Annotated in this window: 800 protein-coding genes, 6 tRNA genes, 1 other RNA gene, 29 pseudogenes and 2 CRISPR repeat arrays (1 of these 838 running past the window's edge); of the genes and pseudogenes, 349 read left to right on the top strand and 487 right to left on the bottom strand. The window is 41.4% G+C overall.

What is annotated here, in order from left to right:
• The 13 genes from HEQ19_06500 to HEQ19_06440 form a co-directional block, all read left to right on the top strand.
• On the top strand, positions 1–2,630 hold the 3' portion of the coding sequence (locus HEQ19_06500) for an amino acid adenylation domain-containing protein (protein WYL99224.1). 5,068 nt of this gene lie to the left of the window's left edge; 2,630 of the gene's 7,698 nt are visible here — the last part of the coding sequence; its start codon lies off the left edge, out of view; the stop codon is at positions 2,628–2,630.
• 97 nt (positions 2,631–2,727) lie between these two features.
• A complete protein-coding gene (locus HEQ19_06495) occupies positions 2,728–3,906 on the top strand; it encodes a 2-isopropylmalate synthase (GenBank protein ID WYL99223.1) in 1,179 nt (392 codons plus the stop codon).
• A gap of 54 nt (positions 3,907–3,960) precedes the next feature.
• Positions 3,961–8,130 carry an amino acid adenylation domain-containing protein gene (locus HEQ19_06490; protein WYL99222.1) on the top strand — a complete coding sequence of 1,390 codons (4,170 nt, stop codon included), beginning with the start codon at positions 3,961–3,963 and terminating at the stop codon, positions 8,128–8,130.
• 130 nt (positions 8,131–8,260) lie between these two features.
• Positions 8,261–10,282 (top strand): ATP-binding cassette domain-containing protein, encoded by a 2,022-nt coding sequence (locus HEQ19_06485; GenBank protein WYL99221.1) that lies wholly within the window; start codon positions 8,261–8,263, stop codon positions 10,280–10,282.
• Positions 10,283–10,713: 431 nt separating this feature from the next.
• Positions 10,714–10,857 (top strand): microviridin/marinostatin family tricyclic proteinase inhibitor, encoded by a 144-nt coding sequence (locus tag HEQ19_06480; protein ID WYL99220.1) that lies wholly within the window; start codon positions 10,714–10,716, stop codon positions 10,855–10,857.
• Between the two features lie 533 nt (positions 10,858–11,390).
• On the top strand, positions 11,391–11,531 hold the full coding sequence (locus tag HEQ19_06475) for a microviridin/marinostatin family tricyclic proteinase inhibitor (protein WYL99219.1): 141 nt from the start codon (positions 11,391–11,393) through the stop codon (positions 11,529–11,531).
• Positions 11,532–11,645: 114 nt separating this feature from the next.
• A complete protein-coding gene (locus HEQ19_06470; GenBank protein ID WYL99218.1) occupies positions 11,646–11,795 on the top strand; it encodes a microviridin/marinostatin family tricyclic proteinase inhibitor in 150 nt (49 codons plus the stop codon).
• 162 nt (positions 11,796–11,957) lie between these two features.
• Entirely contained in the window at positions 11,958–12,941 is a 984-nt protein-coding gene (locus HEQ19_06465; protein ID WYM03285.1) for an MvdC family ATP-grasp ribosomal peptide maturase, read from the top strand.
• 195 nt (positions 12,942–13,136) lie between these two features.
• On the top strand, positions 13,137–14,165 hold the full coding sequence (locus HEQ19_06460; protein WYL99217.1) for an MvdD family ATP-grasp ribosomal peptide maturase: 1,029 nt from the start codon (positions 13,137–13,139) through the stop codon (positions 14,163–14,165).
• 214 nt (positions 14,166–14,379) lie between these two features.
• On the top strand, positions 14,380–16,404 hold the full coding sequence (locus tag HEQ19_06455; GenBank protein ID WYL99216.1) for an ATP-binding cassette domain-containing protein: 2,025 nt from the start codon (positions 14,380–14,382) through the stop codon (positions 16,402–16,404).
• A 47-nt stretch (positions 16,405–16,451) separates the two neighbouring features.
• Positions 16,452–16,985 (top strand): GNAT family N-acetyltransferase, encoded by a 534-nt coding sequence (locus HEQ19_06450; protein WYL99215.1) that lies wholly within the window; start codon positions 16,452–16,454, stop codon positions 16,983–16,985.
• A gap of 33 nt (positions 16,986–17,018) precedes the next feature.
• A complete protein-coding gene (locus tag HEQ19_06445; protein ID WYL99214.1) occupies positions 17,019–18,740 on the top strand; it encodes a GUN4 domain-containing protein in 1,722 nt (573 codons plus the stop codon).
• A 26-nt stretch (positions 18,741–18,766) separates the two neighbouring features.
• Positions 18,767–19,177 carry a hypothetical protein gene (locus HEQ19_06440; GenBank protein WYL99213.1) on the top strand — a complete coding sequence of 137 codons (411 nt, stop codon included), beginning with the start codon at positions 18,767–18,769 and terminating at the stop codon, positions 19,175–19,177.
• A gap of 983 nt (positions 19,178–20,160) precedes the next feature.
• Here HEQ19_06440 and HEQ19_06435 read toward each other — a convergent pair.
• From HEQ19_06435 to HEQ19_06425, 3 genes are all read right to left on the bottom strand, one after another.
• Complete coding sequence (locus tag HEQ19_06435) at positions 20,161–21,969, bottom strand: WD40 repeat domain-containing protein (protein ID WYL99212.1); 1,809 nt, start codon at positions 21,967–21,969, stop codon at positions 20,161–20,163.
• 374 nt (positions 21,970–22,343) lie between these two features.
• A complete protein-coding gene (locus HEQ19_06430; protein ID WYL99211.1) occupies positions 22,344–22,568 on the bottom strand; it encodes a hypothetical protein in 225 nt (74 codons plus the stop codon).
• A gap of 209 nt (positions 22,569–22,777) precedes the next feature.
• Positions 22,778–23,506: a phytochelatin synthase family protein gene (locus HEQ19_06425; protein ID WYM03284.2), complete on the bottom strand. Its 729-nt coding sequence runs from the start codon at positions 23,504–23,506 to the stop codon at positions 22,778–22,780.
• A 173-nt stretch (positions 23,507–23,679) separates the two neighbouring features.
• Between HEQ19_06425 and HEQ19_06420 the strand changes: the two genes are divergently transcribed.
• Genes HEQ19_06420 through HEQ19_06400 form a run of 5 tightly spaced genes read left to right on the top strand, consistent with a single transcriptional unit; the run spans position 23,680 to position 31,836 of the window.
• The gene (locus HEQ19_06420; GenBank protein ID WYL99210.1) at positions 23,680–25,242 is read left to right on the top strand and encodes a class I SAM-dependent DNA methyltransferase; all 1,563 of its coding nucleotides are present in this window, start codon (positions 23,680–23,682) and stop codon (positions 25,240–25,242) included.
• Entirely contained in the window at positions 25,232–26,278 is a 1,047-nt protein-coding gene (locus HEQ19_06415) for a PDDEXK nuclease domain-containing protein (GenBank protein ID WYL99209.1), read from the top strand. Before HEQ19_06420 ends, HEQ19_06415 begins: the two co-directional genes overlap by 11 nt.
• 58 nt (positions 26,279–26,336) lie before the next feature.
• Entirely contained in the window at positions 26,337–27,596 is a 1,260-nt protein-coding gene (locus tag HEQ19_06410; GenBank protein ID WYL99208.1) for a restriction endonuclease subunit S, read from the top strand.
• Entirely contained in the window at positions 27,593–28,732 is a 1,140-nt protein-coding gene (locus HEQ19_06405; protein WYL99207.1) for a hypothetical protein, read from the top strand. Before HEQ19_06410 ends, HEQ19_06405 begins: the two co-directional genes overlap by 4 nt.
• The gene (locus HEQ19_06400) at positions 28,729–31,836 is read left to right on the top strand and encodes a type I restriction endonuclease subunit R (GenBank protein ID WYL99206.1); all 3,108 of its coding nucleotides are present in this window, start codon (positions 28,729–28,731) and stop codon (positions 31,834–31,836) included. The genes HEQ19_06405 and HEQ19_06400 overlap by 4 nt, the downstream gene beginning before the upstream one ends.
• A gap of 296 nt (positions 31,837–32,132) precedes the next feature.
• Here the strand turns inward: HEQ19_06400 and HEQ19_06395 are convergent.
• From HEQ19_06395 to HEQ19_06380, 4 genes are all read right to left on the bottom strand, one after another.
• Positions 32,133–32,206: transfer RNA gene (locus HEQ19_06395), tRNA-Pro, on the bottom strand.
• A 145-nt stretch (positions 32,207–32,351) separates the two neighbouring features.
• A complete protein-coding gene (locus tag HEQ19_06390) occupies positions 32,352–33,995 on the bottom strand; it encodes a hypothetical protein (GenBank protein WYL99205.1) in 1,644 nt (547 codons plus the stop codon).
• The gene (locus tag HEQ19_06385) at positions 33,995–34,720 is read right to left on the bottom strand and encodes a hypothetical protein (GenBank protein WYL99204.1); all 726 of its coding nucleotides are present in this window, start codon (positions 34,718–34,720) and stop codon (positions 33,995–33,997) included. The genes HEQ19_06390 and HEQ19_06385 overlap by 1 nt, the downstream gene beginning before the upstream one ends.
• Before the next feature lie 77 nt (positions 34,721–34,797).
• Complete coding sequence (locus HEQ19_06380) at positions 34,798–35,154, bottom strand: hypothetical protein (GenBank protein ID WYL99203.1); 357 nt, start codon at positions 35,152–35,154, stop codon at positions 34,798–34,800.
• A 162-nt stretch (positions 35,155–35,316) separates the two neighbouring features.
• Here HEQ19_06380 and HEQ19_06375 point away from each other — a divergent pair, with 162 nt between their 5' ends.
• Entirely contained in the window at positions 35,317–35,697 is a 381-nt protein-coding gene (locus HEQ19_06375) for a transposase (protein ID WYL99202.1), read from the top strand.
• Positions 35,698–35,704: 7 nt separating this feature from the next.
• A complete protein-coding gene (locus HEQ19_06370) occupies positions 35,705–36,265 on the top strand; it encodes an IS630 family transposase (GenBank protein WYL99201.1) in 561 nt (186 codons plus the stop codon).
• An 80-nt stretch (positions 36,266–36,345) separates the two neighbouring features.
• Here HEQ19_06370 and HEQ19_06365 read toward each other — a convergent pair whose 3' ends face one another.
• Both HEQ19_06365 and HEQ19_06360 read right to left on the bottom strand, forming a co-directional pair.
• Positions 36,346–37,995, bottom strand: a complete 1,650-nt coding sequence (locus tag HEQ19_06365; GenBank protein ID WYL99200.1) for a hypothetical protein — start codon at positions 37,993–37,995, stop codon at positions 36,346–36,348.
• A 447-nt stretch (positions 37,996–38,442) separates the two neighbouring features.
• A complete protein-coding gene (locus HEQ19_06360; protein WYL99199.1) occupies positions 38,443–39,774 on the bottom strand; it encodes a transposase in 1,332 nt (443 codons plus the stop codon).
• Between the two features lie 281 nt (positions 39,775–40,055).
• Between HEQ19_06360 and tnpA (HEQ19_06355) the strand changes: the two genes are divergently transcribed.
• Entirely contained in the window at positions 40,056–40,487 is a 432-nt protein-coding gene (gene tnpA, locus HEQ19_06355) for an IS200/IS605 family transposase (protein ID WYM03283.1), read from the top strand.
• Positions 40,488–40,564: 77 nt separating this feature from the next.
• Here the strand turns inward: tnpA (HEQ19_06355) and HEQ19_06350 are convergent, their stop codons facing one another.
• The 7 genes from HEQ19_06350 to HEQ19_06320 all read right to left on the bottom strand — a co-directional run bounded on the left by HEQ19_06350 (position 40,565) and on the right by HEQ19_06320 (position 47,787).
• Complete coding sequence (locus tag HEQ19_06350; protein ID WYL99198.1) at positions 40,565–40,939, bottom strand: hypothetical protein; 375 nt, start codon at positions 40,937–40,939, stop codon at positions 40,565–40,567.
• A gap of 1 nt (position 40,940) precedes the next feature.
• On the bottom strand, positions 40,941–42,323 hold the full coding sequence (locus HEQ19_06345) for a hypothetical protein (GenBank protein WYL99197.1): 1,383 nt from the start codon (positions 42,321–42,323) through the stop codon (positions 40,941–40,943).
• Positions 42,324–42,801: 478 nt separating this feature from the next.
• Positions 42,802–44,538, bottom strand: a complete 1,737-nt coding sequence (locus HEQ19_06340; protein WYL99196.1) for a hypothetical protein — start codon at positions 44,536–44,538, stop codon at positions 42,802–42,804.
• 32 nt (positions 44,539–44,570) lie between these two features.
• Positions 44,571–45,644, bottom strand: coding sequence for a hypothetical protein (locus HEQ19_06335; GenBank protein WYL99195.1), 1,074 nt, complete (start codon positions 45,642–45,644; stop codon positions 44,571–44,573).
• Positions 45,645–45,671: 27 nt separating this feature from the next.
• On the bottom strand, positions 45,672–46,037 hold the full coding sequence (locus HEQ19_06330) for a capsid cement protein (protein ID WYL99194.1): 366 nt from the start codon (positions 46,035–46,037) through the stop codon (positions 45,672–45,674).
• 32 nt (positions 46,038–46,069) lie between these two features.
• Positions 46,070–46,432, bottom strand: coding sequence for a hypothetical protein (locus HEQ19_06325; protein WYL99193.1), 363 nt, complete (start codon positions 46,430–46,432; stop codon positions 46,070–46,072).
• Between the two features lie 2 nt (positions 46,433–46,434).
• Complete coding sequence (locus HEQ19_06320; GenBank protein WYL99192.1) at positions 46,435–47,787, bottom strand: hypothetical protein; 1,353 nt, start codon at positions 47,785–47,787, stop codon at positions 46,435–46,437.
• Between the two features lie 1,675 nt (positions 47,788–49,462).
• On the opposite strand from HEQ19_06320, the gene HEQ19_06315 reads away from it, so the two are divergent.
• From HEQ19_06315 to HEQ19_30710, 3 genes are all read left to right on the top strand, one after another.
• Positions 49,463–50,209 (top strand): phage antirepressor KilAC domain-containing protein, encoded by a 747-nt coding sequence (locus HEQ19_06315; GenBank protein ID WYL99191.1) that lies wholly within the window; start codon positions 49,463–49,465, stop codon positions 50,207–50,209.
• A 103-nt stretch (positions 50,210–50,312) separates the two neighbouring features.
• Positions 50,313–51,761, top strand: a complete 1,449-nt coding sequence (locus HEQ19_06310; GenBank protein ID WYL99190.1) for a hypothetical protein — start codon at positions 50,313–50,315, stop codon at positions 51,759–51,761.
• Between the two features lie 395 nt (positions 51,762–52,156).
• Entirely contained in the window at positions 52,157–52,285 is a 129-nt protein-coding gene (locus tag HEQ19_30710; protein ID WZI67123.1) for a hypothetical protein, read from the top strand.
• Positions 52,286–52,288: 3 nt separating this feature from the next.
• Here the strand turns inward: HEQ19_30710 and HEQ19_06305 are convergent, their stop codons facing one another.
• A complete protein-coding gene (locus tag HEQ19_06305) occupies positions 52,289–53,362 on the bottom strand; it encodes a site-specific integrase (GenBank protein ID WYL99189.1) in 1,074 nt (357 codons plus the stop codon).
• A gap of 250 nt (positions 53,363–53,612) precedes the next feature.
• On the opposite strand from HEQ19_06305, the gene lipA reads away from it, so the two are divergent.
• The 4 genes from lipA to HEQ19_06285 all read left to right on the top strand — a co-directional run bounded on the left by lipA (position 53,613) and on the right by HEQ19_06285 (position 59,567).
• Positions 53,613–54,491, top strand: coding sequence for a lipoyl synthase (gene lipA / locus HEQ19_06300; protein ID WYL99188.1), 879 nt, complete (start codon positions 53,613–53,615; stop codon positions 54,489–54,491).
• A gap of 107 nt (positions 54,492–54,598) precedes the next feature.
• A complete protein-coding gene (locus tag HEQ19_06295; protein WYL99187.1) occupies positions 54,599–55,528 on the top strand; it encodes an NAD(P)H-dependent glycerol-3-phosphate dehydrogenase in 930 nt (309 codons plus the stop codon).
• Positions 55,529–57,244: 1,716 nt separating this feature from the next.
• Positions 57,245–58,495, top strand: coding sequence for an RNA polymerase sigma factor SigC (sigC, locus tag HEQ19_06290; GenBank protein ID WYL99186.1), 1,251 nt, complete (start codon positions 57,245–57,247; stop codon positions 58,493–58,495).
• Between the two features lie 616 nt (positions 58,496–59,111).
• Positions 59,112–59,567: a transcriptional repressor gene (locus HEQ19_06285; protein ID WYL99185.1), complete on the top strand. Its 456-nt coding sequence runs from the start codon at positions 59,112–59,114 to the stop codon at positions 59,565–59,567.
• Positions 59,568–59,608: 41 nt separating this feature from the next.
• Here HEQ19_06285 and HEQ19_06280 read toward each other — a convergent pair whose 3' ends face one another.
• Together HEQ19_06280 and cobN are read right to left on the bottom strand one after the other, a co-directional pair.
• A complete protein-coding gene (locus HEQ19_06280; protein WYL99184.1) occupies positions 59,609–60,769 on the bottom strand; it encodes a peptidoglycan-binding protein in 1,161 nt (386 codons plus the stop codon).
• An 18-nt stretch (positions 60,770–60,787) separates the two neighbouring features.
• Entirely contained in the window at positions 60,788–64,657 is a 3,870-nt protein-coding gene (cobN, locus tag HEQ19_06275) for a cobaltochelatase subunit CobN (GenBank protein WYL99183.1), read from the bottom strand.
• Between the two features lie 245 nt (positions 64,658–64,902).
• Between cobN and HEQ19_06270 the strand changes: the two genes are divergently transcribed.
• On the top strand, positions 64,903–66,024 hold the full coding sequence (locus tag HEQ19_06270) for an RRXRR domain-containing protein (protein ID WYL99182.1): 1,122 nt from the start codon (positions 64,903–64,905) through the stop codon (positions 66,022–66,024).
• 261 nt (positions 66,025–66,285) lie between these two features.
• Here the strand turns inward: HEQ19_06270 and HEQ19_06265 are convergent, their stop codons facing one another.
• Positions 66,286–66,513, bottom strand: coding sequence for a hypothetical protein (locus HEQ19_06265; protein ID WYL99181.1), 228 nt, complete (start codon positions 66,511–66,513; stop codon positions 66,286–66,288).
• A 45-nt stretch (positions 66,514–66,558) separates the two neighbouring features.
• Between HEQ19_06265 and HEQ19_06260 the strand changes: the two genes are divergently transcribed.
• A complete protein-coding gene (locus HEQ19_06260) occupies positions 66,559–68,523 on the top strand; it encodes an ATP-binding protein (GenBank protein ID WYL99180.1) in 1,965 nt (654 codons plus the stop codon).
• 935 nt (positions 68,524–69,458) lie between these two features.
• Here the strand turns inward: HEQ19_06260 and HEQ19_06255 are convergent.
• Both HEQ19_06255 and HEQ19_06250 read right to left on the bottom strand, forming a co-directional pair.
• Positions 69,459–69,899: a PIN domain-containing protein gene (locus HEQ19_06255; protein ID WYL99179.1), complete on the bottom strand. Its 441-nt coding sequence runs from the start codon at positions 69,897–69,899 to the stop codon at positions 69,459–69,461.
• 15 nt (positions 69,900–69,914) lie between these two features.
• Positions 69,915–70,121, bottom strand: a complete 207-nt coding sequence (locus tag HEQ19_06250; GenBank protein WYL99178.1) for a hypothetical protein — start codon at positions 70,119–70,121, stop codon at positions 69,915–69,917.
• A 281-nt stretch (positions 70,122–70,402) separates the two neighbouring features.
• Here HEQ19_06250 and HEQ19_06245 point away from each other — a divergent pair, with 281 nt between their 5' ends.
• The 4 genes from HEQ19_06245 to HEQ19_06230 all read left to right on the top strand — a co-directional run bounded on the left by HEQ19_06245 (position 70,403) and on the right by HEQ19_06230 (position 74,137).
• Positions 70,403–71,374, top strand: a complete 972-nt coding sequence (locus tag HEQ19_06245) for a sodium-dependent bicarbonate transport family permease (protein ID WYL99177.1) — start codon at positions 70,403–70,405, stop codon at positions 71,372–71,374.
• A gap of 4 nt (positions 71,375–71,378) precedes the next feature.
• Entirely contained in the window at positions 71,379–71,672 is a 294-nt protein-coding gene (locus HEQ19_06240; GenBank protein ID WYL99176.1) for a P-II family nitrogen regulator, read from the top strand.
• 395 nt (positions 71,673–72,067) lie between these two features.
• On the top strand, positions 72,068–72,742 hold the full coding sequence (locus HEQ19_06235) for a carbonic anhydrase (protein ID WYL99175.1): 675 nt from the start codon (positions 72,068–72,070) through the stop codon (positions 72,740–72,742).
• A gap of 177 nt (positions 72,743–72,919) precedes the next feature.
• Positions 72,920–74,137, top strand: coding sequence for a proton extrusion protein PcxA (locus tag HEQ19_06230; GenBank protein WYL99174.2), 1,218 nt, complete (start codon positions 72,920–72,922; stop codon positions 74,135–74,137).
• Between the two features lie 136 nt (positions 74,138–74,273).
• On the opposite strand, the gene HEQ19_06225 is transcribed toward HEQ19_06230, so the two are convergent.
• Together HEQ19_06225 and HEQ19_06220 are read right to left on the bottom strand one after the other, a co-directional pair.
• Entirely contained in the window at positions 74,274–74,720 is a 447-nt protein-coding gene (locus tag HEQ19_06225; GenBank protein WYL99173.1) for a low molecular weight phosphatase family protein, read from the bottom strand.
• An 804-nt stretch (positions 74,721–75,524) separates the two neighbouring features.
• Entirely contained in the window at positions 75,525–75,746 is a 222-nt protein-coding gene (locus tag HEQ19_06220; GenBank protein ID WYL99172.1) for a hypothetical protein, read from the bottom strand.
• Positions 75,747–76,083: 337 nt separating this feature from the next.
• Between HEQ19_06220 and nifJ the strand changes: the two genes are divergently transcribed.
• Complete coding sequence (gene nifJ / locus HEQ19_06215; protein ID WYL99171.1) at positions 76,084–79,686, top strand: pyruvate:ferredoxin (flavodoxin) oxidoreductase; 3,603 nt, start codon at positions 76,084–76,086, stop codon at positions 79,684–79,686.
• Between the two features lie 82 nt (positions 79,687–79,768).
• Here the strand turns inward: nifJ and HEQ19_06210 are convergent, their stop codons facing one another.
• The 3 genes from HEQ19_06210 to HEQ19_06200 are packed head-to-tail and all read right to left on the bottom strand — an operon-like array spanning position 79,769 to position 81,521.
• Entirely contained in the window at positions 79,769–79,999 is a 231-nt protein-coding gene (locus HEQ19_06210) for a hypothetical protein (GenBank protein ID WYL99170.1), read from the bottom strand.
• A 6-nt stretch (positions 80,000–80,005) separates the two neighbouring features.
• Positions 80,006–81,331 carry a DUF58 domain-containing protein gene (locus HEQ19_06205; GenBank protein WYL99169.1) on the bottom strand — a complete coding sequence of 442 codons (1,326 nt, stop codon included), beginning with the start codon at positions 81,329–81,331 and terminating at the stop codon, positions 80,006–80,008.
• Between the two features lie 7 nt (positions 81,332–81,338).
• Positions 81,339–81,521, bottom strand: coding sequence for a hypothetical protein (locus HEQ19_06200; protein WYL99168.1), 183 nt, complete (start codon positions 81,519–81,521; stop codon positions 81,339–81,341).
• 392 nt (positions 81,522–81,913) lie between these two features.
• Between HEQ19_06200 and HEQ19_06195 the strand changes: the two genes are divergently transcribed.
• From HEQ19_06195 to HEQ19_06170, 6 genes are all read left to right on the top strand, one after another.
• On the top strand, positions 81,914–82,072 hold the full coding sequence (locus HEQ19_06195; protein WZI67229.1) for a 4-Cys prefix domain-containing protein: 159 nt from the start codon (positions 81,914–81,916) through the stop codon (positions 82,070–82,072).
• The gene (locus HEQ19_06190) at positions 82,072–82,302 is read left to right on the top strand and encodes an RDD family protein (GenBank protein WYL99167.1); all 231 of its coding nucleotides are present in this window, start codon (positions 82,072–82,074) and stop codon (positions 82,300–82,302) included. The genes HEQ19_06195 and HEQ19_06190 overlap by 1 nt, the downstream gene beginning before the upstream one ends.
• Before the next feature lie 2 nt (positions 82,303–82,304).
• Positions 82,305–82,721, top strand: a complete 417-nt coding sequence (locus HEQ19_06185; GenBank protein WYL99166.1) for an RDD family protein — start codon at positions 82,305–82,307, stop codon at positions 82,719–82,721.
• Positions 82,722–82,966: 245 nt separating this feature from the next.
• Positions 82,967–83,449 carry a thioredoxin-dependent thiol peroxidase gene (gene bcp / locus HEQ19_06180; GenBank protein ID WYL99165.1) on the top strand — a complete coding sequence of 161 codons (483 nt, stop codon included), beginning with the start codon at positions 82,967–82,969 and terminating at the stop codon, positions 83,447–83,449.
• Between the two features lie 151 nt (positions 83,450–83,600).
• Positions 83,601–84,227 carry a type I restriction endonuclease gene (locus tag HEQ19_06175; protein ID WYL99164.1) on the top strand — a complete coding sequence of 209 codons (627 nt, stop codon included), beginning with the start codon at positions 83,601–83,603 and terminating at the stop codon, positions 84,225–84,227.
• A gap of 2 nt (positions 84,228–84,229) precedes the next feature.
• Positions 84,230–85,396 (top strand): IscS subfamily cysteine desulfurase, encoded by a 1,167-nt coding sequence (locus HEQ19_06170; protein WYL99163.1) that lies wholly within the window; start codon positions 84,230–84,232, stop codon positions 85,394–85,396.
• Positions 85,397–85,522: 126 nt separating this feature from the next.
• On the opposite strand, the gene HEQ19_06165 is transcribed toward HEQ19_06170, so the two are convergent.
• The 6 genes from HEQ19_06165 to lepA form a co-directional block, all read right to left on the bottom strand.
• On the bottom strand, positions 85,523–86,554 hold the full coding sequence (locus HEQ19_06165) for a Type 1 glutamine amidotransferase-like domain-containing protein (GenBank protein ID WYL99162.1): 1,032 nt from the start codon (positions 86,552–86,554) through the stop codon (positions 85,523–85,525).
• A gap of 115 nt (positions 86,555–86,669) precedes the next feature.
• Positions 86,670–86,948: a hypothetical protein gene (locus tag HEQ19_06160; protein ID WYL99161.1), complete on the bottom strand. Its 279-nt coding sequence runs from the start codon at positions 86,946–86,948 to the stop codon at positions 86,670–86,672.
• Between the two features lie 464 nt (positions 86,949–87,412).
• Complete coding sequence (locus HEQ19_06155; GenBank protein WYL99160.1) at positions 87,413–89,404, bottom strand: zinc metalloprotease HtpX; 1,992 nt, start codon at positions 89,402–89,404, stop codon at positions 87,413–87,415.
• A 271-nt stretch (positions 89,405–89,675) separates the two neighbouring features.
• A complete protein-coding gene (locus tag HEQ19_06150; protein WYL99159.1) occupies positions 89,676–91,523 on the bottom strand; it encodes an alpha-amylase family glycosyl hydrolase in 1,848 nt (615 codons plus the stop codon).
• Positions 91,524–92,033: 510 nt separating this feature from the next.
• Entirely contained in the window at positions 92,034–93,221 is a 1,188-nt protein-coding gene (locus HEQ19_06145) for a glycosyltransferase family 4 protein (GenBank protein WYL99158.1), read from the bottom strand.
• Positions 93,222–93,700: 479 nt separating this feature from the next.
• The gene (gene lepA / locus HEQ19_06140; GenBank protein ID WYL99157.1) at positions 93,701–95,512 is read right to left on the bottom strand and encodes a translation elongation factor 4; all 1,812 of its coding nucleotides are present in this window, start codon (positions 95,510–95,512) and stop codon (positions 93,701–93,703) included.
• 111 nt (positions 95,513–95,623) lie between these two features.
• Here lepA and HEQ19_06135 point away from each other — a divergent pair, with 111 nt between their 5' ends.
• From HEQ19_06135 to HEQ19_06085, 11 genes are all read left to right on the top strand, one after another.
• Entirely contained in the window at positions 95,624–95,959 is a 336-nt protein-coding gene (locus HEQ19_06135) for a hypothetical protein (protein ID WYL98096.1), read from the top strand.
• Positions 95,960–96,369: 410 nt separating this feature from the next.
• Positions 96,370–96,606, top strand: coding sequence for a hypothetical protein (locus HEQ19_06130; GenBank protein ID WYL99156.1), 237 nt, complete (start codon positions 96,370–96,372; stop codon positions 96,604–96,606).
• A gap of 175 nt (positions 96,607–96,781) precedes the next feature.
• Positions 96,782–98,509, top strand: coding sequence for an ATP-binding protein (locus HEQ19_06125; GenBank protein ID WYL99155.1), 1,728 nt, complete (start codon positions 96,782–96,784; stop codon positions 98,507–98,509).
• Positions 98,510–98,735: 226 nt separating this feature from the next.
• On the top strand, positions 98,736–99,386 hold the full coding sequence (locus HEQ19_06120; GenBank protein ID WYL99154.1) for a DUF3386 domain-containing protein: 651 nt from the start codon (positions 98,736–98,738) through the stop codon (positions 99,384–99,386).
• 266 nt (positions 99,387–99,652) lie between these two features.
• Positions 99,653–99,883 carry a NifU family protein gene (locus tag HEQ19_06115; protein WYL99153.1) on the top strand — a complete coding sequence of 77 codons (231 nt, stop codon included), beginning with the start codon at positions 99,653–99,655 and terminating at the stop codon, positions 99,881–99,883.
• Positions 99,884–100,241: 358 nt separating this feature from the next.
• On the top strand, positions 100,242–102,476 hold the full coding sequence (locus HEQ19_06110; GenBank protein WYL99152.1) for a glycoside hydrolase: 2,235 nt from the start codon (positions 100,242–100,244) through the stop codon (positions 102,474–102,476).
• Positions 102,477–102,709: 233 nt separating this feature from the next.
• Positions 102,710–103,708, top strand: coding sequence for an ABC transporter substrate-binding protein (locus HEQ19_06105; GenBank protein ID WYM03282.2), 999 nt, complete (start codon positions 102,710–102,712; stop codon positions 103,706–103,708).
• An 18-nt stretch (positions 103,709–103,726) separates the two neighbouring features.
• A complete protein-coding gene (locus HEQ19_06100; protein WYL99151.1) occupies positions 103,727–103,984 on the top strand; it encodes a hypothetical protein in 258 nt (85 codons plus the stop codon).
• A gap of 200 nt (positions 103,985–104,184) precedes the next feature.
• Positions 104,185–107,421 carry an ATP-binding protein gene (locus tag HEQ19_06095; protein WYL99150.2) on the top strand — a complete coding sequence of 1,079 codons (3,237 nt, stop codon included), beginning with the start codon at positions 104,185–104,187 and terminating at the stop codon, positions 107,419–107,421.
• Between the two features lie 323 nt (positions 107,422–107,744).
• Entirely contained in the window at positions 107,745–108,869 is a 1,125-nt protein-coding gene (locus HEQ19_06090) for a serine/threonine-protein kinase (protein ID WYL99149.1), read from the top strand.
• Positions 108,870–109,356: 487 nt separating this feature from the next.
• Positions 109,357–111,390: a serine/threonine-protein kinase gene (locus HEQ19_06085; GenBank protein WYL99148.1), complete on the top strand. Its 2,034-nt coding sequence runs from the start codon at positions 109,357–109,359 to the stop codon at positions 111,388–111,390.
• 405 nt (positions 111,391–111,795) lie between these two features.
• Here the strand turns inward: HEQ19_06085 and HEQ19_06080 are convergent, their stop codons facing one another.
• Positions 111,796–113,013, bottom strand: coding sequence for an HhoA/HhoB/HtrA family serine endopeptidase (locus HEQ19_06080; protein WYL99147.1), 1,218 nt, complete (start codon positions 113,011–113,013; stop codon positions 111,796–111,798).
• Positions 113,014–113,248: 235 nt separating this feature from the next.
• On the opposite strand from HEQ19_06080, the gene HEQ19_06075 reads away from it, so the two are divergent.
• Both HEQ19_06075 and menH read left to right on the top strand, forming a co-directional pair.
• Positions 113,249–113,662, top strand: coding sequence for a metal-sensitive transcriptional regulator (locus tag HEQ19_06075; GenBank protein ID WYL99146.1), 414 nt, complete (start codon positions 113,249–113,251; stop codon positions 113,660–113,662).
• Positions 113,663–113,764: 102 nt separating this feature from the next.
• Positions 113,765–114,571 carry a 2-succinyl-6-hydroxy-2,4-cyclohexadiene-1-carboxylate synthase gene (menH, locus tag HEQ19_06070; protein WYL99145.1) on the top strand — a complete coding sequence of 269 codons (807 nt, stop codon included), beginning with the start codon at positions 113,765–113,767 and terminating at the stop codon, positions 114,569–114,571.
• A gap of 223 nt (positions 114,572–114,794) precedes the next feature.
• On the opposite strand, the gene HEQ19_06065 is transcribed toward menH, so the two are convergent.
• Together HEQ19_06065 and HEQ19_06060 are read right to left on the bottom strand one after the other, a co-directional pair.
• On the bottom strand, positions 114,795–115,451 hold the full coding sequence (locus HEQ19_06065) for a glycoside hydrolase family protein (GenBank protein WYM03281.2): 657 nt from the start codon (positions 115,449–115,451) through the stop codon (positions 114,795–114,797).
• Positions 115,452–115,704: 253 nt separating this feature from the next.
• Positions 115,705–116,361, bottom strand: coding sequence for an SDR family oxidoreductase (locus HEQ19_06060; GenBank protein ID WYL99144.1), 657 nt, complete (start codon positions 116,359–116,361; stop codon positions 115,705–115,707).
• A gap of 182 nt (positions 116,362–116,543) precedes the next feature.
• Between HEQ19_06060 and HEQ19_06055 the strand changes: the two genes are divergently transcribed.
• Entirely contained in the window at positions 116,544–117,227 is a 684-nt protein-coding gene (locus HEQ19_06055; protein WYL99143.1) for a DUF1997 domain-containing protein, read from the top strand.
• Between the two features lie 88 nt (positions 117,228–117,315).
• Here HEQ19_06055 and HEQ19_06050 read toward each other — a convergent pair whose 3' ends face one another.
• Positions 117,316–117,786: a DUF4079 domain-containing protein gene (locus tag HEQ19_06050; GenBank protein WYL99142.1), complete on the bottom strand. Its 471-nt coding sequence runs from the start codon at positions 117,784–117,786 to the stop codon at positions 117,316–117,318.
• A gap of 183 nt (positions 117,787–117,969) precedes the next feature.
• Here HEQ19_06050 and HEQ19_06045 point away from each other — a divergent pair, with 183 nt between their 5' ends.
• Positions 117,970–119,253, top strand: coding sequence for an ankyrin repeat domain-containing protein (locus HEQ19_06045; protein ID WYL99141.1), 1,284 nt, complete (start codon positions 117,970–117,972; stop codon positions 119,251–119,253).
• Between the two features lie 580 nt (positions 119,254–119,833).
• The gene (locus HEQ19_06040) at positions 119,834–120,355 is read left to right on the top strand and encodes a cobalamin biosynthesis protein (protein WYL99140.1); all 522 of its coding nucleotides are present in this window, start codon (positions 119,834–119,836) and stop codon (positions 120,353–120,355) included.
• Positions 120,356–120,392: 37 nt separating this feature from the next.
• On the opposite strand, the gene HEQ19_06035 is transcribed toward HEQ19_06040, so the two are convergent.
• From HEQ19_06035 to HEQ19_05935, 21 genes are all read right to left on the bottom strand, one after another.
• Positions 120,393–120,755 (bottom strand): phage holin family protein, encoded by a 363-nt coding sequence (locus tag HEQ19_06035; GenBank protein WYL99139.1) that lies wholly within the window; start codon positions 120,753–120,755, stop codon positions 120,393–120,395.
• Positions 120,756–121,042: 287 nt separating this feature from the next.
• Complete coding sequence (locus tag HEQ19_06030) at positions 121,043–121,954, bottom strand: peptidoglycan-binding protein (protein WYL99138.1); 912 nt, start codon at positions 121,952–121,954, stop codon at positions 121,043–121,045.
• Between the two features lie 220 nt (positions 121,955–122,174).
• Positions 122,175–123,458, bottom strand: a complete 1,284-nt coding sequence (locus HEQ19_06025; protein WYL99137.1) for a pitrilysin family protein — start codon at positions 123,456–123,458, stop codon at positions 122,175–122,177.
• A 50-nt stretch (positions 123,459–123,508) separates the two neighbouring features.
• Positions 123,509–124,750: a pitrilysin family protein gene (locus tag HEQ19_06020; GenBank protein ID WYM03280.1), complete on the bottom strand. Its 1,242-nt coding sequence runs from the start codon at positions 124,748–124,750 to the stop codon at positions 123,509–123,511.
• A 481-nt stretch (positions 124,751–125,231) separates the two neighbouring features.
• Positions 125,232–125,645 (bottom strand): tyrosine-type recombinase/integrase, encoded by a 414-nt coding sequence (locus HEQ19_06015; protein WZI67122.1) that lies wholly within the window; start codon positions 125,643–125,645, stop codon positions 125,232–125,234.
• 524 nt (positions 125,646–126,169) lie between these two features.
• Positions 126,170–126,353: non-coding RNA, 6S RNA (gene ssrS, locus HEQ19_06010), on the bottom strand.
• 98 nt (positions 126,354–126,451) lie between these two features.
• Positions 126,452–127,624 carry a 5-(carboxyamino)imidazole ribonucleotide synthase gene (locus HEQ19_06005; protein WYL99136.1) on the bottom strand — a complete coding sequence of 391 codons (1,173 nt, stop codon included), beginning with the start codon at positions 127,622–127,624 and terminating at the stop codon, positions 126,452–126,454.
• On the bottom strand, positions 127,621–128,109 hold the full coding sequence (locus HEQ19_06000) for a pentapeptide repeat-containing protein (GenBank protein ID WYM03279.1): 489 nt from the start codon (positions 128,107–128,109) through the stop codon (positions 127,621–127,623). The genes HEQ19_06005 and HEQ19_06000 overlap by 4 nt, the downstream gene beginning before the upstream one ends.
• A gap of 17 nt (positions 128,110–128,126) precedes the next feature.
• Positions 128,127–129,035: a bile acid:sodium symporter family protein gene (locus HEQ19_05995; protein ID WYL99135.1), complete on the bottom strand. Its 909-nt coding sequence runs from the start codon at positions 129,033–129,035 to the stop codon at positions 128,127–128,129.
• 376 nt (positions 129,036–129,411) lie between these two features.
• Complete coding sequence (locus tag HEQ19_05990; GenBank protein WYL99134.1) at positions 129,412–130,347, bottom strand: DUF1702 family protein; 936 nt, start codon at positions 130,345–130,347, stop codon at positions 129,412–129,414.
• Between the two features lie 34 nt (positions 130,348–130,381).
• Complete coding sequence (locus HEQ19_05985) at positions 130,382–131,314, bottom strand: DUF1702 family protein (GenBank protein ID WYL99133.1); 933 nt, start codon at positions 131,312–131,314, stop codon at positions 130,382–130,384.
• A 299-nt stretch (positions 131,315–131,613) separates the two neighbouring features.
• Positions 131,614–133,023, bottom strand: coding sequence for a carotenoid oxygenase family protein (locus HEQ19_05980; protein ID WYL99132.1), 1,410 nt, complete (start codon positions 133,021–133,023; stop codon positions 131,614–131,616).
• Positions 133,024–133,082: 59 nt separating this feature from the next.
• Complete coding sequence (locus HEQ19_05975; protein ID WYL99131.1) at positions 133,083–134,438, bottom strand: aldehyde dehydrogenase; 1,356 nt, start codon at positions 134,436–134,438, stop codon at positions 133,083–133,085.
• Between the two features lie 82 nt (positions 134,439–134,520).
• On the bottom strand, positions 134,521–136,392 hold the full coding sequence (locus HEQ19_05970; GenBank protein WYL99130.1) for a tryptophan halogenase: 1,872 nt from the start codon (positions 136,390–136,392) through the stop codon (positions 134,521–134,523).
• A 93-nt stretch (positions 136,393–136,485) separates the two neighbouring features.
• The gene (locus HEQ19_05965) at positions 136,486–138,306 is read right to left on the bottom strand and encodes a tryptophan halogenase (GenBank protein ID WYL99129.1); all 1,821 of its coding nucleotides are present in this window, start codon (positions 138,304–138,306) and stop codon (positions 136,486–136,488) included.
• Between the two features lie 127 nt (positions 138,307–138,433).
• Positions 138,434–145,273 carry an SDR family NAD(P)-dependent oxidoreductase gene (locus tag HEQ19_05960; GenBank protein WYL99128.1) on the bottom strand — a complete coding sequence of 2,280 codons (6,840 nt, stop codon included), beginning with the start codon at positions 145,271–145,273 and terminating at the stop codon, positions 138,434–138,436.
• 173 nt (positions 145,274–145,446) lie between these two features.
• The gene (locus HEQ19_05955; GenBank protein ID WYL99127.1) at positions 145,447–145,947 is read right to left on the bottom strand and encodes a DUF302 domain-containing protein; all 501 of its coding nucleotides are present in this window, start codon (positions 145,945–145,947) and stop codon (positions 145,447–145,449) included.
• A 1,243-nt stretch (positions 145,948–147,190) separates the two neighbouring features.
• Positions 147,191–147,847, bottom strand: coding sequence for a PEP-CTERM sorting domain-containing protein (locus tag HEQ19_05950; GenBank protein ID WYM03278.2), 657 nt, complete (start codon positions 147,845–147,847; stop codon positions 147,191–147,193).
• A gap of 1,113 nt (positions 147,848–148,960) precedes the next feature.
• Positions 148,961–149,707: a DevA family ABC transporter ATP-binding protein gene (locus HEQ19_05945; GenBank protein ID WYL99126.1), complete on the bottom strand. Its 747-nt coding sequence runs from the start codon at positions 149,705–149,707 to the stop codon at positions 148,961–148,963.
• Between the two features lie 9 nt (positions 149,708–149,716).
• Entirely contained in the window at positions 149,717–150,919 is a 1,203-nt protein-coding gene (gene devC, locus HEQ19_05940) for an ABC transporter permease DevC (protein WYL99125.1), read from the bottom strand.
• A gap of 10 nt (positions 150,920–150,929) precedes the next feature.
• On the bottom strand, positions 150,930–152,114 hold the full coding sequence (locus tag HEQ19_05935; protein ID WYM03277.2) for an ABC exporter membrane fusion protein: 1,185 nt from the start codon (positions 152,112–152,114) through the stop codon (positions 150,930–150,932).
• A gap of 101 nt (positions 152,115–152,215) precedes the next feature.
• On the opposite strand from HEQ19_05935, the gene HEQ19_05930 reads away from it, so the two are divergent.
• Positions 152,216–152,767, top strand: a complete 552-nt coding sequence (locus HEQ19_05930; GenBank protein WYL99124.1) for a PadR family transcriptional regulator — start codon at positions 152,216–152,218, stop codon at positions 152,765–152,767.
• An 892-nt stretch (positions 152,768–153,659) separates the two neighbouring features.
• Complete coding sequence (locus HEQ19_05925; protein WYM03276.2) at positions 153,660–153,983, top strand: hypothetical protein; 324 nt, start codon at positions 153,660–153,662, stop codon at positions 153,981–153,983.
• Between the two features lie 172 nt (positions 153,984–154,155).
• Here the strand turns inward: HEQ19_05925 and HEQ19_05920 are convergent, their stop codons facing one another.
• A complete protein-coding gene (locus tag HEQ19_05920; protein WYL99123.1) occupies positions 154,156–155,580 on the bottom strand; it encodes an IctB family putative bicarbonate transporter in 1,425 nt (474 codons plus the stop codon).
• 176 nt (positions 155,581–155,756) lie between these two features.
• A complete protein-coding gene (locus tag HEQ19_05915) occupies positions 155,757–156,386 on the bottom strand; it encodes a hypothetical protein (protein WYL99122.1) in 630 nt (209 codons plus the stop codon).
• A gap of 185 nt (positions 156,387–156,571) precedes the next feature.
• Between HEQ19_05915 and HEQ19_05910 the strand changes: the two genes are divergently transcribed.
• Both HEQ19_05910 and HEQ19_05905 read left to right on the top strand, forming a co-directional pair.
• On the top strand, positions 156,572–157,285 hold the full coding sequence (locus HEQ19_05910; GenBank protein ID WYL99121.1) for a rhomboid family intramembrane serine protease: 714 nt from the start codon (positions 156,572–156,574) through the stop codon (positions 157,283–157,285).
• 124 nt (positions 157,286–157,409) lie between these two features.
• Positions 157,410–158,084, top strand: a complete 675-nt coding sequence (locus HEQ19_05905; GenBank protein WYL99120.1) for a rhomboid family intramembrane serine protease — start codon at positions 157,410–157,412, stop codon at positions 158,082–158,084.
• Between the two features lie 429 nt (positions 158,085–158,513).
• Here the strand turns inward: HEQ19_05905 and HEQ19_05900 are convergent, their stop codons facing one another.
• On the bottom strand, positions 158,514–160,691 hold the full coding sequence (locus HEQ19_05900) for a polysaccharide biosynthesis tyrosine autokinase (protein ID WYL99119.1): 2,178 nt from the start codon (positions 160,689–160,691) through the stop codon (positions 158,514–158,516).
• Between the two features lie 14 nt (positions 160,692–160,705).
• Between HEQ19_05900 and HEQ19_05895 the strand changes: the two genes are divergently transcribed.
• Positions 160,706–160,966 (top strand): hypothetical protein, encoded by a 261-nt coding sequence (locus HEQ19_05895; protein WYM03275.2) that lies wholly within the window; start codon positions 160,706–160,708, stop codon positions 160,964–160,966.
• Between the two features lie 14 nt (positions 160,967–160,980).
• Here HEQ19_05895 and HEQ19_05890 read toward each other — a convergent pair whose 3' ends face one another.
• The 4 genes from HEQ19_05890 to HEQ19_05875 all read right to left on the bottom strand — a co-directional run bounded on the left by HEQ19_05890 (position 160,981) and on the right by HEQ19_05875 (position 165,885).
• Entirely contained in the window at positions 160,981–162,339 is a 1,359-nt protein-coding gene (locus HEQ19_05890; GenBank protein WYL99118.1) for a polysaccharide biosynthesis/export family protein, read from the bottom strand.
• 382 nt (positions 162,340–162,721) lie between these two features.
• Positions 162,722–163,438 (bottom strand): cyanoexosortase B system-associated protein, encoded by a 717-nt coding sequence (locus HEQ19_05885; GenBank protein ID WYL99117.1) that lies wholly within the window; start codon positions 163,436–163,438, stop codon positions 162,722–162,724.
• Between the two features lie 272 nt (positions 163,439–163,710).
• Positions 163,711–164,583 (bottom strand): cyanoexosortase B, encoded by an 873-nt coding sequence (gene crtB, locus HEQ19_05880; GenBank protein WYL99116.1) that lies wholly within the window; start codon positions 164,581–164,583, stop codon positions 163,711–163,713.
• A 144-nt stretch (positions 164,584–164,727) separates the two neighbouring features.
• Positions 164,728–165,885, bottom strand: a complete 1,158-nt coding sequence (locus HEQ19_05875) for a DegT/DnrJ/EryC1/StrS aminotransferase family protein (protein ID WYM03274.1) — start codon at positions 165,883–165,885, stop codon at positions 164,728–164,730.
• Between the two features lie 789 nt (positions 165,886–166,674).
• On the opposite strand from HEQ19_05875, the gene HEQ19_05870 reads away from it, so the two are divergent.
• The 4 genes from HEQ19_05870 (at position 166,675) to HEQ19_05855 (ending at position 170,441) form a co-directional block, all read left to right on the top strand.
• A complete protein-coding gene (locus HEQ19_05870) occupies positions 166,675–168,231 on the top strand; it encodes a GAF domain-containing sensor histidine kinase (GenBank protein ID WYL99115.1) in 1,557 nt (518 codons plus the stop codon).
• Positions 168,232–169,127: 896 nt separating this feature from the next.
• Positions 169,128–169,553, top strand: coding sequence for a transposase (locus HEQ19_05865; GenBank protein ID WYL99114.1), 426 nt, complete (start codon positions 169,128–169,130; stop codon positions 169,551–169,553).
• Positions 169,514–170,074, top strand: coding sequence for an IS630 family transposase (locus tag HEQ19_05860; GenBank protein WYL99113.1), 561 nt, complete (start codon positions 169,514–169,516; stop codon positions 170,072–170,074). The genes HEQ19_05865 and HEQ19_05860 overlap by 40 nt, the downstream gene beginning before the upstream one ends.
• Positions 170,046–170,441 (top strand): four helix bundle protein, encoded by a 396-nt coding sequence (locus HEQ19_05855; protein ID WYM03273.2) that lies wholly within the window; start codon positions 170,046–170,048, stop codon positions 170,439–170,441. Before HEQ19_05860 ends, HEQ19_05855 begins: the two co-directional genes overlap by 29 nt.
• A 709-nt stretch (positions 170,442–171,150) precedes the next feature.
• Here HEQ19_05855 and HEQ19_05850 read toward each other — a convergent pair.
• Both HEQ19_05850 and uvrB read right to left on the bottom strand, forming a co-directional pair.
• The gene (locus HEQ19_05850; GenBank protein ID WYM03272.1) at positions 171,151–171,732 is read right to left on the bottom strand and encodes a Uma2 family endonuclease; all 582 of its coding nucleotides are present in this window, start codon (positions 171,730–171,732) and stop codon (positions 171,151–171,153) included.
• Positions 171,733–171,989: 257 nt separating this feature from the next.
• Positions 171,990–173,987, bottom strand: a complete 1,998-nt coding sequence (gene uvrB / locus HEQ19_05845) for an excinuclease ABC subunit UvrB (protein ID WYL99112.1) — start codon at positions 173,985–173,987, stop codon at positions 171,990–171,992.
• A gap of 248 nt (positions 173,988–174,235) precedes the next feature.
• On the opposite strand from uvrB, the gene HEQ19_05840 reads away from it, so the two are divergent.
• The 4 genes from HEQ19_05840 (at position 174,236) to HEQ19_05825 (ending at position 177,803) form a co-directional block, all read left to right on the top strand.
• Positions 174,236–174,724 carry a hypothetical protein gene (locus tag HEQ19_05840; protein WYL99111.1) on the top strand — a complete coding sequence of 163 codons (489 nt, stop codon included), beginning with the start codon at positions 174,236–174,238 and terminating at the stop codon, positions 174,722–174,724.
• Between the two features lie 370 nt (positions 174,725–175,094).
• The gene (locus HEQ19_05835) at positions 175,095–175,277 is read left to right on the top strand and encodes a CsbD family protein (protein ID WYL99110.1); all 183 of its coding nucleotides are present in this window, start codon (positions 175,095–175,097) and stop codon (positions 175,275–175,277) included.
• A 584-nt stretch (positions 175,278–175,861) separates the two neighbouring features.
• Positions 175,862–176,509, top strand: a complete 648-nt coding sequence (locus HEQ19_05830) for a PEP-CTERM sorting domain-containing protein (GenBank protein ID WYL99109.1) — start codon at positions 175,862–175,864, stop codon at positions 176,507–176,509.
• A 571-nt stretch (positions 176,510–177,080) separates the two neighbouring features.
• Positions 177,081–177,803, top strand: a complete 723-nt coding sequence (locus HEQ19_05825; protein WYM03271.2) for an HpsJ family protein — start codon at positions 177,081–177,083, stop codon at positions 177,801–177,803.
• Between the two features lie 489 nt (positions 177,804–178,292).
• Here HEQ19_05825 and rpe read toward each other — a convergent pair whose 3' ends face one another.
• Complete coding sequence (gene rpe, locus HEQ19_05820; protein ID WYL99108.1) at positions 178,293–179,000, bottom strand: ribulose-phosphate 3-epimerase; 708 nt, start codon at positions 178,998–179,000, stop codon at positions 178,293–178,295.
• A 5-nt stretch (positions 179,001–179,005) separates the two neighbouring features.
• Between rpe and HEQ19_05815 the strand changes: the two genes are divergently transcribed.
• On the top strand, positions 179,006–179,260 hold the full coding sequence (locus HEQ19_05815; protein WYL98095.1) for a hypothetical protein: 255 nt from the start codon (positions 179,006–179,008) through the stop codon (positions 179,258–179,260).
• Here the strand turns inward: HEQ19_05815 and HEQ19_05810 are convergent.
• Positions 179,240–179,410 (bottom strand): hypothetical protein, encoded by a 171-nt coding sequence (locus HEQ19_05810; GenBank protein ID WYL99107.1) that lies wholly within the window; start codon positions 179,408–179,410, stop codon positions 179,240–179,242. The genes HEQ19_05815 and HEQ19_05810 overlap by 21 nt on opposite strands.
• Between HEQ19_05810 and HEQ19_05805 the strand changes: the two genes are divergently transcribed.
• The gene (locus HEQ19_05805; protein ID WYL99106.1) at positions 179,410–180,993 is read left to right on the top strand and encodes a S8 family serine peptidase; all 1,584 of its coding nucleotides are present in this window, start codon (positions 179,410–179,412) and stop codon (positions 180,991–180,993) included. The two genes, HEQ19_05810 and HEQ19_05805, sit on opposite strands and share 1 nt — an antisense overlap.
• A gap of 681 nt (positions 180,994–181,674) precedes the next feature.
• On the top strand, positions 181,675–183,006 hold the full coding sequence (locus HEQ19_05800; protein ID WYM03270.1) for a serpin family protein: 1,332 nt from the start codon (positions 181,675–181,677) through the stop codon (positions 183,004–183,006).
• Positions 183,007–183,110: 104 nt separating this feature from the next.
• On the opposite strand, the gene HEQ19_05795 is transcribed toward HEQ19_05800, so the two are convergent.
• The 3 genes and pseudogenes from HEQ19_05795 to HEQ19_05785 form a co-directional block, all read right to left on the bottom strand.
• Complete coding sequence (locus HEQ19_05795; GenBank protein WYL99105.1) at positions 183,111–184,289, bottom strand: AI-2E family transporter; 1,179 nt, start codon at positions 184,287–184,289, stop codon at positions 183,111–183,113.
• Between the two features lie 83 nt (positions 184,290–184,372).
• On the bottom strand, positions 184,373–185,656 hold the full coding sequence (locus tag HEQ19_05790; GenBank protein WYL99104.1) for a transposase: 1,284 nt from the start codon (positions 185,654–185,656) through the stop codon (positions 184,373–184,375).
• 97 nt (positions 185,657–185,753) lie between these two features.
• Positions 185,754–186,339: pseudogene (locus HEQ19_05785) on the bottom strand (IS607 family transposase).
• Positions 186,340–186,427: 88 nt separating this feature from the next.
• Between HEQ19_05785 and HEQ19_05780 the strand changes: the two are divergent.
• Positions 186,428–186,859, top strand: coding sequence for a hypothetical protein (locus tag HEQ19_05780; GenBank protein ID WYL99103.1), 432 nt, complete (start codon positions 186,428–186,430; stop codon positions 186,857–186,859).
• 299 nt (positions 186,860–187,158) lie between these two features.
• A complete protein-coding gene (locus tag HEQ19_05775; GenBank protein ID WYL99102.1) occupies positions 187,159–188,577 on the top strand; it encodes an LCP family protein in 1,419 nt (472 codons plus the stop codon).
• Positions 188,578–188,849: 272 nt separating this feature from the next.
• On the opposite strand, the gene HEQ19_05770 is transcribed toward HEQ19_05775, so the two are convergent.
• The 3 genes from HEQ19_05770 to HEQ19_05760 all read right to left on the bottom strand — a co-directional run bounded on the left by HEQ19_05770 (position 188,850) and on the right by HEQ19_05760 (position 191,392).
• Entirely contained in the window at positions 188,850–188,999 is a 150-nt protein-coding gene (locus HEQ19_05770; protein ID WYL99101.1) for a nicotinate phosphoribosyltransferase, read from the bottom strand.
• Positions 189,000–189,356: 357 nt separating this feature from the next.
• The gene (locus HEQ19_05765; protein WYL99100.1) at positions 189,357–189,794 is read right to left on the bottom strand and encodes a hypothetical protein; all 438 of its coding nucleotides are present in this window, start codon (positions 189,792–189,794) and stop codon (positions 189,357–189,359) included.
• A 239-nt stretch (positions 189,795–190,033) separates the two neighbouring features.
• Positions 190,034–191,392 (bottom strand): M6 family metalloprotease domain-containing protein, encoded by a 1,359-nt coding sequence (locus HEQ19_05760; protein WYL99099.1) that lies wholly within the window; start codon positions 191,390–191,392, stop codon positions 190,034–190,036.
• A 430-nt stretch (positions 191,393–191,822) separates the two neighbouring features.
• Here HEQ19_05760 and HEQ19_30705 point away from each other — a divergent pair, with 430 nt between their 5' ends.
• The 5 genes from HEQ19_30705 to HEQ19_05735 all read left to right on the top strand — a co-directional run bounded on the left by HEQ19_30705 (position 191,823) and on the right by HEQ19_05735 (position 196,921).
• Positions 191,823–191,975, top strand: a complete 153-nt coding sequence (locus HEQ19_30705; GenBank protein WZI67121.1) for a DUF4277 domain-containing protein — start codon at positions 191,823–191,825, stop codon at positions 191,973–191,975.
• 79 nt (positions 191,976–192,054) lie between these two features.
• The gene (locus HEQ19_05750) at positions 192,055–193,449 is read left to right on the top strand and encodes a nicotinate phosphoribosyltransferase (GenBank protein WYL99098.1); all 1,395 of its coding nucleotides are present in this window, start codon (positions 192,055–192,057) and stop codon (positions 193,447–193,449) included.
• 125 nt (positions 193,450–193,574) lie between these two features.
• Positions 193,575–194,177 (top strand): nicotinate-nucleotide adenylyltransferase, encoded by a 603-nt coding sequence (locus tag HEQ19_05745; GenBank protein ID WYL99097.1) that lies wholly within the window; start codon positions 193,575–193,577, stop codon positions 194,175–194,177.
• A complete protein-coding gene (locus HEQ19_05740; protein WYL99096.1) occupies positions 194,138–194,884 on the top strand; it encodes an NUDIX domain-containing protein in 747 nt (248 codons plus the stop codon). Before HEQ19_05745 ends, HEQ19_05740 begins: the two co-directional genes overlap by 40 nt.
• Before the next feature lie 255 nt (positions 194,885–195,139).
• On the top strand, positions 195,140–196,921 hold the full coding sequence (locus HEQ19_05735; GenBank protein WYL99095.1) for an NAD+ synthase: 1,782 nt from the start codon (positions 195,140–195,142) through the stop codon (positions 196,919–196,921).
• Positions 196,922–197,188: 267 nt separating this feature from the next.
• Here HEQ19_05735 and HEQ19_05730 read toward each other — a convergent pair whose 3' ends face one another.
• Complete coding sequence (locus HEQ19_05730; protein ID WYL99094.1) at positions 197,189–197,803, bottom strand: hypothetical protein; 615 nt, start codon at positions 197,801–197,803, stop codon at positions 197,189–197,191.
• A 535-nt stretch (positions 197,804–198,338) separates the two neighbouring features.
• Between HEQ19_05730 and HEQ19_05725 the strand changes: the two genes are divergently transcribed.
• Complete coding sequence (locus HEQ19_05725) at positions 198,339–199,244, top strand: peptidoglycan-binding domain-containing protein (GenBank protein ID WYL99093.1); 906 nt, start codon at positions 198,339–198,341, stop codon at positions 199,242–199,244.
• A 150-nt stretch (positions 199,245–199,394) separates the two neighbouring features.
• Here the strand turns inward: HEQ19_05725 and HEQ19_05720 are convergent, their stop codons facing one another.
• Positions 199,395–200,075, bottom strand: coding sequence for a tetratricopeptide repeat protein (locus tag HEQ19_05720; protein WYL99092.1), 681 nt, complete (start codon positions 200,073–200,075; stop codon positions 199,395–199,397).
• A gap of 765 nt (positions 200,076–200,840) precedes the next feature.
• Between HEQ19_05720 and HEQ19_05715 the strand changes: the two genes are divergently transcribed.
• Positions 200,841–205,055, top strand: coding sequence for a HEAT repeat domain-containing protein (locus HEQ19_05715; protein ID WYL99091.1), 4,215 nt, complete (start codon positions 200,841–200,843; stop codon positions 205,053–205,055).
• 559 nt (positions 205,056–205,614) lie between these two features.
• On the opposite strand, the gene HEQ19_05710 is transcribed toward HEQ19_05715, so the two are convergent.
• Positions 205,615–206,454 (bottom strand): hypothetical protein, encoded by an 840-nt coding sequence (locus tag HEQ19_05710; GenBank protein WYL99090.1) that lies wholly within the window; start codon positions 206,452–206,454, stop codon positions 205,615–205,617.
• Positions 206,451–208,799: a hypothetical protein gene (locus tag HEQ19_05705; GenBank protein ID WYL99089.1), complete on the bottom strand. Its 2,349-nt coding sequence runs from the start codon at positions 208,797–208,799 to the stop codon at positions 206,451–206,453. Before HEQ19_05705 ends, HEQ19_05710 begins: the two co-directional genes overlap by 4 nt.
• A gap of 233 nt (positions 208,800–209,032) precedes the next feature.
• Here HEQ19_05705 and HEQ19_05700 point away from each other — a divergent pair, with 233 nt between their 5' ends.
• Positions 209,033–210,043 carry a HEAT repeat domain-containing protein gene (locus HEQ19_05700; GenBank protein ID WYL99088.2) on the top strand — a complete coding sequence of 337 codons (1,011 nt, stop codon included), beginning with the start codon at positions 209,033–209,035 and terminating at the stop codon, positions 210,041–210,043.
• A gap of 50 nt (positions 210,044–210,093) precedes the next feature.
• Positions 210,094–210,462, top strand: coding sequence for a zinc ribbon domain-containing protein (locus tag HEQ19_05695; protein ID WYL99087.1), 369 nt, complete (start codon positions 210,094–210,096; stop codon positions 210,460–210,462).
• Positions 210,463–210,766: 304 nt separating this feature from the next.
• On the opposite strand, the gene HEQ19_05690 is transcribed toward HEQ19_05695, so the two are convergent.
• Both HEQ19_05690 and purD read right to left on the bottom strand, forming a co-directional pair.
• Complete coding sequence (locus tag HEQ19_05690; protein WYL99086.1) at positions 210,767–212,734, bottom strand: ATP-binding protein; 1,968 nt, start codon at positions 212,732–212,734, stop codon at positions 210,767–210,769.
• Positions 212,735–212,861: 127 nt separating this feature from the next.
• Positions 212,862–214,145 carry a phosphoribosylamine--glycine ligase gene (gene purD, locus HEQ19_05685; protein WYL99085.1) on the bottom strand — a complete coding sequence of 428 codons (1,284 nt, stop codon included), beginning with the start codon at positions 214,143–214,145 and terminating at the stop codon, positions 212,862–212,864.
• A gap of 341 nt (positions 214,146–214,486) precedes the next feature.
• On the opposite strand from purD, the gene HEQ19_05680 reads away from it, so the two are divergent.
• Together HEQ19_05680 and HEQ19_05675 are read left to right on the top strand one after the other, a co-directional pair.
• A complete protein-coding gene (locus tag HEQ19_05680; protein ID WYL99084.1) occupies positions 214,487–214,831 on the top strand; it encodes a HEAT repeat domain-containing protein in 345 nt (114 codons plus the stop codon).
• A gap of 80 nt (positions 214,832–214,911) precedes the next feature.
• Positions 214,912–216,144, top strand: a complete 1,233-nt coding sequence (locus HEQ19_05675; protein WYL99083.1) for a tetratricopeptide repeat protein — start codon at positions 214,912–214,914, stop codon at positions 216,142–216,144.
• A 30-nt stretch (positions 216,145–216,174) separates the two neighbouring features.
• Here the strand turns inward: HEQ19_05675 and HEQ19_05670 are convergent, their stop codons facing one another.
• Positions 216,175–216,324: a hypothetical protein gene (locus HEQ19_05670; protein WYL99082.1), complete on the bottom strand. Its 150-nt coding sequence runs from the start codon at positions 216,322–216,324 to the stop codon at positions 216,175–216,177.
• Between the two features lie 74 nt (positions 216,325–216,398).
• On the opposite strand from HEQ19_05670, the gene HEQ19_05665 reads away from it, so the two are divergent.
• Entirely contained in the window at positions 216,399–217,703 is a 1,305-nt protein-coding gene (locus tag HEQ19_05665) for a transposase (GenBank protein ID WYL99081.1), read from the top strand.
• A gap of 424 nt (positions 217,704–218,127) precedes the next feature.
• Here the strand turns inward: HEQ19_05665 and HEQ19_05660 are convergent, their stop codons facing one another.
• The 8 genes and pseudogenes from HEQ19_05660 to HEQ19_05625 form a co-directional block, all read right to left on the bottom strand.
• On the bottom strand, positions 218,128–218,973 hold the full coding sequence (locus HEQ19_05660; protein ID WYL99080.1) for a PhnD/SsuA/transferrin family substrate-binding protein: 846 nt from the start codon (positions 218,971–218,973) through the stop codon (positions 218,128–218,130).
• A complete protein-coding gene (locus HEQ19_05655) occupies positions 218,970–219,221 on the bottom strand; it encodes a hypothetical protein (GenBank protein ID WYL99079.1) in 252 nt (83 codons plus the stop codon). Before HEQ19_05655 ends, HEQ19_05660 begins: the two co-directional genes overlap by 4 nt.
• A gap of 392 nt (positions 219,222–219,613) precedes the next feature.
• Positions 219,614–220,078: a MarR family transcriptional regulator gene (locus tag HEQ19_05650; GenBank protein ID WYL99078.1), complete on the bottom strand. Its 465-nt coding sequence runs from the start codon at positions 220,076–220,078 to the stop codon at positions 219,614–219,616.
• A 19-nt stretch (positions 220,079–220,097) separates the two neighbouring features.
• Positions 220,098–220,949 carry an ABC transporter permease gene (locus HEQ19_05645; GenBank protein ID WYL99077.1) on the bottom strand — a complete coding sequence of 284 codons (852 nt, stop codon included), beginning with the start codon at positions 220,947–220,949 and terminating at the stop codon, positions 220,098–220,100.
• Positions 220,906–221,067: pseudogene (locus HEQ19_05640) on the bottom strand (ABC transporter ATP-binding protein). Before HEQ19_05640 ends, HEQ19_05645 begins: the two are co-directional and overlap by 44 nt.
• Before the next feature lie 61 nt (positions 221,068–221,128).
• The gene (locus HEQ19_05635; GenBank protein ID WYM03269.2) at positions 221,129–222,235 is read right to left on the bottom strand and encodes an RNA-guided endonuclease TnpB family protein; all 1,107 of its coding nucleotides are present in this window, start codon (positions 222,233–222,235) and stop codon (positions 221,129–221,131) included.
• 204 nt (positions 222,236–222,439) lie between these two features.
• Positions 222,440–223,135 (bottom strand): annotated as a pseudogene (locus tag HEQ19_05630) (ATP-binding cassette domain-containing protein).
• Between the two features lie 386 nt (positions 223,136–223,521).
• Entirely contained in the window at positions 223,522–224,343 is an 822-nt protein-coding gene (locus HEQ19_05625; protein ID WYL99075.1) for an NADPH-dependent oxidoreductase, read from the bottom strand.
• 563 nt (positions 224,344–224,906) lie between these two features.
• Between HEQ19_05625 and HEQ19_05620 the strand changes: the two are divergent.
• A pseudogene (locus HEQ19_05620) lies at positions 224,907–225,326 on the top strand (aldo/keto reductase).
• 112 nt (positions 225,327–225,438) lie between these two features.
• Here the strand turns inward: HEQ19_05620 and HEQ19_05615 are convergent.
• From HEQ19_05615 to HEQ19_05605, 3 genes are all read right to left on the bottom strand, one after another.
• Positions 225,439–227,775 carry an arylsulfatase gene (locus HEQ19_05615; protein WYL99074.1) on the bottom strand — a complete coding sequence of 779 codons (2,337 nt, stop codon included), beginning with the start codon at positions 227,773–227,775 and terminating at the stop codon, positions 225,439–225,441.
• A gap of 17 nt (positions 227,776–227,792) precedes the next feature.
• On the bottom strand, positions 227,793–228,461 hold the full coding sequence (locus tag HEQ19_05610; GenBank protein WYL99073.1) for a glutathione S-transferase family protein: 669 nt from the start codon (positions 228,459–228,461) through the stop codon (positions 227,793–227,795).
• 103 nt (positions 228,462–228,564) lie between these two features.
• The gene (locus tag HEQ19_05605) at positions 228,565–229,944 is read right to left on the bottom strand and encodes an LLM class flavin-dependent oxidoreductase (GenBank protein WYL99072.1); all 1,380 of its coding nucleotides are present in this window, start codon (positions 229,942–229,944) and stop codon (positions 228,565–228,567) included.
• An 85-nt stretch (positions 229,945–230,029) separates the two neighbouring features.
• Between HEQ19_05605 and HEQ19_30700 the strand changes: the two genes are divergently transcribed.
• Positions 230,030–230,164, top strand: a complete 135-nt coding sequence (locus tag HEQ19_30700) for a hypothetical protein (protein WZI67120.1) — start codon at positions 230,030–230,032, stop codon at positions 230,162–230,164.
• A 171-nt stretch (positions 230,165–230,335) separates the two neighbouring features.
• Here HEQ19_30700 and HEQ19_05600 read toward each other — a convergent pair whose 3' ends face one another.
• Complete coding sequence (locus HEQ19_05600) at positions 230,336–231,889, bottom strand: amidohydrolase family protein (protein ID WYL99071.1); 1,554 nt, start codon at positions 231,887–231,889, stop codon at positions 230,336–230,338.
• Between the two features lie 635 nt (positions 231,890–232,524).
• Between HEQ19_05600 and HEQ19_05595 the strand changes: the two genes are divergently transcribed.
• Entirely contained in the window at positions 232,525–233,280 is a 756-nt protein-coding gene (locus tag HEQ19_05595) for a dienelactone hydrolase family protein (GenBank protein ID WZI67119.1), read from the top strand.
• Between the two features lie 27 nt (positions 233,281–233,307).
• Here HEQ19_05595 and HEQ19_05590 read toward each other — a convergent pair whose 3' ends face one another.
• Positions 233,308–234,507, bottom strand: coding sequence for a transposase (locus HEQ19_05590; GenBank protein WYL99070.1), 1,200 nt, complete (start codon positions 234,505–234,507; stop codon positions 233,308–233,310).
• A gap of 134 nt (positions 234,508–234,641) precedes the next feature.
• On the opposite strand from HEQ19_05590, the pseudogene HEQ19_05585 reads away from it, so the two are divergent.
• The 3 genes and pseudogenes from HEQ19_05585 to HEQ19_05575 all read left to right on the top strand — a co-directional run bounded on the left by HEQ19_05585 (position 234,642) and on the right by HEQ19_05575 (position 236,907).
• A pseudogene (locus HEQ19_05585) lies at positions 234,642–234,752 on the top strand (dienelactone hydrolase family protein).
• A gap of 271 nt (positions 234,753–235,023) precedes the next feature.
• Positions 235,024–235,680 carry a class I SAM-dependent methyltransferase family protein gene (locus HEQ19_05580; protein WYL99069.1) on the top strand — a complete coding sequence of 219 codons (657 nt, stop codon included), beginning with the start codon at positions 235,024–235,026 and terminating at the stop codon, positions 235,678–235,680.
• 3 nt (positions 235,681–235,683) lie between these two features.
• Complete coding sequence (locus HEQ19_05575) at positions 235,684–236,907, top strand: glutathione S-transferase family protein (GenBank protein ID WYL99068.1); 1,224 nt, start codon at positions 235,684–235,686, stop codon at positions 236,905–236,907.
• Positions 236,908–237,123: 216 nt separating this feature from the next.
• Here the strand turns inward: HEQ19_05575 and HEQ19_05570 are convergent, their stop codons facing one another.
• The 5 genes from HEQ19_05570 to HEQ19_05545 all read right to left on the bottom strand — a co-directional run bounded on the left by HEQ19_05570 (position 237,124) and on the right by HEQ19_05545 (position 242,599).
• Entirely contained in the window at positions 237,124–238,104 is a 981-nt protein-coding gene (locus tag HEQ19_05570) for a D-2-hydroxyacid dehydrogenase (GenBank protein ID WYL99067.1), read from the bottom strand.
• A gap of 355 nt (positions 238,105–238,459) precedes the next feature.
• Positions 238,460–239,230, bottom strand: a complete 771-nt coding sequence (locus tag HEQ19_05560; GenBank protein WYL99065.1) for an ATP-binding cassette domain-containing protein — start codon at positions 239,228–239,230, stop codon at positions 238,460–238,462.
• 210 nt (positions 239,231–239,440) lie between these two features.
• The gene (gene ssuC / locus HEQ19_05555) at positions 239,441–240,259 is read right to left on the bottom strand and encodes an aliphatic sulfonate ABC transporter permease SsuC (protein WYL99064.1); all 819 of its coding nucleotides are present in this window, start codon (positions 240,257–240,259) and stop codon (positions 239,441–239,443) included.
• Complete coding sequence (locus HEQ19_05550; GenBank protein ID WYL99063.1) at positions 240,256–240,603, bottom strand: hypothetical protein; 348 nt, start codon at positions 240,601–240,603, stop codon at positions 240,256–240,258. The genes ssuC and HEQ19_05550 overlap by 4 nt, the downstream gene beginning before the upstream one ends.
• Positions 240,604–240,901: 298 nt before the next feature.
• Positions 240,902–242,599: an iron uptake porin gene (locus HEQ19_05545; GenBank protein WYL99062.1), complete on the bottom strand. Its 1,698-nt coding sequence runs from the start codon at positions 242,597–242,599 to the stop codon at positions 240,902–240,904.
• 1,886 nt (positions 242,600–244,485) lie between these two features.
• Here HEQ19_05545 and HEQ19_05540 point away from each other — a divergent pair.
• From HEQ19_05540 to HEQ19_05510, 7 genes are all read left to right on the top strand, one after another.
• Positions 244,486–246,114, top strand: a complete 1,629-nt coding sequence (locus HEQ19_05540; protein WYL99061.1) for an FAD-binding protein — start codon at positions 244,486–244,488, stop codon at positions 246,112–246,114.
• The gene (locus HEQ19_05535) at positions 246,111–246,431 is read left to right on the top strand and encodes a 4Fe-4S binding protein (GenBank protein WYL99060.1); all 321 of its coding nucleotides are present in this window, start codon (positions 246,111–246,113) and stop codon (positions 246,429–246,431) included. Before HEQ19_05540 ends, HEQ19_05535 begins: the two co-directional genes overlap by 4 nt.
• Positions 246,432–246,915: 484 nt before the next feature.
• Positions 246,916–247,731 carry a methyltransferase domain-containing protein gene (locus tag HEQ19_05530; protein ID WYL99059.1) on the top strand — a complete coding sequence of 272 codons (816 nt, stop codon included), beginning with the start codon at positions 246,916–246,918 and terminating at the stop codon, positions 247,729–247,731.
• A gap of 655 nt (positions 247,732–248,386) precedes the next feature.
• The gene (locus HEQ19_05525) at positions 248,387–249,490 is read left to right on the top strand and encodes an aliphatic sulfonate ABC transporter substrate-binding protein (protein ID WYM03268.1); all 1,104 of its coding nucleotides are present in this window, start codon (positions 248,387–248,389) and stop codon (positions 249,488–249,490) included.
• An 85-nt stretch (positions 249,491–249,575) separates the two neighbouring features.
• The gene (locus tag HEQ19_05520; protein ID WYL99058.1) at positions 249,576–250,439 is read left to right on the top strand and encodes a TauD/TfdA family dioxygenase; all 864 of its coding nucleotides are present in this window, start codon (positions 249,576–249,578) and stop codon (positions 250,437–250,439) included.
• 624 nt (positions 250,440–251,063) lie between these two features.
• Complete coding sequence (locus HEQ19_05515; protein WYL99057.1) at positions 251,064–252,104, top strand: aliphatic sulfonate ABC transporter substrate-binding protein; 1,041 nt, start codon at positions 251,064–251,066, stop codon at positions 252,102–252,104.
• A 194-nt stretch (positions 252,105–252,298) separates the two neighbouring features.
• Positions 252,299–253,348 (top strand): aliphatic sulfonate ABC transporter substrate-binding protein, encoded by a 1,050-nt coding sequence (locus HEQ19_05510; protein ID WYL99056.1) that lies wholly within the window; start codon positions 252,299–252,301, stop codon positions 253,346–253,348.
• Between the two features lie 238 nt (positions 253,349–253,586).
• Here HEQ19_05510 and HEQ19_05505 read toward each other — a convergent pair whose 3' ends face one another.
• The 4 genes from HEQ19_05505 to HEQ19_05490 all read right to left on the bottom strand — a co-directional run bounded on the left by HEQ19_05505 (position 253,587) and on the right by HEQ19_05490 (position 255,898).
• Positions 253,587–253,910, bottom strand: a complete 324-nt coding sequence (locus tag HEQ19_05505; protein WYL99055.1) for a hypothetical protein — start codon at positions 253,908–253,910, stop codon at positions 253,587–253,589.
• Between the two features lie 102 nt (positions 253,911–254,012).
• Positions 254,013–254,390, bottom strand: coding sequence for a condensation domain-containing protein (locus HEQ19_05500; GenBank protein WZI67118.1), 378 nt, complete (start codon positions 254,388–254,390; stop codon positions 254,013–254,015).
• Positions 254,391–254,636: 246 nt separating this feature from the next.
• Complete coding sequence (locus HEQ19_05495; protein WYL99054.1) at positions 254,637–255,593, bottom strand: hypothetical protein; 957 nt, start codon at positions 255,591–255,593, stop codon at positions 254,637–254,639.
• A 113-nt stretch (positions 255,594–255,706) separates the two neighbouring features.
• Positions 255,707–255,898, bottom strand: a complete 192-nt coding sequence (locus HEQ19_05490) for a hypothetical protein (GenBank protein ID WYL98094.1) — start codon at positions 255,896–255,898, stop codon at positions 255,707–255,709.
• A 5-nt stretch (positions 255,899–255,903) separates the two neighbouring features.
• On the opposite strand from HEQ19_05490, the gene HEQ19_05485 reads away from it, so the two are divergent.
• From HEQ19_05485 to HEQ19_05475, 3 genes are all read left to right on the top strand, one after another.
• Positions 255,904–256,923, top strand: a complete 1,020-nt coding sequence (locus tag HEQ19_05485) for an ABC transporter ATP-binding protein (GenBank protein ID WYL99053.1) — start codon at positions 255,904–255,906, stop codon at positions 256,921–256,923.
• 115 nt (positions 256,924–257,038) lie between these two features.
• Positions 257,039–257,926 (top strand): ABC transporter permease, encoded by an 888-nt coding sequence (locus HEQ19_05480; GenBank protein WYL99052.1) that lies wholly within the window; start codon positions 257,039–257,041, stop codon positions 257,924–257,926.
• Positions 257,927–258,309: 383 nt separating this feature from the next.
• Positions 258,310–258,711, top strand: a complete 402-nt coding sequence (locus tag HEQ19_05475; protein ID WYL99051.1) for a hypothetical protein — start codon at positions 258,310–258,312, stop codon at positions 258,709–258,711.
• Between the two features lie 195 nt (positions 258,712–258,906).
• Here HEQ19_05475 and HEQ19_05470 read toward each other — a convergent pair whose 3' ends face one another.
• Both HEQ19_05470 and HEQ19_05465 read right to left on the bottom strand, forming a co-directional pair.
• Positions 258,907–259,344 (bottom strand): peroxiredoxin, encoded by a 438-nt coding sequence (locus HEQ19_05470; protein WYL99050.1) that lies wholly within the window; start codon positions 259,342–259,344, stop codon positions 258,907–258,909.
• A gap of 43 nt (positions 259,345–259,387) precedes the next feature.
• The gene (locus HEQ19_05465; GenBank protein ID WYL99049.1) at positions 259,388–259,588 is read right to left on the bottom strand and encodes a hypothetical protein; all 201 of its coding nucleotides are present in this window, start codon (positions 259,586–259,588) and stop codon (positions 259,388–259,390) included.
• Positions 259,589–259,595: 7 nt separating this feature from the next.
• Here HEQ19_05465 and HEQ19_05460 point away from each other — a divergent pair, with 7 nt between their 5' ends.
• The 6 genes from HEQ19_05460 to rpsN all read left to right on the top strand — a co-directional run bounded on the left by HEQ19_05460 (position 259,596) and on the right by rpsN (position 264,654).
• A complete protein-coding gene (locus tag HEQ19_05460) occupies positions 259,596–260,000 on the top strand; it encodes an Npun_F0494 family protein (protein ID WYL99048.1) in 405 nt (134 codons plus the stop codon).
• A 364-nt stretch (positions 260,001–260,364) separates the two neighbouring features.
• Positions 260,365–261,840: a cobyric acid synthase CobQ gene (gene cobQ / locus HEQ19_05455; GenBank protein WYL99047.1), complete on the top strand. Its 1,476-nt coding sequence runs from the start codon at positions 260,365–260,367 to the stop codon at positions 261,838–261,840.
• A 15-nt stretch (positions 261,841–261,855) separates the two neighbouring features.
• Positions 261,856–262,095 carry a 2Fe-2S iron-sulfur cluster-binding protein gene (locus HEQ19_05450; GenBank protein ID WYL99046.1) on the top strand — a complete coding sequence of 80 codons (240 nt, stop codon included), beginning with the start codon at positions 261,856–261,858 and terminating at the stop codon, positions 262,093–262,095.
• Positions 262,096–262,198: 103 nt separating this feature from the next.
• The gene (gene rseP / locus HEQ19_05445; protein WYL99045.1) at positions 262,199–263,296 is read left to right on the top strand and encodes an RIP metalloprotease RseP; all 1,098 of its coding nucleotides are present in this window, start codon (positions 262,199–262,201) and stop codon (positions 263,294–263,296) included.
• Positions 263,272–263,961, top strand: a complete 690-nt coding sequence (gene nth, locus HEQ19_05440; protein WYL99044.1) for an endonuclease III — start codon at positions 263,272–263,274, stop codon at positions 263,959–263,961. The genes rseP and nth overlap by 25 nt, the downstream gene beginning before the upstream one ends.
• A gap of 390 nt (positions 263,962–264,351) precedes the next feature.
• A complete protein-coding gene (rpsN, locus tag HEQ19_05435) occupies positions 264,352–264,654 on the top strand; it encodes a 30S ribosomal protein S14 (protein WYL99043.1) in 303 nt (100 codons plus the stop codon).
• A gap of 81 nt (positions 264,655–264,735) precedes the next feature.
• Here rpsN and HEQ19_05430 read toward each other — a convergent pair whose 3' ends face one another.
• Positions 264,736–265,065 carry a hypothetical protein gene (locus HEQ19_05430; protein ID WYL99042.1) on the bottom strand — a complete coding sequence of 110 codons (330 nt, stop codon included), beginning with the start codon at positions 265,063–265,065 and terminating at the stop codon, positions 264,736–264,738.
• A gap of 81 nt (positions 265,066–265,146) precedes the next feature.
• Here HEQ19_05430 and aat point away from each other — a divergent pair, with 81 nt between their 5' ends.
• The 5 genes from aat to HEQ19_05400 all read left to right on the top strand — a co-directional run bounded on the left by aat (position 265,147) and on the right by HEQ19_05400 (position 267,733).
• Positions 265,147–265,722, top strand: a complete 576-nt coding sequence (gene aat, locus HEQ19_05425; protein WYL99041.1) for a leucyl/phenylalanyl-tRNA--protein transferase — start codon at positions 265,147–265,149, stop codon at positions 265,720–265,722.
• A gap of 51 nt (positions 265,723–265,773) precedes the next feature.
• The gene (locus HEQ19_05420) at positions 265,774–266,151 is read left to right on the top strand and encodes a DUF433 domain-containing protein (protein ID WYL99040.1); all 378 of its coding nucleotides are present in this window, start codon (positions 265,774–265,776) and stop codon (positions 266,149–266,151) included.
• Positions 266,152–266,432: 281 nt separating this feature from the next.
• Complete coding sequence (locus HEQ19_05410; GenBank protein WZI67117.1) at positions 266,433–266,618, top strand: helix-turn-helix domain-containing protein; 186 nt, start codon at positions 266,433–266,435, stop codon at positions 266,616–266,618.
• A 335-nt stretch (positions 266,619–266,953) separates the two neighbouring features.
• Positions 266,954–267,517 carry a peptide deformylase gene (gene def, locus HEQ19_05405; GenBank protein WYL99039.1) on the top strand — a complete coding sequence of 188 codons (564 nt, stop codon included), beginning with the start codon at positions 266,954–266,956 and terminating at the stop codon, positions 267,515–267,517.
• 12 nt (positions 267,518–267,529) lie between these two features.
• A complete protein-coding gene (locus HEQ19_05400; protein WYL99038.1) occupies positions 267,530–267,733 on the top strand; it encodes a hypothetical protein in 204 nt (67 codons plus the stop codon).
• A gap of 640 nt (positions 267,734–268,373) precedes the next feature.
• Here HEQ19_05400 and HEQ19_05390 read toward each other — a convergent pair.
• The 5 genes and pseudogenes from HEQ19_05390 to HEQ19_05370 form a co-directional block, all read right to left on the bottom strand.
• A pseudogene (locus HEQ19_05390) lies at positions 268,374–268,890 on the bottom strand (DUF29 family protein).
• A 5-nt stretch (positions 268,891–268,895) separates the two neighbouring features.
• On the bottom strand, positions 268,896–269,414 hold the full coding sequence (locus HEQ19_05385) for a DUF29 family protein (GenBank protein ID WYL99037.1): 519 nt from the start codon (positions 269,412–269,414) through the stop codon (positions 268,896–268,898).
• A 5-nt stretch (positions 269,415–269,419) separates the two neighbouring features.
• Complete coding sequence (locus HEQ19_05380) at positions 269,420–269,938, bottom strand: DUF29 family protein (GenBank protein ID WYL99036.1); 519 nt, start codon at positions 269,936–269,938, stop codon at positions 269,420–269,422.
• Between the two features lie 5 nt (positions 269,939–269,943).
• Positions 269,944–270,462 carry a DUF29 family protein gene (locus HEQ19_05375; GenBank protein WYL99035.1) on the bottom strand — a complete coding sequence of 173 codons (519 nt, stop codon included), beginning with the start codon at positions 270,460–270,462 and terminating at the stop codon, positions 269,944–269,946.
• Between the two features lie 127 nt (positions 270,463–270,589).
• Complete coding sequence (locus HEQ19_05370; protein ID WYL99034.1) at positions 270,590–271,213, bottom strand: class I SAM-dependent methyltransferase; 624 nt, start codon at positions 271,211–271,213, stop codon at positions 270,590–270,592.
• Between the two features lie 93 nt (positions 271,214–271,306).
• Between HEQ19_05370 and hemH the strand changes: the two genes are divergently transcribed.
• The gene (gene hemH, locus HEQ19_05365; GenBank protein WYL99033.1) at positions 271,307–272,470 is read left to right on the top strand and encodes a ferrochelatase; all 1,164 of its coding nucleotides are present in this window, start codon (positions 271,307–271,309) and stop codon (positions 272,468–272,470) included.
• 232 nt (positions 272,471–272,702) lie between these two features.
• On the opposite strand, the gene HEQ19_05360 is transcribed toward hemH, so the two are convergent.
• The 7 genes from HEQ19_05360 to HEQ19_05330 all read right to left on the bottom strand — a co-directional run bounded on the left by HEQ19_05360 (position 272,703) and on the right by HEQ19_05330 (position 277,840).
• Complete coding sequence (locus tag HEQ19_05360; GenBank protein WYL99032.1) at positions 272,703–273,248, bottom strand: DUF4126 domain-containing protein; 546 nt, start codon at positions 273,246–273,248, stop codon at positions 272,703–272,705.
• 316 nt (positions 273,249–273,564) lie between these two features.
• Positions 273,565–274,860, bottom strand: a complete 1,296-nt coding sequence (gene purB, locus HEQ19_05355) for an adenylosuccinate lyase (protein WYL99031.1) — start codon at positions 274,858–274,860, stop codon at positions 273,565–273,567.
• A gap of 185 nt (positions 274,861–275,045) precedes the next feature.
• A complete protein-coding gene (locus HEQ19_05350) occupies positions 275,046–275,267 on the bottom strand; it encodes a DUF4327 family protein (protein ID WYL99030.1) in 222 nt (73 codons plus the stop codon).
• 147 nt (positions 275,268–275,414) lie between these two features.
• Positions 275,415–275,738 (bottom strand): hypothetical protein, encoded by a 324-nt coding sequence (locus HEQ19_05345; GenBank protein ID WYL99029.1) that lies wholly within the window; start codon positions 275,736–275,738, stop codon positions 275,415–275,417.
• 504 nt (positions 275,739–276,242) lie between these two features.
• A complete protein-coding gene (locus HEQ19_05340) occupies positions 276,243–276,800 on the bottom strand; it encodes a peroxiredoxin (protein ID WYL99028.1) in 558 nt (185 codons plus the stop codon).
• 168 nt (positions 276,801–276,968) lie between these two features.
• The gene (locus HEQ19_05335; GenBank protein ID WYM03267.1) at positions 276,969–277,208 is read right to left on the bottom strand and encodes a DUF3148 domain-containing protein; all 240 of its coding nucleotides are present in this window, start codon (positions 277,206–277,208) and stop codon (positions 276,969–276,971) included.
• Positions 277,209–277,321: 113 nt separating this feature from the next.
• Entirely contained in the window at positions 277,322–277,840 is a 519-nt protein-coding gene (locus HEQ19_05330) for a P pilus assembly/Cpx signaling pathway, periplasmic inhibitor/zinc-resistance associated protein (GenBank protein WYL99027.1), read from the bottom strand.
• A 412-nt stretch (positions 277,841–278,252) separates the two neighbouring features.
• Between HEQ19_05330 and HEQ19_05325 the strand changes: the two genes are divergently transcribed.
• The 6 genes from HEQ19_05325 to HEQ19_05300 all read left to right on the top strand — a co-directional run bounded on the left by HEQ19_05325 (position 278,253) and on the right by HEQ19_05300 (position 284,054).
• A complete protein-coding gene (locus tag HEQ19_05325; GenBank protein ID WYL99026.1) occupies positions 278,253–279,461 on the top strand; it encodes a sensor histidine kinase in 1,209 nt (402 codons plus the stop codon).
• Positions 279,458–280,117: a response regulator transcription factor gene (locus HEQ19_05320; GenBank protein ID WYL99025.1), complete on the top strand. Its 660-nt coding sequence runs from the start codon at positions 279,458–279,460 to the stop codon at positions 280,115–280,117. The genes HEQ19_05325 and HEQ19_05320 overlap by 4 nt, the downstream gene beginning before the upstream one ends.
• An 804-nt stretch (positions 280,118–280,921) precedes the next feature.
• Positions 280,922–281,392, top strand: coding sequence for a hydrocarbon-binding protein (locus tag HEQ19_05315; GenBank protein WYL99024.1), 471 nt, complete (start codon positions 280,922–280,924; stop codon positions 281,390–281,392).
• 221 nt (positions 281,393–281,613) lie between these two features.
• Entirely contained in the window at positions 281,614–281,985 is a 372-nt protein-coding gene (locus HEQ19_05310) for a roadblock/LC7 domain-containing protein (GenBank protein WYL99023.1), read from the top strand.
• Positions 281,986–282,295: 310 nt separating this feature from the next.
• Positions 282,296–282,835 (top strand): ATP/GTP-binding protein, encoded by a 540-nt coding sequence (locus HEQ19_05305; protein ID WYL99022.1) that lies wholly within the window; start codon positions 282,296–282,298, stop codon positions 282,833–282,835.
• A 331-nt stretch (positions 282,836–283,166) separates the two neighbouring features.
• The gene (locus tag HEQ19_05300) at positions 283,167–284,054 is read left to right on the top strand and encodes a DUF4388 domain-containing protein (GenBank protein ID WYL99021.1); all 888 of its coding nucleotides are present in this window, start codon (positions 283,167–283,169) and stop codon (positions 284,052–284,054) included.
• 81 nt (positions 284,055–284,135) lie between these two features.
• Here HEQ19_05300 and HEQ19_05295 read toward each other — a convergent pair whose 3' ends face one another.
• Complete coding sequence (locus tag HEQ19_05295) at positions 284,136–284,564, bottom strand: nucleoside deaminase (protein WYL99020.1); 429 nt, start codon at positions 284,562–284,564, stop codon at positions 284,136–284,138.
• Between the two features lie 91 nt (positions 284,565–284,655).
• Here HEQ19_05295 and HEQ19_05290 point away from each other — a divergent pair, with 91 nt between their 5' ends.
• The 5 genes from HEQ19_05290 (at position 284,656) to HEQ19_05270 (ending at position 290,286) form a co-directional block, all read left to right on the top strand.
• Entirely contained in the window at positions 284,656–285,447 is a 792-nt protein-coding gene (locus HEQ19_05290) for an ion transporter (protein WYL99019.1), read from the top strand.
• 98 nt (positions 285,448–285,545) lie between these two features.
• Positions 285,546–286,106, top strand: a complete 561-nt coding sequence (locus tag HEQ19_05285) for a hypothetical protein (GenBank protein ID WYM03266.2) — start codon at positions 285,546–285,548, stop codon at positions 286,104–286,106.
• Positions 286,107–286,488: 382 nt separating this feature from the next.
• On the top strand, positions 286,489–288,165 hold the full coding sequence (locus HEQ19_05280) for a DUF1565 domain-containing protein (protein WYL99018.1): 1,677 nt from the start codon (positions 286,489–286,491) through the stop codon (positions 288,163–288,165).
• A gap of 370 nt (positions 288,166–288,535) precedes the next feature.
• Positions 288,536–289,684 carry an AAA family ATPase gene (locus HEQ19_05275; protein ID WYL99017.1) on the top strand — a complete coding sequence of 383 codons (1,149 nt, stop codon included), beginning with the start codon at positions 288,536–288,538 and terminating at the stop codon, positions 289,682–289,684.
• The gene (locus HEQ19_05270; GenBank protein WYL99016.1) at positions 289,684–290,286 is read left to right on the top strand and encodes a DUF4276 family protein; all 603 of its coding nucleotides are present in this window, start codon (positions 289,684–289,686) and stop codon (positions 290,284–290,286) included. Before HEQ19_05275 ends, HEQ19_05270 begins: the two co-directional genes overlap by 1 nt.
• A gap of 213 nt (positions 290,287–290,499) precedes the next feature.
• On the opposite strand, the gene HEQ19_05265 is transcribed toward HEQ19_05270, so the two are convergent.
• From HEQ19_05265 to acpP, 8 genes are all read right to left on the bottom strand, one after another.
• On the bottom strand, positions 290,500–290,850 hold the full coding sequence (locus HEQ19_05265; GenBank protein ID WYL99015.1) for a hypothetical protein: 351 nt from the start codon (positions 290,848–290,850) through the stop codon (positions 290,500–290,502).
• 13 nt (positions 290,851–290,863) lie between these two features.
• Positions 290,864–291,271: a type II toxin-antitoxin system VapC family toxin gene (locus HEQ19_05260; protein WYL99014.1), complete on the bottom strand. Its 408-nt coding sequence runs from the start codon at positions 291,269–291,271 to the stop codon at positions 290,864–290,866.
• A gap of 3 nt (positions 291,272–291,274) precedes the next feature.
• Positions 291,275–291,568 carry a hypothetical protein gene (locus HEQ19_05255; protein WYL99013.1) on the bottom strand — a complete coding sequence of 98 codons (294 nt, stop codon included), beginning with the start codon at positions 291,566–291,568 and terminating at the stop codon, positions 291,275–291,277.
• Between the two features lie 18 nt (positions 291,569–291,586).
• Entirely contained in the window at positions 291,587–291,880 is a 294-nt protein-coding gene (locus HEQ19_05250; protein WYL99012.1) for a hypothetical protein, read from the bottom strand.
• Positions 291,881–292,134: 254 nt separating this feature from the next.
• A complete protein-coding gene (gene tkt, locus HEQ19_05245) occupies positions 292,135–294,147 on the bottom strand; it encodes a transketolase (protein ID WYL99011.1) in 2,013 nt (670 codons plus the stop codon).
• Between the two features lie 64 nt (positions 294,148–294,211).
• Positions 294,212–294,337: a hypothetical protein gene (locus tag HEQ19_30695; protein WZI67116.1), complete on the bottom strand. Its 126-nt coding sequence runs from the start codon at positions 294,335–294,337 to the stop codon at positions 294,212–294,214.
• 142 nt (positions 294,338–294,479) lie between these two features.
• A complete protein-coding gene (fabF, locus tag HEQ19_05240; GenBank protein WYL99010.1) occupies positions 294,480–295,727 on the bottom strand; it encodes a beta-ketoacyl-ACP synthase II in 1,248 nt (415 codons plus the stop codon).
• A gap of 193 nt (positions 295,728–295,920) precedes the next feature.
• Positions 295,921–296,172 carry an acyl carrier protein gene (gene acpP, locus HEQ19_05235; GenBank protein ID WYL99009.1) on the bottom strand — a complete coding sequence of 84 codons (252 nt, stop codon included), beginning with the start codon at positions 296,170–296,172 and terminating at the stop codon, positions 295,921–295,923.
• Positions 296,173–296,809: 637 nt separating this feature from the next.
• On the opposite strand from acpP, the gene HEQ19_05230 reads away from it, so the two are divergent.
• The 3 genes from HEQ19_05230 to HEQ19_05220 all read left to right on the top strand — a co-directional run bounded on the left by HEQ19_05230 (position 296,810) and on the right by HEQ19_05220 (position 299,089).
• Positions 296,810–297,715 (top strand): CoB--CoM heterodisulfide reductase iron-sulfur subunit B family protein, encoded by a 906-nt coding sequence (locus tag HEQ19_05230; GenBank protein WYL99008.1) that lies wholly within the window; start codon positions 296,810–296,812, stop codon positions 297,713–297,715.
• Between the two features lie 359 nt (positions 297,716–298,074).
• On the top strand, positions 298,075–298,815 hold the full coding sequence (locus HEQ19_05225) for a DUF4058 family protein (protein ID WYL99007.1): 741 nt from the start codon (positions 298,075–298,077) through the stop codon (positions 298,813–298,815).
• Positions 298,816–298,861: 46 nt separating this feature from the next.
• Positions 298,862–299,089 (top strand): hypothetical protein, encoded by a 228-nt coding sequence (locus HEQ19_05220; protein ID WYL98093.1) that lies wholly within the window; start codon positions 298,862–298,864, stop codon positions 299,087–299,089.
• Between the two features lie 480 nt (positions 299,090–299,569).
• Here the strand turns inward: HEQ19_05220 and lpxD are convergent, their stop codons facing one another.
• From lpxD to HEQ19_05025, 40 genes and pseudogenes are all read right to left on the bottom strand, one after another.
• Entirely contained in the window at positions 299,570–300,616 is a 1,047-nt protein-coding gene (gene lpxD, locus HEQ19_05215) for a UDP-3-O-(3-hydroxymyristoyl)glucosamine N-acyltransferase (GenBank protein WYL99006.1), read from the bottom strand.
• Between the two features lie 719 nt (positions 300,617–301,335).
• Positions 301,336–301,569: a hypothetical protein gene (locus HEQ19_05210; GenBank protein WZI67115.1), complete on the bottom strand. Its 234-nt coding sequence runs from the start codon at positions 301,567–301,569 to the stop codon at positions 301,336–301,338.
• A 123-nt stretch (positions 301,570–301,692) separates the two neighbouring features.
• Positions 301,693–302,136, bottom strand: coding sequence for a PIN domain-containing protein (locus tag HEQ19_05205; protein ID WYL99005.1), 444 nt, complete (start codon positions 302,134–302,136; stop codon positions 301,693–301,695).
• Positions 302,136–302,426: a DUF2281 domain-containing protein gene (locus HEQ19_05200; GenBank protein WYL99004.1), complete on the bottom strand. Its 291-nt coding sequence runs from the start codon at positions 302,424–302,426 to the stop codon at positions 302,136–302,138. The genes HEQ19_05205 and HEQ19_05200 overlap by 1 nt, the downstream gene beginning before the upstream one ends.
• Positions 302,427–302,446: 20 nt before the next feature.
• On the bottom strand, positions 302,447–302,779 hold the full coding sequence (locus HEQ19_05195) for a type II toxin-antitoxin system PemK/MazF family toxin (GenBank protein ID WYL99003.1): 333 nt from the start codon (positions 302,777–302,779) through the stop codon (positions 302,447–302,449).
• On the bottom strand, positions 302,764–302,958 hold the full coding sequence (locus tag HEQ19_05190) for a DUF2281 domain-containing protein (protein WYL99002.1): 195 nt from the start codon (positions 302,956–302,958) through the stop codon (positions 302,764–302,766). Before HEQ19_05190 ends, HEQ19_05195 begins: the two co-directional genes overlap by 16 nt.
• Positions 302,959–303,026: 68 nt before the next feature.
• Entirely contained in the window at positions 303,027–304,742 is a 1,716-nt protein-coding gene (locus HEQ19_05185; GenBank protein ID WYM03265.2) for a type ISP restriction/modification enzyme, read from the bottom strand.
• Between the two features lie 383 nt (positions 304,743–305,125).
• Positions 305,126–305,194: pseudogene (locus HEQ19_30690) on the bottom strand (helix-turn-helix transcriptional regulator).
• Positions 305,195–305,641: 447 nt separating this feature from the next.
• On the bottom strand, positions 305,642–306,874 hold the full coding sequence (locus HEQ19_05175) for an NAD(P)/FAD-dependent oxidoreductase (GenBank protein ID WYL99001.1): 1,233 nt from the start codon (positions 306,872–306,874) through the stop codon (positions 305,642–305,644).
• Positions 306,875–306,954: 80 nt separating this feature from the next.
• On the bottom strand, positions 306,955–308,193 hold the full coding sequence (locus HEQ19_05170) for a glycosyltransferase (protein WYL99000.1): 1,239 nt from the start codon (positions 308,191–308,193) through the stop codon (positions 306,955–306,957).
• 644 nt (positions 308,194–308,837) lie between these two features.
• Positions 308,838–309,353: a hypothetical protein gene (locus HEQ19_05165; GenBank protein WZI67114.1), complete on the bottom strand. Its 516-nt coding sequence runs from the start codon at positions 309,351–309,353 to the stop codon at positions 308,838–308,840.
• Entirely contained in the window at positions 309,325–309,885 is a 561-nt protein-coding gene (locus HEQ19_05160; protein WYL98999.1) for an IS630 family transposase, read from the bottom strand. Before HEQ19_05160 ends, HEQ19_05165 begins: the two co-directional genes overlap by 29 nt.
• Positions 309,846–310,271 (bottom strand): transposase, encoded by a 426-nt coding sequence (locus HEQ19_05155; GenBank protein ID WYL98998.1) that lies wholly within the window; start codon positions 310,269–310,271, stop codon positions 309,846–309,848. Before HEQ19_05155 ends, HEQ19_05160 begins: the two co-directional genes overlap by 40 nt.
• Before the next feature lie 18 nt (positions 310,272–310,289).
• On the bottom strand, positions 310,290–311,309 hold the full coding sequence (locus HEQ19_05150) for a hypothetical protein (GenBank protein WYL98997.1): 1,020 nt from the start codon (positions 311,307–311,309) through the stop codon (positions 310,290–310,292).
• A gap of 152 nt (positions 311,310–311,461) precedes the next feature.
• Positions 311,462–312,625, bottom strand: a complete 1,164-nt coding sequence (locus tag HEQ19_05145; protein ID WYL98996.1) for a glycosyltransferase family 4 protein — start codon at positions 312,623–312,625, stop codon at positions 311,462–311,464.
• Positions 312,626–312,774: 149 nt separating this feature from the next.
• A complete protein-coding gene (locus HEQ19_05140; protein WYL98995.1) occupies positions 312,775–313,845 on the bottom strand; it encodes a glycosyltransferase family 4 protein in 1,071 nt (356 codons plus the stop codon).
• 273 nt (positions 313,846–314,118) lie between these two features.
• Positions 314,119–314,259 carry a hypothetical protein gene (locus tag HEQ19_30685; protein WZI67113.1) on the bottom strand — a complete coding sequence of 47 codons (141 nt, stop codon included), beginning with the start codon at positions 314,257–314,259 and terminating at the stop codon, positions 314,119–314,121.
• A gap of 19 nt (positions 314,260–314,278) precedes the next feature.
• Complete coding sequence (locus HEQ19_05135; GenBank protein WYL98994.1) at positions 314,279–315,493, bottom strand: glycosyltransferase family 4 protein; 1,215 nt, start codon at positions 315,491–315,493, stop codon at positions 314,279–314,281.
• Between the two features lie 2 nt (positions 315,494–315,495).
• Positions 315,496–316,371 carry a glycosyltransferase gene (locus HEQ19_05130; GenBank protein WYL98993.1) on the bottom strand — a complete coding sequence of 292 codons (876 nt, stop codon included), beginning with the start codon at positions 316,369–316,371 and terminating at the stop codon, positions 315,496–315,498.
• A complete protein-coding gene (locus tag HEQ19_05125; protein WYL98992.1) occupies positions 316,368–316,937 on the bottom strand; it encodes an acyltransferase in 570 nt (189 codons plus the stop codon). Before HEQ19_05125 ends, HEQ19_05130 begins: the two co-directional genes overlap by 4 nt.
• 15 nt (positions 316,938–316,952) lie before the next feature.
• Positions 316,953–317,882, bottom strand: coding sequence for a glycosyltransferase family 2 protein (locus HEQ19_05120; protein ID WYL98991.1), 930 nt, complete (start codon positions 317,880–317,882; stop codon positions 316,953–316,955).
• Positions 317,883–318,186: 304 nt separating this feature from the next.
• Positions 318,187–319,191: a glycosyltransferase gene (locus HEQ19_05115; protein WYL98990.1), complete on the bottom strand. Its 1,005-nt coding sequence runs from the start codon at positions 319,189–319,191 to the stop codon at positions 318,187–318,189.
• Between the two features lie 111 nt (positions 319,192–319,302).
• Positions 319,303–321,228, bottom strand: coding sequence for an asparagine synthase (glutamine-hydrolyzing) (gene asnB / locus HEQ19_05110; protein ID WYL98989.1), 1,926 nt, complete (start codon positions 321,226–321,228; stop codon positions 319,303–319,305).
• A 173-nt stretch (positions 321,229–321,401) separates the two neighbouring features.
• Positions 321,402–321,536 (bottom strand): hypothetical protein, encoded by a 135-nt coding sequence (locus HEQ19_30680; protein WZI67112.1) that lies wholly within the window; start codon positions 321,534–321,536, stop codon positions 321,402–321,404.
• Between the two features lie 39 nt (positions 321,537–321,575).
• Positions 321,576–322,649, bottom strand: a complete 1,074-nt coding sequence (locus tag HEQ19_05105; protein ID WYL98988.1) for a hypothetical protein — start codon at positions 322,647–322,649, stop codon at positions 321,576–321,578.
• Positions 322,650–322,851: 202 nt separating this feature from the next.
• Complete coding sequence (locus HEQ19_05100; protein ID WYL98987.1) at positions 322,852–323,463, bottom strand: class I SAM-dependent methyltransferase; 612 nt, start codon at positions 323,461–323,463, stop codon at positions 322,852–322,854.
• A complete protein-coding gene (locus tag HEQ19_05095) occupies positions 323,460–323,951 on the bottom strand; it encodes a hypothetical protein (protein ID WYL98986.1) in 492 nt (163 codons plus the stop codon). Before HEQ19_05095 ends, HEQ19_05100 begins: the two co-directional genes overlap by 4 nt.
• Positions 323,952–323,981: 30 nt before the next feature.
• Positions 323,982–324,971 carry a glycosyltransferase family 2 protein gene (locus HEQ19_05090; GenBank protein WYL98985.1) on the bottom strand — a complete coding sequence of 330 codons (990 nt, stop codon included), beginning with the start codon at positions 324,969–324,971 and terminating at the stop codon, positions 323,982–323,984.
• A gap of 772 nt (positions 324,972–325,743) precedes the next feature.
• Positions 325,744–326,130 carry a type II toxin-antitoxin system VapC family toxin gene (locus HEQ19_05085; GenBank protein WYL98984.1) on the bottom strand — a complete coding sequence of 129 codons (387 nt, stop codon included), beginning with the start codon at positions 326,128–326,130 and terminating at the stop codon, positions 325,744–325,746.
• Complete coding sequence (locus HEQ19_05080) at positions 326,127–326,354, bottom strand: DUF2281 domain-containing protein (GenBank protein ID WYL98983.1); 228 nt, start codon at positions 326,352–326,354, stop codon at positions 326,127–326,129. Before HEQ19_05080 ends, HEQ19_05085 begins: the two co-directional genes overlap by 4 nt.
• Positions 326,355–326,658: 304 nt before the next feature.
• Positions 326,659–326,916 carry a type II toxin-antitoxin system RelE/ParE family toxin gene (locus HEQ19_05075; GenBank protein ID WYL98982.1) on the bottom strand — a complete coding sequence of 86 codons (258 nt, stop codon included), beginning with the start codon at positions 326,914–326,916 and terminating at the stop codon, positions 326,659–326,661.
• A gap of 2 nt (positions 326,917–326,918) precedes the next feature.
• On the bottom strand, positions 326,919–327,134 hold the full coding sequence (locus HEQ19_05070; protein WYL98981.1) for a hypothetical protein: 216 nt from the start codon (positions 327,132–327,134) through the stop codon (positions 326,919–326,921).
• Between the two features lie 236 nt (positions 327,135–327,370).
• Positions 327,371–327,679: a type II toxin-antitoxin system HicB family antitoxin gene (locus tag HEQ19_05060; protein ID WYL98980.1), complete on the bottom strand. Its 309-nt coding sequence runs from the start codon at positions 327,677–327,679 to the stop codon at positions 327,371–327,373.
• Positions 327,680–327,714: 35 nt separating this feature from the next.
• Positions 327,715–328,176, bottom strand: a complete 462-nt coding sequence (locus HEQ19_05055) for a DUF29 domain-containing protein (GenBank protein ID WYL98979.1) — start codon at positions 328,174–328,176, stop codon at positions 327,715–327,717.
• A gap of 796 nt (positions 328,177–328,972) precedes the next feature.
• On the bottom strand, positions 328,973–329,815 hold the full coding sequence (locus HEQ19_05050) for a Uma2 family endonuclease (GenBank protein WYL98978.1): 843 nt from the start codon (positions 329,813–329,815) through the stop codon (positions 328,973–328,975).
• A gap of 52 nt (positions 329,816–329,867) precedes the next feature.
• Complete coding sequence (locus HEQ19_05045; protein ID WYL98977.1) at positions 329,868–330,743, bottom strand: Uma2 family endonuclease; 876 nt, start codon at positions 330,741–330,743, stop codon at positions 329,868–329,870.
• A gap of 391 nt (positions 330,744–331,134) precedes the next feature.
• Positions 331,135–331,521, bottom strand: coding sequence for a type II toxin-antitoxin system VapC family toxin (locus HEQ19_05040; protein ID WYL98976.1), 387 nt, complete (start codon positions 331,519–331,521; stop codon positions 331,135–331,137).
• Entirely contained in the window at positions 331,521–331,757 is a 237-nt protein-coding gene (locus HEQ19_05035) for a DUF2281 domain-containing protein (protein ID WYL98975.1), read from the bottom strand. Before HEQ19_05035 ends, HEQ19_05040 begins: the two co-directional genes overlap by 1 nt.
• 404 nt (positions 331,758–332,161) lie before the next feature.
• A complete protein-coding gene (locus HEQ19_05030) occupies positions 332,162–332,497 on the bottom strand; it encodes a XisI protein (protein ID WYL98974.1) in 336 nt (111 codons plus the stop codon).
• Positions 332,485–332,901 carry an element excision factor XisH family protein gene (locus HEQ19_05025; GenBank protein ID WYL98973.1) on the bottom strand — a complete coding sequence of 139 codons (417 nt, stop codon included), beginning with the start codon at positions 332,899–332,901 and terminating at the stop codon, positions 332,485–332,487. Before HEQ19_05025 ends, HEQ19_05030 begins: the two co-directional genes overlap by 13 nt.
• Positions 332,902–333,145: 244 nt before the next feature.
• Here HEQ19_05025 and HEQ19_05020 point away from each other — a divergent pair, with 244 nt between their 5' ends.
• Both HEQ19_05020 and HEQ19_05010 read left to right on the top strand, forming a co-directional pair.
• Entirely contained in the window at positions 333,146–333,607 is a 462-nt protein-coding gene (locus tag HEQ19_05020; GenBank protein ID WYL98972.1) for a DUF29 domain-containing protein, read from the top strand.
• Between the two features lie 407 nt (positions 333,608–334,014).
• A complete protein-coding gene (locus tag HEQ19_05010; GenBank protein WYL98970.1) occupies positions 334,015–334,188 on the top strand; it encodes an alpha/beta hydrolase in 174 nt (57 codons plus the stop codon).
• 34 nt (positions 334,189–334,222) lie between these two features.
• Here the strand turns inward: HEQ19_05010 and HEQ19_05005 are convergent, their stop codons facing one another.
• The 3 genes from HEQ19_05005 to HEQ19_04995 all read right to left on the bottom strand — a co-directional run bounded on the left by HEQ19_05005 (position 334,223) and on the right by HEQ19_04995 (position 335,570).
• On the bottom strand, positions 334,223–334,660 hold the full coding sequence (locus HEQ19_05005) for a DUF29 domain-containing protein (GenBank protein ID WYL98969.1): 438 nt from the start codon (positions 334,658–334,660) through the stop codon (positions 334,223–334,225).
• A gap of 58 nt (positions 334,661–334,718) precedes the next feature.
• Positions 334,719–335,144 (bottom strand): DUF29 family protein, encoded by a 426-nt coding sequence (locus HEQ19_05000; GenBank protein ID WYL98968.1) that lies wholly within the window; start codon positions 335,142–335,144, stop codon positions 334,719–334,721.
• Between the two features lie 228 nt (positions 335,145–335,372).
• Positions 335,373–335,570, bottom strand: coding sequence for a DUF2281 domain-containing protein (locus HEQ19_04995; GenBank protein WYL98967.1), 198 nt, complete (start codon positions 335,568–335,570; stop codon positions 335,373–335,375).
• A gap of 417 nt (positions 335,571–335,987) precedes the next feature.
• Between HEQ19_04995 and HEQ19_04990 the strand changes: the two genes are divergently transcribed.
• Positions 335,988–336,254: a hypothetical protein gene (locus HEQ19_04990; GenBank protein ID WYL98966.1), complete on the top strand. Its 267-nt coding sequence runs from the start codon at positions 335,988–335,990 to the stop codon at positions 336,252–336,254.
• Between the two features lie 313 nt (positions 336,255–336,567).
• Here HEQ19_04990 and HEQ19_04985 read toward each other — a convergent pair whose 3' ends face one another.
• The 6 genes from HEQ19_04985 to HEQ19_04960 form a co-directional block, all read right to left on the bottom strand.
• Positions 336,568–337,785 (bottom strand): glycosyltransferase family 4 protein, encoded by a 1,218-nt coding sequence (locus HEQ19_04985; GenBank protein ID WYL98965.1) that lies wholly within the window; start codon positions 337,783–337,785, stop codon positions 336,568–336,570.
• On the bottom strand, positions 337,782–338,636 hold the full coding sequence (locus tag HEQ19_04980) for a methyltransferase domain-containing protein (protein ID WYL98964.1): 855 nt from the start codon (positions 338,634–338,636) through the stop codon (positions 337,782–337,784). The genes HEQ19_04985 and HEQ19_04980 overlap by 4 nt, the downstream gene beginning before the upstream one ends.
• 55 nt (positions 338,637–338,691) lie before the next feature.
• Positions 338,692–340,683, bottom strand: a complete 1,992-nt coding sequence (locus HEQ19_04975; protein WYL98963.1) for a hypothetical protein — start codon at positions 340,681–340,683, stop codon at positions 338,692–338,694.
• Positions 340,684–340,685: 2 nt separating this feature from the next.
• Positions 340,686–341,456, bottom strand: coding sequence for a class I SAM-dependent methyltransferase (locus tag HEQ19_04970; protein WYL98962.1), 771 nt, complete (start codon positions 341,454–341,456; stop codon positions 340,686–340,688).
• A 2-nt stretch (positions 341,457–341,458) separates the two neighbouring features.
• On the bottom strand, positions 341,459–342,739 hold the full coding sequence (locus HEQ19_04965; GenBank protein ID WYL98961.1) for an ABC transporter ATP-binding protein: 1,281 nt from the start codon (positions 342,737–342,739) through the stop codon (positions 341,459–341,461).
• Between the two features lie 77 nt (positions 342,740–342,816).
• Positions 342,817–343,008 carry a hypothetical protein gene (locus HEQ19_04960; GenBank protein ID WYL98960.1) on the bottom strand — a complete coding sequence of 64 codons (192 nt, stop codon included), beginning with the start codon at positions 343,006–343,008 and terminating at the stop codon, positions 342,817–342,819.
• Between the two features lie 71 nt (positions 343,009–343,079).
• Between HEQ19_04960 and HEQ19_04955 the strand changes: the two genes are divergently transcribed.
• On the top strand, positions 343,080–343,268 hold the full coding sequence (locus HEQ19_04955; protein WYL98959.1) for a hypothetical protein: 189 nt from the start codon (positions 343,080–343,082) through the stop codon (positions 343,266–343,268).
• A 207-nt stretch (positions 343,269–343,475) separates the two neighbouring features.
• On the opposite strand, the gene HEQ19_04950 is transcribed toward HEQ19_04955, so the two are convergent.
• The 3 genes from HEQ19_04950 to HEQ19_04940 form a co-directional block, all read right to left on the bottom strand.
• Positions 343,476–344,312 carry an ABC transporter permease gene (locus HEQ19_04950; GenBank protein ID WYL98958.1) on the bottom strand — a complete coding sequence of 279 codons (837 nt, stop codon included), beginning with the start codon at positions 344,310–344,312 and terminating at the stop codon, positions 343,476–343,478.
• 432 nt (positions 344,313–344,744) lie between these two features.
• Positions 344,745–345,170, bottom strand: coding sequence for a hypothetical protein (locus HEQ19_04945; protein WYL98957.1), 426 nt, complete (start codon positions 345,168–345,170; stop codon positions 344,745–344,747).
• A gap of 446 nt (positions 345,171–345,616) precedes the next feature.
• Positions 345,617–347,068 (bottom strand): glycosyltransferase family 4 protein, encoded by a 1,452-nt coding sequence (locus HEQ19_04940; protein ID WYL98956.1) that lies wholly within the window; start codon positions 347,066–347,068, stop codon positions 345,617–345,619.
• 1,287 nt (positions 347,069–348,355) lie between these two features.
• Here HEQ19_04940 and HEQ19_04935 point away from each other — a divergent pair.
• The gene (locus HEQ19_04935; GenBank protein ID WYL98955.1) at positions 348,356–350,599 is read left to right on the top strand and encodes a polysaccharide biosynthesis tyrosine autokinase; all 2,244 of its coding nucleotides are present in this window, start codon (positions 348,356–348,358) and stop codon (positions 350,597–350,599) included.
• Between the two features lie 435 nt (positions 350,600–351,034).
• Here HEQ19_04935 and HEQ19_04930 read toward each other — a convergent pair whose 3' ends face one another.
• Positions 351,035–353,620, bottom strand: a complete 2,586-nt coding sequence (locus HEQ19_04930) for an adenylate/guanylate cyclase domain-containing protein (GenBank protein WYL98954.1) — start codon at positions 353,618–353,620, stop codon at positions 351,035–351,037.
• Between the two features lie 945 nt (positions 353,621–354,565).
• Complete coding sequence (locus HEQ19_04925; GenBank protein WYL98953.1) at positions 354,566–356,104, bottom strand: YifB family Mg chelatase-like AAA ATPase; 1,539 nt, start codon at positions 356,102–356,104, stop codon at positions 354,566–354,568.
• A gap of 55 nt (positions 356,105–356,159) precedes the next feature.
• On the opposite strand from HEQ19_04925, the gene HEQ19_04920 reads away from it, so the two are divergent.
• The 6 genes from HEQ19_04920 to recR all read left to right on the top strand — a co-directional run bounded on the left by HEQ19_04920 (position 356,160) and on the right by recR (position 362,030).
• Complete coding sequence (locus HEQ19_04920) at positions 356,160–356,510, top strand: histidine triad nucleotide-binding protein (protein WYL98952.1); 351 nt, start codon at positions 356,160–356,162, stop codon at positions 356,508–356,510.
• A 333-nt stretch (positions 356,511–356,843) separates the two neighbouring features.
• The gene (psbA, locus tag HEQ19_04915; GenBank protein WYL98951.1) at positions 356,844–357,926 is read left to right on the top strand and encodes a photosystem II q(b) protein; all 1,083 of its coding nucleotides are present in this window, start codon (positions 356,844–356,846) and stop codon (positions 357,924–357,926) included.
• Positions 357,927–358,177: 251 nt separating this feature from the next.
• Positions 358,178–359,449, top strand: coding sequence for a tetratricopeptide repeat protein (locus tag HEQ19_04910; protein WYL98950.1), 1,272 nt, complete (start codon positions 358,178–358,180; stop codon positions 359,447–359,449).
• Positions 359,450–359,800: a hypothetical protein gene (locus HEQ19_04905; protein WYL98949.1), complete on the top strand. Its 351-nt coding sequence runs from the start codon at positions 359,450–359,452 to the stop codon at positions 359,798–359,800.
• A gap of 87 nt (positions 359,801–359,887) precedes the next feature.
• A complete protein-coding gene (locus tag HEQ19_04900; protein ID WYL98948.1) occupies positions 359,888–361,078 on the top strand; it encodes a DNA cytosine methyltransferase in 1,191 nt (396 codons plus the stop codon).
• 394 nt (positions 361,079–361,472) lie between these two features.
• On the top strand, positions 361,473–362,030 hold the full coding sequence (gene recR / locus HEQ19_04895) for a recombination mediator RecR (GenBank protein ID WYM03264.2): 558 nt from the start codon (positions 361,473–361,475) through the stop codon (positions 362,028–362,030).
• Positions 362,031–362,279: 249 nt separating this feature from the next.
• On the opposite strand, the gene HEQ19_04890 is transcribed toward recR, so the two are convergent.
• Positions 362,280–362,393, bottom strand: coding sequence for a hypothetical protein (locus HEQ19_04890; GenBank protein WYL98947.2), 114 nt, complete (start codon positions 362,391–362,393; stop codon positions 362,280–362,282).
• A gap of 390 nt (positions 362,394–362,783) precedes the next feature.
• Here HEQ19_04890 and HEQ19_04885 point away from each other — a divergent pair, with 390 nt between their 5' ends.
• Positions 362,784–363,032 (top strand): hypothetical protein, encoded by a 249-nt coding sequence (locus HEQ19_04885; GenBank protein WYL98946.1) that lies wholly within the window; start codon positions 362,784–362,786, stop codon positions 363,030–363,032.
• A 346-nt stretch (positions 363,033–363,378) separates the two neighbouring features.
• Here the strand turns inward: HEQ19_04885 and metK are convergent, their stop codons facing one another.
• From metK to HEQ19_04860, 5 genes are all read right to left on the bottom strand, one after another.
• Positions 363,379–364,569 (bottom strand): methionine adenosyltransferase, encoded by a 1,191-nt coding sequence (metK, locus tag HEQ19_04880; GenBank protein WYL98945.1) that lies wholly within the window; start codon positions 364,567–364,569, stop codon positions 363,379–363,381.
• Between the two features lie 18 nt (positions 364,570–364,587).
• Positions 364,588–367,599, bottom strand: coding sequence for an HAD-IC family P-type ATPase (locus HEQ19_04875; GenBank protein ID WYL98944.1), 3,012 nt, complete (start codon positions 367,597–367,599; stop codon positions 364,588–364,590).
• 446 nt (positions 367,600–368,045) lie between these two features.
• Positions 368,046–369,578 (bottom strand): ferric reductase-like transmembrane domain-containing protein, encoded by a 1,533-nt coding sequence (locus tag HEQ19_04870; protein WYM03263.2) that lies wholly within the window; start codon positions 369,576–369,578, stop codon positions 368,046–368,048.
• A 366-nt stretch (positions 369,579–369,944) separates the two neighbouring features.
• On the bottom strand, positions 369,945–370,331 hold the full coding sequence (locus HEQ19_04865) for a hypothetical protein (protein WYL98943.1): 387 nt from the start codon (positions 370,329–370,331) through the stop codon (positions 369,945–369,947).
• Positions 370,332–370,390: 59 nt separating this feature from the next.
• Complete coding sequence (locus HEQ19_04860) at positions 370,391–370,585, bottom strand: hypothetical protein (GenBank protein WYL98942.1); 195 nt, start codon at positions 370,583–370,585, stop codon at positions 370,391–370,393.
• Between the two features lie 354 nt (positions 370,586–370,939).
• Here HEQ19_04860 and HEQ19_04855 point away from each other — a divergent pair, with 354 nt between their 5' ends.
• From HEQ19_04855 to trpE, 3 genes are all read left to right on the top strand, one after another.
• A complete protein-coding gene (locus HEQ19_04855) occupies positions 370,940–372,949 on the top strand; it encodes a DICT sensory domain-containing protein (GenBank protein WYL98941.1) in 2,010 nt (669 codons plus the stop codon).
• Between the two features lie 650 nt (positions 372,950–373,599).
• The gene (locus tag HEQ19_04850; protein ID WYL98940.1) at positions 373,600–374,019 is read left to right on the top strand and encodes a photosystem I reaction center subunit II PsaD; all 420 of its coding nucleotides are present in this window, start codon (positions 373,600–373,602) and stop codon (positions 374,017–374,019) included.
• Positions 374,020–374,157: 138 nt separating this feature from the next.
• Entirely contained in the window at positions 374,158–375,672 is a 1,515-nt protein-coding gene (trpE, locus tag HEQ19_04845) for an anthranilate synthase component I (protein ID WYL98939.1), read from the top strand.
• A 49-nt stretch (positions 375,673–375,721) separates the two neighbouring features.
• Here trpE and HEQ19_04840 read toward each other — a convergent pair whose 3' ends face one another.
• The gene (locus tag HEQ19_04840; protein ID WYL98938.1) at positions 375,722–376,291 is read right to left on the bottom strand and encodes a Uma2 family endonuclease; all 570 of its coding nucleotides are present in this window, start codon (positions 376,289–376,291) and stop codon (positions 375,722–375,724) included.
• A gap of 115 nt (positions 376,292–376,406) precedes the next feature.
• Here HEQ19_04840 and HEQ19_04835 point away from each other — a divergent pair, with 115 nt between their 5' ends.
• From HEQ19_04835 to HEQ19_04825, 3 genes are all read left to right on the top strand, one after another.
• The gene (locus tag HEQ19_04835) at positions 376,407–376,865 is read left to right on the top strand and encodes an element excision factor XisH family protein (protein WYM03262.2); all 459 of its coding nucleotides are present in this window, start codon (positions 376,407–376,409) and stop codon (positions 376,863–376,865) included.
• A complete protein-coding gene (locus tag HEQ19_04830) occupies positions 376,850–377,188 on the top strand; it encodes a XisI protein (protein ID WYL98937.1) in 339 nt (112 codons plus the stop codon). The genes HEQ19_04835 and HEQ19_04830 overlap by 16 nt, the downstream gene beginning before the upstream one ends.
• Positions 377,189–377,266: 78 nt before the next feature.
• Positions 377,267–377,485, top strand: coding sequence for a type II toxin-antitoxin system HicB family antitoxin (locus HEQ19_04825; protein ID WYL98936.1), 219 nt, complete (start codon positions 377,267–377,269; stop codon positions 377,483–377,485).
• A 493-nt stretch (positions 377,486–377,978) separates the two neighbouring features.
• Here HEQ19_04825 and HEQ19_04815 read toward each other — a convergent pair whose 3' ends face one another.
• The 4 genes and pseudogenes from HEQ19_04815 to HEQ19_04795 form a co-directional block, all read right to left on the bottom strand.
• A complete protein-coding gene (locus tag HEQ19_04815) occupies positions 377,979–379,361 on the bottom strand; it encodes a tetratricopeptide repeat protein (GenBank protein ID WYL98934.1) in 1,383 nt (460 codons plus the stop codon).
• Between the two features lie 722 nt (positions 379,362–380,083).
• Positions 380,084–380,248: pseudogene (locus HEQ19_04805) on the bottom strand (ATP-binding protein).
• A 201-nt stretch (positions 380,249–380,449) separates the two neighbouring features.
• Positions 380,450–381,013, bottom strand: a complete 564-nt coding sequence (locus tag HEQ19_04800; protein ID WYL98933.1) for a Uma2 family endonuclease — start codon at positions 381,011–381,013, stop codon at positions 380,450–380,452.
• A 184-nt stretch (positions 381,014–381,197) separates the two neighbouring features.
• Positions 381,198–383,105 (bottom strand): cytochrome c peroxidase, encoded by a 1,908-nt coding sequence (locus HEQ19_04795; GenBank protein ID WYL98932.2) that lies wholly within the window; start codon positions 383,103–383,105, stop codon positions 381,198–381,200.
• 523 nt (positions 383,106–383,628) lie between these two features.
• On the opposite strand from HEQ19_04795, the gene HEQ19_04790 reads away from it, so the two are divergent.
• On the top strand, positions 383,629–383,886 hold the full coding sequence (locus HEQ19_04790; GenBank protein ID WYM03260.2) for a PAS domain-containing protein: 258 nt from the start codon (positions 383,629–383,631) through the stop codon (positions 383,884–383,886).
• Positions 383,887–384,068: 182 nt separating this feature from the next.
• A pseudogene (locus HEQ19_04785) lies at positions 384,069–386,009 on the top strand (response regulator).
• Here HEQ19_04785 and HEQ19_04780 read toward each other — a convergent pair.
• Entirely contained in the window at positions 386,006–387,925 is a 1,920-nt protein-coding gene (locus HEQ19_04780) for a hypothetical protein (protein ID WYL98930.1), read from the bottom strand. The pseudogene HEQ19_04785 and the gene HEQ19_04780 sit on opposite strands and share 4 nt — an antisense overlap.
• Positions 387,926–388,633: 708 nt before the next feature.
• On the opposite strand from HEQ19_04780, the gene clpB reads away from it, so the two are divergent.
• The 6 genes from clpB to HEQ19_04750 all read left to right on the top strand — a co-directional run bounded on the left by clpB (position 388,634) and on the right by HEQ19_04750 (position 400,298).
• A complete protein-coding gene (clpB, locus tag HEQ19_04775; GenBank protein ID WYL98929.1) occupies positions 388,634–391,252 on the top strand; it encodes an ATP-dependent chaperone ClpB in 2,619 nt (872 codons plus the stop codon).
• 101 nt (positions 391,253–391,353) lie between these two features.
• Complete coding sequence (locus HEQ19_04770) at positions 391,354–394,776, top strand: helicase-related protein (GenBank protein ID WYL98928.1); 3,423 nt, start codon at positions 391,354–391,356, stop codon at positions 394,774–394,776.
• 19 nt (positions 394,777–394,795) lie between these two features.
• A complete protein-coding gene (locus HEQ19_04765) occupies positions 394,796–395,623 on the top strand; it encodes a hypothetical protein (GenBank protein ID WYL98927.1) in 828 nt (275 codons plus the stop codon).
• A gap of 7 nt (positions 395,624–395,630) precedes the next feature.
• On the top strand, positions 395,631–399,686 hold the full coding sequence (locus tag HEQ19_04760) for a DNA-processing protein DprA (protein ID WYL98926.1): 4,056 nt from the start codon (positions 395,631–395,633) through the stop codon (positions 399,684–399,686).
• A 74-nt stretch (positions 399,687–399,760) separates the two neighbouring features.
• Positions 399,761–399,985 (top strand): CopG family transcriptional regulator, encoded by a 225-nt coding sequence (locus tag HEQ19_04755; GenBank protein WYL98925.1) that lies wholly within the window; start codon positions 399,761–399,763, stop codon positions 399,983–399,985.
• Positions 399,972–400,298 carry a type II toxin-antitoxin system PemK/MazF family toxin gene (locus tag HEQ19_04750; GenBank protein WYL98924.1) on the top strand — a complete coding sequence of 109 codons (327 nt, stop codon included), beginning with the start codon at positions 399,972–399,974 and terminating at the stop codon, positions 400,296–400,298. Before HEQ19_04755 ends, HEQ19_04750 begins: the two co-directional genes overlap by 14 nt.
• A gap of 154 nt (positions 400,299–400,452) precedes the next feature.
• On the opposite strand, the gene HEQ19_04745 is transcribed toward HEQ19_04750, so the two are convergent.
• On the bottom strand, positions 400,453–401,094 hold the full coding sequence (locus tag HEQ19_04745) for a transposase (protein WYL98923.1): 642 nt from the start codon (positions 401,092–401,094) through the stop codon (positions 400,453–400,455).
• Positions 401,095–401,182: 88 nt separating this feature from the next.
• Between HEQ19_04745 and HEQ19_04740 the strand changes: the two genes are divergently transcribed.
• The 4 genes from HEQ19_04740 to HEQ19_04725 all read left to right on the top strand — a co-directional run bounded on the left by HEQ19_04740 (position 401,183) and on the right by HEQ19_04725 (position 405,053).
• On the top strand, positions 401,183–401,344 hold the full coding sequence (locus tag HEQ19_04740; GenBank protein WYL98922.1) for a hypothetical protein: 162 nt from the start codon (positions 401,183–401,185) through the stop codon (positions 401,342–401,344).
• A gap of 87 nt (positions 401,345–401,431) precedes the next feature.
• A complete protein-coding gene (locus HEQ19_04735; protein WYM03259.1) occupies positions 401,432–401,683 on the top strand; it encodes a UPF0175 family protein in 252 nt (83 codons plus the stop codon).
• Positions 401,676–402,182: a DUF3368 domain-containing protein gene (locus tag HEQ19_04730; GenBank protein WYM03258.2), complete on the top strand. Its 507-nt coding sequence runs from the start codon at positions 401,676–401,678 to the stop codon at positions 402,180–402,182. Before HEQ19_04735 ends, HEQ19_04730 begins: the two co-directional genes overlap by 8 nt.
• Positions 402,183–402,185: 3 nt before the next feature.
• Positions 402,186–405,053, top strand: a complete 2,868-nt coding sequence (locus HEQ19_04725; GenBank protein ID WYL98921.1) for a DUF499 domain-containing protein — start codon at positions 402,186–402,188, stop codon at positions 405,051–405,053.
• 15 nt (positions 405,054–405,068) lie between these two features.
• Here HEQ19_04725 and HEQ19_04720 read toward each other — a convergent pair.
• Positions 405,069–405,290, bottom strand: a pseudogene (locus tag HEQ19_04720) (zinc ribbon domain-containing protein).
• Between the two features lie 970 nt (positions 405,291–406,260).
• Here HEQ19_04720 and HEQ19_04715 point away from each other — a divergent pair.
• The gene (locus tag HEQ19_04715; protein WYL98920.1) at positions 406,261–406,509 is read left to right on the top strand and encodes a Nif11-like leader peptide family natural product precursor; all 249 of its coding nucleotides are present in this window, start codon (positions 406,261–406,263) and stop codon (positions 406,507–406,509) included.
• Between the two features lie 159 nt (positions 406,510–406,668).
• Here HEQ19_04715 and HEQ19_30675 read toward each other — a convergent pair whose 3' ends face one another.
• The 3 genes from HEQ19_30675 to HEQ19_04705 all read right to left on the bottom strand — a co-directional run bounded on the left by HEQ19_30675 (position 406,669) and on the right by HEQ19_04705 (position 408,140).
• The gene (locus HEQ19_30675) at positions 406,669–406,803 is read right to left on the bottom strand and encodes a hypothetical protein (GenBank protein WZI67111.1); all 135 of its coding nucleotides are present in this window, start codon (positions 406,801–406,803) and stop codon (positions 406,669–406,671) included.
• Positions 406,804–407,379, bottom strand: a complete 576-nt coding sequence (locus HEQ19_04710; GenBank protein WYL98919.1) for a DUF924 family protein — start codon at positions 407,377–407,379, stop codon at positions 406,804–406,806. It lies immediately after the preceding gene.
• Between the two features lie 170 nt (positions 407,380–407,549).
• Positions 407,550–408,140, bottom strand: a complete 591-nt coding sequence (locus HEQ19_04705) for an SRPBCC family protein (GenBank protein ID WYL98918.1) — start codon at positions 408,138–408,140, stop codon at positions 407,550–407,552.
• A gap of 431 nt (positions 408,141–408,571) precedes the next feature.
• Here HEQ19_04705 and HEQ19_04700 point away from each other — a divergent pair, with 431 nt between their 5' ends.
• The 3 genes from HEQ19_04700 (at position 408,572) to HEQ19_04690 (ending at position 410,042) form a co-directional block, all read left to right on the top strand.
• Complete coding sequence (locus HEQ19_04700; GenBank protein ID WYL98917.1) at positions 408,572–408,766, top strand: hypothetical protein; 195 nt, start codon at positions 408,572–408,574, stop codon at positions 408,764–408,766.
• 114 nt (positions 408,767–408,880) lie between these two features.
• Positions 408,881–409,477 carry a YdcF family protein gene (locus HEQ19_04695; GenBank protein WYL98916.1) on the top strand — a complete coding sequence of 199 codons (597 nt, stop codon included), beginning with the start codon at positions 408,881–408,883 and terminating at the stop codon, positions 409,475–409,477.
• Positions 409,464–410,042, top strand: coding sequence for a WcaF family extracellular polysaccharide biosynthesis acetyltransferase (locus HEQ19_04690; protein WYL98915.1), 579 nt, complete (start codon positions 409,464–409,466; stop codon positions 410,040–410,042). Before HEQ19_04695 ends, HEQ19_04690 begins: the two co-directional genes overlap by 14 nt.
• Here HEQ19_04690 and HEQ19_30670 read toward each other — a convergent pair whose 3' ends face one another.
• Positions 410,043–417,191: a PAS domain S-box protein gene (locus HEQ19_30670; protein WZI67110.1), complete on the bottom strand. Its 7,149-nt coding sequence runs from the start codon at positions 417,189–417,191 to the stop codon at positions 410,043–410,045.
• 35 nt (positions 417,192–417,226) lie between these two features.
• Here HEQ19_30670 and HEQ19_04655 point away from each other — a divergent pair, with 35 nt between their 5' ends.
• Positions 417,227–417,493, top strand: a complete 267-nt coding sequence (locus HEQ19_04655; protein ID WYM03257.2) for a hypothetical protein — start codon at positions 417,227–417,229, stop codon at positions 417,491–417,493.
• 71 nt (positions 417,494–417,564) lie between these two features.
• Here the strand turns inward: HEQ19_04655 and HEQ19_04650 are convergent, their stop codons facing one another.
• Entirely contained in the window at positions 417,565–418,248 is a 684-nt protein-coding gene (locus HEQ19_04650; GenBank protein ID WYL98914.1) for a response regulator, read from the bottom strand.
• 421 nt (positions 418,249–418,669) lie between these two features.
• Here HEQ19_04650 and HEQ19_04645 point away from each other — a divergent pair, with 421 nt between their 5' ends.
• The 3 genes from HEQ19_04645 to HEQ19_04630 all read left to right on the top strand — a co-directional run bounded on the left by HEQ19_04645 (position 418,670) and on the right by HEQ19_04630 (position 421,453).
• Positions 418,670–419,287: a 4Fe-4S single cluster domain-containing protein gene (locus tag HEQ19_04645; GenBank protein WYL98913.1), complete on the top strand. Its 618-nt coding sequence runs from the start codon at positions 418,670–418,672 to the stop codon at positions 419,285–419,287.
• A 212-nt stretch (positions 419,288–419,499) separates the two neighbouring features.
• Positions 419,500–420,390 (top strand): DUF4058 family protein, encoded by an 891-nt coding sequence (locus HEQ19_04640; GenBank protein ID WZI67109.1) that lies wholly within the window; start codon positions 419,500–419,502, stop codon positions 420,388–420,390.
• A 121-nt stretch (positions 420,391–420,511) separates the two neighbouring features.
• Positions 420,512–421,453, top strand: coding sequence for a sugar ABC transporter permease (locus tag HEQ19_04630; GenBank protein ID WYL98912.1), 942 nt, complete (start codon positions 420,512–420,514; stop codon positions 421,451–421,453).
• Positions 421,454–421,709: 256 nt separating this feature from the next.
• Here the strand turns inward: HEQ19_04630 and HEQ19_04625 are convergent, their stop codons facing one another.
• Complete coding sequence (locus HEQ19_04625; protein WYL98911.1) at positions 421,710–422,300, bottom strand: thioredoxin family protein; 591 nt, start codon at positions 422,298–422,300, stop codon at positions 421,710–421,712.
• A gap of 149 nt (positions 422,301–422,449) precedes the next feature.
• Between HEQ19_04625 and HEQ19_04620 the strand changes: the two genes are divergently transcribed.
• Entirely contained in the window at positions 422,450–422,854 is a 405-nt protein-coding gene (locus HEQ19_04620) for an NIL domain-containing protein (protein ID WYL98910.1), read from the top strand.
• Positions 422,855–423,260: 406 nt separating this feature from the next.
• Here HEQ19_04620 and HEQ19_04615 read toward each other — a convergent pair whose 3' ends face one another.
• Both HEQ19_04615 and HEQ19_04610 read right to left on the bottom strand, forming a co-directional pair.
• Complete coding sequence (locus HEQ19_04615; GenBank protein ID WZI67108.1) at positions 423,261–424,136, bottom strand: MAE_28990/MAE_18760 family HEPN-like nuclease; 876 nt, start codon at positions 424,134–424,136, stop codon at positions 423,261–423,263.
• 15 nt (positions 424,137–424,151) lie between these two features.
• Complete coding sequence (locus tag HEQ19_04610; protein ID WYM03256.2) at positions 424,152–425,399, bottom strand: DUF262 domain-containing protein; 1,248 nt, start codon at positions 425,397–425,399, stop codon at positions 424,152–424,154.
• Positions 425,400–425,693: 294 nt separating this feature from the next.
• Between HEQ19_04610 and HEQ19_04605 the strand changes: the two genes are divergently transcribed.
• Positions 425,694–426,698, top strand: a complete 1,005-nt coding sequence (locus tag HEQ19_04605) for a CHAD domain-containing protein (GenBank protein WYL98909.1) — start codon at positions 425,694–425,696, stop codon at positions 426,696–426,698.
• Here the strand turns inward: HEQ19_04605 and HEQ19_04600 are convergent.
• The 4 genes from HEQ19_04600 to HEQ19_04585 all read right to left on the bottom strand — a co-directional run bounded on the left by HEQ19_04600 (position 426,688) and on the right by HEQ19_04585 (position 430,437).
• Positions 426,688–427,320: a hypothetical protein gene (locus HEQ19_04600; protein WYL98908.1), complete on the bottom strand. Its 633-nt coding sequence runs from the start codon at positions 427,318–427,320 to the stop codon at positions 426,688–426,690. The genes HEQ19_04605 and HEQ19_04600 overlap by 11 nt on opposite strands.
• 575 nt (positions 427,321–427,895) lie before the next feature.
• Positions 427,896–428,321, bottom strand: a complete 426-nt coding sequence (locus HEQ19_04595; protein ID WYL98907.1) for a hypothetical protein — start codon at positions 428,319–428,321, stop codon at positions 427,896–427,898.
• Positions 428,322–428,418: 97 nt separating this feature from the next.
• On the bottom strand, positions 428,419–429,075 hold the full coding sequence (locus tag HEQ19_04590; protein WYL98906.1) for a hypothetical protein: 657 nt from the start codon (positions 429,073–429,075) through the stop codon (positions 428,419–428,421).
• A gap of 138 nt (positions 429,076–429,213) precedes the next feature.
• Positions 429,214–430,437, bottom strand: a complete 1,224-nt coding sequence (locus tag HEQ19_04585) for a transposase (protein ID WYL98905.1) — start codon at positions 430,435–430,437, stop codon at positions 429,214–429,216.
• 63 nt (positions 430,438–430,500) lie between these two features.
• On the opposite strand from HEQ19_04585, the gene HEQ19_04580 reads away from it, so the two are divergent.
• Complete coding sequence (locus tag HEQ19_04580) at positions 430,501–430,668, top strand: hypothetical protein (protein WYL98904.1); 168 nt, start codon at positions 430,501–430,503, stop codon at positions 430,666–430,668.
• 143 nt (positions 430,669–430,811) lie between these two features.
• Here HEQ19_04580 and HEQ19_04575 read toward each other — a convergent pair whose 3' ends face one another.
• Together HEQ19_04575 and HEQ19_04570 are read right to left on the bottom strand one after the other, a co-directional pair.
• Positions 430,812–431,141 carry a DUF2973 domain-containing protein gene (locus tag HEQ19_04575; GenBank protein WYL98903.1) on the bottom strand — a complete coding sequence of 110 codons (330 nt, stop codon included), beginning with the start codon at positions 431,139–431,141 and terminating at the stop codon, positions 430,812–430,814.
• A 308-nt stretch (positions 431,142–431,449) separates the two neighbouring features.
• Positions 431,450–431,758: a DUF2605 domain-containing protein gene (locus tag HEQ19_04570; protein ID WYL98902.1), complete on the bottom strand. Its 309-nt coding sequence runs from the start codon at positions 431,756–431,758 to the stop codon at positions 431,450–431,452.
• Positions 431,759–432,636: 878 nt separating this feature from the next.
• On the opposite strand from HEQ19_04570, the gene thrS reads away from it, so the two are divergent.
• Positions 432,637–434,466 carry a threonine--tRNA ligase gene (gene thrS, locus HEQ19_04565; GenBank protein ID WYL98901.1) on the top strand — a complete coding sequence of 610 codons (1,830 nt, stop codon included), beginning with the start codon at positions 432,637–432,639 and terminating at the stop codon, positions 434,464–434,466.
• 71 nt (positions 434,467–434,537) lie between these two features.
• Here the strand turns inward: thrS and HEQ19_04560 are convergent, their stop codons facing one another.
• Together HEQ19_04560 and HEQ19_04555 are read right to left on the bottom strand one after the other, a co-directional pair.
• Entirely contained in the window at positions 434,538–434,777 is a 240-nt protein-coding gene (locus HEQ19_04560) for a hypothetical protein (GenBank protein WYL98900.1), read from the bottom strand.
• A gap of 59 nt (positions 434,778–434,836) precedes the next feature.
• Entirely contained in the window at positions 434,837–435,205 is a 369-nt protein-coding gene (locus HEQ19_04555; protein WYL98899.1) for a hypothetical protein, read from the bottom strand.
• A 364-nt stretch (positions 435,206–435,569) separates the two neighbouring features.
• Here HEQ19_04555 and HEQ19_04550 point away from each other — a divergent pair, with 364 nt between their 5' ends.
• Together HEQ19_04550 and HEQ19_04545 are read left to right on the top strand one after the other, a co-directional pair.
• The gene (locus HEQ19_04550) at positions 435,570–437,258 is read left to right on the top strand and encodes an NAD(P)H-quinone oxidoreductase subunit 4 (GenBank protein ID WYL98898.1); all 1,689 of its coding nucleotides are present in this window, start codon (positions 435,570–435,572) and stop codon (positions 437,256–437,258) included.
• A 284-nt stretch (positions 437,259–437,542) separates the two neighbouring features.
• A pseudogene (locus HEQ19_04545) lies at positions 437,543–437,986 on the top strand (DMT family transporter).
• A 46-nt stretch (positions 437,987–438,032) separates the two neighbouring features.
• Here the strand turns inward: HEQ19_04545 and HEQ19_04540 are convergent.
• A complete protein-coding gene (locus tag HEQ19_04540; protein ID WYL98897.1) occupies positions 438,033–439,349 on the bottom strand; it encodes a HAMP domain-containing protein in 1,317 nt (438 codons plus the stop codon).
• Positions 439,350–439,797: 448 nt separating this feature from the next.
• Here HEQ19_04540 and HEQ19_04535 point away from each other — a divergent pair, with 448 nt between their 5' ends.
• Positions 439,798–440,913 carry a three-Cys-motif partner protein TcmP gene (locus HEQ19_04535; GenBank protein ID WYL98896.1) on the top strand — a complete coding sequence of 372 codons (1,116 nt, stop codon included), beginning with the start codon at positions 439,798–439,800 and terminating at the stop codon, positions 440,911–440,913.
• On the opposite strand, the gene HEQ19_04530 is transcribed toward HEQ19_04535, so the two are convergent.
• A complete protein-coding gene (locus HEQ19_04530; protein WYL98895.1) occupies positions 440,903–441,679 on the bottom strand; it encodes a phage Gp37/Gp68 family protein in 777 nt (258 codons plus the stop codon). The genes HEQ19_04535 and HEQ19_04530 overlap by 11 nt on opposite strands.
• A 312-nt stretch (positions 441,680–441,991) precedes the next feature.
• Here HEQ19_04530 and thrB point away from each other — a divergent pair, with 312 nt between their 5' ends.
• From thrB to HEQ19_04515, 3 genes are all read left to right on the top strand, one after another.
• On the top strand, positions 441,992–442,915 hold the full coding sequence (gene thrB / locus HEQ19_04525) for a homoserine kinase (protein WYL98894.1): 924 nt from the start codon (positions 441,992–441,994) through the stop codon (positions 442,913–442,915).
• Between the two features lie 113 nt (positions 442,916–443,028).
• Positions 443,029–443,541, top strand: coding sequence for a hypothetical protein (locus tag HEQ19_04520; protein WYM03254.2), 513 nt, complete (start codon positions 443,029–443,031; stop codon positions 443,539–443,541).
• A gap of 303 nt (positions 443,542–443,844) precedes the next feature.
• Positions 443,845–445,458, top strand: coding sequence for an NAD(P)H-quinone oxidoreductase subunit 4 (locus HEQ19_04515; GenBank protein WYM03253.1), 1,614 nt, complete (start codon positions 443,845–443,847; stop codon positions 445,456–445,458).
• A 178-nt stretch (positions 445,459–445,636) separates the two neighbouring features.
• Here HEQ19_04515 and HEQ19_04510 read toward each other — a convergent pair whose 3' ends face one another.
• From HEQ19_04510 to HEQ19_04500, 3 genes are all read right to left on the bottom strand, one after another.
• Entirely contained in the window at positions 445,637–446,053 is a 417-nt protein-coding gene (locus HEQ19_04510) for a 2TM domain-containing protein (protein WYL98893.1), read from the bottom strand.
• Between the two features lie 607 nt (positions 446,054–446,660).
• A complete protein-coding gene (locus tag HEQ19_04505) occupies positions 446,661–447,842 on the bottom strand; it encodes a catalase (protein WYL98892.1) in 1,182 nt (393 codons plus the stop codon).
• A 128-nt stretch (positions 447,843–447,970) separates the two neighbouring features.
• Entirely contained in the window at positions 447,971–449,104 is a 1,134-nt protein-coding gene (locus HEQ19_04500) for a peroxidase family protein (protein WZI67107.1), read from the bottom strand.
• 79 nt (positions 449,105–449,183) lie between these two features.
• On the opposite strand from HEQ19_04500, the gene HEQ19_04495 reads away from it, so the two are divergent.
• Complete coding sequence (locus tag HEQ19_04495; protein ID WYL98891.1) at positions 449,184–450,389, top strand: ISL3 family transposase; 1,206 nt, start codon at positions 449,184–449,186, stop codon at positions 450,387–450,389.
• Here HEQ19_04495 and HEQ19_04490 read toward each other — a convergent pair.
• From HEQ19_04490 to HEQ19_04465, 6 genes and pseudogenes are all read right to left on the bottom strand, one after another.
• Complete coding sequence (locus HEQ19_04490) at positions 450,373–450,588, bottom strand: SDR family NAD(P)-dependent oxidoreductase (protein WYL98890.1); 216 nt, start codon at positions 450,586–450,588, stop codon at positions 450,373–450,375. The two genes, HEQ19_04495 and HEQ19_04490, sit on opposite strands and share 17 nt — an antisense overlap.
• A gap of 84 nt (positions 450,589–450,672) precedes the next feature.
• Positions 450,673–451,071 (bottom strand): annotated as a pseudogene (locus tag HEQ19_04485) (antibiotic biosynthesis monooxygenase).
• Between the two features lie 288 nt (positions 451,072–451,359).
• Positions 451,360–451,710, bottom strand: a complete 351-nt coding sequence (locus HEQ19_04480) for a DUF1257 domain-containing protein (GenBank protein ID WYL98889.1) — start codon at positions 451,708–451,710, stop codon at positions 451,360–451,362.
• A gap of 149 nt (positions 451,711–451,859) precedes the next feature.
• Complete coding sequence (locus HEQ19_04475; protein WYL98888.1) at positions 451,860–453,371, bottom strand: AAA family ATPase; 1,512 nt, start codon at positions 453,369–453,371, stop codon at positions 451,860–451,862.
• Between the two features lie 85 nt (positions 453,372–453,456).
• The gene (locus HEQ19_04470; GenBank protein ID WYL98887.1) at positions 453,457–453,810 is read right to left on the bottom strand and encodes a hypothetical protein; all 354 of its coding nucleotides are present in this window, start codon (positions 453,808–453,810) and stop codon (positions 453,457–453,459) included.
• A 108-nt stretch (positions 453,811–453,918) separates the two neighbouring features.
• Complete coding sequence (locus tag HEQ19_04465) at positions 453,919–454,086, bottom strand: hypothetical protein (protein ID WYL98886.1); 168 nt, start codon at positions 454,084–454,086, stop codon at positions 453,919–453,921.
• Positions 454,087–454,224: 138 nt separating this feature from the next.
• Between HEQ19_04465 and HEQ19_04460 the strand changes: the two genes are divergently transcribed.
• The 3 genes from HEQ19_04460 (at position 454,225) to HEQ19_04450 (ending at position 457,656) form a co-directional block, all read left to right on the top strand.
• Complete coding sequence (locus HEQ19_04460) at positions 454,225–454,755, top strand: hypothetical protein (GenBank protein ID WYL98885.1); 531 nt, start codon at positions 454,225–454,227, stop codon at positions 454,753–454,755.
• Between the two features lie 312 nt (positions 454,756–455,067).
• Positions 455,068–456,222, top strand: a complete 1,155-nt coding sequence (locus HEQ19_04455) for an NAD-dependent epimerase/dehydratase family protein (GenBank protein WYL98884.1) — start codon at positions 455,068–455,070, stop codon at positions 456,220–456,222.
• Positions 456,223–456,546: 324 nt separating this feature from the next.
• A complete protein-coding gene (locus HEQ19_04450; GenBank protein ID WYL98883.1) occupies positions 456,547–457,656 on the top strand; it encodes a glycosyltransferase family 1 protein in 1,110 nt (369 codons plus the stop codon).
• Between the two features lie 543 nt (positions 457,657–458,199).
• Here the strand turns inward: HEQ19_04450 and tnpA (HEQ19_04445) are convergent.
• Complete coding sequence (gene tnpA, locus HEQ19_04445; protein ID WYM03252.1) at positions 458,200–458,631, bottom strand: IS200/IS605 family transposase; 432 nt, start codon at positions 458,629–458,631, stop codon at positions 458,200–458,202.
• Between the two features lie 281 nt (positions 458,632–458,912).
• Here tnpA (HEQ19_04445) and HEQ19_04440 point away from each other — a divergent pair, with 281 nt between their 5' ends.
• Positions 458,913–460,244 carry a transposase gene (locus tag HEQ19_04440; protein ID WYL98882.1) on the top strand — a complete coding sequence of 444 codons (1,332 nt, stop codon included), beginning with the start codon at positions 458,913–458,915 and terminating at the stop codon, positions 460,242–460,244.
• A gap of 104 nt (positions 460,245–460,348) precedes the next feature.
• Positions 460,349–462,976 (top strand): GAF domain-containing protein, encoded by a 2,628-nt coding sequence (locus HEQ19_04435; GenBank protein WYL98881.1) that lies wholly within the window; start codon positions 460,349–460,351, stop codon positions 462,974–462,976.
• 173 nt (positions 462,977–463,149) lie between these two features.
• On the opposite strand, the gene HEQ19_04430 is transcribed toward HEQ19_04435, so the two are convergent.
• Positions 463,150–463,410: a hypothetical protein gene (locus HEQ19_04430; GenBank protein WYL98880.1), complete on the bottom strand. Its 261-nt coding sequence runs from the start codon at positions 463,408–463,410 to the stop codon at positions 463,150–463,152.
• A gap of 1,095 nt (positions 463,411–464,505) precedes the next feature.
• Here HEQ19_04430 and purC point away from each other — a divergent pair.
• The 8 genes from purC to mnmH all read left to right on the top strand — a co-directional run bounded on the left by purC (position 464,506) and on the right by mnmH (position 475,368).
• Entirely contained in the window at positions 464,506–465,243 is a 738-nt protein-coding gene (purC, locus tag HEQ19_04425; protein WYL98879.1) for a phosphoribosylaminoimidazolesuccinocarboxamide synthase, read from the top strand.
• Between the two features lie 121 nt (positions 465,244–465,364).
• A complete protein-coding gene (locus HEQ19_04420) occupies positions 465,365–467,791 on the top strand; it encodes a BamA/TamA family outer membrane protein (protein ID WYL98878.1) in 2,427 nt (808 codons plus the stop codon).
• A gap of 241 nt (positions 467,792–468,032) precedes the next feature.
• The gene (gene lpxC / locus HEQ19_04415) at positions 468,033–468,881 is read left to right on the top strand and encodes a UDP-3-O-acyl-N-acetylglucosamine deacetylase (protein ID WYL98877.1); all 849 of its coding nucleotides are present in this window, start codon (positions 468,033–468,035) and stop codon (positions 468,879–468,881) included.
• A gap of 71 nt (positions 468,882–468,952) precedes the next feature.
• Positions 468,953–469,480, top strand: a complete 528-nt coding sequence (fabZ, locus tag HEQ19_04410) for a 3-hydroxyacyl-ACP dehydratase FabZ (GenBank protein WYM03251.1) — start codon at positions 468,953–468,955, stop codon at positions 469,478–469,480.
• Between the two features lie 332 nt (positions 469,481–469,812).
• Positions 469,813–470,628 carry an acyl-ACP--UDP-N-acetylglucosamine O-acyltransferase gene (lpxA, locus tag HEQ19_04405; protein ID WYL98876.1) on the top strand — a complete coding sequence of 272 codons (816 nt, stop codon included), beginning with the start codon at positions 469,813–469,815 and terminating at the stop codon, positions 470,626–470,628.
• 285 nt (positions 470,629–470,913) lie between these two features.
• The gene (gene lpxB / locus HEQ19_04400; protein WYL98875.1) at positions 470,914–472,089 is read left to right on the top strand and encodes a lipid-A-disaccharide synthase; all 1,176 of its coding nucleotides are present in this window, start codon (positions 470,914–470,916) and stop codon (positions 472,087–472,089) included.
• A 48-nt stretch (positions 472,090–472,137) separates the two neighbouring features.
• Positions 472,138–473,493, top strand: a complete 1,356-nt coding sequence (locus HEQ19_04395; GenBank protein WYL98874.1) for a DNA cytosine methyltransferase — start codon at positions 472,138–472,140, stop codon at positions 473,491–473,493.
• Positions 473,494–474,300: 807 nt separating this feature from the next.
• Positions 474,301–475,368: a tRNA 2-selenouridine(34) synthase MnmH gene (mnmH, locus tag HEQ19_04390; protein WYL98873.1), complete on the top strand. Its 1,068-nt coding sequence runs from the start codon at positions 474,301–474,303 to the stop codon at positions 475,366–475,368.
• A gap of 302 nt (positions 475,369–475,670) precedes the next feature.
• On the opposite strand, the gene HEQ19_04385 is transcribed toward mnmH, so the two are convergent.
• Entirely contained in the window at positions 475,671–476,720 is a 1,050-nt protein-coding gene (locus HEQ19_04385) for a sugar transferase (protein WYL98872.1), read from the bottom strand.
• A gap of 196 nt (positions 476,721–476,916) precedes the next feature.
• On the opposite strand from HEQ19_04385, the gene HEQ19_04380 reads away from it, so the two are divergent.
• A complete protein-coding gene (locus HEQ19_04380) occupies positions 476,917–477,714 on the top strand; it encodes a 7-carboxy-7-deazaguanine synthase QueE (protein ID WYL98871.1) in 798 nt (265 codons plus the stop codon).
• Between the two features lie 65 nt (positions 477,715–477,779).
• On the opposite strand, the gene HEQ19_04375 is transcribed toward HEQ19_04380, so the two are convergent.
• Complete coding sequence (locus HEQ19_04375; GenBank protein WYL98870.1) at positions 477,780–478,424, bottom strand: DUF3318 domain-containing protein; 645 nt, start codon at positions 478,422–478,424, stop codon at positions 477,780–477,782.
• Between the two features lie 77 nt (positions 478,425–478,501).
• Positions 478,502–479,059 carry a hypothetical protein gene (locus tag HEQ19_04370; protein WYL98869.1) on the bottom strand — a complete coding sequence of 186 codons (558 nt, stop codon included), beginning with the start codon at positions 479,057–479,059 and terminating at the stop codon, positions 478,502–478,504.
• 520 nt (positions 479,060–479,579) lie between these two features.
• On the opposite strand from HEQ19_04370, the gene HEQ19_04365 reads away from it, so the two are divergent.
• Both HEQ19_04365 and HEQ19_04360 read left to right on the top strand, forming a co-directional pair.
• Positions 479,580–480,659 (top strand): amino acid ABC transporter substrate-binding protein, encoded by a 1,080-nt coding sequence (locus HEQ19_04365; GenBank protein ID WYL98868.1) that lies wholly within the window; start codon positions 479,580–479,582, stop codon positions 480,657–480,659.
• 221 nt (positions 480,660–480,880) lie between these two features.
• Positions 480,881–481,780: an ABC transporter permease subunit gene (locus HEQ19_04360; GenBank protein ID WYL98867.1), complete on the top strand. Its 900-nt coding sequence runs from the start codon at positions 480,881–480,883 to the stop codon at positions 481,778–481,780.
• On the opposite strand, the gene HEQ19_04355 is transcribed toward HEQ19_04360, so the two are convergent.
• The gene (locus HEQ19_04355; GenBank protein WYL98866.1) at positions 481,749–482,132 is read right to left on the bottom strand and encodes a hypothetical protein; all 384 of its coding nucleotides are present in this window, start codon (positions 482,130–482,132) and stop codon (positions 481,749–481,751) included. The two genes, HEQ19_04360 and HEQ19_04355, sit on opposite strands and share 32 nt — an antisense overlap.
• Between HEQ19_04355 and HEQ19_04350 the strand changes: the two genes are divergently transcribed.
• The 7 genes from HEQ19_04350 (at position 482,126) to HEQ19_04320 (ending at position 489,553) form a co-directional block, all read left to right on the top strand.
• On the top strand, positions 482,126–483,271 hold the full coding sequence (locus HEQ19_04350) for an amino acid ABC transporter permease (protein ID WYL98865.1): 1,146 nt from the start codon (positions 482,126–482,128) through the stop codon (positions 483,269–483,271). The genes HEQ19_04355 and HEQ19_04350 overlap by 7 nt on opposite strands.
• 4 nt (positions 483,272–483,275) lie before the next feature.
• Entirely contained in the window at positions 483,276–483,494 is a 219-nt protein-coding gene (locus tag HEQ19_04345) for a hypothetical protein (protein WYL98864.1), read from the top strand.
• On the top strand, positions 483,439–484,179 hold the full coding sequence (locus HEQ19_04340) for an amino acid ABC transporter ATP-binding protein (protein ID WYL98863.1): 741 nt from the start codon (positions 483,439–483,441) through the stop codon (positions 484,177–484,179). Before HEQ19_04345 ends, HEQ19_04340 begins: the two co-directional genes overlap by 56 nt.
• Before the next feature lie 1,267 nt (positions 484,180–485,446).
• Positions 485,447–486,718, top strand: coding sequence for a glycosyltransferase family 4 protein (locus HEQ19_04335; protein WYL98862.1), 1,272 nt, complete (start codon positions 485,447–485,449; stop codon positions 486,716–486,718).
• Positions 486,719–487,201: 483 nt separating this feature from the next.
• Entirely contained in the window at positions 487,202–487,663 is a 462-nt protein-coding gene (gene rsfS / locus HEQ19_04330; GenBank protein ID WYL98861.1) for a ribosome silencing factor, read from the top strand.
• Positions 487,660–488,160, top strand: coding sequence for a CGLD27 family protein (locus HEQ19_04325; protein WYL98860.1), 501 nt, complete (start codon positions 487,660–487,662; stop codon positions 488,158–488,160). The genes rsfS and HEQ19_04325 overlap by 4 nt, the downstream gene beginning before the upstream one ends.
• 439 nt (positions 488,161–488,599) lie before the next feature.
• Positions 488,600–489,553 (top strand): asparaginase, encoded by a 954-nt coding sequence (locus HEQ19_04320; GenBank protein ID WYL98859.1) that lies wholly within the window; start codon positions 488,600–488,602, stop codon positions 489,551–489,553.
• Positions 489,554–490,253: 700 nt separating this feature from the next.
• Here the strand turns inward: HEQ19_04320 and HEQ19_04315 are convergent.
• Positions 490,254–491,558, bottom strand: a complete 1,305-nt coding sequence (locus tag HEQ19_04315; protein ID WYL98858.1) for an RNA-guided endonuclease TnpB family protein — start codon at positions 491,556–491,558, stop codon at positions 490,254–490,256.
• A gap of 403 nt (positions 491,559–491,961) precedes the next feature.
• Here HEQ19_04315 and HEQ19_04305 point away from each other — a divergent pair, with 403 nt between their 5' ends.
• The 4 genes from HEQ19_04305 (at position 491,962) to HEQ19_04290 (ending at position 495,062) form a co-directional block, all read left to right on the top strand.
• Complete coding sequence (locus HEQ19_04305) at positions 491,962–492,441, top strand: group I intron-associated PD-(D/E)XK endonuclease (GenBank protein ID WYL98856.1); 480 nt, start codon at positions 491,962–491,964, stop codon at positions 492,439–492,441.
• A gap of 41 nt (positions 492,442–492,482) precedes the next feature.
• Complete coding sequence (locus HEQ19_04300) at positions 492,483–493,925, top strand: DUF697 domain-containing protein (protein WYM03250.1); 1,443 nt, start codon at positions 492,483–492,485, stop codon at positions 493,923–493,925.
• Positions 493,926–494,232: 307 nt separating this feature from the next.
• A complete protein-coding gene (locus tag HEQ19_04295) occupies positions 494,233–494,541 on the top strand; it encodes a type II toxin-antitoxin system HigB family toxin (GenBank protein ID WYL98855.1) in 309 nt (102 codons plus the stop codon).
• An 89-nt stretch (positions 494,542–494,630) separates the two neighbouring features.
• Positions 494,631–495,062 carry a transcriptional regulator gene (locus tag HEQ19_04290; protein ID WYL98854.1) on the top strand — a complete coding sequence of 144 codons (432 nt, stop codon included), beginning with the start codon at positions 494,631–494,633 and terminating at the stop codon, positions 495,060–495,062.
• A 189-nt stretch (positions 495,063–495,251) separates the two neighbouring features.
• Here HEQ19_04290 and HEQ19_04285 read toward each other — a convergent pair whose 3' ends face one another.
• From HEQ19_04285 to HEQ19_04275, 3 genes are all read right to left on the bottom strand, one after another.
• A complete protein-coding gene (locus tag HEQ19_04285) occupies positions 495,252–495,734 on the bottom strand; it encodes a hypothetical protein (protein ID WYL98853.1) in 483 nt (160 codons plus the stop codon).
• Between the two features lie 17 nt (positions 495,735–495,751).
• Entirely contained in the window at positions 495,752–496,003 is a 252-nt protein-coding gene (locus HEQ19_04280) for a hypothetical protein (protein WYM03249.2), read from the bottom strand.
• A gap of 82 nt (positions 496,004–496,085) precedes the next feature.
• Entirely contained in the window at positions 496,086–496,607 is a 522-nt protein-coding gene (locus HEQ19_04275) for a hypothetical protein (protein ID WYL98852.1), read from the bottom strand.
• A gap of 109 nt (positions 496,608–496,716) precedes the next feature.
• Here HEQ19_04275 and HEQ19_04270 point away from each other — a divergent pair, with 109 nt between their 5' ends.
• The 7 genes from HEQ19_04270 (at position 496,717) to HEQ19_04240 (ending at position 503,682) form a co-directional block, all read left to right on the top strand.
• On the top strand, positions 496,717–497,886 hold the full coding sequence (locus tag HEQ19_04270) for a DNA cytosine methyltransferase (protein ID WYL98851.1): 1,170 nt from the start codon (positions 496,717–496,719) through the stop codon (positions 497,884–497,886).
• Between the two features lie 168 nt (positions 497,887–498,054).
• On the top strand, positions 498,055–498,735 hold the full coding sequence (gene deoC / locus HEQ19_04265) for a deoxyribose-phosphate aldolase (protein ID WYL98850.1): 681 nt from the start codon (positions 498,055–498,057) through the stop codon (positions 498,733–498,735).
• A gap of 92 nt (positions 498,736–498,827) precedes the next feature.
• The gene (gene recO / locus HEQ19_04260) at positions 498,828–499,706 is read left to right on the top strand and encodes a DNA repair protein RecO (protein ID WYL98849.1); all 879 of its coding nucleotides are present in this window, start codon (positions 498,828–498,830) and stop codon (positions 499,704–499,706) included.
• A complete protein-coding gene (locus HEQ19_04255; GenBank protein ID WYM03248.1) occupies positions 499,693–501,345 on the top strand; it encodes an MFS transporter in 1,653 nt (550 codons plus the stop codon). The genes recO and HEQ19_04255 overlap by 14 nt, the downstream gene beginning before the upstream one ends.
• A gap of 407 nt (positions 501,346–501,752) precedes the next feature.
• Complete coding sequence (locus tag HEQ19_04250) at positions 501,753–502,895, top strand: glycosyltransferase family 4 protein (protein ID WYL98848.1); 1,143 nt, start codon at positions 501,753–501,755, stop codon at positions 502,893–502,895.
• A 91-nt stretch (positions 502,896–502,986) separates the two neighbouring features.
• Positions 502,987–503,388 (top strand): transcriptional regulator, encoded by a 402-nt coding sequence (locus HEQ19_04245; GenBank protein ID WYL98847.1) that lies wholly within the window; start codon positions 502,987–502,989, stop codon positions 503,386–503,388.
• A gap of 75 nt (positions 503,389–503,463) precedes the next feature.
• Entirely contained in the window at positions 503,464–503,682 is a 219-nt protein-coding gene (locus HEQ19_04240) for a hypothetical protein (protein WYL98846.1), read from the top strand.
• Positions 503,683–503,685: 3 nt separating this feature from the next.
• On the opposite strand, the gene HEQ19_04235 is transcribed toward HEQ19_04240, so the two are convergent.
• Together HEQ19_04235 and HEQ19_04230 are read right to left on the bottom strand one after the other, a co-directional pair.
• The gene (locus HEQ19_04235) at positions 503,686–504,282 is read right to left on the bottom strand and encodes a hypothetical protein (protein WYL98845.1); all 597 of its coding nucleotides are present in this window, start codon (positions 504,280–504,282) and stop codon (positions 503,686–503,688) included.
• 37 nt (positions 504,283–504,319) lie between these two features.
• Positions 504,320–505,468, bottom strand: a complete 1,149-nt coding sequence (locus HEQ19_04230; GenBank protein WYL98844.1) for an L-histidine N(alpha)-methyltransferase — start codon at positions 505,466–505,468, stop codon at positions 504,320–504,322.
• Positions 505,469–505,947: 479 nt separating this feature from the next.
• On the opposite strand from HEQ19_04230, the gene HEQ19_04225 reads away from it, so the two are divergent.
• Positions 505,948–506,391, top strand: a complete 444-nt coding sequence (locus tag HEQ19_04225) for a DUF29 domain-containing protein (GenBank protein ID WYL98843.1) — start codon at positions 505,948–505,950, stop codon at positions 506,389–506,391.
• Positions 506,392–506,482: 91 nt separating this feature from the next.
• Here HEQ19_04225 and HEQ19_04220 read toward each other — a convergent pair whose 3' ends face one another.
• Genes HEQ19_04220 through secG form a run of 4 tightly spaced genes read right to left on the bottom strand, consistent with a single transcriptional unit; the run spans position 506,483 to position 508,142 of the window.
• Positions 506,483–506,779, bottom strand: coding sequence for a type II toxin-antitoxin system RelE/ParE family toxin (locus HEQ19_04220; GenBank protein WYL98842.1), 297 nt, complete (start codon positions 506,777–506,779; stop codon positions 506,483–506,485).
• Positions 506,776–507,033, bottom strand: a complete 258-nt coding sequence (locus tag HEQ19_04215; protein ID WYL98841.1) for a type II toxin-antitoxin system ParD family antitoxin — start codon at positions 507,031–507,033, stop codon at positions 506,776–506,778. Before HEQ19_04215 ends, HEQ19_04220 begins: the two co-directional genes overlap by 4 nt.
• Before the next feature lie 50 nt (positions 507,034–507,083).
• A complete protein-coding gene (locus tag HEQ19_04210; GenBank protein WYL98840.1) occupies positions 507,084–507,866 on the bottom strand; it encodes a peptidase in 783 nt (260 codons plus the stop codon).
• 42 nt (positions 507,867–507,908) lie between these two features.
• Positions 507,909–508,142, bottom strand: coding sequence for a preprotein translocase subunit SecG (secG, locus tag HEQ19_04205; protein WYL98839.1), 234 nt, complete (start codon positions 508,140–508,142; stop codon positions 507,909–507,911).
• Positions 508,143–508,847: 705 nt separating this feature from the next.
• Between secG and HEQ19_04200 the strand changes: the two genes are divergently transcribed.
• Positions 508,848–509,042, top strand: coding sequence for a hypothetical protein (locus HEQ19_04200; protein WYL98838.1), 195 nt, complete (start codon positions 508,848–508,850; stop codon positions 509,040–509,042).
• Positions 509,043–509,231: 189 nt separating this feature from the next.
• Here the strand turns inward: HEQ19_04200 and HEQ19_04195 are convergent, their stop codons facing one another.
• The 8 genes and pseudogenes from HEQ19_04195 to HEQ19_04160 form a co-directional block, all read right to left on the bottom strand.
• Entirely contained in the window at positions 509,232–510,236 is a 1,005-nt protein-coding gene (locus HEQ19_04195; GenBank protein ID WYL98837.1) for a hypothetical protein, read from the bottom strand.
• A 1,097-nt stretch (positions 510,237–511,333) separates the two neighbouring features.
• On the bottom strand, positions 511,334–512,932 hold the full coding sequence (gpmI, locus tag HEQ19_04190; protein WYL98836.1) for a 2,3-bisphosphoglycerate-independent phosphoglycerate mutase: 1,599 nt from the start codon (positions 512,930–512,932) through the stop codon (positions 511,334–511,336).
• A gap of 365 nt (positions 512,933–513,297) precedes the next feature.
• Complete coding sequence (locus HEQ19_04185) at positions 513,298–514,992, bottom strand: ABC-F family ATP-binding cassette domain-containing protein (GenBank protein WYL98835.1); 1,695 nt, start codon at positions 514,990–514,992, stop codon at positions 513,298–513,300.
• Between the two features lie 154 nt (positions 514,993–515,146).
• Positions 515,147–515,392, bottom strand: coding sequence for a hypothetical protein (locus HEQ19_04180; GenBank protein WYM03247.2), 246 nt, complete (start codon positions 515,390–515,392; stop codon positions 515,147–515,149).
• A 24-nt stretch (positions 515,393–515,416) separates the two neighbouring features.
• A complete protein-coding gene (locus tag HEQ19_04175) occupies positions 515,417–516,931 on the bottom strand; it encodes a hypothetical protein (protein WYL98834.1) in 1,515 nt (504 codons plus the stop codon).
• A gap of 23 nt (positions 516,932–516,954) precedes the next feature.
• A pseudogene (locus tag HEQ19_04170) lies at positions 516,955–517,518 on the bottom strand (Rpn family recombination-promoting nuclease/putative transposase).
• A 78-nt stretch (positions 517,519–517,596) separates the two neighbouring features.
• The gene (locus HEQ19_04165) at positions 517,597–517,755 is read right to left on the bottom strand and encodes a hypothetical protein (protein ID WZI67106.1); all 159 of its coding nucleotides are present in this window, start codon (positions 517,753–517,755) and stop codon (positions 517,597–517,599) included.
• Between the two features lie 79 nt (positions 517,756–517,834).
• Positions 517,835–518,197: a helix-turn-helix transcriptional regulator gene (locus HEQ19_04160; GenBank protein WYL98833.1), complete on the bottom strand. Its 363-nt coding sequence runs from the start codon at positions 518,195–518,197 to the stop codon at positions 517,835–517,837.
• A 231-nt stretch (positions 518,198–518,428) separates the two neighbouring features.
• Here HEQ19_04160 and HEQ19_04155 point away from each other — a divergent pair, with 231 nt between their 5' ends.
• Positions 518,429–518,875 carry a hypothetical protein gene (locus HEQ19_04155; GenBank protein ID WYL98832.1) on the top strand — a complete coding sequence of 149 codons (447 nt, stop codon included), beginning with the start codon at positions 518,429–518,431 and terminating at the stop codon, positions 518,873–518,875.
• 8 nt (positions 518,876–518,883) lie between these two features.
• On the opposite strand, the gene prfA is transcribed toward HEQ19_04155, so the two are convergent.
• From prfA to rplO, 15 genes are all read right to left on the bottom strand, one after another.
• A complete protein-coding gene (prfA, locus tag HEQ19_04150) occupies positions 518,884–519,984 on the bottom strand; it encodes a peptide chain release factor 1 (protein ID WYL98831.1) in 1,101 nt (366 codons plus the stop codon).
• Positions 519,985–520,083: 99 nt separating this feature from the next.
• Complete coding sequence (gene rpmE / locus HEQ19_04145; protein ID WYL98830.1) at positions 520,084–520,323, bottom strand: 50S ribosomal protein L31; 240 nt, start codon at positions 520,321–520,323, stop codon at positions 520,084–520,086.
• Positions 520,324–520,466: 143 nt separating this feature from the next.
• On the bottom strand, positions 520,467–520,736 hold the full coding sequence (locus HEQ19_04140; GenBank protein ID WYL98829.1) for a hypothetical protein: 270 nt from the start codon (positions 520,734–520,736) through the stop codon (positions 520,467–520,469).
• A gap of 11 nt (positions 520,737–520,747) precedes the next feature.
• A complete protein-coding gene (gene rpsI / locus HEQ19_04135; GenBank protein ID WYL98828.1) occupies positions 520,748–521,167 on the bottom strand; it encodes a 30S ribosomal protein S9 in 420 nt (139 codons plus the stop codon).
• Positions 521,167–521,622: a 50S ribosomal protein L13 gene (rplM, locus tag HEQ19_04130; protein ID WYL98827.1), complete on the bottom strand. Its 456-nt coding sequence runs from the start codon at positions 521,620–521,622 to the stop codon at positions 521,167–521,169. The genes rpsI and rplM overlap by 1 nt, the downstream gene beginning before the upstream one ends.
• Before the next feature lie 80 nt (positions 521,623–521,702).
• The gene (gene truA, locus HEQ19_04125) at positions 521,703–522,530 is read right to left on the bottom strand and encodes a tRNA pseudouridine(38-40) synthase TruA (protein ID WYM03246.1); all 828 of its coding nucleotides are present in this window, start codon (positions 522,528–522,530) and stop codon (positions 521,703–521,705) included.
• 129 nt (positions 522,531–522,659) lie between these two features.
• Positions 522,660–523,010 carry a 50S ribosomal protein L17 gene (gene rplQ, locus HEQ19_04120; protein ID WYL98826.1) on the bottom strand — a complete coding sequence of 117 codons (351 nt, stop codon included), beginning with the start codon at positions 523,008–523,010 and terminating at the stop codon, positions 522,660–522,662.
• Positions 523,011–523,043: 33 nt separating this feature from the next.
• Complete coding sequence (locus HEQ19_04115) at positions 523,044–523,991, bottom strand: DNA-directed RNA polymerase subunit alpha (GenBank protein WYL98825.1); 948 nt, start codon at positions 523,989–523,991, stop codon at positions 523,044–523,046.
• A gap of 289 nt (positions 523,992–524,280) precedes the next feature.
• Positions 524,281–524,676 carry a 30S ribosomal protein S11 gene (gene rpsK, locus HEQ19_04110; GenBank protein WYL98824.1) on the bottom strand — a complete coding sequence of 132 codons (396 nt, stop codon included), beginning with the start codon at positions 524,674–524,676 and terminating at the stop codon, positions 524,281–524,283.
• Between the two features lie 51 nt (positions 524,677–524,727).
• A complete protein-coding gene (gene rpsM / locus HEQ19_04105; GenBank protein WYL98823.1) occupies positions 524,728–525,108 on the bottom strand; it encodes a 30S ribosomal protein S13 in 381 nt (126 codons plus the stop codon).
• 117 nt (positions 525,109–525,225) lie between these two features.
• On the bottom strand, positions 525,226–525,339 hold the full coding sequence (rpmJ, locus tag HEQ19_04100) for a 50S ribosomal protein L36 (GenBank protein ID WYL98822.1): 114 nt from the start codon (positions 525,337–525,339) through the stop codon (positions 525,226–525,228).
• Between the two features lie 116 nt (positions 525,340–525,455).
• Positions 525,456–525,680: a translation initiation factor IF-1 gene (infA, locus tag HEQ19_04095; protein WYL98821.1), complete on the bottom strand. Its 225-nt coding sequence runs from the start codon at positions 525,678–525,680 to the stop codon at positions 525,456–525,458.
• Positions 525,681–525,942: 262 nt separating this feature from the next.
• The gene (locus HEQ19_04090; GenBank protein ID WYL98820.1) at positions 525,943–526,497 is read right to left on the bottom strand and encodes an adenylate kinase; all 555 of its coding nucleotides are present in this window, start codon (positions 526,495–526,497) and stop codon (positions 525,943–525,945) included.
• Positions 526,497–527,810, bottom strand: coding sequence for a preprotein translocase subunit SecY (gene secY / locus HEQ19_04085; GenBank protein WYL98819.1), 1,314 nt, complete (start codon positions 527,808–527,810; stop codon positions 526,497–526,499). Before secY ends, HEQ19_04090 begins: the two co-directional genes overlap by 1 nt.
• A 74-nt stretch (positions 527,811–527,884) precedes the next feature.
• Positions 527,885–528,328, bottom strand: coding sequence for a 50S ribosomal protein L15 (gene rplO / locus HEQ19_04080; GenBank protein WYL98818.1), 444 nt, complete (start codon positions 528,326–528,328; stop codon positions 527,885–527,887).
• Positions 528,329–528,343: 15 nt separating this feature from the next.
• Between rplO and HEQ19_30665 the strand changes: the two genes are divergently transcribed.
• The gene (locus tag HEQ19_30665; GenBank protein ID WZI67105.1) at positions 528,344–528,475 is read left to right on the top strand and encodes a hypothetical protein; all 132 of its coding nucleotides are present in this window, start codon (positions 528,344–528,346) and stop codon (positions 528,473–528,475) included.
• 152 nt (positions 528,476–528,627) lie between these two features.
• Here the strand turns inward: HEQ19_30665 and rpsE are convergent, their stop codons facing one another.
• From rpsE to HEQ19_03990, 18 genes are all read right to left on the bottom strand, one after another.
• Positions 528,628–529,152, bottom strand: a complete 525-nt coding sequence (rpsE, locus tag HEQ19_04075; protein WYL98817.1) for a 30S ribosomal protein S5 — start codon at positions 529,150–529,152, stop codon at positions 528,628–528,630.
• Positions 529,153–529,353: 201 nt separating this feature from the next.
• The gene (gene rplR / locus HEQ19_04070) at positions 529,354–529,716 is read right to left on the bottom strand and encodes a 50S ribosomal protein L18 (GenBank protein ID WYL98816.1); all 363 of its coding nucleotides are present in this window, start codon (positions 529,714–529,716) and stop codon (positions 529,354–529,356) included.
• A 2-nt stretch (positions 529,717–529,718) separates the two neighbouring features.
• Positions 529,719–530,267, bottom strand: a complete 549-nt coding sequence (gene rplF / locus HEQ19_04065) for a 50S ribosomal protein L6 (GenBank protein ID WYL98815.1) — start codon at positions 530,265–530,267, stop codon at positions 529,719–529,721.
• Between the two features lie 93 nt (positions 530,268–530,360).
• Entirely contained in the window at positions 530,361–530,762 is a 402-nt protein-coding gene (rpsH, locus tag HEQ19_04060; protein WYL98814.1) for a 30S ribosomal protein S8, read from the bottom strand.
• Positions 530,763–530,782: 20 nt separating this feature from the next.
• On the bottom strand, positions 530,783–531,331 hold the full coding sequence (gene rplE, locus HEQ19_04055) for a 50S ribosomal protein L5 (GenBank protein WYL98813.1): 549 nt from the start codon (positions 531,329–531,331) through the stop codon (positions 530,783–530,785).
• Between the two features lie 112 nt (positions 531,332–531,443).
• Positions 531,444–531,794, bottom strand: coding sequence for a 50S ribosomal protein L24 (gene rplX / locus HEQ19_04050; protein WYL98812.1), 351 nt, complete (start codon positions 531,792–531,794; stop codon positions 531,444–531,446).
• Positions 531,794–532,162, bottom strand: a complete 369-nt coding sequence (gene rplN, locus HEQ19_04045; GenBank protein WYL98811.1) for a 50S ribosomal protein L14 — start codon at positions 532,160–532,162, stop codon at positions 531,794–531,796. The genes rplX and rplN overlap by 1 nt, the downstream gene beginning before the upstream one ends.
• 41 nt (positions 532,163–532,203) lie before the next feature.
• Complete coding sequence (rpsQ, locus tag HEQ19_04040) at positions 532,204–532,455, bottom strand: 30S ribosomal protein S17 (protein WYL98810.1); 252 nt, start codon at positions 532,453–532,455, stop codon at positions 532,204–532,206.
• Between the two features lie 6 nt (positions 532,456–532,461).
• A complete protein-coding gene (gene rpmC, locus HEQ19_04035) occupies positions 532,462–532,689 on the bottom strand; it encodes a 50S ribosomal protein L29 (GenBank protein ID WYL98809.1) in 228 nt (75 codons plus the stop codon).
• Positions 532,690–532,692: 3 nt separating this feature from the next.
• The gene (rplP, locus tag HEQ19_04030; protein ID WYL98808.1) at positions 532,693–533,142 is read right to left on the bottom strand and encodes a 50S ribosomal protein L16; all 450 of its coding nucleotides are present in this window, start codon (positions 533,140–533,142) and stop codon (positions 532,693–532,695) included.
• A 115-nt stretch (positions 533,143–533,257) separates the two neighbouring features.
• Positions 533,258–534,049, bottom strand: coding sequence for a 30S ribosomal protein S3 (rpsC, locus tag HEQ19_04025; GenBank protein WYL98807.1), 792 nt, complete (start codon positions 534,047–534,049; stop codon positions 533,258–533,260).
• Positions 534,050–534,100: 51 nt separating this feature from the next.
• Positions 534,101–534,454, bottom strand: coding sequence for a 50S ribosomal protein L22 (gene rplV / locus HEQ19_04020; protein ID WYM03245.1), 354 nt, complete (start codon positions 534,452–534,454; stop codon positions 534,101–534,103).
• A gap of 101 nt (positions 534,455–534,555) precedes the next feature.
• Positions 534,556–534,834: a 30S ribosomal protein S19 gene (rpsS, locus tag HEQ19_04015; protein WYL98806.1), complete on the bottom strand. Its 279-nt coding sequence runs from the start codon at positions 534,832–534,834 to the stop codon at positions 534,556–534,558.
• Positions 534,835–534,926: 92 nt separating this feature from the next.
• Complete coding sequence (gene rplB, locus HEQ19_04010) at positions 534,927–535,790, bottom strand: 50S ribosomal protein L2 (GenBank protein ID WYL98805.1); 864 nt, start codon at positions 535,788–535,790, stop codon at positions 534,927–534,929.
• Between the two features lie 42 nt (positions 535,791–535,832).
• On the bottom strand, positions 535,833–536,147 hold the full coding sequence (locus HEQ19_04005; protein WYL98804.1) for a 50S ribosomal protein L23: 315 nt from the start codon (positions 536,145–536,147) through the stop codon (positions 535,833–535,835).
• Positions 536,140–536,778, bottom strand: coding sequence for a 50S ribosomal protein L4 (rplD, locus tag HEQ19_04000; GenBank protein ID WYL98803.1), 639 nt, complete (start codon positions 536,776–536,778; stop codon positions 536,140–536,142). The genes HEQ19_04005 and rplD overlap by 8 nt, the downstream gene beginning before the upstream one ends.
• Positions 536,779–536,874: 96 nt before the next feature.
• On the bottom strand, positions 536,875–537,510 hold the full coding sequence (gene rplC, locus HEQ19_03995) for a 50S ribosomal protein L3 (protein WYL98802.1): 636 nt from the start codon (positions 537,508–537,510) through the stop codon (positions 536,875–536,877).
• Positions 537,511–537,599: 89 nt separating this feature from the next.
• Positions 537,600–537,794: a hypothetical protein gene (locus HEQ19_03990; protein WYL98801.1), complete on the bottom strand. Its 195-nt coding sequence runs from the start codon at positions 537,792–537,794 to the stop codon at positions 537,600–537,602.
• Positions 537,795–538,974: 1,180 nt separating this feature from the next.
• Here HEQ19_03990 and HEQ19_03985 point away from each other — a divergent pair.
• Positions 538,975–539,448 carry an NAD(P)H-quinone oxidoreductase subunit N gene (locus HEQ19_03985; protein ID WYL98800.1) on the top strand — a complete coding sequence of 158 codons (474 nt, stop codon included), beginning with the start codon at positions 538,975–538,977 and terminating at the stop codon, positions 539,446–539,448.
• 184 nt (positions 539,449–539,632) lie between these two features.
• Here the strand turns inward: HEQ19_03985 and HEQ19_03980 are convergent, their stop codons facing one another.
• A complete protein-coding gene (locus HEQ19_03980; GenBank protein ID WYL98799.1) occupies positions 539,633–540,109 on the bottom strand; it encodes a GNAT family N-acetyltransferase in 477 nt (158 codons plus the stop codon).
• Positions 540,110–540,358: 249 nt separating this feature from the next.
• On the opposite strand from HEQ19_03980, the gene HEQ19_03975 reads away from it, so the two are divergent.
• The 7 genes from HEQ19_03975 to HEQ19_03945 all read left to right on the top strand — a co-directional run bounded on the left by HEQ19_03975 (position 540,359) and on the right by HEQ19_03945 (position 545,650).
• Complete coding sequence (locus HEQ19_03975; protein WYL98798.1) at positions 540,359–540,898, top strand: DUF3172 domain-containing protein; 540 nt, start codon at positions 540,359–540,361, stop codon at positions 540,896–540,898.
• Positions 540,898–541,080, top strand: coding sequence for a hypothetical protein (locus HEQ19_03970; GenBank protein ID WYL98797.1), 183 nt, complete (start codon positions 540,898–540,900; stop codon positions 541,078–541,080). The genes HEQ19_03975 and HEQ19_03970 overlap by 1 nt, the downstream gene beginning before the upstream one ends.
• A gap of 303 nt (positions 541,081–541,383) precedes the next feature.
• Complete coding sequence (locus HEQ19_03965) at positions 541,384–541,728, top strand: CU044_2847 family protein (GenBank protein ID WYM03244.2); 345 nt, start codon at positions 541,384–541,386, stop codon at positions 541,726–541,728.
• 3 nt (positions 541,729–541,731) lie between these two features.
• The gene (locus HEQ19_03960) at positions 541,732–542,598 is read left to right on the top strand and encodes a trypsin-like peptidase domain-containing protein (protein ID WYL98796.1); all 867 of its coding nucleotides are present in this window, start codon (positions 541,732–541,734) and stop codon (positions 542,596–542,598) included.
• Positions 542,599–542,617: 19 nt separating this feature from the next.
• Complete coding sequence (locus HEQ19_03955) at positions 542,618–543,622, top strand: hypothetical protein (GenBank protein ID WYL98795.1); 1,005 nt, start codon at positions 542,618–542,620, stop codon at positions 543,620–543,622.
• A 10-nt stretch (positions 543,623–543,632) separates the two neighbouring features.
• Entirely contained in the window at positions 543,633–544,598 is a 966-nt protein-coding gene (locus HEQ19_03950; GenBank protein WYL98794.1) for a MoxR family ATPase, read from the top strand.
• A complete protein-coding gene (locus HEQ19_03945; GenBank protein WYL98793.1) occupies positions 544,595–545,650 on the top strand; it encodes a VWA containing CoxE family protein in 1,056 nt (351 codons plus the stop codon). The genes HEQ19_03950 and HEQ19_03945 overlap by 4 nt, the downstream gene beginning before the upstream one ends.
• 131 nt (positions 545,651–545,781) lie before the next feature.
• Here HEQ19_03945 and HEQ19_30660 read toward each other — a convergent pair whose 3' ends face one another.
• Positions 545,782–546,231: a hypothetical protein gene (locus tag HEQ19_30660; protein WZI67104.1), complete on the bottom strand. Its 450-nt coding sequence runs from the start codon at positions 546,229–546,231 to the stop codon at positions 545,782–545,784.
• Between HEQ19_30660 and HEQ19_03930 the strand changes: the two genes are divergently transcribed.
• Complete coding sequence (locus HEQ19_03930; protein WYL98792.1) at positions 546,232–547,791, top strand: formylglycine-generating enzyme family protein; 1,560 nt, start codon at positions 546,232–546,234, stop codon at positions 547,789–547,791.
• A 108-nt stretch (positions 547,792–547,899) separates the two neighbouring features.
• Here HEQ19_03930 and tnpB read toward each other — a convergent pair whose 3' ends face one another.
• From tnpB to HEQ19_03915, 3 genes are all read right to left on the bottom strand, one after another.
• A complete protein-coding gene (tnpB, locus tag HEQ19_03925) occupies positions 547,900–549,087 on the bottom strand; it encodes an IS200/IS605 family element RNA-guided endonuclease TnpB (GenBank protein WYL98791.1) in 1,188 nt (395 codons plus the stop codon).
• Between the two features lie 375 nt (positions 549,088–549,462).
• A complete protein-coding gene (locus HEQ19_03920) occupies positions 549,463–550,506 on the bottom strand; it encodes an AMIN domain-containing protein (GenBank protein WYL98790.1) in 1,044 nt (347 codons plus the stop codon).
• Positions 550,507–550,531: 25 nt separating this feature from the next.
• Positions 550,532–551,869, bottom strand: coding sequence for a transposase (locus HEQ19_03915; protein WYL98789.1), 1,338 nt, complete (start codon positions 551,867–551,869; stop codon positions 550,532–550,534).
• Positions 551,870–551,948: 79 nt separating this feature from the next.
• Between HEQ19_03915 and tnpA (HEQ19_03910) the strand changes: the two genes are divergently transcribed.
• On the top strand, positions 551,949–552,356 hold the full coding sequence (tnpA, locus tag HEQ19_03910) for an IS200/IS605 family transposase (GenBank protein WYL98788.1): 408 nt from the start codon (positions 551,949–551,951) through the stop codon (positions 552,354–552,356).
• Positions 552,357–553,199: 843 nt separating this feature from the next.
• On the opposite strand, the gene HEQ19_03905 is transcribed toward tnpA (HEQ19_03910), so the two are convergent.
• From HEQ19_03905 to HEQ19_03880, 6 genes are all read right to left on the bottom strand, one after another.
• A complete protein-coding gene (locus HEQ19_03905) occupies positions 553,200–553,709 on the bottom strand; it encodes a hypothetical protein (protein WYL98787.1) in 510 nt (169 codons plus the stop codon).
• Positions 553,710–553,713: 4 nt separating this feature from the next.
• Positions 553,714–555,903, bottom strand: a complete 2,190-nt coding sequence (locus tag HEQ19_03900) for a cation:proton antiporter (GenBank protein ID WYL98786.1) — start codon at positions 555,901–555,903, stop codon at positions 553,714–553,716.
• 255 nt (positions 555,904–556,158) lie between these two features.
• The gene (locus tag HEQ19_03895; protein ID WYL98785.1) at positions 556,159–557,448 is read right to left on the bottom strand and encodes a cation:proton antiporter; all 1,290 of its coding nucleotides are present in this window, start codon (positions 557,446–557,448) and stop codon (positions 556,159–556,161) included.
• A gap of 355 nt (positions 557,449–557,803) precedes the next feature.
• Positions 557,804–558,238, bottom strand: coding sequence for a hypothetical protein (locus HEQ19_03890; protein ID WYL98784.1), 435 nt, complete (start codon positions 558,236–558,238; stop codon positions 557,804–557,806).
• Positions 558,239–558,371: 133 nt separating this feature from the next.
• A complete protein-coding gene (locus HEQ19_03885) occupies positions 558,372–559,100 on the bottom strand; it encodes a GDSL-type esterase/lipase family protein (protein WYM03242.2) in 729 nt (242 codons plus the stop codon).
• Positions 559,101–559,514: 414 nt separating this feature from the next.
• The gene (locus HEQ19_03880) at positions 559,515–561,473 is read right to left on the bottom strand and encodes an FHA domain-containing protein (GenBank protein WYL98783.1); all 1,959 of its coding nucleotides are present in this window, start codon (positions 561,471–561,473) and stop codon (positions 559,515–559,517) included.
• Between the two features lie 13 nt (positions 561,474–561,486).
• On the opposite strand from HEQ19_03880, the gene HEQ19_03875 reads away from it, so the two are divergent.
• Positions 561,487–561,735, top strand: a complete 249-nt coding sequence (locus HEQ19_03875; GenBank protein ID WYM03241.2) for a hypothetical protein — start codon at positions 561,487–561,489, stop codon at positions 561,733–561,735.
• A 40-nt stretch (positions 561,736–561,775) separates the two neighbouring features.
• Here HEQ19_03875 and HEQ19_03870 read toward each other — a convergent pair whose 3' ends face one another.
• Positions 561,776–562,339 carry an FHA domain-containing protein gene (locus tag HEQ19_03870; GenBank protein ID WYL98782.1) on the bottom strand — a complete coding sequence of 188 codons (564 nt, stop codon included), beginning with the start codon at positions 562,337–562,339 and terminating at the stop codon, positions 561,776–561,778.
• 232 nt (positions 562,340–562,571) lie between these two features.
• A pseudogene (locus tag HEQ19_03865) lies at positions 562,572–562,853 on the bottom strand (endonuclease V).
• 751 nt (positions 562,854–563,604) lie between these two features.
• Here HEQ19_03865 and HEQ19_03860 point away from each other — a divergent pair.
• From HEQ19_03860 to HEQ19_03850, 3 genes are all read left to right on the top strand, one after another.
• Positions 563,605–567,120, top strand: coding sequence for an SDR family NAD(P)-dependent oxidoreductase (locus HEQ19_03860; GenBank protein ID WYL98781.1), 3,516 nt, complete (start codon positions 563,605–563,607; stop codon positions 567,118–567,120).
• 70 nt (positions 567,121–567,190) lie between these two features.
• On the top strand, positions 567,191–567,874 hold the full coding sequence (locus tag HEQ19_03855) for a phosphopantetheine-binding protein (GenBank protein WYL98780.1): 684 nt from the start codon (positions 567,191–567,193) through the stop codon (positions 567,872–567,874).
• The gene (locus tag HEQ19_03850; GenBank protein ID WYL98779.1) at positions 567,871–572,685 is read left to right on the top strand and encodes an amino acid adenylation domain-containing protein; all 4,815 of its coding nucleotides are present in this window, start codon (positions 567,871–567,873) and stop codon (positions 572,683–572,685) included. The genes HEQ19_03855 and HEQ19_03850 overlap by 4 nt, the downstream gene beginning before the upstream one ends.
• Positions 572,686–573,851: 1,166 nt before the next feature.
• On the opposite strand, the gene HEQ19_03845 is transcribed toward HEQ19_03850, so the two are convergent.
• Complete coding sequence (locus tag HEQ19_03845; GenBank protein WYL98778.1) at positions 573,852–574,001, bottom strand: hypothetical protein; 150 nt, start codon at positions 573,999–574,001, stop codon at positions 573,852–573,854.
• Here HEQ19_03845 and HEQ19_03840 point away from each other — a divergent pair.
• From HEQ19_03840 to HEQ19_03830, 3 genes are all read left to right on the top strand, one after another.
• Positions 574,001–577,294, top strand: a complete 3,294-nt coding sequence (locus HEQ19_03840) for an amino acid adenylation domain-containing protein (protein ID WYL98777.1) — start codon at positions 574,001–574,003, stop codon at positions 577,292–577,294. The two genes, HEQ19_03845 and HEQ19_03840, sit on opposite strands and share 1 nt — an antisense overlap.
• Positions 577,295–577,419: 125 nt before the next feature.
• Positions 577,420–581,874 carry an amino acid adenylation domain-containing protein gene (locus HEQ19_03835; GenBank protein WYL98776.1) on the top strand — a complete coding sequence of 1,485 codons (4,455 nt, stop codon included), beginning with the start codon at positions 577,420–577,422 and terminating at the stop codon, positions 581,872–581,874.
• A gap of 109 nt (positions 581,875–581,983) precedes the next feature.
• Complete coding sequence (locus HEQ19_03830; GenBank protein WYL98775.1) at positions 581,984–583,471, top strand: MFS transporter; 1,488 nt, start codon at positions 581,984–581,986, stop codon at positions 583,469–583,471.
• Positions 583,472–583,758: 287 nt separating this feature from the next.
• On the opposite strand, the gene HEQ19_03825 is transcribed toward HEQ19_03830, so the two are convergent.
• Together HEQ19_03825 and HEQ19_03820 are read right to left on the bottom strand one after the other, a co-directional pair.
• Entirely contained in the window at positions 583,759–584,982 is a 1,224-nt protein-coding gene (locus HEQ19_03825) for a DNA double-strand break repair nuclease NurA (GenBank protein ID WYL98774.1), read from the bottom strand.
• 314 nt (positions 584,983–585,296) lie between these two features.
• Complete coding sequence (locus HEQ19_03820) at positions 585,297–586,082, bottom strand: HAD family hydrolase (protein WYM03240.1); 786 nt, start codon at positions 586,080–586,082, stop codon at positions 585,297–585,299.
• 1,966 nt (positions 586,083–588,048) lie between these two features.
• Here HEQ19_03820 and HEQ19_03815 point away from each other — a divergent pair.
• Positions 588,049–588,420 carry a hypothetical protein gene (locus HEQ19_03815; protein WYL98773.1) on the top strand — a complete coding sequence of 124 codons (372 nt, stop codon included), beginning with the start codon at positions 588,049–588,051 and terminating at the stop codon, positions 588,418–588,420.
• 1,093 nt (positions 588,421–589,513) lie between these two features.
• Here the strand turns inward: HEQ19_03815 and HEQ19_03810 are convergent.
• Positions 589,514–590,785, bottom strand: a complete 1,272-nt coding sequence (locus HEQ19_03810) for a hypothetical protein (GenBank protein WYL98772.1) — start codon at positions 590,783–590,785, stop codon at positions 589,514–589,516.
• A gap of 261 nt (positions 590,786–591,046) precedes the next feature.
• On the opposite strand from HEQ19_03810, the gene HEQ19_03805 reads away from it, so the two are divergent.
• A complete protein-coding gene (locus tag HEQ19_03805) occupies positions 591,047–591,526 on the top strand; it encodes a hypothetical protein (protein ID WYM03239.1) in 480 nt (159 codons plus the stop codon).
• A gap of 117 nt (positions 591,527–591,643) precedes the next feature.
• Here the strand turns inward: HEQ19_03805 and HEQ19_03800 are convergent.
• From HEQ19_03800 to murA, 9 genes are all read right to left on the bottom strand, one after another.
• Positions 591,644–591,715 (bottom strand) — tRNA-Gln (locus tag HEQ19_03800).
• A 49-nt stretch (positions 591,716–591,764) separates the two neighbouring features.
• Positions 591,765–592,973: a glycosyltransferase family 4 protein gene (locus tag HEQ19_03795; protein WYL98771.1), complete on the bottom strand. Its 1,209-nt coding sequence runs from the start codon at positions 592,971–592,973 to the stop codon at positions 591,765–591,767.
• A 33-nt stretch (positions 592,974–593,006) separates the two neighbouring features.
• Positions 593,007–594,269, bottom strand: coding sequence for a glycosyltransferase (locus HEQ19_03790; GenBank protein WYL98770.1), 1,263 nt, complete (start codon positions 594,267–594,269; stop codon positions 593,007–593,009).
• 49 nt (positions 594,270–594,318) lie between these two features.
• Entirely contained in the window at positions 594,319–595,206 is an 888-nt protein-coding gene (locus HEQ19_03785; GenBank protein WYL98769.1) for a glycosyltransferase family 2 protein, read from the bottom strand.
• Between the two features lie 363 nt (positions 595,207–595,569).
• Positions 595,570–595,872 (bottom strand): hypothetical protein, encoded by a 303-nt coding sequence (locus HEQ19_30655; protein ID WZI67103.1) that lies wholly within the window; start codon positions 595,870–595,872, stop codon positions 595,570–595,572.
• A 26-nt stretch (positions 595,873–595,898) separates the two neighbouring features.
• Positions 595,899–595,982: transfer RNA gene (locus HEQ19_03775), tRNA-Leu, on the bottom strand.
• A 304-nt stretch (positions 595,983–596,286) separates the two neighbouring features.
• Positions 596,287–597,399 (bottom strand): alpha-hydroxy acid oxidase, encoded by a 1,113-nt coding sequence (locus HEQ19_03770; GenBank protein ID WYL98768.1) that lies wholly within the window; start codon positions 597,397–597,399, stop codon positions 596,287–596,289.
• Between the two features lie 102 nt (positions 597,400–597,501).
• The gene (locus tag HEQ19_03765) at positions 597,502–598,377 is read right to left on the bottom strand and encodes a M48 family metallopeptidase (protein WYL98767.1); all 876 of its coding nucleotides are present in this window, start codon (positions 598,375–598,377) and stop codon (positions 597,502–597,504) included.
• A 95-nt stretch (positions 598,378–598,472) separates the two neighbouring features.
• On the bottom strand, positions 598,473–599,852 hold the full coding sequence (gene murA / locus HEQ19_03760; protein ID WYM03238.1) for a UDP-N-acetylglucosamine 1-carboxyvinyltransferase: 1,380 nt from the start codon (positions 599,850–599,852) through the stop codon (positions 598,473–598,475).
• A gap of 357 nt (positions 599,853–600,209) precedes the next feature.
• On the opposite strand from murA, the gene HEQ19_03755 reads away from it, so the two are divergent.
• Positions 600,210–600,291: transfer RNA gene (locus tag HEQ19_03755), tRNA-Leu, on the top strand.
• An 82-nt stretch (positions 600,292–600,373) separates the two neighbouring features.
• Positions 600,374–601,153: an RNA methyltransferase gene (locus tag HEQ19_03750; GenBank protein ID WYL98766.1), complete on the top strand. Its 780-nt coding sequence runs from the start codon at positions 600,374–600,376 to the stop codon at positions 601,151–601,153.
• Between the two features lie 4 nt (positions 601,154–601,157).
• On the opposite strand, the gene HEQ19_03745 is transcribed toward HEQ19_03750, so the two are convergent.
• On the bottom strand, positions 601,158–601,406 hold the full coding sequence (locus HEQ19_03745) for a hypothetical protein (protein ID WYL98765.1): 249 nt from the start codon (positions 601,404–601,406) through the stop codon (positions 601,158–601,160).
• 689 nt (positions 601,407–602,095) lie between these two features.
• Here HEQ19_03745 and HEQ19_03740 point away from each other — a divergent pair.
• From HEQ19_03740 to HEQ19_03725, 4 genes are all read left to right on the top strand, one after another.
• Positions 602,096–603,298 (top strand): AAA family ATPase, encoded by a 1,203-nt coding sequence (locus HEQ19_03740; GenBank protein ID WYL98764.1) that lies wholly within the window; start codon positions 602,096–602,098, stop codon positions 603,296–603,298.
• Positions 603,299–603,609: 311 nt separating this feature from the next.
• On the top strand, positions 603,610–605,115 hold the full coding sequence (locus HEQ19_03735) for a carotenoid oxygenase family protein (GenBank protein WYM03237.2): 1,506 nt from the start codon (positions 603,610–603,612) through the stop codon (positions 605,113–605,115).
• Between the two features lie 347 nt (positions 605,116–605,462).
• On the top strand, positions 605,463–605,639 hold the full coding sequence (locus HEQ19_03730) for a hypothetical protein (GenBank protein WYL98092.1): 177 nt from the start codon (positions 605,463–605,465) through the stop codon (positions 605,637–605,639).
• 88 nt (positions 605,640–605,727) lie between these two features.
• On the top strand, positions 605,728–607,044 hold the full coding sequence (locus tag HEQ19_03725; GenBank protein ID WYL98763.1) for an aromatic amino acid transport family protein: 1,317 nt from the start codon (positions 605,728–605,730) through the stop codon (positions 607,042–607,044).
• Positions 607,045–607,147: 103 nt separating this feature from the next.
• On the opposite strand, the gene HEQ19_03720 is transcribed toward HEQ19_03725, so the two are convergent.
• Both HEQ19_03720 and HEQ19_03715 read right to left on the bottom strand, forming a co-directional pair.
• Positions 607,148–607,915: a ChaB family protein gene (locus tag HEQ19_03720; protein ID WYL98762.1), complete on the bottom strand. Its 768-nt coding sequence runs from the start codon at positions 607,913–607,915 to the stop codon at positions 607,148–607,150.
• Between the two features lie 41 nt (positions 607,916–607,956).
• The gene (locus HEQ19_03715; GenBank protein ID WYL98761.1) at positions 607,957–608,325 is read right to left on the bottom strand and encodes a hypothetical protein; all 369 of its coding nucleotides are present in this window, start codon (positions 608,323–608,325) and stop codon (positions 607,957–607,959) included.
• An 846-nt stretch (positions 608,326–609,171) separates the two neighbouring features.
• Here HEQ19_03715 and HEQ19_03710 point away from each other — a divergent pair.
• Positions 609,172–609,330 (top strand): hypothetical protein, encoded by a 159-nt coding sequence (locus HEQ19_03710; GenBank protein WYL98760.1) that lies wholly within the window; start codon positions 609,172–609,174, stop codon positions 609,328–609,330.
• 61 nt (positions 609,331–609,391) lie between these two features.
• Here the strand turns inward: HEQ19_03710 and HEQ19_03705 are convergent, their stop codons facing one another.
• Positions 609,392–610,093, bottom strand: a complete 702-nt coding sequence (locus HEQ19_03705) for a DUF6391 domain-containing protein (protein ID WYM03236.2) — start codon at positions 610,091–610,093, stop codon at positions 609,392–609,394.
• A 314-nt stretch (positions 610,094–610,407) separates the two neighbouring features.
• A complete protein-coding gene (locus HEQ19_03700) occupies positions 610,408–610,692 on the bottom strand; it encodes a helix-turn-helix transcriptional regulator (protein WYL98759.1) in 285 nt (94 codons plus the stop codon).
• A 353-nt stretch (positions 610,693–611,045) separates the two neighbouring features.
• On the opposite strand from HEQ19_03700, the gene HEQ19_03695 reads away from it, so the two are divergent.
• Positions 611,046–612,023: a carbohydrate kinase gene (locus HEQ19_03695; protein ID WYL98758.1), complete on the top strand. Its 978-nt coding sequence runs from the start codon at positions 611,046–611,048 to the stop codon at positions 612,021–612,023.
• Positions 612,024–612,414: 391 nt separating this feature from the next.
• Positions 612,415–612,813: direct repeats of the CRISPR family, unit length 36 nt; unit sequence CCCTACCGATTGGGTTAAATCGGATTAATTGGAAAC.
• Between the two features lie 71 nt (positions 612,814–612,884).
• On the opposite strand, the gene HEQ19_03690 is transcribed toward HEQ19_03695, so the two are convergent.
• Entirely contained in the window at positions 612,885–613,028 is a 144-nt protein-coding gene (locus HEQ19_03690; GenBank protein ID WYL98757.1) for a hypothetical protein, read from the bottom strand.
• A 733-nt stretch (positions 613,029–613,761) separates the two neighbouring features.
• On the opposite strand from HEQ19_03690, the gene HEQ19_03685 reads away from it, so the two are divergent.
• The 4 genes from HEQ19_03685 (at position 613,762) to HEQ19_03670 (ending at position 616,104) form a co-directional block, all read left to right on the top strand.
• Positions 613,762–614,367, top strand: coding sequence for a VWA domain-containing protein (locus HEQ19_03685; GenBank protein WYL98756.1), 606 nt, complete (start codon positions 613,762–613,764; stop codon positions 614,365–614,367).
• Between the two features lie 166 nt (positions 614,368–614,533).
• Positions 614,534–615,139, top strand: a complete 606-nt coding sequence (locus HEQ19_03680; GenBank protein ID WYL98755.1) for a VWA domain-containing protein — start codon at positions 614,534–614,536, stop codon at positions 615,137–615,139.
• Positions 615,140–615,321: 182 nt separating this feature from the next.
• Positions 615,322–615,714: a hypothetical protein gene (locus HEQ19_03675; protein WYL98754.1), complete on the top strand. Its 393-nt coding sequence runs from the start codon at positions 615,322–615,324 to the stop codon at positions 615,712–615,714.
• Between the two features lie 42 nt (positions 615,715–615,756).
• A complete protein-coding gene (locus tag HEQ19_03670) occupies positions 615,757–616,104 on the top strand; it encodes a transcriptional regulator (GenBank protein WYL98753.1) in 348 nt (115 codons plus the stop codon).
• A gap of 89 nt (positions 616,105–616,193) precedes the next feature.
• On the opposite strand, the gene HEQ19_03665 is transcribed toward HEQ19_03670, so the two are convergent.
• Complete coding sequence (locus HEQ19_03665) at positions 616,194–616,529, bottom strand: helix-turn-helix domain-containing protein (protein WYL98752.1); 336 nt, start codon at positions 616,527–616,529, stop codon at positions 616,194–616,196.
• 23 nt (positions 616,530–616,552) lie between these two features.
• On the opposite strand from HEQ19_03665, the pseudogene HEQ19_03660 reads away from it, so the two are divergent.
• Positions 616,553–616,657: pseudogene (locus HEQ19_03660) on the top strand (FMN-dependent NADH-azoreductase).
• A 218-nt stretch (positions 616,658–616,875) separates the two neighbouring features.
• Here the strand turns inward: HEQ19_03660 and HEQ19_03655 are convergent.
• On the bottom strand, positions 616,876–618,285 hold the full coding sequence (locus tag HEQ19_03655; protein WYL98751.1) for a pyridoxal-dependent decarboxylase: 1,410 nt from the start codon (positions 618,283–618,285) through the stop codon (positions 616,876–616,878).
• Positions 618,286–618,480: 195 nt separating this feature from the next.
• Between HEQ19_03655 and HEQ19_03650 the strand changes: the two genes are divergently transcribed.
• Positions 618,481–619,047, top strand: a complete 567-nt coding sequence (locus HEQ19_03650; GenBank protein WYL98750.1) for a Uma2 family endonuclease — start codon at positions 618,481–618,483, stop codon at positions 619,045–619,047.
• 389 nt (positions 619,048–619,436) lie between these two features.
• Here the strand turns inward: HEQ19_03650 and HEQ19_03645 are convergent, their stop codons facing one another.
• The 15 genes from HEQ19_03645 to HEQ19_03575 all read right to left on the bottom strand — a co-directional run bounded on the left by HEQ19_03645 (position 619,437) and on the right by HEQ19_03575 (position 635,490).
• Positions 619,437–620,819, bottom strand: a complete 1,383-nt coding sequence (locus HEQ19_03645; protein ID WYL98749.1) for a VWA domain-containing protein — start codon at positions 620,817–620,819, stop codon at positions 619,437–619,439.
• Between the two features lie 591 nt (positions 620,820–621,410).
• Positions 621,411–622,529, bottom strand: coding sequence for an extracellular solute-binding protein (locus tag HEQ19_03640; GenBank protein ID WYL98748.1), 1,119 nt, complete (start codon positions 622,527–622,529; stop codon positions 621,411–621,413).
• Between the two features lie 72 nt (positions 622,530–622,601).
• Positions 622,602–623,483, bottom strand: coding sequence for a hypothetical protein (locus HEQ19_03635; protein WYL98747.1), 882 nt, complete (start codon positions 623,481–623,483; stop codon positions 622,602–622,604).
• 191 nt (positions 623,484–623,674) lie between these two features.
• A complete protein-coding gene (locus HEQ19_03630; protein ID WYL98746.1) occupies positions 623,675–624,400 on the bottom strand; it encodes a hypothetical protein in 726 nt (241 codons plus the stop codon).
• 196 nt (positions 624,401–624,596) lie between these two features.
• Complete coding sequence (locus HEQ19_03625; protein ID WZI67102.1) at positions 624,597–624,965, bottom strand: type I restriction-modification system subunit M N-terminal domain-containing protein; 369 nt, start codon at positions 624,963–624,965, stop codon at positions 624,597–624,599.
• Between the two features lie 407 nt (positions 624,966–625,372).
• Positions 625,373–625,446, bottom strand: a tRNA-Val gene (locus tag HEQ19_03620).
• A gap of 116 nt (positions 625,447–625,562) precedes the next feature.
• Positions 625,563–627,059, bottom strand: a complete 1,497-nt coding sequence (locus tag HEQ19_03615) for a hypothetical protein (protein WYL98745.1) — start codon at positions 627,057–627,059, stop codon at positions 625,563–625,565.
• Positions 627,060–627,160: 101 nt separating this feature from the next.
• Entirely contained in the window at positions 627,161–627,940 is a 780-nt protein-coding gene (locus HEQ19_03610; protein ID WYL98744.1) for a photosystem II S4 domain protein, read from the bottom strand.
• 112 nt (positions 627,941–628,052) lie between these two features.
• Positions 628,053–628,607, bottom strand: coding sequence for a GNAT family N-acetyltransferase (locus HEQ19_03605; protein ID WYL98743.1), 555 nt, complete (start codon positions 628,605–628,607; stop codon positions 628,053–628,055).
• 270 nt (positions 628,608–628,877) lie between these two features.
• Positions 628,878–629,381, bottom strand: a complete 504-nt coding sequence (locus tag HEQ19_03600) for a hypothetical protein (protein ID WYL98742.1) — start codon at positions 629,379–629,381, stop codon at positions 628,878–628,880.
• A gap of 191 nt (positions 629,382–629,572) precedes the next feature.
• Positions 629,573–629,950 (bottom strand): hypothetical protein, encoded by a 378-nt coding sequence (locus tag HEQ19_03595; protein ID WYL98741.1) that lies wholly within the window; start codon positions 629,948–629,950, stop codon positions 629,573–629,575.
• A gap of 331 nt (positions 629,951–630,281) precedes the next feature.
• Positions 630,282–632,540 (bottom strand): TolC family protein, encoded by a 2,259-nt coding sequence (locus tag HEQ19_03590; protein WYL98740.1) that lies wholly within the window; start codon positions 632,538–632,540, stop codon positions 630,282–630,284.
• Positions 632,541–632,645: 105 nt separating this feature from the next.
• Positions 632,646–634,205 carry a circadian clock protein KaiC gene (gene kaiC / locus HEQ19_03585; protein WYL98739.1) on the bottom strand — a complete coding sequence of 520 codons (1,560 nt, stop codon included), beginning with the start codon at positions 634,203–634,205 and terminating at the stop codon, positions 632,646–632,648.
• 247 nt (positions 634,206–634,452) lie between these two features.
• Positions 634,453–634,767: a circadian clock protein KaiB gene (gene kaiB / locus HEQ19_03580; GenBank protein WYL98738.1), complete on the bottom strand. Its 315-nt coding sequence runs from the start codon at positions 634,765–634,767 to the stop codon at positions 634,453–634,455.
• Between the two features lie 141 nt (positions 634,768–634,908).
• A complete protein-coding gene (locus tag HEQ19_03575) occupies positions 634,909–635,490 on the bottom strand; it encodes a KaiA family protein (GenBank protein ID WYM03235.2) in 582 nt (193 codons plus the stop codon).
• 1,037 nt (positions 635,491–636,527) lie between these two features.
• Between HEQ19_03575 and HEQ19_03570 the strand changes: the two genes are divergently transcribed.
• Complete coding sequence (locus HEQ19_03570) at positions 636,528–639,824, top strand: hybrid sensor histidine kinase/response regulator (protein WYL98737.1); 3,297 nt, start codon at positions 636,528–636,530, stop codon at positions 639,822–639,824.
• Here HEQ19_03570 and HEQ19_03565 read toward each other — a convergent pair.
• The 3 genes from HEQ19_03565 to HEQ19_03555 form a co-directional block, all read right to left on the bottom strand.
• Complete coding sequence (locus HEQ19_03565; GenBank protein WYL98736.1) at positions 639,811–640,140, bottom strand: hypothetical protein; 330 nt, start codon at positions 640,138–640,140, stop codon at positions 639,811–639,813. The two genes, HEQ19_03570 and HEQ19_03565, sit on opposite strands and share 14 nt — an antisense overlap.
• 5 nt (positions 640,141–640,145) lie before the next feature.
• Entirely contained in the window at positions 640,146–642,002 is a 1,857-nt protein-coding gene (locus tag HEQ19_03560) for a glycosyltransferase family 39 protein (protein ID WYM03234.1), read from the bottom strand.
• Between the two features lie 120 nt (positions 642,003–642,122).
• The gene (locus tag HEQ19_03555; protein ID WYL98735.1) at positions 642,123–642,755 is read right to left on the bottom strand and encodes a hypothetical protein; all 633 of its coding nucleotides are present in this window, start codon (positions 642,753–642,755) and stop codon (positions 642,123–642,125) included.
• Positions 642,756–643,445: 690 nt separating this feature from the next.
• Here HEQ19_03555 and HEQ19_03550 point away from each other — a divergent pair.
• On the top strand, positions 643,446–643,778 hold the full coding sequence (locus HEQ19_03550) for a DUF565 domain-containing protein (GenBank protein WYL98734.1): 333 nt from the start codon (positions 643,446–643,448) through the stop codon (positions 643,776–643,778).
• On the opposite strand, the gene HEQ19_03545 is transcribed toward HEQ19_03550, so the two are convergent.
• Positions 643,713–644,633, bottom strand: a complete 921-nt coding sequence (locus HEQ19_03545) for a hypothetical protein (GenBank protein ID WYL98091.1) — start codon at positions 644,631–644,633, stop codon at positions 643,713–643,715. The genes HEQ19_03550 and HEQ19_03545 overlap by 66 nt on opposite strands.
• Here HEQ19_03545 and HEQ19_03540 point away from each other — a divergent pair.
• Positions 644,627–645,712, top strand: a complete 1,086-nt coding sequence (locus HEQ19_03540) for a glycerate kinase (protein ID WZI67101.1) — start codon at positions 644,627–644,629, stop codon at positions 645,710–645,712. The genes HEQ19_03545 and HEQ19_03540 overlap by 7 nt on opposite strands.
• A 15-nt stretch (positions 645,713–645,727) precedes the next feature.
• Here HEQ19_03540 and HEQ19_03535 read toward each other — a convergent pair whose 3' ends face one another.
• Positions 645,728–646,513, bottom strand: coding sequence for an FHA domain-containing protein (locus HEQ19_03535; GenBank protein WYL98733.1), 786 nt, complete (start codon positions 646,511–646,513; stop codon positions 645,728–645,730).
• A gap of 683 nt (positions 646,514–647,196) precedes the next feature.
• On the opposite strand from HEQ19_03535, the gene HEQ19_03530 reads away from it, so the two are divergent.
• The 8 genes from HEQ19_03530 to tmk all read left to right on the top strand — a co-directional run bounded on the left by HEQ19_03530 (position 647,197) and on the right by tmk (position 662,431).
• Entirely contained in the window at positions 647,197–649,503 is a 2,307-nt protein-coding gene (locus HEQ19_03530; GenBank protein ID WYL98732.1) for a TOMM precursor leader peptide-binding protein, read from the top strand.
• Between the two features lie 240 nt (positions 649,504–649,743).
• Positions 649,744–650,829 carry an amidohydrolase family protein gene (locus HEQ19_03525; protein WYL98731.1) on the top strand — a complete coding sequence of 362 codons (1,086 nt, stop codon included), beginning with the start codon at positions 649,744–649,746 and terminating at the stop codon, positions 650,827–650,829.
• A gap of 44 nt (positions 650,830–650,873) precedes the next feature.
• On the top strand, positions 650,874–651,992 hold the full coding sequence (locus tag HEQ19_03520; GenBank protein ID WYL98730.1) for a hypothetical protein: 1,119 nt from the start codon (positions 650,874–650,876) through the stop codon (positions 651,990–651,992).
• 279 nt (positions 651,993–652,271) lie between these two features.
• The gene (locus tag HEQ19_03515; GenBank protein WYL98729.1) at positions 652,272–658,076 is read left to right on the top strand and encodes an AAA family ATPase; all 5,805 of its coding nucleotides are present in this window, start codon (positions 652,272–652,274) and stop codon (positions 658,074–658,076) included.
• Positions 658,077–658,356: 280 nt separating this feature from the next.
• Positions 658,357–659,775 (top strand): AAA-like domain-containing protein, encoded by a 1,419-nt coding sequence (locus HEQ19_03510; GenBank protein ID WYL98728.1) that lies wholly within the window; start codon positions 658,357–658,359, stop codon positions 659,773–659,775.
• A gap of 714 nt (positions 659,776–660,489) precedes the next feature.
• On the top strand, positions 660,490–660,744 hold the full coding sequence (locus HEQ19_03505; GenBank protein ID WYL98727.1) for a hypothetical protein: 255 nt from the start codon (positions 660,490–660,492) through the stop codon (positions 660,742–660,744).
• A gap of 79 nt (positions 660,745–660,823) precedes the next feature.
• The gene (locus HEQ19_03500) at positions 660,824–661,633 is read left to right on the top strand and encodes an alpha/beta hydrolase (GenBank protein WYL98726.1); all 810 of its coding nucleotides are present in this window, start codon (positions 660,824–660,826) and stop codon (positions 661,631–661,633) included.
• A gap of 165 nt (positions 661,634–661,798) precedes the next feature.
• A complete protein-coding gene (tmk, locus tag HEQ19_03495; GenBank protein ID WYL98725.1) occupies positions 661,799–662,431 on the top strand; it encodes a dTMP kinase in 633 nt (210 codons plus the stop codon).
• Positions 662,432–662,442: 11 nt separating this feature from the next.
• Here the strand turns inward: tmk and HEQ19_03490 are convergent, their stop codons facing one another.
• Together HEQ19_03490 and HEQ19_03485 are read right to left on the bottom strand one after the other, a co-directional pair.
• Positions 662,443–662,778 carry a XisI protein gene (locus HEQ19_03490; GenBank protein ID WYL98724.1) on the bottom strand — a complete coding sequence of 112 codons (336 nt, stop codon included), beginning with the start codon at positions 662,776–662,778 and terminating at the stop codon, positions 662,443–662,445.
• A complete protein-coding gene (locus HEQ19_03485) occupies positions 662,766–663,182 on the bottom strand; it encodes a XisH family protein (GenBank protein ID WYL98723.1) in 417 nt (138 codons plus the stop codon). Before HEQ19_03485 ends, HEQ19_03490 begins: the two co-directional genes overlap by 13 nt.
• A 204-nt stretch (positions 663,183–663,386) precedes the next feature.
• On the opposite strand from HEQ19_03485, the gene HEQ19_03480 reads away from it, so the two are divergent.
• Positions 663,387–664,574: a tetratricopeptide repeat protein gene (locus tag HEQ19_03480; protein WYM03233.2), complete on the top strand. Its 1,188-nt coding sequence runs from the start codon at positions 663,387–663,389 to the stop codon at positions 664,572–664,574.
• Between the two features lie 182 nt (positions 664,575–664,756).
• A CRISPR array of direct repeats spans positions 664,757–665,883; the repeat unit is 37 nt; unit sequence GTTTCAATCCCTAATAGGGATTAAGTGTAATTGCAAT.
• Between the two features lie 595 nt (positions 665,884–666,478).
• Here HEQ19_03480 and cas2 (HEQ19_03475) read toward each other — a convergent pair.
• From cas2 (HEQ19_03475) to HEQ19_03415, 13 genes and pseudogenes are all read right to left on the bottom strand, one after another.
• The gene (cas2, locus tag HEQ19_03475) at positions 666,479–666,751 is read right to left on the bottom strand and encodes a CRISPR-associated endonuclease Cas2 (GenBank protein ID WYL98722.1); all 273 of its coding nucleotides are present in this window, start codon (positions 666,749–666,751) and stop codon (positions 666,479–666,481) included.
• A 150-nt stretch (positions 666,752–666,901) separates the two neighbouring features.
• Positions 666,902–667,000 (bottom strand): annotated as a pseudogene (gene cas2 / locus HEQ19_03470) (CRISPR-associated endonuclease Cas2).
• A gap of 150 nt (positions 667,001–667,150) precedes the next feature.
• A pseudogene (locus tag HEQ19_30650) lies at positions 667,151–667,237 on the bottom strand (CRISPR-associated endonuclease Cas2).
• Positions 667,238–667,555: 318 nt separating this feature from the next.
• Positions 667,556–668,563: a type I-D CRISPR-associated endonuclease Cas1d gene (gene cas1d, locus HEQ19_03460; protein ID WYL98720.1), complete on the bottom strand. Its 1,008-nt coding sequence runs from the start codon at positions 668,561–668,563 to the stop codon at positions 667,556–667,558.
• Positions 668,564–668,594: 31 nt separating this feature from the next.
• Entirely contained in the window at positions 668,595–669,185 is a 591-nt protein-coding gene (gene cas4, locus HEQ19_03455; GenBank protein ID WYL98719.1) for a CRISPR-associated protein Cas4, read from the bottom strand.
• A gap of 233 nt (positions 669,186–669,418) precedes the next feature.
• Complete coding sequence (gene cas6, locus HEQ19_03450) at positions 669,419–670,237, bottom strand: CRISPR-associated endoribonuclease Cas6 (protein WYL98718.1); 819 nt, start codon at positions 670,235–670,237, stop codon at positions 669,419–669,421.
• Between the two features lie 134 nt (positions 670,238–670,371).
• Positions 670,372–670,701 (bottom strand): annotated as a pseudogene (gene cas5d, locus HEQ19_03445) (type I-D CRISPR-associated protein Cas5/Csc1).
• A gap of 202 nt (positions 670,702–670,903) precedes the next feature.
• Positions 670,904–671,332: pseudogene (locus tag HEQ19_03440) on the bottom strand (type I-D CRISPR-associated protein Cas10d/Csc3).
• On the bottom strand, positions 671,325–671,768 hold the full coding sequence (locus HEQ19_03435) for a DUF86 domain-containing protein (GenBank protein ID WYL98717.1): 444 nt from the start codon (positions 671,766–671,768) through the stop codon (positions 671,325–671,327). The pseudogene HEQ19_03440 and the gene HEQ19_03435 overlap by 8 nt, the downstream one beginning before the upstream one ends.
• The gene (locus tag HEQ19_03430; GenBank protein ID WYL98716.1) at positions 671,765–672,217 is read right to left on the bottom strand and encodes a nucleotidyltransferase domain-containing protein; all 453 of its coding nucleotides are present in this window, start codon (positions 672,215–672,217) and stop codon (positions 671,765–671,767) included. Before HEQ19_03430 ends, HEQ19_03435 begins: the two co-directional genes overlap by 4 nt.
• Positions 672,218–672,275: 58 nt before the next feature.
• Positions 672,276–673,295, bottom strand: coding sequence for a PDDEXK nuclease domain-containing protein (locus tag HEQ19_03425; GenBank protein ID WYL98715.1), 1,020 nt, complete (start codon positions 673,293–673,295; stop codon positions 672,276–672,278).
• A 202-nt stretch (positions 673,296–673,497) separates the two neighbouring features.
• Entirely contained in the window at positions 673,498–675,681 is a 2,184-nt protein-coding gene (gene cas3 / locus HEQ19_03420; protein WYL98714.1) for a type I-D CRISPR-associated helicase Cas3', read from the bottom strand.
• On the bottom strand, positions 675,614–675,925 hold the full coding sequence (locus tag HEQ19_03415) for a DUF433 domain-containing protein (GenBank protein WYL98713.1): 312 nt from the start codon (positions 675,923–675,925) through the stop codon (positions 675,614–675,616). The genes cas3 and HEQ19_03415 overlap by 68 nt, the downstream gene beginning before the upstream one ends.
• Positions 675,926–676,092: 167 nt before the next feature.
• Between HEQ19_03415 and HEQ19_03410 the strand changes: the two genes are divergently transcribed.
• Positions 676,093–676,959, top strand: a complete 867-nt coding sequence (locus HEQ19_03410; protein WYL98712.1) for a WYL domain-containing protein — start codon at positions 676,093–676,095, stop codon at positions 676,957–676,959.
• 324 nt (positions 676,960–677,283) lie between these two features.
• On the opposite strand, the gene HEQ19_03405 is transcribed toward HEQ19_03410, so the two are convergent.
• From HEQ19_03405 to pdhA, 5 genes are all read right to left on the bottom strand, one after another.
• Positions 677,284–678,450, bottom strand: a complete 1,167-nt coding sequence (locus HEQ19_03405; protein ID WYL98711.1) for a pyridoxal phosphate-dependent aminotransferase — start codon at positions 678,448–678,450, stop codon at positions 677,284–677,286.
• 127 nt (positions 678,451–678,577) lie between these two features.
• On the bottom strand, positions 678,578–679,261 hold the full coding sequence (locus HEQ19_03400) for a Uma2 family endonuclease (protein ID WYL98710.1): 684 nt from the start codon (positions 679,259–679,261) through the stop codon (positions 678,578–678,580).
• An 84-nt stretch (positions 679,262–679,345) separates the two neighbouring features.
• Positions 679,346–679,417 (bottom strand) — tRNA-Lys (locus HEQ19_03395).
• 61 nt (positions 679,418–679,478) lie between these two features.
• On the bottom strand, positions 679,479–680,348 hold the full coding sequence (locus HEQ19_03390) for an aldose epimerase (GenBank protein WYL98709.1): 870 nt from the start codon (positions 680,346–680,348) through the stop codon (positions 679,479–679,481).
• Between the two features lie 80 nt (positions 680,349–680,428).
• Positions 680,429–681,463, bottom strand: a complete 1,035-nt coding sequence (pdhA, locus tag HEQ19_03385) for a pyruvate dehydrogenase (acetyl-transferring) E1 component subunit alpha (protein WYL98708.1) — start codon at positions 681,461–681,463, stop codon at positions 680,429–680,431.
• A gap of 718 nt (positions 681,464–682,181) precedes the next feature.
• On the opposite strand from pdhA, the gene HEQ19_03380 reads away from it, so the two are divergent.
• From HEQ19_03380 to HEQ19_03365, 4 genes are all read left to right on the top strand, one after another.
• The gene (locus tag HEQ19_03380) at positions 682,182–684,527 is read left to right on the top strand and encodes an IMS domain-containing protein (protein ID WYL98707.1); all 2,346 of its coding nucleotides are present in this window, start codon (positions 682,182–682,184) and stop codon (positions 684,525–684,527) included.
• Positions 684,528–684,550: 23 nt separating this feature from the next.
• Complete coding sequence (locus HEQ19_03375) at positions 684,551–684,832, top strand: hypothetical protein (GenBank protein WYL98090.1); 282 nt, start codon at positions 684,551–684,553, stop codon at positions 684,830–684,832.
• 404 nt (positions 684,833–685,236) lie between these two features.
• Entirely contained in the window at positions 685,237–686,481 is a 1,245-nt protein-coding gene (locus HEQ19_03370) for a DUF4912 domain-containing protein (GenBank protein ID WYL98706.1), read from the top strand.
• A 226-nt stretch (positions 686,482–686,707) separates the two neighbouring features.
• Positions 686,708–687,592 (top strand): phosphodiester glycosidase family protein, encoded by an 885-nt coding sequence (locus HEQ19_03365; protein WYL98705.1) that lies wholly within the window; start codon positions 686,708–686,710, stop codon positions 687,590–687,592.
• Between the two features lie 542 nt (positions 687,593–688,134).
• Here HEQ19_03365 and HEQ19_03360 read toward each other — a convergent pair.
• The gene (locus HEQ19_03360) at positions 688,135–689,622 is read right to left on the bottom strand and encodes a site-2 protease family protein (GenBank protein ID WYL98704.1); all 1,488 of its coding nucleotides are present in this window, start codon (positions 689,620–689,622) and stop codon (positions 688,135–688,137) included.
• Positions 689,623–689,722: 100 nt separating this feature from the next.
• On the bottom strand, positions 689,723–691,027 hold the full coding sequence (locus HEQ19_03355) for an RNA-guided endonuclease TnpB family protein (GenBank protein WYL98703.1): 1,305 nt from the start codon (positions 691,025–691,027) through the stop codon (positions 689,723–689,725).
• Positions 691,028–691,101: 74 nt separating this feature from the next.
• On the opposite strand from HEQ19_03355, the gene HEQ19_03350 reads away from it, so the two are divergent.
• The gene (locus tag HEQ19_03350) at positions 691,102–691,254 is read left to right on the top strand and encodes a hypothetical protein (protein ID WYL98702.1); all 153 of its coding nucleotides are present in this window, start codon (positions 691,102–691,104) and stop codon (positions 691,252–691,254) included.
• A gap of 50 nt (positions 691,255–691,304) precedes the next feature.
• Here HEQ19_03350 and coaBC read toward each other — a convergent pair whose 3' ends face one another.
• The 3 genes from coaBC to HEQ19_03335 form a co-directional block, all read right to left on the bottom strand.
• Positions 691,305–692,540, bottom strand: coding sequence for a bifunctional phosphopantothenoylcysteine decarboxylase/phosphopantothenate--cysteine ligase CoaBC (gene coaBC / locus HEQ19_03345; GenBank protein WYL98701.1), 1,236 nt, complete (start codon positions 692,538–692,540; stop codon positions 691,305–691,307).
• Positions 692,541–692,689: 149 nt separating this feature from the next.
• Entirely contained in the window at positions 692,690–692,902 is a 213-nt protein-coding gene (locus HEQ19_03340) for a DUF2555 domain-containing protein (GenBank protein ID WYL98700.1), read from the bottom strand.
• Positions 692,903–693,057: 155 nt separating this feature from the next.
• Positions 693,058–693,684, bottom strand: a complete 627-nt coding sequence (locus tag HEQ19_03335) for an alpha/beta hydrolase (GenBank protein ID WYL98699.1) — start codon at positions 693,682–693,684, stop codon at positions 693,058–693,060.
• Here HEQ19_03335 and HEQ19_03330 point away from each other — a divergent pair, their 5' ends adjacent.
• Positions 693,685–693,885: a hypothetical protein gene (locus HEQ19_03330; GenBank protein ID WYL98698.2), complete on the top strand. Its 201-nt coding sequence runs from the start codon at positions 693,685–693,687 to the stop codon at positions 693,883–693,885.
• Positions 693,886–694,003: 118 nt separating this feature from the next.
• Here HEQ19_03330 and HEQ19_03325 read toward each other — a convergent pair whose 3' ends face one another.
• Positions 694,004–694,153, bottom strand: a complete 150-nt coding sequence (locus tag HEQ19_03325; protein WYL98697.1) for a hypothetical protein — start codon at positions 694,151–694,153, stop codon at positions 694,004–694,006.
• Positions 694,154–694,218: 65 nt separating this feature from the next.
• Here HEQ19_03325 and purH point away from each other — a divergent pair, with 65 nt between their 5' ends.
• Positions 694,219–695,766, top strand: coding sequence for a bifunctional phosphoribosylaminoimidazolecarboxamide formyltransferase/IMP cyclohydrolase (gene purH, locus HEQ19_03320; GenBank protein WYL98696.1), 1,548 nt, complete (start codon positions 694,219–694,221; stop codon positions 695,764–695,766).
• Positions 695,767–695,770: 4 nt separating this feature from the next.
• Positions 695,771–695,995 carry a hypothetical protein gene (locus tag HEQ19_03315; GenBank protein WYL98695.1) on the top strand — a complete coding sequence of 75 codons (225 nt, stop codon included), beginning with the start codon at positions 695,771–695,773 and terminating at the stop codon, positions 695,993–695,995.
• 512 nt (positions 695,996–696,507) lie between these two features.
• Here the strand turns inward: HEQ19_03315 and HEQ19_03310 are convergent.
• The 3 genes from HEQ19_03310 to HEQ19_03300 all read right to left on the bottom strand — a co-directional run bounded on the left by HEQ19_03310 (position 696,508) and on the right by HEQ19_03300 (position 698,583).
• A complete protein-coding gene (locus HEQ19_03310) occupies positions 696,508–696,645 on the bottom strand; it encodes a photosystem II reaction center protein K (GenBank protein WYL98694.1) in 138 nt (45 codons plus the stop codon).
• 200 nt (positions 696,646–696,845) lie between these two features.
• Positions 696,846–697,976, bottom strand: coding sequence for a tRNA guanosine(34) transglycosylase Tgt (tgt, locus tag HEQ19_03305; protein ID WYL98693.1), 1,131 nt, complete (start codon positions 697,974–697,976; stop codon positions 696,846–696,848).
• Between the two features lie 154 nt (positions 697,977–698,130).
• On the bottom strand, positions 698,131–698,583 hold the full coding sequence (locus HEQ19_03300; GenBank protein ID WYL98692.1) for a hypothetical protein: 453 nt from the start codon (positions 698,581–698,583) through the stop codon (positions 698,131–698,133).
• Positions 698,584–698,942: 359 nt separating this feature from the next.
• Here HEQ19_03300 and cobS point away from each other — a divergent pair, with 359 nt between their 5' ends.
• Both cobS and HEQ19_03290 read left to right on the top strand, forming a co-directional pair.
• On the top strand, positions 698,943–699,716 hold the full coding sequence (cobS, locus tag HEQ19_03295) for an adenosylcobinamide-GDP ribazoletransferase (GenBank protein WYL98691.1): 774 nt from the start codon (positions 698,943–698,945) through the stop codon (positions 699,714–699,716).
• 103 nt (positions 699,717–699,819) lie between these two features.
• Complete coding sequence (locus HEQ19_03290) at positions 699,820–700,389, top strand: hypothetical protein (protein WYL98690.1); 570 nt, start codon at positions 699,820–699,822, stop codon at positions 700,387–700,389.
• A 286-nt stretch (positions 700,390–700,675) separates the two neighbouring features.
• Here HEQ19_03290 and HEQ19_03285 read toward each other — a convergent pair whose 3' ends face one another.
• The 13 genes from HEQ19_03285 to tnpA (HEQ19_03225) all read right to left on the bottom strand — a co-directional run bounded on the left by HEQ19_03285 (position 700,676) and on the right by tnpA (HEQ19_03225) (position 710,657).
• Complete coding sequence (locus HEQ19_03285) at positions 700,676–701,137, bottom strand: PPC domain-containing protein (protein WYL98689.1); 462 nt, start codon at positions 701,135–701,137, stop codon at positions 700,676–700,678.
• A gap of 80 nt (positions 701,138–701,217) precedes the next feature.
• Positions 701,218–701,889: a ComF family protein gene (locus tag HEQ19_03280; GenBank protein WYL98688.1), complete on the bottom strand. Its 672-nt coding sequence runs from the start codon at positions 701,887–701,889 to the stop codon at positions 701,218–701,220.
• On the bottom strand, positions 701,890–702,378 hold the full coding sequence (locus HEQ19_03275) for a GNAT family N-acetyltransferase (GenBank protein WYL98687.1): 489 nt from the start codon (positions 702,376–702,378) through the stop codon (positions 701,890–701,892).
• Positions 702,375–702,779, bottom strand: coding sequence for a VOC family protein (locus HEQ19_03270; GenBank protein ID WYL98686.1), 405 nt, complete (start codon positions 702,777–702,779; stop codon positions 702,375–702,377). The genes HEQ19_03275 and HEQ19_03270 overlap by 4 nt, the downstream gene beginning before the upstream one ends.
• A 19-nt stretch (positions 702,780–702,798) precedes the next feature.
• A complete protein-coding gene (gene miaE, locus HEQ19_03265) occupies positions 702,799–703,398 on the bottom strand; it encodes a tRNA isopentenyl-2-thiomethyl-A-37 hydroxylase MiaE (GenBank protein WYL98685.1) in 600 nt (199 codons plus the stop codon).
• Between the two features lie 894 nt (positions 703,399–704,292).
• The gene (locus HEQ19_03260; protein WZI67100.1) at positions 704,293–705,369 is read right to left on the bottom strand and encodes a transposase; all 1,077 of its coding nucleotides are present in this window, start codon (positions 705,367–705,369) and stop codon (positions 704,293–704,295) included.
• A gap of 557 nt (positions 705,370–705,926) precedes the next feature.
• Positions 705,927–706,199 (bottom strand): phage tail protein, encoded by a 273-nt coding sequence (locus HEQ19_03255; protein ID WYL98684.1) that lies wholly within the window; start codon positions 706,197–706,199, stop codon positions 705,927–705,929.
• A gap of 42 nt (positions 706,200–706,241) precedes the next feature.
• On the bottom strand, positions 706,242–706,868 hold the full coding sequence (locus HEQ19_03250; GenBank protein ID WYL98683.1) for a phage baseplate assembly protein V: 627 nt from the start codon (positions 706,866–706,868) through the stop codon (positions 706,242–706,244).
• 225 nt (positions 706,869–707,093) lie between these two features.
• Positions 707,094–707,456, bottom strand: a complete 363-nt coding sequence (locus tag HEQ19_03245; GenBank protein ID WYL98682.1) for a hypothetical protein — start codon at positions 707,454–707,456, stop codon at positions 707,094–707,096.
• Between the two features lie 139 nt (positions 707,457–707,595).
• Complete coding sequence (locus HEQ19_03240; protein ID WYL98681.1) at positions 707,596–707,799, bottom strand: hypothetical protein; 204 nt, start codon at positions 707,797–707,799, stop codon at positions 707,596–707,598.
• A 58-nt stretch (positions 707,800–707,857) separates the two neighbouring features.
• Entirely contained in the window at positions 707,858–708,814 is a 957-nt protein-coding gene (locus HEQ19_03235) for a phage tail sheath subtilisin-like domain-containing protein (GenBank protein ID WYL98680.2), read from the bottom strand.
• A gap of 118 nt (positions 708,815–708,932) precedes the next feature.
• The gene (locus HEQ19_03230) at positions 708,933–710,009 is read right to left on the bottom strand and encodes a phage tail sheath subtilisin-like domain-containing protein (GenBank protein WYM03232.2); all 1,077 of its coding nucleotides are present in this window, start codon (positions 710,007–710,009) and stop codon (positions 708,933–708,935) included.
• Between the two features lie 237 nt (positions 710,010–710,246).
• Positions 710,247–710,657 (bottom strand): IS200/IS605 family transposase, encoded by a 411-nt coding sequence (tnpA, locus tag HEQ19_03225; GenBank protein WYL98679.1) that lies wholly within the window; start codon positions 710,655–710,657, stop codon positions 710,247–710,249.
• A gap of 67 nt (positions 710,658–710,724) precedes the next feature.
• On the opposite strand from tnpA (HEQ19_03225), the gene HEQ19_03220 reads away from it, so the two are divergent.
• Positions 710,725–711,102: a helix-turn-helix domain-containing protein gene (locus tag HEQ19_03220; protein WYL98678.1), complete on the top strand. Its 378-nt coding sequence runs from the start codon at positions 710,725–710,727 to the stop codon at positions 711,100–711,102.
• Positions 711,103–711,615: 513 nt separating this feature from the next.
• On the opposite strand, the gene HEQ19_03215 is transcribed toward HEQ19_03220, so the two are convergent.
• Entirely contained in the window at positions 711,616–712,218 is a 603-nt protein-coding gene (locus HEQ19_03215; GenBank protein WYL98677.1) for a DUF4255 domain-containing protein, read from the bottom strand.
• Between the two features lie 141 nt (positions 712,219–712,359).
• Here HEQ19_03215 and HEQ19_03210 point away from each other — a divergent pair, with 141 nt between their 5' ends.
• Positions 712,360–712,623 carry a hypothetical protein gene (locus HEQ19_03210; protein ID WYL98676.1) on the top strand — a complete coding sequence of 88 codons (264 nt, stop codon included), beginning with the start codon at positions 712,360–712,362 and terminating at the stop codon, positions 712,621–712,623.
• A gap of 11 nt (positions 712,624–712,634) precedes the next feature.
• A complete protein-coding gene (locus HEQ19_03205; GenBank protein ID WYL98675.1) occupies positions 712,635–713,015 on the top strand; it encodes a type II toxin-antitoxin system VapC family toxin in 381 nt (126 codons plus the stop codon).
• Between the two features lie 229 nt (positions 713,016–713,244).
• Here HEQ19_03205 and HEQ19_03195 read toward each other — a convergent pair whose 3' ends face one another.
• The 4 genes from HEQ19_03195 to yidD all read right to left on the bottom strand — a co-directional run bounded on the left by HEQ19_03195 (position 713,245) and on the right by yidD (position 715,723).
• Positions 713,245–713,490 carry a hypothetical protein gene (locus tag HEQ19_03195; protein WYL98674.2) on the bottom strand — a complete coding sequence of 82 codons (246 nt, stop codon included), beginning with the start codon at positions 713,488–713,490 and terminating at the stop codon, positions 713,245–713,247.
• Between the two features lie 774 nt (positions 713,491–714,264).
• Positions 714,265–714,723: a hypothetical protein gene (locus HEQ19_03190; protein WYL98673.1), complete on the bottom strand. Its 459-nt coding sequence runs from the start codon at positions 714,721–714,723 to the stop codon at positions 714,265–714,267.
• 3 nt (positions 714,724–714,726) lie between these two features.
• The gene (locus HEQ19_30645; protein WZI67099.1) at positions 714,727–715,002 is read right to left on the bottom strand and encodes a hypothetical protein; all 276 of its coding nucleotides are present in this window, start codon (positions 715,000–715,002) and stop codon (positions 714,727–714,729) included.
• Positions 715,003–715,084: 82 nt separating this feature from the next.
• On the bottom strand, positions 715,085–715,723 hold the full coding sequence (gene yidD, locus HEQ19_30640; GenBank protein ID WZI67098.1) for a membrane protein insertion efficiency factor YidD: 639 nt from the start codon (positions 715,721–715,723) through the stop codon (positions 715,085–715,087).
• Positions 715,724–715,889: 166 nt separating this feature from the next.
• Here yidD and chlP point away from each other — a divergent pair, with 166 nt between their 5' ends.
• A complete protein-coding gene (gene chlP / locus HEQ19_03175; GenBank protein ID WYL98672.1) occupies positions 715,890–717,110 on the top strand; it encodes a geranylgeranyl reductase in 1,221 nt (406 codons plus the stop codon).
• 307 nt (positions 717,111–717,417) lie between these two features.
• Here the strand turns inward: chlP and HEQ19_03170 are convergent.
• Positions 717,418–718,160, bottom strand: a pseudogene (locus HEQ19_03170) (IS4 family transposase).
• Between the two features lie 366 nt (positions 718,161–718,526).
• Here HEQ19_03170 and HEQ19_03165 point away from each other — a divergent pair.
• Together HEQ19_03165 and HEQ19_03160 are read left to right on the top strand one after the other, a co-directional pair.
• Positions 718,527–718,718, top strand: a pseudogene (locus HEQ19_03165) (DUF29 family protein).
• Positions 718,719–719,066: 348 nt separating this feature from the next.
• Positions 719,067–721,535 carry a glycosyltransferase family 39 protein gene (locus tag HEQ19_03160; GenBank protein ID WYL98671.1) on the top strand — a complete coding sequence of 823 codons (2,469 nt, stop codon included), beginning with the start codon at positions 719,067–719,069 and terminating at the stop codon, positions 721,533–721,535.
• A gap of 38 nt (positions 721,536–721,573) precedes the next feature.
• Here HEQ19_03160 and HEQ19_03155 read toward each other — a convergent pair whose 3' ends face one another.
• From HEQ19_03155 to HEQ19_03125, 7 genes are all read right to left on the bottom strand, one after another.
• Positions 721,574–721,909: a XisI protein gene (locus tag HEQ19_03155; protein ID WYL98670.1), complete on the bottom strand. Its 336-nt coding sequence runs from the start codon at positions 721,907–721,909 to the stop codon at positions 721,574–721,576.
• A 30-nt stretch (positions 721,910–721,939) separates the two neighbouring features.
• Positions 721,940–722,365 (bottom strand): type II toxin-antitoxin system VapC family toxin, encoded by a 426-nt coding sequence (locus HEQ19_03150; GenBank protein ID WYL98669.1) that lies wholly within the window; start codon positions 722,363–722,365, stop codon positions 721,940–721,942.
• Positions 722,362–722,739 carry a type II toxin-antitoxin system HicB family antitoxin gene (locus tag HEQ19_03145; protein WYL98668.1) on the bottom strand — a complete coding sequence of 126 codons (378 nt, stop codon included), beginning with the start codon at positions 722,737–722,739 and terminating at the stop codon, positions 722,362–722,364. Before HEQ19_03145 ends, HEQ19_03150 begins: the two co-directional genes overlap by 4 nt.
• A gap of 238 nt (positions 722,740–722,977) precedes the next feature.
• A complete protein-coding gene (locus HEQ19_03140; GenBank protein WYL98667.1) occupies positions 722,978–723,973 on the bottom strand; it encodes a WD40 repeat domain-containing protein in 996 nt (331 codons plus the stop codon).
• A 194-nt stretch (positions 723,974–724,167) separates the two neighbouring features.
• Positions 724,168–725,547, bottom strand: coding sequence for a transposase (locus HEQ19_03135; protein ID WYL98666.2), 1,380 nt, complete (start codon positions 725,545–725,547; stop codon positions 724,168–724,170).
• Between the two features lie 439 nt (positions 725,548–725,986).
• Positions 725,987–726,283, bottom strand: a complete 297-nt coding sequence (locus HEQ19_03130) for a hypothetical protein (protein ID WYL98665.1) — start codon at positions 726,281–726,283, stop codon at positions 725,987–725,989.
• Between the two features lie 329 nt (positions 726,284–726,612).
• Entirely contained in the window at positions 726,613–726,786 is a 174-nt protein-coding gene (locus HEQ19_03125; GenBank protein WYM03231.2) for a chlorophyll a/b-binding protein, read from the bottom strand.
• A 244-nt stretch (positions 726,787–727,030) separates the two neighbouring features.
• On the opposite strand from HEQ19_03125, the gene ald reads away from it, so the two are divergent.
• Complete coding sequence (ald, locus tag HEQ19_03120; GenBank protein WYL98664.1) at positions 727,031–728,122, top strand: alanine dehydrogenase; 1,092 nt, start codon at positions 727,031–727,033, stop codon at positions 728,120–728,122.
• Between the two features lie 121 nt (positions 728,123–728,243).
• On the opposite strand, the gene HEQ19_03115 is transcribed toward ald, so the two are convergent.
• Both HEQ19_03115 and HEQ19_03110 read right to left on the bottom strand, forming a co-directional pair.
• The gene (locus HEQ19_03115; GenBank protein ID WZI67097.1) at positions 728,244–728,486 is read right to left on the bottom strand and encodes a transposase family protein; all 243 of its coding nucleotides are present in this window, start codon (positions 728,484–728,486) and stop codon (positions 728,244–728,246) included.
• A gap of 135 nt (positions 728,487–728,621) precedes the next feature.
• A pseudogene (locus HEQ19_03110) lies at positions 728,622–729,200 on the bottom strand (ATP-binding protein).
• Positions 729,201–729,478: 278 nt separating this feature from the next.
• Here HEQ19_03110 and HEQ19_03105 point away from each other — a divergent pair.
• Positions 729,479–729,850, top strand: coding sequence for a transposase family protein (locus HEQ19_03105; protein ID WZI67096.1), 372 nt, complete (start codon positions 729,479–729,481; stop codon positions 729,848–729,850).
• Here HEQ19_03105 and HEQ19_30635 read toward each other — a convergent pair.
• From HEQ19_30635 to HEQ19_03095, 3 genes are all read right to left on the bottom strand, one after another.
• Positions 729,778–730,305, bottom strand: a complete 528-nt coding sequence (locus HEQ19_30635) for a hypothetical protein (protein ID WZI67095.1) — start codon at positions 730,303–730,305, stop codon at positions 729,778–729,780. The two genes, HEQ19_03105 and HEQ19_30635, sit on opposite strands and share 73 nt — an antisense overlap.
• A 246-nt stretch (positions 730,306–730,551) precedes the next feature.
• The gene (locus HEQ19_03100) at positions 730,552–731,325 is read right to left on the bottom strand and encodes an SDR family oxidoreductase (GenBank protein ID WYL98663.1); all 774 of its coding nucleotides are present in this window, start codon (positions 731,323–731,325) and stop codon (positions 730,552–730,554) included.
• A gap of 120 nt (positions 731,326–731,445) precedes the next feature.
• Complete coding sequence (locus HEQ19_03095) at positions 731,446–732,258, bottom strand: nuclear transport factor 2 family protein (GenBank protein ID WYL98662.1); 813 nt, start codon at positions 732,256–732,258, stop codon at positions 731,446–731,448.
• Between the two features lie 571 nt (positions 732,259–732,829).
• Between HEQ19_03095 and murG the strand changes: the two genes are divergently transcribed.
• The 5 genes from murG (at position 732,830) to HEQ19_03070 (ending at position 739,166) form a co-directional block, all read left to right on the top strand.
• Positions 732,830–733,903, top strand: coding sequence for an undecaprenyldiphospho-muramoylpentapeptide beta-N-acetylglucosaminyltransferase (gene murG / locus HEQ19_03090; protein WYL98661.1), 1,074 nt, complete (start codon positions 732,830–732,832; stop codon positions 733,901–733,903).
• 318 nt (positions 733,904–734,221) lie between these two features.
• Positions 734,222–735,208: a DNA cytosine methyltransferase gene (locus tag HEQ19_03085; protein WYL98660.1), complete on the top strand. Its 987-nt coding sequence runs from the start codon at positions 734,222–734,224 to the stop codon at positions 735,206–735,208.
• A 46-nt stretch (positions 735,209–735,254) separates the two neighbouring features.
• A complete protein-coding gene (locus HEQ19_03080; GenBank protein ID WYL98659.1) occupies positions 735,255–737,243 on the top strand; it encodes a DNA cytosine methyltransferase in 1,989 nt (662 codons plus the stop codon).
• The gene (locus HEQ19_03075) at positions 737,236–738,555 is read left to right on the top strand and encodes a hypothetical protein (GenBank protein WYL98658.1); all 1,320 of its coding nucleotides are present in this window, start codon (positions 737,236–737,238) and stop codon (positions 738,553–738,555) included. The genes HEQ19_03080 and HEQ19_03075 overlap by 8 nt, the downstream gene beginning before the upstream one ends.
• A 215-nt stretch (positions 738,556–738,770) precedes the next feature.
• The gene (locus HEQ19_03070; protein WYM03230.2) at positions 738,771–739,166 is read left to right on the top strand and encodes a hypothetical protein; all 396 of its coding nucleotides are present in this window, start codon (positions 738,771–738,773) and stop codon (positions 739,164–739,166) included.
• A 138-nt stretch (positions 739,167–739,304) separates the two neighbouring features.
• Here the strand turns inward: HEQ19_03070 and bioF are convergent, their stop codons facing one another.
• The 3 genes from bioF to HEQ19_03055 form a co-directional block, all read right to left on the bottom strand.
• Positions 739,305–740,471, bottom strand: a complete 1,167-nt coding sequence (bioF, locus tag HEQ19_03065) for an 8-amino-7-oxononanoate synthase (GenBank protein WYM03229.1) — start codon at positions 740,469–740,471, stop codon at positions 739,305–739,307.
• Between the two features lie 66 nt (positions 740,472–740,537).
• Entirely contained in the window at positions 740,538–741,176 is a 639-nt protein-coding gene (gene ruvA / locus HEQ19_03060; GenBank protein WYL98657.1) for a Holliday junction branch migration protein RuvA, read from the bottom strand.
• Positions 741,173–741,922, bottom strand: coding sequence for a sucrose-phosphate phosphatase (locus tag HEQ19_03055; GenBank protein WYL98656.1), 750 nt, complete (start codon positions 741,920–741,922; stop codon positions 741,173–741,175). Before HEQ19_03055 ends, ruvA begins: the two co-directional genes overlap by 4 nt.
• A 671-nt stretch (positions 741,923–742,593) precedes the next feature.
• Here HEQ19_03055 and HEQ19_03050 point away from each other — a divergent pair.
• From HEQ19_03050 to HEQ19_03040, 3 genes are read left to right on the top strand one after another with little or no spacing between them, the layout of a single operon-like run.
• Positions 742,594–744,597, top strand: a complete 2,004-nt coding sequence (locus tag HEQ19_03050) for a PhnD/SsuA/transferrin family substrate-binding protein (protein WYL98655.1) — start codon at positions 742,594–742,596, stop codon at positions 744,595–744,597.
• 29 nt (positions 744,598–744,626) lie between these two features.
• A complete protein-coding gene (locus HEQ19_03045) occupies positions 744,627–746,174 on the top strand; it encodes a HAMP domain-containing sensor histidine kinase (protein ID WYL98654.1) in 1,548 nt (515 codons plus the stop codon).
• 2 nt (positions 746,175–746,176) lie between these two features.
• Positions 746,177–747,145 (top strand): response regulator, encoded by a 969-nt coding sequence (locus tag HEQ19_03040; GenBank protein ID WYL98653.1) that lies wholly within the window; start codon positions 746,177–746,179, stop codon positions 747,143–747,145.
• 248 nt (positions 747,146–747,393) lie between these two features.
• Here HEQ19_03040 and HEQ19_03035 read toward each other — a convergent pair whose 3' ends face one another.
• The 7 genes and pseudogenes from HEQ19_03035 to HEQ19_03005 form a co-directional block, all read right to left on the bottom strand.
• On the bottom strand, positions 747,394–748,746 hold the full coding sequence (locus HEQ19_03035; GenBank protein WYL98652.1) for a family 16 glycosylhydrolase: 1,353 nt from the start codon (positions 748,744–748,746) through the stop codon (positions 747,394–747,396).
• 105 nt (positions 748,747–748,851) lie between these two features.
• Positions 748,852–749,085 (bottom strand): exodeoxyribonuclease VII small subunit, encoded by a 234-nt coding sequence (xseB, locus tag HEQ19_03030; protein ID WYL98651.1) that lies wholly within the window; start codon positions 749,083–749,085, stop codon positions 748,852–748,854.
• 484 nt (positions 749,086–749,569) lie between these two features.
• A complete protein-coding gene (gene xseA, locus HEQ19_03025) occupies positions 749,570–750,799 on the bottom strand; it encodes an exodeoxyribonuclease VII large subunit (GenBank protein WYL98650.1) in 1,230 nt (409 codons plus the stop codon).
• A gap of 155 nt (positions 750,800–750,954) precedes the next feature.
• On the bottom strand, positions 750,955–751,176 hold the full coding sequence (locus HEQ19_03020; protein WYL98649.1) for a hypothetical protein: 222 nt from the start codon (positions 751,174–751,176) through the stop codon (positions 750,955–750,957).
• Positions 751,177–751,458: 282 nt separating this feature from the next.
• Positions 751,459–752,052, bottom strand: a complete 594-nt coding sequence (locus tag HEQ19_03015) for a Uma2 family endonuclease (GenBank protein WYL98648.1) — start codon at positions 752,050–752,052, stop codon at positions 751,459–751,461.
• A gap of 299 nt (positions 752,053–752,351) precedes the next feature.
• A pseudogene (locus HEQ19_03010) lies at positions 752,352–752,654 on the bottom strand (hypothetical protein).
• A gap of 194 nt (positions 752,655–752,848) precedes the next feature.
• Positions 752,849–753,739: pseudogene (locus HEQ19_03005) on the bottom strand (serine/threonine-protein kinase).
• A gap of 566 nt (positions 753,740–754,305) precedes the next feature.
• Here HEQ19_03005 and recA point away from each other — a divergent pair.
• Positions 754,306–755,385 carry a recombinase RecA gene (gene recA, locus HEQ19_03000; GenBank protein WYL98646.1) on the top strand — a complete coding sequence of 360 codons (1,080 nt, stop codon included), beginning with the start codon at positions 754,306–754,308 and terminating at the stop codon, positions 755,383–755,385.
• A gap of 106 nt (positions 755,386–755,491) precedes the next feature.
• On the opposite strand, the gene HEQ19_02995 is transcribed toward recA, so the two are convergent.
• The 3 genes from HEQ19_02995 to hemL form a co-directional block, all read right to left on the bottom strand.
• A complete protein-coding gene (locus HEQ19_02995; GenBank protein ID WYM03228.2) occupies positions 755,492–756,262 on the bottom strand; it encodes an FHA domain-containing protein in 771 nt (256 codons plus the stop codon).
• A 553-nt stretch (positions 756,263–756,815) separates the two neighbouring features.
• Positions 756,816–758,441: a serine/threonine-protein kinase gene (locus HEQ19_02990; protein WYL98645.1), complete on the bottom strand. Its 1,626-nt coding sequence runs from the start codon at positions 758,439–758,441 to the stop codon at positions 756,816–756,818.
• 258 nt (positions 758,442–758,699) lie between these two features.
• The gene (gene hemL / locus HEQ19_02985) at positions 758,700–759,998 is read right to left on the bottom strand and encodes a glutamate-1-semialdehyde 2,1-aminomutase (GenBank protein WYL98644.1); all 1,299 of its coding nucleotides are present in this window, start codon (positions 759,996–759,998) and stop codon (positions 758,700–758,702) included.
• A gap of 110 nt (positions 759,999–760,108) precedes the next feature.
• On the opposite strand from hemL, the gene HEQ19_02980 reads away from it, so the two are divergent.
• Both HEQ19_02980 and hisIE read left to right on the top strand, forming a co-directional pair.
• A complete protein-coding gene (locus HEQ19_02980; GenBank protein WYL98643.1) occupies positions 760,109–760,294 on the top strand; it encodes a ChaB family protein in 186 nt (61 codons plus the stop codon).
• Positions 760,295–760,691: 397 nt separating this feature from the next.
• Positions 760,692–761,342: a bifunctional phosphoribosyl-AMP cyclohydrolase/phosphoribosyl-ATP diphosphatase HisIE gene (gene hisIE / locus HEQ19_02975; protein ID WYL98642.1), complete on the top strand. Its 651-nt coding sequence runs from the start codon at positions 760,692–760,694 to the stop codon at positions 761,340–761,342.
• Positions 761,343–761,429: 87 nt separating this feature from the next.
• Here hisIE and HEQ19_02970 read toward each other — a convergent pair whose 3' ends face one another.
• Both HEQ19_02970 and HEQ19_02965 read right to left on the bottom strand, forming a co-directional pair.
• The gene (locus HEQ19_02970; GenBank protein ID WYL98641.1) at positions 761,430–763,802 is read right to left on the bottom strand and encodes an RNA-directed DNA polymerase; all 2,373 of its coding nucleotides are present in this window, start codon (positions 763,800–763,802) and stop codon (positions 761,430–761,432) included.
• 429 nt (positions 763,803–764,231) lie between these two features.
• Positions 764,232–764,447: a hypothetical protein gene (locus HEQ19_02965; GenBank protein WYL98640.1), complete on the bottom strand. Its 216-nt coding sequence runs from the start codon at positions 764,445–764,447 to the stop codon at positions 764,232–764,234.
• Positions 764,448–764,488: 41 nt separating this feature from the next.
• On the opposite strand from HEQ19_02965, the gene HEQ19_02960 reads away from it, so the two are divergent.
• A complete protein-coding gene (locus tag HEQ19_02960) occupies positions 764,489–764,866 on the top strand; it encodes a DUF2358 domain-containing protein (GenBank protein ID WYL98639.1) in 378 nt (125 codons plus the stop codon).
• A 6-nt stretch (positions 764,867–764,872) separates the two neighbouring features.
• Here HEQ19_02960 and HEQ19_02955 read toward each other — a convergent pair whose 3' ends face one another.
• On the bottom strand, positions 764,873–766,099 hold the full coding sequence (locus HEQ19_02955) for a transposase (GenBank protein ID WYL98638.1): 1,227 nt from the start codon (positions 766,097–766,099) through the stop codon (positions 764,873–764,875).
• A gap of 391 nt (positions 766,100–766,490) precedes the next feature.
• Here HEQ19_02955 and HEQ19_02950 point away from each other — a divergent pair, with 391 nt between their 5' ends.
• The 3 genes from HEQ19_02950 (at position 766,491) to HEQ19_02940 (ending at position 772,450) form a co-directional block, all read left to right on the top strand.
• The gene (locus HEQ19_02950) at positions 766,491–767,678 is read left to right on the top strand and encodes a TRC40/GET3/ArsA family transport-energizing ATPase (protein ID WYL98637.1); all 1,188 of its coding nucleotides are present in this window, start codon (positions 766,491–766,493) and stop codon (positions 767,676–767,678) included.
• Positions 767,679–768,033: 355 nt separating this feature from the next.
• Positions 768,034–770,808, top strand: a complete 2,775-nt coding sequence (locus tag HEQ19_02945) for a GAF domain-containing protein (protein WYM03227.2) — start codon at positions 768,034–768,036, stop codon at positions 770,806–770,808.
• Between the two features lie 610 nt (positions 770,809–771,418).
• A complete protein-coding gene (locus HEQ19_02940) occupies positions 771,419–772,450 on the top strand; it encodes a hypothetical protein (protein ID WYL98636.1) in 1,032 nt (343 codons plus the stop codon).
• A 369-nt stretch (positions 772,451–772,819) separates the two neighbouring features.
• Here HEQ19_02940 and HEQ19_02935 read toward each other — a convergent pair whose 3' ends face one another.
• Both HEQ19_02935 and HEQ19_02930 read right to left on the bottom strand, forming a co-directional pair.
• Positions 772,820–774,460: an alpha/beta fold hydrolase gene (locus HEQ19_02935; protein WYL98635.1), complete on the bottom strand. Its 1,641-nt coding sequence runs from the start codon at positions 774,458–774,460 to the stop codon at positions 772,820–772,822.
• A 166-nt stretch (positions 774,461–774,626) separates the two neighbouring features.
• A complete protein-coding gene (locus HEQ19_02930; GenBank protein WYL98634.1) occupies positions 774,627–776,126 on the bottom strand; it encodes an SLBB domain-containing protein in 1,500 nt (499 codons plus the stop codon).
• A gap of 564 nt (positions 776,127–776,690) precedes the next feature.
• Here HEQ19_02930 and HEQ19_02925 point away from each other — a divergent pair.
• The 4 genes from HEQ19_02925 (at position 776,691) to HEQ19_02910 (ending at position 780,425) form a co-directional block, all read left to right on the top strand.
• Positions 776,691–777,842 (top strand): CapA family protein, encoded by a 1,152-nt coding sequence (locus HEQ19_02925; protein WYL98633.1) that lies wholly within the window; start codon positions 776,691–776,693, stop codon positions 777,840–777,842.
• 281 nt (positions 777,843–778,123) lie between these two features.
• Entirely contained in the window at positions 778,124–778,483 is a 360-nt protein-coding gene (locus tag HEQ19_02920) for a hypothetical protein (GenBank protein WYL98632.1), read from the top strand.
• A 12-nt stretch (positions 778,484–778,495) separates the two neighbouring features.
• Entirely contained in the window at positions 778,496–778,918 is a 423-nt protein-coding gene (locus HEQ19_02915) for a type II toxin-antitoxin system VapC family toxin (GenBank protein WYL98631.1), read from the top strand.
• Between the two features lie 244 nt (positions 778,919–779,162).
• Positions 779,163–780,425 carry a transposase gene (locus tag HEQ19_02910; protein ID WYL98630.1) on the top strand — a complete coding sequence of 421 codons (1,263 nt, stop codon included), beginning with the start codon at positions 779,163–779,165 and terminating at the stop codon, positions 780,423–780,425.
• Positions 780,426–780,475: 50 nt separating this feature from the next.
• On the opposite strand, the gene HEQ19_02905 is transcribed toward HEQ19_02910, so the two are convergent.
• Positions 780,476–782,110 carry a protein kinase gene (locus tag HEQ19_02905; protein ID WYL98629.1) on the bottom strand — a complete coding sequence of 545 codons (1,635 nt, stop codon included), beginning with the start codon at positions 782,108–782,110 and terminating at the stop codon, positions 780,476–780,478.
• Positions 782,111–782,254: 144 nt separating this feature from the next.
• Here HEQ19_02905 and HEQ19_02900 point away from each other — a divergent pair, with 144 nt between their 5' ends.
• Positions 782,255–782,464, top strand: coding sequence for a hypothetical protein (locus HEQ19_02900; protein WYL98089.1), 210 nt, complete (start codon positions 782,255–782,257; stop codon positions 782,462–782,464).
• A gap of 122 nt (positions 782,465–782,586) precedes the next feature.
• Positions 782,587–783,954 (top strand): lipid-A-disaccharide synthase-related protein, encoded by a 1,368-nt coding sequence (locus HEQ19_02895; GenBank protein ID WYL98628.1) that lies wholly within the window; start codon positions 782,587–782,589, stop codon positions 783,952–783,954.
• On the opposite strand, the gene HEQ19_02890 is transcribed toward HEQ19_02895, so the two are convergent.
• The gene (locus HEQ19_02890; protein ID WYL98627.1) at positions 783,943–784,665 is read right to left on the bottom strand and encodes a response regulator transcription factor; all 723 of its coding nucleotides are present in this window, start codon (positions 784,663–784,665) and stop codon (positions 783,943–783,945) included. The two genes, HEQ19_02895 and HEQ19_02890, sit on opposite strands and share 12 nt — an antisense overlap.
• 555 nt (positions 784,666–785,220) lie before the next feature.
• Between HEQ19_02890 and HEQ19_02885 the strand changes: the two genes are divergently transcribed.
• The 4 genes from HEQ19_02885 (at position 785,221) to HEQ19_02870 (ending at position 788,890) form a co-directional block, all read left to right on the top strand.
• Positions 785,221–785,472 (top strand): hypothetical protein, encoded by a 252-nt coding sequence (locus HEQ19_02885; protein WYL98626.1) that lies wholly within the window; start codon positions 785,221–785,223, stop codon positions 785,470–785,472.
• A gap of 586 nt (positions 785,473–786,058) precedes the next feature.
• The gene (locus HEQ19_02880) at positions 786,059–786,328 is read left to right on the top strand and encodes a hypothetical protein (protein ID WYL98625.1); all 270 of its coding nucleotides are present in this window, start codon (positions 786,059–786,061) and stop codon (positions 786,326–786,328) included.
• 73 nt (positions 786,329–786,401) lie between these two features.
• Positions 786,402–787,736 (top strand): ATP-binding protein, encoded by a 1,335-nt coding sequence (locus HEQ19_02875; GenBank protein WYL98624.1) that lies wholly within the window; start codon positions 786,402–786,404, stop codon positions 787,734–787,736.
• Between the two features lie 26 nt (positions 787,737–787,762).
• Positions 787,763–788,890, top strand: coding sequence for a hybrid sensor histidine kinase/response regulator (locus HEQ19_02870; protein ID WYL98623.1), 1,128 nt, complete (start codon positions 787,763–787,765; stop codon positions 788,888–788,890).
• A gap of 85 nt (positions 788,891–788,975) precedes the next feature.
• On the opposite strand, the gene HEQ19_02865 is transcribed toward HEQ19_02870, so the two are convergent.
• The 7 genes from HEQ19_02865 to HEQ19_02835 all read right to left on the bottom strand — a co-directional run bounded on the left by HEQ19_02865 (position 788,976) and on the right by HEQ19_02835 (position 794,270).
• Complete coding sequence (locus HEQ19_02865; protein ID WYL98622.1) at positions 788,976–789,431, bottom strand: response regulator; 456 nt, start codon at positions 789,429–789,431, stop codon at positions 788,976–788,978.
• An 877-nt stretch (positions 789,432–790,308) separates the two neighbouring features.
• Entirely contained in the window at positions 790,309–790,623 is a 315-nt protein-coding gene (locus HEQ19_02860; protein ID WYL98621.1) for a hypothetical protein, read from the bottom strand.
• 52 nt (positions 790,624–790,675) lie between these two features.
• Entirely contained in the window at positions 790,676–790,954 is a 279-nt protein-coding gene (locus HEQ19_02855) for a hypothetical protein (GenBank protein ID WYL98620.1), read from the bottom strand.
• On the bottom strand, positions 790,936–791,637 hold the full coding sequence (locus HEQ19_02850) for a glutathione S-transferase family protein (GenBank protein WYL98619.1): 702 nt from the start codon (positions 791,635–791,637) through the stop codon (positions 790,936–790,938). Before HEQ19_02850 ends, HEQ19_02855 begins: the two co-directional genes overlap by 19 nt.
• A gap of 94 nt (positions 791,638–791,731) precedes the next feature.
• Positions 791,732–792,958 carry a transposase gene (locus tag HEQ19_02845; GenBank protein WYL98618.1) on the bottom strand — a complete coding sequence of 409 codons (1,227 nt, stop codon included), beginning with the start codon at positions 792,956–792,958 and terminating at the stop codon, positions 791,732–791,734.
• A complete protein-coding gene (locus HEQ19_02840) occupies positions 792,936–793,577 on the bottom strand; it encodes an IS607 family transposase (GenBank protein ID WYL98617.1) in 642 nt (213 codons plus the stop codon). Before HEQ19_02840 ends, HEQ19_02845 begins: the two co-directional genes overlap by 23 nt.
• A 462-nt stretch (positions 793,578–794,039) precedes the next feature.
• Positions 794,040–794,270 carry a hypothetical protein gene (locus tag HEQ19_02835; protein WYL98616.1) on the bottom strand — a complete coding sequence of 77 codons (231 nt, stop codon included), beginning with the start codon at positions 794,268–794,270 and terminating at the stop codon, positions 794,040–794,042.
• A 530-nt stretch (positions 794,271–794,800) separates the two neighbouring features.
• Between HEQ19_02835 and HEQ19_02830 the strand changes: the two genes are divergently transcribed.
• On the top strand, positions 794,801–795,487 hold the full coding sequence (locus HEQ19_02830; GenBank protein ID WYL98615.1) for a hypothetical protein: 687 nt from the start codon (positions 794,801–794,803) through the stop codon (positions 795,485–795,487).
• A 2-nt stretch (positions 795,488–795,489) separates the two neighbouring features.
• On the opposite strand, the gene HEQ19_02825 is transcribed toward HEQ19_02830, so the two are convergent.
• The gene (locus tag HEQ19_02825) at positions 795,490–795,711 is read right to left on the bottom strand and encodes a hypothetical protein (protein ID WYL98088.1); all 222 of its coding nucleotides are present in this window, start codon (positions 795,709–795,711) and stop codon (positions 795,490–795,492) included.
• On the opposite strand from HEQ19_02825, the gene HEQ19_02820 reads away from it, so the two are divergent.
• Positions 795,699–797,543: a penicillin-binding protein 2 gene (locus tag HEQ19_02820; protein WYL98614.1), complete on the top strand. Its 1,845-nt coding sequence runs from the start codon at positions 795,699–795,701 to the stop codon at positions 797,541–797,543. The two genes, HEQ19_02825 and HEQ19_02820, sit on opposite strands and share 13 nt — an antisense overlap.
• A 168-nt stretch (positions 797,544–797,711) precedes the next feature.
• On the opposite strand, the gene HEQ19_02815 is transcribed toward HEQ19_02820, so the two are convergent.
• Complete coding sequence (locus HEQ19_02815) at positions 797,712–798,815, bottom strand: glutamate--cysteine ligase (GenBank protein WYM03226.2); 1,104 nt, start codon at positions 798,813–798,815, stop codon at positions 797,712–797,714.
• A gap of 570 nt (positions 798,816–799,385) precedes the next feature.
• Between HEQ19_02815 and HEQ19_02810 the strand changes: the two genes are divergently transcribed.
• Together HEQ19_02810 and obgE are read left to right on the top strand one after the other, a co-directional pair.
• Positions 799,386–800,099, top strand: a complete 714-nt coding sequence (locus HEQ19_02810; GenBank protein WYL98613.1) for a Mo-dependent nitrogenase C-terminal domain-containing protein — start codon at positions 799,386–799,388, stop codon at positions 800,097–800,099.
• A 134-nt stretch (positions 800,100–800,233) separates the two neighbouring features.
• Complete coding sequence (gene obgE / locus HEQ19_02805) at positions 800,234–801,262, top strand: GTPase ObgE (GenBank protein WYL98612.1); 1,029 nt, start codon at positions 800,234–800,236, stop codon at positions 801,260–801,262.
• Between the two features lie 405 nt (positions 801,263–801,667).
• Here obgE and HEQ19_02800 read toward each other — a convergent pair whose 3' ends face one another.
• Complete coding sequence (locus HEQ19_02800; protein WYL98611.1) at positions 801,668–802,216, bottom strand: Uma2 family endonuclease; 549 nt, start codon at positions 802,214–802,216, stop codon at positions 801,668–801,670.
• A gap of 581 nt (positions 802,217–802,797) precedes the next feature.
• Between HEQ19_02800 and HEQ19_02795 the strand changes: the two genes are divergently transcribed.
• Entirely contained in the window at positions 802,798–803,541 is a 744-nt protein-coding gene (locus HEQ19_02795) for a hypothetical protein (protein WYL98610.1), read from the top strand.
• 211 nt (positions 803,542–803,752) lie between these two features.
• Here HEQ19_02795 and HEQ19_02790 read toward each other — a convergent pair whose 3' ends face one another.
• Positions 803,753–804,736, bottom strand: coding sequence for a PRC-barrel domain-containing protein (locus HEQ19_02790; protein ID WYL98609.1), 984 nt, complete (start codon positions 804,734–804,736; stop codon positions 803,753–803,755).
• Between the two features lie 58 nt (positions 804,737–804,794).
• Complete coding sequence (smc, locus tag HEQ19_02785; GenBank protein ID WYL98608.1) at positions 804,795–808,448, bottom strand: chromosome segregation protein SMC; 3,654 nt, start codon at positions 808,446–808,448, stop codon at positions 804,795–804,797.
• Positions 808,449–809,110: 662 nt separating this feature from the next.
• Here smc and HEQ19_02780 point away from each other — a divergent pair.
• Together HEQ19_02780 and HEQ19_02775 are read left to right on the top strand one after the other, a co-directional pair.
• On the top strand, positions 809,111–809,884 hold the full coding sequence (locus tag HEQ19_02780) for an ABC transporter permease (GenBank protein WYL98607.1): 774 nt from the start codon (positions 809,111–809,113) through the stop codon (positions 809,882–809,884).
• Positions 809,885–809,979: 95 nt separating this feature from the next.
• Entirely contained in the window at positions 809,980–810,888 is a 909-nt protein-coding gene (locus HEQ19_02775) for an ABC transporter ATP-binding protein (protein WYL98606.1), read from the top strand.
• A gap of 253 nt (positions 810,889–811,141) precedes the next feature.
• Here HEQ19_02775 and HEQ19_02770 read toward each other — a convergent pair whose 3' ends face one another.
• The 4 genes from HEQ19_02770 to phnC all read right to left on the bottom strand — a co-directional run bounded on the left by HEQ19_02770 (position 811,142) and on the right by phnC (position 815,684).
• Positions 811,142–812,200: an L-histidine N(alpha)-methyltransferase gene (locus HEQ19_02770; GenBank protein WYL98605.1), complete on the bottom strand. Its 1,059-nt coding sequence runs from the start codon at positions 812,198–812,200 to the stop codon at positions 811,142–811,144.
• Positions 812,201–812,403: 203 nt separating this feature from the next.
• Positions 812,404–813,234 (bottom strand): phosphonate ABC transporter, permease protein PhnE, encoded by an 831-nt coding sequence (gene phnE, locus HEQ19_02765; GenBank protein WYM03225.2) that lies wholly within the window; start codon positions 813,232–813,234, stop codon positions 812,404–812,406.
• A 596-nt stretch (positions 813,235–813,830) separates the two neighbouring features.
• Positions 813,831–814,844, bottom strand: coding sequence for a phosphonate ABC transporter substrate-binding protein (gene phnD / locus HEQ19_02760; GenBank protein ID WYL98604.1), 1,014 nt, complete (start codon positions 814,842–814,844; stop codon positions 813,831–813,833).
• A 42-nt stretch (positions 814,845–814,886) separates the two neighbouring features.
• The gene (gene phnC, locus HEQ19_02755) at positions 814,887–815,684 is read right to left on the bottom strand and encodes a phosphonate ABC transporter ATP-binding protein (protein ID WYL98603.1); all 798 of its coding nucleotides are present in this window, start codon (positions 815,682–815,684) and stop codon (positions 814,887–814,889) included.
• 984 nt (positions 815,685–816,668) lie between these two features.
• Between phnC and HEQ19_02750 the strand changes: the two genes are divergently transcribed.
• Complete coding sequence (locus HEQ19_02750) at positions 816,669–818,438, top strand: iron uptake porin (protein WYL98602.1); 1,770 nt, start codon at positions 816,669–816,671, stop codon at positions 818,436–818,438.
• Between the two features lie 533 nt (positions 818,439–818,971).
• Here HEQ19_02750 and HEQ19_02745 read toward each other — a convergent pair.
• Both HEQ19_02745 and HEQ19_02740 read right to left on the bottom strand, forming a co-directional pair.
• The gene (locus tag HEQ19_02745) at positions 818,972–819,715 is read right to left on the bottom strand and encodes a choice-of-anchor K domain-containing protein (GenBank protein WYL98601.1); all 744 of its coding nucleotides are present in this window, start codon (positions 819,713–819,715) and stop codon (positions 818,972–818,974) included.
• Positions 819,716–819,951: 236 nt separating this feature from the next.
• Complete coding sequence (locus tag HEQ19_02740; GenBank protein WYL98600.1) at positions 819,952–820,620, bottom strand: DUF1614 domain-containing protein; 669 nt, start codon at positions 820,618–820,620, stop codon at positions 819,952–819,954.
• 444 nt (positions 820,621–821,064) lie between these two features.
• Between HEQ19_02740 and HEQ19_02735 the strand changes: the two genes are divergently transcribed.
• The 3 genes from HEQ19_02735 (at position 821,065) to HEQ19_02725 (ending at position 822,802) form a co-directional block, all read left to right on the top strand.
• Positions 821,065–821,259: a hypothetical protein gene (locus HEQ19_02735; GenBank protein WYL98599.1), complete on the top strand. Its 195-nt coding sequence runs from the start codon at positions 821,065–821,067 to the stop codon at positions 821,257–821,259.
• Between the two features lie 177 nt (positions 821,260–821,436).
• A complete protein-coding gene (locus tag HEQ19_02730; protein WYL98598.1) occupies positions 821,437–822,576 on the top strand; it encodes an AI-2E family transporter in 1,140 nt (379 codons plus the stop codon).
• A gap of 46 nt (positions 822,577–822,622) precedes the next feature.
• Positions 822,623–822,802, top strand: a complete 180-nt coding sequence (locus HEQ19_02725) for a hypothetical protein (protein ID WYL98597.1) — start codon at positions 822,623–822,625, stop codon at positions 822,800–822,802.
• 35 nt (positions 822,803–822,837) lie between these two features.
• Here HEQ19_02725 and HEQ19_02720 read toward each other — a convergent pair whose 3' ends face one another.
• A complete protein-coding gene (locus tag HEQ19_02720) occupies positions 822,838–822,981 on the bottom strand; it encodes a hypothetical protein (GenBank protein WYL98596.1) in 144 nt (47 codons plus the stop codon).
• A 15-nt stretch (positions 822,982–822,996) separates the two neighbouring features.
• Between HEQ19_02720 and HEQ19_02715 the strand changes: the two genes are divergently transcribed.
• A complete protein-coding gene (locus HEQ19_02715; GenBank protein WYL98595.1) occupies positions 822,997–824,166 on the top strand; it encodes a homocysteine biosynthesis protein in 1,170 nt (389 codons plus the stop codon).
• Between the two features lie 402 nt (positions 824,167–824,568).
• On the opposite strand, the gene HEQ19_02710 is transcribed toward HEQ19_02715, so the two are convergent.
• Positions 824,569–825,591 carry a hypothetical protein gene (locus tag HEQ19_02710; GenBank protein WYL98594.1) on the bottom strand — a complete coding sequence of 341 codons (1,023 nt, stop codon included), beginning with the start codon at positions 825,589–825,591 and terminating at the stop codon, positions 824,569–824,571.
• Between the two features lie 380 nt (positions 825,592–825,971).
• Between HEQ19_02710 and HEQ19_02705 the strand changes: the two genes are divergently transcribed.
• Complete coding sequence (locus tag HEQ19_02705; protein ID WYL98593.1) at positions 825,972–826,862, top strand: tetratricopeptide repeat protein; 891 nt, start codon at positions 825,972–825,974, stop codon at positions 826,860–826,862.
• Positions 826,863–826,940: 78 nt separating this feature from the next.
• Here the strand turns inward: HEQ19_02705 and HEQ19_02700 are convergent, their stop codons facing one another.
• The 7 genes and pseudogenes from HEQ19_02700 to HEQ19_02670 form a co-directional block, all read right to left on the bottom strand.
• Positions 826,941–827,558 carry a TMEM165/GDT1 family protein gene (locus HEQ19_02700; GenBank protein WYL98592.1) on the bottom strand — a complete coding sequence of 206 codons (618 nt, stop codon included), beginning with the start codon at positions 827,556–827,558 and terminating at the stop codon, positions 826,941–826,943.
• 287 nt (positions 827,559–827,845) lie between these two features.
• Positions 827,846–828,052: pseudogene (locus HEQ19_30630) on the bottom strand (hypothetical protein).
• Positions 828,053–828,344: 292 nt separating this feature from the next.
• Positions 828,345–828,797: a DUF29 domain-containing protein gene (locus tag HEQ19_02690; protein WYL98590.1), complete on the bottom strand. Its 453-nt coding sequence runs from the start codon at positions 828,795–828,797 to the stop codon at positions 828,345–828,347.
• Positions 828,798–828,942: 145 nt separating this feature from the next.
• Positions 828,943–829,500: a Uma2 family endonuclease gene (locus HEQ19_02685; protein WYL98589.1), complete on the bottom strand. Its 558-nt coding sequence runs from the start codon at positions 829,498–829,500 to the stop codon at positions 828,943–828,945.
• Positions 829,501–829,622: 122 nt separating this feature from the next.
• Positions 829,623–831,350: a succinate dehydrogenase/fumarate reductase flavoprotein subunit gene (locus HEQ19_02680; protein ID WYL98588.1), complete on the bottom strand. Its 1,728-nt coding sequence runs from the start codon at positions 831,348–831,350 to the stop codon at positions 829,623–829,625.
• Positions 831,351–831,473: 123 nt separating this feature from the next.
• On the bottom strand, positions 831,474–831,791 hold the full coding sequence (locus HEQ19_02675) for a hypothetical protein (protein WYL98587.1): 318 nt from the start codon (positions 831,789–831,791) through the stop codon (positions 831,474–831,476).
• Between the two features lie 383 nt (positions 831,792–832,174).
• Complete coding sequence (locus tag HEQ19_02670) at positions 832,175–833,818, bottom strand: metallophosphoesterase family protein (protein ID WYL98586.2); 1,644 nt, start codon at positions 833,816–833,818, stop codon at positions 832,175–832,177.
• A 177-nt stretch (positions 833,819–833,995) separates the two neighbouring features.
• On the opposite strand from HEQ19_02670, the gene HEQ19_02665 reads away from it, so the two are divergent.
• From HEQ19_02665 to HEQ19_02645, 5 genes are all read left to right on the top strand, one after another.
• Entirely contained in the window at positions 833,996–834,385 is a 390-nt protein-coding gene (locus HEQ19_02665; GenBank protein ID WYM03224.2) for an HPF/RaiA family ribosome-associated protein, read from the top strand.
• Between the two features lie 242 nt (positions 834,386–834,627).
• The gene (locus HEQ19_02660) at positions 834,628–834,885 is read left to right on the top strand and encodes a hypothetical protein (GenBank protein ID WYL98585.1); all 258 of its coding nucleotides are present in this window, start codon (positions 834,628–834,630) and stop codon (positions 834,883–834,885) included.
• A 224-nt stretch (positions 834,886–835,109) separates the two neighbouring features.
• Positions 835,110–835,430, top strand: coding sequence for a hypothetical protein (locus HEQ19_02655; protein WYL98584.1), 321 nt, complete (start codon positions 835,110–835,112; stop codon positions 835,428–835,430).
• A 447-nt stretch (positions 835,431–835,877) separates the two neighbouring features.
• Complete coding sequence (locus HEQ19_02650; protein WYL98583.1) at positions 835,878–836,642, top strand: ATP-binding cassette domain-containing protein; 765 nt, start codon at positions 835,878–835,880, stop codon at positions 836,640–836,642.
• Positions 836,643–836,657: 15 nt separating this feature from the next.
• Positions 836,658–838,178 (top strand): glycine betaine ABC transporter substrate-binding protein, encoded by a 1,521-nt coding sequence (locus tag HEQ19_02645; GenBank protein WYL98582.1) that lies wholly within the window; start codon positions 836,658–836,660, stop codon positions 838,176–838,178.
• A gap of 216 nt (positions 838,179–838,394) precedes the next feature.
• Here HEQ19_02645 and HEQ19_02640 read toward each other — a convergent pair whose 3' ends face one another.
• The 4 genes from HEQ19_02640 to egtD form a co-directional block, all read right to left on the bottom strand.
• Positions 838,395–838,889 carry a DUF427 domain-containing protein gene (locus HEQ19_02640; protein WYL98581.1) on the bottom strand — a complete coding sequence of 165 codons (495 nt, stop codon included), beginning with the start codon at positions 838,887–838,889 and terminating at the stop codon, positions 838,395–838,397.
• A gap of 295 nt (positions 838,890–839,184) precedes the next feature.
• Positions 839,185–840,510: a 5-histidylcysteine sulfoxide synthase gene (gene ovoA, locus HEQ19_02635; protein WYL98580.1), complete on the bottom strand. Its 1,326-nt coding sequence runs from the start codon at positions 840,508–840,510 to the stop codon at positions 839,185–839,187.
• A gap of 134 nt (positions 840,511–840,644) precedes the next feature.
• Positions 840,645–841,769 (bottom strand): mechanosensitive ion channel domain-containing protein, encoded by a 1,125-nt coding sequence (locus HEQ19_02630; GenBank protein WYL98579.1) that lies wholly within the window; start codon positions 841,767–841,769, stop codon positions 840,645–840,647.
• A 242-nt stretch (positions 841,770–842,011) separates the two neighbouring features.
• Positions 842,012–842,986, bottom strand: coding sequence for an L-histidine N(alpha)-methyltransferase (gene egtD / locus HEQ19_02625; protein ID WYL98578.1), 975 nt, complete (start codon positions 842,984–842,986; stop codon positions 842,012–842,014).
• A 748-nt stretch (positions 842,987–843,734) separates the two neighbouring features.
• Between egtD and fabG the strand changes: the two genes are divergently transcribed.
• The 7 genes from fabG (at position 843,735) to HEQ19_02590 (ending at position 850,087) form a co-directional block, all read left to right on the top strand.
• On the top strand, positions 843,735–844,430 hold the full coding sequence (fabG, locus tag HEQ19_02620) for a 3-oxoacyl-ACP reductase FabG (protein WYL98577.1): 696 nt from the start codon (positions 843,735–843,737) through the stop codon (positions 844,428–844,430).
• Positions 844,431–845,084: 654 nt separating this feature from the next.
• On the top strand, positions 845,085–847,436 hold the full coding sequence (locus tag HEQ19_02615; GenBank protein WYM03223.1) for an adenylate/guanylate cyclase domain-containing protein: 2,352 nt from the start codon (positions 845,085–845,087) through the stop codon (positions 847,434–847,436).
• A gap of 309 nt (positions 847,437–847,745) precedes the next feature.
• Positions 847,746–847,901, top strand: a complete 156-nt coding sequence (locus HEQ19_02610) for an alpha/beta hydrolase (protein WYL98576.1) — start codon at positions 847,746–847,748, stop codon at positions 847,899–847,901.
• A gap of 145 nt (positions 847,902–848,046) precedes the next feature.
• Positions 848,047–848,268 carry a hypothetical protein gene (locus HEQ19_02605; protein ID WYM03222.2) on the top strand — a complete coding sequence of 74 codons (222 nt, stop codon included), beginning with the start codon at positions 848,047–848,049 and terminating at the stop codon, positions 848,266–848,268.
• A gap of 266 nt (positions 848,269–848,534) precedes the next feature.
• Entirely contained in the window at positions 848,535–849,245 is a 711-nt protein-coding gene (gene rppA, locus HEQ19_02600; protein ID WYM03221.1) for a two-component system response regulator RppA, read from the top strand.
• A gap of 163 nt (positions 849,246–849,408) precedes the next feature.
• The gene (locus HEQ19_02595; GenBank protein WYL98575.1) at positions 849,409–849,879 is read left to right on the top strand and encodes a PIN domain-containing protein; all 471 of its coding nucleotides are present in this window, start codon (positions 849,409–849,411) and stop codon (positions 849,877–849,879) included.
• A gap of 1 nt (position 849,880) precedes the next feature.
• Complete coding sequence (locus tag HEQ19_02590) at positions 849,881–850,087, top strand: hypothetical protein (GenBank protein WYL98574.1); 207 nt, start codon at positions 849,881–849,883, stop codon at positions 850,085–850,087.
• A 40-nt stretch (positions 850,088–850,127) separates the two neighbouring features.
• On the opposite strand, the gene HEQ19_02585 is transcribed toward HEQ19_02590, so the two are convergent.
• The 12 genes and pseudogenes from HEQ19_02585 to HEQ19_02530 form a co-directional block, all read right to left on the bottom strand.
• Positions 850,128–851,147: a lysophospholipid acyltransferase family protein gene (locus tag HEQ19_02585; protein WYL98573.1), complete on the bottom strand. Its 1,020-nt coding sequence runs from the start codon at positions 851,145–851,147 to the stop codon at positions 850,128–850,130.
• Between the two features lie 286 nt (positions 851,148–851,433).
• A complete protein-coding gene (gene arsC / locus HEQ19_02580; GenBank protein WYL98572.1) occupies positions 851,434–851,829 on the bottom strand; it encodes an arsenate reductase, glutathione/glutaredoxin type in 396 nt (131 codons plus the stop codon).
• A gap of 191 nt (positions 851,830–852,020) precedes the next feature.
• On the bottom strand, positions 852,021–852,455 hold the full coding sequence (locus HEQ19_02575; GenBank protein ID WYL98571.1) for an ArsI/CadI family heavy metal resistance metalloenzyme: 435 nt from the start codon (positions 852,453–852,455) through the stop codon (positions 852,021–852,023).
• Positions 852,456–852,495: 40 nt separating this feature from the next.
• Complete coding sequence (arsB, locus tag HEQ19_02570) at positions 852,496–853,560, bottom strand: ACR3 family arsenite efflux transporter (protein WYL98570.1); 1,065 nt, start codon at positions 853,558–853,560, stop codon at positions 852,496–852,498.
• A 16-nt stretch (positions 853,561–853,576) separates the two neighbouring features.
• Complete coding sequence (gene arsJ, locus HEQ19_02565) at positions 853,577–854,839, bottom strand: organoarsenical effux MFS transporter ArsJ (GenBank protein WYL98569.1); 1,263 nt, start codon at positions 854,837–854,839, stop codon at positions 853,577–853,579.
• Between the two features lie 71 nt (positions 854,840–854,910).
• Positions 854,911–855,927, bottom strand: coding sequence for an ArsJ-associated glyceraldehyde-3-phosphate dehydrogenase (locus HEQ19_02560; GenBank protein WYL98568.1), 1,017 nt, complete (start codon positions 855,925–855,927; stop codon positions 854,911–854,913).
• Between the two features lie 285 nt (positions 855,928–856,212).
• Positions 856,213–857,271, bottom strand: a pseudogene (locus HEQ19_02555) (PstS family phosphate ABC transporter substrate-binding protein).
• Positions 857,272–857,449: 178 nt separating this feature from the next.
• Positions 857,450–857,773: a metalloregulator ArsR/SmtB family transcription factor gene (locus HEQ19_02550; protein ID WYL98567.1), complete on the bottom strand. Its 324-nt coding sequence runs from the start codon at positions 857,771–857,773 to the stop codon at positions 857,450–857,452.
• A 92-nt stretch (positions 857,774–857,865) separates the two neighbouring features.
• Entirely contained in the window at positions 857,866–858,123 is a 258-nt protein-coding gene (locus HEQ19_02545; GenBank protein WYL98566.1) for a hypothetical protein, read from the bottom strand.
• A 328-nt stretch (positions 858,124–858,451) separates the two neighbouring features.
• On the bottom strand, positions 858,452–859,756 hold the full coding sequence (gene iscB / locus HEQ19_02540) for an RNA-guided endonuclease IscB (GenBank protein WYL98565.1): 1,305 nt from the start codon (positions 859,754–859,756) through the stop codon (positions 858,452–858,454).
• A 258-nt stretch (positions 859,757–860,014) separates the two neighbouring features.
• Positions 860,015–861,226: an aspartate aminotransferase gene (locus HEQ19_02535; protein WYL98564.1), complete on the bottom strand. Its 1,212-nt coding sequence runs from the start codon at positions 861,224–861,226 to the stop codon at positions 860,015–860,017.
• Positions 861,223–862,413: an iron-containing alcohol dehydrogenase family protein gene (locus HEQ19_02530; protein WYL98563.1), complete on the bottom strand. Its 1,191-nt coding sequence runs from the start codon at positions 862,411–862,413 to the stop codon at positions 861,223–861,225. Before HEQ19_02530 ends, HEQ19_02535 begins: the two co-directional genes overlap by 4 nt.
• A gap of 583 nt (positions 862,414–862,996) precedes the next feature.
• Between HEQ19_02530 and HEQ19_02525 the strand changes: the two genes are divergently transcribed.
• Both HEQ19_02525 and HEQ19_02520 read left to right on the top strand, forming a co-directional pair.
• A complete protein-coding gene (locus HEQ19_02525; protein WYL98562.1) occupies positions 862,997–864,886 on the top strand; it encodes an ABC transporter ATP-binding protein in 1,890 nt (629 codons plus the stop codon).
• 818 nt (positions 864,887–865,704) lie between these two features.
• A complete protein-coding gene (locus tag HEQ19_02520) occupies positions 865,705–867,489 on the top strand; it encodes a C2 family cysteine protease (GenBank protein WYL98561.1) in 1,785 nt (594 codons plus the stop codon).
• On the opposite strand, the gene HEQ19_02515 is transcribed toward HEQ19_02520, so the two are convergent.
• Positions 867,484–867,747 (bottom strand): hypothetical protein, encoded by a 264-nt coding sequence (locus HEQ19_02515; GenBank protein WYL98087.1) that lies wholly within the window; start codon positions 867,745–867,747, stop codon positions 867,484–867,486. The two genes, HEQ19_02520 and HEQ19_02515, sit on opposite strands and share 6 nt — an antisense overlap.
• Here HEQ19_02515 and HEQ19_02510 point away from each other — a divergent pair.
• The gene (locus HEQ19_02510; protein WYL98560.1) at positions 867,746–868,240 is read left to right on the top strand and encodes a hypothetical protein; all 495 of its coding nucleotides are present in this window, start codon (positions 867,746–867,748) and stop codon (positions 868,238–868,240) included. The two genes, HEQ19_02515 and HEQ19_02510, sit on opposite strands and share 2 nt — an antisense overlap.
• Before the next feature lie 11 nt (positions 868,241–868,251).
• Here the strand turns inward: HEQ19_02510 and HEQ19_02505 are convergent, their stop codons facing one another.
• The 3 genes from HEQ19_02505 to HEQ19_02495 all read right to left on the bottom strand — a co-directional run bounded on the left by HEQ19_02505 (position 868,252) and on the right by HEQ19_02495 (position 875,608).
• Positions 868,252–869,229 (bottom strand): sucrase ferredoxin, encoded by a 978-nt coding sequence (locus HEQ19_02505; protein ID WYL98559.1) that lies wholly within the window; start codon positions 869,227–869,229, stop codon positions 868,252–868,254.
• Positions 869,230–870,143: 914 nt separating this feature from the next.
• Positions 870,144–873,206, bottom strand: coding sequence for a HEAT repeat domain-containing protein (locus HEQ19_02500; GenBank protein WYL98558.1), 3,063 nt, complete (start codon positions 873,204–873,206; stop codon positions 870,144–870,146).
• Positions 873,207–873,436: 230 nt separating this feature from the next.
• Entirely contained in the window at positions 873,437–875,608 is a 2,172-nt protein-coding gene (locus HEQ19_02495) for an NACHT domain-containing protein (protein WYL98557.1), read from the bottom strand.
• Positions 875,609–875,984: 376 nt separating this feature from the next.
• On the opposite strand from HEQ19_02495, the gene HEQ19_02490 reads away from it, so the two are divergent.
• On the top strand, positions 875,985–876,557 hold the full coding sequence (locus tag HEQ19_02490; GenBank protein ID WYL98556.1) for a thermonuclease family protein: 573 nt from the start codon (positions 875,985–875,987) through the stop codon (positions 876,555–876,557).
• A 21-nt stretch (positions 876,558–876,578) separates the two neighbouring features.
• Here the strand turns inward: HEQ19_02490 and HEQ19_02485 are convergent, their stop codons facing one another.
• Both HEQ19_02485 and lipB read right to left on the bottom strand, forming a co-directional pair.
• On the bottom strand, positions 876,579–876,779 hold the full coding sequence (locus HEQ19_02485; protein ID WYL98555.2) for a hypothetical protein: 201 nt from the start codon (positions 876,777–876,779) through the stop codon (positions 876,579–876,581).
• Between the two features lie 267 nt (positions 876,780–877,046).
• On the bottom strand, positions 877,047–877,751 hold the full coding sequence (gene lipB / locus HEQ19_02480; protein ID WYM03220.1) for a lipoyl(octanoyl) transferase LipB: 705 nt from the start codon (positions 877,749–877,751) through the stop codon (positions 877,047–877,049).
• Between the two features lie 653 nt (positions 877,752–878,404).
• Between lipB and raiA the strand changes: the two genes are divergently transcribed.
• Positions 878,405–879,064, top strand: coding sequence for a ribosome-associated translation inhibitor RaiA (raiA, locus tag HEQ19_02475; protein WYL98554.1), 660 nt, complete (start codon positions 878,405–878,407; stop codon positions 879,062–879,064).
• A gap of 251 nt (positions 879,065–879,315) precedes the next feature.
• Here the strand turns inward: raiA and HEQ19_02470 are convergent, their stop codons facing one another.
• Complete coding sequence (locus tag HEQ19_02470; GenBank protein ID WYL98553.1) at positions 879,316–879,774, bottom strand: peroxiredoxin; 459 nt, start codon at positions 879,772–879,774, stop codon at positions 879,316–879,318.
• Positions 879,775–879,993: 219 nt separating this feature from the next.
• Here HEQ19_02470 and HEQ19_02465 point away from each other — a divergent pair, with 219 nt between their 5' ends.
• Positions 879,994–881,121, top strand: coding sequence for an acyltransferase family protein (locus HEQ19_02465; protein ID WYL98552.1), 1,128 nt, complete (start codon positions 879,994–879,996; stop codon positions 881,119–881,121).
• Between the two features lie 239 nt (positions 881,122–881,360).
• Here the strand turns inward: HEQ19_02465 and HEQ19_02460 are convergent, their stop codons facing one another.
• Positions 881,361–882,911: an FAD-binding oxidoreductase gene (locus HEQ19_02460; GenBank protein WYL98551.1), complete on the bottom strand. Its 1,551-nt coding sequence runs from the start codon at positions 882,909–882,911 to the stop codon at positions 881,361–881,363.
• Between the two features lie 516 nt (positions 882,912–883,427).
• Here HEQ19_02460 and HEQ19_02455 point away from each other — a divergent pair.
• Positions 883,428–883,790 (top strand): hypothetical protein, encoded by a 363-nt coding sequence (locus HEQ19_02455; GenBank protein WYL98550.1) that lies wholly within the window; start codon positions 883,428–883,430, stop codon positions 883,788–883,790.
• 35 nt (positions 883,791–883,825) lie between these two features.
• Here HEQ19_02455 and pyrR read toward each other — a convergent pair whose 3' ends face one another.
• The 3 genes from pyrR to HEQ19_02440 all read right to left on the bottom strand — a co-directional run bounded on the left by pyrR (position 883,826) and on the right by HEQ19_02440 (position 885,990).
• Positions 883,826–884,368 carry a bifunctional pyr operon transcriptional regulator/uracil phosphoribosyltransferase PyrR gene (pyrR, locus tag HEQ19_02450; GenBank protein WYM03219.2) on the bottom strand — a complete coding sequence of 181 codons (543 nt, stop codon included), beginning with the start codon at positions 884,366–884,368 and terminating at the stop codon, positions 883,826–883,828.
• Between the two features lie 169 nt (positions 884,369–884,537).
• Complete coding sequence (gene cbiB, locus HEQ19_02445) at positions 884,538–885,503, bottom strand: adenosylcobinamide-phosphate synthase CbiB (GenBank protein ID WYL98549.1); 966 nt, start codon at positions 885,501–885,503, stop codon at positions 884,538–884,540.
• Between the two features lie 43 nt (positions 885,504–885,546).
• Entirely contained in the window at positions 885,547–885,990 is a 444-nt protein-coding gene (locus tag HEQ19_02440) for an Rrf2 family transcriptional regulator (protein WYL98548.1), read from the bottom strand.
• 400 nt (positions 885,991–886,390) lie between these two features.
• On the opposite strand from HEQ19_02440, the gene HEQ19_02435 reads away from it, so the two are divergent.
• On the top strand, positions 886,391–886,804 hold the full coding sequence (locus HEQ19_02435; GenBank protein ID WYL98547.1) for an AbrB family transcriptional regulator: 414 nt from the start codon (positions 886,391–886,393) through the stop codon (positions 886,802–886,804).
• Between the two features lie 66 nt (positions 886,805–886,870).
• On the opposite strand, the gene HEQ19_02430 is transcribed toward HEQ19_02435, so the two are convergent.
• A complete protein-coding gene (locus tag HEQ19_02430) occupies positions 886,871–888,775 on the bottom strand; it encodes a chloride channel protein (protein WYL98546.1) in 1,905 nt (634 codons plus the stop codon).
• 481 nt (positions 888,776–889,256) lie between these two features.
• Here HEQ19_02430 and HEQ19_02420 point away from each other — a divergent pair, with 481 nt between their 5' ends.
• The gene (locus HEQ19_02420) at positions 889,257–889,643 is read left to right on the top strand and encodes a hypothetical protein (GenBank protein WYL98545.1); all 387 of its coding nucleotides are present in this window, start codon (positions 889,257–889,259) and stop codon (positions 889,641–889,643) included.
• A 759-nt stretch (positions 889,644–890,402) separates the two neighbouring features.
• Here the strand turns inward: HEQ19_02420 and HEQ19_02415 are convergent.
• Positions 890,403–891,257, bottom strand: a complete 855-nt coding sequence (locus tag HEQ19_02415) for an ABC transporter permease (GenBank protein ID WYL98544.1) — start codon at positions 891,255–891,257, stop codon at positions 890,403–890,405.
• Here HEQ19_02415 and HEQ19_02410 point away from each other — a divergent pair.
• Positions 891,251–891,466 carry a hypothetical protein gene (locus tag HEQ19_02410; GenBank protein WYL98086.1) on the top strand — a complete coding sequence of 72 codons (216 nt, stop codon included), beginning with the start codon at positions 891,251–891,253 and terminating at the stop codon, positions 891,464–891,466. The genes HEQ19_02415 and HEQ19_02410 overlap by 7 nt on opposite strands.
• 152 nt (positions 891,467–891,618) lie before the next feature.
• Here HEQ19_02410 and HEQ19_02405 read toward each other — a convergent pair whose 3' ends face one another.
• The 3 genes from HEQ19_02405 to HEQ19_02395 all read right to left on the bottom strand — a co-directional run bounded on the left by HEQ19_02405 (position 891,619) and on the right by HEQ19_02395 (position 894,357).
• A complete protein-coding gene (locus HEQ19_02405; protein ID WYL98543.1) occupies positions 891,619–892,704 on the bottom strand; it encodes a spermidine/putrescine ABC transporter substrate-binding protein in 1,086 nt (361 codons plus the stop codon).
• A 59-nt stretch (positions 892,705–892,763) separates the two neighbouring features.
• Positions 892,764–893,159: a four helix bundle protein gene (locus tag HEQ19_02400; protein ID WYL98542.1), complete on the bottom strand. Its 396-nt coding sequence runs from the start codon at positions 893,157–893,159 to the stop codon at positions 892,764–892,766.
• 70 nt (positions 893,160–893,229) lie between these two features.
• On the bottom strand, positions 893,230–894,357 hold the full coding sequence (locus HEQ19_02395; protein ID WYL98541.1) for an ABC transporter ATP-binding protein: 1,128 nt from the start codon (positions 894,355–894,357) through the stop codon (positions 893,230–893,232).
• 206 nt (positions 894,358–894,563) lie between these two features.
• On the opposite strand from HEQ19_02395, the gene mrdA (HEQ19_02390) reads away from it, so the two are divergent.
• From mrdA (HEQ19_02390) to mrdA (HEQ19_02380), 3 genes and pseudogenes are all read left to right on the top strand, one after another.
• Positions 894,564–896,168, top strand: a complete 1,605-nt coding sequence (gene mrdA, locus HEQ19_02390) for a penicillin-binding protein 2 (GenBank protein ID WZI67094.1) — start codon at positions 894,564–894,566, stop codon at positions 896,166–896,168.
• A gap of 344 nt (positions 896,169–896,512) precedes the next feature.
• Positions 896,513–896,755: pseudogene (locus HEQ19_02385) on the top strand (penicillin-binding transpeptidase domain-containing protein).
• Positions 896,756–897,328: 573 nt separating this feature from the next.
• Complete coding sequence (gene mrdA / locus HEQ19_02380; GenBank protein ID WYL98540.1) at positions 897,329–899,158, top strand: penicillin-binding protein 2; 1,830 nt, start codon at positions 897,329–897,331, stop codon at positions 899,156–899,158.
• A 36-nt stretch (positions 899,159–899,194) separates the two neighbouring features.
• Here mrdA (HEQ19_02380) and HEQ19_02375 read toward each other — a convergent pair whose 3' ends face one another.
• Positions 899,195–900,004, bottom strand: coding sequence for a M15 family metallopeptidase (locus HEQ19_02375; GenBank protein ID WYL98539.1), 810 nt, complete (start codon positions 900,002–900,004; stop codon positions 899,195–899,197).
• Positions 900,005–900,104: 100 nt separating this feature from the next.
• On the opposite strand from HEQ19_02375, the gene HEQ19_02370 reads away from it, so the two are divergent.
• Entirely contained in the window at positions 900,105–901,022 is a 918-nt protein-coding gene (locus HEQ19_02370) for an AEC family transporter (GenBank protein WYL98538.1), read from the top strand.
• Between the two features lie 401 nt (positions 901,023–901,423).
• Here the strand turns inward: HEQ19_02370 and HEQ19_02365 are convergent, their stop codons facing one another.
• The gene (locus HEQ19_02365) at positions 901,424–901,702 is read right to left on the bottom strand and encodes a hypothetical protein (GenBank protein ID WYM03217.2); all 279 of its coding nucleotides are present in this window, start codon (positions 901,700–901,702) and stop codon (positions 901,424–901,426) included.
• A gap of 196 nt (positions 901,703–901,898) precedes the next feature.
• Here HEQ19_02365 and HEQ19_02360 point away from each other — a divergent pair, with 196 nt between their 5' ends.
• The gene (locus HEQ19_02360) at positions 901,899–902,546 is read left to right on the top strand and encodes a Uma2 family endonuclease (GenBank protein WYL98537.1); all 648 of its coding nucleotides are present in this window, start codon (positions 901,899–901,901) and stop codon (positions 902,544–902,546) included.
• 96 nt (positions 902,547–902,642) lie between these two features.
• Here the strand turns inward: HEQ19_02360 and HEQ19_02355 are convergent, their stop codons facing one another.
• From HEQ19_02355 to HEQ19_02335, 5 genes are all read right to left on the bottom strand, one after another.
• Positions 902,643–903,695, bottom strand: a complete 1,053-nt coding sequence (locus HEQ19_02355) for an RNA-binding domain-containing protein (GenBank protein ID WYL98536.1) — start codon at positions 903,693–903,695, stop codon at positions 902,643–902,645.
• A 17-nt stretch (positions 903,696–903,712) separates the two neighbouring features.
• Positions 903,713–906,016 (bottom strand): tetratricopeptide repeat protein, encoded by a 2,304-nt coding sequence (locus HEQ19_02350; GenBank protein ID WYL98535.1) that lies wholly within the window; start codon positions 906,014–906,016, stop codon positions 903,713–903,715.
• A gap of 527 nt (positions 906,017–906,543) precedes the next feature.
• Positions 906,544–907,122 carry a Uma2 family endonuclease gene (locus tag HEQ19_02345; protein WYL98534.1) on the bottom strand — a complete coding sequence of 193 codons (579 nt, stop codon included), beginning with the start codon at positions 907,120–907,122 and terminating at the stop codon, positions 906,544–906,546.
• A 38-nt stretch (positions 907,123–907,160) separates the two neighbouring features.
• Positions 907,161–907,781 carry a hypothetical protein gene (locus HEQ19_02340; protein WYL98533.1) on the bottom strand — a complete coding sequence of 207 codons (621 nt, stop codon included), beginning with the start codon at positions 907,779–907,781 and terminating at the stop codon, positions 907,161–907,163.
• Positions 907,782–908,116: 335 nt separating this feature from the next.
• Positions 908,117–908,641: a phosphoribosyltransferase gene (locus tag HEQ19_02335; protein ID WYL98532.1), complete on the bottom strand. Its 525-nt coding sequence runs from the start codon at positions 908,639–908,641 to the stop codon at positions 908,117–908,119.
• Positions 908,642–908,712: 71 nt separating this feature from the next.
• On the opposite strand from HEQ19_02335, the gene HEQ19_02330 reads away from it, so the two are divergent.
• Entirely contained in the window at positions 908,713–910,170 is a 1,458-nt protein-coding gene (locus HEQ19_02330; GenBank protein ID WYL98531.1) for an MFS transporter, read from the top strand.
• A gap of 80 nt (positions 910,171–910,250) precedes the next feature.
• On the opposite strand, the gene HEQ19_02325 is transcribed toward HEQ19_02330, so the two are convergent.
• Positions 910,251–911,132: a Uma2 family endonuclease gene (locus HEQ19_02325; GenBank protein WYL98530.1), complete on the bottom strand. Its 882-nt coding sequence runs from the start codon at positions 911,130–911,132 to the stop codon at positions 910,251–910,253.
• Between the two features lie 76 nt (positions 911,133–911,208).
• Here HEQ19_02325 and HEQ19_02320 point away from each other — a divergent pair, with 76 nt between their 5' ends.
• Together HEQ19_02320 and HEQ19_02315 are read left to right on the top strand one after the other, a co-directional pair.
• On the top strand, positions 911,209–911,436 hold the full coding sequence (locus HEQ19_02320; GenBank protein WYL98529.1) for a hypothetical protein: 228 nt from the start codon (positions 911,209–911,211) through the stop codon (positions 911,434–911,436).
• A 32-nt stretch (positions 911,437–911,468) separates the two neighbouring features.
• On the top strand, positions 911,469–912,437 hold the full coding sequence (locus HEQ19_02315) for an Rpn family recombination-promoting nuclease/putative transposase (protein WYL98528.1): 969 nt from the start codon (positions 911,469–911,471) through the stop codon (positions 912,435–912,437).
• 413 nt (positions 912,438–912,850) lie between these two features.
• On the opposite strand, the gene HEQ19_02310 is transcribed toward HEQ19_02315, so the two are convergent.
• Positions 912,851–914,080, bottom strand: a complete 1,230-nt coding sequence (locus HEQ19_02310) for a TetR/AcrR family transcriptional regulator (GenBank protein WYL98527.1) — start codon at positions 914,078–914,080, stop codon at positions 912,851–912,853.
• 199 nt (positions 914,081–914,279) lie between these two features.
• Here HEQ19_02310 and HEQ19_02305 point away from each other — a divergent pair, with 199 nt between their 5' ends.
• A complete protein-coding gene (locus HEQ19_02305; GenBank protein ID WYM03216.1) occupies positions 914,280–915,137 on the top strand; it encodes a fatty acid desaturase in 858 nt (285 codons plus the stop codon).
• Between the two features lie 142 nt (positions 915,138–915,279).
• Here the strand turns inward: HEQ19_02305 and HEQ19_02300 are convergent.
• The 5 genes and pseudogenes from HEQ19_02300 to HEQ19_02280 form a co-directional block, all read right to left on the bottom strand.
• A pseudogene (locus tag HEQ19_02300) lies at positions 915,280–917,235 on the bottom strand (hybrid sensor histidine kinase/response regulator).
• Between the two features lie 238 nt (positions 917,236–917,473).
• A pseudogene (locus HEQ19_02295) lies at positions 917,474–918,259 on the bottom strand (Hpt domain-containing protein).
• Positions 918,260–918,261: 2 nt separating this feature from the next.
• Positions 918,262–921,582, bottom strand: coding sequence for a GAF domain-containing protein (locus tag HEQ19_02290; protein WYL98524.1), 3,321 nt, complete (start codon positions 921,580–921,582; stop codon positions 918,262–918,264).
• Positions 921,583–921,739: 157 nt separating this feature from the next.
• Positions 921,740–922,213: a chemotaxis protein CheW gene (locus HEQ19_02285; GenBank protein WYL98523.1), complete on the bottom strand. Its 474-nt coding sequence runs from the start codon at positions 922,211–922,213 to the stop codon at positions 921,740–921,742.
• Positions 922,214–922,322: 109 nt separating this feature from the next.
• Positions 922,323–922,688 (bottom strand): response regulator, encoded by a 366-nt coding sequence (locus tag HEQ19_02280; protein WYL98522.1) that lies wholly within the window; start codon positions 922,686–922,688, stop codon positions 922,323–922,325.
• Positions 922,689–922,746 lie beyond the last annotated feature (58 nt).

Below are 922,746 nucleotides of genomic sequence, written 5' to 3'. Positions count from 1 at the left end.
CAACAAATAATCCCCATCAACCAAGTAAACCTGATGATTTGGCCTATGTGATTTATACTTCCGGTTCCACAGGGCGACCTAAAGGTGTCGCCATTGCACAATCTAGCCCGGTAGCTCTGGTAAAATGGGCGCATTCAGTCTTTAGTGCAGAACAACTTGCAGGTGTCTTAGCATCAACCTCAATCTGTTTCGATCTGTCCATCTTTGAAATTTTTGTCCCCCTGACTCAAGGTGGTAGCGTCATTGTGGTGGAAAATGCACTCTACATTGAGCAAGCACGTCAAAGTCCTGTACCAATAACTTTGATTAATACTGTGCCGAGTGCTGCTGCTCAACTCCTGAATATGAATGCTATTGGGTCGAGTGTGCAAGTAATTAATTTAGCCGGTGAACCATTAAAAAATCGTCTGGTACAGGCTTTATATCAAACCACATCGGCGAAGGTAGTTTATAATCTGTATGGACCCACTGAAGACACAACTTACTCTACATTTACAAAAGTTGCCAAAAATGTCCAAGATGAACCAACTATCGGTCAAGCGATCGCCAACACTCGCATTTATATTTTAGATCACTACAATCAACCCCTTCCCCCTGGTATTCCTGGACAACTCTGCATTGCAGGTGCTGGTTTAGCACAGAGTTATTTGCATCGTCCTGAAATTACCGCCGAGAAATTCCTGGAAATTGAATTATTCGGTAAAACTGAGCGAATTTATCACACTGGCGATTTAGCCCGTTGGCTACCTGACGGTAATCTGCAATATTTAGGTCGGATTGATCACCAAATCAAACTTCGTGGTTTCCGCATTGAATTAAGTGAAATAGAAGCAACTTTAGTCAAACACCCACAAATTCACGAAGCTGTTGTCATAGTACGCGAAGAAACTGATTTCGATCAACGTCTAATAGCCTACATTGTGCCAACCGGGACAGAGGATGAATATATTCAAGGTGAACAAGTGGAATTATGGCAACAAATTTTCAATGATGCGTACCATCAACCACAAAAACCAGAAGATGATCCTACCCTGAATGTGGCTAGTTGGAATGATAGCTATACGGGAAAACCATATCCCCAAACTGCGATGCAAGAATGGCGTGATACAACTGTAGAACAAATTCTAGAACTTGCACCAAAACGGGTTTGGGAAATAGGTTGTGGTACAGGAATGTTATTGTTTAAAATTGCACCACATTCTCAAAATTACCTGGTTACAGATATTGCAGCAGCCGGGTTAAATTATATTGAACAACATCTTGAACAACAGTCTCTGCAGGACAAAGTTACTTTAAAACAAAGTGCAGCCAACCAGTTTGATAGCTTTAAAACCAATGATTATGACTTGGTAATTATGAATTCGGTAATTCAGTATTTTCCCTCCTTGGATTACTTCTTATCAGTAATTGAGGGGGCTATTAATGCTGTGACGACGCGGGGAGCAATTTTTATTGGAGATGTGCGAAATTTCGATTTATTAGAGGCTTTCCACACTGCAGTTGAATTTTATCGCGCCGCCGATGAATTATCAATCCAGGACTTGCGCCAACAGATTCAAAAAAGCATCAGCACCGAAGGCGAATTACTGATTGCTCCTAATTTCTTTATCGCCCTCAAGCAAAAATTTACTCGGATTACTCAGGTGCAGATTCAATTGAAACGGGGTTATGCTCAGACGGAAATGAGCCGTTTTCGTTATGATGTTATTTTACACTTGGATCAAACAGATATCCCCATCGCCGAACCTCAATGGTTAAATTGGCCAGACCAACAGTTGAACCTAGAAACTATCGAGAAAATTTTAACAATTCAGCAACCAGATTTACTAGGCATTAAGGATATTCCTAATGCTCGTCTGACCTCTGAAATGGCACTTTTAACAGCTATTGATCAATTAGATGGTACTGTTTCCCACTTAAAAACAGCAGTTGTTCAAGGTGAATTGGGGGTCGAACCCGAAACATTCCGGGCTTTAACGCTAGATTTGCCCTATACGCCTTTTATACAATATAGCTCCACAGATTTTTGCTGTTACGATATAATTTTTCAAAAGAATATCCCTGGAAAAGTGACCATTCCCAGGTTTAATCAAGAGCATAATTGGCGACTTAATTCCTGGCAAAATTACGCCAATCAACCGTTACAATATCGCACCAATCAAATTGAACCAGCATTATTAGAAGAATGGCGAGATTTTCTGGCGAAAACTCTCCCCGAATATATGATTCCCAGCCATTTTATTGTCTTAGAAAAACTCCCATTGACACCAAATGGTAAACTAGACCGCAAAGCTTTACCCACAGCAGATAGAGCAGTTACAGTCACAGAAATTGAATTACCTGTAACAACAACCGAAAAATTGCTAGCCGAATTATGGACAAAGCTACTGAAATATGAAGCCATAGCCCGACAAGATAACTTCTTTAATTTGGGGGGACATTCCCTATTAGCCACCCAATTGTGCTACCGCATCCGCGACAAATTTAAGGTAGAACTACCACTGCGTCTAGTATTTGAGTATCCCATACTCAGAGAATTAGCGAATTATATAGATACCTGCATTTGGGTGAATTATGACGCAACAAATATACAGCCTTTAAACTCAGACGAAGAGGAAATTGAGCTATGAACCAATTAATACCTAAAAATGATAGTAATTCTGCTAAGTAAGTCGGCGCGAAAAAACAAAACTATAGTCCCACTTAATTGTAAACTGGTATCAAACAATGGAAACTCTTCCAATCAAAATTTCCGATGAAACTCTACGGGATGGACAACAACAAGTAGGCATTTTCTTCTCTTATCCAACCAGACAAAAAATTGCCCATCTAATTGCTGAAACAGGTGTTCATGAACTTGCTATCATGCCATGTGTTTGTGAACAAGAAGCAGAGCTAGTCAAATCATTAGTATTAGAGGGATTGGATGATCTAATCGCTGCTTCTACAATGATGGGAAAGCAGTACATTGACCAAGCGAAAAACTATGGAGTTAAGCGCATTATTCTGTTCCATGCTGTTTCTGACAGACTAATGTTTCTGCGAAATCCCCAAATTCGCCTCATGAGTGAATTTCAAGGGAAAACCATCGATGATGACATCCCACATCAGGTAATCAATAGAATTCGCCAAAATGCTATTGATGTAATTGGGAAAAATTTACACTACGCTACAAAGGTCGCCGGACTCACAGTAGATTTCGCTGCTGAGGATGCTTCTAGATCTGATTTTGACTTTTTAGTGCAATGTATCCGCTCTTTTAGCCCTTATATCCAGCACTTCCTACTCTGTGATACGGTGGGAGTTCTGAATCCAGAAAAGAGCTATATCTGGGTTAACGAGCTTCTCCAATCTACAACAGGAGTACCATTGGGGGTACATTACCACAATGACATGGGTTTGGCTTTGGAAAATACTCTCCAGTCTCTCATGGCGGGAGCGACCATAGTATCGGGAACATTTTGTGGTTTAGGAGAGCGAGCCGGAAATGTTGCTATTGAGCAGGTGTTAAATGGACTACGAGTTCGTTTTGGTATTGAAGTCAGTGGGATTAACTATGATGCGATCGCCGCAGTGACTGATTACATTGAAAAATTGGGAGTCCGTCCCGCTTCCCCCTACTCTCAAGCCGCTCAACGACAGCAATCAGGTATTCACGTCAATTCTTTGTTATTCGATCCCAAAAGCTATGATGCTTTTCCTCACAGCACCATAAACATTATTTTCGGTAAATGGAGTGGAGCCAGTAATTTCCAATATTTGTTTGAAAAACAACTGCACAATCCCCAACCCAGAGAGCAATACGAGAAAATGCGCTCTGTGATTAAATCTTTGGCTACAGAACAAGAAAGTTATTTTACCGCAAATGAAGTATTAGATTTATGGAAAAATGGGGCTTTTAAATAATCCTAAATAATTCGTGCCCCCTGATTTGCTAGAACGAAGAGGAATATTAAAATTATGTCACGAAAAGAACCATTAGTTTCTTTAATGCTGCGTTTGCAGAACATGGGCTGCAAAATTTGGGCTGAAGATGATAAGTTACGAATTCGTGCTAGCAAAAATGCCCTAAATTCTGAACTTAAGCAAGAAATTCAACACAACAAAGCAGATATTCTCGCCTTTTTGAAAGCTGCTCAGACGCAAGCTTTCATCACCGAAGAAATTCCCACTTTAAGTGCTGACTCTCCCAAAGTTCTGTCCTTTGCTCAACAACGCCTCTGGCTATTAGCACAACTCCAAGGGTCATCAGCTACTTACAATATGCCGATAGCTTTACAACTGGACGGAAACCTAAATATTGATGCCTTACACTCCAGTTTGGCTTATCTGCTAAATCGACACGAGAGTCTTTTGATGTATTTTCCCACAGTGGCGGGACATCCCCAAGTTGCATTGGGGACTGGGGAGAGTTTTAGTTCAATACCCAATCCCGAAGGACAAAATATTCAAGATTTAATCGATGCTCATGCTCAAGAACCCTTTGACTTAAATACTGGCCCTTTATTTAAAGCCAAACTGCTGCAATTGCAAGAGCAGAAATATGCGTTGCTGATCAATATGCACCACATTATCAGTGATGGCTGGTCAATGGGGGTGTTTGTCCGTGAATTACGGCAAATTTATACCGCCTTTGCTCAATGTCAAACCCCAGACCTTGCTCCTTTACCTATTCAATACAGTGACTACGCAGCTTGGCAAAGAAACTGGTTACAAGGGGAGGTATTAGAAAACCAGATTAATTACTGGAAACATCAACTCCAGGATGCTTCGCCATTACTGGAATTGCCTACCGATTATCCCCGGAAAGCACAACAAAGCTACCGAGGCGATCGCTATACCTACTCTCTCACGCCAGAATTAAGTGCTGCTGTTAAAATCTTCAGTCAACAACAAGGCGCAAGTCTATTTATGACCTTGTTGGCAACTTTGAGTATTCTGCTGGCTCGTTACAGTCGTCAAAACGACCTGTGCATTGGTTCTCCCATTGCCAACCGTACTCATACCCAAACTGAATCATTAATCGGCTTTTTTGTCAATACCATTGTGTTGCGTACTCAAATCAAGCCTGAGCAAAGTTTTATCGAGTACCTACAACAAACTCGCCAAACTTGTTTAGATGCTTATGCTCATCAAGATATCCCCTTTGAGATTCTGGTAGAAAAATTACAACCAGAACGCAGCATGAGTCATCATCCATTATTCCAGGTAATGTTTACCCTAGAAAATAATGAAAGTCCAGACCTGAGTTTACCAGGATTAGAGATTGAATGGCTCGGATTAAGTTATCCAGTTGCTAAGTTTGACTTAGCTCTGATCGTGATGGAATATGACAATCAGTTAAATTGCTCTTGGGAATACGCTACCGACCTCTTTGAAGAGGGTACTATCCAACGGATGGTGGAACATTTTGCAGTTCTGCTGAAGGGAATTATTGCTCATCCTCAAGAACCGATTTATACTCTACCGTTGATGACAGCAACGGAACTGCTACAACTACAACACTGGAATCAAACTCAAACTGATTATCCTCAAGATAAAACTTTAGTTGACCTATTTGAAGCACAAGTTACTTTAAACCCTAATAATATTGCTTTGGTGTTTGAATCCCAAAGCTTAACTTATCAACAACTTAATCAAAAAGCTAATCAATTAGCTCATTATTTAATTCAAAATTACCAAATTCAGCCAGACACTTTAATTGGTATCTGTGTTGAACGGTCTTTAGAAATGATAATTGGTGTAATCGGAGTTACTAAAGCTGGTGGTGCTTATGTACCGATTGACCCCAATTATCCCCAAGAACGGATTAAGTTCATGTTGGAAGATTCTGGGATATCGGTGTTACTAACTCAAGATTTACTATTAGAGCAATTACCCCTATCTCAACTGGAAAACTTTCCTCAAGTAATTTGTTTAGATCAGGATAATTTTGCCGACAATTTAACAGAAAATCCCAGTCCAAAAAGTAAGCCTGATGATTTAGCTTACGTCATCTACACCTCTGGTTCTACTGGAAGACCCAAGGGGGTAATGATTGAGCATCGAGGACTTGTCAATCTAACTTTGGCGGTTGAGCAAATTTTGCAAATTCAACCCCAAAGCCGTTTACTTCAGTTTGCATCTTTCAGTTTCGACGCCTCAATTTGGGAAATTGCTACTGCTTTATCCGCCGGTGCTTGTTTATATCTTGCTAAAAAAGAAGCTTTGTTACCCAGTCGTGACTTAGTGAAATTTTTCAGCGATCGCAAAATTTCCCATGTCACTTTACCGCCCTTAGTCTTATCCCTATTACCCCAAGCAACCTTATCTGATTGGCAAATTTTAGTTACTGCTGGTGAAGCTTGCTCAACAGAATTAGTTACCCGGTGGGCAAAGGAACGGCGTTTTTTTAATGCCTACGGACCAACAGAATCTACGGTTTGTGCAAGTATATCTCTTTGTCCAGCCAATGGCAAAAAACCAAGCATTGGTAAACCTTTACCTAATATCCAAATCTATATTTTAGATGCTTACAATCAACCATTACCGCCAGGTATTCCAGGAGAATTGTGTATCGCTGGGGTTGGTTTAGCACGGGGTTATCTCAATCGTCCCCAAACTACCGCCGAAAAATTTATTGAAGTAGAATTATTTGGTAAAACAGAACGAATTTATAAAACTGGTGATTTAGCAAGATGGGGTAATGATGGCAATTTAGAATACTTGGGTCGGATTGATAAACAAGTTAAATTACGGGGATTTAGAATCGAACTTGGTGAAATTGAATCAATCTTATTGCAACATCCATTAGTTAAAGAAGCTGTTGTAATTTTAAATGAAACTAAGAGCAACCAAAGTTTAATTGGCTATGTAACGGGAATTGCTGATGGTTTGTCTAACGAATTGAAAAATCATCTCAAATCCTGTCTACCCGATTACATGATTCCTGCTCAGATCATTGTATTGGATGAGTTACCTTTAACCCCCAATGGCAAAATTGACCGTAATGCTTTACCTGTTCCCAGTGGTGGGGTTGAAGGCTCATCTGTAGCCCCACGCAACGAAGTAGAAAAACAACTAGCATTTGTTTGGTCTGCTGTACTTGAACGTCAAGATATTGGGATTTATGATAACTTTTTCGACCTGGGCGGACATTCTTTATTGGCGGTGAAATTGCTTAATGATATTCAGCAGATTTTTGAGCAAAAACTTTCCTTGAGCAGTTTATTTCAAAATCCTACTATTGCTCAACTAGCAGAACAACTTGGTAATACTAAAGTTGCACATTCCTATCCCGATTTACTGTTACTCCAACCCCAAGGAAATGCAACCCCTCTATTTTGTCTACCTGGCGCAAACGGACACGGATTCTATTTTCGAGATTTGGCAATTAATTTAGGAAATGAACATCCAGTATATGGATTGGAAACTCCAGGAAGAGATGGCTCTACTCCACTCCCTAAATCAGTAGTATCCCATGCAAGTCAACTGATTGAGCTATTACATCAACAGCAAGCTAAGAGTCCATATATATTAATAGGATACTCTTCAGGTTGTGCTGTTGCTTTTGAAATGGCTTACCAACTGGAACAGCTTGGTGAAAAGATGGGTTTACTCGCTATTTTAGACGCTGGATTAGTTTCTCACCCTGAATATGTAACTAATAGGGTAGAGATTGATTGGATTTGGCAATTACTCCAACGGATTGAAGCTTTAAAGGGAGTTTCTTTCGGTTTAGAATACGCTGATTTAGCTGCTAAAGCTAACGATCAAGCACGTTGGAATTTGGCAGCAGAGTATTTATACAAATATAACGTATTACCGGAACACTCCACCATTTCTTTACTTAAAATAAATATGCAAGTGATGAAAATGCTGACGCTAAATTACGCGAATTATCAGCCTAATTATCGAATTTCTGCCCCGATTGTTTTATTCCGCGCCCAAGAAGTTCATGAAATTGTTTTACAAGAACTCCAAGCTATTTCCAATTACGATCTACCCGATTGGGGATGGAAAGCCTATAGTCAAAAGCCTATCAAGGTGATTTCAGTACCTGGAAACCACGGTCAAATGCTCTATGAACCCAATGTCAAACTATTAGCCACACAATTACTATCTTTGATAGTAGATGAAGGAGAAGTCTAATGGAAACCATTTAATCAAAAAAAGCGAGCTTTTGTGGATTTATGCCAAAATCGGCTTAAGGATGTAGTCAATATATTAAAATATCAAAGTTATTCAGTCAGCCTCAAGAGCCTCAACTGATTTTTACAACATGCAATCCAAAACTTTTCGCGATCAACCGTTAAAGAATGATTCTACAGGGTCCGGTGTTAATCAATTGTGGGAGAACGTCAGAGCGATCGCCGGTCCTTATTGGTATCCAACTACGCCAGGTATCAGAGCATTTTCCGACGTGATTCGTGCATGGGGAATGCTCCTGATCCTGATATTATTAATCATCGCACTTGTGGGCGTAACTGCTTTTAATAGCTTCGTCAGCCGCTATTTAGTCGATGCGATTGTTGAAGAAAAAGATTTTACTAAATTTGTTGATACTTTATTGGTTTATGGTGTTGCCCTTATTTGTGTAACACTCTTGGTAGGAATTTCTAAATTTGTCAGAAAACAAATTGCTCTTGATTGGTACGAATGGCTCAGTAATCAAATTTTAGCCAAATATTTTAGCAATCGAGCTTATTATAAAATAAACTTTAAATCTGATATTGATAACCCAGATCAACGTCTAGCTCAAGAAATCGAACCCATTCCCAGAAATGCTCTCAGTTTTTCAGCCACTTTCTTGGAAAAAGTGCTGGAAATGGCGGTTTTCTTGATAATTGTCTGGTCAATTTCTCAATTTGTTGCAAGTTGTTTGATTGCTTATACTCTTATAGGTAATGTGATTGCTGTTTACTTGACTCAAGAATTAAATAAGATTACTCAAGAGGAACTTGAATGTAAAGCTGACTACAATTATGGACTGACTCATGTTCGTAATCATGCTGAATCAATAGCTTTCTTTCGGGGAGAAAACCAAGAATTAAATATAATTCGACGAAGACTTAGTAATCTCCTGAACAGTGCGAAACGCAAAATTAATTGGGAAAGAAATCAGGATATTTTTAGCAGAGGATATCAGGCTGTTATCCAAATATTTCCATTTATAGTACTCGGTCCTTTACAGATTAATGATGAGATTGATTTTGGACAAGTTGGCCAAGCCAGTTTAGCTTGCAATCTTTTTGCTAATGCTCTCGCAGAATTAATCAATGAATTTGGAACTTCTGGACGATTTTCTAGTTACGCTGAACGTTTAACTGAGTTTGCGGATGCACTGGAAGCAGTCACCAAACAACCAGAGAAAGTGAGTACTATTAAAACAATAGAAGAAAACCATCTCGCTTTTGAGAATGTCACTTTACAAACCCCCAACTATGAACAGGTGATTGTCGAAAATTTGTCACTTTCTGTTCAATCTGGAGAGGGTTTATTAATTGTTGGCCCCAGTGGTCGAGGGAAAAGTTCTCTATTGAGAGCGATCGCTGGTTTGTGGAACGCTGGAACTGGTCGTCTGGTGCGGCCTCCCCTTGAAGAAGTTTTATTTTTACCCCAACGTCCTTATATAATCTTAGGAACTCTCCGCGAACAGTTAACATATCCTAACCCAAATCGTCAAATTAGCGACGCAGAAATCAAAGATATTTTGCAACAAGTTAATCTACAAAACTTACTCAGTCGAATCGATGGCTTTGATAAAGAAGTTCCTTGGGAAAATATATTATCTTTGGGAGAACAACAACGTCTTGCATTTGCACGACTTTTAGTTACTCATCCTAGCTTCACTATCTTAGATGAAGCAACCAGTGCTTTAGATTTAAAAAATGAAGGAAATTTATATCAACAGTTACAAGAGACAAAAACAACATTTATTAGTGTTGGACATAGAGAAAGTTTGTTTAATTATCATCAATGGGTTTTGGAACTATCACAAGATTCCACTTGGCAACTTGTGACTGTGGAGGATTATCGGATTCAAAAAGGAAAAGAAATTGTCATTAATCCCCCCAATAATCATGAAAATACAATAGATATTTTACCCAATAACGAATCTCAAAATCAATCAGAAATAGCCACTATCATAGGACTTTCTCATAAGGAAATGCAAACATTAACAGGCTCTACCATTAACAGCATCAGAAGCAAGGCTAACCTTGGGAAGTCGATTACTACTAAGGATGGCGTTACCTACCGCTATGACAAAGACCCGAAGCTGTTGAAATGGGTGAGAGTTTAGCGACTGAAGAAAAGCAGAGGGCACAGATAGGGAAGAAAAAGTTCTCTCTATAGTTCAGTTATTTCAGAAATAAAATCGGATTACTATAGGGATTATATTTGATTTTTGACATAGGTCTAAGGTGGGCTATGTCACCAGTTTTCACGCGAATACATCAACTCTAAATCAAAGAATACAACTCGACCATAGCCAGACAAAAATTCTTTCTGGCTATGGGAATTTTGTCATGCTTGCTAATTCGTTTTACCTCGTTTTGTTAAGTTAAATAACTGTCTAAATTTGCTTAAGTTTCTTAAATTCTACTTGCTTTTAAACTAATTTATTGCTATACCTTTAATAGGTAGCAAAAATTCCCTCAAGGAAAATACACCTGCTACCAAAAAAGTCGAATCAGAAAATATCCAAATCGACAACTATCAAGGAATAATACCATGTCTAACAACACAGTCAAAGCATCTGATATCAAAGCAGTGCCATTCTTCGCTCGCTTCTTGGAAGAGCAAGTTGCACAAGCTGCAGATAATGCTCCTTACGCACAAACAAAGAAATGGCCTTCCGATTGGGAAGATATCTAAACTGAGTTAGCCGCAGCAAAAAAGAGTAGTTTTCAGTGACTTGCTCACCAAAGTCCTCGCGCCGTGGAAGCCCCTGGCTTTAGACATGGGGGTAAGGCGCAGGCGATTTCAATCGCTGTCACATTATCGCCTTGGGGTTGTTGCATTCGGTGTACTTTTGTTTTGTACTTTCAACGGGACAGTTACCGTTTCAAACTTTACAACCCTGTACGCATAATGTTTTGCTCCATTCGCGCAGCGTGGCGCAGCCAAGAGCCTCCCTTGCGGGGTAATGTTAGCTTCGACAATGTTAGAGGTCGGTAACTATCCAAACGACACTGGTTTAACCCCGTTAAGCCTGTTTAATCGTCTGGTTCTAGAGCAAGGAACTAGCTACGCATTCCTTGGTAGGTCTTTAACTCTTGCCTCTAACGTAGTTCAGTTAAGAACTTAGTCTGGTCAGATTAGGGCTTTTTTCAAGCCCACGCCTTTAGGCGTGGGGTTTCTGACTGAAACCTACTCCCTGTTATCAACAACTATCAAGGAATAACACCATGTCTAACAACACGGTCAAAGCATCTGATATCAAAGCAGTGCCATTCTTCGCTCGCTTTTTGGAAGAGCAAGTTGCACAAGCTGCAGATAATGCTCCCGCATATACTTATAAATTTCCTTCCGATTGGGAAGATTCCTAAATTGAGTTAGCCGCAGCAAAAAAGAGTAGTTTTCAGTGAGCAAGTCACTGAAAACTACTCCCTGTTATCAACAACTATCAAGGCATAATACCATCAATTCATAGACAAAATTCCATGTCAAGCAAAATCGTAAAAGCATTGGATAGCCAAGGGTTGCCATTTTTTGCCCGGTTCTTGGTGGAAGAAACGCCTCCATCCCAGCCAGAAAATACTCCCCCCCCAATCTATACTTTTAAGTATCCTTCAGATTGGGAAGACTGCTAAATTGTAGTCAGGAGACGCCTAAAGAATCTCGCGCAGAAATTGCCTTAACCTGACTCCGTACGTTTTGGTGAAAAAATAAAAATGTGTAGGTTTTGGTTTGTTCCTCAACCCAACCTACCATTGCCGATTGTGCAAGTCCTGATTAAAACCAGAAAATTTTTTATGCATCTATCTCGATACCGAGACATTATTCTATTAATTACCCACAGTGGTGATTTCTTCACAATAGATAGAGTGGCAGAAGCCTTGTCAAAAAAAGGGGTGCAACCATTTCGTCTAGATACTGATAAATTTCCTTTAGATCTGGAATTAACAGCACATTTTGACAAGTCTAAAAGCTATCACACTATAGAATATAACAACCACTTAATCAGCACAGAGCAGGTGCAGGCTGTGTGGTTGCGTCGCATTTGGGAAGCACAACTGAGTCAAGAATTAGCGCCAAAGTTCCGAGAAGCTTGCATTAGAGAATCAAAAGCAACTTTAGATGGTTTTTGGGACAGCCTCAAGGAAGCTCGTTGGATAGATGATTTAGAGCGCATAAATTATGCAAATAACAAGCTACGTCAACTGCGGATTGCGTCTGAGCTAGGTTTTGTGATTCCCAAAACTCTTGTCACCAACAAAGCCGAGTCAGCACGAGAGTTTTTCGAGCAAGTCAACGGTAAAATGGTGAGCAAATTATTGACTCATCTTTCCCGCAGTATGGAACCTACCTCCTTCTTTCTTTACACTAGCACCGTCAAAGAAGAAGACTTACAACAGGCCGAGTCACTGCGCTATTGTCCGATGGTTTTTCAAGAGCAAATCCCCAAGCAGCAGGAATTGCGGGTGGTGTATGTGAATGGCAATGTTTTTGTCGGGGCGCTCAATGCAGATGTGTATGCAACAGCTAAAGGTGATTGGCGTCAACCAGGTATTGAGGTGGGTGCATGGCAAAACCACCAGCTTCCTGATGAACTAATTCGTCGTCTCCACGCTTTTATGGGGAGATTTGGGCTATTATTTGGAGCCTTCGATTTCATCGTCACACCATCAGGCGAATATGTCTTTTTGGAAATCAACCCCATAGGAGAGTGGGGAATGCTAGAGAGAGATTTAGACTTGCCCATTTCTGATGCGATCGCCGATGCGCTTATTGGCTAAAAACATCGTAGGGTGAGTGACGCTGCAATAAATATTGTACGCACTCACTTGAGGCGTGGCGTCACCCACCATTCTTTAAATGTGACACTAGCGTAAGTCCTGTGTGAGATTTTGGTGAGAAAAAACAGATTTTTGACATCTGACGCACCCTACAACTTTTAATCAGAATTAACCACCTTTAGTTAACAATTTTCTATGACAGTACTAATACTAACATTTAGCCAAGATAACGAAAGTATTCCTCTAGTAATTAAAGAAATCGAGGCTAGAGGAGAAAAAGCATTTCGGTTTGACACAGACAGATATCCCACCGAAGTGAAGTTAGATATTTACTGCGGTGATTCTGAACGGGTAATTATTAATGATGGCGAACAGAAGTTAGATTTGAGTGAGGTGTCGTCAGTTTGGTATCGACGGATGCGCTACGGCGCAAAAATTCCCCAAACGATGGACAAGCAATTTCGAGACCCTTCTGTTGAGGAAAGTCGCCGTACTGTCAGGGGGATGATTGCTAGCCTCAAGGCATTTCACTTTGACAAAATGTCAAATGTTGATATCACCAATAATAAACAACTACAGTTGCAAGTGGCAAAGGAGCTAGGACTGCGGACTCCGCGTACACTGACTTCTAATAATCCAGAGACTGTGAAGCAATTTGCCTCTGAGTGTCAGAAGCAAGGTATAGTCACAAAAATGCTTTCTTCCTTTGCGATTTATGGCGACCAGGGGGAAGAATTGGTGGTTTTCACTAGTCCCGTTACAGATGATGATCTCAATCATATGGAAGGACTGCATTTTTGTCCAATGACCTTTCAAGAAAACGTACCAAAGGCGCTAGAGTTGCGGACAACGATTGTCGGACACAATATATTTACTGCAGCAGTAGATTCTCAAAGTTTGACAGGATCTACTTACGACTGGCGCAAAGAAGGGAAATCTTTAGTTAAGAGTTGGGAATCCTACAAATTGCCAGAAGATATTGAGAAAAAGCTGCTCAAACTCATGGCTTATTTTGGCTTAAACTACGGCGCAATTGATATTATTGTCACCCCCGATGGTGAGTACATATTCCTGGAAATTAACCCAGTCGGGGAGTTTTTCTGGATGGAGATATATCCACCACACTTCCCAATTTCTCATGCAATTGCCGAAATTCTGCTGACTGGTAAAAATTCAGATGAATTATCAACACTTCCCCCACCCAGCCTCTCTCTCCTTAAGTAAAAATTGAGTGTTTCTCCCTCTGCTCTTCATCCCCTACCTCTTTTCATGTTTGGTAGTGGGATTTTACCGTGAATAGGTTTCAATTGAGGATGAAGATGCTCAAGCAGCAAAAATAATTGAAATTTTGGCAGAGAGAGAAATAACTAGACCGTTACATTCAGTGATATTCTATATCGCATACGATAAAATGTAAGAACGGATATATATCTAGAATATGCAAAATCCAGTTGTTAATGATAAAACACCAACGAATCCCTTTTCGGATTTTGTTCAATTCTGGGCAAATGTAAAAGTGGTTTTTCAACCTTATTGGTATCCCACAGAGGTAGGAATAAGAGCATTTTCAGAGGTGATTAGCTCATGGGGAATGCTCATTATCCTGATAATATTAATAACTGCCGTTGTGGCAGTAAAGGCCTTAGACAGCTTCTGGAGTCGCTACGTCTTTGATATCGTTATTGAAGAGAAAGACCTTGCCAAATATCTTGATACTTTATGGATTTCCATGCTCTCCATTGTAGTGACAGTCATCTTGCTAGCATTTTCTAAATATGTCAGAAATAAAATAGCGATTGATTGGTATAAGTGGCTAAATCATCACATTTTGAAAAAATATTTGAGCAATCAAGCCTATTATAAAATAACTTTTAACTCTGCTATTGATAATCCAGACCAACGTCTAGCCCAAGAAATAGAACCAATTACCAGCAGTGCTTTAAGATTATCAGCTACTGTACTAGAGAAGTCTATGAACATTATTACTTTTTTAATAATTCTCTGGACAATCTCTTCACAAATTGCAATTTATCTAGTGATATATACAATTGTAGGGAATATTGTTGCTATTTATTTAAGTCAAGAATTAACTAAAATTAATCAAGAAGAACTTGCATTTAAAGCCGATTTCAATTATTGCTTAACTCATGTGCGTAATCATGCTGAATCAATAGCTTTTTTTCAAGGGGAAGAAGAAGAACTAAATATAATTAATCGCCGATTCAATAATGTGCTAAGAAATGCTGAACGGAGGATAAATTGGGAAAAGGGGCAAGATATTTTTAACAATGCCTATCAGTCGGCTATTAGTATATTTTCAATGTTTATACTCACACCTTTATTCATTCAAGATCAGATTAATTATGGCGAAATTAGCCAAGCTACTTACTGTAGTTTTATGTTTTCTAATGCTTTGGGAGCATTAATAGCTGAATTTGGAACTTCCGGGCGATTTTCTAGTTACTTACAGCGTTTATCTGAGTTTTCGGATGCATTAGCATTTGTGAGCAAAAAACCTGAAAATGTCAGTACTATTAAAGTCATAGAAGACCAGCATTTGGCTTTTGAGGGTGTCACCTTACAAACGCCAAACTATGAGCAGGTAATTGTTGAAGATTTGTCATTATCTGTTCAACCAGGAGAAGGATTGTTGATTGTTGGCCCTAGTGGTCGGGGTAAAAGTTCTCTGTTGAGAGCGATCGCTGGTTTGTGGAACGCCGGAACTGGTAGGCTGGTGCGACCTCCCTTAGAGGAAATGTTGTTTCTTCCCCAACGACCTTATATCATTTTGGGGACTCTGCGTCAACAGTTACTGTATCCGCATACAGACCGCAAAATCAGCGATAGCGAACTTGCAGACATTCTGCACCAAGTTAATCTACAAAACCTGCTTACCCGCGTCAATGGCTTTGATACAGAAGTTCCTTGGGAAAATATATTGTCCTTGGGAGAACAACAACGCCTGGCTTTTGCACGATTATTAATTAATCGTCCCAATTTTACTATATTAGATGAAGCAACAAGTGCTTTGGATTTAAATAACGAAGGCAATTTATATCATCAATTACAAGCGACAAAAACAACATTTATTAGTGTTGGACACAGAGAAAGTTTGTTTGATTATCATCAGTGGGTTCTAGAACTTTCGGAAAATTCCCATTGGCATCTTTTCCCCGTGCAGGATTATCGACGAACAAAATCAATTATCGTTGAGCCTACGGAAACCTCTCACATCACCATAGATATTTTACCTGAAGATGAACTCCCAAAAACACCAAAAATATCAGCAACAACAGACATAAGTTTTGGGCTTTCTCATCAAGAAATTCACCCATTAACAGACTATTCTCTGGCCACAATCAGAAATAGGGGTAGGCAAGGTAAATCCATCACTACTAAAAATGGCACTATCTACCATTATAACAAAAACCCAGAAACGTTAAAATGGCTCAAAGAAGAGTAGTTGTCATGCTTTGGTCTTCTGCATACATTGAATAGGAATTTCATATCATGGAAAAACTTCTCACCAAACGATTATATTTGATACCCTTTAAGTTGGAAATAGTCAAAGCAGCAATTTTTGGTGATGCTGAATTAGCCAGATTACTGGGAGTTACAGTTTTGCCAAATTGGCAAGAAGAAGAATTTTTGCAAAATTTGCCAGATATTGCAGATATTCTCAGCAAGTATCCGTGGCAAAGTGAATGGGGATGGGGAAGTTTAGTCATTCATCAAGCAGAGAATACTCTCATTGGTCATGTTATGATCAAAATTATTCCCGATGCCACATTCTCACCCACAGATTCAGTGGAACTTGGCTATTATATAGTTCCATCCTATAGACAGCAAGGGTATGCCTCTGAAGCTGCCAAAGCCATGTCTGATTGGACACTCTCTCAACCCAGTATGCAAACAGTTACGGCTGGATGCGATCCAGATAATATAGCTTCAAAGCGAGTTTTAGAAAAGATTGGCATGGATTTGATAGAAGCACGAGAGAAAGTTTTAGTATGGAAATTATCTAAAACAGCTAATGTAGAGTAGTGGTGTCTCCTCATACTTTTGAAAATCAGAATTATGCTAACTAAACAGCAAAGACAACTAATTACTTATAAAAGTATTACGATTTACGAACGAACATATCAACTACCCGTCCTCAAAAATAACGGTGTAAAAGCAATTCAAAAAAAAATTAGAGAACGTCAACAATTAATTAAAGAAGGTGTTCGATATCATCATCTCTTTGGGGGAATAATTAAGCGAAAAGCAGAAATTAGCCAGGGAGAAATTTTTCAGGAAATCCAATTATTCATTAAAGACTACACTCATATTATTGATTTTCTAGAAAATTACAAGAATAGTTATCATGATTTTTTATTAAACCTTATGGAGGAATTGAAAAAAATATTCAAACAAAAATATTTGTCAATAAAAAAAATAGAAGACGAACGAAAAAAATTAGAAATCAAAAACAATAAAAATCCGAAAATAGTTGATGAACTCAGATGGGAAAAGCAAGAAAACTTGAAAGCAGTTTTACTGTTGAGCAATGCTTATTTTTTAATGTTAGAAAAAATAATCTTGCTTGGCGAAGGAATTAAAAACCTTGCAGAAGATACCAAAATTCAAAAAGGAATTGTTCAGCAAATAGTTAAAGATTTAGAAGTATATCAAGAGATTTACGCTTATCAAAGAAAAGCCTATAAAATTCGCCAAGAAATAGCCAAAATTGCCCATACAGCAATCAATATTGAAAATTATTTACAAGAATACTTGAGTCCATTTCAATCTTTAATAGATGAAGTCATAAAAGTAGATGAATCTTTTTACGCAACTGTCGGAGATATCAAAAATTTAGGAGATAATATTTTCAAGTATCACTCAAATTTATTTAACCTTGAACAAAAAGAGGGAATTTCTGAAACTTTTCTTGATTTTATGGTGACAAGTTATGAGAAAAAAGCCAGATTAAAAGATGCTTTTATTCAATCTCAATTATTAGATTGGCAAATCCATAATTTTGATTTGAGCGAAAATGCCGTATTTTTAGACAAGGGTATTGATTTAATATCAAACTATATATCCAATCAACTCACTGATCAAACAAAATTGCTAGGTATAGCACCAGAAATAAATTTTGTTTCTACATCGGCTCTATCTGCTGTTCAAAAAACAGGATTTATGGGACTGAGCAATAACAATCTTGCGTTGACAAAAAAAATTCCCAGCCATAAAAATATTGATTATACCCCATTACGGGATCTCCTCGCCCAGCATAAGTGGAAAGACGCTGACGTTGAAACCACTAAATTAATGCTAAAAGTCATGAGCAAGAATTATTGGAATGAAGTTTATCAGGAAGATATTGATAATTTTTCCTATCCAGACCTCCACATCATTGATCAACTTTGGCAACAATATAGTTATGGTTATTTTGGCTTCAGTATTCAGCAAACTATCTGGAGCGAAATGGGTGGTCAAGTAGACTATGAAACCGAAAAGAGACTCGGAGATCGTCTTGGTTGGCGAAAAGACGGAAACTGGTTAGACTATGAGCAACTAACTTTTAAATTGTCCCCCATGACACCGATGGGACACCTACCCGCCAAATGGTTACACTATGACCAACATAGGTTTGACTCATCCCCTAACTCATCTGCGGAACACCTTTCAATGGGAGCTTGGCGCGTGGGGTCTTGGTTAGTTTGGCTGATGCACTTATTCTTTTTGCGTGTAAAAAGTTATAACGAAACTTTCCTAGGCGTTAATCACACATTTGTTAATAATAGGAAAAGTTAGATCTAAAGCTAATTTTGAGGATAGACATGAATAATAGTAAGCACTCTGATATAGAAATAGAAATTTTACTTTTGGGAAAATGGCGTTTTGATACATCTTCAGAAAAAATCACTATTGAATTTAAAGATGATATGACTTATGAGCAAACAAGGGTTCAAATGTTGCTTTTCTCTAAACCTAAAGAACTTATAACAGGGAATAAATTTACTGGGGTATGGTACGTGAGGCAAAAAAAATTGCATTTAAATGTTAGAAGTATGCCAAAATCATTTTTTAATTTAAAGGTACCACTAGCTTTGAAAATTTCTATTGCCGATATGGTAGCTACTTTAGGTTCTGTGTTTATGCCAGAAAATTATGAAGTTATGAGAATTAATAGTTCTAAATTTCTCATATCGGATCAGGAGCAATCAATTATTGGGACAAAAATCAAATAAATATTTAGCTATGGGAGCAATGCGATTTTGTGAGCTAACTCCAAACAGAATGATTATGGGTTTATGTTTGCTGGTCTATACACAGGGTAAACGTCAAATCAGAGCCGCACTCAGAGAGTCTAAATTAACTATTAAAAATCAATTGGGTAAAGCAACTGACTGCCCTACTTTACGTTGGATATTTCAACGTTTCCAGTGTATTCATTTAGTTGAATTTAACAATGAAAAACACGTCTCTAATTGGACTCCAGATAGGGATTTCATCTTGAATCTTTTACCAGATGATTGCCTCCGTTACTATCAATTAGTCACATAAGTCTTATCTCTATTAATTTAATATAAATCGGACAAGCAGCTAACCGCTTTGATTAATAGCTCTAATTTACTATGCCAAAAATCTAGTTTTGATACTTCAATTCATTATTCTAATTTATGATTTCAGCGTTGAACGTCTTCATTTATTTATCTCATCCGAATCTATCTGCCATCAGTTCTTATTGCTCCTTATTGACAATAGATTTTGATGCCATTTGTGGTGATTTATGGCTGCTCAAATCCCTATTTTATCTAAATATGTCTGTTTTTATTCTTGCTTGCCTTTTTTATCTCAGTAATTTCCGTTTGTGACACTTGGGGGTGCGGAAGGTGGGTTTTATTTTTCTTTCAACTTGTTGATTGAAGTTGTTAATATCTTAATAATTCTTTCATTACTTATTACTTATTACTTATTACTTATTACTTATTACTTATTACTTATTACTTATTACTTATTACTTATTACTTATTACTTATTACTTATTACTTATTACTTATTACTTATTACTTATTACTTAAAGAACGCGAAAAACAACTTTTCCCCCTGCAAATTTTACTCAGCAAGGATTGTGCATGAATTTTTAACCCCCTCAAGGTACAAAGTCAACAGCCTAGGAATGGGGGGAAATGAGGAAGTAATTTTTCTAATCCCAAGTCCCCATCCCGCATTAACTCCGGTGCCAAATTTTAATCGTTTTATCTAAACTCCCACTGACTAAAATATCGCCGGAAGCAGTAAACGCTACGGCTGTAACTACATCGCTATGACCTGTAAAGGTAGCTAGGAGTTCTCCTGTTTGTACATGCCACAATTTGATAGTTTTATCAGCACTACCACTGGCGATAATTTGCTCATCGGGACCTAGAGCGATCGCACACACTTCAGCTTGATGTCCTTTGAGGGTGCGGATTAATTGCCCAGTTTCCAATTGCCAAATTTTAATTGTCTTATCTAAACTGCCGCTAACCAGCAGTTTACCATCGGCACTCATCGCCAGGGAACGAACAATGTGAGTATGACCCATGAGGATGTGCTGTGGCCGGGGATCTTTCAAATTTGTCGCTAACTTGGATGTATCCCAGACTTTGATTTTGCGGTAGCTACCTGTAATCAGTGTTTGCCCATCTTGGCTAAAAACCAAGGAATGAGCTGCTGTATCATCTAAAGAAAGGGCGATCGCCACCTGACGTTGAGTCATATCCCAAAACAGAATTTTTCTGTCATCTCCGCCAGTCGCTAACATTCTACCATCGGGGGTAAAGGCAACGCACCGGACTACTCCATTATGCTTGTGCAGGATATCGATTAAATCTCGTGCGCCAATGTGCCAAATTTTAATCGTGGAGTCCGCACCAACACTGACTAAAGTCTGTCCATCGCTGCTAAAGGCCAGGGAATTGACTTCATCTACCAGCCCAGATGTTACCCAAGGATGCTCTGATAAGGTATCTATTAATTCACCATTACTTAAATCCCATAGCTTTGTCTCACCACGACTACCACTGGCTAATATTGGTAAGGTTTTGCTTTGATATCTGGAATTGTTTGTCGTTGGCGTTCTAGCACGCAAAGCATCTGCGGTAGGAGAAGAGTAAGCTAGGCAATTAATTCCTCTGGTGTGTCCTTTTAAGGTCTGCCAGTATTCCCAATCACCGATAATTCTCTTCAGAGGATGCTTTGCAGGCAAAGTCTCCACTGTCTGGTCTATCATTTTCTCATCAATCACTGGCAGCACATCATTTTTGGCAACTAGTGATTCTAAATACCAACTCAATCCCCCCGCATACAACAAGTTACTAGGAGTAATGTACAGTTTTGGTTCTGTAAATTCCAGTTGGGCGGTGGGTAAAAATCCAGTAACTACCGCTTGTTTATTGTATCCAATTTTGCTAGTAGAAGGGAAAAATAAACAGAGAAAAATTAAGACTTGGTGATTTTTTAAATCCTCTTGAGTGACTGACCACCTGATTTTATCTTTCTTAATCCCATTAAAACTTTCGCCATCAGCTACGTAAACTTGAATACTCAGCTTTTGGTTAGCTGTAAGCAAATAAGAAAATGTACTTTCGCCACGTAAATTCCCTTCATCATCTAAAACCATGTTTTTCAATGTGTCTTGTGGCACTTTTTTCACCAACTTACCGAGGCGTTCAGCCATCACCCGATCAACAATTTGCTCTCTCAAAAGATAATCCTGGGCTTGTTGTTGGAAGTATTTGGCAAAAGGTATCGTCCAATCGGGAGGTTCCGGGTATTCAGGCGGTGTTGGTGGCGGATTTTGGGCGACAATTTCCGCTTGTTGTCCAGACAACTCTAGGAGTTTTGCCAATGACTCGCCCCAAAATGTCATCATTTCACTATGGCAACCTTTGACTTGAGTATCGAGCAAAGATAGGTCATAAGTCTTAGATTTTTTGACACGTTGAAGGAAGTCAGCTTGTTGAGTTTTTAGTAAGCTAATCCAATCCATTTGCATTAGAGCGGCACACTATTGCTTCCTTAAGGTAAGCTATACCATTGCCATTACTCAAGTTTATAACCTTTAGTTAACTAAAATTCAGTAATCATCACAGTCTAATAGAATACAGCTATAGAACTATATTCCTGTTAAAGATGAACTTAGCACAGCAGCAGGGACTTCCAATTTAAAAAATATCCCCTGGACGCAGTGCAAGGCCTTGGTCTTCTACAAATATACAAATAATTGGGGATAATTTATTTAGTCCCAAGCAGAAACACTACTCACGAAAATGCGATTATCGGGGTTGCGAATGATGTCTCGGCATTCGGTATCGAGTTTTGGGTCATCAAAGAGCTACCATAATAGGATATGTGTGTCAATTAGGTAGCTCATTCCCATTGCTGAAGTTCTTCTTCGGGTAAGGGTTCAAAAAAAGCATCGCTGAGTTTTCCCGTTAGTAATCCTGGGGTACGCGGTTCAAGTTCGCTTACCGTGAGAGGTTGGGCAGTTTCCCGATTTAAACCTAAGCGAAAGTAGTGAATCAGATCATAAATTTCTGCGAGTTTATCTTCGGGGATGTTTTGCAATTCTTGGACAATTTTCTGAATCAGCATAAGTCAAATCTTATGTATTTGATGGTTAATTGGGTTTCGGCTTCGCTCAACCTAATTAGGACCTACTCTGGGGGCACAATAATAATCGTAGGGTGCGTGACGCAGTGATAAATATTGTACGCCAAGACTTGTGGCGTCACGCACCATTCTTTAAATGTGACACGTAAGTAAGTCCTGATCATAAATGCTCAAGGCTTGACAGTGATTCTTCACTTAGATTTACTCACAAATACAAAGCCTCGTGTTTTACCTGAGACTGAATCAATTGTATTCATAGCTTTCCATAACTCAGCCGTCTTTACCCAAACAGGTGGATATTTATAACGGGAAACATCCATAATTAAAAATCTATCAGTCTCCTCATTATATGCAGCTAAAGGTGATATATGTCCGCCTTTTTCTTGGTTAATTTCTTTGCGTAAATAATTAACTATAACAAAATTTCCTTTCTGTTTTAAATTAGCGACTGTGATTTTTCTAAAATCTTCTATATTAGAATCAGCCGCATGATAGACTTTTACATTGACATCATAACTGGCGAGTAATCCACCTAATTGCTCTAAAGTCATACCTTGACGAGCGACTAATTCCTGGGTAATTACAGCTTGAGTTTTTTCATTAGTGAAAAAGTTTTCTTGGGTAAAAAATTGATAGGGAGAATATTGTGGTGCAACTGGAGCAGGAATTCCTAAACTATTTAACACCATCACAATACTAGCAACGCCGCAATAAGCTTGATTATTTTGAGTGACAAACTGCATACTCAAAGGAATAAAGTCAACCCTTGCACGACTAGTAAATAATAAGCTTTCTCCTGCATCAGAGCTAAAATTAATTAGGTTAGGTGAGACAGTTAGGGTTTGAGAGAGAACATTTTTACCAGAAATACATAATCCTAAAATAGCTAAAATCACAGGTGTGATAGTTTTTTTTAACAAGATAATTCATGGCTGTATTCCCAGATTGGGAGAATGTAGAGTAATATAGAGTATTTTACAATACAACTGTACATTAGCAAATTATATGTCGCAATTCGCAAATCATGTCTTGACCTATTAAACTTGGTATTAACTCGCATTAGAAGAGATTTTACTTAAGGGAGTATTACTTAGTGGCTCGTGGTCAGAAAAAAACCGAACAGAATAACGGCAATGGGGCAACATTAGGCTTTGAACAAGCCCTGTGGCTAGCTGCGGATAAGCAGCGGGGTCACATGGACGCAGCGGAGTACAAGCACGTTGTTTTAGGGTTGATTTTCCTTAAGTATATTTCCGATGCCTTCAGTGAACTTTACGACATCTATTCACAGCAAGCTCACGCTGACCCGGAAGACCGCGACGAGTACACAGCGGAGAATGTTTTCTGGGTTCCTAAAGAGGCGCGGTGGTCATATTTACAAGCTAATGCCAAACAACCAAGCATTGGCAAACTGCTAGATGAGGCGATGGATGCCATTGAGAAGGAAAACCCATCACTCAAAGGCGTATTACCCAAAGATTACAATAAGCCAGCCCTAGATAAACAACTGCTGGGAGAAATCATTGACCTGATTAGCAAAATTGGCTTGGGAGATGAAGCCAGCCGTTCTAAAGACATTTTGGGGCGAGTTTACGAGTATTTTTTGGGACAGTTCGCCACTGCGGAAGGGAAGAGAGGCGGACAATTTTATACACCGCGTTGTGTGGTGCAGTTGTTAGTAGAAATGATTGAACCCTACAAAGGGCGGATTTATGACCCCTGTTGCGGTTCTGGGGGAATGTTTGTGCAGTCGGAAAAGTTTGTCGAAGCGCATGGGGGAAAAATTGGCGATATTTCCATTTATGGGCAAGAATCCAACCCGACAACTTGGAAACTGTGCAAGATGAATTTGGCAATTCGCGGAATTGATGGGAATATTGGCACACACAACGCTGATACTTTCCACAATGACTTGCACAAAGACCTCAAGGCTGATTTTATCCTGGCGAATCCCCCATTTAACATGAGCGATTGGGGCGGGGAGAGATTGCGGGAAGATACCCGTTGGCAATATGGTACACCACCTGTAGGTAATGCTAACTATGGTTGGGTACAGCAGATGATTTACCATTTAGCACCCAATGGTATTGCTGGTTTTGTATTGGCGAATGGTTCCATGAGTTCTAACCAGTCTGGGGAAGGTGATATTCGCCAAGCCATTATTGATGGCGATTTAGTTGATTGTATGGTGGCATTGCCTGGGCAATTATTTTACAACACCCAAATTCCCGCTTGTCTGTGGTTTGTGGCTAAAAATAAGAAAAATGGCAAGTTTCGTAACCGCACTGGGGAAACATTATTTATAGATGCGCGAAAGATGGGCGTGTTAATTGACCGAGTACACCGAGAACTGACCGAGGAAGAGATAGCCAGAATTTCTCAAACTTACCATGCTTGGCGGGGCGAGAAAGAAGCGGGTAAGTATGAAGATATCCCAGGTTTTTGTAAGAGTGCCAAGTTAGATGATATTAAAACTCACGGTTATGTTCTCACACCGGGGCGTTATGTGGGAGCAGAGGAAGTAGAAGATGATGATGAGGCGTTTGATGAGAAAATGCTGCATTTGACAAAGAAGTTGCAAAAGCAGTTTGAGGAGTCGGCGAGGTTGGAAGCGATAATAAAAGAGAATTTACGCGGGTTGGGGTATGGCGGATAAGTTATTACCAATGGATGGCTATGATGACTTTTTACGGGAATTAAAAGAACGCATACGCAGCGCCCAAGTTAAAGCAGCTTTGTCTGTTAATCGTGAGTTAGTATTACTTTATTGGCAAATTGGACGGGAAATTATTACACGACAGCAGCAACAGGGATGGGGTGCAAAAGTTATCGAACGTCTCGCCAGAGATTTAAAAGCAGCTTTCCCAGATATGAAGGGATTTTCACGTACAAACCTACTTTATATGAGGGCTTTTGCAGAAGCTTATCCTGATGAACAAATTGTCCAACAACTTGTTGGACAAATTCCGTGGGGACATAACATTCGTATTTTGGATGCTGTCAAAGATGCTTCAGCAAAGCTATGGTACGTCCAAAAAACTATAGAAAATGGCTGGAGTAGAAATGTATTAGTACATCAGATAGAAAGTGGATTATATCATCGTCAAGGTAAGGCTACTACCAACTTTGAAAATACCCTACCCAAACCACAATCTGAATTAGCACAACAATTATTAAAAGACCCTTATAACTTTGACTTTCTCAGTTTAGGAAAAGAAGCGCAAGAACGTGAGCTAGAAAAAGCTTTAATACAACATATTCGTGATTTCTTATTGGAATTAGGGGTTGGTTTTGCCTTTGTTGGCAGCCAATATCACTTGGAGGTGGGAAACAAAGATTTTTATATAGATTTATTATTTTATCATTTGCATTTACGCTGTTATGTGGTTATTGATTTGAAGATTGAAGATTTTCAACCGGAATTTTCGGGAAAGATGAGTTTTTACGTTTCGGCTGTCGATGATTTATTGCGTCATCCAGATGATCAACCAACTATTGGCATGATTTTATGTAAGACGAAGAATCAAACAATTGTAGAATATGCTCTGCGGGAAATGAATAAACCAATTGGAGTTTCAACTTATCAGCTACGGGATACTCTACCGGAACAATTACAAGGAAGTTTACCGACAATTGAGCAATTGGAGGCTGAATTAGAGGCTTTATCTGTGGAAGTTGAGGATCAAGAATGATTTAAAACTATTCAATAAATTAGGAAATAAAGTATTAAGTGATTTTATTTAAGTGATTATGGTTGAATCTTTATTCAGTTGCCTACCTCTGCATTGGAAAGTAACTACACTCGGTGAATCCTGCAAAAAAGGTGGCGGAAACATCCAAACAGGTCCATTTGGAAGTCAATTACACGCCTCTGATTACGTACCTTTTGGTATTCCATCAATAATGCCCCAAAACATTGGTGATAACCGTGTTTTGACAGAAGGAATTGCGCGTATTACTTCAGAAGATGCAGCAAGACTCAGCCGTTATTTAGTAAAAAAAGGAGATATTGTTTATAGTAGACGTGGTGATGTTGAACGTCGAGCTTTAATTCGTACAGAAGAAGATGGTTGGCTTTGCGGTACTGGTTGTCTTCGGGTTAGATTTGGAAACAGTGAAGTTGACCCTTTGTATGCATCTTACTATTTAGGTCATCCTAGTGTTCGTGGGTGGATAGTTCGCCATGCTGTTGGTGCTACCATGCCGAACTTAAACACATCAATTTTATCAGCACTCCCTTTTGTAATTCCTCCCCTCCCTGAACAAAAAGCGATCGCCCACATCCTCGGCACATTAGACAATAAAATCGAACTGAACCGGGAGATGAACCAGACGCTGGAAAACATAGCGTGGACTATTTTTAATTCTTGGTTTCAAGAAAATAACTTTCCTGAAAATTGGCAAATATTGCCATTAGAGGAATGTATGGCAGAAATTATTGATTACCGAGGTAAAACCCCTAAAAAAACGACTTCAGGTATACCTCTAATTACAGCAAAAATTGTTAAAAATGGACGAATTAATCAACCAGAAGAATATATTGCATTAGAAGACTATCATTCTTGGATGAGGCGGGGATTTCCAGAATCTGGCGATGTTGTTATGACTACTGAAGCTCCACTAGGAGAAATTGCACAACTTGATGGACGAAAAGTTGCATTGGCTCAAAGGTTAATAACGCTTCGTGGTAAACCTGGAATACTAGACAATACTTATTTAAAGTTTTTAATGCAATCTTCATTCGTACAAGACCAACTCCACGCAAGAGCAACTGGTACAACAGTTTTTGGAATACGCCAAAGTGAACTGCGTGAGGTTCTTCTGGCTATTCCACCCTTTCCCGAACAAAAGGCTATTGCTTCTGTCCTTAGAAATCTTGAGGACAAAATTGGTGCTAATGAAAAAGAATCTCTCATGCTTGCTGCTATTCGTGATTCTTTATTACCACAGATACTATCAGGGCAAATTCAAGTTAGGGACCGTGAAATTTTTGTAGAAAATTCAATATGACATTAGAAAACACCGAAATTAGTAAAAGCATATTGGCGGGTAGTACTGTCGATTTTCCAGTAGGGTATAGCGAAACTTTACCTGAATTAAGATATGAAAATAATCCTGATTTCAACCAATCCATAGATGAAGAATATGATTTAGTAACAATATGTGATGCTTCCTTTCAACCCAGCAAGATTCTATTTTTAATGGAGCCAGAAACTTATCGTTTGGCATTAAAGCAGTTTAGAGATCAAGAAGTAGAAGACTTAAAAGAAACTATTTTTTATGATTTTCCTACGCCAATTGCTTATAATTTTTATAGATTTGAGAAAGGTTATGAGAATGAGCAGCAACGCCTACTTTTGTTACGTGACACATGGGAATCAATAATCTGTTTGTTATATTCAATGGTTGTAGGAGAATTTAGATGTCTAAATTTACCAATGAAAGAAACTGCTATTAGGCATAAGCAACTAGTATCGGATACTTACCACGATAAGTTGTCAGTAATAGAACAATTAATTAAACTAGCTTTAGATAATAACTATAATTTATCTTGTATAAAGATAATACCTATGAAAGCAATAGAAAAATTAAGTGACTTACAGGCAGTGAGAAATGATTTTGCTCATGGAAGTGCAAAATCTAATGAACAATGTCGTCAAATTATTTTTCAGCATTATGACAATATTATTTCTATTTTTAAAGATATTGAAGAGTTAAAGAATGCAACTTTAATGCGTTATGTTGGGCAATTAAATAATATTCTCGAATTTCGACATGAAGAGTTTAAAGGCAGTTCACTCAATCGGACTTTTGAAAAGACTATTCTCACTAAAGAGCAATTAATATCTGTTAGCTCTTATTTAAATGATCAAACTATATTAGTGAAATATGAGAGTCATCTTTACAGCATCTCGCCTTTCACTTATTTTAAAAAAGATGAAACAGGTAATTATACAAGATTATGTTTTTATAAAAGAAAAAAAGGTGAAGAATCTAATCTACAACTATTTTATGAACTCATAGGGGGTTTTGGAGAAATTGAGATTGCTGAAGATGAATTCAAAGCAGACTTTAAAACTGCAACTGAGGAGCTACGATTATTACTTCCTGATTTGTCTGGTAAGACAGGAGGAAAATCTGCATGATTAACAATATCGATGAAGAAATTCTTGAGCTTGCTACCCTAGAATGGTTTGAAGAGTTAAACTACACTACCCTCAACGCCTCAGAAATCGCCCCCGAAGAACCCAACGCGGAACGCCAAACCTATGCTGATGTTGTATTAATTACCCGCCTGCGTTCTTCCCTAGCAACAATTAACCCCCAAATTCCCGCCGACGCTATCGAAGAAGCGATTCGCAAAATTACCCGCAGCGAAACCCCCAACTTATTTGAAAATAACCGCCGCTTCCACAAATTCCTCACCGATGGCGTAGATGTCGAGTACCAAACATCAGAAAGAATTGTCTACGACCAAGTTAAAATTATCGACTTTACCAACCCAGATAATAACGACTGGCTAGTAGTTAATCAATTTACTGTTATTGAAAATAAAAAAGAACGCCGCCCTGATGTAGTAGTTTTCATCAACGGCTTACCTTTAGGCGTAATTGAACTTAAAAATCCAGCCACCGAAAATGCCACAATTAAAGGCGCATTTAACCAACTCCAAACCTATAAACAAGATATCCCTAGTTTATTTCTTTATAACGAAATTCTCGTAGTTTCCGACGGTACAGAGGCCAGAGTCGGAACCCTGACCGCCGACTGGGAAAGGTTCATGCCTTGGCGCACAATTGATGGCGAAGAAATTGCCCCTAAAAAATTCGCAGAATTAGAAGTTTTAATTAAAGGTATATTTGCAAAAAGCCGATTTATCGACTTAATTAAACACTTCATAGCTTTTGAAGTAGACGGTAGCGACATTACTAAAAAAATGGCAGGCTACCATCAATTCCATGCAGTCAATAAAGCCATTGAACGTACTGTGATAGCGACATCACCCCAAGGTGATAAACGTGTGGGTGTAGTGTGGCACACTCAAGGTAGCGGAAAGAGTTTAACAATGGCATTCTACGCCGGAAAAATCATCCAAAATCCAGAAATGGCAAACCCCACTCTGGTAATTATCACAGACCGCAATGATTTAGACGACCAATTATTTAACACCTTTGCTTACTGTTCTGACTTGCTGCGCCAGAACCCAGTCCAAGCTCAAGATAGGGAAAATTTAACAGAACTTTTACAAGTTTCATCTGGTGGGGTTGTCTTTACCACGATTCAGAAATTCGCACCAGAACCAAAGCAAAAATACCCCGAACTTTCACCCCGTCGCAACATCATTGTGATTGCTGATGAAGCACACCGTAGTCAATACGGTTTAGAAGCGCGTGTAGTCACAAATCAAGATGAAAGTGATAGTTATATTGTTTATGGCTTTGCAAAACATTTAAGAGATGCTTTACCTAACGCCTCATTTATTGGCTTTACAGGAACTCCCATAGAATCAACTGATATTAATACACGAGCAATATTTGGTAATTATATTGATATTTACGATATTCAAAGAGCAGTTGAGGATGAAGCCACAGTCCGTATTTATTATGAAGGACGCATGGCAAAACTGGAACTGGAAGAATCAGAACGTCCTCAGATTGACCCAGAATTTGAAGAAATTACCGAAGGTGAGGAAGAGTCAACTAGAGAACAGTTAAAAACTAAATGGGCAAGATTAGCAGCTTTGGTAGGTGCAGAAAAACGCATTTCTTTAGTTGCTCAAGACATTGTAGAACATTTTGAACATCGCCAAGAAATTATCGATGGTAAGGCAATGATTGTCTGTATGAGTCGTCAGATTTGCGTCGATTTGTACGATGCAATTATCGAAATTCGCCCTGATTGGCATCATCCCGACGACGACAAAGGAATCCTGAAAGTTGTAATGACTGGTTCCGCAGCTGATTCTCTAGAATTTCAACCCCATATCCGCAATAAATCCAGACACAAAGCATTAGCAAAGCGGTTCAAAAATGAACATGACGCGATGAAATTGGCAATTGTCCGGGATATGTGGCTAACAGGATTTGATGCGCCATGTTTGCACACTATATATATAGATAAACCAATGCGTGGTCATGGGTTAATGCAAGCCATCGCCAGAGTTAACCGCGTCTTCAAAGACAAACCAGGCGGTTTAGTTGTAGACTACTTGGGCATTGCTGATCAACTCACAGCAGCCCTGAGAGATTATACTGCTGACAGTCAAGGTGAAACTGGCATTCCTCAAGCACAAGCGATCGCCTTAATGTTATCAAAATATGAAAACGTCACAGCAATGTTAGACGGTTTCGATTATTCGCTGTTCTTTACAGGTACTGTAACCCAACGTGTAACCATCATCCCCGCCGCAATGGATCATATTCTCGAACTCGAAGATGGACAACAAGAATTTATCCAAGCAGTGAACGAATTAGCCAAAGCCTTTGCTTTATGCAGTTCCAGTGATGAAGCTATAAAAATTCGGGATGAAGTCGGTTTATTCCAAGCTATTCGGGGTGCTTTCGTGAAGCATACCACAAATGGGGGTAAAAGTCCAGAAGATTTAGATACCGCAATTCGCCAAATTGTCTCTAACGCTGTTGCGAGTGATGCGGTGGTAGATATTTTCGCTGCTGCTGGAGTGAAAAATCCTGATATTTCCATCCTTTCCGATGAATTTTTAGCAGATATCCGCCAACTACCCCAACGCCACCTAGCTTTAGAACTGCTGCGGAAATTAATCAACGACGAAATCAAAACGCGATCGCCTCGTAACTTGGTACAATCCCGTTCCTTTGCCGAAATGCTAGAACAGACAATTAAACGATACCAGAATCGCGCTATCGAAACTGCCCAGGTGATCAGCGAATTAATCGAATTAGCAAAGGAAATTCGGGAAGCAACAAAGCGAGGCGACAACCTGGGATTATCGGAAGATGAACTAGCTTTTTACGATGCTTTAGATATCAATGATACCTCTGTCAGTGCTTTAGGCGATGATACACTAAGAGCGATCGCTCGTGACCTTGTAGATACAGTTCGCCGCAACGTCACCATCGACTGGACACAGAAAGAAAGCGTCAAAGCTAACCTCCGGCGATTAGTCAAGCGTCTACTGCGAAAATACGGCTATCCACCAGAAAAGCAAGAGAAAGCGATGGTGACAGTGCTGCAACAGGCAGAATTACTGTGTAAAGATTGGGCTGCGTAAAGTTGAGAAAATGCGATCGCCTATCTTTAACAATGTCGCTTGGTTGCTGAAGAAGACACTCTCCGTCAACTGTGGGAACTGATGGTAAAAAAATACACCATTTATCAATGAATTATTGGCACAGGTAGGAAAACACCCAGAATTTGAAACCTGGCTAGAAAAAGGCAAAATCCCTACCGAATAGGAAAAACTTAGTGTAATTAAATTACCTACATTAAGACCGCCCAAGCGACATTAATTTGCGAATAACGACACTAATTCGCGAATTGCGACATATAATTCGCGAATGTACAAAATCGGGATGACTGGATTCGAACCAGCGGCCCCTTCGTCCCGAACGAAGTGCGCTACCAAGCTGCGCCACATCCCGTAAGCCTTACTCTGTAAGTTTTCTAGCTTTTCTGTTAGTTTTATATAATTGTCTTCATCTTAATTAGTATGCAAGTTTATGCAAATTAAGTCAAGACAACTATATTAAGAAATATTAAGTAGTAAATCAGTTTTGGTATTTTAGACTACATAATTATTTGGTAGTCTTCGTCTTCATTCCATAAATCATCACCATAGATACTAGTATTTTTCCTTCTTTTCCAAGCATAAGCAGCTAAAGCTAAACCCATGACACAATCAGTAGGCAGCCCTTTATCATCTAATTTATAAAATCTTAACTCAGTCTTAAGTTGTTTTAATCTATCTTGTTCGTCATAAGGAATTACTAATTTAGCTTTTTCTATACAACCAGCCAAATTAGACAACATTAAAGTTTTATGATTATGTTTTGATTTACCGGGCTTTTTGTTGCTATTAATAGGTATACATTTCTCAGCTAAATCACCAGGTAATTCTTTTTCTATAGATTCCCTTAAATATTGACCAGCTAAAGCAGTAGCATCATAATAAAGTTCACCAGGAAACTGATTTAATCTACGGTTAATTCTTTCAATAGACCCATTTTGATCAAACAAAGGAGTCTTACTAATTCTTTCAAAGGCTACAATTCTTAATTCTCTATCAATATACTGAAGGGTAACTAAAACTGTGCTATCACCATTAGTACAACCAGCAACGTCTACTCCAGTAAAGAACTGAGAACCTGGACCACCTTTAGGTAAATAAGGTAAATGTAAACTAGCCCCATGTTCAGGTAAACAATATCCTGTAACTGGGTCATCATAAGGAAAGAAACAAGTATGCTTTTCACCCTTTTCAATAGCCTTATCTAAGTAATTACCCGCAAAGAAAGTAGCACCATAGTTAGCAAATTTACCATATACTTCTTCTCTAATTTGAGCTTGAGTCATGTTAACCATATTTGACCTGATGGTTTCTTCAGGGTTAACAGGGTTATCAAACTGTGAAAACTCAGCAATAACTACAGATTTATCTTGATTAAGTCTTCTTTCCTTAAACTCATTCCACATCTTCCTAAAGTAAATAGCACCTTGTCCAGCAGTATCTCCTTCACCTTGGGGTGTAGAAATAAAATACTTACGTCCACTAACTTCAGTACCTCTAACATTTAATATTTTCATTCTTAAATGTTCAAGAGCATATTCAGAAGCAGATTCATCTAGTGTAGCTACATCTAAATAGAAACCTAAAATAAATCTACCTTTTTGTACAGTAGCTTGGAACCAAATAATACTGTTAAAACAAGTTTCTATAAAAGGCTGCTGCCCATCAGAAATGTGCTTAATGAACCCTATACTGGTCAGGAAGGGGCTATCATTAACTAAGTTGATTATTTCATCCTTAACTAATTTTGCTTGCTTTAAAGAAGGCGCACAGTTTATTGATTGAAATCTTTTACTATAGTCACCATAAAATACAGAAGTATTAGGTCTTTTTCTATAGAATAAAAACCATAAGTGCATAAGAGCAGTAACAAAAGTTTTCCCACTTCTAGAGCCTGCTTTTAATACCCCTTCATTAGCATTTACAGCTTGCCTTAACCATTGTCTTTGTTTAGGATGTCCTTTAATTAATACTCCTGTTTCTGGGTGTACTCTTTCAACTTCGTTTAAATAATAGTTTACTTTTTCACCAAGAAAATATTTAATAAATAAAACAGGGTCATTAGCCCCAGCAATAAATTGATATCTTAAAGTATCTGACTTAATTATTCCTTCCAAATCAGAAGGGATAGAATTTAAATCCATTAGTCATCGTCTCCCAACTCATATTCAATCTCTACATCTGCTGGTTTTAAAGAAAGTAGCTCATCAACTCTAGCCCCAGGATTAGTTGTCAGATATGCTTTTACTAAATCTTGAATTAACTCTTTAGGGTCTACACTTAATTGTTCATATAAAGCTTTAAGTGTAAGGTCGTTTTCATTTTTATCTCTAAGTTCTTTTCTGGTTTTTAGAGTAGCATTAATCTGAGCTTGATGAATTTGAATAACTTTAGATAAGTCAGTAATACCTTTACTTAATCCATTAATATTATTAGATAGTACTTCGACTTCTCTTGGAGGAGAATCACTCGTTAAACTATTAAACTGTGTTATTGCTAAATTATATCTTTCTAATAAAGTATTTTGGTGATCTAGAAGCCTACCAATCATAGCATCAGTAAGCATAATGCTATTATCTAATAAAATTTCTTTACTGTAATCTGTTTCTAATAATTCTTTTCTTTCTTTTTTACTTAAAGATTTAATAGCTTTCATATTTTCTTGTTTAATTAATTTAGAGTGTAGACCATGTGTAATTCTTGCTTTAGCTGCTTTACCACCATGAGCCGCACAACATTTATAACCCACCATTACATTATTTTTACATTGAGTGCCGTCTTTTTTTATATAAGAACATCTTTCAGGTAGTGGTCTTGTTCCATTTAAATATCTATGTTTATATACAGCACTATCTCTATATAAAACCAAAAATACCCTCCAATTATTGATATAATTTAAGGATATCATATGTAAATACTAACTTATAGGGTAATTACACCCTTAATTTATTTATTATCTAATTTGTATGTAAGCTCTTTTACTATTTCTTTTACTTCTTTTACTGTATCAATGATTTTAGTGTGATTAGCTACATAAGTAGCATGATAACTTTTAGTTTCTTCTATCATATCTTTTACAGAATTAGCTAAAGACTTAAAAGAGTCAGCGTCACTTTCTAATTTGTCCACCCATTTAGAAATAAGTTTATTTATTCCCATCCATTTAGCTAATATTATGAAAGTTAGAAATGTGGCTATAATACCTAATCCAACACCCCCTGATTGAACTAATATTTGGTCAACTATTTTAGCTTGGGTATCTGGAGTTAATTTTATATATTGATATTGAGTTTGGTGTTCCATTTATTTTTTATATTTTTAATAAAGATTTAAGAATTAATTAGAGAGATAATAATAAGGTTCCTAAAGAAACCTTATTATTTTTTTTAATTTAATTAGGTTGTATCAATTACAGCACTTTCCAGCAATGTGAAGTACAATATGTAAGATAGATAAATTATTATTATGAAACCATATTCCGTCGATCTGAGAGAAAAAATAGTCAATGCTTATCAGTTAGGAAATATTTCAGTTAGAAAGTTAGCTGTAAACTTTGGTGTTGGTAAAGCTTTTGTACAAAAAATGTTGAGACAGTATAAAGAGAAAGGACATGTTAATCCTGGTAAGCAAGGGACAAGAAAAAAAGCGGTATTAGCAGATTCTGCGGCTCAACTTGTTGCATTGGTAAAAAAGTATCCAGATGCAACTCTCTCTGAATATTGTGAATATTGGCTCTTAACTGAGGGGCAACTAGTGAGTTCCAGCATGATGTGTAGAGAATTGCAAAAATTAAATCTAACTCGTAAAAAAAAAAACGGTTCGCAGCAGTCAGGCAGCTACCGATAGAGTTCAATTGCTCAGGTGTGAATACAGAGAGAAAGTCAGAGATATAGAGCCGAAAAATCTGGTTTTTTTGGATGAAGCAGGCTTACTGCTTGGGTTAATGCGTCCAAAAGCTCGTAGTGAAAAAGGAAGTAGAGTATATGATGTAAAACCATTTTATCGAGGTAAAAAAGTCACTATTATCGGCGCAATCAGTATGGATAAAGTATTGGCTGTGATGACACTAGATGGTTCAATGGATAGTAATGCTTTTCGCGTGTTTATAGAAAAGTTGTTAGTGCCTCAATTATGGAAAGGTGCAGTTGTCATAATGGATAACCTATTTGCCCATAAGATCGATGAAATTACGCCCATAATTGAATCTGTTGGTGCCAGTGTCATCAATCTATCTTCTTATTCACCAGATTTTAATCCCATTGAACATTGGTGGTCACAGCTTAAAGCTTTTATCAAAACATTTTCTCCAAAAACTACTCAAATGGTAGATGTATTGATTGCAATTGCTTTAAATCTAATCAATCCTATGCATCTGCGAAATTGGTTTGCTAACTGCTGCTACTGTACTTCATGATTCAGGAAAGTGCTGTATAACTGGGCGTTATTAATTAAGCCACATATATTTAATATTTTTATAAAACAATAAGTTTTTATTTAAGCTGCCCTTAAATAAATTAATGGGAAATGATAATCATAAAAACGTGTTGAAATTGTTGGGGTTGTTGGTAATGTCGCAAAAGTTTGATTAACTATAAAGCGACCAACAAAATCACTAAGCATATCTGTTATATTAACCCCTAATAAAAATTCACTATAAGCAGTTGAGGTACATCCTGAAATTGTTATATTTGCTGAAGAACAAAAAACAAACCAATATAACCCAACAGAAAAAGCCCAGGTTACATTTATAGATTTATTTCCTGTTGTTTGCACAGAAGTTGCCCCAGAATCATAAATAAGAGTACCTGGTAGAGCTGTTGAGCTATCATGACTATAAATACCCACTCTAGCATTTCCAAAAGCACCGGACTCCACCCTAAAGCTTACTTGGTTAAAAGTTCCACCTTTAGGTAAATAAAAAGGAACATATATACATGTATCTAGAGGACAATAAAGCGATGTCCGTGATCCTGAATTTGCTAAAGGATAACTTCTATTAGAAATATAGCCTGTAAAATAATCATTACTAGACCCACTACCCCCACCACCACCAGAAGAAGGAGTAGAAGGCTCCCAAGAAGTATTAGCTGTGTTATAAGTTAATACTTGACCGTTAGCAGGAGGAATAGTAGATATATTTGCTCCCCTAATCTGGTTAGCATTCCATTGAGCAGTTGTATTACCTACTTGTGATGCTGTAACCTGGCTTACTCTAGCAATACTTGTTGGTATTTGAGCATCAGGGATTAGGGTATTGGCATCTAAACTAGCTACGCCATTAGCTGTACCTCTAGCTGTTGTAGCTAACCCCCCTAAAGCAGTCAAAGCAGCAGATGCGGTAGTAGCACCTGTACCACCTTTAGAAATAGGTAAAGTTCCACCTAAGTTAGGTAAAGATAAGTTAGCCTCAATGACATCAATATCTATTTCATTAGCAACAGTATCACTTGTAACGGTAATTCTATTACTACCAGCATTAATATTTCTAAACTCTAAATTAACTCCAGTTTTTTGTCTAAATACCCCTACTCCCCCTGTACCTACATTAGACGCAGTATTTATTTCACCAGATCCAGATATTGTAGTAGGTTGCCAAGTAGAACTAGTACTATTCCAAACTATAGCCTGACCATTAGTAGGGGCGGTAGAACTTACACTTCTTCCTTGAATCTGGTTAGCATTCCATTGAGCAGTTGTATTACCTACTTGCGATGCTGTAACCTGACTTACTCTAGCAATGGTAGAAGGTATTTGTGCAATAGGAATTAAAGTACTAGCATCTAAACTTGCTACCCCGTTAGCAGCACCTCTGGTGGTACTAGCTAATCCACCAAGGGCGGTTAAAGCAGCAGATGCAGTAGTAGCACCCGTACCGCCTTTAGTAAGAGGTAAAGTTCCACCTATATTACTTAAAGAAAGGTTGGCTTCAGTAACATCAATATCTATTTCATTGTTGACTGTATCATCTGTAATGGTTATTTTAGAAGACCCAGCATTAAGCCTTTTAAATTCTAAATTAACTCCAGTTTTCTGTCTAAATACACCTACTCCACCCGTACCTATATTAGAAGCAGTGTTAGCTTCTCCAAAAGCCGTAGGGGTTTGAGGTTCCCATCTAGTATTAGTACTACTGTAAGTTAGCACTTGCCCATTAGTAGGAGCAGCCGTATGTATGTTAACCCCTTGAAGTTTATCTGAATTCCATTGAGCAGTAGAATTTCCTACTTGAGCAGCAGTAGTGTTATGCGGGTTATTTGTGTTTCCTGTATGTGATGTTAATGTTGTACTAGAAGCTGCTCCAAGAGCTGTTAAGGCATCTAAGGAAGTAGTAGACCCCGTTCCACCTTTACTTATTGGAAGAGTACCTGCAAGGTTTCCTAGGGTTAAATTAGCTTCTACTACATCTATATCTACGTCAGAATTAGTTGTGTCATCTGTAACAGATATTTTATTAGACGCAGCATTAAGTTTTTTAAACTCTAAATTGACACCAGTTTTTTGTCTAAATACCCCTACTCCCCCTGTACCTACATTAGACGCAGTATTTATTTCACCAGATCCACCACCACTAGAAATAATAGTTTCGATGAACTACCCACAGTTGGCTCCGCCTGAACTGTGGGTTTCTACGTCCCTCAGTTCGTTTCTAGCAAAGCTTTCTGTAGATTTTTGACGCTTCTTTGCCCCTAGTTGCTTCATGCTTCCCGCTTTTTTGCGAGTACATGAAGTAGAGCTAGATGGCTCTGCGCCTACGAAGCCAGTTCCTGACTCCGGTAGAGTGCCTTTAGCCCAGTAAAGCATTACCTCGGCAGCAGCAATATCTCTGTCCTGACGGTATCCACAAACACCACACTCGTGAACTCTAATATCAAGTGTTTTCTTATGTTGATGACCGCACTTTGGACAGGTTTGGCTAGGCCTTACCTTCAGGGTTGGAACTTCTACAAATACACCACCAATTTGTTCTACTTTGTATTTGACAGTATCGCGTAGCATCCCAAAACCTACGTCAAGTATTGACTTATTCAAACCCGATTTTTGCTTCTTGCGCTTACCTTTTTTAGCCTTGCTGGTCATCTTCTTTACTTCTAGTTTTTCAGTTGCAACGAAGCTATTACCGCTGACTATTTCTGCTGCAACTTGATGCACCCAATTCTGTCTTTGATTAGCAACCTTGCGAGTTATCTTGCTAACCTTAGCTTGGGATTTTTTCCATCTTCTAGAAGCTTTAATTTTTTTCTTTCTATTTGGTGCGCGTTTGCGTCTCTTCTCTTTAGACGCTTTTTTTATTTTCTGTTCAGCATTCCTCAAAAACTTTGGCGCTTCAATCTGTTGATGATTTTCGCCATCAGTAATTGACAATGCTGCTTTACATCCTAAATCTATACCAATAGCACCCGTTGGTAAAATTTCTGGCTTGAGAACTTGGTCTAAAGCATCAATTGTGATTGATGCGTACCATTTACCATTTCTGTAAACAATTGTGCAAGTAGTTGGTTTACCCCAATACTTAGCTTTACCCCTCATTTGAATTCGTCCAATTTTAGACAGATTCAAATACCCATTTTCGCCATTAGATTCTACAGAATAACCAGTTTTAGCTGGATATGTCCAACCAGAATAATGGCGAATTGACTTGTATTTAGGGCGTTTACCCAATCCTACAAACCAGCGTTGGAAAGCAAAATCAACACGTTTTAAAGTTGCTTGTAGAGCTTGTGAATTGATTTCTTTATACTCTATCCAAACTTCTTTGAACTCTGGCAAACAATTCTGTTGTTCAAAATAATCAACCTTGTGGTTGAACTTTTGATATTGAGTGAATCTGTTATAAATAGCAGCATTATACAAGTCTTTATGGAGCTTTCGGTGATACCGCAAAGACTTCTCTATCTGCTTATTTGGGTATAACCTGAAAGTCATCCGTCTTGTAGCCACTGATTTATTTGCCTCCTTTTTACATTTATTCTATGATATTACAGTTGACCTATAGGCTTGTCAAAAGAGGCAGGGGAGCAGGGGGCAGGGAGCAAGGGGGAAAACTGAGACGGAGCTTGTACTCCGCCCCAGTAAGAGCGCCCTAGAAGGGCGGGGCTTCTCTTCGAGACGCTCCGCGAAGATACCCATGTTCCGCTCCGCTTCACGGCTTCTCTGCGAGACGCTCCGCGAACGGGACAGGGATTGCTCCCCCTGCTCCCTGCTCCCTGCCCCTCCGCCTCTTTGGTCAAGTTCTTCCCAGAAAAGGCTCTCATTCTGTTTTCTCTATTCGCCAACATTTTGTGTTTGTAACCAAGTACAGACGCAAAACAATAACCGCTTCAATGTTGGAACGGTTGCCAGAAATATTTGCAAATGTCTGTAGAAAAACCAAGTGCAGACTAATCGAGTTTTCAGGCGAAGTGGATCATGTTCATTTGCTAGTTGATTTCCACCCAGATAACAACTTATCCGTTCTTGTAGGTAGTCTAAAATCAGCATCAAGCAGAATTATTCAGAAAGAATTCTCAGAACATCTATCTAATTTTTATCGTCAACCTGTTTTTTGGTCTAGTTCATATTATGTCTCTTCTACTGGCGGCGCACCAATTGAAAAAATCAAGCAATATATACAATCTCAAGAATCCCCAAATGAATGAATGGCTACTCCTCATACATCCATTCCCTTATCAACCTTGCGGTCGATTTTGGTCATAGATGCAATCGTCGCAGCCCGCTATTCATCCCCACCTTGCGAGTACGCTGAAGGTGGGGACTTTCGCGCTACGTTAACCCATTTACCAGTAGAGTTATCATATACAAGAGACTGACCGTCAGTAGGGGAAGTAATAACAACATCAGTTAGCTCATCTAGATTAGTGGAATTAATAGTTTCCCCACCACCTTGAGCTAATAAATCCCAATCTGTAGCTAAAAGAGAAGGAGTTTGACTAGTAGTTTTATTAGCTCTATAACTGGAACCATTATAAAATACTCCTTCATTGCGTCTATAAATCTTATTAGAAGACCAATTACCTAACCAAATAACAGAAATACCATTTACACTAGGTATCGGGTTAGACGGGGTGCTTGGGTTAATTTCTATAGCCATATTAATATCCTTTTAAAGTGCCTATAATAAATAATTGTGTATTAGATTCAGTTCCTGTAATTTCTACTTTAATCACATTTGTATTTACTAAAGAATAACTTTTAACAATAGCATTATCAGTTATAGAAGGGCTTACTTGTACCCAACTGGTCCCTACTAATTCTTTAAGAACAAAGCTAACATTAGAAGAAGCTACAATTTCTATATCAAGTCTACTGTATCTTTTAGTTTCTATAAAGTGACCACCATAAGATTGCCCATTTATTACAGTAGGAATACCAAAATCATCATTATTTAAATCTAATTGTAATATCGGTACAGTGTCTTCTAATTCAGTTTGATGGTCTAGTAAATAAGAAATAGTAAATTGTCCAGCAGAAGTCCATGCCCCATTAGTTGCAGTTTTTTCTCGTAAAGCTGCTTTATCTTCTAATTCATAAGCTCTATCAATTTGTTTTAATTCAATAGAGGTTAACCTTTTTTGGTCCCCTAAAGTTAAATCTTTAGTTTCTTGCCTAGCAATTTCAGCTAAACTTTTATCTCTTTCTGCATTAATTAAGGCTATTCTTTCTGCTAAAGTTAATTGACCTGAAGTGTTACTACCTTCAGTTTGACTAGAACTAATAGATAATTTTTCTTTCCAAAAGTCTTCTGCACTAATTTCATTTAAAATTCTAATTCTTAAATAAGCAAGAACAAAAGTATCATAGCTAGATTTAGCAGCAATGATTAAAGTTTTATCTTTAGTTAAATCTAAACCAGCAGCAGTTTGTAGTTTAGTAATTGGGTCAGAGATAAGAAAGTATTTAACACCGGCTGCTATTACAATAAAAGCATCTGAATGGTTAGCTGTAATAGTTGTAAGGTCATTAACAACTAACTCAGCTTGTTTAGGTTTAGTATTAATAATTAATTCTAATACAGGGTTCCCAGTACCTGTATTTCTCTCAGCCACAGTAAAGATTTCTAATTGTTGACCTGCTGTTTTACCTAGTAACCTAACCCTATTAGAGTCATCAATTGCAGTAATATCAGCATTAAAAGTAGTGTTAGCATTAATTAAAGTAGTTAAGTTTGAAGTTACATTAGAAATAGTCGCAGCAGTAGCTACAAATGAAACAGTAGCATTTTTATAAGTAACTGAAAATCTATTACCTACAGTAACTTGACTAGGGTTTAAATATGTAACTTGAACAGTGGGGGCAATCGTAGTAGTTCCAGGTAAAGGACCAATATCTACTAAACCTTTAGATACTAAATCAGTTATAGCTGAGTAAGTAGTCTTCTTAAGAATTTCTTCGTCATATTGATTACCATAAATATCAAATATTTGTGGCTTCAGATAAGTATTTTCAAATAAATCCCATGTAATTGATGATGGCATAATAATAAATTAAGTTAAATAACTATTTAAAGATAAGATAGGTTTATAGCCTATATTTGTAAAATCAAAAGCAAGAATAGATTGTACTGTTTTATTTATAAAATCAGGTTTTGTTAATATTTTTAACTCTTTAGATATAATAGAATTATTTAACCTGTTAAAAGTGTTTATGTTACTTTTTCTAATTCTTTTTAGAACTACTTTTTTTCTATAATAATCTACATTTTCTGAATTAATATTTGTCATATCTTCATCAGTTTCTTCATCAGTTAAAGGCTCCTCTTCAATTTCTTCAGAATTAACAATTTCAGTTTCTTCTTCCTCTTCAGGGGGCTTTACTTTAACAAAAACGGTTCCTGCGTACTTAGCGTGCTTAATTATTAATTAAAGTCTATAAATTTGCTTTAAAAGTAAGGCTTACAGGCGTTCATAATTTAATTTTTAGCAATATAATATAAAATACAGAAAATAATGGCTATTATCTTAGCTCTGCAAGGGTTTCAAGCTGATTATTTAATAAATTCAGCACGCTAAGTACGGAAGAGCCCTCATCAGTTAATGTAACTCCGTCTAAGACATAGCTTTCTGGTGAATTTGTACTCCAGAAACTTTCAGAAAAATTAGGAGTATACTCTCCAGTAGAAGTTGTACTGAGGTTAGTAACTATTTTTTTCTTATTACCTACTACGTAAATAAAGCTTACTAAATAGGGAGTTAATACACCGTTATCAGCGTACCCAGAAGTAATCTCTAAATTTTTAAGTTGGTTAAGACTTAGACTTTCACATCTCCCATTAGAAGCTATTTCTACTGGAGAATTAGGGTTAGATATATCTAATACACTTATACGTAAGGGTCTAAATTTATAAAGAGAATTTATTTTATATATATCTGGAACGAATGATTTACCTTTAAGTCCTGATAAAATAGTATTATTACCTACATTAATAGCTGTAAAGGTTACATCTTGTCTAGTATCCACAATATTACCACTACTGTAATAAGTTCTTATCCTAGCAGGAAAAGGAACCCCGTTTCTTGTGAGCGTTAAGTTTAGTTCTCCGTTTGGTAATTCTAATCCTTTTGTTATAGGAGAAAAGTCCACTTGAAATTCAGGCCTACCAGAAATAGTAGTATTAGGGGCTTGGAAAAATTCTATTACACAAGTACGTGAATTAAATGACCCTGCGTTTTGTATACTGTCTGCGGATAAAATATTTCCAGTTGTAAGAAATCCTCTAAATAAGTGGCCATTATATACGTCAACATCTTGAGTCAGCAATTCATAATTAGTTGCATTATCTAGTTGAGTATCTACTGATACAGTAGAAGTCCTGTTGATATATTTTTTGTACGAAGTAACTTGTAAACTACCTATTGACTGACTAGGTTTATTATAAGTAAGCTCTGACGTATAATTAAGCCCATCGTAACTAGCTCTTAATTTAAAATTGTTATATTGAAACCAATTATAAGGTGTAGAGTTGCTTCTATTTGCATTATTATAAGAAGTAGCTCCTGTGGGTACAGGAATTTTAATAGCAGTAATATCTACACTATCATTAAAAGCTAACTCACATTTAATAGGGCCTCCTGCAATTATTCCTATCGCGCCAAAAGGAGCATCTAAAGTATTAGAGCCAGCATCATATTCATTAAGTAAAAAGTTAGGAAAGAATCCTTCTACATCAACTCCAGTTAAACTTCTTTTATCCAATATTAATTCTTCTAATAACCCAGTGGTTTTGTTATAAGAAGGAGTGCCTTTTACAAAAACTCCTGATAAATTTTTACCAGATACACTGGCAGTACCTGTTGCTCCTGTAAAAGTAACTGAATAATCTTCTGGGGTAATAGGTGAAGTAATAACTGTTGTTCCTGAGCTTGGATTAAAGTAAGGTCTTTTTACTTGCCTTACAAAATCAAAATAAGTTCTGTAAGCGGCTGCCCATAATCTCATTAAGCCAAAAGGATTAATATTATTCCTAGTCAAGCCACCTTCATTCCACATCTGTATTAATGTATTAAAATTAGCCGGGTTTCCTGCGGCTCCTGATAAACCAACAGAACACCCAGGTTTAAAGCTAACATCATTACTTGAATCCCCTGGCTTTACTGCTATAGGGGAGTTTCCTGTAGTTAAAGTAAAATTACTAGAATTAGGATATCTTTTAATAAACTGAATAACTTTATTTTTATGGAGTGGATTTGACATTGTTTTTTAAGGGGGATATACCCCCTAATTAGTTAAAGGTTACTAGGAATAGAATAGCTGGTAGCATTCAATTGTAGAACTGCTACAGCCCCACGATGATTAGGTGCATAACCCCAACCATCAGTCATAATTGTGTTTTCTAAAGCAAAGCTCGATTTAACATCAGTTTGTAAACCAGCTAAACTAGCAACAGCAGGAATTCTGCTCAAGAAAGGTGTTTTATTAGCTCCACCATCAACCCCTACACAAACTGCATAACCAACAGGAACTATAGGTGTTTTGATAATAGGAGTATTGCTAATAAAACCAACCAAACCTTCCCAAGGAGATAGTTGGCGCATTCTGTCATTAGAAGCTCCACCACTAGCAACTTGAAGGTTACGTCCAATTTGATTTTCTGCGGGTACAAAAGCACTTAAAGATTCCAAAGTGTAGTCATAATCACTAACCCAGATTTCTAATTGCTTGTAACCATGATGCCTAACTTTATCAATTAGTTTAGTACGTATCTCAACTACAGTAGGAGACCCAGCAATAGCCGCAGCAGTATAATGTTGTAAATCACCTGCTTGGAAAGTATATCCGTTAACAGAAGGTGCAGCAACAGAACTATTGCTATTGTAGAAAGGAATTGTGGTCGTTTGATACTTGTTAATGCTGTCAATTACTACTCGGTCAGTGTTAGTGAAAATAGTTTGACGTAATGCGGTAAACCTAGCTTTTTGGAAAGAAGTTAGTTTAGCTTGTACATAACCAGCCAACTCATCAGAAGTCATTAGTTTTACTGCTCTGGTACTAAGAGTCAGTGCAGTCATAAACTCTTCATAAGGAATTTCTTGGGTGTAATCCCAAACAGTATTTCTAGAAGTAGGGCGGGCTGATTCAGTTAAGCTTTCAAGAGTTTCTCCATCATAATATTTGACAACTTTCTGAGGAGTATTAATTGATTCTACTAGTGGACCAAAGAACCTAGAGTTCATGTCACCGTAAAACAGCATATCCTGGTCTAATTCTCTCAGGATAGATACAACAGATTGATTATCAACTGTTACTAACTCAGAGTCATTAGTACTAAGTTCACCAAAAAAAGTAGTGTTGTAAGTCATATATTTTTAATTAATTAATTATTTGGATTAAACAGAAATTTTAACTCGATTAGCAGTTAGAGCAATTCCAACTTTCTTAGTTCCCGTACCTGCTACAATACCAGCAGCACCAGAAAATACAGCAGTACCAGGAGTAAGGGCTAAAGAAGTACCTCGATTTTCAATAATGCAGTCATTATCTACTGCTAAAGAAGTACCTGCTTTACGAGAGTGCCGAGCTACACCTACAGGCTCAAGAGAAGCAGTACATAGAATTGCTAAACCTGAACTATTAATAGCTACTACTGCACCTTCAGGAATGTCTACTGCTGTAATTAAGTTAACAACAGAACCATCTAAATGAGATGAAGCAATAAACCGATAAAGAATTGTGTTGTAAGTTACGTTTTGCATAATTTTAAAATGTGTAAATAGATAAACGAAATTTAATATCCACGCCAAGCTTTTACTTTGCGTTCTTCTTCTACAGAAGTCTTGTTAACAGGTACCCCAGGTTTTGTAACCGTAGAGTTAGTACCATTATTATTTTTAATTAAGGCAGCTTGTAAAGCATTCTGAATCTTTGGAACTAGATTCTCTTTTAATTCTACTTCTAAAGACTGTTGTTTAGCTAATAAATCTGCTTCTACTTCTTCCTGGGTACTACCAATAGGTTTTATTCCTAGAAGTTTAACCATTCTTTGGAAGTCAGGTTTAGTTTTAGCTAAGGCTGCTTCATAATTAATTTCAATAGTAGGTTGTGTAATTGTATCTAAACCTAAATCTAATTCTTGTGCTTGTTCTTCCATAATTAGTTAATTACACTATCTTCAAATAAAGTATTTTCATCTGTATTAGGAGCATCTTTACTGTCAACTAAAGCGGCAGAATACTGAATATTTAATCCTTTTTCTGCATCTAGTTGTTCAAGTTCTTTTAGGGCTTCGTCTTGAGTTAACCCTTCAACTTCAACTAAGTATCTCTTTCTAGAAATTAACTTATTTTTAACAGCTTCAATTTGTAATTTCTTATCTTCTATATTTTTAGGCATCATGTCAGGTAATTCCACTCTAAAGGGAATAGTTATACCTAACTCTAAAAATATAGTTTTAATAACTGAAATTAAATAATTAGCTCTTGTTAATGTTGCTCTCTGTAGTGGTTCATAAAGGACACTAAGAGAAGATGAACTAGAAGCTGACCTAGCATTCTGTAATTCAAGAACCATTACCCCACTTAAAGAGTAAATATCTTGTAAAATTATTAACCTTTGCCTCTCAAGATAAAGTGAGTCTACTGGCTGTAGATACCCAATTTGAGGTGATATACCTACGTCAGCAGCAGCACTACTAATTGGTAGATGAAGAATTGAGGCCCCATCATTTGTAAATGCTGTTCTAAAAGCTGATGACCCAGTAGATGATTGTATACTTTCAAGTGGAGAAGCATTACTACGTCCTATAAAAGTAGGTGCAGAAGTCCCAATTGTATAAACTTGAGGTTTGTGATGTTTACCATTTAGATTAATTCTGGACCTTACTTCGTTATACTCAAGCTGCAAATGAATCAATCTTTCAATAGCAGACTGAGCAGTACGCCCATCTAACCCATTTACTATTCTAACAATTGGGATATGATTACCCATTTCTATAGGTTCATCTCCACCTACCTTAACAAAATATTTATAATCAGGTAAGTTAAATAAATCTAAAGTAGTCTGGCTTTCTGTGGGTAAGGTTAAATAATGCTCTACTTTTACCTTATTATACCGATTACCAATAGGATCATAAACCTCTCTATTCTCCTTTAGATAAACAATCTTTAAAGGGTCAAGGGGGTCAACTTTTACATCATCAACATCAATTGTTCTAATATGCCTAAGTTTGCCGTCTAAGACCTCTATATAGGTTTCACCATAAATTGGTACGTCTGTATACAGGTCATTTAGTAATTTATAAATTTGAATTTGATCTAGTTGTAAACTTAACTGCTCTTGTTGTTCAGGGTTGATAGCTAGAAATTTTATTTTCTTTTCGTAACCGTCACCAAGTAGAAATGATTTAATTTGTTCTACTACTAACTGAATAATTTTAACTGGTAATTCTCTAGTGTCAGCAGGATTAACTCCTTTATAAGCATCTAGTAATTCTTGTTTTGTAGCCATCTAGAATAAAGTTTATTTATACTTCATTTTATAACATTAATTAACTTGTGTAAAGTGGGCTTAATAAAGGAAGTTATAAGGGTATACGTGTAGGGTTAAAAATTAGGGTGGTTTTTAGAGGTATAGACAGGGCAGGCCAGTTTGGCGGGCAGGGTTAAAATTCTATGTACTCCCTAAGTTTAGGTTTTATTAAGGGGGGTATTAAAAAATAAATTTGTAGTCTACTATTAACCCACATAATAGTTTAGCTCACATATTATTAGTGTAGAGAGGATAAGATTACTTATATATACTTAGCTGACTATTAATGATGCAATTAGATATTGAATATATAGAAGGATATAGAAGAGTTAGCTTACTAAACGTATCCAGGTGGTTAGAGATAGAGTATAATAACTTACTTGACTTTATAGATGATGAATGCATTAAGTATCTACAAGACTTTGGGTTGCCGTATAGAGGTGGTAGTATGTGCTATCTATCTCGTGTGCATGTAGAGATAGTCATCATAAGTCTATTCAGTACTGAAGAAGCTAGAACACGTCTTATGGTGTTAGATACCCAATTCGCAGCTACCATCAAAGAGATGTCATAGTAGTATGTAGTGTTATGTGGTTCACTTACTTCAGTCATCTACACTACTATATCTACTTCAGTTAGCTGTGTTACTCTGTCCACTGTGTGTATGGTGTCTAGTATATCTAACATGTAAGGTTATGTAAGATACAGTTAAGTAGATTAAGTTTATTTAAATAAGTTAATTTAACTTTGTGTATCTTAGTTTGGTTGGCTGCACTAGTGAGCTACCACATAGGGGTCTGGGTGTGGGTAGGGTGGTAGGTGTAGTGTACTACTATAGGTAGCTATACTTAGTAGATATATATCTGTTAACTATATAATCACATAACCATCACATAAGGGTGGTATACATCAGTAGGAATATATCTGTTAACTATATATATAGTAGGTATATAATCACATGGCAGTTACATAAGGAAAGTATATATCTGTTAGGTATATATATGATAGCTTTAGTTTAGTATACTGGACTACAGTCAATTATTAAGCTATCTGTAAGTTAGTTATCTGATTAAAGCAGGCTATAAGTTAGTTATCTAATTTAAGCAACTGTAAGTTAGTTATCTGATTAAAGCAGGCTATAAGTTAAGCTACCTAATTAAGCGTACTAAATTCAGTAGATTATAAACAAAGCCATCTAACTATTAAGGTAAATAATATTCAGTCTACAAATAATATTTAATTTTGGGATATATATTTTAAGGGTAAAAGAATAAGGTTTCTGTAGGTTAATTAAACAGATTACAGGTTTTAAAGATTCTTAGTATTAGTGTATATCCTATTGTTATTTTAAATGGCGGCCGGTTTTAAAATTGCCTATAAAATACCTGAATTATTTCTTGTAATCTATTGCATTCTATAACCTATTGTATTATAATAGATATATGAAGAAAAATAAAATATAATTCAGTATGCAGTTAGATAAAATTACTTCTATAAGACTTTTTGCAGGTGACACAGATAAGCTACAAAAAATAGCTGACTCTGTAGGTTTAGAAAAAGCTGACATAATAAGATCAGCAGTTAGAGCATATATAGACAACTTTAATAAGACCAAATAATAAATCAATTAATAAATAACTAAATAAATAATATTATGACAAACTTAAATTTTACAATTCAATCTCAAATCAAATCTACAGTTCAATCAGACAAAGAGTTCTCAGTTAACTTTAATGATGCTTGGCAGTGGTTAGATTATTCTAAAAAGTCTAATGCTAAAGCTAGCTTTCTTAACTGTGGATTTATAGAAAATGTTGATTATTCCTCGTTGCTGGTTAATCAGCAACGAGAAGTAGGAGCTACTAGAGTAGAAGAAATATACCTAACAAAAGATTGTTTAAAAAGTTGGGCAATGATGTCTAATACTGCTAGAGGTAAAGAAGTTAGAGCTTACTTTATTAAGTGTGAAGCTGAACTTAAGGCTATTAAAGCAGCCCCACAGTTACCTAGTGATTATCTAAGTGCATTGAAAGCTTTAGTAAGTGCAGAAGAAGCTAAATTAATAGCTGAATCTAAAGTACTTGACATGGCGCCTAAAGTTGAGTTATACAACACTATTTGTGAGTCAGGTCAAAACATTACAATGGGAGAGTTAGCAAAGGTTATAGGTATAAAAGGATTAGGGCGAAATAATTTATTTCAGTTCCTTAAAAATCAGGGAATACTTCAGTTTAATAACATTCCTTATCAAAAATATATGAATAAAGGCCACTTTGTTTGTATTCAAGCAGAGCGTAATCGTAGAGTTTATACAGTTACTTTAGCCACTCCAAGTGGGATCGAGTTTGTAATCGACTTATTAAAGAAAAATGGCTATTTAATACCATCTAAGGCTGCTTAAATAAAAATAAAGAGAGTAAGCCATTTTTCTTACTCTCCATCAAATAATATTAACAAATTATTACAACTAAATATAACATATCATATAGATATTATAACACATTATGAGAAAAACAGTATCATTACAATTCAGAAACCTTATTAAAGTTAGCTTTCCTGGTTTAGGTAAAAATCTTAGCTACTGGAGATTTATGAGGCATCTAATGTTTGGCAGAAAAGATGAAAAGACAGGGCGCCCAATGATTAGTCAGCGTTGTGTGGCTAAAGCAGAAGATAAGCTAAATATTTTAGAAAACTCTACTAATTATAATGCTGAAAAGTTCTTACTTAAGTTTCAATTAGACGTAATGTCCGTGGAAACTTTTTCTTGGTCTGATTGGAGCTTTAAAGATAGAGAATCAAGAGTAGCTATGGTAGAATTCCCACAGGAAATCAAAGATGCTATTGAGTTAGAAGCCTACAAAATTATGTCAGAAGATAGAGTCTATTTTGATACAGGAAACAAATTCAGCGATAAACTCCAGAAAGTTGACAGAGAGTTAATTAAAAAAGAAGCTTATACCTATTTTAATTTCAGCAGTCCTGAAGCTAAAGATTTACTTACATATATGAACTCTATTCCAGTGCATAGCTTTAGTAAAGTTGTAGCCGCTAATTATAATGACACATGGTTGGAAGCTTCAAACATTAAAGACCCTGAAAAAAGGAGAGTACAGGTAGAAGTCTTAAACACAATTCGAGACGAATTACAGCCTTTTTACAAGCCTTCTAGAGAAGGAAATACTGTACGTATCTTTCCTCTAAACTACTCTATTCCTATGCTTCAGAAGAAGTTAAGAAAATTAATTACAAAAGGATGGTATGAATTTGATTTAGCTAGTAGTCAATTAGCAATTGTAGGTAAAACTTGGGAGATACCTGAAGTTCAAGAGTTTCTACAAAGCAATAAAAAGATTTGGGTTGAGTTAATAAATCATTATGGGTTTGATGCCAATAATCTAAAGCAGACTGATGAAGATACCTACGAGGATATAAAAAGTGTGCTAAAGGATGCGCTTTACTCATTAATTTACGGAATGGGTAAGATAAATCTGGTTACATTTTTAAATGAAGGGTTACTTCCTTTTGGTATTAAAGATGCTGGTAAGAAATTCTTTAAACATCCTTTAATGAAATCTTTATTTGACGCTAGAGAAAAAAGGATAAATGAATTAAATGACTGTGATTCAGCAGAAACTATCTTCGGTAAAGTTATTAAGGTGGCTGGAAATAAAAAAGCTAATGGAAAACCTAACGACATTAGGTCTGAGTGTATAAGGTCTATAATGGCGCAGCAAGCTCAAGCAGTGGAACTCTATTTACTATTGCCTGTACTAGACCTTGCTAAATCCACCAATGACTTTGTAATAACTTTGTGGCAGCATGATGGTTTTAGTATTAACTTTACAGATTCATCTAAAAAAGATAGGTGGATTAGTAAGATTAATCAAGTAGTTAATAATAGGGCGGCTTATTTAGGTATCATAACCAAGCTAGAAGGTGGAGCTTTATAAGTTTAGCTGACTAAGGGTTTTATTGTAGGGGTAGAATGTAAAGCTACCCCATACCTAGCCGCCCCACCCAGTTAAACCTTTTACTTGGTTTACAGATACCATAAGTTCCCTTTAGTTAACTGAATATTAGTTAAGGAATTTTTTTTTCTTTCCTTTCTTTTGTTTCCTTCCTTTCCTTTCTTTTCCTTGTTTTCCTTCCTTCTTTGTTTCCTTCTTAGATACTTAATAGTAGGTAAGGGTAGTAAGCCTGAAATACTTAACTAGTAAAGGTTACAGCCATTTAGACTCAAGTTAAAAAATGCGAAAAAACCCCCAGATTTTTAATCTAGGAAACCCGCCAACCATATACCACCCTAAAGTTATATAATGACAACTTAAGTTTTATAGAAAATATTATGCAATCCAAAAACAATAAACCAAAATTTAAATCTAAAAAATATCGAAGAATGTTTGGAGATGATGACGACTTACCACCATCAGGAGGAGCAATGGCTTTAAAAGTACCAGAAGTAGAAGCGGCATAAATATTAAAGTTCTGGTAAATCAGGGTGCTTAACTCGACCCAAATAATGGTCTAAAAGTACCTTCGGGGTGTGTCCAGTAATAGCGGCAACTTCAATTACAGTTAATCCACAATCAATACAATGACTGATAAATGTATGTCTGGTTGTATATAAGGCTCTATGCTCGATATTTAAGGCTTTAAGGGTGTTTCTCCAGCATCTTTGACTCAATGTATGGTCATCTATTGGTAGACCCCTTAAAGACGTAAATACTAAATCATCCATACCACCTTGAGGGCGCTTAATTAACATTTGATAAGCAGTATTGTTAATTGGCACAACCCTATACTTTCCAGTTTTAGTAGGCTTACGCTCTCTATGATTACTACTTCCTAGATGCCTGCCTAAAGACTCGTAAATGTGTAGCTGCCTTTTTACTAAATCAACATTTTTCCACTGTAAACCAATAGCTTCAGAAGTTCTAAGACCTGTGTTAAAAAGTAAAAGTATGAAGTCGTGATAGATTGAGTAATGTTTATTGTTTTGGATATAAGTTAATATTTTTATAACTTCAACTTTTGTAAAGGGGTTGGCCCTAGGAGTTTGAGGAACTTTTATTTTTATCTCCCCAAATATATCTTTTCTAATTGCTTTTAAAGTATCTAGATATCTTTTTTTACTAGATGGTTTCAAACCCCTATCATCCAACCATTTCATAAAAGCTTTAGCATCTGCTTTAGTTTCAATCTTTTTACCATAAGATTTGATTAATTTTATTAAAGCAGCATCAGCATCATTGAAAGTTTCTTTTTGACGCTCATTTAGTAAGAAGCTTAAAGTACTGTGGTTGACAGATTCCACAGGTTTTGGAGTATTAACTGAATAAATTATTCCTTGTAGGTAAGACTTATACCTATTTAAAGATTCATCAAACTGATTTAAAATGCAATCCTGGTATATTAACTTACCAACATACTCTAACCGTATTATTTCTACGTGATTGCCCCATGTTCCCCAGGTTAATGAGTAATTTTTTTCTTGGTAAGTCCACCTTATTAGGCAGCTATTACCATTTTTTCTAACTTTAAGTTCTCTCATTGCCTTATGCAAATTTATGCAACTGCATGAAGACAATTATGTTAAAATTAACGAAATAATAAGGGTTATAGGGCTTTAAGCTTCGTCCCGAACGAAGTGCGCTACCAAGCTGCGCCACATCCCGCTATAAAAAATGCAATATAAAACCAAAATATCACAAATCGCGCTAAATGACAAAAGCACATCTATTTCATCCAGAAGTTTGCTTGCTAGGATAGGATTTGTATAACTTCAGTGATAAAAGCGGATTGTGACTGTTAAACCAGACTGGTTGCGAGTAAAAGCGCCTCAGTGGGAGCGCGTCGGTAACGTTAAAGAAATTTTGCGGGATTTAGCGCTCAATACGGTTTGCGAGGAAGCGTCCTGTCCGAATATTGGGGAATGCTTCCAAGCAGGTACGGCTACGTTTTTAATTATGGGGCCTGCTTGTACCCGTGCTTGTCCCTATTGCGATATAGATTTTGAGAAAAAACCCAAACCACTAGACCCCACAGAACCAACTCGATTAGCCGAAGCTGTCCACCGGATGCGACTTAACCATGTGGTGATCACTTCTGTGAACCGGGATGATTTACCCGATGGTGGTGCTTCCCAGTTTGTGCAGTGTATTGAAGCTATTCGCGCTGTCTCACTACATACCACAATTGAAGTACTAATTCCCGATTTGTGCGGTAATTGGGAAGCGTTGAAGATCATTATCCAAGCTGCGCCAGAAGTGCTAAACCACAATACAGAAACCATTGAGCGCCTATATCGGCGAGTGCGTCCTCAAGGTAACTACGATCGCACTCTCGAATTATTGCAGCGCTCTCGCCAAATAGCTCCTTGGTTATACACCAAATCTGGCATCATGGTAGGACTTGGTGAAACCGATGCCGAAATTCGCCAAGTCATGCAAGACCTACGCGCCGTAGATTGCGATATCTTGACGATTGGGCAATATCTCCAACCCAGTCAAAAACACTTGCAAGTCAATGAATTTGTCACCCCAGAACAATTTGCAGCTTGGCAAACCTTCGGTGAAGAACTGGGATTTTTACAAGTTGTTTCCTCGCCCTTGACAAGAAGCTCATATCATGCAGAGCAAGTGAGGGAATTAATGCAACGTTATCCCCGGTCAAAAAGTTAGGAGTTAGGAGTTAGGAGTTAGGAGTTAGGAGTTTGGACAGATCCCGTGTAAATAACAAATGACAAATGACAAATGACAACTGACAACTGACAACTGACAACTGACAAATGACTAATCCAAAAACTGTTGCAATTCTGGGTGGGGGTGCGTGGGGATCTGCTTTGGCTTCTTTAGCCCAGGTGAATGGTCATCGGGTGGGACTGTGGTCGCGTCGGGGGTCAGCAACTCTGGATGCGGTGTTAGAAGATGCCGAAATTATCTTATCTGCGATCTCAATGAAAGGGGTGAGAGATGTAGCGGCTCAAGTACAGTCTTTTCCGGTATCTCCAGAAACTATTTTTGTGACGGCGACTAAGGGCTTAGAGCCACAAACCAGCTATACGCCGTCACAAATTTGGCAAAGTGTATTTCCTAACCATGCAGTTGTTGTACTATCTGGTCCAAATTTATCCCAAGAAATTGAACAAGGATTACCCGCTGCGACGGTAGTAGCTAGCAGTATGTTTGCGGCGGCCCAAGTGGTGCAATTGGTATTTTTTTCTCATCGGTTTCGAGTGTACACCAATCCCGATCCTGTGGGTGTGGAACTTGGTGGTACACTCAAAAATGTCATTGCGATCGCCGCTGGTGTTTGTGATGGTTTACATTTGGGAACCAATGCCAAAGCGGGTTTAGTGACTCGTGGATTAACAGAAATGGTTCGCATCGGCAATTTTTGGGGTGCGAAAACCGAAACATTTTACGGTTTGTCAGGTTTAGGCGATTTGCTCGCTACCTGTAACAGTCCTTTAAGTCGCAATTACCAAGTTGGCTACCAGCTGGCTGGTGGTAAAACACTTATAGAAGTTCTCGCCAATTTACAAGGAACAGCTGAAGGCGTTAACACTTGTCAAGTCTTGATGCAAAAAGCCAAGCAGCAAAATATTCCTGTCCCAATTACCGAGCAAGTTTATCGGTTACTTGAGGGTGAAGTCACACCCCAACAAGCCCTTGATGAACTAATGTTACGAGACATCAAGCCAGAATACAACTATTGAAAGGGATTGGGGATTGGGGATTGGGGATTGGGAAAAAAAGAAGAACCGCCTTTGAACTACTCGCGGGAACTTCCTGTCGCCAATTATCTTCTCTAATGCAGCGTTCAGGGATGCATTTTTTAGCGCTTGCTGTCCATCCTGCCATCAATTGCTGGACTATTGACACTCTCCTGCCTTTAGGCGAGGAGATTCTTTAAAAGGAGATACCAGGAATGGCATTGCTCGTACCACAACTCCCAGAACCGTTTACCCGTATCCCGGTGTCGTGCGATGCGCGGTGTCAATTGCGCCTACTCCCTCCCAGCAGTGCGTAAACTGCCCATTGGGTCTACTTATCGTATGCTTGTTACTCACTCACTTAATTGTCCTTGCTTGTGGGGGCTGGGACTGGAGTACAGAGTACCGAGGGGAGCAACGCGAAAATGTTAGATCATCGCTTTTTGGAGCAGGGGGAGCAGGGGGAGCAGGGGGAGCAGGGGGAGTAAAGAGAGGATGTAGTAACCTTTGCTACTATAAATATTTCAAAACACACTTAATTTCTCTCTCCTCCCCTGCCTCCCCTGCCTCAAGAGCCTCCCCTGCCTCCCCTGCTTGCCCACCTCACAAAATCGCATTGCTCCCGTACCGAGTTACCCATGTAGAGTAACAGCCTTTTAACCAGAACGTCCCGCCACTGGGAGTTTCACCCACCAATTAAGGTCCTAGTGGCTGTGCTGATTATACCATGTAAAGCCGTCCTAGAAGGACGGGGTTTGGGACCCATTTTTCTGATGAAAAACCGCAGGATGGATGAGCGGGTTTTTAGCAATACTTTACTGGTAATCGCCTGGTAGCAACCCTTCAGCGTTACTACCAACCTACTACCTTTGACACTCTCAGGTCTAAAGACACTGAGATTCTACAGACAGAGTAAAACTCTCGCTACGACCGTCAAACGCCGTCTACCTAGTCACTCTAAGTCAAGCTTAGGTTTCTAGCTACTTTTATTTTTTCCAATGCTTTGGTGAATCCATCACTAAGCCAAGACGCGGTACGCTCCGCAACAAGCCTTTATTTGCTCTTTCCTGTCATACTGCGCCAGGACTTAAACCTAACCGTTGTTTCATAGGAGCCGGGATTTCTCCGATACTAGGATGCTTCAACACGTAGATGTTTTTTGTTCTTACTCACGCTCTAATTTTAACACAAATACCACTGCGACTGAAGTCGCTCGTGCCGCTGACCACGAGCGGTCTGAAGACGCTGAGTTTCCCGCATCCCGCGAGGTCTTATGAGGATCACCTATACCTCTTACCAGATCATCCTGAGATAAAAAATAGTAAATCGTCAGGAAACTACCGAAATAGCAATGTAGATAGGACTATACAAATGATGATAAACATAATTGCCACTGAAATATGTTTATACAACGTTACTATTGTTACAATCAAGATGAATCAAAGTTGAAATGTTGAAAAAGTAATTAGGAGCCTAAAGGCTGGCTGTAGATATGAATAGCTATTGTTTTAATGAGAAATTTACAGCGGCCGACTATTTCGGTAGTCATGTTTAAAAAGTGTCAGTATAGGTTTTTTTAGAAAAAAACTAAAAAAAACCGTATTAATACCCTCAACCGTGTTAGTTCATCTAGAATCACGGGAACAATAGCAACAGTTAAAAATAGCTGACCGTTAACTGACCGTAATCTATTGTTACCTGGAGCCATTGAGACGATTTATGCCAGCAACATCTTTTTACGCAGATGCACCCTACAACACCCAAAAGTCCGGCCAAGTTTTTGACCGGGATCTCGCCGTTGATGAAACTGAGTTGTCGGTGGATGATCTACACGATCTAGAGATAGCTTCTGTTGACCCTGCTAATTTTGGTGCTAACACTAACCGTCGTAGTACAGACCTAGTACGTTTATATCTTCAGGAAATTGGTCGGGTCCGCTTGTTAGGGCGCGATGAGGAAGTTTCCGAAGCGCAAAAAGTTCAACGCTACTTGCGGATGCGGATAGTGCTAGCTAACGCCGCCAAGCAAGGTGATGCAGTGATTTCACCCTATCTTCGGTTAATTGAAGTTCAGGAACGTCTAGCATCTGAACTGGGACATCGCCCTTCTTTGGAAAGGTGGGCTAATACTGCTGGTGTAAATGTATCTGACCTCAAGCCAATTTTGGGAGAGGGTAAACGCCGTTGGGCTGAAATTGCCAAAATCACGGTGGAAGAATTAGAGCAGATTCAGACCCAAGGACTCCAAGCAAAAGAACATATGATCAAGGCGAATCTGCGCCTGGTAGTGTCTGTTGCTAAGAAGTATCAAAATCGCGGCTTGGAATTGCTAGATTTAGTCCAAGAAGGTACTCTGGGTTTGGAACGGGCTGTAGAAAAGTTTGACCCAACCAAGGGTTATCGCTTTAGCACCTACGCTTACTGGTGGATTCGCCAAGGAATTACACGGGCGATCGCCACTTCTAGCCGCACGATCCGCCTACCTGTTCACATAACAGAAAAGCTGAATAAAATCAAAAAAGCTCAACGCAAAATTGCCCAAGAAAAAGGTCGCACTCCCACCTTAGAAGATTTGGCAACTGAGTTGGAAATGACACCTACCCAAGTACGGGAAGTTTTGTTAAGAGTCCCCCGTTCCGTTTCTTTGGAAACCAAGGTAGGTAAAGATAAAGATACTGAGTTAGGGGAATTACTCGAAACTGATTGTGTCACCCCAGAAGAAATGTTAATGCGGGAATCTTTACAAAGAGACTTGCATAATCTGTTATCAGATTTAACTAGCCGCGAACGGGATGTAATTCTGATGCGGTTTGGTTTGGCTGATGGTCATCCTTACTCACTAGCAGAAATTGGCCGCGCACTGGACTTATCACGGGAACGTGTCAGACAAATTGAATCCAAGGCTTTACAAAAGCTACGCCAACCCAAACGCCGTAACCTCATCCGCGACTATTTGGAGTCACTGAGTTAGTTAGGAGTTAGGAGTGGGGAGTATGAAAAAACCCCGGACTCTTGTCTAGTATAATATCAGTGGCGAATAGGGGATCTAACCCATATTATCCCTAATATGATGACGATTTTTAGTAGGGGCGCAAGGCTTTGCGCCCTGAATTTCCTTGCAAAAACGCCAAAAAACCTGATTTTATCCAGTAGTGAGGGGTCTTACCCTTTATTCACTAAAACTATCGTACTCCGATATGACTCACGACGCAAGGGTTTTTAAGTGTAACTTACAGCAATTTTTATGTACAGGACTTACTTACGTGTCACATTTAAAGAATGGTGCGTGACGCCACAAATCTTGTGACTAGGTACAATATTTATCGCTGCGTCACGCACCCTACGATTATTATTGTGCCCCCAGAGTAAGTCCTAATGTAATAACCACAGATCCCCCCAATCCCCAATCCCCAATCCCCAATCCCCAATCCCCAGTCCCCAGTCCCCAATCCCCAGTCCCCAATTTCTCAACTATTTTTGTTTTTGTTAAATTTTTGGCAAAAATTATCAATAACTTATGTTTGTTGCAAATTGGTCAAAAGATTTGTTATATTCTCAATTAATGGGCTTTGTTGAGAAAAATTAGTATGACCATCTACACATCTAGTTCACTCAAGGCGGAACTGAATGACAGAGGTTGGCGTTTAACGCCCCAAAGAGAGACGATTTTACACATCTTTCAGGAGTTACCACAAGGTGAACATCTCAGCGCTGAGGATCTTTACGCGCGTTTAGAAACTGACGGTGAAGGAATAAGTCTGTCAACTATCTATCGGACTTTGAAGTTGATGGCTAGGATGGGAATTTTGCGCGAGTTAGAATTGGGAGAGGGACATAAGCATTATGAACTCAACCAACCATACCCGCATCACCACCATCATCTGATTTGCGTGAGATGTAACAGTACGATTGAGTTCAAAAACGACTCTATTTTAAAGATTGGGGGAAAAACTGCCCAAAAAGAGGGTTTTCACCTGCTTGACTGTCAGCTAACAATTCATGCAGTTTGTCCCAAGTGCCAAAGAGCATTAATGCCGGTGTAGCACTTGGGAGAAAATAGGTGACAGATAATACTCAGCGGGCGCTAGAACCGTCCGCTTCTAATGTCATTGAGACTGATCCCGTAGAATTGTTGGGCTTGTTTAATAGCTTTTTTGGTGTCGTCTGCCATGACACCGTTAAGCTGTCCTTTATAAAAGCCCTTTTCTTGTAGTCGCCGTTGGATTTCCAGGGTACTAAACTCGTTTTTGGAACCACTATTAACTAAGCTATATAGTTTAGCTCTGGTAGTAGGGCCTGCAACACCACTGGCTGTTAAGTAATTAGCTGACTGAAATCGGCGGACAGCATCGGCGGTGTTTGGGCCATAGTAGCCGTTTGGCTCACCTTGTAGATATCCTACTTTGATCAAATGATCTTGGAGAACTCGAACTGCTTCACCGCGATCGCCCATGCGGAGTTTATCTCGCTCAACTAGTTGTGGTTTAGGATCATCATCTTCCCCACCAATACCTTTTGGCGGTAATTTGCTGAGTGTAGCAGGACCGACAACACCGTCAGCGTCTAATTTGTAAGCTGCTTGGAACCGCTTGACAGCTTCTTCTGTAATTGGTCCAAATATTCCGGTGGCGTTACCGTAATAAAAGCCTGCAACTTTTAACCTTTCTTGCAGAACTTTCACTTCTTCACCTTCATCACCTTTGACCAAGAAGTTGGGATTGCGGCGATTGTTAGTGACGGAACTAGGATTACTGGCTTTTTTGGCGATTTGACTCACAGCGGTGGGGTTTTTCGCAGTTTCACTTACAGCGGTGGGTTTTTTGGCTGGTGTGGTTGTACTCGCAGCGGTTGTGCGCCAGTTATCTAATTTTTGCAGGGTGGTTGCTCCCACAATCCCATCAACTGGTAAGCCGGCGGCTTTTTGGAAGCGTCGCACAGCTTCTTCTGTAGGGAAGTCATATACTTGAGTGACGGGCGCTTGATAAAAGCCTACTCTTTTCAACTGTTGTTGGAGATTCCTGACAGAAGGTCCTTGATCACCCCTTTCTAATGCCAAGACGCTGCTGACAGCGCTAAGAATAGCCAAACTGAGCGCCAGGGGTAACATATACTTCCAGGCCCCGCTAGAAAGGCGTTTCCAGTCTGGTGCGGCTGCTTTGTTTAACAAGTAGCTCAGGGAGACTAATTCACTCGGTTCGCTGTCTTCGTAGGCGCAAGCTAGGTGCAAATACGCAAGATTGTCCATATTTGATTCCTACACCATTTATTTTTCTTCGATCGCTGCTTCAGCTTGATGTACTAGATTTCGCAAGCTTTCCAATGTCTTTCTATTTACATCCTCCCATAAATTGCGCTGGTGTGCTTCTAATAATCTTTCGGCAATATCACGCAACGCATGGGGATTATTGTCGTGAATAAACTCCGAAACAACTGGATCAAGCAAATAAGCTTGAACTACCCCCTGATACATATAATCTTCAACGCATTGGGCTGTAGCATCGTAGGCGAAAAGAAAATCCACTGTGGCCGCCATTTCAAATGCACCTTTGTAACCGTGACGCATCATTCCGGCGATCCACTTAGGATTGACGACGCGAGAACGATATACTCTGGCGATTTCTTCTTTGAGTTGGCGGATGCGTGGTTGAGCGGGAATAGAATGATCGCCAAAATAGGTTTGGGGATTCTTTCCCTGTAGTGAACGAACTGCTGCTGTTAAACCACCCTGAAATTGGTAATAATCATCAGAATCGAGCAAGTCATGTTCACGATTGTCTTGGTTATGCAATACAACTTGCATTTGCGTCAATCGCTGTGCAAATGCTTCTGGTGCTGCAATTCCCTCTAAAGCGCCACCAGAAGCAGTGTAGGCGTAAGAACTCCAATTAATGTAAGCACGGGCTAAATCTTCGTCATCTGTCCAATTTTGCGATTCAATTAAACCTTGGAGTCCCGCACCATAAGCACCTGGTTTGGAACCAAAGATGCGATAGCGCGATCGCATCAGTGCATCTTCTGTAGTTAAACCTTGTGCAGTCCAAAAATCAGTATCTTGGTTAACTTGCGCTGCTAAAGGATTTTGGTCTGGGGGTTCATCCAACCCCGCTACCGCTGTCACTGCTTGTGCAAATAAATCAATCAAGTTAGGAAAAGCATCGCGGAAAAATCCCGAAATTCGCAAAGTCACATCGACACGGGGACGCCCAACAATTGATAGTGGTAAAATTTCAAAATCTACCACCCGTCGCGCCGCACCATCCCACACAGGTTGCACACCCAACAACGCCAACGCCTCGGCGATGTCATCACCACCAGTCCGCATCGTCGCTGTGCCCCAAAGTGATAAAGCTAGTGTTTTGGGATACTCGCCATTATCTTGGGTGTAACATTCAATGAGAGTCTCAGCCGCTTTTCTACCAACATCCCAAGCAGTTTCCGTAGGCAAGGCACGAATATCAACAGAGTAAAAGTTTTTACCAGTTGGTAAAACTTCCGGGCGTCCCCGTGTGGGTGCGCCTGATGCACCACTTTGGATATATTTACCTTCGAGTCCGCGTAGTAAATTGCTAATTTCTTGCTTGGTTTGTTGTAAAGCGGGGATGAGTTTGGCGCTGATCCAGTTGAGGACGGGGGGGATTGGGGATTGGGGATTGGGGATTGGGGATTGGGGAGTAAAAAGGTCGGGAGTTGGTGTAAGGAGTTGTTCGACTAAGAAAGCGGCCTGTTCTTCTATGACTGTGACGACATCGCCGAGGGTATGACAGGATTTACCATTGACAATTGACAACTGACCACTAACCATTGAGAAATCAGCTGTGAGGGGGTCGAAATCTAGACCCCAATCTTGAGCGATCGCACGGGTAATACCGATAGAATAGCGGTTGGGGATGCGGGCGATCGCAACGATTAAATCTCGCAGTTGGCGTCCTTGAGGACATTTGCCAAAAATATGTAAACCATCGCGGATTTGAGCCTCTTTTAATTCACAAAGATAACCACTGATGCAATTCAAGATTAAAGATTCCCAATTCAAAAAGTCTGCTTCATTTTGAATACCTAAATCGCGGTGGAGATTTTCTTCAATAACCAGGTTACGGATGCGATCGCAAATTGCTGGTAAACGGCTAGGATCTAAACTTTGGGCTTCGTAATACTCATCAATTAAATTTTCTAACTGTTGTAACGAACCATAAAGTTCGGCGCGAGTCATTGGGGGCGTTAAGTGATCGATAATCACTGCTTGGGCGCGACGCTTGGCTTGGGAACCTTCACCAGGGTCATTAACAATAAACGGGTACAGGTGAGGGAGTGGACCGAGGGCCACTTCGGGATAACAATTACTAGATAAAGCCAAACTTTTCCCTGGTAGCCATTCCAGATTGCCATGTTTCCCGACATGCACCACCGCATCAGCGCCAAAATTTTCCCTTACCCAATGATAAAAAGCTAAATAAGCATGGGTAGGCTCCAAATCCGGCGCATGATAATTCAAACTAGGGTCAAGATCATAGCCCCTTGATGGCTGAATTCCCACGAATATGTTACCGAATTGAATACCGGGGATGGGGATTGGGGATCGGGAAAAATCTTCGCCAGTCCCCAGCGATGCACTGAGCTTGCCGAAGTGTCCCCAGCGTTGATTAATAGCCTGCTGTACAGCTTCGGGTAAAGAGGCGAAATATTCCTGATATGCTGTCAAAGATAAACTTTGCTGAACGGGACGCCAATCTCTACCTTCTGGGTCATTGGTGACACCAGCGGTGAGACGTTGAATTAACTCATCACCGTTAGCGGGGAGATTTTCGAGCTGATAACCAGCCGATTGCAAAGCCTGAAGAATTTCCACACAACTAGCTGGTGTATCCAATCCCACGCCATTAGCGAGGCGACCATCACGGTTGGGGTAGTTTGCCAAAATCAGGGCTATTCGCCGTTCTTGGGGGGGGGTGGATCGTAACCGTACCCAATTAGCGGCTAACTGTGCTACAAATTCAATGCGATCGCTCACTGGTTCATAAACTACCACATCTGTTTCTAAATCAGAATTTCGCGCTTGCATTGCCTTAAAAGACACAGCACGACTGATAATGCGTCCATCTACCTCTGGAAGTGCCACATTCATTGCAATATCGCGGGGTGAAAGCCCTTGTGACTGCAATTCCCACTGCTCAACAGACCCACCACTGAGGATAACTTGCAACACAGGTATATCCAAATTTTCCCATAGTTCAATTTGGGGTGTTTCTGTTTCCAACCGCGCCAGAGAAAAACTCGTAGTATTAAGCAGCACTGCTATTTGCTCCGAGTCTTTGGGTTGGAAAAGTTCTCTTAACTCGGTTTGAATATCAGGGTCACGCAATGAAGAAACAAACACTGGCACTGGTTGTAAATTTTTCTGTACTAAAGCTTGACACAAAGCATCAATTACCTTCGTATTTCCTGATAGATAATGGGCGCGGTAGAAGAGAATACCGACTTTGGGGATGGGGGATTGGGGATTGGGAATTGGGGATTGGGAGTTTCGAGTTATTATTCTCCCCAGTCCCCAGCGATGCACTGAGCTTGCCGAAGTGTCCCCAGTCTCCAGTCCCGAATACAACCCTAGACGGGGAACAGGCGCGGGTGGTGGGGGATTGAATGCAGTTAACAGACAATGATCAGCAATAAACTGGAGGGCGTTAACAATGTTTTCCACTCCACCTTGGGTAAAGTACTGGCATACTTGGTTAACAATACCCAGTGGTACGGTAGACTGGGAGATTAAATCAGGATCAAGCGCATCGTCCCCTGGCATGACAATGAGTGTTGTACCATTACGTTGAACAATTTCCTGCACTACTTCTAAGCCATAAGCCCAGTAGGAACGTCCTCCTATTAGGCGCAGAATGATGACTTGGGCAAGTTCTAAAACTTGCTCGCCATAAGTATCTATACTGATTTGTTGCTGTAATTGCAACAAGTTGGCAACTCTGAAGGTAGGAAATGTAGCGGGTAATTTGGGGACAGCAGCAGCCAGGGTCTGTATGTCAGTATCAGCCGCCGTGATCAACACGAAGGGAGCTGGCGTTTGTTCTAGAAAAATTAGGTTTTCTGACTGATTCCATCCGCCCGATGTGGCATTTATACGATGCATAATCCTGTATTACCGTTTTAGACTGGTCAACTACCTAGACTGACCTCCGGTACAGTGTAGGCTTGTAAGAATCAGATTACAACTAAGAGATGACTACTGCTCACGAGCCATTACCTGATACGTACTTCCAGATGTTTCCCTAGTCTGGATTATTTACAAACCACCTGATTAGTGGTGCTTGCAGAAAGGACATTTTGGTAATGGTGAGCTAAGGGACTTACAACTTACACGAAAGGATTATCTCTATGATTCGTGTTTCAGTGTTAGACAAAAATGGTAAGCCGCTTATGCCAACAAAAGCCAGTAGAGCTAGACGTTGGCTAAGGGAAGGTAAAGCAAAGATTGTTCATAATGACCTAAATATTTTTGGCATTCAGCTATTAGTAGAACCATCTGGATGTGACCAGCAGCCTATAGCTTTAGGTTTAGACCCCGGCAAAAAGTTTACTGGAGTGGGAGTACAAACAGCTAAATTTACTTTGTTTATGGCGCATCTCGTTTTACCATTTTCAGATGTCACCAAAAAGATGGATGGTAGACGATTATTAAGACGTGCTAGACGAGGTAGAAGGATAAATCGCAAAGTAACGTTTAGTCAAAGGGCGCACACTTCGGCTTCGCTCAGTGACCACCGTCAAAAAAGGTTTAACAACCGCAAACAGAATAAATTGCCTCCCAGTATTCGCGCTAACAAGGAATTAGAATTACGAATTACCAAAGAATTAGTCAAATTATTTCCTGTAACTCAAATCACCTACGAATACATCAAAGCGAAAGGTAACAAAGGTTTTAGTCCTGTTATGGTTGGTCAAAAAGTGATGCTGGAATGGCTCTGTGAAATTGCACCAACCAATACACAAGAAGGGTGGCAGACTTCAATACTCAGGCAGCAATTAGGGTTATCCAAAGACAAAAAAGACAAATCGAAGCAAACGCCAGAGACTCATGCTCATGATGGGATTGCGTTAGCATCCAGCAACTTCATGCGGTTTGAGAAGTTTCACGCGGTCAATAGTCGGGGACATCGCTGGGTGGGATTCGTCACCATTACACCTGCACCATTCCGCATAATTGCTCGTCCAAATCTATTTCGTCGCCAGCTTCATTTTGAAAACCCAGTTAAAGATATTCCTAGCAACAGAAAGCGCAAAGGTGGAACAATTACGCCATTCGGATTACGTTCTGGTGACTTGGTGAAAGCTGAAAAGGCGGGTAAATTTTATATTGGCTGGATTGGTGGCTATACGCAGACTCCAAAAACTAAAAATGTTTCTGTGTATGACCACAACTGGCGCAGAATTGGGCAATTCAGCCCATACTCAGTGCAATTAATTAAGCGGAGTACGAGATTATGCGTTGCAGTCTAAGAGATTGTTTGATTTGTCGCTGTCCTCCTTCCTCTCTTACCTACGGTAAGAATTGGTCGCAGGACGCAACAAATCAAACCCACAATTCCTCCCGACACCGAATCATAGATTACGGTGTGGGACTCCTTGCGGGTTTAGTTGAAGGGATTGGGGACACTTCGGCAAGCTCAGTGCATCGCTGGGGACACTTCGGCAAGCTCAGTGCATCGCTGGGGATTGGGGACACTTCGGCAAGCTCAGTGCATCGCTGGGGACTGAAGGTTAATCAACAGAAGTTGAAGTTTCGAGTTCCAAGGTTGAAGTTTCGAGTTCCGAAGTTGAAGTTTCGAGTTCCGAAGTTGGAGTTTCGAGTTCCGAAGTTGGAGTTTCGAGTTCCGAAGTTGGAGTTTCGAGTTCCGAAGTTGGAGTTTCGAGTTCCGAAGCCAAAACTTGAACTTCTACCAATCCCCAGCGATGCACTGAGCTTGCCGAAGTGTCCCCAATCCCCAATCCCGTTGATCACAGCACATAGCTTCTATTTTTAGACTTTTGACAATGCTTAGTTCTCCTGATTTGAGCTTTTCTCGAACCTTGCCAATAGATATATTTAATCAGCTTGGGGAATTGTTGCAGCAGATGGCTCAAGCAGTGGGAAATACCGGTTTGTTGCTGACAGAAGCTGTACTGGCGCGGATTCGCATCCCTAGATCATGGCAAAAACAAAGATTTACTTTGCTGGTTTCTGATGGATTTAGCGCTCTGTTGGTAGGAAACCAAGAAGAGACGGGGAGGGGGGAAAAAATTACCTCATTGACTCAGGATTCAGAATTGAATGCTAGGTTGACATTTAATTCAGAGGCGATCGCCTCTTTCCTCTCGCAATTAAGAGACTTATTTGCTCAGGATTCTGATACTCACCAAAATTTAGAAAGCTATCGTCAAATTATCGGTCCTAATAATGCCACGCTCCAAAGTAATTTCACCCTGATTTTATTAGAATCCCTCCTACCGAAGCCCAAACAAGAAGTTACAGATGTACCAGCTGTCAAAGAAGCTGATGTTTATACCTGTCAACCAGTCGAAGATGCTCTCAAAAGACAGATTTCTCAAGAGCGGCTGTTGAATCAAGTGACCACCCAGATTCGCAAAAGCCTAGATTTGCCAGTAATTATGGCAACGGCAGTGACACAAGTCCGTGAGTTTCTAGAATTAGACAGATTAGTAATTTATAAGTTTGAAGGCTCAAGAGTCAAGAGGCAACAGGGAAGAGTCAACGGTCAACAGTCAACGGTCAACGGTCAACGGTTAATCGAAAACTACGAACAGCAGAGGGGTTGTATTGTTTATGAAGCCCGTGCTACAGATACCATTCCATCAGTGTTGAATTACAGGGAAGAAAATTGTTTTGTGCGGAATTCTCGATGTTGGGAGAAGTATCGTCAAGGGTTTACTTTAACTGTTGATGATGTTGAAAAAACTTATGGGCTGGAAGAGTGTTTGTTAAATTTTCTCAGGGAGAGCCAAGTTAGAGCAAAGTTGGCTGCACCAATTATATTTGAAGATAAACTTTGGGGACTGCTAATTGCTCATCAGTGCCATGAGCCACGACAATGGACACAGAGTGAAAAAAACTTGTTGACTTCGATTGGCGAGCAATTAGCGATCGCCATTCACCAAGCTGAGTTAATGCGAACTCTGCGAGACGCTACGCGAACACTCGCCCAAGAAAAACACACTCTCGAACAAAGAGTGATTGAGCGGACAATGGCTCTGCGGGATGCGCTATTAGCCGCTGAAGCCGCAAGTCGCCTCAGAAATGAATTTTTGGCTACGATTAGCCATGAATTGCTGACGCCTTTAACTTATGTTATTGGGATGTCTTCTACCCTGTTACGCTGGCCTATAGGTGAGTTAAGCCAGCGACAGCGAGATTATTTACAAACCATCCACGACAGTGGCGAACATTTATTAGAAATGATTAATGACATCCTCGATTTATCGCAAATTGAGGCTGGTAAAACAGTTTTAAATATTACGGAATTTTCTTTGGCGAATATTGCACAAAATACCCTGATATCCCTGATAGAAAAATCGACTATAGAACAAGTAAATCTCAAACTCGATTTGCAAATTGACCCCCGTCGTGACCTATTTACCGCCGATGCAGTCAGAGTAGAACAAATTCTCTGGAATTTGTTAACTAATGGGATTAAATTCACGCCTGAAGGTGGTAATGTCATCTTACGTTTATGGGTAGAAGATGAAACAGCGATTTTTCAAGTTGAAGATACAGGTATTGGTATTCCTGAAGAACAATTACCATTACTATTTGAGAAATTTCAACAACTAGATACACCCTATCGTCGCCGCTACGAAGGTACGGGAGTAGGTTTAGCTTTAACTAAACAGCTTGTGGAAATGCATCGGGGGCGGATTGAAGTAGAATCCACAGTTAGTATTGGCTCAATTTTTACGATTTGGATACCAAAACAGCCCCTCAGCTCTGTGAGTCCTCAGTGACGACTGAGGAGTGAGGAGTGAAGAGTTGGGTTAGTCCTACTACTTTGTTTTTCGAGCAGAAGTGTTGAATGTTAAGATTTCGAGGATATTGCCCAAGTTGTGAATTGGACTTGCTGATACCAAATTCGAGTGGTTAATGACTCTATTCTCAATAGGTAAGGGATTTAACCTGGGTAAAACGCAAGTATTGTAAAGTTTTGTTGCAAGATTCAACTAGACTGTTTTTCGAGGTAAGGTCGTTATCAGGGTAAATTGACAATTAGTTATTATTTGATTAGATTGGTATTCCTTAACTCAGCTCATAAATCGGTAGGATTTTGACAATAAATCCTTCCGGTTTTTCTTTTATATATAAATTAGCCTTGCTATCTGAAAATATGAATTACTTTCACGCACAGACGCCCTAATCGCAAATAACGTATTCTTAATATATATCACAAAATGTAAATTTTGTCAAAACTCTTACCAATGACAAATAATTTTTTAGCTTTCCCGATAGAAGCCCCACGCTCACTCGAATGAGCGTGGGATGAATGGCGCGTGAGTGACGAATTGACCAACGAGCGAAATTGAGCATAGCGAAATCAGCAATGTTGGTCGGTGAGGAATGAACACTTTCTTGTTTTTTTTTCAAAATAAATATTTGATATAATTTTAACCAGTAGGTGTAATCCAATTAAATGCTGAAAAGCAGCCTATTAAAATAAAAGCTAATTGTTTGGCTTAACCAAAGAACCGTGGTTAGCACAGTCTTAAAGCTCAGTCAATGTCTTCATAGAAGAGTCGCACAGAAGCCCACACTCACCTGAAAGGGAGTGTGTGGAGTACGTCACTTGAAATCTTAAAAAAGGGACTGATTATTTCTTGTCATTGGTAAGGGTTTGGGGCATAATCATAATATTTACGTTTCGTAATATAGTTATGTTTATTCGCACTTACTCGTCAACCGTCAAGGGTAAATCTTCTCGGAGTAATGCGCGGAATCCTGCTTGCTGAAAATGCTCGTTAGCAGTTAATGCTTCCGTAATTCCACTATATTGCATTACAATAAAAGAGACGCAATCTCTAAATCCCCATTCTTTTTCAGTCCTGTCGCAGAATAGCTGGAATGCTCTGTCATAAAGCTCCTGGGATAGGGGGACAATTTCTACTTTGGAGTCTGCTGTCAGTGCATTTAATAATATGACTGCTCCATGACGAAATGGTTGTTGAGCTAAGGCGTTACCAATTTCTAGCATGACAGACTGTGTTGTCACTAAGCGTGTTCCTGCGGTTTCTAGCAACCCAGCCAGATAGACGGCTCGCTGATGTAAGTCATCATGGGGTGCAGATAAGGCGATGGCAAAAGATGTATCAAGAAATACTTCTGACCTCATGCTGAGTTTCTGAACCTATAAATACTTGTCAATGTTACTAGACCAGTCAGGCGGTCCCTCTAATTTGAGCGATCGCGCTGTCACCAAAAACGATACAGTTCCCTGTTCTTCAGGTGGTAAGACTTCTATACTAATCCGCACCCTGGTATTGGCTGGTAACGCCATAGGTTCTGTAGGATAGAACACTTTGCCATCAAACACAGCTGTTATTGTTTCTACCATTTTTTTGTCCAAAAGCGTTTTATATTTTATCCTAAGCTGGTTGCGGGGGAACTAGCAAAACGTGATATTGTATACCTTTTCGTAAAATTTGCAGCATTCCTATGTAAAAATACTCCTTAAGGTTCATGTCATAATATTGACATACGATTTACACACGACGTTCATATACTTGGAATATAAAAGATATAGAAAGTTAATAAAAATTTAACTTTTAGGAGTGTTTGCTATCTAGACCTAATATTTTCTGCGGTCTATCTTTGCAAAAATCAGGACAAATCGAAATGAATTCAAGCCTTATTTTGTCGAACATATTGAATCCGCCAGTGCTTTTCTTCTTTTTAGGGATGCTGGCAATTTTTTTAAAATCAGATTTGGAAATTCCCCAACCTTTACCAAAATTGTTTTCTCTTTACCTTTTGCTGGCTATTGGCTTTAAGGGAGGTTATGAACTTGATGAAAGTGGAATTACTCCACAAATTGCACTGACATTATTAGCAGCTATATTAATGGCGTTTGTTGTACCTGTTTACTCATTTTTTGTGTTAAGAATAAAACTTGACACCTATAATGCAGCAGCTATTGCAGCCACCTATGGGTCTATTAGCGCCGTTACCTTTATCACTGCTCAGTCTTTTCTCAAGATTCTGAACATTCCATCTGGCGGACATATGGTCGCCGCTTTAGCCCTGATGGAGTCTCCTGCAATTATTATCGGGATTCTGTTGGTGAGGATATTTAGCCAAAATAAAGAAAATGAAAAATTTTCTTGGAATGAAGTTCTGCGAGAAGCATTTTTAAACGGCTCTGTTTTTCTCTTAATTGGTAGTGTAATTATAGGCATCCTGACTGGACAAAAAGGTTGGGAGAAGTTACACCCATTTACACAAGATATATTTTACGGAGTTCTAGCTTTCTTTCTGTTAGATATGGGAATGGTAGCCGCTAGAAGAATCAAAGATTTGAGTAAAACAGGTTCATTTTTGATTATATTTTCTATATTCATGCCTGTAGCAAATGCAATTTTTGGTATAATCATTGCCAAGGCTATTGGTATGTCTGCTGGAAATACTTTGTTATTTGCTGTCCTTTGTGCGAGTGCTTCTTATATAGCAGTTCCCGCAGCAATGAGAATGAGTGTTCCTGAAGCTAATCCCAGTTTGTACGTTTCAATGGCGCTGGCTTTAACCTTCCCTTTCAACATAATTATTGGCATTCCCTTGTATTTTAATATCATCAAAGTCATGGGAGTTTAACATTGTGCAACCTGTTAAGAAGGTAGAAATCATAACGAATACCCTAGAACTGCAAAAAGTTTTAGTAATTTTAGAAAAAGCTGGGGTGTCTGGGTATACCATCATTGAGGATGTCGTTGGTAAAGGAGACAGAGGTAGAGTTATCAATGATTTAGAAACCCATGTACTCACCAATGGATATGTAATGAGTATCTGTACAGAAGAACAACAGCAACAATTAGTAGCAGCAATTGAGCCTATTTTGCAGAAATTTGGTGGTGTATGTATTGTTTCTGATGTCAAATGGATTGCACATTAGATATCATGTATAGAGAGGCGCCATCAAAAGCGTCTCTCTACAGTTAATCCTGGATTTTGAGAGGTTGTTTGAAAAGTATTTCCCTGTATCTTCGCACTTTGAGATCCCCCCTAACCCCCCTTTTTAAGGGGGGAACCGGAATCAAAGTCCCCCGAGGATCGGGGGATTTAGGGGGATCTCAAATTTTTGATACCGACAAGAGGACTTTTCAAACATCCTCTGACATGTTTTTGCGTAAATTTGGTGAAAGACTGTGATATTTAAGGGAGTTCCAAAGAGAAAATATTTAATCGCCACTGTGGATTGTTGACTACTGACTGTTAACAACTTCAAGTGGTTGTTTTTATTTTTTGGAGTTCCCTAATAGAATAAATTTTGATCAGGGGAATTAATCTGTGCCAATAAAACGCATAATTGATGGTCTGAATGAGTTTCATGACAACTATTTCATTAGGCACCGTGAGATGTTTGAGCATTTGTCTCATGGTCAGAACCCAGAAGTTTTAATTATCACTTGCTCAGACTCAAGGATTGACCCATTTTTAATCACTCAAAGTCAGCCTGGGGACTTGTTTGTAATCCGGAATGTTGGTAATATTATACCACCCTATGGGGCAGCTAATAAAGGTGAGGGTGCTGGTATAGAATATGCTGTTCAGGCTTTGGGTATTAAAGATATTGTCCTCTGTGGTCATTCCCACTGCGGTGCAATGAAAGGACTATTACAATTAGGTAGTCTTGCTCAACAAATGCCTTTAGTTTACGACTGGTTAAAGCAATATGCTGAACCTACCCGGCGTCTAGTGATGGACAACTATCCAGATTATCCCCCCGATAAACTCCTAAAAACAACTATTGAACAGAACGTACTCACACAGATAGAAAGTCTGGAGACTTATCCAATAATTCGCTCTCGACTTCACAGTGGTAAACTCACTCTTCACGCCTGGATTTATGAAATTCAAAGTGGGGAAGTATTTGCTTATGACGCTAACGTAGGTCAATTTAAAATTCTAGAAAATCGTCCGTTTCCTGTACCTAATCCTCTAATTGGTGTACACTCAGAATAAAGGATAGAGGGAATAGGTAATAATTATGATTAATTATTACCTATTCCCCTTTGTACAAGTTAAATGAAAAATTATCATTATATTTATATATAGATAAAAATGTGTGCGATAAAAGCTTCATCCTTTACAAGGAATACAGGGTTGTTCCGCAAAAAAATCACAGAGTACTTACAAACAATGAAAGAATGGTTTTTGAATACACCAGAAAGAGCGCTTTTAGAAGCTTACGAGGCTGCTCAGATCATTAAAAACATCGAAATAGAATACTTTGGTAATCAAACAATATCGGCTGAATCAGGCAATTATACTGAAAATGTGATGTCTTATTGGCAGGGATATTTAGATAAAAATTTAACTATTATTAATGTCAGGCTAGCAGAATTTCGGCTAAGTCGGGCAATGTTGAATATTTCTAATACTGCTGTTTTAGAAAAACTACAATTTATTGACGAAGTTATATTAAAGTATATACCTAATGATGAACCAGTTAGCAGCAGTAATTTAGCGCCAATTTCTGATTCACTACCAATTAACAGTAATGAAGTTAATCAAAAATCAAATTCCACTAATATAGATGCTTTTAAAGTACCACCTGTAAGTCAAAAAGCTGGGTTTTTACCCCGGTCGTTGGGAAGGACAATTAACAGAATAAAAACAGATTTTACGCCGCAAGCAGAAGAAGAATTTGTCAGAAAATACCGAATTTCTAGAAATCGGACAAGAATCGCCTTGAGATTTTTCTTAATTCTAATTCTTGTACCACTGTTAACCCAGCATTTTTCTAAACAATTATTATTCAATCCTATAGTAGAAAAGAATAGAGGTGAAAATATAACTAAAATTTTCCTCAATTCAGATATGGAAGCAGAAGCTCTCCATGAACTAAAGAATTTTGAAGAAACATTAAAATTTACAAATTTATTACATCAAGCTCCAGCACTTTCTCCAGAAGCAATAGAAGAACAAGTCAGGGACAAAGCAATTGAGATAGCTGAGGAATTTAGAACTAAAAGTAGTGGCGCTATTAGTAATGTGTTTGCTGACTTAATATCACTAATTACTTTTGCTGTGATTATTGCTATGAGCAAAAGAGAAATTGTGGTTGTCAAGGCTTTTATCGATGATATTGTCTATGGTCTTAGCGACAGTGCTAAGGCTTTTTTAATTATTTTATTTACAGATATATTTGTAGGATTCCATTCACCACATGGCTGGGAAGTGCTTCTAGAAGGATTTGCAGAACATTTAGGTTTAGCAGCGAATAGAAGTATAGTATTTCTATTTATTGCTACATTTCCTGTGATTTTAGACACGATAGTTAAATATTGGATATTCCGTTATCTGAGTCGGTTGTCTCCTTCAGCTTTAGCCACCTTGAAAGAGATGAACGAGTAATTATTACTTAAAAATAAGACCCCACCCCTAGCCCCTAAGCGCAAGCGAGGAGGGGTATAAGAAGTTTACAGCAATTTTCACACAATAACCACAGATACCTGTAGGGGCGCAAGGCCTTGCGCCCCTACTGTGTGGTCTATTTGGTTGATAATAACTCTAATTCTGCTATAAGTTGCAATATCTGATTCTCAATTTGTCCCAAGGCTTCTTGATGCGAGGTTTTATCTATATCATGCACCAACCAGTAATCAATAGCATCCATCCATTCAGGAAACCGCGCTTTCATTAGCGGTCTATGTTCCGATTCGTCTAGTGCAATAATTCGATTTGCTGTCTGAAAGTCTTTCTCAGTCGCTTGTTGTGGAAAGCGTTCGTTATCAGGTACACTCACTAAGCGCACTGCTAAAGCCTCAACGGCATAGTGAGAAATTGGTCCTACATTATTTGCACCCCGTTCTAAGGCTAATCCTCGTGAATCAGCGAGCCAATCTAACCCTTGTTTAGTAGCCAACCAATTGAACAGGTGTTCGGCGAAACGGCTGCGGTAGTAATTACCCGTACAGAGAAATAATATTTTTGGCATTTAAGATAGTTAAAAGTTGCACGCTGTTGCCTGGATACTGTCTGGGTTTCTAACAACCCACAGTATCCAATCTTAGCAACTGCGCTCCAAATTGATCTATCAAAACAGTATCTGCTTTTTCAGTAGATACACCCTAATGAATCTGTAAAAATAGAGTAAAACTTTCACGCTGACTTTATACATATATAAATGACACAACCTAAACTGACACAATCCCATTTCTACAATCTCAACAATATGCAATGTATTCCGGTTGACGAATAATCTTCATGGGGACTTATCTGGAAGATAGAGGAATATATAAGTAATCCCCCCAGACCCTCTAATGAAAAGAGTATTGGGGGGTTCAAATGTTGCAGCAAAAAGTGAATTAGTATTTAGTTAACATTGTCTAGATTAAAAACTCAATAAAAATTGGTTAACTTTCGGTAAAGTAAATATAAAGGGTGAATAAAGACCAGTCAGAATGGTCAGTGAGTTAAAACTGAAAAACCTGACTGGAAGCTGTTTTCGGATATTTTTGACAGTCGAAAACTAAAAATCAATTCTTTCACAAATACTTACGTATGGCAAGGGGGTTCTTTCCCCTCAGTGCTTGTAATTAGGTTTTGACCTATATTTTTGAGTCTTAATACGCTGAAGCGCAACTACAAACAACTACAAACCGTTGACCGAACCTCTACCCCATCAAAAAATATAAATTTCCCCAAAGCCTGATAAATTATCAGCTACGGTTTTTGAGTACATGCTTAATATCTATTAATAGATCAAATAGGGGAGGTGCGATAATACTTGATGAAGTATTTATTGAGAGTCAAATTTTGAGTAATGAGTAATGAGTAATGAGTAATGAGTAATGAGTGATGAGTAATGAGTGATGAGTAATGAGTAATGAGTAATGAGTAATGAGTAATGAGTAATGAGTGATGAGTAATGAGTAATGAGTAATGAGTAATGAGTAATGAGTGATGAGTAATGAGTAATGAGTAATGAAAGAATTATTAAGATATTAACAACTTCAATCAATAAGTTGAAATAAAAATAAAAAATAATCCACTCATTATGAAGTATTTATTGAGAGTCAAACTTTAAGTAAGGAGTAATGAGTAATAAGTAATGAATAATAAGTAATAAAAGAATTATTAAGATATTAACAACTTCAATCAACAAGTTGAAATAAAAATAAAAAATAATCCACTCATTACTCATTACTCCTTACTCATTACTCATTACTCATTACTCATTACTCCTTACTCCTTACTCATAACTCATTACTCATTACTCATTACGGCTATTTCTAATTCTTCTCTTCATCCAGTTTAGAAACCCCAGCAATTGCTAAAATGTGAGACAGGAAAAAATCATGACCAAGACCTATGCCACTATTGACGGAAATGAGGCTGTAGCCCTTGTTGCTTACAAGTTAAATGAGGTAATTGCTATTTATCCTATCACCCCCTCTTCAACGATGGGTGAATGGGCTGATGCTTGGGCGGCTGATGGTCGTCCGAATCTCTGGGGTACTGTTCCCAGTGTAGTGCAAATGCAGAGTGAGGGCGGCGCGGCTGGTGCGGTACATGGGGCTTTACAAACGGGTTCCCTGAGTACTACTTTTACAGCTTCCCAGGGATTATTACTGATGATTCCCAATCTCTACAAAATTGCTGGGGAACTTACCAGTACTGTTATTTACGTCGCTGCGCGTTCTTTAGCTACGCACGCTTTATCAATTTTTGGTGATCATAGCGACGTGATGGCAGCCCGTGCTACTGGCTTTGGTTTGCTGTGTTCGGCTTCGGTGCAGGAAAACCTGGATTTTGCCCTCATCGCCTATGCAGTAGCCCTAGAGACGCGAGTTTCGTTTATGCATTTCTTTGACGGCTTCCGCACATCACATGAAGTGCAAAAAGTCAAGTTGTTGTCAGATGATGACTTGCGATCGCTCATCAACGATGATTTAATTTTAGCTCACCGCGCGCGCGCCCTGACTCCGGACCATCCAGTTTTACGCGGTACAGCCCAAAACCCGGATGTTTTCTTCCAGTCCCGCGAAGGCGCAAACCCTTACTACCAAGCTACACCGTCCATAGTCCAGCGGGTGATGGATGAATTTGGAGAACGCACAGGTAGATATTACCAAATCTATGAATACCACGGCGCCGCCGATGCGGAGCGGGTAATTGTGATTATGGGTTCTGGGTGTGAAACCGTCCATGAAACCGTAGATTACCTCAACAACAGTGGGGAAAAAGTCGGTGTGGTGAAGGTGCGGTTATATCGCCCCTTTGACGTGGCACGATTTGTGGCAGTATTACCTCATAGTGTACAGGCGATCGCCGTCCTCGACCGCACCAAAGAACCAGGTAGCGCCGGGGAACCCTTGTATTTGGATGTGGTAGCTGCGGTTCATGAAGCCAATCCCAAATCCCAAATTCCAAATCTAAAATCTATTATCGGTGGGCGGTATGGTCTTTCTTCCAAGGAATTTACCCCAGCGATGGTGAAGGGGATATTTGATAATCTTGCCGCAAAACAGCCGAAAAATCATTTTACTATCGGGATTAATGACGATGTTACCCACACATCCTTAAACTTTGACCCCAATTTCTCTACTGAACCTGATAACGTTGTGCGGGCGATGTTTTACGGCTTAGGTGCTGATGGGACTGTGGGTGCTAATAAAAACTCTATCAAAATTATTGGCGAAGAAACCGACAACTACGCCCAAGGCTACTTTGTCTACGACTCCAAAAAATCTGGTTCGATGACCGTTTCTCACCTGCGTTTCGGTACAGAGCCAATTCGGTCAACTTACTTGATCGACAAAGCTAATTTTATCGGTTGTCATCACTGGGGTTTTCTCGAACGGATAGATATTTTGAAAGCCGCTGTACCTGGGGCGACTATCTTAGTTAACAGTCCTTATGATATTGATACTGTTTGGGAACATTTACCCAGCAAAGTGCAACAGCAAATTATTGACAAAAAGCTCAAGTTGTACATCATCAATGCTACCAAAGTAGCCCGCGAAAGTGGCATGGGGGGACGCATTAACACCATTATGCAGGTGTGTTTCTTTGCTTTGGCGGGGGTCTTACCAGAAAAAGAAGCCATTACCAAAATTAAACAAGCGATTGAAAAGACCTACGGTAAAAAAGGCGCCGAAGTTGTTCGCATGAATTTACAAGCGGTAGACAACACCCTGGAAAATTTGCATGAGGTGAAGGTAAAAGATGGGGATATGGGGAAAAAATGGGAATATGGAGAGATTATCCACAGTCCCGTTTCTATAAGTGCGCCGGAATTTGTGCGGGAAGTTTTAGGTAAAATCATGACTTGGGAAGGTGATGATTTACCTGTAAGTTCTCTCCCTCCTGATGGTACCTTTCCCAGTGGAACAACTAAGTGGGAAAAACGCAACGTTGCTGAAGAGATTCCTGTGTGGGATGCGGAAGTTTGCGTTCAATGTAGTAAGTGTGTGATGGTTTGTCCCCACAGCGCCATTCGCGCCAAGGCTTATGAAGCAAGTAAGTTGGTAAATGCGCCAGACACCTTTAAGTCAATTGACGCCAAAGATAAGGACTTTGCAAACCAAAAATTTACGATTCAGGTAGCAGCTGAAGACTGTACAGGATGCGCCATTTGTGTAAATGTCTGTCCGGCGAAAAATAAATCAGAACCATTACGCAAAGCCATTAACATGGCGCAGCAGCTACCTTTGCGGGAGCAAGAACGGAAAAATTGGGATTTCTTTTTGAGTTTACCAAATCCTGACAGAAGACAGTTAAAATTGCACCAAATTCGCCAACAACAACTCCAAGAACCTTTATTTGAATTTTCTGGTGCTTGTGCTGGTTGTGGAGAAACGCCTTATCTAAAATTATTAACACAACTGTTTGGCGATCGCGCTGTTATTGCTAATGCTACGGGTTGTTCTTCCATCTACGGCGGAAATTTACCCACAACCCCTTGGACAACCAACGCTGAGGGACGTGGACCTGCTTGGTCTAATAGTTTATTTGAAGATAACGCCGAATTCGGTTTTGGCTATCGCTTGTCTCTAGATAAACAAGCGCAATTTGCAGTAGAATTGTTGCAAAAGTTGAGTGGGGAAGTTGAAGAGAAGCTTGTCGAATCGATTATTAATGCTACGCAAAATAACGAGACGGAAATTTGGGAACAGCGGGAACGGGTAAAGATTTTGAAACAAAAACTAGATCAAATCTCAACTTCAGAACTAAACCCCAATCTCAAATCCCAAATCCAAAATCTCAAATCCTTAGCCGATTATCTCGTCAAAAAAAGCGTCTGGATTGTCGGCGGTGATGGTTGGGCGTATGATATTGACTTTGGCGGTATTGATCATGTCTTAGCCAGTGGTCGCAATGTCAACATCTTGGTGATGGATACAGAAGTATATTCTAACACGGGCGGACAATCATCCAAAGCTACGCCAAGAGCAGCGGTAGCGAAATTTGCCGCCAGTGGTAAGCCTGCGCCCAAGAAAGACTTAGGTTTAATCGCCATGACCTACGGAAATGTTTACGTAGCCAGTGTAGCTATTGGCGCGAAAGACGAACAGACTTTGAAAGCATTTTTGGAAGCAGAAGCTTTCGACGGTCCATCACTGATTATTGCCTATAGCCATTGCATCGCCCACGGCATCAATATGACCACAGGCATGAATCACCAAAAATCTCTGATAGAATCAGGAAGGTGGTTGCTGTATCGGTATAATCCTGAGTTGCAGAAACAGGGTAAGAATCCATTGCAATTAGATATGCGATCGCCTCACCAATCGGTAGAAAAATCAATGTATCAAGAAAATCGCTTCAAAATGTTGACCAAGAGTAAGCCAGAAGTTGCAAAACAACTGCTAGAACAAGCCCAAGCGGAAGTAGATGCGCGTTGGCAAATGTATCAATATTTGGCGAATAGGTCGGCGCAAATAAATCATACTAGCTAGGGTCGTCATTTGTCATTTGTCATTTGTCATTTGTCATTGGTCATTTGTCATTTGTCATTTGTCATTGGTCATTGGTCATTGGTCATTTGTCATTGGTCATTTCTCCCCAATCCCCAATCCCCAATCCCCAATCCCCAATCCCCAATCCCCAATCCCCAATCCCCAATCCCCAATCCCCAATCCCCAATCCCCAATCCCCAATCCCCAATCCCCAATCCCCAATCCCCAATCCCCAATCCCCAATCCCCAATCCCCAATCCCCAATCCCCAATCCCCAATCCCCAATCCCCAATCCCCAATCCCCAATCCCCAATCCCCTTCAAAGTTGATTCCGCGCTTTGAGTTGCAAATAACGTTCAACTAATTGATCGGTAATTTGATTCGCTGGCGCATCGAGTATCAATACACCTTTTTGTTTCAATTTAGCAAAGGCGATTTGTCTTTGTGCTAATAAATCTAAAGCTACCGCACGAGTATAAGCGACTGTCACATCTTCGTTAAAAGTGTGTGCTAAATGATCAACTTGAGGATCGCGCAGAGTCACCGAAAACGGTAGATAACGAGGTGCTAATCGCGACAGTGCGGCGAGGAGTTCAGCGGAGGCGGTGACATCAACTATATCGGTAATTAATACTACTAGTGCCCGACGAGTTTGGCGCTGCACTAAACTGGTGACAGCCCCTAAATAGTCAGATTCTAGCAATACTGGTTGAATCGGAGTCAGGCGATCAATTAGCTGACTTAGGTGATGTTGACCGCGTTCTGGGGGAATCCACGTATGCATTTGGCGGTCAAATACACCCACACCGACGCGATCGCCTCGATGTAATCCCGCCAAAGCTAAGGATAAGGTCGCATTCAAACCCCAGTCAAATCGCTGCAAACCCTGGACTTTCGATGTCATCAACCGTCCGCGATCGAGCAAAATCAGCAAGGTTTGCTCCTGTTCTGGTTCTAAAACCCTTACCAGTGGCGGTGTATTACTATACGTCCCCACACGCCGGGCGGTAGCTTTCCAATCAATAAATCGCAAATCATCACCAGTGCGATAGTTCCGCAGTTCTGCAAACTCAGTCCCAATACCCATTTGGCGAGATTGGCGAATTGCTCCCGATGATTGTAGTGTCAGCCGAATTGAGAGCGATCGCAACCCCAATAAATCAGGATAAACCTTCACGCGCAGACTTTGGGAAATCTGCCAATCATCCCAAGCTAATCCCCAAAGTCCTAACTGTCGGACTTGAATATTCCCCCAAGGAAACTCTCCCCGCTGTGTTGGTTTGACACTATACTTCAATTCCTGAGTGCTGTTGATGGGAAGATTCGCGCTGAGTGTGGGTACAGACACAGCAAATCCCGTTGGGTAATAATCGCGGATTTGAATCACAGCATTAGCCTTTGCCGATGTTACCATGAGCAGCACCGGATTATCTTGACCAATAGACAAGCGCGGCGGTAATTCGCGGATAATTTGCACCCGGTAGCGCCGTACCCGCAAACCATCCACAACCATCAAGCCCAAAACTACAACATCAAATAGTAAGGCGATCGCAATACTCCAGGGAATACCGAAAAATAGCGATAAAATCGGGGCGATCGCTATTCCGAATATCAATAATAAATAAACTCGTAAAGAAGGAATCATTTTACTCCTAACTCCCAATTCCCAATTTTGGGACTCTCACGGCTACAACGACCTCTGTTTGTACCGATTGACTGATGGGAGCGGGTTTCATGTCTCGGTAGTCGAGTACTTGAACGATGATCAGGTAGGCGATCGCTAAAATAATAGAAATCGCACCGGTGATTATAGCAACTAGTTTTGAGCGGTTCATCGTATGATTTAGCCAGGGGAGTGTCAATATTCTTTTAACATAAGTCAAGAATTTAGATTCTTAATATAGATTAAACCGGCAGTCTTAGCTCGACTTTATCCATTTTCCATGAAGGCGATCACTAACGCTGAAAGCTATATAGGGCGATAGTTTGAGTTTTTCAATTTCACCGTGAATCAGTGACATGGAAAAAGTTTTTGCCAAAAAGCCAGGATTTTTGCCCTATAAGGAGAACCAAGTTCTTAATTTTGGATAAAGTCGAGCTAAGGGTGTGTTACCGCGACAGCGTAACGCACCGTATTAATACAGCCGCAATGTTTGTATAAAAATTACTCTTGTTAAACACATCGATAACGGTAAAATGGCAGATAAAACCGTTACCGGCTGATGCAATGAGTCTGTGCATTAAACCCGACTGCTCAAAACCGCAAAATCGTGATGATGAATTATTTTGTCTCAGTTGCGGCTCCGAACTTCTACTACAAGGGCGCTATCGAGTCATACGTCAGCTAGGGGGTGGCGGTTTTGGTTTGCCATTTACAGCTCAGTAATGGAGTCTTCTTCCCAACAGGGAACGCTTGACAAAATAGCTTTGGGTATTATTGTTACCGACCTCAAGGGCAATAAAATCTCTTTTGGTGTGGCTTTTGCAAGGCATATTAGCAAATATATTTCATCATATTTAACTTTGGGGGTGGGCTACATCATGGCAGGTTTTACGAGTAAAGCACAAACTCTGCACGATCAAATCACTGGTTGTTTAGTAGTTAAAAAACGTTAGGAGTGAACCATGCAACCACAGTACGCCGGTTGACGAGATTTGTAGCATACTTGCTTGACGTGATTATTTTATACATTTTAGGCTCCGTTGTTGGCTTCGTCTTTGGTTTCTTGTATGCTACTGCTCTAGGAACTGCTGAAGGTGTTGAAGGTATTGCCTTTGTTTTGGGAATTGTAATTGCTTGGCTTTACTTTGCATTGCTAGAAAGTTCAGATCAACAGGCTACTCTTGGTAAACAAGCATTGGGAATTATTGTCACTGAGGGGAACAAAATCTCTTTTGGTAGAGCTACGGGAAGGCATTTTTCTAAGTTTATTTCCAGTTTGATTTTTGCGATTGGCTATATTATGGCTGCATTTAGCGAGAAAAAGCAAGCGCTCCACGACATCATAGCTAGTACTCTAGTAGTCAAGAAATAGTGATGATGTCAGCACGATATTGGTAAACCTGTTATTTGCCAAGAGGCGTATTGGCTTCTTATTGGGCAAAGCTCACCCCCAAAGTTAGATTAACCCAACTCCTCACTTGTCGGTGAGTTTGAGTTGGGTTTTTTTTACTTTAAAATAGCTAAAGATTTCTGCTGTACATCTGGCGTGCGGTGACTGCTCATATCGGCTACAATGAAAGGTTAGCTTAGACAGCATCAGGACATCCTACACAGATCATGACCAACATTCCCCAACCTGGAGAACCAGCACCAGATTTCTCTACCCCAAACCAAAATGAAAACCCAGTCAGTCTCGCTGATTTCACCGCTCAATGGGTTATACTTTATTTCTACCCCAAAGATGACACCCCTGGCTGCACCACAGAAGCCAAAGATTTTACCGAGTTGTATCCAGACTTCAGCCAACTAGGAGCGAAAATTTTAGGCGTAAGTCCAGATTCGGGTAAAACTCATTGCAAATTTATCAGCAAACATAACTTATCCATCACCCTCCTCAGTGACCCAGAACATCTACTAACACAGGCTTATGGCGCTTGGCGATTGAAAAAGTTTATGGGAAAAGAATATATGGGTGTGGCGCGGTCAACTTTCCTGATTTCTCCTGATAGAATAATTGCCTATACTTGGCCGAATGTCAAAGCCAAAGGTCATGCTCAACAAGTGTTAACTAAACTGCGAGAATTATCAGGGAGTAAATAATTAAGTAGAATGTGACTAGCCCATTCGAGCAGCCAATTAAGAATTAGAGGTCATGGAACAAGAAAAAATTAAATTTCCTCACCAGAAAATCAATTATATCAGGTGTTAAAAATCTTAAAAAAATTAGGTCAACTATTGAGTTAATATTAATATGGTTCAAGTCATCCAAGCGCAAAATGTAGGCATTGCTTATTTAGAAGAAAGATTTGGTCTGCACCAGACTGAATCTGAGGCGTTTTTTACAGAGTGGTTTACAGGTTTACCAGAAATCACAGATTTAGAAAAGCAAGAGTTAGACAGAGTTAAAACTCATTTCCTCAGATTGGTGAAACATCCTCCTTTGTTGGAAGAAGTTGTGAAAATGGTGGTATTATCTCCTTTACTCAATCTGGCTGGATTTTATGACGAACCTTTTTTGATTAAAAATGAGCAGTCAATAGAAATTTCGGCGGAGGATGAAGGAAAAATTATTCGAGGGAGAATTGATGTTTTAGTCATTCAGCAGCAATTGTGGTTACTTGTAATAGAATCAAAAAGGGCTAGCTTTTCTGTCTTAGAAGCCATACCCCAAGCACTGACTTATATGCTGGGAAATCCCCATGAAGAAAAACCTGTATTTGGATTAGTAACTAATGGAAGCCATTTTCTGTTTTTGAAACTAGCTAAATTAAATACATTCAAGTATGCTTTGTCTGATGAATTTACTTTGTTGAAAAGAGAAAATGAGTTGTATCAGGTGCTAAAAATCTTAAAAAAATTAGGTCAAGCATTCAGTTAATTATGTCCATTCGTCCTATCTACCTCGATTGTCACGCTACCACCCCCGTTGATGAACGGGTATTGGCAGCAATGTTACCTTATTTTACCGAAAAATTTGGCAATCCAGCCAGTATTAGTCATATTTACGGCTGGGAAGCAGAAGCTGCTATCAAACAAACCAGGGAAATTTTAGCAGACGCCATCAACGCCACACCAGAAGAAATTGTCTTCACCAGTGGCGCCACAGAAGCGAATAATTTAGCTATCAAAGGTGTCGCTGAGGCTTATTTTCAAAAGGGTCAACATATTATAACAGTGGCGACTGAACATAAAGCCGTTCTCGACCCTTGTAAATATTTACAAACTCTCGGTTTCGGAATTACCATCCTCCCAGTGCAAAAAGATGGATTAATTGATTTAACCGAGTTAGAAAAAGCCTTCCGTCCTGACACAATTTTGGTGTCGGTGATGGCTGGAAATAACGAAATCGGCGTATTGCAACCATTAGCAGAAATTGGGGAAATGTGTCGCCAACGCAATATAATTTTTCACACAGACGCAGCCCAAGCCATTGGTAAAATTCCCTTAGATGTGGAAGCGCTAAATATTGATATAATGTCGCTCACAGCACATAAAGTCTACGGACCAAAAGGCATCGGTGCATTGTACGTCCGCAGACGCAACCCCAGAGTTCAACTGGCTCCCCAACTGCATGGCGGAGGACATGAACGGGGAATGCGTTCGGGAACATTATATACACCGCAAATTGTCGGTTTAGGTAAAGCCGTAGAAATCGCCTTGGCTGAACAAGCAACGGAAAACCAACGCCTGACAGAACTTAGACAAAGATTGTGGAAACAACTTTCCCAATTGACAGGAGTACATCTCAACGGACATCCCAGCCAAAGAATCGCCGGAAACCTGAATATCAGCATTGAAGGAGTAGACGGCGCCGCCCTTTCTTTAGGATTACAGCCAGTCATGGCAATATCATCCGGTTCAGCTTGCTCCTCAGCCAACACCGCCCCTTCTTATGTTCTCACAGCATTGGGACATTGTGAACAACTAGCTTATGCATCCGTGCGGTTTGGCATTGGACGCTTCAATACCCAAGAGGAGATTGATATCGTCGCCAAACATGCGATCGCCACTATTCACAGTTTACGCAAACAAGCGACTTTGGTCTAGGCGCGATCGCCGTTTTCATACAATTACCACATTTTCTGTAGGGGCGCAAGGCCTTGCGCCCCTAGGCCTTGTCGTCCTCACATAGGCGATCAAATGGGTGTTATCCCTATTCGCGACTCAGTATCCTCAATAAGGATCGGAGTCAATTCTTCCCCGCTTGACACTCCGCAGATAATATCCCCTTGTCGGTCTATTTTTCAAGTCGAAAGTATCACCACGGGGAACGCGCCAAATTTTGTAGTCGTGGAAAGTGAGGGGAGTTCGCGGTTTACATTCTTCTGGTAAATGGTCAGCGAGGACAAAATATGCTGCACCCCTCCCCATAACTTTCGCTAAACCGTATTTATCCACCACAACAGATGTCTCTTCGCTAATAGCTATTCCTAAAGCACTTTCACAGACACCATCCTGAATTTGACGCGCTATAAAAGCCATGATTCGACCCATTCTTTTACGGCTGTCAAAATGGGTATCTACAACACTTCCCCTTAAATTGTGCCATTGAAAAAAGTTGTAAGTAAAGGTCAGATTCTGGTATGGATCTGCGAGTGCATCTTTGCTTTCAACGCTATCTATGCAAGCACAAGCATCGTAGACATATTCACTTTGGATCATCGCACCTGCACTAGTACCACCAATACCACCGCGTCTAGCATAAACTGACTTAACAGCAAATTCTAATTTAGTATTATGCCACTTGCGGATGTATTCACATTGGTCGCCGCCGGCAAAGAAAATTACATCAGCTTGTCTTACTTTATCAAAAATATCTGTTCTGTTAGCATCATCTCTATTGCTAATGATTAGAGTTTCAACAGATCTTACACCTCTCATATCATAAATTAGCCGATTATAATCATGGCTACCATAAGAGCGAATAACTACGACATCAACCTTGGTGTCGCAGTTATTACATCCTCTCACCTCGTTGATCATCCACTGGATCGCCTCTTCCACATCAGGTCCACCCCCACCCAAAAGCAGGACTGGACCTGCTAAAGAAGGCAAAATATAACCAGTATTGATATGGGTAGTATTTTTCTCGATGTAAGGTGTCGATGGTGCTGTAAAATGGTTGATAAACGAGCTTGCCATCTTCAACAGCCAGCTTCTGGCAGTCTTCAAGCACTTTGCGATCTTTAGGAATGCCTTGGTCATACTAATTATTTGGCGCAAACTGCAAATATTGCTTACTTTCGCACCAGAGGGGTAATAATTCCCAGCGTACAGCGCTTGTGCTGTATTTTTCACCCAAAATAACGCAGGGTGAACATTATAGACGGCTTGCAAAAGTCATAAATGCGCCTTCGGAACGAGACATTCCTTGTTTGGAACGCGACAGTTCTTGTTTGGAACTCGACATTCCTTGTTTGGAACTCGACATTCTTTGTTTGGAACGAGACATTCCTTGTTCGGAACGAGACATTCCTTGTTTGGAACGAGACATTCCTTGTTTGGAACGAGACATTCCTTGTTTGGAACGAGACATTCCTTGTTTGGAACGAGACATTCCTTGTTTGGAACGAGACATTCCTTGTTTGGAACGAGACATTCCTTGTTCCGATGATACCCAGGACTTACTTGCGTGTCACATTTAAAGAATGGTGCGTGACGCCACAAGTCAAGTAAGCTGCGTACAATATTTATCGAAGCGTCACGCACCCTACATAGGGCAATACAGTTCAGTTAAGGAAAATTGTCGTAGGGGCACGGCACGAGTAAAATTGTCATTAGAAGAAAAAATTTTGGATGCCGTGCCCCTACATATACCATGTGCAATCAATCGGATTTGATATGAGGTATATCAGAGCAAGCTCCTCGCTTGCGCTTAGGGGGTTGGGGGTGGGGTTCTTATACGTCACTGAGAACCGCCATAGCCCTAACTAAAAATACGGCGTTGCATAATTGCGGGATGAAATCGTTAAATTCAACTTTGAAAACTCTTCCTCTTTGCGCCTTTGCGCCTTTGCGTGAGACAAAAATCATCCCATTAATCAGCAACGCCAAAAATACTATTTACCTAAAATATACCTGCACAACAACTCCTAAAATCATCAATGCACCACCCATGATGAATGACCAGAAGCGATGGTAACTGTTGACAATAGTGCCATTTTCACTCTGCAGTTGAATCAGATCCATCCAAGGCGCAACACCTCGACGGAACCAACCCACAGCTTCAACCTGTTGACCAATTAAGCTTTGCACTCGCTTCATTCCAAACAGAAAATTACCGATAGGGCCAAAGCGGGAGGCGTAGTGCAGATAAAGCATTCCGCTGCGGTCTTGGATTTTCAAATCGGAACCGAATTTATAACCAGCATCACCACGACCAATTAGTTGACCTTCCAGTTTTGCAGGTTGTCCGCGCAATGGGCTGGCGTAAGGGTCTGACATCAGGGTGAGAACATCGGTTGCTGGTGCTTGCTGATAGCTGGGGAACATCACCAAGGCTTTAATCACAATTCCTACCCCTAAGCCGATGAATGGCGCACCCATCGACAAACCAGGGTTTTGGGAACTTGACCACAAAATTGCGGCGATAACTAAACCAGCTAATAGACCGATGGTTTCAGATCCATAGAGTACAACATCTAACAAGAAATTACCATAAAGCTTACCCTTGCTTAAGGTTTTGCCTTCGTTAATAACTCGTCCCATGTCAAACTCAATTGGTAAACCCAGCTGTTCCGCATAGGTGCTAAGGGCGCGGACTCGTTTACCAGTCAGCGGGTGAGTGGAATTTAACTCCATCCACCAACCCCAAGGGTTAAACATATCCCACAAAAAGACGCGACCAATTTTTTGTGAATCTGAAGCAATTCGGTAAGCGGTTCCTGTAGAAGCAGCGGCTTTCGGGTCATAAATACCCAAGGCGCGTGTCCCTTCAATCAAGCGACTGGGTTCTTTTGACCGTGAACCTTCTTCGACAATTCCGTAAGCAATCTTAACTAAAGCGCGGGATAATCCATTAGGGTTTCCTGTGGTTTCTGCAGCAAAATGGTCAGCAAAGTATTCTCTGGTGCGGGAAAGGTACAGCAGTAGGTAAGTCCCCAGGATGTAAAATATATAGGCAGCCAGTGCAACAGATTGTATTGCATCTTTGATTTTGCTATCATCACCGGTTGTTAATCTTCTGGCTGTGCTGTAAATCAGGTAGCAAATTTGCACTAAAGTAGATGCTACGGTCATCACAGCAAAGTCCCAATGGACGATATGTCCTAGTTCGTGGGCGTAGACGGTAGCAATTTCATCGTCATCAAGATAAGTGAAAAGTCCCTGACTAACGACTAAGCGAGCGCTATTTGGTAATGAACCATAAGTGAAAGCTGTGGGGTTTTGGTCGTTAATGATTCCCAGTCTGGGAGTTTTTAGCTGTTTCTGTTGACAAACTTGATGAATAATTCTCGCAGTCTCTGGACTCAAGGATTCCACTTCGGCTAACTCTACCCAACGAGTTTGGTAAAGCCAGCTTTGAATTAAATCCATGAGGAAGGGAGACAGGAAAAAGCTGAGGATACTAAAAATTATGGTAATACCAATAGCGATCGCTAGCCCTTGGAGTGGATCGTTGCTACCCAAAATCAATACTAAGCTTAAACCTAAAGCCAACACCATGCCAAACATCAAAGTCATGGTGACACCAGAGGCTAATACCAAACTACCACCCACACCCCCCATCGCTAATTTTACGCCAGCAGTAGCAGCACGTCCTGCTGTTTGAAAGGCTTGAGATTGGCTCGCTGGTGGCGTTTGAGGTAAGGTTTGGCGGGCTTGTTGTGCCCAATTGCGTACCTCTGGATTGTTGCTGTTCATCAGCTTTTGAACCATAATCGTAGCTTTTTCCAGTTCCCCCGCACCTTGATATGCTTTCACTAACCACATCTGTGCGGAAAGGTAATCTGAGGAATTTTGATCAACACAATTTCTACAGAACTGTTCTAGCAGTTTAACAGATTCTTGATAACGTCCCTCTTGAAACGCATTCAATCCAGATTGCAATGACATAGGATCTCCTTGGTCAAAGAGTGGTATTTGATCTATGAATACTCCATAGATTCAATCTATGTCATGGCAATTTCGTAAAAGTTTAAAAACCAAAAGTATAAATTTTATTTTCCATGAGTTTGGTAAGTAAAAATACCCTTGGTGTTAAGGATAATCGTAGAATCGTAGATTGGGTTTTGTAAAGCCTCAACCCAACCTACACAGTTTTATTTTTTAGCCAAAACCTACGCAGTATTGTCAGCGAACCGTCTTAACTCCCAACTTCTCACTCCTAATTCTTCACCGTCCAGATTCTCCCGTAATTGCTAGGAATATTTACCCAATATTCCGTCCAACTAGGAACCCCAATTAAATTGTTCTGTCCATCAAGTTCGTCTTGATAATCGCCAGCAATTGGGAACCAGAAGGGTACACTCTGATCGCTATTACCAAAGTTAAGCGCTACTAAAGTGAACTTGTTAGCGTGTTGACGCGAGAATAGCAACACATTTTTAGACTGATAGCGGTCATAATTGTTGTAAAAGAAGTGATTCCCTTCCGTAAACTGCGATTGCTGACGACGCAGTTTAATCAGTTTTCTTACTAAAGAAATTACCCTTTGACCAATAGGATCATAAAAATAATCCCATCGTACAGGTCGCAGCAACATTACTCGCCCAAAACCTTGTTCTGGGAGATAATAGTTTTCCCCAAATTCCTGACCTTGCCATAACATGGGAATACCTTTGCAAGTTAAAATCCCAATGAGATATGGCTGGACTTTATACCACAAATCACGATTACCTTCTTGTAATAAATCATTATCGCGAGTATTTTTGCCAAAATTGCAAACAAAGCGAGAATGGTCGTGATTCTCAATATATTGCAATGCTGTTTTGGCTATTTTATCGTCATTGACTGTAATCTCTGACGGATAGCCATCCAAACCAAATTTAAAGCCCAGATTAGCTAAATCACCTTTGTTTCCAGCAGCTACACTTTGGGCTGCACCTAATGTTTCATTTTGCCAGGTACTGTTGGTATAAGTCTGTGCCAAAATCCCTTTTGGTCCTTCTAATTGTTCAGCACACTGAATCAAATTGATGGTGTTATTGTTAAAAAATTTCTGCCAGTAATCCCCAGAAGTGCTTTTTTCTTTGACGGTTTTATAAGTGTTAAACACTAAGTTAGCGTAACCAACTCCTGTAGAACCGTCCCAGTAATTGGGTACGCAGTCATAGCGAAAGCCATCGACATGATAAACAGCCAACCAGTGATAGTTAACTGTATAGAAAAAATCTTGGGTAAACTTGCGGTTATAATCTGTACTTTCACCAAAATAATCTTTAGCAAATGTCCCCATAAAAGGGTTTTCTCGATAGCCTAATTGCCGATAAAGATAAGAGTATGTAAACTGATCACTGGTGTGTCCATAAACGGCATCGACAATTAGAGCAATGTTGTTTTGATGTGCAGCATCAATTAATTTTTGCAAATCTTTTCTTTTGCCAAAGCGCTCATCCACACCAAAATAGCCAATCGGCAAAAAGCCCCAATCTACTGTTAATGCTACGTTAGAAAGGGGCATAATTTCCAGACAGTTAACTCCCAAATCTGCCAGATACCCAAAGCGCTCTATTGTTCTCTCAATATCTCCGGCGAATTCATTGATCATTAATTCGTAGATCACCAAATCTTTTAACGCAGGAGTTTTCCAGATATTTTCTTGCTGACTCCATTGATATGCTTCATATCCCATTGTAAAGGCTGATAATTTGCCTATACCAAATTCTCTAGCAAACGGGTCAACAATCCAATCGATTTCTCCCTTATTCGGATTCTGAAGAAAATAGCGGTAAACATATTTACCTGGTTCTCCCCATGCAGATTTGGGGTGTGGTTTTGGTTGACTGTTAATGTTTATCTGAGTTGACCAATAATCACCATATTCTGGGTCAATAGAATGGTCTAACTCAAATATTAGTGGCTGCGTAATTTGCAAAAATTGGTCTTTTTCGTGAATTACTTTCACCCATAGCCGATTCCCGTCCTTTTTAGACACCCAAGGAAGAAAAACTCCAAACTCAACAATACCACCGGCTTCTCTTGCTCCTAGTTTATCTAAAGGTAGCAGTTTCATATGCTCATCCCTGATTTATTCGCTTTGTTACTGGTGTTAACCCTTCAGGTGTTTGTCATGCAAAAATCAATTGTGTTATACCAATTTAATGTGAAGTTGCATATATCTCGATCCCCCTAAATCCCCCTGAAAAAGGGGTACTTTGATATATGGTTTTCCGCTTCTGGGGATCGAATTCTATGCAGCTTTACATTAAATTGGTATTACCAACAAGACACCAAGAAAAATACATCATTTGAATAGAGACCCTGAAAGATATGATCCTATAAATTTATCGCAGCTTGATTAGGGATTTATGCAACTTCAGAGGGAATTTTATAAAAAATTTTATAAATATCTGATAGGATCTGCTCTCCGGGCACATTAATAATCGTAGGGTGCGTGACGCTGCGATAAATATTGTAAAATATTGTACGCAGTCATAAGACTTGTGGCGTCACGCACCATTCTTTAAATGTGACACTAGCGTAAGTCCTGATTTTATGTCTGAGACACCCTACGCCTAATTTACTACCAAACAACTTGCGATCGCTCTTGGATGACTCGCTGATACACATTCTCGGTTTGCTTGGCTAATTTCGGCCAGCTAAAGCGCCGTTCTAAATCCTCATAAGCATTATCTACCAACCATTGCCGATAACCGGGATTTTTCAACACTTCTAAAATTCCCCAGGCTATGGAATCGGGATTATTCACTAAGGTAACAATACCTGTTTTGGTATGTTGCACGACTTCAGGAAAACCGCCTGTATTGGAAACTACTACGGGTACGCGAGACGCAAAGCTTTCTAAAGCCACAATCCCAAAGGGTTCGTAAAGACTGGGAAACACTCCACAATCAGCAATGGTTTGGAATTTATCTAAGTATTCATCGGAGAGGAAACCAGTAAAATAGCACTTGTGCCAAATCCCCAAATCCCAGGCTTGATGCTTAAGATTGTCAGTATTACCCCCACCAACAATTACAAATTTTACATCCCCCCCCATTTTCCACAGTACCTTTGGCGCTGCATCCAGCAATAAAGATACACCTTTCTCGTAGGTCATGCGTCCGACGTAGTACACAATTTTTTCGTCATCTTCAGCAAATCGACGGCGAAAATCCTGAGCGTGAAAATCTTGGTGGTGCTGTTTCTTTTCTGCGCGAATACCGTTATATATGACATCAACCTTCTCCCCAGGACTGTGTAGCGCTCGTTCTACTTCAGAGCGCATATACTCGCTACACACTATCACTCGCCAAGCGTTGTCAGCTAGTAAGGTTTCTTTGCCATTAATATAACTCTGTGTTTCTGTATTAATACCGTTAGATCGCCCGGATTCAGTAGCGTGGATGGTGGCAATGAGGGGCACTTTAAAGTTATGCTTCAGGGCGATCGCCGCATCTCCCACTAACCAATCATGAGCATGGATTAAATCAAAAGGTCCTTCTTCCAGCATCAATTTACCGCCATGACGCCCCATGCTCTCATTCAAGTTTACCACCCAGTGGAAAAAATCTTTAGCCGTATCCACTGATACTCGATGTATATGCACTCCTTCTACCAGTTCGTACAACGACGCCTGACCAGATTCTACTGTAATCAGGTGGATTTCATGTCCTAGCTTCACCAATTCTGGGTACAGTTCAGCCACATGACGGGAAATTCCGCCAACTATCCTCGGAGGGAATTCCCAACTCAGCACCAAAATCTTCATTTAGTACACTCCCCAATGCTATGCTATACAAACATTTAAAAAATCTACATTTATATAAATGTACAAGGGCGGTAATTGCAGTCGGTAGATCCACTAAAGTTTTGCAGTTGTTAAATTAGGTAGGTCGGCGCAAATAAACCGTACAGCCTTTGGTCGTCATTGGTCATTTGTCATTTGTCATTGGTCATTGGTCATTGGTCATTGGTCATTTGTAAGGATTCTAGGGATATTTACGTTTCGTAATATAGTTTGAGTTATTCCTATCGACTTACTTAGGTGGAGAGAAATCATCAAACATAGGGCATATTGCACAGAAAAAACAGAGATAAGTTTAATTATGTCTAATTAGTTAACGCTTTTTTTGCTTTTTTGATGAAGCTGACAATTTTTTCCTACTAAAAAATTAGGAGACGGTATGTAGGTAGAAAAAATTACCTCATGACCCATCTCCCGATTTATATTCTTGGGGAATATTACCTTTAGCTTTGATCTAAACGCAACACCGCCATAAACGCTTCTTGGGGTACATCTACGGTACCTACAGACTTCATCCGCTTTTTACCTTTGGCTTGCTTTTGTAAGAGTTTCTTCTTACGGCTGATATCACCGCCGTAGCATTTAGCTAGTACGTCTTTGCGTAAGGCGGGGATATGTTCACTGGCGATCACTTTACTCCCAATCGAAGCCTGAATTGGCACCTTAAATTGATGGCGCGGAATTAGTTCTTTGAGCTTTTCAGCCATTGACCGTCCGACGTTATAAGCTTTATCACGGTGAACAATCATCGCCAAAGAATCCACCGGATCACCGTTAATCATAATATCCAGCTTCACCAAAGGATTTTCGCGGTAGCCGATGAGGTGATATTCCATGCTCGCATAACCCCGCGATCGCGATTTCATTTGGTCGAAAAAGTCGGTGACAACTTCCGCTAACGGAATCTCATAAGTCAGGGTGGTGCGTCCCTGGGTGAGATATTTCATATCCTTGAAGACGCCACGGCGATTTTGCGACAACTCCATCAAACTACCCACGTAGATTTCTGGAGTAATCATTTCTACCTTAACGTAGGGTTCTTCGATGCGTTCGCGGTCGTTGGGGGCGGGTAAATGGCTAGGATTATCAATGTACAGTTCCTCTCCCTTGGTGGTGATGACCTTATAAACCACAGATGGGGCTGTAATAATTAAATCCAGGTTATACTCTCGCTCCAGCCGTTCTTGGACAATTTCCATGTGCAGCAAACCCAAGAACCCGCAACGGAAGCCAAACCCCATCGCGCTGGAAGTTTCTGGTTCGTAGTGTAACGCTGCGTCGTTGAGCCTAAGTTTTTCCAGAGCTTCCCGCAAATCTTCAAATTGGTCAGCATCAATGGGGAACATCCCGCAAAAAACCATTGGGTTGGCTTCTGTGTAACCAGGCAAGGCGTCTACAGCTTTGGCATTGGCAAGAGTAATTGTATCACCCACCCGCGCATCAGCTACAGCTCTAATCGCCGCTGCTAGATAACCTACTTCCCCAGCGTGGAGTTCTTCCACTTGCTTTTGGGTAGGAGAGAGAACCCCTAACTCGTCGATTTCATATTCTTTACCCGACGCCATCAGATAAATGCGATCGCCCTTTTTCACGGTGCCATCCATTACCCGGAAGTAGACAATCACGCCCCGGTAGCTGTCGTAGTAGCTATCAAAAATCAGCGCCCTTAACCGTTCTTTTACCCTGTCCGGGGCTGGTGGTACCCGCTCCACAATTGTTTCTAAAATCTCATCAATGCCAATCCCCTCTTTAGCAGATGCCAAAATTGCACCACTACAATCTAGACCGATAATTTCTTCAATCTCACCAATTACTCTATCTGGTTCTGCCCCTGGTAAGTCGATTTTATTCAAAACCGGGATAATTTCCAGATTATGCTCCAGGGCTAAATACACATTCGCCAAAGTTTGCGCTTCTACGCCTTGAGACGCATCTACTACCAGTAATGCCCCTTCGCAAGCGGCAAGACTGCGTGACACTTCATATGAAAAATCCACATGTCCAGGAGTATCAATTAAGTTCAGCACATACTGCTGACCATCTTTGGCAGTATAATTCATGCGGGCAGCTTGCAGCTTAATTGTAATGCCGCGCTCCCGTTCCAAATCCATATTGTCGAGAAACTGTTCCTTCATCTGCCGGTCTTCAACCGTACCAGTGGCTTGTAATAAGCGATCAGCTAGGGTTGATTTTCCGTGGTCGATGTGAGCAATAATACAGAAATTGCGAATGCGAACTGCGGGAACGTCAGTCATATACTATTTTTGCTGAAGCAGCAACCAAGGTTAAACGAGCAATTTACTTAATGTATTTTAATGCTTTCTTCGCCAAGACGCTGCTTCCTGCTAGATAAAACCTAGAAGCGATTGGGGATTGGGGATTGGGGATTGGGGATTGGAGATGTCTATTGGGGATTGGGGATTGGGGATTGGATTAATTTACTCATTACTCCTTACTCCTTACTCCTTACTATTGGGGATTGGCGATTGGGGATTGCACTTCTGGTGCGGACGCTACGCGAACGGCTCCGCTCTGTTACCAGGGATTGGGGATTGGGGATTGCACTTCTGGTGCGGACGCTACGCGAACGGCTCCGCTCTGTTACCAGGGATTGGGGATTGGGGATTGGATTAATTTACTCATTACTCATTACTCATTACTCATTACTCCTTACTATTGGGGATTGGGGAACTGACCAATGACAAAAGTCTATTTTTCGTTGCTGGTATTCATCAGCTAGCAGCGTACAATAAATAAATATAAGTACATAGTGTAAATCAAATGGTCAATTGCCACCTGTAATTGCCCAGTGATACTGATTTGCTGACAAAGCTCCTAGTAGTCTGTCAATTTTGTTTTGAGGGATTTTTGGTAGTGTGAGCGTCTCGCTCACGCGGGCAAGATGCCCGCACTACAGTCCATCATTTTTATCTTGACAGAGTACTAGAGAGATTTGTGAAAATTGTCACTTAAAACCGGAACCTGTTACTTTTGTGATCTTTCGGGGAACCATGTAACTGTCTCTTGTAAAATTTTTCAGTAAACTCACCCGAAAACAGAATACAACTGCTTTACAAAGCTTTAGACAAAACAATTTCAGGTATATAAACCTATGAATATGAAAGAAAAAGCTACCGATGCGGAACAAAGACAAGCCGATAAGGTAGAAATTGCTGTCCACCTAGACTCTGAATTAGTAGAACAAATTCAGCATTTAACCAACGATCCCAGCAAAGTCATTGAAGTAGCCATTCGCCAATGGTTACGAGGTGAAGTACCCAGAGATGATGAACTGACTCGCACTCCTGTAAGGGCACCAATTCCACCCCGAGGGGAATGGAATGATTGAGTTAAATGAACAAACTGTAAATTCAAAATGAAAAAAGTGTAAATTTTGTTAGCTTGAATACCAAAATAGGCAAAATACCCTATTTTGGCTGCCAAAGTTGTAACAATTTATGCCAAACTTTAAGCAGCTTTAGCAAGATTGTAGCGGGCTGCTATTTGTCTACCCAACTCGATTAATGACTATTACTGCCAATTCCCAATTGTCAAATATATTCTCCCAAAATCTAGAATCTGTTACCAATCAATTTGATGGCTCAATACCATCTCTAGGTGCTGAGTTAGTCTATACACAAGATGGGGCGGGTCGCTATCTGACCTTTTATTGGCAGCAAAGCGAACTCCTGGGGTTAAATCCCGCGCATATAGTTGACCTTCTCAATGAAGATCAAACCTTTGTCCCTGTAGACAAGGTTGCCTATTTGGAACGGTTAGACCAGATTTTGACAAATTTGGTACCGGAAAGGTTGCAGTGCTGGTTTAGCTACCGCCAGGAGCTATTTGAGTTGGAATTAACCATCAGTCCGATTATGCCGAAATTGGGTAAAGCGGCGACTACAGTTTTGGTGATGGGACGGTTATTGCAAACTAAAGTCAACAACGAAGAACTAAATGTGGAATCAAAAACCCCCACACAAATCGAGTTGGCGTTACGTTCACAACAGCACCAGAAACTGGTTAACGTAATTACCAGAAATATCCGGCGGACTTTGGATTTAGACATTATTTGGCAACAAACCGTTGATGGTCTGGGAAAAGCACTGCGGCTAGAGCGCTGTATTATCTGTCCCTATCAGCCCTCTAGCTCCCAAGTGCAAGTGATAGCTGAGTATCACCAGCCCAATTACGAATCGATGCTGGGCGTGGAGATAGATATCGTTTCTGAGCCAGGCTTTGCTCAAGCCTTGGAAACCCTAGAACCAATCATGATCAACGTGCCAGGGTATACACAGTGCCCGCAGATGAAAGTTTTGGTGGTGGCTACATCCTATCAAGACCAAGCAAATGGATTTATTGCTTTAAATTTGCGGGATGAATGTTACCCCTTGACAGAATCAGAAATCGAGCTAGCAAAAGAGATGGCAGATCAGCTAGGAACAGCGATCGCTCATGCTACTTTATATAAAGAACTAGAAGTAGCCCGGCAAAAAGCTGAAGAAGCCTCCCGTCTCAAAAGTGAGTTTTTGGCGAATGTATCCCATGAAATTCGTACGCCACTCAATGGTATGATCGGATTTTTGAAACTGATTTTGGAGGGAATGGCAGATGATCCAGAAGAACAAAACCAGTTTCTCACAGAAGCACACCATTTATCCATACATCTGCTGGATATCGTTAACGACATATTAGATATTGCCAAAATTGAATCTGGCAAAATGGAGTTAGATTGTAGTCCCGTCCGGCTAGATGAGCTATTCAGCGATGTCGAAAGTTTCATGAGTCCCCAAGCAGAGATGAAAAACCTCAGCTTTCGGATGCAAATACCTAATACCTCCGATGAAATCATCGTTCAAGGCAACTACCAAAGGCTACTACAAGTAATGTTAAATTTGGTAGGCAATGCGATCAAATTTACCCAAGAAGGGGGCGTCACCATTAGCGTTGATATAGTCCTCAAAAAAACCAAATTTCAAGACCACCAATTCCCTGGTATGGTAAGGGTACGCATAGCAGACACTGGCATCGGCGTTTCTCTCGATAAGCAAGATAAACTGTTTCAATTATTCTCGCAAGTAGATGGCTCCCGCACCCGTCAGTATGGTGGTACTGGTTTAGGATTGGCAATATCCCAGAAATTAGTAGAGACAATGGGTGGAGAAGTACATTTTTACAGTCTAGGCGAAGGACTTGGCTCCACAGTCACATTCACAGTGCCATTATATCAACAACCAGTAATAGTTTTATAATTGTTTGTAGTTGCGCTACCCTGCGGGAAAGCTTCGCTAATAGCGCTCTTGATTTTCGCAACGCTAAAGGTTAGCAGTCCTAAATGGTTACTGAGCAGGCCGTTGTAAGGACGGGGTTCTAAAGCCAAATTTTCGATAAATCTCAGTATTTGTGCAGAAAATAATTGACTAGCAGATTGTTCCACACTTTGCACTAAACTGAAAACAGTGGAGTCGAAGTGGTTGTATGACAGATTTAACAACAGCAAGCGTTTTGTTCCAAACCGCTTACCAGAGTCGTTACACTTGGGACGAAAACTTTCCTGGCTATAGTGCAGATGTCCATCTGCTGGTGGGTGCGGAAGTTTATATAGGTAAAATTACCATTAAAGGCGACCTGAGCGTAGAAGTTACAGGTATTACAGATCAACAGGTAGCAGAAGGTATCCATACCCAATTGCAAGATATGGTCATCCAGCGCCAACCCTCCAATTTTGAGCAGACTCATGGCAAATTCGAGTTTACCCTAGAGCAGACAGATGAAACTGGTGCAGCAACAATTTTAGTCAAGGGGGATTCAGTGGATTCTCGTTATAAAATCCTCGGTAGGGAAATTTCGCAGATAAGTCGGGTAATTGGTCGCAACGCTTTTGTGTTTGATTACCACGAAAACTTCCAGACAGGTGCTGGCTACATTGCTACTCGTTACGATGCCGTGTTCCGCAACTCACAAACCAATGAAGTCAGTCATGTTTTGAAATTTGAAGACACCTATGAAAAATTCGGCAATTATTATTTAATCACCAAACAGGTGGTGCATGAGTATCTTGATACTCAACACAGCACAACTGAGTTTCAATATTCTAACATCAAACTTCTAGAACCAGCATCTGTATAGTCACAAATGAACTAGCTCTACTAAGTTGACGCTTGACTCCAAAATCCAAAATCCAAAATCCAAAATCGGTTGAACCTACTTCCAGTAATTTTCATCCCATAACCACAGACCCTCTCCAGGGCGCGGGGCGCAAGGCCTTGCGCCCCTACCACGGGGAAGTTCAGCTTGAAAATACACACTTGACACAAAATTTAGCGGCAATTGGATCTAGGATCGTTTTAACAAACCTAGAAAATAAAATTTGTTAACTTACCAGGTCTAAAACTATGGAACTAACACTTGAAAACGTCGAAACAGTCTTAGATGAAATGCGCCCTTATCTCATATCTGATGGTGGTAATGTGGAAGTTGTAGAACTCGATGGACCTGTGGTCAAACTGAGGCTCCAAGGTGCCTGTGGTTCTTGTCCCAGTTCCACAATGACTCTGAGAATGGGTATTGAACGCCGTCTGAAGGAACAGATTCCCGAAATTGCCGAAATTGAGCAAGTAATCTGAAGTTAGGAGTTAGGAGTTTGGAGTTAGGAGTTTGGAGTTAGGAGTTAATTTCTAACTCCTAATACCATTTGACTTGATTGACATACTCCCTGATCTGAAAGTTCAGGGATTCTGGATTCAAACAGCAATAGCAGGCATAGCCCGTCTTACATCACCTAGTCCGACAGACAATGCCCTGCCTGTTGCCACTATTTTACCAAAAAGCCGTCCTAGAAGAACGGCGGCTCTAGACCCAAGCTTTCGGTAATGATACAAATACATTGGTAGGAAAAGCTGTTCTTTACGAGATATGTATATGTAACAGGGTTTTTATCTAGTATAACTCTTAACCCATCACTCCTAACTCTTGACTATCCCTATGTCCCATCCTCTCCACGTCGCTTTTATCTGGCACCAACATCAGCCCCTGTACAAATCTCCTGGTAGCGGTGTTTCGCTTGCGCCTAGTCAGCAGTACCGCTTGCCTTGGGTACGGTTACATGGTACTAAGGATTATCTGGATCTGGTATTACTCCTAGAGCAGTATCCTAAGTTACACCAAACTGTGAATCTTGTCCCATCTCTGATATTACAACTAGAAGATTACATTGCTGGTACTGCCTTTGACCCTTATCTCACGGCTAGCTTGACACCAGATGAGAAATTAACTCAGCAGCAGCGGGAATTTGTTATCCAACACTTTTTTGATGCCAATCACCACACGCTGATTGACCCCCATCCCCGGTATGCAGAATTATACTACCAAAGGCAAGAACGAGGGCAAGCTTGGTGTTTGGCTAATTGGCAATTGTCAGATTACAGCGATTTGTTAGCTTGGCACAATTTGGCATGGATTGATCCGCTGTTTTGGGATGACCCAGAAATTGCGACGTGGTTAAAGCAGGGACGGAATTTTACTTTAAGCGATCGCCAGCGCATTTATTCTAAACAACGAGAAATCCTCAGCTTCATTATCCCCCAACACCAAAAAATGCAAGCAGCAGGGCAGCTAGAAGTTACCACTACGCCCTACACTCACCCAATTTTGCCCTTGCTTGCTGATACCAACTCTGGGCGGGTAGCAGTGCCAAATATGACATTGCCGAAACAGCGTTTTCAGTGGGCTGAAGACATTCCTCGTCACTTGCGAAAAGCCTGGGATTTATATACAGACAGATTTGGGCAGGAGCCGCGTGGTTTGTGGCCTTCAGAACAGTCTGTGAGTCCAGAAATATTACCGTATATTGTTAAACAAGGCTTTAAGTGGATTTGCTCAGACGAAGCGATTTTGGGCTGGACACTACAACACTTTTTCCATCGCGATGGGGCGGGGAATATACAGCAACCGGAATTGTTGTATCGACCCTATCGCCTGGAAACACCAGCGGGTGATTTAGGAATCGTGTTTCGCGATCATAGATTATCAGATTTAATTGGCTTTACCTACGGGGCAATGCCGCCAAAACAGGCAGCTGCAAACTTAGTTGGACATTTGCAGGCGATCGCCAAAATGCAAAGAGATAGCCAGAGTGAACAACCTTGGTTAGTGACGATTGCCTTAGATGGAGAAAATTGCTGGGAATTTTATCCCCAAGATGGTAAACCCTTCCTTGAAGCATTATATCAAACTCTTAGCGACGAACCCCGGCTCAAACTCGTCACCGTCTCCGAATTTCTCGAACAATTTCCCCCCACAGCCACCATCCCCCAACAGCAACTGCATAGCGGTTCTTGGGTGGATGGTAGTTTCACAACTTGGATTGGCGATCCTGTGAAAAATCGCGCTTGGGACTACCTGACACAAGCCAGGGAAGTGCTGGCGAATCATCCCGAAGCTACAGAAGAAACCAATCCCGAAGCTTGGGAAGCTTTGTACGCCGCCGAGGGTTCCGACTGGTTCTGGTGGTTTGGCGCCGGACATTCTTCCAATCAAGACGCCATCTTTGACCAGTTGTTTCGCGAACACCTGTTTGGTATTTATAAAGCCTTAAATGAACCCATACCCCCCTATCTTCGCCAACCACTGGAAGTGCATGAAGCAAGAGCAGACCATAGCCCAGAAGGGTTTATTCATCCCATTATCGATGGTCGGGGTGATGAACAAGATTGGGACAAAGCCGGACGCCTAGAAATCGGCGGTTCGCGAGGCACAATGCACAACAGCAGCGTCATTCAGCGACTGTGGTATGGGGTAGATCACCTTAATTTCTATTTGCGGGTGGACTTTAAAACTGGCGTTGTACCAGGGGCTGGTTTACCACCAGAGTTGAATTTGCTGTGGTTCTATCCAAATCAAACAATGGTCAATAGCCCAATTCCTTTGGCAGAAGTGCCAGATATAGCACCCCTGAATTATCTGTTTCACCACCTTTTAGAGATTAATTTGCTCACCCAATCGCTGCAGTTTCGCGAAGCTGGAGATAATTATCAATGGCAACCCCGCTTTAGTCGCGCTCAAGTAGCTTTAAATACTTGTTTAGAGGTGGCGGTGCCCTGGGCTGATTTACAAGTTCCCCCAGATTATCCCCTACGCTTAATTTTGGTGCTGTCCGATGAAGGGCGTTTCAGCAGCTATGCGCCGGAGGATACTTTAATTCCAATTGATGTACCTTAGTTGATATCTGACGACGATTTAGTAGGGGCGCAAGGCCTTGCGCCCCTACAGATTATCGTTGTGTGGCAAAGATTTTTTGAATTGGTATTAGATGTGGTTTAAATCAAGGCTGAGGCTTCAATTGCTAGGATGACCCCAGGAAATAGTTTGTATAAAATATAAGACTACAGATATCTTTCCTGGTAAATATGATGAAGTTAAGTCAATCAAGGGTGGCACATTGGCAAAGAGAATTGTCAAAAGTAATACGTATGCTTGGGGCAAAAAAACTGCAGACCTGGATACTTGGTGGCGTGACGGTAATTTGTGCGATCGCCCTGACGAATTGCACCTCACCAAAAGAGTCATTGCTGCGAATCGCCACGAATCTTTGGCCTGGATATGAAACTCTATACTTGGCTCGCCATCTGGGTTACTACGACAACACCCCCATTAAATTGATTGACTATCCTTCAGGAACAGAAGAAGTACGAGCATATCGCAACCAGGAAGTCGAAGGTGCGGGACTATCTATCGATCAGGCGCTGGTACTAGCCGCAACTCACAAAAATGTGCGGATTATTGCGGTGATGGATTTTTCTAGTGGTGCAGATGTGATTCTGGGAAAGCCTAACATTAGCAACATCAAAGCTTTGAAGGGAAAGCGAGTTGGTATTGAGTCAACCGCCTTGGGGTCTTTTTTTATTGCGCGGGCTTTGGAAAAAAACGGGATGACTCCCAAAGATATACAGATTGTTTCCTTAGATTTTTCTGAACATGAGCGGGCTTTTAACGAAGGCAGAGTTGATGCGATTGTAACATTTGGTCCGCCGGGTGCGAAGTTGTTAGCTGCAGGTGCAAAACTTCTATTCGATAGTAGTCAAATTCCTGGAGAAATTGTTGATACCCTAGTTGTCAACACAGAAGCGATCGCCAATAATTCTTCAGCGGTACAAACCTTAGTCACCGCACGCTTCCGCGCCCTGGATTATCTAAACAAAAATCCCCAAGATGCTGCTAGTCGTATCGCCAAGCGTACCAAAGTCACCCCCGAACAAATTCTCGATGCGTTCAAAGGAATGCAACAACCCAATCTGCAAGAAAATCAAAAATTACTAGATCAAACCGATCCCTCCTTAGTCAATGGAATGAAACGGCTGGTTCAGGTTATGGTGGAAAACAAGCTCATGGCAAAAGCGATCGATCCTACTACCATTTTTGATGATCGCTTTGTTAAAGCCGCCAAACTTTAAGGGGAACAATATTGGAGAGTGGGGATTGGGGATTGGGGATTGGGGATTGGGGACTGGGAACTGGGGACTGGGGACTGGGGATTGGGGACTGGGAACTGGGGACTGAGGACTGGGGAGTGTGAAGTTTCCTGTTCGGAAGTCGAAGTTTCCTGTTCGGAAGTCCAAGTTTCCTGTTCGGAAGTCCAAGTTTCCTGTTCGGAAGTCCAAGTTTCCTGTTCGGAAGTCGAAGTTTCCTGTTCGGAAGCTAAAACTTCTCCCCCAATCCCTGGTAACTGAGCGGAGCCGTTCGCGTAGCGTCTCGCAGAGAAGTGCAATCCCTGATCACTGAGCGGAGCCGTTCGCGTAGCGTGTCGCAGAGAAGTGCAATCCCTGGTAACTGAGCGGAGCCGTTCGCGTAGCGTGTCGCAGAGAAGTGCAATCCCTGGTCACTGAGCGGAGCCGAAGTGCAATCTCTGAAATAAAATCCTGTGGCTGAGATGAAACGCTTCCCCTTTCCCCTACGCTTTTCAATTCCTGCAGTTTTAATCTTGTTTGGGACGGTGCTAGGGCTAGTTTCTTTTAATCGAGAAATCATTGAAAGTAACCACAAAACAGAAGAAAATGCCAGTCATTACGCCCGGTCATTGGGAAGTCAAATTGCTGCTACCTTAGATTACCTTTATAGAAGAGGAGATGTTGATCAGGCTGAGGTGATCATCAGCCAATTGGGAAGCAACCCGCGATTACCTTTGGTTTTGGTTGCTAATGAGCAAGATCGTGTAGTCCTGTCGAACAATTATGAGTTAAGAAAACTGCTGGTAAGCGATACTCCTGCTGCCCCTAATTTATCAAGATTTAGTAGGGTGCGAGAGAAACTGGCGGGAGAAGTTTCACTTTCTCCAGACAGACGCTACCTCAGAGTTATTTATCCTGTACTTTTGCAAGTTCAACCAGGGGAACTCACTCCCTCAAGAGTGGGCGTTTTGTTCATTGAATATGACCTGCTGAACGAAAAACAGGAAGCTTATGTCGTTGCTGGGCGTCAGGCGCTGATATCCACTTCAGTTCTGGCATTATTTTGTATTGGGCTATGGTTTTTCTTTGACCGCACCCTGACGCGACGAGTTGACCATCTGGTTGCTGTCAGCAACAGGTTAGCGAATGGCGAGTTAAGCGTCCGTGCGGGTCTATTAGGTTCCGATGAACTCGCCCAAATTTCTACAGCCTTTGATCGCATGGCCGCTGGAATTCAGGAAAGTACAAGAGTTTTGCACCGTCAAAACGCTACCTTAAAGGCACAGCAAGAAGCAGCTATTGATGGCATTTTGATTATTGATGAAAACCGAAATGTTGTTTCTTATAATCAGCAATTTTGCCAGTTATGGCAAATTCCCCCGGAGATTGTTGAGACTAGCTCTAGAGAAATTCTGGAACGGATTATTGTTGATTTGGCAGATGCGGAGGAATTTCTCGCCAAGATAGAGTATTTATATCAGCATCCGCAAGAAGCCAGCCGTGATGAAGTTCTGTTTAAAAACGGACGCATTTTTGATTGCTATTCTGCAAGCGTGATCTCATCCCTAGGAGAAAACTACGGCAGGATTTGGTACTTTCGCGATATTAGCGATCTCAGGGAATCGGAAGCAGAGATCAAACGAGTTCAAACTTTCCTGAGTTCGATTATTGAAAACATTCCTAACATGATTTTTGTCAAAGATGCAAAAGACTTGAGGTTTATTAGCATTAATAGAGCTGGGGAGAAACTGTTGGGTTATTCCAGGGAAGAACTACTGGGGAAAAATGATTATGACCTTTTTCCCCAAGAGGAAGCGGATTTCTTCACCACTAAGGAGCGGGATATTCTGGTAACGGGGAGCATTTTGGATATTACAGAAGAAGCGATTAAAACCAGAAATCATGGCCCAAGAATTTTGCTGACCAAGAAGTTACCAATTTTTGATAGCATGGGTAAACCTCAGTATATACTAGGCATCTCTGAAGATATTACCGAACGTCAACAGGCAGAAATCGAGTTACGGCAAGCAAAGGAAGCAGCAGAGTCAGCGGCTCAAGCTAAGAGTGATTTTCTCGCCAATATGAGTCACGAAATCCGCACGCCAATGAATGCGGTGATTGGGATGACGGGACTGTTGCTACGTACAGACTTGACTCCAGAGCAACAAGATACGGTGGAAACCATCCGCTCCAGTGGTGAAATTTTATTATCATTGATTAATGACATTTTGGATTTCTCCAAAATTGAGTCAGGTAAATTGGAACTGGAAGCACAACCTTTTGATTTGGCTAGCTGTCTCAAAGAGGTCATTGCTTTACTAGCTAACACTGCTAGCAGCAAAGGATTAGAAGTTAGTTATCTGTTGGTAGAGGATATCCCCAAAATTATTGTGGGAGATATCACTCGGTTGCGTCAGATTTTGGTAAATTTATTGAGTAATGCCATCAAGTTTACCTCAGAAGGAGGTATCACTGTTTCCGTTACAGCCCATCGTCTCGATCCTCTGTCTGGTGAATCTAACAATGCTAGGTCTGCGGATTTTCTATATCAACTACAGTTTGCTGTCCGCGATACCGGGATTGGGATTCCCGCAGATAAACTGGATCGCTTGTTTCAATCCTTCAGTCAGGTTGATTCCTCGACTAGTCGGCGTTATGGGGGGACAGGTCTAGGGTTAGCTATCAGTCGTCAACTCTGCGAATTGATGGGTGGACGAATGTGGGTCAGTAGTCAGATGGGAGAGGGATCGACATTTTATTTCACCATTGTCACCTCTGCCGGGTCTGTTGAGTCCACGATAGACACTCAGGTTAATTATCCCCACTACGGTTCGCTTGCTCCTGTGGCGACTTTTCAAAAGCTACCTGATTCCAACTCACTTAGTTCTCCAATGGCTGAACAGTCCCCCCTGAGAATTTTGCTAGCGGAAGACCATCCGGTAAATCAAAAGCTAGCGGTATTGATGTTGAAACAATTGGGTTATCGAGCCGATGTGGTCAGTAATGGGCTGGAAGTTCTCGTCGCTATCCAGCAGTTGCCCTATGATGTAATCTTAATGGATGTGCAGATGCCGGAAATGGATGGACTAGAGGCAACTGAGTTTATCTGTCGCAAGTATCCCATCGGCACTCGTCCTCGGATTATTGCGATGACAGCCCGTGCTATTCAGGGCGATCGCGAGAAATGTCTCGATGCTGGTATGGATGATTATATCAGCAAACCTATTCGCATCGAAGCCCTGGCTCAGGCTTTAAGTCAATGTACCCCGTTAGTTCCTAGCAATGACGCCACAGCTAAGGAAAGCGATAGCTACCCCAATCAAATAAATCCAGAATTAATCAACCAAAACAATCTGCCAGTAGTAGAGTTGGTTATTAATACTGAAGCTCTCGAAGAGATTCTCGATATTGCTGGTGATGATGGCCCTACATTTCTGGCGGAAATTATTGACTGCTATTTGGAAGACTCCCCCCAATTACTACAACAAATTCGCGACGCTATGGCTGTGGAAGACGCCAAGACCTTACGTCGGGTAGTCCATAGCTGGAAGTCTAGTAGCGCCTATCTCGGCGCCACGGTACTGGCTAGTCTCTGTCGAGAATTAGAGGCGATCGCCGAAACGGGAATTACCGATGTTCCAGAGCGAGTATTCGAGTTAGAGGCTGAGTATGAAAAAGTTAAAGCGGCTTTACAGATAGAACTGCAAAAATGTTCATAGGTACAAGTCCCCAATCCCCAATCCCCAATCCCTAATTTCCCGGAGAATGTTATCCGGAAGATTTTACGATATCTTGTTAAAATTTCCATTTTAAATTTTCGATTTAATGGTATTAAAAATCAGGATTTGGCAAAGATCTAGTAATACTACTAGCATGAAAGCATATTTGTCGTTAAATTAAAAACACTAACAGTTATTCAGTTATCAGTTATCATGTAAGCGTATAACAAGTTTACGAAGCAGGCGTAAAACACCTGCAGGAACGCCTAACAACGGTTGACTGTTCACTGTTAACTGATTTAAAACTTAGCTTTTCTGGAACTATGAATAGATTTTCTCCGAAAATAACGAAGTTTCACGAGAGTGTTTTACAGCAGACGCAGCTTGGTCAGATGTGTGGTTCTAAGGAACTATTTCGCGATCGCTATGAAATCTTGAGAATTTTGGGTAGAGGTGGTTTTGGAATCACCTTCTTAGCCAAAAATGCTGTACTCCCTGGAAAGCCTCTGTGTGTAATTAAGCAACTTTGTCCTAAGGTCAGTAGTCCCAAAAGTTTACGGAAGGCGTCTTTGCGCTTTGAAAAAGAAGCAAAAACTTTGGGTCAACTCGGTAGTCATTCCCAAATTCCCATGCTTTTAGACTACTTTGAAGGGAATGGAGACTTTTATTTGGTTCAAGAATATGTGCGTGGTTCTACGTTAGCACGAGAAGTACGGCGAACCGGTCACAAGAGTGAAGCTGAAGTTAAACAATTTCTGCTAGAATTATTACCAGTATTACAATATCTTCATAAACATCATGTAATTCATCGGGATATTAAGCCCCAAAATTTGTTGCGTTGTGAATATGACCAGCGCTTCGTACTCATCGATTTTGGGGCTGTGAAAGAGGAATTGGTTGAAATCTGTGAAAATTCCACCCATAAAAATCCGTCTACCAATTTTGTTGGGACGATGGGATTTGCACCACCGGAACAGTTTTCCCTACGCGCAGTTTATGCGAGTGATATTTATGCGCTTGGTGTAACTTGTCTTTATTTGTTAACTGGTAAAGGCCCTTTAGAATTTGAACATGACCGCAAAACTGGTGAAATCTGCTGGCAAAAAGAGGTAAATTTAACTGATAGTTTTGGCCGTATTTTGAGTAAAATGGTGAAAATTTCCCTGGAAGAACGGTTTAAAACTGCGGATGAAGTAATTAGAGCTTTGAGTGTGGCTAATCATGTGGCAAATTTAACAGAATGTTTAACTACTCAACCGCTGAGAAAACCAAATATTCCCAAAGAAGATGTTTCTGCGATATCCCATTCCATGATAGCCAGGAACAATTATCCGCAAGCAAACAGTCCCCAGATATATATCCCACCTGCAGAAAGAACTGCGATCGCTATTCGTGAATGGAAAGCAAAGCTACAGGAAACAAAATCGAAACGTCAGGCTAAAGACTAGTAAATTATACTTTTCAAACAACCTCTAAGAGATATTCGATACAATCACTCTTCTTGTTAAGGATCATTCCTATTTCATGACTTTTCAAAGCTCCTCTTATATCATGTTCGGTTGACCGCTTATAAAATGTCATTGCTAGCGTTGCGTTCTCTACGAGCGCCGAAGGCTACGCGATGACAAGTATTTATCCGAACATGATATTACAAATGACAAATGACAAATGACAAAATCAGTCAACTTTATTTCTGCCCACCAACTTACTTAGATTATTATATAATGAGAGAAATAATGTTTTGGCTCTTGTGGTTTTCCGGTATTTAGGAAAAATCGCTGGTATTTTATTTATAAACGCTGACTATATCAAGTAATTCCCCAATCCCCAAATTCAGGGGTTTCTACCAAAATTACACCAGAGCCAATCTTGATATCAAGGGAAATTTCGGGGCAAACTTAGCATATTTTGTCATGCAATGTCGCCTCTTTAATCATGATCTGTTGCTTAAATCCCGACTGTTTAAATCCCCAAAATCCTGATAGCAAAAAGTTTTGCCAAAGTTGTAGTACCCCACTAGTACCACTGTTAAGAAATCGCTTCCGTGTAATTCGGGTGCTTTCTGATGCGGGGGGATTTGGTAGAACTTATTTATCCCAAGATATAGATAAACTCAATGAACGCTGTGTTATCAAGCAATTAGCTCCAAAATTCCAAGGTACTTGGTCACAAAAAAAAGCAATAGAGTTGTTTTCTCAAGAAGCACAGCGATTACAAGAACTGGGAGAACATCCGCAAATTCCGACTCTGATGGCTTACTTTGAACAGGAACACTGTCTGTATTTAGTACAGCAGTTTATCAATGGGGAAAATTTGTTAAGTGAGTTACAGCAACGTAAGACTTATAAAGATAAAGACATTCAAGCAATCTTGTTAGATTTACTCCCCATCCTCAAATTTATTCATGATCGCGGCGTTATTCACCGCGACATCAAACCGGAAAATATTATCCGTCGTGAAAGTGATCGAAGATTAATTTTGATAGATTTTGGGTCCTCAAAACAGTTAACAGCAAGAGTGCAAAATAAAATTGGAACTGCTATCGGTTCACATGGTTATTCACCGATTGAACAAATCAGAGATGGTAAAGCTTATCCCGCTAGTGATTTGTTTGGTTTGGGGACTACTTGTTTTCATCTGCTGACGGGAATTTCTCCCTTTCAGTTGTGGATGGAACATGGATATAGTTGGGTGACAAATTGGCGTCAATATTTGCGAAGTCCCATCAATCCTGAATTAGATCGTGTGTTCGAGAAGCTGTTGCAAAAAGACATCCAGCATCGTTACCAATCAGCCGAGGAAGTCATTAAAGACTTGACTCATAAGCAACCACTTGCACTACCACCAACGGGAAATTCCACCGGAAAATTACCATTCACACACATATCATTTTTACCGAAAAAATATAGCATATTCAGGACTTTTATCTTGATATCTGCGGTTTTGATTCAGGTAGGATTTACCGATTCTTGGTATCAACAATATCGCCGGTTGCAAACCAGTTTATCTTCTCGACTGAATCAGTCAAATCAACATTCCAGGAACGGTGAAGTAGTTCTCAGCGAGACACCAAAGATTCCCTTAGAGAAAATTTCCTTAGCTAATACCGTCACCAGTCATGAAAACTCTGTGTTGTCGATCGCCATCAGTCCCGATAGCAAAATCATCGCCACTAATAGCGATCGCACCATCAAATTATGGAATCTCGCCACAGGTGGGGAAATATCCACCCTAACTGGTCATTCTGGACGGGTAAATGTTGTGGCTATGAGTCCCGATAGCAAAACTTTAGTCAGTGGTAGTGATGACAGCACGATCAAAATCTGGAATCTGTCCACAGGTCAGGAAATCCGCACCCTACTTGGGCATTCCGACTCCGTTCAAGCCCTAGGGATTAGCCCTGATGGCAAAACTTTGGTCAGTGGTAGTGATGATAACACAATCAAAGTCTGGAATCTAGCCACAGGCAGGCATATTCGGACATTAGTTGGACATAAATTTTGGGTACGGTCAATCGCTATTAGCCCAGATGGTCAAACCTTAGCCAGTGGGAGTTTTGACAAGACGATTAAAATTTGGCATCTGGATAAGGGATATACAATACACACACTGCTGGGTAATAACACAACAGTTACATCCCTAGCCATTAGTCCCGATGGTCAAACCTTAGCCAGTGGTAGCCGCGATCGCACCATTAAACTCTGGAATCTGTCCACAGGTCAAGAAATTCGCACACTCACAGGACATAATAACACAGTTACATCCCTAGCGATCAGCCCAGATGGTCAAACTTTAGCCAGTGGTAGCCGCGATCGCACCATCAAACTCTGGAATCTGGCTACCGGTCAAGAAATTCGCACACTCACAGGACATGAAAACAATGTGACATCCGTCATCTTTAGTCCTGATGGTAAGGTTTTAGTTAGTGGTAGCGAGGACAATACAATGAAAATTTGGCGTTTTTTGTAGTTGCGCCTGATACTTTTAACCGAGACATTCTCCGACATTTGAGATATCGTGAACATCCAGTACAACATCACCAACTGAGTTAGTGAAGGTCTCTACAAGAAGCACAACTACAAATACAGGACTTACGCAACTGGCGCATTATATTTGTAGGGTGTGTGACGCTACGACAAAAACCTGTACATAGATTAGGATCTCATGGCGTCACGCACCGTTTTTTTTCTGTGACACATGCGTAAGTCCTAAAATAAATTGCCTTTAGACCCCTATAATCCAATACAGTTCAGTTAAGGAAAATTGTCGTAGGGGCACGGCACGAATAAAATTGTCATTAGAAGAAAAGATTTTGGATGCCGTGCCCCTTCAGGTGTACCATTCGAGCCTAACTGAACTGTATTGCCCTATAATCTAAGTCGAAGCATTTTGTAACTCAGCGGTGCGGACTGATAGCTGCTGTGTTTGATTACCCCGTTGCACTTTCAACTGCAATACTTGACCGAGGCGACTTTCTTCGACAACATTCTGCAACTGTTCAGCTGTGGTGATTGGTTTTCCATCAATTTGCACAATCACATCACCGCGTCGAATACCCGCACGCGCAGCCGGTGAATTGGGAATAACCCGCATCACCAACACACCGTTAAGTTCGGGAATTTCGATAGTAGAATTGGGATCTTTGTTATTTTGCTTCGCTAACTGGGGTGTCAATGTTACCATTTGCACACCTAAATAGGGGTGAGCAACTTTACCATCACGTTCTAGTTGAGCGGCGATCGCCTTGGCTTTATCAATGGGAATAGCAAAGCCGATCCCCATCGCATCCGCACGAATCGCTGTATTAATCCCAATTACTTCACCTTGACCATTTAATAGTGGTCCACCGGAGTTACCAGGATTAATAGCAGCGTCGGTTTGAATGAACTCTAAGCGTTTGTCAGTAATCCCCACTTGGGCGCTGGAACGTTTGAGGGTGCTGACAATACCCAAAGTTACGGTATTATCAAAACCCAAAGGATTACCAACTGCGATCGCCCAGTCTCCTACCTGTACATTATTAGAAGAACCCAAAGACGCCACGGGTAAATTGTTACCAGCGTTAATTTTCACCACCGCTAAATCTGTGACTTCATCTATACCTTGCACTTTGCCTTCAAAAGTGCGACCATCTTTAAGGCGGACTGTAACTTTATCAGCTTGATCTACTACGTGGGCATTGGTGAGAATCAACCCACCCTTGTCAATAATAAAACCAGAACCTAGTCCACGTAACTCCTCCGTAGGTGACTGTTGGGAGAAACTTTCTCCAAAAAACCTGCGGAAAAAGGGGTCTTCAAAAACTGGATCGATACGGCGAGTAATCGTGCGCTCAGTATCAATCCGTACCACTGCTGTCCCAACACGATTCACGGCTTCTGTAACAAAGCTACTACTACCTATCGCCGCTGAAGCTGATGATGGTCCTTGGGCGAGTAGTTGTCTTCCTTCCATAGTCACAGCTTTTGGCGCTGGTTCCGCTTGGGAAGGTAACACCCCTAATGTACTAACGGTTAGCACAACTCCTATAAATATAGCTAAAACATGGGAACTGAGTTGACGGATAGACCAGGGTAATTGAGAAATTCGCATAATCACAACCTAAATTGAGAAACCTAATTGTTGCGTAGTCGTGACAAATTATCTACACTTATTTTGAGAGTCTTGACGCTGCTGCTGTGCATCAGGTATTGCCTGTTCACCCCAGACTTTAAATTGGGGCATTACGCAAGCCACCTGTTATTAAATTAAGTTAATACTTAGCCTAAAAGCTATTATGGACATTTCCCCTTAAAAGGTTCGGATTTTACCCAACAATCAATAACCCATGAATGGATCAAAACGATTACCTAAACAATCCTTGCCTACATCCGAGCAAGTAGAACACACCCACAATCACGATTTAGATGACGATACACACTCTCCAGATCTAAATCATACTCATGGGCAGGTCGATTCGGTTCATCCTCACGTCCATAATGAAGAATCTTTAAGGAAAATAGTCAACCGACTTTCGCGTATAGAAGGACACATTCGCGGTATCAAGACAATGGTGCAGCAAAATAGCCCTTGTCCTGATGTTTTATTGCAAATTGCTGCAGTTCGGGGTGCAATAGATCGGGTGGCGCGAATTGTTCTCGATGAACATTTAACTGAGTGTATTGCAAGAGCTGCCAAAGAAGGGAATATTGAAGTGGAAATTGAACAACTTAAAGCAGCTTTAGATCGATTTTTGCCTTAGAATAAGGTAGACGCATTTCCTATTTTATTTTTGATCGAAGATAAAGTTTATCGTTTGTAGTTGTACTTTAGCACTCAAGTGCAACTACGAACATTAAAGCTGATGCAAAATTACAATTTTCACTATTCTTTAATTAGCAACCCAGATAAGCCAGTCATCCTTTTTTTACACGGCTTCATGGGTAACATTGATGAATTTGATCAAGCGATAAAATTACTATCTGATGAATTTTCTTATTTAACACTTGACCTCCCAGGACATGGTAAAACCCAAGTTTTAGGTGGGGATGATTGCTATACAATGGAAAATACTGCCCAAGGGTTAATTAACTTACTGGATGAGTTAGAAATTCAGCAATGCTATTTAGTTGGTTATTCAATGGGAGGGAGATTAGCTTTATATCTGAAAGTGCATTTTCCCGAAGGTTTTACCAAAGTAGTTTTAGAATCAGCTTCTCCTGGTTTGATGACAGAAACAGAAAGATTAGAAAGAATTAAACGTGATGATCAAATTGGGAGTAAATTAACCAGAAGTCTAGAAAAAAGCGATTTTGCTGCTTTTCTGTCAAATTGGTACAATCAGCCAATTTTCGGTTCTATAAAAAATCATCCAGAATATGAACGGATGCTACAAAGTCGCTTGCAGAATCATCCCCTAGAATTAAATAAATCACTCCAATTCATGGGTACTGGAAGCCAACCTAATTTATGGAATCAACTGCAACAAAATACAAAACCTTTGCTTTTATTAGTTGGTGAAAATGACGAAAAATTTTTAGCGATTAATCATAAAATGGCAGCAATATGTAAAAATGCCCAGTTAAAAATAATTAGAAATTCCGCACATAATATTCACTTAGAAAATACCTGGGAATTTGTGCAACATATCCGAGATTTTTTCAAACAGTAGTTAGTTCATTGGTCATTGGTCATTGGTCATTGGTCATTGGTCATTGGTCATTGGTCATTGGTCATTGGTCATTGGTTATTGGTAAGCATTGGGGACATATTTACATGTAGTAATATAGTTTTGTTTTTTCGCGCCGACTTACTTGGTAGGATGTGTCAGTCCTAAATATTTAGACTAGCGCAGTTGTATTATTGTCTGACGCACCCTACAAAAAAGCAACACCTCAAACCTTCTTGTCACGAGAAGTTTGCAAAGGTGTAGGCGTTGGACTTGGGGACAAATTTAGCAATGGCGGTGTATTATTGATGTTTAATTCTTCTTGCAAAACTGTCTGATAAATTTTAGGCAAAGAGCGAGTGATCGAATTAGTTTCTATACCATAACCAAGACTTGTCCAAGTGGGAGACAATCGCCGCAAAACATCATTTAACTTTCCCTGATGCAAAAGTTGAGAAATATCAACACCCCAAACTCGTGAATCAGTCAACCAACGGTAAACCACTACATCTTGATACTCAGGCTCAAAACTATAAGAAGCCCAAAACATTAACTGCATGGGTTTTGGGTGATATTTGGGAGCAATTTGATACCAAGTAGTATTGATAATTTGGTATCTGCCCGCAGCAGTAGAACAATTTCCCTTATTTGGTCCGACAACAATAGTAACACATACCTCCGGATGGCGGCTGAGGTCAGTGACCTGCTGACCACCATACAAAAGAGAATAGGGACGGTTGCTATTAGCCTCACTGGCTGAGATAGTTCGCATTAAAGCGCGGATATAAGGGTCGCCACCTTTCATCACCAAACCTGGCTGTTTACCACCAAAGATGGGATCAGAAGGCGATCGCAAGTCTCCATATATATACCACTGTAACAAGCAGACAAAGCCGATCAGGGCGACTATGGGTCCAATTAGTTTCTCAACGCCTTTGAATTCAAAGCCTTTCAGAGTCCGACTCCTTAAATATGCGCTCTTTTAGGTAAACACAATCATTGACGCACTCATTCCGGGAAAGTTTACACCTGGGGACACAACGACCGCTCAGTGCATCGCTGGGGATTGGGGACTGGGGGGTTTAAAAATTTCTCTTCAATTTCCAATTCCCAATTCCCAATTCCCCAGTTATTAATCAGCACTGTTGAAAGAGTTCTGGGAAACTTTTAGAGCTAGCATCTGGTCTAGAAATAATCTCGACAATTTTATTGCGAGCGGCTGATTCAAATAGAGATTCGACACTAACCTGAGCAACTTTTTGCCGGGGAATGCTACCATCGAACAATGTATCAGCGCTCTGCATCACTATGGGGTTGGAGTTATCTTCATTCTTCAGCCCTCCCGGTCTGACAATTGTATAGGTAAGACCGCTTTTTTGGATGTATTCCTCCGCTTGCTTTTTCCAAAGCAAAATTAGCCAGAACAAATTCAGGGGATGGAATGGCTTGGAAACACACAAAGAAGAAACTAAGACAAAATGCTCAATTCCTTTTGTTTTAGCCGCATCTACTAAATTTTTAGTACCTTCAAAATCTACCTTATAGGGGCCAGTGGGGTCAAAGCTGGGTTTGGCGCCAGTGGCGCATAGCAGAACGGTGCTATCTCCCAAAGCAGCAGTGAGGCTTTGTGGGTTTAAAACATCGCCCACCACTAATTCCGCCTGGGGAGGCAAAATTCCTGTAGCTTTGTCTTTATCTCGTACCAAAGCCCGAACGGGAATGTTACGTGCTATCAGTTCTTGCACAATCCGGCGACCTGTTTCACCTGTTGCGCCTGCTACAAATGCTTTCATGAAAAACGCTATCCTGGGAAACTAGTATGTGTGTGATCGTTCCGTTTTTTATTTTAGTAATTCTATGGAGTTCATGACAGATTCATGAGGATTCCGTCAAAATGAAATCCGAGTGCGAAGCGACCCATAAAACCTGGGAATGATTAATATAGACAAACGCCATAAGATACAGGAATGCATTTATGCTTTCAAGCAACGGCGAATACAAAACCTTGGAAATAAAAGAAGCAATTTTGTCTGGGTCGTCAGACCTAGCAGCACCAGAGGATGCACTCACACCAGTCAATGCAGCGACACCAACAAAATTTTACGGTCGCTATAACGATTGTATGCCCATGTATGCCCCAAAGCAGAAGGTTGCTGAGTATCTTAATGGTCACGCCCTATGGTTTTCGCGTTGCGCTGAACCGATGAAGGTGGAACCCTTGGGAGAAAATGGCTATGCTTTAATAATTGGTACTTTTGGCTCTTTTGGTTATGAAGTAGAGCCAAAAATTGGTTTGGAACTTTTACCCCCCTCAGAAGGTGTCTACCGGATTCGTACCATTCCCATTCCTGACTACCATCCACCTGGTTATGATGTAGACTATCGGGCATCGCTACAAATAATCGATGATGTGGTAAAGGATGACCCTAATCAAATTATTGAGGTTTGTCGGGTTGAGTGGGAATTGGATTTGGTCGTTGATATTCATTTCCCTCGATTTATTCAGCGATTACCTAAGTCTATAATTCAAGCTACAGGCGATCGCTTGCTTAACCAAATTGTCCGCCAAGTCTCCCGTCGCTTAACACGCAAAGTACAAGAAGATTTTCACCAATCTTTGGGAATACCCTTCCCTGTTAAGTCTCAGAAAAAATGGTGAGTCAAGGGTCAAGGGTCAAGGGTCAAGGGTCAAGGGTCACAAAAAACTTTTGACTTTTGACCTTTGACTCTTGACTCTTGCCTAAAAACTATGCATTACTCAGAATTCTTTGAACAATCTCTATGCCGGTGATTGCTTGCCAAGCAAAAAGTCCCAAAAGGGTGAAATTGAGCAAAATGTGCGTCGTACGCGCCCAATTTGCCCCTTTACGCATATAAGGAGACAAGGCAGCAGAAAAGGCAATTAGACTTACCATACCAAGTCCGGCTAGCAGGTGAGGCCCAACAAACAACTTACCATTATTAATGTAAGTCACAGCCATACCACCAATCGCACCCGCTACAAGTAAAGCCAAGAGTATAGACCCTATTTGCTCGTGTCTTATATTATACTTGCCTTTAATCAGTTCTTTTTTCTCGTCACCCTCGGCGTTTCTGGTACGCTGTACTTGTAGCCCCAGGTAGGCAGCATAGACTGACAGTGCTAATAGTGCCCACATAGTCAGTGGGTGAAAGAAATTCAGCCAATACTTCAAGGATGCAGAAAGTTCCAAATTCATGGTGTCTCGCCTGATTATTAAATCTTCATAAAACTTAGCATAACTCTATTTTATTCATTCGCCGAACAAGTTGGGGATTGGGATAATCACTCGAAACTCCAAACTCCTCATCCCCCCCTCTTGCAAAAGTGGATAAAGAATCTCAGACTAAATTTTGAGCGATGATCAATCGGAATCTCTTCCATGACTCAAAACAACGATGTCTTGCTGCTGATGGCTGCTAAAAGTGGTGATATCAAGCGGCTGTGTGCGTTCCTGGCTGCAGGTGCTAAGGTAGACGTGTGCGATCGCGATGGCACTACAGCTTTAATGTTTGCGGCTAATTTAGGCTATACCGAAATTGTGCGATCGCTGCTGGATGCTGGCGCCAATATTAACTTGAAAAGAAAACGCTATGGTTTGACGGCTTTGATGTTAGCAACTAGTGCCAATCAGCCTGATATTGTCCAGCTTTTAGTATCCAGAGGCGCGGATATCAATGCTACTAATGAAGATGGCAGTACAGCTTTGATGGCAGCAGCACTCAAAGGTGATGTTGATCTGGTGCGAGTCTTACTGGCTGCTGGTGCTAAGGTGAATCTCGCAGATCAAGATGATGACACTGCTTTAAAACTGGCAGTTAAGCACGGACATGCGCCAGTTGTGCAACTTATATCACAAAATGGTGCTGATGTCAACTACCAATATCAAGAAGGCGAAACACTTTTAATGATAGCAGCAGACTTGGGGCATCTGGATGTTGTACAAACACTGCTGGACGCAGGGGCTGATGTGACTGCGAAAAATACAGATGGTGGAACGGCGCTATCGGCGGCTACAGCGGCGGGACACAGTGCGATTATCTCGACTTTACTAGATCGAGGTGCCCTGATTAATCACCAAGATAGCGATGGAGAAACTGCCCTACACCTTGCTGTTGTTGAAGGCTACGTTGATATAGTGCAAGTATTACTTGACCGGGGCGCAAATGTCCATATTAAAAATCGCCTCGGTGATACACCAATACTTCTAGCCGTGTTCCAAGGACACACCCAAATTGTGGAAACCCTGCTGCGTTTTGGGGCGAATATTCAGGAAAAAAACCTGGGTGAGAACCCTTTGACACTCGCAGCATCCCAGGGACACACCCAGATAGTCAAAGTGTTGCTAGACTACGGCGCTGATGCTAATACACCAGCAGATGATGGCAAAACAGCTTTGATTAAAGCTGTAGAAAGTCAGTATACAAGACTGATCCAGCTGTTGCTAGCGAAAGGGGCAAATGTGAATTTTCAAGACTCTGCAGGGGCGACGGCGTTGATGTGGGCTACTTCAGCCGGGGATTTTGAGGCGGTGCAGATTTTGTTGCAAGCTGGGGCGGATGTGAATTTAAAAAATCGCGGTGGTTATACGGCTTTGATGATTGCCGAATTTAATGGGTATAGGGCTATAGTGCGGAGTTTACAAAAAGCTGGGGCACAGGAATAAAAAACTTGGGCGTTGCTGAATCGAGATATGAATTTATCTCAATTCAGCAACGCCAATATAATTCACTCATAATAATAAATAAACAAATTCTTAAGAAATCAAAAATGTAGCGTAGTTGATTGATAAAAATTTTCACAGATTAAGAAGAAATTGAAACACCAAGATAGACAGGGCAAAATGCTGGAGCCTCTAGAATTATAAGGAAGCAACAATAAAGAAGTAAATTTACCTTTTACTTTTTACCTTGTCTCGCCCTCGGTGTTTCCTACTGTGCTAGATGGCAATAATATATAATTTTTAATTTTTCAGAACAGTATTCTAAAGCTCAATTTTTATGTATCATAGTAAACCTTCACACCAGTTCCTGATCTTCTGCTCTGAATTGGCGCTGGTTGTCAGTGATTTGAATCACAGATCTTCTTGGGGGCGTAAGGCCTTGCGCCTCAAAAGTGTGGTTTATCTACCGCAAAATTGCTGTCATAAACTCGTCCATACAGGAGTTTAATGTTAGGAGTTTGGAGTGATGGTATAGTAATCATATTTGATTTCTGAAAAAATCTCAGTACCTGTAGGGTGGGCAATGCCTAGCCTACGTATATTTCAAAAATCAAATATCAGTCCTATATATAATAAAATTTGTCAATTGCAGTCGCATCAAGAAGTTTTTTGGGTGGGAATAGGTTGTCAGCGAGGGACATCACGCCAGTTGATGGAAACGGCGATTCAGCAAGTGTTTAGAGAAAATCATCTGGATGAAAATGCGATCGCAGGTATTGCTACTATTGACACTAAAGCCTCAGAAGTCGGTTTAAGGGAATTTTGCCACTTACGCAATTTACCTCTCAAAACCTTTCCAGCAGAAATCCTCCGTACCGTCTGGGTTCCCAATCCAGCCAAATTAATTGACCAAGAAGTGGGGACTCCCAGCGTTGCGGAAGCTGCTGCTATTTTTGCAGCTGGTGGGGAGAAACTCGAAAAGCAGCAGTCTCTCAATTCCTCATTGACAAATTTGACAGTGAGGCTGTTGGTTCCTAAACAAATTTTTCGGTTACAAGGGGAAGGATCTGTAACAGTAGCTGTTGCTCAAGAAATGAAAGGGTGAGGTTTGAACTTACGAATTACGAATTAGTAATTATTTGTCAATCAACGACTCTCAGAAAATAGTTAATCACACTAGAAACAATCGCCAGCACAATTGAGCCGAACAAAGCAGCCCAAAAATTCTGAATTAGAAACAGAGTACGGGGAACCAAGAAACTGGCTATGTACAGAGTCAAAGCGTTGATGACAAATGTAAATAAACCAAAAGTGAGTAAGGTAATTGGAAATATCAAAGTCCGCAAATTCCTTAAAATCGGTCTAATCGTCGCATTAACCAGGCCGATAACCACAGCCACCACAAGTGCTGCTACAAAACCGTTAAGCACAAATCCTGGCACGATTCTAGAGGTGATCAACAACGCCACCGCTGTACCGAGCCATGTTAATAAAAACTGTTTCATAAGCTGTTGAGCAAAAATAGCAGAAAGTTTAAATTATGCCTCTGTAATTAAATGAAATACAAAACTTTCATAAGGTAGAGTACGTTAAATTTGCCTAACGCACTCTACATGAGAAAGTATCTCGCCTATTAGCGATAAAACACATCGAACTATGTAAGTAGGCGGGAATAAACCAAAAAATGTTACGAAACGTAAACATGCCTCAAACCCTGAGCAATGACAAATCACAACCCTCACTAGTAGACTTTATTAGTACCGACCTACTTATACAGCAAATTCATCTCAGTTTAACGTTGTCGCTTTGATTGTTGAAGCAGAAAATCCCAGGTAGACCCACCGACTACGCCGTCAGGCTCTAAACCATACCGTGTTTGTGCTGCTTTGACAGCCGCTTCGGTTGTTGCACCAAAGTCTCCATCTATACTCCCACTTAAAAAACCCAGCTTTTGTAGTTGCTGTTGCAATTTGACAACTTCAGCACCACGATTCCCTAAACGCAAAATCGGCAATCCTTCTTGGGTGTATTGTAAGGAAGGGTTGCGTTCAGGGCTAATTATTGGTGTATTACGGGTGGGTGTGTTACGGCTGGGTGTGTTACGGCTGGGTGTAATCAGGGGCGATGTAGTCCTGGTTTGTCGGGGGATGTTAGCCTGTCTTGGTTGAGCCGGCTTTGGCTCAGGGATGGGTCTGAGAACCTGAGAAATGTTACGCGATGAATTATTACGCGATTGGGTGGGAACAGTCAACGGTGCTGCTGTCATAGGTGTGGAGTTAGCGGGAGAAACACCAGATGAGACGATTGGTCCACTAGGGAAAAGTCTTTGCCACGTGATGTTATCAACAACACCATCAGGTGTTAAGCCAGCTGCTTGCTTAAACCGGGAAACGGCGCTAACAGTATTCTCTTGATATATACCGTCTACTGGACCTGTATAAAAGCCCAAAAGTTTCAGTGCGGCCTGAAGTTCCGATACAGACTCTCCTTGGCTACCACTTTTGAGGGTAGGGCGATTAATTGTACCTCCTGCAATTACTTGAGCAATTTCCTCTGGTGCGGCAATTGATACTATAGCAGAGGTGCTAATAAAAACAGGGGTTGATGACAATAAAAGTAGCCAAGACAACGGCTTGCTACCCAAGGAAAATGATTTTAGTGTGTTTAAGTGACTCAAGATACTTACTGACAGGCTGCCTTTCATGGAATTTGCCACTGAAATATTCTGATGCTAATATTACAGCGCCTTGAGTCTAGAAAAAAGCTAATATATTCTTCTGTGCGTCAGTACCTAACTCGGTGCAAATAAACCTTACTGGTTGGTAGTCCACCACACAAATTTTGCTGGGTAAAGGAATGAACCACATAGGTTTTTCCAAGAATTTGAAAATCTGCTTTACCTGGTAAAGTTACCTTAGTAGACATTAAAGCCAAGCACTATTAATTGCTTCCTCTGGACCTACTAAAGACAAATAAGGTTCGTGTAAATACCGACGCGCTGCTGTGATAGCATCGGTGACATTTACGGCTGCTATCATCTCCTGAAATGTTCGGTCAAACTCAATTCCTAACCCTAAAATTTCATACCACCCATAGATCTGAGCAATTTGTCCATTAGTTTGTTTACCTAAGGCGTACTGCCCTAGTATCTTGTTTTTAGCAGCCTGGAATGCACTGGCTGTGACTTCGGTGGTAGACAATAAATCTACTTCTGTTTGCAGTCCTTTGAGGGCGATGCTGGTATTTTCGGGTGCGGTACCGATATAAACGACGAATGAGGCTGGCAACTGTCTGGTAGGGTAAAATGCAGATACTTCATAAGCCAAACCCTGCTTTTCGCGCAATTCGACAAATAAGCGACTAGAAAGTCCGTTTCCCAAGTAGGTAGAAAGTAACTTGAGAGGGGCGTAGTCAGGAGAACTTACCGATGGTCCCAAATAACCCAACATGACGATAGATTGTTGTGACTGTAGGGGTTTGAGTCTGGGTTGTGGTTCGACGCGAATTTCTGGTAAATTTAATGTGGGGGTTGGTTCGGCGGTAGGTTGCCAATCACCAAAAACTGCTTCCACCAGCGCCACTGCCTCTTTTGCTGTAACTCTACCAGCAATACTAATTACCACATTATCTGGACGAAAATAAGTCTGGTGATATTTAACTAAGTCCTCACGAGTTAAACTACTCATGGTGGTTTCATCTCCCAAAACCGACATGGCATAGGGATGTTGTTGGTACATTACTTGTCGCAGCTGGTCAAAAGCGAGGGTAAAGGGCTGCTCTTTTTGCGAGCGTATATCTTGGAGTGCTAAACGCCGTTCTAGTTCCACTTGGGCTTCGGGAAATGTCGGCGATCGCAAAAGTCGCCCCGCCAATGTTAAAATTTCGCCAAAATCTGCTGTCACCGTCTTTAAGGACAGCAAAAAATAATCAGTCGTAGCATCGGCGCTCAAACCCGCGCCTAAAGATTCGACTTTTTCGGCAATTTCTAAGCTAGAAAGTCCATCACAGCCTTTTGTCATTACTGCAGATAACAAATGTGCCAAACCAGCCTGCTCCCGGTTTTCGGAAGTACTACCAGCACGGACAAAAATTCGCCCCGCGACGATATCCGCAGCCGGATTTTCTGTTACTAGTAATACAATACCATTTGACAGTACAGTCCGGTGAATGGAGGAGTCAGATAGGGAATTATTCACAGTTTGAGTCATTAGTCAAGGGTCAAGGGTCAAGAGTCAACCGACATTAATGATTAATATGATTAATCGGGTTTAAGTACGGTAACGGCGTAATTTTGGGGTGAAAGATACTGTTGAGCTAATTTTTGCAATTCTTGGGCATTAAATGATTTAATCTGCTGGGGATATGTCACCGCTAATTCTGCTTGGGCAATGGTATTATAGTAACCATAAAGTCCTGTAAGTTGATTTGGGGTTTCTGTGGAAAAGGCATACTCATTACACAGTAGCCTGCTGATACGGGCGAGTTCCCGCTGGCTCATTTCTTGGCTGTGCAAATTATCCAAGTGAGCGCGAATCAACAATTCAACTTCCGCCAAATGTTCTGCATCCAACCAAGCAGTAATGGTAAATAAACTCGATTCCCGTTGTAAGGAAAAATTACTGCAAATTCCTTGTACTAATTGTCTTTCTTCGCGTAAATCTTGTATTAAGCGGGAAGTCCGCCCTTCTGCGAGTAATACCGTCAGCATATCTAAACCATAGGCTGTCCGCAGTTGTTCTACTCCTGGCGCAGTCCACGCCATCAGCAACCGCGCCTGCTCTAGCCGTGGTAAAATGATCTCTCGACGACAAATTCCTGATATTATTGGTTCGGGCAGTTTTTCGCATGGCGGACAATCAGCGCGATGTCCAAAATTTTTAAAGGTGCGTTTGACTAATTCTAATGCTGGCTGTTGGGCAATTCCGCCAACAATGACCACCGTCATGTTTTCTGGTTGGTAGTGGGCGCGGTGAAAACGGCGCATTGCTTCTGGTGAGTGGTGCATTAGTTCTTCCTCAGTCCCCAAAACTGGACGACCGTAAGGATGGCGATCGTAGATGCTCCCGATGAGAGTTTGAAATCCGATCCAGTCGGGATCATCTTGACAGGCGCGAATTTCTTCTAGCACCACATCCCGTTCCCGGATAAATTCATCATCGGGAATTGTCGCATTCAGCAACAGATCGCCTAAGTGGGGTAGAGTTTCTTCTAGATAAGCCGCTGCTGTGGTGACAGAGTAATGGACATAATCGTAGCTCGTAGCAGCATTACTCACCCCACCTCTATTTTCGATGTTATAATCAAATGCCCCAGGGGGTAAGGTCGCTGTGCCTTTAAAAATCATGTGTTCTAAAAAATGCGCCATCCCAAACCAATGTTCTGACTCAACGCAGGCTCCAGCACGCACCCAAACATCAGCCACAACTACGGGTGTAGTGGGAATCTCTTGATGAATCAACGTTAAACCATTGTCTAGGTGAAAAACCGAGGCGGGAAACACGGTACTAGTTGGTTGTTGTTTTGACAATTTTCTGTAGTTTTAACCACAATTTAACGCAATTTGACTATCTTAACTCTGAAATGTGCCAAATTTTGAAGTCATTTATACAGATTTTATTTTCTTGAGCAGTTTTTGCTGACTCCTCATCGAGTTCCCCAATTTGCGATTCGCTCGGCGTCTTGTAGGAAGCGGTTTCCCACTGGTGTCAACTTAGAGATATTTTCATCCAGTAACCACAGATGCTCGTAGGGGCGCAAGGCCTTGCGCCCCTACCGCGTGGTCTATTTAAGCAATAAACTAGCAAGTCTTCTATTTGAGGTTGAGCCGAGATAAAGGCTAGTGCGGAAATAAGGACTGAAAACCCTTAATTTTTCGTTACCTACAACAGTGTTGCGTACAATAAAGTAGCAAATTACCAAATACAAGTGGGATAAGTGTTAAGAGCCTCTATTTCCGAAATCGCAGCTATCTCGGCTCAACCTCAAGCTGAGATCGCGTTTTGCTTCTGCTTCTCAGTCACACCCAGATATCGCTCCAAAGCTGCCAACGTCCGATGCCCCGATATCTCCTGAATGTGGCGCAACGGTATCCCCGCATCGCTCATCCTGGTTAACGCAGTCCTCCTGAAACTGTGGGTACTAACGCCTTCAATCCCCAGCCGCACACAGGTATCTCTGAGGATTTTGTCAGCGCTGACCTTGTGAATATGTCCCAACCCATGCCGCCCCGGAAACAAGAACTCCTTGCGGCGGTTAGGGTTGTACTGTTCTAAATACTGCCTAAGCTTGGGATGAACTTGGATTTCCCTAGTGTCCCGCTTGCCTTTGGTGTTGACGCTGCGTAACACCAACACCCCTCTGACACCGTTGCTGCCAAACACATCTAGAACCGCCAAAGTGCAAGCTTCATTGATCCGGCAAGCAGCATAAAGAGGTTGAGCCGAGATAAAGGCTAGTCCCGCGATTTCAAACTATTTGTTTAGCCGGATCAATTTTTAGATACCTCTAAATCCACACGATATGATACCAGCTGTAGGGGCACGGCATTGCCGTGCCCCTACGCGAAATCTATATGTATCAGCGTTTTTGTAGTATTATATGAGACTTTGAAAACACGCCCTAGTACTCTGTCAAGATAAAAATGATGGACTGTAGTGCGGGCATCTTGCCCGCGTGAGCGAGACGCTCACACTACCAAAAATCCCTCAAAACAAAATTGACAGACTACTAGTGCGGAAATAAGGACTGAAAACCCTTGATTTTTCGTTACCTACAACAGTGTTGCGTATAATAAAGTAGCAAATTACCAAATATAAGTGGGATAAGCGTTAAGAGCCTCTATTTCCGAAATCGCAGCTATCTCGGCTCAACCTAAATTAAAGCTCCCAAGATTATTTCAACCTTGGGAGCTAAAAATTTGAAGTTCACCGCGACGCCGTTTTACCTAAGTTTATGACCTGGTTAAACCAGGTGGGTACCGCAATTCTTCGTTTAAAGTTTCCGGGTACTAGCCCGGTCTACTGCCACGAAAACTCTTTGATTCCCTTTTCTTTAAAGACATAGATCAAAAAACTTGATGGCAGTCACCAACGTCGTAGTGCAACTAGAGTCATTATAACCTTGAAAAAGATGTTGTGTGTTGAGTATGAAAATTTTCTGACAATTTCAAAATATTGAACCGTTAACCGTTAACGGTTCAATGTTAATTGGGATACCAGATAGATTCTATGGTGTCGGCTATAGCGTTTGCTGCATCTCGGTTCTGATGATTCAGCAAAACGGTGATATGTCCCAGTTTACGCCCAGGACGGGATTCGGTTTTACCGTACCAGTGGACAGTGGCTTGGGGAATTTCTGCTAGTTGTTGGCGTTGGCTGTGGTAGTCACTTTGAGAATTTTCGTATCCCAAGAGGTTGACCATCACAGCACTGGCGCAGTTTAAGGCGGTATTACCCAAGGGTAAGCCACAAACTGCTCTCAGATGCTGCTCAAATTGGGAAGTTTCGCAAGCGTCTAGGGAGAAATGTCCAGAATTGTGGGTGCGGGGGGCAATTTCATTAACTAGGATTCTACCATCGGTGGTGAGAAATAGCTCAATGCCAAACACTCCCACGACTTGTAGATTATTGAGTAAAGTGTGAGCGATCGCTTCTACTTCTGCAGCTTGATTGGCGGTAATATCGGCTGGCGCAATTACCCGACGACACACCTGTTGTTCTTGCTGAGTTTCCACAACTGGATAAGTCACAACTTCCCCATCTACAGAACGAGCTGCTATAATTGCCAACTCTCGCTCAAAGGGTACAAATTCTTCGATTAAAAATAGCGGTTGTCCGAAAGTTTTTTTTGGATTGACAGTATTTAACTTTTGTTGCAAACTAGTCCAATCGTCAATAATAAAAGTACCCTGTCCGTCATAGCCGTGGCGGCGCGATTTGAGGACTACTGGAAAACCGAGATATTCGACTTTAGATTGAAGATTTTCTGCTCCATTTGTGTTGACATACTGGTCAAGGGCAAAAAAATTCGGGACAGGTAATCCCAAATCCCGTAAATAGCAGCGCTGGTGATATTTATCTAACAGGGGCGCCAATGCTGCTAATCGTGGACGGAAACAAACGCCTTGATGTGCTAGAAGGGATAAAGCATCAAGGTTGACAAACTCATTTTCAAAGGTGACGACATCAGATTTGGCGGCTAAAATTTCTGTGCTAATAGCGTCATCCACAGGGGCAAAAACCGTATCCTCGGCTATAGTGACAGCAGGATCTTCGTTGCTAGGAGTTTGTATGATCAATTCGACTCCTAACTTCTTGGCTGCATCTCCCATCATCCAGGCTAGTTGACCACCACCAATTATACCTACACGCTTCATGAGCATCCTAGAGAATCACGAGTTTTCACACCTGTTTTGGAATTGACACCACTGGCTTTGTTGCACAATTCTTTAATTTGCGCCCGATCCAAAACCGCATCAGTAAAATCCGTGCTGGTGATATTTACATCTTCAAAAATAGCACGCAGCAACAGAGCTTCTTTGAAAACGGCATCACTTAAATCTGCCTTAGTCAAGTCTACCTGATCAACCAATGCATAACTTAAGTTTGCCCCGTGTAAATTCGCTTGTGTCATCACCGAAGCACTCAGAACTGCTCCCCGCAAGTCAGCGCCTGCAAAGTTAGTCAGTTCCAAATTGGCATTAGAAAACTCAGCCCCTTGTAAACTTTGTCCCGAAAAATCTTGTTTTGTCAACTCTGCATTGCTAAATGACAGCGGATGAGTCCAGTCTGCCAGAGCGGGGGAAGTCATGCACAATACAATCATCCCCAAAATTAAAGCCAATCCTTGCCGCCAAAACATACTACGCACTAAACTAATTAGTTCCTTATGGTAGCTGATTTTTGCGCCATTTTTGAGTGGTGGTTAGATGTAGCCAACTTTCTACCGTAGCTAATAGCAATAAACCCTGTCACAAACATAAATAAAGTATAAACCGCAGCCGCCATTGCCATATCAGGATTTTTGAGTACTCCGACGGTAATTGCGAGCGCCAGGGCACCATTTTGAATGCCAACTTCAATAGCAATGCATATTTGCTGGGCAGGATTGAGCTTGAAGAGCTTGCTGATATAAAAGCCTGCCAACATTGAGAGAGTATTCATCAGCACAACGCCGACTCCAACTTGGAGAAAAAAGCCAGAGAGACGTTTTGACTCCGAAATTATCAGCATCAAAATAATTATACTGATTAATGCGAACGCGACGGGAGTAGTCAGTTTTTCTAGACGACGAGAAAGTTCAGGATAGATCTGCCGCAACCCCATTCCTAACCCTACAGGAAGGAGGGTCATGATAAAAATTTGCACTATTGTTGGACCAATGGGTAGGGAGATCGCCGTACTTTCTCCGAGGAAATGGTTAAATCCAAGGTTTGCCAACACTGGAATTGTAAATACTGTAATTAGACTGCTACAAGCCGTCAGAGTGACTGAGAGTGCAACATCAGCCTTAGCTAGGAATGTAATTAGATTCGAGGACGGACCACCTGGACATATTGCCACTATGATTAACCCCATTGCAATCGTCGGTTGCATGGGTATAACTTTAGCAATGACAAAACCAATAATAGGTAAAAAAACCAACTGACTTATCAAGCCGATGGAGACAGCTTTGGGATACTTGATTACACGTTGAAAATCTTCTGGTAAAAGAGATAAACCCATCCCTAGCATCATGATACCCAAGGCTGTAGGTACAAAAAACGCAGTAAAAAAGTTAGCTACCATAATTATTTTGTATTGAAGTTTTCAAGTAATACCAATTCAAAAAATCTTTGCAACACATCGATAAAATGAGTAATGAGTAATAAGTAATAAGTAATGAAAGAATTATTAAGATATTAACAACTTCAATCAACAAGTTGAAAGAAAAATAAAAAATAATTCACTCACGACTCATCACTCACGACTCATTACTCATTACTCATTACTCATTAAGTAAGTAGGCAGAAATAAACCAAACTATGTTAAGAAAAGTAAACAAGCCTGAAACTCTTACCAATGACCAATGACAAAGGACAAATGACGACCCTCGACCGTACGGTTTATTTGCGCTGACCTACTTATCTGTCCCATTTTTTTTCAACTTGGCATAAGTCTTGGATTATACCAGCAGATATTCTCGGTAGTGTTGCCAGATTTGTTGGTCTGGTTCTGCACCATTGTTTGGTAAACTTTCTACAGGAGTCTGTTTAATTTCAAATCCTGCTTCAGTTGCCATGCTGGACAATACTTCACTGACTAAAGCCGTATAGCCAGCTTCGTTCCCAAGCAATTTACGGAATTTGGCGGCACAAGTAGCTGCTTTAGCCAACTGCAACAGATAATCGCCAGCTACTTTGCCTAAAGCTTCTATAGTTGAGCTTTGTGCGCCACCAATGGAAGCACAAGCGAAACCAATACCCCCCCAAAGGTCTGGCTGTCTTGTGGCGGGAAAAGCGCCGATAGTCGTTGCAATTCGGTCAACATCAGCACAATTTACTAACCAAATACCGCGACCTAGACCTTGGTCAAAGACGCAGCGCAGATAGCCAGAAAGTTGTGCAGGAATAGCTTGACCGTCTATGTAATCTTGCCAGTAATTAACACCATGATTGAAGCCATAACCATCGATTACTGGCCAAGATATTACGGGGTTCAGTTGATTTAAATATGGCTCAATCGGTAGCTTGCCTCGAACTAGTCCCAAGCCTACCCCTAGATAAACCATCGTCTGATAAGCTGGTGTGGTGCCTGCAACAAAAGCCTCTACTCGATTCTGTTCCTGGGGTTTGAGTGCATCTAGTTCAGCCAGACCTATAGCTACGCCCTCTAAGGCAAATCCTAGCAACTCCGAGTCAATTGCATTTAGTTTGGCCACGAGCGCCTCTGGTTCTTCATCGGCGATCGCTGCATGGTATCCTTGCCACATGCCAGAAGCAACATATCTAAATCGCTGTGGCACTTTCGGATCTTTTGGGATTACCTTACGTCCCACCCAATTACCTATCATCTGCGTACTAGCTTGTTCGGCGCTGATTTGCCAAGCTTGTTGTGTCATTTTGATTATCCTTATATATCTTGACAATTTTGCACTAAGCTGCTATCTTACTTCTCACTGGATGAGGTATCCGCGCCCGGTAATGCTGCCATACTGGAGTTTCGCCATGATTGGCCAAACTGTCAGCTACAGCATCAGCACCCATTTCCCACAACACCTGACAAGCCAATTCTGTGTAAACTGACTGATTACCAAGTGCTTGGCGGGACTTGGCTGCGTAAGCAGTACCCTGGGCTAAACAAGAGTGATAAGCACCTGCTTTATTTCCTAAAGCTTCTATAGTTGTACGTTCTGCACCACCAGCGTAAGCACAGGCGTAACCTACACCACCCCACAAGTCTTCTCGTCTTTCGGGTGAAAAGGCATCAATGGTGCGTATGATGCGATTGACATCACCACCATCGACAAACCAAATACTGCGACCCAAACCTTGGTCAAAGACACTGCGAGTATAACCAGAAATTTGTTCCGAGATGACTTGATTATCCAGTGAGTCTCGCCAGTGGAACATACCTTGATAAAAGCCGTAGCCATCGACTATTAACCAAGCCTTGACGTTATCAAATCTTTGCAAAATTGGTTCGATAGGTCGCCCCACCCTAGCCAACATCAAGCCCAAACCGACATAAACCCAGTTATGATAAACGGCTCCATCTCCTGTAACCAAGGTGGCTATGCGATTGTGGGTAGTGGGTGTGAGAAAATCCCGCTGTCCTAGTCCCATACCGACGCCTTCGTAAGCAAATCCCCGCAACTCTTCATCTAGTTCATTTAACTTGGGGGCGATCGCTTCTAATTCATCAGTAACAGCTGTGTGGTATCCTTTCATTAACGAACGACCAGCCTGTTCTAATCGCTTCTGGATACCGCTATCACTTTCTTTTACTTCGCGTTCAGCCCAAGTAGCGATCAAATCTGTCGGCAGTGTGGCTTTATTTAAACTTGATTGCCAAGCGTCTTGTATCATGATATTTTTCCTGATTTAAAAAGTTGGATGCATTAATAAGTAGGTCGGCGCAAATACACCATACTAGCTTTGGTCGTCATTTGTCATTTGTCATTTGTTATTTGTCATTTGTCATTTGTCATTTGTAAGCATTTGGAGGATATTTACATGTAGTAATATAGTTTTGTTTTTTCGCGCCGACTTAATTAATAATTAATAGATTTTTGAATTACATCTAGGTAGGGCTATGCCTTACACATCTGGGTTTTGCTTGGCATTGCGTAGCCTACTGGATGCATTAAAAAATCATAATTCATAATTCATTTTTCTGCAATCCAAGTTCCGTGGAAACCGTAAGGAACTCGTTGTGGTAGTAAAATCCGGGCTACAGGTTTATCTGTGATATTTTGAGCATTTAGCACTACTAACTCTGAAGTTTTGAAAGCTGTGTCATAGACAAAAGTTAATAACCAACCATCATCCTCTAGATTACTATTTGAACGGGGGACAAATATTGCTTCTCCTCCATACCGACCTGAACCCCACTCATGCACTTGGGAATCATCATTGGCAAAATCATACTTAATTACGGCATCAGAAGTGAAAATAGGCAACATTTCCGGCACCATTCTGGCTGAGTAGCCGTAGCGATTCCGTCGTCCTACAAATTGCTGATTTAGAGTAGGAAATTCTGAGGACAAATCATCAATTGTTCCTTCATGAACTACACCTGTGCGGAGATTAAATCGCCAACAATATAACTCCGGTTGCGTTACCTGATGGTGACGTAAATTTGTTTTTGTGGGTATATTCAGCAGTTGAGCATCATTTGTCCGACAGGCTATGACGACGATTTCCTCTCCTGATTCATAAGCATTGAGAGTATGTAAAACATAGCAGGTAGAAACTTCAAACCAGCGAATATTTGTGTTATCTCCATGACGGGGAATAATACCAAAGCGACTGGGAGCATTTGGTTCAAACATGTAAGCTGGTTCTCTGCTTCGTAGCCTGTCTACACTAAATGTCAACGGTAAATCCATGAATATAGTGTAGTTTTCAGTGATGGCAAAATCATGCATCATCACTCCACAAGGTAAATCAATGGGAACTGTTCTTTTTAACTCTCCCTTGGCTGAAACCACGCTGTATTTCAAATAAGGTGGCTCTAGTAGACAATAGCCAAAAAACATCATTTCCCCTGTGATAAAATCCACTTTGGGGTGAGCGGTGAAAGCAGAGGTAAGTTGACCTTGATAAGTGTATGGTCCAATTGTTGCTAAATCAGACACCGCAATTTTGTATGGTTCTGCTCCCTCCCAAAGCGCTAGGAGTTGGTCTGCGTGCCACACTATACCAGTATTAGCAGTGTTCTTAAACGGACTAAAGAGATTATTCGGAGGGTTGTGAAGCTGTGGCGATTCCATTAGACCTGTCCATATGGCTCGACCAACTTTTTGCTCTAGTTCAAGTCCTCGTGTCTGGACATAGCGGTTACGGTAAGTGGCTTTACCATTACTAATCTGCACCCCATGCAACATACCATCGCCATCAATCCACCTGTAATCTCCTTTAGGAGGAAACTGGGGATTTGGTCCATTGCGGACAAACATTCCTGATAAATCAGTTGGTAATTCTCCAATTACTATGAGGTTATCGGCTGTGATTTCTGTTTGTACTGGAGAAAAGTTACCTGTAAGATAGGGACTAATTTCTTTGGCGATGGTCATAGTCAAGACTACTTTATTATTAGGTTAGGAATTCACAATCAGTTAGTTAAGAATATTAGTTAATGTTTCTTTTTCTCAGCATAGGGAGGATATCTCCATTTTAAATCTATGAGAAAAGATTTATTTAATACTGCTCTTTGATAAGAAAAGTTATCAAAGCCAGCTTTACCATGATAACGACCCATACCACTAGCACCAACTCCACCAAAAGGTAAAGAAGGGACAGTCAAATGCATGACTGTATCGTTAATGCAGACTCCGCCAGAAACAGTTTCTTGCAAAATCCGCTCTTGATTTTTTTTATTGTTGGAAAAGAAGTATAAAGCGAGGGGTTTTTGTTGTCGATTAACTAGGGCGATCGCCTCTGCTAAATCTGTATATTCTAGAACTGGAAGAATCGGACCAAAAATTTCTTCTTGCATGATCTTGTCTTGCCAAGAAACTTGATCGATAACCGTGGGAGCAATATAAAGATCATCTAAATCAGTTTCGCCTCCAACTAAAATTTTACCACTTTTTAATAAAGCAGCAAGGCGATGGAAATGTTTTTGATTAATGACTCTAGCAAAGCTTTTACTTGTTGACGGGTCGTCACCGTAAAAAATTCCTATTTGTTTTTTGATGCTAGCCAATAAATCTTGTTTAATTTGACGATGGACTAATAGATAATCAGGCGCAGTACAAGTTTGACCAGCATTAAAGAATTTGCCCCAAACAATTCTTTTAGCTGTATGTTCAAGATGAGTATTTTCATCAACAATACAAGGGCTTTTTCCTCCTAGTTCTAGGGTAACTGGTGTGAGATTTTTAGCGGCGGCTGTCATGACAATTTTACCAATTTCAGTGCCACCGGTGAAAAAGATATGATCAAAATTTTGTGCCAATAGTGTAAGACTTGTTTCAATCCCACCTTCAATGACTGCAATAAAAGATGGGTCAAAATTTTCCTTTACTATTTTGGCTACAAGGAAAGAGGTAGCAGGAGCGATTTCTGATGGTTTTAAAATTGCACAGTTTCCAGATGCGATCGCACCCACCAATGGAGCAAACATTAAATTAAATGGGTAATTCCAAGGACCAATAATCAGAATAACACCAAGAGGTTCAGAACGAACTTGAGCAGAAGAAGGAAACTGAAAAAAGGGAGTAGCCGCCCTCTGTGGTTTTGTCCAGGCTCTAATATTTTTCAGAGCATATTTAATTTCTTCTAAAACGCCAATTATTTCAAAATAAGCTTCAAAGCCTGATTTACGCAAATCAGCTTTTAAAGCTTTAACAATACTATCTTTATTGTTCTCAACCGCTTGCTGAAGAATTTTCAGTTGTTGAATCCGAAAATCAATACTTTTTGTTTTGCCAACATTAAAAAACTGGCGCTGTTTCTCAATTTCATAATATTCTACTTGAGTGAGCATAGCTTTTTCACCATTTTTCAGATACATGAAGTACATAGTTAGGGGCACGGCATTGCCGTGCCCTTACAATAATCTGTTAAAATTAGGAGTTGGCTTTAGCTGAAACCCCAACTAGCTCAGGAACTTTTGCTACAGTTTTATCCTGAATATTTGGCAATTCATCAGCCCCATTTTGGACAGTTTTTTCCTTGACCAAATTTAACCAAGGCTGCAATTTTGTTTGATGTTGGTAACTTTTGAAATTTTCTCTAGCCTTAGCAGTTATGCTGTTGTCTGGCACATCTTTGGTTTGCCATTTGAAAATAAAGTTATCCCAACCAGCTTGAGCAGATGCTTTTAGTAAAGCGAAAATGTGCTTCAGATTTTGTGGTGCTAACAAACCTTTTAGTCCAAAACCCCTCCATAGGAATTTCAGGTACCAAATAGCCACGAAAAAGTGAGTGTATTGCATAGATACAAAAACATTAGTTCGTTGAGGTTCGTACTTGGTCAGGTGGATGTATTCGTCAAAATCCCGGCTCATTATGTAATTAAAAGGCAATTCATCGGCTCGATGGGTATACATAAACCCGATGTTGGCGTTCTTTTGTGCCAACTCTGTTAATTGCTTGTATGCAGCAGTTAGGATTTCGGTAATATATACACGACCTGGCTGCTTAATTTTTGCCAGGAATTTCAAATCTAAATGCCATTTACCCACATACAAAGGAACCATCATTCCAAACCACCACATGTTTTCTAGGAACATGCGATAACTCATGATGCTAGCATTACCAAGATGCTGAGGATGATTGCTGACAAGAAGATTATTACGCTCAATCATCCCTAAATTAAAGCCATTGTAAACCGCCCGCTTCTTCTCTGCATCTGGTTCACCTGCTAACTTGGCGCGAATTACTTCTGTAACGGTGTCTATTTGGAAAGACATCATCGTCATTCCCATCGAGTAGAAGGGATCAAAGATAGCTGCTGCATCACCAATTACATACCAGTTATCTTTTGAGAGTATAGTTTTACTCTTGTGAGCTAGCTTTGGCCAGTAATGGAAATCAATTTCTTCGCCACTCTTGATCAGTCGATAAAGAATGTTATGATTTGCTTCTAAAAAGGCATAAAACTTTTCTTTAGTGTTGACAGTCTGAGCCTGAATATAATCGTGATGGTGGACTAATCCGATAGACAATTCCATACTTTGAGTGTCTGTGGGAATCATCCAAATCCAATGTCCGTGACCCATCCAGTGATTAGTAGCATAGTAGTGGCTACAGGTGGAAACTAAAGGATCATAACCGCTGTGAAAGATGGAGCGATCAACATTTTTCACCCGCACCCATGCTGAACCATTATTAACGCCACGGACGTTTTCAGGGCCAAATAATAAATTATCTGTCTTGCGACCAACGATAAACCTGCGTCCTGATGCATCAATGACATGTTTGGCTTTCAGTTCGATATACTCATCATCCAGTTTGACTTTCACCAGGTTCAGGGTATCGCCAGGGTTTAGCTCAACATCAACAACACGACCCTGATAAAAGACAGCGCCCATTTCCTGATTCATCCTCAGCACATCCCGCTCGAATTTGGGACGTTGGATGAGAACAGAAGCCAATGGTGGTTGGCGAATAGCCCAGAGATGATGGTAATCATCAATGTTTTCTGTACTTTCTAGATTTTTAGGCCAATGAAAGTTTAAACCAAATTTGGGCGGATGATTTTCAATCATGTAATCATAAAGACCCAATTCTTTGCAGATCATCAGAGTAGAGATTTCCACCGCTGATTCTCCCACTTTCAAGTCCTTTTCTGTCCGTTCTTCAGGACGAGGATCAACTAAAGCAATTTTGATATTGGGAACATTAAGTAATAGGTGGCGAGCTTGACATACTCCCGCAAATCCGGCGCCCATAATTACTACATCATAATCATAGGTTCGGCACTGATTGTTGTTCATGGAATTTTCCTTTTTACCAACTAGAAAATTGTATGAATTTGAATTTTTTTGAGTAGCAATGTCCACCCTACGAAGTCACTGAACCATATTGAGCTATAGTTCAGATGCGACTAGCTCTTTCTCCTGCAATTTTGACTCTTCCGCATTCTGACTTTTTAACCAAGGCTCCAATTCAGGTTGATATTTATAACTCTTGAACTCTTCTGTTACCCTAGCGATTTCACTATTAGCCGGCAAACCTTTGGTCTGGCGTCGGTAAATGAAATCATTCCAGCTTGATTGAGCAGATGCATTGAGTAAAGCAAAAACATGTTTGAGATTCTTTGGTGACAACACACCTTTTAGTCCAAAACCTTTCCACAGGAATTTGAGATACCAAAGAGCAATAAAGAAGTAAATGTTTTTCATGTAAGCAAAAACATTGCATCTTTTAGGTTCATACTTTGTATTTTGTAGATAACTATCAAATTCTTGGGTTATGTAGTAACCAAAAGGTAATTGCTGCCCTCGATGGACATACATCATACCAATATTAACATCTTTTTCTATGAGTTCATTAAACTGTTCATAAACATGAGACATCAGTTTTCTGATGACTTGACGACTTTGTTGGCTAAAACTGCGGAGAAATTTTAAATCTAAGTGCCATTTGCCAACATATAAAGGTACAATCAGCCCGAACCACCACATGTTTTCTAAGTAGACGCGCCAGCTCATGATGCTAGCATGACCGAGTTGTTTAGCGTGGTCGTGGAGAAGATGATTACAAGATTCTATATAGCCAAGATTGTATGCATTATACACAGCCCGCTTTTTCTCTACATCCGGCTCACCTGCTAATTTTGCCCGGATAATTTCTGTGACACTTTCCATTTGAAATGTCATCATTACCATCCCCAAGGAATAAAAGGGATCGAAGATGGCTGCTGCGTCACCAATTACATACCAATTGTCGTGAGAAAACAGAGTTTTACTTTTATGTGCGACCCTTGGTAAGTAATGAAAGTCTATGTCCTCTCCACTCTTGACTAGTTGGTAAAGAATGTTGTGATTTGCTTCTAGAAACGCATAAAACTTTTCTTTGGTGTTAACGCTCTGCGCTGGGATAACTTCATGATGATGGGATATTCCTACTGACAGTTCCATAGTTTGAGTATCTGTAGGAATGACCCAAATCCAATGTCCGTGACCCATCATGTGATTAGTGGCATAGTAATGGCTACAGGTAGCACCTGTAGGATCGTAACCACTATGAAAAATGGTGCGATCAACATTTTTAACCCGTACCCATGCAGAGCCATTGTTAAGACCAACGAGTTTCTCAGGGCCAAAGAGTAGATTATCTGTCTTCTGCCCAATGATAAATTTGCGTCCAGCGGCGTCAATCAGATGCTTGGCTGTAAGTTCTAGGTAATCACTACCTATTTTAACCTTAACAGTGTTTGGGGTATCTCCAGAGGCTAAATTAACATCAATTACACGACCGTTATAAAAGTCAACTCCCATCTCTTTGTTCATTTTCAAGACATCCCGCTCGAACTTGGCGCGATTCATCAGAACGGAAGCTAGTGGGGGTTGTTTAATAGACCAAACATGATAGTAATCATCGATATTATTTGTATTTTTTGGGTCTTTAGCCCAATGATAGTTTAGTCCAAATTTCGGCGGATGATTCTCAATTAAGTAATCATAAAGACCCAATTCTTTACCGAAAAATAGAGTAGAAATTTCGACAGTTGACTCACCAATTTTTAAATCTTTTTCAGTTCTTTCTTCAGGACGTGGGTCAATTAAGGCGATTTTGATGTTGGGAATATTCAGCAGCAAGTGTCGAGCTTGAGATACTCCGGCTATCCCCGCGCCCATAATGACGACATCGTAAACTTGAGATTGAGTTGTGTTGTTCACAGACATTTCCTATTTCGTTCACTAAAAGTTTTGGGATGTGGGCAGATTTTTTATTTAGGCGTAGGTTTGGTTGAGGAACGAAACCCAACCTACAATTATCTAAAGCCAGTTATATTTAATTGCGCCGACCTACTTAAACTGAGCCAGCAATCCAATTTAAAGAGCGGAATGGGACAACAACTAGGGCTATCATTCTTTCAGGACTACGTGTCAGTTGAATGGGAAAGGTAAGAACTTGAATTTGACTGTTGGTAGTGACATCACTGAATAAAATGCTATCTCCTTCTATGCGCTCAATTGCTAAATTAATATCTTTGGCTTTAGTCGCCTTACGTATGGCTTCTATAGCTGTCCAAATCCGAGTCCCAGCACGATCTACTGAGTCTTTGCTCTCTAGTTGTTGGATTAATGGATATCGAGAATCACTCAATAAAGCAATCCAATCTTCCACACTGCGATGAGTTACTGGTTCAATGTCACAACCCTGCACTCCTCTACCGACAACACAGAAACAAACATGTTCGTCGTGGGCAAGCGATACTTCTACTCTCTCGTCTAGTAGTCCGATAACTATTGGTTTGCCAGATTCTGTCCATTGAATCTGCATCTTAGACATCAGATTAGCATTATTGTTCAGCAGTTGAGCGATCGCTCTGTGGAATATTGGTAGTTCCAGTTGATGACGTTCTGTGGGCAATAATGCATGGATACCAGGAAGATAAGCCAATGATATCTCTGGCGTAACAACTTTGAACAAAAGCGAGCGATTGCTCAATTCTCGGCGAAGAATTTGTTCATCCCTTTGACTAGGATCGGCCAGATCTTCAGCCGTAGGATTCTCCTGTCGGTGTTCTAGTATCTGCAATTGATAGCTATTGAGTCTTTCCATCACACGCCCATCGGGAGCTAAAAGAAAAACATTACTATGATATTTTTGACCTTCTCGCCCTTGTGGCATTGTCACACCAATGTACGAACCAGTTTTATCTCCATCTGATTGATAGATTTCTAGACTGTCGATGTGGATGGGTAAACAAAGATCCTGGGGAACTACCAGTTGTCCAGCTTGCAGCAACGAGTCTCTGCAATAAGGATCTCCGAGCAAGAAAGGCCCTTGCGCTCTATCTTGAGATTGTTCTTGCTCCTGAGCAGAATACAAGTTTCTCTGGGTTTTAAATACACACCTGTGGGAATTCAGGCTATAAACCTTTTGTAAGCGCTGAAATTTGGGACCTTGAAACAGTAACCAACTATATAAATCTGCTAGAGGCTCAATATCTAGAGGTACTTCTGGAACTTCAACCTTTTCTATAGCTGGATTTTTGTCAACATCTAGTAGAAATGTGGCTGAAAAATGGCTGATGGCAAATCCTGTCTGTTCTGTCTTGATAGAAACATATACTTGCTGTGGATCATTTTTTAACTTTCTCTCCAGGACTTCTGCATGAATTTCTATGTCTACTCCCTTGTCAGGAGCAACAACGATAGCACGTTCTAGACGAATATCTTCTATCTGCACAGTCGGTAAGGAATCTTTACCAGTGACATAAGCAACTGCTTGTGCCATAGCCTCTAAGCCGAATACAGTCGGGAACAGATAGGAACCTCTGTAGCGGTGATCTAGCAAGTATGAATCCCGCTCAAGACTGAGGTGTACCCTGAGAACAACCTCTACATTTGGTTGATAAATCAGGATCTTCTCGAGAAACTTTGACGAAGCTGGAGGTGAGAATAATCCTGGATACCAGGTATCAAAGCCACTCGATTCAAAAGCCGCTAAGGTTTGCATTGGTGCTGCTATCACAACTCGCAAATCTGCAGGTTCATTTTTGATGAGATGCAAGAATCGACTAACGCCGGTATCTTTGGGAATGGCACTAATACCCAGTTTGCTGAGGCTACGAACGCTACCCATCCGCGCTCCCATTCCCACCTCATCCCACACACTGTATGCCATTGAAATCACGGCGGTTTGAGGGTGCTGGGCTTGAAAGCGCCGTAAAATCAGATCCAAAGTTTCATTAGAGAAGCCATACCAAGCATTGCGTTGCATCCCTGTAAAGCCGATGACGGAGGAGAAACCGACAAAAAGCTTGAGTGGTGTAGTTTCTAGTGTTTTGCATAGGTTGATCAATCCTATAAGCTTAGATCTGATTTCATCAAATGCTGCTTCCACAGAAACCTGCTCAATTAGCCTCGGCTTGTTAAGGGCAGCTCCGTGAATTACTCCTGATATTTCACCTAGTTCTTGTGTCACTTTTTGCACAAGATTTACTACTGAATCGTAATCAGAAACATCGCACGCATAGTAGCGGCAGGTTAGTCCTTCAGTATGAAAGCGCAGCAGCGTGCGGGTAATATCAGAACCACTACTTTGTTGAATGTTCTCATCAGGATGGGGTGAACGTCCTACAAGTGCTACACGAGTACCTGTCTGTTTAGCTATAGCCAAAGCGCATTCAGCAGTAATACCTTTTACTCCGCCCGTGACGATGATGACATCCTCAGATGACCAGGTAATTTTGCGGTCTAGATAATCTACAGGTTGCTGTACCTGAGGCCGAGGAACGTAGCGCTTGAGATCAGCATCGTAACTGACAGCTGTATAAACATGGGCAGTAGAAAGTTCTCTGAAGACACATTCTGCTAGACTTGCGGGAGCTACTGTAGGGGAGAAATCAATTACTCGAACTTTGAGATCGGTTCGCTCTAGATGCAAACTGGCTGCAAAACCAACTGTACAGCATTGTTCAATATTTGGTAGTGGCTGTTGAACTCCAAAATGTCCCCCACTAAATTGGACATAAGCTACTGTTCTATGGTCACGGGATGCTAAAGGTGGAATGGCAACACTACGTAACCGTTCAATCATGCCAATTAAACGGGCTTCTGAGGACAACTCGCTATTGGGTGTACAAGGTAATACAGCAATGAAGTGAGTTATATCAACGTTGTGAGTCAGTGTCTGAGGGCTGGCTTCTGCAAAGGTGACACTTTGAACTTGAGCGCCTTGAGTGCGAAGCTCTTCAGACAAGGCTACTATTTTGTCTGATGAGCTTAATTCATAAAGAATTAGCACATTCGCCGTGCGCCAGTTTTCTTCCATCTGTCTGCCTAAAGCAACTGAGGGAAATTCTTCTGGAATATTTTGGATGATATAATCACGGACTAGTTGCTTACGTGTTAATTCTGAGCCAGATGTTAGTGTCTTGCCATTGTTTTGATTTGCGAAATCTTGTTTTAAAGAAATTTTCGAGGTTGGTTCTGAGATTTTAATTTCATGATCATTATTATTTGGTATGAAAATGTGAATTGTTTCAGCAATCTCTTGAATCGTGGCGTTGGCTAGAGAAGGCGGATCAATTTTCCCAGCGGCACCAAATTGCTTGGCAACTTCGGCTATAACTTCACCGGCTTTGATGGAATCGAGGTTAAGATCGTCGAGCAATCGCAATTCGGCTGTGATACTTTCTCTGACATATCCTGTTTGTTGAATAATCAGGTCTGTCAGTGAAGTGGCGATCGCATCGGTTGAGATCATCAACATCGTTGGTACTTGGGAACCCGCTCCATGACCATTGGACATGAAACTGCGAATTGTTTCCCCAATCTCTTGAATTGTGGCATTAGCTAAAGCTGGTGGGTCAATTTTCCCCGCAACACCAAATTGCTTGGCAACTTCGGCGACAATTTCACCGGCTTTGATGGAATCGAGGTTGAGATCGTCAAGCAATCGCAATTCTGCTGTGATACTTTCTCTGACATATCCTGTTTGTCGGACAATCAAGTCTGCTAACAAGAACTCAACACTCTGATTACCATTGGCGACAACGCTATTCTTTTCCCCAGGTTTATGGAAACCATTACCATTACGATTCACTGTGTAACTAATCGCAGCATTTTCAGGACTAGCGACTAAAGGCAGAGTTTGCAGATCAGCCCGGATGACTTCAGCGATAAACTTACCGCGTCGAGCTAAGTAATTTTGCAGTACCTGTGGTGCAATATCGTTGTGTTCGGCAAACACTGAATAATTCAGCAAGCTTTGAGAAGTAATTCCCAAGGATGAAGATGAGTACGTTGTCGATACTTGAAATGGTCGTTCTACAGGATTGTCAATGAAGATGCGTTCTGAGGCGGGTACAAAAGGACGTACCAGCCGACCTTCGTAAACTGCTTCCCAGTTGATGTCATGACCACGAGCAAATACGTTAGCCAACATCATGTTCAAGGATTGGTCAAATCCTGGTTTTGCTTCTACAGGTAGACATTGCAGCCCTTGTAACCCGTTGATATCGCTGACCAATCCAGAGAGGACTTTTCCAGGTCCTACTTCTATTAGTAGGTCGCATGTCTGCTCTAGGGTTTTGACCAGGGATACAAAGTCCACTTGCGCTACTACCTGATGGGCGAAGTGGTCACGCAATTGCAATCCTGTGGGCGGTTCCTGGCCATCTACACAGGAAACAAGACCTAGGGTGGTCTTTTTGAGTGTATTGGGAGCTAGTTCATAATTCTGTAGCTGTTCGGCTGCTTCGGCAACCAGTTGAGAGTGAAAAGCATGAGAAACTGGAAGCTTGTATGTTTTGATTTCTTGAGCTACGGCTAGTTCAATGACTTGTTCAATGCTGGACTGTTCACCAGATATGACTATTTGTTGGGGACTATTTATATTGGCGATCGCCGCATAGCCATTGACTTGTTTTAACAATTCCTCGGCTTTGTCACGGGAGCAAGCAATACTGACCATACTTCCCCGCACACCTTGTCCAGAAGCTGACATGGCACGTCCGCGCACAGCCGCTAAACGGATCAAAGCTTCCTCGTCAAAGGCACCTGCGGCGTGAAAAGCAGTTAGTTCTCCTAGGCTATGACCAGCGACACTAATCGGCTTTAATCCTAGATGTTGCAGGTAGTGCATCCACAGCAGTGAAGCCAGACAAATCGCAGGTTGAGCAATTTCGGTTTGGGCAATTTTTTTAGCCCATTCTTCCACCTGCTCTTGATTGATAGCCCGGTCTAATGGTCTATAGATATATTCGCTAATACTGGCTGCACCAATTTCTTGTAGCCATTTGTCGGTTTGATTGACTAATTCCCTAGCCCAGCTAAAGCGTTGTACGAGGGTACGGGCCATGTTCAATTTTTGCGAACCTTGACCGGGGAAGAGAAAACCGATGCGGCTGTGCTTTCCTTGATTTCCTACCCAAATTCCTTGCTGTGGATTGAGGATTAGTTGTCCCTCGTCCAGTGGTTGAGCATTCAACAATTCTTGTAAGAACAAAAGACGTGCCAACAGTTCTTCTGGTGAACGGGCGATGAGTGCTGCTCGTACTGGTAGTTCCTGGTTTAGTTGTTGCGTAAGATGTGCTGCTAGATCGATGAGTTCGCTTAAACTCAATCCTTGTACTTTCCCAAGTAATGCATCTATGCTTTGTAACAAAGCTGGGATTGATGCTGCACTCAAGACAAAAATCTCTGTTTCTTGAGCAGAAACTAATAAAGCTTGTTCATCAATTGATGGTTCGAGTTTATTCGCGGGAGCATCGCCAGATTCTAAAGTTACATGGCAATTTATCCCGCCAAATCCCATTGCGGAGACTCCAGCCCGGAGTGTGTCTGTTGTCTTTTTAACTTCCCCTTGCAGCACCGGGTACAGACAGCGGGCTGCTTTGTCAAATACTTCGTTTGGTTCATTGCAGCCTGCTAATGGTGGAATCACTCGGCGGTTAACAGCCATCACAGCTTTGATGAACCCGCCAATACCTGCGGCGGCTTTGGTATGTCCTACTAGGGATTTGAAAGAGGTAACACCACAAGCACGGGGATTTGTTTGACTGTCCGCACCCATAGCTAGGGAAATACCTTCTAATTCGGCGCGATCTCCTACTGGTGTCCCTGTACCATGACCTTCGATAAAATCAACATGACTTAAGCTGTAACCGGCTCGCTCATAGGCGCGGCGTAGTGCCTTTGCTTGTCCTTCCCGACTCGGTGCTGTTAGCCCACCTTTGCCATCTGATGATATTCCCCAGCCATTTAATACTGCATAGATATAGTCCTTGTCAGCACGAGCATCTTCTAAGCGCTTCAAAACGACGAAGCCTGAGCCTTCTCCAGGGATAAAGCCACTAGCTTTTTGATCGTAAACGCTCATATCTTTCCTAGTCAGGGCACCTGTTTTGGCAAATCCCACTAGTTCAAAGGTGTCTAGACTAATATCTACACCACCAGCCAGTGCCAAATCGAGGTCGCCATTACTTAAAGCGTTAGCAGCAGTGGCAACGGCAATTAAGGATGAGGAACAAGCCCCATCTACTGTATAACCACCGCCATCAAAGTTAAAATAGTTACAAATTCTTCCAGCGATAGTATTAGAAAGATTACCAGATAGTGTGTCTTCGGTAAATGGTGAGAATACTGATTTGTAGTATTCTTCCATTGCTGTTGCCAGTTCATCTACCATTGGCAATGGCAAACCCTTGGCCTGTGCCGCTGCACGGATTACCCTTTGGATAAATGGCCAGCGTAGTCGCATGTTGTTAGAGCGGGTTTGTTCTCCTGTTAAGGAGTTACCGAGGATGACACCGGTACGTTCGCCCTGAACATTGGCTCTGGTATAACCTGAATCCTCTAAAGCGGCGATCGCTACTTCTAATGCGACCCAGTGAGCGATATCAGCTGTCTCGACTACAGTTTTAGGAATGCGCTTACTCGCCCAATCGAAGTCAAAACCATCAATCACCGCCATCAGTTTCCCGTAGGTTTTGTCTGGAAACCTCGGATCTGGATCGTAATAATCCGCAAGTGGTAACCGCTGAGGAGGCGATTCTCTAAATTGTCGTCGCCGCGAAAGTATGTTTTCCCAGAGTTGTCGTAAATCCTTTGCACCAGGATACCAACACCCCATACCAATAACCGCAATTCTCGGTTGAGATAATTCAACGTTAATTACTTTTTTTGATTCAAACATAAAATTGAATAAATCTAGATATGTTGCATGATGATTGTCAACTTAATGCTATTCACTCAAAAGTACAAGACAAGAGCCATAAAGTATAAACTTTACCTTCGTTATTTCCTACTTTTTCGGCTACTTTTCATTTATTTGTCGCACCTTGCTTTATAAGCGTTACACAATATTTATCAAGTAGCTAGTCTGACCATTTCTTCAAACTTTTGATCGATAATTTGCATAATTTTTGAAATCTTTTGATTGGGAAATTGTCCCAGTAGCGATGATGGTTTGTCATAAGTAACATGGGTCTTGCCATTGTAATCATCGTAGACAAATAGTCTTAATGGAACATAAAGACCAACGGCTGGATTTTCTTCCAACATTTGGTTGGCTATTAGTGGGTTTCCAATTATGTATAACTTGGCATTTTTGTTTTTGCCGAGAAGAGACATGAGTTTGCCATGTTCAATTTGCGAAAATATCATAAAACCGGTTTGACCAATCATCGATTTAATCCCACTTTCGATTTCTTCAAGCGATTGCTGGGAATCAATCATTTGCTCAAAAAGTGCGTTGTCACTTCTACCATTGATTTTCTCTATGTTCTTGGTGACTTCTTCAAAGGACTTTTCGGAGGTAACAATTACACGAATTCCTGTAAAATTCACAGCTTCTATTACGGCTTCCATGACTCTTTACCTTTCTCTACTGTATAGCATACCTACTTTATATTCTTTTAGATAGGGTAAATAATTAATGAATTATTAAATTTATAATTATAAAAATATGTTGCATAAAAAAATATTTATCGACATTTTTTAAAAGCAATTATATTCTCCTCAATCAGGACTTACGCACTAGTAGTCCACCAAGCTAACAATGCTGGGTAACTTGTTGTTTGTAGTTGCGCTACCCTACGGTAAAACTTCGCTAATAGCGCTTCGACAATTAATAGCGATCGCTATTAGCGCAACTACAAACAACCCCTCAAAGTTCGTCTGGTAGACTATTAGGCTATTTGTGCAGATCGGGCATAGGGCATAGGGAATTGGTTAATTTTTCGCTCCCCATGCCCAACCCAAATCCTTGATTTGGAGTTACTCATGCGTAAGTCCTATCAATGTATTGAATTTATTTAATTTTGTTTCAGCACCTTTATGTCAAGGCTATTTCAGCCTTGATTTCATATCTGGCTTCATGATTTTTTTTGATAAAAAAATAAGTTCCCGCCTGAACACAAGGCTGAGAAATGCCCATTTTTTTTTGCGTCAATCAACCCCCAATACGGTTCGGTTAAGAATATTCGTAGGTTGGCTTGAGGAACGTAGCTTGCTTACCGTAAACCCAACCTTTCATCCCGTTTATTGGGTCACTCTTCCCTACGGGACGCTCCGCGAAGTATTTGACAAGAGAAAAAAGATGCTTACCTTGAATGAATCTTCTTCAAAACCTTGCTTAATCAACCGAAACAAAAAATATTTGTTTGGAACCAAGCACGAAAAAACAAGGTTTAGGATATTGTCTAACTAGAGAGATAAAACACTGCTAGGCAATGCCAAGCAAAACCTAGATGTGTAAGGCATAGCCCTACTTACAGATACTTAGATAAGTCAGTTGGTGGGGATAAACTAAAATATATTACGAAACGTAAATATTCCGCAACCCCTTACCAATTAGAAATGACAAATGACAACCAAAACAGGTACGGTTTATTTGTATCGGCTATGTGAGGACGATTGTGGATAGGGGCGCAATGCCTTGCGCCCGTACAATGATTATTGTCTGAAAATTGCTGTAAGCAATTTTCAGATCAAGTTAAGCGAGAAATGCTATAACTAAAACACAAAGGATAAAACCCAAAAATTGGGCTAGTCCGAGATTCTATCAATCAAGGCACACTTCCTAGTGTGCTTTTATCTTTGGGGGATGAAACTAGGCTGCAGAGGAAGCTTTTTGCTTACGCTTCAAGAACAAGCCCATAGCACCAGCAACCGCTGTACCAGCAATGGTCAAGGGTTCGGGTACGCTGGTAACGGGAACACCATTAGGATTCGTTTGAACTGATTGAGAAGTGTTAAGGAAATCTGCAAGTACTATGGTCCCAGGTGCAATCGCTCCAGTAAAGGGAGTAGCGGGAGTGGAGGGAATCTGTAGAGTCAACTGTTTAAAAGGGGAAGTGTTTGTGAAAGACAAAGCCACGTTAGGACCTGTAACTGGGTTGACTATACCGGCCTGGAAAATCCCACCGAAGTTCAAGGTGTTGTTTAGTGCAGCTAAGTTGGGGCTGTTGGTGATAGAGCTGTTGAAGAAGCGGTCATTAAGGGTTGAACCATTTGTGACAGTCACATCGTACTCTGGCAAATTCACTCCAACGCCGCTTCCTGTAGTTAGAGGTAGGTCTCCGTTCTTTACGTAATAGTACCCGCTAGCAGTAGTACCATTACCCCAGTCTACACTAAGGTTATACAGTTTCACATCGCTCAAACTAACAGCGCTAGCAGGAGCAGCGCCTGCAGCAGCAACCATAGCAACGCCGAAAGCAGCGATAGCAGCGGACTGAGATACTTTCTTCAAAGATGTTGCCAACATGAATTTAATTCCTCAAACAAGAAAATAGGTAAATTTAGTGAGTGCGATTTGCACATCACGAGGCTTTACTAATGCAGTTACGCAAAGTGTGAAAAAAGATTTTTGTTAAGTATGGGCTAGCGGCGTAAACTCAGACACACCAAGGAAAAGGCTATTATCTAGGAGTAATTCTCCGCCATCCATATATATCCTTAATTAATCATTTCTAGAGCAGAAACAATTAATACGTCTTTTTTTACCCCTGGAAATAATACTGACAGGAGTTCATGAAAAAAGCAACGTGACAAAAAACTTCTTCATCAAAACATTAAATTTTGGGTTGAGTCGCCGTTGGCATCAAATCAGCCACAAAGTAAGCATGGCAAGCTTTTGCTTCAATCAATGTAAAATTCTTTCTTCGTAGTTTTACTTATGTAAGTTCATCGATAATTTACATTATTGAAATTTCAGCTTATGGAATATGCATGAGCTTAATATTTCGCAAACATATTCAGTAAATCGAAAACTTTTGTAATATCTAGTAGTCTGTCAATTTTGTTTTGAGGGATTTTTGGTAGTGTGAGCGTCTCGCTCACGCGGGCAAGATGCCCGCACTACAGTCCATCATTTTTATCTTGACAGAGTACTAGGACTTACGCATTGACAAAAAATATAAAATATGTGCTGCAAAAAACCGGAGATGTCGTAGGGGTTTAGCAATGCTAAACCCCGACAACGCGGGTCTGTTTACCATCAAAGTAATAATTAATCAAAGCCTGAAACAATGTATTTTGGTAAAAGCATACCATACAGTGTGTAAGTCCTAATATCATGTATGTTCGGATAAATACTTGTCATTGGGAGCGATCGCAATGACATTTTAAGTACTCATGCAAAATTAATTACACATTTATTTAACCTGGAATGACCGTTTGACAAGCATTTCAGCGGATGTGAGTATGCAATTAATTTTGCTCCCGGTACTTATAAGCGATCAACCGAAAATGATATTACGCATTGGCATAATTACTTAAAAATGATTGTTTGAACCACAGATCTTCGTAGGGGCGCAAGGCCTTGCGCCCCAAAAGCGTGGTCTATTTACCTGAAAATGGCTGTAATTTCTGGAAGTCCCTAATGCACAAGTGTCGCTACGTCGGAATGATCAACTAAACGGCCATCTTCCATGTAAATAATGCGATCGGCGATATCCAGAATGCGGTTGTCGTGAGTGACTAACAAAATTGTACAGTGTTGTTCCTTTGCCAAACTTTGGAGAATTTCTACCACATCTCGTCCTGATTGTTTGTCTAATGCGGCGGTTGGTTCATCTGCTAGGATCAGTTTCGGTTGTCCAACCAAAGCGCGGGCGATCGCTACCCGTTGTTTTTGTCCACCAGACAGATCGCTAGGATAGTAGTCAATACGCTGTTCTAGCCCAACTGATGTCAGAATGTGTTTAATCCGCATATCAGCTTCTTCGGCGGAAATATCGTGCATTTCTAAAGCCATTTCCACATTTTGATACACACTCAAAAAGCCTAATAAATTGTGTGCTTGAAAGATATAACCAATATGGCGACGAAGCAGAGTCATCTGTTCTTTGTCAGCGTTGAGTAATTCCTGTCCCAGAACTTTGAGACTCCCTTCTTGGGTGGAACGCAAACTTCCCATTAATGTCAGCAGTGTAGTTTTTCCAGAACCCGATGGTCCTGTTAAAATCACGATTTCACCGCGTTCAATTTGCAAATTGATATCAAATAAAACCTGTTTACTAAGAGAACCATGACCAAAGTAGTGATTAAGATTAGAAATTGAAATGGCTGGTTCTGATAAAGAATGTTCGCTCAAAACTGTCTCAGGTGAAAATAATTTTGTCATTACCAATTCCTAAAAAATATCAGCAGGATCTGCTGTCTGTAATTTACGCACTGCTATGCCGGCAGAAAATGAACACATGATTGTTGTCAGGATGAGAACGAATGCTACCCTTCCTACATCCATTGCCATTGGTAACAGGGTGACGATATAAGTAATTTGATAAATTGTTAAAGCCACGAAAATGCCGGGAATAAAGCCTAATATTGCTAGAATTAGTGCCTCTTGAAATACCACAACTAGTAAGTATTGATCGGGAAATCCCATAGCCTTGAGGGTGGCGTATTCTGGTAAATGGTCGGTGACATCGCTGTAGAGAATTTGATAAACAATGACGGCGCCTACGATGAAAGCAATGACCACTCCTAAATCGAAGGTATAACCAATTGGTGTACTGGCATTCCAGAAAGCAACTTCGGCTTTGGCGTAATCTTCTCTAGTTAAAACTTTAACATCATTGGGTAAGCGCGATCGCAAATCTGCCAGAACTTTTTGGACATCAGCACCAGGCTTGAGCTTAATTACGCCGACATCTATTAATCCAGGTTGGCGATATGTCGCCATGCGTAAGAAGTTAATATCACTGGTGATTAAATAAGAATTTATACCAAATGTGGGACTAAGTTGAAATAATCCCCGAACGCGAATTAGCCGTTGATTTATCTCGGTGGAAATTTGCTCACCCGCCTGAAAGTATTGCCCAATCGGACCAAATTCATGGCGGGAACCTGCATTAAATAGAGCTGTATCCGGTGTTCTTAGTTGTTTACGGTAGGCTTGCACACCTGGTAAGTTCATTACCTGATGTTCTGGATTAATACCAATTGCAAAAATGTTCCAAATTTCTTTGTTGTCAGGATTGCGCCACTGAATAAAATCGAGATAAATCGGACTGACCGATTGCACTCCATCTACTCCGAGTGTTTGATATAGTCGTCTTTGAGTAAAGCGATCTAGGGAAATGAGCGATCGATAACGACCACTCAGCATGACGATTTCGCCATTCAAACTATGGTGAAATTCTACGGCACTGCTAAACAAGGCTCCTCTAAAACCCAATTGCAAAAACATCAGCACATTGGCAAAGCTAATCCCCGCAATCGCAACCATTAAGCGCGATCGCTCTTTCCGCAACTGTAACCACGATAGAAAAAGTGGTTTTTTCTTTTTCTTGGCTTTATTAGATACAGGCTGAGGATGGATAATTGTCGTCATTATGCCCTCGTTAAGATTGGAGATTGATTTCGATTTGAACGCTTAAATTGGTCAAACCACCAACCTTGCGGCTAGATTCTGGATCTAAATGGACTTTTACTTCCACGACTCTGGCATCAAATTGCGCTGCTGGATCGGTGTTTAACACGTCCTTTTTACCAACTTCTAGCCCGACTTCAAACACTTTTCCGTGTAATACATCTGGAAAGGCATTATTCTTGCTGGTGATCGTTGCCGATTGACCAACCCGGACTCGGCTGATATCTAGTTCATAGATTTCTGCTACCGCAACCATTTTTTGAGTTTGTCCCAGGCTAATGATACCTTTATTACCTACCAGTTCTCCTGGACGGGTATGAATTTTCAAAACCTGCCCATTTTGAGGCGATCGCACAACTGCTAGATCTAGTTCCGCCTTTGACCTTGATACCCCAGCCTGTGCTTGGGCTACTTGCGCTCGTGCTAATTCTACATCGACGGGACGCACTTCTGCAACCTGGTTCAGTGTTGCTTTCGCTTCTGTAATCTGCTTTTGTCGTGATAGAATAATCCTGTTCAATGTAGCCTTGGCTTCGTTTAAGCTATCCCTAACGGTATCTGCCTTTAATTGCTTAGTATCACGCAAGGAAGCAGAAACTGCTCCCTCTATGTAGAGTTGCTGATAGCGTCGAGCTTCCAGTTCCGCATTCTGTAATTCTGCTTTCACACGGGCGATCGTTGCTTCTTGTGCTGCTGTTTCGGTGACCAATTCCGCCTGTAGTCGATCCACTACCTGCTTCTGCGCTTGAATTTGCCCCGATTTTGCACCAGCTTCTACTTGCTTGAGACGAGTTTGAGCAACTACAACTTGCTGTTGTGCTTCTTGCAAGGCTGCTTGACGGCGAGCATAGGTATCGAGTATAGCAATTATCTGTCCCTTGCGAATGAACTGACTGTGATTAACTTTTAGGGTATCTACTCTGGCACCATCAATAGATGTAGGCGCAAAAACATTCACAACTTCACCATCTGGCTCCAATCGCCCTAGGGCTGAGATGGTTCTGATAGTAGGTTTAGTCGCCAATACTGTTTGCTCAGATGGACGATTGATAATTTTGTGATAAACAACTACAGATGCCATCACCATAACAAACCCAGCAATGACAACGGTAATCGGACGTGGATGGCGCAACTTGATTCCTATTCCAGAAGCCACAATAATTAATCACCAATGATTTAGTTAAATTTATTGTATTCAACTTTTTGAATACAAAAATTAAGATATACTCAATTTGTTGATTATGTCAAGTGTTTTCTATGGCTCTCAAGCACGCGATTCTAGCTTTTCTTTCCCGTCAACCCCTGAGTGGCTATGAAGTTACCAAAGAATTTGATGAAGGCTTTGGGAGTTGTTTTTGGAAGGCTAGCCAGCAGCAAGTCTATGTTGAGCTAGGTAAACTGGAGCAGCAGGGTAATGTTACCTATGAAGCGATTCCCCAACCGGGACGGCTGGATAAGAAAATCTACTCTATCACCACACAAGGACAGATAGAGGTAACTAATTGGTTGATGAAACCTACGGAACCGACCCCCATCCGTGAAGATTTGGGTGTCATCGGACTCGCTGGACATCTTGTTGATGTCAAGGTGATTGTGCGCGAAATTGAACGACGGCGACAATTGCACCTCGAAAAGCTGCATCAGATACAAAAACTTGATCAACAGTTTGCCCAAAACCTAGAATCTTTAGCAGCTAAGGATCTCTATATGCATTTGATTATTCGCCGCGGAATTCGCTATCAACAAGATTGGGTAGCATGGTGTGACGAAGCCCTTGAAGCAATTACCGCTCTTCGAGAATATAAGTAAGAACGCTATTTTCCTGTGCCACTCATGGGAAAACTTATTGCTGAACTGTTGAAATTAAGAGGTAACACCCATTTTATCACCTATGTGAGGACGATTGTGGGTAGGGGCGCAAGGCCTTGCGCCCCGGAATATTATGCAACGACGCCAAAAACCCTGATTTTACCTGGCGATGAGGGGTTAAACCTACCATTCGCCAACAGCATCCTACAAGGGAAGGGGGGTTAGGTTTTTGAGATTTAGATGTTACCAAAAATACTTTTAAAACATCCTCTAAGGCATTGCCTAGCCTAAGTATAGCAACCGCCAAAGTGCTTAGGACATTAACTGATGATAAAACCTAGACACAATCAGACTTGTAACCCAGTCCCCAGCGATGCACTGAGCGGTCGTTGTGTCCCCAGTCCCCAGTCCCCTGCTATATATTTCAAAAATCAAATAATAGTCCTATAGTATATTACTCATATTGTTTTGTAAAAAAGCTAATTTTATACTCTATTACTACAGAATTGTTCTATTTTCAAGATTTATACCGAATAAAGTTTTACACTCATTTACCTAAACAAATAGAATTTAAGGAGATTTTTTATTTAAGTTTTATTAAGTTTTATATTCTAGTAATTGCTCACAAAATTAATTATTTACAATTCTTGACAAAGCTCGTTAAAAGTAAAGTTTATTGTCTTTTGTTTGAACTAGCCTCTATCAACTGTTAATCTTGTAATCAAGGTAAGTAATGTTTGAGCATAATTAAATCTGTCTCAACTGCTTTATTAGAGTTTTAGGGTCGAGAATTAAGGTTTAATTTGATAGCGATTTAATAGCTTGCCTGGAATCTAGTAAGTATTTATATTCACTGACTACACAAATTCAACATTCCAAATTACCAACCCCTATGATCAATCATTACTCTATTGAATGGATTAAAGAATGGTGCCAAGACAATGGCTGGACAGAACTATTTATGGAACGGCGTAATAATTACTGGGCTTTTCCTCCAGGCGGTGTAATGCCTGAACCGATACCAGTTGATGTCCTGAGATTAATTAAAGCCGAAAAAGGATTAACCTTCGAGGAAAAACTGTGGTCTTTCTCAGCAGTAGTTACCACAGTGATAGCTCTGTTTTCTACCTTGTGGCTACGGTGTCCGATGCCATTAGTTTTGGCTTTTGCTTTTAATGCCATTACAGTAGCTCAATTTGAAGTTGAAGATGTCTAGATTATTGATTGGACATCCGAATTATTTTGCATATCAGTGTTTTAACGCGAGAGCTTGTCATCGCGCAGGGTCTCGCAGACAAGGGTCAAGAGTCCAAGAAACCTGAACTTTTGACCCTTGACTCTTGACCACCATAGCGGAAAGTATATGTGCCCGGAGAGTAGGTCCTGTTTTAATTTGCTGTTCTTTCGCGGTTGGGTGAATTTAGGTCTGTGGTCTGATTTTGAGTTAGCGGTGTCCAGTAACTAGCAATTAAAGCCACCATCAGCCACCAGAGACTATTCACCTCTGGACGAAACCAGACAGTATCGACAGTACCGTGAGCCAACATACCCGCCATTGAGGCGATCGCCCCAATTAACCAAAATCCCTCTACACTGCTGAATTTACGCAAACGTCGTATTTGTAAGTATCCTGTATTAAAAGTCACAATTAATAGCCAGAGGAAACAGCTTAAACCCAAAAAGCCCGTTTCCACAGCCACCTCTAATAAAATTGAATAGGCACTCAAAGCACTATAACGAGGGCGTTGGTAAAGGGGGTAAATTTTATTAAAGGAGTTGTGACCAGGCCCAATACCGATAATTGGGCGATCGTGAATCATCTCAAAGACAGCATCCCAAACATTGCGGCGAAAATTATTGCTGCTATCTTGGCGGTCTGCAAAAATGCTAATCACCCGGATTTGCACTGGTTCAACAAATATTACTGCTAGCAGCAATACCCCAACTAAACCTCCTAAAATAATCGGTAGCGACCAAGTGCGCCAAAAAGGAGGCATGTCTACGCTCCACCAATAAACTAGTAATGCCATCACTGTCAAAACAGACACCACTAGCCCAATCCAGCCACCACGACTAAAAGTCAGAATCAAGCAGGAACTATTGACAATAAACATAGTCAATGCTAAGGCTTTCCTGATCCACCCTTCCCAGGCAAAAATAGCCACTAAGCTAAAAACTACCGCTGGCAGCAAATAACCAGCTAATAAATTGGGATTGCCCAAATAACTGTAAACCCTGGTAGTCTTAGCCAGAGGAGATTCAGGATCAACCCAAGTTGCCAGTGCTGCTGCACCAAAAAACCATTGTCGCAAACCGTATATACTGACAATTAGCGTTACATGCAGGTAAAGGGTAATTATCCAAGATCGCAACCGAGGCGACCTCAGAACCCTAGCACACAGGGCAAACAGCAATAAATAAAGCGTCAAAGTCACCAAGTCATTTAACGCTGCTTTTTTCACCGGTGATAATGCTGTAGCAACTACAGCAATTGCCCAGTAGAGCATAACCAACATGTGAATCGGGGTAAATGATGAAGCTTTGGGTGTTGCTTCATCAGATAAAGTCAGCAGGAGCCAAAATCCTACACAAGCCACTAGCAACAAACCCACCAGGGTACTAGAGACAAAAGGAGCCAGAGCATACACCAGGCTGAGTAAAGCCACTGCTATAGTGTCTCCCCACTGGATCAAGATACTACTTTCCCGCCAGGAGCGCAATAACCCCACCAGAGAGCGGTGGAGGTAGCTACCAGCAAGATATTCTTGGATCGGTAAAGATGATAAAGTGAATCGTTGCCAGGCTAAATTCATAAAAAAACGCTGTGATCGATTAAGACGCCGACGCAGAACTTGGACTTGATCATAATGCGCCTAGTCAGAAAAAAGTAATAACGCAGATTGCAATTTGGGAATTTAGGTAACTTTAAATTAAGGGTTTGGCTTGGGGTTGGGCTTGGGGACCGAAAAATTAACCAATCCCCCATAGCCTATGGCCGATCTCCACTTCGTCGTAAATTTTTATGCACCCGCGCCAAATACCACATATAATCATCAATTTTATAATTATCGGCAGCTTTAACTATATATTCCTGCGCTAAATCAAGATTATTCTCGGCTTCGTAATATAATCCCAAATAAAGATGACTATAAAAATCACCTTTTAAACCTTCAGATTTACCAACGCTTAAAACCTCATCCGCTGCACAATTTCCCGCGTATAAATCATAAACACAACGCATAATTCGTCGCGGGTCGTTTTTCACAGGTAATAGAGAATTACGCGCTTCTGTGACACCCAGCAAACGTGCTATGCACAAATATCGCCACACGGTTTCTTCTACATCTTGAGCATTTACAGTTAAATCTATCTCAAATTGTTGAGCGCCTTCAGCAAATCTTTCAGCATAATAATAAGATAGTCCACGTTGCCAGAGATAGGGTTTAAGACGAGCATCTAATTTTTCTGCTGTGTCAAAATCTTGAATCGACTCATCAATTTTGGCAAGCTGAAAATAAACCATACCCCGACGAATGTAAGCATTAGGGTTTTCTGGCTGATTGCGGACGGTTTCGTTCCAGCGTTGGAGTTGATTTTCTAGGGAATTGGTAAAAAACATCAGTTCACTGAGCTAATGTGCCTTCACTTGCATAATTTCAGCTTTGGGGAGAACTCGTCAAGCCTTCTGTTAAAACTAGGTATTCAGTGAGGCAAAGTTTGTCAAATCCATCCATCGGCGAGAAGCATCCACGAGAAAAATTCGTTACCTTAGAGTTAGTTGCTCGTACATGAGGAAACAAGCCTGTGGTTCCCATTAAAGATGATAATCCTACAGAAATCACGCCTTATGTCACTGTTGGGCTGATTGCTGTAAATGTACTCGTTTTTCTTTACGAGGCCAGTCTTCCGCCACAAGCATTAAATCAATTTTTTCACCTAGCAGCTGTAGTTCCCAGAGAACTCAGCTTAAGTTTTGCAGGTATTTCTATCAATCAACCAGTCCCAGAATGGGCAACTTTAATTACTTGCCAATTTCTCCACGGTGGGTTATTACACCTAGCTGGTAATATGTTGTTTTTGTGGATTTTTGGTAACAATGTCGAAGATAAATTGGGTCACTTCAAATATTTGTTGTTTTATTTGAGTTGCGGGGTGTTGGCATCTTTGACTCAATGGTATTTTGCCCAGAATTCTAATATACCTTCATTGGGTGCAAGTGGTGCGATCGCAGGTGTTATGGGAGCATATATTCTCCGCTTTCCCCAAGTCCAAATTCTCGGTGTCATACCTTTAGGAATTTTCTTCCCCACCTTCCGCGTCCCCGCTTATTTCTTTTTAGGATTTTGGTTTATCCAACAAGCATTCTACGGACTCGCCAGTCTAGAAGCACCTACCAACATTGGTATGGAAGGCGGTGGTATCGCCTACTGGGCCCATGCAGGCGGTTTCATCTTTGGCGCAATCCTCGGTCCATTATTGGGTTTATTTAGCGACAAATCACGGGAAGAATCTTTTTAGGGACTTCCAATTCTCAGGGTTGACCCTTGACCCTTGACCGCAGGTGCAATTACCTATACTATACTTCGCAACTGCCAGCCATACAGGCTATATTGCAGATAATCAATGATTAGGAAAAACACCTGTGTTTCCTCTTTACGACGAAAATCCGACGCGAATCAGGCCGTATTTGACTTACGGGCTGATTGGAATGAATATTTTAGTTTTTCTTCATGAAGTTAGTCTGTCAAATGAACAATTACAGCAGTTTTTCCAGTTGTATGCGGTAGTCCCACAACAGTTAAGCACCAACGTTAAGGGCGAGTGGATAACGTTATTTACCTCGCAATTTTTACACGGTGGTTGGTGGCATTTGCTGTCAAATATGCTGTTCCTGTGGGTGTTTGGTAACAACATTGAAGACCGCTTAGGTCATGTCAAATATCTGATTTTTTATTTGTCCTGCGGTGCTTTAGCGGCTTTGTGTCAGTGGGTGATTGGGATGAATTCTACAATTCCTTCTTTGGGGGCTAGTGGCGCGATTTCGGGAATTTTGGGTGCATACATTATCCGTTTCCCCCATGCGACAATTCAGACCTTAGTCTTTTTCGGATTTTTCTTCACCACAGTCAGAGTACCAGCATTGATCATGATTGGTATTTTCTTTATCCAGAATCTCATATCTGGTGTTGCCAGCTTGCAAGCAGCCGCTAACATGAGTGTCGAAACAGGCGGTGTGGCTTACTGGGCGCACATCGGCGGCTTTGTGTTTGGACTGGCTCTGGCGCCGTTATTTGGATTGTTTAAACAGGATGATTAGAGGACAGGACCTACTCTGGGGGCACATATACAGCAGATTGCAGGTAAATGAGGTACAGATATTACAATGATTTTCTGGTAAATAGACCACGAGGTAGGGGCGCAAGGCCTTGCGCCCCTACAAGGATCTGTGGTTCAAAGAAATGAAAATTGCTGTATCTTCTGTCTTGAAAGTCAAGAGTCAAGAGTCAAGGGTCAAGTGTCAAAAGTCCTGGTTTTTGGACTCTTGACTTTTGACTCTTATAGCAACCGCCAAAGTGCTTAGGACATTAACTGATGATAAAACCTAGACACAATCAGACTTGTAACCCAGTCCCCAGCGATGCACTGAGCGGTCGTTGTGTCCCCTGCTATATCTGCGAGATATTTAAAACTATCTGTGTCTCGGCGCCTCTGCGTGAGATAAATCATCCCGCAATTATGCAACGCCTTAATTTTGACTACCAGCCACCGAAATTTGTGTTTGCAGTTCTTCTTCAGGTGAAGCGGTTGGTGATTCTGTAACTGGTTCAGGTACAAAAACGCTGATATCAGCCCCATTAATAATGCCTCCCAATAGCCCCACTTCAGATTCCATGAATTGATCAATAGCTTCGCCTAGCATATTTTCTTGTGTATAATTTGGTCGAGCAACCAATACCATCCCATCGCTGTAGGGTTGGATTAACAAGGGGTCATTGGATAGACTGAGGGGACTAGTATCTATAATCACAAAGTCATAACGTTCCCGGACATCCTCCATTAGTCTTCGCATTTCGCTGGATTCAATTACAGCAGCGGATTGACGCACAGGTCCAGGGCTAGGAATAATGTATAAATTTTCGACATCAGGAACCAAGCGGATACAATCACTTAAGCTGGCGTAATAGCGTAGAGGTTCAATAGTCGCATCGGGGTCAAGAGTAACGTTGAGGGATGCACAGCAAGAAGGCGATCGCAAATCTGTTTCAATAATCAGTGTTCTTTTGCCAGCACGAGCTGAAGCTATGCCCAAATTATAAGCACTTGTGGTCTTGCCTTCATGTCTGCTAGTGCTGGTTATCAACAGCACCTTCAAGTTTTTATCACCAATACGGCGCAAATTACTGCGAAACTTTTCATAAAACTCTAAATAAGGAGAATCTGGCGAAAGGATGACCGGCACAGCTAATTGATCCAAATCATCTACCGGCATTAAAGGTAATTCTCCAAGCATTGCTAATTCCCGTTGCTTGAGGCTTTCGCGGATATCCTCTCTGGTTTTGAAGGTTCCTTCTAGTGAACCCAACAAAAATATAACCCCACCACCAACCACTAAGCCCATAAAACCACCGACGGCTAATGTAACAGCAGTACTCTTGGGTTTTTTGAGCGTGGGGACAACTGCAGGTGGTCTAGCAACGCTGAGACTAGTAACGGTTTCTGCTTCTGCAGTTTGAGCATCGGTTAGCTTTGTCTGTATTTTATCATAGACAGCTTTTTTGAGGATGACTTCCTGTTCTAAACGCGATCGCTCCAGTTGCTTATTAGGTATTACAGAATACTCCTTCCGTAATCGCTTTTCTGCATTGATTTGCTGGGATAATTGTTGTTGTAGCGTCTCCCGTTGGGTTTGCAAAGCCACCATCTGGTTTGCCAATTGCTGTCGTGCTGGATCTAAATTGCTTTGGGCGCGGATATCCGTAACATTACCCATCATAGGCGCTGCTTTACCCGCACCTGCTACCACCTCAGCCGCCCGTTGTTGCAGCAATTCCTCAGAAGCTTCTTTCTGACGTTGCAACTGAATCATTGTAGGGTGTTCTGGTCGCAAATCTTTCCGCAGAAGGGCAATTTGCGACTCAGTTTGATAAATTTGTGTTCTTAAGTTGGCAATAATTGGATCAGCACTCAAAGCCGAAGAAATATAAGCTTGGCTGACATTTAATCCCAACTTATCTTGCAAACTGCGAATTTGGGCTTCAAGACCAGAAATAGTGAGTTGAATTTGCCTTTGGTCATTTTGGCTAGTAGTTACTGCAGCCAGCAAGCTACCATTCTCAGCGGACAAAATTGCCGGTCGTTCTGTGCGATCGTACTGTTCTAATTTTCTCTCAGCTGCTTGCAGTTCTAGTTTAGCCTGTGGTAAGCGCTCGTTAATTTTTTCAATAATTGCTTTTAATCGCCCAGTATTAATCTCACCGCTTAACTTGATCATAGACAGCATCAATTCCCGGACAATCTCCTGTCCTCGCTTGGCGTCATTATCTTTATATTTCAAGTCAATCGTTGTAGATGTGGCTCCTGTATCTGAACCCTTGGTTTTTATCGGTAAGTTGATCGCCACATTTTTGCCAATCGTTTCCGGCTTAACATTTAGTTTCGTTGCTACAGATTCAATTATCTGGTTTGACAGCAAAACTTGCCCACTCAATTCCTGTCCTTGCTGCTGAATTTCAATCCCAGTTGCGGAAAAAGAAACTGGCGGAATAGTGTAAGTAAGAGCGCCTTCTATTATATAGATAGCGGGTGGTTCTGGTTGCATAGCCACCACAGTTGACCCCGCTACAACTAAAGCAAAACTCGCTAGTCCAATCCACTTATATTTCTCAAAAGCAATAAGATAGCGTTTAACAATTGGTGGGGTCATAGCAGCTTAGTCATTTGTCATTGGTCATTTGTCATTGGTCATTTGTCATTGGTCATTGGTCATTTGTCATTTGTCATTTGTCATTTGTCATTTGTCATTTGTCATTTGTCATTTGTCATTGGTCATTACTCATTACTCATTACTCATTACTCATTACTCATTACTCATTACTCATTACTCTTTGTCATTGGTCATTGGTCATTGGTCATTGGTCATTTGTCATTGGTCATTTGTCACTCCTAACTCCTCGTCCCCTATCTAGCCCACAAAAATGAAAAGGTAAGCGCCACTACTTTGATTTACCACCAAAGTTGTTAAAAAAGTTCAGAAAGGAATTGACATTGAAAAAGGGTTGAGTAATTGTATTGAGCAAATTAGTAAGTTTACCGATGAGGTTACGACCAACCACAATAACATCATTATCTTGAAGCGCCACGTTTTGAGACATATCGCCACCCAAAGCCCTTTTAGCATCTAGTTTTTGGGTAACGGCTTGACCTCTTTCAGGATCGAAGCGTACTAGAGCAATATCTCGGAGGTTAGCGGTGTCTAGATTGATACCTCCTAAAGCATCGACAAAAGTACTACCATTAGGCAGCGTTTGATTAGAAATTCCTCCCACAGCATAGTTTAAAACCCTAATTTTAATCTGCGCTACAGCCAAAGTTGAACGAGCTACGAGATTGCGGTCATAACCATCATCAGTGCCTGCTTCACGACGTGGCAAAATTATGGCATCGCCGTCTTGTAGTCGTAAATTAGGCGGTGAGGCACCATTTTGTAACGCTGCATACAGGTCAAGAGTTTGTGAAACCATAGAACCATCAACCAACCTCCGACGCACTTGCACTTGTCGCAGGTCAGCAATCATCGTCGAACCACCAGCTAGTTGTAAAGCATCAACAATACGGGGGGTTGACGATGCAATGGAATAAATTCCTGGTCGGAATACTTCACCGCTAATGGTAATTTGAACTGGTCGCAGGCTTGCCAATGACACTACCACAATCGGATTGATGACAACGCGACTTAAAGCCAAGCGAATTTTTTCTTGTGCTTCCTCCAAATTCAAGCCTTTTAAGGATATGGTTCCCACTTGTGGCACCATAATGTTACCTTCGGGATTAATTGGGGCTTGAAAGCTCAAATCCTGGCGTTGCGTAGCCAGTGATAAAACTATCACAGGATTGATTACATAACGGTTGAGCAACAACCGGATTTTTTCTTGTGCTTCTGGTAAACTCAAGCCTTGTAATGACACAGTTCCTAGTAGCGGGACTATCACATTACCTTCAGGATTAATTGCTGCAGAAAAGCTCAAATCTTGAAACCGCTGAACCACAACGCTAATACTATCTCCAGGCCCTAAGCGGTAAACACCAGGAGGGCGCTGAAGCGCAACGCTAATTACATCTCCTGGCCCTAATAGATAGCGGTTGAGTTGGGGAGAAATTTCTTGATTTAAACTCGAAGGTACAACCTCAGCACCAGACGGGGCTGAGGATGGTGTCCCTGGAGATTGTCCTGGAGATAGTAAAGTTTCAGCAACAACAGGTTGAACCACTGTTGTTAAGAAAACGCCTACGTGAACACTGACAAAACACAGGGCACTAAATGCACGCAAATGAGAACTGAGAGCCATGAACATTTGTGCAGTAAAGCTAAAATCAGAATTAGGTCTTGCCGAGCCGCCATTCTACTCTCTAAATACTTAAAGTGTCTCGTTGTTCTGGAAAAAATTGCGGGAAATATTCAAAATTCAAAATTCAATATCAAATTCGCCTAAGTAGGTCGGCGCAAATAAATCATACTAGCTAGGGTCGTCATTTGTCATTGGTCATCCGTAGGGTGCATCAGAAGCCAGAAAACTGGGGTTAGGTAAGATATTATTGGTGCTGACGTACCCTATAGCGATTCTCAGTTAAGTGAGGTACAAAATTGTATCACGCGGTGTAGGGGCACGGCAATGCCGTGCCCCTACGGGTGTACCTTACTAGGGCGAGAAACGCTATACAAATTGGAGATTTTTTTTAATTGGAAGTCCTTAAAGCAGCTGCCATCAATCTACCTTGTACTGTTTCACCAAGAGACTTGACTAAAGGCCAAGTTTTTTCCACCTGTCCTAAAGGTTCCATCGGTAAGAGAATACTAACCGCAACCCAAGCTGTACGTTGCTGGCGCCATTGTGCCAATTGATCTGTCAAAAACCAACGTAAAGGTGATGAGTCTCCACCATTAGGCCAAGCATACCATTGCAATACAGCAAAGGTATCTTGTTGTGTGGAGGCGCGAAAGAAGCTAGCTTCTACCTTAGCTTCCATAGGCTGTTTAACAGTAAATTCAGCCGAGCGATGTTGAGCTATCTCCCACTTTTGCCAACGAGACTTCCCCCAACCCTTAATTTCCGACCACTCCACCTCTGGTTGATCTTTAGAGCTATTTTGCGGCTGGAACAGCAATATCGCTTGAGTTTCTGAGCCTTCCTGCTTAATTACTTGCAGCGACCATTTATGTCCACCAATCTGTTGTACCCCTTGTTGAATAGTTTGCCAACCAGGAAGGGTTAACCCGGTCTGATATATTTGTCTCAATTCTTTCAGGCTGGTTACGTTTGGTGGCTGTTTCCATTGCCAATTTCCTGTTAAGTATCCGGGAACTCCTCCCATACCCAACAGTAGTAGCAATAACAAAAGCACTACTACCTGATTCCATTGCTTTTCCTTGATAAATGTTGATAAGGAAGTCATCAGTAAATTTTGCAATATTTAAGCAAAATTTTACTTCGCAAAAAGACAATATGAGTTCAGTAATATTAGCATTTTTTTTGAGGCTAATTTTATGCAGCATTTAGAAATTAAAGTAATATCAAATTCAGGTTATTGTATGGTATTTTTAGGGTGACAGCAGTGCTTTTTGCTAGAGTTTGTGTGTTCATTTAACCGAATTTGATATAATAGGTAAAGTACAAGAAACTTCATTTGTAACGACTTACCGAAGTCGGGCACTGTACCCTTATTAATTACGAATTACGAAACCAAGGCTGAGAGTTTAACCAATTCAGCAAAGGTATTAATAACACCAACATACAAGCAGAGTAGAGATCACCACCCCAACCCTCATGTAGCCATGCAAACAATCCATCTTGTCCAGTGCCGTGAAATAAGGTAAGTAAAGTGTTGCGAACAATATTGGCACTAACACTGAGGATCATAGCTAAAGATAAAAACCAAATAATTGTGCGGCGTGAAGACAAAGAACTCGTCCAATAAAGCAGCATCAAGCTAACATAAAAAGTGGTAAAGAGCATTTTCAACCCTGCACAATAAGGCGCAACTTCCACAATTCGTCCGCCCACATATAAATTCATCTCATCAACTGCTACTTCCATCCCAAACTGATTGAGTATAAAACCTGCAGTCCCAGCGATGAAGTTTTGCAGGGGAAAGGTGTAGGGTGTGATTAGGTAAGGGACTGCAGTTGGGGTGGCTAGAAATATTAACACCAAGGGAAACCCCTGAAATTTTAAGCCTGGTATACCCTTGAACCATAAACATAATCCTGCCAGTATAGTCGGGAAGGAAAGGTTCACCCATTCGCTGACACCGCTTAAATAAAATACTCCCCCTACTAACAGCAATATACCACCCACAGGATGGGTAATATCTGGCAGACGTAGCCACTGTTTACGGTTGCTCCAAATCAGGTGAGCCGCAAACGGTAGACCAATCATACCGTGGCTGAAATATTCATGTTCTATACTAATATTTTTGTGCAGCCAACCATCGAGCCAATGTAGCAATATGGGGGCATAAAGCAGCAAGAAAACGCCTATAATTCCTAGGTTGAGTAATTGTGAAGTGTTTGTGTTTTTAAGTTGTTGTTGGAGTGTCATTTGTTATTGGTCATTGGTCATTGGTCATTGGTCATTGGTCATTTGTCATTGGTCATTGGTCATTTGTCATTTGTCAAGCAAGATGAATTTTCAGGTTTTACTCTGAACTCTGGACTCTAGACCCTTGACTTTTGACTCACCAAATTAAATGCATAATAACTGTTGTTCTTCGCTACTGAGGATTGATGCGATCGCCGTTACAATTTCTTTAATTTGGCTATTGGTTAACCCTGGGTACATGGGTAACGATAATATTTGATTTGCCAGTTTTTCTGCTTGGGGAAAGTCTCCGAGTTGGTAGCCTAAGTTAGTGAATGCTGGCTGAAGATGGCAAGGAATTGGGTAGTGAATACCTGTTTGAATGCCATCTGCTGTGAGTTTCTCTTGAATTTGCTGTCTTTGTAGGGGACAAGTGTCTTCTATTTTGATGACATAAAGATGATATACGTTCCCTGTGCCGCTGTGGTTTTGCATGGGGATAATACCTGCAGATGTTAAGGGTAATAGTTGACTATCGTACTGCTGGGCAATATTCAGGCGATCGCGATTCCATTTTGGTAAGTAGGGTAATTTTTCTCGCAATACTGCGGCTTGTAAGGTATCTAAGCGACTATTTGTCCCCAATTCAACATGAACATATTTTTGCGATGCTCCGTAATTCCGCAAGCGCACCATTTTTTCAGCGATATCTGGATCTCTTGTCACCAACATTCCCCCATCCCCAAGGGCGCCTAAGTTCTTGCTGGGATAGAAACTAAATGCGGCTGCTATCCCGACTGAACCTGCACGATATCCATCCCTTTCGGCGAGGTGTGCTTGTGCTGCATCTTCAAATATTAGCAGTTTGTAAGTATCTGCTAGATCCAAAAGCTGTTGTGGCGAAACCATCTGACCATAGAGATGCACGGGGATAATTGCTTTAGTATGAGGCGTTATTGCCTTTGCTGCTGCTTCTAAATCAATTAAAGCTGTGTGTGGGTTACAATCTACAAAAATTGGCTTGGCTCCAGCACGTAATACCCCAATCAGCGTTGCCGCAAAGGTATTAACTGGTAAAATGACTTCATCACCAGCACCAATATTACACGCTTGTAAACCCAGGGCGATCGCATCCGTGCCTGAAGCTACACCTACACCATATTGTGTACCAGACGCTGCCGCAAATGCTGCTTCAAAATCTGAAAGTGCTTGTCCTAACACAAAATCTCCCTTGGACAATACAGCCTGGATTGCTTGTTCCAATTGGATTTGAATCGGTTGGTGTTGTAAATTCAGGTCTACAAACAGAATTTTCATAGTCATTCTATTCATTGTCAGGTTCCCACAAAAAGCAGATTTTGGTAAAATACTTTCATGAAAAAATGGTAAAATCTGGATGTTTTTTTTGATTCATCTCGCAGGTTTTATCAGGAAGAATGGATAGAACATCCAAAATTTGAGAATTAATCAAATTTTGCTTTTGATTCATAGATATATAGTTATTATCTAAAAATTGAAGAAAATGCCAAAAATCATGAAATCAAATACCTACATAATTTATTTTTTGAGAAATTAGTATTCCCTGTTACAGAAATAGCACCAGAAATTATCAACCTTTTATATCAACCTTTTATATCAACCTTTTAAATAGGAGTCTTTTGCATTCGCTCTTGGCGTTGCCGTACCCCTAGGCGTAAGCAAGCTAAATACCTGCAGCGTCTAGGACTGGAGTTGCTTAGGAGTTCTCAAAGAGTGGGAAAGTCATTTTAGGTAAATGAGAATTGAATATATATACAAGAAATTTTCCTCCTGTATATAAAAATCGCAAACTTTTTTTATGCCATCCTTAGTGTTATGTTACCCAGGCTGAATGCGAAACTAACGCTATCTGACATCAAACCCGAAATTAATCGTGATTGCACGTGATTTCACCAGTTGCGAGTAGAACATTTATGGCTACCGAGTACCTACTGATGACGAGATTGAAAATTTTTGCTCCAACTTTGTTTGTCGGAGGCAAAATTAGGGAATGCTTAAAAATAGTAAAGATTAAGCCGTATACAGCGGTTAGATAAATTACAGTTTCAAGCAATTATTAAGGTAGCGATGGCAATGGTAGAGCCTGAAAACAAATTATTTGCCCTCAAGGACGGTTGGGCTTCCCAGGAAACTAGAGAGCAACAACGCCTCAAAGCAATATCAGAATTAGGTTTGCGGCAACCAGAAACGATTCCAGTCTTTGAAGAAGCTACTCAAACTGCTGCCCACTTTTTGGAAGCACCAATTTCCATTTTGGGATTTGTAGATCAAGAGCGCCACTGGTTCAAGTCAGCAGTGGGCTTATCTAGATTAGGACTGATGAATCTTCTGGCACAAAACCGACAACTTTTACGCCGGGAATCTTTTTGCACCCAAGTGGTAGAGAATTCGCAAGTTTTAGTAATAAACGATACACATAAAATTACTGATTCCATACTTGCCAATAGCAAGTTGGTACAGGATTATGGCATTCGGGCATACTTGGGAGCGCCACTGATTGATGCTTCGGGACATTGTTTGGGTGCATTAGCAGTTATGGATCTAGTACCGCGTAATTTTACAACTAGAGACATTGAGTTTTTACAAATCATTGCTCGTTGGAGCATGAGTGAGTTTGAGCGCAACCTACTGCTGCAAGGGAAACTAGAATCAAGCACATCCAAGACTAGTCCGATTGTGTCACTCACCGAGGAAGGTAACAGTGAAATCAGAATCACCCCACCTGTTGTAGAACGAGAATCTGTTTCTACCAAACAACTAAAACTGGAACTATTGGGCCAGCTAACTCAGGAGTTACGTACACCCTTAACATCTGTACTAGGTATGGCTAGTGTCCTAGGACGTGAGATTTATGGGCCTTTAACAACTAAACAAAGAGAATATCTGGATATTATCCAACACAGCGGTCGATACTTACTGTCTTTGGTCAACGAAATTACTGAACTGGGAGCAATGGATGATAGCTCAACGGAATTAAATGTAGCACCTGTGGATATTGAAATGCTATGTCAACAAGCCATCAATACCCTAGAAGAAGCAGCTAACCGCCGTGAGCAAGATATTCGCTTGTCTATAGAACCAGGACGCAGTCGTATTTGGCCTTTGGATAAGGACAAGGTACGGCAAATACTCTATCACCTAATTTTTAGCGTGATTCAACTTTCGGCGACAGGTAGTGTTGTTCGTATTCATGTTTCTTACAAAGAAAATACGCTCAACATAACTGTTTGGGTTTCCCATCCCTGGCTAGGAGACGGAATAACTGAGGTTGACCCGTACTTTCGTTTTAATCCCCTGTCCCTGGTCGAGTTGACAGGTGAGACAGCAAGCTACAATTTTCATCCAGAAAACCATAAACAAGCAATGAGCTTACCAGCAATCTTGGAGCAGCCAAAAAAATTACGTGATTCCCACTCCGACATTCTTGCTATTAATTCAGGTATAGATTTTGCTAAATCGCATGGTACTTTATCTCGCGAAAGCTTGGGTCTATTGTTGAGCTGTGAGCTAGCAGAAGTGCATGGTGGACAAATTTCGATTCAAGGTTCATCAGAATCTGGATACCGCTATGTGCTGACCTTACCACTACAATTAGCAACTCCTTCAGAAGCAGTTAGTGATGTCTCATGAGGGAACACCAAAAAATACATTATCCCAAATTGGCTTAGGTAGAACTTAGGGACTTCCAAATAAAAAACATCCTACCAAATTGATTGTGGGGTATCTTTCTCGCCCGTCGCCTAAACTCAGGCTGGCAAGATACTCACCCCACAATATGGGATAATTTATTGGTTGTAAATCCCTTGCTAAATCTAAAATTCAGGAAATAAAAACTACTTTAGAATGATTATTCTTAAGTAAGCACAAAGTAGGTAATGAGTAATGAGTAATGAGTAATGAGTAATGAGTAATGAGTAAGGAGTAATGAGTAATGAGTAATGAGTAATGAGTGATGAGTGATGAGTAAGGAGTAAGGAGTAATGAGTAATGAGTAATGAGTAATGAGTAATGAGTGATGAGTGATGAGTAAGGAGTAAGGAGTAAGGAGTAATGAGTAATGAGTAATGAGTAATGAGTAATGAGTGATGAGTGATGAGTAAGGAGTAATGAGTGATGAGTAAGGAGTGATGAGTAAGGAGTAAGGAGTGATGAGTAAGGAGTAAGGAGTAAGGAGTAAGGAGTAAGGAGTAAGGAGTAATGAGTAATGAGTAATGAGTAATGAGTAATGAGTGATGAGTGATGAGTGATGAGTAAGGAGTAATGAGTGATGAGTAAGGAGTAAGGAGTGGATTATTTTTTATTTTTCTTTCAACTTGTTGATTGAAGTTGTTAATATCTTAATAATTCTTTTATTACTCATTACTCATTACTCATTACTCATTACTCATTACTCATTACTTATTACCCATTACTTATAAAGTAATATTGAATTACCATATTCTTTTTTACTCATGATTAATCATAACGCAAATACAGCACTTTCCAGCAATGTGAAGTACAATATGTAAGATAGATAAATTATTATTATGAAACCATATTCCGTCGATCTGAGAGAAAAAATAGTCAATGCTTATCAGTTAGGAAATATTTCAGTTAGAAAGTTAGCTGTAAACTTTGGTGTTGGTAAAGCTTTTGTACAAAAAATGTTGAGACAGTATAAAGAGAAAGGACATGTTAATCCTGGTAAGCAAGGGACAAGAAAAAAAGCGGTATTAGCAGATTCTGCGGCTCAACTTGTTGCATTGGTAAAAAAGTATCCAGATGCAACTCTCTCTGAATATTGTGAATATTGGCTCTTAACTGAGGGGCAACTAGTGAGTTCCAGCATGATGTGTAGAGAATTGCAAAAATTAAATCTAACTCGTAAAAAAAAACGGTTCGCAGCAGTCAGGCAGCTACCGATAGAGTTCAATTGCTCAGGTGTGAATACAGAGAGAAAGTCAGAGATATAGAGCCGAAAAATCTGGTTTTTTTGGATGAAGCAGGCTTACTGCTTGGGTTAATGCGTCCAAAAGCTCGTAGTGAAAAAGGAAGTAGAGTATATGATGTAAAACCATTTTATCGAGGTAAAAAAGTCACTATTATCGGCGCAATCAGTATGGATAAAGTATTGGCTGTGATGACACTAGATGGTTCAATGGATAGTAATGCTTTTCGCGTGTTTATAGAAAAGTTGTTAGTGCCTCAATTATGGAAAGGTGCAGTTGTCATAATGGATAACCTATTTGCCCATAAGATCGATGAAATTACGCCCATAATTGAATCTGTTGGTGCCAGTGTCATCAATCTATCTTCTTATTCACCAGATTTTAATCCCATTGAACATTGGTGGTCACAGCTTAAAGCTTTTATCAAAACATTTTCTCCAAAAACTACTCAAATGGTAGATGTATTGATTGCAATTGCTTTAAATCTAATCAATCCTATGCATCTGCGAAATTGGTTTGCTAACTGCTGCTACTGTACTTCATGATTCAGGAAAGTGCTGTATCAGTATTCAAGAAAGAACAGAAAATTTTGCAATAAGAGTTATCAAAGCTTATTCTGAGCTAAATAAAAAACCTTTTGACGACGCTGGTAAAATCTTGTCTAAACAATTTTTAAGAAGCGGGACATCAATAGGTGCGAACTGTTCAGAAGCTAAGTATGCACAATCAAATAAAGACTTTATCAATAAGTATTCTATAGCCTTAAAGGAAGCCAATGAAACCCTTTATTGGATAAAAATAATGATAAAATCCGAGTTAGTGTCAAAATCAAAATTTCAAAATCTGATAGAAGAGAATGAAAGAATTATTAAGATATTAACAACTTCAATCAACAAGTTGAAAGAAAAATAAAAAATAATCCACTCATAACTCATAACTCATAACTCATAACTCATAACTCATAACTCATAACTCATAACTCATAACTCATAACTCATAACTCATTACTCATTACTCATTACTCATAACTCATTACTCATAACTCATAACTCATTACTCATTACTCATTACTCATAACTCATTACTCATAACTCATAACTCATAACTCATTACTCATAACTCATTACTCATAACTCATAACTCATTACTCATAACTCATAACTCATAACTCATAACTCATAACTCATAACTCATAACTCATAACTCATAACTCATAACTCATAACTCATAACTCATAACTCATAACTCATTACTCATTACTCATTACTCATAACTCATAACTCATAACTCATAACTCATAACTCATAACTCATAACTCATCACTCATTACTCATCACTCATAACTCATAACTCATAACTCATAACTCATAACTCATAACTCATAACTCATAACTCATCACTCATAACTCATAACTCATAACTCATTACTCATTACTCATCACTCATCACTCATCACTCATCACTCATTACTCATAACTCATAACTCATTACTCATTACTCATTACTCATAACTCATTACTCATTACTCATTTAATAGGGAACCGATGATGACACCAAAACTGTATGAATAAAAAATGGGTAAATCTGACAAGGTAAGCAGCCTACCTCGTTGCTGATCTATTTAATTTTCGCTGGCTTCCGCTTCAAACTGCACTTGGCGATACAAATCAACAATCTCTATTTCCACACCCACCGATTCCAGGCGCAATTTTTCGCCTAAATTATACTCCGACAGCACCCATTTACCCTGTTCGTTCCGGCGAAATACTTCCACACCTGGTTGAGTTACTTGTACTAAAACATATTCTTGCAAAGTTGGAGATTGGCGATATTTGGCAAACTTTTTCCCTCGATCAACTGCTTCTGTTGAAGGTGATAGTACTTCGATAATTAAGCAGGGAAATTGCACAAATTGTGGATCGCTTTCGCGGTCGTCGCAAGTCACCACCACATCAGGATAAAAATACTTTTGTCCCGGTTCTACCTGCACCTTCACATCTACAATGTACACTTCGCAGGAGCGCTCCGCTAGGGCATCATCTAAAAGCTTAAACAAATTTCCAGAAACCCGATTGTGGTTGCGTGTAGCACCACTCATCATCACAACTTCGCCATCCCAATACTCGTAGCGTTCCTCTTGGGTGGGTTCCCAAGCTAGATACTCCTCTGCACTCATGTAAGTGTTGTCAGGTAAAGCAACCATTGTTAGTTTACGCAATAATTTTCTCTTCTAGGATAGCGAAAAAATGGCGTTCTTTATTCTTAATAAAACTTTGTCGCCCAACCGTTGACGTAATGACTTTTCTGTGATAATCATTGCTACTTCGTGAGCAGTTCCTTTGGCTGACATTCTGACGATTTGTCCCGCTATTAATTCTCAGCCTTCTTCAGGACGAAAAGTTCCTGTTTCCGCCATTTTGTGATATTATTAAACGCTAATTAAGCGAATATTGATTTACGTTAACGTCCCAGCATTTTATCTCGCAGATGCTTAATGCGATCGCGCAATTTCCCCGCTTCTTCAAATTCCAGTTTCTTTGCTGCTTCTTTCATCTGCGCTTCTAGTTTGGTAATCAATTCGGGAATGTTTTCTAACGGTATTTCATTGATATGTTCATCTACTATTTGTAAATCCGTTGCATTCAACCGTCGGGAAACATCCAAAAACGATAAAATCGCGTTACTTGATTTTTTCACAATCGATTGCGGCGTAATTCCATGCATCCGATTATATGCCCTTTGAATCCCACGCCGTCTGTCAGTTTCATCAATGGCTTTAATCATGCTATCTGTCATATTATCAGCATACATGATTGCCTGTCCCCGGACGTGACGTGCTGCTCTACCAATAGTTTGGATTAAAGAACGTTCGGCACGTAAGAATCCTTCTTTATCTGCATCTAAAATTGCGACTAAGGAAACTTCGGGTAAATCCAAACCTTCCCTTAATAAGTTCACACCAACTAACACATCAAAACTTCCTTCGCGCAAATTCTGCAAAATTTCAATGCGCTCAATGGAATTAATTTCTGAGTGCAAATACCGCACCCGAACACTGTGGTCTTGCAAATATTCTGTCAAATCTTCCGCCATGCGCTTGGTTAATGTGGTAATCAGCACTCGTTCTTGGCGGTCTACTCTGTCTCTAATTTCTCCCAACAAATCATCAATTTGTCCTTCTGTGGGACGTACGGAAATTTCGGGGTCAATTACGCCAGTGGGTCTAATTACTTGCTCAACTATTTGACCTTCAGAAATTTCTAATTCCCAATTTCCTGGAGTAGCGGAAACAAAAACACACTGGTTCACTTTCTGCCAAAATTCTTCGGCTTTCAAAGGACGATTATCAGCCGCACTAGGAAGGCGAAAGCCATGATCAATTAAAACTTTTTTCCTGGCTTGGTCGCCGTTGTACATACCGCGAATTTGTGGGACTGTAACGTGAGATTCATCGATTATTAATAGCCAATCTTTAGGAAAATAATCAATTAAACACTCTGGTGGTTCTCCCGCTTGTCTTCCGGCTAAGTGGCGGGAATAGTTCTCGACGCCGTTACAGTAACCGACTTCGCGCAGCATTTCTAGGTCATAGCGTGTCCGCTGATCTATACGTTGCGCTTCTAATAATTTTCCGGCTGCTTCTAATTCGGCTTTTTGCTGTTTTAATTCGGTGGCGATATCCTTACAAGCTACTTCTAAGCGTTCTTCTGGGGTGACAAAGTGACGTGCGGGGTAAATATTCACCGCTTGTAGGCTGTGGATAATTTCACCCGTTACAGGGTCAATGTAGCGAATCGCGTCAATTTCATCACCAAAAAATTCGACGCGAATAATCCGGTCTTCGTAGGCTGGTCCAATTTCTAACACATCACCCCGGACGCGAAACTTTCCCCGACCCATTTCTAAATCGTTGCGGCTATATTGCACTGATGCTAAAGCCCGCAAAATTTGGCGTTGATTAACTTCCATACCTATCTTGAGGGGGATGGCAGCTTTGAGGTATTCTGCAGGCATTCCCAAACCGTAAATACAGCTAATGGAAGCAACTACGATCACATCACGACGTTCAAACAGCGATCGCGTGGCTGAATGTCGCAACATATCGATTTCATCGTTAATCGACGCCGTTTTTTCAATATAAGTATCGGTAACTGCAATGTACGCTTCTGGTTGATAATAGTCGTAATAGCTGACGAAATACTCGACAGCATTTTTAGGAAAGAACTCCCGCAACTCATTACACAGTTGCGCTGCGAGGGTTTTGTTATGAGCCAGAACCAAAGTAGGTTTGCCAATCTTCTCAATGACTGCTGCTACCGAAAATGTCTTGCCGGTTCCCGTAGCTCCTTGTAAAGTTTGGTAACGATTACCCGCTTGGATACTGGCCACAAGTTGGGCGATCGCATGTGGTTGATCACCGGTTGGACTAAAGGGAGCTTGAAGACAAAATTCTGTCATACAGGTTTGCTGGAAATACCCTATCTCATACTAACGATAGCACTCCACAGCCCTCGCCCTTGAGTAGTAAACGCAATAAATAGCAACTTTTATTTATAAATATTTACATTTTATGTATACTTATGTATCAGTTTTCAAAATACTTATATCCAGATAAGGTTTTTTCAGGTTACACTTTCATATACTAGAAAAAAAATTCATGTCTGTTTAATTATTGTAAAATTCAGTTAATAAACCAGAGGTGTTCGATGAGCATTAGCAGCGCTGGCACAGAAATCAGTCCTCGGCAAAAGAATGCCAAGTTAAACGGAGAAAATACAGCAGAAGTGGAAAATAATCAAGGTCAGAGTTTGAAAACAGACAAAGTTGAGCCAGGTACTGCTCTGCCAGTTCAGGTAGAATCACTTAACAAACTGGATACTAATGGCACCCTTGCCGTTTCTGGAGTCCGTCCCATTGGCACCAGCGACTTACAAGTTGCTGAGACATTATCAATAGCTGGTGTACGTCCCGTTAGCACCAGTGAATTGCACGTGGTCAATACATATAACTCAATGGGAATCCGTCCCATTGGCGCTAATACTATCTCTGTTGTTAGTAGTATTAACCTTTCTGGAATTCGTCCAATTGCTTCAAGTGCATTGGTAGTTTCCGAAAACTATTCAATTTTTGGGAACCGTCCAATAGCATCAAATGAGATTGACGATTCTGAAAGTTTAATGGGTTTTCTCGATTAGACATAAAAATCATCTTTATCATTTTAGCAACCCGGCTTCTTTACAGAACCGGGTTGTTTGTCATTGTTTATTGTTCTCTCCCTCCTCTGTCCCTATCTCTCTGTCCAAAAGCATAAATTAAAACATCCCAGCTTACATCCATTGACGGAAGGCTTTAGCAAAAATTTTAAGCTACTTTGTAAATGTAATAACAATTTATTTCAAAGCTGCAAACCAACTTTGAAAATAGGGAGTTCCAAATAGAAAAATATGCCATTGCAACTCTTGACCATTGACAGTTAACATTCAGCCGTCAACCGTCAACAACTTCAAGTGATTGTTGTGATTTTTTTGGAGTTACCTAAATTGTTTATAAAATTAGGAGAGCAAAATGAGCTTAGAAGAAAGAGCCAAAGCGACTGCTAAAAATGTAGAAGGTAAAATCCAAGAAGCAACAGGAAAAGTTACTGGAGACCCGAAAGATAAAACAGAAGGTAAAGCAAAACAAGCCGAAAGCGAAGTGCGCCACGGTATTGAAGATGTCAAAGACGAAGTGAAGAAAAAGCTCAACTAAAACTCAATCAAATTTTTGGCAAAAACTCTAGGTTGCTAATCGGGGTTCATCCCAATAGTTGCCAGTTTTTGTGCGTAAAAATGATCAAGTTACAATAGTGGCGCAATTCCTTGCGCCACTACAAAGTTTAGCGGGGAGTATCCTAAACCATTTTAATGGGTTTGTGCTAAAAGCCAGAAATTTATTTCACGCTTCTTAACCGATTTGTATTGATATCAGTTGTCTCGCTTGGTGACGCACCCTAGAAATTGGACATTTTTTCAATTGGAAGCCTCTAAGTGCTGAGTGGTGGCTCATCTCCATTTAAATTACTAGCACTCAAAACCATATATAACTATTTTTGTATATACAGCTACTAATAAAAACCTACAAACAGAGTAGATTCACATAATCTTCATATCTATTTTGAGCGTATAAACATGCGCTTGTAAGTATACACAAAGGCTTTTAGCCTTTTTATGTAAATTTTATTGTAAAAAACATATATAAAGATTATATGAACTTTAGTTTAGTATATTTACTAGAGGCAATAAATACGGAATAATAGTAATTCATTTAATTTTTTGTTAATAGGAGTTAGTTAGATGAGTATATTTGATGTAGTCAAGAAGTTAATAGCTGCAGGTGCTGGAGCCGCATTAGTTTTTACCGCTAGCCCATCTCAAGCTGCAGTTATCGACATTAATGACTTGACTGGGTGGGAAACAATTGGCAATGTTAGCAACAATAATAATGGAGGAATTTTACTTTCCACCTCTGCTGGAGATAATGACACGGAAATAGAGTCATTTCTAGGATTAAGTTCTGGAGATTTGGATGCTCTGAACAACATTGATGCTACGATTGGTTCTGCGATTAAAAATTCGATTACAGTGGAAGCTGGAGATGTTTTGAACTTTAATTGGCAATTTGAAACATTTGATTACCTACCCTATAATGACTTTTCCTTCTACTCCATTGGGTCTTCAGTTAATAAACTCGCTGACGTGTCGCAAGTCGGTGATTTTGGCCAAACTGCATCTCAAACTTCCTACACCTTCAACACAGGGGGAACTTATACCGTAGGTTTTGGTGTTGTAAATGCAACAGATACGGCTGCTCAGTCTAATTTAACCGTTGGTACATCTGTCCCCGAACCTCTGACTATATTCGGTACATTGACAGCAGCTGGTTTTGGTGTAGCTTTGCGCCGCAAACAACAGCAGCAACAAAAAGCTACAGCTAAAGCGTAAGCTAGCAACTGCAACTGATACATACATCGCTGCATTCTGATCAACAAAAGAGTGTTGTGTGTGGACTTAAAAATTGATAGTTCCATGCACAACACCTTTTAGAGGTACTAAAAAATTTGACTGTCAGTCAAGACCGCCATCAACCTTTATATTGTTGTAGAAGTGATGATTCTATCGAAACAACTACGGTTTATGCTTTTGGCTGCAACCCTAAGTGCCGTTCTTTTAGTTTTCGTCAAAGTCTTTCTGGCGACAACTCTAGATAAGCCAAAACCGGACAAGCCTAGACATCAAGCTCATACTAGTTCGATATTTAAAGATTACATTTCCATGTTTTCCCCTAAAACGGAAGACAATGTGTGATTTTGTCATTATTGGACTGGTAGACTCTAGAGGGTGTGAGAACTACATAGAGGAGTCATGTATAACAATATTCAGGTGAATTTGAATTTGTATATTAGACAAGATTTCAAAAAACGCCGATTGTTTTTCGGATAATGTTAGTGGCAACCCTGTTGTCAGAAACCTGGAATTTTCCTCAACCCAAATCTTTCTTTTCTGTGCTATTAAGATGACTAAATCAACTAATGATCAATTCATGCCCTTAGTTAAGGAACTACAGGAGTTTGCCTTTAGCCAGGTAGGCTCGATGACGATTTTGCGAATCCTTGGCTACGGACTACTGCTATTAGCGTTATTCGACATTGTAGAAATGTTTATTCCGCTAAATTTGATGAATCCTGCTTGGGAATTTCAAACTTTTGGGTCACTAGTTGAGCGAGTACCGGTACCTTTAATCGGCTTAGTGCTGGTGTTTTATGGAGAATTCCATGCTCGCAGCAAATGGGAATTCCCGGTGTTGAATTTGTTATCTTGGTTAACTGTTTTGTTAGCCTTATTGTTTGTTTTACTAATTCCTTTGGGCGTTTTTAATACTATCCGACTCAACAAACAAAGCGTTGATCAAATTAGTGCTGCATCTCAGCAAGAAATATCTAAGGCTGAAAAGCTACAACAGCAACTAAGCCAGGCTACACCAGAACAAATCACTAATTTTTTGAAGAGTCAAGGCCGCTCCGTGGATTCTAAAAGTCCTCAGGAGGTAAAAAATCAGGTCTTGTCAGAACTTTCGCAAGCCAAGGACAAAATCCAAACTCAAGCGAAAGACGCTCAATCTACTCAAAATTTAAACTTGCTGAAGAATTCTGTGAAGTGGAATCTTGGCGCTTTGGTTTCTGCGGCTTTGTTTTTCAATATTTGGAAGACAACCAGCTGGGCTAGAGCAAGTAGGTAACGCATTCCCCACGGATAAATCCGGGGGCTTTTAGCAGCCCTGAGAAATAGCGGCTTGGTTCCTGTTCAGGTTCCGAAACACTATCCCCCGAACCTCAGGGCGCGGTTACGATTGAACAGAGGATGTACTCATCCCCACGCCCCAAAAACACATTGTTTTGCCCCTTAGCAAGCAATATGTTTCTACCCACTACGAGACTACGCGACAATCTCTTATCTACTGGAAAGCCGTTTCTGCTGGGTAGACAGTGCCTTGTCCTATTTCGATATACATTTATTATCTCATGGTTAACTACATTTTTCACAGCGATTGAAATCGCCGTCTTTGGAGGCCGCAGGCTTAACGCCTTACCCCCATATCTAAAGCCAGGGGCTTCCTCGGCGTTGATAATTCGGTGATAATACAGCCCTATTAGTCCGTAAAAATTTTACCAAAAAATTAGGCTGGGCTATGCCCAGCCTACGTGTATTTATATTAATTAAAAACTGATTAAACCTTTGCTAATTCTGGTGTCGGGCGCTTGCTGTTACGAATAGCTGTAATCGCCTGAGCATAATCCTTGGCACCAAAGACAGCGGAACCTGCTACGATCGCATTAGCCCCAGCTTCCAAAACTTGCCAGGTATTATTTGCTTTCAATCCCCCATCCACTTCAATCCAGGGGTCAAGACCACGTTCATCACATATCTGACGCAGCTTGCGGATTTTAGGCACCACACCGGGAATGAAGCTTTGACCACCAAAGCCGGGGTTGACGCTCATAATTAGTATTAAATCGCAAAGTTCTAGCGCGTACTCAATCAATTCCAAAGGGGTTGAAGGATTGAGTACAACTCCCGCTTTTTTACCGAGTTCTTTGATTTGTCCGAGAGTGCGGTGTAGGTGCGGTGAAGCATTATGTTCGGCATGTACTGAGATAATATCAGCACCCGCCTTAGCAAAACCCTCTACATATTTTTCTGGTTCCACAATCATCAAGTGGACATCCAGTGGCTTTGTCGTTACAGGACGAATCGCCTCAACCACCAGAGGACCTATTGTAATATTAGGTACAAAACGACCATCCATTACATCAACATGAATCCAATCTGCTCCAGCGGCGTCTACGGAGCGAATTTCATCTCCCAGACGACTAAAATCGGCTGATAGGATGGAAGGAGCAATCACAATGGGCTTTTGAGATAGGTTTTGGGTCATGGTTAGTGGGTTTTCAAGCATCCTCGTCTGTAGGTATTGTAACAAAATATTGCTCACTTGCTCATAAATTTGATCCCCGCGTTTTGGGGACTGGGGACTGGGGACTGGGGATTGGGGATTGGGGATTGGGGATTGGGGACTGGGGACTGGGGATTGGGGACTGGGGATTGGGGATTGGGGATTGGGGATTGGGGATTGGGGATTGGGGAGAGAGGGGGATGAGGGAGAAACAACCAAAACTAATGACAAATGACCAATGACAAATGACCAATGACAAATGACCAATGACAAATGACCAATGACCAATGACAAATGACCAATGACAAATGACCAATGACAAATGACCAATGACAAATGACCAATGACCAATGACCAATGACAAATGACCAATGACAAATGACCAATGACAATGAACAAAAAACTAATTTGGATAATTTGGGGATTGAGTGCTTCGTGTTTGAGTGCGCCGGTGCTGGCTTCGGCTTTACAAACTTCCTTGGGAAGTAATGGTATTGATGCTTTGAAGCTACACCAACCTCCTTACAATTTAACCGGTCGCAAGATTGCGATTGGTCAGGTGGAAATTGGGCGACCGGGAATGTTTGGCTGGGATAAAGCGGTGTCTAAAAATCGCGCTGTGTCCCTAGCTGGGGTGTTTTTACGCAATGGACCTGCTAAGTCAAATAGCGGGGTTGACCCCCATGCTTATAATGTTGCTGGTGTGATGGTGAGTAATGACAAAGCCTGGCCGGGAATTGCTCCTGGTGCTAGACTGTACTCCTCTGCTGTGGGTTCGACAAAAAACATGGGTCAACCGGAAGAGTGTTTATCGGCGCAGCACATAGCAGGGCAAAACAGTGGGGATATCCGCGCCATTAACTTTAGCTTTGGGGAACCTCTGAATCGAGATCCACGCCCGGACGCGGTTTTAGATGGTAATGCTTTACTCACACTATGTATTGATTGGTCGAGTCGCGTTCATAATGTACTGTATGCGATCGCTGGCAATCAGGGTAAAGGTGGGATTCCGATTCCTACAGATAATTTTAACGGAGTAAACGTAGCTTTTTCATCCCGCCGAGGGGGGATTTTTAATAAAGTTGACGTTTCTAATCTGGCTGATGCTAATCAGGGAGTGAGTGGTCGGCTAGAGGGAAAGGAGTTTAATGCTGATGGGCGTCGTGCTATCAGTTTAGTCGCGCCTGGTAGTAACATTGCTTTGCTCAATCCCGATGGGAAGGTAAACAAAGTTACAGGTACAAGTTTTGCTGCGCCTCACGTTACTGCTACTGTGGCTTTGTTGCAGGAATTTGGTGATCGACAATTACGGACAAAACAGCCTCATTGGAGTATTGAATCTCGCAGGCATGAACTGATGAAAGCGGTGTTATTGAATTCAGCAGACAAAATTCAAGATAGCGGTGATGGCTTGCGGTTAGGAATGACTCGGACATTAATTGATAAACAAAATAAAGACTGGCTGGAGTCTGATGCTTATAAAGATCCCACAATTCCCTTAGATGCCCAAATGGGAGCGGGTCATTTAAATGCTTTCCGAGCTTATCAACAATTTAGCACTGGTCAATGGCAGCCATCAAGTTCTGTACCCCCCATTGGATGGGATTATCGGACAGTGGATGCGCTGAAGTCTGTGGAATATCAGCTAGCAAAACCTTTGAAACAGGGGAGTTTTGTGGCGATTACTCTGGCTTGGGACAGATTGGTAGAACTCAATGATACTAATAAAAATCAGCTTTTTGATCTCAATGAGAATTTCCGCGATCGCGGCTTAAATAATCTCGACCTTTATTTAGTAAAAGCCGATGCTAAAACTCCAGATGCTGGTACGGTTTGCTCGTCAATCAGCGCCATTGATAGTGTAGAGCATATTTTTTGCCCAATTCCTGCCAATGGCAATTACAAAATTCTTGTCCAGTTTCGCCAACAAGTAAACGAAGCAACTCAATCTTATGCTTTAGCTTGGTGGACGTAAGCTACTAGTACGTCATTTGTCATTTGTCATTTGTCATTTGTCATTTGTCATTGGTAACTAATTTTAACCCTTGACCAAGCCAATTTTAGATTTCAGATTTTAAATTTAATCCAAAATCCAAAATCCAAAATCTAAAATTGTTTGCTCCTTGTGGTCGGGGTCAATCCAAAATCCAAAACTTGTACTGAGCGAAGTCGAAGTATCCAAAATCCAAAATCGGTTGACCCTTGACTTACTGCAAAAAGAAGTCTACTTTTCATAAAAATGAAAGTATATATAGTTGATTTTGTATGAGATGTATCAGAACTTTTATTTTGAATAATCCTTGTATCTCATAAGAGTAATTGAGGGCATAGTTTATGTTTATGGCTAAATTATTAAATTTAGTTATTAACGAAAACTTAATAATTACTGTTATTTTGGTGATTAGTAGTTTAAAATACATTTATTAAAAATCTTAGCAATACCTAAAAACCTAGGATGTGCATCCTTTCGTCGATTAGCAATTAGCAGTTGGTAGCATTGATAAGTTCTCTTTAATTCATTGCATCCACTGGCTGTTACAAAAACCGTAACAGTCTAGTATTTTTGGTGGTGTAAATGCCATACTTAACAAGTGACGCCTATGATGTGTCAATCTTGACTGACAGTTATAAAATCTATGGCAAGCGAGGTGGTAAAATGAATCAGCAAAAATTGAGTGGTGCGCGAGAAAATTTCCTGCAAAGACGTTATGGTGTTCGTTTGGGAAGACGTTACGCTTTGGCTGCTGCTGGCGTCGTTCTTTTAAGTGTACTAGGTTGTTCTCAGGTGAATAATAACACGAGTGCCCTAGCCCAATCTCCTCTGCCTGGGTCAGAGTCTACATTACCAAAAAAAACAGTCAAACCTGATACAAAAATCGTTGCTGCTAATAATAAATTCGGCTTTAAACTCTTTTCAGAAATTCTGAAAGAAAATAGTAGTGAAAACAACATTTTTGTGTCACCTTCGAGTGTAGGTATTGCTCTGGCTATGACCTACAATGGTGCAAGCGGTTCTACTCAAAAAGCGATGGCAAAAACCCTGGAATTACAGGGAATTAATCTGGAAGAAATAAACTCTGGTTATGCGGCTTTAAAAAAAATATTAGAAAATTCTGATGGGAAAGTACAATTAACGATCGCTAACTCTCTTTGGGCAAATAAAGATGCTAGATTTCAGACAGATTTTCTCCAGAAAACCGAAGAGTTTTATAACGCCAAGGTAACAAGTTTAAATTTTGAAGACGGCACCACACCTAATGTCATAAATAATTGGGTTAAGGAAAATACAGGCGGAAAAATTAATAAAATAGTCGAGAAAATTGAACCCAACCAGGTGCTATTTCTGATTAATGCCATATATTTTAAAGGAAAATGGAGCAACGAATTTGATAAATCACAAACGGCTATAGCTCCTTTTTACATCAATAATTCTGGTAAGCAGAAACAACACCCGATGATGTCGCAAACGGGTAACTATAGATACTATGAAACGGAACAATTTCAGGCAGTGAGTTTACCTTACGGCGAAGATGGTAAAATCAGCTTTTATATCTTCCTGCCTAAAAAGAACTCAAATCTCAAAACTTTCTATCAATCCTTAAATGCCGAGAACTGGGAAAAATGGATGGGTCAGTTTAGTAAGCAGGAAGGGAATATACGCTTGCCTAGGTTTAAAACCGACTATGATATTACACTCAATCAGGCCTTGAAAGCTTTAGGTATGGCGGAAGCTTTCAGCAATAAAGCCGACTTTTCTAGCATGGGTCAAAATTTTGCTATTAGCCAGGTTAAGCATAAAACTTTTGTGGAGGTGAACGAAGAAGGCACTGAAGCCGCTGCGGCTACTTCTGTGGGAATGGTGGCGACATCTTATAGACCTTCCTCAGAACCATTCCGCATGATTGTTGACCGTCCTTTTTTCAGTGCCATTCGGGATCATCAGACAGGAAGCATTTTGTTTATGGGTTCAATCGTCGATCCACAGTAAATAATTCAAATGACAAATGACAAATGACAAATGACAAATGACCAATGACCAATGACAAATGACCAATGACAAATGACAAATGACCAATGACAAATGACGAATGACTATGGCAATGTAGGTTCTGAGACTCCTAGAGGATTGTTTGCTTGAGGTCTGGGAGATTCTTCTGATAGAATTGGTGCTGTTAAATCCTCCGGCTTGGTGGATTCATTTGTATCGCCAGTCAGCGTCCCAGGACGCAGGGCGCTTAAAGCGGTCTTAATGACAACAGCTGAGGGTACTGCGACAATCACACCTAAAAGTCCGCCAATTCTTGCTCCTGTCAAAACTGAAATTACCACCCAAACTGGGTTTAAACCAGTAAAACTGCCTAATATTCGGGGGGCAATTAAGTTTTCGAGAATTTGCTGTACAATTAGTGATGCGGTTAAAACTCTCGCTCCCATCCAAACATCTTGCAGAGCTACCACCAAAGTAGTCAGAGCGATACCTACAGAGCCGCCAAAGGGGACCAGAGCCATCAGACCAATTGTTAAGCCAAATAATAGACCAAATGGCACTTTTAGCCACAAGAAAGCGGGAATGAGGGCTGAAGCAATACAGGTAGATAAAATTAGCTGGGTGATAAAGAAATTTTGAAAACTGAGGCGTAATGTTTTCGAGAAAGGGTCACGAAAACTTGAAGGTAGCCAGTTGACCAAACTTTCCCACAGTTCAGTGCCATGCTGTAAAAGATAGAAAGTTACAACCATCGTCAAGACAAAATCCAGCAGGCTAGTAACTGTGACTACAGCCAGATTCAAAACTTGTCCAGCGATCGCCTGTAATTGTCCCTTGACGCGATCATTAATTTGCACGACTAAAGCATCGAGATTAATCGGTAAGCCGAAACCCTCTGCTTTTTCGTTTAATATCATTAATTGAGAGCGTCCAGAATCAATCAACTCTGGTATGCGTGCCACCAGTTGCTGGGCTTGGGTCAAGGCTAAGGGGAAAAGGGTGACACCCAAAGCCAATAAAATCGATAAAGCCAATAAAAATACTAGAATAGCAACTGGTTCTCGCTGGGCACCGTGACGTTCCATCCAGCTGACGGGATAGTTCAGCAGAAATGCTAAAACTGAGGCTCCGACTAAAATAACGATCAGGGAATGGAAATAATCAAAAATTATCGAAATCGCCCAACCATTGAGAACTAGCAACGGAATGAATAGCGCGATCGCTCCGATTCGCGCTATAGGTGTTAGTATTTGCCACCAGTCAAGTAGCTTGCGTGTCTGCATCTTTTAGCCGATTAGGGGATATAACTCAATAAAATAGTTCCAAATCACATAGTCAAACATAGTCAGACTTATGCAATTTAGCTTTAAGCGACTCTACTTTCAGCATGGACACGCTTAAATAGTGGAGTTATCCGCCTTGGATGTACTACCTGACACCCCCTATCCCTTAGAACAGACTGGAGGCAGTCAAACCCTTCAGGATTACTTTTTCTGCCGATGTTGTACCCTGCGTTCACGTCGGCATGAATCTTCAAACCATTTTTACTGATATACCACGCTCTTTCAACACGTCTTCCATTGAAGACGTACCTCACGAAGTTGTTAGGTTTGTAAATTGGGATATTGTCCCAATCAATAAAAGAAGCCAAACTCGTGTAAGATTCTTCTCCAACCTTAACGGTGATGCCGACTCGCTCCAATTTGTAAGTCAGTATCTCGATAAATTTAGCATGTGGTATTTGAGTAAAGCTTTGGTTTGTACGTTTACCTAAATTAAGACGTGTTTTCCATTGTTCGTTTTTCCCGATTGAGACGTGAGTTACACCAAGAGATAGAAGTTCATCCACAATCATTTTTGTGGATTGATGCAAATATGAATCTATAAATTGATTACGGTTGCGGACGATGTTTGCGATTCGCCTTGATTTACCTTTACCATGAGGCAGAAAACCTCGAAACTTGGCAATCTGCTTGTTATAAAATTGGTTGGCTGATTTTAATGGTTTCCCATTTACGATAATTGGCTGTTCGCTCAAGTCGTTGAAAACAATTGTCGCTAGATTGTCTAAGCCTATGTCTATCGCCGCATTAAGTTCAGGATTCAAACTACAGAAGAACTCATTTTTTTGCAGAATTTCATAGACTACCTCGATCACAAAACATCCCGTTTTTGGGACAATTCGGACTTCGCACAAGTCGTCAAATCTTAGTCCAGGCTTTACCGGGATTCTGATTGGCGACATTGACGGGACAACCGAACCTTTACTAAATTTTCTTTTGCCAATGGCTTGATTGTTAAACTTAATCAGGTTCTTATCATCAACATAATTAGGTGGTTTTGGTCTACCAGTGAACTTAGTTGGTTCAAGTTTGTAAGCCACTAATGCTTTGTAGTAAGCAATCCACGCATCTGCATTCTGTTTTAATACGAGTTGAGCTACTTTTGTGGGTAAGGCTTTGTAGTTCTCATTTTGTTTGAATAAACTATCTAAGCCGGCTTGGGTTTGAGTTCCCCATCCGTAGAAAAAACCTTGACGCTGAGTGAATTGAGCAGTATTGTAAAGCTGCCGAGAAATAGTGGTAATGTCACTACAATAATCAAACCACTCATGTCCTTCTTTGATTATGTGCTTTTCTACTTGACGCATATTTATACTGAGCGTAGTCAAAGTATTGATCAACTTTGGCAATGAAATTAGTATATCATTCAAGATACAGTAAGATATGCTTGACTATAAAACTTAATCAATCTGTTGGAGAATTTAAGGCTTCTACAATTTTTTCTGTTTTGCGCTTTGCCCTGCGCTGACCATACAATCGTGCTGCAAAGCTGGTAATTATCGCCACTAAATCTTGCATCAATTCATCACGTCCGTTATCAGCTAGGTTAACAATCTCTAGATTTACTCCTAGTCTTCTAAGTAAAATATCCATGTAATGTGTCCCAAACCTACCCAGTCTATCTTTGTGTTCGACTAGCAAGATATCATAATCATCTTTGAGTAAAAGCAATTCTTGTTTCTTGCGATTGTCGTTTAGTCCACTTCCTACTTCCTTGATTATGTAAACGATTTGATATCCTTTGGCAGTTGCATATTGAGTTAGCCTAGTAGCTTGCCTATCCAAATTATCTTTGTTTTCAGCGCTTGATACAAAGAGCATAAATTGCCACCCTAACAACACCCCCTGATATCTTTTTCGGGTCGTAATTAACAATTACCGTACCCGTGGGAAGTTGCTCTGTTGGATATGGTATTTTACCTGCTTTGTAATGTCGCCAAGCGGTAAGGTACGAAATCCCCAAGGTTTTAGCATAATCAGATAATTTCATTAGGACTGTCTTTTAGACTATATCTGACTATGCTAGACTATATTTTGTTTAAAGTTTTATCATACTTATTATCTCTAACTTAATCACTATGGAAAATCTTCCTTCTAGCGAAAATTCCTCAGCGACTGGGACTGAGGAAGAGTCTGCCCAATCCCCAATCAAGAGTCAAGAACGAGTTACTTTGAAAAGAGAGCTAGTTGTGTATTTAATTCCGGTCATCGGCTTTTTCCCATCCCTGTGGTCTTTGTATCGTCGTCAAGGAACTCGGGAACAACTAGCCATCTGTCGTCTGTCTATTACTTTGGCATTTACCTGGCTGTTCGGGTACATCTTGTTAGCAACCGGTGCTGAAACTTCAGAATTTTTTGCACTACGTTTATTAATCCTCAATAGCTTTCTCACCTCTGGTTACTTTTTGGTGAGTGTCTGGTTGATTTTTCGCCTGAGCCAAAGAAAGTCTCACCGCTTACCGGGCTTTAGCAACTTTGCAGAGCGAGTGCTGGGTAAGTACTTGTCTTAAAATATGAGGTAAGAGGTAAGAGGCAATCCGTTGTCCATCAGTAGGTTTACTTATTTTTTCATAAATTCCCAATTATCTGCCAACAGATCTGGTCAAACCGATTGATTGTTGTCATACTGCAAGAAAACATTACTGGATTTAGCAAAAATCGGCAAAAAAACTGCTATAAGTGTCGTATTTGACACAAGTGTGGAAAGGTTAGCACGAATAATTAAGAATTAGTTATTATGGGTTGATTTGTCAGCATATTGAATAGTTTGCAAAGTTACCGAATTTGATCAGTAAGTGTGAGGAAGTCTGTGACCATTCAAAGAACTTCGGCGGAAGATAACCAGTCAGCAAACAGCTCCCAGTCCAAGGACAACAATTCCCAAGATCCTAAATCGAGTCGTTGGTTATGGTTTTGGGTGGGAATGAGCGGTATTGCCATGATTTCGGCAACAGCGGGGGCGCTGTTGGCGGTTTCGTTGACGAGTACACCATTACAGCAAGCACAACTCAGCCCCCAAGAGGAAGCAGTATTTGATGGCGATCGCATTTCTGGCGGTGGATTGCGCTTTTCGGAATTAACTCGCCCTGTTAATATCTTACTTCTGGGTATGAGCGTACTTCCCCCAGATATTCAAAACCCTCCCGCCGAAAGTAAAAATCTTAGATACCTCCCCCAGGTAAACTCTTTTGATGGTCTTTCTGATGTCATGCTCTTGATCAAATTTGATCCAGAGAAGAAGAAAATGGTGATGCTGTCGATTCCCAGAGATACGCGCACCGAAATAGAAGGCCATGGAGTCAAAAAAATTAATGCTGCTAATGTTGATGGGGGTCCTGCTTTGACAGCTAAAACTGTCAGTAATCTCCTTGGTGGGGTGGGAATTGATCGCTATGTCCGCATTAATGTTCTGGGAGTTGCTAAACTGATCGAGGCTTTGGGTGGGGTGACAGTCTACGTCCCGAAAGATATGAAATATCGGGACGATTCCCAGCACTTATACATCAATTTGAAGGCAGGTAAGCAACATCTCAGCGGCGAACAGGCGCTACAATTACTGCGCTATCGCCATGATGAACTGGGGGATATTGGCCGGATTCAACGTCAGCAAATGGTAATTCGGGCTTTAATTGACCAGACCCTGAATCCAATTACTGTGGCTAAATTACCTCAAATTCTCGATGTAGTCAAGGAATACATTGATACTAACTTGACCATTGAAGAATTAGCCGCCCTAGTTGGTTTTGGGATGCGAACCAATCGCTCGAATATGCAAATGTTAATGTTACCAGGTCGCTTTAGCGAGAACCGTGAGTATGATGCTAGCTATTGGATACCTAACAAAGATGCTATTGCCAAAGTTATGGCACAAAACTTTGGTTTGGAATCAGAAAATGCCAAGCAGGCCTCTGAACCTAGCGCTTTAAAAGTCGCAATTCAAGACAGCACAGGTAGCGATCGCTCTCACCTGCGACCTTTAATCAGATCCCTAGAAAAAGCTGGATATCGCAATGTCTATATCGCTAAGGCTTGGGGCGAACCTTTAGAGGTAACTCATATTGTCGCCCAACAAGGAGATGAGGAAAGCGCCCAATCCATTCGCGATACTTTGGGTTTTGGCGAGGTGCGCGTGGAAAGCACTGGTAATATTAGCTCGGATATCAGTATCCAGGTGGGTAAAGATTGGGTGCAACAAAAAGCTATTTTGGAGAAGTCTAATACACCTTAAGTTATCCTGCTATCAATCAAAGAATTATCAAACCACAGATGGACACAGATAAACTTGTAGCTCATTCAAATTAAACCCCCTATATCAAGCTGCACTACCTAAAAAAGTTTATAATTCTTGCTCTGATTGCATTGTGGGACTTAGATATTCTGTGCTAATTATTCCGGTGTGACATTCTACATATCAAAATCCTGAAACAAAAAGGCGTGAAGAAAACTCCACGCCTTTATTTTCTGCTTTGGAAAATATGTCATTTATTGCCACACCATTATCTACCAAATGTCGGCTGTTCCTTTGTAAGGATCGCCTGTAAATGGTTGTACACCAATAACTGGATAAGCATCATCAGTAGGAGCAAAAATCCGCATTGCGGCTTCAGAAATATATTGGGTTATGCTAGCGATCATCCGGGAAATAAACATAATCTAACACTCCTGTTTTTCTCGTCGCTTTCATCGTTGTTTTTTCACTTTAATTCTAAAATTAGCGGCTGGCTCTAATTCTCAATATATTGACAATCTGTTTAATAATTTGTCAGACAACTTTGCAATACTTTATATTATCTAATAGTCCAACTTTGATCTTTAATTCTAATTGTAACTGACCCAGAGCAATCCTATCTATATAACGACAGATTGTTTGACCGCAGAGACAAATTAAAAGTTAAAGTTCCTTGGTGCTTGTAAGCTTTAGTGCTAGAAAGCCTGTTTAATCGGTGATAACCTAATAAATAACTATGTGTAATAATAGCAATGCTCCACTTATCCTGATACTCAGATTTACTGTTTGACTACCTGAATATTGTTCAGCCTAAAGAAGCCACCGTGTGCATCACCTAAAAACTCGGCTTGAGCAGTAATTATATTATTAGTTGAAAAATTCGGGCTAGATTGAATAGTAAATGCTTTGACTTTATCTCCTATCTGAGCAAAATTACCGCCTGTTATATTTTTACTTTCTAAAATTTCTAACTCTAAATACCATTTATCCTCAAATTCTTTAGATTTTTCGATATGCAAAACCTTTGCTTTGATTTCACTTTGGTTAGGTGCTGCCATTATCCCTTGTAACTTCGATATCATAAAATGTTTTCCCCCTAAAATTTCCACCGTAATATCATGTCTGCCAGAGTTAAGCGAAGTGGCATTTATTGCAAATCCTGATAATCCAATAGCAAAAGCAACAGTAAATAATAACCACTGTAGAATTTTACTCATATTACTTACCACTCTAATTTATCTAAGGTTGCTGAATAAAAAAAATATTAATTCAGCAACCTCATGGTTGTAATGTTTTCAGTTCAGGATATTGAATTTATATCCTTTTTACCACCTTGCTTACTGAAGCATGACGAAGGCATTACTGACAGTGGTTTTCAAGTCATTGATTACGGTAGCAGCAACTTCCAAACTAATTACAAATGCTGATGCAGGGGACGATTACAAGGCAAAAGAGATTAACGAGTTACAGGTATCTTAGGAGCGTGTAGTACCCCAGATTTGATATTTACAGTAATGTTGTCTCCTTTGCGTTGAATATCAGTAATTGCAATCCCTGAATCAGAACCATTGTAGGCTTTACTGCTGGGTGTAGTGTTTGCCGTAAAAGAACTGTTCATACCACAAGGGAATGGATCGTTAGCATCTCCACAGTTCTCACCTTTATTCAGGTCTAGCTTGCCATCACACTGTTCAATATCAACTAGGTAGTGAGTATCGTTGGTATTACCAGTTTTGTTTTCATCTATATGCTCAATGATTAGACCTTCACCTAGCAAGTAGCCATCAAACCCTTTTTTCTGACGATTTGAAAGTAGGAAATATTCCTGACTGTTAATCTCTTTGATCGGCAGTTTGTAGATTTGCCCATCTTTAGTAGCATAGGGTTCAATGGTGATATTTTGTTGGCTATTGAAGATTGTCACGGGTTTTACCCATCCGAGTTTAACTTTACAATAAGCAGTTGGGTGAGATGGTGTTTGTCCACCATTGTTCCAACTTCCAGCAGCCATCAAATCCCAATCACCAGTACCAGATGAACTGTAATCAGTGTCATACAAATCTGGTAATCCAAATACGTGTCCTAATTCATGACAAAATACACCAATCTTTCCGTCTTCAGGTTCAATGCTGTAGCTTTGAACCTTTACGCCATCTACAGTTTTTGGTGAAATTTCCCATTTATGCGACCAAATGTGGTTTTTGTCACCAGTAACTTCTGCTCCAGAACCCGCATGAACAATGAATAAAGCATCTACAATTCCATCGCCATCATTGTCGTAGTTGGCGAAATTTACAAATGGGTCTGCTAAATCCACTAAATCTTCCACTAGCTTTTGAGAATTTTGTGGATAAAAACCCGTGCCAAAATCATTGTTGGTGTAATAGGAGTATGGTCTTGGAGCGCGATACCAACCATTTGTAGCTCTTCCCTGACCACTGACCTCACCAGTTACTGTCAGTTTGTGGTAAGAAGCTTCCCAGTAAAAATCTTTCAAACTCACTGTACCGTCGTTGCTGCTAGAAAACAGCATATCTGCATAGTGTTGTTGGTTTTGAGTAGCCTGATTGTTTGAGAAGTCTACCAAAAGTACTAAAGCTCTTCTTGTACCAACAACTGGAGCCAGTTCTCCCGTTGTCGTATGGATGCGTCTGCGTCTACTGCTAATTAAGCTGAAAGTTCGTAAATCAAGAACATCAATTGTTGCTGCTTCAGGCAATCCGTCTCCAGCTTGCAATAATTCTTGAGTGCGGAGAAATCTGGCTCTGAGTTCTGGTGAAGCCGCAACTAAGTAACAGTTATCTTTTGAAAACATAAATCGAAACCTGCCATTTTTTTTCAAAAAGAGTGAAAAGCTAAAACAGTTGAAAATTCAGAAAGTGCAATATCAAAAAAACTCCCTACCATTTATTAGCAGCATTGCTATAAATCATTACTCAGTTATACGCTTAAATAATTCTTACCAACTCTCTCAACAGGAGTATTTATTACTAAAGCCAGTGTATATATTTTTTATACATTACCCCCCTGCAAAACTTTACTTTATATAACTGTTTTGAGCGAGATTTACCTAAATGTTGAGGATAAGTGATGAGATCTGAAAATAACATTTATTTTCAGCTATAAATGGCTATTTATTATAATTTAATTCAATAAAAAATATAGATTTACAAATTGCTTATCGGTCATAAGCTCTATCCTAAGGTATAGAAAATTCCAAATAGTAATACTTATGATTAGCTACTATGGATTACCAAAAAGAAGAGATCGAGAGTAAAAACTTAGATCACTTGGGAATAATAGCAGGAATAATTGATGATATAGGAATTGTTGAAAAAATCGGCGTTGCTGAATCCAAGCATGATTCAGCAACGACGGAAAATATATCTGCCCAGTGAGTATGTCCTTAATGCTTGACATTACTTATGGTAAATATTACCATAAGTAAAAGAAACATTCTTGTAAGGAAACTCTTACATGACAACGTTCTCAGATATAGACTATGTATATAGAAATAATCAGCAGCACAACCAAGCCCTAGCCGTGACAGATGAAGATTACAGCCTACTGACAGACCTTTACCAGTTGACGATGGCTGCTTGTTACACAGGTGAAGGCGTAGAACAAAAACGGGCAAGTTTTGAGCTATCTGTTAGGAGACTACCAGAGGGTTTTGGCTATTTAATTGCGATGGGGTTGGCGCAGGCGTTGGAATATTTGGCAAAATTCCGCTTTAGTCCCTCCCAGATAGAGGCTTTACAGGCGACGGGAATTTTTGCCAATGCTAGCGATCGCTTTTGGTCATTGCTGGGGGAGGGGCGTTTTACTGGGGATGTCTGGGCGGTACCGGAAGGAACAGCAGTATTTGCCAATCAGCCGCTGTTGCGCGTGGAAGCACCCCTTTGGCAAGCACAGCTAGTAGAAACTTACCTACTCAATACTCTCAATTATCAAACTTTAATTGCCACCAAGGCGGCGAGAATCCGCGATGTAGCAGGAGTTAAAGCCACACTCCTGGAATTTGGCACAAGAAGAGCATTTAGTCCCCAAGGGTCTTTGTGGGCGGCGCGGGCGGCGTTGGCGGGTGGATTGAATTCCACCTCAAATGTGTTAGCAGCGCTACAACTGGGACAACAACCAAGTGGTACGATGGCTCACGCCTTGGTTATGGCACTTTCGGCAATGGAAGGTACTGAAGAACAAGCTTTTACGGCGTTTCACCGCTATTTTCCGGGTGCGTCATTGTTGATTGATACTTATGATACCATCGCCGCTGCCCAGGGGTTGGCTCTGAAGGTAAATTCGGGGGAAATGAAATTATCTGGGGTGAGGTTGGATTCTGGGGATTTGGTCACTTTATCACAACAGGTGCGATCGCTACTTCCAGGTGTGTCTATTTTCGCTAGTGGTGACTTGGATGAGTGGGAAATTGCCAAGCTAAAAGCTGCTGGGTCTGAGATTGATGGCTATGGGCTGGGAACGCGACTAGTTACCGGTGCGCCGGTGAATGGAGTTTATAAACTCGTGGAAGTTGATGGTATCCCAGTCATGAAACAATCGAGTGGTAAGGTAACTTATCCAGGGCGTAAGCAGATTTTTCGCTCGTTTGCGGGGGGTAAGGTGACAGCAGATAAATTGGGATTGGCGACGGAAAGTCCTCTTTGTGCAGAACCTTTGTTGCAGTTAGTAGTCAAGGAAGGTCAACGGGTACAACCTCCAGAGACTTTGGCGACTATTCAACAACGGACTGCGGCTTCGGTTGTTAGTTTACCTGATCAGACGCGGCGGTTGGACAATCCTGTATCGGTGGAGGTGGAAATTTCTCAGCAGCTTATGGAGTTGGTTGACCAGACTAAACACCGCTTTGGGTAAAATTCTAGGGTTTTTAACGCAGAGGGGCGCTGAGGAAACGCAGTGGGGCGCGGAGTTTTTTCTGGTAATTTTCGCTACGAATTGATGAAATGCTGTATTCAGGAATGAAGTGCAGAGGACGCAAAATGAGAGTTGCTTTGTTTGGTACTAGTGCTGATCCACCAACGGCTGGCCATCAGGTGATTCTGAGTTGGTTGTCTGAGGGTTATGATTGGGTGGCGGTTTGGGCGGCGGATAATCCTTTTAAGTCTCATTCTACTGGTTTAGAACATCGGGCGGCAATGCTGCAACTGTTAATTGCGGATATCGATGGGCCACGGGAGAATATTGCTTTACAGCAGGAATTGAGTAGCTTGAGAACTCTGGAGACGATCCAGAAGGCGAAAGTTATGTGGGGAGAGGATGCGGAGTTGACGTTGGTTATTGGTTCTGATTTATTAAATCAATTGCCCCGTTGGTATAGAGTTGAAGAATTGTTACGACAAGTGCAATTATTGGTGGTACCGCGACCGGGATATGCAATAGATGAGTCTAGTTTAGAGGGAGTGCAAAAGCTGGGAGGGAAGATTGCGATCGCTAGTCTGACTGGTCTAGATGTTTCTTCGACAGCATATCGTGAACATGGAGATCAAGAAGCCCTCATACCCCCTATTGTTGACTATATTCATCGAGAGCATTTGTACGCAGAATGCCAGGACGCTACCACAAAAAGATTCCAACTCCGCTAAATCAACAACCTTTGGCTGATTTCAAGGTGGGTGTTGATAATGTAATTTTCTCTGTAGATACCGCACAAAATCGCCTGCTCGTTCTCTTGGTCATGCGACAACAGGAGCCATTTTTAAATTCTTGCTGTCTTCCTGGTACTTTGGTGCGTCAAGGTGAGTCTTTGGAGGACGCTGCCTATCGCATTATGGCAGAAAAAATTCGGGTCAATAATCTCTATTTGGAGCAATTGTATACCTTTGGTGGCCCTAACCGCGACCCACGGGAAGCAACTGATAGTTATGGTGTCCGTTATCTATCAGTAAGTTATTTTGCTCTGGTACGGTTTGAAGAAGCTGAATTGATTGCTGATGGCGTCACTGGGATCGCTTGGTATCCGGTGAAAGAAGTGCCCCAATTAGCTTTTGACCATAATGAAGTGTTGGCCTATGGCCACAGGCGGTTATGTAATAAGTTGGAATATAGTCCGGTGGCTTTTGAGGTTTTACCGGAAATGTTTACTTTGAATGATTTATATCAATTGTACACGACGGTTTTAGGGGACAATTTCTCCGATTATTCTAATTTTCGCTCACGTTTACTCAAGTTAGGTTTTTTATGCGATACCGGAATCAAGGTGTCTCGTGGTGCTGGTCGTCCGGCTAGTTTATATAAGTTTGATGCTCAAGCTTTTGCTCCATTTACAAATAAGCCATTGGTGTTTATTTGACAGCTTAAAAGACAATATAGCAGTCCTATTTGATTTATGAAAAATCTCAGTATTTGTAGTATCTTTAGGTAGGCAATGCCAAGCACATCCGGGTTTTGTAAGGCATAGCCCTACCTAGGTATATTTCAAAAATCAAATAGTGGTCTTATAGGTAAATCTCTATAATTCGGGAAGTTTTCGCCAAGTTTGTAGAGTGTCTGGTATTTAAGTTCTAATTTTTCTTCTCAGTCCCAAATCTCAAATCTAACAGCCAATATGAAGATTGCAATCGCTCAAATTAATCCGACAATTGGTGATTTACCCGGTAATGCCCAAAAAATTCTAGAGATGGCACAACGGGCTGCAGCATTGGGTGCGCGTTTGTTGTTGACTCCAGAACTTTCTTTGTCTGGATATCCGCCAAGAGATTTATTACTAAATCCTAGTTTTGTCGAGGCTATGGGGATAACGCTGCAAAAATTGGCGAGAGATTTACCACCAAATTTAGCTGTGTTGGTGGGAACTGTTGAAGAGAATTTAAAAGCGCATCTCACAGGCGGTAAGTCTTTATTTAATAGCATTGCTTGTTTGGAAGGAGGGAAGGTAAAGCAAGTTTTTTATAAGCGGCTATTGCCTACTTATGATGTATTCGACGAACGCCGTTATTTTGAACCAGGGTTACAGGCTAATTATTTCACCCTGGATAATATTCATATTGGCGTCACTATTTGCGAAGATTTATGGAATGATGAGGAATTTTGGGGCAAACGTAGTTATGCGGTCAATCCGATTGCTGATTTAGCAATTTTGGGTGTGGATTTAATTGTCAATTTGTCTGCTTCGCCTTACAGTGTCGGTAAGCAGGGGTTTCGCGAAGCCATGCTCAAACATAGTGCGGTGCGTTTTCAACAACCAATCATCTATGCCAATCAGGTAGGCGGAAATGATGATTTAATCTTTGATGGTCACAGTTTTGCTTTGAATCGTCAAGGTGAAATTATGTGTCGTGCCCGTGGTTTTGAAACCGATTTGGTGGTAGTAGAATTTGATGAGGCGCAACGGGATTTGAAATCGGGTACCTTGAGACCAGCATCAGATACTGAAGATGAGGAAATTTGGCAGGCGTTGGTTTTAGGAGTGCAAGATTATGCCCGCAAATGTGGTTTTTCTAAAGTAGTGCTGGGTTTAAGTGGGGGGATTGATTCTTCATTAGTTGCGGCGATCGCTACTGCTGCACTCGGTAAAGAAAATGTCTTTGGTGTCCTCATGCCTTCGCCCTACAGTTCAGAACATTCTATCAGCGATGCTTTGGCATTAGGTAAAAGTTTGGGGATTCAGACTAATATCTTACCAATTGGCGAGTTAATGCACAGCTTTGACAATTCCTTGGCTGAGTTGTTTACGGGAACTGAGTTTGGTATCGCCGAAGAAAATCTACAATCCCGGATTCGGGGTAATTTATTAATGGCGATCGCTAACAAGTTTGGTTATTTGTTATTGTCTACCGGTAATAAGTCAGAAATGGCGGTTGGTTACTGTACTCTCTATGGCGATATGAATGGCGGTTTGGCTGTAATTGCTGATGTTCCCAAAACCCGCGTTTATTCCCTTTGTTACTGGTTAAATTCTCATACAGGGGCGATCAAAACTCAGCACGGGCTACACCCCGCTACGCTAACATCACTCATCCCGGAAAATGTCCTCACCAAAGCACCAAGCGCTGAACTCAAACCAGGTCAAGTAGACCAAGATTCTCTACCCCCCTACGAAATATTAGACGACATCTTGCAACGCCTGATTCACAACCACCAATCACCAGCCCAAATCGTCGCCCAAGGACACGATCCAGTAATTGTAGACCGAGTAACTCAGATGGTAGCCCGTGCCGAATTTAAGCGCCGACAAGCACCCCCCGGATTAAAAATCACCGATCGCGCCTTTGGTACAGGTTGGCGAATGCCAATAGCCAGTAACTGGGTTGCTGTTAAAAATGCCTACCAAACTCAAACCATTCCTACTCCTAGTTTGGCACAAGATGCCCATTCCCAAATTAAGTGATACCAATTCAAAAAGTCTTTGCAACACATCGATAAAATGAGTAATGAGTAATAAGTAATAAGTAATAAGTAATGAGTAATGAAAGAATTATTAAGATATTAACAACTTCAATCAACAAGTTGAAAGCAAAATAAAAAATAATTCACTCACGACTCATCACTCACGACTCATCACTCATCACTCATTACTCGTCACTCATCACTCATCACTCATTACTCATTACTCATTACTCATTACTCCAACTTGTCAATCCTCAACCGTCAACCCCTAAGCAATTTCAATTTCCAGATTTTCTGATGGAATCAAAATTTTATACAAAGCTGCTACGCCAATTTGGGCAGAAACTGCATCATCATCCCATTTACCATCGGCTGTGTATTTGCCTTTCGTGTATTGATTAGTACTTGACCACAGGTAAGGAGTCAAAACTTCTGGATGGTAGAGCCTATAGCCAAAACCGTTGTATCTCTCTAGTTGCCAAAGCTGTGCGGATAGACTCCAATCTTTTACTTTGTGGAATTCCTTAAGTATTAAAGCATCAATAGCACTTTCTTCCCAGGTGTAGCCTTCATTCCAACCGTTAAGCGGTTCGGGAATTGGTCTACCAGATGGTACGTTGACTGTGCGTTTTTTCAGAGAGTCGCCGTTGTGCAGATGTCTGGTAAACTTGAGGGAGGATTCCATATTGTGGATGACAGCAACGAAGTACCAAGGTACATTAATTTTTTGCTGCAGAGCTTCGTATGTAGGGCGATTGGAGATGATAGTTGCAACTATCTGTTGAGTCTGACTCAAATTCTCTGGTTTGATTTCGCAGCTATTCCAAAGCTGCTCATATTCCGCCTTAAGATCGCGAAGGCGAACGGATATACTACCTGTCATTTGTTTACGCACCCCTCAGTAATAACACTCTTTATGATTTTGTCCCACTAAATTACCTTATTTATGTGAACTTTAAATTGATTGATACAAAAGATTAAGTTTTTTACAGCAATTTTCATTCATTTGAACCACAGATCTTCGTAGGGGCGCAAGGCCTTGCGCCCCAAAAGCGTGGTCTATTTACCTGAAAATGGCTGTAAGACCCAGAAGGGGATCGAGTTTCCCGCCGACTTCCAATGAATGTGGCGAACCACTAGTTGATGTTTGTATACTGAAATTGGTGAAATAATGTATTCTTATATATTACATATGTATATATAAAGAATAATTTTGCAGCAATTTTTTATCCAAGGGTATATTCTAGAACAGAATCAATCTATATGGGAATTCCAAGAAACAAAAACAACCGCTAAGAAATATTGCTGACGGTTGAGGGTTGACCGTTAACAGTTACGATAGGTTATTTTTTTATTTGGAATGCCATAAAGAAAGTTTGTATCTATCCAGGAATTAGGTAAATCAAGGAAAGTGTGACATGAGACTACAAGATTTTTTGGGAACACAGACTAAATGGAACTTCGAGGCTATCGGGGGTGACACAGATTTAGCTCGTCAAATTCAGTTACTGTTAATTAACTTCGGTCTGCTAGAACCCCCCGCCGATGGGAAGTTTGGCCCAATCTCGACGGCTGCTCTCAAACAGTTTCAAGAATTAGCCAAAACTGGAGAAACTGACTTTTTAGGAGCAGTTACAGCCGAAAAACTGATTGAAACAAAGCCAGAAGATCTACCCACACCCCCTTTAAAACTAAGCAATAGCATTGCTAGTCGGATTGTGAAATACTTGCAGGCAAAAAATTATCAGGTATTCACCAAACCAAAAGAATACAACATTGTTTACATAGAGGGCATCAGCGAAGACTGGACTCTCAACGGAGATCCACCAAATCAATTTAATGATCGACGGATTGTCATCGAAGTCGTAGATAGTGTTCCCAAAATCGTCAATCACTGGCAAGCTACCACCGAACCCGGCAGATACTATACTGTAAACCCGATGAATCCTAAAGGAGCTGCTAGAATTCAGTTTGGTCAATACAAAGCTTGGGCAGTTGGATTCCACGGCAATGCAGATCGTCACGAAGCATTAGTGCAAGTTGCCCCGATCACAGTTCATCGAGATTTCAACGAAGATTTTAAACGGACTGGCGACAAACTTGATACAGGTCTTTTCCTAATTAATCAACACTGGGGCTATGATGCTCCTGTGACGGATATTAAGAATGCCAGTGCGGGTTGTTTAGTCGGACGCAGGCGAGATGGACACCGAGAATTTATGGCGATCATTAAACAAGACCGCCGTTACGTAGCTAATAATGACTATGTGTTCTACACCACAGTCATTCCAGGCGATGATTTTGTTAAGAGCTTCCCAGCATAAGGTAATTTTTCCTTGGAAGTCGCCAGGAGACTCCAACGCAAGATTGGGTGATTGAGGTGGCTTGGTCTGCCAACATGGGGCATAGGGCATTGGAACCATTCATGGACTATGCCCCATGCCCCATACCCCCTGCCCAAAACATCAAATATCTCAACCTCCCAATTCTTGCAGCAAGGCTTCTACCCTGGCTACACCATCAAAATCATTGCGGCGCTGGTACAAGTCACGAGCTTTAGCTAGCGAGTTGCTTGCTTGTTGAACTTGTCGGCGCTGCTTATACATTGAACCCATTAACTCATAAGTCTGGGCATTGTTCTGATCGAGGTTGATTGCTTGTTCGTATGCCCAGCTAGCTGCTTCATAGTCTCCCAGACGGGATTGCATCACACCTAATCCCAAATAAGCATTAACGTTGTTGCGGTTGATCTGGATAGCGCGACGGTAAGCTTCCTTCGATCCATTAATGTCTCCTAAATTACCTTTAATATAACCGACAGCGTAATAAAAATCACCATTATTAGGGTTGATAGCCAAAGCGCGACGATAAGCGGCTAGTGCGGACTGGAAATTGCCTTGTTGAGCATATAAGTAGCCAATGCCAGAATGTATTTTGGCATTCCTGGGATCGAGGTTTCCAGCTTGTTCATAAACGGCGATCGCCCCGTTATAATCCCCAGCATCCACTAGCCGCCGCCCTTCCTCTAAAAGTTGCTTTAATTCTGGGTTTCTGGCTTGTGCAACTACAACCTGAGCCTGAGCCACTGACGGTACAGTGGTGGCCAAAAATCCTAATAAAAGAACACTAATTACGAACGATGTCTGCTTGTACATAATAATTTGCCTAGGATAATAGGGAAGTTTTTTTCTTGTACATTAAAACAAAAATCTGGAGATTTGAAAACTGTCTTTGTTAACTTTTATCGAATATTAATAATATGTTAAGCATATACTTACTGCCAGTCATATGTTTTCAGGATTTATACTGAAAAATAATGGAAAAATATCAAAAACACAGTATAATCCGTAGCAAATCTGGGAATTGGAAACAGGACGTGTTTTTGGCTGGAGCAATTCAGATAAAGCTGCGAGCTGGTCTGCAATGTCTAGAACCTGATGTTTGATTATTCATTCATTTTGGGTCATGATCTGGATAATATTTGTCCAAAACATAAAAGACTCCATCCACAAGGGCATGGGGCATGGGGCATGGGGCATAGGGCATAGGGGATGGAGAAAAGTCACCAAGACGTGAAGCCGCCACCAAGTCGGCTCTTGAGCAACCCCAACCACCCACTCAAGGTATGGATAAAAGGCCGACTTCCAATAAAAATCCTGGTGCGTAAGTCCTGATCAAGTTTTTTGGCGTGGTTGTCAGGTTCGTCGGGGCGCAAGGCCTTACACCCCAACAACGAAGAAAAGTAATACAAAGGGTCACACCCCCCATGAAAATCTGTTTTCCCGCCAAAATGAGGAATCTGGCAACAATTTAAAATTAATCAAACAAATCACTAGCCTTAAATTTTACATAAATTTGACTACCCAATTGTCAAGTTCACGTTTATACTCGTAGAGAAAAATTTACTAAATGCGAGTATTATGTTTATCGACTGGCTAGCCGCTTGGGGAGTTGGTACTGGTGTTGGGTTTTGCTTCCAACCAGTAATGGCACGATTTGCCCAAAACTTAAGTAAAAATACGAGTAATTACGCCTTAGATTTAGCGTTAATCGAAATTTTAGGGGGATTTACACAGGAAGAAAAAAATATTTTTGCGGGTAAAGCTTTTACAGCATTTCTGAAACTGGTGCAGAAGGATTTAGAAGATGGTGGACTTTCCAAATCAGATATAGAGCAATATAATCAGCCCTTCAAGAAATTTCTTGATGATCAAACAGTCACAAAAATTCTCTTAAGTACATTCAAACAGGACTGTGAAGTTATAAATATCAAAAAATTAGCCGCGATTTGGTATCAACTTAATTCCTCATCTTCTCTTCCAGATGATTTCAACTGGAAACGGGTAGTAAAACAATATGTCAAAAAGGTTAAAGAAGAGATTATCTTAGACTCTCCAGAATTGGTAGCTATACTTGAGAATCAAACATTCGATAACATAAAACTTTATACTCAAGAAATAGCATGTATTGTAGCTGATTTAAATTTACAAAAATATCAATTAAGTCTTCGCGAGCAATATGAAAATGTCAAATTATATAGTTTAGATGCCCAGAGTTACACCGATAAAGAACTGAAGTTATCGCAAATTTTTATTCCTCAAAATGTGCGGGAAATTTTCCAAGTTGTACCCCAAGTATACGAACAGCCTAAAGAACATTTCAGACGACTGATAGAGAGTAATCAAAAAGTAGCCGAAATAGCAGAAGAGTTAGAAGGCTACAAGAGAATTTATGTTGAACAGCAGATACATTCCGTATTAGATATTATCAATAAATCGCAAATTTATCAATATATAGTATTTTTAGGCAATCCTGGTGCAGGGAAATCGACTTTATTACAATACCTAGCATTGAATTGGGCAGAATCACCCCTAGAAAATTTAATTTATTACCCGTTGCCATTGTTAATTGAATTAGGCATTTATATGCAATGGCAAGAAGATAATCAGAGTGATAATTTTTTTGAATTTTTACATAAATCGAGTGGTGTATTCCATTATTTAAATCAGCATGAATTCCATAAACAGTTACAATTAGGTAAAACCTTGGTGATGTTTGATGGTTTGGATGAAGTGTTTAACTGTGGTAAGCGAGAACAAGTAATTAATGATATTCATAATTTCAAAATTGAGTATCCAAATGCACGAATTATTTTAACTTCTCGCGTAATTGGCTACAAACCGCAAGCCTTGCGAGATGCTGATTTTCATCATTTTATGGTGCAGGAGTTCGATGCAGAACAAATTCAAAGATTTATCTATCGTTGGCATGAATTAACCTTCAATTTCCAGGAAGATAAAACTGCTAAAAAAGAATACATGCAAACAGCAATTTTCACGTCGAAAGCAATTGCTGAACTAGCAGGTAATCCGCTACTATTAACAATCATGTTGATGCTAAATCGTCACCATGAATTGCCGAGAACTAGACCAGAATTGTACAATCAAGCATCACGCTTACTTATACATCTCTGGGATGTGGAACCTACTTTAGTGGAAAGTTTGCGGCTAGAATCGAAAACTTTTGATTATCAAGATAAGCAAGCAATATTGCGCCGAGTTGCTTACTGGATGCAAACCAGCAACAAAGGTTTAGCTGGTAATTTGATTAGTGCAGATGACTTAGAAAATATTCTGGCTGATTATCTTATCAAAATATTTGACAACCCCAAGCAAGTAGCGAAGTTAATGATTAATCAACTGCGGCACAGTAACTTGATATTATGTTATTGTGGCTCTGAATACTATGGTTTTATCCATCGAAATTTTTGGGAATATTTCTGTGCTTCGGAGTTGGTTTACCAGTTTAAAGAACAGCAAAGTCTTTCTTTTGCACAACTGCAAACTGAGATTTATGGTAATTATTGGCATCATGAAAAATGGCATGAAATTTTGCAGTTTATTATAGCGATGATTGAGCCAAAATTAGCTGGAGACATCATTGAATCATTAATGAATCAAAAGGGTGAAGGGAAAAAATTTATCAATCTATTTTTAGCAGCAAAGTGTCTTGCGGAAGTGAAAAATCGCTTTCTAATTGCGTCAACTGCTAATAAATTATTGAATCTGCTAACAGGTTTAACTAAATATGACCTCCCTTACTACTACGGGCCATTCTGGGATTATCAAGAAAGAAACTTAGTTAGAGAAATTCGTACACAAGCTATCACCGCAGTTGCAACCATTTGGACAGAACAACCGGACAATTTATATATCCTCGAAGAATACGCCACATCAGATAAAAATGAGTATGTAAGAATAGCCGCCGTGGAAGAATTAGCATGTGAATTTCAAAATGATCCAGAAACCTTTCGTATCCTCAAAAACCGCGCCATTTCAGATGCAAATGAGTATGTGCGAACAGCCGCCGTGGAAGAATTAGCGCGGGGCTTCAAAGATAACCCAGAAACCTTATTCTTTCTTAAAGAACGTGCGACTGATGATGAAAATGAATATGTGCGAATAGCCGCAGTTGAACAATTAGCGCATTGCTTTAAAGATGATACTGATACTTTATTCTTTCTCAAACAACGCGCTACCTCTGATAACTCTGGAAATGTAAGATATGCGATAGTACAAGAATTAGCACGGGGGTTTAAAGATGATGCTAATATTGTAAACTTCCTCCAAGAATGTGCAACAAATGATGATGATAGAGATGTGCGAAAAGCCGCAGTCCAAGAATTAGCACGGGGTTTTAAAGATAACTCTAAAACCTTACATTCTCTAAAAAGATGTGCTATTTCTGATAGTCATGAATCAGTGAGAAAAGTCGCAATGCAAGAATTAGCGCGGGGGTTCCAAGATGACACCGATACTTTAGATTTTCTCAAAGAATGCGCGATTTCTGATCATTCGATGAATGTCCGCACAGCCGTAGTACAAGAATTAGCGCGGTGGTTTAAATATGATACTTTAGCTTTTCTCAAAGAACGCGCTATCTGTGATAATTCTGGAAATGTTCGCACAGCCGCAGTACAAGAATTAGCGCGGGGTTTTAAAGATGACGCTGAAACGTTAAGTTTCCTCAAAGAACGCGCTATTTCTGATAATTCTGGAAATGTCCGCACAGCAGTATTACAAGAACTAGCAAGGTCATTTAAAGAAGAATCTGAAACCTTAAGTTTCCTCAAAGAACGCGCTATTTCTGATAATTCTGGAAATGTCCGCACAGCAGTATTACAAGAATTAGCACGGGGATTCCAAGATGACCCCGACACATTAGGTTTCCTCAAAGAACGCGCTATCTTTGATGATAATGAGTATGTGCGAACAATAGCAGTACAAGAATTAGCACGGGGATTTCAAGATGACCCCGACACATTAGGTTTCCTCAAACAATGCGCCACCACCGATGATAATGAGTATGTGCGAACATCTGCAGTACAAGAATTAGCGCGAGGATTCCAAGATGACTCCGATACCTTACCCATTCTCAAAGAACGCGCCACCGTTGATAATTCTGGAAATGTGCGAAAAGCCGCAGTCCAAGAATTAGCCTGGGTATTCAAAGAAGACGCCAACACTTTATCCATTCTCCAAGAATGCGCCATCTCTGATGATAATCAGTACGTGCGAAAAGCCGCAGTCCAAGAATTAGCGCGGGGATTCAAAGATGACCCTCAAACTTTAACCATCCTCAAAAAATGCGCCACCATTGATGATTCTGGAAATGTTCGCACAGCAGTAGTACAAGAATTAGCCTGGGGGTTTAAAGATGACCCTGATATCTTAACCATCCTCAAAAAATGCGCCACCGCTGATGATGATAGGGATGTGCGAAAAACTGCATTACAGGAATTAGCTTGGGGGTTTCAAAATGACCCGGATACCTTAACGATTCTCAAAGAACGCGCCACTGTTGATGATAATGAATATGTGCGAAAAGTCGCAGTGCAAAAATTAGCGCGGGGGTTCCAAGATCACCCCAACACCGTCAGTTTTCTCAAACAACGTGCTACAGGCGATAATCATGAATATGTGCGATATGCAGCATTGGAAGAATTAGCGCGCAATTTCAAAGATGACCCCGACACCGTAAGCTTCCTCAAAGAACGCGCCACCGCTGATGATAATGAATATGTGCGAAAAGCTCTGATGGAAGAATTAGTGCGGGGGGTAAGTAGTTCAAGTTAAAATGTTTGTAGTAGCGCGATTCTGGTTTAACCCACTGCGCTCCATAGCATCAAAGCACTACTACAAGCATTTATCGCTCAAGATGCAATATACAGCAATTTTCATTTCTTTGAACGACAGATCCTTGTAGGGGATCTAGGCCTTGCGCCCCAAAAGCGTGGTCTATTTACCTGAAAATCATTGTAATATCTGTACCTCATTTAGCTGCAATCTGCTGTATAAGGCTCCGCTTTTACATCCCTCAACCCAACTAACACACCCAACTAACACAGGTTAAGGTTATTAGCTATAACCGAAGCGTATTGGTATAAAATTTCCTTACATAGGGAAATACTACTCCAACGAGCATTTGGAGTAGATAAAAATTAGCAAGGAGGTTATTTATATAGTGCTGCAACTCAACGGCTTTTACATCTATCTAAGGGAAGGATATTTTTATAAAAATCTGTGCCTATAGTAGTAAATTAATAGATATCTGGCAAAAGTTAAAGCTTGAGAGATTAAACCACAGATAAACGCAAGTGAGTAATATGTATTTTAGTTTACCTGTGTTTATCTTCTAATGTACAAATATGGAGATAAATCCTAAACAAGCAACGCTAAATGTAATTCCAAATAACCAATTACGGAGAAGTTGCTGATATTGTGCTTGTGTTTGTAATTTTTGTCCTAGTTGTTGGAAAGTTTGATCAAATTTTTGCTGTAGGTACTCCATTTCTCCCCGTAGTTCCAGGATGGAATTATCAGCAGTAATGCTGAGATCCTCTACCTCTGTTTTTATGCTTGTTAGGGCTGTGCGGTCTGCTTTCACATCTATAGTCAGAGTTGAAACTTCTACAGCCATAATTTCCAGACTATTTTCTAGCTTTTGAAGTTGATCTATCTGCGCTTTAACATCCAGCACTCCGTTAAGTTTACTTTCTAGCTGTTGCACTAATGCATCAAATTCTTGTTTATCTGTTTCCCTTTGTTCAACTAATTGTTTTATCGCTATTAGACCTTGATTTAATTGTTTGTTCAAGGTAGGTAGATTTTCATCAATTTGCTGAATCTTAATTTGAACTTCAGCGATTTTATGGCTCAGACTCAGAAATTCTTCTCGGAGATATTCTCCAGATTCATGATGACTGATTTGGGATACAATTGTGACGACATCATGATGCATGGTTTGAATTTCTTGCTGGCACTGCTTAACATTATTTTCAATATTTTTAGTGCCAGCAGCAATACCAGAAATTTCTAATGTAATGGACTCAGCTTTATATATTTGGTTTTCTACCGCCGAATTTATTTGCTGAGTCTTATTTAAAATATCTTCAGCATAGTTCATACATGCTAAAATTTTCTGAGATAGCTGTTGCAGATGTTCTGCTGTTTCTTTGTCGGTATATTCTATCATTTAGTTAGCTCTCTTGTTTGGAGAAATTTATCAATGCGAGTCGTAAACGCTTGGCATAATAAGCCGACCAAGGGCTGGAATTGATTAGCAGAATTACCCACTTCTTGCCAAAAAGGAAAATTATTTTGGTAATTGATATCACCCAGATAGGCTCTAACTCTCCCTGCTTCATAAACCAGCCCTCTGGTTTCTAAATCTCTAGCAATATTTTTCAGTAACCGCTGATATTCCTTAAAATCGCTATTTTTTAACTGCGTTGCTTCTACAACTGCTTCCCAGGAAAATTCCATTGTTCTGAGTAACAAACAACGCAGAGAAATATTTCGCGTTTTCTGCAATTCCAGATTTAAATCTGCTGGGGAGTGATGACTGAGCAAATTCATCGCATCTTTTTCCCACTTATAAAGCTCCATTCCTTGAACTCCCGCTAACTGCAGAGCTAAGTAAGTATCCCAGTAGAGATATCCATTTTCACACCGCTTCAATAAACGTTGTTGGATATCATCATTAATTTGGCTGATATCCATATCACTGGCTACTTCCGTAATCCAATTTATTGCTGTTTGTGGGTCAGTGCGATCGCAGTTTTTAAAGTAATCATGACCTTTAGCATTTAGCCGATTGATTTCTGCTGTTGTGACTACCACCAGCAAACGAGAACGAGTGCGAGTTAGTAGGGTATACCACTGCAAACTTTCGTCTAATGAGGGTTGACCTGTTCCCTCAAACAGACAAAAAGCTACACAAGCTTCAAATTCTCTCCCTTTAGCTTGTTCGGCATTTAAAGTCACTATATTTTCAAATGAATCTGGTAACTTATTTGAGAGTACCTTAATAGCATTCGCTAAATCATGTAGTAAATAACGCCGATTTTCTTCCTGTCCATATTCCCGTTCTAATTTAACTAAAAATTCTTTAGCTTCAGCTTTTGACGCAAATTCTAACAACCGTACTGCTTCGCCCATCTCAAAAGCATCATCTGGTTTAGCTGGTGCTGGTAATTGCTTGCATTTATGCTCGGTAGTAATGTTTTGAGCTATATCCCAAAATTGTTGGGAAAATTCTAAAATTTGGCGGGAGTTTCTATAATTTCGATCTAATTTAATTAGATGTTTAATATGCAGTTGACTCCAATTAAAATCTGTGGGCATAATTCGTTGATTCAAATCACCCAGCAATAATAAATAGGTTTTATGTCCCTGGGCTAACCAAGATTTACAAACAGCAATAATTGCCTGTAATTCACTGAGAAAAAAATCTTGGGCTTCATCAATAATTAAAATACTGCATTCGGCATTGCTTGGTGGATGAGGTATCTTATTTTTTAAATGATTAGCAGCATCCAAACGACATAAACGGCAGGCTAATGCTTTATACCAATGTTTTTTATTGATATTCAACAGTTTACCAATCCGTTGAGCGTTAACTTTAAACATGATATTTTTGTTTTGATGCCGATTGTCTTCATCTAAAACAAACGCTTGATAAAGTAAAACATCTGTTGTAGTAATATCCGTGCGGCGGAGAAATTTAGTAGCAGCTTGCAAAGCTTCTAACTCTTGTTGTGGGGAAGCCAGGCGATGATTAAAATCAGGATATATTGTACCGATCCATTCAGCGAAAGTACCTAGCCAAAAATTTTCATTGTTAATTACTTGTTTGACTTCAACATATTCTGCAATGTCTCGACGCAAAGCTTCTGGTACAATCAGCATTGTGTTCCATCCACGCTCACGGTGAATGTTACAAGCAAATAAAGTTGCACATACCGTTTTACCAGTTCCGGGAGCGCTTTGGACGACAATGCAAGCATGATCTTCAAATGTATCATTAGCGGCTTTTTGGTAGTTTGATAGCGGAGCGCTGCTACCAAAAGCCGATCGCAAAATTGAAAGAGGTTCCGCCAATACATCACTTTGGTAATCTGTCAATATGGGAGAATACCGATAACTACCATAGACAAATTTGTACCAATCAGTATCTTGTTCATGATTCCAGCGATAGGCTGGATTTTCAGCCAGTGCTTTACCTTGAGGATTGACAAGTTCTGCTATTGTTTGGGAATTAGCGCGATCGCGACTTTCAAAAGCACCATCGTAAACACTACTACGCCATCCAGCCTTAATTACTACAATATTTTCTTTGTCCTCTTCTTGCCAAATCACCCGCACCCTGTACTTTCTAGTTCGTCGCAGACGCAGTTCGTTATATCCTTCGAGAAACCTTGTGTTCGTGAAATCGCCTTGACTCAAACGATCTAAAATTTCATACACTCTGACAAAAGCAGCGGGTGGAAGTTTCTGGATTTCACGGAAGGCTGCACGAATAATCTTAATATTTGGCATATACCACTGACCCCCCTCATCTGTAGAACTTGTACAGCCTTATTATTCCCATTACCGTCAGCAAAATTTTCTGTTGGCTAACACCAGCGCCAAAAACCCTTCAACTGGGTCGGGGATCGATAAACCGCCGACTTCCAACGAAACGGAGCAGCAGTCAGCTAGACTGGAAAAAGTGATTATTGGAAATGAAAAAAATTTAATCACCCTCAAATCTGGAATCGTCACTCACGCTGTTGTATATACTCTTAGTCAAAAAACTAGCATGGGTGGGTATGATGGCGCAGTGGTTAGTTAGCTGGGTTGCTACAAATGCGGTTGGGAGTATGGTCAACAATATTCTCCCCAACGATGACTGGTCGAATATGCAAAAAGCTGCCAGACTTGGATTAAGTATCAACTTCCAAGAACTCCTACAAAGCCTGCTCATTCTCCAAGACCGCGCCATTAATGATGAGCGCTGGGATGTGCGAAAAGCTGCCATACAAACATTAAGTAGTCACTTCCCAGAACATCCACAAACCCGCTCCATCCTCCAAGACCGCGCCACCAACGATGATGATAACGATGTGCGAAAAGCTGCTATACAAGCATTAGGTAGTCACTTCCCAGAACACCCGCAAACCTTCCCTATTCTCCAAGACCGCGCTATCAAAGATGAGCGGTGGGATGTGCGAAAAGTTGCGTTACAAGTATTAAGTCGCAACATCCCAGAACACCCGCAAACCCTTTCCTTCCTCCAAGACCGCGCTACTAAAGATAAACGGTGGGATGTCCGATATGTAGCGATAGAAGCATTAGTCAGCAACTTCCAAGAACATCCCCAAACTCTCCCCATCCTCCAAGACCGCGCCATTAAAGATGATAGCTGGGATGTTAGATATGTAGCGGTTGAAGCATTAGTCCGCAACTTCAAAGAACATCCCCAAACCCTCCCCATCCTCCAAGACCGCGCTATCAAAGATGATGATCATGATGTGCGACATACAGCAATCGAAGCATTAGGCAAATATTTCCCATATCAGCCTCAGTTATTTGATATTTACTACAACTGTGCTGTCAATGACCCCTTTTTGCGAGAGGAATACTGGGAAACCAACCCTCGAAAAGTTGCATTGGAGATAATTATCCAGCAATTTTCGCAGCATCCGCAAACTCTACCACTGTTACTTGACAGAGCAGAGAACGACCCAGATGAGCTGTTGCGGGAGTTGGCACAACACAAGTTGAGGGAGTGGGAGAATTAGTAGGAAATGGCTAGAATTAGAGTGTTTACTTATTTACTTTACTTTAGCTTGTGGCTACAGTATCTTGTCCCCGCTGCCATCAACTAGTTGACAATCAGGCCATTACTTGTCCCTATTGTCGCATCACACTCAAGGCTTACGGACATCCTGGGATTCCATTGCATCGCGCCACTGGGAAAAGTTATCTGTGCGACAGCTGCACCTATCATGCTGACGATACTTGTAACTTTCCCCAACGTCCCCACGCCAAAGACTGTACCCTTTACCAAAATATCGCAGAGAGTAAGTTGCAGTCAGAAAAGCAGCCGCCAAAAAGCTTGGCCGCAAGGGTCAAAAGCTGGATAGAACAGAATCAGGCTTTATTGCTGCTATTGGGTTTATTATTCATATGTTTGGTGATTGCGCTGTCAAAGTCTTAACCAGGTAGTTCATTAGCATAAATAGACCAACCAGTAAATAGACCACGCTTATAGGGCGCAAAGCCTTGCGCCCCTACGACAGATGTGGTGCAAAGTAAATAGACCACGCTTATAGGGCAATACAGTTCAGTTAAGGAAAATTGTCGTAGGGGCACGGCACGAATAAAATTGTCATTAGAAGCAAAAATTTTGGATGCCGTGCCCCTACAGTGTATATCATTCGAGCCTAACTGAACTGTATTGGCTTATGGGGCGCAAAGCCTTGCGCCCCTAGGACAGATGTGGTGCAAATACATAAATAGCGCTAAGACTGGGGAATATGGGTTTGGGGGGTAGACTCGGCTAACTTGATTGGTACTTGTTCTTCAAATGCGCCTAAATCAAACCAAAAAGTGGTGCCTACGCCAACTTCACTGACCAAATGTACTTGACAGCGATGCCTTTCCATGATATTTCTAACAATTGATAGACCCAAGCCTGTGCCTTCTAGGGTATGAACGCGGTTTTCTACCCGGAAGAAGCGGTCAAAAATTGCCTGTTGGTCTTCTGGGGCAATGCCAATACCCGTATCAGAGATTTCCACCCTGACTGCAGGTGACTGATTGTGTTCCCGTAGGGTTGGGGAGGTAAGGTTGGGCTTAGTATCTAATTGGTAAGCACGGAGGGCGACTTTCCCACCAGCCTGAGTGAATTTGAGGGCATTACCAACTAAGTTGGCTAATACTTGCAGTAATAAATCATAATGACTCACGACTAGCGGTAAATTAGGGGCAACTTCCTGAATCAGTTCAATGCCTTTATCTTTAGCATTAAGTTGGTAAGTACGCAAGGTTTGTTCAATTGCTTGTGCAATGTCCACGCCATCGAAGTTGTATTGACGACCAGATTCGAGTTTGGATAAATCCAAAACATCATTAACTAAACGAGTCAATCTATCGGTTTCATGATTGACAGTTTGCAGAAATTCTTGTCGTTGTTCTGAACTCAAATCTTCGCCGTAGTCGTGCAAAGTTTCGATAAAAGATTTGATATTAAATAAAGGTGTTCGCAGTTCGTGAGAAACGTTGCTGATAAATTGGCTTTTTGCTTCATTGAGTTCTACTTCACGGGTGATGTCTTGCACAGTCATGGCAATTCCTTTGATACTTTCCCGTTGTAGATTTAGTACTGTAGTCAACAAAATGCGGATGGTGCGCTTGGTTGGTTGGTTAAGATAAATCCGAAACTCGGAACTTTCGCATTCGCCTGCAGCCATTTCGTACAATGGACGGGTGATTTCCATTTGCACTGTTGAGGGTAAGTGATACAAAAGATTGCTACCTACCACCTCAACCCCTTCCCAGCCAAAAATTCGCCGTGCTGTGGGGTTGACTAAAATCACCTGCATATTATTATCAATCAGCACAGCACCATCAGCAATAGTGGAAACCAGGGTTTCTAATTTGGCTTTTTCTGCTGTCAGTTCCTCAATATTTTGTTCTTCATAACGCTCCAGGCGTTCTGCCATATCATTAAAGCTTAAAATTAACTCTCCCAGTTCCCCCCCTAAAGGTAAGTTAATTCGTTGTTTAAAATTCCCGGTAGCAATTTGTTTCACCCCTACCAACAGTTCTTTAATTGGTTTAGTGATGGTTAAAGCATTAATTACCCCTGCTAAAATCACCATCACCCAAATGGTGATAAAAACAGCAATGGTGACATCGCGGGTAAAATTGGTAGAAATGACCGCCGTTTGGTTAGGGTTAATCCCAATCGCCAAGACACCAAGATATTTTTTATCCACAATCAGGGGAATAAAAACATCAGTGACAGCGCCATCTGGGGTCATGTGTTGCCGTACCATTGGCTTATCCCCATCACCAGGGTAATCTTCCGGGAGTTGCATTCGTCGCTCAATCGTCAGGGAGTTTTCTACTTCCGGTTCCCAAATAGGAATCCCAAAAAAGATTTTCCCAGTTTCATCAGCGTAGATCATATAGCGCACACTAGAGGTGCTGCTGTAGAACCGCTGGGAAAATTGAGCAATTGCGCCCAGATTGTGTTCAGCAACTAGCGGCGCCACATTCGCAGCCAGGAGTAGCCCCAAATCGCGCCCGAAGCGGGTATCATTCAGCCGCGCATCCTGCTGAATCGTATTCACGGCCCAAAATGTGAGACCACTCATCACTAACGAAACCACCAACGTGGCTACAGCTAACAGCTTAGTTTGGAGGGTGAAATCTGACCACCAATTGGCGATCGCTTCTTGGATTGTTTTCAAAGGAGCTAGCATCTTAAATAAAGTTGTTAGTAGTTTGTTTTTAAACCCCAACAACTAAAAAATTAACAGTTATTTGAGCAATATGTTGCTCAATTTGGGCACAGATGGGATGCGAACAGGGGGAGAGGCGAATTTTTCCTCACTCCTGACTCAGCACTCTATGACCAATATCTCTACGGTAGTATATCCCCTCAAAGTGAATAGACTTGATTCCAGTATATGCCTGGGCGATCGCTTGCTGGAAGTTTTCCCCAATTCCTGTGACGTTTAACACTCTTCCGCCATCGGTGACTATTTGGTTTTCCTGGTTCAACTTTGTGCCGGCATGAAATACAGTTACTCCTAAAGCATTTGCTTGGTGGGTGCCAGTTATGACTTTACCTTTTTCGTATGCCCCTGGATAACCGCCTGCAGCGGCGACGACGGTGGCTGCTGCGCCTGTTTTCCAAGCGATGGGTGGCAATTCGCCTAAACGTTGCTGTACACAGGCTAGGAGCAATTCTTCTAGGGGTGTTGCCAACAATGGTAGAATTACTTGGGTTTCTGGGTCGCCAAAGCGACAGTTAAATTCCAAAACTTTCAAGTCACCATCGGGTGTAATCATTAACCCGGCGTAAAGTATACCTCGGTAGTCAATGTTCTTGCTTTTGAGGGTGGCGATCGCTTTTTCTAAGACTTGTGTTTGAACTCGTGCCATTAACTCTGGGGTAGCAATGGGCGCTGGGGCATAGGCTCCCATCCCGCCGGTGTTTTCGCCTGTATCGCCTTCACCAATCCGTTTATGGTCTTGAGCAGGCAGCAAAGGTCGAATCGTTAACCCATCTGTTAAGGCTAACACGGAAACCTCTTGCCCAAGCAAACATTCTTCAATGACGACAAATTCCCCAGCACTACCAAATTGTCCCTGAAAAATCGTATCAATGGCAATTTGCGCCTGTTCTACTGTTTGCGCGACGGTTACACCTTTACCAGCCGCCAAGCCATCAGCTTTGACGACAATTGGCGCCCCTTGTGCTTTTACGTATGATTTAGCTGCTCCTGCTTCCGTAAATACCGCTGCCTTCGCTGTGGGAATTCCTGCTTCTAACATCAGGGCTTTAGCCCAAGCCTTACTCGCCTCAATTTGCGCTCCCGCCCTCCCAGGTCCAAAGACCATCAGTCCTTGGGAATTGAGATAGTCTGTGATTCCCTTTGCTAGGGGCACTTCAGGACCAACTACCACCAGATTTATACCATGTTCTAAAGCAAATTGGCTGATTCCTTGAAAGTCATCAACCGCCAAAGGGACGTTTTGACAACGTTCCATGTTTGCCGTTCCGCCATTCCCCGGCACACATACAACTTGCTCAATTTGCTTGGATTGCAGCAGTTTCCACGCTAGAGCGTGTTCACGCCCCCCATTACCTACAACTAAAACTTTCACTGATTTCCTCGTGCGTTCCTTGCCAAACGAGAATACCGTTCATAGAAATCTGGACAAAGCTACCCAAGGATAGACAATACTAGACAACTACGTTTGTAATCAAAGTCCAAAGTCCTCAAACTACAGGGATAAACGGCAATCCCTCTATCCCCTCAAACAAATTGGGGATTACAATTCTTGCTGGATTAAGCCTATGGATTCAACTGTTGAAGTTGTCTTGGCTAAAAAATAGATAAAGTACTGCAAAACATCCGATTTGACGGCGGCTTTACCTACTCTCAGAATATCAGAATACGGTTAGCGTGAGCAAATACCCCCTATTTTTGTGCAGTAATGTCTACATGTGGGTAGTAATTAAGTTACAGTTCCTCACCCTACAACACTTGGGGGATGAGGCGGCTATTGATGCTTTAATTATAGCTTTGCAAGACGAAAGCCCCGCCGTGCAAAAAATCGCTGTCACTGCTTTATGGGAAATTGCCAATCCCACCGCTGTTCCGGCTTTATTACCTTGTCTAGCTTCACCAGATGCAGAAATTCGTAGTGAGGCGTTGTCAGCTTTAGGTGAGTTGGTAACTTCAGAAGATTTGCTGCTGTTATTAGATGCTTTACAGCAACAAGATATTAACCTCGAACTGAACGTGTTAATTTTCTTGCCTTTTTCTGCTGGTGTGATATACTCATAAGTAAAGTACATTAATTCGACCGACTTACCGTAGTTTAAATCTGCCAGCACCTTGATAAATTTGGGTGTAAGGAATTAATCATGCTTAAAGATGCACAAGGACTAATAGTTACAACAGATTCAGCCAAAGCGATCGCAGCTATTAACCAATTCACAGATCAAATGCTTGGTTATGGTAAAGATGCAGAAACAGCGATTTTACAAGCAATTACCGCCGATCCGACTTGTGCATTAGCTCATGCGTATGCGGCTGCTTATTATCTCACCCAAGAAAACCGCAAAGCTTGGCAGCAAGCTCTACCGTATCTGCAAACAGCACAACAGCATTTAGCCAAGATTACTGACAGAGAAAAGTTATATGTGCAGGCGATTTTAGCTTGGGCAAATCAAGAGATTGATGTAGCGATCGCCTTGCATGAAGAGATTACCGACAAATTTCACCATTATTTGATTTCCGTACAGCAAGCACAGTATCACTATTTTTACATAGGTGATAAAGAGAAATTGCGGCAAATTGCCGAGAAAGTCTTACTTAGCAATCCCGGAAATCATTATTTATACGGTATGGTGGCGTTTGGTTTAGAACAATGTCACCAACTCAAAACAGCAGAAAAAATGGCACATCAGGCGATCGCTTTAAATAGATACGATCCTTGGGCACATCATGCGATCGCTCATATCATGGAAACTCAGGGAAGAGTCGGTGAAGGAATAGCTTGGATGGAGAGTTTTGCAGACACCTGGGAAAACTGCAATTCCATGCTCTATACCCATAACTGGTGGCACATTACACTATATTATTTGAAGCTAGAAAACTATCAAAAAGTCCTGCAACTCTACGATACGCACATTTGGAAACGTGCTAATAAACAATCTCCCAAAGACCAAGTAGGAGCTATTTCACTATTATTAAGGCTAGAATTGCGCGGTGTAGATGTGGGAAATCGTTGGCAAGAAATCAGTCCTTATCTTTACAGCCGGATTGATGAACACGCCTTACCTTTCCAAGACTTGCATTATGTCTATGCCCTTACCAAAGCCGGACATCATGATTGGGTAAATCAGATGCTTGTGAGTATGCAGTATCATACTTTGACAATCAATCCTTTTTTGCGACAGCGTTGGATAGAGGTAGCAATTCCCGCCGCTAGAGGAATGGTAGCTCATGCCAAAGGCGATTTCCATACAGCGATCGCAGAACTCAAATTTGCTTTACCACGCTTGCATGAAATTGGCGGGAGTCATGCACAACGAGTGTTATTTGAGCAAATTTATAGAAGTAACCCGATAGGCGCAAAACCCTGTGTCTTTTAGACTCCGGATGTAGCGCCAACGGTGAATTTATTAAACTTGATTTTTTCTTTTTGGTTCAGGTAAAGAATCAATCAATTCTTCTATGATTTGAGTCATAGTTTTATCTTTTTCCACCGCTAATAAGCGTAGTTTATTAATTCTGCGTTCGCTTAAAAGTATATGTAATTGCTTTTTTGGCATATTATGTAGCTGATGCATACATAATATGCTATCATATATACAGTTAAGAAAATCATCAAGAAGGTGATTAAGTAATGCTGGTTTTAGAGTACAAAGTCAAAGCTAAAAAGCATCAATACAATGCAATTAGTGAGGCTATCCGTACAACTCAATTCATCAGAAATAAAGCTATACGCTACTGGATGGATTCGCCAAAAGAAGCCAAAATTAATAAAATTGCTTTAAACAATTACTCAACAGCGTTACGCAAAGAGTTTAAATTTGTTGAGGAATTAAACTCAATGGCTTGCCAAGCTGCAACTGAACGAGCATGGTCTGCTATTGATAGGTTCTACCATAACTGTAAGAAGAAGAGGCAGTGCGGTCTTGGGGTCTCCCCAAGTGGAGCAACTGCCGTAGTAGCAGGTAAAAAGGGCTATCCCAGATTTCAAAAAGATAACCGTTCGGTGGAATATAAAACCTCTGGATGGTCGTTAAATCCAACTAAAAGACGCATCACATTTACTGATAAAAAAGGTATTGGTGAAATCAAGTTACTTGGTAAATGGGATATCCAAACTTACCCATTTAAACTGATTAAGCGTGTTAGACTTCTCAAAAAAGCCGATGGATTCTATTGTCAATTCTGCATTGATGTAGATGTTGAATCTGAGTCTAGAATTGCTGACGGTGAAATAGGTCTAGACGTTGGTCTAGAGTTTTTCTACTCAGATTCTAATGGTAATCATGTAGAAAACCCTAGATTTTTGAGGAAAGCTGAGAAAGGAATTAAACACGCTCAGAGACAGATTTACAAAAAAGAGAAAGGCAAAAACCAAAGAAGAAAAGCACGAGACAGGTATGCTCGAAAACATTTAAAAGTAAGTAGGCAACGGAAAGAACACGCTCTTAAATTGGCGCGTAACGTATGCAAGGCTAACGCCTTAGTAGCTTATGTTCGGCGAAGCCGTTGCCGAAGGCTAAATTTAAATATTAAAGGCATGGTAAAAAATCACTGTCTAGCCAAGAGTATTAATGATGTTTCTTGGAGTCTGTTCCGTCGTTGGTTAGAATATTTTGCAGCTAAATTTAACAGCACTGTTGTTGCTGTCAATCCAAGAATGACATCTCAAAAATGCTCTGATTGTGGAACAATTGTTAAAAAATCTCTTTCAACTCGTACCCATAAATGTAGTTGTGGGTCGTACCTCCATAGAGATGTTAATGCTGCCAAAAATATTTTAAATCTTGTCTCCGACACGCTCCGCGATGCAAAAGCTAGCTTGGGGCACAGGCAAAGTAACGCTTCTGGACTAGTAACCTCTACTCTAATTGGCGTAAGCCTGTTAGAGCAAGTGACTAGGATGAAGGAAGAATCCCCCGACTTTACGAGTAAGTGAGCAAAGCGAAACTTACTCAGTCGGGGGAGTGTCAACACAATTCTGTATTGTCGGTGCAACAACAAAGTTGAAATTATGCTGTTTCTTAAAAACCGGTGCAGAATAATATTATTTTAGGACTTACGCATTGACAAAAAACACAAAATATGGGCTGCAAAAACAGGAGATGTCGTAGGGGTAAAGCGCATTGCTAAACCCCGAAAACGCGGGTCTGTTTACCATCAAAGTAATAATTAATCAAAGCCTGAAACAATGTACTTTGGTAAATGCATACCATGCCAAATTTGTACAGTGCGTATGCTCGTACCCCAAAAATCTAAAATCCAAAACTTGTACTGAGCGTTCGCGCAGCGTCCCGCAGGGAAGTCGTTGGCGTAGCCTCTGTCTACGACACGCTACGCGAACGCAGAGAAGTATCCAAAATCTAAAATTCGGAGGGTAAATCTATTTTTGGCGGCTTAAACTCAGAACCCACTCTTGGGTGGAGTTTCCCGCCGACTTCCCATAAATTTGAGTAATAATCTGCCAACTTCACTGGGGAAAAACGTCTGACTCCAAATTGTTTCATCACTCTTAGCATCTGAGCATCTGGTTGGAGTAAGGCTAACTGCATTTCTCCAATTAAAGATATACCCAAATGCTGTGCTACTACCAACGGTGGCATCGGAGAAGGCCCCAGCACTTCTACGACACGCAAATGTTGTGATAATTCGGGAAAATCCTTTAATTCCTGTTCTAATACCACACTATCAATCGCCGCACAATCTGCCAATCCCTCAACTACGCAGCGAATTGAACGCTGATGTGAACCCGATTGTAGCATCTTACTAAAGAAATTTTGCCCAGATGTTTCTTGAGTTAACCTATGGCAGAGTAAATTGTAACCACTATTAGAACCAAGGTCATTATAACAAAATGTTTTCTCTGCTAAATCTGCAAATTTTTGGATATTACTATCAGCATTGACAATAACATCTGCATAGTAAATAGGATAGTTGCCATAGCGTGGTGATTCCATCACAGGCGCAACCAATGTCTGCCATTGATTTAAGACTATTTGGCTGTAGCGAATTAGTGGTAAGCCACAAATAAAAGCCAAGTCTATCTGGTTTTGAAATAATAGGGGGTCTTCTAAGGGGTCGCATTCACCTTGCTGTAGTTGGAATTCTACTTTGAAAACACGACCTAAATAATTGGCGATCGCTTGATATAATTCAAACCAATTGGGAGCTAGATAAGATATAACTCGCAACCTTTTATATATAATCATTTTTGTTCTCTAACAGGGCGATGGTAGAAGACTTGAGTTAACTTTTTCCCACACCAATGTAGATATAAAAATATGACACTGGCAAAAGTCAGGAGCATAATACCGAAAACTGTCGTATACGCTTTAGTGTGCCACCATAGCCACTTTATAAAAGCTGTACCGAGTTGTGATGTCTTCCACCACAAATGATGATTTACTTGTTGACTGTCTTGGATGTCTTGGATGTCGATATTGTCGGCTAATATCATTTCTACTTTCACCTATAATTTGCAAATACCGATAAATCGATTGATTTACTGTAGATTATAATTCATATTATCTTATTTCGTCAAAAACAAAAGCCTGGAATTTAGACTAAACCATGAAAAATGACTCAGCACGGCTGAGTTAATAACAGACTTGCCAAAAGTCTGAACGAGCTTTGATTTTAAACCGCAATAGCTGGTTCAATGCGATGATTTATTGTTAATTTTTTAATAAAAATATAAGTATTTTTACGGATAAGGGGGTTTTCCTGATTTCCAACCCCTTTCTTTATCCGCAATGTTAAGAAATATTTCGCCAACAGCATCAGTTGATACTCACACCCCATTTATCAGATTTTTTCACTGACCTGAATCCTGACAATTGATGACACGCCCTAGGGTTGGGGAGGATTTGATTCTGTTTGCTCGAAGACATTTTTTAGTAAAGTCAAACCTTCTTCAATTTGTGATACTTTATCTGGTGTTAAACACTCGATAATTTCGGCAATATGAGAGCGAGTTTTTTCTTGAGATTGCTCAAGCAAAGACTTTCCTTCTTTTGTTAGATTCAAAACTACTCGCCGTCTTTCTTGAGGGTTATCAGTACGTTGTACCAGATGTCGTTGTACAAGTCTTTCAATAGTTGTGGAAGCTGTAGCACAGGTAACACCTAGATGATCTGCTACCTCAGATAAAGAAGCACCAGGATTGCGATTGAGAAACGCGAGCGATCGCAACTGAGGTATAGATAAAGAGTCAGAACTGTGAGTCCGCATTTCTGCTCGGATAAACCGCATCAATAAGGGGATCGTTTCCATCACCCTAGCGGCACATTCTTCAGAGGGTTTATCCAAGCTCATAAGACAGTTTTTCTCCAGATTACATAGCCACCCGTGGATAAAGTCGCCCACAGATGAAGGTCAAACCTATTAATGTTAGCAAGAGAATCGTACAGTCTAACCCAAACCCATAAATACTTAAGCCATTTGCCAGCATCGCACCCCTTAAAGCATCCACCTCATAGGTCAAGGGATTCAAGTGGGAAATGAACTTTAACCAACTTGGCATCAGTGAAATAGGATAAATCGCATTACTGGCAAAAAACAAGGGCATAGTAATCAATTGTCCAATTCCGGTAAATCTTTCTCGTGATTTCACCAGACAGCCGATAATCATGGAAAAAGTGCAAAAACAACCTGCTCCCAAAAACACAATCAACACTACTTGCAAGAAAGCCAAGGGATTGTGATTTAGGTGTACACCCAACAACAAGGCTAAAAGGTAAATAAACACCACTTGCGAAAAGCAACGAATCCCAGCAGCAAAAGCTTTACCCAAGACAATCGCCGCACGCGGTATGGGAGCAGCGAGAAATTTATGCAGAATTCCTAAATCACGTTCCCAAATTAACGTCATCCCCCCAGAAAAAATAGCAACGAACAGCGCACTCTGAGCCAGAATACCGGGAGTCATAAAATCCAAGTAAGGTATTGCTGTAGGAATAGCGTGAGTCCGGGTAAATACTTGACCGAAAATGATCAGCCATAAAGCTGGTTGCACAGCCCTGATAATTAAATCACTAGGATCATGGCGGAGTTTCCGCACTTCTAACTCAGTAATTACCAGGGTTTTGGTAAATAAGTCTTTGATAGGGGAAAAAATACCTTTTGGGCGAAAATGCCTTGTTTCAACCCAACCGTTGAGTGGTACGTCTAATTTTTGCTGTCTCACTGTAGCTCACTCCTGATACTAATTGATTACCTGCGTAGTGGATAAACACATCATCTAAGGTTGCATCTGGTTTTCCTATGGCTGCTTTTAACTCTGTTGGTGAACCAGTAATCATCTGCTACATAAAAGCTGGACAAATCCAGACATTACTTGACGTTTCAACGGGAGCATGGGAGCGGCTATCCCTTAACGTCCAGACACGCTTTAGCCTGACGTGCATATTTTTCGAGATTTTTAGACGCATTTAAATCTCGGTCTGAGGTATGCTGACATTTTTTACATTCGTAAACCCGCTGTGATAGACTAATTTCTTGAATTTCTCCACAATTTGCACAAGTTTTACTAGATGGGTAAAATCTATCTACAAATACGACAGTTCCACCGTATCTAATTACTTTATATTCTACTTGTCTGCGGAATTCATAAAAATTGGCATCGCTGACAGCACCGGCTAACTTATGATTTTTCAACATCCCCGAAGTATTCAAATCCTCCAAAGCAACAACTGCGTGGTTTTTGCAGATAAATGTAGTTGCTTTATGAGTGGCATCAATACGTATATTAGTAATACGTCGATGCAGTTTAGATATTCTCAACTTTTGTTTTTTGTAACGATTACTTCCCTTAATTTTTCTTGTAAGTTGACGTTGTAATCTTGTTAACTTTCTCCTGGCACTTTTTAAAGCTTTCGGATTGACAAAAATCACTCCTGTTGATAAGGTAGCTAAGGTTTTTATGCCTAAATCAACCCCGACATAATCATGTTCTTTAGGAGTGATTTCTGGTTCTATTTCATAAGAACAAGAAATGTACCAATCTCCCGCAGATTGAGATATAGTAACCTTTGTGGTTGTGGTGTGAAGTAAAGATTCATAAGTTGCAACCCAGCCAATCGTTGGTAATTTAATGCGTTTACCACCGATATTTATTGGTTTACCACCTGCATTAATTGTAAAACTCTCATTTCTGCCTTTTCTTTTAAACTTGGGATACTCTGCACGTTTACAAAAGAAGTTCTTAAAAGCTTTCCCTAAATTATCAAAAGCAAATTCCGTGATTTTTTGACAAATACCTTTTTCTTTAATCCATGTCAAAAATGGCTTGACTTCATTATTAAAGAACTTTTTCAAAATCAAGTGATTGGGTTGATATCCTGATTGATACAATGCTTGCCATGTGGCGAGTCCCCAATTGTATGTAAATCGGGATATGCCGGCATGTTTTGACATCAGAATTTTCTGGTCAGCAGTCAATTTTAACTTGGTAATGATTGCAGTCAGTAACACAAATTTACTTGTAAGGCAAGCTTTTCAAATCATCACATAAACAGTACAGGTGGGTCTAGAAGGTTTATGTAAATTTTCTTGAAACATGTGGTGACAGAAGCCCCCAGAGCGCGTAGGGTCTGCACCATACGCGAGCAAGGTTTTTGGTGCGGTTTGTCAACAAATGTCGGTGTAAGTCTGGCAAATAGTTGACGCTTGAGATTACTCTCTACCCTGATTCATAATCACCACTCGGTGACAAAGACTATCTGCTTCTTGTAAAAAGTGGGTAGTTAAAAAGATAGTTGTGCCATACTCTATACGCAGTTGTTCCATTAGCCGCCAAACTTGCGATCTCGCCACTGGATCTAATCCTACCGTCGGCTCATCTAGAAACAAAATCTGCGGTTGATGTAAAATGGCTTGGGCAATTTCCAGTTTCCGAATCATTCCACCAGAGAAGGTTCTGACTAAGCGATGTGCAGCATCCTCCAAGCCCATGAACTCTAGCACCTCAGCAATTTGCTGTTTTCTCTGTCGAGAGGGAATGTCATACAACTTGGCGAATGTTAAAAGATTTTCATAACCTGTCAAACTCCCATCTGCTGATAAAGCTTGGGGTACATAACCTATAACCCTTCTGACTGCATTAGGTTGACGAGTCACATCATAACCAGTTAAGTATGCTTTACCACTACTGATGGGCAGTAAAGTAGTTAACATCTTAATTACCGTACTTTTACCTGCGCCATTTAGCCCCAGTAAGCCAAAAACTTCTCCGGATGCTACGGAGATATTCAAGTTATCAACTGCTGTGAACTTGTCAAAGCGTCGCGTCAGTTCTAGGGTTTGCAATATTACTGATTGCGGAACTTGTGCAGATGCTACCGAAGAGTCTATTTTTCCCGTTAGTTTGGTCACGATTGGGAGACACTTCCTTTTTTTATATTTAGATAAACTAAATATTAGTGTCTCATATATTGGCTATAAGTCAAGAGTTAGTCCTAAGCTGACAATTTTATAGACAAACTTATACATATATTGACAAATATTGAGAAAAATTAAGATAATTTAGTTGAAAAAATTAAATACTTGATATATAATACCAAAATTAAGTACAGTTATCTACTGTGTAACAAATTATATTTCTTTTACATCTTCATTGACAAAAAACACAAAATATGCCCTCCAAAAACCGGAGATGTCGTAGGGGTTTAGCATTGCTAAACCCCTAGAACGCACAATCGGGATACCGGGAGTAATCTCCTAGTTAAGTATTTGCTGGACTTCCACGTACATTTATTATGTCAGCGTAATTCAAAACCCAATTTTTTCAACACCTCCTGTAACCGATCGCGACCTGATAAAGATTCAGCAGATGCCACTCTTTTGCTAGAATGTTCTGACCAATCACCTGGAATATTCATCTGTTGCGAATCATAAAAATCTTGCATAACTTGGTTGTACAAAGAAATTCCCTCATCTTGTTCTGCAAGTTGATAAGTTTCTCGATGTAGCACGACTGACTGAGGTAAACGTGGTTTCACTGCTACACTCACCGCCGGATCAGCATAACCAACACACAAACCAAATACTGCAACAACATGAGGAGGTAAATTTAGTACCTGTGCTACCTCTTCTGGCTTGTTCCGCAACGCACCAATATATACAGTTCCTAAACCAAGAGATTCTGCAGCTACTACTGCATTTTGCGCTGCTAATGCAGCATCTATCGCTGCGACTAGAAACATTTCTAAATAATTTAAAGCCTCATGGGGTAATCCACGACTTTCAGCAATGTGAGTTAGTCTAGCTAAGTCTGCTAACCACACGAGAAATAAAGGAGATTGGCGAATATGCGCTTGATTATTAGCTAGTTCAGATAATTTTTCTTTCCTATTTACATCTTCTACTGCTACTACACTCCAAGTTTGGAGATTGGAGGATGTTGAAGCAGATTGTGCAGATGTAATTAAACTTTCTAAAGTTCCTGGTGGTAAAGCATTATTCAGGTATGCACGAATAGAACGATGAGATAGCAAAGTAGCTAAGGTTTCATTCCAGGGAATATCTGGATTGAAGTTGCCAATGCCATAACGGTTACTAAGTAAATAGGTCGGATTAGTCATAATTCTTAATTTTTCAGCCTACAAATGGATCAATGTACACAATTACAGTTTATATAATGTTACTAACAAGGCTGTGTATTGCTCAGATGGATTAGCATTTCTTGATGAAGATCCGCTTTATTTAATAATTGTTAGTAAAACAGCAACTAGTTCTCAATCCTCAAGATGCAGCGAGGTATCTTTGTCAGCTTGACCCTTACCCGCTCCCAAATCCACATGCTTATTCACTCTAGTCAGTGTTGGTACTATACCCACAAAAATAGCGACTAAGCTAACTTTTTTCCCCAAATCGGGAGAGGTTAGTACTGTAACTTGGTCGATGCACTGTAGTTTATTTTTACTAGATACTAGTATTTCACAAATAATGCGGAATTTAAGTATTTTTGGCTACATTTTTTGATTTTAAAATAATTGCTACAACGGGTTGTGTATGTCAATCGAGTATGTTAATATGCTTTTCATCTATTAACTCCTTTAACTCGGTAGACTTAAAGGAGTTTTGTAAATTGTCAGTATTGTGAATAATTGTAAGTGATATAATTAAGGAAAATTATTCAAAAAATATGAAGTACAACCAATTAGGTGAAAGCGATCTTAACGTTTCTGACATTTGTCTAGGCACGATGACTTATGGGCATCAAAATACAATTGAAGAGGCGCATCAGCAACTAGACTATGCTGTTGCTCAAGGGATAAATTTCCTAGATACAGCGGAAATGTACCCTGTACCACCTCGCGGTGAAACTCAAGGGAAAACCGAAGCTTACATTGGCGAATGGTTGAAGAAACAGCAACGGGATAAGTTGATAGTAGCGACAAAAATCGCCGGTCCAGGTCGTCCGTTCACATGGTTGAGGGGAGGAAATAACAAAATTGACCGCAGGAATATTCAACAAGCAATAGACGATAGTTTGCACAGATTACAAACAGATTATATAGATTTATATCAAATTCATTGGCCTGACCGTTATGTTCCTACTTTTTTTATTTCGCGCAAAAATGAACCGAAATGATAAATAATTTTGTGATATTTCAACACATTTGTAGAGACGTTACATGTAACATCTCTACTTAGAAATTCATGCCTTTATTGTGTCAATTTAGGTTCAGGGTAACTTTCTGTAAATTACCTGTGAATGCAAAGGGCACTTGATAGGTGTCAACAACAGGAGTACCTGTATCTCGACCAACATCAAAAGTTTCATCTAACGCCACACGGTAAGGTATGGTTTTGTCAACTCGACCGACCGCTACCTGTTGATTGTTAATCAACAATTTTCCAGTTCCCCCAGCACCGACACCACCGTCGTAATCAAAATCAAATCGTATTGTTGATTTACCTGCTGGGATTTTTTCAGGAGATTGAATAATGTATCGCTCTGCATTGGCCAAGTTGTATAGATATGTTGGTTTACTATCTTCCAGGAAAAAACTCCAACCAGCAAAGCGTCCACCTTGGGTTAACAATACACCTTCTGCACCATTTTTGGGAATCTCTACATCAGCCGTAATGCTGAAGGAGCGATTTTTGAGACTTGGCGCACTACCTTCGGGGATGGATGCTGCACCAGGATAGTAGGTAAAGGTTGTGCGTCCTGCGGCTAGGGAGGGGCGACTTCGGACATCAAATCGTTCAGACACGCGATCGTCTAATGGTAAGACATTGTGTTTACGAGCTTCAGAGAGAAACAACTTTTGCAGTTTTGCCAATTTCTCTGGATTTTTATCTGCTAGGTTATTCGCTTCGCTGAAATCTTTTTCTATGTTGTATAGTTCCCAGGGATCTTGCTCGAAGTCAGCATTGATTGTACCCTGCCAAGGCAACCGAGGATGACGCGCCGCAGCTATCCATCCGTCATCATAAATAGCCCTGTTTCCGAACATCTCGAAATACTGGGTTTGACGCTGGGAAGAAACATCAGGATCATCAAATGTGTAAACTAGGCTAGTACCTTCAATCTTTTGTTGCTTCACCCCGTTAACTTGAGTAGGTGTAGTAATTCCTGCAGCTTCTAAAATGGTGGGTGTAATATCAATTACATGATGGAATTGGCTGCGGAGTCCGCCTTGGTTTTTGATGCGATCGCCCCAAGCAATTACTAAAGGGTTACGAGTACCGCCAAAGTGAGAGGCTATTTGTTTTGTCCATTGGAAGGGGGTAGTACCCGCCCAAGCCCAAGCTGCATGATAATGATTAAAGGTTTTGGGACTGCCTAAGTCATTCAACGAATTTAGGAGTTCTTCTTGGCTTTCCGGTATTCTATTGAAAACTTTCAATTCATTGACGCTACCTCTTAAACCGCCTTCAGCACTAGCACCGTTATCACCAACGATATAAATAACTAAGGTGTTATCGAGTTCCCCAATTTGGTCTACAGCATTAATTAATCGTCCCACTTCATCATCTGTATGTCCCAGAAATCCGGCAAATACTTCCATTTCATGGGCATAGATTTTTTGTTCAACTTGGGATTGGGAATCCCAAGCCGGCAGTTCTTTCGGACGAGGGGTAAGTTGAGCATTGGCAGGAATTATACCCAGTTGTTTTTGACGCCCAAAGGTTTCTTCCCGCAATTTATCCCAACCTTGGTCAAATTTGCCTTGATACTTGTCAATCCAGGCTTTAGGCGCGTGGTGGGGTGCATGGGTAGCTCCGGTAGCCAGATAGGCAAAGAAAGGCTTGTCTGGAGCGATGGATTGTTGAGAGCGAATCCAGGCGATCGCATGGTCTACTAAATCCGAGGTTAGGTGGTAATCAGGGTTATTGGTTGGTGGTGCAACCCGCTTGGTATTTTCTACCAAACCCGGACTCCACTGATTAGTATCACCACCCAAGAAACCGTAAAAATACTCAAATCCTAACCATGTAGGCCAACGATCAAAAGGGCCAGCAGCACTGGTTTCATAGTCTGGTGTGTTGTGCCATTTGCCAAAAGCTGCGGTGTTATACCCGTTTTGACGTAGCACTTCGGCTACAGTGACAGCACTCTTGGGTAAAATTGTCGTGTAACCAGGGTAGCCTGTTGCCAATTCGGCAACTACACCTGTACCGACTGAATGATGATTGCGCCCAGTTAATAAAGCTGCTCTGGTAGGTGAACAAAGGGCTGTGGTGTGAAATTGGTTGTAGCGTAATCCTTTTTCTGCCAAAGAAGTCAAATTCGGGGTTTCCACGGGACCGCCAAAGGTACTTGCTTGTCCAAAGCCGACATCATCCAGTAGCACTAGCAGGACATTGGGAGCTTTTTCTGGAGCGGTAATTGGGGCGGGGAAATCTGGTGTTGAATCCTTGGAAGTTATCCCAATTTCACCTTTGAAAGAGGGTGCGCCAATTGGTAAAACCTTTGATGTGGCTGCTAGGGCGGGGCTTGTTACCATCAAGAATGTGATGACCAGAGATAGGGCGAGCGATCGCCAAATTGCACGTAACATACAATTACCTTTTATGACTATTTTTTGGCTGTTAAACCCAGAATTTTGGCAAATCTCTCTAAATAAAAGTCTGTAGGATTAGCGACTTTTTGGATGGAAGGGCGATCGCGCAAATTTTCCCACCATTTCTGTAAGCGTGGTGTTTCTGCTGGCAAAGTAAAATTACGGTAACTTTGTAAGATTGGTAATCTTTCAAACCAGGGGTAAAAACTAATATCAACTAAACTCAAATTTTCGCCTAACCAGTAAGAACTATTACCAGACAGCTTACCTAATCCTTCTTCCTCTATATACAAAAGAGATTCTAAAAACTCTCTTTGTCCCTGTTCTTGTTCCTGTGTATCTTTACCACGCAGGAATTTATTAAATGCTGGGACAAAACGAGTGTTAGCGTAGTCAATCCAAATTCTCGCAACTGCTTTTGCAGCTGGATCATGAGGTAACAGCGGTGGTTCAGGAAATACTTCCTCTAGATACTCATTGATAATTGCAGATTCATATATTTCTACATCCCCATGTTTGATAGCAGGAACTTTGCCGTAACGAGAAACTTGGGTAAAAGCTTCTGTTTTATTCTGCAAGTCAATTTCAATTGGTGTAAAATCAATTCCTTTTTCTAGCAATACCACACGGGTTCTTTGGGAAAAAGTAGAGCCTTTGCTAAAGTAGAGTTGTAGATTGGTCATCTCATCCATTCCTTGTAAATTATGACAACTTCTGTAGTTACAGCACCTTGTTGTAAATAGATCATCCTAGGGGTGCAAGTCCTTGGTCCCCTAGGATGATATCTTATTTTGTCGTAGCAATAGTCAGCAATTCAGATGCATCTCCAACTTGAGTAAATCTATTTGTGGGACGGGGTAAACCCAAATTCTCCCGCAGAGTATTACCTTCATATTCGGTGCGGAAAAGTCCGCGACGTTGCAGTTCAGGAATTACCAAATCAACAAACTCATCCAAACCTCCTGGTAAATAAGGTGGCATAATATTAAACCCATCAGCACCACCATTTACAAACCATTCTTCCAACTGGTCAGCTATGGTTTGGGGTGTTCCTAATATGGTTCTATGACCACGGGCACCTGCGATCGCTAGATATAATTGTCGAATGGTTAAATTATCTCTATTCGCTAAGTCTTTCAACAATTTCTGACGGCTTTTCCCACCATTAGTCTCTGGTAGTTCTGGTAAGGGTCCATCTACAGGATATGGGGATAAATCAACTCCACCTATCATCCCAGACAGCAGTCCTAACCCTACATAGGGATGAATCAACTCTTGCAGTAAATCGTATTTTTCCCTAGCTTCTTCCTCAGTTCTACCAATAACTGGGAACACCCCTGGCATAATCTTCACATGGTCGGGGTTACGTCCCGCGTTTACAACTCTGGCTTTGACTCCAGAATAGAAAGTTTGTGCCTCTTCCAGTGTTTGTTGAGCAGTGAAAATCACCTCTGCGGTGTGTGCTGCTAGTTCCTGACCATCTTCAGAAGAACCAGCTTGAATAATTACCGGATATCCTTGTGGTGGACGGGCTACATTCAAGGGGCCAAGAACTGAAAAATGTTTACCTTTGTGGTTAGGAACGTGTAGTTTATCTGGTTCAAAGTAAACTCCTGATTCTTTGTCACGGACAAACGCATCATCTTCCCAACTATCCCAAAGCTTTGTGACAACATCGACAAATTCTCGCGCCCGTTCATAGCGTAAACCATGCTCCATGTGTTCGTCACGGTTGAAGTTGTAAGCTTCGGCTTCGGTTGCAGAAGTAACAAGATTCCAGCCAGCACGACCAGCACTTAGATAGTCTAATGATGCAAACTTACGCGCTAGGTGAAAAGGTTCGTTATAGGTGGTTGATACCGTTGCTGCTAAACCGATGTGTTCTGTAACTACAGACAAGGCCGAAAGTAAGGTTAGGGGTTCAAAATGCACAACTGACCCACGGCTGACAGCCTCTAAACCTTGACCTCGTTGTCTTACAGCTACACCATCGGCAAAGAAAATCATATCAAATTTGCCCCGTTCTGCGGTCTGGGCAACTTGGCGAAAATGTTGGAAGTTCAAACCCCCATCAGCAGGTGTATCAGGGTGTCGCCATGCTGCTACATGATGACCAGAACTCATTAAAAATGCTCCCAGCCTGAGTTGTCTTTTTTGCTGACTCATTTTTTTTCATCCAAGGTTTAAAATTTAACGTAACGCGAAAGTCCCCACCCTCAACTCTTAGTAGGGTGGAGATGAATAGCGGGGGTTGAGGATTGCATCTGGAATTGATTTTTTACTTGGTAAAAACAAATTCTGGATGTATGACGAAACCCCAGGATTTTTTGGTAAGATAGTTAATGTCTTGACCATCAATGCCATAAGCGAAAACCAAGCCAATTAGGTACATGTTGCAAGAAAAAGATTTGGGTCTTGGGAGCCAGGACTCCTGCCCTTGGAGGGAATGTAAGACCAAAAAAACTACGGAGTTTTTGAGGCTATTCCCGATGAATTGGGAAGCTCAGACTTCAGCCGTAGGCAAGTCTGAGTAGTTCACAATCGAATTAAGCCGCCACTAGGCTGGGGATAGTAGATTTTTGTTAACAGAATCTAGCCCTTGTGGAGATTCGATGTTCGCTACTTTAGATTCAACCGCTGTACCCTTGAAGAAGTTGGGGTTAGCTTGGGTGTAGAATTTGTAGGGATTACCGAAGACATAAGCTTTAAAGTCAGCTTCGGAAATTACTCCTTCTTGCACCAAATCCCAGCTTTCAGCTAGGGGATCTGTGAGGTCGGGTACATCCCAGTGACCAACATCTGAGGAATAGATGGCGTTGATTTTCACACCCAAGGGATTGGCTTTGTCGTTGAATGCTGCTCCGATGGTGCGATCGTCGGACTCAGAACCAAAGAAGAAGCTATTCACCCAGCGATCGCGGATGTCTTCGATTGTTTCAATCCCAGCAGCAGCAAAGTCCTCTAGTTCACTACCTATAGGTGAGCGGCTATGACGGTTGAAGGAAGAACCCAAAACGCTCTTTGTTAACTCTTCTTTAGTCAGAGGATATGATTCTAGAAATTCGCTACCAAACCGTTCAAACAATGCGAATAACTCATTTGCATTGGTGTTTTCTGGGTTGTAGTTTTCCAATCCCTTGAGACTACGTTTGGAGAAACGGTCTACTAAATGAATGTAGACGTGTGCGCCCCAATCTGCACCACCTTCGAGCATAGCTACGCGCAATTGTGGGAACCGCTTGGTGACACCACCAAAAAACAATGCTTTCGCAAATGCTTGTGAGCCATCAGCAAAGTGACCGATGTGGTTGTTCATGTAGTTGCTGATGGAGGAGCGTCCAGTCCAGCCTTGGCTGCCGTAATGGGTAGTAACGGGTACACCTAACTCGACGGCTTTCGCCCAGAAGGGATCGTAGTCGTATTCACTATCCAATCCATAAAAGTCGATGTATGAGGCATGTTTGGCGATTTCTGGGTATTGGTCCGCTGGATATTTATCGGCGATCGCCTTAATTGGCCGTTTCACACCACCAGGAATATTTGCAACTTTTAAACCTAGTGTTTTTACGGCAAATTCTAACTCCTCGATGGCTTCTTGGGGATTACCCATCGGAATACCAGCTACCACCGTCAAGCGATCGCTATATTTTCGATACAAGTCAGCATGATAGTGATTTACCGCCCTTTGCAGTAGTTGGCGATCTTCTGGCCCTGCTCCAGCTGGTGCTAGAACGTTGTTAGGAAACAGCACTGAATAGTCTGATCCCTGTTCTGCCTGACGCTCATAGAATAGTTCAGGCAAGGTATAAGTAGCTAAATCTAGGGTATTGCGGGTAACTCTCGCCCACCAAGGAGAACGAATTGTGCGGTTGTATTGACGTTCTTCAGGGGTTTGTTGATACCAGTCTTTACCTTTGCTCTTAGAGTTAAGACGAGAAGATTCTGCCTTGTGTAATGCGTCTACGAGTTTTGCACCACCGTAATTAGCGATGTAATCATCCAACGCGGGGGTGAAATCATTGGTATGAACATCGGTGTCAATTATCGGATAATTCAGCTTGGCTTTAATTGCAGCCGAGCGAGAAGTTTTCAATCTGCTATATTCAGTCATATTTTTTTCCTTGAATAAATGACAGAAGTAGTGCTGAGAGATGAGTTATGGGTGCTGAGTACAACGAAGCATAAGAGTTATTTACTGTTATAGAGATGGGAAATTTTGTATCTCTACAACAACAAAAAATCATTGACTCATCAAGGGTCTACAGCACTCGAAACTCATCACTTGTCCTGTAGCTTGAATAAAGGCACATAATTATTTTTGTTTTATACAAAGTGAGTAAATAGAGTAGGTATTAGCCCACAAAAATGAGGCTGTAATCCGAGGGATTAGTGCCAGTACTTGTTGAGGAATGGGGACGGCGATTGAAATCGCCCACGCCTAGCCCCCATAAATAGAATTTAGGGGCTTGCTCGGCGTGGATAACTTGGTCAGGTAAAACAGACCTTTTTAGGTATAATACACATCATCGACCGATTTATAGGTGATTTATTTTAGAGTATTGCATGTCCCCCAATAAAATTCAAGTCCTTAGAGAATAAAATATGTGATTAACTAAAATTATTAATCACAAATATTTAGCAAGTCTAAATATAATCCCGGTTTGGATTATATTTAGACTTAGGTTGACAAAAGTTAACAATCTCGGAACAAAGAAAACTAAACCCAAATAATTCCAGGTAAAGAGGATGAAAGATCTCACCCGTCGCCAATTTATCGCCACTGCTACCGTAACAACTGGTTTTGCTTTGGCGGTAAAACCCATTTCTGCTCAAGTGATTACGACCGATACCCAAGGATTAGTTACGGGTGCGGTGAAAATTCCCGTTCAAGGTGGTGAAATTCCAGCTTACAGGGCATTACCTGCGACTGGAGAGAATTTTCCGATTGTGCTGGTGATTCAGGAAATTTTCGGTGTACATGAACACATTCAAGATATCTGCCGTCGCTTTGCTCAGTTGGGGTATGTAGCGATCGCACCAGAATTATTCACACGTTTTGGTGATGTCTCAAAGTTAAGCAATATCGATATCGATGACATTCGCCAGGTGGTAGCACAAGTACCAGATGCTCAGGTATTATCAGACCTTGACGCTACTGTAGATTGGGCTGTCAAGTCTGCCAAAGGCAATGCTGATAGATTGGCCATTACAGGCTTTTGTTGGGGTGGTCGTATTACTTGGTTATACTCAGCACACAATCCCAATGTTAAAGCTGGCGTAGCATGGTATGGTCGATTAGTGGGTAATTCTACAGAATTAACCCCGAAACATCCCGTTGATATTGCCTCTGGGTTGAAAGTTCCAGTGCTGGGACTGTATGGAGGTCAGGATACAGGCATTCCTTTAGAGACAGTAGAGCAAATGCGTGATCGACTCAAGTCCAGCAGCAGTAAATCGGAAATTGTCGTCTACCGTTTGACAAAACCTACTAAAATCTACTAGTGTAGAAATGCGTAATGGTTTTCGTCTTTATAAAGGCAAAACCTTTAGAGGTGCAACGGCTGCACTCACTATCTCCTCTGCTGTATAAGCATTGGGGAATACTTTTCTACAGATTTGTAAAGAACCATTGACATCGGCATTAATCTTGGTTCCATTACTAGACTGAAATAAACCACGCTTAACTCTCTTACCTAAATACGTAGAGTGTTTAACTGGCTGCTCTAGGTCTAATGCACTTGTCTTACTGGTATAAGATTCTTCAGTCACTACAACTTTGATTCCTGCTAATTGACATTTGTATGTTATCTGGTCAATTAATCTTGCATGGGGAATCTGTGTAAAAGATTGATTGTTATTTTTACCTATATTGATATTTTGCTTCCAGTTATTGTTTTTACCTATAACTAAAGTACCAATATCACTAGCTTTAAGTAGGTTAACTATGGTTCTACTTGTATTGTGCAGATAATTGTCAATGTAATTGTTTCTAGAGGTAGTTAGAGATTGAATCCGCTTACTTGATTTGCGTTTGTCACCTAACTGAGCTTGTAACTTAGCTTTAGTTTTGTTATAGAACTGGTTGACTGACTTTAAAGGTCGTCCATTAATCAACAAAGGTGTAAATCCGCCTTTGTTTGAAGTTAACGCTACTAAGTTAGTTAAACCAAGGTCAATACCCGCTACATACTCACTGGTAAATTGTTCCTCTTCCTGCTTATAATATACAATCTCAACTACATAACAAGTCGGACGAGGTATTAATCGCACCTCAACTACATTATCTACCTTAGTTGGAATCTGAATATCACTCATTGACAAGTGACAGATACCAAGTTTTAGTTCAGCTTTGTATACTGACTCATGATAATAGATAACTACGTTGCGTCCTTTAGTCTTATCCTTGTAACCTGGTATTCTCGGTTCACCTAAAAACTTAGAAGGATTCTTCTTCCATTCTTTGTGTGCTTCAAAGTAACCAGTCCAAGTAGAAACCAGTCGTTTAATAATTTGTTTACTAACTTTTGTCGGTAAAGCACGATAATCTACACAGTTTTTAGTCAGATGATAAAGATCAGTAAGACTATACTTTTTACCAGTAGCAAAGAAATGTTGACGACAAATGTAATTAGCTGCATTGTATAAGTTTTTTGAGAGGAAGGATAGTTGATCAATCTGTTGCCAATGTGGGTGAGATTGTTTAATGATATGTCTTTCAACTAAAATCATTTTTTCTTCCTTCGTCCTGCTATGCACAGCATAGCAATTTACTCCAATACATATAGTATTACTATAGCATAACCTTATCTGATTTAAATAGTATTTAGTAGTATTTATGAGCTTTACTGTTTACTGTTCACAACCCCGATGCACCCCACGCTTTTTTTGCCGATTACCGTCCTTCTTACAGGAAAAAAGAAGCACAAGATGGTTGGCAACGCCTCCAGGTATGGTTTAAGCAGTATGGGGTATAGTTTTAGGGCATGGGGCATGGGGCATGGGGTATGGGGCATGGGGCAATTCCATTTTGGATTCGACTTCAATCTAAAATCTAAAATCTAAAATTTCTAGGGCATGGGGCATGGGAAAGATTCACCAATGCCCAATGACGGCAGTTGCTTCATCATGTCCTTGATTTTTTATCAATGTGTATGATACTCTGCATTTATCGATAAACCACAGTTACTCGACAAACTAATAGTAGTTTTAAAATACACAGTGTGCATCAAACGGGAATCACCCATTATGCCAAAAGATTGGTACGAATGGCACGACCTCTACAAGACTGAGCCAAAATTGCAGCAGCGTCTAGAAATCGTGCGGGAATATATTGCTTATAGCTTGAATGCGTCCAAAAATGGAGCTATTTCGATAGTGAGTGTTTGCGCGGGTGATGGACGAGATTTACTAGGAACTTTAAAAAATCACCCACGTGCGAAGGATGTTTCTGCACGACTGGTGGAAATAAATTCAGATTTAGTGAAAAGTGGACGAGCAACTATAGAATCGTTGGGTTTAACCAAGCAAATTGAGTTTATCAATGGTGATGCAACGATCGCCACTAACTATCTAGGCGCAATACCAGCAGATATTGTGATTGTGTGTGGTGTCTTTGGCAATCTAGCTGACGAAGCGGAACTCAATCGCTTACTGGATAACTTGAGTTTTCTAAGTAAACCGGGTGCTTTTGTTATCTGGACTCGTGGACACTCCAACGATATTCCCCACTCTGACAATGTGCGGAAAATTTTGCGTGCATCTAGATTTGAGGAAGTCAGCTTCAAACTCACAGCTACAGGAGATATGGGTGTAGGTCTTCATCGATACCTTGGTGAAAACTTACCTCAACCCAAAGAGCAACAGTTATTTGTGTTTTCCGGTGTTCCGAGAAAAGCGAGGTAAAAAATGTCTATTCAAAACACAGTATCGAGTTGGGAAGAACTCTTACAAATTGCTAGCAATCATACTTCTGCACGTCGCGTAAAGAGGCCAGGACAATCTCCTTCTACTGCTCCAATTCCCAGCAGTTTACATAAACTTCCCCCAAACACAGAACCGTCAGTCCTCCTTTACCGAGATACTAATTCCTGGTGTCCTTTTTGTGAGAGAGTTTGGTTTGCACTGGAAGAAAAAGAAATTCCCTTTGCAACAGAGTTTATTGATTTAAGTAATAAACCCAAATGGTACACCGACCTAGTTCCCACAACCCTTGTACCGGCTGCCAAGATTGAGGGAAATTTAGTATATGAATCTAAAGATATTCTCTTGGCTTTAGAACAAAGGTTTCCAACGCCTGCATTATTGCCGGAAAATCCAGAGGAAAATACTATTGTTAGACAGTTGCTTGAAGAAGCGGAGACTAACAATTTTAGAGAGATTGCTTACAAATTTCTCAGAGAAGCACCTGTAGAAGCTGATGAGTTGGTAAATTTACGAGCAGCATTTGAACTGAAGTTAGAAGAACTTGAGCAAACTTTGGCTAAATATCCCGGACCCTACTTTTTCAGCACATTTAGCTTAATAGACATTATGTATAGCCCCCATCTGGATAGATTGGCGGCTAATTTACCTGTGTATCGAGGGTATCATCTCAAAGGAAATCCTCGCTTTCCTCGGATCAATGCTTGGTTTGAAGCACTGAATCAGCGTCCTGCTTATCACCGGGTGAAGTCAGATAATATTACCAACAATTTATTGTTACGTCGCAGATGGGGTGTTGAACCTATTGGAAATCCCTTACCGCTAGATACAGCAGATAGCGCGAATATTCAATATCGAGCCGAAGCAGCAGAGAGACTAAGCGATAATCGGGAAGTGGCGATCGCGGATATTATCAAAAACTCTGGAGTTCAAGCTTTAGCAGCAGATGGTGACTTTACCAAAGTGAAGGAAGGAGTTGATTTTCACCTCCGACAACTAGCTAATTATCTCATTCATGGGAATGGCGAAACTTTACCGGGTGGTCGGACAGGTGGTAAAAATAGCAGTGTTGATCCTTTCTTCGCGGCTGTGGGGGCTATTACTTTGGCATATCTGAGGAATCGTATCTGCGCCCCTCGTGATATGAGTGCTGGAGCAGCAACGGCGTTTCGCTCAGGGATCGATAAATTGTTGACTTCTGTTTATTAAACTATAAACGAAAAATGTTTCGCGCAGTCCCCACCTAAAAATACTTGAAAAATATTTACATTTTAGGTGGGGTAAGCGAAACCGGGTCTAAGTAAGTAGGCAGAAATAAACCAAACTATATTAAGAAAAGTAAACAAGCCTGAAACTCTTACCAATGACCAATGACAAAGGACAAATGACGACCCTCGACCGTACGGTTTATTTGCGCCGACCTACTTAATACCCCGCCTTCTTATCCACTACATTGCGTAATGGTTCGCCTGCTCGGTAGCGTTTGAGGTTGTCGAGAAATAGTGCTAAAGAACGCTCTTTTCCTCTTGGGGAATGGGCTGTAGAATGAGGCGTGATAAAGACGTTAGGCAGTGTCCACAAAGGACTTTCTGGTGGTAATGGTTCTGTAACAATTGTGTCTAAAGCAGCACCTGAAATCCAGCCTTCTTTCAGTGCTTTTGCTAATGCCGATTCATCGACTAAACCACCGCGAGCGATGTTAATTAGGTAGGCGTGGGGAGATAGCGATGCCTTCGGCGGGCTACGCCAACGCAATACTTCTTCATTGATTAAGTCTTTGGTGTCTGGGGTTAGCGGTGCGGCGATAACTACATAATCGGCTTCTGGCAAGAGCGATCGCCATTCATCGGCACCCACAATTTTATCAAAGTTCGGTAATGGTTCTGGGTGACGACGGCTACCGTAAACTTTGAGGTTGAAGGGTTTAGCACGGGCGGCAATTTCTTGACCAATACTACCAGCACCAATAATTAACAAAGTGCTATCGGTCAATTCTTTAATACCAAAGCCTCTTTGCCAGTGTCGTTGAGCCTGTAAAACTTGTAATTCTGGCAGACGTTTAGCATGAGATAATATATAAGCGATGACAAATTCTGCGATGGGAATTGCACTCACTCCAGCCCCATTAGTTAAGATGAGATCCCGTTCTAAATAAGCAGCAATTACTTCTGGTGTGAGGATATGATTTACCCCAGCATTCGGTGCATGATGCCAACACAGTGCGGGTGCTGCTGCTAGCAATTTCAACAAAGAAGCACTTTTGACAAAATACCAACTATAATAAGCTTCTGCATCGCTAGCATCGCCGTCGAAATTGCCATCAACATCTACATGTACAATTTCGACATCAGATGGTATATGTGGCTCAACTTCAGCAGCAATCTCGATAGGTAAAATGAGTTTCATCCGACTTTCTCCTTTTTTTCGTCCTGTCTTTGGTGATGACTTCTGTTTTCTGGAACAACCGCTTTTTGACGGCGCACACGAATTTTGACCGGGGCTATTTCCCGGCTTAAAAATCCCAAAATAATTAAATAATTTTCAATTGCCAACTTTGACCAATGACAAAGGACAAAGGACAAACCTCACGAGTAATTCTGCAATTTAAATGGGTAACAGCTTACTAGGAACACTTGCTTAATTTTGCCAAGCCTGATGGTTTGGTAGGAAACACCCTGGCAAAATTTAGTTTTCAAGGGTTTGCACCTTCTAGCGGTTCCTCGTACTTTTCACAATTATTATTAGCGACAACTGACCAATATTAACTGGAAAGCCGGACTAAATTGTCGTTTGCTGCTATGTCTTCACGACGCAACACGCGCTCTAACACCCTTTCTCTGATTTCCACAAATTTTGGATTACCCCTTTGTCGAGGACGTGGAAGATCCACCCGTTCATCGAGAACAATCTTTCCTGATTCAATTAGTACAACTCGATCAGCCAATGCTACAGCCTCTTCTACATCATGAGTCACCAACAGAGCTGTAAATCCTTGTTCTTCCCACAGAGATTCAATCAAGCGCTGCATTTCAATCCGAGTGAGAGCATCCAAAGCGCCCAAAGGTTCATCTAGTAACAACAACCGTGGCTGACTCACCAAGGCTCTAGCCAATGCTACCCGTTGGCGTTGACCTCCAGATAGTACAGAAGGCCATTCCCCAGCGCGATCCTGGAGTCCGACTTCTTCTAGCGCCCATTCAGCTTGACTACGCCAATTATCCTTTAAGCCTAAGCCGACATTCTGCAGCACCGACTTCCATTCCAGCAACCGCGAATCTTGAAACATGACTCTAATTGAGCCATTGAGGCGGCGTAGTGGTTCATCATCAAGTAACACTCCGCCATCAGTTGGTGTTTCCAACCCAGCTACCAGACGCAGTAGGGTACTTTTACCGCAACCACTGCGTCCAACAATCGCAATAAACTCTCCAGGTGCGGCTTCCAAATTCAATGACTTTAAAACAGTTTTACTGCTAAAAGCCTTAGTCAATTCCCAAACTTTTAAACGCGTACCTTTTGCATTTGAAATCACTGGAAAAACCTCCTTATTTTTCTGGATAAAATCATCAGCCAACAGTTAACAGTCAACAGTTTGAAAAGTTTTGGGCAATTTTGGTGACAACTACACAAACCTAGTCCTCGGTGAGTGGGACTAACCAAAAATTAGGTATCTTAAACCCACGGAGGTGGGTTTTGTCTGTATAGCCGCGATTTCTAATCGCCTGGATGAGTATCTTTCCCATTACGAACGGCGATAATTGGGATTCCAAGCCAGCCATTTTGATTCTAATGCTCTGGCACCAACGTCAGCCAATTTACCCAACAAAGCATACAAAATTAAGCTCAACACTACCACATCTGTTTGCATAAATTCACGGGCATTCATCGCCATGTAACCAATGCCAGAATCAGCGGCGATTGTCTCAGCCACAATCAGTGTCAACCACATAATACCCAAGGCATAGCGCAGACCCACGAGAATCGAAGACAATGACCCTGGGATAATGATTTGGGTTAATAGTTCTCGTGAATTTAAGCCATAAACTTGACCCATTTCAATCAATCCCCGATCCACATTGCGAATGCCATAAAAGGTATTGATGTACATGGGAAAAAATACACCCAATGATGTCAGAAATAATCTAGCGACATCGCCGATGCCAAACCACAAAATCACTAGGGGAATTAATGCCAAATTGGGGATATTCCGAATCATTTGCACGGAAGTATCAAATAAGGTTTCAGCTAGGGGAAAAATTCCATTGAGAAAGCCTAATGCTAAACCGATACTGCCACCGATAATTAAACCAGAAATAGCACGTGCAGCACTAATGGCAATATTGCGGAATAATTCTCCAGAGAGGGCTAAATTAACTGCTGTGATGACTACGCTGGTCGGTGCTGGTAAAATTCTCGTAGAGAGGAAACCAAATTCTACGAGCAGTTGCCAAGTCACAAGTATGAAGACTGGTACAGCCCAAGGAAGTAACTGCTTGACTTGCTTATTGTTGAGGAATACGTTCAGCGCTATGCCGTTTTTTGGATTGATGGTAGTAGTCATAAGACACTCGTAGGGGCTACTTGTAATTTGTTCAGAGATTTCTCGTTGGCGTAGATTTGACTAGGAAATGTCGCTGCTATGGAAGCAGCGACTTCAAGGAAGGTGATTCCTGGGTGAGTGATCACGAGGAACTTTGTCCGCTTAATGACCGATATCAAACGAGCAGCGGTCATCCAAGCATTTTCACAAAAACGTCCTTTGGGTAGCAATGCGCTTGTGTAGCTGAGATGATCGACAGCTTGGGCAATTTGCTGTAAATCATCAGGAGTGATAGCACGTCCGCCAATTGCTATTCCTAAATAGCGCTCATCACGATTATTAGCAATAAACCAACGAATTTGCATTGTTTTTTAGGTGTGAGGGTATAAAACTACGGTAATCCGACCGTAATACCGTAGTTTATAATCAAAATTTTACATAAAATTACGTAAAATGCAACCCCCACTTGGCAATGAAAAAGGACGGCTACCTGCAATACTGACCCTTTTTAGGACGATTTTGACACTTTTACCGAAAATGCGGCAGTTGTAAAAATTACATTATTTATCCCTGTAAACCACATTTTCGACTAATCGGTGGTGCCTATAGTTAAAGTGCTAGCGCAGTTGCAAAATTGACTCAGCACCAATTACTCAGCACTCACTAGAAAGTAAAGGTGGTGCGAACAGAACCTACCCAAACAGCATTGTTGGCAGAATTACCTTCTGGGTTGGTAACTACAAACAAATCTGGGGTAACACTAATGTTGTCATTCAGTTTGAAGGTATAGAAAGCCTCTAGATGTAAAGAGGTATCTTTGTCTTCTCGACGTACTCCAGCAATTGTATAATTATTGCTAGTGACTTTAGGTGGTATACCAATCACTAACCCACCCAGGTTGCCTTTTTGAAACAGGTCTGGAAAAGCCAAAGTCACAGCAGTATTAATTATGGTCGCATCGTTTTTACCACCACTTTCTTGATGGGCGAGTGTATAACCAAACCAACCACCTACATGCACCGCAGAGCTAGCTTTCCAGTTAAATTGCAATCCGAAGTTATCGGATGAGGTGGCATTCTTTTCAAAAGGTTGAAAAGCCTTAGCAGTACCTGTACCGCCAGTGACGTTTAAAGGATTATTCGCACCAAAGTATTTGCGAGTGTAGGTAAGACCAACATCTAGCTGACGGTTGGGTGAGAAGGTTAGTTGACCGAGTGCCAAATGGTTCCCACTGAAAAGTCCGTTACCAGCTGCAGGACTATTCGCAAAATTGTTATCTGCTATGTAACCGGCGTTGAATTGCAATTGATTGTTGAACTTATAGGCTACAGCAGCACCAGCCCCATCAAAGCCAGGTCGGTAAACAGTATGGTTGAATGATGAAAACCTGGAGGTAGCACCATTTAGACCACCAACTAAGGGATTCAATGTAGGAGTAAAAACAGCCGGTTGCAATGCTCTAGCACCTACCCAAACATTGAGCTTCTTGCCAACAGGGAAACGATAATATAAGCGGTCGAGGAACACACTGCCATCTGAGTAAAGAGGTGCTGAACCCTCTACAGCAAACCGGGTTTGGTGAGTTCCTGTAATGGTGGGATTCAAGACAGGAATATTGCTTCCAGTTAAACTAGTAGTCAACTGGTCTTTACCAGTGAAGCTAGTTTGCAGGGCAAGTCTGACACGGTAGCCAGTAAAGGCATTAGTTTCATCCTTTCTACTACCTACTTTCTTGCCAAAGGTATCGCCCAGTATAAATATCGCGTCGCCTTGCAGTCTGGTAGTGGTAGAAAACTGATTGCTTTCTAGCTTCGCTGTCCGCGCTTCTAACTTATCAACTCTGCCACGTATTGCTGTCAGTTCGTCGGCAAAATATTCTTGCAGTTTTTGCAAGGTAGCAAAGTCTGTGCGCGAAACTGAATCTTCCGTAGTCGTAGCAATCAGTTCATTGAGGCGGTCAAGTGCTGCATTTAAGCCAGCTGCAAACTCATAACGAGTGAGGGCACGATTTCCTTGGAATGTGCCATTTGGCAAGCCTGTAATCACACCGTAGCGCTCAACTAGAGACTGAAGCGCCTGAAATGCCCAATCTGTAGGCTTGACATCAGACAGTTGCGATACAGATGTGACTTGTCCGATGGAGTCATTAGCAACTACTGCTGTGGGTGCAGCTGGAGTTGATTCAGGCTGAATTTTTTGAGCAACGGTAATCGGTGCGCTTTCTAATATAAGTGATTTTACTGATTGTTCAGATTCAGTTGTCGGTTGAATTTCAGCCGCATTCGCAACCGTTGACAGGACTAAGACTCCACTGAAAAAGGTTGGGATTACTAGCAAATAATTCCACAAAACTTTAGGCATGGGTTGTTTTTCTCACTAAATTAACTAAATTTCACCGGTCAATTAGGTAACTCCAAGCGCCTTGTGGAAGAGCGAACATGACGTGTTGGCGTATATGGGTAGCAGATATATATCTGCTGTGGAAGCAAATATATATGTCTGGTATTGCTAGCACCCCGTAGAAACAGCAATTGTTTATTAGGTGGTCAATTCAGGTGATCAATGGGGTATTTGGTCAGGCTTTTAAGCATATCTGCGGACATCACAATCGATTTGCTTGACGCAGATACTAACTGTTTACTAGGCATCTCTGGCAGGATAGATACTAGTTTTCCTGTTCTATCCACATTGATATTCGGCGAATATTTACACCTTCAACACGGTAAATTCAGACTCAAAAGAGCAAATATGCCTTTTGGCTACAACTGTTTCTTGATATTCTGCAAACTCTGACTCTAATCCTGAAGAAATTCACCTATTTTGCATTCCAGCTACCCTTTGTAGATGCATTTGGTGAATTTTCAGAATCTATTTAATCACCGATTATGGCAATTAAATTTATCTTATCATCATCTTAACCATAAACTTTGAGTTTTTTTGTTGTGTTGATTGCAAAACCAGAAGTTTTATTTATTTTTTTTGACGACATAATCTCCTATTTATTAGGTACATTTTGTTTTCTAGACATCAATAGATCGATTGATTAGGCATAATCAAATATCTTATTTTTTTTATGCCTAATTACTCTAGTCATATGCAAGGCAGTATAGTAATCATATTTGATTTCTGAAAAAATCTCAGTAGGGTGGGCAATGCCTAGCAAAACCTTGATGTGCTTGGCAATGCCTAGCCTACGTATATTTCAAGAATCAAATATTATTCCTATATCTGTAGTTATGGCATATTCCTAAATACGTGTATTTCATTTAGAAACCAGTGAATTTTTCCGACAAATTATAAACTTAACCTTCATTGTCAATACAGGACTAAAGTCTTTTAATTTCAACGAAATTGAATTTAATATTTGAGATTGATTTTTCAATCAAATATCCCAAATTTCAATGGAATAGACGACGGGGTAGGGGCAGGTTTTACCGGCGCCCTACAATATATTTTGTTATGTGTGGTTATTGTCTGAAAATTGCTGTAAGTCAGTCGGTTGTCGTGAGACGTTTGGTAGATGTTTATTTATAGATGCGTGACATATTTACTTTTATACAATTTACGCAAGTGTCACACTCAAACTGTTTTTTAGGGTGCGTCAGATATCGAAAATTTGTTGATAGCAACCAATTTATCGAGCATGAGGCACATTAGTAGGGTGCAAGTTGCGTAAGTATTACCTTCTAGTTCCAAAGTACATAGGTAGTACACTCGCCTTGTCAAGGAGGACTAGAAGCCTGATGGATTAATATTTAAATGCCTTGCGGCTAATATGGCACTCTGACTGAGCATGAACCCTGGATAAACACTAGGTAATTTTCCTTGGCAGGATTCGGTTGATTTCCCCTGTTTGGCAGTATTGTTGATGAGTGGTAGATACCTAATCCCCGATAACTCTATAGGGTATTAGTAGTTTTTGTTGCTACTTTGGATGTTTACACAAACTTATAAAAAAAGCAAGTGGAATTTTACAGATAGAATTTTGGTGTTACATAAATTTACATTTTCAGTGCTGGAATCAATTACTTGCATTTTTCAAGAATTTGTGAAAAACTATGTTATGGCGTAAACTACGGCAAACTAATCGATTTACAGTAGATTGAAGGGGTAAAAATGCTGATCTACTGGGTTGCGAGTCAACCCGAGTCCGTGAGGATAAGCTTTTGAAGGTCTGGAGGATGAGGGGGCTGAGAATGTTGAATAATTTTTGACACTTAAGATTTTATCGAAGAGGGAAATAGTTGATGCTGAGAACTTTAACAACCGATAGTGAACTAAATTTAGCAGCAGATGTGCTTGTGATTGGCGGAGGTCCAGCAGGTACCTGGGCTGCGTGGAGTGCGGCGGCTAGTGGTGCGAGGGTTGTCCTTGTAGATAAAGGATATTGTGGTACAAGTGGATGCGCGGCGGCGTCTGGTAATGGCGTATGGTATGTGCCACCGCAAGAAGAAGCAAGAGAAGCGGCGATCGCGAGTCGGGAATCCTTGGGTGGATTTTTAGCGAACCGTCAGTGGATGAATCGGGTACTGGATCAGACCTATGCGAACGTGAATCAGTTAGCAGAGTGGGGATATCCCTTTCCTGTTGACGACGATGGTAAACCAGCTCGGCGATCGCTCCAAGGGCCAGAGTACATGCGGCTGATGCGGAAGCAGATCAAACGAGCAGGAGTACAGATTTTAGACCACAGCCCGGCGTTAGAACTGCTGGTAGATGCAGATGGAGCCGTTGGGGGCGCAACGGGAGTCAACCGTCAAACTGGTGGTAAATGGAAAGTGCGATCGCACGCTGTCATCATTGCCACTGGTGGTTGTGCCTTCTTAAGCAAAGCGTTAGGATGTAACGTCCTAACAGGGGATGGTTACCTAATGGCAGCAGAGGCTGGAGCCGAGATGTCAGGCATGGAATTTTCCAATGCTTACGGCATCTCTCCCGCCTTTTCTTCAGTTACCAAAACCCTGTTCTACAACTGGGCAACCTTTACCTACGAAGATGGTACCCCAATTCCTGGGGCAGGTTCTCAAAAAGGACGATCTGTAATTGCTCAGACATTGCTTACCCAACCAGTGTACGCCATCTTAGACAAAGCAACTGAGCAAATGCGCCCTTCTATGCGGTTAGCGCAACCCAACTTCTTCTTACCCTTTGACCGTGCAGGGATTGATCCCTTTACCCAACGCTTCCCCGTGACTCTGCGCCTAGAAGGTACTGTGCGCGGTACAGGTGGAATTCGGATTACCGATGAAACCTGTGCCACCTCCGTACCCGGACTCTACGCCGCCGGCGATGCAGCCACAAGAGAACTGATTTGTGGCGGCTTTACTGGTGGTGGTAGTCACAACGCAGCCTGGGCAATTTCATCAGGTTACTGGTCGGGAGATTATGCCGCCAAATATGCTCAAAGCCTTGGCGAAAAGGTAACTCAGCGCCACGTTCAGGGAGTTGGGGAAGCCGCATTTACTTCTAAAAAAGAAACTCCGCAAAACTTTGCTACCAATGAAATTATCCAAGCTGTTCAAAGCGAAGTATTCCCCTACGATCGCAACTTATTCCGTACAGAACAAGGCTTAACCGCGTCGCTTTCCAGACTAAATCACCTCTGGGAAGAAATTCGTGATAGCCAAGTTCAGGAAGAAACCCAGCTGATTCGGGCGCGGGAAGCAGCAGCAATGGTAGCCACAGCCCGCTGGATGTACAGCAGCGCTTTGGAACGCAAAGAAACTCGCGGTATGCACAAACACTTAGACTATCCCGAACAAGATGCTAGTCAACATCATTACCTGATTAGCGGCGGTTTGGATGAAGTCTGGGTGAAAACTGCAACCCTAAACAGCGTCGAACCATCAAAAGCCAAAATAGGAGTACTAGCGTGATTGAGTTGGTCAGCGAATCGCGGTGCATTACGTGCAATATCTGCGTCAGCGTTTGCCCAACGAATGTTTTTGATATTGTACCTGATGCCCCACCAACCATTGCCCGACAAAGTGATTGCCAAACCTGTTTCATGTGCGAATTATATTGCCCAGTTGACGCCCTTTATGTAGCACCAGAAACTGATCTACAGACCATAGTCAACGAAGCAGAATTAGCCCAAACAGGTCTGCTAGGTAGTTATCGCGAAAACATCGGCTGGGGGCGTAAACGTACACCCACAGCCAAAACAGATCAAACCTACAAAATTATCAAGTAGGTATAGAACATTTGTCATTTGTCATTTGTCATTTGTCATTTGTCATTGGTAAGGGTTTGGGGGAGATTTGCCTCGTTTCCAACCTAGAGGACCCACCTTCCCCAATCCCCAAGAAGTAACTCAAAATACACACTACATGTCGCGATGAACACGGACATACCCAATAGTAAACCCTATATTTAGAACAATTGGCAGCGTTCCCTTTTTCATGTTCCATTTCCTCTTTTAATTTCTAGAGTGGGCTTTGCTCACTCTAGTTTCTGAATTAATTGATTCTTTACAGTCCAAACAATACTAAGGATAGTTTTGGTTATGGTGGTAGATATTACAAAACCAAAAGACTATATTGACATAGGGGAATTGGGGGACTAGAAAAAATTTTCCTCACTCCTCACTCCTAAATTTTTCAAGCTGTCTACTCGCTGATTCGTAGGGTGGACTTAATGTCCACCTTACTTACCTAAATCAAGAGAAAACCTGAAATATGAAAACACTTCCTAGCTATGATCCAACATTATTTGAGGGTGCAGCTGAACTCTACGCTCAATACAGAACCAAGTACCCACCTCAACTATTCAATAAACTAACTGAAATATTTAATCTGAATGGTGAAGGAAGACTCCTTGACTTAGGTACTGGTCCTGGATTAATAGCAATTCCTCTGCGAACAAAATTTGAGGATGTAGTCGCCATTGATCCTGACCCAGATATGCTGCAAGAAGCACAAAGACAAGCAGCATCGGTAGGGGCAAATAATATTACTTGGTTAGAGCAAGGAGCCGAACTGATTAATCCTAGTTTAGGGATATTTAAACTAGCTACGATTGGTAGAGCTTTTCACTGGATGGAACGCGAACTGGTACTTGAAAAGCTTTATAAATTGCTTTCTGATGATGGTGCGTTAGCTCTACTTGGTATTAATGAAAGCCCTTGGAATAGCTCTCTATCCTGGAAACAAGCAGCCCTAGGAGTAGTGAAAAAATGGTTAGGTGAAAAACGACGCACCGGACAAAGAGGACAAGGCTTTCGGACAACTGAACTCGATCCCCCCCATCATGTGTTAATTGCCAATTCAGCCTTTGCTCGTCAAGAAGTATATGAAGTCCCGTTTGAGAAATCTTGGACAGTTTCTAGCTATCTTGGCTATCTCTACACCACAGCTTTTTCTCTCAAGATTTTTTATGGTGATAATGCGCCACAATTTGAGGCAGATCTCAAGGAAGCACTTTTGGCGGTAGAGCCTTCAGGACATTTCACCGAAGAAATCACAGCAACAATTTTAGTTGCTTGGAAACATTAAATTTTACTGTCCCACTTAAACTAATTGGAGTGGGTTTTAACCCACTTCTATTCCTTCATAATTTTTCCTTGCTAAGGAGTTCAGGACTTACGCAGGTGTCACCCTCAACCTATCTTGTAGGATGCGTCATATGCCAAAAATATGTTCGATTCTCATTAACAATTCAAATCTGACGCACCCTAGGAATGTTCGAGTTGCGTAAGTCCTGGAGTGAAGTTTCAGTTCCTCGAATCAGTTAGGGTGGTTTAACTCCACCCTATTTCTTATAATTAGATATTACAAAAAAATAAAAAATGGATTTTTCAACAATAAAAATAATTTGCTGGGTATAGCCCTAACTACGTATTATTCTATAAACCCTTACTAAGGACTTTTTACAAATAAAAAATATGATATTAAATCAACATAAACAAGATTGTTATTTTTGATATTTAATGTTAAAATCTTTACTAGATGTAGTGAAATACCGAAACAAATCAAGGCATAAACTACTATCAATTTTAGAAGTATTCCCTTCAAGACTCACACACAAACATCCGACGCATTATCAGGCGAATTCTACCAGTAATAACTGTCAAAAAACAGATGCAGTAAACTGGATATCCCGCACTCCTAATTGTTCTAAGCATCCCTATGGGAAGAAGTGAGCCAACCAATGCTAGATTTGAAAGTAAACTTTGAATCCTGGAATCGTCAGCGAAAAACTCGTCGTTCTGTTTTGTTTGCTTTGGGCTATTCTCTAGTATTATCAACTACTCTGTTTGGTTGCAGTACAGCAACGAATACACCAGGACAGCAAGTAGCCACACCTGATAGCACCAAAACGCCAAACACGACAACAACTGACAAGAAAGTAGTGCGTATTGTGCGTTCTAAACAACTCTCTGCTCTAGCAATTCTAGAAAAAAAGGGTGATTTAGAAAAAAGATTGGAACCGCTGGGTTTTAAAGTAGAATGGCCTGAATTTGCTGCTGGACCACAACAACTAGAAGCCCTAAATGCAGGCGGACTTGACATTGCATCCACAGCAGAATCACCTCCTATCTTTTCACAAGCAGCCGGGGCAGATCTTGTATATCTAGCTACTACAACCCCTAGTGGTAAAGCCATCTCACTTTTAGTTCCGGTTAACTCTCCGGTTAAAAGTATTGCTGACTTGAAAGGTAAAAAAATTGCTTTCCAAAAAGCATCTATCGGTCACTACCTTTTGGTGAAAGCATTGGAAAATGCGGGGCTAAAACTTACAGATGTACAGTCAATTTTCCTCCCTCCACCAGATGCGAATGTGGCGTTTAGTCAGGGTAAGGTTGATGGCTGGTTTATTTGGGACCCATTCGTGACTAGGGCTGAACAGAAAAAAATTGGTCGTGTTTTACTAGATGGGGGTAAATTGCGAGATACTGGCAATTTTTACTCAACCTCACGCCAGTTTTATCAGTCAAATCCTGAAGTGATTAAAATCTTTCTAGAGGAACTAGAAAAAGCAGAAATCTGGACTAAAGAGCATCCTCAAGAAGTAGCACAAATACTCGCACCTGTAACTCAACTTGACCCACCCACCCTAGAAAAATTGCATAGCAAGTACGATTATGGGCTGTTACCAATTACAGAAAAAACCATCACCAAGCAACAAGAAGTTGCAGACAAATGGTTCAGTCTTGGTCTAATACCCAAAAAAGTGGATGTTAAAGTTGGGTTTTTGACACCTGAAGAGTACGCCAAGATTACTCCCAAAGAAGTGCTAGACAAGAAACCATAGTCTGTAGTAAGCTCGTGCTTAAAAAACACTAGCTTACGACTATGAATATCCAGGAAAAATTTACCAATCAAAACCGGGAGAAATTATGCCTACCTTAACTTTGACAGAATTTAAAATCACTCCCCTGGATGCACCTTTGGGAGCCGTAGTTACTGGACTTGATGCTAGTCAAGCTGTGCCACCAGAGGTAATATTACAACTGAAGCAAACTTTGCGCGATCGCCACATTTTGATTTTCAAAGAACAAAAGTTATTTGATGATCAACTTTTCAATTTTTCTTTGTACTTTGGCGACCTATTTGTACCATCTGATGAAACTCCGGTGCTAGCTTCTAAACCAGGAGAAACTCCGGTCGTGATTCCTATTTCCAATGTTGATGGTGGCTATACTGGTACTGGAGAATTAACTTTTCATTCTGACCATAAATGGACTCCGCGCCCTTCTAGTGGTTCCCTTCTCTACGCATTAGAAATACCTTCTGTTGGCGGAAATACTTATTGGTTAAATACCAATTTGGCTTATGAGGCTTTAGATGAAGCCACCAAAGAACGAATTGCTGACTTGCAATTGATTACCTACAACCCATTTTTGCAAGACCGCAGCCAGCCTCGTTCTCTGTACCGTTTAGACAAAACTATTCCCTTAATTAGTCCTGTCTTTCCCCATCCTCTAGTTCGGACTCACCCTGAAACTGGCAAAAAACATCTATATTTGGATGCTGCTACAGAAGTCGAAATTGTCGGTTTAGAACCAGAAACAGGCGCAGCATTGATTGAACAATTGCGTCAGCATCTGACTCAGCACCAATTCTACTATCAACACAAATGGTCTGTAGGCGATATTGTTTATTGGGATAATCAAGCTACCTTGCACTACCGTGAAGCTTTTGATCCAAATGAGCGACGGGTTCTGAAGCGGGTTAGCCTTGCTGGTAGTCGTCCTTTTTAGAATTACTAAATTTTCAGTTTTCCGTCTCTACTTGCTTAACTATAGAGTGGGTAAAATCCACTCTATTTTCTTAATGTTAATACCAATTAACATTATTTTTGCGACACATAAGTTATTCATAACGGCACAACAATGTTGTGATAATACCCATATGTCGCATTTTTAAAGAATTGGGACAACTTCTTCGTGTGTGTCAGTGTTATATATTTAAAGTGCAGCATTTGTATTATTTTATGACGCGACAAATTAAAGGAGTGATTATTAAAAAAAGCATATAAATAGTTAAACAAAATACTTTATTTATTCACGGAAATTGCTACAATAGTATTGCAATGAAATCAACAGGTAATCGCACTACCTAAAGTCGTCTAGTAATAATCATGGCAGGGTATTCTAGACGAGCAAATGATTGGGCAGTAGGTAGGATATAAGTCATTTTTGAGATGGCGATTTACGCTGATTAATCAGGTGCAAATAATTTGGGGCTACCTCTAATATCATATCCGCGTCTGTATTTTGTTCAAGCATCTAAGTGTTTGACAAAAAAACTACCAAGCATCGTGCTTTCGCATTGGAAGCCAGCCTAAAAACTTTAACTCTGAAACTAGGAGAACAATCATAGGTATGAAAATACCATTCCTACCACAACGCCGCACAGCTTTAAAGCGGATTGTGCAATTTTCAGTGCTGGGATTATTTGCAATATCAACGCCCTTGGTGGGTGGTTTCTTGCAAAGTACCCAAGCACAAAGAGCCGGAATCAACACAAAAGTAATCAACTTGGCTTATCAAACCTCTGGTGATCTAGTGAAGATCAGAGGAAATACAGACGCCCGTCTCAAGTCCTTGGGGATTACTGTCAATTGGGTACCATTTCCCGCAGGTCCACAATTATTAGAAGCGATGAATGCAGGTAGGGTTGATATTGGTAGCGTGGGTGAATCACCACCAGTCTTTGCTCAAGCTGCAGGCGCACAACTCGTCTATATTGCAGGTCGAAAACCTAACAAGGGTGACGGGCAAGCTATCATAGTTCAGAAAGATTCTCCCATTAAGCGGGTAGCAGATCTTAAAGGCAAGAAAGTTGTTTTTCAAAGAGGTTCTTCGGCAAATTATTTAGTACTCAGAGCCTTGAAAGAAGTAGGGTTGAAAATTAGTGATATTCAACCTGTGAGTTTGACCCCAGCAGAAGCCCGCGACGCATTTCTTCAGAAAAAAATTGATGCTTGGGCGGTTTGGGACCCCAACTTGGCTTTTGTACAAAGAAATGCTGGTGCCCGTACCTTGAGAGATTCAGCCGGAATTTCTACCCAAGGGGGATTTTATCTAGCCAGGCGTGAATTTGCCGAAAAAAATCCAGAAGTGGTGCGCGTGTTTTTAGAGGAAGCTGATAAAACAGGTGAATGGGCTGACAAAAACCCAACTGAAGTCGCCAAAATTCTGGCTCCTGAGTTGAAACTGGACGTACCTCTTTTAGAAATTGTGGCACGTCGAAACATTCGTCGATTAAGAAAACTGACACCTTCTATTCTCAGAGAACAACAGCGCGTTGCGGATGAGTATTATCAAGCAAAACTTATTCCCCGCAAACTTGATATCAAGGAGTTTTTGCTCACTCCTCAACAACTTGACGCCATCACACCTAAGCGTCTAACTCAATTCTAGTCTGATAGAGATTTGTGGAAATTGGCTGACGGTTACAGCAATTTTCATTTCTTTAAACCACATATCCCTGTAGGGGCGCAAGGCCTTGCGCCCTTACCATGTGGTCTATTTACGAGGGGGCGCAAGGCCTTACGCCCCTACCACGTGGTCTATTTACCTGAAAATCCCTGTAAACTAAGAGAAATATTGCAACCATGAAAATACCATTCCTTCCCCAACGCCGCACAGCTTTAAAACGGATTGTGCAATATGCAGTATTGGGATTGTTTGCGCTCTCAACTCCCTTGGTGGGTAGTCTTGTACAAAGCACCCAAGCCCAAACCAAACCCGGATTTACCTCTAAAGTCATCAATTTGGCTTATCAAACTTCTGGGGATATTGTCAAAGTTAAAAAAGTTGTCGAGCCACGTTTCAAAGCCTTGGGAGTAACTGTAAATTGGGTAGGGCCATTTCCCGCCGGTCCCCAACTGATAGAAGCGATGAATGCAGGTAAAATTGATATCGGTACTGTCGGTGAAACACCACCAATTTTTTCCCAAGCTGCAGGTATTACAGAAGTTATTTATATTGCTGGACGCAGACCTAGTAAAGGACTCAACCAAGGTATTATTGTCAGAGCCGATTCTCCGATTAAGCGGTTAGTAGATATTAAGGGTAAAAAAGTTGCCTTTCAAAGAGGGTCGAATGCTCACTATTTACTAGCAAAAGCCTTGAGAGAGGTGGGGTTAAAAATCACTGATGTTCAAGTTGTTGGTTTGACTCCATCGGAAGCCCGCGACGCCTTTATTCAAAATAAGGTTGAAGTTTGGGTAGGTGGCGATCCCTTTTTAGCCCTTGTGGAAAGAACTATCCCCATTCGTAATCTGAGAAATGCTGCGGGAATTAACACCCTTGGCGGATTTTATCTTGGTAGGCGACAATTTGTTACCCAAAATCCCGAATTGGTGCGCGTGTTTTTAGAAGAAGCCGACAAGATAGGTGAATGGGCTGACAAGAATCCAGTGGAAGTTGCTAAAGCTTTTGCTCCTGAGTTGAAATTAGATGTATCAGTTTTGGAAACAGTTTCACGTCGAACTATTCGCCGATTAAGAAAACTGACCCCTTCCATTATTGCTGAACAACAGCGTGTAGCTGACTTCTATTTACAAGAGAAAATAATCCCCCGCAAGATAGATATCAGGGAGACTACACCCTCGCCGCAATTATTAGAAGCCATCACACCTAAGCGCCTCAATCAGTTATAAGAATACACGACAAATTACGGGAATGGACTAGGGTTGGAACGGGAGCAACGCGATTTTGTGAGATCGGGGTTCAATACTGCGTAGGTTTTGGAATTTCTTAGTTGAGACAAGCAGGGGGAGAAATGGAAGCAGGAATTTTGACTTCCCCTGCTTCCCCTGCAAAATCCTACGTAGTATTGGATCGGGGTTCTACTTCGTAGTTATAGAATGTAGAAATCCCCAATAGATAACCTCCTTATTACCAGGGTGAAGTAGGTAATTGGGAGACCGATCGCACCACACAGCCCTCTAGATAAATAGGAACTCGTCCACAGTTAGGACATTGGAGTTGATCCTCTGGTTTGGTGTCTCCTTTACCTTTTAGTCGAGGTTTGGAGTTTTGTGGTGTAGTCAAGACCACTTCGAGGGATAATGGAGTCGAGCAGTTGCGACATTCGCAAATCAAAAGCTGCTCTGTCTCACTGGTTTGGAAAATTTTCAGATGTTGAGCTGGAAAGAACTTTTCTGGTTCCTCAGATTCTGATTGCTGGTTGTCAAACTTCTCAGGAATTGGTTTAGTCATGGTTGCTCCTCTATATTCAGTCTAGGCGTCTGCTTGACCTTGGATTATAATAAACCTTAGCAAAGTGGCGGAAATAGGAACGCGGCTCGCGACCAGAGGGCATTACGTGCGCTCCGACGGCTGAAAAGAGTACGTTAAAAAATATCGGATACCTCTAATGTGGGTGCAAGTCCCATCTTTTAGCGCCAAACCACGTTGGCGATCGCTTTGCAGATAGACTTGCAATTTAGTTGATTGTTCTGTGTCAGACAAACCACACCAATCTTGCTCTTCCAGGGGAATTATGACGTTTTGATGCACACATTGCTGAGGTTCTCGTTCACTTTCCCAATCAAAGCTAGTTCTCAAAACTGCGTGTCGTTCTACAACTCTCTGCCATGCTTGTTGAAATGCCAAAACATCAATTTTTTCATGTACTAAACAGATCATCTGCTCAATATCCACTCCCGAATTTTGAGCAACTAGATTGTTATACAGCATTCCTTGCTGTATAGATCAAAGTTGATATGAATCTTTTATGTTAGATTTGGGATTTGGGATTTGGGATTTTGGATTAAATCTAAAATCTAAAATCTAAAATCTAAAATCTAAAATCTAAAATCTAAAATCTAAAATTGGCTTGGTCAAAACTTTAGTCCTCAAAATAAGCACTGTAGGGGCGCAAGGCCTTGCGCCCCTACTACTACGAACAAAAAAATTGTGCCACTTGCGTAAGTCCTCTTAAATTTACCTCTGCCTCATCTCGAAATATACCTCTATGGCATCACGATAATATTCGTTAGCCAGTTCCAAATTTTGCACCTTGTCGCCACGGACACGCTGACTGTAAGCATTGCCAAGATTATATTGGATCATTGCCCATTCAATGGGAGAGCGATCGCGAGTAACATAAGTCAATCCAATCTCATAACCTGCAATGGCAATTTCGATATTGTCAGCCCAATTGCCCAACAAAAATTGCTGAAGTAACGTACTAAAATTGACAATATCTATGGCGATATTTTCTGCTACTTCTGGGAGCAACTGCGGTAGAGTCACCTTTGCCCAAGTTTCCATCACCCTAGCAAAAGCCATATCCAATTTATCTAGATTGGCTTCGAGAATCGGATACACCGCTCGTGAATCGCCGTTGGTTTTTGAAGTAGCCCGCAACACATCACCCAACAAATCCAAGTATTCTTTCGGTTGATAGCCTGATGATGAATTTTCTAGGGACCCACCCACTTGGTCAGCAATGGTTTGCAAAAAAGCAGCGGCTTTTTGTTCGCCCATGTCCGCCAATAAGGCTGCTACCTGATTTAATGTCTGTAAAAATCCTGCATCAATTAGGTCTTGATTGCTACGTAAAATATCAGCTTCTGCTCCACTGGGGCAACTGATGAGCTGCTCAATCAGTTGTAAATAGGCAGAAGAGCGATCGCCGTTCTTGCCATTTTGGGAGTTTACCATCTTTTGTGCTTCTGCCAAAGTACTCGTCAATTCAACTGCCAAATTCTGCAAATATTCAGCCGCTGCAACTGCACCTTCGTTATCAGCTTGACTTGCTACTCTTTCTACCACCCTAATAAAATCAGCATCAATTAAGTTTGCATTTGCTTGTAATAGCCCTAACTCCTCGCCACTTGGACAACTCAGAAGTTGATGAATCAGAGTTACATAAGCTTGGAGACGTTTTTTATCCATTAGGATATTTTAGTAGCATTTTATACCTATTTTATCATTCTTAACAAATCGCTACTAGATTGGTTTGATACTTTCAAGCAAGAAATTTGCGATATTGGGCATTGGGCATTGGATTACTTCCTCATCCCCAGTCCCCAGTCCCCAGTCCCCAATCCCCAATCCCCAATCCCCAGCGATGCACTGAGCTTGTCGAAGTGTCCCCAATCCCCAGCGATGCACTGAGCTTGTCGAAGTGTCCCCAATCCCCAATCTCCTCTACTACAATAAAGATGGATTGTATTGAGAATTGTATAGATAGAGTTCACCTGTCATGCCTCCCGCCGTTTTAATTCAGAATCTGCAAAAGCGCTACGGTTCGGTGATTGCCGTCAAGGATGTCTCCTTTATGGTAGAACCTGGGGAAATCTTTGGTTTACTCGGTCCTAACGGTGCTGGCAAAACTACCACCTTGCGTGCCTTATGTACGCTCACCACACCGGATGCTGGCAAAATTGAAGTATCTGGCATATCTGTGCTGGATAATCCAAAACTGGCAAGACAACGGCTAGGCTATGTAGCCCAGGAAGTCGCTTTAGATAAGGTGCTGACTGGTAGAGAATTGCTGCAATTGCAAGCGGCGCTTTATCACCTTCCTGGTGCGGTCGCGAAACAGCGCATTGAGACAGTATTAGATTTACTCGATTTGCAGAAATACGCCAATAAAAAGACAGGAACATACTCAGGCGGTATCCGCAAGCGCCTTGATTTGGCGGCGGGATTACTCCATGCACCAGATGTCCTGGTGTTGGATGAGCCAACGGTGGGACTTGACATAGAAAGCCGTTTTGTGGTATGGGAATTTTTACGCAAGTTACGCGCCTCTGGAACAACGGTACTAATTACCAGCCATTATTTAGAAGAGATAGACGCCCTAGCCGATCGCGTAGCAATTATTGATCGCGGTGTTGTGATTGCAGCGGGCACACCTTCACAATTGAAAGATCAAGTAGGAGGCGATCGCATTACTTTGCGAATCCGCGAGTTTTCCCCCATTGAAGAAGCCGAAAAGGCCACAAACCTGCTGCAGGCTTTACCCTTGGTGCAAGAAGTGATTATTAACAGCGCCCAAGGTAATTCGCTTAACTTAGTAGTGACACCGCAAAATGATGCTTTGAGTACTATACAACAAACACTCACAGCCGCCGGCTTGCCCATTTTTGGCATAGCCCAATCTCGCCCCAGCCTAGATGATGTCTACCTCGCCGCCACAGGTAAAACCCTGATGGATGCAGAACTGGCCGCCGTCGCCAATCGCGATCCCAAGGCGGAGAAAAAGCAAAATATGAGATAGGGACTGGGGATTGGGGATTGGGGATTGGGGAACAAGGAAGAGTTTTCTCAATGCCCCATGCCCCATGCCCCATGCCCCATGCCCCATTCCCCATGCCCCATTCCCCAACATTTTTATGACTAGTACTTCCAAAACTGATCCAAATTGGCAGCCTGCAAAATCGCCACAAGCGTATGCTAATGCTGCTCCTAATTTTCTCGGTGAATTGGTACAAGAGACGTTGGCTTTAACTCGTCGCTTGTTTATTCAGTTACAACGCCGTCCCTCAAGCTTGGTGGCGGGAATTATTCAGCCGGTGATGTGGCTAGTGCTATTTGGTGCTTTGTTTCAAAATGCACCCAAGGGCATCTTTGGCAGTACGACAAATTACGGTCAATTTTTGGCTGCAGGCGTTATTGTTTTTACAGCTTTTGCTGGGGCACTAAATGCCGGTTTGCCCGTCATGTTTGATCGAGAGTTCGGCTTTTTAAATCGGTTGCTGGTGGCGCCGTTAGCGTCGCGGTTTTCGATAGTTTTTGCTTCAGCAATCTTTATTATCAGCCAAAGTTTGCTGCAAGCGGCGGTGATTGTCGTAGCAGCAGCCTTTTTAGGGGCTGGATTACCAGATGCTGCGGGGTTGAGTGCGATCGCCCTAATTGTGTTTCTCCTGGCTTTGGGTGTCACAGCCATCTCCCTCGGCTTGGCCTTTGCCCTACCTGGACACATTGAACTAATTGCAGTGATTTTTGTCACAAACCTGCCTTTACTGTTTGCTAGTACCGCTTTAGCACCTTTATCTTTCATGCCTCCGTGGTTACAGGTAGTCGCTACCCTGAATCCTCTCAGCTACGCCATTGAACCGATTCGCTATCTCTATCTCCACAGCAATTGGGGATTGAGTAGCCTGGTGATGCAAGCGCCTTGGGGTGCCGTCACCTTTGGCGAAGCATTACTGGTGCTACTTGGCTTTGCCGTTGTCGCCTTGTTAAGCATTCAGCCGCAATTACGCCGAACTCTTGCTTAAAATGTAAGCATAATTTAAACCAAAAAACTTTCGGGTTGGAAACTGTAACTTAATTACTACCCACATGTAGACTATACTTGCCAAAAATGGGGAGTATTTGCTTAAGCTTGCAGTTATATGCTATTCTTTAACTAGGTAAAGCCGCCGTCAAATCGGATGGTAAGCAGTGCTTTATCTATTTTTTAGCCAAGACAACTTCAACGGTTGAATCCATAGGCTTAATCCAGCTAAAAAAAAGTAATCCCCAATTTGTTTGAGGGGATAGAGGGATTGCCGTTTATCCCTGTAGTTTTAGGACTTTGGACTTTGATTACAAACGTAGTTGTCTATTATTGTCTATCCTTTGGTAGCTTTGTCCAGATTTCTATGAACGGTAAAAACCCATGCAAAAAATGTTTCTACCCCTGACCAGACTTGTTGTAGCTACCGTGACGGGAATTGGCTTGGCTTCCTTAGTCATCCCTCAAGCCAGCTTGGCTGATTTAGGTCAAGCCGATAATAGACCAGGCTTTGATTCAACCAATACCAATCCTTGTGCTGGTGGTTCCGACGGCTCTTTCAATATGTTTAGCTTAATTCATTGCGCTAATCTCAACGGTGGCCAATTGAATAACAATCAAACCAACACCGGTTTAGACACGGAAGCAGCGGGGTTTCTACAAAAACAAAACCAACGTTTGCAAGGTCAAACGCCGCAGTCAAACCCAAGTGTCTCCGGGAGTCAACCTCTGGGAAATATCCCCCTAGAAATTAAACTCCCATCGGCTACCCCTACAGGGAACTGAATTGGAAGGGACTGGGGACTCAATACTGCGTAGGATTTGCAGGGGAGGCAGGGGAGGCAGGGGAGGCAAAACTCAACGCCAGCCTCCATTTCTCCCCCTGCTCCCCCTGCTTGCCTCAACCAAGAAATTCCAAAACCTACGCAGTATTGACTGGGGATTGGGGACAATGCCCCATGCCCCATGCCCCATGCCCTACTACAGTGCTAGTGCAGCTAACACATCGCTAGCATGGGTAGTTGTGTTGACACTGGCGTCAACATGGATAATTTTGCCATCGGGGCTAATTACGTAGGTAACGCGCTTGGCATAACCACCACCATCGACATCAAAAGCTGTGATCAAGCTTTTGTCGGTGTCAGCCAGTAGGGGGAAATTCAGATTATATTTGGCGGTGAATGCCTGATGGGAAGCTTCATCATCTGCACTCACACCCAGCACTACAACATCTTTCCCTTGATAATCAGGTTGGGCATCGCGAAAGCTACAAGCTTGTTTGGTGCAGCCTGGAGTATCATCTTTGGGGTAAAAATATAAAACCACCGTTTTGCCGGCGAAATCAGATAATGAGACCGTGTTTCCGTTAGTATCTTTGGCGGTAAATGCAGGCGCATCCGTACCAACTGCTAGAGGCATAATGAACCTTTCCTGTTTTGCGATTGTTGATGCACTTGAAATTTTACATTAATTTACAATGATTAAATAAATTATCATCTCTTAATACGGAATTAGGCATTGGGCATTGTCCCCAATCCCTGGTAACAGAGCGGAGCCGTTCGCGTAGCGTCTCGCAGAGAAGTGCAATCCCTGGTAACAGAGCGGAGCCGAAGTGCAATCCCTGGTAACAGAGCGGAGCCGAAGTGCAATCCCCAATCCCCATAACCAAAATGCCTGCTGTTGAAACCCAAAACCCAAAAACATTTTTCTATCCTTCTAGCACTGTAGAACGAGCCGAGCGATCGCTGGTGTGTTCTCCGTTCAAACAGTCTTTATTTGCAACGATGCGGCACCAAAGTGTGTCAGTCAGTGCGATCGCCCAAGAAAATGGACTCCAGCAAGGCTACACCAAACGCCGTTTATCAGAATTGGCTTGTGATAACGCCTTAGACTGGCTGATTCAAGTCGGTGTCCTGCGGCGAGAAGTTGATGGACAGGGAATTACAGACGCTTTCCGCCTTACTCCCCTAGGTCAACAGTTGCTAGAAAAATATCAAGGAAAAAATTGGCGTACTCCCTCATGGCGCGATCGCCTATACGATGCGGTGATTCGTTGGTTCAGACTACCGTTTTAGGGACTGACAATTTTGTCATTTGTCATTGGTCATTGGTCATTTGTCATTTTTCAATCCCCAATCCCCAAAACTTCACCCCGTAGGTGGAGTTTTTTATTTTTCGGAATTTCCTGAAAAGTTAGGATGAGGGAACCAAAGGGAACAATATATACTGAAGCATCAACCCCATTTACAAAATCTTTACCATATCCTGACTAATTTTGTGCAGTGTTGGTAGGGAATACCCAAGAGATATGGGGTAAAAGAGGTGATTAAGCACCTTGTTTGGCGCTGAAGATACTTGTTAACTGTTGACCAGCGGATTGCCATGATGCCATTAACTCGTGACATTCCGCCCCTTATCTGGAAAAACTGATAGTAACTTATGAAATCAATTATGGTAGTGGGGACAACGTCCCACGCAGGGAAATCACTCTTAACCACAGCTATGTGTCGCATTCTGTCACGGCGTGGCTGGCGAGTGGCTCCCTTTAAAGGTCAAAATATGGCTTTAAATGCTTATGTAACCGCCAGTGGTGGAGAAATTGGCTACGCCCAAGCAGTACAAGCTTGGGCTGCGGGAGTTGTTCCTTGGGTGGAAATGAACCCGATTTTACTCAAGCCCCAAGGGGATATGACCTCCCAAGTAATTATCAAAGGTAAACCTGTAGGTAAAGTAGGTGCGGCGGATTATTACGAGCAATATTTTGAACTAGGTTGGCAGTCAATACAAGAATCCCTACAGCATTTAGGGACAGAATTTGATTTGGTCGTTTGTGAAGGTGCTGGTAGTCCAGCGGAAATTAACCTCAAGCACCGCGATTTAACCAATATGCGGGTGGCGAAATATTTAAATGCACCGACACTACTGGTAGTTGATATTGACCGGGGTGGCGCTTTCGCCCATATCATCGGCACCCTGGAGTTACTCGACCAGGATGAACGCGACCTAATTAAAGGTATAGTAATTAATAAGTTTCGTGGACAGCGATCGCTCTTGGAGCCAGGGATAAAATGGTTGGAAGAACGTACTGGTATCCCCGTGGTGGGTGTTATTCCTTATTTAGATTACGTCTTACCAGCAGAAGACTCCCTGGATCTGTTGGAACGTAAAACCCAAAAAAGCCAAGGCGACCTGAATATTGCCGTTATCCGCTTACCAAGAATTTCCAACTTTACCGATTTTGACCCCCTGGAATCAGAACCAACGGTTTCCGTAAAATACTTAAGTGCAAAGCAAGATTTAGGACATCCAGATGCAGTAATTATCCCAGGAACCAAGACGACAATTCCTGACTTAATACTGTTGCAAAGAAGCGGGATGGCAGAAGCGATACAAAACTATGCCGCATCTGGTGGCACAGTTTTGGGCATCTGCGGTGGCTACCAAATGCTGGGTCAAATCATCGCCGATCCAGAGGGAATAGAAGGACAAGCAGGCAGATATCAGGGTTTGAGTCTACTACCTATTAAGACTGTGATTACAGGGCAGAAAATCGCCCGTCAACGCCAAGTAAGCTCGAATTTCCCGCAAATGGGCTTACCAGTGACAGGATTTGAAATTCACCAGGGGCGATCGCGCATCGAACAGCAAACCGATAGCCAATCCTACCAACCCCTATTTGACGATCATAATTTAGGATTAGTAGATAGTTGTCAATCAGTTTGGGGTACTTATCTCCACGGGATTTTTGACAATGGCCCTTGGCGACGCGCTTGGTTAAATCGTCTCCGTCAACAGCGGGGTTTGAAATCCTTACCTACTGGTGTCGCCAACTACCGAGAACAGCGAGAACAAATTTTGGATTCTCTAGCCACTGAAATTGAAAGTTATTTAGACTTAACACCCTTTTTGTCATAGCTAGGCTGGATTTTTATGCATGTCCGCGTCCGCTTTTTACCAGATGATGTCACAGTAGAAGCCGAAGTGGGAGAAGCCCTCTTAGATGTAGCCGAACGGGCTAGAGTACTGATTCCCACTGGCTGTCTCATGGGGTCTTGTCACGCCTGTACTGTGGAATTAGACGATGGAGAGATTATCCGCGCCTGTATTTCAGCAGTTCCACCAAAACCAGAGGAATTAACAATTCATTTGTTTAGTGACCCCACTTGGTAATAGTCAAACAATTAGGAGGGGTTGAATCTCTGTTCGATTTCAACCCCCTTGCCCAACTACTACAATAAGAATATATATCCGAATATTTCAACTAATTTGCTCTATGTCAGTTTTAGCAGCGATCGCAGTCTTGGCTGTTTTGATTTTGGTACACGAACTAGGACATTTCATTGCAGCACGTTCTCAAGGGATTCACGTTAACCGCTTTTCTTTAGGTTTTGGCCCTGTAATTTGGAAGTACCAAGGTCCGCAAACTGAATATGCTATCCGCGCCTTTCCTTTGGGCGGCTTTGTCGGCTTTCCCGATGATGAGCCAGATAGTGTTATTCCACCCAATGACCCGAATCTACTGCGTAACCGTCCTATTTTAGATCGGGCGATCGTCATCAGTGCAGGTGTGATCGCCAATTTATTATTTGCTTATTTGTTGCTGGTAGGACAGGTTAGCTTTGTCGGTATGGGACAAGCAAGTCAACCTGGTGTGTTAATTCAGCAACTCGCACCAGAGGTCAGTTCTGTAGCTAGCAATGCGGGGATTAAGCCAGGAGATGTCATCATAGCGGCTAATCAACACCAATTTGGGACTTCACTGCAAGAAATTGACGCTTTTCGGGATTTAATTAAAAATAATGCCGGGAAGTCCATTCAACTAGAAATCCTCCGTGGCGACCAAAAGCTATCTTTAAATGTCGTTCCTGAGCCTAAGTCTAATGGTGGTACCATTGGTATTGGCCTTTCTCCCAATGGTCAAGTTGAACGTCGTCGCATTACTAATCCTGTCGAGGCTTTGAGTGTTGGTGCGACTGAATTTCAGCGGATTGTGTCCATGACATTTAAAGGTTTTGGACAACTGATCACCAATTTCGGCGAAACAGCCTCTCAAGTAGCAGGTCCAATTAAAATTGTGGAAATTGGTGCTAATATTGCCCAAAAAGATACAGGCAGTTTGTTCTTCTTTGCGGCGCTGATTAGCATTAACCTGGCGATCATCAATATTCTGCCTTTACCAGCCTTGGATGGCGGACAATTGGCTTTTCTGTTGATTGAAGGTCTGCGCGGTAAGCCCTTACCTACCCGCATTCAAGATGGTGTCATGCAAACTGGTTTAGTGCTACTCTTAGGATTAGGAATTTTTCTGATTGTCAAGGAAACTACTCAGTTAACTAGTCAGTTAGAGTGGGTACAAAAATTATTCCAGTGAGTATCAATTTGGGTGCGTCAGATTTGAGAAGACGGGCTAGAGAAATTTTAGTTCGCCTGCAGCGTCTTTATCCAGATGCAACTTGCTCTTTGACCTACTCAACGCCTGTACAATTGCTGGTGGCAACGATTCTCTCCGCTCAATGTACAGATGAGCGGGTGAATAAAGTTACACCAGCATTATTCAGTCGGTTTCCCGATGCAGCGAGTTTGGCAGATGCTGATTTAGCAGAGTTAGAAAATTTGGTGCGTTCCACAGGATTTTACCGCAATAAGTCCAAGAATATTCAAGCCGCCTGTCGGATGATTGTCACGGAGTTTAACTCTGTTGTGCCTAATACAATGGAGCAGTTGTTGCAGCTTCCTGGTGTGGCGCGGAAGACTGCAAATGTAGTCTTAGCTCATGCGTATGGCATTAACTCAGGAGTGACGGTAGATACTCACGTCAAGCGCCTTAGTCAACGCTTGGGTTTAACTCAACATCCAGACCCCATCCGCATTGAACAAGATTTAATGAAGTTATTACCCCAACCAGATTGGGAAAATTGGTCAATTCGGCTGATTTATCACGGTCGGGCGATTTGTAAAGCCCGTTCTCCTGACTGTGTTGCTTGTCAACTGGCTGATATTTGCCCAACCGCTCAGGGACTGACAATTAAAATATAAAATTTGTCGGGTGCGTCAGTAGCAGTTCTAGGACTTACGCATTGACAAAAAACACAAAATATGTAGCTCCAAAAAACCGGAGATGTCGTAGGGGTTTAGCATTGCTAAACCCTTACAACGCGGGTCTGTTTACCATCAAAGTAATAATTAATCAAAGCCTGAAACAACGTATTTTGGTAAAAGCATACCATGCCAAATTTGTACAGTGCGTAAGTTCTAAGTCCATTGATTGGGTGGCGATAATTTGCGGACTGACGCACCCTACAGATCATAAGTCACAAGTTGTGGGATAAGCTATACTAGCAGCCTGGGAATTAATGGGAATAGAGCCTAAAAGCCTATCCTAACGATAGAATGGAAAATGCTGCTTTAAAATAAATTAGAGAGTGTATGGCAAAAAAGAGCATGATTGAGCGCGAGAAAAAACGCGCCAAATTGGTAGAAAAATATGCAGATAAGCGGGAAGCGTTGCAGATTGAGTTCCAAAATGCAGAATCTCCCCTAGATAAGCTAGAAATTCACCGGAAAATTCAACAATTACCCCGCAATAGTGCGCCTACCCGTCACCGCAACCGCTGCTGGGTAACTGGTCGTCCTAGAGGCGTTTATCGCGACTTTGGGCTGTCTCGGAACGTCCTGCGGGAATGGGCCCACGAAGGTCTGTTACCCGGAGTTGTTAAGTCTAGCTGGTAGTCAAGAGTCAAGAGTCAAGAGTCAAGAGTCAAGAGTCAAGATATGGACTTTTGACTGTGGACTTTTGACTATGGATTTTCTTTATTGACCGCAACAGCGATCTATCCCCAGACTTTCTAAGAGTAGATCGCTGACAGCGTTGGCGATCGCAAACTCTCCATAAAAGCTTTTGGAAAAATCAAAGGCCTGCATTTCTGTAACAATAGCAATTACTAGAGAACCGAGGTCGTTTTCGCCTTCCATCCGCTGTCGGATAAAAATCTGTGCAGCGCGTTGGGCAATTTTGTGATTTACTGCTTCTGGGATAAATTCTGTGTCTAGCCACCGCAGCAGGCGCTGTTGTAACCATTCCCCTTCCAGTTGGGGCTGTTCAGATGGTGGTAAGGTGATGGGTGGAATTGGTTCTGTCATTTTTTTTATTTTATACCCTCCAGGGACGCAGAGGAACGCAGAATGCGCTCCTAATCAGGCTTTTTTATTGTTAACTTAACTATGCAATATGATATCGCTGCTATTGTTCAAGGCTATTCTCAAGGCTATTTTCTCATGGCTGACGACAGCGATGGACTGGCATGGTACGGTAGTCGCGATCGCACACTGATTCCCTTAGATGACCGATTTCGCTATCCTACATCTTTGCGGCGTGTTTTAAATCAAGAACGGTTTACCGTGGCTATTAACCGTGATTTTAATGCTGTGGTAGCTGGTTGTGCTAACCGCAAAATAACTTGGATTTCTGCGGAATTAGCAGAAATCTACTGGCTACTTTACGAGAATGGTTTTGCTTATAGTTTTGAAACTTGGCTGGGTGACGAACTCGCTGGGGGAATTTTAGGAATTGTGATTGGTGGCGCTTTCATTGGCGAATCAATGTTTTACCGCATTCCTGAAGGCTCAAAGGTGGCGATGGTAAAGTTGGTAGAAAGGTTACGAGAAAGGGAATTTGTGCTGTTTGACGCCCAAATGATGAATCCGCATTTGGCCAGATTTGGTGCTTATCGGGTTGAGGATCAAGAGTATCAAATTCTACTACATAAAGCCTTGCAACGCCAGTGTAATTTGGTGTAAAAACTGATATAATTATTTTAGGATGAAGTTAGTTTACCAGAGGCTACGGCTATGACTTTGGCATCTAATGAACAAGCCACTATCATTCGCACAGAACGTGGACTCACGATTTCCGGAACACGCATTACCCTCTATGACATAATGGATCTGTTGAAGGTTCAGTATCCCCCTAAGTTAATCCGCAATAAATTTCACCTCACTGATGAGCAAATAGAGGCTGCATTGTCTTTTCTAGAAGCGAATCGTACTCAGGTAGAAGCTGAGTATCAAGAAGTTCTCCGAACCAGAGAGGAAATTCGCCAGTATTGGGAAGAACGCAACAGCGAACATTTTACCCAAACCGCTACTAAGCCGCACAAACCAGGTCAAGAAGCTCTCTGGAGAAAGCTAGAGGAGCAAAAAGCCAAACGTACCTCAAAAACGCCATGACTTTTCTGGTTGACTACAACCTTGATGGATATGCCCTACTTTTCCTGGGAATCTTAGCAAAAAACGGTTGGCTAGAGTAATCTCCTAGTCAACTATTTGCCAGACTTACACGGACATTTATTGACAAACCGCACCAAAAACCTTGCTCGCGTATGGTGCAGACCCTACGCGCTCTCAGGGCTTCTGTCACCAGATATTTCAAGAAAATTTACATAAACCTTCTAGACCCACCTGTACTATTTATGTGATGATTTGAAAAGCTTGCCTAACCAAGTAAATTTGTGTTACTGACTTCCATCAAAACCAAGTTAAAATTGACTGCTGACCAGAAAATTCTGATGTCAAAACATGCCGGCATATCCCGATTTACATACAATTGGGGACTTGCTACATGGCAAGCATTGTATCAATCTGGATATCAACCCAATCACTTGATTTTGAAAAAGTTCTGGCTCTTGCGTGTGTAGCGTGCTTAATTATTAATGAAAGTCGATTAAATTGCTTTAATAACAAGGCTTATAGGCGTTTATAATTTGATTTTTAGTAACAGTAGCTCAAATACAAAAAATAATGGCTTTTATCGGAGCCAGGCAAGGGTTTCAAACTTATTTTTTAACAAATTCAGCACGCTAAGTACGGAAGAGCCACGAATGTAGAGACGTTACATGTAACGTCTCTACAAGGGTTTCACGCTTTGCGATTTTCTTAACCGAGCAGTATTGATTCAGATGTCATATGACCAGTAACGAGATTGATACAATTGAATTATGTAGGAGAGTTCACCATCTAGTCAAAGACAATCATGCCCCCTGAAATTGCTGTAGAGAAAACAAAGTTAAAAAATCCGCCATTGGAGCTTCATTATTTAGGCGATCGCGTTCTGCGTCAACCAGCCAAGCGGATTCCAAAAGTAGATGATGAACTACGTCAACTGATACGCGAAATGCTGCAAACTATGTACAGCAAAGATGGAATTGGTTTGGCTGCGCCCCAAGTCGGAGTTCATAAACAACTAATTGTTATCGACCTGGAACCAGATAACCCAGCTAATCCACCTTTGGTGTTGATTAACCCTACCATTAAATTCTTCAGCAAAGAAATCTGCGTAGCCCAAGAAGGCTGTTTGAGCATTCCCAACGTTTATCTGGATGTCAAGCGCCCCGAAGTCGTGGAAATTGTCTATAAAGATGAAAATGGTCGTCCCCGAACATTAAAGGCTAATGACCTCCTCGGACGCTGTATTCAGCATGAGATGGATCACCTCAACGGCGTGGTATTTGTAGACCGTGTGGATAACTCCTTGACTTTGACCCAGGAACTATCGAAGAATGGCTTCTCGTATCAAGCGGTGAAACCATTAACATAAGGTGATTTAATCGTGTATTTAACTCCAAAAGGCGGTTTTTTCCTCGCTAGTTCCTGTGTAACAGCGATCGCTGCTGTCGGTTCGATTTTTGAACTCAGTTACGGACAACCAGATTTGGGTGTCCAACTAACTACGATTATCCTGGCTTTGAGCATTCCCCTCACAGGATTATTTTTCTTTGCTGCAGTTAGGGACGCAAAGGCTAACATTAAATAAGCATCAGGTACATAAAAGGTAAGGGGACGAAGGAAAATTGCAAAATACATCCTTTTACCTTTTACCTTTTCTCCTCATATTCCACTACCTTTACCGATTTTCAGTTCACTCTAGGGATAGCCTAGGTTCAATTCCAGTAAAAACCCGCTGCCAAAAAGCCTTGCGGCAAAGGTCATAATTATGGTAGAAGGAGTGAGATGGCGAGCATTGCCTGGGGACTTTCCTGCTAGGCTGACAGTATACACATATTTTCGCAACTGGCGCAGAACCCAATACAGTTCAGTTAAGGAAAATTGTCGTAGGGGCACGGCACGAATAAAATTGTCATTAGAAGAAAAGATTTTGGATGCCGTGCCCCTACACTGTATACCATTTGAGTCTAACTGAACTGTATTGGACCAGAACCGGGATATTCACGATAGTCTTTAAGAATGGATCAGAATCGAACAGGAACGCCATCCGAGTCCATCCGCAGCCAATACTGCGTAGGTTTTGGAAAATCGTAGGTTGGGTTGACCAACGAAACCCAAAAAGCCCCCTCCTCCCTTGCGCTTAGGGGGTTGACGACTTTGGCACGTCAAATTTCCCAGCGCCTGACCATTCCCCATGTTAAACTCGACTATCTTGACTCGCCTCATTTCTAACTATTTAGCCAATCTTGACCGCCAGGTAGTTGCGTCAGATAATCATCAATAATATCTGGTAATTCCTTGATTGAATAGGTGTATGTTAGCGCCAATAACTCAGCTGCATTTAATATTATCTGTGGTTTATCCAGCATTTTTGAAAGTTGCGATCGCTTGAATTTACCATTCAACACTTCCAAACTAGCATCAGCTACTGCTAGTTCAATTTCATTTTCCAACCAACTACCCCATTCATCTTGCTTGATTGATATAATATGATTTTTTATTCTCTTTGAGATTGATTTTGTTGATTTCAATCAGTGAATTGCGAATAGAAGTAGCCCAATAATTTGTTAAGCGCTGTTCTATTTGGTTTTTAATCAAATGAATTAGCAGAATCCTTAAATAAGATTGAATATTCCGCAGAATAGCTTGTTTGCTCATCCCCTCTAACTCATCAACAATTGCCAAAGCATCTGCATAACGTCCTTCCATAATACTATTTCTCAGGTCGATTAATTCTTGTGTCATTGTGATTACCTCTTACCTGCTTTCCAATCTTCTCCACCGGGTAGCCGAGTTAAATTTTCAGCTATGACTGCGGGCAATTCTTTAATTGTATGGGAATATGTTAGCAATATAAAGCTTTGTGCATTATTAATTATCTGGTTTCTATCTACCATTTCCGTAAGTTGAAATTCATTGTAAATTCCATTCAACACTTCCAAACTAGCATCAGCTACTGCTAGTTCAATTTCATTTTCCAACCAACTACCCCATTCATCTTGATTGATATAATAGGATTTTTTATTCTCTTTGAGATTTACATCTTGAATTTCCAGAATTGCGTTGCGAATAGAAGTAGCCCAAGAATTTGTTAACCGCTGTTCTATTTGATTTTTAATCAAATGAATCAACAAAATCTTTAAAAACGACTTAATCTGGCGCAAAATAGCCTTTTTGCTCATCCCTTCTAACTCATCAACAATTGCCAAAGCATCTGCATAACGTCCTTCCATAATGCTATTTCTCAGGTCGATTAATTCCTGTGTCATTGTGATTACCTCTTACCTGCTTTCCAATCTTCTCCACCGGGTAGCCGAGTTAAATTTTCAGCTATGACTGCGGGCAATTCTTTAATTGTATGGGAATATGTTAGCAATATAAAGCTTTGTGCATTATTAATTATCTGGTTTCTATCTACCATTTCCGTAAGTTGAAATTCATTGTAAATTCCATTCAACACTTCCAAACTGGCGTCAGCTACTGCTAGTTCAATTTCATCGTCTAACCAACTACCCCATTCATCTTGATTGATATAATAGGATTTTTTATTCTCTTTGAGGTTGACTTTTTTGATTTCAATCAGTGAATTCCGTATCGAGGCCGCCCAAGAATTTGTTAATCGCTGTTCTATTTGGTTTTTAATCAAATGAATGAGCAGAATCCTTAAAAAGGATTGGATAATCCGCAAATTCGCTTGTTTACTCATCCCTTCTAACTCATCAACAATCGCCAAAGCATCTGCGTAACGTCCTTCCATAATGCTATTTCTCAGGTCAATTAATTCTTGTGTCATTGTTATTACCTCTTCCCTGCTTTCCAATCTTCTCCACCGGGTAGCCGAGTTAAATAATCATCAATGATTGCGGGCAATTCTTTAATTGAGTAATTGTATGTTAATTTCAACAGAATTTGCGCCTGATTGATTATTTGGTTTTCATCTACAATTTCTGCTAATTTAAATGGACTGTAAGCACCATTCATTACCTCATCACTCGCATCTCTAATCGCTTCTTCAAATTCATCTTCCAATATTAACTCCCAATCATCTATGTTGACGTAGTAAGAGGTTTTATTGTCTTGCAAATTCAATTTTTTAATTTCTCGGATTGAACTGCGAATAGAATTAGCCCAAGAATTAGTTAAACGCTGTTCTACCTGATTTTTAATTAAATGAATCATCAGTCTAACTAAAAATGATTGGATATTCCGCAAAATAGCTTGTCTACTCATCCCTTCTAACTCATCAACAATTGCCAAAGCATCTGCATAACGTCCTTCCATAATGCTATTTCTCAGGTCGATTAATTCTTGTGTCATTTTTATGCACCTCAAAATTTCATTGTGCTAAATTCAATATAACAATTACTTATTTATTATGAATTTTGGTAGGGTGGGCAATGCCCAGCCTACAGTTATCTAATGTGCCATTTGCGTCAGTCGTATTTTACTTTTTAGCCTGAATCACCTGCAGACTTCCACCAGCATACAAAGTAGGTTGACTCACCTCAAACCCAGTCTGTTTTAATAATCCAGGTAAATCAGTTTTCAAAAGTTGCCAAGCTGTCTCAGTTTCAAACAACAGTAAAAACAGTGACACCCCAGGCCAAAATATCGGATTTGTGGGAGCGTGAAAATCGACTAATGTAAACACCCCTCCCGACTTCAGCACCCGATAAGCCTCGTTAACAATCTTGTGTAATTGCTCAGGTTGCATTTCATGGAGTGCCACACTGATATGTACCACATCAAACTCGTGATCTGCAAAGGGTATTTCCTCAGCAAAGGCTTCTACATAGGAAGCATCAGGCACATTCTGCCGCGCTCGTTTCAGGGATAATGGAGAAGCATCCAATCCTGTTACATTTTGTGAATATTTCACCAAAAACTGCGTCGCTTGACCACTGCCACAACATAAATCTAAAATTTTAGTATCTGAGTGAATCGTTAAGCCTTGCAACGCTAGTTGACGAAAACGGGTTTCGCCACCCACACTTAAGGCCGCTAAACCTGATATACCGTCATAGAGCCACTGATAGCGGTAACTCCAATCCCGTAAAATTGTCGCCATTACACCTTTCCATCCCATTAACCTTTATATTTAATAAAGATATATTGTTAACATTAGTAAAAAAACTGAAAAGGTTGGGGGAAAGTAATAGCTATGGGTCGTGTAGGCGTCTTATTACTCAATCTCGGTGGTCCTGATAAGCTCGAAGATGTCGGTCCGTTTTTATTTAACCTGTTTTCTGATCCAGAAATTATTCGCCTACCATTTCCTTGGTTGCAAAAGCCCCTGGCTTGGTTTATTGCTTCGCGGCGAACCACAACATCCCAAGCCAACTATAAACAAATTGGGGGCGGTTCGCCACTGCGGCGGATCACAGAAGCCCAAGGGGAAGCGCTCAAAGAACAACTAGGCCAGATGGGACAAGAAGCCAGCATTTATGTGGGAATGCGTTACTGGCATCCTTATACCGAAGAAGCGATCGCTCATATTACCCAAGATAATATCGAACGCCTGGTAATTCTACCACTTTATCCCCAATTTTCCATCAGTACCAGTGGTTCCAGTTTCCGACTTTTAGAAAAACTTTGGCAAGAAGACCCAAAACTGCAACGCCTGGAATACACCGTCATTCCCTCCTGGTACAAAGAACCAGGCTACCTTGAGGCTATGGCTGCACTTATAGCCCAAGAACTAGATCAATTAGCCAATCCCCATGAAGCCCATATCTTCTTCAGCGCTCACGGCGTACCTAAAAGCTATGTAGAAGAAGCAGGGGACCCCTACCAGCAAGAAATTGAGGAATGTACTGCTCTGATTATGCAGACCCTCAATCGACCCAATCCCCACACCTTAGCTTATCAAAGTCGCGTCGGTCCTGTAGAATGGTTGCAACCCTATACAGAGGATGCACTCAAAGACTTAGGCGCACAAGGGGTGAAAGATTTGGTTGTCGTCCCGATCAGTTTTGTCTCTGAACACATCGAAACACTGCAAGAAATTGACATTGAGTATCGAGAAGTAGCTGAAGAAGCAGGAATTCATAACTTCCGTCGCGTACCAGCGCCCAACACCCATCCGGTATTTATTAAAGCACTAGCAGACTTAGTAATTGATGCCCTCGAAAAACCCAGTTTCAAGCTTTCGCAAGCCGCCCAAATGAAGAAAAGGGTCAAAATGTACCCCCAAGAGGGTTGGGAATGGGGTATAACTACTAGCGCCGAAGTCTGGAATGGTCGTATTGCAATGCTGGGCTTTATTGCTTTGATTATCGAGCTGATTACTGGTCATGGACTGCTACACTTTGTAGGACTTTTGTAATTGCTTGTCATTTGTCATTTGTCATTTGTCATTTGTCATTTGTCATTTGTCATTTGTCATTTGTCATAAGACCACTAACTACTGACCCTTGACCGTTGACTCTTGACTCTTGACCCTTGACCCTTGACCCTTGACCCTTGACCGTTGACTCTTGACTCTTGACCCTTGACTCTTGACCCTTGACTCTTGACCCTTGACTCTTGACCCTTGACCCTTGACCCTTGACCCTTGACTATCGCCGGCGATTTTGCCAATACAAGCTATACCACTGCTTCGCACTACGAATTGCAAACAAGAGGAGGATTAAAGCAATTAATCCTCCAGACCAAGGATCATTAATTGCAAACAAGACTAGAGCCACAGATAAGATATCTTGAAGAAAGACTGCCCACAACGGTAAGCCACGCAAGCGATAAAACCAGCCAACTTGAACTAGCTGGAGTACTAACGCTAACGAACCCCCAATCAAGCCAATTAGCCAGTTTGGCGTTGTTGTTGTCGAAGCTACTGCCAATGCCATGATAGCCCCCACAAAGGGGGAAAATAATAACTCCACCAGTTGTAGCATTCTTTGCCCCATTAGCTTTTTTGAAGCAAATAGCTCAATTAAGGACCAAATGGTGAGTGAAAATAGCAAGACTGGTGAAGAAATGCGTGATAAAATCGGTATTTCTGACCAAAGATGATTTCCCTGCAACAAACCAATCATCAGTAAGGGTATGGCGATTCTGATTCCAGCCGCTGCAGAGGCAGAAAGTGTGGCTAGCATTTCAATCATCAGAGGACTTAAAGTGTTAAATATACAAGCAAATATAGGATTCCTATTTGATGTTTGAAATAATACTTTATGCAAGTAATATCAAGGACAAACTCGATAAGTAAGGCATAACCATACCTACAGATACTTAGATTTATTGCCAAAAATCAAACCGGATTGCTATAGATGTTATATATTTTAACTCCACATTTCCCACTTGAGAACTTCACGGATTAATACTTAACAATATTACCAAATGATGGTTATATTTATTGTTAAGTATTAATCCTGCTATTTCTGGTTTGTTATGTGATTTTAGACCAGGAAGGGAGTAATTTTAAATCCCCAGTCTTTGGTAAATCTCCTCTAAATGTTTGAGATGTTGCTGTGGATCAAAACAGACTTCAATCTCTGCAGGTGATAACTTTTGGGTAACACGAGGATCTTGACTAATTAACGCCTGGAAATTCCCTTCTGGCTTGTTCCAAGCACAATGAGCGCTTTCTTGGACAATTGCATAAGCTTCCTCACGGGTGCTTCCCTTTTCGATTAAAGCCAGTAGCACTTTCTGACTAAAGACAACGCCACCGTAGCAATTGAGATTTCGTTCCATGTTTTCTGGATACACCAGCAGGTTTTTCACCAATTCGGTGATTTCGTTGAGCATAAAATGCGTTAAAATGCAAGCATCTGGCAAAATTACCCGTTCGACAGAACTGTGGGAAATATCCCTTTCGTGCCACAGTGCAACATTTTCCAAAGCTGCGCCAGCATGACTTCTGACCAGTCGCGCCATACCCGTTAGCCGTTCAGAACGGATGGGATTACGCTTGTGGGGCATTGCTGAGGAGCCTTTTTGACCTTTGGCGAAGAATTCTTCTACTTCGAGAACGTCAGTTTTTTGCAGATTGCGAATTTCTACAGAAAAGCGTTCAATAGAGGCCGCTACTAAAGCTAATTGTTGCACATAGTCGGCGTGGCGATCGCGGGAAATAACTTGTGTGGATGCTGTGTCTGGTGTGAGTCCAAGTTTAAGGCAGGCGATCGCCTCTACCCGTGGTTCAATATTGGCATAGGTGCCAACCGCACCAGAAATCTTACCCACAGCAATTGTTTGGCGCAGAATTTGCAACCGTTCTTGGTGACGCAATACCTCTGCTAACCACCCAGCCAGCTTAAAACCAAAGGTGATGGGTTCAGCATGAATACCGTGAGAACGTCCAATCATCACCGTATGGCGATGTTCTTTTGCCTTTTGGCGAATTGCCTCAATCAAATCTCGCAGACGTTGCAACAATATATCCAAACTGGCAACCAATTGCAATGCTAAAGCCGTATCCAAGACATCCGAACTGGTTAAACCCAGGTGAATATAGCGTCCTGCATCCCCAACATATTCATTCACATTTGTCAAGAAAGCAATGACATCGTGGCGGACTTCAGCCTCAATTTCCAGCACCCGCTTAGGGTCAAAATTCGCCTTGGCTTTAATTTCCTCAACCGCCAAAGATGGAATGTAGCCCAGTTCAGCTTGAGCCTCGCAAACAGCAATTTCCACTTGCAGCCAGGTTTTTAGCTTATAGGCTTCACCCCAAAGATTGCCCATTTCGGGCAAGGTATAACGCTCTATCACAGTCCGCCACAGAATACAACCGTCATATTTTACATTAATGTTGACTAATGAGTGTTGATTAATGACTTTGAAACCCTCTACTCTGTGTTCTCTGTGTCTTTGCGGTTAAATAAAAAACTTTTATACCACAGAGACGCAGAGGACGCTGAGAGAAAAAAGGGATTTTACGAGTTGCCTTGAAAGGTTTAATCTTCTGTCCAGTCTTCACTACTCAAAAGGTCAATAATTCTATCTCTGAGCAAGAATTCGTTGTTTTCTAGCTCAAATTCAACACAAACCCAGTCACGAATTGGAATGTATTTACAGAGGACATAAATTGGCTCCTGACGCTTAATAAGTCCCTTTTTCACAAGTTGACGTGCTTCTTCTTTGATGACTTCAATGTCGTATTTAACAGCAGTATCCATAGCTCGTCACCTCGCTTCTAATAAAGGAATTAATACTCAAGACCATGACTAATTTACCTCTATCTTAAATTTATCAAAAAATTGGCAGTAAATTGTTAAGCATCATGAGTTTGTGTTAACAATTTTGGGCATGATTAAAAATTGTCACTACTTTGATGTAGTTGTGTTGGAGGTTTTACCAGCTGGGGAAAGATGAGTCAGCGCAGATAATTTATGGGCTGGTAGGGCGGGAAAGAAGGGTGTTAAATTCATTGTCCCTAGTATACTCGGAATACTGTTGCTTTTGGGTGCCGTATTCGATGCTGGATCTGAGTCATGATTTCCTCCTGTAGAGGGAGTTGGTCTACCATTTCCTGCTGAACCCGCAGGAGTGATCAGTCCTGTAGCACATACTTGCTCGGCTTGAACATTGGTAAGTTCTACCACTAAAGCCGATGGGATGGAGTTAAGCGTTTGCTTGCTTGTCAACATTTTTTGTTAGTCTGTTTGAATAAGGCAACTTAGCAAGAATATGTTAAATAAATTCACATTGGGATGAACCTTTAGAGATAATTTTGAAATGCACTTGGGGTAGAAAGGAGGCAAATGTCTTGACTGGGGGCTGGAATTATCGCTGAAAGTGGTTTATTTGCGTGAAAATCGCTGTAAGTGAACCTGATCTCAAAGCCTAAATTCATCTTCGCTGCTTTTGGATAGGACGCATCGTTTCTCGACCCAACAGAAACATCCCCGTCACCCTCCGAATTTTAGATTTTTGATACTTCTCTACGAGAGGCTACGCCAACGACTTCGCTCAGTACAAGTTTTGGATTTTAGATTTTTGGGGTACGAGCAAGACTCTCACTGTAGGGGAAAATGAGGGTTTTTGGCGTCGTTGAATGATCTTTCGGGGCGCAAGGCCTTGCGCCCCTACCCACAATCGTGCTGATATAGCCGATAAAATGGGTGTGTGGAGATTTTTTTAATTGTCAGTCCCTAAGAGGCTGTAGACTGCAATTTCTCAAGTTCTGCCAAAACTTCTTTGCTATGAATATAGGGGTTGACTCCCACAAAAGTTTGCCGTAAAATACCTTGTGGATCGATAATGAAACTATGGCGCATGGATATGAAACTGATCCATGAACCGTAAGTCTTACTCACCCCACCAGTGGTATCAGCCAACAGGGGGAATTTTAACCCCTCCGAATTACAAAATTTCGCGTGGGAATTAACATCGTCAGCACTGACGCCAATAACCTGAGCGTTTTTCTCGATGTATTTCGGCAAGTCTTGCTGAAAACGACGGGCTTCTATGGTGCAACCAGAGGTAAAGTCTTTGGGATAAAAGTAAAGTACTACCCACTTACCACGCAAGTCAGAGAGGGAAATTTCGCCATCGCCTGTATTGGTTGGCAAAGTAAACTCTGGCGCTGGTTGGTTAATTTCAGGAAGTATACCACCAAGAGCATCAGCCGTAGGGCTAAAATTCAACCAACTGATGATAGCTAAACAGCTGGTAAATAGTATGGTCAAAAAATTGCGACGAGAAATCATGTTGCAAACCAGAATTATAACTTAATATAAGTTTACAATTCCTGGTTGCTCCTATTGTCACTACTACTATGTCAAGATAAAAATGATGGACTGTAGTGCGGGCATCTTGCCCGCGTGAGCGAGACGCTCACACTACCAAAAATCCCTCAAAACAAAATTGACAGACTACTATTGCTCGGATTCGGGACGGATATCCGTACTTTCAATGTACTGGCTATCCAGGAGAAAAGCTCCCTTAGCAAAGCGAATACCCCAATATCCCCCAGGACGGCGGTCAATTACTATACCCTCTTCCCCAATGTGAATCACTTCAGGAGGGCGTAGCATGGGCATAGGGTCAGCAGTTTTAATGTAGGGCGGTAGTGCCACAACACGGACTTTACTACCAATGGCGAATTGTTGAGACATGTTGAAAAAGCTAGGGGTTTTGAATTTACTCATAACTCAAAACTCCTAACTTTTACTAGGGGATTGCTAAATTTTTTTTTATTGTAACATGAGAATTTAATGTATCTGGATACTTACCTATTGCCTTGCTGACGGTGTGAGTGGTGATTGTCCCGGAATTGCTTGATTTGTTGCTGCTGTTCTGGTGTCAAAACTTGTTGGATTTGTTGTTTCGACGACTCGATGATTTTCTGGATTTGACTTTGCTGATCTGCGGTCAAGTTCAAATCAGCAAAACGGTCGCCTCGACGCTTACCCTCTGGACGTTCACCTTGTGGGCGCTGACCCTGACCCTGAGCTAATCTCTGTTGGCGCCGTTCCTGACGCGCTTGTTGTTGAGCTTGGAACTTTTTGAGTTGTTCTGGTGTGAGAATTGCTTCAATTTGCTTTTGGGTATTGCTGCGAATTGCATCGATTTGGCTTTTTTGTTGATCCGAGAGATTGAGTTTTTGTAAATGACGCCTTTCGTTATGTGGAGCTTCTACTCGTGATGGGGTTGAACCAGAAGTATTTTGTGCTTTTGCAACAAAGGGAGTTGCAGTTAAAGTGAGGGCGATCGCTCCAGCTACCAGTGATAATGACTTAAGTTTCATTGATTACCTCGCGGTTTTTCTTCTTTGGATGTCACCATCATAAAAACTCAAGCTGAATAATGACATGTGGAGGAAGTCATGAATCAACCCATGACTAAAGTCATGATTCACTGATATCAAATTTCACTACAAATTACATATAGGAATCCGGCTTGATTTTTGAAAAGATGCGTAGGGTGCGTTAGCGACAGCGTAACGCACCAAATCCTTGATGATGGTGCGTTACGGATTTCATCCTAACGCACCCTACGATACCTAATTTTATTCAAAAACCAAATAGGAGTCCTATATAAATTAGAATAAGTATATAAAATTGCGGCTTCTGTATTTCTACCAGTTTATTGCGCCCAATATTAACGATGCATGAAGATTTCTACTTTTAACATCTAAAATCTAAAATCTAAAATATACTATGAGCCGTCCAATTCAGTTTAATAATCATCCTTTTCGCTTTTTGCTTTATTTGGAGTGGATATTACTGGCGATCGCCGTTGTGACATCTACGCTACCATATCCTCACTCCCGATTTTCTAGCAGGATTCCAGAACTGACAATTTGTAGTCTGATTATTTTTGGGTTAATGGGCTTAAGATTGCCCACGAGTAATAGCATCACAAAGATAATTTACACAGCTTGTGAAATTTTCTTGCTTTTCATTACGGGAATTTTTGGCGGGACAACTGCTCGCTTATTTCCCTTTCTTTACATCATTTTAGTAACTCGCAGTTGCCTAATTTTTCCCTTTTCTGGGCGTTTATTGGTTACAGGTATATCATTTATCTTATTTTTAAGCACACTAATATATCGCTTACCCAGATTTCCACTATCGTCACAAGCCCAGGATCGGTTTCTGTTTTTCACCTTGAGCTTAATCTTATTATTTGGCTTAAGTTTAGTGTTTGTGTTGCTATTGATGAATACAGTTATATCTGAGCGCAAAAGTCGAGAAGAATTAGCTATCGCTAACGAAAAACTCCGTCAATATGCTCGACAAATTGAGCATCAAGCAACCTTAGAAGAACGTAACCGCATCGCTCGTGAAATTCATGATTCATTAGGTCACTCTCTCACAGCTTTAAATCTGCAATTAGAAACAGCCTTAAAACTTTCACAATCTAACCCAGCGAAATCTCAAACTTTCCTAGCCAGAGCTAAAGAATTAGGTTCCCAGGCGTTGCAAGATGTGCGAAATTCCGTTTCTGCTATGCGTTATCATCCTTTGCAAGAACAATCTTTACAACAAGCAATTGCTCTACTTGCAGAAGATTTTCACCGTGACAATGGTGTTTATCCAATTTGTCAAATCAACATTGAATATCCGCTCTCAAGTGAAATTAGCACTGCTATTTACCGGATTACTCAAGAATCATTGACGAATATAACTAAATATGCTCAAGCAACTATAGTAAAATTGGAACTCACTACGACCAAAGAGAGTTTACGATTGAAAATTAACGATAATGGTAGAGGATTTAATTTACACCAAAATACTACAGGTTTTGGCTTACAAAGTATGCGCGATCGCACTTTAGCGCTAGGAGGAGTCTTGAATATTAACACCTCTCCTGGTTCTGGTTGTAAAATAACAGTTGAAATTCGTTTATCGAGGTTAAATAAATGATTAAAGTTTTGTTGGTAGATGACCAAAATTTAATTCGACAAGGATTAAGAGCATTATTAGAACTAGAACCAGATTTAGAAATAGTAGGAGAAGCAGAAAATGGAGAAATTGCGGTGAATTTAGTTGAAAAATTGCAGCCAGATGTCGTGTTGATGGATATCAGAATGCCCATTATGGATGGAGTTGCAGCCACAGCAGAAATTCACAAGCATTTTGCGGGAATAAAAGTTTTAGTGCTAACAACATTTGATGATGATGAATATGTAAAAGCCGCCTTGCAAAATGGAGCAATGGGTTATTTATTGAAAGACACACCCTCAGAAGAATTGGCTGTTGCTATTCGCACTGTTCATAAAGGTTACACTCAACTCGGACCAGGAATAGTTAACAAACTGATCACTCAATCTCATATTGAACCAACCCAGACACCATCCGTACCACTTAGTTTAGTGGAACTTACACCCAGAGAAAAAGAAGTTTTGCGGTTAATTGCTACAGGTGCTAATAATCGGGAAATTGCTCAAAAACTCTATATTTCTGAAGGTACAGTGAAGAATCATGTTACCAATATGTTGAATCGCTTAAATTTGCGCGATCGCACTCAAGCAGCCATTTTTGCTAATACTTTTTTAGACTATTTAAATCAAGCTAACTAAGTAATTCAAAATTACGTCAATTGATTTGTTCGCAGTTAAGCTCTCTCGACCATCAAGAGCGCTATTAGCGAAGCTTTCCCGCAGGGTAGCGCAACTACAAACCAAGTTATACCAATTTTTTATGAAGCTGCATAGAATTCGATCCCCCCTAGCCCCGCGATTTCAAACTATTTGTTTAGCCGGATAAATTTTTAGATACCCCTAAATCCACACGATATGATACCATCTGTAGGGGCACGGCAATGCCGTGCCCCTACGCGAAATCTACATGTGTCAGCGTTTTAGTGGTATTCTATAAGACTTTAAAAACACGCCCTAGCCCCCCTTATTAAGGGGGGGAACCGGAAAACCATATATCAAAGTCCCCCTTATAAAGGGGGATTTAGGGGGATCGAGATATGTGCAACTTCACATTAAATTGGTATTAATTGACTTATATATCACAATTCTAGATGATTTGTGAAAATTCATGGTATCCAGATCTCTGACTGCTCAATGAAGGCGCGGAGCTAACTTAGCCTGTAATTATACGATAGCGGAATACACTTAGTTGTTTTATTAAATAAACAAATTATACCAGTACTCTCTCGGTTTGATATTCATGTATTCCTGAAGATAATCAAGTTAATCAGGAAACTGATTGAAAACCAGTTATTTAATTAACAAACTAAAATACTATTGCATAAACGTGAATTTGAGAATGAGTTCAAAGCCTAAATACCTGATTGCTTGGTTGCTAGACCCTACTCATCGAAATCACATTGCTTAAAGTTTGTTAACCATACTCTAACTTTCACAAAAGATATGCCGAATTTATTACGAAAAGAATTGGGAGAATTTAATAGTGTAGCCTGTTTTAAAGCAGTGATTACAGGGATCGAAGAAGCCCTAGGAGAAAAGGCTACAGCTATCGCTCTTATTTCAGCGGGTCGGACACGGGGTAAAAAACTAGCTGTAGAATTACATTTTACAGATAGTTCACTTTCTTTAGAAGATGCAGCATCCAAATTAGCGCTAGCTTTGGGTAAAGAAGGCACAAGGTTGTGCATTCTTGAGAAAATCATTATGGAGGGTGATACTATTAAAGTCTACACAAATGAAGCCATCTGTTCTGCTGGTGAACCTGAAAATTCCAACCGTCAATGCACATTTACAATGGGTGTAGTTTGGGGAGCTATCGAGCAACTTATCGGTAAGCGCTTAAAGGGAGAACAGACCGAATCAGTGCTTCGCGGTGGTACTCACGACGTATTTGAGTTGACTCATTTGAGATAAGCAACCTATAAGTCAACCAATACCCAGATTTATTCGTCCTCAGTAATTTGGTGGGAATAAACCAAACTATATTACCAAACGTAAATATGCCCCAAATCCTTACCAATGACAAATTACGTTCCAAGCAAGTAAGGTTGATTTGCGCCAACCTACTGACAAGCAGTTTTGAGACAATCATAGATTCAAATTTAGCTAAATTCAGAAGAACGGAGAATACTAAAATGGCAATTAATACAGACAAACTCGGCATAGTTTTGCAAAATTTTGTATCTGCTACAACCGATGTTCAAGGAGCAGCCGTTGTTACCCCCGACGGTCTACCTTTGAGTACAAGCTTACCTAGTGGGATGGACGAAGAACGTGTATCAGCAATGTCAGCAACCATGCTTTCTTTAGGCGAACGCATTGGGATGGAGTTATCTAGAGGGACTATTGACCGCATTTTGGTTGGAGGTAATCAGGGTGTTGGTATTCTGACTAACTGCGGCGCAGATGCTGTGTTGCTTGTCTTAGCTAATGAGACCGCTAAACAGGGAGTATTGATGCTAGAAATTAAGCGTGTTCTTGCAGAATTAAAACTGATTTTAATGTAATTTTAAATCCATAATTCATAATTCATAATTCATAATTCATAATTCTGTTGTGTAGTTCATTTCACCCCCAACTAAAACATAATTTATTGTTTCTCGCAGGGGAATAGAACCATTTCTTAAATATGAATCACGAATTAATAATTATGAATTAGCTTAATTCTTGAATATCATTGAATTTTGGGTTGTAGATTTGAGGTTTTACAACAAATAAATGATGTAGAAATATCTAAATCAAAATATTGATTTAATAATCTACAATAATTCTTCTCAAATGAAGCCTAGGATTTATATATTTAGGGAGTAAAAAAGCATGGAAAAGATGAGCTTGATTGTCACAGGAACAGTAGGCGCTGGTAAGTCTACTTTCATCCGTTCTGTGAGTGAAATTGACGTAGTAGACACAGATACTCGTGCAACTGACGAAACAGCATTACTGAAACAAAAGACCACCGTTGCCATTGACTTCGGTCGAGTACACTTTGGTTCTGACATGGCATTATACCTTTATGGTACACCTGGTCAGTCTCGCTTTGATTTTATGTGGGATATTTTGATTCGCAAGGGTCACGCTTATATCTTACTGGTACCAGCCCATCGCCCTAGAGAGTTTCGTCAAGCGCGTCAAATTATCTCGTTTATGAATGAACGTGTGAATATTCCCATGATTATTGGTATAACTCATAATGACTGTCCTGGCGCTTGGGCAGAAGAAGATGTGTACCTCGCCCTTGGGTACATGGATCAGAATCACCGACCCCCGATTGTGAAGGTGAACCCCACGGACAGAGACTCTGTAGTTGAAGCCGTAATTGTTTTAGTACAGCACTTGATGGAAAGTTGTACAGTTTAAAGAACATGTCAAAGGCTATTTTTTTGCTAAAGAGTTGCTAATTCAATAGCATTTTTATGCAAAAATAGGAGAGAAAATATAACAATTAAAAGAAAATAACAACTTAAATATTAATTTGATTTAAAAATATCAATTTCAGGCAAATATACTCAAAACCCCTTACCAATGACGCCACTTACTTTAAACCTTTGAACCCGACTAACGCAGGGCTGCACAAATGAAGACCCTAACCAGTACGGTTTATTTGCGCCGACTGACTTAACTAGTAAAATTTATTTGTGCCAGAATACTTAATTAAAGATTTAATACAACAGAATAAGGGAGACAAATAATGACGATAACTGGTAATTTTGCCGATTTTTCTTTACCAGAACTACTTCAATTTTTAGATCACGGAAAAAAGACAGGAGTAATTTACATTGAGTTCCTACCACAAGAAAATCAAAATGGCAAAAAACAAGTTTACTACTTCTGGCTACATCAAGGTCGCATTGTTGCTGTAGCCGACCGCTTAGATCAAAAAAGCTTGACATTAATGATTGCTCAACGGGGATGGATTAGCGAACGGGTTATATCGAGAGTTACTCAGATTTCCTCTAGTTCTATAATCACACCAATGGGGTTATTTCTCAAATCTCAAGGACTATTGCAATCAGAACAACTGAAACTGCTATTTAACAGTCAAGTATTGCGACCAATATGTAACTTATTTCAAGTTCAGGATGGTGAGTTTAAATTTGATACCATAGAAAAATTGAAATTACCCTTATCAGAAATGACCGGTCTTAGTATGTCAGCAACTGAGGTCATTCTCATCGGTTTGCGTGCGCTGCGAGACTGGACAGCTTTAGCAGACAAACTACCAGACCAGACATCCGGTTTATCAAGTTTGATTGCAAAACAGCCCCAAATACAGCTCAATGCCCTAGAATGGCAAGTATGGGAGTTTGTCAATGGTAATATTTCCCTACAGGATATTGCTAATCAGCTGAGAATACCTGTAGAAACTGTCCAACAAATTGCCTATAGACTAATCGTCATTGGTTTGGCTGACGAACATTTCATGGTATCTGCTTACCCTGCATGTGCAATGGATGAATCAACTCAGTCTACGCCAACAGTCCCCTTAGCAGAACCAGTACAAGACCCTTCTAACCCACCAGCTATTAGTCGGTCATTTCTCAAAAATTTAGTAGATTTTCTCAGGAATAAAGCTTAAGTAAGTTGGCGAGAATAAAGCCAACTATAGGAATCGTGAGAAGCCGCTGCGCTTCTATAGAGCTTTAGCGGTACTACGAATTTAACTGTTAAATAACTGTAAGCATTCTGATTTTAAAATCCCTTTTGTAACCTTGATATTCCGAAAAGACTTCGCAATCACTTCTTCACAAGAAATATTAATCTGCGACTGATTTACAGAAATTAAATCTTGAATAGAAACACCATAGATAATTTCTGATATCCCTGTCCAAACACAAGCAGTCGCACACATCGGACAAGGTTCGCCAGTTGTATATATGCTATAACCTTCTAAAGAAGGAATTTTAAGTTTAGCCGTTAAACTGCGAATCACATTTATTTCGGCATGAGCAGATGGATCGCTATCTCGCCTTACAGTATTATAACCTACGGCAACTACTTCGTTATCTTTAACAATCACCGCACCGTAAGGCGCATCACCTTTTTTTGCTTCTGCCAATGCTAGACTCATAAAGTATTCTGGGTTCATGCCAACTTGAGAATTGCGAACGATAATAGTTAAGAATATCCGATTTCGACTCTTATTTTCGCGAATTCATTACCCGTGTCTACTGTCATATATGTTATTGAGCAGAGAAAAAACCGAATTCTACTTAAAAGACCTAGAAACACCAGTAGGTAAAGCAATTAATTTAACGATTGCTGGACTAGTGCTGTTGTCATCAGGAATTTTTGTCGGAGAAACTTATAATATTCCTGATGATGTCCGGTTACTGTTAAATCTAGTAGATTCCGCTATCTTCATAATTTTTACCTTGGAATATATACTCCGTATATGGAGTGCAGAAAACAAAATTACCTACATTCTGAGTTTCTATTCAATTATTGACTTAATGGCAATTTTGCCATTTCTTCTGGGAGCAGTAGATATACGTTTTATTCGGTTGCTGCGATGGTTCCGAATTTTAAGGTTAATGAGGTTTATAGATAAAAGATTTTTATGTGGAAGGTTCAGCACAGAAGATGGTGTCACCTTTACCCGAATATTATTTACTTTATTTGCGATTATATTTGTTTATTCAGGCTTAATTTATCAAGTCGAGCATCCAATTAACCCCAAAGCTTTTGCTACTTTTTTGGATGCGTTTTATTTCTCGATAGTCACAATGACCACTGTGGGATTTGGCGATGTCATCCCAATTTCCGAATTAGGTCGTCTGCTAACAGTATTAATGATTTTTACAGGAATTGCCTTGATTCCTTGGCAAGTTGGTGATTTAATTAAGCGATTGGTGAAAAATACAACTCAAGTAGAAACAGTTTGTTCCGGTTGTGGTTTAGCTTTTCATGATGTCGATGCTGGTTTTTGTAAAAGGTGTGGGACTAAGCTACCCGCTAGAAAGGTTGATTGAGGAGGTACAGGGCTGTGTAGGATGCGTTAGAATTGGGACTAATTAGTGATGAAACACAGCAGTTATCTGAATGGGAACCGCTATATTAATTATTAATTATGTTGAACATGAAAGAGAGTTTAGCAACAACATTAGGGGAGTTACAAGCAGAAATATATTGGTTACACGATGCTCATAAGTTTGCCGAATTGGCATCAGCAGCAGCTACCATATATATGAAACTAGGTTATACTCAAGAGCAGGCAGAAACGGCAGGTAACTTAATTAGTCAGGCTTATCAATTATCTGATGATGCTGTTAATGCCCAGAAAGCAGGTAATCATGATAGGGAAATACAGTTTTATTATCAAATTAAAGATAAATTAACTGAAGTAGAAACTACATTAGGTTATCAAACCAGCATCGCCATACATCAAATGAAATGGTGGATGTATTTTCGTCACAGACAGAAGCTACAAATCTTGCTACATTTATTTTTACAAAATTTGAAAGCTGTGGGATTGATTAATTCGCTTACTGCTATTAAACTGACATATTTTCTCATGGAGATAGGCAGAGTTCACAAATCGCGTGATCAAGAGACAACCAAAAATAATGCTATCCTATACTGGACAGAATTATTGAAAATCAACCCGCCACAATACCCTTATCTTGGTTAAATTGCCTATTTTTCTGCATCGAACCCAAAACTCACTACTCTCAAAAAACCACATTAAACTTTAGTAAAAATCTATACTAAAAGCCGAACCCTTTGAGTTTTGGATTTTTTAGCGATCGCAATTACCACTGCAATGGTTCATTTTCTCACACCAGCCCTGATGTTGAGTTTACAGCATCTTCCTGTAAATAGACCACTCACCAGGGGACCCTTTCGCGAAACCCCTACAACGCCGTGCTTCCAACCACAGCCAATATCCCCTCAAGTTTTGCGGAATCGACCACATAACACTCGTAGTCAATTTGGCAAGTAAAATTTTAGCAATTCCTACCAAATTGAATAGTTAGCGCTAGGATGTCTATGTATTTTTGGGAACTATAAATATGGCGTCAAATTTCTTTGTAAATCCAGGGACTGGTAACGATAGCAACCCTGGTACTCAACAATCCCCCTTCAAAACGATTACCAAAGCCCTCAAAGAAGCCGCATTGGGGAGCAAAATTCAATTAGCAGATGGTAATTACAATACCGCTAGTGGTGAAACCTTTCCCCTAACGATAGCTGCTGGCGTGATAGTGGTGGGTAATGAAGCCAACAAAGGTAGTGGGATTTTGATTGAGGGTAGTGGTACTTACCTCAGCCGGACTTTTGCTGGACAAAATGTCACCTTTGTGCTATTAAATGGTGCAGAACTCCGGGGGGTAACTGTGACAAATCTAGCCAGCCGTGGTACTGGTGCCTGGGCTGAATCCAGTACACCTACCGTTGCTAATAGCACCTTTACCCAATGCAAACGTGAGGGTGTATTTGCTACTGGTGATGCTAATCCAGTTATCCTCGGTAATGTGTTCTCTGAAAATGCTGCCAATGGTCTTTCCATAGCCAAAAATTCCAAAGGGCAAATTCAAGGAAACACCTTCTTCAAGACAGGTTACGGCATTGCCATTAGTGATACCGCATCACCGACACTTATAGATAACAAAATTTCCGAAAACCGTTCTGGAATTGTCGTCTCTGGTACAGCACGCCCCGTATTGCGTAATAATATCAGTGAAAAGAACACTGACGATGGTCTGACGGTGATTGCTAATGCCCTACCCGATTTGGGCAGTACCAATAGCCCAGGCGGTAACATCTTACGCAATAACGCTAAGTTTGATTTGCAAAATGCCGGTACCAACAAGTTGATTTCTGTGGGAAATCAAATTGATCCGACTAAAGTGACAGGTAGTATAGAGTTTGCATCTGTTGCCGTAAACCCGACACCCGCACCCGCACCAACACCCGCACCCGCACCCGCACCAACACCCGCACCAACACCCGCACCAACACCCGCACCAACACCCGCACCAACACCCGCACCCGCACCAACACCCGCACCAGTACCAGTACCAGTGCCCACACCGATACCAGTACCAGTACCAGTACCTGCACCCGCACCAAAACCAACACCTGCACCAACACCTGCACCCGCACCCACAGCTAGTGACTTCACTGATATTAGTGGTCATTGGGCGGCTGCATTTATTCGAGAATTAGTCAAACAGGGGATAGTCAGTGGTTTTCCAGATCGCACATTTAAACCCGATGCGACAATGACACGGGCGCAATATGCAGCCTTACTGGTCAAGGCGTTCAATCCATCTCCCAACCGTGCGGCGGTCAAATTCAAGGATGTAGCAGCCGACTTTTGGGCATCTAAGGTAATTCAGCAAGCATATCAAGGTTTATTTCTCTCTGGTCTTCCTGATGGTACCTTCGCACCTAATAAAAATATCCAGCGAGTGCAAGTAATTGTCTCTCTGGTGAATGGACTAGGGTTATCTGGTAATGCTACAACCACCATCAAATTCGATGATCAAGCGAAAATTCCCGATTACGCCAAGGATGAAGTAGTCAAAGGTATAGACAAGCAGATCATCGTCAATTACCCCAATCCCAAGCAACTCAACCCCACCCGCGATGCTACACGCGCAGAGGTGGTAGCGTTTGTGTATCAAGCTTTAGTCGATGCTGGTCGTGTAGCGGCGGTTAACTCGCCTTATATCGTCACTGCTTAAGTGTAGGGTGCGTCAGACTCGATAATTCGGTAACAATCAACAGATTCGTATTCTGACGCACGCTACAACCAAAGTTGAGTGAATAGCCGACAGCTTAAAACCTGCGGCTACACGAGCTTATAGCAAATCATCAGGGTTTACGCGCAATTCTCTTAATTTAGCAGCCAAGGGTGGCGATCGCTTATTTCTCTGTCCAGTTGTCAAGATAGGAACCAAGTACGTCTGAACACATTCCTTTTATATTAAATTCAGTTAAAATAGTGATTAATAAAATTTAAATTATTGTTTCCAACATTGCTTGAGTTGAAACCAAGTCAAGTATTGAGGCATAAGCATAACATTTTGTATATGAAAATTATCTAGTTAACTAATGATTATCTCTCATATCATCCTAAAAAATTGGCGCAATTTTCTCTCAGTAGATGTTAAATTAGACGACAGAATTTTTGTAGTTGGACCTAATGCGTGTGGTAAATCAAACTTTCTGGATGTATTCCGCTTTCTGCGTGACATTGCTAAACCAGGAGGTGGTTTACAGACGGCTGTCAGAGACCGTGGAGGAGTATCGAAGATTCGCTGTCTTTCAGCGCAGCAAAATCCGAAGATTGAAATTGAGGTACATCTTTCAGATTACTCTAGTGCTGAACCTATATGGAAGTATGCAATTGGAATAACGCAACAGACCAGAGGTTACCGTCAACCTATTTTGGCTTATGAACGTGTATGGAAGGGAAATGAAAGGATAGTTAATAGACCAAACGAAGATGATCAAAAAGATGAGTTACGACTAACACAGACGCACTTAGAGCAAATTAGTGCTAATGCAAATTTCCGAGAAATTTCTAAGTTCTTTGAATCCGTCTTATATCTACACCTTATACCCCAGTTACTGCGTTATCCCGATGCATTTTCTGGATCGGGTATTTCCGAAGATCCTTTTGGGCGAAGTTTTCTAGAACGCATTACCAAAACTCCTGAAAAAACACGCAAATCGCGACTGACCAAGATTGAAAATGCTTTGCGTTCAGCTGTTCCCCAATTGAAACAACTGACTGATACAAAAGATGAGATGGGTGTTCCACATTTAGAAGCAGTATATGAGCATTGGCGTCCAAAAGCAGGTAAACAAAGAGAAGATCAATTTTCTGATGGTACATTACGTCTAATAGGCTTACTTTGGTCATTACTAGAAACTGATTCACTACTACTTCTGGAGGAACCAGAGTTATCTTTAAATGCAGCTATAGTTAAAAAATTGCCCTCTTTAATGTATCGAATACAGCGTCAAAAAAAAAGACAAATAATACTCACTACACATAGTGCAGATCTACTGGAAGATGAAGGAATTGGTGCTGAAGAAATTCTACTTTTAAAACCAAGTCCAGAGGGCACTAATATTATTCAAGCATCCTCAATTGATAATGTCCGTGATTTACTAGAAGGAGGGTTAAGCGTAGCGGAAGCAGTCCTACCATTAACTAAACCATCTGAAATTAATCAATTGGAGCTTAATCCGTAGTGGACTTCATCTCTATTAATTTAGCTGTTGAAGACCCGCTAAGTGAAGCTGTATTGCGGGCAATTTTACACCAATCAAACCGTCCTTATCAAGTGGGTACATGTTATTGTCAACACGGTTTCGGCTATCTTAAAAAGACTATAAAGGGATTTAATAATGCTGCCAAAGGAACCCCTTATATAGTCTTGACAGACCTTGACAAAAAAGAATGTCCACTGGAAATAATTCAAGAATGGCTACCTTCCCCAAAACATCCTAATCTTTTATTCCGTATCGCTGTTAGAGAAGTCGAAGCATGGCTTTTAGCTGATAGCGAAGCCTTTGCCAAATTCCTGGGAGTACAACAAACATTGATTCCTCAAGATGTGGATATAATTAATGATCCTAAACAAACACTGATTAATATTGCTAGGAAATCTAAAAAACGTGAATTGCGCGAAGCTATAGTCCCAAAACTTAACAGCACTGCAAAGGTAGGTCGAGACTATAATGGACAGTTGATTTACTTTGTTGAGCATTTTTGGCACGTGGAAGTTGCTAAGTATTCTTCTCCAAGCCTACAACGGGCTGTAAATGCCATAGCTACATTTGAGCCAATATGAGAAATAAAATAATGGGAAAAGAGTCAGTGTAATTGTAATTTTTTTCAAAATGTAACTAACAATATTTGAATCAAGGAGATAAGTCACTTTGTATCGTCCTTCCACCGCTGCATCGAAAATTGCTATTTGCTCTGGCGTCAAATCATTTAAGGTATCAGAAACCGCCTCCGAGACAATAATCTTATCAATTCTGCGTGTTAAATCATTCAAAGTTTAACTCAGCTTTGCTTGGAGAATTTCTTTAATTCTTTCAATACAATATTTACCATAATCAGAGTCACTAAAAGAAAGAGAAAAGAAATTATCTGACAAATTATTATTCCCTGTTCTAACAATAGAGAACTTTACACCATACCATTTTTCTTGGTATCTTTCACTCTGCTTATACCGTTCTACATAAAAAGTTTGTATGCTAAAACAGCCAATTTTACTATAAGGAATGAATAATAAATTGATTTCTCTTCCGTCCTGTGTGATTTCTACACCTGTGTCGATAAATGTCCAAATGCTCACAGCATGATCGTCTTCCGAATTCCGTTTTTCCCCTTTAAATGTTTCTCGCATAAACTAATTATTACTAAGATTCAACTAGCCAATTTTCTAAATTTAAACCCTGCACTCTCTGCAAATCAGAATCATTAGAAACCAGAATTAAGCCGCGTGTAATAGCAGTTGCTGCTATGAATATATCTTGCTCTTGGATAGTTAAACCCCTGAGTTTTAAATCTAGATGAATTTCGCAGGCTTTTTCGATAATTTCTATATCATCCACGAATAAAATTTCATAATCACTACAAAACTGCTGAAAATCGGCTAACTGTCTCGTAGCATTTACAGCTAAAAGTCCTCGTTTAACTTCATAGTAAGTTATACAACTGATAAATATTTCATCCCCGCGAAGATTTACCTCCCGTAATTTATTATTAACAGTTGTAATTTTTTTCAAAATGTAACTAACAATATTTGAATCAAGGAGATAAGTCACTTTCTATCGCCCTTCCACCGCTGCATCGAAAATTGCTATTTGCTCAGGTGATAAATCATCTAATGTACCAGAAACTGCCTCTAACGTCAATATTTTTCTAATTCTGCGTATCAGTTCATGCTCGTTAATCGCTCTCATTTCTTCCGGTGACAATTGCCCAAATAAATCTACCAGCATTTCCATCATTTCCCATTTTTTTAATTTGACCAAATACAAGCTATTGCTTTTAAATAGGTTGTCTACAATTGGCGATATCCGGTTACTAAGTTCTTGCTGATAGCTAGAAACTTCTTGCATAACTCCCCCTCATTCATTCTATTTTCGTTTTACAGCTTCATCGTACATTTTAATTTGCTCTGGCGTTAAATCATTTAAAGTACCAGAAACCGCTTCTAAAACTAGAATACTATCAATTCTGCGTATTAAATCATCATCTTTAATAGCTCTCATTTCTTCTGGTGAAAATCTCCCAAACAAATCTACCAACATTTCCATCATTTCCCATTTTTTTAATTTCACCAAATACAAGCTATTGCCTTTAAATAGGTTGTCTACAATTGGCGATATCCGGTTACTAAGTTCTTGATTGTAATTTGTCACTTCCTGCATATAGCGTTTCTCGCCCTAGTGAGGTACATCGGTAAGGGCACGGCAGTGCCGTGCCCCTACATCGCGTGATACAATTTTGTACCTCATCTGAATAGGAAGTGCTATAACTCCCCCTAATTCATCAACTCATTACCCCAATTATAAACAATTCTCCTGGAAGTTCCTCTGCGCTTCCCTCAGCGCCCCTTTGCGTTAAAAAAAAGGGCAGACCTTTCAGCCCACCCCAGAAAATATTAGAGAATATTCTGTTACTATTAACCCAACAATGCTTTAGCCTTAGCTAACACATTATCAACGCTAAAGCCAAACTTTTCTAACAAAACACCACCTGGAGCCGAAGCACCAAAGCGATCAATGCTCACAATATCGCCTTCAGTACCAATGTACTTGTGCCAGCCAAAACTGGAAGCAGCTTCTACAGCCAAGCGCTTGGTGACAGCTTTCGGGAGAACAGATTCTTTATAAGCTGCATCCTGTGTTTCAAACAGATCCCACGCAGGTAGGGAAACAACACGAACCTTCTTACCTTCGGCTGTGAGTTTCTCAGCTGCAGTGACGCAGAGGCTCAATTCTGAACCCGTGCCAATCAGGATGATATCAGGAGTACCTTCGGTTTCCACCACAGTGTATCCACCCTTAGCCACACCCTCAATGGAGGTACCAGCCAAGTTGGGGACATTTTGACGGGTAAACGCCAACAGGGTAGGAGCATTTGCTTTTGCCCTCTCAATCGCTATTTTATAAGCCCCAGAACTTTCATTTCCGTCTGCGGGGCGAATCACAGTCAGGTTAGGAATAGCCCGCAGTGAAGCCAGAGTTTCGATGGGTTGGTGGGTGGGGCCATCTTCACCTTGTCCAATGGAGTCATGGGTCATCACCCAAATTCCACCAGCTTGGGACAAAGCAGATAAGCGGATAGCAGCCCGCATGTAGTCTGTGAAGATCAAGAAGGTAGCACCGTAGGGAATTAATCCCGAACCATGCAGCGCTATACCATTAACAATTGCGCCCATAGCATGTTCCCGCACACCATAGTGGATGTTGGGGTTTTGGTATTGCCCTTTTTGGAAATCGCCTTTACCTTTGATCTCGGTCAGGTTGGAGTGGGTCAAGTCAGCGGAACCACCAATTAACTCAGGTAAAACTACCGCCAGTTTGTTCAAGCAGGTTTCTGAGTGCTTCCGGGTGGGGAGTGCTTTGTCTTCGGGGGTGTAGGTTGGCAGAACCTTATCCCAACCGTCAGGCAATTTGCTGCTAATGTAACGTTCAAACTCAGATGCTTCTTGGGGATACTTAGATTTGTAGTCAGCATATGTCTTGTTCCAGTCGGCTTCGTAGCCAGCACCGCGTTCCACTGCTTTGCGGGTGTGGTTGAGAGCGTCTTGGGGGACAACGAAAGGCTCGTATTCCCAGACCAATTTTTCCCGAGTTTTGGCTACTTCATCTGTACCCAAAGCCGCACCGTGAATTCCAGCGGTGTTTTGCTTGTTGGGGGAACCGTACCCGATGGTAGTTGTCACCTTAATCATCGTCGGCTTGTCGGTGACAGCTTTGGCTGCGGCAATGGCATTGGCGATCGCTTCTAAATCGGTATTACCATCTTTAACATGCAGGACATGCCAACCGTAAGCTTCAAAGCGCAAAGAAACATCTTCGGTGAATGCCACATCTGTGGAACCATCGATAGAGATGTGGTTATCGTCGTACAGAGCGATGAGTTTGCCTAATCCCAAGTGCCCTGCGAAAGAAGCAGCTTCACCGGAAATACCTTCCATGTTGCAACCATCACCCAAAATTACGTAGGTGTAATGGTCAACAATTGTGGCATCGGGTTTGTTATACTTAGCGGCGAGGTGAGCTTCCGCTATTGCCAAACCGACCCCATTGGCAATTCCTTGACCCAGGGGTCCAGTGGTGACTTCCACACCATCTGTTTCAAAGTTTTCTGGGTGACCGGGAGTTTTAGAACCCCATTGGCGGAATTGCTTGATATCTTCAATCGTGACACTATCGTAGCCTGCCAGATAGAGCAGGGCATACTGCAACATAGAGCCATGACCAGCAGACAAGACAAAGCGATCGCGGTTGAACCACTTAGGATTTTTGGGATTAAACTTCAAAAAGCGGTCCCATAGCACAAAAGCCATAGGAGCCGCGCCCATCGGCAGCCCTGGGTGTCCCGATTTTGCCTTTTCGACGGCATCAATTGCCAAAAAGCGGATGGAGTTAATACAAAGTTCTTCGAGGGATTGGGTTGCAACAGCCATAGTCTCTTGTTTTTAACGACGGGTTAGCACTCTGAGTAGCTCTTTACCGGGGTTGTTTTCTCAGTTAACTTTTAATATTAACTGTTTTCTGCTTGGGGATAAGTCCCCTACCATCAGCCTGGTAGCTGATGACTGATTGTAATTTGCCCACAGTATCTTTATCATCCCATTCTCGATTGTCGATGGACAAGCGGGATCTTCTGAGTTTCTAGTGATAAATCAGGCTAATAATTTGGTCATTCTGAACCGTGGGTTTGGTTCAGAATGATATCTATGATACTGTTCACACACCAACTCTGAGGAGAACTGAAAAAGCGGCAAAATTGGCGATTTTAGTGGTACTTCTTAAAGGCTAGGGTCACATTATGACCGCCAAACCCAAAAGAATTGGATAGTGCCACTTCGATTGTTTGAGCGCGGCTAACGTGGGGAACGTAATCCAGGTCACATTCTGGATCGGGATTTTCTAGATTAATTGTTGGTGGTATTTCGTCATTGGCGATCGCCAATACCGTCGCCACTGCTTCAATGCCTCCAGAACCGCCCAACAGATGGCCTGTCATCGATTTAGTTGAGCTAATTGCCACCTTATAGGCATATTCGCCCAAAGCTTTTTTCATCGCGGCTGTTTCCGTCGAATCATTAGCTGGGGTGCTGGTGCCATGAGCATTGATGTAACTTACCATTTCTGGGGTGAGTCCGCCATCCTTGAGGGCTAATTGTATGGCTCTGGCTGCTCCTAAACCACCGGGGACTGGGGACGTAATATGATAGGCATCACAGGTCATCCCATAGCCGACGATTTCCGCATAAATGCGTGCGCCGCGACTTTTGGCGTATTCTAGTTCTTCGAGAATCAAAATTCCCGCCCCTTCACCCATGACAAATCCATCGCGTTTGTGGTCAAACGGACGGCAAGCATTGGCGGGGTTATTGCTTTTTGAAAGTGCCTTAGCTGCGGCAAACCCAGCCACTCCCAAGGGGGTAATCGCTGCCTCACATCCGCCGCAAATCATCGCTTGGGCATACCCCCATTGAATCTGGCGAAACGCATCTCCAATGGCATTAGAACCAGCGGCGCAAGCAGTCACAGAGCAAGAATTAGGTCCCATTGCACCAGTGTGAATTGCTGTCAACCCCGCTGCCATATTGGCGATCATCATCGGTATCATGAACGGACTACAGCGATCAGGACCCCGATTGAGGTAGATAGTTTGCTGGTCTTCTAAAACCTTAAGACCACCAATGCCAGAACCAATGATCACACCCACCTGTTCGGCATTTAATTCATCGATTTTTAACTGCGCGTCAGATAGAGCCTGTTTTGCCGCCGCCACCCCAAATTGAGAAAACCGATCCATGCGCTTGGCTTCTTTCGGCTCCATGTGATCGTGTGGATTGAAGTTTTTTACTTCACCAGCAATGCGGCAATCATGCTTAGACGCATCAAAAGCCGTGATGTAGTCAATGCCATTGCTTCCACTCAACAATCCTTTCCAATATTGCGCTGGTGTGTTGCCAATCGGTGTAATCGCGCCAACACCAGTTACAACAACGCGTTTACGTTTATAATCTGTCATGACTTAGTTTCAAGATGGCGAGAAAGTTGCAAATAAAGGTATGAGTGCTGAGTGGTGAGTAGTGACCTGGGAGGAAGATCGGGAGAAAGAGTTGACTCTTAACTCCTCAGAACTCAGCACGGGCTACGCCCCGCTACGCCCCGCTACGCTAACAGCACGGGCTAAACGCCCCGCTACCGTTAACAGCACTTCCTTAAGATGATGCACCAACTTGCTTGTGGATGTAATCCACTGCGTCTTGAACTGATGCAATCTTTTCAGCGGCTTCATCGGGAATTTCGATCTCAAATTCTTCTTCCAAAGCCATGACTAATTCAACAGTATCCAGGGAATCAGCCCCTAGGTCTTCCATAAAAACTGACTCTGGTGTGATCTTTTCAGCCTCAACACTCAGTTGTTCGGCAACGATTGCCTTGACTCTTTCAAAAGTTTCCGTTTGGCTCATAGATAAAAGTCCTTAACCAATTGCTATAATTTGCTCGTCATCAGAGTCTTCGCGCCGTGGAAACCCCTGCATTCATGTATGGGGGTAAGGCGCGTTTGCGTATTTATTCGCTGTCCCCCTTTCGGGGTTGGATAAGTAGAGGAGTAGTACTTATCCACTTCCCTGTATGCCGGGAATTGCCTTGCTACTCCAGTAAAGTGAGCTTCTCCCAAGGGGAGACGCTGCGCGAACGACAATGTTAGAGGTCGGTAACTATCCAAACGACACTGGTTTAACCCCGTTAAGCCTGTTTAATCGTCCGGTTCTAGAGCAAGGAACTAGCTACGCATTCCTTGGTAGGTCTTTAACGCTTGCCTCTAACGTAGTTCAGTTAAGAACTTAGTCTGGTCAGATTAGGGCTTTTTTTCAAGCCCCCGCCTAAAGGCGTGGGGTTTCTGACGAGCTACATCGTTTTGAGCATATACATCTTATCGGAAAGCGCGATCACATACACTGGATATATGTTGCTGTTTTGCAATTCTTACTAATTTTTTTTTACAAAGCCCTAGTCAAAATCGACCACTTTGCCAGCGACACTAGCAAAGGATGATAAAACAGTTATTGTTCAGGGGATCAGCCCTAACCCACACATACTTATATGCTATCTCAACCGCTAAAATACGCTTACTTTCCTGGTTGTGTTGCCCAGGGTGCTTGTCGGGAGCTTTATCTCTCAACCCAAGCACTCACCCAAGCACTTGGCATTCAACTCGTTGAGTTAAAAAAAGCTGCTTGTTGTGGTTCAGGCACCTTCAAAGAAGATTCTCAATTGCTGGAAGATACGGTCAATGCTAGAAATATCGCCTTAGCAGAAGAATTAAATTTGCCTCTGCTGACCCATTGCAGCACTTGTCAAGGTGTGATTGGTCATGTGGATGAACGCCTCAAAGAATGTCAGACTTCAAATCCAGCATACATTGATCAGGTGAATGGTTTATTAAATAAACAAGGCTGTTCACCTTATCGCGGCAGTACCGAGGTTAAACATCTCCTTTATGCTCTGGTTACAGATTACGGTTTAGAAGAAATCACAAAACGTGTCCAGCGCCAGTTGACTGGACTAAAATGCGCGGCTTTTTATGGATGCTATCTCCTCCGTGCCCAAAAGTCCATGCCCTATGATGACCCCTTCCAACCAGAAGCAATGGAAAATGTGTTTCGGGCGGTGGGCGCAACGCCAATTTATTATCGCGGTCGCACCCAATGTTGTGGTTGGCCTCTGTCTAGCTATGCCACTACCCAATCTTTCCAAATGGCGGGGACTCATATTCAAGAAGCAATGGCCGCTGATGCTGATTGTTTGGTCACTCCTTGTCCTCTGTGCCATTTAAATTTAGATTCTCGTCAGCCAGAGGTCGAAAAGGTGATTGGACAGAAGCTAGGTTTGCCAGTCTTGCATTTACCCCAGTTGATTGCTTTAGCCCTAGGAGTTAGTCCAGAAGCACTCGGTTTAGAACGCCACATCGTTTCCACTAAGCCAGTGTTGGCAAAATTAGGATTTTAGGGGAATAGGGCCTCGGCTCTTCCTCCCCCAATACTGCGTAGGTTTTGCAGGGGAAGCAGGGGAAGCCAAAATGCCCCCCTGCTCCCATTTCTCCCCCTGCTCCCTCTGTTCACTTCACGATGATCTCACTTTTTCGCGTTGCTCCCCCTAGGGATGGAGTTTCCCGCCGACTTCCAATGAAGACTTACTTCCTAAGCGCAAAAATTGCTATATAGCGTTTCTCGCCCTAGTGAGGTACATCGGTAAGGGCACGGCAGTGCCGTGCCCCTACATCGCGTGATACAATTTTGTACCTCATCTGAATAGGAAGTGCTATACACTAAAGTTATAGTAAGTTAATAAATATTATATATATACTTATGAAGTATCCATTTCCGGGAATGAATCCCTATTTAGAAAATCCTGATTTATGGTCAGAGGTACACCATAGATTAATTACAGCGATCGCTATTGCTATATCTCCTACTTTACGTCCTAAATATCGAGTGGCAATTGAAAAACGTACCTACAGAATGAGTAATGAAGATGCTATCTTAATCGGTATTCCTGATTTAGCCATTTTATCAGCAAAACAAAAGGAACAACAATTAAATAGTAATAAAACAGCAATAGCAACTTTACCCACTGACACAGCAAATAAATCTATTACTGTCACCTTACCATTACCTTTAGAAATCAAAGAAGGATATTTAGAAATTAGAGAAGTGTCTACTGGTAAAGTAATAACAGTAGTTGAAGTGCTTTCTCCTACCAATAAACGCACAAAGGCAGGAAGGAAATCTTATTTAGATAAAAGAGAAAAAATATTACAAAGTGATACTAATTTAGTAGAAATTGATTTAATCAGGAATGGCGATCAAATGCCAATTATCACAAATATTCCTGATACAGACTATCGGATTTTAGTCGTCAGGTCAGATTGCTTACCCTCGGCTCAATTATTCGCTTTTAGCGTGAGAGAAGCTATCCCTAATTCTACTATTCCTTTAGCACAGCAAGAACAGGAAATAGAATTAAATTTACAGAACTTACTATTAGAAATATATGAGCAAGCCGGATTTGATTTGACCTTACCCGAATTTCTCACCACATCTCAATAATTAAATAAGTAATGAGTAATGAGTAATGAGTAATGAGTAATGAGTAATGAATCTTACTTCTTACTTATTACTCATTACTCATTACTTCGCCCGTGAGGTTCGCGCTTTGGGAGAGTTCAATCTGCCAAGTTCAATCCCTTCTCTCCTTGTGAGAAATGCGGGCTTAGATTATCATCTACCTCCTGTACCAGAGTTATTGGTAAAAGATAGAGAATGGATGGATAGATTATTGAAAGAACAAGGTATAAGACAGGATGATGATGACAATGTTTAATAATTTTTCACTACTCTCTTATCTGCTACATAAAATCTGGACAAATCCAGACATTACTTGACGTTTCAACGGGAGCATGGGAGCAGTTATGGCTCTTCCGTACTTAGCGTGCTGAATTTGTTAAAAAATAAGTTTGAAACCCTTGCCTGGCTCCGATAAAAGCCATTATTTTTTGTATTTGAGCTACTGTTACTAAAAATCAAATTATAAACGCCTATAAGCCTTGTTATTAAAGCAATTTAATCGACTTTCATTAATAATTAAGCACGCTATACACGCAAGAGCCATTTTCTTGAAACATGTGGTGACAGAGCCAATCGAGCGCGTAGGGTCTGCACCATTCCTGTGGACGGTTTTTGGTGCGGTTTGTCAATAAATGTCCGTGGAAGTCCGGCAAATACCTGACTAGAAGATTACTCCCCCAATCCCCAATCCCCAATCCCCAATCCCCAATCCCTAATCCCTAATCCCCAATCCCCATTACTTCTGCCCTATTTGACGCTGCAATTCTTTTAAAGATTTGTACATTTCTGGCAGACGACTATAAATAGCAGCTACCTTGAGGTATAATTTGTAGGGAATCGCCGGAGAACCAGAAACAATATCTCCGGGTGCGACATCACTGTGAATTCCGGATTGAGCAGATGCGATCGCCCCATCGCCAATTTTTACCTGGTTGGCTATTCCTGTTTGTCCGGCTAAAATTACCCGATTCCCAACTTTTACGCCTCCAGCCATGCCTGACTGACCTGCTATAGCACAGCCAGTACCTATTTGGCTACCGTGACCTATTTGTACTAAATTATCAATTACTGTATCGCGACCTACCCTGGTTTCGCCGACGGCTGGGCGGTCAATGGCAGTGTTAGAGCCTACTTCTACCCTATCTTCTAAGACAGTGTAACCAGATTGTTCCATTTTAAACCAACCAGCGCTGGTAGGAACAAAGCCAAAACCTTCGGCACCGATGACAGCACCGCTATGAATGACGCAATCTACACCGATGCGGGTACGTTCGTGGATGGTGCAGTTGGCGTGTAAGGTGGTGCGATCGCCTATTTTGGCATGGGGATATATTACCACATTCGGATGAATAATTGCCCCATCGCCAATTTCTACCCCTGGCTGAATCACAACATGGGGACCAATATAAACATCGTTACCAATTTTGGCCGTGGGGTGAATCACGGCGGTAGGATGAATTTCTGGTGTTGGGCGATATGGTTGGTAGAAGAGTTTCACCGCTTTGGCGAATAGAAGTTTCGGGTCTTTTGCCGCCAACCAGATAATACCTCGTGCTTGGGCTTGCTCTTGTAATGTTTTGTCTTGGGGTAAAATTAACGCACTAGCATTAGTCTTGCCCACCCAAGACCCAAATTTCGCACCTTCTACGTAACTAATAGCGCCTTGAGTCGCTTCATCAATGGCTGCTACTCCTGTGATTTCTGGGTCGTGGTCTTGGTTGCTGGTGAAGCTATGGTCGGTAACTGTGTCGCCAAATTGGCTGAGGATTTCGCTAAATTTCATTGTTGTGCTTTCAGAACTCATCGACAAAGGCAAGATTATGTCAGCATTATGTTCTATGCTTCTGAGATCAATGATACAGAATTAGGTATTTTGTTCAGGATGGGGACTAAGGCGAATATCACTCCATCAGTAGGCAATACTGCGTAGGTTTGGCAAATCAAAATGGCTAAAGCCCATTGAAATATCGTTATCTATGGTGATCAAAAATGGCAAAACCTACCCAGTATTGCATCCGTAGGGGCGCAAGGCCTTGCGCCCAGATCCTATGGGTTAGCGCTGCCAATTTTTATACACTTTAGTTGGCGCTAAGGGCGGACGGGAAGGGCGCAAGGCTTGCGAACCTACGGGAATATTCTATGCAATAAGTGTTATGTGGGTAGTTTACTCTTCAATGTACAATCCCTTGAGATTGCTCTCCATTCCTAGATAACGTAAAGCAATGTCAGGATTTTGATGATGTCTGTCATGATTGATTGTTGATTGAATCACACTCTTACCAAAAATTAGCTCTCCCCATATAATGAGATTACTGGGAATTTTGGCTCTTCCGTACTTAGCGTGCTGAATTTGTTAAAAAATAAGTTTGAAACCCTTGCCTGGCTCCGATAAAAGCCATTATTTTTTGTATTTGAGCTACTGTTACTAAAAATCAAATTATAAACGCCTATAAGCCTTGTTATTAAAGCAATTTAATCGACTTTCATTAATAATTAAGCACGCTATACACGCAAGAGCCAAACTTTGGCGCTTTTGGGGTCAATGCGTAGTAATTTGTAAGCGGCGTGTTTTTCACCGATGCCTAAAAAACTGATGATATTGTGTAATAACTTATCTGCATCTCGGTGCTTGAAGATTAGCCAGTATTGATTATCAACGCCTTTGATTGGGTTCTGAAGGGGTAGGTAGTAGGGGCGTTGTTTGCGGATAATATCTTGTATGGCTTGTTCAAGCATAGCCTGGGAGTGGGGTAAGGGGAATGGGAGAGAGGGGAATTCAACGGTTATAATTACCGGAAGACCCATTCCGGTAATTATAACCGTGAAATCACGATACTTTATGTATCTAAATGCTGCGAGTCAAATCCAAGATGACAGCGAAAAGCTTCTTACCTGTTGAATTCGCAAAAAGTCACTATCTCTAGAAACAACAGTTAGATTATTTTGCAGTGCAATAGCAGCTATCCAAATGTCATTTTCATCAAAACCTAAATCAGTGACTTTAGTTTTTCGCCGCTTGTTTTTATCTTTGGGTGCAAATTGATTAAATAAAGCGGCTTTTAGTTGACCGTAAATAGTAGCAGTAGATGCATCAATGTTATAGATATAGATACATTGAATAAAGTGATGAATGAGGGCTAAGTTCTCTTCTTTTCTTTGAGAACGTTCTGCCATATCTACCAGTTCTCCTTGAACAATGACGCAGGTTGTAATTAGACTGTTTTCTACTTCTGCGATGCGCCGAAGTAGATTTTCATCACCCAAAATAGCAGCGCTACAATGATTTGTATCCAATAGGTACATTATTCAAAGGGGTTATCATAATCAAATTTTGCTTTACCACGGCTAGCAATCACTAGCTTGAGACATTCTTCTAAATCATCACCTTGCCATTTTCCAATGGTTTTGAGATGTTCTAGGAGTGAACGTCCTGTGGAATTTACTGGAGAATGAGTAGCAGATTCTGGGGCTGATGGCGTAGGCTGTGTTTCAGTTTCTTTTGTTTTGAGAAAGCGTAAAAAGTCTAGGGTTTCAGCCAGAATTGTATCTGGGCTGGATTCAATTTCTTGTAGCAGTTGTTCTTTGATTGTCATGGTAGGTGGCTCATTTATTGTTATTGTTGTAATATCTCAATTATTTTCACTATGACTTCTTCTAGCTTTTCTGGCATGAGTTGACCTGCTTTGTAGAGAATGATTGATTCATCAGCTGTAAACAAGCGATTAGGTCGGATATTACTAATTTGATTGAGTCCACCTGTGCTAAAGTCGCTATTGTCAATGTTAATAGCATATTCATCGCTCACTGTTTGACTGGTAATTTGACACAGAATCAGGTCATTACCTCGAAGATTAGCAACAACTACAGCAGGTCTACGTTTAGCTTGGGTCAAGTCGGAGAAAGGAAACGGGACAATAACAACATCACCTTTTACAAATTTTGCCATGCTTCCTCTTCTTCAGGTTTCAGCCAATCTTTTTGTAGTGAAGATTCACTTAAGAGGGTTATTTCTAATTTCTCTTGTTGGCGCTTATTCTGCAAAAACTGAATAAAATCCAACACTTCTTGTAAGAGAGGTTCCGGTACTTTTTCAATTTCTTGTAGCAGTTGTTCTTTGATTGTCATGGTAAGTATCTCAATTACAATTTGATGTATTAATTATGGATGGCTATCTTTACATGATTGTGCTTTCTTCATTGTATCGGAAAGCCTGGTATCGCTTGATCAATTTTATCCATTAATTTAATTGTCTCTTGCAACGCTACGACAATTCCCTGGTAGTGCTGAATATCTTCATCACTTAACTGTCTACCCTTTCTATCTTTCAGCCATTTTTGACAGACTTGGTAGCCTCCCACGTAGAAGTTCCACACTGATTCTGGTACGCCTGTAAATTTATCTCCTTTTCTGTTGATGATGACAGCACCATTAGTATATTTTGGGTGTCCAGCATCGACTATTTGATTACCGTTGTTTTTGACAAATTGGGTAATTGGGTTATTTAATTTTGGCGATTTCATGAGGTGGAGTGCTACTAATTCTTCGCCATATTCTGCAAGTTGGGTGAAGAGTTGATTGTTGCTGGTGAGGGGTACGCGGGGGAAGTCGATTTTGAGAAATTCGGCGTAGCGGGTGCGGTAGGTGGGTGAGTGGAAGATGGCGTAGATGTAGTAAAAGATGGTTTCTGGTGTGGGGGTGTAGCCGAGTTTTGCGGTGATATCTTTGAGGAATGCGGGGGAAAGGTTGGGGCGAACTGGTTCTTCTAATTCTTTAGGATTGCTTGGGTTGGGGTAGAGATAGAGAGGAAAAAGATAGTTTATTTCTTTAGTTTTATTAGATACGACGCAGCTCTCAATAATAGAGTTTGTTACCCCACATAAACTCCAGTCACTCTGTTGTGAATGTTGACGACAGGAGATTAAACCTAAATTCTCTCCAGCCAGCATATGACGCATAACTTCACCACGCGGCATACAATGGAAACCTCTAGATTTACCAGTGTAATAAGTGTAACGAATATCAAACGGGCGATATAATATAGGTGCAAGTAATTCTCTAAAAGGTTTAGATTCTTTAGTTGCTAAATAAGGATGGCTTCTTAAATCTTTCTGAGCTAATTCAACCTTCCAGTCTCGTGCATCTTCACCCAATCGATACTTTAATCGTGCTGTTTCTGGCAGTAAATCGGCAAAATCAATTACAGTTTTCCAAATTTCTTCTCTACTCCATTGGATAGTTAATTCATCACGAGCAGTAACTATTCCAACACTATTAACTGGAAAAATATCTGTTACCTTCCATCCCGGTTCATACTCTGCAAGTAAATCAGTATTTTGTCGAAAAAATAAATAAAATGGAGCTTGTGGATTTAGCTGAATCCACTCTGTTGTATCTATACTATTAGAATTTAACCAACCATATTTATTATCACGTAAACCATACAAATCAGTATGATAAATATTAGCTGCTTGCTTTTTATCATTCTGTCGCTTAACAAAAATACTAATTGCTACACCTTGCTGAATATCAAAAACGTTCTCATCTTTTGAACCATCTGGTGATTGCTCTTTCTTTTTACTATTACCATGCAAATCTAAAATATAAATATCGTCAAATGTTGCCATCAAACTTTGACGCATCCCACGAAAAGTAGGGTTATCAAGAAAACCGTGGTTAGTAATAAAAGCTAAAATTCCATAACCAGTTTGTTCAATTCGCCATTGAGCAAAGCGAATAAACTTTACATAATCATCGTTTAACCATTTAGGATTTTTCTCACCAAGTGGTTTACCATCCACTTCAAAATAATTGCTAGTTACCTTTTCGGTGATTGTATCTTTACCCTTGAGAAGACTACTAATCCAAGTGCCATTATTAGCAGAATGACCAGAATAAGGAGGATTACCCATCACCACCATTACTGGTGCTTCCTGCTTAATTTTATTAGCAGCATCCGCCTCATCTCGAATCCAATTATCAAATTCATCAGCAGGCGGTATTTGAAATGCTTCTTGTAATGTATTGCTGAGGTAAACTCGTAACCGTGGCTCTTGCGTGTATAGCGTGCTTAATTATTAATGAAAGTCGATTAAATTGCTTTAATAACAAGGCTTATAGGCGTTTATAATTTGATTTTTAGTAACAGTAGCTCAAATACAAAAAATAATGGCTTTTATCGGAGCCAGGCAAGGGTTTCAAACTTATTTTTTAACAAATTCAGCACGCTAAGTACGGAAGAGCCGCATCTTTCGAGTTGCCGCATGGCGATTTTTGAAGGTTGATTTCGACCTTTTTACCAACGGTTTATGGTCGCAAATGTCACCCCCAAATGTGCGGCAAATTCCTCTTGAGTTAGTCCTGTTAATTTGCGTAATTACCGAATAAAATTACCTGCTTCCGGCTGCTTAATCGAAAGAGGTTTTTTGATATTCATTTGTTGAAGTTTATAACTCACCACGGGAGAGGTGATAAGTGATATAACAAGTTACATAATATTTATTTTGAGCAACCAATGCCCTCAGTAATATCATCATAAATATCATCAGAAAATTATCAAAATTAATGAAAGTGTTGTGTATTTTTTTATTAAAATAATTGACCCTCCGAATTTTAGATTTTGGATACTTCTCTACGTTCCCTACGGGACGCTACGCGTAAGCGGAGCTATGTCGTAGACAGAGGCTACGCCTAGCTTGCTTCCACGTAGTGGTACGACAAGCTCAGTACAAGTTTTGGATTTTAGATTTTTGGGGTACGAGCAAGACCCCTCATCAGTTAACTGGGTTGGTACACCTTAAGAGCGGTAGTCCTAGATACTTCCTATCGCCTGACCGGCTAAATATGCAGTTGTCCAAGCACTTTGGAAATTAAACCCACCGGTAACGCCATCAATATCTAAGATTTCGCCAGCAAAGTACAAACCAGGAACTAACTTGCTTTCCATAGTCTTGAAGTTGACTTCTTTGAGGTTAACACCGCCACAGGTGACAAATTCTTCTTTGAAGGCGCCTTTACCGCTGATGGCGTATTCTCCTTGTGTGAGTTCTTGTACTAGCTGATTTAATGTTTTGTTAGATATTTCTGCCCAGCGGTCTTCTGTGGTAATATTGATGCGGGCGATAATATATTGCCAGAGACGGTGGGGTAAATCAACGCCACGATGCAAGGCAATGGGTCGCTTTCCCCATTCACTTTTGATTGTTAAGATTTTTTGCCGGACTTGTTCAGGCTGTAAATCGGGCAGCCAATTAATGAATAATGTAGCTTGATAGCGGCTTTCATTTAAGACTCTAGCACCCCAAGCCGAAAGCTTGAGGACTGCAGGACCACTTAAACCCCAGTGGGTCATCAGCAAAGGGCCTGTTTGTTCTAATTGGGATTTTGGGCCTACAGACAAGCGCAAGTTTACGGGGTTAACACTAACTCCAGCTAAAGCTCGCAACTTAGGATCGTCCATGTTGAAGGTAAATAAAGAGGGGACAGGCGGTTGAATGTGATGTCCTAAGTCTTGGGCTATTTTATAACCCGCAAGGCTGCTTCCTGTCGCTAATAATAAGCGATCGCCAATTTGCGTTTCTCCCGATTTCAGGTTAATCTCAAACTGAGTGTTGAGTGGTCTTTTAACTGAAACAACAGGTGTGCCAATCCGCAGTTTTACCCCAGCCGTAGCTGCAGCTTTAATCAGACATTCGACAATTGTTTCTGAACTATCGGTAATGGGAAACATCCGACCATCGGCTTCAGTTTTCAGCTTGACTCCGTGGGCTGCAAACCAAGCTACTGTATCTTGAGGTTGAAAGCGCGTAAATGCACCCTGTAAAGCTTTACTACCTCTGGGGTAATTTTGCACTAACCCATCAACTTCAAAGCAAGCGTGGGTGACATTACAGCGTCCCCCACCAGAAATCAGCACTTTCGCCAGTGGTTGACGACTGGCTTCCAATAAAGTAACCTCGGCTTGAGGATGAATTTCGGCAGAGGCGATCGCGCCAAAAAATCCCCCAGCCCCACCACCAATAACTACAATACGTAACGGTTGCAAAAATCTCAAACCCCAAATATGTCTTTGTCGTTATACTTGCTGTTTGTATTTTAACCAATAAGGGACTAGCAAAAAATAAATTACCCAATAATCGTCTCTGATTTTAGCCTAGAGGCGATCGCATTTTGGCAAACAGAATGAGGCAGGGGTTGTTTGTGAATGATTGCGGAATAAACAGAAGTGAGCTGTTGGGCGATCGCACTCCAAGAATATTGGTGTTTTACCAGATGTTTCCCATTCTCAGCTAGCTGTTGTCTTTGATTGGGAGATTGGAGCAATTGAGCGATCGCCTGAGCCAATGGTTCAACTTCACCCTCAACAACCAACCCAGCTTCAGCCGCTGCTACTTCAGGAGCAATTTGAATTCCTGGAGTTATAATAACGGGTAGTCCAGCTGCCATAGCCTCAGCGACTGCTATACCGAAGTTCTCGGAAAAAGAGGGTAAAACAAACATATCTGACCCTTGTAGCAGCAAGTCTTTATCTTCCCCGATCACAAAACCAGCAAAGGAAATTTGCTGGGTGATACCAAGGGATGCTGCTAAGTTTTTCAGTTCAGTTTCGTACTCTGCTTCCCCAGAACCGGCGATGATGAGGTGAAAATCATGGTTTTGTTCTACAAGGCGATGAAGAGCCATCAGTAGTAAATCTGGGCGTTTTTTGTAGTGAAGACGCGATAAGAATAATACCACAGGTGTTTCTGAGGAAATGCCGTATATCTGCCGTAGTTTTTGTTTCGCATCGGCTAAAAAATCAGGTGGATTTACCCCTAGAGGTAGGGTAAACAGGGGGGTATTCACTTGAAAATTTCGCACATCTTCGGCTTCACCAGTACTTGTACAGTGAATGGCGGCTGCATGATTGAGATTATGACGCTCAATCAGCCAACTGTAGATTTGTTTTTTCTGGCAACTTTGAGCTAGCGCCCAAGGTGAAAGTTGACCCATTGTATGAACTAAATAGGGAATTTTTTGCCTACGAGCGATCGCCGCAGCACAGGTAGGAGCATAGGAGAAAAGATAGTGAGTTTCTACTAGGTGATAATTCCTCATATGTTGCCAAAACCAAGGTGCTAACTCAGCCGAAAAAATATAGTCTTTCATCCGGTGAGAAATCCGAGGAAAAAACCAGATAGGCACTTGCTGATATTCAATTCGCTGACGAAGAGGGACATCTAAAAAATTATTTCCATCATCATTGGTAGTAACAATCTCAACATCTACTCCTAGCTGGCGCGTGGCTCTGACCAGATTCAAAACAACTTCAGTCGGTCCGCCCATAGTAGGGCTAATTGAGGGGATGACTTGTAAGACCTTCATCTGTTTTTTAGTTAATGTTTATGTTCTGCTCAATTTCTCTAGATAGATGGGTCATCATCTACATTTTTAATGGACAAAACGTGATAAATTTCCGCATTTGTGGCGGTAATTGAGACTAGTCTTGATTACAGTTACAAAATCAAAATGCATCCTGGGAAAATTTATCCGTTTTTTTTATTTCTCCCACTCCTTATATTGCTTTGACGCTGTTTGTCAAATCAAAACAAATCACTAAAATGACCCACAAAAATTTAGAAACCCGACTTCTTATAGAAATCGGGTTTCTGGAGATTGCGAATTTTTACAGATGATGTATAACTACTAGGCTGTTAAACATTGAACTTGCATGTTATCTGAAAGTAAAATTATTGTGGGATAGGTATCTTCCCCACCCTAGTTATGCAAATTACAGCCATTTTCAGGTGAATAGACCACAGGGTAGGGGCGCAAGGCCTTGCGCCCCTACGAAGATCTGTGGTTCAAATGAGTGAAAATTGCTGTAAAAGTACAACAGCTTATTTGATTTTTGAATTACACGTAGTTAGGGCTATGACCACCTTTTTAAGACTTATGAAATTATCATAAAATCAGATATTTTGTGGTGTGACTTCACTTTTCAAAACACGCCATATTTCCCAGTTAAATTAATCTGGAGGATATTCATATTCTGAACGTCTGATTCCTAATAAAGAGGGAAAAGCCTTCACAATAAATATCAGCCCTAGGATGGGCAAGAGTGATGTTGTCAATACACTAAGACTCCGCATTGTAATCCCAGCTGTAAAAAAGCCTAGAGCATTGATAACGATACCGTAACCAGTAGTATGAAAAGCAGCGGTGCGAGACCACCAGCTGGCTAACATTCCCAAAGCTAGGGATACTAATATCACGGCTAAGATACCGCCTATCATGTAACTTTCGCCAATATAAGTTGAAGATACTGTCCAACCTTTTGCATCTAATATTTCCTCAATTGATACACTCAGATTTTCTGGTTTATCTGGCCAAAAGACCCTAGGTATCGGTTTAGTTGCAAACACAAACAGCACTTCCAGTCCTAAAAAATCATGATTTTTGGGAAATGCATCGACTAATGCACCTATAGTATTGAGGTTACAGCACTTTCCTGAATCATGAAGTACAGTAGCAGCAGTTAGCAAACCAATTTCGCAGATGCATAGGATTGATTAGATTTAAAGCAATTGCAATCAATACATCTACCATTTGAGTAGTTTTTGGAGAAAATGTTTTGATAAAAGCTTTAAGCTGTGACCACCAATGTTCAATGGGATTAAAATCTGGTGAATAAGAAGATAGATTGATGACACTGGCACCAACAGATTCAATTATGGGCGTAATTTCATCGATCTTATGGGCAAATAGGTTATCCATTATGACAACTGCACCTTTCCATAATTGAGGCACTAACAACTTTTCTATAAACACGCGAAAAGCATTACTATCCATTGAACCATCTAGTGTCATCACAGCCAATACTTTATCCATACTGATTGCGCCGATAATAGTGACTTTTTTACCTCGATAAAATGGTTTTACATCATATACTCTACTTCCTTTTTCACTACGAGCTTTTGGACGCATTAACCCAAGCAGTAAGCCTGCTTCATCCAAAAAAACCAGATTTTTCGGCTCTATATCTCTGACTTTCTCTCTGTATTCACACCTGAGCAATTGAACTCTATCGGTAGCTGCCTGACTGCTGCGAACCGTTTTTTTTTACGAGTTAGATTTAATTTTTGCAATTCTCTACACATCATGCTGGAACTCACTAGTTGCCCCTCAGTTAAGAGCCAATATTCACAATATTCAGAGAGAGTTGCATCTGGATACTTTTTTACCAATGCAACAAGTTGAGCCGCAGAATCTGCTAATACCGCTTTTTTTCTTGTCCCTTGCTTACCAGGATTAACATGTCCTTTCTCTTTATACTGTCTCAACATTTTTTGTACAAAAGCTTTACCAACACCAAAGTTTACAGCTAACTTTCTAACTGAAATATTTCCTAACTGATAAGCATTGACTATTTTTTCTCTCAGATCGACGGAATATGGTTTCATAATAATAATTTATCTATCTTACATATTGTACTTCACATTGCTGGAAAGTGCTGTATAGTCAACAGATAAGGTTCCTTGTACTTTTTCAGTAGCATAGGCCGCTGTTTCGAGGTAGCGACGTATCCCCATGTTCCTAAACCCAAGCATGTGACGGGTTGCAAAAACAATTGCAGGCCCCATAACAACAGTAGGAATTGCCACATTGAATAGATTAGGTCGTTTTAATGATAGTAAATACCCTCCTAAAAATGTGGAAATATATGTACTAAAAACACTACGAGTTCCGCCTGCGAATCCTTCAAAGAGAGTGAAAATAAAGACAACTATGACCAAAAATACCTGCCAAGTGCGAAAATATTGGCGGCGATTCCAGATAATACCTGTCAGGGGAGGTATAACGTAGACGAACAGTTTTAATTCAATGAAAAGCGAACGCCAGTCACCTAAACGCCCCCGTCCCCAAGGGACAGCAAACCGAGGACCCAGCAAGGCGTCGAAAAGTTTGAAGGGATCGAAGTCAACTGACAGGAATATGTAGAAATAGCCCAATAACGCTGCGGTTAAGAACAGCCGAAATAGTACCTGGTTAGGAATTTGATTAAAGTCTAACCAACCTTGGGCTGCTGGCTTTAAAAAGTTTAAATGACGACCAATGGCTAACCCTGCAAACCCAACTAATACAACATATAATGCTTGGACAGTTTTCTCAGGGGTTAAGAGTTGGTCGAACTGGTTCTGAGGATATAAAAATTCTACCAATGTCAAGAAATATAGAGCAATTAAACAGAGGAGATCTGCGCGAAACAAATTTCGCAATCCTCGGCTACTGTCAAACCCCACGTTGACAGCTATTGCTATCCCTACGGGAATAGCAACCTGACGTGCCATGAGGCTGGGAGTTTCGTTAATATTAATAGTTATAAATGCCAGCAATAACCCACATAGTAGGGCGAATGTTCCTGGTATGGTTGCTGTAGCTATGCGCCTTTTGAATATAGGCTGTTCTGGTTCTTCATATGGATCGGTATAAATATTCATGAGTTGGAATTTGGGAAATCAATTAGGTGGACAAAAATAAAATTAACTTGAAAATAAGACCCCACCCCTAGGCCATCCACCACGAGATAGAGGGGAATAAGAAGTTGTTTCATCTGTGCTGGTGTACGCAGTTGATGACCGCTACTTAGTCCCTATTTTCGAGGTAGATGACTTTCATAAAAAGCTTCATATTTATCTGTCATCGTCGTTAGGGAAAATCGCTGGTTGACGAGTTGATAACCGGCGATCGCAACATCAGCACGTAAGGTAGGCTGAATAAAAGCCTCTAGTCCGGTAAATTTTTGGTTGTCAGCAGCAACAAAGCAAACTTGTGCGGGAAATTTCAATTCATCTGCTAGAGATGGGGTGATTACACATGGTAAAGACCAAGCCATTGCTTCCAAGAGAGCAAATGGTAGTCCCTCAAATTTGGCTGGATGAAAGAAGCCGTCTGCTGCTGCTAAAAATGGGGTAACATCAGATTGCCAACCTAATTGTTGGATGTAGTCTTTGGCATGATGTTCTACAATCCACTGATTCCATACAGGAGCCAAGCTACCATCTCCGACCCATAAAAAACGAGCTGAGGGAATGTTGCGTTTGAGGTTTTTTGCCCACTGCAAAAATAGAAGGGGTTGCTTTTGTGCTTCCATGCGTCCGACTGCTAAAATTAATAATTCATCTGGATGGAGTCCTAGTTGAGAACGAGCTGCTTGGCGTTTCGCTAAACGTTCTGATTTTTCGGGAATGAGAACACCATTTTCAATCACAGCTATTTTTTGCACAGATGCAGGAAAGGGAGAGAGAAATTTGCTTAATTCCTGACCACGATTGTCAGAAATTGCTATTAGTGAGCCACTAAAACGTTGTAATTTTCTTTTGGCGATAATATCACGCCATTTCCCCAAAAAAGCACCCAAACTTGCTTGAGTTTGAGTAATATGAATAGTTGCTAGATGTGGAATTGGTAAATGATGACTCCAGTCTAGTAAATCCAAGCCATCCTCTAAGTTTTGCTTGTTCAAATGGAGGATATCCGGTTGAAAAGCTTGACATTGTGATAGATATGTGGTGTGAGAGCGAGGAAATACATCTGAAAAACAGCGGAGTTTGCGATCATAGGTATTGCGGTAGGGCGATCGCAATACTTCGCCAAATTTGCCAAAGGAATCGGCTAATTCATCCATTCTGGGATGTTGTGAACACCATAACCCAACGGTATGACCTCGTTTAGCAAGTTCTTGTCCTAGATAGATTAAGTAAAGTTCTCCACCACCTCGTGAACCGGAGCTACTGCTGATAAATAAAATTCTCATCAAATATTTTTCGTTTTGAAATTAAGTAATTACAGCCATTTTCAGGTAAATAGACCACAGGGTAGGGGCGCAAGGCCTTGCGCCCCTACGAAGATCTGTGGTTCAAATGAATGAAAATTGTTGTAAGTAAAAGAACCGAGCAGGAAAAGCTATAATTGATAGAAAGCATCAACCCAACGTTGAGCGCCTGCTTTTGGAGACCACGCTAAACTCTTTTGCAAAGAAGCAGAACTAGCCTTTTGAATTAAAATTGGGTTTTGCAAGTATCTAGCTAAAATCTGAGTTAATGTATCAACATCTGAGTTACGGAAAATGTAGCCATTTATTCCCTGGTCAATCAAATCATGAGCAGCGCCAACAGCATCAGAGCAAATGACAGGTAGTCCAGCACCAATTGCTTGATTGACGACTACACCCCAACCGTCGTAGCGACTGGGTAGGACGAACAAATCTGCTTGACGAAAAAAATGGGGTAGGTCTTCGGGAGCCTGGAAACCTGCATATTCAATGTTTTTCCGTGTTTTATCTGATAAAGCTATCAACATGTGCGGTAAATCTGCTTCACGTCCCACTAGCAACAACCGAGCTTTGAGACCCATCTGTATCAGTCGGTCAAAAGCTAGCAGCAATAGGTCAACCCCCTTGCGAGCAATCATTTGACCACAAAATAAAATGGTTGGGGGAGTGCGGGGTCTTGGGGGAATTTCTTGGCTAAATGCAGCGAGATTGCAGTAGTAGGGGATATTAAAGATTGGTTTTTCGGGAAAACGTCGCTGGTAATCTTGCATAGCTTGGGAACCAATAGCGGCGATCGCACTACAATTGTTCAATCCTGTGGCTAATGTCTGCTGTAGTGTCCCTTTTAACCCACCAAAAGCACCCGCCATCTTTTCACCCCAAAACACGCAGGGTATTTGTTGGGCTTGCAATCTCAGCAGCAGTTGAGCAGTTACACTCATGTAGCCATTGAGGACAACTACATCTGATTGAGTGATATTTGGTAAATACCAGTTGATGTGAAATCGGGATATTCCCCAAGCAAGGTGAAAGCCTGGAAGAATATGTTCATAAGGCTGTAATGGTTTTTCTGGCCAAGGCGAATCTGAGCAAGCTGGTTCAAGATAAAAAACTTTGAGATTTATATCAGGATGCTGGGATAGTGCAGAGAATAAATCCCGTTGATACGGTGACGGTAGTACAGAGTAAAAAAGCACTCTCATTTAAATTCAGTTTTTTTGTGTTCCCTTAATATTGCTAGATAATTTTTTGCTGAACTAGCGGACTGCTGGAATATACTTTCTAAACCAATTCCATACGTGAAGATTAGTATCTTCCATATAACCTGATGCATGAATAACGACAACACTGATGCTATGCCTTTGACCAAGCCAATTTTAGATTTTAGATTTTAGATTTTAGATTTTAGATTGTTTCGGTTCCTTGCAGGCCCCGCAGAATTTTAGATTTTAGATTTTAGATTTTAGATTTTAGATTTAATCCAAAATCCCAAATCCCAAATCTAAAATTGTTTGCCCCTTGTGGTCGGGGTCAATCCAAAATCCCAAATCCCAAATCCAAAATCGTTTGACAGCATCAATAGATATGTTCCTACTTAAACTACTTGTTTTGGACATAAGAGACTTTTGGTAAAGTTCATCTAATAAAAGCTGGTAATGACTGCAATAAATTTGGGAGACTAGACCCAGATAAGAAACCTAAAGTATTTGATAGATATGGTAATTGTGTAGGCTGTCTCAAAATAGAATGAATTAGGATTGCGATCGCCTCACCGCTGACTTGCTCTAAAATCCAACCATTGACACCATCCACAACCACCTCACCGCAATGGCGAGAAGCAATAATCGGTAATTTCCAGGCTTGCGCTTCGAGTTGGGTGAGTCCAAATCCATCGGAGAGAGTCGGGAACAAAAACACATCAGCCATCTGATAATATTCGGCTGTTTCACTGCGGTTGACATGACCGACCCAACGAATTTGAGGATGGGTTTGTAGGTGGGGTGGAATGTCAATTTGCTGCGATCCTACTATTAAGAATTCAATGGGATATCCCTCAAGCTGTTCTACTGCTTCCAAGACAGCAGCAATTCCTTTTCTTAAAATCACCTGTCCTAAAAACAACACCCTTAAAGGGCGGTCAACGGAAAATGATTTTGGATAGGTGCGGATAAAATTTATTGCTGTTTCTGGCGGAGTATAAACCAAGGGAACTACCTGGATTTTGCTCACCTCAACGCCTGCTTTTTGTAGAAGTTGACGCGACCAGTTAGAATTAACCATAATGGCATCAGCTAGGGTACATTCCTCTCTCCAGGTTTGCCAATATTCGCGAGGTGTGGGTTCCCAATTTGAACGATAGGCGGGATATCGATCATATTCTTGAGTAACTAGAACTTCTTCCACCGGACCTGGATCAATTTGTCCGAGGACAGTGTACCATCCCTGTTGTTTGGCAAATCGAAATAGCTCTAGGGCTGCATAACTATAAGAGAATAGAATGGGAGGATTTATAAAACGCGGCGCCAATTTTGCAAGGGTCTTGATTGCTTGCTTTTGAAACCAATGGTTACGAGCTATAACTTGTTTCCATCCCACACGCTTTTGCAGTCTTTGAGTCAGTTCAAACCCAATTAGGGAGATGGTAAAGCCTTGAACTGATGCTTGAGTTAACCCCGGATGAAAGCGTTCTCGTAGTGCTGCTGTGGATAAGAAAGGGAAAATATTTAGGGGAGATTGAGGGGGAACCCAAGCATCGGTGATCAGGTGAACTAACTGTCCATTCTGATGTAATGCTCTGGGAATGGCGTAGTGTTCTCTGGCGCCAATTTGACAACAAATCCAATTTGACATACCTAATATTGAGGTAATGTTTCCCAGTGTCTAAATGTTTTGATGCACATACTTTGACGATTAGCTTTATAGTGTGGAATATCTCTTAATCCAACAATTTCACCGTGAATCTGACCCAGGCGACGTACTTTGAAACATTGGATTAATCGGGATATAAAGGTACGGCTTTGCTTCATTAATTTAAGTTCTTTAGGGACAAACCAATCATTCCAGAAAACATTATTTCTGGCTCCATAAAAATCCATTATCTGCCAGTTTCTACCTTGATTAGAGGCGGTATGATGAATTTGAACATCAGGAAAATGATAGCAATATAAGCTTTTTTGAAAGCCTCTAGCTGCAATCTCCATTTCTTCACCTTGATGAATTAGTGCCTCACAGTATCCACCTAAATGTAAGAAATTTTGGCGATGGAGCAAATGTCCACAACCAATAAAAAACCTTACTTGATATGGCTGTTGCTGGAGCGATTGGCTTTGATAATCGGCGATTACTGGATTGTATACTGGAAAAGCAAGACATAGTAGGTTGGTTTCCTGAGATGCGGCAAATTTAACAGCAGCCTCCAAGGAACCAGAAACTGGAAAGGAATCATCATCTAGACTCAGGTAGTATTTGGTCTGAATTGTTTGTGCTAACTGGTTACGACGAACAATTAAACCTTTTGATTCTGTAAATCGCTTGAGTTCAATTTGCTGAGAAAAACTTGAAATATCAAAAGGACAAGGTTCGTCAGAACCATCATCAAAAATCAGGATTGGTAGTGTTTCTAAACCGACTTCTTTTATCTTGGTGAGTGTGATTTCTAAATCTTGCCAGCGATTCTTGGTTGTAATACCAATTGATACTAAATCTGCTAATTTTTGAGTTACAATCATGGTTCACTTCTGTATTTAATAACTTTAGCTGGTACCCCAACTGCGATCGCCTTTTCTGGTACATCTTTGGTGACAACGCTACCAGCACCAACTACAGCATCATTACCAATGGTTACACCTTTGAGAATGGTGACATTAGCACCAATCCAGACGCGATCGCCTATTTTTGTAGGTTGAGCAACCATCGGTTGTGCTAGGGGTGCTAAAGCTAAATCAAGACCATGATCGTGATCGGTAATATAGCAACCAGGGCCAATACCACATTGTTGACCAATGGTTAATGATAAAATCGCATCGAGAAATGTATTCCGGTTGATATATGTGTAAGCGCCAATATAAATTTTGGGATGGGGTAGGGGTTCACCACTACAAAGTAGAGTTACACCTTGATCGAAAGCACAGAAACTTTCTATTTCAATATCATCGAAGTTGCGAGGAATATCAATTTCTCTTAGCCAAATATAGCCATGTAGTTTTACACCAAGAGCCTGATAATATAGATTGCGCCAACGGCTCTTTATGCCCTCAAAAAGGCGATAATTGAAATTATGTACTAGTCGGAGCATTGATTTTATAAAAAATTATTGAGAATTATGAATAATGTGGCTAATAGTAGACCTAATTTTGAATCCAATTATTAAAAACGGAAATGTGAATAAATATTTCCATCTAAGTAATTTAAAGTTCCAAAAAATTGTCTGCTTGTATATTTTCCAAGCATCCTGATATAAGCCGCAGTGCAGGCAATCTAAGCTAGCAGGTCTTGTAGCTCTAGTTAATATTTGATAACGTTCTAAAGCGCGAGGATTAAATCCAGGATAAATACCTTGTTTTTCACTATTAATTAATACTTGGCTACTGCCTTTAATGTATGAAGAATCGCTTTTCAAACTTATAGATTGCTGACGATAAGCAAAAGTATATGGCTTGCAAATATGTACAAATCCTGGACAAGTACCCAATCGCATTAGAATATCAGCATCTTCTGCACCCCACTTATTATTAAAGCCATTGACCGCTTCAAAGTAATCTTTTCTAATTACAAAAGAGGAAGCACTAAACCATCTCCATTTATCGGCAGAAGCAAAGTAGTCTGGAAATGACTCTACTATCAAAGGCTCATATGTAACATTTGTTAAATTAGTTTCCTCTGTAAAAATATAAGGTGAACCAGTAACAATAGCAGGAAAATTGAAGTCTAATATCGTCTTATAATAGATATCTAAAGTCCACTTGAAATAAAGATCATCACTGTCAAGAAATACTAAATATTGACCTGAAGATAATTCTGCTCCTCTATTTCGAGCAAAACTTGGTCCTAAATTATTTTGCTTGATAAATTTACAAAATCCTAAAAAATCTTTGATGACTTCATCAGTTTTATCTGTAGAACCATCATCAATAATAATTAATTCAAAATCAGAATATTTTTGTTCAATTATAGATTCAATGGTTCTTTTTAAAAGATTGGCTCGATTATAGGTTGGTACTATGATAGAAAAAAATACCATTAGTTTAGAAACCTCATTTAATATTAATAAATAGATAATTTTGAAAAATAGCTCTGTTACCCATTGTTTCTTGCACTACGTGTCTCGTAGACACGCAGCGGCTTCTCGGAGAGTAACAAATGTGGTCACTGAGTTGGTCGTTGTGTTTTGAATTCGTTCCCTAAATAAATTTATGGGCTTGTGGTCGTTGAGCAGTTCGACAAAGCTCACTGTCCACCTGTCGAAACGTGACCATTTTTCTTTTTCTTTCTTTTGCCTTTTTTGTTAACATAATTAGGTCACTACAAATTGAGAATTTAGAGACTCAGATACCCGATTTCTCAAAGAAGTCGGAGATCTTGTTTCTCATGAATAATTTAGGACTGCTATAGTTCAATAATCTTTTGATATTTGCTACTTGTTCAGCGGTAGAAAATCCTAGTAGCTGATAAACTAAGCGATAGAATTTTGGTGCTGCTTTTCCAGATGGAATGAAACCTGTATTAGTGTTGTTTATTTTGCTAATTACCTCCTTAGCCCAATTTTTATTGGACAACCAAATAAGTCTGGCATTTTCAAATCTAGTTTGATTAATAGCATTCTGCCTTGCTTGTGTAAATTGATTTATTGCTTTGAGATATTGCTCAATTCGATCTTCAATAACTAACAGTTCACGATGGGTTTGTGACTTGTCTCGTTTACAAACCGTTGAGTCACTCCATTGTCTATAGACTGAACCAGATTCAGCAAAATATTCAAATCTTTTACCTGCTATTAAAAGACGCAAATATAATTCATTCTCCTGACAGCAAGGCTGGTCAATTTTCCAACCTCCCGCATCAATAATGGCTTGTTTGCGCCACAGTGGACTACCTGTTTGAGGTAAATACCATCGCGCCAGTAAAATCCAAGGATCATGAGGTTCAGGAATCGGTAGAATTTCTTGCCTAGATTTATCCTGTGTGTAATATTCAAAAATACTAGGACTATATATAATGTCAGCTTCCGGAACTTTATTTAGATATTTAACTTGCTGCTCAATTTTGTTTGGTAATAGATAATCATCTGCATCCAGGTATTGTAACCATTCTCCTGTGCTGAGTTCCAGTAACCTGTTTCTAGCGACGTTCCCGCCACGATTAATGCCAGTTTCCCAACGAATCGCATCACCAAAGCTTTTAATTATCTCTAAACTTCCATCTGTAGAACCATCATCTACAACAATTATCTCTGTATTGGAATATGTTTGATTTACAGCGCTATCAATACACTGCTTAATCCATTTTTCTGCATTATAGCAGGGAATAAGAATGCTGACTTTGGGGTTCATAGGGTTTTAGATAAATATTTACTGTGGTTAAAGCAAGGAATTCTGATTGAAACTAACGATATATTCATCATATGTTTTACGTCTTTGAATATGAAATACAAGTAATTTAATTTATAACAGCTTATTCAGCACGACATATTTATACCAACTCTCCAATAAAATTAACTTGTAGACCATTGCATAATTTTCTCGGTAATTATTGAATAATTTTTCAATGTATTTTCGATTAAAAAATCCCATTTCGACCAAATAACCTTCTACAACCAATTGTCCATATTTTTCCAACAATGCTTTAATCCATTCTTCATAAGGAGGTTCAAATCCTCTTTTTTTTCGCTGAATTACCTTGTCGGGTAAAACATTTTTTAACGCACTCCGCAGCCAAGATTTTTGACCATACTTATGATCGGGTTGTGCTTTACGCAGTCCCATAACTAACTCAATAAGTTTGTAATCTAGTAAAGGAATGCGAGCTTCTACAGCCGAAGCCATACTAGTGCGATCGCCTAAGGATAAACAATTAGAAACTAACCATGTATCAAATACCAATTGACAAATTTGATTAGGAATATCTGTCGATTCTGTGGAAACAACAAATGGCTGATAGGGATTGCGTTCTGGTAATTTTTCTAGAAATACTTTGGTGTACAAATGTTGACGGTGATACCAGGCATATCTAAAATCAACTCTGACATTATAAAAGGGAATTTGTTGAGGATGCCAAGGAGCAGTATTGCTGATTTCTAATCCCCAATCTAAAGTTGTTCGCAGACAATTAGGGATTTTATTACTATTAGCTAACCTATTATATAAGGGAAATTTAGTCAGCCAGTCTAGTCCTGTTAGAGAGGATTGAAATTTTCCCAAAGTTGAGTGCAAATTGTATTTATTTTCAGCTAGTCTTAATGCATCCGATACCCAGTTGTAGCCCCAAAATAATTCATCACCTCCTAAACCATTGAGCAGAACTTTGATGCCCAAATCTGCTGCTAATCGCGTAACGGCAAAATGTCCATAAGCGGCGATATCGGCGATGGGATCATCAATTGCACGAACTAAGTCTGGAAAAAAATCTACTAGTTCTGAGGTGCGAAGTTCAACATCTCGAAATTCTAAACCTAACCATTGGGCTAATTCTGCTGCTTGCGCTCGTTCATCACAAGCTGGTGTGCCTTCATAACCGATACTCAATGCTTGCAGTGTATTCTTATATTTAGGAGCCGCTAGAGCCGCTATCCCACCAGAGTCAAGGCCACCACTGAGAGCTATTCCAATCGGCACATCTGAACGTAAGGTTAAATCAATTACTTGATCGAGTTCCTGACGAATAAGTTTGATTGGATCACCTTCTATCGGTTGAATCTGCGCCAAACTCCAATAACGTTTTGGCTCTATTTCCCAATCTTCGCAGTTAATTAACAAATAGTGAGCAGCGGGGAGTTTATAAACACCAATTAAAGGGGTTCGCGGCTCTGGCACATACTGGTAATGTAAATACAGATCAATAGCGATAGGATCAAGAGCCGGAACTTTAGGCAGTAATGTGAGTAGGGCTTTTAGTTCAGAGGTAAAATAAAACTTGTTATCATCAAACCAATAATAGAGTGGTTTTTCGCCAGTGCGATCGCGAGCAAGAAACAATTTATTAGTGATTTTATCCCAGATGGCAAAGGCAAACATACCCCTCAATTTGTCAAGACATTGAGTCCCCCAATGAGCATAGGCTGCTATCAAAACTTCAGTATCGGTCTGGCTAATAAAAGAATATCCTTTTTCAGACAGTTCTTCTCGAATTTCTATATAGTTGTAAATTTCACCATTAAAGGTAATCATAAATCGCCCATCTTGATAACTCATGGGCTGATTTCCTAGGGGGCTTAAATCTAAAATGGATAGGCGAGTATGTCCCAGTTGAATATAGTTATCTTCCCAAATTCCCTGATTGTCAGGCCCACGGTGAAACAAAGCTTTAAGGGCAAAATTTAAATTTGCTTCTTTAAGAGGAGTACGAGATAAAAAACCAGCTATACCGCACATAAAATTAACACTTAAAAAGTAAACAAATAAGTAAAATTACACATATTCTAACTGACGGGGCGACAAATTTTATAGCGTTTCTCAGTTGAGTCAGATGCGTAGGGTGCGTTAGCGACAGCGTAACGCACCAAATCCTTGATAATGGTGCGTTACGGATTTCATCCTAACGCACCCTACGATACTACTAATTCTGAGGTACGGAGTTCAACATCTCGAAATTCTAAACCTAACCATTGGGCTAATTCTGCTGCTTGCGCTCGTTCATCACAAGGTGGTGTGCCTTCATAACCGATACTCAATGCTTGCACAGATTTTTTGACATCTGACGTACGCTACTCATGTGCTTTTCAAACATCCTCTAAGCCCATTTTTTGTCTTAACCTTCTAGCAAATACTGTTGGGAGTAAATATTTATCCTTCATCTCCAGGATATTTGAGCGCATTTTGATTAATTCATTTTCTTGAATATTTAAAATTCTATCTATAGATGAATTCCAATTATATTTATCAACAGCAATACAGTTTACTCCATTTTCAAGAGACATATCATACAAGTGCAATTCATCTTTGTTCAGAATAGGTATACTGCCCCTTACTAAAGCTTCAACAACTCTATGAGTTACCTTGCTGTAACCCAGTGGACAAAGAGTGAAATCAGAGTTAGATAAACAATTTATGTAATCATTTGTGGATAATCCTCCTTTTTCTATAGGCGTCATATTGCCATATTCAAGCCATACAAACTCAAAATTAAGATTGTGAATATGATTCGTGCTGTCAATTATTTGTTGTGGTAAACCAAGGTATGATTTAATTTGATTTAATATCTTAGTTCTTTCAAGCGGTAATATATTGCCAAGGAAATTAAATTTATATTTTCTTGGCGTTTGTGCTTGCCAATCAAAACTAAACATTATATTTGACAGTTGTTCATCTTCTAAAAATTTTGCGTGGACATCAAAACCAATCAGATATCTCTTAGTTAAAAATTGGTAAAAGTCAAATTTTGGTATACCATTTAAAAAACCAATATTTTTGAAGCCTAAACTTATAGGAAAATACTTAATTATTTGTTTTAGTTGACTTTTATAGCTATTCTGAAAATAACAAATAGCTGCGTGTGAATTAGCTTTCTTACACCAATTAATTACCGATATTCTAGAGTAATTATCAGCAAATTCTATATATAGAATATCAAGATAAATATCACAATTAACATAATCATCAATATCTATTACATTAATACCTTGAATTCGCTTGATCCTTTGCAGAAAACGTTGATGTCCGTTATTTCTACATTCCTCACTTAATTTATTAGATGTAATTAGATAAATATTATAATCCGCTAATGCAATAGAATAAGCAAGTGTATATGTTATACATTCTACTTTTTCTGAATATATGCCGATTTGATTTTTCATATATTTATACAGGCTTTTTAGTAAAACAACATCATTGTAAATTGCGAATTTGTTTAAGTATCACGCGGTATAGGGGCACGGCAGTGCTGTGCCCCTATGGCTGTACCTAACTAGGGCGAGAAACGCTATAAGCTCTACTCTGCAAGGTAATTACAGAACTTTATGGTTCTTTAGATAGTTAGGGTTATTAACGCCGACCTACTTAATAAATTTTACGCATTGGTTTTTGTTTAGAGATTTTTCGTAGACAAAAACCTCCTTTTTCAGTATTAAGAGTTATTAACTCTAAATCATCAAACTCTTTTACCCATTTGTTAACCATATCGATGGTATCATTTCTATCACCATCATCAATCAACACGATAGCATTTTCATTTAGTAGGTGATACAGGAATGGTAATGCAGGATAACGAGACAAACTATTGCTCACAAACGGTGGTCCATCAATTATCAATAAATCTATTGATTTAAGGTTACTAAATACATCAATTTTATACCAATAAAACGTTTTATTATCCAAATCTACCTTTTCAAAAGGAGCATAAACTACATTCACATAGTTTTGTAATCCATGTAGCTGTATATTTGATTCAGTTACTTTAGCGTATGTATCATTATGATCAACTGAAAAAATATAACCTTTACCTATTTTTTCACAACAGTAAGCTGAGATAATAGTTGAAACTCCACCTCCTAACTCAACAATTGAATTTGGCTTAATTGTATAAATATACCTGAGGGGGTGACAAAACCCTTTGAACCAAAGATGCAGTAAGGGTTGTGAACACTTGTGCCATGAAAAGATCAACATCATTTTTCGGCTTTATTGATTCCATTCTCAATAATCACAGCCCAAAAGTCTGATTTTTCTGTTGGGATAGGTTCCCAATTTGTTTTGAGCGTTTCCAGGCTCACCCTTTGATAATCCTTATTTGATAAGGCTTTGAGACGAAGTTGTCGCCCCCTCAGATAAATATACTCGATCATTATTTTAACAAAATCAGGTGATACTGCCCAATCTCTCATTTCTGGAATTGGTACTCTGATGTTCAGTAATGAAAATACTGAAAATAGTGCTTCAATCTGTTTATAATCATTTTTTTGGTTTGTGATAATTCCTTTAAATGTAAATTGATTCCGTCGATAAAGTAAGAATATAACTATTAGTAAAGAAATTGAAGATACTCCATAGTATATAGATAAAATCCAATTTTTATCATGCAGAAACTCAAAAATTGTCGTACTTGTGCTTATAATAAATATCAAAAAAATCAGAATTATTTCTTTTGATTGAAGTGCCATTTTAAGTTGTCCAAGCTAGAGTTTACGAGTTTACAAAAAACTATTTATTTCGCTGTAATTTTTAAGTTGATCTAACCAATTCTGTATTAGTTGCCGATCAAGTTTTGGAACTAATCCTAAGCGAGGGTGAATATTGCGATGATGACCTAATGAAATTAGCTTTTTGGCAATGCGTAATTTTAATTTACCCATAAAACTTTGCCATTCAGGTCTTTGTTTATACTTAGAAATACTTTCTGCACTATCAGCTATATACTTTTGCCATACGCTCGTCTTCTGATTTGTGTGTTGTCGAAAAGCTGCTAAGGGAGTATAAACTAACTTAAACCTAAACCCGCGATCACAGCAACGTAAGAAAAAATCATGATCCATTGCATAGTGTAGATGCTCAGATAAGGGTCCTGCTTCTTCCCAAACTCTTTTATGCCAAAATGTAGAATGCTGGGGAACGTAACCACGTTGAGAGAGTAACACCGCCATTGTGGGATAAAGTCCTACACCACAGGGATTTACTCCCCAAAACTTACCAGATGGGTATTGATAGCCGATCCAAGCCCCAGTAACTATATCTGTTTTTTGAAAATAAAAGGTTAGGGCTACCTCTTTTAAAGCGTTAGGAAGATACAAATCGTCGCTATTTAGCCAAGCCATGATTTCACCAGTACAGCGTGCAAAACCTTTGTTAATCGCATGGCTTTGTCCTTGATCGGGTTCACTTACCCAATATGTCAAGTAATTTTCGTATTTTTTGATAATCTCAACGGAGTTATCTGTACTACCACCATCAATGATAATGTATTCTAAATTCGGATATCCTTGCCATAGCACTGATAGTATTGTTTCTTCAATAAACTGTCCTTGATTATAGCTAGGAGTAACTATACTAATACGAGGCCAATCAGAACCATCGGGCATTTTATCTGGCAAAGGTTCTGTCTGTTCTGTCGAAGGCCAACCAGTTTTACCTTCTGGAGGTGGAGGTAAATCTTTTAATGTCAAAGCAGTATTTACAAGTGCCATTTTCTTTGAAGAATCGTTTTAATTGAATGTATAAATATATGGCTCCGCCGTAGCCTGTCGCAGACATAGCCAAAGTCCAAAAATTGCGCTGATATTTTATTCAGAGAAGATTAATTACAGCGATTTTCAGGTAAATGAACCACATTTTTATATCTCACGCATTCGCGTAGCGTCTGTCTTCGACACGCTCTGCGCGTTCGCAGAGAAGGCGCATTCGCGTAGCGTCCCGTAGGGAAGGAAGAAAGAAATACAGATATCGAGGTGTGGTCTAAATACCTGACAACTGCTGTAAAGACTAGAGAATAACACGTATATTTTTTTATCCAAAGAGCAATGTCTACGATAGTTACAAAGCGCGAGCGCACTTTGATAAAATACTATAACCAGAACAATTGCCTTGCAATCGCAGTATGATACAAAAACCAGCCTTGGCATCAAAAGCTTAGGCGTAGCCCTAGAGCGTGTTTTCAAACTATTTGTTTAGCCGGATAAATTTTTAGATACCCCTAAATCCACACGATATGATACCAGCTGTAGGGGCACGGCAATGTTCCCCACTCGCTCCTACATGTGTCAGCGTTTTAGTGGTATTGTATAAGACTTTGAAATCGCGGGACTAGAGCGATCACAAAACTCTATCCCAACTGCTGAGATGCAGAAAGCCGCGCAATCACTACTGGATGATTACGTCCATAAAGACTGAGGTGAATGGTCTAAGACTAGGACTTACTTTCCCTTAAAAATTCTCATTCCCCAGACCGGGTTTTTACACCTACCACAACCGCTGAATTGGATAATTATCAAAAACTGAATCAATGCTCACCAGCGGTATCTGTTCCACAATCGCCTGAGCAATTAAAAGTCTGTCAAAAGGGTCACGATGATGATTGGGTAGATTAGTTAAACCCCAAATATGGGCTAATTCAATAGGTAAAAGTTGTAGATTATTGACACGCTGTTGATTGTCTATCAAAACGGGAAGAGATGAATTTAAGTTGAGCTTACCCAGTTGAAGTTTTATTTGCATTTCCCAAACACTAGCTATGCTAAACACCAACCTGTTGTTAGTATCGTTAATTAGGCTATAAACTCTCTGGGAGAGCCTTTCGGAGCTACTTGTCCACCAAATTAGAACATGTGAGTCCAATAGTAGTTTCACTGCTCACCCGTCCAAAATTCATCTGGTAAAGGATCATTAAAATCCTCGCTCATCCAAATCTCCCCTCGGTTTAAGTCCGGTACACGTTGTTGCACAGGTTGGGGTTGAGCATGTTTGTGTGCTAAAAATTCCGCAAAATCTAGCAGCGTCTGTTGTTGCTCTGGTGCTAAGGATTGCAGTTTGGCAATTAATGCCTCAGTTATATCCAGTATTTGGGAAGTCATATTTCCCTCCAAATTACGCCCTATGATTAATATTACTACTGTGGCAATCAAGTTTTGATATAGCGGTTATCGGTTGAGTCCAATACACTCATAAGGGCACGGCAGTGCCGTGCCCCTACAGGTTTACCTTACTAGGGCGAGAAACGCTATAGCTCATGCTTAAAAGCCTCAACCAGAACAATTGCCTTGCGATCGCAGTATGATACAAAAACCAACCTTGGCAGCAAAGAATAGGCGTAGCCCTAGTAGGCATCGCTGAAAAGGGGTTGCTGAATTGAGCTATGAATCCGGATTTAGAGGCATTTTATCTGTAAACATCTTTTCGATGTCCTATCTTTGTGATCAGAATGAGTAAAATATCATCCTGTATTTCGTAGACAATCCGGTAATCACCTACTCGCACACGATACAAATTTTCCTCTGCTGCTAACTTAATAACTCCCACAGGACGAGGATCTACTGCTAAAGCTTCCAGTTGTTCGATAATTCGCTGCTGCACATTTTTTGGTAATTTTTTAATCATGCGCTGCGCTGCAGGAGTAATTTCAACTTGGTAGCTCATGCTTATAAGCCCAGCTCTTGCTTAAAAGCCTCTAGAGAGAGAGTCCCTTTTTCTTTGGCTTCTATCAAAGCTTCACGGCTATCATCCAAGTCTTGCTGGTTTTCCACTGCTTCTTGGGTTTGCTTGAGTTTAAGAAACCTCACAAAGTCTAAAATTTCAGTTAGTAATGGCTCTGGAGCTGCTTCGAGTTCTTGAATAATCAGTTCTTTTGTATCCATTGGCGAACCTAGTATTGGCAGGTGGCGCAAGATTAACTCATTCTATTTTATTCAGGGAGTGGGGAATCGGGAATGGGCGCTTTTACTGTTTTATCCAAAGAGCAATGTCTACGATAGTTACAAAGCGCGATCGCACGTTGTCAGTTTCACTTGAGATGCAGAAAGCCGCGCAATCACTACTGGATGATTACGTCCATAAAGACTGAGGTGATCTGTATCTAAAATGTAAATCGTCATTACTCATCCGTTGCTGCATTCGATTCTTGGCGAATAACGGCTAGTTTTTCCATAAAATCATCAAATGTGGGATCATTAGCAAATATTCCCGCATATCTCATCTGGGGTGTAGTTGCATTTGGCTGAATTTCTAAATTTACCTCAATGGTGACAAACTTACCCCTAGCTAGTTGTGTTTCTAGGGCAGATTTGACATTCGAGATTGCTTCTTCCTCCGTCCTTCCCTCAACAGTCAAATTTGGCATCCCAAAAACTGAGGCGACAAAATTCTGCTGGGATTGACTCTGAACAAAAACTTGATACTGCATGATACTTTTTCTGAGCTTATTTTCATTATCCCATTTTAAATTTCCGGCAACCAATTTTCATCTAATACTTGATCTAAACTGGCAAGAGGATGAACGGGAAAAGTATCGACAGGCAGTCCTGTGACATCGGCTATAATTTCTCTGGCATCCTGATAACATTCTGCAAATATATCTTGCAAATATGGTCTAAGACTAGGACTGACTTTCAGCAACTTGTTGATTTGTTTACGGAATGTGCGGATTTCCCCTTTCCAGTGGTTGGCGTTATCTTGCAGTTCTGATTTCCAATATCCTATCTTGAGAAGATGTTCAAAAAGTCGGGTTAATAAACTCTCTAAAGCTCGTTTTTGACTCCCACTCAAGTCTTGGATCTCCTCAATTAGATTTTCCCAATCCACCGTTTCAAATTGTTTTAATTGTAATTGCTTGACTGTTGTTTCTACCCAAAGACAAAAATCTTGGTTGTATAACGCCACAGTTGTGGATTGGATTAGCATAACTATTTTCTGCCTCAGTCACTATGCTTTTTTTAGTATAGAGCTTTATAGGCCAATACAGTTCAGTTATAGCACTTCCTATTCAGATGAGGTACAAAATTGTATCACGCGATGTAGGGGCACGGCACTGCCGTGCCCTTACCGATGTACCTCACTAGGGCGAGAAACGCTATAAGCAAAAGGGAGCTGCTTCGAGTTCTTGAATAATCAGTTCTTTTGTATCCATTGGCGAACCTAGTACTCTGTCAAGATAAAAATGATGGACTGTAGTGCGGGCATCTTGCCCGCGTGAGCGAGACGCTGTAGTGCGGGCATCTTGCCCGCGTGAGCGAGACGCTGTAGTGCGGGCATCTTGCCCGCGTGAGCGAGACGCTGTAGTGCGGGCATCTTGCCCGCGTGAGCGAGACGCTCACACTACCAAAAATCCCTCAAAACAAAATTGACAGACTACTAGTATTGGCAGGTGGCGCAAGATTAACTCATTCTATTTTATTTAGGGCGTGGGGAATCGGGAATTGGCGATCCCTGCTAGGGCGTGTTTTCAAAGTCTTATACAATACCACTAAAACGCTGACACATGTAGATTTCGCGTAGGGGCACGGCAATGCCGTGCCCCTACAGCTGGTATCATATCGTGTGGATTTAGGGGTATCTAAAAATTTATCCGGCTAAACAAATAGTTTGAAAACACGCCCTAGGGCTACACCTACGCCTTTACTGTTTTATCTGATGAGCGATCGCCTGAGTTAATGCTTCAACTTCGCTACCTGATCGGTCGTGGCTAGATTTGTACACCTTACACATCATCTGGATTAACACCAAGCGATCGCAATCTTGCGGCTAATCTTTCAGCCCGTTGACTCTCAAGTTCTGCGCGTTGACTCTCCTGTTGGGCGCGTTCCTCTGGTGTCGCAATCCAATTACCTTGAGCATCGTACCAACGCAGCCATAAACCTTCTGTTTGCTGATAACTCCCGCTCCATACTCCTAACCCTAATTCTAGTTCTGGGAACCAAAACTTTTGTTCAGGAACTGGTGCTGCTTGATATCGTGTTCCGGTTAATTGAAACACTCGCAACCGATTGTGATATCTATCAAACACGATATAATAGGGAACTCTTAAATTTTGTTCATACACCAGCCATTTTGTGGGTGGCTTTTTTGCATCCCGGACTGTTTGTCCCAAATCTTCGGCTTCTGTACCGGGTGAAAGTAATTCTACTACTAAAAATGGGGCGATCGCCTCTTGCCAAACAACATAGCTCAGGCGCATATCTGTTTGTTGTTGGGCACGAGATACACCTAATACTAAAAACCAATCTGGTCTTTTGTACCACAATCTATTGCGGCTATCGTAATACAAATTTAAATCTGTGCCAATGAACATTTCCCCCATTGGGTAATTTGGGGGTTTACAGGTTTCGCGCAATAATTGGGGTTGGAAGTCGTGGAATTCGTCCGGCAAACCAGGCTCCTCTGGGTCTTCACTCTTGAGATCATACATCGTGGGCATGGTTTCCCACGCAGGACGGGGATGCATTTCTTCCGGTAACTCCATATCCTGTGGATCTTCACTTGGTAGATCGTACATTGTCGGCAGGACTTCGCTCTTGGGTAAAGGTGGGTCAGTTTGGTACATAACTTCTGCACAATTTAACAGTTTAAACTTTCAGGTATTGCCCACAATCAGATTATTGATTATTCGGTAAATTTACTCCTTGCTCAAGTAACAATTGCCGTAATTTAGCAATTTCTAATTCGGCGGCGTCAGCCCGTTGTTTTTCCTGTTCAGCCCGTTGTTTTTCCTGTTCAGCCCGTTGTTTTTCCTGTTCAGCTCGTTGTTTTTCCTGTTCAGCCCGTTGTTTTTCCTGTTCAGCCCGTTGTTCTTCCTGTTGGGTGCGTTGTTTTTCTTGTTCCGTGGGTGTTGGTACCCAATTATTTTCTTGATCATACCAACGTAGCCACAGCCTTTTTAATCCTTGATATTCTCCATCCCATAATCCTAACCCTAGCTGTGCTTCCTGTAACCAAACGCCCATTCCATTCACAGGGATCGGTTGATAGCGGTTCATCATTAGACCAAAACAGTGAAGCTCTGACGTATAACGGTTGAAAACAAAATAATAGGGGATTCTCAGGATTTGCTCATAGACAGCCCATTTATTAGGTGGTTGGTTAACTTCGCGTAAATTTCTGCCTAAATCTTCTGCTTCTGTACCCGGTGAAATGAGTTCTACTGCGACAAAAGGATTGGTTCCTTCTTGCCAGGTAACATAGCTCAAGCGTAGTTCTTTTTGCTCATAGAGTCGGGATACCCCCAAAACTGCAAACCAATCCGGCCGCTTATACCATTGAGGATGAAGAGTGTCATAGTATAAGTTTAAGTCACTAGCTGTAAATATATTATTGTCGGCATAAGCAGGAGGACGAAAAGTGAGGCGTAGTAATTCAGGTTGTAGAAGGTGAAATTCATCAGGCAAACCAGGTTCCTCCTGATTTTCGCTCGGCAAATCATACATTGTTGGCAGTGTTTCTTTAGGAGATAAGGGCGGATTGGTTTGATACATGAAGGATTAACTCTCCTGTGCTGCTGAAATTAGTCGGATTTTATTCAGACTATAAAATTTTCTCCCAGTTTGATTAATTTAATTTTAGGCGATTTCAGCACATTGTCGGCTTGAAAATTAGGGACTTCCAACAAATAAATTATCCAATCTTGTGGGGTGGACATCCAGCCCCTGGGTACGCAATACTGCGTAGGTTTTGAAAATCGCAAAGCGTGAAACCGAAGTCTAGACGTTACATGTAACGTCTCTACATTCGTATCCCTTGCAGTATTACCTGGGTACGGGCGGGCTTAAGCCCAACCCACAATCAGTAATTGAGTGCGATCGCGCGATATTCACTTGTTATGTATAATTTTGTCGGCAGTTTTCAGGTATACTACTCTTTTCTGGTTTACCAAAGCCTTTGAATTGCATAGCCATCAAAAGCAGAATCAATGCTGACAATAGGGACTTGTTCCACAATAGCCTGAGCGATTAACAGTCTGTCAAAAGGGTCACGATGATGGTTGGGTAGATTAGTTAAAGCGTAAATATGAGTTAGCTCAATAGGTAAAAGTTGTAAGTCGTTTGTTTCCTGATGGTCTTTGATCAACTCAGAAAGTGGCATCTGAAGACTCAATTTTCCAATCTGGAGTTTAATCTGTATTTCCCAAACACTAATAATGCTTAAAAATAGAGTGTTGCTTTCATCATCCAATAAGTTTCTGGCTTGCGGTGAAAGCCTTATGGGGTCTATTGACCACCAAATTAATGTATGAGTATCTAAAATAAAATTCATCACTCACCCAGCCAAAATTCATCTGGTAAAGGCTCATTAAAATCGTCACTAATCCAACCCATACCTTCATGCAATCCAGCAACGCGCTGCTTTTTTTGATTCTGGCTAGGTTGGGATTGGGCGTGTTTATGGGCGAGAAATTCCACAAAATTTACCACCATCTGTTGTTGTTCTGGTGGTAGAGTTTGCAGTTGGGCAATTAATGTCTCAGTTATATTCAGTGTTTGGGAAGTCATGGCAACTGTCCAGATTAGCACCTCCTATATTCTAGAGCAATTCTCAAAGAGCATAATAGATTTTTTTATTCAGAGAGTTTCTCGTCCATTTTGAAACCTGGAATAGTGCGGGACGAAAAGCCCGCTACTACTACCAGGGAGCAAGACTTAAGTGCGGGACGCTATGCGTAGCTTGCTTAAGAGGAGGGGTACGGCGTTAGCGCTCAGTCGAACGCTGCTCCCACTACGCATGAAAAACTATGGTTTTCAAAATAGATGTGGTTTATATTATGAATCAATAAAAAATAAATTACCCAATGTTTGAATCCTTCGGGTGCGTTAGTACCAGTAATCTCTTACTATTCCCAAGTTTTCTCAGTTCTGACGGACCCTACAAATTGAAGATTTTTTTAATTGGAAGTCCCTTAGCCAACAGCAAAGCCATCATATTGGCGGATAAAAGGAGAATGGTATGCCAATACAATATCTTCTGGCAAAATTCCTTTTTCTAGTAGAATATCAGCTACACCAACTTCTGTACCATCGTATTCAATCCAAATTTTTCCGCCTTTAATATCAATGTGAATTACAACACCATAAACCCGCTTTTTTTGGAGCCAGCCGGTGCGTATAACTTGATAGCGATCGCGTTCTAAATCAAATAATACTTCCATTTCAATTTCACCAAATGCTGGCTTGATTTGGCTATATTTCAGCAATATATCCTTGATTATTTGTCGATAGCTAACTAGTTTTTCCATGCCACTATTGTCCTGTCTTCTATGTCATAGATTAATAAACGCATTTGAAATTCTTCTACACCTTCTTGAATAAATCTCAGTCTAAAAAATTCATCATAGGTTTGATTGGGGATAGCTAAATACAAAATGCGGTTTGGTTCCTGAACGCGCAAAGCACGACGATAGTTTAGGTATTGTCCGAGAGCCGTATGGAATTCAGATATAGCAGATGGTTTAATAAAACTTTTGATTTCTATAGCAATTTTTTCTTTATCTTTGATTGCCGCAATCAATCTTTCTGCACCTAGATCAATTTGCATTTGTACATCACCATAATCCACCATAAAAGGGTCATGAGTGATTTGCCATCCATCTTTGATCAGTGCATCTTTCACTACCGAATGAAATAAATCCCTAGCGGCCATGAGAAAGTCTTTTTTGTTATAGTTTCTTGGTGTACGCAGTTCATGATGGCTACTTACAATGTTCCTTTAGGAGATAAGGGCGGATTGGTTTGATACATGAAGGATTAACTCTCCTGTGCTGCTGAAATTAGTCGGATTTTATTCAGACTATAAAATTTTCTCCCAGTTTGATTAATTTAATTTTAGGCGATTTCAGCACATTGTCGGCTTGAAAATTACGAAATGTCACAAATCCAATTTAACTATGGATATTAACGAAACCTCTTTGTACCAACAAGACTTTTATGGTTGGACACAGTTGCAGGCTCAAGCTTTAGCGCAAAAACAGGTGTTGGCACTAGACTGGCACAACTTACAACAGGAAATCGAATCTTTGGGAAGACAGGAATATCGAGAACTTGTCAGTCGTCTTAGTGTCTTGTTAGGACATCTTTTGAAGTGGGAATACCAACCTCAAAAGCGATCGCGCAATTGGTTCCTCACCATTCGCGAACAGCGTCGAGCAATTCGTAGGCATTTACACCACAATCCTAGTTTACAATCTCGGATGGCAGAGGCTTTATCAGAGGGTTTTGAAGCGGGTGTTGATTTAGCATTACGAGAAACAGATTTGCCATTACGGACATTTCCTGATTGTTGCCCCTACGAATTTGATAACATCATGACAGACAGTTTTCTCTGCGATACTAGCCAAGAGTGGGAATGAGTAATGAGTAATGAGTAATGAGTAATGAGTAATGAGTAATGAGTGATGAGTGATGAGTAATGAGTAATGAGTAATGAGTGATGAGTGATGAGTGATGAGTAATGAGTGATGAGTATAGCACTTCCTATTCAGATGAGGTACAAAATTGTATCACGCGATGTAGGGGCACGGCACTGCCGTGCCCTGACCGATGTACCTCACTAGGGCGAGAAACGCTATAATGAGTGATGAGTGATGAGTGGATTATTTTTTATTTTTCTTTCAACTTGTTGGTTGAAGTTGTTAATATCTTAATAAGTAAGTGGGCGTTAAAAAACACAACTAGATTAAGAAATGTAAATCGCTTAAAAGCTTATATTCAAAGCGTTTCTGATGCTTTACATAAGTTTATGTAGTTCTGTTTAATTGTGCCAACCTACTTAATTCTTTCATTACTCATTACTCATTACTCATTACTCATTACTCATTACTCATTACTCATTACTCATTACTCATTACTCATTACTCATTACTCATTACTCATTACTCATTACTCATTACTCATTACTCATCACTCATCACTCATAACTCATAACTCATAACTCATAACTCATCACTCATTACTCATTCTTATGATTAATTTGGGAAAAAACTATCGTCAATTAATTCTTGCCAACTATACAAACAAGTAACAGGAAATAAACTATCTGGTAAGTCAGTTTCTTTAATTGCTCCTTTGCGACCGTACTTATAACCTTTTTCGATAATTTCCTCAATTTTTCCTTGTAGTCCAGGATTATCTTCTAATAAACGTTCAATTTGAATACGCTGCTTATCAATAGAATGTCGCCAGCTTGAGCAGCGATTATTTTCTTGAAATTGCCATTTTAAGAGATGTAGTGTCAACTGTTCAATAGCAGATATTAAAGCCCTATATTCACTACGCCCCAAGTCTTCAACCTCTTCTATCAGATTATCCCAGTCAACTTGCTCAAATTTCTTTTCTCTTAATAGTTGAGCTTGCTGTAGAGACCAGGTGTAAAAGTCTCGTTCATAAAGTTGTTTTTGTGTCATAGCCACTCCTTAATTAATCTCTGGGAGATTTGGCTTCACCATTTTAGATCTGACTTACTTAATTATCATAAATCAAACTCAGGGCTTTACCTTTAATTTCGTCTTCATCAATTATTTGTTTAAGTTCATTATCTGTATATATACCTTCAAAAGCTTCTAAAGCTGCTTTTTTTATAGCAGTATCAAAAGCATCAGTTAAAATTTCTTTTAATTCCTCTTCGTTAGCATAAAAACCACCCGACTTCTTACGTCTATTCACTTTATTAATTTCTTTGGTACTATTATAAATAGAAAATTCCCAGGAACGAGTGCTACGTTTTTCTGCATCTTGTTTAATTAAATGTAGGAGCAAAATTACTGCATAGCTATAAATCTTATTTAATTTATCTTCCCTTGACATTTCTTCAAGTTCATTGACAATTTCTAGTGCTTGTTCATATTCCTGCTTCGCAATTAATTCACGTAATAGTAATAACTCTTCCATAACCAACCTATTTTTTGTTTAGGTGCATATTCTCATTTTAATCGATCTTTTTCGCAAAAATAAGTAAGTCAGCGCGAAAAAAACAAAACTATATTACGAAATGTAAATATGCCCCAAATGCTTACCAATGACAAATGACAAATGACAAATCACAAATCACAAATCACAAATCACAAATGACAAATCACAAATCACAACCCTAACTAGTAATGTTCAATAGCCGACCTACTAAGGATCATTAAAGTCTTCACTTATCCAAATCTCTCCTTGGTTCAAACCAAGCACCCGTTGCTGGCTAGGTTGGGATTGGGCGTGTTTATGGGCGAGAAATTCCACAAAATTTACCACCATCTGTTGTTGTTCTGGTGGTAGAGTTTGCAGTTGGGCAATTAATGTCTCAGTTATATTCAGTGTTTGGGAAGTCATGGCAACTCTCCAGATTAGCACCTTCTATATTTTAGAGCAATTCTCAAAGAGCATAATAGATTTTTTTATTCACGGAATGGGAGATGTTGAGGATCATTTCCACAAACTTTAAAAACACTCCCGAATTTGCTCTTCTGGCTGTTCTCGAAAGGTCATGAAATATGATGACACACTATATAGCGGTTATCGGTTGAGTCCAATACACTCGTAAGGGCACGGCAGTGCCGTGCCCCTACACGCGACGATATAATTTTGTATTGTATCCAACTGAGAACCGCTATAGGTATCAAACCAGTTATCCCAAGATTCATGCCCCAAATACTTAGGACTTACGCATTGACAAATTAGATAAATAATGCACTAAGAGAAATTAGGAAAAAACAGGCGGTAGGTGGACGCAGCCATCGCTACGAACTTGTGTTGGTAACGAAAGTAGTTGTCTTGGTAACGAAAGTAGTTGTCTTGGTAACGAAAGTAGTTGTCTTGGTAACGAAAGTAGTTGTCTTGGTAACGAAAGTAGTTGTCTTGGTAACGAAAGTAGTTGTCTTGGTAACGAAAGTACTTGTCTTGGTAACGAAAGTAGTTGTCTTGGTAACGAAAGTACTTGTCTTGGTAACGAAAGTAGTTGTCTTGGTAACGAAAGTACTTGTCTTGGTAACGAAAGTACTTGTTTTCTTAACCTAGGTACTTGTTTTCTTAACCTAGGCACTTGTTTTCTTAACCAATCGTTATGCACATAATAGCTAATTTGTACAGTGCGTAAGTCCTAATGCTAGGGCGTGTTTTCAAAGTCTTATACAATACCACTAAAACGCTGACACATGTAGATTTCGCGTAGGGGCACGGCATTGCCGTGCCCCTACAGCTGGTATCATATCGTGTGGATTTAGGGGTATCTAAAAATTCATCCGGCTAAACAAATAGTTTGAAATCGCGGGACTAGTCCTAATGCTTACCAATGACAAATGTCATTATTATCGCCTTTGGCAAGCGCACGTTATCGCAATACCTGTTTATATAGTTCTATATAACGTTTTGCTTGTAGTTCTAAAGAATATTCTTTGATGGCAATTTTTCGACAGTTGTCGCTCATATTTTTTCTTAACTCGGTGTCTTCGAGTAATTGGACAATACCATTACTGAAATCTTGTATATCTTCTGGTTGAGCTAGATAACCAGTTATTCCTGGTCGCACTAAATCAGCTACACCACCAATTTTAAAGGAAATCATTGGAGTAGCACAAGCCATACTCTCTTGCAGTACTAAGGGTAAATTATCAGCACGAGTGGGAAAAATAAATAAGTCAGCCGCAGAATAGGCTATTGACTTGAGGCGATCGCTGCTCACATAACCCAGGTTTAAAGTTGGTATTCCGACTAAATCGGTAGTTTTTTCGCTTCCATTACCCAAAGTTAGTAATAATATTTCTGATTTTAACGCTTCAGGCAAGTTTTGTAGCGCTTTTACCAGTAAGTCTGCACCTTTACGCGAATCCTTAAGGCTTTCAGCACCAAACATGAGAACTTTTTTGTTTGGTGCAATACCTAAAATATCTCTACATTTTTCTGCATCTATGGGTTGATAAGCCTCTGTATCAATACCATTTGGTATGTGATGAATAGGAAAGCGATTAAGCATACTTTTTTTTGCTTGCTCACTCAACCATTTGCTGGGAGTTACAATGGTAAGATGAGATTTACTGTAAACCCAGTCTTTCAGTTTCCATTCTAGGCGCGTATTATCACGCTTAATTTCTGGGTAGGTATCGGGATAGGGACATTTACCACAGCCAATTGTCCAGCGATCGCAGTCAAAACTATAAGCGCAATGTCCGGTAAAGCTCCACATATCATGGAGCGTAAATATAGCAGGTTTAGATTGCGTTAATTTAGGAATAACTAAATAGTTAAAGTAACCAGTATGAAGATTGTGAAAATTTAGTACATCTGCATCTTGATAAAATCTATGCTGAGAAATGTCAAAGCTGCTAATTTGGTCAACGTAGTTAAAACCAATGCGCCAAGTAACACGACGAACAAGATTATCAACACGAGTTCTAGAAGGAACAACCGCCACGCGATCGCTATCTGTTTTCACAATCCCAACTAGCAGTTTTGAGTCAATACCTTGGTTTAATAAACCTTGGTGAAGGCGGTAGCCTGCTATAGCTGCTCCACCTGCTATGTCGGATTGGTTGATTTGTAAAATTTTCATACAGATGGTTTAATAGCCTCTAAAAACATAGAATCAGGTTTGTAAACACTACCATCCGGTTCTGTATCGAGATTAAAGCAAGTCCAATTAGGAATATAACTTGTAGCCGCTGTTTGTTGAAGAATATTTTGAAACCCGCATTTTTTTAGAAGTAAGGATAATGAGTAACGATCATACATCCATTGATGAACTTCCCCACTTTGGCGAAACCGTCCAATTTGTAGTGCTTTGTACTCCTGACCAAGCACAAGTTTGAGTAATGTTTCTTGGCGATAGTTAGGATAACGGAGAAACCGATAAAACTTTTTTATAAATGGCACTCTTTGACTTTGTGAATAACTTTCTGATTTCAAGTGCTGGCGGTGTTGATGTCCAGATTCAATCAAATTTTTTCCTTCAACTCCCAGGCGCTGAATCACAAATTCTCCATTAGGAATATATTCACGAAAAAGGTAAGCAATCATTTCTCCGCCAGATTCATTTCTGACTGTTTGGTCATACATTTCTAGTAATATCCAATCATAGTTATTACCCCATTCCTGAGAGCCAGTAATTGCCTGCTCAAGGGATTCGAGATATATCTTGGCAATTTGCTCAAGATCTGGAACCACTACTCTCAAAATTCCTTGAGGACGTAAAACACGATAGCACTCTTGAATAAAAGGCTCTGCTTCTGCTTTGGGGAAATGTTCCAATACATGAGAGTGGTAGACTACATCAAATGATTCATCAGGAAAGGGGATTCCTTGTGTCAAATCATGGGGGATTACACCTTCCCCAGTTGATGTAAAGTTGAGGTTTGTCCAACTTGGGTCAAAGCGATTGCCGCAACCAAGGTTAAGATAATGCATATTTGTAGAAAAATATATACTTTCAAAGCGAAGGTAAAAAATAGAGTTTATTTTATTATGAAATTATCTTCTTCAATCTCCCTATGAATAATTTTATCTTCCATGCACTTGCTATGATTTTATTATTAAGTATCAATCTAATCCAAGGACTAGTTCTTTGCATTGAAGCCGCAAACCAAATGTTGTGGTGTATATGATACCCATTAAAAATTAAATTAATAGCATTAATAAATCGATATTTAGGAGCTATATCATACAAAATGTTATCGGTCTGATCTTCCGCAAAGATATAAGAACCAAACACCTCAGATTCATTTATATTGGGAAATTTTATGAATTCTTTCAAAACTTTTTCTGACGATCTGAGTAAGGTGTCTGTGTCAACATCGCTAGATTTTAAACATATGGTTAACTGATTTGCATAGGAGGAAATACTAGAATGCAATACTTGCAATCCCCACTGCAAAGCTTTCGTATTGTCTTGAGAACGAAGTATTGGAGTAAAAGCGCCATTCTGTTTTTCAAATCTGACTGTTCCGCCATGATCAGCAGCAACAAATAATTCTAACAATGCTCTGTGACACAAATTATCTCGTTCTGAAGGGGAATCAACATCAGAGAAATAAGCAAATAAATTATCTTTTGGAAATACCTTAAACCTTTTTGATAAACCAAAATAAAAACCGGATACTCCAGAGGCAGGATAAATACCAGATAAACTCAATAGTTTACTCAGAGAACGTTGTAATCTGCCATGCCAGCCAATATCTACAATCCCAAAAGGTATTGCATTTCCTAATCCTTCTTGCTGAAAATATCCAATGGCTTTTTCACGATATGTTGCAGCTATCTCTATGATTAATTGAGTAACTTCCTGTTTCTCAAAAATCTGTTTTAGCAATAACCTTTGCTGATTATCAAGGTTTTTATCCCAAAGTTCTTTAGAGAAACCCTCTTTGACTAAAGTATGTTCTATTTGTTCAGGATTTAAGTTAACACGTTCACAAACAGAATTTACTGATAAAAATTGAGTTGGATCAAATATCCAATCAAGTTCAGTTTCACCAATTTCGGTAATCGCTGGAAAATGCCATGCTTGACGAGAACCATACAAATATCGGCAGTCAATGGCGTAATTCCATTTTTCACAAATAACCTTAGCTATCTTCAGTAAAATTTGCCCATCCCTGGCAACGAAATATAGTCTCTGAATTCCCTTTGTTTGTGCTTCTGATAAGCACCAATGAACAAAACCAAACAGAACAGGAGCAATGACATTAGCTGCGGTATCCCAAATAACACGATTATGAAGATTAGTTCCCGGGTTTTGGAGACGACAGAGGCGACTTGTACCTGCTAAAAGAGAACGAAACTTCAACGGCAGGTCTTCAGAATTTGCTAAAATTTGCTCGTAGCGATTAAGCTGAGTTTCATTAAAGTGTTGAGCCTGAATGCCAAGCTTCCTGGGCATCTTTACATCTGAATAATTGTTATCACCCAGATGTACTAATTGAGAAGCTTTAACTCCTTCTTTAATTAAAGAAACTTCAAATAGTTTTCCTGACGCTTTATTAACATTGAAGTCTGAAGAAACATAGAGTATGTCTCCCTCTTGCCATATTTGATGATGTTTGAGAAAACGCCTAATCACCTCTGAAGATAGGTACATATCAGAAAGATAGATAACTCGCTGACCATCTTGGTGCAGATGTTGAATTTTCTGCTGAGTTTCTTTAACGGGGTAAAGACTAGTAAATTCTAATTCAACTTCAGCATTTATTGAATGTTCAATTTCAGTGCTTGTCCAGCCTAAATTCTGGGCAAGCACTTCATAAATTTGAATTAGAGTCACTTCACCGGAAACACTTCTGCTTTTTGCTTCTCTTTCCGCTGATTCTCTAAGATTTTTCCACTTTTCGGCAGATATATTTATCAGTTCAGCTTGCAAAAGTATAGAACCTAGTTCCAAAAATAAATCAGTTGGTTTTGCCCACTTGCGAACTAAGACTGTATCAAACACATCAAAGGAGTAAACATTATTTTTCATAATTACTTACTCCCTCTAGCTAATAAATTTAGAGAAAGGGGCACACTAATGCCCTGATCCCATCCAAGTTCAGCAATCATTTCTAGCCTACGGAAACCACGTATAAAGCGAAAAATTGTCCATTGTAAAATAGTCTTCCAAAACCAACTTCTAAAGATCGAACGACTAAAAAACCATCTGAAACTGGGTGGATGAAAAAACTCAGTTGCAACAACTTCAATGCTTTGAAAGCCTGCGTTGTATAAAAGAAAGTCTAAACTATGCTCTGTGAAACTAATATGGTGTGTCCAGTCAATATAACGCCAACGACTAGCTAAACCTGAATTTGCATTGGGAACTGTACAAACGAACTGACCATTTGGTTTTAATGCATTGAAAATAGCGTTTGTAAAACTGAGTTGTGCATTGTAAGGTACATGCTCAATGACATCAAAAGCGAAAATTAAATCATATGTATGCGAAAAATTTTTGAGATACTCAACCGAATCCTCAACATGAGTAACATTCAGGTTCTTGTTTAAGCAGGATTGAACTTGTCCTTTATCAATATCAATCCCTTCAACAAAAGGATAGTCTAAGTTTTGTAATGCAAGGAGTGCAAACCCCATACCACAACCAACTTCTAAAATGCGAATATTTTTATCTGGAGGCAGAAATTGAGAAAGCATCCCTTTAAAGTATTGTTTCATTGCCTGAATATGTTCAGGTGTGTCTGAATGCCATTTCTCGTAATAGCGAGTGTAGTCAATTTTGAGCGAGTCTGTTTTTAACATAATTAAGCAACTCTAGTCACAACTGGTTCAACAAGCCGAATCGCTCCCCATCCTGGAACCCAATGTGATCGAGTTCCGTCTATCCCTTCAGGGGGCATAACCTCAAAATGTAAAACATCAAGAACAATATCAAAATCAATATGCCCTTCTCGATGATTTCCTTTGCCTGTTGCTAAACCACAAGAATACATTCCTGGTGCTAATCGTAAATCTCTTAAAATTAAGCGATAAGTTGCAATTTCTCCTCGTTGTAAAGATTGCCCATTTTCACTGAAGAAACTACCTATAGGTGTGCCATCTACACGGAATAGAGTCATACTGAAGCGAAACCTATCAACTGCCTGGTTACCACGAACGGTTATTCTAAGATGAATCTCTTTATCAGCAGGAACTATCTTCGTAGGATAATTTTCAAGCTCTAATGTTAAAAATTCAACTTGGCGTGGTAGGTCAGGATAACGTCGAGGAGACATTTCTACATTGTAGACACTAGTAGAATAGTCAATTGAAGAACTCAAATATTTTTCAATAGTAGTAGTTGTATCTCCAATCATGAGCAGTTGCCCCTTTTGTAAGACTACCCCTTTGTTAGTTAGCTGCTGCACTGCTGTCATATTATGACTCACAAATAAAACTGTCCTTCCCTCCTTCCCCACATCCTCCATTTTCCCCAAACACTTCTTCTGAAACTGAGCATCCCCCACCGCCAACACCTCATCCACAATCAAAATCTCCGGCTCCAAATGCGCCGCTACCGCAAACGCCAACCGCACATACATCCCCGAAGAATACCGCTTCACTGGCGTATCTAAAAACTTCTCAATCTCCGCAAACGCTACAATCTCATCAAACTTGCGTTTAATCTCCTCCTTACTCATCCCCAAAATTGCACCATTGAGATAGATATTCTCCCTACCAGTTAACTCAGGATGAAACCCCGTACCCACCTCCAACAAACTAGCAACCCTTCCCTTAATTTTAATGCTGCCTTTTGTCGGTTCCGTAATCCGGCTTAAAATCTTTAATAGTGTTGATTTACCCGCACCATTGCGCCCAATAATTCCTACTCTGTCACCCTGTTTAATTTCAAAAGACACATCCTTCAGCGCCCAAAACTCCTCCGAGGAATTTTGGATTTGGGATTTGGGATTTTGGATGAAAGTACCAAGAGATTTAACTTTATTAGCAATTACATCCCGCAGAGCAGTATAACGTTCTTGTTGCTGATGCCCAATAATATATTTTTTACCGAGATTTTCAACTCGAATAACAGTGTCAGACATTGGCTTTTTGGTTATTAGTAGGTATATAGGACTATTATTTGATTTTTGAAATATACGTAGGCAAAATTAAGGTTTTTCTAACCTGCGGAGGCAGGTTTTGCTTGTGTAGCCGCGATTTCTAATCGCCAGGGCACTTCGGCGGTGATGGCGATCGCATTGCTGTTTTGCTCAAAAGAGCGATCGCCTGAAAAATCTGCTAATATTACATCGACGTAATATTTAACTGCATATTGGTGACTTTCCTCGATGCCCCATGCCCCATGCCCCATTCCCTAAAACTCCATCCGGTGCGAGTTTTTTATAATGAGTACCTTCAGGAGATTAGAGAGGAAGGATTGATATGACAGGACATCACAAATTTTCTCAGTTAACTCAAGATTTTTCTCCAGCGAGAAAAGCAAAAATAGCAGCGAAAAAAGCACAATTAAAAGAAGAGATGGCACTTGATGAATTGCGTGAACTAGAAATAGTGGCGCGTTTTGACGATGGTGAAGTAAAAATCAACAATTTTAGTGAGTTAAATCCCTAGGGTGTCTTTGGGTATAGCGCTTACCGCTCTAGTACTCTGTCAAGATAAAAATGATGGACTGTAGTGCGGGCATCTTGCCCGCGTGAGCGAGACGCTCACACTACCAAAAATCCCTCAAAACAAAATTGACAGACTACTAGTCAGGTATATCATACCCCCCTCCTCGCTTGCGCTTAGGGCGTTGGGGGTGGGGTTCTTGTACCTACGTTAAATCACATCTGCGAAAGTCCGTTCCATCTTGCGGAAATACCAAATCCCACTAATTAATAATAATAAGACTAATCCTAAAGACAGGAAGAACCCAGGGAGATATAATTTCGATTCACCGCCCAAAATTGCCCAGCGAAAACCATCAATTACCCCAACAATTGGGTTTAATGAGTAAAGAAATCGCCACTGTTCTGGAACAATATTGCTGCTAAATCCTACTGGCGAAATATATAGACCAAACTGCACAATAAACGGCACAATAAAACGGAAATCGCGATATTGCACATTTAAAGAAGCCAGCCATAAACCAGCGCCCGTTGCAGCAGCAAAGGCTATAACAATAAACAATGGCAATGTTAAAATTCGCCAAGTGGGAACAAAGTTATACCAAGCCATTAACCCTAACAAAATCATTCCCGAAATCAAAAAGTCTACAAAACTCACTACGACTGCACTGGTAGGTACAACTAAACGAGGAAAATAGACTTTAGAAATTAAATTGGCATTGCTAATTAAACTATTACTGCATTCGGAAAGTGAGTTAGCAAAAAACTGCCAAGGCAACATTGCCGAAAACACTAAAATTGGATAAGGCGCACCTTGGGAAGGCAACTTTGCTAACTGTCCAAACACAACTGTAAACACTACCATAGTCAGAAATGGCCGAATTAGCGCCCAAGCAATACCAATTGCCGTTTGCTTGTATCTAACTAAAATATCTCGCCATGCTAGGAAGTAAAATAACTCTCGATAACGCCATAAATCTTTCCAATATTGCTTTTCTGTCCGTCCAGCTTCAATTATCAACTCAGGCTGAGAAATAGTGTTTTTCATAATTAATTATTTAATTATTTAATTATTTAATTATTTAATTATTTATAGGACTTACGCATGGAGTAACTCTATAGCGATTCTCAGTTAAGTGAGGTACAAAATTGTATCACGCGGTTTAAGGGCACGGCAATGCCGTGCCCCTACGGGTGTACCTTACTAGGGCGAGAAACGCTATAAATCAAGGGTTTGGGTTGGGCATGGGGCATGGGGCACGAAAAATTAACCAATGCCCCATGCCCTATGCCCACAAGGCCTATCTCCACAAATAGCCTATGACAAATTGGCGATTTTTTTAATTGCAAGTAAGTAGGCAGAAATAAACCAAACTATGTTAATAAAAGTAAACAAGCCTGAAACTCTTACCAATGACCAATGACAAAGGACAAATGACGACCCTCGACCGTACGGTTTATTTGCGCCGACCTACTTATGTCAATTGATAAACTTAAAATCCTTAACACCGTTGAAACCAACCATCCGCGAATGTCTGAGAGTAAACTCACCTACTGAAGGATTGCCATTGGCAGCAATCACTCCTGTTGCTTGTTGCCACAGTTCTGCTGGTACAATTGACAACTCATAGGTAGATTCGCGCTTACAAACGTGATACCACTTTGTTTCCTGGCATTGTTCACACCAAAAAGCCTCCAACCACTCACCGACTAAAGGAACTGCGGTTTTAGCCGCCACCAATATCAGCGCATCCCGTCGCCCTATCCCTCGCTGTTGTAGCTGTCCTGGTCGTTCAGCAAACAAAGGATATTTTTGACTCACGCTATCGATATAGCACTTATGCTCCAAACAATAGATTGCTCTTCGCTTAGAACGTTTCCGATTTCGATCACACCTTCTCTGCATTTCGGCCTCCCGCATCAGTAGACACAACAAGGTTACGTTCGAGGGACTGAGATCAATATAGACCATCAAAGCCCAACTCCTCAAGTAGGTAAGATATTTAATTTCAGGAGAAAAATTCAGCGCAGCTTTTTTATGTATAAGCAATCAACCAGGCTGATTCTTATCCTCAATCGGTTTAGACTATTACTTCTTTGGTAGTAAATGCCTTTAGCACCTGAAATAGCAATTCTGTAAATGAATGCTAGACATTGTTGGTACTTGCGATTAAGCGCTACTACCAACCCTGCGAAATCTATCTATAAGTCAGATTTGAGATCCAGGCTATTAATTTGCATCTGCAAAAAAATCAATCTCTTGTGGGAGCGGCCTGTTATCCGCCCTGATAGTGCAAATTAAATACCTAACTACTAATTAATGCAGATTTAGTATTAGTACACACAAAGCACCTAATACCCTGAAGAAATAGCCTTATATAGCACCCTCAAATATTGTTTGGCTATGATTTCTGGCGTAAAATGTGACTGCAAATACTGACGAGATGCCCTGCCCAAATTTTCTGCTAATTGTCGATCGCTATTCAGCAGCCGAATATATTCTGCTAGAGCATAACCGTTTCCATTCTCAAAAGTCTCTCCACACTTGGCATCTACAATCAGTTGCCTTAAGTATGAATGCTGTGAACAAATCACTGCTACGGGTCTTCCAGCTGCTAAAGCTGGATAAAGTTTACTAGGAGCAACTAGACTTTCCATCCCAGCTTCTACACTTACTAGAGACAGATCGCCAGCTGTCAAAGAGTATGGCAGCACTTGTTTTTCTTGATACGGTAGAAAAATAAAATTGCTTAGTCCTAATTGATTGACCTCCTGGATAAAACCTTCGAGTTTGGGACCACCGCCAATACAAAGAAATTGAATTGGCTCATCTTTCAGCCATTTTGCGGCCTCCAGAATCGTATTCATGTCGTGACACCTGCCCATATTACCAGAATAGACGACTGTAAATTTGTTACCTAGTTTATATTTCTGAACAAACCAGTTATCTTTTTTGGCAATTGGTACAATTAATTCAGGATCACCCCAACTATGAATCACCGAAACCCGATCAGCAACCTCTGGACAGGTAGCCAGTATCTGTTGCTTCATCGCGGGACTGAGAACGACAATCCCCTTGGCTCGGCGCCAAATCTTTCTGTTGAGTGCATACCAAAATCTTGCTAGCCAATGATTCCTGGGGATAACGTCTAGGGCGATCGCAATATCTGGATAAATATCATAAATTAAGCAAACATAAGACACTCCAAAACACAGATGGGCCAGATATCCGATAATCGGTAAGAATGGCGGAGCTGAAGTCAGCAAAACTACATCTTGACGACGCCTATGTCTGAACAGATGGACAACAGCACGCAATGTAAACAAGACACCATTTATAGCTTTACCACGAACTCGCCCAGACCAAAGTTGAGCAGAGCGCGATCGCTGAACTCGGATTTGACCCAATTGTTCTACTGTTGGAGCGCTAGCAGTCCCATACGCATATCCAGGCTGACCTGTAAACACCTCAATGTCTACCCCTTGTAGCTCTAAGTGTCTGACCAGTTCTTCAATTAACTGTCCCGTAGCTGCGTAATCAGGGGGAAAGAACTCAGTTATCACCGATAATTTCAATTTCAGCAACCGACCATACAAACTCTCATGCTCTGGAGATTGACGCCAGGATATAAGAGGGAATTTCAGTGTGGAATAATTATCCACTTTGAGGTGGTTCTCATTGGTAATTTCTACCTTGTTATTGAGATGTAACTCTTGATCAGTTTTACTTAACTGCTTACTTGGAGATACTTTCAAGGTATATGTTGTTAGCCAGGATTTTTTCAACCATTCACTGAATGTCATTGGCTATATTGTCCTCTTGACAAATTTTCAGACACTCAGGTGAAATTGACTGCAATCATCGAGGGAAATTATTTTTCCTCGATGATAATTCCGCACTTCGTAGCGGGGTGTAGCCCATTACGAATTCCGAATTGTTGCGTCAATCGCCTTCGAGTGCAGCGACAGTTTATGTGTGAGGAAGCATCACTAAAAATTTCGGTGTGTTACTCTAACTAGCGGACATCAACTGCGGACACCGATGAAAAATAACTGTTTCACTCACCACTTATTCTGAGGCGTTAAACCATTTTTAAAGTCACCCAGACCCCTCTTAACTAGCGTCTCCCAGAGAAGTCCGCCTGGGCGGACTAATGAGAAATCAAAGTTTTGAACCCGCGCAGGTGGTCACTGAGCTTGTCGTTCGCGCAGCGTCTCGCAGAGAAGTGCGGGTTTTGTCTGTGTAGCCGCGATTTCTAATCGCTTTTTAAACACCCTCTAATTGTTATTAATTTAAACCCATAAGCATAAAATGTGTGTATAGCATAATGCAAATTATCAAATTTATAAAATTTGTAGAAAGAAAATCTGCTTTTATTACAGTGCTATCAACCAGGCTATAAAAGCTAAAAGTATTGCAAAAACAGTTCTAAACCTCTTTAATACAAGGTATATCAGAGCATTTAATCTCAGCAAAGTGAGCAATTATAGCTGAGTAATTATACTTTTTGGTATTCCAGTTAATATAATTATTTTAGCTAAAATAGTGCCTAAATATTTTTCTTGGAAAGGTTAATCTTTTGTTAGCTTGAGGAATATATTATTTTATTTATCTAAAAAATATTTATGATAATTCTTGTTAAGATAACGTTATTCATAAGCAGGTAAAGAAAGTATATTATTATTTCATCGCGGAAATAAAGCTGCCATGCAAAACAGCCAGAAAGCTTAAAAATAAAGGGTTTTCAATTTTGATATTTCACTTGTTCGGGGGCAATATTTTTAATTTCGCACAGTCCTATGCTATTTCTTGTTTTCAGAACTTTTGATTCGAGTCAGATTGAAATTGCAGCTTTTGTAACCTAGTATTCTTGCCCTAAAACCACTCACAGAGTAAACTAAATAAGTGACAACGATAGTTAGCCAAGCCAAAACACTTATTTTGGCACCGAATCGTATTAGCTTCTCTCTTACCGTATACCCCATTCCCTGTTCGCTATACCCTGTATTTTTTACAAGTTAACTGATGACACCCTGGGTGCTGAAAGCTCTTATACAAATATTGTCTAGCTTATTACCCAATACAAATCCATGAATGAAAATCATTCTACTAAAACCTCAAGCTACGAACGAAATGGAAATGGTGTCTCTCGTCCAGTCCCATCTCAACCTTTTTCATTCTTTGAAAAAGAAGCTAATGACTTGGATTTGCGCCAATTTCTGGGGATTATACAACGACGTTCGCTAGTAATTGTAGGCGTAGCCACTGTTGTTATGGGTATTGTTGCCTACTCTACCCTGAAACAAAAACCAGTATATGAAAGCAGTTTTCAACTTTTAGTTGAACCAGTAAACGATGATAAAACTTTAAGTAGACTAGGCGTAGATAATAACTTAGCTAAACCAAGTCTAGATTACCCAAGTCAAATTCAGGTACTCAAAAGTCCTGAATTAATGGGAAGTATTGTTAATCAATTACAACCTGCTTATTCAGGGATTAATTATGATAATTTGCTGAGATTTTTAACTATTCGGCGTCTAGGTGAAACTAAAATTATAGAAGTTAAATATCAAAGTAATGATCCAAAGAAGATTAAAGTAGTCCTAGACACAATTGCTAACTATTACTTAAACTACAGCTTAGAAAAGAAGCAAACTAAGTTACGTCAGGGTGTTCAGTTTGTGGAAAAACAACTACCATCCATCATAAATCGCGTGAATAAGTTGCAAAACGAGCTGCAACTCTTCCGCCAAAACAATAACTTTATTACCCCTGAAACCCAGATAGGGCAAATTACTGGTCAAATTAACGCCTTGATCACTCAAAGACTAACGGTTGATCAACAGTTAATTGCATCTCGTGCCACTTTCTCTAATTTAGAGGGTAAAGAGGGAGAACTAGCAGCACTGAATAATGCACCTTTGTATCAGCAGTTACTTGGTCAGATGCAACAATTAGAAGCCCAATTTGCTGTGGAATTAGCTCGCTTTCAAGGAGATAATCCAGTCATGCAAACATTGCAAGAAAAAAGGCAAAATCTGATGCCCTTGCTACAACAAGAGGCACAGCGAATCATGGGTGTAAAATCTGCAGAAGTGGCATCTCAAATTAAGATTTTAGAAGTACAAAGCCAAGAGCTTGTCAAAGTAGAAAACCAATTAAGGCAACAAATTAAGCAATTACCAGTTATCGCCAGAAAATACAACGAGCTTCAGCGCGATTTACAGTTTGCAACTGACAGTCTAAATCGGTTTTTAACTACGCGCGAAAATCTACAGATTGAGGTAGCTCAGACAGAACTAACTTGGCAATTAATACAAGCAGCGGTTCAACCTCAAGACCCTATATCTCCAGATATTCCCCGTGGTTTGATATTGGGATTAGTCGCTAGTTTAATCTCTGGAATCGGCGCAGCCTTACTCATGGAGAAAGCTGATAATACCTACCATACGGTCGAATCTATCAAGAATAAAATCAAATTACCGTTGTTAGGAATTCTCCCCTTTGATAAGAAGCTGCAAAATAGTCAATCCAATCAATACCGCAATTTGAACTCAAGACTTCCAAGCAGAGAAAGAGTATCAAATCGGATTTCTCCAGGTATTCCTGGGCTGTCTAATATTTTTAGGCGTCAATCGCCACGCAATCGCTACTACGGACAAGGACAATTTTGGGAATCTGTACAGGTACTTTATACGAATATTCAATTGCTCAATTCCGATCAACCCATTCGGTCATTAGTTATTAGTTCAGCTTTACCAGGAGACGGTAAAAGTACAGTTGCATTTCAACTAGCTCAGATAGCTACAGCAATGGGGAAACGAGTCCTACTTGTAGATGCTGATTTACGTCGGCCTCAAGTTCACCATGTATCGAACTTAAATAATCTGTGGGGACTGAGTAATTTAATTTCTACAAATATACCAGTGGAACAAGTGATTCAGCAATCACCTCAGATGGACGAATTATCTGTAATTACTTCTGGTCCAATACCACCTGACCCCGGTAGGTTACTTTCGTCCGAAAAGATGAAGCAACTGATGGCACATTTTCATCAAACCTTTGATTTAGTAATTTATGATGTTCCTCCACTCGTGGGACTAGTTGATGTGAGAGTTCTCGCACCCCACACTGATGGTGCCGTTCTAGTAATTAGGTTAGACAAAACAGACAAATTGGGACTGACACAAGCTCAAGATAGCCTAAAAATTTCTCCTATCAATGTTTTAGGTATCGTGATCAACGGGGATAAGACAAAATTCAGTGGTTATGACGACTACTATAGTACTGCTAACAAATCATTATCAACTACTTACGCATCAAGAAGGGACTAGGGATTGGGGACTAGTCCCGCGATTTCAAAGTCTTATACAATACCACTAAAACGCTGACACATGTAGGAGCGAGTGGGGGCACGGCATTGCCGTGCCCCTACAGCTGGTATCATATCGTGTGGATTTAGGGGTATCTAAAAATTTATCCGGCTAAACAAATAGTTTGAAATCGCGGGACTAGGGATTGGGAGTTATACCAATTTGAAAAAAGAATGAGACAGATAGGGTAGGGGGCGCAAGGCCTTGCGCCCCTACAGATTATCGATGTCTTGCAAAGATTTTTTGAATTGGTATTTTGAATTGGTATTAGGAGTTCAGCCTTTGAGCCTGAAACTTGAGCCTTTGAACCTCCCCCAATCCCTGGTCACTGAGCGGAGCCGTACCACTACGTGGAAGCAAGCTACGCGTAGCGTCTCGCAGAGAAGTGCAATCCCCTTATTTCTCCTGAAAAGTCCAGACGCCCTCTTCCCAATCTGCATCTGAAGGGGGTGATTGTAACCAATGCTCACAACGTCGCACATGTAACATCGCTGCTTTATCATTGCTATCAGCAGCCAAAACCTTAGCAAAGTGAGTTTTGGCACTAATAAATTGGCGTTTGAGGTAATACTCACGCCCTTGATCATAATGCTCAATTACTGTTAATTTTTCGCTATTAATCGGGTCAGAACGCAAACCCACTAATTCGTAGATAGCTACTGGCTCATTTCTGCCTTTAACGCGGATGTAATCTAGTTCCCTAGCCCAAATATTTTCTTGGCAAGGTTTATAAGTGTTATCGCTAAGAATGATGTCACAACCGTACTGTTTACTGACACTTTCTAATCGGGAACCAAGGTTAACACCATCGCCAATAGCAGTAAATTCCATTCGCTTACTAGAGCCAATATTACCACTAATTACAGTATCAGAATTGATGCCAATACCAATCTTGATTTTGGGTTTATCATCTGCATGGCGACGCCGATTAAATTCATCTAACCGATGGCGCATTTCTAAGGACGTTTGTACTGCCATCCAAGCGTGTGATTCTAAGGGGAGGGGAGAACCAAACACAGCCATAATAGCATCACCGATATATTTATCTAGGGTGCCTTTATGTTTAAAAACTGCCTCCACCATTGATTCAAAATATTCATTGAGCATACTCACTACTTCTTCAGCTTGCAAATTTTCTGTCAAAGTAGTATAACCACGAATATCAGAAAATAAAATCGAAACTTCTTTGCGATCGCCCCCTAATTTAGCATCATCTAATTTTAGTAATTCCTCAGCTAATTCTTGGGTCATATAGCGGTACATCGTACTTTTTAGCCGCTTTTCATCACTAATATCTTCCATCACAACTAATGCACCACAAACTTGTTGTTCATCGCTAGCATCGGCAATGGTGTTAATTGATAAATTAATACTATGCTGTTCTGTTCCCGGGGTAACGAGTATGCGATCAGGATAATATTGCTGACGCCCTTTTAAGTCAGTTGCTTGTAAAGCATCCCGGCACCATTTACTAAAGTCACCTTCTTTAATACCAATGACATTATTAATTAGTTTACCTTCTAAACGGTCTGCTTCTTCTAGACCTAACAAGCGCTTCGCACTTTCATTCGCCGCAATAATTAATCCGGTTTTATCAGTAGAAACTACACCATTAGAAAGACTCCGCAGAATGTCCCGTTGCATTTGTTCTTGTTGCTTGACTGTCGCAAACAACTGAGCATTTTGCAACGCCACCCCCGCTTGAATATTAAAAGCTTCCATGAACTCTTCATCATTGTTATCAAAACTAGCTTGGAAGCATTCGGGAGCTTTAGACCAATCTTCTGGATTATAAGCGGGAAAATTCCCTGATTTCTTTTTATTTACTAATTGGGTAACACCAATTAATTTTTGGTCAGCGTTAAACACTGGCATACATAATAAGCTACAGGTGCGATAACCATTTTGTTGGTCAATTTGTTTGGCGGTATCCGAGTCTCGATGATCATATAAATCAAAGGGAATATTCAGCTTTTTACCAGATGCTGCTACTATCCCAGCAAAGCCTTTACCTATTGGTATTCGTAACTCTTTAGTTGTCCCATTATCTTGGGTGATTGTCGTCCATAATTGATCGTGATCGCTGTCTATGAGCCACAGGGTACTGCGATCAGCATTCATCAGTTCCTTGGCTTCATCCATCACCCGTTTAAGAGTATCTTCTAAGTCCAAACTGCTTTGAGAAAGCGACTTAATCGCCTTCATTAGCGCCGCTACAGCTCTTTGTTTTTGCGTAGCTACATAAAAGGAACGTGAAGACTCTAAAATTATACGAATTGAAGGTGCAAATTCTTGAAATAATTCTTCGTCAGCTTTGGTAAATCCCTTGGTGTCAATACGCTCCGCAATCGTATAGACTGAATTATTGGGTTGTTTTAATTTATTCAGTAATTGTACCACTGCCACTAATTGCCCTTGTTCATTCAACAACGGCAAAGCCAACATAGTATAAGTACGGTAGCCGGTAATTTTTTCTTGTTCCTGAGCAAATACCGAGCGTAAATCTTCATAAAAATCAAAGGGAATATTGATCACTTTTTTGAAAGTCGCTACTTCACCAGCAATACCTTTATCTGCTGGAATACGAATTTCTAAAGAGCGATCACCTTCCCCCTCAGCCAAAATTGACCACAATTCTTGTTTATCTTCATCTAATAAAAATATAGTTGTCCGGTCTGCTCCTAGCAATTCCCCGGTCTTCAAGGTAATTGAATGTAACATTTCCTCCAAGATTTTGTCAAAACCTTGAGAATCCAACATTGACAGAGTTTGATGAACAATCTGTAGTTTTTGTTCGACTTCCTTAACAACCTGTTTAAAAGTATCCTGAGTTAGCGGCTCAAGAAAAATCGAAATAGTTCCTTGTCTTGCAGAAAGAGCGCCTACAGGAGCAGAATTTACTGGCAAATAGCTCTTTTCTTGGTTCCGAAGACCAATAATCAAATTGGCACTCTCTTTATAACTTTGTGGATGCACTGACATAAGTAGATTTTGATATAAGAGGATTAGATTTTACAAATTAAGTGTTGCTTCTAGCAACAATTGCTTGACATTATCCACAGTTTAATCTGTAGTTGAGCCAGCGTCATCCTGTGGAAAACCGGGGAAAACAAATAATAAAATTTAAAAAATATTAGGGAAAATTACTCCCATTCTCCCAATATCTGATTCCTCATTGGCTCAAGTGGTTAGTCTTGATAAGAAAACCAATCTGTTTCCTTGCAATGTATGTTCTTCTGCATCAACTGCTCATCAAAAGCTACCCCAATTCTGACTGACCATTCTGTAAATTCAAACCACAAGATTTCCCGGTATAGCGGCTAAAATCGAAAATCATATATATCTAATTTAATCAAAGTAATCAAAGCAACTACTATCACATAATCTATCTAATAGATGTGCTATGCTAGCATCGCAGATATTACCAGCCCCCGCCGTCATTATCTATTTGACTGACAATGGTTGTGGGTCTGTGTTGTATATATAGTTCCCATTAATCTTGATAAATTAACAATTTCCAATTAAAAATTAGGGACTTCCACAAAACCTACTCTCCAGTCCCTTGCTCGGGGATTTTAGATTGACGTGCTTCCCAGGGTTAGCGACGTAGGAGCGTCTTTTAGATTTTTACAGACACATGGGGTCTGCAAGGTACCCCAAAAATCTAAAATCCAAAACTTGTACTGAGCGTTCGCGCAGCGTCCCGCAGGGAAGTCGTTGGCGTAGCCTCTGTCTACGACACGCACTCGCGTTCGTAGAGAAGTATCCAAAATCTAAAATTCGGAGGGTCAAAAGTACGGTTTTTTGGAGTCTTGACTTTTGACCATTGACAACCTCCGCGACAAAAATATGACAGCGGTGTAAGTCCTATTTCCAATAAAAAAGATATCCCATCGCCATCGTTAACCATCAACGGTGTTGAGATATTTATTGCATTCTATCTATTGTCCGGTACTGAATCGCCTCAGCCACATGATTGGCTTTCAACTCATCCTCACCCGCCAAATCTGCAATCGTCCGTCCTACTTTCAGAATGCGATCGCTGGCTCTAGCGGATAAACCTAATTTTTTAATTGCTGCTTCTAATAAACTGCGGCTAGCATCATCTAAATTACACCATTTTTGCAGATGACGACTCATCATTTGGGCGTTACAACGCAAATTTGGTTCTTCTTGGAAGCGCGTAGTAGCGCGATCGCGTGCTTGTTGAACTCTTTCTCGAACTGATATTGATGCTTCTCCCGTCGGTTGTTGGGTAATTTCCTCTGGTTTTAAACGATTCACAGCAACTTGTAAATCAATCCGATCCATTAAAGGCCCTGAAAGTTTTGCCCAATATTGTTCACGTTGACGGCCAGAACAAGTACAAGGCTGAACAGTATCACCATAAAAACCGCAAGGACAGGGATTGGTACTCGCTACCAATGTAAACTGCGCGGGAAACATTACAGATAGTTTGGTGCGGGAAATTGTCACATAGCCATCTTCTAAAGGTTGGCGGAGAAATTCTAAGACATCACGTTTAAATTCTGTTAATTCGTCGAGAAAAAGTATACCTCTATGTGATAGAGAAATTTCACCGGGACGAGGAAAGCTACCACCACCCACCAGAGAAGGGCCAGAAGCCGAGTGATGGGGACTGCGAAAAGGGCGATCGCGTACTAATGAGCCGCGATTTTTCAATAAGCCAGCCACTGAGTAAATCCGAGTCACTTCCAAAGCTTCAGCGAAACTCAAGGGCGGTAAAATTCCTGGTAAGCGTCGTGCTAACATCGTCTTGCCACTTCCAGGCGGACCGACAAAAATTAAATTGTGTCCACCAGCCGCCGCAATTTCTAAGGCTCGACGAGCATGAGCCTGTCCTTTCACATCTTTTAGATCTCCACCACTCAAATCTAGAGATGTTGGATGCAACCTCTCCATACTATCATCGAACTGTACAGGTTTGTAACGCCCTGGATTATTTAATAAATCAGCCACCTCAAACAAATTTTTGCAGCCGTAAACATCCAATCCTTCCACTACGGCGGCTTCTTGGGCATTATCCATCGGCACAACTAAACCAGCAATTCCCATCTTTTGAGCAGTAGCCGCAATGGGTAAGACTCCCGCCACTGGACGTAAACTACCATCTAAAGAGACTTCACCTAAAAATAGATAATCTCCCAATAAATTAGCACTAACCTGCTCAGAAGCCACCAAAATGCCCACACTGATCGGCAAATCGAAACTGGGGCCTTCCTTGCGTAAATCAGCCGGAGTTAGGTTAATCACTATTTTCCGCAGAGGAAAGGCAAAACCAGCATTTTTGAGAGTCGCCTTCACCCTTTCTTTGGACTCTTGAACCGCACTATCTGGCAATCCTAACAAGATAATTCCCGGTAATCCCCCTGAGACATCGACTTCTACGCCTACTTTGACAGCATCGATGCCTACAATTGATGCACTCCAGATTCTGGCAAGCATTTCTTCTTTAACAGTAAACCTTTAGAATCTCTAGCAGAAGAGTAAGGTGAACCGCATGAGTGAAACTACAGAGACAATTTTCAGCAAAATCATTCGTCGAGAGATTCCGGCGGATATCGTTTATGAAGATGATTTGGCCCTGGCCTTTAAAGATGTTAATCCACAAGCGCCTGTACACATTCTCGTGATTCCCAAACAGCCCATAGCCAAACTCGCTGATGCTGAACCACAGGATCATGCTTTATTAGGACATCTGTTGTTAACTGTTAAACGTGTTGCTGAACAAGCAGGACTCGAAAACGGTTATCGCGTTGTCATCAATACTGGTGTTGATGGCGGTCAAACTGTCTACCATTTACACCTGCATATTCTGGGAGGACGCCACCTGGCTTGGCCTCCTGGTTGATTCCATTCCTAGTTACACAGATCTTCGTAGTACTCTGTCAAGATAAAAATGATGGACTGTAGTGCGGGCATCTTGCCCGCGTGAGCGAGACGCTCACACTACCAAAAATCCCTCAAAACAAAATTGACAGACTAGTAGGGGCGCAAGGCTTTGCGCCCCAAGGCCTTTCGCCCCAATCCCCAATCTAGTTTCATTGATAACAAAAACATATCAGTGTCATAAGTTAAATTTACTTAATATTGCTTTACATTTTTTAATATTGCCTCTATTGTTATATACAGGGAAGCAAAAACGCCTCCCGACATCATAAACACATTTCGCACTCATAAAAAAATGACCACAACCTTACAACAGCGCTCCAGCGCCAACGTATGGGATCGGTTTTGCCAGTGGATCACCAGCACCGAAAACCGGATTTATATCGGTTGGTTCGGCGTATTGATGATCCCCACCTTGCTAGCCGCTACCACCTGCTTCATTATCGCCTTCATCGCTGCTCCTCCTGTAGACATCGATGGTATCCGCGAACCAGTTGCAGGTTCCTTGATTTACGGAAACAACATCATCTCTGGTGCAGTTGTTCCTTCCTCCAACGCTATCGGTTTGCACTTCTACCCCATTTGGGAAGCAGCTTCCTTAGATGAGTGGTTGTACAACGGTGGTCCTTACCAATTGGTAATTTTCCACTTCTTGATCGGTGTAGCTTGCTACCTAGGTCGTGAGTGGGAATTGTCTTACCGCTTGGGTATGCGTCCTTGGATCTGCGTAGCATTCAGCGCACCTGTAGCAGCAGCTACCGCAGTATTCTTGGTATACCCAATTGGTCAAGGTTCCTTCTCCGATGGTATGCCTTTGGGTATCTCCGGAACCTTCAACTTCATGATTGTGTTCCAAGCTGAACACAACATCCTGTTGCACCCCTTCCACATGTTAGGTGTGGCTGGTGTATTCGGCGGTTCTTTGTTCTCCGCAATGCACGGTTCCTTGGTAACTTCCTCCTTGGTGCGTGAAACCACCGAAACCGAATCTTTGAACTACGGTTACAAGTTCGGTCAAGAAGAAGAAACCTACAACATCGTAGCTGCTCACGGTTACTTTGGTCGCTTGATCTTCCAATACGCTTCTTTCAACAACAGCCGTTCTCTGCACTTCTTGTTAGCTGCTTGGCCTGTAATCGGTATCTGGTTTACCGCTTTGGGTGTCAGCACAATGGCTTTCAACTTGAACGGTTTCAACTTCAACCAATCAGTAATTGATTCTCAAGGTCGCGTCATTCCTACTTGGGCAGACGTAATCAACCGCGCTAACCTGGGTATGGAAGTAATGCACGAGCGTAACGCTCACAACTTCCCCTTAGACTTAGCTGCTGCTGAAGTTGCTCCTGTTGCTTTGGCTGCTCCTGCAATCAACGGTTAATATTTGACTGTTAACTGAATAAAAAAACGCCCTCCGGAAACGGGGGGCGTTTTTTTATCGAAAGAAAATTTAAATTTCGGTCCCCAGTCCCCAGCGATGCACTGAGCTTGCCGAAGTGTCCCCAGCGATGCACTGAGCTTGCCGAAGTGTCCCTTGCTTTTGTCTGCTGATCAAGATTTTTCGGTGATACAATCGGGATTTGTACTTGTATCACTTGTAGTCAGAATCAGACAAATCGCTGGGGGTGTAAAATGCTTAACAAAGAGTTAGACCACGCTATTCAAAAATATACTGATTCCCTCAACGCCCTCGAAAAGGCTTTAAAAGCAGGTGACTCATCTAAACTATCAACAGAAGAAATTTTACATCCTCTCATCGCTCGCCAGGAAGTTCAAGTAGCAATAGATAAGTCAGTCCAGCTTATTTCTAGAAATCTGCTCAACAATCTCAAGAAGTTGGATGACCGCTTAAAAAAACAATTTAAAAGTATTAACTATTCAACTCACTTGTCTAAGTGGCGAACATATTTGAATCCTTCAGAAGAATCTTGGTGGTGGTTTCTTGACTCCCTAACATTACCTTGGTCAGAGCGCTATGATTGGTTGTGGAGTTTTCTCTCTCTCACCTTGCTAGCAGCTTCTGTCAGTTTAGGGGTAGATATTTCCTCACAGTTTTTGAGCAGTGGACCTGATTTTGTCGGCACCTTGGCTGTGATTGTTCAAAGTGTATTAGCTTTGCTAGCAGGTGGTAGTGCTTTAACAACAACTGGACAGGAAGCTATTGAAGAGATTCTATCTAGTCTAAAACTTCCTAAACATTGGTGGCATGAAGTTAGTTTTCTATTCTCATTATTACTGTTTCTGGGTTTATTTGGCTTTCATCAAATGGGATTACCATTAATTGCTGAAAAGTATAATTATTTTGCCGAACAAGCCTATAATCAAGGTCAATTAGCCAGTGCCGAAAATTACTTAAATCGCGCACTTAAACTAAATCCCGACTATCCAGCAGCTAACTATAATATCGGACGAGTTTACGAAGTTTTACAACAAGATGAACGTGCTAATGAGGCATATCAGCTAGCTGTGAAAGGAGAATATTATAAGGCTTACTATCGATTAGCTCGCCTGTATATCCTCAAAGCGACCAAAGACACAGATAACTATTCCAAAGCTGTCGCCATACTTACCGACGGCAGATCGAAGGAAGCTAAAGACGACCCAGAAACAGCTTATTATAACCGCACATATATGGGTTGGGCAAGGTTAGGACAAAAACGCTATTCCGAAGCACAACCTTTGCTAAGTGAGGCGCTTGATATTAACATCAACTCAAAGCTCAAAAATCAACAAGCACTTGCTTACTGCTTACTGGCGTTCGTATTAGATCAAGAGAAAAAAGAACCGCAACGTGCAAGTCAAATGTGGGAACTTTGCGCCGCCAAAGGGGTTCAAACAAAGATAGATGAAGATATGTGGATAGGAGTAGCGCGTCAACACTTGCGAAAAATGGGAGAAAAGTAAATGATACCTAGAGAGTCTGTCCCAGTAGTTTGTAGTTTAATGCTTTCAGCTTCAGTTTATGGGTTCTCCCTTGAGTTCAACAAATATGCTTTAGCACAACGACAACCCCAAAATTATATTGCTGAGATTATTAAAATACAAGGCGGCAGAGTAGAACTCAAGCGGGAAAAATCCAAAAACTACACCTTGACACAAACAGGCGAAAAGCTTTATTTAGGCGATCTATTACGAGTGGCGAGTGGGGTAAAAGTTGTCATTCAGTGTGATTTTAACAAAACAAATTGGACAGTACCTGATGATGGTGTACCTTGGGGTGTGGCGAATACTTGTTCACCGCCGGATAAAAAATAGATAGTAAATAGTTATATTTATAATCTATAATAATTTAGATTTAATTTACTAAGTTTTCTTACAACGTCCGCTGCTAAATTAGAATCCGTGAAATCAGTAGAGTTATTTACAGGTGCTGGAGGTTTGGCTATAGGAACAGCAATGGCTGGCTTCCATCACTTAGCACTCGTCGAACGCGATAAACACAGTTGCCACACTATTCGTGAAAATCAACAGCGCGGGGTTTCCGTTGTTAGCGACTGGTGCGTCCATGAGATGGACGTGGTAGATTTTGATTTTTCTACTGTTGATAGAGAAATAGATTTACTGGCTGGTGGTCCACCGTGCCAGCCGTTTTCAATTGGCGGTAGACATGGTGCCCATCAAGACTCGCGGGATATGTTTCCCCGGTTTTTTCAAGCGGTGCGTGAGTTACGTCCTAAAGCCTTCTTGATTGAGAATGTGCGGGGGTTGCTGCGTCAAAATTTTATCAATTATTTTGAATATATTATTTTACAGCTTGCCCACCCGGAAGTTCAACCCAAACAGGATGAGTCTTGGATTGACCACCAGGCGCGGTTGGAAGGGCATCACAATAGTGGTACTAGTGATAGCCTTGGTTATCGTGTTACTTTTAGCTTGCTGAATGCGGCTGATTATGGCATACCGCAAAAGCGGGAACGGGTTTTTATTGTTGGCTTTCGTGCCGATCTCAATGCTAATTGGTCATTTCCCGAACCAACCCATACCGAAGAAGCGTTGATTTGGCGCAAGTGGGCGACAGGTGAGTATTGGGAGAGGCACAGTATTTCTAGTAATGACCGTCCAGAGATGTCGGCAAAATTGCGATTGCGTTTAGAACGATTTGGAGCCAATTTTTTGGGTACAATCGCTCCCCCTTGGCGTACCGTCCGGGATGCTATTTCTGACCTACCACCACCTGAAAATATTGATATAGCTTCATCGATACCCAACCATGTTTATATGACCGGGGCTAGAAGTTACCCAGGACACACGGGTAGTCCTGTGGATGAACCAGCAAAAACTTTGAAAGCAGGAGTACATGGTGTTCCTGGAGGAGAGAATATGCTGGCATTGCCATCTGGGGAAGTGCGTTATTTTACGGTGCGTGAGGCGGCAAGGTTGCAGACTTTCCCCGATGATTATTATTTCCCCTGTACTTGGGGTGAGTCGATGCGTCAAATAGGCAATGCTGTTCCCGTCACCCTTGCGTATATTATTGCTTCTAGCATCCGCGACCATTTGCAGGAATTAACAGCTAGTACTCTGTCAAGATAAAAATGATGGACTGTAGTGCGGGCATCTTGCCCGCGTGAGCGAGACGCTCACACTACCAAAAATCCCTCAAAACAAAATTGACAGACTACTACGACAATTTTCCTTAACTGAACTGTATTGACCCTCCGAATTTTAGATTTTGGATACTTCTCTACGAGAGGCTACGCCAACGACTTAAGAGCGGGACGCTGCGCGTAGCTTGCTTCCACGTAGTGGTACGCTCAGTACAAGTTTTGGATTTTAGATTTTTGGGGTACGAGCAAGACCCCTCATCAGTTAACCGGCCAAATCACCGCTCCAAAACGCCCCAAGAATGTCATCATAGTTAAGGCGAGAACACACTGGAGGCAAGACAACGGTTTACGCACGCCCTTTAGCACGGTTAATTGAGCAATTGCAACGCCTACCTGGAGTTGGGCCAAAATCAGCCCAGCGCCTAGCTTTGCATATTTTGAAGCGCCCAGAAGCCGAAGTAGAGGCTTTAGCACAAGCCCTGATTGATGCCAAAAAACAGATAGGTTTATGTTCTGTCTGCTATCACCTATCTGCTGAACCGGTTTGTGAAATCTGCCGCAACCCTAACCGCGACAATAGCACTATCTGCATAGTTGCAGATTCTCGTGATGTGATTGCGCTGGAAAAAACCCGCGAGTATAAAGGTAAATATCACGTTTTGGGTGGGGTCATTTCCCCTATGGATGGTATTGGACCAGAACAGTTGACTATCCAAGCTTTAGTTAGGCGCGTGAGTCAACAAAAACCTCAAGAAGTTATTTTGGCAATTAGTCCGAGTGTGGAAGGGGAAACCACTACACTATATGTCGGTCAGCTACTGAAACCCTTTACCAAGGTGACGCGGATTGCCTTTGGTTTGCCTGTGGGTGGTGATTTGGAGTACGCTGACGAGGTGACGCTAGCAAGGGCTTTGGAAGGACGCCGGGAGTTGGATTAGGTTTTACAGAACCGGAGCAGGCGTCACAGTCACGGGTTAAGCTTTTTGGCTCTAACCCATTTCTTTGGTAATAAAGGTGAGTAGTGCATCATATATATGATATTGTTTAGCTTGAACAAAAAGAAGCCTCTCGCTCACTGCGTTCGCGTTAGCGTTCCGAAGGAAAGCAGGAGCGATGAGATGAATTTTTGGGCGATGTTAGCGGAGCGGCACGAAGTGCGGAGTTCCACCCCCGAACAATATTTGATTTCAATCAGATGGGTGATGGGGTGGGCGACGAATCGCCAAGTTCCTAATGTATTCACGAATAATATCTGTTTTGGTTCTTCCTGAATGCTTTGCATAGCTTTCTAATATTTCCATCTCTGATTGTTCTACACGGATATTTAAATTTACTTTTACCATTACACTGTAATGATATTTCTATTACAATGATACTGGATGGCAAAGCCGAAAATGTTGGTCATCCTTAATCTGAACCTTCTCCCAAAGGGAGAGGCTGCGCCAAGACAACTCAGAGTATGGGGTTCTACCCAGTAACAGGCATTTGTGTGTCGATTCTGTGGGTAGGTAAAACTCTGACAGTACACAGGTGTTGAACATTTTTGTATTGTTCAAGTCTGCGGAGGGGCATCTCGTGGACTCTAAACAAAGCTCATCGCCTCCGAAGCAATAGCTGGATTGGGTGAGAAGCCCACACTGTACTGCTTGCAGTCAGTGTGGGAGTATGTCACGATTTTGAAGGAACCCTTTATGACTTCTGAAAACACTGATCTAAAACTTCGTTCCCGCGCTAAACTTATCTACCGATTTCTTGGTGGTGCTGCACTTGGTGCTTTTGTGGTAAGCATTCCTATCTCCTATGGGTCGTCCATAGATTTGAACTTAGTTCAAGTAGGCATTGCATCATTGCTGATTATATCATGTGGGTTACTATCCAGCATTTGGGGTGAAAAATTTATTGACGCAGTGACACGAGTATTAAATTCCTTTGCTGCTTAAGCCGCACCACTTACCAGGATTCTAATGGAGAAGTTTGGACGTAGCTTGATCACAGTTGAAAAATCTATTCAGACTGATTTAAAACACACCAACTTTATCCAAAAAAGCACTTCCTATTCAGATGAGGTACAAAATTGTATCACGCGATGTAGGGGCACGGCACTGCCGTGCCCTTACCGATGTACCTCACTAGGGCGAGAAACGCTATACTGCGTAGGTTGTGAGCGAGGAAATAAATTTCTAGCTTTTAGCTTAAACCCATTGAAATGGGTTAAAATCCTACCTAGTAAGCTAAAAGCTTACTTTAGCCATGAGCAAGTACGAAGGTAGGGACGGGGTTTCGGGCTTAACCAAGCAGTATTGCAACTTTATCTACTTTTTCCCAAGGAAGCTCTAGATCCATCCTACCCACATGACCGTAAGCAGCAAGTTTTCTATAGAAGCCACCGTTAGCAAGTGAAGGTAGATATCTCAAATTAAATTGTTTGATAATACCTGCAAGACGGAAATCAAAATGCTTCTCTAAAACTGTGGTGATTTCTTCATCAGAAATTTTCCCCGTGCCAAAAGTTTCTACTTGAATACTCACAGGTCGAGAAAGTCCGATAGAATAACTTAGTTGCACTTCACATTCATCAGCAATTTGGGCTGCTACGACATTTTTGGCAGCATAACGAGCAGCATAAGCACCTACTCTATCTATCCGAATGGGATCTTTACCACTTAAAGCTGAACCACTATGTTTGGAATATTCACCATAAGTATCTATGGCATTTTTTCTGCCTGTTAACCCTGCATGTACACCTGGTCCACCAATCACAAATGGACCATCAGGATTGATAAATATTCTGGTCTTTTCATCTGGTTTAATATCTTCATCCTCAAATACAGGCTGAATCACAGCTTCTCGAATATCCTTCTTTAATTGCTCCAATTGCGGTTTTGCAGCTTTGGTTTGACTAGCAATAACTGTAATGCTGTGAATTCTATAAGGTCGGCGATTTTTATATTCAACTCCTACTTGAGTTTTACCATCTGGGGTCAGATATGGTAAAATGTTTTCTCGTCTCACTTCACTAATTTGTCTGGCTAGTTTGTGCGCTAGCCATATTGGCAATGGCATCAAAGCATCTGTTTGATTACAGGCAAAGCCAAAAACTGTTGCTTGATTGTTAACATTAATTTGCTCTATTTCTTCATCCGATAGACTTTTTTCATCAAATAAATGATATGGGTTGGGAGGTAATTCCCTTAAACTGGTCAAAATACTACAGGTCTTACCATTAAATTCTGACTGTTGATACCCAACCTGATCAATTACCTGTCTTGCTATATTAGTAAAATCTACGTTGGCATTTGGTTCAAATCGGGCAGCGATAAAAACAATGCCTGTAGATACTGCACATTCTGTGATTACCCTGGCGTAATGATCTTGCTGCAAAAACCGATCTACAATCGCATCACTAATTTGATCACATAGTTTATCAGGATGCCCCTCTGTGACTGATTCAGATGTAAACATAAAATCTTTTTTCATCGATATTCCCTTTGCCTATCAGGCTGCTTGAGAATCTTGGATATAAACTTGTTCACTAGGTCTAAGATGTTTCGTACTTTCATTCACTAACAGCGGTAGTAAAGCACTACCGCCAATCACCAAGCCATCCACAAGATTAATTGGTGCAATCTTCAACAAACTCCTCAGTTGGGGAATAGTTATAGCTAAGATTTGAATGGCAAAAGAACCGATAAGAGCAGCATTTAAATAAGGATTATTTGGCAGTCTTTCTTGACTAAATATGCTGTGGGTTTCCGAACGACTGCTAATAGTATGTAGCAGTTGACCGGATGTTAAGCTCAAAAAAGCAATGGTGCTGGCTACAGGTCCAATACCATATCTGGTCAAGCCGTAGCTATAGGCTGTTAGAGTACTGGCAGAGATGATTGCAGACTCAAAGGCAATTCTGCCAAAATCGGAATTTTTGATAATTGGTTCGTCAGGACTGCGGGGTGGCTGACTCAAAACTTCTGGTTCTGGTGCTTCCATCGCCAGGGAAAGACCGGGGAAGATGTCGGTAACTAAATTTAGCCACAGGAGTTGGATCGCATTCAAGGGTTCACCAATACCAACTGCGGTGGCTGTAGTCATGACTATGATTTCGCTGAGGTTGGTGGATAAGAGGAAATGCACGGATTTGCGGATGTTGTTATAGATTGTTCGTCCTCGACTGACGGCAATCATCATCGTTTCTAGCCTGTCATCTTCGAGTATAATATCTGCAACTTCCCGCGCTACATCGGTGCCGTCTTTACCCATTGCTACGCCAACTTGTGCGGCTTTCAGGGCTGGTGCATCGTTAATTCCATCGCCGGTCATGGCGACAACTTTACCGGCGCCTTGCAAAGCCTGAACGATTTGCAGTTTATTGCTAGGACTGATGCGGGCAAATACATCTACTTTATCACTGAGTGCGATTAAGGCTTCAGGCGTGAGATTATTGAGGTTGGTAGAATCGAGAATTTCTAGTTGGGGATCTCTGTTCAATTGTAATTCTTTAGCGATCGCATAGGCGGTTGGACTTTGATCGCCAGTAATCATCACTGTATCAATCCCCGCTTGATGAAAGTCCGCAATCAATTGTTTGACCCCTTTACGGATGGGATCTGCCATACCTACAAGTCCTAACCAGATTAGGTTTGACTCATAATGATTGCCGTTGTTAACCTCATCTATATCAGCATAAGCTATTCCTAACACCCGTAGCGCTTTACCTGCCATGCGATCGTTTTCCATTTCAATCGCCTCTCTATCTTTTTTTGTTAAAGGTACTATTTCCCCATGTTTTATCCGCCTTTGGCAAATCTCGACGACTTCGGCAGGATTACCTTTAAGAGCCACAAACTGCTGTTGCTCATCAGTTCGATGAATTGTACTCATGATATTACGGTTTTCTGAGCGCAGGTTAGTTTGCACAAGGGAATATTTTTGTCTTAGCTGTATGATATCCACCCCAGCGCTAATTCCCATATAAATTAGGGCATTTTCCGTGGCTGAACCGGTCACAACATACTGACCATCTCCTTGTTTGCTGACTTGAGTTTCATTGCACAGAACCGAAACATGAATCAGTTTTAACAGTTCATCGCAAGTATAGGGGTTGATATTCTCTCCTTGGGCGATAAACTCACCATCAGATACGGTGATGTATCGACTATTTGCATGTATCTCGACCACGGACATCCTATTTTCGGTAATAGTCCCGGTTTTATCTAAGCAAATTGTCTGTACAGAACCTAACGCTTCCACCGCATTCAAACTGCGAACGAGGACGTTATTTTTCCTCATATCTCTGATACCCAAGGCTAGGGTTGTGGTCGCAATTGTGGGTAAACCTTCGGGAACTGCAGCTACCGCTAAGGATATAGATGTTGTCAACATTTGTGCTAAACCATATCCCCGTAACAGTCCCATTCCAAAGACAAGACCGCAAATTCCCATACTGATTAAAACCAGTTGAGTTCCTACCTTATCTAGTTGTTTGGCTAGGGGGGTTTGCATGGTGGTTGCTTCACCAACCAGTTGTTGGATCTTACCCATTTCTGTAAATTTTCCCGTCGTCACCACCACAGCTAGTCCTTGACCACCGGTGACTAAAGTTCCTTTATAAACTATATTGAAGCGATCGCCTAACGGGAAGTCTTCACCAATCAAGGATTCAGTTATTTTGGTGATTGGTATACTTTCTCCAGTTAGGGCAGACTCATCTATACTCAGATTATCTGCCTCAATCAGTCGAGCATCTGCGGCTACATAAATACCAGGTTTGAGAACTAAAATATCTCCTAAGACAATATTTTCTGTCGGTATTTCTAGTTGATGACTATCTCTAATTACCCAAGTTAATGTTTGTTCCCGACTTTTGAGGGCATTAATAATTCTTTCTGACTGGCTTTCTGTCGCATAACCAATCACCGCATTTAGACCAATCACACCCAGAATCACTACAGCATCAACAATTCCCCCAGTAAAGACCGAAATCCCCGCCGCCACGCCAAGTAAAGCCACTGGTAAAGATTTAAATTGCTCAATTAAAATACTCAAATCCGAACGAGTAGCAGTTTCTCCTAGAATATTCTGTCCATATTTCTTGAGGTTTTCCGTAGCCAACTCAGTAGATAATCCTGATGCTTTTGAAGTTTGGAATTCATCAAGAACTTGAGGTACTTCCATTAAATGCCAATTTTCTATCTTTTGTGCTTGGGCATTTATAACAAGGTTTTTATGTTTTCTTTGCTGTTTTGATAATTTCTCTGGCTGAAGTTCTTTATTTTGTTTTTTGTAATCTAAAATAAGTTTTTCAATCAAAAATCCAACGCTGCGATAGTTAGTATCTGTCTGAAAAATTACCAATATATTGCTGGTTAACGGATTAGCGCAAACCGATATTATCTCTGCCATATTGGAGAGCGATCGCTCCAAATATTCTTTCAGAGAATGTGAACGATAAAGTTCCTTAACTTTGTATCTAACTCTACCTTTAACACTAGTATGGATTGCTTGAATCACAGCAATTATTGCTCCTCTAATGCCACTGTAAATCTATAACTATAGATTTTTCCTTCTTTATTTGCCAGGTTCCATTATAATTTACAGTATTCCTTATTTAATTCTATCTCTAGGAATAACAACATTACTTTTAATATAATTAATACTATAGATCTTCGTAGGGGCGCAAGGCCTTGCGCCCCAAAAGCGTGGTCTATTTACCTGAAAATGGCTGTAACTTAGTGCTATTCAGCTATGAGACACTGACTTATAGTCAGTGGCGGATCTGTCAGAAGAGCGAAAATCTATAAATAACCTAGTGATTAAAGTTGTGCATGACATCGCTGCGGCAAGATATGAGTAGGTAAGATTGCCCTGCCCCAGAAGCTGGTATCATCTGGATTTAGGGATATCTCAACAAATAGTTTGAAAACACGCCCCAATCCCCAATCCCCAATCCCTAATCCCTAATCCCTAATCCCTAGCCCCTTAGACAATCGCCAAATCTTAATAGTTGCATCTTGGCTACCACTAGCGAGAGTTTGACCATCAGCACTGAAGGCTACAGAATAAATTGCGTTTTTATGTCCTGGGAGAGTACGAATCAACTGTCCATTTTGTAGATTCCACAACTTAATCGTTTGATCATAGCTACCACTAGCGAGAGTTTGACCATCAGCACTGAAGGCTACAGAATAAATTGCGTTTTTATGTCCTGGGAGAGTATGGAGTAACTGTCCAGTCTGGAGATTCCATAACTTAATTGTTTGGTCATTACTAGCACTAGCCAGAGTTTGACCATCAGCACTGAAGGCTACAGAACGAACTGCTTGATTATGCGCCGCCAGAGGTATGTTTAATTTACCACTAGTCATCTGCCAAATGATGACTTTGCCATCTTCACAACCACTCACAATCATCTGCCCATCTGGACTAATAGCCACTGTTCTCACTGGGTCGGAATGCTGGAAAACCCGGAGTATTTTACCAGTTTCTACATCCCACAGCTTAACAGTTTTATCCCAGCTAGCACTAGCTAAAGTTTTTCCATCCCGACTGAAAGCAATCGCTTTTACATCATCTGAATGTCCAGATAAGGTGCGGATTAGTTTCCCCGTTTTTAAATTCCACAACTTAATTTTTTTATCCCAACTACCACTAGCTATAACATTTCCATCAGAGGTAATCGCGACGGATTCAACAGCGGATACGTGTCCATTAAGAGTGTGAATTAATTTGCCAGTATTGAGATTAAATATATTAACACTCTTATCATAATTACCGCTGACGAGAGTTTGATTATCTGGACTAATTGCGACTGAATAAACCCATGCTCTATCATGGAAAGTCCTGATTCTTTGCTGTTCTTGATTTGAATCATTAGTCGCTGCATTTGAAAGCGATCTAACCTTGTCTAATCCAAGTGTGGTAGCAAAAAACAATAAACCAATAATGACGAAATTAAAAGCTTGATGATTGATAAAATCTTTCTTTTTTTGCTCCAACCATCTTCTTCTGAAAAACAAAATAATTACTAATGTGATTCCACAAGATGCCAACGGTGTCGCCCAACTCCAATGTCCCAACATTTTGTCGTGAACATGCCAAAATAATAAGAACATTGCTAAGTAGGTTAATTTATGCAACTGTCGCCAATTAGCTTTGAGTTTTTTTACACTCCAATTATTAGAGGTGAAAGCTAGTAAGGTGAATATAATAAATGTGGCGCTGCCATGAATATACACTCCGTAAGTTTTAATATCAAAAAAATCAAAATTCCTCTTGATTACTAATAAATAACCATGACCTACAGCTAATAAGAAAGCTAATACACCGATTTCTCGGCGATATTGCAATAATTTAATTATTATTTTTGATTTTTTTATCGCTGGAAAAACGACTCTAATATTACTCGGTAATAACGTGCAAATGTAAGCGAATAAAGATAAAAAACCCAGCAAATTAGGAAACGGAACAGTATCTAGATGCAATATGAACATAATTGGGTAGTGATAGTTCCAATGAGTGATTTAACATGTCACAATCGTATTTTACTGATTTTGATGAGAACATAAAGTTATGTATTATACATATTATCATTATATTAACAGATAAGCTGCGCTTAAAAGGTATAATTAGTAGTCTAATAATCCTATATTCTAAGTAATTATGCTGTGTGACACTACTGGGTGCGGAATGTGGGATATATTCAAAAACAATCGCTGTAGCCAAAGTTTTTGGCTCTTGCGTGTGTAGCGTGCTTAATTATTAATGAAAGTCGATTAAATTGCTTTAATAACAAGGCTTACAGGCGTTTATAATTTGATTTTTAGTAACAGTAGCTCAAATACAAAAAATAATGGCTTTTATCGGAGCCACGCAAGGGTTTCAAACTTATTTTTTAACAAATTCAGCACGCTAAGTACGGAAGATCCCAATTTTTTCGGTTTTGCGCTTTGCCCTGATATCTTTTTCGGGTCGTAATCCAATACTGCTCGGTTAACAAATTTCTTGGTTGAGGCAAGCTCTTGGAGCAGGGGGAGAAATGGAGGCTGGCGTTGAGTTTTGCCTCCCCTGCTTCCCCTGCCTCCCATGCCTCCCCTGCAAATCCTACGCAGTATTGGGTCGTAATCAACAATTACCGTACCCGTGGGAAGTTGCTCTGTTGGATATGGTATTTTACCTGCTTTGTCATGTCGCCAAGCGGTAAGGTACGAAATCCCCAAGGTTTTAGCATAATCAGATAATTTCATTAGGACTGTCTTTTAGACTATATCTGACTATGCTAGACTATATTTTGTTTAAAGTTTTATCATACCCAGGATGAAAATGTCGTTGCCAAATCCCCCAGGGGGATTACTATCCTCGCTCTCTGTCCATCAGCACCGATATTGCCGCCTTTTTCAATGAAATCGAGACCGTGGTCGAAGTACTGACCAAACAGCACAAATATGCCGTTGTAACCTGAATTAGGTTGATTACTGCGATCGCTCCTTTGGCTGCGCATCAAGGGTTTGGGTTGGACATGGGGCGACAGGCGCCGGGTAGGAAAAATTAACCAATGCCCTATGCCCACTTGGCCGATATCCACAAATAGCCTAGTGCGTAAGTCCTGCTAAAATCCAAAATTGGTTGACATCGCCAGAAATTATTGGTACTGACGCACCCTACCCTAAAGAACTGGGCAACTTTGCCAGTTATGTTACGAAACGTAAATAAGCTGGAAATCCTTACCAATAATCAATGACAAAGGATAAATGACGACTCTGAGCAGTACACTTTATTTGCGGCGAGCGACTTAATTTGTACAATGCAACTGTGACGTGGATCTTGTCGATATTTTGGCTCTTTAACCATATTCATGAGCATTCCGATTTCCGTGCTGAGTGATCTGCTACAGTCCCTACCCTATCTGCGGCCTCAACTATATTTCAAGGCCTCACTAACCGCCCTTTCCCATGCGATGGAAGATCAGGTTTTGGCGGCGACTTTGGAGCAGCCCCTGGTGATTGCTAGCTTCCAACGTGAGCGTTTTTACCGTCAAGAAGCTCATCGATACCAAAGGCTGGCAGTACGAAGTAATCAAATATACGTGTTATCGGCACCAGAAACAGATTTTAGGAATAGCTCGGGACACTATGAAAAAGTAGCTTTTGAGCCAGAGGATGCCCTAAGTCAAGAGTGGCATTTGGTGGTAATTGCTGATAATTATGCTACTTGTCTGGTATGTCGAGAAAGCCTAGGCTCGATAGCGAAAAATCAGCAAGTACCGGAGCTAAGTCCTAGTTTAGACATGGACACAGCACGAAGGTTTGAAGGAATTTGGACTTCGGAGCGGGGGGTTAGCCTCAAAGCGGCAGAATTACTATTAAACAGGATTTTAGTTTATAGACCATCTCTGGCTGGCAAAATTGCACAAGCCCGCCAGAGATTTGGTATCGGTGAACCCAGAAGCAACTCAGGCGTAGCCCAAATCAGCGAATATGCTTGTGATATCGATACTGACCCCTTCGTGCAACGTTTAGTCACTTACCTGCAAGCTAGTCAGTACAAATTACACAAAGCTTACCGTTCAATTACCGCCCAAGCACGTAAAGAAAGGTTAATTAACTCGATTAGCACCGCCATTCGGCGATCGCTCGATCCGCATGAAGTGCTAGAGGTAGCAGCCCAAGAATTGGGACAACACATGGGAGCAGGTCGTTGTTTAATTTACCGCGCTCACGCAACCGAAGCTAAAGCAATCATTGAACACGAATTCTTGATGCCGGGTATAGTATCTATTTGTGGGCAAACTTGGCAATTAGCAAATAATCCTCTATTTCAGGAAGTTGTGGAACAACAAGAGGGGATCTGTATTAGCAACACCCTGATTGACTATCGCGTTACCAGTTCACCAGCACTAACGGCGATCGCCAGCAAGTTTGTCATTCGGTCTTGGGTAATCGAACCAGTGTTATATCAGGGTCGATTGTTGGGCATAGTCGAGTTACACTATTGCAGCCTACCACCCCATGAGTGCCAACTAGGGGAATTAGACTTGGTAAAAGCGATCGCCACCCAAGTCGGAGCCGCGTTAATTCAAGCCGAAGCTTACGCCAACTTAGAAGAACTTAACCAACAACTAGAAGCCCTTGACCGCACCCGCAGCAACCTTATAGCCATCACTGGACACGAACTCCGCACCCCATTATCCACCATTCAAGTGTGCCTAGAAAGCCTCGCCAGCGAACCAGATATGCCCCTAGAGTTGCAGCAAATCATGCTCAACACCGCCCTTTCCGACTCAGAACGGATGCGAAAACTGGTACAAGATTTCCTCACACTTTCCAACCTAGAAAGCGGACGGGTAGAATGGCATCCAGAATCCCTCGCCTTAAAAGAATGTGTGGATCTATCACTCAGCCGCATTCGCACCCGTTCTGGAACCGAACAGCCCCCGCAAATCAAGACTCAAATTGCCGATAATCTCCCTTTGATCAGAGCTGACGGTGATTGGCTGGTGGAAGTATTAGCAAAACTGATAGATAACGCTTGCAAATTTACGCCCCCACAAGGCGAAATTGCGATTAAAGCCACTCATAACGGCAATCAGATGGTCGAGGTGACAGTAGCGGACACTGGACGGGGTATAGAAACCAATCGCCTAGAAGTCGTTTTTGACCGCTTCTACCAAGAAGAAGGCGCCTTGCGACGGACTACAAGTGGCACTGGACTAGGACTAGCAATTTGTCGGCAAATTGTCAACGGCTGGGGGGGTGAAATTTGGGCAGAATCAGCTGGCAAAGACCAGGGCAGTCAGTTTCATTTTACCATTCCCATTGTTCAGGCTACCCAAGAGGAAAAGCGGTCAAAAGTCAAGAGGAAATAGGAAATAGGGCATGGGGATTACCGATTGACCCTTGACCCTTGACCCTTGACCCTTGACCCTTGACCCTTGACCCTTGACCCTTGACCCTTGACCCTTGACCCTTGACCCTTGACCCTTGACCCTTGACCCTTGACCCTTGACCCTTGACCCTTGACCCTTGACCCTTGACCCTTGACCCTTGACCCTTGACCCTTGACCCTTGACCCTTGACCCTTGACCCTTGACCCTTGACCCTTGACCCTTGACCCTTGACCCTTGACCCTTGACCCTTGACCCTTGACCCTTGACCCTTGACCCTTGACCCTTGACCCTTGACCCTTGACCCTTGACCCTTGACCCTTGACCCTTGACCCTTGACCCTTGACCCTTGACCCTTGACCCTTGACCCTTGACCCTTGACCCTTGACCCTTGACCCTTGACCCTTGACCCTTGACCCTTGACCCTTGACCCTTGACCCTTGACCCTTGACCCTTGACCCTTGACCCTTGACCCTTGACCCTTGACCCTTGACCCTTGACCCTTGACCCTTGACCCTTGACCCTTGACCCTTGACCCTTGACTAAAAACTGTTACAGACTATAACGCGATCGCAATATTATGCTGTCTGCGGTGTTAGGATGCCCTAAAAACGTTGAGAGACTACTTTTTTATGGCAGAAACACTTTCTGGAAAAACCCCGTTATTTGCTGGCAGCACTGGTGGCTTGCTGACAAAAGCAGAAGTGGAAGAAAAGTACGCTATTACCTGGACTAGCCCTAAGCAGCAGGTATTTGAATTGCCTACAGGTGGCGCTGCTACCATGCTCCAAGGCGAAAACCTGCTGTACATAGCTCGGAAAGAATATGGTATCGCGTTGGGAGCTCAACTCCGGAAATTTAAAATTACAGACTACAAAATTTACCGGATTTTGCCCAGCGGCGAAACTACTTTAATTCACCCAGCTGATGGCGTCTTCCCTGAAAAAGTGAACGCAGGTCGTGAGAAAGTACGTTATGTACCACGCCGAATTGGACAAAATCCCAATGCATCAGAACTCAAGTTCAGTGGTAAAGCTACCCACGACGCATAGGTCTAGGTAATGGGGATTGGGGACTGGGGACTGGATACAATTCTCAATCCCTAATCCCTAATCCCTAATCCCTAATCCCTAATCCCTAATCCCTAATCCCTAATCCCTAATCCCTAACCCTTAAGCCTTCAGGTGTCTATGATATTTCCCAATTTTGAAGAATTTAAAGAGTTAGCGTTGCAAGGTAATTTTGTACCGGTGTATCAAGAATTGATCGCAGACTTGGATACGCCTGTATCAGCTTGGTATAAAGTTTGTGCTGGTCAGCCTTATAGCTTTTTATTGGAATCGGTGGAAGGTGGGGAAAAACTGGGACGTTATAGTTTTGTTGGTTGCGATCCGCTGTGGGTGTTGGAAGCAAGGGGAAATAGTACAACCCAGAAACAGCGCAACGGTTCCCAGGTGGTGTTTGCAGGCGACCCATTTACAGCCTTAGCCCAATGTGTCGCACCTTATCGCCCAGTGAAGTTACCCCAATTACCGCCAGGAATCGGCGGTTTATTTGGGTTTTGGGGCTATGAGTTGATTCGCTGGATTGAACCACGAGTGCCAGTTCATCCACCTGATGAGCGTAATATCCCGGATGGATTGTGGATGCAGGTAGACCACCTGTTGATTTTTGACCAGGTAAAGCGGAAAATTTGGGCGATCGCCTATGCTGATTTACGTGAAGAGAATGTTGATTTACAGGTAGCTTATCAACAAGCAGGCGATCGCGTCTCTCAAATGGTAGACAAGCTATCTCTACCCCTGTCGCCCGAAAAAACCAGATTGTCATGGACGCCCCCATCTGCAGTTTCTCCCTCCACAACGGCGGAATACACCAGCAACTTCACCCGCCCAGAATTCTGCGCCAGTGTCCAAAAGGCAAAAGATTATATCAAAGCTGGGGATATCTTTCAAGTAGTCATTTCCCAGCGTCTATCAACAGAATACACAGGCGACCCCTTCGCCCTTTACCGTTCCCTGCGCCAGATTAATCCATCGCCTTACATGGCGTTCTTTAACTTACTCGATTGGCAAATCATCGGTTCGAGTCCTGAAGTCATGGTGAAAGCCGAACGGGATGCAGATGGTGAGATAATCGCCACAGTTCGCCCGATAGCGGGGACACGTCCACGGGGAAAAACAAGCATTGAAGATACAGCCTTAGCAGCGGATTTACTCCAAGACCCCAAAGAAATCGCTGAACACGTCATGCTGGTTGATTTAGGGCGCAATGATTTGGGGCGCGTTTGTGAAAGTGGTAGCGTCAAAGTTGATGAATTAATGGTAGTGGAACGCTACTCCCATGTGATGCATATTGTCAGTAATGTCGTCGGTAAATTAGCAGCAGATAAAACCGCATGGGATTTACTCAAAGCTTCCTTCCCCGCCGGTACAGTCAGTGGCGCACCCAAAATTAGAGCAATGGAAATTATCAATGAATTAGAGCCTAGCCGCCGTGGTGTGTATTCTGGTGTGTATGGATATTACGATTTTGAAGGGCAATTGAATACTGCGATAGCAATTCGGACAATGGTATTGCGTGATAATACGGTAACTGTGCAAGCGGGCGCCGGTTTGGTGGCTGATTCTGACCCTGAGAAGGAATATGAGGAGACTTTGAATAAGGCGAGGGGTTTGTTAGTCGCGATACGTTGTTTGCGTTGAATCGAAATATTTCCGGGTTTTTGTTGGGTCTATTTACCTGAAAACTGCATTACTCAAAAACAACGCCGCGATAAATTTCTGTTATTGGTAATTCTATCCCAACTGATTGTAGGGTAATAGATTGCTGCAAGTTGTTAAATTCACTGAGCAACCAACCTTGCGCTTGTTTGCTATATTTTTCTATAAAAGGTTCATCTTGTTCGACTAATAAATATTCGCTAAAACTTTTAATTGAGCGATACATGCGAAATTTACTTTGTCGGTCATAATCGGCGGTGGAAGGTGATAAAACTTCAACAATTAGTGTAGGATTTAAGACTTCATCGAATCGTTCCCCATTCAGTTGCGGTTCACCGTCAAAAACCATCACGTCTGGATAAACTCCGCGCTGATGTTCGGGAATCCACAGCCGTAAATCGCTGTTAATTGGCTCAAATTGAGTATCGCGTAGCGCAGAGGTAAGATAGGTTAAAATATTCCGACCGATGCGACTGTGTTTGAGTGTTCCTCCTGACATGGGTACAATTTCTCCATCTCGATATTCGCTGCGTGCTTCTGCTTTTTGTTCGATGGCGCGATATTCGTCTAATGTGTAGCGACGCTTGATGGTAGAAACCATAGGTGGTAGCCGATGACATTGCTTGTGGGACAATAGGTTTATTGTGTCATAGATTTAGTTGTGAGGTGATGTGATGGGGCGATCGCTCATCCGTGCTAAAAAACAGTCAGAATAGATGAATCCCCTTGCAATTCTCATGTGGTTGGATTTTACTGTGCCTGCAAAAGATATTTACCACAACACTGTGAAATTTGCCTTACAGAAAGATGGCTGGACAATTACCCACGATCCCTTTCCATTGCAAATAGGTAAAAAGCGCCTATCTGCGGACTTGGGTGCAGAACGTCTCATCAGTGCTGAAAAAGGAACCCAAAGAATTGTTGTGGAAGTCAAGAGTTTTGTAGGACAGTCTGACGTAAAAGATTTGGAGCAAGCATTGGGACAGTATGTCCTGTATCGCCAAATCCTGAACGAAGTGGGGAGCGATCGCAGCCTTTATTTGGCGGTTTCTCGACCAACCTTTAACAGCGTGTTTACCATAGAATTGGGACAAATGTTACTTAAAAACAAAATTATCAAGCTAATTGTCTTTGATGATGAAAGTGAGGCGATAGTGCAATGGATACCCGATTAAAATACCAAGACATTATTAAAAGCATACTGCAAAATCATGCCGATTATCGCACTGCGCTACCCGATGGTTATTCCTCTCAAGTTTTATTTGATGATGAGCGGGGACAATACTTAATTTTGGATATCGGTTGGAGTGGTGATAAATATCTTCATGCTACACCGATTCATTTAAGTTTAATTGGTGAAAAAATATGGATTCAATGCGATGACACTGAAGAAGGTGTCGCCACTGATTTACTAGAAGCCGGAGTTCCTAAACAAGATATAGTTCTTGGTTTTCGTCATCCTAAAATACGACAACATACAGGTTTTGCTGTGGCGTGATTGGCGATATCATAGTTATCTTGCTTCAGCGATCAGAATACTGTGTGTTTTAAACTGTTCAGTTTTAAAGATAAAATTATGAAAACTTTTACAGCTTATATTGAGTGGGATGCAGAAACCAAATTATATGTGGGTATTGTCCCCGGAATTCCTGGCGCTCATACTCAGGGATCTACTTTAGATGAACTCCAGGTCAATCTTAAAGAAGTTTTGGAGTTGTGTTTAGAAGAATATCAATATTCAATAGAAGATTTACCTCAGTTCGTGGGATTACAGCAGATTGAGGTAGCAGTATGAGTCGGCTTCCCATTGTCAACTTGAAAACGATGGAGAAGGTACTTCTCAGTCTTGGCTTTGAGCCTGTTCGACAAAAAGGAAGTCATGTATTTTATAGACCAATACAGTTCAGTTAGGCTCGAATGATATACACTGTAGGGGCACGGCATCCAAAATTTTTTCTTCTAATGACAATTTTATTCGTGCCGTGCCCCTACGACAATTTTCCTTAACTGAACTGTATTGTTTTATAGACATACCGATGGTAGAACAACAACAGTACCTAATCATCCAGGTAGAGATATTGCTCGTCCGCTACTCCCGAACCGCTGAAAGATTACCGAAATAATTTTTAGCTCACGCAAAGGCGCAAAGGCGCAAAGAAAAAAGGGAAATTATAGGTAATCAAAGACCGGGAAGGGAGTAATTAGAGAAATTCTCCGAGAAATTGAGCTTACACCTGAGCAGTTTCAAGCATTATTGGAAGATTTATAAAGGTTTAATTGCTCATTAGCTATTCTTGAATCAACGCCTGAAACCGCTCATCATCGCGAATGCTATCAAAATCTGTGTCAGTTTTTGCCCATTCACGCCATTTTTCAGGATTTAAATTAATTGCAATTTGCAGGTTTTCAATTGCTTGATTAATATTACCTTGAAGGGCGTAACAGCAAGCTTTACCATACCAAGCATAGTGGTCATCAGGTTGAATTGACAAGGCTTTGTCATAGGAAGCGATCGCTTCGCAGAACTTCGTTAACGCTTCTTCATTGCGTCCTAAATTCCGTAGCGCAATCCCCCGGTTGTACCAAGCTTGGTGGTCATCAGGTTGAATGGACAAGGCTTTGTCATAGGAAGCGATTGCTTCTTGATAGCGTCCTAAATTCCGTAGCGCAATCCCCCGGTTGTACCAAGCTTGGTGGTCATCAGGTTGAATGGACAAGGCTTTGTCATAGGAAGCGATTGCTTCTTGATAGCGTCCTAAATTCCGTAGCGCAATCCCCCGGTTGTACCAAGCTTGGTGGTCATCAGGTTGAATGGACAAGGCTTTGTCATAGGAAGCGATTGCTTCTTGATAGCGTCCTAAATCATCTAGCGCACTCCCCCGGTTGTTCCAAGCTTGGTGGTAATCAGGTTGAATGGACAAGGCTTTGTCATAGGAAGCGATCGCAGCTTCATATTCTTTAGCAGAATCTAATAATCTACCGAGTTCACGTAGTAACCTAACCTTACGACTTTCTGTCTGATGTTGCTCTGCTAGTAAGTCTTGAATTTCCAGTATTTTCTCTATTTTTTGTTCTTGGCTGAGGTTCAAGTATTCATCATAATCTGCTTCATCTAATAAACGGGTTGATTCCTGTTCTATCAATTCTGGCGTAGTGGGTAATTCAAATACTCCCGAACGCCAATCAAAAAAATCTGCGGCGCGGTGAATTAAATAGTTGAGGGAAAATGAACGCAACAGAAATACAAAACAAAACGGTAAATCATCTCTAAACCGTTCTCGGTGTTGATTGAGATGATTTAAAATATGCGGTACACTTTCTAAATTACTAAATCTACTTTCGGTGATTGCGCCATAAGTTCTTTTTTCATATTTATATAAAGAATATTCCAGACCTTTAATCAATAAAATATCAACTTGCTTATTTTTGACAAACTCAGCTACACGCTCATATAAATTATCAATCGATTCAACTAAGCGCAAAACTTCTATATGCTTACCCTGAATATCCTGGGGAAGTTTGACAATTAAATTGTCTGCTTCCACGGGTGTACATTGGACAAAATACAAGCCAAAGCCTGTTTTGCGCTTGAGTGCGCGGAGTAAGTCTTGATAGGCTGCTTGTGGTTCTGGGGGTAAATCGTCATCCCAATTATCTAGATTTGCGTTCATGGAAAAGCATATTTACTATTTACAAAAATATTATAGGACTTACGCATTGACAAAAAACACAAAATATGTAGCTCCAAAAAAACCGGAGATGTCGTAGGGGCGGGTGAGCGCGATATCCTTGTTAATAGTTGATGATCTTTATGAACCCGTCCCTGATGCGGAGCTTTTAGCCTCGTTGACGGAGCTTTTAGCCTCGTTGACGGAGCTTTTAGCCTCGTGGACGGAGCTTTTAGCCTCGTGGACGGAGCTTTTAGCTTCGTGGACGGAGCTTTTTGCTTCGTGAGCGGAGCTTTTAGCCTCGTGGACGGAGCTTTTAGCCTCGTGAGCGGAGCTTTTTGCTTCGTGAGCGGAGCTTTTAGCCTCGTGAGCGGAGCTTTTTGCTTCGTGAGCGGAGCTTTTAGCCTCGTGGACGGAGCTTTTTGCTTCGTGAGCGGAGCTTTTAGCCTCGTGGACGGAGCTTTTAGCCTCGTGAGCGGAGCTTTTTGCTTCGTGAGCGGAGCTTTTAGCCTCGTGGACGGAGCTTTTAGCTTCGTGGACGGAGCTTTTAGCCTCGTTGACGGAGCTTTTAGCCTCGTTGACGGAGCTTTTAGCCTCGTGGACGGAGCTTTTTGCTTCGTGGACGGAGCTTTTTGCTTCGTGGACGGAGCTTTTTGCTTCGTGGACGGAGCTTTTAGCCTCGTTGACGGAGCTTTTAGCCTCGTGGACGGAGTTCAGAGCTTCATTTATGGAAGTTTTGCGACTGCTTCTTTAAATTCGGGTACGCCTTGAATTAAGGGATGGATATCATACCAACGCTGAATTTCATCATTATCATCCAAATATCGATATTCTAACAAACAACGGTTATACATTAAGCTGCGATATTCGTCGGCGTTAATAATGCGCTTGATTTTCAGGTAAATAGACCACGCTTTTGGGGCGCAAGGCCTTGCGCCCCTACGAAGATCTGTGGTTATTGCGTGAAAATTGCTGTAAGAAAAGTAAACAAGCCTGAAACTCTTACCAATGACCAATGACAAAGGACAAATGACGACCCTCGACCGTACGGTTTATTTGCGCCGACCTACTTATGTGCATACTGAGTTTGGTCAATTAGCAGGTTTTAACCATGCGAAAACCTGTGTAACTGTGAGATTCAATGGTAAAAATTCTGGTACTGGTAAATAATCATCGCCAGTCATTTCTAAAGGCTGTTGTCCCGGCAAAAATACTAGCACCAAGCGCTCATCTGGATCAATTAACCAACCTAATTGAGTGCCGTTTTTTAGACAGTGGAGAATATTTCTAATTACCTTAGTTGTATTTTGTTCTGGCGATAAAATTTCAATTGTCCAATCAGGATAAACATCAAAGCTATTCTCAAATTCCCCATCAGCATCAAAAGGAATTCTTGACCAAGTAAACACAGCCACATCTGGCACAATTGACCGACCACCAAAGCTACAACGCAATTCTGGGAAAGCTAAAGCAATTTGTTGTTGTTCAGCTACTTGGTTAATTGCATTACACAGTTTTAATTGTAAGCGAGAATGTTTGCCTTGTGGCATTGGTTTTTGGTAGATGCGATTATCGACAAATTCACTAGCAGGCTTAGTTTCTGGCAGCTTGAGGAACTCTGCTAAGGTAATTGGTTTGTGCAGCGTGGTTGCCATAGCTATGCAAATGCCTTGTTTGGTTAAAATTTTAGCATTTTTCAGACAATAACCACAGACCAAAGTAGGACGCCGGCAATGCCGTGCCCTAATTTGGTCTATTTACCTGAAAACTGCTGTAAGTTGACACCAATGGACAATGTGCCCCGACAACATATGTGTAATGCTGACGCACCCTACAGAACTAGTTCAAGAAATTTGGCTGGGGAGTAGTGACACCGTTTTTACCAACGGGTGGTATTTCGACTAGCTGATCGGTAGCAGTAGGAGTTCCATTAGTATTACCACTGGGAATCACGGAAAATTGATTACCGGGATGTCCATTGGGGATGAACAATTGGGGATGGTCAAAGGGTGCTTGCTGAAGGAGAACTCGCTGATCGGTGAGTCCGGTTTTTAAGAATGTTACCAAATCAGCTTTTTTAGCATCAGTTAAGTTCAATGGTGCTACACCTGGTCCACCGTCGTCACCCCGACCACGATTGTAAAAGTCTACTACTTGTTCTAGGGTAGCCATCCCACCGTTATGCATATATGGAGCTGTCAAGGCGATGTTACGGAGTCCAGGTGTTTTGAACAGTGATGTGATAGTGTTTCCGGCGCCTGGGTCATTTGCGGCTGGTCTGACACCGTAGTTAGCGATGAAGCCGTTAATGTTACTATTGATGAGCGGATTACCAGAATCTGTTGTGGCTACTCCTGCGGTTCTTCTGACTGAAGCCCTGGTGAATTCGGGAATTGTATGGCAAGTGTTACAATTACCGCCACCATTAGCCCCATTATTGACAAATACAGTCAGACCACTTTTTTCCTGGACGGTGAGAGCATTGGTGTTTCCCGCTTGGAATTTATCAAAAGGTGTCTGGTTAGATACAAGAGTAGACATATACTCTTGCATTGCTAATCCAGAGAATAAGGAGAAGTTCCAATCCCTAAGCGAAAACTGATTTGTCGGTAAAGTCTGTCCTACCTCGCTCTCGTTATAATCATCATTTTTGCTGAGGATTGTTGGTGTTCCATTACTGTCAACTTCAATGATTGACTTTGACTTCCACCATTCTTTCTTAAAGGCCTTGCGAATTAGCTGATCATAGGATGCAATATCTAGACCAGGCTTAGGGTAGCGACTTTCAGAGCCTAAAACGCTGTCCTGCGGATGCACAAGTTGTTTACCTAGAGGTCTGAGACTTTTTATCTTCTGGCCTTTTTTTCGCAGAAATTTAGAACCGACTTGAGGTAAGGTACGACCATCTGCAGATATCTCAAATGGACTCAATTGTGGTCCGGTTACTAAGGAAGCTATAGAGGAATTGTTGAGGGAAACGGAAACTGCAGTTAGTTGGTTTGGTTTTGTCGCTTTGTAAACTTTAGCAGTCAGGTCTGCGGCTCCTTTGATGTTCACCCCATTGAAGGTTTCCTTGGCGCTACCATCCCAAAACTGGAGTTTGTTGAAGATTGCATCAATTACTGTTGGGGTATTACGTGGCTCAACTCGACGCACATTAATTCCATTGACTTGAAAGCCGTCTGAATCTGGCTTGGATGTAGTTGAATCTACGGATTGACCCGCAACAATGTTATTAAAAACACTATAAAATACACCTTGGGATGAGGTGACATCGTTAGTGTCAGAAATAACTGTACTGGTGCGATTTTGAGGATCGGCAAGTTTGTGAAATGGAAAATCTGCCGCCGTGAGTTGATAATTAGCACCACCACCTACTTGGAAGGTTGTATCTTTGAGTGATGCCAAAAGACCAGGGCTGATTTGATTCTTGGATCTGTTATCGGCTCCGGCGTGAAAGTGACAAGTAGCACAGGATTGAATACCGTCGCTACCAAGCTGCATATCCCAAAATAGGGATTTTCCTAGCTTGAGTAGGGCTGTTTGGTCTTCAACAAATTCTCCGAGATTACTTGGTTCAGCCACCGTCGTTAGCAGTGGCGGGTTTTCTGGAGTCGGATCTCCGGGAGTAGCCAGAGGAAAACTAGTTATGGCATTTAAGGGGGATGGGTTTTGGCTTAGTTGCGCCGACACAAAATTTCCACTAGCGATCGCCACAGAAGCTATGACGAAAACTCCCAAAAACACTGATAATCTTTTTGAGACTAGCCTCTCACGAAATTTTAGATACAAGACACAAAGTGATAACACTAAAAGTGTTATGACGGATACAAAATGAGTAAATATCATTTGGCTGCATTATTAAATTATACACGCAGTTACTAATATAACAGTAATACATAAAAGCTAAATGTTGTAAATAGCACAATCAAATAGTTTATTTTTGATCTCATAGGGTGCGTCAGTCCTAGATATTTAGGCTGCAGCAGTTGTATTATTTTCTGACGCACCCTAGAAATTTGGTATTTTTTACTTTGTTCCTGGTGTAAGATTACCTATATTTGCTTTTACGTGAAAAAGGCTGTACCCTGTAGGGTCTATAGATGAATCTATACGGTTGTCAAATGAGGGGCTTGGTTGGCGGATGTAGTGATTTATCTCTCAAACTAAATCTTGCTTATTTTGCGCTGGGTGGTGGAAATTTGAAAATCCAGAAATAACCCACCTGAGTTTATATGTGCTAAAACATACAAAACTGATCAGAAAGTTATTGAGGATTAGAAATAAAATGTCGGCGATCGCAAATCTCAAAGACAAGAGTGAATTACCTGTTATCATTACCGATCATCAAGGAATCGTCATCTATGTTAATTCTGTTTTTGAAGCCACGTTTGGGTGGAATTACTCAGATATTATTGGTCAAACACTTGCACTAATTCTACCTACATATTTTCAGGATGCTCACCATTTAGGGTTTTCTCGTTTTAGTGCTACAGGGGTTTCGACGATTCGGCTCTTCCGTACTTAGCGTGCTGAATTTATTAAATAATCAGCTTGAAACCCTGCCTGAGATACAATAATAGCCATTATTTTCTGTATTTTTGGTCAAATTGATAAAAATTAAATCATGAACGCCTGTGAGTCTTAATTTAAAAGCAAATTTATAGACTTTAATTAATAATTAAGCACGCGCTTTGTACGCAAGAACCTGAAATTCGCACCCCCATGAATGCTGTTTTGGGGATGACTGGTTTGTTGTTAGAAACTCCCCTGAATCCAGAGCAACGGGATTTTGTCGAAACAATTCGCATTAGCGGTGATGCATTATTAAGTTTGATTAACGAAATTTTGGATCTATCCAAACTTGAGGCTGGGGAAATGATGCTGGAAACTCTAGATTTTGACTTGTCTACCTGTGTGGAAGAAGTATTAGACTTGTTAGCGCCTCAAGCCCATACTAAAAACTTGGAAGTTGCGGCGTTAATCAATCGTGATGTTCCTACCAAAATCCAAGGAGATGTAAGTCGCCTGCGACAAATTTTGATGAATTTGATTAGCAATGCTATCAAGTTTACCAGTAGCGGAGAAATACTTGTGCGAGCTGAACTAAAATCAGAAAGCTCTACGACAGCTACAATTTATTTTGCCGTTATCGATACCGGTCTTGGTATTAGTCCTGAAAACCAAAGTCAACTATTTCAGCCATTTATTCAAGTGGATGCTTCTATTAACCGCAAGTATGGAGGCACAGGCTTGGGATTAGCTATCTGTAAGCAATTGGTGAATTTAATGGGAGGAAATATTGGGGTGGATAGTCAACTAGGAAAAGGAGCTAAATTTTGGTTTGAGCTTACTTTTAGCAAACAGTCTTTATCAGTTTCTCCAGTTAAAGAAGTTGAGCTACTGACTAATCACCGTTTGTTAATAGTCGATGACAATATTACTAATCGCAAGATTATTTACCATCAAGTTACTCGTTGGGGTATGCAAGTGGATGAGGCTGCGACGGCTAATGTTGCTTTAAAAGCTTTAGCAGAATCTGTTGAACAGGGAAAGCCTTATGATTTGGTTTTGATTAATATGCAAATACCTGAGATGGATGGCATAACTTTGGGAACACAATTGAAGGCAAATTCTGCTACTAATAAGATACCTTTGATTTTGCTGACGGCTACTAATCAACGGGATGAGGTAGAACGGGCAATAAATCTAGGTTTTTCAGGCTATTTAGCGAAACCGATCAAAGCATCTCGACTATTTGATAGTATTATGAATATCTTGGGTTCTCAACTGGATTTAGAGAACTTCAAGGATTATAAGATTAAACAAAATTTATTGACTACAGAAATTCAACAGAGTCCTAGCACTACTAAATTTAAATTAAGATTATTACTAGCAGAAAATAATCTGGTAAATCAGAAAGTCGCCCTCAAGCAGTTGCGTAACTTAGGCTACGATGCTGATGTTGCTGCTAATGGTGAAGAAGTTTTGCAGTTGATCGAAACGGTTCCTTATGATTTAATTCTTATGGACTGTCAAATGCCAATTCTTGATGGCTTAGAAACTACCAGAGAAATTCGCCGCCGTCCAGATAGGTTTTTTGCTAGTCGTTGTCAACCTATAGTAGTGGCGATGACAGCAAATGCAATGAAAGAAGACGAACAAAATTGTCGCGATGCAGGTATGGATGACTATGTAAGTAAACCTGTGAGAAAAGATAAATTGACAATGGTGCTAGAGCATTGGAGCCAAATTATTCTCAGCCAACAAGAGTTATTTGTCACTAAAACAATAGTTTTTCCTCTAGAGGAAAGTTCCCTGGAAGATTTGATTAATTGGCAACAATTACATCAGATATCAGACAATAATCCAGAATTTGAATGGCAATTATTGCAAATATACACTGAAGATAGCATATCCCGTTTAGATGCTATTAAAGCAGCACTCGCCACTAAAGACTTTCAAAAGATGAGGGGTGAAGTCCATCAGCTAAGAAGTTCTATGGGCTATATAGGAACTACAACAGTGCAGGAGACTGTGGAACAACTTGAACAATTAGCTGTCCAGGATGAGCGTAGAGGTACAGGTAAGTTAATACAAGATTTAGAATATTTTGTCAATCGCATTCAAGAATTTTTAACTACTCGCTAACGATAAGGAAATACATGGCGCATCTCAAAGCGACACTGTTCCCAAAGTGGTAACAAAGCCTGTTTCGCCCCATTCATCTGCGCTTGCGAGAAACTAATTTTGCCGTTTTCAATAATCCAGATGAATGTCCGAGTGATTAAATCGGCGTTAAAGCTTTTCTCAACTTGACAATTATTTATTCTGGCTACTTGTTGATCTAAGCAATTCATCGCATTTTTAAACGTCCCAGTTTTCATAGTTTCTTCTGCTGCATTCTTCCACGCAATTCCACGCAAATTACCCATAATATAGTCTATGCCAATTATGGCAGAATCTGTATTCCGCACCAAATCTGTAAATGCTTGGTAATATGCACGCAAGAGTGCAGCCGGAATATTTTCTATATAATTATGTAACCAAGATTGGATATTTCGCAGATAAGGTAAAAAATCTTTGATATCATTAATATCTTGAATAGGTGTTTGTGCAAATTTATGCTTGATTATTTCTGGTAGCAGGTCGGCTTGAAATAATTCAGACTGCTGTGAATAATACTCAATCACTTTGGGAATATATTGCTCTAATAACCAATTTTTTGTATACCTCGCTGTCCAAGTCCCCCTTAGACCAATATCTTGTTGCCATGAACTGATTTTTCCTCTTTCTAGAGATTTTAAATGTACATCATTGATTTCATATATGATTTTAATTTTATGATTGTTTAATAAATAAAAACAATTGTCAACTTGTGGTACAATAAACGCATGATCACGAATTCCCCGACTCACCCGGATGGATATATTTTCTTGATGAAATAAATGCCATGCCGATTTTCCTTGACTATAATCAAATTTCTGAGCAAACTTATGCATTAGTTCCCACAATTTTGGGTCTATTGTCAAAAGCTGAAAACCTCGAATTCCTCCAAAATTTATAAATTCAAATTCCCAGGTTTCTAAATTATTCTCAAATTCGATAGTATGATTCTTGTATTCTCGACAAATTTCGTCAATACACAAACATAAGTCTGTCGTTTCTGTTTCGGATAAAATTATAGTGGTTTCACCTAAATAGGCTGCAAAAGCATTTTTATCTAACTGTTGGAGAAAAGGACGACATTTCCACTCAGGGTGCGTGTTGAGTCCGAGCATGAAATTGCCTAAAATATTTTGATAATTGACGCTAATTTTTAGCCCTTTTAAAATCAGACTGCTGAATTCTATCTCACAATCACCTTCACCTATGGCTTTGGGCAAATTACAGGCGATCGCCACTTTCGGTTGCACCACAATCAACCGATTTCCATGACGGGTAACTTCAGGTTGAAAATCACATTTGACCAAAAACTCTTGTAAATCTGGATGGCGTCTGAGGTATTTTTCGATTAAGCCATATTTAGCAACTGTCAAAAGATTATCTGAATTTTTATTGATATCTTTAATTCCTGCAAAATTTAATTTATTATAGAATTCCGAGGCAATATCGGGATTTGTCAGTGCATCTATCGTTAAATTAAATAAGCAATCTTCGGCACGGTAGCGCTGAAATTGAAAAACTTGCAGATTGTAGCCATTAGTTACTAGAAAAAATAACGGCTGTAATTGCAAACTATAAAATTTAGCCTTTTTAATTCCTGCATCGAAATTAGTTTCCAGCGGTGCAATTGTTTCAATCACCATCAGCGATGTCTCAGCATTCTGTTGCTCAAAATCATCCGTGGTAAAATAAACATGAGCGACCGAAAATTTTTGCGTCTGATTTCCTGGGTTATAGGTGGTCAAAGGATATTGGCTACGATGACATATTTCAGGGTAGCCAAGATACTCAAACACCGATAAAATAAATTTCGTCCCCACATCATCAGCAGTTTTTAACAGGCGATAGTCAAAATTTTGTAACCATTTACTAAATTGTTTAATTGACTCTGGCGGCGACATCTGATATACACCTATTTATATAAATTTATTGGTAACTAAATCGTGATTATAATTAAAAATTTATCAACTCAGTTCACATAGTATCGTTATCGTAAATACTTTCAAAGCCTGCGAGTGTGACAATCCTCCGCAGAGATGCTGTGAAACTAGGGGATGAGAGATAGGAGTTCGATGATCTTCCGGGGCGCAAGGCCTAGATCTCCTACTCACAATTGTTCTCACATAGCCGATCAAATGGGTGTTATACCATTTCACCAAAACTCTGATACATATAGAAACCAGGCACGGCAATGCCGTGCCCCTACCAACGTATTTGTATCATACTTAAAGTGGAACGGTGTTACCCCTATTCACGACTCGGTATCCTTGTAGGGAGTGGGGTTAGGTTTCGCGTTGGTTTTTCCAGATGACGGGAAAAGTTAACTCTGGGTCTGGAGCGTGAGACAAATTTCTATTATATTGGCAGCAACGGCGATTTTTAGCTTTGGCTGAAAATTGGCAAGTTGGCATGAAATTGAGTTCGCAGCAGGTAATACTACTACATGAAAAAGACGTGAAGACCGATCCAGTTATTTGCGCGGCTTTTCTTACAATGACTTTATAGAACAAAATTAATTCGGTGTGCGGCGAACACTTCTCAGTCGTAGAGGAAATCGCCAAACGCGAGTGTTCTTCTGTCTCTGTCTGGAGTGGTACCTCAAAAAGCCTATGCAACCCACTAACCCTAACCAATTTACAGAAAAAGCCTGGGAAGCGATCGCCCATACCCCGGATATTGTTAAACAATATCAGCAACAGCAGATAGAAAGCGAACACCTGATGAAGGCGCTGCTGGAACAGGAAGGTCTAGCCAGTGGTATTTTAACTAAAGCGGCTGTAAATCTCCAAAAAATCCGCGATCGCACTGAACAATTTCTGCAACGTCAGCCGAAAGTCTCTGGTAGCAGCAGTTCTGTATACTTGGGACGGAGTTTAGATACACTTTTAGATCGGGCGGATGGGTATCGCAAAGAGTTTGAAGACGAATACATCTCAATTGAACATTTATTATTGGCTTACGCCAAAGATGACCGTTTTGGCAAAAGTTTACTCCAAGAATTTGGTTTAGATGAAGGTAAGCTCAAAAATATTATTAAACAAATTCGTGGGAGCCAGAAAGTGACTGACCAAAGTCCAGAAGGAAAATATGATTCACTGGAAAAATATGGGCGTGACTTAACAGAAGCAGCGCGTAAAGGTCAACTTGATCCGGTAATTGGGCGTGATGATGAGATTCGTCGGACTATCCAAATTCTCTCCCGTCGCACCAAGAATAATCCCGTATTAATTGGGGAACCGGGTGTTGGTAAAACTGCTATAGCTGAAGGATTAGCCCAGCGGATTGTCGCCGGTGATGTTCCCCAATCCCTCAAAGACCGCAAGCTGATATCTTTAGATATGGGCGCTTTGATTGCGGGAGCAAAATTCCGGGGTGAATTTGAAGAACGTCTCAAAGCAGTATTAAAAGAAGTTACCGAATCTCGCGGCAATATTGTATTATTTATCGATGAAATTCACACCGTTGTTGGTGCTGGTGCAACTCAAGGGGCGATGGATGCAGGGAATTTATTAAAACCCATGTTGGCGCGGGGTGAGTTGCGGTGTATTGGCGCGACTACTTTAGACGAATATCGTAAATATATAGAGAAAGATGCAGCTTTAGAAAGACGTTTCCAGCAGGTTTATGTCGATCAGCCAAGTGTTGAAGATACAATTTCGATTTTACGCGGATTGAAAGAACGGTATGAAGTCCACCACGGTGTGAAAATTTCCGATAGTTCTTTAGTGGCTGCGGCGACATTATCTAATCGCTATATTAGCGATCGCTTCTTACCAGACAAAGCTATCGACTTAGTAGACGAAGCCGCAGCTAGACTGAAAATGGAGATTACCTCCAAACCAGAAGAATTGGATGAAATCGACCGCAAGATTTTACAATTAGAAATGGAAAAGCTGTCTTTGCAAAAAGAAAGCGATCCAGCTTCCCGTGAACGTCTCGAAAAAATTGAAAAAGAACTGGCGGATCTTAAAGAAGAACAAAGAACCCTCAATTCTCAATGGCAATCAGAAAAAGATATCATCAATAAAATCCAGTCGGTCAAAGAAGAAATCGACCGCGTGAATTTAGAGATTCAGCAAGCTGAACGCGACTACGACCTCAACCGCGCTGCAGAATTGAAATATGGTAAATTAACCAGTTTGCATCGCCAATTAGAAGCAGTCGAAAGTGAATTAGCAAATGCACAAAGAACAGGAAAATCCTTATTGCGCGAAGAAGTCACAGAAGCCGATATTGCCGAAATTATTTCTAAATGGACAGGAATTCCCATTAGTAAATTAGTCGAATCTGAAAAAGAGAAACTCCTACATTTAGAAGACGAACTCCACCACCGCGTCATCGGACAAACCGAAGCCGTGACCGCAGTCGCTGATGCAATTCAACGTTCTCGCGCCGGACTGGCTGACCCCAACCGTCCCATCGCTAGCTTTGTTTTCCTCGGACCGACCGGGGTGGGTAAAACCGAACTCGCTAAAGCCTTGGCGGCGTATATGTTCGACAGCGAAGACGCCTTGGTACGAATTGACATGTCCGAATACATGGAGAAACACGCCGTTTCCCGCTTAATTGGTGCGCCTCCCGGATACGTCGGTTACGAAGAAGGGGGACAACTTACAGAAGCGATTCGGCGTCGTCCTTACGCAGTCATTCTCTTCGACGAAATCGAAAAAGCCCATCCCGATGTTTTTAATATTTTCCTGCAAATTCTCGATGATGGTCGCGTGACTGATGCCCAAGGTCATACCGTAGACTTTAAGAACAGCATCATCATCATGACCAGCAACATCGGTTCCCAATACATTCTCGATGTCGCCGGCGATGATGCTCGCTACGACGAAATGCGCCGGCGTGTCATGGAAGCGATGCGAAATAGTTTCCGCCCAGAATTCCTCAACCGCATCGACGAACTCATCATCTTCCACGCCTTACAAAAACAGGAACTGCGAAAGATTGTCTTGTTGCAAGTTGATAGACTCAGGCAAAGATTAGGCGATCGCAAAATGTCCCTACGCCTTGCCGATGCATCACTTGACTTTTTGGCAGAAGTAGGATACGACCCAGTATTTGGAGCGCGTCCATTAAAGCGGGCGATACAGCGGGAGTTAGAAACCCAAATCGCCAAAGCCATCCTACGCGGAGAATTCAACGACGGCGACAGTATATTTGTTGATGTGGAAAATGAGCGGCTTTCTTTCAGTCGGTTACCTGTTGAGGTGTTTACCGGATAAGGTATAACCTTCCTAGTAGCAGAACAGTCCGAGATTGCGGAAGCAGTCCGTTCAAGAGTCAATTTTCTCATTGCTATCAGTATCTAGGGCAAGCGCAAATCATGCAAATCGACCAACTAAAGCCCAATGTAATCGTTACAGGCTCTATTGTTAGCGAACCCATAGAAGTATTGACAGTCACTCCAATGGGCGCATCAGTCAAACTCATTGGTAAAGGACTCAACACCAATCAAGTTCACCAACTAATTCTCAACGCTGCTCAGATAGCACAACTGCAAGCAACTCCAGATAAAGAACCTTTTGATGGTGACTCGTTGCATTTTCGCTTAGGTGTCGAAGCTTTGCGCTTGGGTCTAGCTTACGAGTACGACCCTTTTTTTGCCCTTGCTATTGCTCGTGTTGACCCCCTCCCCCATCAACTAGAAGCAGTTTACAACTATTTTCTCAAACAGCCGCGCATCCGATTTTTACTTGCAGATGACCCCGGTGCAGGTAAAACTATTATGGCGGGACTGCTGCTGAAAGAACTCAAAGTCAGGGGATTAGCTAAACGGACGCTAATTATCACCCCTGCCAACCTAACATTTCAATGGCAGCGAGAACTCAAAGATAAATTTCGGGAAGAGTTTGAGGTGGTTCGTGGCGATGTGCTGCGGGCTAATTATGGTTCTAACCCCTGGAAAGAAAAAAATCAGGTTGTTACCTCGGTGTCTTGGGTTTCCCGCATTGAAGACGCCAAAGATAGTTTATCAAGAAGTAACTGGGATTTAATCATTGTGGACGAAGCACACAAGATGAGCGCCTACAGTTCCGATGATAAAACTTTGGCATATAAGTTGGGAGAAAAACTTTCCGAACTCACCGACCACTATTTATTAATGACAGCAACGCCCCATAAAGGCGACCCAAAAAACTTCTGTTTATTCCTAGAACTTTTAGACCGTGATGTATATGGGGATGTCAAAAGTTTAGAAGAAGCAATGCAGCGCAACAGCGCTCCATTTTATTTGCGTCGCACCAAAGAAGCTCTCGTCACATTCCCTGAAGCGGAAACAGGTAAGGTAAAAAAACTTTTCACAGACCGCAAAGTGGAAACTATTGATTTTCAAATTGATGCAGATGAGTTGTACTTTTATGACGACTTAACAAATTATGTTGATGACCAGTCTATCAAAGCTTCTACTGATGATTCAGCCCGTGGTAGAGCTTTGGGTTTTACGATGGCTATGTTGCAACGTCGTTTTGCTTCCAGCGTTTATGCGGTGCGGCGCAGTTTAGAGCGAATGCGGGACAAACGTCAAAGAATTTTAGAAGACCCTGAAGCTTATCGCCAAGAGCAGATTAATAAGAAAATTCCTGAAGATTTTGAGGATTTGACTGAGGCGGAACAGCAAAAAATTCTCGGAGATTTAGAAGGAGTTGTGGCTTCAATTGACCCTATAAAACTTAAACAAGAAATATTGCAATTAAATAAATTAATTACCCAAGCTAAAACTTTAGAACAACGCGAAATTGAATCTAAGTTGGTGAAACTGAAGGAAGTTATTACCCAAAAAGGACTATTTCAAGATAAAAATATGCGGTTGCTCATTTTTACTGAGCATAAAGATACTTTAGATTATTTGGTGGGTAAATTACGGGACTGGGGATTGTCTGTAACACAAATTCACGGCGGAATGAAAATTGGCGATCGCGATACTCCAAATACTAGAATTTACTCAGAGCGCGAATTTCGGGAAGATTGTCAAATTTTAGTAGCTACAGAAGCCGCAGGGGAAGGGATAAATCTGCAATTTTGTTGGTTCATGATTAATTATGACATCCCTTGGAATCCTGTCCGCCTGGAACAGCGAATGGGACGTATTCACCGCTATGGACAAGATAGAGATTGTCTCATTTTTAATTTTGTATCTACTAATACTCGTGAAGGCAGAGTATTAGGTAAGTTATTTGAGAGAATTCGGGCAATTGAGGTAGACCTTGACCCAGAGAGAACTGGTAAAGTTTTTAACGTACTAGGTGATATTTTCCCTGCTAACCAATTAGAGCGGATGATCCGGGATATGTACGCCCATAACTTGACAGAAGATGTCATTAAAAACCGCATTGTTGAGCAGGTGGACACTGAACGCTTTCGGCGGATTAGCGATTCGGCTTTGGAAGGATTAGCAAAGCGAGAATTAAATTTAGCACCAATTGTAGGTAAAGCTGCGGAAGCCAAAGAACGGCGTTTAGTACCAGAAGTAATTGAAGACTTTTTTATTCAAGCGGCTCCCATTGCGGCGGTTCATCCTAAAGAAAATGCTAAAGGACAAAAAGTTTACCGCATTGGGCGAATTCCCCGGACATTGTGGACAATAGGCGATCGCCTAGAATCTCGTTTTGGCAAATTGGGACATGAATATAAAAAGATTACGTTTGATAAAAACATCTTGACAAATGACCCAACATTGGAATGGGTGACACCAGGACACCCACTATTTGAGTGTGTGCGGGATGATGTTTTAGCGCGGGTTCAGGAAGACTTGCGGCGAGGTGCGGTATTTTATGATTTGTATCGCCAACAGCCTGGGAGATTGGATGTGTTCAGCGCGGGAATTTCTGATGGGCGTGGGAACAAGCTACATGAGCGCTTGTATGTGGTGCAGACTGATTTGGATGGGACGATGACAGTGCGCCAACCGACGCTGTTTTTAGATTTGGTGGTTGCGTCTGGGAGTGAATCATTAATTGCCAGCTTACCTGATGATACTGCTTTGCCTAGCCGTGACCAAGTTGAGCAAACCTTAATTGAACAGGAATTAAATCGCTTTTTGGGCGAGATTCGCACTCAGCGTCAAAAGGAAGTAGAGACGATTTCCCAGCACATGGAAATTAGCCTCAACACAATTATTGACAAAGTGCAGTGTCAGTTTGCTGAGTTGATTGAGCAGAAGGAATCAGGTTCTAAGGAAGCGGGGTTGGACGGACGCATTAAGCAGTCAGAAGACCGCTTGTTTGAATTAAATGCACGCTTGGAACAGCGACGGGAGGAATTACAGCAGGAAGGTAGCTGTACCATCACAGATATTCGCCATCACGGACGTGCTTGGGTATTACCGCACCCAGAACGTACCACCCCTGCGATCGCGTCGATGGTTGGTAATGAAGAAATTGAGCGGATTGCAGTTGAGACGGTAATCGCCCACGAAGAAGCTAGGGGATGGAAGGTGGTGAGTGTGGAGAAGGAAAATCGCGGTTTTGACCTCATTTCGCGCCAACCCCACCCCGAAGATCCACAAACAGCGATCGCAGTGAGGTTTATTGAGGTTAAGGGACGCGCCAGCGTTGGTGAGGTGGCGCTGACAAGCAATGAATATAAGACTGCTGAAAGGTTAAAGCAGGATTACTGGCTTTATGTAGTGTTTAACTGTGCTTCATCGCCAAATGTTCATCCTATTAATGACCCGGTAAGATTAGGATGGGAACCATTGATAAAAATTGAGCATTATCACGTCGGGGCAGATAAAATACTCAAGGCTTAGAAAAACGAACAATAATCGAATGGATCGTTACCTACTTGGGAATTTTAATCTGGAGAGGAACCCGCACAGTGGTGACTTGCTGTTGATGGTGGATGGTGCAACTGTTTATAAATCCATACTCAGCCGTGCATTTCCATCTTTATACTTTAGTCGCACCTTTGAAGACCGATATGGCGAATTCTCTTGGGGTGTTTACATTAAAGGTGCTGACGAAGATAATGCAATAGAAATAGAGAATTTCTGTAACTTTCTCCAAGATGCAATTTATATTGATGACGACTTGGATGAAAGTTTTGCCCTTTCGTACCACACCAAAACTTCTCCATCTGGAGGATATGAAAGAACTCCTGTTGGTCAACTAGTGCGAGATGCTAAACCCTACGATAGAGGGTGGAATGCTGGGAATCAAGGTAAAGCTGAGGAACTGGCGCAATTAATGGTGGAGTTTATTCAAGCACATCCTACCTACGCAAACGCTGATTTACTTGCGGCTGTTCCACCATCCAACCCCAATAAACCTTTTGATTTACCGACCTATTTAGTAGAAATAATTGCTCAATCAACTAACCAGACAATTGCTACATCTTCTTTGAAAAAAGTACGTACAACTCGCCAAATGAAGGAATGTCGTACAATTCAGGAAAAGATAGATAACATTAAAGATGCCTTTGCAGCAGATGCGGCTACCTTTAAAGGTAAAACTATCATCCTTGTTGATGATATCTACCAGACAGGATTTTCGATTAACGAAGTCGGTAGGGTATTAAAACAGACTGGTGATAAGTATATTTTGGGGCTAGTTGCTACAAAAACAGCGCAAGATTTATCAGAAGATATGCTTCCGTAAACTACCAATGAGTCACGAAACAGCCATCCTCCAACTTATTCACACTCAGGGACTTGGTACAAGTACTCTCAGTCGTTTATTAAAGGTACTTGCTAAGGAGGAGCGTAGCTTAGAAGATTTTTTGTCGTCATCTGTCAATGAGTTAGTGCATCATTATCGCCTCAAAAATGAAGTAGTTCAAGCACTAAAAACTAATAGCGACCAAGCCGAACAATTATCAGAAGAATTACATAAACGAGATATTCACGTTTTAGTTAAAGAAACAGAAACATATCCCAATCATCTAATTCAAATTCTCAAAGAAACTGCACCTCCTGTTTTATTTGCTAAAGGTAATTTAGATATTCTTAAAGATAAAGCAGTCGGTTTTAGCGGTTCTCGAAAAACATCAGAAAAAGGATTGGCTATAGCAAGTAATGCTGCTGGAATCCTCGCAGAATCAGGTATTAATATTGTTAGCGGCTACGCCAGTGGAACAGACTTGGCGGCGCACCGTGGGGCTTTAAATGCTGGTGGTGTAACGACTTTTGTTTTAGTCGAAGGGATTTTTAACTTTAGGGTTAAAAGAGAAATTTCTGAGTATTTAAGTAATGAAAATTACCTTGCTATTTCTGAATTTCCGCCACGAACAAAATGGATAGCCCGCAACGCCATGCAGCGTAACCGCACCATTTGCGGATTATCAGACGCAATGATTATTGTGGAATCTGGATTAGATGGAGGTACGTTTGCAGCAGGAGAAACTACCCTACAATTAAATTTACCGTTGTTTGTGGTTGATTATGCCCAACCGCCTCAGTCAGCGGAAGGTAATCGTTATTTCCTGAATAAGGGTGCTTGTCCTCTACGGGGAAATGGAGAAGGAAAGCCGAATCTTAAGGGTTTGTTTCAGTCCCTAAATCAAGAAAATGGGATATCCTCTGTAAAAAAGCACACTAATAACTCAAGTCCTGTTTTGGACTTGGTGACAACAGAAAATATTACAGACAAAGCCCAAACTACCACGCCAGCGCAACCACAACCAATGTCACAAACGACACAATACCCCAAACGCCTCATCGAAGTTGACTTACCCATCAAGCGAATATCTGCCCATGCACGCCGAGAAAAATCTATTCGTCATGGACATATTTCTACCCTACATATTTGGTGGGCGAGGCGACCTTTAGCGGCGTGTCGGGCAATAATTTGTGCTGCATTATGGCCTGACCCTGCTGACCCTTTATGTCCAGAGGCGTTTGTTAGCACAGCCAAAATGCTAATGTTAAACTGGGCTAAGAATCATCAAAAAAAAGCTAGTGCTGATTCTTTTAATCGTTTAACAACTATTAATAAAAATCCCGAATTTTTAGATAACCCTTATGAGCTTCGCAGGACATTATTAGATTTTATTGCTGATTTTGCCAACTGGGACAACTCGACTGATGCAGATTATTTAGAAACCACTCGCAATTTAACACAAACTGCCCATGAAGCATTAGGCGGAATACCCGGAACTAAACCATTAGTTGTTGACCCCTTTGCTGGTGGTGGTGCGATACCTTTAGAAGCGTTGCGGGTGGGTGCGGATGCGTTTGCTTCTGACTTAAATCCTGTGGCGGTTTTGTTAAATAAAGTGGTGTTGGAATATATTCCGAAATATGGGCAAAAGTTGGCGGATGAGGTGCGAAAGTGGGGACAATGGGTTAAGGAAGAAGCAGAGAAAGAGTTAGCTGAATTTTATCCTAAAGACGCGGATGATGCGACACCTATTGCTTATCTTTGGGCGAGGACTATTACTTGTGAGGGGCCTGGTTGTGGTGCGGAAGTTCCATTGATTAGGTCGCTTTGGTTGGCGAAGAAAAGTAATCGTTCCGTGGCGTTGCATATAATTCCTAACCCGGAAGATAAGCGTGTAGATTTTGAAATTATTGAGAAGCAAAAAGGTAAATGGGTATGTTCTAATAAGCAAGAGGTAGAGATAAAAAATCCTAATTTTGATGGCACTGTGAAAAAAGGTTCTGCTACTTGTCCGTGTTGTGGTTATACAACTCCTGTAGCATCTGTGCGCCGACAATTAAAGGAACGTCAAGGGGGTGCTGCTGATGCACGATTGTTTGCAGTAGTGACAACTAAATCTGGACGGCAAGGAAGATTTTTTCGGCTACCAATTGAGCAAGATTTTGAAGCTTGCTGTAAAGCATCTAATGAATTAAACAACCGCAAAAATAGTAACAAATCAATATCATTAGTACCAGATGAACTTCTAGATTTACGAGGCATTAGACATACTTGGTCAATGATTTATGGTTTTGACCGTTGGGGTAATTATTTCACTTCTAGGCAGTCACTAGCTCTAGTAACTTTGGTAAGATTAGTCTCGGAAGCTGGAGAGAAATTAAGCCAAGTTAATGAAAGAGGATTTGCAATAGCAGTCCAAACTTGTCTAGCTTTAGCTGTTAGTAAATCCACAGACCTAAATAACTCTATTTGTACATGGCGAGCTACCTCTCAAGCCATTGATCACCTCTTTTCTCGTCAAGCAATACCTATGGCATGGGACTTCGCAGAAGCTGTTTTAACTCATAATGCCTCTGGATCTTGGGAATCAATGTATAACCGTTCTGCTGACGGAATGGAATCGACAATCTTAGGAGGCGGAGAGGTTAGTTCAAATGTAGAGTGGTCTTCTGCTACAACACATCCTCTTCCTGATGATGCAGCACATGCTTTAATTACTGACCCTCCATATTATGATGCTGTCCCATACTCTTATCTTTCTGACTTTTTCTACGTCTGGTTACGCAGAAGCCTGGAAAAAATCCATAGTGACATTTTTACAGAACCACAGGTTCCAAAAGATGCAGAGATTATTGTTGATCGTCCCCATGAATTAAGCAACTCTACTAAGGATATAGCGTTTTATGAAAAGGAACTAACAAAAGCTTTTGCTGATGGTAGCCGCATACTTCATCCTGATGGTATTGGCACTATAGTCTTTGCTAGCAAAACAACATCTAGTTGGGAAGCAATTCTAAAGGCTGTTGTAGACGCAGGATGGATCATAACAGGTTCATGGCCAATCGACACAGAGATGGAAACTCGCGTAGCTGCACAAGGACAAGCACGTCTTGCTTCATCTGTTCATCTTGTCTGCCGTCCCCGCGAAAATCCTGATGGCACTCTCCGCGAAGAAATCGGCGACTGGCGCGATGTGCTGCAAGAACTCCCCCAACGCATCCACGAATGGATGCCTCGCCTCGCCGCAGAAGGCGTAGTTGGCGCTGATGCCATCTTCGCCTGTCTTGGCCCCGCCCTTGAAATCTTCTCCCGCTACTCCAGCGTCGAAAAAGCCAGCGGCGAACAAGTCACCCTCAAAGAATACCTCGAATACGTCTGGGCAGCAGTCTCCAAAGAAGCCCTTGGCATGATTTTCTCCGGTGCAGATGCCACAGGCTTTGAAGAAGATGCCCGCCTCACCGCCATGTGGTTTTGGACACTCTCCACTGGTAGCACTGATAACACCAACGACAGCAGCGAAACCGAAGCCGACGACGAAGACGATGAAGAAACTTCTAGTAAATCCAGCAAAACTAGCGGCTACATCTTAGAATTTGATGCAGCCCGAAAAATCGCCCAAGGACTCGGCGCACATCTAGAAAATCTCAACCGCCTAGTGGAAGTCAAAGGCGACAAAGCCCGACTCCTCCCTGTATCAGAACGCACCAACTACCTTTTTGGCAAAGAAGAAGCCCAAGCCCCTACCAAACGGAAAAAGAAAGATGTTAAACAACTCAGCCTCTTTGATATCGCTGGTAGCAATGAAGACGAAGACAATGATTGGGGAGAAAAAAACGTACCTCAATTGGGTAATACCACATTAGACCGCATTCACCAAAGTATGATTTTATTTGCAGCTGGACGCAGTGAAGCCCTCAAACGCTTTTTGGTAGAAGAAGGGGCTGGCACAGACCAACGCTTTTGGCGATTAGCCCAGGCTCTCTCAGCATTGTACCCCAACGGTACAGATGAAAAACGCTGGGTGGATGGTGTATTAGCCAGAAAGAAAGGACTCGGTTTCTAAATAGGAGGAAAGTTGCAGAATACTATTTATGCTACTGTAAGGTAAGAAGAAATGGATTAGTTGATGGTCATACCATGCAAACAGAAAAAATCTCAATTTCCTTACCAACATCTTTAATGCAGTTTGTTGAGAACTACAAAATTAGTAAGGGGTGTAAATCTCGTTCCCAAGTTATTGAATTAGCTTTAGATTTATTGCGAAATCAAGAATTAGAACAAGCATATCGAGAAGCATCAGCACAAAATGACCCAAATTGGGAAATAACTATTGGGGATGGACTCACAGATGAAACGTGGTGAAATTTACTTTGCTAACCTTAGCCCCTCTGTAGGTTCCGAAATGGATAAACGCCGTCCGGTGCTAATAGTCAGTAATGATGCTAATAACAATGCTGCTACTACGGTGACAATTTTACCGCTTACTTCTAATGTTAGTCGTGTTTATCCCTTTGAAGTGTTGCTAAATCCAGAAGATAGTGGTTTATCCAAACCTTCTAAAATTCAAGCCCAGCAAATACGGACAATTTCTAAACAACGAATATTAGGTGATGCTGTAGGTAATTTGCATACAGAATTCATGGAATTAATGGTTCTTGCGTACTTAGCGTGCTGAATTTGTTAAAAAATAAGTTTGAAACCCTTGCCTGGCTCCGATAAAAGCCATTATTTTTTGTATTTGAGCTACTGTTACTAAAAATCAAATTATAAACGCCTATAAGCCTTGTTATTAAAGCAATTTAATCGACTTTCATTAATAATTAAGCACGCTATACACGCAAGAGCCGATTAAAATCAGGTACAGAGGTATCTTCCAGACACATCTGGATATACCAACCATCTACTTTTTTGGTTACGCTGATTTGTTTAAGTTTAAAACCACTGGGCAAAGGTCGATGCATTCTGACTTGTACAACACCCAATTTAGGTAATCTTAGATATAACCAGTTTTTCCGAACTAGTTTAATCCAATCATCTTTAGCACTTGCAAAAGTCATTGTGCCAAAACTAGCTGCTGTTTTAAAACGTGGCTTACCCGAACGCTTACCCTTTTTATCACCAACTATAAACCTTTCAAAAGCCTTATCAACTCGCTTACAAATATCTTGCAAAACAGTTGAATCAACACGAGAAAAATCTAGTAACTCTCCACTATGCATTACCTTGATAAAATCTTTCTTTATTTCTGGTAATTGCAACTTTTGAGAGTAGTAACTTGGCCGCTCAAATAAACCAGGGAAAGTGTCTTTCCAAAAAGGAAACGCTTTTAGCTGCAAGTGATTGTTCTGCCACCATGAAAACCGCTCACCCAATTGTCGGTTGTACCAATAACGAGATATTCTTAACCACTCGTTAAGCTCTATCTTTTGATTAGTATCTGGGTAAACCTGATACTGGTAAGTTGTTTTCATCGTGATTCGACCTCTCACTTAACTTGTTATATGCTAGCATGAATGTACGAACAATGTACAGCCATCATGAAAAAGATTAGGGTTAAGGATGTCTGAACGTAGATATAATAAGTTGCAGTTATATTCAATACAAGTTGATAAAACAATGACACAAGTTTTAGAAGAATTTATCGATTCACTACCGAATCCAGAAATTGACAAAAACTCGACTGCCATTCAATCTGTTTCACCTGCGGTAAAAATTGATTGAATGGCGTCTCCTTTTTGTCGCGCAATTCATCCCGACACCAACACGAAGTGTATGGTGCGGGGCTTCTTGCTGTTTAAGCTAAATAATATGACAAAAATAGACATAGACTTACCCCCAGAAATATTTTCAGCCCGTCGTCTTCCCCCAGATGACTTTGTGCGTGATATGCGCCTAGCTGCGGCTATCTACTGGTATCAAAAGGGTGAAGTTTCCCAGGAAAAAGCTGCCCAAATTGCAGGTTTAAACCGCCGCGATTTTCTTGCAGCCCTTGCCCGTGAGCAAGTAGATGTTTTTACTGTAGACTTTGATGACTTGCAACAAGAATTAAACCGTGGCTGATAGTTTACGTGGCTTCGCCATAAGTCCTGCAATTAATACCTCTCCACTGATTTTTTTGACCAAGGGTGGCTTTCTCCACCTGTTGCAGATAGTCAGTCCAGAAATTATTGTCCCCCAAGCTGTCGCTACTGAAATTCAAGCATACGGGCAGACAGACCTAACTGCAATGGCGCTGGCGGCAACTTCCTGGCTGGTAGTGGTTGCTACACCCCCTGTTCCACCAATTATTCAGAGTTGGGATTTAGGCCCTGGTGAATCAGCTGTGTTAACGTGGGCTTATGTAAATACTGGCACTGAGGTAATACTGGATGACTTAGCCGCCCGTCGTTGTGCAGTAGCTTTGGGAATTCCAGTTCGGGGAACTCTAGGTATAGTTCTTACCGCCAAACAACGGGGAGCAATTCCAGCAGCGCGTCCGGTTTTAGAACAACTGCGCCTCTGTGGAATGTATTTGTCCGACCGAGTGATGAATCAAGCACTGGCATTAGTAGGGGAATAAACGATGGCAGCACTCAAACCTTGGTACAAAATTGACGGTTTAACCCCCCGTGAAGACTTGCGGGAAGGGAAACCTCTTGATGCTTCTGAGTTCGCTGTCCACCTCGACAAGGTACGAGACGAAACCGCCCCTCCTGATTATAAAGAACCAGCCAGATTTTTTGACCGTACTTATCTCACTAAATATTTAACCGACTTAGCTGCCCAAGTAGTGCGCCGTCTCAGCGGCGAGAAAACAGAAACCTCGGCAGTATTTAACCTCGCTACCCAATTCGGGGGCGGTAAAACCCACGCCCTCACCCTGCTTTATCACTTAGCCAAACAAGGTGCAGCAGCTAACAACTGGACGGGAGTCCAAAAAATACTGCAAAAAGCGGGAGTTTCCTCAATCCCAGAAGCAGCAGTTGCTGTTTTTGTTGGTACAGAATTTGATTCTATTCAGGGACGCGGTGGTGACGATGGTACACCCCTCCGCAAAACACCCTGGGGAGAAATTGCTTACCAGTTAGGCGGTGCAGAAGCTTTAGCTGTGCTTGCAGAACACGAAGCTGAATTTATTGAACCCAAAGGCGATGTTATCCGCAAATTTCTTCCCAAAGATAAACCCTGCCTGATATTAATGGATGAAATTATTAATTATGTTAGTACCTATCGCCGTAAGGGTTTTAATAACTACCTATACAACTTTATTCAGTCACTTTCGGAAACCGCGAGAAGTTTAGATAATGTGGTGTTAGTGGTTTCAATTCCCGCTTCTGAGATGGAATATACCACCGAGGATGAAGCGGATGAGCAACGTTTCAAGAAAATGCTCGATCGCGTGGGTAAAGCGATAATCATGTCCGCCGAGTCGGAAACCTCCGAAATTATTCGCCGTCGCCTGTTTGAATGGGAACCTGGCGCTGTCACCGCAGATGGCAGAATTATCTTACCCAAAGATGCAATTAACACCTGCAATGAATACGCCGATTGGGTAGTTGAACACCGCGCCTCACTTCCGAGTTGGTTTCCTTTAGATAACGCTCGTGAAGCATTTTACGCCACTTACCCTTTTCACCCCACAGTACTATCTGTATTTGAGCGCAAGTGGCAAGCCTTACCCCGTTTCCAACGCACCAGGGGAGTACTGCGACTTCTGGCACTGTGGGTATCAAATGCTTATCAGCAAGGATATAAAGTAGCAGACAGAGACTTTTTAGTTAGTTTAGGCACTGCACCACTGGATGACCCCCAATTTCGAGCCGCAGTATTTGAACAATTAGGCGAAACCCGTTTAGAAGGTGCAGTGACAACAGATATCTGTGGTAAAAGAGATTCCCATGCAGTGCGCTTAGATGCGGAAGCTGTGGACGTGATTAAAAAAGCACGGCTGCACCGCAAGGTAACAACAACCATATTTTTTGAATCTAACGGTGGTTGTACTCGCACAGAAGCCACAATTCCAGAAATTCGGCTAGCAGTAGCAGAACCATCCTTGGATATTGGGAATGTGGAAACCGTTTTAGAAACACTTTCCACTGACTGCTATTATCTCTCGATAGAGAAAAACAAATACCGATTTAGTCTATCTCCCAACTTAAATAAAATTCTGGCAGACCGTCGTGCTAATGTTCAAGCAGCCAGAATTAGCAACCGAGTCAGAGCCGAAATTCAAAAAGTTTTCCTTCCCAGTCAGGGAATTCAACTAAATTATTTTCCCGAAAATTCCAGTGCTGTTCCCAACCGCCCAGTGCTGACACTGGCTATACTAGCACCTGAGCATTCCCTGCAAGACAGCGAAACTGTCAAATTTGTGGAATTGATGACACGGGAGTATGGCACATCAGACCGTACTTTTAAGAGTGCCATAATTTGGGCGATCGCCGACTCAGACACCCAACTCAGGGACGAAACCCGTAAGCTATTGGCATGGGAAGACATCCGCGATGAAGAACGCGAACGTTTAGACGATTACCAAAAACGCCAATTGGATGAAAACCTCAAAAAAGCGGAACGTGACTTAAAAGAATGTGTGTGGCGTTCCTACAAAAATATTGCACTGCTAGGTAAAGATAACAAAATCCGCACTGTAGACTTAGGTATGGTAACATCCAGTATGGCACGGAATATGGTTGAGTTGATTGTCAACCGTTTGCGCCAGGATGGGGATGTTGAAGATAGCGTCAGCCCTCGCTTTATAGTACGCAACTGGTCGCCTGCATTTACAGAATGGAGTACCAAAGCTGTCCGTGATGCCTTTTTCGCTTCACCACTGTTTCCCCGATTGTTGAATGGGGATGGGGTAAAAGAGGCGATCGCCCGTGGTGTGAGAGATGGTATCCTCGCCTATGTTGGTAAAACTGGCGATGCTAAATATGAGCCGTTTCAGTACCAATGCAGCATTAGTGCTGCCGATGTAGAAATCTCTGATGATGTATTCATCATCACCCAGGAGACTGCGGAAGCTTACAAAAAAGCCGAATCGGAAAGTGTTGCTGACACGCCAACCCCATCATCTCAGACAATTAACGAGGAAACTACCACTAATACCCCTGCTACCACGGTCAGCATAACTGCTTCTAGTACCAATGTGGTGAAAGATAAAACCACCCCATATGTAATAGACACTGCTACTAAACCAACAGAAATTATTACCCCACCACCATCAGCGCGAGTGCTGAAATGGAATGGCGCAATTACACCTCAAAAGTGGATGAACTTCTACACAAGAGTTCTTAGCAAGTTTGCTGCGAATAAAGATTTGAAATTGACTTTAAATGTGTCAATTTCTGTTGAGGGAGATGTTTCAACTCAGAAGATTGAAGAAACTAAAGTGGCATTGCAAGAATTGGGACTAAACGGTGATATTGAGACGGACATAGATTCAGGGTAAACGCATGTGAACTACCTACACTGACCTGACGGTACAGTGTAGGCTTCCAGCTTCATTGACAGATGCTTTTCCACCTTTGGGCTTATTAGTCTTACTCCGCCTCGGCATGGCAATAACGGGGTTCCCTCCGCCATTTTTTAATATCCGAACTCCTTCATTTCTGATGTTCAGTGCTGCGTTACCATCACGGTCATGATGAGTTTGGCATGATGGACAATCCCATTCACGGATATCGAGCGTTAACTCGTCCTGAACATGACCGCAGCACGAGCAGGTTTTGGAACTCTTAAAGAATCGGTTCTTGCGTACTTAGCGTGCTAAATATGTTGAAAAATAAGCTTGAACTCCTTGCTGGGATAAGATGACAGCCATTATTTACTGCCTTTTAGGTCTGATGATTAAAATTTTGGCTATAAGCGCCTGTAAGCCTTGATTTTAAAACAAAGTTATCGACTGTAATTAAAAATTTAGCACGTTAAGTACGCAAGAACCGGATAAATAAAGTACGCTTATACGCTGCTTGGTCTGATAAAACTATGACTCAGGTAATTGAAGAGTGTATTGACCAACTACCAAGCCCTAATATTGGCAATTCCTCAACCACCTCACTCCCTCATCAACCTAACGGTTGATATTGGTCAGAGATGGTTTCGTCATTGCCCCAAAATTCATCCCACACTTCCCCTTCGGGGTAAGATGTGGGGCTTCTTTTGGTTTCAGCTAAAAAAAGTCAAAACGTGCCCGTTACTATATCCTTGAGAATCATTCTATCACAAGTAACAGGTTTTAGGTAGTTCTGAAACAACCTAAAATCGTATGTTACTTGAAAATTATTTTTAATAATCCTAACTTTTGTAATTTAACTTTACATAACAAGGCAAAATTATCAATATTTATTACAGAAATCAGTACACAAAAGATAGATTAACAACAACTAAATAGTAAATATACTAGATTTTAGAGCAGATATCTAAGTAATCGTCATTCCTGGCGTACATAAATAACACCAAATCCGGTTACGGTCACATAAAGGGTAGGGAACACTGCTGTGCCCTTACAAATACCATGTGCAATCAACCGGATTTGATATGACACATGAATATCAATTAAAATTCTGGAATGCTTGTTCATCCCAACCGGAATTAACTGTTCCTGTGTTGTAGTATTCACTAGATGCAAAAATCATCATCACAGGAGCCACAAGTTTATGTCACTACAACAGGTGAATGCTTTTTATGACCTACTGATATCAGAGCCAGAGATTTACGAGCAATATTATCATAAATGCTGTAGCCGAGGCTTTTTCGGAATTTGTCATTGGGACAAAACTAAGATTATCAGTTTTGGTGCTACTCTCGGCTACAGCTTCACTGAAAGTGAGCTAGATGAATTATGGTTTGATAGCGACGAACCCAGCGTTGCTGACCAAGCACTCACTTTATATGCATCCGGGTAGTTATCTGAAATTAATTAACATTCTCAGTCAGTCGGTGGGAATAAACAAAACAATATTACGCAACGTAAATCTGTCCCAAATCTTTACCAATAGACATCTGGGGGATTGGCGATTGGTGATTGGCGATTGGGAGCCATGATATCATGTTCGGTTGATCGCTTATAAAATGTCATTACAAGCGTTGCGTTCTCTACAAGCGCCGAAGGCTCCGCAACGACAAATATTTATCCCAACATGTATGACCAATGACCAATGACCAATGACCAATGACAAATGACAAATGACAAATGACAATTAAAATGCAGAACCTGGCTGCTTCAAAAACTCCTTTTCGTCTGCAGTTGAGGTGCGTCCTAAAATGCTATTACGATGAGGAAAGCGGCCAAAACGCTGAATTATTTCCATATGACGAAACGCAGAGGCAATTGCAGCAGCACTTTCAGGATCGTGACTTAGTTGTTGAAATAGCTTGATGCCGCGACGTTGATGTTCCAGGTTTTCGCTATGTTCAAATGGTAAATAGATAAACCAACGTTGCACAGGCAATAATTCGCGGTCATAGCCTTGTGCTACAGCGTGGTGCGCCGCTGACAATGCTTCCCAGTCAGTGGCGAAGGCTTGGGGCGTACCGCGAAACATATTTCGGGGAAATTGGTCTAGCAGCAGAATCAGTGCCAGACAGGTTTCGGGTAAATCGAGCCAATCATCTAAGTGCCCCGCCGCTGCCTTGTGATAATCTTGGTGAAATCGACTTACCAGTTCCTGATCAAATTCTGGTTTTTTGCTAAACCAAACAGCCTTTGGTTTGCCATAACCCGATTTATCGGGATGACCAAACCAAAATTCCAAAATAGGTTTTGCCTGTGACATTGCTGTTATTGACCCTCCGAATTTTAGATTTTGGATTTTGGATTTTAGATTTTTGGGGCACCTTGCAGACCCCATGTGTTTGTAAAAATCTAAAAGACGCTCCTACGTCGCTTTACGCTACGAAGCACGTCAATCTAAAATCCCCGAGCAAGGCACCCTTGTGGTCGGGGTCAATCCAAAATCGCAAATCTAAAATCCAAAATTGGTTGACCTTTACAAAGCACTTGTCGCATTTTACGCATATTCGTCGGTAACTCAAAATTCATAGCTTGTTGTATGAATATCGATGGAACGGGGATATTAGGTGTCGCTTGTACATTATAAGCCAGGATTGTGCCGTTACCGCAATCTTGTAACTCTAAATTAGCGTTAAAATCCTCAAAAGTCCCTTTTTCCATCCGAAATTGAATTTGTTGCCCCAGCACTTCTACAACATTGAGGTGAATTTCAACTTGAGCCGTGAAAAATAAAAAAGCCTTTTGTGCTGCTTGATATAAGCGTTTGACTTCACCCCTGTGTAAAACTTCGCTTTTGGTAATATCGGGAAAATATTGTACCCACCGGGGATAGTCAGTCAGTTGCTGCCATACATGCGATCGCACCAGTGGCACATACATCCAGGCGGTAACAGCACCACCCCAGGCCGTATGCGATCCTGTTTCCACTAAAATTTCACCCTGCATCAGCAACTTTTGTTTGTCTGGACTCCAAGCCATATCCGCACCTTTAATAGTTGAGTCTGAAATATAAGACGCAGACATATTCATTTCCTTTACTCCTCTACTCATCCACCTCAAAGGGTTCACCAACGTACTGAATTTTAAGTACTGGGTGCTGAATTAAACAAACACGTCCCAGTATTGGGCGGTCTTTTAACTCAGCAATCAGCACTTTTAACTCAGCACTCTACATACCAGCAACTAGCAAACTGGATTGAGTCAAACCCATCAAGTTCTAGTTCCAGTCCCAGCTACAGATTTTCCGGAAATAGTCATTTCCAATTTATTATTATTATGTGTATGTACTTAAAAATTAGTATTGATGATTACGGAAAATCTATGAAAATTTTAAGCAGTCTTCACACTAACAACACTTTTAGATGAAAAAGTGAGTTGGTAACAGCTAGAATGGCACAAACACAATCGAATATGCAAGTTGTATTCAGTAAATATTGAGTTGAGAGGGCAATTAGGTGAATCAATCTTCCTTAAATCGCACATTAACCCAGATTTTCGGCATCCTCCTGGGTATGGGTATCGCCGTCTGGGTATTAAGAGGCTTTGGTCTACTGACTTTCCTTCCTGGCGGAATTATTTGGTTATTATTGCTGGGGGCGATCGCCGTGGCAATTCTCAATTACGTGCAAAAAACCTGGTGGCGCTTTTAGTCCAGGGAGCAGGGGAGAATTGTCAACTGTGGTCATGTTATGTATTTTGGGCTACTTACATATCGGCATCATGGACTTTAAATTAAAGAGGCTAAGTACAGATTAAGTTTGATTATGAAGCTGCTAGATCAAAGACTCAAAAAATATGGTATTTTTACGCTATTAACTATTATTTTCGTATTCTTAAGCCTCATTCCTACACGAATTGCGATCGCCTCCTTCCAAGCTCCCCATCCCCAAGCTATCCTTACCCTGGGCGGAAGTCCAGACAGGGAAGAATTCACTGCCGAATTTGCCCAAAACCACCCCAGTTTAGACATCTGGGTTTCCAGTGGTCAACCGCCAGATTCAGCCCGTGCCATTTTTAGCAAAGCATATATACCTAAGAGCCGCCTACACCTTGATTACCGTGCTGTTGACACTGTTACCAATTTTACTAGTCTAGTTGCAGATTTTCAAGAACGCCAAATTCACCACGTCTACCTAATTACCTCTAATTTTCACATGCCCAGAGCCAAGGCGATCGCCACTCTCGTTCTGGGTAGCCAAGGTATCACCTTTACCCCTGTTTCCATCCCCAGTCAGAAACCTCGAGAATCCATGCTCCGCATAGTTCGTGATAGTGGTCGCTCCCTGCTGTGGATTGTCTCAGGTCGTACTGGAGCCAGTCTTAACCCTCGTCTCAATGAACGATTATATGCGTTTAGATAACTACAGTCTTGGCAATTATACCCCCGGCGCACCCTACTGGAAGCAACTGTTGTGGTACTTTCTTGGGTCGCCAATGCTTGAAAGTTATTGGCTTCCCATTTCTATCATCAAGGTTTGGGTACTCCGCAAATTTGGCGCCAGCATCGGTCAAGGTGTCCGCATTAAATCAGGTGTGCGGGTCAAGTTTCCCTGGCGATTGACAGTTGGCGATTTTGTTTGGATTGGGGAAGATACCTGGATCGATAACCTGGCACCGGTGGTGATCGATAATCACGTTTGTCTTTCCCAAGGCGTCTATCTTTGTACGGGGAATCATGACTGGAATCATCCCGATTTTAAACTAATTCCTGCCCCCATCCATATTCAACAGAGTAGTTGGATTGCTGCTAAGTCGGTAATTGGTCCTGGTGTCACCGTTGGTCAAGGCGCAGTTCTCACCCTCGGTGGGGTAACGGGAAAGTCTTTAGAGCCGATGATCATTTATGCAGGAAACCCCGCTCAACCCATCAAGAAGAGAACAAATGTGCTAAATGGCGATCGCGTCCACAACTTACCCCAAGGATGACTAATGACTAACCATCCCACTCACTTCGATAATTTTCTCAAATTCAAAATCATGAGCTAAATCTGTAAAATATTTTTTTAACAAATAATGTTCAGAGGGGATTTGCTCAATCAACTCTAAAATCAGGTTGTCGCTACAAATCGCTGCAGCATGGTATAACTGTTGTCGCCATTCCCGGGACATTTGAGATAACAAAGGCACTACATCACCAGTGGTCAATATTTTTTCTGCGTTTTTTTGCTTTAAATCTGCTATCTGATTTTTTTCTGGTTGATAAAGATATTTTACTCCCAAATATTCGCTCAGTTTTTCTAGTAATATTTCCTCACGGAAGGGTTTGTTAATTAAATCATCACAACCTGCATTAATTATTGCTTCTCGTTGTTCCTCGAAAGCATTGGCTGTTAAGGCAATAATGATGGGATGACGCAAAGTCTCTTCTTTATGCTTGTTTGTAGCTTTAATCACTCCTGTAGCTTGGTAGCCATCCATTATAGGCATCCGCATATCCATAAAAATTAGCTGTGGATGCCATTCCAACCATTGGGCGATCGCTTCTTTACCATTGGTAGCTTCTCGCACTGCAAAGCCGATAGATGTCAGTAGTTTAACTATGACTAGGCGACTATCTCTGACATCATCAACTACTAATATTCGGTATTCTGGTTGATCTGGAACTAAACCAATAATTTGCAATTGATTTTGGGTGTTTTGAATTTCACTGGCTACGGCTTCTTTGATTTGAATATCAAAAGCAAATTTACTTCCTATTCCTTGGGTGCTGGTAACGGTTATATTTCCGCCCATTAGTTTTACATATTTGCGGCTAATTGCTAAACCTAATCCTGTTCCCTGTTGGGATTTTCTCCCAGTTTCGGTTTGTCCAAAGGCTTCAAATAGCAAATTAATTTCCTCTGTTGCAATTCCCATACCTGTGTCAATTACCTCGAAGTAAAGATGAGGAGATGGGGAGACAGGGGGGGGATGACCATTTTCTCCTTGTCCCCAGCGATGCACTGAGCTTGCCGAAGTGTCCCCAGCGATGTACTGAGCCGGTCGAAGTGTCCCCAGTCCCACTCTGAGGGTAACGCTACCAGTCTGAGTAAATTTGATGGCATTTCCTAAGAGATTGAGCAAGACTTGACGCAGTTTATTTTCATCGGTTTGGACATATTGGGGAAGTCCGGGTGCATATTCAAATACGAGTTCTAATTCCTTAGAAACCGCACGAAAACGTAACATTTCTTCCAAGTTTTTCAAAAGACGAATTAAGTCAAAGCTATTGATATTTAAGGTGGTTCTACCTGCTTCAATTTTGGACATTTCCAGGATGTCGTTGATTAAAGAAAGTAGATGCTCTCCAGCACGATTGATGATTGCTAAGTTGTTGTGATTATCAGGGGATACAGCATGATCATGACTCATCACTTGGGTGAAACCAAGGATAGCATTAAGTGGGGTACGTAGTTCATGACTCATGTTAGCCAGAAATTCGCTTTTGGCACGGTTTGCAGCATCTGCAGCGATGACAGATGCTTGTAATGCTTCTGACTGTCTTTGAGTTGTTGCTAGCAATTGTGCTTGTTGCAATGCAACTCCTAGCTGATTACCAATTTGCACTACGATATTGATTTCTTCTGTTTTCCATTGGCGGGTATGGGAATTTTGATAACTGGCTAATAATCCCCAAAGTTGATTACCGCATAAAATGGGGACAGTAATATAGGCTTTTGCCTGAAAGCGTTCTAAAAGGTTGATGTAACAATCGTCAAACCCAGCTTTATAGATATTAGAGACGCAGCGGTAACTGACACCTTGGCTATACGCACCACCTTGGGTTTGTTGGAGATAAGTATCCTCTATCTGGTTATCTACACCATGCAAAAGTTTGACGATACAACGTCCGTTTTCTAGCACTCGCTCTGACAGATCGGGGTGATGTTTGTGTTCCTCTATGAGCGAAATCCAACCGCTTCCTACCGACTCAGCGACAAATTCGCCACTCCAATCGGGATTGAAACGATAGACAAGGACGCGATCGCAGTCTAGCACTTGTCGTAATTCTTGGGTTGTCGCGGTAAATATGGTTTCTATATCTAATGTTTGCCGCATTCTTTGAATTACTTGGGCGATCGCTCTTTCTCGATCAGCACTTTCTTGCAAGGCTTCTTCTGCCAGTTTTCTCTCGGTAATATCTGTAACTGTCCCAATAAAGCCTTTAATTTCTCCATTATCCCCCATTTCTGGCAACGCCTGACAAATTACCCAAACAACTGTGTCATCTGGACGCAGATAACGATGTTCACATTTATATAACTCCTTGGCTACTGCTGCTTGATGCCATGCCATAATCACCATCTCACGGTCATCTGGATGTAAGGCTTTTTTCCAGCCTGTTCCTAGCGGTTCTGGTTGCTCAAGACCTGTAATCTCACACCAGCGTTGATTACAATATAAACAATAGCCATCAACATCTGCGTGAAATATCCCCACAGGCGAGGCTTCTGCTAAAAGTTGATATCGCCGTCTACTTTCTTCCACAGCCAATTCTGCCAGTTTGCGTAACCGCAGCTGGTCGTAAACATCGCTAATTTCTACCATGACTGTACCCACACCAGAGGGGCGATCTTCCTCTGAGGGAATGGGAAAATAAGAATTGAGGAAGTAACGCATCACATCTGGTTGTGTGGGTGATGGAGCGCTCATTTCTTGGTTGAGAATGGGTTGACCAGTTAAGAGAACCTGCTCGTACAATGGTGCAATTATCGGTGCAATCTGTGGTATAACTTCATAGATGCTCTTGCCAATATGGTCTTTTTGTGGTACTCCATGAATATCTGCTAGCAGTTCGTTGATTTGCACAAACCGTAGTTGATCATCTAAAATATTCAAACCGACAGGAGCGCTGCTGAAAAAAGCATTGAGACGCGCTTCTCGCAGCGCTAGTTCTCGTTCTAGGGTTTTGCGTTCATTAATATCTTTGTGGGTTCCTGTCATCCGTAATGGTAAACCCTGTTTGTCGTACTCACAAATCTGACCGCGAGACTGAATCCACTTCCACACCCCAGAGGCGCAGCGCATCCGAAATTCTACGTCATAAACGGGAATAGCACCTTCAAGATGGGCGTTTAACACTGCGTTGACTAAGGGTAAGTCTTCTGGATGTACGAATTGATCACCAGCTTGCGAATGATCATCAATTTCGTCTTCTTTGTACCCCAGCATTGCTTTCCATCGCCAATCGCGATACATTTTATTTTTACTGATATTCCAATCCCACAATCCCAAATCGCTACCTTCTAAGGCTAGCTGTAAACGTTCTTCACTCATTCTATGGGCTGATTCTACTAGTTTACGTTGCATCAGCCCACCTAATTGAGCAGCCACGGCATTGACAAGCAGAAGCAAACGCTTATCTGCTGGTGCTGATTTGCGTTTAAAAAACACCAAAATCGCCAATACTTCCTGACCAGCCAGAATCGGCACGCCAAAGCCAGCTTTTAATCCCACTTGTGCCGCTGATTGCGATCGCAGAAACACCGGCTCGGCGATCGCCGACACATCAGGAATCCATTCTGGCTGTCTGGACTGCCATACTCGTCCTGGTAGTCCTATACCTAGAGGAAATTTGACTGTTTTGCTCTCGTTGCAGAATCTTACTAAAATATCGTCCTGCCCATACCAAGCTAAAGCGTGTTCTAAAAAATTGCCACTATCGCTAGGTATCCATGCTTCACTAAAATGCCAGTTGATGCTCTGACAAATTAAACGCAAAACTAGGGCTAAGGCACTGTTGACATCTACAGCACGACTCACTGCTTGGGTGGTTAACAGTAACAGTCGGCTTTCATTTTCTGCTTGTTTGCGCTCTGTGATATCTTTAGCTGTACTAAGTATATAATGTTGTCCATCAATTTCCGTCATTTCCGCACTATACAACGTTGTTTTCACTTCCCCAGTCGCGGTGCGGACATCAACTTCATGATTGCGAATGGCTTTTGTCTGTTGCAAAATCTCGAACAGAAAAGCAGTTTCTGCTGGATTTACCAAAATCTTTAATTCTTCCTCGGTGCGACCGAGAACCTGAGAACGAGAATAACCAAAAAACCGACAAAAACTGTCGTTGACTTCGATATAGCGATTTTCCGGCCAAATACTCAGGCTAATTGGGTCAGGAGATGCTCTAAAAGCTGATGCTAATTTTTCTTCGGAAGCTCGACGTGCTGCTTCTGCTTTTTTGCGTTCTCGTGCTTCTAGGACTAAAGATACTAAATTCCCCAAAGAACGAGCAAAATTCTGGTCTTCCAGGGTCCAATGATGAACAACTCCCACCTGTTCCAAACATAATATTCCTGTAGTTTCACCCTCTAGCCTAACGGGGACACTCAGCGTGGAAGTGATAGCGAATGGTTTTAAGTATGACTCGCCAAGTTCTTGTGTTCTGGAATCGGTATAGGGATCATCGGCCGCGATTAGTTGGTCGCTGTGCAAAGCTTGAAAATAAGCTGGATAATCGGCTTCTATCAGTAAATGTTTTTCACTATGTTGATGAGAACTCTGCTCGAATAAATCAACGCAATGCATAAACGTGCAGTTTTCACCATACATCCAGATACTGGCTCTTTCTACCCCAATATTTTTCGCTCCTGCTTCTGTAATTTCTCTGCAAGCGGCCTTCAAGTCACCTTGATAAAGTATCGGATTTTTTGTTAGTTGTGTTAATACTAGGTTATGGTTGCAGAGCTTGATGGCACTTGATAGTAGGGCTTGTTCTGCCCGTTTGCGGTCTGTGATGTTGCTAGCTGTGCCTGTGATCCCGACAATCGCGCCTTCTTCATTGCGTAAGGCGATCGCATTAAACAACAGATAAATGGCGTTACCATTTTTGGCAACGCAGGCCATCTCATGCTGAAAAACAGGCTTACCATTGAGGACTTGCTCGACAAGTTCCTGTGTATAAGCCAATTGTTCTGGTAAGACAAAATCAGTAGATATTCGCCCGATAACTTCTTCGGGTTCGTAGTCGAAAATCAGTTTGACTGTGTGGTTTACAAAGGTAATTAATCCGTGTATATCTACTGACCAAATAATGTCCTGGGATGTCTCAACTAGGTGGCGATATTTACTTTCACTTGCTTTTAGGGCTACTTCTACCGAGAGCCGAACGCCTATTTCGTGCTGGAGTTGGAGATTTTGTCTATCTAGTTTAGCACGTGCTTGTTTTTCTTGCTCTAGTAGTTGAGCTTGGGCTAGGGCAATTCCCAGTTGGGCGGCGATAGACTCTAATAGTTCAATTTCTTCTGATGTCCACTGCCGCTGTTGGTCGCACTGATGCAAACATATTAGCCCATTGGGTTGGCTTTGATAAGAAGTCCGCACTGCCAACATCGAGTGGATTTCTAACTGTCGGCATATTGGGTGGAAATCTTCTAACAGCGGTTCAGTATAAACATTTGTGCAGGCGATCGCTTTGTCTTGCGATAATGCCTGTAGGATGTGGGGATTACCCTCAACAGGCACCTCCAGATTCATCATTGAGCCATAGCCGGAAGCCAAAAATTCACCCAAAATGGGAATTTTGGGAATTGGTGAATCTATGTATAAATGAATCAGTACGCGACTGACTCCCATAACCGCACCTATTTGTGTGGTCGCTGTCTCCAAGATATTTTGCGTATCTAATTGTGAGCGGATTTTATACGAAATTTCTCTGATTAAGTTGCTGCGATTAAGTTGTTTTTGCAGCGCATCCTCAGCCTGTTTGCGTTCCAGGACAATGGAAATCGCTGCTGCTGCTGCTTGCAAAAGTGATACTTCCGATGCTTCCCACAACCTTGGTGTCACACAATTATTAAAGCCAATAAAGCCCAAAAACTCCCCTTTGGCGATAATCGGTAACACCAACATCGAAAAAATGCCTTGGGGTTCTAAAATCTCTCTGGCAGATTTGGGTAATTCTGCCACTATAGCACAGAAGATTTCGCCTTTTGACAATGACGCAGCCCAGCCTGGATAAAAATCGTCATAGGCAAGGTTTTGCAGCGCGGGATTGTCAATTTCTGGATGAATACCCAGATCGCACCATTCACCCCGTTGACTCATCAGCAAGACCCCATCTGCGGCTCGATGATTTTCAAACAGGTATACACGACTTGCTTTTGATGCTTGTCCGAGAATCTCCAGGATTTTTTTGTAGCATTTGTTGGTGCCATCAAAACTCAGCAACGTATGTTGAACTTCTACAAGGGCTGCTAAGTATCCTTCGCGGGATTTGCGGGCTTCCTCGGCGAGTTGGCGTTCGCGCTGTGCGGCTAGCCATTCACTGATATCTATCAAGGTCGTGACGACAAACAACTTACCATCATCTTTTTGAAACATCCCTTGGGTAATCTCAACATTTAGCTGAGAACCATCCGCACGGGTAATATTAAATTCTTGTTTTTTATGGTTGCTGCGATTGCTGATAAAATTTTTATATTGCTGAATTAAATTAAATTTTTCTTCAACTGTGGCATTTGGATAATGTACTGTTGTAAATTGTTCCCCAATGATTTCGCCGCGACTCAAGCCATAAAGTTCACAATATGCGGGATTTACTTGTACAAAATATCCGTTTTCATCCGTCAGACAAATTCCCACTTTAGCGGTATTTAAAATAGACTCTATTTGTTGATTTTGATTTTTTAACTTGACAGCAACCCGTTGACGCTCTTCTACCTCCCAAATTAGTTGGTAATTTTGGTTTTTTAGTTGTTTTTGGAGATTTTGAATAGTCAGTTGATTTTGGACTCGAACCAAAACTTCTTCAGCTTGTAATGGTTTAGTTATATAGTCAACAGCACCTAAGCGAAATGCTTTGACTTTCTCAGATGATTCTTCCAGTACACTGAGAAAAATTATCGGGATTTCCTGAGTTTTCTTTTGCGATTTGAGATATTGACAAACTTCATATCCATCAATATCTGGCATGAGAATGTCTAGTAAAATCAAATCTGGGGGAGAAGCTAAAGCAGCATTGATTGCTAGTTTTCCAGAAATTACCCGTTGTACTTTATAATTTTCGCGAATGAGAATTTCGGATAAAAAATGCAAATTCTCTGGCTTATCATCAACTAACAATATTTTGATTTGCTGTTCATTGATTGCCATATCAATTCTAGTTTTGAGTTACGTATTTATGCACCATGAAAGCTAACTTGTCATTACTCATTACTCATTACTCATTACTCATTACTCATTACTCATTACTCATTACTCATTACTCATTACTCATTACTCATTACTCATTACTCATTACTCATTACTCATTACTCATTACTCATTACTCATTACTCATTACTCATTACTCATTACTCATTACTCATTACTCATTACTCATTACTCATTACTCATTACTCATTACTCATTACTCATTTGTTATTGGTGGTTGGGGAATATGTATCATTAACTAGGCGAATATAAATGTAACCATCTTTTTCCTATGTCCCATCAGTGCCCGACCTCCATGAGTTATATTTATTTGTTAATCATTGAGCAGTGCCTGAGTACAACTAACGATGATATCAAAACGGAAATCCTTGACTAAATCTGTTAAAATTTCCGCTAAAGTTAGGGGATTCGTTGATATTTGTGTAATTAAGTGGTGTATCAACTCTTCATTAACTTCGTTAGCTGCATTATATAACTGTCTCATCCAGTTTTTGGGCATTCTGCTCAATTGTTGCATCAAATCTGAAGTTGGTATATTGTTTATAGAATAACATTGCTCAATGGTAGAATTCCGAGAAAGAGGAAATTTTTCATAAAAATAACTCACATCTAAATATTCAGCCATTGTTGCAAAAATCACTGCTGCTGGTGCTGGTTTGCAAACCAAATTATCGTAACCAGCGGCTAATATTTCCTGGAACTTTTCCTCACTAGTGCTGCTGGTGAGTGCAATAATCACGGTGCGGTGATGGGAAATAGAGGGATTTTGCCCTTCCACCTGACTTGTAGCCGCAGCGGTCTCCCTAGCTCGAATTTGTCTAGTTGCTTCGATACCGTTCATGACGGGCATACGTGTATCCATCCACATCAGGTGTGGTTGCCAAATTTCCCAAATTGCGATCGCCTTTTCACCATTTTCTGCTTCCCGTACTTCAAAACCAATCGTTTGTAGCCATTTTACTAGCAGTTTAGCGTTTTCTTGATTGTCATCAACCACTAAAATTCGGCTCTTGCGTGTATAGCGTGCTTAATTATTAATGAAAGTCGATTAAATTGCTTTAATAACAAGGCTTATAGGCGTTTATAATTTGATTTTTAGTAACAGTAGCTCAAATACAAAAAATAATGGCTTTTATCGGAGCCAGGCAAGGGTTTCAAACTTATTTTTTAACAAATTCAGCACGCTAAGTACGCAAGAACCCGATTAAGGGACTTCCAGAAATTAAATTATCCACAGTAGGGTGCGTCAGTACAAATAATTTCTAGCTATGTCAAAAGTTTCTCGCTCTGACGCACACTACGGATTGTATATTTTTTTATTTGTCAGTCCCTAAGGGAACTTTAAAAAAATAAAAGCAGTCAGCTGTCAGTTGTCAAGAGTCAATCGTCAACCATAAACTGTCAACAGGAGCAAACAGATGCCACAATACCTCACCAACCCATCAACCTTAGAAATCGCCCCTGGCTATCTGAATATTATGGGCTATGTTGATGAATCAGAAGTCAACGGGCCTGGCTGTCGTGCAGTCATTTGGGTGCAAGGATGTCCGCGAGAGTGTTCTGGCTGCTTTAATCCTGACTCCTGGTCATTTGAGGTTAACCAACTGATTTCTATTGATACCCTATTTGAGAACATCCAGAAGAACAAGCGCAATACAGGCGTCACCTTCTCTGGTGGTGAACCATTTTCGCAAGCACCTGCATTAGCATCTTTGGCGCGTAAACTCAAAGCTGCGGGATTTAATGTGATGTCATTTACTGGCTACACCTTGAAGCAGCTACAGTCAGAATCGGCGCCTCCAGGTGCCCAAGAATTATTAGAACAACTAGATATCCTCATTGACGGGCCATTTGTGGAATCTCTCGCAATTCATTCTCCCACCTCCCCAGTTTCTTCCAGCAATCAACAGGTTCATATATTTAACCCCGACTTTAAAGACCAGATTACCTGGGCGAGTGACCAGATAGAGATTCATATCCTTAAAGATGGAAACCGCATTGTCACAGGTTATCAAGGTATATTGGAATTGACTTGAGGTGATGTTTGCTGATGAGCCAACATTAACCGACTGGTAAAAAATAATTCATCCAATCTTGTGGGGTTGGTATCTTCCCGGACCACCTTGATCTTGGACTGGAAGTCCGACTCCACAAGCAATTATGAACATTAAGGCATTTGTCACCAATGTTGCGATGTTGGTTATGAATATTTTCGGTTCAGTGTAGGAGATGTCACGAGATTAAAACTATGAATTCTCCATTTCCCGGAATGAATCCTTATTTAGAAAATCCTGTGTTTTGCTCAGAAGTACATCATCGATTAATTACAGCGATCACCGATACGATTGAGGAAAATATTCCCCCACAATATCGAGTTGCTATTGAACAACGTACTTATTTAAGTGATGACTCGGATTCTGTATTAGTTGGTATACCAGGTGTTTCTGTTTTTTCTCAACAAACATCACCCCAGCAATACTCATCAACTGCTACCCAAATAGCGACATCAGAAGGCATTACGGTGATGATACCTTTACCTGAACATATTACGGAAAATTACTTGGAAATTAGAGAGGTTTCTACAGGTTTTGTGGTGACATCTATCGAAATTTTATCTCCTAAAAATAAACGCCCAGGCGAGGGTAGAAAAGCGTATGAACTGAAACGCAAACAGGTTTTAGCTAGTCTTTCTCACTTGGTCGAAATTGATTTACTCAGAACTGGAAAACCCATGTCAATTTTAGGGCAATTTCCTGGAACAGATTATCAAATTCTTGTTAGTAGAAGTGAAACACGTCCTCAAGCTAAATTATACGGATTTAGTATCAGAGAAACAATTCCCGTATTTCCATTACCTTTACAGTCAGAAGATACAGAACCGATTCTAGATTTGCAATCTTTATTGCATGGTATATATAGCACTTCCTATTCAGATGAGGTACAAAATTGTATCACGCGATGTAGGGGCACGGCACTGCCGTGCCCTTACCGATGTACCTCACTAGGGCGAGAAACGCTATACAATCGTGCCAGATATTATTTAGCAATTGATTATAATAAAGAACCAGTACCACCCTTAAACTTAGAAGATGCTGTATGGTCTTTAACCCTTTTACGCGAACAAGGGTTAAGGACTTGAACTATCCAAGTTATTGTATCATCGCGTCTAGGGCTACGGCACTGCCCTGCCCAAAAGACTGTATTGGACTCAACTGATAACCCCTATATAGCAATCCTAATTAGGTTTTGAAAACTCCCCTATGAATCAATTGTCGCCCAAAGATAGGATGTTGCTCAAACAACGATTGACGCCTTATTTATTTTTGCTCCCTGCGTTGATTCTCTTGGGGTTAACCGTATTTTGGCCTGCACTCCAAGCATTTTACCTCAGTTTTACCAGCTACGAAGATTTGGGACAGCCGGCGCAATGGGCTGGATTAACTAACTTTTTCCGTCTATGGAAAGACGCAGTTTTTTGGAAAACCTTAGAAAACACTTTTCTCTATCTTGTTGGTGTCGTCCCCATTTTGGTAATTGCGCCTCTAGGGTTGGCAATTTTAGTAAATCAGAAATTGCGGGGAATGAATTGGTTTAGAACTGCATATTATACCCCAGTCGTAATTTCAATGGTAGTGGCGGGGATAGCCTGGAAATGGTTGTATGCAGAAAACGGGTTGCTCAATCAGTTTCTCAAAAGTTTAGGTATTTTTCCTGAAGGGATTCCTTGGTTAACTAGTCCAGACAAACTGTTTGGCCTTGTGCCAATTTCCCTAGCCAGCGTCATGGCTGTTACCATCTGGAAGGGACTCGGCTACTATATGGTGATTTACTTAGCGGGGTTGCAATCAATACCCGCCGATGTGTACGAAGCCGCAGCCATTGACGGCTCAGATGGTATCCGCCAACACTGGGAGATTACCATACCCTTAATGAGACCTTATCTGGCGCTAGTGGCGGTGATTTCAGCGATTTCTGCTACCAAAGTTTTTGAAGAAGTATACATTATGACCCAAGGCGGACCACTCGATAGCTCCAAAACAATTGTTTACTATCTCTATGAGCAAGCATTCAGCAACTTAGAAATTAGCTATGCTTGTACAATTGGGCTAGTTTTATTTTTAATCATTTTGGGGCTATCAGTTCTGCGATTGGTCATCAATCAGCAGGGTAGGGTTGAATCTCCCGCACCACTACAAGATTAAAGGGCGTTGCTGATTTAAAGTATGAATTAGTCTCGCGCAAAGGCGCAAAGACGCAAAGAATTGTTGTTTATAGCGTTTCCCGGCCTAGTGCGGTACACCCGTAGGGGCACGGCATTGCCGTGCCCCTACACCTAGCGATATAATATTGTACCTCATCTGAATGAGAAGCGCTATAGTCATCTCGAAAATTGTCCATTCATACTCCGATTCAGCAACGCCCATTAAAGAAAGGGAAGGGAGCAATCTCAAGCGCAACTTATCCACCATTTACGACTTGGCTACCATGACTGCGAGGATCATCTTGACTAGCTGTTGGTGCGACTGGTGCAGAAAATTGCGAAGTTTTACCACTTGCTTGAGCATAAGGTAAAGGCGAATCAGTCACCAAAGCTTCTAAATTACTGGCCATGACTGTGCGGGGTTGATCGCCGATCGCCTGGGCAATAGTGTCTCCATTTTTACCCAAAAACAGAAAATGGGGAATCCCATCTACCCGATATTTCAGCATTTCTGGTAGCCATTTGTTATTATCTACATTTAGCATGACAAAATTCACCTTGTCAGCATACTGCTGTTCTATCTGGGCGATATCTGGGGCCATTTTTTGGCAGACAGTACACCAATCAGCGTAAAATTCTACTAGGGAGGGTTTACCGTTGCTAATGGCCATCTCTAGGGGTGTGGACGCCTGGTCTAACTTGGAGAGGGAAACGGAGGTTGTCTCACTTCGCAATCCTAAGAATAGGGCAACGCTGAGGGCGATCGCCACAATTGCAATTAAGAAATTTCTGACCCTGGCCCCATTACTAGGGTTTTCTTGAGCATTCACAGGTGAATCTGTAGTCATAACAAAATTATTAAAACTTATTAAGCACTTTCATTCTCTAGTCTAACCTTTCCCAGGGTTTAGCAATGTTATACCTCTACTCAGGGCGCCCTCAGCGGTGCTAAAAACCAACCTATTAAACTAGAACAGAAACAACCTCTGCTACATCCGTGAAAAAACGAGTCACCCTCACCTTTCCCAAACGGGCCATTCAAATGCCAGTTACCTACCGACTGGCAAAAGAGTTTAACGTAGCTGCAAATATTATCCGCGCCCAAGTAGCCCCAAATCAAATTGGTAAACTAGTATTGGAACTATCCGGGGATATCGATCAGTTAGATGCAGCTATTGAGTGGATGCGATCGCAGCATATCAACGTTTCCCATTCTTTAGGCGAAATCGCAATTGATGAAGATGTCTGTGTCCACTGTGGCTTATGTACTGGGGTTTGTCCTACCGAAGCCCTCACCCTCAAAGAGGAAACTTTTAAGCTCACATTCACGCGATCGCGCTGCATTGTCTGTGAACAGTGTATCCCCACCTGTCCCGTCCAGGCAATCTCAACTAATCTTTAACTAGCCTTCATTCCCGTCCTACACCAAATTACAGCAATTTTCACGCAATAACCACAGATCTTCGTAGGGGCGCAAGGCCTTGCGCCCCAAAAGCCTGGTCTATTTACCTGAAAATGGCTGTAACTACGGCTCTTTAGCCCTTCTGTAAAACTTGGTGTTAGCGCCAAAAACCTTCACCCCTGTAGGTTGGGTTGCGGAACAGTGACTGGAATTATTGTTTTACTATGTAGAATTTTTGATTTTCTTTGATATTAGGCTCAACACTAATAGCAATATTTCTTTTTTCTGTAATTCTAAGTTCTGTATGTGTTTCTTTATTTAATTGAATTGTCAAGATAGTTTTTTTAAAAAATTTACCTTCTATCGTTTCAACAATCAGTATATTTCCAACTTTTATCGTATAATTTTAAATTTCAAACGCCAATATTTTATTCCCAAAAATTTTCACTACGTTTTCTATCTTTTGAAATGTATAAATTGATTCTTTTTTGATAAGCTCCTCAGACAATATTTCAAAAATCGCTTGACAATATTTTTCCAAAAATTGGATATAAGGTTCCAATTCCGATATATCTAAAATATTATCTAATGTCTCTGAACCGTGAGCAATCTGATTTCTCCTTTCAACTAAATCGTTGATTTTATTGTATAAAGTATCTGTATTTTTATTTGAAATGTTTGTAATTCCTCTATCATTTTCAAAATACTGAATTATTGTTCTATTTTTTTTTAATTCTTCATTTAAGTTCACACTGATCAGATCAAATATTTTTACAATTTGTTTATGTTTTAAATTACCTGATAAAAGAACAAATGCTTCTGTATTGAATTTGTAACTTGCAGGATTTACGATACATTCATTCAGCTTTTTTAAAACTTGTTCTTTGGTGAGATGCTGATATTTAGCACTTTCTCTACTAGCAATAGTGTTTATTAGTTTCAAAGAAAGTTCAAAATGATTGTTTCTAATTTTTTCATCTATATTGTTATAGTCTATAGCTAAAACTGCAAGTGAATCAAGATATTCTTTAATCCAAGTTTCTACATGCTTTTCTAGTAAGCCATAAAGCGAAATAATAGATGCTTTGTATTCAAATATCTTTTTATCTGTTCTGAAACTTCTATGATGGTCTTTTAACTTATTTAATAAGACTTTAATTTCCTCACTATCAGTCGGTGACACAGCACAAGCCACCATATTATCCACATATTGAATATGTTTAAAATATTCTCGTACTTGATTTATTTCTTTTTTGAAGCTCTCCAATGACGTTGCATTCATAATTTCTACCTAAGTTTATGAGGTAAAACCTTGTAGAAATTCCTGGAAATATTTTATGCGTGCTTCTACATCTTTTTTGTTATTATATCTACCATCAAAAAGTGGTCTATTGTTCTCTTCTTTGACGTATAGCAATTCTTTATCTGAGTATAGGTTTGTCCGTATGGATTGGCTATTTTTGAGTAAAATTTCCTTTTTGTCAATATTATTTGCAACCACCTGCATCATTGGATCATAAACAGTTTTTATTGGTGTTTTGTTGTCACGCTTTTCTTTTGGTGGTATAAAAGCTGCATCTCCAAAGATTGAATAAACCAAATCAATAGTTTCATTAAAAAGATTCTCAAGATTTTTTATTGTTTCGTCAAGATAATTATTTGCTTGTTTTAAATAGTCGTCTAAAAACTTATCCACTGGAGATTTGAAGTTAGCTATATGGCGATAAGCAAAGAATCGCAAAACCAATTCGACATCTTCCATTTTGCGATAAGATTCACTTTCAAGTAATTTTTCTTCTCCTTCGGATTCTAAAGGTAGTTTCCACATTTTACGGAAAGAATCATTTTGAGCAAGCTTTATACATAATTGATTAAACTTGCCATTGCGTAGGGCATTTCTTGTTTCCTGTGGAGTTAGTTTCTCTCCACCACTATTCAATCTTTCAAAAACTATTTGCTTAAGAAAATCAGCTTCTTCTGTACTTTTTGCTGTCTCCTGCAGCAATACAATAGATGATAAATAACGCCTATCTATTCCTCTTTTAACTTGTTCAGGTAAATTTATACAATTTCGACCGTTAAGTTCTCGCCAATATTCCAATCCTTCCAAATTAAATTTTCCTTTGTAAAAATCATAAATAGCTGTTAGCCTTTGCAAGCCGTCCATCACTTCATAGATAGAGTAATCTACTTCATACAAAAAGATAGGTGGAATCGGCACATTCATTATAAATGATTCTATCAAACGGGATTTTCGAGTATTGTCCCACCTTTTCCTGCGCTGGTATTCAGGATTTAGGATATACTTTTTACTGTCAAGCATAGTTTCTATGCTATCAAGTGGGTAACGAGCCTGTTCCGTTACAATTCTTATCTCTCCCTTTTTGTATTTTTCATTAATCTCATCGTCTGAAAGGGAGACTTGATAAATACCCGACTTATCTGGTAAAACAAACGTTTCGCCTGAAATTAAATACCTATTTGCTATCATGCTGAAAGCTCCAAATTTTGTGGTGATATTTTTTTTAATAGTACGGTACTGCACATGGACGGATTATATTGGCGAAACATTTCTTAATACTTCCAAAGCTTTCATAAGTCCAATATAACTCTTTATAAAGGCAAAAGTAATTCAGCTGCTTGTGACCATACCCGACTCTCCAGTCACCAATGTTAGTGGAACCATCGCGATTGCCGTTTTGTTTTAGCGTATACACAAAAATAGCGCTTATTCCTTAAAATATAACGTATCCTGGCAAAAAATCTTAAAATATAGATGCAAGTTTTTCACTAATGTTATGATGCAATAATCCAAATAAATAGACAATTCATATAAATTATGAAATTAGCAACAAAACCCACAGTCCAAACCCTGGGAGACTACGCTTACCAGGCGCTGCAAAAACACTTTAAGAAAACCCTGAAGTGGGAGAAAACAGTTAAGAAAGATGAAGATCCAGAAGCCCTACACCAAATGCGAGTGGGGATGCGTCGCCTGCGTACAGCCATCAGCAGATTTGAATTAGCGCTGAATTTACCGAAGCCTGTAAACGATAAAAATATCGGTAAAATCGCTCGTCGTCTCGGACATCTCCGAGATTTTGATGTCCTCAAAGAAACCTTAGAAACCCAGTATAAACCACATTTAACCTCCAAAGAACAGAAATATTTACAAACAGCATTTGAGACATTAGCGAAACAACGCGAACATGCATTCAGCACAGTGGAGACAACATTCAAAGATGAACCTTATAAGTCTCTCAAACAGGGATTTAACGAGTGGTTAGAAAAACCTACTTACCACCCCTTAGCATCTTTACCAATTCAGCAAGTTTTACCAGATTTACTTTTACCGGAAGTAAGTAAATTATTGCTACATCCGGGTTGGCTAGTTGGCACCCAAGTTGTAGAGTCACAGTTAAAAATTCAAACAGACTGGGAAGCCAAAAAAATAGAAGAATACTTGACGACACAAGGCGAAACTCTTCATGATTTGCGGAAACAAGCCAAACGTGTCCGCTATCAAATGGAATTGTTTAGTGACTTATACAGCGAGTCTTACGCGGCTTATATCGCCGACGTAAAAAGTATCCAAGATATTTTGGGACAAATGCAAGATAGTGTAGTCTTAAGTGAGTGGCTCGAAGATGTCTTGAGATCAGAAATGCACACTCATTTGAGCGGTTTGGCTAAGTTGTTATCCGAAAATCGCTATCAATTATGGCAACAATGGCAACCATTACAAGAGCGGTATCTGAAAACAGAAACTAGGTATGGCTTTCATTTAACAGTAATGCATCCTCATGAAGTTGCCGTGGATGCTGAAAGTGAGACTAGCGATTAGATAATTGGATTGGAGCCTCAAGGGACAAAACATAAACACTGCTTTGGGGAATTTGCACAATGCGGGTATTTTCTGCAGAACGCAAACCTGTGACTATGCCAATAGCGCTTCCTAGCATTGCGCCTCGGTCAAATTGTTCCGGGTCGCCATTGCTCAAAAAGCCCAAGGTACTGCCAGCTAGTCTACCGTAAACAGAGCCATTTTCTACAGCTTTATCATTAGCTCGCTTTTGGGTAATAGTAGTGCCAGGAATTATCTGACTTGATGCTTTAATCGAGACAATTCGACCATTAACCACCAACGACTGTGCTACAATTTTAGCCCCTCCATTAGTAGGTTTGAGGATAATGGTTACTGGCGTATTTTCCGGCGCTACAACATTACCTTTAGCATCTTTAATTGCATTAGCTAAAGGAAGCGTCAGGGGAAAATCCTGTTTTTGACCGACATCTACGGTAACGGGCGCGGGAAATGAAACGATAATTGCTGTATCTTGAGGAATGGTAACATCTTGATTCACTGCTTGGGGCTGAGGCGGAACTGGTTGAGCAGTAGCTGGTAATGTAACCGCACCCAACAGAGATAGAGAACAAGCAAGGCTCAACAACATTTGTGTTTTCATGACCGTTTCTTCCTTTGATGTGAGTAGTGTTTTCGAGGTTTGAACCCCTTCACTCAATCAATAGGTTTGTAGTTTTCAGTTTATGCAGATACAAGAATAGGACTTACGCATTGACAAAAAACACAAAATATGAGTTGCAAAAAACCGGAGATGTCGTAGGGGTTTAGCATTGCTAAACCCCGAAAACGCGGGTCTGTTTAATAATTACTCCCGAACCGCTGGAAGATTACCGTTCCCTACGGGACGCTACGCGAACGCGGAGCGTCCCGTAGGGAAATAATTTTTAGCTCACGCAAAGGCGCAAAGGCGCAAAGGCGCATTCGCGGAGCGTCTGTCTTCGACACGCACTCGCGTTCGTAGAGAAGAAGGAAAATTATAGGTAATCTTAGACTGGGAAGGGAGTAATCAAAGCCTGAAATAACGTATTTTGGTAAAACCATACCATGCCAAATTTGTACAGTGCGTAAGTCCTAAAGAATAATCAAAGACCGATTCGGGAGTATTCCCCAGTCCCCATTCCCCATTCCCCATTCCCCAGCGATGCACTGAGCTTGTCGAAGTGTCCCCAGTCCCCGTCAGGGATGATGTAGTAACCAATACCATCCAGAACCTTCGCGAGTGAGCCAAGAGTCATCAAAATCAGGATGATAATTATCTAAGTAAGGATTGTAGACCGGAAAATCAGGAGATTGGGAGTCATCTTTCACGCGAATTCTGACATTCTGACAATTCCCTTCGATTTCTATCGTGACGCGATCGCCCTGTGTTGGTCGCAAAAGATGATCTCTGATGATACCTCGACTCCTATCTACTTCCTGCCGTTCTCTAGAAACACAACGCACTTTCACCAACGAGTTATTATTCGGATGATCTAGCAAATAGGGCAGAATTTGCGAGTCACGAATTCTGCGCGATGGGGTCTGGGCGTTGGCGAAAGCTGTTACCGACAGCAACATAGTTACACTCAAAATAACAATTCTGAGAATTGGTGGACTTTTCATACTTACTCCTGAAGGTATATAAAGCAATAGCCAGGGCGCTTACCCCGGCGTCTTGATAATTCAAAATTAAAAATTCAAGTTGACAGTTAACAGTCAATTATTTCTTGTCTAATAGTTGATTTACTTGCTGTCCCCGGCGACCTGTTTTGATTTCATAACGACGGGTGAGGTTATCTTCAAAGTTCGCATCTCTAGCAGCAGCGGCGTTAACGAAAGCATCACAATTCTTACCTTGAACTACTGTTGATGAACTGTTGCTATTTTCTTGATTACGGTTGCTGGTGGAACTACTTGATTGGCTATTATTTTGGCTACCTTGACTCGCACCACTACCGCTAACGCCAATTCCCAGAAAACTAACACCACCGCCACCACCATCATTGTGGCTACGGGAAGAACTGGAGCGATCGCTGTTAGACGAAGCTATCACCAGTTTGCTAGAGTTGTTGCTGGTGTTATTTCCTAAACCAACATCGCTACACAGGGCGCGGGGGTCTTTTGCTAAGGTGTTGGAGTCAACCCAAGATTTATGGTCCCCTAATCCTTGGATTTCTGAATTACCATTGGTGTTGCTCGGTTCACCAGGCTTGGGGGTTGTAGCAGTTGCATTACCTGCACCTGCAGCAGGGGCCAGAACACCAGGTCTGAAGATACCCGCAGGCTGTGCATCAAATGGTCCGGCGAATGCTGGTAGTGTAGTGGTAATAAGTGCGGTAGCAGTTAGCAAAGAACCGGTTAAGTGACGGAATTTCATAGTCATTGTCCTAAAATTTCAGTGTTTGTTGTTCTGTTGTTTGGGTTTCATCCCCTTCACTGATTTAATAGGTTGACCTTGATTGGTTTATGCACCGCTCATAGGAATCTGTACAAAGCTACCCAAGGATAGACAATACTAGACAACTACGTTTGTAATTTTAGTCCAAAGTCCTAAAACTACAGGGATAAACGGCAATCCCTCTAGCCCATTCATAAAGTTTGGGATTACTTTCCTGGCTATATTTAAGCTTCCATTGGTATCAGCATTAATTATTTTACCACTGGAAGTTTTGTATAAACCTCTTTGAATACGCTTGCCACTAAAAACGGGTTTATTATCTGATTTTTCTCTGTAAACAGGTAATTTATCACCGTCTAATGCACTGGCTTTTGAAGTGTAGCTTTCTTCAGTAATTACAACATCAATACCAGCTAGCTTGGTTTTATAAGTTAGTAGATTTATTAATTTAGCGTGAGGTATTTTGGTAAATTGTTGATTGTTCTTTTTGCCAATATTAATATCTTGCTTCCATCCTGAATTATTGCCAATAATTAATTGACCAATATCATTTAACTGACACCAATCGATCACCCTACGGCTAACAGTATGGAGATAGTTATCAATCCTTCTATCACGCTTGCTATTTAATTCTTTAACCTGTCTCCAAGCTTCTATTGATTGCGCTAATCGCACTCTTTTATTGAAGAATTGGTTAATACTTTTCAATGGTCTACCATTAATCAATAACGGCTTGACACCGGGATGATTGGAAGTTGTAGCCATCAAATTATTTAAGCCAAGGTCTACACCAGCACTGTACTTACCTGTTGACTTAACAGACTCATTGACTGTGTAAACAACTTCAATAACATAATGATTTAGCTTAGGTACAATCCTTATTTGGTCTACATCTTTAGCCTTTGTTTGTAATTGAATGTTTGACTGTGAAAGTTTAACACTACCCTTAGTTAATGCTGGTTTTGATATTGCATCTATTGGGTAAATCACAACATTTCTGCCACGTTCTTTATGTTTGTATCCTGGCATTTTGGGTTGACCAAGATATTTACCCTGATGTTTTGACCAATCTTTTAACGCTGCTAACCAACCTTTCCAAGCTTCTGAAACTCTACGCACTATTTGTTTACTAACCTTCGTTGGTAGATATCGGTATGCTTCTAAATTCTTGGTTTGGTGGTAAATATCAATTGAGTTGTAATACTTTTTAGTTTCAAAAAAGTATTGACGTTGAATATAGGTAGCAGCATTGTAAAGATGCTTGGATTGTAAAGCTAGGTAATCACATTCTTTCCAAAACTTATGCTGTCGGCTAATAATGTGCTTTTCAACTAATTGCATTTGACTCGACCTCTCAAATGTTGTTACACTCATATTATATATGAGTTATTCAAAAATAACAACATGGCTAGAAAGAAAATTTACGCAGAAGAAAAAAGAAGATTTACGATGACTTTGACTCAAACAGCTATTGAATGGTTAGAGCAAAAGCAAATAGACATGAAAGCATCAAGCCTTAGTGATGTTATAGAGCGCATGGCTAGAGAGAACCTACCCAAAAATGAGCAATAATGGGTAGGTTTGTCCAGAATTTAGATTACAGTTTCAAACCCGTAGAAAAAACCGCATAAAAAACTCCACCCACAGCGAGATGGAGTTTCCCACCGACTTCCAATCACCAATCAGCAATCACCAATGACTAAACTCCGAACTTTTTAACCTTCTTCTTGGTTCTCCACCTTATGTGCTGGGGAAGCTTCATAAAGAGCATCAAGTTGTTCCCGAGCATCTTCAACGTTGATCGAACGCATCACCAATAACGGCTCTTTGATTAAATTTCCGGCGCTATCTAATAACTCTGGATGAGGTGTAAACTGTTTTCTTGATGACGGATAGCCAAAGTTGCCTTGATTATTCATTGACGAATATTTCGCGGGATAAGTCCCCTCTCGATCAAAACTAAACATGATCAGATTGCGAATTAAATTACCAACAGCAATAAATGCAAGGATTGTAAAAGCGAGAATGTAAAGCAGGTGTAGCATCGGGGTTTCCTCCAAGAGAAGCGAGTTTTAAAACTTTATAATTTAACGAATTTAACGGTTTTGTTCGCCGATAGGGTGACTAACGGCTAGCTCGAAAAATCAACGCCATATTGAGGCGTCTATTTTTATATGGGCAAATGTATCAAGCGGCACTAGCTAATAAAACGGTAGCATGAGATACATTATTTTGTTTGTTAACTCAAATTTTGTTAATATTTGGCGAATATCTATGGAAATTATCCAACGTTTTGCTGTAGTTAAACAGTTTAGCGCAGTTTGCCATCTGCCAAAGCCAATCCTCAGACGAATTATGTCTGACGGAAGCGTGAGGCTATTTTCCAGCATTCTGTTACTAATTGATGCCACGGCATCAACGTTGTCATCTCAATCCCGACTTGACCATCAGTTGCAGTAAACAGCATCTTCGCGGTTTTTAGTTCCTCCTGTGCTTGCTTGACTCGCAATAGCAGTTCAGATTGCTCCTGGTCACTCATAAATGAGATTTGCTCAGTTTCCAGAAAATGGCGCGATCGCGTAAACCAATACTCAAAATCCTCAAACAGCGGCTCCAAAACCGTTTTCAGTAACTCAGACCCTGGTAAATTTGAGTCCTGCATAAATGAGAAGCATACTTCTAACTTTCTTACTAATCTTAACGCTGTTTACGATTCTTAACATTTTTTTTAAAATCTCTCTTTGGAGAGAGACGATCATAAAATCTGTAGCAAAAGCTACAACTATAATTGTACATCCTTGCCAGGGTGTTTGTACAGAACCGTAGAGCGTCCGTATATTCCGTTTGAATAGGTGCAATTAAATTTTTAATAAGTTAATATGGATTTAATGTACATTTAAATTGCTGATTTTACAGCTATTTTCAGGTAAATAGACCACATTTGCCGTAGGGGCACAGCACTGCTGTGCCCTGAGAGTGTGGTTCAACTACGTGAAAACTGCTGTAAGATTTAGCTGATTTTACAGCTATTTTCAGGTAAATAGACCACATTTGCCGTAGGGGCACAGCAGTGCTGTGCCCTGAGAGTGTGGTTCAACTACGTGAAAACTGCTGTAAGATTTAGCCCAAGCGCCTCAATCCCCCTGTCCTCCTTCCCCACGCCGCATCTGCACCAAAACCTAAGCAACCGTATCAAAACAGGGATATTTCACACCAGCAGAAGCTAAATTTTCATAGCCTAATTCAAAATTCAAAATACATAATTCGCCAATGAATATATCCCCCATTCGATAGAAAATCAGCACCTACTCTGGGGGCACAATAATAATCGTAGGGTGCGTGAAGCAGCAATAAATATTGTACGTAGTCACAAGACTTGTGGCGTCACGCACCATTCTTTAAATGTGACACGGAAGTCAGTCCTGAGAAAATGAGAAAGTGCAACGAGGAAAATCAACCCATGTTATATTTGGGTAGATTTTTCAGAACTCCAACTGATAAATTACTTTAGGAATCACTTCGCCAACGGTTCAGCAGCCAATGTCGCCAAATCTTGCTCCCAATCAGTCAGCACAACCTGAAAAAATGTATTTACCGCGTACTAGCGAATCGGAGAAGTTAAAAAAGATTCGCCACACAGCTTCTCATGTAATGGCGATGGCTGTACAAAAGCTGTTTCCCAAGGCGCAAGTTACAATCGGTCCGTGGATTGAAAACGGCTTTTATTATGACTTTGACAGTCCTGATCCATTTAGCGATAAGGATTTGAAAGCCATACAGAAAGAAATGATCAAGATTATCAATCGCAAATTACCAGTATTGCGAGAAGAAGTCAGTCGAGAAGAAGCCCAACGCCGGATAGAGGAAATTAAAGAACCGTATAAGTTAGAAATCCTGGCAGATATTAAACAGGAACCAATCACAATTTACCACCTGGGGAATGAATGGTGGGATTTGTGCGCCGGACCTCATGTAGAAAACACCAGCGAACTCAACCCCAAAGCCATTGAATTAGAAAGCGTTGCTGGCGCTTATTGGCGTGGGGATGAAACCAAGGCGCAGTTACAGAGGATTTACGCCACAGCTTGGGAAACCCCAGAACAACTCGCTGAATATAAGCGGCGCAAAGAAGAGGCGCTACGGCGAGATCACCGTAAACTGGGTAAGGAATTGGGATTATTTATATTTTCTGACCTCGTGGGACCGGGGTTGCCTTTGTGGACACCCAAAGGAACTCTGTTGCGGAGTCTTTTAGAAGATTTCCTCAAGCAGGAACAGCTAAAACGCGGTTATTTGCCTGTTGTTACACCCCACATCGCCAGAGTAGATTTATTTAAAACCTCTGGACATTGGCAAAAATACAAAGAAGATATGTTCCCCTTAATGGCGGAGAATCAGGAAGCAGCCGCTTTGGAGCAAGGTTTTGTCATGAAACCGATGAATTGCCCCTTCCATATTCAAATATACAAGAGTGAGTTACGTTCTTATCGGGAATTGCCAATGCGACTAGCAGAATTTGGCACCGTTTACCGCTATGAACAATCAGGGGAATTGGGCGGTTTAACCAGGGTACGCGGTTTTACGGTGGATGATTCTCACCTGTTCGTCACCCCAGAACAACTAGACAACGAATTCCTCAGCGTGGTGGATTTGATTTTGTCGGTGTTCAATAAACTGCAACTCAAGAATTTTAAAGCTAGACTCAGTTTTCGTGATCCAGCCAGTGATAAGTACATCGGTTCCGATGAAGTTTGGGATAAAGCCGAAGGTGCAATTCGCCGTGCCGTGCAACAATTGGGCATGGAACACTTTGAGGGAATTGGCGAAGCGGCATTTTATGGTCCAAAACTCGATTTTATCTTTAGTGATGCCCTAGAGCGCGAATGGCAGTTAGGAACCGTCCAGGTAGATTATAACTTGCCAGAACGCTTTGATTTAGAATACGTGGCTGAAGATGGCGTTCGCAAACGTCCGGTGATGATCCACCGTGCGCCTTTTGGTTCTTTGGAACGGTTGATTGGGATTTTGATTGAAGAATACGCGGGGGATTTCCCCTTGTGGTTAGCGCCAGTACAAACTAGATTGCTACCAGTGGGTGACGACCAACTGGATTTCGCTCACCAAGTAGTAGGGAAAATGAGAGAATTGGGTATCCGCGCCGAAGTTGATACGAGTGGCGATCGCCTGGGTAAATTAATTCGCAATGGCGAGAAAGATAAAATACCCGTAATGGCAGTAGTAGGAGCCAAAGAAGTTGAAACCAATAGCTTGAGTATTCGTACACGAGCTTCTGGTGAGTTGGGAACTATACCTGTAGATGAGGTATTGGATAAGTTAAAACAGGCGATCGCTAAATTTGAGAACTTCTAGGGATTTTTTGGCGAAAGAACAGCGCATTGATAGTGTATTGTGATCAATAGGCTATCAATGCCAAACTATTCTCAGGATGCCCAGCAAGTTTTTTCAGGAAAGATTCCTTGCTTCCAGTGTTGGCGAACCTTTACCGCTGCTCGTTGAAAAAATGCCTGTGAGTTTTGAGCAGGTATTTCTTGAAGTTCCTTGACTTCTCCACTAGATTTATCTAACCATAAAGAGCCAAGATGATCTTCATGTAGACCGAAGCGGTAAGTAACGCCTGCCTCATCCTCCGCTTGTTTTAAAATTAATACGTAAAAAGCCATAAAACAAGATATTGTATCTAAATACTAGACACTTTAGTTTTAACTTATTTGAGTTTAACTTATGTTAGTGGTGGACTCCACAAGCGACCAGAGCGTACAGTCGCCTCATGAGCAGTACGGTAGTTGGTATGAAAAATCACCTCAAAGCGTGACTCAAAATACTCGTGTTTAAGTAATTGTAGATCTTCATGGTTAAAATTACCTTGCTGCAACCTGAACCAGGTATCAGCTATATCTGGGTCAGGGTCAAAGCAATCAAATCCGTAATCTAATTGGTGCTGACGATAGAACAGGTGGTCTTTTATCCGTTGAATGCGAAATTCCATCCAACCAGTATTCCTGGCAATTTCTGCTACATCATCAGTTTTACGACGAATAGCATCATAAGCATCAGGAGCGTATTGCTCCCAACGTTCTAAATATTTCATTTTTAAATTTTTAATAAAGAAATTAATATATGCCTTAGTATATCACTAATCCTGAGTAATAAGGTAAATAAAATATTAAGAACTATAGCCCCTTGTAGAAAGACCTTCTGTGACCACGTGAATTTCTGTCATGGATTTAAGGGGGAAAAAGCTACTAATAACAAATTTAGAGCATCAGGCATATCCTCGTAGGGGTGCAAGCCGTTGTGTCCCTATGAGTATCAATGGTTTCAGCCGTAACTCAATTGTATTCGATAGAAAATAAATTTGTCTATGGGTACCTAGGGTAAAGACTTATCAACAAAACGTTACAAATAGAAGTAGAATTAAATTATTAAACAAATAAGTATTTTTTCTGAGTGAAATGATAACAGATCAATTTCCCTGGCTGACAGCGATTGTCCTGCTACCACTTGTTGCGTCCCTGCTTATACCTGTGCTACCTGACAAAGATGGTAAGCTCGTGCGGTGGTATGCAATGGGTGTAGGTATAGCAGATTTTGCCTTGATGTGCTATGCCTTTTGGAAGCATTACGATCCGAGTAGTGCGAATTTTCAACTCGTCGAGAATTATGCCTGGGTACCTCAATTAGGTATTAACTGGGCAGTTTCGGTTGATGGTCTGTCATTTCCCCTCGTCCTACTGGCAGGATTTGTCACCACACTCTCCATGTTTTCCGCATGGCAAGTTGATCGCCGACCCCGCCTATTCTATTTTCTCATGTTGGTGCTGTATTCCGCACAGGTCGGGGTATTTGTCGCCAAAGATTTGCTGCTATTTTTCATCATGTGGGAAGTCGAACTGATTCCCGTGTATCTACTTGTTTGTATTTGGGGCGGACAGAAGCGTCGTTACGCGGCGACAAAATTCTTGCTCTATACCGCAGCGGCTTCTATATTTATTCTCGTGGCTGCTCTGGGAATGGCGCTCTATGGTGGTGGCGCTGTATCATTTGATATAGAAACCCTGGGCATGAAAGATTACCCACTGGCTCTAGAACTGCTACTGTATGCGGGATTGCTGATTGCCTTTGGTGTCAAGCTGGCAATTTTCCCGATGCATACTTGGCTACCTGATGCCCACGGTGAAGCATCCTCGCCCGTGTCGATGATTCTGGCTGGTGTGCTGCTGAAAATGGGTGGATACGGACTAATTCGCCTGAATCTGGAAATGTTGCCTGATGCACACATATACTTTGCACCGGTTCTAGCCATTCTCGGCGTTGTCAATATTATCTATGGCGCCTTGAATTCCTTTGCTCAGACTAATATGAAACGTCGCCTCGCCTATTCGTCCATTTCCCACATGGGATTTGTACTACTGGGTATTGCGTCCTTCACCGATTTGGGAATCAACGGCGCGATGTTGCAGATGATTTCCCACGGTTTGATTGCCTCTGTGCTATTCTTCTTGGCAGGCGTGACCTATGATCGCACCCACACAATGGCAATGGCAGATATGGGTGGTATTGGTCAGGTAATGCCCAGAGTGTTTGCCTTATTTACAATGGGTGCAATGGCTTCCCTGGCTCTCCCCGGTATGAGTGGCTTTGCCGGCGAACTCTCGGTTTTTCTGGGTGTAACAACCAGCGATGTCTACAGTTCCACTTTCTGCACCGTCACAGTCTTCCTCGCAGCCGTGGGAGTCATCCTCACGCCGATATATTTGCTGTCTATGTTAAAACAGGTATTTTTTGGCACTAGTGCCAAACTTAGCTGCAATATTGGAGATGCAGGTTTGAACAATCAGGAAGCCGAAGAAGCAGTATGTTTCGGGACTGACTGCGTTCTACCTACCCAAGCAGTTTACCGAGATGCTAATCCTCGTGAAGTGTTTATTGCTGCCTGTTTTCTGGTGCTGATTATCGGCATCGGGTTATACCCCAAGGCGGCGATGCAAATGTATGATGTTAAGACTGTCGCAGTGAATAGTGAAGTCCGTCAATCTTATAGCATCATTGCTCAAAGAAATCCGGAAATTTATGCCAAGGGATTATTGATTCCGACAATCCCAGAGTCTGAATTAGCACCAGTTTTAGGAACTTTGAAGTAATATCAAATCTGGGGGATTGCACATGGTATTTGTAGGGGCGCAGCACTGCTGTGCCCCGAATTTTTGTGTGTTGATTTAACCGGATTTGTATTACTTTACTTACGCATTGACAAAAAACACAAAATATGGGCTGCAAAAAACCGGAGATTTCGTAGGGGTTTAGCATTGCTAAACCCCGAAAACGCAGGTCTGTTTACCATCAAAGTAATAATTAATCAAAGCCTGAAACAACGTATTTTGGTAAAAGCATACCATGCCAAATTTGTACAGTGCGTAAGTCCTAAAAATATATCTCCCAGATACCAGTAGAAATTTACAGTATCTTTCGTACTGCACTAGGAACCGTTATCTTTTTCTTCGTTGCTTTAATACTCTATGGTCGCGACCATTTCACTGATGCATTCTCACCGTTTTTGTGGAAGTGGATGTTCCTTTATGGTGGGTTGATTGTGGTCGTAGGTCAGTCATTCTGGATTCAAGGCTTGAGAACTGTCACTGTATCTACGGCTTCCTTAATTGGCTCGTTTACCCCAATTATAGGTATTATAGCAGCTTATTTAATTTTAGGCGAAGCTCCCACTTTGGCTCAATATATCGGCGGTAGCGTTATTTTAGTTGGTATCTTCTTGAGCCAACTTGGCAAAAAACAACAGACTTCTGAGAAATTGACGGGTTCTACTCAAGCAAAACAAGAGGTAGAAGGTGGTACAGGATTTAAAGGAATTTGAAAGGTTGTACCTAAACTAAGCTAAAAACTTACTGGCTCGCTTAAACTTACTGACATTTGCTGATAAGCGTTTGCTCTCGGTAGAGTAATACGGTGATTTCTGTTCCCTGTTTTGGCGAACTCTTAATTGTCAATTTTGCGCCGATGCGTTCAGCGCGTTCGCTCATCTCTAAAAGACCAGAAATGTTGAATAAAGATACATTGTTGATATCAAAGCCTTGTCCATCATCCTTAATTACCAAAATTAGCTGTTTCTTTTTATATACACAATCAACGTATATTTTCCTGGCTTTCGCGTATTTGAAAGCATTAGTTAATGCTTCTTGACCAATGTTTAGTAGGTTGCTCTCAACATCCGAAGACAGGGAGTATATCTCACCTATTACTTGACAAATAATACATGTATTAGTAGTAGAAAACATCTGCGTTGCGAACCGATGGAGAGCGTTCTGGAGGTCACTATCCTCCAACAATTCTGTAGATGCGGTGCTTGTTTGCAGAGATGGTAGTGCTTTGAGAGAACGACGAGTATCGGTAATGACGAGCGGCTCAAATGTCGCCTCTGACAATAGCCTCAATCGCATCTCGCTTTCTTGAAGTGCTTGCTCTGCCTGCTTGCGTTTAGCGATTTCTGCTTGTAGTTCTAGGGTACTTTCAGCAACCTGCTGCTCTAACATGGTATTATAATCGGCTAGGAGCTTCTGTGCTTGTTTGCGTTCGGTAATATCAATAAAAGCTGCGATCGCATAGGCTATCTTCCCAGTTTCATCAAAAATTGGCGTGCTTAAAACTTCTACAGGGATAATTTTCTGCTCTTGACGCAGCTCTAAATTATCAACGTGAATGGTTTGATCTGCTAAAGAACCTACAATTGGTAATTGGGCAATAGGATACGACTGGTCACTCTCAGCCAGATAAACTTGATACAATTGTGCCAATTCTTCGCTTTTAACTTCTGCTAATCTCTCAATGCTAAATAACTGTTTTGCAGTGCGATTAGCATAGTAGAATTGCCCAGTGCTATCATATATCGAAATAGGTACAGGCACAGCTTCTAAAAATTGCTGCAGGCGACTTTCACTTTGGCATAAAGTTTTGTTTAAAGTCTGCATTTCTAGAAATGTTGCTTTGAGTTGATGCGCCATACTATTAAATGACTTGACTAATTCGCCCAATTCATCAGAACGCCATATTTTTATCCTCTTTTCCCATTCACCTTGAGCAAGTGCGTTTGCTGATTTATTTAAAGCCAGAACTGGTTGCGTTATCCACCGTACAATCTGAATAGCAACAGCCATCGCCACTATCAAAGCAATAATACACAGCATAATCGTGGTACGAGTATTAGCATTAATTAGTTCCATAAAGTCATCTTCTGGAACTACTATTAGAAATTATTTTTGCATAATTAGTTCTTAAAAATACCCAGATAAATAGAAATCCTCAAAATATCTGTCTCGAGAGAGATGCTGCGTTTATTCTTTTTCAAAAGAAATTACAAGATTACAATAATATCACCACAATTTCCGCACTTAGGGACTTCCAACTAAAAAATACCCATAATTGAGGTGTCGAGCAGCGGAACACCTCAATCATGGGTATTCTCAAAACAAAGCTATTCCCTGACACCCATGTTCAATTACTGTAGACCCATCACCGGCTATTAACCCAAGTCGCCTACAGCAGATTTACCTAGTCTGTTGATTTAGTCGCGGTTGGGGTGAAATTTTGTATTAGCTTAAGCTTTAACTCAAGACTCTATGCAGCTATGGAGTGTAATATATACATCATAGTATAGATATTTCACTGCGTATGAGTAATAGTTCCTTCTTTGACGAACAGAAAGAGCAATCCCTAATAAAAGCCAGAATTGTTAAGAAATATTTTTGGGCTTGGGCAAAGGTAATTATACCAACAGCGAAAAAATTTGGTTCTAGAATTGCGTATATTGATCTGTTTGCTGGTCCTGGTCGATATAAAGACGGTTCAAAATCAACACCAATAGAAGTTTTGGAAACTGCAATTTCTGAACCAGATATGCAAAATCTGCTGGTGACAGTATTTAATGATGCTGACCCAGAAAATGTCAACTCTCTTCAACAAGCTATCAATGCAATTCCAGGTATTGAGACTTTGAAATATCAGCCCCAAATACGAAATCATGAAGTAGGCGAAAATATTGTTAAGGAATTTAATGAGCGGAAGTTAGACCCCACATTGTTTTTTGTAGATCCTTGGGGATATAAAGGCTTATCGCTACAACTTATTAACTCGGTTGTGAAGAACTGGGGGTGTGATTGCATCTTCTTTTTTAATTACAACCGGATCAATATGGGTTTAGGTAACGCAGCTGTTGAAGAACACATGAATGCGCTGTTCGGACAAATCCGAGCCGATGAAGTACGCGAGCGACTAACAGCGCTCAAACCAGAAGAACGGGAGGTAACAATTATAGAGGAAATTTGCGAAGCTCTGAAAAAAATGGGCGGAGAGTATGTTCTGCCTTTTTGCTTCAAACATGAGAACGGAAACAGAACTAGCCATCATTTAATATTCGTAAGTAAGCATATCAAAGGTTACGAAATCATGAAGGGAATTATGGCTAATGAGAGTTCTGAGCAAAATCAAGGCGTACCTTCTTTTGAATATAATCCAGCTACTTATAGACAACCATTACTTTTTCAACTTTCTCGTCCTCTCGATGAGTTGGAAGAAATGCTATTAGATAAATTTGCAGGTCAAACAATAACCATGAAAGAAATTTACGATCAGCATCATGTGGGTAGGCGTTATATTAGCAAAAACTATAAAGCTGCTCTCAATCATCTTGAATCTCAAGGTAAAATTATCGCAGACCCACCTGCAAATAACCGACGTAAAAATACGTTTGGAGATTCAGTAAGAGTTACATTTATGCCTAAGAAGTAAGTACCATATTTTCTTTTTTTACTGCTAATTTGTGGGCTGTATTTACCCACATTTTTTGATGTTCTTTCCAAGCATCAGGCATTTCATCCCATATTCTATTATCCAGTAATCTACCTCCAGATTTAGAAGTTTTTCCACCAATTTGTTTGAAGAAAAATGCTACTCCTGTAGATTGACACTGGTCACGAATATCCTGTGCCCATTCAATTTTCATGGGACGATATTTTTGACCAGACTCTCCACCTACAATGACCCAATGAATATCTGTTAAGTCAAGATTCAATGCACCTAAAAGCGGTTCACAAGAAAGAAAACGGACAGCCGCAGGAACTTGGCGTAGAAAGTCTATACGCTCAACATAGTTTTGATTTTCAACTGAGACACCCAACCAGATATTTTTATGAAAATCTAGTCCGGAAGCTAATTCTAGTAATCTCTCAGGACGTTTTGTTAATATTTGATATATATGCCACGGTGTTGCTTCGATAACTTTAAAGACATTTTGAATGAAATCAAGAGGTACATCTTCGTGAAAAAGGTCGCTCATCGAATTAACAAAAATTCGGCTGGGAGTACGCCATTTTATCGGTTCTTTTAACCTTTCTGGGTGTAAAGTTAAATCAAATCCATTCTTGAAATTATTAGGAAACCGTTTAGTGATAGCTTCTGCATAGCAATGGACACAACCAGGGCTAACCTTGTTACAACCAGTTGTTGGGTTCCAGGTTTTATCTGTCCACTCAATACCCGTGTGCGTACTAGACATATTACATAACCTTGTAAATTACAAACTCTATAAATTATACTTTTTGTTTGATTTTTATAGTGTATTTGTACTATAACAGAACTGACGATCATCTCATCGCCATAGATAAACAGGAGTTTTTGGATTACCGATTGTGTAAATCACGATAGTGAGCGCTTACTCTTGGCTTAAAGATTCACCCTTTGTAAACCCAGAGCGATGGCTTACTGTTATATTAAGTTTTGCAAACAATTATTCTCCCTGGCTATAAATATCTGCCACCAGTTGTCAATTCCATGAGATGCTGGTTGATCGATTGGTGAGTATTTGCAGATGTCTGTTGTTTCAAGTGTCACTGTTAACGTTCCCGCCACAACGGCAAATTTGGGGCCTGGTTTTGACTGCATAGGCGCAGCTTTAACGCTTTACAACCAGGTTAAGTTCACTCGTCTCGATGCGGGTGGATTAATTATTCATGTCACAGGCTCAGAAGCCGAACGGGTGCAAACTGATGAGAGCAATCTGCTCTATCAGGCGTTTACGAAGTTATATCAATATATAGATCAGACACCGCCCTCGGTGAAAATTGACATTCATCTGGGTGTACCCCTGGCGCGGGGTTTGGGGAGTTCGGCGACGGCGATTGTTGGCGGGTTGGTTGGTGCGAATCAATTGGCTGGTGGTACTCTGTCGCAGTCCCAGGTGATGGAGTTGGCGATCGCTATCGAAGGACACCCTGATAATGTAGTCCCTGCTTTATTGGGGGGTTGTCGTCTGGCTGCTACCAGCACAGTCGGTTGGGAAATTTGTGATGTTCCCTGGCATGAGAATATAGTTCCAGTCCTGGCGATTCCTGATTTTGAGTTGTCAACATCAGAAGCCCGGCGCGTTTTACCAACTGAGTTTAGTCGTGCAGATGCAATTTTCAATATCGCCCATTTGGGTTTATTATTGCGCGGTTTGGAAACTGGTAACGCCGAATGGTTAAGCACCGCCTTGCAAGATAAATTGCATCAGCCTTATCGTCAAGCTTTGATTCCTGGTTACGATGCTGTGAATGCTGCGGCTATGGCTTGTGGCGCTTATGGTGTGGTAATTAGTGGTGCAGGTCCGACGTTGTTGGCTTTGACAGATGGGTTACACGCTCAGGATGTCGCAGTGGCGATCGCCACTGCTTGGAAACCACAGGGAATCACCGCCATTGTGCGATCGCTTTCTCTCGATCACCAAGGCGCCACTATCTTTGATGAGGATTGACGAAGATCTCGTAGGGTGCGTCAGCCCTAGATATTTAGGCTGCAGCAGTTGTATTATTTTCTGACGCACCCTACAAAATGGGTATTTTTTAAACTGGAAGCCCCTAAACTGGAATGATTGACCTTCTTCAGTCAGAAATCACAGCTTTACACGCTCAGATTCAAGCTCTCAACCAAGAACGCGCTACGCTCACCACTAATAATATAGTGGCTGGTGAACATGATTCCCCTCTGGCAATCGTTGAGGCTTATCGCCGTCAAGCCAGGGAAAATCCGCAATTATCTGCTGAACTCCAAGGAATAGATGGGGCGATCACGGCTTTAGCCGCTCAACTACAACAAAAACAAGCTGATTTAGCACTTTGGCAAGTTGAATCCAAACAGCTTTCCTTACAGCAGCAGCTAGAAGCAGCGAAAAAGGTCGCTCAGGTTCATGCTCAACGTGTCAACCAACTCGCAGGCGAACTAGCCGCAGAAACCCGCCTGCTCAAGGCTTGCGCCGATCAACTCAGTCCCATGTATTGGCAGGTTTATTACAAACCTTTTATTACCGGCTTCAAAAAGATCTCAGTTCCCCACGTCCGCTCTGATGGCGATGTCTGGACAATTGTTAACCGCATCGTTTAACAACGGCGCCCAAAGTCCTATCTATAAATATCTATCTTTACAATCAGCAGATTATAACCCAAAACGGTGACATTAGTCGCCGTTTTTTGTTGACGTTACAAAAGTTTATATCTAGAATTGTCTTGCTCCACTAATAAGTGAGTATTTATTCCTAAAAATCCCCAAAAATATGACTTTAGTGAGTATATATTACTATGTAAATCGCAAAACTTAAGATTTCAGGGCGCAGAAACATTTACAAAAGTAACGACTTCTTAATATAATGTAATTAAAAGCGAAAACAAAAATCGATTGTCAAAAGTGATGATTCCTCTAGACTTCCCCTGGCTAACAGCCATAATCCTCTTACCCCTGGTGGCTTCCCTAGCCATCCCCCTGATTCCAGACAAAGAAGGCAAAACCGTCCGCTGGTACGGACTGGGAGTAGCACTAGCCGACTTCGCATTAATGATTTACGCCTTTTGGCAACACTACGACTTCCAAACCTCAACATTCCAATTTGTCGAAAACTATGCTTGGGTACCGCAGTTAGGTTTGAATTGGTCTGTAGCGGTTGACGGTCTATCGATGCCTTTAGTGTTACTCACAGGCTTAATTAATACCCTCGCAGTCTTCGCGGCTTGGAAAGTAACCACCAAGCCGCGTCTATTTTATGGGCTAATGTTGGTGATGTACAGCGCCCAGTTAGGCGTATTTCTCGCCCAAGATTTGCTCTTGTTCTTCCTGATGTGGGAAATTGAGTTAGTACCTGTATACTTGCTAATCTCCATCTGGGGTGGTCCAAAGCGCCGTTATGCTGCTACCAAATTCATTATTTATACTGCTGCTGCTTCTATATTTATCCTGGTAGCTGGGTTTGCAATGGCATTCTCTGGAGATACTGTCACCTTTAATATGGCAGCTCTGGGAATGAAAGAATATCCCAAAGCTTTTGAACTATTAGTATACGCAGGTTTCTTGATTGCTTTCGGTGTCAAACTGCCAATTTTCCCTCTCCACACTTGGTTACCTGATGCTCACGGTGAAGCATCAGCCCCTGGTTCGATGATTTTGGCTGGTGTGTTGCTGAAAATGGGTGGTTATGCCCTCATCCGCTTCAATGTTGAAATGTTGCCTCATGCCCATGTTACCTTTGCCCCAGTCCTAGCGATTTTGGGTGTAGTTAACATTGTCTACGGTGCTTGCTGCGCCTTCGCTCAAACCAATCTCAAACGCCGTTTGGCTTACTCTTCCATTGCTCACATGGGGTTTGTCCTGATTGGGATTGCTTCCTTTACAGAAATCGGCGTCAGCGGTGCGGTACTACAAATGGTTTCCCACGGCTTGATTGCTGCTAGCTTGTTCTTCCTCTCTGGCGTCACCTACGAACGCACCCACACCTTAATGATGGACAAAATGGGTGGGATAGCTAAAGTAATGCCCAAAACCTTTGCTCTGTTTACCATCGGTTCAATGGCTTCTCTCGCTTTACCAGGGATGAGTGGCTTCGCAGGCGAGTTGATGATCTTCCTCGGTCTTGCTTCCAGTGATGTTTACAGTTCCACCTTCAAAGTTGTAGTTGTCCTGCTGTCAGCCGTTGGCGTGATTTTAACTCCGATTTATTTACTGTCCATGCTGCGCCAAGTATTCTACGGTCAGCAAAGCGAAGAGTTACATTTAGATAAGGTAGTGCTGGATGTTAAACCCCGCGAATTGTTTATTACCGCTTGTCTGATTGTTCCTATCATCGGTATCGGTCTTTATCCCAAATTGGCAACACAGACTTATGATGTCAAAACAGTAGAACTAGCCGCCCATGCTCGTCAAGTTCTGCCCATAGTCGCTCATCAACAACCAACAAGCCTATATTCGCAGATTTTCACTGCACCAACATTGGCTAATTCTCAAGTTGAACGTTCCGTTAATATTTCTGAGTAAATTAACTTCCCATTAAGGGTGCTGCAAGTAAATTCTAAATAAGAGGGGAATTAGGGGTGGTTGCAAAACCACCCCTAATATTATTTTTGGCATAAAAGTTAGAAGATAACTACGGCTCTTAACCGAACCGTATTGGGGGTGGGGTTTTATTTTCAAGTCTACAGTTAATTTTCGCTTTTTATTTTGGCAGTTTTTTAGACCATTCCAGAAAATCATGTTCATATGATTCTCCGTTAGTCTGATAAGCCTTCATACCAGAAAAGAATAAACTTAATCCCCAACCCAATAGGGGAAAAATTGCCCAAAAATATCCAGGGCTTGTCAATAGATTCAACACAATCAAAAATCCATTTACCCCAAGAAAATAAACTAGTTGTGATTTAAACTCTCCACGTCGTTGAGCATTAAATCTCTGTCGCTTTTTCACTTCTACTTCTTGGATTAACCATTCTTGTTCAGCAGCTTGCAGCGATGCTGATGAAACTCCTAATTCTGACGCAATTTCTATAATCTGCTCCCGTGAAACTTCTCCCTGTTGTTGACGAGCAAAAGCTTTTTGGAGAATCTGTTGCATTTGTTCGGAATTGTAAGTCATATCAATACCTCATAAGGTGAAAAAATAGCTAGAATTTGGATTTTGAAACTTTAGCTACAAAGCCATTCAAAATATATTTACTCGTTGTTACGAACTGCCAAGACACACATTTTATATCAGAAAAAATAACCCATGCAGTAGTTGAAAACACAAATATGGATTTATTTATGGCGTTAGTTTTTATTGTTTTATCTGTCAAATTAAATATTTTTAATTCTGTATATTGACTAACAGAAAAAATAATTTTATTCCTTATGAAGGAAAAAATAAAAATATAGGGCAATACAGTTCAGTTAAGGAAAATTGTCGTAGGGGCACGGCACGAATAAAATTGTCATTAGAACAAAAAATTTTGGATGCCGTGCCCCTACAGTGTATATCATTCGAGCCTAACTGAACTGTATTGAAATATAGGGATGGTTTCGTAACCACCCCTAAAATTTTTTTTATTCGGCTCTTAGTAGCGCTTTAGTCCTAAAGTTCTACTACAAACAAATTATCCTGTATTCAGTTGGATATTTCGGAGCGAACGACATCAAGGGGTTAATGGGACAAATTAATTTATTTTTTAACCGACTTACTTAGGTTTATGAATTGCTGTGAAAAGTCAGACAGTGGGTTCCTGGTATTTGACTCCTCGTTTATTGTGACGAGACTCAGCAACAATAGGATAAACTATGCTGCGTAACCGATTAATCGCACCGACAGGACGATGGACTGCTAAACCGTTCCCAGGAGAAAAACTGAGATTTTCTCCAAAGTCATTTTCTGCGGGAGACTGAACATTTTGATGCTTAACTGTGAGACGACCAACTGTAAAGAAGGGTGATTCCTCTTCATTCCAAGCAATGGTGGTATCATCAATGGACATCTCTGGGCTAGTTTGAAATTGGATTTGAAAGTCCCAAGTGTATTCAGCATCAGGTTTTGCTAAAGCTTGAATAATATCCTCTCGGTAGTAGTTGTCCTCTGAACCTGATGTTTTGGCACGCTCAAGTTCACTTTCTGATCTGGACTCTAGAGGAAGTTGTTGATGAGGTGGTTGACTGGAAATCGCTGTAAATCCATATTTAATCACAGTCGGATATTCTACAGGAACTGAACCTGGTTGAGATGGGTCAAAATCGGATTTGAGTCCCAGAGAATACGCCGAAGCACTCCAATAGCGTTCTGTAAGCAAACTCTTGGGAAACCGTTTGAAACTGGCTTTTAAAAGTGATGATTCGTAAGGATGCAACCCCAGCCATAAAAGCACCAACAGCTTCAGAAGCGGAGACAGCCCTGCTCGATAAATCGCCAAAAAAAAGCCGTAGAAGTCTTTGATGGTTCTCACAAAAAAGAGTTCGGTATTGTGGACAATAATATCTTGGGTTTTTAACTCGTGACTTTGCGGTAGTCGTTCTCCTTCTACCCCTATCACTTTTACGGACATAGAGCGCGTATCTCCCTCATAATCATTCTTTACTGAAAATGCACCATTTGCAAATCTTAGCCACACCGGATATTGTTTGGGTTGGGCAAATAAACCTTGTTTTAGGGAAATTGCTTGCAGTTGAGCTTCAGTTAATGAGGTGCGTTTGCTCAATTCCTGCTTAATTGCGGCTTCATCAAAGTCAAAGATTTCTAGAGTACCTTGAACAGCAGCATGGGTTTTTGCGTGAGTATCTCTCTTTGCAGTTTTTTTCTTCTCACCTCCGTAAAGATTGTCCATGTTCTTTTTGACTAGATCACTCATGAGAGCGCAATATTTGGCTTCGTCTTTTTCTGGGTATTCGGTAAATAGTTTCATGTTTTTCACGAGGATTTTGAGTTACAGCGTCAGGGAATACAAAAAAATAAATTATTCAATATTCCTAGGTTATATTCCGCCACTGCTCCGGAGTACCGGATTCAGTGGCGGACGAAGGGGCGTTTTAGTTAAAGGTAAAAAGTAACTTTGTACTTTTTGTCTGATGGGGGAACATTACGATTAACTAAATCTGAAACAGTGTTGGTATTTTGAAGAATTTCCCAACCTACAGGAGAAAAAGTCTCTTTATTGAAGATATTGGGTGATAGTAAAGGATTAGTTAGCGCTTGAGAAAAGGCATCAATTCCAATTAAGCGTGCCACTAGAGGCGGGATAGTTGAATTTTGCCGCACATCCTCGGCGTAAAGTCCCACAAAGAGCTCAATATTATCAACATGACCATATAATTCTTTTAGTTTTTCCTGAGCAAATTCATCTCCGGTAATTTGCTCAAATTTAGTCACTCTGGGGAAACCACACATTTCACGATAATCGTTGTAGCTTGCCAATTGTAGCTGTCTTCCCAGTCTGATTGAGGGTAACTCGGTTAACTCAACCAATATATCAGGGGTGTTGAATAAACCAATTCTTGTACCTGGTTGGGAACAAGTTTCCTCCATCAATGCACCTAAACCTTGGTCAATAAACATTTTATTGTTCCAGAGAGATGTGGCAATATTGATTGGTTTGCCGTTATAGTTAAAGGTTTCGGGAATCGCACTATGCCAGCGATAAACAAAATCAAACTCAATTGCCATCCAATTGGGACGATTCCAACTTTCTTTAGTAAAAGCTTCAGGATCAGCAAATAACTTAAAGTGATAAGGAGTGATGTGATTAATGTACTCTTCCATAATGATTTTCAGAATCATCGCCATGAGAATATTTCTCGATGTTTGGAAGAGGCGTTCATCATCCCAATCTGGATAATTGCTGGCTAATTCATCACAAAGACGATTATGTTCCCGCAGACATAGAGTGTTGAGCATGACATAGCCAATTTGCACATTTGCTCGTTCTACTCCCATCGCAAACATATATTGTTTTTTATCTGCAGGCTGTCTTTTTTCATCATTTATGGGTTGATAAAGACCATCAAATTGAGGGTCAACTATACCTTGCGCTGGATCAGCATAATAAAACAAGGGATATTCTTCTTCTACACCATCTTGGCGTTTGAGTTTCTGACTTTTAAATTTACCTCCTTGAAAGGTTCTTAAAAGATGTGTTTGTTTTCTGGTTAAACCATAAACATTAGACAACGGTTCTTGGGTACTTAGCGTGCTAAAATGTTAAGATATTTTTTAATAATGTTTAATAAAATAAATTATGAAACGAATAATGACTCAACTCCTAAATTTGCCTGAAGTATTAGTAGAATCAAGCCTACAAGAGGGTCAAGTCCTAATTCTATCAGTAGGTAAAAAAGCGAAAAGTGCATCGTGCCCACACTGTGGTCAAAACTCAAGACATTTACATCAAAATCAAAAATGTTTAGTGAAAGATTTACCGATGGGGGATTTTGAAGTAATACTGAATGTCAATAGACGAAGATTCAAGTGTAAAAAATGCCGAAAAACATTTAATGAAAAGCTAGATTTTCTAGGAGCAAGAAAGAGGTATACATACCGATATGCGGAATATATTATCAAACAAGTGATTAATAGTAATGTAAGTAATGTGGCAAGAAATAATGGACTAACTAATGAAGAAGTCATATCAATGCTTGAAGATGTAGCTAAAAATGTGATGCCAATAGATGTCAAAGATTTAAGAAGATTAGGAATAGATGAAATTAGTTTGGTCAAAGGACAAGGAAAATTTATTGTCGTGCTAGTAGATATAGATTCAGGTAAATTGATAGGTTTAGTAAAAGAAAGAAAACAAATTGAAATCAAAAAAACCATGAGAATGTGGGGAGAAAAAGTTTTGTCACAAATAGAAGAAGTAAGTATTGATATGACAGGCAATTATAAATCTTTAATTGAGAAGATTTGTCCAAACGCCCTTGTAACGGTAGATAGGTTCCATGTTACTAAATTAGTACATGAAGAATTAAATCGAGCTAGGATAGCAGAAAAGAAAATAGCATCTGAGTTAAATGCCCCGGAAAGAAAAAAAGTATTTGAAAGTTTAAAAGGAAATAAATTTACAATTCTAAAAGCCGAGAATAAGCTCACCGAAAAGCAAAAAGATAAATTAAATAGAATTAAACAAGCTTCTCCTTTAATAGCTAGAATGCATTCATTAAAAGAAGATTTTCACAATTTATTTGAAGACAATAAAAATGTGGTAACGGGAACGCTAGAATTAATCAATTGGTTAAAAAAAGCTGAACCATATTATCAAAGAAGTGTGCAGACAATTAAACGGTGGTTTGGAGAAATAGTCGGATATTTTGAACGAAGGACTACCAGTGGAGTAGTAGAAGGAATAAATAATAAACTGAAGTTAATAAAGCGAAGTGGATTTGGATTTAGAAACTTTCGTAATTTTGAGATTAGAGCTTTACTTTCTTGGCATTATCCTATCAATTTAGCACGCTAAGTACGCAAGAGCCCAAATCTTCCCGATTGGTAATTGAACCTTGAATGGCAATACCACCTAACTCATTTGCTAAATCTAAAATACCAGGCGATCGCGCCATTAGTGAAACACGATAACCCCTTGCTGCTAACTCTCGCGCACAACCTGCACCAATTCCCCGACTAGCAGCCGTTATAATCGCAACTTTTTGTGAATTCATATTAGCCGATTTATCCGTCAGCATATTTTGGATTTTAAATTTTAGATGATAATATTTCCTCCAATATCTCAAATCTCAAATCTGTCATTTCGCATATAGCCACTTACTAAACAAACGGCTAACTCTAGGCATAACAACGTATGTCAACAGTAAAACCATAATAACGGTAATTATCAACGAAATAATTAAGGGAGGTAAACCACGAATTAGGGGAACTAAAAAAGTATTCAACAAATTAATCAACACAAATACAGACCCCCAAGTCAACAATGCTGTTTTATAACGTGGTGGAGTTTTCAAAGGTTTACCAGGTAGAGAAAACCAAGCTTCTAATCCACAAAGTTCCTGAACATAAGGGTCAGCTTCTACCAAATGTTTGCCTTGATTGAGCCAATATTCGCGATCGCCTGATGTCATCCACGCTTTCAAATTTTCATAGCCGTCAAACCGCAAAATAATCACATATTCATTTCTTACACCCGGTTATTTAAACTTCAGTGTTTTCATGCTAGTATTTTCCCATAAATCAACGGCAATATGCCGGCATAAAGAAATTAACAATTAGATGCTCGGACGAAGAATACGAAATGCTTGTAGAGTTCGGAAGCTAAAGAAAAGTCGCCCTTCTAGGGCGAGGCTTTAAACCCATTTCTTTGGTAAAGCAGCAAAAAATTGGCACTGAGAAATAAATCTCAGTCCCATAAAAAAAAGCGGGCTAACCGCTCTTAACTTGGTTAACCCGTGCAGCTTTGGGAACGCGCAGAGAAATTGTTATTGCAATACCAATTTCACATTGGCGTTTTGCAGACCGCGCTGTTTAACGTCAGCTAAGGTCTTGTTAACGGCATACTTTTGGTTAATGGAGTTGATCAACTCAGTTTGGTTGTGCTTCTTAGCTACGCCCCACAGGTCAGCGATTAGGTCAAAAGAACCATCGCTGTTGCGAGACCAACCGAGGTCATATTCGCCTTCCAATACTGCAACGATGTCAGAGCGTACACGCTGACCATTGTAACCACGAACATCAGCTTCAGTTTTCACGCTGATGCCGAGGTCGCGCAGGGAAGCCTTGAGGATTTCGGCGTCGGTGATCTTGGTGCGTAGTGTGCTGAAATGAGACATTTGGGTTTCCTCCAATGAGAAGATGAAGATGAGAACAACGACAACGGTTTGTTTGAGCTTAAGCCGCGCTTAGGTCGAGGCGGCCAGTTGGTCGAAACTGCTAGCTTTGGGTGCTAGCCTTTACCCCTGGGGTGAGCAGGGGAAAGCTTTTAAAACTCCATTCGCTGATATTCAGCAACGGAGGATGCTGCGGGACGTGCGCGCTGTCTGGCCCAGTCTCTCAGAGCTGTGACCTGTTCTTGCATCGTTCTAGACAGTGGCAAAGTTGCCTTCAGCGCAGCAATAATATCTAGTTGGGTGAACTCTCGATCTTGGGCAAAAGCTTCATACATTGCCGCAACAATCGCTTGTTCAATTTCTGCTCCAGAGAAGCCATCCGACATTTTGGCTAGTTGCTCAAGGTCGAATCGAGCAATGTCTTCACGCCGCTTTTGTAGGTGAATACTGTAAATATCCTGCCGTTCTTCCGGTGTGGGCAGATCCACAAAGAAAATCTCATCAAAGCGTCCTTTCCGCAAGAACTCCCCAGGTAAGCGTTCTACTCGGTTAGCTGTTGCCATCACAAACACTGGAGATTTCTTCTCTTGCATCCAAGTCAGGAAGGAGCCGAATATCCGACTGGAAGTCCCCCCGTCTGAATCACCAGAACCAGCACTACCAGCAAAGGATTTATCTAATTCATCGATAAACAGTATTGTTGGTGATATTGATTCTGCCGTCTTCAGTGCATTACGCAGATTTGCCTCACTCCGACCCACCATTGAGCCGTCGTAGACTCGCCCCATATCTAAGCGTAATATTGGTAAACCCCACAACCGAGACGTAGTTTTGGCAATCAACGACTTACCACAACCAGGAACTCCTAAAATCAACATTCCCTTTGGTTGAGGCAAACCATACTCTCTGGCTCTTTCAGTGAAAGCATTAGAGCGCTGCTTGAGCCATTTTTTTAGCTCCTCTAACCCACCTACAGCATCAATGGTTTCATCTTCTTCGATATATTCTAGTATACCATTGCGCCGAATTAATTGCTTTTTCTCCGATAAAACTATATCTACTTCATCTTCCGTTAGACGCCCTGTTGTTACCTGCGCCTTACGATAGACTTTTTCAGCTTCATCTTTAGTTAAGCCTAAAGCTGCTCGCAGAAGTTTTTCTCTCGCTTCGGTTGTCAGCCGTCGCCCACGATTTTGATCTAAATGGTGAGTTAAAACTTTATTCAACTCAGCCATATCAGGTAATGTAAAATCTAGAACAACAACTTCTTTTTCCAGTTCAATAGGCACTTGCTGCACAGGTGACATCAAAATAATGTTTTTCTGCATACCTTTGAAGCTGGCGATCGCATCACGTAACGATCTTGTTGTCGCCGGAGCATCAATAAAAGGATGTAAATCTTTAAGTATAAATATACCGGGTTCTTTATGTCGGATGATCCACTCAATCGCCGCCTCTGGCGAAACAGTATTGTGTGTGGGGACGTTCCGAGGTTGACCATACTCCACGATGCCGTGTGTTACTGTCCAAACAAATAATCGGCGTTGGGGCTTTAACAATTGGGCGATGGTCGAGATTGCTTGCTCTGCCCGCTCTTCCTCGGAGGTCACAAGGTAGATTAGAGGGTATTGAGCTTGAATTAGAATATTGAGCTCTTCTTTCATACATCGACCTACTTGAGACCTTAGTACAGTACAAACATCTTTTTGGTAACGACAAACGAATTAATTACTCATTCATCATTCTTATCTAGCAAGGAACTAATTCTTCCTCACCCTTGGGATGGGTTTCATCTTCTTCCAACTCATTAATCGAAAGATGCTCTTGACCAATTACTCCCGGCTGATGACCTAAGGTAACTAATTCCCCATCACGCAATACCAGCGAACTTTCACAACTTGGACATGAATATACTCTATGAGTTCTTCCATAAGCAGAAGCTTCTATCTCATCCACCAATTCGGAATTAGTCAAGTAAAAAACCAGGGCACGCTCCGCAAGGTCCGACATTGGTTCCGAATCAATAGCTGATCGAATTTTCAGTCTTTTGTGTAGTTCTGGCGATAAATACAAAGTAACCTTTTGCTTAGTTTGCGTTTGCATATAACTCTTAGATGGCCTTACCCGGGTATGTATATAACTTATCGAGTCTTTTAGAGATTGTCAAGACGGTAAAGCGTTTTGATGGCAATATTGTTACATTCCTTTACATTAGCTTGGGGATTGGGAGTTGGGAGTAATGAGTAATGAGTAATGAGTCAAGAGTAAATTAATCCAATCCCCAGTCCCCAATCCCCAGTCCCCAGTCCCCAGCGATGCACTGAGCTCGCCGAAGTGTCCCCAGTCCCCAATCCCCAGTCCCCAGTCCCCAATCCCCATTTCCCAGATTACTTATGCCTATTTGCACTAAGTATTAGACATAATTAAACCTAGCCATGTTTTTTCCATGCCCAATGCCCCATGACCCATGCCCTATGCCCTATGCCCTATGCTCCATATCCTATGCGCCACATAACAATGTCTACTGCTGCGGCTAAAACTTGTAGGTTCGAGCGAAGAATTTATAGTAGTGCCCAAAGCCTTGGCGGAGCGATCGCCCTATTGATGATGCTGTGGGGGTGTACGGCGACTGGTTTTAACGCTTCTGATCTCCCTTGGAAGACTTATAAAAATTCCCGTTACGGCTTTGAGTTGACCTATCCCAGCAATTGGACTTCATTACCAGCCCCAGCAAATGGGGATGGTATTGCCTTTGTATCACCGCAAAAAAACTCTGTCGAGCTTCGTTCATGGGCTGGTAATCGTCTACCAGAATCAAACAGCAAAGACCCGGAGGCAAAAACTACCATTAATCCCAACTTTGTGACCGCCCAAGGTGTATCTGGAGTGCTGGTTGTGGAAGTTGGTCAACAAGTAAGTTCCATGACGCTAACGCTGACTCACGGCCAAATAAAATATTATTTGCAAGCACGAAGTCAAAGCCAAGAATTTCAAGATTACTATCGGTTGTTTCACTACATCGCCCAGCAGTACCGCATTCCCAAGTAGGGGACTGGGGACTGGGGACTAGGGACTGGGGAAGATGGGGAGAATAATAACTCCTAATACCATTTCACCAAAACTCTGATACATATAGATTTCCCATAAGGGCACGGCATTGTTCCCTACCAACGTATTTGTATCATACTTGAATTGTAACGGTATAACTCCTAACTCATTACTCATTACTCCTTACTCATTACTCCTTACTCCAATCCCCAATCCCCGCAAAGCCCTTTAATGACTTCTGTCCCTTTTGGTCGGTGATAGGGAACCGAAACCTGATAAATTTTAGCTATCAGCGAGTAACAACTGGTAAAAATGAAAGTCCTGGTTATTGGTGGTGATGGGTATTGTGGTTGGGCTACCGCACTTTACCTTTCTAATCGAGGTTATGAAGTTGGGATTTTAGATAGTTTGGTGCGGCGACACTGGGATAACGAATTGGGTATAGAAACCCTGACCCCAATCGCCTCAATTCACCAACGTCTCCAGCGCTGGTACGATTTGACGGGTAAATCTATTGAGCTGTACGTTGGGGATATTACGAATTATGAATTTCTCAGTCAAACCCTACAGCAATTTCAGCCAAATGCGCTAGTCCATTTTGGGGAACAGCGTTCGGCGCCGTTTTCGATGATTGACCGTGAACATGCAGTTTTGACTCAAGTCAATAATGTCGTTGGCACCTTGAATTTGCTGTATGCCATGCGGGAAGATTTTCCAGATTGTCATCTGGTCAAGTTGGGGACAATGGGTGAATACGGTACACCCAACATCGATATAGAAGAAGGCTATATCACGATTGAACACAATGGACGCAAGGATACATTGCCTTATCCCAAGCAACCTGGTTCTATGTATCACTTAAGCAAAGTCCATGACAGTCATAATATCCACTTTGCTTGTCGGATTTGGGGATTGCGGGCGACTGACTTAAATCAAGGTATAGTTTACGGCGTCTTAACTGAAGAAACGGCCTTAGACGAACTGTTGATTAATCGCCTTGATTATGATGGCGTGTTTGGGACTGCTCTCAACCGCTTTTGCATTCAAGCAGCCATTGGACACCCCCTCACCGTCTATGGTAAAGGTGGGCAAACTCGCGGATTTTTGGATATTCGGGATACAGTGCGCTGTGTTGAAATTGCGATCGCTAATCCTCCTGAACCAGGTGACTTCCGCGTATTTAATCAATTTACCGAACAATTCAGCGTTGCTGATTTGGCAATGATGGTGAAACAAGCAGGGAACGCAATGGGTTTAAATATAGAAATCAATCATCTGGATAATCCGAGAATCGAAAAAGAAGAACATTATTTTCACGCCAAAAACACTAAATTACTCGATTTAGGTTTACAGCCTCACTATCTCTCTGATTCGCTACTCGATTCCCTGTTGAATTTTGCTATCAAATATCAGCAACGAGTTGATAAAAAGCAAATTGTTCCCAAAGTTTCCTGGCACAGGAAGTAGGGCTGGTGACTGAATTCAAATAATTATCTAAATTCTTGTCATGATTAGCTGACTTGAAAATAAGACCCCACCCCTAGCCCCTAAGCGCAAGCAAGGAGGGGAATAAGAATTTTGTTCATGCGTCCTGGTGTACGCCGGGAATCGCGGCTACTTAAATCTTTGACTCTTTTAGCTTGCTGATGAGTAGTCATAAGTCAATACTGCGTAGGTTTTGGAAATAAAATAGGCTAAAACCCTGGAAATCTCCTCGTTTACAACGCCAAATGAGGCAAAACTTACGCAATATTGAGTTATGAGTAGATTTTATATAACGGTTAACACTTTATGAGAATTGCTCTATTCACTGAAACCTTTTTGCCTAAAGTTGACGGTATTGTCACTCGCTTGCGCTACACAGTTGACCATTTACAGCGTTGTGGGAACCAAGTTCTGGTAATTGCCCCGGATGGTGGCATAACTGAATACAAAGGAGCTAAAGTTTATGGTGTATCGGGCTTTCCTCTACCATTGTATCCAGAGTTAAAAATAGCTCTACCCCGGCCAGAAATTGGTTCTCTTCTCCAAAAGTTTCAGCCAGATGTGATTCATGTCGTGAATCCAGCGGTTTTGGGATTAGCTGGGATATTTTATAGCAAAATTTTGAAAATTCCTTTGGTAGCGTCTTATCATACCCATTTGCCCAAATATCTCCAGCATTACGGCTTGGAACAGCTTGAAGGGTTATTGTGGACATTACTCAAATATGGTCATAATCAAGCCGCTTTGAATCTTTGTACCTCCACGGCGATGATTGAGGAATTGACAGCACAAGGGATTGAACGGGTGCATTTGTGGCAAAGAGGGGTGGATACAGAATTATTTCACCCACAACAGGCTAGTGTGGAAATGCGATCGCGTTTATCACAGAATCATCCCCAAAGTCCCTTGCTAGTATACCTTGGTCGTCTTGGTGCTGAAAAAGAAATTGAGCGCATCAAACCAATTTTAGCGGCAATTCCTACAGCACGTTTGGCATTGATAGGGGATGGACCCCACCGCCAAGTGCTACAAGAACACTTCGATGGCACAAATACCCATTTTGTCGGGTATCTCATGGGGAATGAGTTAGCCTCAGCTTTGGCCAGTGCTGATGTCTTTATCTTTCCTTCCCGCACTGAGACTCTAGGATTAGTGCTACTCGAAGCAATGGCTGCTGGTTGTCCAGTCGTGGCCGCCCGTTCTGGTGGAATTCCAGATATTGTCACAGACGGCGTTAATGGATATCTTTTTGAGCCAACAGCAGATATTCAAGATGTCAGCGCACTAGTTCTTCGCCTGTTAGAAAATCAACAAAAAAGAGATATAATCCGGGAAAATGCCCGCCAGGAAGCCCAAAGGTGGGGATGGGCAGCGGCAACACGGCAGCTACAAGATTACTATAAGCAGGTTATATAGCAATACAGGGATGTTAGGCTCGAATGATATACACTTACGGGGCACGGCATCCAAAATTTTTTCTTCTAATGACAATTTTATTCGTGCCGTGCCCCTACTACTGTGTCAATTTTGTTTTGAGGGATTTTTGGTAGTGTGAGCGTCTCGCTCACGCGGGCAAGATGCCCGCACTACAGTCCATCATTTTTATCTTGACAGAGTACTACGAAAATTTTCCATATTTACCCAGATATACACACAATTTATCGAGCAGCCGCTAACCCTCTATTCGCCAGCAGCATCATTCAAGCAGTCGGGGAGCTTGTAGCCGTTAAAAATTAACGTGGTGGACTACCATATGATAATAATGTAGCAAATTTTGCTTAAGTATGTGCCACCCCACCCTACAGATAATTAAATTTGCTCAAAAATTAACGTAGCGCGAAAGTCCCCACCTTCAGCGTACTCGCAAGGTGGGGATGAATAGCGGGCTGCGACGATTGCATCTATGACCAAAATCGACCGCAAGGTTGATAAGGGAATGGATGTATGAGGAGTAGCCATTCATTCATTTGGGGATTCTTGAGATTGTATATATTGCTTGATTTTTTCAATTGGTGCGCCGCCAGTAGAAGAGACATAATATGAACTAGACCAAAAAACAGGTTGACGATAAAAATTAGATAGATGTTCTGAGAATTCTTTCTGAATAATTCTGCTTGATGCTGATTTTAGACTACCTACAAGAACGGATAAGTTGTTATCTGGGTGGAAATCAACTAGCAAATGAACATGATCCACTTCGCCTGAAAACTCGATTAGTCTGCACTTGGTTTTTCTACAGACATTTGCAAATATTTCTGGCAACCGTTCCAACATTGAAGCGGTTATTGTTTTGCGTCTGTACTTGGTTACAAACACAAAATGTTGGCGAATAGAGAAAACAGAATGAGAGCCTTTTCTGGGAAGAACTTGACCAAAGAGGCGGAGGGGCAGGGAGCAGGGAGCAGGGGGAGCAATCCCTGTCCCGTTCGCGGAGCGTCTCGCAGAGAAGCCGTGAAGCGGAGCGGAACATGGGTATCTTCGCGGAGCGTCTCGAAGAGAAGCCCCGCCCTTCTAGGGCGCTCTTACTGGGGCGGAGTACAAGCTCCGTCTCAGTTTTCCCCCTTGCTCCCTGCCCCCTGCTCCCCTGCCTCTTTTGACAAGCCTATAGGTCAACTGTAATATCATAGAATAAATGTAAAAAGGAGGCAAATAAATCAGTGGCTACAAGACGGATGACTTTCAGGTTATACCCAAATAAGCAGATAGAGAAGTCTTTGCGGTATCACCGAAAGCTCCATAAAGACTTGTATAATGCTGCTATTTATAACAGATTCACTCAATATCAAAAGTTCAACCACAAGGTTGATTATTTTGAACAACAGAATTGTTTGCCAGAGTTCAAAGAAGTTTGGATAGAGTATAAAGAAATCAATTCACAAGCTCTACAAGCAACTTTAAAACGTGTTGATTTTGCTTTCCAACGCTGGTTTGTAGGATTGGGTAAACGCCCTAAATACAAGTCAATTCGCCATTATTCTGGTTGGACATATCCAGCTAAAACTGGTTATTCTGTAGAATCTAATGGCGAAAATGGGTATTTGAATCTGTCTAAAATTGGACGAATTCAAATGAGGGGTAAAGCTAAGTATTGGGGTAAACCAACTACTTGCACAATTGTTTACAGAAATGGTAAATGGTACGCATCAATCACAATTGATGCTTTAGACCAAGTTCTCAAGCCAGAAATTTTACCAACGGGTGCTATTGGTATAGATTTAGGATGTAAAGCAGCATTGTCAATTACTGATGGCGAAAATCATCAACAGATTGAAGCGCCAAAGTTTTTGAGGAATGCTGAACAGAAAATAAAAAAAGCGTCTAAAGAGAAGAGACGCAAACGCGCACCAAATAGAAAGAAAAAAATTAAAGCTTCTAGAAGATGGAAAAAATCCCAAGCTAAGGTTAGCAAGATAACTCGCAAGGTTGCTAATCAAAGACAGAATTGGGTGCATCAAGTTGCAGCAGAAATAGTCAGCGGTAATAGCTTCGTTGCAACTGAAAAACTAGAAGTAAAGAAGATGACCAGCAAGGCTAAAAAAGGTAAGCGCAAGAAGCAAAAATCGGGTTTGAATAAGTCAATACTTGACGTAGGTTTTGGGATGCTACGCGATACTGTCAAATACAAAGTAGAACAAATTGGTGGTGTATTTGTAGAAGTTCCAACCCTGAAGGTAAGGCCTAGCCAAACCTGTCCAAAGTGCGGTCATCAACATAAGAAAACACTTGATATTAGAGTTCACGAGTGTGGTGTTTGTGGATACCGTCAGGACAGAGATATTGCTGCTGCCGAGGTAATGCTTTACTGGGCTAAAGGCACTCTACCGGAGTCAGGAACTGGCTTCGTAGGCGCAGAGCCATCTAGCTCTACTTCATGTACTCGCAAAAAAGCGGGAAGCATGAAGCAACTAGGGGCAAAGAAGCGTCAAAAATCTACAGAAAGCTTTGCTAGAAACGAACTGAGGGACGTAGAAACCCACAGTTCAGGCGGAGCCAACTGTGGGTAGTTCATCCCGGATTCCTATATATACTAGTTCAATATGAACTTACTGTTTCAGCAACCCCGCAAAATTTAGAATCTAAAATCTAAAATCTAAAATCTAAAATTCACATGACACTTCCCAATCCCGGTAGCGTCCTGACGACATTAACTGAACTGACACAAGTTAATCGCACCCAAGCCTTATTAAGTCGTGTTAAAGACTTTTCTGTTAACGAATTTATCTGCTTACTTGATTTTATCACGGCTGAGTTCCAGCAATTTCTCAGAGCAATTGATCTGATCAATAATGAAGCTCTAGAAACTATGTTGGAGAAGGTTCTAGAAGCTATCACTCTCAAAATTGGTCAAATTCTCCAAGCAGAACACACAGCTATTTTTTTAGTAGACTATGACAAAAATCATCTGTGGTCAAAAGTCCCCCAAGATAATACCCAAAGATCCTTAGAAATTCGCTCTCCCATTACAGTTGGCATTCCTGGACATGTTGCTAGTACAGGTCAATATCTAAATATATCAGATACCTCTACTCACCCCCTATTTAGCCCAGAATTAGAAAAGCAAATGGGCTACAAAATCCGCAATATTTTATGTATGCCGGTGATGAGTAGTAAAAATCAGACTGTCGCGGTAGTACAACTGGCAAATAAAGCTGGAAATCTGATTTTTGATGAAGATGATGAGGCACGGTTTCGAGATTTTGCTTCTTCTATTGGCATTATTCTGGAAACCTGTCAGTCTTTTTATGTAGCAGCTCGCAATCAACGAGGTGCAACGGCTCTTTTGCGAGCAACTCAGACGTTGGGGCAAAGTTTAGATTTAGAAGCAACTTTGCAGATAGTTATGGAGCAAGCCCGAATTTTAATGCAAGCAGACCGTAGCACGCTGTTTTTGTATCTTAAAGAAATGGGCGAACTTTGGACAAAGGTCGCAGCAGCGGCTGATGGTACAAACTTGAGGGAAATTCGCATTCCTTGCAACCGGGGAATTGCTGGCTATGTGGCTTCTACTGGTGAAGCTGTAAATATCTCCGATGCTTACAAAGACCCCCGTTTTGACCCCAGTACAGATAGAAAAACTGGGTATATAACTCGTAATATTCTGTGTTTACCAGTGTTTAATTCGGCAAATGAATTGATTGGGGTTACACAGTTAATTAATAAGCAAAAAGGTAGTTTTACTGCCTCAGATGAAGAATTTATGCGGGCTTTTAATATTCAAGCTGGAATTGCTTTAGAAAATGCTCGTTTGTTTGAAAATGTTTTATTAGAAAAACAATATCAAAAAGACATTCTCCAAAGTCTGTCAGATGCGGTAATTTCTACAGATATGGCAGGTCGGATTGTCACAATTAATGATGCTGCTTTGGAGTTACTTGGTTGTCCCTTGGGGGAGGCTAACACTAAAAGCCACAAGCTTTTGTGGGAACAAAATTTGATTAATCGCTTAGTTTGGGAGGTTGTGCCGATTGAAAATTTGCAAATGCGCCTGGAAGATAGTTTAAAATTTGCGGCAAAACATTATGTCCCAGAGCAAAGTTTGAATGTGGGATTGCATCAATTGAGTACTGAGTGTCTAACTGCGAATGAAACTCAGGATTCAGGACTTAATCACAGTCATAACTCTAAGTCAGCAGAGTCGCCAACTCAGCATTCAATTTTAGTAGTGCGCGATCGCACCAATCCAGATGTTTTTATCCCCTGGAATCAATCCTTGACTCCCGAATCTCAACTTTTGAGTGCTAGTGAGGTGCAAAAATTAGAACGCAGCATCAATCTCACTGTCAATCCCTTGACTAACCCAGAAGGCGGTGTACGCGGTGGTTTGGTGGTGTTGGAAGATATTAGTCAGGAAAAACGGATGAAAACTACTATGTACCGCTACCTGACCCCCCATGTCGCTGAACAAGTTATGGCTTTGGGGGAAGATGCTTTAATGGTCGGTGAGCGCAAAGAAGTTACTATCTTGTTTTCTGATATCCGAGGCTACACTACCCTTACGGAAAATCTCGGAGCGGCTGAGGTGGTATCGCTGCTTAATCAGTATTTTGAAACAATGGTGGAAGCGGTTTTTAACTACGAAGGTACCCTGGATAAGTTTATTGGTGATGCTTTGATGGCTGTATTTGGTGCCCCCCTACCGTTGATAGAAAATCATGCTTGGCGGGCTGTACAGGCGGCTTTGGATATGCGCCAACGACTCGCGGAATTTAATCGACGGCGGATTATTCAGGCGCAGCCACAAATTAATATTGGCATTGGAATTAGTTCTGGAGAAGTGGTTTCGGGTAATATCGGTTCCCAAAAACGAATGGATTACACCGTTATCGGCGACGGTGTAAATCTCAGTTCCCGATTGGAAGGAGTTACAAAAGAATATCATTGCGATATTATTTTAAGTGAATTTACTTATAAATTATGCAGCGATCGCATCTGGGTGCGTCAGTTAGATAAAATTCGCGTCAAAGGTAAACATGAAGCGGTGAATATTTACGAGTTAATTAGCGATCGCACTACTCCCCTAGACCCCACCATCGAAGAGTTTTTATCCCATTATGATATAGGACGTGCTGCTTATGTCTCTGGTGACTTTACACAAGCGATCGCCTGTTTTGAAGCCGCCAAAAACATTCGACCCCAAGACCAAGCTGTTCGTATTCATCTAGAACGCGCTCATAATTACCAGCAAACTCCACCCCCAGACTCTTGGGATGGCGTCTGGACCATGATTGCGAAGTAGTTATGTCAAACGTCAAGCGTCAAACGTCAAGCGTCAAGGGTGAATAGCGCTAAGTTAAGATACTAGGACTTACGCATTGACAAAAAACACAAAATATGAGATGCAAAAAAACCGGAGATTTCGTAGGGGTTTAGCATTGCTAAACCCCTACAACGCGGGTCTGTTTACCATCCTCAACCTTCAATTTCCCCATCGTTATCTTGAAAGGGGTCTTCGCCAATTTTTAGTTGTTTTTTTGTCCGTTTCAACTGTTTCCATAACGCCTTAATTTGTGCGTAAGCTTCCCCTGGCGGTAGTTTTCCACCTGTTTCTAAGTTACAGATGTAACTCACTCGCTGGGCAAATTCTTGTAGATTCGCATTGAAAACCAAGTTTTCTGGCTTTACTTGGCCATAGTAGCGACCACGAGGATAGAGAAAATCATCTTTATTCATTTATTTTTTTCTCCAGTTATTTAATGGTGCGATCAGGAGTAACCAACTATACCCAAATTGGAGCAATGCTGCACTTCGTGAGAATTGGGGGCAATTCGTAATAATATATACTTTACCTAATTCCGAAATTTTCTTACAGGATCAATAATTATTCATAGAACCTCGTGGGATGCGGGAAACTCAGCGTCTTTAGACCTGAGAGGGAAGCGACTCGGCGACTTTAGTCGCAGTCAATCTTGTTGATCCATTACCGCCTTGGGATTGTTTAATTTGGTGTGCTTTTGTATTGCACTTTCAATGGGACAATTACCATTTCAAATCTCCCAATCCTGTACGCATAACGGTTTTGCTCCGTTCGCGCAGCGTGGCGCAGCCAGGAGCCACCCTTTCGGGGTAAAGTTAGCTTCGACCAGTTATAAGAGCTTGTTAGGCTTGCAACACTGTTCCAGTGACCTTAGAACTGTTTAATCACAAGCGACAGAGCAGGGAACTAGCTAGCCTTCGGCAACGCCAAGGGCGAACGCATTCCGAGGTGTCGTGACTCAAATAACGGCTACCTATTGCTAGGTGGTCTGGTCAGCACAGCTTGCTTGATTTCTCTTACAAGCTCAGTCCTTTAGGACTGGGTTGCTGACACCCACGGTTGACGGTTGACTCCCCATCACCCCCTTTCCCCCTCTACTCATCGAAATATTGGGTAGAAACCCCGTCCTATAAGGACGGCTTGATCATCCCTTGCGGGATCTAGTTTTTGAGTGGAGATAATCCCAGGAACTAGAAAACCTGTTTAAGTCCCTTCGCCCAACGCAGCTAAGATGTCCTTTCTACAAGCAACCGAGCCAATCGGTTTTAAAGATAGTCCGAACTAGGGAAGTATTCGGAAGTTTGTACCAAGCTGAGTCTCAAAGGGCTATTCACTTCTTACGTTGGAATAATTGGCTATTCCAATCCCCGTTCTTTGAGGACGGGGTTAGTGAAATCTCCATCTCGCCTTGGCTTGCGGATGAGTAATAGCTAATGACGAATAACTAAAGATAAAATGGTTTAGCCTAAAAGGACAAAAGCTCCCTCTCACCTAAAACTTTATCTCTCGCCATGTCTGTTCATTCCAAGCTCTACGAAGGCAAAGCCAAAATTCTCTATACAACGGACAATCCAGAAGTATTATTGGCTGATTTCAAAGATGATGCCACTGCCTTTAATGCCCAAAAACGGGGTAGTATCGTCGGCAAAGGGCATATTAATTGTAGCATTTCCAGTAAATTATTTCAAGAACTAGAGGTGCATGGTATTAAAACTCACTTTATAGACAGCCCAGCCCCAAACCAAATGCGGGTGAAGGCTGTGACGATATTACCATTAGAAGTTGTCGTCAGAAATATTGCTGCTGGTAGTCTGTGTAAACAAACAGGATTACCACTGGGTCAGGTTCTCAAACAACCCTTGGTAGAGTTTTATTATAAAAATGACGACTTAGGCGATCCGTTATTGACACGCGATCGCCTCTACCTGATGGAACTAGCCACAGCGGAACAAGTTGACGCCATTACTCATCTAGCATTGCAAATCAATCAATTTCTCAAGGATTTTTGGCAGCGGTGCGGTATTACTTTAGTAGACTTCAAACTAGAGTTTGGTTTGGACTCACAACAGCAGTTACTCTTGGCAGATGAAATTAGCCCTGATACTTGTCGTTTATGGGACACCCTAGAAGCAGACCCTAACCGCCGAGTTATGGACAAAGACCGTTTCCGCCAGGATTTAGGAAATATTGAAAATGCCTACCAGGAGGTATTACAAAGGGTATTACAAGTTGTAGACAGTAAAAATTAAATGTCAAAGGTAACAACTAAAAAACCTCAAAAGTAAAAAATGATGTTTTTATTTTTACCTTTGATATGAGAGCATAATTGCTTTGTGATGGTGTGTGGATGTGAAGAGGAAAATAACTAAAATGCGTTTATATCCTATATTGGTGGCAGCAGTAGCAATTGCGGCCCCTGTGAGTGGCTCACTAAGTGCAAATGCACAAACCGCTGACAGTTCAAAACAGACAACAGAGGGTTTCACACTAACGACAAATCAACAGTCCCAAAAGGACAGTGATCCAGATTACTCTCATGAAAACCGAGAATCTGGCTTGCAGTCTAGGGGCGCTAGTGAACTTGAGGGTTTACAGAACCGGGCGATCGCCACCTCCCCAATAAATTCAGCAGTTGAGGGTTTACAGAACCGGGCGATCGCCACCTCCCCAATAAATTCAGCAGTTGAGGGTTTACAGATCCGGGCGATCGCCACCTCCCCAACAAATTCAGCAACGACGACGCCAACCAAAGTACAAATTTCGCAAACAACCCCAAAACCGAAACCCGTAACGCCAACAGTCCCAAAACCGGCGCCTGGAGCAAAACCCGCACCCAATCCGCCTACAGGTACTCAAAAACCAAAACCATCGCCAACACCAAGCCCCACTCCCAGTCAAGATAATCCCAACCCACCTGTAGGGACACCTGTATTCCCCACAACCCCAGAAACATCAGACACGGCCGAACCCCGCGTACTAGTATCAGAGGTAGCGGTAAAATCTGAGACAGGCCAACTTTCACGGGAACTGGAAGACCAAGTTTATAAAGTAATTCGTACCCAAGCGGGAAGGACAACCACCCGTTCTCAGCTACAAGAAGATATTAATGCTATCTTTGGCACTGGGTTCTTTTCCAATGTCCAAGCCCAACCAGAAGATACCCCATTGGGAGTGCGCGTCAGCTTTGTTGTCCAGCCTAACCCCACCCTGACCAAGGTACAAATTCAAGCCAATCCTGGCACCAGTGTTGCCTCCGTATTACCTGCCAACACAGCAGATGAAATATTTCGCGAACAGTATGGGAAAATACTTAATTTACGCGACTTACAGGAAAGCATTAAGAAATTAACTAAGCAGTATCAAGATAAAGGCTACGTATTGGCGAACGTAATTGGATCGCCGCAGGTGTCAGAGACGGGAGTTGTTACCCTCCAAGTAGCGGAAGGGGTAGTCGAAGACATTAGAATCCGGTTTCGGAATAAAGATGGACAAGAAACAGACGATAAAGGAAAACCCATCCGGGGTCGGACACAGGAATACATTATTAAACGAGAAGTGGAGTTGAAACCAGGACAAGTATTCAACCGCAACACAGTCCAAAAAGACCTGCAGCGAATATTTGGGCTGGGATTATTTGAAGATGTCAACGTCTCTCTTGACCCGGGAACTGACCCCAGCAAGGTGAATGTAGTTGTCAACGTGGCTGAACGCAACAGCGGCTCTATTGCTGCTGGGGCGGGGATTAGTTCTTCCAGTGGACTATTTGGCACCATCAGTTATCAAGAGCAAAACCTCAACGGTAGAAACCAAAAATTAGGGACAGAAATCCAGGTGGGACAACGGGAATTGCTGTTTGACCTCCGCTTTACAGATCCGTGGATTGACGGAGATATTTACAGAACTTCTTACACAACTAATCTTTTCCGCCGCAGCTCGATTTCCTTAATTTTTGATGGTAAAGATAACAACATTGAGACTTATACACCAGGTGGCACCGGGGGCGATCGCCCCCGTGTTTTGCGGTTAGGTGGCGGTGTCACCTTTACCCGTCCCCTCAGCCCCAATCCCTACCAATTTTCCGAATGGACGGCTTCAGCAGGCTTGCAGTATCAACGAGTTTCCACCCGTGATGCTGATGGTAATGTCAGAACTCAAGGAACAGTGTACCGAAATGGCGTGCCCTCACAATTAGTTCCCCTGAGTCAATCAGGCACAGGTCAAGACGATTTACTCCTATTGCAATTTGGCGCACAGCGCGATGCTCGTAATAATCCCTTGCAACCTACCAGCGGGAATTACCTCCGTTTTGGCCTCGATCAGTCTTTGCCCATAGGACAAGGTAATATTTTTCTCACTAGGTTAAAGGGTAGCTATAGCCAATATATTCCCGTACAGTTAATTAGTCTGGGCAAAGGACCACAAACCCTGGCGTTTAACATCCAAGGTGGAACTGTGTTGGGAGACTTACCCCCCTATGAAGCCTTTACCCTTGGTGGTAGCAACTCCGTTCGCGGTTATGAAGACGGAATATTAAGCAGCGGACGCAGTTATGTGCAAGCTTCATTAGAATACCGCTTCCCAGTTATCTCAATAGTCAACGGCGCACTATTTTTTGATTTTGGTAGTGATTTAGGAAGCAGTACCGCAGCCGGTGAGATACTCAACAAAAACGGTACAGGCTACGGTTATGGTGTTGGTGTTCGCGTCCAGTCGCCACTGGGGCCAATTCGCATTGACTACGGTATCAACGACGAAGGTAGTAGCCGGATCAATTTTGGTATTGGCGAAAGATTTTAAATTAGTCAAGAGTCCAAAGTCAAGAGTCCAAAGTCCAAAGTCAAGAATTTTGACTTTTGACCCTTGATTATTGACCCTTGACTTTTTACCAATCTGTTTTCCCGTTATCTTGCTAATTTTTACTTTTACCTCAATACTGGTCAGATAAAGCAATCAGTGACAGTGTTAGGTGCGGTTCTGAGGTTTTGCTAAATCTGAAGAAGATGAATAATAGTAGCCAAAATATATTGATTTTTTACCTATGCCACAACACACCTTAGCTGCAGAAATAACCCAAACTGGAGTGGGGCTGCATAGCGGTGTGAGTACCCACGTTCGGATACTACCAGCCGAGGCGGGCAAGGGGCGTTATTTTGTACGGGTGGATTTACCAGATGTGCCAATCATTCCGGCACAAGTTGCAGCTGTTAGTCAGACTTTGCTCTCGACTCAGTTGGGTAAAGATGCGGCCAGCGTTCGCACGGTCGAGCATTTGTTGGCCTCCCTTATGGGTATGGGTGTGGATAACGCCCGGATTGAAATTGATGGACCAGAAGTGCCGCTTTTGGACGGTTCGGCCAAGCTGTGGACAGAAAGCATCACAGCAGCTGGCTTAGTTTCACAACCTGTGACCGACGACGAAGTACCCCTGGCTATTTCTGAGCCAATTTGGGTCTATCAGGGTGATGCCTTTGTTTGTGCCCTCCCTGCGCCAGAAACTCGTTTTAGCTACGGTATTGACTTCGATCTGCCTGCTATTGGTAATCAATGGCACAGTTGGTCACGGGGTGCTGATCTAGAAAATGCCTCTGCTAGCTTCGCTGCAGAAATTGCTCCCGCCCGCACTTTTGGGTTACTGCATCAAATCGAACATCTACAGCAATCAGGGTTAATCAAAGGTGGTAGCTTGGATAACGCCCTGGTTTGTGGCCCTGAAGGTTGGATCAATCCATCCTTAAGATATGCAAATGAGCCAGTACGTCATAAAATCTTGGATTTAGTAGGAGATTTGAGTTTATTAGGAATTTTGCCCTGCGCTCATTTCTTAGGGTATAAAGCCAGCCATAATTTACATATTCAACTGGCTTTGAGAATTTTAGATTTGAGATGAAATCCAAAATCCTCAAGGGGCTTCAACCCCAGCCTACTGAATTTCCAGATTCAACATCAACCACACTGCCAATGTCAATCCTCACCGAACCCAATACCATCAATACGACCGCACCTGCATCTACCGAAAATCAGGCTGATGATGAAAATACTACACCAGAAACTAAAATCACTTTCACATCTGAAGAAATTCAGAAGCTTCTACCCCATCGCTATCCCTTTTTACTTGTAGACCGGATTATTGACTACGTACCAGGAAAACGAGCTGTGGGCTTGAAAAACGTCACTGTTAATGAACCCCATTTTCCCGGACATTTCCCTCAACGTCCACTGATGCCTGGTGTGCTAATTGTCGAAGCAATGGCACAAGTAGGCGGTATCGTCTTGACACAATTGCCCGAAATGGAAGGAGGATTGTTCGTGTTTGCTGGTATCGATAAAGTCCGCTTCCGTCGCCAAGTAGTACCGGGGGATCAGCTGATAATGACTGTGGAACTGTTGTGGGTTAAACAACGTCGATTCGGTAAAATGCAAGCCCGTGCTGAAGTTGACGGACAGATCGCTACTGAAGGCGAACTAATGTTTTCCCTTGTAAACTAAAATTTGCTTTAGTGGTGATTGGCACAGCCGTGAAGTGCCCTTACTGAATCCTGAAAAAAGATAGCAGTAAAACAAGTAAGCCACAATAGCATTAGCATTGTATGATTTGTTGATTTTCGCCGCCCTCACACACACACTTTGCTCTGCCCGACACTTTCGGTCACTCAATTTTGGATTTTGGATTTTGGATTTTGGATTTTGGATTGTCTCCACGGATGTAGGCGCAGCCTGGCCACAGGGCAAACTAGATTCCAATACCAGAAACATCTAAACTTGTTGCGGCCACTGAATAGTTAAAGTTCAGCACTCAAGACAGTTCTGGAGATTCACCCTTGAAGACGCTTATTCATCCAACTGCTGTAGTTCATCCTAACTCGGAACTCCATCCATCAGTGCAAGTCGGTGCCTATGCTGTGATTGGAGCGCATGTCAAAGTTGGCCCGGAAACTATTATTGGCGCTCATGTAGTGCTAGAAGGGCCATGTGAAATTGGGGCGCGAAATCAGATTTTTGCAGGAGCAGCCATCGGTATGGAACCCCAGGATCTCAAGTTTGTGGGAGAACCTAGTTGGGTCAAAATCGGCGACAATAATCAGATTCGCGAATACGTCACCATTAACCGCGCCACTGGTGCCGGGGAAGCCACGGTGATTGGTAATGGTAATCTGTTGATGGCTTATGTCCACGTAGCTCACAACTGTATAATTGAAGATCATGTTATAATTCCTAACTCCGTGGCTCTGGCGGGTCATGTCTATATAGAATCACGCGCTAGGCTGGGTGGGGTTTTAGGAGTTCATCAATTTGTACGTATTGGTAGACACGCGATGATTGGGGGGATGGCACGCATTGACCGCGATGTGCCGCCATATATGTTAGTGGAGGGGAATCCCGCGCGGGTGCGGACTCTTAACCTTGTAGGACTTAAACGTTCTGGAATGGACCTAGCCACCTTACAAACCCTGAAAAAAGCCTTCCGGATTCTCTATCGCTCTAACTTAAGCTTTAAAGAAGCTTTAGAACAGCTAGAACAGTTAGGGGATATCGAACAGCTACAACACCTGCGTCGCTTCCTACTCCTTTCTCAAATGCCCGGAAGACGTGGTTTAATTCCTGGAAAGGGGAAACCAAGCGCGAGTGATGAATGATGAGTTACGAGTTACGAGTTATAAGTTATGAGTGTTGAGTTATGAGTGTTGAGTTATGAGTTATGAGTTATGAGTTGTACAAACTCCTAACTCCTAACTCCAAAATTTAAACTCGCAATTCCCAAATGCAAACTCGAAATTCCACACTCAAAATTACCAACTTCTAACTCTTAACTCCCAACTCCTAACTCCTAACTTTTACCAAAGAAATGGGTTGAAATCCTTGCCCTAGAAGGGCGCTTTTGATATAAATATGTCAATAATTACTTACCAATTAATTATCAAATGCGGATATTTATCAGCACTGGTGAAGTGTCTGGCGATTTGCAAGGGTCGCTGCTGATAGCAGCGCTAAAGCGTCAAGCTGTTGCTGCTGGGTTGGAATTAGAAATTTTGGCTCTAGGTGGCGAAAAAATGGCTGCGGCTGGGGCAACCCTTCTGGGCAATACTAGTGGTATTAGCTCAATGGGTCTTCTAGAATCCCTGCCTTACATTGTGCCTACTCTTCTGGTACAACGACAAGCGATCGCCTCCCTCAAGCAAAATCCACCGGACTTGGTGGTGCTGATTGACTATATGGGGCCAAATCTCGGTATTGGGACTCACATGCAACAGCATCTGCCACAGGTGCCTGTAGTATATTACATAGCTCCCCAGGAATGGGTTTGGTCTTTGAGTCTGCAAAACACTACCCGAATTGTTAAGTTTACACATAAGCTTTTAGCTATTTTTCCCGAAGAAGCCCGTTATTATGGGCAGCAAGGCGCCAATGTTACCTGGGTAGGGCATCCCCTTGTTGACCGGATGCAAAACCCTCCCAGTCGCTCACAAGCCCGCGATAAATTGGGTATTTCATCCGATCAGATGGCGATCGCCCTTTTACCTGCTTCTCGTCGTCAAGAACTCAAATATCTTTTACCAGTAATTTTCCAAGCAGCCCAAACTATTCAAGCTAAATTACCTGATGTTCATTTCTGGATTCCCCTGTCTCTAGAAGTCTACCGAAAACCAATTGAGCAGGCTATTAGGCGTTACGGTTTAAAGGCTACAATTGTATCGGGTCAACAAAAAGAAGTTTTTGCCGCAGCTGATTTTGCAATTACCAAATCTGGTACCGTCAACCTGGAACTTGCTCTATTAAACGTACCGCAAGTGGTTGTTTATCGCCTCAGTCCCATTACGGCTTGGATTGGTTATAAAATCCTCAAAGGTTCTATCCCCTTTGCATCGCCAGTTAATTTGATGGTAATGAAGCCAATTGTACCAGAGTTGTTACAAGAGCAAGCCACAGTAGAAAATATTACCCAAGCCGCGATGGAATTATTGCTTAACCCTGAGCGTAAACAGCAAACCTTAACAGATTATCAGCAAATGCGGCAATCTTTGGGAGAAGTAGGGGTCTGCGATCGCGCTGCTCAAGAAATTTTGCAAATGCTACCAAATTTACCAGCATCAATTTAAAATTGTTTGGCGGTAACTAATTCAAATTAATCTCAGCATCAAGGTGTTATGACTCATCTAAAAGAAAATCAAAAAAAACGCCCTATTGCTGTCGATTTATTTGCTGGTGCTGGTGGAATGACTCTCGGCTTTGAACAAGCTGGATTTGATGTGCTTGCATCTGTGGAAATAGACCCTATTCATTGTGCAACACATGAGTTTAATTTCCCTTTTTGGCATATCTTATGTAAAAGTGTTGAGGAAACTACAAGTCAAGAAATTAGAAACACTTCAGCTATTGGTAATCAGGAAATTGATGTAGTGTTTGGCGGTCCACCATGCCAAGGATTTTCATTGATAGGTAAACGTTTTTTTGACGATCCGAGAAATTCTCTGGTATTTCATTATATTCGATTAGTATTAGAACTTCAGCCCAAATTTTTTGTCTTGGAAAATGTCAAAGGCATGACTATAGGCAAACATCAAGAATTTATCGCAGAGATTATTAATAAATTTGCAGCTAAAGGGTACAAAGTCAGGAAAAAATATCAAGTTTTAAATTCTGCCGAATTTGGAGTACCACAAAATCGTGAAAGATTATTTCTTCTAGGTTGTCGTGATGATTTTGAACTACCAAATTATCCACTTCCAATTACTAAACCTGCAAACAAAAAAAATTCGCCCGCTAGGGGTACAAGTCCTTGCGCCCCTACTGAAATTCCATCTAGTCCTACAGTTTGGGATGCACTGAAAGACTTACCAGAAATAGAAAAATATGCGGAATTATATCAACGGGATTGGGTAGTTGCAGATTTTGGTAAGCCTAGCAATTATGGTAAGATCCTTCGTGGACTTGACTCTACCGAGCATGACTATTCATATAAACGTAAGTATGACTCTAGAATACTTACATCCAGTTTAAGAACAAAGCATAATTTAGAGTCTATTAAAAGATTTGCCGCTACTCCTTATGGTAAAACTGAACCAATAAGTCGCTTTCATAAACTTGACCCTGAAGGAATTTGTAACACACTTAGGGCAGGAACTCCTAGTAATAAAGGAGCTTTTACTTCTCCTAGACCTATTCACCCTTTTATCCCAAGATGTATTACTGTACGTGAAGCTGCACGTTTGCATTCTTATCCTGACTGGTTTCGATTCCATGTAACTAAATGGCATGGATTTCGACAAATAGGAAATTCTGTTCCTCCTTTATTAGCTAAAGCAGTAGCAGCGGAAATTATCCAAAAACTTAATGTTTGTCCCTGTAAACCAGGAGATATACAAATATTAGATCATGATAATTTATTAATGTATAATATGTCAGAAGCATCTGAATATTACGGTGTTGATTCACGGACAATAGAGCCAAGAATAAGATGTATATCTAAAAGTAAAGCAATTTATTATACCTGTTCAATCTAAAAGTGGTAACGACCAGATTAGCATAGTGCAAACTAAACTAAGACCTACTCTGGGGGCACAATAATAATTGTAGGGTGCGTGACGCAGCGATAAATATTGTAGGTAGTCACAAGACTTGTGGCGTCACGCACCATTCTTTAAATGTAGTCCAAGTAAGTCCTGTAAACAAGATATTGCATACTGTACTACAAAATTTCCTGAATTAATTTGTCGCACTATATCTGCTCAATTTATAAATGTTGGTTTAATAGCAATGTTTGAATTAACCTTAAATGAAGGCGAAGTCAGATTAGTACAAGAAAAACACTATAAGCTAGTCGCAGCTAATCAAATATCTGAAGCAGATTTAGAAATCTACAGAACTTCCGAATAAATCGATTTCGCCATCAGATAAAATTACTTTGTATTTCCTTAATCATCAAAAATCCAGATACAGCAATTTTCATTTCTTTGAACCACAGATCCTTGTAGGGGCGCAAGGCCTTGCGCCCCAAAAGCGTGGTCTATTTACCTGAAAATCATTGTAATATCTGTACCTCATTTACCTGCAATCTGCTGTCATTATTTAGCTATTAGTTAAACCTACAGTAAATTGACTCAATTTTACATTTTAGATGTTGGATAATCTACTTGAATAATTCAAAAAATAAAATGGCAGAAATGGGCATACCCCCTAGGGGTGAAAGTCCTTATGACCCTAGCATCAAAAAACTTTTTGCGTAGAATTATTTAAATTTTGCCAATGATACAATCTCAAAACTAAAGTTATGGCAGTGTGAAAATAAAGCCAGCTAGAGTGTATCCCTTATGTCTCCTTCTCTTATCTACAGTCAGCAACCCTGGACGGAAACTTATAGTGAAATCATTGATGTGCGTTCACCTAGGGAATTTGCTGAAGATCACATCCCTGGAGCGATTAATTTACCAGTGCTAAATAATGCCGAACGGGCGGAAATTGGAACGATTTATAAACAAGTTTGCCCGTTTACAGCCCGTAAAATTGGCGGTGCTTTAGTATCCAGAAATATCTACCAGCATCTGAGTCAACACTTTGCTGCTAAAAATAAAGACTACCGTCCTTTGGTTTACTGCGGGCGCGGTGGACAACGTTCCGGTAGCATGGCTTTGGCGCTGGCGCAAATTGGCTGGCGCGTAACGATACTTGAAGGGGGTTACAAAACTTATCGTGCTTATATACGCCAGGAATTAGAACATCTACCACAACAATTCACTTATCAGATATTGTGTGGTCTAACGGGTAGTGGTAAAACCTATATCTTAGATAAAATGCGTCAGCGTGGCGCTCAGGTGTTAGATTTGGAAAGTTTAGCTAACCATCGAGGTTCTTTGCTGGGTCAAGAATGGTTAGGGGAACTTTCAGCCCAACCTTCACAAAAATACTTTGAAACTCTGCTAATACAACAGCTACAACAGTTTAACCCTCATCAGCCCGTATGGGTAGAATCGGAAAGTACAAAAATTGGGCGACTTTTTTTGCCTCAGTCTTTGTGGGAGAAAATGAAGTTAGCTAGCTGTGTAGAACTTGAATTAGCTGTAGGTGCTAGAGTCCAGCTACTTTTAGAGGAATATCCTCATTTGGTGACTCATACTCATATTTTAAAACGGAAGCTGGAAAAACTTAAATTTCGCTGTGGTTGGGAAAAATTAGGTCAGTGGTATAAGTTAATTGATGATGGCGAGTGGGAATTATTCGTGAAAGATATTTTGTCTTCGTACTACGATCCCATCTATAGGCAATCAATCAACCGCTATTTTAACACAGCCGAACAATTGCTATCTACCCCTGATTTATCTGATAGCAGTATTGATAATTTGTTAGATTCCTTACTCCCCAATTGTTTAGCAGTAACCTAGACACTTTGTCCAAGTATTCAAAGTAATACCAATTCAAAAAATCTTGGCAACACATCGATAATCTGTGGGGGCGCAAGGACTAGATCCCCTACCCTATCTGTCAATACGGTTCAGTTAAGGAAAATTGTAGGTTGGGTTGAGGTTTTTGGCTCTAACTGAACCGTATTGCCCTATCTGTCCCATTCTTTTTTGAAATTGGTATAATGAATGCGCCCTAGACTTAATATATCTAAGGCGCAACCAAAAATTCATGCTGAAAGTTATGTATGAGCTACTGACAAATTACAAACTATGGTAATCGGCTAAAATGCACCACTGTTTTTATTAAAAAGGATGACTATGGTTTTGAAAATAAGTTTGAAATCGTACAGCAAACTCCAGTTTTGTTGATACTGTAAATCCAAACGAATCACATCTTCAAAATTACGTACTTTAGACCGTCCATTTACTTGCCATTCTCCAGTCATCCCTGGTTTAACATCCAACCTTTGCCATTCTGGTACTTCGTATCGTTCAACCTCATCAGGGGTGGGTGGTCTAGTACCTACTAAACTCATATCTCCTTTGAGTACGTTCCAAAATTGTGGCAATTCATCGAGGCTAGTTCGCCGCAAGAAGCGTCCTACATCGGTAACTCTGGGGTCTTTATCATTCTTGAAGAATGCACCTTCGACTTGGTTTTTTACTTCGGATTTTTTCGCTTCTGCATCTACACACATTGAGCGGAATTTCCAAATTTCAAACCGTTTCCCCATCCAACCACAACGGGTTTGACTAAAGAAAAGCGGGCCAGGATCATCAATTTGAATCGCCACCGCAATGGGAATTAACAAAATTCCTGTAATTACCAAACCTATGAGAGAGCCAACAATATCTATCAATCGTTTGGGCCAAGATGCTATGGAGGGATGAGTCGTTGGTAGCTGCTCAATTTTACCGGTAGTCAACCCCTGGGTATCTGGGAGGTTGCTATCTTCTTTTGGTGATAAACTTCCAAGAGATTCAATAGAAAAAACTTGATCCAATTCTGTGAGATTTAACACTGCCATTACCGGAGGTGTAACGTTTCGCAGTATAAAATTAATCCCTTTTTCCTTGGTGATTTTGAAATTACTCACCAAGGCACCTAAACCACTACTATCTATAAAAGTAGTTTGGTGAAAGTCAATGATGATTTGTTGAGGATGTGGACTAATCTCAGTTAAATCGTGGCAGGTTTGCTTAAAGCCTACAGCCTCAAGCACGCTTAACCGCACTGGTACTTCTATGATTGCCGTTTCGTTTAGGGGAGTAACCGAAAAATCGACCTCTTTGGGTTGCCTAGTCATGAAGCTTTGCACTTTCGTTCCCATCTAAATGTAAGCTGCCAAACACTATTTTTTCCTAGTTAATTACCTAACCTCGTCTAGAATCAGTAGTAATTGGGAGTAATAACTAGTTAGTCGGGATGAGTTTGGATATTGCCAACGACGATTCACAATAGAACAAGAAGCCAAAAAACTTACTTGCTTTTGTGACTACGCGGCGCGATCGCTTTCTTATTATCCGATGACTACTAAAACTACCGTTATACCTACTGCACGCCTGGTTGAAGTCTTTTCTGCTATTCAAGGGGAAGGACTCAATGTCGGGACACGTCAGATTTTTATTCGCTTTGCTCTTTGCGACTTGCGCTGTCACTTTTGCGATAGTGCCCATACTTGGAATGCGCCCCCAACCTGCAGGATAGAGCAAACCCCTGGATTACGAGACTTTGAAATCCACTCAAATCCAGTCCCACTGCCCATTCTAGTAGAATGGGTTGAACGCCAAAATTTACCTTCATTACACGATAGCATTAGCTTAACTGGAGGCGAACCACTTCTTCATGCCCCATTCTTAGCCGAATTCCTACCGCAAGTGCGATCACTCACCAATTTACCAATCTATCTGGAGACTGGCGGGCATCGACCAGAACAACTGGCGATGATTCTGCCCTATCTAAACTCCGTAGGTATGGATTTCAAATTACCTAGCGTCACCGGCGAAAGCCATTGGCAAGAACACGCAAAATCTCTTCAAATATGTTTTAACACACATTTACAAGTTTTTGTCAAGATAATTATTTCACAAACGACAGACCCATCTGAGTTGAAACGTTCAGCTTTGTTAGTAGCAGATGTTAGTCGAGATATCCCAATATTTTTACAACCTGTCACACCTTTGTCTGAGTCTGAACAATTTACCCAAAAGCCTGTACTAGCCCCATTTCCAGACCAAATTCTGAGTTGGCAAGCTTTAATGAAGCGATTTGTTGCCCAAGTTCGCGTTGTACCCCAGACTCATAAAATGTTGAACCAGCTGTGAAGAGTGAGGAGTTAGGAGTTCACTGACAAATGACAAATGACAAATGACCGAAAACTCCTAACTCATTACAAATCGCCGTCGTCTGTAGTTCTAGATTTACTTTTTGCCTTATTGGCACTGCGTTTGAGGGCAGAAAGTCGTGCTTCGTATCTAGACCGTTGACGCTTGCTGGGTGTGTTGTCAATCAGGGTTTTTAAGGCGCTACCAAGGCTTTTGTAGGCGTTGGGGAGACTATAACCAAAGCGAGTTGCTAAGGCGATCGCTTTTTCGTCAGCATTCAACAATTCTTGTAGTTGCTTGTCCCCGTTATTCTTTTGATATAGTCGCCAGCCTGACACGCCACACAGCGCCAAAGCTAACACTAAGAGCAATCCATCCTGTACCCACAACTCACCGACAGCACCACCTAAACCAATCGCCAGTGCTGCCATTTCCCAACCATCTTTGGGAATTGTGTCATTTTGAATCCGGGCTACTTCGTGCCAGAACAGCAAATTACGCTGATCCATTGCCAAAGCATCCCATTTTACCAGGTCAATTTGAATTTCTACCTGGTCTTTACCAATTTCTTCGCTGCGGATCAGGGGTGGACTGACTTCAGTAGTGCCTTCAACCGTGACCCAGCTTTGCAATTCTGGCGGTAGTAAGCCTTTCAACCGCCGGAGTTCACTCATTTCCGCTTTGGCAGAGGAGGTTGCATAGGATGTCATAAAATCCAGCCCTAGAAAAATTCAGTATATAGTGAGGGTATCACTTTGGAGTATAGCTATTTCAGTGTTGATTCGCCTCAATCGCTAGGAAAAGTTCCTCGCTTTTTCCGCGCTTCCATTGCCTTTTCTAGTATATCTAGTAATCCCGGCGCTTCTTCCTGAATACTGAGTAACAGTCTTTCCCCAATTTCTAGATTTCCCGGATCTTCACCTGTATGCATCACTTGTTTGAGCCGAGGCATCGCTATGCTATCAACAATCTGAATTAAGCCACTCAGACAACGGTTAAATTGTTTTTCGGTGAGAATGGAGTCTTCTAGGGGAAACTCAATAATTGCGCGGATTTCGCCATCCGATGGGTCATACTCCCATTGTAGCATTTTAGTTTCCCAGGAAATTGCCAGCATGGTCTCCAGGATTGCTGCCTTGTGTGGATGCTCTTGAATCCCCGTGAGAACTTGAGGCGCAAATACCCGAAAAAACTTTCCCTCCTCATCCAGCTGGACAACGATCAGGAAATCTTCTAGGTGATCAGCTTCTACACCCGTGATAATACGATCTTCTTCATCATCCAAACGGTAGTCCCAACCAAGGTTGTCCAAGTACTTGGCTATCTGTTTCAGATTAGCTCCCATAAAAGCCTCATAACGAACGGTGGAGCGTCTATCACCAGACCTAGTTTAACCTAGTACCGCTACGCAAAATTCTAAATTCCCAATTCCCCATCCCAAATGTCAATAATCCTTGGTTTTTAATATTTAGCTATTTCTCTATTAAGCAGGTAGGCACAAATAAAATTAATTATTTAAAACCGTCTTAAATGATTATTATCAAGGATTTCGGAGATTTTCAGCTACCTTTACATAGCTCTATGTATTCTAGTCTATTTACTTGTAATCTAATTTTAGACCACAATTTTATCCATTCCTCATAGTGGTATAAATCAAATTACAATCTGATAATCAACCAAATTTAAGATAAATTTTGCATAGGAGATCACAATTTATCAAAATAAATCAAGATTTCAGATTCTACTGTTATACAAATGACTACAACACGGAAGCACAAAAAGTTTTATATTACAAGTATCTACTTGCTTTCACACATAAATTGTAGTTAAAAACACATTGTTTATCGGCAAATAACCACGATTTTATGCGTAAATCAGCTTTAATTCTAGCGATCGCCCCCCTAATATTTGCCCTGGGCGCCTGTAGTGGCCAATCAGCAAATCCGGGAAATACAGCCAGTACTCCAGGTAGCACTCCTGTACCACCAGTGAATCGAAATCTCTGGAATACCGTCAAAAACCGTGGTAAGTTAATTTGCGGTGTCAGTGGCGAAATCCCAGGGTTTAGCTTTGTCGGCACTGACGGTAAATACAGTGGTATCGATGTAGATGTCTGTCGCGCCGTAGCAGCAGCTTTATTTGACAATCCAGAAGCAGTAGAATATCGCAATCTCAGCGCCAAAGAGCGGTTTACAGCTTTGCAAACTGGGGAAGTAGATATTCTCAGCCGTAACACTACTTGGACACTTAGTCGCGCTACCTCCGTAGGTTTGGACTTTGCGCCTGTAGTTTTGTACGATGGTCAAGCCTTACTAGTTCGCAAAAATAGCGCGATTAAATCCCTAAAAGACCTAAACAACAAAGCCATCTGCGTGCAAACTGGGACTACTACCGAACAAAACTTAGCAGACCAAATGCGGAAACGGGGGATAACTTACAAACCCGTTGTTTTTGAAGACGTTAACGTGACCTTTGCTACCTATGCTCAAGGACGTTGCGACGCCGTGACCGCTGACCGTTCCGCCTTGGTGGCTCGGCGCACCAAGCTACCCAAACCAGAGGATAATGTAATTCTTAATGAAGTTCTATCTTCAGAACCCCTAGCACCAGCAGTCGCTAAAGGAGACAGCAAATGGGCTGATACTGTCAAGTGGGTGGTTTATTCTCTAATCAAAGCCGAAGAATTGGGGATTACTTCCCAAAATTTACCACAGTCGGTAACGACAAAAGACCCAGACATCAAACGCTTTTTGGGAACAGAAGGTAATCTCGGTGAGGGACTTGGCTTAACCAAGGACTTCGCGGCCAGAATAGTCAAACACGTTGGAAACTACGGCGAGATTTACGATCGCAATCTCGGCCCCAAGACCAACCTTAATCTCCCTCGCGGTCAAAATCAACTCTGGACCAAAGGCGGATTACTCTATTCTCCCCCGTTCCGCTAAAGGTGACATAGGGATTGGGGATTGGGGATTGGGGATTGGGGATTGGGGATTGGGGATTGGGGATTGGGGATTGGGGATTGGGAGACTACTAAACTATTCAGCGTTGCATAATTGCGGGATGAATTTGAAAACTCTTCCTCTTTGCGCCTTTGCGCCTTTGCGTGAGACAAAAATCATCCCATTAATCAGCAACGCCAACTATTCCTCTTGACTTTTGACCAATGACAAATCGCTTTTGGAAGATTGCTGGACAATTAATTGCCATATTTGTAACAGTAGTTATAGTAACAATACTGTGGGGGAACCTCAACCGCAATTTGCAGCAATTGGGTATTCAGTTTGGGTTTGATTTTCTCCAGCAGCAAGCGTCTTTTGACATTGGCGAAACCCCCCTTGCTTACAAACCTACTGATACCTACACTCGCGCTTTGTGGGTGGGACTAATTAACTCTTTGCGGGTGGCGATTGTGGGAATTTTTTTCGCCACAATTATCGGGATAATTGCTGGAATTGCCCGGCTTTCTGATAATTGGCTAGTGCGGAATATTACCCAAATTTATGTAGAAGTTTTCCGCAATACACCCTTATTGCTGCAATTGCTGTTTTGGTACTTTGCTGTTTTCCTCAGTTTTCCCAAAGCAGAAAATAAAATTTCCCTTTGGGGGTTGGTTTACCTCAGTCAAAATGGCTTAGAACTTCCTTGGTTGACCTTCTCACCAGAGTTTTCAGCCTTACTGCTGGGGTTGACATTTTACACAGGTGCATTTATAGCGGAAATTGTCCGAGGCGGAATTCAATCAGTAGCGAAAGGACAATGGGAAGCAGCGCGATCGCTTGGGTTAAAACCAGGCTTGGTGATGCGACTAGTCATATTACCCCAAGCTTTGCGCGTCATCATACCACCCTTGACCAGCCAATATTTAAATTTGACCAAAAATTCCAGTTTAGCGATCGCCATCGGCTACCCCGATATTTATTTTGTCGCCTCTACCACCTTTAACCAAACCGGGAGAGCCGTAGAAGTCATGTTACTAATTATGCTCACCTATCTCACCCTCAGTTTAACTATCTCCCTCATCATGAATTTATTCAATCGCAGGGTACAAATACAAGAACGGTAGCAAGGGACAAATGACAAAGAGTAATGAGTGATGAGTAATGAGTGATGAGTAATGAGTAATGAGTAATGAGTGATGAGTAATGAGTGATGAGTAATGAGTAATGAGTAATGAGTAATGAGTAATGAGTAATGAGTGATGAGTGATGAGTAATGAGTAATGAGTGATGAGTAATGAGTAATGAGTAATGAGTAATGAGTAATGAGTAATGAGTAATGAGTAATGAGTAATGAGTAATGAGTAATGAGTAATGAGTAATGAGTAATGAGTAATGAGTAATGAGTAATGAGTAATGAGTAATGACCAATGACCAATGACAAATGACAAATGACAAATGACAAATGACAAATGACAAATTTTTTGTGGCTACGTAAAAACCTCTTCAGTACTTGGTACAACAGCTTATTAACTGTTATCTGCTTGATATTACTTGCCTGGTTAGTTTGGGGAGTAATAACTTGGGCTACATTCACGGCACAATGGGCAGTAATTCAGGTTAATTTACGTTTATTTTTAGTAGGTAGGTTTCCCCAAGACCAATACTGGCGCGTTTGGATTGTTTTGGCGATCGCTACAATTTTAGGCGGTGTCACTGGGGGTGTATTCTCTAGAAAACAACAGTTAACCAGGCGTAATGTTCTTGTTTCTGCTGTGATTTTTGGCGTTTTGTTGGTTGTGGTACCTTTGGATTTTATCTCCCGTCTTTGGTTACTGTTAATTGCTATTTTTGGATTTGCTGGTTTTGGGATTGGGGGAAGATTTACTAAATTAATATCTCCCTGGCTTTCACCATTATGGTTGTTATCTTTCCCGGCTATTTGGTGGTTAATTGGCGGTGGATTTGGCTTACAATCTGTATCTACAAATTTGTGGAACGGTTTACTACTAACCCTGCTCATGGCAGCAATTAGTATTGTGCTTTCCTTTCCCATTGGAGTTTTACTAGCTTTAGGACGCACTAGCAATCTGCCTGTAGTTAGATGGTTTTCGATTCTGTATATTGAAATTATCAGGGGATTGCCGTTAATTGGAATTTTATTCCTCGCACAGGTAATGCTACCATTATTTTTGCCAGTGGAATTGCGTTTAGATCGGGTATTGCGAGCAATTGCCGGACTAGTGCTATTTAGTGCAGCTTACATGGCAGAAAACGTACGCGGCGGACTTCAATCAATTCCCAGGGGACAAATTGAAGCCGCCAAAGCATTAGGACTAAATACTCCTTTAGTCGTTATTTTAATTATTTTACCTCAAGCCTTGCGTGCCGTTATTCCAGCAATTGTCGGTCAATTTATCGGCTTATTTAAAGATACTTCACTATTATCTTTGGTCGGATTAGTAGAACTCACAGGCATTGCTCGTTCTATTTTGGCACAACCAGAGTTTATCGGACGCTATGCAGAAGTTTATCTATTTATTGGATTCATTTACTGGCTATTTTGCTACTCGATGTCTCTGGCTTCTCGGCGGTTAGAAAGGCTTTTGAGTAATTAGTCATTTGTCATTGGTCATTTGTCATTTGTCATTTGTCAGTTGTCAGTTGTCATTGGTCATTTGTCATTTGTCATTGGTCATTACTCATTACTCATTACTCATTACTCATTACTCTTTGTCATTACTTATTTCTCCCCATCCCCCTAATAATTACGAGGTGAAATACCGTGTCAGAATCAAAACCAATAATCATCGCCGAAAATGTGCAAAAGTGGTATGGTAAATTCCACGCTCTCCAAGGTGTGAGTTTGACGGTAAATCGTGGTGAAGTCGTGGTGTTGATGGGACCTTCTGGTTCAGGAAAATCGACCTTTATTCGCACATTTAACGCTTTAGAAGCATACCAAAAGGGTAAAATTATCATTGACGGTATTACCCTCAGCGACGACTTGCGAAATATTGAAACAATTCGTCGAGAAGTGGGGATGGTATTTCAGCAGTTTAATTTATTTCCGCATCTCACGGTGCTGCAAAATATCACCTTAGCGCCCATTTGGGTACGTCGGTGGACAAAAGCAAAAGCTGAACAATTAGCCATGCAACTGTTAGAAAGAGTGGGAATATTAGAACAAGCACAAAAATATCCAGGACAGTTGTCTGGTGGACAGCAGCAACGGGTAGCGATCGCCCGTGCATTAGCTATGCAACCCAAAATTATGCTGTTTGACGAACCCACCTCAGCTTTAGATCCCGAAATGGTGCGAGAAGTCTTGGATGTCATGCGAAATCTCGCCGGCGATGGGATGACAATGGTAGTCGTTACCCACGAAGTCGGATTTGCTCGTGAAGTTGCTGACCGAGTTATTCTGATGGATAGCGGTTCCCTCGTCGAGTCAGCCACCCCTGACACCTTTTTCACCAATCCCCAAGAAGAACGGACTCGCAAGTTTTTATCACAAATTCTTTAGAAAATTTTCGCCTCATCTCCACCTTTTCCCCCAAACATTCACACATATTTGCGGCAAATAGTCAATCTGCTAAAGTACCACAAAAAGAACTGTCCAGACTAACAAGTAGTTCAGCCAAAAAAAAGGTAAAACGTTTATAGTAGCGATTGCACGCTTTATCGCTACTACAAACGTAGTAGCATTTTATGTTTAATTAGGTTGGGTTACTTATTATTTCTGTGTATTAAAAGAGAACAATTTTCTACCCACATCTTCACCATTGAACCCGTTACCCCCTTGGGAAAAATGGGGGTTTCCCAGCCTCTAAGCCTTTGATAGAGCGGTTTGGAAAGAGTTTATTCGGTAAACTTTAGGACTTTTAAAACATCCTTCTAAGCTTTGTTAGGTATCACACTACAAAAACATCAATTATAAATTTGCCATAAATTTATAATTGATGTTTTTGAGATTTAACTTAAGATAAAAGCTGATTCTAAACTTAGTTGAAGTTTTGAATAATTTTCGATATAACAATGAATTTTCTCTAGTTATATAAAATACAATCATTCAATCCGGTTCAGTTAGACTCTTAAGCAATTACCCGTAAGAGCGCCACCCCAGTAAAATTATTTTCTTCTCCGAAAAATTATGGAGTTCCCTAGTACAATGTGGTTTCAATGAACCGGATTAGAATATAATTATGATGACATTTCGTCTAGAGAGTTGTTCATAGTATTTACGCAGGTGTTATTTTTTTGTATACGTTGTCCAAGATCAAAAATCAACAGTCGAAAAAACTTTAACCTAACGCCATTTGTAACACTAGTGAAACCCCCAAAACCTCACTGGTTAAGGCTGTGCGTCACGACATAAATCGCCAATATGCGGGCTATATAACCCCAGTGGCTCCCGTTTACCCTGGACTTTTAACCCCCATAACACAAGATATATGTGCCCATAGCATCAGCCCTGTTCTATAAAGTTGGGTTGAAGACTGAGGAAAGTATCTTTGAGCAATAACCATAGGGTTTTTACTTACGAAAAACCTCGTTAGTAATCATTCAGAGGCTGTTTAAGTAGTCAAAAGAATATCTAATATTACTTAAGCATCTTAGTGGAAAATTCACGCAATCTTCAAACAAAAATACCTGACATTATAAGACTATAAAGAGAGAATGAAATATACCTCATGCTCAATGCGGAAATCTCTTGAAGAGAAATATAGAAAACTCGAAAAGAGAAATATTATTGTTACTCAAAAAAGCCAGGGACTTCTGACTAATTTGTTATGCGGATTTTAATTTACTCTTACAACTACTATCCAGAACCAATTGGTATAGCTCCGTTGATGACGGAATTAGCAGAGGGACTGGTCAAAAGGGGGTATCAAGTGCGCGTAGTCACAGCTATGCCTAACTACCCTGAACGGCAAATTTATGAGGGTTATCGAGGTAAATGGTTTCTGACTGAATATAAAAATGGTGTGCAAATTCAACGCAGTTATGTTTGGATTCGTCCCCAGCCGACTCTCATAGATCGGGTACTGCTAGATGCTAGTTTTGTCGTCACCAGCTTTTTACCAGCCCTCATCGGCTGGCGTCCAGATGTGATTCTCTCAACATCGCCATCACTACCTGTTTGTGTCCCAGCAGCCCTTTTAGGCTGGTTACGTGCCTGTCCTGTGGTCTTAAATCTTCAAGATATATTACCAGAAGCAGCTATTCACGTCGGACTACTAAAAAACAAATGGCTGATTAGGGTGTTTAGGGCGTTAGAAAAATTTGCCTACCACAGCGCGACTAAAATTAGCGTTATTGCCGATGGGTTTACAGAAAACTTGCTTTCTAAGGGCGTACCATCAGACAAAATCGAGCAAATACCCAACTGGGTTGATGTCAATTTCATTCGCTCTTTACCCAAAGAAAATAACCCTTTCCGCGCTGCACATAACCTCAACGGCAAATTTGTAGTCCTATATTCTGGTAATATTGCCCTCACCCAAGGCTTAGAAACCGTTATTAAAACCGCTGCGATGTTACGCCATATCCCAGAGATTGCCTTTGTGATTGTTGGTGAATCCAAAGGCTTGCAGCGATTGCAGCAAGAGTGTCTCAACTGTGGCGCAGATAACGTTTTACTGCTACCGTTTCAACCCCGCGAACATTTACCACAGATGTTAGCTGCTGCAGATGTTGGCTTGGTGGTGCAAAAGAAAAATGTTATATCCTTTAACATGCCATCAAAAATACAGGTTCTACTTGCCAGTGGACGGGCATTGATCGCATCTGTACCCGAAAATGGCACAGCAGCTAGAGCTATTAAACAAAGTCGCGGCGGATTTGTCGTTCCCCCAGAAAATCCCCAAGCTTTAGCCAAGGCAATTTTAGACTTGTACAAACACCCAGAAAAAGTCAAAACTCTCGGTTATAACAGTCGCCAATTTGCTGTAGAACAATATGCCTTTGAGCAAGCTTTAAATAATTATGAATCACTGTTTTATTCAGTAACCGCACCTGCTCAAGCAATTAACTCTTCAATAGTATCTAAACAGGAAGTTTAACGCCAAATCCCCAACACTGCTCGCTTTTGGCAATTAGAATCGCTAAAACCCTTGGAATAGCGTTGTCTGTGGTGATCCAGCTAATCATAAGGCTCACAATACCTACCATTAGAGTACATTGAAGGCGGGGACTTCCGCGACAGGTTAAATATTCCTGATACCCCCAATCCTAACCCTAACCCCTACCCTTCACCGGGGAGGGGTATTTAAATGAAAAAGCTGCGTGTAATATTTTTTCGTAGGGATTGTCATCGCGCAGCGTGTCGCAGACAAGAGTCAAAAGCCCAAAAAATCTAGATTTTTGACCACCATAGCGGAAAATATATGTGCCCGGATAGTAGGTCTTGGGTTTAATTCAGCGCACGAGACACCTGTTTTTTTGTTAGTATTCAAAAAAAACCAATTCATACACTTGCAGTTCAATAGTTGCTTGTCAGGAATTGTAAAATGTTGTAACAAAAGGGATAAAGCACCTGAGGTTTAATGTCTGATTACTTCCAAGGAGATTTCCCAATACAATCTGTCTCTGTCACCAAGAAGGCGGTCGAAAGCTCACAAGCTCAACTTGAAGATCCCAGTGGTAAATTAGCTCTAACCATTGCCCAAGCTGCATCTGAGCGCAAAGCGGGGGAGATTTTATTGCTCAGAGTAGGAGATGTGTCTTACCTGGCCGATTACTTTGTGATGATGACGGGCTATTCGAGAGTGCAAGTAAGAGCGATCGCCGAAGCAATTGAAGCACAAGTAGAAATAGAATGGCAACGCCGCCCGTTGCGAACAGCAGGAAAGGCTGAGGGGAGTTGGGTGCTACAAGACTACGGTGATGTGATTGTTCATGTCATGATGCCCAGGGAGCGAGAGTTTTATAATTTAGAAGCGTTCTGGGGCCATGCAGAACGTCTGGAATTGCCGGAATATGATGACAGTGGGGGTAAGCCAATATGATTCAGTATTCGGTTTCAAATTGCCCAGTTCCCAGTGAACAACAACCGTTAAATGAATACGAAGAATTAAGAACCGCCTGGTTATTTCGTGATTGCACCGTCAGCTGGCGCGATTATATCACAAAAATACTTTGGATTTGGGGTTTTTCGTGGCTGGTAGCAGGACCTGTGGCAGCTGCAAGTTTTCCCCCACACAAGTATATAGGACAATTTATCCTGTGTGGTGCGGCTGGGGCGAGTGTGGGGATAGTACTGGTACTAGTGCGGTTGTATTTGGGCTGGTTCTATGTGAGCGATCGCCTCAAAAGCCCTACGGTATTTTATGAAGAATCCGGGTGGTACGACGGTCAAACTTGGACTAAGCCACAGGAAATACTCAACCGCGATCGCCTGATTGTCACCTACCAAATCAAACCGATTATCCGCAGGTTACAATTTACCTTTGCAGGCTTGGCGGGATTGTTTGTTACTGGTACGATAGTTTGGCATTTGTTGTAAATAGTCATTCGTCATGAGTCAGTGGTCAGTCGTCAAGAAACACAACTGACCACTCACAACTGACGAGGCTTGCCAGAGCAAAACATTATGCGTACAGGGTTGTGAGATTTGAATCGGTAATTGTCCCGTTGAAAGTGCAGCACAATAGCACGCCAAATTAAACAACTCCAAGGCAATAATGCGATCGCAGTTTAAATCAGTGAACAGTTATCAAGGCGTATGGTGGGGGATTTAAATCAGTGAACAGTGAACAGTTATCAAGGCGTAACGATAAACACATTACTCTTGACTGATAACTGATAACTGATAACTGACTTTGTGGGGGACTTAAACCCAACGATAAACACATCACTCTTGACTGATAACTGATAACTGATAACTGATAATATAAAGCCGTCCTAGAAGGACGGGGTTTTTACCCAAGGATTCCGATGAACCCATGACAATGGGAAAACGAACTCAAGCTACACCACTAGAAGTCAGGTTGCTGCGGGAAGGGATTATTGAATCGAGACATATAGTCCAGGCTGTTGTGTCTGACGAACGGGGACGGGTTCTGTCCGTAGCCGGTAACTCAGAAACTGCTGCATTTGTCCGTTCAGCGCTGAAACCTTTTCAAGCGCTAGCAATTACCACCACAGGGACACTCGAACGCTACGACCTCAGCGATCGCGATTTAGCAATTATCACCAGTTCCCACAAAGGCACAATCGAACAGGTCAGACAAGTATTTAACATCCTTTGGCGGGCTGATATTGACCCCACGGCACTCCAATGCCCGATTAGTGAAGGCAAGCAGAGTCCTCTAGAATACAACTGCTCTGGTAAACATGCGGGGATGTTAGCTGTCTGTCAGCAACGCCATTGGCCTTTAAATAACTACTTAGAACGCAAACACCCGGTGCAGCAGTTGATTTTGGGCAAAGTAGCAGATTTACTACGAATGCCCGCCGAGGAATTTATCAGCGCTCACGACGACTGCGGCGCACCCACCTATCTAATGCAACTTGGTCAAATGGCCTCTTTGTATGCCCTGCTAGCCTCCGGGAGTAATTTGGATATGGAGCGGATCGCCCGTGCCATGACTCATCACCCATCTATGGTCGCAGGCGATGGCGAATTTGACACAGAATTGATGCGCTTAAGCCCAGGGGAACTGCTCAGTAAAGCCGGTGCAGAAGGAGTGCAGTGCATTGCTAGACTCGGTGAGGGTATGGGATTGTCCATCAAGGTTATGGATGGGGCAAAGCGGGCAAAATATGCCGTGGCGATTCACCTGCTCCAGCAACTGGGCTGGATTACTCCCAGCGTCGCCCAAAGCCTCTCGGAAAAGTTTATGTCCTTTGGGAAATATAAGCGTTTAGAAGTAATTGGAGAATTATCGCTTTTGTAGTTGCCAAACTTTTGACTTTGAGTTATAGTAAAGAAGTCGAGAGACGGCAACGCGGGATAGAGCAGCCTGGTAGCTCGTCGGGCTCAACGGGCAAATTTAACTAGACGCTTATTAGTTAGGTTTGCTGTGGGCGGCACATAAAGAAACTTATGTGCGTTTATCTGTCAAACTCGGGGAAGCCAATAGCGCGGTAATCCCGAACCAAGCTCCAGAAATGGAGAAGGTGTAGAGACTGGAAGGCAGACACCCTAACAGTAACGCTGAGGGTGAAGGGACAGTCCAGACCACAAACCAGTTAATCTGGGCAGCGAAAGTTGTAGATGGTAAGCATAACCCGAAGGTCAGTGGTTCAAATCCACTTCCCGCCACCAAGTTAAAAAATGAAACCCTGTAATCCTTAAAGATTACAGGGTTTTGTTTTAGGGACTGAGAAAAAATAAATTATTAGGACTTACGCACTTATAGCTGGGGACTGGGGACTGGGGACTGGGGACTGGGGACTGGGGACTGGGGACTGGGGACTGGGGACTGGGGACTGGGGACTGGGGACTGGGGACTGGGGACTGGGGACTGGGGACTGGGGACTGGGTTACAAGTCTGATTGTGTCTAGGTTTTATCATCAGTTAATGTCCTAAGCACTTTGGCGGTTGCTATATGACGAAAATTGACACTCCCCCGACTGAGTAAGTTTCGCTTTGCTCACTTACTCGTAAAGTCGGGGGATTCTTCCTTCATCCTAGTAACTTGCTCTAACAGGCTTACGCCAATTAGAGTAGAGGTTACTAGTCCAGAAGCGTTACTTTGGGTATGCCCTACCCTAGCTTTTGCATCGCGGAGCGTGTCGGAGACAAGATTTAGAATATTTTTTGCAGCATTAACATCCCTCTGCAAACTGCAACCACAACTACATACATGGCTACGAGTTGAGAGGGATTTTTTGACAATTGTTCCACAATCCGAACATTTTTGAGATGTCATTCTAGGATTGACAGCAACAACAGTGCTGTTAAATTTAGCTGCAAAATATTCTAACCAACTGCGGAAAAGTGACCAAGATGCATCATTAATGCTCTTGGCTAGACAGTGATTTTTTACCATGCCTTTAATATTCAAATTTAGCCTTCGGCAACGGCTTCGCCGAACATAGGCTACTAAAGCGTTAGCTTTGCATACGTTACGCGCCAATTTAAGAGCGTGTTCTTTCCGTTGCCTACTTACTTTTAAATGTTTTCGAGCATACCTGTTTCGTGCTTTTCTTCTTTGGTTTTTGCCTTTCTCTTTTTTGTAAATCTGTCTCTGAGCGTGTTTAATTGCTTTCTCAGATTTCCTCAAAAATCTAGGGTTTTCTACATGATTACCATTAGAATCTGAGTAGAAAAACTCTAGACCAACGTCTAGACCTATTTCACCGTCAGCAATTCTAGACTCAGATTCAACATCTACATCAATGCAGAATTGACAATAGAATCCATCGGCTTTTTTGAGCAATCTAACACGCTTAATTTGCTTAACTGGGTAAGTTTCGATATCCCATTTACCAAGTAACTTTACTTCACCAATACCTTTTTTATCAGTAAATATGATGCGTCTTTTAGTTTGATTTAACGACCATCCAGAGGTTTTATATTCCACCGAACGGTTATCTTTTTGAAATCTGGGATAGCCCTTTTTACCTGCTACTACGGCAGTTGCTCCACTTGGGGAGACCCCAAGACCGCACTGCCTCTTCTTCTTACAGTTATGGTAGAACCTATCAATGGCAGACCATGCTCGTTCAGTTGCAGCTTGGCAAGCCATTGAGTTTAATTCCTCAACAAATTTAAACTCTTTGCGTAACGCTGTTGAGTAATTATTTAAAGCAATTTTATTAATTTTGGCTTCTTTTGGGGAATCCATCCAGTAGCGTATAGCTTTATTTCTGATGAATTGAGTTGTACGGATAGCCTCATTAATTGCATCGTATTGATGCTTTTTAGCTTTGACTTTGTACTCTAAAACCAGCATTACTTAATCACCTCCTTGATGATTTTGTTAACTGTATATATGATAGCATGATTGTGTACACATAAACTACATAATATGCCAAAAAAGCAATTACATATACTTTTAAGCGAACGCATAATTAATAAACTACGCTTATTAGCGGTGGAAAAAGATAAAACTATGACTCAAATCATAGAAGAATTGATTGATTCTTTACCTGAACCAAAAAGAAAAAATCACGTTTAATAAATTAAACGTTGGCGCTACATCCGGAGTCTAAAAGACACAGGGTTTTGCGCCTATCGGGTTACTTCTATAAAGCTTTGCGATGACTACGCTGCGCTCCTAATGACATAAAATCGTAGTCCGTGCGTAAGTCCTGATAGTATTTTTAGGTGGGGACTGCGCTCAACATTTCTATTGAATGGACACAAAGCTTAAAGGAGACATAGCCGAACAAGCGGCTGTTATTCACGCCTTAAAGCGTGGTTGGGGAGTTTTAAAACCTATTGGCGACAGGCTACCTTATGATTTAGCCTTTGATGTAGAAGGAACTGTGATGAAAATCCAAGTCAAATATGCTTGGTTTGATGAGCCTTCGGGGAATTATGTTGTAGATAATCGTCGCACCAAAACAAATCGCCGGCTAATGGTTAGAGAAGTATATAAGCCAGCAGACTTTGATTTTGCCCTAGTATATATAGAAAAACTCGACCTATTTTACATCTTCCCAGTCGATGTGTTCATCGGCTATGGTAGCGAAATACACCTTGTGGAAACTGAAAAGCGACAGCGTAAACCTCGTTCTGCACAATATCGCGAAGCTTGGCAATTAATCTTAACAGCGGTAAGTAAAGAAAATTGTGTTTGTTCGCCTGTCCCATTCAAAGAGGCAGGGTTTTGATCTATTCTGGAGTAGGAACCTGACAAAAAGTTCGGAGAATGATGGTTGTGAAGTTGCAGCGACCAATTTTAGTGGGAGGATTAGGACTATCCTTCTGTTTGTGGATGTTACAAACCTGGCATCATTCTATAGTGCAGGTGGGTGAATTTAGTTTATTGAGTGCTTTCGCCGTTGGTGGTGGTTTGTGGTTAATCAGGCAAAATCGCCCGAAAAATGGTTTGGAGCAGCTAGATGGTATGCTGGTAGAGCGGGAAACCGTAGAAAGTGCGATCGCCAACACTGAAGCCGTAATTAACCAACTGGCACAAGAAGCAGAACACCATCCAGCCTTAGAAACACTGCGAGAACAAGTAGCCGAGTTATTTAGGGAATTAGACAGACAAGAAATTAAACTGGTTATTACTGGTGGCAAATCCGTAGGTAAGACCACTTTAATTCAAGTTTTAGCCAAAAATGTAGATCTGTGGGATACAAAATCTGTAAATTTCCAAGAAACAGCGCCTTTGTTTCAACAAACCGGTGACAACTCAGATGCGGCGATTTTGACCCAAGTGCAAAAATCTGATTGTGTCCTGTTTGTGACCAACGGCGATTTGACAGATTCAGAATTTCAAATATTACAGCAGCTAAAGGCAAAAAATCAGCCGTTCATGGTGGTTTTTAATAAACAAGACCAATATTTGCCAGATGAACGTGCTAGCATCTTGCTGTCGTTGAAACAGCGAATCCAGGGAAATGTGGTTGCGATTGCGGCGTCTGGGATAGCTATCAAAGTCCGCAAGCATGAAGCTGATGGTTCTGTGCAAGAGTGGATGGAAGAACAAGCGCCTGATATCCAGCAGTTAACCCAGCAATTGAGTGAAATTTTGGCACAGCAAGCACAAAAGCTGGTGTGGTTAACGACGCTGCGTCAAGCTGTGTTGTTGAAAGCAGAAGCAAAACTTAGACTGAATCAAATTAGGAGCGATCGCGCCACTCCAATTATTGAACAATATCAGTGGATAGCCGCCGCTGCAGCTTTTGCTAACCCAGTTCCAGCACTAGATATTTTGGCGACTGCGGCGATTAATGCCCAGATGGTCATGGATTTAGGTAATATTTATCAGCAGAAATTTTCCCTAGAACAGGCGCAAACTGTCGCGGGGACAATGGGAAGTTTGATGCTGAAACTGGGTTTAGTGGAACTCTCGACAAAGGTTATTGGTACTGTTCTCAAAAGTAATGTCGCTACCTTCGTTGCTGGTGGGGTTGTTCAGGGTGTGAGTGCTGCTTATCTTACTAGGGTAGCAGGGTTGAGTTTGGTTGAATATTTCCAACAACAGGAAATTGCTGTAGACTCTGGAACTGGTTTGAATTTGGAGAAGTTGCGCCAAACTTTGCAAAATGTGTTTCAACAAAATCAGCAGCTGGGTTTTCTGCAAGGTTTTGTTAAACAAGGTGTCAAGCGTTTATCACCAGAAGCGCAGGCTGAAGTTCTCGGATAATTATCTCACGCATACTGGAGAGCAGAACCCGCAGGATAGACGCAAAGTTTCTCTTGGCGTCTTCTCTACGGGACGCTCCGCGTTCGCGCAGCTTATCGTAGAGAATGCTTGAGATTTGCGTTCATTAGTGGAATTGGCGATTAACCTCAAATAGACGAGTGAATCAATAGTAAAGAGGTGTAAGTAAAAATACTCACACCTCACAGGCTGGCGTTTGACTTCGCAATTTGCTAAGATTTCAAATAACAACACAAGGAATTAGGAGAGTAAAGATGGAGTTGAAAAAAAGTAAAGGAAAATATTATATATGCGAATCATTACAGAAACCAGACTCAAGAAAGCTTGTGAAAAGCACCCTGATGCTGAACCTAGCATACGAGTCTGGAAGAAGCTTGTAAAAGCGCAAGACTGGAATAGTTTTACTGATGTCAAAGCTAGTTCCGTTTTTGCACCAGACCAAGTTAAAAACTTCGTCATTTTTAATATTGGAGGGAATAAGTATAGACTAATAACCTGCATTAACTATCAAACAAAGGTTATATATATTCGTGAGTTTCTTACTCATGCAGAATACGATAAAGATAAATGGAAAAATGACGAATGGTTTGATGGCTAACTAGAATTAGAGTTGCTATCAATGAACTCAAACTAAGTTTCCACAAATCTTATTACTAATAATTAAGCAAACAATACTATAATGATGAGATGTTATCCAACAATATTACCTACACAGATTTACTCATATCTTTCCCCCCGCGCTCCATAAAATCTGAAGAAGATTTAGAAAAAACTCAAGCAGTTGTCGATAATTTACTAGATAAAGGAAAACTTACGGAGTCAGAAGAAGACTATTTGAATTTACTGGGAATTTTAATTCATGAATATGAAGAACAACAGGATTTAGTTCCCGATATTTATGGAGTAGAACTTCTCAAGGTTTTAATGGTGGAATTAAATCTTAAACAGAAAGATTTAGTGCCTATTTTTAAAACGGAATCAATTGTTTCTGATGTACTCAAAGGTAAGCGGAAATTAACGGTCGAACATATTCAAAATCTGGCGGAATTTTTCCATATTTCACCTGCTGTCTTCTTTCCTGTGAATCCATCACAGAGAGATTCCCCAGAAGTAGTTTAAAGTTTGATTATCCAAGCATTTACTGGGTGAAATGAACATTTGGTAATCAGCCAGGTTTGATATCATTAAACAAACTCTAACCGTTGCTGCGACAACGTTGTTAATAATGTAATTCCTGCTAAAGTTAATTCCCAGCGATCGCGTGGTAGGAGTACGCGGTATGGGTGAGATTTCCGTTGATTACTGGAATTAGCGCTTAACTTCAAATAGACAGTCGTTATAACGCCGAGTAATGTAAAGATTTGTAAACGGACCAGTGACTTCGTAGGGTTTCTGGTATTCTCCTAGCATATTGATGGGAGCGCCAGGAATTTTGCTCCACTCTCTGGGAGTTAAGGCCGCATCACCAGCGAGAATGCCTTGAAATTTGACTGTTGTAGTTACAGAATATTGGATAATGATTACTATGTAGTGGCGACCATCAGATGTATGGAATATTTTAACTGACCCATCGTGGCTGATGTCTACTAGATGGGGCGGAAGTTTTAAATTTTTAGTAGTATCTAATGGGAGATTTTGTGTTTTAGCAAAATCAATAATTTCTTGATATTTTGCCAGTGCGGCGCGTTTTTTGGAATTGTACCCTATTTTCAGAATTAAGGTATTTATCCAGGATATTAATTGTATTGCTATTAAGAGCGAAGTTGGGAATATTCTCTTAAATATATTCATGGCGATGAATGCTTTATTTAAAAGCTATCTAAATCATTGTCAGAGTATCCAGCACCTACAAATACAGGAGTAGCATCTGCTTGCTTATCAATAAGTTCTAGCAATGCATTATTGCAGCGTTCGGTCAGTTCTGGATATTTATTCGCTATCCATTCAAGTTCTGTGACGCCACAAGGATCACTAATATCAAAGCCGCGTTCAATCAGTTGTTCAGTGTGCTTATATGCTAGATTAAAAATTGCCTCAAAATCTATAAACTGTTCATACATAGTTACAATTATTTATTTTTGATTTTCGTTTCTGGAATATGTCTTAATCAAGTCTTTAAACGCTATTATAGTATATAAATCATTACTGGCGGGCTAAACTCTGAATATAAGCTATTATTTCCTCTTTGGTGATTATGATATCTGGCGGCACAAGCCAGCTTGGATAAAGGTATACCGTATAACTTAACTGACTCGTTTTGCGCTTATCTACTATCTTCCCCCAACGCTCAGGAAAAATAAACCAACGGGTACTTAGCCGTTGAGGAGGAATAGCACCCCACGCCATACCATTAGTTAAACAATACCAGATAATCACAGATGGGGGGTTGACCCATTGCTTGCTTTCAACTTCGCCACACATCCAGCCTTGATAACCAACAGGTAGAATACGGGGATTTTCAACTCGCCCGGAAACACTTTTAACTGATATCCAAAATAACTTGCGCTGATTATCTTTATTATACACAGGAATATCTTCATCATTACCAAATTCAGTAATTATAGACTCTCCCGCATTGATACCGCGATTTCTTAACCCCCTGCGAACTATTTCAACTGCGCGGTTTCCTTCAGCTAATAACTTTTCCCAGTCAGATGATGGCATAATAAAAATCAACTTATTTTTTTATACAAGCAATTATTAATTATTAAACAACAGCGATTGTATATTTAAGGATATTTTAATATATTTGGACTACTATATTCTGTTTTTTATGATTTTTCGCCCTGCTATATTCTCCTTCTTCTCCGGCGCCGGTTTCCTGGATTTAGGCTTTGAAACCAGCGGTTTTAATATTGTCTACGTCAATGAAATCTTCTCCCCGTTCATGTCAGCTTACCGCTATTCACGGGAAGTTCTTAACCTATCATTACCTGAATATGGATATCATGAGGGGGAAGCTGCAGACGTAACCAAACTTACCGAAGGAATCGCCGCACAACGCCTCTGGGAGTTAGTCAACGATTGTCGCAAATCTGATAATATTGTTGGCTTTATTGGTGGTCCTCCCTGTCCTGATTTCTCTATTGGGGGCAAAAATAGAGGACGCTTAGGTGATAATGGTAAACTGTCGGGTGCTTATGTTGAATTAATTTGTCAGAATATCCCAGATTTCTTTTTATTTGAAAATGTCAATGGTTTGTGGAGGACGACAAAACATCGTTTATTTTATGAAGCTTTAAAAGTACAGTTACAGGAAGCAGGATATATTTTAACTGAGCGCTTAATTAATGCTATTGAATATGGTGTACCTCAAGATAGAGATAGAATTATTCTTGTTGGTTTCCACAAGAATTTAATTCAAGATATGGGCGGTCAATTATTACCTGAAGGTGTGTTTCCTTGGAATAATTATATTTTATATCCTCAAGCCAAGGTTTTTGATTACCCTTGGCGTAAATGTGAACCATTTCAAGCAGATTCTATATTGCTTTGTCCTGATGATATTCCTGAAGAATTAACTGTAGAATATTGGTTTAGAAAAAATGATGTGTTGCATCATCCCAACGCTGAGGATTATTTCCAACCAAGAGCAGGTATTACCAGATTTGCGGCTGTAGATGAAGGCGATGATTCTAAAAAGTCTTTCAAACGTCTGCACCGATGGCGTTATTCTCCTACCGCTTGTTATGGCAATAATGAAGTACATTTACATCCCTATAAAATTCGGCGAATTTCTGCTGCGGAAGCTTTAGCAATACAATCTATGCCGGCAAATTTCGTGCTTCCAGATAATATGTCACTTACTAATATGTTTAAAACTATTGGTAATGGTGTCCCGTATTTGGCGTCAAAGGGTTTAGCTCAAACTATTCTTGACTTTTTAGCCACTGGTGTGAGGACTTTGGTGCAAAATCCTGGTCATCAGGTTAAGACTAGCTGATGTAAATTTAAATACTTAATAAAATTCAGGGTCAGCTATCAAGCTGGCATACCAGATCCAGCAATTAGCCTGTCTTGAAGATAAATTTGTCATAAATATGGTTTAATTTAAAAATAATGTCTTAATTTTTTATAAACTTTAATAATAACTCATGGGCATAATATAGCAATGGCAGCAGACTATCCAGATATTGATATTGCGCCATTTATCGATCACGCTCTGCTAATGCCAACTGCTACCCCAGAGCAGGTTGAGCAATGGTGTGAAGAAGCATACAGGTTTAATTTTGCGGCGGTTTGTGTGTATCCCGCCTATGTGAAGCAGGCGACGGAACTGCTCCACGGTAAGAATCCTAAAGTCTGTACGGTGATTGGCTTTCCGACTGGGGCGACGACTTCAGCAGTGAAGCTCTATGAGGCGCAAGAGGCGGCGGAAAATGGCGCTACGGAGTTGGATGTGGTCATCAACTTAGGTTGGTTGAAGGCTGGGAACACGGAAGCTGTCCACCGAGAAATTGCCGAAATTTGCGAGGAGACTGGACAGACTGTCAAGGTAATTTTAGAAACCAACCTGCTAACAGATGCTCAGAAGAAACTCGCAGCAGAAATCTCTATGGAAGCTGGTGCAGCATTCTTAAAAACCAGTACTGGTTGGAGTGGTGGCGCAACAGTGGCGGATGTGCGATTTTTGAAGGAAATGGCACGGGACAGGGTGGGAATTAAAGCATCGGGCGGAATTACCACTATAAATCAAGCCCTAGATTTAATTTTGGCAGGCGCTACTCGATTAGGCACATCTCGCAGTGTCGATTTAATCCGCCAGCGCGATAACCTAGGAAAGAAAGAGTAGTCCAGAGTCCAAAGTCCAGAGTCCAAATGTTGACCCTTGACCCTTGACTCTTGACCCTTGACTCTTGACCCTTGACCCTTGACCCTTGACTAATGACTAGAACCTATCAAGCAACTGGAATTAATCTGAAAGCCCAGGCGCTGGGAGAATCGGATAGAATAGTGACAATTTTAACACGCGAGTTTGGTTTGATTCGAGCAGTTGCCCCTGGGGCACGCAAGCACAACTCCAGCCTAGGTGGCAGGAGTGGGGTGTTTGTGGTGAATGAATTACTGATAGCTAAAGGGCGATCGCTCGATAAAATTACGCAAGCACAAACGTTAAAAACTTATCCGGGTCTGGCGAAAGATTTGGGGAAACTGGCCGCTAGCCAGTATTTAGCAGAAATAGCCCTGTATCAGGCTTTAAGTGAACAACCCCAAGAAGAGCTTTATGAGTTACTCAATGAACATCTTCGTCGGTTGGAGGAATTACCGAATACCGAGGCTGCAAGTATTTTCGCTCATTTGGCTCATGGGGTGTTTCACCTTTTAGCTTTGGGAGGACTGACTCCTCAGGTACAAGTTTGTTGTTTAAGTCAGCGTCCCCTAATCCCAAATTTTCAGGACTCCCAGCCGAAAGTAGGATTTAGCATCACGACAGGGGGAACGATTTGTTTAGAAGCTTGGGAAGCTTTACGGAAAGGGGGAGAAAATCCCATTTCCCCAAATTCACCCAGCACTGGCTACCAAACTGTTCTGCATCGTCAAGATATACCAGTTATCACTACTCGCCTGAGTGCTATAGAACTTGCTATACTCCAGCAGCTGTCCCAACCAGAGATAATGCCAATTAATATTGCTAAAAATCATGATTGGTTATCTGTTGAGCAGATTTTGCGCCAGTATACTCAGTATCATTTAGGTCGCCCTATTCGCTCCGCTACCTTAATAGATTCTTATTTTACTGCTAACTATGATGCAACCTTCTGATTTGGATACCAAAATCCTATCTATATCACCAAGCTACGCCAAAAAACAGAATAGGGCATCAGATTCTACAGTACCAAATTACCTGAGTGCTGTTCCTCGGTCTCAACCCAGTCAAATCAATAGTGAAGAAATTTCGCCAAAGGAGGTTTCTCAAAACCATCACAATGGGACATCAGAAATAACAAAAGCTGATGTTACAGAAAAATCAGAAACACAAGCCGATAAATCAACCACTGCTGAGGGAAATGGTACTGGTGGACCGACTGACAATAATTTCCCATCAGCGTCTACCCCAGGGAAAGAACCGCCTGATTTAAACATGTCTGATGAGGATGGGAAAACACCATTTGATGATCCACAACAACAGGGATTTTGGCCTGTATTAAAAAACCCAAATTTCCTAGCACTTTGGGGTGGTCAAGTCTTCTGTCAAATGGCAGATAAAGTTTATCTGGTGCTGATGATTGGTTTGATTAATACTCAGTTCCAAGCGGGTGGTCAGAGTATTAGTGGTTGGGTGTCAGCTTTGATGATGGCTTTTACTATTCCAGCGGTGTTATTTGGTTCTGTGGCTGGTGTATATGTGGATCGCTGGCCGAAAAAGGCGGTGTTGGTATCGACGAATGTTTGGCGAGGAATTCTGGTTTTGGCAATTCCGCTGCTGCTGTGGTTGACTCACGATTGGAAACCTTTAGGGATGTTACCGGTCGGTTTTTTGATCATCCTGGGTGTGACGTTTTTAGTCTCTACTCTAACACAATTTTTTGCCCCGGCAGAACAGGCGGCGATTCCCTTGGTGGTACAAGAACAGCATTTACTCTCGGCTAACTCTTTGTATACGACAACGATGATGGCGTCGGTAATTATTGGGTTTGCTGTTGGTCAACCTCTGTTAGCATTTGCTGATCAACTTTGGTTACAACTTGGTGGTAGTGGTGCTGGTTTGGGTAAGGAATTAGTAGTTGGTGGAAGTTATGCGATCGCGGGGATAATTTTATTATTCTTGATCACTAACGAAAAACCCCACGCACCCGAAACAGAATTCCCCCACGTTTTCGCCGATCTGCGTGATGGTCTGCGCTACCTTAAGGCTAATAGTCGCGTCCGCAATGCTTTAGTGCAACTGACTATATTATTTTCCATTTTTGCCGCCTTAACTGTTCTCGCCGTTCGCATGGCAGAAATAATTCCCCATTTGAAAGCTTCCCAATTCGGCTTTTTATTAGCCGCTGGTGGTGTTGGAATCGCTGTAGGGGCGACGCTTCTGGGTCAGTTTGGTCAACGTTTCTCCTATACTAATCTTAGTCTATGCGGTTGTATAGGTATGGCAGCTTCTCTGATTGGTTTGTCTGTATTCACCACCCAGCTATGGATCATTCTGATGTTCATCGCCCTATTGGGTGTCTTTGGTGCCCTGGTGGGTATCCCCATGCAAACCGCAATTCAAACCGAAACCCCAGCAGAAATGCGGGGTAAAGTATTTGGTCTGCAAAATAATGTGATTAATATTGCTCTTTCTTTGCCCTTAGCTTTAGCAGGGGTCGCAGAAACCTTTATTGGACTAAAAGCTGTCTTTTTAGGATTAGCAGCTATCGTCTTCTCTGTAGGCATATTAACTTGGTATAACTCCCATGAGTAATTATTAGCTAAAAGGGTGCATGGAGCAGTAAGAATAAATGACAAATGAAAAATGACAAATGACGACCATAAATCGTTAAGTTTATTTGCGCCGACCTACTGAATGTGCTTGTTTTCATGCTAAAGTAAATCTATTGATATTTTATCTCTAGAATTGCTGGGGATCAATCTGAGCTTTAGGTAGAATAAGTTGCAATATGGTGTTATGAATGTATAGCCATTAACAACTTATAAGTAGAATAAATAGAGCCTAAATTCCCTGGTATAATCAGCTAAAAGTTTAGCTTGTGGACTAGGGGAAGCTGGAATATATTGATAAATACAAAGCCAGTAAAACAGGATAAAAGACCAACAACAAAGGACAGAAAACTGATATATCAAACCCGCTTTTGTTTTACTAAATAAAGAATGCGTATAGCTTGGATTGGAAAAAAATCACCCTTTTGTGGTAATGTTACCTATAGTCGAGAAATTACCAATGCCCTACTAGACCGGGGACATCAAGTTAGCTTTCTCCACTTTGCCGAAGAAGAATCTGAACCTGACAACTGGCCGAATTTTCAAGAAGTTTCGCTTCCCTTTATTTATAAGTCCCAGGTTTACACAATTCCCACATTTAAAGCGACGAAAGTATTAACTGACGCGCTACGGGAAATCAAGCCAGATATAGTCCATGCTTCGTTGACTCTATCTCCCCTTGATTTTGTTTTACCAGAAATTTGTGAACAACTGAATTTGCCCCTGATAGCCACTTTTCACACACCATTTGCGGGTAAAGGGGCAAAACTGATATCGGGAACCCAACTTTTGGCTTATCAACTCTACGCGCCTTTTTTGGGTCACTACAATCGCGTGATTGTATTTTCGCAAATTCAGCGCGACTTGTTGGCGCGGATGGGTGTGCGAGAAAAAAATATCGCCGTGATTCCCAACGGGGTTGATACTTCTAAATATTCTCCTGGTGTATCTCAAGTCAAAACGGAATTTTCTTGCGAACGCTTGTTTGTTTATCAAGGTCGCATCGCTCCGGAAAAAAATATTGAACCTCTATTACGGGCTTGGAAGCAGTCGGAAATGGGGGCTGATAGTAAGTTGCTAATTGTGGGCGATGGTCCTTTGAAGCCTTCTTTACAGCCGTTTTATGGTTTGGAATCTGGGATTATTTGGTTAGGATTTATTGCTGAGGAAGAACGACGCATCGAAATATTACGGGGAGGAGATGTATTTATTTTGCCTTCATTGGTAGAAGGTTTGTCACTATCTCTATTAGAGGCAATGGCATGTGGACTGGCTTGTTTAGCCACAGATGTCGGTGCAGATGGGGAAGTGTTAGAAAAAGGTGCGGGTGTCATTCTTAGCTCCAAAACCGTGCGATCGCAATTAAAAACCCTGTTACCTTTATTCCAAGATCATCCAGAATTAACAACCGTCCTAGGGCAGAAAGCAAGAAAGCGTGTATTAGAGCGCTATACCCTCAACGATAATATTACACGCCTAGAACAACTTTATCAAGAAGTTTTAACACAGCGACCGATGCATTTAAGTCGTTGAGTTGAGATTGTGTTGTAAAAATTGTCAGACCTCATAACCCCACTTTCTTTAAGAAAGTGGGGTTTTTGATATTCATGAATAATATGGAAAAATGACCATTACTTTTAATTCAGATAAATATAAAGAGTTATTATGTCAGTATCCGCCAAAACTGATTAGAAATGAAGCTGAAAATGAACAAGCTTTAGCAATTGTCGAAGAATTAATGCATCGTTCTAACCGTAGCCCTGAAGAAGATGAACTTTATGAGTTGCTAATTATTTTAATTGAAAAGTTTGAAGAAGAATACTATTCACCTGGAAAAGGTTCTGAACCTCGCTCTATGTTACTGTTTTTGATGGAACAAAGAGATATTAAAGAGGCAGATTTAGTGGGTGTTATTGGCTCTGAAGAAGTTGTGTTGGAAGTGGTTCATGGTAAGGGAGAAATTAGCAAAGCTCAAGCTAAGACTTTGGGAGATTTTTTTCACGTTGACCCTGGTTTGTTTATTTAACTGCATTCAAAAGTGCGCTGTCTAGGACGGGCTACGCCTACGCATCAGCAACGCCTGAAATTAGGATAAATAAAAATGAAAACAGCACAAGAAAGAAAAGAAATAATCGACGCAATCAATGTACTGCTAAATCAAGCTTACGACAGTACTTTAGATGAAATTTACGCATTATTAAAGCGGATAGAATCATCAGAAGATGAGAACGATTTAAAAGCATATTATGCAGCTAAAAGTGATGTAGAAAATAATATTACTATCTCATGGGAAGACATTAAACAAGAAATTGCTGTATAACGATTAGATAGTCAAAGCTTGACTACCACCAATACCTTTGGCATATTTTGATTGCAAAACTTTTGCGATGTATTCATTCAAAGTCAATGCATCATTAAACTCTTTTGATTCCTTTAGTGCTTCATATAGTGAGCGGATCTCTATTTCTTGTGGTGAAATTTTTGTAAATGTCCGTAACTCGGTAATATCTAATCTCCGGTTGAATTCGTTGACAGTATGTCGCCATTGATGTAAAAGCGAAAACAACTCACTATCTTTTCTTTTTGCAAAGACACCAGATGCGATCGCAGTTTCATTCACTGACATAATTAATCTGGGAAACACTAACGGGCGTCCTGGCTGATGTGAGTTTGGGTTGAATCGGCTATCAGATAGAATTGACTTATTTGATATACTTTCATTGAGTAAGGCACGTAACAATTCTCTTCTGTTTTCGTAAGCTGATGCCCATCGTTCGCCAAAAATACCTGTAATTGTTGCCAATATTCCCAGGGCTGATAGTAGTGCATCAAAATCTGGTTTCTTAGTCAACCAGACGATAGCTAAAATAAATCCTAGAAGGAGAGGGAAAAACGTGACAAATGTCGCTATACTTTTCATATTTACATCTTTTGTTCTTCTGCAAATCTGATATCCACTAGTTTTTTGGTGTCCATATATTATTATCTTTGACTGGAGTTGGGGAAGATTGAGGGGCAAGCAAAATTAAATCCATACCAAATCCGTTTTTATAACGCGGTTCCCAGGGGGTGTTTAGACTATCAACAAGGAATAAGTTGCTATCTGATATGCTTTTTTTGATACTATGAGAACTATACTTGCGAGTCAGAAGCAAACGAATCGTATCTTTGTCTTCAAAATCCATAATTGAACGGTCAGGTAAAGTCACAAAAATTTTATTTCCAGTTAAATTACGATACAGAATTTTTATCAATATTGCTTTATCTCCCTCTATAGAACCTTCAAAGAACACACTATTCAAGTCAATGTGTAAATCAGTATTTTGCAGCAAAGCACTGGTAACAAACTCTGTAAAAGACCTAGTTTTTGCATACTCTTGTGCTGCCTTTTGCGCTGCTTCTTCGCTGAGGTTTTCAGTTGTCGCTACTTCTATGATTAGCTGATCATCACGTCGCATTAGTTGAGAAAGAGTTTGCAGCAATTCTGTATCTCTTTGAAAATTAGCTAATGTGTTTCCTAGCAAAGAAAACAGAATAGGACTATCATTCACAACTCGGTCAAGCAGTTTGCGTAACTCGCTGACATTTCTCTCGATTGAGAAGTCGATTTGAATTGGTAACACATGGCTACCTTTTAATTGCAGTCCTTGAGTTGCCTTTTTAACACCTAGCCTCAACATCTCTGAACTCATATCAACTGGAAAATAGAGTATATCGGGATTGGCGTTGAGCAATAAACTCAAAATCTGTTGGTCTTTTTCTCCTGTACCTACACCTAAACTGACGTAGTGATATTTTTGATTTTTTATATTATTGGAATGAATTTGATGCCATCGATATCTAAAAGATTGTATGCTCTCTTTCATCACGAGATAAAATCGATCATTGCAAGCATGATCCCACGCTATTGTTGGACCTATTCCCCAATAGGAAAAACCAGATAAAATCTCTTTTCCATCACCTGTCGTGGAAAATCCTTCTCTCAATCCCTGGGTAAGTTCTGCCAGCTTGTTCGATTGGTCTTCTCCGATAAAGCAGAGAGTCCAGCCTAAGTCCGGTTCATTGATCGAATTCTCTAGTAGTTTCGGAAAATCAAAAGCTCCCACCTTAAACCTCCTTTCTTGAGCAGTCTATTTAATTAATCTTATACAAGCGCCTATAAGCTATTACGGAAGAGTTAAGAACAAAAAGTTTTTCCCAAAAGGGCTAATACCAAAGGAAAATACAACATCTTCTAGGTATAGAAGTTGCTGTGGGAGATGTGTACATTAATCGAAAAATAGGCAAATTACCTAACATTATAGAGTATTTAGTTGAAGATTGCTAATTAACTCTCAATAAATGTATTTATTTGCTTTTTTATTCCATTTTTATGGCAATGACTCCTTCCCAGTTTCCGGCTGGGAATACCTATAGGTGGGCGACTCTGTATAAACGCCACAGCCGCTGTTTCCCGATTGCCAAGTATCAGGCATTTGTGTTATTATACAAAGTTATCAAATTACAAAAAATATCCAATCAACTTGATATATTTAGTTAACATTAAAGAATAGATTATACAAAATAAAACCTACAAAACCAACAAATGACTGCTATCATCGACATGAAAACATTATATGAATCCAATTACCTGCAATGGTTAGAGGAGACTATTACATGTCTCAAAGCTCGACAATTGGCAGACATTGACTATGAAAACTTAATAGAAGAACTGGAAGATTTGGCTAAAAACGAAAAAAGGCGAGTAAGAAGTCTGTTAGAACAGATTATTCGACACTTACTGCTTTATCAATATTGGGATTTAGAAAAGCCCAGAAATGCTAATCATTGGGCTGCAGAAATTATTGGTTTTCGTAATCAACTCAATGATGATTTAACTGCCAATTTACGCAACCATTTAGACGAGAACTTTAATCTAATTTATACTAATGCCTTAGATTATGTTAAGGCTAAAACAAAGCTAACCAATTTACCTGAATTATCTCCTTATAGCTTAGAGCAAATTTTAGATAAAAATTGGTTGCCTTAATTGTAACCTTTTAATTTTCGACTACACTCCACCCCAAATTACCTTCCATGAAGATGATAAGTAATAGACCAAGAAAATAGTTACAGTTTTATTATTCATCTACGAACAAAGATTCTAAATCTCGATAACCACTGGAAACACGAGCAACACTAATTCCGTCTTCTCTGGGATAGTAAAATATAATGTAATCATCCACAACAAAACCACGCAGGTTTGGTACAAGCTTTTCATAACTTTTCCCCATATTGGGAAAACTAGCTACTAATTTACACTTGGAGCGTATGTCATCAAAAAGCTTAGAGGCGGCTTTTGGGTTAATGCGGGCAATATATTCACAAATTTCATCCAAATCTCGAATTGCTGCCTCAGAAAGTGAATAATTATTCATTCAGAGGACTCCTCAGCAATTAGACGAATTTTTTCTTGTAATCTGGCAAATACAACTTCGCCATCAGTTACTTTTTTCTGAGCAATTTCTTCAGTTCCTACAGCAATTTTTTGTCGTAATTCTTCAAATCGCTGCTCTCTTTCTTGTAGCAGTTTAAAGGCTTCATTGATGACATCATCTGCACTAGCAAATCTACCACTTGCAAGCTGTGCCTGAATAAATTGCTCTAGTTCTGGTTTAATTTGGATGTACATATTGTCTAACTCTATATAATCAATACTGTTATCGAGGAACGTCCCAGTTTTTAATTCTCCACTACACTCCACCCCAAACTAGTTGGCTGCTCATAAACGCGCTTCAAAGTATTTACATCCCTCACAGAAATTAGCGCTGGATTGCGGACTTGGGAAAAATATAAAGCATCGGTTTGTAACGGACTATGACCCCAAATTCCCAAAGCGTGACCAAGTTCATGGCGGATAGCTGCTTGGACATACTCGCCTGTTTGACTAGGACTCAGCAAAATCGTGAAGCGGTGGAATAAAATATGATTGCTGGTGTATAACTCGTAGCGAGTTTCTGCAGAACGCGCACGGGGAGGCTTACCCTGTAACGGTGGCGCTTTGCGGATAATGGTAATATCGGCTACATCTGGCTGCTCAACTACCTGCAAAGGTAAATAAACATTCCACTCTTGCACAGCCTGTAAAACGCTATTCACCCAAGCTTGCGCCTGTTGTTCGCTAACTGCTTTCGGTGGTTCTACGTAAACGCGAACGGGAAACTGTGACCAAACTAAATAACCTACTTTGGTGGGTGTGATTTGAGCAAAGTAATCACCACTGTTGGTGCTATCTTGCCATTGCGCCAGTGTCGGGGGGAGGGGGTGGGGAGATGGGGGGAGAGGGAGAGAAATTATTTGTTTTAATCCATATTGTGGTGATTTTGTCAAGAAAGCTGGAGATGGGAGATTTGTGAAAACGACAAGCAGCCCTGTGCCAATAAATAAGGACAGGGCTGTAATTAATCGCCGTAAAACTAGATTTTTGGGAATTTTAAGTGTTGGGTGTTGGGATTTTATCCCCATACTTCGGCTCCGCTCAGTACAAGTCTCCCCTACGCTCCATTTTTATTTGGGGAGCCAACCGGCACTTAAAACCACTGTTAAACCGAGAAAAATTACTGTCAGCGCCCAAGTAACTCGGTTCAATGTGTTTTCTGCACTTTTGGTGCTGCTAAATAATTGGGCTTGTCCACCAATGGCGCCAATTCCATCACCTTTGGGGCTATGCAGCAATACTAATATAATCAAACCAAGGGCGGAAAGTGCCCAAATGCCTTGTACAAGGTTAGAAACTGTCATGGTAATAATCTCAATAGAAGGGGATTGATACTCCCCACGTCTAAAGCCGGGGGATTCTTAAAGAGTCCATAAACGAACTTTTAATGGTGCTATCAAAGACACCCTAGACGCTCATAACAACTACCACGTTTGTGCTGCAATTGCGCTTACTTTTCATTTTTTTTTCGTTTTCCGAGTCCATCACAACGCCAGTTAGGTACGCTCAACATCCTGCCATTATTTGCCCTTTAATTATTCTAAATCAAGTTGGATATGTCCGTTGCCGGGATTGCTCCGTACTAGGATGAATCAACGCGCAGATGGTTGTTCTTACTCACAATTTGCCGTTCAATTATACCACTGTGGCCCAAGCCACACAATCGTTTCACGGAAGTTAAAAGTTCCTATAGCGTTTCTCGCCCTAGTGAGGTACATCGGTAAGGGCACGGCAGTGCCGTGCCCCTACATCGCGTGATACAATTTTGTACCTCATCTGAATAGGAAGTGCTATACCGACTTATCCCCATGTCTAAAGCCAGGGGCTTGCGTCTCGCTTTTTGGTCATAATTAGATGAGATTTATTTTTAATGTATGCCCGGTTGATAGCCGGGTTTTTTGTTGTCCGCATAATTATAATACCAAGTGTACCTGGTATTAGCAATAGGTCATTGATAAAATTTACTTATGATTTGTGCTATCATTTACCCGGTAGACTTGGTAAAAACAATGGGAAATCCAAAGGCCTTTGAAGGAAAAAGAGAAGCTACGCAGTACAAAGCGGCTGGGGATGAGCCATTAGTGGCGAAGGTTGACTTAAAGCTTACAGAGACAATGAAGCAGCAACTAAAGTCAATTCCTGGTTGGCAAGGAAAACTCAGAGATGCGATCGCTGACTTGATTGAAGCTGAAAAACAAATGTGAAGAAATTATAAAGAAGTGTAAAAAGACTTACAAACACCAAGTAGGTATTGAGCCGAGATAGACGAAAAAACCTGCAAGATGACCTCAAAAGGCTTGATTTTGCGTTGTAAATAACGACTTTTTTGACTATCATGTAGCAAATTTTCAATCCCTTGCAGGATAAGGGTTAAGAGACCATCTTGCAGGAAATTACTCGGATCTCGGCTCAATACCATCATCCTCAGCACCTGTTGGTAATGCCTGTATAGGCAGTGGAAGCTTCGTAACAACAAACAGGTTCAAGATGTCGTCCCGATCCATAAACATAATTTGGCTTCGTTTTGTGGCATCGAGTTTATTACCTAACCAATTCCTGGCAGCTTTGGTAATCTCACCACCCGCGACAATAAAGGCATGATCTACCAAAACACGCTTACTTGTTTCGGGGTCAAAAATCTCATGACCAAGCATCATAGTTACCTGATTATGAATCTCCGCTACATTGGCATTTGAACCCTTGGTAGTGCCTGCTGAGTCCAATTTACCTTTTTTTACTTGAATACCAAAATAGAGAATGTGCTGGGTTGGCAAGGTATGCTTCATCCATATATCTTTGCCATACTCCAACGCTTTGTCGGTATGACCAGCAGCAGTTACACGGTGAAAACCAAGCTGCCGAAACAGGGGTAATAATATGTCCTCTATGAGCCTATCCTCAGATGCTTCATTGAGATAGGTAATAAGTTGCTCGCGCCGTTTTAGTTCCGACACTGAAAATGGGCGATGCGGATTAGGTGAAGCTGTTGCAATCGTATTGGTTGGGAGATGCCTAAGATAGCACTGCTTGTCATCTGCATAAAATGCTTCAAACCCTTCTCGATCAAGTTCTGAATTCAAGAGGGCTAATGCTCCTATTCTATTTGAATCCTCATTGCAGGCATTTCCTTGTTCCATCAAATTGCGAATGACACGCAAAAAAGTTTCTGGAGGTGTATTTGCATTTTGCTGTGGTTCAGTAAGAATTTCTTTGAGAACTGAAGAAACCCATACTTTGCGCGTTGAACCATCATGCTTATACTCAGTATCACAATCCTGAAAAAACTTAGTTATATATGAACTTGATTTATAAGGAAAGAAACTTTCTTCGGATTTAGATTCAGAATTACCACAAATCATATCAGCAATTCGATCAAGAGTACGTTGTTTAAATTTCATATCTTCTCCCTAATAGTAGATTGCGTATTGTTCCTCAGTACCATTGCCGTTGGTTTGCAGTAGGCACACCTCGTGCATTAAGTAGGTATTGAGCCGAGATAGACGAAAAAACCTGCAAGATGACCTCAAAAGGCTTGATTTTGCGTTGTAAATAACGACTTTTTTGACTATCATGTAGCAAATTTTCAATCCCTTGCAGGATAAGGGTTAAGACACCATCTTGCAGGAAATCACTCGGATCTCGGCTCAATACGTAGTACTCTGTCAAGATAAAAATGATGGACTGTAGTGCGGGCATCTTGCCCGCGTGAGCGAGACGCTCACACTACCAAAAATCCCTCAAAACAAAATTGACAGACTACTAGTAGTTTACCTAACTGTTCAGATGTTTACTTTGTGACAGATCTTAACAATGTTATTTACATTGGCAAAGCTCAAAACCTTGCTGCTAGATGGGTAAATTGATATCAATTTTGATATCGACTAGCTAATTGCGCTCTAATATCTAATATATATAGGACTAATATTTGATTTTTGAAATATACGTAGGTAGGGCTAGGGCGTGTTTTCAAAGTCTTATACAATACCACTAAAACGCTGACACATGTAGATTTCGCGTAGGGGCACGGCAATGCCGTGCCCCTACAGCTGGTATCATATCGTGTGGATTTAGGGGTATCTAAAAATTGATCCGGCTAAACAAATAGTTTGAAAACACGCCCTATGCCTTACAAAACCTTGATGTACTTGGCATTGCCTAGCCTACAGATACTGAGATTTTTTCAGAAATCAAATATGATTACTATATAGATATTACTATCAGTAGGAGTCAGCCATGACCGAAGCAAAACCGACCCGTGTAAAAAGTCGAGGACGCATTTTTCCCGAAATTCAATGGACCTCGGAACAACTTTCCCTGCCAGAGCAGGGTTTATTTTTGACGGGTCAAAAGTCAAGAGTTAGGAGTTGGGAGTGAGAAAACTTTTATTCATAACTCCTAACTCCTAACTCCTAACTCCTAACTCCTAACTCATTACTCCTAACTCCTAACTCCTAACTCCTAACTCCTAATTCCTAACTCCTAATTCCTAACTATTTTACAGGCCAATTTGGGCGGGTGTGCGGGGGCGTTGCACGTCATATTCTGCTGTTTTTAGGAGCGATCGCCCGGTCATTTCCACTGGCTGGGGTAGTTGTAAAATATCCAGAATGGTGGGGGCGATGTCGGCTAGCTTGCCATCGCTTCGCAATATGACATTTGTACCATGTCCGGGGATTTTTACTCGCTCTCCTTCCACCAAAATTAATGGGACTGGGTTGGTGGTGTGGGCTGTCCAGGGATTACCTGCTTCATCTAGCATGTATTCGGCGTTACCGTGGTCGGCGGTAATAATTGTTGTACCTCCGACTTTGGTGATGCTGGCGAGTAGGCGACCCAAACAGCGGTCAACTGTTTGTAGGGCTGTAATTGTCGGTTCTATCTGACCAGTATGCCCTACCATGTCTGGGTTGGCATAGTTAATTACAACTAGGGAGTAGGTACACTTTTCAATAGCGGCGATCGCTACGTCTGTAACGGCGGCCGCTGACATCGCTGGGGCTTGGTCGTAAGTCGCTACCATTGGACTACTGACTAATTCTCTGTCTTCCCCAACAAAAGGTTCCTCAAGACCGCCATTAAAGAAGTAGGTAACGTGGGCGTATTTTTCGGTTTCGGCGGTACGAAATTGCATAAGACCGCGATTGGCGATGACTTCCCCTAAAATATTACTCAGATTCTGCGGTTCAAAGGCTACAGCTACTGCTAAATCTGGATCGTATTGGGTAAAGGTCGCAAAGGATAGTGGTTTAATTTGTTCTCTGTCAAAGCCGTCAAATTTGGGGCTGACAAAAGCTTGAGTCAGTTGTCTGGCGCGGTCGGGGCGGAAATTGAAAAATATCACTCCATCCCCTGGTTCGATCGCGCCTGGGGCAATGCGTAATGGGACAATGAACTCGTCTGTCACCCCTTGGGTATAAGCTGCTTGCAAAACTTCTACCGCCTGACGACCGTCGATATCGCCATCTTGTGTCATCACGTCGTAGGCGCGTTTGACTCGATCCCAACGGTGATCGCGATCAAGAGCGTAGTAGCGACCGCTGAGGGTGGCTATCCGCCCAACTCCTACTTTGTCGAGATAGTCTTGCAGTTGTCCAATGGCTTTGACACCCTCGATTGGTGCGGTGTCACGTCCATCGGTGATGGCGTGGATACAAACTTCGGAAATTTGCTCTTGCTTGGCTAAGTCTACTAGTCCGAATAGATGGGTGATATGGGAATGTACTCCACCCTCAGAACAAAGCCCTACTAGATGTAGTTTGCCATTGCGATCGCGGACTTCTTGGCAAATTTTGACTAGTGCTGGGTTTTTCAGGATAGAACCGTCTTCGACTGCATCCGAGATGCGGACTAATTCTTGTGGTACTACTCGCCCAGCGCCAATGTTCAAATGACCAACTTCTGAGTTGCCCATCTGACCTTCTGGCAAACCCACAGCTTTTCCTGATGTGTGGATAAGGGTATGCGGATAAGCTGCCCATAAACTGTCCATCACTGGCGTTTTGGCAGCAGCAATAGCGTTTCCTCGCGTCTGTTCGCAGTAGCCCCATCCGTCTAAAATGACTAGCACCACAGGAGCAACAGGTGCCTTGGTCATAATGAAATAGCCCTTTACTTTTTGTAATATCCGAATGATACCACTGCTCATCACCAAAGCAAGTGCATTTCTGCTTATTAACTTCTGCTTATAACTAATTTAAATATTTTTTAGCTTTTGTTTAATTTTTCCAGCTTATTGCGAATTTTTTTTAATATTTGCCATGTGGGCATTGGGGATTGGGGGTTGCACTTCTCTGCGAGACGCTACGCGAACGGCTCCGCTCAGTGACCAGGGGTTGGGGATTGGAGATTGGGGATTCTTGCCATATACCCTATACCCTATACCCTATACTCCATGCCCCATGCCCCATGCCCCATGCCCCATGCCCCATGCCCTATGCCCCATTCCCTTCGTGGAGTTTTTTATTTGTGTTTGGTAGCGGTTTTGGCGGCTTTAGCAGCTTTTTTAGCTGCTTTTTCTGCCTCTATTGCTGCTAACTTTGCCTGTTCTTTTTCTTCGGCAATTTTATCGAGATAGTAATGATAATTCCCTAAATAAATGCGGAATTCACCGTCACGAATTTCCACGATTTTGTTAGCTACCTGTGAGATAAAATAACGGTCGTGGGAAACTACAATTGCTGTCCCATCGTAGTTTTGCAATGATTCTTCCAGCATTTCTTTGGCGGGAATATCTAGGTGGTTTGTCGGCTCATCTAGAATCAATAGGTTTGCTGGACGTAAGAGCATTTTTGCTAAAGCCAGACGGGCTTTTTCTCCCCCACTCAAGGCGATAACCTTTTTAAAGACTGTATCACCAGTGAATAAAAAGCTACCCAAAAGCGTGCGGACTTCTTCGTTTTTCCAGTCGGGAACTTCATCATGGATAGTTTCCATGACGGTTTTTTGCAAGTCCAAAGCTTCCGCCTGATTTTGTTCAAAGTAACCAGGGATAACGTTGTGTTCGCCTAAACTGACATGGCCTTCTGTGGGGATTTCTTTACCCATAATTAGCCGCAATAGCGTAGATTTACCGGCACCGTTGGGCGCAATAAACGCAATGCGATCGCCTCTTTCAATTAAAAGATTGGCTGATAAAAACAAGATTTTATCATCATATGTGTGAGTTAAATCTTTAATTTTTATTACTTCTCGACCGCTGCGGGGTGCTGGGGGAAAGCGGAAATGCAGGGTTCTGACGCCAGCGATGGGTGCTTCGATGCGTTCAATTTTGTCTAGTTGTTTTTCGCGGCTTTTCGCTTGGGTGCTGCGGGTAGCACTGGCGCGGAATTTGTCTACAAACGCTTGCTGTTTCTCTAGTTCTTTTTGCTGGCGTTCGTAAGCATTCAGTTGGGCTGATTGATTTTCGGCTTTTTGCAGGAGGTAGGCTGAGTAATTACCGAGGTAGCTACTGGAAACACCGCGTTCGGTTTCGACAATTTGGTTACAGAGGCGGTCTAGGAACTCCCGGTCATGGGAGACTATCACCATTGGGGTAATCAATCCTCGCAGGTAATTTTCTAACCACTCGATGGTTTCTAAGTCCAGGTGGTTCGTAGGTTCGTCCAGCAGTAATAAATCAGGTTTTTGTAAGAGAATTTTACCCAAACTCATCCGCATCTGCCAACCACCAGAGAAAGCACTGACGAGGCGATCGCCATCTTCTGGGTCAAACCCCATTTCTGGTAAAATCTTACCGATGCGTGCGTCTAAGCCGTAACCATCCAAGGCTTCAAATTGGCGCTGCAAACGATCCATTTTGTTGATTAGCTGATCCAGTTCCTCTGGGTTAGCCGTTTCCATGTCTCGCGTCACCTGGGTCAGCGATAGCTGTACTTGGTTGGCTTCTTTGAAAACAGTCCAGAATTCTTCTCTGACGGTGCGGGTGGGGTCTACTTCAAACTCTTGATTGAGATAGGCTATATGTAAGCTTGCAGGACGGATAATTTCACCGGCGGTAGGTTCAATTTCTCCAGAGATGATTTTCAGTTGGGTAGATTTACCAGCACCGTTCACACCGACTAAGCCAATGCGATCGCCTGGTTTGACTTCCCAGTTGATATCTTTAAGAACTTCGCCTGTAGGATAAATTTTACTAATATGTTCTAGTCGTAGCATCCAGTTTCTCTTGGGGTAGGGAGTGGGTGGTTGGGTAAGAAGTACTAACGCCGAGTCCAATCTTAACAAAATTTAACTCAAAATTTCTATTGGGAAGTTCTTGGAGGACACATTATTGAAGATTTTGGCTTACTTAGTCCAAAATTTGGCAATATCACGCTGAAAACTGATTTTCTGCGGCTTGCCTGACTTGCTCTATACTCAAATCCAGCGCCTGTGCTATTTGTTCTAGGGTTAACCCTGCAGCTAACATTGGTAGTACTGCTTTTAACTTACCTCTAAGTTCTCCTTCTTCTAGAGCTTCCTGATAAACTCGTATTTTCTTTAACTCACTTAATCCAAACATTGCTTCTATCTCCTCCGCTTCTAAAAATCTAGGAAAACCTAGACATAAGCCCACGGTGTAACTTTACGTCAAGATGTTTTAACGCTTACGCTTGACACACGCTCGGCTAACACCTGTATTACTACTAGATACCTGCTCAACGTGTGTCTTAACCAAAACACTCCAGTTAGGAACGTTGTAATAGTCATGTCTAGACTTGACATCAACGCCTTGACGAATTACGTTATTTAGTTTTGACCAACTGCTCCACATGTGTTTTCTAGACCTCACATCTAGATAAGCTTGCGTGGATGCAGGTAATCTTTCTGATAAGTTCATACCACGTCTGGCAATGACTAACGCTGCTGCAATGTCACTACTGAGACCATACATTCTTGAGTATTTTACCAACCCAATTAAACTTGTGTAGGCTGGGTTTCTCTTGTAAATAGTTATACCTCTGTTTGAGAATATCGATTCTAATAGTCGATATAATTTACTATAAGCAAAACCAGAAAGCATTCTGGCATATTTTCTACCTTTCTCCCTCAAAGTCTGTTTTTTAGTGGTAAAATCTAGTTCTTCACAGACTACTGGACAGGCGTATTTACTAGCAAGAACCGCTAATTCAAGACAAGCATTCACTAACTGCTGCTCGTGAGAATTACTTGACAGTCCTGTTAACAGCGGGATAGTACCACTATCTTGTAGATTACCTTGATAATCTACATAAGCCCATCCGATAGATTTAGGGTTAATGTCAATCCCAATCGCTCCATACTGGATAGGTCTACTGATTTTTTCAACAGTTGTAGGTGTGAACTGAACAGCAACGACCCATCTACTATTTTTTCTATAGAAGTGCCATGTCTTTGCTCCATCGGATGGTAACCTATTTATATTTCTGTCAAAACTACCTAATGTAGTTTCGATATTCAAGCCAAACTTGTATTCCAGAAAATACGGTACTCTAAAAGTTAGTTTTGAACCATCGTACTGGCAGACTTGATTGCCAAAAGATTCATCTTTAGAACCTACGATAAAAATTTCGTTATTTGATAATTTTACTTTTATAGTCGCTGACTTTAAATGATGTATTTTTTTCTCTAACTGGTAGACATATCTTTTTTTATTATGGATCTGTGCTTTTAACCTATGCCAGTTAGAACGACCTGTCTCTAAATCACAAGCAAGCGGTAACTTACAACCAGATTTAGAGCTTTGCCAGTTCTTTTTACTATAAAACTTCTGACTATTTTTTCGCAATTTTTCGGAATTTTTTATCCAGAGTAACGCTGATTTTAATTTACCCTCAAGCTGCTTTATATGATTTTTTCTGCACAGAACAGCAGAATCTACTTTGGCTTTAGCTAAAGCTATTATACCGTTTACTTGTCTTTTATTTAGATTGAATTCACCCTGGATTTGACTGTTGACCTTACTCTTAATTTTCTCAAAATTCTGCGAGGACAGTATTATGTCAACTACCTTACTAGTAGCTTTTTTAAAGACAGGGGCAAACTCATTGAGAAACATCTCAAATTGAGTAAAACCAAGACTATTCATTTCTACTATTGGTGTGGGTAATCCTTTAACGTAAGTTATCGTTGACATGGTAAAATCTTATATAAACTCTGTTTGTAAACTAAGATAGTCTCTATTAATTGTAATATTTGCTGCTGTTGCAATTGGGAATTGATTTGTTGTTTGGTTCTGTCGATCAACTTCCTTGCTTGGACAATCGCGCTATCTTCACTTTCAATTACTAATTTAACTGTTGCAATCCCAATTGGAACAGATGCTGCTTCACCTAATTCATCCAGATAAATGCGTCTGACTCTTTGACTTGCAAAGAACTCACGGTAATGTTTGATATCTCCTGTATCTAGACTGCGAGTAGGGTATACAACCACAGCACCCCAGTCATTTGCTGGTTTGTTTTGACGGAGGTATAGAGATACTTCTGCAATTAGTCGCGAGTAAATTTCGCTATCTGGTTGAAATTGCACTTCAGCAAAGTAAATCGGGTTTTCGTCTCCTTGTGTCGGGAGAAATACACCATCGATTCTGAATGCTGTTTGTTTGATTTCCACAGATGCAAATTGGTAAACATTGGCTACTTCAGGTGAATTACCAATCAGTTCAAAGAAGATGCTGGGAAATTCTTGGAATAGGCGATAAAAAATGCTGTCGGTTTTCACGAGTCAGTTAGGGTTGAGTTTGAAACGCAGAGGGACGCTGAGTTAAGCGCAAAGGTACGCTGAGGTTTATTTGAGTATTTATTTTGGTGTCCAAGGTCCAATAATATGGATACCTTGTTTTTCTTTTTCTACTAAGTCTAAATTTAATTGCAGCAGTTTCTCTAAAATGTCTTCGTGAGGATGAAAGTTATAGGCTTCCATCGCTAGTTTATCTAATTGTTCATGCAGTTTTCCCATGTTATCCATTGTGGGAGAAAACCTACCTAAATATCCTCAAATAGGTAGGGCGATCGCTCCCTACCTACCAGACAAATATTCAACTCGCTTTTACTTCATCTTCTGACGACTCAGCAGCTGCAGCAAATCTATCCATAACTGCTCTACCAATAATCGCCAATTCATTCAAGGGCATAGATTTGATTTGTCTCAGAATCAGGCTTAAATCGGTAGCTTCTGCTATTGGCTTACCGTCCAAACAGCTAAGTAGCTCTTCCATTGTGTAGCCTGCTCTCGATGCGATTTGAGCCAAATTCTCCGTATCGGGCACTTTGACGCCTTTTTCCCACATCTGAACAGCAGTAGCAGAAACGCCTAAAACTTTACCGAATGCCCTCTGGCTCATTGAACCACGGGCTAATTTAATGATTTCAATCAGTTTTTGTCTGCTTTCAATGTTCACTGCTTGTTTATTTAGCCAACTGTGTTTACAAGTTTTAGTTGCAATATTACAAGTTTACTTTTAGATTGACAGTTTTGTCTTTAAGCGGTAAACTATATCTTATGTTGCAGTTAGGCAACTTTAGTGATAAAAATTATACCTGAGCAATATTATATATATTAAGGTATTAAGGGCGGAAAACTGGATTTGTTAAGGCTGCAAAGCCAAAGAGTTTGACATCAAGGGTGCATCATGTTTCGCAAGTCACGCAAAAGTAACCAATATCGCCGCCAAGGCAAAAACCTGATCAGCGCTAATAAAATTAAACCAGATCAGTGGCACATTTCCCACGCCGAAGCCAAAGAAGCTCTCAAGGCCAAAGGCTACCAGGTTCAGCAAATTAAGAAAATCCACTGTCTCAAGCATCAGGTCTGTATTTCCTACTGGGATACAAAAGGCAACATTTGCAGCAGCTTTTTCAGCTACCGCATTTTTGCCCGTTGGCAACAGGAAGTAGAAAAGTTAATTTATAACTGCCAAACCCTCCAAGATTGGACGAAGTTAAATCACATCATGCGGTATGAATTTGCTTATTACAATTATCTCAGAGAAATGGAAGATGCACTCCATATAGCATTAGAAAACCGCCTGTGTGTCTTAAATGCAACATCCAGACAAGCGGTTTTCTCGGTTGCTTAACAGCGAGATTAGTTGGTAGCACCAGAAGCAGCGAGTTCTGCTAACCGTTCCTGTTGGTCTTGGGAGATACAAGATTGGATAACTGTCTCTAAATCGCCTTCTAATACAGGATTAAGGGAATAGTTCTGACCTAGACGGTGGTCAGTCACCCGGTTATCTTTATAATTATAGGTGCGAATTTTTTCTGAGCGCGATCCTGTACCCACTTGCGATCGCCGCATCGAAGTTACAGCTTCTTGTTGTTCACGCAACTTGATTTCGTACAGTTTCGCCCGCAAAATTTGCATCGCCCGTTCTTTGTTCTGTAACTGGCTGCGTTCTTCTGTACAGAAAATGCGGATACCTGTAGGCTTGTGCATCAAGTCAACAGCAGTTTCCACCTTGTTGACGTTTTGACCACCAGCACCCCCAGAACGAGCCGTAGTCATTTCAATATCCTTGGGATCAATGTGGATTTCCACGTCATCCACCTCTGGCATGATTGCTATTGTAGCTGTCGAGGTGTGAACCCGTCCCCCAGCTTCAGTAGCCGGTACGCGCTGTACGCGATGCACTCCAGCTTCAAACTTCAGCTTGCTGTAAACGCTGTCACCTTGAATTTCCAGAATCACCTCTTTGAAGCCGCCCATTTCACCCAGAGATTCACTGACTAGCTTCACTCTCCAACCCTGAACATCAGCATAGCGGGAATACATCCGCAGCAAATCGCCAGCCCAGATACTCGCCTCATCACCGCCAGTACCAGCGCGAATTTCCAACATAATGTTTTTATCATCATTGGGATCGCGGGGTAGCAGTAAAACCTTCAAGCGAGTTTCTAAGTAATCCAGCTTCTGCTCTAGTTCCTCGACTTCCAGGGCTGCTATTTCTTGCAACTCAGGATCGCTATTTGCTTCTTTGAGTACCTGACGCGCCCCTACCAATTCTTCCTGGGCTATTTTCCAAGTTTCATAGGTATTGACTACCTCTTCAAAAGAAGAACGAGCCTTGGCGATTGTTTGATACTCATCGGGGTTTTTAGCAGTATCAGGGTCAGCCAGGCGACGAGTCAATTCATTAAAGGTTTGTTCAACAGATTTAAGTTTCTCCAGCAGGTATGTTTCAGCCATAATGAGTGCAACGCTCCTTAAAATAACAAATTGGCTCAAGCATTACATGACAATCGACCCAGCAGATGCAGGGCCGTCGTTAACAGCAGAGCCAACCCGCTACCTTTTCTTTTTACCGCCAGTAGGTTGCTCGCCAGACATACCGTATTTGCGGAGGAAGCGTTCAACTCGACCCTCAGTGTCAATAATCTTCTGAGTGCCAGTATAGAATGGGTGATTTCCAGACCAAACATCTACGTGCAATTCTGGCTTGGTGGAGCCTACAGTCATCACAACTTGACCGTTGCAGTACACTTTAGCTTCTGGATACCACTTGGGATGGATATCAGGTTTTGCCATTGTTTTTTTCGTGGTGAATCTATGAAAAATTATAACTTTCAGTTGCCGATCCAAAAAAGCTAACAAATGCTAACAAATGTCCGCTTTTTCTTCCTGCAACGACTAGGAAGTGTCGGCACTATCCAGTCCACAGGCTAACACGGTCAATCTGACCGCTTCTTTGTTTCTTGTTCAGAAGTCGAAGTTTCTTGTTCAGAAGTCGAAGTTTCTTGTTCGGAAGTCAAAGTTTTGAGTTCGGAAGTCGAAGTTTTGAGTTCGGAAGTCGAAGTTTTGAGTTCGGAAGCTAAAACTTCTCCCCCAATCCCCAATTCCCAATTCCCAATCCCCAATTCCCAATCCCCAATCCCCAATTCCCAATTCCCAATCCCCAATTCCCAATCCCCAATTCCCAATCCCCAATCCCCAATTCCCAATCCCCAATCGCTTATCTTTTCGAGTACTGAGGAGCTTTGCGGGCTTTGTGTAAACCGTACTTTTTCCGTTCTTTGGCGCGAGGATCGCGAGTTAGGTAGCCTTCGGTTTTCAAAGGTGGACGGTTATCTGGGTCTAGTTGACACAAGGCGCGGGCGACTCCCAGACGAATAGAATCAGCCTGACCGGTCAAGCCACCGCCTTCAGCTTTTACCAAAATGTCGTATTCGTTTTCTAGTCCCAGAGTTTCTAGAGGACCTCTGATTACTCCGAGGTAGTTGGCGTTGAATTGGAAGTACAATTCTCCGTCCTTATCATTGACAATTAGCTTACCTTCACCTGGAACCAGGCGTACCCGTGCAACTGCGGACTTGCGACGACCAGTCCCCCAGTAAACAGCGCGCCCGCTATTGCTTTCTACTACTGCTACCATTAGCTTTCTGCTCCCGGAATTGTATTAATGTTGAGTTCTTTGGGTTTTTGAGCTTCGTGGGGATGGGTAGGACCTGCGTAGACTTTCAGCTTAGTAAACAATTGCCTACCCAGGCTATTTTTAGGTAGCATCCCTTTGATAGCCTGTTCTAAAATCCTTTCTGGTACGCGATCTAACAGCTTGCTGAAGGTTTCTGTTTTCATCCCACCGGGACGCCCAGAATGGCGACGGTAGAGTTTTTGGGTACGTTTTTTGCCTGTGACTGCCACTTTCTCGGCATTGATGACAATCACGAAGTCACCGGTATCGAGGTGTGGAGTATATTCTGCCTTATTTTTGCCTCGCAGGATCATGGCGATTTCGCTGGCGAGGCGACCGAGGCGTTTGTCGGTGGCGTCTACTATGTACCACTCACGCTCAAGGGATTCTTGAGGAGGAACGTATGTTTTGTTCATTAGTTATTTTGTCCTTTGTTATTTGTCCTTTGTCCTTTGTCATTAGTGATTTGTCCAAAGTCTTTACTAATGACCAATGACTATTGACTAATGTGGAACTTTGGTAGGGTGTCGTACCAAATCTCTCTAGGAAAGGGAAATTCTGGATAGCCGACTCGCAATAAGCATAAGCCTTGGGGAGGTGCGGCGTGTTTGACTTCTTCCCGGCGTTGTTCTTTCCAGAGTTCTGTAAAGCTAGCCAAAGGGCGCTGTCCTGAACCTACTTGTACCAACATCCCTACCAAGAGTCGCACCATGCCATACAAAAATCCATCTGCTTGAATTTCAATATGGATGAATGGCCCACTGCGATAACACTCTGCTGCTTGCACTTGAACCCAAGAATGCGATCGCTTTGAGCCGGCGCGATGAAAAGCAGCTAAATCATGCAATCCCTGCAGAGGTGTCAAGGCAGCTTGGATTAAGGATTCATCCAGGGGTGCATAATAATAATGCCAACTGAAGGGTATAACGAACAAGTTCGGTTTATCTTCAGTGTAGAGTGTATAACGATACCGTCGATAGGCGGCGCTAAAGCGAGCGTGCCAACGGTCACTAACACCAGCCGAAGCCCTGATTAATATATCTTTGGGGAGATAGCTATTAAGAATCGTTGCCCATTTATCAGATGGAATTAAACCCGTGGCTTCAAAATGGGCTACTTGAGCAGCGGCGTGAACTCCGGCATCGGTACGCCCGGCACCGTGTAGTGTCACATGATACCCAAGGTTTTTGGCGATCGCTATTTCTATCTCTTCTTGGACTGTCCGCTGGTGTTTTTGCCTTTGCCAGCCATGAAAACCAGTACCCTGGTATTGAATTACCAGGGCTACTCTGTGAGTTTCCGTAGACTGGTGGCTTTCTATCATAGAGATTTGCCCTTTGTCATTTGTCCTTTGTCCTTTGTCATTTGTCCTTTGTCCTTTGTCCTTTGTCATTTACTAATGACCAATAACTAATGACCAATGACCAATGACTAATGACCAATGACCCTTGACTTAAACCAATTCAATTATGGCCATTTCAGCATGATCACCGCGACGCGGTACGGTATGCAGGATGCGAGTATAACCCCCTTGGCGATTAGCATACCGAGTGGGAGCTTGCTCAAACAATGCATGAACGAGGGTTTTGTCATAGATGTAGCCTAAAGCTTCTCGGCGTGCTGCTAAGGAGCCATTTTTGGCTAGGGTAATCATTTTTTCCACTTCACTGCGCAATACTTTTGCTCTGATTAAAGTGGTGGTGATCCGGCCATGACGGATCACCTCGGTGGTGAGTGCGCGTAACAAAGCGCGACGCTGGTCAGTTGGTTTACTGAGTTTTTTGATCCGATTACGGTGACGCATAATGATGGACTATGAATTACAAACGGTTTTGGCTTAACTGTGTTTCGAGCTTCTTTCTTGGGGTAGGGTAATGCCTAAGCGGCGCTGTAAAGCTTCTACTACCTCTTCAGCCGACTTCTGACCAAAGTTTTTAATTTCTAACAGGTCTTCTTGGGTGTAATCCAACAAGTCGGCGACAGAGTTAACTTGTGCCCGCTTGAGACAGTTATAAGCCCGTACAGAAAGTTGTAATTCTTCGATGGGAATTTGGGCGGTGGGGTCGTCGGGAAGATCCGAGCCGAGATCTGTTGGTTCTAGGGAGATATCTTTCAAGGGGTTGAATAAATCTACCAGAATTCCTGCCGCCGAGGATAGTGCTTCTTGGGGTGAGATGCTACCATTTGTCCAAACTTCTAACAATAGTCTGTCTTTGGTGATGGAGCCATCCCCACGGGCTTCCTCGACGCTATAGTTAACTTTTCTCACCGGCATAAATACGGAGTCGATTTGCAGAAAGTCCAATGATGTGGCTTCCTCGCGTCCTCGCTCTACCGTGCGATACCCTTTACCTTTCTCAATCCGAAATTCCATTTCCAGTTTGCCGCCCTCTGCTAGGGTGGCTACATACTGGGTGGGATCGATGATTTCTACTTCACTTGGTAAATCAAAGTGTGCTGCTGTGACGGTCGAAGGTCCATTAACGAGTAATCGACCTATTTGGGGTTGGGAGGAATAGCTTTTGAGGATGACTTCCTTCATTTTCATGAGGATTTCTAGCACATCTTCCCGCACACCTGGAACTGTGGCAAATTCGTGGGAAACGCCGGCAATTCTTACTGCTGTTACGGCTGTCCCTTCGAGATTGGACAATAAAACCCGCCGCAAAGCGTTACCCACTGTTGTTCCTTGACCGCGTTCCAGAGGTTCTAGGACAAATTTACTGTAATGACTCCGACTTTCCTCGGTATTAGACTCTACACATTCAATCTGAAACTGCGCCACGGAGTAGCCTCCCTTGCTTTAAGGTGCTGCTAGCAGGCAAATCAATGCCTCCCTAATTTACTTAATGCGCTGAGAGCTTCATTGAGGTCAATCTAACTGCCAAGATGCAACGTTGGTAAAGTTGGATGCCCCTATTTAGCCCACAGGCGCTGATAATATTTTGTTTTGGTTTTGGTTTTGGTTTTCTTTGGGGTTGTGGGAAGTTTACCGGTCTTCCCCCGTAAGCTAAAGCTGATACCCAAGAGGGGCTGCTGTAGCTAAAACTTCTGACCCTGTCCCCGAATTTTGTTTAAACTCGGCGGCGCTTGGGCGGACGACAACCATTGTGAGGAATTGGGGTAATATCCCTAATCAGTGTAATTTCTAGTCCTGCCCCTTGGAGTGCCCGAATGGCAGTTTCTCTACCAGCTCCAGGTCCACTGACCATGACCTCAATTTGGCGCATACCTTGGTCGATAGCTCGACGGGCGGCGCTTTCAGCAGCGGTTTGAGCTGCAAAGGGGGTTCCCTTTTTTGCCCCTTTAAAACCGCTAGAACCGGCACTAGCCCAAGAGATGACATCGCCGTTTTGATCGGTAATGGTGACAATGCTATTGTTGAAAGTAGACTGGATGTAAGCCAGTCCGTTAGGTACGTTTCGTTTTTGCTTTTTGCTGCCGGTCTTTTTAGTTGGTTGTCTGGCCATATTTGTGTAGTGATTTTAGGGTAGAACTTGCTCAGTGCAAGCAAAGAGTGTTTATTTACCTGGGGCTTTCTTCTTCCCAGCCACTGTCTGCCTTCTACCGCGCCGGGTTCTGGCATTAGTGCGAGTTCTTTGTCCTCTGACTGGTAAGCCCATGCGATGACGACGACCCCTGTAGGTGCCAATGTCAATCAATCGCTTGATGTTCATTGCTTCCCAGCGCCGCAAGTCGCCTTCAACTTCATAGTTGGTTTCTATTTCGCCGCGTAGGGCTGCGACATCGGCATCACTTAAGTCTTTAACTCTGGTGTCTGGGTTGACACCTGTAGTCGCTAAAATGTCTTGCGACCGAGATAACCCAATTCCGTAGATGTATGTTAGACCAATCTCAACGCGCTTATCGCGTGGCAGGTCTACTCCGGCAATACGTGCCACAATGAATCTCTCCCTCTTGTGCTGGCAATTGGTGTTGACAAAATGCGATTAATCGCATTTCTTTAGATTGTGTATGGTGTGTGTTTGTGTCGCACTACACTAGGTTTGGTCAGAGTGCTATCCTTGACGTTGTTTGTGCTTGGGGTTAACACAAATCACCATGACGCGACCACGACGTTTGATCACGTTACACTTTTCACAGATTTTTTTGACTGATGCTCGGACTTTCATACCTTCGGCACTTGACTCCAAATAGTGAATTATAGCATTTCCAGGGAAAATAGTCAGTTAAAATGACTAGGGAACACCCAAAAAAGTTATTTTGTGGTAAAATTCTCTACATAAGCTTACTTCTTTCGCAATCGATAGGTAATTCTACCCTTTGTCAGGTCGTAGGGGGTTAACTCAACTTTGACGCGATCGCCAGGTAAAATCTTAATGTAGTTGCGGCGAATTTTACCAGAAATGTGTGCTAGGACGTTAAAGCCATTATCCAAGTCAACGCGAAACATCGCATTGGGTAATGACTCTGTTACCGTACCTTCCATCTCAATCAAATCTTGCTTAGACAATTTATTTTTTCCTCAACTCAACAATCTCCAATTCTTTTGCAGTACCTTCACCTGCAAGAGAACACATTTTACAAAAAATATCAACAGGTTATTAATATATCTTAGCGAAAATTTTGATTCATTCTCTCTAGAGGGAGAGTGGGGAAAGCGTTAGGAGTTAGGAGTTAGGAGTTAGGAGTTAGGAGTTAGGAGTTGAATAATTGTTCATGCACAACCAATACTCAAAATTCACAACTTTGCTACTCCCGACTCCCAAATCAAGCTACGAGGCGATGACGTTTTTCAGTTCGCTTGTGACATCTTCTGGGGATTGATTACCATTAACCGTAAGCAGGTTTTGGCGGTGGCGATAATAATCAATCAAGGGTGCTGTTTCATCGCGGTAAACTTCTAAACGACGACGAATCACCTCTTCGCTGTCGTCTTTTCGGCCTCTGGCGAGTAACCGTTCTACCACAATCTCATCTGGAGCATCAAGATTAACTACCCTTTCACCACCTTGATTGGTTTTTTGCAATAGTGACTCCAGAAAAGTTGCTTGAGTCACTTTGCGTGGAAAGCCATCGAGAATCCAGCCAGATTGTGCATCTGGTTGACTCAGACGCTCCTGAACCAAGTCTTGCACTAGCTGGTCAGGAACTAACTCACCGCTATCAACATAACTTTGAGCTTTAATTCCCAAAGCAGTTTGGTCAATCATTGCTTGTCTTAATATCTCACCCGTAGAAATATGGGGAATATTCAAGTAAAGAGCCAAGATTTGAGATTGCGTTCCTTTACCAGATCCAGGTGGTCCCAAGAAGATTAATCGGGTCACTATTGTTTCACCATTCCTTCGTAGCGCTGAGAAATAACGTAGGTTTGGACTTGTTTAGCTGTATCAATTGCCACACCAACTAGAATTAACAAAGAGGTAGCACCCAATCCTTTAAAAGTTGGGACTCCCAATGCACTTTCGACAGCGGTGGGGATAATAGCCACAAAGCCCAAAAAGATTGCACCCAAGAAAGTCAATCGATTGATCACGCGCTCGATATACTCACTGGTTGCTTTACCAGGACGAATCCCGGGAATACTCGAACCCATTTTCTTCAAGTTTTGCGCCACATCCACGGGGTTGACAATCAACGAAGAATAGAAGTAGCTGAAGAAAACAATGGAAACCAAGTACACCAAAGCATAAGCCCAAGCCTGAGAGCCACCGGGACTCAGATAAGTGTTAACGATATTCGCCACTTCGGGATTTTTGGTAAAATTGGCGATTAAAAGTGGCAAACTGAGGATGGCTGCTGCAAAAATAATTGGCATCACACCACCAGAATTGAGCCGTAGTGGGAGGTAGCTACGTTGTTCAGCCAAAACGCGGCGACCAACTTGGCGACGAGCTGAAATAATGGGGATACGGCGGATACCTTCTTGGACAAAGACAATCCCGACAATTGTCGCCAGGAAGACCAATACCAGGACAACTACACGACCCACTGTTTCCCGACCGCCAACTTGCACCAAATCGATAGTATCGCCCAAAGATTTTGGGAGGGAAGCGACAATATTGACAAAAATCAACAATGATGCTCCATTACCAATACCACGTTCTGTAATCAGTTCCGATGCCCACATAACGAACATGGAACCAGCAGTCAGAGCGATCGCCGTTTCGGCTACAAATAACGGACCTGGTGTCTTAGCAAATTGCTGTAAGAACAAAGCCGAAAAAGCCACACTTTGAATGACAGCCCAACCAGCAGAGACATAGCGAGTAATTTGGGAAATTTTCCGCCGACCTGCTTCGCCCTCATTTTTTTGTAAATTTTCTAAAGATGGGATGGCCGCCGTGAGCAATTGGATGATAATAGACGCATTAATGAAGGGCAAAATCCCCAAAGCAAAGACTCCCAAAGTCGAAAGTCCCCGCCCGGAAAATATATCCAATAAACCGAATATGGAATTATTGCCTGAGATGGCTTCTGCAAACCTAGGTCTATCAATCCCTGGTACAGGCAAAAAGATGCCCAAGCGAACCAAAATTAAAATACCCACAGTGACAAGCAGCCTACCTCTCAGTCCAGCTGCTTGCGCCATCTGCATAAAAGTTTCTTGAGCCGTTGGGGCTTTGTCTCGACTGATCATAAAGTGCTACCTTTATAGTGAACCAGGCACTGGAAGCAAGTTGGCTGACATTTAAGTGCGCTGTTGTTGCTCCACTATACGACTTCGCAACTACCTCCAGCCGCCTCTATTTTGCTACGAGCTTGACCTGTGAAAGCTGCTGCTTGCACCTTGAGTGGAACACTCAATTCCCCATTACCCAAAATTTTCAATGGACCCTTGCTAGCAGTGAGGATACCTGCTGTTTTTAAGGAATCCAAAGTTACTTCTGTATTAGGAGACAGGGAAGCTAACTTCTCTACATTAATCGTAGTGTAAATCTTCCGATTCACAACCGGAAAGCCTTTCAACTTCGGGAGGCGGCGGTACAATGGCTGTTGACCACCTTCAAACCCAGGACGAGTACCGCTACCAGAACGAGATTTTTGACCGCGCATACCTAGACCTGCGCTTGCACCTTGACCGGCAGAAATACCTCTACCTACACGGCGCCGGCGTTTTTTTGAGCCTTTTTGGGGCTTGGCATCTTCAAGTCTCATAAGTTAATGTGTCCTTTGTCATTTGTCATTTGTCATTTGTCAGTTGTCAGTTGTCGGTTGTCGGTTGTCGGTTGTCGGTTGTCAGTTGTCAGTTGTCGGTTGTCAGTTGTCGGTTGTCAGTTGTCAGTTGTCGGTTGTCATTGGTAACTACTTTTGACCCTTGACTCTTGACCCTTGACTCTTGACCCTTGACTCTTGACCCTTGACCCTTGACTCTTGACCCTTGACTCTTGACCCTTGACTCTTGTCATTTGTCATTACTGAGAACAAAGGACTACTGACTTGGGACAAATGACTAGTTAAATGTACAGATTTTCAATGGGAATGCCTCGGTCTTCAGCGACTTCGCTCAAGGTACGCAAGGTAGATAGGGCGTTGACTGCGGCTCTAGCATTGTTGAGCGGATTGTTGGAGCCGAGTTGCTTGGCTAAAATGTTACGGACTCCGGCTAATTCCAATACAGTCCGCACAGCGCCACCGGCAATTACACCAGTACCTGGTGCAGCTGGTCGCATCATGACCTTAGCACCACCACCGGTACCATCAATGGGGTGGGGGATGGAGTTAGATTTGGTGATGGGGATATCAATGAGATGTTTTTTGCCATCGGCTACGCCTTTTTTGACGGCACCAATTACATCCGAGGCTTTACCTACACCAACTCCAACTTGACCGCGTTCGTTACCGACGACAACGATCGCACGGAAGCTGAGTTTTTTACCTCCCTTGACGACCTTACTCACCCGTCGGATCTGAATCACCCGTTCTTGCCAGGTTGTTTCTTCTTTCTTTGCCCGGTTAGCTTTACGACGACCAGTTGCCATAATTATCTCTCATTTGTCAGTTGTCAGTTGTCCTTTGTCCTTTGTCCTTTGTCCTTTGTCAGTTGTCCTTTGTCAGTTGTCCTTTGTCAGTTGTCCTTTGTCAGTTGTCGTTGAACTAATGACCAATGACTAATGACCAATGACTAATGACTAATGACCAATGACCAATAACTAATGACTAATGACCAATGACTAATGACTTTAGAACTCTAAACCAGCTTCACGTGCTGCATCAGCCAGGGCTTGGATGCGACCGTGATATAAATTGCCACCACGATCAAATACTACTTTGGTGATGCCTTTTTCGAGCGATCGCGCCGCAATTAACTTACCGACTTGTGCTGATGCATCGCGGTTAGCCCCGGAGGCTAAACTAGATTTCAAATCTGGCTCTAAGGTTGAGGCTGAGACGATGGTTTGATGCTGGGTATCATCAATTACCTGAGCATAAATATGCTGATTAGAGCGAAATACAGCTAACCGTGGACGTTCTGGGGAACCGTTTACTTTACCACGCACGCGCCGATGGCGGCGATATTTTGATTCTCTACGAGTAAGTTTCATGTTTATTTCTTACCACTCTTACCAGTCTTACCAGCTTTACGTCTGACCACTTCACCGGCGTAGCGAATACCCTTGCCTTTATAAGGTTCTGGTGGACGAACGGCGCGAATTTTCGCGGCTGTGTTACCTACTACTTCTTTGTCATAGCCACTGACTATAACGTTAGTGTTATTTTCTACGGCAAATTGAATTCCTTCTGGTGGCTCAATTTGTACCTGATGGCTGTAACCCATATTCAAAACTAGGTTACGCCCTTGTAGTTGTGCCCGATAACCAACCCCTTGAATTTCCAACCGACGTTGAAAACCTTGGGACACGCCCTCTACCATGTTGGCTACTAAGGTACGGCTCAAACCGTGCAGTTGTCTAGATGTGCGAGTTTCATCGCGACGGGTTACCTGTAATATCTCTCCTTCTTGGGAGACGATGACATTAGTAGCTAGAACGCGAGAAAGTTCGCCTTTTGGGCCTTTGACTACAATCTTTGTCCCATCAATCGCCACTTGGACTTTGGCGGGAATTGTAATTGGACGTTTACCAATACGAGACATGATTTTTTGTCCTTTGTGATTTGTCCTTTGTGATTTGTCCTTTGTCCTTTGTCATTTACTAAGGACAAATGACTAATGACAAATGACTAATAACTACCAAACATAGCAAAGCACTTCACCACCCAAGTTCTGACGCCGTGCTTCGCGGTCGGTCATGATCCCACTGGATGTAGAAATAATGGCAATGCCGATGCCACCCAGGACTCTGGGTAGTTCTTTTCGATTAGAATAAACACGCAAACCTGGTTTACTGACCCGCTTGAGAGCAGTGATTAAAGGCTGACGATTTTTACCCTTATATTTAAGGGCAATCACCAGATTGCACTGTATCCCTTCTCCTGATTCTTCAACTTCAGCAATAAACCCCTCTTCCCGCAACACTTTAGCAATACTACGGGTGAGTTTTGTCGCAGGCACTAGTGTGGTTTGATGCCTCGCCAAATTGGCATTGCGGATGCGCGTCAGCATATCTGCAATTGTATCGTTAGCCGCCATCGTTCCCTCTTTAGATGAACTTATTGATCGCGAAAGGGCATACCCAATTCTTTAAGTAAGGCGCGGCCCTCTTCGTCGGTTTTCGCTGTGGTGATGATGGAAATATCTAGACCACGGACTTGATCGATGTTGTCGTACTCGATTTCTGGAAAAATGAGCTGTTCTCTGACACCGAGAGTATAGTTTCCGCGACCGTCAAAGCTTTTAGGGCTAACGCCGCGAAAGTCTCGAATTCTGGGTAGTGTTAAGCTCACAAGTCGGTCGAGAAAGGCATACATCCGTTCCCCTCTGAGGGTTACCATGATGCCAACCGGCATACCTTGACGAATTTTAAAGCCAGCGATCGCCTTTTTCGCCCGCGTAACTAATGGTTTTTGACCAGTAATTACAGCGATTTCGTTTAGAGACGCTTCCAGCGACTTAGCATTTTGAGCCGCTTCTCCCAAACCTCGGTTAACAGAGATTTTGACCACCTTCGGTACTTGATGAACGTTGGTGTAATTAAACTGATTTGTCAGTTTGGGGACGATTGTCTCTTGGTATAAATTTTTGAGTCTTGTTGTGGCCATAGTTTTTTGTCCTGATTATCCCTGGGCTTGGTCAGGGAACAAATTTTGTCCTTTGTCTTTTGTCTTTTGTCATTTATATAACTATTCATAACAAATGACTAATGACCAATGACTATTTATCGAGAATTTCGCCAGTTTTTTTGAGCTTCCGCACTTTCTTGCCTTCTGCTGTGAAGGTATAGCATACGCGACTGGCGACGTTTTGCTTGGTGGAATATAGCATGACATTGGAACTATGGATCGGGTATTCTTGGTTGACGATCCGTCCTGATTCCCCTTCTTGTTGGGGTTTCATGTGCTTAGTTTTTATATTGACACCTTTGACAATGACTTTACTTACTTGGGGAAGTGCTTTGATGACTTCACCAACTTTACCTTTGTCTTTGCCAGCAATCACTTGCACTGTGTCGCCAGTTTTGACGTGCATTTTATAAAATACTTTGGGTAGCGGCTGTTTTGCCATTACAGCACCTCCGGCGCGAGGGAAACAATTTTGGTGAAGTTTTTATCGCGCAGTTCCCGTGCTATTGGTCCAAAGACGCGTGTTCCTCTGGGGTTTCCGTCTTTGTTGATGATGACTGCGGCGTTATCGTCAAAGCGAATGGTCATCCCACTGTCTCTACGGATATTGTGGCGTGTACGCACAATTACCGCTTCGACCACATCGGATTTTTTTACTGCCATGTTAGGTGTAGCATCTTTAACGACGGCAATAATGCGATCGCCGATAAATCCATAACGGCTGTTACCTGCGCCTAATACGCGGATGCACATCAGTTTGCGGGCACCGCTATTATCTGCGACATTCAGGTAGGATTGGGGTTGTATCACAATTTATCTCCCTTGGAAAGTTGTTATTTGGTTAACAACTATTAACTTGTAGCTTTGACGTTGAGGATTTCGATAATTTGCCAGCGTTTGGTTTTACTCAGGGGTCTGGTTTCCTGAATCCGAACGCGATCGCCTACTTTCGATTTATTTTCTTCGTCGTGGACTTTATAGCGTTGGGTTTTAACGACAATTTTGCCGTATTTGGGATGAGGAGCGCGGTTTTCGATAGCGACGACCACGGTTTTTTGCATTTTGTCGCTCACTACCAAGCCGACTCGTTCTTTGATTGCCATAATCTCCTACTTTTGTTCTTGGTCTGATTGACTAGTCGCCAGTTTGCGTTCTGTTTCTACGGTCAACAATTGGGCGAGGCGATGTTTTGCGTGTTTAAACTGGTGAGGTTTTTCTAGTTGTCTGGTGGCTTTTTGCAAGCGCAACTGAAATAGTTGTCTTTTAACACCAACAATTTCCTGAGCCAGTTTTTCGTCACTTAATTCTCTAGCTTCTGCAATTTTAGAAAGAGCCATAACCTACTCCTGTTCCTGTTCCTGTTCCTGTTCCTGCTCTTGTGGTTGAGAGCGGACAATAAATTTGGTTTTAATCGGTAGCTTGTACGCAGCCAGGCGCATAGCTTCACGGGCGATTTCTTCACTTACGCCACCGATTTCAAACATAATGCGTCCTGGCTTGACTACCGCTACCCAAAACTCTGGGGAACCTTTACCGGAACCCATCCGAGTTTCAGCGGGACGCATGGTTACAGGTTTATCAGGGAAAATCCGAATCCAGATTTGTCCACCCCGGCGGATATAACGGGTCATGGCTCGACGGGAAGCCTCAATTTGACGGGAGGTAATCCAAGCAGGTTCTTGAGCTTGGAGGGCAAAATCGCCAAAATTCAGTGAGCTACCACGGGAGGCTAGACCCTCCATCCGTCCGCGCTGTTGTTTGCGGAATTTAGTTCTTCTAGGACTTAACATGATTTGTCACTTGTCATTTGTCATTAGTCATTTGTCACTTGTCATTTGTCATTTGTCACTTGTCATCTGCCATTTACTAATGACTAATGACTAATGACTAATGACCAATAACTGTTTATCCTTCATTGGAGCGGTCTTCAAATTGCTGACGACGGCGTTGTTGTTGACGACGACGAGGTTCGCGGTCACGGTCTCCACGGTCACGGTCTCCACGGTCGCGATCGCGTGATGTTGGTGGTGGTGCTATTTCTTCCTGTCCGGGGATGATTTCTCCCTTAAACACCCACACTTTGATCCCCAGAATGCCGTAAACGGTTTTGGCTGTGCAGTAAGAGTAGTCAATGTCAGCCCGTAAGGTGTGTAGAGGTACTCTACCTTCACGTGTCCACTCTGTCCGGGCGATTTCTGCACCGTTGAGCCGTCCACTGACTTGGATTTTAATCCCTTGAATACCCGCACGTTGGGCACGTTGAATAGCTTGGCGCACGACCCGGCGGAAGGAAACGCGGCGTTCCAATTGTTGAGCGATGTACTCAGCAATCAAGTAAGCATCGGCATCAACTCGTTGGACTTCAACTACGTTAATCCGAATTTGGCGATTGCTACCCAACAATTCTTGGAGTCCGGTACGTAATGATTCGATACCTTGTCCACCACGACCTACGACTACCCCTGGTCTAGCTGTGCGTACTTCTAGGTCGATTTGGTCGGCTTTGCGCTCAATCCGCACTTCGGAAATGCCGGCGTTGTTTTGCGCGAGTCTACCGAGTTTTTTTTCTATGTATTGACGGAGTTTGTGGTCTTCTTGGAGAAGCTCTGGATAGCGTGCAGGAACAGCAAACCAACGGGATTGATGCTCTTGCGTAATACCCAGGCGAAAACCAACTGGATGTATCTTCTGTCCCACAAATGCTGCCTCTAAAATTTCTTACTTTACGCAATTTTCCTGTGTCTGTGCCTATTTAGCGGCGGCGCCAACGGCGACGGTGATATGACACGTCGGCTTGCGAATTTGGTAAGCTCGCCCCTGTGCCCTGGGTTGGAACCGTTTTAATACCGGACCTTGATCCGCATATGCCTGAGTAATTATCAAGTCAGCCCTGTCTAATCCAGCGTTATGCTCGGCATTAGCCGCCGCACTTCTGAGAACCTTCAATATTGGTTCGGTAGCTCGATAGGGCAAGAATTGCAAGACAATTAGCGCTTCTCTGTACGACCGCCCCCGAATTTGATCGAGTACGCGACGCACTTTATAGGGAGAAATGCGGATAAAACGAGCTATCGCTTTGACTTCAGTAGTATCAGTTGCCATATTTTTCTCCAATTTTGTCATTCGTCCTTTGTCATTTGTCATTTGTCCAAAGTCCATAACTAATGACCAATGACTAATGACTAATGACTAATTACTAATGACTACCTACCTGATTTTTTGTCACTTTTCCCATGACCCCTGTAGGTGCGGGTGGGAGCAAATTCTCCCAATTTGTGTCCGACCATTTGCTCGTTGACAAAAACTGGAACGTGTTGGCGTCCGTTGTGAACAGCGATAGTATGACCTACCATGAGTGGCAAAATTGTCGAAGCTCTCGACCAAGTTTTAATAACTTGTTTTTCGTTTTTAGCGTTCAGCTTTTCCAGCTTGGTAAGCAAATGATCGGCGACAAAAGGACCTTTTTTTAGTGAACGACCCATAGTTTTTGGATTTTGGATTTAATAATTAGCAGTTAGGAGTGAGTAGTTGGGAGTTAGAAATAACTAATAACTCCTAACTCCTAACTCTTTAATTAAGATTCACGTCCACCGCGACCGCGTTTAGAAGATTTGCGACGACGACGTACAATCAATTTGCTGCTGGCTTTCTTGGGTTTGCGTGTTTTTGCACCCAAAGTAGGTTTACCCCAAGGTGTCACAGGGCCTGGTCTACCGATGGGCGCCCGACCTTCACCACCGCCGTGTGGGTGGTCTACAGGGTTCATCACACTACCTCTGACCTTGGGACGGCGACCTTTCCAGCGATTACGTCCGGCTTTACCTGCACTCAGGTTTCTGGCGTCGGTGTTTCCTACTTGGCCGATGGTGGCGTAGCATTCACGCCGAATCATGCGGACTTCTCCGGAAGGTAACTTGAGTGTGACGTAACTACCTTCTTTTGCCACAACTTGGGCGGTCGCACCAGCAGAACGGACAATTTGACCGCCTTTACCTGGCTTGAGTTCGACGTTGTGAACACTAGTACCCAGGGGAATATTAGACAGAGGTAAGGCGTTACCATCTTCAAAAGGCGAATTTGGTCCTGCAATGACTGTAGCGCCAACTTTCAACCCGTTTGGGTGGAGAATGTAGCGTTTTTCACCATCTTCATAAAACAATAGGGCAATCCGCGCATTGCGATTGGGATCGTATTCAATTGCCGCTACTTTAGCAGGAATATCGCGCTTATCTCTTTTAAAGTCGATAATCCGATAAAGCTGTTTGTGGCCGCCACCCCGACGACGGCTGGTTATCCGCCCTTGATTATTCCGACCTTTGGGACGATGTACGTATTCCGTGAGGGATTTTTCCGGCTCGGTTTTAGTAATTTCCGCAAAGTCAGAGATTGTAACTTGGCGAGTACTGGGGGTATAGGGGCGATAAGAACGAGTACCCATAATTTAGAGTTAGGAGTTAGGAATTGGGAGTTGGGAGTTAAACTAAAGCTCTGGGAATAGGACTTGTCTAACCTTGTCTACGTCCCCTGGGGCGATGGTAACAATGGCTCGCTTATATTGCGGCTTGTAACCAATAAATCTACCAACGCGCTTTTTTTTACGGGGCGGATTGGCGGTATTTATTTTGACAACCTTGACTTGAAATAAGTCTTCGATTGCTGCTTTGATTTGTGTTTTGGTGGCCTTTGGGATGACTTCAAAGGTGTATTTATTCTGCTCCATGAGGATGGTCGCCTTTTCGGTGACAATTGGGCGACGTACTAAGTCAGCGAGGTTACGGGGGTCAAAGTTAGGCACTGTAGACCTCCTGAATTTTTTCTAGGGCTGATGTTGTAATTACAATTTTGTCAGCGTGCAGCAAATCGTAAACATTTAGCTGGTCAGCTGCTATTAGTTTTAAATTTTCTACGTTGCGGGCTGACAAATAAACATTAGAATTATCTGCCAAAGCAGGCAATATTAACAATGTTTTGCTTTGTGGTTCTACTCCCCAACGAGTCATAGCTCCCACTAACTCTTTGGTTTTCGGGCGTGATAGTTGTTCGTTAAATTCTTCTACGACAATCAAATCATCAATCCGACTTACAAAGGCTGTCCGCAGTGCTAATCTTCTCTCTTTGCGGTTTAATTTCAGGTTAAAGTCTCTGGGTTTGGGTCCAAAGATGACACCGCCCCCACGCCACAGTGGTGAACGAATCGACCCAGCCCGGGCGCGACCAGTACCTTTTTGTCGCCAAGGTTTGCGACCACCGCCTCTTACTTCTGAACGAGTTTTGGTGCTGGCGGTTCCTTGACGAGAATTGGTCAATTGTCTGATCAGGGCGCGGTGTACAATATGCGCCGCTGTTTCTTCTTTAGCAACTCGCAATTCAAAGGTCGTCTGTGCGACTTGCTCTCCTTGCCAATTTTTTACTGCACTTTCAACCATTTTTGTCTCTTGTCCTTTGTCATTTGTCTTTTGTCATTTGTCTTTTGCCATTTGTCCTTAGCTAATGACTAATGACTAATGACTAATGACTAATGACTATTTACCAACTATTTTTGCAGGCAAAACGTTCACTAAAGACCCCGGCTTACCTGGAATGGCTCCCTTAATTAGCAATAAATTGCGTTCTAGGTCTACTCGCACTATGGTCAATTTGCGAATTGTGACGCGGGTACCACCTAAACGTCCAGCCATCCGCTTACCGGGATAGACACGTCCTGGTGTTGTACCTGCACCAATGGAACCGGGCGCTCGATGGTTTTTGGAACCATGTGACATGGGTCCTCGGCCAAAGTTGTTGCGCTTTTGGTTACCGGCAAAACCGCGTCCGATACTTGTACCGACTACATCGACAATTTGACCAACAGTAAAAAGATCTGCTTTAATCTCTTGTCCTAAAGCATAATCATTTGGAGTATCAGTGTGGTACTCATTTAAGTGACGTAATGCTGGGGCTGAGGATTTGGCCAAGTGACCCAGCAGTGGTCTGTTTAACGCCTTCGGTTTGACTGCGCCAAATCCAACTTGAATGGCGGCGTAACCGTCGGTCTGTTTCGTTTTAATTTGGGTAACGGTGCATGGTCCAGCTTGAATAACTGTGACAGGAATTGCTACTCCTGCTTCGTCAAATACTTGGGTCATGCCCAGCTTGGTGCCGAGAATACCTACAGACACAGTAACTGGTTCTCCTTAATCTACTTGCTGACCTTTGGTACGTACTCATGAAAACAGGCTTGATTGACCAAGGTTGAGGCTGGACGAGCCTATCTTGGACTGGTGTCACCCACTCCAAATTCTCGGTCACACAATAAGTTTTCTGTTAACTGTTTGGTGAATCCGCTGACTTTCAGTTCTTCACCACAATAGCCACAAGCGCCTTCCCAATGGGAAGGAAATACTTCTGGATGGAACCTCACACTACTACTAAGTTGTGTGATTCCTGTTTTAACGATCTTCACCTGGGGTAATCCAGGACTTACAAGTTCTTCACAGGCGTTTATAGCATCCGGCGCACCGACGGCTGCTTAAATGTGTTGAACACACTTCAATTGTCATTTCACACAAAATTCATTTATGGAAATGTAGAGAAACCAAACTCCTAACTAGAAGTTACGAGTGGCATAGGGCAGAAATCAAGGCAAGGCTTAATAGCTCTGCGCTTCGTGCAGCAATGCTTTCGTCCAAGCTATTGCTAAGGCACTTTCTGGAGGCAGCGCTGTGGGCGACTGCCGTGTTGTAGTTGGACTTAAGCGGCTGCTTTCCGCCCAGTATCCATTAACCGAGGCTGATGTAATGCCATGAACCAACATTACTGCTCAGTTTCTACTTCACCTTAAACTATAAACTATAGCTTCAGGTTTTGCCTGGTTTGCAGGGGCTACATGAGTGATCTTTTTCTGGAGCTTAGGATTGGCTTGATTTTTTGTCAGCCATAAGCGCCTGATTGACATGAAAGCTTTTTTAGTTTACCAGTCTGTGGTCATTCTGGACTAGACTTATCTGCTTTGGAGTCAACTAAACCCGCAAGGAGTTCCACACCGTAATCTTTGATTCGGTGTCGGGAGGAATTGCGGGGTTGTTTTGTCGCTTCCTGTGACCATTTTCTTGCACAGCAAGAAGAGGGAGGAGGACAGCGACAAAACAACCAATCTTTTATACACGAATCATGGAGATAATCCTTTCGTGCAAGTTGTAAGTCCCTTAGCTCACCACTACCAAAATGTCCTTTCTGCAAGCACTACTAATCAGGTAGTTTGTAAATAGTCCAGACTAGGGAAACATCTGGAAGTACGTGTCAGGTAATGGTTTGTGAGCTAGTCATCTCTTAGTTACAAGCTGATTCTTGTAAGCCTACACACAACCATTGGTCAGTGTAGGTAGTTGACGTTATCAGCCGTTGATGGTGATACCGACTCAGAATGAGATTAAAAGGGCAATCTAATTTGCACACATGGTCACAATCTAATAATATAAGTTATCTATTTATTTTTGTCAAGTATTTTTTACAGAGCGGGCAGAACTCCCAAGGACCAATGCCCTGGAATCTAATCTATATAAGTTATAAGTTAGTGGTTGAACTTAATCTATCGTTTGACAGTAAATAATAGATATATATTAAGTAAGATAAGACGGAAATCTATGGCACTAATAACCACTGGCAACACCTTCATTCGCGAATTGGAAAAATTGGGGTCATTAGGTGTATACGTACCCTTGGAAGGGGGGTATGAAGGTCGGTATCGCCGCCGACTACGTGCAGCTGGCTATGTCTCTCTCCACATTACGGCTAGGGGACTAGGGGATGTGGCTGCCTATCTTACTGGTGTACATGGAGTCAGACCGCCTCATTTGGGTAAAAAGAGTACGGGTGGTGCGGCAGTAGGTTCTGTCTACTATGTGCCACCGATTCTCAACTATAACCTAGAACAGCTACCACCAAAATCAAAGGGGCTAGTGTTGTGGATTATTGAGGGACATATTCTTTCTGATGAGGAAATTGAGTACTTAGCGACTTTGCCCAAATTGGAACCGCGTGTGAAAGTAGTAATTGAAAGAGGAGGCGATCGCACTTTCCGTTGGACTCCTCTAGAAAAAACTCTGTTAGCTAGTTAGGAGTCAAGAGTCCCATCTTGAGCCTTGACTCTTGACCCTCCGAATTTTAGATTTGGGATACTTCGACTTCGCTCAGTATCCCAAATCTAAAATTGTTTGCCCCTTGTGGTCGGGGTCAATCCAAAAGACGCTCGTACGTCGCTTTACGCTACGCTATGCCGTAGGCTTTACGCTACGAAGCACGTCAATATTGATTAAATTCCATCAGCATTTCTACAGTGCTGATGCGAAAACCACAGGATGCAAACAACCGCCGCGCCGCTTCGTTAACCGCTGCGGTATCGAGCCGAATTTGTGGAACACCTATTTGTTGACAGCGTTCAACAGTAAGCATTACCATCTGCTTTGCTACTCCTTGTTGGCGATATTCTGGCTCGACCCAGATATCCTGAATAAAAGCAAATTCCTGTAATCGGTAGATTGGTATTTCTCGCTCAACTGTCGCCACGATAAACCCCACAAGTAGCCCTTGATCTTCAGCGACGACAAACACACTACGATCATTATGTACCAATCGCCCCAACCAATTTTCATAACGCTGTTCAAGATGGGGAATAAAGCCATACTTGGCAGAATCCCAAGTTTCATGCAAAGCACAAATCTTGGCAACCATTGGTAAAACTGCCGGTACGTCAGCTAGTGTAGCAGAACGGATTAACATAAATAGCTAGTTCACTTATGCAACAAGTTTAATATTGACCAGAAAGTTGCGGGCAATTCCAGTCAATTCTAGGCATACTTAAAAGGGGAGAGCAGTTTCAACGACTCCCTAGTAGTCTGTCAATTTTGTTTTGAGGGATTTTTGGTAGTGTGAGCGTCTCGCTCACGCGGGCAAGATGCCCGCACTACAGTCCATCATTTTTATCTTGACAGAGTACTAGTATCTGAGACATGAAGGTAATCAAGGGATATGAGACGTACATCAACTGGTAGAACGGCTAATACTTCTAGACCCTCTGGCTTCCAATCTCCGATGTTTAATTTCACCACTATGGCAATTTTAGGGGGGGTGTTAATCTTGGGAATTGGAATTGGCATTGCTTTTAGCTCTACAACTACGTTATCTCCATCAAATGTGGCTTCTCGTGAATTCATTGACACCAAAGCACCAAACCCGGAAATTTGCGTGCAGTATGGAGCCAGCGCTATGGTGATGGATGCGAGACTATTTGTGACTCTTAACCCCTTCAATGTCTATGTTGCTCAACCGAGTATGCGTCCTGGTTGTGTTCTGCGTCAAAATAACTGGGCACTTTTAGAGCAAAAAAAGCTGGTGACATCTGACCAGGTAAGAGAATGTAAAAATCGCCTCAATACCTTTGGCTTTACAGGTAGCTTGGACAGTGAAAAGCCTGATATTAGGTGTATTTACCAAAATGAGGCGGCGCAAAATTTCTTTACATCTCAACCTGGAGCAGTCGCACCGGGAGGGGAGACTGAGAGGTTTTAGTGTTGTTTGTCATTTGTCATTTGTCATTTGTCATTGGTCATTTGTCATTGGTCATTTGTCATTGGTCATTTGTCATTTGTCATTTGTTATTTGTCATTGGTCATTTGTCATTCGTTATTTGTCATTCGTTATTTGTCATTCGTATGTGGAACAATCTGAGTTTTTACTTAGAGCTTGTTTGAAAAGTTGTTGGCGGTATCTTTCCACTTATTGATCCCCCCTAACATCAAATCCGGTTGATTGCATATGGTATATGTAGGGGCACAGCAATGTTCCCTACCCTTTGTGTGACCGTAACTGGATTTGATATAACGCCCCTTAAAAAGGGGGGAAATGGAATCAAAGTCCCCCTTTTTAAGGGGGATTTAGGGGGAGCTAAAAGTATTTGATACATCACTAAGTACTTTTCAAGCATTCTCTTTGGTTGTATAATACCAAACAAGGGTTTTGCCCGGTGCGAAGAGTCTGAATGAGTCAGGACACAAATGATGAAAGAAAAACAATTAGCTCAATTTTCCCTATCGGATGGAACAACATTTCTGGTGGAAGTCGATGAACCAGAAAGGAACGCCATTCAGCGAGTTACTCTCCCATCAGGAAAACAAATCCTCAAGGCGCAGCAGACATTTGAAGAAGCCCTAGATAAAATCAAACCCGTAGCATCTGCAATTATCTCTAAATTGCGCGACCTCAACCAGCCTGCTGATGAAGTGGAGGTTAAATTTGGGCTGAAGTTGACTGCAGATGCTGGAGCAATCTTTGCGTCTGTTGGTGGCGAAGTTAGCTATGAAATTACTTTGAAATGGACTAATAATAGTGAGGGAAAATAGTTAATGAATGCCATTGATTTTCCCAACCATAAAAAATCAATTATTCGGATATTTTCTCAAGAAGAAGTCGTTGGAATTGGCTTTCTGGTAGCAGAAAAATATGCTTTGACTTGCGCTCATGTTGTGGCTCAAGCATTGTCAATTTCTAGCTCAATACCGGACATTCCTGATGGAGAAATTAGGATTGATTTTCCTCTAGCTAATTCAACTGAGAAAATCAAAGCAACGGTTGTTTATTGGTGTCCCACATCTGACTTAGATGCGAATGCAGCAATTGAAGATATTGCTGTTTTAAAGCTTGAACACCTTCCTTCTCAAGCCAAAGAAACTCGTCTGACTTTATCAGAAAATCTTTCCAAGAATCCATTTAAAGTGTTTGGGTGTCCGAGGGGAGTTCCTTTTGGGGTTTGGGCTACTGGGGTTTTGTCAGAGCAAAATGCTAAACAGTGGATGCAACTGGAAGATACTAAGGTGACTGGATACTCGATTGAAGCGGGATTTAGTGGTTCTCCAGTTTGGGATGAACAATTACAGGGAGTAGTTGGGATGGTGGTCGCAGCAGATAGCAAGCGAGAAGTAGCAAAAGTTGCATTTATGATTCCGATGCAAACTTTAGTAAAAGCTTGGCAATATTTGGAGTCAATTGTTATCCGAATTCAGCCAATAGAAAAGCGAGTTAAACCAGTTTTATTACCAGCAAAGAAAAGGTTTCTTGAACAACAGAAACAGCAGCTTGAAGGAAATGTTGAAGCCGTTAGCAAGCAAATGGGTTTTGAGTCGAATTTATCTGATTATCTAAATTTGGAAAGACAAGTAACTGTTTATTTTGAAATGCTCGATGAAATTGAACGAGAAATTTCGGACTTTTAGATAATCATATTAATTGAAAATGACAGACTATATAGAAACTAAAATTCAATTTTTGGAACAGAGAAAGAAAGTACTTGAAAAAAATATTGAAGCATCTGGTGCTCAATACAATTACACCTCAAACCTTGCTGAACGTGAAAATTTAGACAGACAGGCTGAAGAATTATTTAAAGAGCTTGAACAAGTAACAAACGAAATCGAGATATTAAAAAGTAAGATTAATTCATCTGTTAGACCTAATCAACAACATACTATTTCTCAAAATTTATCTAAAATTAACTTTCGTGAAGCAAAAACTCTCGTCAATGATATCTTAGAAAAATGTTTGAATAGTCAAGGAGGAACGGCTTTATTTTTACTACAAAATACCTCTTTGATGCGAGGAGATTTATGCATAGCAGATATTCAATACTCTCTTAGTAGTAAGAGCTATGGTAGGTTTAAGTATTGTCCTATCGACCCCTTATTAAGACCTGATATTTCCGATGAGCGAAGTTTACTAAATGCGATCGCTGATTATTTTAAGCCAGTTGAATCCCATCCTAATGACCAAGAATACATTCAGAATATTATTGATCAAATCAGTGCCAGTGTACAGGGAAACAGCATTGTTTTTTTTGATTTTACCAACTGGGATTCTCTTCTAGAAAATGACGATAAACTTTTATCTTGGTTTATTGAGTATTTTTGGCGTCCCTTAAACATAAAACATCAAGAGATTTCTCAGGATTACTCTTGGGTAAAATTTATTTTGTTTATTTCTCTAAGTTCAATAGCTTCTGAATCTTATAGCCATCTAAACTATTGTTGTAATTACAACGATTTTGATAGTCTAAAAATCCTAAAGTTACCGTTGCAAAACTGGACTGAACGTGATATTAATGATTGGCTGCAAGAAGTATATGGATTACGCAAGGATAAAAGTCAAGAAATAGCTAAAAAAATTTATAGATTATCCAATCCTGGTATTCCCTCTACAGTTTGCTTAAAATTAGAAGAATCTTTACATCGTTACATTAATTAATAGAGGCATAATGAATTCTCCTAAATATATCTTCAAATGCGACCCTAAAGCACAACCGAAAAAACCTCATCCTGATTCTCCTACAGAATTAGAACCTTATATTGCGGATGAAGAATTAATCGAAGCAGTTAATTTGGCAATTTTTCTGCAAAGACCCCTATTAATTGAAGGGGAAGCGGGATGTGGTAAAACTAGATTAGCAGTTGCACTTGCTCATGAATTAGGATTACCATTTTATCGCTGGGATATTCGCTCAACTACGAAAGTTCAAGAGGGATTATATGAATATGATGCTATTTTACGTTTGCATGATGTCCAAACCCAAAACGTAACCCCATCAATTAATCCTAAAACTCGACAACCCAGAAATCCTCAAAATCCCAAAGACTACTGCGAATTAGGACCTCTAGGTAAAGCATTTCAATCCCATGACTATCCCGCAGTTTTGTTAATTGATGAAATTGATAAGGCTGATGTAGATTTCCCCAATGATTTACTTTCGATATTAGAAAAGCCTTGGAAATTCTTTATTCGAGAAACGGGAGAAGAAATCCAAGCGAATCCAGAACGACTACCAATTATTATCATTACCAGTAATAAAGAAAAAGGCAGTTTACCATCTCCATTTTTACGACGCTGTTTATATCACTATGTGCGATTTCCTAATCAACTAGAAGAGTTAGAGAAAATTGTCAATGCTCACTATGCACAAAAACAGAAAACAGATAAAATTGAAATACCTAAATCAGATTTAGTAACGACTGCCATTACTAAATTTTTAAAGATTCGAGAAGATAAAAGCCTGTTTAAACTCCCTGGAACTAGTGAATTTCTCGATTGGCTGGCTGCTTTACATCACTTTAAATCAGATCCCTATCCTGTAGACAAACTCCAGGAAGAAAAGATCATCCCTTATCGAGACTTAATCTTTAAATTGCGGCAAGACTGGCAAAATCCTAATTATGCATCATCATGAGTGACTTTAACCCCCGACCTCTCTTGAATCGCCTGTTTTACCGTTTGCGACGGGATGGGTTTTCTTTGGGAGTCAATGAATATTTAGTGGCGCTAGAAGCCATTGACGGTGGTTGGGGAACTCAAGATGCAAATGGGCTGAAAAAACTTTTGCGATCGCTATGGTGTCATTCCTTAGCACAACAGGATCATTTAGAGGTGATTTTTCGGGCTATTAGTGCAGAAGAACGGCAAAATGAAGTAAAATCACCGGAAAGTCCCTCAGAATCATCTGAATTTTCTTCCTCATCTTCAAATCCCTCCCCTTTATCTTTTGGGGAGCAAATTCCTGCTGTGGGAGAATCTTTCAACCCAGCCCCTGAATTATCCTTACTTCCCGTCAAATCCCCCATCAACTTATTAGAACAGCAGACAGAAGATAGGGATTTCCGAGCTTATTATCCCATTTCTCGACGGTATATGGTCTATAGCTGGCGGTATTTGCGGCGAATGGTAGCAGATGGTAGAGAGGATGTTTTAGATGTAACAGCGACGATTACGGAAGTCTGCAAACAAAGATTTTTCTTAGCGCCAAAATACTGTCGAAGAGAACAAAATCACGCTGATTTGCTGCTGTTACTCGACCAGGAAGGCTCTATGATTCCCTTTCACCGCTTTACGCGAGATTTGGTTGAAACCGCCCAATACGAAAGTAACATCCAGCAGTTGCGCGTGGGCTATTTCCACAACCTGCCGGCACAGTATATTTATTTAGACCCTTATTTGACAGAAAAGGTTTTATTTGAGTCAATTTTAGCAGCAGGCGACAGCAATACCAGTGTATTAATTGTCAGCGATGGGGGAGCAGCGCGGGGCGATCGCCGTTCCGAAAGATTTTCGGCTACTGCTGAAGTTTTGTGGCAAATTAAACAGCATACCAAGTTAATTGCTTGGTTGAATCCCATGCCCCCAGAACGCTGGCAAGGAACTACTGCCCAATTTATCACGAATTTAGTACCAATGTATCCCCTTGATCCGCAGGGATTAAATCAGGCGATCGCACAGATTCGTTAATTTTCAAACAACTTCTGAGTAATGAGTAATGAGTAATGAGTAATGAGTAATGAGTTAGGAGTTAGGAGTTAGGAGTTAGGAGTAATGAGTAATGAGTAATGAGTAATGAGTTAGGAGTTAGGAGTTAGGAGTTAGGAGTTAGGAGTTAGGAGTAATGAGTAATGAGTAATGAGTAATGAGTAATGAGTAATGAGTAATGAGTAATGAGTAATGAGTAATGAGTAATGAGTAATGAGTAATGAGTAATGAGTAATGAGTAATGAGTAATGAGTAATGAGTAATGAGTAATGAGTTAGGAGTAATGAGTAATGAGTAATGAGTAATGAGTAATGAGTAATGAGTAATGAGTAATGAGTAATGAGTAATGAGTAATGAGTTAGGAGTAATGAGTAATGAGTAATGAGTAATGAGTAATGAGTAATGAGTAATGAGTAATGAGTTAGGAGTAATGAGTTAGGAGTAATGAGTAATGAGTAATGAGTTAGGAGTAATGAGTAATGAGTTAGGAGTAATGAGTAATGAGTAATGAGTAATGAGTAATGAGTTAGGAGTAATGAGTAATGACAAATGACAAATGACAAATGAACCCATTATCTGATGAATTAACGCAAGAATTAGCCCAGCAGCAGATTAATCGCTTTGTAGGACGGTTTGAGCCATCCTATGAATATTTAGCTGCTCACTGCGCCTTACCCTTGGTTTTAACTCCCGAATTAGTCAATTATATCCGAGTGCAATTTTTACTTAGAGAAGAAGTTCCTTGGATAGCGGAAGCGGATTTGTTGTTGTCCCAATTGTGTCGTCCAGTCGGCTATGAATTGTACGCCATGACTCCAGCAGTACGAGCTAATTTATTGGACAAATTTCACAAAAAAGAATGGGAGCAGAAATTTGGTGCAAATCGCCTCAAATCTGTAGCACAATTGTTGATGGATTACGTAACCTATTTAATGCGAACCCATCCCAATATCCAAGCTCAATTGCAACCACAACAATGGGCTGCAATGGTTTATTTAGATGAACATCGCACTCAAGCAGAACAGGAGATTGCTAATGCTCTACAAGCCTTAGTCAACCGAGGGAAAAATGGACAGGCGGAATTAGCTAGATTACAGCGTCTCATTGAAGAATTTAGACCGCAATTAAGTCAGTATAACTCATTAAGAGAATTTGCTGTATCGCTTGGCATTTGGCTCAAAGGTGAAATTTCTGCTAATGCTAGTCAATCCCATACTGTTCATGGAGTTAAACTGCAACTTCCGCAAGAAAGTTTTCGCTTAAACCTTCAGGATTTTGAATATCAAACACCCACTGTCAACCGTCGTGGCGAAATTATCAAGCAAGACACCAAAATTGCCCAATATTACACCGAAAACCTGGGTAATAATGTCACTCTCGAAATGATCGCCATCCCCAGCGGTAAATTTATGATGGGTTCCCCAAAAACTGAAGCTGAACGTTATGATGACGAAAGCCCCCAGCACGAAGTCACAGTTAGTTCCTTCTTCATGGGTAAGTACCCTGTCACCCAAGCACAATGGCGGGTTGTAGCGGCTCTCCCGCAAGTTAAAAGGGAACTTAAACCTGACCCATCATACTTTAAAGGTGATAATTTACCAGTAGAGCAAATTTCTTGGTATGAAGCGGTAGAGTTTTGTGATAGACTATCTAAAAGTACAGGACGAAACTATCGGCTGCCTAGCGAAGCTGAGTGGGAGTACGCTTGTAGAGCAGGCACGACAACTCCGTTCTACTTTGGCGAAACTATCACAGCGGATTTAGCTAACTACTATGCTGAAGTCAGCTATGGTGATGCCCCTAAAGGTAAACCTGTAGGACAAACAACCCCTGTAGGTAGCTATCCACCCAACGCCTTCGGCTTGTATGACGTGCACGGCAATGTCTGGGAATGGTGCTATGACGACTGGCATAGCAACTACGAATTAGCTCCATCCGATGGCAGCCCGTGGTTAAATAAACAACAAAAAGATAATGAGAATGATAATCCAAAGCTGCTGCGTGGTGGCTCCTGGGGCTACTATCCTAGGAATTGTCGTTGTGCGTCTCGCCTCCACCTCGTGCTGGACTACAGGAGCCACGACAGGGGTTTTCGTGTTGTTGTTTCCCCCGCGAGGACTTAGTTCTTTACACTTTTATCCTTTATCCTCTGCGCTTTTTCTTTTTCCCTTACCCCCCGCCGAAGGCGGTCGATATTTTTTTTTAGATTTGCACGACTTTGACAACTCCCCCTACTTAAGGCGTGGGGATTCTTCCTTCACAGAAAAACGCCTTGTAAAAGCAGTGCCTTTACTTGGTCTTACTCTTTCTCCAGAAGCGGTAGCGAGATGCCCTCCCGCCAAAAGTCGTAAACCTTCATCTCTGATATTCACGGCTGCATTAATGTCCCTGTCATGTATTGTGTGACATTTAGGGCATTGCCAACTGCGAATGTCTAAACTGAGATTATCACTCTTGTGCAAGCAGTTACTACAAGTTTTGGAACTAGGGAAAAATCTGTCTACTTCGATGTAGACTTTTCCCTCCCATTCTGCCTTGTATTTCAACATAGTACAGAATTGACCCCAGCCAGCATCACTAATAGATTTAGCTAGTTTGTGGTTTTTGATCATGTTCTTAACTGCCAAATTTTCTACAACTATGACTTGGTTCTCGTCAACTAATTTACGACTTAGTTTGTGTAGAAAATCTTCTCGGCATCTGGTAATTTTTGCGTGAACTTTAGCAACTTTAATCCGCGCTTTGTTGCGATTACTAGACCCTTTCTGCTTGCGGCTAAGTTGTTTTTGTTTCTTGGCTAGTTTGACTTCATATTTCCGGTAATACTTAGGGTTGCCATGTTTAGTCCCATCGGACGTAATAACGTAATGGTTAATTCCCATGTCCACACCAATAGCTTTGCCTTCTGATGTTGAAGCAGGTTTATCATTACCATCATCGTAAAGGCAAGCAGCATGGTATTCACCAGATGGAGTTAATGAAACAGTAACAGACTTTAACTTGCCTTCAGGTAGGCGCGATACTTTACAGTAAACTTTACCTAATTTTGGCAGTGTTAATTCGTCACCATTTAGCTTGATTTCTTGTGGAAGACGAATAGATTGTTTTTGTCCTTTCTTTTTGAAATTGGGGTACTTAGCCCGTTTTTCAAAGAAATTCAAAAACGCACTAGACAAGTCCAAAGCTACTTGTTGTAAACATTGAGAGGGGGGTTCTGTTAACCATTCATGTTCTTTTTTCAATGACGGTAACAGATTAATGATGTCATTACGACTTAACCCCTTACCTGTTGCTTTATATGTTTCGCTAGTTAAGTTAAGCGCATAGTTGTAAAACCAGCGTACACATCCAAACGACTTGGCAAGCAATATCGCTTGCTCACTGGTTGGATAGATTCTGTACTTGTAGGCTTTTAACATTGTGCTTACCAAACTACATTGACTATGGTAAGCTAAAGCCGTACTAATGTAAAGTCCCCTAGAAGGGGGAGGTTTTCAACCCATTTTTTTGATAAAAAGTATCCAGGAAATGGTAGATTTTGTCAAGTAGCTGTAGGGTGGGCATTGCCCACCACATCGAGGTTTTGGTGGGCAATGCCCACCCTAAGTTTTAAAGATAAAATATTACTCCCTTCCCGGTCTAAGATTACCTATAATTTTCCTTCTTCTCTGCGAGACGCTCCGCGAATGCGCCTTTGCGCCTTTGCGTGAGCTAAAAATTATTTCCCTACGGGACGCTCCGCGAACGGTAATCTTCCAGCGGGAAGGGAGTAGTCTCATAACTAAAAACTTACGTTAATTGGGAAAAGGTTGACCAAATTCAACTACCCCAGTATTGGGGTTATTAGCCGGATAATTGGGGACTGTGGGGACGGGAAAATTAGGATTGACCGATGGAGGAAGGCTGTTAAGATTACCTGGTTGATTGGGGAAACTAGCTGGGGGAAGAATTAAATTAGGTATTTGAATCGGGTTTTTCGGCGCGAGGGGAGGTACGGTGACAAAGGGTTGCTGTAGGTTAGGATTTGTTGGCGCCAGATTGGTGGATGATGGCGGTAGGCTGAAAAATGGCTGTTGTGGGTTATTTGTTGTTGGTGGTAAGTTATTGGGCGCTTGGGGATAGTTATAGGGATTTGGCGCTAAGTTATTGGGCGCCTGGGGATAATTATAGGGATTTGGCGCTAAGTTATTGGGTGATTGCGGATAGTTAGAAATTGGCGGTAAGTTATTCGGCGACTGCGGATAATAATTAGAAGGATTTGGTGGTAAGTTATTGGGCGATTGTCGGTAAATTTCCGGTTGTGTAGAGGGACTATAACCAGATATAAATAGACTTAACACCCAGCGAGTGGGGTTTTGTCTGGATACAGGTTGGAGTTGCACTTGGTTGGGAGTGAAAAAATTTCCTGGTGCTAAATCCAGAACAATGCGCGTGACGCCTGCTTTTAATTGGGAGACGCGAATTTTTTGGATGGCTCCAGAATAGTTTTCTTGGGTGGAAACATAGCCTAATTTGGTATCTGGTAAATCGACGACAATTCGCGGTGGTTGGGAAAGGTAGAAGTAGCGGGGAGTTATACCTGTTGAGAGGGTAAATTCCAGTTGCAGAACTTCTGGGTAAAAGCGCCAATCATCTAATCTGGCTACTTGTTGGGCAAAACTGGTGGTAGTTGGCGGTGGTAAAATTGGATGATGATGATTTTGTGGCTTTTTTGTGACTGGCTTGGCTTGACTGCTACCTGCTTCTAATATTGTGACTGCGTATAAGCTCAAGACAATTATGCCAAAAAGCTGCTGGGATAATTGAAAAAATTTGTTAGTTTTTAATTTATTGTTCATTACTCACTCCTCACTCAGATATGAACTACCCACAGTTGGCTCCGCCTGAACTGTGGGTTTCTACATCCCTCAGTTCGTTATTAGCGGAGACTTCCACAGATTTTTGACGCTTCTTCGCCCCTAGTTGCTTCATGCTTCCAGCTTGCTTACGCGCCTTGGTGCATGAAGTAGAGCCAGACGACTCTGCGTCTACGAGGCTAGTTCCTAACCCCGGTAGAGTGCCTTTTGCCCAGTAAAGCATTACCTCGGCAGCAGCAATATCTCTGTCCTGACGGTATCCACAAACACCACACTCGTGAACTCTAATATCAAGTGTTTTCTTATGTTGATGACCGCACTTTGGACAGGTTTGGCTAGGCCTTACCTTCAGGGTTGGAACTTCTACAAATACACCACCAATTTGTTCTACTTTGTATTTGACAGTATCGCGTAGCATCCCAAAACCTACGTCAAGTATTGACTTATTCAAACCCGATTTTTGCTTCTTGCGCTTACCTTTTTTAGCCTTGCTGGTCATCTTCTTTACTTCTAGTTTTTCAGTTGCAATGAAGCTATTACCGCTGACTATTTCTGCTGCAACTTGATGCACCCAATTCTGTCTTTGATTAGCAACCTTGCGAGTTATCTTGCTAACCTTAGCTTGGGATTTTTTCCATCTTCTAGAAGCTTTAATTTTTTTCTTTCTATTTGGTGCGCGTTTGCGTCTCTTCTCTTTAGACGCTTTTTTTATTTTCTGTTCAGCACTCCTCAAAAACTTTGGCGCTTCAATCTGTTGATGATTTTCGCCATCAGTAATTGACAATGCTGCTTTACATCCTAAATCTATACCAATAGCACCCGTTGGTAAAATTTCTGGCTTGAGAACTTGGTCTAAAGCATCAATTGTGATTGATGCGTACCATTTACCATCTCTGTAAACAATTGTGCAAGTAGTTGGTTTACCCCAATACTTAGCTTTACCCCTCATTTGAATTCGTCCAATTTTAGACAGATTCAAATACCCATTTTCGCCATTAGATTCTACAGAATAACCAGTTTTAGCTGGATATGTCCAACCAGAATAATGGCGAATTGACTTGTATTTAGGGCGTTTACCCAATCCTAAAAACCAGCGTTGGAAAGCAAAATCAACACGTTTTAAAGTTGCTTGTAGAGCTTGTGAATTGATTTCTTTATACTCTATCCAAACTTCTTTCAACTCTGGCAAACAATTCTGTTGTTCAAAATAATCAACCTTGTGGTTGAACTTTTGATATTGAGTGAATCTGTTATAAATAGCAGCATTATACAAGTCTTTATGGAGCTTTCGGTGATACCGCAAAGACTGCTCTATCTGCTTATTTGGGTATAACCTGAAAGTCATCCGTCTTGTAGCCACTGATTTATTTGCCTCCTTTTTACATTTATTCTAAGATATTACAGTTGACCTATAGGCTTGTCAAGTGGTTCCCAGAAAAGGCTCTCATTCTGTTTTCTCTATTCGCCAACATTTTGTGTTTGTAACCAAGTACAGACGCAAAACAATAACCGCTTCAATGTTGGAACGGTTGCCAGAAATATTTGCAAATGTCTGTAGAAAAACCAAGTGCAGACTAATCGAGTTTTCAGGCGAAGTGGATCATGTTCATTTGCTAGTTGATTTCCACCCAGATAACAACTTATCCGTTCTTGTAGGTAGTCTAAAATCAGCATCAAGCAGAATTATTCAGAAAGAATTCTCAGAACATCTATCTAATTTTTATCGTCAACCTGTTTTTTGGTCTAGTTCATATTATGTCTCTTCTACTGGTGGCGCACCAATTGAAAAAATCAAGCAATATATACAATCTCAAGAATCCCCAAATGAATGAATGGCTACTCCTCATACATCCATTCCCTTATCAACCTTGCGGTCGATTTTGGTCATAGATGCAATCGTCGCAGCCCGCTATTCATCCCCACCTTGCGAGTACGCTGAAGGTGGGGACTTTCGCGCTACGTTAAAGAATGGTGCGTGACGCTACAAGTTAAGTAAGCTGGGTACAATGTTGATCGCAGTGTTACGCACCCGACGATTGTTACATTTAAGGAATGTAGGACTTACTCATTGACAAAAAACACAAAATATGGATTGCAAAAAACCAGAGATGTCGTAGGGGTTTAGCATTGCTCATTGGTGTCAACTTAACGCGAAACCCATAGCCCGACTCAGAATGAATTCTGAGTCTCATAGCAGAAGTCATCTAAAGATGACTAAATACCCCCGCGAAATCTTGAGTCTACTTCAGTAGACTTTAGCTATTAGCCTTGGAATTCATTCCAAGGTGGGTAGGTAAGCCTTGCGATCAGCTATCTGTGGCTTAAGTTGATACCACTGAGCATTGCTAAACCCCTACAACGCGGGTCTGTTTACCATCAAAGTAATAATTAATCAAAGCCTGAAACAACTTATTTTGGTAAAATCATACCATGCCAAATTTGTACAGTGCGTAAGTCCTAGAATGGTGCGTGACGCTACAGGTTAACTGACGGGGGGACAATATTTATCGCAGCGTCACGCACCCTACGATTCCTCACCGAATTTTAGATTTTAGATTTTAAATTTTGGATTGAAGATTCAAAATTTAAAATCTAAACTGGTCTGAAGCCCCCGAATTTATTCGTGGAATAAATCCAAAATCCAAAATCCAAAATTGATTCACTGCGTGGTCTATTTACTTGTGTGATTCTTGCTCTGCTTTTTGTGCTAAAGCTGTAAATTCCCAAGGTTGGGGGATGGTACTTAAGGTTAGTTGACCTGTAAGATTGCCTTTATCGACTATTTTCATTTGAATTGTGACTAAGTGAGTTGAGGTATGTGCCTGATTTGGTGTATTACAAAGCATTGAACTGTCGATATTGCCTGATAAACTCAATTGTTGATTTTTCAGCATCCCTGTGAGGGAATGCTTTTTTTCGTCGCTTGCAGATATTTTGGTGTTGAGTTTAGCTGGTAACAAAAAGGCATTGAAGTAAATACCTGATTGCTGCAGATTCAACATTAAAGGCTCTGATTGTTGACAGTTGGATGAGTTTTTAGCCAGGTTAAGACGATAGGCGCCGTTAATTACGGTAGGAGCTTTAAGATTGCTTTCTCCATAGGCAGTTACGGTTTTAAACAGGAGTAAAACTGAAGTTATAGCTATACCATAAAAAGCTAAGGATTTCAAGTTGAAATGATTCATGGTTTTAGTTCCTCATTGCTGATTCTGGACTGTTAACTTCAGGAAGTATTGAGATGAGATGAGAGGTAACTTGGCTGTAGCGACGGGTAATCAGCAATGAAGAACGACATTGGATGGCTAGTTGATCTGTGTATCTTCCTAAAGTTTGACGTTCAATACCCCAGGTGCGGCTGGTACCTGCGATAGTGAGGTCAACTGCTTCTGAGGCTGCGACTACGGCTTGGATGGGGTCTGAGGCTTGTATCGTGTTGATTTGAATGCGATCGCGTACATTGGGGGGTAATTGCCCTAATATCTTGTCAAGTTCATAACTCAATTCATCCTGGATTTCATTTTCTGATACTACCTGTAAAATCTGCAACATACAAGTATCCCGATTGATCAGCAGTCTCAAAGCTAATATCAGTGCTAAATCATCATGAATATTTGCTGAGTAAGGAACTAACAAGTTTTCTAATCGCTCTCCTCCGCGATCAATAAACACTGCTACATCCACGGGTACAGAGGTGAGAATTTGTCCAACTCTTCCACCTAAACGATTGTTACTAAAAGCTGGGCGGTGCCATCCCACGAGAATTAAATTGGGTGGCTCAATTTTGGCGATCTGTGCAGTTTCTCTGGCGACGTTGCTCGATATGCGAATGATGGGATGGACATAAGAGCGTGTTGTCGGTTCGAGTGTATTAATCAATTCTTCTAACTGCAGACGACGCTGGGCGATTAATCGGTTGGCTTCTATGGGGGTACTTTCAAAGGCGTAGTCTTCTTCAAATTCAATCAGGCTGAGGGGATTAACCACTGCGGGTTGTCGGTCATTGAGAGCTATGGCTACGGCTAATTGTACCAATCCTTTTTGCGTGCTAGGATTAGCGACGGGCACCAAAATTCGGTAAGGACGCTGGGAAGATTCCTGAGCAGAAGTAACTTCTGTATCGGTTTCTTCTGGCAAATCTGGTTCGACTACATCTAATCTGATCAGTCTTTTCGGATATGTCCATTCTAGCAGTGGTGAGGTCATAAATGTCGTTACCAATGCCATAATCACCAACATGGTAAAGAGTAAGGGCGAAATCACGCCTAACTCCAGACCAATATTTAAGACGATTAGTTCAGTCAAACCGCGAGTATTCATTAACCAACCCAGGGCTGAGGCTTCGCGTTTCTCAATACCACTGACGCGGGCTGCTACATAAGTGCCAAAATACTTACCTGAGATTGCTACTCCTAAGACTAATGCACATAATAGCCATAATTCAGGACGATTGAGTAAGCCAATTTGCGTCCGTAAGCCGCTGAAGGCGAAAAATATGGGTAAGAGGAATATCAAAACAAAATCTTCGGTTTTTTCAGCTAATTCCCGGACTAAATCTTCATCTTTGGGCATAGCTGCGCCGAGTAAGAAGGCGCCGAAAATGAGGTGAATCCCAATTAGTTCGGTAATCAAAGCCGAAGCCACGACTCCCATGTAAATTCCCGCCAGAACTAATTGGCTTAGGCGTCCGGTGCGCTGGTGGTAAGTTGCAAGCCGCTGGAGGAACCAACGCCCTGCTGTTAACATGAAGGTGATGTAGAGTAAGCTTTCGATAATTGTGGGGATTGCACCAAGGATACTACCTTCCCTAGCCACGGCGATCGCTACTGCTAACAAACACCAAGCTGTGACATCATCCACAGCTGCACAAGTCAATGCTAATGTTCCTAAACGTGTTCCTTGCAAATTATTTTCCGTAATAATTCGCGCCAATACGGGAAAAGCAGTAATCGACATCGCTGCTCCCAAAAATAGGGAAAAAGCGGTAAAAGAAACACTAGCATTAGAAACTAGAGGATAAAGCACCAGCGCTGCTAGCGCTCCTAAGGAAAACGGCACCAAAATACTCACATGAGAAGTCAAAACTGCGACTTCTAACTGGCTGCTGAGGTATTTGGGATTTAACTCTAACCCAATCAAAAACATGAAAAATATTAATCCCACCTGAGATAGAACATTGAGGAATGGTACCGCTTCAGGGGGGAATACACTAGCAGCTAGATCGGGAGCCAGTAAACCAAATAGAGATGGTCCGAGCATAATCCCGGCGACTATTTCACCAATTACGAGTGGCTGTTTAATAGACTTAAATCCCAGACCTACTAGCCGTGAAAGTCCAATAACAATCAGCACCTCAAACAAAACAAGAACAATTGTGTGCATGGTTCCCTCGAAAGTGACTATCCGGTTTTTCTAAGATGATTCTTTAAATCTCTAGAAAATGTCAACCTTTTTTGCTACACCCATGCTTCATTCACTCTAGATTGTGATGTAAATTGTTGTGACAACACAGTAATAGTAGTTAAAAATGAACTGGGATGAATTTTTAAGTTTACGGTAAACAGACTGAGTAATTTGCACTAGCCCTATGTAATTCATCTCAATTGATTAGCTACTCCATTTTATACCCAACTTTGCTTAAGTGGGGGAATTTTCATAAGTTGTGCCGCGCAACAAAAAACCAACCAGTGGTGATGCCATGAGTGTAGTTACAATGGCCATAATCACCATGATAGTAAATAAAGTTGGAGTAATTATACCTTGTTCCAAACCGATGTTGAGGATAATTAGCTCCATTAAACCGCGAGCATTCATTAAAGAGCCAATAGTTGCTGATTCTCGCCAATTTTCGCCGGCGAATTTTGCTGCTAGTGTACAAGCAATGCCTTTACCGAGAATAGCAATTACCAAAATTAAAGCTGTAATTCCCCACAAAGCTGGGGTGTTCACCAGTCCGATTTGAGTATTCAAACCGGAGAATACAAAGAAAAATGGCAATAAAAACGAAGTGGTAAAAAACTCAGTTTGTTGACGAATTTTTTCGGCGAATTCGCCACGTGGCATAGCTGCACCCAAGACAAAGGCGCCAAATATGGCATAGATACCTGTGACATCGGTAAACCAGGCACAGAACGATATAATTATCAATAATAAGGTGAGGGTTTCTCTGCTGACACCGGCATCGCGTTTTGTCAGCCGCGTAAATATTTTTAGTAAAGGTTGTCCGAGAAATATTGCCAAAATCACATAGATAATACCACCACCAATTGCTAAAATAGCAATGGTGAGAGAATTTTTAACACTAGCAAGAACAATTGCTAGTAAACACCAAGCCACAGCATCATCCATTGCAGCTGCGCCGAGGGCTAATGTACCAAAACGAGTTTTTGTCAGTCCGCGTTCGTAGATAATGCGAGCTAACATAGGAAAAGCTGTGATTGTCATTGATGCACCTAGATACAAGGCTGCAGCCCAAGAGGTGACATTTGGTTGGAAAAAAGCCCCATTTTGGTGTAAACCAAAAGATGCGATCGCACCTAAAATAAATGGTGTGATGATTCCCGCTGCAGATAGCAATCCTGCGCTTTTGATATGGTGTCTTAAGAGTTTGGTATTGAACTCTAACCCAATCAAAAACATATAAATTACTAACCCAATTTGGCTGATGGCATATAAAATTGACATGGATGGGTGAGGAATTTTTTCCCCTCCCAAAATCAAGATAGGAAGCTTAGGAAATAGCCATTGTTGCAAATCTGGTGCTATCAAGCCGAATAGTGAAGGACCGAGCATGACACCTGCGATCATTTCGCAAACAACACCGGTTTGTCCAAGATAACGTCGTCCTAGAATGGTAGCGATGCGACAAGTCGTTAAAATCACAGTGATTTGCAGAAATAGCTTAATTACCAGTTCAAAGTTTGACATTTGATTTCTTTGATTGAATCAATGGCGAGATTACAGCACCTGAGATTAAATGAACCACATTTTTATATCTCACGCATTCGCGCAGCGTCCCGTAGGGAAGGCGCAAAGGCGCAAAGGAACAAAGGAACAAAGGAACAAAGGAACAAAGGAACAAAAGAACAAAGAAGTACAGATATCAGTGTGTGGTCTAAATATATGAAAACTGCTGTAAGTAAGTAGGCAGAAATAAACCAAACTATGTTAAGAAAAGTAAACAAGCCTGAAACTCTTACCAATGACCAATGACAAAGGACAAATGACGACCCTCGACCGTACGGTTTATTTGCGCCGACCTACTTAAGTTCTGAGTGATTTGTTATAGCCATTCGCCACCCCGGAAACGCCAACGGGGAAAGATAATTCTCATGAGGCTTTGGGATGTAATAAAAACTGCTAGCCACACAAGGCTATAGTGCAATAAGAAAACTTGAGGTGGTAAAAGGTCTTTGGGTACAGGTATTGGTAAAAAACCAAAAAGTTTTACGCCACAGAAAACAAATATTAATTCCCAAATACCAGCACCTAGTTGAAAAGCTGCTGGCCAGTCTCTGTCCCAGCGATATTTTTGGAGTTTGTCATAAACGAAATCCCAGCCTAAGCCAAAGATGGCGACATAGCCAAGTATCCAGAAATAAACGGAGTTAGGATTAGAAGCAATTAGACCGGTTGCAAAGGGTAAGGATACTAATACGCCTACAGTTGCAAGTAATAATAATCGAGTTTGCCAGCGACCTAATAAAGTTGGAGTCATAACAAAGAGATTATAATTAGGAGTTGGGAGTGGTTCGGGGCGCAAGGCGTTGTGTGGGCGCAAGGCCTTGTGTGGGCGTAAGGCCTTGTGTGGGCGCAAGGCCTTGCGCCCCTACGTTGGTCTGGGGTTCAAATCAATGAATTTTGTTGTAATCCCTTATTTGTGGAGCATGATATTTAGCTAGGGGTTCCCAGTTAATTACATCTGCTAATAAGGCTTGATAGCCTAGTGTGTTAGGATGAAGACCATCTTGGCTGATATGTTTGTGCCTCCAAGTTTCACCCCGCGCCATCCATTGCTGGAAAATATCGAGATAGGGAATTTGTCTTTGGCTACAAGCAATGCATGTAGCTTCTTTGTAGCGGTGCTGGTCGGTATGATTGAAGTAGAAGCAATCGAGGAATGGCATTTTGGCTTCATCAACTGGTACCATACCTACAAATAGTACGGGACAGAGTTGCTGTGCTTGGTCTAGTAATGCGGCAATTTCTGATTCAAATAAAGTAAAGTCGGTGTGATTTCGACCATTGGGACGAGCTAGCCTGGCGGAATCATTTACCCCGACTGACAAAATAATCAAGTCGGGAACACGATTTCGCAGTTCACCCCGATGACGAAATTCTACTTCTAGTCTTTGTGCTACTTGTTGTGTGCGATCGCCTCGCACTCCCAAATTATAAAGTATGTGACCGGCGCTATTTGGTAACATCCAAGAACGCCGCAGTTGTTCAACCCAGCCTCCTGTTTCGGGATCGCCGAATCCATAAATTAAGCTATCCCCCAGCGCGATAATCTTCAAAGGCTGACATTGGTTTGGTGCTAAAGACAGCTGCATTGAGGAAGGAGGTAGAAATGTTTGCATTTAAAAGACTATATTTTATATTTTGACAAGTTTCTATACATTTCTATACCATTAATCGCTATCTTTTGACTCTCGCTTGTTAGTTGTCAGTCAATACAGTTCAGTTAACGAAAATTGTCGTAGGGGCACGGCACGAATAAAATTGTCATTAGAAGAAAAGATTTTGGATGTTCCCTACACTGTATACCATTGGAGTCTAACATCCTTGTATTGAGTTATCAGTTGTTTTTACACGAATCTAGGGGTGGGGTTGATAACTAGTTGTGGTTCTATCTGCGAGGACGATTGATGGGTAGGGGCGCAAGGCCTTGCGCCCCTACAGATCATCAAACGACTCCAAAAACCCTGATTTGACGGTGCGATGAGGGGTTAAACCTACCATTTGCCAGTGGTATCCTTCTAGAGGTGGGAGTGTCACGAAGGGGATTGATTGAATACCCACTTCAACCATTGTCCTATGGAACTGAGGGTATTTAAACGATGTACTCCAGTAGCACGGGCGCTGACGAGTCCATCGACGGCGACTAATGCAGCATACTGTAAACCGAGGAAACTATCGACGGCTGCATAGGGACCACCCAGGGTAATTGCCCCTGCGGCATAGATTTGACCTTTGCCGTTACGCATTTCTACTAACTCAAAGTTATTGGCTACTACGAGCCGTCCCAGGTGATTTAGCGGCAGGTTATAATGTTTCACCAAATCTTCTAGTAGGGGACTGGCATTGACTTTGGCATCTAAACCAGTAGCATCAACAATAAAATCAGCTGCCAGTTTCATTTCCCCAAAGCCTGTTTCTTGGATATGGGTAATGGTGCGATTTTGGGCATCCCGTTCTACACGCAGCACTTCGCCGAAGGTAATTTGATACCAGCCTTCTTTTAAACCTTGTTCAGTAATTTGCTGCCAGTCTTGACGGTCGGCGGTGGTGGTACCGCCCCAGTCTGCGAGTAAGCTTTTACGTTCATCGGGAGTAGCTTTTTCTAACATTACCCGAAGTTCACCACCCCAACAAGCTTTGGGCCAGTTAAAGGGTTGAAATTCGTAATGATTTTTGACGAGACGGGTGGCTTTTTGGAATGTGTTGCCTTGGGGTTTAGGCGATCGCATTAAATGCAATACTGTAATATTACGATTTTTCTTTCTAGCTTCAAAAATTCGCTGCACAATCCGCGAAGCCACAATTCCCCGTCCGCGAATTAATACAGTACCACCAAGTCTTTCTAACTGTTCATAAACATGATCATGTGCTTCATAAGCATTGACAACAGACTTAAAATCTTGATATTTTTCTCTATAAGCTTGCAAATCTGGCAAAAACTGAATGGCTGGATACCCAGTAGATAAATGTAAATAACGTGTAACGACAAAAGCATAATCCCCACGTCCGCGAGAATAAGCTACACAATATCTACCATCATCAGTTTTGCGAATAGCCCTAACTCGCCCATAGCGATAAATTTGCTCCCAGCCAATGCGCTTGGCTTCGCGATCTATAGAATCAAAGACATTACTGGCACGGGGTGTATAAGTTTCTGCTAAGGTAGGTTCAGCAAACACCTGCCATAAATACTTGAATGCGGTGTTCAGCTTACCTGTGGTGAAATCATGCCAAAATTCCCGTAAAGCATAACTAGGCCAGCCCCAAATATTATCAGGACAGGAGTCAGAATTAGATCGTAGTCTTTCATATAAAGGAATTTGGGAATTTAGACACAGACGCTTATAACGAGCATAGGGTTCTGGTTCTAATCCCAAAGCCAAAATTTTATCAGCACGGACACCGCTAATTCGTAGCAAATCAGTCCAAATAAAACTACCTAGTCCAGCCCCAATCGCGAGATAATCACGTTCATCTACTGGTAAACCTGTAGCATGAAGGGCTTGGACGGCGACCTGTTGCGCCCCAAAGGCTGGCGGTGGGAAATTGCTCCCCAAGGGTGTTACAGGTCGGGCGGCTGGGATGCTGGGGTCTGGTAAGTTGGTATTCGGGTTAAAATGAATTGCGGAAATGGGATTAGGCGATGGTGCTGGTGTGTTGACACCAAATGTCACCGTCATCATATAAGGCCCAATTTGCAACGTATCGCCATTAGCCAGAACACTGCGCGTTTGACGTTGACCGTTGACAGATATACCATTAACACTGCCTTGGTCAATCACTACCACCTGATTTTGTTCCCAGTCAATGAGGGCATGGTAGCGAGAAACTTCGTTACTATTCAACACCTTGCGCGAAACACGTTGTCCCCCTACTTCCGCCGGTAAGCGGGCGAATTCTCGACCAAAGGCGATAGGTAAACTATACCTTGGTTCTTGCCGTTCTCCCGTAGCGGGGTCATCCCAACTCAATTGAATTTGTAGGTTTGTCATTGGTCATTTGTTATTGGTTATTGGTTATTGGTTATTTGTCATTTGTCATTGGTCATTAGTTATTGGTCATTGGTCATTAGTTATTGGTCATTGGTCATTGGTCATTGGTCATTGGTCATTTGTTATTGGTTATTGGTTATTGGTCATTTGTTATTGGTTATTGGTCATTTGTTATTGGTTATTGGTTATTGGTCATTTGTTATTGGTTATTGGTTATTGGTCATTAGTCATTAGTTATTGGTCATTGGTCATTGGTCATTAGAAAATAAACAAATGACAAATGACAACTGACAACTGACAATCTAATTATTCGGTGCTACCAACACACTTACTGCTGCGGCTAAAGATGTACCACACCAGGGACAGCCAATTTGCAGGTTTTGTGGTGGAGAGACTTTATGACATTTGGGACACTCTAAGCCATAAACTCCTGGTGAGGATGGCTGGGTTTTCGGTAAATGGTGGTGATGTGGTGGTTGTATTGGCGGTGTATGTGGTTGTGGTGGTTCTAAAATTGTTGGCGGAATGGTGTTAATCAATACACTAGTAACTTTGAGTTCCATTTGTCCCAAATAAATAGTGCTATCGTCGCTTAAAGGAGCTTCGCCTTGAGGGAGTTTTTGTTGATCTATGACAGGGGGATTTTGATCCCCGCGCAGGTTTCTGATATAAAAGCGTTGCTGCTGGGGGTGAAAAAATATTTCTACGTGCAGACCGGATACAGTAGGATTACTCAGAACAATGTCGCACAGTCGTGGATCTCGACCGATGCGGACTGTTCCCGGATTTTTGCTTGGTTGTTGATCGGAAATTTGCTGTGTTTTATCTTGACCTGCATCGTGCCACTGTAAAGTTAGTGCGTTCATATATTTTTACTGACCGTAACTTTTATTGAGTTACTACAACTCCTTACTGTGGGATTACTAACATGATTGGGCAGGAGCAAGCAAGTATTGAGAAAAAACTTCTCAAAAAAATAATCAGCTTACTTACAGCAGATTGCAAGTTGGTGAGGTACAGATAATTGTAGGGGCGCAAGGCCTTGCGCCCCTACCGGCGTACCTCATTTACCTGAAATATGCTGTATATGAGATATTTTTATTTGTGAGTCGCTGATCTTGCAGATGCTAATTTATCAGCAATGCGGGTAGTTTCGGGTAGTCGATATTTTGGTGTGCAGCGTAGTACGTAGTCAATTGCTGTAGGTAAACTGATGCGATGACCACTGGAGACGTACAGAGGTTTTACTCCTGTGCGCGATCGCAAAACTGCTCCAATGGTTTCACCATGATGTATCAATGGTTGCCAGCTACCTTTTGTTTCTGGTAATTTCTCATGCTCACCAATAAATAAGGATTTTGCTACACCGATGGTTGGTATTACCTATAATTCTTTCCTTATTACTTATTTAGCGGTTGGAGAAATCTGCTCCTCTGTCAATACTGCGTAGGTTTTGGAAATCAAGTATGCTGAAATCCTTGAAATATCGTTGTCTATGATGCCAAAAAATAGCTTAACCAAGCAGTATTAAATGCTCTATAGGAAGGAAAAAATTAGCTAAAAATGTATATTTTTGATGTTGTAAATATTTGTTTCTCTTGTATGATTACTTAGGCAAAGCTAATATATCTTCGTAGGGGCGTAAGTCCTTGCGCCCCAAAAGCGTCGTCTATTTACCTGAAAATGGCTGTATTTGTCAAACTTTTTGAACAAAAATGTTTCGCGCAGTCCCCACCTAAAAATACTATAAAAATATCTACATTTTAGGTGGGGTAAGCGAAACCAGTATAAAACGCGCAGCAACAATTATTCTTTCATGCTATAATTCTGATAATTAGTTTTTGCGGTACTGTAAAAGCTTTACAGCCGGAGACATAGACCAATTTCACTAATTGTTTATAACGAGTAAAAAGTCATTATATTAATAATACTTTTTACTAGGGTGTTCGTAAGCGAAAGTTCTAACGACACACTGAGAACGCCAGTAACCCTGGTAACGCTCAAGAAGTATTACAGCTTCTTAGCGCACGAATCCCCATCTATAATCTTTGATTTAGATGGGGTGCGTTCAACATCATGGGTATTGAAGAAATACTCAAAAATAACTTTGCAAACAAAACAATCATTAATAATGAATAATACTGAACAGCTATTTATCAATAATCAACTTATTTTTGATTCAGACCACAAAGCCTGGTATTGGCAAAAAAATAGCACCTATCAAATTTTGGAATTAGCAATATTGTCTGCTCCTTTGGTGGAAGATTGTTATGTAATGGAACGAGATGGTAGGCTAGTGGCTTATGTAGTTCCTGTTGGTAAATGGAGGTTGCAGCAGCTACATAAACATTTACAATCTCAATTACCAGATCATCTTTTGCCCTCAGTTTATGTGCCTATTACTACATTACCCATGACTGCAAAAGGTGATGTCGATGAAGAAACTTTAAATCAAATACCAGTAATTGATAGCGCTTTAGTGCAACGCTGGGAGGAGCAACTCAAGTCAAAATCAGAAATAGAACAGGTAGCGGTGGTAGCGCAAAGCCAAGTGGAGAATATTCCGCCTCTACATCTTCAGGACTTGCTACCGGCGAAGACAATGATAACGGCTAAGAATGCTAATCAGGGAAATATCTCCTCTTTAGATAGCTGTCTATCGACAGCAGAAGATATAGCACAAACCACTCAGAGAAAACTTGCGATCAGCAGCGGTAAACTTGTGCAATGGGAAGATTCTGTCCCAACAACTTTGGTAGAGGTTTTGCAACTTACCGCCCAAAAACTATTAACTAAAGGAATAACTTATATTCGTGCGGATGGTTCAGAATTTTGGCAATCTTATAGGGATTTACTCGAAAATGCTCAAAAAATTCTGACACTTTTGCGACAACAAGGACTTAAACCCCAAGACAAGGTAATTTTTCAGTTATCAAACAATTGTGATATTATTTCGGCTTTTTGGGGTTGTATATTAGGTGGATTTATTCCTGTGATTATTACACCGCCATCTAGCTATGAAGATGGTAATAAGGAAACAGAAAAAATTTGTCATATTTGGCAATTTTTAGAACAGCCGTTAATTCTGACTAATGCAGCACTGCAAGAGGATATAAAATCTTTAGCGCCCAGGTTAAAAAGTCAAGTATTGAAAGTGTGTGTAATTGAAGAAATCAGCACCTGCTCACCAGATTTAGATTATCACCAAAGTCAAACCGATGACATTGCTTTTTTCAGTTTGACATCTGGTAGCACAGGTATCCCAAAATGTATTGCTTTAACTCATAAAAATCTGCTCTCGCGTGCTAGAGGAACCAACATACTCTGCCAAAATAGTCAAGAAGATAGAATTCTCAATTGGCTACCATTTGACCATATTGGTAGTATTTCTGATTGGCATATCCGCTGTGTTGATTTGGGATGTCAGTTGGTGTATGTACAAACAGAATATATCTTAAGTCGTCCTCTCAATTGGCTAGATTTAATTGATCAGTATCGCATCACCCATAGTTGGGCACCTAACTTTGCCTACAATCTGATCAATGATGCTCTTAAACAAGAGTCATTACAGCAATGGAATTTAGATTGTGTGCAAACTTTCTTGACAGCCGGGGAAGCAGTATCTAATCAAGCAGTGGTGGAGTTTGTTGAGCATCTTCATAGTAAATACAGCTTGAAAAAAACTGTGCTGCGTCCAGCTTTTGGGATGGCGGAAATGGGGTCAGGAATTACTTATTTTCAACCTACTGAAACACAACCGCTGCTATTTCACTATATAGAAAAAAATTCTTTAAAGGGGAAGCTGAAACGAGGTAAAGCCCATGATTCCAATTGTACGACTTTTACAGATTTAGGTGAGGTAATTCCTGGTGTTTCTATCCGCATAGTGGATGCTGAAAATTCACCTTTACCAGAAGATACAATTGGTCGGTTACAAGTTAAGGGTGATGCTGTTTCTTTGGGATATTACAAAAATCCTGCGGCTAATCAAGAGGCATTTTTAGAGTCTGGTTGGTTTGATACTGGGGATTTGGGATTTATTAGTGATGGACACTTGGTAATTACAGGGAGAGCCAAGGAAACTATTATTATCAATGGAGTTAATTATTATAGTCATGAAATAGAAGTAGCAACTGAAGTAATTGCTGGGGTTGAGGTATCTTATACAGCAGCTTGTGCTGTGCGATCGCCTAGTAGTAATACAGATAAATTAGCCATATTTTTTCACACCAAATTAACTGATGATGGTTTGGTTAATCTCCTCAAGCAAATTCGCACTCAGGTAGTGAGTCAGGTGGGGATTAATCCAGACTATTTATTACCCGTAGAAAAAGAAATTATTCCGAAAACAGCAATCGGAAAAATTCAACGTACTCAACTGAGTAAACGCTTTGAGGCGGGTGAATTTACACCGATTCTCAAACAAGTTGATGTGCTATTAGGTAATGCTAATACGATTCCGGCTTGGTTTTATCGTCAAATTTGGCAACCGCGAAAGCCAGTGACTTTCCGCTCTGTTGTAGATACCACTATAGTATTTCTAGATGACTTAGGGTTAGGCGAGTTTATTTGTCAGCAACTCCAACAGCATCAACTTGCTTATGTGCAGGTTGCATCGGGTTCCGAGTTTCAACAAATTACTAGCAATAGCTATATTATTAATCCGCAAATAGCCGAGCATTATCATTTATTGCTGGCGTCATTAGCAGCAAATCACCTGAAGATTGGGCAAATTTTACACCTGTGGACTTATGACCAATATTTAGGTGAAGTATCCAGTTTAGAAGCTTTGCAGTCAGCGCAAATTAAAGGAATATACAGCCTATTGTTCCTAGTCCAAGCTCTAGTAAAAGTTCACAATTCGGAAAAATCTCTGCAATTAGTCTTTGCTTCTAGTCATATCCAATCTATTTTAGCCACTGACCAAATCGCCTATGCAAAATCCCCTGTTTTGGGACTACTAAAAACTATTGCTCAAGAAATCCCCTGGTTAAACTGTCGCCACATTGATTTACCTATTGATCAAGTTGAAGTAAATAGCGCTCATCTTCTCCAAGAACTGTGGGTTTATTCCCAAGAAAGAGAAATTAGCTACAGAAATCAACAGCGTTTCATTAAGCGTCTACAAACAGTCAACTTTGCTGATGAACCTCAGCAAGACATACCCTTCAAATACCAGGGGATTTATCTTCTCAGTGGCGGACTTGGGGGTGTAGGAATGCAGGTAGCTCGTTATCTGTTGCAAAATTATCAAGCTAGGCTAATTTTAGTCGGAAGAACTCCTTTAGATGCTAACTTACAACGCCTACAAGCTTATCAAGAACTCCACAAGTTAGGGGGAGAAGTAATTTACGCGACTGTTGATATTTGTGATTTAGATCAATTACAAACAACTGTCAACCAAGTAACATCTCAATGGAAAAAAGATTTAGACGGGATAATTCATTTAGCAGGAGTTTTTCACGAACGGCTAGTAGTAGAAGAAACTCTAGAAAGTTTGTCAGTAGTGTTCCGTCCTAAGATTTTGGGGACTTGGACACTACATCAACTTCTCAAAAACAATCCTGATAGCATTTTTATCAGCTTTTCTTCTGTAGCCAGTTTCTTCGGTGGTGCGGCCTATCGGTGCTTATACATCTGCAAATAGTTTTTTACATAGCTTTACTCACTATCAAAAACAATCCTCTGGCTTACAGAGTTATTGTTTGGCGTGGAGTATGTGGGAAGACATCGGTATGAGTCAGGGTAATGAGATAAAACAGTTACTCAATGCCAAGGGTTATTATGCCATGTCTTCTGAGGAGGCGATCGCTTCGGTACTCATCAGTTTACGCCATCAGCAAGCAGATCTAATGATTGGCTTAGATGGTAGCAACCATAATATTCACCGCTATTTCCGAGAAGTTAAGAGTGTAAAAAAATTAACAGCATATTTGAAAAGCAAAAATTATAGTGTAAAATTTGGAGAAGAATCCCTCAGTGATGACTTCGGTACATCTACCACTTGTAAATATGTTCGTCTAGAGTCAATACCAGTCACAAAAAACGGTGAAATTGACTTTGAGCAACTCGAACAACAAGTTAACAATTCCAATCAGCGACAACGTACAGCCCCCAGAACCGAGACTGAACGCAAAATTGGTCAAAGTTGGCAAGAAGTTCTCGGACTTTCCTCCTGCGACATTTACGATAACTTCTTTGAATTGGGAGGAAATTCCCTCCTAGCTACCCAATTAATTTCTCGATTACGCAAAGATTTTGCTATCGAGTTATCTTTGCAACGCTTATTTACTGCTCCCACCATCGCTAATTTAGCCCAAAGTATTGAAACGCTTATTTGGGTAAATCAAGCATGGCAAACATCTACTGAGACAGAAGAATTTGAGGAGGAAATATTGTGACGATTGTTGATTTTTTATCTAGGCTACAAAGTTTAGGAATTAAAGTTTGGTTGGAAGGAGAACAACTCAGCTATCGCGCTTCTAAGGGGGTGATGACAGCAGCTTTAAAAGCAGAACTAGTACAGCGAAAAACAGAAATTATCGCCTTTCTTAAAGAGGCTAAAATTGCCACACAAGCTACTGCTGCGCCGATAGTAGCAGTTGATAGAAAGGGACTATTACCGTTATCCTATGCCCAGCAAAGGATGTGGTTTCTGCATCAATTAGATAGCAATAACCCTGCTTATAACGAAAGTATTCAACTACGGCTTAACGGTAAGCTAAATATCACAGCTTTAGAGCAAAGTATTCATAATATTATTCGCCGTCATGAAAGTTTAAGGACTGCTTTTATTACTATTGATGGCAAACCATTCCAAAAAATTAATCCTAGTTTTACTATCACCCTACCTGTCGTAGATTTGCAGAATTTATCGGAAATAGAGGTAGAAAATAAAATTACTCAAGAGGTTTGCCAACCATTTAATTTAGAAACTGGTGATTTATCGCGATTTAAGTTGCTGCGTGTAGGGGAAGATTCCCACATTTTAGTGATTACTATGCACCACATCATTACTGATGGTTGGTCAATGGGAATCTTGCTCAAAGAGTTGTCTAGCCTTTATCCAGGTTGTCAAGAAATTGCAGCCAATGTTGCTACAGTTTTACCAGATTTAAATATACAATATGGCGACTTTGTAGTTTGGCAACGACAAAATATCACAGGAGAATTATTAGAAAGACAACTCGATTACTGGAAGCAACAGTTAGCAGATGCGCCGCCATTATTAGAGTTACCCACAGATAAACCACGTCCACCGATTCAGAGTTTTGTTGGTGCGACTCAAGAATTTAAAATTGACCTGAATTTAACCACGCAGTTAAAGTCGATTAGCCAACAGTCAGGAGCGACTTTATTTCATACCTTACTAACGGCTTTTGTTAGCTTACTCTATCGTTACAGTGGTCAGAATGATATTAGTATCGGTTGTCCCATCGCTAACCGTAACCACACAGAAATAGAGTCATTAATTGGCTTTTTTGTCAATACTGTAGTTCTGCGTCATCAGATTCCAAATAATTGCAGTTTTTCCCAATTACTGGCGCAGGTACGACAAGTAGCTTTAGCAGCTGATGCTAATCAAGATGTGCCATTTGAAGAAGTGGTAGAAGCATTACATCCCGAACGTTCTCTCAGCTATAACCCCCTATTTCAGGTGATGTTTGCTTGGGAGAATTTCTCCTTAGATACCTGGGAATTACCTGATTTAACCCTGACTCCCCAGATAGTAGAACGGGGAATATCTCAGTTTGATTTGTCTTTGTCTGTGTGGGAGACAAAGCAGGAATTGATAGCAAGATGGGAATATAGCAGCGACTTATATACAGCAGATACTATTACCAGAATGACAGGTCATTTGCAGACCTTGTTATCAGCAATTGTGATTAATCCCGACCAATCCATTCATAAATTACCACTGCTAACAGAAAAAGAGCAGGAGCAAGTTTTAGTTTTATGGAATCAGACTGAAACTGATTACCCCAAAGATAAATGTATTCATCAGTTATTTGCAGAACAAGTAGAAAGAACACCAGAAGCGATCGCCCTGATTTACGACAACCAAAAACTCACCTATCAACAGTTAAATACTAAAGCTAATCAACTGGCTCATTACTTGCAAAGCTTAGGGGTGAAACCAGAGGATTTAGTGGGGATTTGTGTAGAGCGATCGCCAGAATTAATTATTAGTTTATTAGCGGTTCTCAAAGCGGGTGCTGCTTATGTACCTCTAGACCCTAATTATCCCTCTGAGCGTTTAGCTTACATCATCAAAGATGCTCAGGTGTCAGTTTTATTAACCAAACAGCACCTAGTTGATATTTGGTGTGACGATGAAGCCAAAATAATTTATTTAGACAAAGACCAGCAAATTCTTCATAGCCAAAGTCAAGAAAATCCAGTTAGTGAAGTCCAACCAGAAAACCTAGCCTATGTAATTTATACCTCTGGGTCTACAGGACAACCCAAAGGCGTCACCATTGAACATCGGTCAGTCGTCAACTTCATTGAAGCCGCCATCAGCATCTACGGAATTAGTCAAAATGACCGCATTCTTCAATTCGCCACCATTAATTTTGACGCCGCAGTTGAAGAAATATATTCTACTTTATTCTCCGGCGCAACCCTCATACTCCGCACTGAAGAAATGTTGAATTCCCTCTCAACATTTATGCAAAAATGTCGGGAATGGGAAATCACAATCTTAGATTTACCTACAGCATACTGGCAACAATTAACCACTGAATTAGTCACCACATCTGTAAGTTTACCCCAAACTTTACGCCGAGTAATTATTGGTGGAGAAGCAGCCAGTCCAGCTACATTAAAACTATGGCAAAAATATATTGAATTTCACATTCAGCGGTATCAATTGAGTGAACCACCCAGATTACTCAATACATACGGTCCGACTGAAGCAACTGTAGTTACAACTATTTATCAATTACCTACAGAAAATATTCCCCCACTACTACCCATAGGTAAACCCATTGCTAACAGCCAAACTTATATCTTAGACCAATATCTCCAACCTCTCCCCATAGGGATACCAGGAGAATTGTATATTGGTGGTATTGGTTTAGCACGAGGTTATTTAAACCGCCCAGATTTAACACAGCAAAATTTTGTTGTCTACCCATTAAATAATTCCAGATTATATAAAACTGGAGATTTAGCCAGATATTTACCCGATGGTAATATTGAATTTTTAGGTCGGGTTGATCATCAGGTGAAACTTCGCGGTTTCCGGATTGAATTAGGCGAAATTGAAGCCGTACTCACCACATATCCGCAGGTAAAAGCTGCAGTAGTCATCCTCCGCGAAGATACTCCAGGAATCAAACGCCTAGTAGCATATCTAGTAACTAGCGAAAAATCCTCAAATCACAATCAATTGCGGGACTTTCTCCAGCAAAAGTTACCAGACTACATGGTTCCATCTGCTTTTGTGGTTCTCGATACTTTACCTTTGACTCCTAACGGTAAAATAGACCGTCGCGCTTTACCAGTACCTACAATCAGTAATGATTCAGAGCAATTTGCTGCGCCTCGTACCCCCACAGAAGAAGTTTTGACAGGTATTTGGCAAGAAGTTTTACGATTAGAAAAAGTAGGCATTCATGACAACTTCTTTGAATTAGGCGGAGACTCGATTATTAGTATTCAAATTATCGCCCGCGCTAATCAGAAAGGGATACAAATCACGACTAAACAGCTATTTAAATCCCAAACAATCGCTCAATTAGCCAGTGTTGCTAACACAAATAATTCTATTCAAGCTGAACAAGGTTTAGTCACAGGTGAAGTTACTATAACACCAATTCAGCATTGGTTCTTTGAAGAGAATTGGCAAGAACCGCACTACTTTAATCAAGCAATGATGTTAGCAGTGCCAGCAGATATTAAATCAGCATTATTAGAGCAGGTGATTCAACAATTGATGATACATCATGATGCTCTGAGAATGCGGTTTATTAAAGATGAGTTAAAATGGCAGCAAATTAACTCTGATGAATATGAGTTTGTCCCCTTTGAAGTAATTGATTTCTCCACTTTACCAGAGGCTGAACAATCAGTTGCGATAGAATCAAAAGCCAGTGAACTACAAGGAACTCTGAATTTAGCAGCAGGGCCAATGCTGCGGGTTGTCCTATTTCAATTAGGTAGTGAAAAACCTGCTCGGTTACTGTTAATTATTCAACACCTTGTAGTTGATGGCGTATCATGGCGGATTTTGTTCGATGATTTAGTAACAGCTTACCGTCAACTAGAGCAGGGAGAAGCTGTTAAACTACCGCATAAAACTACATCTTTCCAATATTGGTCTTCTCGTCAGTACGAATATGGACAATCAAAATCTATAGAACAAGAATTTAACCATTGGTTAGCTCAAACCAGCTCCAATATTGAGCCTTTTCCAGTAGATTATGCCTTTCATAAAGCAGCAAATACAGAAGCTAGTAGCACAGAAATATCGGTGTTTTTAACTGAGGAAGAAACTCGCATTCTTTTGCAAGATGTCCCATCAGTTTACAATACCCAAATTAATGACTTAGTACTGACAGCGTTAGTACAAACATTTGCTCAATGGACAGGTTCACCATCCCTATTAATTGACTTAGAAGGTCACGGACGGGAAGAACTATTTGACGATGTAGACTTATCGCGGACGGTCGGCTGGTTTACTACTATCTACCCTGTTCTTTTGGACTTAGGAACAACTTCTAGTCCAACAGAAGCCTTGAAAACCATCAAAGAGCAACTGCGGCGAATTCCTCATCACGGTATTGGTTACGGTATTCTGCGATATCTGGGACAGAATCAGAATATTAGTCAGCAACTACAAATGCTCCCAAAAGCGGAGCTATGTTTTAACTATTTGGGACAATTTGACCAGATTCGGTCAGAACCAATTTTACTAGGATTTGCACCAGAGAGCGTAGGTAAAATTTTTAGCCCGAAATCAGAGCGTAGTCATCTACTAGATGTGGTGGGAATGATAGTTGAAAGCCAGCTGGAAATAATTTGGATTTACAGCGAAAATGTCCATCGACGAGAAACCATTGATCGCCTCGCAAATGATTATATATCAGTGTTGAAAGCATTAATTGAATATTGCATGTCTTCAGCGGTGGGGGGTTATACACCGTCAGATTTTCCTGATGCTGGTTTGAGTCAAGACGAACTTGACAATTTATTAGCTGAAATTTAATTAATTCACCACCAATCACAAATGACAAATGACAAATGACAAATGACCAAGAGTAATGAGTAATGAGTAATGAGTAATGAGTAATGAGTAATGAGTAATGAGTAATGAGTAATGAGTAATGAGTAATGAGTAATGAGTAATGAGTAATGAGTAATGAGTAATGAGTAATGAGTAATGAGTAATGAGTAATGAGTAATGAGTAATGAGTAATGAGTAATGAGTAATGAGTAATGAGTAATGAGTAATGAGTAATGAGTAATGAGTAATGAGTAATGAGTAATGAGTAATGAGTAATGAGTAATGAGTAATGAGTAATGAGTAATGAGTAATGAGTAATGAGTAATGAGTAATGAGTAATGAGTAATGAGTAATGAGTAATGAGTAATGAGTAATGAGTAATGAGTAATGAGTAATGAGTAATGAGTAATGAGTAATGAGTAATGAGTTATGAGTTATGAGTTATGAGTTATGAGTTATGAGTAATGAGTAATGAGTAATGAGTAATGAGTAATGAGTAATGAGTAATGAGTAATGAGTAATGAGTAATGAGTAATGAGTAATGAGTAATGAGTAATGAGTAATGAGTAATGAGTAATGAGTAATGAGTAATGAGTAATGAGTAATGAGTAATGAGTAATGAGTAATGAGTAATGAGTAATGAGTAATGAGTAATGAGTAATGAGTAATGAGTAATGAGTAATGAGTAATGAGTAATGAGTAATGAGTAATGAGTAATGAGTAATGAGTAATGAGTAATGAGTAATGAGTAATGAGTAATGAGTAATGAGTAATGAGTAATGAGTAATGAGTAATGAGTAATGAGTAATGAGTAATGAGTAATGAGTAATGAGTAATGAGTAATGAGTAATGAGTAATGAGTAATGAGTAATGAGTAATGAGTAATGAGTAATGAGTAATGAGTAATGAGTAATGAGTAATGAGTAATGAGTAATGAGTAATGAGTAATGAGTAATGAGTAATGAGTAATGAGTAATGAGTAATGAGTAATGAGTAATGAGTAATGAGTAATGAGTAATGAGTAATGAGTAATGAGTAATGAGTAATGAGTAATGAGTAATGAGTAATGAGTAATGAGTAATGAGTTATGAGTTATGAGTTATGAGTTATGAGTTATGAGTTATGAGTTATGAGTTATGAGTTATGAGTTATGAGTTATGAGTTATGAGTAATGAGTTATGAGTAATGAGTAATGAGTAATGAGTAATGAGTAATGACAAATGACCAATGACCAATAACAAATGACCAATGACCAATAACAAATGACCAATAACAAATGACAAAGGAGCAATAATCAATGGTAGTCGCACAAGAGCCTAGTAAAAAAGATATTGAAGCTATTTATCCTTTGTCCCCAATGCAACAGGGGATGCTGTTTCATAGCCTCTACAATTCAGAATCTCAACCTTATCTAGCGCAAATACAATTAACCATCTACGGAAAGATAGAAGCTTTTGCATTTGAGCAGGCTTGGGAGCAAGTCATAGAAAGACACCCAGCATTACGCACTCTGTTTGTGTGGAAGAACCCCAAACAACCCCTCCAAGTAGTGCGTAAACAGGTGAATCTCCCTTGGATGAATTTAGACTGGCGGTCTTTTTCTCCTGAGCTACAAACACAACAGCTACAAGCTATCTGCGAATCTGACCGCAATCAATACTTTGAACTTGATAAAGCGCCTTTAATGCGGTTGACTCTGATTCAAATGGGAGATGAAAATTATGAATTAATCTGGACTACTCACCATATTCTTGGTGATGGTTGGAGTTCATCAATTATCTTTCAAGAAGTTTTGACTTTCTACCAAGCTATCCAGCAAGGTGAAAAATTATATTTACCCCCAGTCCGTCCTTACCGAGATTATATTGCTTGGTTACAACAGCAAGACCTTGCTACTGCACAGACATATTGGCGGCAAAATCTGCAAGGTTTTACAGCACCTACGCCTTTGGTAGTCGATAAGATAAGAGGAAAAAGTTCTCACCTTAGTACAACTTATAATACTCAATATTTTTCCCTGTCTGCTGCAGCAACTGCTAAACTCAAAAACTTTGCTCAACAGCATCATTTAACATTATTTACTTTAATGCAAGCTGCTTGGGGAATATTACTCAGTCGCTACAGTGGTGAATCAGATGTGCTTTTCGGCGCTACTGTTTCCGGTCGTCCCCCTGCTTTGTTGGGTGTAGAATCTATGGTAGGATTATTTGTTAATACCTTACCTGTAAGGGTAAAAGTAACAGAAAAAACCGAGATTTTGCCTTGGTTAAAACAGTTGCAAGAACAGCAGATTGAGCGAGATCAATATTCCTACACTCCATTAGTAGAAATTCAGGGATGGAGTGATATACCTCGCGGTCAACCCCTATTTGAAAGCTTTGTAGTATTTGAGAACTTACCAGTTGATTCTGAATCAGCAGTAACTCCTGATGGCTGGCGAATAGGTAAAATGGAAAATACCGTTCACGCTGATTATCCCCTGACATTGGTGGGTATACCAGGTGAGGAACTGACGCTAAAAATTACCTATGCTAGCGACCGCTTTGAGCCAGATTCTATTACGAGAATGGCTGGTCATTTCCAAACTTTGTTACAGGGAATTGTAGCCGAAAAAGACCAGAAATTAACAGATTTAATGCTGCTAACTGAGCCAGAGCGACATCAGTTATTAGTAGAGTGGAACCAGACCTATACAAAGTATCCCGATCAATGTATTCATCAATTATTTGAAGAACAAGTACAGCAAACACCCGATGCTGTAGCAGTGGTATTTGATAACCAACAACTGACCTACGAACAGTTAAATATTAAAGCTAATCAACTGGCTCATTACTTGCAAACTTTGGGGGTAGGGACAGAGGTTTTGGTGGGGATTTGTGTAGAGCGATCGCTCGAAATGGTTGTAGGATTATTGGCAATTCTCAAAGCGGGTGGTGCCTACTTACCACTCGACCCTGAGTATCCCCAAGACCGTTTGAGCTTCATGCTCGCAGACACTCAGATTTCAGTCTTATTGACTCAAGAAAAACTAGTTAACAAACTACCTGATCACACAGCTTGTGTAATTTGCTTAGACACAAACTGGAATATTATCAATCAACAAACACAACAGAACCCCAATACTAGCATCAAAGCTGATAACTTAGCTTATGTAATGTACACCTCTGGTTCTACAGGTCAACCCAAAGGTGTGAGCATTGTCCATCAAGGTGTAGTTCGATTAGTCAAACAAACCGACTATATTAGCTTTTCTGCCAAAGAAGTATTTCTACAAGTTGCACCTCTCTCCTTTGACGCTGCAACTTTTGAAATTTGGGGTTGCTTACTCAACAGTGGAAAACTAGTAATATTTCCCGCCAAAACCCCATCTTTAGATGAAATAGAACTAGTTATTGAACAATACAAAGTTACCACCCTTTGGCTAACGTCGGGTCTATTTAATTTAATGGTAGATGAAAAGATTGATGCCTTAAAACACTTACGTCAACTGTTAGCAGGTGGTGATATTTTATCTGTTAGCCATGTCCATAAATTTCTCCAAAATGTAGAGAATTGCCAACTGATTAACGGTTACGGCCCTACAGAAAATACAACTTTTACTTCCTGTTATCAAATCCCAACTTCACTCAGTCCAGATGTTTCTGTTCCCATTGGCCGTCCAATCGCCAACACCGAGGTTTATATATTAGATCAAAATTTACAGCCTGTACCCGTCGGTGTACCAGGAGAACTACACATCGGTGGTGCAGGATTAGCAAGAGGCTATTTCAACCGAACAGAGTTAACACAAGAGAAATTCATCCCTAATCCCTTTGAGCAGTCAAAAGCGCGAAGCGTTGTCAGCGAAGCGAAGCAATCTCAAAAGTCAAAATTGTACAAGACGGGAGATTTGGCACGTTATCTGCCCGATGGTAACATCGAATTCTTGGGACGCATCGATAATCAAGTTAAGATTCGCGGTTTTCGTATAGAACTGGGGGAAATAGAATCAGTTCTGAATAAACATCCACAAATCAACCAAACTATAGTCACTGTACATGGAAACAACGCCACAGAAAAATTCTTAGCTGCTTACTTCATTCCCATAGTTGGACAAACTATTACCCCCTCCGAATTGCGGAAATTCCTCGCCCAATGGTTACCAGAGTATATGATTCCTTTGGCGTTTGTACAAATGGAGTCTTTCCCTCTTAGTCCTAGTGGTAAAGTGAATAGGCGATCGCTACCCATTCCCACCATAGATAGATCAGAATTAAGCCAAAACTATGTTGCACCAAATACACCAGTTCAAGAAGTACTGGCAGATATTTGGCAAGAAGTATTAGGAGTAAAACAGATTGGTATTGACGATAATTTCTTCCAATTAGGTGGACATTCAATCAAAGCAATACAACTAATTAGTCAAATACGTCAAACATTTGAATTAGAACTAACTGTCCGCCATTTGTTTAATCATCCCACTATCGCGGAATTAGTTGTTGTATTAGCGAAATTAGCAGGTGGTGAAGAAATTATTCATGAAATTGCCCAAACTGTCCAAGAAATTAGCCGACTTTCACCAGAACAGGTGCAAGCACTATTAACAAAATAGCAAACCAATATTTAACGTTTGTTATCGTATCTTAAGTAGTATCTTAAGTAGGTTGGGTTGAGGAACGAAACCCAACCCAACTTATAATAACTGAACCGTATTCGTATAAACATAAGAGGCTTATTATGCAGACTTTTAATGATTCTTTTGATAATAAAAAGCGGGAACTTCTCAAACTAATATTAAACAAAAAAGGGATTAACTTAACTACAGAAAAAATTTTACCTCGTCCTCACTCCACACCTGCACCTCTTTCTTTTGCTCAAGAACAGCTTTGGTTTATATCCCAATTAGCAGCGGGCAATACGACTTACAATATACCCTGTGCAATGGAGATTACTGGCAGTTTAAATGTCCCAGTTCTCGAAAGAACAATCCAAGAGATAGCAAGACGCCATGAAATTCTCCGCACCAATTTTCAACAAATAGATGGTCAAAATGTCCAGATAATTAATCCAGAATCCAGCATCACCCTCACAGTGGTTAACTTGGAAAGTGAACAATTAACAACTGTAGAAAAATTAATTAACTTGGAAGCAGAAAAATCTTTTGACCTCAATCAAGACCTCTTATTTCAAGCAACTCTGTGGCGACTGAGTGAAACAACCCATGTGCTGCTGTTGAATATGCACCACATTATCTCTGATGGTTGGTCGATGGGAATTTTGTTGCAAGAGTTATCGACTCTTTATCAAACTTATCTATCACCAGATAAATCACCTTTACCAGAATTAGCAATTCAATATGCTGACTTTGCTGTTTGGCAAAGACAATATTTAAATCACGAAGTCAGACAAAAACAACTAAACTACTGGAAACAACAATTAGCAGATGCGCCACCATTGTTGGAATTACCTGCAGATAGAGTCCGTCCCCCAGTTCAATCATTCCAAGGAGGGGTGTGGGAATTTGAAATTAACTCGGATGTGAGTCAGAAAGTTAGAGAGTTGAGTCAAAAGTCAGGCGCTACTCTGTTTATGACAATATTAGCAGCTTTTGTAACTCTACTCTATCGTTACAGCAATCAAGATGATATTCTCGTCGGTTCCCCTATGGCTAATAGAAACCGTCCAGAAATAGAACCATTAATTGGTTATTTTGTGAATACGGTAGTCCTGAGAAATCAGTTAACAGGAAACCCCAGTTTTTCGGAAGTAATCAACCGGGTACGCACAGTAGCAATGGATGCCCATGTCCATCAGGATGTACCGTTTGAACAGGTAGTAGAAGCTCTACAACCACAAAGAAATCTCAGCTATAGTCCTTTGTTTCAGGTGTTGTTTGACTTGCAACATTCCCTAACGGATAAATTACAATTACCTGGTCTGACTCTGACTCCCTTTCATCTAGGACATACAACATCAAAATTTGACCTTTCCCTGGTAATAGAAGAGACAGGAGATAAATTGATTGGTTGGTGGGAATATAGTAGCGATTTATTTAATCTCGAAACTATAATTCGTCTAGGAAATAATTTTCAAACTCTGTTAGCGGGAATTGTCGCTAATCCTGAAACACCAATTAGTCAATTACCCCTACTTTCAAAAATTGAGCTACAGCAGATTTTAATTGAGTGGAATAATACCAAAACAGATTACTCTTGTTATCAATGTATTCATGAATTGTTTGCACAACAGGTAGTTAAAACACCGGATGCTTTAGCCGTCAGGTTTGGTGATGAAGAATTAACTTACGCTCAATTGAATCACAAAGCTAATCAGTTAGCTCGTTATTTACAAATCTATGGTGTAGCACCAGATGTATTGGTGGGAATTTATCTGGAACGGTCTCTAGAAATACTCGTAGCTATTTTAGCAATTCTCAAAGCGGGTGGCGCTTATCTATTTTTAGACCCCAACTATCCTCAAGAACGCCTAACAGATATTTTGCATGATTCTCAGGTGTCTGTATTAATCACACAGCAAAAATTATTAGCATCTTTAGCAGAACATCCAGCCAAAATAATTTTATTAGATACAGACTCGACAATAATTTCCCAGCAAAGTCAAGAGAATCCAGTTAGTGAAGTCAAACTAGAAAACTTAGCTTATGTAATTTATACTTCTGGTTCTACTGGTAAACCCAAGGGAGTCATGATTCCCCATCAAGGTTTGGTAAACCATGCTAGAGCAATAATTGCAGAATATAAACTCAATAGTAATGACCAGGTTTTACAATTTGCAGCTTTTAGTTTTGATGTAGCGGCTGAAGAAATTTTCCCTACTTGGTTAACAGGTGCAACTTTGGTGATGCGACCCAAAGAAATGTTTGCATCTTTGGCAGATTTTGCCCAGTTTATTGAAAATCAAAGCTTAACTGTGGTGAACTTACCAACACCTTATTGGCAAGAATGGGTGTTAGATTTATTTCAAGGACGTTCTCACGTTGCTGATAGCTTGCGTTTGGTAGTGACAGGTAGTGAGCAAGTTTTACCGGAAAGGTTAGCTTTATGGCAACAGTTAATAGGGGAAAGTGTGCAATGGGTCAATGCCTATGGTCCTACTGAAGCTACTATCACAGCTACAGTTTATCACTCTACAATGAATTCTGCCTTAGCAACTACTCATGCTGTTTCTATCGGTCGTCCCATTGCTAACACCGAAATATTTATTCTTGACCAACATTTGCAACCTGTACCTATAGGTGTTCCCGGAGAATTGCATATTGGTGGTCTAGGTTTAGCGAGAGGTTATTTAAATCGTCCAGATTTAACTCAAGATAAGTTTATTCACAATAATTTCCCAAATTCAAACTCCGCAATTTTGTATAAAACTGGGGATTTGGCTAGGTATCTACCTGATGGAAATATTGAATTTTTAGGTCGGGTTGATTATCAAGTCAAAATTCGCGGTTTCCGGATTGAATTGGGCGAAATTGAAGCGGTATTAGCACAACATCCCTTAGTACAAGCATCGGTGGTGATTGCTAGAGAACACCAGCCCGGAAATAAGCAGTTAGTGGCTTATATTGTGACTGATAGTCAAGCTGATATTCACCGGGAATTACGCCAATTTATCAAGCAAAAATTGCCTGATTACATGGTTCCAGCTTTCTTTGTAAATTTGACAGAATTACCTTTAAATGCTAGTGGCAAAGTCAATCGCCATGCTTTACCAGTACCAGATTTAGAATTGATTGATACGCTAAGTTTTGTACCACCTCGTAATCCTACAGAAGCAGTTTTAGCAGAGATTTGGCTTCAAGTTTTAGGACAAGAAAAAGTCGGCATTTACGATAACTTTTTTGAATTGGGAGGACATTCTCTAGCAACTACTCAAGTAATATCTCGCCTGCGGGAAGCTTTACATGTAGATTTACCTTTGCGCTATCTGTTTGAGGAACCAACAATAGCTGGGTTAGCAGATGTAATTACTAAATTACTGCACACAGGTGCTGTTGAAAATAGCGTTGATGATTTCTTAGCAGATGCTGTCTTAGACTCAACTATTCAACCGCTGGCTGCTACAAAGAACTTGAGCAGTCAGCCGCAAAATATTTTATTAACTGGAGCCACAGGCTTTTTAGGAGCTTATTTACTTCACGAACTCCTAGAGCAAACTCAGGCGAATATCTATTGCTTAATCCGTGCTGCTAATGTTGACAAAGCTAGACAGAAGTTACAAAGCAAACTGCAATCACACAGAATATGGAATCCCGCCAAAAGCCAAAGAATTATTCCTGTTGTGGGAGATTTGTCTCAAAAATTTTTTGGTTTGTCTACATCTCAATTTGATTATTTAGCCAGAGAAATTGATGTAATTTATCATAATGGCGCTTGGATAAATACAATTTATCCCTACGAAATCCTCAAACACAGCAATGTTTTAGGTACTCAAGAAATTCTCAGATTGGCAAGCAAAATTAACATAAAAACTGTACATCATATTTCCACAACTTCGGTTTTTTCCCCTCAAGCCTATGCTGGTAAGATAATTAGAGAATCCGACCCTCTTGAAAACACCCAAGGTCTTGAAAATGGCTATTCCCAAAGTAAATGGGTAGCAGAAAAGTTAGTTATGCAAGCCCGCGAGCGAGGTCTTCCTGTCGCTATTTACAGATTAGCCAGAATTACAGGACATAGCCAAACTGGTGTATGTAATCCAGACGACTTATTTTGTCGCCTCATCAAAGGCTGTATTCAATTGGGAATCACACCAGATATGGATGGTATAGTAGATAATAATACTCCCGTTGATTACGTGAGTCGGGGGATTGTGCATCTATCGCGCCAGCAAGAGTCTTTGGGTAAAGCATTTCACTTGCTTAACCCCCATCCCACCCCAATGAATGACCTGTTCAACTTGATACGCTCTTTGGGCCACCCACTAGAGCAAGTTTCTTTTGACAAATGGCGATCGCATCTGGTAGCAGTTGGACAAATGTCTTCAGACAATGTTCTCCAACCACTTATACCCATGTTTTCGCCACAAGAAGTTGAACCTTTCCCAGAACCACAATTTGACGACCATAACGCCGCTCAAGGATTAGCAGGTACAGATATTATTTTTAGGCCTATTGACCTAGAGTTACTCAGGGTTTATTTTTCTTACTTTATCAGTAGCGGCTTTTTGGCTAATTAGTCATCATGAACTGTCATTTGTCATTTGTCATTTGTCATTTGTCATTTGTCATTTGTCATTTGTCATTTCCAATTTCCAATCCCCAATCCCCTAAAACAAGGAAATATCAATGATAGAACTTAAGGAAGACAGTAATCTTCAAAAGGAATCAGACATGCTGAGTGTCATCCGTGAGATGAGACATTTCCTCTTAATCTGGTTCGGACAATTAGTTTCTGTCAGCGGTTCTGGATTAACTAATTTTGCGCTTGATATCTGGGTTTATGAACGTACTGGTTCGGTGACTCAGTTTGCGCTGCTGATACTGTGTAACACTCTACCATTTGTTCTCATTTCTCCCTTAAGCGGAATTTTGGTAGATAGGTGGAACCGGCGTTGGTTAATGATTTGCAGTGATTTTTGTGCCGGTTTGTGTACCTTGAGCATTGCTTGGTTGTATGCCAGCGATCGCCTAGAAATATGGCATATTTATATCATCACTAGTGCTATTAGTGCTTTCGCGGGCATCCAATGGCCTAGTTACAATGCATCGATCACTCTACTTGTACCACAAAAACATCTCGCTCGTGCCAATGCCTTGAATCAGCTGACTGATGCTTGCGCCCGATTAGTGGCGCCGATTTTAGCAGCTATTTTACTAGGGGTAATCGAACTTAAAGGCATTATCATCATTGATTTTGCTACAATGCTCATTGCTCTGATTCCCCTGCTATTTTTGCGATTCCCGGAAGTTAACACCAAAGCCACTGAAAAAGAGGAAGCATCAGCATCAGGACCTAGTTCATTCTTCCTAGAAGTTTCTCAAGGCTTGATCTACTTGTGGGAACGTCCCGGATTATTCGCAGTTGTGTTACTCATGGCTGTAACTAACTTCCTCACCGGAGTTTTTGACATTGTGGCTATTCCCCTAGCGCTGTCCTTAAGCTCAGTTGCGATCACCGGTACAGTCTTTTCGATTTCTTGCTCTGGTCTAATCGTGGGCGGTATAGCTATGAGTATTTGGGGGGAACTCCGACGCTACATTAACATTATATTGATCAGCACAACTTTAGCAGGACTGTTTATTGCGATTGCTGGTTTGCGTTCTTCCCTGCTGGTATTCACTCCCGCAGCCTTTTTATTTTTTCTCGTAGTCCCAGTTATTAACAGTTCTAGCTTGGCTATATTACAAAAGAAAGTTGTACCCAATGTCCAAGGAAGAGTGTTTGCTTTACAAGGGGCGATCGCTACTACCTGCTTGTCCCTAGGTTACATCACAGCCGGTACTTTATCTGACCAGGTTTTTGAACCCCTCATGGCAGATAATGGAATGCTTGCTGGTAGCATCGGACAAATCATTGGCGTTGGTACCGGTCGTGGGATGGGACTGCTGTTAATTGTTGTGGGAATCCTAACCATGTTGCTGAGTGCGATCGCTTATTTATATCCTCGCCTGCGCTCGGTGGAAGAAGAACTCCCCGACACCATTCCCGATCAAACTTCTCCGTTAATAGAAGAATGGGATGGCCCTTTTCCCACGGTTATGGATGATAATGGTGCTGTGCCACTAATTAATATTAATCCTAGTAGTTTCGCCAAAACAGAGAAGAATCCGTAATTTTTGCGAATTTTCTCAGGATATAGCGGATGATTATTATGTGATTTTATTTGGGTGCGTTACGCCTAACGCACCCTACACAGTTAAGATTTACCAATGCTCTGTCAGATATAACAGAAAAATTTTTAACTTTTTTCCGGAATGAGCTAAAGGCAGGCTGTATACCATAACATACCGAACCAATTATACCTAAACCGGGGCATGACTGCTTGCTATGAAGCCCCAAACCATAACAACTCTCTCAAAGCCGCTCTAGAGTTATCTCAGAGCGGTTTTGCTCTGCTAATTTAAGCTATACTTCCCCGCTTGCGTGCTTCTTTGTAAGATGTACCGATATTTTTGATTCCGGCTTTAATCATTTGTCTTTCTAATAGCGCAAAGAAACGCGCTTTATCACCACCTCTGACTACAGCCTGATTATGCGCTTCAGCAATTGCTACAGGATAGCCATATCCTTTCTGTACTTGTGCTAGCATCAGTCCCAGTGCTTGGTCAAGCATTGCTGTATTTTGTACGACCCACGCAGGAAGTTCTATCCGCGCAATTTCGGTGCCGACATGGACATAGCAAAAGTAAATGCTTTGGTCTTCATATAATTCGAGAATGCGAGAATTACTGCGCCATAAAGGGCCGCGTTGTCCTGGTTTGAGTTGGGTTGTCCAAAGGGTAGTATCTCGCAAAGGTTCAAATATTTTACAAGGAACTTTTTCTAGCTGATTGGGGCAAAAAGTTATACAATCGGGGACGGGATGAGGACAAGCCGACAGGCGTAAAAAGTTCATGGCTTCGACGTTGCGAGCTGCGCTAAGATAACCCATTAGAGGAATTTGAGCATCACGCATCTGCTTCCATGCTTCCAAGATGGGCGGTAAAATGCGATCGCGTGCATCAAAGGGTAACTGTTCTAAAAACCAATAAATTAACGAACCATCCACCATTGCTAGGCTAGGTACTCTTGCTTTCGGGTTGCTAATAGCTGGGGTGAGATTTGAATTGTTCCCCTCATCCATCACTCCACAGGCCAGTTCTGCTAACACCGTTGTTTCGCTAGCGGTGCGACAATAACTCATCCATTCTTCAGTTCTAATTCCCCACTGCCGAGACACATATAAATCTTCTGGGCGATAAAATATTTCTGGTAAACTATCTAATAACGGGTGGCGATTTTGTCCGTAGTGCAAAACTACTCTGCCAATATTCAAGAGATAACAATAAGCAATTTCGTGGTGGTTCGGCGCAATTTGCGAACCATCGGTAGCAATCACAGTATGAATTTTGGGCGGAACAGGAATATCAATACAGGTTTCTAGTGGTTCAATGGGAGTAGCATTAGCAAAGAGAATGCGATCGCGCCATTTCTCCTGCATTTTCATCAACTCGGTTTGAGACTCGAAAGCATTTTTTAAATGTTGTTGCGCTAATTCTAAACGCTGGCGACTAGCAGCAGCTTCTAAGGTTAGATGCTGACTTAAACCCTGCATTTGTCGCCCTAGTTTTGTCAGGTCAAGCATAAAAAAGTTAGGAGTTAGGAGTAAGGAGTAAGGAGTAATGAGTAAGGAGTAATGAGTAAGGAGTAATGAGTAAGGAGTAATGAGTAAGGAGTAAGGAGTTATAGCACTTCCTATTCAGATGAGGTACAAAATTGTATCACGCGATGTAGGGGCACGGCACTGCCGTGCCCTTACCGATGTACCTCACTAGGGCGAGAAACGCTATAGGAGTAAGGAGTTAGGAGTAAGGAGTTATTTTTCCCTACGTCCCCATCATCCTCACATCCTAACCCTGGACTCTGGACTCTGGACTCTGGACTCTGGACTCTTGTTAATTAAAGCCAAGCAGAGAAATTTTTGGCAAACTGAGAAAGTGACAATAACTTAATTCGTGGATCGTTTTGAGCTGCTTTCCTTTCTGATTGGGTATTATAACCCCAGTCTGCCAAAAAAAGTTGCACGTCCTCAAGGTCTGGTTGCTTTTGGACTAACTGCAATGTCTTGAGTCTATCTTCGATAAACCATAGGCTAACTGGATTTATATCTGCTGTCTGTTTTAATTCTCGCAGAATTTCGTATTTAGGACGTTTCTCTTCTTTACCAAAAATCGCTTTTGCAGGTAAATCAACTCCTTCTTGTTGTAACAGTTGCTTAACAAAACGCCCTTCTTTGGTAGTGATGATGTATAGTTTAACTTCACTGGCAATAGTGGCTTTAATTTTTTCTACCACACCCGGATAAAATCTATGCAGATTTAGCCAACCATCTAAATCTTTGGCAATCCATTCATCCCGCAGGTTGTCTAGTTGCGCGCCAATTTCTTTGGCTTGTAGCTTTTCATGTAACAACAGTTGTGGGACAATACTCACCCATTCATGAAGAATTTTTTCATCAGCAATTCCCTCGACCAAAGCTTTGATTAAAACAGGCATTTCCCAACCTGTTTCAATTACTGGTCTAAGGCGATAAAATCTCAAAGCTAAATCATCTGGTGGTGTATCGTTAGCAGGCGACCAAAGTTGACAGTATGTACGCCATGCTACTTCAAAATATTCAATTAGTCCATCGCAAATCACTCCATCAAAGTCTAGGGCTAAAATCGTGGGACTGCTGTCGGTCATGGTTTTGAGGGGTAAAACTGCTGTTGTCAGCTTACATAACAAATTCAAATTTGGCAGTAATCTTTGTGAGTTTTTTAGAATTTCCGACTTGACTTGATTAACAATATTTGGGTTGTGCTTGGTAATAAGGTGTTACGCATTTAAATTGTATATTTCGCACTCAGGTTGTCAAAAGTCAAGAGTCCAGGGTCAAAGAATAGCTTGGACTTTGAACTCGTGACCGTGGACAGCCTATAAGCGAGAATCTTTAATCTAGGCGGGCATCAGTTTACCAAGTATACGTGTATTTTAAACATCAAATAGTATTTCTATATATAAATTTTAGTTATGAGAGTAAAATAGGCGATCGCACAATTAATGATGCGTATCCCCGACTTCTTTTGCGAAGTATTGAGTCAGGTTTTGCAAATTGCAAGTAGCATCAAAATTCATTTTTGGATCAATCGCTTTCAGTCCGGCGATTCACACAAAGCAAAAGCCCTCTGCGATAACTCTAGAGAGGCTTTGAGAGAGCAGTAAGTAAGTCGGCACGAAAAAACAAAACTATATTACTACATGTAAATATGTCCCAAATGCTTACCAATGACAAATGACAAATGACGACCAAAGCCAGTACCGTTTATTTGCGCCGACCTACTTATTGACAGCGATCGCACTTTACAGGATTATGCCATAACCACAGATCCTCCTAGGGGCGCACGCCGTGCGCTTCTACTGCGTAGTTTATTACCTATAACCTGAGTTCGACTTAAAGCCTCGTCAGGGTGCAAAGAGATTACGTTAGGGGCTTATATCGAACTCAGGTACATATAAATAAAAACCCCTGGTCAGTACCAGGGGTATCCATCTTTATTCCCTTCTATGAGGATTGCATTTACTAGAGACTGGTAGATAGGTATTCATGCAATTACTGCATAATATCAATTCTTATTTTGCAATCAAACGCCCCACGCACAAGGGGAGGTGGCTTGAAACTAGTTATACCAATTGAAAAAATCTTTGCAACACATCGATAATCTGTAGGGGCGCAAGGCCTTGCGCCCGCGCCCCTACCCTATTTGTCCCATTCTTTTTTCAAATTGGTATTAGTAGGGTACGTCAGTACCAGTAATTTCTTGGGATTTTCAGGTTTTCTCGCTCCTGACGCATCTGCACCAATGACAGAATGGCACTAAATTTAGGTGAGGATGAGGATGTTGAATAATTTTTCGCTACTTCACATCTTGCACCTTTACGCATAAACTATGAATCAACAAAAATAATGTAATTTATTTTACTTAAAATCAATATGGGTTTAAGTCCTCTGATAGAGGACTTAAGCTATGAGACCGGGACTGTAAGTCAGTGTCGGCTCTGTTCACATAGCGAAAATCTAGAAATACTTTTCGTACAGTGCATCTTCCTACAGAATGTGTTGAAATATTCTAAAATCCGATAGCAGATTCCGTGATTACGCATGAAAAAAGGCATGGGTAAGCCAAGCCTTTCTATATACCAAGCATTTACTACACTATGACTAATTTAGACCCAGCCTGACTGGATTTCATCTTCCTATAGGATGTGTGCAAATAGTCTAAAAACTGTTATGGGATAACTTGGATACACATAAAAAAGGTTTGGTTGTGAACCAAACCTTGATCATTGCTGTGCTTAACAACGTACTAGAATAATTTAGTTCCACTTTTCATCCAGTGCATCTTCCTATAGGATGTGTCCAAATATCCTAAAAAATGCTAGTACATTGCCCGGTCAATATATTAACCCTGCCCAAAAATAACCATATTAAAATATACTTTGTTGTACAGAGGTATGAAAAAGGCTTGGCGTTTAACCAAGCCTCCAGATATACCAGGTGTTTACCATATACAGCTAATTTAGATCTAGTCTGCTGATAGATCATCCGACTTTTAGGTGTGTACAAAAATTCTCAAAGCTGATACAGCATGAGCCAACAGCTTGTTTATAGTTGCGCTTTACCCGCATTTGGAACAAGTCCCATACTCGCACTCATCATAATCCCAGCCCTGAATATGCTTCGGGGATTTTTGACAGGTTATGTTTTGATTTGTGTGAAAAACCGGAATCTAGATTTTATCAGGCTTTGAGAATTGTGCTGATAAATCCCGGTTTAGCGCACTCGACATTAAGAGCGCTATTAACCCAGCTTTCCCGTAGGGTAGCGCAACTAGGAACAAATCAATTCTCCAAGCATTGTTGGTGTGGTGGACTACTAGGGGATATTTTGCAACTCGCAGACATCCTCAAGAATATTAACTTCAAAAAAGACTTTTACCCCTGTTCTGAAAATTCGCAAAATATATATATTCTCTGGCAATAAAAATACCTGATTGCTACGGTAAAGTCATGAAAAAGGCTTGGTTCATAACCAAGCCTATAGATATACCAAGTGTTTACCATATAGAGATATTTTATAAATACTAATAATTTATTTCATCTGCCTATAGGATGTGTTCAAATATGTTCAAACCTGATAATTGATTGCCTATTTACTTGTAATAAAATAAGTTATAAAAAATAACCATAAAAAAGACTTGGTTCAAAACCAAGTCAGAGATAAAAGTAGATGTTTTACCACAATTTAAATATTTATATTTAGCAATTAAGCACTGAATAGAGAAGATAGAAATATTCTTAATTCGTAAATTTACAGGACTGACCCGTCGAGGCTATTAGTGGAGAGCGGGCATAGGGCATTGGTTAATTTTTCCGGCACTATGCCCAACCCAAACCCTTGATTTTTGGTTACTCATGCGTAAGTCCTAATTTAATTAAAATAAGATGAATAAAAAAGGTTTAGCTGATACCATTTCTTCATCAGTATGCACTTACTTAAGCCTGGGTAATCAAGCTTTATTAATAGAGCCAATCCTTTCTAAGGTGTGGGCGTTATTAAGCACATTCACAGAAAATTAGTATCAGGGCTAAACCTCCAAAGAAAGCAGTTATTCGACACACCATAATTACTTTAAACTTACTCCCTCGTTAAGTCATCTTCCTATAGAAAGTATCCAAGTTTCCAGCAATATGATAGAGCATTAATCTATTAATTTTCATGGTAATTAAATTTACTCTTATGTAATTATATCAACCAAAAAATAAAATAATAAACTCAGTTATTCTTAATACTAATTATAGTATGTTTCGCCATATCTCATGTCTTTGCATCCTCCTTTCTGAAGATTGTTGAGGGGCGTAAATGTAACAAAAATTGGGGAAATAATATATGACAATACCCTTGGTGTTAAGGGTAGTTCGGTGTGCAAAAACCCCGGTTCCATAAAAGTTACCGGGGTTCTAAGTTTGTGCTTAACAGCAAGCTGGTTGGGATATCCCTAACCCCTAAGCGCCTGCGCTTAGGGGAATGTTGGCGTCAGCCAAAACTGGGTGGGGTTTTGGCTGTATTCTAAAATTTAGGCGTTTTCCGGGTCAATTTGAGCAGGACGCTCAAATTCCTGTTCGAGTAAGTCAGTTTCGCTAGAGTAGACCAAATCTTCTTTCCCGATGACCTTTTGTGCTGCAAACTGACTAGCGTAGTCAATTTTTTGCTGTAAGGTTGCATCCTGGTTTGCCAATAGTCTAGCGCGGGAAAGGCGATCGCGGTTGCGTGCAGCAATTTTGCTGTTGCGCGACTGAAGAAAGAAATAACGTACTAACGGTATCCCTAAAAAACCTGTTCCGTAAGCCAACAACAGCCAATAAATCCCTTGCACAAAAGCTACTAATCCACCTAATTCGGCGGCGACTGTACCATCTTTTAATAAACTTCCCAACACCAAAGCACCAACAAAATTGAGTACACCCAAACCAGCACTCAGCAGAATTTGTCCCGAACTGGCCGCACTAAAACGCCAGGGTAATTCTTCCAGGTAGTCTGGTAATGACTGACGACGCTTTTGGCTGGCGCTCACCTGCAACTCTGGAAAATAATATACAATCTGCCCCTCAGGACTTACCTCTGGTTGTCCGTTAAATCGTGTGAGAACAGGTAGCATATAATCTTCGTATTCTTGTTGATATTTCTCACCAATGTCATCTAGATAGGGAGAAATTTGTTCGGCGACTACTGCACCTCGATTATTACCAATCACGGTACCAATTTCTTGCCAGCGGCGGTCTTCTAAATTGGCATTAGGATTACCATCACCAAACAAAAACGAAAAGACAGCCTCAAAGAAATTCAGATTGCTTTGTTCTTGCCTTTCCCGTCGCCGTTCCTGGGAGCGGTTGTCATAATTTGGGCTAAAATACCAGAATAAATCTGGGAAAAAGAAGAAGTTACTACCTCTGGAATTATTACTGCGATTATCGTTATCTCGATCTGAGTTAGCAGCCGTGATGATAATAATGATGGTGACAGTAATTAAGGCGATGGAAACAACTAAGAAAATCCCAAAAGAAATGCGAATTAGGTAAAACAGAACACCCCAAACCTTTTTCCACCATTCCTGCAACCTTAATTGCAAATACTTATTGCGTAATATTACTCGAAAATTTTGCGGAAAAAGGTACACAATATCACCAGATTCTGCTACCTGCAAATGTCCGCCAGCATCCGACGCCAGAGCTAATAACCCAAGATTGGCCTGGGCGACATTCAATCCTGCTTGGGTCGCCACATCACCAACAGTGACACGGTAACCCAATTGTTCCACAGCTTGCATGATGGTGGGATTGGGAGCCATTGCTCTCGCCTCCTATTGAAATTTACTATCTCTTTCTTCAGTATAAAGTTTTATTTTGGGGGACTTGGTAGACTCAACAACTCAGAACTCAACTATAGTAGAATTATCAATAATCATTATTAATAAGGCTCAACAGTCAACTACCAACGTGGAGCGAATTTAATTTTTAATTTTTCATGAGAGTAGGTTTTAGTTGCCACTCTGTTCATGTTAAAATTGTTTTCCTCGGCTTGGTTAACCAGCAACTTTTCTGCCCTAAATATGGTTCAGTATACTCTCGCTCAAAGCCCAGAAATTATCCTCACTGTTTCTGGCAAAGATTCAGCCAAAGCCCGTGAAAAAGCAATGGATCAGCTGATAGAACTGATGGATGCAGGTAAGCTACCCACAGAACTAGAAGAGGGATTTGGTCCACAACAATTAATTGAAGTTAAGGAAGCAAGCATTGAGATTGCTAGCGGTGAGGATCACATTACACAAGCAGTCCAGATTCTGAGCAATCTGGCTACACTCAAGTTGAAAGTTCAAGAATCACGCGCTGAAGCACTGGAAATTCGCAAGGCGGTTGATGTTCTGTTTTGCGATCAGTCAGTGACTGAGGATGAAATTACCCGTCTCAAGGAAGGTTTTAAAGTTCTCAAAAATTTTGCTCAAGCCAATCTACGTTACCAAGAAGCGCGAGCTAAAGCAGAACAGGCGCGACAAGTTTTGGACCAAGCTTTAAAGTCGCCTGAAAATTGACGTTGTTGCAAAGACCATAGGGGTGCAAGGCCTTGCACCCCTACGCACAATCGTCGTTAGATAACTGATAGAATGGGTAAAAGGGCAGATAGATATATTAGTCTGTCCTTGAGTTAACTGGGGCGCTAGGATTCGAACCTAGGGATGGCGGGACCAAAACCCGCTGCCTTACCACTTGGCTACGCCCCAACAATTGCAATTGCACTTTAGATAATATAGCAGTCACCCTAGGGCAATGTCAATCCCTTTGTGAGTAAATTTGGAAAAAATCAGATTCTTGACCTCTACCACCAGTAGCCCGTTGATAAATGTCCATCATCTGGCGGTAATTCTGCTGTGCTGTGTACTTAGCTTCAAACTCAGCCCTTGCTTCAGGGCGCATCTGTCCAAGCAAAGCCGGATTGGTCACAGCCCACTCTACTTTGGTAGCTAAATCCTCTGGATCTCCAGGAATAAAAGTTAAACCTGTGCGACCAGAGTCTACCAATTCGGCGATCGCTCCAATGTTAGCAGCAATTACAGGAGTCCCTGTAGCAAATGCCTCAACTGCAACCCTACCAAAGGTTTCATACCATTTGGAGGGAAAAACTAAAAACGTAGCATTCCCCATGATAGCAAGCACTTCTGGCATTGGTTTGCGTCCTAACCATTCCACTTGCGGATTTTTTTTTGCTGCTTTGATTACTTCTTCTGATAAAGGTCCATCGCCAATAATCTTCAGTGGGATTTTTGCACCCAATTTTTCCCAAGCAGTAAGTAGCGTATCTAGCCCCTTTTCTTGAGAAAGTCTGCCCACAAAAAGGGCGTAACCACCACGTCCTTCTCCTACACCGGGGTCTGGATGAACAAAATTTGGCTTGACGACAATTTTCTCTGCTGGTATACCACCTTGAATCATTTTCTTTCGGGCAAACTCAGACAAGGTAATATAAATATCTACCATTTGTTTCCAGGTATTCATAGCTCGATGCACAGTCAGCATGGTGGCTACACCCGCAGAAAGGAGATTGCTGTCTCGATAGCAAGCATTAACTACACCAGGATAGGGAATAGACTTCCCCAAACAATCTTCACATACTTGCCCATCGCGAAAAAAGAATGAATTAAGACATAGCAGACGGTAATTCCGTAGAGATTGGATGACAGGGACTCCCTGTTCCTTAGCTGCGTAATAAACTGAGGGAGAAATTAAGGGAAAGAAATTTTGGACGTGAACAATATTGTACGTGGAATTTTGCAGCCGTTGTTTGACTACTTTATAGGCTTCTGTTGACCAGACTGTTCGCAATCCCACTTGCATTAGATGCAGAGAATTAACGCGAATGTTGTCTTCTTCATATAGGTCAACTTGATGTCCATTTTCTTCCAAAATCCGCCGTTCTAATAGTTGGGATTCATCTTCACCGCCACGAATTTGATATTTGTTGTGTACACTCAAAATTTGCATGATAATTATCTTAGTTGTGATTTTAAATTTAAGTTAAGGCAAATTATAAGTGTCAACATCCACAGTTGACTTCTCCGTGAGGATTGTCTCGTAAAGCTGCACCAACTCCTGACCCTTTTTTTCCCAGGAAAAGTTTTCCCTAACCCGCTTTTGCCCGGCTTGACCCATTTGTAGTCGCAGTTTTACATCATGGGACAAACGGGTCATTGCTTCGGCTAAGTCACGCACTGTTTGTTCTGGAGTATTAGCCCGAACCTTGAAGCCTGTTTCCTCAGTCACCTGTAAAGCTGGTCCTCCCAAATCTAAGCAAATTACTGGGCGACCTGCGGCCATTGCTTCCAAGCAAACCAATCCTCCAGAGTCATGGAGGCTGGGATGAAGCAATACATGACATTCACTGAGTTTACTTAAAGTTTCATCCCTTGACTGCTCACCCCAAAATTTGACACGTTGGGTAACATTAAGTTTCTCCGCCAGGGTTTGCAGTCTTTCTTTCTCCGGTCCTTCTCCCAAAATCCAGTAATCAGCATCATCGGGTAAATCTGCCATAGCAAAGGCTTGCATTCCTAAATGAAGTCCTTTCCAGTGCAGTAGTCTTGCCATACTGATGAAACGCACCGGCGAACTGTTAGTTATATTATCCTGGACTAGGCGTTTAATCTCCTCCGGTGATAGACCCAGCGCTGAAATTACCTCTACATTTCTTGCGTTCATTTGATACAAGCGTTTAGCTGTATCATCAGTTGTTGCCCGTACTAAAATACTCCGTCGCGCAGTCAAGCGGGTAAACGGATCAATCTCACCTAGCCTCTGACCCAAAGTTCGCAAAATTTCAAACACTTTACCGCGCCAGCTGAAATCTTGCCAAAAGGGTTTGGGTGCAGATTCTCCCCCTCCAACTGGACCCCAAATAAAGGGAACTGGTAACAGGGAAAGAAAGCTGGGAGTTGAGTATTTGACGTAAGTTACATGATGTACAATGTCAAAACCAATTTCATTATGTAATGGTCTAGCTTTGAAGTATGCACTCAATTGCCACAAGTAATAGTGAGGTAGTTTAGTTGCTTTCCACCAGCCAGCCCACTGGGGTGGATCGCAGTACACAAAATGAATTCCAGAGATAGGATTTTTGCTCAATTCCGCTTCAATACTTGAGCGATTATCTTCTCTGGTTAACACCCATACCTGGCAATATTTTGCTAATTCTATAACTGTGTTCCAACCAACTCCAGGTTCTGAACCCATATTTGGTCTACAGGCGTAGGCAGAAATTAGGACTTTTAATTTTTTACTCATAATATTATTCAGCCGCCCACACAAATAAAATAAGATAAAATATATAACCTTAGCTAGAGACATTACCGTAGTATGTAAAAAATTGATATTTAGCCCAATTTGCTAGCCAAGCAATTACCTTGAGTGAGAACAGTAGCGAACCCAATAGTATGCCGTATTTTTCTGTATGGCGATAAAATTGCGTTGGTAAGCGATAGGGAGATTTTTTATTCCAGAACAAACGCTGAAAAGTTTCCGCAAATGTCAATTGAGGATGAAAATAGTGTTGAAATTTGATTGTTATCCGCACACCTCCAACTAGATTGACTTTCGCATCTCCCAGCAGACAAGCCCTAAAACCAGCGCGAGTTGCTCTGAGCAGGTACATATCATCTCCTGCGTAGTGGGGATATTTGCTTGCATCTGGATAACCAATTTTGTCAAAGACTGCAGATGGTATACCGACACACCAGCCAGACATCCCATCCACAGAAATGACTTCGCCAGGACTAGCCGCGAAGACTTGTCGTCCGCGAAAACCGTTTTTGGCGGGTATAGAAGAGTTATCGTCAGCCATATAGCAAGTAGGCGCGACGATTGTATCTGGATGTGTCTGCATATACTTAACCATCAGTGGTAAAGTTCCTGGTTCAGGTAAGCAGTCATCATTCAGCCAGAAAATATATTCTGCGCCTTGCAAAGAAGCATACTGCATTCCTAAAGCCATAGCTCCTGTCCACCAAAGTTCTCCATTGCCGGGTAAAATCTTTACATCTGGATACAGAGAATGAATCGCTTCGGCACTGCCATCAGTGGAAGCATCATCCACAATTACTACCTGATAATGTTGGATATCACCGCACTTCTGGAGATTTTCTAAACAAGCTAATGTTGTATTTTTGCGATTGTGGACAGGTATAATGATGTACACGACTTCTTTTGCAGTTTTTTCTAGCATAGTAGGATTTTTTTTCAAGCAATAAAGTTAAATGTTCATAAAATCCATTCATCTGTTAATTTGAGTACATTTATTAGACATTCAAACAGGAACATTCACTTATAATTAAAACAGCTTTACCAGTAAAATTTTTACTGTTTTTATATCTCCAAAATTACTTTGTAATGTATTTTATTTTACATAATATATCAATATTTTTACAATCTAGATGACAAAATTCATAGTTACTTCATAAGTAAACTACTGCTTCTTCATAGAAGCATTACAATTTATCTATTTATTGTTACGTAATAATACTTGAGCCTCAGAAAAACCCTGTTAGGTAAACTACTACTCCCGAACCGCCAGAATATTACCTATTATTTAATTAACCGCAGAGGCGCAGAGGACACAGAGATCAGAGCTAGACAGATTTAAGTAACCTTCCGCTGGAAATGGAGTAAGTTTTGATACTTTTTTCCTGTAAGAGAAACCAAAAAAATAGGGGAAGAAAATATTTTCCTCCCCATGCTTGTTATTTTTCCTGTTATCTGGTTTGTTCGCATCCTTCAATCTTTGTCGCAACATTTGCCTTTGTTTTTTCAGTTGTCGCTTTCTGGCAGAACCGCCTTTGCCTTTATCATTCCTGCCTTCCCGGCGAGGAGATTCCCATCTTTTTAGTCGCATTGTTTTGCTCTCTCTATTTAAAATAGTGGGCAGGAGGAGAATCGAACTCCTATGACCGCAAGGTCGCCACATTTTGAGTGTGGTGCGTCTACCAGTTTCGCCACCCGCCCTTGGGTGCAACTTTTTCAGTATACTCTATTCAGCAATTTTTTGGCAAGCATAAATATTTTTTTCTCACTTATAGGACTTACTCTCCGGGCACAATAATAATTGTAGGGTGCGTGACGCAGCGATAAATATTGTACGTAGTCACAAGACTTGTGGCGTCACGCACCATTCTTTAAATGTGACACGGAAGTAAGTCCTGACTTAGTACACTAAACTAGTAGTCTGTCAATTTTGTTTTGAGGGATTTTTGGTAGTGTGAGCGTCTCGCTCACGCGGGCAAGATGCCCGCACTACAGTCCATCATTTTTATCTTGACAGAGTACTAGGGTCGATATCTTGTAGTTTACTGCAGCCACTCAGAGCCATTGCCACGCTTAACTCATCTTGTAACAGCGATATGATATGGGATACGCCTGGTGCGCCTGCTACGGCGAGTCCCCATAAAATAGGTCGCCCAATCAGTACGGCTTTTGCGCCTAATGCTAAGGCTTTGAGAATGTCTGTACCCCGGCGGATACCTCCATCCAATAGCACTTCTACTCTATGATCCACGGCTGTTACTATTTCAGGTAGGGCATCTATTGAGGCGATCGCACCATCTAATTGTCTGCCTCCATGATTAGAAACTACAATTGCTTTGGCGCCATACTCTACAGCCCGCACTGCATCATCTAAGCGTAAAATGCCTTTGAGTACTAAGGGTAGTCCAGAGATGGACTGTACCCATGCCAAATCTTGCCAAGTTATCGCTGGGTTTAACTGCTGGGCAAAATAGGTAAATAAGCCGGATTCTCCTTGTTGATGGGGAATGTCTAATTGTGATATAGTAGAAAGGTTAGCCGCGTGTAACCCTGGTGGTAAGGTAAATTCGTTACGCTGATCGCGCTCGCGACGACCGAGAACGGGAGCGTCTACGGTTAGACAAAGTGCTTTGTAACCTGCAGCTTCAGCCCTTTCTACTAAGGCGCGAGTCAATCCCCGGTCTTTATGGATGTAAAGCTGGAACCATTGTAGGGCATTGGGAAAATTGTCCCGGGTTTTTGCCACTTCTTCAATGCTTTTAGTAGCCAAAGTACTTAATACCATACCCACACCTGCTGAGGCTGCTGCTATGGCTGTGGCGAGTTCTCCCTCTTGATGGGCTAGACATTGAAACGCCATCGGTGCAATTAGTAGAGGCAGTTGCAGCGGTTGTCCTAAAATGGAGGTGTTGAGATGGCGATCGCTCACATCTACTAATATCCGAGGTCGCAGCTTGATTTTCTCAAAAGCAGCACGATTATCTCGTAAAGTCAGTTCATCAAGCGCACCACTGCTGTAGTAATCAAACGCTATCTGGGAGAGATATTCTGGTGCTAGTTTTTCGTATTCAAATAAGTTAATGGGTTGGAAGTGATTGTCTTTGGCTACAAATGTCATGCTGGCGGTTGTTATTTAACCAATGGGGTGTTTTTTTGCTGCGCCCAGCATTATGGTAAATCAATTTGAGCCGGTGCGATCGCCTCATTCTTTAATCTCAGTCTACCAGTTTCGCCACCCGCCTTGAGGTGCGACTTGATCAGTAGACTTAAGTCCGTGAGTTTGTAATAATGATTGATATTCTTTGCTGCTTGCCCAGCGGTCAATTTCTCGCGCCCGCAATACTGGTACTGGATGAGTTAATTGGGCTGTGCGGGCAACTTTGACCATTTCACCGAGTTCGCTCTTGCTAATATCATCGTAAGCGCGGGCTTGAGCAACGAAGGCATCGAGGTTAAGTTGTGGTGCTAAGGTGGGGGAACCTCCCGCCAGTTTCATTAAAACTGACATGACAACTTTGGGGTTTTGGGTGGCTAACAATGCGGCGCGATCGCAGGTAAATTCTGCACAGCGTACCCATTCCAAAAGTTGTGTCTGAATTGCTTGGGCAAGCACCGCGCCAACGTTTGGTAAAATTGCTGTAGCTAATATTAGTAAATTTACGGGCGTTAAGTAAACGCTGTGGTCGCACTTGAGATGCCCTAATTCATGGGCGATTACCGCCTGAATTTCTTCTGGTGTGAGAATTTCTATGAGGGAGGTGTGCAGCACAATAAAAGGTTGCTTACCCCGCATGGCAAAGGTGTAGGCGTTGGGGGCAGGATGTTGCCGAATATACAACTGTGGAGGATCGATATCTAATATTTTGCAGGCTTCTAACAACAGCTGATGTAAATCGGGTAGCTGTTTTTCACCCACCAGGACACTGGAGGCAATATTTTCTACATAGAAAACCTGCTCGGCCATTGGACCGAGCCAATTTCGCACCAACATATCTAGTCCGGGAATCTGTTTAAGAGTTTTGGTAGCTTCCAGGTCTAATGGATGACGAAATGAGTCTGCTTTTAAACCGATCAGGGAAGTTTTAAACAAGGACATGGTGCAGCCAGATGGAAAGACAAAATATTAACAGGCGATCCTTCCTTGATTATAGTATAACCAGAATTAGGTAGGGCTGATGCCCCACCTAACTACTAAGTTGAAATCGACGCTGAGGGAGTACTAGCGTTGGGTGTCAATACAGTTTCTGTCGGTGGTTCGTTCACACGGAGAATTTTTGCACCCAATTGCTGCAATTTGATATCGAGTCGATCATAACCACGATCAAGGTGGTTTAATCCCTGAATAGTGGTTTTGCCTTCGGCTGCGAGTCCGGCGATGACTAACGCTGCTGAGGCTCGCAAGTCCGTGCCTAATACGGGTGCGCCTGACAACATGGGCACTCCCCGGACAAAGGCCGCGTTACCTTTGACACGAATATCTGCCCCTAGGCGATTTAACTCGGATGCATGACGCAAGCGATTTTCAAAGACAGATTCGTTAATCAGACTGTCGCCTTGGGCTAATGTCAACAAAGCCATAAATGGTGCTTGCATATCCGTAGGAAAGCCTGGATGAGGCAAGGTTTCAATATCCGTAGCTCTGAGGGTTTGTGCTGGTAAGATGCGTAAAAGGTTGGGTGCTTCCTCAATTATGGGTACGCCAATATCGCGCAGCTTGGCAATTACTGGGGTTAAATGATCGGGTACGACAGGTCCTAGGGTTAGTTCTGAGCGAGTAATAGCTGCAGCGACTAAAAACGTTCCCGTCTCAATGCGATCAGGAATAATGTTGTATTCCACAGAATGCAACTTAGGAACACCTTCAATTGTAATCGTACTAGTGCCAGCACCCTGAATCTTGGCACCCATCTTGTTGCAGAAATTCGCCAAATCTACTACTTCTGGTTCCCGTGCGGCATTTTCAATGGTGGTTTCTCCTTCTGCTAGAGTCGCCGCCATCATTAAGGTTTCCGTCGCTCCCACGCTAGGACTGTCTAGGTAAATCTTCGCACCTTTTAATCTATTATTAGTACCAGGGACATAGGCATGACAAATGCCATGCTCAATTTGCACCTCAGCACCCATTGCTTGCAGTCCCCGGACGTGTAAATCAACTGGTCTAGCCCCAATAGCACAACCACCTGGTAACGGCATATGCACCTCTCCTAGCCGTGCCAGAATCGGTCCTATGGCAAAAAAACTTGCCCGCAGTTGTGTCACCAATTCGTAGGGAGCTTTTGATGTTTTAATTTCCCTAGCATCGATATCTAAACTTTCGCCGTTTCGTGTTAGCCCCACACCCAAAGCCAATAAAACTTGACTCATCCGTTCCACGTCCGCTAATAAGGGAACATTGTCGATATGACAGTCTCCCGAACATAGCAAAGTTCCAGCCATGATTACCAGTGCCGAATTTTTGGCTCCGCTAATTTTGACATGACCGCCCAAACGATGCCCACCCCAGATTTGCAAGACTAAGGAGTCTGCTTCTGGAGAAGTGTTCGCATCTGGTAAGCTGCTAGAAGGATTAATAAGCCTACCTCCAAAATAAATATGTCAATTTTAATGGGTTGAAGTTGGTTTTGATTCTACAGTAAAGAATTCATTTGTCTACATTTTGTCGCTACATATTGTCTGGGTAATTGATGGTTTACGATGGGATATACGCCTAAAGCCTAGTATCAGTAAGCATTTTGGGGATTTAAAAATTTCTGCTAAATATTCTGATAAACCCTGGTTATTGGCAAATATCAATACTCAGTAACCCCAGGGCAGAGTTCTTGAGGAACTAGATGGGGGAATGGGGGAATTGCTGAGTATTGAATAGAGGACTTGACAAGCATAGATAAATAAGCAATAATTGTAAATCGTGGATATAGTTCGATGCCAGCGGAACTGGCGGAATTGGCAGACGCGCTAGATTCAGGTTCTAGTGCCGCAAGGCTTCCGGGTTCAAGTCCCGGGTTCCGCATGTCTAAGTTAGGAGTTAGTAGTGAAGAGTGAATTCGGTTTCTTTCAACTGCTAACTCTTAACTCCTAACTCAATAGTTTTAATGTTGACAAGTTTACAAAACCCCCTAGTCAAGCAAATCCGCAAACTGCACTCCAGTAAAGAACGGCGCAAGCAAGAGTTATTTTTATTGGAAGGGACACACCTTTTGGAGGAAGCCTGTGCGGTGGATTATCCGCTAGCGGTGGTGTGTTGTACCCCAGAATGGCAAATAGCCCATGCTTCACTGTGGGAAGTAGCTAGTAGCCAATGTGAACGGGCAGAAATTGTCAGTCAGGAAGTAATAGAGGCGATCGCTACTACAGTACAACCAGATGGTGTCGTGGCGACAGCAAAACGGGGCGAGATTCAAACCCAAGTGCCTTTTACTGGTTTAGTCCTAGCCTTGGAAACTGTACAAGATCCAGGCAATTTAGGTACAATTATACGCACAGCAGCAGCGGCTGGAGCATCTGGTTTATGGCTGAGTGGCGATAGTGTAGATTTAGAGAATCCCAAAGTGCTGCGTGCTTCTGCTGGTCAGTGGTTTCGCCTACAGATGGCGGTAACAGAAGATTTAACCGCTACAGTCCAACAAAGTCAGCAAGCCGGAATGCAGGTAATAGCGACCTTGCCGAGTGCAACTTTAACTTACTGGGAAGTAAATTGGCGAAAACCTAGTTTGATTTTACTAGGAAATGAAGGTGCTGGTTTATCGCCCGATTTAGCCGCGATGGCAGATTTACAAGTGCAAATTCCCCTCAGTCCAGGGGTAGAGTCATTAAATGTGGCGATCGCATCTGCTTTAATGTTATACGAAGCCCAGCGGCAAATGAGAGGGTAATTCGTTACTCCTCACTGCTCACCCTTTTTGTTTCCAGATATTGTTCAATATCAGCAACTGCGTCCTCAAAAGCCGCTAGATCAATTGCTGTGAAATCTTCCTCTACCTCGACATTGGTGGCGCTACCAATATTTAATTCTGGCGTTTGCTCCTGTTGAGTCTGATTGTCTTCCAACATCTGTTGCAATTGGTCGAGGGATTCCTGAAAATCTTTAGCGGCTGTGTGGCGCTGTTGTTGCTGATTTGGCTCCATAATCTTAAATTACCGCCCTACAGGTAAATTTAACATGATAGTTTCGACTATCTGCAAAAAAAAGGGGATGGATATTAGTGTATCAACTTTACCGAAAGCTTGGGTCTAGAGCCGCCGTTCTTCTAGGACGGCTTTTTGGTAAAATAGTGGCAACAGGCAACTGACAATTCAAAAAAATATCCAATTTGTAGGGTGCGTCACAAAAACCAGACCACTGATGTGCTATTAAGGTTTTCGGTCTGACGCAGCCTACGCCCTACTAATAATCTGTCCCAATTAATTTTGATGGGTTGTTCGTAGTTACGTTACCCTACGGGTAGTGCAACTACGAACAAATCAATTCACCAAGCATTGTTGACTTGAAGGACTACTAGTTCCTACGGAAAAATCAGGTTTTCAGCTTGAAGGTGCAATTTGGAATGTGATTAACTATACTTGTAATTTAGCTCAGTTCAGTTTCAGAAATTCTGAATGGCAAATCCAAAACTCAAAATGACTTGACAGAGTTGTAATTTACATACTACACTGTAATACATAAAGAAATAAATTAGCTTTCACAGCATTTAAGTACCCTAAGAAGATGTGATGACGATTTAGACGCAATTAAGTTATATATATTTACGATCAAACTTTTTGATAATCTCCTACGTCACAATAGAAAAACTCAATCACGGCTGCGAACAGAAAATATGAATTTTGATAATTTTAGAAGTAACGAAAGCACACCTACGAATAACAACCGTCAAAGCTTAATTGCTAGCGGTTGGCGACCATTGCAGCGTGACTTCGATTGGCAATATTTCTGTGAGGTTATAACTCATGATACCCAGGAGTTAAGCCAAAAAACTATTAATTTAGCGAGTTATTATGCTGATGCTTTAGCGAGACGAGATTATAGTTGGTGGGCAAATTTATTAAATGTAGCTTCCGACTACACTCGTGGTGAATTGCAAAAATATTGGAATTTTATTACACCAGATCCGCTGACGCCAGATAATCGTTACAAAGACGTTTTGAGTACAGAAACGCCGATTGTTCAATTTGTCAGCCGTGAGAGTATTCCTATTGATTATGTCCTGAATAGACTGCAAGAAATTACTGTATTACGAATTTTGCAATTATTGGAACAACCCGATATTATTACCCAATATTACCTAGAGAGAGATTTTTATTTGCCAAAAGAGAAATTTGTGAATTGGGAACGCTTAGACGTGATTAATACTGTTTATGCTTACTGGTCACAGCAAGATGTTTGGCTACAAATTGACCCTTATGATCGTGGACGGCGACAATATACTTTAATGTCCAAGAATCTAGCACCACTAATTAACAAAGCTAATTACGATTTAGCGGTAATGCTGAGTGGATATCAAAGCCGTGTGGGGAAGGTTCACAGTCAATTTGCGATTCGGAGTTTCCCAGAAAATATTCAAAACTTCACTGATACAGTACAACAAGCGGTGATGAATCAAAACCAGTTAGCGGTTTTGGTACACGGAGAACCTGGTACAGGTAAAACGGTATGGACACAGGCAGTAGCGAAAGAAATTCTTGTACCATTAGGGTATGTAATTTTTATTTTAGATCATGATGCGATCGCCAACTTTGTCCCACCAACTTATCTAGAGCGGATTTGTATCATTATCAACGAAGCTGATAACTTAGCACAAAATCGCGCTTCGGAAGTAGCACAATACAATAATAAAACGGAACACATTCTCAGTTTGCTGGATGGGACTTTATACCAAAGTGTGATTGATGAATCGGGGATTCAGATAAAACAGCGTTTAGTTATTTTGATGACTTGCAATACTACCGAAAGATTAGATCCAGCAATTTTACGCAAGGGGAGGGTAGATTTGATGTATGAGTTTACCCTGCGTTATGTATGAAAAAGCTCTTTATCTCTTAGCTCTTAGCCTTAGCAGGGGAGAAAAACCACCCTGATTGGGGTGGGGTTTCTAGCATTGGAGCGATATGACGCCAGTCCGCTCAAGTGGGGAGACCCGCCCATGTGGCTCCTCAACTTGGGAAAACCCCTTGTGTTCTTATACAATTTCACCAAAACATAGATTGCCCATAAAGCCAAGGCAATGCTGTGCCTTTACGGGCAATATATATATATGTATCATATTTAAAGTATTGCCAACGCATAGCGTCTGTGTAGGACACGCTGAACGTTGACAACCATAGGGGAAAATATATGTACCAGTTAAACACGATGCAGAATTTAAAAAACCAAGAAAAGTCGTACACGCGTGAAGATTGGCAAGGAGGATATCAATCCCTTAAGCAAGAATTTGACTATTCGATTGACGATATAGAAGGAAAAATACCTCCAGAACTGGAAGGGACACTATTTAGAAACGGACCTGGATTACTTGATGTCAACGGACAAAAAATTCAACATCCTTTTGATGGTGATGGTATGATTAGCCGCATCACCTTTGTTGATGGTCGAGCGTACTTTTGCAACCGCTTTGTCCGTACAGAAGGTTACTTAGCAGAACAGAAAGCTGGAAAAATTCTTTATCGTGGTGTATTCCGTACACAAAAACGAGGCGGTTGGTTAGCTAATATTTTCGACTTTAAACTTAAAAATATTGCCAATACAAATGTTATTTATTTGGGTGACAAGCTTTTGGGACTATGGGAAGCAGCAGAACCCCATCGCCTTGATCCTCGAACCTTAGAAACTTTGGGAAAAGAATATTTTGATGGAGTTTTATCAAGTGGTGAAGCTTTTGGCGCACATCCCCGGCTTGACCCCAGTTGTCAGCAAGATGGGGGTCAATCTTGCTTAGTCAACTTCTCTATTAAACCGGGACAATCTACCACAATTACAATTTTTGAGTTGAACCTAGCAGGGAATGTGGTCAGAAAACAAGTTCATCACGTTCCGGGATTTTGTTTTATTCACGATTTTGTCATCACTCCCAATTACTGCATTTTCTTTCAGAATCCTGTTGCTTTTAATCCTTTACCCTTCGTCTTGGGAATGCGTAGCGCAGCAGAATGTATTAAAGTCAAGCCAAATCAACCCACGCGAATTATTGTAATTCCTCGTTTTCCCCAGACAAAGCAAACAGGAATAAAAACTTTAGAAACTACATCAGGTTTTATTTTCCATCATGTAAATGCTTTTGAGATGGGTGATGAAATTATTGTAGATTCCATTTGTTACGACTTTTTACCAGAGTTAGCGCCAGAAAGTGATTTTTGCCAAGTTGATTTTGAAGCACTTGCTCCAGGACAAATTTGGCGATTTCATCTCAACCTCAATGATGGAAAAGTACAGCAAAAATTAATTGAAGAACGCTGTTGTGAGTTCCCCACTATCCATCCGGCGAATGTGGGACGCTCCTATAGATATCTATACATAGGTGCCGCTCATGCTAGCATTGGAAATGCTCCCTTGCAAGCGATTTTGAAGCTGGACTTGGAAACAGGAGAAAGACTTGTGTGGAGTGCAGCACCCCGTGGTTTTATGGGTGAACCTATTTTTGTTCCGCGTCCAGGTTCTCAAACAGAAGATGATGGCTGGCTGTTGGCTTTGGTTTATGATGCGGCGTATCAGCGTTCAGATGTAGTAATTTTGGATGCTAGGGATTTAAAACAAAGTCCTATTGCTCGACTGCACCTAAAACATCATATCCCCTATGGTTTGCACGGTAGCTTCTCCTCCAAGGTATTTTTGGCACAGCGATAATTTCCACCCTCAACTATCACCGAATTTTGGATTTTAAATTTTGGATAATGGAATTGAAGATTCAAAATCCAGAATTTAAAACCGACTTATATCTCACATTCCGCACCCTCAACTGTCACAATCGGTTTTTACCGTTTTGTATAAGGAAATAAAGCTATCTAATATACTTAAGCTCCTTATATTAACGGATAAAGCTGACTTTAAAAGCATAATTTATAACTAAAAAAATATAATTATCTGCGTGATTATGCTATGTGACACCCTAGGGTGCGGAATGTGGGTTATATCATGTCCGCTAAATTACCCATCAGGACTTACGCACTAGGCTATTCGTGGAGATAGGCCTTGTGGGTATTGATGAATTTTCGATAGGTCTTGACTTGGAAAAGATCCTCTTAGCGATCGCCACCGATTTTCGCGATGTGATTTCTGCAGTTTTGGAACGCCATCTGGATCTCAACGAGGCCAAACTGAATCAAATTTTGCCCAATTATATTCCAACTCAAAAATTGACATTCATCTGAGGGCTGAAAAATCAGTCAATCTGGGGTTTTTGCTAAGATTATTTACAGAAGTTAACATCTTGTTCTCAGTTGAGGCGCATATTGCAGCATGACCCCTATTAAGACTGTTACGTCAAATCAAGAAGTCACTCGATTTTTTTCCAATATCGAGTTAGATGGAAATCAGCTGAGTCATCAACCAGGTAGTGTGTTAGGAACCACGGCGCTGATTGCGGGAACCACGGTTGGTGCTGGGATTCTGGCGCTACCTGCAGTTACTCTGCCTTCTGGGATTTTACCATCCACAGTTTTGCTGATAGGTATTTGGCTTTACACTATAGTTTCCGGTCTGCTGATTGTTGAGGTGACTGTCAACGGGATGCGTCTGGTGGGGCGTCCGAGTGTCGGTTTTATGGGAATGGTTGAGCAAAGCCTTGGTAAGCTGGGAGCGCTAATCACCACTGCTGCTTATTTGTTCTTGCACTATGCCCTGTTGGTAGCATACATTGCCGAAGGTGGAGATATTTTAGTATCCGCAATTTCCCAAGTGTGGAAGGTAGAAAATGGTATACCTGCTTGGGTGGGAACAGCTACTTTCACGCTTTTATTTGGTGGAATTATGTATCTTGGGCGAGAGAGATTTGTCGCCAAATTCAATAACGTCTTGGTCGCCATTGTTATAGCGTCGTTTTTAGGATTATTATTAGTCGCAGGTGGCCAAGTCAAGAGTACACAATTATTATTTCAGAACTGGAGTAGCCTGGGAAGTGCGGTATCGGTTATGTTTGTAACGCTATATTACCATAACATTGTCCCAGTGGTTGTGACTCAACTCGAAGGAGATACCCGCAAGATTCGCCAGTCAATTATCATTGGTTCTGGGATTCCCTTAATCATGTTCCTGTCCTGGAATGCGGTAATTTTGGGTAGCATCAATCCCGATATGATAAACAACGCTTCTGGGGTCAGAACTGTGTTAGACCCATTGCAAATTCTACGAGCAGGTGGTGGGGGAGAATGGTTAGGAGTGCTAGTTTCCATTTTTTCAGAGTTTGCGATCGCCACATCCTTCATTGGATTTATGTACGCTTTTGTGGATTTCTTCCAAGAAATTTCTCCGATTGCAAAGATGGAAACGGGTAATCGTCTGTCACTTTTTTCGATGATTCTTTTACCTTCTATGAGTTTTGGGGCGATCAATCCTAGCATTTTCTTTACAGCCCTAGATTACGCTGGCACCTTCAGTATTTCAGTTTTAACCGGAATCATACCTGCGTTGATGACTTGGAAGCAACGGGATGAGGATAAAGATTCAAATCAAATAACTCAACCCCTTGTCCCTGGTGGTAAGGTGACACTTGTTGTGATGATTGTCATTGCCTTTGCAATCATTATGAAACAAATTCTGTTATTTTGTGGCATTTAAAATCACTGTTGATTGTTATAGCTAGGGACTAGGGAAAGAGGGGAATGACATCAAGGATTTCAGCATTCCCTATTCCCTCAACCCTCAACCCTATTGATGTGCATTAAACGTTAACCTTAGCCTTTGACAAAATGCCATTTTCATCTTCATCAAATTGCTGATGAACGGCGTCCCAAGCAGCTTGTTCGGCAGTTAACTCGTCACCTGTTTGATTTAATACAACGTTATGGCGCTCAATGAATGTGCGTTGAGCTTCTGGTGAAAGATGAGCGCGAACTTCAGGAGACAAATCTTCTGGGCTATTACAATGACCAGGACAAGAACGAGCTAAAGCTTTGTCAATGGTATTAATTTCTTCAGCACCAGCACTTTCGAGGAGCAGTTGAAATTCTCCAGAGCGATCAATCGGAACTTCTATCATTAATAAAAATTCGCCAGCTTGTAAGCGGGTTTGGTAGACTGCAGCTTTATCTTCAGGCATACCCAAGGTAGTCAAAACCGATACTAGACCCGCACCGGCACTACCTGCGATCGCTCCACTAGCAGCCCCAAGCAATATTGCAGTAATTGGACCTGCTGCGACAATCGGACCGACAAAGGGAATGAACAGTACGCCTACACCTGTGAGCAGACTGAGAAATGAACCAAACAAGGAACCAAAAATTGCCCCTGTTCTCAATCCTCCCAGAATCACGTCTCTCTTACTAATAAAGCCAGTAATTCGCGTTTCTGATTGGAAGTTTCTGCCTAAAACTGAAATATTATCTCTAGGCACACCTCTATCTAATAACCGTCGAATCACATTATCAACTTGCGTTTGTTCTTTAAATACAGAGGAGATGGTACGTTCTGCTTGATAAACTTCTGGCACTTGAGTACTCCTTTGGCGAATTATCAATTAGTTAACAATACTTACTGTTCACCAGTAACTTTGTCCAAAAAACTCTCTACTTCTTGTTCTGTTGAAGTTGAATTCTGGGAATTTTCCGGACGCTTCTGCTTGTCAATATCAGCGTCTCCCTGGACTTCATTAAGTCCTTTATTTGATTCTTCTTGGACTTTTTCCCAGCCAGGGGGTGATGATTTAGCTATTTCGTCAGTTTTGCGTTGAATTTCTAGAAGTTGCGTAGTACCTTCACGGCTGTCACTTTGATAACTACTGATTGCCAAAGCCGAAAAATTACTAGACATACTAGACAAAAATATCAAAGCACAGGTAAAAGCCACAATTAGAAAGCGCATTGGACTTAGGATAGATAAAACAAAAGCAATAACCTTCATTTGTTCTCCTCAATAACAGCGTTAACAAAACTTCCATTTGAACTTATTGAACAATCAACCTAGGGAAGAAATATGTTTCAATACAGTTCAGTTAAGGAAAATTGTCGTAGGGGCACGGCATCCAAAATTTTTTCTTCTAATGACAATTTTATTCGTGCCGTGCCCCTACAGTGTATATCATTAGAGCCTAACTGAACTGTATTGTCCTATAACAAGCACAGACAGTTCTATGTATTTTTTCAATAAATACATTAATTTGAGATAGATATTCTTCTTTTAATCTAGGTTTGCTTTATTTTTAATATGAATAAGCTAATACTTTAATCGACCTAGAGAATGAAGTCAGCCTGATTTTTTTTTGAGAAAATTATCACACCCTAGATAGATATGAGGACAGTGATAATGCGCCGAGTTGGGGCATTGGGCATAGGCCCGCATTTCTCACAAGGAGAGAAGGGATTGAACTAGGCAGATTGAACTCTCCCAAAGCGCGAACCTCACGGGCGAAGTAATAAGTAAGAAGTAATAAGTAAGAAGTAAGAAGTAAGATTCATTACTCATTACTCATTACTCATTACTCATTACTCATTACTCATTACTCATTACTCATTACTCATTACTCATTACTCATTACTCATTACTCATTACTCATTACTCATTACTCATTACTCATTACTCATTACTCATTACTCATTACTTATTTAATTATTGAGATGTGGTGAGAAATTCGGGATAGGGCATAGGGCATAGGGCATAGGGCATTGGGCATTGGTGACTTTTCTCCATGCTCTATGCCTAATGGACTATGCTCCAATACCCAATGCCCTTGTGGGTGGAGTTTTTTATGTGTCCTGGTGTCAGTCGGTAATGACGGCTACTTATAGCAGGGGACTGGGGACACAACGACCGCTCAGTGCATCGCTGGGGACACAACGACCGCTCAGTGCATCGCTGGGGACACAACGACCGCTCAGTGCATCGCTGGGGACTGGGTTACAAGTCTGATTGTGTCTAGGTTTTATCATCAGTTAATGTCCTAAGCACTTTGGCGGTTGCTATAATTTGCTTATTCTCGCCAGCAGACCTTGACAAAATGGCCTTGTCTCCCCCAAAGGTCGCGAGAGAGTGTAATATTTTCAATTGCAAGATTAAAGGGAATGGCGGTTGTGAGGTATCGTTGGGCTATAGAACCTAAATCTGGTGATAGTTCAGCTGCTGTGGTTGCAGCTAATCCTAAACCAATGAGCTGCTCAATTGGTCGGAATGGTAGCATGAGATGCACACCCACAGCCAAAGAGGCTGTCAACAGCATCGCCACGGATAAATTTGTGCCGCAACGGGGATGTACAGCCAAATCCGATTCACCATTGATTAGGCGGTGTAGAGCTAATGTAACCGCACGCCGCAAATCACTGATATTCACGGAGCCGTAGAGGTAGAATCCATGCTCTGTAGACAAACCACCTAATAGTTCATTATCAATTTGAATATTAGTGGATTCTTCTTTGGCAGGATAGTCTCTGTTTGATTCGCTCAGAACCCAAACAGTAGCATGTTCAAGAGCGTGAACCTGGCGCACCATGAGAATTTCTTTTAAGCCAGGGATAAACGATAGCTGTTTGAGTAAATCAGCATCTTGGGTGGGTTGCGGAAAATCAGGTACAAAGTCTTGGACGCTGGGAATTTTCCAAGACACAGGGGAAGTCAAATCAAAGCTAAAAAAGTTAAAGCCAGACGACTCACCAGGAAAAGAAGCAGAAGTATTCATAGGAACACTGCTCCCCAAACCGATGGGGCAACATAGATTTCTTTCAAATGTAGCGCTTACAGCAGTAGATTATTGCTAATTTTTGTTGATGATTAGACAAATCCCTTGAGCAAAGGGGACGTGTCCTGATATAGAGGTGAGGAGCAGTCAAAGGTCAAAATGATCTTAGTCGCAAACCAGAAGAAATTTATCGCGTCTTTAGTAGTACAGCACACTGGAAATAAAGCTAGGATTCAAAACCCACGAAAAGCTGATGATGTAAGCTTTGTGAATTTTGTAGATGCAAACTTGCTTAAGGCACGGGATTTTGAGTTTCACGTAGGGGTGCTATTGGTGGAATCGTTCGGTTTGGGTAATGAACAACAATTAACATCAGGCAAGCAGACCTTGCCCCATCTTAAAGCCCAACGCACAAGAGCCACTCGGTTTTCCGTCTGGGTTTTGGTGAGAATGTTGCTGATATGGTTATCAACCGTGCGTTTGCTAATTTCCAGTTTCCCTGCAATATCTTGGTTAGTTAAGCCAGTGGCCACTAAATCGATAATTTGCAGTTCTCTGTCTGACAGACTAACAGGGGTCTGAGACTCGCCACCAGCCATGACTTATTCTATCCTTTCTTGGTATATGTACTCAATCACTACTTCTAATTCTAGAAGATTCTTTTGTAGATAGGCGTTTCAAGTGTTAGCAGCAATACGATTATGATTATTTTATTTCTATTTCTAATTCCTGGTAATACAAATGACAATCTACTAGTATGCCAGAATACTTTTAAATAAAGAAAAATAACCTGATTACGGAGGTAAAAAATTTAGTAACCAAAAATATATACATCCTATATGGTAGCAAAAATTGCCATTTTATTATATGAATAACTGGCGACAAATGAGCCGAAAATATTGTAGATTTTATACTGGAAATTTCTCCTCCAAAATCGAAAATCTAAAATGAGATGAGCAATCCCCGTGTTTTGTGCTTAGGTGAAGTTTTGTTTGATTGTTTAGCCGATCAATTAGGGCTAAAACTGGAAGAAGTTAAATCTTGGACGCCTTACCCAGGAGGGGCACCAGCGAACGTAGCTTGTGCTTTAGTCAAGCTGGGAACGCCAGCAGGATTTATTGGAGCAGTTGGGGAAGATGAACCAGGGAATCAATTGGTAGAGCTATTGCAAAAGATTGGTGTCGATATCAATGGGGTGCAACGCCATCCTACCGCACCAACACGGCAAGTTTATGTAGTGCGTGATCAGGCAGGAGATCGCTCTTTTGCCGGATTTGGTAATTATGATACCACTGAATTTGCCGATACCCGTCTGCAAAAGGAGAAATTGCCAGATTCCCTATTCGCCGAAGCAGATTTTCTGGTTTTAGGTACTTTGGAATTAGCTTATCCTGAAAGTGAAAAGGCAATTCACCGCGCCCTAGAGTTGGCAGAAAAATACGACCTGAAGATTTTGCTAGATGTGAATTGGCGTCCTGTTTTTTGGCAAGATCCAGATATCGCTCGTCAAAAAATTCAAGAAACATTTAAGCGAGTCGATTTTCTCAAACTCTCCCAAGAAGAAGCTGAATGGCTATTTAATACCACCGATCCGGGAGCCATCACTTATCGTCTGGATTCATTAGAGGGAGTTTTAGTCACAGATGGGGAAAATGGTTGCGCCTATTGCTTGAGTGAAAACGAAGGTAAATTACCTGCGTTTTCTATTCCTGTGGTTGATACAACTGGTGCGGGAGATGGCTTTTTAGCAGGATTTATCCACCAACTAGTACAGCAGGGTATCCACAGCTTAAGCGATGCAGACACAGCAAAACGCATCGTCACCTATGCTAGTGCTGTTGGCGCCCTGACTACCATTCAACCAGGGGCGATCGCTTCTCAACCTACCGCTGCTGAAGTCGCAGCGTTTCTAGCCTCCCATCAAATTTAGCTATTACGCCTTAGCCTGGCACCATAACTGTACTCAGTTTGGTGTCGGGATATAAGGCGATTAATTACGAAACGCCCCAATTACCAATGTGCGGTTTTATTGGATATCCCAGGAGGCCGTTACGAGGGTGTTAATTATTGGTGGGGAAGCACCCCAAGCACCGCCGAAGTATTATGTTATCTAGGTTTGGGAAGTTTTGTATCAACGTCATCGACACCACTCGCCAAATCGCTGAAACCCTATATTTTTCGTTGAGTGGTGTCGATTGCTTACACGGTAAGGATTTGAGGTATGTGTCTTGCTAAATTTCGCACAACATATATAATGTTTTTTAGAGTGGTGTCAATTTGCAGGCCCAAACCCTTACGGGGCTTGGGCTGCTAGACGAACTCCCTACCGATTGGGTTAAATCGGATTAATTGGAAACACAAGACCAACAAGCAGACGTTTCATGTTTTTTTTTTGCCCTACCGATTGGGTTAAATCGGATTAATTGGAAACGCTTGCTTGCCCAACCAAGAATAATCCAGCTAAAACAAAACCCTACCGATTGGGTTAAATCGGATTAATTGGAAACGTTTAGTGTTAGTCTTATTGCGATACCGACAACCCTACCGATTGGGTTAAATCGGATTAATTGGAAACCTTTTTGACACCCCCAGTTTAAACATTCTACTAAGTTGCCCCTACCGATTGGGTTAAATCGGATTAATTGGAAACCAAATAGTTTATGGACATTTGGATGGGCAAAAACCCCTACCGATTGGGTTAAATCGGATTAGTTGGAAACGCAAAAATAAACCCTCCATTTTAAGGAGGGCTTTTTTATTAACAAAATTGAGGCGACAAATTACGCGACACTTAACTTTTGATATTTAGCGATATGATATTAAATATCATCCAAAAAAATGACATCATCAACAATTTCCGTTCTTTTGTTCCCAAATACTCAGCATCTTCAGGCGCATCTAGTGGAACTTCAATTATGGGAAACTGATCTGCCATGATTTCTCTTGAACTTGGTTAAATTCCCCCAGAGATATTCTCAGCTTTTGCACAAAAATATCCATGCATTTCCTCAGTAATTTTGGCATTTTTGAGTGGTGGGTGACTAGTGAAAAGCATTAAGTAGTCTTAAACTCTCATTCCCATGTTTCAATCAGGAGTTAAACTAGTAACCGCAGGTGCAAAAATTAAAGGAACACTGTCAGCAACCCAGCCCTAAAGGGACTGAGCTTGTAAGAGAAATCAAGCAAGATGTGCTGACCAGACCACCCTGAGCGTAGTCGTTCGCGTCAGCGTCTCGTTGGCGCAGCCTCTCGTAGAGAAGAGAAGGGTAGCCGTTATTTGAGTCACGACACCCCGGAATGCGAAGCTAGTTCCGCGCTCTGTCGCTTGTGATTAAACAGTTCTAAGGTCACTGGAACAGTGTTGCAAGCCTAACAAGCTCTTATAACCGGTCGTTCGCGTAGCGTCTCCTCTTAGGAGAAGCTAACTTTACCCCGAAAGGGTGGCTCCTGGCTGCGCCACGCTGCGCGAACGGAGCAAAACCGTTATGCGTACAGGATTGGGAGATTTGAAATGGTAATTGTCCCATTGAAAGTGCAATACAAAAGCACACCAAATTAAACAATCCCAAGGCGGTAATGGATCAACAAGATTGACTGCGACTAAAGTCGCCGAGTCGTTTCCCTCTCAGGTCTAAAGACGCTGAGTTTCCCACATCCCACGAGGTTCTATGATGAGCGATCGCGACTATACATTAATTATTGACAAAAGCGGCAGTATGTCCACCCCCGACCAAACCGGTGGTAGAAGTAGATGGGATATCGCCCAAGAGTCTACTATCGCTTTAGCACGCAAATGCGAGCAGTTTGATCCTGATGGGATCACGGTTTATCTTTTTTCCGGGAGATTTAAACGCTACGATGATGTCACCGCCGCTAAAGTCGCCCAGATATTTCAAGAAAATGACCCGGCAGGTACTACCAACTTAGCAAGTGTACTACAAGATGCCCTCAATAATTACTTTAAGCGTAAAGCTGCAGGTCAAACCAAGCCCAATGGCGAGACAATCTTAGTCATCACTGATGGTGAACCAGATGATCGCCGAGCGGTGTTTGAGGTCATTATTCAAGCTACTCGCCAAATGGACCGGGATGAAGAATTGGCAATTTCTCTGATTCAAGTCGGTTCAGATCCCCAAGCAACTAAGTTTCTCAAGGCTTTAGATGACCAGTTGCAAGGTGTTGGTGCTAAATTTGATATCTGTGACACTATTACTTTAGATGACTTGGAAGACATGAGCCTCGCAGATGTCTTGATGAATGCCATCACAGACTGATAAGTTGTCATTTGTCATTGGTCATGGGTGCAGATCTGGGGTTCTTGGGTTGACAAAGGTGAAGCAAGTGGTGTCATTGCTAAGGATCTCAGTCCTGTTTATGTTTCATAATATAGTTGGGTTTCCACCGATTTGCTTAATAACTGAATAAAAGGAGAATTTAGAAATGTTAGAAAATCGTGATTACACCTTAATTATCGACAAAAGCGGCAGCATGGCTACCCCAGATCAAAAGGGTGGTAGAAGCCGATGGTTAGCAGCTCAAGAATCTACCTTAGCTTTAGCTAGTAAATGCGAACAATTTGACCCAGATGGGATCACAGTTTATGTATTTTCTGGTAAATTCAAGCGCTATGAAAATGTGACAACAAGTAAGGTAGGACAAATTTTTCGAGAAAATGACCCCTCTGGAACGACTGATTTAGCGGGGGTATTAAAACATGCAACTGATGATTACTTTCAACGTAAGGACTCTGGTCAAACTAAGCCAAATGGTGAGACAATTTTAATTGTTACCGATGGTGAACCAGATGATCGCAAAGCAGTGATGAAGGTGATTATCGAAGCTTCTCGTCGCATGGATCGTGATGAAGAATTAGCTCTTTCTTTTATTCAAGTTGGTACAGATCCCCAGGCTACCCGCTTCCTCAAAGTCTTGGATGATGAACTCCAAGGGGCTGGTGCGAAGTTTGATATCTGTGACACCATTACAATGGATGATATGGAGGATTTAAGTCTATCAGAAGTGCTACTTAATGCTATTAATGACTAGTTACAGCAGTTTTCAGGTAAATAGACCACGCGGTAGGGGCGCAAGGCCTTGCGCCCCTACGAGGATCTGTGGTTCAAATCAATGAAAATTGCTGTAAGTAAGGGTTTGGGGAATATTTACGTTTCTTAATATAGTTTGGTGCAATTACCGACTTACTTATTTTCTTTATAGGACTTGCAAGAATGGATGGTATTGATAAGTTGTTAGCTGAACTCCAAACTGAATACAAAAACCCCAAACCCTCTGGGATACAGCCGCCAAACGCAGCACAACCATTAAGTAAGCCGCTATCAAAGGGGGAATCTTTAATAGATAACCTTTTAGAGGAAGTGAAGGCTGATTTTACCGAACGGGATATAGCCCAGGAAGCCAGAAGACAGCAAGAATTAAAACAGGAACAGATTCGACAAGAACAACTTCAAGCCAAACAACTAGAGGCTTTGAAAACTCTCGCCAAGGAATGGTTAGAAAAATTAGATCCATTGTCGCCTGAAGGACTGTGGTTTGAACGGTTTGCTGAAGGATACCCGTCAAAATTAGAAGCGGCTATTGAATATTTGAAAACCAACGCATAAAAATTCAAAGTACCGTTCAGGCTACCATAATAAATCCAGCAAATGAAGATTCGCAATGAGGAAGAGTATGAGCAAGCAATCAAGCGATTAAATGATTTAATTGATGAAATTGGCACTAATGAACAGCATCCTCTTTATAATTTTCTTGATACTTTAGGGACGCTGATTGAGGCTTATGAAGCAGAACATCATTCTATCCCTATTTGTAGCGGGAGTGATGTATTAGCTTATTTAATCGAGGAACATCGACTAAGTTTATCAGATTTGCCTGAAATTGGTACATCGGAAACAATAGAAGCTATTTTAAACAAACATCAAGCATTAACCCTGAGTCAAGTTCAACAGTTAGCACAACGTTTTCAAGTTGAACCTCAAGTATTTCTAGATTAGAGTTAGTTAGGTTGGCGCAAATAAACCTTACAGGCGTTGGTTATATTTTAACAAATGACAAATGACAACTGACAACTAAGAACCAACAATTATCTTTTTTGCACTAAATTTTTCACAGCCCATTCGTGCATTGCATAGAGAATTGGTGTCAGGCTTTCTCCCAAAGGTGTGAGTGAATATTCCACTTTTGGGGGAATTTGTGCGTAAACCTCTCGATGAATAATCCCGTCTTCTTCCATTTCCCTGAGTTGCTGAGTGAGCATTTTTTGCGTAACTCCGGGTAAGGAACGCTGTAATTCACCAAATCGTTTGACGCCTAACATTAATTCTCTAATAATCAAAACCTTCCAGCGTCCGCCAATCACTTTTAGCGTTGTTTCCACTTCACAAGTCAGCCTGCTATCGTTTTGTGCTTCAGCTTTCATAGTTACTTTTTAGTAAGTACCTTATTACCTTTATCCATGCTGATAGCCTGAACTTGAGTGACGAAGCCCGCGAAAAGTCTTTAGAAGCAGCCAAAGAAGCGATCGCCGATGCTGTCGCTAATTGGTAAGAAAGCATTTTGCTGGTAGTAGCGCTGGAGTAGGGTGTGTCAGATTTGAGAAATTGTTGATAATCAAGCAATTTTTGACATCTGACGCACCCTACAAGATATTAAACTTTGGCTTTGCTGAGTGGAAATATGAATTTGTATCACGCAGATAGGCACATCAAAACAGACTTTTAAAACATCCTCTAAAGACTTTAATACCAGTTTATCGCTTTTCATTCTCAAATACCATCTATTTTAGAGATTAAATTCCACGCTTGTTGCACATGAATACTTTCAGTTGTTGCTTGACCAATCGACATTCGCAGAGTGAGTTTTTGGTCGAGTTTTGTGGGGCTGAGGTAGAGTTTTCCTGAAGAATTAAGACTGTTGAGAATTTGCTGGTTAATCTCATCACCGCCTTTGTGACGAAAGCAGACTAAATTCAACGGCGGATTTGCAGCTAATTCAAAACGGGAGTCTGATTTTACCCACTGGGCAAACTCTTGTGCTAAAGCTACGTGCTTGCGGATATAATGTTGTAAACCCTCAATGCCATAATGACGAATTACAAACCAGAGTTTGAGGCTGCGGAATCTTCGTCCTAAAGGAATTTGCCAATCCCGATAGTCAATGACTTCCCCAGATTCACTCGCTTGATTTTTGAGGTATTCTGGGATGACGGAAAGGGCTGCTATGAGCTTGGCTCGATTTTGCACATAAAAACAGGTGCAATCAAAATTAGTCAGCATCCATTTATGGGGATTGAAGCAATAGCTATCGACTAACTCTAACCCTTGATGAATCCAGCGGAACTCAGGACATAGAGCCGCAGTGCCGCTCATTGCCCCATCAACATGCAGCCAGATATGATATTTTTGGGCGATCGCTCCCAACTGAGATATTGGATCAACAGCATGGGATGAAGTTGTCCCCACGGTGGCTGCAATATAACAAGGCGTCAAACCAGCTTGAATATCTGCTAAAATACACTTCTCTAATGCATCTGGACGCATTGCATAGTTAGCATCCACTTCAATGGAGCGGAAATTTTCGCGCCGTATCCCCGCAATTTTCACCCCTTTCTCAATCGAAGAGTGCGCCTGAGTCGAAGTGTAAGCAACCAATTGATTGATATCTGCATTCGCCTGTTCCCTAGCGGCTATCAGCGCCACCAGACTTGCACTACTGGCTGAATCTTGAATTACTCCTCCCCCAGTTCCAGAAGATTTGAACTGCAAAGGTAGGTCCAGCATATCTACCAGCCAATCAAGCACATGGGTTTCTAACTCCGTACAAGCTGGAGAAGTCGCCCATAACATCCCCTGTACACCCATACCGCCACTAATTAATTCTCCCAGAATTGAGGGCGCAGATATCCCACTAGGAAAAAAAGCGAAGAAATTGGGAGATTGCCAATGAGTCAATCCTGGTACAATGATTTGGGAAAGGTCTGTTAAAATGGCCTCGAAAGATTCCCCCTGCAAGGGAGCAGTTTCTGGTAACTTGGCTCTGATATCCCCAGGCTTGACTTGTGAAAGCACGGGGTATTTCTCGACATTTTCTAAGTAATCGGCAATCCAATCAATGGTTTTATATCCCCAGTGGCGAAATTCTGCCACAGACATGTGGTAATCCTGCTGTTCTTCCATAGAATTCCCCTTACCAATCAAGTCCTTAATTTTACCGAAAATTTGGGTCTAAAGCCAAGTTTTTCTAGGACGGCTTTTTGGTACAATAGTGGCAACACGCAGTATGTCAATTAGATTAGCAGTTAATTATGTCTGTTATATGTGCCAATTGCTCCCGTCCGATAGTATATTAGTAGTGATATCTGAAGGGTTCTTATGAGCCAAACCATTGATGAAAGAGTACGCTGGACAAGCGCGGATTTAGAGTTATTGCCAGATAACGGCAATCGCTACGAAATTATCGATGGAGAATTATTTGTGACTAGGGCGCCACATTGGGGACATCAAAAAGCTACTGGTAATATCTATGGGGAATTAAGAACTTGGTCAATCTCAACAGGTCTAGGCGAAACTGTTCCTAACCCTGGTATTATTTTTAGTGATGCAGATAATGTGATTCCCGATGTGGTTTGGGTAAGTAAAGAACGCCTAGCGCTTTTGTTGGATAATGAAGGACATTTAACAGGTGCGCCTGAGTTGGTTGTAGAGGTACTCTCTCCAGGAACACAGAATGAACGACGAGATCGGGAAATCAAACTAAAATTGTATGGTTCTAGAGGCGTTCAAGAATATTGGATTTTAAATTGGCAATTACAACAAGTGGAAGTGTATCGCCGAGAAAAAGCTGTTCTCAAATTAGTAGCAACATTATTTGCCACAGATGAACTCTTTTCACCAATCTTACCAGATTTTGTTTGCTCTGTCGCACGGTTGTTTGTCTAAGAGGATGTTTGAAAAGTTTTGGGCGAATAGAATTCGCTACTACACAAGCAAAGTCCACCTCCGTGGACTAACACAATATTAAGGTTTTTCCAACCTGCGGAGGCAGGTTTTGTCTGTGTAGCCGCGATTTCTAATCGCCAGGACACATGAAAACGGACTTTTCAAACATCCTCTAAGGGACTACCAAAAAATAAATTAACCAATATTTGAGTCCCTAGTACCGTGCGGCGTAAATACACATACCATTTTTAAGCCTTGCGAGCAATCAGATTTTCGCGGCTTTTAATGGTCTGCTTATTTGGGCCAAGCTGTACTAGGGTGTGTTAGAAGCTCTGACGCACCCTACAAGATACTAAGCTTTGGCTTTGCTGAGTGGAAATATGAATTTATTAATCAACAATCACAAAATCACTGGCTATTAGAGTGGGAGTACTCACTCCAAACAGTGCGAATTGACCTCCTGAACCAAATCCAGATGTTGTACCATTTGTGTTATAAAACAGGCTACGAGTTCCAGTACTGTAAACAATTTTGGCAGTACTTATTTCGGCTAAAGCGTCAGTAGCCACAGAAGCAAAGTCCAATGACGATAAGGTAGGCCCAATAGGTAGAAGGTTGAAAGTATCTCGCGATAGTTCAATTTTGTCAGTATTACCTGCAAGTCGTCGGAAGTCGTTGATTGTATCTATTCCGAGGTCAGCAGCCGTAAATGGCGAACCAGTGTCAAATACAAACCTATCGTTACCCAATCCTCCAGTTAGAAGATCGTCGCCACTATCTCCTTGAATGGTATCGTTGCCGCTGCCCCCGATAATGGTATCGTCGCCACTACTACCCAGGAGAATATCGTTACCACTTCCTCCTATTAACTCGTCATGACCACTACCTGCGTCAATTTTATCTTGACCAATCCCACCAAAAAGGGTATCAAAACCCGCTCCTCCATCAATGAAATGATTCCCAGTAACAGCACTGAGGTTCACCTCGTCATTACCACCCCCACTAAAAACAACCTTATCGCCAGTCGTACCTACAGTAGAGCCATTAATGATGTCATCGCCGTTGGTTCCCTCTCCCCCTGGGCTTATTATGCCGTTCACTTTGGCGATCGCAAATTTTATGACATCAGCTACATTCTCGCTGTTACTATCAAGAGTTGTCACAATACCCAGACCTAAACTGGCAACCAGCCCGTCATAACTACTTTTAACACCACTGGTAACTACAAAAACCGGAATAATATTATTTGCAATTAGAGCGTTCTTGACTTGCAAAATACCTGGATAATCCTCATTTGCACTGATAATGCCATCTCCGTTATTAGGCACAGTGATAGTCCCAGGGGCTAGTGTGAGACCATCCCCTGCAACATGATAGGCCGCATCGGTAGCTAGGAAAACAATGCGCTTTGAGCCTACTCTGTAACCAATAGTACTATCTTTGGCAGCTTGTAAAAGTGCTTCTAATTGTGATTCGGGTAAGTCACCACCGCCACTAGCAGAAAATCCATTGACGGCTGTCTTAACCAGTGCTGCATTAGTGGTTAAAGAGACCTCTTTTTTGTAAACATAATCACCAAAACCACCGAAAGGCGATACTGGTTTATCCTTGAAAGAGGCAAGACCAAATTGAAGATTAGAACCAAAAATCAGACTTAGATTAGGGTTGGTTAATCGGTTGACTACCGCAGGAAGTAAGGTCTTTAGTCTGGGTAAGTCATCAAAATATGATCCAGTCAAGTCTTGTAGAAAAACGATGTCAGTTGTAGCCATAGTTCATACCCACAGAAGTTGGAGGAGAATTAATTTTTACTCCTTATTGTTATTCATATAAGACTTATCGTCAAAAATCAATCCTGTTCGGACTAAGCAATTGGGGACAAATAAACGTTACTTACAAGGCTTGTTGTTTGTTATTTTTCTAAGCGTTGATAAGGTTTTGATAGTTCTGTTTATTCGCACCGACTTACTTATTTTCTAGTTTCACAATTGAAAGCATATTTAATTTAAATGCCATGTCATAAAACAATAAGTATTATATATTTGACAAATTAACCATGATAGTACCATGATATAAATTTTGTAAAATATTTTGATGCGATGCTTTGATTTTTTGTCACTTTATTCCGACATTTTGGTCTGATATCATGACATCCTATAGCATTCCTATTTGATTTTTGAACAAATCTCAGTATCTGTAGGTAGGGCTATGTCCACCATAACGAGTAATTTTAGTTTGGATTTTCTGACCCTAACCCATTTCCCCGTGTCACATTTAAAGAATGGTGCGTGACGCCACAAGTCAAGTAAGCTGGGTACAATATTTATCGAAGCGTCACGCACCCTAGGATTATTAGGATTACTTTAATTCGCCCTTTCCCATGCGCGTTGAATTTCGGTGATTGTTTGAGCATTTGGGAGTGGTAGAGTTTGTACACTGGGTGTGACTTCTGCACCAGGAATATTCTGACTCCAGGGACTATTGGGGACAGCTTTGATATCAACAGCATTATTCACCGGACGAAAGCCATACTGTACTAACACCGCTTGTTGTTCTGGTTGGGTGAGAAAGTCGAGAAATTTTCGCGCTGCATTTGCACTACTATTATCTACATCCCGGCGGACAATTGCTGCTGTGGCAGTTGACTCAATTGTCGGATTTAAATAAAATACCTGATAAGGTTTACCTTGATTCGCCGCTGATTGTTGCCAACGATAAAGCGCTACACTTTCATATACTGTAGCGACATCAGCGTCATTGGGACCTTTGGCTATAAATTCTTGCAGTAAAATATCTGTGGAACGGGGTGGTTGATAAACGGATTTTTTCACCAAACTAAACAGCGATCGCACAGACTCATTGCTGAAACTAGCGCTGTTGAGGGTTCCGCCTAATTTTGATTGCGCCCATAAACTTAATGTTACCTGACCGCTGTTAGAACGGGTGGGGTCTGTGGTGACAAAATCAAAACTACCCCAGTTACTAGAACCACCAATTTTATCCCAACTACCGCCTTGCATTGCTTGTTCAACTCTCGACCATTGAAAGCGTCCATCCGGGAAGAGTATTTTACCACGTTCCGGCCAAGCTATGCCGACTAAGATAGTTTTGGCGACAGGTCGAGGAGAATCATAAAAAGGTTCGCTGTTGTCGGTGGCTTTGAGGCGATCGCTTAATTGTGTTAAAATTTCTCCATTGGCGGGAATTAAGACTGTAGGTTTGAAATCGTTCTTTTGGTCAACATAATTATTGACCATATCTTGGGAGCCTTGAAATTGTAGATCTAATTTAATACCAGAGTTTGCTTGTTCAAATTGCGCTTTTAGTTTTTGCAGTGGTTCTTGTAATTCGGTGCCACTGACGATGATTATTGTTTGTTGTAAGCCGGGTATTGGTGCGTAGGTTAAGCCTAATGCTGCGAGGATGATGGCGAGGGATTGAATTGTTTGTGTTTGTTGTTTGGTTTTGTTTAGGGTTTTCATATTTTACCTCTTTGTTGAATAAGATTTTTTTGGCTCACGCAAAGGCGCAAAGGCGCAAAGGAGGAAGGGAGGTTATGTGGCTTCAGGATTTTCGATGTTTAAGTTTAGAAATTCTGTAATTACATCATGCCATTGTTCAGCAAGTTCTTGTGAAATACCTAAATATAATACCAATTTTTCTTTTTCATCAGAAATGAAATAAAGTGTGTAGGTAGTATGCTCATCACCATCACTATCTATATAATCATAAGAATTGATTTCCAGGCTGGGTTGAGCAAGAGAGTATTCAGTTTTTTTCCTGCGGTTGAAGAGAAACTTTTCAGTAACTGTTAGCTTATTTAGATTACGGTCAAAATCCCAGGTTTTATCCACTGGATAAAAAAAGATGCCTTGGATATTTCTATATAACGAGTATATGCTAAACACTAAAAGCATCAAGGAAACGATAAACCAAATCATAGATGATGATAATGAATCTTGGCTCATTTTGCTTTGCTGCACCTGGAAAATGCGTTGGTTAGGGTTGGTAATAAAAAGATTTATCTGATTAACAACCGTCTTTAATTCTGCGTTATCCTGTTTGCCATACCCGAAGTATTGCTTTCCCGTTTTTGAATACAATTCAATCTGATATACCTTGTACGAACCGTTTTCTCCAAATTCTTCTTGTTCAATCAATTCAGCCCCAGTTAGCTGTATTGGTGGCTTTTCGTTCTTTTCATTGATCCTTTTTTCTTGCACTCGACAGTTTACCTGAGTCGCTTCAAGACGAGTACAGTTTAGTGTTTGTTGTTGATCAATTTCAGACATAATAAAAGCAAGAGACATTAAGAATAACCCTGTTATGGCAAGTGGTACATCGAATACTAATAAAGATATGATATGCATCATATGACTGCCCAATTTTGTTTCATGAAGAACAATATTTTCAGAGATTTTTTTAATAATCTTCATAGTTTCCTCCACTTAAGTTTCCAATGTAATTTCGCCTTTATCACCAACAATCAACACACATTTCTTTCACACCCAGGCGCAGAGAGCAAGAGTTGACAATAATCCTTTGCGCCTTTGCGCCTTCCCTACGGGACGCTCCGCGAATGCGTGAGACTAAATTCATCCAACTCATCACCAACACCAAATATCTCTTACTTCCGCACCAACAAATACACATTGTCGCGCAAACTACTCAACTCATCACTCAGCGCTTGTAACTCCAGAATTTGCTCCGAATCAGTTAAATCAGAAGAATGTAATTTAGTCTGCACCTGCTGCAAAACCCCTGCAAAATCTTGAATTTGGGTAGATAAACTCACCACTTGCGCCAAACGAGTATCTTGTCCTTCCTGCGCTAATTGAATATTCCTTTTCAGACTCTCAGCTAATTGATTAAGATGTTGCTTCGCCACCCCAGAACTAGCTGGTAACTTCTGCTGTACCTCCGTCAATTGCTGTTGTAATTCCTGCACAGAAAGTAAAGCATTACTACCCTGCAAACGCCGCGCCAGAATATCGATTTTCGCAGGTAATTCCACAGCGCGATCGCAACTAAATTGAACTGCGCTTAAAAGTTCGATTTGAAACGAATCATTTAACAGCTTTTTCGCTTCAATTTTCAAATCATTAGCTTTACCTACCAAAGCCAAAGCCGAATTCTTCACCGCTATCAATTCCCGTTCTAATTCAGGATTATCTAACTCAAAGGATTCCGGTTCACGGGATTTCAAATAACTCGCACCAGCAACAGTAATCCCAGTAGCCACAGGTAACATGATAATGCTAGGTAATTGAATAAAACGCACACCAATAAAAAGAGTAATTCCCCCAGCCAAAACCGCAACCGGATAATACAAAGGATTTGCTAATTTCATCATAAAACTCCTGTTTTCTCGGTTCTTGCGTACTTAGCGTGCTTAATTATTAATTAAAGTCTATAAATTTGCTTTAAAAGTAAGGCTTACAGGCGTTCATAATTTAATTTTTAGCAATATGATATAAAATACAGAAAATAATGGCTATTATCTTAGCTCTGCAAGGGTTTCAAGCGGATTATTTAATAAATTCAGCACGCTAAGTACGGAAGAGCCATGCTTGGTTACTTTCCTCCAGTGCAGCCAAAGCCTTATTTAATCCATCAGCGACGTTTTTATGTAGCTCATCACGAATATATACCCACCGCGCTTTTTCTGGTACAAAAAAAGTTTCTTGATAACTCATGGGGTTTTCTCCCCTCATTTTTGCCTCTTCTGGTGTCCGTCCCCTTTGCAAATTCTGCTGCAAAATCTGCTCATACTGCTGCTCAAACACATCCGAGGCGCGGTTTAAAAAAAGCATCCCGAAGATATATTCTTTAAATTCCGAAGCGTCCATTTTTCCCCGCAGAATATCCGCAGCCGAAAAAAGATGACGTTCTAGTTGTGGGAGCGTGAGTTTGCCCATAGTAGATGGTGAGATTGCAACACTAATGCTTTGCCAGTATATCTGTTGTTGAGAGACACTCCAACACACTTCCAAATTGCTTCAGCCTAGTCCCGCGATTTCAAACTATTTGTTTAGCCGCATAAATTTTTAGATACCCCTAAATCCACACGATATCATACCAGCTGTAGGGGCACGGCATTGCCGTGCCCCTACGCGAAATATATATGTATCAGCGTTTTGGTGGTATTTTATAAGACTTTGAAAACACGCCCTAATCTTTCAACTTGCTGGCTATAGGCTCGTGTATGGTATCGAAGCATTCAAACTCTACAACGAAGAGCGATGCATGCGGCGGGCGTAGCCATCGCTTGTGGAAAATAATTTGTCAAAAGTCAAATAATTTGGCAACCGACAACAAATAAAAATGGACGTAACTGGATTCGAACCAGTGACCTCTACGATGTCAACGTAGCGCTCTAACCAACTGAGCTATACGTCCTTAACCACACGATTATTCACTATAGCATAACTTTCTCTCCAAAGCAAATAAATATTTTGAGTAATGCCTAACGGCATTTGTTAAACTAACCGCAGGCATTCAAAACCAACAAAAACTTACTTTTTCAGCCTATTTTGTGCCGATATCACCAGTCTTTGCGCTTCTGCATAGGCTGTAGTCCCGTTTTTGATACTTTGTAGTTGATTGATAATCCCTTGAATTTGCGCTTTTAGCTGCTGAGGGTCTGAGGAACTAGAAGCAATCAACCGTTGAATTTGCTGATTCGCCTCTTTGAGCGTTGCTTGTCCTTCACTTTCGGCTTTCTGGCGAATTTGAATAACGCCTAAATTAGTTTGATACTCTGCTAGTAACTTTTGCGCTGTCACATAACTTGGGTCTTCCACGGGGATTTTTTCTAGCTGGTCAATTGATTTTTGCCATAATTTGGCGATTTGTTCCCACTTATCTGCTGGGTGGGGTGGATTTTGCGATGCTTTGGCTGCAGCTAACGCAAATTGTTTTGCACCTTCAATATAGTTATCGCTACGAGGGTCAACAACTGTTTTCAATTTTACTTGGTAAGCTGCCAGTAATTTCTGTGCTTGCAGATATTGAGGATTGTCTCTAGGGATTTGGTTAAGGCGGTTAATCGCCTGTTCCCATAATTCTGATGCAACTTTGGGTTGTGTTGGTTGAATTTCGTCAGCTTCTAAATTAAATTGTTCAGCAGCTGCAATTAATGTACCGATACGTGCATTATCAAAATCACGTTTGTAGGCTTTAAGTTTAGTTTGTGCGTTTTCCCCAGCCAATGTTTGTTGAGGAATTTGGTCTAATTGATCTATAGCAGCTTGCCAAGATGCGATCGCTTTTTCTCTATCTTTAATCTCAGTAGCCTCTTCATATTGCTGTTTCGCCTCCTTCAGAGACTTTTCGGCTTCAGCTAGGGGTGCAAAAGCATTCTGATCTTGAAAAACTATCGCTTCTATCCGCGCTGTTTGGCGACGCGCTGATTCAAACTCATCGAAGGTGAAGTTCCAACTACAACCAAATAAACCACAGTAAGCTTGAGGATAATACCCTAAAAACCAAACTGGTAAATTATCCAGATGCTTTTGTGCGGCTTTAACTTTCTCACCACCCTGCTGAATATCCGCCGGACTCGTAGCTTTATTTACTAACTGGTCTGCTTGCTCTAAATTTTTAATCGCTCCACGATAGTTATAATCCATACTGATGTAGCTAGGTAAAAGCAAAATTGGCGCAGCTTTGGCTACAGGCCAGCGAATCATCGGATATGGCAAATTCACTACCCACACCAAACCCGCTGCACTACTGAAAAATATAGTTACCCATTTGATTTTGGTAAATACACCAGGTGCTTTATTAGCTTGTGCAGCTTGCTTGAGAACCTTCTCGCTAAATTGGGGATATGTATCGACAACAGCATCACGCAGGTCATCTAAACTTGCAGGAGAGCCTTTTTCTTTCCGCAGCTTGTCTAATCGCTCAATTACTATTTCTCGCTCCATTTTACCGAATTTATCATCACCACTGCATCTGTCAACTTCCGCACGCAAAATTTTCCAGGCTCGTTTATTGAGACGGTACATAGATATAATTGGTTACTTATAATCCTAGTATTCCCAATCGCCGTCAGAAAATTACCGAAAATTTGGGTCTAGAGCCAACTCCACAAGGACCGCTCAGTATGTTACATATACCTTGTCAAAAGCACCCGATAGCGGTCTTTTTTAGTGACAGCAATTTCCCCAACTTCTAAGCGTCCCTTGCTGCGAATGGCGATTAAGTCACCTGTTTTAACTTGGGAACTAGCTTGGGTGACTTCTTTCCAGTTGACGCGGACATCACCAGCATCAATTAAATCAACCATTTTGCTGCGGGACATCCCAAAACCAGCGGAGGCGATCGCGTCTAATCTTAAAGAAGCCTCTACTGTCGTCAATTCTTTTTTCTTCGGTTCTCTAACCTTTAACTCGCTGATCTCAATCCCCTGGGTTTTCACGGGAACCGATCGCACCTGGTTGAGATTCATCTGCAAAAATTCCACCAACTCCGGGGCGACAATTGTCTGTGCCCCTCGTTCGCCTAAGACAATGATATCCCCCGTCTTGTCGCGGACAATACCCGTTCCTAGCATTGCGCCTAAAAAGTCACGGTGAGTTGCTGTATCAAACAAAAAATTACCAGCAATTTCCAGAGCCACAAGGGCGACTTGAGATTGATCTAGGGGAATTTCCGCACGGGCGATCGCCATTCTTTGGCGTTCTGCTTGCGGATATCCACCCCAAGCCACCAATTGTACCTCTGTTAACCGACTGAACACCCGTTGAATTTCAGCCAATTCTGGGGGAGACAGAAAATCTGTCAACACAACTTCCCAAGTTTTGATTGCTTGTTCTGCCTGATCGATGACACGAGCTACACTATCTCGATTTTCAACACCTTTTAACAGTTCTTCTCTTGGCAACATTCTCAAAAATTCTGAATTTTGAGTGATGAGTCAACAGTCCAAGGTCAACAGTCCAAAGTCCAAATATTAACCATTAACCCTAGACTCTAGACTCTAGACTCTTGACTCTTGACTAATAACTACTGTTTGATTCTAGCGTCATCTGCCATTTCAACATAGGCGCAGTTGGATAATCATTAGTATCAAATATTTCTAAGTGTTGCATGCCTAGTTTTTCTAAAATCCGAATTGAGGCAGGGATATTCTCTGGACAATGGGCGATAATTCTTTTGAGTTCTGGCTGAGTAAAAGCAAAATTTACCAGTGCTTGTACTGCTTCAAAAGCATATCCTTGGTCGCGATACTTTGGTAAGACCTCATAACCGATTTCCACAGATCCCTGTTGATCAGGTTTGCCACCAAATCCCAAATCCCCAATCAGGGTATAATCCTCATTATGAATCATCAGCCACACACCCCAACCTAGCTGAGATGGGTCTTCTGCCAGCATTTGAGCATAGGCTGGGAAAAAATCTAAAACCTCACCAGCATACCAATCATCAGGAACCCTTACCCCTAACAGGTTCTCTACTTCCAATTTATTTTGAGCAACAACGCTTTGTGCTACCTCCAAAGAACAGGGAATCAACTCCAACCGAGGTGTTGTTATTTGTAATAAATGATTCATTATTATTGATATATAAAGTGAATCGTCAATCTGTAGAATGCGCTAACAGAGTTTAACTCACCAGTTCATGTTTTGTGCTTCAGTAATTTACCACATAGCATCGGTAACAATTTATAACATTTTTTCCTAGACTCGTGGCAAAAATAAAAATTAGGGACTTCCAGTTAAAAAAAATATCCAATAAGTAAGGTGCGTCAGTAGCAATAATCTCTCGCCTAAGCCCAGTTTTCTCGCTGCTGACGCACCCTACACACTTTAGACCTGAGAGTGTCAAACAGTAGTGTCAGCATAACCTTGAATATTTTCTGGCTCAAACTGACGTAAAATGCGGGTTGCTTGGCGAGTGAGAGTTTCCGAACCCTGAACCACAATCAAGTATTTACCCGCATCCAAACGATTGCGGTAGGGTAAAGCATCACCACTCCCCACAAGTAAGCCGACTCCACCACCGACAAACACAGCACCCATAGCACCACTACCAGCGCCTAGTAGTCCCCCAATAATATGATTGCCAATTTCACCCGCCCAGGCAAAGGTATTTAAACCAGTAATCAGACTGAAAGTAAAACCAGCGAAAAAGCCAAATGGTACTAGCCAGTATGTCATCAGGGTTGCTTGTTTTTTCGCTTGGTCTTGGGGGTCAATTAAGCCGAACTCGTCAGCTGTTTTGTATCCTTTACCCAGGATGGTACTTTTGATGTCTTGTTTTTCTAAGGCTAAATAAGCAGATTCAGCTTGGATACGGTCTGGTAATACGGCAACAAGGTAATACATTGATTTTTTGAGGAGTTGTCTTTTTGAAGTTTTGCTTTAATTAACAGCGTATCAGTGCTGGTCAACCAGTAATCAACCCTTCGGTAAAACCTACCCAAAACTGCCAAGGTCTAGATTATGCCCCAAAACCTTACCAGTGACTAATGACCAATGACGACCCAAGCAAGTAAGGTTTATTTGTGCCAACCTACTTATTTTAGCAAATCTAATGGCGCACAAAAATTGTTCACACCTTGCTTGAGGACATAGAGCAAAACTGGTGTTGCCAATATCTTCGGAAACGCGGGGATTGTATAGAGGTGTGCTATCATTTTCTGGACTGAGCCATTAAACAAGTCTTCGCGAAAATCTTGTTCGCAAATCACAGCCCGCCATTTTCTAGCCAAAGCGTCTAACCATTCTGAATTTGCTCTTTCTGGTTCTTGTCCAGCCTTAATGGCTAACGTCATCGCTGCATCTTCTAAATCCCCCTCACAGTCCTCAATCAAGTCCAGTGCTTCCATCGCCCTGGGATCATCTGCTAATTGGGAGCGAAACTGTGCAATTTCCTGCGATGTGACTGTAGTCATGAGTTATTCTACGAGATTAGGCTTTAAATACTTAGTTATGTTATTCCAATTTTGAGTGATTATGCTTTAATCTAAAGCCGAAATACACGGGTAAGGGCACAGCATTGCTGTGCGCCCTCAAGTTGTGTACTCCACTCAATTGCATTCGGCTATATACAATTATCATATATATGATAATTGTATTTTTTATATCAAAAAAATATTTCTTTCAGTAAATACATTTAGAATATCTTCCTGTAAATAGACAACAGAGTAGGGGCACAGCATTGCTGTGCCCCGGAGACTGTGGTTTAATTGACTAATGACTAATGACTAATGACTAATGACTAAATTAACGGAATGCCCTAATTGTGACAGCGCGTTGTAAATTAGCCAAAGCCCGATTGTAATCCAAAATAGCCCTGATGCGATTACCTTCGGCTCTGGTAAGGTCATTTTCAGAGTTAATCACATCTGTTTGAGTACCGACACCAGCTTGGAAGCGCAACCGGGCTAAACGTAGAGCCTCCCTAGCTTGTTCGAGAGCAGTACTGGCTGTGTTAACATTCTCCAAATTAGATTGCTGGCTAGAAAAGGCTTGTTCTACCTGAAACCGGATTTGGTTACGCTGTTCAGCAAAGTTAGTTTCTGCGATCGCAATATTAGCTTTCTGTTGAGCTGCTCTTGCTTTTGCTGCTCCCCCATCAAACAAATTCAACGTTGCTCTGACTCCCACTGAATAACCATCAGCAATGCTCACAGAATCGTTAAATTGGTCTAACAGGCTGTAGCTAGCGATCAAACTAACTTGTGGACCTAGAGCCGCCAGCGCCTCCCGTCGCCGTTGCTCGCTAATGTTGCGTTGCGCCAATTGTTGTTGCAGTTCTGGACGGTTTTGAAAAGCTAGGACAATACTTTGCTCCAATGACTGGTTCCAAAGACCGGCTAATTTTACAGGGTCTGCTGTAGTGATATTCACCGACTGCGGCACACTCAACCGGGTCGCTAGGCGGCGACGGGCTACTTGCTGCTGGGAAATAGCATTAGTTAAGTCTTGGGTAGCGTTGGCTAAATTCACCTGAGAGCGCAGCACATCGAATCGAGTACCCACCCCAGCTCGCTCTAAAGCCTCTGCATCCCGCAAACTCGCCGCAGCATTTTTCACCGCCGATTGGGCAATGCGTACTTGTTCATCAGCTTGTTGCAAATCGTAATACTCTGTGGAGACATTCAGACGAATTTCCTCAGACCTACTCTCTACAGCCAATTCGCTACTGCGTACCTGTTCCTCCGCTACTCCAATGGCCGCTAGCCGACTTCCAGAGGTGTAGAGGTTATATGTCAGTTGTGCAGTACTGGAGAAACTCGTAATTTCAGGTGCGTTACGCCTTATAATAGGTGTACGCAATTCAGGTGGTAGACCAGCTTGTGCTTGCTGTTGTTCTTGCTCATTTTGTTTCGCACCCAACGTCTGTCCAGTATCCCGCTGGCGTGTCAAATCTGCTTGAAGACCCACAGTGGGAAACAACGCAGCTTGTGCTTCCTTTAAAGCGGCTTGATTACGTTGTAACTCCAATAAGGACACCTGCAGATCACGGTTATTCCGCTTTGCTATCTCTAAAGCCTGTGCTAAAGTAATCGGCTGATTTCCTTCCAGCTTTACTTCCTCTGGCTTGGTCGGAAATTGCAGGGGATTGGGGTTAGGTTTAAGCTTATCAAAAATTTGATCAGCATCCGCAGGCGCAGGAGTCACGTTTGCTGGCGTAGTCGGAGTTGGTACGTTACCACCCGGAGCCGGATTTACCTTTGCTGGTGTAGTCGGAGTTGGTACGTTACCACCGGGAGCCTGATTTACCTTTGCTGGCGTAGTCGGAGTTGATACAACACCAGCCGGAGCAAAATTCCCGCTTGGTGGCGTAGTCGAGGTATTACTCTGAGCCACCCGCTCTCTAGGCGCAATTTTTTGTAGACAAGCTTTGGAGGAAACTAGTAAAGCTGCTGAAGGAGTAGTTTTGCAACTCGACATGTCTAACAGGCTTGTCGATCCTGTCCCTGTACCGACAGGTTGTAACACTGTTGGTAGCGAAGACGATGGGGGTAAGGTTTCCAAGGTTTCTTTGTGGACAGAATCGGGTGTTGAGCTAAAAGTAGGAACGAATATCGGCTGTGATTTCTGCCCCCAAGTGCCTAAGTTAGTCGGTTTTGAGTTGTTTTGGGCACCAGGATTCTGATCTACCTGTTGGGAAGAATTTGAGCTAGGTGTCAAACTCAAAAATCTGTTTTGATCTTTCCTAGGTGTTATCAAGCCTGTGTGACTAGTATTTCGCGTTTGTATTACCGTAATACTATAACTACTTCCAGGTTTCACATTGAGTGAAGTCCAACTTGGAGTTGCTACTAGGTCGGGAAAATTATTGCCTACAGTCTGAGTCGGCTGCGGATTCATCATATCCGCAACCAAGGGACTTCCATAGGTAGAAGTCAAGACACTACCAGAAGACGCCAGCTGTACCCCATTGACTTTTATAGTACCAGCCCAAGCAGGCTGCGTTGTCAATACCGCTGCTGTCACACCAGGCAAGAAGCTATGGAATAATTGCTGTCCGTTCACCGCATCCCCTCACACGAAAATCTATCTGGCGGTAGAAAACTTTTTCTCACCACAGAAATATAGCACGAGAATAAATTTAGGAAAGAATATAGTAGGATACTAAACCTAAGAATCTGTTCCCGGTTTATCTTCAAAACGTCTAACGATGCGAGAAAGTTCCGCTTTTTCATCGATACTAACTCGGCTGGGCGCACCGCTAACAATCCGTTCGTAGTTACGGAAAGAATCTTTAATATCTGGACCATCGGCTGTTATGTCGTATTCTCGGATACCTTTATCATGCCAAGATCCGCGCATTTTGAATACATTAATCGCCCGTGACATTTCCCCACGAATTTCTACATAATGCAACATGAGAATTGTATCAGTAATCGTAGAGATATGGGAGTCGGTAATGGAATGTGATCCCATAAATTGGTCGGTTGTGTTGGTACAAAATGCCGTAATTTCCTCTTGTTTGGCGTAACCTGTCACACCAATTACAAACTGTCGGAATGCATTATTGCTCATACCTCTAGCTAGGGCTGACAGGGAGTCAATTGCAATGCGGGCTGGCTTAAATAGAGCCATTTCCGTTTTAATAATTTGCAAGTGGTCTTCTAAACCGGTCGATTCGGGATAAGTACAAATGATTTTGAGCAAACCTTGGCGTTCTAGCTCCTCAAAATCAATCCCCCAAGAAGAGGCGTTGCGAGACAGTTGGGCCCGCGACTCTTCATAAGCAAATAATATCGCCTGTTCGCCCTTGAGGCAGCCTTCTTGGATAAACTTGCTGACTAACAGCGTTTTACCAGTACCAGTAGCTCCTGTTGCCAAAATAATCGAATCTTTAAAAAAACCACCGCCGCACATCTTGTCTAAGGTTTTCACCCCAGAAGATACTCGCACATTGGAAGACCTTTGAGTCAAGCGCATCGCCCCCAGTGGGAAAATGTTGATTCCTTCGTTGGTAATCGTAAAAGGATATTCACCTTTCATGTGAGTTGTTCCGCGCAATTTGAGAATTTCAATTGTGCGGCGCCGGCGTTCTCCTTCTAAAACGTTGCGGGAAATTACCACATTGTCAGAAACAAATTCTTCTACACCAAAAGAGGCAACAGGACCGTATTCTTCGGCACGTTCGCTCGTAATTATAGTTGTGACATTCAGTTGTTTGAGACGTGCTACCAGGCGAAAAATCTCCCGCCTGACTACTCCCACAGCTTCATACTGCTGAAATACCGCTGTCATCGAGTCAACAGAAACTCGTTTAGCCTTGTATTTGCGAATCGCATATTGCAAGCGCTCAATCAATGCTGAAAGGTCAAAGTTACCAACGATATCCTGACCTTCAGGGTCAGGGGAAGCATCCAGAATAAATAACTTACCTTCGTCAATTAAACGCTGCAAATTCCACCCAAAAATATGGGAATTTCTAATAATGTCGCTGGGGGATTCTTCAAAAGTAACAAATACTCCTGGCTCATCAAAGAAGGTGATACCGTTATAGAGAAACTGAAGAGATAATAAAGTTTTACCTGTTCCAGAGGTGCCGCTGACTAAGGTGGTTCTCCCCAGGGGTAAACCACCATGACTAATATCGTCAAAGCCCTCTATCATTGTCCGAATTTTTTCTACACCCCCAATTAATGGTGTCTGGTTTTGTGATTGCTCTTGTTCATTCATTGCTTACTAAAAAATGGTAAATCAACTCAGTTTCTCTATTAGGGACTTCCAAAAAATAAATTACCCAATATTTGAGTCCGTAGGGTGCGCCAGGAGCAAGAAAACTGGGGTTATGCAAGAGATTATTGGTACTGACGCACCCTACCAATTGGATATTTTTTTAATTGTCAGTCCCTGACTAACGTTCTCACGTGGGAATTTTGGCAGTTTGGCAGTAAGTAAATTTCTATTGATTTTAAATATTATTTTACTCTCCCCAATCTTCTTCACTCAGTTCTTCATAAAGTAAATCTAGTCCAATCAAAACTCTTTCTCTATCTGAAAGATCTCCAATAATTTTGCGAACAGGAGGCGGCAAAATTTTAGATAATGTTGGCGTGGCTAGGATTTTATCTTCTTCTGCCAGTTGTGGGTTTTTTAGTACGTCAATTACTTTTAAAGCATAAACACCTTTAAACTCCTGTTCTAAAATGTTTTTTAATGTTTTCAAAGCCCGTACTGAGTTAGGTGTATTACCAGCAACATAAAGCTTGAGAACATAGGTTTTTCTGGCTTCATTCATAAAGGTACAGGCTAAACGAGGGAATGGAAATATATCAGTTGTCAGACGTTGGGTAAAGCTCAGTCGAGCTATTTTTAGTTGTCAGGGTTTGAGTTAGATTTACGGTTTCTAGCATAGCTTTATTTGTTACTACAGATTTACTTATTTATAAAACGCACATCTATATATTTCGCATAGGTGAGCTAGAATATCTATCAATGTCAAACGGTAATCTAATAATGTTTCATCACTCCTGCCTTCTAATCTTAGCTGTTTGGAAAATTCATCAATTATTTCCATATGAATTTCGATGATTTGGGGCACAGGGATGTTAGCACAAAAGACTGCATTAATAAATTTATCAATTTTTTCTTTTAATGTTTTGTCTGTCGTAAAGTAATGGATCAGAATTTCTCGATAATCAGACTTGATTTCCTGCAAGAAAGCATCTTGCTCGTCCCCGTCCATCTCCCGAAAAAAATTCTGGTTTTTTGGCTTGTAACATGCGAATACATAGCTATATTTTTCTGTTAAATTTTCATCAAAATTTTCTGGGAACCACTTCAGTAGAGCCTGAATCTTGGTAGTCGTGGTGGCTATCCCAGAAACTAGGACAAATTTGGCCGTAGTGGTGTGAATAAAATTCCCTAACCACCCGATGTACCCTTGTTTGATAGTTAAGTCAGATGGATGATTTAAAAATTTTTTAACATTTGGTTTGATAATTAATATCGGTAATAACATTTATTGTTTATATATCTCCTTGATCGCCCTGCCCAAATCTGGTGGGCTAATTCGGACTGTTACTTGATTCACCATCGCCAGCAGTAGTTAGACCCTGTATAATAATATACACAATAAATCAGTTCTTGCATTCAGCACTACATCTGTTGCATCAAGTACTTTTTCAAGTCAGTCAATCACAGAAAAATCGCACAACCAAGGATGAAAATCAACTTTTCCCAGGGATGCACTGAACCGGTCGTGTCCCCAGCGATGCACTGAGCGGTCGTTGTGTCCCCAGCGATGCACTGAGCTTGCCGAAGTGTCTCTATTTGCCAGGTAGGTTGTTGATCAGGCGTTTTTAGTAAAGGTTACACTACATACTTGATTATCGCCATATACATATCTATCGAAATATAGATTTTTTAATTTCACTCCTTGATAAGATACTTAAACGAACTTAAAGGTTTGTCGCGTTCTAAATCATTATAATTCCTCAAGGTTCTAAAGCGAATCTTTGGAGCCATAATTGTTTTAGCTATTGCTATCGAGGAGGAGTGTCAAGACCAGTAGCACTCTGTCAAGATAAAAATGATGGACTGTAGTGCGGGCATCTTGCCCGCGTGAGCGAGACGCTCACACTACCAAAAATCCCTCAAAACAAAATTGACAGACTAGTAGCACACTGGTGAGAATGGTAGCCTAAAGTTGAAAGCAACAAGGCCTAAAGCCGTGGCTGTGAAAATTAGTGGAGACCATTAACTGTCCTTACGGGAAACGCCCATTGTTTCAATGTCCTTGAAGTTGTAAAGATCATTGCTTAAAGCCACCCCTAGATTGAACCTGGGTACTTTAGCAAAAGTTAAAGCCCTAGCAAACCCTGCTGAGTACCTTGTGTAATACGTTTAGATTCAGTAAAGACAGATGGTTTCCTTACTCTTCGAGTTTTTTTTAGATGAGTCTTCCCAGAGGATATTGCTTTAGGCGCAAGTACGATCTGCCCAAGTGCTGATGGTGAAGCCAGAGATTTCCACAGGAAGAATGACCCCCGAAGCCCTATGTCAATGCTACAGTACCCGCTTTATGACTTTCTAGCAACCGTACCCAGCTGCTTAGAAACTAGTGCCCTAGCAGTGGTGCTGGAGATTTTTGCTCACCAAAACTGCGATCGCTTGGTAGTGGTGAATCAAAACCAAAAGCCCGTCGGCTTGCTAAACTCCAACCGTTTAATACCCAAATTTTTGGCAGCAGATAGTGGTAAATTGTATAATTTACAACAACCACTATCAACATTAGGTTCAGCCATTTTTGAGCCAATACAAACCATATCAGCTGGTGAGCGCGTCGAGCAACTAGCTTTGCTTTGGCGTTGTCAACCAACACAAATAAATCTTAACTTACATTGGGCGCTCATTGACGCAGATGGCAAATTCTTGGGGCTACTTGATAGTTCACGCCTTTTGGGCTTATTAGCTCAGGAGTCCCTAAACTCAGCGGCTGTGAGGTCATCTGGGGGTACTTTTGAGGAATCGAGTGTCAGCAATCAGGGACAGACAAAGATCCCAAATCTCCGCCAGAAACTAGCATACAAGCCACTTGTACAGTTATTAGAACGACTACCTTGGCCTTTGATGTTGCAAACTGGTACTGGCGAGGTGGTGGCACAAAATCCAGCCTGGTGGCAACAATTGGGAGTATTGAAAGATCCAGAAGGAATCAGGCTAGAGGTGGAGCAGATACTTACCCCTATCCGCGCCAAACAACCTGAATACGCCGGTCAACAAGCATTCAAAGTTCATCCCCATGCTAGGGGAAATGAGCTATATGCTCAAGAGCAACCCACATCAGTCAAACTGCATTTGCGGGATGAAGCAATGGCTGAACGGTCACAATTATCTGCACCACAGCCAATCACAGCATCCAATGAGTGCTTTTGGGATAACCAAGTGGGTGCTTGTACCTGCATTGTCGAAATGCAAAATGGTCAAGAGCGCGTCTGGCAGTTTGCTAAAATTCCTTTAGATAGTCCAGAAAGGAAAATCGATCATGCTGAGTTAGATTTAGACTCACAACTAAGTCCTGACCTGTGGCTGGTGTTAGCTACGGATGTCACCGAGCAACAGCAATTGTGTAAAGAACTCGCAGCCAAGAATGCTGATCTGATTCAACTCAATCGGTTAAAAGATGAGTTTTTAGCTTGTATTAGTCATGAACTAAAGACACCGCTGACAGCGGTTTTGGGCTTATCGCGGTTACTTGTAGACCGGCAATTGGGAGAACTAAATGAGCGTCAAGCCCGCTATGCGGGACTAATTCATAAAAGCGGACGCCACTTGATGAGTGTGGTCAATGACATCTTGGATTTGACCCGAATGGAGACGGGACAGATGGATCTGACCCTAGCCCCAGTCACAATTCGCTCTGTATGTGAACGTGCTTTATCGGAAGCCAAAGCCATCCACTCTCAAACCAGCAAAACCACAGATACCGCCAAACCTCCAGCAGCACGTTCACCCGATGATCACCAATTTAGCATTACCATTGAATCAGGTTTAGACCAGATGGTAGCTGATGAATTGCGCTTGCGTCAGATGCTGATCCACCTGCTTTCTAATGCCTTTAAGTTTACCGAAATATCTGGGGAAATTGGGTTACGGGTAAGTCGTTGGGAAGGGTGGATTGCCTTTACAGTCTGGGATACAGGAATTGGCATTCCCGAACACCAGCAACATTTAATCTTTCAAAAATTCCAACAATTAGAAAATCCCCTGACTCGTCAGTTTGAAGGAACTGGTTTAGGGCTGGTGTTAACTAGGGCTTTGGCTCGCCTCCACGGTGGAGATGTCAGTTTCCTTTCTCGTGAAGGTAAAGGTAGCCAATTTACACTGCTGCTACCGCCGACTCCCCCAAAAACAGGCTTTACTGACTCAGAAGACCAAAATACACAAGCCCCACAGACAAGAAAAATGGGGACCAGGGGACAATCTGTGTCCGGGCGTCAGCACCAAAGCACCACAGCACCACATCACCCCACATCTTCCAAGCGATTGGTGTTAGTAGTTGAGGCCGTTGCCAGATATATTGAAGACTTGACCGACCATCTCAAAGGTTTAGGTTATCGGGTAGTAATTGCTCGTTCCGGTACAGAAGCAGTAGAAAAAGCTCGTCGCTTACAGCCAAAAGCTATCTTCTTGAATCCATTGCTACCTCTACTATCGGGTTGGGATGTGCTGACCTTACTAAAATCTGATGCTGCAACTCGTCATATTCCCGTAATTGTTACAGCGACAGCAGCCGAAAAGGAACAAGCATTTGCTAACCGAGCCGAGGGTTTCTTGAGCTTACCAGTACAATATCAAAGCTTGGCACCCCTCCTAGAAACTTTATGTGTGACACCAAAAATTCAGCAACCAGGGTTAGACAGCCGTGAAATCACCCCAATTAAAACCCCACTGCGAATTCTGCGATTAGTCAATCCAGAATTGGAATCACTTAATCCTCATCCTTCACTGCGAGAACACCGAGTGATCGAAGTAGATGATTTGGATCAGGCTGAACTCTTGTCTCGGGTTTGGCAGTTTGATGTAGTGTTATTGGATATAGAAACTCCGGCGGCCCAAACTTACCTCGATCAAATTATTCATCACCCCCGGTTGTCGGCCTTACCTCTGGTTACTTGCGATGTGGTAACTACTTTGGCAGCTTCCAAAATACCAGGTCTATCTGTGTTTCCTTGCTTAACACCATTAGGTCAAGATTATAACAGTCGGAGCGACAAAACAGATCCCTTGTTATCAGTGCTGCAAATTGCATCTGGTGTCTGCTGTCCACCCAGTATCTTAGTGGTAGATATGACAATGCTACCCGATTTGCCTGTTGTTAGACGTAGGCAAACAAAGGGTTATCGTTCACAAGGCGGACTTAGTAGTGAAACCGCAGAACGGGGGTCTGAGTGGTTCCAAGCGTTGATTCAGTACTTGCAAACAGCTGGCTTCAAAGCAGCGATGGGTGACTCTTGGGCAGAAGTTATACAACAAATTCGTCATCAAAGCGTTGACTTACTGCTGATTGGTTTAGGAGAATCCGCCATCCATAAAGAAGCACTCAAAGCACTCAAAGCATTGGGAGATTTGCCTTGTAATTTGCCACCAATTTTAGTCCTCGATCAAGGATTAAATCACACTGCCGCAACTTCTAAAATTTCTCAGCTAGAAATTGAGAAACCGAGGAAGAATGGATTGGCTTCAATAGAAACTGTTGTGAGTAGCATCTCTGCCCAGATTTTACCACGCTCAATCTCAATGGAAGATTTATTAAACCAGATTAATCAAGCTGTAGCCTTTAAGAGGGAGTAAGGACTAGGGTCAGTAATGAGTAATGAGTAATGAGTAATGAGTAATGAGTAATGAGTAATGAGTAATGAGTAATGAGTAATGAGTAATGAGTAATGAGTAATGAGTAATGAGTAATGAGTAATGAGTAATGAGTAATGAGTAATGAGTAATGAGTAATGAGTAATGAGTAATGAGTAATGAGTAATGAGTAATGAGTAATGAGTAATGAGTAATGAGTAATGAGTAATGAGTAATGACCAATGACCAATGACCAATGACAAATGACAAATGACAAATGACAAATGACAAATGACAAATGACAAATGACAAATGACAAATGACTTAAGGGAATTGATACGATATATCTAATTTGACTGGTTTGATTTTCTTAATGGGTACTCGAAACAGGTAATAAGCACCCTTGGTGGCTATGTGTTTGTATTCATCAGGTTGTAAGCCCATTTCCACAAATTTGTCCTGTTCAGACAGAACCAACAGCGAGGTAGGCAAGACTTGCTTGGTAGTCTGATTGTGAATATGGTCTACAGCTTCTTGGGGAGTATCTATGTATTTTACTAATTTATGCGTATAAAATACAACTGTAGGTTTTTTGAAGCCAACCATGAGAAATTCTTCATTTGGTTGTTGTACCTGAACTGCGATCGCCGACAATTCCCGTAAGGGTAGCTGACGTTCCTGATCCATAAAATACACAGAGGGCATCAAACTTATGGCCAAAAAGGCGGCAAAACCCAGTAAATTTACACCAATGACAAAGTGCCAACGGTGACTCATGATTAAAGCGGCAATAATTAAGGCCCCAAGGAGCCAAATGAAACCGCCATATACTGGTAAACCCGATTGTTGAATTAGTTGGTATAAGTTGGGTGCGGCGGGGTCTCTGCCGATAATTTGGGATAAGTGAAATAATCCCACTGCGAGTGCTGATAAAAATGCTACATTTACCCAGCTACTCCAGAGAAAGGATCTACGGGAGATGGATTGATTACGTGTTCCATTGTCCTTGATGAGATCGCTCCAGAATAGGGCTACCAAAATAGCGGCGGCTGGCATTAAAGGTAATACATAGCTGGGGAGTTTGGTAACTGCGATCGTAAAAAAGCCAAAAACACCCAGAAACCAGAAGCAAGCAAATAAACCCAATTGCTGAGAGCGTTCTTGTGTGCGCCAGTGCGATAGTTGCCAAAACTTCAGCCTAGCCATTGCGGCAGGCAAGTATACTGAGTAAGGCGCAAAGCCTAGCAACACTACCAGAAAGTAAAAATACCAGGGCGCTGAGTGACCATTAACAACTTCTGTGAAGCGTTCTAGGTTGTGATAACCAAAAAAGGCATTAATATAATCCCAGCCATTGCGCCAAATTACAAGGGCATACCAGGGGACTGATAAAACTAAAATAATCAGCAAACCCATGAGGGGGCGCATTTGTCGCCCTACTTCTCGGAATTTGCCCAGGTATAGTAAAAATGCACCAATAATTAGTCCAGGCAGAACAATTCCCACTGGCCCTTTTGTTAAAATTGCACCAGCGATGAGGACATAACAAGCCAAATACCAGTTATTCGGGAATAGGGATCGGGTAGATTCCTCCCTAGTTCCTTCGTTTCTGGCGTACCCCAGAAAAAAGCATAACAAAGCCGATGCTATGCAGCCAGTCATCAGCATATCGGAAACACCGATTCTTCCCCAGACAATCATTTCTGGACAAAACGCCATCAAAGCTGCGCCTACTGCAGCGGTGATGTAGGGGCGAGTCGGCCTGGAAAGCTTCTCTAATTCGTCTTGTTTGGCAATAGACCAATGTATAGTGTAAAAAGCGAAACTCATCACCGCAATCGCGGCGATCGCGGACGGTAGACGGACCGCCCACTCATTCACTCCAAAAATTGCATAGGCGATCGCCTGACACCAATAAATTAAAGCAGGTTTATCGAAACGAGTTTCACCGTTGAAAAATGGGGTGATCCAATCACCTGTGACATACATTTGACGGGAAGCTTCAGCAAACAGTGGTTCTGTTTCATCAATTAAGCCGATAGTGCCCAAATTCCACCCGTAAGCTAACCAACCAATCACAATCAACCACAAAATCGATACAGTCACAGCAAGGGCTGGGCGCTCTACTATATTGTTTAGCCACTTGTCAACAGTACTGGGAACACTCAATTTCATCTTCATTACTTCAAAGTCAACAGTCAAGGGCCGCTAGTCACTAGTCGTTGGTTACTTATATTTTGTTCTTTCTTAGGACTAATTTCTCATCTTTCCTTCACGAGATACCCGATAATGTAGAACAGCTTATTCACCAAGTATCAGTTGCCATTCTCGGTTTTGAGAATTCCATTTAGGTACAGATGTTTCGCCGACAACATAAGGACCCCAATAACGCCGGGAACCATCTTGAGCAAAGGCTACTAAAATATCTCCCTTCTCTAGATTTAAGTTACCCTCTGGCAGGGATAAAAGCAGGCCCTCTTGACTACCTTCACCAGGCGCAAAATCCCAATGCGCCGGTAAATCATCGTTAGTTTTCAAAGCCGTAGAGCCTTTTACTCCCGACTTCCGTGACAGTAGAGCTAATCGTACAGGCTGCAGAGTTTGATTGCTCATTCGCAAAGTCCCTTGACTTTTGGCATTTCCAGTCGAGATTTCACTATATGCGAACAGGGGAGTATTTTTTCTATTGCGATCTTCTCCTGAGTTGCTTGGGACACTTGTTGCACTGGAGACGTTAACAGAAGTAACAGTTTGATGACCAACAGATGATGACTGATCTTCTGTGAACTGGGGCGTTCCTGTCGTCTCTACAGAAGATGTGTCTGGATTTGTAGCATCAAAAGAAACATTCATCTCCAAACACCCCACCAGTAAGCCTAGCAGTCCCAAGGAACAAGCTAGTACAGCAGCGTTACGGTACACTGACGATTTCATATTCTTAATTATTAGAAATAAGTATTTGTTTAGGCTTGACAAAATACTAGCCTATTTATTTCAGCCGTCAGCAAAGAATTTTGCCTACTATTAAGAATCTCTGATAATTGGGATTATTTATGTATCATAATTATCATTATAATTACAATCTATTGGTAGAATAATTACGGATACTATCTAGCTTAAATTGGTTTATTCGCGGGATTATTGGCGATTAACCGTCATTCAGGACAAATATAAAATCAAAAAATATTATACATTTACTTTAAAATATGTGTATAAAAAAGAATAGATTCCTTGTGCTTACCTGAGTGTTGGCTACAAGTGGGGGATCTAGGGCTTGCACCCCGAAAGATCATCGTTCGACGCCAAAAACCCTGATTTTCAGGTGCCATGAGGGATTAAACCTACCATTCAAGGAGTGGGAGGAGCCTTTACCTTGATTCTGTAATCTTCCTCATCTCCTGGCTCTGCTTCATCCGCCCCTGGTCTAAGTTATTATCGTTGATGGCAACTCGATATTGTACTCATCTCTACTTTCAGGAAGATGACTGAATGTATAAAATTTATTAACTACTGTAAATAATCTAAATATTCACAATACTATTCAAGCAAGCTTATCCTAAAACGGATATCCTGAAAAAGAAGAAAATTTTATGATTTCTTGACTTTTCTCCAGCAGTCCCATAAATGCAAAACACTCGTCTAAATAACTTGTCAGAAGCCATTGCTAGGCGCTTGGGACAATGGTTTTTCAATCCTTGGCGCCGGCTATCCCTACTGGTAATCAGTTTTTTGTTCGGTTTTTTTCTGGGGTCTGCAATTTCCACCACCGCTGGACAGAAGGCGGAATTGGACATTGTGGTCGCAGCAATTTTACTTTTTCTCACGGAAATTACCAGCAGGATATTTTATAGTCGTAGCTTTTTGTCCGAGCGATCGCTTTGGGTAGAATCATTAAACTTCCTCAAAGTTGGTTTCATCTACAGCTTGTTTATCGAGGCTTTGAAGCTGGGTTCTTGAGGGGGGAGGATAATAAATAACCAATGACCAATGACAAATGACAAATGACAAAGAGTAATGAGTAATGAGTAATGAGTAATGAGTAATGAGTAATGACAAATGAGTAATGAGTAATGAGTAATGAGTAATGAGTAATGAGTAATGAGTAATGAGTAATGAGTAATGAGTAATGACAAATGAGTAATGAGTAATGACAAATGAGTAATGACAAATGAGTAATGAGTAATGACAAATGAGTAATGAGTAATGAGTAATGAGTAATGAGTAATGACAAATGAGTAATGAGTAATGAGTAATGAGTAATGAGTAATGAGTAATGAGTAATGAGTAATGACAAATGAGTAATGAGTAATGAGTAATGAGTAATGAGTAATGACAAATGAGTAATGAGTAATGAGTAATGAGTAATGAGTAATGACAAATGAGTAATGACAAATGAGTAATGAGTAATGAGTAATGAGTAATGAGTAATGAGTAATGAGTAATGACAAATGAGTAATGACAAATGAGTAATGAGTAATGAGTAATGAGTAATGAGTAATGAGTAATGAGTAATGAGTAATGACAAATGAGTAATGAGTAATGAGTAATGAGTAATGAGTAATGAGTAATGAGTAATGAGTAATGAGTAATGAGTAATGAGTAATGAGTAATGAGTAATGAGTAATGAGTAATGAGTAATGAGTAATGAGTAATGAGTAATGAGTAATGAGTAATGACAAATGAGTAATGAGTAATGAGTAATGACAAATGAGTAATGAGTAATGAGTAATGAGTAATGACAAATGAGTAATGAGTAATGAGTAATGACCAATGACCAATGACAAATGACAAATAACAAATGACAAATGACAAATAACATCGAAGAAAGGCGATCGCAGTTACTAAAATCTGTCCTCCCAGATTTTAGGGAATTCTGCCAAACTACCCTGCAAGTGCAACCCGAAAATATGTTACAGGTGTTGTGGGATGTGTGGCTTCCTTTGGGGATAAAACTAGCATCCCAGCGTCAACAATTAGGCCGTCCCCTGATTCAGGGAATTTTAGGTGGACAAGGAATGGGTAAAACCACAATGTGCAAGGTTCTCACCTTGATTCTGTCGCAGTTGGGATACAAGACCCTGAGCTTGTCTTTGGATGACTTATACAAAACTTATCGCGATCGCCTGGCTTTAAGACAGCAAGATCCACGCTTGATTTGGCGTGGTCCACCGGGAACTCACGATATTGATTTAGGCTTAAATGTCATTGATCAGATCCGCCAGTTACAAAGTCCAATCATTGTCCCCCGCTTTGATAAATCAGCCTACGGTGGTGCTGGCGATCGCACTACTCCAGAAATTGTCACAGGTGTGGATATTTTGTTATTTGAAGGTTGGTTTGTTGGTGTGCAACCAATCAATGCTGATGTCTTCGATGATCCACCACCGCCAATTTTCACAGAAGAAGACCGGGAATTTGCTCGTGATATGAATCGTCAGCTTTGGGATTATCTCCCACTGTGGGAACGATTAGATAGCTTAATTGTATTATACCCAACTGATTATCGCTATTCTCTAGAATGGCGCAAACAGGCGGAACAGCAGATGATTGCTGCTGGCAAATCGGGAATGAGTGATACACAAATAGAGGAATTTGTCAACTATTTTTGGCGAGCGCTTCACCCGGAATTATTCATTAAGCCGTTGGTTACATCTACAACAGCAGTTGATTTAGTGATTGAAATCAATCGTGATCGGACTTTTGGTAACATTAAGGGATTGCACTTCTCTGCGAGACGCTACGCGAACGGCTCCGCTCTGTTACCAGGGATTGCACTTCTCTGCGAGACGCTACGCGAACGGCTCCGCTCTGTTACCAGGGATTGCACTTCTCTGCGAGACGCTACGCGAACGGCTCCGCTCTGTTACCAGGGATTGGGGACTGGGGAGTAGTGACAAATTACAGCACTATTTCTTGAAAAAACCCTTGATTGATTCCCAATCATAATCTAAAATTTTCCCAGAATTAAACAGTTGATACCCAAGGATAAATAAAGCTGCAGAGCCGACAATGACCAAAAGATTTACAGATGCAAATACATTACCTGTAAATATGATTACTCCAATTCCTAGGGCTATCAAAATCCACCCTAATATCTTTTCTATCCGGCGTTGAAATAGGACAAAAACCCCAGCCATACATAGCAATACGCCAGGAATACGGACAAAAATACCAACTTGAACATTTGCAGTTAATATTACGATACCTGCAACCATTAACACCATACCGATAAGCTTAGTTATGCGATCTACTGTAGGTGGTGTGCTGTTAGCAATTACTTGGGGCTGAATTGCTGTAATATTTGATTTTGCCAGAGCATTGTGTTGCTGCTGTTGTTTATATTGAAATATAAATGTTACTTGTTTTCCCTGTCCGAAGTCTATTCTATCTCCTAAGTTTAATCGATAGGGATTTATCGGTTCTAATTTAGAGTCGTTGAGAAATGTGCCGTTAGAACTGCGTAGGTCTTCAATAAAATAATTATTTCCTTCTACCTTAATTTGTGCATGAATGCGAGAAACAACATCAGCATTTTGTAGGTAAGAAATATCAATATCTGGTGGACTTTGGTCATTTGATTTACCAATGCGAATGACACCCAGATTTGGGGGTAATTCAATAGAGGTTTGGCTTTGGACATGAAAAAGCTCTAAACTTAGCCCAGTGATATTTAATTGATTTAGGTTTTGCATGGCTTGTTTCTTTGATGAGCAATTTATCTAGCTTTTGAAGTTGAGAGATAAAAAACTGTTATGAAAAATCCTGACAATTTAGTCAACTTTGGGCGTGATTGTGATGGAGTGCATATCTAAAATAAACTAGCACAACATCAGGTGAGTGTAGACTCCATGTCTCAAATTTAGCATAATTAAAACTCGTAATTTGTCTAGGCGATCGCTTGTTGAATCACCGATGGGGTTTTGGATACCACCTGCTTCTGTTGTTGTTGTAAAGGAATCTCAATCCAAAAATCGGTTCCTTGTATCCACCCAGATTTTGATTTTTGAAATCGAGGTAGGGTGCGTTAGCGTAGCGTAACGCACCATCCGCAGGTTTTCGTTGGTTAGCGTAGCGTAACGCACCATCCGCAGGTTTTCGTTGGTTAGCGAAGGTTAACGCACCATCCGAAAGTTAACGGACTATGGGAAGGTTTTGGTGCGTTACCCTTCGGGATAACACACCCTACGGATACCAATACTGCTCGGTTAAGGAAAAATGTGTTCGCATTTTAATTATGCGATTTGACATCAGCTGATGCAAGAGATGAAAAAACCGGGTGACTGAAACCCTTGTTTTTAGGGTTATCTCCAAAATTTTGTGGTTTTTTTGTGGTTTACTGTACATATACTTAGTTATTTCTTCATCACCCAAGATAATGCTGAATCAACCGCATTTCAAACCTGGTTACTCCGTTGAAACCTTAGAACCAGACCAGGTATTTATTTTATCCGAAAGAGAGACTGTTTTGCTGCAAGATCGCCTTTCTTGTCGGATAGCTTCTTTACTACAAGAGCGTCATCTTAGCGTTGACGAAATTATTGACATAATTCAACTAGAACTACTCCAAGAACAACAATATTCTGCGGAAAATACTGCTTTTTTTTCAGAACTTCTCGATGTCAGTGTCAAAGCCCAATACGCCCTATTTCAAATGGAACAACAGGGCTATTTGGTGGAAAAAGATGACTCTCTACCTCCGCAGTTAGCCATTTTTTGTCATCATCTCAATATTACTCCCACAGCGGCTACTCAACGGCTGCAATCGGTGAAAGTGGTAGTAAAAACTCTTGGTTCTGTTCCTGGAGATGACTTGATCACCATCCTGAAATCACTACATATTCAAGTAGCGGATGCAGGAGATTTGACAATAGTCTTAACTGATGATTACCTCGATCCTCGACTCGATGAATTTAATCAACAAGCATTAAAATCTCAATCTCCCTGGATGCTAGTTAATCCCCTGGGAACCGTGTTTTGGATAGGTCCCATATTTCAGCCCCAGAATACCGGGTGTTGGGAATGTTTGGCTCACCGTTTACGAGATAATAGACCGGTGGAAAGGTTTATTCAAAAGTATAAACAGATTTCTACCCTGATTTCTCCTCCTTTAGGGTTCTTGAATTCTACAGTGCAAACTGCACTAGGAATGGTAGCCACAGAAGTGTTTAAGTGGATTATCCAAGGGGAGAATAAACGATTAGCTGGGAATTTAATTACCTATGACACATTAACTCTGGAAACCCAAGACCATACCCTCGTGAAGCGTCCCCAATGTCCTAGCTGTGGAGATATGGTTAATAAATTGGATAACAAGCCCCTACCCGTTGTTTTAGGACATCGCCAGAAAACTTTTATAACAGATGGTGGACATCGTTCTTGTTCACCGCAAGAAACTTTAAGAACCTATAAACATCTAATTAGCCCAATTACAGGTATTGTTCGAGAACTGGGGAAGATACCAGGAAATGGGTTAACTCATACTTATGTGGCGAAGCATCATTTTATCAACAGTTTTGATGATTTTGCCGGCTTACGCCAAAACCTCGGCGGTAGAAGTGGAGGTAAAGGTAGGACTGATACTCAAGCAAGAGCCAGCGGTTTTTGTGAAGCGATTGAGCGGTATTCTGGTGTATTTCAAGGAAATGAAATTACACATAAAAACAGTTACCAACATCTGGGAGAAAAAGCAATTCATCCCAATGCTTGTATGAACTTCAGCCAAGAGCAATACCAGAATCGGGAGCAATGGAATGCTGATTGTCAAGGTTGGTTTCAAAAAGTTCCCGAACCCTTTGATATTGAAAAGGAAATCGACTGGACACCAGTTTGGTCTTTAACTCATCAGGAATTCAAATATCTACCATCGGCTTACTGCTATTATGGTTATCCCCAATCCCATCCACCTGAATGTTGGGCAGATTCCAATGGATGTGCAGCTGGTAATACTATTGAAGAGGCGATTCTCCAAGGATTTATGGAATTAGTTGAACGAGATTGTGTGGCCTTATGGTGGTATAATCGGTTGCCAAAATCAGAGGTGGATTTAGATAGCTTCAACGAGCCTTATTTTCAAAGTTTGAAGAAATATTATCAAGCTATTGACAGGCAACTCTGGGTATTGGATATTACTAGTGACCTGAATATTCCTGCTTTTGCGGCAATTAGTTGCAGAAAAGATCGGGAAATAGAAGATATTATATTAGGTTATGGAGTCCATTTTGATCCTAAACTTGCCTTAAGTAGAGCTTTAACGGAGGTTAACCAAATTCTGCCTAATGTTTTATTAGCTAAAGCCGATGGCAGTACCCAATATCCTCCATCAGGCGATTCCCTAGCAATAGAATGGTGGAAATCTGCAACTTTGGCAAATCAACCTTATCTAATTCCTGATAAAGGTGTGCCTAAAGTCTTGGGCGATTATCCCCAATTAGCTAGTGACGACCTCTTAGAAGATGTCAAACTTTGCCAAAAAATTGTTGAGCAAAATGGTCTAGAAATGCTAGTTTTAGATCAGACTCGCCCTGATATTGGACTGAGAGTCGCCAAGGTAATTGTGCCAGGAATGCGCCATATGTGGAAACGCTTAGGCTCAGGAAGGTTGTATGACGTTCCTGTGAAAATGGGCTGGTTGCAAGAGCCACTGACAGAAAAGGAATTGAACCCTTTTCCGATGTGGATGTAAGCATAGGAATAACCCCTCATAGCACGCACGGTAAAATCAGGCTTTTTGGCGTTGTTCGATGAGATGTAGGGGCGCAAGGCCTTGCGCCCTTACCCACGTTAGATGAGATGTAGGGGCGCAAGGCCTTGCGCCCCTACCCACAATCATCTTCACATAGCCGATAAAATGGCTTTTACCTTCCAGACTCCAGGCTAGGAACCAGAGGATGACCAATCACAATAGATTTGCGCCGACCTACTTATGCTGCATGGATATAAGATTATTGATGCTGATTCCCATGTGATTGAGCCGCAACAGATGTGGATCAAGTACCTTCCTGCTGAATTTAAGCAGTTTGCACCCTCAGCAGATATGAAGGTTCAGGGGGAAGATGTTTTGCAAAAGGTATCCCAGCAGGTGGTACAAGAAGCCAATAAGCAGATGAGCCAGGCTCACCCCCATGCTTATTTCCAGCGCTATGATGCAGAATCTCACTTACAAGCAATGGTGCTGATGGGGGTTGATATAGGGTTTATTTATCCTACTTATGGGTTGTGGCTCTTTGCTATAGATACAATGCCTGCAGAAGCGGTGGGAGCCTTCACCCATGCTTACAATAGTTGGTTGTACGAGGAATTTTGTAGCTATGCTCCTGATAGATTGAAAGGAGTAGGAGCGATAAATCTTCATGCACCAGAGCAGATGGTGTCTGAATTACATCGCATCGCCTCTTTTGGCTGGAAAGCTGTATTTTTACGCCCTAATCCTGTTAAAGGGCGAGTCTTGAGTGATGGTGCTTACGAGCCATTTTGGACAGCCTGCGAGGAGTTAAACATAGCGGTAGGAATTCACGAGGGAACCCATAGCCGTTTACCTACAACAGGCGCAGATCGGTTTCATACTCGCTTTGCTATGCACGCTTGTTCTCATCCGATGGAACAAATGATGGCATTGTTAGCGTTGATTGAAGGAGGGGTACTAGAACGTCATCCTGACTTGCGGGTAGGTTTTTTAGAGTCTGGCTGTGGTTGGGTTCCTTACTGGCTCTGGCGATTGGATGAAGAGTATAAAAATTTGTCTTGGGAGGTGACAAATCATGTGAAAATACTTCCATCAGAGTATTTTCGTCGTCAATGTTTTGTGTCTATCGAGCCGAATGAACCTTATTTGGCTCAGATTATTGACTATATAGGCTCTGATAACTTAATCTTCGGCTCTGATTATCCTCATATGGATCATCAGCCGGATGTTGTGAATAGAGTTATAGAGCTTGAGGCGCAGTTATCTCAGGAAACTGTGCAAAAGATTGTGTGGGATAATCCCCGCCGTTTTTACGATTTAGGTTGAAAAGTTCCAAAGTTTGTTAACAATCAATAAGCAGGACTATCATTATGATCGGCAATTCTCCAATACATCTAGGCACTGGAGCAGATGCAATGCCAGCAGGCTCCTGGTATGACGATGCTTATTATCAGATACTATTAGTTGAGCCTTGCAGCAAGATTCCGGGAAGACACATAAAGACAACAATAATAGTTGGACAAAGACAAAAAAGTACAGGAGATACTAAGGATTTTTCTACATATAAGCTTGATCAGAACACGATAAACAAGTTAACAGATTATCCCAAACCTCCAGATTTTGACAAAGATAATATAAGTATAGGAACATATTTGCCTTCCCCTGGAGTATTTTTTCCAGAAGGTTTTATCCAGAGTTTGAAAACTAATAATTCACTAAATCCCATTGAGCTAAATAATTTTTATGAAACAACCCGATCTCAACTGCAGACCCGGAAAGTATCCCAGCTAATTGCCAAAACCTGGAATGCATACTTAGACGCAAAAAAAAATCCAACTCCGTGTAAGAAAACCCTGTGGGATTCTTTTAAGGAGGGTGAATGGGATCTTTTTGACAAAAATAAATGTAATATTAATATTTTGGATGGTCTCATAGCCAGAGAAATTTTCCTTGCTGAACATAATACCTCTTCTGACCATCTTGAACCAGGGAATCTCAACATATACTACCCACTTAAATCTCAATTTAATGGTCAACATACAAGATTTTTGATTTCGCCAAATAGTAAAGCTTGGGAGGGAATTACTTTGAGCCTCTTGCTAGCAGGACAGGCATATTATAAGATCGGCACAGCCCCGGGACTCTATCACCAAATTTCTCAACCCATTTTGAGTACAGGTGAAATAGTGATTAGGTATGGGGTAAACGTATCTTGGGATAGGTTTAAAGGTGAGCTAAGAGAGCAGGGACTAATTTCAGGAAACAATTCTATTGCTTATCAAGTTATTATTCCCTATCCGCCAATACCTTCTGAAGAGAATTTAAATAGAGACGAGCTTAAACAATGGGCTGATGCTGAAGATGATCCGGATACCAATGTTGACAAAAAACTTCCTTTTTATCATAAGGACAATCAAGGAAACTATTTAGTAGATGCCCAATATTTTTCGCCTCCCTATCCCTACATACCTCTAAGTACATGTAGTTAAAAATATAGCGACCTTAAATTCAGATGTAAACAAAAATATCACTGACTTCTTTAAGGATGCTGCTGGCGAATTGGGGGTAACACCCATTTTATCGGCTATGTGAGGACGATGATCTTTAGGGGCGTAAGGCTTTGCGCCCCTAATCATCCTGAGAAAGACGCCAAAAGACCTTATTTTACCGTACTATGAGGCGTAAAACCTACCATTCCCCTGCGGTATCCTTTAAAAAGTCAGAGATTTGAAGACATCTTCCTCTGTCACCTGTCACCTGCTTTATTCATGGATAGCATAATAAATCACCAGCTTGTTGAGAAAATATATGAAAGTCCTAATTCGTTAGTTTATCGAGGGATTCTCAACCCAGATAACCAACCGATTATTCTGAAAATTCTGAAAGAAAATTACCCCACTACCGCAGAATTAACTCGATATAAACAAGAATATGAAATTACCCGGTTTTTAAACGCAGATAGCATTATCAAAGCCTACGATTTACGGCGATATAAAAATAGTTTAGTAATGATTTTGGAAGACTTTGGAGGTCAATCTTTAAAGTTTTTCATATCCCAGCATCAATTTAGTTTACAAGAATTTCTCACTATTGCTATTAAAACTACCGATAGTTTAGCAGCCATTCACACTGCTAATATTATCCACAAAGATATTAACCCTGCAAACATAGTCTATAACCCCGAAACTGGACAACTCAAAATTATTGACTTTGGAATTTCTACCAGTTTATTTCAAGAAAATCAGACGGTTTGCAACATCAATCAATTAGAAGGAACCTTAGCATATATCGCCCCAGAGCAAACTGGGAGAATGAACCGAGGGATAGATTACCGCAGTGATTTTTATTCTCTGGGTGTTACATTTTATGAACTATTGACCCATCAACTCCCATTTGCAACTAATGACCCGGTGGAATTAGTTCATTGTCATATCGCCCAACATCCGCAAACACCTCATGAACTCATTTCTTCTATTCCTTTGACAGTATCGAATATTGTCATGAAGTTGTTAGCTAAAACCCCAGAGGAACGATATCAAAGTGCTTGGGGAATTAAAGGAGATTTAGAAACTTGTCTTGAGCAATTAAAAAGTTTAGGACAAATTTTTCAATTTCCTTTAGCTAGTCAGGATATTGTCGATAAATTTCAGATTTCCCAAAAACTCTACGGTCGAGAACAGGAAATTACTCAACTATTAACCGCCTTTGAGCGAGTCAGCCAAGGTGCTACTGAGATGATACTCGTTTCTGGTTATTCCGGGATTGGTAAATCTGCCTTGGTCAATGAAATTCACAAACCGATTACCCGTCAACGAGGATATTTCATTCAGGGCAAATTTGACCAGTTACAGCGGGATATTCCTTACGCAGCAATCACACAGGCTTTTCAAGACTTAATCCGTCAACTCCTGAGTGAACCTGAAATAACCTTACACAGTTGGAAAGAGGATATTGTAACAGCTTTAGGGAATAATGGTCAAGTTATCAGCGATGTAATTCCTGATGTAGAAAAGATTATCGGTAAACAGCCACCGATTGAGGAACTAGGAGCAACAGAAGCCCAAAATCGGTTTAACTTATTTTTTGAAAGATTTATTAGCATTTTTAGTCAAAAAGAACATCCCTTAGTTATCTTCCTGGATGATTTACAGTGGGCAGATTTACCATCTTTGAATTTAATTGAGCGATTAATAACTAATGCTAATAGCCAATATTTATTAATGATCGGAGCATACCGAGATAATGAAGTCAGTCCTACTCATCCTTTAACCCACACCTTAGAGCAAATTCAACAGGCAGAAGCTAGAGTCAATCAAATTATGCTTCAACCTTTGGGCATCAACCATGTTAACCAATTAATCGCGGATACCCTAAATTGCTCAATAGAAGATGTAAAACCTCTAGCAGAATTAGTGACTAACAAAACTGGTGGTAACTCTTTTTTTGTCACCCAATTCCTGCAAACATTGTACAGAGAAAGTCTCTTGGTTTTTAATAATCCTGATTTTACCCTAACTAAGAGAGAAAGTAAAGGGGGGGTTTGGCGCTGGGATATTGAGCAAATTCAAAAAATAGGAATTACTGATAATGTAGTTGATTTAATGGTGAGGAAGATTGAAAAGCTGGATGAAAATACCCAAAACATTTTGAAATTAGCTGCTTGTATAGGAAACAAATTCAATTTAGAAATACTTTCCGTTGTCAATAAAAAATCTCAAACAGTTACATCTCAAGAACTAGAGCCAGCAGTCAAAGAAGGATTGATTATTCCCTTAAGTAAGGATTATAAAGTACCATTGTTATGGAGTCAGGAGGACATATCAAGTGATGGTTCTGAAATCTCCGCTGATTTCATTCCCAAGTATCCCAAATCTATACCCTATAAATTTTTGCATGACCGAGTTCAGCAAGCAGCTTATCTTCTAATTTTAGCAGAAGAGAAAAAAGCTGTTCATCTGCAAATAGGTCGTCTGTTGTTGAACAATACTCAAGAAGATGAGTTAGAAAAAAATATTTTTAATATTGTCAATCAACTCAACGCAGGAGCAGAATTAATCACTGAGCAATTAGAGAAAGATGAGTTAGCTAAATTGAATCTGAAAGCGGGTAAAAAATCTAAAGCATCGACAGCTTATGAACCTGCTCTTAAATATTTAGAAACTGGATTAAAACTCTTAGCATCGAATAGCTGGAATTGTCAGTATAAATTGACATTTGACTTACATATAGAAACCTTAGAAATGCTTTACTTAAACACTAAGTTTGAGCAATTTGACGAGTTATCTGAAACAATTTTGGATAACGCCAAAGATATCGTCGATAAAGCCGATGTCAACCAGCTAAAAGTATTATACTATTTCACAGCTTTTAAACCAGACAAGGCAATAGATACTGCCCTGAAAGCTGTACTAGAATTTGGAATAAATATCTCTCCAAGACCTAATAGCATAGAAAAGAGAATTGAACAACAACAAGAAATTTTACAACTATTTTTTAAAGAGAAGAATATTGAGAATGTTGAGGAGTTAGTTAACTTACCTGTAATGGGCGACCAGATTAAAATTGCAGTTATATTAATACTACAGCAGATAATTACAGCTACAAGTACTACAAATTTTTCCTTAGCGGTTGAGATAATATTAACCCAGCTTAATCTCTGTCTAAAATATGGAAATTCATATCACGGAGCTAAAATATATTCTCTTTATGGAGCGATTTTATGTAGCGTCCAAAGAGATATTAACAATGGAGATAAATTTGGTCAACTGGCTCTGAATCTGCTAGAAAAATTTAACATTCTCAAATCAGAATCTTTTGTTGTACATACATATTACGGAATGATATGGCACTGGAAGTATTATCTCAGGAATGTAGTTGCACAAAACAAATTAATACATGGCTTTAAAACAGGTATGGATACAGGAGAAAATGAGTATACTTGTTATATAGCTATAGATTATTGCTGGATAAAGTTTTTAGGTGGACATAATTTAGAAGATGTTGATAGTAATTACAAAAAATATTCTGGCTTTATCGAAAAAACCAGAATTATTTATTGCATATATTGCATAGAAATATTTCATAAGCTAGTAATTAATTTATTAACAATTAACAATAACGATTGCTTGATAATAGGCTCTTCTAGAGAAGATGAAGAACAATACTTAAAAGCTTGGATTCAAAATAATAATGACTGGTTAATATTTTTTATAAATTTCGCGAAGATGGTTTATTTTTATGTCTTAAAAAGAGAGTATCATGCTTCTATTCACGCAATTAATGCAGAAAAATATCTAAAAAGTTGTGGTGGATACTTAACCGCTCCTCAGCATAATTTTTATTCTTCTCTTTCTTTACTTGCTCATTATAGTGCTTGTAATACAAATCAGCAAAAGGAATTTCTTGAGCAAGTAGACAAAAATCAGGATAATATGAAATTATGGGCTAACCATTGTCCAGAAAATTTTCAACATAAATATGATTTAGTCGCAGCAGAAAAAGCGCGAGTTTTAGGACAATATTGGCAAGCAGAAGACCTGTATGAACGAGCTATTCAAGGTGCTAAAAAATATGAATTTATCCACGAAGAAGCTCTAGCTTATGAAAAAGCCGCAGAATTTTATTTATACCTAGGAAGAGAAGAAATTGGACAATTATATCTGAGAAATGCCCACCATTGTTACACTCACTGGGGCGCTAAAGCCAAAGTTAAACAATTAGAAGACGAGTATCCACAATATTTTATCTTAACTACAAACCAAGGTACAACTAAAAGCCTCAGCACAACCATCTCTACGACTGGAAATAATGGAGAAATCCTCGACTTAACAACAGTTATTAAAGCATCTCAAGCCCTAACTGGGGAAATTGTTCTGAGCAAGTTGCTCGCAAAATTAATGAAAATATTGATTGAAAATGCAGGCGCTCAAAAAGGCTTTTTGCTTCTGTATTCTCATAATAACTGGGTCATTGAAGCGGTAGGAGCAGTGGATTCTGATGACGTTAGTATCCTAAAATCTATTCCTGTAGACTCTGTAGATGTCTCCACCCAGACGCCCCTACTCTCAACCGCCATCATTAACTATGTCGCCCACAGTCAAGAAAATGTAGTTCTCAATGATGCTGGTAATGACGGACAATTTACTCGTGATCCCTACATTCTCGCCACTCAACCCAAATCAATTCTCTGCACTCCCCTACTCAATCAAGGGAAACTGAGCGGCATTTTATATTTAGAAAATAATCTCACAACTGACGCATTTACGCCAGATCGTGTTGAAGTATTAAATATCCTTTCTAGCCAAGCTGCTATTTCTATTGAAAATTCTCGCCTCTACGCAACCCTAGAACAAAAAGTAGAAGAACGTACTCAAGAACTATCACAAACCCTAGAAATTCTCAAAGCCACTCAAGCGAAATTAGAATTTGAAAATGCGCTGCTCAAAACCGCCGAACAAGCCTCAAATTATGATTATCAAGTTGGCGGTAGTTTACCAATTGATGCTCCCACTTATGTAGTGCGCTCTGCTGACCGTTACCTCTACAAAGCATTGAAGAGTGGAGAGTTTTGTTACATCTTAAATACCCGACAAATGGGTAAATCAAGCTTGATGGTGCGGATGATGAATCATTTGCAACAAGAGGGTTTTTGCTGTGCGGCTATTGACATGACGCGAATTGGTAATGAAGACATCACTTTAGAGCAATGGTATAAGGGATTGGCTGTTGAGTTGTGGCAAAGTTTTGACTTGCTGGACAAGGTTAATTTAAAAGCTTGGTGGAAAGAATATTTGGATATTTCTCCTGTACAGCGATTGAGTAGATTTTTTGACGAAGTGTTGTTAAAAGAAGTTAAATTACCTGATAATACTCTAGCACCTAAAATAGTTATCTTTTTAGATGAAATTGATTGTCTTTTAGGTTTAGATTTTTCAGTTAATGACTTCTTTGCCTTAGTTCGCTCCTGCTACAATCAGCGGGCTATTAATCAGGAGTATAAGCGGTTGTGCTTTGTTTTGTTGGGAGTTGCTACCCCTAATGATTTAATTACTGATTATCGCCAAACGCCTTTTAATATTGGTCAGTCAATTCAACTGCGTGGTTTTGAGATGCACGAAGCTCAACCTCTAGTTCAAGGATTAGCAGACAAAGTTAGCAACCCTCAAGCGGTGCTGAGAGAAGTATTATTTTGGACTAATGGTCAGCCCTTTTTAAGTCAAAAGATTTGCCAGATGATCCGTACTTTACCATCTTCTGTCCCTGAAAAAACTGAAAAAGCATGGATTGAGAATTTAATCCGCACAAATATTATCGAAAATTGGGAAGCCCAGGACGAACCGGAGCATTTAAGGACGATTCGCGATCGCATCCTCAAAGGCGAACGACAATTTACGTCGATGCTGCAACTGTATCGGCAAATTTTGGAGCATGGACAGGTGAAGGCAGTTGATAGTCTAGATGAGCGAGAAATGATATTATCGGGCTTAATAGTTAAAATACAAGGTTATTTAAAAGTCCACAACCGTATTTATGAATTAATTTTTAACACGAGTTGGATTGACCAATATTTGTAATATACTACATATAGCTAGTAACTCTCTAACAAACAACCAGCTTTTTGGTTTTGTGATAGTATCTATAGGCTAGGCAATGCCAAGCAAAACCTGGATGTGCTTGGCTACGTATATTTCAAAAATCAAATAGGAGTCCTATAGTAACTCTCTAACAAACAACCAGCTTTTTGGTTTCGTGATAGAGATTTCCTCCTATAGGGGTCAAGCCCCCCAAAATAGCCTGAGAGGGCAAATTTGTTAAGTAAATATCAATTTAAATAAAATTTAATTCCAAATTGTTATGAGTTTTAATGTAGATGAAGCAATTAAAATTGCTAACCAAGCAATTTTAGCAAAATTCTCTAGAGGCTTAACTGATGTGGAAATAATTGTATTTAAAGGAGCTTGGGAACGAGAAGACTATGACCAAATGGCGTCTAGAAGCCGGTACACAACCAGTTATATTAGTCAAGATGTTGCGCCCACTCTTTGGAGACTGCTGACAGATTCCCTAGGAGAAAAAGTAAAAAAAAGTAATTTTAAGGAAGCATTGAAACGATGTTGGGAGAAGCAACATTGGGAAAAGCGATTTACATCTGAATATTTATCACCTAGCTCTGGTTCAATTACTGCTAATAGCCAACAGTACAACAATAAGGTTAAAGAATCTATACATCCGACCTATCTAATCCAAAATAAACAAAGCTTTGCCACTCCACAATTATATGTAGAGCGCTATGCTATTGAATCTATCTGCCATGAAACCCTGTTGCAACAGGGTTCTTTAATTCGGGTGAAAGCAGCTAAATTAATGGGTAAAACCTCTCTAATAGAACGGGTATTAGATAAAGTAGCAAGAGCCGGCTATCGCATAGTTCACTTCAGTTTGGAGATGGGGGATCGGAAAACTCACTTCAGCAACCTGAATAAATTTTTGCGTTGGTTTTGTTTGAATCTCACACGAGAACTCAAATTACCCAATCAGTTAGATAAATATTGGGATGAAGAGGGTATTGGTGCGAAGGTAAGTTGCACCACTTATTTAGAAGAATATCTCTTGAATGCCAATGATAGTCCCCTAGTTCTATGCTTAGATGATGTGGACGTGCTTTTCCCTTATCCTGAAGTTTACGAAGACTTTTTTGGATTATTACGCTCTTGGTATGAGAAAGCCAGAAGCCGCGAAAACTGGAAAAACCTGCGGTTAGTTATCGCCTACTCCACTGACGTTTATATCCGCTTGAATATTAATCAGTCGCCTTTTAATGTCGGCTTACCTATTGAGTTACCAGAATTCACTAGAGAAGAGGTGCAGATATTTGCTCAACAACATGGATTAGAACAAGATTCATCTTTGGTAGACCCCTTAATGGAATTAGTAGGTGGTCATCCTTATCTGTTGAAGCAGGCATTTTCTCACTTCAAAAGTTATCCTGATGTTACGCTGAAAAAATTTTTAGTGGAGGCTTCTACAGAGGCGGGAATTTATGGCTATCATTTAAGAGAACATTGGTTGAGTTTGCAAGCAGAACCAAAACTCATGGTAGCCTTTGAAGGGGTGATTAATTCTACCAAGCCAGTGCGATTGGAAACAATATCAGCTTATCAGTTGCAGAGTATGGGTTTGGTGAAGTTTGTTGGTAATGAAGTAGACGTGCGCTGTCAGTTGTATAGTAATTATTTCCGTGATGTGATTAGCTGTCAGGTCAATACTGGGTAGGTTTTGAGCCGGGAAATAAATTTCTATCTGTTAGCTTAGACCCATGTTTTTGGCGTCGTTCGATGATTTATAGGGGCGCAAGGCCTTGCGCCCCTACGCCCTATGGGATGCTGTTGGCGAATGATGGGTTTAACCCCTTATGGTTCTGAAAATCATGGTTTTCGGCGTGGTTCGATGATTTCTGGGGGCGCAAGGCCTAGATCCCCTACCACCTATGGGATGCTGTTGGCGAATGATGGGTTTAACCCCTTATGGCACTAAAAATCAGGGTTTTTGGGGTGGTTCGATGATTTCTGGGGGCGCAAGGCCTTGCGCCCCTACGCCCTATGGGATGCTGTTGGCGAATGGTGGGTTTAACCCCTTATGGTACTGAAAATCAGGGTTTTTGGCGTGGTTCGATGATTTCTGGGGGCGCAAGGCCTTGCGCCCCTACCGGCAATTGTCCTCACATAGCCCATAAAATGGGTTTATTCGTGCCTACCTACTTACCTTATTTGAATTTTTGTGTAAATTCGGGAAAGTTTTGAATATCACTCGTACTTTGATCAAAATTACTGTATGATGGATGGTTCCAGTGAAATTTTTCAACCCTAGATTTCATAAACAATCCTTGTGGATCTTTCTGAAGATTGTCTAAAGACTATATGAGTCTCTAGAAATTAATGTTAAGGTTCTCATCGTTTCTCTATGTAGTTGTTAAAAAGTAAAATTGATATGAAACTAATCAAAAAATCTGAAAAACTACTTCTCGATAAGATAAAAATCATGGAGGAAGCGGAAGAGCAAAATCTTCCAGCCGATAAGATTAACGCTCAAGAGCCAACTGTTGAAGAACACCAAGAAATAGATGTAGAGTATACAGAACCTAATTATATACCTCTACGGGATCATCCTTTAGTTCAGTCTGTCGGCAATACAGGTTGGCAAGTTTCTGAGATTTGGAAGGATATTAGATTAGATAATTTCTAAAGAATCTTGATTTCTTGATTTCTTGATTTTATATCCCCATCCACTTGTGGGTGGGAATGTTACCTTCAAGTCTCAGATAATGCCAAAGGTTCATCTTAACGGGATTGATTTATTCTACGAGATTAAGGGAGTGGGTGAGCCTTTAGTCTTAATTGCAGGCTTTCTGTGCGATCATACCTATTGGTCGCTGCTAATGCCTTCCCTTGTCAAACAATATCAGGTTATTCGCTTAGATAATCGAGGAATGGGGCAAAGTTCTGCGCCTGAAAGTCCCTATAGTCTTCAGCATATGGCGAGTGATGTAGCCGCACTACTTGACCACCTGAAAATCGACAAAGTGCATGTAGCAGGACATTCAATGGGTGGTCAGATTGCTCAAGAGTTAACATTGGCATATCCCCAGAAGGTCAAAAGTCTGATACTACTTTCATCTTTAGCCAAGGGTGATACACGATTCAATAGTATCATCGAAACTTGGGGGGATCTCCCCGCCATTGTAGACCTGAAACTTTATGAACAAATTGTTTTACCCTGGATATTTACTGAAGAATTTTATTCTCAACCAGGGATGATAGAGATGATCATTGAGATAGCAGTCAACTACCGATTCTCACCCTCACCTTTTGAACTTTATCGTCACAGTCGCGCTATTCTTGGCTGTGATACAACAAATCGCCTCAAAGATATTCATTGTCCTACTCTGGTGCTGGTGGGTAAGCAAGATATTCTCACCCCGGTCAAGTTTTCTCAGCAACTTGCTCAAGGTATTCCTAACGCTAAATTGATAGTCCTCGATTATGGGGGACATGGTTTTTTAGTTGAGTCCCCTCAAACTGTCGCCTCAGCAATGCTCCAGTTTTTAGATAGATCCTCAATGAGTAATGAGTAATGAGTTATGAGTAATGAGTCATGAGTAATGAGTAATGAGTAATGAGTAATGAGTAATGAGTGGATTATTTTTTATTTTTCTTTCAACTTGTTGATTGAAGTTGTTATTATCTTAATAATTCTTTCATTACCTGGTATAGTTCATTTAAAACTAAGTTAAAAAAGCATGGCTGGCAAATTAATTGTATTTGAAGGGGTGGAAGGCTGCGGTAAAACCAGCCAAATACAGCTAACTTGTGGATGGTTGCAAAGTAATGGTATATCTGTAATTGTGACTCGTGAACCTGGGGGAACTGAGTTAGGCTTACATCTGCGTCGCTTGTTGCTAGAAAAGGCAGAGGACAAACCAATTGCTCAGACTACAGAATTATTATTGTATGCTGCCGATCGCTCACAACATGTTGAGCAAGAACTCAAGCCAAATTTAGCAGCGGGGAAATATATCTTGTGCGATCGCTATACTGACTCTACCGTTGCTTACCAAGGTTATGGTCGCGGTTTAAATATCGGTTTAATCAATCAGCTTAATTATATCGCTACTGCTGGCTTAGAAAGTGACCTGACTATCTGGCTAGATGTCGATGTGGAAGTTGGACTAGCCCGCAAACGTAAAGATGAAGCGGAGTTTGACCGCATCGAACAAGAGGCGATCGCCTTTCATCGACGGGTACAGCAAGGATATGTAGAGTTAGCTGCATCCTATCCCTCGCGAATTATACGAGTAGATGGTAATTTAAGTCAAGAGGCTGTACAACAGAAGATTCAGGAAATTTTGGGCAAGCGCCTCATATTCCCTTGAGGAAAGACTTTTCATCCCACGGCAAAACCATTATATTGTCGCATAAATGGAGAATGATATGCTAAAACAATATCTTCTTTAGGTACACCAAGAGAAACTAAATCATTGGCTACTCCTACCTCAGTTCCATCATACTGAATCCAGATTTTATCTTTGATTAAATCAAGATGAATTAACGCCCCAAATATTCGTGTATATCCATCCCAACCTGCATGAAAAACTTGATAATGGTCGTTTTCTATATCAATAGATTTGTAAATTTCAATATCGCCATTACTAGGTTTCATTTGAGAATATTGCTCAAGGACTTGGCAGATTAGTTGCCGGTAGTGATTCAATTTATCCATTGCAAAATCACCTCATTAACTGGGTCAAATACAATCATTTTTAGTTGGTAAACTTGCATACTCAATTGAGGTAAATCCCGGCGAAAAAAATTTCGGTAAATATCGATTGATACTGCTAAATAAAGTTTTCGATGGGGCTGTTGTAGCTGCAATACAGCTCGATAGTTAAGATATTGACCTAAAGCTGTGTGAAACTCCGATATTGCTGAAGGGGCGAGAAAACTTTTAACCTCTACTGCTATTTGTTCTTGATCTCGTTCTGCAACAATTAGACGTTCTGCACCCAAATCAATCCGCATTGGATCGTCACCTAGTCGCAAATATAAAGGGTCGTGGGTAATTATCCAGCCATCTTTTTGCAAGGCTGTTTTGACGACATTATGAAAAATGTCTTTGGCAGACACAGTAAATAAATCCTTAGTTTGTGCGACACTGTACTTGGGATTATAGCGGTTCTCATTGACATGCAACAGAGGGTGGGGAACAATTTTCGGTGGGCGCTTGATGGGATGGCTTTTTGGTTATACTGGCAAAAGTGCCTAGACACAGCCGGTCGTAGATTCCGTACAGATATGTAAAAATTCATAAATCATTATCCTGCCATAACTATGAATTTGAGCCTGTGCATGATTGTCAAAAACGAAGCTGCTACACTGCCTAAATGTCTCAGCAGTGTGCAAAATGTGGTAGATGAAATTGTAGTTGTCGATACAGGCTCAAGCGATCGCACTGTGGAAATAGCCACTGCATACGGTGCAAAAGTACATCGCTTTCAATGGTGTAATGATTTTAGTGCGGCTCGCAATGCGGCGTTAAAATACGTTACTGGTGATTGGATTTTGGTATTAGATGCTGATGAAACCCTGACAGCAGAAATTGTCCCTCAGATTCGTTCAGCAATTGAAAGCCCAGAATATCTATTGATTAACCTTGTGCGTCGTGAGGTGGGTGCTGAACAATCTCCTTATTCTCTGGTTTCGAGATTGTTTCGCAATCATCCAGATATGCGCTTTTCTCGTCCTTATCATGCTTTAATTGATGATAGCGTCGCTGCAATTTTAAATCAAGAACCCCATTGGCAGATTGGTTATTTAGAAGGGGTGGCAATTCTCCACGCAGGATACCAAAAAAGTGCGATCGCCGCACATAATAAATATGCTAAAGCCCAAGCGGCAATGGAGGAGTTTTTTGCAACTCATCCTGATGACCCCTATGTTTGTAGTAAGTTAGGGGCATTATACGTGGAAACGGGCAATATTACCAAAGGTATGGAATTGCTTACAAGAGGTATCGCCGCTTGTGAGGAAAATTACGAGATTTTATACGAACTTCACTACCATTTAGGCATTGCTTACAGTCGGTTGCAAAATCCCCAACAGGCGACTTTTCACTATCAAGCAGCCATCAAGTTGCCGATTTACCCCATCCTCAAACTGGGAGCATATAACAACTTGGGTAATTTACTCCAAGGGTTGGGAGATTTCAAAGGTGCGAAAACTGCCTATGAAACTACATTGAAGATTGACCCCAATTTTACCACGGGACATTACAACTTGGGAATGACATTCAAAGCTTTGGGTTTGTTTACGGATGCGATCGCCTCTTACCAAAAAGCCATCCGCTTAAATCCTAGTTATGCAGAAGCTTATCAAAATTTGGGGGTAGTGCAGCTCAAAGTTGGTAATGTCCAAGCTAGTGTAACAGCCTTTAGAAATGCGATCGCTCTTCATGAGCAGCATAATCCAGAAGAAGCCAAGAGATTACGCCAGGGGTTGCGGGAGATGGGATTGATGTAAAATGGAGCGATGCCTAGGTTGGGCTGCGTCTCAGCTCATCATGCCACTTTTGATGAATATTTGTTTCAATCCCGGCGTTGCTGAGTGAAAGTATGAATTAGTCTCACGCAAAGGCGCAAAGGCGCAAAGAATCGTTTTTTAGTCATGTCGCAAAATCCCAATTCATACTCTGATTCAGCAACGCCTCAATCCCTAATAGGGATTAAGTGTAATTGCAATCTTGACGGCAACATTGTCAGAACTTCAGTGGTTTCAATCCCTAATAGGGATTAAGTGTAATTGCAATGATTCCGTGGGTGTCTTCCCATCCAGTGTTAGGTGGTAGTTTCAATCCCTAATAGGGATTAAGTGTAATTGCAATTTTTGGGCGCACGTCATCTCCGCTGGCGATTTACCGTTTCAATCCCTAATAGGGATTAAGTGTAATTGCAATCTAACTCTCCTTACCAATTTTGTTCAATAGGGGGAACAATGTTTCAATCCCTAATAGGGATTAAGTGTAATTGCAATTGAAGCACTTCTATTCAATCACCCTTAAACACCGGTTTCAATCCCTAATAGGGATTAAGTGTAATTGCAATTTGGAGTACCGCAAAGGTGGAAGTTGTCCCGTCAGATGTTTCAATCCCTAATAGGGATTAAGTGTAATTGCAATATCAAGCCTTTTGACGAGAAAAAGGAACCAGAGAGTTTCAATCCCTAATAGGGATTAAGTGTAATTGCAATTTAAGCTTCAGATTCTTTGGGGAACAGTCGGAGGTTTCAATCCCTAATAGGGATTAAGTGTAATTGCAATCTATCGGATAGCAAAGTGGGGTGTCTATCCTCACAACTTGGTTTCAATCCCTAATAGGGATTAAGTGTAATTGCAATGCGTGTTGAGTGGGTGGTATTCCTTTTTTTGTAATGTTTCAATCCCTAATAGGGATTAAGTGTAATTGCAATCTCCTATATACCTCGTCGATCTAAGCGGCAAAAAACGTTTCAATCCCTAATAGGGATTAAGTGTAATTGCAATTCGTGAACAAACAGCGCAAGGCTCAATACCTCCTGTGTCTGGTTTCAATCCCTAATAGGGATTAAGTGTAATTGCAATATTGTGCATAGCTTGGAGCCAGTAGCTGAAAGTCGTTTCAATCCCTAATAGGGATTAAGTGTAATTGCAATAAAGTAAGTGTACCAGTGCCAGAAGGGGTGATTGAGTTTCAATCCCTAATAGGGATTAAGTGTAATTGCAATACTTTGTCTTCTGGTGCGTTGGGCACTTTGAACGTTTCAATCCCTAATAGGGATTAAGTGTAATTGCAATGGCTCGCCGTAAAAGCCTTGATATATTTGGTTTTCAAGGTTCAGTTCCGTCAACCTAAAATAAGGATAGCGTTTCAAGCACCGAGATGTCAACAGAGGCAGAAGAAAAAAACGCCCAAAAGGTTGACTGATAAACATTCCAGAGATTCCGTCAACCTCCTGCAGTGGTTGATCGGCGTCAAAAGCAGCACAGGAAAGGATTTCAGCCCAAAAAAAACACATAGCTGACAAAACACCTACAGGTTGACGGAACTGGGGAAACAACTCAGCAAATCGGACAGAATAAAGTCCTTGTCTAGGGAAATTGTATAAGGTGTTACAAAAATTTCGACATTTGTTGATAACGCTACGACATTTGTTGATAACGCTACGACATTTGTTGATAACGCTACGACGTTTGTTGATAACGCTACGACATTTGTTGATAACGCTACGACATTTGTTGATAACGCTACGACATTTGTTGATAACGCTACGACATTTGTTCATAAATACTATAATATTACGGAATTGAGAACAAACAAACACCCAGAACCCGGACTTTTTCAACAATTCGGGTTCTGGGTGTTAAGATATACATAAATAATTACGACTACTTAAGCAAAAAACACAGTAGTATCCATCGGTATCTCACCGCCAATGCGCTCAACTTTCGGCTGACAGCAAGCGCACAAGGAATAAAAACGAATGCTGTCGGTATCGGGCTTAATCAACTTAGCCAGACGAGACCTGAGTTTAGCATATTGAGATTCGGTCAAATCGCATTCAAAAACAGAATACTGCATCCACTGACCATAAGACTTGAGAACTTTATGAATTTTAGTGCGACGCTTGTCTTCGGGAATATCGTAAGAAATGACAATGAACATATTCAAATAGTTGGACAATAATTAATATGACTCGTGAAGATTGGGCTTATGGCATAGAAGAATTGTAGGTTGGGTTGAACGAATGTGAAACCCAACAAAACCCCGGAAATGTTGGGTTAGCCTTCGGCAAGCCCCTTCGGGTCTACGTTCCTCAACCCAACCTACGCTCTGACCATAAGACTTGAGAACTTTATGAATTTTAGTGCGACGCTTGTCTTCGGGAATATCGTAAGAAATGACAATGAACATATTCAAATAGTTGGACAATAATTAATATGACTCGTGAAGATTGGGCTTATGGCATAGAAGAATTGTAGGTTGGGTTGAACGAATGTGAAACCCAACAAAACCCCGGAAATGTTGGGTTAGCCTTCGGCAAGCCCCTTCGGGTCTACGTTCCTCAACCCAACCTACGCTCTTGAGAACTTTATGAATTTTAGTGCGACGCTTGTCTTCGGGAATATCGTAAGAAATGACAATGAACATATTCAAATAGTTGGACAATAATCAATATCGCTCGTGAAGATTGGGTATGGGGAAATACAGTTCAGTTAAGGAAAATTGTCGTAGGGGCACGGCACGAATAAAATTGTCATTAGAAGAAAAAATTTTGGATGCCGTGCCCCTGTTAAGATAAAAATGATGGACTGTAGTGCGGGCATCTTGCCCGCGTGAGCGAGACGCTCACACTACCAAAATCCCTCAAAACAAAATTGACAGACTAGTAGGGGCACGGCACGAATAAAATTGTCATTAGAAGAAAAAATTTTGGATGTTCCCTACAGTGTATATCATTCAAGCTCTCTATTTCAAAATCACCAAAGGGGGATATTTATCAATTTCGCCCAAGAGATATTTAGCCAAAAACCGGGCTTGAATTTCAAAACATTCTTGATAGGTATATTGCTTTTGCAACACAGGATGCTTAAATTTAGTTTGCTTTTTTTCTTGATATAAACGCAAAAACTTGTGTAACCCTTCCTTAGTCAGAGAAACAGCACCGCTGACAGGTTCAGTAATAAAATCTTGTGGCGACAGCATCCGGCGGTTAATTGCAGTCAACACTACAGCATCAACAACTAAAGGACGAAATTCTTCCATCAAATCTAAAGCTAAAGAAGGACGCCCATAGCGTTCTGTATGTAAATATCCCAAATAAGGATCAAACCCGACAATATTAATTGCACCTTGGATATCATGGCGTAGTAAAGAGTAACCCAAACTCAAAAGCGAATTCACCGCATCTTTTGGCGGGCGACGGTTACGGGTTTCAAATTGAAAATCATCCACACGAATCAATTGATTAAAACAGCCGAAATATCCAGCACTCCCAGCACCTTCAAAACCTCTGAGAGAATCAATCGCAGTGGCTTTGTCTAAAGAAGCGATGACGTTAGTTAATTGATTGATTCCCGAACTTAAATCTATTTCCGAATAGCGACGTTGGGCTAGTAATAAACTTTGACGGTAATTTTTTAACTTACCGCGTACAAAACCTTGAACAACATGGACAGCCTGGGGAGATTCTCCTGTAGCTTTCCATTGTGCAGCCCGTAAGAAAATATTTTTACTCATTTCCGGTTCCAAACGCGCCAGATATTTACCATTTGTATTGAGGAAAGTCAGGGGAATTTTGTGATTAATCAATTCAGTGATAGCGGCTGGGGAAATACTCGCCCGCCCTATCACCACCAAGCCATCGATTTTAATTAATGGCACATCTAAAATTGTCTGTTTTTCAAACTTCACATTCAGACGTTCATCGACTTTGGCAATAAATGCATCTTCTTGAGTGATGTAAACAGTTCCCATGATTAAAATTTCCAATTTTCAATAATGTTTATTAAACTTCCTGATAGCGTGCTACTTTATCTGCTGCTTGGGGTAAACAAGATGCATAAAGACTGCAGCCATCACAGCGCTTGGTTTTGGTGGCTTTTGGCATAACACCAGTAAATAGGATTTGTTGCACAGCTTGAATTGTGGCGATCGCACTTTCGCGCAATTCTTTGTTAATATCAACTAATTGCCGTTGATGGGAATGTGCGTAGTAGATATAGCCAGTATTAATGCTGCGTCCTGTCATTTCTTCCAAACACAAAGCTTGAGCGCAAACTTGCAATTCATCATTATCCCATTCGCCCTTACGTCCCCGCTTATATTCCACAGGATACCATTCGCCATTTTCTGCTTCAATTAAATCCGATTTACCGATAAGCTGATACTTATCAGACTTCAACCAAATAGCGCGAACTTGCCAAACATCTTCCCGATATCCTTCACCAACAGTGTGAACTCGCTCATGTAAACTCGTCCCTTCAATAGTGTATTGGTTATCAATAAACTCCCCAGCACAAAACATTCTCCAACAGCGATGCGGACAATAAGCATATTGATTTAATGCCGCAATAGGGATATATTCTTCGTTTTTCATTTGTCATTGGTCATTTGTCATTGGTCATTGGTCATTGGTCATTGGTCATTGGTCATTGGTCATTGGTCATTTGTCAGTTCTAACTCCTAACTCCTAACTCCTAACTCCTAACTCCTAACTCCTAACTCCCAACTCCCAACTCATTACTCATTACTCATTACTCATTACTCATTACTCATTACTCCTAACTCCTAACTCCTAACTCCTAACTCCTAACTCCTAACTCCTAACTCCTAACTCCTAACTCTCCTCACCATTCCCATTCCTTGAGTTGTTTTGCGTCCAATTCCTGTATATAAAGCAAAGTCAGCCAAAGCATTAATTTTCTTAATTTCTACAGCTTCAATATCACCAAAAATGCGATAGCTAATTTCACCTAGACAACCAATAAATTTGCTGTCATAGTTGCTCACAACTTCTGTGTTAATGTTGAAATAACTGGGATAAATAGACTCAATCGCGATATTATTAAATTCCATACCGCTATATTTATTCCAACGACCCAGAAGACTATTAAACACAGATTCTTTACTTGGTAAAGCAGTATCAAAGCCTCCTTGACGAAAAGCCACAGGAGTGGAAAAAGTAAAATTAAGAATGCGTTGAGTCTCACTAGCTTGCTCATATAATTGTGGATATGTGCAAACATTTGCCCAAGGTTGAGTAGATTGGGGTGTACCTTGAATACTGGTAATAAATAAATTTGCAGAACCCAGATGCCAAGGGTGATTAGGGTTAAGATTGAGCCACAGTGGTGTTAATTTGCCAAATAAGGTGTCATCAAGTAGAGAAATGCGCCACCAGCAGGGAGTACCCGCGAGGATGGGTTTTTGATGGACAAATTGCAATGTCTGTGGTTTTAGTTGTCGTTGTATTTGTAGGGGTGAGAGGGTGAAGGCTTTATCTGCGTTTGATTCGTGTAGGTATTCTCCCAAGGATTTATCTACTGAACTAACCAGGGTGAGAAATAAGGCGTGGTAGTGTCTCCCCGTGAGGAATTGGGGGTAAATGGGAGTTTGGGGCACGAGGTTAAGGATGAGGCTGTGAGGCATAAAACATTAAAAATGGTAGATGTAGGGTGGGCAATGCCCACCACTTAGATTTAAGCTTTACAGCAATTTTCATTCATTTGAACCACAGATCTTCGTAGGGGCGCAAGGCCTTGCGCCCCTACCCTGTGGTCTATTTACCTGAAAATGGCTTTAAATCGATATTTCATGTGTGCAGGTAGGCTGATTTTTTCAGATTTGTGGGGATTTTCTAACTCGTAATATTGTCCTTGGCGAATGCTGATATTTTGAATTAGACTCACAGGAGGCATATTTACCACATCGTAGCTAACAACTTGATGGGTAAACATTACATCAAGGGGATTTAGTGGATAAGGGAAGGCGAAGTCACCAGTTTTTAATTCAATTTTGGTAACTGCTTGAGTATGTAATTCGGCTTTACTCATCCACTTACCCAAGCGAATCCATTTTGGTAGTTTGAGTTGCTTTTGAGAAATTACAAAAAACGGCTCTTCCGTACTTAGCGTGCTGAATTTGTTAAAAAATAAGTTTGAAACCCTTGCCTGGCTCCGATAAAAGCCATTATTTTTTGTATTTGAGCTACTGTTACTAAAAATCAAATTATAAACGCCTATAAGCCTTGTTATTAAAGCAATTTAATCGACTTTCATTAATAATTAAGCACGCTACACACGCAAGAGCCAGAGTTTCTAGACGTTTTTCAATTAAATTTGTGGGAAATAAGCCATTGAGTAAGTGAGTATTCAGCGATTGATCAGCAGCATTATCTCGCCTCACTTTACTTTTACCTTCTGCTGCTCGCTGTTGGTCAATTTCATCAAAAAATTTACCACCTTTAGCAGTCACACCAATTGCAATTCGTAGCAAGTTTGGTAAAACATACTCAGCAAAATCTGCCATAACTGTATCACCAGGATTTTGCGCTTTAATCGCTTCGCGCAATAGCTTGAGTGTGAGTAATTCCTCTTGAGTTTCAACAGTTCGGTCATTATCACTATCGAAGCCAAAGTCACCCGATAGCCAATCATCCTCTGCTGCTTCAGAATTTGCATTTTTTTCTGTGTCTAAGAGCGATAATTGTTGATATTCATCTGAGTTTCTACTTTTTTTAGCCATCTTCTTGACTCAATGAAATTAAATAAGAATTAACTTGGCGCACATAAAGCGGATATTGCTGTAACGCAAAATTGATAGACTTAAAAACTTGCTGCGGCTCTATGTCATCATATTCATGAACAAGACGATTTCTTAATCCTGATGATGGTGCTAGTTGTCTTGCTAATTCACGAGAAATTACGCCATATCTACCAAGGCTAATAAAAGAATCAAAGTTAGTTTGCGATTTTCCTGGATTTAGCCTTGATAATATATGATCGTTGATATCTATCGCTGCTTGAATCATTAATTGTAGAAGTCTCTCGGTAATTAGTTGATGATCAAAGTTAACCAAGTAATCATCTAAACTAATTTGCTCAAATCTTTTGAGACTGTCAAGATAACGAGCAATAAACTCCAACCTAGTTGTAACAATCACAGTATCTATTTTTGTCATACACCCCATCTTTCGAGAAACTGTTCAATATTTTGTCGTTTATTGTTTTCAATTGTTTTAAGCTGTGAATTACTCAAAAACACTCTTTGTTTAAATTTCTCAAATTCTTCTTTGTTAGCTTCATATAAAACCTTGCCATCACGAGCAATAAAATGTGATATTAGCTCAGAGCATTGATTAAGTTCCACAATATCAATTTTATCTGAATTTAGTTGAAATATTTCACCAATCAACATGGGTAATTCAAACAAACGTGAAATATTATCTTTTACATAAGCCTCACGCTGTTCCTCATCACACAAAACTGCAAAATCCCAGTCACTGTTTGCGTTAGTATTACCAGTAGCTCTAGAGCCAAACAAAACTAACATTTTTAAGTAAGGAATTTTTTCCGACAGTTGTAAGGAAAGTTGTTTAAGTTCTGCAATTGTTGGAGTATTGTTTTGCATTTCATGATTCTCCAGTTAGATAAATAATTCACAACATTTATTTGCTCACTCTATAATTCTATTCAAATCCTTCGAGTAATTTAGCAACTTGCTCTGGAGCAGGAAGCTGATTTTTTAATTCTTGAGGCAATTTTGATACTACTTGATAAGTGCCTACACCTATTGGTTTGTTAGATTCCTTAAGTGCATATTCAACAATGGTTCTTTGCTTAGATTTACAAAGAATAATCCCAATGGAAGGATTTTCATCTGGTAGCTTTACTGTGTTATCTAAAACAGCTAAATAAAATTGCATTTTGCCAACATACTCAGGTAGAAACTTACCAATTTTTAGTTCTATAGCCACCAAACACTTTAAACGACGATGGTATAATAAAATATCTATAAAATATTCTTCATCTTCAACTTCTAGACGATATTGACTGCCAACAAAGGCAAATATGCCGCCCATTTCTTGTAAAAATGGTTCAACTCGTGCTAAAATTCCTTGCTCTAGCTGTCGTTCGCTGTGTTCATCTGCTAGTTCCAGAAAATCAAAACTATATTCATCTTTAACAGCTAGTTTTAATTGATTACGTATCTCTGCTGGGACAGTGTTATCAAAATTTGTCTGATTCAGCAAAGTTTTTGCATAAGTTTGATTTTCAATTTGGTGGATTAAAACATTTTTTGTCCAGCCAAATTTACGAGTCATTCTAATATAGAATTCTCGCTCTAAGTCATCTTTGCACTTTTCTAAAATGGCTAAATTATGAGTCCAGCCAATTTCTCGCACCATTGGTGCGAGTTTTTCATTGTTGGCATAGGATTCATAAAAAAGCCGCATCCGCCACAGGTTAGCCGCAGAAAAACCACTAATACCAGGAAACTCTGTTTGTAAGTCTTTTGCTAACTGTTCTACTACAGATTTACCCCAGTTGTCATTCTGTTGTTTGATCACAATCATCTGGCCAATATCCCAGTACAGGTTAATCATTTCCCGATTAACTGCCTTTAGTGCCTCATATTGGGCTGAACGAATTCGTTGTTTTACTTCCATAAGTAGATGTCTGTAATTGTCTGAAATGGGGTTACTCATAGCGAAAAAAATTGAACTTATTCATGACTAATATCATGTCCGGGAGCTTACCCATAATACCCGCAATGTAGAGACGTTACATGTAACGTCTCTACAGAATATTTTATTACGGTCATATAACCGGACATGATATAACTAGCCGCTTACTGGCGTAAGCTTTTCTCCGTCACATTACATCTAATCCCTATTAGGGATTGAAACCTCAAACAACCCATATCTCATCTCCCTTGCTCTTAAACGTATACGCCAGGGTATCCAGCAACAGCGCAGAGTGACCAAAAGCTATGGAATACGGCGCATTAGCATCATGAAAGCTGTACTGATCACTAATTGGGTAAATCTGAAAGTGCATGGGTAGCCGTAGCCGCATCCGCACTTCTGCAACGGGACGGCGAATCACATAACAAACCAAACCCTCTTTTTTCAAGCGTTTGTTAATGTCCCGAATCCAAAGGTTTTCAGGTTGCCAAATTTCCACACCAGTTAATACCTGAACTTTCCAAGCATCAGCTATTGGTTGCAAATTTCCAGAATAGGTAAATTTCCAGTTCAGCCGTTCTTCTCGATATGAACGCAATTTAATAAATGCGAGACAGTGATTAAATCTACCTTTGGCTATGGGTTTTCCTGTGCGTTGGGCGGTTTCTTTTAAAGTTCGCATAAACGCCGTTTCTGTCCACATTTCTATCTCTAAATTGCTGACAATTCCTGGCAAATCATAAGTTTTAAATCTATCTATCTCTGTTGCTTCTGTTAAATCGTATATCCCACATTGCAGAGGACTAGAACCGCGAAAACTCGCAGCGTCATCAGCAATGGGATTTCCTGATTTACCGGAAACAGTCTGCCAATTTTTAGCCCATCCTTGAATACGTCCTGCTATAGATTTTAAACTAGTTTCAAAGACTGATTCACAAGCAACTTGAAACTGCTCTCGGCTTTGGGCATACTGTTGTTTAATTGTGCGATCGCTCAACTTGTAACACAGCCAAAATGACTGCACAGCACCCCAACGGCGATAGTATCCACGAAAATCGTTGATTTGACGATATTGCTCTTTAATTGCATTTTGAAGAGTGGGGCGATCGCAAATCATGCTCACCTCTAAAGCTGGTGACTCTACCTCAAATAACCGCTCAACTAAAAAGTTAGGAACAAGAGCAAAAGCTGTGAATTTTTCAAACTTGATTTCCTGACCATTTTGTTCATATCCATCATGCCTACCTAACCTACCCAGTCTTTGGATAAAATTACCAGCATCCGATGATTCAAAAATCAGAAAACTAATTTTGAAATCCACACCCACATCAATTGTACTAGTACCAATCACCAAATCTGCAGCCAGGCTGCGCTCTTTTGCTTCTTTACCAGATAGCCCGGTATTTTCGCCCACCCTCAAGCCATGAGGCTGCAATATTTGCTGAAAAAATGGAGTCAGGCGCTTAACGCCTGCAATTGAATTCAGAATAATTGCCCCTTTACTTCCAGGATATTGCTGAAATTGACTCAAAATTAAATTACTATTTTCTTGTACCCAAGTTTCCGAAGCTTTAAAACCAGGTTCCAAACCAATAAAATTCAGTGAAATACTTCTGGCTACCTGACGCCATCCCTGAGATTTTAGTTGCTGTTCTTGTGCTGGTGTATCAGGAAATTGATATTTATTTTCGTCTAGAGGATTGATTTCTCGACAACGAAATCCTGCTGTTTCTAAGCGATTTATTAAATTTATATCTGGTGTTGCAGAAAGAAACAAAAATTTCTTCCGGCGATTTGTGCAGCGAATTAACAGCATTGTATTGATAACGCTGGCAATTTGAGGAGCCGCAAAAACATGGAATTCATCAAAAATAAATAAATCAAAATCTTTATCGATTCTTCCCCATAATTTATCTGGGCTATCACCAGAAATTAGATAAGCACCTCGATGTAAGTAATGAAAAATATCAGGATTGGTTAATAATGCTTCTCTTTGACTTGCGAGAGTTGCGATTGCTGCACCTTTTTTCAATCCTTCGTTTTCTGCATAAATTTCTAAATCAGCCCCACTCAATCGCACTACACGCGGTTTATCTCTAGGTTGGAATTGTTCAATATATCCTTGAATCTGCGTTTCTTGATCACGGGCGAGTTCGTTAGTTGGATACAGTCCAATCGCTGAAAATTCACCTTGAATCACTTCTAAATATGCAGCCAAGCTTTTACCATCCCCTGTCATTGCTGTGTTGAAAATTACGTCAATATTTGGATTGCGTAATGCTTCCAACGTCGCTACTTGGTGCCAAGAAAGTGACCAATTATCAGGTAATTTGACCCCATCAGGCGTGGGGACTGTTTGAGAATAAACAGGCTTGAGAGTAATATGAAATACGGCTGTTTGACTCATTTTGCAATCCTAAAGGAATTTCCACATAGTTATCTCTTGTCATTTCCGCAGCGTATGCAATACAAGCCAGGATATCTTCTCGTTCCAAACCTGGATATTCTACCAAAACTGTCTCAATTGTTTCTCCACCTGCAAGTAAGTCTAAAATTAGAGATACCCAGATGCGATGACCTTTAATACAAGGTTTACCGAAACAAATATTGGGGTCAATGGAAATTCGAGAAAGTAAATTATTTATAGCCATTAGTGCTTCTCCTTATTTACCGTCATTCTTCTCAATGAATCCTTTTCCCCTAATTCTATATTCGGACATACACTTAAAAAATTGTCCGTAACAGCTTGTTAATCCCTATATTGCCATGCAAAATATAGGTTGGCAAGAGATATCCGTGTAAAAGTGTCCGTATAAATATGAGTCGCAAAGGTCAATCAATTACCCTATCGGTATCAGAACGGGACAAAGCTGAACTAGAAGCGATCGCCCGTGAATTTGGGATGATGTGGGGAAATGATCCCAATATCTCCAAGTTAATCAAGGCGATCGCACAACGTAAGTTAATCATTGGTAAAAATAACGACTGGCAAGAATCGCGTATCCGCACTTTGCATCGGTGTATTGGTGCTTTAACCGACATCGGACAAATTGAACAAGCGGAAATTATCGCTCACTTGTTACTAGAACGCAGCGAATTATCAACCCCACTGCGAAAGGAAATTCAAAGCTTCTTAGAGAATACACCCCCAGCTTGGCGGTTACAAATAGACCGCTATATTCTCCGTGAGCAATCTTTTCAACTCAGTTATCAAGATGCCAGAGAACAAGTATTTAATTTTACAGTGCGTCATGCTAAAGTTACACCCCACGAAAATCGGCAATACCTTGATTGCTGGTGTGATGAGACAGAAGGCAATTTTGATGTAGTAGAATTACAGCATAATTGGAGTTTGCGTTTAGACCGCATCCAAGACGCCGCCGTTTTACCTGTTGCTGGCGAGTGGCGTTCTGGGTTAGCTCAGATAGACGTAGAAATGCAGATATTGGGTAATTTAGCCTTTGCTTATCAAGCCAAACCAGAAGACAAAACCAATGAATGGCTACCAGACACACAAAGAGTGCGGCGAGTTGTCAGGCGGGTATCCAATACCTTTTGGTTTATTCGCGAAGTCATGCAGTATACCCCAGATTGTGTAATTGTATCACCAGAAAACCTTCGCGATCGCTTCAAAGAGAAACTCATTGCTCTATGTCATAATTACCACTTGCTCATTTCCGATTAAATCTACCTCCTACGCTGTTAAACGATGGGTAAATCCTACCCATTCGTTACTAGGACTTACGCATTGACAGTAAACACCAAATATGCATGATAATAAACACATCGAAAGTAGGGGTTTAGCATTGCTAAACCCTCCATAGCGAGGAAATTTGGTTTCAATCCCTAATAGGGATTAGAGGAAATTTGAACTACGGTTTTGGGGCGCAAGGCCTTGCGCCCCTACGAAGATCTGTGGTTATTGCGTGAAAATTGCTGTAACCGAACTGTATTGGCTGTTGAGTGTTAACTGTTGACAGTCAACCGTCAACCCTCAACCGTCAACCGACTAAATGCGAGATTTGACGAATTTCTCCAATCTGTCCATTCCCTTGACAATTGTCGCCAGGTCGGTCGCGTAGGAAAGGCGAATATTGTTATCAGCGCCGAAAGCAACTCCGGGAATGACTGCTACTTGATGTTCTTCTAACAAAGCGTCACAAAATTCCAGAGATTTGAGTCCGGTTTTGCTGATGTCGGGGAACAGATAAAAGGCGCCATCGGGTTTGGCGGTACTTAGTCCGGGAATAGCGTTGAGTCGGTCTAGCATGACCTGACGCCGTTTAGCGAAAGCTTGGCGCATTTGTTCAACACAGTCTTGGGAACTTTCTAACGCGGCGATCGCCCCATATTGAGCAAAGGTACACACGTTCGATGTACTATGCCCTTGGATGGTACTTGCTGCTTTAATAATTTCCACTGGACCGGCTAAATAGCCGAGGCGCCAACCTGTCATCGAGTAAGCTTTAGCAAACCCATTACTGATTAAAGTGCGGTCAAAAATTTCCTTACCTAGGGAACCGATGCTGATATGTTCTGCACCGTCGTAGAGAATCCTTTCGTAAATCTCATCAGAAACCACAAAGATATCTGCATCAACTACTACATCAGCCAGGGCTTTAATTTCCTCTGGCGTGTATACCATCCCCGTAGGATTGGATGGGGAGTTGAGGACAAATAACTTAGTCTTGGGCGTAATTGCTTTGCGGAGTTGTTCGGGAGTAATTTTATAACCCGTCGTTGCGTCTGTGTTGACAATTACCGATACTCCACCTACCAAAGTTACCATTTCGGGATAACTCAGCCAGTAGGGAGCCGGGATAATCACCTCATCACCTGGGTCGATCAAGGCCACAATCAAATTGTACAGAGAATGTTTACCGCCATTGGTGACGATGACATTTTCTGACTTATAATCTAGACGATTCTCAGTTTTTAGCTTGTGGGCGATCGCTTCCCGTAACTTTGGTTCACCAGCTGCGGCACCGTACTTAGTTTTACCTTCATCCAAAGCCTTTGCTGCTGCTGCTTTGATGTGTACTGGGGTGTCGAAATCCGGTTCACCAGCGCTAAAACTACAAACATCTATACCCTCTACCTTCATTGCCTTAGCCTTGGCGGCGATCGCTAAGGTGATTGAAGGTGTTACCTGACTTACTCTTGCTGCCAGCTTCATTCTTATCTTTAAATTCAGCAAATCTCTAATCTATTTAAGGATATCCCAGAATCATGATTGAGATTTACCTTTTTCTGGGCATAACATAATTTGACTGATGCTGTACACCGAAAATTACCAGTTTCAATTACTTACGGGCTAATTTCTCTACAAAAGCCCCATGTTCAGCAGACTGCAAACCTGCTTGTAATACTGTCAAAACCTGTTGTATATTTCCGGCTAACAAATCACTCACCCCTAACCATAACCCAGGAAAAACCTGACTTCGCATAATTCCATCATCAGGTACTAATTCCAAATACTCACCCTGTTCTAAATAGAACCAACTCAATTTTTGCTCCAAAACTTGCCAAACTATATATTCTTTCACACCATTGCGGCGATAAGCCTGTTTTTTGCCATGAAGGTCAATAGCTACACTACTAGCAGCAATTTCGACAACTAACTCTGGCGCACCTTCAATATAATCATCCTCAGTCAATCGCGCTTGACCACCTGCTTCTGGTATGATAATCAGAACCGCATCTGGCTGAGGTTCGTTATCCACGTCTAAGCGCACAGTCGGTTCCACACCCAGCGCCAAACCTACGGTAGCGGCTTCGTAAGTACCAAGCCATGTGAGAATCCAAGCATGAGGTTGACCGTGACTTCTAAAACGCAGAGCAGCAGGCATAATGTAGACTATCCCTTCAATTAATTCGGCTTTTTTCGAGGGGGACATGGCATTATAGCGACGCTCAAATTCATAGCGTGTGAGTTTGTCGCCATTTACTAGAGGAGGAATAGTCAGCTGTGTGGGTGTTTTCACCATGACAATTTCACCTGTGATTAGGTCTATCCTACCAAATTGGGGAAGATTTGAAAGTAATTCGTTTTCAGGTCTTTCAATTTTACATGGGTCGCCCGGGATTCGAACCCGGAACTAATCGGTTAAAAGCCGAGTACTCTACCGTTGAGTTAGCGACCCGTTTATTTGTTTTTGCAACTTTCCAATTATATCATAGATATATGGAAAATTGTCAAGGAGTTTAGAAGAAATTCGCTGTTAAGCTAAAAGAGGCTGTGCAGCTAGCTCCTGGTGGTAACACAGTCAGGTTTTCGCGAGTGTTAAGGGAGTTGCGGGTAGCACTCCACGGCTCCAAACAGTAGAATTCCTTGCCTTTGACCGTCCAAAAGACCAGCCAGGTGGTGAAATCATCGTAATCTAGGGTAAGTTTTAAGGAACGGCTCTTGTCTATTACCGCAGCAGATTTACTAGTTAGTTGTCCAAAAGCAAAATCAATTTCATCCTGGTCAAAATCAAAATTGCCATTAAAGGAGTTAATTTGCTTGGTTTTATTATCTTGATACTGCCCAGAGGGAATTTCAATCTGTAGCTGAGTTTTATCATCCACCAAAAAGTAAGGATGGAAACCAGCCGAAAATGGCATTGGTGTGGATGACAGATTTTGATATTCCTGATGAACTTTTAAGGTATTACCTTGGAGTTGATAGGTAAAAACCAGCTGAAAGTCAAAGGGATAAACTGCTCGTGTTTGCTCGTTGCTTTTGAGAACGACAGTCAGGCTAGCTTTATCTTCGGTGTTTTGGTCAGTTGCTTCCCAAGGTAATTCACGGGCAAAGCCATGCTGCTTAATAGTATACTGCTGCCCATCAATATTGTAAATATTATCGGGTAAATTGCCGCAGAGGGGAAACAAAATGGGATTTCCACCCCTAACACTTAATTCAGGATGAGTAAAGCGTTCGGTATCTAGATAAAAGATTTCTTGTCCCTGGACGCGCCAACGGGTGATAATACCACCACGTTCTGGGACGACTTCCACTTGGGAGCCAGTGCTTTGGTCAGAAAGAATGTAGGTTTTGTATTGTTGCTGTTGTTCGGCGATGGTAAACACAAATTTATTCCTTATAGGGCATAGGGCATGGGGAATGGGGCATTTTGCCAGTCGCTAGTCCCCAGTCCCCAGTCCCTATTTTACTGGTCTTCGGCGAAAATAAAGCGATATAACTCGCTGGGGTCTGGTTCGGGGCTACTCTCAGCGAACTTCACGGCTTCATCGATGACTGCTTGAATCTTGCGTTCAATGGCTTTCAATTCTGCCTCAGTTGCTAAGTCTTTTTCAATTAGATCAGTAGCTAACTTCTTAATTGGGTCACGAGCAAACCAGAATTCTTTCTCAGCTTTGCTGCGGAGTTCGTCTGGGTCGGCGAGGGAGTGACCCCGGAAGCGGTAGGTGAGGGCTTCGATCAATGTCGGTCCTTCACCAGCACGGGCGCGAGCAACGGCTGCTTGGGCTACAGCTCGTACTGCTAGCACGTCCATACCATCGACTTCAACGCCAACCATGTTAAATACACTGGCTTTTTTGTAAATCTCTGGGTCAGAAGTGGCGCGATCGTGAGCCATGCCAATTGCCCACTTATTATTTTCTACCACAAAAATAATTGGCAGTTTCCATAAAGCTGCCATATTTAGTGTCTCAAAAAATTGACCGTTATTAGCAGCACCATCACCAAAAAAGCAAGCGGTTACTTGGTCGGCGTTGGGGTCTCCCAAAACTTCGCGGCGGTATTTACTTTGAAAAGCCGCACCAGCAGCCACAGGAATACCCTCAGCCACAAATGCATAACCACCTAATAAACGATGTTCGGCAGAAAACATGTGCATGGAACCACCACGGCCTTTGCTGCATCCTGTAGCTTTACCAAACAGTTCCGCCATTACCTCTCTTGCTGGTACTCCCGCACTCAAAGCATGTACGTGGTCGCGGTAGGTACTGGACACGTAATCTTCGCCTGGTCGCATTGCTTGAATCACGCCAGTGGAAATAGCCTCTTGACCATTGTAAAGATGGACAAAACCAAACATTTTGCCTCTGTAGTACATTTCAGCGCATTTATCTTCAAAGAAGCGCCCTAATGTCATATCCTCGTACAACAGCAACCCTTCTTCTTTTGTGATCTGGGCGGTAGCAGCATCAAATTTGGGTAACGTGCGCTCTTGAACCATTATTTTTTAGTATCCCTGTGGTTAAATTTAAACTTACCATCTCAATTGTCACTGGTAGAAGTCCTGATTTTTCGTCAGGAGAGACGCAACGGCTCTAGACTTCGATGTATATGTAGTATAAGCTACTGCGTATACGCGGCACTTATTTCCATTCTCAAAAGGCAAATTGTTAATTTTTAATTTCTCAGGCTGTAGTTACAGTTACAGAGGAACTAACCTAACAAGCAGAGCTACGATAAAATCTAGCTCTACTCTCTTTGATAGACTATCAATCAGAATCGCTGACTTTCTGCATAACTATTAACAATTTGGCAAAAATGCCCATAAAAATTTCTGTCTGTAGCTAGATAATTGTAATCTTAGTTTAAGGATGATATAATTTCCTTCTCCAATTGTCATATTTCTAATCAGGGTGTGTATCTTACGCCACATACCAGGGGTAAGCTAAAACTCATATTCATTATTATGGATGGTGTGAAAAACTTTTGACCGTGCTGAACCATAAAAATACTAAGAATTAAGACAAAATGCTGACCCTTTCTAGGCGAAAGCAAAATATGGGGACTAGAATATGACTCAAATTTGGAGAAGGCACAAAACAGGTAGTTGCAAGATACACTTGTAGTGCCAAGTCAACACGGTATTATTATGGCACGGTTATACATGCCTGGAATGCTCTAGGTGAATTATGTTGATCACGGTGCAGGGGAAGTAGACTGTGCGAATTCCGCTAGATTACTACCGAATTTTAGGACTACCCTTGGCGGCAAGTCATGAACAATTGCGACAGGCATACAGCGATCGCATTGTACAATTGCCGCGACGGGAGTATTCAAGAACAGCAATTTCTGCTCGCAAACAACTTATAGAAGAAGCTTACGTGGTTTTATCTGATCCCAAAGAACGTAGCAGTTACGATCAGCTGTATCTTGCTCACGCCTATGATCCTGACGGTACAGCCTCTGCCACCGTTGCAGTTGAAAATCGCCAACAAAGTAACAATCACAATGGGTTCGACGCCCAAAGCCTCAGTATTGAAATTGAAGAAGCGGAATTAGTTGGTGCGTTATTGATTCTCCAGGAGTTAGGTGAGTACGAAATTGTACTTAAACTTGGTCGTCCTTACTTAGTCAGTAAAAACGATGGAGTAGCTGTCAAAATCGGCAATAATTTGGACAGGGACGCACTCGACGAAAGTGCTGACCGTCCAGATATTATTCTCACTGTTGCCCTAGCCTGCTTAGAACTAGGGCGTGAACAATGGCAGCAAGGTCACTACGAAAATGCCGCGATTTCTCTAGAAACTGGTCAGGAAATGCTATCTCGCGAAGGGCTATTTGGCAGTGTACAAGCAGAAATTCAAGCAGATTTATACAAATTGCGTCCCTATCGCATTTTGGAGTTACTGGCGTTACCACAAGTCAAAACTGCTGAACGACGCCAGGGCTTGGAATTATTGCAAAATATCTTAGATGATCGTGCGGGGATTGATGGCAATGGTAACGATGAATCTGGCCTGAACATAGATGATTTTCTGCGATTTATCCAGCAGTTGCGTAACTACTTAACAGTCGCAGAACAGCACGAGTTATTTGAAGCAGAAAGCAAACGCCCCTCGGCTGTCGCCACTTATTTAGCTGTATATGCCTTGATAGCACGCGGATTTGCCCAACGTCAACCGGCTTTAATTCGCCAAGCTAAACAAATGCTGATGCTTCTGGGCAAGCGCCAAGATGTACATTTAGAACAATCTCTATGTGCGCTGCTACTGGGGCAAACTGAAGAGGCTACCCGTGTTTTAGAACTTAGTCAGGAGTATGAAGCCCTAGCTTTTATTCGCGAAAAATCTCAAGATTCACCAGACTTGTTACCAGGGCTATGTTTATATGGAGAACATTGGTTACAACACGAGGTGTTTCCTCATTTTCGCGATTTGGCAAAGCAGCCAGCTTCCCTGAAAGATTACTTTGCCCAGCAAAAGGTACAAGCTTATTTAGAAGCCTTACCCACGGATGCAGAAACAACTAATGAATGGGCTGTAATTAACCGCCAATCTTTTCCACCTCCTCAGATAAATAATCCCCGTCGTCGCAATTTCAATGATGGTAATGGAGTTGCTCGACAATTCAATCAAAGGAGAACACCAGAGCCAGATTTGCCCCAAACAGCAACTAGAGAAAAATCTGATTATTCCCACTCGTCGTCACCCAAATGGAATAACTCAGCTAATCCTCCATCTGCTGGAGGGAGAAAACCAGAAACACCCATAGCACATTTTCCTCCTGCTGAACGTTTTAGCAAAGGAACAAGCCAAAATTTGAATGGTTCAGCTAAAGTTTCTCCACCAGATCAAACTCAAAAGCGTAGGCGGCGACAGCCAAGTCCTGTTAATAGCCGAGAACATGATGCATCTGGTCATCGTTATCGCTATCCCCAGCGACGGCGAACTTTAGCCAATTTTATCACCGGGAAAACGCGCTTAGTGTTGACTATATTGGCAACTTTTGCCGTTATATTCTTTTTATGGTTGATAGTTTCTACTACCTTTGGATTCGTAAAAAATCTATTTTTACCTGGGTCATCTTTACAAGGCGAACAATTGATGATCCAAATTAATCAACCACCTATACCTATTCCTGACCCAAACAGTAAACCATATTCACCAGATGGTCCGCTGACAAATGCAACAGCAGAGGAAGTTATTAGAACTTGGCTAGCTTCCAAAGCCGCCGCTTTGGGGACAAACCATGAAATTGAAAATTTACAGCAGATTTTAACTGGTTCAACTTTATCTCAATGGCGGCAAATTGCCCAACAAGAAAAGGCAGAAAACCGCTATCGGAAATATGAGCATAATTTGAAGATAGAATCTGTTGAGAAAACTGACTCAGACCCAGATCACGCAGCGGTACAAGCTACGGTGAAGGAAGTAACACAGTTCTATGAAAATGGTCGGATTCAGAAATTTTCTAATGAAAGTATCCGAGTTCAGTATGATTTGATTCGGAAACAAGGTGTATGGCGGATTCAGAGTATGTCAGTTGTGAATAAAATCAAGGACTAGGGATTGCACTTCGGCTCCGCTCAGTGACCAGGGATTGCACTTCTGGTGCGGACGCTACGCGTAGCTTGCTTCCACGTAGTGGTACGGCTCCGCTCAGTTACCAGGGATTGGGGATTGGGGATTGGGGATTGGGGATTGGATTAATTTACTCATTACTCATTACTCATTACTCATTACTCATTACTCATTACTCATTACTCCTTACTCATTACTCATTACTCCTTACTATTGGGGATTGGGAAGTAAACGATAATTTGACACGCTTTAGCGAATATCAGCAAGCTCAGATGGTCTCAAGGCTTTGATATCAAGCATTTCAACTTATGTGTCATGAAACGTTGACATTATGCCCCTGGGAAATGGCTGTAAATAGGGCTTAAGTCATGAAACCATGATATTACAATCCCCGCAGGGCTAATAAATTCGTGAAACAGGCAAATTAACGACGTTAGACCCCTTGATCCCGACCCAGGGTTACTGGTTAATATTTACTTAACAAACAGCACTCCTGTGATCCCAAAGAAATGCTGATTTCGGCATAACTAGGAATTTCAAAGGAGTGACCAATTTTAAAAAAGACTAAAAAACTTAAAAACTGGGCAAAACCAGGAGTCAGGAATAATAAATTCATCTGGAGTGGATGACATTTTAAATCGCATTCTTTAACCAGGGAAATCATTAATCTTTCAAACTACTGGAGGCCAAATTCATGGCAAAAGAACGCCCACCGTTAGAGGAAATGACACTGCGGCAACTACGTAAAGTCGCTAGCGAATATAGCATTTATCGCTACAGTCGAATGCGTAAATCACAATTACTGGCATCAATTCAAGAAGCCCAGAACAACAAATTTTCGCTTAGTCTATCTCATTCACTGGAGGCACAGGAAACCGTGGAAGCTGCAAAATTCGAGTTGGGTCAGATAGACCGTACCGGTGGATCTCTAGCTGATGTTGATGAAGCACTGGCAGATTTACCCGCTGGTTATGGTGACAGTCGCATCGTATTACTACCCCGAGATCCTCAGTGGGCTTACACATATTGGGATATTCCCAATGAGCATAAACAAGAACTACGGCGTCAAGGGGGACAACAGCTGGCGCTGCGGATTTACGATGTCACTGATATTGATCTCGATTACCAAAGCCCCCACAGCCTACAGGAATATCCTGCTGATGAACTAGCAAGAGAATGGTATCTACCAATTCCAGTGAGCGATCGCGATTATGTCATCGATATTGGCTATCGTACTGCTGATGGCCGCTGGTTGGTATTAACGCGTTCTGCACGAGTACATATTCCTCCCGTCTATCCTTCTGACTGGATTGAAGATGTGTTTGTGACTGTCAACTTTGAAGAAGAGTTGCGTGGTAAAACCGTCTACGAATTGGTACCCCCAGCTAAGAAGATTGCAACAGCAGCCAATGGTCACGCCAACCCCATCTATGAGGAAATCTTTGGCTTGGCTGAATCTGCTGAAGCCCAACGGGTTGCAGGTTCTATATTCGGTTCTATGCAGCAAGTTCCTGGTTCAGCGCGTCCCGAACAAGCCATCAGCTCCTACATTTTCCCATCTGGTGTGGGTATGTGGGCTGTTCCCACCGTCTCTGGTTTAACCATGTCTGGTGTGGGAATGTCTGGTGTGGGCTTCTCGGCCTCTGCGGTACCAGTCCGTCCCCGCAAATTCTGGTTAATTGCTGACGCTGAATTGATTGTCTATGGTGCCACCGAACCCGATGCTACCGTGACTATTGGCGGTCGTCCAATTAAGCTGAATGCAGATGGTACATTCCGCTTCCAGATGTCCTTCCAAGATGGTGTAATTGACTATCCTATCTTGGCTGTGGCTGCTGATGGTGAACAAACGCGATCAATTCACATGAATTTTGAGCGTGAGACTCCATCCAGAAATACTAATACCAAAGAAGATGCTGTTTTAGAGTGGCTTTCTTAATTCCGAATTTTGAATTAACTCCAGATTGAAATATTAAATACCCGCTATAGTATTGCTGTAGCGGGTTTTTTTGATCTGGTAAATCATAAATATGTCAAAATTATTTTTCTTATCTCTGCTGAATATAGAACCCTATCCCCTACCCCCTAAGCGCGAGGGAGGAGGGGGAAAAAGATTTTTCATTGGATTTTGTTTACGAAGCTCATGGGTGTTTGTTTTCATCATCATGATGAGTTTATTATCAGGTTGTCAAAAGCTTGATGCCAAATCAGCGATCGCACAATCTACAAATTGTCCTGGGAGAGATTCTCGGTTCAGTATTGAGTTTTTTCAAGCTAATAATCAGGGGAAAAAATATGCTAGAGGCATTAATCATGTGATTATTTTTAATCCGAAATCTGAGAAGTTGGATTTTAAGGTCAATGTTGGTTTATCTCATAAGCTTTATGTAAAAGATAATCGGGGTAAATTGCGAAAAGATTATGTGCCAAAACAGTTTCGTCAAATCATTGCTGATCAAAATTCTCAATTAGATGGACTAGCGCCACTTGCTGCAATTAATGCTGACTATATCGGTACTGATGATAAACCCCAAGGCTTGAATATTTCTCGCGGTATTGAGTATTCAGGAGACTTTAAAAATAAGCGTTCTTCTTTTGGGATATCAGGCGGTAAACCGCAGGATAGACAGGCGACTATTAATGCTGGCAGAAGAAAAACTGAGATTCTCAATTACAATTTGGTGGGTGGTAATGGTAGATTTTATCGTGGTGGTAAATTTAAAGATATTTGTCGAGATTTGGGGGAATTTGCTTGTAAAAGTGCCACAAATCGCTCAATGGCAGCTATCACCGACCGAGGTTATGTAATCTTGCTGGTTAATGATGCTAAGGCTAATTCAAATATTGATTTTTCTCCAGGTAATCAAGAGTTACTTCCAGATCAGTTTGATGATGTTTTAACAGGAATTGCTAGGAATAATTGTTTGGGTAAGATTCAAGAAGGGTTATTATTTGATGGCGGAATGTCTCCGGGGTTGTATTACAATAATAAAATTTATGTGGAGAATCCGGGTCCGATTGGTTCAGTATTTTTGATTTATAAAAAGTAAAGTAATACCAATTCTATAATTTTTTGTACCCAAATCATCAGAAAAATGGGTCCCAAACCCCGTCCTTCTAGGACGGCTTTACATGGTATAATCAGCACAGCAACTAGGACCTTAATTGGTGGGTGAAACTCCCAGTGGCGGGACGTTCTGGTTAAAAGGCTGTTACTCTACATGGGTAATTCGGTACTCTGTACTCCAGTCCCAGCCCCCACAAGCAAGGACAATTAAGTGAGTGAGTAACAAGCATACGATAAGTAGACCCAATGGGCAGTTTACGCACTGCTTGGAGGGAGTAGGCGCAATTGACACCGCGCATCGCACGACACCGGGATACGGGTAAACGGTTCTGGGAGTTGTGGTACGAGCAATGCCATTCCTGGTATCTCCTTTTAAAGAATCTCCTCGCCTAAAGGCAGGAGAGTGTCAAATTCCCGACCTGTCCAATGGGTTACAAGACTCCCCAGTCAGCCTTGTAGGGGCGCAAGGCTTGCGCCCAGATGCGTGCGCCCCAGAGAATAGGGAGCAAAGCCAACTGCTAACTCCTAACCCCCAATACCCAAGCGCCCAGCCAAGGCGGGAGTTAGGGGTAAAAGGGTGGTAATCATTAAAAATAGAGCTAAAAGACCCAAAGCGGCTCTAGCATCATCAGGTTCAGTGATTTCATTCAAGCTGGGGCGTTCTAAATCTCGTTGTAAGAACAGAATCACAATCGCCCAGTACATCGCCAGGGGATTGGCAAGGGACACAATCCCTAGCAAAATTAAAGTGGCAAATGTCGCCCTTCCAGCGGTTTTGCGTCCATAAATCGCTTGGACAATGCGACCACCATCTAATTGTCCAGCCGGCATTAAATTCAAGGCGGTGATGACTAACCCTACCCAACCAATTACCACGAGGGGATGGACATTGACCAGGGGTGACTGCAAAGCCGAACCCAGGACGACTCGCGCCAAGCTACCCACCAAAATCGAACCTTGGAAAAATTGATTTGGTACTTGAAATAAACTCCCTGGGTGGGAAAGCAGTAAGCCCACAATCAACATTAATACAGAAACGATTCCACCAGCCGCAGGTCCAGCCAAAGCAATATCAAATAGTGCCTTGCGGTTGGGTAACAGAGACTCAAAGCGGGTAATTGCACCAAAAGAACCAATTTGTACCGCAGGTAGAAAGAAAGGCCAGCCTAGGCGCACTTGGTGACGACGGGCTAGTAACCAATGACCGATTTCATGGGCTACTAATGTGGCGAATATACCTAGTCCTATGGGTAAAGTTTCTGCAAAGCGTTCTGGCTGGGAAAAGAAATCAAAATTCAACAGGATACCCGCAGCTTCTAAAGTTGTGGCAATAGTCGCTACCAACAGGATACCCGCAAACGCTTTTTGCGATAATGACGCCGGGCGCGGGTCAGTAAGACTTGGGAGGACAATTACTACGGGTTTGCTGTCTGTGTTATCCACTAAAAAGAGGCGATATTTATCACCCAAACGTTCCTGTAAACTCGTAGTCAATCGCTTGTGAGTTTCCTCTGCTTCACCCCGCAGATTACCTTTAAAAATCGCACCTTCTTGGTAGGGGATGGTTTCTGTGGCGAAAAATGTGTCAATCCCGAAAATGCCTTTAATTGCATTTAAATCTTCCTCTGGAATTGACAAAATCTCAACTTTGAGATCTGCAACTCCTGTGGGTTGCGTGGTATCTCCTCCCGATGAAGCATTAGCGGCTAGTCTTTCTGTAGCCCGCTGCTTGAGCAGTTCATCTTGTCCAGCGAGGCGCAACTGTTTCCCCACGTAGATGTACAAGACAGCGGAACCCACCACCAAGAACAATATTGCCACTATGTTGAGGTAAATTCCAGCTGCAAATAAACCAAAGAACAATAGCCAAGGACCCATCAACACCACCGACTGTAACCAGGCTAAGATTCCCAGTTTACCAAAAGGTCTGGCGCGATAAAAGCCCCAGCCTAAAATCCCGAAAGCTACCAGCAAAATTGCTGCGATGATAGAAGTTTCTGATAGTGTAGACATCTCCAAACCTTTGCTGATGAGACCGAGCTAGTACAAGTCTGATATTGCAGATACATCTTTAATTTTTGACACTCCCCCGACTGAGTAAGTTTCGCTTTGCTCACTTACTCGTAAAGTCGGGGGATTCTTCCTTCATCCTAGTAACTTGCTCTAACAGGCTGACGCCAATTAGAGTAGAGGTTACTAGTCCAGAAGCGTTACTTTGCCTGTGCCCCAAGCTAGCTTTTGCATCGCGGAGCGTGTCGGAGACAAGATTTAAAATATTTTTGGCAGCGTTAACATCTCTGTGTAGGTACGAGCCACAATTGCAAATGTGGCTACGAGTTGAAAGAGATTTTTTAACAATTGTTCCACAATCAGAGCATTTTTGAGATGTCATTCTTGGATTGACAGCAACAACAGTGCTGTTAAATTTAGCTGCAAAATATTCTAACCAACGACGGAACAGTGCCCAAGAAACATCATTAATACTCTTGGCTAGACAGTGATTTTTTACCATGCCTTTAATATTCAAATTTAGCCTTCGGCAACGGCTTCGCCGAACATAGGCTACTAAGGCGTTAGCCTTGCATACGTTACGCGCCAATTTAAGAGCGTGTTCTTTCCGTTGCCTACTTACTTTTAAATGTTTACGTGCATATCTGGAGCTAGCTTTCCGACGCTGGTTTTTACCTTTTTCCTTCTTGTAAATTTGGCGTTGAGCGTGTTTAATTACTTTTTCAGCTTTCCTCAAAAATCTAGGGTTTTCTACATGATTACCATGAGAATCTGAGTAGAAAAATTCTAGCCCAACATCTAAGCCTATTTCACCATCTGCAATTCTAGATTCAGATTTAACATCAGTATCAATACAGAATTGGCAATAGTAACCATCAGCTTTTTTGAGTAATCTAACACGCTTAATTAGCTTAATTGAGTAAGTTTGGATATCCCATTTACCAAGTAGTTTAACTTCACCGATACCTTTTTTATCAGTGAATGCTATGCGTCTTTTAACTTGGTTTAATGACCAACCGCTAGTTTTGTATTCCACAGAACGGTTATCTTTTTGAAACCTGGGATAGCCCTTTTTACCTGCTACTACGGCAGTTGCTCCACTTGGGGAGACCCCAAGACCGCACTGCCTCTTCTTCTTACAGTTCTGGTAGAACCTATCAATGGCAGACCATGCTCGTTCAGTTGCAGATTGGCAAGCCATTGAGTTTAATTCCTCAACAAATTTAAATTCTTTCCGTAATGCTGTTGAGTAATTATTTAAAGCAATTTTATTAACCTTAGCTTCCTTTGGTGCATCCATCCAATAGCGTATAGCTTTATTTCTGATGAATTGAGTTGTACGGATAGCTTCATTAATTGCATCATATTGATGCTTTTTAGCCTTAACTTTGTACTCTAAAACTAGCATTACTTAATCACCTCCTTGATGATTTTCCTAACTGTATATATGATAGCATAATTATGTACACATAAGCTACATATATGCCAAAAAAGCAATTACATATACTTTTAAGCGAACGCAGAATTAATAAGCTACGCTTATTAGCGGTGGAAAAAGATAAAACTATGACTCAAATCATAGAAGAATTGATTGATTCTTTACCTGAACCAAAAAGAAAAAATCACGGTGAATAAATTCACTGTTGGCGCTACATCCGGAGTCTAAAAGACACAGGGTTTTGTGCCTATCGGGTTATTTGTATAAAATCAAATAAATGATGCGCCATTTGCAATTTGGCACAAGGCGCAATTTCTACCTGACGCCCAAATTTATCTAAAAATACTGCTTGATTATTGTCACTGCCAAAACCACTATCGACCTGATCAATGGGATTGGCAACAATAGCATCTAATTTCTTACTCTGCAACTTCTCTAATGCAGGTGTCACAATATCGCCAGTTTGTGCAGCAAACCCAATTAAACGCTGATGGGGTTGTTTAATTCGTGCCAATTGGGCAATAATATCTGGGATTGGTTCTAGAGGTAAGGCTTCTGGAAGCGATCGCTTGGGCAATTTTTCTGTACTATAATCTCTGGGCTTCACATCTGCTACTGCTGCTGACATGATGATCACATCGGCGGTTGCTAAATACTCCACCATTACCTGTTGCATTTCCTCTGCACTAATGACGGGAATTGCTTGCACTCCCAAAGGGATATCCCAACTGGCTGGCCCATGTACCAAGGTGACATTTGCTCCTCTATGCAGTGCAGCTTGCGCTAAAGCTAATCCCATTTTACCTGTAGAAGGATTGCCAATAAACCTCACTGGGTCAAGAAATTCTCGCGTTCCCCCAGCACTAATCAATACCCGCTTACCTGCTAAATCTCGTTTACCGCCAGTCTGCAACAGTGATTGGATATAAGCCAAAATTTCTGGGGGTTCTGCCATTCTACCAGCACCGACGCGATCGCACGCCAATAACCCCGACGCCGTACCGATACCATAATAACGGCTATCTGTCAATAATTGCCGCCAATTTCGCTGCACTGTCAATTGTTCCCACATATCCGTATTCATGGCTGGCGCCAACAACACGGGAATTGTAGAAGCCAGGACAATATTTGTCAGTAAATTATCAGCCATTCCATAGGCTAACTTTGCTAAAGTATTAGCAGTTAAAGGAGCAATTACCAATAAATCAGCCCATTCACCCAATTCAATGTGCAATGGACGGGAGTGAATTGGTTGCCAAAAATTGTCATCTGTGTAAGCGGGATGACGGGAAAGGGTGGCTAAAGTTAAAGGCGTGATAAACTCTCGTGCAGAATTGGTGAGAACCACCCGCACTTGGACGCCAATTTTAAACAGAGTTGAAACCAATTCACAAACTTTGTAGGCGGCGATACCGCCACCTACACCAATTAAAACCCTTTTTGTCAATTGGGGATTTAGAATTTGGGATTTGAGATTTGGCATGGCAAAGAGTTAGAAGTTAGTAGTCAAGTGCGATAATTATTCCGAAGGTCTAACTTTGCGCCTCCTAACTCCTGTACGGGCGGGTTTATAAATAATGTAGTCTACCACAGATTTACTCGTTAAACCCGCCCCTACACACTCCTAACTAGTTAAGCTTCATCGTAGGGTTCCAAGTCTAAGAGATAGATATAGGGTTCAACTAATTCCGGGCGCTGAAAAGCGATCGCTCGCAATAGATGCCAGTCATTTAAACCCTCAAAAGCATTGCTATAATTATCTAACTCCAGACGTGTAGCTAATTCTTCTACCTCCACAGTAGTCATGGACGCAATTTCTTTCTTGGAAATGCTTAGAGTTGTCATAATGCTTGCCCCTCCCTAATGCAGCATTCGCATCCAGCATGGGTTAAATTGCGCTGTTACGCAACCACCCAATCTATATTACTCATTAGATGCCGTTAATTTCGTAAAAATTTTGCGGATTTTTACCACAAGTTGTAAAAAAATTGTAACTTAGGCTAACGAATTGCATTCACGACGAAATTCCGTAGCACGTCTAACATTTGTGGACGAATTTCATGTCCCATATTAAATTCATGATATTCGACCGTAACTCCTAGGGATGTTAAGGTTTCCCTGGCCTTCACGGCTGCTGATAGTGGTACTACTTCATCTTGTGTACCATGTGTAATTAACGTTGGCGGAAAACCACTTCTATTTGCTTTGTCAGCATCAGGATGCAAATAACCACTCATAGCAACTAAACCTGCTAGAGGTAAATTTAATCCTACATCCAAAGTCATTGCCCCACCTTGAGAAAATCCACTCAAAATTGTCCGTGATAAAGGTACACCAGTGCTACTATCTAAAGATAGCAACCAATCTGTTAACACTTGCCGCGTTTCTGCTAACCCCTGAAACATGTTTTCTTGTCTCAAGTCGTACCATGCCCTACCTATAGGAGAATAAGGATAAGGAAAAGGAGCATTGGGAAAGACAAACTGATAATCCGGCAAGTTAAAAAATGGTAATAAAGATGCCACATCATCAGCATTAGCACCCCAACCATGTAAAGTTACGATTAAGCCAGACGGTGCTTGACCTGTTTGGGGGGGAACGGAAATAAAGTCTAAAGTTTTAGTCATGTGTCATGTGTCATGTGTCATTGGTCATTGGTCATTGGTCATTGGTCATGTGTCATGTGTCATGTGTCATGTGTCATTGGTCATTGGTCATTGGTCATTGGTCATTGGTCATTGGTCATTGGTCATTGGTCATTGCTCATTGGTCATTTGTCATTTGTCAGTTGTGATTGGTCATTGGTAAAAACAACTGACAAACAATAATCCTAAGCCAAAGTCTGTAATGGCAATACAAGAAATGTAAAATTTCTTGGCACATGGGTAGGGTGCGTCAGGAGCGAAAAAACCCTAATTGCCAAGATATTACTGGTACTGACGCACCCTACGGACAAATGACAACTGACAAATGACAACTGACAAATGACAACTGACAAATGACAACTGACAACTGACAACTGACAACTGACAACTGACAACTGACAACTGACAACTGACAACTGACAAATGACAAATGACAAATGACAAATGACAACTGACAACTGACAGTAAAATAAACTTCTGCCCTAAATTTTTGACACCAAAGGAAACTTGGGAATTATGGCGCGTCTAGCCCTGCTGAGTGTATCTAATAAAACTGGTTTAATTGACCTAGCCCGTAGCTTGGTGGAAGAATTTGACTTTGATTTAATCAGCAGTGGGGGAACAGCCCAAGCAATCAAAGAGGCGGGAATACCAGTTACCAAAGTATCTGATTATACAGGTTCACCGGAAATTTTAGGTGGTCGAGTCAAAACCCTACATCCGCGAATTCATGGTGGAATTTTAGCGCGGCGGGATGTCGCAGAGGATATCACAGATTTAGCAAATAATCAAATTCGCCCGATTGATTTAGTGGTGGTGAATCTTTATCCCTTTGCAGAAACTATTGCTAAACCAGGTGTCACATTATCAGCAGCGATTGAGCAAATTGATATCGGTGGACCGGCGATGCTGAGGGCGGCATCGAAAAACTTCGCCCATCTGACAGTATTATCTGATCCAGGACAGTATGACGAATATTTAGCAGAATTGCGAGAAAATAATGGGGAACCATCCCTAGAGTTTCGCCAAAAATCAGCCTTAAAAGGATTTTTGCATACTTCTAGCTATGATCAGGCGATCGCGTCCTACCTCAGCGATTACGTGACACCGGCTGCAAGTGAATTACCCCAAGAATACAGCTTTTCGGGACAACAACTACAACCACTGCGCTATGGCGAAAATCCCCATCAAAGCGCGGGCTGGTATCAAACTGGTAGCACCCCTACTGGATGGGCTGCTGCAACTAAATTGCAAGGTAAGGAACTCAGTTACAATAATTTAGTTGATTTAGAAGCCGCAAGACGGATAATTTCTGAATTTACCGATACCCCAGCGGTAGCCATCCTGAAACACACTAATCCTTGTGGTGCGGCACAGGGAAATACAATTGTTGAAGCGTACCAAAAAGCTTTTAACGCTGATGCTGTTTCTGCCTTTGGTGGTATTGTCGCCCTCAACCGTCCCATTGATGTAGCTACAGCCAAGGAGTTAAGTAAGACATTTTTAGAATGTGTAGTCGCACCAGGTTGTGAAGCTGATGCCCAAGCAATTCTCGCGAAAAAATCCAATGTGAGAATTTTAATTCTACCAGATTTTACTACCGGTCCCAAAGAAACAGTTAAAGTGATTGCCGGCGGTTTCCTTGTCCAAGCGGCTGATGACATTATAGCCGACACCAGTAAATGGCAAGTAGTCAGCGAACGTCAACCTACACAAAGCGAATTAGCAGAATTGCTATTTGCGTGGAAAGTGTGCAAACATGTAAAATCGAATGCGATAGTTGTGACTAGCGATCGCACTACCCTGGGTGTAGGCGCCGGTCAAATGAACCGCGTCGGCTCAGTGAAAATTGCCCTAGAACAAGCAAAAGAAACAGCCAAAGGTGCTATTCTCGCCAGCGATGGATTCTTCCCCTTCGATGATTCCGTCAGAACCGCCGCCAACGCCGGCATTACAGCCATTGTCCAACCAGGCGGAAGTTTACGCGATCAAGATTCTATCAAAGCTGCTAATGAATTAGGTTTGGTGATGGTGTTTACAGGTGTACGTCACTTTTTACATTAACTGAATGGGGACTGGGGGCACTTCGGCAAGCTCAGTGCATCGCTGGGGACACAACGACCGCTCAGTGCATCGCTGGGGAATGGGGAATGGGGACTGGGGACTAGTTTTTAGGGTGCGTCAGTATCAATGGCTTTGGCTGATTGACTCCGACTCTCAGCACTTTTCCTTGGCAGATAGTCCAGTTCATAAACTGTCACCTGCTATACTTGTCACTTGCGAATATAGGTGATAGATTTCACGAGTGTGTGAGGAGCAAGTTGAAAACAAAAAGCGTCTGGGGTGGAAACACGGCAACACTCCCAGGCGCTTTTTGATTTTCTGCCAAAAATTCCATTTCTTGTGCAGTTCATAAACTGTCACCTGCTATACTTGTCACTTGCGAATATAGGTGATAAATTTCAGGAGTGTGTGAGGAGCAAGTTGAAAACAAAAAGCGTCTGGGGTGGAAACACGGCAACACTCCCAGGCGCTTTTTGATTTTCTGCCAAAAATTGCATTATTTTGTGAAATTAGAAAATTGTTATGTAGTATACTGACAAACCCTTGGGACAGGTGATATAGTCTAATAGTGTGTGAGGAGCAAGTTGAAAACAAAAAGCGTCTGGGGTGGAAACACGGCAACACTCCCAGGCGCTTTTTGGTTTTTGTGAGAAATCGGGTTGACGGTTAACTGTTGACGGTTGATGATAAAAAAAATAGGACAGGTAAGATACCTGTCCTGCAAATTTGTAAGAAATTAACTTACCTAAAACCCACAGCAGCTTGCCAAACGAAAGCAAGCAACAAGAAGAAAACGGGAATAACTGGCAGAACATCCACCAAGGGGTTGAAGATTTGGTAAGCTTCAGGCAATTTAGCTAACAAAAGTGCTGCTTCCATGTTTGTTTATATCCACCTATCCAACACAGCATTAATTAATAATTGAGATTAATTTTAACATGGTGGAGTCAGTTGTCATTTGGGACTACCAAAAAATAAATTACCCAATAGTTGAGTCCCTAGGGTGAGTCAGTACCAGTAATGTCTTGCATAACCCAAGTTTTTTCGCTCCTGACGCACCCTACTTATGGGATATTTTGTCAATTGGAACGCATCAGATCATCATTGCCATTGAGCCAGTGACCAAATTCTGACATGAAGCGATCGCGCAAGATTGCTTCTCGGATCTTTTGGGTAAAGCGGATGAGTTCTGTAATGTTATGAATGCTTAACAATGTGTAAGCTAAAATTTCTTGCGATCGCACTAGATGAGAGATGTAAGCGCGGCTGAAGTTTTGACATGCATAACAAGGACAAGTTTCATCTAATGGTGCAAAATCTTCACGAAATTTAGCATTTTTTAAATTCCAGCGATCGCCTTGGACTATCGCGGTACCATGTCTCGCCCACCGGGTGGGTATTACACAATCAAACAAATCTATACCCGAAGCGATAGCAATAGCCATTTCCCGATAAGTGCCGACACCCATCAAGTAACGGGGCTTTTCGGGTGGTAGCAGTGGCGCTGTTGCTTGTACAATCTGAGCCACTAGTTCTGGTGGTTCTCCCACACTCACACCACCAATCGCGTATCCTGGTAAATCTAACTTAGCCAAAGTCAAAGCGGCGAGTGAGCGTAAATCTAAATATACACCCCCTTGCACAATCCCAAACAGCGCCTGATCATCGCGTTTATGAGCCACTATGCAGCGTTCTAGCCAGCGGTAAGTCCGCTCAGTTGCGGCTTCTACCTCTTGGCGCGTTGCTGGGTAGGGGGGACACTCATCAAACGCCATGATGACATCCGCTCCTAAAATATTTTGAATTTCTATCGAGCGTTCTGGTGTTAATTTAATAATTTGCCCATCATGTGGTGAGCGAAAGGTCACACCTTCTTCAGTTATTTTTCGCATTTCGCTCAAGCTAAAAACCTGAAACCCACCAGAATCGGTGAGCATCGGACCATTCCAGCCCATGAATTTGTGCAACCCACCACCTCCAGCCACAATTGCTTCCCCTGGTTGCAAGTGCAGATGATAGGTATTAGATAACACCATTTGTGCCCCCGTGTCTTTCAGTTGGGCTGGCGTGACAGTTTTGACATTAGCCAGGGTTCCCACGGGCATAAATCTGGGAGTTTCCACTGGTCCGTGAGGGGTGAAAAATACTCCAGCCCTAGCTTTTGTTTGGCTACAGCAAGCAAGACATTGAAAAGAAAATTTATGACTCAAGGTAAAAATAATACTATTGCAATAAATGACTGATACAACATCTCAATATAACGTGATTACAAGGGTTTCACGTTAAGTTCACAGCAATATTTAGCGCTAAATCGCTACTACAAGCTATAAATTTCCTTTGCGGAGTAATCTCAAGCGTTAGTGATTAGAACGATTCAGAAGTATCATCATCTAATTCCGCATCCCATCTGGCTGAGAGGACTTGCTCCATCATCGCTTCGATAGCGCTGATATTGAAATTGCGCTCCTTTCGCTCTTGCTGGGTGGTTGACAGAGGAATCAAGCGTAGACAGATACCTTCTTGTTTAAGATCAAAGTAGGTTTCTTGTTGTGGAGACTGTTTCAGTTCTAGATAATCAAAACTATAAACATTCAAATAAAGCGCATGGTTAGCAACTAGCGTTGACCGTTGCGGATTGGCAAATACTTCCATCACATCCCCGTCACCCTCGCTCTGTAACTGGCCTTCTTGGGTGTAGATGTAGTGGACTCGACCTAAATCAGCCAACAATCGCCGGATGTCGAGTTTATTTACAATAATCCCCGTGTTAATAATGCACGGAGCTGGTATCCTGGTGTCGGGTAGATGATGACTCATAAACAAATATGGCATGAGCGAAGGTGAGGTAGAACACAGCTTAAGTGAACAGGTTATTAAACCTCTATATTTCCAAAATATCAACTTTGTAGGCTGATCGTCGAATCATTGCTGTCAGCTATTAGTTCCAGAATACAAAAAAAGCCATTCTTGATGAAATTTTGCTTTCCTCAAACCATCAATTAATTGTATTATATAACACTATTAAATATAGTTATTACTGAGACTAGCATAACAAAATTTTCCGAATGAATCTCAACACCGAATAAATCTTATCTAAAGCTTTAAAATCCGCTACTGTGGCTTGTGCCGGAATTGTGAGCGTCATTCAGCAAATGGTTGTTAGTAATGTAATGAATATGACGAATCAGCCTCCGTGGTGGAAAAACTTGTTCTTAAAGCTGGCTGCTTCCATAATATTTTATACCTGTATTCCCCTGCCATACCTGAATAATTTAGACTTGGGGGGGGTGGCACGTTTTGCCCCAACCGTAGGGCTGATAATTGGGGGAATTTTAGGGCTATTTGATGGGCTGCTGAATTATCTGGGTATGGGATCTCTGACTCGTAGCGCTTTAGTAGTCAGCGTTTGGATTAGCATTACCGGGGGATTGCATTTAGATGGGGCGATGGATACAGCCGATGGCTTGGCTGTAGGTGATCCAAAACGGCGACTGGCGGTAATGGCTGATAGTGCGACGGGTGCGTTTGGGGCAATGGCGGCGATCGCCTTACTATTGTTAAAAACAACCGCCTTGACAGATATAAGCGAAAACCGTTGGTTGATATTGATGGCTGCTTGTGGGTGGGGACGTTGGGGACAACAGCTAGCGATCGCCCGATATGCTTACCTTAAACCAACAGGTAAAGGCGCATTTCACAAACAAGCGATTCGTTCTTATAAAGATTTGTTACCGAGCTTGCTATTGTTGATTGGTTTGAGTGGTTTATTATTTTTGCTGAATAGAAAAAACCTGTTGTTAGCCTTGGGAATGATATTAGCTGGAAGTGCGATCGCTACTCTGACAGGTGCATGGTTCAATCACAAATTAGGCGGACATACAGGAGACACCTACGGCGCAGTAGTCGAGTGGACGGAAGCCTTATTTCTTTGTGTGATGACCAGTCTTTAAGGGAGTTGGGAGTTTGGAGTTTGGAGTTAAAAATCAGTAGATCATAAGTAGTCGTCAAGACCAGCGTACACCAGGAAGTGGAATGATACTTACAGGGAGACAAATGTATTCATTAGGAGACTATGACGTTAATGTTACACAAGTGACAGATAATATTTCTCTGATGGCTAGATTAGAACCTGCTAGAAAAGAAGATATGCCAAAGTCTGGTCAATGGCAGTTTGAATGGCAGGAACTATGGGATAGATCAGACTTTGAGTACCAAAATATCATAAAAATTTCTTGTAATGGTTTACTCTTAGGTTTGATTAGATATGCTGTTTATGTAAATCAAGAAACTGATATACCTTATTTACTCGAAGTTTTACACTTAGAAAGTATACCTAAAGACGAAAGGTTAGTTATGCCCATAGGTAGATGGCTGATCTGGTATGTTATTCAGGTAGGGCTTAAATATTGTATTCCTGATGAGACTGGCACACTAATTTCGCTTGACTCAACTGAAGATGCTATACCATACTATAGGGATATAATTAAAATGGAACCTCTAGGGTGGGTTTCAATCGCACCAGGAGAAGATGGCTATGCTTTTAGATTCAGCATTACCAGCGCGAGAGACTTCTGTAACAGACAAACAAGAACTTATGGAAACCCCAACAGTGTTCAAACCTGAACACGTGAGAGTGGGGTACAAAATTGAATTAACGCACAAAGAACGTCAAAAATGGCTAAAAACCAGAATTTACTCAAAAAATAAGCCTATTCACAGTGCATCTGAGTAATACTGCGAAATTAGCTGAATAAAACGATAAAAACCTTACTTAGTTCATTTGTAAGGCGTTTATTTTTGCTATCAAGCACTTTGACTAAATTTGAGGTCATCCTGTAGCACCCAAGAAGTTACCCCTAGAAAACTTAGCCCATCCAGTATTGTCTGGAAGGGCTAGGAACTGCTAACTTCACTTAATCGGCTGGAGCCTTGTCACCTTGAGTTTAAAGTTTCCCACCCCAGTTTCGCCAAAAGACCGGATGCGAATGATATAAGTACCTGTTTCTATGATGCGGGTAAACAATAGGGAATTGCTGCTACCATCTGGACCGTCATCATTTTCTGCCAATGTTGAGCCATCAGGTGCTAGCAGTGTGATAATGCTGTCAAAGTTTTCTGAAGATAAATCAACTGCTAGATTATCGCCCTTATTCAACTTCACGGCATAATCGCGGGCGAATCCGCCTTGTCCTGTGGGAATGTCTTTATCTGAGAGTGTATCGGATAGTTCTGTACCGGTTGTAGTTAAGGGAATTGGACTATATAACTTATTTTGAGCAAAAGCGGCTCTTGTCGTGATGCCAATTGCCAGTAACGTCACAGGAATAATGATTATTTGTTTCAAACCCACCGCAAAAGCTTTACTTATCATGTCCAGCAGTGTTCCCACAACAACAGGGTTATCTGGTCAATTATAAAGTTCTCAGACATTGCTTGCCATGAATTATGTGCTTATCGATCCTTGACAGCAGTAGCAACAGCTACTAATCCTAAGACGCTAATTTCACATTGACGAAGTGTTTGCACTGCTGCTGCTGCGGTAGCACCAGTAGTATAAATATCGTCTATTAACAGCACCGAAGCATCTGGGCGGCGAAATCCTTGTCCCACAACAAAAGCTGCAGCCAAGTTTTTTGCTCGCTCAGAGGCAGATAAACCAAACTGCGCTTTAGTCTCTCTGACTCTTTCTAAACCATTTAGGTTTAATTTTAACCCAGTTGTTTGGCAAAAGCTTTGTGCTATTAATGCCGCTTGGTTGTAGCCACGTTGCTTTAGTTTGCTTTTGTGGAGTGGGATGGGAACAACCACAACCTGGGAATTCAATTTTGGTGAATTTAATAACCAGGCTTCCCCTAACCATTGTCCCAAAGGGCGAGCGATTTGGGATTGATTCTCGTATTTCATGACGGCGATCGCCCGTTTGAGGGTTCCGCCATACAAGCCCCAGCTAAACACTGGTATAGGGTCTTGCCACCGTATACCAGGGTCTTTTAGAGAACATTTTTGCAACTGTCTTTCACAATATTGACAAATGTCATTAGATGTGTTTCTTTCGCACAGGGGACAATGGGATTGGAGAAACAGGTTAAGTAACCCTGTAAAATGTTTAGTCCAAGTTGACATTTAGGGCTGATGGAGGTATTTCAAATAGACGCGATCGCAGCGTGTTGTTTTTACTCCTGTTGCTGGTTTATAGCCGTTGCTTTCATAGAGTTTGACTGCTGTGGCTAAAACGCTGGCGGTTTCAATCCAAATTTGCTGATAACCACGGGATGCGATCGCTGTTTCTAATTGTTGTAACAAATATTTCCCTAATCCCAAACCTCTGGCGCTGGGTAACAGATACATTTTGCGGATTTCTACAGATTTTTCTGTGCGATGCTCTGGGTAGTATGCTCCCGTACCTACCACATTGTTTTGCTGTTCTATTACCCAAAATTCGCCCCCGGTTGCTAAGTAATATGCTTCAATTTGCAGTACATCTTGGTCTGCGCCTTCGGGTTCCCAAGCCAAACCGTATTCTGATAATACAGAATGGATGACTTGAGCTACTTTTGTGCGATCGCTTTGGCACCAATCACGAATCACAAAGTCTCTGTAGGTAGCTTTCAATTGACGATACCCAGATTGGTGTAGATTTCCATCAAATTCCCATCAGGATCGCGAAAATGAGCGGTACGGATTCCCCAGTCTGGGCGGTCTTGAGGTGGCGTTACAATTGTGGCATTGTGTTCTTGGAGTTGCTGATATACTTCATCGACGTTATCGACTGCGAAAATTAAAATTGTTTTGTCTTGGTTGGTTGTGGGTGAAGGTTCGTCGATGTTGGGGACTACTTGGGACATGAAATCTTTTGTGAATACAGCCAGGTGGATAGACCCGAGATCAAATTCCGCATAACCGCTATTTTCATCACCCCAATCGAGAGCAAACCCTAGGACATCGCGGTAAAACAGAAAAGAATCTTTGTAATTTGAGACGAGTAGTCTCTGGTGTGTTAACTTAAGGTTCATAATCTATGGCGTTAGTCTACTAACTATGAATTCTAGGTTCTGGGTGCAAAGTTAGCAGCAGATCACTTTCGATTATTGCCAATTCATCTAGTCGTTGCATGACAATTTCACGGTGAAAATAGGTATCAGCCAAAACCCAATATATACCGTAGTGCCGCGCCTCTGATGCCATTAAACTGTGATAAAATTTGGCTAATTCTGGCTCTGGACAGTTTGTAGCTAATAGCCCTAGGCGTTCGTGACTGCGAGCTTCAATTAAACCTGTCACAAGTAAAGAATCTAAAAACCTCTCAGGTTCTTTGGGGCGAACAGCGGCTTTTAAAAGAGCACCATAGGGAGGCGGGGACAATGTTTTCAAGGGTATATTCCGGCGTTCTAGCCATTGGTTAACTAGTTCAAAGTGTTCTAGTTCTTCACGAGCGATCGCTGTTAACTCCCGTACCATTCTAGTATTAGAAGGGTAACGAAACATAAAATTTAACGCCACACCTGCTGCTTTGCGTTCACAGTGGGAATGGTCGAGCAAAATAATGTCTAAGTTGGCGATCGCCTGTTTTACCCAAGCCGAACTGCTGGGTTGTTTGAGGGCGTTGATCGTAGGAAATGGAGAAGTAAACACAGGGTGACAGAACTCCAAATATTTTAATTTAGCTGAGTACCACAGCAAATTGATTTTAATTCCAATATTAAATCTTCAGGATTAACTACGCTGGGAATTGGTATTGAGACGGTTTTTGCAAAAACACATAGCATATAGCGGCTTAATTGTGAATCATCCTGGCGGATAGATAACTTTAATTAATTACAATTGCTGGAAAATTGAGTTTTTTGTATTTTCCAATCTTTATAAACAGTTACATTCAGTTACATTTAAGTTAAGTTTTATCATAATTGACTCTATTCTCAACTATTTGACGCAATAATCGGCTTTTGATAATGTAATATGAAAAAGTCACAATAACGGGAGCGTCTGACTAAAAATAATTTTCCACGTAAAATCAAGCATTTGAGGATGTAATACTTGTAGTAAAAAACTAATTTTTTCGCTAAAAATGGCAAATTTGACGAGATTTATCAAATCATTGATTTACAAAAATCAACAAAGCGCTGGGGTATAGTTGACAAAAACGACCAATCGTGAATTAATTCCTTAATCGTGAAAGATTACCGATATAATTTATTTGCCTATGTTACCTAAACGGTAATCTTCGGTTATTTGATTTGTTTGTAGTTACGCTACCCTACGGGAAAGCTGCGTTAATAGCGCTCTGGATGAAGGGAGCGCTAAAGCGCAACAACCTAATTAATGAATATAACTACCAAATAAAATTGATCCAGGTAGTGACATCTCCTACACTTCTGCTTCGCAGTAAGTGTAGGCTTCTCAACGACTCCTCTACGAGGACATTAATTGAGCTTTAAGACCGTGTCCCCCACGGCTCTTTATGTTTATAGCCGCATTCAAATCCCTGCACAAACTTGTATGACAAACAGGACAATTGTGCATTCTTGTCTACGACACGCTTCGCGAATGGGATAACGCTTTTTTAACTTTGTTACCACAGTTAGAACATTCTTGGCTTGTGCCATTTGGATTTACAGCTATTACTTTTAAACCAGCATTTTCGGCTTTGAAAGAAAGTATTCTTACAAACTGACTCCAACCAGCATCATTAATACTTTTAGCCAGTCTAGTTTTAACGAGTCCTTTGATATTCAACTTTTCAACAGCAACAACATCATATTTGTCAAGCAGTGACTTGGCTATTTTAAAGTGAAAGTCTCTGCGAGTATCGGCAACTTTTTTATGTTGTTTGCCCAATTTTTGAATAGCTTTTTTACGACGTAATGAACCTTTTTTACGTCTTGATACCTTACGCTGTGCTGATTTTAATTTACGTTCAGCTTTGCGTAGATGTTTTGGTGCAGCAATTCTAGAACCGTCATCAGCTACATAAAAATCAATCAAACCTACATCAATTCCAACAATATTATCAGGATTGAAATCGGACTTAATTGTGGGAACCGTCTTGTCATCAAGGCTCAAGGTTACATAATAGCCATCTGCTTTTTTGGTAACAGATACGGTTTTAATATCAAATCCATCGGGTATTGGTCGATGAACAATTACTTTAACATCCCCAATCTTTGACAGAGTGATTTTGTTTTTAACAAAGTGATGCTGTTTGAATTGAGTATAAGTAAAAGTTTTATATTGCCCTTTTCCCTTGAATCTAGGTCTACCAGACTTCTTCCCGCTAACGTCACATTTTAACCATCTATCAAAAGCTAATTCAACTTTTTTAGGTACTTCCTGTAATACTTGAGAGTGAATCTCTTTGTACCAATGTCTATCTATTTTAAGTTGAACCAAAGACGCTTTTTGAGCGTAGTATAATGGTTGTTCTTTTAATTCTGGTATGTGACAAATTAATGGACATCTATCAATAGGGCAGCGATTCATTTCATACCAGTCAAACCTTTGAGCCAACAAATAATTGTACTGACAACGCAGCATTTCTAATGTTTTATCTATTTTCGCTGATTGCTCTTTAGTTGGCTTGATTTTGTACTGGTATGATGTCTTCATTTTTTTCCTTTGTTTTCGACCTACACATAGGATAACATAAACGTAAAGACAATGTATAGGCAAGTATGAAAAACAAAGCATTAAATTTAAGAATATCAGAACGTAGATTGAATAAGCTACGGTTATATGCAAGTCAAAACGATAAAACTATGACTCATGTAGTTGAAGACTTTATAGACTCGCTCAAAGTTAAAAATGGCGACTCCTCCCCGACCCCACTCCCTGATCAACCTGACGGTTGATAAAGGTCGGGGGTCAACTCGTCGCCGCCCCGCCATTCATCTCATCACCTCCCTTCGCTTCGGTGAGAGGCTTCTTGCGGTTTAAGCTAAATAAGCCCAAGGTGAACCAGCCACCACACTAAAACTTAAAAAATTTGGCTCTTCCGTACTTAGCGTGCTGAATTTATTAAATAATCAGATTGAAACCCTTGCAGAGCTAAGATAATAGCCATTATTTTCTGTATTTTATATCATATTGCTAGAAATTAAATTATGAACGCCTGTAAGCCTTACTTTTAAAGCAAATTTATAGACTTTAATTGATAATTAAGCACGCTAAGTACGCAAGAACCGCATCTCTGTCATACCCGCTTTTGTCCCCCGCTGTTTGTAGAGAGAGACAATGCGGCTAATAAATCGACGTTGAGCTTCTTGTTCCCAGTCATCGCGAAGACTCAGAGCAACCCAGCCAGCCAGCCAGTTAAGAAATTCTTTTGGCGTGCTTTTTGGATCAAAAAGGGTGGCAATTGAGGCGATCGCTTGTTCCAGTGGCTGAAATTTAATGTCATCCTTTAAAATGGGAACTGTATCATCAACTCCCAGTAGCACCTTTTGAAAGGCTAACAGGAATTGTCCAACGAACGGGTCTTCTTAGTAGCTCATCGTACCGATTGCGGTGATATTCATTCCTGGTTTGCCAGCTGTGATGTTGGTATTACAGGAAGAGTTGATTTTTATTTCTTTAGCATCTAGCGAAATAGTGCCTTTGGGAGCAGATAGTTTAATATCTTTGTCTGTTTGGATGGTGATAGTATTTGTGGTTGTATCAAATACGAGTTTGTTATTATTACTTTTGTCGATAATTTCGATAGTTTCCTTGCCCTTTTCGTCATTTAGGCGAATCACATGACCACTGCGGGATTTAATTAGGCGGACGTTGTTTTTAAGATTTTCATTAGTCAGCGGAGGTCGATCTTCACCATTCCACAAACCACCAATAATGTAGGGAAAATTCATGTCACCCTGTTCAAAAACAACTAGCACCTCGTCATCAACTTCTGGTAGAAAATAAATGCCCATTTGCTTACCTGCCATTGGCGTGGCAATGCGTGCCCAGTAGCTTTCATCGTCATCACTCAGCCAAGGAAATTTTACTTTTACCCGGCCAAATTTTTCTGGGTCTTGATTATTGGTAACAATTCCAATCACTACCCCGAAAATACGATTGGCGATCGCTTCTCGTGTTTCCGTGTCAATCAACACATCAAATAAATTCATGCGGCGTTCCTCTGAACGGTGAAATGGGTATAGTAGCCTCGCCCCCCATAGCGATGGCTGGTGCTAGTGACGTAATATTGACCGCTAAATCGCTCGCCGACACTGGTAATTTCGATTACTTTGCCAGACCGCAGATCCGGGCGACCTAGACAAACCCCTTCCCCGATAATTAGCCCCAGTCTTTTTTTGACGGTGGTAGCGGTTCAATTGTCAATTTTGCTAATGTCATTTGCTCATCCCCCGACGTTCACGTTCAACGGTTAATTGACGACTGAGAATGCGGCTCACCTGTTCGGCGATCTGTGCCACATTTATTTCACGATCTGGTTTTGATGTCTGCAATGGTGTATTCTCAGTCTCAGCCGCACCATCAGATGTAGGGCTGGATGTGCTTGACATTGTACGGGCAATATACCCGTGGCGATCGCTCCCTGAATTGATTGCTCTCGGCATTCCAGGTTGAGTGTTGCTATTGGTGACACCAGAAAAAAACTTCTCCGATGTGGTTGTGTTATCACTTTTACGCCAAATCATGTTATGCTCTCCGCCAAAGTTGGCACTTGCGGGAATTTCTCTGGCGATCGCCACAGATGAATTATTGGTTCTTGCGTACTTAACGTGCTAAATTTTTAATTACAGTCGATAACTTTGTTTTAAAATCAAGGCTTACAGGCGCTTATAGCCAAAATTTTAATCATCAGACCTAAAAGGCAGTAAATAATGGCTGTCATCTTATCCCAGCAAGGAGTTCAAGCTTATTTTTCAACATATTTAGCACGCTAAGTACGCAAGAACCAATACGTTTAGGTAAAATCAGCGATTGTTCTGGCTGTGACAATTGATGCAGTGTGGATGCAATTTCTCCGGCTACAGGTAATTGATTTGAGAGTTTAGAGGATTGTATAGGAATTTCCCCCTGCAAAGACTGCACCTGTTCTTCCCCTGCTTTTATGTTGGGTAAGGGAATTGCTTTGCGGGTAACGCGAAATTTACCTGAGGGGGAAGAATCTGAAGTGTTTATTTGCGTTACGGGTTTGGCGATCGCGGCATATGATGGTGCTGTTGATTGCTCTAAACTTGGTTCTGAAGTGTTTATTTGCGTTACGGGTTTGGCGATCGCGGCATATGATGGTGCTGTTGATTGCTCTAAACTTGGTTCTGAAGTGTTTATTTGCGTTACGGGTTTGGCGATCGCGGCATATGATGGCGCTTTTGATTGCTCTAAACTTGGTTCTGAAGTGTTTATTTGCGTTACGGGTTTGGCGATCGCGGCATATGATGGCGCTTTTGATTGCTTTACACTTGGTAAAGTAATTTGTTCTCTGGGCACGGACGTTGATGTAACGCCAGTTGACATCTTGGGAGAGTGTCCGCGCTCCCCAGACGCGAATGCCTCTACCTGGAAAAGCCCGTAGGCAATTGATACCAAGGGGATTCAATTCGTCTTGTAAGGTTTTGTCAACGGTAACATCTAAATCGAGGGCATCGAAGATTTCTTCGTTGGCTGGGGCTTTGAATACTCCACGAGTGCGATCGCTACGGGCAATAATTCCGGCAATGTGTCCGCAGGGTGGAACTAAGCGACCTTGGACATTTTTCAGCCAAGGGAAGTATAGTAGCCCGTTCAGGGGTTCTTGTTGATTTGCCGTTAGTTGAGCGCCTTGGGTTTTAATGTCTCCCATGTCGCTGCGCCTAGCATCTAGTATGGCAATGCGATCGCCTAGTATAGCGCAGTGGGAGAGTGCTTCTTGCTGCACCCGGATGATGGCATCTGATTCGGTCAGGGTCATAGCATCGGGAATTGCCACCAAGTCGAGGTCGTTCAGGGGTTCTAGGTCTTTCAAAGCCTGCTTCAGGGCATCTTCCGGGTTTTGATTGAAATCGGCGCGAACTATATAGCAACGTGTACCGCCATTCTCAAAAAAGCCAGTGATGGTATCTGCCAAATAGTAGTTCCCAGAAGGACTCTGGAAGTAGTCAGTAAACTCCTGCTTGCGGTGCAGTCTTATAGACTGTTGGCATTTGCAGCTTCCTTTGTTCTCAAGGGACTTTAAAACGCAGCAGTTAGCTGGGAGTGTTAGCAGTAAACTGGTTGATGCGGAAGATGACAAATTCAGCCGGACGGACAATCGCTACCCCAATTTCCGTAATTACCCTGCCTAATTCCCGCTCTTCTGGAGGGTTGGTTTCGGCATTGCATTTGACGTAAAATGCCTGCTGGGGAGTGGTGCCAAAGAGTGCCCCGGAACGCCAGACAACGGTGAGGAAATCTGAGACATTACGAGTAATTCTCTTCCACAGGTCTGGGGTATTTGGCTCAAATACAACCCACTGGGTGCCTTCGTCGATAGATTCTCGCAAATACAGCAAGGTGCGGCGGACGTTGATGTACTTCAAGTCAAAGTTATCCTCTCCGCCAACCGTGCGTGCGCCCCACACCAAAATATTGTCGTTCAGCACTCGGATACAGTTAACCCCCTTCGGGTTCAATCCATTTTGTTCAGCTTTACTGATTTTTTGGGTAAGGTCCAAAGCACCAAGAATTGCTTCATTAGCTGGAGCTTTATGGACACCGCGTTCGGTGTCTACACGCGCATAGATTCCCGCTATGTGACCGCTAGGTGGTACTTCCAGCAAGCCACTATCATTAGGATTTTGGATATTTTGCAATTTGGTAGCTGGATCAAAAACTTTAATCCAAGGAAAATACCATGCTGCTAGGTCGGTTCTTTTCGGCATCTTACCTTTAGGATCTGCAGCAGGTATTGTAGTTAAGTCATTCAGATTTTCCGCTGTTGGCGGACCATCTAGAATCGCAAAGCGATCGCCTGTCTGGGCGCAGTGAGTTACCAATTGATCGCGAATGGAGTCCTCGGTTCTTCCCGGCATTGCTACCAGAGCAATCTCATCAATTCTTGCAAACTCATCTAATGCTTTTGATAGGTCTTCATCTTTTGTAATTCGCACTACATAACAGCGGCTACCACCATTGTTGAAAAATCCATAAACTGCATGGGCTAACCGCCGATGACCTTCATCAATCGCAGGAGTGGGAGTCCCAGTGGGAGTCGGAGCGGGAGTCCCACTGGGAGTCGGAGCGGGAGTCCCACTGGGAGTCGGAGCGGGGGCTACACCAATCAAGTCCCCAAAAGCTCTGGTAAATTCTGTCCAGCTGGTAATGAGTTTGGGAATTTTGGCTGGTGCATTTTGATTTAGGTCAAAGTCTACCCAGGTTGTGGTTTTTAGCTAGATCAGCAGAAGCCTCACACCCACTCGAATGGGTGTGAGATGAATGCGCGGGAGTGGGGAGAGATAGTGATTAATGCTTTTTGGCTACGCCAAAAAGCATTAATCACTATGTCGAGCCATGACCCATATTCATTCTGGACTATTTTGATTCTCAATATATTCTTTAAGCTTTGAAATTGTTACTCCACCGCAACTGGCTACAAAATAAGATCCGTTCCAAAATACATCTTTCCAGAAGAACTTTTCTAGATGCTCGGCATATTCTTGACGTAACCTGCGCGAGGTAACAGATTTAATGTTATTTACAAGCTTACTAAGCTGTAAATCCGGGTGGTACTGAAACAGCAGGTGTACATGATCTTCTTCTTTGTTGAATTCCACTAACTTGCAATCCCACTTTTCGAGCAAGTCAACCAAGATATCCTCTAGTCGTTTCAACATTTCTAGAGTAAAAGCTTTGCGTCTATATTTGGTGGTCAAAACCAAGTGAGCTTTTAAGTCGCTCACTGATCTACCTTTCGATACAAAATCATTTTTCATCAAAAATAAAGAACATTATGGTATTATTGGTGTAGCTTTAAATCATAATAGCCATTCAGCTAATAGGATGAAAGTAACCTACCAGTACCGACTAGAGCCGAAATCAAGTCAGAAACTAATTCTTAACGAATGGTTGAGAATTTGTCGGTATTGGTATAACCGCCAATTGGGTGAACGCTTCTCTTGGTGGGAAAACAACCGCCATGCCGTAAATAGTTGTCCAATCTTTGTAACTAAACTCCCTGAGCTACTAGACCGACCTAACTATTACAGTCAGAAGCTCCAGTTACCAGCCATCAAAAAAGACTTGAGCATTGTGCAATGGTCGGGCGAGTTACTTGACTTCAAAAGCGTAGATTCAACCGTTCTACAAGATGTTTGCCAGCGAGTTGATAAAGCTTTCGAGCGTTTCCTGATTGGGGATTCTAGGTTCTTGCGTACTTAACGTGCTAAATTTTTAATTACAGTCGATAACTTTGTTTTAAAATCAAGGCTTACAGGCGCTTATAGCCAAAATTTTAATCATCAGACCTAAAAGGCAGTAAATAATGGCTGTCATCTTATCCCAGCAAGGAGTTCAAGCTTATTTTTCAACATATTTAGCACGCTAAGTACGCAAGAACCATTCGTAATTATCCTTAAATTTAAACAAAATTTGAGGTATTCAATTCACGTTTGTACTGTTTTTTTAGCGCTTGAATAAATGATCGGTCTAAATATTAAGCGTAGCCGTAGCCCAACCTAGGCATCGCCAGAGCGAAAATTGTGTTTTCAACCCCTATTTTCGACTCAATTTTCAGCAATATTACTCATTGACAAATTGTTCATCACCTTAACCTATCACGAATGGGACACATCTGTCAGCACACACAAACCGGGTTCCCGTCCACAAGTCGATACAACAGACAATCGTGCTTGCCTGTTGCAGTAAATCGTGACTGCTACATAAAATGATGATCTACGTCTTTTTCCAATCTTGTCTATCTACTTTTTTCCAAGTGATGACCTTTTCAGTTACTAGAGGTACATCAACTGGTGTAAAGGGTTGAATAGGAACTGTCACCACGTAACTTAGACCGGCTTTTAGCCGCCCTTCCAAAGCTGTCCAAAATTCCCAGCCATTAGGTGTTCGTTCCGGTTGAGTTACCCAAGCACGCAAGGGCGGCACCAATGGATTGTCCTTGTTGAGTTCAAATTCTCCTTTGAGTACCTCATGGGGCAGAATTGGATATTGCAGCAAAGTTTTCAAAAGAGTTCCTAAAAGCCGATGCTCATCGGTAACGTCCCTTGACCAAACCGTAATCATATAGGAAAAATCCATGCGGACAGGATCTTTGGTTTCGGTGCCCATTGCCCCGTTGCGGGTAAGGAATCTTTCATTACTCCGTAATTCGTGGTTTTCGCGGATGTCGTAGAGAAACAGATTAATCTTTGGTGTCTGTGGCTTAGGTTCCCAGTCTTTATCAAACGGCATCTCAAATCTGATTTCAATTTGGGTGTTATCAATCGGTACTTTCTGAGTCAGTAATTCTTTTATGGTTTCATCAAGGTCTTGAATCATCGGTTTTGCCTATCTTGGCCTATCTTGGGTTTATATATTCTGGGGCGATCGCGTTGTTGGGTTATGGGGCTACGTCAGTAAGAATTTGACTTTCCTGGCGATCGCATAGAATTAAGATTATATCTGGTAAATTTAAGCGGTATGAACCCAACTTTGCAACAAGTGATGAGTGACCTAAAACGGCTTACCCTAGAAGAACAGTGGAAACTGCTTGGTTACTTAATAAATCAGCTTCGAGCTACTGTGAGTTTAGTGGCTAGGCCAGAGCCTGAATTGCAGACATCCTTTGATTTGGTTGATCTTGATACATTGTTAGAAGAAACACGTGGTAGTTGGGGGCATCTACCCATTGAAGAAATTGATGCTAGCCTTAATCGGCAGCGGCAGCTAGACTGGAGAGAGTAAGCAGTAAACCAGTGGAATTGCTTTTTGACACCAATATTTTTATCTATCACTTAAACAATCAGCTCTCTGAGGCTGGAACAGATCTTTTAAGGCAAGGTATTTCTGGACTGGGTGCCTATTCTGTTATTTCACGTATTGAACTGCTAGGCTTTAAACAATCCACAGATGCTGATATCCAAGCTCGGCGGCTCCTATCCAGGATGATAGAATTACCTCTGACATCCGAAATTGCTGAACGCACGATCGCTATTCGCAAACGCTTGAAAATTAAAGTTCCCGATGCCATCATTGCGGCTACAGCCCTAGAGTATTCTTTACAATTAGTGAGTCGGAATCAGGATGATTTTTCTCAAGTTGAAGATTTGAGGTGGGTTAATCCTTTTGAGATTTGACACTCCTCGACCTTTTCCGCCTTCTGTGAAACAACTTAGCTCCTAAGAAACACATCAAGAGCATGAGAGCAACCCTGATAGCTTTCCCTCTAATTTGTGAGTACCCAAGTTAGCTGCAAATATATCTTGTTCCATAGCCGCAATAGTTTCTTCTATTCTGGCTTGTAAATCACTATTACGACGAGCAAATTTTCGGAATGCTCTTTTAAATTTACTAGTGATAACCAATCTATACATCGGCTACATCTGGGTTATTGAGATATTCCCGCAATTCTTGAATGGCTTGTGCAGCCGTCTGGACTTTCAGCTTACCTGCTTGGAATTGTGCAATGGAAGCTGCTGCATCTGCGGCTATTTCATCTCGCCGACTTTCAATAATTCGGTTAGTGAGAATTTGTACCAGCATTTCTTGCTGCTCTAAAGGCAGTTCCATTGCTGCATCTAAAACTTTATCTAGGTTACTCAATTGCTTCATCCTCTGACAAATCTATATATTTCTTATAGTAGGTTATAGCAATTTTCACGAAGAATGCGACAGTGAAAGTGGGGGCGCAAGGCCTTGCGCCTTTTGTGATTATCGATTTATGGCAAAGATTTTTTGAATTGGTATTAGACATAACTTGGCGTTAAAATACATTTTGCCATTAAGTTTTAGCTTGTTGGGTTTGATTCTTCAACCCACATTACAAAAGATGCGATCGCACTACGGCACTGCGCTCCGCACGATCGCACTTTTTTGACAGTCGCTACAAGATCGCACTACAAAATCAGCGATGCACTTAAACCTCTTCCATGTTGAAACCTGGAGTTTTGAATTACAGCGTATTTCAGGTAAATGAGGTACGCAGGTAAGGGCATGGCACTGCCATGCCCTTACAATTATCTGTACCTCACCAACTTGCAATCTTAGCCCGCCGTAGGCATCGCACTATAATATCAGGCGATGGCACCGCAAGCGCCGCAGGCATCGCACCATGATAAACGTAGGGTGTGTTAGCGATCGCGTAACACACCGAATATTAGCAACAATAAGGTGCCGTACTCTCAGCGTTAATGCACCCTACAAGATCCGCGATCGCACTTCAAGATCAGCGATCGCATTTTTAGTGAGAATAGAGAGGGCGATCGCACTACAATATCAGGCGATCGCACGGAATATTGAGATTAGGTCGGTGCCGTACTTTCAGTTAACGCACCCTACAATAGGAGGCGATCGCACTAACGCACCCTACAATAGGAGGCGATCGCACTATACACCAAGGCCTGATCTAATCTCCTCCATTTCCTCTGAAATTCTGAGTAATTCCGATAGAACATTTTCACTATCTACTGGATCTTGAATATGAGGAACGACTGCTTGGACTGCTTGCTGCAATAGTAGCCATTGTGTGCCAATAGTGCTCAGAGTAGCATCCAACACAGGATTTCTTATTTCCTGCACCATACCTTGTTCTCCTGCTGCTGCATTATTCGCTGCCACCCCTGCTTGCAGGTTGTCCTGATCGTTGTAATACATCTTTGCATCCCAAAGCGTATACACTTGATTTTGTTCAAGAGGTGTCAGATTTCTGTCATCCACTGGTCGGGGTTGGAGTTGATTATTGTAGTTATCCATCGATTGCGAAATAGCTTGCCAAGAAGTTATATGATCTAACTGGATTGCCGCCACATTAATAGTTTGTCCTTCGTTAGTTGTTACAGAAATCACATCTCAAGACTCAGTAAATGCTGCCTGATATCTTTCTTGACTTAACACTTCTTTTCTTGTTTTGCTACCAAAATTAAATTGACTCCTAGGATAAGTGCGTGAATTAAACATTTTATTTTTTCCACCCCGAGCCTGATAACTGCCTGTAACAGCTACCTCCTTAAAAGGTCCTCCCTGAGCCGGGGTTTTCTTCTGAGCCACATTATTAGCCACCGATCTCGTTATTGGGGCGATCACTTGTCCCTTCTCTCCGTTTGTTTCCCCATTAGTTTGGCTCAAGTGGATCACCGCTCCCCCATTCTGCTGCACCACATGGGTCAATTCATGCGCGATTAACTCCTGTCCCCCCCGACTCCCCGGATTATATTCCCCCTGCCGAAAGAACACATCCTGCCCCGTTGTGAAAGCACGCGCCTGAATTGACCGATTTAACTGGTCTGACTGACCATCCGTGTGAACCTTCACCCCACTGAAATCTGCGCCAAACGCCACCTCCATCGGTTCGCGGATGTTGTCTGCGATGCCTGCGGCGCTTGCGGTGCCATCGCCTGTCCCCCACCCCTTGCCTGATTAATCGACGCTTCCACATCTGGCGCTGCATCCATCCCAGCCTCAGCCTGACGCTGCACCAATCGTGACTGTTGATGAATGAAGGATTTCTTGGTGCAGAAATTGGTGGTTTTTGTTCCGTTTCTTCTTCTTGTTCCTCGGTTGGTTCTGTGTTTTCGGTTTGTGATTTCAAAATGTGGTTAGCTTGTTTACAAGATTGAAATCGTTCACGAGACTTGACAAATGCTACCTTTAACCCATCTTCCGCAACCACCCGCTTGATGTATTGAGAGCAGGATTCACCACCATATAACACCCGATGAGCGCAAACAAAGCCTTTATGAGGTGAAACGTGTTTCTGATAGCCGCTAATTGCGCTAACGCCAATTTGTCTGCTCAGGGAATCAAATAAGGAAATTTGCATATTGGGGATTGGGGCGAATTGACTCATAATAAATGACAAATGATTAATAATAAATGACAAATGACAACTGAGTTTATGTATCGCAATATTAAGGAATATTGCATTTCTGACAAAACCCTCACCCTGGGGGAGAAAATAGGCGAAATACCGTGGTAGGATGCTTTCGGTAAATGTCAAGATTGGGAGAAAACCTTTGACACTAAGGGTCGCTGTTGTTGGTTCAGGCCCAGCTGGTTCATCTGCCGCTGAAACACTGGCAAAAGCTGGAATTGAAACCTACTTAATTGAGCGGAAGCTAGACAATGCCAAGCCCTGCGGGGGTGCTATTCCCCTGTGTATGGTGAGTGAGTTTGACCTACCACCAGAGATTATCGATCGCCGCGTGCGAAAGATGAAAATGATTTCCCCCTCGAACCGTGAGGTGGATATCAATCTGGTAAATGAAGATGAATATATAGGAATGTGCCGTCGTGAGGTGCTAGATAGCTTCCTGCGGAATCGTGCGGCCAAATTAGGTGCGACTTTAATTAATGCCACCGTTCATAAACTCGATATACCCACCAACAATACTGACCCCTATACGATCCATTACGTTGATCATACAGAAGGGGGCGCCGAGGGAATTGCCAAAACCCTGAAGGTGGATTTAGTGATCGGGGCTGATGGGGCGAATTCCCGCATTGCCAAAGAAATGGATGCTGGGGATTACAATTATGCGATCGCCTTTCAAGAGCGAATTCGCCTACCCGAAGACAAAATGGCATACTATAATGACATGGCCGAAATGTATGTCGGCGATGACGTTTCTACCGACTTCTACGCTTGGGTATTCCCCAAATATGACCACGTAGCTGTTGGTACTGGCACAATGCAAGTCCATAAAGCCACTATAAAACAGTTGCAAGCGGGTATCCGCGCCCGTGCTTCGGAGAAACTCGCAGGCGGAAAAATCATCAAAGTCGAAGCACACCCCATTCCTGAACATCCCCGTCCCCGTCGCGTGGTCGGAAGAGTCGCTTTAGTGGGAGATGCTGCAGGCTATGTTACAAAGTCCTCTGGTGAAGGAATTTACTTTGCGGCTAAGTCTGGGCGCATGTGTGCGGAAACCATTGTGGAAGTTTCTAACGCTGGTCAACGTATTCCTACAGAAAACGACCTTAAGCTTTACTTGAAGCGCTGGGATAAAAAATACGGACTCACCTACAAGGTTTTGGATATCCTGCAAAGTGTGTTCTATCGTTCCGACGCCACCCGCGAAGCGTTTGTAGAAATGTGCGGTGATCTTGATGTCCAACGGCTGACTTTCGACAGCTATCTGTATAAGACTGTCGTCCCAGCCAATCCCATCACCCAACTGAAAATTACAGCCAAGACCATTGGTAGTCTGATTCGCGGTAACGCCTTAGCACCCTAACAGCTAGAGGCGATACTACTCCTAAGTAGAAGCAGGGGAGATGGGGGACAAATCAAGTCAAATTTTGCAGTTTGAATTGATTTGCCCCTCGCCTTCCCTGCTATTTTTATACATAATGAGTAATGAGTAATGAGTAATGAGTAATGAGTAATGAGTAATGAGTAATGAGTAATGAGTAATGAGTAATGAGTAATGAGTAATGAGTAATGAGTAATGAGTAATGAGTAATGAGTAATGAGTAATGAGTAATGAGTAATGAGTAATGAGTAATGAGTAATGAGTAATGCTGAGGGGGCGACGAAATAAGCTAAAACATAGACTCGATAAGCTTCATAGCCCTCAATCCTTGTTGATAATACTTGCGCTTATTACGATTAATTATCATTAATTCTGTCACTAATTCCATACAAATATCTGTGAAATTGACCCAAGTTTGACCATACAAGCCAACATAAAAACTACTATGTCTCCGCACAGAGCGACCAGATTCTTTAACACGAGCTACATATTTTTGTATTCCTTTATGTTTAATTTTTTGACCCTGAATCATGGCAGAAGTGTAAGCGAGCGTTATCAGTAAAACTAGAGAAATAAATCGGCTGCCTTCAACATTAGTCTCTTCTAAATTAAATTATAACCACCTGTTTTAAAATCTCTAAACATTTCTTCTATATCAAATCTTTGTTTATAGGCAGATATTGCCGACTCTAAGTCGTCAAAATTTGTTAAAATAAACCATCATTCTTTCGGTGCTACTCCGTTGATTTTACGTTTCCATTTAGCCGCTACATTAAAGCTCATAAAACCCCGAGTCTTTGTCACTTTAACTCCTTTGATAAAAAAAGAAACTCCCGGTACTAAACCCAGATTTTTTAACTCAACAAAAACATCTTTTTCAACTTGCAAAAACTCATTCTTTTTTAATCGCAAACAAAAATACACATCCAATCCCTGGAGATACTTTGCTAGTTTAACAGAGCAAAATTCTCTATCACCTAATACACATATTTTATAGTTATTAAAGATTGGTATTACTTGAGACAATATTTTTTGGCTCTTCCGTACTTAGCGTGCTAAATTTATTAAATAATCAGCTTGAAACCCTTACTGAGATACGGTAATAGCCATTATTTCCTGTATTTTTGGTCATATTGCTGAAAATTAAATTATGAACGCCTGTAAGTCTTACTTTTAAAGCAAATTTATAGACTTTAACTAATAATTAAGCACGCTAAGTACGCAAGAACCTTTAGTACGCTCAATTCGCGGGTCTTCTAGGCTAGAAAAGTATTTCAGGATGGTATTGTCAAAGTTTGGAGTCATAAGTCACGAATGCACCGAGCGCCTGAAGTGCTGGCAAAATACCAACCCCCCATCTTACCTTATTTTTCCACACAATTTAGATGCGTTTGCCCTGCTGATACACCTTCGCTGAAAAGTTTTCTGGTAGAAGCGATCCAAAAAGCCTACCCGGATGCTCGGAAGCTGGCGATTAAGGAAGGGAAGTTGGCGAAGTTTGGGGTTTGTGTACCAGAAGAGAGTGAGTATCCCATAACTTGTCCTTTTTCCATTGAGCAAATTTTGGATGAGGATTTCTACGGGCTATAGAGGAAAGACACTGCGCGTAGCTTGTTTTCCTTTAGGGGTACACCGCTAAGTTTTGCCAAAAGTATTTTCCTAAACATGATATGAGACCAAAACCATGTACACTTATCTGTTGTGGTCAGATCCTCGACTTCTTGAAGGATGCCGGTGGCGAATAGGGGGTAACACCCATTTTATCGGCTATGTGAGGAAGATTGTCGCTAGGGGCGCAAGGCCTTGCGCCCCTACAAATCATCCAACTACGCCAAAAAAACCTGATTTTCCCATGCGATGAGATGAAGGGTTAAACCTACCATTCGCCGGTATCCTTCAAGAAGTCGGGGATATCGCATTTTTGGGAATTATCGGTAAATGCTATTCAGAAGAAAGTTCCAATTTTTAACCTCCGATAGGGCTATTCTCATTATGTTGTGGATAGCTGCTTTTGTGTGCGATCGCCTTTGGGCTACTTTAGACAATTCTCCTCCAGCATGGGACACCGGCGACCATCTGACAAGAGCAGCCAATTATTGGGGAATGTTAAGCCATCCGCAGTTTTTTTCTGGCGATTGGTGGACAAAACTTTGGCAATTATCCCCAAGTTATCGCGCTCCTTTTGTCTATTTAATGACTGTACCTTTTTTCACTTTATTTGGCTGTAGTTTTGAATCAGGTACATTAGTTAATGTACTATTTACTGCAATTATTTTAATATTTGTCTATCAATTAGGTAAACACATATTTTCTGCTAATGTCGGATTGTGGGCAGCAGGACTGTGTATATTAGTTCACAGTTTCGTGTTAATTCGCCTCGATTATCTACTAGAGTATGGACTCACAGCAACTTTAATTTTTGCCTTTACCAGTTTAACTTTTTGGCGAGATGCTGACTCACCTAAAAAACAGTGGTTTTGGAGTGTTTGTTTTGGTGTGGGTGCAGGTATAACGGTGTTGAGTAAGCCTAGTGGTTTAATATTTTTATTGATACCGAGTGTCTGGGTTTTGGGAGAAAATATCCTCAGCAAAAACTGGAGACGTATTGCTCAACTCGTTGTGGCTTTTTTGATAGCCGTGATGGTTTTATATCCTTGGGTTAGCGTTAATTGGCTGACAATCCTGACTTCTTCAGAAAACAATAATAATTATGGTTTAAAATACGCCAATTCGCCCCAAGCGAATAGTCTAGAAGGGTGGGTGTATTATTTATCAGTACTGCCAGATATGATTTACCCGCCATTATTATATATGTGTTTGGGGTCTGGGATTTTAGGGGCAGCAACTTGGCTTGTCAAAGGGAAGCGATCGCCTGCTGAATCTGTAACCAAAAAATCTACTTGGCGATGGCTTTTAATATTCTGCTTAGGGACATATTTTTTATTTTCTTTCCTATCAAATAAAGATTTTCGGTTTATCCTCCCCTATTTACCAGTTGTCTTGGTACTCTTGGCGCGGTTGCTGACAATTTCGTCAACAATTTGGTCGCAATGGCTGCGTTGGGTAACTGTAGCCATCACGAGTTTATTTTTAATTTCTGATTTATTCCCCATACCATTTTTGCAGCAATTTAGTGGTAGACATTTACCTTATTTAGGTGCCACTTATCCCCATGCTGAAGTAATTGCAGAAGTCATCCAAAAGCAACCTTATTTGCGTTCTAATATGGGAATTGTCCCGAATACTGTACAAATAAATCCTTTTAATCTAGACTTTTTTGGGAGTGCAGCCAATTTTCAAGTATTTGCACGTCAGATAGGAACTAACATCAAAAATATCCCTCAAGATGCGCGTTCTTTAAATTGGTATATCACCAAAACAGGAGACCAGGGTGCAATTGGCGGTTTTGAAGCAGCGCAAGCAGCCTTAAATACAACTGTTACCCAAAGTCCTGATTTAAAAATTCAAAAAACTTGGAATTTACCAGATAAAAGTGAGTTGCGACTCTATCAGCGTCGTGTTTCCCCAGTGGTAGTTGAAAAGTTAAATTCAACTCCTCCCCCACAAGTCAGCTTGGGAGTGCTTACTTCTGTTCAAGCACCACCAGGAAAGCCAATTCCCGTGCAGTATGAGTTTACCGGAAGTTGGGAACAGTTACAGGATGGTTTGGTATTATTGACTTGGCAAGGTCAAGGAAATCAAAGATGGTTGCATGATCATGCGATCGCTCTAGGACAACTTTACACCAAAACGGAAGCGCCACCAGCAAATACAGCCTTTCGGGTAATAGAAACCCTTGCAATGTTACCACCTGCAGAATTATCAGCAGGTACTTACAACCTCAAAGCAATCTACCTCAACCGTCGCACCGGAAATACCTATCCCCTTCCTACACCTCCCATACAAATCACCTTAAATCCGCAAGCAGCAAACATACCCGCACCAGAACTAGATTTAATTACCCAACTGGAGCAATTAGCTACAGGTTTACCTCAAGGAAAATTAGACCCAATTTTTCGCGAAATCGCTCGCATCAACCAATATGATCCGTTACAAGATTACTTAAATTATGCCGAAATAGCTTTAAGTTATCGCCTCTCTCAAGAACCTAAAAATCTCGATATTGCCTATTCTTTGGCATTATCTCAAACTTTACAACGGCGAGTTGAACCACTGCTGAAAACTTTGGACAAAATCACCCAACAAGATGCTCAAAATGCCTATGCTTGGACTTATTTAGGATTTGTTCATCTTTATAATTTTCAACCTAAAGCAGCAGAATCAGCATTACAAGTTGCTGAAAAGCTTAATTCAAAAATCCCAGAAGTTAAAAGTTTGCGAATAGTTTCTTCAGCGATGCAATTCAATTTTTTGCAAGCATGGGAACGCTATAAATTAGCGAAATAACTTACTGTCTTGGTACATCAATTTTAGTTAATTAACCATCATTCAACAGCATAAGCGGTAAACTGACGTTTAAAAGGAGAATGAAAGCCAATCACAATATCAGAGGGAGGTACACCTAATTTTACTAATCGTTCAGCAACAGATTCTTCTGTCCCGTTATATTGAATCCATATTTTGCCATTTTGAATATCAAAATGCATCACAGGGACAAAGACTCGCTTATCTCCTTGCCAACCAACGTAAGCTAGTTGATAATGGTCGTTTTCATGGTCTAAAATTACTTCTGATTTTACAGAATCACTATTAGAACTGATTTGTGCATGTTCGCTCAGAATTTGTTTGATTATTTGTCGATAGTGTGCTATTTTATCCATAGCCGAATCTCCTCCTGTTGCGCTATCGCCCTAATTACCCAAAGTCCAATCCTCAAACTGTAACCCAGGTACGCGAGAAAAATCACGCTGATTCCGCGTCACCAAAATAGCATTATTCGCAATTGCAATTGACGCTATTCGTAAATCTTGCGTACCAATACGTATTTTTTGACGCAGCAATTGGGCGTAGCAATTCGCCGCTTCTGGATTAAAATCAACTACATTGATATTTTTAAAATCCTCCAAAGTTTCACGTAATTGGATATAGGCAAATACTAATGATTCTTGTGAATTAGCTCTTCTAATGCGATTCAACCTTCCATATATCTGTTCTTCAAATGTGATAACTGTTGTCACTAATTGTTCTATAGGTGTTCCATTTACTCGTTGACTTACTAATGGATGCGCTCTTTGAAATAGTGAAAGAGTATCCGTATCAAGTATCCACAAACTCACTTGACTTCTTCCTCAGCATCTAATTGGCGATAATATTCTTCCATTTCTGTATCTAGTTCACGTCTATAGGCTTCAATATCCGCTAGCATATCATCAAATTGTGGGTCATCTTTATACTTACCTGCAAATTTCATCCAAGGATGCTCAGTTTTTGGCGCAGCAATTTCTTGAGTAACTATTTCTATAGTTTTTAATCGATTATTCACAAGTTCGTGTAAATTATTCAGCGCCTCTTCCCGCGTTTGTGCAAATACCTGACACTCCGGTAAACCCCAAACTGTTGCTTGATATCCGCCTTCTTTGGCTTCCACTAATACTGAATAATTTAGTTTAGATATGTCATTGGCTGGATTTTTCAGCAAATTGCTTGTCATAAAATTTCCCTAATTTTTTAGTTGTGGCTATATCTATTGTAAAGCCAGTACTGATGCGCTAGAAACTCGATCTTGCATTATTCACTTGTATAGCGTGTTTATCTGCAAGTATTATCAGCAGCCATAGCACTTCCTATTCAGATGAGGTACAAAATTGTATCACGCGATGTAGGGGCACGGCACTGCCGTGCCCTTACCGATGTACCTCACTAGGGCGAGAAACGCTATAATTATTTATTCACCGGCTCCGCCAAACATTAATAGTTTTATCAAATCCACCACTAGCCAGAAATTGACCATCAGGACTAAAAGCGATCGCACTTACCCAATCTGTATGTTTTTCTAATGTAGTTACTAACTCACCTGTAGTTATATTCCACAATTTAACCCCATCTCGACCAGCACTGGCGAGGGTTTGTCCATCGCGATTAATCGCAATCGCATTCACCCAGTTGTTGTGTCCTGTTAGCGTGCGGATGAGTTCACCATTATTAGTATGCCAAATTTTAATTGTGCGATCGCGGCTAGCACTAATCACACTTTCTCCATCTGGTGTAAAAGCTACGGTGCTGACTATTTGCGAATGCGCCACAATTTCACGGATTAATTTTCCTGTACTCAAATTCCACAGCTTAATTACACCCTGAGAGTCACCACTAACCAAAGTCTGACCATCAGGACTAATCGCTACTGTATAAATCGAGTTATCAAAGCGTACCAGTGTCGAAAGCGGACGCTGCTGTCGTAAATCCCAAAGGCGAATTCCGTCCAAAGCACCACTGATGAGCAATTTACTATCAGCAGAAATAGCTAAAGACATCACATTACTGGTATGATCCACAAAAGAGCGGCTAAATTTTTGAGTTTTCAGGTTCCAGAGGTTAATGGTGCGATCGCTACTACAGCTGACCAAGGTTTGACCATCTGGCGAAATCACCAAAGATTCCACCCCTGTTTTATGCGCTTTGCGGATAGTTCCCACCCTGGCACCATTTTTCAGATTCCACAAACGAATTACGCCTTCGTTTTCTGCTCCACCACTAGCCAGAATTTTACTATCTGGACTGAAGGCTAAAGATTTAACCGTTCCTGCATGTCCATGTAAACTATAAAGTAGCTGCGGATTAGCAAAGCTTTTGTTAGCTTGAGATTTTGATGTTGCTTCCACAGCAGCCTGGACAGTAGAAATTTCCAACCCTCCCCACAGTGTCACTGGAAGGGTAAGAACTGCCATAAACCCCAGAATAATATACGGGCGCAGCACAGAACCGCACCCACCTGTTCCCTCACTCCTCACTCCTCACTCCTCACTCCTCATACCGTTTCACCGAAACCTTGATACATATAGATTTCGCTCAAGGGCACGGCATTGCCGTGCCCCTACCAATTTGTATCTTGACACTCCCCGACCTGAAGGTACGGGGATTCTTAAGACATCGCTGTCTTAATATCCTGATTGCTCAGGTTCCCAGGCTCACCGCGTTTGCTCATAGAGCGCGGTGATATCTCCTTACAGTTTTTCGGGCGTTTAGAACCTTTCGGCTCCGGTTCCGCGAAGTCCTCGCGTACCATGCTTAATGCTCTATCTCTGATATTTTTAGCAGCGTTAATGTCAGCATGGCTCATGAATCCGCAATTTGTACAGATGAACTTTTCTTCATCTCTACTTAAAGCGTCTATATGCCCACAGTTTTGACATTTTTGGCTAGTGTGTTTTGGACTTACTTTAAGGACAACCTTTCCATGCTTCGCAGCAAGATACTCGATTTTCAATATCAATTCACCCCAGCTTGCATCAGAGATTGAGCGATTTAAACCTCTCTTTCTTGACTGTCCATTTTTTAAGAATCTTCCTGTCTCTTCCTCTATTTTCTCTGAGCATCTTTTCTTCATTGCCGAAACGTTTAAGTTCTCAACAGCAATAGCATCAACGTTTCTAGAAACAATCTTGTTAGCTACGTACCATTGATATGCTTGACGTTTATCAGCAATTTTTTGGTGAAACCTACCTACATTTGTGGCTGCTTTTTTGCGATTTTTACTACCCTTTAACTTTCTGGTGACTTTGCGCTGCCTGTTTTTGAGGATGCGTTTAGTTTTTTTGTTGGTCAAGAATTTAGGATTTTCAATCTGGTGTCCATCAGATAGATGTACCAGTTTTGTAATGCCCAAATCACAGCCAATTATTTTATTTACATCAATAAAAGATTTAGCAACGTAGTCTGGTATTGTTTTATCTTCTATTCTGATAGAAACATACCATCCATCCTGACGCTTACGAATTGTGGCAGCTTTAATTGTGAAAGAGTCGGGTATTTGACGAGAATTGTAAAACCTCATCCATCCTAACTTGGGTAGATAGATTTTATTTTTCTGTACTTTAATTCCCATCTGGTAAGTAAAAGATGTGAAGTTAGAGCGATTCTTGAATTTAGGGAATCCCCTACCTTCTCCTGTCCCAGACGCTACGCGAACAAAGAAGTTTTTGTATGCAATATCCAAACGTTTTACATTTTGCTGCAATACTGTTGAATCAATAGTAGCAAACCAAGGTCTAGCTTTTTTTAAAGTTGGTAATGCTGTAATTTGAATATCACCAGCAGCACGTCTAGGATTAGCCTTTTTATCATCCTTCCAGGGTTCTCCCGTAGCACCGTTCTTGCTAACAAAACAAGTTATAGGGCAAGCCTCGGCTTTAGTTCTAATATCGCAATAGTCACCTTGAATAAATTGTTGAGCATATTGGGTTAATCTGTCATTCAAACACCAATTGTAGTGAGAACGTAACATATCTACCCATCTACTCATTGTTGATGATTGCGTGATGTTAGGTCTGAGTTTGTACACATAGTTTGTTAGCAAGTTTTATCACCCCCTTTTGTTTTTAAGACGAATTGATTATACTACAGCAAACGTAATTCAATATATAGCCCAACAACGAGATTAAACAACTGAAGCGTAAACGCTTTAACCCGTTTTCATCCCTTGTCTAAAGCAAAGATGTAGCTTTACGCCAAGCTACAAGCTACATCTTCAAGGTTTTTCAACGGGGAGTCCTATAATTAAACTGAAACGGTATCACCGAATTTTAGGTTTTAGATTTTAAATTTTGGATTGAAGATTCAAACGAATTTATTCGTAGAATAAATCTAAAATCCAAAATCAAAAAATTTTAATTGAAGCCCCTGCATTCATGCATGGGGTCAATCTAAAATCCAAAATCCAAAATCCAAAATCCAAAATTGATTCACATGGGTGGTTTTTTCTTGGTAACGGTCAGCATGGGTAAAGTCGGACTCGATGAACGGGAGGGTAAGTAATGTTGGACTACAGGTTCCTCCTCTGGTAAGGGACGACTTTGTTGGATACGCCACAATTTAAAACCGAGGCTAATCCCTGCTATCCCCAAACCAAAAGCGAACAACGACCAGCTATCATCCAATCCACCGATCAATGCATCAACTACGCCCATTGTCATCAATACACTGATGATTGGGTCTTTCCGGTAGGCTGACTTCAAAAAACGAGGTAATACAGCGTTCATCACAGCTTAGTTTGATTCAGTTAAGTTTTTGTGTCAATTTACCGAGAATACCGAACCCACAATTAGACTTTGATTGTCCCTTCTGATGAAAGGCATTTAAATATTATAATTTTCTTCAGTATGGGGTAAGTGTAGTAATTAACTATCTTGCATAGAATAATTGCAAGTCTAGGATAACACTGGCACTCGTTGGTATGCCTTATAGACGACAATTTGTGGGAGGTAGTTCGCTATCAGTTACTTAAGTCCAAACCAGCTGGATAATCCAACTGGTTCAAACTCTTCTAATTACTAGCTTACAACTTGCACGCCTGTACTTTCTGGTGGCACTACCTCAGACCGAGCCATGATAGCACCCCTTGATTGGTGACGTATTCAATTACCACCATCAACATGAAGCCAATCATAGCAGCTCGACCATTCAAGCGCTCGGCATATTCGTTAAAACCAAACTTCGGATCTTCTAATTTGGGCGTAATTGTTGGTTTTGGTTCTGTGATCATCAACGTTTCCTCTCAATAACTTGGGAATTCCAGCAGCAGCTTCCTGGGATGGAGCTATGTAAACGGCTTGTTTACAATTTTTAATTATTCTTTATATATTCTAGAAAGACTGGGGTAATAGTCAAGAGCAAGACTTTGCAACGGTTGAGAAAGTTAAGACAAAAATTAAGCTATGAATAATACCGCAGTAGCCAGTATGAAAGTGACAGGCTAAAGTTGAACAAAAATTAAACAGAGGCGCTACATGGAAATAGGCGTTCCCAAGGAAACAAAGGATCAGGAGTTTCGGGTAGGGTTGAGTCCTTCGAGTGTACGGGTGCTGCGAGAAAATGGTCATACCATTTTTGTCCAGACAGAAGCGGGTACTGGTGCTGGATTTACAGATGATGAGTACAAAAGGGCTGGGGCGGAAATTGTCCCCACACCAGAAGCAGCTTGGAATCGGGAACTAATTGTTAAAGTCAAAGAACCCCTGGTAACTGAGTATAAATTTTTGCGAAAAGAACAGATATTATTTACTTATCTGCATCTAGCAGCCGATCGCCAATTGACCGAGCATTTGGTTGATTCTGGCACGAGTGCGATCGCCTACGAAACAGTAGAACAACCCGGTGGGAATAAATTACCCTTGCTCTCTCCCATGAGCATTATTGCCGGTCGGCTAGCGGTACAATTCGGCGCTAGGTTTTTAGAACGTCAGCAAGGTGGTAAAGGCGTCCTCTTAGGCGGTGTTCCTGGAGTCAAACCGGGTAAAGTCGTGATTTTAGGTGGTGGTGTTGTCGGCACCGAAGCCGCTAAAATCGCCGTAGGTATGGGCGCGATCGTGCAGATTTTGGATGTGAATGTCGAGCGCTTATCCTACCTCGAAACTTTGTTTGGCTCTAGAGTCGAATTGCTTTACAGCAACTCTGCCCATATCGAAGCCGCCGTGAAAGAAGCCGATTTGCTCGTTGGTGCGGTCTTAGTCCCAGGACGTAGAGCGCCAATACTAGTATCTCGCAAATTGGTCAAACAAATGCATCCTGGTTCTGTAATTGTTGATGTTGCGGTTGACCAAGGCGGTTGTGTGGAAACTTTACATACCACATCCCACACCAACCCAGTTTACATTGAAGAGGGCGTAGTGCATTATGGCGTCCCGAATATGCCAGGCGCAGTACCTTGGACAGCCACCCAGGCACTTAATAACAGTACATTACCTTATGTTGTCCAGTTGGCGAATCAGGGAATCAAAGCGCTGGAACTTAACCCAGCATTAGCCAAAGGTTTAAATGTGCAGAATCATCGCTTAGTCCATCCTGCAGTGCAAGAGGTATTCCCTGATTTGGTAAGTTAGGGACTGCCAATAAATAATTTATCCCATCTTGTGGAGTGGGCATCTTGCCCGCTTTCCCTATTGGGCGGGCGAGACGCCCACCATACGTATCAGCTTAAGCCCAAATCATTGATATATCTCGTTATTTTTTACACTTAAATCTTCGTCTATTTAAATTTAGTATTACTTCTTTATCCCCCATCGGTAAATCTTTGACTAAATGGCTTTGATTCTGGTGTAGATGTCTTGACTTTGTACCACAGTGTGGACATACTGCACTTTTTTCCTTTTTACTTACTGATAAAATTAATACCAAGCCTTCTTGTATACTGGATTCCACCGTTACGCCTGGTAAGTTTAAGAGTTGAGTAAGGACTCTTTTCATAATTAAATTTACTGAAATATAAATAGATATGCTAATATTTTAGCACGTTAAGCAAGAACCGGGCATGGCACTGCCATGCCCCTACCTGCGTACCTCATTTGCCCTGGGATTCGCTGTATATAGATGTCAGCAAAATCAACTTATGTTTTTGTGTAAAAAATCTTCTTCATTCACCAACCGTCCCATCTTCTGAAACTCGCGCTTTGTTGCCATGAATAGGTGCTTCATCCCCACACTTTCACCATCTTCCGCTGCCAAAAAAGCCGCAGCTAGGGCAATATTGCGAATATTACCTCCTACCAGTTTAAACTTTTGCGCCATTAGTTTCAAATCCACATCTGCCCCTAGGGGCGTAGCTTTGGGAAAAATTCTCTGCCAAATTTGCCAGCGTGCGTCTGCTTCGGGAAAGGGAAACTCAATTATAAAGCGGATGCGGCGGGTGAATGCCTCATCTAGATTCTGGCGTAAATTAGTAGTAAGTATGGTGATGCCTTCGTACTCTTCCATTTTTTGCAGCAGATAGGCAATTTCTAGATTGGCGTAGCGGTCATGGGCATCTTTCACATCAGAACGCTTGCCAAACAAAGCATCGGCTTCATCAAATAACAATATAGCATTGGCATTCACCGCCGCACTGAAGACGCGATCCAAGTTTTTTTCGGTTTCGCCAATATATTTGCTAACCATTTGCGATAGGTCTATTTTGTAAACATCGGTTCTTGCGTACTTAGCGTGCTAAATATGTTGAAAAATAAGCTTGAACTCCTTGCTGGGATAAGATGACAGCCATTATTTACTGCCTTTTAGGTCTGATGATTAAAATTTTGGCTATAAGCGCCTGTAAGCCTTGATTTTAAAACAAAGTTATCGACTGTAATTAAAAATTTAGCACGTTAAGTACGCAAGAACCACATTTATATTTAATAGACATCTCCAAAATAGAACCATTCTGTGCTAAAAGGGTATAAAATCATCTTTTTTACCACAAAAATATGAGTGACATGTTAAGTTATATTCAAAATAACCCTCAAGAAACACAGCGGTTAGTAGGCGTAAAGTATGACCAACTTGAGCAACTAATAAAACAGGCGATCGCCTTAGATACCGAAAAGCAACAAAACATAGAAAAAAAGAAAGTTAGAATTATAAATAAAGGTGGTGGTCGGAAGGTAAAGTTATCTAACGAAGACCAAATTCTATTAACGTTGACATATTTAAGACATATGACAACGTTTCAATTATTAGGCATACAGTTTGGAGTCAGTGAATCAACCGCCAATGATACATTTAATTACTGGCTTACAATCCTACAAGAAATCCTGCCATCAAGTTTACTTGAACAAGTAAAAAAAAAACGCAAGTGATTACGAGATAGTTCAAGAAATTTTAACAGATTATGAACTAATAGTGGATAGCTGCGAACAGCTAAGTTTACAGTAGGTCGCTTGCGGGTGACATCATCTTGGAGATAGGCGTAGATCTGTTCGTAGCGCAGATCAATTTCCGGTGCGAAGGCGATCGCCACCAGAGCAAGATCAAACACCGATAGCTCAAATATCTCCTGCAATCTGTTTAAACTTGAACAGTTGCCAATTTCCTCAAAAAGCAACTCCGACCCACTGCCATCGCCCTGAAAGGCTGAATCAGGGTGACGCTTTAAGGCACGTTCTACGTCATCTTGATTGATGTAAAGACCTCGGTAAGGATCAGTTTCAGCTTCTGTTCCATAAGCTAGGTTTGCTGTAGACACTGCTCGTTCCAGAAGTTGATCGAGCGATCGCAATACTGGGAGCAGATTGTCGAGACAAGACTCGTGCATTTGCGGCTTTATCCCAATACAGTTCAGTTAAGGAAAATTGTCGTAGTAGTCTGTCAATTTTGTTTTGAGGGATTTTTGGTAGTGTGAGGGTCTCGCTCACGCGGGCAAGATGCCCGCACTACAGTCCATCATTTTTATCTTGACAGAGTAGTAGGGGCACGGCACGAATAAAATTGTCATTAGAAGAAAAAATTTTGGATGTTCCCGTAAGTGTATATCATTCGAGCCTAACTGAACTGTATTGACTTAAATTCGGCGATTAAGCAATGTGGCGCTAGCTTGGTCAACAGGCATTAGCACAACTTGATTAATATTGACATGAGGCGATCGCGTGACGCAGAAAAATATGACATCAGCCACATCATCTGGAGTCAGGGGGGTAACTCCTTGATAAACTCGTTTTGCTCGGTCAGTATCACCATGAAAGCGGACTTCGCTAAATTCCGTTTCCACCATTCCCGGATCAACAGAAGTGATGCGGACAGGAGTACCCAACAAGTCTTGCTTCAAACCTTCAGAAAGTGCCTTGACAGCGGCTTTTGTCGCACAATAAACATTACCACCAGGATAAGTTTGATGTCCCGCAATGGAACCCAGATTTACCACATGACCACGACCACGATTCACCATTCCGGGAACGACATAACGGGTAAGGTAAAGTAAACCTTTAATATTAGTATCAATCATTTCTTCCCAATCTTGAAAATCGCCTTCGTGTAACTTGTCCAAACCGCGACTCAGACCAGCGTTATTCACGAGAATATCGATGTCAGACCAGGAAGGCGGTAGGGTAGAGATAGCAGATTCCACAGCAGAGCGATCGCGCACATCTAGCTCTAACAAATAAATCTGATTACCAAATTCTTTACCGAGTGCATCCGCTAACTGCTGCAAACGTTCTAATCGTCGCGCCGCTAAAATCAGTTTTGCACCCGCACCAGCAAAAATTTTCGCACAAGCAGTACCAATACCACTACTTGCACCAGTGATGAAAACGATTTGATTTTGCAGAGAAATCATTGTGAGTCAAAAGTCCAGTGTCCAACAATTGGCAATTATTGACTATTGATTGGGGAATAGGAAATCACGCATTTTTCTTTCCCAATCCCCAATCCCCAATCCCCAATCCCACGCACAGCGCTACTTCTTAACCACATCCAGGCGCTGAGTTACCATTGTCATTCCATCTCCCCGCAGGATCACTGCAGAAATCCAGTGGCTACCAGGAGTAGATGGTGCGCGTCCGACTTTAAAAACTCCGCCAGATGTGAGTAATTCTAAATTAACAGGTGTAGCGTTGAGATATTTTTCCGGTTGGATGGGTTCTTCTAGGGCTGTTCCCAGGAGGAAATCTTCCCCCAGTGGTTCTTGAACGATCGCATCAAAATTGTACTGCTGACCGACTCTGACCTGCTGTGGTAATTTCACATCAACTTGGGGTGGCTTCATTCCAGAGGTAAGTAGGGTGCGTTCTGACAAAATATCTTGGCGAACGATTTTTGCATCTGTTACCCGCTGGCGTGATTTAATTGTGGCATTGAGCGTCAGATTATTATTGTTAGCAGAGGGTAAACCAGTTATATTAGTTACGGTTTCCGCGACAATGGTATTGCCTTCAGATTTCCAAGATTGCAGTTGGGTACTGTATTTCAATTTTGGATATCGCTTCCATAATTCTACCAAAGCTTTTTCCAAAGTTTGGCGGTTTAACCCATCCCCATGAGTAAAAGTCGGACTGTAAAATTCGATGACTCCCTTGACATCACCCTTGCTGGCGGCTGTATCAATTTCCGTCAACAGGTTTTTTAGTTCAGGAGGAGCGTTTTGAGGTGTACTCGCTTGAACACATTGCCAACCAGCCGTGATACCCAGTGAGAGTAGAAATGAAATCATCCCGATACTGAGGGGGAATTTACGTTGGCGTTTGAGAAATAAAGTAATAAAGTTAGTCATGGGGGAAAGTTTACTGATTTGAGTACAGAAGGTCAGGAAATTGTTTTATCTTAGCTTAACCCGGCAGAAGCCCCACACCATACCCGAAGTTGGTGTGGGATGAATGACGGGATAAAAACGAGACGCCCTCTAATTGTTTTTTACCGCAGGTAAAACAGATTAGAGGGCAGTTGAGTTTTTCTCAATATCTTGAGATAGGTAATCACTTCTTGCTAGAATATATCAGTGACGACAAAGCCTAAAATGCTGGTCTAACATAGTACTTTCTCCCAAAGGGAGAGGCTGCGCCAAGAAAACTGAAAATATGGGGTTTTATAGGGAAATGCAACCGTGTATGCGTTGCTGCCTCCTGTAAGTAAAATTTTCAAGGAAACTAGTTTGAACTTGGAATTTTTTTAAGACCAAGAGTGGGGCAGGGCACGTACCTCACTATAAAATGCTGTGGTGGGAAAAATGGAGTACCACGAAAGAAGTTCCTGATATCCTTAACAGGACTCGGAAGCCTACACCACATTGCTTGCAATTGGTGTAGGAGTGTCACTGAAGCTAGGCGCTAAACGGTAGAGGTTTGATGGTAAAAGCACCGATCAGATTACTAATAGCAGCCAGTGGGACTGGTGGACACTTGTTTCCAGCGATCGCACTGGCAGAAAAATTGCCAGAATATGAAATTGAATGGTTGGGTGTCCCCAATCGATTAGAAACTCAGCTCGTACCTAAACAGTATCACTTGAATACTATTGCAGTTGAAGGGTTTCAACAAGGTTTTAGCGTAAAGTCTCTTTATGTTTTGGGTAGACTGATTACTTCCATTGTCCAAGTCAGACGCATCCTCAAACAGGGGAAATTTCAAGGATTGTTCACCACGGGGGGTTATATCGCAGGACCTACAGTTATTGCTGCACGTTCTTTAGGTATACCCGTAGTTTTTCACGAATCCAACGCCTTACCAGGTAAAGTAACGCGCTTTTTTGGTCCAATGTGTACGGCGGTGGCGCTAGGATTTGCAGTCGCTGCGAAGTATTTACCCCGCGCCAAAAATGTCTATGTGGGTACACCAGTGCGCTCGCAATTCCTCGATCAAAACATTGATGCATCCCTTGATTTACCCATTCCCCAAGGAGTTCCCTTAATTATTGTATTTGGTGGTAGCCAAGGCGCGGTAGCTATCAATAAATTAATCCGCCAATCTGCCAAAGCTTGGTTTGATGCGGGTGCTTATATAGTGCATTTGACCGGAGATAATGACCCAGAGGCTGACAGTTTAAAACATCCGCAGTATATAGCCTTACCTTTTTATAATAACATGGCAGCATTATTACGACGCGCCAATTTAGCGATTAGTCGTTCTGGTGCTGGTAGCTTGACAGAATTGGCAGTTTGTGGGACACCAGCCATTTTGATTCCTTATCCCTTTGCAGCGGAAGACCATCAAACCTACAATGCTCAAGAGTTTACCAAAGTCGGTGCAGCTTTAACGTTTAAGCAGTCAGAGTTAACCGCTGAAATATTGCTTCATCAGGTTTTGAACTTGTTACAGTCACCCGACGAGTTAACAAAAATGGGGGAAGCAGCCAAGGCGATCGCCATTCCCGATAGTGCAGATAAATTAGCGCAGTTACTGCGTGAAGTGGTCGAGAGTTAGGGATTTCTAATTTCCAAACGGCGTTGCTGAATTGAGATCTGAATTTATCTCACGCATTCGCGCAGCGTCCCGTAGGGAAGGCGCATTCGCGAAGCGTTCTCGAAGAGTAGGCGCAAAGTAATGTAGGGTGCGTTATGGCTTTAGCCTAACGCACCTTCGCACTTTATACAACGTGGTGCGTTAGGCGCTGAACAGAAATATTTTGCGTAACCATATCGAAAATATGCGTCTAACACACCCTACAGTAATTCTATCCGGGAATAAGAGTTTTTCCTCATCCCCAGTCCCCAGTCCCTAGTCCCCAGTCCCCAGTCCCCAATGAGCTACATCAATCAAATAAATCATGTCCTGAAACCTGCATCTTCCCACAGTCCATTGGTAGTAGACTTATTTGCTGGCTGTGGTGGTTTATCCCTGGGATTTGAAGCACAAGGTTTCGCCACCCACGGCTGGGAAATGGATGCTGATTCCTGTGCTACATATCAGAAAAACTTAACAGGAAACTGTACTCAAATTGTTCTCACACCGGAAACAGAATTACCACCCGCTAAAGTAATTATAGGTGGTCCACCTTGTCAACCTTTCAGCGTTGGTGGAAACCAAAAAGGGTTACAAGATTCACGGGATGGTTTTCCCATTTTTATTAGCGCAGTTAAGAAGCTTTGTCCCGATATTTGGCTATTTGAAAATGTGCGAGGACTGCTATATAAAAATAGATGGTATTTGGATGAAGTTATCAAATCCCTGCAAAATTTAGGTTACATTGTCGAGGTTAAATTACTAAATGCTGTTGATTTTGGCGTTCCCCAAAATCGTGAACGTTTGATAGTTGTTGGTCATCAAGGAAATTTTAAATTCCCTTCTCAATTAATATCAAAAAAAACCACTGCAGGCGAAGCTTTAGGAGAACTGGCTACTTTAGCACCTCCAGAATCAAAATTCCTCACGCCTAGCATGGATGAATATGTGAGCAAGTATGAAAAAGCATCGTTTTGTAAACATCCACGTGACCTGCATTTAGATAAACCAGCCAGAACCTTGACCTGTAGAAATTTAGCTGGTGCTACAGGCGATATGCACAGAATTAAACTTGCTGATGGAAGACGGCGACGTTTATTGATTAGGGAAGCGGCTAGATTACAAAGTTTTCCTGACTGGTTTGAATTTGTGGGGTCCCAAACCAGTTGTTTTAATCAAGTGGGTAATGCAGTTGCGCCATTATTTGCTTTTCATTTGGCTGGAAGTGTGAGAGATTATTTAGCGGATAAATTTGGGTCATTGGTGTGTGAGGTGGTGAAGAGGTAAGATAACCTAACAGTCTATGCTGTGATAGTCAAGCCCAAAAACCAGTATGCAACAATTGTCCTTGCCTTTGACTTTACCGAGTATCTACACTCACCAAGTGACATGGTTCCAAAAGATCTTGCAATCCCTTGGTATAAAACGTGATTCAGCTTGGTGCGATCAATTCGGCTTATCTCTGCGCCAGTGGTTAAATCAACAAAGTCATATCCCCATTAAGACCCTGAGCTTGTTTTCTGGTGGTGGCGGACTTGATATTGCATTTCATGATGCTGGCTTTGATATTGTGCAGATGGTTGAACTGGAAGCCAAATACATTCAGACCCTACAAAAAAACTCAATTTCAGGGAAATGGCTAGAAAACTCTCAACCAATTTGTATTGATATTAGAGAATTTTTTCCCAGCGCCGATTTCAAGATAGATTTTATCATTGGGGGACCACCTTGTCAAAGTTTCTCGGCTGCAGGACGCAGAGCCGCTGGGGTCGCCGGAACTAATGATGCTCGTGGTACTCTTTTTCAGGAGTATGTTCGCTTACTGAAAACACTACAGCCAAAAGGATTTCTCTTTGAGAATGTTTATGGAATTACTGGCTCACAAAAGGGTCAAGATTGGCTGGAAATTCAACATGCTTTTAAAGCAGCAGGTTACACAATTTATTTTCGTCTTCTTGATGCTGCGGATTATGGTGTACCCCAACATCGAGAACGTTTGTTTATTGTGGGACTGAAAGAAGGTAATTACCTCTTTCCCTACCCTACTCATGGTCCCGATTCCCTTGGTGAAGAACCTTTTTACTCAGCACAAGAAGCAGTTGCAGGAATTGATATATCAGATGTTGAAACAGGAATTGGAGGTCGTTACGGAAATCTTTTAACAGATATACCACCGGGGTTAAATTACAGTTTTTACACAGAAGAAATGGGACATCCTCACCCAGTATTTAGCTGGCGTTCAAAGTTTTCCGACTTTCTCTACAAAGCTGATCCGCAGATGCCAGTGCGAACCATTAAAGCACAAGGAGGACAATATACTGGTCCTTTTAGCTGGGAAAATCGCCGATTTACAATTGCTGAACTCAAGCGACTGCAAACAATTCCTGATGCTTATGAAATTGTGGGAAATCAGCAAGTCTGTATTGAACAAATTGGCAATTCAGTACCACCCCAAATTGGTAGGATTTTAGCTTTGAGTATTTTGGATCAAATTATGGGTGTGGCACTACCATTTCCCATGCACTACATGAATGCCAGCAAGCAACTACAATTTAGACAGCGCAAACGACAGTTAACTCAAATATACGCACAAAAAGCTAAAGAAGCAATTGCTATCCTTAGCAGTACTAAACCTCTAAGATTATTATCAAACAGTAGTGTAATTAACGGGGAAGCAATACGATTTTTATCTGATAATTTTGCGTGGAATCAACAGAAAGTTTCTGGTAGCATCAAGATACATCTCAAATATGAATTGAATAGTTATTGCTGGACAATTACAGGACAAAATAGTGATACTTGGAACCAAAAAAATAAATTTGTTATTGATATCTTACCCTCGTGCGGTCACGAAGATTGGGTGTTAGGTACTAGCAAAGTCAAACTATATGCTAACGATTTAGACCTGCATTTGTTTACAGCACTTTGGAAAGCTTTTGAAGAAAAACTTATAGAAATTACTGGTATGGCAGACTTGGTTCAGTTATCTGGGTATTACCAGTACAATCCCCGAATTACTGGGGTTGTAACTTTTCATCCAGAATTAAAAGTTAATCTGTTTTGGCGTGTCGTTCAATCTGTAGTCAGGGGGATAGGGGTTGCGACTCAACTATCATCTGAAAATTTAGCACAGCTGTGGGGAGTTAAGCCAGAAAATGTCTTTTCTTACCTCCAATCTTTACGCAACATGGGTTATGAAGTTAGAAATCACAACACTAATCCACAAATTCCTCAAGGAGAGTATTTAATTCCCTATGCATTTCCGACACTCACACCAAGAAGCGTACAACTCCGCAAAAAATTAGGTAATAGCGATGAATGAGCTACATTTACGGGTATTTAGGGATAGAAGTGAGCTTGTGTTACCTGATGGCAATACACAAGTGTTTTTGGAGGGTACAATGAGTCAGTCGGCTAGACTGAGATATCAAAAAATCACCAGTGAACTTTCTAATAGTTACTTGGAAAGCCAAATTATTCATTGCCGAGATCATGCTTCTGAAATTAATTTCTTACAACTCAATCAAATTCACATAGATACTTTAAAGAAACTTGTAGATTCAGTCACTAGTGAAGTTGGTAGAGCGCTGGTAGGGTTAACAATTATGCAATTATCTGTCAAAGCAATCGAGCCGACACAAAGCATCAGGCTGCATAAGGGTAGTGCTAGTAAAAGCAGCTTTTCATGGCGAGATGGAATATCCATGCGCTCCTTGGATAAACAGTATATCACCCCTATACTGCGTCAATACGATTTGCTCCGACTGAGTGCAGATGGAATTATGATGACACGTAGTCTTGCCGAAAATTATCCTTATTCATTAGTTTATAAGGCTCAATTGAAAGGCGCTCGTCTGGAATGGATAAGTATTGTGGAAGCTATTGAGGCTGAAGAAATCTCTCCCGAAGTAGCTTTACATTACTTACTTTCACAACTACTAAACCAAGCAAAAGCTTTTAAAGATTTAGCAGGACAAACAATAGAGAGTCTCAATACATTTTTACAGCAATCTGAAAAAGTCAATCAAAATCTGATAGCTGAAATTATAGAAAAGCATATTAATGAGTCTGATTATGCAGCCCGAATTATGGAAATTGCCATGCATAGTTTGTTCCAAGCAATGGTTGAATATCAAGTATTCCCTGATGGAGCATTGAAACCTCTCGCACAAATGCGCTCCGCTAATAAAAAACATGGCAATATCGGTGATATTGAAATATTGGATGGCAGACAAATAAATGAATCATGGGATGCAAAATATGGTAAAGCTTACTTACGGGATGAGCTTGAAGAATTAGCAGAAAAATTAGAAACACACCCAAATATTGCACTGGTTGGATTTGTGACAAGTGTAGAACCTGAACGACGAACAGAAATTGTATCTAGATGTCAAGAAATTGAAGACGAGTTTGGTATATCTCTAGAGATTCTGACATTTAGAGATTGGATTAAAAAGCAATTTCTGCGAGTCATAGCAGAGAACTTACTATCAGAGCAAGAATTAGCAAGTGCGTGGATTATAGCATATACCGAGTCACTCGCGCAAAGACGCCGAGAAATAGCTCCAATTGATGAACCTTGCTACCAGTGGCTGACTACTTTAAATGTCATTCTCCAAAACTATCGAAATTAGAGGGTAACATTTTTTACGATTGATATCTACAGACTTTTAGAATAAAACTTGTTCAAAAATGCCTAAACTAAATCCTCTAAATCCTTAAAACTACAAACTTTGATAAAATAATAATATGAAATAGAATGTTGGACTCTTCGCAAAAGTAGACACAAATGCTTACGGATAGCTTCAGGAACAGATTGACATATTGCCCTCTGATTGCTTCACTTATAATGTCCCTAGTAGGACAGTCAGCCATTGCTCAGACTTACAACCATGAGCAGATACGATTACCTGCATTTTACACACCGACACCTGTAAAACTTTCTCAAACTACCACAGAGCTTGATGAAAAAAAAGCCTTTGACTTAGTTTGGAAACTACCAATAGTCCAACGCAAAGCCAGAGAAATTCAACGGCTATCTAAGGGAACCATACGTGTTTCAGCCGTGCTTGAAAGTTCTCCAACGCCAGAGGAACCTTACTACACAATTCGCATCGTTGAAAATCATGTCAAGCACATTGACACAATTTATTGGTTTCGTGTTCTTAGCCCCAGTAGTGATATCCAAGTTCTAGATTTGGTGGAAAATAAATACATCCCCTTAAAAGATTGGAAGCCCAATTAATCAATTGATTGTGACACAGGCGTAAGTCCAGAAATCTTGCACTCTCTAACTCTCTGCGTCTTCTCTTCCCTACGGGACGCTCCGCGAACGAGACGCTCCGCGAATGCGCCTCTGCGTGATAGAAATTCATATTTGCACTCAACAACATCCACTTAATTCAGCTACCAAACTCTCAATATGCTTGAATTCATGAATCGCCATCAAAGAAATCCGTATCCGACTTGTAGGTACCGTAGGTGGACGAATTGCTGGCGCAAAAATTCCAGCTTCTCTTAACTGCTTACCTACTTTTAGCGCCTCTGCTGCGCTTGACAATTGAAAACATAATATAGGTGATTCTGAAGGTAGTAATTTTAATTGGGATAATTCCTCACCCATTAACTTTTTTAAGTAATCAACATTCTTCCACAATTGAGCGCGGCGTTGCGGTTCTTGTTCTACTATATTAATTGCTGCTAACGCCGCTGCTGTGTCAGATGGTGACAGCGCAGTCGTATAAATCCAACTGGGGGCGCGATTGCGTAAAAAGTCAATTAAAGTTGCACTTCCCGCAACATAACCACCTAAACTACCTAAAGCCTTACTCAAAGTGCCAATTTGAATTAACTGCCTTCCTGTACACCCAAAATATTCGACGCACCCTGCACCAGTTTTGCCCATGACTCCAGTGGCATGAGCTTCATCAACTAACAGCATACAGCTAAATTCATCAGCTAAATCTAACAGTGCAGGTACTGGACATAAATCACCATCCATGCTAAAGACGCTATCGGTGATGATTAAACAACGGCGATAATTTTGCCGCTGCTGACTCAACTGAGTTTTTAAAGCTGTAATATCACAATGGGGATATTCAATAACCGCTGCACCACTGAGAATTGCCCCATTTTTCAGACTGGAGTGATTGTATTGGTCAGACAATATTAAATCGCGCTTACCTACCAAAGCGGCGATCGCACCCAAGTTTGCTAAATACCCTGAACTAAATACCACCGCATCTTCTGTCTGCTTTAAAGATGCGATCGCCTTTTCTAATTGTCTATGTAATTTCCGATGACCACTTAGTAATCTAGAACCCGTGCTTCCCGTGCCGAATTCTGTGGTAGCTGCAACCCCAGCCTCAATTAAACGTTCATCCCCAGCTAATCCCAAGTAATCATTACTGGCAAAATTAATTACCTCTCGTCCTGCCAATAGCACAGTTGCACCAGGGCGACCGTGGATAGTTTGTACAGAACGATACCAGTCTGCCTGATGAATAATTGCCAAAGACTGCTCTAGCCAAGCATAAGGGTCTGTGGACATACTTTGGGAGGGGGAGAATAACAAACGACAAATGACCAATAACAAACGACAAATGACAAATGACAACTACCCAACCTGTTCAGTAGCGCTGAGATGGGCGATCGCTTGTTTAATCCAATCTTCCACATAGGCATCTTTGGGCAGTCCAATGTTTTCACTCACGACATGTAAAGCGTGACTGACTTCATTGGCAGTATATCCCAAAGCGAACAGAGTCATTTGCACTTCTTCGAGAATTCCTGGTGCTGGCCCGCCTGTAGCGACGAAGAACCCCGCTGATTTGCGCCACTCGATTAGTTTGCTTTTGAGTTCTAAACAGATGCGTTCTGCGGTCTTCTTGCCAACACCAGGGGCTTGAATTAGGATTTGCGTATTAGCCGCGATAATTGCTTGGACTAAATCTGGTAGTTCCAAAGTGTCTAACAGAGCGATCGCTAAGGCTGCACCAATACCGCTGACAGTCAGCAAGTGACGAAATAAATCTCGTTCTGCTGGGGAAGAAAAGCCATATAGTAACGGCACTTCTTCCCGAATTTGGTAATGGGTAAAAATTTGCACAACTCCCCCTGACGAGGGTAACTGTTGTCCTAGTCGTTGGGGAATTTGCAAATCATACCCTAAGCCATTCACCTCTAAAGTGAGGATGACGCGATTACTGCTAATTGTTTGGATACCAGCGACGATACCTTTTAAATAACTAATCATTCCAAGAATCCAAAATATTTCAATCCTTCGAGAATTCCACCTGCACAAAAATCTTGTGCCAGGTAACGGTAGTCAGCGGGATATTCATTGTGCCATTCGAGTAACTCGGTACGGGCATTCCCGACAATGATTCCCCGTTCGTTGCCTACGGCAAATAAAGCAATATCATTACCCGAATCACCACAGACAACAGTTCGCTCCGCTGCAAATTTCCACTTTTGACGCAGAAATTGCATTGCTTGACCTTTATCGCTGGTACGGGGTACAATGTCAAGGTCAATACCGCTACTATAGATTAACTTTATCTTTAAATTATTTTTTTGCAACTCTGCCTCAAGTTGAGGTATAACACTTGCAGCTACAGCTTCTTTCAGGAAAAAACTGACTTTAAAAGGACGTTGTTCTGAATCTGGTTGCGGTTCTAACTCTGCGTACTGATTAGTGATAGATAATACCAGTTCGCGACTCCAACCAGAGGAGAGGATTTGTGACCAATCTGAATCTGGCTGATCACTACCATCGAGATAAATTTCTGTACCCACAGAAAGGACAAGTGCATCTGGAGTCAAAAGATTTTGTTCAACTTGGAGTTCTCGGTACAAAACAGGCGATCGCCCAGTAGCATAGACTATTTTTGTACCATATTCTTCGCGATGTTGAATCAGCAGTTGACTAAGTTCGGCTAAAGCGTTGTCATTACCAACAAAGGTGTGATCTAGGTCAGTGACAAAAAGAAACGGTTTCATAGTTGTGATGTCAGTAGATCAGTGCAAATAAAGTCTACTTGCTGATGGTCGTCATTGATCATAAGTTTGTAGTCAGGACTTTAGTCCTTGCTTTGAGGGCTGTTGGCGTAGCCTAAGAAGAGAAGCCCTCTCTGCGTTCGCGTAGCGTCCCGCTCTTAACGCGAGTACGTGACGTAGACAGACGCTTCGCCGTAGCTTGCTTGGACGGAGGGATACACTACAAACCCTTGCAAATTACAGCAATTTTCAGTTCATTGAACCACATATATTGTAGGGGCACGGCATTGCCGTGCCCTTACCGCGTGGTCTATTTACTAGAGTAATTTGTTGCAACTATTCAAAAAAACAGTAAATCTACCAATGGTTGACAGGTTAGCTTGTTTTAAGCTGGAGGAAATTAATTTTTAAAGTATCAAGTATGACAGTGCTATACCATTCACCAATTTTGAAGGAATAAGCTCGACTTTATCCAATCAAGCAGTATCCCTCACCGCTAGCAATGAAAAAAATTGAGGAAATTTTGCAGGAGATGGGGCAAAAGGGAACGGACTTACTAAGCCAGTATTTTTCCGAACATTAGTTAGTACCAAGCGCATTTACAAGCTTCTCTGCTTAGTATCAAATTGTTCTAAACATTTCAATCTCAGGCTTATAAATTATCAAAAAATATTATGAAAGTGCTTTTACCAGAAGGAACAGAAATCCAAGGTTTTGAGAGAGAATTAAAAACAACTTTAGAGCAAGCAAAAATTGCAGGTTATGCCCTGATGGGTTTTTCCTTTAGAGAGGCTCGTGCTCGTGGTGCAAGATTACACGAAATTGATGCTTTGGTGGTAATGGAGCCAGGAGTATTTGTATGTTTAGAAGCAAAGCGCTATGAAGGGAAGTGGACAGGAAGTGCAAACCAAAAATGGCTTTGTGATGATAAAGAAATTAAAGCAGGTGGCGGCAATCCATATAAACAAGTTAGAGAATATAGCTTTGTTATTAAAAATAAGCTAGCATCTGGTGTATTTAATAATATTGATAGACTAAGAGTTTATCATTTTGTTGTTGCTCCAGATAAGGCAATATTTGACATAGATGATGCAGTTATTAATACTTTTCAACCTCAATCATCAATTTCAATTTGTCATTTATCAAGAATAGCAAATGCTTTAGGCAGTATTAAAGCGAATGAACAAGTTGCTGCCAAGTTCATGGAAATTGGCAGCGAAAAAATTATTAGCGAACTCACAGGAATCTCACTAGAAAGACTTGAAAAAATTATAAATAGTCAGCCACCTGAGCCACCAATACTTGTTGCTACCACTTCAGAACAAGTTTCTGAAATACCAATATCTGTTGCTACTACTTCAGAACAAGTTTCTGAAACACCAATACCTGTTGCTACCACTTCAGAACAAGTTTCTGAAACACCAATACCTGTTGCTACCACTTCAGAACAAGTTTCTGAAACACCAATACCTGTTGCTACCAATTTAAAACTAATTTCTAAAGCATCTTACAGAAAATTTAAAATCCTTACCTGCTTAGTAGGAGTAATAGGAGTAGGAATATTTACTATTCAGCATTATTTTAATCAAAGACTATGCGAAACCGCTACTGAAACAAGAGTTAATGGTATTTGTTATAAAGATATTTCTAAAAAACCTCTTGTTGTAGGTATTATCACTTCACCTAACCAGTATTCAGAATTTAAAACATACCTAAAAAACCAACTCGGTTCTCAAGCCATAGATGTAGTAGTTGAAGGTAACTCTGAAATTACAAACAAAGAAGCCCAAGATCATATTACCAATAAGAAATGGGATATCGTGTTTGCTAACTCACCCATGAATGGAATGAAAGCTAAAGATAATAACTATAAATGGGCATCTCGAATGTATGCTAAGTATCCACCCACTTATCAATCAGCTTTATTTGTTCGGTATAATAGTCCGATTAAGTCAATTGATGATATTAAATCTACAACAACTATCGCTCTTGGAGATTTCAATTCAGCTTCTAGCTTCTATATGCCTGCCTATGATTTATATGGGAAGTCCATGACTGTAACAGCAGGGCATAGAAGTAGTAAAATTCGAGAGCAAGTAGCGAAAGGACAAGCAGATATAGGAGCAGTTGTATACAGTACAGTCAAGGATGATCCACAATTTAGAGTAATTCAAGTCAGTCGAGAAATTCCCAGCACAGGAGTCTACTTGTCTCCCAAATTAACTCCTGCTACTCAACAGCAGATTCAAAATATTTTAGAAAATGCACCTAAAAAAATTAAGGAACAGGCAAACTACGACACGGGAGAAGAGCCAGACTATAAAAAATTTAGAACGATAGCATTAAGAGTAAATCAGGTTTTGTCTTGCGCTAATTTTAGTATAAATCCCGTACAATTTTTTTGTAACGCTAACGGGATTATAGGACGAGTGGCTGGTTTCACCAACCAGAGCAATGGAATGATTCGATTACGATTGGAACGAGAAAATCATCAAACCTGCCAAGTCTTTGTTTCTACACAAACGCTGAACAAAATTACGGATGGTAGCTCACCAGAAAATATTAATAGAAAACAAGTCAATATTATTGGAGTAGAGCCAATAGAACTAGAAGACGGCACTTGTCAACTAACGATTGAAAACCCTACTCAGCTAGTAGTATTACCATCTGTAACTTAATGTTAAGCTAGCACTTTATTGCAAGAGACATGATGAAAATCACTTACACAAAATTAGGTCGAGTAGTGCTAATATTTTTAGCTAGTGTTGGTGCAACATTCTCACTTAATTATGCAAACTACAAAAGATATAACTCTAGCATATTTACCACTCAAACTGTTGATTTTAATATCCTAGCTCATACTTTACCGACAAAGTTATCCTATGCACTTATAAAAGGTGATTTAGAGGAATTGCAAAAAACTCTAAATAGCAATTATGGTTTATTCGGTTTAGTAATTACTGATTGTACGAAAACTCAATCTGATTGTTTCGGGCAAAAAATTTTATTTTCTACCAATTCCAAATATAGAAACTTTAAACTTAATGATCTCACTAACAGCCCCCATGATTATTTAAGAGATCCTATCCCACTAATTGCTGAAGGTTCCTATCAAGGTCCTTTTTACCGACATAGAGATATTACAGGTAAAACTAATCAAGGCAAGATTCTTGGAAGAGTTTATTACATCCGTGGAGAAAGACCTGATTTCATTACATCTCAAGTTAAGTGGGTGCAAAAACCTTTATATCCTAGAGGTGTAAATATTTTATATACTCTAACTTTCGCATTGTTTTTAACTTTAGGAATACTAATATTTTGCATCATTGAATGGATGATTTTATATTATAAAAATCAAAAACAAATTGACTTACATAAATATGAAAAAGAGCTAAAAGATAATGAAATTAAGCAACTTGAAGTTGAAAACAAGCTACTTAAATTAGTGACTTTTAATAATGCTTTTGAGCAAGTTATAGAAAATGAATTTTCTTCAGAGATTGCTAATCGTCTCCAACAGCTTGACAGTATTATAAAAAATATTCTTGTTAGAATTGACTCAGATACTAAAAATATAGTTCATGACATATACAAAGCTCCTTTATTAATTAATCTCAACTCAACTTCTAAAATCCTAGAAGGATTGAATTATGATTTACCTGAAATTCCAGTGGATCAAATACTAATTAATTATTTAAAAGAAGCTGATGATACGTTAAAAACATTAGATTGGGTCGTAAAAGATTTGAGAGGAACAACCAGAATAGAAAGCGAAGCAACTCTAGTACAAAAAGAAATTGAGTATCTTAGTAAACATTTACCACCAACACTCCAGAATTGGATTATAGATTTTTCTTACGATTCTTCTCCTCTATGGATAAACTGCAACCCCTGGCATTTAAGAAGCATAGTGAAAAATGCTCTTTACAATTCTAGCGCTGCTCTTAAGAAGTATCGACGTAAATTAAAAGATAATTCCTTCAAAGGTCATATCTCTGTGTGCTGTAAGAGTAATCAAAACATGGCAATTATTGAGATTAAAGATAATGGTCCAGGAATTCCTCCAGACATACTACCAACTCTCTATGAATCCTCCGAACGCTTGAATAAAAGTGGCGGTGAATTATCAGGTAACGGTAGCATGATTGTCTTTGCTTATCTTTCTTTACATGGTGGCAAGGTAGAGAAAGAAAATCTTGAAAAAGGCGCAATGATAAGTTTTAAATTTCCATTGATATCTGAACCATCAAAGTAACTATGTCACACTTTTTAATTGTTGAGGATGAAGATTTCATTCGCCGGGAATGGAAAAGACTTCTAAATAAAGAAAATCATACTTATATAGAAGCCGCAGATGTAGATCAAGGGATAAAGGCTATAGAACAAAGTGAAAGAGAAGGTGAACCATTTGACCTGATTTTACTTGACCATAAACTTGGCGATGAGACAGGAGTTGATTTACTAGAATATCTTGATTTTGATTATTGCCAGCATCGAATTGTTGTGATTACAGGTAATGGAAGCGTATCTTTAGCAAAAGAATATGCAAAGGTTGGTGCAATTGGTCATTTAATTAAGCCTGTCTCTGAAGTTCAGTTTCAGATAACAATTACATCTGTTTTAGAGCGGAGAGCTATCTATGTTGATGAAAAAGAAAATTGGCAATCTGCCTATAAACTACTTGAAGATATTGGCTTACTGGATTCTATAGAACGATTAAAAGCTGATTCAGCCAAAGTTGCAGAAGAATATGAACATCTCAAATTAATTTATGAACAATTAATTGCTGACTTAGAAAAAGCCGGTGGTAGAGAAAGTGAGATTGCTCAGGCTTATCTAAAGGCTACTGATACTCTCAATTCATCTCCTGGCGGAATCGATTCTATCCTACCATTTTTGGAGGAATTTATGATTACAGCTTCTTTTTGGTCAGATATAGAAAATGTATTCTCCTTCGATAGGCTTCATTTTTTTATTCTTCAATCTTACCTCAAGAGAATTAGAGAGAATCCTTATTATTACCGAATTAAACATCTAATTGGAGGGGCAACAGGTCATTATGAATATAGAATCGGAAAAAGCTACCGATTGTATTTTCGTAGGGAAGGAGATGTAATTATTCTTGAAAGGTTTGGACACAAAAATATTCAGAGTAAGATTATTAACTACTTAAGCAGTAACTTGGAAGGATTTATGGAGTCTTGTGTGGTTACTAGAAAATCCTGACAGTCCTTTACCCTTTGCAGGGAAAATAGACCTTTACAGACATGACTGCTTACATTTGTTATTAGAGCGAGGTTTGTCTGTAGAAGATGAAGCATTTGTTGTAGGTTTTACAATGGGTAATGATCTATGAACCACATATATTGTAGGGGCACGGCATTGCCGTGCCCTTACCGCGTGGTCTATTTACTAATTTTCGGCTTCCGGGGCACCCTACTTGATCTAACTAGCAACTTACGTTACTAGTTCCCTCAAACGTAAAGGAAGGAACTCTGTGTCAGGTTAAATCCAGTATTACCTTGTACCACAGCAATTAATTCATCTGTGGAACTTAAAGCCCCATCTGTGTTAGTATCTCGGTAAATTCCCGTACCGCTGGCGAAAGATACCGCACCTAGTAGATAATCACTAGCTTTACCAGACAACTGGATGACATCTTGTACAGCATTGAAGTCAGTAATCAAGGCATAGTCGCCTAGACCAGCCACCAAATTATTGCCATCATTATAGTAAAACTTGGTAGCGTCACCTAAGACAAACTTATCTTGACCAGCACCACCGGTTAATATATCTATCTCACCCAGCCCTGGTTGAACAGCTGTGCTGTTAACCCCGATTAAGATATCATTGCCATCACCACCATTGAGGGTATTATTACCAGAGCCTCCTTTAAGAATATCGTTTCCTGCTCCTCCAAAAATATTCCCAAATTGTTTTTCTAGGACATCATCGCCAGTACCTCCAGACAGGGTACTTGATGCATCTTGGTAAACCCGAATGTAGTCAATATCAAAACGGCTACTCACAGGAGTAGTTTCATCTGGAGAACCAGGTAAATTACCACCAATCGCCAGATTAGTTAGCAAGTACATCGGTACATCTGGAATATTATTTTTAGTTTCAAATACCGCATGATCATCGATGTACCAAGTCAGTTTATCTGTAGTCCATTTGACTCCATAGTTGTGGAAATCTTGCGAAAAATCAACTCCAGCGAATGTCTGATTTCCCGTATATTGCGTCAATTGTTGGGATTCATTTGTGTAGAATAAAGTGTTCAAAACAGTATCTGTTTTCTGTCCCAGTGCCTCCATAATGTCAATTTCTGGAGAACGTTTTCCCGAACTGGGTAACATCCAGAAGGCTGTCCAAAGTCCTTGTCCGGCTGGGACTTTGGCGCGAATTTCTATGTAGCCATAGGTAAAGGCATATTTATTTTCAGTTGTCAGGATACCGGAAGTATAATTGAAGGTTTTTACTGGGTCAAAACCTGGGAGAGAATCACCAAGTTTTGCTGTAATAGGCTGTGCAGCTTTTTGACCAACAATACTAAGAGTGCCATTATTAAACTCAAAAGCATCGTAAAGCACTCCATTTATGACTTCGCCATCACCAACATAATACTGCGATTCGTTATTCCAAATATTGGTTCTACCTTGATAAAAATTTTGGCGCGTATAGCGTGTGTTCCACTTTTTTTGATTGAGTGAATTTCCGTCAAATTCTTCACTAAAGACTAATTCCCATTTGGAATCATTCTCTGGACGCCAAGTGCCTACATTTGGTTTATTAGTGTATTCAAAATAATTTGCTCCCAGTACCAACTTACCAGGAGATCATTGCCATCACCAATGCTATAGCAGGATAAAATCAGGGTGTTTGGCGTGGTTGTATGGTCTTCCGGGGCGCAAGGCCTAGATCCCCTACTATTAATCGTCGGTTAATGTTTCAATCAACAAATCTACCTGCTGCTGTCGTTTTTGCAAGAAAGTTTCGCACTCACGCAAAGACTCAACAGCAGTAGCAAATTGCTGAAAAACCTCTGACAAATCCAACTCACCCTTCTCAATGCGAGTAATAATTGCTTCAATTTCACTCACCTTAGCCTCATACTTCCAAGCTTCTACCGAATCAGAACTAGAAGCACTATTACGTTTAACCATTGAACCTCTGCTTCCTCTGCGCCTCTGTGGTTATCAAAAATCTGGGTCTAAAACCCCGTCGTTCTACGACGGCTTTTGGTATAATAGGCTTTTTGGCAGGGTAATCAACCACATAAAAAACCCATTTGCTACCTAACAAGTAGACGCTGCACCTTGACTACTTTATCTTGCTGGTTCTACTTCGTAGTTCTAGTATCGCCTGGAAGTAGGTAAAAGATTTACAAGTACTAGACTAACAGCATTAAACTGCAAACAAATTTTGCACTATGTGCAACTATGGTCGGGCAGACCAAAAGTTAACGCTTCTCTACGTTCGCGTAGCCTTCGGCGCTCGCAGAGAAGCGTGTCGTTCGCGGTAGCGTTGCGTAGCAAAGACAGACGCTCCGCGAAGGGGAGAGAACCACCTCTGGCTTAGATACCGCAAGGGGTCTAGGCTAAGTGGACTCGTTGAACCAAGAATCCTTAGCCTTTAGGCTAAGGAGTGTCAATGAATTTCCGTAACCTTCACTTTAACTTCACCCTGACCCAATTGAATCAACAAATCTTGTCCCACAGCCAACTCCACAGATGAACGGGCGATCGCCCCATTTTCCTGTCTCACCACTGCATAACCACGCTGTAATACGGCTTTTGGGTCAAGACTTGCTAATTTTTGCTTTAATAATTCTAAATGCTGAGTCGCTTGGTGCGATCGCCTATTTGTTACCTGTAGCAATTCCTGGCGCTTCCAAGTTATCCTTTCCACCTCTTGCTGTATTTGTCGGTCTAACCGCAAACGCCGCAAACGATTTTTCAATCCTTGGAGTTTATTTCCAGCTATTTTCCCATAATCCCCCACCGCCTCATGTAAAGCATTTACACGCTGGCGATGCTGTGCATACATATCTGAGAGTGACGGTACAACCATTTCCGCTGCAGCGGTGGGAGTATGCACACATGCATCCGCCACTAAGTCTACCAATGACTCATCTCTTTGATGACCAATCCCCGTAATTACTGGTATAAAACAATTTGCAACTGCTCGGACTACCCGCTCATCATTAAAGCAAGCCAACTCCTCAACCGCGCCGCCACCCCGTGATAAAATCAGCACCTGGGCGCGTCCATCTCGTTCTACCCGCTCAATCGCCTTGACGATAGATTCCGGCGCTTGCTCACCCTGTACTGTTGCGGGAGAAAATAAAACTTGTAAACCTGGATACCTCAGCCTGAGAGTTTTTTGAATATCACCCCAAGCTGCAGCGGTGGGGGAAGTGACAACGGCGATCGCGTGGGGGTGATTGGGGAGCGGCCGCTTTCTTTGGGTATCAAACAAACCTTCAGCTAGCAACTGGTTCCGTAATTGCTGATAACGCAACGCCTGTAAACCAAAACCAGCAGGTAAAGCCTGCCAAACTGTCAATTGATATTCTCCCCTTTGGGGGTAAAGACGGATACTACCCAAGATGATTAATTGCTCACCAGGGACGGGTATCTGTGCGAGTTTTGCCAATTGACTATTCCACACCACACATTTAATACCTGCTGTCCCATCGGGGTCTTGCAATGTAAAAAATAAGCCACTGCGGTGGTGATTAGCACTGGAAACTTCCCCAGTTACCCAAACCTGACGTAGTTGGTCATCTTGTTCTAAAAGTAAGCGGATGTAGTCAGTTAAACCGGCGACTGAAAGCGCGGTGTTGGGAATTGCGGGGTTGGCAAAGTCAGAAGTCATCAAAGATGCCACAAACCATTAGTGCTGAAGCGATTGTAGCATTTTTGTGCGACCTCAAAATTACGAATTACTCCCGAACCGCTGGAAGATTACCTATAATTTTCCTTCTTTGCGCCTTCTCTGCGAGACGCTGCGCGAATGCGCCTTTGCGTGAGCTAAAAATTATTAATGATTCCATCAATATCTCGCACCTTATTTGCTGCAATATCAGCTTCTACTTTAACAATTAGCTGATCTAGTTTTCCCGATGTCAAGTCAGCTTCGATTTCCTGATCCCAGATTTGTTCTAAATATTCTTCCAACCAAGCAGCCAGTTGACGAATATCATTTTCCGGTAGTTGTTTGATAGCAGCTTCGATTTCTGGCAAAGTACCCATATCCGAGTCGTTACCTAAATATTTCTCTTTCTTAATTTTATCGCATTGTTGATGAATCTGACTTGAAAATAAGACCCCACGCCTAGTCCCGCGATTTCAAAGTCTCGCTGACACATGTAGGAGCGAGTGGGGGCACGGCAATGCCGTGCCCCTACAGCTGGTATCATATCGTGTGGATTTAGGGGTATCTAAAAATTTATCCGGCTAAACAAATAGTTTGAAATCGCGGGACTAGCCCCTCCACCACGACATAGAGAGGAATATAGCAATCCTAATTTTAATTTATTCCTGAGTTATTATCCGACTATATTCATTCACCGCATCATATTGGTCAGCCATTAGCGCATATTTTGCTAATAAATCTAAATTCAACTCTGGCAATAAATTACTTTTATTAACTTTGATATAACTGTCACCTTGCAAACAATAAACTGATAATAAACCATCTTCCCAAAACCAGACTTCAGGTACTCGCAAACGCTGATAAATTTCTAGCTTATTGATTCCGCCACTCGTGACAGTTATTTCTAACAATAAATCGGGAATAGGTTTTTTTGTCCCTAAATTATAAGACTCATCGGGTTCGCATCGCGTGTTGTCTTCCTTTTTACCTATGGTTGCAGATCCCCGCCCATAAAACCGGATATTCTTTATCCGCAGATAAATTTCTAGCAACATCGCCAGAGTTTTTCTATTGTCCTCATGGTCATCAGAAAGTGGCGACATAATTTCGAGAATACCATCTAAATAACTTAGTCGTGCGCTTGTCCCTGCAAGGGCAATATCAAGCTGTTCTAATTGTTCCCAACTGACATTGTACACAAGAACGTAGGAAGTCTCAGAACTCGTAGGTTTTTCCAGAACAGGAGAAGACATAAATTAAACCATAGCGTGGTTTATTTTTATCATAGAACTGACTTAGGACAATACAGTTCAGTTAAGGAAAATTGTCGTAGGGGCACGGCACGAATAAAGCGGTTCTCGTTTGAGTCCAATACACTCGTAGGGGCACGGCAATGCCGTGCCCCTACACGCGACGATATAATTTTGTATTGCATCCAACTGAGAAGCGCTATAATATTTCTCCGGAATTTGTTGGGTTTGCGGTGAGCCTCAACCCAACCTACAATTATTCTTAACTGCGATCCGCTAACACCAAGCCTATTGTACTGTAACTACGGCATCCGCCAGATTTTGATAGTCTTGTCCCCACTCCCACTCACCAAAGTCTGACCATCTGGGCTGATGGCGACGGAATTAACATAGTCGGAATGACCAGTGAAGGTAGATTTCAACTCACCCGTTTGCAGGTTCCAGATTTTGATAGTCTTGTCCCCACTCCCACTCACCAAAGTCTGACCATCTGGGCTGATGGCGACGGAAAGAATCGAGTCGGAATGACCAGTGAGGATAGATTTCAACTTACCCGTTTGCAGGTTCCAGAATTTGATAGTCTTGTCACTACTCCCACTCACCAAAGTCGGTTCTTGCGTACTTAGCGTGCTTAATTATTAATTAAAGTCTATAAATTTGCTTTAAAAGTAAGGCTTACAGGCGTTCATAATTTAATTTTTAGCAATATGATATAAAATACAGAAAATAATGACTATTATCTTAGCTCTGCAAGGGTTTCAAGCTGATTATTTAATAAATTCAGCACGCTAAGTACGGAAGATCCCTGATAACGCTGTTGATAATCTTGTTGCAGTAACTTATCTAAAATTTGCCCCAATTCCTCACTCACCGATTGCGGTAAATGCTGTCTCCAACTCCCCACCCAACCATAACCTTGTATTTTCCAAAGTTCCCAAGGGTGAATTCCACTCAATAAATGAAAGCAAGTTGCACCTAAACTGTATAAATCACTCGCTCGATAGGCTTCTCCACCTTGCATTTGTTCTATCGGTACATAACCAAAAGAACCAATGGTAGTCCCTTGACTCGAAACCACAGTTGTTGTCACTTGTTTCGCGGCACCAAAATCAATTAATACTAAATCTGCCTTTTTCCCTCCCTGAATTAGAGACGAATTAGCAACGCGACGACGAATAATATTCTCTGGTTTAATATCCCGATGAATAACTTTTTCCTGATGGACAATTTTGAGAATCTCTAACAAATCGCCCAATAATTCCCGAATCTTTTCTTCACTAAAATTCCCTTGCTGTTGCAATTCTTTTAATAAATCTTGCCCATCGATAAATTGCTGTACCAAATACAGGCGACCATCTGCTTGAAAATACGCCAACAGCGTCGGAATTTGCGGATGTTCCCCTAATTGTTCTAATCTTCTGGCTTCTTGTTCAAATAATTCTGTAGCCTTTTGCAGTGCGCCTGTTCCCTGTACCTGTGGCGCAAACTGCTTAATCACGCATTTTTGATTTAACTTGTCAATATCTTCAGCCAGATAAGTTTTGCCAAATCCCCCACCGCCTAAAGATTTTATCGGGCGATAGCGGTTTCTGAGTGTTACCAGTGGAACACCGCAGTTAACACAAAATTTAGTCCCATCAGGAGATTGGGGATTGTAGCAAGCGGGATTTAGACAGCAGATATGGGTCATAACTCTGCTTTGAGTGGCTTATGTCTTGATTATCACTTGCTTGCTCAGAATTATATGTCAAGTTAATTACTATTGATGAAGAACAATTACATAATTATACAGTGGCGATCGCCGCTTACTCCCTTCCCGGTCTAAGATTACCTATAATTTTCCTTCTTTGCGCCTTTGCGCCTTCTCTGCGAGACGCTGCGCGAATGCGTGAGCTAAAAATTATTTCCCTACGGGACGCTCCGCGAACGGTAATCTTCCAGCGGGAAGGGAGTAGTAGTCTGTCAATTTTGTTTTGAGGGATTTTTGGTAGTGTGAGCGTCTCGCTCACGCGGGCAAGATGCCCGCACTACAGTCCATCATTTTTATCTTGACAGAGTAATAGAAGGGCCAGGCTTTAGACCCAGTTTTTTGGTAAAATTATTGAGTCGGGCTACCTAATCCTGTGGCGATCGCGTTAAAATCTTGGCACGCTTCCTTTTTTGAGAATTCCCATTACAGCATTTTCTGGTTAAAATAGTATATCTGTTCTACTCAGACTCCCAACACTCCATAAATCCCTATATTTCGAGGCTCTAATGGCTACCAACACAGATACGAATGGCAAGCAAAAAGCGCTGAACGTGGTACTCAGCCAGATTGAGCGCAGCTTCGGTAAAGGAGCAATCATGCGCTTAGGTGATGCTACCCGGATGCGCGTGGAGACAATTTCCACCGGGGCGCTTACCTTGGATTTAGCATTGGGGGGCGGTTTACCCAAAGGACGGGTAATTGAAATTTATGGTCCTGAAAGTTCCGGTAAGACGACGGTAGCCTTACACGCCCTGGCGGAAGTACAAAGAAATGGGGGTATTGCTGCTTTTGTGGATGCTGAACACGCCCTAGACCCCACCTACGCTGCAGCATTAGGCGTAGATATTGATAATTTGCTAGTTTCTCAACCAGACACTGGTGAATCGGCTTTGGAAATTGTCGATCAGCTAGTTCGTTCTGCTGCGGTTGATATTGTGATCATTGACTCAGTAGCAGCATTGGTTCCCCGCGCTGAAATTGAAGGCGATATGGGTGATGCTCACGTTGGTCTCCAAGCCAGATTGATGAGCCAAGCTCTACGCAAAATTACGGGAAATATTGGTAAATCTGGCTGCACAGTAATTTTTATCAACCAGTTGCGGCAAAAAATCGGTGTTACCTACGGTAGCCCAGAAACAACAACTGGTGGTAACGCATTGAAATTTTACGCTTCGGTACGCTTAGATATTCGCCGGATTCAAACCTTGAAAAAAGGTACAGATGAATTTGGCAACCGTGTTAAGGTAAAAGTTGCCAAAAATAAAGTAGCACCGCCTTTTAGAATTGCAGAATTTGACATTATTTTTGGCAAAGGAATTTCTACATTAGGTTGTCTTGTTGACCTAGCAGAAGAAACAGGCGTCCTCATCCGCAAAGGCGCTTGGTATAGCTTCAACGGCGAAAATATTTCCCAAGGTCGAGATAACGCCATTAAATATCTGGAAGACAAGCCCGAATTTACTGACAAAATTACCCAGCTAGTACGTGAAAAGCTAGACAAAGGCGCTGTTGTCTCCGCTAACTCTGTCGCCAAGGTCAGCGAAGACGAAGAGGAAGAACTTGATATAGAGCCTGAAGAAGACTAAAAAACTCAGATAGATACGATGGTAGGGGCGCAAGGCCTTGCGCCCCTACTTTATTTGTGATATAATAGCTAACTAAAAATAGCAGTAAGCAGCAGTTGTCTAACTATTAACGACTTCTGCTGAAAAAGCGGTCTAAAATTTCTGACTTGTCTTCTGCACTTAAGCCACCATGCGGTTGTTGGTGGTGATCAAATAAGCGTAAGTCTGTGTCAATCCGTGGAAGCTCATTTGAGCTTTGAGTCGGTTGTTTTTGTTTATTACTGGGTTGATTAGGCATTTTTACTGCATTACCATCATTTCGAGACACAAGCTGCAACAGTAACTCGATTGCTACAGTTGGTAGAACACGATTAGTCTGATTAATAAAAAAATCAAAAGTTATACTACCTAGACGAATGCGATCGCCATCTTTGAGCTTTTTCGGCTGATAGACTGGCTCGCCATTCACAAAGGAGCCATTGCTGCTGTTAAAGTCAATTAAATAAAAACCTTGATCGTCAATATATTGAATCGCAGCGTGGCGTTCAGATAAATATCTATCAGCAATATGTATGCCACTGTTGGTATCGCGACCTATTGTCCAGATACCCTGTGGTTGTTGTAAGCTTTGTGTCTTGTTTTCGCACAAGTTAGTAATCACGTAAACATCAGACGCTTCTACTACGCCTTGTACGTAACATGGCTTCACCCCTGTCAACGCCGACTGTTCTGGGGCTTCTATCTGCAGAATTTCATTTAAAAGGCTGCTATGGTCTTCATACAGCTTGCGGAATATCTGAAACAGACTTAATTGCCGTTCTACTTCCTTCTGTTGTAGCTCAGACGCCATCGGCGAGGCTTGTACTGCCAACAAATTTAAATTGCTGATTTCTGTCATTAACATTTCGTGTCAGCCTGTATCAGGAATGATAAATTGCTTTTTACTTGCCGCACCTACCCTGGAAACTCTAGCGGCCAAAGAGCGTCAATTGTTTTCGCCTTTGATTGGGGTGAAATTGTCCCTGGTTTTCGCGCTCATAGATGTTATGGAAAATTTTTATAAAAAAATTATTGTGTTCCTTTGTTGTTTATTGTAAAGTAGTCTTTCGCAGTTTTAACAGGTGGTACTTGTTAAATTTTGCTTAATTTTCAGGAAAACATTCAAAACAAACAATTAAACAAACAATAGCATTTACTAAGTGATGGCACAATTACCTGTTTGCTATTTGGGAGATCTCTAAGCGTTAGCTGGAACGCTCAAGATCAGAGTATTAAAGCCCGTTTTGGCTAATTTCAAAGCGGGTTAAGTTTCATGTAGTAATAGTGGTTCGTCAGCGGGACATGACACTATTGCCTAAATAACAGTGTGAATATAAAATTTTTTTAAACTTTTAAAATTTTAAGATTTATTTAATTGACAATTTGGAATTAACCTAATCTCAAAGCTGAAATCACAACAAACCTCGTTTACCATTGGGACGTACCGTCATCCAATTGGTTTTAGCCTGCGCCAGTTGTTCATCGGCAATTTTCGCACCAGTAAGATTAGCACCACAGAGATTAGCTCCCTTAAGATTGGCATTGCTGAAATTAACATGGGTGAGGTCAGCACCTCGCAGGTCAGCTGCTTCTAAATCAGCATTGTTCAGGTAAGCTTTGGTCAAATTAGCGTCCCTGAGATTAGCACCCATCAGACTGGCTCTACCAAAATCACTATTGTGGAGATTAGCTCCTTGGAGGTTGGTTTTGTGCATTTGCGCCGAATGAAAATTCGTCCCTGACAAGTCAGAACCTTGCAAATTAAGTAGACTCAAATTGTGTTGAGCAAAATCCCGTCTTCCCTTAAGATAGGCTGTGAGTAAACCTTGGGTATCTAACTTGCGTGCAATTTTAGAGTTTTGAATTTGCGAACCATTACTGTTGCTGCTAGCCAAGGTTGTAGATTTTGCCACCATCAGCCCTTGGCGGATTCCCGCTGGATTTAATGCAGCCGCTTCTGTAGCTTTAGCACGTCTGGCGCGAATTGCAGCTGCTAACTGCGCCACTTCTGCACTACTACTACTACTATTAGTAGCAACAGGATTCCTACTGATCACCGCAGAATTTTCCCAGCGGTTCTGTGTTACCTCTTTAACGCTGGCATCAGTTTTAACCAGCAATCCCTTAGCCAAACTCTCCAGGTATGGTTCCATTTCCAACCCTCTGAGTACCTCGGTGGCTGACTGGTAGCGATTACGTACTGACACCTCCAACATTTTCCGCAATACACTTGCGAAGTGGTCACTGAGTTGTACAAGTCGTTCCCACATCATTTCACCAGTTGTGGGATTGTATTCCAAATCTTTAGGAGCTTTACCAGTCAGCATATAAATGCATGTTATTCCCAGGGCGTAGATATCACTGGCGTAGACTGGACGCATCGCCATTTGCTCTGGAGGCGCAAAACCAGGAGTACCAATTGCATAAGCAGTTAATACGGTCTGTCCTGATGGGCCAGAAATTGGATTGACTTGGTTTTTCACCGCTCCAAAATCAATCAAAACCATTCTTGCATCTTGACTGCGGCGAATCAAGTTGGCTGGTTTGATATCACGGTGAATCACCTTTTGCTCATGAATGTATTGCAGCAAAGGCAAAATTTCACTCAAGAACTGCTTGACCCCAGCTTCGCTAAAAATACCGTTGCGTTTCACCTCTTGCTGTAAGGTGGCACCATTAATGTATTCCTGGACTAAGTAGAATTGTTGATTGTCTTCAAAATAGTCCAACAGCCTTGGGACTTGGGGATGATTCCCAATTTTGCCTAGGGTTTTCGCCTCTCGCTCAAACAGTTCTCGCGCCATCTGTAAAACATGTGGTGCATTTGCTGAGGGACGAAGTTGCTTAATCACGCAACTCGGTTCCCCTGGTAAGGCTTGATCATAGGCTAAAAAGGTTGCGCCAAAGCCACCTTGACCCAATGGTTTCACGACTTGATAGCGGTCTCTCAACAGTAGTTGCGAGCCACAAGACTGACACCTTTGGCTATATGCCACATTTTCTGGATGGGAACAGATAGGATTCAAGCAGTAGCTCATGTACTGTCAACTCGCTACACGAATAATAATTGTTACGTCACACTATGATTTCATTATTGAAAACAAAATCAATTTGTGGTAGGTAATTTTTGCTGGAAATACTTTGAAGATTGGCTAAAGTTAGAGTAAGTTTGCGTAAAATAACCATAAACTTCCCATCGATGGGTTATATTCACCAAATTCCTCACTTAGTGACGCTCATGAGCAATAATGCGGAGTGTTCAGCACTCAACACTCCGCAATCCGTACTGTTTTACTTTACAACCCAGACAGGACTTCCCTGGCAACAGTTAAAGTCTGCTCAATATCAGCCTCAGTATGAGCTAAAGAAGTAAATCCAGCCTCAAACTGAGATGGTGCAAGGTAAATACCCCGCTCTAGCATCCCGCGATGGAAGCGGCCAAATTTGGCTGTATCGGATTTTTTCGCATCCTCGTACTGATGAACTGGCCCACTTGTGAAAAATAAGCCAAACATGGCGCTAATGTGACCAACGCAAGCCGCATGACCAGTTTCATGAGCAACTTTCAGCAAGCCATCTGCAAGTTTTTTCGTAATCTGATCTAAATACTCATAAGTACCAGGTTTTTGCAGCAATTCTAGGGTTTTAATCCCAGCGGTCATCGCCAAAGGATTACCAGAAAGAGTCCCCGCTTGATACACAGGGCCAGCCGGTGCAATCATTGACATGATATCGCGACGACCACCGTAGGCTCCTACTGGTAAGCCACCACCAATCACTTTACCCAAGGTTGTCAAATCGGGGGTGATGCCAAATTTCTGTTGAGCGCCACCGTAAGCAATGCGGAAGCCTGTCATGACTTCATCAAAGACTAATAAGGCTCCATGCTCATGGGTGAGTTCCCGTAAGCCTTCGAGGAAGCCTGCATCAGGAGCAATAAAACCGGCATTCCCGACGACTGGCTCAAGAATGACACCAGCAATCTCGTCACGGTTTTGCTCAAATAAGGCAGTGACTGCTTCTAAATCATTGAAAGGAGCGGTTAGTGTGTTGATAGTTGCGGATTTTGGTACTCCCGGCGAGTCAGGTAGGCCAAGTGTGGCGACACCAGAACCAGCCTTGACTAGGAACATATCGGCGTGACCGTGGTAACAGCCTTCAAATTTGATGACTTTTTCCCGGTTAGTGAAAGCCCGCATTAATCGCAGCACAGCCATACAGGCTTCTGTGCCGGAGTTAACAAATCTTACCATTTCGATGCTAGGAACGGCAGCGATCACCATTTCTGCCAAGATATTTTCTAGGGCTGAAGGTGCGCCGAAGCTAGTACCTTTTTCTAAGGCTTCATGCAGCGCTGCAATCACTTCTGGATGGGCGTGACCGCAGATAGCCGGTCCCCAAGTGCCTACATAGTCGATGTATTGGTTGCCATCTACATCCCAAATGTATGCTCCTTTGACGCGATCAAAAACGATGGGTTGACCGCCCACAGATTTGAACGCACGCACTGGGGAACTAACTCCTCCTGGCATCAGGCTTTGGGCTGCGGCGAAGATTTCTTGTGATTTTGTCGTTTTAATCGTTGTATTTACCACGGTTCTCTCCTAACAGTGGGGAACAAAAAAAGCTCTATCCTAGGATAGGGTGAAATAGTGCCTAGAATTCCTATCCTGGTAGAATTAGCTCAAACAAGTAAAGTAGCAATATGTTATACAAGTCAAATCAAGACTTGCCTTTAGAGATTCGGAGTTTATTATCTGAGGCATATCAGGATCTTTACCGGGCTGCTTATAACTCGGCGCTCCATTGGTATGGTGAAGCCGCTAAAGCACATCAGGTCGCTTTGAGTGCTGTCAAGATGCAATCGGCGATGGAAAGGGTAATTTCCTAGGAAAACCTGACATTTATTGACCAACCGCACCTAACAATAGTCCATCTATGTTCAAGAAAATTTACATGAACCTCCAAGACTGATTTTGATAAGTTATGTGATCATTTGAGTATGGCGGCTTACTATTGAGTAGATTTGTGTTAGTGACTTTCATCAAAACCGCGCTAAAATTGACTGGCAATCATAAAATTCTGATATCAAAACACCTCGGTAATTTATACCCCACCCTGAAGAGGATGTTTTAAAAGTCTCGCAAGGTATGATTTGGCTGATTTGACTTGGATTAACAGGTATGGTTTTCGGCTCAAAAATAAATTACGAATTACGAATTAGTAATTCTTGTTGATAATGGTATCGTGAATGCATGAATCATTATCATTAGAGCAAATTAGCTGGTATGTTTTCTACCGATCCGCATTCACTCCACCACGCCATTCCTGTAGAAAAAATTCGCTACGATGAACAGGGTTTAGTGCCAGCAATCGTCCAAGATTATCTAGATGGCACTATCTTGATGATGGCGTGGATGAACCAGGAGTCATTACAAAAGACTTTGGAAACTGGTGAAACTTGGTTTTGGAGTCGTTCCCGTCAGGAGTTGTGGCACAAGGGGGCGACTTCTGGGCATATTCAAAAGGTGCAGAGTATCCGTTATGACTGTGATAGTGATGCCCTACTAATTGGCATAGAACAGGTAGGAGATATTGCCTGTCACACTGGTGAGCGTAGCTGTTTTCATCAAGTAGATGGGCAAATTGTGCCACCACCAGGGGATACATTATCTCAATTATTTCAGGTAATTTGCGATCGCCGTGACCACCCCAATGAAAATTCCTATACTTGTAAGTTATTTGCCGGCGGTGATAACAAGATTTTGAAAAAGATCGGTGAGGAAACGGCTGAGGTGGTAATGGCGTTTAAGGATGATGATGAAGACGCGATCGCGGGGGAGGTTGCTGATTTATTATATCATACGCTGGTGGCTTTAGCTCATCATCAAGTTGATTTGAAGGCAGTTTATCGCAAGTTGCAAGAGCGTCGTCAATAACAAAAAATTCGAGCGGTAAGGACCGCTCGAATTTAATATATACAGAGGAGAAAATTGAAAATCAAATTTAGATAATTCCTGAATTCATCATGTTGTTGATACAGGAACAGAAGTAGTCACAGGTGATGAATTTAGCCAAAAATTAAAAATTTCTTGGAGAGCAACATTGAGTTTTTTACGAAAAAATTCCGTTTCTTCAAAAGTAATCTTTTGTGAGTGTGATTTTGTTTTTTTATCTACTGGATGATCAACACGGTTCCGCATAGAGCCAAGGTCTTTCCAAATTTGGTAGCTGTTTGGAAGGGAAGTGGTAAAAACTTTTCTGTCTGTGAGAGATGCATAACCGTCATGTAATCCTGATTCTAAGGGAAAAGTGTATTCATAAAAAGCAATTAAAGTAAGATGTGCAAATTGATGAAAAGTTCTGATATAGGCATTAGGTGATTTATGATAACTACTCACAGATTCTCGTAAATGCTCGACAGATCTTTCGTAATGCACGCCATAAAACAGACAAAGATTGCTGGATGAAAATGAAACTTTATATATAGTTGAAAGCGTTTGGTAGATAAAGCATATTTTCGGAGCATCTGATGATAAGCCAACAGATTTAACTAAATCTGATAGCTTGCTCATTTCTTGGTGGTATGGCTTTAAATCATCCCAGGTAACTCTACATTTATTCATTTGTAGAAGATAAATAGCTAATCTGTGCATTACAGGGCTTTTATCAGTACAAATTAAGCGAAATAATGCTAAAAGCTTATTATGTGATTTAATCCTCTGAAAAGCACTATAAGCTAATTCTTGTCTGAGCAGTGATGAAGATTCCGGATCATCTTTACTATTATGCTGTTCTTGTTGCAAGCATTCCATAAAATAGGAATGTTGACCAGGAAGTTTTCCTAATATTCGTGCAGCTATCATTCTGGCATACCAGTCTAAGCGAGTATCAGCTAGCCATTCTCGGCATATAAATGCAGTATTTTTAGCTCCACTAATCTGATATAAAGACCATAGTGAATTAGCACGATGCCAAGAATATACCTTATGTTTATTTATAAAATTTTGTAATTTTTCTACAATAAATGAATCATTTTTAAAACGCCCTAAACAACAACATATAGCTTCAGAACGCCAAGGCAACCTGTCAAGTAAATCTAATATTTTCTCACGTATTGGCTCATCAGGTTCTAGCCGATACAAGCAAAATGTGATATTTGATTCTGCTTCTTTACTTTTGTCTGAATTATCTAGAAGTGAATAAGCTTCTAAAAATATCTCCCGCAATTGCTCTTGTAGTTTTTTATTTTCAGTTATATCTATATTGAAATTTTTATTTGAAGAGTATCTTTTGCTATCCTCTTCTTCTTCAAAATCATCATCGGTATCTTCGTCTGAATCCGTAGAAATATGTGATACTTTTGTTTCTTCGTCTATAGTATCTGTATTTGTATTTGTTTTTTTAACATAATCTGCTGCCAATTCAGCCTGTTCACTTTGAGAAATAGAAGGCTCTTTAATTAGGGTATATTCTCCTGTTCCTGTGGGATCTGTAATTATAAAGCGTAAATGTGTAATTTCTTTATTTATATCCTCGATTTCATGAATACTAGTTTTTGTAACCTGAGCCACTAATCCAGCCCGCTTAAGTTCTAAATCAAAAAGAATTAGTCCTTGCTGAACAGTTTGCTTATCACGTCCTAGAATACGTATATCGTCTACATAACGTACATAATGATATCCTTGACAAATCATTATCTTATCAAGTTCATATAAAAATAAATTTGCTAATAAATCAGAAGCATGACCACCTTGAGGAATTCCACGACTCATTTTTACATCTGCTGTATGTGCTGACCATTTTGAAAGACATTCTCTCAAGAGATTTTCAAATTTACTATCTCTTCTAGAGCCACAATATTTCCATATAATCTGAATAAGTCTCTCATGGTCAATAGTGTCATAAAAAGATACAATATCTGTTGAAGCAATCCAAGAATTACCCTGACGATATAATCTTTCAACAGAATTAACAAATTTATTATATTGTTGTTTCCAGGGACGGAGCATCCAGCGTTTACCAGAACCAGCATAAATATTACCAAAAATATGCTGATTCTGGTGAGTCACTAGATATTGATGACTTTCGTCAGCAATAACATTAACAAGAGCTTGATAAACAATAACATCAGGTACAGCCATGAGTGACATTGTTCTCAATGTAGTTGATGGTTTTGGAACATATACTTTATGATCTGCTAGCGGTGTATAGGGAAAATCTTCCGCTTTTACTTGCCTTATTAAATCTTTGAGATTAGCTTCAAGATTAAAAGCAAATATTTTAAAGCCCAACTCATCAATAATCATACGGCTAGTAACATTTACCGTTCTTTGCCAAGCAAGCAGAAAATTATCGTAAGTCAGAAATCTATCCCAGAGAGTTTCACTAAATGTCATGTCATTATTTATATGTATTGCTTAGTCAATCGAGTTGAAATTATCAAAGGTTTGTATCTATTTCAGCCATTTACTAAGAGAAGTTTTTAGTATAGATTCTACCCATATAAAGCAAAATAAGTGACTCTAAATCATAATATTAAATGAGGAACTATACTTGCTAAGTATACATAATTTATACATAAATTATTTTTGTAGGCATTATCACTGCACCGTTTCTCGCACTCGCAGCCTCACCCCAAACCCTCGCGGATACCTCTGCACCCCCTCCACCAATGGATAAACCTGCAAAAACCCAAGTTCCATCGGTTCGACTGCTAAACTCAAAATCGCTGACTTTAAATCCCCCCGTGCGTCAGGACGCGCTATCAGCGAAACCGATGCACCTTGCTTATAGCGATTCTCAGTTAAGTGAGGTACAAAATTGTATCACGCGGTGTAAGGGCACGGCATTGCCGTGCCCCTACGGGTGTACCTTACTAGGGTGAGAAACGCTATAAATGCTTCCTCTACCTGTTCTCGCCAATTGGGTTCATTCAGCCAAACTGTGCGATCGCCCACTTGCAAAATATCCAGTAAAATTTCTCTATCAGCATCGGGAATCACAACAAAGGGATTAGGATTAGCAGCACCATGCGATCGCAAAGCTGCTAATGGCTGTCGTCCACTAACAAATAACGAAAATTATGGATATAGTTCAAATTCTCAAAGACGACTATCAAAGATTTCCCATTAATCAAACTTACAGCATTTACGCCGCAGAAGTTTATTTTCAAGATCCACTAAATAAATTTCGTGGCGTTGAACGTTACAAAAAGATGATTAATTTCATCCAAACTTGGTTTTTAAATCCCAAAATGGACTTACACGATATTCAAACAGAGGGAGACACAATAAAAACTGAGTGGACACTCAGCTGGAATACTCCCCTCCCCTGGAAACCACGGATCTCTATCTCCGGTTGGAGTGAATTACGCCTGAATGCAGAAAATTTGATTGTTTCCCACATAGATTATTGGTACTGTTCACAACTCGATGTCCTGAAGCAGCATTTCTTTGGGTGACATCTCCTACACTGATGCAACGCATACAGTGTAGGCTTCCAAGACAATCCGGCTATCGCTTAGGAGGCTCTTGGCTTTAAGAACGGAATGCCCTACCGCCCTATTTTTTATATTGATTGCAGCATTATGGTCACGGTCAAGACTGCATCCGCAATGTGGGCAGTTGTGCCATCTTTCGTGTAGCTTTTTAGGGACTTTTGCGCCACAATTAGAGCAATCTTGGGATGTGTTCTTGGGATTAACAGGTATTACCAACAAACCAGCATTTCCGGCTTTGTTTGTTAGTATTGATAAAAAGTTGCCCCAACCAGCATCATGTACAGATTTAGAAAGTCTAGACCTTGAAATTCCTTTGATGTTTAAATCTTCATGTGCAATTACGTCATATTTTTTCAGTAAGTTGTTAGCAGTTTTAAAATGGAAGTCTTTGCGCTTGTCAGCAACTTTTTTATGCTGTCTACCCAATTTTTTAACAGCTTTTTGTCTACGATTACTACCTTTTTTACGTCGGGAAACACGCTTTTGGATAACTCTCAAACGTTTTTGCGCTTTGCGATAGTGTTGAGGAATAGCTACTGTTTCACCATCAGCAGTCGTCAAAAACTCTTTTAATCCCATGTCAATACCAGTTATAGACTCTGGGTTAAAGTCAGGTTTAATTGTAGGAACTGTACTATCTTCCAAGCTGAGGGACACATAATAACCATCAGCTTTTTTAGTTACAGAAGCGGTTTTGATTTTCAAGCCATCTGGGATAGGTCGATGAACAATAACTTTCACGTCCCCTATCTTTGACAACGTAATTTTGTTGTTAACAAAATTACGTTGCTTAAATTGTGCGTAAGTAAAAGTCTTATATTGACCTTTACCCTTGAATCTAGGTCTACCAGACTTTTTGCCATTAACGTCACCCTTTAACCATCTGTCAAAAGCTAATTCAACTCTTTTAGGAACTTCCTGTAACACTTGAGAGTGAATTTCTTTGTACCAAGGTCTATCAACTTTCAGTTGAACCAAAGACGCTTTTTGATTGTAGTATAATGGTTGTTCTTTTAATTCTGGTATGTGACAAATTAATGGACATCTATCAATAGGGCAGCGATTCATTTCATACCAGTCAAACCTTTGAGCCAACAAATAATTATACTGACAACGCAGCATTTCTAATGTTTTATCTATTTTCGCTGATTGCTCTTTAGTTGGCTTGATTTTGTACTGGTATGATGTCTTCATTTTTTCCTTTGTTTTCGACCTACACATAGGATAACATAAACGTAAAGGCAATGTGTAGGCAATTATGAAAAACAAAGCATTAAATTTAAGAATATCAGAACGTAGATTGAATAAGCTACGGTTATATGCAAGTCAAAACGATAAAACTATGACTCATGTAGTTGAAGACTTTATAGACTCGCTCAAAGTTAAAAATGGCGACTCCTCCCCGACCCCACTCCCTGATCAACCTGACGGTTGATAAAGGTCGGGGGTCAACTCGTCGCCGCCCCGCCATTCATCTCATCACCTCCCTTCGCTTCGGTGAGAGGCTTCTTGCGGTTTAAGCTAAACAGTTGATAATAAAAATGTAAACAAATGTAAACAATCCTCAGGCAGGACAGAATCATCCATGCGTGTAATTTTAATGACCGGCAAAGGTGGTGTAGGTAAAACCTCTGTTGCTGCTGCAACTGGACTGCGTTGCGCTGAACTAGGGTATCGTACACTGGTTTTGAGTACAGATCCGGCTCACTCCTTAGCAGATAGTTTTGACTTGGAACTAGGACACGCAGCCAAACAGATTCGCCCAAATTTGTGGGGTGCGGAACTAGATGCGCTGCTGGAACTAGAGGGAAACTGGGGTGCGGTGAAGCGCTATATTACTCAAGTTTTACAGGCCAGGGGTTTAGATGGGATACAGGCGGAAGAATTGGCAATTTTGCCTGGGATGGATGAGATTTTTGGCTTAGTCAGAATGAAACGCCATTATGATGAAGGGGAGTATGATGTCTTAATTATCGACTCAGCCCCCACCGGCACAGCACTACGTCTGCTGAGTTTACCGGAAGTTGGCGGCTGGTATATGCGCCGCTTTTACAAACCCTTTCAAAATATCTCGGTAGCACTTAGACCTCTGGTTGAACCTATTTTTAGACCCATCGCTGGTTTTTCGTTACCAAACAAAGAGGTGATGGATGCACCTTATGAATTTTATGAACAAATTGAAGCTCTGGAAAAAGTCTTAACTGATAATACTCAAACCTCAGTGCGCCTAGTTACCAACCCCGAAAAGATGGTGATTAAGGAATCGCTTCGCGCACATGCTTATCTAAGTTTGTACAATGTTGCGACAGATTTAGTAGTAGCTAATCGCATCATTCCCGAGGAAGTGCAAGACCCATTTTTCCAACGGTGGAAAGAAAACCAAAGCCAATATCGTCAAGAAATTCATGACAACTTTCACCCTTTACCTGTGAAGGAAGTGCCTCTTTTTTCTGAAGAAATGTGCGGTTTGGCAGCTTTAGAAAGGCTGAAGGAAACGCTCTACAAAGATGAAGACCCCACCCAGGTTTATTATAAAGAAACAACAATTCGGGTAGTTCAAGAGAACAACCAATACAGCTTAGAACTTTACTTACCTGGAATTCCTAAAAGCCAGGTTCAACTGAGTAAGACTGGGGACGAATTAAACATTACCATTGGCAACCATCGCCGTAATTTAGTATTGCCCCAAGCCTTAGCAGCACTGCAACCTGCAGGTGCAAAGATGGAAGAAGACTATCTCAAAATCCGCTTTGCTGACAGTGTGAAAGTTTAGTTTGGCTGATATGCTGAAGCCCTGACATAAATGTAAAAATTTTAAATTCCCGTTTACGGGTCAGGTAGGGGGGAAACCCCCCACTCTTCAGCACTTTATCCCTACTACAAATATGAGAATATTTTTAGTATTTTATGTTTAATTAGTTTGATTTCTTTACATACACTTCATATACATTTTATCCAGTTTAAGTCTTTATTATTAAATGTGAATTTTTCTCGAACAAAATAAAAAACATAGTGTTAAAATTGCCAGTATTCTTACTGAAGACAAGCTGGTGAATTAAATTTGAAAATGGCTTTGGATATTATTAAATGTTTTTGCTAAATTAAATTAATTGAGTTAACTACAAGAAATGACCCTGACCTCTAAGCCAGACTTGCGGGCAACTCTTGAGCAAGAAAGTTTATTACGCCGCATTACAAACCGTATCCGTCGAACATTAGAATTAGAAGAAATTCTCACAATAACAACGGCACAGGTGCGTTCATTAGTGGGAATTGACCGGGTGATAATTTACAAATTTCATGGTGATGGTAGTGGTCAAGTTATTGGAGAGTCGATTTATCAAAATCGTTTACCTTCCTTATTGGGGCTAAATTTTCCCGCTGATGATATACCTACCCATACCCGCGAACTATTTATCAATTCACGGGTACGTTCAATGGTAAATGTTGACACTCAGCAAATGACTCAGATTCGCCTTCGTGACTGGGAAAATGCAGAAATTATTTCTGAGGAAATCAGTTACCACCGTGCTGATTTATGTCATATTGAATATTTGAAAGCAATGGGGGTAAAATTCACCTTAGTAGTGCCTATTCTCCATCAAGAGCAACTTTGGGGATTACTGGTATCTCATCATTCTGAGTCATATTCGATTTCACAATATGAACTAGAAGCTGTGCAGATTGTAGTTGATCAACTATCAGTGGCGATCGCCCAAAGTAATCTCCTCACTCAAGCTCGCCAAACAGCAGCCAAGGAAGCGATCATCAACCGTATAGCTTCTCTGCTACATTCCCAACCCCTGATTGAGTTACAGCCAGCTTTAGAAGAAGCTGTTGCTGCATTCTCTGGTTGTGGTGGTAGGCTTTGTCTGAAAAATCCAGCGTTGAATCTCCACCATGACAAGCTCAAGAGCTTAGGAGACTGGCTAGAAACAGAAAGCGATTACATTCAAGTTTATACCTGTGGTCAACAACCTGTAATCTCAGAATTGACAAAACATCGGCTTTTGGAGCAATATTCTGTCTGGAAGGAGCATTACCAGGGTGCTGAATCGGATATTTGGGCAATTTCAGATATCTATAAAACCCCTAGTTTGGGAAATTTGCAAGTTGCTTTCCAGCCAACAAAAATTCGCAGCATATTAATGATAAAACTTCAGTACCGTCAGCAGGTGCTGGGATACTTAAGCATTTTTCGAGAAGCAATAGACACAGAAACCCTATGGGCTGGTCAGTTTGACGCGGATAAACGACAACGTTATCCGCGTCTATCGTTTGAAGCTTGGCGACAATTTAAAAAGGCACAAGCCCGCGAATGGACTACTATAGAAATTGAATTGGCTCAAGGACTGGGTAAACAATTTGCCGTCGCAATTCAGCAATATCAATTATACCAACAGGTACATGCTTTCAATGCTAATTTAGAAAATCAAGTCCAAGAGCGCACAGCTCAACTACAACAAGCAGCAGAACAACAACGAGTCTTATTTGAAGTAGTTGGAAAAATCCGGGAATCTCTTGACTTAGATGCAATTTTTCAGACGACCACCCAAGAAGTTTGTCAATCATTGCAAGTTGATCGAGTTACAGTCTATCGTTTCAATTCTGATTGGAGTGGTGAATATATTGCCGAATTTGTTAATGAACCCTGGATAAAACTAGTAGGGTCAAATATCAAAACAGTTTGGGAAGATACCTATTTGCAGGAAACCCAAGGTGGACGGTATCGCCATAATGAAACCTTTGCCGTGGATGATATTTATCAAGTAGGTCACGCTGATTGCCATATTGCCATGCTAGAGCAATTTCAGGTCAAAGCCTATGCGATCGCCCCGATATTTAGCGGACAGAAACTTTGGGGGTTACTCGCAGTTTATCAAAATTCTGCACCCCGCCACTGGGAAGCTGGCGAAGTTAAATTTATGGCTCAGATTGCGAATCAACTTGGGGTAGCACTCCAGCAAGCTGAGTTATTCAATCAGACTAGACAGCAAGCTCAAGAGCTAACTCAATTACTACATGATCTACAAGCAACTCAAACCCAACTGATCCAAACTGAGAAAATGTCCTCCTTGGGTCAATTGGTAGCAGGTATTGCCCACGAAATTAACAACCCAGTGAATTTTATTTATGGTAATCTCACTCATGTGAGCGATTATGCCGAAGATTTACTTGGTATGTTGGAACTTTATGACAAGCAAAACCTTAAATCCAGCCCTGAGATTTGCGAGCGTGCAGAAGAGATTGATTTGGAATTTATCACTGAGGATTTACCCAAAAGTCTATCTTCGATGAAGGTAGGGATTGATCGGATTCGCCAGATTGTCTTGGGTTTACGGAATTTCTCTCGCCTTGATGAAGCTGAAATGAAAGCTGTGAATATTCACGACGGGATTGATAGTAGTCTGCTGATTTTGCAGCATCGCTTAAAAGCAAAACCAGACAGTCCCGCTATTCAGCTAGTCAAAGAGTACGGCGACCTTCCTTTAGTAGAATGTTATGCTGGACAACTCAATCAGGTTTTCATGAATGTTTTGAGTAATGCGATCGATGCGCTTGAGGATTACAGGGACTCTAAATCAGAACCGCATAGTAGCCAAATTACCATCCGTACTACTTTAAAAGAGCTTCAAGGTCATGTTCCCACTGTGGTGATTCGCATTGCTGACAATGGCCCTGGAATTCCCGAAGCCATTAAAGCCAGAATATGTGACCCATTTTTCACAACAAAGCCAGTAGGAAAGGGTACTGGCTTGGGGTTGTCAATTAGTTACAAGATTATAGTCGATAAACACGGTGGTGTCTTTAAATGTGATTCCCAGTCAGGGTTAGGCACAGAATTTTCGATGGAAATTCCCATCAGGCAAATCACCAAAACAGTTCTGACTACTGATTTATAGTTTTTTATACTAAAATATTGCCTTTTACCCGTTGAGTTGTCAATTGCTTGTCGGGTTGCAATACTGCGTAGGTTTTGCCAAAAAACCTGCAGTTCATGACGGCTACTTACTTATTTATTTGCTAATTTGCAATTAGATTTTCTCTGGGCAATAAAAATTCATTGATCAAAAATTAATATATTTTGTATCAAAAAAGACTATCTTTTTGGGAAAAACTCCCTTATATTAAGCGGAATATTTTGAGCTAGCTGTTAAATTACTGAAACAAAAAACCTCAGTAACCAACCCCTCAAGGAAAAACTTTTCCTTGTCTTGTTGCTAGTGGTCTCTTGCATTAATTTTGATGGGTTGTTCGTAGTTGCGCTTCAGCGATCTTGATTGTCACAGCGCTCAAGCGCAACTACTACTCTGTCAAGATAAAAATGATGGACTGTAGTGCGGGCATCTTGCCCGCGTGAGCGAGACGCTCACACTACCAAAAATCCCTCAAAACAAAATTGACAGACTACTACAAACATCCTCTAAGACCCGGATACAAAACCCCCTGCTTCGAGTTCCTCTTTGCTTAAACCCCTAAAATGTTTTCAAATCAATCAGGAGTAATTGAATCATGAACAAGTTTCAGTTCAGTCTATCTTTACTGACAGCGACTGCTTTTGTCTTGGGAATGGGAGCATCAATCAGTCAATCAGTGCTTGCAGATGAAGTAATTGCAGAATCAATAAATCAGCCAGAAGTTAGCAATAATTTTATTGCTAAATCCATCAGTGAACAGGTAACACCTGAGAACAAAGATACAGCCCCAGAACCTGGAACTTTCTCTTATAATGCTGCTGATTTACAACCAGAGAATAATTCATCTTTGGATAACCAAATTGCCAATGCACCAGTTAATTTAGAGACTTTTTGTAAGAACTATCCCTTTAACTCTCGTTGTACGCAGCGTCCTACTCCATCAACACCAAAACCGTCAGAAGTTCAACCAACCGACGAACAAAAAACAGACAATATAACTAAGTCTAGCGGTTGGGCAATTACTTCTGAAGTAAGTACCCTAGGCTTTGGAGCGTCAGTTACCAAATCAGTCACACCTAATCTTAATGCTAGATTAGGTTTGAATTACTTTTCTACAGGTATAGATGTTAAAAACACCGATGTTACTTACAAATCTGACGTAAACTTATTCAACGTCTCTACTGTAGTAGATTACCATCCTTGGAAAAACTCTGGTTTTCGTGTAACTGGTGGATTGGTATTTAATGATAATAGAGTTGAAGGCACCGGAAATGCCACCACTGGCAAGATTAGGATTAATAACAACGATTATGATGCTAACCAACTAGGTTCAGTGAAAGCTAAGATTTCTTTTCCTAATAGTGTTGCACCTTACCTTGGTATTGGCTGGGGAAATGCTGTTAAACCCGGTCAACGCTTGGGCTTTTCGGTCAATTTAGGTGTATTGTTCCCCGGATCACCACAAGTAGATTTAACACCTACTTTTGGTGCAGAAGCAGCAGCTAATCCGGTTCTACAAACAGAGATTAACAACAATATTGCAGCAGAAAAATCCAAAATCCAGAAAGACCTAGATTGGTTGAATGTTTATCCAGTGTTTTCTCTTGGTTTGTCTTACCAATTTTAGATGAAATGTTTGAAAAAAGGCTGATCTATACCACTCCTAAATAATTGGTGACGATTTAGATATAGCGTTTCTCGCCCTAGTGAGGTACATCGGTAAGGGCACGGCAGTGCCGTGCCCCTACATCGCGTGATACAATTTGTCTCGCTCCCATGCTCTGCGTGGGAGCGAGATATAGTGGGCTTCCGCCTCAAGGACGGATGAGTTGAGGCAGAGCCTCATGATAGGCATTTCCAGCCAGAGGCTGGAAACGAGACTGCCCAAGGTTTTTAGCTTAAGTTGACACCAATGCAAGGCCTTGCGCCCCTACAAGGATCTGTGGTTCAAAGAAATGAAAATTGCTGTATATGTGCCCCCAGAGTAGGTGCTGAATTAATTATTTGACACAAAACCCAACCAAGGCTTAATAGTTCCTGGTAAATCAGAATTAAGCCGTAAGGGTATTTCAGATGTAGAAAGAGATTGGGCGTAAGCTGGTGTCAAAAAGGGTTGGTAAATTTTCGCTTCTGGTGTGAGTTGTTTAACAAATGCTAAACTGACACCACGAATCAACTGACGTAGAGAATTGGTTTCTTCGCCGCGCTTTTCTTGAATAATGTTGGTAGTATCTGACACTAAATATGCCGGATCGCTAACACTCATGTGAGTAGCACCAATCGCAGTTAATAAATATTTTGCACCTCGCAGTTGGGCAAAAGGTGCTATTTGATGCTTAAGGGTTGGGGTCAGAGAATCTTCGGTGCTAGTGAAGATTAATACTGGGTTAGTAACTTGAGAAAGACCGTTTTTGCCAAAAAGTTTACCGACGAGGGGATTTAAAGCGATCGCACTCTTGACACGCTCATCTTTTAGTTGTATTTTTGTTTCTTTTAAAGCAGTAGCTGCACATTGCAACCAATCACCGGGAGATTCGCCCAAGGAAAGGTTAGTTTTGCAGAATTGTCGCAGTTCCCCCAAGTCTATTTGGGCACCAACCAACGCCAAGGCGGTATAACCTCCCAAGGAATGACCGATGACAGTCACTTTCTCGGTGTTGAGTTTTCCTTGAAGTAGCCCAGATTGAGTATTGAGTTTTGCTAGTTCATTGAGCAAAAAGCTGATATCTTTTGGTCGCTCAATAAATTCCTTGGCTGGTAGGAGTTGCGCTAAGTTAGCTTGTTCTGAGGCTTTTGTGACAGCATTGACATTACTTCCAGGATGTTCAATAGCCGCAACGGTGATCCCCTGGGAAGCTAGATGACGCGCCAAATAGCTAAAAAATTTGCGATTGGCGCCAAAGCCGTGGGAAATAACAACAAGTGGTGCTTGTGCGTCACCTTTACCCCAATAAATGTCTACAGGGATGACGCGGTTCCGTTGTCGGTCTTGGAGAGTGAGTGTTTGCTGCTGAAAGGCTTCCTTACCAACAGCAGCTGGATCGAAACTGGGTTGAAATTTTGTGTTGCTGTTGACTAATAGTTCTCGCGATAACAAAGCGCCAATAGCTTGACTTTGCAAGTTATTGGTATTGAATTGGAGGGCTATTTGCAGAGCTTTACTTGCATCTACAGTTACATTGTCTCCTGGATAGGCTTGCAAGAACCCAACTACAGTTAAACCGTTAACTTGACGTAAGCCCAGGTTGAGGGCTGTCTGGAGGGTTTCTACCGTACTACCTGGTATAGCCACACCTAATGATGTAATTAATTGATTACCAGCAGGCGATCGCATGAGTTCTGCAACGAATTTATCAGCCACCGCTGGATCTACTTGTAGACGCCGATTGAGCAATTCTCGGATTTGGGGCGTCAAAAAGGAGCTATAGATTTGTAGGCTATCTGGTAGTTTACCTGTTTTGGCAAACTTTTCTAAATCGGCGATGGCGATCGCTTGCTGAAATGGTCCTAAACGGATAGTTATCTTGGACGCTGCTAAAGTAGAGGGAATTCCCAGACCCCAACCCACAGCCAAGGTCAAGCTGAAGAGTAATCCTTGTAGTGCTTTACGCCGATGTTTCCCAAGCTGAAATTGCATAGAATCTGCCATTTTCTCTAAACCAGCGGATGATCAGCAGCCTGGAGACGGGAAAAGGGGATTGGGAGGAGATTTTTTGACTCTTGCGGATCGGGTTTAAATCTCCATCCATACCGCTCCCAATCCCCAGCGATGCACTGAGCTTGCCGAAGTGTCCCCAGTTAAACTAGAATTGGAATCCGAATAACCTAAACAAGTTCACAACAATACCTAAAGGACTTGCTATTGTGCTTAAGGTATCACTAGTCCTAGTTATGCCATTGCGGCTGACTACCACAACATCATTATTGCGGAGTATGGGATTTGTTTGCTCGTTAATTCCCTGGGCGAAATCTACTTGTACTATCCGTTTGGTGACAGAACCGTTAGGGTTAAGACGAATCAAATCTACAGCACCGCTTTTAGCTCTAGAATCGTTAAAACCACCAGCCGCCAGTAGTGCTTGATTTAAGGAGCTATTCGGTTGTAGTTCTACAGGCCCTGGTTTTTTCACTTCGCCTACCACACCAACTTGAATTCTTGTGGGCGATAAAGTAGTAGTAGCTAATTGAGTAGCTTCTGATACGTTAATCTCAGTTGCTGTCGGTACAACTACGGTATCTCCGTCTTGGACAATTATGTCTTGATTGAGATCTCCACTCTGCAAAAGTTGCCAAAGATTGATATCTATAGTTTGTTCTGTGCCGGTACGTGTGGGTCGGCGTAGTTTGAGATTCCGAATATCAGCTTGTGGCGTAATTCCCCCAGCTAGTTGAATTGCCCGTGTTATATTTGGCAGACCAACACCAACGGCTCCACCGTCTTGTCCTCCTGATGTACCTGCGCTCACAAGATACGAGCCAGGACGGTTAACCTCACCAATTATTGCTACCGTACGGGGTCTTGTGATATCGGCGGCAAAGTTAGCTGAGAATAGATTCCGTGCTTCTGCTATGTTAAATGTGGTAGCAGTGGGCACAACTATTGTGTCGCCATCCCTTAAGGTAATATCTTGTGATAGCCTACCTGTTTGGATGAATTCCTTTAAATTGATGCTGACAGTTTGTTCTGAAGAGCGTCCTATCTTGCGTCGTAGTTGAACTTGAGTTACATCCGCTGCCAGTGTCACACCTTGAGCTATCGTTAGTCCAGCTAATACAGTTGGGTATTGTACCCCTGGCTGGTTCCCCGCGCCTCCTTGTAAGCTGAGGGTGTAAGCCCCTGGACGTGTCACCTCTCCAGCGACATAAATATTGATGGGACGAGGCGCTAACAGGTTGACTGAGATCAGCGGACGCTTGAGAAAGCGGGCGTATCTTCGGGAAATTTCGTCAGCGGACTGTTCGGTTGTTAGCCCCAGCAGTGATACGCTGCCAATTAAAGGTAAGTTGATCGCTCCACCAGGGGGAATAGCGTATTCTCCTGTATATTCCGGTACTTCAAATACATTTACACGTATAATATCTCCCCCGCCCAAAGTATAGTTAGTATCAAGTAATTTACTTATTGGTACTGGTTGGTTAACAGGTGTGATTGTTTGTGTAGTAGGTAATACTGGTTGTCTATTAGGTACTACTGGTGGTCTCTGAGCTAGGCTGGCACATGGCACAGCGATATTGACAGACGTTAACAAAGCCACACCCATAACTGACTGGGTGAGGGATTTCCGCAAATCTGTATTAAGCATATTTACTTGAGACTCTGAGACTAAGATTGCTAAAGTACTGTCTAAACATTTTAATCTTGACTACACGTAAATATTCAAGTTCCTCTACATTCTTATTTTCGGAGAAAAACTTAATTTTCCACGAGAGATTTACTTAATTAATTTAAATTTTTAGTGAAGTTAATTTAAACCTGAACTAGTACTCTGATACCCCAAGGTTGTTTTTTGTGTCATAATTTCTTCGGAGTACGGAGTTTCGGCAGACCGAAAATTTTTGCGATGCCTTCTGGTGCGGACGCTAGGCATAGCTTGCTGATACTCTGGAGTACAGCGGGGATGGCGATCACCAAAGTTTTCACTTCGTGACTGTGAAAAACGGAGTTACAAATCAGACTTTTGGTTAATTAACTGCATTTTAAACTACATTACCAGATTTTCTCGGAAAAAGATATGGTAGGTTTTAGCCTTTTAGAATAGATTCCCAGTGCTGAGGCTGGGAACGAGACGAATCATTGCAGCGCCACAATATATACCGCTATCAAGAATTTGTAGGATACACTAATGCCATCGTGTGAGGAATACACAATGGCTCATCAGAGGCTAGGAAGGCTATTTTCATTGGGTTTTGTCAGTATTTGTTTTTGTCTAGGTATTAGTATTGGAATTATCATCAGGTTTGGGCAATTGCAGCGTTCTGACGCCGCTACGACACATAACAAACCTTTACCATTTCCGTTTGTTGCGCCTGATGACGACCAAAACCCTACAGATACTATCACCATTAAAGCTGTTGGGGATGTAATTCCCGGTACTAATTTCCCTGACTACAGATTGCCACGCTTTCGTGATCAACTGCTGCCCAAATCTGTTCGAGGTTATCTGCATGGCGCTGATATTTTGTTTGGTAACTTTGAAAGTAGTTTAACTACATATCCCTACAGTTCCAAAGATATGAGCCAAGGGCAAATTTTTGCTTTTCGGTCGCCACCGTCTTATGCTCGGTTGTTTGCTGATGTTGGCTTTGATGTGTTCAATTTGGCGAACAACCATGCAATGGATTTTGGTCCGGTGGGGTTTAAAGATACAGTGACAAATCTGGAGGCGGTTGGTATTGAAACATTAGGGCATAAAAATCAAATCCTGTATCTAGATGCTAATAATATGACCGTGGCGATGATTGGATTTACTACTTATGATATGTATAATTCTGTCCATGATTTAGAAGCGGCTAAAGCGCTGGTGACAAAAGCTAAAAATAACGCCAATATTGTCGTCGTATCGATGCAGGTAGGCGCCGAAGGTACGGGGGCGCTGCATGTTAAGAATGAAACTGAGTTTTTTTATGGAGAAAACCGAGGCAATTCGATGCAATTTGCCCGGACAATGATTGATATGGGGGCAGATTTAGTCATCGGACATGGACCTCACGTTCCCAGAGCGGTGGAAATTTATAAAGATAAACTTATTGCCTATTCTTTGGGTAATTTTCTGGGATACAGGACTTTATCGACAGCCCAAGAAACTGGTTATTCAATGATTTTAGAAGTGAAATTGAACTCACAAGGAGATTTGATTTACAGTAAAATTATCCCCGTTCATTTAAATAAGCAGGGTATTCCTTACATCGATCAAAATTTCCGGACTGTGGGACTTTTGCGTTATTTGAATAAGCAAGATTTTCCGAAAAACCAAGTTCAGATTAATAAGAAGGGAGAAATTATTGTCATGAATAAGTAGTGGTCTGTTTGATTAGTTTTGAGGGTAATACCTACTTAATTTATCGGCTTAAGCAAATATTAAAATTCTTCTACTTCTTGTGGGGTGGGCGTCTCGCCCGCCCCAAGCCAATGGCTGGATGTCCACCCCACAAGATTGGATAATTTATTTGTTGGAAGTCCCTAATCAGGGTGGATTTGCACGGAACACTACCCGACAAAATTCTACTCATCCCAAATTCTCTGGGGCATTTCTGTGGATTGACTACGGTACAATGAGAAAGACACTTAAGTGTTTCAAACATGGTCATCAATCTAAATGTACTGCAATCCCAGCCATCGGCTAACCTGAAGGTGACATTACTAGTAGAAACCCTCGAAAACGGTCAGTTTGTCGCATCTATTTTTGAGTTTCCCAACTTTCGAGTTGAAGCACAAACAAGAGAAGAAGCAATTTCCCAACTGCAAACCACCTTTTTAGAACGACTCACCCACATCGAAGCTATTTCCTGGAATGTGTCACTTGACGCTTCACCACCTACTTGGATGCAATTTGCTGGTGTCTTTCAAGACGATTCAGATTTTCAGGAAATTATGGATGAAATTCGAGCCGAGCGAACCTCAGATGATGACACTGAAGTTGACTCTTCATACTACTTGTAGAGGAAGCTGATTGTGTCTCGATATATTCTCGATACCGACCATGTTTCACTGATTCTTTGCAATCATCCCCAAGTTACCGCCAACGCTTCTCTACATCAAATTGCTGTGACGATAATTACGGTTCAAGAACTTTTCAACGTCTGGATTGGTAGAATTAACGATCCCTCAGCAGTGGATAATCTCCCCGCACTCTACTCAAAACTTTGGACAACAGTCAAATATCTCCAAACAGTTGAGATCCTAGATTTCACACCCCTAGCTGATGACTGTCTCAAAAACCTGCTGAAAGAGAATCCTCCCCTGCGAAAAAATCGCCTGCAAAAAGATATGCGAATAGCTGCAATCGCATTATCTCTTAATGCCACAGTCGTTACCCGTAACCAACGAGATTTTGGTTTAGTACCCAGATTAGCTGTTGCAGATTGGACGCTGTAACCAATGGAATCTTATCAGATATTGTAGTGCGATGCCTGAAGGGGCGTAGCCATCGCTTTTGAGTCTTTCACTGTGTGGCACTACCTGAGCCTGCTTCAGAGGAGCTTCGCGATCGCCAAAGTCAATTGACTGTAAAACACCCCCTAATTTTACCGAAAAAATGGGTAAAAGCCCCGTCCTAGAAGGACGGCTTTATATTTTCTAATATTGTTTTATGTGCAATATTCCGTGATAAAATACGGGCATGATAGTCAGAGAAACCAAGCTACTAAACGGAACCCTGGAGCAATACCAAGCTCTTGATGATGCCATTCGCACTGCCCAATTCATTAGAAATAAGGCCCTTCGCTACTGGATGGATAACCAAGGGGTTGTTAAGGCTGACTTATATAAGCTGTGCAAGGATTTAGCACTTGAATTTGACTTTGCTTTAAAGTTAAACTCCGCAGCGCGTCAAGCCAGTGCCGAAAGAGCTTGGGCTGCTATCTCAAGTTTCTATAAACGTTGTAAAAAGCAGGAGAAGAAGAAAGGTTATCCCACGTTTAAAAAGCATTGTCGCTCTGTAGAATATAAAGTATCAGGCTGGAAACTATCTGATGATTGCAAGATTATTACTTTCACGGATGGCTTTAAAGTTGGGTCTTTATCTGTATTCTGCAATTCATCCACGCGAGAAGACCTTCATAGACTTAAAATTAATCGTGTCCGGGTAATCAGAAGAGCGGATGGGTATTATGCCCAATTCTGTTTTGACGCTGACCGTAAAGAAGTTGGAGAATTCACTGGCAATGTCGTTGGGTTAGATTTAGGGTTAAAATATTTCACTAAAGACCAAAATGATAATGCTGTAATTTATCCCCAATTCTTGAGAAAGTCTGAGCGTAGACAAGCCAAAGCTCAGAAACGGTTGAGTAAAAAGTTTGTTAAAGGTAAAAAACCTCAGTCAATTAATTATCACAAGTCGCGGAAACGATTAGGTAGAGTTCATCTAAAAATCCAAAGACAGCGTAAAGATTGGGCTATAAAGCAAGCTCGATGCGTAGTGACATCTAACGATGTCGTCGTATATGTTCGGCGAAGCCGTTGCCGAAGGCTAGATTTGAAGATTGCGAACATGGTCAAAAATCATCATTTGGCTAAATCGATTTCTGACGCTAGTTGGTATCAGTTCACTCAATGGCTAGACTACTACGGAAAAATCTGGGATAAGGCAGTGGTAGCAGTAACGCCCGCTTACACCTCCCAAGATTGCTCTAATTGTGGACATAGGGTGAAAAAGTCACTCAGCACCCGAACTCATTCATGTTATAACTGTGGGGTTGAAATATGCCGTGATACGAACGCGGCAATTAATATCCTCAAAAAAGGAATGAAGATATTAGGAGTTGAGTGGCAAAATAACAGTACCCAAGGGCATTGGGAATCTGCATCGCCAGATGAAAAGCATGGGGAGAAGACTGCCAATACTATTGATGGGAAACTTGATATAGCAAGCGGATTTCTGTGAACCATGAATTAGAATCCCCGTGCGTTCACGCCGGGGAGTATGTCAACGCGCTACTGGTTATCAGTTTGTGGCTTTTCTTGGGGCTTTTCATCCTTTTGGGATGGACTGTCATCAGATGAATTTGGCTTGTCTTCAGATGTTGGTACAACCACAGCCGGCGGTTCTGACTGTTTTGATTCCTCAGATGCTGGTGCTGCTGGTACAACTACGGGATTTGACTGCTTGTGTGATGGGGATGGGGCGGAATCTTTACTCACAGGAGGAGAGTTGTTTTCTGGTGAGCGGGAAGCATCACGAGATGAGCGAATTTCCCTGAGCTTTTCTACTAGCGGTAATGGGGGGGAAGCTTCAGGAGAAGGTGAGGCTGGTTCCCGGTTCTCAGTTTGAGGTTCTCTGGTGTTGCGTTGACGGGATTCTTCTGTAGAACTGTTACTGTTATTGGAAGTTTCTTCTTGGGTAACAGGACGATTGCGCCTGCGTCGCCTAATATTAGAGACGGGTGGCAATTCATTTACCGAAGAGGCTTGAGTCTCTTTCGTTGGCGATGAACTCGTATTATTTGTTGCTGGTATTTCCGCCGTTGGCTCCTTGGTTGGCTGGGAAAAAAGAGGCGGTGGTGCTGGCTGTGGCTGGGTTTTAGGAAGCATACTAGTAATGCCAAAACCTGCGGTGGCAGCTACAATCGCTACACCAGTGCCCAATAATACTTTAGAAGAGGCTAGTTGCAGTGCCCGTGATTTAACATTCTTGATCGCTAATGGTAGAGAAATCTGATTTTTTTGGGCTGTGGTCCCAAGTAATGTTTCTTGCTGGAGGACAGATAAATCGATAGTCGCGACGGCGTTTGTGGGTAAAGCCTGCGGGACAAAATCCGCTGCATTTGCAGGTAGCAGCTTCAGCCACTCTGCAACTGTCCCCGGACGAAAGCGAGATTCCACCGCCATCCCCCGCATAATCGCCTGATTTACCGCAGCACTGAGGTGGGGTTGGAGTTCACGGGGAGACGGCATTTTTTCGTGATCGCGTAGCAATGCGGGTAAGGGAACTTGTGCTGTTAACAACGCATACAACGTTGCTGCTAAACCATAAACATCTGTTGCTGGGGTGCGCGTTGCTTGGCTAAGATATTGTTCAATGGGGGAATATCCCTCAGAAACCATACCCGTGTGCGTCTGTCTTACACCGCTATTAAATTCCCTGGCGATGCCAAAATCAATCAGTATCACCTCCTGGGTTCCTTGACGGAGAATGATATTATCAGGTTTGACATCTCGGTGTAGCAACCCGTTGTTGTGTACCACCTGCAATGCTGCCCCAATTTGGCGGATAAAATGAATAGCCGTGGCTTCTGGCAAAGGTATTCCTGATAAGACAAAAGCCTCACCTAACGTTTGTCCAGGAATATATTCCATCACCATATAAGGTAGTCCAGCTTCGACAAAAAAGTCGCTGACTCGAACAATATGAGGATGGATACAAGTAGCTAATCGTCTAGCTTCATCTTGGAATTGGCGCTCGAATTTAGCATAATCAGGATGTTGTCGCAACCGTTCATTAATAGTCTTAATCACTACTTCATGACCTAAGTAGTGATGAGTGGCTTTGAAAGTAATCCCAAAGCCACCCTGTCCGATTTCCTGGTTGAGGGTATATTTTCCAGCCTGCAAAGTTGTACCTGTTAACATAGAGAGTCCTGAGTCCTGAGTCCTGAGTCCTGAGTCCTGAGTCCTGAGTCTTAAGGGACTTTCAAAGAAATTGGCTCTCCCTAATTGGGAAAAACCTCCCCATTATCTCAACGATTGTGTCTTTTTCATAATACATTACGCCGAATGGGGATTGGGGATTGGGGATTGGGGATTGGGGATTGGGGATTGGGGATTGGGGATTGGGGATTGGGGATTGGGGATTGGATTAATTTACTCATTACTCATTACTCATTACTCATTACTCATTACTCATTACTCCTTACTCATTACTCATTACTCATTACTCCTTACTATTGGGGATTGGGACATGGTGAAATAGCTTCTGAGTCCTAATTGTTATTAACACCTCTAGGCACAACCGCAGGATTTTGCGAAAATTGTTTAGCAATTACGGTTTCAGCACCAGAAGCCACTTGTAAGTCCCAATCCCCATCCCCCAATCCCCATCTTCGTTTATGAGTGATGTATCTCGGTTATCTCTAGCTTCTCATCCGCAAACGACAACTTCGCGGTTGCAGTTACTGGTTTTAAGCAATGGTCATGGAGAGGATGTGATTGCAGTGCGGATTTTGCAAGAACTGCAGCAGCAAGCAAACCCACCAGATATCTTTGCTTTACCTCTGGTGGGTGAAGGACGGGCTTACCAACAGATGGATATACCCCTGATTGGTTCGGTACGCACTATGCCTTCTGGCGGCTTTATATATATGGATGGGCGTCAATTGGTTAAGGATGTCCGTGGTGGTTTATTGCAACTTACTCTCAACCAAATTAAAGCTGTACGCCGTTGGGTAAATTCTCAAAAACAATTAGGCAACAAGACGGGTATCTTAGCTGTGGGAGATATTGTCCCGCTGTTGTTTGCCAGTTTTAGTGGTGCTAGCTATGCTTTTGTGGGTACGGCAAAATCAGAATATTATGTCCGCGATGAAGCTGGTTTATTACCACGCAAAACTAAAGGTGCTAGTTGGGAAAATTTTTCAGGTTCGATTTACCATCCTTGGGAACGTTGGTTGATGAGTCGTCGCCGTTGTCAGGCGGTGTTCCCTAGGGACTCGTTGACGACGCAAATCTTAAAAAAATGGCCAATTCCCGCTTTTGATTTGGGGAATCCGATGATGGATGGTCTGGAGGCGTCGTTTCCTCGTCAGCGGTTTTATAGTGCGGATGTCCAGCAGCAAGAAATTTCTCGTCCGTTGGTGATCACTCTGCTTCCTGGTTCTCGTCCCCCAGAGGCTTACAAAAACTGGGAAGTGATGATGGTGGCTGTATCTGCATTGATGGCTAGTTTTCGCGAACGAGATTCTATTTTCCACACTTCGGGATCTGTGGTGTTTTTAGGGGCGATCGCTCCGGGTTTAGACTGTGATATTCTCGGACAAACTCTCAAATCTCTTGGCTGGCGTCCTCATTCGGAATCTCCCATCCAAGTTAATGATGCTAATGTATTGACATTTAAACAAAAAAATGCTTATTTATTGTTAACTCAACAAGCTTATAATGACTGCTTACATTTGGGAGATTTGGCGATCGCAATGGCGGGGACAGCTACCGAACAATTTGTAGGTTTAGGCAAACCGGCGATCGCGATTCCTGGTGAGGGTCCCCAATATAACCCGGCTTTTGCAGAAGCTCAAAGCCGCCTTTTAGGAACATCTTTAATTTTAGTAGACCAACCATCAAAAGTTGCTAAAGTGGTACAATCTTTATTTAACAATCCTGACAGTTTGCAATTAATTGCTGATAATGGTCTACAACGCATGGGTCAACCAGGTGCGGCTCGACGGATTGCCAATTGTTTGCAGGAAAGATTAGCCGACTAACCCGGAACGCAAAGCACGAACTGCAGCTTGGGTACGATCATCAGCACAGAGTTTATTTAGGATATTGCGAACATGGGTTTTCACTGTCCCAACTGTAATATATAGTTTCTCTGCAATCTGCCCGTTGCTACACCCAGAGACAATCAACTCTAAAATTTCTAATTCTCGTTGAGTTAGTGGGTAGGTTTCTAAAACTTGCTCGTATTCTGTCGCCAGGGCTTCAATTTTCACGGTCTTAGGCTTATCAGATGATTGGGTTTCCCCTGGCAAACCTTGCCGCATCTTTCTTAATACCACATTGGCGATCGCTGGATCAATCCAAGAGTTGCCGTTGTAAGTTGCTTGTATGGCCTCGGTTAATTTATTAATGCTGGTTTCTTTCATATAATAAGAGTCTGCCCCCGCCGCAAAAGCAGCTAGTACGGCATCCTCTGTGTGATCCATTGTCAGAATGAGAATTTTTGTGTTTGAATTCCCTGTTTCTGCTTGAAACCGTTTAAACTTCCGGGTGAGTTCAATCCCATCCATGTCAGGTAAGCCAATATCCACAACAGCTACATCTGGCTTTGCTGTCTCCAAGAGTTTTAGTCCCTGGGTGGCGTTTCCCGCTTCCCCAATCACTCTCAACGCACTGTGCGATTGTAATGCAGCTCGTAGTCCCATCCGCGTTAGGTCATGATCTTCTATTAAGATAATGCTGATTTCACTCATTGCTACACTCACTATTTTCCGATTGCCTCTTATATAGGACTAATATTTGATTTGGGAAATATATGTAGGCTAGGCTATGCCAAGTAAAACCTGGATGTGTAAGGCATAGCCCTACCTACTGAGATTTTTTCAGAAATCAAATATGATTCCTATAAGCATCCACACATAGCAATTTCAATTAGATTGTGAAAAATATCAGTGGTGGCTGTTGACTCTTAACAGTTTACCGTTGACTGTCAACCGTCAACCGCCTCTATACGAAATTTGACAAATCATTTAGCACTACTATATATGTCAGCTATTTTCACTGCTTCTCCCATCCCAGGGTAGATGATGCTTTGTTCACCCTGCATCCACCGATAGAAATAATAAAGTTATTTTTTTACCTGTTAGCTTGAGGTAAAAATCTAGCTGAAGATATATGGAAATTTGACTAAAAAAAGTGAAATAATGAGAAAGATTTTCTTTTTGCACTGCTTAAGCCTCTATTAATGAGTTATCAATCATTACTATTTAATAGGATCTCTGTTCAAGCTTTGCAATCGGCTTATAAAAATGGACAAACTAGGAAAAACGGCAACCACAATAGGAGAAAGTCAATCACCCAATCCTTCAATTTTTAACCAAAATGTGGTATTTATAGGATTAATGGCGTCAGATAGTATTCCTAGAGATTTAGACATTGGTAGACTCACCAGCAGTCAGTTCAACTCATGCCACCCCTATTTAACATACTCCGGGCGAATTTACGGTAAACCCGATTGTATTGGTTATACCTCCCTATTTGCCAGCAGTATTCTATTATGAGTGGGCTACAAGCCGACTTTCTGTGATTGGTTGTCCCTTCTGGGAGACTGATTGGTGTTAAACCTCACAATAAAGTCTTGCTTCTGTATACTCCCTACTCACCAGTCGGCACTCAACACTATTTTTCAGCTAGGCGTCGGTAGTATTTTCGCTTTAATTTGGTCTAAACGATTTTATGAGTAAAATTGCTTGACTCTATGGTAAACAATGTTTGTCTGCAACTCTGACTAATGGCTGAGGACAGAGACCAAAGCGCTAATTTACAATTGTGTTGAGGTCGATAAAGTATTTTATTTTACCTTATAAAACCTCCGTCTGTTTTTCCAATTTGATGATTGTGGTTTTGTGAGGTGGAGTTGTTGGTGCTGCTGAATAACAGCATCGCCGTCATCTGCTAGTGGACTGCGGCAGAAATAACCAGATAGTTAGATCATGCACCAAGCATATTTTAACATCATTATAGCGTTCTGCCTTCTGATACTAGAATTAAATCCAGGAAATTTCGCCAAGACTGATCAAGATCCTACGGTGGGAGGACAATGAACGGCAATTAAGAATAACTCCTGTGCTTGTGATTATGACCTGAATGCCCGCACAAAAGCAAAGGGATTTTCAGGTACATAGACCACGCGCTAAGGACGCAAGTCCTTGGAGTTTTACCAGAGATGTGGTTTCAATAGAGCAAAACTGCTGTAATTGGCAGTTTTTAAGAAAGAAAGGTGATATCCTCGGCAAAATGCCTGATTTAACCAAACAATATCGGGGTTTTAGCTATCCGAATTTTGGATTGAAAGTTGGCAAAGTCAGTATTTTAGCGAGAAGTTCCCAGCTGGTATTATCCAATCTCAAATCTTAAATTCTTTAGTTGGATAGTAGGACAATACTAATGTTATACATCAACCTGTATTTGACAGCGAAAATAAAAGCCGATGGAACAGACGCTGAAAATTTTGGTTGTAGACGATGATGAAGTTGACCGCATAACTGTGCGTCGTGCTTTGACTACAGCAGGAGTGCGGATGCAACTGTTTGAGGTAGCTAACTCTAATGATGCGCTCTCTGCTTTTGAGCATACTACCTATGACTGCGTTTTTCTCGACTATCGCTTACCAGATCAGGATTGCTTGACGCTGATCCACAAACTACGCTCTTTGCAAATCAAAGTTCCTTTAGTGGTTCTGACTGATCACGGAGATGAAGAAATTGCTGTCGAGTTGATGAAAGCTGGTGCTACAGATTATCTTTGTAAATCTTGGGTATCTTCAGAAAGATTAGCACAGGTTTTGCGAAATGCAATTCGAGTGCATCGAGCAGAAATGGAAGCAGCTTTAGCAATCCAACATCTGAGAGAAAGTAACGAGCAACTGTTTATTCAGAACCAAGAACTCGAAAAACAAAGACAACAAATTCAGTTGCAAAACTTAAAGTTATGGGAAGCATCGCGACTAAAATCACAGTTTTTGGCCAGCATCTCCCACGAATTAAGAACTCCAATGAATGCGATCATTGGGTTCTCTCAAATTTTGTTACGTCCCAAGTTTGGTAATTTGACGTTTCAACAAGCAGATATGGTAGAACGTATTCTCAACAATGGCAAGCATTTATTAATGCTGTTGAATGAGATTCTCGATTTTTCCAAACTGGAGGGAGGACGATTAGAGTTAAAACCAGAATTATTTGATTTATCAAAGGTTATCAACTCTACTGTTGCAGAAATACGTTCTCTGGTTGATGCGAAAAAGCTATCATTACTGGTTCAAATGGATTTATCTAACCCGTGGGTATTTAATGATTCAGTTCGTGTGCGGCAGATTTTAATTAACCTGCTCTCAAACGCAATTAAATTTACAGAGTCTGGTAGTATTTGGATTGAGGTGAAGGAACTTCCCTATAATCAAGTGGTGATTAGTGTTCGGGATACTGGTATTGGTATAGCTCCTAGAGATTTTAAACATATTTTTGAAGCTTTTAGACAAGTAGATCAGAGTATCAGCCGCAAATACCCAGGGACAGGTCTGGGTTTAGCAATTATAGATTCACTAGTGCGAATCATGGGCGGCAAAATTATCGTTGAAAGTGAATCGGGGGTTGGTTCAATGTTTAAGATAGAATTCCCACGTCAAATCAAATTATCGTCTGTAGCCTTCGATGTTCCATCTGTAAATTTGGATGGAGGTCAGATTTTTTGTGCTGTGCAAAATCCTCATCAGCCTCATTCTTCATCCAGCAAAACATCAATGGGTTCTGCTAACTTAAAGCTTTAGATTAATTGCAAAAGAGTTTAACTGTCATGTCTGTTATCGAAAAATCTAAGATTGACCGAATTTTGGCTGTTGATGATACTAGAGATAATCTCATTTTGGTGCAAACAATTTTAGAGAGTGAGGGGTATCAAATTGAGTTAGTCACCAATGGGTTGTCCGCCTTACAGCAAGTTGAAAAATCTCCACCGGATCTGATTTTACTAGATGTGATGATGCCAGGGATTGATGGTTATGAAGTCACACGTCGTATTCGTCATCATCCGGGTATTAAATCTTATATACCCATTTTGCTGATTACTGCTTTTCACGAATCTAGCGTGGTCGAAGGTTTAGATGCTGGTGCTGATGATTTTATTCGCAAACCATTTGATACGGATGAACTCTTAGCAAGAGTGCGATCGCTGTTGCGTCTCAAGCACAGTCTTGATGAACAACAAAAAATGGCTCGTCAGCGAGAAGACTTTGTTTCCCGTCTGACTCATGATTTGCGAACTCCCCTGGTAGCAGCGGATCGGATGCTGAATTTGTTTGAGGAAGAAACTTTCTGCAAAATTTCCCCCGAAATGAAACAAGCGATCAGCGTCATGATTCGCAGTAACAAAAATTTGATGCAAATGGTGAACACACTGTTAGAAGTCTATCGCTTTGAAGCAGGTAAAAAAACTCTGAATTGGGAACCCTGTAATCTACGCGAAATAGCCGAAGAAGTGGTAAGTGAACTCTATCCTTTAGCCACTGAGAAAAGCTTGATTCTCAAACTAGAAGCTCATGAGTTAGACAAACTGGGAGAAAAAGCTGGTGTAGTCATGGGAGATTGCTTGGAATTGCGACGAGTTTTGCATAATTTGATCGGCAATGCTATCAAGTTTACAGATACCGGAGGCGTAGAAATTCGCATTTCTGAACAACCAGTTAATTCTACAAATCACGATTGGCTCACAATTGAAGTTGAAGATACTGGATATGGGATTGCTCCTGAAGACCAAGTAACCATTTTCGAGCGGTTTCGTCAAGGGAGAAATAAACGGTCAGGTAGTGGTTTAGGTCTGCACCTATCGCGCCGAATTGTAGAAGCGCACGATGGGAAGATTGAGGTGTCGTCACAACTGGGTAAAGGTAGCATCTTCATAGTCCAACTACCAAAACACATTTAAATCTTCTGTAGGAGCAGGTTTAATGCGCCTAGAAGTTGGATATTTTTCGTTCAGCCTATGATTACCCTTTGTCCATACTTTTACCTCACTCTTGACATAGCTCTAAAGCTGGCTGAGGTTCAAGCTTGCTATAAAGGTGACGGCGAATTACAGTCTCTAAGTCCTCAATCATGTAAGGTTTGCTGATGTAATCATTAAAACCCGCCTTCAGCAGAGATTCTCGATCCTCCCTAGTTGCTAAAGCTGTGACTGCGACAACTGGAATGTGGGAAGTGAGCGGATCTTGCTTCAGATAATACACCACCTCGATCCCACTCAGTCCAGGTAAAAAAATATCCAACATGATCAAGTCTGGCTGATGCTCTTTCGCTACCAGTAATGTGGTAGCACTGTCTGTTTGACAAATGAATCTACAGCCAAGTGACTCAAGTGCATAACTAATCAACAGTAGACTATCATCATGATCTTCTACTGCCAAAATTAACGGCTGCTGAGAGTGGTGCTTCTTGTCGTCACTTATAAATGAATGTGCCAGATACATCTCTTCTGCTCTTTATTTACTAGACATCATTCGGACATCATTGGATAATTCTTGTTTCCAGCGGTGCAGTAGGCTGCATCCTGTCCACAAGCGTTAAGTTTGGATTCAGCCAATCCTACTGCATTTATCGCTACTTAAATTTGCTAAATTGATTGCGGCTTGTCAGCCTCTTGATTAGTCTAGAAAATCCAGCGTGTTAAGCTATTAAAACTTGCTCTTGTTAATTTAGTTTTAGCTGGTTTTTAATGGTGAACACTTAATTTTTATTTGAATTTACAATTAATATTGTAACTTGATTTAGATTTTAAAATATTTGTAATAAATAATTTTTGTCGGTTAAAATTGCTGAGTTTAAAAGACAAAAACTAAACATTTGCTGTGATCGGTACATAGAATTCAATGTTAATGGTATGCAAGGTCATTCGGTTATTGAAAAACAAAAATCTCAAGAATCAAGATGTATAATAATGTGCTGGTATGTCAGCTAATTTAGCCACTAGTAAGGAACGACACAAGATTCAAGTAGGATTCATCATCTTTATAGAAAGAACGATGAGGTATTTAGGGAGTTAGCAGATAACACTCATTCAGCATTGGTTATTGTTTCGTTTTCGTTGGTCTGTAACATTATAGACTTTAAGTCAATGAAAAATTTAAATCGCCTGCCAATTAACTAGATAACAATGAATTGTGTCGTATCATCGCTTATTCAATAGCTTGATACTGTTTTCCCTTGGTTTTGACTGTGTACGCTAGAACCAACAACTGGAATTACATTCTTTGTTGTCTCTTTATTTTATGCATAGATTTTACAATATGGATACATCACCAGCCTATCAACTATTTTTTGATGCAGCTTTGTATCTATTATTGCCAGTCAAATATCTAAAAAGGGGAAAAATTGCAGCAATGTCTTCCGTAACTGCAATAAGTAGAGAGTTTGCCGTATTTTGGTATTCAATTTTGGTGGAGGACTAAGTTGTAGCTGCTCTTGCAATTCGGCGTATTCAGCAGCAGTTAGCGCCTTGCCATCAACAGGCGATCGCGCTTCTATAATTATCTCGGTCCGTAATATTTCCTCCGGTGTATCCTCTGGTGGTGGTAACGCCATTACTGCTGTTCCCCAATGGCTACCTAACCCCACCAAAATGCTCATGCTGACGCTCAAAATCAAAAATCTTATCCGCTTCATTTGTTATTTGTCATTTGTCATTGGTCATTTGTCATTGGTCATTTGTCATTTGTCATTGGTCATTTGTCTCCAGTCCCCAGCGATGCACTGAGCGGTCGTTGTGTCCCCAGCGATGCACTGAGCGGTCGTTGTGTCCCCAGTCCCCAGTCCCCAGCGATGCACTGAGCGGTCGTTGTGTCCCCAGTCCCCAGCGATGCACTGAGCGGTCGTTGTGTCCCCAGTCCCCAGCGATGCACTGAGCGGTCGTTGTGTCCCCAGTCCCCAGTCCCCAGCGATGCACTGAGCGGTCGTTGTGTCCCCAGTCCCCAGTCCCTAATCCCCAGCGATGCACTGAGCTTGCCGAAGTGTCCCTAATCCCGGTGGTAATGGTTCGCCACACAGTTGATGGACTTGTACAATGCGTTCAAACAACCAGGGATATTCCTGACGGTACTGGGGAATCAGCGCTAAAGGACTTAGTAAGGCCGCTGCGGCAATATCTGCTACACTCAGACTGTTTCCTACCAAATAATCACTTTTTTGCCAACGGACAGATAATACTTCCAAGGCATTGGCTAACCTGGCGATCGCTAATTTGACAGTAGCGTTGTTGATCCCATATTGTTGCCTGACTACTGTAATTACTATTTGGCTAGATAGTGATGGATTAATTTGCTTACCCTCGCCGGCACGAAATTGATAATACACGAACCTTGTCGCCGTACCGATGCTTTCATCCAACCAATCTTCTAGCATCCAGGCTTCAGTTTGTTCTGATTTATCTGCTAATATTGACCGTTCAGGCTGGTATTTTTCGAGAAATTTGAATATTTCTGTGGAGTCGGCGATCGCTTCTGGCTGTCCCGCAATTTGTGGTAATAAAACTGGCAAGGTGATCAAACCAGTCAGGGGTTTAACTTTGAGGATATGCAAGCCTGGTGTCAGATTTTCTACTTGATATTCAATTTGTTTATAGCCTAGGGCTAGGCGGGCTTTGCGACAATAATGAGATGTACTAAATTGCAGTAACAACATAAAGCTAGATTCAAAAACTGGTTAATGCTTCAGCCCAAGCGCTGAGTAAAAAATACTAGCATCTAGTGTGCAACTTTTAAGCTAATCAAAACGCCTAAACGTGATTAACTATGGCATCCGTCAATTCTGTTCGCGTAGCCTGTCGCAGACACGAGTCAGAAAGCACGATAGAATCATGCGTCACGGTGAAGGCAGTTGCTTGCAAAGCACGCAATAAAATATTACGTGCGCCGTTCACATCGCGGTTCATTTGTGAGCCGCAATGTGGACATTTAAATACTTTTTTCCCACCTAATTTGTAGTTAATATGACCGCAATTACCGCAGGTTTTAGAGGTATAAGATTCGTTACAAAGAACTACGATCACGCCTTTTCTTAACGCGGCTTGTTGAAGATGTTTCTCAAATTTGTAGTGAGAAAGAGTTAGCATTTGACGCACTGACTTGCTGTTAATTTTGCGTTTCTTTCCACTGCGTTTTTTAATTACCATCTGACTAGAGTCAAAGGTTGGTAAATAAATTACTTTGTAGGAATTAACAAGTAAATTTACAGCTTTGTTGTGCAAATCCTTAATCAAATTTTGGATTCTTTCTCTTACACGGTTAGCAGCAATACGCATCTTTCTACGTTTACGGCATGTTGTTTTGGTGGAACGACTTATTAACTTATCAAGGTGCTGACACAATCTCTGTATGCGTCCGATATCTCCCTTTCCAATCTCTAAAACGTTCTCGCCATCAAAACCAGTCAAGAAAGTACGATTGCCAGGGTCAAGAGCTATTACCCTATCGCTATCAGTTGGTACAACTTCTTTGTATTGAGGAAAGCAGCCAAACCATTTACCCCGGCGGTATACAAGCTCTGTGCCATACTCACATTGGACAGGTACATCCCTACCAATAGTTGTAAATCTTAAACCCTTTGTAGTATGACAATACCAAGTACCATTTTTGTAGTTGCCAACTTTAAATTGGATAGTTTGGCTTGTTGCTTTACAGCTTTTGAACTTAGCATTGCCACCCTGACTACGAGCTTGTTTAAATGCGTCAAATGCTTCAAAACACGCCTCTTGACGCTGATGTCCTGGTAATGTCTTGACCCATGCTGGCACATCCATTTTTTGAGCTATTTTATCCAACTCTTGGGCAGATATTTTAACTTCTTTTTCTTTGTTGGTTTTCTTGACAATAATTATTCGAGTCTGGACATCATAATTCTTGTGAAGAAAACTAATACATTGATTGAAATAATAGCGATAAGCAGCAAGCCAACGCTTCCAAACTTGATGTAGTTCCTGACTAGGAAATAGCCTGATTTTCAATACACTGTTCGGCGACTGCTTTGTCGATGCCTTGTGCCGTGCCTTCTTTTTGTAACTCTTCAAAGATTGTTGATTTGTATTTTCTGAGTCCGTATAACCTGCTAGAGAAACAGTTAATGATGGACAACATATCTTGTACGAGTTCTTGTTCGGGAGACAGCTTGCGGTCATTGAGAACCACGAGTTCGCACTCAAATTTTGTACATAACCACTTAACCAATTCAAATCCGAACCGGACGAGTCGGTCAGGGTGGGCAATGACAAGACGTTGGATATCGCCGTCGATGATTCGTTCCAAAATTGCGAGGAATTTTTTCCGCTTAAAATTGAGTCCGCTGCCAACTTCTGAAATGATTTCTGCCTCTGAGTATCGCGTGCGTAAGTGTTCAAGTTGTCGTTGCAAATCGTCTTGCTGTCCATTAGTCGAGACCCTACCGTAGCAAACAGTTCTAACTGTCCTGGGCATTCCACCCATTTTTTCAACTTCTTCCAGGATGAATCGCCTTTGACCACCTGGTGTCCGGATTGCTCTAAGCTTGCCTTCGTTTTCCCATCTGCGGAGACTGGAGACGTGAACACCAAGGATTTTAGCGGCTTCCTTGGGAGTGACATGTTGCATCAAAACCTTATTAACTCAACTATTTCTAGTCTAGCGTGAGTTAGTAAGTTTTACTCGGTTTCAGCAAATATTTTCCAATTAGTTACACGTCTAGCCCCTAGTCCCTTGTTCATGCATCCTGGTGTTGCTAGTTCAAATTGAAGTAGGGGCGCAACACCTTGCGCCCCTACAACCACTGCAACGACGCCAAAAAAATCACTACCCTGCGATCAGGCGTCAGAGATACAATTCATCAAAAGTATCCTTATTAGAGGTGGGATAAATTGCCACTTGCCGACTTGGGGCATGGGAGATGGGGCATAGGGCATTGGTATTATTGTCTCTGCCCCATACCCCATCATCAATGGCTGCGAAATCCCACTCCTTCCAGGGGTGGAATGAGCTTAAACCTAATCAACTCAAAGGATACAGTGAAAAGCGCTATTAATAACCTGTTATCGACAGGATTGAGACCACTACTATCTAGGGTGTCTTAGTGGGAGTAGCTGTAGGACTAGCAGTTGAAGTAGCTGTAGGAGCAGCAGTTGAAGTAGCTGTAGGGCTAGGGGATGTAGTACCCCCATCAGTTGGCTCACCTGTAGCTGTAGGTGAGCTGGTTGCACCACTATCGGGTGCGCTACCACCACCTTCACAAGCGCCGAGAACTGTAGCCAGACTTAACAATAGAGCCAAACCAAAGATTCTTGTTTTCATAACTCCTCTTTCACCAATTGTGGCAAGAACTATTTTCGCCTGTTGAATAAGATACCCTATTTATTGCTTTTTTTTAAATGCATTGGGATTACATAATTTCTAAAAAACTGTTTGGTTAATTTTTTTCCTGTATTATATGATTCGGCTAGATGGGTAATTTCTCTTAAATTAGGTACAAGTCGCTAAATCACAAGCAATCAATGACCAAACGGAGATGACCTAACTTGGTGGCAATCCAAGTTATCATACCAAAAATCCTGATGTTTTTACAGACTCTTGTCGCTTACCGCTTGGCATTGCCATACTTTACATGCGATACCTAAAGGGTTAAGCTGTCCAGTTGCCGCTTGCTGATTGCAAGCATTACAATACCCCAGGATTGTCAATATTGGTGCAGTTACCTATCAGAACACTGAAAAAGGTTCACGCTTTTGTATGTGCTGATAACACATGGGGCAGATAGGGGGCTGTTAGCCTCAGCAAAAACAGAAAATTCATCTAAAATACAGTATTTCCAATACAAAAAATTTATGGCTGTAGCTCGTAAATCAGCTGTTTCGACAACGAGTAATTGGTTCCGGGGAGATTCTCCCCTGTCTTTAGGGAAGCGGCGCTCGGCGCGTCTACGCTCAGGGTCTACACTGGCTGCAGAACCCTCAGCAGTACCCCCGCGAAGACAACGCTATTCCTCCAAAAATTTATCAGTTTCTGCCACAAATGGGGCAGTGTTGCCCACATCGACGCCAGATTTGAGCAAAAAACCCGGCGCCAAGCTCAAGGGACAGTCAACTACAGCGGAAAAAAATCAGCGCTTGGGCTTCCCCCGCCTTCCCGTAATGCCTAGTTCTGAAGCCTCACCTTTGTGGTTGCTGCGTTTGTACACATTACATCGTTATTCTTCCGTGGTGGCATTTTTGTTAGTGGCAGCAACGCTAATGGTTTATGGTTGGACAGTATATTCCCAAGAACTTTGGAGTCAGGGATACCGCAGACTGCAAAACCTACAACGTCATGAGCGACAGTTGACAACAACCAACGCGACGCTGACAAATAAAATGGCTAATGAAGCAGAACAACCAACAGCAGGGCTAGTATCCCCAACTCCAGGGAAGACAATTTTTTTACCTCCAGCATCTGGTAGTCCTGACTCAACACCCCCTAGCACAATACCCAATTCCCCATCCCAGGCGTCCACCTCTTCGTCCCTGGGATATTGATCTCAAGGGGATTGGGGATTGGGGATTGGGGATTGGGGAAATGACAAAGAGTAATGAGTAATGAGTAATGAGTAATGAGTAATGAGTAATGAGTAATGAGTAATGAGTAATGAGTAATGAGTAATGACAAATGACAAATGACAAATGACAAATGACCAATGACAAATGACAAATGACAAATGACAAATGACAATCATCAACGAGCATAGTAATGCGGAAGTCACCTAGCAGCACAAAATTTAGCAATTTTCGGCCTTCAAAATTTACAAGACAGAGGCGCAATCCCCGGCGGGGGTCGTTAGAGACTCCCGAATCTAATACCCAAGAACAAATACCCAATATCAAAGTTAGACTGTTCACAGTTTGGGGGGTATTAATGGCAGCAGGGTTAGGGCTGGCTATCAATTTGTATCAGTTGCAAATTGTTCGCGGTCCCAAGCTAACCCAGAGGGCGAGAAATCAGCAAATGGTGAATTTGCGACCTTTTATGCCCCGTCGTCCAGTGATGGATCGGGGTAATAATGTGTTGGCGATTGACCGTCCTGTGTATACTGTGTATGCCCATCCCAAGCTATTTGACAAGTCTAATGAAGAGATGGCAAAGCAACTTGCGGTCATCCTGAACAAAGAGAGTGGCGATTTATTGAAAACTTTTGCAGCCAAAAAAAGTGGAATTGTACTCGCCCCGGCCTTGCCAGAAGAAATTGCCGATCGCCTGATTTCATTACACTTAAATGGTTTAGAATTTATTCAAAAATACTCACGATTTTACCCACAAGATGATTTGGCTGCTGATATAGTGGGCTATGTCAATCTTGACCGTCGCGGTCAGGCTGGTGTGGAATATAGTCAAGAAAAGTTGCTGGAACGTTCTGGACAAACGGTGCGCTTAAGTCGGGCTGGTAACGGGGCCCTAATGCCTAATCATGCTCCAGAAGGATTTTTACATTTTGATGAGTTACGATTGCAATTAACTATAGATAGTCGCCTGCAAAGAGCTGCTCGTTCGGCGCTGAAACAACAAATGGAAAAGTTTGGCGCCAAACGCGGCGGGGTAATTGTGATGGATGCGTCGGATGGTTCGCTACTGGCTTTAGTTTCTGTCCCTAGCTATAATCCCAATCAATATTCCAAAGCTGATATTGCACTGTTCAAAAATTGGACAGTCGCTGATCTTTATGAACCAGGATCAACCTTCAAGCCTTTAAATGTAGCGATCGCACTAGAAAATGGAGTCATCACACCAGAAGATACATTTAATGATCCCGGTTCGATTCAAGTAGGCGATCGCACAATCAAAAATGCTCAAAATAAAAGTTATGGGCGCATCAATATCGCCGAGGTGCTGCAACATTCTAGCAACATTGGCATGGTGCAGATTATCCAACGATTGCGTCCCTCAGTCTACTACAACTGGTTGGAACGCCTGGGGCTAGGACAAACCCTTGGCACAGATTTACCTTTTGAAGTTGGTAGTCAACTCAAAAGTCAAGAAGAATTTATTGCCTCCCCGATTGAACCAGCAACTACTTCCTTTGGTCAAGGTTTCTCCCTCACACCATTACAACTGGTACAAATGCATGGCGCTTTAGCCAATGGCGGTAAATTGGTCACGCCTCACGTAGTCCGGGGGCTAATTGATAGCAAAGGACAGATGCATTATACACCCACACGGGCTACACCACGCCAAATTTTCTCACCTTCTACAACCCAAAAGGTCGTAGAAATGATGGAAACTGTGGTGTCACAAGGCACCGGCAAGGTGGCACAAATCCCCGGTTATCGCATCGGCGGTAAAACTGGCACAGCCCAAAAAGCCAGTAGCAGTGGTGGCTACAAAGTTGGTGCGAGAATCACTAGCTTCGTGGCTATTTTACCAGTAGAATCTCCCCGCTATGTAGTTTTAGCATTAGTTGATGAACCGAAAGGAGAAAATGCCTATGGTTCTACCGTGGCTGCACCCATTGTAAAATCGGTGATGGAAGCACTGATTCCGCTTGAGGGAATTCCGCCCTCAAGTCCAATAAATCCAACACCAGAAGCACCCCAGCGTTAAGCTTGTAGTTGCGCTAAAGCGCTCATCGGTATCAACTTAGATTTCACGTTACAGCAGTTTTCATACAAAAACCACAGATCCTCGTAGGGGCGCAAGGCCTTGCGCCCCTACGGCGTGGTCTATTTACTCTAAGGTGCTGTAATACGAACGTCAACTGATTGACGATGGCTACATATCAAGATAAGTTTGCTTCAGTGTCTCTTCTATTGAACCTACACGCTGAAAAATCTCAATTAGTTCGTGAGATTTGGTTTCCCGCTTTGCCAAAATCACTTTTAACGGTGTTAAATAATTGACATCTGGGTCATCTCCCAGAGCAACTTCTGCAGCTTGTAAAACCTGAGTAGCATGAGTAAAAATATCTTGATTGCTAAACCCTTCCTTTGCCGAAATTTGGTGTAATGCAGCATCGGGTATAGTTGCTCTACCCTGCAAAGTTTCGTCTAAAACCAGACCTTTTAACAATGCCAATAACGCAGCATAAAGTGAAAAATCATCACAACTATCAAAAGCTTTAAATTCAATTCGACCTACTTCGGCGGGAATGCGAGCAACTTTTGTTAAGGAAGGGATGCTATTAATTAATTCTTCCTGTTTTTCCACAAAAACGAGCGCTGCTGGCCTTTTACCCGTTCTCACAAATGTCCTGACTGAAAGTCCTCCCCATAAACCATCGCCATAAAAAGGAGAACTATAACTAAAAGGAACGATATAAGGACTGTAATAAGTTAACTTTCTGCCAATATCAATCAAACTTTCGCTAGACATATTAGCCATAGAAATATTTAAATCTGGACCGTATGTCACCATGTAAATATTGGCAGTTTGTTCGTCAGGATAACCCTGTAAATATCTGATTTCATAATCGTTTAATGGGGGTTGTGGCTCAAAAACCTGCTGATGAGGATTAAAACTGATCAAAACTGGTGAGAAACCAAACTCAGCAGCGACTTCACGCAGTAATTGAAAACTGGCTGATAATTCAGTAATAGCACCATGAATATCAGAGTGTATGGTTGTTCTAATTTCTATACCTTTAGGTAGGCAATCAATCACCTCATCGGAATCTGCAAACCTTTCAAATCCCTCGATATACCACCTTTTTTGTTTAATTTTAGCATTACCAACCCGTAGTTGGGGATAGTCGCCGGTGTATATTGGCAATCTTTCGATAATTTGACTAAAGTCAGCAAATTTTGTGCGGGTAAAATCAGCAAATTTTCCTTCATGATTGAAGAAAGCCACTTCATGCTCTATGCCAAAAAAAAACATTATTTATTCCTTGATTAATGCAGGTTAACCTAATAGAACCAATGTCAAGCGATACAAAAACGAAACTTTAGGCATACTATTTGAACTATAGGGCTACTATTTTATTTTTGAAATACACATAGGCTAGGTCATGCCCAGTCCTGGATGTGCGATAAACCCATGTACAAATACTTGGGTTCTTGCAAAAATTAAACCTGCTGTGCCTTTACTCCTTAGTACCTCCATTACATAGAATAACTTATATTTTTTTAGTTTAATTAGGAAAAATTCTCAAAATTATCTGAGAGCGATTGTAACTGAAGACGGCTATTACCGCTAGTCTGACTCATTGACAAAAAACAATAAATATGTATGTTTTTTTTGAAAAAATTATATCGCTTGTAGGGGTTTAGCACTGCTAAACCCCGAATGCGCGGATCTATTTACTTGTACAATGACTAAATCCTATGATTGATTCATGAAGAAAAACAAATTTTCAGCGCCTGTAAGCTAAATATGTAACAGTTTATGCACAATTAAGGTAGCTTAATATGGACAATATGGAATGAGGACAGCTTGAGGCGCGAGTTTATGAACAGTATCGTTCAATCCCCCTATAGCAGTGAACAAATTGCCGCTTGGTTGCGTGGACTGCTGACTATAGCTTGGGCAGATGGTAACTTTGATGATCAAGAACAGCAATTGATAGCCAGCATCACCAATGATGAATTAGCCCCTGGGATTAAGTTTGATTCACTAGAACCGATTGCACCAGAGGAATTAGCCATCACTTTGGGTAAAAATACCCCATCTGCGGAAAATTTTTTACGCACAGCAGTGATGGTAGCGATCGCCGATGGTACATATTCTCCCAGCGAAGATCAAGTGCTTCAGCAGTTGTGTCAAGCCCTAGGACAGCCACAGGATATACTGGAAGCCCTGCGCCACACCCTAGAACACAAAGAACTACTAGATGCAACAGACAATTTTGTACCAGAGAAATCGTCATCAGAATTTTTCTCTGTTAGTGGGCCCAAGGCGCCTTCCCATGATGCACTCAACCCCCTACGTGACTGGTTGGACGGATTAGATATCGAAGATCCCAGAGTAGCCCGGTTTTTATGTAAAATGATTCCTTCCCAGTGTCCCTTTGAGCGGGATGTCACCCTTTTTGGACGCAAGATTATTCATATTCCCCCATTATGTAAAATCAATCCGCTCTATGAACAAATGGTAGGCTTACGCTTCCGCGCCCTCTCCTATCTAGCAGATGAATGCAAAGAAGATGTTTCACCATATATTTAAATAAGTGGTCAGTTGTCAATTGTCGGTAGTGATTGACCACTGACCCTGCGCTTAACGCCACTTGCTCAACCTTTGGAGACCAAAGGAACGCAGTCGGTGACAACTGACAACTGACAACTGACAACTGACTAATTATGCAATTTATCGATCAAGCAGTAATTGAAGTGGAAGCTGGTAAGGGAGGCGATGGGATTGTCGCCTTCCGACGGGAGAAATATGTACCAGCGGGTGGCCCCTCTGGCGGTAATGGCGGGCGGGGTGGTTCAATAGTTTTCGTGGCGGTAGAAAACCTGCAAACCTTGTTGGACTTCCGATACAACCATATTTTTAAGGCAGAAAACGGTGGTCGCGGCGGACCCAATAACTGCACCGGCGCTTCCGGAAAGGATTTAATCGTCGAAGTTCCCTGTGGTACTGCTATTTATGATGCGGTAACAAGTGCTTTGTTAGAAGATTTAATCACACCAGGACAAAAATTTCGGGTAGCTGAAGGCGGTAAAGGTGGGTTAGGAAATCAGCATTTTTTGAGTAACCGTAACCGCGCCCCAGAATATTCCCTCCCCGGTCTACCAGGGGAAATGAAGGTGCTACGCTTGGAATTGAAACTCTTGGCAGAAGTGGGAATTATTGGCTTACCAAATGCGGGAAAATCGACCTTAATTTCATCTTTGTCAGCCGCTCGTCCTAAAATTGCTGATTATCCCTTTACTACCCTGGTGCCAAATTTGGGTGTAGTCCGCAAACCTTCTGGGGATGGTACTGTGTTCGCCGATATTCCGGGACTAATTGAAGGTGCTTCCCACGGCGCAGGTTTAGGACACGATTTTTTACGCCACATTGAGCGTACACGGGTACTACTGCATCTCATCGACGCTACCAGCGAAGATGTAATTGGCGATTATAACACAATTAAGCAAGAATTGCAAGCTTATGGACGAGGTTTAGCAGAGCGTCCACAAATTTTGGCATTAAATAAAATTGATGCGGTAGATCAAGAAACAGTGGATTTGGAAGCACTTGCTACGCAACTTAATCATCTTTCCTTCGCCCCCGTTTTCATAATTTCCGCAGTTACTCGCACTGGTTTAGACCCAATGTTGCAGGAACTTTGGCGAATACTTGATGAACTTAATGCTGTTGAGGAATTAGAACTGACGAATTGACACTCCCCGCGCTAAATCGAAAATATTCGCCTAACACAACGCCAGTTGCTACAAGTAGGGAAACCCGCCGAAAGCACTGGCTACCCTACATTAATCTTATTTTTACTTTATATATCAATACAGTTCAGTTAAGGAAAATTGTCGTAGGGGCACGGCACGAATAGAATTGTCATTAGAAGAAAAAATTTTGGATGTTCCCTACAGTGTATATCATTCGAGCCTAACATACCTGTATTGCTTTATATATAACAACCGCCAAAGTGCTTAGGACATTAACTGATGATAAAACCTAGACACAATCAGACTTGTAACCCAGTCCCCAGCGATGCACTGAGCTTGCCGAAGTGTCCCCAGTCCCCAGTCCCCTGCTATATAACCTCTAACTGACACCCCCTAAAAATAATATCAAGCCAATAATTCATCGACTGCAATATTAAAACCTTTAAGTACAGTTTGAGTAGTGACAACTTCACCAGAAATAAATATCAGTCGCTGAGTTGGTGTCACCACAATCAGCCAACGATTTTCGGGAAACACTAACCAAACTTCCTGGGCGCCAGATTGCAAATATTCTTGAGATTTAGCAATTATTTCTTCAGCAATATCTGTAGGGGAAACAATCTCAGCAATGAGTGGAAAACTTTGGGGTAATACAGCAAGTTCGCCATATTGACTGACTAATTCTGGTGTGAGATAAGCAACATCTGGACGCCGGCCTTGCTGGTTGGTGCGACAGGGTACTTCTGTATAAACTTCTCCCCCTTGTCCGCTAGAATCTTTGTAATTTCTCCAGTGAAAGTAGAGATTACCCTGAATCCGACTATGTTTTAGTGTCACTCCATTATTCTCCAATAATTCCCCATTTACCCATTCTGTACCATCAGGGGGATTGTGTACCCAATCTTCTAGGGAAAATTCGGGTGCTATATTGGCAATAACTGTAGCAGTTACCATAACTATCTATTCTCCTGAGCAGCAGTTACTAATATTATGGCTTAGTACATTGCACAGATAACTGGAAAAGTCTCCTTGTAGGATAAAGAGTCACGAATATTGCTTTTTGTAGAGTTATGATTTATACTAATAAGCTACAGCCATTTTCAGGTAAATAGACCACGCTTTTGGGGCGCAAGGCCTTGCGCCCCTACGAATATCTGTGGTTCAAATGAATGAAAATTGCTGTAATTGCAAATTCTCAATCACGATAGCCCTGGCGATGAGAAAAATCTGCCCTTGGAGGGAATGTCAGTCCGTAGGGTGCGTCAGAACCGAGAAAACTGGGGAATAACCAGAGATTATTGCTACTGACGCACCCTACAAATTGGAGATTTTTTTATTGGAAATCCCTAATTCTGCTGCATCAGTTCTGTTCGAGATATTGTATTTTATTTTTAATTAGGACTTACGCATGAGTAACGAAAAATCAACAGGTTGGGTTAGGTAGAGGGCATAGGGGAGGAAAAACTAACAATACCCTATCCCCAATCTCCACGAATAGCCTCGCCGCGTAAGTCCTGTTTAATAACTCCCATACTATGATTGATTACCGTCAATTGCCCAAGTATTTACAATTTTTATCTTTATCAGTAGTATTGGGATCTGATTTAGCAATCCCTGAAGTTTTTGCCCAAACTGGTATACACTCATCTATCAACAAGGGTGTGACATTCACGTGCAATGACACTGAGGCGACTATCAAAGCTAGAAATGCAGCCAAGGTGACTATTGGACAAACAAGTATTTACATTGGTTATCAGCAAGTATCATCTAATAATAAAGACCCTCGCATCATCCGTTTCGATAATGGGATCAAAAAATGGTGTCGTAGTGACTACGAAACAACGGGAGACGATGGTACAGGCTACGGTTTGCTGTGGGATGGCGGAAGCGTTTTGTATGGTATTTTTAGTTCCACTGGCTCACAGACTGGTAATGATTTTCGTCGCTTTGCTAATGGACGTTGGCTACCTACCTATGGGAGTGGAGGTGGTGCAAAAGTAGCAGTTATAGCCCGAATTAATCCAGCCAATGGCGCTGTTTCTTACGCCACATTTCTCACTGCTAGAAGGCCGAATGATGGTAAAACTAACTCTTTAGTTGTTAAGAGCTTATCATGGAATGGCACAAATTTAACTGTCAAAGCAGATTCCTGGTGGACTCCCCGTCGTGCTGATAAAAATTCGATGGTTTGCTCTGGTTCATCACCTTATAAATATACAGCTGTATTCTCTGGCGATTTAATCAAGGTACACTCTGCTTCTGCAGTTATTTGTCCTTGAGGGATTGGGGATTGGGGATTGGGGACTAGATGCTAGGGTGCGTCAGTAGGAATAATATCATGTTCCGATAAATACTTGTCATTTTGGCTTCCCCTGCTTCCCCTGCTTATCCGAGCAGTATTGTAACGCACCCTACAGAGGGCGTCCCTAATACCCAAAAAATTAGCCCCCTCCTCGCTTGCGGGGAGGGGGTTGGGGGTGGGGTAAACTTTTAATACCCGCCTTCCTCTTCGTATTCTGGTTGTCTCTCTTTGATTTTTTTGGGAATATTTACTGGTTTTGGTGCATCATCCCAAGCATCGCCTTCTACGTCGTCATAATCGTCGTAATCGTCAGCGTATTGCTTTTTACTTGGTTTGGCTTCATACCTGGGTGCTTCTTGATACCTATCTTTATCAGTGGCTTCACTCCAGTTATCTTCTTCGTCTTCTTCGTATTGAATAGACTCATACTGTCGCGCCTGCATTACTTGACGCTGTGGTCTTTCTTCTTCTACGTAGTCTTCATCCCATTCTTCCCGTGCTACGGGTTCGGGTGCGCGAACTTTAGCCTTGGGTGGCTGTAATGGGACTCCACTAGGTAACTGATTTGCTGGTGATACTGTGCGCGGCGCACTATAGCCGTATTCTTCTTCTGCATCCCGGTCCCAGGGTGCTTTACCAATACCGAGACGTTCGAGGACGCCTACTGTTAATTGGTTAACTCTTTCTTCGGCGCCTTCAAACACTATTAACCGACTGGGGCCTGTGCTGACGATTTCGTCTACGGATATTTCGTAGGTACTCAGCACTTGGTCGGGAATTTGGGGCAATCCTACCGAAGCGATGACGATAGAATAAATTTTACCACTCTCGCCATTAAATTTGAAGCCCCGGACTTTACCTAATACTTCACCGGTTTCTGTAATTACTTCCCAGTTAATTAGGTTGCTGAAGGCTTCAACGTCAACATCTTCGATAACATCTTCGTTATCAACCAAGATGACATCACCAATCTGGTTGATACTGCTGAGGAACATATTTCGCGGTATACCAGAAATAGAGATCAGGCTTTCTCGTAAGCCAAGAGCCACAACCTCTCTTTGGTCAATATCAACCCAGAGTTGACTGACGATACCTAGCCTTTTGCCATTATCGCGGGTAATCACCTGAGTGTTTAATATGTCGGAACGCCTAATTATCTGTTCAGAGGTCATTCTATACCGAGTCCTGATCTCGAATCCGGTTAATCTATACACTATTATTAGCAAAAACTCAAGCAGATGTATGGTTGGTTTGTAACTTTATTCCCAAAACTTGAGTATAAGCCCCCCGTGCTTGAGTAACGCCAATTGTGCGTTCGGCTGATTCTATCATCGGACGACGCAAACTCACAACTATAAATTGTGCTTGTTTTGCTTGTTGTTTAATCATTCTAGCTAATCGTTCGACATTGGCGCCATCCAAGAACATATCCACTTCGTCAAAGGCATAAAATGGGGATGGACGGTAGCGCTGTAGGGCAAAGATAAAGCTTAAGGCTGTGAGGGATTTTTCGCCCCCTGACATGGAAGCTAGACGCTGTACCGGTTTACCTTTGGGATGGGCGACTAAATTTAGTCCGCTGTTGAATGGATCTTCGGGATTGTCGAGTTGGAGATAGCCGTCTCCGTCTGATAGGGTAGCAAAAATTGATTGGAAGTTTTCGTTTACTGCGTCGAAGGCTTCTTTGAAGGCGCGTTGACGCAATGTAGTAAAGTTTTCAATCCGCAAGAGTAATTCGGTGCGTTCGCCTTCTAATGTCTCCAGCTTCTGCGTAAGTTCTTGGAGACGATTTTGTACTTTTTCATGCTCCTCTAACGCGAGCATATTCACAGGTTCCATTGATTGGAGGCGTTTGGCGATCGCCCGCAATTCTTTCTGCAATTCTTCTAAGTCTACTTGATCAGGAACTTCGGGTAAAGGACTGGGCAATTCAGCGGCTAGGGTGTGCAATTGGGCTTGTAAGGCTAATAGTTCCTCTCGTCGCGTCAATTGGGTTTGCTGGAGTTTTTCCAGTTCCCATTCTACCTGCTGTTGACGTAACAGATGCGATCGCAATTCCTGTTCTGTGCGATCGCGTTTTTGTTTTTCTTCTCCCAAATTCTTTTCCATCTCACTCAACCTAGCGCGAGTTTCAGTGATTTGAGTATTCAGTGCTGAGTGCTGAGTGGTCAGTTGTGTGAGTTGATTTTGTTGTGTCTGTTGTTGTTGCTGATATTGGGCTAGGTGCTGTTCCCCTTCCTGGATTTTTTCAGTCAACCGCTGCTGCTGATTTTCGAGATTTTTTAATCTTTGCTCGGCTTCCCTTAATAAATTCTCGCTTTGTTGTAATTGCTGCTCTTGATTTTTCATGGTAGCCTGGATTTGTTGCCATTCGCTGGGGGTTTGCGAGGCTTCCAACTCTGTTAAATCATGTCGCAATTGTTGGAGTTGAGTTTCCTGACCTGGTAAATCCCGATCCAAAATCTCCAAGCGGGATTGAGCTACGGCGAACTTTTGGGTATTTTGCAAAAGATGCGATCGCGTCCCTTGTAACTGGGTCGTCAAACTCTGAATATCCTTTTGCAGTTGCTCCAATTGTAACTGCTGTTCGCGCCGGGCTTGGCGGGCTTCGGTCAGCGTTTGCGCCAATTGTTTGGTTTTGGCTGACAAAGACGATATGGCTTCACCACAACGTTCTAAAACTCGTTCAATTTCGCCTAAGCGATTTTTCAAAGTCGAGACTTCCTCAGATTCCGCTGCTTCCACATTCCCAAAACGCAAAGCCGAACGCTGAGTATTACTACCCCCAGTCATCGCACCGCTAGTTTCCAACAATTCCCCATCGAGAGTGACAATCCGATATAAGCCGATATTTTTCCGTGCCTGTTCTAGGGAAGTGAAAACCACTGTACCACCGAAAACGTAACTAAACACATCTTGATAACGGCGATCGCACTCAATTAAATTTACCGCATAACCAACAAAACCATTAGCGAAACGTAGCGTAGCATCCTGAGTAAATTTCGGCGCATTAATTCTATTTAAAGGTAAAAAAGTCGCCCTCCCCGCCCGTTTTTGTTTGAGCAGTTCAATTCCCGCAGCGGCGATACTGTCATCTTCCACCACTATATGTCCCAGACGCCCACCTGCGGCAATTTCCAAAGCTAGCTGATAGCGGGGTTCCACCCTACCCAACTGGACAACTAAACCACAAAGACCAGGCATACCCGATTGTAAAATAACCTTACTAGCTTGGGTACCTTGAACTTCTTGCTGTGCTTGCGCCTGTGCTTCCAGTTTATCCAACTGTCGTTGCTTTTCCCGTTGTTCTTGCAAAAGACGCTTTTGAGTTTCCTGCTGGAGTTGTAACTCTTGTTCTGTAGCTGAGAGATTTTCGGCTAAATTTTGAATCGGTTCGCCAGATGCATTAAATTCCGTTTCAATGCGACCACAATCTACTTGTTTTTCAGCCAATTGAGGTTCTAAACTAGAAATTAGCTGAGTTTGCTCCTCAATTTGTGCTTCTAATTGATTATTCCGCTCCCTTAATTGTGCTTGCTCAGTGCGTTGAGGTTCGAGAGTTTGGAGTAAAATTTCAATTTGACGGTTAAAAGCAGTTTGTTGCTGTACCCAAGCATCCGTTGCTGAAGCAATTTGAGCAGCAGCTTCCCGCGAAGCTTCTAAAGCTTGTCGTCCCTCATCACGTTGCTGTTGTGTTGAAGTTACATTAGACATCTCCAAGATTTCTTGTTGTGCGGCTTCTATTAAAGAACGCTGATATTGTTGAATTTCCTGCTGAGTTTGAGCCAAACGCCTGGCAGATTCTTGACTAGCAGCGACTAACTCCCCTTCTTGACGTAAAACTTGCTTACGTTCAGCTTCCTGAGTAGCCAAAATAGATTGTACCGCCAAAAGTTCATCTTCACCCAACGCCTTCACATGGGCATTGAGTTGATCAAGTTCAACAGTTTTCTGCTCAATTTCGGTATTCAGAGTAGAAAGTTGAGTAGAAAGTTCCACAGAAGTGCGATCGCCCGCTTGAATTTGCGTCACCAACCGTTCCTGCTGACCTTGGAGAGAACGCCAAGATAATACCGCTTCCCAAGACTGCTTCGCCAAATATTCTGCGCGGAGCTTTTGATACCTCTCAGCTTTTGCGCGGTCTTGAGAAAGGCGATCGCGCTGCGCTGTTAACTCCGTCTCAATAATCCGACAACTATCTTCCTTCTCCTTCACCTCATCCAAAGTCGCCTTCGCCTGATGAATCTTCCGATCATAAGCCGCAACCCCAGCCAACTCATCAATAATTTCCCGACGTTCCCGCACATTCATCGAGATAATACTAGTCACATCCCCCTGCAGAACCACATTATAACCTTCGGGATAAACCCGCAAAGTTTCCAACTCCTCATGCAACTCCGTCAGCGTACAACTAACACCATTGATATAATAATTCGACGTATAAGTCCCCTGATGAGTCACCCGCAACCTGCGAGTTACACTCCATTCTGTCGGGGACTGGGGATTGGGGACTGGGGATTGGGAATCTTCCTCATCCTCCTCCCTTCCCTCCGGGACGCTCCGCGTTCGCGCAGCGTCCCGCAGGGAATGCGCCTCTGCGCCTCTGCGTGAGACATCCGAAATATCAAAAGTCACCGTCACACTAGCTTCTATTGTCCCACGACCCTTTGCCGTTTGAGTATTATTCACCAAATCCGGGAGACGATCAGCCCGCATTCCCTTAGAACTAGAGAGTCCCAGACAAAACAGCAACGCATCGAGAATATTAGATTTACCCGAACCATTCGGACCAGATATGACAGTACACCCCGGCAGTAAAGGAACTTGAGTAGTGCCGCCGAAGGATTTAAAATTGGTAAGTTCCACGCGCTTTATATGAACCATAGGCGCTGGTTAGCTTGGCTAATGAAGTGACGTACTCCACACACTCCCTTTCAGGTGAGTGTGGGCTTCTCAGCGACTCTTCTATGAAGACATTGACTGAGCTTTAAGACCGTGCGCCCCACGGTTCTTTGGTTAAGCCAAACAATTAGCTTTTATTTTAATAGGCTGCTTTTCAGCATTTAATTGGATTACACCTACTGGTTAAAATTATATCAAATATTTTGAAAAAAAAAACAAGAAAGTGTTCATTCCTCACCGACCAACATTGCTGATTTCGCTATGCTCAATTTCGCTCGTTGGTCAATTCGTCACTCACGCGCCATTCATCCCACGCTCATTCGAGTGAGCGTGGGGCTTCTGTCGGGAAAGCTAAAAGTGTAGCAAGTAACTCAAATTTGTGTACTAGTTCACAAAGAAATTTCCGAATTATCGAACTGTAGAGCAGGGGAGCGTGGTTTACGTGAGCATGGCAATATTGGTATATTTTGAATTATGTCTGCTTTATATCTCACGCATTCGCGCAGCGTCTGTCTTCGACACGCTTCGCGAACGCAGGGAAGGCGCAAAGGAACAGCAGTATTGTGACGCACCCTACTCTATCGCACCTGCGGATAATTTATTTATACTTTATAAATAATCTCTAATATTTGTTTATTGATAAAATGAAATATTGGCGTGAAACCATAGCTGTAACTCAGCGTATTTTAATTGAACTCTTACGGCGCCGACGCAGCCTAATTTTTTGGAGTATTTTTCCTATCTCCGTTTTAATCCTCAGCGGATTTATTTTATCAGAACGAGCAAAATTATCAATTGATGCTGCATTTTCTTATTCTGCACCTTCAACTTTGGTAGGCGCAGCATTATTTTTTAGCTGTTTGGGTGGGAGTGTCGCTACTGTAGTTGCAGAAAGAGAACAGCAAACCCTCAAACGTCTTTTTATCTCTCCCTTGAGTGGGACATCATATTTTTTGGGAATTTTTCTCGCTCATAGCTGTATTGGTTTTGGGCAGACAATTTTGGTGTATACTGTTGCTGCCTTTTGGGGTGCCAAATTTAATGGTTCTATTTTATTAGGAATCACAATTATATTTCTGAGTATCTTAGCTTATGTAGGTTTAGGTTTTATATTAGGTACACAATTAGCGCGTCGCATTGAAGATGTAAATTCTCTAGTTGCAGCTTTTGGTGTGCCTTTGTTAATTCTCGGTGGGGCGTTTTTACCAAGTTCATTGTTTCCCCAAAGTCTAGTGAACATTGCTAAATTCGACCCAATATATCACATGAATGAAGCTTTTGTAGCAGTCTCAGCTAGGGGGGAGGAAATAGAGGAGATTAAATCACACTTCTGGTTCTTATTAGTGTTTGCTATAGTGATGGTTATTGGTGGTTGGTTATCTTATCAGCGCATGTTGATTGTCGAAAGAAAGCTATGATTGTTATTTAAACGCAGAGGATCGCGGAGTGATTTCTTTGCGTCCCTCTGCGCTACCTCTGCGATACTCTGCGTTAAAAAAATCAAATTAAAGCTATGCTAAAAATCGATAATTTAAATAAAGCTTACGGTAAAAGACAAGTCCTGCAAAATTTAAATTTACAGATAAACTCAGGAGAAGTTTACGGGTTGCTGGGTGCAAATGGGGCTGGGAAGACGACGACTATTAATATTATTTGTAATTTACTTAAGGCTGATAGTGGTGAGGTGATAATTAATAATCAGCCTGTTTCGGAAGCTACGAAAAAAATTATTGGTATCGCTCCCCAAGAGAATTTATTATATAAAACTTTATCTTGTGAGGAGAATTTGAATTTTTTTGCTGATATTTACGGTTTAGATAAGCAAACACGCCAGAAGCAAGTAAGGGAAACTTTGGCTGCTGTGAATTTATTAGATAGAGCTAAAAATCCAGTGGAAACCCTCAGCGGGGGAATGCAAAGGCGGTTAAATATTGCAGTTGCTTTGGTACATCAGCCACAATTGGTGATTCTTGATGAACCGACGACGGGGTTAGATATTGAGTCACGGTATGAGATTTGGGAGTTAATTCGCCAACTCAAAAATCAAGGAATTACGGTTTTATTGACGACTCATTTATTAGATGAAGCTGAACGTCTTTGTCAGAGAATCGGGATTTTGAAAAATGGGAGAATTTTAGCTGAGGGGAGTTTAACAGAGTTACGCAAATTGATTCAAGCCCAAGAAATTGTCGTAGTACAGACTGGGGATGAAAAAAAAGCGATCGCCCGCGCTCAAGAATATGGTTTGACCTATCGATACTATGGTGGCGATTTGGCTTTTTGGTTCCCACAATCTCTGGAATTAAAGGAGATTATTACCCGGTTTGACGGAATAGCAATTGATTCGATATCCCGTCAACCTGTGCGGTTAGAACATATTTATATGGAAGTGACTAAAACAGTAGCACTTTGTGAGGAATGAGGAATGAGTAATGAGTAAGGAGTAATGAGTAATGAGTAATGAGTAATGAGTAATGAGTAATGAGTAATGAGTAAGAAGAATTGTAGGTTGGGTTGAGGAACGAAACCCAACATTTCCGGGGTTTTGTTGGGTTACTCTTCTCCTGTGGAGACGCTACGCGAACGAGAAGCCCCTTCGGGTCTACGTTCCTCAACCCAACCTAGGCTCTTTAAGGTTTTTGGCGTTAACTGAACCGTATTGGAATCAGAAACGATTACTGAGCAACTTTACAAATCACCATAATATGTGATAAATATTTGTTTGTACTATAGTGAACGAGTTGTAATCCCGCTGCTTCTATTTTTTGCAGAAGTTCAGGTATTTCATATTTATGATGTCTCCAAATAGTAATTTCTTCACCTTGGGAAATTTCAATATTTTTATCTATTCCCTCAAGTTGGAAATTCATGGTATAATTTTGCAGAAATTTAATATTAGCTACTATACTATCTTTGGCTAAATCATACTTTCTGATCAATTCACAATCTTCAGAGTTAATCCCCATCTTACTTTTAACCCATCTATATACTTGTTCTGCATGATAATCACAGCCACCTCTGACTCTTCCATCCCATTGTGAGTTGGAACCAGTTTCGCTGGTGAAGACGAGATAATCTTGCTTACCCATGCTGTCTCTAAAGTTTTTTAGGACTTGATTACTATTTTGATGATTGCCCATTGTCACGCCTAAATGTAAAATGATTGTGGCTTTATCATCTATTTCATCGTTAGCCTGATTTTGCAATAAGCTTTTAGCTATACAACTATTTTCTATATCAATTGTGTCGGTGGTAAATTCAATTGATGGAAACCAATTAGTAAAATTTTTTCGAGATAATTTCAGCAATTCTTCGCTAATATCTAAGGCAATATATTTATTAATTACCCCCAATTTATTCAATCTCCCGATAAATTTTTTCACTGGATAGGAATTTCCTGCGCCTACATCTATGACATTAACTTTTTTTGAACCTTGATGTCGTCCATTAAGGTATTCAAAATTATTGTTTAACATGTCAATTTCGACATTAGATTTACGATACCATGTAGGAATAATATATTTGAGATAAAAATCATCCCATATTTTGGCACCTCTACCTTTGTAAGAATATTTGAGAGGGATTTCTCTCGTGAATTCTAATGCATGAATCATCCCTAAAACTTCAGCTTCAGAAAAAATAGAGTAGAACTCAGAACTTGGCTTCGCTATGCGACTGATAGAAGTTGGTATATCCGAGGTAATTTGAGAATTGCTATCAAAATTTTGAGCCATTATTCTTGTTCTTTGTTTAACGGTTATAAAACAAAACCATTGGCGATATTCTTTGCCAAACAGGTATTGTCTCATACTCGTGTAACAATTTGGAGGATTGGGGATAGAGAAAACTGTTCCCTATTGGAATTTGCTAATGTGACAACAATTGTGGCTAGAGGCGCAAGGCTTTGCACCCCTAGGAAAATTTTGTCTACAAAGGGTTAAATTAGCGACTTTCTCACCTTTGCCGATAGTAAATCTATAGTACCAGTAGCCAGGATTAAAATAATCAAAATTGCACAAACTTTTTGGTACTGAAAAGCCCCAAAACTCTGATACAAAGAAACCCCAATTCCCCCAGCACCCACAATTCCTAATACGGAAGCAGAACGGACATTCGACTCAAATCTATAGAGAGTAAAAGAAGTCCATAATGGCATAACTTGGGGGATTACGCCATATATAACTTCTTGAATCTTATTAGCACCTGTCGCCCTAATTCCTTCTACTTGACCTGGTTCAATTGATTCCACTGCTTCCGAAAACAGCTTACCTAAAATACCAGTCGTGTGGACGAATAAAGCTAACACTCCAGCAAATGGACCCAATCCTACAGCCACTACGAAGATAAGAGCAAAGACAATTTCGTTAATCGCCCGCATAGCATCTAAAATCCGGCGTGTGGGTTGAACAATCCAAATTGGACACATATTATTTGATGCCAATATAGACAAGGGAACAGCTACAAGCGCCGCAATTAATGTTCCCCAAATCCCCATTGATATTGTAATTATTGTTTCATCTAAATAATATTGCCAGTCACTGAAATCTGGCGCAAAATATGAACGAATATACTCTACCATATTGTCGCCACGAGACAACAGCGTCACCAAATTAATTTCGCTTTGAACATACGCAAAAATCAAGAGAGCAACCACAGCTAAAAGGAATAACACCCGACTGGTAGTCACAAGTTTTGCTTCGGCTGCTAACATCGCTACTACTGCAGGAGATGCGGTAGTATTATTTGAATGTTTGTCTAGTTTGTTCATTTGATGTCTTAGATAATTAATATGTTGAAGGATTTTGAGGTAAATAGACCATCTGATAAGGGCGCAAGGCCTTGCGCCCCTACGAGGGTTTGTGGTTATGGATAATTCATATGTTTGTTGAAGGTTTTTACGTAAATAGACCATCTGGTAAGGGCGCAAGGCTTTGCGCCCCTACGAGCGTTTGTGGTGATAGATCAATACAGTTCAGTTAAGGAAAATTGTCGTAGGGGCACGGCACGAATAAAATTGTCATTAGAAGAAAAAATTTTGGATGCCGTGCCCCTACAGTATATATCATTCTAGCCTAACATCCCTGTATTGGGTTATAGATCAATACAGTTCAGTTAAGGAAAATTGTCGTAGGGGCACGGCACGAATAAAATTGTCATTAGAAGAAAAAATTTTGGATGCCGTGCCCCTACAGTATATATCATTCGAGCCTAACATCCCTGTATTGGGTTATAGATAATTCATATGTTTGTTGAAGGTTTTCACCTAAATAGATCACGGGGTAAGGGCGCAAGTCCTTGGGGGTAGGGGCGCAAGGCCTTGCGCCCCTACGTGCGTTTGTGGTTATTACGTGAAAATTGCTGTAATTAACGTTTTTGAATTGCTCTGAGTTGCTGATTTAACTCAGCCAATTTCTTTTTATCTGCATCGCTCAAAGTTTCTTTGGCTTGCAAATCTAGAATTTTTTTAGCCAAATCTAATTCGCGAATGGGATTCCAAGTTTTGTCATTAGCTGGAACCAAAGCAGACCATTGTAGGGGTTCGAGAATTTTCTTATCTTTGAAACCGTAGAAGAAATTACGTAATTTCTTTTTCACATCTTCTGGTAAATCTTTGCGATACGCAATTGGATCACTAGGAATTATGGGTGATGTCCAGATGATTTCAATCTTCTTGCGAGCTTCAGAATTAGTTTTTTCTAGGCGCTCTAAAGACTCGTTATTGTTAGTAGCAACATCTATCTGATTATTCGCAACAGCCAGAGCAGTGGCTTCGTGGCTACCAGCAAAAATCAAACGCTTAAAGGCTTTTTTGGGATCGATATTGTTTTTTGCAAACACATAATAACTCGGCACCAAAAATCCGGATGTCGAGTTAGGTTCGTTGAAAGCAAAGGTCAATTTAGCGGCGTTATTCACCACATACTTATCACCACCTTGCTTTTTAGCAATGGCGGTAATGGGATTTTGTTTGTTGGCAATTAAATGAGCATAGTAGCCTCTTTTGCCATCAGAGCTTACAGTCTGAGCAAATGCTTCCGCATTGGCAATTTTTGCAGCTTCAATATAAGATTTGCCACCATACCAAGCTATTTGCACTTGATTAAAACGCATGGCTTCAATTACGCCTGCATATTGAGTAGCATAAAAAGCCTTGACGGGAATCCCAATTGATTTTGATAAAGCTGCAATGAAAGGTTCCCAAAGAGGTCTTTGATTAGCTTGAGATTCTGTGGAAATAATCCCAAAATTAAGTTCTTTCAAAGGTCCAGCCGCGTCTGCTGATTCCATCCAATTATCAGAAACAGCAGAGATTATTTGAGTACTTGCTAAAGAGCCGGCAAATAAAGAAGCTTGTTCCAAAAATAAGCGTCTTCTCATTGTTGATTCCTTGAGTAGTTGGTGGTTAGAAAACTTAGTTGTTTACCCCAGAAACTCCCCATGTCCTTTCATGACGAGTTCTTCTGCTGCTGTACCATAAAGTTCATTGAGTTTGGTATCATTGAGTTCGATGGTGCTACCATCAAACATCACTTCACCTGCTCTGAGCGCCACAGCACGGTTAAAGTAGCTACGCACCATTTGAATCTGGTGTAAGGAAGCTACTACTGTGATTCCGCTTTGTTGATTTAAATCAACCAGCAACTCCATGACTTTGCGTGCTGATTCTGGATCGAGGGAGGCTATAGGTTCATCTGCTAGGATGATTTTGGCTCCTTGAACTAGACAACGGGCGATCGCCACTCGTTGTTGTTGTCCGCCAGAAAGCATCGAAGCTCGCTTATAAGCCTGTTCTAAAATTCCCACTCTCTCTAATGCAGATAGAGCTTGAATTTTCTCTGCTTGAGTAAATAAATGAAACGCCGAACGTACCACAGACAATCGCGATAAGTTCCCGATGAGAACGTTTTCGATTACTGTTAGCCGATTCACTAAATTGAACTGTTGAAAAATACAGCCGATATGACTCCGCAAAGACCTGATTTTTGAGTGTAATTTCCCATCGCTCTGTAGATTACTCCCAAAAATTGCCACCGTTCCTGCATCCCCATTCTGCAAGCCATTGAGATGGCGTAGTAGTGTAGACTTACCCGAACCAGATGCACCTACTAGAGCAACCATCTCCCCTTCTGTAATTGTGCAGGATACGGACTTTAGAGCGGGTTTACCTTTGAAACTTTTGGATAAATTAGTAACTTGGATTGCAACTGTATTTGCCATCTTTTGACATTTAAATGTCTGGAATCCACTCTACAAGTCATTGGTTAATATATGACTAAGGTAAGGCTAATTTGTGATTTATATGTTAAATCATCAGCTTGATAAAAATACTTATATAGCACTTCCTATTCAGATGAGGTACAAAATTGTATCACGCGATGTAGGGGCACGGCACTGCCGTGCCCTTACCGATGTACCTCACTAGGGCGAGAAACGCTATAGGACAATACGGTTCAGTTAGAGCCAAAAACCTTAAACCACGTAGGTTGGGTTGAGGAACGTAGCTTGCTTGCTGTAGGCTAACCCAACATTTGCGGGGCTGTGTTGGGTTTCGTTCCTCAACCCAACCTACAATTTTCTACATCCGGGTTTTGTTTGGCATTACCTAGCCTAAGTATATTTCAAAAATCAAATATACCTTGTAGGGGCACGGCATCCAAAATCTTTTCTTCTAATGACAATTTTATTCGTGCCGTGCCCCTACGACAATTTTCCTTAACTGAACTGTATTGATCTGTAGGGGCGCAAAGCCTTGGTTCCCTAGATTTTTCACCTTGTTGAATGATCTGTAAGGGCGCAAAGCCTTGATACCCTACGCGCTATCCTCCTCACATAACCGAATAAAGCTGGGTGGATAAAATGCCTACTGCACAAGATTGGATACGCTAATTTTGAGTTAAAGAAAAAGTTATCATTTGATTTAAATGCAAATAAATAGATAAAATAAATTTTAATTTTTTCAGATGTTTTTAATACAACAACCACCCGATAGTGAATGCTGTTAAATTCAAATCTAGGAAGGTTGATTTTGCATTTTCGATTCCTAAAGAAGCCCACATATTATTGTCGAGTTGAGAGTTTAATCCACGGTTAACCGTATAGAAATGGTGCTTCTATCGGTGGATTTTAACACGGGTAATCGACATGTACTGTTGGATTGCTATCGCTTTGTCATTAACTAATTCCTGGTGTGAGGAGATATTCATGCATAAGTTTTGGTTGAATTCTTTGCTGTTCAGACCAGCAATTCTAGCTACCATGATGGTAGTTGCTATTCCTGCAATTGCGTCAGCTGAATCAGCCCCTACAAATTCTGATTCTATTGGACAACTGACTTCAGTTTCTCAACTTTCTGATGTTAAGCCTTCTGATTGGGCTTTCCAGTCTCTGCAATCTTTAGTAGAACGTTACGGCTGTATCGCAGGTTATCCTGATAAAACCTTCCGGGGTAATCGTGCTTTGACCCGCTACGAGTTTGCTGCTGGTTTGAATGCTTGTCTAGACCAAATCAATCAATTGATTGCTGTTGGTACCACTGACCTAGCTAAAAAAGAAGACCTCGAAACCATCAAAAGACTCCAAGAAGAGTACGCTGAAGAACTCTTAACTCTGCGCGGTCAAGTTGATGCTCTCGAAGCTCGTACTGCTACTCTAGAGTCTCAGCAATTCTCTACCACCACCAAACTGCGTGGTGAAGTTATCTTTGGAGTTGCTAGTCCTTTTGGTTCAGATCTAGCAACTAATTCTGACAACTGGAGAAGAATTAATGCAGCCCCTGCAGGTGCGGATCGGGATGCTGCTAAAGCTGCTATATTTGGGACACGAGGTTCTAAGCTTGATGATAATTTCATCCTTGCAGATCGCGTTCGTCTGAACTTTGACACCAGCTTCACTGGTCAAGACCGCTTGCGCGTCAGACTACAAGCTAGAAACATTACCCAATTTGATGGTGGAAGTACCACTACTGGCGCCACCAGACCTAACATCACCGGTACAAGCCAAACTCGTCTAGGCTTTGACGGAGATAGTATTAACAGCGTCAGCGCGTCAGTTGTGTCTTACCGCTTCCCCGTGAGCGACGCTACAACTGTACATGTAGGCGCATACGGTCTAGAATTCGTTGATGAAGTACCTACCCTGAGCCGCAACTTCGATTCCAGTGGTTCCGGTGCGGTGTCTCGTTTTGGACGTTACAACCCCATCTATCGTTCTACTGATTCAGGCACAGGTGTACTTGTTAACCACAAGTTTAATGATGCACTCACCCTGTCTGCAGGCTATCTTGTTCCAGATAATAATGCCAACGACCCCAGTGCTACCAAAGGACTGTTGAACGGTAGCTACTCATTACTCGGTCAATTGACCTATCAAGCAACACCACAATTGAGTTTGGCTGCGGCTTACAGCAATGCTTATTACAGCACTGGCTCTGGTATCACAGGCAGTACTGGTACTGGTTTTGCTAACAACCCATTCAACGGTGCCCGCACTTCTGCTAACAGCTACAGCTTGGCGGCAAATTACCGCTTGAATCCTAGCGTTCAAATTTCCGCTTGGGGTGGTTTCACCAAAGCCAACGCGGAAAGAACAGTTAATGCTGGTGTAGATACAACCAACACAAACAACTTGACTGGTGGCGCTGTTCAAGGTAACAAGGCAGAAATTTGGAACTGGGCTGTTCAGTTAGGCTTACCCGACTTCGGTGGCGAAGGTAACTTTGCTGGTATCGTCTTCGGCGTACCACCCCGCGTTGCTTCCAACGACTATTCTGCTACTACTGTTCCTTTCACTGCAACAACTCCTTCTCGTCGTCGCGACACAGATACCTCTTACCACTTAGAGGCTTTCTACAAATATAAGTTCAGCGACAACATCACCATTACTCCTGGTCTTATCACCATCTTCAATCCAGAAGGTAACAGCAACAACCCCGCCACCTATGTGGGCGTAGTTCGTACTACCTTCAGCTTCTAAGTCTTTCCTGAAAGTTTGTCATTTTTAACCTCTCACATCTTTAGACACGGTGGCTGTGTGCTGCCGTGTTTTTTTGTGTTTCTTGTAGGGTCGGACTCAATACTGCTCGGTTAAGGAAAATTGTCGTAGGGGCACGGCACGAATAAAATTGTCATTAGAAGAAAAGATTTTGGATATTGTCGTAGGGGCACGGCACGAATAAAATTGTCATTAGAAGAAAAGATTTTGGATATTGTCGTAGGGGCACGGCACGAATAAAATTGTCATTAGAAGAAAAGATTTTGGATATTGTCGTAGGGGCACGGCACGAATAAAATTGTCATTAGAAGAAAAGATTTTGGATATTGTCGTAGGGGCACGGCACGAATAAAATTGTCATTAGAAGAAAAGATTTTGGATATTGTCGTAGGGGCACGGCACGAATAAAATTGTCATTAGAAGAAAAGATTTTGGACGCCGTGCCCCTACAGTGTATATCATTCGCGCCTAACTGAACTGTATTGACTCATTACTCCTTACTCATTACTCCTTACTCATTTGCGAAAGACTTTGCGGTACACAAAATACATTCCTACCAGCAATGAAGCTGCAATAGTAGGAGGTTCAGGAACATTTTGTGATGGTGAATCTGGTCTAATTCTGGCATAAATATCTCTTGAATATGTATCTCCTTCCAAAGCGCTGATACGTTGATCGCCATTTTGACCAAAGCCTATTAGCTCAAATTTATATTTAGTCTTGCCAAAAATAAAACTGGAATTGGCGAAGCTGGGAGCAATTTCCACTAAATCTGCGTTTGTGGGATCTTTAAGATTGTCTTGTATAATGTTGGGTGTATTAATCAGGTTAAAGCCGATGGAAAAATCCTTATTTAACTGAATATTATTTGTAGTATCTTTGAAAGATAACTGGAGATTCAGCCCCACACGGTCTACGTTTGTGCCTGTGTAAACTATGCCGTTATAGTATTTTAAATCACCTACTTTAAACCAAGAGCCTGTTGTGGCTGAAAAAGAATTGCCTGTAAATGTAACTTGATTTGGTTGTGAATATGCTGGATTTATATCTACAGCAGCCTCTCCCCAGGTAAATGAGTTGGTTCCCACACCAGTATATAAGGGATCGGTATTGATACCTTGTGCAATGGGGTTTGCCCAAGTCCCACGGGTACTACCTGAAATGTTGAAAGCTTGTGCTTGTTCGGATAATCCAAAGCCAGCGATCGCCATCATCGCACAACTCGATAGTGTAGTAGTAAAGACCAAATATGCTTTCATTTTTATGCTTCAACTCCTACCCAGGAGCTTCTCTCACATAAGTAATAGCTTTATATTAGTAAATATACTTATCAATGCCAACGCTTCTTGGCAAGCTTTATCCAATCTTTAAACTCAAGTAAATCTTATCGATAATTTTACCAGTACACCCGTAAGGGCACGGCAATGCCGTGCCCCTACACCTAGCGATATAATCTTGTACCTCATCTGAATTAGAAGCGCTATAATGACAATTGTCAGCTTAATAACAGCGCAAATAAACCACACAAAGCAATACCATCAAACACACCAGCACCACCGATACTTAAAACCCCTGCACTCATTGCTTGAATGTCTTTAAGATGCAGCAAATCAGCGCCAATTAATGTACCGAGAACGCCACCGGCAAAGGCGACAGGTGCTGCATGGGGTGAGGCTATTAACATTGCAGATAAAGCGGCTGTGAGGGGTGCCAGTAACGGGTTCATTTGGATACCTATACCCGGAACTACCCGCGCTGCAAAGTAGCTGACAATGCTGACAATGGTTGTAACTAGCAAAATTGCTAAGGCATTTCCCTGAGTAAATTGGTATAATGCCAACAGCACTGGAATTAAGCCGCCACCGACATTTACAGCAATCACAGTCGAGCTATCCACTCTTGTTAAGGGAATACCCCGAAATTCTCTTGACCACAGCGAGGCGAATTCATCTACCAATTGGATAGGAGCTGCTAGGCGGTAGAGGGGTATATTGATAGTGCTAGTGAGAATTACCAGCACCAACAAGAAAAAGGCAATATTCGGAGAAAAACCCAACTTAGCCACGGCGATTTCCACCACATCTACTGCTACCGCAAACCAAATGAATGGTAGTAGTAGCAGCAACACCAGAAATAGTAGTAATGAAACTGGTAAGTAAATCATGGTGATGTATCAAGGGGATGGTATTTTTACTGTTGCCAAACACATCTAGAAGTCTTATATCCAGTCTGTTGAGAGACTTACGCAATTTTCATGCAATAACTACAGATCATCAAACAACGCCAACAACCCTGATTTTTCCGTGCGATGAGGGGTTAAACCCAGCATTCATCAGAGGTATCCGTTAAGGCTTTGCGCCCTGAACACGTGGTCTATTTACTTGACAAACCCTGTAATGAACCAGTAAATATGGTGTTTATGTTAAGTATTATGAAGCATTAAATTTAACAACCGATTAAGCATTGATGATCTTGTGATTGAGAGTGGCAGTTGTGAGACTAGAATATGGGATGCAAAGATTTGTGTTTGTAGGTCTATTCTAGAAACTAGATGGTGTACGCAAAATTCGTGTATACCCCACAAAACAATGTGTATTGCCGAACTTCTATGGAAAATCAGCTAGGATTGATTGTAAAAGTGCTTCTGCTTTCGACCGTGCTATCGGTCTTGATTAAGTATGCAGCCCCGATTTTACCGATTGCCGGGACAGCAACAAACGCGCTGATTCTGGTATTATTACCGTCAGTGATTATGGCGATCGCCTTAGCCTGGCGATTCCAAGCCCAAAAACAAAATTCATAAAAAACACCACCCCTTCTTGGGCATGGGGCTTGGGGCATGGGAAAATGGGGCATAGGAAGATGGGGTGATGGAAGAATACAAATTATCAATGCCCAATGCCCAATGCCCTATACCCAATGACCAATCCCTCTCTCGGAGTTTTAAAATCTCGTTTTGCCAACATCTGGGAGTAAGCTTGTGAACCTAGGTCAATGGATCGGCTTAATCGCCATAGTTCTTTCCTTATACATCTTGTGGCAAATTCGAGATGTACTATTGCTCATGTTTGCTGCAGTTGTCTTAGCGACAACCTTAAATCGACTAGCGCGATACTTCCAGCGTTTGGGAATGAAGCGTGGATTCGCCGTCTTCCTGTCGGTGGCTATCTTTTTTGCTGGTATCGTCGGTTTTTTCTGGTTGATTGTCCCGCCTTTCACACAGCAATTTCAAGAGCTAACTGACCGAGTTCCCCAAGGTTTTCAGCGCTTCAATACTTGGCTAGATATGCTGAAAACTCTAGTTCCTAGTCAGTTGAGTCCTTTTATACCCGACTTTAACAGTCTCAGCGAACAAGCACAACCATTCGTCAATAAACTACTGGGAAACTCTTTCGCTTTTGTCTCTGGCTCCTTAGAAGTTGTCGTTAAAGTTTTACTAGTGCTGGTGTTAACAGCGATGTTATTAGCCGACCCGCACGCCTACCGTAAAGTATTTGTGCGGCTATTTCCCTCATTTTATCGCCGGCGAGTGGATGGAATTTTGGACAAATGCGAAGACTCTTTGGAGGGGTGGATTACAGGTGCAGGCTTTGCTGTTTTTGTCGTGGGACTGATGAGTTTGATTGGCTTGTCAATATTGCATGTGAAAGCAGCTTTAGCACTAGCAGTTTTGGCGGGATTTATGAACTTAATTCCCAACCTTGGACCTACCATGAGTGTAGTTCCAGCATTGGCGATCGCTCTATTAGATGACCCCTGGAAATGCCTTGCTGTTTTAATTCTCTACATTTTTATTCAACAGGTTGAAACCAATTTCATCACGCCGATTGTGATGGCGCATCAAGTTTCACTGCTACCAGCAATCACTTTAATTGCCCAGCTATTTTTTGTGACTTTCTTCGGCTTTTTAGGATTATTATTAGCCTTACCATTAACCGTTGTTGCTAAAATTTGGTTACAAGAAGTTTTAATTAAAGATGTTTTAGATGAATGGGGACATAGCCATACAAAAGAGGCTGAGTTGGTGATAGTTTCTGAATCCTCTGCAGGGGATGAAAAGATTGATAGTTTGCGCTTAGAAACTCCTGCTAGTGATGATAATTACAGCAATTTTCATTGATTTGAACCACAGATCCTCGTAGGGGCGCAAGGCCTTGCGCCCCTACATGGCTACAAATGGTGATGAATTTGTCTTTTTGAAACTCACTCCTCAAGAAACTCCACTGTATGACATATCACGGACATTTTCTCTATTTCCCCGACGACATGAGTTAGCTGAAGTGTTGCGAATCCTCAAGCGATTGGGACAATCTGTACTGACGCACCCTACCCTATCGGCTAACTGAGCAGTTTTCTTTATTTATAGCAACCGCCAAAGTGCTTAGGACATTAACTGATGATAAAACCTAGACACAATCAGACTTGTAACCCAGTCCCCAGCGATGCACTGAGCTTGCCGAAGTGTCCCCAGTCCCCAGTCCCCTGCTATACTTGGTAGCCAAGCACCCCATAATGAATATGTCAAGTCGCTACGTTGAAAATGCGAACTATTGCCGAAATTAACGATAAAATCAACCGTAAACGTGCGGTGGTTTTGACATCTGAAGAATTAAAGACACGAGTAGCAGCAGTTGGTGTTACCAAAGCCGCTAAGGACGTTGATGTAATTACCACGGGCACCTTTGAGCCGATGGAATCAAGTGGTGCAATTATTAACCTGGGACATACTGACCCGCCAATCAAAATTCGCCGCTGTTGGTTAGATGGTGTGCCAGCCTACTCAGGTTTTGGTGCTGTAGATTTATACCTTGGTGCTAGTTGTGGTGTGGAGGTGATGGAAGGGGAAGAAATCCGGGAACGCGGCGGTGGTCATGTGATTGAAGATTTGATCGCTGGTAAGGCTGTACCAGTAAAAGCCCAGGGACAAGTTACAGATTGTTACCCAAGGGCAGCATTTGAAACGACAATTACCCGTGAAACGATCAATCAGTTTTATTTATTCAATCCGCGTAATTTGTACCAAAATTTTATTGTGGGGGTGAATGGAGGCGATCGCCCACTTTTCACTTATCTGGGACCTTTACAACCGCGTCTCGGAAATGCTGTCTACTCAAACCCTGGTGCAATTTCCCCTTTATTCAACGATCCTGATTTGCAACTTGTTGGCATTGGCACGCGGATTTTTTTAGGCGGTGGTATTGGTTATATTGCCTGGGAAGGTACTCAGCACAACCCCTTACAAAAGCGTTTACCCAATCATACCCCAATTGGACCGGCTGCCACTTTAGCTTTAATTGGTGATGCGAAGCTCATGGATGCTCGTTGGGTGCGGGGTTGTTACTTCAAAAGTTATGGTCCTTCGTTGATGTTGGGGGTAGGTATACCATTCCCCGTCTTAAATGAAGAAGTAGTTGAACGTTGTGCTGTGCAAGATCAAGATTTAGTAGCGCCAATCGTGGATTTTTCGATTCCTCGGCGCGTGCGTCCCACCTTTGGGTTGGTGAGTTACGCCCAACTCAAATCTGGGCGCATCACCATTGAGGGTAAAGCAGTGCGGGTTGCTCCCCTAGCCAGTATGTTTCTTTCTCGCCAAGTCGCGTTAGAGTTAAAACAGTGGATAGAAGCAGGCTTATTTACCCTCACAGAATCAGTTTCCCCAATTCCAATGGAGCGCTCTTTTGTACCCCAAGACCGTTGGATGGATTTGTGATACTGGGGATTAGGGATTGGGGATTAGGGATTGGGGCGTGTTTTCAAACTATTTGTTTAGCCGGATAAATTTTTAGATACCCCTAAATCCACACGATATGATACCAGCTGTAGGGGCACGGCATTGCCGTGCCCCTACGTGAAATCTACATGTGTCAGCGTTTTAGTGGTATTGTATAAGACTTTGAAAACACGCCCTAGAGATTAGGGATTGGGGATTGGGGATTGGGGAGAATCATTCCAAACTCCTAACTCCTAATTCCTAATACCATTTCACCAAAACTCTGATACATATAGATTTCCCGTAAGGGCACGGCAATGCCGTGCCCCTACCAACGTATTTGTATCATACTTGAAGTGAAACGGTATAACTCCTAACTCCTAACTCCTATTCCCTATTCCCTTACTCTGCGGGTGGTTTGGGCTTTTTAATCGGTTTAGGAGCGGGGTTTTTTGGTATAGGTTTTGACACCGCTGAGGGGTCGCCGCCTGTTTTTTTGATGGGACGTGGGGTTTCTCCAGTGCGTCTGGGGGGGAATGGTTTTCTACCACCAGCACCGCCAGCACCGCGAGGACCACCACCGCCTCTGAAGGGTGGTTTGCGTTTTTTGGGTAAGTCAGCGATCGCCTCAGCATTTTCTACTATTAATACATCACCTTCTCGCTTGACTTGGAAGTCCCAAAATTTCCCCACTGCTTTGGTCGTTAGCACGCCCCGCAGTTTCAACTTAAAATACTTGGATTTGTCCGTTGGTTTACGTGGAGCCTGTTTGATTTTGACTACCAAGTTCTTGGTATCAAAAGACTGATAAACTACTTCACCACGAACGGAAAAACCACCATCAGGAATTTCTGAAGAGGGTTTGAGGTTATTTGTAGTTGGTGAGGATCTGTTAACTACATCACCGGGTCTGATTAATGCTTCTGGTTTTGACTGTAGCTCATCCTCATCTGTCGGATTTTTCGCCAGTTTTTCTGGCTCCCAAACCCCTACAATTTGGATGTGTAAGGTGTCATTTTCCTGTCGGGTGCGGGGATAAACGACCCACAGATGTTCTTTTTCTAAGTCCAAGTGATTTTTGACTAAACTCATAATCCGCCCTAGGAGAACGGAATTGAGTCCTACGCCATCTGCGGTCAGTAAGGTTCCTTGAGTAAATTGTTCCTCACTGGCTTGGTAGCGACCCCGGACTAACCCAATGGCTCGATACTGCGTCGGTTCGCTGGGAGGTGGAATCGGTTGTTGCCGATTGGCGAAGTTCCCATCATCAGCAGTCTCGCTAGGGTGATCGGGGGGATTCTCAATAATAGAGTCCTCGGCTGCTGGTATTTCAACAATAGTGGCTACCTCTATTTGAGTTTGGTCTTGAACAGAGGTACAAGAAGAGTCGGGAGATTCAGGTGACGGCATCAGGTCGGAAGTCATAAAAACTCCTTGCGGCGGAGACACATCCCATTGAGGGATTTTAGTAGGGCAGCTGAAAAGAGCGTTTGTGGAGAGTCATGAAAGTTATTTGCTTTCTACCCAGTCACAAGCGATCGCTCTATATAAGATTGTAAAGGCGCAAAATTTTGCGTTTGTACACTAAATAAGTAATTTAGCGTCTTTACACTGGTTTCGGAAGCATATCATAGTTATAATTCTGACGGCTCCTCCTAAAGTCATCACTTACTTTAGCAGTGTGAATAGTTATTTGTTATAAAATTCACAGGTATTTGGTAGTATTCCGCAAAGTTTTGGAAATTGTTAATTTTCTAATTTATGTGAATGTTACTGTCGTTAGAGTTCAATCTAAGGAAGGTTTTGTGTCTCAACCGCGCAATCGCTGGATGGTTCAGGTCGTGTTGGCACTTGCAGTTGTTGCTTTTGTCGGGGTTTCGCTAGTTCCGATTATTGAGGCTTTTAATAATCCCCAGCCCTCAACTCAGAATACCGCCAGCACCAGAGGCAGTTTACCTTCCTCTGAGCAAAAATCAAAATTGCAAGATGAAGTCCGGGGTTATGAACTGGTTTTGCAACGGGAACCGGAAAACCAAACCGCTCTCAAGGGTCTTTTACAGGCACGACTACAACTTTTGAGTCAAAAACAAGGTGACATTCAAGGAGTCATTGAACCGTTAGAAAAGCTCGCCAAGTTGAACCCAGAACAGACAGAATACGCTGTACTCCTGGCTCAAGCAAAACAGCAAATTGGTGATAAGGAAGGTGCAGCCCAAGCTTATCGCACTGTTTTGGCAAGCAACCCAGGCGACCTCAAGGCTTTACAAGGTATGGTGACTCTGCTTTTAAATCAGCAACGTCCCGAAGCTGCTATTGGCTTATTACAAGATACTCTGTCCGCTTCCACTCAAGCAAATAAAGTTCAACCTGGCAGTGTGGATACCATCGCTGTACAGGTGTTATTGGGAACAGTTCATGCATCCCAGAAACGCTACACTGAGGCTTTCTCTGTCTACGACCAAGCAATTTTGAAAGATCCTCAGGATTTTCGCCCAGTTTTAGCCAAGGCGTTGCTATTGAAGCAAGAAGGTAAAGCCGCAGAAGCAAAACCTTTGTTTGATAGCGCCTCGGCTTTAGCACCTGCTCAATATAAAGACGAAATTAATAAAGCAGCAACTGTTTCCCCCACTCCTAGTAGTACTACTGCTCCGAGTGCAGCCCCCGCACCCTCAGCGGAAACTAAACCTAAGCCATGAGCGGCTGTGGGTATTTGATCAGCAGCAGGGGGAACATCAGTTAACAGTTAACAGTTAACTGTTTTCTCCCCCATTTCCTCACGCTCCTTGAATTGCAGCCACGACACCAAAGATGAGAAATAAGCAGCCGCCAATAAAGGTAATTTGACGTTCAGAGATGCGTCCGGCTATCATTTTGCCACCAATAACGGCGATCGCTGCACAAATGGCGTGTCCTAAAACAGCACCTACTGTCACCCCAATCGGATTATTGCCGGCGGCTAAGGCGATGGTGGCAATTTGTGTGCGATCGCCCCATTCGGCGATAAATGTCAAGACAAAGGCTTTGATAATAATTTTCCAGGAGCTTTTATGGTTTGTTAGTTCTGAATCTGCTTCTTCTACCGCTGCTTTTGCCTCTTGTGCTACTTCTCCATTATTTGCAGAGGACATTTTGCTAGCATCGTACAGCAACTTGATACCAAAGGCAATAAACAAAGCTATTTCGGCGTAATGAATGTAGATTTTGGGCAATAAAGACACCAATTGTCCAAATATCACCGAAAGAATTGTCATCGCAGCTAAGGCGGCTGTCACACCGATAAACACCAATCGCCGCGAGTGACGCATTGCCAAAATCACAGCGATAAAAAAGGTTTTATCGCCTAGCTCTGAAACTGTAATCAGTAATAAACCTGCTGTAAAAGCTGTTAACACTCTCTCAAGCTCCTGAAGGATTTTTTCCTGTGTGAAGCTTGATGAAAGCCAAAAGACCTCACCGAGCTTCACACATTTTCTTTTGTGTGAACTCAGTGAAGGTCTCGCTCTCAAATATTAATTATTTGCTACCTGAACCAGGGCTTTATCGCCCAGTATGTTGATTCAGATGCGCTGGCATTGTAATCTTTACTTACTACCAGCTAGCTACTCCCCTTCTACGTGGAATTAATTATACCTTTGTCACAGGTGAAAGTCAAGGGGGATGAGGGAGATTTTATTTTTCACTACGCCCTTACTGAAAACGGATAATCTGTATATCCTTTCTCAAAACCGCAGTTCTCGACTGAATCATCGCAGGGATTTGCATAAAATGTCGCTGGATCGGCTTGATTAAGGGGCGCATCTAAGCGGAAACGCTCCGGTAAATCTGGGTTAGCTATGAACAAACTACCGAAGGAAACCAAATCAGCATTGTCCTCGGCTAAGACAGCAGTTGCAGTTTCTTTGGTATAGTAAGTTGCATTCAGGGTAGTTGGCACCCTCTTTTGTCCACCACCAGCACGGCTACGGGTCATGGGTGCCATGATAATCCGATTACCCAGCGTCAGAGCGCCGAGTTCAAATGGTGTAAAAAGGTTGATTGTTTCGTTCATTTGTAGATGACTTCCTAATTATGACGAGAATGCAAACTGAATATTGTAAAATATTTTGATAACGTTTACGAAACTCATGGGGATGGGAAACCATAATTGATGAAAATTGAGTGAGTTCCTTCTGGGTGATTTAGATCGGTAAAAACTCATCATCTGTTACTTTTGATAACTCGTAAGGAGAGATTACAGGAAATGATTCTAAGGGTAAACCTGTTTCCGCTTTTGCTTGCTTAACCGCTTGGGTATAACACTCAGCAAAGATATTCTCAAGATAGGGCTTCAAACTAGGCGAATCATCCAGAGCTTCTTTAACACGTCTTCGATGTTCTATAATACTTCCTTCCCAGCTACCGCTTCTTTTTTCAGGTTGAAATTGCCATTTGAGCAAATGCACCAGAATGACGATGAAGTTACTTTTCAGGCTTTTGCGTTCACTCCTTCCCATATCGGTAATTTCTTCTATTAAGTTTTCCCAGTCCACATTTTTATAGTCCTGACTTTGCAATTTTTTAATGGTGATTTCTATCCATTGCAAGTAGTCAGTTTCATATAGGGTTGGGGAATTTGCCTTTTGGGAAGACATGGCTATTTCCATAGGGAATGTTTAGATAGTCTTGAGCATATTTTTATTATTGTAGTCTGACAAAGTGCGTAGATGCATCCATTCCACAATCACCTCATTCATCTGTAACATTAAGGAAAGGCATAAGTTCTAATAACGTGAAAAGTTAGAAATTCAACCAGCCAAAAACCTGTTCAACTGTCAGTTCCAACTCAAGACCATTAAGTATTGGTAACTGAGAAGTACCCTCATACAATTCCACCCGCTGTCCAGGAAACACCGCCAAAATACTTTCCGTTTCTGGGTCCATCAACCAGCCTAATTCAGTGCCATTGCGGGAACAATATAACAAGTTACCAAGTACTTTTGTGTGTCTTTGACCGGGAGATAAAATTTCAATCGCCCAGTCAGGATGAACCTCAAAACGATTAGCAATTCTCCCGTTTGCACTTTTAGGAATTCTTTCCCAACGAAACACAGCTACATCAGGGATGATAGAATTACCGCCAAAGGTACAACGCAATTCAGGAAAAGCGTAAGCAATCTTTTGTGTTTCACCTATTTGGTTAATCCCGGTGCAAAATTTAATCTGTAGTCTACTATGTTCACCTTGTGGCATAGGTTTCTGAATAATTTCTCCATTAATAAATTCTGATGCTGGTTTAGTCTCTGGCTGTTGCAGAAAATCTTCTAAGCTTAATTTGGGTTGACTGGCTATAGTCATAGGTTAATTATCTAGGGTTATGGTGCATGACGCATGAAAAGATAGAGGGATGAGGGAAATAGGGGGTGATGGTAGAAGAGGAAGCAATTGTTTCAATCCCCAATCCCTAATCCTTCCCGATTTTAATACTTGCGCTCCTGTGGCTCAAACATATTAATCACCACTGGGCGATATTGAATATCAATTCCTGCAGGTGAATAATAAGCCATTGTGTGCTTCAAGAAATTACCATCATCTCTGTGGGAATAATCTTCTCGAAAGTGGGCGCCGCGACTTTCTTGACGATTTAAAGCTGAGGCTAATATTGTCTGTCCAACTACCATCAGACTCCGCAATTCTAAAGCTTCAACTAGTTCTGTATTCCAGCAAGTTCCTTTGTCATCTAAATAAATTTGTGGATATTGCTGTTGTATTTCTGCTAGCTTCTGCAAACCCTCACTCATTAACGCCTCGGTGCGAAAAACGCCACAATACTCAGTCATGCAATCTTGGAAGGCTTGACGCACTTGGTTAATGCGGTATTTTCCTGGCTGTTCGAGCAAGGCTTGGATTTGTTGTTGGGCTTCGTTGATATAAAGTTGCTCATCGACGGTGGGTAACTTGCGATTTTGGACAAAATGTGCTACTGAAGCCCCGGTTCGCCTACCATAAACGACACATTCCAGCAGAGAGTTACTACCCAGACGATTGGCACCGTGAACAGAGACACAAGCTGTTTCCCCAGCGGCAAAAAAGGCTTCAACTAAGCCCTCACCACTACTGCGGACTTGTCCATCGGTGTTGACTGGGATACCACCCATGCAATAATGATTTGTGGGGCGGACGGGCATAGGTTGAGTTACCGCGTCAACGCCGACGAGGCGGTGTGCTTCCTCCCAGCAGAAGGGAACGCGGCTCATAATTTTTTCTTTGCCCATGTGGCGCAAATCCAGGTAGACAAAGGGACCGCCTGCGCTACCATCGGGATGGACACCACGACCGGCGCGGATTTCGTAGGCGATCGCCCGTGAGGTAATATCACGAGGAGCCAGTTCCATGCGGCTGGGTGCGTAGTTCGCCATAAAGCGATCGCCTTCGCTATTAATTAAATATGCTCCCTCGCCCCGTACCGCCTCGGAAATCAGCACTCCGACTGGGTATAAACCAGTGGGGTGAAACTGGACAAATTCCATATCTTCCAGAGGTAGTCCGGCGATCGCCGTCATTGCCAAACCATCACCAGTAGAAGCATAATCATTGGATGTGGTGTTATAAACGCGACCATAGCCCCCCGTGGCAAACATCACCGCCTTTGCCCTGAGTACCTCAATATGTCCATCCAACAGGCTGAACATCACCACACCTTTCGCCTGACCTGCTTCTAAAATCAGGCGCATTACGTACCATTCTTGGTAGATTTGCACACCATAGCGCCGCAGATTGCTGACCAATTCGTGCAAAATCGCGTGACCAGTTTTATCAGCGGCGTAGCAGGTGCGGTTGTGGGAATGTCCACCAAAAGCCCGTTGGGCAATGCGACCATCGCTTAAGCGCGAGAATAAAACGCCCATGTGTTCCAGGTCAATCACCACATCCGGCGCTTCCTGGGTGAGAATTGCCACAGCATCTTGGTCTGCCAAATAATCAGAACCCTTGACAGTATCAAACGCATGTGCTTCCCAACTATCTTCTGGGTCAACATTTTTCAGCGACGCCGCCATCCCACCTTGAGCAGCGACTGAGTGAGAACGAATCGGGTGAGTTTTGGCAACCACAGCCACATTTAAACTGGGGTCAATGCGGGCAATTTCCACAGCCGCACGACATCCAGCTAAACCGCCCCCAACTATAATTACATCATGTTCCAGCATAATTTACTAGCACCTGAGTGCAAAAAACTCCCTGCACATTCAATTTTAGATTTTGAATTAGGGATTGGGGATTGGGGATTGGGGATTGGGGATTGGGGATTGGGGATTGGGGTCCCCCATTCTTCAACTGGTTGCTTGTATAGGTCTTTGCTCAGAAACATTACCAGGTATAGGTTCAGTCTTTGTTCCTGGCTCTACCGCAGTCACTTCAATGTGATTTAACAACGTGGTGACGAACGCAAACAGCAAGAAAGGCAAGGATAGCAGAACGACAAGCCCCACCGTAACTAAAGCATACACTGGTCGTCTGGCACCCATCAACGCCAAGGCTGAGGCCAAACTGACTACAATTGTGATTAACCAAACAATTATTTGACCGTAGATATCACCAAAAGTTAGGGTACAGACAAACCGATAGTTTTGAAGATTATTTCTGCTCATCACATTTGCCTCAATTGTTTCCTATAAGTTCTACGTTAAAGCTATGTTTGGCTTGTAGACAATTTCTAAATATTTTTGAAAGTTTTGTAACATCACTTCATAATTGACATAATTTTTTATTAGGGGTTGGTATTGCTGGGCTATTGTTTATAGCGCTTCCCATTCAAATGAAGTACAAAATCATATCACGCTGTGTAGGGGCACGGCAGTGCCGTGCCCTTACCGATGTACCTCACGCTTGTCGATAAATGCTATATAATTTTTCAGCGGTGAGATATATTTTCAGGTAAATATACCACGGGGTAGGGGCACGGCAATGTTCCCTACAGGACGCACTCGCGTTTGCGTGAGATAAAAATCATCCCATCAATCAGCAACGCAAACTATTTTAATTTAAATTCATCAAACTTAATAACCTCAGATTCCGGTTTGCGGGTATCAAAACGATAGCTGCTTATCGTCCCTGTTCCGGTGTCAAAGATACTAAAAACAGTGATGTTATTACTAGCAATATACGGCATTGGCTGACCATCTTCACCCAACAAAGGCGCAATTGTGGGAACTACTGGCTGCAAACCATTAGGATCACCAAGTGGAGTATAATTTTCTTGATATCCAATTGGCACTTGTCGCTTTTTATTACCCCAAGCTGCACCATAAGAATTGCCGACATTAGATGTTTCGAGAAAATGCATTCCACCTTCACTCACAAAGCGGTTCCATAAATGGGAATGTCCATACAATACGAATTGTACATTCGCCGCTTCAAGCATTGGCATAACATCGCGAATCAGATAATCTGCATCCTTGGGATACTCGTAACGCACAGCTTGAATATTACCATCATTATCCCGTTCAATTATTTGCACCGGGTCGGTGTAAGCTGGGACAATATTATCTCCCAAAGTATGGGGTGGATGATGGAACATCACTACTTTATATTTTGCTTGCTGAAACTCAGGACTTTTAAGTTCTTGCTCTAGCCAATTATACTGCTGACTACCTTTAGCAATTGGCTCAAAAATCATCTGACCATAACCCCAATTTTCCGGGTTGTTTAAATCTTTTTCAGCTTCGCGATATCTCCCCCTAGCCATTGCATCTAAATTGGGAGTCCGCCACATATTTGTAGCGTACAGTACGACCAAACGCACATCACCAAAACTGACTGCATAATACCTTTTTCCACCCTCTTTAGTTGTTGGTAGGGTAAAAATTTCTTCGTAGGTATCGGTATTAAAGGAATTATCTTTTAAAGATTTACCGCTATATAATCTTTGAGCGATCGCACGGGGAATAGCATCATTAAATTCATCATCTAAACTTTCTTTCCTCGCGAACCTTCCCATGACTTCATGATTACCAATAGCAGGAAACATTGGCGCATGTTGAATTATTTGCCCGCCAGAATAAAATGTTTTAACACCGTTGTGGTCAATAGCATATTTAGCGCGACCTTGCAAACCGGGAAATAATGCACCACCGCGATTATCATCAAACCATTCACTGGCGCGGTCTGGAATATTAATTAAATCACCAGCAAACAAAACTGCATCCACTCGTCCCACTGTCTGGACCACCTTTTGGAGATTTGCTGCTGTCATCGGCTTGAGTTGATGGTCAGAGGTCAGTAAAATTTTCAATGGCGTACCCGGTTCTGGGTTAGGCGCGAGGGTAAAAACATCACTGCTGACACTCTGTCCATCTTCCCGCACACTCGTAACGCGATAATTCACCCGCACACCAGGAGTTAAGCCAGTCACCTCAGCTTCATGTCGCCAAATGTCACGCTTTACGGGTTGTTGATCAACTTGCCCATTTTCTGTCTGATTGGCTACATATGATTTCTGATCTTCTCTTGTGCGACTGAGTTTATTAGTGCTTGCCCAGCGGTTTTTTTCTAGATTTTCTCCATAGTTGACTATGTGTTTATTACCATCAAACTCTGTAAACCATACTACTCGTACTGATGTTGCCGTTGGCAATTGCAAAAATGGGTCTGTCAGTAATTGAGGTGCTGATGTCATAATTGTTCGCCCCAATGAACGCACGCTTACTAGGGTAAAGCATATAACCAGCAGAAGTACTAAGAGTGGTGTTTTAAATTTATTCTCCCTCATCCCCAATGCCCAATCCCTAGAGTGAATAAAATTTCCTCACAAGTTTCTCATATTTTTCGTGTAATTTCAAAATCGAGAGCATAGATGAATAATAGTGAACAGCAAGGAGGAATCATGAAAACAGTTTTGCAACTTACTTTTCATAATGTTCCATCATCGCCAGCGGTGGAGGAAAAAATTAGTGAACATGTAGCGAAACTAGAGCGCTTATATGACCGAATCATAAGTTGTAGAGTTGTTGTAGATATTCCTCATCGAAATCATCACAAGGGTAAGCTTTATCACATCCAAATTGATTTAACTGTGCCGAATGGAGAGATAGTAGTAAATCGCAACCCTTCCGACGAACCAAGTCATACAGATATTTATATTGCCATTCGTGATGCTTTTGATGCAGCCAAGCGTCAGCTGCAAGATTATGTAGATTTACAAAGGGGTGAAGTTAAAACACACACCTCACAGCAATCTGAATAAATAGCCCTGATGAGACAGGGATTAGGGCTTACTTCCCATGCTCTGAAACTCCACCCACAAGGGGGTGGAGTTTTTTATTTGTCTGAAAATCTCTGTAACAACACGGTGTTCAAATTGAGTGCTACAACAAAGGCTGATAAACCTCGGTTTTTATACTGATGACGATAATTTTAGTCAGTATATTCTACGTGAGGTGACATTAAACACTTCATAAATAGCCTGCCAACTTACAAAGTAGTCTCATGAAATACATATCTTGGAATACTCTTGCTAAAACTGCCTTGATTGGGTTCTACACCTATGGGCGTGGTGCTGTATACTTCTCCAAGGATGGTGATGTGTATTATAATTGCGAATCGCGCTTACCTTTGGAGGTTTTATATTATGACCCGAATACGGAGTTCGTACTGACAAAAGAGTGGTTGAACACCGAAACGCAAATCACTCATGTTGCTACCGCTGTTATGCCTTTGGGGTCTAATATAATTTTGCTAAAGTGACATACTCCTACACGGAACCGAAACGGTTACAATGTAGGCTGCCAACAGCGCGATGAAGGGTTTGCAGCATTTCCTTAACGCTCTGAGGCTAGAAGTCACTGGCTCACAAACAAAGCCTGCTTCCGCAGGCTAGTAAATATGCAGCTTCATATCGAAATGGTATCACTATATGATTATTAGGGATACCACCCTTGATAAAATTGTTGTTCAATTCACAGATAACCATGAGTTTCAACCAGAGCAAGAAAATAATTTTTACTGTTGTAAAATATATATCTACAGTTCTGATAGTTAGTGCCATTGTTTGGGAATTAGGGAACATTTACGCCGCTGTCAATCACCAGCAAATACCCAGTAATCTCAATTTTATTTTTTGGGTAGAACGTTTTGCTCTGATTGCTCATTTCCTGGAAGGAATTATAGCAGCTTTGTATGCACCTTCAAAAAGAAAAAATCCAATCCAATACAGTATTTACACTTTTTTTGTAGGTACAGTAGCTTTGTGGGAATTATTTAATGAAACAACCCAGGATACGCCTATTTAATTTAATAGTTACATGACTTACGAAACTGTCAAAAGTCAAAATTCCAGGTTTTTTGACCCTTGACCAAGCCAATTTTAGATTTTAGATTTTAGATTGTTTCGGTACGAGCAAGGCTCCTTGTGGGCGGAACAAATCCAAAATCACAAATCCAAAACCCTCGAGCAAGGTACCCTTGTGGTCGGGGTCAATCCAAAACTTGTACTGAGCGTACCACTACGTGGAAGCAAGCTACGCGCAGCGTCCCGCTCTTAAGTCGTTGGCGTAGCCTCTCGTAGAGAAGTATCCAAAACTTGTACTGAGCGTTCGCGCAGCGTCCCGCTCTTAAGTCGTTGGCGTAGCCTCTGTCTGCGACACGCTACGCGAACGTAGAGAAGTATCCAAAATCGGTTGACCCTTGAATCCCATGAAAAACGATAGGGATTTGAACACTTTTTTCTCCAACATCTCATGTCCCAATTACCAAAAATTACTGTTGAGTTTCACGATGTAGGCTTCTCGATTAATCACCGTCCCCTATTATCTCACTTAAATCTCACCATCTACCAAGGGGAAGCGCTAGTATTATTAGGACGCAGTGGAAGCGGGAAGACGACGACATTAAAATTAATCAATCACCTCCTTATACCCACCCAAGGAGAAATTTTGGTAAATGGTCGCCCTACGACTGACTGGGATGCAATTAAATTGCGACGACGGATAGGTTATGTCATTCAAGAAACCGGCTTGTTTCCCCACTTTAGCGTCAAAGAAAATGTTGGACTTGTCCCTTCTCTAGAAAAGTGGACACAACAGCGAATTGAGGCGCGAGTCGATGAAATGTTAAACTTAGTTGGTTTAGATCCTCAAATATTCGCGCAACGTTATCCCCATCAACTATCTGGTGGTCAACGTCAGCGTGTAGGTGTCGCGAGGGCTTTAGCTGCCGATCCGCCGATATTATTGATGGATGAACCTTTTGGCGCACTCGATCCCATCACGCGCCTAGAATTGCAACAACAATTCCAATATTTACAAAGACAACTAGGAAAAACCGTCATCTTTGTCACCCACGATATTCAAGAAGCTTTCTTCCTGGGGACGCGAATTGGGTTAATGTATGAAGGGAATTTAGTTGCTTTGGGAACGAGAGAAGAATTCCTCCAATCTCAGCATCCAGAAGCGCAAGCTTTTATTGCTTGTTTGAATGCTTGGGAAAATCGGGACAAAGCTTAATATGAGGAGATAACCTTGTTTTTAACCCAATACGCCCCTGAAATTCTCCTTCATACCGGGGAACACTTGGTATTAGTGGCGATCGCAATGGTGGTAGCCATCTCGATTGGTATTCCTCTCGGTATTTTTATTACTCGTCAACCGCAACTCGCCCAACCAGTTCTCGGTTTAGCTAACGCTATTCAAACTATTCCTAGTTTAGCTATTTTTGGGTTTTTAATTTCTGTGCCATTTATCGGTGGAATTGGCACAATTCCGGCTGTTGTCGCCCTGATTCTTTATGCGTTACTTCCCATAATTCGTAATACTTATATCGGGATTAATAGCGTTAATCCGGCGATTCGAGAGGCGGGAAAAGGCATGGGAATGACGGATTTACAATTGTTATTTCAAGTAGAAATTCCCCTGGCTGTAGGCGTGATTTTGGCAGGTGTCAGGGTCGCAACCGTTATTTCTGTAGGAATTGCAACTATTGCAGCAGCGATTGGCGGTGGTGGATTGGGTGTGTTTATTTTTCGGGGAATTTCGACGGTTAACAATGAATTGATTCTTGCGGGTGCCATACCTGCAGCTTTCATCGCTTTAGGTGCAGATTTTGGCTTGGGATTATTAGAAAAGCGTCTGACACTACAAACAGATAAAAAGGTAAAACTTAATCGTAAATTTGCCGTCACTTTAGGCATATTAACATTAATGATTTTGGGATTAATCGCCTTTACCTATCAACAAAAACCACCGACAATTATTATTGGATCAAAAAATTTCACTGAACAAGTCATTTTAGGAGAATTACTAGCCCAACAAATTGAATCCCATACAAAATTAAAAGTAGATCGCCGCTTTAATTTAGGGGGAACTTTTATCTGTCATGAAGCAGTGAAAGCAGGTAAAATAGCTGGGTATGTTGAATATACGGGAACGGCGTTGACTGCAGTTTTGAAAGAGAAACCTATTACTAGTCCTCAATTTGTTTATGATCAAGTCAAACAAAAATACGACCAGAAATTTAAATTAGCAGTCATGCAACCTTTAGGATTTAACAATAGCTTCGCGATGATTATTCGAGGTGAAGATGCTAAAAAGTTGCAAATCAAAACACTTACCGAAGCTGCTAAATATACCCCTCAAATGCAAGCTGGATTTGGGTATGAATTTATCGAACGACAAGATGGTTATCCAGGTTTAGCTAAAACCTATGGCTTAAAGTTTGCTAATTTTAAACAAATGGAATTAGGATTGATGTATCAAGCCTTAAAGGAGAAAAAAGTAGATTTCATCGCAGCCAGTGCTACAGATGGCTTGATTCCTGTGCTGAATTTAGTCATTTTAGAAGATGATAAAAAATATTTTCCTCCCTACGAAGCTGTCCCTGTATTCAATGAAGCCACGCTGAAAAAATATCCAGAATTAGGGGAAGCCATTAATCAATTAGCTGGTTTAATTTCCAGTGAAGAAATGCAAAAGATGAATTATCAAGTTGATAATCAATCGCGTCCCGTTGAACAAGTTGTTAGTGAATGGATTAAGTCTCATTGAAAGTTTCATTGGAAGTCGGCGGGAAACTCCATCCCCAGGTGTCTTTCGAGGGACAGCACAACGACCGCTCAGTGACCACCGCCCGCCGACTTTGGGCATTGGGCATAGGGCATTGGGAATCTTTACCATGCCCCATGCCCCATGCCCCATGCCCTAAAACTCCATCCCCTTGCGATGCACTGAGCTTGCCGAAGTGTGGGTGGAGTTTTTCATCATTTACCATCCGATTGTTCCTGCTTCACCTTTAAATGGACCGACAATATCAGAGGTAATCCATCCCCCATAGAAACCACCTGGTTGCGGTGTCACTAATTCATCATTGACATAACAAGCATCCATTAAACTGACATAAAAAGCGTAATATTCTTGAATGTCCACAAAATTAGCACTTGGCTGAATATATCGCCAAGCAGCATGAGTTACATGCTTATCACCAACGCTGACATCATAATATTGACACCAGCCTTTCCATTCACACCAAGTTTTTTTCGGCGTTGCGATCAAATGTTCTAACTTAATATCTTCAGAAGGGATGTAATATCCAGGAGGATGGCTAGTTTCTAATACTCTTTTAGCTTTGTTTGTTTCTGCCAATACAATATCATTAAAAATCACCCGAATCTGTTTATTCGTGTCTTGTAAAACAGCGGGACGCGGGTAATCCCAAACTGATTCTTGACCTGGTTGTGGGGGAATAGGATTTGGTTTCATTTTTTCATGCAGTATTTTTACATTTGTAGGGGCGCAACGCCTTGCGCCCCGGAGATTGCATATTTCTTTAATTGCTATAGCACTTCCTATTCAGATGAGGTACAAAATTGTATCACGCGATGTAGGGGCACGGCACTGCCGTGCCCTTACCGATGTACCTCACTAGGGCGAGAAACGCTATAGTAGTCTGTCAATTTTGTTTTGAGGGATTTTTGGTAGTGTGAGCGTCTCGCTCACGCGGGCAAGATGCCCGCACTACAGTCCATCATTTTTATCTTGACAGAGTACTAGTCCCTTATTGAACAATCCGAAAGCCGGCGTGCTGATAAAAATTGGGACGGAACCAGTTGCGGTAATATTTCAAAGCTTCTGTCCCATTAGTTATCCAACACCCCCCTAACATCATATAATGTTTGGTATCAAAAAAGATAGCAGAATTGTCTTCATACAAAAAATGGGGTTGATATCCCGCAAGGGGGTTTAAGTGATCACTCAACCATTCCCACACATTACCCCGTAAATCGTATAATCCAGCGGGACTTTTTGCGGTTTCTAACATCCCCACGGGACTGGGTGAGCCAAATTTTAAATTCAGATTATAATTCTCTACATCTTTTATCAAACCGTTACCATAAGTTGCTAAATGGTACTCAGCTTCACTCATTAAACGAGTATCTCTACCTCGCAAACGACAGTAAGCCATTGCTTCATAATGATTGACTTCCACAGGCCAATCTAGGGGTAAATCTATTTCGTCAAACATGGCGCGATATTTGTAGCTACCATTTTCATGTAACCAAAATTTAGGACATTGAATGTTGTATTGTGTTTTCCAATCCCAAGATTCTGCATCCCAATAATCTTGATTTTCGTAGCCACCAGCCTTGATAAAATACAGAAATTCGGCATTAGTAATCAGATATTTACTCGCTAAAAAAGGTGCAACTTCAACAGTACGTGAGCCATAATCAATATCCCATCCGTAGGTCGGATCATCAAAGGCTTTCCCCAGTTTGACTACCCCACCAGCTACTTCCAGCATTTCATTTTCAGGAGTGTAACCATTAAAAGGAGCATATTTCCAGTTTTGGGGACGTTTTACTCTCTCTACAGACAGTTGGCGAATTAACATCGAAGAAGTTTCAATGTGAATACGCTGGTGTTCAATCCCCATCATCAACGCCCATAGGGGATGACTCGGATGAATTGGTAGAGTAAATGGGGTGGTTTGAATTACTTCACAAATTACCGAATATGCTTGTTCTCGATACTCCCAAGTCTGTGCAACTTCCGGCCATTTTAGATGAGCTATTGCTTGATTCAATTCTTCTGGTTTTTCTGGATCAACCCCAATTTCAAAGAGTATTTCATAGTCTGGATTCAGGCGGTTTTCTAATAAGCCAACCCGAATTAATTTATTGATGTAGAAAACAGCCGAATGTCCCAGATAAAAAATTAGAGGATTCCTCAAAGGGTCGGGATTGAGATAAAACGTATCTTCCCCAACCAAACTTTTCATCAAAACATCTTCCAGTTTCCAAGCATTCTCAAAATAATCGAGAATTATTTGGTTATTGCAATTAACCAGGTTTGGAGGATAAGTAGATTGTAAACTGTTCATAATGTAATTGAATTGGTGTTATACAAAAATTAAACAAAATAATCGTAGGATGGGTCAGACTCAATGCTCTCAAGTATATCACTTGCTTTGTTTACTGCACCACCCTACAAAGTTAGGGAATAAAGATTTTCATTTTAATTATTTATTGCATTCCGACTAGTGCTATATTTTTCCGGATCTGTTCTTAATTCCACATACAAGAAATCAATACCCTCTTGCTCTAAGAGTTCTAAAATTGCTAGGTTTAAGTTTTTTTCAGCCTCAAAGTAGAGATTTTCATCATTCACAAAGGCAACGACTTTAATGACACGAGCATTATTTTCAATTTTGCTAAAACGAACTATTATTTCTTTGGCTAAACCATTAACAAATGATGGTATTTCTCGAATACTATCACATATTGTAGCAGTTTGTTTTGCAGAAATTCCGTCAATTTTTAGAGTTAAACTAACTCCCCATTTTAATTCTTTGCCAGGATTTTGTGACCAATTTTCTACAATTCCAGAAATCATCTTAGAATTGGGCATTTTCAGAATCGAACCCCACTGATATATATGTAAAGTTGTGGTTCTAAATCCAATATTCATTATCTGCACAAAACCCTCTACTCCTGAGATTCCTACCCAGTCACCTTCTCGATAAAGATTATCTGAGTAGATAATCAATGTACAAAACCAATCATAAACTATGTCTTTGAACAACAAACCTAAAGTGATACCAGCACCACCGAGTAGACCCACAAGTGCAGCTGCTGATTGTCCTAAAAATAGCTCACTCAGCTTAATTGCTAATATGATAATTGCTGCTGATTGAAAAATTTTCGGCATCAAAGGTCTGAGCAATTCATCAAGTTCAGTTTCAGTGTGTAACGCTACGTTAGCTATTACCTGTCCCAAAATTGAAGAACTGCGGTAAACAACATATGCAATTATGAAAACCATTACTAAATTGAGCGCCTTACCAATTGTTTGGCTCAATTGAATTCCTATGTTATCTGCGAGAATTTCCTTAACTAGCCAAAATCCACCAATCAGAATCAACCAGCTTAAGGATGGCTTGAGAATCGCAATTAACTCATCATCAAGTTTGCTTTCAGTTTTGCGAGTAAAGCGCTCAATACTTTTAATAATACCTGAAACAAAAAACCGTCTCAACGTTTGTGTCAGGGTCAAAATGAGGATCACAATGAGAATTTTGGCAATAGGAATACCAGCGTAATTTAAATCGATATTTTTCAGCGTGTTCCAAACTGCTTCCATAGTTAGCCTCAAAGGTAATTGAATATTTTCACTTCATGGGGAAAGTTATATTCTGATATAGCGTTTCCCGGTCTAGTGAGGTATATGATAAATAGCCCCCTCCTCGCCTATGTTGAGGGGGTTGGGGGTGGTTTTCTTGTACCTCACAAGGGCTGAGAATCGCTATATCTTAGCCCATGAAATTATGGTGTCAACAGGTATATATTTGCCCCTGGTATCTTCTCCCTAGGAGGAAGTAAGATTTAAGCTTGGCAAAGAATTAACCCAAACCACTGATTGGGATCTGTCCAGGTTTTCAGAGTGTTAAGTCCATGTGACTCAAGTTCTTGTTGGAGAATTGCTAAATCGAATTTGCGAGAAATTTCGCTGAGAATGCTTTCTCCAGCTTCAAAGAAAACTTGTAAATTCAGTATATCCAATGACACCCAATGACTTTCAAGACTATGGAGATACATTTCTATCTGAGTATTTGCTTCATTATAAATTGCTTGATGAGTGAATAAATTGATATTAAAATTTCCTTGGAAACGCCAATTTAAATGTGAAAGCATATTTAAATTAAAAGCAGCCGTGACTCCTTGACTATCGTTATAGGCTGCTTCTAAAATGTCTTTGGGTTTTTGTAAATCAATGCCGAGTAAAAAATAATCTCCTGGTTGTAACGTCTGAACAATTTGGCTCAAAAACCTGTCACAATCTTGTGGAGTAAAATTACCCATGCTGCTTCCCAAGAAAAAAATCATGCGCGACGGCGCAGAAATTGATTCTAGTTTTGTCAAGGCTTGCTCGTAAGTTCCGATTAAGCCCTCTATCGACAAATTAGGATATTGTTGTTGTAGCTGAAGCGCACTGATTTTGAGAATTCCCGCACTCACATCAATCGGTACATATTTACAATTACCAGGCATTTTTTGGTAAGCGTCTAATAAAAAACGGGTCTTGGTAGAACTGCCACTACCTAATTCTACCAGTTCACAAGCACCTGTGATCTGAGCTATTGCATCGGCACATTGGCGCAAAATTAAGGCTTCTGTGCGTGTTGGGTAATATTCGGGTAACTCACAGATTCGTTCAAATAGTTCCGACCCCCGATCATCATAAAAATATTTTGGGGGTAAACTCTTTGGGGTTTTAGTTAATCCTTCAATCACATCTTCACCATCATTGTTGAAAGTTTGGGTATGATTGTTAAGAAATTTTAAGGATGTGGTTAACATTTTTCCTTTCCTCTTGTATTATCGGATGTGACAATATTCCTGTTCGAGTTACCAACTGTAATCCTTTTTTATGAGATTTTAATAAGTTATTTATGAAATAAAAATAAAATTTATTTTTATTATAAAAACTATGCTGATACCACAATATATGAGGCTTCAGGTATATAGGACTTACCTAATATACAAATTGGACATCATGTGCATTAAAATTGTCATTTCAGGCTTTTGGGAACTACCTTCGGGTAGCATAGGTGTAGTCCGCCGCAAACGTAGCCTCTAATTTATCGCTTGGCTTGATGGTGTATCATCATCCTTTCGGTAGCAGTTATATTTAAATTGTTTTACAGCCATTTTCAGGTAAATAGACCATAGGGTAGGGGCGCAAGGCCTTGCGCCCCTACGAGGATCTGTGGTTATTGCGTGAAAATTGTTTGCATCCCTGGTTATCGACGAGTCTGTCAACCAATTTTGGATTTTAGATTTGCGTGCTTCGTAGCGTAAAGCCTACGACATAGCTGCGCTTAGAGGGACCTAAGAGCGTCTTTTGGATTGACCCCGACCACAAGGGGAATGGGTGTTACGCCCAATTCGCCAGCAGTATCCTTTAGGTTGAGCAGTGTCCAGTAGTTTTCCACCTTCCAACGTCCAAAACTCGTTGTGTGACAGTTGAGCGTGCGGAATGTGGCTGATATTGGGTTGACACAATCACGGTATCTTGAGAAATGAAATTCTCAGGAGTGCATTTTTGATGAAAAATAAGCAAGTTTTACTGACAGGTGGTACTGGTGGATTAGGTTTAGGTGTGACACCAGCGGTTATTGCCCAAGGTTGCGAGCTAACAATGACTTATCGTAATCTCAAAGAAGTTGAACGCCTCAAAGAAATTCTTTCACCCGCTGATTTTGCCAGAATTCATTTTATACCCACTAATCTGGAGGAGGAAGCATCAGTAGACAAAGCTATCAGTCGGATGATCCAAGTGGATGTGTTAATTCATTTGGTGGGTGGCTTTTCGATGGGGAAAACCCACGAATACAGTTTTTACAGTTGGAAACGTGAGTTAGAATTAAACCTCAATACAACTTTCTTGGTTTGCAAATATAGCCTGAAAAATATGTTAGAACATGGCTATGGACGCATCGTTACCGTAGCTTCAAAAGCCGCTGTAGAACCGGCTGGACAATTAGCAGCCTATTCCGCTGCTAAAGCCGGTGTGGTAGCTTTGACAAAGGCGATCGCAGACGAAACCAAAGGCACTAATATTACTGCCAATGTTGTCCTCCCTAGCACTATTGATACCCCCAAAAATCGGCAAGCAATGGGTGCAGAAAATGCTGACAAGTGGGTCAAACCGGAATCCCTAGCCCAAGTAATTTGCTTTTTAGCCTCCGAATCTGCTCAAGATATTCGCGGCGCTGCAATTCCTGTCTACGGTAATATTTAGCATGAACTACCTCTAGTTGGCTCCGCCTAAACTAGAGGTTGATACCTGTTCAGTTTTGCGCTTACAGCTTTTCTCAGATAAATAGACCACGGGGTAGTTTACATCTTGCACCTTTAGGCATAGAATATGAATCGACAAAAATCATGTAATTTATTTTACCTATAATTAATATGTGTTTCAGTCCTCTTATAGAGGACTTAAGCTAGGAGACAGGGACTGTAAGTCAGTGTCGGTAAGTGTGACGAATTCACAAAAAAAAGGGAACAGGGAACAGAAAAAACTAATGAATCTATACTTCGCCTATTTGTAGGTGAGATTTTTTTATCATTTAACCTACTTTTCCCATCTTACCCACAGTCTTTACAAGGGATTTCATGAGATATACTGACAACGAAGGATAAAGTTTTATTTTGTGAGACCTACAATTAATCACTCCTAGCAATTACCGTTAAGCGGAGAACACGTATCCATATGCTTAAGCACACTATACATTGTTGCCTATTCGCGAAGGGTTGCTACAGATTAAGTGTCTAGAAGAGAAGGGAAGGGTAACAGGTTTACAATAAATAATAAATATTAATTTATTTTGTCCATAAAAATAACTATGTGAATTCTTCTTCCCCAAGCAAATCGAATGCTTATCCCAACACCACAATGAAACACCAACTATTAGAGCGTATTTTTAACAAACCTTCATTTCCACGCAAATTTGAACGCTTGGAACTGGATGAGCATTTTCGGATTGTAGATATATCTGAGCAAGTGCAACGGTTTGCTGATCGCCCTGAAGAGGTGATGCTGCTAAAAGATATTCGATTAAGTTTTCCAGAATTTATCGGGTTAGAAGATATCCTGAAATCTATTCTGTCAGGGGAACAGGAACTGTTTCAATTAGAAAGCATTGGACGAGGTGCCGAGTATGAATCGGATATATATATGGATATATATATTCTCGGCGAACAAAGGGAAATAACATCACAAAGCAGATTAATTATCCTGATTGAAGATGTCAGCGAAAGGATGGCTTTACAACAAAAATTAGTACAGAGATCCAATGAAGCTAATCTGCTCTCAAGTACATTAATGGCATATAAGAATTACATGGATCAAGTTATCAGTTCAATGGCAGATGCCTTGGTGGTAACAAATAATGATGGTAAAATAAAAAAAATAAATTACGCAGCTCAAAAATTATTTGGTTTTAGTGAAGCAGAATTAATAGATCAGCCAATTTCTCTGATAATCGATGGGCATGAATTTTTGCAGAAAGCAATTTCACAGCATTGTTTATATAAACAATATTGCCAAAATATAGAAATTGTTTGTCGCACTAAAAGAAAAGAAAAGCTGTTAATTGCTTTTTCTTGTTCAGTAATTGATAAGAAAATAGCAGGCTTAGAAGATATTGTCTATATTGGTCGGGATATTACAGCACGCCAGCGCCGAGAACAGCGTATCTGTGCCCAGTATGCTATAACCCAGATTTTATCAGAATCCCAAACCATTAAACAGGCAATGCCGAAAATTTTGCAGGCAATTTGTCAAACTCTAGGATGGGATTTAGGGGAACTGTGGACACCCAGTCAATACATCACGACATCGGTACACCGAGACAGTACCAATGTTGTGTTAAGGTGTGTAGAAATGTGGTCAAGTCGAGCTGTTTCCATCCGCGAGTTTAAAGGCGTCACCTGGCAAACTACTTATAACTCTGGTGTAGGATTACCTGGTAGAATCTGGAATAGACGTTCGCCGCTTTGGATCAGAGATATTGCAGATGGTCAAGACTTGCACCGGTCGCAATCAGCCGCCGCAGTAGGATTACACACAGCATTTGGTTTCCCCATCCTAGACGATAATGAAATCTTAGGGGTGATGGTTTTTTTGAGTCAGGATGTACAACCAAAAGACGTAGATATCATACAAATGATGGTTTCTATTGGCAACCAAATTGCCCATTTTATTAAGCGCAAACAAGCAGAAGCAGCTTTAGTAGAAAGCGAAGAACGATATCGAGATTTATTTGAAAATGCTAATGACCTGATTCAATCTATTAATTGCTATGGTCGATTTTTATATGTGAATAATGCCTGGGTAAAAACCTTGGGATATACTGAAGCTGAAATTGCTAATATGAATGTGTTTGACATCATTCATCCTGATTTTAGAGAACCATGTCGCGAACAATTGTATCGCGTCATGTCAGGAGAAAAGCTCGAACAAGTTCAAACCGCATTCATTACCAAAGATGGTCAAACCATCTTTCTCGAAGGGAACATTAACTGTAAAATTGTCGAAGGAATACCAACTGGAACTCGCGGCATTTTTCGCAACATCACCCAAAGACTAGCAGTAGAAGCAGCACTACGTCATCAACAGGAACAAACAGAACGCCTGTTACGAAATATGTTACCAGAAGCAATTTCTAACCGCTTAAAACAACAACCAGGTAGCATTACCGAAGACTTTGCCGATGTCACAGTTTTATTTGCAGATATCGTCGGCTTTACCGAAATCGCTGCTTCCATGAGTGCGATTCAACTAGTAAACTTACTCAACCCAATTTTTTCGGCTTTTGATCGTCTCAGCGAACAATATGGTTTAGAAAAAATCAAGACAATTGGCGATGCTTATATGGTAGTTGGTGGATTGCCCAGTCAACGCCCCGATCATCCTCAAGCGATCGCCCACATGGCCTTGGATATGCAAACCGCGATCGCCATCTTTAACGCCGAGAATCAGCAAAACTTCAATATCCGCATCGGTATCCATAGCGGACCTGTGGTCGCGGGAGTTATCGGCTTGAAAAAATTTACCTACGACCTCTGGGGAGATACGGTTAACATCGCCGAACGTATGCAATCTCACGGTTGCAATGGGCGAATTCAAGTTTCCGAAGATACCTATCATCGCTTATCTGATGAATTTTGCCTAGAAAAGCGCGGTGAAATCGAAGTCAAAGGGAAAGGAACAATGACAACTTATTTTTTGATTGCTAGGAAATGAGGCTTCCTTCGCCAACAGCGCTAAACCCGCATTTCTCACAAGGAGAGAAGGGATTGAACTTGGCAGATTGAACTCTCCCAAAGCGCGAACCTCACGGGCGAAGTAAGAAGTAAGATTCATTACTCATTACTCATTACTCATAACTCATAACTCATTACTCATTACTCATTACTCATTACTCATTACTCATTACTCATTACTCATTACTCATTACTCATTACTCATTACTCATTACTCATTACTCATTACTCATTACTCATTACTCATTACTCATTACTCATTACTCATTACTCATTACTCATTACTCATTTGTCATTACTCATTACTCATTACTCATTACTCATTACTCATTACTCATTACTCATTACTCATAACTCATTACTCATTACTCATTACTCATTACTCATTACTCATTTGTCATTACTCATTACTCATTACTCATTACTCATTACTCATTACTCATAACTCATAACTCATAACTCATTACTCATTTGTCATTACTCATTACTCATTACTCATTACTCATTACTCATTACTCATTACTCATAACTCATAACTCATTACTCATTACTCATTACTCATTACTCATTACTCATTACTCATAACTCATTTGTCATTACTCATTACTCATTACTCATTACTCATTACTCATTACTCATTACTCATAACTCATAACTCATTACTCATTACTCATTACTCATTACTCATTACTCATTACTCATTACTCATTTGTCATTACTCATTACTCATTACTCATTACTCATTACTCATTACTCATTACTCATTACTCATAACTCATTACTCATTACTCATTACTTATTTAATTATTTAGATGTGGTGAGAAATTCGGGTAAAGCCCAACTACGAACAAATCAATTGACCAAGTATTTTTAGCTTGGTAGACTACTAGCTTCAATAATTTTTGTATGAATAGTTCTATAGCGTTTCTCGCCCTAGTGAGGTACATCGGTAAGGGCACGGCAGTGCCGTGCCCCTACATCGCGTGATACAATTTTGTACCTCATCTGAATAGGAAGTGCTATAACAGTTGCATTTTTGACTTCAGTATGTATTCTGGCTTCAATCACCACAACCACCATGAGAATTTTATTAGTTGATGATGAAGTTGAACTGACCGATCCCTTAAGTCGCGTGTTAAGTCGTGAGGGTTATAGTGTAGATGCGGCTTATGATGGGACTAATGGCAATCACCTAGCACAAGTAGGCAGTTATGACCTGATGATACTAGATTGGATGCTGCCAGGAAAAACCGGCTTAGAGATTTGTCAGCAATTGCGACGCCAAGGTAAAACTACACCCGTGTTATTTCTCACAGCCAAAGATACTCTCGATGACCGAGTGGAAGGCTTAGATGCTGGTGCGGACGACTATTTGGTAAAACCATTTGAACTACGGGAGTTATTAGCACGAGTCCGCGCCTTGTTGCGTCGTTCTGGTGTGGAGGTATACACCACCACCAGACCGCTGACGGTAGCTGATTTAGAACTTGATTGTGAAAACCAAGTAGCCTATCGTCAAGGACGGATAATTGAGTTATCCCAGAAGGAAAGTCAGCTGCTACAATATTTTATGGAACACGCTGGACAACTACTCACTCACGCCCAAATTCTAGAACATTTGTGGACAGATGACGAACCACCAAGTAGTAATGTCATAGCGGCATTAATTCGCCTACTGCGACGTAAAATTGAGGCTACTGGTGAAATGCAATTGATTCATACTGTTTACGGTAAAGGTTATCGGTTTGGCATTAATCCAGTCATCAGTCATCAGCAGACGACGGGCTAAGTCCAATAATTGTGCGTTTCCCATGACAATTGCTATTTCGGTGAGGTACACAGCAAGGTTGACATAACAGATAATTAATGCAGTGGACTTAGCTTGAAAAGGGAGTAGCAGCAATTTGCCCAATGTATGGAAAAATTAGGATAACTCCAAAATTATTGACACAATGGGTAAAAAGTATAAAATATACTTCGATGTCTGTTGTTTAAATCGTCCATTTGATGACCAAACACAGCCGGGTATTCGCCTAGAAACTGAAGCAATTTTAGAAATTATTAGCCGTTGTCGAAGGGGAGAATGGGAATTATTGAATAGCACAGCCTTAGAATCAGAAATTGCTAGAACCCCAGATTTAACTAGAAGAGAACAGGTACAAGAAGCATTAGCTATTGCTCAACGGAAAATTTTAGTAAATACTGAAATTAAAGAGCGAGCCAATTATTTAACAACTTTTAATATTAAAAATTTTGATGCGCTTCACATTGCTTGTGCAGAGGGTAACGCTGATGTTTTCCTGACAACTGATAACCGTTTACTATCCAAAGCAGTAAGCTATAAAAATAACTTAAATGTGATTGTTGCCAACCCAATGATATGGTGGGCAGAAGTTATAACCAATATTTTAGAAGGAGGATAAAATGACCCCAATTGAATTATACAGGAAAGGATTTAAGGCGTTGGTAGATGCTTTGGGATATGCTGATGCTATCCGATTTATTCGTCAATTCGACGATGGTAGTGGAGATTATACTGTCGAGCGTCATCAATGGCTCGACTTACTAACAATGGATGAAATACTGGCAGATATTGAACAACGACAGAGTAATGACAATTTGGGGAAGTAATAGCGATCATATAGTAGGGACACTCCATCCCCCCATATCCCTAGCCCCTAGCCCGATTAATTTGAATTTGCAGTTTTTCGCGTAATTGTTGCGCTTGACGATAAACTGCAGCACGTTCATTAGTGGCGTTAGTTTCCACAGTTTCTAAAGGCTGAATAAAGTAACGTAGACGAGTTTTCATCGCCCAAACTCCCATTGAGGGGAAGAGAATCAAGACAAACATCAAAGGCGATAAAGGTAAGAATGGTAATTTGACTAGTCGCTGCAATTTTTTGAGATTGACCGTCCAAGGGTGCAAGAATTCATTACCGATGCAAACTACTGGCAAAATGGGAACATGATAGCGATCGCTCAACTTAATAAAACTTATATCAAACTTTTGCAGTTGATAGCGTCCTTTCCAACCTTTCACAAGACCGCGTACACCTTCGGGTGCATAGAGAATCACTTTACCCTGTTGTATCGCCGCTTCAAAATCAGCTAACTCTGCACGCACACCACCTAAAACTTGTGACCATCTAGACGGTAGCCACCAAATCATCCAAGGATGCTCAAACAATGATACCTCTGCTAGAGGTTGCACTACCCAACCGCGTTCTTTATTTAATAGATAAGCCAAGGTCAAAAAGTCCCAGGGAAAACACATCCCCGCATGATTCATCGCCACAATCATTGGCGCTGTCAATGGCAAATTTTCGACTTGTCGTAATTCTCCCCGAAAATAGTATTTTACAATCGGAGCGAGAATTTCTTCACCGAAAGCTTGTTGATAACTGGGGTCAAATTCACCTAATTCTTCGCGGGGAGAACGACAACCAAGTCGCAACCAGCGACTGAGTAAAGCGAGATAAAATCCCCCAGGAAGTAAAAATAATCCATATTCCAGCCACTTCCACCCATCGGCATCTTGATGATAATGTTGCCAGTGGCGATTAAATAAAATCAGCCAGCCTGGGGGATACCACAAACAAAACCAGTCAAACCAGCTAAATTTATAGCCCTCTTTTGATATCTCTTCTCGTTGAAGATTTAGGAGGTTTTCAGAGTTTTGATTAAACACAAGGGTTGAGCAAGGCGATAATGCAAGAACTGGTGTTATTAAATAATATAGCCTATGTTGAAAAAGTATTTCCTCCTCACGGTATATATTTCAAATATTCCAGGACTTACGCTAGTGTCACATTTAAAGAATGGTGCGTGACGCCACAAGTCTTGTGACTACGTACAATATTTATCGCTGCGTCACGCACCCTACAATTATTATTGTGCCAGTCCATTTGTTTATTTATTATATGCATTTTTTAAATAAATTCTGAAGGGGAGACACGGTAAACGCGCCCCTATTGTTAACCGAGAGACTCAATTAACTTGATAACCCGTTCCTTGACTTCATCACGCACACGGCGAAATGTTTCTATTGATTGTCCTTGAGGATCATCAAGTTGCCAATCTTCAAATACTTCTCTTAATACCCAGGCTTCCGGTAAATTCACCCCACAACCACACAAAGAAATTACCGCATCGTAATTTTCAGGATTGAATTGGGTTAAAGGTTTAGAATTTTGATTGCTAATATCAATGCCAATTTCTGTCATCACTTCCACAGCAAGGGGATCTACCTCGCCAGTTGATAGACCAGAACTATTAACGCAAATTTTCCCTTCTCCTAAAGTCCGAGCAAAACCCTCAGCCATTTGTGAACGACGAGAATTTTTCTTGCAAACAAACATTACGGTTTTCATGATATTTTTGATTAATACATGAACAAGAGAAGCCTTGCACGAACCTCGATTACCATTAACTTCTAATGCACTATTTGCTATGCTTTCCTGTATTTATTGGTAAGGAGTAAAATTTGCGATCGCCCGCCTAAATAAATAAAACTTCTCTCGCAAATTTAACCCCTCAAACTCTCTAATTTCTGCTTAAAAACCTAAGCACAACATGACTTATTTCCACTTTGAGCAGCCACCAAATTCTTTTCTGGCTCTGTATCACCAACTTTCACCACAAACACTTCCCATTTATTACCATCCGGGTCTGTTACCCATACCTTATCTTGCAAAGCGTAGCAACAATTAGTATTTTCCTCGGTAAACAAATTCAATCCCGCCTCTGCAAATCTTTGTATAGAAGCATTGACTTCTTCTATACTTTCAACCTGCACACCCAAATGAGATAATCCACCACCAGAATGCACGCTAGCAGCTAAATTCAGAGTTAAATTTAACCCTGGATTAGCAATATCAAACTTGGCATAGTCACTCTTATATTTTACAGGTTCTACACCAAACATTGCCCGATAAAATGACACAGATTTCTCAATATTGGTGACATTCAACGCCACATGAGTTTTCAGAACAGCCATAATTTTGCTCCTGATTGATTCTTTTCAAGAATAGCTTGATTTACAACACTATTGGCGATGAAACTCTGAAAAATTGCTTTCTGATCCAGAAGGATAAACTGACCAAACTAATTAACACAGGAACTTCCACCAATGGACCAATTACCGTAGCAAATGCCACACCAGATTTAATCCCGAATACTGAAATAGCAACAGCGATCGCTAATTCAAAGTTATTCCCAGCCGCCGTAAATGCGACACTTGCAGCTTTTGCATAGTCGGCTCTAATTTTCCAGGCCATGTAAAAACTAGTCAAAAACATGAACAGGAAGTAAATAATTAGCGGAATCGCAATGCGGACAACATCCATTGGAATGTGAACAATTAAATTGCCCTTTAAGCTAAACATTACCATAATGGTAAATAACAGAGCAATCAAAGTAATTGGACTAATTTTAGGAATAAACTCCTGATGATACCACTGCTTACCTTTAGCTCTGACTAACAGAACGCGAGTGATAAATCCGGCAAGAAAGGGAATACCTAAATAGATAAAAACACTATGAGCAACTTCCCCAATACCAATATTAATCACACTTCCTTTTAAGCCAAATAAAGGTGGTAAAATAGAGATGAAAAACCAGGCATAAACGCTGTAAAACAGAACTTGGAAAATACTGTTAAACGCAACCAATCCGGCTGTATATTCAGCATCACCTTTAGCCAATTCGCTCCAGACAATTACCATCGCAATACAAGGAGCTACACCAACCATGATTAAACCAGTCATATATTCTGGATAATCATGTAGAAAAAGAATGGCAAGTGTAAACATCACTACCGGAGCAATCACCCATGTCTGTACTAAAGACAGCGCGAGAATTTTAGTATTGCGAAATACATCTCCTAACTCTTCATATTTTACCCTTGCTAAGGGCGGGTACATCATGAGAATTAAGCCAATGGCGATGGGTATGTTGGTAGTTCCTACTTGGAATTGATTGATAAATGCTTCTAATTTCGGGAAAAAATAACCTAGACTAATACCAATAGCCATCGCCAAGAAAATCCACAAGGTCAGAAAGCGGTCAATAAAGGAAAGGCGTTTTGAGGTAGATTTTGTCATCAAGATTCCTCTGTTTTTAGTCACCGTCTCCGGCTTTCCAGGCGATCGCTTTACTTGGTTGAGGATTAGGTAACTTCAGAGTAATCAATCCCGCTGCTAATACAAAGAACATAGATGTCCACAAACAGCCCACCAGTCCATAAAACTGATATATCAACCCTGATAAAACAGTACCGATCAATCGACCACCAGAGTTAGCCATGTAGTAAAATCCGACATTCAGCGCCACCTTATCATCATCGGTAAACGCCAACACTAAGTAAGAATGAACTGCTGAGTTAAAGGCAAAGACAACACCAAAAATCAGGAGTCCACCAATAATCGCAATATTTGCAGGTACACCTAATTGTAAAGCCAGAGCGATCGCACCGGGAACTGCTGTTAAAGTAAATGTCCAAAACTGGATGGTTTGAGATTGTGGTGGACGACCAGAACCAAATCGTTGCATGAGCATTGGTGCTGATGATTGAATAATACCATAACCAATCACCCAACAGGCGAGGAATCCACCCACCTGATAAAACGACCAGCCTAAAACACTGCGTAAAAATACAGGCAATCCGACCACAAACCATACATCCCGCGAACCAAAGAGAAAGAATCGCGCCGCCGAAAGAATATTAATTTCTTGGCTCTTAGAAAACAGTTCACTAAACTTGACCTCCTTGTTGATTTTGCCCATACCTTGAGGCAACATTAACCCAGAGAACAGAATCAAGAACAATCCCACCGCCATAATCAACAGGGAATTGACAAAGCCAACCCCAGTCAAAAGGGCGCTACCAACAAAGAAGCCAACCCCCTTAAGAGCATTCTTGGAACCTGTAAGAATTGCTACCCACTTAAACAAAGACGACTGAGCATCCTGGGGGACCACCAAGCGAATGGCGCTTTTAGAACTCATCTTGGTTAAGTCTTTAGCAATTCCAGAAAATGCTTGCGCCACCATCACATAAAGAACAGCAAACCATTGCACCCAAGCTGGATTGAGGAAGGACAGCATCACCAGAGAAAAAACCTGTAATCCAATACCACTATAAAGAGTTACCTTCAGCCCAAACTGAGAGCCAATCCAACCGCCTAAAAAATTGGTGACAACGCCAAAGACTTCGTAGAACAGAAACAGGAAGGCAATTTGTAGGGGAGTATAGCCAATTTTATCGAAATATAGCAACACCAACATTCGCAAGGCACCATCGGTGATGGTGAAGCCCCAGTAAGCGACTGTTACGAGAATGTAGTTCTTGAAATTGCTGTTAGAAGCTGTAGAAGGAGTCATGAGGGAGGGGAGATTTAAACGCAGAGGTACGCGGAGTGAGCGCAGAGGTACGCAAAGTGTCTAATGTTGTATCAAGCTTTCAGGGTGTGAGCGACTTTCCGAGCGAGTTCAACCATGCGGTTGGCGTAACCCCATTCATTGTCATACCAAGCAAGTATTTTGACTTGCGTCTGATCGACTACCATTGTGGAGAGGGCATCAATGATGGAAGACCGAGGGTCGTCTTTGTAGTCTATTGAAACTAAAGGACGCTCTTCGTAGCCTAAAATTCCCTTGAGTGGTTCCTGGTTTGAAGCTGCTTTGAGTAAGCTATTAATTTCTTCTACTGTGGTGGGGCGGGTAACTTCAAAGACGCAATCTGTTAAGGAAGCATTGAGTAGTGGAACCCGCACAGCTAAACCATTCAGTTTGCCGTTGAGTTCAGGATAAATTAGTCCTATGGCTGTTGCTGAACCAGTTGATGTGGGAATCAGAGATAGGCTGGTAGCCCGCGCCCGGCGCAAATCTTTATGAGGTGCATCGACGATAGTTTGAGTATTTGTATTGTCATGGATTGTGGTAATAATTCCATGTTTAATACCCAAGCCTTCATGAATCACCTTGACAACGGGAGCTAAACAGTTGGTTGTACAGGAAGCCGCAGTTAGGAGATGATGTTGGTCAGGCTGATAAAGTTGGTCATTGACTCCCATGACAATATTTAGCGCCCCTTCTTTGACTGGAGCTGCAACAATTACCTTCTGCACACCCCGCTTAAAATAGGGGTCAAGGGTTGCAGTTGTCCTAAATTTACCGGAGCATTCCAGTACTAAATCAACGCCGAACTGTTCCCAAGGAACTTCACCTGGTTGGGAATATTCACTAAAACTCAGGGGTTGACTATCAATCAGGACACTTTCCCCTTCCGCTTCTACTTCTGGTGTCCAACGCCCATGTACAGAATCAAACTTCAGCAGATGAGCAGCTGTCACTGCTCCACCTTTAATTTCGTTGATATGGACAAACTCTAATTCCGGCCAACCCCAAGCAGCTCGCAGAGCAAGCCGTCCAATTCTACCGAATCCATTGATTCCTACACGCACTTTCATCTGTGTTTCCTACTACTATTTAAATCAAGAATATGACCTACTCTCTGGGAATATTTTTCTGTAGGGTGTGTGACGCTTTTCATATTTGAACTTAGTAGGGGCGCAAGGCCTTGCGCCCCTACTTATACCGTCACCCACCAACCACTGAATTTGACACCCAGCTTTATTCCAGCAACAAGAAATAACTTAATTTTTAAGTAATTCTTAGTACAAGAATTTACGCCCGGAATTCATCCCAACACTGAACGGAGTACCGTTACAGTGTGGGGCTTCTTCCGCTTTAAGCTAAAACTCCTTTTGCTTCCGCAGCAACTCGCCTATTGTCAAATCAAACTGTGGTTTTCCAGCAAAAACTGTTCCTACCTTGCCGGTATTCAAGTGAACATTGTCGATGTGGTAAGCTTCAGCAGGTAAAGGAACATAACCCACAGTACTGACTGTAGTTGGTGCCTTCTGAATATAGAAATTGACAAATTGATACAAAGTTTTTCTATTTCGGTCAGACCAAAGATTGACGTAAATAAATAAAGGTCGAGAAAGTGGCTGATATTTGGCTTTTTCAACTGTTTCCCGCACTGGGAAAACTGGCCCTTTACCGTTGTTTACCGCCACTGCTTTTAACTTACTTTGGTTGGCTTCGTAATACGCGAAGCCAAAGTAACCTAAAGCATTGGTGTCTTTACTGATACCATTAACTAAGACTTCATCATCTTCGCTGGCGGTGTAGTCTTTACGGCTGGCTTTGGCTTTACCGACTGTTGCCTCTGTAAAGTAGTCAAATGTACCTGATTTGTCACCAGCACCATATAAATTGAGCGGACGATCAGGTCAGGAAGCCCGTACTTGGTTCCAACGGGTGATTTTTTTCTCAGCCGCTGGTTCCCATATCTTTTTCAATTCATCGACAGTAATGTCTTTTGCCCAGTCGTTTTGGGGATTAACGGCGATGGTGAGGGCATCAAAGGCTATCGGTAATTCTATATATCTAACGCCATTTTTATTACACTTTTCCATCTCCGCCTTGGTAATTGGCCGCGAGGCGTTGCTGATATCTGTTTCGCCGGCGCAAAATTTTTCAAAACCGCCGCTAGTACCGGAAATCTTGACTTCAACCTGGGCGTTATTTTTAGAGTTTGCTTGAAACTCTTTCGCGATCGCCTCGGTAATCGGATAAACTGTACTAGACCCATCAATCTTAATCTTCGCCACTGTGACAGAATTAGCGACTTCCGTTGCTTTTTGCGATGACTCTGTGGGATTACTAGAGTTCGATGTGGTTGTGCAACTAGTTGCTATCACCATCATTCCTAGCGCGAGAGCCAATTTTTTCGCTTTTGCCTTCATTGACTTCACCACCGTGGGTTGTATTAAAGGTGTATGTCTAACATATCAAAAAAAGTTGATATGTTCACGTCAACTAGAACACAGTAATAAAAATTAATCAAAAAAAGTTGATATATCATTTACTCTCAGGCAAGGTAAGCTTTTATCGCCTCTACCTGAGACAAATCATGAGCAAATTTTAATCGCAGCAGGGACTTACAGGGGAAATTACAGGATAATACTGGAAATTGGCGAGATATTCTTCTAAAACTGTAAATTGCGTCAAATTTAAGCTGTAGTAAATCCAGCGCCCTTGTTGACGGGACTTAACTAAGTCGGCTTCCTTGAGGGTTTTCAGGTGAAATGACAATTTAGACTGACTAACCCCCAAAGAATCGCACAAGTCACACACACACAATTCTTGCTTTCGCAGTAGTTCAATTACACTAATTCTGAGAGGGTCAGAAAGTGCATGAAAGCCTTCAGGAATTAGTAGAGGAATTTTGGGAAGAGGAGTCAGCATTAACTTACCCTTGGTTCAGCATTAACTTAGAAAAATCAAATATGCTATCTATTTATAGCGCAATACGGTTCAGTTAAGGCTAGAACTATTTTTTAATATAAAATTTTGTCAATATGTTCAGCATAGTTAGTTGATGTCCTTGCTTGCTCGTCTTCAACGATAAATCGAGGTTCAGGGTGAGGAATTTCTAAACTACCGCATAATTCCCAAGTTTTGGTTTGAGTGATGTTTGGTTTTTCTTTTTCTAAATAATTTTCTAATGCTTGGAGAAAAATATCTTGTATAGACTCTTTTGTGATGTCTAAGCGTGACATGAGTTCATCAGGAATTTCTAGGGTGATTTTAGTCATGGTATTACCTCTTAATTTGTACCTTTGAGAAGAGGGATAAATCTCTGAATATCAAATTTTTATCCATCAGCTTGAGTTAAAGCTTCACTTCAAGTATCACCCAAATCTAAATTCTTTGCCCAATCTTTTATTTGACAATCCCACAGCTACGCTAAAACTGTGGGATTCTTGAGTCATAGAGGTAAATATGGGTTTATTCCCGAAAACATAGTTTTGCTGAAATCACCAAAGTCCTCACTTCGTGACGCTACGCGAACGCGCCGTGGAAGCCCCTGGCTTTAGACATGGGGGTAAGGCGCAGGCGAATTTATTCGCCGTCAAGATTGCTTCAAAAGGCATAACTATATCCATCCTTTTTGTGAATCGCTGAACAATATTTATGGCTTATTCCTGATATTCTTCCGGTCTTGGTAGCGAGATCAAAACTACCCGTAGCACGACACAAAACACGTCCTAAATATTCGCCAACTTTTTTACCACTGGTAACAACCGCTTTAATAATGTCTCCAGTTTGAAATCCAAAATGGATTTGTTTATTTGAACGATGACGAGTAGGGAACCCGAATTTATCAGTACCAGCCATCTGTCTAGTACCATGACCATTAGCTGTAATCAACAATGGTTTGATACCTTTGATATTGAGAATTGGCGTTGATGTGCCAACACAAGCAGCATCAATCCAGTGAGTTTTATCTAATTTCTGTTGACTTCTATTGAACTTTGTTAAACCTCCCGAACCCGTTTCTACAGGTAATCCAGTTGCTTTTAAAACTTCCAGCAATGCATATCTAGTAGTGTTAATTGCTGCTGCATCAGCCAAGGGTATTTTAGCTTGTTTTAAGATTTTCTCTACTCTAGAAGGGTCTTTTTTGTTGGCGCAGCCTCTCGTAGAGAGGAACTCTTTAATGTCTTTAGTCCCTTTTTTGGTGTTACATTTTTCGCAACTAAGAGTTAAGTTTGTGATTGAGTTAGACCCACCTTTTGCTCTAGGGTGAATGTGTTCTATCTGTAGAGATACGTCTTTAACACCACAATAAGCACATTGCCTGCCCCATTTTTCGAGTAAATATTCTCTGGTTTCGTAACCCGCCAAAGTCCCCTGTTGGTATTCCTTGCCCTGAATTTCTGGATTACGCATTAATTGCATATCGAATTTGACTAACTCGGTGCTAATCGCTTCAATTGGTGCAAGTTTACGTAATCTTTCAACCCAAGTTTTAATGTTTTCAACACGACTTTGTAAGCTTGGTGCTAACCATCCTTCTGGGCGCGTTCTATTTAAAAATCGTGGTTGGCGATATCTTGTTTTGCGGTTTCTTCTACTACGTCTTAATTGTCTCCTTGAAGTAAGAGAATCTCGAATTGCAAAACCTCTATGTTTTAACTCAGCAGCAAATACAACTTCCCCAGTGGTATCGTCAACTAATGCAATCCCTGTAAATTTTGCACCAGGGTCTAGCTTTAATCGCAGTGGTGTTGCTGGCGAATCGGGACGGGATTCTTTCAAAATAATTGTGAACGGAAAACGCCGAAATATCGCAGCTTTTTTGTTTCTTAATAACTGTCTAGCTTGTGCTGGATGCACTGGGTCTAATGGTCGTTTTTCGGTGTCTAAAACAAATACTTTGGACATAAAGTCCCTCCTTGTGGGTAATGTTAGCTTCTCCTAAGAGGAGACGCTGCGCGAACGCCAATGTTAGTGGTCGGTAACTATCCAAACTGCACTGACTTAACCCTTGTACATCTGTTTAACAGTTTGGTTCTAGAGCAAGGAACTAGCTACGCATTCCCTGGTAGGTCTTAAACTCTTGCCACTAACGTAGTCAGTTAAGACTTAGGCTGGTCAGATGGGCTTTTTCAAGCCCCCGCCTTTAGGCGTGGGGTTTCTGACCTATTCTGAAGCAGAAACTAGGGCTTCAGGCTGATAGCGAATACCAGCTTGTTTAAATCTATCCAAAGCTTCACCCAAGCGATCGCAGTCTGCTATTAAACTAATTCTGACATAGCCTTCACCAGCCACGCCAAAGGCGTTACCGGGAGTTACCACCACACCTGTTTGCTGCAATACATCCAGGGCAAAATCTGTGGAACCCATCCCCACAGGACATTTAACCCAAAGATACATTGTGGCTTTGGTTTTGGGAATATCCCAACCCAATTTTCCTAATCCTGCGATGAGGAAATCACGGCGGGTGCGGTAGCGTTGTTGTACATCATGCAAATATACGTCTGGTAGTTGTAAAGCGGTTTCCGCTGCAGTTTGTAAGGCGGCGAAAATCCCATAATCCAAGTTGGTTTTTAAAGTTCGCAAACCTTGAATTACATGGCGATTTCCGACCACAAAGCCGACGCGCCAACCAGCCATATTGTAGGTTTTAGATAAGGTGTGAAACTCGACACCAATATCTTTTGCGCCGGGAATTTCTAACAAACTAGTCGGTTGATAACCGTCAAAAGCTAACTCGGCATAACATAAGTCATGCACCAGAAGAATTTCATATTTACGGGCGAAGGCGACAATTTCGGCAAAAAATTCGCGAGGGGCGGTGGCAGCGGTAGGATTACTGGGATAATTAAAATAGAGAATTTTGGCTTTTTTAGCAACTTCGTCAGGAATAGCAGCTAAATCAATTAACCAGTCATTTTCTGGTTTGAGAATTAAGCTGTAAACTTGTCCCCCAGCAATCACAGGTCCGCGAAAATGGGCGGGATAGGCGGGAGAAGGCACCAAAACCACATCACCAGGGTTAATATAGGCGATCGCTAAATGTGTTAATCCTTCTTTAGAACCGAGTAGCGGTAAGGCTTCACTATCGGGATCGAGAAGCACACCGTAACGGCGATTATACCAATTGGTGATGGCACGGCGGAAACTGGCAGTACCCTCAAACGGCGGATAACCATGATTGGCGGGATTTTGCAAAGCAGCCATCGCCGCTTCTACCACTGGCTGTGGTGTCGGACCATCGGGGTTTCCCATCCCCAAATCAATTAAATCCAGCCCTTGTTCTCGCGCCTTAGCTTTGAGTTCATCTAGACGCGCAAACACATAAGGCGGTAGCTGCTGTATCCTTTCTGCTGGGACAATCCAATCGAAACTCATTCTTCTACCTCGTCACTCGTTCTCCTGAATGAGATACGATTTGTCGCATCTCGACTATCTACTGGTGCTGTGGTAGAAACCATCGCCGCCATTAACTGTTCCAAGGATACTTTAAAGGGTAGCCGATGGATGTCAGAATTAGGAGCTAAGGCAATTTCTGCAGATGTTTGCAACTCGCTTAAGGTGATGTTACCTAATCCCAAATCGCCTAATTTTTGGGGTAGTCCAATCTCTGCATAAAATTTCAACAGCTGTTGTCTAGCAGATGCAGCCAGCTGATTACCTAGTACCATTTCTTCTAAACGCAGTTGTACTAAGATTCCATAGGCGACTTTTTCGCCGTGAATACTGTGGCGTCCACAAATGTGGGTTAAACCATTATGCACGGCATGGGCAGCAACGGTGCGACACTGCGCCCCACCGAGTCCGCCAATTACCCCAGCCAGTAAAACTGTCGCATCTACCACTTCTCGCCAAATTTCGCTACCTGGTTCTGGCAGAGCAGTGACTGATTTTTGGAGTAAAATATCTCGCAAAACTCGCGCTTGCTGGACTGCAGCAATAATTAAAGTTTGTTGCGAGTGTCCGCTGCTCACTGAGGCTTCGTACCACTTGGCGATCGCATCTCCAATTCCTGCTACCAAGGTACGTTGCGGTGCTGTTTGAATCAAGTCGTAATCTAAAATTAATAAATCAGGACAACGGGACAGTGCCACATCATACAGAAATGCCCCTGCTTGAGAATATACATTCGATAGGGCAGTCCAAGCTGCACAGGTAGCGGCTGAGGTAGGAATTGTTACCACTGGTAATTGCAGCTGATGGGCTACTAACTTTGCTGTATCCAGTGCTTTACCGCCACCAATACCGATAATCACATCGGCTTTATGTTCTTTTGCCGACTTTCGCAAAGACTTGATGCTAGCTTCACAGCAATCAGCACCATAGTTAGCTTGGGCAACATGTAACTGTGGCGCTGCTAAAATTGGTTGTAAATGCTGTTGGGTGGTGGCGAGAGTGCGATCGCCTGTGATAATTAAGGGACGACTTCCCAAACGGGCAATTTCTGCTCCTGACGCCTGCAACACGCTAGCACCACGAATTACTTTTGCCGGGGCGATCGTCAGCGCCAATAACGAACTAGGAGTTTGAGTAGACAAGGTTTGACTGAAAAATTGATTGGTCATGTTATATATATTATTGCCAAAACTTTGATTTTTTTTAACCAAAAAATACTTGTAGTATTTACTGGTCAGGGAATTTCTATCTGCGGCCTGGTGTTAATTGCAAAAATTAATATAATGCTCTTACTGTCAGCAACCCAGTCCTAAAGGACTGAGCTTGTAAGAGAAATCAAGCAAGCTGTGCTGACCAGACCACCTAGCAATAGGTAGCCGTTATTTGAGTCACGACACCCCGGAATGCGTTCGCCCTTGGCGTTGCCGAAGGCTAGCTAGTTCCCCGCTCTGTCGCTTGTGATTAAACAGTTCTAAGGTCACTGGAACAGTGTTGCAAGTCTAACAAGCTCTTATAACCGGTCGAAGCTAACTTTACCCCGAAAGGGTGGCTCCTAGGAGCAAAACCTTTATGCGTACAGGATTGGGAGATTTGAAATGGTAATTGTCCCATTGAAAGTGCAATACAAAAGCACACCAAATTAAACAATCCCAAGGCGGTAATGGATCAACAAGATTGACTGCGACTAAAGTCGCCGAGTCGCTTCCCTCTCAGGTCTAAAGACGCTGAGTTTCCCGCATCCCACGAGGTTCTATGAGCATTTACCAATCCGTCACAGAATCTTATACACCATATCGAAAGCGTGACAATGACTGGCGGTTATTTTTACGCCTAGTGCCCTATGGCCGTCGTCACGCTGGACTGTTAGCGCTGTCAATGTGCTTACTCATACCGATAGCCTTAGCAAACGCCGTACAACCATTGTTGATTGGACAGGCGATATCCCTGATTCGCCATGAACCAAGCACCTACGCCTTTTTGAAGAATCGTCCGTTGATACAAGGATTGAATATCGTCGAAGGGTTGTTATTCTTGGCGATTACTATCAGACTGATATTAAACAGTTACCAGGGGTTTCTCGTACAAAAGCTAGGACAAAAAATCACAGCAGCAATTCGCCAGGATTTATTTCATCATGTCACATCTTTAGCAGTTCGTTTTTTTGACCGAACACCCGTAGGTAAATTGATTACCAGACTCACCAGCGATGTGGAAGTATTGGGAGATGTGTTTTCTACCGGCGCGATAGGGATTTTGTCGGATCTATCTTCCATGCTGGTAATTATCGGTTTGATGTTTTCTATCCAATGGGAACTCGCTTGCTTGCTGTTGTTGATCCTATTACCAATTAGCTATGTAATTATTTATTTGCAGAAAAAGTACCGTCAAGCCAATTACAAAGCACGGGAAGAACTTTCGATTTTGAACTCCCAGCTACAAGAGAATGTGGTCGGGATTAACGTTGTACAGTTATTCCGCAGAGAAAAATTCAATGCTGAATTATTTCGCGCTACGAATCAGCGCTATATGCAGCAAATGGATAAAACCATTTTTTATGATTCTGCTGTTTCGGCAATTTTAGAATGGATTGGCTTAGTAGCGATCGCAGGTGTTTTATGCGTAGGTGGTTGGTTACTGCTGGGTAAAACTCTGACTTTTGGGATTTTATCGGCATTTATCTTGTATGCACAACGACTATTCGACCCCCTACGGGATTTTGCGGAAAAATTCACAGTCATTCAATCTGGGTTCACGGCGATGGAACGGGTGAATAACATTTTAGATGAACCAATAGAAATACGCGATCGCCCCAATTCCCGATTCTCAATTTTAGATTTTCAATTCGGCTATATAGATGAGATCATAGCCTCTCTAGAAGCCCAAAACCTCAATCCCATGCCGGCACTGGGAGAAATTCGTTTTGAGCATGTTTGGTTTGCTTACAAAGATGATGACTATATAATTAAAGACTTAGACTTCACCATTCAACCTGGTGAAAAAATAGCATTAGTCGGTCCAACAGGCGCGGGAAAAAGCACCATTATTCGTCTTTTGTGCCGCCTCTATGAACCCAACAAAGGACGCATTCTCATCGATGGCGTTGATATTCGGGAATTACCACAAGCAGAATTGCGGCGCTATCTAGCAGTGATTTTGCAAGAAGGCTTTTTGTTTGCGGGTGATGTCAAAAGTAATATCTCCTTAGGAGACAGCTACACCTTGGAAGAAATCGAAGCAGCAGCAGCGAAAACGAATATCGCCCAGTTTATTGAAGAATTACCCCAAGGCTATAATACACAACTGAGAGAACGAGGCACAAATATTTCCAGTGGTCAAAAGCAACTTTTAGCCTTTGCCCGTGCTGTCATTCGCAATCCGCAAATTTTAGTCCTAGATGAAGCCACAGCTAGTCTCGATGTCGCCACAGAAGCTTTAATTCAACAGGCATTAAACCAGCTATTGAAAGGACGCACTGCCATTATTATAGCTCACCGCCTCTCGACAATTCGCAATGTGGATCGAATTTTTGTCTTGCAGCGAGGGGAATTAATTGAACAGGGAAGCCATGAACAGTTGCTACAACAAGGGGGAATGTATGCCACGTTGCACAATTTACAAATGTTAGGAACGGTTGAGAGTTGACGCTGCGAATTTTAGATTTTGGATTTTGGATTTTAGATTTTTGGGGTACCTTGCAGACCCCGCAGAATTTTAGATTTTAGATTTTAGATTTTAAATTTAATCCAAAATCCCAAATCTAAAATTGTTTGCCCCTTGTGGTCGGGGTCAATCCAAAAGACGCTCCTACGTCGCTTTACGCTACACTATGCCGTAGGCTTTACGCTACGAAGCACGCAAATCTAAAATCCAAAATTGGTTGACTCAGATCTTGCACGTTTACGCATAAACAATGAATCCACAAAAATATGTGATGCATCTTACCTTACGAAAATACACTTCTTAGTCCTCTTATAGAGGACTTAACCCATGAGACAGGGACTTATAGTCCCTGGCGGATCTCTTCAGACCGGAAAATCTATCAATACATAGATCAATATTTTCAGGAAAAATACTTATATTTTTTTCATTAATAAAAAATGATCAACAAATTACGACCAATACCTGTGAAGTTTATTTAAAACTATCTACTAATAAGAAAAACTACTGCTAATTCATCCAATTTTTATCTGATTTTTAGTAAAAATAGTTTTCGCTAATTTACGAATTAACTCCTAAGACATTTAGTAGTTTTTATGTCATTATCGTAGACGGGTTTACTGAAATTATCTGCAAGCTAATACTATCAGATTTGAATATTATCAATTAAAGCAACAGGGGCAGTCAGTAATCTTCATAACGTTAAATAAATAACACACTCGTTTATACAAAACTTTTGTTTAACAAAAGTTTCGGGTGTATTGTGCTGCAAAAATTACTTAATTATTCAAGGTAAAATACACATGCCTGTTGATAATGCTGGTAACACTTTAGGTACGGCTAGAAATCTGAATATTAATGCGACCAATCAGATATTCACAGACTGGGTTGGTTCAACAGATACCAACGATTTCTACCGTTTCAGTCTTAATGGTCGTAGCAGTTTTAATCTTACCGTCAATGGTATGTCGGCGGATGCTGATGTACAGGTAATTAGGGATGCCAACAATAATGCACAAGTTGATACTGGCGAACTGATTGCGAGTTCTACAAATGGTAACAGCAATGCGGAATCAATTCAGAAGACATTTGATCCTGGTACTTACTATATCAAGGTTTATCGTTATAGTGGCGATACTAATTACAACTTAAATGTCTCTGCGACACCTTTGGACAATGCAGGAAATAGCCTAGTTAATGCTCGCAGTATTATTGTTGGAGCCACCACCACAACTTACAGTGATTGGATAGGAACTGCAGATACTCAAGATTACTACGCTTTCGTCCTCGCCAATAACAGTAACTTGGCTGTGACACTCAATGGTTTATCGGCTGATGTAAATTTGCAATTGCAGCGCTTGAATGCTGATGGTACAACTGCTACTATTGCCAGTTCCACAAAAACGGGTACAACAGCTGAAGCAATTAACATCAATGGTTTGAGTGCTGGTAGATATTTTCTCAGGGCTTATCAAGGTAGTGGCGATAGTTTTTATAATGTCAATTTGTCTGCGACAACCACCTCAACTTTAGATTGGTTCAGCCAAAATTTAGGTGATTCTGGAATTGCTAATTTAGCCCGTACTTTAGCTGCAGATGGTAGCTTTAACCGCCAAGATGTAATTGATATTTTCCGTAACGCCCAAGATGGGGCTGTAATAGATGCTAACGAGTTGTTAGACTTGCGGACAATTGTCAGCAATGCCAATCTGTTTAAGATGGAGGACTATGTTCGCGTCTTGTCTGACAAGGTTGTCAATGGCTCAGTTGCTAACCAAAAGTATCAGGGTCAAATTTTAGGCAATTTGTCTGTTGGTAGCAGTGCGACTCAGATGGAGAATTTAATTAATAAATGGTTCTTGGGTGGCGATCGCCCACAAACTAACTCAACATCCTATACTTATAAAGCAGTTAGTGGCTCTCTGTTCCAGGGTGGAATCAGTGGCAATGATATCAAACAAGGGTCTGTTGGTGATTGCTACTACCTAGCAACCCTATCTTCTATTGCTATCGAAAAGCCTTCCTATATCCAAAATATGTTTATCGATAACGGTGACGGCACATTTACCGTGCGTTTCTACAATAATGGGGTAGCTGATTATGTCACGGTAGACAAATATCTCCCAACTACTTCTACCGGAGCCTTGGCTTACGCCAAAACTGGTGGTCTTTATAATGTTACATCTAATGAATTGTGGGTGGCTTTAGCAGAGAAAGCCTACGCCCAATTAGCAGAGTCTGGCTGGAGTCGAGGTGTAGGGGCTACGAATTCCTATGCATCGATTGAGGGCGGCTGGATGGATGATGTCATTCAACAGGTGGCAAACTTAACAACAGAGTGGAACACTCCTGATTTCATGACCAAGTCGCAGCTCATCGACCTGGTTAACTCTAATAAAATACTCACGGTTGGATTTGTCAACGGTGCCAACTTTGGTGTAGTTAACTATCATGCCTATACTGTTAGCTCCTACAATTCCACCACTGGTACATTCAACCTGCGTAATCCTTGGGGTTACTCTGATGCAAATGTCACTTGGGAACAATTGATCAGTCTCAAGGGTAATTTCATTTGGTCTAATTCATAAGACGGGGATTGGGAATTGGGGATTGGGGATTGGGGACACTTCGGCAAGCTCAGTGCATCGCTGGGGATTGGGGATTGGGGATTGGGGATAGGAGAATATATTACGAAAATATTTCCCCAACCCTGACCAATTCCCAATGACCAATTCCCAATGACCAATGACAAATGACAAATGACAAATGACCAATGACCAATGACCAATGACCAATGACCAATGACCAATGACCAATGACCAATGACCAATGACAAATGACCACATGAAAACATCAACTTTATTAATTTTAGCTCTCAGTATAACCGCGTGTAGCCTTCTACCCGCCAATGCCAAAAACCAAAAAGTATCACAACCTATTAAAACTACTATGCCAGCAAATCAAGATGTTTTAATTAAAAGTGTGACTCTTATATCTAGAGAACAGAAGACTCCACCTCTAGGAGTCGCTAAAAAGCCAAATAGAGATATTGGCTTTGCTTCTGTATTTCTGCGCTTAGAAAATAAACTTTTAAACAACGTTACAGTCTCGATTAAAAGTATTGAAATTCGTAACGTTTGTGATGGTAAATTACAAAACTTTCACCAGCATCCCCAAGAGATTCATCTCAAGCCACTGGAAAACTCTGAAATTGTTTTACATCTGACAAATAAAACTGGATATTTTGGAAATCAACAAGTCAAGGCAGTTGTTACTTATCAAATAAAAGAGCAAGTGGGTGTCATTGAATCTCCGGGATTTGCAGTTGATAAAAAATGAATTTTGCTAATTCATGCACTATAAATTGCAACTTTTTCAGAGGCTAGGGAGATACTTTCCACAGCATATTTCAAAAAAACTGAAGTTTGTGTAGCATTGCAAGAACTCTTCGTTTCTACTGTTTTAGCTTGATCTTTAACTAATTTAGCCTGGTAAGTATATAGGGAACCACAAGATTTTTCAAATGTTAGTTCAGCTAGCATCGTATTATTGTCTAAACTTTGCTCCAGGATTTTTCCAGCCACTTTGTAATTAAACCAATCCCAGCCGTGACGCAGGATGAGTTCTTTTTCTAAAATCTGAATTGCTGTAGGTAGGATTCCCCAGCCTCGATAAACTTTATTCAAGCATTGAATGTCTCCAGTTCGAGTTAAAATTGAGCAGAATGAGTCTTGATCGAGTAGTCCATAGTATCTTCCTTCTGGCAGATCTATCGCTGTTGGGGCAAATCGATGTCCACCAAAATGGCTAGATTTCCAAAGCCGAATATGCTGCAAGTTCAAATCAGAAATAGTACTTGTAGAATGAAAGTAAAAAGGATTTCCATATTTGGCACAGCACTTATCATGACTGCCATGAGTACAAACTAAAATATCTCTACTAACATTAGTTTCTATTTCATACTCCGGCATTCTATTGCAGAGAATTTTTTTGACAACTGCTGCTACTTGCTGAATGGTTTCTAACTTAAACTCTCGCTTATTGTATCCATGACTTAGCCCTGTTTTTTTCTGATAAATCAACAGAGTTGTATAGTCTATTTTGTGTGTTATATCATTAGCAATTAACAGAAATCTAATTGGTAGATTAGCACGCTTTACCTCTTCTACCAAAATCCTTAAATTCTCTGGAACCCATTTAGAATTAAAAGCTTCCGATGTCCAAGGGGTAGGACACTCAACTAAAATATAAGTTTCGTAGTTCGTGGCACTACCAATAACATCTTCTCCTGTTTGTCGTGAATTATCAGCACAAAAAAAAGTATTCATTGAGGGCTTCTCTTTCGTGAATTTGATGGACAAGGGTTTGATTAAACAAAATTGTAATCCTGGCTACAATATTCTCTAATAAACCCAACACAAAGAAACAATATGGGTTTCCTGATTCAGAACAGGTAGCCATTTTATAACATTCATTTGCACTCAATGTCTTTCCGGTGAATAAATTCTCCACAAGTGAGTTAGGCAAATTTCGCCGAAATATTTCCGTAGGAAGAAAGTTATTTTTGTATCTACTACCGATAGACGGATAACAAATGCTCAATAGCCACATATCTCCTTTTCTATAGTCAGTTTGAGAACCAAAATCAAATATTTTAAAGCTTCGGTTATTCAGCTTGCTTAAGACATCAAAGTAGCTGATATCACCCTCGCAAGTCTTACTAAAATTCAAATTTTGTATAAAAATGCTTTCAGATACATAGTTGTGTCCAATATATATTGATAATAATTCTCAATTGTATCAGAAAAAATAAAATTCAGTCAAAAGACGTGTAAATGGTTTAAAATCATTTACTGCCAGCTTTTAAGGTGAATCATTGAGTTTAATCATTAAACCTGTCTGTAAGTCGGGTTTTTAGCCTTTTACCTCATCTATGCTTCTGAAATTTACATTATAAGCTTTTTTGGTAGACCTGCCTTGACTGTAACGGAAGTCAATAAGAAATGCAAGTATTTGATAATCTTGATAACATCTGACCATTGATAGCATTGATATTTTCAATGCTATCAATAGTAATTTGCAGTAATTATACGAATTTGAAAAAAGAATGGGACAGATAGGGTAGGGGCGCAAGGCCTTGCGCCCCTACAGATTATCGATGTGTTGCAAAGATTTTTTGAATTGGTATTACAAATGATGTGAGATAATGGCTCAAAGACGATGACATCGATTTCTATGGGAATTATTCCTGCAATTTGGCTTTAGCAAACTCCCGCAATTGATCATCTGGGTCAATTTCCGCTTGAGCGCGTAACAAATGTAACACTTGGGGATGGTGAGGATATTGATCGATAATCGCCTCTAGTGCAACTTGCCGAGGATTAATTTCGATAGTGCCGAGAACTCCCTGACTACGGTCAAAGGGGTCATTACGAGCGCGATCGCACAAAAATTCTAGCATCTGTGGTTCATGTTTCCACCACCAGACTAACTCTTGGACGGCGGCACGGCGCACATCAGAATCATCATCTAAGGTGGCGCGTTGTTTGATAATAGCCAAGGTATCGGGGTCATCTTTCCATCCCCTAGCTAATTCTTGCACAGCGGCACTTCGGACTAACCAATGATGGTCTTCAATGGCACGTTGTTTAAGAATGGGTAAGGTATCGGGGTCATCTTTCCACCCCCTAGCTAATTCTTGCACGGCTGCACGTCGCACATCAGAATCATCATCTAAGGTGGCGCGTTGTTTGAGGATGGGTTTGGTATCGGGGTGATGTTTCCAACCCCAGGCTAATTCTTGAACTGCTGCTTCTCGCACATCCCAATTTTTATCTGCAGTGGCGCGTTGTTTGAGCCAGGGGAAAATTTCGGGGTCATCTTTCCACCCCCTGGCTAATTCTTGAACTGCAGTACTTCGCACATCGCCATTATTATCCAAAGTGGCGCGTTGTTTGAGGATGGGGAAGGTGTCAGGATCATGCTTCCACCGCCTGGCTAACTCTTGGACTGCAGCACTGCGAACAGATCCATTATCATCCTTGATGGCTTGTTGTTTGAGCCAGGATAAGGTGTTGGGGTCATGTTTCCAAGTCGTTGCAACTACAGCAAATGCTTGGGTGCGAATTCCCTGCACTAGTCGATAGTATTCTAAATCGCGATCGCTTTTAATTCTCAAGCTGATATTGCCATAGTTGGTTAATTCTTTAATCTGCTCAAGTAATTTCGTCGCTGTTGGCAATATTGCCATTCTATTCCTGACTTCTGACAGACATTTAGCCGCTAAAAATAGGTTATTAAATTTCTCTTCTTCACCTGTTTGGGAAATTAGATAATCAATGATTTCGCCTGTAAATGTGACATCAAGCATCCCCGCAATTAGGCGGAGAATTTCATGCCAATATTCATCTTGCCAATGCTTGCCAAAGACTCGATTTTTTAGATATTCTAATGTAATGCTGCGTTCTTTTTCAAATTGCCAGACAAACTCGCTCGCACAAAAGTATTCCAAAAAAGTCCGATGTACAAATGCATAGTCATCTGCACCCAACAAGCATAAAATAAAGTTGCGTTCCCGCAGTTGATTAATCATCAACTTAGCAACATTACTTGGCTCACAAACCTTGATATTTGTCAAGTAATAAACGAGAATATTTTCTAAATCTTTAGTGCTAATCGAGTTACCAAGCAAACCTGTTTTATTGGCTTGCATCTGGTAAGCTACTTGACGCAACATTGCCTGTTTATCTTTATAATCAATCGTGGTAGTTTCATTCACAAGCGCTTTTTCTACTTCCCATTGTTGTAGTAGCACCCGTGAAGCTTGGCTGTAAAGTTCGGCGCGGTCTCTTGGTAGTTCTTGATTACGATTGAGAATTGCCATCATTGTCAGCAGCAAGGGATTTCCTGCAAGTTGTTTAATGGGAATTGCGGTATGAATTGCAGTTCGTAATCGTTCCCTTTTTCTTTCTTGCTCACCATTATTGCCTAAAGCAAAATCATGCCATTTATTGATAAAATTATCAATTTGGTCTGACTCTAAATCTTGCAGTATGAAATGGCGAAATTTAGCATCGCGTAACCGTTGTGGTTGATAGCTAATCACGCGAGATGTTACCAGCATCCGCACATGAGGATAGATTTTGGTAAAGTGAATAATCTCTGTAATTACCTGTTCTCTTTTACGATGCTCAACTACCTCATCTAAGCCATCAAACATCACAAAAGCTTTGCCTTGTTGTAGTAATTGATGTATTTGATATAATTGCGGTGGATTTAGAGGAGAAATGAAACCACTATCTGGCTGAAAAAAATCTAAGGGATTGGGAGATTTTTGATCATGTTGAGCTTGGATATAGGTTCTTAATTCAACAAGTAAAGGAATCGGCAGATCAGGTAACTTTGTAATCGGCGATTCTGCCCATTCCAGGGCTAGATATTGCAATAAACTCGACTTTCCCGAACCAGGATTACCCAAGATTACGGTATACAGGTAAGTTTTTTCATCTTTGATGATATCTAAAACCGAGTGAGGCTGTTGTTGATAATCAACTTGTTTATAATATTCTAAAACTTCCGGCGCAATATCGGTTTCTTCAATTTTTTCTGACTTTTTTAGTCGTTCTAAAAACTCTTTTGGTAGCTCATAAACCTGTGGTAATGCTTCCTGTACCTCACGGACATTTTGAGGTACAAACATATTCCATAACTTCAGATTGTAGTTGTAGCCTGTAGGATCAATGATATCGAGACGGAGACAACCATAAGTTTTTTTGATTATCTCCCGATAACCCATCAAAAAAACAGGATTATTATGGCTGTCTTGTTGGAGAATAAACGATAAATCATCCGACTCTCGAATGATAGCTTCCACTTTTTTCTTATACCGAACGGTAATGCGTTTCCAGGGAAATTCATCTGGTAGCTGTGGCAAATCTAACTTGTACCAAATGGCTGCTAAACTAGCAGCATCACAAGCAACATCAGCAAAAGGCTTTCCTAGTTCTGCTAGTACAGCTTGATGGCGAATAAACTGTCTCAAGGGGTTAATGTACTGTTTCACTTTGGAGTCCGAACAGTCTGTATCTTCCAATCCCTTTTGTACCAGATGCAAAAATTCCTTCAATCCTTGACCGAAAGCAACCGTGAATTTGTCTTTGAGCCAAGTTCCCTGCGATTCTGGAATTACATCTGGGAAAAAAGTTTGGGTATATGCTGCTAACTCTTCCTGCGCTAGTTCTTCTAGGAGAGTCTTGAAGAAAAACCCAAGTGTACTACTCACTCCCCAAGCATCTACGAGGTTCATGATAAATAGGTAACTTCCCAATATTTTTTGGATAAAAGTTCATACACACACACCACCATTTTGCAGCAGCGAAAAACGTCCTCCACCTCTATGTAACAGTTAACAGTTATCATCCTTGGGAGGGAAACACGACACCAATGGGACAAAACCCGTAAGGGTAGGTCGCCATCTCCCACGATGCGCCTGATAACTAAGATACCTTAATTAACGCCCTGTCTTTCATTCTATAGTTAGGATGGTAAATCTTCCAGTACCGCTATAGCTGCAACTGCTTGATTGCGTATAGTATCTGTCAGCCCATCCTGACTTACTGCTAACTGTTGAAACTTTTCCAAGAGCTTATTAGCGGTTGATTGCATCTGACGGTGATTTCTCACATTACACAGACATTGATGAGCGAGAAACAAATTGATAAAATTGTATGCTCGTCCGTCTTGGTCGATGAGATAATCAATAATTTCGCTGGCGAATTTTTCATAAATTTTTCCCAAAATCAAAGCTAACACCTCATACCAGGATGGATCATGCCAGTGATTACCAAAAATTTCTTGCTTAAGATATTCCAAAGTAATCTGGCGTTTTTTTTCATATTGTTCAGCATAATATAAGGCACAGAAATATTCCAGAAAAGTTCGATGCATAAACCCATAAACATCGCCACCCAAGAAACATAAAATAAAGCTGCGAGTCGTTAGCTGTTCTCGTAAAACTCTGGCTACCAATTTAGCTTCTTTGTTTGGTACAATATTTTGGAGATAGTTAGTCAGAATATCTTCTAAATCTGCTTGACTAATCACCAAGCTTTGCGCCAAAGTACCTGCTGAAGCTTGCATTCGGTAAGCAACTAACCGCAACATCTCCTGTTTGGCTTTGTAGTCGAGATAATTGCTTAATTTGGGGTCTAATCTTTTGTCTTCTGGTAAGTTTTTATCGCCATCCCAACGCTGTAGTAAAACCTCTGAGGCTCGCTCATAGAGGGTGGCTCTATCCCTTGGTAATTCCTCATGTCGATTCAGAATAGCCATCATAGTTAGTAGCAAGGGATTTCCCGCCAGTTCCCGAAACGCAAAGTAATTTTCTATGGATTTTTGCAGGCGATCGCGTTTTTTTTCGGCATCATATTTGTCATCAAAAGCTAATTCATGCCATTTGCTAACAAAATCGTGGATTTGCTCTGGCGCTAATTCTTGAATTACAAACTCGCGAAAATTAGCATTGCGGAATCGGTGTTGCTGCTGTTCATAACCAATGATCCGAGATGTGACAATCACTCGCGCTTGGGGATAACGATGAGTGAAGTTAATAATATCAATAACTACATTTTCTCGCTCTCGATCATTTAACACCTCATCCAAACCATCAAACAAAACAATTGCTTGATTATTTTTCAGCCATTTATCTAGTTCAATTTGATTGAGCGTACCACCAACTACCCCAGTCCCTTTATGGAAATATTCCAGAAAATTACTACATAACAGCCGCTCACGATTTTCTAGATAATTACGTAATTCAATTAATAAAGGCAATTCTTGAACCGAAAGATAACTCGATTGAGTTATTGCCCAATCCAACGCTTTATACTGAGCCAAAGTAGACTTACCAGAGCCAGGATTACCTAAAATAACTGTATATTTGTAAGTTTGTTTTTCGTTGAGTATATCTAAAATTGAGCAACTAAATCCAGGATAAGGTGTCATTTCTCGCAGATTTTGCGGCACAAATATATTCCATAATTGCAGCGTATAATTACAACCGCTCGTGTCTAAGCTATCCAGCCGCAACCTGCTATAAGCTGTTTTTAAGCCCTTTTGATAACGACTAAAGTCAAAATCTGCAACTATGGGGGAATTTTCTTCCAGGCGTTCCCGCATTTTTGCCAAATTCGCTGAATCTAATAGTTGACGTAACTCCTCCGATTCCTGCGCGATCGCTCTTACCTTCCGACAATAAACCTTGGTAACATGTTGCCATTGAAATTCCCTGGGTAAAGGCTTTAAGTTTAAATCATGCCAAATTTGTGTCAGTTTCACATCAACAGCTGGCTTATCATCTACAAAATCAATATCCAGAACTGCTTCTAATGGTTGACCAAGAGTTTCAATCACAGTTTTATGGTTAATAAATTGATCTACAGACTCGCTATATTCCTGCTTAATTTCCTTTTCTTCCAACCCAGCATCTTCTAACTCCTCCTGTACCAAATCCAAGAATAACTTATTTGCTTGCCCATAGGCAACTTTTAACGGTTTAGCTTTAGCTAGATGAGTTAAATCCTTAATGCAGCCTTTAAAGAAATCCTTAACATAATCTTCTAAGGCTGCTTGCGCCAATTTTTCTAGTACCGCCTTAAAAGCTAACCCAAAAGAATTAGCTACTCCCCAAGCAACTAACCAATCTATCATCACACCCTCCTCTGGGGAATTTCGTTCGGTATGAGTATAATTTGTACGAAAGTCCAAGTATAAGATATGCTAGCGCAATCCCTTGCTTATCGTGGGGGGGATAAACAGAATTCAATCAACAAAAATATCCCCCAAAATCAAAATTATTAACTGATAACCAAAACTGATATTCTTTTGTCATCCGCCTAAAGCAATAAGCTATGATCAGGATTGGTCAAAAATATTATTTCCCCTAAATCCCTGCCAAATAGCAATCAATCCTGGGAAAAAGGTATTAATTGCCATTGGCAGCATGTCAAATAAGTTACAAATAGTTAAACCAAAAGAGCCTTCATTTTGCTAGTATCATCCTTCAGAGGTAATTTGGGAGATTGAAATGGCAAAGTTAAATAAACAAGTAATATTTTGGCTGTGTACAACCTTCATCATTTTGGGCTTGATGGGGTGCGAACGCTTTTTTGCTCCCACAGGAGACTTAGTTGAGCGCGTTAGTGATGGTGATACTTTAGCAGTAAAAGACTCCAAAGGGAGAAAAATAAATGTCCGCTTTGCCTGCATTGATGCACCAGAAATACCTCATACTAATAAAGAAAAGCAAAGTAACCGCGCCAGCGACCTCAATCAATTTAGCTGGGGTACAAAGGCGCAAGAACGCTTACAGGAATTGGTAAACAAAGCAGGCGATCGCGTAACCTTAAATATTACAGATAGTGATCGTTATGGCAGAAAAGTTGCCGAAATTCGCCTAAAAGATGGCACTTTTGTGCAACAAGTTTTGTTGCGCGAAGGACTAGTAAAAGTGTATCGTCCCTATTTAAATAAATGTCCCAGTAAAGACTTAGTTTTACAAGCCGAAGCCGAAGCACAAAAGCAAAAAGTTGGAGTTTGGAGTGATGCTAAGTTTGTTAATCCTTGGGAGTATCGCCAGGCGAATAAATTAAAGTCTTAGCGAATGGGGAATTAGGAGTTCCTAAAGATACTCGCTCAAGAAATCAAAGGGATCATCTTCCCAACATGGTTCAGGTACTAGCATCAGCAAATTACTGTGAATATCGGCTTCAATGTCATCAGCATCTTCCCGATCAAACAACTCTAATAGAGCTTTCCAGTCACGGTCTTTAAGGGATGTTGATTGTAGGGCATATACCTCTATATTTGTTGAGTAATTCACATGCAATCTGGTGGTTGATTTCGGCGAAACAAAAGTTTGGTTTTAAAGTATCTAAACATCATCTTCTAGGTTTGGTAAACAAATGTCTAACTGGATACCTCTGCTAGATTTTGTCTGTATTTATTAAGTAATTACACGTTGATTTTCCTCTAACCGGAAAAAATATTTATGCTGACTTAAAAATATGTTCGTAATTGCGCCGCTTATGCGTAGCGTCCCGTAGGGAACCTAGAGAAGCGCAACTACAAACAACGCCTCAAAACTTATCTAGTCCCCAGTCCCTTTTTCATCTCTGGTGATGTCCGGGAATGACGCGACTAATTCCACGCCAAAGACTTCAGCAAAGGACTCTGCTACATAAGAACGTACCTCTTGACAGGTAATACCTGGAATCCATTCAGCTAAACTAGCGACCGGCTTATCAGGAATGCCACAAGGTACAATTTGCCCAAAGCCTGTCATATCTGGACAAACGTTTAATGAAAAGCCATGCATTGTCACCCAACGGCTGACTTTAATCCCAATGGCGGCGACTTTTCGACCTTCTAACCAAACTCCAGTAAAAGATGGTAGGCGTTCTCCCCGCAACCCGTAAACTGCTAGAACACGAATTAAGATTTCTTCGAGTTGGCGTAAGTACCAGTGGAGATCTTGACGATAATGTTGCAGATTTAAAATTGGATACCCCACCAATTGACCGGGACAATGGTAAGTAACTTCACCGCCTCGTTCAACTCGATACACATCATACTCAGTTTTGTCAAGACTAAATTTGAGAAATTCTGGATTAGCGCCTTGTCCCAAAGTGTAGACAGGGGGATGCTCTAGCAAGATTAACACGTCATCGAGACTGGGGTTGTGAATGCGATCGCCTACCAGCAATCTCTGCCATTGCAAAGCATCTAAATAAGGCAACAACCCATGATTATATAACAAACAACGGTGTTGAGACATCGAGGTACTACGGATCATGCCAAAAATCAATAGGGACGGAGACAAAATATATTGCAAGTTAGCAGATTGGCACCAATAAATGTCAAGCTTTGCAAAGGATTTTAAAGGAACATCAACGGAATTGGCATTGGCAAATACAAAGTGCTAGTTTGAATATATAACCTCAATGGTGCTGGGAGCTTGACTAAATTGTCAGAAACCTAATTACAATCAGCCAAAATTCCCAAACTTAGGCAAGTTTGCTGGTTAAATATAATTAATGCCAAAAACCAAGGCTTAATTATCTGGTTTGCAAACCACAGTCGATTCAAAACTAGCAAGCCTATAAAAAAGACTGGCTGATGACGCAGAATGAATTGTTTGTAAATTGTTTGCGTATCATAACAGGATAACAATTGCCAGATTACCTGTGTTATCGTCAAAAACAAGCAAACCCCCTACAAAAGATTGTGCGGATGTCCAATTGCCTAGCAACCAGTTGAATATCAGTGCAGAGATTGGGAGGTGCATCACGTGAAGACAAAAAAGGGGCAGTAATCAATGATGATATTACGTACAGCAGCGTTAAATCACAATAGTTTATATCTGTTTTAGCGGCAGTGATAGACCTAACCGCAATTTAATGTCATCCACAACATAATTCACATCCTATATTGAGCGGGAGAGTTTACATGAAGCTTGTCATCCACGGCAAAAATATTGAAATCACCGATGCAATTCGGGAGTATGTGCATCAAAAAATAGAAAGAGCAGTTAGTCATTTTCAGAACATCACAAATGAAGTTGATGTCCACCTTAGCGTAGCCCGCAATCCGCGAATTAGCACTAAACAGGCGGCTGAAGTCACTATTTATGCTAATGGTAACGTCATCCGTGCTGAGGAAAGCAGCGAAAACTTATACGCCAGTATTGACTTGGTAGCAGATAAAATTGCCCGTCAACTGCGTAAATATAAAGAAAGGCGTCAAGACCAAAAAACTCATGCTCAACCAACAAATGAAGCAATAGTTCCCGAACCAGTAGCAGCAGATTTAATCGGCGATCGCACTCCCGAACTTCCCAGTGAAGTCGTGCGTACTAAGTATTTTTCCATGCCACCGATGACTCTAACAGAAGCCTTAGAACAGCTACAACTAGTAGGACATGACTTTTATATGTTCCAAAATTCCGAAACTGGCGAAATTAACGTCATTTACGAACGTAACCACGGCGGTTACGGTGTCATTCAACCCCGTCATAATAATGGACATACCAACGGTCATACCAACGGCAAGAATGGTAAGGCAGTCCAGGCTAATATGATCATGGCAGAAAAGTCCCATCATAAATAGGGACTAGAGACTAGGGACTAGGGACTAGGGGCTAGTCCCGCGATTTCAAAGTCTTATACAATACCACTAAAACGCTGACACATGTAGGAGCGAGTGGGGGCACGGCAATGCCGTGCCCCTACAGCTGGTATCATATCGTGTGGATTTAGGGGTATCTAAAAATTTATCCGGTTAAACAAATAGTTTGAAATCGCGGGACTAGGGACTAGGAAAAAACTCTTCCCCAATCCCCAGTCCCCAATCCCCAATCATTACTTCTTCAGGGCTTGGAGAGTTTTCAGCGCTTCCTCAACGTGACCTTTAAAATTCAACATCGAATCAAAAACATATTGCACCACTCCCTGTTGGTCGATAACATAAGTAACGCGACCGGGGATAAAACCAAAAGCCGTGGTGGCGCCATATAGCTTCCGCACTTGGTCGCCTTTGTCACTTAATAAGGTAAATGGTAGCTGATGCTTCGACGCAAATTTTTGGTGAGATTCCGGTGAATCACCACTCACACCAATCACTTCAGCCCCAGCGGTTTTAAACACTTCATACTGATCGCGAAAAGCGCAAGATTCAATCGTACATCCAGGTGTGTCATCTTTGGGATAAAAGTACAGCACAACAGCATTTTTGCCGCGAAACTCTTCGAGACTTACAGATGAGCCGTTTTGGCCTGTTAGAGTGAAATTGGGCGCAGTATCTCCAACTTTAACGGTCATAGTTACTAAAAATTTAAATGCAACAGTTCTTTACAAAATTTTACAACCATTTTCAGGTAAATAGACCACGCTTTTGGGGCGCAAGTTTGGGGCGCAAGTGGGGCGCAAGGCCTTGCGCCCCTACGAGGATCTTGGGTTATTGCACTTAGTCTAAAAACTTTCCTTGCTCGTCTGCATCAGGAGGAGTATTGTTAGATCCTCAAATCAAAAATTCCGCCTATGCGCCTGACCTCACTTGATGTTTTTCGCGGTATTACCATTGCTGGAATGATTCTCGTCAACATGGCCGGAGTTACAGATGATATCTATCCTCCCTTAGCCCATGCTGACTGGAATGGTTGCACACCAACTGATTTAGTATTTCCCTTTTTTCTGTTCATTGTCGGTGTGGCGATGACTTTTTCGTTGTCAAAGTACACTGAAGGTAACAAACCCACAAAGGCTGTTTATTGGCGAATCCTGCGCCGCGCCGCAATTCTCTTTGCTTTGGGATTGTTACTCAATGGCTTTTGGAATAAAGGCGTTTGGACTTTTGATTTAAGTAGCATCCGCATCATGGGTGTTTTGCAACGCATCAGCTTGAGTTACTTATTTGCTTCCCTCACAGTTCTCAAGCTACCGCGCAAAGGCCAATGGATCTTAGCAGGAGTTTTACTTATTGGCTACTGGCTGACAATGATGTATGTACCAGTTCCCGGTTATGGTGCGGGAGTTTTGACACGGGAAGGGAATTTAGGTGCTTATATTGACCGCTTGATTATACCCACAGCCCATCTATATAAAGGCGATGGCTTCAACTTCCTCGGAGATCCAGAAGGACTATTCAGCACAATTCCCGCTGTCGTTAGTGTCCTGGCTGGCTACTTCACCGGGAATTGGATACGCAACCAATCAGTACAATCACGCACGAGCATAGGATTGGGATTATTTGGCGTTGGTTGCTTAATTATTGCTTGGGCTTGGGGATGGACATTCCCGATCAACAAAAAAATCTGGACGAGTTCCTATGTTTTGTTTACCAGTGGTTGGGCATTATTATTACTCGCTGCTTGTTACGAACTTATCGAAGTGCGGCTAATTCGGCGCTGGAGTAAACCATTTGAAATTATGGGCTTAAATGCGATCGCCCTGTTCGTGGCCTCCGTCTTACTCATTAAAATATTAGTCAAAACCACTATCGGTACAGGCGACAAGGCACCCAGTACCTACAATTGGATTTATCAGAATATTTTCGCCTCTTGGGCTGGTACGTTCAACGGTTCCCTGTTATTTGCCATAGTTACGGTTTTGTTATGGTTGGTAGTCGCCTACGTAATGTATCACAAACGTTGGTTTATTAAAGTATAAAACTAGCTTTAAAAGTGCTGAGTTAGCAGTTGGGAGTTGGGAATTAGGAGTTATTATTCTCCCCAATCCCCAATCCCCAATCCCTGCGAGGTGTCATTTATAGTTCAATACAGTTCAGTTAAGGAAAATTGTCGTAGGGGCACGGCACGAATAAAATTGTCGTTAGAAGAAAAAATTGTGGATGCCGTGCCCCTACAGTGTATATCATTCGAGCCTAACTGAACTGTATTGATTTATAGTTATTCATGAAAGTAATCTCCACCGGAACCATATTTCCAGCTATCAACCAAGCGATGGCAATAATATTGTTGTTTACTTGGCAGATATTTCACCCATGTTTCTAACAATGGACTGAGGGAAAATAAGGCAGCGTAAATACCTAAATTAGTATAATGTACCATCCAATCTAACAAACTCAGTAAACCTACTTGGGGAATTATTTTCACAACTATTCCCGGATGTAATAAACCTGTTCTTAAAAGTGTTTGGGTCAGGGCTGGAAATTGCACGATATCTTGCAAAAATGGCTTGAGTACGGGATTACCTAACTGTTGCATTTCTTGAAATACAGCCGAAAGCAGTTGGTTAATTTGATTCGGTGCAATTTGTTGATTTACACCAACACTCATCGCCTTTTGAAACAACCAGGTAACTGTTAAACTTGGTTGATAAGGTTGCAGTTGTCCTAGCGCTGGTGCAGATAATTGTTCAGCTTGCAATGCTTCATGAATCCCAAATGTTAACCGCTTCAGGTGACGCACCATCGCGCCAAAGCCGCCAAAACTTAAAGGAGATTGACTACCGCTGCTATCTCCCACAGCGAGAATGCGATTCCAAGGGGTTTTGAGTGGACTTTGGCGATAGGTGGGAAAGAAACCAAAAAGCGCCCGTTGAAATTGCAACTGGCTCAATTCTACACCCTGATACTCTGGTAAGAGGCGCAAATATTCCTCAAATAGAGCTTCTAAATTCAAACGTTGCGGATCTGCATCCATGTAGGTAAATAAGTAGGTGGTTCTCCCGTCTCTGGCTGGAAAAGCTTCCCAAAAGTACTGACATTGATTTTGCAAAGATGTGAATGATAACAACAAATCGCCAGAGTGATTTTCCGTAAAACCTTTCGCACAACTTCCCACTACCAAACAAAGCGCATCTGGTTTTTTCCCTTGGCGTGCTTGTTGGGAGATGGGCGAAAAATGTCCCATCGCATCGATTAATAACCTAGTTTTAAATTGGTTATTTACCATGACCCCATCTGGGTGAACTACCGCCTCGCTAAAGGGTGTATTCTCTAGTAAATCGCCGCCAAGAGCCAAAAACTTTGTTTTTAAGGTAGCCAGTAAATAAACAGGATCAACGCCGATGTTGAGGACATCTTCTACCCAAACTTCAGTACCACCATTAAAGCTGACTCGTGCTGGGTTATATTCGGTGGCGATCGCTTGTTCTAATTCTGCAACTGTGAGCAAGTTCAATTCTACAAATACTTCTAACTCTTGGCGCGAGATATTCCACTCTTGCTCCCTACCACGCAAGATTCCCCTCTCCATCACCGCTATCCGCAGTCCCTTTACAGCTAAGGCGCAACCAATTAAAATACCCAAAGTACCACCGCAAACAATCACATCCCAATCCACAGATTCTAAAGATTGTTGATTTTCTTTAACTACCATTGACATTGGAGCATTGTTTGACCTGAGCGATGCCAAAATGCGATCAGTCTGACGCAATCCTCCCAAAACATCGCCTGGTAGTTGAGAGAGAATTTCTTCAGTTAGGGATGGCGACATAAAAGCTAATTTCAACAGTTACAGGATTTCCAGCAGAAGTACTGCTGCATCAATACTATTACGCAGCAGCGAGATTGTATTGTTCTTTTTGACTTTTGCCTTTTGACAGCCTGACGATTTTCGCTACATTGAATCCCCAGTAAAATAAATTTGCCCCAATGCAATGGCAATAGCAACCTCACGGAAGAGCAGCGCCAAATTGTTTTAAATGCCTTGTCCAAGGGGGAATGATGAACAATCAACTGTTTGGTCTGCTGTTTGTTCTGGTGGCCTTGTTGAACAAGAGGCAAGGGAGCAGGGATCTCTTAGCAGGGGAGAAGGAACAGAAACGGGGATTCGACCCCACATTTACGAGAACCACTTAACAGAAGTGGGGGACTCAGACCCATGTTCCGCTCCGCAAACCGCAGGAGTCAGGGGTCATTTCTCCCCGCTCCCTGCCCCCTGCCTCTTCGTTGATTATTGCTGTCTGGCAACAGCAGACTCAATATTTCCAATTAAAAATTGAGGTGCAATATGGGCGTAAATGAATGGATAGAGCTAAAAATCCCCAACGCCGCCCCAAAAACCACCACCGCCAACTCATGGATTGAGTTGCACTTGCCGAACGCTAAAACATTAGGGCGTTTTCTGGCTTGGGGATTGGGGCGAATTGCGTTTTCTGTCGGGTTGTTCGGACTGCAAGGAACTACTGCCACATTGAAATTAGGAATAATTGTATTTCAATCGATTGAAGGCGGATTAAAAAATCTGCTCAAAGTCTATGACGCATTGCCTTATGGAGGCGCACCACTTACACAGGTTCAAAAAATATTTGCCACACATCAAAAATATGTAGGGGCGCAAGGCCTTGCGCCCCTACCCATTCTATCTCTATAGGGCGGGGATGAATAGCAGAGCAGTTTGTCAGTCCCTTAATTACCAATTAATTCCACCGCATCCCTACCATCCCAATCTTGTAAGTAAACTTTGACAATCTCTTCTTTAGCAGTGGGTAACTGCTTACCAATAAAATCTGGATGAATTGGTAACTCACGATGTCCCCTATCTACCAACACAGCTAAACGAATCACCTCAGGTCTACCGTACTCGTTCACCGCATTCAAAGCAGCGCGAATCGTCCGTCCTTTGAAAATCACATCATCTACAAGAATAACCGTTTTCCCTGTCAGATCAAAAGGGATATCAGTTTTCGCCGGAGTCCGCAACCCAATTTGGTCGAGGTCATCCCGATAAAATGTAATATCTAATGCACCCACCGCTACAGATACGCCTTCCAGAATCTCAATTTGACGCGCCAATAAAGGGGCTAACAGCGCACCCCTAGTATAAATACCGAGTAGCGCTAGTTGAGATAAATCACGTGTCGTTTCCACAATCTGAGAGGCCAGGCGAGTTAAAGTGCGACGTATTTCTTCTGATGATAGAATTTCAACTACTTTAGCAGACATAGCCATATACTGATATCCCTGAATAATGAGTTATGAGTTATAAGTTATAAGTTATAAGTTAAAACTTTTAATTCCCAATTCATATAGCGATTTTCAAGTAAGTGGTAGGGGCGCAAGGCCTTGCGCCCCTACCAGTATCTGTGCTTCAAATGCTGTAACTGCTAACTGCTAACTCCTAACTTCTAACTTCTAATATAGCGATCGCCAACCCCAGCCAGAGCAAAAAGCAATATTGAGTCAGTTGCAAAGCTGTCTTGATACTAGTTGAAGTGATGGGATTAATAGCATTTCCCAACAGTGGTTTGTCCTTAGCTACTCCACGATACCAATTTGTACCTCCCATTTGCACATCCAAAATTGCTGCATAGGCGCATTCACTCCAGCCAGAGTTGGGACTAGGATCTTTAACTGCATCTCGGCGACAAAGACGCCAAACATGCAGGGGTTTACCGGATAGTAGCGCCAGGGTGATCACTGTTAACCGACAAGGAAGCCAAGTTAAGCCATCTTCTAACCGCGCACTGAACCACCCTAAATAAGTATAGGGTGGTTCGCGATAGCCCACCATTGAATCTAGGGTACTACTTGCTTTGTATGCTAGTGCTAGGGGTGCAGCCCCTATATAGGGTACAAATGCTCCCACAATGGCATAAAACAGAGGAGCCATCACACCATCGGTGGCATTTTCTGTTACCGTTTCGAGAACAGCTCGCAAAATTTCTGCGGGTGTTAGATTTTCTGTATCTCGACCAACATAATTACTTAAAGTATCACGAGCCTCTGGCAATTTTCCTGCAGTTATTGGTTTTAATACTGCGATCGCCGCTGCACTCAAACTTTTTTGAGCAAAACAACTAGCAAGGAGAATGCTTTCTGTGGCAATTCCCAACAGGGGATGCAGCCATCTAGCAGTTTGAATGATCAACCAGCCGACAATGCCGCTACCAATTATTAAGATTATCCCTAAAAAAATTCCCGCTATCCTTTGTGTTAGAGAATCGTGACAGTATTTCCGAAACAACTTAGTAAGCTGAGAAATCACCCACCCCATAACTTGTACTGGATGAGGCCATCCCCAGGGATCACCAATTAAAAAATCTAAACTAGCAGCAATAATTAAGATATAAGTATTATTGGTCATTAGTCAAGGGTCAAGGGTGAAGAATTAATATTTGGACTTTGGACTAAACCACAAAACTCGCTTCTTCTCCAAGAGTTGCTTGCCAGCTACGAGCGTCGTAATATAGGTCAGCCAGAGTAATACTGTACAAAGCTTCTTTGAGCTTTTGGTTGAGTCTTTGCCAAAGGGTAAATGTTACCCAATCTTCAGCTTGTGTTGGCGTTGGGGTGTGATGAGATAAATGGGTAATGGCTTCACCGACTGCTTCTAAAATTTGTCCTATAGAGATTTTTGCAGGCTCTGTGGCCAATTGGTAGCCACCACCGCTACCACGAATTGACTTGACTAACCCAGCGCGACGCATTTCTATTAGCAATTTTTCTAGATAAGGAGCCGGGATATCTTGGCGTTTGGCAATTGCTCTGACAGACACAGGACCGTAACCTGGCTGTAAACTCAAATCTAGCAACGCTTTGACACTGTAGTGTCCTCTGGTAGTTAGTTTCATTTGTCAGTTTAGGGTTTAGGGTTGTGATTAGTCATTGGTCGGTTGTTTTGCCACTGACCAATGACTAATGACTAATCACTAAGGATCAGTTTTGCTTATCATTCTGTAGCCCCAATCATCGAACTTCCCAACAGACACCTTTTTTAGCGCTACTTTATAAAACTTAAACAAATATAGTCTAGCAGCAATTTACAACATATATATAGTTATCACCATTGGCAGAATTATACAAAATAGATTGTCTTAGAAATATTCGTAATCGAGTAACAATTCTGCCTATGAATGTAATATACTTGGCTAGGTTGAGATAAAAATTAAAGGATTATGTTCCTGCTAGCTCAACGTCAGCTAAAATAAAATCGATTCAACCACTTCAAACATTCGTTTTCGACCTAAGTTGATGCCTAAACAGAAAAAGATTGAACCCCTAGTCGGTGAAGAGCTACTCAGAAAAGTCAAGGAGCTAGAGAGCGAGAGCAAAGAAGATAAAGCCAAGAAGTGCGGCTACTATACCGTTACCAAAAACGGTATCGAGCGTGTCAATATGATGAAGTTCTTAAACGCCCTAATTGATGCCGAGGGTATTCAGTTGGACAGCACACCCAGTGCGAATGGGCGTGGGGGACGTAGTGCTAGTTATAGAATTAGTGTGCAATCGAATGGTAACTTACTGATAGGTTCAGCTTATACTAAACAGATGAATCTCAAGCCAGGAGATGAGTTTCTCATCACTTTAGGCAAAAAGCATATTCGTCTGAGACAGGTAGACCCAGAAGACAGAGAAGATGTTGAAGCCTTGGAACTGACAGCTTAATAACTGGTCAGTTGTCACTTGTCAGTTGTCAGTTGTTGAAATTTTCCACTGACCACTGACTAATGACTAATGAGTAATAACTATATCTGTTGTGGGTAGCACTGGTAAATAGTGGCGAAGTGCTTGGCGCGTTACTGCTAAATTGCAAGTTAAGGCAATTTGTTCGCGTTCTAGTAAACCTAAAATGAGATCAGGATTATCTCGTGCTACCACTGGTAACTGATGCAAACCTCGAAGAGCCATGCGATCTAAAGCCTCAGATAATGGTTCATCACCCCAAGCATAGAGAATTTCCGTAGTACAAATGTCTATGAGAGTTTGACTAGATAAATTACCCTGGATAACGCCTGGGGAATTCTGGTGATTTTGCCAAACAGAAAGGGCGTAGTTGATATCTTCCAAAGAAAGGATACCAACTAATTGTTCTGCTTCATCAATTACTAAAGCACTACGACATTGATGGTGTGTCATTTCCACAGCCGCCTCTAAAATACCGAGGGTTGCTGGTAGCTTTTTCACTGAAGAGAGCATGGCTTCTTCTACCAAGATTTGCTGCATAATTTCTGCTTTTTCGTCTTTCAACTCCGACAGACCGATCTGTTGTAGATTGGAATTAGAGTTGACAGTCGGCTTCATCCTATCTATTAGCCACACACTCAAACCCACTGCTGCCATCAAAGGTAAAACAATGCGGTAGTCACGGGTTAATTCAAACAGCATCAAAATTGCCGTTAACGGCGCTCTGACACTGGCGGCCAAAACTGCAGCCATACCTACCATTGCGTAAGCTGGGGGAGCCGCCATTTGGGCGCCAATTGCCGGCAGAAGGGTTGCTACAATTTTGGCATAAGCTGAACCAAAAGAAGCACCCAAAAACATTGCAGGGGCAAACAAACCACCGACGAAACCGCTACCCGCACTAATCGCCGTCACCAGCAGTTTGACAACTAGCAGCCAAATCAACAGTGGGAGCGAAAACTCCACATCCTGAAGCATCGCTTGGACAGTTCCATAACCGATACCCAAAATTTGGGGAAAATACAAAGCGGCTGCGCCGACGATAACGCCACCAATAACTGGGTGAATCGGCCGAGGAATTTGTCCTAAAAAACCAAAACCAGGAACCTGTCCAGCAAAGGCAGCTTTTGCTAAACTAATTAATTCAGTATAAGTTAGAGAAACTAGACTTGCCCCCAAACCCAAGCCCATATACAGCGGTAATTCCAGCGGACTGCGGACATGATAAACAGGTAAAGCAAAAGCCGGTTGTGCCCCCAAGCCAATTTGAGCAATTAACGCCGCCACCACTGCAGCTAGTAACACCACACTCACAGTAGAGGTAGCAAAAGATGCAGAACCCATCACCACCTCTAGGGCAAAAAACACCCCAGCAATTGGGGCATTAAATCCCGCAGCCAAGCCAGCAGCAGCCCCTGCACCCAAAAGTAACCGCTGCTGCTCGCGAGATACTTGTAATATTTGAGAAAACAGCATCCCCAAATTGGCGCCGATTTCTACAGACGGACCCTCTGGCCCCAAAGAAGCGCCGCTCCCCAAGGATACAGCCGCCGCGAACATTTTCGTCACTGGTCGTAGTTGCTGTCCTAGTTCGGTTCCTTGGGAGGCGGCGATCATAGATGAAAGTCCAGGCCCAAAATCTTGAGTGCGCCAACGCATCAAACCGACGATTAAGCCGCCAAGAGTGGGAACGCAGGCTAAAGTCCAAGCACCCCAACCGCCTATCACGCTCATCAAATTTTCCAGCATGAGCTTATGAATCAGCTCGATCAAATAGTGAAAAGTAACTATACCCATACCCGTGCCACCGCCAATGAGTATGGCTAAAAACAGCACAACTGTTTCTAGGGATGGTTGAAAACGGTTAATCAGGTGGGTTAAATGGACAAAAGGTGAAGGAAAGGCAGGTTGTTCCGTCACCTTCCTCAATTCGTTGGGAGGCAAGAGAGTCATTGCGCTTAGGGGTAAATGTAAGAAGAAATTTAAGTTTTTATTTGTTACTTCTCATTGTGAGTCATTATTTAGCAACCAGACAAGTATCCTTGATTTCCCTCCTTGACAAAGTTTTAGTGAAAAAAATTTCAACTGTTTAAAATTTTTATGGGGAGAATAGTGAAATGGGAGAGAATTAATAGTAAATGGTCAACGAGCGGTGCTAGGGTGCGAATAAGTGCGGACTCGATCTCCAAAGGAAAAGTACAGTATATGTAGATTTGGTGGGTGCGCTTTCACCTAACGGCGGTGACGAGTCATCATCAGTTAAATCTAGCTATACTCGTGTTGCGACCATTGAGCCATACCTTGGTAGTCATCAAATTTTTGGTGTGATTTATGACTGATGTCAGACCACACCAGGGAGTCTACCAAGTGTGACGCGGCAATTCAATATAGCTAATGTTATAGAGCGAGTAAATGGACTAGGCGGACGAGGTAGATGAATATACACACCTTTGATAATCATTATGTTACTTGCCCAATTTGCCAAAGAAATGCCACGCCAAAACCAGTTAAGACGTGCATTGGCTTGTTTACCTGTCCGTATTGTCAGGAACGATTAGTAGTTTGTCAAAGCGGCCATTACGTTCGCGATCCGTTTACTCTCAAACAGATGATGATCTCTTCGGTGCTACGTCGTCAAAGCCGACCTCTAGCTAGAATTATACGAGATTTTGTCTTTCTCAAGCGTCCTGTTGTAGCTTTAGCTGTGGGAGGTGCAATTATCTTGGGTATGGTTGCTCTTAGCCATCAAAGTACAAGCTACGACCATCCCAAGACACTAGGAACAGAGAAAATTAACGAGCCGGGTAAAAAGATTGAATAAGTATATTTACTGGTATAAATAACTCTCTCGTGGGTTCAGTACCATTATATCTAAAAATATACGTGCAACACCCAGAGAGCTGGCATCATTTTCCATAAATGTAGGGTGCATGATCTCAATTTCCACGAATCCCAATTTGGGATTCGTGGCTAGGGGCTAAGAACTGTAACCTAAAAGCTATTCAAGCCTCATCAAAGCTCGTCAATTTTGAGTAGGTATCACGAAAAGATGGTAGGATAATCAATAATAATTAACGGTTAACAACCGTGCCGTCAGAGGATAAACCTTCCAGCATAGACTGGCGTTTGATAAACGTGCCATAGGCGAAGTGCAGGCGACCTAGACAGAGGGTCGTTAGTAGCGCCTCAAACAGAAGTTATTCTGTAACTTCGACACATATAGCGATCAGTTAGATCGTGTTAGCCTGTGGACTGGTTAACGCCGACGTTGCCAGAATGTTCGCTCTTAGCGTTCCCGGAGGGAAGCAGGAAGTAAGCATCAAACTACACATGAGTAGATTTGTCTATTTGTGAGTAGTTATGAATAGGTCTTATGTAACGGATGAGACAATGTGTAGAATGCTTACCATATAGCGTTTCTCGGTCTAGTGAGCTATATCAGAGCCAGATCCTGGCTGGCGCGGGGTTGGGGTTCTTGTAGCTCACTCAACTGAGAACCGCTATAGTGTTTATCTTAAGTTGACACCAATGAGCATTGCTATCCCCCTACTGACAAATGAAAAATTTCTGGTGAACTACCCTATCGCTGGGGACTGCTATCGCCAAACTTAATTAAAAGGGCGATCGCAATACTCACAGCCAAAATTAATGTCATACTCAAAGCAGAACCAAAACCCCAATTTTGCGTAGCTCCGAGAAACTGGTTATAAATTAATCTCGCCGTCGTCATACTAGAAGCACCACCAAGCAATTCTGGGTCAACAAAATCGCCCAAACCGGTGATAAATACCAGCATTGCACCAGCGTTAATTCCTGGTAAGGTTTGCGGTATGGTAACATTCCAAAAAGCTTTGATAGGATTTGCACCCAAATCTGCAGCGGCTTCTAGTAAGCGTTTATCTAACTTTTCTAGCGCAGCATATAAAATCAACACCATGTAAGGTAATAAGCTATAGCTCATACCAATCAATACTGCTGGAATTTGATTGAGTAAACTTAACGTAGGCAAGTGTAAACTTGTTAGTAAACTATTCAATAAACCAGTCGGACGCAAAATCGTAATCCAAGCATAAGAACGGAGCAAGGAAGAAGTCCACAAAGGCAAAATAAAGCCTAATAATAGCAAATTTCGCCAGCGCTGCGGTGCTATCAAAGCAATCCAATAAGCAACAGGAAAACCCAAAAGTAAACAGATTATTGTCGTGCTACTAGCCAAAAGCAGCGAACGCACAATCACTTGCAAATAAAGGGGGTCAATTATCCGAATATAGTTCGCTAACCCACTAGGATTAACAACATCCCCCGGTCGAATATTTGGAACTAAACTCAATTCAAAAATAATCAGACTTGGTAGAACTAGCAACAGTAACAACCAAATACCAGCTGGCGCAAGTAATACAAAAGGCTCTACCCAATTTAACTTTGATTTTGTCATTGGTCATTTGTCATTGGTCATTTGTCATTGGTCATTGGTCATTTGTCATTTGTCATTGGTCATTGGTCATTTGTCATTGGTCATTTGTCATTGGTCATTTGTTATTTGTCATTGGTCATTTGTCATTTGTCATTGGTCATTTGTTATTTCTCAGGACTTACACTAGTGTCACATTGAAAGAATGGTGCGTGACGCTACAAGTCTTGTAACTACGTACAATATTTATCGAAGCGTCACGCACCCTACGATTATTAATGTGCCCGGAGAGTAGATCCTATTTGTTATTTGTCATTCGTCCAACTCCTAACTCCTAACTCCTAACTCCTAACTCCTAACTCCTAACTCCTAACTTATAACCATGTTACCCACTAGTCAATTGCGTCCAATATCGCTCATAAACCTCTTCAAACTTCCCTATAGGAGTAATACGTTCACACTTTTCTACAAGCGACTCTGGGGGAAACAAATTGGTATTATTTTGAATTTTATTTGGTAATTGTTCAAAACCAGCACGATTGGGTGTAGCCACGTTCAGGCGTTGACTAATTTGGGCTGCAATTTCTGGTTGCAAAATAAAGTTAATCCAAGCATAGGCTCCATCCAAATTAGCTACAGTTTTGGGAATTACAATAGTGTCAGTCCATAATGAAGAACCACTGCGGGGAATTACATACTTGAGTTGGGGATTTTCCTTACTAACTCGGACAGCATCTGCAGAGTAACACATTGCTAATACTAAATCACCTGCTAGAATTTGATTTTGCCAAGCATCAGTGTCAAAAGCTGCTATTGTCGGTTTAAGCTCTTGCAATTTTTCATAAGCTTGTTTAATTTGGTTTTCATCTTGTGAATTGTATGAATAACCCAGCATCCGCAAGGCTGCACCCATGACCTCTCGAACATCATTTAGCATCGTCATTCGCTTATTCAGTAGGGGGGTATTTTGCCAAAGATATTCCCAGTCCTCTGGTGGATTTTTAATTACTTCAGAATTATAAAGTAACCCTGTTGTTCCCCAATTGAAAGGGATACTATAACGGTTATTCACATCATAACTTGAATTTTGAAAACGCGGAAATAAATTTTCTAAACCGATTAAGCGCTGATGATTTATTTCTGTTAATAAACCTTTATCTACCATTTTTTGTACCATGTAATCCGATGGGTAGATAATGCTGTAATTTCCACCACCAGCAGCTTGCAATTTAGCCAACATCACATCATTAGAATCATACACATCCGCCAGCACTTTCATGCCAGTTTGCACGCTAAAATTTGTCAGCAATTGTGGATCTGTATATTGCGTCCAAGTATATATATAAAGTTGGTCACGTTGACCCTTCGTCTTAGCATTAGCGCGGATATCAGCCAGCCTCCAGCCGCACCCGGTTAATGATAAGCTAGCAAGTGCGGACACACCGTGTAAAAATTTTCTTCTGTTTGTCATAGGTCAAGGGTCAAGGGTCAAGGGTCAAGGGTCAAGGGTCAAGGGTCAAGGGTCAAGGGTCAAGGGTCAAGGGTCAAGGGTGATTCTTTTTCTGAGACATTGCCTATAGATTTGAGATATGAATTTAATTGTGGTCTCAATTGATCAATTATTAATTTGAGTTTATCTATCTGCTCAATTGTTAAAAGCTTACGAATGTATGCTCGTCTTAACCAATGTTGAGTCTCATTTAAAGAACCTCTTGCTATTTTGATAAATCGGCGATTATCTTGATAACTCCCTCGACCAACGCCTTCTGCTATATTTGCCCCAATGCTATCTGCTGAACGCACTATCTGTATACCCATTGTATTTTTGGCAAAGATATCCCATCTCTCGACTATTTTCCAAATTTCATCAGCTAATTTTTCTGCCAATTTATAAACCCGCAATTCTTGAAAATACCTACTAGACATCTCTTGACCCTTGACTTTTGACTTTTGACTTTTGACCCTTGACTTTTGACCCTTGACTTTTGACCAATAACTATTGACTAATCGCCAAACCATCACTTTCTGACCACCAGGCGTAGATGGGTGTATTGCGGTCTGGTAAGCTGCCAAAAGTGTTAGGCTGCAAAACGTTGATGGTGATTCCATTTGTTAATTCCACAACATAATTAACGTGTGTACCTAAATACATCACGTTGATTAGTCTTGCTTCAAAGCAGTTAGTCGGTAAATTGGGGGGATAGAGGGAAAGTTGAATTTTTTCTGGACGGATGCTGACTACTACTGGTTGCGCTAATTGGGTGGGTGTTTCTTCACGACGGGTAACGACTATTGTTAGTCCGGTTTTTGTGACAATTTTGATGGTAGAGGCGTCTACTGTGGAAATTTCACCACTAAATAAATTCGTGTCTCCGATGAAATCTGCGACAAAAGATGTGCGAGGAAATTCGTAAATTTGGCTAGGAGTACCAATTTGCTCAATTTTGCCTTGATTCATTACAGCAATGCGATCAGATAAGGATAGCGCCTCTTCCTGGTCGTGTGTTACCATGACAAAAGTCCAGCCTAGGTCTTTGTGTAAATTTGATAGTTCGACCTGCATCTCTTTACGCAGTTTTAAATCTAAGGCTCCCAATGGTTCATCTAGTAGTATTACAGATGGGCGATTGACTAAAGCCCTAGCTAAGGCGACCCGTTGCTGTTGACCACCAGAGAGTTGACTGGGAAAGCGCGATCGCAAACTTTCCATTTTGACCAGTTTTAAAGCTTCTTTAACGCGGCTGTCAATTTCTGATTTGCGAACATTTTTCAGCCGCAGTCCGAAGGCGATGTTATCCCACACGTTGAGGTGGTTAAATAGAGCATAACTTTGAAATACTGTATTGACAGGTCGGCGATAAGGGGGGACATTATTCATAGACTCCCCCTGTATTAATACCTTCCCCGCATCAGCCATTTCAAATCCAGCAATTAATCTGAGTGTGGTTGTTTTACCACAACCGGATGGACCTAGGATACTAAAAAATTCTCCCTGTCTGACATCCAGGTCTATTCCATTGACTGCTGGTTCTTGGTTGAAAAACTTGAACACGTTACGCAGTTCAACATCAAGCGGTTGCAAAGCCCTTATCCCCCTATGATTCTGCGTTACAGTTTGAGCCATAATCCTCGGTAGAATGCCATGATTTTAGGTGATTGTGCCCATGAATGTAGTCTATGAGGCAGACTAAATGGAACACTTTGGTTTATTGTATCTATCAAAAACAACTGATAAGGAATATTTTCCCTGTATTCTCGGCATTTACTACCGAATAGGACTGAGGGTTATTGAATACAAATAATTGTAATCTTATTTTTTAATTTGCTGTTATGGCTATATTTCCATCCTCTCTATCTGGGGCAAAAAAGGATATACGTACAGTAGGGCGTGGTGTCCAGTCGATATTTTTAATCGTCTTTACTCTGGTGATGACGATTGGTATCGACGCTCGTTTGGCGTATTTGCAAATTGTTGATGGTCCAAAACTGCGACAAAGAGCAGAATCGAACCGGATTCGATTGATTCTCAAGCAACCGGAACGAGGCAACATTTTTGACCGCAATGGTAAACTCTTAGCCAGTACTCGCTATCCGCACTCTGTATATTTGTGGCCGATGGCACATACTAAGCCTTCGTGGTCGGTGGTGGGTCGGCGTCTGTCGCCAATTCTCAACATCCCCCAAGAGGAGATGGAAAAGAAACTAGAACAGGCTGGTGCCAATTCTTCTTCACTGATCCGCATTGCTCGCGACTTGAATGAAGCTCAACTGACTGCTTTAAAGGAGTATGAAACAGAACTCCCAGATGTACAAATAAATACCGAAGCCGTTCGCTATTACCCCCACGGTCGAGAATTGGCTCATGTCCTGGGTTATACTCGTGAATTGACCGCCGAACAGTTAAAAGATAAGAAGCCCGAAGGCTACCGACTGGGAGATGTCATTGGTCAGATGGGCGTGGAAAAAGCCTATGAGAAAACACTCCGGGGTGAATGGGGTGGTCAGCAGGTGGAAGTCGATGGTGCTGGTCGGCCAATTCGGGTTTTGGGCGAAAAACAGGCTCAGGCTGGTAATGATTTACATTTGACCATAGATTGGGATGTGCAACAAGCCGCCGATAAAGCTTTGGGAAAATACCAAGGTGCGATAGTCGCTATTGACCCGAATAATGGTGCGGTCTTAGCAATGGCGTCTCACCCCACCTACGATCCCAATATCTTCTCTAAGCAAAAACTCTCTCAAAAAGACTGGGAAACTGTACAAGGTAAAGATCATCCCCTAGTTAATCGCGCCCTCAGCGCTTTTCCCCCCGCTAGCACTTTCAAAATTATTACCACCTCAGCAGGTCTGGAATCGGGAAAATTTGCTCCTGACTCAGTACTGCAAACCTTCGGTTCTTTAACTGTCGGTGGAGTCACTTTTGGTGAATGGAACCACTCTGGATTTGGTCCGTTGGGATTTCCTGGTGCGATCGCCATGAGTAGTGATACCTTCTTTTATCAAGTTGGGAGAAGAGTCGGTGGTCCTACTTTGATCGCATGGAGTCGCAAATATGGGTTCGGTCGCAAAACCGGGGTTGAGTTTGTCAACGAAGAATCAAAAGGCTTGGTTCCCGACGAAATATGGAAGCAAAAAGTATTTAAGCTACCCTGGACTGTAGGTGATACCATAAATATGTCAATTGGTCAAGGCGCCCTGCAAGTTACACCGCTGCAATCGGCGATTATGTTTTCTGTGCCGGCTAATGGTGGCTATCGCGTGAAGCCGCACTTACTCAAAGACCATGAAGCTGCAAAAAACTGGCGAGAATCGTTAAATATGAAGCCGGAAACTATCAAAGTTCTCCGCGACGGACTGCGAAAGGTAATTACTGAGGGGACAGGTAAGCGTTTGAACAAAATTGTTTCGCGCAGTCCCCACCTAAAAATACTATAAAAATATCTACATTTTAGGTGGGGTAAGCTACACATGTATAAAACGCGCAGCAACAATTATTCTTTCATGCTATCATTCTAGTAATTAGTTTTTGCGGTACTGTAAAAGCTTTACGGCCGGAGACATAGACCAATTTCACTAATTATTTATAACGAGTAAAAAGTCATTATATTAATAATACTTTTTACTAGGGTGTATGCGCGGAGCGCAGGCTTCGCCAACGTAAGCGAAAGTTCTAACGACACACTGAGAACGCCAGTAACCCTGGTAACGCTCAAGAAGTATTACAGCTTCTTAGCGCACGAATCCCCATCTATAATCTTTGATTTAGATGGGGTGCGTTCAATCTACCAACCATTGCTCCAGCATCCGGGAAAAGTGGCACCGCTGAAGCTGGTACTGGTCGCCCAAATCATACTTGGTTTGGTGCCTATGCTCCCAGTGATCAGCCAGAAATTGCAGTTGTCGCTTTTGGGGAAAACTCCGGCGATCATGGCGGAACTGTTTGTGGACCAATGGTCTTACAAGTGATGGAAGCATATTTCCAGCATAAGTATCCCGGTAAGTGTCAGAAACCCCACGGCTAAAGCCGGGGGCTTCAAAAAGCCCTAATCTGACCAGACTAAGTTCTTAACTGAACTACGTTAGAGGTAAGAGTTAAAGACCTACCAGGGGATGCGAAGCTAGTTCCCTGCTCTAGAACTAGACGATTAAACAGGCTTAAAGGGGTTAAACCCGTGTCGTTTAGATAGTTACCGACCTCTAACATTGTCGTTCGCGCAGCGTCTCCTCTTAGGAGAAGCTAACATTACTGGAGTAGCAAGGCGATTCCCGGCATACAGGGAAATGGATAAGTACTACTCCTCTGCTTATCCAGCCCCGAAAGGGGGACAGCGAATAAATTCGCCTGCGCCTTACCCCCATGCATAAATGCAGGGGTTTCCACGGCGCGAGGAATTTGATGAGCAGCCCCAGGTTGAAGAATCAGCCGCTAAGGCTCAATCGTGAGCCTATTCAGAAAATATTAAGCACGCTAAACATTAGATTTAAGTTATTGTATCTATTGAAAATAATTTACTATAACGACGCTTTTAGCATTGCTTTTCCACTGAAGAATCGGTAGAAATTTAAGAGTATAATATATAGATACTACTAATTTTATGACCTTATTCCCACACTCGACCTTTGGCGGACAAAAAAATACACGTACAGTCGGACAGAATTTCCAGTCAATATCTGTAATTATATTTACCCTATTAATGACGGGTGGCATAGGCGCACGTCTAGCATATTTGCAAATTGTCGAAGGAGCTAACCACCGCAAACGCGCAGAGGGAAACCGGATTCGGATGATTCCCAAACAACCGGAACGAGGCAACATTTTTGATCGCAATGGCAAATTATTAGCCAGTACTCGCTATCCTCGGTCTGTATATTTATGGCCGATGGCACATACTAAGCCAGCGTGGTCAGTGGTGGGGCCGCGTCTAGCGCAAATTCTGGACATTCCCCAAGCAGAAATAGAAAAAAAATTAGAAGAAGCAGGTGCTAATTCTTCTACACTTATCCGCATTGCCCGTGACTTGAACGAAGCCGAAATCACAGCATTAAAGGAGTATGAAACGGAACTCCCAGACGTAGAAATTCATACAGAAGCGGTGCGCTACTACCCCCACGGTAGGGAATTAGCTCATGTACTGGGCTATACTCGTGAACTGACCGCCGAGCAGTTGAAACGAAGGAAGCCCGAAGGCTACCGATTGGGAGACGTAATCGGTCAGATGGGAATCGAAAAAGCCTATGAGAAAACACTACGGGGTGAGTGGGGCGGTCAGCAAGTAGAAGTGGATGGAGCAGGTCGTCCACTGCGGATATTAGGCGAGAAACAGGCGAAAGCGGGGAATGATATCCGCTTGACCATAGATTTAGATGTGCAAAAGGCGGCGGAAAAAGCTTTAGGCGATCGCAATGGTGCCGTTGTCGCCCTTCATCCAAAGAATGGTGCGGTCTTAGCAATGGTGTCTCACCCGACATACGACCCCAATATTTTCTCCAAGCAGAAACTCAGCAAAAAAGATTGGGAAAGCGTACAAGGTGAAGAACATCCCTTAGTCAATCGCGCCCTCAGCGTCTTTCCACCCGCTAGTACCTTCAAAATTGTTACCACAGCCGCAGCACTAGAATCAGGTAAATTTGCTCCCAATACCATTCTCCAAACCTACGGTTCTTTAACTATTGGCGGTACCCGCTTTGGTGAATGGAACCACGCCGGATTCGGACCTTTAGGCTTTACGGGCGCAATGGCGATGAGTAGCGATACATTCTTTTATCAAGTTGCTAAGAGAGTCGGCGGTCCAATTTTGATTGAATGGACTCGTAAATTTGGATTTGGACAAAAAACCGGCTTTGAGTTTGTGTCCGAAGAAGCAAAAGGACTAGTTCCAGATGAAACATGGAAACAAAAAGTTTGGAAAATACCTTGGACTGTAGGTGATAGTGTTAATATGTCAATTGGTCAAGGTGCTTTGCAAACCACACCATTGCAAGTAGCTGTGATGTTCGCCGTCCCCGCCAATGGTGGTTACCGAGTCCAGCCCCATTTGCTCAAAGACAATGAAGAAGCAAAAAGTTGGCGAGAATCTGTAAATATGAAGCCGATTACCATCAAAATTCTTCAGGAGGGACTGCGGAAGGTGATCACAGAAGGTACGGGTAAAAGTTTGAATAAACCCACAGTTCCCCCGATGGCTGGTAAAAGTGGCACCGCTGAAGCCTGGAACCGTGGTGTAAAACAAAACCACGCTTGGTTTGGTGCTTATGCTCCCGCTAATAAGCCAGAAATTCTGGTTGTCGTCTTTGCTGAACATTCCGGTGGTGGTGGTGGTAGCGTTGCAGGTCCGGTGGTGTTAAAAGTGATGGAAGAATATTTCCAGAAGAAATATCCAGGTAAGTATCAGAAACCAGAGCCGGAAAAAGCGCCTGGAGGCTAGGGATTGTCCCCAGTCCCCAGTCCCCAGTACCCATCCCTACTGCGGGGTGGGTTTTAGATTTTTGGCTTTGTAGAACATTTCCAAACTATCGCGATCGCCGACAAAACGCCAGTGCCAAGGTTCATAACTTACGCCTTGGGGATTGTCTTTGGGAAATGACATCTCAAAGCCGAAACGGGCTGCATTTGCTTCTAACCACTGATAAGCTTTGGTATTATCAAAATTAGCTTGGAGATTGGTTGCTGGTACCGCTCCATCGCCAATATCGGCAGCGTAACCTGTATGATGTTCGCTATGACCAGGAGGAGCGCTCAAAGCCGCTCTTTGCGCTGGGGTTTGATTCCGCTGGGCGCCTACACCAAAAAATAACTGCTCTTGCTCTTTTACCGAGCGAAAGCCAGAAATTGGTACTAATGTCACACCCGCACTCCGCCCTGCTTGTACCATTGCTTGGAACTTTTCGGCTGCGGCTTTCCGCATTCTGATTCGTCCATCACGAGAAACTGCTACTAGTTCCGACTCTGGCGCTTCTGGATATGCCAAATGTCCTAACACAGTATCAGTATTGTTAGCGGGAGAGTTGACAGAATTACCCACTTGTGCATTAGCTGGCGGACTAGCAGGCGTAGGTGGAGAATTAACCGTTTTTTTCGGTGCGGTGACGTAAAATAAAAAACCACTAAATACAGCCAATAATACAAATCCTACCACTCCCCCAACCACCAAAATTAGCAGTTGCACGCGCACCTTGGGGGGTGCATCAGGAGTATCGCGCAAAGCCGCTGGTATGTCATCACCAGAGGCTGATGAGTTTTGCGGGTTTCCAGAAAACTCAGCCTTGTTCAAGGGTTCACTCCTGCTTTTTTTGAATAGCCATAACAGATTTTAGACTGGACAAAAATCAACACAATAGGTAGGATTTACAACTGTATCATTAGGTATAATTGTGACAAGCCTTCTAGAACTATATGTGAAGCTAGTGGGATTAGCGCTAGTAGGATTTATTCTCGGACGTTGGCTACCCACGACAGTTCCCACCTATTTAGGGCAGGTTCTTTTTTGGGTAGGAGGACCTATAAGCATTATATCGTTCTTATACAGAGCAGACTTGTCAGGACAGATGTGGATTGCACCCGCGATCGCCTACCTAGCTATTTTCCTAGGGGCATTTTTAGCGTGGATTGCCATTAAAGGTCAAGCCTATTTTAGAAATACCATTCCCGAACAACAAACTCAGGGCAGTTTTATATTAGCGGCAATGGTCGGTAATACAGGATATATCGGTTTTCCCATTATCCTAGCAATGGTAGGAAAAGAATACTTTACCTGGGCTTTATTTTACGATTTACTGGGGACACTTTTCGGAGCTTATGGCTTGGGTGTAGCCTTAGCATCTCATTTTGGCACCACTGTCAGCAATTATTGGCAGACTACTAAGGCGATATTAATCAATCCGGCTCTGTGGAGTTTCGGCGTTGGCTTGCTATTTCGGCAGGTGACAATCCCCAGTGTAGTGGAATTCTGCCTAGATAAAATAGCTTGGACTGCAGTGGCTTTATCTCTAGTTTTAATTGGGATGCGACTCTCCAAGCTGAATTCTTGGGAAAGACTACCACAAACCGGGATAAGTTTGGCAATCAAAATGCTGATAGTTCCCTTACTTGTCGGCTGGAGTTTACCACTTTTTGGTGTCACTGGTGCCCCAGCACAGGTAATTGTACTACAAATGGCCATGCCTCCTGCCTTTGCTACACTGGTACTGGCGGAAACCTTCGATTTAGATCGTGACCTGGCTGTAACTGCTTTAGGATTAGGGGCGATGATATTGTTGGTTACTTTACCAGTTTGGCTGTGGTTGTTTTGATTTGGCCCAGTGGAATTGCTATTTTTGAGACTACAGAAGTTACCAATCCTCACCCCAATTTTTTAGTTTCCAGCTCTAGACATGATATAGCGTTTCTCGCCCTAGTGAGGTACATCGGTAAGGGCACGGCAGTGCCGTGCCCCTACATCGCGTGATACAATTTTGTACCTCATCTGAATAGGAAGTGCTATAAGCAGTCAACACAATATTTTTGTCAGGACTATAGATAGATTCAACTCTTGGATATTCAGCGTGTGACCACCAAATTTTGATTCTCCCACCTGGCGCGGGCGCGGTTCCAACTTCGTAATATCCAACGTTAATCATTCTTTTTTCAAATTCGCTTGACGGTAATGTTTTAGTGGTAAATGCTGGTAAGTAATCCTTGGATTGTGTGCTTGTCAAGCGTCATAACTACCTTGATAGGTCGTAAATATCCTGTATCCTGGTAACACCAGCGCCACACCCATAGAACTATGAATCGTACCAGGATATTTGTAAGGACTATCATCGGGCATCGCCCCGCCAAGTTTTATGCGAAAATATGGACACCAAAAATAAAACCCTGGTATCAACAAATCCATACTGTAGGCGATGGGTCGTAGTTTATCTTTACCGTTAATTAGCGGTTGCTTGATATTATTTAAATTAATTATTTTTTCATGATAGATTTTTGCCAATTTTGTCAAAAATTACATTATTACTAATTATATCAGAGAACGAAACCCAAGATTTAAACAGGACTTATGCAAAATATCTCTCAAACCCTATTTCTTTCTCTACGTTCGCGTAGCGTGTCGTAGACAGACGCTACGCGAACGTGTTCAAAGTGTTAAACTTAACTCAAGAGTTAAATATTATGTGGAGGTGGTAACTATGACTCAAGCCGAAACACAAATACAAACGGAACCAAAAATATACACTTTTGATGAGTTTATCGAATGGTATCCAGAAAACTCAATAGTACGCTATGAATTGCATGATGGAGTAATTGTTGAAGTGCCTAAACCTAAAGGGAAGCATTCAAAATTAACAGGCTTTCTCATTGAAGAATTAATTCTCATAATTAGAGAAGTGGGTAAGCGCGGTGTTTGGACAATACCCAGGGAATCGATTGTTAAACCTTTACGCGATAGGTCTGGTTACGAACCGGACATTATTATTTTGAATGAAGAAACTATTGGTACTGAAACACGGTGGGAAACCGAGTCAATCATTCAAAACGCAACTTCTGTTAAATTAATAGTTGAAGTAGTTAGCACCAATTGGCAAGATGACTACTACGACAAACTTCGTGATTATGAAAGTATGGGAATTCCTGAATACTGGATTGTTGATTATGCTGCTTTGGGTGGACGCGATTTTATTGGCTATCCCAAACAATCCGCTATCTTTGTATGCGAACTTGTGGATGGGGAATATGTAAAAACAATGTTCCGAGGGAATGACTTAATTAAATCTCCGACATTTCCACAATTAAACCTTACTGCTCAACAGGTTTTTGATTCAGTTTTTTCTGTTTAATCTCGGTAATAGTTCGTAGTCTGTAGGGTGTGTACCCGGAGGGTACGCACCATCTTTGATCTCATTGGCGGTGCGTGACGGCGCATCAGATAACCATTACAGACGATTGTAAATGGCTGGGATGCCAAGTGGTCGCGATGTATTATCTGCCCGAATATAAAATATCAGCGCTTCTTTGTTTTTAACGAAAACTGGTTTGCTTGATTTTTGGACATAAATGGCACAAACATCTTTACCTTCAATAGTTTCAAAGCGAGTTTTGATCAATGATGCAAAGCTAGGACCAATGTAATCGCAAACATAGTTCATGATCGTCTGCTTGAACTCATCTTTCCCTTTAGAAAATAAAGAAAGGTCTTTCTCTAAGCCAAAAATATTGCCATTGTCTTCCACGCCAATAATTAATGTTCCTCCCTCAGAGTTTAGGAAAGCAGCAATGGTTTTCACAACATTCCATTTGAGATCCTCATTTCTCCGGTTTTTTATAACATCCCATTGCAAAGTGCTTTTGTATTCTAATTGTTCGCTTTCGGGCAGTTTGATTAACTCAGAAATAGGGCGCAGATCACCGATTTTTTTAATTGTTGTTAAAAAGCGGCGTAGTTGTCGTTCATCAATCTGTTTATTTAAGTCTTCTTCGGTATCTGCTACATCAATTACCGTTTTGTTGATTACAGCAATATATTGACCATAATAAGTTTGTTTCAATGTTTCTAGATTCTCGCTAATCCACTGCTTATCGTGAGCATTACCCCAACGGTTGAAGTAGGCGATCGCATCTTGAATCGATAGATGCAGTGCATCAAAAACATTCCCTGGCTTAGTTTTGGGAATATAGTCCCATACTCCCGATTTAAATGCAGTATGGCAATCTTTGACTGAATCGTTCGCTGTTAGGATGATGATTACAGAGGAAATGTTTCGTTCTTTCACCTCATTCACAATGGTAAAGCCGCTGTCATCCTCTTCCATCCGCATATCTGAAATAATCACATCGAAGGTAACATTCAATTTTTCCTTCGCCTCTTTAACACTGCTTGCAGTTTGGATTTCTTTATAACCAAAGGTGTCTTTCAGCCAAGACTGCAATTCATCCAAATAACCACGATTGTCTTCCACTACCAACAAATGAACGTTTTCCGTTTGCATTTTGCCTACTATACCTCTTATTTTGTGTATCGAATGTAAATTTCAAATCTGGCTCCGTTGCGTCCTGTTTCTAGGATATATCCGTTCATCTTGCTCAGGGTTTTACGGATAATGAATAACCCTAACCCACTACCATTTCCTTCCTGAGAGGTCGTTTTCAGGGGTTGAAAAATCCACTCCTTTCTATCTTCGGGAATCCCTTTACCATTATCGACAAATTCGATGAACAAATATTTATCCTCACCTGGAATCGTTCGTCCCCGTATCACTGATGGATTTATGACATCCCTGGAAGTTATTTTAATTTCTAAATTCTGCCCAAAATTGTGTTTGAGAGAATTCTCCACCAATTCATTCAGCGCACTCTTAATTTTTTCTTCATCGCCATTGAACTCGAAATCGCCGTTTTGAATATCTACGACAATCTCAGCCTGTTCAATTTGAGGGGTTGTTTCCCACTTTTCAAACAGCTTTTTCACCTTAAAGCGATGATTCTTGATGGTGATGCCTTCGTTAATCGCTTTCAAATCATTGAGAGCTGTTTGAGTCTGTTCTAATAGCGTCAGCAACTTCTCAAACTGGGCATAATGAGCATGACTGGGTTGTAATTTCCTCATTGCCCGCCGAGTTTTAGACTCAATCACAGCAAGCTGATTATTGACAAAATCTGAAATATCATGAGCTGTTTTAGAAATCACAGCCAGAATATTTCCATAGTCATCGGTAGGGATGTTTTCAATTTCATTCTTTTGTGCTGCCTTTTTTTTATTTACCTCTGTAAAGACATTCTCAATACACTCAATAATGTCTCTTAACTGGGGGTCTTCTTGTTCGGATAGTCGCAAAATCCTATGTGCAATTCCCTTAAGAATGGCAATTTCATTGGCAATCTTGTGATACATCGCCGCGTTGAGCGCTTCAGTGTCAGTTACAGTATCTCTGAACCAGTTTTGAGTTTCAGTTTTCACCATTTTCACCATATTAAAAAAGTCTTCTTCATTCTGATTGAGAATTAGCATCTCTGCTGCTTGGTCATAGCGCGGCGAGCTTCTTGGAATTTGCTTTAACCTCTCAACTGCTCTGTTCCTATAGTGATCGCTGTGACCGCTAACAAGGATACTTCTGGCAATGTATAAACATGTTCTATCTTTGTCGTCCGAGTTGGCCATTGCCAACTCGAAATATTCTTCACCTTTTTCCAATGATTTGATGCGATAATATAGTCTGCCCAAGGTCATCAGAATTACAATTGCATGATATTGATGAAGCGTATCAAGATTAATTTTTTCAAGTTGCTCTATAGCTTGTTGATTTTGTCCTACATTCTCTAAATTTTTGGCATCTCGAAACCTAGCATAATTATTATCTTCAACTAAGTTGACATAAGTGATACGTGTTTGGATATTATCAGAGTCAAGCTGTATTAGTTTTTCAAATATTTTTAGAGCTTCCTGAGGAGGCTCTTTGATAGCATGATAAGCTATTGTTCTAACTGTCTTTCGAGTCTTCTCATTATTTGGATCAATCTTAAGCGATTTCTCAAAAAACTCCAAAGCTTTTTCATATTCTCCTGCAGATGTTAATGCATTGGCATAATTAGCAAGATATTTAGCATTATCTGGTTCAAGTTCTATCGCCTGCTCAAAATAATCAAAAGCTATGTCTGTCTGCTTGTATTTTTGTAATTCACAAGCTATGCCAAAAAAGGTATTAGACTTTGATTCTGTATAATCAAATTCACGGCTGATTACTTGATCAAAAACATCTCTAGCATCTTCATATTGTTTTATATCTAGAAACGTAAAGGCTAAGTTTGTGAGGCTTTTGTAGTTTTCAGGCTCTAGTTCTACAACTTGTTTAAGAAATGGTATTGCTTTTTCAAACTGTTTATCTTTTTTCAGCGCACTGGCATAGGAAGTTAAAACTTTTATATCGTCTTTTTTAAGCTTTAAAGCTTTTTCAAATTTCTTGAATGAAGGCTCAAATTCTTCACGCTTTGCTAGTATTTCCCCATAATTTCTCAAAACATCGACATTCATAGGGTCAATTCGTAAAGCTTTTTTAATATATTTTATAGCTTTTTTATCTTGTGGATTGACTTCAGCTAAAGCTTTACTATATCGCCTTAAAACATTAACATTATGAGGATCTAGCAGAATATGCTGTTTGTAGAGGGCAATCTCACCTTCATAATCCCCTGCTTGATCGAGTTCTTCTGCTTGATTTTTTAAGGTTTCAAGGCAATCGCTACTTATAATAGTATTTTGTCTATTGCTTCTATTCCTTACTCTATTTCTTCTGTTTTTTCTCTTTCCTTGCATACTTTGCGGCTCGTTTATATTCAAAAATGAGTACATAAACCTAGGTAAGTCGGACTGAATATACAAACCCAACTATTATTTAATTTTCCAACTTAAATTTTTTACTGCAAGGATTCCAGGCTACAAAAAGTACAAGTTATTTCTTATATTCTGTAGGATGTGTACCCGGTACGCACCGTCTTTAATATCATTGGCGGTGCGTGACGGCGCATCATATAATTTAGCAACTAAAAATTATCCATCATCAGCGCCGTCACACACCCTACAAAATTTAACTGGTGAAGGTAACTTGCCTTATCTCGGTGCTAGATATATAATTTAGCGATGTATTTTTGCATATACAAGTACCGCTAAATACATCTGTGTAGAGTTAATATTTTGTTACAAGTCTAAGTTACCTGTCTAATATCCCTTAGAGTTCAGCCTGACATGATATAGCTTTGCCTAATCAGATGAGGTATATCATAGCCCCTCCTCGCTTGCGCTTAGGGGTTTGGGGTTCTTATACCTCACTATAAATTTGCTAATTACGGCTGCGATTCAAAGGTGACATCTTCATAAAGCGCTGTAATTGTCCCTTCAAAATCAATACTATTAAGGCGAAATAAGTTTTGTTCTGCCGTGTAAAATTGTAATAGCCACAGCCCTTCATTATTACGACGGAAGCACTCGATTCGCTGGCGTTTGCTATTAATTAAAACATACTCTTGCAAAGTTTCTATATTTTGATAATCGATAAATTTGTCACCTCTGTCAAAAGCTTCGGTAGAATTAGATAAAACTTCAACTATTAAACAAGGGAATCTTTTATAACCGGGTGTCTCTTGGTCGCGTTGGTCGCAAGTAACCATCACATCAGGATAGTAAAATCGATTCAGAGATTCTATTCGCGCTTTCATATCGGTGATATAAACACGACAGCCAGAACCGCGTACATGATTACGCAGAAGTGCAAATAAATTCCCGGCGATGGTAATGTGGGGGTCTAGGGCGCCAGCCATTGCGTAGATGTACCCGTCGATGTATTCATGTTTAATCGGGCTATTTTCCTCCATTTGGAGGTATTGTGCGGGGGTGAAGTAGGTATCTTGGGGGGAAGCAATCATATTTAAACCGTCGATATTTGATTGGAGTTTAGACTAGTTCAGGAATTGTTCAATATCCTAACTAAAATGTTAATCAGTTCAGTTAACTCTTCTGGTACTCGATAGAGTTTAATGTCTTCAGTTATTTGTTTTTCTTCACGGTTATAGATAGCAAATCGCCAATCTTCACCAGTAGTGACTGCGCCATAAAGAATAGGCGTATCTGAATTTATCCATTGATCTAAGGCGATTAACTCTACTGCTAATTGGGTAAACCCCCTACTTAAATCTGCTTGTTTGGCTTCAATTACCAACAACCCTTTACCTTTATTAATATAGTAATCCAAACTACCTTTAAGTTGGTCGCTGACATTAATTGGATATTCAATATTCAATTGACTTTGAGTGATTTCACAAACTTCTAGTAATATTGGAGCAATTATTGCTTGTTTGCGTGCATCTTCACTCAGTAACTTTACCCGCCGCAGGTTACGTTCAATTATTCGTTGCAATTCGGTAATTATATTAATATTAAATTCTTCGCTTCTTGGTAATTGCAAGCGTTCGCGTTGGTAAGAACAGCCAAGTTCTGCCAAAATATCTTCTGGGGAAAACGATAGGTCAAAATATTTGCTGAAAGTATAACTTTGACCAGGCTGAATGATGCGAGGACGACTCATATTTTTTACATCTGCTTCAGTCTAAATTAATACCAGCCCTGGCGATTAGAAATCGCGGCTACACAGACAAAACCTGCCTACGCAGGTTTAAAAAGCTTGATTTCCTGTTAGTCCACGAATTATATTCGCCCAAAACTTGGAAAACATCCTCTAAGGATAATTGTAGACATTAGGGACTTGCAATTAAAAAAATCTCCAATTTGTCGGGTGCGTCACGAGCGATAAATCCTTGACATTACCAGAAATTATTGGTAATGACGCACCCTACCCTATCGCACCTGCGGATAATTTATTTTTTGGAGTTCCTTTAGACCCCCAAACCGAACTCCTAACTCCTAACTCCTAACTCCTAACTCCCTACTCCTGATTAACTCAGCAGGGTTCATATACTCATAATGCTCAAAGGGTTGATGAATCCAGGGATTATCAGATAAATAATCAACGTAGTAATTTGGCTCAAACACTGAACATGCTTTATACCAAATTACACCAGTGCGAATTTCCGCAATTGGGGAATCACTATTTTGCTGGAGCCAGGGAATCGTCTCTTCGAGTGTGATCCCAGAATCTACCAGGTCATCCACTAAAAGAATATGGGAACCTAACTTTTCGGTAGTCATTGTCAAGTGGCGAGAAAAGGTTAAACTACTTCTTTCCTGTTTGCCCGGTCCACTGTAAGATGATGTAGCTAAAATTGCCAGGGGCTGATTATATATCCGGGAAAGAATATCTCCGATTCGCAGTCCACCTCTAGCAAGACAGATAATCTGGTTAAATTCCCAGCCAGATTGATAAATCTGAGCAGCCAGTTGTTCAATTTTTTGGTGATAATCTGACCAAGAAACGTAAAGGTCTGGCATAAAAGTAAGGGATGTGATGGTTAATTAATAATGAAGGCAAACTTTTTATTGTAATATGAGCGCACCCCATTATGACTAATTCTGCTGATGGTTATGCCCAAAAGACGGCTGAAAGTGAAAAGCTAGATTTTAAAACCAAACTGGCTTATGGTGCTGGCGATTTAGGGCCAGCAATTACTGCAAATATTTCCGTATTTTTTCTGCTGGTGTTCTTTACCAATGTCGCTGGTATCCCGGCGGGTTTGGCTGGAAGTATTTTAATGATTGGGAAAATTTGGGATGCAGTAAATGATCCCTTTGTGGGTTTTCTGACTGATAAAACTGAATCGCGGCGCTGGGGTCGTCGTCTCCCTTGGCTATTATATGGCGCAATTCCCTTTGGAGCTTTCTTTTTCTTGCAGTGGATTGTACCCCAATTTAGTGCCGATAAAAATGCCAATATTTGGCCGTTGTTTTGGTATTACGTAGCGATTGGGATAGTATCTCAGGTGTTTTACACTGTTGTCAATTTGCCTTATACGGCGATGACTCCAGAACTCACTCAAGATTACGACGAACGCACTAGCCTCAATAGCTTTCGCTTTACATTTTCCATTGGTGGCAGTATTTTGTCGTTGATTTTATCAAAAATTGTGTTTTCTTTGATTGAGGTTCCCCAACAACAATATATAGTGTTGGCGGCAGTCTGTACTGTAATTTCGACTTTATCATTATATTGGTGCGTGTTTGGTACACGCGATCGCATTTTGGCTTTTGAGGCTAAACGCACCCAAACTGCAGAACCCCCATCTATTCCTTTTCTCGAACAGTTAAAAATCGTCTTCACCAACCGACCTTTTTTATTTGTGATTGGTATATATCTTTTTTCTTGGTTAGGCGTGCAAATTACAGCTAGCATTATTCCCTACTTTGTTCTCTACTGTATGCGCCTCAAAGATTCAGATGTCCCCACAGTCATGATTGCAGTGCAAGGTACCGCCCTGCTAATGTTATTTGTCTGGGGTGCAATCAGTAAAAAAGTTGGGAAAAAAGTTGTTTATTTTCTTGGTATGATTTTATGGATCATCGCCGCTGCCGGACTATTTTTCTTACAGCAGAATCAAATAGGTTTAATGTATGTCATGGCTGTAATGGCAGGTTTTGGTGTTTCCACAGCTTATCTAGTTCCCTGGTCAATGATTCCAGATGTGATTGACTTAGATGAACTCCAAACCGGACAACGCCGTGAAGGCATTTTTTATGGCTTCATGGTTTTGCTGCAAAAATTTGGTTTAGCTTTCGGGCTATTTTTGGTCGGAAATGCTTTACAATCAGCCGGTTTTAAAGAAGTTGTAGCAGGAGAAACTACACTAGCGATACAACCTGATTCGGCATTAATCGCTATTCGGATTGCTGTTGGTCCTCTGCCTACCATTTGTTTAATTTTGGGCTTAGTTTTAACATATTTTTATCCCATTACCCGCGAAATGCACGCAGAAATTATGCTCAAACTTAAACAGCGACGCGAGGGTCTAAATCCCCATCCATAATTCATAATTCGTAATTCGTAATTGGGAATTTGGAATTACGAATTACGCATCCTAGGATTTGGATATTTTTTGAATTAGATCTACTGGAATGGTGGCAAATTATTGGGGTCGATACCCGTAGATCGTAAATAAGCAATCAGTCGTTCTTTTTGCTGGCTTTCCTGTTCGGCGCGTTGACGTTCCTGTTCGGCGCGTTCGCTTTCCTGTTCGGCGCGTTGACGTTCCTGTTCGGCGCGTTCGCTTTCCTGTTCGGCGCGTTGACGTTCCTGTTCGGCGCGTTGACGTTCCTGTTCGGCGCGTTGACGTTCCTGTTCAATTTGTTCTACAGCCCAGAGTAGCAAATTGCCAGATTTGTCCCACCAGCGCAACCAATAACCAGTTCGAGCTTCTTTTGTGCCTTGCCAAGTTCCCAAAAACAAACCTAGAGAATCAACCCAATGACGACCATTCTCATCAGGTAGAATTAACTCATAGCGTCCATTTTTGAGTTGATAATATTCTAACAAACCGCCGTCTGGTTCAAAAATTACATAGATGGGAATCTGCAATATTTGCTCGTAAAAAAACCACTTTCCTGGTGGATAAGTCCGCTTGACAGAATATTCCCCACCATCGGTTTCGGAGATAAATTCCATCACAACGGTAGGGATTTCACCTTCGAGGATGGGTGTGTAACTTTTGCGATCGCTGAGAATTTCCTTAACAGCCGATACATATACCCAGTCTGGTGCTTTAATGATCAATTGCCCGTTGACTGTGGCACACAATCCAAAATTCGAGGCGATTAACATTTGCGGCTCGATTAAGCCACTAATTTCTAGGCTTTCGCGCAAAGCGCCAGCCAAAATTGGCTGACCGGTATTCTCCACTGGCTCATCCTCTAATTGAAAGTCTTTGGGTAAGGCTTCCCATGTGATTACCAGTTGATTTGAAGATTTCGCTTCGCTGAGTTGGGTTGCCATATACACAGCACGAATGTAAGTTTATCGCCTATTTTATCGTTTTCATCAGGTGCATGGCAGGGCATATTAACCCAAGTTGCGGGTTATCAAGTTTCAACCGCCCCACCCACAAGGGGATGGGGTTTTACGCACGATCAATAAAATTACTATTGAATGTGATGGCACCGCAAGCGCCGCAGGCATTGTACACTTTAAAGTGGTGGTGGCGCGACCCGCCACCACCAGGGGAAACGTTGATAATATTTCTATTTATGGACAGGAAAGCAAGGAACAGTTAGCCAAGATTGGGTTTCGGATTAATTAATTTTTAACTTTTGACTTGAGCCGGGGTGTTGAATGCGTAGAGATTCTATTTTTTATAAACTTTTTCAACAATATCCATCTGTGTTATTTCAATTATTGGAAAAACCTCCAAACAATGCAGATTTATATAGATTTGATTCTGTAGCTGTTAAAGAGCCTAAATTTGAAATTGATGGAGTATTTTTACCACCAGAAAATGATATTCCAGGTACTGTTTATTTCTGTGAAGTGCAATTCCAAAAAGATGAACAAATTTATGAAAGGGTATTTGCCGAATCTCATTTATATTTCTACCGTAACAGTGCTAGATTTAATGATTGGCAAGCAGTTATAATTTATCCATCTCGCAATACAGAACAAAGTAATATTTACCCTCATCGCTCCTTGCTTAACGGCAACCAAGTACATAGAATATATTTAGATGAATTGGGAGATATTCAACAATTACCTGTGTGGGTAGGATTAATGGTACTGACGACTTTAGCAGAAAGTAAAGCACCAGAAGCAGCTAGGTATTTGTTAAATAGAAGTAATCAAGAAATGTCGTCAAATGAGATGATATTAGAAATGATTACTACAATAATGATGTATAGGTTTGAAAATATGACTTTACGGGAGGTTCAAGTCATGCTAGGAATATCATTAGAAAGAAGTCGCGCTTATCAAGAAATTAAACAGGAAGCAAGAGAAGAAGGAAGACAAGAAGGACTCAAAGAAGGAAGACAAGAAGGAAGACAAGAAGGAAGACAAGAAGGAAGACAAGAAGGAAGACAAGAAGGAAGACAAGAAGGAAGACAAGAAGGAAGACAAGAAGGACTCAAAGAAAGTGCTTTAAATTTAGTCACTCGACTGTTAAGTAAACGGTTTGGAGAATTACCAGAGGAAGTAAAAAATAATATTTCTGGGTTATCTTTAACTAACTTAGAAAATCTGAGTGAAGCGTTATTAGATTTTACCAGTTTACAAGATTTACAGGTTTGGTTAAATCAACTGCAAGATTAATTTATTGCCGATCATATCCCCGAATTCTTGAAGAAGTCGGGGAGCTAAAAAGTAGTAACCGTAGTTATCCATGAGATGTTATATGGTTGTTTACCGAAAGCTTGGGTCTAGAGCCGCCGTTCTTCTAGGACGGCTTTTTGGTAAAATAGTGGCAACAGGCAGGGCATTGTCTGTCGTTGCTCAGTGATGTAAGACGGGCTATGCCTGCTATTGCTGTTTGAATCCAGAATCCCTGAACTTTCAGATCAGGGAGTATGTCAAATCTGCCTGTGTCTAAAAAACGTCAAGATATATAAGATTATATAAACAATGTGATTTTAGCACGACAGTAGCAACTTGGGTTATTATGTGCAAACTATTGAGGGGGATGGGCGTAGTTTCGCTCACCTCCCCCATCTTTAACTCGGTGAAAGTCAACCCGGCTTCTGATCTAAACGAGTTGCTTGCTCTAAAGCCTCTTTTTCTCTAGCCCGACGGGCGTAGGGTTGCAATTGGCTGCGATCGCATCCAGTCAAAATGCTGAGATTGTCCAAGGTGATCCCGCGCATTAACATTTCTACACACCATGTATCTTGTGCTTGGGCGATCACTGGCGGTTGTCCGGGGAGTGTTAAAAGTCCCTCGGTCCATTTTTCCCAGTACATTTGGATTTCTAATTCACTGACTGGCTGGTCTGCTTTATTAAGAAACATTGTAGGGTGAGGATCTTTACGACTTTTCAGCCATTTGATTAAGGGATTGTTAGTATAAGAACCATAGCGTTTGCCCATAATCCACTGATTCACAGGTACTTGCCGGATAGATCCTGAAGTTGTAATCTGGAGGAAGTGGCCTTGAGCATCGTAAATTTGGTGCGATCGCTGCAAACTAATTATTTCTTTGGGGGATAAGCCAGCACCAAATAATACATACGCCAAGGCAAAATCTTGAATTCCTAATTTTTTGGCTTGTTGGAGAATTTGGTGAACTAAACCTGCAGGTAAATCAGCCGCTTCTCTAGTCATGGCGCCTCTAGATAAATATTCTGTTGTTCTTTCGACTGTGGATGACATCGCCCCGTGTAAAAACAACTCCACCAAGTTTTCCAGAAAATCATCCCGATCTTCCCAAAGTTCGTGAAATTCACTGGTAAATTCAATTACCGCATATCCCAAAAGCATTCCATTTAACAAACTGGCTAATTTTTCTGGGGTTAGATAGGTATTTAAGTGTCCCTGCTGCATCACCGTTGCTAAATACTCGGCTACATAGCGGTTAGCCTCTGTTAAACCTCTTCCGAGGGCGCGGCGATTTTCTGTAGGGTATTGGTCGGCTTCACCTACCACAGACCGGACAAACTCTGGAACTCGTTCTAATGCAAGTAAGCTTTCACTTGCATAATCTTTCAGGGCTTGGTACACGCTACTAGGAGGATTTGCCCGCCGCACCAAAGACTCCCCTAAATTCTTGAAGGCTGCGGATTCTTCCAAGACCGCCAGGAGCAATCCATGCTTATTACCAAAGTGCCGAAATAGAGTCACTTCATTTACTTCTGCTTTGTCCGCAATTTGGCGGGTTGTAGTGCCACTAACTCCCTGAGCTGTAAACAATTCAAGTGCGGCTTGAATTAGACGTTGACGTGCTGAATGGGGTTGAGACGACATAGGAACAAAAATGCAAGTGCCACTTGCACAAAAACTAGAGATCTGTTAGCATATCAAATGTAAGTGATACTTGCTCTACTCTAATGTAACGGGTAAATCCCTTGGTGGGTGTGAAGTGCAACAGCGTCACAGACCAAATCCCAGTGCATACCCGAAAACAGCAAGCAAATCGCTTGATTATCCATCAACAGGAATTTTTATGACTTCAAAATCTTTGGCATTTCCTCCTGAAGGAGGAACTGCTCCTCGCCTCAGTTGGACGAATGTAGTATTTTTTGCTACATTTCATGCCTTAGCTCTCTTAGCTCCCTGGTTTTTCTCGTGGTCGGCCTTGGGTTTGCTGGTATTTTTGCATTGGTTATTTGGGAGCATTGGGATTTGTTTGGGATATCACCGACTTTTGAGTCATCGGAGTTTTCAGGTACCCAAAGCTGTAGAATATGTAATTGGGTTTATTGGTGCCCTGGCTTTGCAAGGTGGACCAATTTTTTGGGTTGGTGGACACCGCCAGCATCACGCCCACACAGAAGATATCGACCTAGACCCCTACTCTGCCCAGCGAGGATTTTGGTGGAGTCATATGTTATGGATATTCTACCCTCGCAACCAGTTTTTTGATTATGAAATCTATGAAAAATATGCCCCTGACCTGGCACGACAAGCATTTTATCGCTGGCTTGATCGGTACTTTCTGCTTTTGCAAATACCCCTAGGTCTACTACTCTACTTCATCGGCGGATGGTCTTTTGTAATCTACGGTGTTTTTATGAGATCCGTATTGCTGTGGCACTCAACTTGGTTTGTGAACTCAGCAACACACAAGTGGGGTTATCGCAGTTTTGACGCCAATGACGGCTCTCGTAATCTTTGGTGGGTATCCATCGTCACCTATGGCGAAGGATGGCACAACAACCATCATACTTATCCCCACGTAGCAAAAGCTGGATTTTCTTGGTGGGAGATTGATATTACTTGGTGGAGTATCAAAGCCTTAAAGACTCTGGGTTTAGCCAAAAAAGTAATTATGCCTCCCGTGCAAAGCCCCAATCAAGGATAGAATATCTTCCAGGTGTTCGGCGATAAAGGGGCATGTAAAATTTAGTCTGTCTGCGACACGCTCCGCGTAAAGCCTGGGGCACCGCTTACGCGTAGCGTCCCGTGGGAAGGTAGAGAAGAGAAGGACACGAAGGAAGAAAGAATTATACATAATCTTTCATCGGTAATGGAGTAATCAACGCCTCAACAGTAGACAGAAACTGCTCCTCTAAATAAGGCTTAATTAAATAAGCATTAGCACCCAATTCTTGAGCAAGCTGACGATGTTTGTCAGCGCTACGAGAAGTGAGGATAACTACAGGTTTATTTGCTAATTTGGGGTCATGTCGGATTTTAGATAAAAGTTCAAAACCATTCATTCGTGGCATTTCTAAATCTGATATTATTACCTGAATTTCGCGATGTTGTTGCAACTGTTCTAAGGCTTCTAAACCGTTTTGTGCCTGTAATACTTGATAGCCAAATTTTTGCAAAGTCAAAGTCAGGGTTTGGCGGAGACTAATTGCATCATCTACAACTAATACCACTTTTAATGATTTGTTATTTGTCGGAACAGATGAAGTCAATAACGGTGTAGAGTGCAAAGTTACATCTGACTGCGGTAAAGCTTTTTTGGTTGATGAATTAGCTGCTGGTAAATCCCTAACTTCAAGTGTGGCTTGCATCTGGGAAGATTTTAGCAATAGGGCACCATCAATCACTAAAATGAGGGTACCATTGGCTAAACTACTACAAGCATAAATATATTTTGGGGGAGCAATTGCATTTCCTAAAGGTCTAATGACTAACTCTTGTTCACCAATTATTTGATTAACTTCTAAACCGAATATTTCCTCGTGATGATGTAATAATATCACAGAATTTTTCATGATTCCTGTGTCATAGTTGCTGAGGATATTTTGAGGATTGGCGGTGTTAATAAATGAACGGTTGTAGGACATTAACTCTGAAAGTTTACGTATCCTGATCATCCGTTCATCTTTGCCTGTATTCCAATATAAAACTTTTTTACCTTCAAATTCCTTGATTTGCTGTTCTGACGGAATCAAGATTTTTTCAATACTGTCCAACAGCAGTCCATAAATAAAATCTCCTGCTTGGACTAACATTAGTTTATCAGTAGTCATAGAAAAAGGAATTTTCAGGATAAATCTTGTTCCTTGATTGGGTAATGATTCAACAGAAATTGAGCCGTTTAACGCCTGTAATTGCGAACGCACAATATCTAAACCTATACCGCGTCCCGAAATTTCATTCACTTGATCAGCGGTGGAAAATCCGGCTGAAAACATTAGCTCTAATAGTTCGGATTCGGTGGTATTGTAAAAATAGTCTCTAGCTTTATCTTCCCCTTGCATGAGATGAAGTTCAATAGCTTTTTTGCGAATTTTTTCTAAGTTTAAGCCTGCGCCATCGTCTCGGACTTCAATAATAGTTTGGCTACCCTGATGATAGGCACAAATTTCGATTAAACCTTGTGCTGATTTACCTAGTTCTCGGCGGACTTGTGGTGATTCAATACCGTGGTCAAAAGCATTACGTACTAAGTGTAACAAGGGTTCGTAGAGCTTTTCTGCAATGGCTTTATCCACCAGGACTTCAGTACCAGTGAGTTTTAATTCTACTAATTTATCATATACATTCCCCAGTTTAGTTACCATCTGCGAGAAGCGATTGAGAATATTTCCCAAGGGCATCATCCTTGCTTCCGTCAAATTGTCTATAATATTCAGAATCAACTTCTGTTTCTTATCATTAATTTGAGTAACTTGTTCTAGAAGTAAGTCCAGAGATTCTGTGGTTTCTTGTAATTGCAGATTTTCTTCTATGGCTTCATGCAATGTCATCTGGAAATCTGTATATATATCCATTTCCAGAGAATCAAATTTTTCAGTTATAAAATTAAAATTTTGCTGAGGTTGTAATTCTAGATTTTGCTTGGGTATTGGCAAATCACATAATTGATTTAAAATTGTCTGCTGTCTGTCGATTCGCTGAATTAATTGCTGAATTATTTCTTTAGTTTGTTCATCTTGCAAAATCCGCTGTTTGTGATTAATTAGCAATTCTCCAGCTAGGTAATTGAGGCGTTGTAATCCCGGCTCTTCCGTACTTAGCGTGCTGAATTTATTAAATAATCCGCTTGAAACCCTTGCAGAGCTAAGATAATAGCCATTATTTTCTGTATTTTATATCATATTGCTAAAAATTAAATTATGAACGCCTGTAAGCCTTACTTTTAAAGCAAATTTATAGACTTTAATTAATAATTAAGCACGCTAAGTACGCAAGAACCTAAAATTCCTCATCGATTATACCTTTTATTTGATTTATTTCTACTGTGGTTAACTTTTGCAAAGCTAAGGAAGGTTGTCCACCAGAAGTGCGATCGCCTGCGAGAACGGCTGCTTTTGCTGCTTGCAAATTAGCCAGACCCACTTCAGCGATATGGTGCGCCTGAGTCGGGTTAGCTTCCAAGGCTGCAAGAATTGTGTGAGCGATCGCGCCAAAACCAGGTAAATTTAAAGATTGTGCCAATCCTTGAAATACCTCAATTTCCAAGTGTAAAAAATTGATTAATTCAGCATTATTTGGGGGATTATCAATAGCTGTAGCGATATTTTCTAAGCGTTGAGTGACACCAACTTCAAATATGGACTGGACAATATCAAACCCTAATTCCTCCGAAGTGGGAATTCGCGCCTCAGCATCAAAATTATCTCCCATTTTTTCTTGCACCTTAGCAAACACTGAAGCTGCTTGTTGAAGAACCTCTTCATCATTAATTGGAGTTCCTGTAATTTCTGCAGTTAGTGGTAAATGGAGACATTCATAAGCTTGCAATAGCAGACTTTCTAATTTAGCATCAATTACCACATCTGGGTTATAAAGAGCCTTAAAAACAGATTCTAAATAATGTGCAACAGTTTTAATTACCTCCAAACCAACGTTAGCCGCACCTCCTTTAATTGTATGAGTTGCCCGCATTAAATTATGCACTTTGGCAATGCTATAATTCCCCGATAAGCTAAATAGTTCTTGCTCAATAATTTCGATTAATTCTGGAGCTTCAGCGAGAAAATAAATGTAGCCTTGTTGGCGAATTTCTGAATCTGTAGTCATAATTAATTAACTCTGAACTTACTTGCAGTTATTAATAGCTCCTGCGCCATCTCCGATAATTGTTGAAAAACTGCAGCAATTTCATCAGATTCATTAACAGTTTTGTGCGAAATTTCAGCCACATTTTTCATGGTTGAGGTTACTGTTACAGATTGCGTCATTTGTTTATGAGTTGCTGCGGTAATTTGCTGGAGTAACTGACTAATTTCGGCTGTGGCGGTAACAATTTCGTTCAAATTTTGTCTAGCGTCACTGACCAGATTTGTCCCTTCTACTACCTGTTGAATTCCTGTTTCCATCGCTACTGCAACTTCGCCAGTTTCTGCTTGAATTTCCTGAACTAATTTTTCAATTTCGATTGTCGCTGCTGCTGATTGGCGTGATAAAGAACGAACTTCATCAGCTACAACTGCAAAGCCTTTACCATATTCGCCGGCGCGGGTGGCTTCAATGGCTGCGTTCAAAGCCAAGACGTTTGTTTGTGTAGCAAAATTACTAATCAAATTCACCACTTTGGAGATTTTTTGCGAGGATTCACTGAGGCGTTTAATCTTTTTGCTGGTTTGAGCTACGGTTTCCCTAATCCCTTGGATGGCTTTGACTGTCAGGTTCATTGCTGCGTCACCAGACTCTACAGTTTGGTTGGCTTGCTGAACTGCTACTCGCGCCAATTCCGTATTAGCCACCACAGCTTGAGTGGAGTCAACCATCTGTTGAATTTCGCTTAAAGCGGTGCTAATTTCTGCAGATTGTTGTTTTGCAATATCTGTCAATCCCTGTAGTGAAGCATTACTGTTAGTAGATGTTTGCGCTACTTGTTCGGCTGCAGACTGTACTTGGATGACTATTTGTCGGAGTGCTTGCAAAGTATTATTGTAGGCGTCGGCGATGGTGCCAATTTCGTCTTCTGTGATTGGCGCACGTACTGTTAAATCGCCGTTTAAAGCCGGTCTGACAGCTATCAAAAGTTGGATGCATCTTTGCTGTAATAACTCTTTAGCTGCTTTTTCTCTTGCGGCTGCTTCTGCTAGTTCTGCTGACTGTATTTGGAGTTTTTGCAGATATTCAGTTTGTTGTAATCCTAATGCTAACTGGTCGCTGATGCGTGTTAATAAACTAACTTGAGATTCTTCCCAATCACGAGGTCTTGAGTTTTGATAAGCTGCTAGTAATCCCCACAATTGTTCACCCAAGAATATAGGCACCGTAATATAAGCTTTAACTTCAAATCGCTCTAATGCTTCAATGTGGCATGGTGAATGTCCAACATGATAAATGTCATTAGCAAAAAAGCCTTCACCTTTGGCATATTTACCCAATTGAGAACACTCTTGCAGTTGGGTATCTGTCCAGGGGGTTTTGAGATTAGGTTCTACCAGTTTTACCCAACCATTACCTACCGATTCAGCGATAAATTCTCCGCTGTAATCAGAGTTAAAGCGGTAGATAACGGCGCGATCACATCGCAGTAATTGCCGGATTTCTTGAGTGACTGCTTTGAATATTTCTTCAACATTTAATGATTGACGAATGCGGTTAACTATCTTACTAAATGCCTTCTCTTGTTCAGCAATATGACTTAGTGTATCAGATTTTAATCGGAGTTGTTCGAGGTATTCAACCTGTGACTTTGCTATGCTAAATTGCAAGCCAATCTGGGTGAGAAAAGTAATTTCCTTGGTTTGCCATTCACGAGGTGCAGAATTTTGATAAGCTGCGAACAAGCCCCACAACTTTTTACCAAAAAATATCGGAACGATTATATAAGCTTTGGCTTCAAATTTTTCTAAAAGTTCTACGTGACAGGCAGAAAAACCTACTTGATAAATATCATTTACTGCAGAATTTTCACCTTTAGCATACCGCCCTCCTTGAGTTTCTTGCAAATAGGTATCTTCCCAGATAATTTGACTATCAGGACCTACGAGTTTCACCCAACCATTAGCTACTGACTCAGCTACAAACTCCCCACTCCAGTCATGGTTGAAACGGTAAACAGCTACGCGATCGCATTTCAGTAATTGGCGGACTTCACCAGTAGTAGTTTTAAAGATACTTTCCACATCTGAAGCTTGTCGGATGCGATTAACTATCTTTGTTAAAGCTTTTTCTTGTTCAGCAATTTGAATTAAGTTCTCTGATTGTATCCGCGCTTGCTGTAAATATTCTCCCTGTGAAATAGCTACACCACACTGTAAGCCAATCTGAGATAAAAAGTTAACTTCCCAGGTTTGCCATTCACGAATTCCCGAATTTTGATAAGCTGCAAATAAGCCCCATAATTTTTCCCCAAAAAATATCGGCGAAATTATATAAGCTCTCATTTCAAACTGCTCTAAAATCTCAATATGGCATGGAGAATGACCAGCTTGATGGATATCATTTACCGCCAAAGATTCACCTTTGGCGTAACGTCCTCCTTGAGTTTCTTGTAAATAGGTATCTTGCCAAACTGTGTTAAAATCAGGGCCTACCATTTTTACCCAACTATTACCCACAGACTCAGCTACAAACTTACCACTCCAGTCAGGTTGGAAGCGATAAATAGCCACGCGATCGCACTTGAGTAATTGGCGGACTTCACCAGTAATGATTTGAAAGATTTTATCGACATCTGGTAGCTGAATAATCTTGCTAATAACTTTGGTGACTGATTTTTTGATCAGTGTCTGTTGTTCCAGTTCTCGTTGAAATTCTAAACTTTGCAATCTGTAGGTCAGTTCTGTGCTAATTTGCGATAGTAAGGTAATTTCTCCCTCTTGCCACTGTCGCATTGACGCACAATTATTTACTATCAGTAAACCCCAGACTTTACCCTCTACAAAAATCGGGAGATTCAAACTGGCTTTGATTTGAAATTTTTCCAATAGTTGTTGTTGATAAGGTGTGAGTTCTACCTGCTTAATATCGTCAATCGCTATAGGTTCTACATAGTCTTTAGCAGTATATAAGCCAAAAATAATCCCCGGTAGATTTTCGCTTAAAGCTGGTGTCCAACCTAGTGTTTTTGATTCAGCTAAAACAGTACCTGACTCCTCAGTAGTGAAGCGATAAATTAAGGCGCGATCGCAGGTAGTTTTCTCTCTAATTTGTGCTACTGTGACTTTGAACAGAGTATCAATATCTGACGCTTCACGCATCTGATTTACAATACCTTGTAATTTCTCACGCCAAGCTTTAAATTCCTCAGCAATTGCATTTAATGTCGATAGTTCATCTCTGGCAATAATTGCTATATTAATGCTGCCATTTTGATTTTCTATGTGTTCTATCTCTGTTATATTATTTTCTTTTTTTTTGCTATTATTATATGATATCGACATTTTATTAACCTCAAAAACTGTTATTACTATTAATGTGATATTTTTAAACTAGACTTGATCTAATCAATCACACACCAGAAAATAAAAATCCTCTTATCCCCCTCCTCGCTTGCGGTCTGGGTCTAGGGGTTGGGTCTTATTATTCTGCGCTAATCCATCAATTATGAATGTCCCACATTGAAGATTTGATAATGCTTAAAGCATTCAAATTAAACAATATTTCCTGATAATTTTTAATAAAATATCCATCCAAAAAAGGTGAAAGTGCTGGATAAAATAATTCAGGATATGGGGCTTTCATTTCATTGGTATCTAGCCATTCAATATCCATAAGTTGTCGCACCAATAGCCCCAAATATTGTCCCTCATTTTCCAGAACTATCGCCATCATTTTCGCGAGAGTATTTGAATCTTTTAATAGTGGTGTATAACCTAGCATTTCCTCTAAATCAACTAACCAAAGCATCTCACCACGCCAGTTATAGATACCCAAGACACAATTGGGTAACTGAGGAACACCACATATATCAGATAATGATACTTGCACAACTTCTGTGATGTGCCGTAATGAAATTACAGCTGTATCATTTCCTCCCAAATTAAAGCTTAAAAATTTTTCTTTCGTCTCCACTGTTATTTCTACCTGCAGTAGATTATTGATTTTTGGTCATTATTAAGTAGGTCGTCTATTGAAGCTTACTGCTTATGGTCATCATTTTTTATTTGTCATTAATAATCGATTAATTCTTCATTAATCGCTTGAGAGTGCTTACTAATTCTTCTCTATCAATTGGTTTAGATAGATATCCTTCGCCTCCCAACATATTGCCCCAAATCTTATCTACATCACTATCTTTTGTCGAACAAAATACTACAGGTATTTTACTAGTTTTGGGGTTATTTTTGAGTTCTCGACAAATTTCAAAGCCACTTTTTCCTGGTAAAATTACGTCGAGAAAGATTACATCAGGTTGAGTTTTATCGAGTTTATCTTGTGCCTCTTCACTAGTTTTAGCGCTAATCACAGAATAGCCGGCTTGTTGCAAGTAACGGCTGAGGATTTCCATATCTGTCAAGCCATCTTCAACAATTAAAACAGTGTTCATGACAATTACCTGTTAAAATGTGAGCAGAACTTAAGCAATAGAAAACTGCGTCATCAAA

The sequence above is a fragment of the Gloeotrichia echinulata CP02 genome, from assembly GCA_038087035.1.
Classification (GTDB): Bacteria; Cyanobacteriota; Cyanobacteriia; order Cyanobacteriales; family Nostocaceae; genus Gloeotrichia; species Gloeotrichia echinulata.
The sequence above is the reverse complement of the archived record's forward strand: the minus strand, read 5'-3'. Positions and strand labels throughout refer to the sequence as shown.

Bases quoted from the DNA above. Each gene is read 5' to 3' on its own strand.
- HEQ19_06495 (WYL99223.1), top strand. From the start codon at position 2,728: ATGGAAACTCTTCCAATCAAAATTTCCGATGAAACTCTACGGGATGGA.
- HEQ19_06490 (WYL99222.1), top strand. From the start codon at position 3,961: ATGTCACGAAAAGAACCATTAGTTTCTTTAATGCTGCGTTTGCAGAAC.
- HEQ19_06485 (WYL99221.1), top strand. From the start codon at position 8,261: ATGCAATCCAAAACTTTTCGCGATCAACCGTTAAAGAATGATTCTACA.
- HEQ19_06480 (WYL99220.1), top strand. From the start codon at position 10,714: ATGTCTAACAACACAGTCAAAGCATCTGATATCAAAGCAGTGCCATTC.
- HEQ19_06475 (WYL99219.1), top strand. From the start codon at position 11,391: ATGTCTAACAACACGGTCAAAGCATCTGATATCAAAGCAGTGCCATTC.
- HEQ19_06470 (WYL99218.1), top strand. From the start codon at position 11,646: ATGTCAAGCAAAATCGTAAAAGCATTGGATAGCCAAGGGTTGCCATTT.
- HEQ19_06465 (WYM03285.1), top strand. From the start codon at position 11,958: ATGCATCTATCTCGATACCGAGACATTATTCTATTAATTACCCACAGT.
- HEQ19_06460 (WYL99217.1), top strand. From the start codon at position 13,137: ATGACAGTACTAATACTAACATTTAGCCAAGATAACGAAAGTATTCCT.
- HEQ19_06455 (WYL99216.1), top strand. From the start codon at position 14,380: ATGCAAAATCCAGTTGTTAATGATAAAACACCAACGAATCCCTTTTCG.
- HEQ19_06450 (WYL99215.1), top strand. From the start codon at position 16,452: ATGGAAAAACTTCTCACCAAACGATTATATTTGATACCCTTTAAGTTG.
- HEQ19_06445 (WYL99214.1), top strand. From the start codon at position 17,019: ATGCTAACTAAACAGCAAAGACAACTAATTACTTATAAAAGTATTACG.
- HEQ19_06440 (WYL99213.1), top strand. From the start codon at position 18,767: ATGAATAATAGTAAGCACTCTGATATAGAAATAGAAATTTTACTTTTG.
- HEQ19_06435 (WYL99212.1), bottom strand. From the start codon at position 21,969: ATGCAAATGGATTGGATTAGCTTACTAAAAACTCAACAAGCTGACTTC.
- HEQ19_06430 (WYL99211.1), bottom strand. From the start codon at position 22,568: ATGCTGATTCAGAAAATTGTCCAAGAATTGCAAAACATCCCCGAAGAT.
- HEQ19_06415 (WYL99209.1), top strand. From the start codon at position 25,232: ATGGCGGATAAGTTATTACCAATGGATGGCTATGATGACTTTTTACGG.
- HEQ19_06410 (WYL99208.1), top strand. From the start codon at position 26,337: ATGGTTGAATCTTTATTCAGTTGCCTACCTCTGCATTGGAAAGTAACT.
- HEQ19_06405 (WYL99207.1), top strand. From the start codon at position 27,593: ATGACATTAGAAAACACCGAAATTAGTAAAAGCATATTGGCGGGTAGT.
- HEQ19_06400 (WYL99206.1), top strand. From the start codon at position 28,729: ATGATTAACAATATCGATGAAGAAATTCTTGAGCTTGCTACCCTAGAA.
- HEQ19_06390 (WYL99205.1), bottom strand. From the start codon at position 33,995: ATGGATTTAAATTCTATCCCTTCTGATTTGGAAGGAATAATTAAGTCA.
- HEQ19_06380 (WYL99203.1), bottom strand. From the start codon at position 35,154: ATGGAACACCAAACTCAATATCAATATATAAAATTAACTCCAGATACC.
- HEQ19_06375 (WYL99202.1), top strand. From the start codon at position 35,317: ATGAAACCATATTCCGTCGATCTGAGAGAAAAAATAGTCAATGCTTAT.
- HEQ19_06360 (WYL99199.1), bottom strand. From the start codon at position 39,774: ATGACTTTCAGGTTATACCCAAATAAGCAGATAGAGAAGTCTTTGCGG.
- HEQ19_06350 (WYL99198.1), bottom strand. From the start codon at position 40,939: ATGGCTATAGAAATTAACCCAAGCACCCCGTCTAACCCGATACCTAGT.
- HEQ19_06345 (WYL99197.1), bottom strand. From the start codon at position 42,323: ATGCCATCATCAATTACATGGGATTTATTTGAAAATACTTATCTGAAG.
- HEQ19_06340 (WYL99196.1), bottom strand. From the start codon at position 44,538: ATGTCAAATCCACTCCATAAAAATAAAGTTATTCAGTTTATTAAAAGA.
- HEQ19_06335 (WYL99195.1), bottom strand. From the start codon at position 45,644: ATGACTTACAACACTACTTTTTTTGGTGAACTTAGTACTAATGACTCT.
- HEQ19_06330 (WYL99194.1), bottom strand. From the start codon at position 46,037: ATGCAAAACGTAACTTACAACACAATTCTTTATCGGTTTATTGCTTCA.
- HEQ19_06325 (WYL99193.1), bottom strand. From the start codon at position 46,432: ATGGAAGAACAAGCACAAGAATTAGATTTAGGTTTAGATACAATTACA.
- HEQ19_06320 (WYL99192.1), bottom strand. From the start codon at position 47,787: ATGGCTACAAAACAAGAATTACTAGATGCTTATAAAGGAGTTAATCCT.
- HEQ19_06315 (WYL99191.1), top strand. From the start codon at position 49,463: ATGACAAACTTAAATTTTACAATTCAATCTCAAATCAAATCTACAGTT.
- HEQ19_06310 (WYL99190.1), top strand. From the start codon at position 50,313: ATGAGAAAAACAGTATCATTACAATTCAGAAACCTTATTAAAGTTAGC.
- HEQ19_30710 (WZI67123.1), top strand. From the start codon at position 52,157: ATGCAATCCAAAAACAATAAACCAAAATTTAAATCTAAAAAATATCGA.
- HEQ19_06305 (WYL99189.1), bottom strand. From the start codon at position 53,362: ATGAGAGAACTTAAAGTTAGAAAAAATGGTAATAGCTGCCTAATAAGG.
- HEQ19_06295 (WYL99187.1), top strand. From the start codon at position 54,599: ATGACTAATCCAAAAACTGTTGCAATTCTGGGTGGGGGTGCGTGGGGA.
- sigC (WYL99186.1), top strand. From the start codon at position 57,245: ATGCCAGCAACATCTTTTTACGCAGATGCACCCTACAACACCCAAAAG.
- HEQ19_06285 (WYL99185.1), top strand. From the start codon at position 59,112: ATGACCATCTACACATCTAGTTCACTCAAGGCGGAACTGAATGACAGA.
- HEQ19_06280 (WYL99184.1), bottom strand. From the start codon at position 60,769: ATGGACAATCTTGCGTATTTGCACCTAGCTTGCGCCTACGAAGACAGC.
- cobN (WYL99183.1), bottom strand. From the start codon at position 64,657: ATGCATCGTATAAATGCCACATCGGGCGGATGGAATCAGTCAGAAAAC.
- HEQ19_06270 (WYL99182.1), top strand. From the start codon at position 64,903: ATGATTCGTGTTTCAGTGTTAGACAAAAATGGTAAGCCGCTTATGCCA.
- HEQ19_06260 (WYL99180.1), top strand. From the start codon at position 66,559: ATGCTTAGTTCTCCTGATTTGAGCTTTTCTCGAACCTTGCCAATAGAT.
- HEQ19_06255 (WYL99179.1), bottom strand. From the start codon at position 69,899: ATGAGGTCAGAAGTATTTCTTGATACATCTTTTGCCATCGCCTTATCT.
- HEQ19_06250 (WYL99178.1), bottom strand. From the start codon at position 70,121: ATGGTAGAAACAATAACAGCTGTGTTTGATGGCAAAGTGTTCTATCCT.
- HEQ19_06245 (WYL99177.1), top strand. From the start codon at position 70,403: ATGAATTCAAGCCTTATTTTGTCGAACATATTGAATCCGCCAGTGCTT.
- HEQ19_06230 (WYL99174.2), top strand. From the start codon at position 72,920: ATGAAAGAATGGTTTTTGAATACACCAGAAAGAGCGCTTTTAGAAGCT.
- HEQ19_06225 (WYL99173.1), bottom strand. From the start codon at position 74,720: ATGCCAAAAATATTATTTCTCTGTACGGGTAATTACTACCGCAGCCGT.
- nifJ (WYL99171.1), top strand. From the start codon at position 76,084: ATGACCAAGACCTATGCCACTATTGACGGAAATGAGGCTGTAGCCCTT.
- HEQ19_06205 (WYL99169.1), bottom strand. From the start codon at position 81,331: ATGATTCCTTCTTTACGAGTTTATTTATTATTGATATTCGGAATAGCG.
- HEQ19_06200 (WYL99168.1), bottom strand. From the start codon at position 81,521: ATGAACCGCTCAAAACTAGTTGCTATAATCACCGGTGCGATTTCTATT.
- HEQ19_06195 (WZI67229.1), top strand. From the start codon at position 81,914: ATGAGTCTGTGCATTAAACCCGACTGCTCAAAACCGCAAAATCGTGAT.
- HEQ19_06190 (WYL99167.1), top strand. From the start codon at position 82,072: ATGGAGTCTTCTTCCCAACAGGGAACGCTTGACAAAATAGCTTTGGGT.
- bcp (WYL99165.1), top strand. From the start codon at position 82,967: ATGACCAACATTCCCCAACCTGGAGAACCAGCACCAGATTTCTCTACC.
- HEQ19_06175 (WYL99164.1), top strand. From the start codon at position 83,601: ATGGTTCAAGTCATCCAAGCGCAAAATGTAGGCATTGCTTATTTAGAA.
- HEQ19_06170 (WYL99163.1), top strand. From the start codon at position 84,230: ATGTCCATTCGTCCTATCTACCTCGATTGTCACGCTACCACCCCCGTT.
- HEQ19_06165 (WYL99162.1), bottom strand. From the start codon at position 86,554: ATGACCAAGGCATTCCTAAAGATCGCAAAGTGCTTGAAGACTGCCAGA.
- HEQ19_06160 (WYL99161.1), bottom strand. From the start codon at position 86,948: ATGTCTCGTTCCAAACAAGGAATGTCTCGTTCCAAACAAGGAATGTCT.
- HEQ19_06155 (WYL99160.1), bottom strand. From the start codon at position 89,404: ATGTCATTGCAATCTGGATTGAATGCGTTTCAAGAGGGACGTTATCAA.
- HEQ19_06150 (WYL99159.1), bottom strand. From the start codon at position 91,523: ATGAAACTGCTACCTTTAGATAAACTAGGAGCAAGAGAAGCCGGTGGT.
- HEQ19_06145 (WYL99158.1), bottom strand. From the start codon at position 93,221: ATGAAGATTTTGGTGCTGAGTTGGGAATTCCCTCCGAGGATAGTTGGC.
- lepA (WYL99157.1), bottom strand. From the start codon at position 95,512: ATGACTGACGTTCCCGCAGTTCGCATTCGCAATTTCTGTATTATTGCT.
- HEQ19_06130 (WYL99156.1), top strand. From the start codon at position 96,370: ATGAATATGAAAGAAAAAGCTACCGATGCGGAACAAAGACAAGCCGAT.
- HEQ19_06125 (WYL99155.1), top strand. From the start codon at position 96,782: ATGACTATTACTGCCAATTCCCAATTGTCAAATATATTCTCCCAAAAT.
- HEQ19_06120 (WYL99154.1), top strand. From the start codon at position 98,736: ATGACAGATTTAACAACAGCAAGCGTTTTGTTCCAAACCGCTTACCAG.
- HEQ19_06115 (WYL99153.1), top strand. From the start codon at position 99,653: ATGGAACTAACACTTGAAAACGTCGAAACAGTCTTAGATGAAATGCGC.
- HEQ19_06110 (WYL99152.1), top strand. From the start codon at position 100,242: ATGTCCCATCCTCTCCACGTCGCTTTTATCTGGCACCAACATCAGCCC.
- HEQ19_06095 (WYL99150.2), top strand. From the start codon at position 104,185: ATGAAACGCTTCCCCTTTCCCCTACGCTTTTCAATTCCTGCAGTTTTA.
- HEQ19_06090 (WYL99149.1), top strand. From the start codon at position 107,745: ATGAATAGATTTTCTCCGAAAATAACGAAGTTTCACGAGAGTGTTTTA.
- HEQ19_06085 (WYL99148.1), top strand. From the start codon at position 109,357: ATGATCTGTTGCTTAAATCCCGACTGTTTAAATCCCCAAAATCCTGAT.
- HEQ19_06080 (WYL99147.1), bottom strand. From the start codon at position 113,013: ATGCGAATTTCTCAATTACCCTGGTCTATCCGTCAACTCAGTTCCCAT.
- HEQ19_06075 (WYL99146.1), top strand. From the start codon at position 113,249: ATGAATGGATCAAAACGATTACCTAAACAATCCTTGCCTACATCCGAG.
- menH (WYL99145.1), top strand. From the start codon at position 113,765: ATGCAAAATTACAATTTTCACTATTCTTTAATTAGCAACCCAGATAAG.
- HEQ19_06060 (WYL99144.1), bottom strand. From the start codon at position 116,361: ATGAAAGCATTTGTAGCAGGCGCAACAGGTGAAACAGGTCGCCGGATT.
- HEQ19_06055 (WYL99143.1), top strand. From the start codon at position 116,544: ATGCTTTCAAGCAACGGCGAATACAAAACCTTGGAAATAAAAGAAGCA.
- HEQ19_06050 (WYL99142.1), bottom strand. From the start codon at position 117,786: ATGAATTTGGAACTTTCTGCATCCTTGAAGTATTGGCTGAATTTCTTT.
- HEQ19_06045 (WYL99141.1), top strand. From the start codon at position 117,970: ATGACTCAAAACAACGATGTCTTGCTGCTGATGGCTGCTAAAAGTGGT.
- HEQ19_06040 (WYL99140.1), top strand. From the start codon at position 119,834: ATGCCTAGCCTACGTATATTTCAAAAATCAAATATCAGTCCTATATAT.
- HEQ19_06035 (WYL99139.1), bottom strand. From the start codon at position 120,755: ATGAAACAGTTTTTATTAACATGGCTCGGTACAGCGGTGGCGTTGTTG.
- HEQ19_06030 (WYL99138.1), bottom strand. From the start codon at position 121,954: ATGAAAGGCAGCCTGTCAGTAAGTATCTTGAGTCACTTAAACACACTA.
- HEQ19_06025 (WYL99137.1), bottom strand. From the start codon at position 123,458: ATGACTCAAACTGTGAATAATTCCCTATCTGACTCCTCCATTCACCGG.
- HEQ19_06005 (WYL99136.1), bottom strand. From the start codon at position 127,624: ATGAAGCGTGTAGGTATAATTGGTGGTGGTCAACTAGCCTGGATGATG.
- HEQ19_06000 (WYM03279.1), bottom strand. From the start codon at position 128,109: ATGTTTTGGCGGCAAGGATTGGCTTTAATTTTGGGGATGATTGTATTG.
- HEQ19_05995 (WYL99135.1), bottom strand. From the start codon at position 129,035: ATGGTAGCTAACTTTTTTACTGCGTTTTTTGTACCTACAGCCTTGGGT.
- HEQ19_05990 (WYL99134.1), bottom strand. From the start codon at position 130,347: ATGACACAACAAGCTTGGCAAATCAGCGCCGAACAAGCTAGTACGCAG.
- HEQ19_05985 (WYL99133.1), bottom strand. From the start codon at position 131,314: ATGATACAAGACGCTTGGCAATCAAGTTTAAATAAAGCCACACTGCCG.
- HEQ19_05980 (WYL99132.1), bottom strand. From the start codon at position 133,023: ATGACCATCGCCAAAGAAATTAGTCCCTATCTTACAGGTAACTTTTCT.
- HEQ19_05975 (WYL99131.1), bottom strand. From the start codon at position 134,438: ATGCTCACTCAAGTAGAATATTATGAAATTGAGAAACAGCGCCAGTTT.
- HEQ19_05970 (WYL99130.1), bottom strand. From the start codon at position 136,392: ATGAACAACAATCAGTGCCGAACCTATGATTATGATGTAGTAATTATG.
- HEQ19_05965 (WYL99129.1), bottom strand. From the start codon at position 138,306: ATGTCTGTGAACAACACAACTCAATCTCAAGTTTACGATGTCGTCATT.
- HEQ19_05960 (WYL99128.1), bottom strand. From the start codon at position 145,273: ATGTTTGAATCAAAAAAAGTAATTAACGTTGAATTATCTCAACCGAGA.
- HEQ19_05955 (WYL99127.1), bottom strand. From the start codon at position 145,947: ATGGAAGCCGTAATAGAAGCTGTGAATTTTACAGGAATTCGTGTAATT.
- HEQ19_05950 (WYM03278.2), bottom strand. From the start codon at position 147,847: ATGTTGGCAACATCTTTGAAGAAAGTATCTCAGTCCGCTGCTATCGCT.
- HEQ19_05945 (WYL99126.1), bottom strand. From the start codon at position 149,707: ATGACAAAATTATTTTCACCTGAGACAGTTTTGAGCGAACATTCTTTA.
- devC (WYL99125.1), bottom strand. From the start codon at position 150,919: ATGACGACAATTATCCATCCTCAGCCTGTATCTAATAAAGCCAAGAAA.
- HEQ19_05930 (WYL99124.1), top strand. From the start codon at position 152,216: ATGGCTCTCAAGCACGCGATTCTAGCTTTTCTTTCCCGTCAACCCCTG.
- HEQ19_05925 (WYM03276.2), top strand. From the start codon at position 153,660: ATGATCAATCATTACTCTATTGAATGGATTAAAGAATGGTGCCAAGAC.
- HEQ19_05920 (WYL99123.1), bottom strand. From the start codon at position 155,580: ATGAATTTAGCCTGGCAACGATTCACTTTATCATCTTTACCGATCCAA.
- HEQ19_05915 (WYL99122.1), bottom strand. From the start codon at position 156,386: ATGTTTTTTACCAATTCCCTAGAAAATCAACTCCAACGCTGGAACGAA.
- HEQ19_05900 (WYL99119.1), bottom strand. From the start codon at position 160,691: ATGACCCCACCAATTGTTAAACGCTATCTTATTGCTTTTGAGAAATAT.
- HEQ19_05890 (WYL99118.1), bottom strand. From the start codon at position 162,339: ATGTTCATGGCTCTCAGTTCTCATTTGCGTGCATTTAGTGCCCTGTGT.
- HEQ19_05885 (WYL99117.1), bottom strand. From the start codon at position 163,438: ATGACTTCCTTATCAACATTTATCAAGGAAAAGCAATGGAATCAGGTA.
- crtB (WYL99116.1), bottom strand. From the start codon at position 164,583: ATGACACTCCAACAACAACTTAAAAACACAAACACTTCACAATTACTC.
- HEQ19_05875 (WYM03274.1), bottom strand. From the start codon at position 165,885: ATGACTATGAAAATTCTGTTTGTAGACCTGAATTTACAACACCAACCG.
- HEQ19_05870 (WYL99115.1), top strand. From the start codon at position 166,675: ATGGTAGAGCCTGAAAACAAATTATTTGCCCTCAAGGACGGTTGGGCT.
- HEQ19_05865 (WYL99114.1), top strand. From the start codon at position 169,128: ATGAAACCATATTCCGTCGATCTGAGAGAAAAAATAGTCAATGCTTAT.
- HEQ19_05850 (WYM03272.1), bottom strand. From the start codon at position 171,732: ATGGTTGCTTTACCTGACAACACTTACATGAGTGCAGAGGAGTATCTA.
- uvrB (WYL99112.1), bottom strand. From the start codon at position 173,987: ATGACAGAATTTTGTCTTCAAGCTCCCTTTAGTCCAACCGGTGATCAA.
- HEQ19_05840 (WYL99111.1), top strand. From the start codon at position 174,236: ATGAGCATTAGCAGCGCTGGCACAGAAATCAGTCCTCGGCAAAAGAAT.
- HEQ19_05835 (WYL99110.1), top strand. From the start codon at position 175,095: ATGAGCTTAGAAGAAAGAGCCAAAGCGACTGCTAAAAATGTAGAAGGT.
- HEQ19_05830 (WYL99109.1), top strand. From the start codon at position 175,862: ATGAGTATATTTGATGTAGTCAAGAAGTTAATAGCTGCAGGTGCTGGA.
- HEQ19_05825 (WYM03271.2), top strand. From the start codon at position 177,081: ATGACTAAATCAACTAATGATCAATTCATGCCCTTAGTTAAGGAACTA.
- rpe (WYL99108.1), bottom strand. From the start codon at position 179,000: ATGACCCAAAACCTATCTCAAAAGCCCATTGTGATTGCTCCTTCCATC.
- HEQ19_05805 (WYL99106.1), top strand. From the start codon at position 179,410: ATGAACAAAAAACTAATTTGGATAATTTGGGGATTGAGTGCTTCGTGT.
- HEQ19_05800 (WYM03270.1), top strand. From the start codon at position 181,675: ATGAATCAGCAAAAATTGAGTGGTGCGCGAGAAAATTTCCTGCAAAGA.
- HEQ19_05795 (WYL99105.1), bottom strand. From the start codon at position 184,289: ATGCAGACACGCAAGCTACTTGACTGGTGGCAAATACTAACACCTATA.
- HEQ19_05790 (WYL99104.1), bottom strand. From the start codon at position 185,656: ATGCGTCAAGTAGAAAAGCACATAATCAAAGAAGGACATGAGTGGTTT.
- HEQ19_05780 (WYL99103.1), top strand. From the start codon at position 186,428: ATGGAAAATCTTCCTTCTAGCGAAAATTCCTCAGCGACTGGGACTGAG.
- HEQ19_05770 (WYL99101.1), bottom strand. From the start codon at position 188,999: ATGTTTATTTCCCGGATGATCGCTAGCATAACCCAATATATTTCTGAA.
- HEQ19_05765 (WYL99100.1), bottom strand. From the start codon at position 189,794: ATGAGTAAAATTCTACAGTGGTTATTATTTACTGTTGCTTTTGCTATT.
- HEQ19_05760 (WYL99099.1), bottom strand. From the start codon at position 191,392: ATGTTTTCAAAAGATAACTGTTACTTAGTTGCGGCTTCACCAGAACTC.
- HEQ19_30705 (WZI67121.1), top strand. From the start codon at position 191,823: ATGGATTACCAAAAAGAAGAGATCGAGAGTAAAAACTTAGATCACTTG.
- HEQ19_05750 (WYL99098.1), top strand. From the start codon at position 192,055: ATGACAACGTTCTCAGATATAGACTATGTATATAGAAATAATCAGCAG.
- HEQ19_05745 (WYL99097.1), top strand. From the start codon at position 193,575: ATGAGAGTTGCTTTGTTTGGTACTAGTGCTGATCCACCAACGGCTGGC.
- HEQ19_05740 (WYL99096.1), top strand. From the start codon at position 194,138: ATGCCAGGACGCTACCACAAAAAGATTCCAACTCCGCTAAATCAACAA.
- HEQ19_05735 (WYL99095.1), top strand. From the start codon at position 195,140: ATGAAGATTGCAATCGCTCAAATTAATCCGACAATTGGTGATTTACCC.
- HEQ19_05730 (WYL99094.1), bottom strand. From the start codon at position 197,803: ATGACAGGTAGTATATCCGTTCGCCTTCGCGATCTTAAGGCGGAATAT.
- HEQ19_05725 (WYL99093.1), top strand. From the start codon at position 198,339: ATGAGACTACAAGATTTTTTGGGAACACAGACTAAATGGAACTTCGAG.
- HEQ19_05720 (WYL99092.1), bottom strand. From the start codon at position 200,075: ATGTACAAGCAGACATCGTTCGTAATTAGTGTTCTTTTATTAGGATTT.
- HEQ19_05715 (WYL99091.1), top strand. From the start codon at position 200,841: ATGTTTATCGACTGGCTAGCCGCTTGGGGAGTTGGTACTGGTGTTGGG.
- HEQ19_05710 (WYL99090.1), bottom strand. From the start codon at position 206,454: ATGATAGAATATACCGACAAAGAAACAGCAGAACATCTGCAACAGCTA.
- HEQ19_05705 (WYL99089.1), bottom strand. From the start codon at position 208,799: ATGCCAAATATTAAGATTATTCGTGCAGCCTTCCGTGAAATCCAGAAA.
- HEQ19_05690 (WYL99086.1), bottom strand. From the start codon at position 212,734: ATGCTAGCTCCTTTGAAAACAATCCAAGAAGCGATCGCCAATTGGTGG.
- HEQ19_05680 (WYL99084.1), top strand. From the start codon at position 214,487: ATGTGGGTAGTAATTAAGTTACAGTTCCTCACCCTACAACACTTGGGG.
- HEQ19_05675 (WYL99083.1), top strand. From the start codon at position 214,912: ATGCTTAAAGATGCACAAGGACTAATAGTTACAACAGATTCAGCCAAA.
- HEQ19_05670 (WYL99082.1), bottom strand. From the start codon at position 216,324: ATGCCAAAAAAGCAATTACATATACTTTTAAGCGAACGCAGAATTAAT.
- HEQ19_05665 (WYL99081.1), top strand. From the start codon at position 216,399: ATGCTGGTTTTAGAGTACAAAGTCAAAGCTAAAAAGCATCAATACAAT.
- HEQ19_05660 (WYL99080.1), bottom strand. From the start codon at position 218,973: ATGATTATATATAAAAGGTTGCGAGTTATATCTTATCTAGCTCCCAAT.
- HEQ19_05655 (WYL99079.1), bottom strand. From the start codon at position 219,221: ATGATATTAGCCGACAATATCGACATCCAAGACATCCAAGACAGTCAA.
- HEQ19_05650 (WYL99078.1), bottom strand. From the start codon at position 220,078: ATGAGCTTGGATAAACCCTCTGAAGAATGTGCCGCTAGGGTGATGGAA.
- HEQ19_05625 (WYL99075.1), bottom strand. From the start codon at position 224,343: ATGACTAATCCGACCTATTTACTTAGTAACCGTTATGGCATTGGCAAC.
- HEQ19_05615 (WYL99074.1), bottom strand. From the start codon at position 227,775: ATGTTACGTGCAATTTGGCGATCGCTCGCCCTATCTCTGGTCATCACA.
- HEQ19_05610 (WYL99073.1), bottom strand. From the start codon at position 228,461: ATGACCAATCTACAACTCTACTTTAGCAAAGGCTCTACTTTTTCCCAA.
- HEQ19_05605 (WYL99072.1), bottom strand. From the start codon at position 229,944: ATGAGTCAGCAAAAAAGACAACTCAGGCTGGGAGCATTTTTAATGAGT.
- HEQ19_05600 (WYL99071.1), bottom strand. From the start codon at position 231,889: ATGACTGAATATAGCAGATTGAAAACTTCTCGCTCGGCTGCAATTAAA.
- HEQ19_05595 (WZI67119.1), top strand. From the start codon at position 232,525: ATGAAAGATCTCACCCGTCGCCAATTTATCGCCACTGCTACCGTAACA.
- HEQ19_05590 (WYL99070.1), bottom strand. From the start codon at position 234,507: ATGATTTTAGTTGAAAGACATATCATTAAACAATCTCACCCACATTGG.
- HEQ19_05580 (WYL99069.1), top strand. From the start codon at position 235,024: ATGCCAAAAGATTGGTACGAATGGCACGACCTCTACAAGACTGAGCCA.
- HEQ19_05575 (WYL99068.1), top strand. From the start codon at position 235,684: ATGTCTATTCAAAACACAGTATCGAGTTGGGAAGAACTCTTACAAATT.
- HEQ19_05570 (WYL99067.1), bottom strand. From the start codon at position 238,104: ATGAAACTCATTTTACCTATCGAGATTGCTGCTGAAGTTGAGCCACAT.
- ssuC (WYL99064.1), bottom strand. From the start codon at position 240,259: ATGACTACTACCATCAATCCAAAAAACGGCATAGCGCTGAACGTATTC.
- HEQ19_05550 (WYL99063.1), bottom strand. From the start codon at position 240,603: ATGCAAATTCGTTGGTTTATTGCTAATAATCGTGATGAGCGCTATTTA.
- HEQ19_05545 (WYL99062.1), bottom strand. From the start codon at position 242,599: ATGCCTAAAGTTTTGTGGAATTATTTGCTAGTAATCCCAACCTTTTTC.
- HEQ19_05540 (WYL99061.1), top strand. From the start codon at position 244,486: ATGCTGAGAACTTTAACAACCGATAGTGAACTAAATTTAGCAGCAGAT.
- HEQ19_05530 (WYL99059.1), top strand. From the start codon at position 246,916: ATGAAAACACTTCCTAGCTATGATCCAACATTATTTGAGGGTGCAGCT.
- HEQ19_05525 (WYM03268.1), top strand. From the start codon at position 248,387: ATGCTAGATTTGAAAGTAAACTTTGAATCCTGGAATCGTCAGCGAAAA.
- HEQ19_05520 (WYL99058.1), top strand. From the start codon at position 249,576: ATGCCTACCTTAACTTTGACAGAATTTAAAATCACTCCCCTGGATGCA.
- HEQ19_05515 (WYL99057.1), top strand. From the start codon at position 251,064: ATGAAAATACCATTCCTACCACAACGCCGCACAGCTTTAAAGCGGATT.
- HEQ19_05510 (WYL99056.1), top strand. From the start codon at position 252,299: ATGAAAATACCATTCCTTCCCCAACGCCGCACAGCTTTAAAACGGATT.
- HEQ19_05505 (WYL99055.1), bottom strand. From the start codon at position 253,910: ATGACTAAACCAATTCCTGAGAAGTTTGACAACCAGCAATCAGAATCT.
- HEQ19_05500 (WZI67118.1), bottom strand. From the start codon at position 254,390: ATGCTGTATAACAATCTAGTTGCTCAAAATTCGGGAGTGGATATTGAG.
- HEQ19_05495 (WYL99054.1), bottom strand. From the start codon at position 255,593: ATGGATAAAAAACGTCTCCAAGCTTATGTAACTCTGATTCATCAACTT.
- HEQ19_05485 (WYL99053.1), top strand. From the start codon at position 255,904: ATGCCTCCCGCCGTTTTAATTCAGAATCTGCAAAAGCGCTACGGTTCG.
- HEQ19_05480 (WYL99052.1), top strand. From the start codon at position 257,039: ATGACTAGTACTTCCAAAACTGATCCAAATTGGCAGCCTGCAAAATCG.
- HEQ19_05475 (WYL99051.1), top strand. From the start codon at position 258,310: ATGCAAAAAATGTTTCTACCCCTGACCAGACTTGTTGTAGCTACCGTG.
- HEQ19_05470 (WYL99050.1), bottom strand. From the start codon at position 259,344: ATGCCTCTAGCAGTTGGTACGGATGCGCCTGCATTTACCGCCAAAGAT.
- HEQ19_05465 (WYL99049.1), bottom strand. From the start codon at position 259,588: ATGGGGATTGGGGATTGCACTTCGGCTCCGCTCTGTTACCAGGGATTG.
- HEQ19_05460 (WYL99048.1), top strand. From the start codon at position 259,596: ATGCCTGCTGTTGAAACCCAAAACCCAAAAACATTTTTCTATCCTTCT.
- cobQ (WYL99047.1), top strand. From the start codon at position 260,365: ATGAAATCAATTATGGTAGTGGGGACAACGTCCCACGCAGGGAAATCA.
- HEQ19_05450 (WYL99046.1), top strand. From the start codon at position 261,856: ATGCATGTCCGCGTCCGCTTTTTACCAGATGATGTCACAGTAGAAGCC.
- rseP (WYL99045.1), top strand. From the start codon at position 262,199: ATGTCAGTTTTAGCAGCGATCGCAGTCTTGGCTGTTTTGATTTTGGTA.
- rpsN (WYL99043.1), top strand. From the start codon at position 264,352: ATGGCAAAAAAGAGCATGATTGAGCGCGAGAAAAAACGCGCCAAATTG.
- HEQ19_05430 (WYL99042.1), bottom strand. From the start codon at position 265,065: ATGACAGAACCAATTCCACCCATCACCTTACCACCATCTGAACAGCCC.
- aat (WYL99041.1), top strand. From the start codon at position 265,147: ATGCAATATGATATCGCTGCTATTGTTCAAGGCTATTCTCAAGGCTAT.
- HEQ19_05420 (WYL99040.1), top strand. From the start codon at position 265,774: ATGACTTTGGCATCTAATGAACAAGCCACTATCATTCGCACAGAACGT.
- def (WYL99039.1), top strand. From the start codon at position 266,954: ATGCCCCCTGAAATTGCTGTAGAGAAAACAAAGTTAAAAAATCCGCCA.
- HEQ19_05385 (WYL99037.1), bottom strand. From the start codon at position 269,414: ATGACACAGGAATTAATCGACCTGAGAAATAGCATTATGGAAGGACGT.
- HEQ19_05380 (WYL99036.1), bottom strand. From the start codon at position 269,938: ATGACACAAGAATTAATTGACCTGAGAAATAGCATTATGGAAGGACGT.
- HEQ19_05375 (WYL99035.1), bottom strand. From the start codon at position 270,462: ATGACACAAGAATTAATCGACCTGAGAAATAGCATTATGGAAGGACGT.
- HEQ19_05370 (WYL99034.1), bottom strand. From the start codon at position 271,213: ATGGCGACAATTTTACGGGATTGGAGTTACCGCTATCAGTGGCTCTAT.
- hemH (WYL99033.1), top strand. From the start codon at position 271,307: ATGGGTCGTGTAGGCGTCTTATTACTCAATCTCGGTGGTCCTGATAAG.
- HEQ19_05360 (WYL99032.1), bottom strand. From the start codon at position 273,248: ATGATTGAAATGCTAGCCACACTTTCTGCCTCTGCAGCGGCTGGAATC.
- HEQ19_05350 (WYL99030.1), bottom strand. From the start codon at position 275,267: ATGGATACTGCTGTTAAATACGACATTGAAGTCATCAAAGAAGAAGCA.
- HEQ19_05345 (WYL99029.1), bottom strand. From the start codon at position 275,738: ATGTTGACAAGCAAGCAAACGCTTAACTCCATCCCATCGGCTTTAGTG.
- HEQ19_05340 (WYL99028.1), bottom strand. From the start codon at position 276,800: ATGATTTCTCGTCGCAATTTTTTGACCATACTATTTACCAGCTGTTTA.
- HEQ19_05335 (WYM03267.1), bottom strand. From the start codon at position 277,208: ATGTCTCAACAATTCGCCATTGGTAGTAAAGTCCGTGTTGTGGCACTA.
- HEQ19_05330 (WYL99027.1), bottom strand. From the start codon at position 277,840: ATGAAACTTAAGTCATTATCACTGGTAGCTGGAGCGATCGCCCTCACT.
- HEQ19_05325 (WYL99026.1), top strand. From the start codon at position 278,253: ATGAGCCGTCCAATTCAGTTTAATAATCATCCTTTTCGCTTTTTGCTT.
- HEQ19_05320 (WYL99025.1), top strand. From the start codon at position 279,458: ATGATTAAAGTTTTGTTGGTAGATGACCAAAATTTAATTCGACAAGGA.
- HEQ19_05315 (WYL99024.1), top strand. From the start codon at position 280,922: ATGCCGAATTTATTACGAAAAGAATTGGGAGAATTTAATAGTGTAGCC.
- HEQ19_05310 (WYL99023.1), top strand. From the start codon at position 281,614: ATGGCAATTAATACAGACAAACTCGGCATAGTTTTGCAAAATTTTGTA.
- HEQ19_05305 (WYL99022.1), top strand. From the start codon at position 282,296: ATGGAAAAGATGAGCTTGATTGTCACAGGAACAGTAGGCGCTGGTAAG.
- HEQ19_05300 (WYL99021.1), top strand. From the start codon at position 283,167: ATGACGATAACTGGTAATTTTGCCGATTTTTCTTTACCAGAACTACTT.
- HEQ19_05295 (WYL99020.1), bottom strand. From the start codon at position 284,564: ATGAACCCAGAATACTTTATGAGTCTAGCATTGGCAGAAGCAAAAAAA.
- HEQ19_05290 (WYL99019.1), top strand. From the start codon at position 284,656: ATGTTATTGAGCAGAGAAAAAACCGAATTCTACTTAAAAGACCTAGAA.
- HEQ19_05285 (WYM03266.2), top strand. From the start codon at position 285,546: ATGTTGAACATGAAAGAGAGTTTAGCAACAACATTAGGGGAGTTACAA.
- HEQ19_05280 (WYL99018.1), top strand. From the start codon at position 286,489: ATGGCGTCAAATTTCTTTGTAAATCCAGGGACTGGTAACGATAGCAAC.
- HEQ19_05275 (WYL99017.1), top strand. From the start codon at position 288,536: ATGATTATCTCTCATATCATCCTAAAAAATTGGCGCAATTTTCTCTCA.
- HEQ19_05265 (WYL99015.1), bottom strand. From the start codon at position 290,850: ATGCGAGAAACATTTAAAGGGGAAAAACGGAATTCGGAAGACGATCAT.
- HEQ19_05255 (WYL99013.1), bottom strand. From the start codon at position 291,568: ATGCAAGAAGTTTCTAGCTATCAGCAAGAACTTAGTAACCGGATATCG.
- HEQ19_05250 (WYL99012.1), bottom strand. From the start codon at position 291,880: ATGCAGGAAGTGACAAATTACAATCAAGAACTTAGTAACCGGATATCG.
- tkt (WYL99011.1), bottom strand. From the start codon at position 294,147: ATGGCTGTTGCAACCCAATCCCTCGAAGAACTTTGTATTAACTCCATC.
- fabF (WYL99010.1), bottom strand. From the start codon at position 295,727: ATGACAGATTATAAACGTAAACGCGTTGTTGTAACTGGTGTTGGCGCG.
- acpP (WYL99009.1), bottom strand. From the start codon at position 296,172: ATGAGCCAAACGGAAACTTTTGAAAGAGTCAAGGCAATCGTTGCCGAA.
- HEQ19_05230 (WYL99008.1), top strand. From the start codon at position 296,810: ATGCTATCTCAACCGCTAAAATACGCTTACTTTCCTGGTTGTGTTGCC.
- HEQ19_05225 (WYL99007.1), top strand. From the start codon at position 298,075: ATGAAGTATCCATTTCCGGGAATGAATCCCTATTTAGAAAATCCTGAT.
- HEQ19_05220 (WYL98093.1), top strand. From the start codon at position 298,862: ATGAATCTTACTTCTTACTTATTACTCATTACTCATTACTTCGCCCGT.
- lpxD (WYL99006.1), bottom strand. From the start codon at position 300,616: ATGAAATTTAGCGAAATCCTCAGCCAATTTGGCGACACAGTTACCGAC.
- HEQ19_05210 (WZI67115.1), bottom strand. From the start codon at position 301,569: ATGCTTGAACAAGCCATACAAGATATTATCCGCAAACAACGCCCCTAC.
- HEQ19_05205 (WYL99005.1), bottom strand. From the start codon at position 302,136: ATGTACCTATTGGATACAAATCATTGTAGCGCTGCTATTTTGGGTGAT.
- HEQ19_05200 (WYL99004.1), bottom strand. From the start codon at position 302,426: ATGACAATCAAAGAACAACTGCTACAAGAAATTGAATCCAGCCCAGAT.
- HEQ19_05195 (WYL99003.1), bottom strand. From the start codon at position 302,779: ATGGCAAAATTTGTAAAAGGTGATGTTGTTATTGTCCCGTTTCCTTTC.
- HEQ19_05190 (WYL99002.1), bottom strand. From the start codon at position 302,958: ATGACAATCAAAGAACAACTGCTACAAGAAATTGAAAAAGTACCGGAA.
- HEQ19_05185 (WYM03265.2), bottom strand. From the start codon at position 304,742: ATGGGTAATCCTCCTTATTCTGGTCATTCTGCTAATAATGGCACTTGG.
- HEQ19_05170 (WYL99000.1), bottom strand. From the start codon at position 308,193: ATGAAGGTCTTACAAGTCATCCCCTCAATTAGCCCTACTATGGGCGGA.
- HEQ19_05155 (WYL98998.1), bottom strand. From the start codon at position 310,271: ATGAAACCATATTCCGTCGATCTGAGAGAAAAAATAGTCAATGCTTAT.
- HEQ19_05150 (WYL98997.1), bottom strand. From the start codon at position 311,309: ATGAATATTTATACCGATCCATATGAAGAACCAGAACAGCCTATATTC.
- HEQ19_05145 (WYL98996.1), bottom strand. From the start codon at position 312,625: ATGAGAATTTTATTTATCAGCAGTAGCTCCGGTTCACGAGGTGGTGGA.
- HEQ19_05140 (WYL98995.1), bottom strand. From the start codon at position 313,845: ATGAGAGTGCTTTTTTACTCTGTACTACCGTCACCGTATCAACGGGAT.
- HEQ19_30685 (WZI67113.1), bottom strand. From the start codon at position 314,259: ATGTCCAAAACAAGTAGTTTAAGTAGGAACATATCTATTGATGCTGTC.
- HEQ19_05135 (WYL98994.1), bottom strand. From the start codon at position 315,493: ATGTCAAATTGGATTTGTTGTCAAATTGGCGCCAGAGAACACTACGCC.
- HEQ19_05130 (WYL98993.1), bottom strand. From the start codon at position 316,371: ATGATTGTAACTCAAAAATTAGCAGATTTAGTATCAATTGGTATTACA.
- HEQ19_05125 (WYL98992.1), bottom strand. From the start codon at position 316,937: ATGCTCCGACTAGTACATAATTTCAATTATCGCCTTTTTGAGGGCATA.
- HEQ19_05120 (WYL98991.1), bottom strand. From the start codon at position 317,882: ATGGTATTTTTTTCTATCATAGTACCAACCTATAATCGAGCCAATCTT.
- HEQ19_05115 (WYL98990.1), bottom strand. From the start codon at position 319,191: ATGAACCCCAAAGTCAGCATTCTTATTCCCTGCTATAATGCAGAAAAA.
- asnB (WYL98989.1), bottom strand. From the start codon at position 321,228: ATGTGCGGTATAGCTGGTTTTTTATCTCGTACTCCTCTTAAAGAAGCA.
- HEQ19_05105 (WYL98988.1), bottom strand. From the start codon at position 322,649: ATGAAAAATCAAATCGGCATATATTCAGAAAAAGTAGAATGTATAACA.
- HEQ19_05100 (WYL98987.1), bottom strand. From the start codon at position 323,463: ATGATGTTGATCTTTTCATGGCACAAGTGTTCACAACCCTTACTGCAT.
- HEQ19_05095 (WYL98986.1), bottom strand. From the start codon at position 323,951: ATGGCACTTCAATCAAAAGAAATAATTCTGATTTTTTTGATATTTATT.
- HEQ19_05090 (WYL98985.1), bottom strand. From the start codon at position 324,971: ATGGCACTTGTAAATACTGCTTTGACATTAAAAGATTTACCTCCACCT.
- HEQ19_05080 (WYL98983.1), bottom strand. From the start codon at position 326,354: ATGACTTCCCAAATACTGGATATAACTGAGGCATTAATTGCCAAACTG.
- HEQ19_05075 (WYL98982.1), bottom strand. From the start codon at position 326,916: ATGAGCTACCAAGTTGAAATTACTCCTGCAGCGCAGCGCATGATTAAA.
- HEQ19_05070 (WYL98981.1), bottom strand. From the start codon at position 327,134: ATGGATACAAAAGAACTGATTATTCAAGAACTCGAAGCAGCTCCAGAG.
- HEQ19_05060 (WYL98980.1), bottom strand. From the start codon at position 327,679: ATGCAGTATCAAGTTTTTGTTCAGAGTCAATCCCAGCAGAATTTTGTC.
- HEQ19_05055 (WYL98979.1), bottom strand. From the start codon at position 328,176: ATGCTAATCCAATCCACAACTGTGGCGTTATACAACCAAGATTTTTGT.
- HEQ19_05050 (WYL98978.1), bottom strand. From the start codon at position 329,815: ATGTACCAAACTGACCCACCTTTACCCAAGAGCGAAGTCCTGCCGACA.
- HEQ19_05045 (WYL98977.1), bottom strand. From the start codon at position 330,743: ATGTATCAAACCAATCCGCCCTTATCTCCTAAAGAAACACTGCCAACA.
- HEQ19_05040 (WYL98976.1), bottom strand. From the start codon at position 331,521: ATGAATTTTATTTTAGATACTCATACATTAATTTGGTGGTCAATAGAC.
- HEQ19_05035 (WYL98975.1), bottom strand. From the start codon at position 331,757: ATGACTTCCCAAACACTGAATATAACTGAGACATTAATTGCCCAACTG.
- HEQ19_05030 (WYL98974.1), bottom strand. From the start codon at position 332,497: ATGGAAAAACTAGTTAGCTATCGACAAATAATCAAGGATATATTGCTG.
- HEQ19_05025 (WYL98973.1), bottom strand. From the start codon at position 332,901: ATGGCCGCTAGGGATTTATTTCATTCGGTAGTGAAAGATGCACTGATC.
- HEQ19_05020 (WYL98972.1), top strand. From the start codon at position 333,146: ATGGATATTAACGAAACCTCTTTGTACCAACAAGACTTTTATGGTTGG.
- HEQ19_05005 (WYL98969.1), bottom strand. From the start codon at position 334,660: ATGACACAAAAACAACTTTATGAACGAGACTTTTACACCTGGTCTCTA.
- HEQ19_05000 (WYL98968.1), bottom strand. From the start codon at position 335,144: ATGGAAGAGTTATTACTATTACGTGAATTAATTGCGAAGCAGGAATAT.
- HEQ19_04995 (WYL98967.1), bottom strand. From the start codon at position 335,570: ATGACTTCCCAAACACTGAATATAACTGAGACATTAATTGCCCAACTG.
- HEQ19_04985 (WYL98965.1), bottom strand. From the start codon at position 337,785: ATGAAAATTTTACAAATCAACCAATCCGACATAGCAGGTGGAGCAGCT.
- HEQ19_04980 (WYL98964.1), bottom strand. From the start codon at position 338,636: ATGCATTATCTTAACCTTGGTTGCGGCAATCGCTTTGACCCAAGTTGG.
- HEQ19_04975 (WYL98963.1), bottom strand. From the start codon at position 340,683: ATGAAAAATAATGTTTACTCCTTTGATGTGTTTGATACAGTCTTAGTT.
- HEQ19_04970 (WYL98962.1), bottom strand. From the start codon at position 341,456: ATGTTAAAAACAGACTCGCTCAAAATTGACTACACTCGCTATTACGAG.
- HEQ19_04965 (WYL98961.1), bottom strand. From the start codon at position 342,739: ATGTCTGACACTGTTATTCGAGTTGAAAATCTCGGTAAAAAATATATT.
- HEQ19_04960 (WYL98960.1), bottom strand. From the start codon at position 343,008: ATGGGGCATGGGGCATGGGGCATCGAGGAAAGTCACCAATATGCAGTT.
- HEQ19_04955 (WYL98959.1), top strand. From the start codon at position 343,080: ATGACAGGACATCACAAATTTTCTCAGTTAACTCAAGATTTTTCTCCA.
- HEQ19_04950 (WYL98958.1), bottom strand. From the start codon at position 344,312: ATGAAAAACACTATTTCTCAGCCTGAGTTGATAATTGAAGCTGGACGG.
- HEQ19_04945 (WYL98957.1), bottom strand. From the start codon at position 345,170: ATGCAGAGAAGGTGTGATCGAAATCGGAAACGTTCTAAGCGAAGAGCA.
- HEQ19_04940 (WYL98956.1), bottom strand. From the start codon at position 347,068: ATGACATTCAGTGAATGGTTGAAAAAATCCTGGCTAACAACATATACC.
- HEQ19_04935 (WYL98955.1), top strand. From the start codon at position 348,356: ATGAATGAAAATCATTCTACTAAAACCTCAAGCTACGAACGAAATGGA.
- HEQ19_04930 (WYL98954.1), bottom strand. From the start codon at position 353,620: ATGTCAGTGCATCCACAAAGTTATAAAGAGAGTGCCAATTTGATTATT.
- HEQ19_04925 (WYL98953.1), bottom strand. From the start codon at position 356,104: ATGCTTGCCAGAATCTGGAGTGCATCAATTGTAGGCATCGATGCTGTC.
- HEQ19_04920 (WYL98952.1), top strand. From the start codon at position 356,160: ATGAGTGAAACTACAGAGACAATTTTCAGCAAAATCATTCGTCGAGAG.
- psbA (WYL98951.1), top strand. From the start codon at position 356,844: ATGACCACAACCTTACAACAGCGCTCCAGCGCCAACGTATGGGATCGG.
- HEQ19_04910 (WYL98950.1), top strand. From the start codon at position 358,178: ATGCTTAACAAAGAGTTAGACCACGCTATTCAAAAATATACTGATTCC.
- HEQ19_04905 (WYL98949.1), top strand. From the start codon at position 359,450: ATGATACCTAGAGAGTCTGTCCCAGTAGTTTGTAGTTTAATGCTTTCA.
- HEQ19_04890 (WYL98947.2), bottom strand. From the start codon at position 362,393: ATGGAAATATTAGAAAGCTATGCAAAGCATTCAGGAAGAACCAAAACA.
- HEQ19_04885 (WYL98946.1), top strand. From the start codon at position 362,784: ATGACTTCTGAAAACACTGATCTAAAACTTCGTTCCCGCGCTAAACTT.
- metK (WYL98945.1), bottom strand. From the start codon at position 364,569: ATGAAAAAAGATTTTATGTTTACATCTGAATCAGTCACAGAGGGGCAT.
- HEQ19_04870 (WYM03263.2), bottom strand. From the start codon at position 369,578: ATGTTCATATTGCATCTAGATACTGTTCCGTTTCCTAATTTGCTGGGT.
- HEQ19_04865 (WYL98943.1), bottom strand. From the start codon at position 370,331: ATGAAATTATCTGATTATGCTAAAACCTTGGGGATTTCGTACCTTACC.
- HEQ19_04860 (WYL98942.1), bottom strand. From the start codon at position 370,585: ATGCGCAGCCAAAGGAGCGATCGCAGTAATCAACCTAATTCAGGTTAC.
- HEQ19_04855 (WYL98941.1), top strand. From the start codon at position 370,940: ATGAGCATTCCGATTTCCGTGCTGAGTGATCTGCTACAGTCCCTACCC.
- HEQ19_04850 (WYL98940.1), top strand. From the start codon at position 373,600: ATGGCAGAAACACTTTCTGGAAAAACCCCGTTATTTGCTGGCAGCACT.
- trpE (WYL98939.1), top strand. From the start codon at position 374,158: ATGATATTTCCCAATTTTGAAGAATTTAAAGAGTTAGCGTTGCAAGGT.
- HEQ19_04840 (WYL98938.1), bottom strand. From the start codon at position 376,291: ATGGTTTCTACCATCAAGCGTCGCTACACATTAGACGAATATCGCGCC.
- HEQ19_04835 (WYM03262.2), top strand. From the start codon at position 376,407: ATGAATCCCCTTGCAATTCTCATGTGGTTGGATTTTACTGTGCCTGCA.
- HEQ19_04830 (WYL98937.1), top strand. From the start codon at position 376,850: ATGGATACCCGATTAAAATACCAAGACATTATTAAAAGCATACTGCAA.
- HEQ19_04825 (WYL98936.1), top strand. From the start codon at position 377,267: ATGAAAACTTTTACAGCTTATATTGAGTGGGATGCAGAAACCAAATTA.
- HEQ19_04815 (WYL98934.1), bottom strand. From the start codon at position 379,361: ATGAACGCAAATCTAGATAATTGGGATGACGATTTACCCCCAGAACCA.
- HEQ19_04800 (WYL98933.1), bottom strand. From the start codon at position 381,013: ATGGCAACCACGCTGCACAAACCAATTACCTTAGCAGAGTTCCTCAAG.
- HEQ19_04780 (WYL98930.1), bottom strand. From the start codon at position 387,925: ATGTCGCCGCCAGAGTCAATTAAACAATTTAGTAAATGGTTACAAAAT.
- clpB (WYL98929.1), top strand. From the start codon at position 388,634: ATGCAACCCACTAACCCTAACCAATTTACAGAAAAAGCCTGGGAAGCG.
- HEQ19_04770 (WYL98928.1), top strand. From the start codon at position 391,354: ATGCAAATCGACCAACTAAAGCCCAATGTAATCGTTACAGGCTCTATT.
- HEQ19_04765 (WYL98927.1), top strand. From the start codon at position 394,796: ATGGATCGTTACCTACTTGGGAATTTTAATCTGGAGAGGAACCCGCAC.
- HEQ19_04760 (WYL98926.1), top strand. From the start codon at position 395,631: ATGAGTCACGAAACAGCCATCCTCCAACTTATTCACACTCAGGGACTT.
- HEQ19_04755 (WYL98925.1), top strand. From the start codon at position 399,761: ATGCAAACAGAAAAAATCTCAATTTCCTTACCAACATCTTTAATGCAG.
- HEQ19_04750 (WYL98924.1), top strand. From the start codon at position 399,972: ATGAAACGTGGTGAAATTTACTTTGCTAACCTTAGCCCCTCTGTAGGT.
- HEQ19_04745 (WYL98923.1), bottom strand. From the start codon at position 401,094: ATGAAAACAACTTACCAGTATCAGGTTTACCCAGATACTAATCAAAAG.
- HEQ19_04740 (WYL98922.1), top strand. From the start codon at position 401,183: ATGTCTGAACGTAGATATAATAAGTTGCAGTTATATTCAATACAAGTT.
- HEQ19_04735 (WYM03259.1), top strand. From the start codon at position 401,432: ATGACAAAAATAGACATAGACTTACCCCCAGAAATATTTTCAGCCCGT.
- HEQ19_04725 (WYL98921.1), top strand. From the start codon at position 402,186: ATGGCAGCACTCAAACCTTGGTACAAAATTGACGGTTTAACCCCCCGT.
- HEQ19_04715 (WYL98920.1), top strand. From the start codon at position 406,261: ATGTCACTACAACAGGTGAATGCTTTTTATGACCTACTGATATCAGAG.
- HEQ19_04710 (WYL98919.1), bottom strand. From the start codon at position 407,379: ATGTCACAGGCAAAACCTATTTTGGAATTTTGGTTTGGTCATCCCGAT.
- HEQ19_04705 (WYL98918.1), bottom strand. From the start codon at position 408,140: ATGTCTGCGTCTTATATTTCAGACTCAACTATTAAAGGTGCGGATATG.
- HEQ19_04695 (WYL98916.1), top strand. From the start codon at position 408,881: ATGAAGCTGCTAGATCAAAGACTCAAAAAATATGGTATTTTTACGCTA.
- HEQ19_04690 (WYL98915.1), top strand. From the start codon at position 409,464: ATGCGTTTAGATAACTACAGTCTTGGCAATTATACCCCCGGCGCACCC.
- HEQ19_30670 (WZI67110.1), bottom strand. From the start codon at position 417,191: ATGGCAATCAATGAACAGCAAATCAAAATATTGTTAGTTGATGATAAG.
- HEQ19_04655 (WYM03257.2), top strand. From the start codon at position 417,227: ATGAAAGCTAACTTGTCATTACTCATTACTCATTACTCATTACTCATT.
- HEQ19_04645 (WYL98913.1), top strand. From the start codon at position 418,670: ATGCCACAATACCTCACCAACCCATCAACCTTAGAAATCGCCCCTGGC.
- HEQ19_04640 (WZI67109.1), top strand. From the start codon at position 419,500: ATGAATTCTCCATTTCCCGGAATGAATCCTTATTTAGAAAATCCTGTG.
- HEQ19_04630 (WYL98912.1), top strand. From the start codon at position 420,512: ATGAATCAATTGTCGCCCAAAGATAGGATGTTGCTCAAACAACGATTG.
- HEQ19_04625 (WYL98911.1), bottom strand. From the start codon at position 422,300: ATGACTACAGATTCACCTGTGAATGCTCAAGAAAACCCTAGTAATGGG.
- HEQ19_04615 (WZI67108.1), bottom strand. From the start codon at position 424,136: ATGAATGCAACGTCATTGGAGAGCTTCAAAAAAGAAATAAATCAAGTA.
- HEQ19_04605 (WYL98909.1), top strand. From the start codon at position 425,694: ATGAAATTAGCAACAAAACCCACAGTCCAAACCCTGGGAGACTACGCT.
- HEQ19_04600 (WYL98908.1), bottom strand. From the start codon at position 427,320: ATGAAAACACAAATGTTGTTGAGCCTTGCTTGTTCTCTATCTCTGTTG.
- HEQ19_04595 (WYL98907.1), bottom strand. From the start codon at position 428,321: ATGAAAAGTCCACCAATTCTCAGAATTGTTATTTTGAGTGTAACTATG.
- HEQ19_04590 (WYL98906.1), bottom strand. From the start codon at position 429,075: ATGAAATTCCGTCACTTAACCGGTTCTTTGCTAACTGCTACCGCACTT.
- HEQ19_04585 (WYL98905.1), bottom strand. From the start codon at position 430,437: ATGCAATTAGTTGAAAAGCACATTATTAGCCGACAGCATAAGTTTTGG.
- HEQ19_04580 (WYL98904.1), top strand. From the start codon at position 430,501: ATGGCTAGAAAGAAAATTTACGCAGAAGAAAAAAGAAGATTTACGATG.
- HEQ19_04575 (WYL98903.1), bottom strand. From the start codon at position 431,141: ATGCTACACCTGCTTTACATTCTCGCTTTTACAATCCTTGCATTTATT.
- HEQ19_04570 (WYL98902.1), bottom strand. From the start codon at position 431,758: ATGCAGGACTCAAATTTACCAGGGTCTGAGTTACTGAAAACGGTTTTG.
- thrS (WYL98901.1), top strand. From the start codon at position 432,637: ATGTCGCCAAATCTTGCTCCCAATCAGTCAGCACAACCTGAAAAAATG.
- HEQ19_04560 (WYL98900.1), bottom strand. From the start codon at position 434,777: ATGGCTTTTTACGTATTAATTTTAAAACAAGCGGAGGATGAGGCAGGC.
- HEQ19_04555 (WYL98899.1), bottom strand. From the start codon at position 435,205: ATGAAATATTTAGAACGTTGGGAGCAATACGCTCCTGATGCTTATGAT.
- HEQ19_04550 (WYL98898.1), top strand. From the start codon at position 435,570: ATGATAACAGATCAATTTCCCTGGCTGACAGCGATTGTCCTGCTACCA.
- HEQ19_04540 (WYL98897.1), bottom strand. From the start codon at position 439,349: ATGGAACTAATTAATGCTAATACTCGTACCACGATTATGCTGTGTATT.
- HEQ19_04535 (WYL98896.1), top strand. From the start codon at position 439,798: ATGAGTAATAGTTCCTTCTTTGACGAACAGAAAGAGCAATCCCTAATA.
- HEQ19_04530 (WYL98895.1), bottom strand. From the start codon at position 441,679: ATGTCTAGTACGCACACGGGTATTGAGTGGACAGATAAAACCTGGAAC.
- thrB (WYL98894.1), top strand. From the start codon at position 441,992: ATGTCTGTTGTTTCAAGTGTCACTGTTAACGTTCCCGCCACAACGGCA.
- HEQ19_04520 (WYM03254.2), top strand. From the start codon at position 443,029: ATGATTGACCTTCTTCAGTCAGAAATCACAGCTTTACACGCTCAGATT.
- HEQ19_04515 (WYM03253.1), top strand. From the start codon at position 443,845: ATGATTCCTCTAGACTTCCCCTGGCTAACAGCCATAATCCTCTTACCC.
- HEQ19_04510 (WYL98893.1), bottom strand. From the start codon at position 446,053: ATGACTTACAATTCCGAACAAATGCAACAGATTCTCCAAAAAGCTTTT.
- HEQ19_04505 (WYL98892.1), bottom strand. From the start codon at position 447,842: ATGAAACTATTTACCGAATACCCAGAAAAAGACGAAGCCAAATATTGC.
- HEQ19_04495 (WYL98891.1), top strand. From the start codon at position 449,184: ATGACTCAACTCCTAAATTTGCCTGAAGTATTAGTAGAATCAAGCCTA.
- HEQ19_04490 (WYL98890.1), bottom strand. From the start codon at position 450,588: ATGAATTCACAAAAAGTTGCGATTATAACGGCTGCTAGTCGGGGAATT.
- HEQ19_04480 (WYL98889.1), bottom strand. From the start codon at position 451,710: ATGTCTCATTTCAGCACACTACGCACCAAGATCACCGACGCCGAAATC.
- HEQ19_04475 (WYL98888.1), bottom strand. From the start codon at position 453,371: ATGAAAGAAGAGCTCAATATTCTAATTCAAGCTCAATACCCTCTAATC.
- HEQ19_04470 (WYL98887.1), bottom strand. From the start codon at position 453,810: ATGCAAACGCAAACTAAGCAAAAGGTTACTTTGTATTTATCGCCAGAA.
- HEQ19_04465 (WYL98886.1), bottom strand. From the start codon at position 454,086: ATGGGGATTGGGGACTGGGGACTGGGGATTGGGGACTGGGGACACTTC.
- HEQ19_04460 (WYL98885.1), top strand. From the start codon at position 454,225: ATGTCTACTGCTGCGGCTAAAACTTGTAGGTTCGAGCGAAGAATTTAT.
- HEQ19_04455 (WYL98884.1), top strand. From the start codon at position 455,068: ATGAAAGTCCTGGTTATTGGTGGTGATGGGTATTGTGGTTGGGCTACC.
- HEQ19_04450 (WYL98883.1), top strand. From the start codon at position 456,547: ATGAGAATTGCTCTATTCACTGAAACCTTTTTGCCTAAAGTTGACGGT.
- HEQ19_04440 (WYL98882.1), top strand. From the start codon at position 458,913: ATGACTTTCAGGTTATACCCAAATAAGCAGATAGAGAAGTCTTTGCGG.
- HEQ19_04435 (WYL98881.1), top strand. From the start codon at position 460,349: ATGACACTTCCCAATCCCGGTAGCGTCCTGACGACATTAACTGAACTG.
- HEQ19_04430 (WYL98880.1), bottom strand. From the start codon at position 463,410: ATGAATAAAGATGATTTTCTCTATCCTCGTGGTCGCTACTATGGCCAA.
- purC (WYL98879.1), top strand. From the start codon at position 464,506: ATGTCTGTTCATTCCAAGCTCTACGAAGGCAAAGCCAAAATTCTCTAT.
- HEQ19_04420 (WYL98878.1), top strand. From the start codon at position 465,365: ATGCGTTTATATCCTATATTGGTGGCAGCAGTAGCAATTGCGGCCCCT.
- lpxC (WYL98877.1), top strand. From the start codon at position 468,033: ATGCCACAACACACCTTAGCTGCAGAAATAACCCAAACTGGAGTGGGG.
- fabZ (WYM03251.1), top strand. From the start codon at position 468,953: ATGTCAATCCTCACCGAACCCAATACCATCAATACGACCGCACCTGCA.
- lpxB (WYL98875.1), top strand. From the start codon at position 470,914: ATGCGGATATTTATCAGCACTGGTGAAGTGTCTGGCGATTTGCAAGGG.
- HEQ19_04395 (WYL98874.1), top strand. From the start codon at position 472,138: ATGACTCATCTAAAAGAAAATCAAAAAAAACGCCCTATTGCTGTCGAT.
- mnmH (WYL98873.1), top strand. From the start codon at position 474,301: ATGTCTCCTTCTCTTATCTACAGTCAGCAACCCTGGACGGAAACTTAT.
- HEQ19_04385 (WYL98872.1), bottom strand. From the start codon at position 476,720: ATGGGAACGAAAGTGCAAAGCTTCATGACTAGGCAACCCAAAGAGGTC.
- HEQ19_04380 (WYL98871.1), top strand. From the start codon at position 476,917: ATGACTACTAAAACTACCGTTATACCTACTGCACGCCTGGTTGAAGTC.
- HEQ19_04375 (WYL98870.1), bottom strand. From the start codon at position 478,424: ATGACATCCTATGCAACCTCCTCTGCCAAAGCGGAAATGAGTGAACTC.
- HEQ19_04370 (WYL98869.1), bottom strand. From the start codon at position 479,059: ATGGGAGCTAATCTGAAACAGATAGCCAAGTACTTGGACAACCTTGGT.
- HEQ19_04365 (WYL98868.1), top strand. From the start codon at position 479,580: ATGCGTAAATCAGCTTTAATTCTAGCGATCGCCCCCCTAATATTTGCC.
- HEQ19_04360 (WYL98867.1), top strand. From the start codon at position 480,881: ATGACAAATCGCTTTTGGAAGATTGCTGGACAATTAATTGCCATATTT.
- HEQ19_04350 (WYL98865.1), top strand. From the start codon at position 482,126: ATGACAAATTTTTTGTGGCTACGTAAAAACCTCTTCAGTACTTGGTAC.
- HEQ19_04335 (WYL98862.1), top strand. From the start codon at position 485,447: ATGCGGATTTTAATTTACTCTTACAACTACTATCCAGAACCAATTGGT.
- rsfS (WYL98861.1), top strand. From the start codon at position 487,202: ATGTCTGATTACTTCCAAGGAGATTTCCCAATACAATCTGTCTCTGTC.
- HEQ19_04325 (WYL98860.1), top strand. From the start codon at position 487,660: ATGATTCAGTATTCGGTTTCAAATTGCCCAGTTCCCAGTGAACAACAA.
- HEQ19_04320 (WYL98859.1), top strand. From the start codon at position 488,600: ATGACAATGGGAAAACGAACTCAAGCTACACCACTAGAAGTCAGGTTG.
- HEQ19_04315 (WYL98858.1), bottom strand. From the start codon at position 491,558: ATGCTGGTTTTAGAGTACAAAGTCAAAGCTAAAAAGCATCAATACGAT.
- HEQ19_04305 (WYL98856.1), top strand. From the start codon at position 491,962: ATGGACACAAAGCTTAAAGGAGACATAGCCGAACAAGCGGCTGTTATT.
- HEQ19_04300 (WYM03250.1), top strand. From the start codon at position 492,483: ATGGTTGTGAAGTTGCAGCGACCAATTTTAGTGGGAGGATTAGGACTA.
- HEQ19_04295 (WYL98855.1), top strand. From the start codon at position 494,233: ATGCGAATCATTACAGAAACCAGACTCAAGAAAGCTTGTGAAAAGCAC.
- HEQ19_04290 (WYL98854.1), top strand. From the start codon at position 494,631: ATGTTATCCAACAATATTACCTACACAGATTTACTCATATCTTTCCCC.
- HEQ19_04285 (WYL98853.1), bottom strand. From the start codon at position 495,734: ATGAATATATTTAAGAGAATATTCCCAACTTCGCTCTTAATAGCAATA.
- HEQ19_04280 (WYM03249.2), bottom strand. From the start codon at position 496,003: ATGTATGAACAGTTTATAGATTTTGAGGCAATTTTTAATCTAGCATAT.
- HEQ19_04275 (WYL98852.1), bottom strand. From the start codon at position 496,607: ATGCCATCATCTGACTGGGAAAAGTTATTAGCTGAAGGAAACCGCGCA.
- HEQ19_04270 (WYL98851.1), top strand. From the start codon at position 496,717: ATGATTTTTCGCCCTGCTATATTCTCCTTCTTCTCCGGCGCCGGTTTC.
- deoC (WYL98850.1), top strand. From the start codon at position 498,055: ATGGCAGCAGACTATCCAGATATTGATATTGCGCCATTTATCGATCAC.
- recO (WYL98849.1), top strand. From the start codon at position 498,828: ATGACTAGAACCTATCAAGCAACTGGAATTAATCTGAAAGCCCAGGCG.
- HEQ19_04255 (WYM03248.1), top strand. From the start codon at position 499,693: ATGCAACCTTCTGATTTGGATACCAAAATCCTATCTATATCACCAAGC.
- HEQ19_04250 (WYL98848.1), top strand. From the start codon at position 501,753: ATGCGTATAGCTTGGATTGGAAAAAAATCACCCTTTTGTGGTAATGTT.
- HEQ19_04245 (WYL98847.1), top strand. From the start codon at position 502,987: ATGACCATTACTTTTAATTCAGATAAATATAAAGAGTTATTATGTCAG.
- HEQ19_04240 (WYL98846.1), top strand. From the start codon at position 503,464: ATGAAAACAGCACAAGAAAGAAAAGAAATAATCGACGCAATCAATGTA.
- HEQ19_04235 (WYL98845.1), bottom strand. From the start codon at position 504,282: ATGAAAAGTATAGCGACATTTGTCACGTTTTTCCCTCTCCTTCTAGGA.
- HEQ19_04225 (WYL98843.1), top strand. From the start codon at position 505,948: ATGACTGCTATCATCGACATGAAAACATTATATGAATCCAATTACCTG.
- HEQ19_04220 (WYL98842.1), bottom strand. From the start codon at position 506,779: ATGAATAATTATTCACTTTCTGAGGCAGCAATTCGAGATTTGGATGAA.
- HEQ19_04215 (WYL98841.1), bottom strand. From the start codon at position 507,033: ATGTACATCCAAATTAAACCAGAACTAGAGCAATTTATTCAGGCACAG.
- HEQ19_04210 (WYL98840.1), bottom strand. From the start codon at position 507,866: ATGGGGATAAAATCCCAACACCCAACACTTAAAATTCCCAAAAATCTA.
- secG (WYL98839.1), bottom strand. From the start codon at position 508,142: ATGACAGTTTCTAACCTTGTACAAGGCATTTGGGCACTTTCCGCCCTT.
- HEQ19_04200 (WYL98838.1), top strand. From the start codon at position 508,848: ATGGGAAATCCAAAGGCCTTTGAAGGAAAAAGAGAAGCTACGCAGTAC.
- HEQ19_04195 (WYL98837.1), bottom strand. From the start codon at position 510,236: ATGAAATTTAAACAACGTACTCTTGATCGAATTGCTGATATGATTTGT.
- gpmI (WYL98836.1), bottom strand. From the start codon at position 512,932: ATGACCAAGGCACCTGTTGCTCCTGTGGTGCTAGTCATTTTAGACGGA.
- HEQ19_04185 (WYL98835.1), bottom strand. From the start codon at position 514,992: ATGCTACGACTAGAACATATTAGTAAAATTTATCCTACAGGCGAAGTT.
- HEQ19_04175 (WYL98834.1), bottom strand. From the start codon at position 516,931: ATGTCAACGATAACTTACGTTAAAGGATTACCCACACCAATAGTAGAA.
- HEQ19_04165 (WZI67106.1), bottom strand. From the start codon at position 517,755: ATGGGAAAACTGCATGAACAATTAGATAAACTAGCGATGGAAGCCTAT.
- HEQ19_04155 (WYL98832.1), top strand. From the start codon at position 518,429: ATGTTTCGCAAGTCACGCAAAAGTAACCAATATCGCCGCCAAGGCAAA.
- prfA (WYL98831.1), bottom strand. From the start codon at position 519,984: ATGGCTGAAACATACCTGCTGGAGAAACTTAAATCTGTTGAACAAACC.
- rpmE (WYL98830.1), bottom strand. From the start codon at position 520,323: ATGGCAAAACCTGATATCCATCCCAAGTGGTATCCAGAAGCTAAAGTG.
- rpsI (WYL98828.1), bottom strand. From the start codon at position 521,167: ATGGTAGCAGTAGTAGAAAGCAATAGCGGGCGCGCTGTTTACTGGGGG.
- rplM (WYL98827.1), bottom strand. From the start codon at position 521,622: ATGAACAAAACATACGTTCCTCCTCAAGAATCCCTTGAGCGTGAGTGG.
- truA (WYM03246.1), bottom strand. From the start codon at position 522,530: ATGATAGAAAGCCACCAGTCTACGGAAACTCACAGAGTAGCCCTGGTA.
- rplQ (WYL98826.1), bottom strand. From the start codon at position 523,010: ATGCGTCACCGTAATCGGATCAAAAAACTCAGTAAACCAACTGACCAG.
- rpsK (WYL98824.1), bottom strand. From the start codon at position 524,676: ATGGCCAGACAACCAACTAAAAAGACCGGCAGCAAAAAGCAAAAACGA.
- rpmJ (WYL98822.1), bottom strand. From the start codon at position 525,339: ATGAAAGTCCGAGCATCAGTCAAAAAAATCTGTGAAAAGTGTAACGTG.
- secY (WYL98819.1), bottom strand. From the start codon at position 527,810: ATGATCAGTCGAGACAAAGCCCCAACGGCTCAAGAAACTTTTATGCAG.
- rplO (WYL98818.1), bottom strand. From the start codon at position 528,328: ATGAGACTTGAAGATGCCAAGCCCCAAAAAGGCTCAAAAAAACGCCGG.
- rpsE (WYL98817.1), bottom strand. From the start codon at position 529,152: ATGGCAACTGGTCGTCGTAAAGCTAACCGGGCAAAGAAAGAAGAAACA.
- rplR (WYL98816.1), bottom strand. From the start codon at position 529,716: ATGAAACTTACTCGTAGAGAATCAAAATATCGCCGCCATCGGCGCGTG.
- rplF (WYL98815.1), bottom strand. From the start codon at position 530,267: ATGTCTCGTATTGGTAAACGTCCAATTACAATTCCCGCCAAAGTCCAA.
- rpsH (WYL98814.1), bottom strand. From the start codon at position 530,762: ATGGCGGCTAACGATACAATTGCAGATATGCTGACGCGCATCCGCAAT.
- rplE (WYL98813.1), bottom strand. From the start codon at position 531,331: ATGGCCACAACAAGACTCAAAAATTTATACCAAGAGACAATCGTCCCC.
- rplX (WYL98812.1), bottom strand. From the start codon at position 531,794: ATGGCAAAACAGCCGCTACCCAAAGTATTTTATAAAATGCACGTCAAA.
- rpsQ (WYL98810.1), bottom strand. From the start codon at position 532,455: ATGGCAATCAAAGAACGAGTCGGCTTGGTAGTGAGCGACAAAATGCAA.
- rpmC (WYL98809.1), bottom strand. From the start codon at position 532,689: ATGGCTCTTTCTAAAATTGCAGAAGCTAGAGAATTAAGTGACGAAAAA.
- rplP (WYL98808.1), bottom strand. From the start codon at position 533,142: ATGTTAAGTCCTAGAAGAACTAAATTCCGCAAACAACAGCGCGGACGG.
- rplV (WYM03245.1), bottom strand. From the start codon at position 534,454: ATGGCAACTGATACTACTGAAGTCAAAGCGATAGCTCGTTTTATCCGC.
- rpsS (WYL98806.1), bottom strand. From the start codon at position 534,834: ATGGGTCGTTCACTAAAAAAAGGTCCTTTTGTCGCCGATCATTTGCTT.
- rplB (WYL98805.1), bottom strand. From the start codon at position 535,790: ATGGGTACTCGTTCTTATCGCCCCTATACCCCCAGTACTCGCCAAGTT.
- rplD (WYL98803.1), bottom strand. From the start codon at position 536,778: ATGGTTGAAAGTGCAGTAAAAAATTGGCAAGGAGAGCAAGTCGCACAG.
- HEQ19_03985 (WYL98800.1), top strand. From the start codon at position 538,975: ATGGCACTAATAACCACTGGCAACACCTTCATTCGCGAATTGGAAAAA.
- HEQ19_03980 (WYL98799.1), bottom strand. From the start codon at position 540,109: ATGTTAATCCGTTCTGCTACACTAGCTGACGTACCGGCAGTTTTACCA.
- HEQ19_03975 (WYL98798.1), top strand. From the start codon at position 540,359: ATGAGACGTACATCAACTGGTAGAACGGCTAATACTTCTAGACCCTCT.
- HEQ19_03965 (WYM03244.2), top strand. From the start codon at position 541,384: ATGATGAAAGAAAAACAATTAGCTCAATTTTCCCTATCGGATGGAACA.
- HEQ19_03960 (WYL98796.1), top strand. From the start codon at position 541,732: ATGAATGCCATTGATTTTCCCAACCATAAAAAATCAATTATTCGGATA.
- HEQ19_03955 (WYL98795.1), top strand. From the start codon at position 542,618: ATGACAGACTATATAGAAACTAAAATTCAATTTTTGGAACAGAGAAAG.
- HEQ19_03950 (WYL98794.1), top strand. From the start codon at position 543,633: ATGAATTCTCCTAAATATATCTTCAAATGCGACCCTAAAGCACAACCG.
- HEQ19_03945 (WYL98793.1), top strand. From the start codon at position 544,595: ATGAGTGACTTTAACCCCCGACCTCTCTTGAATCGCCTGTTTTACCGT.
- HEQ19_03930 (WYL98792.1), top strand. From the start codon at position 546,232: ATGAACCCATTATCTGATGAATTAACGCAAGAATTAGCCCAGCAGCAG.
- tnpB (WYL98791.1), bottom strand. From the start codon at position 549,087: ATGTTAAAAGCCTACAAGTACAGAATCTATCCAACCAGTGAGCAAGCG.
- HEQ19_03920 (WYL98790.1), bottom strand. From the start codon at position 550,506: ATGAACAATAAATTAAAAACTAACAAATTTTTTCAATTATCCCAGCAG.
- HEQ19_03915 (WYL98789.1), bottom strand. From the start codon at position 551,869: ATGACTTTCAGGTTATACCCAAATAAGCAGATAGAGCAGTCTTTGCGG.
- HEQ19_03905 (WYL98787.1), bottom strand. From the start codon at position 553,709: ATGAATCATTTCAACTTGAAATCCTTAGCTTTTTATGGTATAGCTATA.
- HEQ19_03900 (WYL98786.1), bottom strand. From the start codon at position 555,903: ATGCACACAATTGTTCTTGTTTTGTTTGAGGTGCTGATTGTTATTGGA.
- HEQ19_03895 (WYL98785.1), bottom strand. From the start codon at position 557,448: ATGTCAAACTTTGAACTGGTAATTAAGCTATTTCTGCAAATCACTGTG.
- HEQ19_03890 (WYL98784.1), bottom strand. From the start codon at position 558,238: ATGACTCCAACTTTATTAGGTCGCTGGCAAACTCGATTATTATTACTT.
- HEQ19_03885 (WYM03242.2), bottom strand. From the start codon at position 559,100: ATGCAAACATTTCTACCTCCTTCCTCAATGCAGCTGTCTTTAGCACCA.
- HEQ19_03880 (WYL98783.1), bottom strand. From the start codon at position 561,473: ATGACAAACCTACAAATTCAATTGAGTTGGGATGACCCCGCTACGGGA.
- HEQ19_03870 (WYL98782.1), bottom strand. From the start codon at position 562,339: ATGAACGCACTAACTTTACAGTGGCACGATGCAGGTCAAGATAAAACA.
- HEQ19_03860 (WYL98781.1), top strand. From the start codon at position 563,605: ATGAATAATACTGAACAGCTATTTATCAATAATCAACTTATTTTTGAT.
- HEQ19_03855 (WYL98780.1), top strand. From the start codon at position 567,191: ATGTGGGAAGACATCGGTATGAGTCAGGGTAATGAGATAAAACAGTTA.
- HEQ19_03840 (WYL98777.1), top strand. From the start codon at position 574,001: ATGGTAGTCGCACAAGAGCCTAGTAAAAAAGATATTGAAGCTATTTAT.
- HEQ19_03835 (WYL98776.1), top strand. From the start codon at position 577,420: ATGCAGACTTTTAATGATTCTTTTGATAATAAAAAGCGGGAACTTCTC.
- HEQ19_03830 (WYL98775.1), top strand. From the start codon at position 581,984: ATGATAGAACTTAAGGAAGACAGTAATCTTCAAAAGGAATCAGACATG.
- HEQ19_03825 (WYL98774.1), bottom strand. From the start codon at position 584,982: ATGCTTGACCTGACAAAACTAGGGCGACAAATGCAGGGTTTAAGTCAG.
- HEQ19_03820 (WYM03240.1), bottom strand. From the start codon at position 586,082: ATGACCGACAGCAGTCCCACGATTTTAGCCCTAGACTTTGATGGAGTG.
- HEQ19_03810 (WYL98772.1), bottom strand. From the start codon at position 590,785: ATGGCTCCCAATCCCACCATCATGCAAGCTGTGGAACAATTGGGTTAC.
- HEQ19_03805 (WYM03239.1), top strand. From the start codon at position 591,047: ATGGTTCAGTATACTCTCGCTCAAAGCCCAGAAATTATCCTCACTGTT.
- HEQ19_03795 (WYL98771.1), bottom strand. From the start codon at position 592,973: ATGCAAATTTTGAGTGTACACAACAAATATCAAATTCGTGGCGGTGAA.
- HEQ19_03790 (WYL98770.1), bottom strand. From the start codon at position 594,269: ATGAGTAAAAAATTAAAAGTCCTAATTTCTGCCTACGCCTGTAGACCA.
- HEQ19_03785 (WYL98769.1), bottom strand. From the start codon at position 595,206: ATGCTAGAAAAAACTGCAAAAGAAGTCGTGTACATCATTATACCTGTC.
- HEQ19_30655 (WZI67103.1), bottom strand. From the start codon at position 595,872: ATGCGACTAAAAAGATGGGAATCTCCTCGCCGGGAAGGCAGGAATGAT.
- HEQ19_03770 (WYL98768.1), bottom strand. From the start codon at position 597,399: ATGACATTTGTAGCCAAAGACAATCACTTCCAACCCATTAACTTATTT.
- HEQ19_03765 (WYL98767.1), bottom strand. From the start codon at position 598,377: ATGTCCTTGTTTAAAACTTCCCTGATCGGTTTAAAAGCAGACTCATTT.
- HEQ19_03750 (WYL98766.1), top strand. From the start codon at position 600,374: ATGTTGACAAGTTTACAAAACCCCCTAGTCAAGCAAATCCGCAAACTG.
- HEQ19_03745 (WYL98765.1), bottom strand. From the start codon at position 601,406: ATGGAGCCAAATCAGCAACAACAGCGCCACACAGCCGCTAAAGATTTT.
- HEQ19_03740 (WYL98764.1), top strand. From the start codon at position 602,096: ATGAATTTTGATAATTTTAGAAGTAACGAAAGCACACCTACGAATAAC.
- HEQ19_03735 (WYM03237.2), top strand. From the start codon at position 603,610: ATGTACCAGTTAAACACGATGCAGAATTTAAAAAACCAAGAAAAGTCG.
- HEQ19_03725 (WYL98763.1), top strand. From the start codon at position 605,728: ATGACCCCTATTAAGACTGTTACGTCAAATCAAGAAGTCACTCGATTT.
- HEQ19_03715 (WYL98761.1), bottom strand. From the start codon at position 608,325: ATGAAGGTTATTGCTTTTGTTTTATCTATCCTAAGTCCAATGCGCTTT.
- HEQ19_03705 (WYM03236.2), bottom strand. From the start codon at position 610,093: ATGAATACTTCTGCTTCTTTTCCTGGTGAGTCGTCTGGCTTTAACTTT.
- HEQ19_03700 (WYL98759.1), bottom strand. From the start codon at position 610,692: ATGGCTGGTGGCGAGTCTCAGACCCCTGTTAGTCTGTCAGACAGAGAA.
- HEQ19_03695 (WYL98758.1), top strand. From the start codon at position 611,046: ATGAGCAATCCCCGTGTTTTGTGCTTAGGTGAAGTTTTGTTTGATTGT.
- HEQ19_03690 (WYL98757.1), bottom strand. From the start codon at position 613,028: ATGGCAGATCAGTTTCCCATAATTGAAGTTCCACTAGATGCGCCTGAA.
- HEQ19_03685 (WYL98756.1), top strand. From the start codon at position 613,762: ATGATGAGCGATCGCGACTATACATTAATTATTGACAAAAGCGGCAGT.
- HEQ19_03680 (WYL98755.1), top strand. From the start codon at position 614,534: ATGTTAGAAAATCGTGATTACACCTTAATTATCGACAAAAGCGGCAGC.
- HEQ19_03675 (WYL98754.1), top strand. From the start codon at position 615,322: ATGGATGGTATTGATAAGTTGTTAGCTGAACTCCAAACTGAATACAAA.
- HEQ19_03670 (WYL98753.1), top strand. From the start codon at position 615,757: ATGAAGATTCGCAATGAGGAAGAGTATGAGCAAGCAATCAAGCGATTA.
- HEQ19_03665 (WYL98752.1), bottom strand. From the start codon at position 616,529: ATGAAAGCTGAAGCACAAAACGATAGCAGGCTGACTTGTGAAGTGGAA.
- HEQ19_03655 (WYL98751.1), bottom strand. From the start codon at position 618,285: ATGGAAGAACAGCAGGATTACCACATGTCTGTGGCAGAATTTCGCCAC.
- HEQ19_03650 (WYL98750.1), top strand. From the start codon at position 618,481: ATGAGCCAAACCATTGATGAAAGAGTACGCTGGACAAGCGCGGATTTA.
- HEQ19_03645 (WYL98749.1), bottom strand. From the start codon at position 620,819: ATGGCTACAACTGACATCGTTTTTCTACAAGACTTGACTGGATCATAT.
- HEQ19_03640 (WYL98748.1), bottom strand. From the start codon at position 622,529: ATGAAAACCCTAAACAAAACCAAACAACAAACACAAACAATTCAATCC.
- HEQ19_03635 (WYL98747.1), bottom strand. From the start codon at position 623,483: ATGAAGATTATTAAAAAAATCTCTGAAAATATTGTTCTTCATGAAACA.
- HEQ19_03630 (WYL98746.1), bottom strand. From the start codon at position 624,400: ATGATGAAATTAGCAAATCCTTTGTATTATCCGGTTGCGGTTTTGGCT.
- HEQ19_03625 (WZI67102.1), bottom strand. From the start codon at position 624,965: ATGGGCAAACTCACGCTCCCACAACTAGAACGTCATCTTTTTTCGGCT.
- HEQ19_03615 (WYL98745.1), bottom strand. From the start codon at position 627,059: ATGTACCGTCTCAATAAACGAGCCTGGAAAATTTTGCGTGCGGAAGTT.
- HEQ19_03610 (WYL98744.1), bottom strand. From the start codon at position 627,940: ATGTTGCCAAGAGAAGAACTGTTAAAAGGTGTTGAAAATCGAGATAGT.
- HEQ19_03605 (WYL98743.1), bottom strand. From the start codon at position 628,607: ATGAATCATTTATTACAAATAACAACACCTCGGTTGGAGTTGATTCCC.
- HEQ19_03600 (WYL98742.1), bottom strand. From the start codon at position 629,381: ATGTATTACCTTGTTGCCGTATTACCAGACCGTATCCAAGCTGAATCT.
- HEQ19_03595 (WYL98741.1), bottom strand. From the start codon at position 629,950: ATGACTACAGTCACATCGCAGGAAATTGCACAGTTTCGCTCCCAATTA.
- kaiC (WYL98739.1), bottom strand. From the start codon at position 634,205: ATGAATGAACAAGAGCAATCACAAAACCAGACACCATTAATTGGGGGT.
- kaiB (WYL98738.1), bottom strand. From the start codon at position 634,767: ATGAATGAAGCCAGAAAAACCTATGTTCTCAAGCTTTATGTTGCTGGT.
- HEQ19_03575 (WYM03235.2), bottom strand. From the start codon at position 635,490: ATGTTATTACCGATATTAATTATCAAACCAAATGTTAAAAAATTTTTA.
- HEQ19_03570 (WYL98737.1), top strand. From the start codon at position 636,528: ATGTCAATGCTACAGTACCCGCTTTATGACTTTCTAGCAACCGTACCC.
- HEQ19_03560 (WYM03234.1), bottom strand. From the start codon at position 642,002: ATGAAGATGAAATTGAGTGTTCCCAGTACTGTTGACAAGTGGCTAAAC.
- HEQ19_03555 (WYL98735.1), bottom strand. From the start codon at position 642,755: ATGAAATCGTCAGTGTACCGTAACGCTGCTGTACTAGCTTGTTCCTTG.
- HEQ19_03550 (WYL98734.1), top strand. From the start codon at position 643,446: ATGCAAAACACTCGTCTAAATAACTTGTCAGAAGCCATTGCTAGGCGC.
- HEQ19_03540 (WZI67101.1), top strand. From the start codon at position 644,627: ATGACAAATAACATCGAAGAAAGGCGATCGCAGTTACTAAAATCTGTC.
- HEQ19_03535 (WYL98733.1), bottom strand. From the start codon at position 646,513: ATGCAAAACCTAAATCAATTAAATATCACTGGGCTAAGTTTAGAGCTT.
- HEQ19_03530 (WYL98732.1), top strand. From the start codon at position 647,197: ATGCTGAATCAACCGCATTTCAAACCTGGTTACTCCGTTGAAACCTTA.
- HEQ19_03525 (WYL98731.1), top strand. From the start codon at position 649,744: ATGCTGCATGGATATAAGATTATTGATGCTGATTCCCATGTGATTGAG.
- HEQ19_03520 (WYL98730.1), top strand. From the start codon at position 650,874: ATGATCGGCAATTCTCCAATACATCTAGGCACTGGAGCAGATGCAATG.
- HEQ19_03515 (WYL98729.1), top strand. From the start codon at position 652,272: ATGGATAGCATAATAAATCACCAGCTTGTTGAGAAAATATATGAAAGT.
- HEQ19_03510 (WYL98728.1), top strand. From the start codon at position 658,357: ATGAGTTTTAATGTAGATGAAGCAATTAAAATTGCTAACCAAGCAATT.
- HEQ19_03505 (WYL98727.1), top strand. From the start codon at position 660,490: ATGAAACTAATCAAAAAATCTGAAAAACTACTTCTCGATAAGATAAAA.
- HEQ19_03500 (WYL98726.1), top strand. From the start codon at position 660,824: ATGCCAAAGGTTCATCTTAACGGGATTGATTTATTCTACGAGATTAAG.
- tmk (WYL98725.1), top strand. From the start codon at position 661,799: ATGGCTGGCAAATTAATTGTATTTGAAGGGGTGGAAGGCTGCGGTAAA.
- HEQ19_03490 (WYL98724.1), bottom strand. From the start codon at position 662,778: ATGGATAAATTGAATCACTACCGGCAACTAATCTGCCAAGTCCTTGAG.
- HEQ19_03480 (WYM03233.2), top strand. From the start codon at position 663,387: ATGAATTTGAGCCTGTGCATGATTGTCAAAAACGAAGCTGCTACACTG.
- cas2 (WYL98722.1), bottom strand. From the start codon at position 666,751: ATGTTCATTGTCATTTCTTACGATATTCCCGAAGACAAGCGTCGCACT.
- cas1d (WYL98720.1), bottom strand. From the start codon at position 668,563: ATGGGAACTGTTTACATCACTCAAGAAGATGCATTTATTGCCAAAGTC.
- cas4 (WYL98719.1), bottom strand. From the start codon at position 669,185: ATGAAAAACGAAGAATATATCCCTATTGCGGCATTAAATCAATATGCT.
- cas6 (WYL98718.1), bottom strand. From the start codon at position 670,237: ATGCCTCACAGCCTCATCCTTAACCTCGTGCCCCAAACTCCCATTTAC.
- HEQ19_03435 (WYL98717.1), bottom strand. From the start codon at position 671,768: ATGACAAAAATAGATACTGTGATTGTTACAACTAGGTTGGAGTTTATT.
- HEQ19_03430 (WYL98716.1), bottom strand. From the start codon at position 672,217: ATGCAAAACAATACTCCAACAATTGCAGAACTTAAACAACTTTCCTTA.
- HEQ19_03425 (WYL98715.1), bottom strand. From the start codon at position 673,295: ATGAGTAACCCCATTTCAGACAATTACAGACATCTACTTATGGAAGTA.
- cas3 (WYL98714.1), bottom strand. From the start codon at position 675,681: ATGAGTCAAACAGCCGTATTTCATATTACTCTCAAGCCTGTTTATTCT.
- HEQ19_03415 (WYL98713.1), bottom strand. From the start codon at position 675,925: ATGGCTATAAATAATTTACTTTCTCGAATTTCCATTGACCCCAATATT.
- HEQ19_03410 (WYL98712.1), top strand. From the start codon at position 676,093: ATGAGTCGCAAAGGTCAATCAATTACCCTATCGGTATCAGAACGGGAC.
- HEQ19_03405 (WYL98711.1), bottom strand. From the start codon at position 678,450: ATGAAGCTGGCAGCAAGAGTAAGTCAGGTAACACCTTCAATCACCTTA.
- HEQ19_03400 (WYL98710.1), bottom strand. From the start codon at position 679,261: ATGGTGAAAACACCCACACAGCTGACTATTCCTCCTCTAGTAAATGGC.
- pdhA (WYL98708.1), bottom strand. From the start codon at position 681,463: ATGGTTCAAGAGCGCACGTTACCCAAATTTGATGCTGCTACCGCCCAG.
- HEQ19_03370 (WYL98706.1), top strand. From the start codon at position 685,237: ATGGCAAAAGAACGCCCACCGTTAGAGGAAATGACACTGCGGCAACTA.
- HEQ19_03365 (WYL98705.1), top strand. From the start codon at position 686,708: ATGATGAGTTTATTATCAGGTTGTCAAAAGCTTGATGCCAAATCAGCG.
- HEQ19_03360 (WYL98704.1), bottom strand. From the start codon at position 689,622: ATGTCTACACTATCAGAAACTTCTATCATCGCAGCAATTTTGCTGGTA.
- HEQ19_03355 (WYL98703.1), bottom strand. From the start codon at position 691,027: ATGCTAGTTTTAGAGTACAAAGTTAAGGCTAAAAAGCATCAATATGAT.
- HEQ19_03350 (WYL98702.1), top strand. From the start codon at position 691,102: ATGCCAAAAAAGCAATTACATATACTTTTAAGCGAACGCAGAATTAAT.
- coaBC (WYL98701.1), bottom strand. From the start codon at position 692,540: ATGCCAAATCTCAAATCCCAAATTCTAAATCCCCAATTGACAAAAAGG.
- HEQ19_03340 (WYL98700.1), bottom strand. From the start codon at position 692,902: ATGACAACTCTAAGCATTTCCAAGAAAGAAATTGCGTCCATGACTACT.
- HEQ19_03335 (WYL98699.1), bottom strand. From the start codon at position 693,684: ATGACTAAAACTTTAGACTTTATTTCCGTTCCCCCCCAAACAGGTCAA.
- purH (WYL98696.1), top strand. From the start codon at position 694,219: ATGGCGCGTCTAGCCCTGCTGAGTGTATCTAATAAAACTGGTTTAATT.
- HEQ19_03315 (WYL98695.1), top strand. From the start codon at position 695,771: ATGGGGACTGGGGGCACTTCGGCAAGCTCAGTGCATCGCTGGGGACAC.
- HEQ19_03310 (WYL98694.1), bottom strand. From the start codon at position 696,645: ATGGAAGCAGCACTTTTGTTAGCTAAATTGCCTGAAGCTTACCAAATC.
- HEQ19_03300 (WYL98692.1), bottom strand. From the start codon at position 698,583: ATGAGTCATCATCTACCCGACACCAGGATACCAGCTCCGTGCATTATT.
- cobS (WYL98691.1), top strand. From the start codon at position 698,943: ATGACGAATCAGCCTCCGTGGTGGAAAAACTTGTTCTTAAAGCTGGCT.
- HEQ19_03290 (WYL98690.1), top strand. From the start codon at position 699,820: ATGTATTCATTAGGAGACTATGACGTTAATGTTACACAAGTGACAGAT.
- HEQ19_03285 (WYL98689.1), bottom strand. From the start codon at position 701,137: ATGATAAGTAAAGCTTTTGCGGTGGGTTTGAAACAAATAATCATTATT.
- HEQ19_03280 (WYL98688.1), bottom strand. From the start codon at position 701,889: ATGTCAACTTGGACTAAACATTTTACAGGGTTACTTAACCTGTTTCTC.
- HEQ19_03270 (WYL98686.1), bottom strand. From the start codon at position 702,779: ATGAACCTTAAGTTAACACACCAGAGACTACTCGTCTCAAATTACAAA.
- HEQ19_03260 (WZI67100.1), bottom strand. From the start codon at position 705,369: ATGAAGACATCATACCAGTACAAAATCAAGCCAACTAAAGAGCAATCA.
- HEQ19_03250 (WYL98683.1), bottom strand. From the start codon at position 706,868: ATGAATTTATTTGATGTGTTGATTGACACGGAAACACGAGAAGCGATC.
- tnpA (WYL98679.1), bottom strand. From the start codon at position 710,657: ATGAAAAATGATTTTGTATCGAAAGGTAGATCAGTGAGCGACTTAAAA.
- HEQ19_03220 (WYL98678.1), top strand. From the start codon at position 710,725: ATGAAAGTAACCTACCAGTACCGACTAGAGCCGAAATCAAGTCAGAAA.
- HEQ19_03215 (WYL98677.1), bottom strand. From the start codon at position 712,218: ATGATTCAAGACCTTGATGAAACCATAAAAGAATTACTGACTCAGAAA.
- HEQ19_03210 (WYL98676.1), top strand. From the start codon at position 712,360: ATGAACCCAACTTTGCAACAAGTGATGAGTGACCTAAAACGGCTTACC.
- HEQ19_03195 (WYL98674.2), bottom strand. From the start codon at position 713,490: ATGAAGCAATTGAGTAACCTAGATAAAGTTTTAGATGCAGCAATGGAA.
- yidD (WZI67098.1), bottom strand. From the start codon at position 715,723: ATGAGTCAATTCGCCCCAATCCCCAATATGCAAATTTCCTTATTTGAT.
- HEQ19_03160 (WYL98671.1), top strand. From the start codon at position 719,067: ATGCTATTCAGAAGAAAGTTCCAATTTTTAACCTCCGATAGGGCTATT.
- HEQ19_03155 (WYL98670.1), bottom strand. From the start codon at position 721,909: ATGGATAAAATAGCACACTATCGACAAATAATCAAACAAATTCTGAGC.
- HEQ19_03145 (WYL98668.1), bottom strand. From the start codon at position 722,739: ATGACAAGCAATTTGCTGAAAAATCCAGCCAATGACATATCTAAACTA.
- HEQ19_03140 (WYL98667.1), bottom strand. From the start codon at position 723,973: ATGGCAGTTCTTACCCTTCCAGTGACACTGTGGGGAGGGTTGGAAATT.
- HEQ19_03135 (WYL98666.2), bottom strand. From the start codon at position 725,547: ATGAGTAGATGGGTAGATATGTTACGTTCTCACTACAATTGGTGTTTG.
- HEQ19_03130 (WYL98665.1), bottom strand. From the start codon at position 726,283: ATGAACGCTGTATTACCTCGTTTTTTGAAGTCAGCCTACCGGAAAGAC.
- HEQ19_03125 (WYM03231.2), bottom strand. From the start codon at position 726,786: ATGATCACAGAACCAAAACCAACAATTACGCCCAAATTAGAAGATCCG.
- ald (WYL98664.1), top strand. From the start codon at position 727,031: ATGGAAATAGGCGTTCCCAAGGAAACAAAGGATCAGGAGTTTCGGGTA.
- HEQ19_03115 (WZI67097.1), bottom strand. From the start codon at position 728,486: ATGAAAAGAGTCCTTACTCAACTCTTAAACTTACCAGGCGTAACGGTG.
- HEQ19_03105 (WZI67096.1), top strand. From the start codon at position 729,479: ATGAGTGACATGTTAAGTTATATTCAAAATAACCCTCAAGAAACACAG.
- HEQ19_30635 (WZI67095.1), bottom strand. From the start codon at position 730,305: ATGCACGAGTCTTGTCTCGACAATCTGCTCCCAGTATTGCGATCGCTC.
- HEQ19_03100 (WYL98663.1), bottom strand. From the start codon at position 731,325: ATGATTTCTCTGCAAAATCAAATCGTTTTCATCACTGGTGCAAGTAGT.
- HEQ19_03095 (WYL98662.1), bottom strand. From the start codon at position 732,258: ATGACTAACTTTATTACTTTATTTCTCAAACGCCAACGTAAATTCCCC.
- murG (WYL98661.1), top strand. From the start codon at position 732,830: ATGGTAAAAGCACCGATCAGATTACTAATAGCAGCCAGTGGGACTGGT.
- HEQ19_03085 (WYL98660.1), top strand. From the start codon at position 734,222: ATGAGCTACATCAATCAAATAAATCATGTCCTGAAACCTGCATCTTCC.
- HEQ19_03080 (WYL98659.1), top strand. From the start codon at position 735,255: ATGCAACAATTGTCCTTGCCTTTGACTTTACCGAGTATCTACACTCAC.
- HEQ19_03075 (WYL98658.1), top strand. From the start codon at position 737,236: ATGAATGAGCTACATTTACGGGTATTTAGGGATAGAAGTGAGCTTGTG.
- HEQ19_03070 (WYM03230.2), top strand. From the start codon at position 738,771: ATGTCCCTAGTAGGACAGTCAGCCATTGCTCAGACTTACAACCATGAG.
- bioF (WYM03229.1), bottom strand. From the start codon at position 740,471: ATGTCCACAGACCCTTATGCTTGGCTAGAGCAGTCTTTGGCAATTATT.
- ruvA (WYL98657.1), bottom strand. From the start codon at position 741,176: ATGATTAGTTATTTAAAAGGTATCGTCGCTGGTATCCAAACAATTAGC.
- HEQ19_03055 (WYL98656.1), bottom strand. From the start codon at position 741,922: ATGAAACCGTTTCTTTTTGTCACTGACCTAGATCACACCTTTGTTGGT.
- HEQ19_03050 (WYL98655.1), top strand. From the start codon at position 742,594: ATGAAAGTGCTTTTACCAGAAGGAACAGAAATCCAAGGTTTTGAGAGA.
- HEQ19_03045 (WYL98654.1), top strand. From the start codon at position 744,627: ATGATGAAAATCACTTACACAAAATTAGGTCGAGTAGTGCTAATATTT.
- HEQ19_03040 (WYL98653.1), top strand. From the start codon at position 746,177: ATGTCACACTTTTTAATTGTTGAGGATGAAGATTTCATTCGCCGGGAA.
- xseB (WYL98651.1), bottom strand. From the start codon at position 749,085: ATGGTTAAACGTAATAGTGCTTCTAGTTCTGATTCGGTAGAAGCTTGG.
- xseA (WYL98650.1), bottom strand. From the start codon at position 750,799: ATGACTTCTGACTTTGCCAACCCCGCAATTCCCAACACCGCGCTTTCA.
- HEQ19_03020 (WYL98649.1), bottom strand. From the start codon at position 751,176: ATGGGTACTTTGCCAGAAATCGAAGCTGCTATCAAACAACTACCGGAA.
- HEQ19_03015 (WYL98648.1), bottom strand. From the start codon at position 752,052: ATGTCTTCTCCTGTTCTGGAAAAACCTACGAGTTCTGAGACTTCCTAC.
- recA (WYL98646.1), top strand. From the start codon at position 754,306: ATGGCTACCAACACAGATACGAATGGCAAGCAAAAAGCGCTGAACGTG.
- HEQ19_02995 (WYM03228.2), bottom strand. From the start codon at position 756,262: ATGACAGAAATCAGCAATTTAAATTTGTTGGCAGTACAAGCCTCGCCG.
- HEQ19_02990 (WYL98645.1), bottom strand. From the start codon at position 758,441: ATGAGCTACTGCTTGAATCCTATCTGTTCCCATCCAGAAAATGTGGCA.
- HEQ19_02980 (WYL98643.1), top strand. From the start codon at position 760,109: ATGTTATACAAGTCAAATCAAGACTTGCCTTTAGAGATTCGGAGTTTA.
- hisIE (WYL98642.1), top strand. From the start codon at position 760,692: ATGTTTTCTACCGATCCGCATTCACTCCACCACGCCATTCCTGTAGAA.
- HEQ19_02970 (WYL98641.1), bottom strand. From the start codon at position 763,802: ATGACATTTAGTGAAACTCTCTGGGATAGATTTCTGACTTACGATAAT.
- HEQ19_02960 (WYL98639.1), top strand. From the start codon at position 764,489: ATGGATATAGTTCAAATTCTCAAAGACGACTATCAAAGATTTCCCATT.
- HEQ19_02955 (WYL98638.1), bottom strand. From the start codon at position 766,099: ATGAAGACATCATACCAGTACAAAATCAAGCCAACTAAAGAGCAATCA.
- HEQ19_02950 (WYL98637.1), top strand. From the start codon at position 766,491: ATGCGTGTAATTTTAATGACCGGCAAAGGTGGTGTAGGTAAAACCTCT.
- HEQ19_02945 (WYM03227.2), top strand. From the start codon at position 768,034: ATGACCCTGACCTCTAAGCCAGACTTGCGGGCAACTCTTGAGCAAGAA.
- HEQ19_02940 (WYL98636.1), top strand. From the start codon at position 771,419: ATGAACAAGTTTCAGTTCAGTCTATCTTTACTGACAGCGACTGCTTTT.
- HEQ19_02935 (WYL98635.1), bottom strand. From the start codon at position 774,460: ATGCAATTTCAGCTTGGGAAACATCGGCGTAAAGCACTACAAGGATTA.
- HEQ19_02930 (WYL98634.1), bottom strand. From the start codon at position 776,126: ATGCTTAATACAGATTTGCGGAAATCCCTCACCCAGTCAGTTATGGGT.
- HEQ19_02925 (WYL98633.1), top strand. From the start codon at position 776,691: ATGGCTCATCAGAGGCTAGGAAGGCTATTTTCATTGGGTTTTGTCAGT.
- HEQ19_02920 (WYL98632.1), top strand. From the start codon at position 778,124: ATGGTCATCAATCTAAATGTACTGCAATCCCAGCCATCGGCTAACCTG.
- HEQ19_02910 (WYL98630.1), top strand. From the start codon at position 779,163: ATGATAGTCAGAGAAACCAAGCTACTAAACGGAACCCTGGAGCAATAC.
- HEQ19_02905 (WYL98629.1), bottom strand. From the start codon at position 782,110: ATGTTAACAGGTACAACTTTGCAGGCTGGAAAATATACCCTCAACCAG.
- HEQ19_02900 (WYL98089.1), top strand. From the start codon at position 782,255: ATGGGGATTGGGGATTGGGGATTGGGGATTGGGGATTGGGGATTGGGG.
- HEQ19_02895 (WYL98628.1), top strand. From the start codon at position 782,587: ATGAGTGATGTATCTCGGTTATCTCTAGCTTCTCATCCGCAAACGACA.
- HEQ19_02890 (WYL98627.1), bottom strand. From the start codon at position 784,665: ATGAGTGAAATCAGCATTATCTTAATAGAAGATCATGACCTAACGCGG.
- HEQ19_02885 (WYL98626.1), top strand. From the start codon at position 785,221: ATGGACAAACTAGGAAAAACGGCAACCACAATAGGAGAAAGTCAATCA.
- HEQ19_02880 (WYL98625.1), top strand. From the start codon at position 786,059: ATGCCCGCACAAAAGCAAAGGGATTTTCAGGTACATAGACCACGCGCT.
- HEQ19_02875 (WYL98624.1), top strand. From the start codon at position 786,402: ATGGAACAGACGCTGAAAATTTTGGTTGTAGACGATGATGAAGTTGAC.
- HEQ19_02870 (WYL98623.1), top strand. From the start codon at position 787,763: ATGTCTGTTATCGAAAAATCTAAGATTGACCGAATTTTGGCTGTTGAT.
- HEQ19_02865 (WYL98622.1), bottom strand. From the start codon at position 789,431: ATGTATCTGGCACATTCATTTATAAGTGACGACAAGAAGCACCACTCT.
- HEQ19_02860 (WYL98621.1), bottom strand. From the start codon at position 790,623: ATGAAGCGGATAAGATTTTTGATTTTGAGCGTCAGCATGAGCATTTTG.
- HEQ19_02850 (WYL98619.1), bottom strand. From the start codon at position 791,637: ATGTTGTTACTGCAATTTAGTACATCTCATTATTGTCGCAAAGCCCGC.
- HEQ19_02840 (WYL98617.1), bottom strand. From the start codon at position 793,577: ATGCAACATGTCACTCCCAAGGAAGCCGCTAAAATCCTTGGTGTTCAC.
- HEQ19_02835 (WYL98616.1), bottom strand. From the start codon at position 794,270: ATGAAAACAAGAATCTTTGGTTTGGCTCTATTGTTAAGTCTGGCTACA.
- HEQ19_02830 (WYL98615.1), top strand. From the start codon at position 794,801: ATGGCTGTAGCTCGTAAATCAGCTGTTTCGACAACGAGTAATTGGTTC.
- HEQ19_02820 (WYL98614.1), top strand. From the start codon at position 795,699: ATGCGGAAGTCACCTAGCAGCACAAAATTTAGCAATTTTCGGCCTTCA.
- HEQ19_02815 (WYM03226.2), bottom strand. From the start codon at position 798,815: ATGTTTTTTTTTGGCATAGAGCATGAAGTGGCTTTCTTCAATCATGAA.
- HEQ19_02810 (WYL98613.1), top strand. From the start codon at position 799,386: ATGAACAGTATCGTTCAATCCCCCTATAGCAGTGAACAAATTGCCGCT.
- obgE (WYL98612.1), top strand. From the start codon at position 800,234: ATGCAATTTATCGATCAAGCAGTAATTGAAGTGGAAGCTGGTAAGGGA.
- HEQ19_02800 (WYL98611.1), bottom strand. From the start codon at position 802,216: ATGGTAACTGCTACAGTTATTGCCAATATAGCACCCGAATTTTCCCTA.
- HEQ19_02795 (WYL98610.1), top strand. From the start codon at position 802,798: ATGATTGATTACCGTCAATTGCCCAAGTATTTACAATTTTTATCTTTA.
- HEQ19_02790 (WYL98609.1), bottom strand. From the start codon at position 804,736: ATGACCTCTGAACAGATAATTAGGCGTTCCGACATATTAAACACTCAG.
- smc (WYL98608.1), bottom strand. From the start codon at position 808,448: ATGGTTCATATAAAGCGCGTGGAACTTACCAATTTTAAATCCTTCGGC.
- HEQ19_02780 (WYL98607.1), top strand. From the start codon at position 809,111: ATGAAATATTGGCGTGAAACCATAGCTGTAACTCAGCGTATTTTAATT.
- HEQ19_02775 (WYL98606.1), top strand. From the start codon at position 809,980: ATGCTAAAAATCGATAATTTAAATAAAGCTTACGGTAAAAGACAAGTC.
- HEQ19_02770 (WYL98605.1), bottom strand. From the start codon at position 812,200: ATGGCTCAAAATTTTGATAGCAATTCTCAAATTACCTCGGATATACCA.
- phnE (WYM03225.2), bottom strand. From the start codon at position 813,234: ATGAACAAACTAGACAAACATTCAAATAATACTACCGCATCTCCTGCA.
- phnD (WYL98604.1), bottom strand. From the start codon at position 814,844: ATGAGAAGACGCTTATTTTTGGAACAAGCTTCTTTATTTGCCGGCTCT.
- phnC (WYL98603.1), bottom strand. From the start codon at position 815,684: ATGGCAAATACAGTTGCAATCCAAGTTACTAATTTATCCAAAAGTTTC.
- HEQ19_02750 (WYL98602.1), top strand. From the start codon at position 816,669: ATGCATAAGTTTTGGTTGAATTCTTTGCTGTTCAGACCAGCAATTCTA.
- HEQ19_02745 (WYL98601.1), bottom strand. From the start codon at position 819,715: ATGAAAGCATATTTGGTCTTTACTACTACACTATCGAGTTGTGCGATG.
- HEQ19_02740 (WYL98600.1), bottom strand. From the start codon at position 820,620: ATGATTTACTTACCAGTTTCATTACTACTATTTCTGGTGTTGCTGCTA.
- HEQ19_02735 (WYL98599.1), top strand. From the start codon at position 821,065: ATGGAAAATCAGCTAGGATTGATTGTAAAAGTGCTTCTGCTTTCGACC.
- HEQ19_02725 (WYL98597.1), top strand. From the start codon at position 822,623: ATGGCTACAAATGGTGATGAATTTGTCTTTTTGAAACTCACTCCTCAA.
- HEQ19_02715 (WYL98595.1), top strand. From the start codon at position 822,997: ATGCGAACTATTGCCGAAATTAACGATAAAATCAACCGTAAACGTGCG.
- HEQ19_02710 (WYL98594.1), bottom strand. From the start codon at position 825,591: ATGACTTCCGACCTGATGCCGTCACCTGAATCTCCCGACTCTTCTTGT.
- HEQ19_02690 (WYL98590.1), bottom strand. From the start codon at position 828,797: ATGTCTTCCCAAAAGGCAAATTCCCCAACCCTATATGAAACTGACTAC.
- HEQ19_02685 (WYL98589.1), bottom strand. From the start codon at position 829,500: ATGACTATAGCCAGTCAACCCAAATTAAGCTTAGAAGATTTTCTGCAA.
- HEQ19_02680 (WYL98588.1), bottom strand. From the start codon at position 831,350: ATGCTGGAACATGATGTAATTATAGTTGGGGGCGGTTTAGCTGGATGT.
- HEQ19_02675 (WYL98587.1), bottom strand. From the start codon at position 831,791: ATGAGCAGAAATAATCTTCAAAACTATCGGTTTGTCTGTACCCTAACT.
- HEQ19_02670 (WYL98586.2), bottom strand. From the start codon at position 833,818: ATGACATCAGCACCTCAATTACTGACAGACCCATTTTTGCAATTGCCA.
- HEQ19_02665 (WYM03224.2), top strand. From the start codon at position 833,996: ATGAATAATAGTGAACAGCAAGGAGGAATCATGAAAACAGTTTTGCAA.
- HEQ19_02660 (WYL98585.1), top strand. From the start codon at position 834,628: ATGAAATACATATCTTGGAATACTCTTGCTAAAACTGCCTTGATTGGG.
- HEQ19_02655 (WYL98584.1), top strand. From the start codon at position 835,110: ATGAGTTTCAACCAGAGCAAGAAAATAATTTTTACTGTTGTAAAATAT.
- HEQ19_02650 (WYL98583.1), top strand. From the start codon at position 835,878: ATGTCCCAATTACCAAAAATTACTGTTGAGTTTCACGATGTAGGCTTC.
- HEQ19_02640 (WYL98581.1), bottom strand. From the start codon at position 838,889: ATGAAACCAAATCCTATTCCCCCACAACCAGGTCAAGAATCAGTTTGG.
- ovoA (WYL98580.1), bottom strand. From the start codon at position 840,510: ATGAACAGTTTACAATCTACTTATCCTCCAAACCTGGTTAATTGCAAT.
- HEQ19_02630 (WYL98579.1), bottom strand. From the start codon at position 841,769: ATGGAAGCAGTTTGGAACACGCTGAAAAATATCGATTTAAATTACGCT.
- egtD (WYL98578.1), bottom strand. From the start codon at position 842,986: ATGTTAACCACATCCTTAAAATTTCTTAACAATCATACCCAAACTTTC.
- fabG (WYL98577.1), top strand. From the start codon at position 843,735: ATGAAAAATAAGCAAGTTTTACTGACAGGTGGTACTGGTGGATTAGGT.
- HEQ19_02615 (WYM03223.1), top strand. From the start codon at position 845,085: ATGAAACACCAACTATTAGAGCGTATTTTTAACAAACCTTCATTTCCA.
- rppA (WYM03221.1), top strand. From the start codon at position 848,535: ATGAGAATTTTATTAGTTGATGATGAAGTTGAACTGACCGATCCCTTA.
- HEQ19_02595 (WYL98575.1), top strand. From the start codon at position 849,409: ATGGGTAAAAAGTATAAAATATACTTCGATGTCTGTTGTTTAAATCGT.
- HEQ19_02590 (WYL98574.1), top strand. From the start codon at position 849,881: ATGACCCCAATTGAATTATACAGGAAAGGATTTAAGGCGTTGGTAGAT.
- arsC (WYL98572.1), bottom strand. From the start codon at position 851,829: ATGAAAACCGTAATGTTTGTTTGCAAGAAAAATTCTCGTCGTTCACAA.
- HEQ19_02575 (WYL98571.1), bottom strand. From the start codon at position 852,455: ATGGCTGTTCTGAAAACTCATGTGGCGTTGAATGTCACCAATATTGAG.
- arsB (WYL98570.1), bottom strand. From the start codon at position 853,560: ATGACAAAATCTACCTCAAAACGCCTTTCCTTTATTGACCGCTTTCTG.
- arsJ (WYL98569.1), bottom strand. From the start codon at position 854,839: ATGACTCCTTCTACAGCTTCTAACAGCAATTTCAAGAACTACATTCTC.
- HEQ19_02560 (WYL98568.1), bottom strand. From the start codon at position 855,927: ATGAAAGTGCGTGTAGGAATCAATGGATTCGGTAGAATTGGACGGCTT.
- HEQ19_02550 (WYL98567.1), bottom strand. From the start codon at position 857,773: ATGCTGACTCCTCTTCCCAAAATTCCTCTACTAATTCCTGAAGGCTTT.
- HEQ19_02545 (WYL98566.1), bottom strand. From the start codon at position 858,123: ATGACTAAAATCACCCTAGAAATTCCTGATGAACTCATGTCACGCTTA.
- iscB (WYL98565.1), bottom strand. From the start codon at position 859,756: ATGTCCAAAGTATTTGTTTTAGACACCGAAAAACGACCATTAGACCCA.
- HEQ19_02535 (WYL98564.1), bottom strand. From the start codon at position 861,226: ATGAGTTTCGATTGGATTGTCCCAGCAGAAAGGATACAGCAGCTACCG.
- HEQ19_02530 (WYL98563.1), bottom strand. From the start codon at position 862,413: ATGACCAATCAATTTTTCAGTCAAACCTTGTCTACTCAAACTCCTAGT.
- HEQ19_02525 (WYL98562.1), top strand. From the start codon at position 862,997: ATGAGCATTTACCAATCCGTCACAGAATCTTATACACCATATCGAAAG.
- HEQ19_02520 (WYL98561.1), top strand. From the start codon at position 865,705: ATGCCTGTTGATAATGCTGGTAACACTTTAGGTACGGCTAGAAATCTG.
- HEQ19_02510 (WYL98560.1), top strand. From the start codon at position 867,746: ATGAAAACATCAACTTTATTAATTTTAGCTCTCAGTATAACCGCGTGT.
- HEQ19_02515 (WYL98087.1), bottom strand. From the start codon at position 867,747: ATGTGGTCATTTGTCATTGGTCATTGGTCATTGGTCATTGGTCATTGG.
- HEQ19_02505 (WYL98559.1), bottom strand. From the start codon at position 869,229: ATGAATACTTTTTTTTGTGCTGATAATTCACGACAAACAGGAGAAGAT.
- HEQ19_02500 (WYL98558.1), bottom strand. From the start codon at position 873,206: ATGAACCTCGTAGATGCTTGGGGAGTGAGTAGTACACTTGGGTTTTTC.
- HEQ19_02495 (WYL98557.1), bottom strand. From the start codon at position 875,608: ATGATAGATTGGTTAGTTGCTTGGGGAGTAGCTAATTCTTTTGGGTTA.
- HEQ19_02490 (WYL98556.1), top strand. From the start codon at position 875,985: ATGGCAAAGTTAAATAAACAAGTAATATTTTGGCTGTGTACAACCTTC.
- lipB (WYM03220.1), bottom strand. From the start codon at position 877,751: ATGATCCGTAGTACCTCGATGTCTCAACACCGTTGTTTGTTATATAAT.
- raiA (WYL98554.1), top strand. From the start codon at position 878,405: ATGAAGCTTGTCATCCACGGCAAAAATATTGAAATCACCGATGCAATT.
- HEQ19_02470 (WYL98553.1), bottom strand. From the start codon at position 879,774: ATGACCGTTAAAGTTGGAGATACTGCGCCCAATTTCACTCTAACAGGC.
- HEQ19_02465 (WYL98552.1), top strand. From the start codon at position 879,994: ATGCGCCTGACCTCACTTGATGTTTTTCGCGGTATTACCATTGCTGGA.
- HEQ19_02460 (WYL98551.1), bottom strand. From the start codon at position 882,911: ATGTCGCCATCCCTAACTGAAGAAATTCTCTCTCAACTACCAGGCGAT.
- HEQ19_02455 (WYL98550.1), top strand. From the start codon at position 883,428: ATGGGCGTAAATGAATGGATAGAGCTAAAAATCCCCAACGCCGCCCCA.
- pyrR (WYM03219.2), bottom strand. From the start codon at position 884,368: ATGGCTATGTCTGCTAAAGTAGTTGAAATTCTATCATCAGAAGAAATA.
- cbiB (WYL98549.1), bottom strand. From the start codon at position 885,503: ATGACCAATAATACTTATATCTTAATTATTGCTGCTAGTTTAGATTTT.
- HEQ19_02440 (WYL98548.1), bottom strand. From the start codon at position 885,990: ATGAAACTAACTACCAGAGGACACTACAGTGTCAAAGCGTTGCTAGAT.
- HEQ19_02435 (WYL98547.1), top strand. From the start codon at position 886,391: ATGCCTAAACAGAAAAAGATTGAACCCCTAGTCGGTGAAGAGCTACTC.
- HEQ19_02430 (WYL98546.1), bottom strand. From the start codon at position 888,775: ATGACTCTCTTGCCTCCCAACGAATTGAGGAAGGTGACGGAACAACCT.
- HEQ19_02420 (WYL98545.1), top strand. From the start codon at position 889,257: ATGAATATACACACCTTTGATAATCATTATGTTACTTGCCCAATTTGC.
- HEQ19_02415 (WYL98544.1), bottom strand. From the start codon at position 891,257: ATGACAAAATCAAAGTTAAATTGGGTAGAGCCTTTTGTATTACTTGCG.
- HEQ19_02405 (WYL98543.1), bottom strand. From the start codon at position 892,704: ATGACAAACAGAAGAAAATTTTTACACGGTGTGTCCGCACTTGCTAGC.
- HEQ19_02400 (WYL98542.1), bottom strand. From the start codon at position 893,159: ATGTCTAGTAGGTATTTTCAAGAATTGCGGGTTTATAAATTGGCAGAA.
- HEQ19_02395 (WYL98541.1), bottom strand. From the start codon at position 894,357: ATGGCTCAAACTGTAACGCAGAATCATAGGGGGATAAGGGCTTTGCAA.
- mrdA (WZI67094.1), top strand. From the start codon at position 894,564: ATGGCTATATTTCCATCCTCTCTATCTGGGGCAAAAAAGGATATACGT.
- mrdA (WYL98540.1), top strand. From the start codon at position 897,329: ATGACCTTATTCCCACACTCGACCTTTGGCGGACAAAAAAATACACGT.
- HEQ19_02360 (WYL98537.1), top strand. From the start codon at position 901,899: ATGACTCAAGCCGAAACACAAATACAAACGGAACCAAAAATATACACT.
- HEQ19_02355 (WYL98536.1), bottom strand. From the start codon at position 903,695: ATGCAAACGGAAAACGTTCATTTGTTGGTAGTGGAAGACAATCGTGGT.
- HEQ19_02350 (WYL98535.1), bottom strand. From the start codon at position 906,016: ATGCAAGGAAAGAGAAAAAACAGAAGAAATAGAGTAAGGAATAGAAGC.
- HEQ19_02345 (WYL98534.1), bottom strand. From the start codon at position 907,122: ATGATTGCTTCCCCCCAAGATACCTACTTCACCCCCGCACAATACCTC.
- HEQ19_02340 (WYL98533.1), bottom strand. From the start codon at position 907,781: ATGAGTCGTCCTCGCATCATTCAGCCTGGTCAAAGTTATACTTTCAGC.
- HEQ19_02335 (WYL98532.1), bottom strand. From the start codon at position 908,641: ATGCCAGACCTTTACGTTTCTTGGTCAGATTATCACCAAAAAATTGAA.
- HEQ19_02330 (WYL98531.1), top strand. From the start codon at position 908,713: ATGACTAATTCTGCTGATGGTTATGCCCAAAAGACGGCTGAAAGTGAA.
- HEQ19_02325 (WYL98530.1), bottom strand. From the start codon at position 911,132: ATGGCAACCCAACTCAGCGAAGCGAAATCTTCAAATCAACTGGTAATC.
- HEQ19_02315 (WYL98528.1), top strand. From the start codon at position 911,469: ATGCGTAGAGATTCTATTTTTTATAAACTTTTTCAACAATATCCATCT.
- HEQ19_02310 (WYL98527.1), bottom strand. From the start codon at position 914,080: ATGTCGTCTCAACCCCATTCAGCACGTCAACGTCTAATTCAAGCCGCA.
- HEQ19_02305 (WYM03216.1), top strand. From the start codon at position 914,280: ATGACTTCAAAATCTTTGGCATTTCCTCCTGAAGGAGGAACTGCTCCT.
- HEQ19_02290 (WYL98524.1), bottom strand. From the start codon at position 921,582: ATGTCGATATCATATAATAATAGCAAAAAAAAAGAAAATAATATAACA.
- HEQ19_02280 (WYL98522.1), bottom strand. From the start codon at position 922,688: ATGAACACTGTTTTAATTGTTGAAGATGGCTTGACAGATATGGAAATC.